This window comes from Shinella zoogloeoides, from assembly GCF_033705735.1.
GTDB lineage: Bacteria > Pseudomonadota > Alphaproteobacteria > Rhizobiales > Rhizobiaceae > Shinella > Shinella zoogloeoides_A.
Genome location: NZ_CP131131.1, coordinates 774094 through 1671423, shown reverse-complemented (window position 1 = coordinate 1671423; position 897330 = coordinate 774094). Strand labels below are relative to the sequence as shown.

Genomic DNA, 897330 nt, shown 5'->3' with positions numbered 1-897330 from the left:
CGAAGCGTGTCGCCGTATAGTAGAGGCAATCGGCAAGGATGAGACGGCCTTCCGCGTCGGTGTCGAAGACCTCGACGGTCTGGCCCGACCCGGTGGTGATGATCTCGCGGGGCTTCAGCGCCGTGCCGGAGGGCAGGTTCTCGGCAATGCCGAGAACGCCGACGGCATGAACCGGGCTCTTCTGCCGGGCGAGCGACAGGAGGAGACCGACGACGGCCGCCGCTCCGGCCATGTCGGCTTTCATGTCGAACATCTGCTCGCCGCCCTTGATGCACAGGCCCCCGGAATCGAAGCAGACGCCCTTGCCGACGAAGGCGAGCGGCTGCTCGCCCGATCCTTCGCCGCGATAGCGCAGCACGGCGATCTTCGGCGCGCGCAGCGAGCCCGCGCCGACCGCGAGGATCGCGTTCATGCCGAGCTCCTTCAGGTGGCCGGCGTCCAGCACCTCGACCTCGATGCCGGCTGCGCGCAGCGGCTCGAGATGGCTCGGGAAACTCTCGGGATGAAGGTGGTTGGGCGGCAGGTTGACCAGTGTGCGGGCATATTCGACGCCCTCAGCGACGGCAATGGTGCGGGTAAGCGCAGCCTCCAGTGCATTCTTGTCCGCGCCGACCAGTTGCAGGCGCCAGACCTTGTCGGCCGCGGCGATGGGCCGCTTGTTGCGCAGGTCGAAACGGTAGCGTCGCAGCCTAAGGCCGAGCGCCACGCGCGCCAGGATTTCTGCGCCGGAAAGCGAGACGCCGGCAATGGGATCGAGGACGAGGGTCGCTTCGTCCTCGCCCTTGTCCTCCAGATGGGCGGCAAGGCTGCCGCCGGCCTTGGCCAGCGAAAGCGCGCTGACGGTCTCGGCCTTGCCGAGCGACAGGACGATCAGGCGGCGGGCTGCAACGCCCTGCGGCGGAACGAGATCGATGCAGGTGCCGGCTTCGGCCGCGGTGGAACAGGCGCGCGAGAGAATGCCGCCGGCGGCCTCGTCGAGCGCCGCGGCACGCGGGCCGAGGGCTTGCCCGTCGGCCTTCAGGATCACGATGACGGAGGCATCGGCAGCGATGGTGTTAGCCGCTTCGAAGACCGGGACGGGCGATTGGGGCATAGGCCTGCTTCCTGTTACGGCAACGCGGAGGCTGGCTGCGAGGCCCGTCCCATTCCCGGAAGGCAGCACTGGGCGCCTGTCCGCAAGAGATGGCCGTGCCGAAACCAACCATCAGCGGTGGCAAGATGGGAGCCATGGGCGGAATAACCGTTTTCCCGTGGCGACTTAGGGGCTCGGTCCAAATCGGTACCGCCGAAGGGGACGGCCATTCAAGCGTCAATTTCGTCCATATCGATTGACAAAAACTCAAGTGATAATCCATGGTCGCCGCCATGGTTCTACCTTCCCTCAACGGCATGCGCGCTTTCGAAGCCGCCGCGCGTCTCGGCAGCATCAAGGACGCGGCGGAAGAGCTGCATCTGACGCCGTCGGCGGTCAGCCGGCATATCCGCACGCTCGAAAAGACGCTCGGCCAGGAGCTGTTCGAGCGCGGCTTCCGGCAGGTGACGCCGACGATGCGCGGCTCCTATTATGCCCGCACGCTTTCGGAAGCCTTCGAGACGATCTGGCGCGCGACGGAGGATGTCAGCCTGCGCGAGGGGCCGCGCAGCCAGAAGGCGCAGCGCGTCAAGCTGATGTGCGAGCCGACCTTCCTCAACCTGTGGCTTGCCGACCGCCTGCCGGACTTCCGCCGCCTGCATCCGAATGTCGACCTCGAAATCTCCACCTCGGGCAAGCGCACCAATGTCGACCTCGCGATCGTCGACGAATTCGTCTACAAGGCCGGGCCCGCCCTGACGATGATGATCCCGCTGCTGCTGACGCCGGTCTGCGCGCCGTCGCTGCTGGAGGGGCCGGTGCCGCTGCGCTCACCCGCCGATCTCTTCCACCATCACCTCATTCACGAATGCGAGACGACACGCTGGAAGCAGTGGCTGGAGCAGGAGGGCCTTTCCGAAGGTGCCGTGCCGGCCGGCTCCACGTTGCACGACTGTACCCTGATCATGCGCGAGGCCATGAACGGCGCGGGCATCGCGCTTGCGGACACGATCATGGCGGAGGATCTCCTGCGGCAGGGCAAGCTCGTCGCGCCCTTCGCCGCCCGCCATGCCTACCCGGCGGGCTATTATCTCCAGCAGCGCCGCAGCATCGGCAACAAGGCGGGGACCAGCGTCTTCCAGGACTGGCTGCTGGCGGAGGTCGCCGGGCACAAGCGGGCGATGAACATCGCCTAAGGCTTCTCAGGAGGCTTCCTTCAGGATCGCCGCGAAAAGCGGATCGAAGGTCCGGCGGATCGGCTCGGCGGCAGCGCCGAGCGCGACGGCCCAGGGATCCATCGTGCCGAGCTGGAGGCGGGGCAGGGCCCGGCCCGGCCGCTCGGCATTGGAAGGCAGCAGGGGAAAGATCGCCTCGAACAGCCGGAGCGCCAGCGGCTGCGGCGCGCTGCCGGTGAGGATGACGGTCTGCGGATCGAAAAGGGTCTCGACCATGTGCACCGCCTGGCGGAAATCCGCCGCCGCACCGGCGAGCCAGGCGCGGATGCGCGGATCGTCTTGCGCCGCCAGCCGCTCGACCGCGTCATAGGCGTCGGTCGTCGCGGAATCGAGGCCGAGGCTCTGGAAGAGCGAGGCGAGCGAGGCGCGGTGCTCGAGCGGCTGCACGCTGCCGCCGCGGGAAAACAGCACCATGCCCAGCTCGCCGGCATTGCGGTTGCTGCCGCTGTAGAGTTCGCCGCCGAGGATGAGGCCGGCGCCGATGCCGTAGCCGAGATAGAGGCAGACCACATGGTCGAGGCCGTCGGCCACCCCGCCCATTCGCTCGGCGGTGGCGCAGGCGGAGGCGTCGTTCTGCAGGCTGGTTTCGAGCCCCGTGCCGGCGGCGAGCGTTTCGAGAAGCGGGAAGGTCTGCCACTTGCCCATCATCCAGCGGTCGTCGTCCGGCGGCTCCAGGCCGAAAGGGCCGGGCATGGCGACGCCGAGGCCGGTGAGGCGGTGGACGGAGGCGGGAATGCGCGCGGCAAGCTCGCCCCGCACCGTATCGACGAGGTCGAGGATCACGCGGCTGCCGCCGGCAGGATCGCCGGGTGGCAGGTTGGCCACCGCGCGGGCACTTTCCCGCCCGAGGAGATCGACTGCGACGACCCGGGCAAGCTCCCGGTCGATCTGCACGCCGAGGGCGAAGGCGCCCTCGGGAACGAGGCCATAGGGCGTCGAGGGCTGTCCGCGCGCCCCGCGCACCACCGCCTGCGAGGCGACGAGCCCGTCGGCCTCCAGGCTTTCGATAAGGTTGGACACCGTCTGCTTGGTCAGGCGCGTCGCGCGGGCGAGGTCCGCGCGCGACAGGGGGCCGTTGAGGCGGATGGCTTCGATGAGGACGCGCCGGTTGTGGGCGCTCGTGCCTTCCTGGTTGGTGCCGCTCTTGGCGCGGATCTTCCTGAGTTCGTTCATCGGCATCCCCTCTTGACACCATTTGAAGAATACAGAACACTTAAGTCAATAGTTTTGACTTAATAAGGAACCGAAGCGTTCCGGGAACAGGGCAGGGCGCCGCGGGCGCCTTGCTTATAACCAAGCAAACTGGAGGACGGCATGTTGAAATCGATTACGAAGACCCTTCTCGGCGCGGCATTCATCGTGGGCGCAGCGGCCCCGCACGCCTTTGCCGAAACCACGCTCAACGCGCTCTTCATGGCGCAGGCCGCCTATAGCGAGGCGGATGTGCGCGCCATGACGGATGCCTTCACCAAGGCGAACCCGGATATCAAGGTGAACCTAGAATTCGTGCCCTATGAGGGCCTGCACGACAAGACCGTGCTGGCGCAGGGCTCCGGCGGCGGCTACGACGTCGTGCTCTTCGACGTGATCTGGCCGGCCGAATATGCCACGAACAACGTGCTGGCCGACGTCACCCCGCGCATCACCGACGACATGAAGAAGGGCGTGCTGCCCGGCGCCTGGACCACCGTCGACTATGACGGCAAGTCCTACGGCATGCCCTGGATCCTCGACACCAAATACCTGTTCTACAACAAGGAGATCCTTGAAAAGGCCGGCATCAAGGCGCCGCCGAAGACCTGGGCCGAACTGAACGAGCAGGCCAAAACCATCAAGGACAAGGGCATTCTCGCCACGCCGATCGCCTGGAGCTGGTCGCAGGCGGAAGCGGCGATCTGCGACTATACCACCCTCGTCAGCGCCTATGGCGGCGCATTCCTGAAGGACGGCAAGCCGGCCTTCACCGAAGGCGGCGGGCTCGACGCGCTGAAATACATGGTCGACAGCTACACGTCGGGCGTCACCAACCCGAACTCGAAGGAATTCCTCGAGGAGGACGTGCGCAACGTCTTCCAGAACGGCGAGGCGGCCTTCGCGCTCAACTGGACCTACATGTACAACATGGCCAATGCCGGCAAGGACAGCAAGGTTGCCGGCAAGGTCGGCGTCGTGCCGGCGCCGGGCGTGGAAGGCAAGAGCGAGGTTTCGGCCGTCAACGGCTCGATGGGCCTCGGCATCACCTCCACGAGCAAGCACCAGGACGAAGCCTGGAAATACATCGTCCACATGACCTCGCAGGAAACGCAGAACGCCTATGCGAAGCTAAGCCTGCCGATCTGGGCCTCCTCCTATGACGATCCGGCCGTCACCGCCGGCCAGGAGGAGATGATCGCGGCCGCCAAGCTCAGCCTTGCCGCCATGTATCCGCGTCCGACCACGCCGAAGTATCAGGAACTGTCGACGGCGCTGCAGCAGGCCATCCAGGAAGCACTGCTCGGCCAGGCGACGCCCGAGGACGCGCTGAAGTCCGCTGCGGAAAACAGCGGCCTTTGATGGAATGCCTCGCGGGCGGCCCCGGCCGCCCGCGCACGCTCTGATCGAAATGGACGAGAGGACGCTATGTCCAGCACCTGGATGACGACCCGGGCATGGCTTCTCATGCTGCCGCTTCTGGCGATCATGCTGGCCGTCATCGGCTGGCCGATGGTCGACACGGTGCGGCTTTCCTTCACCGATGCCAAGCTGGTGGGCCTCGGCGGCAGTTTCGTCGGCTTCGACAACTACGCGAAGATGCTGACGAGCAGCAATTTCCTGCGCGCGCTTTCCGCGACCACATGGTTCGCCGTCGTCTCGGTGACTGCGGAAATGGTGCTCGGCGTGCTCGCCGCCCTGCTTCTCAACCAGCAATTCTATGGCCGCACGGTACTGCGCGCCCTGCTCATCTTGCCCTGGGCGCTGCCGACGGTCGTCAACGCGACGCTCTGGCGGCTGATCTACAATCCGGAATACGGCGCGCTGAACGCCGCGCTGACGCAGGTCGGCATCCTCGATGCCTACCGGTCCTGGCTCGGCGAGCCCGCCACCGCGATGACGGCGCTGATCCTTGCCGACTGCTGGAAGAACTTCCCGCTGGTCGCCCTCATCGCGCTCGCCGCGCTGCAGGCGGTGCCGCGCGACATCACCTCCGCCTCGCTGGTCGACGGCGCCGGGCCCTTCGCCCGTTTCCGCTTCGTCATCCTGCCCTATCTTGCCGGGCCGCTGATGGTGGCGCTGGTGCTGCGCACCATCGAGGCCTTCAAGGTGTTCGATATCATCTGGGTCATGACGCGCGGCGGGCCGGCCAACTCCACGCGCACCCTGTCGATCCTCGTCTACCAGGAGGCCTTCTCCTTCCAGCGCGCCGGCTCCGGGGCCTCGCTCGCCCTCGTCGTCACGCTGATCGTGACGGTGCTGGCGATCGGCTACGGCATGCTGGTGCGCCGCGCCGCCGGGAGTGCCGCCTGATGGAACGCCGCAGCCTCCTCGCTTCGATCCTCATCCACGGTGCCGCGCTTCTTCTGGCGACCGTCATCCTCGCGCCGATCCTGTGGCTCTTCGTCATGAGCATTTCGCCGGCCGCCGACCTGATGGCGCGGCCGCTGCGCTGGTGGCCGGGCACGGTGGATTTCTCGCGCTACGCCAACCTCCTGTCCACCGTGCCGAACAGCGCCGGCGCCTCCTTCGTCGCATCGCTCGTCAACAGCATCCTCGTTGCCGGAATGGCGACGATCGCGGCCATCGCGCTCGCCATTCCGGCCGGCTGGGCCGTTTCGCGCACGCCGTCCGTCGGCTGGTCGCTGTCGCTCGTCATCGCCACCTACATGCTGCCGCCGGTCGCGCTCGCCGTGCCACTCTACATGGCGCTCGCCGCGCTCGGCCTGCTCAATTCCGTCTTCGGCCTTGCGCTCGTCTATCTCAGCATCCTTGCGCCCTTCACCACCTGGCTGATGAAGTCCGGCTTCGACGGGATCCCGCGCGAGATCGAGCAGGCGGCGATGATGGACGGGGCGAGCCTCTTTGCCACCCTGCGCATCGTCACCCTGCCGCTCGCCATGCCCATCGTCGCGACGTCGGCGCTCTTCGCCTTCCTGCTCGGCTGGGATGAGTTCTTCTATGCGCTGCTCTTCACCTCCGACCAGCGCGCACGCACGCTGACGGTCGCAATCGCCGACCTCGCGGGCGGGCGCGTCTCCGACTACGGGCTGATCGCGACCGCCGGCGTGCTTGCCGCATTGCCGCCGGTGCTGGTCGGACTTCTCATGCAACGGGCCCTGATTTCCGGCCTCACCAGCGGCGGTGTGAAAGGATGACGATGACGACGAATGCGACACGGCCGGAAGGGCTCCGGGCCATCGACCGGGAAATGGCACGCCAGCACGCCGATGCGCTGGCCTCCTTCCAAGCCAATGGCGCCATGGCGGCACGGGCTGCCGAAAGCCTCAAGCGGACGGGCCGGCTCCTGCTTCTCGGCATGGGCGGCTCGCATGCCGTCGGCCGCGCGGTCGAGCCGCTTTACCGTCGCCTCGGCATCGACGCCATTGCGCTGCCGCTCTCCGAACAGCTCTGCGCGCCGCTCGTTCTCGACGGGCGGACCGTCTTCATCACGTCCCAGTCGGGCGAGAGCGCCGAGGTCCTGCGCTGGTTCGGCGAGACCGGCGGCAATGCGGAAACCTTCGGCTTCACGCTGGAGGGTGGCTCCTTCCTCGCCCGCACCGCGCCCTGCCTTGTCGGCGCGGGCGGCACGGAGCAGGCCTTCGCCGCCACACGCAGCCTGATGGTGAGCTTCGCGCTGCATCTTGCCATCCTCGGCGCGCTCGGCGAGGAGACGGGGCCGGCCATCGCCGCACTGGAAAACCCCGAGGAGCCCGCCATCGAGGAGGCACTTGCCGCCCTTTCAAGCGTTCGCTCCGTCGTGACGTCGGGCCGGCATCTGCAGGGCCTTGCCGAAGCCATCGCGCTCGGCTTTACGGAGCTGTCGCGGGTGCCGTGCTTCTCGCTGGAAGGCGGCCAGTTGCGGCATGGGCCGATGGAGATGCTGTCGCCGGAAATGGGCGTCGTGCTCTTCCGTGGCAACGATGCGACCGCCGACCTGGTGACGGCCATGGCCGTCTCCGTGGCCGAGGCCGGCGCCAAGCTCGTCGTCTTCGACGCTTCCGGCCATCCGCCGGTGGCTGGGGCCGCGACGATCGCCTTCCCGCCCTCGGCGGGACTTGCCGCGGTCTTTTCCATGCTGCCGACGGCACAGCGCCTGATGATCGCCTTTGCGGCCGCGCGTGTCGCTGATGCCGGAACGCCGGTGCGCTCCAGCAAGATTACCCGGAGTGAATGAGTGAGACCGCTTGCCGTCGTCGGAAACGTCAATGTCGACCTGATCATGGGCCCGGCCGCGCCCTGGCCGCAGCCGGGTACGGAGATCATCGTCGATCATGACGAGTTGCGTGTCGGCGGCTCCGCCGGCAATGCGGCGCTTGCCTGGATGGCGCTCGGCACACCCTTCGAGATCGCCGCCAGCATCGGCAGCGACCGCTTCGGCGCCTGGCTTGCGGAAGGCTTCGGCGAGCGGGCGCGAAACTGGCCGGTGCACGGCGACAGCACGACGCTTTCCGTCGGCATCACCCATCCGGATGGCGAGCGCACCTTCTTCACGACGCGGGGGCACCTGCCGCTCTTCAGCCTGGAGGATGTCTTCGCGGTGCTCGACGGTTCGCGCCTTGCTGGTGGCATCGCGCTTCTGTGCGGCTCCTTCCTCACCGACCGGCTGGTGGAGGACTACGACCGCTTCTTCGACTGGGCGGACCGCTACGGCATCGCCGTCGCGCTCGATACCGGCTGGCCGCTGCACGGCTGGACGGAAAGCAACCGGGCGGCGGCGAAAGGCTGGCTGTCGCACTGCCGCATCGCCCTCTTCAACGAGGTGGAGACGACGAGCCTTGCCGGCGTCGCCGATCCGGCGGAGGCCGGCCGCATCCTGCAGCGGGGCATGCCGGAGGACGCCGTCGTCGTCGTGAAATGCGGGCCGAAGGGCGCCATCGCCGTCGATGCGGATGGCGGGCTCTTGCGGGCCGAGGCCCCGCAGGTCGCGGTGGTCGACACGATCGGCGCCGGCGACGTCTTCAATGCGGCGTTCCTTGCCGCCTATGCCGGGGGCAGGGGGCTGGAAGCGAGCCTTGCGGCCGGCACGACCGTCGCCTCCACGGCGATTTCCACCCATCCGAGGCGGTATGTCCCGACCGCCGAGAAAGGACCGGCATGAGCACGCTGACCATCGAGGCCATCCGCAAGAACTACGGCGCCGTCGAGACGCTGAAGGGTATCGATATCGCGCTGGAAAGCGGCGAGTTCCTCGTGCTGCTCGGCGCGTCGGGCTGCGGCAAGTCCACGCTGCTCAACATCATCGCCGGCCTTGCCGAGCCGACGAGCGGCGATATCCGCATCGACGGCCGCTCCATCGTCGGCATGCATCCGAAGGACCGGGACATCGCCATGGTGTTCCAGTCCTATGCGCTCTATCCCAACCTCACGGTGCACCGGAACATCGGCTTCGGCCTGGAAATGCGCAAGGTGGCCAAGGCCGAGCGCGACCGCGCGGTGGAGGAGACGGCAAGGCTCCTCCAGATCGAGAATCTTCTCGAGCGCAAGCCCGGCCAGCTTTCCGGCGGCCAGCGCCAGCGCGTCGCCATCGGCCGCGCGCTGGTGCGCAACCCGAAGATCTTCCTCTTCGACGAACCGCTCTCCAACCTCGATGCCAAGCTGCGCATGGAGATGCGCACGGAGCTGAAGCGCCTGCACCAGATGACGAGGACGACCGTCGTCTATGTCACCCATGACCAGATCGAGGCGATGACGCTGGCGACGCGCATCGCCGTGATGCGGAACGGCCGCATCGAGCAGCTCGACACGCCGGAAGCGATCTACGACCGGCCGGCGACGCTCTATGTCGCGACCTTCGTCGGCGCGCCGCCGATGAACCTCCTTGCCGCCACCGCCGGGCCGGACGGGGTGAAGGTCGAAGGGACGGATATCGTGCTTGCGGTTCCGGGGCTGGAAAGGCTCGCGCCGGGGCGCAAGCTGGTGCTCGGCCTGCGCCCTGAGGCCGTCAGGACCGGCGGCGAGGGGCTGCGCCTTGCCGCGCGCTGCGAGGTCGCCGAACTGACCGGGCCGGAGCGCATCGTCACCGTCACGGTCGGCGGCCAGCGCCTCGTCGCGGCGCTCCCCGCCTCGGCCCGCATCGAGGCGGGCGGGGATGTGTTCCTCACCGTCGATCCTGCCGCCCTCCACGTCTTCGACGCGGAAACGGAGCAGCGGCTCAACTGAGCCGCCGCGCGTCAGACCTCGAACACGTCCTCGAAGGATTCCGGGAAGCTCTGGCGGGCGACCCGCTCGTCGATCATCAGCATGGCCTCGTAGGAGAGCGGATCGAAATCCTTCTCCGCCGGCACGACCTCGCGGCCGAAGAGCAGGCTGAGGCGCGCGGCGTCGAGATTGCCCCGCTCGAAGGGCTCGTCGCCGAAATGATGCCAGAGGGCATGCAGGAACGCCGCGTCGATGCGGTGTTCCGCCGTGCCCGGCCGGGCGCGCCGGGGCAGCGCCTTGATGGGCGTCACGCCGCGCGGATTGGCGCGGCGGATGGTGAACTGCACGCCGGTCCCCGGCATGCCGGAGGGAAAGCCGCGGTGCTTGGTCATGTCGGGCAGGTTTGCCATGTCGATTCTTCCTACGCTCTGCCGCGCTTGTCCTCGGTCTGCGTGTCGAAGTCGGAGGCGTCGTGCCGCTCGTGCAGCTGCTCCGACGGGTCGCCGGTGAGGCGGTTGACCATGCGGCCGCGCTGCACCGCCGGGCGGGCGGCGATCTCCGCCGTCCAGCGCTGGACGTTCCTGTAGCTCTCGACTTCGAGGAACGTGCCGGCATTGCCGTACTGCTTGTTCTGCGCAAGGCTGCCGTACCAGGGCCAGATCGCCATGTCGGCGATGGTGTAGTCGGCGCCGGCCATGAAGCGGTTGTCGGCGAGATGGCGGTCCAGCACGTCGAGCTGGCGCTTGACTTCCATGGCATAGCGGTCGATCGCATATTTGATGCGGATCGGCGCATAGGCATAGAAATGGCCGAAGCCGCCGCCGAGGAAGGGGGCGGAACCCATCTGCCAGAACAGCCAGTTGATCGCCTCGGTGCGGGCACGCAGCTCGGCCGGCAGGAAGGCGCCGAACTTCTCGGCGAGATAGAGCAGGATCGAGGCGGATTCGAAGACGCGCAGCGGCTTGCCGCCGTCCTTCGGCGCATGGTCCATCAGCGCCGGGATCTTCGAGTTCGGATTGACGTCGACGAAGCCGGAGCCGAACTGGTCGCCATCGCCGATGCGGATGGGCCAGGCGTCGTATTCGGCGCCCGCATGGCCGGCGGCCAGCAGCTCCTCCAGCATGATCGTCACCTTCACGCCGTTGGGTGTGGCGAGCGAATAGAGCTGCAGCGGGTGCTTGCCGACGGGCAGCGCCTTGTCATGCGTCGGGCCGGCGACGGGGCGGTTGATATTGGCGAAAGTGCCGCCGTTTCCCTTGTCCCAGGTCCACACTTCGGCCGGTTCGTAGCCGGCGGGGAAATTGTCGTTCGGAGATTTCTCGGTCATGCAATCCATCCTTCTGGTCGGCGGAAGCATAGCCAGTTTCGCGGCGCAAAGTCACTATGGACGGGAAAGATACGCGGGCTCTATCCCCGGCGGCGGGCCGTGACGCGAAAGGGATCGGGAGCGTGATACCCCCGATCCGGAGTCGGGGACGGTGCGGCAGGCCGCCCGTCCCGCGGGGAAGTCCCGTCAGGCCGGCAGCGGCTTGCCGGCGCGTGCCGAGCGCAGGGCGTAGTAGATCACGCCCGCGATGGCGACGCCGAAGAACCAGCCGTAGACGCCCCACCAGGACGGCATGATGGAGGTCAGGCCCGGCAGGATCGACGAGAAGACGATGCCGATGCCGGCGGCGATCAGCGCATTGACGTGCCAGCCGTTCTCGAAGCGGAACTCGCCGTCCTCGCGGTAGAGCGCCTCGACATTCACCCGGCCTTTGCGGATGAGGTAGTAGTCGACCATCATCACGCCGAAGATCGGGCCCATCGTGTTGCCGACCATGTTGACGAAATGGGCAGCCCCGCCTTCCCAGGGCGCGAACGGATAGAGCACCAGCGCGATCAGCGCCGCGATATAGCCGCCCCGCTTGAAGTCGATATGCTTGGGGAAGACGTTGGCGAAGTCGAAGGCCGGCGAAACGAAGTTGGCGACGACGTTGATGCCGAGCGTCGCCACCGCGAAGGTGAGCGCGGCGAGCAGCGCCAGGAAGATGCTGTCGAACTTGGCCGAGATCTGGTCGGGATAGAGCAACACCTCGCCATAGACGTTATAGGCGGCGATGGTGGTGACGCCGGCGACCAGCGAGAAGAGGATCAGGTTGACCGGCAGGCCCCAGAGATTGCCGACCGTCAGCGAGCGTTCGCTCGGGCAATAGCGCGAGAAATCGCAGAAGTTGAGGTAGAGCGCCGAGAAATAGGTCACCCAGATCGCGGCGACCGCCGTCAGCGCGGCGAAGGATCCCGGCGTGCCCGGCACGCCCGCATCCTTGGTCTTCTCGAGCAGCACGTCCATCGGGATCGTGTGGTTGAAGGAGAAGCCGCCGGATTTGACGACGAGATAGACGGCGAGCAGCAGCATCATGATCCAGACGGCCGGGCCGGCCCAGTCCTGGAACTTGCGCACCGTTTCCATGCCGTTCTGGATGATGAGGAGCTGCAGGCCCCAGACGATGACGTAGCAGATCAGCTCCAGCGTCGAATGACCGAGCATGTGGCTGGACTGGTGGAACTGCAGGATGCTCTCGTTGCGGATGAGCAGTGCGACGATGGCGCCCGAGGCCGCCGCGGTCTGCGCGCCGTACCAGAAGCAGGCGACGATGGCGCGCACCAGCGCCGGGAAATTCGCGCCCCAGATGCCGAAGGAGGCACGGGCGAGAACCGGGAAGGGCACGCCCGTGCGCACGCCGGCAAGGCCGACCATGTGCATGAGCACGAAGATGACCAGCGAGCCGATGCCGATCGCGAGCAGGAAGTTGACGAAGCTGCCGCAGAAGAGAAAGAGGCTGGCGGCGAGATAGTAGCCCCAGAGGCTGTGCACGTCCGATGTCCAGACGTTGAAGATCGAGAAGGCGCCCCAGTTGCGCTTTTCGGCGGGCGCGAGGTCCTCGTTGTACAATTGCGGAGATGCACCGGGTGGTATCGTCATTGTTTTCCCCTCTTGACGTAATGAACCCTGTGCCTATGGAAAGTGATCCTACAGTCATGCCTGTGTCAATGCCGAACCGAACCGTTCGGTACTGCGGCCTTGTCCGGGCGCCTTGCGGAGATAATCCCGCAAGGGCGATAATGCAGAAATGTCAAATGCTTGGCGGCGCACTGCTCGCTTTCCCGCATGGTGTCTTCACGGAAAGCGCACAAGACTTTCAACCTTCGGTTCAAGATGAGGTGGCGAAATGCCCCGTCGTTTCATGGCGCGTTGCCTGTTGGCGCGCGCGAGTCGGTCCCTTGCCGCGGGGCTTTACCGCAGAGGAGATCGACGCTGCCGGGGTGCTGCCATGAACTCTCCATAAATTTGTCCGAATTTTCGCCGCATGGTTGTTTGGAGGGACGATGCGGGCGGACGGGAAAATTCCGGCGCCCGCGCGTGACGGGCAGGTCTCGCCTGCCGTATTTGCGCGTTTGCGGACGGGTTTTGCCGGTGCTAGGAATAGCTGTCCGCAGCAATGGAAGGAGACATCCGCAATGGGATTGTTCGATGGGCTGGGATCGGTGCTGACCGATGTATTGCAGGGCAAGGACGTGAATCTCGGGGCGGTCGCCACGCAGATGTTCGAGAACGCGGGCGGTCTCGACGGGGTTCTCGCGCAGCTGCATTCGGCGGGCCTCAGCGAACAGGTCACATCCTGGGTCGGGACCGGTGAGAATCTTCCGGTTTCTGCCGAGCAGATCCAGCAAGCCCTCTCTTCAACGCAACTTCAGAACCTGGCCAAGACATTCGGGGTCGATCTGAGCGAGGTGCCGACGCTTCTCGCGCAATATCTCCCCAAGGCGGTCGATGCCGCCACGCCGAATGGAACGCTGCCCTCCTGAGCCGGGCGGCCTTCGCAGACATCACGATTCAATCGAGGCTAAATCCATGTTCGAACGTGTCACGCTTATGGCTGCGGGAGCACTCCTGGCTTCCATGGCTTTCGTCAGCCCTGCTTCCGCTCTCACGATGAAGGAATGCAGCACCAAATATCAGGCCGCCAAGGCCGACGGCTCCGCCAAGGACGTCAAGTGGAACGATTTCCGCGCGAAGTTCTGCGGCGCGGATGCCGCCAAGGAAGACGACGCCGATAACAAGGCCGTTGCGGCGACGACCGAGAAGGAACCGGCCAAGGCGAAGGTGAAAGCGCCGAAGGGCGTCAGCTTCCCGAAGGCCGTCGACAAGAAATATGCCGGTGAGACCCCGGCGAAGGGTCGTCTGAAGACCTGCGTGGACTCCTATCACGTCAACAAGGATGCCGGCACGCTCAACGACCTGAAATGGATCCAGAAGGGCGGCGGCTACTGGAGCCTTTGCAGCGCGGCCCTGAAGGCCGGCGGCTGATCGCGGTCAAGGTATCCTATCGCATGACGAAGGCCCGCCCTCCCGGCGGGCCTTTATCGTTCGGGGCGTCGAGGCTCAAGCCGCGTTCGGCCCTTCGAGGCGACGGAAGACCGCGATCTCGCTATCCTGGTACAGGGTGCGCGCGAATTCCGCAAAGCCGTGCCTGCGGGCAAGCCGCATGGAGGGCGCGTTCTCGGGGGCGATGATGCAGGTGACGGGTTTGCCGCGATGGGTCGCGTCGGCCCAGGTCAGCATGGCGTCCAGCGCCTCGCTGGCATAGCCGCGTCCGTGCCAGGCGGGCATCAGGCCCCAGCCGGCCTCCATCGTGCCCGCGATGCTGGGGTCCATGGTGCGGTGCATCTCATGGAAGCCACCTTCACCGATCAGCGCGCCCGTTGCCCGCTCCGTGATCGCCCAGAAGCCGAAGCCCATGACGCTCCACATGCCGATCTGCCGGAGAAGGCGGACCCAGCATTGCTCGCGCGTCTGCGGAACGCCGCCGATATAGCGCACGACCTCGGGCATCACCCACATAGCGGCCATGGCGTCGAGATCGTCGGGTCGGAAGCCGCGCAGCAGCAGGCGGTCTGTTTCTACTACCGGAATGGTCGTCATTGTCCTGGAGCCGGGCGGGAGGGCGGTCGAACGAAGGGTGCGGACCGCCTTATATCGCCCGGCCGGGCGCGCGCCAAGACAGGCGCCTTGCCTCATCGTTCAGGAGGCCGATGTCAGCTTGACATTGCCGGCATGTCCGCCGCCGCCGAAGACCTGCCGGTCGCCGAAGGAGGAGCGGAGCTGGCCATGGGGGCCGGGCAGGCCGAGTTCGGGGAAGAGCAGCTCGGAGACGCGGTAGGCCTCCTCGACATGCGGGTAGCCCGAAGCGATGACCGTGTCGATGCCGAGCGCCTGGTATTCGCGCAGCCGCGCGGCCACCGTCTTCGGCGAGCCGACGAGGGCGGTGCCGGCGCCCGAGCGCACGAGGCCGATGCCGGCCCACAGGTTCGGTGAGACCTCCAGCCTGTCGCGCCGGCCGTTGTGCAGCGCCACCATGCGCGCCTGGCCGACGGAATCGGAGTTCTTCGTCAGCGTCTCCTGCGCGGCGGCGATGGCGTCGTCGGAAAGCTTCGAGATCAGCCGGTCGGCGGCCTCCCACGCCTCCTCGTCCGTCTCGCGGACGATGAAATGCAGGCGGATGCCGAAGGAGGCTTCCCGGCCTTTCGCGGCCGCGGCCTTGCGGGCATGGGCGATTTTCCCGGCCACCTGCGCCGGCGGTTCGCCCCAGGTGAGATACTTGTCGACGAGGCCACCGGCAAAATCGATCGCCGCATCGGACGAGCCGCCGAAATAGATCGGCGGGCGCGGCTGCTGCACCGGCGGCAGGCCGAGCTTCGCATCGATCGCCTTGATGTACTTGCCGTCGAGCGTGGAACGGCCCGTCTCGATCAGCTCGTTGAAGACCTGGAAGAATTCGGCGGCATGGTCGTAGCGCTCGTCATGCGGCAGGAAGATGCCGTCGCCGGCCAGTTCCTGCGCGCTGCCGCCCACCACGATGTTGAGGAGGAGACGGCCGTTCGACACGCGGTCGAGCGTTGCGGCAAGGCGGGCGTAATAGGCCGGCGTCGCGGTGCCGGGGCGGATCGCCACAAGGAACTTCAGCCTCTCGGTGCGGGCGGCAAGATCGGCGGCGAGGACGAAGGATTCCTCGCACGCTGCCCCGACCGGGATGAGCACGCCGGAATAGCCGAGCCGGTCGGCGGCGACGGCGATCTCGCGCAGATAGCCCGGATCAGGCGAACGGGCGAGCTCATCGGAACCGAGATAGGCGCCATCGCCGGAACTGGGGATGAACCAGAGGAAATCGAGGGGCTGGTCGGACTTGCTCATGCGCTGTCTTCCGGGTTGGGGAACGAGAATGCCGGTACGATAATAAATTCTATAGTTTGAGTAAGGAATTATATTCTCTTGTAGCGCTCCGGCGGGATTATTCCTTGCGCAGGGCGGGCGATGGGCCGCCTGCGGGCGCGGAGGCGGAGCCTTCCTTCCCGCCCGCAAGGCGCCGCTCCAGCCAGCGGCTGTAGCGCGAGGCGCCGAAGCAGATCACGAAATAGATGACGGCCACGACGATATAGGCTTCGTTGTAGAAGCCGAGCCATTGCGGATCGGCGGCCGAGGCGCGGGCGGCGTTGAGGAGGTCGAAGATGCCGATGACGGCGAGCAGCGAGGTCGCGAGCAGGAATCCGATGGCAAGGTTCACCATGCCGGGGATGACGATGCGCAGCGCCTGCGGCAGGATCACCAGGCGCTGGGTGCGCCAGTAGTCGAGGCCGAGCGCCGTCGCCGCTTCGGTCTGGCCGTTGGGGATGGCCTGAAGGCCGGCGCGGATGACCTCGGCGATATAGGCGGCCCAGAACAGCGTGACCATGAGGATGGCGCGCAGCATCTTGTCGAAGGAAAGGCCGTCCGGCAGCGCCATCGGCAAGATCAGCATGGCGACATAGAGGATGGCGACCATGGGCGTGCCGCGCATCAGCTCGATATAAAGGATGGAGAAGGTGCGCAGGCCCCCGAGCGTCGAGTGGCGGGCGAGCGCCAGAAGCACGGCGATGGGCGTCGCCGCGGCGAAGCACACCGCCCAGACGAAGAGCGTCACCGGCAGGCCGCCCCACTGGTTGGACGGAATGGGCGTGGCGGTGAAGGCGCCCTGCATCAGGAGCCAGCAGGCAAGGATGGTCAGCGGCCAAGCGACGAGCAGCGTCCGCCCCCAGAAGCGCGGCAGCGCGCTTGCCGCAAGGATCGCGCCGAGGAGCACGATGACCAGCGACGGCCGCCATTGCAGCTCCGGCGGATAGAAGGCGAAGAGGATGAAGCGCAGCTTCGCCGTGACGAAGGCCCAGCAGGCGCCCTCGCGGCTGCAGGCCTCCGCATTGCCGGAAAAGGTGGCGTCGAGCACCGCCCAGCGCAGGAACGGCGGCATGACCTGCGAGAGGACGAGGAGCATCGCAAGCGTGATGAGCGTGTTGGTGCGTGTTCCGAAAAGGCCGGTGCGCAGCGCCGGCAGCGTCGCATATGACATGCCCCTCTCCGAGGCCACCACGCTCAGGGGCACGGCCGGGTTGGGACTGACGTTCAACACGTTGTCCGGCGTGACGGAGACGGACAGGGGGACGGGGAGTTTCGTGTCCGATGTCGCGGACCATACGAAGATCGGCCCCGTCGCGCAGGTCGGCGCCGGCGTCTGGCACAGGATCACACCCAAAGCCGTCCTGGGCCTCGATGCCCTGGTTTCCTATGCGGGCGGGTTCGAGACCGGCAATACCCGTTTCGGTAATTTGGGCACGACACCGATCAATCCCTATGAGATCGATCGTGTGCTGCGCGTGAATCTCGGCGCTTCCATCCGCTTCGCGTTCTGAGGGGCGGGCGCCTTCCGCTTTCCTTGAAGGGCTGTCGCAGATTTTCGTTTGCTCCGCCAGCTATCGACGCCGCATGCCAAATCCATCGCGCCGGCCCTCGATGAAAGAATATTTCCCTTTCCGACGCCATAATAATCTATAAAATCTATAAACAAAATTAATTATCGCTAGGCTGGTCTCATCGTCATTCGAGGGGACATCCGATGAGCCAGCAGTCCGAAACCATCCTTTCCAGGGGCCTGTCGCGCCGCGGCCTGATCAAGGCCGCCGGCGTCACCGCCTTTGCCGCCACCGCCGGCGTGATCGGCGCGCGCTCGACGCGCTATGCCATTGCCGGCAACCTCATTCCGATCAAGCTGGAATGGACCGAGGTCGCCGCCTGCCATTCTCCCGTCGGTTTCGGCCTTGCCAAGGGCATCTATGCCAAGCACGGCCTCGATGTGGAATTGTTCTACCAGGGTTCGAGCGGCCAGACGCTCATCCAGGCGCTCGCCACCCGCAAGGCCGAGGCCGGCCCCGGCCTTCTCTACGACTGGCTGAAGCCGATCGAACAGGGCTTCGACGTGCGGCTCTTCGCCGGCTCGCATGGCGGCTGCCAGAGCATCCTCGTCAAGCCGGACTCCGATATCAAAACGCTGACCGACCTCAAGGGTAAGACCATCGGCACCTTCGACGTCATGTCGCCCTCGCGCGTCGCCTTCTCGGTCGCGCTCGCCAAGGCCGGGCTCAACCCGGAGACTGACGTCACCTGGAAGGTCTTCCCCTTCGATCTCGTCGCCGAGGGCGTGCTGAAGGGCGAGGCGGATGCCGTCGCGCATATGGATCCCTGGGCCTATTCCTACGAGAAGCAGCACGGCTTCCGCCGCGTCGCGGACACGCAGACCGGCACCTTCAAGGACCGTGTCTGCTGCGTGCTCGGCGTCAACGGCGACTACTACGAGGCCAACAAGGACGCCATCAAGCGCGTCGCGGCGGCCAATCTCGAAATCCACCAGTACACGGCCAGGCACCCCGACGAGGTGGCCAAATGGTACTTCGACACGCTGAAGCCGGGCCTCTCCCTGGAGGACCTGACGGAAGTCCTCGCCGCCTTCACCTATCACGACCACTGGTTCGGCAAGGATCTCCTGAAGGAAGTGCAGATCGGCTACGAGGACCTGAAACTGACGGGCGTCATCGACGCCTCGACCGACCCCGCGGAAATCGCCGGCCGCGTCACCATCGATATCTTCGCGTGATCCCGATGAGCGCGGCGATAGAGGAAACATTCGGCGGGGCAGGGCGGCGGGCCTTCGCCCTGCCTTCCGGCGGGATCTGGCGAAACGGCCTTTACGCGGCCGGCACGTGGCTTCTCGCCGCGGCCGTCACCTATGGCCTGCCGGATGTCATCACCTGGGGTGCGACGGCGCTTTTCGCTGCCGTCACCCTTGCCGGCGCGGGGCTCTTTCTCGCGTTGTCGCTCACCGTGCACAGGCTCGGCCGCTTCGGCCGCACGCTGGTGCATTACGGGCCGTGGTTCATCGTCCTCGGCCTCTGGCTTGCGGGCTGGGAGGTGCTGACGGCCAAGCTCGGCTGGCTGCCGAAGCCGTTCTTCTCGCCGCCGCAGGGCCTGCTGCATGTCTATGTGACGGACTGGGAGCGCCTGCTCGTCTGCGTCGCCTATACCGGGCGGCTCTGGGGGCTCGGCTTCTTCTCGGGCATCCTCGCCGGCTTTGCCGGGGGCGTGGCGCTCGGCTGGTCGAAGCGCTTCGCCTATTGGGGCATGCCGCTCCTGAAACTCATCGGCCCGGTGCCGGCGAGCGCTTGGATCCCCTGCACCTTCTTCCTTTTCCCGACGACGTTCCACGCCTCGATCTTCCTCGTGGCGCTTGCCTCGGGCATTCCCGTCGCGATCCTCACGGCGGCCGGCGTCGCGCAGGTCAACCGCGCCTATTACGACGTCGCCCGCACCCTCGGCGCGGACAACCGCTTCCTCATCTTCAAGGTGGCGATCCCCGCCGCGCTGCCGAATGTCTTCGTCGGCGTCTTCATGGGGCTCTACTACTCCTTCGCCGTGCTGGTCGTCGCCGAGATGCTCGGGGCGAAGTTCGGCCTCGGCTGGTACCTCCAGTTCAACACCGCCTATTCGGCCTATGCCAATGTCTATGCCGCGCTGATCGTCATGGCGCTGATCTGCGCCGGCCTCGTGCGCCTGCTCTTCGTCTTGCGCGACCAGCTCCTCGGCTGGCAGAAGGGGATCCTCTGATGTCGCTCGCTCTTGCCGAAGCCACGCCCGCAAGCAGCATCGCGCTCGATATCGAGGGCGTGACCCATCGCTACGACCTCGACGGCAGGGACCTTGCGGTCCTCGACGATGTCAGCCTTTCCCTCGCGCCGGGCGAATTCGTCGCCCTTCTCGGCCCCTCCGGCTGCGGCAAGTCCACGCTGCTGCGCCTTGCCGCCGGACTGGAGACGCCGACGACGGGCAGGGTGCTGGAAGACGGCCGGCCGATCGCCGCGCCGGACCCGGACCGCATCCTTGTCTTCCAGGACGCCACGCTGTTTCCCTGGCGCACCGTGCGCGCCAACATCGCGACGGGCCTGGAGGCGCGCGGCCTAATCCGCGAGCGGGAATACCGCATCGACGAGGTGCTGAAGCTGGTGAAGCTGGAAGGCTTTGCCGATTTCTACCCGCACCAGCTTTCCGGCGGCATGGCGCAGCGCGCCGCGCTTGCCCGGGCGCTGGTCAACGATCCGAAGCTGCTGCTGCTCGATGAGCCCTTCGGCAAGCTCGACTCGCTGACGCGGCTGAGGATGCAGAACGAGCTTCTCGATCTCTGGAAGAGCGCCGGCTTCACCGCGCTCCTCGTCACGCACGATGTCGAGGAGGCGCTGCTTCTGGCCGACCGGGTGATCGTTCTTTCCGATCGGCCCGCCGCCATCGTCGCGGAGGTGCGCGTCGGCCAGCCGCATCCGCGCCGCCGGGACGATCCGGACCTCGTCGCGCTTCGCCGGTCATTGCTGGAAAAGCTGGGGATCTCCCATGACGTCTAGCACGCGCCTTTCCCACCATGCCGTCGCGCTCGCCGGCGGCGTCCTCGCGCTCCTTTCCGTCGGCTGGTGGTGGCTGATCTTCGGCAAGGTGGTCGGGAACGACTATCTCACCGTCCGGCAGGCCGTCACCTGCCTTGCGGGCACAAGCGACCTCTGCACGCTCGCCCAGGCGCTCTGCACCGAGGATCACCTCTACGGCATCCGGTGGTACGCGCCGGAAGCCTTCTGGGCCGCAGCGGCCATTCTCGTCGCGGGCGCCCTTCTGTCCGCTCGTTCCTCGCGCGCCCGAGGGCGCCTCACCAAAGGAGAAGTGTCATGACGATCCATCAATCCCCCGAGGTCGCCGAACAGGATATCGTCGAGGTCCCGGCCGGAACCGCGACCTTCAAGAGCCGGCATCCCGAAACCATAGCGCTGCACGGCGGCAGCTTCCGCTTCGATCCGGCAAGCGGCGCGGTGGCCGTGCCGATCTACCAGACGAGTTCCTTCCAGCTTCCCGGCACGGACGGCGCCGACAAGCTTTTCGCGCTGGAAGCGCCCGGCCATCTCTATACCCGCGTCTCCAACCCGACGCAGGATGCCTTCGAGCAGCGCCTTGCCGAGCTTGAGGGCGGGGCGGCGGCGCTGGCGGTCTCTTCCGGCCAGGCGGCCTCGGCCTTCGCGATCCTCAATCTGGCGCGGGCCGGCGACAATATCGTCAGCGCCGCCGGCCTCTATGGCGGCACCTGGGCGCTCTTCGCCGCGACGCTGAAGAGCTTCGGCATCGAGGCGCGCTTCGTCGATGCGGCGGATCCGCAAGCCTTCGAGAAGGCGACCGACGCGCGCACCCGCGCCTACTATGCCGAATCCCTGCCGAACCCGAAGCTGGAAGTCTTCCCGATCGCCGAAGTCGCGGCCATCGGCCGTCGCCACGGCATTCCGCTGATTATCGACAACACGGCCGCGCCCCTCATCATCCGGCCGCTGGAGCATGGCGCGGCGGTCGTCGTCTACTCGACCACCAAATATATCGGCGGCCACGGCACCTCCATCGGCGGCGCCATCGTAGACGGCGGCAATTTCCCCTGGGCTGACCATGCCGCGCGCCAGCCGAGCCTCAACGAGCCGGATGCGAGCTACCAGGGCAGGACGTGGATCGAGAAGGCGGCGGCGATCGCCTTCCATCCCTATATCCTGCGCGCCCGGGCCGTGCTGCTGCGCGATCTCGGCGCGGCGATCAGTCCGCAGAACGCCTTCCAGTTCATCCAGGGGCTTGAAACGCTGCCGCTGCGCCTCCGCCAGCACAACGAGAACGCCGTGAAAGTGGCCGAATACCTGAAGGCCCACCCGAAGGTGGAGCGGGTGATCTTCCCGAAGTTCCAGGAGGGTGCCGCCAGGGCGCGGGCGGAGACATACTTCAAGGCCGGGCATTTCGGCGCGCTTGTCGGCTTCGAGCTGAAGGGCGGACGGGAGGCGGGGCGCCGCTTCATCGACAGCCTCCAGCTCTTCTACCACCTCGCCAATATCGGCGATGCGCGGTCGCTGGCGATCCATCCGTCGACCACGACCCATTCGCAGCTCTCGCTGGAAGACCAGCTCGCGACGGGCGTCACGCCCGGCTATGTGCGGCTTTCCATCGGCCTCGAACATCCCGAAGACCTGATCGCCGATCTTGAAAGAGCCATAGCGCTGGCCTGAGGCCGGCCGCCTGATCGGCGTGCGACCCCGGCGCTCCCTCCTCGCGCCGGGGTTTCCTCCGGCCGGTTCTTCAGAAAGAAACATCATTCCTCCTTGAAGTGTATAAAAATGATAGATTTTCTGTATTCGGCCCGAATGGCCGCTACTCTCCTCCAGTTCCAGGCGTGGCCGCGCGAACGGGCCGGTGCAACCGGCCGCAACGGCGCGGTAATGACGCAAGGTCCAACCATTTTCTCGGGGAGAGAGCCGACATGACCATCCACACCAAGCCCGTCCACCTGCCGACGATCGATTTTTCCCGCTTCTACGGCAGCGCGGACGAGCGCGCGGCTTTCATCAAGGAGCTGACGCGCGTCCTGCACGATCACGGCTTCTTCTATCTCACCGGCCATGGCGTGCCGCAGAGCCTGATCGACGACGTGCTCGCCGCCTCCAAGCGCTTCTTCGCGCTGCCGGAAGCCGACAAGCTGTCGATCGAGATGGTCAGGTCGCCGCATTTCCGCGGCTATAACCGTGCCGGCTACGAGCGCACCCGCGGCGAGCAGGACTGGCGCGAACAGCTCGACGTCAACACCGAGGGCGAGCCGGTGGCGGACAGCGCCGAGGCGCCCTGGAACCGCCTCTATGGCCCGAACCAGTGGCCGGAGGCCCTGCCGGAGCTGAAGCCGCTGCTTCTGCGGTACCAGGCGGAAGTCACCCGCATCGGCATCGACGTGCTGAAGGCCATCGCGCTCTCCCTCGGCCAGCCGGAAAACGCCTTCGCCGACATCTACGAGCCGTCGCCGTCGCAGCTCCTGAAGATCATCCGCTATCCGGGCCGCGAGGCGGCGGGCAGCGACCAGGGCGTCGGCGCGCACAAGGATGGCGGCTTCGTCACCGTGCTGCTTCAGGATACGACGCCGGGCCTGCGCATCCGCACGGAGGATGGCGTCTGGATCGATGCGCCGCCGGTACCGGGCACCTTCGTCATCAACAGCGGCGAGCTCCTTGAGCTGGCGACGAACGGCTTCGTGCGCGCCGACGTGCACGACGTCGTCACCCCGCCGGCCGGCACGGAGCGCTTCTCGGTCGCCTTCTTCCTCGGCGCCCGCTACGACGCGACCATCCCGGTCATTCCGCTGCCGGAGGAGCTGAAGCGCGGCGAGCGCGGCGTCACCGTCGACCCGCTCAACCCGATCTTCCGGGAGGTCGGCATCAACCACCTGAAGAGCCGCCTGCGCTCGCATCCCGACGTCGCGGCGAAGCATCATCCCGACCTGCTTCACCTTCTCGAAAAACCGGCCAGGGCCTGATCCCGCCCGCGCGAAAGGAACGACCATGAGCAGCGTCACCCGGCTCGCCGAACGGCAGGAGACCGCCCACCGCATCGCCAGCGAGGAGGAGGCGCTTGCCGTCGCCCGCTCGCTTGCCGCCGAATTCGAGGGCGGCGCGAGCCGGCGCGACTACGAGCGCGCGCTTCCCTTCGCCGAGCTGGACCGGCTTTCGGCCTCCGGCCTCCTCGCCATAACGGTGCCGGCGGACTATGGCGGCATCGACGTGTCGAATGCCGTTCTGGCCGAGGTGACGGCGATCCTGTCTGAGGCCGACAGCTCCATCGGCCAGATCCCGCAGAACCACTTCTATATCCTGGAAGCCCTGCGTCATGACGGCAGCGAGGCGCAGAAGCGCTTCTATTTCGGCCGCGCGCTTGCCGGTGACCGCTTCGGCAACGCGCTTTCCGAGGTCGGCACGAAGACCGTCGGCGACTACAACACGCGCATCACCCCCGACGGTGCGGGCTTCCGCATCAATGGGCGGAAATTCTATTCGACCGGCGTGCTCTTCGCCCATTGGGTAGCGATCTTCGCGCTGGATGGGGAAGACCGCCTCACCATGTCCTTCGTGCCGCGCGAGACGGAGGGCATCGAGATCGTCGACGACTGGGACGGTTTCGGCCAGCGCACGACGGGCAGCGGCACGACGATCCTGCGCGACGTCTACGTGCCGGCCGATGCCGTCGTGCCGCACCAGAAGGGTTTTGAGCGACCCGGCACCATCGGCTCGGTCGGCCAGATCATCCATGCCGCCATCGATCTCGGCATCGCGCGCGCGGCGCTGAAGGAGACCATCGGCTATGTCCGCGACAAGGCGCGGCCGTGGACCGACAGCGGCGTCGAGCGCGCGGCGGACGATCCCCTGACCATCGCCCGCATCGGCGAGCTCGCCATCCGCGTCGAGGCGGCCGAGGCGACGCTGGAGCGGGCCGGGCGGAAGGTCGACCTGGCGCAGGTGAATCTCAGCGCGGAAAGTGCCGTCGCGGCAACCCTCGCCGTCGCCGCCGCCAAGGTGCTGACGACGGAACTCGCCATCGACGCGGCCAACGTGCTCTTCGAGCTGGCCGGCACCTCCGCCACCAAACGCGGCCTCAACCTCGAGCGCCACTGGCGCAACGCCCGCACCCACACGCTGCACGATCCGGTGCGCTGGAAATACCACGTCGTCGGCAACTATCACCTCAACGGCGTCACGCCGCCGAGAAACGGCGCGCTCTGAAATCAACCCTCGTGGTGGGGGTGGTCGCCTGGCCGCAATCCTTCGGGATTGCGGCCTTTTTTGCGTGAACGAAGGAAGAGCATGAGAAGCCTTTTGCCGGCGAGGTTGCCCCGCCCGCTGCCGTCATCCTCGGCTTTGAGCCGAGGATCCATCCGCCGGGCATGCCGGCGGATGGTGGCCTTGGGAGTCTCTAGCCTCAGCTATAAAGGCTCGGCTCAGGCACGCGGCCGTTGAGCACGAAGTCGCCGACCTCGCGGGCCTTGTAGAATACCGGGTCGTGCAGCGTGTGGGTGCGCACGTTCCGCCAATAGCGGTCGAAGCGGTAATGCGAGGCCGTCGAGCGGGCGCCGGTCAGTTCGAAGACGCGGGCGGTGATGTCGAGCGCGACATGGGTGGCGTTGACCTTGGCCTCATAGGCCTCGATCGCCGCCTCGCCGCGTTCGCGCGCGGTGACGGCCCGGCCGTGCGCAAGCGCCGATTGAACGGCGGTTGCAGCGGCATCGGCAAGCGCCGCTGAGGCCTTCAGCGCGGCGCGGAATTCGCCGATCCGCTCGAGGATATACGGATCCTCGCTCGCCTTCTCGACGCTGGAGGTGATCCAGGGGCGCGTCGTCGTCCGCACATAGTCTGCGGCGGCTGCCAGCGCGCCCTCCGCCGTGCCGAGATAGAAATTGACGAAGACGAGCTGGATCAGCGGCGTGTTGAACGTCGCGAGCACCCGTGGCGCGGCATCCTTTGCGGCGAGCGGCAGGAGGAAGTCGCTCTCGTAGACCGGGAAGTCGTGGAAATCGACGCTGCCGCTGTCGGAGAGCCGCTGGCCGATATTGTCCCAGTCGTCATTGGCGATGTAGCCGGGCCGGTCGGTCGGCAGGACGAGGCTGGCGACCGCCTCGCCGAAGGCGGCGCTGGCATTGATGCGGTCGGAAACATGCGCGCCGGTGGAGAAGGTCTTGCGGCCATTGAGGAGGTAATGGTCGCCGCTGCGGGTCAGCGTCAGGCCCGGATCGCGCGGATTGACGGCGGCGCCCCAGTAGAGCCGTTTTTCGACGGTCTCGGCGCCGAGGGTCCAGGCCCTGTCCGGATCGTCGGCGGCCCAGTAGACATACTGGCTGTTGACGAAGTGATAGCCGAGCAACTGGCCGATCGAGCTTTCGCCGCGCGCCAGGATGCGCACCAGCCGTAGTCCGTCCACCCAGTCGAGCCCGCCGCCGCCGATCCCGGCCGGATGCAACGCCGTCAGCAGGCCTTCCGTCTTCAGCCGGTCGATCTCCTCCAGCGGCGGTTTGCCCTCGGCATCGAGCTGCGCGCCGCGGCGGGCGAGATCGGCGGAAATCTCCTCGGCTTTCGCGAAGAGGCGGACCCGGTCGGCTTGCGGATCGGGCTCCTTGACAAGGTGTAGGGCGGTCATGGCGGGTCTCCTGCTGTCGGTTTCCTTCCGGGCAGGGCGCCACGGCAAGGAGGGGTGAAGGCTGGCGGAAGGGCTTTCCGCCGCGCCCGCACATCTTCCCAGAGGGGTAGGACGGCCGCGAGAAAAGGCATTCCTGAAAGTATTCTATATAAAAGATAGAATTTCTGTATTTAAGGAATGTCCGCGCTATCCTCGCCTGCGAACGATGCCGTCCGGCATCCTCGCTATTCTGGAGAGACCCATGGCCCGTCCTATCCGCTTCAACGCCTTCGACATGAACTGCGTCGGCCACCAGTCGCCCGGCCTCTGGGCGCATCCGCGCGACAAGTCCTGGAAATACAAGGACCTCGACTATTGGCAGGATCTCGCGCGCACGCTGGAGCGCGGCGTTTTCGATGGCATCTTCATCGCCGACGTCATCGGTTATTACGATGTCTACAAGGGCTCCAACTATCACGCCATCCACCAGGCCGCGCAGCTCCCGGTGAACGATCCGCTGCAGCTCGCCGCCCCCATCGCGCTCGCCACCGAGCATCTCGGCATCGGCATCACGGCGTCCACCTCCTTCGAGCACCCCTATACCTTCGCCCGCCGGCTCGCGACGGCCGACCATCATTCCAAGGGCCGCGTCGGCTGGAACATCGTCACCTCCTATCTGGAGAGCGGGGCGAGGAATGTCGGGCAGGGCGGCCTGCGCCGGCACGACGATCGCTACGAGGTCGCTGCGGAATATGTCGAAGTGCTGTATAAGCTTCTGGAAGGTTCCTGGGAGGAGGGAGCGGTGGTCCGCGACGGCAAGAAGCGCATCTTCACCCATCCGGAAAAGGTTCACGAGATCGGCCACAAGGGCAGGTATTTCGAAGTGCCGGGCTATGGCCTGACGGAGCCCTCGCCGCAGCGCACGCCGGTTCTCTACCAGGCCGGTGCGTCCGGCCCCGGCAAGGCCTTCGCCGCCGCCCATGCGGAGTGCATCTTCGTCGCCGCGCCGACGAAATCGGTGCTGAAGGCCTATGTCTCCGACATCCGCCAGCGCATCGCCGCCGCCGGCCGCGATCCGAAGAAAGTCTATATCTACACGCTCGTCACCGTCATCACCGACGAAACGGAGGAGAAGGCGCACAAGAAATTCGAGGAATACAGGAGCTACGTCTCCTATGACGGCTCGCTCACCTTCATGTCCGGCTGGAGCGGCATCGACTTCGGGCAATATGCACCGGCGGACGTGGTGGAGAAGATCGAGACCAACGCCATCCATTCCTTCGTCGAGCACATTGCCGGTGGCGACAAGTCGTGGACCATCGAGGAGCTGGCGCAGTTCGGCGGCATCGGTGGCATGGGGCCGGTCTTCGTCGGCTCGCCGGAGCGCATCGCCGACATCCTGCAGGAATGGGTGGACGATACGGATGTCGACGGCTTCAACCTCGCCTATGCGGTGACGCCCGACAGCTTCGAGGACATCGTCGCCCATATCGTGCCGGAATTGCAGAGGCGCGGCGCCTATCCGACGGCCTACAGGCCGGGGACGCTTCGCGAAAAGCTCTTCGGCGAGGGGCCGTACCTGCCGAAGACCCACCCCGCCGACGGCTACCGTGACATCGAGGCGGTGAAGCGCCGCGAGGCCGAAGCGGTTCCCGCCCTCAAATCCGTCGGCGCCTGAGATGATCGTCGGCGCGATATCCGTCCCGGTCGTCGCGATCGTCGGCGGCGGCTTCACCGGCGCGGCCGTCGCCTATCATCTGGCCCGGCTGCTGCCCGAAGGCACGGCGCGGATCGTCGTCTACGAGCCGCGTGCCATGCTCGGCGGTGGTCTTGCCTATGACACGGACGAGCCGGTCCACCGCATCAACGTGCCGGCCGCGCGCATGACGCTTCTTCCCGACGACGATACGCATTTCGAGCGCTGGCTGCTCGAAACGGGCGCCCTCGCCGATGACGGCGAGGCGGTGACGAAGGACGGCCGCATCTTCGCGCGACGCTCGGCCTTCGGGCATTATGTCGATGCGACGCTCCGGCCGCTCGTCGCCGCGGGGCGGATCGAGCACCGCCGCAGCCGCGTTCGCGCCGTGACGGCCGCGGCCGGCGGATGGCGGGTCGCGGCGGCGGACGGTTCCGTCCTGAAAGCGGGCTGCGTTGTGGTGGCGGCAACCCATCCGATCCCGCAGGCGCCCGCCGCCCTCGACCGGGCGCTTGCCGGCCACCCGGCCTATATTCCCGATGCCACGGTGCCGGGCGCGCTTGCCGGCATTTCCCGCAAGGATCGCGTGCTCATCGTCGGCACGGGGCTGACCGCGGCCGACGTGATCGCCGTGCTCGATGCGGCGGGGCATGAAGGACCGATCACCGCCGTCTCGCGCCGGGGCCTGCGCTCGCGCGGACACACCCTCCTGCCGCAGGAGCCGTTCGGCGACTTCACGACCACTCCCGCCCGTTCGGCGCGCGAGCTTCTCCGCCGCGTCCGCCGCACGCTCGAACAGGCAGCGGGGGAGGGCATCACCTGGCATGCCGTCTTCGACAGGCTGCGCGGCGAGGGCGGCGCGATCTGGCGCGCGCTGCCCGCTGCCGAGCGCCGCCGCCTCGTCCGCTTCCTTCGACCTTACTGGGATGTGCATCGCTTCCGCATCGCGCCGCAGGTGGAGGCCGTCATCGACCGGCGTCTCGCGGCCGGCTCGCTGCATATCCATGCGGCTTCCCTCGCCGATGCCGCGCTTCGGGCGGACGGCACGATCGCGGTGACCTTCCGGCCGCGCCGGGGCGAACGGCCGTTCGTGGAGCATTACGATACCGTGGTAGTGACGACGGGGCCGGGCCATCGCGCGATCCTGTCGAGCCAGCCGTTTCTCGAAGCGCTGGCGGCAGCGGGTGCGCTGCAGCTCGATACGGTCGGCCTCGGCCTTGCGGTCGACGACGACAGCCGCGCCATCGGCACGAGCGGAGAGGCCGCCGAAACGCTTTTCATCGCCGGCCCGCTGGCGCGCGGGACCTTCGGCGAGCTGATGGGATTGCCGCAGGTGACGGAGCACGCCCTCCTCGTTGCGCAGAAGGTCGCGCACCGGATGGCGGGGGCGCGCACGTTGCGCTTTTAGAGCATTTCCGAACGCAAAACCGCTTCGCACTTTTGCTGGAAATGCTCCAGACGGACGACGGCGCGGGGCGGAACCTGCCGATGGCAGGTCCGCACCCCGCGCCGTACGCGCCGGAGCTTGCGTGGCGTTACCGGTTCTCGGCCGCGGTCTTCAGGAAGGCCTCGAACTGCTCCTGCGGCACGAAAGAGCCGCCGGTGGTCCAGACGATGTGGGTCGCCCGGTCAAGGTGGCCCTCGATCCGCTGCGCCTTGCAGAATGCCCGGCCCTGCGGATGCTTCACGACGAAGTCCGGCCCGGCGAAGCCTGCCGTCGCGGAGGGCTCGAGGCGGATGTCCTGCATTTCGTGGGCCAGTAGGAGCCAACGGAAGAGCGAGGCGTCATCGACCGTGAAGACGCCGGCAAGCATGTCGCGCATCACCGTCGCCACGAAGGCGGACATGCGGGCGACCGCCATGCCGTCGGCTTCCGTGACATTGGTGAGGCCGACGTCGTAGACGGAGACGAGGTCCTGCGCGCCGCTCATCATGTGGACGAGCGCGCAGGGCGACTGCACCGGCTCGACGAAGAAGCAATGCACGTTGTCGCCGAAGATACGCTTGGCGCCATAGGCAACGCCCCCCGGTGCGCCGCCGATGCCGCAGGGCAGGTAGAGGAAGAGCGGATGGTCCGCATCGACCGTTACGTCCGCATAGGCAAGTTGTGCGGCCAGTTCCGAGGCGGCGGCGCTGTAGCCGAGGAAGAGGCGGCGGGACTGCTCGTCGTCGACGAAATAGATGGTCGGGTCGCTCTCGGCGACGTCGCGGGCCTTTTCAACCGCCGTCGTATAATCCGCCTCGTGCTGGACGACCTCGACGCCGAGTTTCCTCAGGCGCTCGACCTTCCAGGCCTTGGCGTCGGAAGACATGTGGACCGTCGCCTTGAAGCCGAGTGCGCGTGCGGCGATGCCGACGCTGAGGCCGAGATTGCCGGTGCTGCCGACGGCGATGGTGTAGCGGGAGAAGAAGGCTTTCGCGTCCGGCCCGGCAAGCGTGCGGATGTCCTCCCCGTCCTTCAACAGCCCTTCACGCTTGGCCAGTTCCTCGGCATAGACGAAGACCTCGTAGACGCCGCCGCGGGCCTTGATGGATCCCGCGACCGGCAGGGCATTGTCGGCCTTCACGAAGACCCGGCCGAACTCCGGGCCGCCATAGCCGAGACCATCCCGCAGCGCCTTCAGCTCGATCAGCTCGGAACGGATCGCGCCGGAGGCCGCCGCAAGTTCGGGAAAGCAGGTCTCGAGTAGCGGCGCGAGCCGCTTCCAGTTCGCCGCCGCCGCATCCACGTCGGAGGGATCGAGCGGCAGCGAGGCGTCGGCGATCGCGTCGTCGCGGTAGAGGGGATTGGTCCAGAGCGTCGGGCGGGCGGCAAGCACGTCCGCGCGGGCGGGATCGTTCGGCAGTTCAATCGTCATGTCGGCTTCCTGTCTGAAGCGGTCGCTTCGGCAACAAAGAGGGCGTGTCCGGTTTCTCGCACCTTGCGCCGTCACGCAAGGGCGATGACGGCCTCGATCTCGACCTTCGCGCCTTTCGGAAGGGCGCTCACTTCATAGCAGGCGCGCGCCGGATAGGGTTTCGAGAAGAAGCCGGCATAGACGGCGTTGATGTCGGCGAACTTGCCGAGGTCGGTCAGGAGCACGGTGGTCTTGACGGTATTGGCAAGGCTGGTGCCGGCGGCGGCCGCGATTGCGGCGAGGTTCTTCAGGCACTGCCCGGCCTGTTCGACCGCATCGTCGGAATTGAACTCGCCCGTCGCCGGGACGATCGGCAGCTGGCCGGAGACGAAGAGCAGGTCGCCGACCTTGATCGCCTGCGAGAAGGGGCCGACGGCGCCCGGGGCGTCGGTGGTATGGATTTCCTGGATCATGGCATGGTCTCCAAATGTCGGGGGGCGGGCCTCAGCCCATGCGCTCGGAGGCGTAGGAGCCGGGCGAGGGCGGGAAGACGATGGTCCTGTTGCCGTTCATGAAGACGCGGCCGTGGATATGGGCGTGGATGGCTCGGGCGAGCACCTGGCTCTCCACGTCGCGGCCGAGGCTGACATAGTCGTCGGCGCTCTGGGCATGCGTCACGCGCACGGTGTCCTGCTCGATGATCGGGCCTTCGTCGAGGTCGGCGGTGACATAGTGCGATGTCGCGCCGATCAGCTTCACGCCGCGCTCGAAGGCCTGCTTGTAGGGGTTTGCACCCTTGAAGGAGGGCAGGAATGAGTGATGGATGTTGATGATCCGGCCCGACATCTTCCTGCACATCTCGTCGGAGAGCACCTGCATGTAGCGGGCGAGCACGATCAGCTCGGCGCCCGTCTCCTCGACGATGCGCATCTGCTCGGCCTCGGCCTCCGGCTTGTTTTCCTTCGTCACCTTGATGTGGTGGAAGGGGATATCGTGGTTCACGACGACCTTCTGGTAATCGAAATGGTTGGAGATGACGCCGACGATGTCGATGGGCAGCGCCCCGATGCGCCAGCGGTAGAGCAGATCGTTGAGGCAATGGCCGAAGCGCGACACCATGAGGATGACCTTGCGCTTGGTCGTCTCGTCGAAGAATTCGGCGTCGGCCTCATAGGTCGCGGCTATCTCGGCAAAGCCTTCGCGCAACTCCTCCAGCGTGCGGCCTTCCTCGGACTGGAAGCTGACGCGCATGAAATAGCGGCCCGTGCTCTTGTCGTCGAACTGGGCGCTGTCGGAAATGTTGCAGCCGTTGGCGGAGAGGTAGGTCGCGATGGCGGCGGTCACGCCCCGGATGGAGGGGCAGGCGACGCGCAGGGCATAGCGGTTGGAAAGAGCGGACATTGGCGATCCTTTCGGGTCGATCAGTCGATGGTGACGGAATGCTGGCGGCGGAAGGCCGTGAGCGTATTGGAGAGGAGGCACGCGATGGTCATCGGGCCGACGCCGCCCGGAACCGGCGTGATCGCGCCGGCATGGCGGGCTTCCTCGAAGGCGACATCGCCGACGATGCGCGACTTGCCGTCGATCTCCACGCGGTTGATGCCGACGTCGATGACCACGGCCCCCGGCTTGATCCAGTCGCCGCGCACGAGGCCCGGACGGCCGACGGCAACGACGAGGATATCGGCGGCGCGGCAGAGTTCCGGCGTGTTCTTCGTGCGCGAATGGGCGATGGTCACCGTGCAGTTTTCCGAAAGCAGGAGCTGCGCCATCGGCTTGCCGACGATGTTGGACTTGCCGATCACCACGGCATGGAGGCCGGAGAGGTTGCCGCCGAGACGGTCCTTCAGCAGCATCAGGCAGCCGAGCGGCGTGCAGGGCACCAGCGCCGGCTGGCCGGTGGAAAGCCGGCCGGCATTGGAAATGTGGAAGCCGTCGACATCCTTGTCGGGATTGATGCCCTGGATGACGGCATTCGCATCGAGATGGGCGGGCAGCGGAAGCTGCACGAGGATGCCGTGCACGGCGGGATCGACGTTCAGCCGGCCGATCAGCGCCATCAGCTCGTCCTGCGTCGTATCGGCCGCAAGCTCGTGCTTGAAGGAATTCATGCCGGCGGCGACCGTCTGGCGGTGCTTCGAGCCGACATAGACGGCGCTGGCGGGATCGGAGCCGACGAGGACCACGGCAAGGCCGGGGACGGCGCCGGTCGTTTCCTTCAGCTTGGCGACCTTCGCCGCCACGTCTTCCAAGAGGCCGGCCGCGAAGGCCTTGCCGTCGATGATCGCACCGGCGGCAATTCTATCCATTCCCATGACGTTCCCTTTCGCATCTTCCAAGGCCCGGTCATGGGCCGGCAAGAGCGCCGCGCTTGCGGCGCGGCACTCCATTGCGGTTGTGAGAACCCGCGTTTAGTGAGCGTAGACCGGGAAGGCGGCGGTGAGTTCCGCGACCTTGGCCTTGGCACCCGGAACGACGTCATCGGCCTTGCCGGCGGCTTCCGCCTCGATGAGGTCGGCGATGATGTTGCCGAGCGTGCGGAACTCGTCTTCCTTCATGCCGCGGGTGGTGGCCGCCGAAACGCCAAGGCGCATGCCGACCCATTCCGGCGGACGCGGGCTGTCGTTCGGGATCGGGTTCTTGTTGGCGGTGATGTTGGCGCGGGCGAGAAGGCCTTCCGCCTGCTTGCCGATCAGGCCCTTGCTCGACAGGTCGACCAGCACGATGTGGGTATCCGTGCCGCCGGAGACGATGCGCACGCCGCGGGCGATCAGGGTTTCGGCGAGCGCGCGGGCGTTTGCCTTGACCTGTGCGGCGTAGACCTTGAAGTCGTCGCGCAGCGCTTCGCCGAGGCAGACGGCCTTGGCGGCGAGCACGTTGCTGTGCAGCGAACCCTGGACGCCCGGGAAGACGGCGGCCTGCAGCTTCTTGAACCAGGCTTCGTTGTTGGTGAGGATCAGGCCGCCGCGCGGGCCGCGCAGCGTCTTGGTGGTCGTGCAGGTGACGATGTCAGCATGCGGGAAGGGCGAGGGATGCTGGCCGCCCGCCACGAGGCCGGCGATATGCGCCATGTCGACGAGGAACCAGGCGCCGACCTTCTTGGCGATCTTGCCCATGCGCTCGAAATCGAGCTCGCGCGGATAGGCCGAGCCGCCGGTGATGAGCAGCGTCGGGCGGACTTCCTCGGCGATGCGCTCCAGCTCGTCATAGTCGATGACTTCGGTTTCCGGATTCACATTGTAATTGTGCGATTCGAACCAGCGGCCCGAAAGGTTGCCCTTCATGCCGTGCGAAAGGTGGCCGCCGGCGGCGAGGTCGAGCGAGAGAACCTTGTCGCCCGGCTTCAGCAGCAGGAAGAAGACGGCGAGGTTCGCCTGCGTGCCCGAATGGGGCTGCACGTTGGCATAGGCGCAGCCGAAGAGCTCCTTGGCGCGGTCGATGGCCGCCTGCTCGACGACGTCGACGAACTGGCCGCCGCCGTGGAAGCGGTTGCCCGGATAGCCTTCCAGCGTCTTGTTGGTCATCTCGTGGCCGAGGGCGTCGAGCACGGCGCGGCTGACGATGTTCTCGGACGCGATGAGCTCGATCTGGTCCTGCTGGCGCTTGCGTTCGTTGTCGAGCGCCTGTGCGACGAGCGGGTCGCGCTCGTGGATGGGCGTGTTGAAATAGGCTTTCGTCTGTTCGGTCATGACCTGTCTCCGCGGAAGGGTATGAGGGCTTGGAGAAAGGCTAGCGATGGCTTCGATCCAGAAAAAGTTAATAATATTTGCACATGCGTTCTGATCTGCTAATCATTCCGGTAACGATTGGAGGAGGAGAGAATGGACCTTGCCCGCCTGCGCGCGCTGCGCGAACTGTCGATCCGCAAGACCATGGCGGCCGTGGCCGAGGCGCTCTACGTCTCGCCATCCGCCGTCTCGCAGCAGATCGCGCTTCTGGAACAGGAGGTGGGGATCGACCTCATCGAGCGGCGCGGCCGTGGCGTCGAACTGACGCCGGCCGGCAAGCAGCTCGTCGAGCGGGCGGAGCGCATCCTCATCGAACTCGAATCGGCCCGCGCCGACATCGCCGAACTGAAGAAGGTGATTGCCGGCGAGCTGCGGGTGGCCGCCTTTCCCTCCGTCGCCGCGGCGGTGGTGGCGGGCGCCATCCATGAGCTGCACCGCCTCCATCCGCATCTGACGGTGCAGTTCGACGAGATGGAGCCGGCCGAAAGCCTCGCGGCGCTTCGAAGCTGGCAGACGGATATCGCCATCATCGACGACCTCAATGTCCCCGCCGGCGCGCTCGATCCCAATATCGAGACGATCCCGCTGATGGAGGACGTCTTCAACGTCATGGTCTCGCAGACCCATCCGCTCGCCGAGCAGCCGACGGTGATGCTGCACCAGCTTCGCGACGAGCGCTGGGCGCTCGATACGGCCTCCTCCGCCTATAATCGCATGATCACCGACGCCTGCCAGGATGCCGGTTTCACGCCCAACATCATCGCCCGCTGCAAGGGCTTCGAGGTGACGATCGCGCTGATCCGGGAGGGCTACGGCATCTCGATCCTGCCGGGCCTTCGCGCGAGCTACGATCTCGAGGACGTCTGGGTGTGCAAGGTGGAGCCGGAGATCCGCCGCAAGATCTCGCTTGCCTTCCGCAAGGGGGAAAAGCGCAGCCCCGCCGTGCAGGCCTTCATCGCCGAGGTGAATGCCCGGATCGATTCCCGCCGCCGCCTGCCGACCGGCAAGGGCGAGCCGAAGATCGGCCTTGGCGCAACGCCCGTGGAGGCCGCCGGCGGCTGAATTCGATCAATTTTGCTAAAGAGTACGTAAAGCAGAATTAAGTAGACCTGAATAAACCCTGTTCATATCGTTCATTTGTCGATTGATATGGGTTCGTAATCTGGATACCAGACGGCGGACTTAGGCCAATGGCGGGAACAATCGCTGCAGAACGGCAAGAGCCGCTGTTGCCTATCGCCCAAATCAGATCTCGGCAAGAGAACAGGGCTGCGCACCGGGGTGCGAGCCGTCGCGATATTCACAGGGGAATGCAATGAAACTGATGAAGCTCCTCACGGCCGGCGTGTTTGCCGGTCTTGCCTTTACCGCAGGTCAGGCGTCGGCCTCCGTCCTCGATACCGTCAAGCAGCGCGGCACGCTGAACTGCGGCACCGACAACACGGCGCCCGGTTTCGGCTACCTGAACACCACGACCGGCCAGCTGGAAGGCCTCGACGTGGACTTCTGCCGCGCCGTCGCGGCAGCCGTTCTCGGCGACGCCTCGAAGGTCAAGTTCGTCACCGTCACGGACAAGAGCCGCTTCGACGCGGTGCTGACCAACCAGGTCGACGTCGTCTTCGCCCACACCACCATCAAGCCGGCGCGCGAATCCTCGATCGCCATCGACTTCCTGCCGATCAACTTCTACGATGGCACGGGCATCATGGTGAAGACGGATTCCGGCGTTAAGGAATTCGCCGATCTCGACGGCGCCACCTTCTGCACGACGCAGGGCTCCGTGACCGAGACGGTCCTCACCAGCGCCTTCAAGGCGCGCGGCTGGGAAGGCTCCAAGGTTCTCACCTACGAAAACCTCGAAAAGCTGTTCGCCGCCCTCAATTCCGGCCGCTGCAACGCGATGAGCACGGACAAGTCCGCACTCGCCGCCTGGGCCGGCAACTCGCCGAAGCCGGCCGATTACCTGATCCTGCCCGACACGCTCGACAAGTCGCCCTTCGGCGGTTTCGTCGCGGCGAACGATTCCAAGTGGCGCAACGCGCTGCGCTGGGTCACCTACGGCCTGTTCCAGGCTGAGGAGTCCGAGATCACCCAGGCCAATCTCGAAGAGAAGCTGAAGAGCGAAGATCCCTTCGTCCAGAAGTTCCTCGGCGTCGGCGGCGGTTACGGCAAGGACTTCGGCCTGTCCGACGACTTCGTCATGCAGGCGATCAAGGCCGTCGGCAATTACGGCGAGATCTACGACCGCAACCTCGGCCCGAACACCAAGATGTTCCTCGACCGCAAGGGCACGCCGAACGCCCAGTGGTCGCAGGGCGGCTCGATCTACTCGCCCCTCTGGAACTGATCCTTTCATGACCGGACCGGGGCGGCATTCCGCCCCGGTCCCTCCTTCGGCTCTGGTATCTCGATATGACTGTGCACCAAGCGAACGCGGCCGGAGCTCCGGCCGACGACGATCTTCTGGCCCGCCGCCGGCGCAACCGGATCCGGTATGACGCCATCCAGTTCGCCGTCATCGCGGCTGCTGTCGTCCTGGTGGTTCTCTTCGGCTATGCCGTGAAGGAAGGGCTTGCCCGCCACGGCATCAAGTTCAGCTTCTCGTTCCTGTGGGACGCCGCCGGCTTCGACATCAGCGAAGGCAAGACCTTCGTCTTCGACGGCAGCTTCTGGCCGGGCCTGACGGACTTCACGTCGGATCGCCTGATCGCGCAGGCCTTCATTACGGGCATCTTCAATACGATCAAGGTGGGGATCCTCGCCATCATCCTCAGCACCGTGCTCGGCACGCTGCTCGGCGTCGGCCGGCTCTCGACCAACTGGGTGGTGCGCAACCTCTCCTTCTGGTGCGTGGAGTTCGTGCGCAACACGCCGCTGCTGATCCAGCTTGTCTTCTGGTATTTCGCCGTCGTCCTGCATTTCCCGCCGATTGCCGCGGCCGCCAAGTTCTACGGCGTCGTCATCAGCCAGCAGGGCCTCTATTTTCCCGCGCCCGCGTGGCAGGGCGGCTCCTCGCCGCTCGCCCTCGGCGCAGCCGTCCTCTTCTGGGCGGCCGTGCTCGGCCTGATCTTCATCCGGCAGAAGAAGGCGCGCTGGATGTGCGCCGGCGCGGCCGTCGTTCTTGCCGGCGTCATGTTCGCGACAGGCGTGCTGGGCCTCGACGTCCCGGTCACCTCGAAGTTCCAGGCGCGCGGCGGCACCAGCATGAGCCCGGAAATGGCCGCCCTGCTGCTCGCCATCGTCTTCAACAGCGCCTCCTACATCGCGGAGATCGTGCGCGGCGCCATTGACGCTCTGCCGAAAGGCCAGTGGGAGGCCGCCGCCTCGCTCAGCCTTACCCGCCGCGATACGGTCAACGATATCATCCTGCCGCAGGTCTTCCGCGTCGTGCTGCCGTCCTTCGGCAACCAGTATATCAGCCTGACGAAGAACACGGCGCTCGGTATCGCCATCGGCTATCCCGAACTCTTCAACATCTACGGCACCATCGCCAACCAGACCGGCCACAGCCTCGAAGGCATCGTGATCGTCATGGTGTCCTACCTGATCCTGAGCTGGGCCATCAGCGCCGCCGTCGACTTTGCCGACCGCCGCATGAGCAAACGCGGAGCCTCGCGATGATCGCAAAATCCCTCAAATGGTCGCGGCACAACCTGTTCGGCAAGCCGTTCGACGCCCTCCTGTCCCTGACGGTCATTCCCGGCGTCCTCTGGCTCCTCTGGCAGATCGCCAGCTGGGCGCTGACGGTGGCGCGGTGGGATATCATTCCGCAGAGCCTGCGCGTCCTGATGATCGGCATCTTCCCAGCCGATCAGATCTGGCGCACCTGGGTGGCGGTGATGATCATCGCCGTCCTTCTGGGCGCGGCGCTCGGTTGCGTCTTCGCCTTCCGCATGCGCCATGCCGGTGGTCTCGTCGCCGTCGTCGCGGCGTCGCTCGTCCTCACCGGGACGGAGAATCCCGCCAATGTCGCGCTGGTCGCCGCGACCGTCGCGCTCTTTGCCCTCGGCTGGGCGGCGAGCTCCCGCCTTCCGGCCGTCCGCAGGGTCCTGGTGCCGGCCAGCTTCGTCGGCCTGATCGCGATCTTCGCCGTCATGGCGCCGCCCGGCGCCGGCCTCTGGGGCGGCCTGCTGCTCAGCATCCTTCTGACGCTCGTCACCTCGATCGTCACGCTGCCGCTCGGCATCCTGCTCGCCTTCGGCCGCCGCAGCCGCTTTTCCAGCGTCCGCTGGATCTCGACGGCCTATATCGAGGTCATGCGCTCCGTGCCGCTCATCATGGTCGTCTACTGGATCTGGATCCTGATGCCCGTGCTGACGCCGCAGCTCAACCTCGCCGACGTGGTGCGCGGCATGATCGGCTTCACGCTGTTCTATTCCGCCTATGTCGCCGAGTATGTGCGCAGCGGCCTGCAGGCGGTGCCGCGTGGCCAGACGGAAGCTGCCCGTTCGCTCGGCATGAGCGAGTTCGACATCAACCGCTCGATCGTCCTGCCGCAGGCCCTTCGCGTGGTGGTGCCGCCGCTCGTCGGCAACGTGCTCGACATCTTCAACACCGCCCCGCTGGTCTTCATCATCGGCCTTACCGATTTCCTGCGCGCCGGCCAGATGATCCTCGCCAATCCGCAATACGGCGACCGCACCTATGAAGTCTATTCGTTCCTGTTCCTGACCTATTTCCTCGTCGGATCCCTGATCACCTTCGTCGCCCGGAAGCTCGAAAAGCATCTTGCACGAGGCACCCGATGAGCGAAACGAACAATGCCGGAGGCCGCTCCATGAGCACCATCGTCGAAATGAAGAACCTCAACAAGTTCTACGGTAGCCACCACGTCCTCAAGGGCATCGACCTTGCCGTCACGCGCGGTGAGGTGGTGGTGGTGATCGGCGCCAGCGGCTCGGGCAAGTCCACGCTGATCCGCTGCGTCAACGGCCTCGAAATGTACCAGAACGGCAGCCTCATCGTCGACGGCTACCATGTGCCGGTCGAGGAAGACCGTCTGCTCGGCGGCGAGCGCGAGCTTGCGGCCATCCGCAAGGGCGTCGGCATGGTGTTCCAGCAGTTCAACCTCTTCCCGCACAAGACGGTGGTGGAGAACATCACCATCGCGCCGATGCGCGTGCATAAGAAGTCGAAGGCCGAGGCCGAGGCGACCGCCCTCAAGCTGCTCGACCGCGTCGGCCTCAAGGCCCATGCGCACAAATATCCCGGCCAGCTCTCCGGCGGCCAGCAGCAGCGCGTGGCGATTGCCCGCTCGCTGGCGATGGAGCCGCATCTCATGCTGTTCGACGAGCCGACCTCGGCGCTCGACCCGGAAATGATCGGCGAAGTGCTCGACGTCATGCGCGAGCTTGCCGCCGACGGCATGACGATGATGATCGTGACGCACGAAATGGGCTTCGCCCGTGAAGTCGCCGACCGCATCGTCTATATCGACCAGGGCTCGATCCTGGAGGTCGGCAAGCCGGACGAGTTCTTCGACAACCCGCAGAACGAGCGCGCGCGCTCCTTCCTCGCCCGCGTGCTCAAGCACTGAAAGGGGCGTTCAGTCCGACCTGTTGCGCCGATCCCGGGAAGCCCCGGGGTCGGCGTCGTCGTTTGGGGGAATGATCAGCCGATGGCCGGGTTGCGGCCGAAGGAAAGAAGCTCGCGTGTATAGGCCTCGGCGGGCGCGCGGATCACGTCCTCGGTCCGGCCGAACTCGACGACGTCGCCGCGCCGCATGACGAGGAGCGTATCGGAGATATGCGCGACGACCTTCAGGTTGTGCGTGACGAAGAGCATGGAAAGGCCACGGCTTTCCTTGAGGTCCGAGAGCAGGTTGAGGATCTGCGCCTGCACGGAGACGTCGAGCGCCGAGGTCGGCTCGTCGAGGATGAGGAGCCCGGGCTCCAGCGCCAGCGCGCGGGCGATGGCGACGCGTTGCGCCTGCCCGCCCGAAAGCTCGCGGGCACGCCTTGCGAGGAAGTCGGCCGGAAGGCCGCAGTCGGAGAGGAGGCTTGCGATCTTCTCGCGCATGGCCGCGCCCTGCCGCTGGCCGGCCGCCAGCATGGGTTCGGCGAGGATTTCCTCGATGGTGAGCCGCGGGCTCAGCGACAGGAAGGGGTTCTGCGAGACGACGCCGATCTTCTGGCGCGCCTTTCGAAGCGCGTCGCCCTTCAGCGCCAGCCAGTCCTGCCCGTCGAGCCGGATCGCGCCGCTTTCGACCGGCAGAAGCCGCAGGATGGCGCGAAGCAGGCTCGTCTTGCCCGAGCCGCTTTCCCCGACGATGCCGAGCGTCTCGCCCCTTTCGAGGCGAAAGTTCGCGCCGTTGACGGCGGGCTTCGGCCGCGCGGCGAAGAGACCGGCGCGGTAGCGGATGACGAGCGTGTCGACGTCGAGCATCGGGGCCGGGGTCATGTCGCGTCCTCCGGCAGGTGGCACAGCCAGCGATGGGCATCGCGGCGGCGCTCGGGCGGCGGCTCGGCGCCGCAGACGGGCATGGCCTGCGGACAGCGCGGCGCGAAGGCGCAGCCGGTGATGGCCGAGCGCGGCGGCGGGATCGAGCCCTCGATGGCGGCAAGGCGCGCGCCGTGCGGCCCCGCGTCGGGAAGGGCGGCGAGAAGCGCGCGGGTATAGGGATGGCCGGGGCTTTGCAGCACGGCGGCGACCGGCCCGGTCTCGACGGAGCGGCCGGCATAGAGCACGGTCGCCCGGTCGCAGGCCTCTGTGATCACGTCCATGTCGTGGGTGATCATCAGCACGGTGAGGCCCCGCTCGGCGACGAGCTTGCGCAGGAGCGCCAGCACCTGCGCGCCGACGGAGACGTCGAGCGCCGTCGTCGGCTCGTCGGCGATCAGGAAGTCTGCGCCGGTGGCGAGCGCCTGTGCGATGACGACGCGCTGCTGCATGCCGCCCGAGAGCTGGTGCGGATAGCTCTTCAGCACTCTTTCCGGGTTGGGAAGGCCGGTCGCGGCCAGAAGCGATAGGGCTTCCGCGCGGCGGGCCTGCCGGGACATGTCGCGATGGGCGCGGATCACGTCGTCGAGCTGGCGGGCGATGGAGAGCACGGGATTGAGCGCGGCGGCGGGGTCCTGCGAGATGAGGCCGATGCGCCGGCCGCGCAGGCGCGCCGCATTTTCGCGAAGGTCCTCGCCATCGAAATGGAAGCGCTCGGCGGTAATGCGCGCGCCCTTCGGCACGAGGCCGAGCGCCGCCATGCCGGTCATGGTCTTGCCGCAGCCGGATTCGCCGATCACGCCATGGATTTCGCCGCGCTCGATCTCAAGGCTGACGGAACGCACGGCATGGACGTCGCCATCCGGCGTCGGGATGCTGACGGAAAGGTCGCGGACATCAAGCAGAGGCACGGGCGGCACCTCCCTTGCGCTCGCGCAGGGCATCGCCGAGCACGCTGAAGGCGAGCGCCACGATGAAGATCGTCATGCCGGGCATGGCCGAATACCACCAGCGCGCCGGGAAGAATTTGCGGCCGGCATCGACCATCTGGCCCCAGTCGGCGGTCGGCGGCAGGACGCCGAGGCCGAGGAAGGAGAGGGCGGCGGCCGTCAGCAGCGCCGGGCCGACGTCGAGCGCGGCCTGGACGGTCAGCGGCCGGCCCGTCGCGGGCAGGATGTGCCTTATGATGATGCGCGGATGCGAGACGCCGGCAAGGCGCGCGGCCTCGACATAGGGCTGCCCGCGCAGCACCAGCACTTCCGCGCGGGCAAGGCGGGCATACCAGGGCCACCAGGTCACGGCGACGGCGATGATGCTGTTGAGGAAGCCCGGCCCGAGCGCAGCCGCCATCAGGACGGCGAGCAGCAGGGCGGGGAAGGCGAGGAAGACATCCGTGCCGCGCATCAGCGCCTCGTCGATCCAGCCGCCGAAATAGCCGGCGGCCAGCCCGACCGGCAGGCCGATGAGCAGCGAGAAGGCGACGATCAGCACGCCGTTGGTCAGCGAGACGCGGGTGCCGTAGATGATGCGGCTGAGGATGTCGCGGCCGAGATGGTCGGTGCCGAGCCAGTACTCCGCCGAGGGCGGCCGCAGCTTGGCGATGACGTTCGGCGCGCCGGCGCCCTGCGCCGGATAGGGCGCGATCCACGGTGCGAGGATCGCGGCGGCGACGAAGAGGACGACGATTGCGAGGGCGATGGTGCCCGGCCAGCCGAGGCGTTGAACGAAACGTGTCATGAGAGCGCCACCCGCGGGTCGACCAGGGCCTGGGCGATGTCGATAAGGAGGTTCATCACGACATAGCAGATCGTCACCACCATGGTGACGGCGGCGATGACCGGGAAGTCCTTGGCGAGGATCGCCTCGGAGACATAGCGGCCGAGGCCCGGCCAGGCGAAGATGATCTCGACCAGCACCGCCCCGGTCAGCGCATAGGCGAAGGAGAGGCCGATCACGGTCAGGGCCGGCCCCATGGCGTTCGGCAGCGCGTGGCCGAACAGGATGCGCGGCTCGGAAAGGCCGAGCGCGCGGGCGGCGACGACGTGGCGACGCTCCAGGATCTCGATCATCGCCGAGCGCGTCAGCCGCATGGCGACACCGGCGGGATAGGAGGCGAGCGTCAGGGCCGGCAGGATCAGATGCGCCAGCGCATTGCCGAAGACGTCGGCGCGGCCGGCGATGATCGCATCGATGAGGTTGAAGCCGGTCACCATCTGCAACGGCGCGGCAATGGCGATCTCGCGGGACAGGCGTCCGGAGAGCGGCAGGATGCCGAGCCATTGCGCGAAGACGAGCTGCAGCAGCATCGCCAGGAAGAACGTCGGCATGGCGACGGCCGCAATCGAGCCGAGGCTGCCGAGCCGATCCGGCCACCGGCCCTGCCGCGCGGCGGCGGCGACCCCGAGCGGAATGCCGATCAGCAGCGCAAGGCCGGTGGAGAAGACCGCAAGCTCCAGCGTCGCCGGAAGATAGGCCCGGAGGTCCTCCGCGATCAGCCGGCGCGACTTGTAGGAAACGCCGAAATCGCCGGAGGCCATGGCCGTGGCGAAGGTCGCGAAACGGGCGGGAAGCGGCGCGTCGAGATTGAGTTCCTGACGCGCCTTCTCGATCTGCTCGGCCGTCGGGCGCGGGCCGGCATAGAGCGCGGCCGGGTCCGAAGGAACCACCTGCGCCACGATGAAGACCAGAAAGGTCACCCCCACCACCACGAAGGCGGAGAGGATCATGCGACGCAGGATGTAGCGGAGAAGTTCCATCGGACCGCCGTAAGCCTTACCGGCTCAGTTTGTTGACGAAGTTGACGTGCCCGTAGGCCGGGTTGTCGACATAACCCTTCACGTCCGCGCGGATGACGTGGATGTTGGGCTGGTCCAGCATGAACACGGCCGCAGCTTCCTCGATGATCTTGCGCTGCGCCTCGATGAACAGGGCTTCCGCGCGGGCGCGGTCGGTGCCGGAGAGCTTTGCCGCCTCGTCGATCTTCGCATCCACATCGGCATTTGAGTAGTAGCCGAGGTTGAAGTTGGGCTTCTCCTCGCTGTGGAACAGATTGAAGAGGAAGTCGTAGGGCGTGACGAAGGTCGGCCACCAGAACATGACGAAGATGTCCTGCGCGGCTTCCGGGTTCGACTTGCCGAGCTGCCACTGGGCCTCCCAGGCCATCGGCTGCAGCGTCAGCGTGATGCCGAGGGTTTCGAGATTGGCCTTCCAGAGTTCACCGGCGACGGCTTCGAGCGCCTGCGAGGTGGAATAGGTCATGGTAAGTTCGAGGCCTGGCTCGATGCCTTCCTCGGCCAGCAGCGCCTTGGCGGCTTCGAGGTCGGTCTTCGGAACCGGCGCGTCCGCGTCGTGGCCCCAGATGCCGGCCGGAACGACGCCCTTGGCGCGCGTGGCGAAGCCGCTGGTCCCTGCGGCGATGATATCGTCATAGGGGAAGGCGAGCGACAGGGCCTGGCGCACCTTCAGCTTGTCGAGCGGCGCGCGCTTGACGTTGTAGAGGCCGAACAGCGTCTCGAAGGACGGGTTGACGACGACGTTGAGGTCCGGGTTGGACTTCAGCGCTTCGAGGTTTTCGTAGGGCAGGCTGTAGGTCCAGTCGGCCTGGCCGCTCTCGATCATGTTCTGGGCGAGCGTCGCATCCTCGACGATCTCGAAGGAGACCGTCTGGAAGGCGCCTTCGGGCACTTCGCCCCAATAGCCTTCCGCGCGCTCGAGCACCGCGCGCTGGCCGGGTTCGTAGCGCGAGATCTGGAACGGGCCGGTGCCGGCGTCGTTGCCGGCGTTGAACCAGGCATTGTCCTTGTCGAAGGACGAGGGCGCATAGATCCAGGCGGCAAAGCCGGCCGAGGCGATGAGGTCGAGCGGCTGCGGCTCGGAGAGCTTGAAGACGACCTTCAGGGGCTCCGGCGTTTCGATTGACGTCACCGGTCCCCAGATGAAGGAGGCACCGCCCGCGATCTTCTTCGTGCGTTCGATGGAGCCCTTGACGGCCTCGGAGGTGAGCGGGCTGCCGTCGTGGAACGTCACGCCGTCGCGCAGGGTGAAGGTCCAGGTCTTGCCGTCTTCGCTGACCTCCCAGCCGGTGGCGAGCAACGGCTCGATCTTCGCAGCGGTCGTGTCGGTCGCAGGAATGTAGCGGGCAAGGCTCTCATAAACATTGGCGAGCACCGCGCCGTCGTTGGAGAACGAGGTCGCAGGGTCGAGGTCGGGGAAGCTCGTCGGGCAGGCGAGGGTGAAAATGCTGCCCGTGCCCTGCGCCATCGCGAGGTTCCAGCGGGTGCCGGCGGCGGCAAGGGCGGCAAGAGCGGTCGTCTTCAGGAAATTACGGCGATTCATGTCGGTCTCCCGGGAGGTTGGTGGGCGGACGGTCAGGCGTCTTCTTCATATTGCGGAACGGCGGGCGCATCGGCGGATATGCCGACGGGCACGAAGTCGAAATCATAGCCGAAGGCCCGCGGGCCAACGGATTCCAGCGCGATCTCGCTGCGCAGCAGCACCGGCGCGGGCATGGAGAGCACGTCGATGCGCAGGCCGTAGCGCAGCTCTTCCGTGCCGATGGCGCGGCCGGTCTCCGAATCCACGATGCAGATCAGATCCGGCACCATTGTGATGATCGTCTCGCCCTCGCGGGCGATGAGATATTCGTTCTGGATCTCGATGGCGATCGAGCGTCCCGCATCCTCGTCGAGCCCGGCGACGGTCAGCGTGCCGCGGTTGAAGCCGGCGCTGACGCGGCGGGCGATGTCGGTGACCTTGCCGCGCATCAGGCGCATGCCGCCGGATTGCCTGAGGATCGCCTCGACCGGATCCTCCTTGGCGGCGCGGGCGTTCAGCACCGCATTGCCGAGGCTCCAGGCCTGGCTCGTCGTGTGCGGCACGCCGAAGCGGCGCACGAAGTCGCCGGACATCGGCGCTGTCGTCATCAGCGCCGTGCAGCCCATGGCGATGGTGCTGGCGCGCAAAAGCTTTTCCAGCATCTTCGGCGTGGTCGCCTCGGTGACGATCAGCACGTTGCCGTCGGCATCGGCGAGCGCCGCCGGCTGCACCGGCTGGCCGTGGATGAAGAAGGTCGTCATCTGCACTTCGGGGAAGGCGCGGCCCATGCCGTCGGCGTCCACCACCGGCAGGTCGACCATGGCCGCCGTCAGCATCGGCGCGATGCCGTTGCCGCCGCCCACCTCGTCGCCGAGCAGCGCATCGACCTTGCGGCCCATATGCCGTTCGAGTGCATGCATCAGGCGCACGCCCTCGCCGCCCTCGGCGATCTTCTCGATGCCGACGGTCGGCGCGCCGATGCCGCCGATCCCGATGATCTGCGCGTCCGGCGCCATGTCGGCCGGGCGCACCATGCGGATGCGCTTGCCCTCGCGCAGCAGCGCCTTGGCGCGCAGAGAGCCGTGATAGGTGCTGCCGCCGCCGCCGGTGCCGAGAATGCCGCAGCCGACCGCGATCCGGTCGATATCCGCCTCGGTGAGCGTCCAGTACTTCATGCCCTGAGTTCTCCAATGACTTTCGCCGCGATGCGCACGGCATTGCCGGGCAGGTAGGCCAGCGGCGTCTCCTCGATTTCGGCCAGCGTCACCGTCTCGGCCGCAGCGCCCGCCTCGACCGCGCGGGCGCGCGCCTCGGCCACCACGCTTTCGAGCGCCTTCTCGCGCGTCGTGCCTTCCAGCGAGACCACGCTGTCGACCTCACCGGAGACCTGCGCGATGGCCGCGCCGATGGCATTGGCCGAGCCGAAGTGATCCGGCTTCAGCGAGACGGAGGTGCCCTCCAGCAGCCCGTCGACGAGCACCGAACCGCCGCCGACGAGGATGGCCGGGATCGGCTCCGCGCTCGGCTTCATGCGGTCGAGCACCGTCTCGATGCTCGCCTTCATCTGCGCCAGCATCCGGCGGGCGAAATCGGGCGTGATCTGCGAAAGGTGGTCGCGGTCGCCGAGATCGACGAGGCCGGCGGCCACCGCGATGTCGGTCGCCGTCAGCGTGTCGCCGCCGAACGAGAGCGCCTTTTCCGGCAGACGGAAGCCGACCGAATCCGGGCCGACCGTAGGCGCGTCGCCGGGCCGCACGATGCTGCCGCCGCCGAGGCCGAAGGAATAGACGTCGGGCACGCGGAAATTGGTCGGCACGCCGCCGATCATCGCGCCCTCGCTGCGGGTGCGCGGGAAGCCGGCGACCAGCATGCCGATATCGGTGGTGGTGCCGCCGATGTCGATCACCGCGGCGTCGGAAAGCCCGGTGAGGAAGGCCGCACCCCGCATGGAATTGGTCGGGCCGGAGGCGATGGTGAAGACCGGATAACGCTCGGCGAAGTCCGCCGTCATCAGCGTGCCGTCATTCTGGGTGAGGTAGAGCGGGCAGTTAAGGCCGAGCGCGGAAAACGCCGAGCGGAAGGCGCCGACCGTCTCGCGGCCGAGCGTGTGGAGGCTGGCATTGAGGATGGTGGCGCTCTCGCGCGGCAGGAGGCCCGTGCGGCCGACGCGGTGCGACAGGCTGATCGCCGCCTCCGGCATTTCCTCGGCGACGATCTCGGCAGCCTCGTTTTCCATGCGCGGATCGACCAGCGCGAAGACGGAGCAGATGGCGACGGCGCCGATGCCGCGGGCGCGCCAGTCGCGGCAGGCCTCACGGATCGCCGGACCGTCGAGCGGGGCGATCTCCGAGCCGTCATAGTTGACGCCGCCGCCGACCAGCGCCGCGCCGCCGTCGACGACGGGGCGGAGCGTGTCCGGCCAGTCGATCATCGGCGGCAGGGACCGGGTGGAGGCGCCGCAAAGGCGCAGCACGCCGACCTTTTCCAGATGCCGGCCTTCGACGACGGCATTGAGGAAATGCGTGGTGCCGATCATGACGGCATCGACCGAGCCGGCGGCGACGCCCGCCTCGGCGAGCACCGTGCGGATGGCCGCGCTGACGCCCGAGGTCACGTCTGCCGTGGTCGAGGACTTCACCGTCGCCAGAACCTCGGTGCCGCGCAGCAGCGCTGCATCCGTGTTGGTTCCGCCCACATCCACCCCAATGCGCAGCATGGGTTATCCTTTCTTCTTGCCGCCGAGGTCCGAGCCGCGGCTGATCGCGGTCGTCCTCGTGCCGAATACCTTGTAGAGCCGCAGGACCACCGAGCTCGTCACGCGCTTGACGCCGGGCAGCTTGCCCAGCTCCTGGTCGATGAATTCGAGAAGCGCCGCATGGTCGGCGACGAAGAGCGAGGCGCTGAGATTGGCCGTGCCGCTGGTCGCCGCGAGGTAGCCGATCTCGTCATATTCGGCGAGCTGGATGGCGACCTCTTCCTGCCGACCCGCCTCGACCTCGATGAGCAATTCCACCTGAACATCGCGCCCAAGGGCGACAGGATCGGGAATGGCGCCGATGACGATCATCTTCGCCTGCAGCAGGGTGGCAATGCGGTTGCGGATCGTGCGCTCGGAGACGCTGCCGATCCGGCCGGCGATTTCCGCCGCCGAAAGACGGCCGTCCTCGGAGAGATAGCGGATGATCTCACGGTCCAGATCGTCGATGATGTAGCGCTGGCTCATTTCCGGTTCCATTTCGGCCTGAATGGGAGGAGTAAATTTCCGAAACGGAATTATGTCAAGAATATTTCAGCCGTCACCGGGAAACATTGCCGAAAATATCCCGCTTCGGAAGATTGGGTTGGAAAAATTGCCGAACCGGCAATGCCGGTATCTTCCGGCGTTGGCGAATTTGAGGAGTTGCCTCGCCTGCCGGCGCTGACCAATATCCGGCCGGAAGAATCGAGGGAGACGCGCATGGGCATGATCGACGGCGGGCGGATCGAGGCGGAGCTGGACGGGCTTGCGGCGCGCTTTTCCGGTCCGGGCGGCGTTGTCGGGGTGGTGAGCGAGGGGCGCGTGATCGCCCGGCGGGCCTTCGGCTTTGCCGATCTCGACACGCATCGGGCGATGACCGCGGCAACGCGGCTGCCGATCTGCTCGGTCTCCAAGCAGTTCACCTGCGCGGCGATGCTTGCCGCCTGCGGCGCGCCGGAGGCGCTCGACGAACGGCTCGCCGCGCGCCTGCCGAATTTCGAGGGCCCCCTGCCGACGGTGCGCGACCTCTGCAACAACCAGTCTGGTCTGCGCGACTACTGGGCGCTGACCGTGCTGCATGGCGCGAAGGCCGAGCAGGAATTCTCGCGCGGGGATGCGGCGAAGGTCTTTGCCCGCACGCGCACCGGGCATTTCGCGCCGGGCACGCGCTATTCCTATAGCAACGGCAATTTCCGGCTCGTCGCCGAACTCGTCGAGGAGGCTTCCGGCGAGACGCTGGAGGCGCTTTATGCGCGCCACATCTGGCAGCCGGCCGGCATGGCGGGCGCGGTGCTGACGGCCGATACGCGCCGGCCGGAAGACGGTGTCGTCGGCTATGAGGGCAATGACGCGACGGGCTACATGCCGGCGGAAAACAGCATCTACTGGCGGGGCGATGCCGGCATTTCCGCCTCGCTCGACGACATGCTGGCCTATGAATGCTGGATCGACGCGACGCGCGAGGACCCGGAAAGCCTCTACCGGCGCATCGCCGTGCCGCAGACCTTCCGCGACGGTGCCCCGGCGGCCTATGGTTTCGGCCTGCAGCATGCGCGCGTCGGCGATTTCGCCTTCACTGGCCACAGTGGCGCCCTGCGCGGCTTCCGCGCCTACCGCATCGCCTCGACCGAGGCGCGGCTTTCGGTTGTCGTCATGTTCAACCATCACGGCGATGCCTATGGTGCGGCCCACCGGATCCTGCGCGCGGCGCTCGGCCTGCCGCATCCCGTCGCCCAGCCCCTCAAGGAGCGCTGGACGGGCCGGTGGCTCAGCCGCGAGACCGGGCTGCTGGCGCGGCTGGAATCGGGATACGACGCGGCCACCCTGCGTTTCGCCACATCGCCGGAAACGCTTTGGGAGGTGCCGGAGGGCGGCCTTGCCTCCGCCTCCGTCACGATCAGTCGGGAGGGCGAGGATATCCTGATGCGGCGCCCCTCGGAAAACCTTGCCGAGCGGCTGATGCCGGTAGCCGCCGCGCCGCCGGTCGGTTCGACGGAGATCGCCGGACGCTACCATTCCGCGGAGCTGGATGCCGGCATCGTCATCGAATGCCGGGATGGCGGCACCTATCTCTGGGCCGAGGGTTTCCTCGGGACAGGCCGTCCGGAGATCGTCCTGCCGGCCGGGCCGGACCTCTGGATCGTCGCGACGCGGCGCTCGATGGACGCGCCGGCGCCCGGCGACTGGACCCTGCAAGCCCATCGCGACGAGGCCGGACGCATTGCCGGCCTGACGCTCGGTTGCTGGCTGGCGCGCGGCATCGGCTATGAAAAATGCAGCTAAGCTTCTGAAAGATAATAGCCTAGGCAGAATTTGCATAAGGTCCTGCCCAAATTGAATTGGTCAGCCGATGCCGGTCGTTCCTATGGTCCGCGCGAAAGCGGGGCAGTCCCGCGCAGCCGGAGCCAAGAGGAAGAGATGGGCAGGATCGTCTATATCCACGGTCAATTCGTGCCGGAGGAGGAGGCCCGCATCGGGCTTTTCGACCGCGGCTTCCTGTTCGGCGATGCCATCTACGAGGTGACGGCCGTCATCAACGGCCGGATGATCGACAACGACCTTCATCTTGCCCGTCTCGAACGCTCGGTGGGGGAACTCGCCATTCCGCTGCCGCTGCCGATGGAGGAGATCGCCGCAGTGCAGATGGAGCTGATGGCCCGCAACGGCCTGCGGGACGGCACGATCTACCTGCATGTCTCGCGCGGCGAGGCGGACCGCGACTTCTTCTATTCGGACGGGCTCGCGCCGCGGCTCGTCGGCTTCACGCAGGCAAAGGTGCTGACCGGCACCAAAGGCCAGCGGGAGGGCATTTCCGTCGATCTGGCAGAGGATCCGCGCTGGCAGCGGCGGGATATCAAGACCGCCATGCTGCTCGGCCAGGTCATGGCCAAGCAGGCAGCGCGCGCCCGTGGCTTCGACGACGTATGGCTGGTGGAGGGCGGACTGGTGACGGAGGGCGCATCTGCGACGGCCCATGTCATCACCGCCGACGGGCGCATCCTCACCCGCGCCGCCTCGCAGGCGACGCTGCCCGGCTGCACGCAGCGCGCCCTTGCCCGGCTCTGCGCCGCCGAGGGGCTCACCATCGAGGAGCGCGCCTTTTCGCCGGAAGAGGCGCAGGGCGCCGCCGAGGCGTTCCAGACCTCCGCCTCCAGCCTCGTCATGCCCGTCGTGCGCATCGGCGAGTGCACGGTCGGCGATGGCAGGCCCGGCCCGATGACGCGAAAACTCCAGGCCCTCTATCTGGAAGCGGCCGGCGTTCCGGTTTAGGAACGGAAAGAGCTGGGAGGGGCGGCATGAAGACGGCACGGGAATGGGGCTTGATGCCCGAAGGAAGGCTCGCGCCGGGACCGGGCAATGCCATCACGGACGTTGCCGGCGTTGCCGTCGGCCATCGCTCGCTGCGCGGCGATGGGCGCTTCACCGGCGTCACGGCCATCGTTCCCCATGCCGACGATCCGTTCCGCCTGAAGCCGCGGGCGGCGGTCGAGGTCATCAACGGCTTCGGCAAGTCGGCCGGCCTGATGCAGGTGGCCGAGCTCGGCACCATCGAAACGCCGATCCTGCTCACCAACACCTTCGGCGTCGCGGCCTGCACCGAGGCACTCATCCGCCGCGCCATCGCCGCCAATCCCGCCATCGGCCGCAAGACCTCGACGGTCAATGCGCTGGTCTGCGAGTGCAACGACGGCAGCATCAACGATATCCAGGCGCTGGCGGTGACGCCCGCCGATGCCGAGGCGGCTCTGGATGCGGCGAAGCCCGGTCCGGTGGAGCAGGGCGCGGTCGGGGCGGGCTCCGGCATGACCGCCTTCGGCTTCAAGGCCGGTATCGGCACGGCCTCGCGGCTGATGCGCATCGGCAAGCGCGATTTCACGCTCGGCACGCTGGTGCTCGCCAATTTCGGCGCGGCGGGCGATCTCGTCCTGCCGGACGGACGCCGGCCCGATCCGCGCGCGCCAATCAATCCGGAACGCGGCTCGGTGATCGTCGTCATGGCGACGGACCTTCCGCTCGGCGACCGCCAGTTGCAGCGCGTCGCGCGGCGCGGTGGGGCGGGGCTTGCCCGGCTCGGCGCGTTCTGGGGGCATGGCAGCGGCGACGTCGTCCTCTGTTTCACCACCGCCGATCCGGTGGAGCACGATCCGGCCAGGGCCTTTTCCACGCAGGAGCGGCTTGCCGACGACCATATCGACATCGCTTTCCGCGCCGCCGCCGAGACCACGCAGGAGGCCGTGCTGAACGCGCTCTGCATGGCGCCCGCCACGCCCGCCCGCAACGGCCGCCTCTATCCCTCGCTCGCCGACTGGCTCAAGGAGAACCCGCTGCCATGAAAGTCTTCATCTCCGCAGATATCGAAGGCACCGCCGGTATCGCCCACTGGAACGAGGCCGACCGCGCCCACCCCGACTGGGCCGAGTTCCGTGCCCTGATGACCGCCGAGGTGGTTGCCGCCTGCGAGGGCGCGCGGGCTGCCGGCGCGACGGAAGTGGTGATCAAGGACGCCCATGACAGCGGCCGCAATCTCATCCTCGACCGCCTGCCGGATTATGCCCGCATCGTGCGCGGCTGGTCCGGCCATCCCGACGAGATGATGTTCGGCATCGATGAAACCTTCGCGGCGGCGCTCTATACCGGCTACCATTCCAAGGCGGGGACGGAGGTCAATCCGCTCGCCCATACGTCGAACCTGCGCATCTCGCGGCTGCTGCTCAACGGCGAGGTCGCCTCGGAATTCACCTTCAATGCGCTCTGTGCCGCCGGCTACGGCGTGCCGTCCGTCTTCCTTTCGGGCGATGTCGGCATGTGCGCGGAGGCGCGGGCCATGGTGCCCGGCCTTGCCGCGGTCGAGACGCTGGACGGCAGGGGCAAGGCCTCCACGTCGATCTCGCCCGTCTGGTCGCGCCGCCTGATCCGCGAAGGCGTGGCGGCGGCGCTCTCGGGCGATTTCGCGCAGGCGCTTCCGGCAAGGCCCGATCACTATGAGGTGGTCATCGAGTTCGCCACGCCGACGGAGGCCTATCGCGCCGGCTGGTATCCGGGCGCCAAGGCGCACGGCCCCCGCGCTGTCGCCTTCGAGCACAGGGACTTTTCCGAGATCCTGCGCGCGCTGCTCTTCCTCAAGGTCTGATCAGGCGCTTTCCAGTGCCTGCTGCGCCATGCGCCACAGGTCCTCGACCTTGCGGTTGCGCGGCGCGGCGTGCCGATAGAGGCGGATGTCGAGGTCGAGGTTCCAGCCCTCGTCCGCCGAGGCGGGCACGAGGCGGCCGGCTTCTATTTCGTCGCGCGCAAGGCTTTCCGGCAGCCAGCACACGCCGGCCCCCGTCACGGCCATGTTCATCAGGCCGGCGCTGATCGTGTTCTCATGCGTCGTGCGGCGGCGGAAGGGTGGGCGGCGCAGCATGAGGCGCGAGAGCGCGACGCCGAAGAACGAATTGAAGCCGTAGCTGAGATAGGGAACGGCAAGCCGCGGCTGCGCGACGGCCCGGTCGAGGATGTTGCGCCCCGGCTGCGGCGTGCCGGACAGCACGATCTCCGTCGCCACGAGCGGAACCAGCCGGTCCTGGGCGACGGTCAGCGAGGCGAACTGCCCACGATCGAGGTGGAACGGCACTTCGGGATGGGCATAGGTCAAGAAGAAATCCGCCTCGTCGCCGATGAGCGCGTCGAGATTGGCCTCGATGCCGCCGCGGTCGGGAATGAGCGAGGTACTGAAGGCGCCGCCGGCCTTTTCCAGCGCCTGCAGCCAGCGCGGAAAGAAGGTGACGGTCAGCGTATGCAGCGCGGCGAAGCGGATGAGGCCGGGCTCGTTCGACGGACGAAGCGCCTCGCGCGCCGCATAGAAGGTGCGGATCGCCTCCTGCGCGACGGGCAGGAAGTTGCGCCCGGCCGGTGTGAGTTCCGCGGGCATGGTGGCGCGGCTGATCAGCGTGGCGCCGAGCCAGCCTTCCAGCTGCTTGATGCGCCGGCTGAAGGCCGGCTGCGTGACATTGCGCAATTGAGCCGCGCGCGAAAAGCTCGACGTGTCGGCAAGCGTCACGAAATCCTCAAGCCACTTGATCTCCATCGCCGGCTCCATCGCCTCCCGCGCGCCCCAAAATGCGATCATAAGTCATTCAATAGAAATCACTATGCCGATTTCGCATAGAGTGGTGCCAAAAGCGAATTGGCCAAGGCCGGCTTAACCTCTCACCTTGCCTATGGAGGAAATAGGTGCTGGCTGGAGCCGTCTTGCCGCAGGAGCGTTCAGCGCTGTTGCGTGTGTGATCGCGTTTCCGCGCTCCGCCGGTGCCGACAGGGGGACTGTGAATGGCATTCGGAATTGAAGCTGATCTTATCCTGGTGAATGGCCGCATCTGGCGCGGCCGTGCGGAGGGCATCAGCGAAGCCCTTGCCGTCTGGCAGGGAAAGGTTCTCGCAACCGGCAGCAATGCCGATATCCTGGGCCTCAAGGGCCCCTCGACCGAGGTCATCGATCTCGAAGGCCGCTTTGCGAGCCCCGGCCTCATCGACAATCACCTGCATCTCATCGCCACCGGCATCGCCATGGGCCATGTGGATGCGACGCCCGCCGCCGCGCCGACGCTCGCCGACCTCATGGCGCGGATTTCCGAGCGTGCGGCGGCGACGCCGAAGGGGGCTTGGGTGCGCGGCCGCGGCTACGACCAGGTCAAGCTCGATACCGGCCGGCACCCGACCCGCGAGGATCTCGACCGCGCCGCGCCGGATCATCCGGTCCTGCTGACGCGGGCCTGCGGCCATGTCTCCATCGCCAATTCACGCGCGCTGGAGCTGGCGGGCATCACCGAGGCGACGCCGGTGCCGGATGGCGGCGTGATCGGCCTCACCGATGGCAGGCTGAACGGCTTGCTTGCGGAAAATGCACAGAACCTCGTCAAGGCCGTAATGCCCGAGGCGACGACCGAGGAGCTGATCGACGGCATCGAGCGCGGCGGCAGGCACCTTCTCGCCTTCGGCATCACGAGCTGCATGGACGCGGCCGTCGGCCATGTCGCCGGCTTTGCCGAGATCCAGGCCTATGAGATGGCCAAGCTCGCCGGCCGCCTGCCGGTGCGCGTCTGGCTGACGCTGCTCGGCGATCCCGGCGTCTCCATCGTCGAGGATTGCTGGCGCGCCGGGCTGCTTTCGGGCAAGGGCGACGACATGCTGCGCGTCGGCGGCGTCAAGGTCTTCCTCGACGGCTCGGCCGGCGGGCGCACGGCCTGGATGACGAAGCCCTATGAGGGCGAGCCGGACAATATCGGCGTGCAGATGCTGCCCGACGAGGTGGTCTATGCCGCCGTCAAGGACTATCACGACCGGGGCTACCAGATGGTCTGCCACGCCATCGGCGACGGGGCGATCGAGCAGCTCATCACCGCCTACGAGAAGGCGCTGGCTGGCAATCCCGACCCGGATCGCCGCCACCGCATCGAGCATTGCGGCTTTTCAACGCCCGAGCAGCATGAGCGCATGAAGGCGGCGGGCATCCTGCCGGCGCCGCAGATGGCCTTCATCCACGATTTCGGCGACAGCTATATCGCGGTGCTCGGCGAGGAGCGCGGCCTTCCGTCCTACCCCATCGGCACCTGGATGCGCCTCGGTCTCAAGCCCTCGACCGGCTCGGATTCGCCGGTCTGCTCGCCCGATCCCTTCCCGAACCTCCACGCCATGGTGACGCGCGAGACCGGCAAGGGCACGGTGATGGAGGCATCCGAGACGCTGAGCCGCGAGGAGGCCCTGCAGGCCTATACCGAATACGGCGCCTATTCGCAGAAGGCGGAGGGCGTGAAGGGCCGGCTCGTGCCCGGCCAGTGGGCGGACATCGCCGTCTTCGACAACGATCTTCTGGAGGCCCCGACAGACACCATTCTCTCAGGCACGCGCTGCCTGCTGACCCTGCTTGCAGGCCGCGTCGTGCACGATGCGCGCTGACGGCCTGCCGGACTGAAACGAAACGATGCCGAAAACGGCACGAGAGGGAGAACGAAATGCTGAAAAGACTGACATTGGCCGCAATGCTCGGCCTCGGGGTGGCTACCGGGGCGCTGGCAGCGGGTGAACGTTCCGGCGGAACGCTCGTCTTCACCGCGCCCTACGGCTCGAGCTTCGCGACGCTCGACGTACAGGCAAGCCCGAACACGCAGGAAGAATTCATCACCCAGGCCATCCACCGCGCGCTCTACAGCTGGGACTCCATCCAGAACAAGCCGGTGCTGGAACTCGCCGATTCCGAAGAAGTCTCCGAGGACGGCACGACCCATACCTATCACCTGCGCAAGAACGCCGTCTTCCACAACGGCAAGCCGCTGACGGCCGACGACATCGTCTACAGCTACAAGCGCATCGCCAATCCGAAGAACGCCTTCCCGGGCGCTAGCTTCATCGCCAACATCAATGGCGCGGACGACTATATCGCCGGCAAGGCCGAGGAGATTTCCGGCCTGAAGAAGATCGACGACAACACGCTGGAGATCACCTATACCGGCCCGATCAATCCGGGCTTCCCGCTGATGCAGAACACGACGGTCATCTATCCGTCGAATGTCGAGGACGAATCCTCTTTCGGCAAGAACCCCGTCGGCCTCGGCGCCTTCGTCTTCAAGGAACATGTGCCGGGCTCGCAGGTCGTCGTCGAGAAGTTCGACAAGTACTACGAGGAAGGCAAGCCCTATCTCGACCGCATCAACATCGTGCTGATGGCCGAGGACGCCGCGCGCGACGTCGCCTTCCGCAACAAGGAAATCGACGCCTCGATCCTCGGCCCGACGCAGTACCAGGCCTATCAGGGCGAGGAGGGACTGAAGGATCATCTCCTCGAGGTCGCCGAGGTCTATACCCGCAACATCGGCTTCAACCCGGCCTTCGAGCCCTTCAAGGACAAGCGGGTCCGCCAGGCGATCAACTATGCGATCAATTCGCCGCTGATCATCGAGCGCCTCGTCAAGAACAAGGCCTATCCGGCCTCCGGCTGGCTGCCGATCTCCTCGCCGGCCTTCGACAAGGACAAGGCGCCCTATGCCTTCGATCCGGAAAAGGCCAAGGCGCTGCTGGCGGAAGCCGGCTATGCCGACGGCTTCGAGTTCGAAGTCACGGCAAGCCCGAACGAAAGCTGGGGCGTGCCGATCGTCGAGGCGATCCTGCCGATGCTGAAGAAGGTCGGCATCACCGTGAAGCCGAAGCCGGTGGAAAGCTCCGCCCTCGGCGAGGCGGTGACGACGAACAACTTCCAGGCCTTCATCTGGTCGAACCTGTCCGGTCCCGACCCGCTGAACGCGCTGCGCTGCTACCATTCCAGGACGGCGCAATCGGCCTGCAATTATACGAGCTATGCGAGCCCCGAATTCGACAAGCTCTACGATGCGGCCGTGCAGGAACGTGACCCGGCCAAGCAGAACGATCTCCTGCGCCAGGCCAACAACATCGTGCAGGACGACGCGCCGGTCTGGTTCTTCAACTACAACAAGGCCGTCATGGCCTACCAGCCGTGGATCCACGGCCTCGTTCCGAATGCGAACGAGCTGGCGGTCCAGCCCTATGACGAGATCTGGATCGACGAGACCGCGCCGGACTCGCGCAAATAAGCCTTGAGGGGTTCGGGGGCGGCACCTTCAGGCCGCCCCCGCATCGATTGTCGCGCCCCGCAAGGGCGCCCAACACGGAACCGCTCATGCTACGCTTCACCCTGCGCCGCATCCTGCAGGTCATCCCCACGGTCGTCGTGGTGGCGCTGCTCATCTTCGTCATCTTCTCCGTGGTGCCCGGCACCTTCGCGGCGAGCCTCTTCGCCGATGGCAAGCGCGCCGCCGACCCGCAGATGATCGCCCGCCTCAACGAGGAGTTCGGGCTGAACAAGCCGCTCGTCGAGCGCTTCGTGACCTATGTCACCGACCTTGCGCGTTTCGACCTCGGCACCTCCTTCCGCACCCGCCAGCCGGTGATCGACCTCATCAACGACCGCATGTGGGCCTCGCTGCAACTGGCCATCGCCGCCATGGTCTTCGCCCTCGTCGTCGGCGTGCCGCTCGGCTTCCTCGCGGCGCTCCGGCCGGGCTCGGTGCTCGATACGGTGACGATGGTCGGGGCGGTCTCGGGGCTTTCCATGCCGCAGTTCTGGCTGGGCCTGCTGTTGATGTACCTTTTCGCCCTGCAACTGAACTGGCTGCCGAGCTTTGGCTATGGCGACGGATCGTTCCGAAACCTCATCCTGCCCGCCGTCACGCTCGGGGTGACGCCACTGGCGCTTCTGGCACGCACCACGCGGGCGGGCGTGCTCGACGTGCTGAATGCCGACTTCATCCGCACCGCCCATTCCAAGGGCATGAGCGAGGTCAAGGTGGTGCGCTGGCATGTGGCGCGCAATGCGCTGGTTTTGATCGTCACCACGGTCGGCCTGCAGTTCGGCTCGCTGATCGGCCAGGCCGTCGTCATCGAGAAGCTTTTCGCCTGGCCGGGCATCGGCTCGCTGCTGGTCGACAGCGTGGCGATCCGCGATATTCCCGTGGTGCAGGGCACGATCCTCGTCATCGTGCTGTGGTTCCTCGTCATCAACACCGCCGTCGATCTGATCTATGCCGCGATCGATCCGCGCATCAAGCAGGAGTGAGCGGAATGCGCCTCGGCTTCAACTTCTGGCTCGGCGCGGGGCTGACGGTGCTGGTGATCCTCGCCGGTGTCCTCGCGCCGTGGATCGCGCCCTTCGATCCGGTGCTCGACGCGGACCTGATGAATTCCGAACTGCCGCCGGACGCCACCTTCTGGTTCGGCACGGACGGGCAGGGGCGGGACGTTTATACCCGCATCCTCTACGGCGCGCAGATCTCGCTGACGGTCGGCATCGTCTCGCAGGTGATCAACTCGATCATCGGCGTCACGCTCGGCATGACCGCCGGCTATTGGGGCGGCTGGTGGGACGACCTCGTCAACGGCCTCACCAATGTCATGCTCGCCATTCCCTCGCTGATCTTCGCGCTCGCGGTGATGGCGGTGCTCGGCCCGGGCCTGCCCTCGCTCCTCGTCGCGCTCGGCCTCACCAACTGGAGCTGGACCTGCCGCATCGCCCGCTCCTCGACGCTGTCGCTGAAATCGCAGGGCTATGTGCAGGCGGCGCAGACGCTCGGCTACGGGGACCTGCGCATCATGTTCACGCAGATCCTGCCCAACATGATGGGGCCGATCCTCGTCATGGCGACGCTCGGCATGGGCTCGGCGGTACTGTCGGAAGCGGCGCTCTCCTTCCTCGGCCTCGGCATCCAGCCGCCGTTCCCGAGCTGGGGCTCGATGCTGACGGATGCGCGCCAGCTCATCCAGCTCGCGCCCTGGGTGGCGCTCTTCCCCGGCCTTGCCATCTTCCTTTCGGTGCTCGGCTTCAACCTTCTCGGCGATGGCCTGCGCGACAGCCTCGACCCGCATATGAGGACGCGCAGGCCATGACCCAGCCGCTGCTCGACATCAGGGACCTGCAGCTCGGCGTCGCGTTCGGCCGCTCGGTTTCCCATCCGCTCCTCAAGGGCGTCTCCTTCCAGATCATGCCGGGCGAGGCCTACGGGCTCGTCGGCGAATCCGGCTCGGGCAAGTCGGTGACGTCGCTCGCCGTCATGGGGCTGTTGAAGAAGCCGCTCGCCGTTTCCGGCGGCGAGATCCTGTTCAAGGGGCAGAACCTCCTTGCCCTCTCGAAACGCGAGATGCGGCGCCTGCGCGGCAACCGCATCGCCATGATCTTCCAGGAGCCGATGACGGCGCTGAACCCGCTCTCCACCGTCGGCCGGCAGATCGCGGAGATGTTCGTGCTGCATCAAGGCAAGGGCTGGGACGAGGCGCAGAAACTTGCGGTCGAAGCGCTCGCCAGCGTGCGGGTGCCCAACCCCGACCGGCGGGCGAAAAACTATCCGCACCAGATGTCGGGCGGCCTTCGCCAGCGCGTGATGATCGCCATGGCGCTCGCCTGCAACCCGGACCTCCTGATCGCCGACGAGCCGACCACCGCGCTCGACGTGACCGTCCAGGCCGAGGTGCTGCGTCTCATCAAGGAGCTCTGCGCCGAGCGCGGCACGGCCGTGCTCTTCATCAGCCACGACCTCGGCGTCATCGCCAGCATCTGCCAGCGCGTCGGCGTCATGTATTCGGGCTGCCTCGTCGAGGAGAACGAGACGCGGGCGCTCTTCGAAAACCCCCGGCACGAATATACCCGCGGCCTTCTCGGCGCGCTGCCGCGTCTCGGCAGCCGCAGCCAGCACGGCCGCCAGCGGCTGGTCGATATCGACAGCATCATCGCCGACCGCTCGAAGCTGACGGAGACCCGCTTCATAGCGCCACGCGGCGCGGAAGGGAGCCAGCCATGACCGCCCCGCTCCTTCAGGTGGACGACCTGCATGTGCGCTTCCCGATTTCCGGCGGAGGGCTTTTCGGCGCCGGCAAGCGCCTGTTGCACGCCGTCAACGGCATCAGCTTCGAGCTGGCCAAGGGCGAGTGCCTGTCCATCGTCGGCGAATCCGGCTGCGGCAAGTCGACGACCGCGCTTTCCATCCTCGGCCTGCAGGAGCCGACGGAAGGGGCGATCCGCTATCGCGGTCAGCCGCTCGCCGGTGCCGGCGCGCCGGGCCGCATGGAGCGCGCGAAAGCGGTGCAGATGGTGTTCCAGGACCCCTATGCCTCGCTCAATCCGCGCCAGTCCGTGCGCACCTCGCTCGCCGCGCCGCTGAAGCTGCACGGCATCACGGCGTCCTCGGAGATCGAGGGCCGCATCGAGGCCATGATGAAGAATGTCGGCCTGACGCCCGAGCAGGCGCGCCGCTATCCGCACGAATTCTCCGGCGGCCAGCGTCAGCGCATCGGCATCGCCCGTGCGCTCATCCTCGAACCGGAGATCGTCGTGCTGGACGAGCCGGTCTCGGCGCTGGACGTGTCGATCCGCGCGCAGATCATCAACCTCCTGCTCGACCTGCAGGAAAAGCTCGGCCTCTCCTACCTCATGATCAGCCACGACCTCAGCGTGGTCGAGCACATGAGCGACCGCGTGCTGGTAATGTATTTCGGGCAGATCGTGGAGGAGGGCGGATGGCGGGAGATATTCGAGAACCCGACGCATCCCTATACGCGCCGCCTGATCGCCGCCATCCCCGACCCGGATGCCGCCCTGAACCTCGATGCGGGGCCGGGCAACGTTCCCGACCAGCCGCTGGTCGAGGGCCGCGGTTTCGTCACCGATGGCAGCACCGCGCCGGATGTCTTCTCCGCGCCGCTGCCGTCCGAGCTGGTCGAGATCGCCCCGCGGCACCGCGTCCGGCTCGCCGCCGCCGGCTGACGCCCTCCATAGAACGGGTCTTCTGCCACCGCCCGACACCCGACGGTGCAGCCGCGCTTGCCGTGCCCGCGTGGCTGCGCCTGCGCGCTCGCATCGTGAAATGTGCGGAAGCGCGATTTTTGGGTTTACAATAGTAATACAATATGATGTTTTAAATCACGCTGCTGAGGAGCAGTATTCTTTGGGAGGACATCATGAAATTCACAACCGCACTCGCGAGTGCAACGATCCTTGCCGCCTCCATGTTCGGTGTCGCATCCGCCGCCGACATGACCGTGGGCTTTTCGCAGATCGGCTCGGAGTCTGGCTGGCGCGCCGCAGAGACGACGCTCACCAAGCAGCAGGCCGAGCAGCGCGGCATCGACCTGAAATTCGCCGATGCGCAGCAGAAGCAGGAAAACCAGATCAAGGCGCTGCGCTCCTTCATCGCGCAGGGCGTCGACGCCATCCTCATCGCGCCGGTCGTCGCGACGGGCTGGGACGAGGTGCTGCAGGAAGCCAAGGATGCGGAAATCCCGGTCATCCTGCTCGACCGCAAGGTCGATGCGTCGGACGACCTCTACATGACCGCCGTGACCTCCGACACCGTCCACGAGGGCAATGTCGCCGGCAAGTGGCTGGTGGACACGGTTGCCGGCAAGCCCTGCAACGTGGTCGAGCTCCAGGGCACGACCGGCTCCTCGCCGGCCATCGACCGCAAGAAGGGCTTCGAGGAGGCCATCGCCGGCCATGACAACCTGAAGATCGTCCGCAGCCAGACCGGCGACTTCACCCGCACCAAGGGCAAGGAAGTCATGGAAAGCTTCCTGAAGGCGGAAGACGGCGGCAAGAACATCTGTGCGCTCTATGCCCATAACGACGACATGGCCGTCGGCGCCATCCAGGCGATCAAGGAAGCCGGCCTGAAGCCGGGCACGGATATCCTCGTCGTCTCCATCGACGCCGTTCCGGATATCTTCCAGGCCATGGCGGCCGGCGAGGCGAACGCCACCGTGGAACTGACGCCGAACATGGCCGGGCCAGCCTTCGACGCGCTCGACGCCTTCCGCAAGGACGGCGCGGCCCCGGCGAAGTGGATCCAGACGGAATCCAAACTCTATACACAGGCCGACGATCCGGCCAAGGTATATGAGGAGAAGAAGGGTCTCGGCTACTGATCTCTCCCGATATCCCGCATCGCGGGATATCGACCTGACCCGCCTGTCGTCTCCTGCGGGATGGCAGGCGGTCCTTTCATGCGGACCAGGGATCATGCAGCCTGACAATTCCCATGTTCTCTCGGCGACGGGGATCGACAAGATCTTTCCGGGCGCCAGGGCGTTGAACCGCGTCGATTTCTCCCTCCGGCGCGGCGAGGTGCATGCGCTGCTCGGCGAGAACGGCGCAGGCAAGTCGACGCTCGTCAAATGCCTGACCGGGGCCTATCGCCGCGACGGCGGACGCATCCTCGTCGACGGCGTGGACGCCGATCCGCAGAGCACGCTGGAGGCGCAGAACCTCGGCATCGGCACGGTCTACCAGGAGGTGAACCTCCTGCCGAACCTCACCGTCGCCGAAAACCTCTTCCTCGGCCGCCAGCCCAAGCGCTTCGGCCTCGTCAACGCTCGGGAAATGAACCGTCGCGCTAGGGCGCTGCTGGCCGAATACGAGCTCGACATCGACGTTACTGCCGAGCTCGCCGCCTATTCCGTGGCGGTGCAGCAGGTGGTCGCGATCGCGCGGGCCGTCGATCTCTCGGGCAAGGTACTGATCCTCGACGAGCCGACCGCCAGCCTCGACGCCCACGAGGTCGCGATGCTGTTCCGCATCGTGCGCCGCCTCAAGGAACGCGGCCTCGGCATCATCTTCATCACCCACTTCCTCGAACAGGTCTACGAGATTTCCGACCGCATCACCGTGCTGCGCAACGGCCAGCTCGTCGGCACGCGCGAGACGGCGGAGCTTTCGCGCCGCGAGCTGATCGCCATGATGCTCGGCCGCGAGCTGGTGCAGGAAGTCGCCGCCGAGCATGGCGCGAAGAGCGAGGCCGGGGAGGTGCGCTTCCGCTTCCGCGGCTTCGGCCGCAAGGGCCATATCCAGCCCTTCGACCTCGATGTGCGTGCCGGCGAAGTCGTCGGCATTGCCGGCCTGCTCGGCTCGGGCCGCACGGAGACGGCCGAAATCCTCTTCGGCGCCGAGCGCGCCGACAGCGGCACGGCGGAGGCGGACGGGCGCGCGCTTGATCTCACCTCGCCGCGCGCCGCCATCCGCGAGAAATTCGGCTTCTGTCCGGAAGACCGCAAGGTCGACGGCATCATCGGCGACCTCTCGGTGCGCGAGAATATCGCGCTGGCGCTCCAGGCGCGGCGGGGCTGGGCGCGGCCGATCAGCCGCAGCGAACAGGACAGGCTCGCCGACGACTACATCAAGGCGCTCGACATCCGCACCAGCGACCGGGAAAAGCCGATCAAGCTGCTCTCCGGCGGCAACCAGCAAAAGGCGATCCTCGCCCGCTGGCTCGCCACCAACCCGGATTTCCTGATCCTCGACGAGCCGACGCGCGGCATCGACGTCGGCGCCCATGCGGAGATCATCCGCCTCATCGAATCCCTCTGCGAGAAAGGCATGTCGCTGATCGTGATCTCCTCCGAACTCGAAGAGCTCGTCGCCTATTCGAGCCGCGTCATCGTGCTGCGCGACCGGGCGCATGTGGCCGAACTGACCGGCGGGAAGGTTACGACAGAGGGCATCGTCGAAGCCATCGCAGCCGGCGGGAGGGCGGACGCATGACCTCGACGCTGAAAGCCTATGCCCTGCGCCTCTTTCCGCAGGTCGCCGCGCTTGCCGTGATCCTGCTCATGGTCTCCATCGCCTTTCCCGGTTTCTTCCGCCTCGAAATGCAGAACGGCCGGCTTTACGGCAGCCTGATCGATATCCTCAACCGCGGCGCGCCCGTCGCGCTGCTCGCCATCGGCATGACGGTCGTCATCGCCACCAAGGGCATCGACCTTTCGGTCGGCGCGGTCATGGCGATCTGCGGGGCGGTCGCCGCCGCCTGCATCACCTCGGGCTACGGGCTCGTCGCGACGCTGCTCGTCACGCTCGGCACCGGCATTCTCTGCGGCCTGTGGAACGGCATCCTCGTCGCCGTGCTCGATATCCAGCCGATCATCGCCACGCTGGTGCTGATGGTGGCCGGGCGCGGCATCGCGCAGCTCATCACCGAGGGGGCGATCCTCACCTTCAACGATGCGGGGCTGATCTTCATCGGCGGCGGTTCGTTCCTCGGCTTGCCGATGCCCGTCGTCATCTGGATCGCCTTCGGCATCGTCGTGGCGCTGCTGGTCCGCCGCACGGCGCTCGGCATGCTGATCGAGGCGCTCGGCGTCAACCGCCGCGCCTCCATGCTCTCGGGCGTCTCGACCGGCGTGCTGCTGATCGCCGCCTATGTGCTGTCGGGCCTGTGCGCCGCCATCGCCGGCATCATCGCGGCGGCGGACATTCGCGGGGCCGATGCCAACAATGCCGGTCTCTGGCTGGAGCTGGACGCGATCCTCGCGGTCGTCGTCGGCGGCACGTCGCTGCTCGGCGGGCGCTTTTCCATCGCCGCCTCGCTGCTCGGCGCGCTGATCATCCAGTCGATCAACACGGGCATCCTGCTCTCCGGCTTCCCGCCCGAATTCAACCTCATCATCAAGGCGGCGATCATCGTGCTGATCCTGGTCATCCAGTCGCCGCGCGCCCAGACGGCCTTCGCCTTCCTCTCCCGACCCCGGGCCGGCGAGAAGAAGACGGAACAGGAGGCGAAATGAACCCGCGCTACCTTCCGCTCACCGCCACGGTCGCGATCTTCCTCATCGCCTATGCCGTCTGCATCGCGCAGTATCCCAACATGCTGTCGACGCGGGTGATCGGCAACCTCCTGACCGACAATGCCTTCCTCGGCATCGCCGCCGTCGGCATGACCTTCGTGATCCTGTCGGGCGGCATCGACCTGTCCATCGGCGCGGTCATCGCCTTTACCGGCGTCTTCCTCGCCGTGCTGCTGCAGGCGACGTCGATCCATCCGCTTGTCGCCTTCGCACTGGCGCTTGCCATCACCACCGCCTTCGGCGCGCTGATGGGGGCGATCATCCATCACCTCGAAATGCCGCCCTTCATCGTCACGCTGGCCGGCATGTTCCTAGCGCGCGGCATGGCCTTCGTGCTGTCCATCGATTCCATCCCGATCAAGCATCCGTTCTACGCCACGCTGAAGGGCTTCTATTACAAGCTGCCCGGCGGCGGGCGCATCACGCTGATCGGCGGGCTGATGCTGGTGGTCTTTGCAGCGGGCATCCTCATCGCGCACCGCACCCGCTTCGGCGCCAATGACTATGCGCTCGGCGGCGGCACGGCGACGGCGCGGCTGATGGGCGTGCCGATCGCCGGAACGACGATCGGCATCTATGCGCTCTCGGGCTTCCTTGCGGGCCTTTCGGGCATCGTCTTCTCGCTCTACACCTCGGCCGGCTATTCGCTGGCGACGGTGGGCGTGGAGCTCGACGCCATCGCGGCGGTGGTCATCGGCGGCACGCTGCTGACGGGCGGCTCCGGCTTCGTCGCGGGCACGCTGGTCGGCATCCTCATCCAGGGCCTGATCCAGACCTACATCACCTTCGACGGTTCGCTGTCGAGCTGGTGGACGAAGATCCTCATCGGCCTGCTGCTCTTCGCCTTCATCCTGCTGCAGAAGGGGCTGATCCACTTCACGGGCCGGCGCAGGCGCTACGCCTGACGCGGTTCGCTCAGGCGGTCTTCAGCACGTCCTCCAGCGCCTCCAGCAGCATGTCGGCATTCTCGCGCGAGAAGACGAGCGGCGGGCGGATCTTCAGCACGTTGGCGCGCGGGCCGGAGGCGCTGATCAGCACGCGGCGGCGGCGAAGGCCGTTGACGATGCGCGTCGTCAGCGCCGCATCTGCCCGCTTCGTTGCCGGATCGGACACGATCTCGACACCGACGAAGAGGCCGGCGCCGCGCACGTCGCCGATGGTGGGATGGCTGCGGGCGAGGGTCGTGAGGCCCTCCATCAGGTGGTTGCCGACCTCCAGCGCGTTCTGCTGCAGGCCCTCGATGCGGATCGTGTCGAGCACCGCCTTGCCGGCGGCCGCGGCGACGGGATTGCCGCCGAAGGTGTTGAAGTAGCGGGCGCGGGGGCCGAATTCGGCGATCACCTCGGGGCGCAGCACGATGCCGGCCATCGGATAGCCGTTGCCCATTGGCTTGCCGATCGTCACCATGTCGGGCGCAACGCCGTGCCGCTCGAAGCCCCACATGGCTTCGCCCGTGCGGCCGAAGCCGGGCTGCACCTCGTCGGCGACGAAGAGGCCGCCGGCGGCATGGATCGCATCGACCGCCGGCTTCAGGAAGCCCTTCGGTCCGGCGAAGATGCCGTCGCTGGAGAAGATCGTGTCGGTGATCAGCATGGCCGGCCTGATGCCGTGGCGCTTGAGATCGGCGATGGCGGCTTCGACGTCGCGGCCGAACTTCTCCATCATCTCTTCAGGGGAGTAGCGGTAGCTGTCGGGCGCCGGCACGGTGCGCACATGCGGGCCGAGCGTCACGGATTCGCCGAGCGAGGGTGAGAATTCCGCCACCGCGTTCGTCAGGCCGTGATAGGCAAGATCCGTCGCGATGATGCCGGTGCCGCCGGTGACGAAGCGGGCGATGCGCACGGCAAGGTCGTTCGCCTCGCTGCCGGTGCAGGTGAACATCGCCTGGCTGAGCGCGTCCGGGAAGGTCGCCGTCAGCGTCTCGGCATAATCGACGATGCCCTCGTGCAGGTAGCGGGTGTGGGTGTTGAGCACGGCGGTCTGCGCGGTGATCGCCTCCACCACGCGCGGATGGCAATGGCCGACCGAGGCGACATTGTTGTAGGCGTCGAGATATTTCTCGCCCGACGCGTCATGGAGGAAGACGCCTTCGCCGCGCACCAGATGCAGCGGTTCCTCGTAGAACAGGCGATAGGCGGGGCCGAGCACCTTTTCGCGCCGCGCGATCAGCGCCTTGTCCGCCTCGCCCAGCCGTTCGAAATCCTCACGCGAGAACGCGTTCACCATCGACATGATTTCAAGCCTCCACAAGATGGGGCGCCAGCCGCTTGAGCCCGGCCGGCGTCAGGTCCGATATGTTGTGCAGCCCCGCCCAGGCGGCGGCGTGGTTGCGCATGATGTAGCTGCGGTTCTCGGGAAAGCGCGCCGAGCGCCATTCCGCGATGATGATCGACATGGCGAGCCGGGCGCGGATCAGCGTCGGCAGGAGCGCGGCTTCCGCCGGCTGGAGCGGCCGGGCGGAAAGATAGCCTTCGAGGAAGGCGCCCGCACGCTCGGCCCAGTCGGGTGTGAAGAGATGGTAGGAGATCGCCACCGCGAGGTCGTTGACGAGCGGCGCCTCGACCATGTCGCCGAAATCGATGATGCCCGCGACGCGTTCGGGTGCGGCCGGATCGACCAGGATATTGTGCGGGTTGAAGTCGTTATGGATGATCTGCCGGCGCTCCAGCGCGGAGAAGGCCGGCAGCATGCGCAGGAATTCCTCCAGCACCGCCTCGACCCGCGCCTGCCGCTCGGGCGCGACGGAATCCACCACGGCGGCAAGGTCGAGCGTGTGGGAGATGTCCCACATCAGCTTGCCCGCCGGCGGGCGGCCGGCATAGCCGGAAAGGCCGAGGCCGAGCGCACCGAGCGCACGGCCGATATGCCGGCTCTGGTTCGTCGAGGGCGGCGTGCGGTACTGCAATTCGCCGGGCAGGAAGGTCAGCAGGCGCACGATGCGCGGCCCCTCGTGGGTGGCGATCCGGTGGCTCGTTCCGCCCGAGCGGGTCGGCACCAGCCGCGGCACGGGAACGGCGGGGGCGTGGCGGGCAAGATGCAGCAGCGCGCCGTCCTGGAAGGCGAGCGCCGCCGGGTCCTCGGCGGGGTTGGCGATCTTCAGCGTGTAGCGCGTGCCGTCCGCCGCGGTGAAGAGGAAGGTCTCGTCGCGCTCGCTGGAAAGTCGCCCGGCCGTGCCGGCAACGCCGTAGATATCGCCGGTGAGCGCGGCGGCGTCCGAAAGCTCCGTCTTGCTGAAGGCAGCGGACATCGCGTCGCCTCCGGCGGGCGCATCGTCGCCGTTTGCCGGGGCCGGGAAGGGCGTTTCCTGCGTCATCGTGGCTCCCCGGAACAGGCCTGCTTTCCCACTGCGAAACGCTCCGTCTTCTGGTTCGAATGTTAATCCGGGTACGGGCATCGCGCACTTTACCGGGATTGCCCATGTTTGACCCGATGCGACGGTTGAAACAAGCGGAAAAAGATGCATCAAGTATCGTATCATTGATTTTTGTCAGAGCCGGCGATGCCCGAATTCGAAACGCTCGATCATTCCAACCTGAACAGCACGATCTACGGCGCGTTGTGCGATGCGTTGATCCAGGGTCGTTTCCAGCCCGGTGACCGCCTGAAGATCCGCGATCTCGCCGAGCAGTTCGGCACCAGCGTCACGCCCATCCGCGACGCGATCCTGAAGCTCGCCAACGACGAGGCGATCACCTTCCGCTCGCCGCGCGACATCCGCATCCCCGCCATGAGCGAAGCGCGCTACCGCGAGATCCGGTCGATCCGCGTGCGGCTGGAGGGGCTGGCGGCCGAGACGGCCGCGCAGGTCGCTACCTCCGCCGACATCGCCGCGCTGGAGGCGATCCTGCGCGAGAACGAGGCCGCCCTTGCCTGCGGCGACGGACTGAAGGGGGCCGAGCTCAACCAGATGTTCCACTTCATGCTGCCGAAGATCGCCGGCCTTCCGGTGCTCAACGGCATCCTGCGCCGGCTCTGGCTCCAGATGGGGCCGCTGATCTCGGATGCCTATCTGCCGGGCGGGCGGGCGATGATCGACCATCACTATCCCATCGTCGAAGCACTGAAACGTCACGACCCGGCCGCCGCCTCCATGGCCATCGTCGACGACATCCTCCTCGGCGGGAAACCGCTGCTGGAGCGCATCGAGAAGGGGGCGCGGAAGGCCTGATCGCCTCCACCTTTCGTCGAGGCTTGCATTTCGCCCGCCGCGCATTACGATGTATCAAGCATCAACGGAGAAGTCCCGCATGACCGAAGAACGCCCCACCATGCTGCTGACGGGGGCAAGCCGCGGGATCGGACATGCGACGGTCAAGCTCTTCCAGTCGAAGGGCTGGCGCATCCTCACCGTGTCGCGCCAGGCTTTCTCCGAGGAATGCGCCTGGCCCTCCGCCCGCGAGAGCCATATCCAGGCCGACCTCGCCGACCTTTCCCAGATCGACCGCCTCGCCGCCACGGTGCGCGAGCGCCTGCCCTCCGGCAGGCTGCATGCGCTGGTCAACAATGCCGGCATCTCGCCGAAGGGACCGGACAGGAGCAGGCTCGGCGTCGCGGACACGACGGCAGATGTCTGGACCCATGTGCTCAACGTCAACCTTGTCTCGACCGCACTGATCGCCCGCGCGCTGCTGCCGGAACTGGAGGCCGCCAAGGGCTCGATCGTCAACGTCACCTCCATCGCCGGCTCGCGCGTCCACCCCTTCGCCGGCGTCGCCTATGCCGCTTCCAAGGCCGCGCTCGCGGCGCTGACGCGGGAAATGGCGCACGAATTCGGCAAGCGCGGCGTGCGCGCCAACGCCATCGCCCCCGGCGAGATCGAGACCTCGATCCTCTCGCCCGGCACGGACGAGCTGGTCGCCGCCGAAGTGCCGATGGGCCGGCTCGGCGAGCCGCGCGAGGTCGCCGAGACCATCTATTTCCTGTGCACCGGCCAGTCGTCCTACATCAACGGCGCCGAGATCCATATCAACGGAGGCCAGCACGTCTGACGGCGCAAGAAAGCCATTGACCGGGGCGGGCGGGAATGCCTGAATTGGCCCGATAGAAAATCAAAGGGAACGAGGCGCCTGCCGCGGTGCGAACATCGCGCGAAGGCCTCCGGCCCGGGAGGGGCTGCCGTCTTCGACGGACCGTTCGGGACCGGCGATCGGGCCGGTCCGAAAAAACGAAAAAAGGGGAGTACGATGAGCATGAAGACCAAGAGCATGAGGAAGGGCATTCTGACGGCGGCCGTGCTGGCGCTTTCGGCGGGGCTTGCCGCGCCGGCATTCGCGCGCGACCTCACCGTCGTCTCCTGGGGCGGCAACTACCAGGACGGCCAGCGCGAAATCTACTTCAAGCCCTTCGCGGAAAAGACCGGCAAGCCGGTGCTGGACGAGGCCTGGGACGGCGGCATCGGCGTGCTGCAATCCAAGGTGAAGGCCGGCGCGCCGAACTGGGACGCCGTGCAGGTCGAGGCGGAAGAACTGGCGCTCGGCTGTGCCGACGGCCTTTACGAGAAGATCGACTGGGACAAGATGGGCGGCAAGGACAGGTTCCTCGATTCGGCCGTCAACGATTGCGGCGTCGGCGCCATCGTCTGGTCCACGGCGATCGCCTATGACGGCGACAAGCTGAAGGAAGGCCCGACCTCCTGGGCCGACTTCTGGAACGTCGAGAAATTCCCCGGCAAGCGCTCGCTGCGCAAGGGGCCGAAATACACGCTCGAATTCGCCCTTCTGGCCGACGGCGTGTCGAAGGACGAGGTCTACGACGTGCTGGCGACCGACGAGGGCGTCGACCGCGCCTTCAAGAAGCTCGACGAATTGAAGCCGAACATCGTCTGGTGGGAATCGGGCGCGCAGCCGCTCCAGTTCCTCGCCTCCGGCGAAGTCGCCATGACCTCGGCCTATAACGGCCGCATCACCGGCATCAACCGCACCGAGGGCAAGAACTTCAAGGTCGTCTGGCCGGGCAGCATCTATGCCGTCGACAGCTGGGTCGTGCTGAAGGACGCCGAGAACAAGGACGCCGCGCAGGACTTCATCGCCTTCGCCAGCGAGCCGGACAACCAGGCTAAGCTCCCGCAATATGTCGCTTACGGCCTTCCCGTGAAGGAAGCCGCCGCCAAGGTGCCGCCGGAGCTTGCCAAGGACCTGCCGACCGAGCCGGCGAACATGACCGACGCGCTCTCGCTCGACATCGATTTCTGGATCGACAATTCCGAGGCGCTGACCCAGCGGTTCAACGCCTGGCTCGCTCAGTAAGTCTGCTGCAATTCCGGGGGTGCGGCTTTGCGTGCTCCCGGACGCCGCACGCGCGAGGGAGCACCCGTTGGCCGAATTCATCCGCTTCGACCGCATAACGAAATTCTACGGCGCGCTCTGCGTCGTCGAGAATCTCGACCTTTCCATCGCCAAGGGCGAGTTCGTCAGCCTGCTCGGCCCTTCCGGCTCGGGCAAGACGACGCTTTTGATGATGCTCGCCGGCTTCGAACAGCCGACATCCGGCGCGATCCTCGTCGACGGCCAGGCCGTCAACGACGTGCCGACCCATCGGCGCGACATGGGCGTCGTCTTCCAGAGCTATGCGCTCTTCCCGCACATGACCGTCGGCGAGAACATCGCCTTTCCGCTGCAGATGCGCGGGCTGGGCAAGGCCGAGATCGCCGAGCGTGTGACCCGCGCCCTCGACATGGTGCAGCTTTCCACCATGCGCGAGCGCCGGCCGAGCCAGCTTTCCGGCGGCCAGCAGCAGCGCGTGGCGCTTGCCCGCGCCCTCGTCTTCGAGCCGCGCGTGGTGCTGATGGACGAGCCGCTCGGCGCGCTCGACAAGCAGTTGCGCGAGCAGATGCAGCTCGACATCCGCGACCTGCACCGTCGCCTCGGGCTCACCATCGTCTTCGTCACCCATGACCAGTCCGAGGCGCTGACCATGTCGGACCGGGTCGCCGTCTTCAACAAGGGCAGGATCGAGCAGATCGGTACGCCGCGGCAGGTCTATGACGAGCCGGCCACCCGCTTCGTCGCCGAGTTCATTGGCGAAACCAACCTGCTCGAAGGCGTCGTTGCCCGTGTCGCCGGGGGCGAGGCCGCCGTCCGGCTCGGTTCCGGCGCGGAGATCCTCGCCGCCGCTCCAGAGGAAGTTTCGGCCGGCCAGCCCGTTTTCCTCTCGGTCCGTCCCGAGCGCATCGACCTTGCCGAAACGGCGAACGGGGCGAACAATTGCCTGGAGACCGAGGTCGCCGATTCCGTCTATCAGGGCGATCACCTGCGCGTGCAGCTTGCCGCCGGCAGCCATCCGCTGATCGCCAAGCTCGGCCGCCGCTCGCGCGAGTTCACGCCCGGCACCAAGGTCTTCGCTGCCTTCTCGGCCGGCGATTGCCGCGTCATCCTGCCGCCGGGGCAGGCGTCATGAGCGCCCGGCGCGCCCGCGCGGGGCGTTCGTTCCTGCTGATCGCGCCGCTCGTCGCCTTTCTCGTCGCCTTCTTCGTCTGGCCGCTGTTCAGCATGATGTCGCAGTCGGTTTCCGATACGGCGGTGCTGCGCCTCCTGCCGCAGAGCGCCCAGGTGCTGGCCGGCTGGGACCGCAAGTCGCCGCCGACGCCGGAAATGCAGGCGGCGCTGATCGCCGACCTCAAGGCGGTGGACGACCAGCAGGCGCTCGGCGACATGGTGCGCCGCCTCAACAGCGCCCGTTCGGGCTTCCGCACGCTGATGTCGAAGACGACGGCGGCGCTCGCCGATCCCGCCGGCCCGCCGGCCGATCTGGTCTCGGTCGACAAGCGCTGGAACAAGCCCGAATTCTGGCTCGCCATCGCCGATGCGCTCTCGCCGCTCACTGACCGCAACCTTCTGGCCGCCGTCGATCTCGGCCGCAATGCCGACGGCCATATCGAGCAGCTTCCGCCGGACCAGTCGGTCAACAGGGTGATCCTGGTTCGCACCTTCTGGATTTCCGCGCTCGTCACCTTCGCCTGCATGTGCATCGGCTATCCCTATGCCATCATCGCCGCCTCGCTGACGGGCTGGAAGCGCGACCTGATGCTCGCCGCCGTGCTGCTGCCGCTGTGGACCTCGCTTCTGGTGCGCACCGCCGCCTGGTTCATCCTCCTGCAGGAAAAGGGCCTCATCAACGACCTCCTGCAATGGCTCGGGCTCACGAGCGCGCCGCTGCCGCTGATCTTCAACCGCACCGGCGTCATCATCGCCATGACCCATGTGCTGCTGCCCTTCATGGTGCTGCCGATCTATTCGGTGCTGATCACCATTCCGAAGAACCTGATGCCGGCGGCCGCCTCGCTCGGCGCGCCGCCGCTGCGCGCCTTCCTGCGCGTGCTCCTGCCGCTCAGCCTGCGCGGTGTCGCTTCCGGCGGCCTCCTCGTCTTCATCTCGGCCATCGGCTACTACATCACGCCCGCGCTGATCGGCGGGCCGGGCGACCAGATGATCTCCTCGATCATCGCCTTCTACGCCACGGGCTCGGCCAACTGGGGCATGGCGGGCGCGCTCGGCGTCGTGCTGCTCATCGCAACGCTCGCGCTCTATACCGTCTATGCCCGGCTTTCGGCCGACGAGCCGGGGAGGCGCTGACCATGCCGATGCGCCTTGCCCGTCTCACCTTCGCGACGCTCGCCATCCTCTTCCTGGTGGCCCCGCTCGTCGCCATCCTGCCGCTCGCCTTCACCTCGAGCGTCATCCTCACCTATCCGGTGCCCGCCTGGTCGATGCGCTGGTTCACGGAGCTGTTCACCGCCGATGCCTGGCAGCGGGCGATCGTCAACAGCCTGATCGTCGGCACGGGCACGACGCTGCTCGCCACGACGCTTGGCACGGCCGCCTCGCTCGGCCTGCGCAACCGGACGCTCTTCATGCGCGGCACCTTCCGCACGCTCTTCCTCTTGCCGATGGTCGTGCCGGCCGTGGTGCTCGGCGTCGGCATGCAGGTGCTGCTCGCCCGCTTCGGCCTCACCAACAGCTATGCCGGGGTCATCATCGCGCACACCGTCGTCGCCGTGCCCTTCGTGGTGGTCAGCGTCACGGGGGCGCTTGCCGGCATCGACGGGCGGGTGGAGCTTGCGGCGGAAAGCCTCGGCGCATCGCCGGTCACGGTCTTCCGCCGGGTGACGCTGCCGCTCGCCATGCCGGGCGTGCTGTCGGGCGCAGTGCTCGCCTTCGCCACCTCGCTCGACGAGGTGGTGCTGACGCTCTTCGTCGCCGGCCCCAACCAGCGCACGCTCGCCCGGCAGATGTTCTCCAGCATCCGCGAGAATATCAGCCCGGCCATCGCCGCGGCGGCCTTCCTCTTCATCGCCGCGACGATCCTCATCGGCCTTGCCGTGGTGCTGTCCCGCTCCATGCTGGCGCGGCGCAGGTGAAACCGCCGCCCTATCTGCGGGCGGCGGCCTCCATGTTGTCGGTATAGTACTGGTCGTAGAGGTCGCGGTACTTTTCCGCCGCGCCCGCATCGCTGTAGCGGGCAAGGGCGGCCATGTCCGTCTTGTTGAGCACGACGCCGAGCGTCTTCGCCTCGATGCGGTGCTCGGCGGCAAGCAGGTCGCGCACGAGGTTCGACGGCGTCTTGCCCCATTCCACGACGAAGAGAAAGCCGTCCGCCAGCGGCTCGAAGGCCTTGGCGTCGACGACCGGACCGACGGGCGCGAGGTCGACGATCACGTAGTCGAACGCCTGCCGCGCCTCGTCCAGCAATTGCTTCATGGCGGGCGAGCTGATCAGCTCGTTGCCGTCGTGGCGGCGGGCTGCGTCCTTGCCCAGCGCGATGGGCAGGATGGTGAGCTGCGAGCGCCGGTCGGTCTTGACCGCCTGCGTCCAGGGGATTTCGCCGCTCACCGCCTCGATGAGGCCAATCTGCGGGGCAGGCTTCATCATGGCGCTGAGGCCCGGCCGGCGCACGTCGGCGTCGATCAGCAGCGTGCGCTTGCCGCTGATGGCGAGAAGCGCGGCGAAATTGGTGGCGACCGTCGACTTGCCCTCGCCGGGCAGCGCCGAGGTGACGCCGATCACCCGGCTTTCGCGGCCGGTCAGCATGGTCTCGCTGGTCAGCTTGGCGTTGCGCAAAGTTTCGGCGAAGGCCGAGCGCGGCGCGTCGAGCACGATGCGCGTCATGCGTTCCAGCGGTATGTCCTCGTCCGCCTCGCCCGGCGCGGGCTCGGCCTTCACCGCCTTCGCGCCGATCATGGGCTTGCGCTTCTTCTGCCCGCCGACGAGCGGCAGGTAGCCGAGCGGCTTCAGGCCGAGGATCGTGCGCACGTCGTTCTCCAGCCGGAAAGCGCGCTCGCGCAGCTCCTGCACGAAGGTCAGCGCCCCGCCGGCCATGAGGCCGAGCACCAGCGAAAGGCCGAGCACCAGCGTCTTTTTCGGGCTCGAGGGCGCGGTCGGCACGCCGGCATCGGAGATCACCCGCGCCTTGGCGATGGGGAAGGACTGCTTCTGCGAGGCCTGCTCGAAGCGGCTGAGATAGGATTCCGAGAGCGCCTTGAGGGCCGTCGCCTTCTGCTCCAGTTCGCGCAGGCGCACCGAGGAGCGGTTGGCCACGGCATTGCTGCCGGCGACCTTGTCGATGTTCTCGCGCAGCGACGTTTCCCGCGAACGGGCGACCTCGTATTCGTTGCGGTAGCTGGCGGTGAGCTGCTGGAGCTCGCGGTAGATCTGCCCGGCAAGGTCTTCCTTCTCGGCCCTGAGGGCTGCCGCCTGCGGATGGTCCGCGCCGAAATTCTGCGTGATGTCCTGCGCGCGCTTGACGACGGAATTGTAGCGCTCGCGCAGCTCCTGAAGCACCGAGCCGCCCGCCTGCTGTGTCGGGATCGAGGCATTGTCGACGGCCTTGTCCGGTCCCTGCTCGACGATGGCCTTGAACTGGGCATAGCGCGCCGAGGCGCTTGCGGCGTCCGCCTGCGCCAGGATCAGCTGGCTGTTGAGGTCGGCGAGCTGCTGCTCGGACATCAGTTCGCCGCGCGCCGTGGTGAGGCCATTTTCGCTGCGGTAGCGCTCGACTTCCAGCGCGGCCTCCTGCGCGCGGGCCTGGATATCGGTGAGGCGCTCCTGCAGCCATGTCGAGGCCTGCTCCGTCGCGGTGAAATTGGCGCTGAGCTGGTCTTCGAAGAAGGCTTCGGCATAGCGCTTGGTGATCGCGGCGGCGAGCTGCGGGTCGGTCGAGCGGAAGGAGACGGCGAGCACGGCGCTGCGGCCGGCGCGCTCCACCGTCAGGGATTGCTGCAACGTGGCGGCGGCCTTCTCGCGCCGCCCGTTCGCCAGCGCCTCTTGCGAGACGTCCGGGCCGGAGGACGTCAGCGCCTTCGCCCAGCCCTTGACCATGGCGACGGGCGATTGCGGCGGGTTGAGGATGGTCTCGTTGTCGGAAAGCTTGAGGTCGTCGACGACGCGCAGCGCCAGCCGGCCGGATTTTAGGATCTCGGCGGCGCTCGATATGCGCATGTCGATCTGCTGGCTGCTCTGCGGCGAGGGTTCGCTCTCCTCGGCATAGCGCGACAGGTCCTCGTCGAGCAGGATTTGCGTCTGCGAGGTATAGACGGGCGTCGCGAACAGGAGATAGGCGACGCCGAGCGTCACGGCGAGCGCCACCGAGAGCCCGATCAGCCGCGCGCGGCGGACGAGGATCGCCAGCAGGCGGTTGAGGTCGATGAAGGAATCGGAAGGGTCCGGTTCCCGTCGCAGGATGCTGCTGTGCGGTACGGTGCGTTGATGCATGGGGCTCCGTTCTGCCTTTCGGCGCAATGAAAAGCTTTCCTCCCCGGATGCGGCCCCGGACCGGAACCGGCCCGGAGCCACGGGATTATGCCGCGCGAATCCGGCCCTCGTGCGACAAGACCATGTCGCGCAGGGATTCGTAGACGGCCGCGCCGATATCCGGGCGAGCGAGCGCGAAGGCGACATTGGCCTCGATGAAGCCGTGCTTCGAGCCGCAATCGTAGGTCCGCCCCTCATAGGGATGGGCGTGGAAGGGCTGCGTCTCGGAGAGCTTCAGCATGCTGTCGGTGAGCTGGATCTCGTTGCCCGCGCCGCGCTTCTGGCGGGCGAGATGGCCGAAGACCTCCGGCTGGAGGATGTAGCGGCCGTTGAGGAAGAGGTTGGATGGTGCTTCGCCCGCCTTCGGCTTCTCCACCATGTGGGTGACGGCGAAGCCATGGCGCACGGCCGCACCCCTGCCGACGATGCCGTATTGCGAGGCCTCTTCCGGCGCGCATTGCTCGACGCCGACGACATTGCCGCCGACCTCCCCGTAAAGCTCCATCAGGCCGGCCATGCAGCCGCGCGCGCCAAAGGAGATCATGTCGGGCAGGAGCAGCGCGAAGGGCTCGTCGCCGATGAGGTCGCGGGCGCACCAGACGGCATGGCCGAGGCCGAGCGGCGCCTGCTGGCGCGTGAAGCTCACCGAGCCCGCGGCCGGCAGCAACTCGCTCAGCTCGCTCACCTTGTCGTCCTTGCCGGATTTCTCCAGTGAGGCGACGAGTTCCGGCGTGTCGTCGAAATGGTCCTCGATGACCTGCTTGTTGCGGCTGGTGACGAAGACGACATGCTCGATGCCGGCCTCGCGCGCCTCGTCGAGGGCATATTGCACGACGGGCCGGTCGACGATGGTCAGCATTTCCTTGGGCATGGCCTTGGTGGCCGGCAGGAAGCGGGTTCCGTTGCCGGCGACGGGGATGACGGCCTTGCGGACGGTCTTGATTCGCACCATGGAATTATCCTTTGTTCTTGAGCGGCTGGCCGGACGCGGCCGCCGCATGGGACGCCGGGGACGCCGTGAGGCGGCGCCACCGGGCGGCGATCGGCATGGAAAGATGCCGGAGCGCGACGGGATCGCCGAGCGCCACCTTGAGGGCGGGCCCGAGCGAACGGTTCTTGAGATGGCGGACGAGGGAGAGGAAGGCGCGGGCCTCATCGAGGCTGCGCGTGCGGCGGCGCTGCGCCGCCATGGCCTCGCCCTGCAGCGGGAAGCGGGCGAGGAACCGCCGGTCGCCCGCAAGCATCGCCTCGACATGGTGGAGATGCAGCACGCGGGAGATCGAGGTCTCGCGGATATGGTAGAGATAGCCCGCCTCGGGCACGACCGCGCAGCGCCCGCCGGCGGCGAGCACGGCGGCGAGCAGCAGGTAGTCCTCGCCGATCCTCAGCGCCTCGTCATAGGCGAGATGGTTGCCTTCGAGGAAGGCGCGATGGAAGACCGGCTTCATGTAGCCGAAATTGTGCGTGTCGCGGAAAATCCGGTTGGAATCGATGAACGCCGGCAGCGTCAGGAGCGGCGATGCGGCGAGAAGGTCGCGAGGGAACATGCGCGTGATCCGGCCGTCGCCATGCAGCACGTCGAGATTGTCGACCGCCGCGACGGCGTCCTGCCTTTCGGCCGCGTCGATCATGCGGCGAAGGCGGTCGGGCCGCATCGTATCGTCGGAATCGAGCACGGCGATCCAGCGGCCGCGGGCGGCGGCAAAGCCCGCATTGCGCGCGCCGCCGGGACCTTTGTTGCTGTCGAGCGCAACGAGCCGCACGGCTGGCGCGCCGAGCGCGGCGACGGCCTCGCGCGTCGTGTCGGCCGAGCAATCGTCGGCGACGATCACCTCCACCGTCACGCCCTCCTGCGCCAGCGCGCTGCGGATGGCGCGCTGGATGGTGTCGGCCGCGTTGTAGGCGGCGATGACGATGCTGACGTCGGGTTCCGTCATGGCGCCGTCTCCAGCTTGCCATAGGGCTCGATGGCGCGGGTGCCGAAGAGCCCGCCGACCGCGCCGGCATGGAGAAGGCCGCGTAGCAGGAAGCGGTTGCGGCGCACGGGCGAGAGGGCGAAGGCCGTGGCGCCGGCAAGGCAGGCCGTGCATTTCGCGGCGGCAAGGCCGGCAGCGCTCAGCCGGGCGGCGCCTTCATGCCGCGCGGCGAGCAGCCGGCCGTGGGTCTGCCCCATGCGCAGCCGGCGCCGGGCGAGCCAGGAGAAGCGGGCGCGGGCGGCGGGAACCGGCTCCTCCACCCAGGCATCCTCGGCGAAGGCGATGCGGCCGCCGGCCGCGTGGACGGCGGTGAAGAATTCGGTGTCCTCGCCGCCGCTCCGCCCGAGCGCGAGGTCGAAGCGGCGGCCGGCGATGGAGGGGGCGGCAAGGCGCATCAGCACGTTGCAGGTATAGCCCGTGCGGATTTCGCCGTTCACCCAGACGGGACGCGTGGCGTGGAAGTCGCCGCTGCGCATCCAGCCGGGCGCGTCCGGCCCGTAGAGCGCGCGCACCGGACCGAGCACCACGTCGGCGCGGCTTCTTTCCGCCGCCGCGAGCAGCCGGTCGAGCCAGAGCGGGTCCACCGTCTCGTCGTCGTCGACGAAAGCGATGAAATCGGCATCCGTATGGTCGAGGCAAGCATTGCGGGCGATGGAGATGTTGCCGGCCGGGCAATGCACATAGACGATATCCGTCGGCAGCAGCGGCGCGGCGGCCTCGACGCGGGGGCGGGCGCTCGGCTCCATGTCGTTATCGGCGACGATGACGCCGAGGCGCACGCCGGCCGGAACGATCAGCTTTGAGAGCGAGGCGAGCGTCTCGCTCAGCGCCGGGCGGCGGAAGGTGCAGACCGCGATGTCGATGCGAAGCGGCGCCGTCATGCGAAGGCCCTCCGCTGGCGGATGTCGAGCAGCTCGCGCCAGAAGCCGGCCGACCAGGCGAAATGCATGATCATGGCGGAGACGGCGGCAAGCGGGCCGTAGGGATTGCGCTCGCCGAGCGCCATCCACGCGCCGTAGCCCATGCAGGCGGCGGCCCAGAGCACGAAGGGCACGGCGGCGATCCAGGTGATCGCCGCAAGGAAGGCGCCGGCGGCGACCGGGGCGACCATCAGCGGCAGGAGCTGGCGCAGGCCGGGGCGCGCGCGGTGCTTCAGGAGATTGCGCGCCCGGCCGCGGCCATAGCCGAAATATTGCCGGAAGAGCGGCAGGGCGCTTGAGCGGGGGTAGTAGACCATGCTGGTGCGCGCCGTCATCCAGACGCGGTAGCCGGCCTGGTGGAGCCTGTAGTCGTATTCGGCATCCTCGTTGGCGGTGAAGGTCTCGTCATAGCCGCCCACGGCGCGGAAGGCGGATATGCGCATCAGCGCGTGGTGGCCGTGGTCCGCCCAGTGGCTTTCCGCGCCCGCCCGGTGCTTGGCCCCGCCATTGCCGAGCACGGAATTCTGCGCGAAGGCGGTCGCCTTCTGGAAGGTACCGAAGCCGACGGTCCGCATGGCGACGACGACGGAATCCGCCCCGGTCTCCAGCGCGTCCTCCACCAGCACGCGGCAATAGTCGTCAGGATAGGTGCCGTGCGCGTCGATGCGGATGAGATAGTCGTGCTCGACGCCGAAGGTGGCGACGGCGAGATTGATCGCGGCGCTCTGGATGCGCTTCGGATTGTCGAGCACATGCATGTTCGGCACGCTTGCGGCGAGGCGGCGGGCGATGTCGCGCGTGCCGTCCGTGCTGCCGCCGTCGACGACGACGAGCGTCGCGTTTAGGTCGCAGAGCGTGGGCTCGATATGGCGGACCAGCGGTTCCAGGTAACGCGCCTCGTTGAGGCAGGGAATCACGATCAGGCAACGCACGGATGCGGCGGCGTCAGCGGTCATGGCAATCCACCTTGTTTGTCGCGAGGGAGGGAAGGGGCGTGAACGCCGCCGCCTGCCCGGCCGGCCGGCGAAGGGCGGCGAGGCGCTGGACGAAGGCGGCGCAGTCGGCGCGGTCGAGCAGCCAGGGGCGCGCGCCGAGCCTGGCGAGATCGGCGTGCAGCGCCTCGTAAGTGGCGGCGTCGAAGCCGGCGAAGCGGCCGGCGAGGGTTTCGGGACGATCGTCGGAAAGCGAAATGCCGATGCCGCGCTCGCGGGCGAGCCGCGCCGTCTCGGTTCCGTCGAGGACGATGGGCAGCGCCCCGTGCCGGCAGCCTTCATAGAGGCGGTTCGGCAGCAGCCAGAGCGAGTTCCGGCCTTCCTCGAAGAAGTCGATGGCCCAGGTGAAATCGACCGCGCCATAGATGGCGGGCAGGTCTTCCGGATTGCGGTAGGGGCCTTCGAAGCGGATGAAGGGCTCGCGGGCGATGCGGCCGTCGAAATCGTCGAATTCGGAATAGGCGGGCCGCCCGCGCAGCACCACTTCGAAGCGTCCCTCCATCAGCCGGGTGAAAGCGGAGAGGAGATCGAGCGACTTGCGGCAGCGGATCGCGCCGAACCAGCCGATGCGCCAGGGTTCTCCCGCAGGGCGCGTGCGGACGGGAAGGGCTGCCTCGCCGTCGAGCTCCAGCACCTTGTTCTCCAGCAGGTGGAAGGGGGCGCGGATGCCGGAAAGCGGCTTGAAATAGTGCTCGATAAAAGCCGGCGAACTGGTGACGACGAGGCCCGCCTTGCGGCCGAAATGGCGCTCCGCCCCCCGCAAGGCCCGCCCGACCATGCCGCCCTGCAGCAGCAGGCGGTGGATGTCGAGGCATTCATAGGCGATGGGGACAGTGCCGAAGCGGGACGCGGCGCGGCCCGCCAGCGCCAACATTTCGAGGTTGCGGGCGAGGATGACGTCCGGCTTCGGGATACCGGCGAGCTTGCTGGAAAGCGTCGCCGCCGCGCCGGCGACCGCCAGGAGGCGCTGGCCGAAGCGGGCATCCTTCGTCGCGCCGAGTTGCACGGGCGTGACGCCCTCGACGTCGGCAAGCCGGTTCTCGCCGCGGCGGAAGCCGGCCAGCGTCACCGAAGCGCCGCCCGCCTGCAGCATCAGCACCCGCCGGCGCACGGCGGGATCGGAAAGATCGTGGACGAGATAGAGGACCTGAAGCATCGGCGCCGTCCGCTCAGTTCACGAGGCAGGCGATGGAGCCGTCGAACTGGCAGGGCTCGCCCTCGGCGGTGAAGGCGATGCGCTCCACCTCCATCGTCGTCGGCCCTGCGAAAGCGAAGCGGCCCATCCAGCCGGACAGCGTGTCGGTGCCCCAGAGCGACAGGAAGATTTTCTGCGCATGGGTGGGCAGCTTCGCGGCGTCCGTCACCTCCTGCACCAGCGTGCCGTTCACATAGTAGGCAAGGCGATGCTGCTGCCAGACGAAGGCATAGTCGTTGAAGCCGCCGTCGGCCCCGCCCGGAACGGGGACCAGCTTCTCGTTGCCGCCCTTGCCGGCGATATACTGGTTGACCTGCACGCGGGACGTATCCTTGCCGAGGACCTCGAAGTCGATCTCGTCGTGCGGTTTCTTGTCGGTCGGGCCGATATAGCTGAAGAAGGCCGAGTTGAGGCCGGAACCCGTCGCCGACTTCATGCGCACCTCATAGGTGCCGTAGCCGTAGCGTTTCAGGGTCTGGATCTCGCCGCAGGCATATTGGCGCTCGCCGGCGGGCCTGGCCTCGAAGGAGAGCGCGAGCTTGCCGCCCTCCACCTTCACGGAATCCTTCGACCAGGTGCAGTTCTGGTGCGCGCCGTTGTTCCAGCCGTCGGAGACGTACCAGCGGGACGTGTCGAGCTGGTCGAATTCCTCGACGAAGGACGTGCCGTTCGCACCGTCCTGGGCGGATAGGGGGCTTGCGGCGGCAAGCGCTACGAGAAGGGCAGGTGCCGTGAGGGTGATCTTCGGGGAGACAGTCATGGTCACCTCCTTTGGGCGATGGAACCGGCGGGCTCCATCTCCGGATGCGGGTGTCGTCCGGCCGCGGGCGGCTTGCGCTGGCCCGTGCGGCGGCCGGTGAGGATGGCGTGCAGCGCCGGCGCAAAGCGCCGCGTGGCCGCGTGGGTGGAAACGAGGATGGCAAGCGCAAGGACCGGGCTTGCCGCGTAGAACAGCGGGTAATGGGCGATGCCGAGCCGGTTCCAGATCATCCAGAACAGGACGAGCAGCGGGTAGTGGCCGCAGAAGATCCAGAAGCTGAGCCCGCCGAGCCGCGCCAGCGCCTTTCCGGCGCGCGTGCGGATGAGCAGCGCCGAGAAGGCCCATGCGCCGAAGATGCCGGCGATGGCCGCAAGGCCGCGCAGCATGTCGAGCCAGGCCGGGAAATCCGGGCCATAGGCATAGAGCGCGGCCGACAGCCCCAGCGCCATCGCCAGCACGGCGAGCGTCATCGGCAGGGCGAAGCGGTCCATGCGGCGGATATCGATGCGGTGGAGGGCCATTGCGACGCCGAAGCTGAAGCCGAAGAGGATGGATTTCTTCAGGAAGATGCCGTTCGGCAGCGGCAGCACCGCATAGGCCAGCATCAGGGCGAGCGCGATGCGCGGATAGCGCAGGACCGCGAGCGCGATCAGCGGCGACAGGACGAGGCAGAGCAGCAGGTCACGCAGGAAATAGAGCGGGATGTCGATCGGCCAGCTCTCGACGGCGAGGCCGAGATTCATCAGCTCGCGCGGCGTGGCGTTGACGACATCGGGCAGGTAGCCGAAGCCGATGCCGCGCGACTGCGCGATATAGACGAGGGCGAGGAAGGCCGTGTTCCAGAGGAGGAAGGGCAGGAGGATGGTCGATGCCTTGGTGCGCAGCGTCCGGCGGTAATCGAAGGCCTCGATGCCGCGATGGAAGAGCAGGTAGCCGGAGATGGCGGAAAGGCAGGGCACGCCGATGCGGAAGAGGCTGTCCGCCAGGAACACCCGCAGCCAGTCCAGCCCGCCGAACGTGCCCGCATAGAGGCTCGTCGCCGGATCGTAGGGAACATGCACGAAGATGATCCCGGTGATCAGCACGATGCGCATCATGTTGATGCGTGCCGAAACGGTCGCGTCGATCTGCACGGTTCCGTCACCCCTCTGTTGGGCCGCCGGCGGGCGGCTTTCAAGCGAATGAGGCGTGAGCCCCGTGAAGAGGAGTTTGGGTGACGGGGCGGCGGAAAATATGGCGACGCAGCAAATTCATCCGCATGGCCGGTTGCATTGCAGCATATCGCGCGGAATTGCATGCCGGTGGAAATACACGCTCACATATGCGTGAGGGAAATGTGAAGACCTGCGCTTCAATACTTTGAAGCCTATTCGAAACTACTTATTTAATCGCAATTTATGGGTGAAGGTGTCGTCGAATTTTTTTGCCTTTGCCATGCCGATTCTCTGCGAGACTGCGGCAATTCCGGCCGGCGGGCCCCGAAATGGGGCAGGCTCAAGGCAGGCTGGCGATGGCGGAGGCGCGGGGACGGCGCACCATGTCGAGGAGCTTTCGCAGCAGCGGCCGCTCGGTGAGAAGGGTGAGGACCGCATAGATCACGCCGCCGAGCGCGATGCCGATGGCGACCTGCAGGACGGGATGGAAATGCGGCGCGAGATAGTGGTCGAGCGCGTAGCGCACGGCGAGCGCCATCAGTGCGGCGGTGAGCATGGGGCGGATCGAACGATAGAAGCCGGGCAGGAAGGGCGTCCCGTCCGCCCGGAACACCACCTGCGAATAGCCGACGAGTACGACGGCATTGACGAGGCAGAGGGCGACCATCGCCTCGATGAGCGTGCCGCCATAGGCACCGTAGGCGACGGCGGCGGTGGTTGCTACGGCGCGGCCGACCGCCCACCAGAAGAGCGCCCCGCCATGGCCCGAGCCCTTGAGATAGGGGATGAAGGTGCTGCACGGCGTCAGCAGCCCCTTGGAGAGCGCCAGCAGCCCGAGCACCGGCCAGGCGGCCGCCCATTGCGGGCCGAAGAGCAGCAGCATCGAGGGTTCGGCCAGCGCCCAGAGGCCGAACATCATCGGCGCGAGCAGCAGCGTCGTCACCTGCGTGCTGAGCATCAGCGCTTGCGAGCGGCGCTCGCGGTCGTGCATCATCGCGCTGAAGGCGGGGAAGAGCACGCCCATGACGCCGGACAGCACCACCTGGTTGGGAATGCTGGAAAAGCGGTTGGCGGCGGAATAGGCGCCGGCATCGGCAAGGCCGAGGAAGCGCGAGATCACCACCATGGGCGACTGGAAGGTGACGAAATTGGCGACCTCCGAGCCCATCAGGCCGAGGCTGAAGCGCGTCAGCCGCACGACGCTTGTCGCATGGAAGTGAAAGCGCGGCAGGTAGCGTGAGACGAAGAAGAGGCCGGCAAGCCGGATGACCCCGGCGACGAAGAGTTGGGCGACCAGCGCGAAGACGCCGAAGCCGGCGATGGCGAGGATGACCGCCGCAATGGCGGCGAGCGATTCGGAGATCATGCTCCATAGCGCGTCGCGGCTGAACTGCATGCGCCGGGCGACCAGCGCATAGGCGACGTCGCCGGCAAGCTGGAGCGGAATGAGCAGGCACATGATCCGAAGCAGCCAGGCCGCATCCGCCGCGCCGAACCAGTCGGCCAGCGGTTCGGCGAAGACATAGAGCCCCGCCGCCATCAGGCAGGCGAAGCCGAGATTGGCCCAGAAAACCGAGTGGATCGTCTCCCGTTCCTCCCTCGGTTCGAGGATGAGGGCGGAGGCGAGACCCGCCCCGCCGATCATGGCGAGGAACTGCACGACGGCGAGCGCGACGGCCACCGCGCCGAACTCTTCGGGCGTCAGGAGCCGGGCGAGAATGGGCACGGTGACAAATTTAAGCCCGAATGTGCTTGTCTTGGATAGGACACTCCAGCCGACGTTTCGCGTTACCGACTTCGCGTTGACGGACTGGGACATGGGTGGATTCCGCTTCACAAAAGGAGCCTAGACGAGACGAAAAGCCTGCGCCGGAAACGGCCGCGCCCCGGTGGGAGGAGACCAGACGAACCTCTTTCTAGAGAAACCACAGGGACGAAAAGATGGCGAAGCTGACAGTTATCATCCCCTTCTACCAGAAGGAGCCGGGCATCCTGAGGCGTGCGCTCGCGTCCGTTTTTTCTCAGGGATTCAACGACTTCGACGTCATTGTCGTCGACGACGAATCCCCTTATCCGCCCGATGGCGACCTGATCGACTTTTGCGAGGCGGAGCAGGCGCGCGTGCGCGTCATCCGACAGGAGAATGCCGGGCCGGGCGGCGCGCGCAACACCGGGCTCGACCACGTTCCGGCGGCGAGCGACTTCGTCGCCTTCCTCGATTCGGACGATACCTGGGCGCCCGATCACCTCGCGATCGCCCATGCCGCGATGACGCATTTTTCCGCCGATTGCTACTTCGCCTCGATCACCGGGGGCGATGCCTTCTACTATCATTTCGGCGTCGAGGACCTCGAAAAGACGGAGACGACGGTACGTCTCAACGACGATCCGCTGCTGATCGAGATTCCCGACCTCACGCAGGTCATGCTGAAGAACTGGAGCTTCCTGCACCTGTCCGCCATGGTCATCGCCCGGCCGGTCTTCGAGCGGGTGCGCTTCGACGCGGCGCTGAGGCTTGCGGCCGAGGACGTGCTGTTCTTCTGCGACTGCGTGCTCGCCGCGCGGCGGGTAGTGCTGAGCGGTGCGGCGGGCGCGGTGCGCGGGGAGGGGGTCAACATCTTCCACGGCGTCGACAACGATTCGCCGCAGTTCCTGCGCCAGCAGTTCAATACCTGGATGGCGCTCGACCGGCTGGAGAGCCGCTTCGCCGAGCGACCGGCCGAGGTCGCCTCGCTGCGCTCCTACAAGCAGACGGCGCGCCAACAGGCGCTCTGGAGCCAGGCGCGGCGCGTCAGGCACCGCAAGCTGCCGCAATTCGACATGCTGGCCCGCTGGGCGATGCGCGATCCGCGCATCCTCGCGAGCGCCGTCGGACTTGCCGTCGGCAAGTTCTCCCGCTGAACTGACAGGAGTTTTGGATGAAGCCCTATTACTGGGAATCGCAGCACGGCAATTTCGGTGACGACCTCAATCTCTGGCTCTGGGATTTCCTGCTGCCGGGGTTCCGCGAGGCGCATGAGGACGTGCTGCTCGTCGGCGTCGGCACGGTGCTGAACAGCGCGCTCCTGCCGAAGGAGGGCCGCAAGCTCGTGCTCGGCAGCGGCTTCGGCTACGGCACGCTGCCGGACATGCGCGACCGGGACCTCTGGGACGTGCGCTGCGTGCGCGGTCCGCTGACCGCCGGGAAGGTCGGCGTGCCGGAGGAACTCGGCATCGTCGATCCGGCGGTGCTGGTCGCCGACATGCCGGAATTTGCGAACCAGCCGAAGCGGCATAAATGCGCCTTCGTGCCCCATTGGGAATCGGCGGTGGCCGGGCTGTGGCCGGTCGTCTGCGCGACGGCGGGCATTCACTATATCGACCCGCGCGGCGAGGCGAAGGACGTGATCGGCGAGATCGCCGCCTGCGAGCTGATCGTCGCCGAATCCATGCACGGCGCGATCCTCGCCGATGCCTTCCGCGTGCCCTGGGTGGCGGTCAGTACCTCGGCCAATATCAACGGCTTCAAGTGGCGCGACTGGGCCACGACGGTCGGCGTCGACCCGACCGCCCGGCGCATCCCGATCTCCACCCGCGCTGAGGCCATCATCAAGGGCGCTCGCTTCTGGGGCGTCGATTACGAGGGCGCGGAGCAGGCCGCAGGCCGCGGTGCAGTCGCCGTCGCGCAGGCCGCGCCCAGCTCCGGCGTGCGCAGCGCCGCCAAGCAGGTCCTTGCCGTGCCTTCGACGCTGGCTCTGTGGCAAGCGAGCCGGGCGGAGCCGCAACTCAGCACGGATGCGCGTCTTTCGGAACGGAAGGCGCGGCTTTATGCGGTGCTGGAAGGCGTGCGGCGGGATTATCTTTGAGGAATAAGACGGGCCCTTGAGGCACGACCTCGCCCCATCTCCCTTCTCCCTGCTTGCGGGGAGAAGGTGCCAGCAGGCGGATGAGGGGCGTTTGCTGCATTCATCTGCCCGCTATGGCTGAGGATCCGGCTGCCGTTCCGCCCCTCATCCCGCTGCCGCGACCTTCTCCCCGCAAGCGGGGAGAAGGAGGCAGAAAGGCGCGGGTTTCCTTCATAGAGCAGGGCGGATTACCGCCCTGCGGGCAGCAGATAGCGCAATCCCTCCTGTGGCGCGGGCTCCGCCGGGCGCATCCTCTCCCGCGCCGCGTCCAGCTTGTCGCGCAGGATGCCGCCGGCGATGGCGGGTAGGGCGGTGGGGTTCGCGGTGGCAAAGGCCAGCGCCGCGGCCGCGCCGCCCTCGCGCTTGCGGTCTAGGAAATGGCGCAGCGCGTGGCGCTGGCCGACCTGGCGGCAGTGGCGGCGCATGGCTTCGGCTGCTTCCGAGGGTACGTTGCCGGCGGCGAGGATCGCGCGCTCGGCCTCGTGCAGCGCGGCGAGGTCCTTCGTCCGGTGCTGCCCGCTCAGCGAACCGGCGCGCACCACCGCGCCGTAGCCGCAGCTTTCGATGACGGTATAGCGCGCCCCGGCAAGGAGCGCCCGCACATAGAGCTCGTAGTCCTCGCCGAGCCGCATGTCCTCGCGGTAGCGCAGGTCGTGGGCGTCGAGAAACGCGCGGCGCATGACGGGCTTCAGGAAGCCGAGCTCGCCGCGCGGGGCGCCGCGGCGCGAGATGTTGCCGAGGATGAAGTCCCTCAGATCGAGCCGGCGCGGATGCGGCGGAAAGTCCTCCGGCTGTGGGGCCGTGTCGGCCTCTTGCATGAAGGCGATGTTGTCGGCGATGAAGTCCCAGTCCGGGCAGGCGAGCATGCGCCGGAAGCGGCCGGGGAAGAAGAAGTCGTCCGCGTCGAGGATGGCGATCAGCGGCGCGCGGGAAACGGCGATGGCGTGGTTGCGCGCGGCGGACGGCCCGCGATTGGCGCGGAAGCGGATGATGTCGAGCCGCCGGGTCGTGTCGTCGGCGGCGGCCGCCGCCGCCATGGTGCGGTCGTCCGAGCCGTCGTCCACCACCACGACCTCGTCGACCTCGGGCTCGGCGAGTGCCGAGCGCACGGCCCGGCCGATCGTCTTTTCCGCATTCTTGGCGGCGATGATGACGCAGACCTTCTCATCCTGGATCACGGCATACCTCTTTCATGCGTTTGCGCTGCAATGCAGCATGAAAGGGAAAGGGGGCACAAAAACGGCCTGCCGGAGACGGCGGTCAGGGCTTGGAGTGGCCGGGCTCGTTCATTGAGACGGAGACCTTGGGTTTGGCCTTTTCGATATCCGCCTGGCGGGCCCGCGCGGCGCGGCGCACCAGAAAGAGCGTGGCGAGGAAATAGCCGACCTGGATGAGAACGCCGCAGACCAAGGTGCGCAGCGCGGTGGTCGCGATGGAGCCCGTGCTGGCATAGCTGATCACGGCGAAGACGACGAGCGCGATCGCCATGCTCAGGAAGAAACGCGGCGCGTAGGCCGGGCTCTCCCGCCATTTCGTTTCGGGCGCAGGTTTCATCGGTGGTCGCCTTCTCCTTCAGGCTCGCTCAGGACTATAGGGTGCGGCACAGGGCCGTGCAATCATCAGGATTAACCAGTGCGCCGCAGGGCTGTTCCGATCCTTGTCCATTTGTGTTGCGCTTCCGTTAAGCCGGTTGTGGCCGCCGGGAGAATCGCGTCGGCCTCCTTCTTGCCGCGATTTCGTCACCGATGCCTGAAAATGCGCCGTATGGGCGAGTGCGCCTTTCGCGGCCGCAGCCGATGGGTTGCGGCTCCAGAATGGCCCGATCACACTTTGTTACAATATGAGCGACCCTGCATGGAAAAAATGTGCAGCGCAAGATAATATTGCACTGCAAAATAATGCCCTGTTTTCAGGTATCCATGCCTATCCCGGCCGCGCGTTGGCGGCGGGGCCCCGTATAGATACGTAAATCGGGCCATGGCTTGCCGTTCAAAAGAAGTGATCGGCGAGCGGCCAAACACAAAACCGCCGGCGGTTCAGGGGATTTCTTTTCGCAAGGCGCGATCCGTTACTTGGCGGATACTTTCATCCAAGAGATTCCCGGATATTAAGAATTTCTTAAATGCCAGGGATGGGCAAACAATTCAGCCGATCACGCTTCGAAAAACAAACTGTGACCATACACTCGGCATTGGATGTCGGAACGCGTCCGAGGGACCCGACCATATCGCAAATCCAATGGAGCCATCTCTATGAAGTCCGCGAGCAGATCGGCCAGTTCGCCGTTTTTCAGTTCGATCGCAGCCGGCGCGCCGCCGGTAGGGGGGATATCGAAACGCAGTTTTGACATTCTGGTGGCGCTCGCCGCCCTTGTCCTGCTCAGCCCGATCTTCGTGCTGATCATGGCGCTTGTGAAATATTCCGACGGCGGCAGGGTCTTCTACGGCCATCGCCGCATCGGCTATAACGGATCGACCTTCCGTTGCCTGAAGTTCCGTACCATGGCGGAGAACGGCGATGTCCTTCTCCAGCGCTATCTGGACGAGAACCCGCAGGCGCAGGAGGAGTGGCGCGAGACGCGCAAGCTCCAGGACGATCCGCGCGTCACCGTCGTCGGCTCGGTGCTGCGCAAGCTCAGCCTCGACGAGCTGCCGCAGCTCATCAACATCCTCAGGGGCGAGATGAGCATCGTCGGGCCGCGCCCGGTGGTGGAGGACGAATTGGAGCTCTACGAGGCATCCGCCGTCTACTATCTGCGCAGCCGCCCCGGCCTCACCGGCCTCTGGCAGGTCAGCGGCCGCAACGACGTCTCCTATGCCGCCCGTGTCGCCTTCGACACGCACTATGTCCGCAACTGGTCGCTCACCTCCGACCTCGTCATCGTCGCGCGCACCATTCCGGCCGTGTGCCTGTCGCGCGGCAGCTATTGAAGAGAGGGGCCTTCATGAAGACGATCACAAAGACGGTATCGGCCGCCTTCACCGTCGCATTGCTGCTCGCCTCCGCCGCTTCGGCGGAGGAATACCGGCTCGGCGTGATGGACAAGCTGCGCATCCGCGTTGCCGAATGGCAGACCGCCGAGGGGGCGATCCGCGACTGGAGCGCCGTCAGCGGCGACTACAGCATCGGCGCGGACGGTGCGCTGTCCCTGCCCTTCATCGGGCAGTTGCAGGCGGACGGACGCACCGCCGCCGAGCTTTCCGTCGAGATCGGCAAGAAGATGCAGGTGCTCTTCGGCCTCAAGGACCTGCCTTCCGCCTCGGTGGAAATCGCCGAATACCGGCCGGTCTATCTCTCCGGCGAGGTGCAGACGCCGGGGGCCTATCCCTATGCGCCGGGGCTGACGGTGCTCAAGGCCGTCAGCTTCGGCGGCGGATTGCGCCGGGCCGATCCCGGCCAGCGTTTTGCCCGCGATTTCCTGCGGTCGGAGGGCGAGGCGGCCGTCTACGTCGCCGAACGCAATCGCCTGCTCATCCGCCGGGCACGTATCGTCGCCGAGATGAGCGGGGCCAAGGACATCGAGATGCCGAAGGAACTCGAGAAATCCGAGGAGGCGCGCCCGATCATGGAGAGCGAGAAGGCGTTGATGACCTCGCGGGAAAAACGGCTGCGCCTGCAATTGACAGCGCTCGCCGACCTCAAGTCGCTGCTCGACAATGAGATCGGCTCGCTCGGCAAGAAATCCGAGACCCAGACCCGCCAGCTCGAGCTCGTCCACGGCGATCTTTCCAAGATGGATGCGCTGGCCGAAAAGGGCCTTGCCATCAGCTCCCGCCGCCTTGCGCTCGAACAGCGCACGGCCGATCTTCAGGCGGCCCTGCTCGACATCGACACGGCCACGCTGAAGGCGCGGCAGGATATCAACAAGGCCGGGCAGGACGAGACGAACCTCCAGAACGACTGGGACGCCCAGCTGGCGCAGGAGCTGCAGAACACCGAGCAGGAACTCGACACGCTGGCGCTGAAGCTCGGCACCAGCCGGGACCTCATGTCCGAGGCGCTGATGCAGTCCTCCGATGCGGCATCCCTGAAGGGCGGGCTTTCGGCCGCCAACATCGGCTATTCGATCCTGCGCACCGTCAAGGGCAAGGCCGAAGAGATTCGCGCCACCGAGACGACGCCGGTCCTGCCGGGCGACGTCGTGAAGGTGGACGTCAACCTCCCCGTGACCCAGTAAAAGGGGGGAGGCATCGATGCGGATCGCCAAGGCGCGGCTGATCGGACCTGCCGGCAACGAGGCCTATGGCGTCGTCGCCGTGGCGCTCTCCTTCTTCGTCTTCGCCTATTCCTTCCGCTTCGGCCAGGCCTCGATCCTTGCCTATTACGCCCTGTGGCTGCCGCTCGTCGTGGTGGACTACAGGCGCGTGCTCGGCAACTACCGGCATTATCTCTGGATCTTCGCCTTCGCGCTCTTCGCCTGCCTGTCGGTCTTCTGGTCGCAGGCGCCGGGCGTCACCGCCCGCGCGGCGGTGCAGTACCTTTCCCATGTGATCTGCGCGCTGATCGCCATGCGCGTCGTCGATACGCGCATCCTGGTGCGCGGCGGGCTGGTCGGCACCGGGCTGGTGCTGGTCTTCTCGCTTCTCTTCGGCGTCTACCATCTCGATCCGCTCGACGGCACCTACAGCTTCGTCGGCGCCTTCGCCTCCAAGAACCAGCTCGGCTTCTATGCCTCGCTCGCCGTGCTCTTCGCCTTTGCCGCGCTCTTCCTCGGGGTGGAGCGCGGCGTCTGGAAGCTCGTCGCGGTCGGCGCCGTGCTCATCGCGCTCTATTGCCTGAAGGCCTCGCAATCGGCGACCTCCGTGCTGACGACCGTCGCCGTCGCCGGCCTCTGCCTCTCGCTCAGGGCGCTCGAAATGCTGGCGCCCTTCCACCGCAAGATGCTGTTCACGGCGCTCGCCGTCCTCATCGTGCTCACCGGCCTTGCCGCCGCCTATGGCGGCGGCTACGCGATGATCCTCGGCGCCTTCGGCAAGGATGCGACGCTGACGGGGCGAACCTATCTCTGGCAGCAGGGCATCGTGGCGGCGGGCGGAGCGCCCTTCGCCGGCATCGGCTATCAGGCGTTCTGGGTGCAGGGCTTCGCCGAGGCGGAGCGGCTCTGGGCGGATTTCTTCATCTCCACCCGCAGCGGCTTCCATTTCCACAACACCTTCATCGCCGCCACGGTGGAAACGGGCCTGATCGGCTGCTTCCTCCTGACCATGGTGCTCGTCATCACGCTTGCCGGCCATCTCGGCCGGCTCCTCTCGGCGGCGCGGGATGGCGAGGCTTTGGTGCTCTTCACCGTCGCCGCGCTGCTCGCGGTGCGAACCTTCGTGGAGATCGACATTCTCAATCCCTATCACGTCGGCTCCTTCCTCCTCTATTTCTCGGCCGGCAAGCTGGCCGACGGCCGGTGGAGAAGGGCGGCCCGGCCGCTGGCGTCCCGCCATCATGCGGTGCCCGCATGAGCGCCGGGCCGGCCAAGGGCCGGGGAACGCTCTACGGCATCCAGTATCTTCGCGCCCTTGCAGCGCTCGCCGTCGTCCTCTTCCATGCCGCCGAGCGCAGCGGCCATGCCTTCGCCATCGGTGCGGCGGGGGTCGATGTCTTCTTCGTCATCAGCGGCTTCATCATGTGGGTGATCGTCGAGCGGCGGCCGGTGACGCCGGGCCGCTTCCTCGCCGAGCGCGTCCGGCGGATCGTGCCGGTCTACTGGCTGGCGACGGGCGTCATGGTGGCCGGCGCGCTGGCCGGGCTCTTTCCCAATCTGGTGCTGACGGCCGGGCATGTCGCCGCATCGCTGTTCTTCGTGCCGGCCCGCTCGCCGAGCAGCGGCGAACTCTGGCCGGTGCTCGTGCAGGGCTGGACGCTCAATTACGAGATGTTCTTCTACGCCGCCTTCGCCGCCTGCCTCTTCCTGCCGGCGCGGCTGCGGCTTCCCGTCATGGCGGCGGGCTTTTGCCTGCTGGTGGCGCTCGGCCTCGCGATCGACAGCGACGCACCGCTTTTCGTCACCTATACGCGGCCCATCATCCTGGAATTCGTGGCCGGCATGCTGATCGGGCGGCTGTGGCTTGCCGGGCGCGTGCCGGGCCGAGCCGCGGCGCTTGGGCTGATCGGCCTCGGCCTTGCGGGCTTCGCGGTCATCGGCCTCTTCCGGCTGCCCTTCGACGAATGGACCTGCGGCCCGCTCGCCGGCATGCTGGTCTGTGGCACGGCGGCGCTCGACAGGCATGGCGGCATAGCGCGGTTCACCGTCCCCGCCATGCTCGGCGATGCATCCTATTCGATCTATCTCTGGCACACCTTCGCGATCTCGGTCGTCGCGAAGGTCGGGGCGAAGGCCGCCCTCCCGCCATTGCTCGTCCTCCTCCTGTCGGCCTGCGCCGGCGTCGCCGCCGGGCTCTGCACCTACCATCTGGTCGAGCGGCCGCTCCTGCGGGCGAAGCCTGCGCCCCGGCCCGTGCCCGCCTCCCTCGAAACGCCGTCTTGACGCGTTTCAGAGGAACAGGTGGACGATCAGCGAGGTCAGCACGGCATTGAGCCCCATGGCGATCCCCGAGAACAGCCCCGCCACCGGGTCCACCGAATAGGCCCGCGCGGTACCGATGCCGTGCGAGGTGAGCCCCACGGCAAAGCCGCGCGCGCTGTAGTCCCGGATGCGCATGGCGTTCATCATCGGCGTCACGATGATGGCGCCGCAGATGCCGGTGAGCACGACGACGGCAGCCGTCAGCGCCGGATCGCCCTTGAGGCCGGAGGAGATCGCCATGGCAACCGCCGCGGTGGTGGATTTCGGCGCCAGTGAGGCGACGACGGCCGGCGTGAAGCCGAAAAGATGGCTGAGGAAGACCGTCGAGCCCACCGCCGTCAGGCTGCCCATGAAGAGGGCGGCGAGCAGCGGCACGAGGTTGCTCTTGACCAGCGAAAGCTTCTCGTAGAGCGGGATGCCGAGCGCGACCGTCGCCGGCCCCATGAGGAAGTGGATGAACTGCGCGCCCTCGAAATAGGTGCCGTAGTCGATCCCGGCGACCAGCAGCACGATCGCGATGACGGCGATGGACAGCATGATCGGGTTCAGCAGCGGGTTGCCCGGGCTGAGGCCGGCAATGCCGTTCGCCGCCAGCCAGACGACCAGCGTGCCGGCGAGCCAGAGCAGCGGTGATGTAGCGAGATAGACCCAGAGCCCGTCAGTCATGGCCATATCCCCCGGCCAGCCGTTTGACGAGGATGAAGACCCAGACCGTCACCGCCAGCGTGATCACGGTCGACAGCAGCACGATGGCGAGCAGGGCGAAGCCGCGGTCGCGGATGAGGTCGAGATGCTGGATGATGCCGACGCCGGCCGGCACGAAGAGGATGCCGAGATTGGCGAGGATCGCCCTGGACGTGTCGACGGTCTGCCGGTGGGCAGGTTCCAGGAACGTCATGCCCCCGGTCAGCGTCAGCACCACGGCGACCATCGCCATGCCGATGACGGGGCCGGGCACGAAGCCGCCGAGGAAATAGGCGGATATTTCGCCAATCAACTGAAAAACAAGCAGGATCGTAATTCCGACGAGCATGGGCGCAACTCCGGAGCCCGCGCTTGACACGGGCGTTCAAACCATTTGTCCTCGTTCCAGGCGAACCGCGAGGGTGCGCCTGCGGAGAGGATTAAATGGGTTCGGCCGTTAAATCCATGGTCGCATGGGCCTTGCGGCCCACGTTTCATTTCGGGAGTTCGCCATGTCGCAGTTCATCAACCGGCGCGAGGACGTCGTCACCGAGGCCATCGACGGAGCGCTCGCGCTTTCCGGCGGCACGCTTGCCCGCCTCGACGGCTATCCGCATATCCGCGTGGTGCTGCGCAGTGATTGGGACAGGTCGAAGGTAGCGGTCGTCTCCGGCGGCGGCTCGGGCCACGAGCCGGCCCATGCCGGCTTCGTCGGGCGCGGCATGCTGACGGCCGCGGTCTGCGGCGACGTCTTCGCCTCGCCGAGCGTCGATGCGGTGCTGGCCGGCATCCTTGCCGTGACGGGCCCGGCCGGCTGCTTGCTGATCGTCAAGAACTATACCGGAGACCGCCTCAACTTCGGCCTCGCCGCCGAGCGGGCGCGGGCACAGGGGCTCGACGTCGCCATGGTCATCGTCGACGACGACATCGCCCTGCCGGACCTGCCGCAGGCGCGCGGCGTCGCCGGCACGCTTTTCGTGCACAAGATCGCCGGGGCGCTCGCCGAACGCGGGGCCGACCTCGAAAGCGTGGCGGCGGTGGCACGGCGGGTCGCCGCGGCAACGTGCACCATCGGCCTGTCGCTCGGCACCTGCCGGGTGCCGGGTTCGCCGCGCGAGGCGCGCATTCCCGAAGGCAAGGCGGAGCTCGGCCTCGGCATCCATGGCGAGCCGGGCGTGGAGCAGATCGATTTTGCCGGCGCGCGCGGCGCCGTCGCGGTCATGGCGGAGCGCCTTGCCGCCGCGATGGGCGAGGGGCCGCATGTGGCGCTGATCAACAATCTCGGCGGCACCTCCGTCCTCGAAATGTCGGTGCTGGCGCATGACCTTCTCGCTTCCCCGCTCGGCGCGCGCATCGCGCATGTGGTCGGCCCGGCACCGCTGATGACCTCGCTCGACATGCAGGGCTTCTCCCTCTCCGTCTTCCCGGCGGATGCGGCGGAGCTGGAATTGTTGAAGGCGCCGGTCGCGATGCCGGCGTGGCCGGGCCTTTGCGAGGCGCGGCCGGTCGCTGTCGTAGCCCTTCCGGCGGGCCTTGCACCGGTTGCCCCGGCGCCGTCCGAGGATGCGGTCACGCGCGCCTTCCTCGTCGGCTGCTGCAACGCGCTGATCGCCGCCGAGCAGGATCTCAATGCGCTCGACGCCAAGTCCGGCGACGGCGATACGGGCTCGACGCTGGCGGGCGCGGCCCGTGCGCTGATAGCGGCCGTGGATCGCCTGCCGCTTGCCGACGCGAGCAGGCTTCTGAGCGCCATCGGGCAGGAACTCGGCCAGACGATGGGCGGATCCTCCGGCGTGCTGCTGGCGATCTTCTTCGCCGCGGCCGGCGATGCGGCTTCGGGCGGCGCCTCGCTGAATGGTGCACTTCGCGCCGGGCTTTCGCGCATGCAGGAAGTGGGCGGGGCACGGATCGGCGACCGCACGATGGTGGATGCGCTCTCCCCGGCGCTGGACGCGCTGGACGCCGGCCTGCCCGCCGCTGCGGCCGCGGCGCGCAAGGGGGCGGCTTTCACCGCGACGCTGACGCGGGCGAAAGCCGGCCGCGCGACCTATGTCAACGCCCGGCAGCTCGAAGGCCATGTCGATCCCGGCGCGGAAGCCGTCGCCCGGCTCTTCGCGCATCTTGCCGGCTGATCCGTCGTTTCAGTCTCCCGCCGAGGCGGCGGCGAAGACGGCGCGCTGGGCCTCGAAGGCGCGCCGGTAGGCCGGGCGCACCTGGCCCCGGGCGAGATAGGCGGCAAGGTTCGGGTAGTCGTCCAGAATGTCCGACCATCCGAGCCGCATCAGCACCGAGACCATCAGGAGATCCCCGGCGCTGAAGGCGCCTTCGAGCCATTCCGCCGCGCCGAGGCGTGTGGAAAGCTGGCCGAGCCGGGTGCGCACGCGTCCTTCGAGAACGGCGCGGTGTTCCGGGTGCCACGTCTTGCCACGTTCCTCGCGCACGGCGGTCTCCAGTTCGACGATCGGCGGCTCCATCGTGTTCAGCGCGGCGAATATCCAGGTGATGGCGCGCGCCCGGGCCTTCGCCTCGCGGGGCAGCAGGCCGGCATGGCGTTCGGCGATATGGAAGACGATCGAGCCGGTTTCGAAGAGCGAAAGCCCATCCTCCTCGTAGGTCGGGATCTGCCCGAAGGGGTGAAGGGCGAGATGGCCGGGCTGCTTCATCGCCTCGAAGGAAAGCAGGCGGACATCGTAAGGCTGGCCGGCCTCCTCCAGCGCCCAGCGGACGCGCATGTCGCGGGCGAGCCCCCTGCCGCGGTCGGGGGATCGTTCGAAGGCTGTGATGGTGATCGTCATCGGTGTTCTCCCTGGCTTGTGCATGGAAGACGGACGGCGGGGCGGGATTCCGACAGGCCGCCCGCGAAATCCGAACTAGTTCAGCCTGTGGCGGAACATCCACGCGGCGATCGGCATGGTGACGGCGGCGATGGCGACGAGGGCGAGCATGTCGGGCAGGAGGTCGGCGAAGCGGCCGCCTTCGAGATAGACGGCGCGGGTGATGCGGATCGCGTAGGTCAGCGGATTGATGACGGTCACGTATTGCAGGACCGCGGGCATGTTCTCGGTCGGCGACATCAGGCCCGAGAGCAGCATGAAGGGCATCAGGAAGACGAAGGCGAGGATCATCGCCTGCTGCATGTTGCCGGCAAGCGAGGAGAGGAAGAGGCCGAAGCCGATGGCGGCGGCAAGGAACAGCGCAAGGCCCGCATAGAGTGTGAGGAAGGAGCCCGCGAAGGGAATGCGGAACCAGAAGAGCGCGACGAGCAGGATCACCGAGGCCTGCGTGATGCCGACGAGCATGGAGGGCACGGCCTTGCCGATCATGATCTCGGTCGGCGTGAAGGGCGCCACCAGAAGCTGGTCGAAGGTGCCTTCCTCGCGCTCGCGGGCGACCGACATGGCGGTCAGCATCATCGTCATCATCATGGTGATCGTGCCGATCAACGAAGGGATCATGCTCCAGCGGGTTTCCAGTTGCGGATTGAACCAGGCGCGCGTCGAGACCTTCACCCCGGCGGGCGCGATGCCCTTCTCCGAAAGCCAAGTGGCCGCGAAATCGCCGATGATAGCATTGGCATAGCCCTCGGCGATGCCGCTGGTGTTGGAGTTGCGGCCATCCGCGATCACCTGGACGGGAGCCGGCGCGCCGGCCTCGAGATCCCGCTCGAAGCCGTTGCCGATGACGACGACGACCAGCGCGCGCCGCGCGTCGAGTAGGGGGACGGCCTGATCGATCTGCGCGAACGTGCCCTGGCGCTGGAAGATGCCGGAGCCCTCCAGCTTCGCGACGAGCGTCACCGAGGCGGCGCTGCGGTCCTGGTCGACGAGGACATAGGGCACGCTGTTGAGGTCGTAAGTCGCGGCATAGCCGAAGATCAGGCATTGCAGGATCGGCGGCAGGAAGAGGCTCGCCCGGCTCTTCGGGTCCTTCAGGATGACGAGCAGTTCCTTGCGGATGAGCGTCAGGATGCGCAGGAGGGACATCGGCATCAGGCGATCCTCTTGCGGGTGAGGCGCACCGAAAGCGTCAGCAGCGCCGCCGCCATGCCGGCGAGCACGGCGGCGTTGGGCAGGATGACGCTCCAGTTGTTGCCGGACAGGAAAAGGGTCTGCAGCAGGGTCACGAAGTAGCGGGCCGGAAAGATGTAGGTGATCATCTGAACGATCCAGGGCATGCTGCGCGGATCGTACATGAAGCCGGAGAGCATCATCGCCGGCAGGAAGGTGAGCAGCACCGTCACCTGGCTGGCGACGAACTGGCTCCTGGTCGCCGAGGAGATGACGAGCCCGAGCCCCAGCGCGACGAGCAGGTAGAGCATCGACACGATTGTGAGGATGACGAGCGAGCCGCGCAGCGGCACGCCGAACAGCAGCTTGCTGCCGACGACGCAGAGCGCAAGGCCGATCAGCCCGAGGGCGAAATAGGGCACGGTCTTGCCGAGCAGGATCTCGGCCGGGCGCACCGGCGTCACGAACAGCGCCTCGAAGGTGCCGCGCTCCCATTCGCGGGCCATCACCAGCGCGGTGAGGAGGGCGCCGATCAGCGTCATCACCAGCACGATCAGCCCGGGCACGAGGAAGTAGCTGCTGTCGTTGGCCTCGTTGAACCAGAGGCGCGGCTCGACCGTGACGCCGCCCGCCGCCGTGCCGTTGCGCCCGGCCTCCTTGGCCGCCCAGACGGCGACCGCGCCCTGCGCGTAGCCGAGCGAGATGCGGGCCGTGTTGGCATCCGCGCCGTTGATGATGACCTGCACTTCGGCGGTGCCGAGATCGATGCTGCGGGCGAAATCGGCGGGGATGCGCACGATGGCCCGCACCTCGGCGCTCATCAGCATCTTCTCGGCCTCGTTCATCGTGCGCACGCTGCGGGTGGAGAAATAGGGCGAAAGCTCGAAGGCCGCGGCAACGCCCCGCGCCGGGGCGGAGTTTTCCTCCATGAGGAGCGCGACGGGCACGTTGCGGACATCGAGGTTGATGCCGTAGCCGAACAGGATAAGCAGCGTGACGGGCATGACGATGCCGATCGCGATGCTGCTGAAATCGCGCAGGAGCTGGCGCGTTTCCTTGCGGATCAGGGCTCGCGTCCGCCGCAGCAGGCCCGCAAGGCCGCCGGCCATGGAGCGGGGCGCGCTCATGCGGCCTTCTCCGTGCGCTTGCGGCGTTCCCGCTCGACGATGGCGATGAAGGCATCCTCCATGCCGGGCGCGGCGCTGGCTGTGGTGCCGGCCTGCTCACGGATGTCGACCGGCGTTCCTTCCGCAAGATTGCGGCCGGCATCGAGGATGATCACCCGGTCGCAATATTCCGCCTCCTCCATGAAATGCGTGGTGACGATGACGGTCACGCCCTGTTCGGAAAGCGCGGTGATCCGGCCCCAGAACTGGCGGCGGGCGAGCGGATCGGCCCCGCTCGTCGCCTCGTCGAGAAACAGGATGTCGGGCTCGTGCAGGAGCGCGGCGGCCAGCGCAAGGCGCTGCTTGAAGCCGCCGGGAAGCTGCCCGCTCGGCAGGTCGCGGAAGCGGTCGAGATCGAAGGCCGCCTTCAGCGTGGCGATCCTCTCCTTCTTGCGGCCGCCGCGCAGCCCGTAGGCGCTGGCGAAGAATTCGAGGTTCTCGTCCACCGTCAGCTGGCCGTAGAGCGAGAATTTCTGGGCGACATAGCCGAGGCGCTCGCGCGCCTTCGCGCCGGCCTTGAGGAGATCGGCGCCGGCGACCTGCAACGCCCCGGAGGTCGCGGGCAGGAGGCCGCAGAGCATGCGGAAGGTCGTGCTCTTGCCCGCGCCGTTCGGCCCGAGAAGGCCGTAGACCTCGCCGCGCCGCACGCTGAAGCTGACATGGTCGACAGCTGTGAAATCGCCGAACATCCGCACGAGATCGCGCACCTCCACGACCTTTTCGCCCGCCGGTTGCCCGGAGCCCGCCGCGAGCGCCGCCTGGTCCACATGTTCCCGCTCCCCCGCGACGCGGTCGAACAGCATCATGAAGGCATCCTCGAAGCGGGCTTCAGTCGGCTCCGTCTCAAGAGGCAGCCCTTCGAGCGCCAACGGTTCCTCCATCTGCTCGCGCCGGCGCACCACTCGGACGCGGCCCGCCTCCGGCACGGCATCGACGACGCCGGAAAGCGCGAAGAGGCGCGCCTGCAACGAGCGGGCCGGCACGCCGTCCGGCCCCCGGACGAGAAAACAGCAGCCCTCCGCCTTCGCCGTGATTTCGGCCGGCGGGCCTTCGTCGAGGATCTTCCCCGCATGCATCAGCACGGCATGCTCGCAGCGCTCCGCCTCGTCGAGATAGGAGGTGGCGACGACGACGGAGAGGCCATCCTCCCGGATCAGCTTGAACACGATCTCCCAGAGCTCGCGCCGCGACAGCGGATCGACACCGACCGTCGGCTCGTCCAGAAGCAGCAGTTCGGGCGCGCGCACCAGCGTGCAGGCAAGGCCGAGCTTCTGCTTCATGCCGCCGGAAAGCTTGCCGGCGGGCCGCGCCTTGAACGGGCCGAGCTGCGTCATCTCGAAGAGGCGGGGATAGATCGTCCGGCGCTCCGCATGGGAAACGCCGTGCAGGTCGGCATAGAGGTCGAGATTTTCCTGCACGCTGAGGTCTTCGTAAAGGCCGAAGCGCTGCGGCATGTAGCCGATCCTGTCCTGCACGGCCTGCGGGGCGGCGGTCACGTCGAGGCCGACGACCTCGAGGCTTCCGCCGTCCGGGGCGATCAGCCCGCTTGCCAGCCTCAGAAGCGTGGTCTTGCCCGCGCCGTCGGGGCCGACAAGCGCCGTCAGCGTGCCCTTGCGGATCGCGAGAGAGATGCCGTCAAGCGCCTCCACGGTCTCCTTCGTTTCCCGCTGGAAGCGCTTGCTGAGATCCCGCGCGACGAGACAGAGCGGACGGTCCTCCATGGCGGCTCATCCTTCCTGCCCTGGCCGGACGGTGGCGGGCATGCCAAGGCGCAGCACGTTGTCGGGATCGTCGACGAAGACGCGCACCTCATAGACGAGGCTGGTGCGCAATTCCTCGGTCTGCACGGTCTTGGGCGTGAATTCCGCCACCGAGGAGATGAAGCCGATCCAGCCCGGGATCGTGCGGCCGGGCAAGGAATCGACCAGAACCTGCGCCTTCATGCCGGGCTTGATCCGGCCGAGCTGCATGTCCGAGACATAGGCGCGCACCCATTTCGGATTGTTGGTGGCAAGCGAGAAGGCGGCGCGCGTTGGCGAGGCCATCTCGCCCGGCTCGATCAGCCGGGAGCGCACGGTCGCATCGGCCGGGGCCTTGAGGTCGGCATCGTCGAGTTCCGCCCTAAGGAACGCGACCTGCGCCTCGGCGGCCCGCAACTGGGCGGCGGCCTGCTGGATGTCCTCGGCGCGTGTGCCGGCGACGAGGAGGTCGAGCGCCTTGCGGCTGGCATCCACCTTCGCCTCCGCCACCGCCGCGGCGGAGCGGGCGTTGTCGAGCGCCTGCTGGCTGACGGCGGCGCGGGGAACGAGCGCGCTCTGGCGCTCCAGTTGCAGGCGGGCATTGGCCGATTCCGCCTCGGCGGCGGCGAGATTGGCGCGTGCCTGCGCGATCTCCTCCGGCCGGTTGCCGTTCTTCAGGCGGGTCAGGTTCGCCTGCTGGGCCTCGACCTGCGCCACGGCCTGGTCGACCTGCGGGCGGATCCTGCCGGTGTCGAGCCGGGCGATGACTTCGCCTTTCTTCACGGCCGCGCCTTCCTCGACGAGCACCTCGGCGACCGGCCCGTTGCCGTTGAAGGCGAGCGTCACCTGGCGGAAATCGACATTGCCGTAAAGGACGAGTTCGGTCGGGCCGCTGTCGCGGTGCCGGTACCACCAGGCGCCGGCGGCAAGGGCCGCGAGAAGGAGGACGATGAGGAGGATGCGCTTCATGCCGGTTCGACTCCGCGGGTGCTCCTGGGGCGAGCCTTTCCAGCTAAGGACGATCGGAAGGGATTGTCAAATCCAAATTTGAAATCTAGATTTGAATTCTGAAAGGGAGACCGACATGGCGCGAGGCGCAAGACGATCGTCCGTCTCCGGCCCGCGGCCGGATGGCGCCGCCACGCGCGCCAGCCTGCTGGAGGCTGCCGGGCCGGTCTTCGCCGAGCACGGTTTCGACCGGGCGACCGCCAAGGAGATCGCGCTCCGCGCCGGGGCGAATGCGGCGGCGGTCAACTATCATTTCGGCGGCATCGCGCCGCTCTATGCCGAAGTGCTCGCCGAGGCGCATCGCCGCCTCGTCAACTATCAGGCGCTGGCGCGCGCCGCGTCGGTCGACACGGACCCGAAGGACAGGCTGCGGCGCCTGATCGGCCTTCTCGTGCGCGTGGTGCGCTCGCAGGGCGATGCCTCCTGGCCCGCCAGGCTGATCGCGCGCGAGCTCGTTTCCCCGACGCCGCATTTCGAAAGGCTGCGGCGCGAGGAGCTGGAGCCGAAAAGGGCGCTGGTCTTCGGCGTCATCGCCGAGATCATGGGCGTTTCCACCGATCATCCCCTCGTCGCCCAGGCCGCCCTTTCCATCATGGCGCCCTGCTTCATGCTGCTGATCGCCGAAAAGCGCCTCTCGGAAGTGATGCCCCCGCTCGGCCGCGGCCATGTCAGCAACGAGCGGCTCGCCGCCCGCCTGGCGGCCTTCGCGCTCGGCGGCATCGCGCAGCTTGCGTCGGGCGAGGGCGAAGCTTGAGGGCATTGCCAACACGGTGGCCGACCTGCTTTAGGTGCTGCTCGATTCCGGTGCGTTAGCGCCGTGCACTGAAGGAGGACTTCTCCATGATCGTTTCCGAATACACCATTCCCGGCCTCCATGTGCGCGACCATGTCGTTAGGGTGCCGCTCGACTGGTCGAAGCCCGAGGGCGAGACCATCGAGCTCTTCGCCCGCGAGGTGGTCGATCCCGCCCGCAAGGACGAGACGCTGCCGCTTCTCTGCTTCCTGCAGGGCGGGCCGGGCGGTAAGTCGCCGCGCCCGACGAAGGGCAGCCCTTCCTGGCTCGCCAAGGCGCTGAAGACGCATCGCATCATCCTGCCCGACCAGCGCGGCACCGGCCGGTCTACCCCGGTCGACGCGGCGACCATCGCCCGCTTCGACGGCGAGGCCGGCGCCGACTATCTCGCCTGCTTCCGCGCCGATTCCATCGTCGACGACCTCGAACATCTCAGGAAGACCGCCTTCGGTGGCGTGCGCTGGCAGACGCTCGGCCAGAGCTATGGCGGCTTCCTGACGCTGACCTATCTCAGCCGTGCGCCGGAAGGCCTTTCGGCCTGCTATGTCGCCGGCGGCATTCCGAGCCTCGACCCCTCCGCCGAGGCGGTCTATCGTCACACCTATCCGCGCGTGCGCGCCAAGAACGATTTGTTCTACAAGCGCTATCCGGACGATCGGGCACTCGTTTCGCGCATCGCCGATTTCATCGAGGCCAATCCGGTGATGCTGCCCGATGGCGACCGGCTCACCGTGCGCCGCTTCCAGAGCCTCGGCCTCGATCTCGGCATGGGGCCGGGCCACGAGAACATCCACTGGCTGCTCGACGAGGCCTTCGCGGCGCCGGATCGCCTCTCCGACCAGTTCCTCGGCTCGGTGATGCATCAGACCGCCTATAGCGGCAATCCGCTCTTCGCCGCGATCCACGAGGCGATCTACGGACAGGGCGAGGGGGCGACCGGCTGGGCGGCCGAGCGGCTGCTCGGCGAATTCCCGGAATTCGACGCCAGGGCGCGGCCGCTCCTCTTCACCGGCGAGATGATCTATCCGTGGATGTTCGAGGAGATCGCGCTGCTGAAGCCCTTCCGCGCTGCCGCCGAGGCGCTTGCCCGGCGCCCGCGCCACAGTCGCCTCTACGACAGGGCCCGCCTGGCCGAGAACGCCGTGCCTGTCTCGGCGGTCGTCTATCATGACGACATGTATGTCGATGCCGGCCTCTCGCTGGAGACGGCCCGTACTGTCGGCAACGTGGATGTCTGGATCACCAACGAATTCGAACATGACGGCATCCGCCAGTCGGCTTCCGTCTTCGAACGGCTCGTCACGATGGTGGCGGAAAAGGGCGGCCCGCTGAAGGCGGGCCGTTAACCGGTCCGATCAGAGGAAGGGTGAAAGCGCGGCCGGGATGCCGAGAACGATGACGAGGCTGAGAAGGACGGCGGTCGCAAGTTTCAGGCGATTGCGTTTGCGCGTCGTTTCACCGGTCCAGTCATAGGCCATGGTCGTCCCCTCATAGGCATGCGATCCGCACGTGAATCTGCGGAAACGCAAATCTGCCTCGCTCGCCGGCACAAGGCAAGTCTCCTGTCCTTCGGCAAGGGAATGGTGAGGACCCGGGAGCGCCTCGTATCGCTCGACCGGGTCCCTGCGTGACCGATGCGGCTTGGGCATCACATCGGGCCGCGCAGCTTGTAGGAAAGGAACGGACGGCGCCCGGCTTTCCACGCGTTCACGGCAGCGGGCATGGGCTTCCTTGAGGATGAGGCGGGCGCGATAGGCGCTGAGCGGCGCGGGCTCGTCGGCAAGCCGGTGTGCCTCGATCTGCCTGTCGATATCGCGTATCGCGCGGGCGAGACGGTCGGCGGGCGCGTGGTCCCGGAAGGGGCGACGGAGGCGCTGGTGGGGCATGGTCATTCCTCGAATCGGGCTCCATCATGGAGCGGCGCCAAGGTACCGCCTCGTCCGGTCGATCCCACCTACCGGCGATTGCGAGCGGCGCATTGGTATGCGGCCCGTAAACCGGCAGGGAAGGATTTTAATCGAATTTTCATCATCTGCGTTGTGCCGGAAAAGCGCGGGCGAGAAAGACGCATGGCCTGTCCCGTAGACGGACAGCATGCCTCCTCCGCCCCCCGAACGGGATCGGCCCGCCCCATGTTCCCCGACGGGTGTGCTGCAATTCTTTGGTGCCGGTCGCGGGCTTGCCAAGAGCCGCCGGCGGCTGTCAGCGGATGAAGATGAGCGCCATGCCGATGACGACGAGGGCCGCGCCCGCCCAGGCGCCGCCAGCGGGCCGTTCGCCGGTGCGCAGCCACAGCATCGGCAGGATCATGACGGGCGAGGTGGCCGAGAGGGTCGAGACGATGCCGACCTTTCCGCCGGAAAGCGCAAAGAGCAGCAGCGTCATGCCCATCGCCAGCGCGAGAATGCCGGTCAGCGCGGTGAGGACCGCGATCTTCAGCGTCAGCGGCCCCTTCGGCTTGACGGAGGGGATGGGCAGCTGGATCAGGATGCTGAGGCAGAAGGCCGCCACGCCGACGCGCATGAGCGAGGCGAGGAAGGGATCGATGCCCGTCTCCATGACGGGGCGGGCGATGATGGAGCCGATCGCCTGGCCCGTCGCCGCGCCGATCCCCAGCAGCACGCCGATCCAGAGCGGCCCCTTGACCGTTTCCCACTGGTGGATCTGCGCCCGCCGCTTGCCGAAGAGAATGGCGAGGAACACGCCGGCCGCCGTCAGCGCGATGCCGGCGATCGCAAGCGGCGGCAGGGATTCGCCGAGCACCAGCCAGCCGAGCAGGGCGGCGATCGGCGCGTTGAGCGCGAAGAGGATGCCGGAGCGGCGCGGGCCGACGCGGTTGAGCGTCGCAAAGAGCAGCGTATCGCCGATGAAGATGCCGATGAGGCCGGAAAGCAGCAGGGGACCCGCATTGGCCATGTCGAGCTGATGCCACGCCCCGCTGGCGAGCACATAGAGCGCCAGAAGCCCCGTGACGAAAATCTGGCGGGCGCGGTTGAAGGCGAGCGCCCCGAGATGGCCGGCGGGCCCCGCCGAGATCAATCCGGTGAAGGCCCAGCAGGTCGCGGCGCCGAGGGCGGCAAGTTCGTGGATCGGCATCTGGTTCCGCCCGGTGAGGTGCTTTGCGGCGAAGATGCCGTCCGCCCCGTTAAAGCGCGATCAGGCGGCTCCCGTCCAGAGCCGTTTCCGGCAATCAACAGCGGCTTCGTGCGGCACCCGTCGGCCGGGTGCGGAACCAAACGCTCTTCCGGGGATTTTGATCGCGCGAACCAGTGACGTCAGCAAACAAGGCGGCAGAGAGTGCAAAGCGAAGGGTTTCCGTTGACCGGGGCAGCAACCAGCATGCCTTCCTCCATCATCCAGCCCGGCCGCAACGTCTGGCGTGTCGCGAGCGCAGACAGGCTGAGCGTGCTCGTCGACGGCGAGGCCTATTTCGAAGCGCTGGAAAGCGCGCTGGAACAGGCGCGGCAGGAAGTCTGGATCGTCGGCTGGGATTTCAATCCCGACATCCGCCTGCGACCGGGCGATCCGCAATCCCCGACGCTCGGCGCCTTTCTGCTGCGGCTCGTCGAAGAGCGGCCGGTGCTGACGATCCGCGTGCTGGTCTGGGCGATGGGGCCGGTCTATTCCGGCAAGTCGCTGAAGATGTTCCGCAAGCGTCGCTGGTCGTCCCACCCGCGCATCATGCTGGCTTTCGACAGTCGTCATCCGCTGCGGGGATCGCACCACCAGAAACTCGTCGTCGTGGACGACCAGGTCGCCTTTGTCGGCGGCATCGATCTCACGGCCAAGCGCTGGGACACGAGCGCCCACCGCGCCGACGATCCCCACCGCACGATGCCTTCGGGCAAGCGCTACGAGCCGGTGCACGACATGCAGGTGGGGCTGGAAGGCGAGGCGGCCCGGCTTGCCGGCGACACGGCGCGCCATCGCTGGCTTCTCGCCACGGACGAGGCAATCCCGGCGCTGAAAATCCCGGCCGATATCCGTCTCGACGGCCGGGTCGCCGACATGACGGCGGTCGGCGTCGCCTTCGCCCGCACGGAGCCGGCGATCCGCGGGCGCGAGGGGATCGCCGAGGCTGTGGAGCTCACCATCGCGGCCCTCAAGGCCGCCCGCCGCCAGATCTATATCGAAAGCCAGTATTTCGCCTCGGTGCGGGTTTGCGACGTGCTGTGCGAAAGGCTTGCCGAGCCGGACGGGCCCGAGGTCGTCATCGTCTCGACCCTGAGTTCCCACGGCATGATCGAGCGTCTGGTGCTCGGGGCCAACCGCGACCGCTTCATCCGCCGCCTTGCGCAGTGCGACCGGCACGGGCGGATGCGCGCCTTCTACCCCGTCGTGCCGAAGGCCGACGGTTCGGAGCAGGAGATCATCATCCATTCCAAGCTGGTCATCGTCGACGATGCCTTCCTGCGTATCGGCTCCTCCAATCTCAACCAGCGCAGCGAGGGACTGGATACCGAGCTGGATATCGCCGTTGAGGCGCAGACGGATGCGGAGCGGCGCGGTATCGTCACGTTGCGCGACCGGCTGCTGGCCGAGCATCTCGATGCGGATGCCGGGACCTTCGGCGCTGCCGTGCGCACGGAAGGGCGTCTCGGCACGGTGATCGATGCTTTCAATGGCAAGGCGCGGGGGCTGCGGCCGTTCCGCGACGCGAAGGGTGGCCGGGCGACGGCGCCCGTTCCGGGCACCGCGCTCGTCGATCCGGTGGCGCCCTGGTGGCCGCTGTCCGGCTGGTTTGCCGGCTGGCGGGCGCTGCCTGGCCGTCAGCCGGGATTCTTGCGCAGGGCGTCCTCGCCGTTGGCATCCAGCAAGGCTTCGCTGGCGAGCAGGCAGACCACCCCGAGCGGAAGCGGAATGAAGAAATAGGCCGCCCGGAACGCGATCAGCGCGCCGATCGAGGCCGAGCTCCCGAGAAGGAAGACGATCGCGGCCTCCATGACGCCGAGCCCCCCGGGCACATGGCTGACGAGGGCCGTGAGGTTGCCCATCACATAGGCCGCGGTCGTTTCCATATAACCGACGTCACCGTTCAGGAGCTGGTGAAGGCACGCCGCGACGAAGGCGAAATTCGCCGTGCCGACCGCCAGTTGCAGGGCGGCCAGCCCCGGCGACGGCAGCGCGAAGCGCCAGTGCCGGACATGCAGCTCGCTGCGCAGAAAGGCGGAAAGCGCAAGATAGACGGCGCCGACTGCAAGGCAGGCAAGGCCGAGCGCCAGCGAGGCGGCCCTGCCGAGACCCGCCACCTTGCCGGCGGTGCCGGGAAGCAGGATGAGGCAGATGCCCGCGAGCACGATCAGCCCGAGGCCGACCGTCACCCCGCAGAAGACGATCAGCTTGGCGATCTCCTCCGTATCGAGGCCCCAGCGCCTGTAGAAGCGGTAGCGCACCGCACCGCTGCTGAGCGCCGCGATGCCGACATTGTGGCCGATCGAAAGGCTGGTGAAGGAGGCGAGCGCCGCCTGCCGGTAGGGGAGCGGCTTGCCGACATAGCGCAGCGCCAGGAAATCGAAGAAAGTCAGGCAGACATAGGAGCCAGCCGAGAAGGCGAGCGCCAGGGCGAAATTCATCTTCGGGATCGCGGAAACGGAGTTGCGGATATCCTCCCAGGAATATTGGCTGAGCGTCCGGTAGACCAGCCAGCCGGCGACGAGAACGGCGCCGGCGACGGCCGCGTGGAGGATATGGGTGCGTTTCATGCGTTTTCCTTCAGTTCGAGGGAACGGAACGAAAACAACGCCTTCCGTGTTCCAATGGCGTCCGGGGCTTGAGAGGAAGGCATGGGAAGACGACTGCGACTGGTGACCTACAACGTGCATAGCTGCTTCGGCACGGACCGGCGGCTCGATCCCGGCCGCATCGCCGAGGTGATCGCCGAATGCGAGGCGGATATCGTCGCGTTGCAGGAGGTGGATGTCGCGCGGGCGCGCAGCGGCGGCATCGACCAGGCCGAAAGCATCGCGAAGCACCTGAGCATGGTCTCGCATTTCCATCCCGCGCTCCATCTCGAGGAGGAGCGCTATGGCGATGCCCTGCTGACGGCGCTGCCGACGCGGCTCGTCAAGGCCGGGGGGCTGCCGTCCCGCGGGGAGCCGCGCGGCGCGCTCTGGGTGGAAGTGCCGGCAGGCGAGGCGAGGCTTCAGGTCTTCGTCACCCATCTCGGCCTTCTCGGCGCCGAGCGCGTGCGCCAGACCGAGGCGCTGATCGGGCCGGACTGGCTCGGCGCGCCGATGCCGGGGGATGCGCGCATCCTCTTTGCCGGCGACCTCAACGCAGTGACGCGCTCGGCCTCCTACAAACTTCTCGTGCGGCGGCTGAAGGATGCGCAGGTCGAGGCCGGCGGCCGGATCCGGCCGACCTTCCCATCGCGCTTCCCGCTCCTGCGCCTCGACCACATCTTCGTCGGCGAGGAGGTCAGGGTCCACCGCACGGCGGTGCATGACACCCCTCTCGCCCGCCGCGCCTCCGACCACCTGCCGCTATGGGCCGATCTGGAGATCGAATAGCCTTCGGTGCTTTACGGCTGCCTGCTGTTGCGGACCTGCTTGGGCGTCAGCCCGTAGGCCTTGCGGAACGCGGTGCTGAAGCTGGAGACATGGTTGTAGCCGGCGAGATAGGCGGCGGTGCCGACCGGAACGCGCTCGTTGGCAAGCGCCGCCCGCGCCGTCTCCAGCCGCTGTTCGCGCACGAAGTCGAAGACCGTTACGCCGAAATGCTCCTTGAATCGACGCTGCACGGTGGAGGGGCTGGCGCCGACCTCGCTGGCGATCAGGTCGATGGTGAGGTCCTTGCCGAGATTGCCCAGGATATAATCGCGGGCGCGTTCGCAGGCCCTGAGGCTGAGGAAAGAGGGAGCCGGCGGGCTCTCCATCTCCTCCGCCATCATCGCCAGGCAGGATTGCCACATGATGTCGAGCCCCTGCGCCCTCAGATAAAGGGAGCCGAGCTCGCCTTCCAGCAGCGGCGGGGGATGCACGATCTTTTCCGCGAGCTGCAGGATGTGCTGCCCCGGCTCGAAGGAGAAATGCGCCAGGTGCCGGGCGAAGAAATCGTGCAGCGGCTTCGTCGGTACGCGGTCCTCCGTCTCCATCAGGCGACTCAGCCACGGCCGGGGCGCGGCGATCATGACCTTGCGCAGCGGCGCGCCGCTATTGGTGATGAAGCGCAACGTGCTGTGCTGTGCGACGTTCAGCATGAAGACCAGCGGCATGCGTCTTTTGCCCGTGCCGGCCTCCAGCCGGAAGGGGACGTCGTCGATGACGAACTGCTGCTGCCCCTCCAGCACGATCATCAGCATGAATTTTGGCCAGATTGTCTGCTCGCCCGTATAGGGCGTGCAGTTCGGCACATTCTCGACGGAACCGACGAAAAGTTCTTCCGGCGTATACAGCATGGGATGGCCCTGAAGTCAGAATTCGATTGGTTCGGGTGCTGCGCGGCTACGCCGTTTCTGCGTAAATTTTTGACATTTCGGACAAAACCTTTCGCGTCGACAGAGGGGCGGGTGCTCCCTAATACATGAGTTCAGAAATCATGTTTATGCCCTTCCCTCGCGGGTGACAAGTCCGCCGCCCGAAGCGAAGGCAGGGGGCTTTCCCGCCCCTTCGATCGACCGGCTGGAGTACCGAGATGAAATTCACCCGCTTGATGCCGCTTGCCGGCGTTTCCCTGCTCGCTTTGTCTTCCGCCCTTCACGCCGAGGAGAAGAAACAGGAGGAGGTGACCGTGCTCGATACGATCACCGTCATCAACCAGGGCCGCGACAACGTGGTCGCCACGGGCGGCACGGTCGTGTCCGAGGACGAGCTGGAGAAGCTGAAGCCGGCCAATGTGTCCGAGCTGTTCTCGCGCCAGTCCTCCATCACGGTATCGGGTGGCGGCGGGCCGTCCAAGCGCATCCACGTCTTCGGCATGGAGCAGTCCAACCTTGCCGTGACGGTCGACGGCGTGCCGCAGACGGCGACGAGCTGGCACCATACGGGCTCCAGCGTCATCGACCCCGCCTTCCTCAAGCGCGTCGAGGTGGAAGCGGGCGCGGCCGCGGCCGATTCCGGCTTTGCCGCGGCGGCCGGCGCGGTGCGCTACGAGACGGTCGGCGCGAAGGACCTGCTGGAGGACGGCAAGGATTTTGGCGCGCGGATCGGCACCTCGGTCGGCACCAACGGCAGCGGCGTTTCCGGCAGTGCGGCGGCCTATGGCCGCGTCGGCGACTTCGACTGGTTCGTCATGACTCACGGCCAGAAGGGCAAGGAATACAAGGACGGCCATGGCGACGTCGTGAAGGGCACGGAACCGGCCGCCCGCAACATCCTCGCCAAGCTCGGCTACGAGATCGAGGACAACCGCTTCGAACTCGGCTACGAGCGCAGCCGCGACAAGGCGGATCGCCTGATCAAGATGAACATGGGCTTGGCCGGCGATGAGCTGCATCCGCTGGAGGTCGCCCGCGACACCGTCAAGCTGACCTACAGCTCGACCGCCCCGACGGATCTCTGGGATCCCGAATTCATGCTGTATTACAGCCAGAACGACTATTGGCGGACCAACTACCAGAACCGCACGAACGGCAACATGATCCTCAACGAGGACCTTTACGGCGGCAAGATACAGAACACCTTCACGATCGATTCCGGCAAGATCACCGCCGGCCTCGATTTCGGCCAGCACGACTACCACACCGACAATTACGGCAACAACAACCGCCGCTACCGCGACTTCGACACCACGCAGGTCGGCGTCTTCACACAGGGCCGCTTCGAATTCGACAACGGCTTCAACGTCTCGACCGGCGCGCGCTACGACACGCACCGCTTTAACGACTGGGACGACAAGCGCTTCTCCGACAGCGGCGCGAGCGTGAACGCGACGGTCGCCTACAAGTTCACCGAGAGCTTCGAGGTATTCGCCGGCGCCTCGCGCACCTGGCTCGGCTACGTCATCGGCGATTACGGCTATGTCCATGCGCGCGACAACGCGTTTTACACCGACCCGTCCTTCGACACGGGCTCGGCGAAGAACTTCAAGGTCGGTGCGAATTTCGGCGGCGAGGACTGGAATGCCGGGGTGACGCTGTTCGACACGCGCATCAACGGCCTGCCGAACTACGACGCGCCCTCGCTCAACAACGATCCGAACGAATACCGCAGCCGCGGCGTCACGCTCAATGCGAGCTATACATGGGAGGAGACCACCTTCGGCGCGACCTTCACCCATGCCAGGGTGACGGCGGGCGGCAAGTCGGCCCTGCCGAACAGCGGAACCTTCATGCCGGTCGGCGACATGGCGACCTTCTACATCGACCACGCCATCCCCGACTACAACATGAAGGTCGGCACGACGGTGGCCTGGGCCGGCAAGATCTCCGACGCGCTGGCGACGGCGAGCGGCTTCTACGACCAGCCGTCCTATACCGTGGTCAACATCTATACCGAGTGGACGCCGCCGTCCTATGAGAACGTCACCCTGCGTCTCAGCGTCGATAACCTGTTCGACAGGAAGTATTTCGAGCGGTCGAGCTATGCCACGAGTTCGAACCGCGGTGGTATCGATCCGGTCTACGCGGCGGGCCGCACGATCACGCTGCATGCGGGCGTGAAGTTCTGATCTCCCGATCCCTGCCGCTTCGGCGGCAGGGGTTCTCGTGTCCTGAAAGGATAGTCCGTGCAGGAATCCGTCGCCTATCTCGAAACCGCAAGCGGTCGGAAATATCTGGTGCAGCTTTGCAAGCATTTTGCCCACAAGATCGCCGTCACCTATACGGAGAGCCGTGGGGACTGTCGCTTTCCCCGCGGCGAAGCCGTTCTCGAGGCAGACGAGAGCGGCCTCAGCATGGCCGTGAGCGCGGCGGACGAGGAGGGGCTCGCCCAGACGCAGGCAATCATCGAATCCCATCTGCTGCGCTTCGCCTTCCGCGAGAAACTGGAGGCGCTCGACTGGCGGCAGGCAAGGGCCGCCTGACCTTTTCAGGACGATCAGCATGACAGGTGAACCATGAATTTTCCCCGTTTCCTCCCCGCCTTCGCCGCGCTTGTCCTCTCCGCGCTTTCGGCAAGCGCCATGGATGTCTCGACGGCGCGCGGCACGGTCTCGGTCGAAGGCGTGCCGAAGACGATCGCCGTCTATGACGCGGCGGCCATCGACACGCTGAACCGGCTCGGCATCCATCCGGCCGGCGTTCCCGACAAGCTTTACGTGCCGGAGCTGGAAGCGGCGAAGGGAAATGCGACGGCGGTCGGCACGCTGTTCGAGCCGGATCTCGAGGCGTTGAGCGCACTCGCGCCCGATCTCGTCATCGTCGGGTCCCGGTCGGCGGCCAAGGCGGAGGTAACGGCCAGGATCGCGCCGACGCTCGACATGACCATCGACGGCGACAACCTCTTCGCCGACGCCAAGGTGCGGCTTGCCACCTATGGCGACCTGTTCGGCAAGGCAGAGGAGGCGAAGGCCGCCGCAGAGGAGCTGGACGCCAAACTTGCCGCGGCAAAGGCGGCCGTCGCCGGCAAGGGCAAGGCGCTGATCGTCATGACCAATGGTCCAAAGGTCTCCGCCTACGGGCCGGGCTCGCGCTTCGGCTGGGTGCATGGCGTGCTCGGCCTGCCGCCGGCGATGGAGGATATCCAGTCCGCGACGCATGGCGAGGCGGTGTCCTTCGAATTCATCCGCGAGGCGAACCCGGACTGGCTGCTGGTGCTCGACCGCGCTGTCGCCGTCGCCTCCAGCGAACAGGCCGCCAAGGTCACGCTCGACAACGAACTGGTGGCCGGGACGACCGCTTGGAAGAAGGGACAGATCGTCTACCTGCCCGCCGCGGAATTCTACATTGCCGACGGCGGCGTGCAGTCCCTGGGCCGCGTGCTGGCGGCAATAACCGACGGCTTCTCCGCCGCGAAATGATGATCGCGGCATCTCCGTCAGCCCTGCGGACCGGCGTGATCGCGAGCCTGGGGCTCGCGATCCTCTGCGTGCTGAGCCTCTTCGTCGGCGTCAGCCCGTTGTCGCCGGGCCGGGTGCTGTCCGATACGGAGGCCCTGCAGCTCCTCCTCGTCAGCCGGCTGCCGCGCACGCTCGCGGCCCTGCTTGCCGGTGCGGGGCTGGCGATCGCCGGGCTCATCATGCAGACGCTGTCGCGCAACCGCTTCGTCGAGCCGGCGACGGCCGGCACGGCCCAGAGCGCCGAACTCGGCATCCTTGTGGTGACGCTTCTCCTGCCCGGCGCGGCCCTCTGGGCGAAGACGCTGGTCGCGGGCATCGCGGCCCTTGCCGGCACCTCCGTCTTCCTCTTCACGGCCCACCGCCTGCCGCCGACCCAGCCCTTCCTCGTGCCGCTCTTCGGCATCGTCTATGGCGGCGTGGTCGGGGCGGCGGCGACCTTCATCGCCTGGCAGGCCGATCTCCTGCAATTCCTCTCGATCTGGACCAATGGCGACTTTTCCGGCGTACTGCGCGGGCGCTACGAGCTCCTGTGGATCACCGCGCTGATGGTCGCCGTCGCCTGGTTCGTCGCCGACCGCCTCACCATCATGGCGCTCGGCCGCGAGGCCAGCATCGGCCTCGGCATCGACTATGCGCGCATGATGCGGATCGGCCTCGTGCTGGTCTCCCTCATCACCGCGCTCTCGGTGGTCGTCGTCGGCATGATCCCCTTCGTCGGGCTTGCCGTGCCGAATATCGTCTCGCGCCTGAAGGGCGACAATGTGCGCGGCACGCTCGGCTGGGTGGCGGCCGGCGGGGCGGGGCTGGTGCTCGCCTGCGACATCGTCGGGCGGCTCATCCGCTACCCTTACGAAATTCCGGTCGGCACCGTGATGGGCGTCGTCGGGGCTGCGCTCTTCCTCTGGCTTCTCTTCCGGCGCGGCAGCCATGGTTGACCGCCGCCTGCTCGCCCTCGGTGCCGCGGCGCTCGCCGCCGCCGTCGCCTTCCTTTCGATCGGCCTCAAGGGCAATATCGCCTTCGTGCTGGAGCTGCGCCTCCTGAAACTCGCCGCGCTCGTGCAGGTGGGGGTCGCCGTCGCCGTCTCCACGGTGATCTTCCAGACGGTCACCGGAAACCGCATCCTGACCCCGTCGATCATGGGGCTCGATGCGCTCTATCTCTTCGGCCAGATGGCGATGATCTTCCTGCTCGGCGGCGTCGGCTATGCGACGCTCGACCCGCAGGTCAAGTTCGGTGCGGAAATCCTGCTGCTCATGGCGCTTGCCTCGGCACTGCTGTTGCCGATGCTGAAGCGTCGTCTCGACATGGGGCTGATGCTGCTCGCCGGCGTGGTGCTCGGCGTGCTGTTCCGCAGCCTGCAGTCCCTGCTTGCCCGTCTCATAAGCCCCAACGATTTCGCCGTGGCGCAAGTCATGAGTTACGCCAATTTCAACGCGGTGCGGACCGATCTCCTCGCCTTTGCCGCGATCCTCACGTTTGCCGGCGTGGTCGCTGCCTGGCGCGCGCGCCATGTGCTCGACGTGATTTCGCTCGGGCCGGATACCGCAACGGGGCTCGGCGTGAACTGGATGGCGACGGTGGCCGGCCTGCTGCTGCTCGTCTCCGGGCTGATCGCCGTTTCGACCGCGCTCGTCGGGCCGATGGCGCTGTTCGGCCTGCTGGTGGCGACGCTTGCCGAGCGCATCGTCGGCACCCGCCGCCATGGAATGCTGCTGCCGGCCGCCGCGCTCACCGGCATCGTCACCCTCGTCGGCGGGCAGACGCTGTTCCAGCATGCGCTCGGCAATGCCACGGCGCTGGGCATCGTCATCGAATTCGTCGGCGGGCTTGTTTTCCTCCTGCTGTTGATCGTCGGGAGCCGCGCATGATCCGTATCGAGAACGTTTCCTTCAGGCACCGGACGACGCCGATCCTCAGCGACATCACGCTGACGATCCCGAAGGGCGGCGTCGTGGCGCTGATCGGCCCGAACGGCGCGGGGAAATCCACGCTGCTCTCGCTGATGGCGCGCCTGCAGCCGCTCCAGGCGGGGGTGATCGAGATCGACGGCCTGCCGGTGGAGGGGACCCCTGGTCGGGAACTCGCCAGGGTCGTCGCGATCCTGCGGCAGGACACGACGGTCGCCAGCCGCCTCACCGTGCGCGAACTCGTCGGCTTCGGCCGTTTCCCGCATGGGCGCGGCCGGCTCACCGGGACTGACCGGGCCATTATCGAGGCTGCGCTCGCCCGCTTCGACCTCACCGATCTTGCCGACCGCTTCATCGAGACGCTGTCCGGCGGCCAGCGCCAGCGCGCGCTCGTCGCCATGGCGTTCGCGCAGGACACCGGCTACCTGCTGCTCGACGAGCCGCTGAACAATCTCGACATGTATTATGCCCGCGAGCTGATGCGCGTGCTGCGCACCATCGCCGACCGGGATGGCAAGACGATCGTCGTCGTTCTGCACGATATCAACCATGCCAGCGTCCATGCCGACCGTATCGTCGCCATGAAGGAGGGCCGCATCGTCGCCGACGGTGCGCCCGCCGAAACCCTGACGCCCGACATCCTCGAAGCCGTCTTCGGCTTCCGCATGCGGGTGGAGATGAAGGACGGCAAGCCTTTGGTGCTGCATCAACTCTGACAGGCGAAGCTTGCAGGCCGCGTTTCAGGGAAGCCTGAGCGTGTCCGTGAGGGCCAGCAGGTGCGCCAGCGCGTCGTCCAGCTTCTGCGCTCTGGTGTCGTCGACATGCTGGATGAAGGCGCAGGTCAGGACGGCGGTGGCGTCGCCGTCGGGGCCGAAGATGGGCGCGCTGATATCGGTGACGCCGACGAACTGGCCGGAAGCGCCGAGACGATAGCCCTGCCGGCGGGCCGCGTCGATCTGGTCCTGGATGCCGGCGAGCGCGGCGGCGGAGGCGACGCCCCACTGGCGAAGCGTTTCCTCCACGCGCTCGGGCGCCTGGAAGGCGACCAGGGCTATTCCCGAACCCGTCGTGAAGAGATCGAGCTGGCTGCCGACCCGGGCCCGGAATTCCCAATGGGAGACGGGGCTCGCCTGGGCGATGATGAGGCCTGCTCCGAATTCCGGGATGACGAGATGGCAGGACTGGTCCGTCTGGCGCGCGAAGTCGTCCATCAAGGGCTGCGCGCTGGCCGCCAGCCGCCGATAGGGAGGATAGTGGTTGGCGAGGACGAACATCTTCATCGACAGCGAGTACCGGTCGCCACCTTCCGACCGGGCGACATAGCCTCGCGCGACCAGACGCTCCAGCATGCGGAAAATCTGCGAGGGGCTGAGCCCCATCTCGCGCACGATCTCCGTTCGGGTCATGCCGCCGCTCTGCCTCGCCAGGATTTCGAGGATGTCCAGCCCCTTGTCGAGCGCCGGCGCGCGGTACTTGTCGTCCGCAGTGAGGTCTTCCCCGGATTCCGTCTTTAGCGTCTTCCTTGCCATTATGCCCTCCGATCCAGCACTCATACCGACCCTGTTGAAAAAAGACATAGGAGGCGACCTTGTCAAAGCGATTTGTATGTGAAACATTGTTTTATATACAAACGGGAGCGGGGAGGAAACCATGCGCCTGCAAAACAAGACCTTTCTTGTGACGGCAGCCGGCCAGGGCATCGGCAGGGCGAGCGCCCTTGCATGCCGGGACGAAGGTGCCCGCGTGATCGCGACGGATATCAACGGGACGTTGCTGGAAGGGCTGGAAGGCGTGGAGACGGCTGTGCTCGACGTGACCCGGCCCGACGCCGTCGAGGCCATCGCGGCCCGGGTCGGCCCGCTCGACGGCCTCTTCAACTGCGCTGGCGTGGTGCACAACGGCACGCTTCTCGATATCCGGGACGAGGACTGGGCCTTCGCCTTCGATCTCAACGTCACGGCGATGATGCGCCTGACGCGCGCCTGCCTGCCCGGCATGCTCGACCGGGCGGCGAAGACGGGAACCGCCTCGATCCTCAACATGGCCTCAATGGCGTCCTCCATAAAGGGTTTCGCCAACCGCACGGCCTATGGCGCCAGCAAGGCGGCCGTCATTGGCCTGACGAAGGCGATCGCCGCCGATTTCGTCAAGCAGGGAATCCGCTGCAATGCGCTGTGCCCCGGCACGGTCGATACGCCTTCGCTGCGCGGGCGCATTGCGGCCTCGGCCGATCCGGTGCAGGCTGAAAAGGATTTCATCGCGCGCCAGCCCATGGGGCGCCTTGCGACGGTCGACGATATCGTTCCGATGGTGGTTTTCCTTTTGTCCGACGAGAGTAGATTTGTCTCGGGACAGGCCATGCTGGTGGATGGCGGCGTCACCATCTGAGAGCCTGACGGGGAGGAGCGCGTCATGAGCGAACTGGTGCGAATGGAGGGGATCGACAAGAGCTTTCCCGGCGTGCATGCGCTGAAGGCCGTCGATTTCGATCTGCAGACCGGCGAGGTCCATTCGCTGATGGGCGAGAACGGCGCCGGCAAGTCGACGCTGATGAAGGTATTGTCCGGCGTCTACCGGCCCGATGGCGGCCGTATCCTCGTCGACGGACAGGAGGTGTCGATCCCCACGCCGAGGGCGGCGCAGGACCTCGGCATCGGCATCATCCACCAGGAACTGGCCCTGATGCGCGATCTCACCGTCGCGCAGAACATCTGGATCGGCCGCGAGCCGCGCCTTTCCTTCGGCCGGCTCGACGAGGCGAAGCTGAACGCGGACACCGCCGCCATCTTCGCCGGCATGAACATCCACATGGATCCCCGCACGCCCGTCGCCGGCCTCACAATCGCCCGCCAGCAGATGGTGGAGATCGCCAAGGCGCTGAGCTACCGCTCGCGCGTGCTGATCATGGACGAGCCGACGGCCGCGCTCAACGACGCGGAGATCGCCGAGCTCTTCACCATCATCCGCCGCCTCAAGGCCGAGGGCGTCGGCATCATCTACATCAGCCACAAGATGGACGAGATCAAGCGCATCTCCGACCGGGTGACGGTCATGCGCGACGGCGCCTATGTCGGGACGGTCGCGGCGGAGGAGACGCCGATCTCCCGGATCATCTCCATGATGGTCGGCCGCGAGCTGACCGACGAGGCGGTGACGATCCCCGACCTTTCCGGGGCGGAGACGGCGCTGGAGGTGATCGATGTCAGCCGCGGGCGCGAGCTGAAGGAGATCAGCTTCAGCCTGAGGAAAGGCGAGATCCTCGGCTTTGCGGGCCTGATGGGCGCGGGGCGCACCGAGCTCGCCCGCGCCATTTTCGGCGCCGAGCCGATAGACAGCGGCGAGATCCGCGTCCACGGGAAGCCCCTGCGTATCACGAGCCCGGCCGAGGCCGTGCGCGCGGGGATCGGCTATCTGTCCGAGGACCGCAAGCATTATGGCCTGGCGCTCGGCATGGATGTGCGTGCCAATATCGCCATGGCGAGCCTTCGGCGCCACTGCGACGCCATCGGCAGGATCGACGAGGCCGCGCTCGCCCGGGTGGCGAAGGACTATATCCAGAAGCTCGCCATCCGCACGCCGGGCGACCGGCAGGAGGTGCGGCTGCTCTCGGGCGGCAACCAGCAGAAGGTGGTCATCGCGAAATGGCTGCTGCGCGACTGCGACATCCTGATCTTCGACGAGCCGACGCGCGGCATCGACGTCGGCGCCAAGGCGGAGATCTACCGGCTGCTCAACGAACTGGCCGCCGCCGGCAAGGCCATCATCGTCATTTCCAGCGAGCTGCCCGAGGTGCTGCGGCTTTCCCATCGCATCGCCGTCATGTGCGAGGGGCGCCTGACCGGCATCCTGCCCGGCGGGGCGGAGCAGGAGAGGATCATGGAACTGGCAACGCAACGCAACGGCAAGACTGCTGCCTGAGGGGGACACGGGAACTATGAGTGAAAAGGCAAGCCTGCGCGGCAGCGCGCAGCAGAAAATCCTGGCCTTTGCCAGCCTCATCGTGCTGCTGATCGGCTTCTCGCTGGCCAGCCCGAACTTCTTCCAGGTCTCCAACATCATGGCGATCCTGCAGGCCACCTCGGTCAACGGGGTCCTTGCGGTGGGCGTGACGATGATCATCATCACCGGCGGCATCGACCTGTCCATCGGCACGCTGATGACCTTCTGCGCGGTGATGACGGGTGTCGTGCTGACCTGGGCGGGCATGCCGCTGCCCTTCGGCGTGCTGGCGGCAATCGGCACGGGCGCCTTCTGCGGCTTCGTTTCCGGCGGTCTGGTCGCCCGCATGAAGATACCGCCCTTCATCGCCACCCTCGGCATGATGCTGGTGCTCAAGGGCCTGTCGCTGATCGTCACGGGCACCAAGCCGATCTATTTCAACGACACGCCCGGCTTCACCCTGATCGCGCAGGGCTCGCTGATCGGCCAGTTCGTTCCGGCCTTTCCCGTGCCGAACGGGGTGCTGGTGCTCTTCATCGTCGCGGGCGTCACCTCGTGGATCCTCAGCCGCACGGTGCTCGGCCGCTACACCTTCGCGCTCGGCTCCAACGAGGAGGCGGTGCGCCTTTCGGGCGTCAACACGAATTTCTGGAAGATCGCCATCTACACGCTGTCCGGCGCGATCTGCGGCATTGGCGGCCTTCTCATCGCCAGCCGGCTGAACTCCGCCCAACCCGCGCTCGGCCTCGGCTACGAGCTGGAGGCAATCGCGGCCGTGGTCATCGGCGGCACCAGCCTTGCCGGCGGGCGCGGCACCATTCTCGGCACGCTGATCGGCGCGCTGATCATGTCGGTTCTGACCAACGGTCTGCGCGTGCTTTCCGTCGCGCCGGAATGGCAGACGGTCGTCACCGGCGCCATCATCATCATCGCGGTCTATGCCGACCAGATGCGCCGGCGCGAAGCGAAATAACCGGAAGGAGGCCGAGGCCTCCGGACGGTCGATAAGTTCATGCAGTGTGAACACAAGGAGGAAAACATGTTCACGAGACGGACTCTACTTGGTGCGGTCGCAGCAATCTCGCTGCTCGGTGCGGCGACGGGAGCGGGCGCACAGGACAAGCTCTACGTGCCGCTCATTTCGAAGGGCTTCCAGCATCAGTTCTGGCAGGCCGTGAAGGCCGGCGCCGACAAGGCCGGTGCGGAACTCGGCGTCGAGGTGACGTTCGAGGGACCGGACAACGAAAGCCAGGTCGACAAGCAGATCGACATGCTGGCCGCAGCCCTCGCCAAGAAGCCGGCCGCCATCGGCTTTGCCGCTCTCGACAGCCAGGCGGCCATTCCGCTTCTCAAGCAGGCCCAGGACGCCAAGATCCCGGTCATCGCCTTCGACTCCGGCGTCGATAGCGACATCCCGGTCGCGACGGCCTCGACGGACAACATCGCGGCGGCCGCGCTTGCCGCCGACAAGCTCGCCGAGCTGATCGGCGATGCCGGCAAGGTTGCCGTGGTCGCCCACGACCAGACCTCGCGCACCGGCGTCGACCGCCGCGACGGCTTCGTCAACCGGATGAAGGAGAGCCATCCGAATGTCGAGATCGTCACCATCGAATACGGCGGCGGCGACCATCTGAAGTCGACGGAGATCACCAAGGCGATCCTGACCGCCAACCCCGACATCAAGGGCATCTTCGGCACCAACGAAGGCTCGGCCATCGGCGTCGTCAACGGCGTGAAGGAAGCGGGCGCCAAGGTCGTGGTCGTCGGCTACGACTCCGGCAAGGCCCAGAAGGACGCGGTCCGTGACGGCTCCATGGCCGGCGCGATCACGCAGAACCCGGTCGGCATCGGCTACGAGACGGTCAAGGCCGCCGTTGCCGCCGCCAAGGGCGAGAAGGTCGAGAAGAACATCGATACCGGCTTCTACTGGTACGACAAGACCAATATCGACTCGCCGGAAATCTCCGCCGTTCTCTACGATTGATCCGAAATCCGGCCCGGGGACCGAGGTCTCCGGGCCCTTTCCGAGACGCGGCGTACGATCCGGCTCGGCACCGAAGCACTCCGCGAAAAAATGCAGAAGGTTATGAAGGCATGAAGATTACCGGTCTTCGCACTATGGACGTGCGCTTCCCGACAAGCCAGCATCTGGATGGATCCGACGCGATGAATCCGGATCCGGATTATTCGGCGGCCTATGTGATCCTGGAGTCCGAAGGCCCGCACGAAGGCCACGGGCTGACCTTCACCATCGGCCGTGGCAACGAGATCTGCGTGGCGGCCATCGAGGCGCTGCGCCCGCTCGTCGTCGGCCTCGACATGGCATGGGTGGCGGAGGACATGGGACGCTTCTGGCGGCATATCACCTCCGACAGCCAGTTGCGCTGGGTCGGGCCGGACAAGGGCGTCATCCATCTTGCCACCGGCGCGGTGGTCAATGCGGTCTGGGACCTCTGGGCCAAGATCGAGGGCAAGCCGGTCTGGCAGCTCGTCGCCGAGATGTCGCCCGAGGACCTCGTGCGCTGCATCGACTTCCGCTACTTGACAGACTGCATCACGCCCGAATGGGCACTCGAATTCCTCACGGAGCAGGCCAAGGGCAAGCGGGAACGCATCGCGACGCTGAAGGCCGAGGGTTACCCCTGCTACACGACCTCCGCCGGATGGCTCGGCTATGACGACGCCAAGCTGCGCCGCCTTTGCCGCGAAGCCGTCGATGCGGGCTTCAAGCACATCAAGATGAAGGTCGGCCGCGACCTCGACGACGATATCCGCCGCCTCACCATCGCGCGTGACGAAGTCGGCCCCGACGTCAACCTGATGATCGACGCCAACCAGGTCTGGGAAGTCGACCAGGCGATCGACTGGGTGAAAAAACTCGCCTTCGTCAAGCCGTGGTTCATCGAGGAACCGACGAGCCCCGACGACGTGGAAGGTCACCGCAAGATCCGCGAGGCCGTCTCGCCCGTCCAGGTCGCGACCGGCGAGATGTGCCAGAACCGTATCATGTTCAAGCAGTTCATCATGCGCGGCGCCATCGATGTCGTGCAGATCGACAGTTGCCGGCTGGGCGGGCTCAACGAGGTTCTCGCCGTGATGCTGATGGCCGCGAAATACGGGCTGAAGGTCTGCCCCCATGCGGGCGGCGTTGGCCTGTGCGAATATGTCCAGCACATGTCGATGATCGACTATCTCTGCATCGCCGGGACGCGGGAAGGGCGAGTCATCGAGTTCGTCGATCACCTCCATGAGCATTTCGTCGATCCCTGCATCATCCGCGACGCGGCCTATATGCCGCCGCAGGCGCCCGGCTTCTCCATCGAGATGAAGCGGGACAGCCTCGAAGCCTACCGTTTCCGGGGGGCATGATGGACCTCGGGCTTCAAGGCAAGGTCGTCGTGGTGACCGGCGGCGGCTCGGGTATCGGCGCCGGCATCACGGAAGTGCTGTCGGAGGAGGGCGCCCGGCCCGTCATCATCGCCCGACGGGCGCCCGACGCGGACTGGCTGCGCCGCACCGGCGCCGAGTTCGTGCAGGCGGAACTTTCCGACGACGCGGCCTGCCGGCGCGCGATCGACACCGTCCGGTCGCGGTGCGGCGCCGTTCACGGCCTCGTCAACAATGCGGGCGCCAATGACGGCGTCGGCATCGGCAAGGGGCCGGACGCCTTTCGCGACAGTCTCAACCAGAACCTCGTCCACTATTACACGATGGTCCATCTGTTGCAGGACGACCTGCGGGCGGCGCGCGGCGCCATCGTCAACATCAGCTCCAAGACGGCGCTGACCGGGCAGGGCGGCACCTCGGCCTATGTCGCCGCCAAGGCCGCGCAACTCGGGCTCACGCGCGAATGGGCGGTCGAGTTCCTGGCCGACGGCGTGCGTGTCAATGCCATCGTCGTCGCCGAGGTGATGACGCCGCTCTACCGGCGCTGGCTGGATACCCTGCCGGATGGCGAGGCGGCCCTTGAGGAGATCGTCCGGCGCATTCCGCTCGGCCAGCGCATGACCACCGCGCGCGAGATCGGCGATACCTGCGCCTTCCTGCTGTCGGACCGCGCCAGCCACATGACGGGACAGTGGCTTTTCCCGGATGGCGGCTATACGCATCTCGACAGGGCAATTCGCGGGCATGCGGAGGAAAATCCCGCAACCGATTGAGGATTTTCATTGCCGCATGCTTGTCCACAAGGCCGCGGGAGGCCTAGTTGGACTCGCGGCGCGCTGCTATGACGTGCTTTTGATGACGAGAAATGATCAAGGTCGGCCATGCGGGTTTCTGATTGCTACAATTTCCACGATTTCCGCCGCCTGGCCAAAAAGCGTCTTCCCGGCCCGATCTTCAACTATATCGACGGCGCGGCGGATGACGAGGTCACCTACAGGCGCAACACGGCGGCTTTCGAAGCCTGCGATCTCCTGCCGAGCGTCCTCAACGGGGTCAGCGACGTCGACATGTCGGTGACGGTGATGGGGCAGAAACTGGCCATGCCGGTCTATTGCTCGCCCACCGCGCTTCAGCGCCTGTTTCACCACGAAGGCGAGCGGGCGGTCGCCCATGCGGCGAACAGGTTCGGCACGATGTTCGGCGTTTCCTCGCTCGGCACGATCAGCCTGGAGGAGGCGCGGCGCATCAGCAGCGCGCCGCAGGTCTATCAATTCTACTTCCACAAGGATCGCGGCCTCAACCGGGACATGATGGCGCGCGCGAAGCAGGCCGGCGTCGAGGTGATGATGCTGACCGTCGACAGCATCACCGGCGGAAACCGCGAGCGGGACCAGCGGACCGGCTTTGCGATCCCGTTCCGGCTGAATCTCGCCGGGATGGCGCAGTTCGCGGTCAAGCCGGGCTGGGCGCTCAACTATTTCACGCATGAGAAATTCCGTCTGCCGCAGCTGGAAAGCCATGTCGACATGGGCAGCGGGACGATGTCGATCAGCCGCTACTTCACGGAGATGCTCGACCCGGCGATGAACTGGGACGATGTCGCCGAGATGGTGAAGGAGTGGGGCGGCCATTTCTGCCTCAAGGGGATCATGACGGTGGAGGATGCGAGGCGCGCCGTCGATATCGGCTGCACCGGCATCGTCCTGTCGAACCATGGCGGGCGGCAGCTCGACGGTTCGCGCAGCGGGTTCGACCAGCTCGCGGAAATCGTCGATGCGGTCGGCGACCGCATCGATGTCATGATGGACGGCGGCATCCAGCGCGGCACGCATGTCCTGAAGGCCCTGTCGCTGGGGGCGAAGGCCGTCGGCGTGGGACGCTACTATCTTTTCCCGCTGGCCGCCGCCGGCCGGGCCGGCGTCGAGCGGTCGCTGTCGCTGATGAAAACGGAAATCGAGCGCGGCATGAAGCTCATGGGCTGCGCCACCGTCGATCGCCTTTCGACCAGCAACCTGCGGTTCCGCACGTAGTGCATCCACTCCACGCATTGAACGCAATTCCGCCCGGCCTGCCTTTCGGCAAGCCGGGCGGTCGCATTTTCACCGGTGCTCTTTTCAGGCGGCGTTGAGCTTCTTCTCGCAGCGCAGCAGCATGCCGTAGAGGTCGCGCGGCTCGTCGGGATCGGCGAGGAGGTCGAGTTCCGTGAACATGCCGTGTTCGGCGATCTTCTCCCGCACATAGCGAAGGGCCGAGAAGTCCTCGGTGGCGAAGCCGACGCTGTCGAAGAGCGTGATCTGGTCCGCGCTCCTGCGGCCTTGCATTGCGCCGGTCATGACCTCCCAGAGTTCGATGACGGGGTGATCGGCCGCAAGCTGCTGGATCTCGCCCTCGATGCGGGTCTGCGGCGGATATTCGACGAAGATGTCCGAGCGCAGCAGGATGTCCTTGCTGAGTTCCGTCTTGCCCGGGCAGTCGCCGCCGACCGCGTTGATGTGCACGCCGGGGCCGACATGGTTGTCGGAAAGGATCGTCGCATATTGCTTGTCGGCCGTGACGGTGGTGATGATGTCCGCGCCCTCGACGGCCTCCTCGACCGAGCTGCATTCGACGATGGTGAAGCCGAGGCCCGCGAGGTTGCGCGCGCATTTCTTCGTCGCCGAGGCGTCGATGTCATAAAGGCGTAGCGTGTCGATGCCGAGCAGCGACTTGAAGGCGCGGGCCTGGAATTCGCTCTGCGCACCGTTGCCGATGATCGCCATGGTGCGTGCGTTCGGCCGGGCGAGGTACTTCGCCGCGACGGCCGAGGTCGCCGCGGTGCGCAGCGCCGTCAGGATCGTCATCTCGGTCAGCAGCATCGGATAGCCGTTGCCGACATCCGAGAGCACGCCGAAGGCCGTCACGGTCTGGCGGCCGTCGCGGGTGTTCTTCGGATGGCCGTTGACATATTTGAAGCCGTAGAGCGTGCCGTCGCTTGTCGGCATCAGCTCGATGACGCCTTCCTGCGAATGCGAGGCGACGCGCGGGGTCTTGTCGAAGACCGGCCAGCGGCGGAAATCCTCCTCGATGGTGGCTGCAAGTTCCGTCAGGAACCTGTCGATGCCGACCTTCAGCACCAGCTTCATCATGTGGTCCACGCTGACGAACGGGACGACGTTCAATTTCGGATCCGTGTTCATTTTCCCTCCAACCGGAACAGCGATGCTCAGCCCGCGAGCGTCGGGCGATCCATCACCCGCTTGCCCATCAGGCTGGAAACGAGATCGACGAGCAGCTTGGCGGTCTTGCCGCGCTCGTCGAGGAACGGGTTCAATTCGACGATGTCGAGGCTCGTCACGAGGTCGCTGTCATGGAGCATTTCCATGATCAGGTGCGCCTCGCGGAACGTCGCGCCGCCCGGCACGGTGGTGCCGACGGCGGGCGCGATGTCCGGCTCCAGGAAATCGACGTCGAAGCTGACATGCAGCAGGCCATTTGCGGCCCGGACGCGCTCGATGAAACTGCGCACGAGGACGGCAACGCCGTGCTCGTCGATCACGCGCATGTCGTGCACGGTGATGCCGGTCTTGCGGATGGCGGCCCGCTCGGCGGGATCGACGCTGCGGATGCCGATCATGCAGACGTTTTCGGTCGGAACGGCATGGGCGAGTTCCGGGAAGTAGCCGCCGAAGCCGGCCTGGCCGGTATAGTAGGCGACCGGCGTGCCGTGCAGGTTGCCGCTGGTGGTCGTCTCGAGGTTGTGAAAGTCGGTATGCGCGTCGAGCCAGAGCACGAAGAGCGGCCGGCCGAGTTCGGCGGCGCGGCGCGCAAGGCCCGGCACGGTGCCGGCGGAGATCGCATGGTCGCCGCCGAGGAAGATGGGCATGCCGCCCCTGCTGTGCTCGTAGGCCGCCGCCGAAAGCGCCTCGACCCAGGCGACCGTCTCGCCGAGGTGGTGCACGGCCTTGTTCGGATGGGGCATCTCGGCGAAGGGGCGGGGGCTGAGATTGCCGATGTCCTTCACGGTGTGGCCGAGTTCCTCCAGCGCGGTGCGAAGGCCGGCGATGCGAAGGGCGCTCGGCCCCATCTCGCAGCCGAGCTGCCCCGCACCGATTTGCAAGGGGGCGCCGATCAGCGTGCAGTCCATGGTGTACTCCCGTTCCGTTTTCCCCATTGTAGAAAGCGTAACTGGCAGACTGAATATTGAATTTTGGCATATCGGAATGGCATATTGGTCAGATTGAAAAGCCAGGAGACCAGATTGACATGGATGACCTCGACCGGAAGATCGTCACGCTCCTGCGCGGCAACGGCCGCCGCTCCGTCTCGGACCTTGCTCTCGAAACCGGCGCTTCGCGGGCGACCGTGCGCGGCCGGATCGAGCGCATGGAGGAGGACGGCACCATCCTCGGCTATACGGTGATGCTGCGCGCCGATGCGCTGGAGGACGTCGTGCGCGGCGTCATGATGATCGAGATCGAGGGCCACGTGACCGACCGTGTGATCCGCACGCTCGGCGGCTTCCCGGAAATCTCGCAGATCCACACGACGAACGGCCGCTGGGATCTGCTGGTCGAGCTCAGCGCCGCGAGCCTTGCCGATTTCGACGCCGTGCTGCGCAAGATCCGCCTCGTGCCCGGCATTACCGGCAGTGAAACCAGCCTTCTCCTGTCGACGCCGCGCTCGACAAGGGCAAAGCTCTAGGCTGACTGCATCGGCGGGTGACTTGCAGGCGGATATCGGCGTAAGCTGCCGGGGAAGGCCACCCTCACCAAGCCGGACGCCACGCCATGCCTGTACATCGGAAAATGGACGATGCCGTGTTCTACCTGTCGCTGACAGCCATTCTGCTGGCCGCGGTCGTTTCCGCGATGGCGCTGCGGAACGTAAGAGGGGAAATGGCGGCAAAGCCGGTCATCTCGCATGGTAGCGCCTTTTCCTCGGCAACGCCGGTTGCGATCGCGGGACGGACCTGAGGCAGCCTTGCCCTCATCTTCTAGGAGGATGGCGGCGCCCGGCGGAAAGCGGCACACAGGAGGCAGATACAGTATTCTGCAAAGGGTGCCGACCATGACCGCCTATCCCATCGACCTGATCCGCGCTTCCTTCCCGGCCCTCGACGGCTCCCGCACCGCTTATCTCGACAATCCCGCCGGAACGCTCGTTCCCCGGCCTGTCATCGCGGCCGTGGCCGATGCGATGGCGACGGCATCCGCCAATCTCGGCGGCCGGTTCGCCGCCTCGCAGCGCGCGGACGCCATCTGGCGGACGGCGCACGATGCGGCGGCGGAATTCGTCAACGCGGCCTCCTGGCAGGAGATGATCATCGGCCCGAACATGACGACGCTCGCCTTCCAGATGGGGCGCGTCATCGGCAGGACGTTTTCGCCCGGCGACGAGATCATCGTCACGCGGATGGACCATGAAGGAAACGTCTCGCCCTGGCTGGCGATGGCCGAAGCCTACGGGCTGGTGGTGAAGTGGCTTGCCTTCAACACGGAAAGCTGGCGCATCGAGCCGGAGGACCTTGCGGCCCTTCTCACGCCGCGCACGAAGTTCCTCGCGCTCAACTATGCGTCCAACATGACCGGCAGCATCAACGACGTCGCCGCGCTGACGGCGCTGGCCAAGGCGGCGGGCGCGCTCGTCTGGATCGACGCGGTGCAGCTCGCACCGCATCGTCTGCCGGATGTGCGGGCGATCGGCTGCGATTTCCTCGTCTGCTCCTCCTACAAGTTCTTCGGCCCGCATCTCGGCGTGCTGTGGGGGCGGGAGGAGTTGCTGCGCGCGCTGCCGCCCCATCGCGTGCGCTGCCAGAGCGACGATATTCCGGACCGCTTCTGCACGGGGACGCCGCAGACGGAGCTTCTCGCCGGCCTCACCGCGACGATCGACTATCTCGCCTGGGCGGGCGAGGCGAATGGCCATGCCGGCACGCGGCGCGAGCGCATGGCGGGCGCCTACCACTCGTTCGATTCCTACGAGGCGGCCCTGACGCGCCGGCTGATCAGCGGGCTGACGGGCCTTCCGGGCGTCCGGCTGGTCGGCATCGCCAATCCCAACCTCTTCGCCCACCGCGTGCCGACGATCTCCTTTACCCACGAACGCGTCTCGACGCATCGCTTCGCCGAGGCGCTGGCGGCGGAGGACATCAATATCTGGTCCGGCCACAATTACGCGCTGGAGCCCGCCCGCCATCTCGGCCTGCCGGAAGACGAGGGCGTCGTCCGCATCGGCATCGCCCACTACAATTCCGCCGAGGAGATCGAGCGCACGCTCACGGCGATCGAAAGGCTTGTCGCCTAGCGACAGCCTGTCGTAAAGGAGCGAAAGTAATCGTTTTCCTTCGGGAGTTTAGCAGATGGACCCATGCCAGAATCGCCCGCCGCCAACTGGGTAGCGCCCTTCGCCCACGCGCTCGACCGCTATGACCAGCCCGACGGTGCGCCAGCGCTTCTGGCAGCCATCGGGGCGGTCGCGCCCTTCCAGCTTGCCCTTTCGGTGGTGCATCGGCGCGAGGGCGGCCCGAGCTACGTCTTCGATACGTTCTCGGGCCCACGGGCCAAGCGTGCGGTCCAGCTTTTCATAGCCGGCACCTACCTGCTCAATCCCTTCTACAACGCCTATCTCGCCGGCCTGCCGGCCGGCGTCTACCTGATGCGGGATCTCGCCCCCGACAATTATCTCGATTCCGGTCTTTATCACGGTCTCGAAATCCGCCGTCACGAGGACGAGGAACTGGGTTATCGCACCCATGGATGGCCGGAAGGCATGGAGGAATTGCTCATCGCCATGGACCTGCCGGGCGGCGACATGGCGGAGATCAGCCTGTCGCGCATCCGCAGTGAAGGCGGCTTCGACGAGGCGTCCGTCGCGCGGCTGCGGGAGGCGCATCCGCTGATCACGGCGGTCTTCCGGCGGCTGTGGGCACATCTCGGCCGCAGCGGCAATCAGCAGCAGCCCCGCGCCATCGACCATCTCTTCAGCGATTTCGGCCACGGTCTGCTGAGCCCGCGCGAGCGGGAGGTGGCGCTTCTCATCCTGAAGGGGCATTCCAGCGAATCGATCAGCTATCACCTCGGCATCTCGATCGCGACGGTGAAGACGCACCGGCAGAAGCTCTACGCCAAGCTCAACCTGTCGACCCAGCAGGAACTGTTCTCCGCCTTCCTGCGCAGCCTTAATCTCTAAAGAAAACCGGGCGAAGAGGGGCGCGGCGACCGCGCCCCTTCGCATTGTTCAGCCCTTGAGGCTCTCGCGGATGGCCGCCGAGATCGCGGCAAGGCCCTTGCGCAGCTCGTCTTCCGTCGGCCAGGCATAGCCGATGCGGAAGTGCCGGTCGTCCTGCTCGAACCAGCGGCCGCGGCCGACATAGGCCTGGTGGCGGCTGTAGAGGCTTTCGTGGAAGGCGGCGAGGTCGACATTCGCCGAGGGCACGATGCGCGGGAAGCAGACGCAGCCGCCGGAGGGCTCGATCCACTCGACGAGCGGTTCGGCGACGATCCATTCCTTGACGATGGCGAAGGCGCTGGCGATGCGGGCATTGTTGAAGGCCAGCCATTCGCCGCGCTGGCGAAGCGCGACATAGGCGATGTACTCGTCCACGGTGCTGCCGGAAATGCCGATCTGCTCGCGGGCGGCGAGGAACGTATCCATCAGCGCGGCATCGCGCGTGATCAGCCAGCCGATGCGGATGCCCGGAATGCCGTAGGTCTTGGAGAGCGAGGAAACGCTGATCACCCGGTCCGAGAGGCTGGCGGCCACCGGCAGCATCGTGCCGAAGGTCATCTCGCGGTAGGTCTCGTCGAAGAGCAGGCGAATGCCCTTGCGCTCGACGAGGGCGACGAGCGCCTTCAGTTCCTCCTCGCTGATCATCACGCCCGTCGGATTGTGCGGATAGGTGACGGAGAGATATTTCGTCTCCGGCCGGATCGCCGCTTCGAGCGCCGCAAGGTCGAGCCGGTAGCCGGTCTCGAAGGTGAGGTCGACGATGCTCATGTCGCAGCCGATGGCCCGCGGCGTCTCGAGGTTGGTGGCATAGTTCGGCCGCACCACGACGATGTGGTCGCCGGCCTGCAGCATCGAGGTCGAGATGATGAAGAGCGCGCCCGCCGCGCCCGCGGTCACCAGCACGTCGTCCGGCGAGAGGCCGGTGCCCGTGCCGGCGATCATGCGGCGCAGGTCCGGCGCGCCGCGATGGTCGCCGTAGCACAGCAGGATGTCGTCCAGCTTGAGATTCAGCTCGCCGAGCCTGCGGTCGGCGACCGAGCTTTCCGAGAGGTTGTAGCGGATCGTGTCGTAGCCGAGCTGTTCCGGCGATTCCAGCTCGATGGGCATGCGTGCATATTTCATGATGGCTCTCCCTTTGCCTTCTGAAGACAAGGGCTAGATCAAGCGCGCGACACAATCCATCCACCCTGAGGGTGATGCCGGCCATCATCCTTTGGGTGGATTTCATCCCCCATTGTGCAGGCGCATCGTTCCCCACCGGCGGAAGAGGACCGCCGTAAGGCCCGAGCCAACAAGAAAAGGGGAATGCCATGAAATTCATGATCGGTCTGTTGTCCGCCGCAATTGTAGGCTTGGCGGGCGCGATGCCTGCCCATGCGGAAACCCTGCGCGTCGGCATGGAATGCACCTATGCCCCGTTCAACTATCGCACGCCCGAGGGGGAGATGGCCGGCTACGACGTCGATGTCGCCAAGGGCATCGCCGAGCGCATCGGCGTGGATCTCGAATATGTCTGCCAGGAATGGGACGGCATGCTGCCGGCGCTTCTCGCCAGCAAGTTCGACCTCATCGTCGCCTCCATGTCGATCACCGAGGAGCGCAAGCAGAAGATCGACTTCTCCATTCCCTACCGCGTCTCGCTCGGCCGTATCCTGGGGGCGAAGGATGCCGGGCTGAAGCTCTTCGACGATGCCGGCAAGCCGAACCCGGAGGCTTTCAACGGCCTGCGCTTCGGCGTCGAGCGCGCCTCGACCTATGCCAAGTGGGTGGAAGCCAAGCTGCCGGGCGCCGAGATCGTGCTCTATGACGGCGCCCAGCCGATGCTGCTCGACCTGCAGAACGGCCGCATCGACATCGCCATCACCAACCCCATGAAGGCCTATCTCGATTTCCTCAGCAAGGAGAACGGCGCAGGCTTCGAGTTCGTCTCGCCGCCGATCGACGAAGTCGAATATTTCGGTCCGGGCGTCGGCGTCGGCCTGCGCAAGGGCAATGACGAATTGCTCGCCAAGATCGACAAGGCGCTGGAAGACATGATCAAGGACGGATCGCTCGAAAAGTACAGCAGCAAATACTTCCCCTTCTCCATCCAGCCGTCGGGCTGGAAGGGCGTCGGCGAGTAAAGGAACCCGCGGGCGCCGCGCCGTGCGGCGCCCGGCTTGCTCTAGGGAGGTATCGCCATGTCGCTACTCGACGGCTGGTGGGACGATTTCTTCTTCGGCCTGCTGACGGTGTTGCAGGTCTTCTGCATCGCGCTCGTCATCGCGGTGGTGTGCGGGCTGCTCGGCGCTTCGGCCAAGCTTTCGAACAGCCGCGTCCTGCGCGGCATCGCCCAGGCCTACACCATCGTCTTTCGCGGCGCGCCGGAGCTTCTGGTGCTGCTGCTCTTCTATTTCGGCATGGCCATCACGCTGACCTGGTTCGTGCAGGTCTTCGATCCGTCGGTGAAGTTCATCGACCTGCCGCCGTTCTGGGCGGGCTCCATCGCGATCGGCCTCATCGTCGGCGCCTATATGACGGAGACCTTCCGCGGCGCCTTCCTTGGCGTCGACCGCGGTCAGGTCGAGGCGGCGCGGGCGCTCAGCCTCAAGCGCCACCAGATCTTCCGCTATGTGCGCTTTCCGCAGATGTGGCGGCTGGCGCTGCCGAATTTCGGCAACCACATGCTGTCCATCATGAAGGATACGGCCCTCGTCTCGATCATCGGCCTCGAGGAAATCCTCTTCGTCGCCAAGATGGCGAATTCCATCATCCACCGGCCCTTCCTGCTCTACATGACGGTGGCCCTGATCTACCTCGCCGTGACGACCGTCATCACCTCTATCGTCGCCTGGCTCGAACTGCGCGCCAACCGCCATCTGAGAGGTGCACGATGAATTTCGACGTCTCGCTGATCGCCACCAGCCTGCCGAAGATCCTGCACGGCCTCGGGCTGACGCTCAACCTCCTCGTCGTCTCGACCCTGATCGGGCTGGTACTCGCCGTCGGCATCCTGCTGATGCGGCTTTCCAAACGGGCCTGGCTGGTCTGGCCGGCCAAGGCCTATATCTACTTCTTCCGCGGCACGCCGCTGCTCGTGCAGCTCTTCGTGATCTATCACGGCCTGCCGCAGTTCGGCTTCATTCGCCACAGCATCCTCTGGCCGATCCTGCGCGAGCCCTACTGGTGCTCGGTCATCGCGCTTTCGCTGAACACGGCCGCCTATGTCTCGGAAATCCTGCGCGGCGGGGTGCTGGGTGTCGACAAGGGCTTCGTCGAGGCGGGCAAGGCGCTCGGCCTCAGCAAATTCCAGCGGGCAAGCCGCATCACGGCGCCGCTCGCCGTGCGGCTGGCGCTTCCGGCCTACGGCAACGAGATCGTGTCGATGCTGAAATCGACCGCGCTCGCCTCCACCGTCACGCTGATGGAGATGACGGGCGTCGCCCGCACCATCGTCGCCGACACCTTCGCTCCCTACGAGATCTTCATCGCCGCGACGATCATCTATCTCGTGCTCGTCTGGATCATCCAGACCGGCTTCTCGATGATCGAAACCTATGCGAACCGCCATGCAAGAAGGACCTGACGCCATGACGGATATCATCGTCCTGGAAAAGATGAACAAGTTCTACGGCACCTACCACGCCCTGAAGGATGTGGACCTCACGATCGCCAAGGGGGAGAAGGTCGTCGTCTGCGGGCCATCCGGCTCGGGAAAATCGACGATGATCCGCTGCATCAACCGGCTGGAGGAGCACAATAGCGGTCGCATCCTCGTCGGCGGCGAGGAGCTGACGGACGACGAGAAGAAGATCGACCTCGTGCGGCGCGAGGTGGGCATGGTGTTCCAGAGTTTCAACCTCTTCCCGCACATGACGGTCCTCGAAAACCTGACGCTCGCGCCCCGGCTGGTGCGCCGGATGCCGACGCCGGAGGCCGAGGCCATCGCGATGAAGTACCTCAACCGCGTACGCATTCCCGACCAAGCGCACAAATATCCCTCCCAGCTTTCCGGCGGCCAGCAGCAGCGCGTGGCGATCGCCCGCGCGCTCTGCATGAACCCGGAGGTCATGCTGTTCGACGAGCCGACCTCCGCGCTCGACCCGGAGATGATCTCGGAGGTGCTGGACGTCATGACCGACCTTGCCCGCGAGGGCATGACGATGGTCTGCGTGACGCACGAGATGGGCTTTGCCCGCTCGGTGGCCGACCGCATCGTCTTCATGGACCGTGGCGAGATCGTCGAGGTCTCCACACCGGCCGAATTCTTCGCAGCCCCCAAATCCGAGCGCGCCCGCACGTTCCTCGGACAGATTCTTGCCCATTGAGATCAGACATGACCGATATTGCCGAAACCTTCCTCGCCTTCGCCGAAAAGATCGCCGACAGCTCCCGCGCCCTGCTTCTTGCCGCCGCGCAGGAGGCGCCCCGTGTCGACCTCAAGCAGGATGCGAGTTTCGTGACCGCCACCGACCGCGCCGTCGAGGCACGGCTGCGCGAGGAAATCCACGCGGCCTTCCCGGACCACGGCATCATGGGCGAGGAATATGGCAGCGAACGGCTTGACGCCGAATTCGTCTGGGTGCTGGATCCCATCGACGGCACGGCGGCCTGGGTCGCGGGCATTCCCGTCTACGGCACGCTGATTTCGCTGGCGCGCGGCGGCAAGCCGCTGCTCGGCGTCATCGATCTTCCGGCCACCGGCGAACGGCTCACGGGCATTTCCGGCCGAGGCGCATGGCACAATGGCAAGGCGATCCGCTGCCGCAAGGGCACCTCCCTTGCCGACGCCTATATGACATCTTCCAATCCGCGCTTCATTCCGGAAGCGGACCGCGCGCCCTTCGCACGTCTCGACGATGCCGTGCAGTTCACCCAGTACGGCGGAAGCTGCTACAGTTATGCCTGCCTTGCCCGCGGCCGCACCGACCTTGCCGTCGATGCCGGCTTCGACGCCTACGACCTCTTCGCGCCGACCGCCATCATCGAAGGTGCCGGCGGCATCGTGACGGACTGGCGGGGCGGCCCGCTCGATCTTGCCTGGCGCGGCTGCGTCGTGGCGGCGGGGGACGAGGCGCTGCACGCGAAGGCGCTGGACCTGCTGGGGGCCGGCTGAGCCTAGATTTCCTCGATCGCGTCGTGGAGCGTCTCGATGGCCGAGAGGCGGCCGCGGCGCTTGGCGCCGGCAAGCTCCATCACGCGGGTCGCGAGCAGGTCCGTCAGGGCCATGACGGCGACATGGCTGTAGAGCGGCCCGGCCGCTGCCGTCTGGCAGCGGAAATGCCATGTCACCTCGCCAAGGCGCTCGCAGTCGTCGTCCGTCACGACCATCGTCTTCGCGCCGGTCTTGACGATCTGCGAGAGGATGAGCGGGAAGGCGCGGACCTGCCGGCGCAGCCCGTAGGCGATGACGCAATCCTCCCTTCCGATACTGGCGATATGCTCGGCCATCGTCTGGCCGGCATGGGGAAGCGACACCGTGTTCTCGATGATCTGCTGGACCTGCCATTGCAGGTAGGTGGCGAAGGACTGGCTGGTGCGGAAGCCGACGATCCAGACGCGGCGGGCCGACAGCATCGCCTGCGCGACGTCGTCGATCTCCTGCAGGGTGATGGCCGCGAAGGAGCGGTCGATATTGGCGTGAATCTGCTGGAGATGGGCATGCAGCGTCTGGTCCGGCGGGTCGGCGGGCGACACGACGCGGTAGAGCGCGGCGCCCGACATCTGCTCGGACCGCACATGCCGGCGCGCTTCCTCGTAATTCGTATAACCGAGCCGCTGCACGAAGCGCGAGACGGTGGCGTTGGAGACATTCGCCAGCCGCGCCAGCTCTGATGCGGTATAGCTTGCAAGCTCCCCCGGAAAGCTGAGCACGAAATCCGCCAGCCGCCGCTCCGCCGGATGCATCTGGCGCAACTCGTTTCTGATGCGCTGGAGAAATGACTGCTTGGGAACGGGCTGCTGCATCCGGGCATCCATGAAAATCTTCTTTCGTGAACTCTAGCCGTTGCCGGCCGGGAAGGGAACTGCCTTTTCGCCGAGGCTGATAGAAATAGCCGTGATAACAAGAGGTTCAGCACGTTTTCCTTAGGCCGGAAGGGGGCGCCTGAAAATAGTTTTTCCATGAATGTATTTTTTTGTGGACGCCTTCTGTGAAAAAGTGTTTTCATAAAGTCGTGGCCGGCGGAGGTTTCCGGCTGCTCTTCGAAAGAGACGACCGCCTGCCGGCCGGCGGTTGGAAAACGGGACGGATGCCGGCGCAACCATCAGATAAGCAGGCTCGCCTTCCGGCTGGGCATGCGACACAGTCCTATGGGAGGATAGCTGTGGAAACGAAACCGAAAACGACGGTCTCGACCCTCGAGGAGAGGGACCGGACATTCAAGCGCATCGCCTGGCGAATTCTGCCCTTCGCCACGCTGGTCTATATCTTCGCATGGCTCGACCGGGTGAATGTCGGCTTTGCCAAACTCACCATGCTCGACGACCTCGGCTGGAGCGACGCCGTCTACGGCGCGGGCGCGGGCATCTTCTTCTTCGGCTATTTCCTGTTCGAAGTGCCGAGCAACCTGCTCCTGCAGAAGATCGGCGCGCCGAAGACCATCCTGCGCATCGCGCTCGGCTGGGGCGTCGTGTCCGTGCTGATGGCGCTGTGCACGCAGCCCTGGCATTTCTACGTGCTGCGTTTCCTGCAGGGCGCCTTCGAGGCCGGTCTTCATCCGGGTCTCATCCTCTATCTCACCTATTGGCTGCCGGCGCACCGGCGTTCGCGCGCCATCGCCATCTTCATGTCCGCCTCGCCCATCGCTTTGCTTCTGGGCAGTCCGCTCGCCGCCTATATCATGACGAGCACCGACGGCCTGATGGGCTTCAGGGACTGGCAATGGCTCTTCATCATCGAGGGCGTCCCATCGATCATCCTCGGCCTGCTCGCCGTCTTCGTGATGACCGCAAAGCCGAGCGAGGCAAAGTGGCTGAGCCAGGCCGAGCGCGACCAGGTGGCCTACGAGCTCGACCAGGAGGCGGCGCAGATGCAGGGCCGCGAGCACAAGTTCGGTGCCGCGCTGCGTAGCCGGGACGTCTGGGTTCTCATCCTCACTCTCTTCTGCATCATCACCGGCAATGCGACGCTCTCCTTCTACGGGCCGAGCCTCATCACCGCCGCCGGCTTTACGGATATCACGGTGGTCGGCTGGATCATGTCGGGCATCTTCCTGTTCGGCTGGATGGGCATGATGACCAATGGCTGGCTTTCCGACCGCAGCCACGAATCCCGCTGGCACACGGCCGTCGCCGCCGCGCTCGGCGCCACGGGCCTCGTGCTGGCGGCGTTCGCCCAGGAAGCCGGCAGCGCGCCGGGCGTCATCGCGGCGCTTGCCCTTTCGGCAGCGGGTACGATGGGCTCCATCCCGGTGTTCTGGAGCCTGCCGCCGCGCTTCATGTCGGGAACGGCGCTTGCCGCCGGTGTCGCGCTCATCAATTCCATCGCGAACCTTGCCGGCTATTTCGCCCCGCAGTTCCTCGGCGCCATCAAGACCGCCACGGGCGTTTATTCGCCCGGCCTCTTCATCATCGCCGGGGTGGAGTTCATCGCCGTGCTGCTGATCCTCCTCTTCATCCGCAAGGAGCCGGCCGAAACCACCGCCCTGCCGGCCGGAAAAGCTGCAGCTTCGTGATCCGGCGCGCCGCCCGCATGCCGAAAGCCTGCGGGCGGCGGCCCTATAACAGCATACAAGGAGAACCGACGTGACCGACGCCCCCGAGACCGCAAAGCCGCTGCCGCGCGAAACCTTCTACAATCGCTCCATGAGCCTGCCGGACGAGCTGATGGTCGGCACCACCGACATCCATGTCCATAGCGGCCCCTGGCTGAAATCCTGCCCCGGCCGGCTGACGCCCTTCGAGATCGCCGAGCAGGCGAAGGCGGCGGGCATGAAGGCGCTCGTCTTCTACGACCACACGCTCGGCGTCAGCAACGGCACGTCCCAGCTGGTCAACTGGCAGGTGCCGGGCATCGATGTCTTCGGCGGCATCATCCTCACCTCCAATTTCGGCGGCCTCAATCCGCGCGCCGTCAAGACGGCGCTCTATTACGGCGCCGGCGCCCGCTTCGTGCATTTCGGCGCCCATTGCACCCATTACATGGCGAGCCACGAAGGCTCCTTCGTCGACGGCAAGCCGGTCTATTTCAAGGACCAGTATCCGAAATTCGCCAAGGACGAATTGTCCCGCGCGGTCCGCATTCCGCTGGAGGGGCCGATTTCGGACGAGCTTGCCGAGATCCTCCAGCTCATCGCCGATCATCCCCATGTTCATCTCAATACCGGGCACATCTCCGCCGAAGAGGCGATCCGGCTCGTGGACCTGGCCATCGAGTTCGGTATCAGGAAGATCGTCGTCGCCCATCCCTGCCGCGTCCGCCTGTCGACGCAGCAGCAGAAGGACCTTGCGAAGAAGGGCGTGCTGCTCGAAGGCTGCGTGTCGGACTGGATGTTCCATCGCGGCTTGCCGCGCACGAACTACTATGTCGAGCGCGAATGGGCGGACCAGATCGCCGGCATCGCCAGCTCGCCGGATGCCTTCAGCGGCATCGTGCCCTGGGCACGCCAGATTCGCGAAATCGGCATCGAGCATTTCGTGGTCGGCACCGATTACGGCATCCGCTCCGGCCCGACGCCCGTCGAGGGCATGCGTGTCCTGATCAGCTCGCTTCTCGATCTGGAGTTCACACCGGAAGAAATCCACACCATGGTCAAGACCAATCCCGAAAACCTGCTGGACCTCTAGGAAGAGTGCCGGGCGGAAACGCCCGGCGAACCCATCGGCGAAGGTAGACGGGCATGCCCGGCTGCCTTCGCACACAAGGAATAGGCCATGAAGCCCCTGCTTCTCATCAATCCCAACACCAATGCCGCCACGACCGAGGAAATGGTGGCGATCGCGCGCAACACCGCGCCTGCCGGTCAGGCGGTGGAGGGCGCGACGGTCCGGCGCGGCGCGCCGCTCATCTATGACGACGCGCTGCTGTCGGTCGGAGCCTCCGCCGTCGTGGAACTGGCGAGGACGCTCGATCTTGCCCGCTATTCCGGCATCGTCGTCGCGGCCTTCGGCGATCCGGGCATCGACGCGCTGCGGCGGTTCGCGCCGGTGCCGGTCACCGGCATCGCCGAGGCCGGCATCATTGAGGCGGCCGGTGCCGGACGGCGCTTCTCCATCGTCACCACGACGCCCGACCTCGTCGAAGCGATCGAAAAGCGGGTGGAAGCTTATGGCTTTTCCGCATCCTTCACCGGCGTCCGCCTCACGCAGGGCGACGTCGCCAGCGTGATGAGCGACCCGGTGCGGCTGGAGGAAAGCCTCATGGAGGCCTGCGCCCTTGCGATCTCCGAGGACCATGCGGAGGCGGTCATCATCGGCGGCGGGCCGCTCGCCGTTCACGCCGTCGCGCTGGGCGCCCGTTTCGAGGTTCCCATCATCGAGCCCGTCCCGGCGGCCATTCGCCTCGCGCTTGCAAGGACCGCCATGGCGGATGCGACGGCCTGAGCCGCGAGGCTTATGGCTGCCCGCCCGACCTTTCCCTATCCGCGGTCGACCAGCACCCGTGTTTCGGGCGAGCGCTGTGGACCGTGCCGGCAACTTCTGGCAGGACAGGTATAAACGGATGTTCGCCGCTCCGGCGGACAATGGGAGGCGGATTTCATGACGGGCATTACAATTCTGGACGGCGGCATGAGCCGTGAGCTGGTCCGCCTCGGGGCCGAGCTGCGGCAGCCCGAATGGTCGGCGGTGGCGCTGATGGAAAGCCCGGATATCGTCCGGCAGGTGCATGCGGAATTCATTGCCGCCGGGGCGGATGTCATCACGACGAACAGCTATGCGCTGGTGCCCTTCCATATCGGCGAGGCGCGGTTTCGCGCGGAGGGACGCCGGCTTATCGCGCTGGCCGGCCGGCTGGCTCGGGAAGCGGCGGACGCGGCCGGGGAGCGAAAGGTCAAGGTCGCAGGTTCGCTGCCGCCGATCTTCGGGTCCTACGAGCCGCAGCTTTTCCAGCCGGAGCGCGTGCAGGACTATCTCGGCGTCCTGGTCGAGGAGCTCGATCCCTACGTCGATGTCTTCCTCGGCGAGACGCTCAGCCTGATCGCGGAGGCGCAAGCCGTGGAGCGGGCGGTGGCGTCCAGTGGAAAGCCCTTCTGGATCTCCTTCACGCTGCAGGACGAGCCGGGCGCCGAAACGCAGCCGCCCGCGCTGCGCTCCGGCGAGAGCGTGACGGACGCGGCCCGCTGGATCGCAGCCTCTACGGCTTCGGCGATGCTGTTTAATTGCAGCCGGCCCGAGGTGATGCGGCAGGCGGTCGATGTCGCGGCCGCCATCCTCTCGGAAAGCGGCCGCCCGGTCGAGATCGGCGTCTATGCCAATGCCTTCACCACGGAGGACGAGGGCGCGGCGAACGAGGCGCTGCATGCCATCCGCGACGACCTTTCGGCGGACCGTTACGCCGCCTTCGCCTGCGACTGGGCGGAAAGCGGCGCGACGATGATCGGCGGCTGCTGCGGGGTCGGCGCGTCGCATATCCATAACCTGCGCCGGCGGCTCGGCTGACCGCCGCCGACGGCGGCCGGCTACTCGACGACCTTGATCCGCCCCTTCATGTTGGGGTGGAACCGGCAATAGTAGTCGACGGTGTCTCCGGCGGTTACGACATGCGTCGCTTTCTTGCCGGGCGGGATGGTGACCTCCCAACCGCCCTTGACGGTGGCGGTGTGGGCGAAGGGATCGTCGTTCGTCCATTCGATGGTCTCGCCCGCCCTGACCTCGATCTCGGCCGGCTGGAACGCGAGATTCCTGATCGCGACATGCACCGTGCCGTCATGAGCGCGGGCGAGCGTGCCGCCGGCAAGCGCCGCCGCGCCCGTGGCAAGCACCTGCCTTCGGGTGAGAAGGAGGATCGTCATTTCAGGTCCGCCGCGACATGTTCGGCATGCTGCTCATGGCCCTGGAACAGCTTGAGGCCGGTCTCCAGCAGGCTCTTCAGCTCCGCATTCTGCGCCGAGGGAATGAGCAGCGTCTCCAGCGCGCCGTTCACCTGCTTGTGGTAGGCGACCTCGTTTTCGATATAGGCCTTGTCGAAGGCCTTGCCTTCGAGCTTGCCGAGTTCGGCGCGCTTCTCGTCGGCCGCCTTGACGAGCGCCTTGCTGGTCGCGTTGTCCTCCGGCGTGACCTTGAGCTTCTTGACGAGCGCCAGCGCCATCTCGTTGACGGCCTCGTGGTCCTTCTTCATGGATTCGGCGAAGGCCTTGACCTCGGCGTTCTTGGTCTTCTGGAGGGCAAGCTTGGCGGCCTCGACATCGATGACGCCGGCGCTGTAGGCGATATGGGCGATCTGCGGGTCGGTCGGCTTGTCGGCGGCCAGCGCGAAAGAGGCGGTCATGGCCATGCAGGTCGCGGCGAGAGTGGAAATCAGGGTTTTCATCGGGCTCTCCTTGGCGCCGCCGGGTGGCCGGCGCCGGTTTCGTTGACGCGGCATTGGATGCCGGCCCCGCTGAGAGGTTCCCGCTATTCCGCAAGCCCGAGTTTCGAGAGAACGGCCTGGGTCAGCCGCTCGCAGCGCACTCCCGCGAAGGGAAAGGCCTCGACGAGGACTGGGCCGATCCGCTCCTCGAGTTGGGTGCGGATGAGCTTGCGAGCGCGGTGCAGGCGGGTCTTGACCGTTGCCGGGGCAAGCTCCAGCAGCGCCGCTGTTTCCTCCACGCTGAGGCCCTCGATGACGCGGGCGACGAAGACGAGGCGGAAGGTTTCGGGAAGCGCGTCGGTTGCCTCCTCGACGAGGTGAAGAAGCTGTCGCTGCGCCATGACGCGCTCCGGATCGGCAATGGAAGAGGCAAGGGGGAAGGGGATGATCTCGGCTTTCGCCAGTTCCGGCGCAGGCGCGACCCGCTTCATCCGCTTCTGCGCGCGAAGCCGCATCAGGGCGGCATTGAGCGCGATGCGCGACAGCCAGGTCGATAGCGAGGCCTCGCCCTGGAAGCGGCCGAGATTGGCGAAGGCGCGAAGATAGGCCTCCTGCAGCACGTCTTCCGCATCGGCATTGTTCCGCAGCACGGCGCGCACGAGCCGGTAGAGCCGCTGGTTATGGGTCCTGATGATGGCACGGACAGCCTGCGCCTCGCCCGCCGTAGCGCGCCGGACGAGATCGGCTTCCCCTTCCACGGGGACGGCTATGGGAATGGTCGGCATGGCTGGCATCGGCACGCTCCTTCGAAACGGACATTGGATGCCAGACTTCCGGCGAGGTTCCCGCGGGATGTGATTTTCTGCGGAAAGGTCCTTTGCCGCCGGTAACCACCCGCATTTTGCGCCGCTGCCGGAAGGATGTCGACGGCCCTTCCTCCGGCACGGGCCTTGAAAATATATCGTATCACGATATAATTATTCTGCATCGAACGGAGGACCATCCGATGGCGACGGATCTGGCAGCACTGAAGAGCGAGCTTCTCGAACTGGATCGGCAGCTTCAGAAGGCGGCGCACCATCCGGCGCATGGCGCCGAGGCGGAGGCCTTGCAATCCGGGCAACTCGCCGCTCTCAGGCAGCGTCTCGACCAGCGTCTCGCCACGCTGGACGGCAGCGCCTGGCAGGTTCTCCTCCTGGAATGGCGCTACGACTTCGCGCTTCTCTTCGACCAGATCCGCCTCTGGATGGCGCAGGTCGATGCCAGCTTCGACACCGGGCCCGTCCTGAAGAAATGATCTTGAGGGGCAGCCCGGTGCCGAGGTGGCCTTTTCGCTAGCCGGCTTTTCCGGGCGCCGTCTTTCTCGGCCCGAGATAGGGCTTGCGCTCGTTCTCCAGCGTGTTGGCGGCATGGCGCAGCCGCAGCAGATCCTTGCGCGCCACCAGCCCCACGAGCCGGCCGCTCTGCGGATCGACCACCGGAATGCGGCCGACATCGGTCGCAAGCATCAGGTCGGCGACATAGCCGATCGTATCCTCCGGATGGGCGACGGGCACCGACGTATCGGAAACCCGCTCGTCGAGGCTCTGGTCGGCCAGTGCCGGGTTCTGCTGCCAGCGCAGCGCGTCGCCGCGCGAGACGACGCCCTTCAGCAGCCCGTCCGCGTCGATCACCGGATAGATCCGGTGCGTCTTCTCCGTGGTGGCGAAGAAAGCGGAGGCCTCGCCCACGCGCATCTGCGCGGGAAGCGTGTCGACCGCCTCGATCATGATGTCGCGGGCGCGGGCATATTCGAAGGGATCGATGCCGTATTCGCGGGTGATGTGCTGGCCCCGCCGGGCGATCTTCTCGGTCAGGATGGAACGGCGCAGGAGGAGCACGGTGACGGCATAGGCGGAGATCGTCGCGGCAAGCAGCGGCAGCAGGCTGGAGACGTCGCCGGTGAGTTCGACCGCGAAGAAGGTGCCGGTCAGCGGCGCGCGCATCGTGCCGCCCATCATCGCCGCCATGCCGAGCAGCGCCCAGAATCCCGGATCGCCGGGAAACACCAGCCCGACCAGCCAGCCGAGCGCCCCGCCGAGAATGAGAAGCGGCGCGAGCACCCCGCCCGACGTGCCCGACGACAGCGAGACCAGCCAGACCGCGGCCTTGACCAGCAGGATCGTCAGCACGGCCTGCGGCAGCATGCGGCTGTTGAGGAGACCGTCGATGATGTCGTAGCCGACGCCGAGCGCTCGCGGCTCGATCAGACCGCCGAGGCCGACGGCAAGGCCGCCGATCGCCGGGCACCACATCCAGTGGACCGGCAGTGCCTCGAAGGCGTCCTCGATCCGGTAGAGCAGCATCGTCAGGAGGCCGGACTGCAGGCCGGCGATGAGGCCGGCGACGGCGCAAAGGCCGATGCCCCACCACGGAAGGTCCATGTGGAACTGCCGGGGAAAGAGAGCCCCCGCCTCGAAGAGGAACGGACGCCAGCAGGCCGAGACGCAGGCGGCGATCGCAACGGGAATGAAGCTGCGCGGTTTCCATTCGAAAAGCAGAAGCTCGACGGCGAGCGTCACGGCGGCGATTGGCGAGCCGAAGATGGCGGTCATGCCGGCGGCGGCGCCCGCCACCAGCAGCGTCTTGCGCTCGGCCGCGCTCATGTGGAAGCACTGGGCGAAGAGCGATCCGATCGCCCCGCCCGTCATGATGATCGGCCCCTCGGCGCCGAACGGGCCGCCCGTGCCGATGGAGATCGCCGAGGAGAGCGGTTTCAGGATCGCGACCTTCGGCGACATGCGGCTGCCGCCGATGAGGATCGCCTCGATAGCTTCGGGAATGCCGTGGCCGCGGATCTTCTCCGAGCCGAAGCGTGCCATCAGGCCGATGATCAGGCCGCCGATGGCGGGCGTCAGGACCATCCAGAGCGAGCGCGGGGCCTGTGCTGGAGAGGTTGCCGCAAGGCTGAACTGCCCGAACCAGGCGAGATTGGTGACGAGCGCGATCAGGCTCACCAGGAGCTTGGCGGCGAGCGCGCCGCCGCTGCCGACGATGAGCGCCATGCCTATCAGGGCGAGCACGCGCCGGTCCGTCGTGAAATCGCCGGCCTCGCGCCGGGCTAGGCCGCCCGTGAAGTCGTGCGGGCGGTGATGGGGCTTCGTTTGGGGCATGGCTTTCCCGTCGCTGAAATGGTGAAGGCGGCCGCAGATACATCGTAATACGATATAAATCAACAGGGATTGCCGGCTGGCGAGAAGGTCATTTGGCGCACTAGCCCGCCGGCCCAACCTGCGGTAAGCCGGTGGAGGGATGTTGTTGCGGAAAATGCCGGCGGCGGCCGGAATGCGGAAGCGGGAGCGGAGAATGGCGAAGGACAGGCTGAGCGATGCCGATTACGAAGCGCTCTCGAACCTGCGCTACACGCTGCGCCGCTTCATGGATTTCAGCACCTCGGCGGCGCATCACGAAGGGCTTCCCGCCCAGCAGCATCAGGCGCTCCTGACGATAAGGGGGCACCGCGATGAAGAGCCGATGACCGTCGGCCGGCTTGCCGAGCGGCTGCTGATCGCGCCCCATTCAGCGACGGAACTCGTCGGCCGGCTCGTTGCCGCCGGCTATGTGACGCGGCATTCCGACCCTGCCGACCGCCGCCGCCAGACCCTCGCGTTGACGGACAAGGCCGATGCCATCCTGGAAAGGCTGACCGCCATCCATCTCACGGAAATCCGTGAAATGGCGCCGCGGCTGATCGACATTCTCCGCACGCTCGATGTCGGACGTTAGGGGCGGGCTCCATCAAATCCCGGCGATGATTGCCGAAACGATGGGGACGGCAGCAAGTTAATCTGATGCGGGATCGTCATGATGGGCCGGGCCGGAATGAAGCGGCACGCGGCGCGCCGGCCTAGGCGATCATCGCCTGGTCGTTTGGAAAGGACACCAGCGCCGGCGTCGCCTTGATCGCGCTGCGGGTTCGGTTGCGCCCCGCGCTCTTGGCTTCGTAAAGCAGCTTGTCGGCGCGTTCGTAAAGTGCGGCGAAACCTTCGCTGCCAAAGATGTTCGTCACGCCCATGCTGGCAGTCACGGGGCGCCCGAGCCCCGAAACGGCATGAGCGACAATTGCGGGAATTGCCTGGCGGCGAAGCTCGGCCTGGGCTTCGGCATCGTCTCCGCGCAAGAGAAGCACGAATTCCTCGCCGCCGAGGCGATATGCGCGAACGTCAGGACTTGCCTGGAGCGCACTGCCCACAGCCTTGAGCACCTCGTCCCCGACGCCGTGCCCGTTCACATCATTGATCGCCTTGAAATGGTCGAGGTCGATGACAGCCAGCGCGGCGAAGCCTTCGCCGCGAAGTTGCTCGAACTGGCGCTCGATGGCCCGCCGGTTGAACAAACCCGTCAACGCATCCGTTTCGGACAGCCGTTCGAGCAGCTCGGCTTCGTTGCGTGCGCGGTCCCGCTCGCGCTTCATGGTGACGAAGCGCTCTGCCACGCCAAGCGTCGTGAAAAGGACTTCACACGCGCAACCCACATAGAACAGGAACATGGCGTCAGTGCTGTGCAGCCAGGGAACAACACCCGTCACCAGACGAACCAGCCCGACCACGATTATCGGCGTGTAGCCTATCGCCTGATACCTCGCGGCGCGGCTTCCGCGACGCAGAGAATCGATCATGGACAATATGAAGATACCGAGGATCGGCGCAAACGCCGCCGTGTAGGCGCTCGCCTGCATGGGGCGCGCAACGAAGGGAAACGCCGCATGAAACACGCTCAGGCATATCGCCCACACCGCGCAATAGGGTAGCAGACGCCGCAGGAGCGGATGCATCAATCCTGGCTCGATGAAGCTGTGGGTGAACATCGCTCCCGACCCGACCGTCATCCCGAAGATCAATGTCGTCATCCAGCTCAACGTCATCGCCGGAGGATCGAAAAGCACGACTGACAGGCCGGATGAAACCAGAACGGTCATCAGCAGCGAAAGCGTGAGGGCCGAGTGCCAGAGAACGAAAGATTCGCGCAGGGCCCGGTAGAACGCTGCGTTGAAGATAAGGGGCATGACGAGCATGCCCGCAAGCCCTGCCAGGACCAGCAGGAACCGCATGTCACCCGTGTCAACGGCCGGATCCGTCGGGGCAAGATAGGCCCCCTCCAGCGTCATCCGATGGCTCGGCAGGTCGATCGCGACGACGACATGCGCGGTCTCGCGCGTCACCTCCGGCAGGGAGGCCTTGAAGTACCCGCCAGCCAGCGAACTGGGCAGGGCGGCCGCGGGAACGGAAGTTTGCCGGACCGCGCCCTCCTTATCGATCGCCAGAAGATGCATCGTTTCAAGTGCACTTCGCCTTGAGAGGAGATATCGGGGAAGGGCATTGTCGGGTGTGATGTCGAAGCGGAGCAGCACGCGCTCGGCATCGATGGAGAATTCCCGGGTGCCGCAGGACCACCGGCTTTCCTGCCGTGCTATCGCGACCACGTCCTCCGACAGATCGCCGGATGCCCAGCAGGAACTGCGAATCTCGGAAGAATCCGCTGCGCTTGCCAATGCAGTGCTGAAATATGTCAGCATCACTAGAAGCAGGAAGGCCACCGGACGTCTGTTTCGAAACCCACTCGAAGTCATGCATCTCCGTTAGGGCAAAAAGCTTTTGATGCCGTTAATCGCCGCGGCCCGGCATGAGGCCGATCTTTCGCTGTCACGCTGGAGAGATAGCGGTGCGGGTTCGGAAAATCGCCATCTGGCGGTCTTCGGACGCATGCCGGCAAGCTGGAGGTGCACCGGCTGAAATTCCTATGGAATTCCTATTTTTTCACCTTCCGGCCGCTCTCGAATGCCTATCCGGTTCGGCTGCATATTGAAGCGCGGGAGATCGAAGGATCCCTGCGCCAGGTGATTTCGCGGTGTGCTTTCGAAGAGCGTCCGCGGCTTGTCTGGCCCCCGATAACGGAGTCCAGAGTGATGATGGATGTTCTCCTGACAGGCGCGGTGCTCGCCTTCTTCGCATTCTGTGTTGTCTACACGCGCGCCTGCGAACGGTTGTGAGGGAGGGTGCGATGTCGTTCGATTATGCGTTCGGCGGCGCCGTTGCCGTCTTCCTGACCATTTACCTCGCCTACGCCCTCATTCGCCCGGAACGCTTCTGAACGGAAGCAATGCTGCCGGTAACGAAAGTTTTGCCCATGACCTTCATCGGATGGCTACAGATCCTTCTTTTCTGCGGGATCGTCCTTGCCCTCGTCAAACCGCTCGGCGCCTATATGACGCGCGTCTTTGCCGGGGAGCGAACCTTCCTTTCCCCCGTGCTGGTTCCCGTCGAACGGGGCCTTTATGCGCTGGCCGGCACCAGCGAGCGCGAGGAGCAGCGCTGGACGGCCTATGCCGTCGCCATGCTGGCCTTCAACCTTGCCGGGCTGCTGCTGCTTTACGCATTGCAGCGCCTGCAGGGCGCGTTGCCGCTCAATCCCGCCGGCTTGTCCGACGTCGCGCCGGAGCTTGCCTTCAACACCGCCGTCAGTTTCGTCACCAATACCAACTGGCAGAACTACGGCGGCGAGAGCACCATGTCCTATCTCACCCAGATGGCGGGATTGACGGTGCAGAACTTCGTTTCCGCAGCCACCGGCATGGCGATCGCCGTCGCGCTCATCCGCGCCTTCGCGGGCGCATCCGGCAAGACGATCGGTAATTTCTGGGTCGATATGACCCGCGCCACGCTCTATGTGCTGCTGCCGGTCTGCGTCGTGCTGACGCTTGCCTATGTGGCGCTCGGCGTGCCGCAGACCTTCGGCCCCTCTGTGGAGGCGACGACGCTGGAAGGCGCAAGGCAGACCATCGCGCTCGGCCCGGTCGCCTCGCAGCTTGCCATCAAGATGCTCGGCACCAACGGGGGCGGCTTCTTCAACGCCAATTCCGCCCATCCCTTCGAGAACCCCGACGTCCTCTCGAACATGCTTCAGATGGTCTCGATCTTCGCGATCGGCGCGGCCTTCACCAACGTATTCGGCCGCATGGTCGGCAACCAGCGCCAGGGCTGGGCGATCCTTGCGGCCATGGGCGTTCTGTTCCTCGCCGGCGTCACGGTTACCTACTGGGCGGAAGCCTCCGGCAATTCGCTCATGCACGCCTTCGGCCTCCAGGGCGGCAATATGGAGGGCAAGGAAGCCCGCTTCGGCATCGCTCTTTCCTCGCTCTTCGCGGTCGTCACCACGGCGGCCTCCTGCGGTGCGGTCAACGCCATGCATGGCAGTTTCACGGCGCTCGGGGGGCTCATCCCGCTCATCAACATGCAGCTTGGCGAGGTTATCGTCGGGGGCGTCGGCGCGGGCTTCTACGGCATCGTCCTCTTCATCGTCGTGGCCGTCTTCGTGGCGGGCCTGATGGTCGGCCGCACGCCGGAATATCTCGGCAAGAAGATCGAGGCGAAGGAGATGAAGATGGCGGTGCTCGCGATCCTCTGCCTGCCGCTTGCCATGCTCGTCTTCACGGCCATCGCCAGCGTGCTGCCCCCGGCGGTCGCCTCCGTCGGCACGGCCGGCCCGCATGGCTTCTCCGAGATCCTCTATGCCTATACCTCGGCGGCCGCCAACAACGGCTCGGCCTTCGGCGGCCTGACCGGCAACACGCCCTGGTACAATGTCACGCTGGGCTTCGGCATGCTGATGGGGCGCTTTCTGGTCATCATACCGGCGCTGGCCATCGCCGGCTCGCTCATCGCCAAGAAGACCGTCCCGGCTTCCGCCGGCACGTTCCCGACGGACGGCCCGCTCTTCGTCGGCCTGCTCGTCGGCACGATCATGATCGTCGGCGGGCTCACCTTCTTCCCGGCGCTCGCGCTCGGCCCGGTGGTCGAACACCTCGCGATGCTGGCCGGACAGACCTTCTGAGGATTGGCCATGACGCTTCGCACGACAGGTTCCCCTCCTTCGTCCCCCGTTCGCAGGGGGGCGATGCCAGCCCGATGGTGTGCTTCCAACCTCATCCTGATGATGCTGGTCGCGATGATCGCCATCGTTTCGATCATCGAATTTCTGCGCGGGTGACCGCGTCCGTTTCAACGCTGGAGTCTCGTATGAGCCAGGCAAAATCCGCGAGTATCCTCGATTCTCGCATTCTCGTTCCGGCAATCGGCGCAGCATTCACCAAGCTGAACCCGCGCACGCTCGCCCGCAATCCCGTCATGTTCGTCGTGGCGACCGTCTCGCTGCTGACGTCGCTCCTCTTCCTGCGCGATCTGGCATCCGGTGGCGGCGGCCTCGCCTTCTCCTTCCAGGTCAATCTCTGGCTCTGGTTTACCGTGCTCTTCGCCAATTTCGCCGAAGCGGTCGCCGAGGGCCGAGGCAAGGCGCAGGCGGATTCGCTGCGCCGCGCCCGGAGCGAGACCCAGGCCAAGCTGCTCGCGGCAAACGGCTCCGCCGAGTACAGGCTGGTGCCCGGCACCAGTCTCAAGGTCGGCGATCTGGTGCTCGTCGAGGCCGGGGATATCATCCCCTCGGACGGCGAGGTCGTCGAGGGCGTCGCCTCGGTGAACGAGGCGGCGATCACGGGCGAATCTGCTCCCGTCATCCGGGAATCGGGCGGAGACCGCTCGGCCGTGACGGGCGGCACGCAGGTCCTCTCCGACTGGATCCGCGTGCGCATCACCGCCGCCGCCGGCTCGACCTTCCTCGATCGCATGATCGCGCTGGTCGAAGGGGCGGAGCGCCAGAAGACGCCGAACGAGATCGCACTCAACATACTGCTTGCCGGCATGACGCTGATCTTCGTTCTGGCGACCGTCACCATCCCGAGCTTCGCCGCCTATGCCGGCGGTTCGATCCCGATCATCGTGCTCGTCGCCCTGTTCGTCACGCTCATTCCGACGACCATCGGCGCATTGCTCTCCGCCATCGGCATTGCCGGCATGGATCGCCTCGTCCGTTTCAACGTGCTCGCCATGTCGGGGCGGGCGGTGGAGGCGGCGGGCGACGTCGATACGCTCCTGCTTGACAAGACCGGTACCATCACGCTCGGCAATCGTCAGGCGACGGCCTTCAGGCCGGTGCGCGGCGTCACCGAACAGGAGCTTGCCGATGCCGCCCAGCTTGCCTCGCTTGCCGACGAGACGCCGGAGGGCCGCTCCATCGTCGTTCTTGCCAAGGAGAAATACGATATCCGCGGCCGGGACATGGCCGGCCTCAAGGCGAGCTTCGTGCCCTTTACCGCCCAGACCCGCATGAGCGGCGTCGACCTCGAAGGGGCGCAGATTCGCAAGGGAGCGGTCGATGCGGTGCTGTCCCATGTCGGCGCCGGCGCATCTTCCGATGCGGTGCGCGAGCTTCAGGCCATCGCCGAGGAGATCGCAAAGGCCGGGGGCACGCCGCTGGCGGTGGCGAGGGAGGACAGGCTGCTCGGCGTCGTCCAGCTCAAGGACATCGTCAAGGGCGGCATTCGCGAGCGTTTCGCGGAATTGCGCCGCATGGGCATCCGCACGGTGATGATCACCGGCGACAATCCGATGACGGCGGCGGCCATTGCGGCGGAAGCCGGCGTCGACGATTTCCTCGCCCAGGCCACGCCGGAGAACAAGCTCCAGCTCATCCGCGAGGAGCAGGCCAGGGGAAAGCTCGTCGCCATGTGCGGCGACGGCACCAACGATGCGCCGGCCCTTGCCCAGGCCGATGTGGGCGTTGCCATGAACACCGGTACGGTCGCCGCCCGCGAGGCCGGCAACATGGTCGATCTCGACAGCGACCCGACGAAGCTCATCGAGATCGTCGAGATCGGCAAGCAATTGCTGATGACCCGCGGCGCGCTGACGACGTTCTCCATCGCCAACGACATCGCGAAATATTTCGCGATCATCCCGGCCATGTTCCTCGCCTTCTATCCGCAGCTCGGCGTCCTGAACGTCATGGGCCTGTCGAGCCCGCAATCGGCCATCCTCTCGGCGATCGTCTTCAACGCGCTCATCATCGTCGCGCTGATCCCGCTTTCGCTGAGGGGCGTGAAGTACCGCGCCGTCGGCGCCGGTGCGCTCCTCTCCCGCAACCTGCTGATCTACGGCCTCGGTGGCATCGTCGTGCCCTTCATCGGCATCAAGGCGATCGATGTCGCCATCACCGCCCTCGGCCTTGCCTAAGGAAATCGACCATGTTCAAGCAACTGCGCCCGGCAATCGTCATGATCCTTGCCACCACCGCCATCGCCGGCCTTCTCTATCCCGCCGCCATGACCGGCATCGCGCAGGCCGTCTTCCCGCGGCAGGCGAATGGCAGCCTGATCGAGAAGGACGGCCGGGTGATCGGCTCGGCGCTCATCGGACAGGCCTTCACGAGCGACCGGTATTTTCATGGGCGTCCTTCGGCTGCGGGTAATGGCTACGACGCCGCCAGCTCCTCCGGCTCCAATCTTGGCCCGACCAGCCGGAAGCTGATCGACCGGGTGAGGGCCGACTACGATGCGGCCAAAGCCGCCGATCTGACGGCGGAGGTGCCGATCGATCTCGTCACCGCCTCGGGCAGCGGCCTCGATCCGCATATCTCGCCGCAAGCCGCCTATTTCCAGGTGGCGCGCGTGGCCAGGGCGAGGGGGCTGGACGAGGCTGCCGTCCGCGCGCTGGTCGACCGGCAGGTCGAGGGCCGCAAGCTCGGCTTTCTGGGGGAACCCGTCGTGAATGTGCTGCGTCTCAACATGGCGCTTGACGGCGCGCCCTCGTAAACTGAAATGAGCTTTCCCGGGCGGCCGGGAACAGTGGATGGATGCTCATGCCGGACGACAATCGCGAGATCGACAGCAGGCCATCGCCGGACGCCCTCCTGGACCGCGCGGAGCGGGAAACGCGCGGGCGCCTCAAGATATTCCTCGGTGCCGCGCCGGGCGTCGGCAAGACCTACGAGATGCTGATGTCCGGCCGGGCGCGGCAGGCGGACGGCGTCGATGTCGTCATCGGCGTCGTCGAGACGCACGGCCGCGTGGAAACGGCCGCACTCGTCGAGGGCTTCGAGGTCATCGCCCGGCGGAAGATCGAATATCGCGGGCAGCAGCTCGAGGAGATGGACCTCGACGCGATCCTTGAGCGCCGGCCGGCGCTCGTCCTCGTCGACGAGCTTGCGCATACCAATGTCGCCGGCGCCCGCCATCCCAAGCGCTACCTCGACGTCGAGGAAATCCTCTCGCGCGGCATCGACGTCTATTCGACGCTCAACATCCAGCATGTGGAGAGCCTCAACGACGTGGTGGCGCAGATCACGCGCATCAGGGTGCGTGAGACCGTGCCCGATTCCATCATCGATCGTGCCGACGACATCGAGATCATCGACATAACGCCCGACGACCTGATCAAGCGGCTGGCGGACGGCAAGGTCTATGTGCCGAAGACGGCGAAGCGGGCCATCGAGAACTATTTCTCGCCCGGCAACCTGACGGCGCTGCGGGAGCTCGCATTGCGGCGCACCGCGCAGCGGGTCGATGACCAGTTGCTCAACCACATGCAGGCGCATGCCATTTCCGGCCCATGGGCGGCCGGCGAACGCCTGCTGGTCTGCATAGACCATGGTCCGAAAGGCGCCAGTCTCGTGCGTTACGCGCGGCGCCAGGCCGATCGGCTGCGGGCGCCCTGGGCAGCGCTGCACCTCGAAACACCGCAGTCGGCAGGCCTTTCGGAAGAGGACAAGGACAGGCTCGCCGCCAACATGCGCCTTGCCGAGCAGCTGGGCGCCGAGACGGTGACGCTGCCGGCGCTCGCCCCCTCGCGCGAGATCATCGCCTATGCGAATGCCAACAACTTCACCCACATCGTCGTCGGCCGCCCGGAGCGGTCCGGCTGGCGGCGGTTCTGGCAGGGCAACGTCACCTACGACCTGATCCGTCATGCCGGCGATATCAGCGTGCACGTCATCTCCGGTGATGCGAGGGCGGAAGAACCGCGGAGGGGCGTGAAGAGCGCCGAGGCGCTGCAGCCGTTCCGTATCAGGCCGTACCTGCTCAGCGTAGTCTTCGTGGCGCTGGCGATCCTCGCCGGGGTCGCGCTCAGCCAGACGCTCGACGTCCAGAACCTGGCGCTGGTCTTTCTGATGGCGGTGCTCGCGGCCTCGGTGCGCGGCGGCCTCGGTGCCGGCCTGTTCGCCTCGATACTCGGCGCGCTCGCCTTCAATTTCTTCTTCCTGGAGCCGCGATATACCTTCACGGTCCGCGATCCCGAAAGCCTCGTCGCGCTGTTCTTCTATTTCGGCGTCGCGCTCGTCGCTTCCAATCTCACCGCGGCCGTCCACCGGCAGGCGGCCGCTGCCCGCCAGCGGGCGCGCATGACGGAGGACCTCTACCTCTTCTCCAGGAAGCTCGCCGGCACCGGCACGCTGGACGATGTGCTGTGGGCGACCGCCTTCCAGATAGCGTCCATGCTCAAGGTAAGGGTCGTCATCCTGCTGCCGGAGGCGGGGGCGGTCGCCGTCAAGGCCGGCTATCCGCCCGACGACACGCTTGTCGACGCCGATATCGCCGCGGCCAAATGGGCCTGGGAGCACAATCGTCCAGCCGGCCGCGGTGCCGACACGCTGCCGGGCGCGCGGCGGCTTTACCTTCCCATGCGCACCGGCCGCGAGGCGGTCGGCGTCATCGGTCTCGACAACGACCGGCAGGGGCCGATCCTGGCGCCCGAGCAACGCCGTCTTTTCGATGCGCTTTCGGATCAGGCGGCGCTCGCCATCGAGCGCGTGCAGCTGGTCTCCGATGTCGACGGCGCGCGGCTTGCCGCGGAGACGGACAAGCTCCGCGCGGCGCTGCTGACCTCCATCTCCCACGACCTGAAGACGCCGCTTGCCGCCATCATGGGTTCGGCCGACATGCTGAAGGATCTCGGCGTCCGGCTTGACGAGGAGACGCGGCGCGAGCTGTTGTCCACCGTCATCGACGAATCCGAGCGGCTGAACCGCTTCATCGCCAACCTGCTCGACATGACACGCATCGGCGCAGGCGCGATGGAACCGAACTATGCATGGCACTTCGCGGGCGATATCGTCGGCTCGGCGCTCGCACGGGCGGTGAAGATCGTTTCGCATCACAGGGTCGAGGTGCATATTCCCGAGACCTTGCCGATGCTGAGGGTGGATCCGGTGCTTTTCGAGCAGGTGCTGTTCAATCTCATCGACAACGCCGCCAAATACGCGCCGGACGGCACATCGATCGAAATCGACGGTCGACAGGACGGGAATACGATCATGCTGAGCATCAAGGATGAAGGCCCCGGCATTCCTTCCGACGATATCGAACGCGTCTTCGACAGCTTCTACCGGGTGCGCAAGGCGGATCAGGTGCGCGCCGGCACGGGGCTCGGGCTCTCCATCTGCCGCGGCTTCGTGGAGGCGATGGGCGGCACGATCACCGCGGCGAACCGCACCGATCGCTCCGGCGCGGTCTTCACGATCCGCATGCCGGCCATGGCCGGGATGCCCATGCCGGGAGAAGACGAATGACCGGCGCCGGCGTCCGCATTCTGGTCGTCGACGACGAGCCGCCCATCCGCAAGCTGCTGCGCGTCGGGCTTTCCGCGCAGGGCTATGTCGTGATCGAGGCGATGAATGCCAGGGTGGCGACGGAACTGGTTAAGTCGGAAAGGCCCGATTTCATCGTGCTCGATCTCGGTCTGCCCGACATGCCGGGGCATGACCTTCTGGCCAGATGGCGCGGCGAGGGGGTGGACCTGCCGATCATCATCCTGTCGAGCCGCACCGACGAGGCCGGCATCGTGAAGGCGCTGGAACTCGGCGCGGACGACTATGTCGCCAAGCCCTTCGGCATGAACGAGCTGGTTGCGCGAATTTGCGTCGCCCTGCGCCATCGGCTGCAAAGCCACGGGGAAAAGCCGGTCTTCCAGGTCGGCGATCTCTCGGTCGATCTCGTCAAGCGCATCGTCAAGGTAGCCGGGGAGGAGATAAAGCTCTCGCCGAAGGAATACGACATCCTGCGCATCCTCGTGCAGCATGCCGGCAAGGTGCTGACCCATCGCTTCCTGCTCGAACAGGTCTGGGACGGCCAGACCGACGTGCAGTATCTGCGCGTCTATGTCCGCCAGATCCGGCAGAAGATCGAGCGCATGCCGGACCAGCCGCGATACATCCTCACGGAAACCGGCGTCGGCTACAGGCTCGCCGACGAGGGCTGACGCATCCTGCGCTGTTCAGGGAAGTATCCCCCGTCCTCACGATTTTCTCATTCGGAGAATGTCGCCGTGCCCGTGAGGCGCAGGCTTCATTCCCTGGCGACAAACTCCCGCCGCACGATACCGTGGCGCTGCAGCTTGTCGTAGAAGGTCTTGCGGGGAATGCCGAGCGCCACGAGCGTCTGCTGCACGTTGCCGCCGTGAGCGGAAAGCGCATCGCGGATAATCTCGGCTTCCAGCCTGTCCAGCTGCTCGGGAAGCGAGCCAGCGCCCGTCGCTTGCGAGGCGGCGGCGGCCGTGGCCACGGGCGACACCATGCCGAGGACGGCGCGTTCGGCGAAATGCGAGAGTTCGCGCACATTGCCCGGCCAGTCATGCTCGCGCAGGTGCCGCAGGATATCGCCGGAAAGGGCCGGTGCCGCGCGCTGGAACCGTTGCGCCGCGCGCTCGGCGAAGTAGCTGAAGAGAAGCGGGATGTCTTCCCGCCTTTCGCGCAGCGGCGGGATCAGGATCGAGACGACGTTCAGGCGATAATAGAGGTCTTCCCGGAATGCCTTGCGCTGCCCGGGATCGGAAAGATCGACCTTGGCGGCTGCGACGATGCGGATATCGACGGGGCGCACCTCATTGGTGCCCAGCGGCGTTACCTCCCGCATTTCCAGTACGCGCAGCATCTGGATCTGGGTGGAGAGCGGCATGCTCTCCAGTTCGTCGAGGAAGAGCGTGCCGCCGCTTGAATGCTCGATGCGGCCGATGCGCTTTTTCTGCGCGCCGGTGAAGGCGCCGGGTTCGTGGCCGAAGAGTTCGCTCTCGATGACCTGCTCGGGCAAGGCGCCGCAATTGAGCGCCACGAAATTGCCCTTCGCACGCCGGCTCCAGCCGTGCAGCAGGCGCGCCACGACTTCCTTGCCACTACCGGTCTCGCCCGTCACCAGCACGTCGACGTCGGTATCGGCGATCTGGCGAAGTGTCTGGCGCAGGCGCTCCATGACGGGCGTCTGGCCGATCAGCGGGATGTCGTCCTCCGCCTGCTGCGCCGCCTCGCGAAGGCGGCGGTTTTCGAGGACGAGGCTGCGTCTTTCCACGGCGCGGCGCACGCACTGGATAAGGCGCCCCGCCGGAAAGGGCTTGGCGATGAAGTCGTAGACGCCGTCCTGGATGGCCTTGACGGCGGTGGGGATGTCGCCGTGACCGGTGATGAGGATGACGGGGATCTCCGCGTCGAGGGCGCGGATGCGCTCGAAAAGCTGGAGGCCGTCCATGCCCGGCATGCGGATATCCGAGACGACGACACCCGCGAAATTCAGGTCGAGCTGTGGCAGTGCTTCGGCGGCGGATGCGAAGGGCGTGACGGAGAAGTCGGCAAGCTCCAGCGTCTGCGCGGTGGCGCGCAGCAATTGCCGGTCGTCATCGATGAGGAGGACGGGCGCGTTCATGTTCCAGCCTTTCTGAGATGGACGCGGAACGTGGCGCCGGACGCGTTCGTCTCGACCTCGATCCGTCCGCCATAGTCCGAGACGATATCCTTGGCGATGACGAGACCCAATCCGAGCCCCTTTTCCTTCGATGTGTTGAAGGGCTCGAACAGTTGGGCGAGGATCGCCTCCGGAAGGCCGGGACCGTTGTCGGAGACATCGAGGACGATGTCGCGTTCGCTTACGGCGACGGTGACATCGACCCGGCCGTCGTCCTGCGCCTCGACGGCCTCCAACGCGTTCTGGAAGAGGTTGATCAGCACTTGCTCGAGCCGGAGCCGGTTGCCGCGAACCGTAAGGTTCGCCGGCAGCGGCGCGATCCTCAGCCGCTCCAGCCTGCCGGTGAAGCGGCTGCGCAGGAGCAGGACCGCGCCGTCGATGACGTCCCGCAAGGCGACGGGTTCCTCGGCGGTGCGGCCCTTGCGGGCGAGAGCCTTGAGGTCTTCCGTAATGGTGGCGATCCGCTCCGTCAGGCCGGCGATATGGTCCAGGTTTTCCAGTACGGGTTCGGACCTGCCACGGCCGAGAAACACCTTGGCATTGTCGGCATAGGCGCGGATGGTGGCGAGCGGCTGGTTGATTTCATGGGCGACGCCCGCCGCGACCTGCCCGAGAATGGCAAGGCGGTTCGCCTGCACCAGATCCTGCTGGGTGGCCTGCAGTTTCGTCTCGGTCATGCGATGGTCGGCGATCTCGGCTTCGAGATGGTCGCGTGCGCGGCTGAGATCGCTGGTGCGTTCGATCACGCGACGCTCCAGCTCTTCACGCGCTGCCTGTTCGCGTGCGGCATTGGCGCGTGCGACCTGCCGCCGGCGCAGCCAAAGGGCGGCGAGAAAAGCGCCCGCCCCGAGAAGCAGGAGGGTCAGGAGCCGGGCTTCACGCATGCCGGCCGCAACCGCCCGGCCCGCCGGAACGAGATATTCAAATTGCCATGGCGTCGAAGCGACGGGCGCCGTGATACGCAGGTAGGTCTCCGCGCCGCCGCCCGGCAGGAGGGCACGTACCAGATTGCCCTCCGCCTGCCTCTCGAAGGGAAGGGGCAGAAGCGGGGCCGCGCCGAACTGCAGGCTTTCCCGGATGGCGGCAAGGCTCTCGGCCGGCAGCGGCTCCGTGCTCATGAAGCGCCAGGACGGGATGCTGGTAATCAGCACGATATGATGGGCGTCGACGACATAGGAGGGACGCTGTGTCTCGCGCCAGTCCTTTTCGAGCTGGTCGAACTCCATCTTGACCACGACGACGCCGAGCGGAGCGTCGACCGGGCCGATGCGATGCGAGATATAAAGGCCCGGCCTCTTGCTGACCGAGCCGAGCGCGAAATGTTCGGCCGTGCCCTGCTGCATGGCGCGGGAGAAATAGGCACGGAACGTGTAGTCGTTGCCCACGAAACTCGTCGGTTCCCGCCAGTTGCTCGCGGAGATCGCGATGCCGCTGGCGTCGATGACGTAGATCACCGCCGCACTCGTGCCGGCGACGAGTTCCTCCAGCTTCCGGTCGAGAAACCGGCGCTTGGCCTGTGCGTTGTCCGTCAGGGCGTCGGTGACGTCCCGGTCACGCGAAAGCAGGAAGGGCAGGGCGCGCGGGCGTTCCAGCACGGCGCGCAGCAAGGCGACCTTGAGGTTGGCTTCCGTCTTTCCCTGTTCCTCCAGCATGGAAAGGGCGGACGACCGTCCGTAGACGCCGGCCGCATGGAGCGCCCCGAGCGAGAGGGCGAGGAGCAGCACGGTGAAGACAAGCCACTGCCGCCGCGTCGAGCGGGAAAGATCGGCGGCGGTGCGGTTGGCCGTGACGTCCATCGTCGAATTTGAGCATGAAATCGCACGATATTCAATCGAGCCTGTGCGGATAGTCGCACAAATACGTCTCGGTCCTCTCGGTGCGAAAGAAATAGATCAATAATAATCGGCGCTTAGTCGCCTCCACGCGACTTGGCACACCCCTTGCTGATCTAGCCGGCAGTTACAGCAAGCCACCCCGGGAAGAGCCGTTTCATCGGTGGGGGTGCGAAAGGAGGAAGCCGTGCATATCTCGTCTGCCGTCACCGAAACGCGTGACCCCAAACCGTTCTACACCCATCTGTATTTCCAGGTGATCGTCGCCATCATCGCGGGCATGCTCGTCGGCCATTTCTATCCCGATTTCGGCGCCGGCCTGAAGCCGCTCGGAGATGCCTTCATCAAGCTGGTCAAGATGATCATCGCGCCGGTGATCTTCCTGACTGTCGCCACCGGCATTGCCGGTATGTCGGACCTTAAGAAGGTCGGCCGTGTCGCCGGCAAGGCGATGATCTACTTCCTGACCTTCTCGACTCTGGCGCTTGCCGTCGGCATGGTCGTCGCCAATGTCGTGCAGCCGGGCGCCGGCATGCATATCGCGCCGGCCTCGCTCGATGCCAATGCGGTCGCGACCTATGCCACCAAGGCGCATGAATCGACCATCACCGGTTTCCTGATGAACATCATCCCGCAGACCATCGTCGGCGCCTTTTCCGATGGAGATATCCTGCAGGTGCTGTTCTTCTCCGTTCTGTTCGGTATCGCGCTCGGCATGGTCGGCGAACAGGGCAAGCCCGTCGTCGATTTCCTGCAGTCCCTGACCTCGCCGATCTTCCGCCTTGTCGCCCTCCTGATGAAGGCCGCGCCCATCGGCGCCTTCGGCGCCATGGCCTTCACCATCGGCAAGTACGGCATCGGTTCGGTTGCCAACCTCGCCTTCCTGATCGCTACCTTCTACATCACCGCGTTCCTCTTCGTCTTCGTGGTGCTGGGAGCGGTCGCCAGGTACAACGGCTTCTCCATCCTGGCGCTCATCCGTTACATCAAGGAAGAGCTGCTGCTCGTTCTCGGCACCTCGTCGTCGGAAGCAGCGCTGCCGGGCCTGATGCAGAAGATGGAAAAGGCCGGCTGCAAGCGCTCGGTCGTCGGCCTTGTCATTCCGACGGGGTATTCGTTCAATCTCGACGGCACCAACATCTACATGACGCTTGCCGCGCTCTTCATCGCCCAGGCCATGGATATCTCGCTGCCGATCGGCGACCAGATTCTCCTCCTGCTCGTGGCCATGTTGAGCTCGAAGGGGGCCGCGGGCATCACGGGCGCTGGCTTCATCACGTTGGCCGCGACGCTTTCGGTCGTGCCCTCCGTGCCGGTCGCCGGCATGGCGCTGATCCTCGGCATCGACCGCTTCATGTCCGAATGCCGCGCGCTGACCAACTTCGTCGGCAATGCCGTCGCGACGATCGTCGTCGCGCGCTGGGAAAACGAACTGGATGTCGAAAAGCTCAATGCGGCGCTGGAGGGCGGCGCCACCGGAACGCTGGCCGAAGTGCCCGCCCTGTCGCCGGCGCAATAAGGCTGGAAGCAGGATTATCCCGAAATTATGCAGATATACGGGCATCCGGTGAAGGCTGGATGCCCGTACCGTTTTCAGGCGCCGTCGAAACGGTGTTGGCCCATGGCCATGTGCTGGTTCGAGTGATCCGCATGTCAGATCGGAATTGAATAACCTGGAGTTTACTCACCGGAACAGATGGGTAGTTCGAGAAAACCGCATGCTTTTGAACATATTTTTCTAACTTCTTAATTGCCCGTTATCGCTTTGGCCCGATGTTGTTTCGATCTGGACCGAGGGGGCAACATGCGTTGGTTCTCAGCGTTTGCACGCAGCAAATCTGGCAATTTCGGGATGCTTGCAGCCTTGGTCAGCGTGCCGTTTTTCGGCGCCGCCGGCGCTGCGATCGACTTCAGCCAGGCCGTCTTCATTCGGTCGCAACTTTTCGATGCTGCCGACGCCGCCGCCCTGGCGGCGATTACTGAAAAATCGCAAGGGGTTGCCGAAGCGGTCAAGATGGGTGCCGATGGCGAGGTCAAGATCGCTGCGGAGGATGGCCGTCTGTTCTTCCTGGCGCAGCGCCCCAATGCGTTGACGGACGTGACCCTGTCCGTCGACATGTCGGTCTTCAAGAAGGGCAGCAACCTGAACTCCCGCGTCGACTTCACGGCGGAGATTCCAACGACCTTCATGCGGATCCTGGGGAAAAATTCGATCACCGTCTCGGGAACAGCGACGGCCACCTACCAGACGGACAGCTTTATCGACTTCTTCATGCTGCTCGACAACACGCCCTCCATGGGAGTGGGCGCAACTCCGGCAGACGTGACCAAGCTCGTCAACGCCACCTCGGACAAATGCGCCTTCGCCTGCCATATCGTCAACAACGGCGTCAGCGATAAAAACAGCTATTACAATCTTGCGCGCAAGATCGGCGCGACGATACGCATCGACGTCGTCGCGAAGGCGACCGCCGCCCTGATGGACGAGGCTGTCAGTACGCAGAAATATTCCGGCCAGTTCCGCATTGCCGCCTATACGTTCGGTGAAGCGGCGACGGACGTGAAGCTTTACACGGTCTCGAAACTGACTGCGGATCTTTCCGCGATCAAGAAGGCGGCCGAGAACATCAAGCTGATGAGCATACCTTATCAGGGCTACGACAACGACCAGCAGACGAGCTTCGATGATGCCCTGACCAAGATCAATGCCGAGATCGACCAGCCTGGCGACGGCACCACCATGACGAATCGTGAGAAGATCGTCTTCTTCGTCGCAGACGGCGTGGGCGATAGCAACAAACCGAAGGGCTGCACGAAGAAGCTCACCGGCAATCGCTGTCAGGAGCCTATCGATGTCAAGTATTGCAAGGCCTTGAAGGATCGCGGCATCCGGGTGGCCGTCCTCTATACGACCTATCTCCCCCTGCCGACGAACGATTGGTACAATTCCTGGATCAAGCCCTTCCAGAGCGAGATCGGCGGCAAGATGAAGGAATGCGCAAGCGACGACCTTTATTTTGAAGTCAGCCCCACGGAGGGCATCGAGGCAGCCATGAAAGCCCTTTTCATCAAGGTTGTAAAAAGCCCTCGCGTCACGAGTTGATGAGGACGGCGGATTTCCCGCAGCCGCCTGCTCGCCAAACCCGATGGATTGCGTCCGGGTGAATCTTCCTGGCCAGGCGCCTGCGCAAACGCTCCATGATCATGCCCAAACGGCAAAAACGGGCATTTCCGTTTTCGTCGATTGCTTGAACGACATCGTCATGTTCAAAGGAACCACCTGATTTGTCCAATTCGCTTTGTCGAGGCGAATGGGAATGGGGGAGTTTCGAGTGATGGCCAGGGTATTCGGTAAGTCGTCGGCGGAAGCTGTTCAACGTGAGAAGGGGCGCCTGGCTGCGCTTGAGCAACTCGACCTTTTCAATGGTCCGCGTGACAGTGGCTTCGACCGGATCGTTCGGCTGATCCAGCAGATATTCGATGTCGAAATCGGCCTTGTTTCATTCATCGACGGGCATCGGCAATGGTATCAGGCCTGTTCGGGCCTTTCTGCCGATGAGGTGCCTCTTGAAGACACCTTCTGCCGCTATGTCGCCGCCGACGAGCAACCGATGATCGTGCAGGATGCGATGAAGGATCCGCGATTTGTCGCGCATCCGGCCGTCACGGGCCCTGAGCATATCCGCTTCTATGCCGGCGTGCCGCTGAAGACGAAAGCCGGGATCACGATCGGTACGGTCTGCGCGATCGACCGGGCGCCTCGCTCCTTTGGCCGCAGGGATCTCTGCGTTCTCGAGGAACTGGCGGGAGTGGCGATGGACAGGATCGAATTGATGCAGACCGCCTCCACCGACAGCCTGACCGAGGCACTGACCCGCCGCGCCTTCAAGCGGGAGGCGGAGCAGCTTATCGCCGCCGCACTGCGCCACAGGCACGATCTCGCCTGCATCTTGCTCGATGTCGACCGTTTCAAGCTGGTCAACGATACGCATGGCCATGCAGCGGGCGACGAGGTGCTGAAAGCCGTTGCCGCGACCTGCCGCGCCAACCTTCGCGCCAGCGACCTGTTCGGGCGGCTGGGCGGAGAGGAGTTCGCGATCCTGCTCCCCCATATTGGGGCGGAGGACGCGATGGCCGCGGCCGAAAAGCTGCGGGCGGAAGTTTGCGCCCGGCCGATCTGCGGGGACTTCGGCACGCTCGCCGTGACCGCCAGCTTCGGGGTCTCGGCATTGTCCATCGTCGGACGGGATGTCGATACCCTGCTGGCCCAGGCGGATGCCGCAATGTACCGGGCAAAGGGCAGTGGCCGTAATCGCTGCGTTTCCTGGTCCTCGATGCAGGCCGCCAACGGGATGGGCGCGCGTCGCCGCGTGTTGAAGGCGGGAAGTGTCATCTTCAACGATCGCCGCTCGACGGTCGACTGCACCGTGAAAAGCCTCGGCGTGGATGGTGCGGGCATTACGGTCACCAACACGGCCGGCATCCCGTCGGAATTCCGGCTCGCGATAAAAGCGGAGGGATTTGAGACGGCCTGCTCCGTCATCTCAGGCGACAGGCAGAACCTCGAGGTCGCCTTCCGCTGATCGTGCAAGCGTCAAGCGATTCATCGGTCTCGCGTCTCGTTCCAGGGCGTCATGAGACGGGACCGAAATCACCGGGCGCTGCACATTTGTTGTCCTCGCTTGCGTCGCAAGGGGTTCTTTCTGCTACTGAAATCGGGCAGGTGACGGTATAGGAAGAATGTCCGCGAATCGGATTGTTTGGAGTGGTATTGCAATGACATTGCTTGCGCGCGCCGGATTGCTGGCATTGGTCCTCATCGTCCCGGCGCTGGCCGCGGCGCAGGAAACGCAGAGCTTCGAAGCGGATGACGGATCGTACAGCTTCCAGTACCCGGTGGACTTCACGCTAAGCCATATGTTCCCTGACGGGACCGGTGACGTAACGGGTGTTACGGCCTCGACGATGAGTAACGGCGACGTGCTTATCACTTTCCTCGGGCCGCGTGACCCAGGAAGCATCTCGCAAGTAAGCGAGCAAACGCGCGATGTCATCGTCGATGAATTCACGAAGGCGATCGCCGTTCTGCCCTCGATCAGACTCAAGTCTACCGCAATGACCACCCTGCTCGGCCAGCCTGCCATCGACATGGTGTTCACCAATGCGAGGTTCAGCAACGTCGCCATCAACCGCTACATATTCACGGTGGTCGACGGGAAAGCCTATAATTTCGAATGCATCTATCCCGAAGATAAATCCGGGCGCTTCTCACCCGCCTGTGACCTTGCCGTCTCGACCGTTCGCCTGGGGACAGCCGATCCTGCTGCCGCCAACGAGGCCGGCAGCGCGCCTGCTTCCGCAAGCTGCTCCGAGCTGGAGCTCAACATGCGCTCCGTAAACGTGTCGACCCTCGCTTCCGAGATCATGATGAAGGATCAGTCGCCTGACACCATCGCACGGATGAAGGCAGCCATTGAGGCGGCCGCGGCAATCAACGAACGGGCTGGCAGCGCGCCTTCGGGCCAGGATTGCAGGGATGTCGATGCGATTGTCGAGACTCTCAGATAAGGACGGAGTCACCCCGCGGTGTTTTTCGCATTGTTGTTGAAGTAATCCGATGGCCTTCGTCCAAGGCTGCGCTTGAACGTTGCCGCGAAAGCGCTGGCGCTTTGATAACCGCAGTCCAGCGCGACCGATAGAACCGGTTGCCCGCCGGCCAGTGCGGGCAAGGCGGCAAGCAGTCTCGCCTGCTGGCGCCAGCGGCCGTAGGTCATGCCCGTCTCGTGTTCGAAATGACGCATGAAGCTGCGCCGGCTCATGCCGGTGCGCGATGCTGCATCGACAAGGGCAAGCGCCATGCCGGGATCGGATTGCAATGTCTGGCAGAGATCCCGAAGCCGTTTATCGGACGGCATCGGCAGGTTGAGCGGTTCTGCGGGCAGGAACGTCAGTTCTTCCAGCAACAGCTCGCACACGCGCCGGCTGAAATCCGTAATGTCCCGTCCCTGCAGTTCGATCAGCCGCAGGATGAGTTCCCTGAGCAGGGGCGACACCTCCACCACCCCGCAGGCGCCGGGCAGCGATCCCGCGGCATCGGAGCGAACGAAGATCGCGCGGAACTCTACCGGGCCGTGGCTGCGTGTCGCATGTTCCACCATCGGCGGGACCCAGACCGCCCGATTGGGCGGCACGATCCAGGTGCCGCTTTTGGTCGAGACCGACACGACACCGGATCGCGCATAGATCAGCTGTGCATCCTGATGGCGATGGGGCGGGCCGGCGAAGGAAACATCGTCCTGCGCGATGGCGGTTACGGCGAGCGCAGACGGTGCGGGATAGTTGAGCGACATGGGTTGACCCTTTTGCGCTTTATGATGGCCTTTGCGCGCAGGAATGCCAACCTCCGCCCGCATATCATCGGCCGCAGAAACATTTTTTCGGAAAGCTATAGAGTGTCCGCCTGCGCCCGCCCCATCCTGTCCGTTTCGCCGGTGTCCGATGCGCCGTCGAACGGCGCGCGCCCGGCCCTGCTCCTTCTTCTCCTTCGACTTATCGGCGACCGCTGGGCCTGATGGCGACCCGGCGGTCGTAGTCCGCCGTCAGCACCCTTTCGTTGTCGAAGTCGCTGCTCCAAGAGCAGAAGGAAGTCATAGCCATGATGCAGAACCCCGATATCAAATACCGTCCCTTCATTTCTCCCATCGCGTTGCCGGACCGCCAATGGCCCGACCGGCGATTGACGCAGGCGCCGCGCTGGGTCTCGACCGACCTGCGCGACGGCAATCAGGCGCTTGCCGATCCGATGGACGGCGAGAAGAAGATGCGTTTCTACCGAATGCTGCTGGACATCGGATTCAAGGAAATCGAGGTCGCCTTCCCCTCGGCATCGCAGACCGAATTCGACTTCGTCCGCAGGCTCATCGAAGACGATCTTGTGCCCGAGGACGTGACGATCCAGGTGCTGACCCAATCGCGCGCCGACCTGATTTCACGTACCTTCGAGTCCCTGCGCGGCGCGCACCAGGCCATCGTGCATCTCTACAATGCGACGGCGCCGCTTTTTCGTCGCGTCGTGTTCAGGATGGAAAGGCACGAGATCGTCGATCTGGCGATCAGCGGCGTGACCGCCATGCTGGAAGAAAGCATGAAACAGCCGGAAACCCGCTGGACCTTCGAATATTCGCCCGAGACATTCTGTTTTACGGAGCCGGATTTCGCCCTCGAAATCTGCGAGCGGGTTCTCGATGTCTGGCAGCCGACGCCCGAAAACAAGGCGATCCTCAACCTGCCCGCCACGGTGGAAGTGGCCATGCCGAATGTCTATGCGGACCAGATAGAGTGGTTCTGCCGCAATCTTTCGCGTCGCGACAGCGTGATCATAAGCGTGCATCCGCATAATGACCGGGGCACGGCGGTCGCAGCAACGGAGCAGGCCCTGCTGGCCGGGGCCGACCGGGTGGAGGGGTGCCTCTTCGGCAATGGCGAGCGAACGGGCAATGTCGATCTCGTGACGCTGGCGTTGAATCTCTATACGCAGGGCATCGATCCGAAGCTTTATTTTCCCGAGATGCGTTCGGTGGTGCGCACCGTCGAGCATTGCAACGCCCTGCCGGTCCATCCGCGTCATCCCTATGCCGGCGAACTGGTCCACACGGCTTTTTCCGGCTCGCATCAGGATGCCATCCGCAAGGGCTTTTCCGCACATGAAAGCCGAAACGACGGCATATGGGAAATGCCCTATCTGCCGATCGATCCCAAGGATATCGGCGAGACCTATGAGGCGGTCATCCGCGTCAACAGCCAGTCCGGCAAAGGTGGCATCGCCTGGGTGCTGGAGCAGGACCGCGGCTTGAAGCTGCCGCGCCCGCTGCAGATCGACTTCAGCCGCCGCGTCCAGGCCTTCGCCGACGATACGGGCAAGGAAATCACCGCCGAGACGATCTGGGCATTGTTTTGCGATGTCTACCATCTGGACGGCAATGCCGATTTCGAGCTTCTGGGCTACAAGGACGGCAGAGCGGCGCGCAACGGCGAGGCGCGGGTCTTTGCCGGCCGCATCCGCCATCGCGGCAGGGAGCTTGCGATCACGGGTCGCGGCAACGGGTTGATCTCGAGCGCTTTGTCGGCCCTGCAGACCGGCTGCGGCATCGATCTGGACGTCGTCGACTACCACGAGCATTCGTTGAAACGGGGTACCTTTGCGCAGGCCGCCGCCTATATCGAATGCCGCACCCACGATGGTCGAAAGGTATTCGGTGTCGGGATCGATACCGACATCGCGACCGCGTCGGTGCGGGCCGTCCTCAGCGCCGCGGCCAATTGCTCCGACAGCGCATAGCCGTGTTCCCGTTGCCGAGCGCGACAGCTCGCAACGCTTTCGTCAGGTGCCTATCCCGCCTATGAGGCTCCGCCCTTTGAAACGGGCGATCCAGCGCTATGTACAGGATTCGCTGGCGGAAATGATCCTTGCCCACAGTGTGCGGCGGAGCGGGTGTTCGCGCCGCCGCCGCCGGCAGGGAGACATTCCCTTCAACGGCAGGAAATCCGAACGGTCTGAACATCCGAAAGGGAGAAATGGCATGAGCGACAAGGTCAGGGAAAACATGGAAGTGATCGGCGCCGACGGCGTGCATGTCGGCACGGTCGACCGCGTGGAAGGCAACCGCATCAAGCTGAAGAAGAGCGACAGCTTCGGCCATCACGAGGGCCATCACCACTATATCGAGATGGGCTTCGTGGCCGGCGTCGAGGGCGACAAGGTGCGCCTGTCGGCCAATGCCGACATCGCCGTGACGCTGGAAGAGGAAAAGTCCGGCCGTCCGGTCAAGCTCTGACCAGGTCCGGGGCGGCTTTCCTCCGGCCGCCCCGTTTTCTCAAGCGCAGGGTGCCTCCAATGGAAGACTACGATCTCTATCTCAACCCGCAGAAGCCGGCGATCGGCCTTTACGTGCGTGCCGGCGCGGGCCTTCCCGATATCGCCGATGCGAAGGACTGGATTTTCGATGGCACGGTGGAAAAAGACTCGCTACCTTCCGAGGTGGTGAAAGCCCTGGAGGCGAACGGACACGCCTTCCGCGACATGGATTGAGCCGGCATCCTGCCGGCTTGCCGCCTTCCAGCCCTTGCCGAATGGATCATGCATGGATGCAGTTCTTCCTTCCGTCGTCCCGCAGCCGGTCGCGGCGCGGCTGACACGCGCGGCCATCTTTCTCGTCGTGACACTGGAGCCCGGCAACGCGGCCGAAACCGCCGTGCGAAAGCTCTGCGCCGATCTTTCCGGCCTCCTGCGGGCCGTCGGCTTCCGCGATCTTGAAGGCGGGCTTTCCTGCGTGCTCGGCGTCGGCTCGGATGCCTGGGACCGGCTCTTCGGCGCACCGCGCCCGAAGGACCTGCATCCCTTCCGCGAAATCCGCGGCAAGCATCATGCGGTGGCCACGCCCGGCGACCTGCTCTTCCATATCCGCGCCACGCGCATGGACCTCTGCTTCGAGCTTGCAACCCACATCATGAGCCGGCTGGCGGGTTTCGTCGCTACCGAGGACGAGGTGCACGGCTTCAGCTATTTCGACGACCGGGACCTCATCGGCTTCGTCGACGGCACGGAAAACCCCGTCGACGGCGCGGCCGTCGCGGCGACGATCATCGGTGAAGAGGACGCGGATTTTGCCGGCGGCAGCTATGTCATCGTGCAGAAATACCTGCATGACCTACCCGGCTGGAACCGCGTCCCGGTTGCCGAGCAGGAGCGGATCATCGGCCGCGAAAAGCTTTCCGACATCGAACTCGACGACGCCGCCAAGCCGAGCTATGCACACAATGTCCTCACCTCCATCGAGGAGAACGGCGAGCCGCTGGAGATCCTGCGCGACAACATGCCTTTCGGCGATGTCGGCAAGGGGGAGTTCGGCACCTATTTCATCGGCTATGCCCGCTCGCCGCACCGTATCGAGCGCATGCTGGAGAACATGTTCATCGGCCTGCCACCGGGCAATTACGACCGTCTGCTGGATTTCAGCCGCGCCGTCACCGGCTCCCTGTTCTTCATTCCCTCCGCTTCGTTCCTCGACGCGGTGACGCCGGATGCAGCGCCGGCCGCCCCCGCGGCCGCGACGCCCGCGGCGACGGATCCGCCCCCGCGCCGCGACGGCTCGCTCGGCATAGGCTCTCTGAAAGAAGGGGTTTCCCATGAATAACCTGCACCGCGAACTTGCACCCATTTCCGAAGCCGCCTGGGCCGAGATCGAGGAAGAGGCGGCGCGCACGCTGAAGCGTCACCTCGCCGGCCGGCGTGTCGTCGACATGGTCGGCCCGTCGGGGCTCGGGCTTTCGGCGGTGGGTACGGGTCATGTCCTGCCCATCGCGCCGCCGGACGAAGGCATCCAGTCCCTCCGGCGCGAGGTGAAGGCCCTGGTCGAGCTTCGCGTGCCCTTCCAGCTTTCGCGCAGCGCCATCGACGATGTGGAGCGCGGCGCGCTCGACAGCGACTGGTCGCCCGTCAAGGAGGCCATGCGCAAGATCGCGTTTGCCGAGGACCGCGCGGTGTTCGACGGCTATGCCGCCGCCAATATCGAGGGGATCCGCGCGGTCGCGAGCAATCCGGCCGTGCCGCTGCCGCCGGGCGTGAAGCGCTATTCGGATGCCGTGGCGCGGGCGGTCGGCGAACTCCGGCTTGCCGGCGTGGAAGGCCCCTATGCGCTGGTACTCGGCGCGGATGCCTATATGGCGGCAAGCGGCGGCAGCGACGACGGTTACCCGGTCTTCCACCATATCGAGCGGGTGGTGGACGGCGGCATCATCTGGGCGCCGGCCATCGAGGGCGGCCTCGTTCTGTCGCTGCGCGGCGGCGATTTCGAGCTGACCGTCGGCGAGGATTTCTCCATCGGCTACCTCGCCCATTCCGCCACGACCGTCGATCTCTATGTGCAGGAAAGCTTCACCTTCCGCACGCTGACGACAGAAGCGGCCGTGGCGCTTTCCGCGGAGTAGAAAAACGGCTGGAGGCCGGCATGACGGATAAGGGTGAGCATCACGTCGTCATCGTCGGCGGCGGGTTCGGCGGACTGGAGGCGGCGCGGCATCTGGCGGCCGGCCCGTTCCGCATCACGGTGCTCGACCGGCGCAACCATCACCTGTTCCAGCCCTTGCTCTATCAGGCGGCGACGGCCTCGCTCGCCCTTTCGGAAATCGCCTGGCCGATCCGTTCCCTCCTCAGCCGCCATAAGAATGCGACGACCCTGCTCGGCGCGGTCGGCGGCGTGGATGCGGCGGGAAAGTCCGTGCTGCTGGAGGACGGGCGGCGGGTCGCCTATGACACGCTGATCCTCGCCACCGGTGCGCGCCATGCCTATTTCGGCCATGACGAATGGGAGCCCCATGCGCCGGGGCTGAAGACGCTGGAGGATGCGACGACGATCCGCCGGCGCATTCTTTCCGCCTTCGAGCAGGCGGAATGGCTGACGGATGCCGACGAGCGCCGCCGCCTCCTGACCTTCGCGATCATCGGCGCGGGGCCGACCGGCGTGGAGCTTGCCGGCACCATCGCGGAACTTGCCCATGAGACGCTGCGCCGCGATTTCCGCAATATCGACACGCGCGAGGCGCGGGTGGTGCTCGTCGAGGCTGGCCCCTGCATCCTTGCGGCCTTCACCGAGGATCTTTCGGCCTATGCCGAGCGGGCGCTCGCCCGGCTCGGCGTCGAGGTGCGCACCGGCCACGCGGTCTCGCAATGCAGCGCCGAGGGCATCGAACTCGGCGGCGAATTCCTGCCCGCCGCGACCATCCTCTGGGCGGCGGGCGTCGCCGCCTCGCCGGCGGCCGAGTGGCTGGGCGTGCCGGCCGACCGGGCAGGGCGGGTCGTCGTGGCGCCCGATCTTTCGGTCCCGGGCTTTGCGGATATCTTCGCGATCGGCGATACCGCGCATGTCGCCATGGGAGAGGGAAGGACCGTGCCGGGCATCGCGCCCGCCGCCAAGCAGGAGGGGCGCTATGTCGCCGGCGTGATCCGCGCCCGCATCGAAGGAAAGCCGGCGCCAGGCCCCTTCGCCTATCGCAACGACGGCAATCTCGCGACCATCGGCAAGCGGGCCGCCATCGTCGATCTCGGCTGGATCAAGCTCAAGGGCCGGCTTGCCTGGTGGACCTGGGGGATTGCCCATGTCTACTTCCTGATCGGCCTGCGCAATCGGCTCGCCGTCGCGCTGAGCTGGCTGTGGATCTATTCCACCGGGCAGCGCAGCGCCCGCCTGATCACCGGCGCGAATGCCGAAAATCCGGAAAGGAGACCGCAATGAGCAAGCGCTTTGCCATCGGCGATCACGTCGCCTGGAACTCGGAGGCCGGCCGCGTGTCGGGCACTATCATCGCCGTCCACACCAGCGACTTCGACTACAAGGGCCATACCCACCGCGCGTCGCCCGACGATCCGCAATACGAGATCAAGAGCGACAAGACCGACCACATCGCCGCCCACAAGGGCAGCGCGCTCGATCATGCTTGACCGCACGTGAAAGGAAAGGGCGTGCATATACGATTGGCGATATCGGAGGACAGCGAGGCGCTTTGCGCTGTCGATACGGTCGCTGCGACGGACGGCGGGCGGTGTCGCCAAATACGCGCCTGGATCGGATCAGGATGTTGCTATGCTGTCGAGGCAAACGGCCGGATCTGCGGTTATGGGGTGCTGACGGACCATTTTTTCGGCCATGCCTTTATCGAGATGGTGATGATCGGCCGAGAATTTCGCCGCCAGGGATTGGGAGAGTTCGCCATCGTTCATTTTCAGCGGATGACGGCAGGCTCGAAGCTGTTCAGCTCCACCAATATGTCCAACAGGCCAATGCAGATGCTGTTTGCAAAATGCGGTTTCAAGCCGAGCGGATACATCGACAATCTCGATGATGGCGATCCCGAGATCGTTTTCGTTTCGCCCGCCGCTTAGCAAAGAGCAGCGCCGACGAGGCCGTATTTCAGAAACTGGGAGGGCTGATCGCCCAGATCACGACGGCTTCGCGCTCGCTGGAATTCTTGTAGCGATGCGGCTCGCCTGAGGAATAGGAGCAGCTATCGCCTTCATAAAGGTGGAAATGGCGCTCGCCAACCCACATGTCGAGCTCGCCCGAGAGGACGAAACCCACGCCATCGGCAGCGTTCACGTAGCTTTCGGCGCTTTCCGTTCCCGGCGGCAGCCGGGTATAGATCATTTCCACCTGCAGGCTCATCTTCGGCGTGACCAGTTCGTCGATGATGCCGTGTTCGTATTGGATTTTCAGGCGGTTGCCGCTTCGCACGACATAGCCGTGCTCTTCCTGCGCTACCGGGGAGGCCCCTGCGAAGAACCATTGCACGGTCACCCCCAGGCTCCTGGCGATCTTCACCAGTGCGGGGATCGAGGGATAGGCGAGATTTCGCTCGATCTGGCTAAGATAGCCGGTCGAGAGTTCGCAGCTCTCGGCCAGCTGCGAAAGCGTCATCTTGCGCCTTTTGCGCAAACCCCGGATCCGTTCGCCGAGGACCGGATCCTCGATTGCGGTTTCCGCTTCCGTTCCAAGACCGCCCCCAGACGACATGCTCGCTCCGCGTAGGAATTTCCCGTCTCGCGACGGCATCCGATTGGGCCAAAGGTGCCCTGCTCTTGTTGCCGATCGATGGTCGGGCCGCAAGATGCGAAGCCGAATTTCCACTTCGGGGTGAAGCGCGTTCGACTTTTCGGCTGGCAGAACCTTGAAAGGCGGGTGTATAGTTAAATTTCATCGATCTTTTTGTCGATAGTAAAAAAATCGCTCGATTTTTTACAAATAACAAAATATGCAGGCTTCAGTTTGCTGATTTTGGGTGGGGAGGCCCGAATGACCGGCGTCGCGCATTTCAAGAGCTCCGAGCGGAGCTTCGAGCCCTACGGTGACGATTCCGGCCGCGCGACAATTTCGCGTCTGGTCGGCCCCGAATCGAGCAAGACCATGGGCGCCGGCATAGCCCGCTTCGACGATTGCTCCATTGCCTGGACCGTTCTTTACGACGAACTGATCGTCACGCTCGAGGGCAAGTTCCGCCTGCGCGTCGGCGATGAGGTGTTCGACACCGTACCGGGTGACGTTCTCTGGGTGCCGAAGGGGACCGCGCTCGCCTATGAGGGGGAGCGCGCGACGGTGTTCTACGCGCTCGCGCCCGTCGACTGGCGCACGCGTGAAATCAGGGCCTGACCGTGCAATCCGCAACCGAACGGCGTTTCCAATCCATGACGACCTCCGCGTTTCCACACCTGTTCCAGCCCCTGCAGATCCGCGGCGTGCGTCTCAAGAACCGTATCATGTCGACGGGGCATGACACGACGCTGCCCACCGATGGTCTCGTCAACGAGGCGCTGCTCGCCTATCACGAGGCGCGGGCGCGTGGCGGCGCGGGCCTGATCGTCTGTCAGGTGGCGGGCGTTCATGAGACTGCGCGCTATACCTCGCATATGCTGATGGCGACGGAAGACGCGTGTATCGAAGGCTACCGAAAGCTGGCCGAGATCTGTCATGCGCATGATTGCCGGATTGTCTCGCAGCTATTCCATCCCGGCCGGGAAATCATGGAGGGCGGCGACGGGCTGCTGACGGTTGCCTATGCGCCGTCCGTGTCGCCCAACGAGCGCTTTCGCGTCATGCCGCGCCAGCTCGACAAGCGCATGATCGACGAGATCGTCACCGGCTACGGCGAAGCGGCGCGGCGGATGCACGAAGCGGGGCTCGACGGCGTGGAGTTCGTCGCCAGCCATGGTTATCTTCCGGCGCAATTCTTCAATCCGCGCGTCAATCGCCGCACCGACGCCTATGGCGGGTCGCTGGAGAACCGGCTTCGTTTCGCCGTCGAAGCCTTGACCGCGATGCGGGCGGCGACATCGGACGATTTCGTCATCGGCATGCGCATCAGTGGCGGCGAGCGCGACGAGCATGGCCTTGCCATGGACGAGGTGCTCGAAAGCTGTCGGTTGCTGGAGCCCCTGCTCGATTACGTCAGTGTCACGGCCGGCACGTCGGCCTCGCAGGGCGGCGCAGTGCACATCGTTCCACCCATGGCCTATCGCAACGCCTATCTCGCGAGCGATGCCGCCCGCTTTCGCAAGGCGTTGGGCATACCCGTCTTCGTCGCCGGACGCATCAACCAGCCGCATGAGGCCGAAACGGTGCTGGCGCAGGGCTCCGCCGATGTCTGCGGCATGACCCGCGCCCTGATCTGCGATCCCGAAATGCCGGCAAAGGCGGAACAGGGCCGCACGGACGATATCCGCGCCTGCATCGCCTGCAACCAGGCCTGCATCGGCCATTTCCATCGCGGCGTGCCGATCTCCTGCATCCAGCATCCGGAAACCGGTCGCGAGCTCAAATTCGGCACCCTGGTGCCCGCAACGCGCCCCAAAAAGGTGATGGTGGTCGGCGGTGGTCCGGCCGGCATGAAGGCCGCGGCGATCGCGGCGGCGCGCGGCCATCAGGTCGTGCTCTACGAGGCATCCGGCCAATTGGGCGGGCAAGCGCTGCTGGCGCAGCAATTGCCGCGCCGCGCGGAGTTCGGCGGCATCGTCACCAACCTTTCGCGCGAACTGGAGCTGGCGCAGGTCCGCGTCGTCAAGGGTGTGCGGGTGGATCGGGTGTCGGTTGCCGCCGAGAGGCCGGACGCCGTCGTTCTGGCCACCGGCGCCAAGCCCTATCTGCCCGAAATCGCCGATGACGGCAGCGTGCAGGTCGTCGATGCATGGCAGCTTCTGAGGAACCAGGTGAAGACCGGCAGCCGCGTGGTGGTCGCCGACTGGCGCTGCGACTGGATCGGCCCCGGCATTGCCGAACGGCTGGTCAACGAAGGCTGCAGCGTCGATCTCGCCGTCAACGGCACCCATCCGGGGGAATTGCTGCCGCTTTACGTTCGCGACAATTTCGCGGCCGAGCTGCACAAGATCGGCGTGCGTGTCACCCCCTATGCGCGCCTTTACGGCTGCGATGGCGGCATCGTCTACATGCAGCATTCCGTCAGCGAGCAGCCGATCCTTTTCGAGAATGTCGATACGCTGGTGCTCTGTCTCGGCCACGAGCCGGTGGATGAACTGAGCGCCATGCTGGCCGACAGCGTGGAGGAATTGCACATCATCGGCGACAGCCTTGCGCCACGCACCGCGGAGGAGGCGGTCTACGAGGGATTGAAGGTCGGGACCGCACTCTAGGCGAAGCGCGTGCCGGCCGGATAGGGATTAAACGGGTGAACGGGGCTCGATCGGCAGAAAGCCGGCAGTCCCGGATAAGCAAACGGGAGGGAATTTCATGGCTTTCGAAGGAATCCAAAACGGTATCGGCCGCCGCGGCGTGATGAAGCTCGCGCTTGGCGCGGCGGCGGCGATCGGTGCGCCTACCATTCTGGGGCGCGCAAGCGTCGCCTCCGCACAGACGTCTTTCGCCGGCGAAGGGCTGATCGTCGTTTCCTGGTCGGGCAATCACGAACTCAGCTTCCGTGAAACGGTGGTCAAGTCCTTCAACGAAAAGTACGGCACGCAGGTCGAGACCGTCGGCGGCTGGGACCAGATGATCGCCCAGATCGTGGCGGCGCCGGCCGACAATCCGCCCTTCGACATCACCATCGCCGACGAATACACGACCACGACCGGCATGGCGCAGAATGTCTTCGCCAAGGTCGACCGGTCGAAGATTCCCGGCAACGCCAATGTCTATCCGTGGTTCGACGAGAACCGCGGCCCGGCCAGGGATTACGGCGTGCCCTTCGGCACAGGCTCGCTCTGGATGCTGACCGCCAATTCGAGCGGCCTGAAGCCGGTGAGCTGGAAGGGGTTCTGGGACGACAAGGCGAAGGGCAAGGCGACGCTGGACGCTTCCGCATTCTATTGGGATCTGTGCATCCCCGCGCTGCTCTCGTCGGCCAAGCCCGGTATCGACGAAGTGTTCGGTACGCCCGCCGACGTCGAATTGCTCTTCCAGGAACTCGACAAGCTGAAGGTCGCCAAGTGGTACAAGGACGGCGCAGAGCTCACCAACCTGATGACCCAGGAAGAAGCGGCGGTGGCGATGATGTATTCCGCCGACGCCTACGGTTTCATCAAGGAATACGGCGACGACTTCGAAGCCGCGATCCCTGAGGAGGGCACGGCCTCCTACACGAACTGGTTCATGAAGGTGCGCGGGACCCGGCATTCGGACTTGAGCGATCTCTTCATGAGCTATCTGCTCGAGAAGGAGACCCAGCAGAATTTCCTCAATGCCTCGACGGATTTCATGTCCCTGCAGGGCCTAGAGGCGCCGCCACACTGGCAGAGCTATCCGCGCGACGAGGCAGGCTTGCGCAAGACCTACAAGCTGTTCGGCATCGACGGCTGGGACAAGTTCGGTCCGAACTGGGACGCCTACAGCGTCCGCATGAAGGAAACCATCACCAGGACGACCGAAGGCTGACCCAGCCCTTCCGCGAAGCGTCCGCAGCGGCGCTTCGCGTATTTCGATGCGGAGTTGATTGTTTTGGCAGACACCAATGCACTGGAGCTCGACGGCCTTCGCCGCGTCTTTGGCGGCGTCGTCGCGGTCGACAATGTCTCGGTCGACGTGCGGCGCGGCGAATTCGTCACCCTGCTCGGCCCCTCGGGCTCGGGCAAGACCTCGACGCTCAGGCTGATCGGCGGGTTCGAAAGGCCGGATGCCGGTGCGATCCGCATCAATGGCAGCCGCGTCGATCACCTGCCGGCCTACCAGCGGGATACCACGACGATCTTCCAGACGGGTGCGCTTTTTCCGCACAAGACGGTGGCTGAAAATGTGGCTTACGGCTTGCGCATGCGCGGTGTCGCCAAAGCGGACATTGCGCCGCGCGTGAGGCAGGCGCTCGAGGTCGTCCGCCTCTCCGGCTACGAGGAGCGCTATCCGGCCCAGCTCTCCGGCGGCCAGAAGCAGCGCGTTGCGCTTGCCCGTTCGATGGTGGTGCGCCCGACGATCCTGCTGTTCGATGAGCCGCTCTCGGCGCTCGATCTGTCGCTGCGGCTGCAGCTTCGCGCGGAGATCAGGCGGCTGCATGACGAGATCGGTTTCAGCGCCATCTATGTGACCCACGACCAGGGGGAAGCGATGGCGATGTCGAGCCGCGTCGCCGTCATGCGCAGCGGCAGGATCGAGCAGATCGACCGGCCGGAAAAGGTCTTTGCCGAGCCGGCCAGCGAATTCGTCTATACCTTCATCGGCGAGAGCTGCTGCCTCAGGGCGCAGGTTTCCGCCGGTGCCGCCGCCGACAGCGCCGGCGCGCCGCTGGAGCTGCGTCTCGCCCAGCCGCTCGGCGAGGGCGCGTGGCGCATCTACATCAGGCCAAGCCGGCTGCATCTTGGCCGTGCCGACATGCCGAACGGCCTCAAGGCACGGCTCGATTTCACCGAATTCCTGGGCGATGTCCATCGCTACCATTTCAAGGCCGGCAAACTGGAACTGTTCGTCGACCACCCCGGCTCCGTCGTCCACAAGCCGGGCGACGCCGTCGATATCGGCTGGCAGACGGCCGACATGATGGCCTATCAATGAGCGCGGGCGCTTCGGATATGGCGCCTTCCGGCCCGCGGGGCCCCGGCTGGCGCATGCGTTTGACGCCCTGGCTGTTGATGTCGCCGGCGCTGCTCATCGCCATCGCCTTCTTCGGCCTGCCGATCGCCTTCATGGGGCGCATGAGCTTCAACGAACATGTCGACCAGCGCTTCTATGTGCCGGGCTTCACCTTCGACAACTACGCGGCCATGCTCACGGATCCGACCTTCAGCGCGGCGCTCTGGACGACGATGCGGCTGGCGCTGATCTCGTCCATCGTGACGGTCGCTATCGGATATGTCTTCGCGATGCTGGTCTGGCTGAAGCCGAAACGCTGGCGGCTGGCCTTCATCGCGCTTGCGCTCTGCCCGCTGCTGATCTCGGAAATCTCCATCATCTTCGGCTGGTGGATGTTCTTCCCGAAGAATGGCCTGCTCAGCTATGCGCTCGTCTCCTCCGGCCTGATTACGGACAAGATCAGCCTGATGTATACCGAATTCGCAGCCTTTGTCGGCCTCACCTATGTCACCCTGCCATTCTGCTTCTTTATCCTGCTGTCGATCTTCGACGGCATCGACAAGAAGGTGCTGGAGGCGAGCGCGGACCTCGGGGGCTCGCCCGTGCGCACCTTCTATGAGGTGCTCCTGCCGCTCACCAAGGGCGGGATTGCCGCCTCCTTCGCGCAGTCCTTCATCTGGGCGGTCGGCACCTATGCGACGCCGTCCGCGCTCGGGCCCGATACGCTCTGGACGATCGGCTACCTGATCCAGGAACAGATGCTGGGCAAGCACAACTGGCCCCGCGCCGCCGCCTTCTCGATCGTGCTGACGAGTGGAGTTGCCGTTGTGATGATGATCATCCGCATGCTGACCTCGAAACGGACGGCGCTCAATGGCTGATACGTCCATGCTCCCGACGCGTGATATCGCTGTTGCCCCGGTCGCGAGGCGGCGAATGGACGCCGTGATGCTGCGAGTCCTGGCGCTGGCCTTCACCGTCTTTATCATCGCCTATATCGCGATCCCGGTGATCGTGACGCTCGTCATGTCCTTCAATGACGCGTCGGTGATCCGCTTTCCGATCAAGGCGTGGTCGCTGCGATGGTACGGCGACTTCTTCGGCAGCCCCCAATGGGTCGACGCGCTGAAGAGCAGCGTAATTATCGCGCTCGGCACGACAGTCATTTCCACCGTATCCGGCGTTCTTGCCGCCTGGGCCTTCGAGCGCTTCACCTTCGCCTTCAAGCCGGTTGTCTACCTCCTGATCATGCTGCCGCTCTTCATGCCGGGGGTGGTGCTGGGCCTTGGCGTTGCGATGGCGTTCGGCGATGTGTCGCTGTTCGGCGTCAATATCTACGGGTCGCGCGTATTGGTCATGCTTGCCCATTCTCTCTGGGCGATGCCGCTGGTTTTCATGCTGATGGAGGCGACCTTCCGGACCGTCGATCACCGCATCGTCGAGGCGTCCTACGATCTCGGCGGCCGGCCGGTGCAGACCTTCTTCGAAATCGTCCTGCCCTCCGTCTCCACCGGGATCATCTCGTCGGCGCTCTTTGCATTCGTGATATCGCTCAACGAATTCGTCATGGCCCTGTTCCTGACGACGCGCGATACGCAGACGCTTCCCGTCCTGATGTGGCTGAGCCTGCGCTCGGCCGGCACGCCGCGGCTTGCGGTGGCGTCCGTCATCCTCGCGGCCGCCGTCTTCGTCAGCCTGTCGCTGATCATGGTCTGGTACATCAGGCAACTGAGGAAGACGTGACCAGCCAAGGGGATTATGTGCCTGTCAGCGCCATCCAGGCATCTACTTCCCCGCGGCGTCGAGCAGGGCTCGATGGACACGGTCGGCGAAATCACCGACCGGTCCCTTGGTGGATTTGTAGTCCAGTCCCTGGATCACGCTGACGGTCTTGTCGTCGACGGATATGCAGTGCGAGATGAAGGATCCGCCCGCGGCGGGGCCGCCGCTGATGACGCCGAGCTGGCCTTCGAAGCGGTTGACGATAACGCGGTAGCCCGCCCCCTGAGCCTGCTGCTCGATCAGGTCCGTGCAGGCATCGAGGCTCAGCGCATCCGATGCGGTTCTCTCGACGTGATAGGTGATCATGAACGGATCATCGGCCGCTGCCGCCGGCAAGGCCGCAAGGATGGTAGCCGCCACCGGCATCGCGCAAAACATCTTCATCATGCAAAACCGCCTGTCTTTCCGTTTGTATCCCGGCAATGCCGCCTCATTTCAGGATCAGGGCGATCATGATCGCCGCGAAGGCGAGGAACATGACGCTGCCGAGAAGGATGCTGGTGACCGCCTTGGCCGAAATATAAGTGCCCGCCACGCCGCCGAGGACGGACGGCCACGGATTGCCGTCCTTCTGTCCAAGCGGATACCCGCAGGCGGGGCATGAAAATGCCTTGTCGGATACGTTGCCAGTGCATTCAGGGCATGCGACGAGCGCCATTTCAGCCCCCTCCGATGATGAATTCCACGCGCCGGTTCTGCTGCCGGCCTGCGGGGTTGTCGGACCCGTCCGCATTTTCGTTCGGCGCGACGGGCGTGCTCTCGCCCTTGCCGAACGTCGTCATCCGGGCGTTTACGCCGCTGTCGGAAAGCCAGTGCCGCACGGCGGCGGCGCGGCGTTCCGACAGACGTAGGTTATAGGCGTCCGACCCCTTCGCATCCGTATGGCCGATGATCGCGACCGGGGTATCCGCCAGCGCCTGAAGTGCCTCTGCGAGGCGGGCGAGAACGGGGCGCGCGTCGGTGCGGATGTCCGACTTGTCGAAATCGAACAATATATCGCTCGGCAGGTTCACGATGATGCGCTCGCCCTCCCGCCGTGCGCCAAGTTCGGAAAGCGCAGTTTCCGTCCGCGTCCGCGTCTGCGCATCCATGTTCTTCAATCCGAAGGTGGACGTTCCGGAGGAAACGGATGCGCCGCTCTCCTCCTTGCGCTCGGCAAAGCGGGACGAAGGCAGTGTGAATTCGGCAAATGTCGATGCCCGCTCGCCCACTGCGCCGGCGCCCGTCGTCACCGTATAGGCGGATGCCGTCGCAGGAAGGAAAAGAGAAAGCGCGAGAAGGGCGCCCTTTCTCATTGAGCCAGTTCCAGGGGGATGGTCACGCCCGGCGCGCTGCTGTCGTTTCCGTCATGTGCAGGATTGAAGACGAGGGTCACTTTCGTCACGCCGGCCGGTATGACGCCGGGAAAGACCAGGTCGCCCTCCATCGTCTGCCCGTTGCCGATCCGCATCCAGCGGTTATCGGCGATCTGGCGCAGATGCAGCCGTTCCTGCTCGCCCTCTCCCCATGCGAGATAGGCATTTTCGTCGTCGTTCATGTTGACGCTGTTGGTAACGTGGCTGTCGAAGCTCGCCAGCAACCGGACGGTTGTCGCATCCTGGCCGACAGTAACGGTCTTGACCTGTACCGTCAGGCCGACAGGAACACTGGCCTGACCACCGGTAATCGTGAAGTTGTGCTCCTCGGCATAGGCGGCGGCGGGCAACAGAAGCGTGGCGACAACCATGAATTTCTTCAGCAAGAACGACTCCCCAGAACAGATAGATCGTTCGCCACAAAACAGATGCATTATGACGGAGCTGTGACCGTTTCCCGGAAAAATTGCTGCGCGCTCCCTCTGCGCCGCAGGTGCTCATCGACGATCCTTGCTTTCCCTGAAAATAGCCTTGTCCTCCGCGCAAAGCGGCGCGTGCGGCAGTAGCCTCTTATGGGAGGCAGCGATTGCTCCGATAGTCCCAGGTCTGGCCGCTCTCTATACAGGCACGAAGGGCATTGCGGTCGGGAATGATGCCGGATTTGCCGTAGCTGAGCAGCATTCCGGCGCCTCCCGCAAACGCCCAGATCAGCGCGAACAGGCGGAGCCTTCGGGGCACCGGTTGAAACCAGAGCCAGACCGAAAGGGCGGTGCCGGCGGTGAATGCCAGCGCCATCACGACAAACAGGGCTTCGAACGTCACTGTGCGCCTTACTATATTCCCGGATCGATTCGCCGGTCTCCAATGAACTGCTCAACCATTCACATCGAGGCAATGAGATCAATCCCGTCGAAGCTTCCGGGAAAACGTTGGGGAAACTCCCTCGGCGACAGGATGTCCTTGAATTCGCATGCGAGAACAAGCAGACCTATGCATCGTTCCGGCATGGTCAGCCGGCTTCGCCGCCAACATGGCTCCCATCTTGCCGTCGGGCTTTTCAGGATATTGATATGACACGTTTTTCCGATCCGCAGCGTCTTGAACGACTGATCGAGGGGCTGGACCGGTTCAACGCCACTCCGGGCAAGGGCACGACGCGGCTGACCTACACGCCGGAGTTCCGCCAGGCCAGCGACTATCTGCGCGGGCAGATGGAGGCCGCCGGGCTTACGGTCCGCGAGGACGCGATCGGTAATCTCGTCGGGTGCCTCGTCGGACATAATCCTGCTCTTGCCCCGGTCATGATCGGCTCTCACTTCGATTCCGTGCCGAACGGCGGCAAGTTCGACGGCCCGGCCGGCGTCATTGCCGGTATCGAGATCGCCTTCCTGTTGAAGGAGCGGGGCCTTGTCCCGGAGCGTTCCATCGAATTCGTCGCCATGATCGAGGAAGAAGGCACGCGCTTCGGCGGCGGACTGCTGGCCTCGCGCGTCATGACCGGCAAAGTGGATATGGACGAGTTCCTCGCCTTTGCCGACGATGCGGGGATCACGGTCGCGGATGCGATGCAGGCTTACGGACTGGAACCGGCACAGGCGCCTCTGGCTGTGCGCGAGGCCGGTTCCGTATATGCCTTCCTTGAATTGCATATCGAGCAGGGCCCCGTGCTGGAAGCCCATGCCGACGATGTTGCGATCGTCGACCGTATCGTGGGCCTCGGCCAGATCAGGGCGACGTTCAGAGGTCAGGCGGGCCATGCCGGTACGACGCCGATGAACGTGCGCCGTGACGCGCTTGTCGGCGCGGTGGCGGCGCTGTCGCAATTGCCGGACCTTGCGCGCGCCATCGATCAGGATGCGGTGCTGACCGTCGGCAAGATGGATGTCCGTCCGGGTGGGGCCAATGTGATCCCCGATCTCGTATCCTTCACCGTCGATATCCGCGCCCCCGGGGAAGAGGTCGTCCGCACGCTGATCGATCAGGCCCGTTCGGTAATCGAACGGGTGGGCGGCAACGGACTGGGGGTTGATGTCGAGGAGCAGATATTCCTTCCCCCGGTTCCGCTTTCGGCGGAATTGCATGAAGCCCTGTCGCGTCACGCGGATACGCTCGGCCTGAAACGCCGCACCATGGTCAGCGGGGCGGGGCATGATGCGATGATCATGGCCGATTTCGCTCCTACCGGGCTGGTCTTCGTGCCGAGCCGCAACGGCATCTCGCATGCGCCGGAAGAGTGGACCGGCTACGACCAGCTCGCCAGGGGAGTGGACGTGCTCTTCCTGGCGCTTTGCGAGCTTGCCGGCGCCACGCCGCAGTCATAGACCTCAAAAGCGGTCATGTCGGCTGAATGCGGTCCAGCAAGCGGATGAGGTCGGCCAGCGTGCGCGTATTCATCTTGCGCATCAGGTGACCGCGGCGCACCTTCACGGTGATTTCGCTGACACCGAGATCCGCGGCAATCTGCTTGTTGAGGAGGCCCGTCGCGACCAGCTGCGCCACGTCTTTCTCGCCGCTGGAAAGCGAGGCCCAGCGTCGTGCGACATCGGCATTCGCCGCCTCCCGCAGACGTCTTGTGCGGTCGGCCTCGATCCCGCGATGGACAGCGTCGAGCAGGTCCTGATCGCGGAACGGCTTGGTCAGGAATTCGATTGCCCCGTCTTTCATCGCCTTGACGCCCATGGCGATATCCCCGTGGCCGGTGATCATCACGGTGGGAAGGTGCAGCCCGTATTCGGTCATGTGTTCCAGAAAATCCATGCCGCTCTGGCCCGGCATGCGCACGTCGAGGACGAGGCAGGCAGGTGCGCCGGGCAAATCGAAAGCGAGGAAGTCCTGGACGGATGCGAACGATTTGGCGCGCAGCGAGACCGAGGCGAGAAGGTCTTCCAGTGCCGCGCGGACGGAGCGGTCGTCATCGATGATGTAGACGGTGGGGTCTGCCGTCTTTCCCGTGGGCAGCTGCGGCTTCATTCGATTGCTCCCATCCCCGCCGGCAGGCTGAACCGGGCGATCGCCCCGCCATCCTTGTCGGTCTCCGCCCAGATACGGCCGCCATTGGCCTCAATGATCGAGCGGCTGATGGTCAGGCCGAGGCCGACGCCGTCCTTCTTGGTGGTCCAGAAGGCATCGAAGAGGTGCTCGAGCTCGCCCTGGCGAAAACCCGCGCCGCTGTCGATGACGGAAAAGCGGATGCGATTGCCGTCTTCCGTCTCCGAGACGATTTCCAGCGTCTTCGCGCCGCCTGTTTTCGCCTCGATCGCCTCGACGGCGTTCAGCAGGAGATTGCCGACGACCTGCCCGACCTGAACCCGGTCGGCGAGGATCGCCGGCAGGTCGTGCTGAAGGGAGAGGCGGACCGTTATGCCGCTCCGCTCACCGCGTTCGCCCGCAAGCGCTACGACCTCGCGGACCAGGGCGTTGAAATCGAACCGCTCCCTGTGGGGCGCCTTGCCGCTGGCAAGGCCGCGCACCCGCGCGATCACCGCGCTGGCGCGGTTCGCATCCTCTACGATCCTGTCCGCCGCGCGCTGCGCATTCGCGATGGCTGGAGGCTCCTGGGCCAGCCATCGCCGGCACGCGCCGGCACTGGTGGCGATCGCTGCGAGCGGCTGGTTCACCTCGTGGGCGATCGATGCCGTCAGCTCGCCGAGGCTGGTGATGCGCGCCATGCGCAGCAATCGTTCCCGGCTTTCATGGGCGGCTGCCTCGGCGGCCACGAGTTTCAGGGAAAGATAGGTGGTCACGCCGATTGCCACGATGCTGATGCCGGTATTGACGATCCCCACCTCGTAGGCACCTGAATGGGTGAGGGCGAAGCTCAGCAATGTCAGCGCCACGCAGGCGAAGGCGAGAGCCACGACGGTGCCCGCCGGAAGCAGGCGTGTCGCGACGAGGATGACGGGCGTATAGAAGACGGCTGCCGCAATCGCATAGTCGGTTACGGTATCGCCCACGAAGATGACGACCATGGCGACAGGCAACAGGACGATGGTGAGCACCAGCCTGCGTTCGAGCTTGAATTTTCCGCTGTTTGTCATTGAGGCCGGCCGTCCAGTTGTGCTCGTTTCGGGAATATCATAGCGCGCGCCGCTTGTATCGGACCTCAATCCCTGGTGCTTCCGTCCCAGGAGGCGTCGGAGACCGGCGCCTGCCTTTCCAGAAAGGCGGTGACAGCCTCGATTTCACGCGGATCGACCGCGGTGGAAACGAGTGTTGCCACGATCTCGACCGTATCGTCTCCGCGATCGGCGACTTCGACATCGCTGACCGGATAGTTCGCCTGTTCCAGCCGCTCCACCAGCAGGTCGCGCATTTCGGGCATGGCCTTGCGGCTCGAAATCACGCTGACCTCGTAGGTGGCTTCCGTCGTGCGGTCGTCGATGGGAATGCGGTTGATCATGTTGACGAGCGGACGGAGCAGCGTGTTCCCGGCAAGCACGAAGACGGTCAGCAGCACCGCCTCGGCAAGCATGTCGGTGCCGGCGCAGGCGCCGACCGCCGCCGAACACCACAGCGTTGCGGCTGTGTTCAGCCCGCGCACGTTCATGCCTTCCTTCATGATAACGCCCGCGCCCAGAAAGCCGATGCCGGAGACGACATAGGAAATCACCCGGACCGCTTCCGTCGTGCCGGCGATCCGCTGGGCGAGATCGACGAAGGCGGCGGCTCCCACCGCGACGAGGACGTTCGTGCGCAGCCCCGCCGTGCGCTGCCGATACTGGCGCTCCGCACCGATCAGCGTGCCGAGGAGGAAGGCGGCGGTGAAGGCGGCCGCCGTGTCGAGAAAGGGTAGAAGATCGAATGTCTGCAGGAATTTCATCTCGGGTGGTCCTTTGGGAAAGGGCGGCCTCTACCATCGGCCTTGCCGCAGCAGCCGTATGGCAACGCGGTGGAGATGGGTCGACCAGCGGACCAGCCGCAGCGTTTGCCGCCGGTTCAGAAGGCCGTGACGGGAAAGGCGGACGGCCGACCTGAACAGCACCGCGCCGGCGGCAGCGAAGGCCCAGCAGAGCCAGCGGTCGACAGCCTCCGCCTGCCGCGCGGGCCCGCGAGATGACGGATGCGGCGCGGAGCGGTCTTTCTTGCCGCATGGAGGAACGGATGACGGGCGTGGCATGAAACGATCGACGGGCATATCGGATCTCCCCTCGGCATCGCGGAATGGAGGTTGCGATCGGGCGGCTTCGGCCGCCCGATCGGGGCTGCGGGCCGCGTTCAGAACCATTGGCCGAAGCGGCGGATGTAGATGGTCTTCATCGTCTGGGCGACGACGCAGTAGGAGAAGAGGGTCGCGGCCAGCCAGGGGAAATAGGCCCACGGCAGCGGCTGCAGGCCGACCATCGCGCCGAGCGGCGAGAAGGGGATATAGATGCCGAGCGCGCAGACGAGCCCTGTCATCAGCATGACGGGTAGTGCCGCCGTGCTCTGGATGAAGGGAATCTTTCGGGTGCGCAGCATGTGCACGACCAGCGTCTGCGACAGCAGGCCCTCGATGAACCAGCCGGACTGGAACAGCGACTGGTGTTCCGGCGCGTTGGCGGAAAAGACGTACCACATGAGCGCGAAGGTGGTGATGTCGAAGATCGACGAGGTCGGGCCGATCCAGAGCATGAAACGGCCGATGTTGCGGGCGTCCCATTTGCGCGGCGTCTTCAGGAATTCCCTGTCCATGCGGTCCCAGGGCAGGGAAAGCTGGGATATGTCGTACATCAGGTTCTGGATCAGCAGGTGGATCGCCAGCATCGGCAGGAAGGGGATGAAGGCGCTGGCCACCAGCACGGAGAACACGTTGCCGAAGTTGGAGCTCGCGGTCATGTTGAGATATTTCATGATGTTGCCGAAGGTTTCGCGCCCCTTGACGACACCTTCTTCGAGCACCATCAGGCTTTTCTCCAGCAGGATGATGTCGGCGGATTCCTTGGCGATGTCGGTGCCGCTGTCGACGGAAATCCCGACATCGGCGTCACGCAGGGCCGGCGCGTCGTTGATGCCGTCGCCGAGAAAGCCGACGGTGTGGCCGTTCGCCTGAAGCGCCTTCAGCACGCGCGATTTCTGCAGGGGCGTGAGCTTGGCGAAGATCGTGCGCTCCTCGACAAGCTGCCGCAAGGCCATGTCGTCGAGGGCCTCCATGTCGCGCCCGATGACGGGCTGGCCGGGTTCGAGGCCGACCTCGCGGCAGATTTTCGCGGTGACGACCTCGTTGTCGCCGGTCAGCACCTTTACCGCCACGCCATGCTCGGCAAGGGCGGCGATCGCCGGGCCCGCGGTCTCTTTCGGAGGGTCGAGGAAGGTGAGGAAGCCCTGGACGACGAGGCCGCATTCGTCCTCGATGTCGTAGCGCGTTCTGGCTTCGGTGCCGGGTATCGTGCGCGTGGCGACGACCAGAACGCGGAACCCGTCGGCATTGTAGGCGCGGGCGAGCGCGGTCAGCCGTTTGCGCTCGGCCTCGTCCAGATCGCGCAACACGCCCTGTTCCTCCACGTGCGCCGAGATTGCCAGCATCTCCTCGACGGCGCCCTTGCAGACGAGCAGATGCTCGCCCCGCTCTCCCTCGACCACGACCGACAGCCGGCGGCGCACGAAGTCGAACGGCAGTTCGTCTACCTTGCAATAGTGCGGAAGCAGGGGTTCTCCTGCCGGTCCGGCGAAACGCAGGACGGCCTGGTCCATCAGGTTTCTCACGCCGCTCTGGTGCCGGCTGTTCAGCCAGGCGAGTTGCAGGACGCCGTCATTGCGCTCGCCGTGGATGTCGACATGATGCTCGAGGATGATCCTGTCCTGGGTCAGCGTGCCGGTCTTGTCGGTGCACAGCACGTCCATCGCGCCGAAATTCTGGATGGCGTTGAGCCGCTTGACGACGACCTTGCGCCGCGCCATCGCCACGGCCCCCTTGGCGAGGTTGGACGAGACGATCATCGGCAGCATTTCCGGGGTGAGGCCGACGGCGACGGCGAGCGCGAACAGGAAGGCATCCATCCAGTCGCCCTTGGTGAGGCCGTTGATGACGAAGACGACCGGGACCATGACCAGCATGAAGCGGATGAGCAGCCAGCTCACGCTGTTGACGCCGCGGTCGAAGGCGGTCTCCGCCCGGGAGCCGGCGATGACCCTGGCGAGCGAGCCGAAATAGGTGCGCGGGCCGGTGGCGACGACGATGGCCGTCGCCGTGCCGCTGACGACATTGGTGCCCATGAAGCAGATATTGGGCAGGTCCAGAAGATCCGCCTGGTGTGCGGTGACGGCATCCGCGTCGGCGGATTTCCCGGCAACGGCGCCGAGCGCGTCGTATTTCTCGACAGGCAGGGCCTCGCCCGTCAGGGCGGCCTGGCTGACGAACAGGTCGCGCGATTCGATGAGGCGGATGTCGGCCGGCACCATGTCTCCGGCCGAGAGTCGCACGATGTCGCCGGCCACGATTCCCGCCATAGGCGCTTCGCACATTTCGGGCGTGGCCTCCGCTGTCGGTCGGCGCAGCACCGTGGCCGTGGTGCGAACCATGGCCCTCAGCGCTTCCGCCGCCCTGCTCGAACGGTATTCCTGCCAGAAGCGCAGCAACGCGCTGAGAAAGACCATGATGACGACGATCGCCACGCCGACATAATCGGCATCCTCGCCGGCGCGCAGCGGCAGGATGATATCCGTGACCGTACTGATCGCGGCGAGGACGGCCAGAACGGCGATGAACGGATTGCCGAACGCCAGCAGGAACTGCACGGCTGCGTGCGGCGGCTTGTCATGTGCGACCTCGTTCGGGCCGTCCGACGCAAGGCGCTCTGCTGCCTCCGCGTCGGTCAGGCCGTCGAGGCGGCCCCTGAAATTGGCGAGCGTGGTCTGGATGTCGTTGCGGGCTTCAAGGACCGCCTGCATCGAAAGCGCCCTGTGTTCCTTGCGCGGCGCGGCAGCGGCCTTGCCCTTCATCATCATGTTCATCGTCTTGCTCCTCGTATCGTTCGCCTGCGTGTGGACGAGCGGGTTCGTGCCGTGCGGTGCGATCACGGCCGGTTTCTGCGAAGTCGGTTGGGGAGAGCGTCCGCCGCGCCCGTCTGTCAGGGAGCGGCGGACGGGCCTCGTCGCGGCGGGCGCGGGTAAACGGGGATAGGACCGGTCACGGGAACTGGTCCTGCATATGGCGGATGGCCGCGCGTTTGGCGAACGGATCGCGGCATGGCGTGGACACGTCCGCGATGATCCAGCGGCATTCCAGCCGGCCGGATACCGGGTTCGTCCGCCAGCGTGCGGTCGGGCCGCGCCGAGGCGCGGACGGGTGGGAGGTCCGTGTCCGCGGCCGTGCCGGAACGCCGGGCAGCAGGCGCGCCAGGATATGGGCCCAGCAGTGGAAGGGGTTCTTGATCTTCATGTCTCACCTCGCGGGGCCGTCGCGGCGCCCCGGGGTGAGGCTGAACATGTCAGGCTCGACCGGCCGGCCGCAACGGCGTGCTTTCTCGACTACTGTCGCTTGGCATGGTTCGGTCTTTCTCCAATGTTCCGGCCGGGGAGAACCCGTCCGGCTGACGATTGCTGGCTTACGCCTGTCCGCAGGCTCACGCCAGCATCCATGGGGATTGAACGCTATACGTTCGCTTCTCTGGGATATACCAAGGTATATGTTTGCAGCTGGGAGAGTGCCGCCCCGCAAGATTCGCAGCCGCCACGGGGTGATGCTGGAGTCAGGGCTGGGCTGCCTCGCCTCCGAATGGGGAAGGCCCGGAACGGAGGCCGTGGCACGGGAACGACGCGATGGGGCCTCAGGAAACGAGACCTCCTCCAAGCGGCAGGCTCGAAGCCGTTCCCGCCGATCCGCCTAGACCTGTGCGGCCAGCGTTTTGAGCGCGGCCGAGCGATCGAGCCAACCGATCTGGCGGCCGCCTTCGACGACGGGGAGGGGGCCTTCCGCGGCCACGAGGTCGGGGGCGATCTCGGCGATCGTGGCACCGGCGTTCACGCCGGATGTCGATGGGCCGGTGTCGGGGGTCATGATCGATGCCACCTTGACGACCCGTGCGGGTGGGACCTTGGCGACGAAGCGGCGGACATAGTCGGTGGCGGGCTCGGTCACCAGTTCTTCCGGCGTGCCGATCTGGATAATGCGGCCGGCTTCCATGATCGCGATGCGGTCGGCGAGGCGGATGGCCTCGTCGAGGTCGTGGGTGACGAAGACGACGGTGCGGGTCTGGGTTTTCTGGAGCCGCAGCACTTCGGCCTGGAGGTCGGCGCGGATCAGCGGGTCGAGGGCCGAAAAGGGTTCGTCGAGGAACCAGAATTCGGGATTGGTGGTGAGCGAGCGGGCGATGCCGACGCGTTGCTGCTGGCCGCCCGAGAGTTGTGCCGGGAAGCGCGTTTCCCGGCCCTTCAACCCGACAGTCTCGATCAGCTCCATGGCGCGGGCCTCGGCTTTCGGGCGCGGCATTCCCTGCACTTCGAGCGGGAAGGCGACATTTCCGACGACGGTTCGGTTGGGCAGGAGCGCGAAATGCTGGAACACCATGCCCATGCGCTGGCGGCGCAGCTCGACCAGTTCCTTGTCGCCGAGTTTCAGGACGTCGCGGCCGTTGAAGGCGATTTCGCCGGCGGTCGGCTCGATGAGGCGGGTCAGACAGCGCAGCAGCGTGGATTTTCCCGAGCCCGACAGGCCCATGATGGCGAAAACCTCGCCGCGGCCGATCTGGAAGGTGGCGTCCTGTACCGCGCCGACAAGGCCCGCGGCGGCGAGCGCTTCCGGCGTGCGCGCCTCTGCCGGCAGGCGGCGGAACGCGCCGGCATCGCGGCCGAAGACTTTCCAGATGCCCTTCGCGTCGATTGCAGCCGGTGCATTCCGATCGGGTGCGGCGTCAGGCATGGGCCTCTCCTTCGTGTCTTGCAGCGCGCAGCGCGCCGGATTTCAGCAATGCATCGGCGACGAGCGCGATGGCCGCGACGCAGAGGCCGGCAACGATGCCCGGCCCCGTCTCGCCGCGGGAAAGCGAGGTGTAGACTTCCTGCCCCAATTCGCGCGTGCCGACGAGGGCGGCGATGACCAGCATCGAGAGCGCCATCATCACCGTCTGGTTGACGCCGAGAATGAGCGTCGGCAGGGCGGCGGGCAGGCGCACGAAGCGGAAGGACTGCCAGGGCGTGCATCCGGACATGAGCGCGGCCTCGATGCGTTCGGAGGGCACATGCGCCATGCCGGCCATGCCGTAGCGCACGGCCGGCGCCACCGCATAGGAGACGATGGCGATCAGCGCGGAAAAGTCGCCATTGCGGAAGAGCATGACGGCCGGCAGCAGATAGACGAGGGTCGGCAGGGTCTGCAGCGTGTCGAGCGCCAGTTGCACCGGATGGTGCAGGCGGGGATGGCCCGAGACCCAGATGCCGAAGGGCAGGCCGATGGCGAGCGCCAGCGCGACCGAGAGCACCGTGAGATAGATCGAGGACATGGCGGCCTGCCAATAGCCGGTGACCAGCACGAAGAGCAGCAGCAGGAAGACGGTGAGCGCGGTGCGCATGCCGCCCAGGGCATAGCCCGCCAGCGCCAGCGCGGCGAGGACCAAGCTCCAGGGTGCGGACTGAAGTAGATTGCGGAAGGGGTTCATCACGCCGAGCAGCATGCCGGTGCGGATCGCCTCCAGCGGCTCGTAGAAATTCTGGTTGATCAGGCTGACGGCGCCGTTCCAGAACGGAGCGGTCGTCAGCGTCCAGGCGCCGGGCCAGGCCGAAAGCGCGGGCAGTGCGAGGCTGGCAACGGTCGGCACGATGAGCAAGAGCGCGGCGATCAGCGTGTCGCGCCGGCTCCACAGGCCCTGCCGTCCCGTCGACTGGTTGTGCGCGGCGGCCTGCGTCAGGCGGTCGAGCACCACGGCGAGCGCGACGATGCCCATGCCGGCCTCGAAGCCGGCACCGAAATCGAGGCGGCGCAGTGCCCTCAGCACGTCGTAGCCGAGGCCGCCTGCGCCGATCATCGAGGCGATGATCACCATGTTGAGCGTCATCATCACCACCTGGTTGAGGCCGATGGCAAGGCGCGGCGCGGCCACCGGCAGCTCGACCTTCCACAGCGTCTGCGCCCGGCTGCAGCCGGTCATGCGGGCGAGCTCCAGCGTTTCGGACGGCACGGAACGCAGCGCCAGCACCGTGGCATGCACCATGGGCGGCAGGGCATAGACGACGGTGGCGAAAAGCGCGGCGCTCGGGCCGTAGCCGAAGAGCAGCAGCGTCGGCAGCAGGTAGGAGAAGATCGGCACGGTCTGCATGACGTTCATGATCGCCCGCAGCCAGATCTCCGCATGGGCGGAGCGATAGGCCCAGATACCCATGGCAAGGCCGAGAACGAGGGCCGCGACGACGCAGATGACGACCGAGGCGAGGGTCGTCATGGCCGAAGCCCAGAGGCCGAAGAAGACGAGATAGGCGCCGGCGAGAAGCGTGAGGACGGCAAGGCCGCGGCCGGAAAGGCGAAGGCCGAGCAGCGCGGCGGTCAGGATCACGCCGAGCCAGCTCAGCGGCGGCGCGAGATGGACCTTGTTGAAGCCCGCCCCCTTCACCCAGCCGTCGGCCAGCATGAATTTCAGCCAGTCGATCGGCATCTGCGCCGCGGCGGCCAGCGCGCGGGTGAGATCGGCGATCTTGACGCCGAAGATCGCCGCATCGCGGGCAAACCAGTTCATGCCCGCGCCGACCCAGTCGGAAACCGGCAGGAGTGCCTGATCGGAAAGATGCGTGAAGGACGCCGGCATCAGCAGACTGGCAGCGACGACGACCAGCGTCAGCGCAAGGCCAATCCAAAGGCCGTGCCCGCCTGTCGCATCCTTCGGCCTTGCCAGGACATCCGCCATGTCATGCTCCTCCCAGAGTGGATGTTTTGGCCGGGGCCGGATTTGCCAGCCCCGGCCATCCGGTTATTTTTCAGCGCAGGCCGCCCAGGAGCGCCATTTGGCTTCGTTGGTCTTCGCCCATTCCATGGCGACCTCGTTGACGGCGCGGCCCTTCACATCGACCTCGTAGACGAGGTCGCCGAGTTCCTTGCCGTCGAGGGTGAACTTGCGCACGATATCGTAGGCGCAGGGCCAGACCTTCTCGCCGCCGGCCCAGGCCATCTTCTTGATCCAGCCTTCCGGCTTGCCGCAGTCATGGGTCGCCGTCTTGTTTTCGCCCCAGGACGGATCCGTGTAGCAGGCTTCCTCATACGGAGGGAACTTGACGAAGGAGCCGGAGAAGACCGACGGCACCCAATGCGGCTGGTAGACCCAAAGGATGATCGGCGCCTTGCGTTCGTAGGCGGACTGGAGTTCGGCGAACATGGCCGCTTCCGTGCCGGCATGAACGACCTCGAAAGGCAGGTCGAGCGCCTTCACACGCTCCTCGTCGAAGCCGCCCCAGCTGACGGGCGCGCCGAGATAGCGGCCCTTGGGCGCGGTTTCCGGCGAGGAAAAGGCTTCGGCGCAGTTCTTCAGCGCCTTCCAGTCCGGCAGGCCGGGGCACTTTTCCTCCATGTAGGAGGGGTACCACCATTCTTCCTTGGCGTGCGGGCCGAGTTCGCCCATGTCGAGAACATTGCCGGTCGCAAGCGACTTGGTGAAGGGCTTGTCCTGCGTCGTCTGCCAGGTTTCCAGCGCGATGGTCAGGTCGCCGGTCTCGAAGCCAGGATAGCGGGCGCTGTCGTCGGCGACGACCGTCTCCACGCTGTAGCCATAGGTCGACAGGATGATATTGAGGATCTCGGTGTCGATCAGCATCGAGGACCAGTCGGCCACCATCAGCTTGATCGTATCGGTGGATTCCGGCTCGAAGGCCGAGGCCGGTGCCGCGGCCCCGAGGCTGAGCGCCAGCATTGCGGATGCTATCAGTCGTTTCATGGTCATACCCCTCTTGTTTATGGTGATGTTCAGCCCTTGGCGTACCAGCCGTTGTCGACATAGAGCGCCTGCCCGTTGACGAAGCTGGCATCGTCGGAGGCCAGCCACAGGGCGGCGGCGGCCACCTCTTCCGGCTCGCAGAGCCGTCCCTGCACGGCGTTGAGATCGGCCTCGTTCCAGTTCTGGCCGAGGCCGTCGAGCTCGACGATCTCGCGCAGGCCATGCGCCGTCTTGACGAAGCCGGGGCAGACGGCGTTGGCGCGGATGCCGCGATCGCGATATTCGATGGCGATGGAGCGGGCGAGCTGGAGAACCGCGCCCTTGGTCATGCAGTAGAGGCTTTCCAGCGCAAAACCCTTCTCCCCGCCGATCGAGGAGGTGATGACGATCGAGCCGCCGCCGTTTTCCAGCATGTGCGACACGGCCTCGCGGCAGACGACGAAGGCCGAGCGGACATTGATGTCCATCAGCCGGTCGTAATCCGCATCCGTGCTTTCGTGCAGCGGCTTGACGATGATCGTGCCGGCATGGCTGAACAGCGTGTCGACGCGCCCCCACTTGGCCGTAACGGCGGCGAACGAGGCGCGCACAGCCGCCGTGTCCGTCACATCGGTCTTAAGGAAGACCGCCTCGCCGCCCGCGGCCTCGATTTCGGCGGCGGCTTCTTCGCCGGCGGCGGCCTGGATGTCGAAGATGGCCACCCGCGCCCCGGCTTCCGCGAACATCAGGGCCGCTGCGCGGCCCATTCCGTTGGCGCCGCCGGTGATGATCGCCGTCCTCCCCTCGAGCCGCCCTGTTGCGGCCGTTCGTCCGACGACCTTCGACGCGATGTTCATGGCGTTCCTCCCGAATGGATCATTGGTATGGACTTAATACCAATGAATCGGAGCGCAGTTGTCAAGCGTCTATTTAGGCAGCCGTGAAATTTAGGATTTTCCCAATCGGGAAAGCGGCTTGCCGCATTGTTCTGCCGGAATGTCTCAGGCCGCGGACCGGGTCATGCGGCGGATCGCGGCCCAGAGCATGCCGTGCAGGTCGGCCATCGCGGCTTCGGCCGCTTCGGCGTCTTCGCTCTGCAGAGCGTGCAACAGGCCTTCGAAGGATCGCACCGCCTCGGAGGCGGAGCTGTCGGGCAATGCGCCTTCGAAGGGCAAAAACAGTTCGGCGAGGCCGTCCTCGATGGCGCGGGCCAGCAGCGGATTCTGCGAGGCGTCGCCAAGCGCGAGCAGGAACAGCGCCTCGGCCTGTTTGCGCTGTGGCGCGGTCCCGGCGGCATGCATCATGTCCGTCGCCTGGCGCAGGCGCTTGAGGTCGGCCATGCCGCGCCGGGCGGCGGCCAGGCGCGCGGCGGCGAGCTGGTTGACGGTCAGGAATTCCACCACGCGCATGGCGGCGGCCGGTGCGCGCGACATCCGTCGGCGCGCAAGCTGGGTCAGGCGATCCTCATCGGTGACGAAGGCCCCGCCCTGGGCGCCGCGGCGCACGGTGATGTACTGGTTGGTTTCAAGCACGCGCAACGCTTCGCGCAGCGTCACGCGGCTGATGCCGAACCTGTCGGAGAGCTGGCGCTCGGCCGGCAGTCGCTCGGCGGGCAGCAGGAGGCCTGAATGGATCTGCCGGCGCAGCAGATCGACGGCGAGCCCGTGCGCCGCCTGCGGCTCGACAGGTCTCAGGCCCCAGAGCACGGGTCACACCGCTGTGAATGTATTGTCGACGAAGATTTCCGCGCCGTTGACGAAGCTCGAGGCATCCGAGGCGAGAAACAGGGCGACTTCCGCGACCTCCTCGGGCTCGCAGATGCGGCCCTGCATGGCGTTGACGTCGTTTTCCGACGCGAAAATCCCGTAGCCGCGCAACTGTTCGATCTCATGTTCACCATGCTGGGTGCGAACGAAACTCGGGCAGATCAGGTTGGACCGGATCCCCTGATCTCGATACTCGACGGCCAATGCCCGCGCAAGTTGATGCATGGCGGATTTCGAGGCGCAATAGAGCGCCTCGAGATGGGTCGCCGCGCGCACGCCGGTGGTCGAGGTGAAGACCAGCACGCCCTTGCCCCGCTCCAGCATTTCGGGAAGCACGAGCCTCGTCATCAGGAAGGCCGACTTGGCATTGTTGTCCATCAGCTCGTCCCATTCCTCCAGCGTGCATTCGAGGAACGGTTTCACGATGATGATGCCGGCATGGTTGAACAGGACGTCGACCTGGCCGAAGGCGTCCTTCGCCGCCCAATAGGCGATCTCCGCTTCCTCCGGGCGCGACACGTCGGCATGGACGAAGGCGACGTCGAGACCGCGGGCGCAAAGCGTCTCGACCAGATGCCGGGCGGCTTCCGCATCCCGGTCCGCGATCATCACGCGCGCACCTTCTTCGGCAAACAGCTTCGCGCTCGCCGCCCCGGCACCCTTCGCGCCGCCGGTGATCAGGATCGACTTCTTCAGGAGACGTTTCATGGTATGAGAAATAGACCAATAAGGGCGGCAAGTCCAGATGGACAGAAGCCGCCCGGGAAGCTGGTCCTAGATGTGATACGTTTCCGTATGTCCGTCGACCGCGATGGCCTGCCCACTGATCATGCCGGCGGCCGGCGATGCGAGGAACAGGCAGAGGTCGGCGATCTCCTTCGGTTCGGTAAAGCGCTTGATGGATTGGCCGCTGGTATATTCACGCCGGATTTCGTCCGGCGACGTCGAGCGCAGGTTGGCCTCGGCGGCGATGACGCGGTCCATCCGGTCGCCGGAGACCGAGCCGGGGCAGATCGCGTTGACGCGGATGTCCCAGTCGCCGAGCTCGACGGCCATGGACTTCGTGAGGCCGATGACCGCCCATTTCGCCGCTGCATAGGGCGTCCGCAGTCCGTAGCCGAACAGGCCGGCGGTGGACGACAGGTTGATGATGCTGCCGCCGCGTTTCTCCTTCATGAGGGGGATCGCGCATCGGCTCGTCAGGAACTGGCTGTTCAAACACACGTCGATACATTTGTACCAGCCGTCGATGGCGATGTCTTCCAGCCGCCCGGTCGGGCCGGCAATGCCGGCATTGTTGATGAGGACGTTGAGGCTGCCTGCCTCGGCCTTCACCGTGGCAAACCAGGCCTCGATTTCCTCCGGCGAGGTGACATCGACCCGGCTTGCCCTGATGGCGGGATTTTCCGCCGACATGGTTTCGACCGCTGAGGCATCGGCGTCGGAAACGAAGACACGGTGGCCGGCGGCCGCGAATGCTTCGGCGACCGCGCGGCCGATCCCCGAGGCGGCGGCGGTAATCATGACGGTGAGAGGCGCGGACATTATGCTGCTATCTCCAGAAAGAGGACGATGCGGGCGGCATCGCCGCCGCCCGCATTTTGGGCCGCCTTATACGTTCGTCAGCCAGCATTTGACCGGGGCGAGCGCATTCATCAGCGGTGCGTTCGGATCGTCGGTCCACCCGCCGACATTCTGGCCGACGGCGTCGATGAAGTTGCTGAACATAGGCACAATGGTGCCGCCCTCGTCGCGGATCGTGAGGGCGAGCTTGCGGTAGAGATCGACACGCTTGCCGGCATCGAGCTCGCCGCGGGCGAGGACGACGGTCTTGTCGAACTCCTCGTTCGAGAAGGCGGATTCGTTCCAGGCGGCGCCCGTCGTGTAGATCGTGGAATAGACCATGTCCTGCGTCGGTCGGCCATTCCAGTACGAGGCGCAGAAGGGGCGCTTGTTCCACACGTCCGACCAGTAGCCGTCGCCGGGGATGCGCTTGATTTCCAGCGGAATGTTCGCTGCGGCGGCACTCTGCTGGAAGATCTGACACGCATCGACCGCGCCGGGAAACGCCACTTCCGAGGTCTCGATCAGGACGGGGCCCTCGTGGCCGGACTTCTTGAAATGGAAGCTCGCCTTGTCCGGATCATAGGCGCGCTGCTCAAGATCGTCGGCGAAGAACGGGTAGAACTTGTTGATCGGCACGTCGTTGCCGAGCGTGCCGTGGCCGAGCAGCACCCGGTCGAGAAGGGACTGGCGGTCGATCGCGTATTTCAGGGCGAGGCGCAGGTCGTTGTTGTCGAAGGGCTTGGCGTTCGTGCGCATGACGAGGACATAATGGCCACGGCTCGGGACCGACTTGACCGCGACGGTCTTCAGGTTCGCCACGAGTTCGGCTACCTTCGGCGCGACACGGTTGATCATGTCCACCTGCCCGGACTGCACGGCGGCGATGCGGGCGGTGTCGTCGTTGATGATCGTCACGTCGAGCGTGTTGGCATGGCCACGGCTGTCATCCCAGTAGTCGGCATATTTCTCGAAGACGTAACGCACGCCGGGCTGCTGGCTGACGACCTTGTAGGGGCCGGCGGCGATGCCGTCCGCCGGGTTGGCGCGACCGCCGTCGGGCTGGATGAGAAGGTGATAGTCCGCCATGATATAGGGGAAGTCGGCATTCGGATCGGCGAGTTCCGCGATGAATTCGTTGCCGGAGGCCGTCATCTTCGTGATGCCCGCCATCAGGCCGAGCGCGGCGGAATTGCTCGAGCTGTCGGCATGGCGCTTCATCGTCTCGACGACGTCGTTCGCGGTCACGGACTTGCCGTTGTGGAAGGTCACGCCCTCGCGGATCTTGAAGGTCCAGGTCTTGGCATCCTTGGAGGAGCCGAATTCCGTCGCCAGGCGCGGAACGATCTCGCCCTTGGCATCGACTTCGAGCAGCTTTTCCCCGAACTGCGCCATCAATGTATTGGGCCCCTCGCTCGCCGCCAAAGCGGGATCGAGCGTATCCGTCGTCTGGCCGCCGCCAAGGCCGACGCGCATCGTGCCGCCCTTTACCGGCCCTTCGGCGCGCGCGGCACTGGTCAGAAGACCGGAGGCGAGCGCCGAGGCGCCCAGCATTGCGGCGCGGCCCAGAAACGACCGGCGGTCCATCTTTCCGCGGGCGACCAGATTGGCCAGATACTTCAATTCGTCAGACATCGGTTCCTCCTCCCAAGCTGGCCTCCCAGCGTCGGCAGCCCCTTTTCCATCCGGGACGCCGCGGCAGTTTCAGCGCCGGGCCAGCACTGAAGGCTCGCATGTCTGCCGGGCGTGACATGACTATTCTGGACATGATTTTGAGGAATCCGGACATGGCTCGATTCCGAACCGAGCGGTGGACCCCGGCCAGATCGCGGTGTGCGACCGGTCGGCGAACAGTGGGCGCCCGCGCAATCAGCGGGATAGGTTTTCAGGCAGCGAGAGAGGAATGGGGCGTGACCTGTCCCACAGGCGGCAAGGGCTTCGGCGGGATGGGCGCCGGCTCCAGCCATTGCTTCCTGAGCGCCCGGCTCTCATGCGGCGACATGCCTTCGAAACTTCGGTACATCTTCGAGAAATGGGAGGCGGAAACGAAGCCGCAGGCGATGGCGATCTCGACGACCGGCATCGTCGTCTGCCGCAGAAGGGACCGTGCGCGCTCGATCCTGAGGCGCATGTAATATTTGCCCGGGCTGCAATCGAATGTGTCGCGGAAATAGCGCTCCATCTGCCGCCGTGAAATCCCGGCCCTGATCGCGACGAGGCTCAGCGCGATCGGATCGGCGATGTTCTCCTCCATGATCCCGACGAGCGTTCGAAGGTTCGGATTGTCGACGCCGAGGGGCAGCATGTAGGGCAGCCTTTGCCGTTCGGAACCGTCGCGGAGGCTGGCGACGATGGCGAGCTGGCAGATCGCGGCCGCCGTGCCCTTGCCTTCCTCGCGCCCGATGATCTCCAGCATCATTTCGAGCGAGGAGGTGCCGCCGGCGCAGGTGTAGATTCCGTCATCGACCGCAAGGATCTGGGCGCTCGGCTGGACGTCGGAAAAGCGCTCGGAGAACGCGGCGAGGTTTTCCCAGTGGATCGTGCATCGGCGCCTGTCGAGCAGGCCGGCCTGGGCGAGCAGGTGCGCGCCGGTGCAGACGGCGCCGAGCGTGATGCGCGCCTTCCGGCATTCGCGCAGCCAGCTCGCAAGGCTCCGGCTGGCGTATCGCTCGACGTTCTGACCGGAGCATATGACGACCATTCGCGTGGCGGCGGCCCGCGTCTGGCCCCTGGCTTCATCGAGCGACAGGTCGGCGCCGAGCTGGAGACCGCAACTTGCCCGCACGGGCCCGCCGTCGGACGAGACGATCCTCCACGCGTATTTCTCGCGGCCGAGGACCTGATTGGCGAGACGGAGCGTTTCGAGCGCCGTGGTGAAGGCGAGCATGGTGAATTCGGGCGTGATGTAGAAGTAGAAGACGCTCTTCGGCCCGGGAGCGGCGTTCATGGGTCTCTTCCTCCTCAGAGCCCGAGGGCGTGGCGCTGTCGCGCCGCGAAGCCCTGGATCAGGCGGTCGGCCACCAGCGCGAGGATCGCCATCGCGGCGCCCGCCGCGACGCCCAGACCGACATCGCCCTGGCCGAGCGCGAGATAGATCTGCTGGCCGAGGTCGGTGGTGCCGATCAGCGCGGCGATCACCAGCATCGAGAAGGCGTAGAGGATCGTCTGGTTGAGGCCGAGCAGGATCGTCGGCGCGGAATAGGGAATCCTGACCTCGCGCATGACCTGCCATTCGTCCGCCCCGGAGGCGACGGCGGCCTCGATCAGCTCCTCCGGCGTGGAGGTGAGGCCGTGCTGCGTGTAGCGGATCATCGGGACGATGGCGTAGGCGCAGATGGCGAGGAAGGCGGAAAATTCGCCGATCTGGAAGAACATCAGCACGGGAATGAGGAAGACGAAGAGCGGGATGGTCTGGAGGAAGTCGCAGACCGGGCGCATGACCCGCCAGGCGTTCTCGCTGACGGCGCACAGCAATCCCAGTCCGCCGCCAGCGACCACACAGACGAGGACCGAGGCCGCGCAGAGATAGAGCGAGAGGAGAGCGGGCTCCCAAAGCCCCATCAGGAGGACGGCCCCCACCATCAGCACGGCGAAGGCGGCGAGCTTCGGCCCGCCGGCAAGCCAGCCAAGGCCGCCGAGTGCGACGAGCACGAAGGGCCAGGGCAGGTTGGCGATCCCGGTGACGAGGATGCCGGTGGCAACCAGCAGCGACAGGCCGGCAAGCGCACGATTGCGCAAGCCCAGCACGACCGCGGCGGCGGCAGCCACGCTGAAGACGGCGATGCTGATGCCGGTAGTCCACTGGAACCCCCAGGTGAAGGGGAGCACGGCCTCGTCGAGGCCGATGCGCAGCGGTAGGAGGACGAAGAACATCGTGGTGTTTTTCAGGCCCTCGAGAACGGCACCGTTCGCGGCGGTGAAGGCGCCGAGATAGCGATCGATGACGGCCGTCGTGCCCTTGAACGCCGCAAAGTCGTTCGCGGCGGGAAGCAGCGAGCCCTGAAGGGCGGCAATGACGATGCCGAGCAGGAGGATCGCAGCCGTGACCTTCCACGAGTGCCGCTTGCGATCCCGCGCAAGGGCGCTGCTCATGCGATCGGCGAGGACGGCGAAGATCACGATGACGACGCCGGCGATCAGGCTCTGGCCGAAGGCGGCCTTGCGCATCGTCAGCAGCACTTCCCAGCCGATATCGTTGAAGCCGCCGATGACAGCGGCGATGATGACCATCGACAGCGCGGCCATGATGGTCTGGTTTACGCCCACCATGATCTGCTGGGCGGCCGAGGGGATCTCGACGAGGATGAGCTGCTGGGCGCGCGTCGCGCCGTTCATGATGGCGGCTTCGCGGATATCGGGCTCGACGCGCTGCAAGCCGAGAAGGACGTTGCGCGCCATCGGCGGGGCGGCGTAGATCACCGATGCGATGAGGCCGACCACGGGACCGAAGCCGAACAGCAGCAGAAGCGGCGTGAGATAGGCGAAGGTGGGGACCGTCTGCATGATGTCGAGCATGGTCTCGACCGCGCGCCGGACCGCGCGGAACTCATAGGCGAACACGCCGATCAGGCCGCCGACGATGAGCGCGAGGGGCACCGAGACGAAGACCAGCGCCAGCGTGTTCATGCTGGCGACCCAGTACCCGCTGGCAAGAACGAAGCCGAGGCCGGCCAGCACGAGCGCGACCATGCGTTTGCCGCCGATGTGCCAGCCGAGCGCAGCGAGGACGCCGATCGTCAGGGCATAGGGCGATCCGACGAGAAGCCGGTTCGCGCCGACCATCGGATATTCCAGCAGTTTGGCGACGAAGCGTGCGGCCGGTTTCAGGAATTCGAAGGCCGTCGTCAGGCCGCTGCCGATCCACGCCGTCGCGGGAAGCGTCAGCGCCTGCGGCCAGGTCCTGATCCAGGCCTGACTGGGGGCGAGCAGAAGACAGGCCGCGCCGACGAGCACGCAGAGGAGCGCGACGCGCACGCCGGGCGTCAATCCATTCATGCGCGTCTTCTCGATCTCAATTCTGTTGCTGGCCAAACCCACGGTCCCACTTGCGCTGATCTCGATCATGTCCGTTCCGCCTGCAGCGCGCCGGCCAACTGGCTCGGATGGACGATGCCGGCCATCTTGCCGTCACGACCCCAGACCGGGACGGGCTGGTAGAGCGCCATGCAGGAGGCGAGCGCGTCATCGATGGTCATGTCCTCCTCGATCTTCGGATCGTCGGGCATCTTTGGCAGCGTCTCGGGCATGTTCATCATGGCGCTGACATGCGAGTAGCGGCCCTTCGGCACGTCGCGCGTGAACTCGCGGACATAGTCGTCGGCCGGATTGACGATGATCTCGTCCGGCGTGCCGATCTGGACCACCACGCCATCGCGCATGATGGCGATGCGGTCGGCGAGCTTCAGCGCTTCCGTGATGTCGTGCGTGATGAAGACGGAGGTCTTCTGGAGACCCGCCTGAAGCTTCAGGAATTCGTCCTGAAGCTGCCGACGGATGAGCGGGTCGAGGGCGGAATAGGGTTCATCCAGGAAGAGCAGGTCGGGATTGACGGCGAGCGCCCGGGCGATGCCGACGCGCTGGCGCTGGCCGCCCGAAAGCTCGCGCGGAAAGGCGTCCTCGCGGCCGGCAAGGCCGACAAGCTCCAGCATCTCCAGCGCGCGCTTGCGCCGGTCCGGCCGGTTGAGGCCCTGCATCTTCAGCGGAAAGCCGACATTCTCCGCCACGGTCATGTGCGGAAAGAGGCCGAAATGCTGGAAGACCATGCCGAGCTTGTTCCGCCTGAGCTCGATCAGCCGCTGCTTGCCGGCCGTCAGGATGTCCTCTCCATGGATGAGGATCGAGCCGGCGGTTCCCTCGGCAAGGCGGGAGATCGTGCGGATCAGCGTGGACTTGCCCGAACCGGACAAGCCCATGATGACGAAGACCTCGCCTTCGCGGACGTCGAAGGTGACGTCCTGCACGGCGGGCACGAGACCGCGTTCGCGCAGCAATGTGGCTGCTGCCCGCGCGTCGTTCCCGGTTTCCGCAAGCGCCCGTTTCAGTTGCTGGCGCGCATCCGCGCCATAGACCTGCCAGACTCCCTTGCAGGAGATGGCGGCGTGGGGTGAGGGCTGGGACATGGACGCCTCCTCACTTCGTCGCGGCGTCGACGATCGGCTTCCATGTGTCGGTATTGGCGCTCAGCCACTCGGCCGTGACGGCTTCGGTCGGCTTGCCGTCCACATCGACCGCGCCCATCAGCGGCTGCTGCTGCTCGGTGGTGAGGGTGAAGTTCTTGATGATCTCGTAGGCGGCCGGCCACTTGTCCTTCAAGCCCGGCCAGGCGGCCTTGAAGACGCGCGTCGGGATGAAGTCGCAGTCGCCGGTCACGTCCTTGTTCGGACCGTAGGCCGGATCGTCGTAGCATTCCTGCGTGCCCTTCGGCAGTTCGACGAATTTCAGGTCGAAGGCTGCGATTGCCCAGTGCGGCTGCCAGAACACGGCGATGAGCGGCGTCTTGCGCTCGACCGAGGCGCGGAACTCGGCGACCAGCGCGCCTTCCGAGCCGGCGGGAAGCGCCTTGAAGGGGAGGCCGAGCGTCTTGATGCGGTCGGCGCCGGGCGTGCCCCATTCGCCGGGATAATCGACGAGGCGTCCGTTCGGCAGGGTTTCGGCGGTGGCGAAGGCGGCCGCGCAATCCTTCAGCGCCTCCCAGGCCGGCAGGCCGGGACAAAGCTCGGCGACATGCGGCGGATAGACGAAGCCTTCGCGCGCGACGAGGCCGAGCTCGCCGAGATCCTCGACCTTGCCCGCCTTGTTGAGCTGGCGATACTGGTCGGTGACGTTGGAGCCCCACACTTCCATCGCGGCATCGAGCTGGCCCTCGGAAACGGCCTGCCACATGTTCTGGTATCCGGCGGTCACATATTCGACCTTGTAGCCTGCCGTTTCCAGCATGTGGCCGGCGATGCGGGTGGTGATCTGCTGGCCCGTCCATTCGTTGATGGCGAGCTTGATCGGCTCGTCCTTGGCGCCGAGTTCGGCAGCATGGAGCACGGTTGCGGACAGTGCCGCGAGGCAGGTCGAGATGCCGAGCTTGTAGATATTTCGCATTGTCACTCTCCCGGTTTTTTAGTTCCCGATGAAAGTGTTGCACAAAGCGAAGGCGTGTTTTAACTAATTACGCCATCGATTTTACATATTTGGACGGCCTGCCGATGGACCAACCTGCGATCCAGATCCACATCCTCGTCACGCCGAATTTCAATCTGGCAGCGACGACGGCTTTCATCGATCCGTTCCGCGCCGCGAACTATCTCGAAGGCGTCACCCGCTTCCGCTGGATGCTGGCGTCCGCGCCGGGCGGTCCCTGCCAGGCGAGCAACGGTCTCGTGGTGGAAACGCACAAGCTCGCCAATATCCAGAACGACCCGTCCGACATCGTCGTGATGTCGGCGAGCTGGACGCCGGAGACCGGCAAGACGCCCCAGCTTCTCGCGGCGCTCCGGAAATGGGCCCGCGCGGGCAGCATCGTCGGCGCGCTCGATACCGGCGCTTTCATCGTAGCCGATGCCGGGCTATTGCGCGGCCATCGGGCGACCGTGCATTACGAGCATATCGACGCGTTCAAGGAACTGCACGGCGATGTCGATGTCTCCGAGGATATCTTCGTCCGCGACGAGAAGCGTTTCACCTGTTCGGGCGGCATCGCCTCTTCGGATATCGCGCTGCACATCATCCGGGCGATATCCGGCGATGCGCTCGCCAATGCCTCGGCCCGCTACATCTTCCATCCGTCCCTGCGCCCGGCGGGAACGTCGCAGAACCCGGCGAGCTCGGAGCCGCTCGGCACGCATGTGCCCAACACGATCCGGCAGGCGATCATCGTCATGGAGCAGCATCTCGAAAATGCGCTCTCGATCCCGGAGATCGCGGACGAGGTGGAAATATCCCATCGCCAGCTCAACCGGCTGTTCATGCGCTATGTCGGGAAATCGCCGGCCATCTACTATCGCGATATCCGGCTGGATCGCGCCCGCGGCCTCGTCACCCAGACGGACATGCCCATGTCGGAGATCGCGATCGCGTCGGGATTTGCGAGCCAGGTGCATTTCAGCCGCGCCTACCGGGAGCGTTTCGGCCTGTCGCCGCGTACCGACCGGGTCGACGGCCGCATTCCCTTCGAGTTCCGCGCATGGCCCATGCACCGCAAATCCGGCAGCAATTGATGGCGGCGAAAAAAGCTAAATCGATGGCGTACCGCGCATAGAAAGGGGCTCTGGTTGGCGGGAAGCTAGGTCATCGTGAAGGGCAACAGCACGTTGCCTTGGACCTGGGAGACGCCGCCATGACATTGCTTCCGTCGAAGGACGAGTTCGCCGCCATCCAGAAGGGCTATTCGCCGAATGCCTCGCGTTCGCTGTCGTTGAACGCCGCCGCCTATACCGATCCGCGCTGGTACTCGGTCGATCTGCAGGAGATCATCGCCAGGACGTGGCAGTGGGTCTGTCATGTCGAGAAGGTTCGTGAGCCCGGCTCCTACGTGACCGTCGAGATCGCTGGCCAGCCGATCGCCGTGGTACGCGACCGTGAAGGCGTGCTGCGGGCCTTCTACAATGTGTGCAAGCACCGCGCCCATGCGCTTCTCGAGGGCGAGGGCCAGTCCACCCGCATCATGTGTCCGTATCATGCCTGGGTCTATCGCCTGGACGGCCAGCTCGTGCGCGCCCCGCATACGGAGACGCTGGAGGAGTTCGACACCAAGGACATCTGTCTCGACCAGGTGCAGGTCGAAGAGTTCTGCGGCTTCATCTATGTCAATCTCGATCCGAATGCGTCGTCGCTGAAGTCGCAGACCGGCGATCTCGAAACCGAGATCCGCCACTGGGCGCCCGATATCGACAAGCTCACCTTCGCGCGGCGCCTGACCTATGACATCAAGTCGAACTGGAAGAACGTCGTCGACAACTTCCTCGAATGCTACCACTGCCCGACGGCGCACAAGGATTTCTGCACGCTCGTCGACATGGACACCTACAAGGTGACGACGCACGGCATCTATTCCAGCCATATGGCGGATGCCGGCAAGAATGCCAACAGCGCCTATGACGTCTCGAACGCCACCGTCACCACCCATGCCGTCTGGTGGCTGTGGCCGAATACCTGCATCATGCGCTACCCCGGCCGTTCCTCGATGATCATCCTCAACATCATCCCGGCCGGCCCCAACCGCACGCTCGAGACCTACGACTTCTTCTTGGAAGACACCGAACCGAACGAGATGGAACTCCAGACCATCAAGTATCTCGACGAGGTGCTGCAGGTCGAGGACATCAAGATCGTCGAGAGCGTCCAGAAGGGCATGAGCACGCCCGCCTTCACGCAGGGCCGCATCGTCAACGATCCCGATGGATCGGGCCAGTCCGAACATGCCGTGCATCACTTCCACGGCCTCGTCCTCGACGCCTATGCGAAAACCGCGGCGTAAGCCGGACGACGATGGAGGACATGACGATGGGTGGACGTCTTGAAGGAAAGGTTGCGTTCGTGACGGGCGGGCGCGGCGGCATAGGCCGGGCGATATGCGCCCGGTTCGTCCGGGAGGGTGCGACGGTCTACGCCGCGGACCTTTCCGATGCCGGCAGCATGGGCGCGGCGCTCGCCAATAACGGCAGTTTCGTCCGGCTCGACGTGACGTCCGAGGAGGAGGCCATCGCTGCGATGGCGGAAGTGGAGCGGACGTCCGGCAAGCTCGATATCCTCGTCAACGCGGCCGGGATCGAGCTTGAGAAGACGATCGAGCACACGACCCTCGAAGAGTGGAACCGCAGCTTCGCCGTCAATGTGACGGGCACCTTCCTCGCCTCTAAGCACGCCCTTCGCCTGCTGCGCAAGGCCGCGGCCGGCGGAACCACCGCGTCGATCATCAATTTCGGCAGCTATGACGGTTTCATCGCCGATCCGGGCCTTGCGGCCTACTGCGCCACCAAGGGCGCCGTGCATGCGCTGACCCGCGCCATGGCCGTCGACCACGGGCCGGAGGGCATCCGCGTCAACGCGATCTGCCCCGGCTATGTCGATACGCCCATGCTGCAAGGCTTCTTCTCCGGCGCCGGCTCGGGCGGCGGGGGAGGGACGATCGACAGCCTCAAGGAGGCGGTCCGCAACGTCCACCCGATCCGCAACTACGGCACGCCCGACGATATCGCCAATCTCGTGAACTGGCTGGCGAGCGACGAGGCCCGCTACGCGACCGGACAACTATGGGTGCTGGACGGCGGTCTTTCCGCTCAGGTCCAGCAAATGAGGCTCTGACATGTCGAAATCCGTCATCATCACCTGCGCGCCGACCGGCGGCATCCACACGCCCACCATGTCCGAATATCTGCCGATCACGCCGGCCGAGATCGCGACGGCCAGCATCGAGGCGGCGGAAGCCGGGGCATCGATCATCCATCTCCATGCCCGCGACCCCGAGACCGGCAAGCCCGATCCGCGCCCGGAAACCTTCCAGAAGTTCCTGCCCGTCATCAAGCAGTCCACGGACGCGGTGATCAACATCTCTACCGGCGGCGGCCTCGGGATGACGATGGACCAGCGCCTTCTCGCCGCCACCTCGGCCAGCCCGGAAATGGCGAGCCTCAACATGGGGTCGATGAATTTCGGCATCTTCCCGCTGCTCGGCAAGTACAAGGAATGGAAGCACGACTGGGAGCCGAAATTCCTGGAGATGACGCGGGACTTCATCTTCCCGAACACCTTCGCGACCATCGAATATGCGCTGAAGAATCTCGGCGAAGCGCACGGCACGAAGTTCGAGTTCGAATGCTACGACCTGAGCCATCTCTATAACATCAAGTGGTTCATCGATCAGGGCCTGATCAAGCCGCCCTTCTTCGTGCAGATGGTGTTCGGCATCCTCGGCGGCGTCGGGGCGGACCTCGAAAACCTCGTCCACATGCACAAGATCGCCGACCGGCTCTTCGGTCCGGAAAACTACGAATGGTCCGTACTGGCGGCCGGCCGCCACCAGATGCCGTTCGCGACGCAGAGCGCATTGCTCGGCGGCAACCTGCGTGTCGGTCTCGAGGACAGCCTGTTCATCGGCAAGGGCGAGCTTGCGACCTCCAATGCCCAGCAGGTCCGCCGTATCCGTGAGATCGTCGAAAGGCTCGGCCTGACCGTTGCGACGCCCGCCGAAGCGCGCGAGCGGCTCGGCCTCAAGGGCGGCGACAAGGTGGGGTTCTGATGCAGACGAACCTCTTCATCGACGGCGCCTTTGTCCCCGGCGGCGGCGAGGCGCTTCCCGTTCTCGATCCCGCGACGGGCAGCGAGATTGTCGCCGTCAACGAGGCGACGCCCGGGCAGGTGGATGCCGCGGTGGCCGCCGCATCCGCCGCCTTCGACAGGTTTTCCCGCACGACGCCTTCCGAGCGCGCCAGCCTTCTTCTGAAGATGGCCGACACTCTCGAACGGAACAGCCTTGAACTGGCCGAAATCGAAAGCCTCGACGTCGGCAAGCCGTGGCCGTCAGCCCATGATGACGAGATGCCGCTGACCATCGACACGTTTCGCTTCTTCGCCGGCGCCGCCCGGACGATGACGGGGCCGGTCGCCGGAGAATATGTCTCCGGCCATACCAGCATGATCCGCCGCGAGGCTGTCGGCCCCGTGGCCGCCATCACCCCCTGGAACTATCCGCTGATGATGGCGGCCTGGAAGATCGCCGCGGCCATCGCCGCCGGCTGTACCATCGTCCTCAAGCCTTCGGAAATCACCCCGCTCTCCACGCTGAAGGTGGCGGAACTCTTTGCCGACATCCTTCCAAAGGGGGTCTTCAACGTCGTGCATGGCCGCGGTGCGACCATCGGCGACAGGCTGATGAACGCGCCGCAGATCGAGGCGATCGCCGTGACCGGGTCGCCCGCGACCGGCATGGCGGCAATGCGGGCGGCCTCGCAGCAGATCCGCCACGTCCATCTGGAACTCGGCGGCAAGGCGCCGGTCATCGTGTTCGACGATGCGGATGTGGATGCGGTCGCCCGGACGATCCGCTATGGCAGCTTCTTCAACGCCGGCCAGGATTGCGCCCAGCCGTGCCGGATCATGGTGCAGGACGGCGTCTACGACGCGTTCGTGGCCGCAACCGCGCGCGAGGTCGGGGAGATCCGCATCGGCGCGCAGAAGGCCGAGGGCACCCAGATGGGGCCGGTGGTCTCGGCGGTCCAGGTGGATCGCGTCGCCGGCTTCGTCGAGCGCGCCCGCCGGAGCTGCGAGGTCGTCGTCGGCGGCGAGCGCGGCGAGGGTCAGGGCTTCTTCTACAAGCCGACCGTGATCGCCAATGTCGACAACGATGCGGAGATCGCCACGAACGAGGTCTTCGGTCCGGTCGTTACGATCTCGCGTTTCTCGGATGCCGACGAGGCGCTCTCCATCGCCAATGCCGGCCGCTACGGCCTTGCCTCGTCCGTCTGGACCCGCGATGTCGGTCGGGCGATGGATGTGACGAGCCGCCTTCGCTACGGCTTCACCTGGGTGAACACCCATGGCGTCGCCACGCCGGAAATGCCCTGGTCCGCGATGAAAGGTTCGGGCACGGGCTGCGACATGTCCATTCATGCGCTGGATGCCTATACGTCGGTCCGCCACGTCATGGTCTCTCACGGGTAGCGGGGCAGGGAAATGACAGAAGCAAACAAGATCGCGATCGTCACGGGCGGAGGCCGGGGCATCGGCCGCGCCATCGTCGAGCGCCTGCGGCGGGACGGGGCGACCGTCGTCACCTGCGGGCGCGGCGAGCGCCCGGCGGATCTTCCGGCGGATATCATCTGGGTGACAGGTGATGTCTCCCGCCCGGAAGATGCAAGTCGCATCGCTGCCACGGCCGCGCAGCACGGCGATATTACCGTGCTCGTGAACAATGCCGGCATCCAGATCGAAAAGACGGTGCCCGAGACGACCGATGCCGAGTGGGACCAACTCGTCGGCGTCAATTGTCGGGGCGTCTTCAACATGTGCCGCGCGGTCATCCCGCTGATGGCGGAAGGCGGCGGGGATATCGTCAATCTCGGCTCGATCTCCGGCATGGTCGCCGATCCGTCCATGGCGATCTACAATGCCTCGAAGGGCTTCGTTCACAGCCTCACGCGGTCCATTGCCGTCGATCATGGCCCCAAGGTGCGGTGCAATGCCGTCAGCCCCGGCTGGATCATGACGGAGATGGCGGAAAGCGGTTTCGCCTTGGCAAGCGACCCGGAAAAGGCGCGCGCGGATTCCATCGCCCGCCATCCGGCCCGCCGCTTCGGCAAGCCGGAGGATGTCGCCAATGTCGTCGCCTGGCTGGTTTCCACCGAAAGCGCCTTCGTCACCGGCCACTGCATCACCATCGACGGCGGGCTGACCGCCGCATCACCCCTTCAACCAGGATTATTCTGATGACCGAATTCAAGCAAACCGCAGTACTGGGCGCCGGTGTGATCGGTGCGAGCTGGACGGCGCTTTTCCTCGCCTCCGGCCGCGATGTCGCGGTCTACGATAATTCGCCGACCGTCGAGAAGACCGTCCGGGACTATGTCGCCCGCGCCTGGCCGACCCTTGAAGGCCTCGGCCTCGTCAAGGGCGGCAGCCAGGATCGTGTCCGCTTCTGCAAGTCGGCCGCCGAGGCCGTCGAGGGCGCCGCCTTCGTCCAGGAGAACGTGCCCGAGCGCATCGAAATCAAGCACGCTCTCTACCGGGAAATCGAAGCTTCGCTCGGTGCCGACGCCGTGGTCGCGACCTCCGCCTCCGGCCTCACGCTCAGCGAGATGCAGGAGGGCTGGAAGGAGCCCGGCCGCTTTGTCCTCGGCCATCCCTTCAATCCGCCGCACCTCATCCCGCTGGTCGAGATCATGGGTAACGAGCGGACGGCGGAGGGTGTCGTCGAGGCGGCGGAGCGCTTCTACGGGGCGGTGGGCAAGGTCACCATCCGCGTCAACCGCGAGGTGCCCGGCCATGTGGCGAACCGCCTTCAGGCGGCTGTCTGGCGCGAGGCTATCCATCTCGTCAAATCCGGCGTCGCCAGCGTCGAGGATGTCGACAAGGCGATGTGGGCAGGGCCGGGCCTGCGCTGGGCGGCCATGGGGCCGACCATGCTCTTCCATCTCGGCGCCGGGGAGGGCGGCCTTGCCGCCTTCTGCGAGCGCTACACCGACAGCTTCAATCGCTGGTGGGACGATCTCGGCGTCCTTCATCTCGACCCCGCGATCGCCGAGACGCTGGTCGCCGGCGTCACCGAGGAAGCCAATGGCCAGACGCCGGCGGATCTCTCCGCCCGCCGCGACGCCTTGATCGCCAGCATCCAGAAGGCGATGGCGCCGCTTCGCGCGAATTGAAACGGAAAGAGGTGCCCCATGCGTGACGAGCCGATCGATCCTTGCGCCCGCATCGTGGTGATCGGGGCGGGGCAGGCGGGCTTTACCGCCTGCGCCAAGCTGCGCGACCTGGGGCATCAGGGGCCGATCACCCTGATCGGCGAGGAAGCGCATCCGCCTTACCAGCGGCCGCCCTTGTCGAAGGGCTACCTCCTTGGCGAGATCACCGAGGATCGCCTCTATTTCCGCCCGCCGAGCTTCTATGAGGAACGGTCCATCGACCTCCGGCTCTCGTCAATGGCCTCGGCCATCGACCGCGACCGGAAAGTCGTTGCGCTCGCCGATGGCGCCACCGTCCCCTACGACCGCCTCATCCTGACCACCGGTGCGCGCCCGAGGACCTTGCCGGCGCAGATCGGGGGCGATCTCGATGGCGTCTTCTGCGTCCGCAATCTCGCCGACATCAACGCCATGGCGGAGCATTTCCGTCAGGACCAGCGTGTGCTTATCGTCGGGGGCGGTTACATCGGTCTCGAAGCGGCGGCCGTCTCCGCCAAGCTGGGCTTGAAGGTGACGGTGATCGAAGCTGCACCGCGCATCCTCCAGCGCGTCGCGTGTCCGGAAACCGCAGCCTATTTTCGAGACCTGCACGACCGGAAAGGCGTCACGCTGCTGGAGGGCGCGGCGCTCGAGACGCTGCAGGGCGAGGAGGGGCATGTCCGCTCCGCACGGCTTGCCGACGGCTCGGTCATCCCGGTCGATTTCGTCATTGCCGGCGTGGGCGTGGTCCCGAATGTCGAACTGGCCCAAGCCGCTGGCCTTTCCATCGACAACGGCATTGCCGTGGACGAGAACTGCCGGACCTCCGACCCGCAGATCTACGCGGCCGGCGATTGCGCTTCGTTTCCCTGGCGGTCCGGCCGGATTCGTCTGGAAAGTGTCGGCAACGCCATCGAGCAGGCGGAGGCCGTGGCGTGGTCCCTGACGGGAGCGCCCAGCCGGTATGATGCAAAGCCGTGGTTCTGGTCCGACCAGTATGAGGTGAAGCTGCAGATCGCCGGGCTTTCGGCTGGCTACGATACCGTGACGACGCGCCCCGGCGCGGCAGGCGGCGTGTCCTATTGGTATTACCGCGGCGAAGAGCTGCTTGCGGTCGACGCGATGAACGACCCGCGGGTCTACATGGTCGCCAAGAGGTTGATCGAAGCCGGCAGGTCGCCTTCCGCCGTTATCGTCGGCGATCCCGCGACCGACCTCAAGGCTTTGCTTCAATAGTCCCGTGGCCTGCGGCCACTCACGTCAGTAGTCGGCAACCAATCTTCGAGTGTTTCCATGCCCAGAATATCGATCGTCGCAAAGGATGGCACCGTATTCGAAATCCAGGCCGAGTCCCGAACGAGTGTCATGGAGAACGCCGTGCGCAACTCCGTGCCGGGCATCGAGGCCGAATGCGGTGGGGCATGCGCCTGCGCGACCTGTCACGTCTATGTCGATGACGCCTGGCAGGAAAAGGTCGGTCCGCCCGGCCCTATGGAGGCGGACATGCTCGACTTTGCCTATGACGTCCGCCCGAACTCGCGGCTCTCCTGCCAGATCAGGATCGCCGACGCGCTCGACGGTTTGGTCGTCCACGTGCCGGAGCGCCAGTCCTGACGATGGCGCCGCCGGAGCGGCCTGCCGCGCGAGACCCAAGATGACAAAGATTTAAGCTGTGCCGCCGCCGGTCCTATGGCAAAAAGGACGACTAGGGATTGCCGGTAGCCGCCCATGAAGATCATTCTCGCAGAAGACGACAGCAAGACCTCCGATTTCCTGCGCAAGGGGCTGTCACAGGCAGGATATTCCGTTGAATGCTACGCGGACGGTCGCGACGCCCTGAGCCATTGTCTCTATAACGAGGTCGATCTCGTCGTCATGGACCGCATGATGCCCGGCATGGACGGCATGGCGGTGCTGAAGGCGTTGCGTGCGGCCGGCAAGACGATGCCGGTCCTGTTCCTGACCTCCATGTCCGATGTCGGCGACAAGGTGGAGGGCCTGATGTCCGGCGCGGATGACTACCTCACCAAGCCGTTCCACTTTTCGGAACTTCTCGCGCGCATCGTGGTCCTTGCCCGCCGTCCGACGGCGGCGAAGGGGGCGGCGCTTGTGCTGACGGTTCATGATCTCGAGCTCGACCTTCTCTCGCGCACGGCACGGCGCGGCGATACGAGCATTGACCTGCAGCCGAAGGAGTTTGCTCTTCTGGAGGCGCTCATGCGCAATGCCGGCCGCATGATCACCAAGACCATGCTGCTCGAGAAGGTCTGGGATTTCAGCTTCGACCCGCAGACCTCCGTGGTAGAGACGCATATGAGCAGGTTGCGCGCCAAGATCGACAAGCCCTTCGCGGTCGCCCTGATCCACACGATGCGCAATGTCGGCTATTGCATCCATGCGCCGCGGTAACATCCTCTCGGGCGGCGCCTTCACGGCCGCCTTGCTCTCGCTTGGCGCCTTCATGGCCGTGCTGCTGGCGCTCGGTGCTATCCTCTATATCGTGCTCAGCGGCGCCATGGAGCGCGATGTGGACAACCAGCTCTTGGAGGAGGAGCAGCTCTTCCTGCAGATATATGACCGATACGGCCAGCAGGCGCTTGTCGACGCCATTGGCCAGATGGAGACGCCCGCGGTGGCCGGTCGCCGGGTGGCTGGACTGTTCGATGCAGACGGGCGGCGGCTCGCCGGCAATCTCGATACCCTGCCCCTTTCCGAAGGCTGGATGACGCTTGAATTCAACCAGCTCCTGCCGCGCCCGAACGGGCTCTATCGTCTTCATGCCAGCAGTACCACTCCGCTTGACGGGGCGGCGACACTCGTCGTCGGGTACAATATCCGGGTACTGCAACGGACGGAATGGCAACTGCTCTATTCGCTGCTGCTCGCCGGTGCCGCAGTGACGATTGCATCGATAGCGGCGGGCTATGCGGTAAGCCGACGGATGTTCGGCAAGCTGGAGGCGATGTCGGAGACGCTTGAAGCCGTGTCGCGCGGGGATATGGCGGTACGTATCCCCGTGTCGTCCTTGAATGACCAGATCGACAGGATCGCGCAGCGCATCAACGCGCATATCGATCGGCTTGCGGTGTTGTCCGACATTACCAGGAACACGGTCAACACGATCGCCCACGACCTGCGCTCGCCGCTCGGCCGGATCTCCCTGGAGGTGCAGCAGGCCATGGTCGAGACGACCGGCGATGCCCGGCTGCAGGAGAGAATGGAGAGCGTCCTTGCGGAACTGGAGGGCGTCACGGGCGCGTTCGATGCGATCATGCGCATTTCCCGCATTCGGGCTTCGGCGGGTGAGGCGGACTTTTCGGTGGTGTTCGTCGCGGAGCTGCTGGCCGAGATGCAGGAGACCTTCACGCCGCTGCTGGAGGACATGGGGCAAAGGCTGGTCTGCGATGCCGACCTTTTCCGGGGGCTTGCCGTTTTCGGCGATGCCCCCATGCTGCGGCAGGCTCTCGCCAATCTCGTCCAGAATGCCGGCCGGCATTGTCCGCCGGGCACCACCGTCACCCTGGATGCGGCGGAGGACGGGGAGGGGGCGGTGGTGCTGCGGGTCTGCGACGACGGGCCGGGCATTCCCGCCGACCGGCGCAGCGACGTGCTCCTGCCCTTCCACCGGGTCGAAGGCGGCCAGCCCGCGCCGGGATCCGGGCTCGGGCTTGCACTCGTCAGCGCTGTCGCCGTCCGGCATGACGCGTCACTCGCCCTGTCGGACAATGGCCCCGGCCTTGCGGTTTCGATCCGGTTTCCGCCCCGGGCGAAAATCAATATTCTGTAAGCTTCGCGCCAGCCCCGCGCGAACATGCGGGTCTATTCTGCCTCATGCCGGCGCCGCCCGGAAAGCGGCCGGAGAAAGAGTGCACCATGCCCCTTCATCTCCATACCGCAATCACCGCGCTTTCGATCGTCCTTCTCAGCGTGGATGCGCTCGCGCCTGCCCATGCCGCCCCGGTTCGAGCCTCTGCCAGGGACAGTGCCGGCCTGATCCGGCCCATCGATGAAGCCTACCGGGCCGTGCGGGAAATCCGCGAAGCGCGTCAGGCAATCTTCGATGGCGCGCCCGACAAGGCGATAGCCCTCGTCAGCGAAGCGAAGACCGACATGCAGGTCGTGCAGCGCCACGCGACGGATCTCGCCGTGCCGGTTGGAAAGCGGGCGCAAGAAGGAGACGCCTACATCCCCCTCGATGTTCTGCTCGTATTGTCGAAAGGCTTCAAGCCGACGGACGAGACGCGGGCGTCGGTCGATAAGGCCAATGTGTATATTGCAAAAGGTGAATACAGACTGGCGATCACGGTTCTGAAAGCTGCCGATATCGGCATTACGGTCTCGGCGACGCTTGTCCCGGCAAATGCCAGCCTGCGGTCTGTCGAGGCCGCTGCGCGGCTGCTCGATGTGCGGAAGTATTACGAGGCTAGCCAGGCGCTGAAAGCCGTGGAAGATTCCGTCGTCGTCGAGGCCTATGACACCGACGGGATTCCGGTCCGCCAACAATAGGCCGGGCACAATCAAGATCGCATGGCAACGGCTGGGAACGGAATTCCCGGCCGTTGGCGTTCGCGGGCGGGACTTGGGGCGGCGGAAACTTACACAGATGTAAAGTTCGCGCAGAGCTCATGCAAATTCGGCGCCGCATGATCTCCTCACGGTCACGATGAAGATTCATACCGGATCTGGAGACCGCATGGAGATCACTATGAACCGCTTTGCATCCGCAGTTGGCATTTCGCTCATCGCTCTCTCGTCCCTGGCCGGCGTCGCTCGTGCTGAAATGTGGCCCGGCGCGGATATCCAGCAGTCGCATCTCGACAGCGCCGTCAAGGCGCTGAAGGGAAAGAACTTCACCGTCGTTGACATCAGCACCCTCGACAACGGCGACCCGATGGCCAATCCGGACAGCTACGCAGCCAATACCAAGTCGCTGCAGAAGGCTATCGCCGGCAACAAGGCGCTCACGGAAGCGCTGAAGGCGCAGGATGTCGAGTTGCGCAACGTGGTTGCCGTCGATGAAGCGGCCGATGGCGGCTTTACGTTCTACGTCCGTTAGACGGCGACTAACCCTGCACGTTAGGACATCGAAGGGGAGGCGGCCCGCCTCCCCTTCCGCTGCTGCGCGGTCCCGCGATCAGCGCCGATACATCGACCGCTCAGTTGTCCATCTCAGAGCAGGCAGATGTCATCATGGAGCATTGTCACCTTCAATCAACTCTCCCGGCAGGCAAGCGCGTTGGACATGATCCGGCATGGCGCGCCTGCGGCTGAATTGCCGGTGTCATTACCTGACATGTCTTTTAAAAATCAGTGAGCCCTCTCGTCTCTGCCTTTGGCCTTATTCATGAAGCGCGGGCTCGTATCCTTTCACAGGCCGGGTGAAACAGGTCGCGCCGGTCTCGGTTCGTCGCCGGACAGCGTATCCTCGCCAGCATGCGCGAGCGAACGGATGCCGATATCGGATCGACAGTTCGCGTCTCCTTCCGAAGGGCGGCGTGGCATGTCTTCGATATGAGCGGGATGCGGCTCGGATAGGGTGCGTTCCCCATCCTTTGCGATGCCGCGTCCGGTCAGGCGCCTTCGCGCTTCGTCCGCTCGGCGCTGGCCTTCGCCCTTTCGAGATGGCCTTTCATCAGATCGGCCGCGCGCGCGCGGTCACCCTCCTGGAGCGCGGTGATGATGCGCAGGTGCTCCTGGCACCACTCACGCACGCGCCGCCCATTGGTGTAGCTGGCGAATTCCAGCAGGCGGCGAAGGCGGTTCTGGTGCTGGATGGACTGGAGCAGGAACGTGTTGCCGGAACATTCCGCGATGGTCTCGTGGAAGCTGGCATCGAGCTCGAAGAGCTGGCGCGCCGGCAGGCTGTTGAAATCCGGCCGGGCGAGGAGGTTCAAATGCTCCAGGCGGATATGTTCGAGCGCGGCCGGATGGGCCCGGAAACTCTCCATCAATATGCCTGACGGCTCGATGACGCAGCGGAATTCATAGCTGGCGTCCAGCGCGAACTTGTTGTCGAGGGTCGGCTGGAAGGTCCAGTTGCGCCCCGGGCCGCGCGTGATCAGTCCGTCGGCCATCAGGGACGAGAGCGTCTTCTGCAGGACGTTGCGCTCGACGCCGTAGCGGCGGGAGATTTCCGCCTGCCCCACCGTTTCCCCAAGCTGGTGCGTCAGCCTGTCCTCGACGATGCGGGCATAGAGATCCTGTTGCGGCGAACTGGGGACCTCCACTTCCGTCCGGCCGAGCGCCTCGGCGCCGATCTTCATGAAGAAGCCCTTGTTCTTGCGGGCTTCCACCACGCCTCTTTCCGCCAGTAGCATCAATGCCGCGCGGATCGGCGTGCGGGAGACCTGCAGCACGTCGGCAAGCTGCTGCTCGCGCAGGTGATAATCCACCTGAAAACGCGAGGCGCGCGCCAATTCGACGATGCGATTTGCCAGGAGGTAGCGGTTTTGACGGGGATTTTTGTCCATAGCCCGAAAGAAAATTGTACTGTTATTTGCCTATCATACAGGCAGCTTGTGCGTTTTTCAAACTTCTCGTTGCGGCTTCTGCACGATTTTGCACCGTAAAATAGGTGCGGAACCGCGGATATTCAGGAAATTGCGTTTCGCAAACACGTCTTGTCGGCAAATTTCGCGAGTGCTCTCCATCGCAATATGGGTTGACGGGGTGTCGGTCAAATTGTACAAGTTGATAAATTAAAAACAATAAGGCTCCATCAAGGGGCACGGTCTGCAAATTCGAATTCTGCAAACACGAATGGGGAACTCCGCATGAACCGTCTTCTTCGCATTCTTCTTCTCGCAGCAGCGCCGCTTGCCGTTTGCGGCGCTGCTGCCGCCGCCCAGTCCCTCGACGGCGTCAAGCTCGTCGAAGCGGGCAAGCTGACCTATGGCGTGGCGGCCAGCTTCGCACCGTTCGAATATGTCAGCGAGGGCAAGCTCACTGGCTTCGATATCGATTTCCTTCAGGCGCTCGCCGAAAAGCTCAAGGTTGAGCCGGCGGCGATGAACATGGAGTTCAAGGGCCTCATCCCGGCGCTTCAGGGCGGGCGCATCGATATCATCAACTCCGCCATGTACATCAATCCGACCCGCGCCGAGCAGGTCGATTTCGTGCCCTATCTCGAGATCGGCAACAACGTCATGGTCCAGACCGGCAATCCCAAGGGGATCACCGGGCGGGACGACACGATCTGCGGCAAGACCGTCGCCGTGACGCTCGGCGGCATTTCGGAAAGCCAGGCGCGCGCCGACAACGAGCGCTGCCAGGCCAAGGGCCTCGGCGAGGTGAAGGTGCTGACGCTGCCCACCGCGCAGGACAGCGCGCTTTCCCTGAGCCAGGGCCGGGCCGACGCCAACTACGAGAGCACGCCGGGCGCGGTGATGGCGCTGGAGAAGATGCCGGGCGTCTTCGAGATCGCCGGCGAGCCCTTCGAGATGGATACCCAGATCGGCATCGCGACGCCGAAGGGCGCGACCGAGCTGCAGGCCGCGCTTGCGGCGGCCATCAAGGCCATGGCCGAGGACGGCTCCTATGACAAGCTGATCGCCAAGTGGAAGCTGCCGCCGTCGGTTTCGCTGTTCGACTGAGCCTCGCCGACCGGAGGCGCCGGGCGCCTCCGGTCCCCTCGCGCCGATACTCCATGCGGTCTCCGCTCCGCTTTAAAAACAGGGAAAGCTGACTGATGTCACTTGATCTGGTCTTCCAGTATCTACTCTCGCCCACCTTCTTCCACGGTGCGGCCATGACCCTGCTGATCACGGTCAGCTCTCTCGTCTTCGGCCTGCTGGCCGGCTTTGTGCTCGCGCTCGTCAATCAGGTGAAGTTCCTGCCTGTCCGGCTGATCGCGGTGTTCTATCTCTGGCTGTTCCGCGGCACGCCGGTCCTCTTCCAGATCATCTTCATCTACAATGTCCTGCCGACCTTCGGCATCCGCCTGACCGCGTTCGCTTCCGGTGTCATCGCGCTGTCGCTCAACGAAGGCGCCTACATGGCCGAGATCATCCGTTCGGGCCTTCAGGCGATCAAGAGCGGGCAGCGCACGGCAGGAATGGCGCTCGGCATGACCAAGCTGATGGTGATGCGCTATGTCGTCCTGCCCCAGGCCGCGCGCATCATGCTGCCGCCGATCGGCAACCAGACCATCGGCATGCTCAAGACATCGGCCCTCGTCTCGGTCATCGCCGTGGAGGAGCTGCTGCTGGTGGCCAACCAGACCGCATCGGCAACTTTCCGCTACTTCGAGGCGCTGAGCGCGGCCGGCATCTACTATCTCGCACTGACGACCATCTTCATGGCCGGCCAGTACTGGATGGAACGCTCGCTCGAACCCAAGCGCAGCCGCGCGCCGAAGCGCTCCGTCCTTTCCATCCTGCTGCAGCCTGCTGCCGAGAATAATTGAGGCCATCCGATGACCGGTTCCGCTTTCCTCGAAGTCAATGGCGTCAACAAGTATTTCGGCTCCCTGCATGTCCTGAAGGACTGCTCCTTTTCCGTGACCAAGGGCCAGACCGTGGTCCTGATCGGCCCCTCAGGCTCGGGCAAGTCCACGCTGCTGCGCTGCCTCAACCTTCTGGAGCCGCCGAGCGCGGGATCGATCGCCTTCGAGGGCCGGGAGATCACCGGCGACCTGCGCAACGCCCACAAGCTGCGCGCGCAGATCGGCATGGTGTTCCAGAATTTCGAGCTGTTCCAGCATCTCAACGCGGTCGAGAACATCATGCTGGCACCGATGAAGGTGCTCGGCTATTCGCGTCTCGACGCCCATGACCTGGCGGTCGACCTCCTGCACAAGGTCCACATTCCCGACCGTGCCGATCACCTGCCGGACGAGTTGTCGGGCGGCCAGCAGCAGCGCGTGGCCATCGCCCGCGCGCTGGCGATGAAACCCAAGCTGATGCTCTATGACGAGCCCACCTCGGCGCTCGATCCGGAAATGATCCGCGAGGTGCTCGACGTCATGACCGAGCTTTCCGCCGATGGGATGACCTCGGTCTGCGTCACGCACGAAATGGGCTTCGCGCGCCGTGCGGCCGACCGGATCATCTTCATGGAGCGGGGCTCGATCATCGAGAACGCCACGAGCGAGGTGTTCTTCAGCGGTGAGGCCAGCGACCGCGCCAAGCAGTTCCTCAACCAGATCCTGCACTGAACTTCGTGCCTTTTCAGGGAAGTCCGATATGAACATCCGCCCCGATGCCGCTCGCATGAAGCGCGAGCTGGGTGAACTCGTCGCCATCAACTCCGAAAACCCGCCGGGCGGGGAGGGCGCGGTGGCGCAGTGGGCCCGCGAACGGCTCGCATCGCTCGGCTTCGAGGTGAAGCTGATCGAATATGCCCCCGCGCGCTTCAATGTCGAGGCGCGACTGGTCAACGGGCCGGGCCCCGTCTTCGCGTTCAACACCCATATGGATACGGTGCCGGCGGGCAACGGCTGGACCTCCGATGCCTTCACCCTCACCGAGCGGGACGGCCGGCTTTACGGCCGGGGAAGCTGCGATTGCAAGGGGCCGCTGGCCGCCATGATCGAGGCGGCGCGCATGCTGGTCGCCGAGCGGCAGGCATGGTCCGGCACGCTGATGGTGGTCTTCACCGGCGACGAGGAGGTGGCGAGCGCCGGCGCACGCCACTATGCGGCATCGCGGCCGGAGATCGATGCCGTCGTGGTCGGGGAGCCGACCGGCAATGCGTGCTTTTCGGCGCACAAGGGGTCTTTCCGGCCCGTCGTGCGGATAACGGGCAAGGCGGCGCATTCCGGCAGCCCGCATCTCGGCGACAACGCCATCTTCCGCGCCGGCCAGCTCATGCCGCTGCTGGCCGCGTTCCATGACGATGTCCTGGCGCAGCGCAGCCATCCGCTCGTCGGCAATCCGAGCCTGACGGTGACGCGCATCAAGGGCGGGCATGCCGATAATGTCATCCCGGCCGAATGCGAGCTGCTGCTCGACCGCCGCCTGATCCCCGGCGAGACGGATGCGAGCGCCGAGGCGGAAATCCGCGCGCTGCTGGCGGAGGCGGAAAGGACGCACGGCATCCGCGCCGAAATCGTCGGCTATCACGCGACCACGGGCGGGGCGACCGACACGCCGGAAACCGCGCCCGTCGTGCAGGCCGCCGTCGCCGCCTGCCGGGCGGCGGGCGTTGCCGAAGCCGGCCCGTTCGGCTTCCAGGGGGCATGCGACCTCGTGCATTTCATCGAGGCGGGCGCGGAGGGCGTGGTGATCGGCGCCGGCGACATTCGCGTTGCCCATCGTCCCGATGAATTCGTGCCGGCGGACGAGTTCGTCGCGAGCGCTGCGATCTATGCCGACATCGCGCGGCGCATCCTGGCGGCGTGACGATGCGGATCCATCTCTACCGCTCTCTGCTGACCTATGCGGGCCTGACGGTGCACACCGCCAGTTCCGGGCCCGTGCCCGGTCTCGACACGCTTTACCTTGAGCTCGATGACGGGCGGCATCGCGGGATCGGCGAGGTGCGCATCAACTGCACCTATCTGAACGGCTACGAGCCGGAGGATCTGCTGCGGCGCACCCGCGCGGCGATCGGCGGCTTCGATTGGCAGGCACCGCCGGATGCGGTTCGTGCCGCCGTCGCCGCAAGCCCGTTGCCGGCGCCGGTGCGCATGCTGTTCGACATCGCGCTCTGGGACCTCGATGCCCGGCGCGCTGGCCTGCCGCTCGCGCATCTTCTCGCCGGCGAGGCACGGACGCTTTCGCATGCCACGAACCAGACGCTCTTTTTGTCCACCGACGAGGCGTTCGATCGCCAGGTGGCGCTTTACCTGTCACGCGGTTTTCGCGACCTGAAGCTGCGGGTCGGCCAGGATGTCGAGGCCGATTGCGCTCGCCATGCGCGCATCCGCGCCGCCCATGGCGAAACGGTCAAGCTTGCCGCCGACGCGAACGGCGCTTGGACGGCGGCGGAAGCGCCGGAGCGGCTTGCGGCGCTTTCGCGCTTCGGGCTCGCCTATGTCGAGCAGCCGATCGCGGCCGGGGACTGGGATTCGATGACGCGGCTTGCCGCCGGTGCGCCGATGCCGGTGATGCTGGACGAGAGCCTTGCCTCCGGCGCCGACGTCGAGACGCTGGTGGCGCGCGCGCCGTCGGCGGCCGGCCGGCTTCAGGGGCACCTCAAGCTGATCAAGCTCGGCGGGCTGACACCCGCGCTTGCGGCCGCGCGGTCCCTGGCCGCGGCGGGCATTCCCTTCATGATCGGCCAGATGAACGAGGGCGGGGTCGCCACGGCGGCCGCGCTTCACCTCGCTGTGGCGACGCGGCCCCTCCATGCCGAGCTCTACGGCGCGGACGGGCTGGTCAACGATCCGGCCGACGGCCTGACCTATGCGGACGGCAAGGTCGCTGTCCGCCATGAGCCCGGCCTCGGGCTGAATTTCCGGGCGCCTTCCGCGCCCCTATCCCTGGGAGAATGAGATGGATAGCGCAGGTGTCGTGCTGGGCCAGGAGTCGGCCTTTCCAAGAGACGAATACGAGAAGAGGCAGGCGCGTGCGCGGGCCGGCCTTGCAGAGGCCGGGCTCGATGCCCTGGTCATCACGGGACCGGAGAACATCTTCTATCTGACGGGGCAGCAGACGCCGGGCTATTATACCTTCCAGGCGCTGGTGCTGCCGGCCGAGGGCGATCCGGTCTTCGTCATCCGCCAGCTCGAATATTTCAACTTCATCGCCAACACGTTCATCTCCGACGCCGAGGTCTACCAGGACAGCGAGGATCCGATCGGCTTCCTGATGAAGGTGATCACGCGCAAGGGCCTTTCCGGCAAGCGCGTCGCCATCGACAAGCGCGGCTGGTTCCTGCCGATCGCCGTCTACGAGACCCTCCAGTCGGCCCTCGGCACGGTTCACGACGGCGCCGGCATCGTCGAGGCGCTGCGCGCCGTCAAGTCGCCGCTCGAAGTGGAGAAGCTGGAAAAGGCGGCGTCCTATGTGGATGCGGGCATGCGGGCCGGCCTTGCCGCCGTCCGGGCGGGCGCCTCCGACAACGACCTGGTCGCGGCCATGATGGAGGCCGCCATCCGGGCGGGCTCGGAATATATGGGCATGGAACCGCTCGTCTCGACCGGCCGGCGCACGGGCGTGCCGCACGGGACATGGCGGCGCACGGCCCTTTCGGCGAACGATCCCGCCTTCCTCGAAATGGCTGCGGTGCACGACCGCTACCACGCCGCGCTGATGCGCTCGGCCTGGGTCGGTCCGGTGCCGCAGGAGGCCGAGGACATGATGAAGGTCTGCCAGGACGCGCTCGCCGCCGCGCTGGACGAGATCAGGCCCGGCGTTGCCTGCGAGGTGCCGCACATCGCCTGCCAGAAGGTCATCGATGCCGCCGGCTACACGGACAATTTCCGCAAGCGCCTCGGCTATTCGGTCGGCATTTCGTTCGCGCCGGACTGGGGCGAGGGGGCGATCCTTTCGCTGAATGCCGGCGTCAAGACCGCGCTCCAGCCGGGCATGACATTCCACCTGCCGCCCGCCCTCCGCATCTACGGACGTTTCACCGTAGGGGTCTCGGAAACCATCGTCGTCACGGAAACGGGCTGGCACCAGCTCGGCACTGTGCCGCGCGCTCTCACCCGCATCGACGCGTAACCAATTGCAAGGAGAATACGAATGAAGGACCGTCAGGAGGCGCAGGCGCGCCTGAAAGGCATCTTCAACATCACCATGACGCCTTTCACCAGGGAGGGTGCGCTCGACAAGGCGGGGCTCGCCCGCAACGTCGAGCGCGTCATCGCCCTCGGCTATGACGGCGTGCTCATCGGCGGCACCTATGGCGAATTTCCCACCATGACCGTGGCGGAGCGCGCCGAGGTCTTCACGCATGTCATGGACGTGATCGGCGATCGCATTCCGGCAATGCTCTGCTCGGCCGGCTCCGACCCGCGCGACGTCTACGAGCTGACGAAGCTTGCCGGCGATCTCGGCGGCGTGCCGATGGTGACGGCGCCCTACGTTTCGGAGATCACCGACGACCAGATCGTCGACTTCTTCCGCGACGTGGCGCCGCTCTCCAAGACGGGGATCATCATCTACAACGCGCCGGGCATCGGCATCACGCTTTCGCCGGCCCTGATCAGCCGCCTGGCCGATATCGACGGCATGGTCGGCCTGAAGCAGGGCGACCTCAACCCGACGGCGATCGACCGCATCGCGAACGACCTGCGCGGCCGCGTGCGCACCTTCTGCGCCTCGGACCTCGCCTTCCTCGGCCCCGTCATGGCCGGTTTCGACGGCTTTTCGACGACGAATAGCGGCGCGCTGCCGGAACTGATCCTCGCGACCTACCGCGCGCTGGAAGCCGGCGACGCATCGACGGCCCGCGACCTGCACGCGCTCTGGTACGACTATCGCGCGCTCGCCCGCGCGCATGGCCAGCCGCAGCTTGTGAAGGCGGCGATGAACCTGCGCGGCTTCGACGGCGGGTCCGTTCGCCTGCCGCTGCGCGATATCCCGGCCGCCGTCCAGCCGAAGCTGCGTGCCGTCATGGAAGGGCTCGCCGCGGATTCGCGCACGGGCCTCAAGCTCGCCGCCTGAGATCGCGTTTCGACGAAAAGCCCCCGCCGCGGTCGCGGCGGGGGCTTTCGCATGCCAGTGGTCAGGCAAGCCTGCCGAGGGCTGCGGCCACGCGCGACAGCGCTTCGGCGAGCCTTCCGTCATCGATGGCATAGGCGATGCGCAGGTGCCCGGGCATGCCGAATGCCGAGCCGTGCACCATGCCGACATGAGCCTCCTCCAGAAGATAGCCGGCGACATCGAGGTCCGAAGCCAGGACGGTGCCTGCCGGTGTCCGCCTGCCGAAGAGGCCGGTGCAGTCGGCGAAGACGTAGAAGGCGCCCGGCGTGGGCAGCGCGGAGAGGCCGGTTATCGCCGCGATGGCGGAGAGCACCTGTTCACGGCGCGCCAGCAGCGTCCGTTTCCAGCCGTCCAGGAAGGAGAGGTCTCCGTCGAGCGCGGCGATGGTCGCGGCCTGCGAGATGGTCGAGGGATTGGACGTGCTCTGCGATTGCAGCACGTCCATGGCGCGGATCAGCCATTCCGGCCCGCCGGCATAGCCGAGCCGCCATCCCGTCATCGAATAGCCCTTCGAGACGCCGTTGATCGTCAGCACGCGCCCGGCCAGCCGCGGCATCGCGGCCGCAGGCGCCACGAAGCTGCCATCGTGGACGATATGCTCGTAGATGTCGTCCGCCATGACGAGGGCGTCATGTCCTGCGAGCACCTCTTCCAGCGCCGAGAGTTCGGAGCGGCCATAGACCGCGCCCGTCGGATTGTTCGGCGAGTTCAGGATGACCCAGCGGGTGCGCGGGGTCAGCGCGGCCGCCAGTGCCTCGGGCGTCAGCTTCCAGCCGTCCCGCGCGTGGCACGGCACGATGACGGGCTTTGCACCTGCCAGCCGGATCATGTCCGGATAGCTCACCCAATAGGGCGCGGGCACGATCACCTCGTCGCCTTCGCCGAGGGTCGCCAGGAAGGCATTGAAGATCAGTTGCTTGGCGCCCGTCCCGGCAATGATCTCGGAGGGGGCGTAGCGAAGCCCGTTTTCCCGTTCGAACTTGCGCGCGATGGCCGCCTTGAGCGCGGCGGTGCCGGAGACGGCCGTGTATTTGGTGTCTCCGTCGCGAATGGCCTGGATGCCGGCCTCGCAGACATGGCGAGGGGTCGCGAAGTCCAGTTCCCCTTCGCCCAGGTTGATGACGTCGGCGCCACGGGCGGCCAGCGCCCGCAGCTTGTTCGATATTTCCGCGGTCGGCGACGCGCCGACGACGGCCATGCGGGGCGAGAGTCTGGAATTCATGGATGCTACCTCCGTTACGATCCCTGCATTGTCTATAATGATAAAAAAAATACAATATTTGGATTGAAACTTTTCCGATAAGGAGGATAAGTATGGGAAAAATAGCGCAGTAAGATTGTACGTTTCCATTCAACAAGTGCATGTGGTGGATTCTCGGGAGAGGTCATGGGGCGCATCATCCTCGTTCGGCACGAAACGGATCATCCCGCGCTCTACGGTGCGGCGGCGGCGCTCGTCGCGGCTGCCGAGGGCGGGCGGCTGTTCTGGCCGGCGGCGCAATTCGACTTTGATCGCCATCCCGATGCCGAACAGCATGTCGCCGATGAAGGCGCTCTCATCCCGAGCGGCCTGATCTGGGCGGATCGCCTCACCGGGCGAAGCGCCCGCCCTCTCGCCGAGCTTGCGGACGAGGCGGTGGCCGTCGTGCCCGTGCATGCGGCTTTCCTTGCCGACGGCGATGCCGTGTCGCGGCTTGCCGCAGCGGGGGCGGAAGACAGGACCGTCCGTCTGGAGGAGAACCGCTTCCTCGACGCCGACGGCCGCGTGATCGGCTGGCGGGACCGGTTCGGCCGGGTGCTTCCCGCCGAGCCGGCCGCCGTCGCGCCGTCCGGCCTCGTCCTCGCGCTTGCGGGGCCGGTGGAACAGTTTCTTGAAACCTGCCCGGCGCCGCTTGCCGCGCTGGGGGATGCCATCGATGCCGAGGCGCCGGGAGCCGCGCTGCGTTTCCTCGATCCGCGCGACCTGCCGGCCGATCCGCTCGCCGGTGTCGACGGCGTGTTGCTTCCCGGCGGATCGCAGATGTCGTCGGTGGCGGGGCAGATCGCGCTTGCCCGCGCCGCGCGGGCAGGCGGGACCCCGATCGCGGGCCTCTGCCTCGGCATGCAGAGCATGTCGACAGCGGTCGCCCGCGAGCTTTCCGGCTGGGAGGATACGGACATGGCGGAGGCGGCTCCTGCCGCCGCCCGTCACAGTTTCATCCGCATCGAGACAGGCGAATACAGGCTCGGCCGGCGCATCACCCGGTCCATGCCGGGCAGCCGCCTTCGGCAGCTTCTCGGGGCCGAGAGCGAAATCGCCTGCAATCACCGCTACAGGCTGGCCCCCGCCCTGCATGAAGGGCTGGCAAGCCGGGGCGTGCTGGTAAGCGCGCTCGGGGGCGAGCCGGGCCAGGACATCGCGGACGCGATCGAGGCGACAGACGGCTTCTACATGGGCATGCAGGGGCATCCCGAGCTTTCGTCCCGCCCGGGGCATCCGCACCCACTTCTTCGCGCCTTCGTGGCCGAAGCCGCAAGAACCGCCCGCGCCCGTCGGGCCTGACAGGAGAAAACCATGGATCTTGAACTCAGCCGCCGCACCGCCCTCGTGCTCGGCGCTTCAGGCGGCCTTGGCCGGGCCATCGCGGAAAGCCTCGCCGCCGAAGGCGCCAATGTCATTCTCGGCGGCCGTTCCGCCGAACGGCTGGAGCCGGTGCGCTCGGCCATTGCGGCGTCCGCACCGGGTCGCATCTCCACGCTCGTTACGGACCTTGCCGATCCGGCGGCCGTGGAGCAGGCGATTGCAGAGCTACAGGCCGGCGACAGGCCCGACATCCTCGTGCTCAACGGTGGCGGCCCCGCGCCGGGCGCTATGGCCGCGCTGGAGGCGGACAGCCTCGTCCCGCAGTTCCGCGCCATGGTCGAGGCGCCGATCCGCATCGCCACGGCCCTTCTGCCGCATATGCGCGAGCAGCGCTTCGGCCGCATTCTCGTGCTTCTGTCTTCCGGCGTCGTGCAGCCGATCCCCAATCTCGGCCTGTCCAACACGCTGCGCCTTTCCCTTGTCGGCTGGGCGAAGACGCTCGCCGCTGAAGTGGCGGCCGACGGCGTGACGGTCAACGGCCTTATCCCCGGCCGCATTCACACCGACCGCGTCGACCAACTGGATGCCGCCGCCGCCAAGCGGACCGGCAAGACGGCGGAGGAGGTCGCCGCCGCCTCCCGCGCGACGATCCCGATGGGGCGCTACGGCGCGCCGCGCGAATTCGCCGATGCGGCGTGCTTCCTCTGCTCGGGGCGTGCGGGCTACATCACCGGCACGAGCCTGCGCGTCGACGGCGGCATGCTGCGCAATATCTGAGGCAGAAAACCATGAGCGACTATGTCATCGACCCGCCCCCGGTGGTGAGCCTGCCCGTTGCCGGCTCCACGGCACACTTTCCCGTGCGGCGCATCTTCTGCGTCGGGCGCAACTATGCCGACCATGCGCGCGAAATGGGTCATGATCCCGACCGCGAGCCGCCCTTCTTCTTCGACAAGCCGGCGGACGCCCTGATCGTGGGAGAAGCGGACATTCCCTATCCGAGTTGCACCGGGCAGTTGGAGCACGAAGCGGAGCTGGTGGCAGCGCTCGGCAGCGGCGGCCGCAATATCGATGCGGCCGCCGCTGGACCGCGTGTGGGGTTATGCGATCGGCAACGACCTCACCCGGCGTGACATCCAGGCCGAGGCCAAGAAGCTCGGTCGCCCCTGGACGATGGCCAAGGGGTTCGACGGCTCCGCCGTTTGCGGCCCTATCCACCCTGTTGCGCGCATCGGTCATCCGGCGAGCGGAGACATCCGTCTGCACGTCAATGGAACGCTGCGCCAGTCCGGCGATGTTTTACAGATGATCTGGACCCTGCCGGAGATCATCGCCGCGCTTTCCCGCCTGGTCGAACTGAAGGCCGGCGATCTCGTCTATACGGGAACGCCATCCGGAGTGGGGCGCCTCGTTCCGGGAGACGTCGTGGAAATCACGATCGCGGGGCTCGGCGGGCTGCGCAATCGGGTTGTAGCGTGACACGGCCGAGCAGCGCGTGAAGGCGTTGGGCCATTGATAGGCCCACATCGTTTCGCCCGTCCCGCGCTTCGCCAGCGCTGGCTTGGCGTTCATGGTCGTCCAACTCTCCTCGATACCCGTCCCCTGCAGGTGTCTCCCTGTAACGGTGCCCCTCATCCAAGGCGCGGGCCACGTAATTTCTGATCAGGGGAGCAATCCAGCAAAAATCAGGAGCTCGTCTTTCGTCGCGGCACATCCTTCGGGTAAAATCGGTCCCGCACCTTTATGGAGATGATTTTTTGAGACCTGATAAAATGCGTTCCGTTCTTTCTTCCGCTCTTGTTTGTATCGCCGCCACTTCGGCATTTGCCCAGGCACCGGAACCGGTTTCGGACGATATGCCGCTCAATCGGTGCGAGGAGTTCCTGAAGGGAATCGATATTCTCAAGCCCGGTGAAGGCTTCGCCGTAAGGGAAATACCGGACGGCTGCATCGTTTCGAACAGCGTCTATCAGGCCATGAGCATGATGGGTTGGAAGACGGAGCGGCTTGTCATCGAACTCGACCGATTGCAGGATTATTTGTCCGACGCGCCCGACCTGAGCGGCAGTCCGCCGCAATGGGGACGCATCGTGGTCGATGGCGCTCGCCTGGCGCTGCAAACCAGCAGCAAGATGTCGAACTACATCAGTTCCGTCCAGCAATGGCCGCTGGATTTCGCTGCATCCTATCGCTTCAATGCACAGACTGGCTACCTGCACATACAGAATGCGGAGATCAGCAGCACCAAACTCGGCAAGGCTTCCTTCTCGGCTGAAATCAATGTGCCGGTCGGCTCGTCGGTTGCCACGCTCGCAGCCAATCCCACGGCAACGCTCACGCATCTGCGCTTGCGCCTGGATAATCAGGGCCTGTGGGAAAGCGTGGCCCTGCCAACCCTCGCCAATTATGCAGCACAACCGTCTGAAACCGGCGAGAGCGATCCGGAAGTCGATATCGCGCGTCTGCGCGATATCGCGGGAAAAGCCGTGGAGGCGCTGCCGGACAGCCAGATCGATGCCGGCTCTAGGAAAGCGCTGCTTCGTTTCGTGCAGGATATGCCAAACCCCACCGGCTTCTTCACGATGGATGTCCATTTCGACACGCCGCTGCCTCTTGAGCTTGGCGATCTGGAGCCGCAGAAGCTTGCGCAGCGTGCGCTTGCCGGCACGACAATGAGCATCAGCTATACCGCCCGCTGATCGACACGCGGTGAAGCAAAAAATGTGGTTGAGAAGACGCTCACCGGCGGTTTACCAAATCCCTGCAGTATGACCTTGTTTTGAAGCGGGGAGTGGGGAATTGGCTGCTCTGGTCGTCCAGATATGAGCTACGAAAGCGTTATCGCACTTCTGAATCCGGCAATGTCTGCAATATACTGCATGTCATTGCTCGTGCTGTGGCGGCGTCAGCGCCAGCTCGACTACATCGCCATTTTTGCTCTTGCATATGCGGTGAGGGTTTTGTGCTTTGGCGCACTCTATTTCGCCTTTTCCGAGCAGGCACCAGTTTTGCGGCAGGTTGCAAATGCGCTGATCCTGTTGTCGATGATGCTGCTGTCCATCGCGCTTTCCCGGCGTTATGCGCAAACGCCCTGGTACGGCGCGTTAACTCTCATCGGGGTGGTGACGCTTGCCGTGCTGTACTTCTTCCTGTTCGTAGAGCCGAACCTGCAGGCCAGGGCTGTCATTCTCAATTGGGGAGCAGCGGCGATTTGCCTTTTGATGCTGGTCGATGTTGCCAGGCGGCCTGCGCGGACGCCGGTTGAGCAACTGCTTTTTGGCCTCGTTTCTGTTTCCTGCCTGATTTTCCTTTCACGGCCTTTTGCGTTCCAGATTCCCGGCATTGCGAGCCTGGAGGTTGAGAGCACATACTGGCTGATCGTGTCGATTTCGGATGCACTCATTTGCTCCACGTTGGGGGTCGCGATTTTCGCGATCATCGCTGTCGATGTCATGGATGGAATTCGGGCTGAGGCGGAGACCGATGCGTTGTCCGGGCTGTTCAATCGTCGAGGTTTTGAACTTCGCGCGCGTGATGCGCTTGCGCGGCAAACGACCCAGACGAAGGTCGCGCTGATCCTCGGCGATCTGGATCATTTTAAGGTCATCAACGACCGGTTCGGGCATGGAAGTGGCGATCGGGTTATCCAGTCCTTCGCCAAGACCCTCAAAGCGAAAGCTCCCGAGGGAGCGATCATCGGGCGCCATGGCGGCGAGGAGTTCGTGATACTGCTCCCGTCGGTGCAAGCCGCCGCCGCGCATGATTTCGCCGAGACCGTTCGGTCCAGTTTCAAGGACGGGGCGCTTGACATGCTCCCGGACGGGCATGGTGCGACGTCGAGTTTCGGAGTTGCCATTGCGGCAACTGGCGAGGATCTGGTCGATCTATTGAACCGCGCCGATCGAGCGCTGTACCGAGCGAAGGCGGAAGGACGGGACTGCGTCCGGCTCGCTTGAAGGTGACCGCGCGCCGGACGGCTTCGACCTCTGTCTGCATGGCCTCGTCGTCATCGATGAAGGCCAGGAAGGGCGGTCCCCCGGATCACGCCGGGGACCGAAAAAGCCGTGATCGGCGTGGAGGCGAGGATTTCGGTGCTGGAGATTGTCCGCCTCGGCGAGTACACCGACGAAACCCCGCTCGACCTGTTGTCGAATGGACCGTCTCGAATGCAGGAAACGACAAGATGCCACGCGACATCAGGCTACCGGAAAACGACCTGGCTGCTTTGGCGACAGGCTTTCTACTCTCCCATGGCCTCAATGCGCCACAGGCCCATTGTCTGGCGGGGATTCTCGCGGCTTCCCAGCGCGATGGCAGCTTGTCTCACGGCCTGCAGCGCTTGCCGGGAACGCTGGACACGATGATGCATCCGCGTTTCAACAAGCACGCCGACCCCGCCCCGGAGAGCGTTTCTCCGGCGGTTGTTCGGATCGATGCTCAATTCGGCTTTTCGTGCCTGGCTGCCGAAAGAGGGATCGAGGCCTTGATCGAAAAGGCCGGCAAGGTCGGAATTGGTTTGCTTGCCGTCACGAACGGATTCCATTCGACAGCCTTGTGGCCGCTGGTCGAGCGGGTCGCCGAGGCCGGTCTCGTCGGCCTCTCGATGAACCCCACCCACGCCTGGGTCGCGCCGGCAGGCGGAACGAAAGGACTGTTGGGCACCAATCCGCTGGCCTTCGCCTGGCCGCGAAAGGGCAGGCCGCCTTATGTTTTCGATTTCGCGACCTCCGCCGCGTCCCGTGCCGATATCGCCATGCACCGCAACGCCGGCAAGGAGATTCCCGATAGCTGGGGCGTGAACCTGCAGGGTGAGCCCACGACCGATCCGGCCGAGGTTCTGGCGGGGGCGATGCTTCCCTTCGGCGGTCACAAGGGGTCTGCAATCGCGACCATGATTGAGCTGATGGCCGGTCCCCTGATCGGTGATCGCACGAGCCGCCAATCGCAGCATTTCGATCAGGGTGCCAATGCCGCGCCGTGTCATGGTGAGCTTCTGCTGGCCTTTTCGCCGGATATCATCGGCGGCGCTGCCGCTGATGAAGGTGCGGAATCCCTGTTTTCCGGCTTTTCCGACCAGAATGCGCGTCTGCCGGGCGATCGGCGTTATCGCATGCGAGAGGCGAGCGACCGGGAAGGCATCGCGGTTTCCGCGGTCCTTCTTGAACGTATCCGCGATTTGATCGAGAAGTGAACGATCGCGGTTGGTGCATCGCATCGAATGACAGCCCCCCGTTCGCAGCAGGATGCGCGATCTTGTGCCGACTTTGATGCAAGGGGTGCCAGCCATGGAAGCCGATATCGAACGCAGGATCGAAGTGGCATTCGACAGCCGCACCGAAACGGGGACGGTGCAGGCGGTTTGCTGATTGATCGATGAGGGTCAGCCGAACAGCGTGGCAACAGTTGCCATGGCTGTGTGGACGGCTCGCTCCGCCGCAACGGGATCGTCCGGCAACTCCAGTTCCGCCAACTCGATTCCCGCGATTTGCGATGCCGGGATCGTGGCGAGAATGGCCTGCAATTCGTCGGGCAAAAAGCCGCCTTCAATTCGATAGGCTGCAGGAACAAAGCCGGGTTCAAGGACATCCCAGTCGATGTGGATCCAGACCGGGGCGCTCCCGATCCGTCGGGCGATATCGGCGCCGATGGCCTCGGTGGGCGAAATGACCCGTATCCCCGCCGTTTGAAGCAGGGTGGCCTCCGAAGGATCGATATCGCGCGCTCCGATCAGAAGCGTGCGTTCGGGCGTCACACCGCCACCATGCCCGGTGTTCCAGATGCCGCTCGCCCCTGAGAGAGCCATTCCACCGAGATAACCGGATGCCGTCGTTTCAGGGGTGTTGAAATCGCCATGCGCGTCGATCCAGAGCACCGCAAGGTTATCGAGCTGGCGCGTCGCGGCCGGCAGCGTCGCCAGGCTCGCCGAGCACGTGTTCGCAATAACAAGCGGCAGCCGCTTGGCCGACAGGCTCTGCTCGACGGCATGAGCAAGCTCATGCAGCGTCTGTTCTGCCCCTTCAAGGGCCCGGTCCCAATTGTCGATGCACGGCGGCGCCGGGTTGCCGAGCGTCGTCATCGGCAATGTGTGTCTATGGGAGAGAGCATGGGCAAGCGCCGCCGCGCCCGGTATCGCCCCGCTGGTGCGGTCGCCGATCCTGCCTTGGGAGAGTATGATTTCGATAGGTCGAAACATTACCATCGCTATATTTTGAAGAATATAATGAGTCATCGAAGCGGCGATTTGCCCCGGCTTGTCAACCGGAAAATGCCTCTCTCCCTTCCTGCAACCAAAACAAAAAAAGCCCCGAGAACCGATGGGTCTCGGGGCTTTTGCATCATGTAATGCCGCAGAAGTAACCGATCCCTCAGCGCGATGGCTGGCACCGCTGGCCGTTCGGGGCGAAGGATCTGTTAAAACCCTTCAACCAGCGATCTTCATCGCCATCGCCATCGCCGTCACCTCGACGCGCATGCCTTCGATGGCGAGGGCGCTGATGCCGACGGCGCAGCGGACCGGGTAGGGCTTCTTGAAGAAGCGGCCACTACGAGCGGGCATCGATATGTCCGGCAGCGTTTTCCTGCATCAAGGGACTTGGACATGTTCGACAGAAGCCGAGAGATGGAATGAGGTAGCGGGCGCAGCAGACGCGGCGCTTGCGGATGGTTTGTGCTTCATCGAGATAGAGGATGGGGCGGTATAGCGGATTGCGCGTCCCATCCTCCAGATGGCTGGTCTCCATGAGGGCCCTGGCGTCGCGGATGCCGGCGGAGCCTTCCGGGGCAACGGCCTCCAGCCGCCGTGCAACGCCTTCGAAGAGATTGCCGGCATTGCTCCATAGGACATGACGGGAAAGCCCGCTGGCCTGGCTGATCGCATCGACGACGAAGGGCAGATGCGCCTGCGTCAGGAACGAGAAACGGTCGGTGCCGGGGGAGGGGGCGACAGCCTTGCCGTAGGACGAAACGCGAAGGGCCATGATCGCACCTTCGGCATTGATATCCAGCGCTGTCGTCTCCAGGGGAAGCGGCAGCCGCCAGTCGATGAGGATTGCCGCGGCGAGAACGGGCGTCACGACCTGCAGGAAATAATGCTTCGACCATTGCGTGGCGACGGCGCGGCGTTCCTGCCCCTGCCCGTAGCGACGGCCGTATCTGCCGAGCGTCTCCGCAAGACGGTCCCTTTCCAGAAGGGCGGACAAGGGCAGGCTGTCATGGGCGAGCGGGAGGAGCGCCGTCTGCACGCCGAAGGCGGACATCTTCGCGAGGAAGGCCTTCAAGGCATCCGGCTGCTGCATCGCGTCCCGCTTTCTCAGGCAAGCTTTCCGGCGATGGTGTCCATCATCCGGGTGAGGGCCGCGACGGAACCGAAGGGCCAGTTCGCAGCGCCCGCCGTGATGACCTTGCCGGCGGCGACGACCGGCAGCATCGGCCAGAGCGCGGATTCCGCCAGTTCCTGTGGAACGCTGTCGGAAAGCAGGACCAGAATCGTCTCCCCGTCGAGAGCGGCGAGGCCCTCCAGGTCGATCGCGGTGAAGCCGAAGGGCTGCGGCGGCAGGGAAAGGCCTGGCGGAAAGCCGATCCTGTCGAGAAGCTGCGCGATGGCGGCATTGGACGAGAAGACGCGAAGGCGAGGGGTACCTGGCAGGGGCTGCGCAACGACGAGCTTCCGGCCGGCATTGCCGGCGCGCACCTTGTCCTTCAACGCGGCCACGCGTTCATCGAACCCGGAAAGAAGCGCTGCCGCGGCATCCTCGCGGCCGAGCGCCTTGCCGGCCTGGCGCACGCCGGCATAGACGGCCGCCAGCATGTCGCCGTCCGCCGGCTGGTCGTCGAGGAGTTCCGTCGGTGCGAGTGCGGCGAGCTTTTCCCGCAGGGCCTGATGCCGGAAGCGGGAGGAGAGGATGAGATCGGGTGAAAGCTTGCGGATCGCCTCCATGCTCGGCTGCTGGCGCCGGCCGACATCCACCGCAGCCGCCAGCCCTTCATTCTCCACCGCGACCCAGTTGCGATAGGCGTCGAGTTCCGCGACGCCGACGGGGCGCAGCCCCAGCGAGAGCGCGATCTCCGTCGCCGTCCATTCGAGCGTGACGACCCTTGTCGCCATGGCCGCACTGGCCAGACGCGGCGCGGCGAGCAGCGCCGCCACGCCGGCGAGGAAGGCCCTGCGGCTCGTGCCGATCACCATTTGACGCTCACCGTGCCCACGACGGTCAGTCCCTGTCCATAGTAGCATTGCGTGGCCGTGGCGCATCCCGCGACGTATGTCTTGTCGCCAAGATTATAGCCGTTGAGCTGGAAAGCGAAGCGGTCATGCTCGTAGCGGGCGAAGGCATCGACCAGCGTGTAGCCCGGTACGAAGAAGCTGTTGGTACTGTCGCCCGCCGTCTTGCCGATATGGCGCACGCCGCCGCCGACCGTGAGCTTGCCGTCCCAGCCGTCGGGCGTCGGAACCTCGTAGCTGATGAACAGCGATTGCTGCTGCTTCGGCACGGTGAAGGGCATCTTGCCGACCTGCGAGGCCGTCTGGCTGCGGGTGATTTCCGGATCCTGTACGCTTGCGGCGGCGATGATGTTCAGCCCGTCCCACAGATTGGCTGTGGCTTCGAGTTCGACGCCGCGCACGCGGATCTCGTCCGTCTGGTGGTAGACGGTGGCGACGCGCTGGACGACGTTCTGCTGGGTCGCCTCGAAGCCGGACAGCATGACGGAGAAGTCCTCGTCCGGCGACATGTACTTGACGCCGACTTCCTTCAGCTCGCCGGTCGTCGGCTTGAGCAGCTGGGGCGCCAGCGTCAGCACGGGAAGGAAGGACTTGGAATAGAGGGCATAGGGAACGAAGCCGTTGTCGAAGACATAGGCCGCGCCTACCCGGCCGGTGAAGGCGCTGGGGTCCTGCGAATAGGATGTCGTCACGCCGGTCGCCAGCTTGGTGTTGTCGGAATCGATGCTGACATAGTCCTGCCGCCCGCCGACCGTGAGGCGGAAGTTGCCCAGCTCCATCTGGTCCTGGGCGTAGATCCCGACCTGTCGCTGGACCTGGTCGAGATGGTCGGTCAGCGTCGCGGGCATGACGGCAGGGCCGTAGATTGGGTTGAAGACATCCTGTGTCGGCCCCGCGCGCGAGCCGGTATCGTTGGCGAGCTTCTGCCATTGCAGGTCGAGGCCGCCGAGAACGGTGTGTTGCACCGGTCCGGTGTCGAAGCGGTATTCCAGGCTGGTATCGAGCGCCAGCGCATTGAGCGTCGGCTGGGCATTGTAGACCGTCCGGGTGATCGTCTGCTGCGAACCGAGGACCCAACCGCTGGTGAAGAGGTTCTGGTAGTTGGTGTCGAGATAGGAATAGCGGAAGTTCTGCCGCAGGGTCAGGTCTTCGTTCAGCGCATGCTCGAAACGGTAGCCGATATAGGCCGTTTCCTTGTCATAGATGGCGAGCGAGGGGTCTCCGTCGGAGAAATCCCGCGGGATGGTGAGGCCGAGGCTGTTGGGAAGCACGCTGCCGACGGCGGGGATGATCGCGCCGGTCTGGCCCGCATCGTCCTTCATATAGGCGCCGTAGACCGTCAGGCTTGTGTCCTCGTCCGGCGACCACCGGATAGTCGGGCTGATGGCGAAGCGGTCGTTCTTGCCGAAATCGACCTGCGTATCGCTGTCGCGATAGATACCCTCGACCCGGTAGCTCATGCCGGTGTCTTCGCCGAGGGGCCCGGTCGTGTCGAAGCCGACCTCCTTCAGGTTGAAGCTGCCGAGGCGGCCGTAGACCTCCGTGCCGGGCGTCTCGGACGGATCCTTGCTGACCATGTTGATGACGCCGCCGACATTCGTCTGGCCGAACAGGGCCGAGCTCGGGCCGCGCAGCACGTCCACGCGATTGAGGAAATAGGGATCGACCCGGAAGCCCGCATAGCCGCCCGGCTGGTTGGCGATCTGCGGAATGCGCAGCCCGTCGAGATAGAGGTCGGCCGGAAAGCCGCGGACGGTGAAATATTCCGAGCGCGTGTCGTTGCCATAGCGTTGCCCGTTGACGTTGGCGCTGTAGACGAGACTGTCGGAAACCGTCTGCACGGCGCGGTCCGTCATGGCGCCCCGCGTGATGACGGATATGGACTGCGGCGTTTCCTTGACCGGCGTGGCGGTCTTGGTGGCCGATGCGCTGTCGCGCGCCACATAGCCGCGCTGCTCCAGGCGCGCGCCCTTCCTGGCGTTGCCGCCCTCGACGGTGACGGCCTGCAGCTGCGTCACGCCGGCGCTGTCCTGCGCGAGCGCGCCCGCGCCGGAAAGCGTCAGCAGCGCCACGCCCGAAACCAGGGCGGCATATCTTGCCTCGCCGCGATGCCGGGAAAGGATTTCGCGGGGGAAGGGAACGGAATTCATCATTGGGCAGACCTGTCGTTTCATGAAGGCATGCGGCGGGAGCGGTGCAAGCCGGTACTGGCTTTCCAGCATTCCCACCGATTTTCACGATTTAAGTAGACTTTTTTACTCAATATTGTCAGGTCAAATTTGGGCGCGATCGGGCCATGTTCCGGCCCACTCGCACCCTCTTTCCATTTTCGCCGAAAACGGGCCAATCCATGCTTTTGAAAAATCGTCTCGTTCAGACTATGGCTCCCGCCGCGGAAGGCGGCAGCGCCCCTTCTGCAGGGGAAACGAAGCGTCCCGCGCAGCATGGAGGCGATATGAGGCGGCCGCAAGCCATCGATCTTCAGAACGTCCCGCGCCCCATGGCCGCGATGGCACGGGTCTATCAGGGCAGCGTCGATTCCGGCTGGCACAGCCATCGCCGCGGGCAGCTCCTGCTGATCAAGGACGGCTTCATGACGGCCCGAATCCCCTCCGCCTCCTTCATCGTCCCAAGCGGCTACGGCCTGCTGATCTCGCCCAACGTGCCCCATGCCGTCACCGCGCATGGCCGCGTCGCCATGCAATCGCTCTATATCGAGGCGAACGATACGCCGCAGGTCAATTGGGAGCCCATCCGGGTCATTCCGATGTCGGCGCTGCTTTCCGCCACCATTTCGGCCCTGCTCGGCGAGCCCGTCCTCTATGACGTGGAGGGGCGTGGCGGCCATCTCGTCGCGCTGATCCTCGAGGAGATCGCCAGCGCCGAGGAGAGCCCTTTCGCCCTGCCCATGCCGACCGACAGGCGGCTCCAGAAACTGTGCAACGACCTTGCCGAAACGCCCTCCATCGATCTCGACATCGACCATTGGGCCGACAGGCTCGGCATGAGCCGCCGCACCATGACCCGCCGCTTCCGCACGGAGACGGGCATGAGCTTTTCCGAATGGCGCCGGCGCATGCGCATGGCCCATGTCATGCGCCGGCGGGCGGAGGGCGCGCGCCTCGACGAGGCCGCCGTCGATGTCGGCTACCGCAGCCTTTCGGCACTGCGCAAGGCGATGCGCGAGGTTCTTTCATGAGCATGATTCCTGTTGCCGAGACGCGAGGCGTCGGCATGGTCTTTGAGGGGGTCCATGCGCTTCGCGACGTCAGCGTCTCGATACGCCCCGGCCACATTACCGCCATCTGCGGCGCCAACGGTTCCGGCAAGAGCACGCTGCTGAAATGCCTCGCCGGACTGGAAACGCCGACGAGTGGCGTCGTGACGCTGGCCGGCCGGCCCCTCGTCGAGCTTTCCCGCCGCGATATCGCCCGCCAGCTTGCCGTGCTCAGCCAGAATCCCGAAACGCCGGCAGGGCTAAACGTCGAGGAACTGGTCGAGCAGGGCCGCTATCCGCACCGCCCCTGGCTCGGGCGCCTGACCGCGCGGGACCGCGGGGCCATCGAGGCCGCCATCCAGCGGGTCGATCTCGGCGCGATGCGGGAACGCCAGATCGCCACGCTTTCCGGCGGGGAACGCCAGCGCGCCTGGGTGGCCATGGCGCTTGCGCAGGAGCCGAAGCTGCTTTTCCTCGACGAGCCGACGAGCTTTCTCGACATTCGCCACCAGGCCGAATTACTGACATTGCTGCGCCGCCTCAACCGGCGCGAGGGACTGACGATCGTGGCCGTCCTCCACGACCTCAACCAGGTCATGGACCTGGCCGACGACGTCGTACTGATGCGCAAGGGCGAGGTGCTGTCCATCGGCACGCCGGCCGAAACCCTGACGCCGGCCCTCCTCTCGGAAGCCTTCGGCTGCAAGGTCGACGTGGTGCCGCACCCGCGCGACGGCCGGCCCTTCTGCCTGGTCGACTGGATCGACGACAACCGGGACGTGCGATGACGGGTGCGAGGCTGCCCATATCGAAGGCCATGTCTGGAGCCGTCTCCGGCAATGGCCTGTGGCTCACCGGCCTCTTCCTGCTGCTCGTCCTCGCAGTGCTGGATCTCCGGCTCGGCAGCAGCCTTATCGGCTGGTCCGATGTGCTGGCTTTCCCGCATCGCCCGGCGACCCTGCCGCAAGCCATACTGGAAACGGTCCGCGCCCCGCGTGTTGCCGCCGCGATGCTGATCGGCGCCGCACTGGCGGTCGCCGGCGCGGTGATGCAGACCACGCTGCGCAACCCTCTTGCCGCTCCCGATATCCTCTCCGTCACCAGCGGGGCGCATCTCGCCCTCGTCATCGCCACGCTGCTCCTGCCCTTTCAGATGCCGTCGCTTGCGGCCACCGTCCTCGGCGGCATGGCCGGCGCGGCCGCCTGCCTGACGCTGGGTGGCGGATTTCGCGCCCCGCCCGTCCGCCTGGCGCTGGCCGGCGTCGCGATCTCGCTCAGTTTCTCCGCGCTCGCTTCGGCGATCGTGCTGATGGCCGACGAGCGCGCCTCCGGGCTGGTCCTCTGGTCGTCCGGCATTCTCGACCAGACGGGCTGGCAGAAGGTCGCGACCGCCGGCCCGGCGATCCTGGCGGCGCTGGCCCTTCTGCTGGGAACGACCCGCGCGCTCGATCTGCTTGCGCTCGGGGACGATGCCGCAAGAAGCCTCGGCATGACCCGGATAACGACGCTGCTCGGACTTGCGGCAAGCGTCGTCCTGTCGGGCGCGGCGGTCGCGCTTGCCGGTCCCGTTGGCTTCGTCGGGCTTGCCATTCCCAATCTCCTGCGCGCATTGGGCCTGACGCGCCATCGCCGCGTCCTGCCTCTGTCGGCGCTATGGGGAGCCAACGCGGTCCTGCTTGCGGACGTGACGGTCCAGCTTCTCTCCACCAGCGGAACGGTCCTGCCGACGGGAACGGTCATCGCGTGTTTCGGCGCGCCGGCCATGCTGGTCGTCCTGCGGGTCGCCCGCACCGGCGCGGAGCGAAGGCATCGCGATCCCGGCCTGTCGAAGCGGCTCGGCGGTCTTTCTCTTGCCGGCGGCATCGCCATCGCGCTTCCCGCAATCCTGCTCGCCGGTCTGGTCTTCGGCGACGGCCTCTCGCTTTCCCCCAGCGAGGTGCTCGCGAATCTAGATCTCAGGGCGCCCCGCCTCCTGATCGCGCTCGGCGCGGGTGCGTTTCTCGCAGCCGCCGGGGTCCTGCTCCAGGCCGTGACCCGCAACCCGCTCTGCGGCCCGGAAACGCTCGGCCTGACGCAGGGCGCGGCGCTCTTCAGCCTGCTGGCTCTGCTTGCGGGGCTTGCGCCCGGCTCGCTGCCTTTCCAGATGGTGACGGCCGGCGGCGCCTTCGCCGCGCTTCTCCTGGTCCTGCCCTTCGGCCTGCGCCGCTCGCCCGAAAAGCTGGTGCTTGCCGGGGTGGCGACGGCGGCGAGCCTCGGCGCGGCCGGAACCCTCGTCGTGGTCGAGGCGCGGCTGCAGACGGCCGAAGCGCTGTCGTGGCTTGCCGGTTCCACTCATGGCCGCGGCTACGAGGATGCCCTCATGCTGATGCCCTGGCTTGCCCTCCTGCTTTTCGCCGCCGTCGCGGCCGCGCGCCATCTCGACACGCTCGCCCTCGGCGACGAAACGGCTCGCGCCCTCGGCCTCGCCTCGAAAGGAATGCGCATCGTGACGATCGCCTGCGCGGGCCTGTGCGTTTCCGTCGCCGTCTCGTCCATGGGCGCCGTCGGCTTCATTGGCCTGCTCGCCCCGCACGCCGCCCGCCTGCTCACCGGCCCAAGACACGCTCGCCTCCTGCCCGTCGCGATGATCCTCGGCGCGCTCCTGCTGGCGATGGCCGACATCGTCGGACGCAGCCTGATCGCCCCCAACGAACTCCCCGCCGGCCTCATCACCGCCCTCATCGGTGCCCCGCTCTTTACGCTTCTCCTGCGGCCGCGATCAAACGGACGAGCATCGAACAGGTGAGCTTTGCGGGCCGGAAAGGATGCTGGATGCACCGCGCTCGGGCGCTACGCAGCGGCCTCGGATGTTCTCCGAAAAATAGAGGTCGAAGGGTAGGAATGTCTGGTCGGGCGCGGTCGTCTTCGGCTTGGCAATGGTGACGACTGTCACTCCTTGTTTCGTGCTGATGAGCGACCCCATCTCTGCAGCCACGCTGAACCTCGATCCTTGCCCTCAAATCGCAATGGACTGCGCAAAAGCAGATTGGTCTCTGCATCTTCATCGAAACCGCGTGCCGAGCCGAGGCAAGGATAGGCGGCGATGCTTCGCGCCGAACTGAAATGGACCTGGGCAGGCATCCATCCTCACGACACGCGGGGTCTTGCAATTGGTTTGCATGTCATCTATTTAGTTTGCATGCAAACTAAATAGGCCGACGCGATGCCATCGAACCCGATGCTTCCTCTTTCCAGCCGCCGCCTCGGTACGCTCATCAGCCTGGTCTCGCGCCAATGGCGCAAGGCTGTCGATGCGCGGCTTCAGGCGTTCGGCCTTTCGGAGGCGACATGGCTGCCGCTGTTGCGGCTGGCGCAGGCAGGCAGACCCATGCGACAGAAGGATCTGGCCGCTGTGCTGACGCTCGATACGTCCTCGGTCGTCCGCATCCTCGCCAATCTGGATGCGGCCGGCCTGATCGAGCAGCATCCCGACGAGGAGGACCGGCGGGCCAAGGCGATCGCCATCACCGCGGCGGGCAGGGCGCTGGTGCGGCAGGTGGAAAGCGTGTCGCAAGGCATCGAGGACGAAGTCCTTGCCGGTATCACGCAGACCGATCTGGCGATCTCCCGCCATGTTCTCGAACAGGTCTGCGGACAGCTGCTGACCATGAACGAAAGCGATAGAAAATCATGACGATCCTGTCCGGCCGGTCGGAGGCCGTGACGCCTGCCGCGCCTGTCCGCACGCCTTTATGGCTGCTGGCGCTGATCACGCTCAGCGGCACGCTTGCCATGCATATCTTCGTGCCGGCGCTTCCATTGGCGGCCAGGTCCCTGGACGCGACGACCCATGCCACGCAGTTGACGCTCAGCACCTATATTGCCGGCCTTGCCGTCGGGCAGCTTGTCTATGGGCCGGTGTCAGACCGCTATGGCCGCCGGCCGGTGCTGATCGCCGGCATGCTGATCTATACGGCGGCGAGCCTTGCGGCCTTCTTTGCGCCGACCGTCGAGGTGCTGATCGTCGCGCGCCTGTTCCAGGCGCTCGGCGGCTGTTCGGGCCTCGTGCTCGGCCGGGCGCTCGTGCGTGACGGTGCGTCCGGTGCCGAGGCCGCCCGCAAACTCTCGCTGATGAACCTGATGACGATGGCCGGCCCCGGGCTTTCGCCGCTGATCGGAAGCGCGCTTGCCGAGACGACGGGCTGGCGATCGATCTTCGTCGCGCTCACCTTGCTGGGCCTTGCCAATCTCGCGCTCATCCACGCGCTGCTTCGCGATCGCCCGACGGCCGGCGGAAAGGACGTGCGGCAGGTCATGCGCAATTATCTGGCGCTGCTGCGTTCGCGGGCCTTTCTCGGCTATACGATCGGCGGAGGCTGCGCCACTACCGCGCTTTATGCCTATATCGGCGCGGCGCCCTTCATCTTCGTCAACCAGCTTCACCGGCCGACCTACGAGGTCGGCGTCTATCTGGCGATCAATGTCGCCGGCATATGGTTCGGAAGCCTTGCTGCAAGCCGCGCCGTCTCACGCATGCCGACCGCGCGCCTGATGATCCTCGGCAATCTGATAAGCTGCATCGCCGCGACCCTGTTTCTCGCCGCCGCCCTTTCGGGCTGGCTGAATGTAGCGCTCGCGGTAATGCCCATGCTGGTCTTCAGCTTCGGCGCGGGGCTCGCGTCCCCGGCGGCGTTGACGGAGGCGCTCGGCGTCAACCCGCAGGCCGCCGGATCCGCTTCGGGACTTTACGGCTCCGCGCAGATGGCGATCGGTGCCGCCTGCACGGCGCTTGGCGGCCTCGGCGGCAATCCGATGCTTGCTGCCGGCTCGGTCCTGTTCGGCGCGGGCGTCGTCGCGCAGATCTCTTTCTGGCTCGCCAATCGGGCACGCGCCTGACGGGCGGGCCGCCGTGAAAAGACCTGCGCCCCACGGCGTGGGGCGCATGACCTTCGAGGATCATCCCTGACTGGGTCTTTCCCAGAGGTTGAGGCTCTGGCCGATTCCCTTGGCCTTGGCGTTCTGGAGCAGATCGAAGCCCCAGCTGATATCGAAGACGGCCATGCCGCAGGCGATGAAGATCACGCGTTCCCTGCTGTTCTCCCGGCCGGGCTTCTCGCCGTTGACGACATCGCCGAGGCCCGTCGAATCCTTCAGCGCCGGCAGCTTGCCGGCATCGATGAGGCGGAAGAACGGGCCGCCGATGACGCTACCGTAATAGGCATCCTTGTTGCCGGAGGCGATGGCGTCCTCGACATAGGCTTCCTGCAGGGATGTATGGTCGTAGACGATCCTGGCGCTGGTCAGGAAGGATTCGTCCGTGTTGAACGGGCCGGAGACGAGGATCGTCGCGCCTTCCTTGATCCACTCGTCCTTGAAGAACAGGGGTTTCAGGCGGGAGGCTGCGACGGTGATCACGTCCGCGCCGCGGAAGCCGGCCTCGGTATCGTCGACGCCGACGGCTTCGACGCCGTATTCCGCCGCCGCCCAGTTCGCGAACTCCTTTGCCTTGTCGAGGAAGAGGTCGAAACAGACGACCTTCCTGACCGCGCCGAGCTGGGTCATGATCGCGGTGAAGCAGGCCTTGTTGATGGGGCCGCAGCCGACGACCGAGACGACCTCGGCGTCCTTGTTGGCGAGATGCTTTGCGGCGACGCCCGGCACGCCGCCGGTGCGCGCTGCGCTCAAGAGGTTGGCCGACATCAGGGCCAGCGGCGCGCCGGTGTCCTTGTCGTTGAGCATCATGGTCAGGATCGAGCGCGGCAGGCCCTTTTCCATGTTGGCGTGGTTCGAGCCGTACCACTTGTTGCCGCAGACGTCGAAGCGACCGCCGAGATAGCCGGGCATGGCGGCAAAGCGCCGGTCGGGACCGGCGACCGGCATGTTCGGGAACGTCGTCTCCTTCGGAAAGACGATGTTGAGGCCGTGGCTGTTGTGGTTGGCGCCGCCCATCAGGTAGTCGCCCTTGCCGAGCAGGCTGAAGGTCTCCTCGCACACCTCGACGCAACGCCCGGCGTCCAGCACGCCGGCGGCGATCATGTCGGGTTCCGAGAGATAGGTGAAATCGATCCTGGGATACATGGAAACAACCTTTTCTTGAGATTTAGAACCGGAGGAGGGGCTTGATGTCGTAGAGGCGGCAGCCGGGGCTTGCGGCATTGGCGCGCATCAGGAAGTTCAGCTTCTCTATGCGCTCGCCCGAGCGTGGTGCGCCGTTCTTTTGGAAGGGCACTTCGAGGCCGACGGAAAAATCCATCACCACATCGTCGACCATGCCGCCGGAGCGGCCGGAGGGGACGGAGAACATGCCGTTCTCGCTGGCGAAACGATGGGCGTCCATCGCCTCGGTGATCGTGCCGACCTGGTTGGGCTTGAGGATGAAGCCATCGACGGCCCGCGTCTCATGGGCGCGTTTCAGGAGAGCAGGGCTGGTGACGGTGAGGTCGTCGCCGAGAACGATGGTGCGGGTCAGCTCCCGAACCGCCTTGCTATAGCCGTCCCAGTCGTTCTCATCGAGGAGATCCTCGATGAAGACCATATTGAACTTTTCCGTCAGGCTCTTGGCATAGGCGATCAGCTCGTCGCTGGTGACCTGCTTGCCCTTCAGCAGATAGGTGCGGGCCTCCTTGTCGTACATCTCGCTCGAGGCGCAATCGAGCGCGAAGGCGATGCGGCCGGTATAGCCGCAGGCGTCGATGGCCTCCTGCATCAGGGCAAGAATGACCTCCGGGTCGTCTGAGGGCGCGGCATAGCCGTAGGAGCTCGCGACCTGCGGCTTGTGGCCGAGATGTTTCGTCAGGACTTCGGCGAGTTTCTGGAACACCGTCACGGCCATCTCGACGGCGAAGTCGATGCTGTCGGTGCCGTAGGGGACGATCAGGAATTCGTTGAAGGCCTGCGTCAGCGTCTCGTAGCGCCCGCCGTTGACGATGTTGAAGCAGGGCACCGGAACGGTGCGGATGTCCCGGCCGGCAATGTGCCTGTAGAGCGGCATGCGGCGCGAGTCGGCCGCTGCGCGGAAGGCGGCGATGGAGGCGGAATAGATGGTATTGCCGCCGAGATTGTGCTTGTCCGGCGTGCCGTCGAGCGTGATCATCCTCATATCGATGGCGCGCTGGTCGAAGACATTCATGCCGACGAGGGCCGGGCCGATGATATCGATGGCATATTCGACCGCCTTGTGGACGCTGAGGCCGTTGTAGCTGGACCGGTCGCCGTCGCGCAGGATGAAGGCCTCGTGCATGCCGACCGAGGTGCCGGTGGGGGCAGCCCCGCGCCCGGCGGCGCCGCTCTCTGTACGGATCTCGACCTCGACGGCCGGGCGGCACTTGCAGTCGATGATCTGCTGGGCACGGACGGATGTGATCTTGTCTTCCATGGTCATTTGTCCTTCTCGAGCGCCGGGACGTAGAGGATGTTGAGGTCGCAGAGGTTGGTGCCGGTATTGCCGGTGAAGACCGCGGAGCCGATGGCGTCGAGCGCCTCGAAGCAGCTGTGCTCGCGCAGCGCCTGGTAGAGGCTGATGCCCTTGCCGGTCGCCGCCTTGAGGCTGGTGGAATCGGTGATGCCGCCGGCGACCTTCGCCGTGCCGTCGGTGCCTTCGCTGTCGATGGAGAGCAGGCACGCACCTTTCGTCTTGGCGGCTGTGATGGCGAAGCTCACCGTCATCTCTTGGCCGGGGCCGCCATGGCCCTTGATGGTGGAATTGTCGAGAATCTGCGTCGTGACCTCGCCGGAGCTGAGCAGCACGCAGGGCGCCCTGACCGGATTGCCGTAGGTCTGGATCTCGCGCGCCATCGAGGCGAGGAAGGTGCCCGCATCGCGGCTTTCACCTTCGAGAAAGGAGGTGAGGATGACGGCGGGAATGCCCATCTCCGCGCAGGCTTCCTTGGCGTAGACGCAGGAATCCGGCAGCGTGTTGAGCAGGAAATAGGTGTTGTCCGGAAAGGCCTTCGGCGTTTCCTTGTCCGGCCCCGCATTCATCAGGTAGTCGACCACGCTTTTCGGCAGGCGATCGGCGACGTCGTAATTGACGATGGTCGCCCGCGCGTCGTCCAGCGTCGTGGCGTCGGGGCCGATGGGCGTGCTCTTGTAGGCGGCATAAGGGACGGCGATATCGCCCGTCGCCGGCGAGCCGACCGCATCGGAAATGCCGAAGCCGATCAGCTCCGCGCCAACATCCTGAATGCGTTTGGCGAGCATGCCGCCGTTCAGCGCCGAAATGTGCCGGCGCACGGCGTTGATCTCGACGATGCCGGCGCCGGACTTCAGCAGCACGTCGGTCGTGTCGATCTCGTCCTGGAGGGAAATGCCATCGATGGGGCAGGACATTAGTGCCGAGCTGCCGCCGCTGATGACGGCGATGAAAAGATCGTCCGGCCCCGCCTGATCGACGATCTCGATCATCTTCCTCGAAGCCCGGAAACCCTCTTCGTTCGGCAGCGGATGGCCGCCGACATGGACTTCCGTCTTGTTGAAGCGGTCGGTCTCCTCGTGGATCTTCACGATGGCGATGCCGCGTGTCAGGCGGTCGCCGAGAACGTGATCCACCGCCATCGCCATGTGGTTGCAGGCCTTGCCGGCGCCGAACAGGTAGACGTTCCGCTTCTTCGACAGGTCCCAGGACCGCGTGCCGATGGTGAGTATATCGCCGTCCATCCGCATGATGGAGCGGATGCGGTGGTAGCTGTCGAGCCGCTCCAGCGTGCGATCCGCGATTTCGAGCACGATCCGCCGTGACTGGACGTCACCCTGTGCGAGCAATGCTTCTGAGTTACTGATTTTGTTCATCTTTTACACTCGGCGATGCGTTTTCCGGGAGGGGCGGGATGGCGGTCGCTCATCTGCCTGCGCATAGCCAATGGCCGAAAAACAATTGATTGTCAAACAATCAATTGACAGCAGGTTTAACCATCGATAATCGATTGCCGTGCGAATGGAGCGCTTCTCCATTCGATGGAAGGGCCGTGTGCCAGGGGCCGAAGGGAACGAACGAAGAGGGTTTCCGGCCGGCAGTTGCGGCCCGATCGCTATGAACGCCGCGTGCGCATGCGGGCGCCGTGCGCGGCAAACAGATCAATTGCCCGTATCCTCAGGAGGGTGAAATGAAAGCATATATTCGACTGGCTGCTGGCGTCCTGCTTTCGTGCGGGCTCGCGCATGCAGCGCGCGCGGATATCCTGGTCGGCGTGGCAGGACCCATCACCGGCCCGAACGCCGTGTTCGGCCTTCAATTGCAGAAGGGCGCCGAGCAGGCTGCCGCGGACATCAACGCGGCGGGCGGCATCGATGGCGAGCAGATCAAGATCGTGCTCGGCGATGATGCCTCGGATGCCAAGCAGGGCGTTTCCGTCGCCAACAAGTTCGTCGCCGACGGCGTGCAATACGTCATCGGGCACTACAATTCCGGCGTCTCGATCCCCGCATCGGAGGTCTATGCGGAAAACGGCATGCTGAACATCACGCCGGCCTCCACCAATCCGGTCTATACCGAGCGCGGCCTGTGGAACACCTTCCGCGCCAACGGTCGCGACGACCAGCAGGGCGAGATCGCGGCGAAGTACATCCTGGAGAACTTCAAGGACGGCAAGATCGCAATCGTCCATGACAAGCAGCCCTATGGCCAGGGCCTTGCCGAGGAAACCAAGAAGGCGCTGAACGCGGCCGGCATCACGGAAGTGCTCCTCGAGGGCATCACGCCCGGCGAGAAGGATTATTCGGCGCTCATCTCGAAGATGAAGGCGGCCGGAACCACGTTCATCTACTACGGCGGCTATCATACCGAAGCCGGCCTGATCAAAAGGCAGATGAAGGATCTCGGCCTCGACGCGAAGATGATGGCGGGCGACGGCGTCAATTCGAACGAACTGGCCTCTATCGCCGGCGACGCCGTCGACGGCATCCTCATGACCTTCGCGTCCGATCCGCGCAAGAATCCCGCCGGCAAGGAGATCGTCGACAAGTTCCGCGCGGCGGGCTTCGAGCCGGAAGGCTATACCCTCTATTCCTACGCCTCCCTGCAGGTCATCGCGCAGGCCATCGGGAAGAGCAAGTCGAAGGACTCGGCCACGCTCGCCGAATTCATCAAGGCGAACGGGCCGTTCTCCACCGTCATCGGCGATCTCGGCTTCGACGCCAAGGGCGATCTCACCCGGCCGGAATTCGTCATCTACGAGTGGAAGAAGGGCGACGACGGCAACTACGCCCCGGTCGAAATCGGCGGCTGATCTTCCGGCGGCTCCCTTCGGGGAGCCGTTCCTTTCCCGTCAGGGCCTTGAATCCAAAATTGTTTCTTGTTCGACAATCTGGTCCCGATTTGGTATTGCATCGGTCATGGATACGAGCTCGATTTTCACCGTCAAGAAGGTGCAGAAGCGCACCACCGAGGCCCAGGCGGCTGACCGGCTGCGCGATGCGATCCTGTCTGGAGACATCCCGCTGGGCGCCCGGCTTACCGAGATTCAGATGGCCGAGCAGGTGGGCGTTTCGCGCGGAACGATCAGGACCGCCTTCCATCAGCTCGTTCAGGAGGGCCTGCTTGTCCAGGTGCCCTATACCGGATGGACGGTCATGACATTGAGCGCCCATGACGCTTGGGAGCTTTATACGCTTCGGGCAAGCCTCGAGGCGCTGGCGAGCCGTCTGGTGGCGCAGCGGGTGAGGAATGAGCCCACGGCGGATGGGCCTTCCACCGCGATCACCTCCGCGTTCGCGCGTTTGAAGGCAGCCTGTTCGAAGGGGAACAAGAGGGTCATCGCGCAGGAAGACATGAACCTGCACAAGGCCATCGTGACCCTGTCCAACCACCGGCGCCTGATCGAGCAATATTCGCTGATCGAGCATCAGGTGCGTATCTATATCCAGTCCAGCGACGCTCTGGTGCTCGACCCGGACGAGATCGTCGGCCAGCACGATCCCATCGTCCGGGCGCTTCTGCAAGGCGAAGAGGATGCCGCCGTCGCATTTGCTGCCCGTCACAACGAGCTCGAAGGTGCGATCCTCGTGGAGCACCTGCAGAAGCTCGATCAGGCATGAGCCCGGCCGCCTGAAGTCTCCGCGCAAGCCGCCGGCATTTCGCGCGGCGATCGCCTTATCACTCGGCGATAAGGCTCTCCATGAGACTCTTGAGGTCCGCTGCTACAGCGAAGCTGTTGTCTTGATGTTGGCGTTTGCAGAAGAGTTCGCAGCTCCACCAGCCCGTATAGCCCGTCGATTTCACCGCATCGACCCACTCCTGCAGGTTGAGAACGCCTTGGCCGGTGGGCACATCGCGAAGCATCGGCTCATCAGGAATGCCGCCGGTGAAAGGCAGGGAGTCGCAAAGATGCACGCCATAGATCAGTTCCTTGTCCAGCCGCGAAATATGCTCCGGTGTGTCGCCGGACGTGTAGGAATGCCAGAAGTCGATGACGAGCCGCACATTGTCCCGCTTGCAGCGATCTAGAATCCGGAGCTGCGCTTCAAGGTTGTTAAGGGGCGTCCAGGAGAGTGCTTCGAGGTAGACGAGCAGCCCATGGGCGGCAGCGATATCCGCGACCGCCCGGAGATTGGCGGCCGTCAATTCGGTCTGTTCCGCCGTCGGCAGGTCGATGAGGCCGCGATAGAGGCCCGGATAGCGCTCCGCAGCTCCCGCCTCGAAAACCCTGATGTCGAGTGGGCCGGTGATGGCTTCAATGCCCTTCGCGCCGGCGGCGCAGGCGAGGGCGCAGAGTGCTTCCGCCTCGTTCAGCATCTGCGTTCGACCTTCGCCCTGTCGCTCGAGGTCGATCAGAAAACCGATGCCGGGGAGGGCGAGGCCGCCAAGCCGCTCCTTCAGTTCCTCTTTGCTGAAGCCGGCGTCGAGGAATGCTGCGATCTTCGCGCCAGAGGTTTCGAGACCGTCGAAACCCAGGCTCTTGGCGATTTCGATATCGATGGCGAGCGTGTTCGGCTTGGAGGCCATCGAATGGTAGATGAGCTGGTTTTGGGTGCGGGGCATGATTTGACCTCCTCGGACTGATGTCATGTGCCGGCTATGAGAGCCGGGTGTCTGTTTTGGGCGGTGCGCACGGCTTCGGCGGCGCGAAGGGCAATCACGTTGTCTTCTCCGAGCGCCATCCATGTCGCCGGTTTCTGGGGAAGGGCGAGAAAAGCCTCAACCGTGGTGAGGTGCTGGTCGCGGTCGCGCACCGGGATGAGTTCGCTCCGGCCGTTCAGCCGCCGCACGAGCGTGCCGGATCCTCGTCCGCTGAGCGTTCCGTTGGCGATGAGCGTGCCGCGATCGCCGGCAAGCATCACGACGCTCTCGAATTCGGCCGTGGTGAAACTCTCGTAGGACTGGAAGATCGCACCGCCGGAGAGGCGCATCGCATAGGCCCGCTGGTCGCAGGCGGCGAGTGCCGAGACAGTGGCGGGCTCCTGGCCGGTGAGGAAGCGCGCGAGATCGATGCTGTCTATGGTGTGGTCGAAAAGCGCTTCCTTCCGGTCCACCGTCTCCTCGGCATGGCGGTTGGGCGGTGGCTGGAAAGGTGCGCCGCGGACGATGAGGACGGATTGCAGCACGCCGATTTCGCCTTCCTGTGCCAACCGGCGCATTGTCTGGTGGGGTGAGAGGGCGCGCAGCGGCTGATTGAGCGCGAGTATGATGCCCGCCTTCCGGCACGCCTCGGCGAGTTGATCGGCGATGCGGCAGTTTCTGGCGATCGGCCCGTCGCAAAGCACATGCCGGCCTGCGTTCGCCGCGGCGAGGATGTAATGCTTTCGGCGTTCCCGGGCGGCGCTGACATAGGCAAAGCCGACGCACGGATCCTCCAGCGCTCGCCGTGCATCGACGGCGATGTCGGGGATTTCCATATCGTTCGAAAAGTGCGCGGCATATTGCCGGTTGCGGCTGACGACCCACAGCGGCTGATGGCCGGCGGCGCGGATCGCCGCAACCATGTGCTCGGTTGCGATCGTGCCGGTGCCCATGACCGACCACCCAAATTCCTGCCTGGAATGCACCCCGGCTCCTCCTCGTCCTTCATCTGAAGATTGATCGCGCAGGCCGCGCGCCACAACTTCGCAGATGATTGAAGTCATTAGCGATGTGAAGTAAGGATAGCGTCATAATGCGTCAGGTATCGGGGCTTTAATGGAACATCTTGGTCGGGACGGTGCCGCCTTGGCGGCCAACCTCAGAACGCTCTGCGAGCAGCATGGATCGGTCGCGGCGGTGTGCCGCAAGATCAACGTCAACCGGCAGCAGTTCAACAAGTACCTGTCCGGCGCCCATGTACCGTCGACCGCGAATCTTCGGATCATCGCGAATTACTTCGGCCTCAGCGTGCCGATGCTTTTCACCGATCCGGAGGAGTTCCGCACGCTCGTCGAAGGCAACTTCTTCCACGCGATGGCGACGGCCCGCCAGTTGCCGGAATTCTCCCGCTTCGTCTCGGACATGATCGTCGAGAACAACAGCGTCGATCACGATGACATCGTCGGTGTCTATGATCGCTACCAGTTCTCCTCGATCTACAAGGGCTTCGTGCTGCGTTCCGCTTTCTGCATCTACCGCAACAAGGAATTCCTCCAGCACTATTACGTCGAGCGCTTCCCGAGCTTCGACAATCCGAAGAAGACGGAATATGTCTTCAAATACTATGGCTTCTGCTTCCCTGTTGCAGATCGTCTCTTCACGGCGGATTTCGAGGGCATCCAGTCGAACGAGCTGACTTTCGGCGTCTATGCGCAGGTCAAGCGCAATGCCAAGAAGTTCATGTTCGGCATTTCCAGCGGTATTGCCGCGACGGTCTTTCGTCAGCCTTATTCGACGAAGGTGGCGCTGCACTATCGCGGCCCCGGGCTCCTGCGCCGCGATCACCTGAAAGACCTCACGGTTCTCGACCGCAACGACCCCGCAATCCCGCGCGAGGCGCTGCAGTATCTCGGAGACGGCTCGGACATGATCCAGATGAGCTGACGGCCCCTCCGCGTCAGGGATGCAGTTCGACGGCGAGCCATACGCTGTCGGTATCCGCATAGTAGCGGTGCCAGGGATAGGTCCACTGGTTCTCGCCCGCCACCCGGCAGAAGGGATCGTGCGAATAGCCGATCGGCATCACGACGTCTTCATAAAGCGTCGCGGCGTCGCGCGTCTTGAACTTCTGCATGCGCCCAAGCCCGTGGATCTGGGTGTGCGTTTCCAGGAACGGGTGCTCGTTGTGGATGAAGCAGTCCGTATCGCCCGGCGACCACCAGAGATTGAGCTTCAGCGTGAAAACCTGCGGCGTTTCCGCTCTTGCGCGCTCGTTGGTAAAGACGCGCGGGTCGAGGGTCACCGTGCCGATCTCGTCCTGCGCCGAGATGTAGAGGGGCGTATCGCGCGGAAAGCTGCGGATGCGGTTGCCGAGCCAGTCCCAGCCGCGGAACATGCAGCCGCCGAGATTGGTGGGGTTGACGACCTTGATGATCGCCGCCCGCTCTGCCGAGCGGATGCGGCCGCCCTTCAGCCATGTGGATTTCCAGGCCGGCACGATGGCGGGATGCTCGTCGCCCGTCACCATCGGGGAGGGGCTGATATTGACCACGACGGCGTCCGCCACATCGTAGTCGGCCACGTTCTCAACCAGCGTTGCGGAAATGAAATCGTCCGCGAAAGCCAAATCTCTGCTTAGGTTCTGCACGGCGGCGTCCCTGTTGTATGAAAGTGCTCCGAGCAAGCCATAGCGCGCGCTTCGGAAAAAGTGCGCGCCGCAATTAATTTATTCGCGTGATGACGCGATACCAGCTTCACTTTGCGAATGATGCTTCTTTCACGGCCGTTTTCCGTTCGCCGTTCCGCCGTGGCGCGGGGTGCCGAAAATCGGCCGCCGCTACCGCGATGCCGCCGGCACAAACACGATCCGTGAAGCAGAGCTGCTTTGGAAGTGCGTCATCTCGCGTCAGTGTTTCGATGGCTGCGAACTTGCGGGCGCACCTCGCTCCGCCGAAGAATAGGCCCATCGCTGGAAACCGTACCTGGAGACGGTCTTCTGCTTACCACAGAACAAGATTTCAGAGGGTCGATCACATGAAACTGACAGGTGGCCAAGTCGTCGCGAAAGCGTTGAAGGAATACGGCGTCGAATATGTGGCGGGCGTGCCGGGCCATGGCATCTGGTCGCTGTTCGACGCCTTCCTGCAGGAAGGCTCGGAAATCCCGTTCATCCAGGTGATGCACGAACAGAGCGCGGTTCATATGGCCGACGGTTATTACCGCGCCTCCGGCAAGCCCATGGCCTGCTCGACCTCGGTCGGTCCGGGCGCTGCCAACACCATCATCGGCCTTGCGACGGCCTATTGCGACTCCACCTCGCTTTTCTACGTCTCCGGCTCGCCCCAGACCTACATGCACGGCCACGGCACGATGCAGGAGCTGGAGCGCCAGCAGGACAACGCCTTCCCGCGCATCACCGAGCAGGTGACCAAGCGCGCCTGGCAGGCCAATTCGGTGCAGGTCCTCCCAAGCATCATGCATCGCGCCTTCAGCGAATTGCTGACGGGCCGCCCCGGTCCGGTTCATGTCGAAGTCCCGATGGACGTCCAGGTCGAGGCGGCGGATGTCACGATCCATCCGCTCGGCAAGCGCCTGCCGGTCGGCGTCGCCTATCCGGATCCGAAGGCCGTCGAAGCGGCGCTGAAGGTTCTTCTTGCCGCCGAGCGCCCGGTCATTGTCGCCGGCGGCGGCGCGATCACGGCGAACGCCTCGGCTGAACTGACGCGCCTTGCCGAAAAGCTTGGCGCCGCCGTCTCGATCACCTGGAACGGCAAGGGCGCCATTTCGGAAGATCATGCGCTGTTCATCGGCGCTGTCGGCCAGACCGGCACGACCTGCGGCAACAAGATCACCGCCTCGGCCGATGTCGTCGTCTCGGTCGGCTGCCGCTTCACCGACTGGTCGGCCTCGTCCTATGCCAAGGGCGTCTCCTTCTCGATCCCCTCGGCCAAGCTGATCCATATCGACCTCGATCCGCGCGAGATCGGCAAGAACTACGAGACCGAGGTGGGCATCGTCGCCGACGCCAAGGTGACGCTGGAGGCGCTGCTCTCGCTGATTTCGGACGCGGACTCGCAGAAGATGCTCGCCCGCCGCGAGCCGTTCCTCGCCGATGTGCAGAAGGCCAAGGCCGATTGGCGCGCCCAGGTCGAGCCGCGCGAGAACAGCCGCGAGACGCCCTTCACCTCGCAGCGTCCGCTGGTGGCGCTGCGCAAGGTGCTCGATCGCGACGGCATCGTCGTCGTCGGTTCCGGCAACACGCAGGGCTCGGTCAAGCAGAGCTTCCCGGTCTACGAGCCGCGCACGCACCTGACCTCCGGTTCCTATTCGCCGATGGGCTGGGCGGTGCCGGCGGCTATGGGCGCCAAGCTCGCCTGCCCGGACCGGCAGGTCGTGGCCATCGTCGGCGACGGCGACTTCATGATGTCGCTGCCCGAGATGGGTACGGCGGTCATGAATGGCATCAATGTCGTCTTCCTGGTGCTGAACAACCAGGGCTACATGTCGATCCGTGGCGGCATGCGCAAGTTCATGGGCCGCCATATCGCCTCCGAGTTCAACCATCACGCCGGCAACGGTGCGCCCTATTCGGCCGATATCGCCGCTTCCGCCAAGGCCTTCGGGCTTCAGGCCTGGAAGGTCGAGAAGGACGAGGATCTCGAGAGCACCCTGAAGGCGGCGCTCGAATGCGGCGGCCCGGCCCTCGTCGAGGTCATTGTCTCGCGTGACGCCGCCGGTCCGTTCGCCACCGGCTGGTGGGACTTCCCGTCGCCGGCTTACTACGAGAAGGAGCAGGCGGCCTACGCCGAGATGCGCGCCCGCGAACAGCACCTCTGATCGAAACCTCGGGGGAGGCGCTGCCTCCCTCGTTTCCCTCCCAAGACCATGGATGACGCGGCGCCACCGGCGACCGTGAACGAAGAGACTTTGTCATGATCCGGCACATCAAAACAGCCAAGGCCATCACCCAGGACGGCGGCGCCGACAGTGCGGTCACCACGGCGGTCGAGGCGCTTCTCGCCAAAGTCAGGGACGGCGGGGACAAGGCGGTTCGCGAACTCTCCGTCCGCTTCGACGGGTTCGACCGCGACTCCTATCGCCTGACCAGAGAGGAGATCGCCGCCTGCATCGATGCCTTGACGGTGCAGGAACGCGCCGACCTCGACTTCGCGCAGGATCAGATCCGCCGCTTCGCCGAAGCCCAGAGGGCGGCGCTGAAGGACATCGAGGTCGAGACCCTGCCGGGCGTGATCCTCGGCCACCGGAATGTTCCGGTCCAGAATGTCGGCTGCTACGTGCCCGGCGGCAAATATCCGCTGCTCGCCTCCGCTCATATGACCGTGCTGACGGCGCGCGTCGCCGGCTGCGAGCGCGTCATCACCTGCGCCCCGCCCTTCCAGGGGAAGATCGCCGAGAAGATCGTCGCGGCTCAGGCCCTTGCCGGTGCGGACGAGATCTATTGCCTCGGCGGCGTGCAGGCGATCGCCGCCATGGCCTACGGCACCGAGACGATCGCGCCGGTCGACATGCTTGCCGGGCCCGGCAACGCCTATGTGGCGGAAGCCAAGCGCCTTCTTTTCGGCCGCGTCGGTATCGACCTCTTCGCCGGCCCGACGGAAACGCTGGTCATCGCGGACGACAGCGTCGACGGCGAGCTTGTCGCGACGGACCTCCTCGGCCAGGCCGAGCACGGCGTCAACTCGCCGGCCGTCCTCATCACCAATTCGGAAAAGCTGGCGCGCGATACGCTCGCCGAGATCGAGCGCCTCCTGAAGATACTGCCGACGGCGGCCGTCGCCGGCAGGGCCTGGGAAGATTGCGGCGAGATTATCCTGTGCGACACGATCGAGGAGATGCTGGCCGAGGCCGACCGCGTCGCCTCCGAGCACGTCCAGGTCATGACGCGCGATCCGGACTACTTCCTCGACAACATGAGGAACTACGGCGCGCTGTTCCTCGGTGCACGCACCAATGTCGCCTTCGGCGACAAGGTGATCGGCACCAATCACACCCTGCCGACCAACAAGGCGGCCCGCTACACCGGGGGCCTGTGGGTCGGCAAGTTCCTCAAGACCTGCACCTACCAGAAGATCCTGACCGACGAAGCCTCCGCCATGATCGGCGCCTACAGCTCGCGGCTCTGCCTGATGGAAGGTTTTTCCGGCCATGCCGAGCAGGCCAACATCCGCGTACGCCGCTACGGCGGGAAGAACGTCGGATACGCCATGCCGGTCGAGCCCAATTAACCGACACGCACAAGAGCCCGCCAGGGGCCGCGATCAAACCAACCAGAGAGGATGAAACCATGTCCAAGTTTATCGCCACAGCGCTTGCGGCGACCATGCTCATGCCCATCGCCGCAAAGGCGGAAGGCCAGATCGAAGTTCTGCACCACTGGGTTTCGCAGAGCGAGGTGGATGCGCTCAACGTCATCCGCAAGGATCTCGAGGCCAAGGGCTTCCAGTGGAAGGATTCGGCGGTCGGCGGCATGAGCGGCGCCAATGCGCAGCAGGCGCTGCGTGCGCGCCTGACGGCGGGCGACCCGCCGGGCGCCATGCAGTTCCTCGGCTGGGAGGGCGTGCAATGGGCCGAGCAGGGCGTGGTGCGCGACCTCAACGACCTCGCCACCGCAGGCGGCTGGCGCGCGGCGCTCGCCCCGCAGCTCCTGCCTTTCGTGACCTCGGGCGATGCTTTCATCGCCGCGCCCATCAACATGCATCGCCAGAACTGGGTCTGGGCCAACAAGAAGCTCTTCGACGATGCGGGCGTTGCGGTACCGAAGAGCTGGAGCGAGCTGATCGAGACCGGCAAGAAGCTGAAAGAGAAGGGCATCGTCCCGATCGCGATGGGTGATGAGCCGTGGCAGATCGGCATCATCTTCGACGCGCTGCTGTCCGACATCAACGGGCCGGAATTCTACCAGAAGACGGCGATCGACCTCGATCCCGAAGCGCTCGGAAGCCCGGAGATGGTCAAGGTGTTCGACGCGCTGCGCGAGGTCCGCGGCCTCGTGGACGACAATTTCGTCGGCCGCGACTGGGCCGTGGCCACCGGCATGGTCATCAACGGCGAGGCGGCCATGCAGTTCATGGGTGACTGGGCCAAGGGCGAATTCCTCGCCAAGGGCCTGAAGCCCAATCAGGACTTCTACTGCTTCGCGACGCCCGGCAAGGTGACTTCCTTCCAGTATCTCATCGACAGCTTCGGCATGTTCATCGTGAAGGACGAGGCCGTACAGCAGGCGCAGGCCGCGCTTGCCGAGACCATCATGGACCCCAAGGTCCAGAAGGACTTCAATCTCATCAAGGGCTCGATCCCGGCGCGCAGCGACGTTTCGGTCGACGATTTCGACGATTGCGCCAAGCTCGGCTTCAAGGAGCGCGCGGAAGCCGTCGAGAAGGGCAGTATGCAGGGCGCGATGACGCATGGCTTTGCCGCCAAGCCGGAATTCGCTTCCGTCTTCAGCGATGTCGCCGCCCAGTTCTTCGTCGGCAAGATGAGCTCGGAGGACGCGGTGAAGATGCTGGTCTCCGGCATCGACAACGCCCGCTGATCCCACCGCCGTCAGGAGGAGTCGGCCCGCCGGCTCCTCCGCAATACCCGCCATCGGAGCTGACCCATGAGCGCCTCTACGCGCATGTCCTCGCGATTGGCAGGCTGGCTACCGCGCCTTGTCGTCGCTCCCAGCCTGCTCGTCGTCATCGTCACGGTCTACCTGTTCATCCTGTGGACGGGCGTGATTTCCGTGACCTCGTCGAAATTCGTGCCGACCTATGATTTCGTGGGCCTCGAGCAATATGTCCGCCTCTGGGCGACGCCCCGCTGGCACACCGCCGTCGCCAACCTCTTCATCTTCTCGGCGCTCTTCCTGGCGCTCTCCACCGGCCTCGGATTGCTGATGGCGATCCTTCTCGACCAGAATATCCGGGCCGAGGGCGCGCTGCGCGCGATCTATCTCTATCCGATGGCGCTCTCCTTCATCGTGACGGGAACGGCGTGGAAATGGATCATGAATCCCGGCCTCGGCATCCAGAAGGTCGTCAACGATCTCGGCTGGACGGATTTCCGCTTCGACTGGATCACCAATCCCGACATGGCGATCTATACCGTCGTGGTGGCCGGCGTCTGGCAGTCCTCGGGCTTCGCCATGGCGATCTTCCTTGCGGGCCTGCGCGGTATCGACAATTCCGTCATCAAGGCGGCGCAGATCGAGGGCGCCTCGCTGCCGCTGATCTACCGGCAGATCATCATCCCCATGCTGCGCCCCGCCATGCTGAGCGTCGTCGTCCTCCTCAGCTACATCGCCATCAAGAGCTTCGACCTGGTGCTGGCCCTGACCAATGGCGGGCCGGGCACGGCGACCGAACTGCCCTCTACCTTCATGTTCTCCGCCACCTTCCGACGCAACCAGATGGGCGTCGGCGCGGCGAGCGCCGTCATGATGCTCATGACCGTCGCGGCCATCATCGTTCCCTATCTCTATTCCGAACTGAGGAGCGAGAACAATGACTGACGTCCTCTCCCGCTCCGGCAAGGTCCGGCTCGGCCGCCTCGTCGTCTACGGCTGCCTGTTCGTCGTCGCGCTCGTCTACCTGATGCCGCTCTGGGTCATGGTCGTGACGTCGCTGAAGCCGCTCGACGAGATCTATGGCGGCTCCTTCATCGGCCTGCCGAAGGCCATCACGCTCGATGCCTGGCGGGCGGCATGGTCCGAAGCCTGCATCGGCACCGAGTGCACGGGTCTGAAACCCTATTTCGTCAACTCGCTGCTGATGGTGATCCCGGCGGTGGCGCTGTCGACCGGCGTCGGGGCGATCAACGGATACATCCTCACGAAATGGAAGTTCCCCGGCGCGAACTTCGTCTTCGGCCTGCTGCTGTTCGGCTGCTTCCTGCCCTACCAGGCGATCCTCATTCCCATGGCCCGCACGCTCGGCCTTCTGGGGCTCGCCGGCTCCATTCCCGGCCTTGTCGCCGTGCATGCCTCCTACGGCATCTGCTTCACGACGCTGTTCTTCCGCAATTACTTCGTGTCGCTGCCGGACGAGCTGACCAAGGCGGCGATGGTCGACGGTGCGGGCTTCTTCCGCATCTTCTGGAGCGTCATCCTGCCGACCTCGATCCCGATCATCGTCGTGTCCTGCATCTGGCAGTTCACGCAGATCTGGAACGATTTCCTCTTCGGTGTCTCGTTCACCTCGGGCTCCAGCAGCCCCATCACGGTGGCGCTCAACAACATCGTCAACGTCACCACCGGTCGCAAGCAATACAACGTCGACATGGCCGCTGCCATGATCGCCGCCATCCCAACCCTGGTCGTCTATATCGTCGCGGGCCGCTATTTCGTCCGCGGGCTGACGGCCGGCGCCGTGAAAGGCTGAGCCCATGTCCACTCTTGAAATCGATCGCGTCCGCAAGGCCTATGGCCAGCTCGAAGTTCTGAAGGAGGTGTCGATCTCCATCGGAACCGGCGATTTCCTCGTGCTGCTCGGCCCCTCCGGCTGCGGCAAGTCCACGCTTCTCAACATGATCGCCGGGTTGGAGACGATCACCGGCGGTGAGATCCGCATCGCCGGAAAGACCGTCAACGACCTGTCGCCGAAGGACCGCGACATCGCCATGGTGTTCCAGTCCTACGCCCTCTATCCGACGATGACCGTGCGGCAGAACATCGAGTTCGGCATGAAGATCCGCCGGATCGCCCAGGCGGACCGCGACAAGGCCGTGAAGACGGCGTCGGACCTCCTGCAGATCACCCACCTCCTCGACCGCAAGCCCTCGCAGCTCTCGGGCGGCCAGCGCCAGCGCGTCGCGATGGGGCGGGCCATCGTGCGGGAGCCGAAGCTGTTCCTCTTCGACGAACCCCTGTCGAATCTCGACGCCAAGCTGCGCGTCGACATGCGCACCGAGATCAAGCGCCTTCACGCCCGCCTCGGCACGACGATCGTCTATGTCACGCACGACCAGATCGAGGCGATGACGCTCGCCACACGCGTCGCCGTCATGAAGGACGGCGTGGTGCAGCAGCTCGACGAGCCGCAGGCCGTCTATGACCGGCCGGCCAATGTCTATGTCGCCCGCTTCGTCGGTTCCCCGGCAATGAACATCGTGCCGGCAGTTCTCGAGGCCGAGGGTACGACGGCGACGGTGGTGATCGACGTCGCGCGGCGGCCGGCGGCGCGCATCGGCGGCATTTCCCTTTCCCCGGAGGCTCTGCGCCGCCATGCCGGCAGGAAGGTGCTGGTCGGTATCCGCCCGGAGAATTTCTCGATTGCGACAGAGGGCACCCCGGCTCTGACCGTCGATTTCGACGTCGTAGAGCCGACGGGCCCCGACACGCTTGCCGTCTTCCAGCTCGGCGGCGTCGAGGTGACGGCCCGGCTTCCGCCCCGGCAGGCCCATGCGGGCAAGGAGGCGGGGCTGGCGGTCGATACGTCCAAGATCGTGCTCTTCGACAGCGAAACCGAAACCCGCATTGACTGAGAAACTTCCATGACCGGGACGGCAGACATCGTCATCATCGGCTCCGGCATCGGCGGAGCTTCCCTGGCGCACAGCCTCGCGCCTTCGGGCCTCAAGATCGTCATTCTCGAACGGGGAACGCATCTGACGGACACGCCCAACGCGCGCGACGATGTCGCCATCTTCCAGAAGGGGGTCTATCGCTCTTCCGAGGAATGGCTGGGCACCGACGGGAAAAGTTTCCTGCCGGGCAACTACTACTATGTCGGCGGCAATTCGAAGTTCTTCGGCGCGGTCATGTACCGCTATCGCCGTGAGGATTTCGCCGCGCGCTGCCACATGGACGGTGCGTCGCCCGGCTGGCCTCTGTCATATGAGGAGCTTTCGCCCTGGTACGATGCGGCCGAGGAGATTTTCCGGGTGCGTGGTTCCGTCGCGGGCGATCCGACGGAACCGCCGCACGAGAAGCCCTATGGCTATCCGCCGGTCCCGGACGAACCGGCGATGGCCGCCGTCCGCCGCCGATTGGAAAAGGCGGGCGTCCATCCCGCCTCCCTGCCGCTGTCGATCGATATCGAGGCCTGGCTGAAGCGGGCTGCGACGGGATGGGATGCTTTCCCGAACACGGGGAAGGGCAAGATCGACGCGGAAGTGGGGCCGCTTGCCAGCGCCCTTGCCCATCCGAATGTCAGCCTGGTGACCGGGGCCGACGTCGTCCGTCTTGAGACCGACGCGGCGGGGCGGCGTGTCATCGCCGCCGTCTACCGGAAGGATGCGACCGAGCATCGCATCTCGGCGGATCGCTTCGCCGTTGCTGCGGGCGCGGTTCAGTCCGCCGCCCTGCTCCTGCGATCGGCGAACAAGGCGCATCCGGCCGGTCTCGGCAACAGTTCGGATCAGCTCGGCCGCAACTTCATGAACCACAACACGACGGCGATGCTGGCGATCGATCCCTTCGCCGCCAATAGCTGCGTCTACCAGAAGACCATCGCATTCAACGATTTCTACAACGCCGACAACGAATACGGCTTCCCGCTCGGTAACGTCCAGCTCCTCGGGCACATCACCGGCAACATCCTGAAGGCCAATCTGCCGATGCCCGCGCCGGCGTGGTTCGCCAAGCTCATGGCGCGCTACGCTTACGGCTGGTTCCTGACGAGCGAGGACCTCCCCAATCCGGAAAGCCGGGTGATGGTGCGCGACGGCCGCATCGTCATGCACTGGATACGCTCTAACATGCGCGCGCACGAGGCGCTGATCGGGAAAACCCGGGCCGTCATGCGCAAGGCCGGCTTCCCGATCGTGCTGACGCATACCTTCGGCCGCAAGACGACGTCGCACCAGTGCGGCACCGCGCGCCTCGGCGCCGATCCGCAGACCTCGGTCGTCGATCTCAATTGCCGCAGCCACGATGTCGAGAACCTCTACGTCACGGACGCATCCGTGCTGCCGACATCGGCCGCGGTCAACCCGGCGCTGACCATCGCCGCGCTCGCCATCAAGGCAGGCGCCGCCATAACAAGGGGGCATTGAATGGACGTTCGGGACATGGGATCGGCGCGCCACGGCATTTTCCCGCGCGCCTCGGCCGGGATCGATATGTTCGACTATATCGTCGTCGGCGGCGGCTCGACCGGCTGCGTCGTCGCCTCGCGCCTTTCGGAGGACCCCGCCGTCCGCGTTCTCCTGATCGAGGAGGGGCCGCGCGACCTCAGCCCCTACATTCACATTCCCGGTGCCTACTACAAGACCGCGCAGGGCGATCTCCTGAAGCGCATTCCCTGGGAGCCGATGCCCGAGCAGGAGCGTGAAGAGACGCCGACCATGGTGCAGGCACGGGTGCTCGGCGGCGGCAGCTCCGTCAACGCGATGATCTATATCCGCGGCGTGCCCGCCGACTACGAGCGATGGGTCGACCTCGGCGCGGAAGGCTGGGGTTACGGCGACGTGCTGCCCTTCTTCAAGCGTGCGGAGGACAACAACCGCTTCTGCAACGAAGCCCATGGCGTCGGTGGGCCGCTCGGGGTTTCGGATATCGACTATATCCACCCGTTGACCCGCGCCTGGCTGCAGGCCTGCCAGCAGGCGGGCCTGCCCTACAATCCGGACTTCAACTCGGGTGATCCCGCCGGGTGCGGCCTTTATCAGATCACGGCGCGCAACGGTCGCCGCAGCTCCGCCGCCGTCGCCTATCTCAACCCGGCGCGAGGGCGGCCCAACCTGCGTGTCGAGACGGGCACCGCGGTCACCCGCGTGCTGATCGAAAAGGGGCGGGCTGTCGGCGTCGAGTGTGTCAAAGGCAAGCGCAAGGTCGTCTACCGCGCCGACCGGGAGGTGATCGTCTCCACCGGTGCGATTGCTACGCCAAAGCTCCTCATGCTCTCGGGCATCGGTCCGGCGGAAGCCATGCGGCGGCACGGGATCGAGGTCCATGCCGACCTGCCGGGTGTCGGACAGAATCTGCAGGACCATATCGAGATTTCGCTGGTCTACCAGCTCAACGGCCCGCACAGCTACGACAAGTACAAGAAGCTGCACTGGAAGGCTGCCGCGGGTCTCAACTACGCGCTCTTTCGCAATGGCCCCGCCTCGTCCAATCTCATCGAGGGCGGCGCCTTCTGGTGGGGCGACAGGAACGAGGCGACGCCCGATATCCAGTATTTCATGGTCGTTGGCGCCGGCATCGAGGAGGGCGTCGATGCGGTGCCCGGCGGCAATGGCTGCACGGTCAATCTCGGGCAGATCCGGCCGCGTTCGAGAGGCGAGGTCACGCTTCTCAGCGCGGACCCCACCGCGAACCCGCGCGTGGCGCCCCGCTATTTTTCCGACCCTTACGATCTCGACGCGATAACGGACGGCGCGATGGCGGCGCTCGACATCATGGCGCAGCCCGCCATCGCGAAATTCGTGGAGGCGCGCCACACGCCGGGGCCGTCGCTTCGCACGCGCGAAGAAATCCGCGCCTTCTGCGTCAAGGATGCCCATGCCGCCCTCCATCCCGCCGGAACGTGCCGGATGGGCCGCGACGACATGGCCGTGGTGGACCCGGAGCTGCGCGTGCATGGCATCGAGGGACTTCGCGTTGCAGACGCCTCGGTCATGCCGACGCTGATTTCGGGCAACCCGAATTCCGTCTGCATCATGATCGGGGAACGCGCTGCCGATTTCCTGCGCGGTTGATGCTTTTTAGCTTGCGCATTATTGCGTTTTTGCGCGTATTCATGCATTGCTTCTGCAGGTTCGTGCATGAAGGGCAGAAAGATGAATCCAACTATCGTGGTCTTCGATATCGGCGGTGTGCTGATCGACTGGAATCCCGCCTATCTTTACCGCCAGCTCATGGCGGACGAGGCGGCGGTTTCGGCCTTCCTGGCGGAGGTCTGCACCCCGGCATGGAACGAACAGTTCGATGCTGGCCACCCCTTTGCCGAGGGCGTGGCGGAACTCGTGGCGAAACACCCCGAAAAGGCTGACCTGATCGAAGCCTATTGGCTGCGCTGGCATGAAATGCTGGGTGGTGAGGTCACGGGGACCGCAGGCCTTCTCGGCCGGTTGAAGGCCGGCGGCGTTCCCGTCCATGCGATCTCCAACTGGTCGGCGGAGACTTATCCGAGAGCGCAGGAGATTTTCCCCTTCCTCGGGTCGTTCGACGTCCTCATCGTCTCCGGCCGCGAAAAACTCATCAAGCCGCATGCGCCGATCTTCGAGCGCTTCCTTGAGCGCGCAGGCGTCCGCGCCGAGGAATGCCTCTTCATCGACGATAATGCCGCGAACGTTGCGGCGGCTGCGGCGCTTGGCTTTCACACCGAGCATTTCCGCAATTCCGAAGCGCTGGAAGCCCGCTTGATCGCGCTCGGGCTCCTTGCCGCCGAGGCCGTGGAATGACCGGAGGCAGGAGGGAACTCGCGGCCCTGTCCCCGGAAGAGCGCCAGGCGGTCATCCTTGAAAAGACCAATGCCAGCGGACGTGTGCTTGCCGCCGAACTTGCCCAGGAATTCGGCGTTTCCGAGGATTCGATCCGCCGCGACCTGCGCGATCTCTCGGATGCGGGCCTGGTGCAGCGGTTTCACGGCGGCGCGGCGCGGCTGGTGACGCCGGTGCTGGATTTCCAGCGCCGCGAAACGCTTCACATGGAAGAGAAACATTCGATTGGCCGGGCTGCGGCGGCTGTCATTCCGGACGGCGCTACGCTGCTGGTCGATACGAGCACGACGGTCGTCCGTTTCGTGCGCGCCCTTCCGGCGGCGCTGTCCGTGCGCATCATCACGGCGGCTGTCGATGTCGCGGCGGCCGCGCTCGACCATCCGAACGCTGAAGTGATCATGCTCGGTGGCCGCCTTGGCAGGCTGACGCGTAGCGCGACCGGCATCGCTGCCATCGACGCCGTCCGTGCACTGCGTGTCGATTACTGCGTCCTTGGCACCTGCGGCGTCGCCCAGGACCTGACGCTGCGTGCCGACGACTACGAGGACGCACTTCTGAAGGCGGCGATGATCCGTGCCGCCAACAAGACCTTGCTTCTGGCGACTGCCGACAAACTCGGACAGGCCGCGACCTATGAAGTCGCGCCGGTATCCGCTGTGTCGACGCTTTTCACCGGCACCAAGGATACCGCCATTCTCGATGCCGTTCGCGAGGCCGGCGTCGATGTCGAAATAGTCTGAAACCGCGGAGACGACGATGAGTGCCTCAATCGATCGGGATGCAAGGGCGGTTCTTCTGCCGGCTTTCGATACGCTCGATGTCTTGGATATTATGGTGCCCTTTCTGAAGGAGGGAGGATGCTCCGTCCTGATCGGCGAGACTCGTGCGGAATATGTTGCCCGGGCGATGTCGACAGAAAGACTGGCCTGCGAAACGCCGGACGGATTTCGCGCATCGATCGCGGCGCTTCAGGCCGTAACGCCTCACCTGATCGTCGCGGTCGATCAGGAGCTCGGCGGTATCCAGCGGCTCGCTGGCTTGGTTCCACCGCTTCCGACGCTCGACGAGGCACATACACTCTCTCCGGATGCACTTGCAGAACGCTGCCGGATCACCGCCCAGGGCGCTCGCGCACTCGGTGTGTCGATGTTCCTTGCGCCCATCGCCGACATCATCGACGGCCAAAACGTTTGGCTGCGAGCACGCACGATGGGCTCTTATCCGCAAGCTGTGGCCCGGCTGGTTTCAGCCTTTGTAACGGGTGTCCAGGCCGCCGGCATCACCGCGGTGACGAAACATTTTCCAGGTTTCAACGATCTGGCAGAAGACCCCGCATTGGCAGATGTTTGCCTGGCGACGCCGCTCGACCGCATTCTCCACAACATGCTGCCGTTCAAGGCCGCTATCGAGGCTGGGACAAAGGCGATCATGACAGGGCCGGCACCTGTCGCCGCCATAGACGGAAACAATTCAGCGAGCACCTCGCCGGCCGTTATGGCTATGCTGCGGTCTCAATTGGGATTCAAAGGTCTCGTCGTCAGCGACGATCTGGACGCACCAGCCACCCTGCGCGGCCAATCACTCCTTGAAACGGCGATAGCTTCGCTGAATGCGGGCGCTGATCTGCTACTCGTCGCGGGTGGGCCTCATCTAAGCGCGCTATCCGAAGGAATAGCGGCAGCCGCACAGTGCGGCGACATCAAGCAGCAGCGACTTGCCGACGCTGCCGCTCGTGTCAGACAAATTGCCGGAGGTGGCTAGCTCTCATCTGATTTTTTGATCAGACAGCGTCCGCACCGATGGCGACCAAAGCTGCGCGGCCGACCGCGAAGTCCTGCTCCCCTGTCCCGGAGCCCACGCCGATCGCGCCGGCAAGTTTCCCGCCGAAGCGGATAGGCAGGCCACCGGGCAATGGCGTTACGCCGCCTTGCGATGCGACCCCGGCAGATGTGCCGAATTCGAATGCCATGGAGCCCGTCGGCGCGTTGATCGATGCGGCGGTGCGTGCCTTGGCGCGCGCCGTGTGCATGCTCAGATACTTCGCTCCGTCCATCCGGATGCTTGCGATGGTTTCGCCGCTGCAATCAACGATAAAGATGCATTGGGGAACGGACAATTCCTCCGCCGCCTTAACGGCGGCTGACAGGGCCTCGATCGCGCCGGAATGGGTGAGGACCAGGGTTTCTTTCGTGTACTTCATGGTTTTCGCTTTTCTTCGGTCGTTCAGGACAGGGGAGAGAAGGACGTCGGGGTCAGGATCCGGATCGCCTGGGTGTCGATCAGGCCCTTGATGCTGGCGAGATAGGGACCCCAGCCGGGATCGGCCAGCATGTGCGCCCTCTTCATCGTCCGTTCCGCGAGGTCTGTCCAGCGCCACATGGAGATGAAGTGATTCAATTCTCCGATTTCGGACGTGAAGAAACCAATCGGCTCACCAAGATGCGCGCGCTGAATCGGCAAGCCGAGTTTCATATAGTTTTCCATGAATTCGCCGAGGAAGCCCGCGCGAATCCGGTAATCCCGTTCTTCGAGAAGCATGGTCTGTTCCGTGAGTGCGTTGGTATCGCCGTCGGCTCACCAGGCCGAGGCGCCGCCGTCGACAGTCATCATCGAGCCGGTCGCGAATTTGGATTCATCGCTTGCCAGATAGAGGATGGCCAAGGCGATGTCGTCCGGCTGACCGAGTTCGGCCATCGGAGAACGCGCCTTGAGGCCGGCCACGAAGGCGTCCGGATCGGGGACTTCCTTCAGCATCTTGTCGTAATAGTTCGACCAGATGACGCCGGGGGCGACGGAGTTGACGCGGATTTTGTCCACGGCATGGTCGAGCGCCATCGCACGGGTGAGGGCAGCGACGCCACCTTTCGCCGCGACATAGGCGGCGCGATCCTTGATGCCGAAGGTGACGATGTTGGAGGCGGTATTGACGATGCTGCCGCCCCCGCGGGCCCGGAGGGCCGGAACCGCGTATTTCGAGCAGAGATAGACGCCCTTGAGATTGACGGCAACGATGTCGTCCCAGTCGTCTTCAGCCGTCGTCTCGACGGTGCCGATCATGCCGCGCCCGGCATTGTTGACGATGATGTCGAGGCCGCCGAACGTCGAGACGGCGAGCTCCACCATCGCCTTCACTTCGCCGCTGTCACGGACGTCGACCTTGATGCTGACTGCGCTCTCGCCGATCTTGCCGGCGACGGACCTGGCGGCATCGCCGTTGAAATCGGCGACGACGACCTTCGCGCCTTCGCGGGCGAAGGCTTCTGCGGTGGCCGCGCCGATACCAGCGCCTGCGCCGGTGACGATTGCGATTTTGTTTTCAAGACGCATGGTGTGACCTCACAGTTCTATTCTTTGAAAATGACGATGCAGTGCCTGCTCGACGCTCAGAGCCGCGAGCCAGGACGTTTTGGGATTGTCGGGAAGCGGCTTGTTTTCGAGCGAAATCTCGAATCTGCCGAAGGCGCCGGCGGCATTGACCTTATGGGTGTTGCCACTTGCATGCGGATCGGCGACCAGCGTTACCCTGGTGTCGGCAAAGCCGATCCCGGCAAGGGCGACCGCAGCCGTGACATTCGCGTTTTTTGGATACTGCAGCGAGGCTTCCGCCGCATTGCCCTCGAAAATGACGGTCCTCTGGCGGAGGCTGGCGAGGTCGACGCTCTGCTCCGCCGGCGTTCCCTTCCAGGCGGACGGCGGTTTGGTGCCCGTATAGATGACGCTTTCCAGACCCGCGATCTTCGCCGAGCGCAGCACATCGAGGCCGCCGATCGCGCCGGAGGCGACGGTCAGCCGGCTTCCTCCTTCCTCGGCAGCTTTTTCCAGCGCATGAAGCAACGCGGTATCGCTCAGGCTGCCGATCGAGACGACGATAACGTCGATGCCCGCGCGAAGGAGGGGTGGGACGGAATTCTTGACCGCCTGGTGACTGGCACATTCCACGACCACCGACGGCCCCCATTCAATGAGGGCGGCGACATCGTGGAAGACTTCCACGCCGTCGTGATCGACGGTCAGGTCGTGGGGAACGAGCGTGGCGGAAACTTCGATGCCGCTTCCGGAGGCGCGCAAGGAATGGTCGAGACTTTGCGCCATCGCGCCAAAGCCGATGACAGCGACTTTCTTGACGTCATTGTTCATCTGTTTCCTCCAGAAATTTTCGAAGGGTTTTGGCGTATCGCTCGGGATGAACCCGAGGAAAGAAGTGCGCCCCATCGATCACGGCGAGCCGTGCGCCAGGTATCATGGCGGCGAGCGTTCGGCTGTGGGCAAAGGGAATGAGGGCGTCGTCGGTGGCGCCGATGACGAGAGTGCGAGCGGTGATCCGCTGAAGGTCGCCGCTACGTTCGTCTGCAAGAAGCATCTCGATCCGTGCGGCGGCGACTTCCGGAGGCGAGAGCGCGTCCGTAGCGTTATCGATAGCCCGGTCGAGACTTTCAGTGTTCGCTTCGAGGAAGCCTGAAGGAAAGCCGATCGCATGGGTTAGTTTCTGGTACGCGATCGGCCCCGCGGTCCTCAATACGGCCAGGCGTGCTTCGAACATGGCGACGAAGCGAGCGTCCGTCTTCTCCCAACTGCCACTGATGACCAGCGATCTGACGAGCGCCGGTGCGTCGAGAGCGATGAACTGCGCCACCAGGCCGCCCGTCGAGTGGCCGACGATATGGGCTGCGTCCACGTTTTCCGCGCGGAGAATTTCCACGGCGTCCTCAGCAATCCTCGATACCGAATATTTGCCAAGAGGTCTGTCGCTTCGCCCGGTTCCCCGATGATCGAACGAGATGACCTTGTAGCGATCGACAAGAAGCGGAACGATGTCGTTCCAGAAGCTTGCCGCTCCGCCGAGACCGGGAATGAGCAGCAAAGCTTCGCCTTTGCCGGAGACGTCATACGTCACCCGGCATCCATCGGACGCCAATAATGTGGGCATTTTCGTTCTCTGGGTTTAGAGTTTGTCGGCTGCGACGAATGCCGTGCGCTGCTCGATCTCCAGTACGTTTTCAGGCCGTGCGAACGGCTCCGGCGCCGCCTCGCCCGGCTGCATCGGGCGGCCGATCTCCTCGAAGAAATGTTCGAGGCCGTTCGGCTGGATGAACCAGAGCCAATGCAGTTCCTGGTCCTCGGACGTGTTGATGAACATGTGTTTCCGGTTGCGGCCGACGAAGATCGTCACGCCGGGTTCCGCGGGATATTCGACGCCCTCGACGACAGCCTTGCCACGGCCGGAGATGAAATGCAGAACTTCATCGTGTACCGGATGCGCGTGCTCACGCACGTAGCCCTGCGGCGGCAAGGTTTGCGTCCCGAGGCTGAACGGCGTCTCTACGCCGAGGAAGTCGGGAGAAATCCTGACGGAGATGTGGCCGTTGGCGGGAACCGGCTGCCAGAAGTTCTTGCCCTCTTCGGGCTTGAGGATCAGCAAGTCGCCCTTGGCCGGGGTCTCTTCTGCTTTGTTTTCCATGGAATGTCTCCTTACGCGACTTCCGGCTGATAGTAGTCGGCGACCTCCTGCGGCAGCTTTTTGCCGAGAATGTCGTCCGCGAGTTTTTCAGCCATCATGATGACGGGGGCGTTCAGATTGCCGCTGACGATGGCGGGCATGATCGACGCGTCGATGACGCGGAGATTCTCGAAGCCGTGGACCTTCGCATGGGTGTCCACCACGGACATGTCGTCGGTACCCATGCGGCAGCTGCAGCAGGGATGGTAGTTGGTGCCGGCTTCCTTCCTGAGGAATGCAAGCAGTTCTTCATCCGACTGGACCTGCTTGCCCGGCGTGACTTCTTCGCCGCGAATGTCGTCCCAGGCGGGCTGGGCGACGATGCGGCGGATTTCCCTGATGGCCGCGATCGCCTGCTTCTGGTCTTCCTCGTCCTGAAGGAAGTTGAAGACGAATTTCGGTGCGACGTTCGGATCGGCGCTCGCAAGCCAGACGCGGCCTTCGCTCTTGGGTCGCATCAGGCTCATGAAATACTGGAAGCCATTCTCCAGATTGACCGAACCGTGCTGCATCTCGCCGATGAGCGGAACGAATTCCAGCTGCACGTTCGGAACCGTGAATTTCGGATCGGTGCGGAAGAAGCCGCCGACCTCGAAGAAGTTTGTGGCGCCCAGGCCCGTCTTGGCCAGAAGCCACTGCAAGCCGAGCTTGAGCTTGCCGAAGGTGGTAAGCTGGCCGACGACCGAGACCGGCTTGGTCGCGCGATACTGGACGGGGGCGGCGACGTGATCCTTCAGGCCACGCCCGACGCCCGGCAGATCCTTGACGACCGGAATGGACAGCTTGCGCAGTTCCCCGGCGTCGCCGATACCGCTCAGCATCAGGAGCTGTGGAGAGTTGAGCGCGCCGGCGGCGAGAAGAACTTCCCTGTCCACATTGATCGAATATGCCTTGCCGGAGATGGTCGCCTTGACGGCGACGGCACGGTTGCCGTTGAACTCGATCTTGGTGACTTTCGCGCTGACGACGACGTCGAGATTGTCCCGCTTCGGCTGTGCGTGAATGTAGGCCTGCGACGTGCTCCAGCGGATACCGTGGCCGACATTGCGCTGGGTGATATGGACACCTTCCTGACGAAGCGCGTTGTGGTCCTCGATATAGGGATGTCCCGCCTGTTCGCCTGCTTTCAAGAACGCCCTGTACAAGGGGCTGTCGGCCTTGCAGGTCTCGATGATCATCGGGCCTTTGCCGCCGCGATACTTATTCGAGCCCTTGTCTGACGTTTCCGCTTTACGGAAGTAGGGAAGGACATCCTTGTAGCTCCAGCCCGTGAGGCCGAGCGCTTCCCAGTTGTCGTAATCCCAGGGATTGCCGCGAACCCAGTTCATGCCGTTGATCGAGGACGAGCCGCCGAGAACGCGGCCTCGCGCTTCAAGGACGGTCCTGTTGTCGAGATACGGTTCAGGCTCGGAGGTGTAGAACCAGTTGAAGCGGTCATTGGCCAGCGGCAGCGGCAGCGCAGCGGGCATGCGGATGTGAATGTGCTGGTCCGAGGGGCCTGCTTCGAGTAGGAGCACCCGTTGCTTGCCGTCTTCGGACAGCCGGCCTGCCAGAACGCTGCCGGCGGAGCCGGAGCCGATGATGATGTAGTCGTAGGTGCCTCTGGAGGGCGTTTTTGAAATCTTGCTCATGCCGGATGCCGTCGTGGTCTTGTGGTTGCCTGAGCGTATCTGTCGTAGTTCGACGGTCGCCCGCGTGAGTTCCTGTGAGAATGGCATTCGCTATCCTCAGGTTGGTGTCTTCCAGGTGTCGCCCAGCTTGTAACCGGTCGGGAACGGGTCGCGCGGATCCAGGACGTACTGGTGGAAAGCGGTGATCCAGGCCGAGCCCGTGATCGCCGGCCGCACGGCGGTCTGCCCCGCCACGGTCGTCGTTCCGAGAATTTCGCCGATGAACTCGGTGCCGATGATGGATTCGTGCACGAACTTTTCGCCGACGCCGATCTGCCCCTTCGCGTGCATCACGGCAAGCCGCGCGCTCGTGCCCGTTCCGCAGGGCGACCGGTCATGCCTGCCGGGGGAAACGATCACTGTATTCTTCGCCCGCTTGACGCCGTTCTCGGTACGGAGCGGGCCGGCGAACAGTGTCTGGTTGATGGTGTGGATTTCCGGGTTTTCCGGGTGGACGGCAGGTATCTGCTCGGCCGCCGCCAGCTTGATCTTCTCGCCGACATCGACCAGTTCGGCGGCCTCGTCCTGGGTGATGCCGTAGCCCAACTTCTGGGCATCGACGAGGACGTAGATCATGCCGCCATAGGCGACATCGACGACCATCGAGCCCAGGCCGGGAACCTCGATCGTCCTGTCCAGCGCCATGGTGAAGGCGGGCACGTTGTCGAACGTAATGCTTTCACATTTGCCGTCACGGCATTGCGCCGTTACGCGCACCAGACCTGCCGGCGCCTCGAGCGTGAGCGTCGTCACGGGCTCGATCATCGGCACCATGCCCGTTTCGAGAAGAACGGTAGCCGTGCAGATGGTGTTCGTGCCGGACATGGGGACGTAATATTCCGACTCCATGATGATGAAGCCCGCGTCGGCATCCGGATGGGTGGCCGGCAGCACAAGGTTCACGCACTGCGAGACCTTGCCACGCGGCTCATGGAGGAGAAACTGACGAAGCTCGTCACCGTTCCTCTCCAGATACTGCATCTTCTCGAAAATAGTCTTGCCGGGGACGGGAAGAACGCCGCCCGTTATGACTTCATTCAGCTCGCCTGCCGCGTGGGCGCCGACGACATTGACCATTTTGCTGAAGCGCATTCCTCGCCATCCCCATGATGCATGTCGAACTGAGGCAGGCCAGTTCGATGTTCATGAGGCTGACTTGTAAACGTTTTCTGGAGGGCGGTCAATAAACGTTTTCTCGTTGCGTTATGCCGCGCGGTCGGACGCCTTCGGGGGTACGGTAATGGAATTGCGCAAGATCAGGCTGGTCTCGAACTGCATGGAGGTCAGGCTTTCGCCTTGCTCAAGGCTTGCGATCATTGCGCGTGCAGCGTAGCGCCCCATGTCTCCGACGGGGACCGACAGGGTCGTCAGCGGTTGGTAAAGAAGGGGTGCGAAGCTCATGTCTTCAAAGCCGCTCACGGACATCTGGCGGGGAACGTCGATCCCGAGTTTCCGGCACTCCGAGAGAACCCCGCAGGCCAAAAGGCCGGTGTTGCACATTACGGCCGTAACCTTTGGATTTTGCTCGATAATCCTGCGAAACGCCAGCCCGCCGTCATTGATGGTATATCCGGGCTGAACGACCTGCATGACCGTATTCAGGTCGTGGTCCCGCATCATCTGCTCATATGCATTCAGTCGGGATTGCTGCCTGTCGTTGCCTTGCGTTGGGCCGGAGATCAGCGCGATGTCCTTGTGCCCGAACTGGAGCATGAGCTCCGCGATTTTCTGCGTGCATTTTGCATTATCGATTCCGACGGAGGGCAGAGGGTGACCCTCTAGGTAAGAATATACCTGTAGCACCGGAATCGGGTTTTTCTCGATGAACTCCAGCAAGCGTTTGTCGTCTACCCGTCCAAATACAAGTAATCCTTCAGCTCCGCGGTTGAACAGCCTGAATGCGGCGTCGAAAATCGTTGTATTGTCGTAGCCCGATGTCTGAAGAAAGCCCGCATAGTCTTGCGCGAAGAGCGTTTCCTGGATGCCGTGCGCCAGTTCGGAAAAGATCGGGTCGTCGAGACGTGGCAGGAGCGTACCGATCGTGCGGGTGCGCGCCAGGCGCAGGGCCTTGCCGGCGGAATTTGTCGTGTATCCAAGCTGTGCCGCGGCCTTAAGCACCCGCTCAGACATTTCCTTGTTCACATTCTCCGGCTTGTTGAGCACGCGAGAGACCGTGGCGATGGATACGTTTGCCAACTTCGCCACATCGTGAACCGTTACCCCGCGCCCGGTCTGACGTTTGTTTTTCATGGATTTTCTACTGCTCCTGCGGGGCCTAAGTCCTTGCCTGCCGCTCATGCATAATGGATGTATTTCTTCAGATTTCAATCACCCCGCCAGAATCCGGATTGACAACGGATATTCCTGGTGCATTCTGGTAAACGTTTACTAGCTCGCACATAGGCGGCTGCGTCGCGCAATCAATAAATTGGGGAGCCCAAACGATGCATGGACATTTCACACCTGAACTCAAGCGCCGAACTCTGCTCAAGATGCTGGCCATCGGGGCGGCGGCGACAACGCTATCTCCAGCGACCCGCGCATGGGCCGCGAGCACGTTGAACATCCTGAACAGCAACACCGCCTGGGCCGGCGCTCTTACCGGCGGCGTCGCGAAGGCATATACCGGCGCGCAGATCACGGGCGAAGGCAATCCTTATGAAGCCCATTACGAGAAGCTGCTGATCGAACTCAGCCAGGGTTCCAGCACCTTCGATATCTTCACCACCGACAATCTCTGGATCCGGCAGCCGCTGCGCAACGGCTGGGCAAGCGCGTTCGAGGATATCCGCGCGGAAGACGCCTCGCTGCCGGAAATCAGCGTGAGCAAACTTGCGCCTGCCTCGACGACCTATACGGAGTACGACGGCAAGCGCTGGGGCCTGCCGCTCGTCATGACGACCCCGGTCTTCGTCTATCGCAAGGATCTGTTCGAAAAGGCCGGCATCACGAAGGTGCCGACGAACTGGGACGAATATCGCGACGCGGCCGAGAAGCTGCATTCGGATGACGTCGCGGGCAACGTCCTGCTGCTCGGCGGTCAGGACGCGCATATGAGCGGCGACTGGGGCAGCCGCCTGATAGGCATGACCAAGATCGCCCCGAACGACGACGGCGTGCTCGACGAGAACAACAAGGTGGTGTTCAATTCCGAGGGCCAGGGCGCCCGCGCGATCGAGCGCCTGCGCGAGGTGCTGCCCTTCACGCCGAAGGGCGTCGAAGGCTTCGACTATGCGGAAGGCTCCTCCATCATGCAGCAGGGCAAGGCTGCAATGATGATCACCTGGTCGGACGTCATCGTCGGCATCGAGGACGGTCCGTTCAAGGGCAAGTTCGGTTACACCGTCTCGCCGACGGAGAAGTTCGAACAGCAGATGGTCGGCGGCTGGTCGATCCTCATCAATGCCGCGTCGGAAAACAAGGCGGAGGCCTACAAGTTCCTCAAGTGGATGAGTGAAGGACAGGCCTATGAGCTGTTCCGCGAGAACGGTGAGTCGTCGCTTTGCCTCCAGGCGGACATCGACAATCCTGAAATCGTCGCCAAGGTGCCGATGCTGCAGGCTTTCCGGGACTTCCCGGCACGCGGTACGACCCCGGTTTCGATCCCGCCGTATCGCCTGACCAATGCGGTCGAAGTGCAGCGGGTGCTCTACGAAAACATCCTTGCGGGCGTGAACGGTCGCAAGACACCTCAACAGGCGATGGAAGACGCCGAGGCCGCGCTGGCTTCCGTCATCCGCACCTGACCGAAAGCGTGTCGCGGGCATGGCTGCTGGCCATGCCCGTTTCTATTGGGGAACTTGAAAATGGCCAAAAGTGGCACCATCAACGCGCCGGCTTTGCAGCTGGGTGCGACGAAGGCGGTCCGCGCGGGCGAGAAGAGCGTTCCTACGCTCCTGCTTGCGCCGACGATGATCATCATGACGATCGTCGGCCTCTATCCGCTGCTGCATTCGCTCTACATATCGCTGACCAATTACAACCCGACATTCGGCACGTCCTACTCGTTTATCGGGTTCGCGAACTACGCCCGCGCCTTCGGCGATGGCCAGTTCTGGTACTCCGTCGGCCTGACCCTCGCCTTCACGGCAATCAGCGTCGCGCTTTCCCTGACGTTGGCCGTGCTTCTGGCGCTGCTGTTCAATCAGTACCGTTTCGGCTTCGTGGTCCTGCGCACCTTCCTGCTCATTCCGATGCTGATCACGCCGATCGCCGTCGGCATCACATGGCGCACGATGATGATGCCTGATCTCGGCGTCCTGAACTATTTGCTCTCGCTGATCGGTGTGAGCCATCTGTCCTGGGCCAGTTCACCCTCGAGCGCGCTCGCCTCGGTGATCCTCGTCGACGTCTGGCAGTGGACGCCGTTCATGTTCATCATCATCTTCGCAGGGCTCCGCTCTCTCCCCAAGAGCCCGTTCGAAGCCGCCGCGATCGATGGGGCAGGGCACCTTGCCACGTTCATGAACGTGACCCTGCCGATGCTGAAGCCGGTGATCGTCATTGCGACCCTTCTTCGCATCGTCGACGCCTTCCGCACCTATGACACCGTCTACATCATCACGCGCGGCGGCCCGGACTTCGCGACGGACCTCCTCAGCGTCTATCTCCAGCGGGTGAACTTCCGCATCTTCGATCTGGGCTACGGCTCGGCGCTCTCGTGGATCGCCCTTGTCATCGTGCTCGTCGTCGTCCTCGTCTTCGTGAATCTCACCGGCTTCCTGAAGCTGGTCGCCGACAAAGAAAACCGCTGAGGAGATCGCTCATGTCGAACAGCCGAATTCTCAAGAGCGGCGCCGGCGCGCTGGCTGCATATGGCTTGGCGATCGCCGCCGCGCTCTTCTTCGCGTTCCCGATTTTCTGGATGGTGACTTCCTCCTTCAAGAGCGAAGTCGACATTTCGGCCTATCCCCCGGTCTGGAGCTTCTCGCCGACCCTGGCGAACTATACACAGCTCTTCACCGAGCTGAACGCATGGCAGGCCCTGCTGAACAGCGCGCTGATCGTCGGCCTCGCCACCTGCATCGCGATGGCGGCGGGAACGATGGCGGCCTACGCGCTCGCCCGCTTCGACGTCAAGGGCAAGGAATTCCTCGCCTTCGAGATCCTTTCGCTCCGCATGCTGCCGCCGATCGTGAGCGTCATTCCGATGTTCATCATCGCCCGCCAGCTGGGGATTTTCGATACGCCCTGGCTGCTGATCGCGGCTTACGCCCTCTCCGGCCTGCCCTTCGTCGTCTGGGTCATGCGCGTCTTCATCCAGGATATTCCGCAGTCCATCGAGGAGGCGGCCATGATCGACGGCTGCAGCCGCTTCGAAACCTTCTGGCGCGTCACGCTTCCGCTTCTGTTGCCGGGCCTCGCCGCGACGATGGTCATCGTCTTCATGTTCGCCTGGAACGAGTTCCTGCTCGCCAGCATGCTGACCTCGCAGGAGGCCAAGACGCTTCCCGTCATCGCCGCCAACGCGATCAAGCCAAAGGCCATCGCCTGGGGGCTCGCCTCCGCAGCCGGCGTGATGATGTCGCTTCCCGTCGTCGTCCTCGTTCTTCTGATGCAACGCTACCTCGTCCGCGGCCTCACGCTCGGCGCGGTCAAAGGGTAAGGAATTCTCGAAATGGCAATCAATATCGATACCGTCTACAAGCAGTTCGGCGCACTGAAGGTCGTCAACGGCGTTTCCGTCGATATCAAGGACGGCGAGTTCTTCGTGATGCTCGGTCCTTCGGGCTGCGGAAAGACCACGACCCTGCGCATGGTCGCCGGCCTGGAGCTGCCTACAGCCGGCCGCATCAGCATCGACGGCGCCGACATGACCTACGCCGAGCCTCGCCACCGCGATATCGCCATGGCGTTCCAGGACTACGGTCTCTACCCGAACATGACGGTCTTCAAGAACATCGAGTTTCCCCTGAAGATCCGCAAGCTCGACGTCCGCGAGCGTGCACGCAAGGTGGAGGACACCGCTGAAAAGCTCGGGCTTGGCGAACTGCTCCAGCGCAAGCCATCGCAGCTTTCGGGAGGCCAGCGTCAGCGCGTTTCGCTCGCGCGGGCGCTCGTTCGCAACCCCAAGGTATTCCTCATGGACGAGCCGTTGTCCAATCTTGACGCAAAGCTGCGCGCCGTCATGCGCACGGAGATCAAGAAGCTCGTCACGAACCTCGGCATCACCACGATCTACGTCACGCACGACCAGATCGAAGCGATGGCGATGGCGGACCGTATCGCGGTCATGAGCAGGGGCAACATGGTCCAGGTGGCCTCGCCGCTCGAAATCTATGACCGGCCCAAGACGCGCTTCGTCGCGGAGTTCATCGGGTCGCCGCCGATGAACCTGTTCCCCGCGCAGCTCAAGGCCGGTGGCACCGTTACCTGCATCCTTCCGAACTTTGCCCATTCGCTTTGCGAAGACGAGCGCGCGTTTGCAGCACAGATCGTTGACGGCAACGGCGGCCTGCTCCTGGGCATCCGGCCGGAGCACCTGATCGTTGCGAAAGCCGGCGCACAGGGCGCGACGGACGCGCTTGTCGAGCTGGTCGAGCCGCTCGGGCAGACCACGAACATCTATGTCAGCGTGGGTGACGTCCGCTTCGTCATCGTCACCGACAGGACCACGGTGAAGGCGGGAGACACGATCGGAGTTGTCGCTCCGTCCGAATTGCTGCGTGTCGTGGCCAACGATGACGCCGTGGTGCGCCACTGACCACCGTCGCCGCAGAAACTGAAAGGAAATACCGATGACCGTTAGAGAATATGGATTGTGGATCAACGGCGGGTGGCTCAAGACAGCCAGGACGATTGAACGGACTTCGCCCGCTCACGGTGCGCCGCTCGCCCGTTTCGCGGAAGGTGGCGAAGGGGAGGTCGGTGCGGCCGTCGCGGCAGCTCGGGCAGCCTTCGACAACCGGTCGATCTGGTCCGGCATTCCCGGTTCGGAGCGCGCCAAAGCTATCACCCGCTGGCTTGAACTGATCGTGCGCGACACCGACAGGCTCGCGACGATCGAGGCCGAGGAAGTCGGCAAGCCCATTCGCTTCGCGAAGGGCGAGACGGAATGGGCCATCGAGCTCGGGCGTTACGCTGCCGCTCTCGCCTACCAGATTCCGGGCGACCTCGTGAACAATATCGGGGATGCGAACCTCGGCCTGGTGAGCCGCGAGCCCCGCGGCGTCATCGGCATGATCACGCCCTGGAATTTCCCGCTCGTCACGCTCTTCCAGAAGCTTCCCTTCGCGCTGGCAGCTGGCTGCACGGTCGTCATCAAGCCGTCGGAGCTGACCGCGGGCACGACGCTGGAAGTCGCTGCGCTCGCCAGGGAAGCCGGCATTCCGGACGGCGTGATCAACGTCGTGACAGGCTCCGGCCGTACCGTTGGCGAGGCGCTCACGGGTCACCCCGGTGTCGACATGATTTCCTTCACGGGTTCGACCGTGGTCGGCAAGCGGATCGCGCAGCGTTGTGCAGAGCAGATGAAGCGCGTCGGCCTGGAGCTCGGTGGCAAGGCGGCGAACATCGTCTTCGCCGATGCCGACATCGACTCGGCCATCGACGGCATCGCATTCGGCTATATTCTCAACCAGGGTGAGGAATGCGTTCAAGGGACCCGCCTGCTGATAGAGGAGTCCATTGCCGACGATTTCATCAGGCAGCTTGTCGAGCGCTCGCGGAAAATCCGTATCGGCCTGCCGGACGACGAACAAGCTGACGTCGGTGCGCTCATCCACGAGCAGCACATGGAAAAGGTACTCGGCTACATCAGGACGGGTGTCGAGCAAGGTGCAAAACTGGAGATCGGCGGCGAACGCCTGACCGATAATGGTCTCGGCAAGGGCTATTTCGTTGCTCCGACCATCTTCTCCGGCGTTACGCCGGAAATGACGATCTTCCGCGAAGAGATTTTCGGACCGGTTCTTGCCGTCACCACTTTCAAGACCGCGGAGGAAGCAATCAGGTTTGCGAACGACACCAATTACGGACTCGGCAACGGCGTCTGGACGAAGGACATCGACAAGGCGATCCAGGTCTCCCGTGAACTCAAGAGCGGGACGGTCTACGTCAACACCTTCCTCGAAACCTCGGTTCAGATGCCGTTCGGCGGCTTCAAGGAAAGCGGTCTCGGCCGCGAGAACGGCATGGATGGCCTTCTTGAGTTCACCGAGGTGAAGTCGACGTTCATCAAGCTGGGCAAGCGCGGCTACGCATTGCCTCACACGGTCTAATAACCATGCGGTGAATGGCTGTCTAAAGCGTTGCTCTTCCCAAGGCAGCCGTGGGCTGGTGGTGGCTCCGATCCGCCACCGGCCCATTTTTCTTCCGGCAGGTTCGTAGAAGGTTCCTAGAAATGACTGACATGCTGCCCCTTACCGTCGCCAAGCGGCGTGAGCACGATTCCCTTGGCGAAATCGACGTCGATGCCGACGCCTATTACGCCGCTCAAACGGCAAGGGCTTTCGCCAACTTCCAGATTTCGGGCATCCCGATCGGGCATTATGCGGTCTTCATCCGGGCGTTGGCCTTCGTGAAGAAAGCGGCGGCGCTGGCGAATCTGGAACTCGGCGACCTCGACAGGAAGAAGGCGGACGCGATCGTCGCCGCCTGTGACGACATCGCCGGCGGCAAGCTCGCGGACCAATTCGTCCTCGACGTTTTCCAGGGGGGAGCCGGGACATCGACGAACATGAATGTGAATGAGGTGGTGGCGAACCTCGCTTTGGAACATCTTGGACTTCCCAAGGGAAGCTTCGATGTCATCCACCCGAACAACGACGTCAATCTCTCGCAGTCCACAAACGACGTCTATCCCACGGCGATCCGTCTGGCGCTCCTTCTCAGCTACGACAGCCTGTCGAACGAGCTGGCGGATATCGCGGACGCTTTCGAAGCGAAAGCAGCGGAGTTCGCGGACATCCTCAAGCTCGGGCGCACGCAACTGCAGGATGCCGTTCCCATGACGTTGGGGCAGGAATTTATGGCCTTCGCGGTGACGTTGAGGGAGGATATCCTTCGGCTCGAGGAGGCGGCAAGGCTTCTCAAGGAAATCAACCTGGGCGGTACGGCGATCGGAACCGGCATTACCGCCGATCCTCGCTACGCGGCTCTTGCCATCAAGAAGCTCGCGGAAGTGTCGTCGGTCGACCTCGTTCCCGCATCGGACTTTGTCGAGGCTTGCTGGGATACGGGAGCGTTTGTCCTCTTCTCCGGCACCATCAAGCGGACGGCGGTGAAGCTTTCCAAGATTTCGAACGATCTCAGGCTGCTTTCGAGCGGACCGCGTGGGGGCTTTGGCGAAATCAACCTGCCGCCGATGCAGCCCGGCTCGTCGATCATGCCCGGCAAGGTCAACCCGGTCATTCCCGAAGTGGTCAATCAGGTTGCTTTCCAGGTCATCGGAGCCGATCTCGTCGTGACCCTGGCGGCGGAAGCAGGTCAACTCCAGCTCAACGCTTTCGAGCCCGTCATCGTCTTCAATCTGTTGCAGTCCATCACGTTGCTGACCAATGCAGTGAGAACCCTCAGGGAAAAGTGTATTGCCGGGATCACGGCGAACGAGGAGCGCTGCAAGGAGCATCTCGAAGCGGGCACGGCGCTCGCGACTGCGTTGACGTCGCTCATCGGATACGAGAAGGCTGCCGAGATGGCGAAGGAAATTCTCCGGAGCGGCCGCACCATGAGGGCGTTGCTGGACGAGAGCAACACCTTGTCAGCCGATCTCCTGGAACAGGTTCTCGACACGAAGGCTTTGACGCGCCCCTCGCGTTTTCGCAATCAGCCGGCAAATGGAAAATAGGCATGCCTTATCTCGACCGCTTCAAGACCATCATCTTCGACTTCGACGGTGTCATTCTTGATTCCGCACGCTTGAAGACCGCGGCCTTTGCGCAGGTATACAGCTGCGAAGACCCGGAAAAGGTCGCTGAAGTCGTCGAGTACCAGGAACAGAATGGCGGAATTGGCCGACGTCAAAAGTTCGAGTATTTCGAGCGCGAGGTGTTCGGCCGACCCGGCGATGAGGCGACAGTTGAAAATCTCTGTGACCGTTTCGCGGAAATCATCGATGAGGGCATGCTCAATTGCGCGTTTATCCCCGGCGCCGAGGCTCTTCTTGCCCGTCTTGAAAACGAAATTCCGATGCACGTCGTTTCAGGAATGCCGGAGGATGATCTCAGGCTGGTAATCGAACGGCGCGGGTTGTCGCGGTATTTCCGGACCGTATCGGGTTCGCCCAAGTCGAAATATGCCGAGTTTCGGAACGTGATGCGGCTGGAGAGCGCCGAAGCCGTGGAGTGTCTGGCGGTCGGGGATTCACCCACCGAGTTTCACGCGGCCCGTAAGATCGGCATCCCGTTTCTGGCGATCGTCGCACCCGATGTGGTTGACCTTTTCCCCGCCGATGTGCAGAAGGCCCCCGATCTCATCGGGTTCGAACGCGCCGCTCGACTGGCGCGGTGACGAGCTTCAGCAAAGAAGTCCATCTCCATGATCGCAGCTCACCAAAGGCCATATCTGGCGTTTTTCCTGCTTGCTATTGCGACCGGCGCGTTCATGGCGCGAATTCCAGACCTGCAGACAAGGCTCGCGGTCAACAAGGCCGAACTGGGCATGACCTTGATCGGGCTTGCCATAGGCTCGCTGATTTCTCTTTCGGCCTCTGCTCCCATCATTGCCCGCCTCGGCAGCAAGCGGACATTTTCAATCGCGATCCCCGCGATCGGCCTCCTGCTCGCATTGACGCCGGTGCTGCCAGGCGCAGGTGCCGTGTTTGGCTGTCTCTTCCTGACCGGTCTCTTTACGGGAACGCTTGAGCTTGCGCTGAACATCGAGATTGGGCGGATCGAGGCTCAGAAGGGTGTCAGCATCATGAACCGGTCGCACGGCTTCTGGAGTGTCGGTTTCTTCGTCACCGCTGTCACGGCCTCCTTCATCCGGCAGGCTGAAATACCGATGACAACGCACATGATCGTCATGGCGACGATCGTCGTTTTGTTGTCCCTCGTCGTTGTCAAAGGGATGGAAAACGCAACCATCCCAAAGGTTGTCGAGGAGCAGAAAGCGCCCTTGATCGCCTTTCCCACGCTTTCGCTTATGCCATTGTGCATCATCGGCATCTCGGCATGTCTCGTGGAGGGCGCGGGTCTGGACTGGTCGGCGATCTATATGCGGGACGTTTTCAAATCTGAACCGTTTATTGGCGGATCTGGCTTGACGCTGTTCGCATTTTTCATGGCGCTGGCCCGCGTTACGATCGATCCCGTGGTGGATCGATTTGGAGCACGCGTCGTCGCACAAACCCTCCTCACGGTCGCAGCGATCGGCCTGGCAATCGTTTGGCTCTCCCCGCATGAATACGCCGCCTTGGCTGGCTTCGCGATGATGGGCGGCGGATGCAGCGCAGTCTATCCGATGGCGCTCTCTGCGGCGGCGCAAAGGACTGACAGGGCGTCGGCAGTTAACGTGGCCGCGGTCGGGCAGATGGCTTTCGTCGTGTTTTTCCTTGCGCCGCCTCTGCTCGGGTTCGTCGCCGAGGCTTGGGGTATGAGAATGTTATACGCCATATGCCTGCCCCTCATTCTCGTGGCCATTTTCGCCAGCGGTGCGCTGAACGTCCGGCGGGCGGCTAAGCCGGCGATCAGCGCGGTCAGTCACGAAACGGCTCTCTAGGGTGAATGCCCGCGGCAAGCCTCCTTTCGATATGCAGCGCTACGAGCGCCATATGACTCAAAGTCATGGAGAAACGAGTGTGCATGGCTTGATGCGAGAACCGGTTTCGGCAAGGTAGGCGCAAAACCGGGAACGCGGAGTTAATCGTCTTGAACAGTGATAGTTTCGATTTTGTAGTCGTCGGCGGCGGGTCGGCCGGGAGTGTACTGGCCAGCCGGCTCAGCGCACGAGGCGATCGTGTCCTGCTTCTCGAGGCAGGGGGGGCGGGCCGCGAAATCTCGTATGATCTGCCGTTTCTCGCTGCGAAGCTGTTCTCGTTCAAGCGTAATAATTGGTCGTACAATTGCGTACCCCAGAAGAACATGAATGGACGAACCCAGTACTTTCCTCGAGGGAAGATGCTCGGCGGTTCCTTCATTTTCAACGGGGCGCAGTACATTCGGGGTAATCCTGCCGACTTCGACACCTGGCGGCAGCTTGGAAATCCGGGCTGGTCTTTCGAAGATGTCCTCCCGTATTTCCGGAAATCGGAGAAGTATTTCGGAGGCGACAACGCGTTCCACAGCACGCGTGGTCCGATGCCCGTCACCAAGCCGCCGATGGTCAGTGAATTGACCACGGCCTATCTGGAGGCTTGCCAGCAGGCCGGTTACCCGTTGAACAACGATTTCAACGGCGCTTCCCAGGAGGGGTTCGGAGTCTACGACTTCAACATTGCCGAAGGACGTCGCCAGACGACGGCGAAGACATTTCTTCGCCCGGCGATGAGCCGCCCGAACCTCAAGGTGGAGGTGAATGCGAACGTCCACAAGGTGATTGTCGAAAACGGCGAGGCCGTAGCCATCGAATATGAGAAGGGCGGAACGGTCCATCGCGTGCGGGCAAATCGCGAGATCGTCCTGGCTGCCGGGTCATTCAATTCCCCCAAAATTCTCATGCTTTCGGGGATCGGTGATCAGGAGGCGCTCGGCAAGCTCGGCATCTCTCCGGTGAGACATCTTCCGGGCGTCGGCGCCAACCTGCAGGACCATGTGAACGTTTCGGTGGCGCACAGTTCGAAGAAGCCTGTTTCCATGGCATCTTCCCTGCGCATCCACTCGCTGACCTTCGCGATGATGAATAGCCTGCTTTTCAAGAAAGGTCAGGTATCGCAGAGCCCGCTTGAAGCCGGTGGCTTCTTCAATACGCAGCCCGGTGTCGAGGCTCCCGAATGCCAGGCGGTGTTCATCCCGTATTATCCAGGGCAGGGCCTCAAAATCTGGATGCCTTGGGCGGACGAACTCGAAGGGCATTCCTACGTTGTGCATGTTTGGCCGAACCGGCCCGAAAGCCGCGGGAAAATGTGGCTGAAGTCCGCCGATCCCAAGGGGGCTCCAGTCTTCGATCCGAACTTCCTCTCATCTGAATACGACATGGCGGTCACTCGTGAGGCTATCCGTGTAACCCGCAAAATCTTCGCACAGGAAGCCTTCGAGCCTTACCGCGGACCGGAGCTTACCCCGGGTGCCGATATCAGGTCGGATGCGGAGCTTGACGCCTATATCCGAAGCACCTCGGGGATCGGTCACCATACATGCGGCACGGCCAAGATGGGCCAGGATGCGATGGCCGTCGTGGATGAGAAGCTGAGGGTTCATGGCATCGCGAAGCTGCGCGTCGCCGATGCATCGATCATGCCGACGATGGTTAGCGGCAACACCAACGCCGCGACGATAATGATCGCAGAGAAAGCGGCCGACATGATGTTGGCATATTAGCCAAATCGCGAACTTCATCTTTCGGGCGCTGAAGGGAGGCCCCGGTGGCGCTCGTAATGTTTTATCGACGCCGCGATCCGTCGTCGCCCGGACTCCCACGAAGGTCGCGGCCGATCCGCTGCGGCGTTTTCTTTTCGCCAATGAACGGCATGAGAAAAAGTCATGATGAAATGACGCGGGTTATCTTGAGCGGCTATACGGGCCGCACTAGCCTGCAATCACCTGAACGACCGGAAGAGATGCGGCGTTATTCGGGACCATGTCACCGGCAGGCAATAAGAACAATCAGCGCACTTGTATCGACAACCGGCGAGAGACTTGCCGTGATTGAAGAAGGGGAATGAACCGATGAAATCTATAATCCTTGCAGCGCTACTCTCTGCAACCGCACTTTTCAGCGCTGCGACGGTGCGAGCCGCTGAGCCATCAGGAACCGTCTATCTTCTCGTGCCGAACGTGACGACGAACCGCTGGGCAAAGTTCGACATTCCGAACATCACGGCGGCAATGAAGAAATACGCTCCCGGCGTCGAGATCAAGGTCCTCAACGCCAACGACGATATGCAGCAGCAGGTCTCGCAGGCGGAGTCCGCCCTCGCCAGCGGGGCGCTCGGCATCATCCTCGCCTCCGTCGATCCGCCCCGGTCCGCGAGTATCCTCGCGAAAGCCGACGCCGACGGCGTTCCCGTGGTGACCTATGCGCATGATCCGGGTCCGGGCCCGGTCGCCTACCATGTTTCCGTCCCATTCAGCGACATCGGCGAGGCGCAGGGGAAGTATCTCTCCGAACATCTCCCTGAACATCGTCCTGTCCGGCTTGCCTATATGCTGGGCGATCCCAAGTTCGCTTTCTATCCCGAGCAGATGAAGGGTTTCGACAAATACCTCAAGCCGCTCATCGAGAATGGCACCGTCGAAATCGCCTGCCAGGCCGATGCCCTCCTGTATCTGGCCGCGAACGCACAGAAGAACATGGAACAGTGCCTCACGAAGACCAACAACGAGGTCGACGGTGTCGTCGTCATGAACGACGACACGGGCGGCGGGGCCATCGCCGCGCTGAGCGCGCAGGATCTCGTCGGCAAGGTGAAGGTCTATGGCGGCTATGATGCGACCCTCGAGGGGATCCAGCGCGTGCTCCTTGGCTGGCAGGCCGCCGACATGGCGCCGCCCTACAGGCAAATGGCTGATGCAGCCGTCCAGCTGATCGTTTCGAAGGTCAAGGGCGAGGAGGCTCCGGCTGGCATCGTCAACGGGACCTGGCCCAACAATTTCACCGAGGGCGGTGTCCCGGCGCGGCTTGAGCCGAATGTGTTCATCACCCCGGACAACGTGCAGGAAACTGTGATCGACGCCGGGCTTTTCACGAAGGAAGAGCTGTGCGGCGGCATCGGGAAGGATGCGGACTTCTGCAAGAACTGAACCGGACGGAAAAGGGGCCGTCGATAAGGCGGCTCCTCAAAAACGCATAATGGGGTCCTAGTCATGAATAAGAACGAACCTCCGATCCTGGAGGTCCGAAACGTCTCGAGACGTTTCGGAGGAGTCGCTGCCCTCACCAGGGTATCACTCAGCATATGGCCGGGTGAAGTCGTCGCTCTGGTCGGCGACAACGGCGCGGGAAAGAGTACGCTGGTCAAGACGATCTCCGGCATCCAGTCTCCCGACGAAGGCGAAATCCTCGTCTCCGGAATACCGCTTTCGCTGAAAAGCCCGCATGACGCGAACGCGGCGGGTATCCAGACGGTCTACCAGGATCTCGCCATCTGCGACAATCTCGATACGGTGCAGAACCTCTTCCTTGGGCGTGAATACTATCACCCCTGGTACAAGGGGCGGCGGCTTGACCGTGCACGCATGGAGGCGCGCGCGAAAGAGGTGCTGGCAAACCTTGACGTGAAGATCCGCGACATCAACGTGCCTGCGAACGCCCTGTCGGGAGGGCAGCGCCAATCGGTGGCGATCTGCCGTTCGATCCTGACCGACCCCCGTGTCGTGCTCCTCGACGAGCCCACGGCCGCGCTCGGCGTCGCACAGCGCAAGCAGGTTCTGAACCTGATCGAGCGCCTCCGCGCGCAGGGGCGGGCGGTCATCGTGATCAGCCATGACCTGGGCGATGTCCAGCAGGTCGCCGATCGCGTCGTGGTTCTGCGACTTGGCAGCAAGGTGGCGGAAGTCAGCCGTGGGAGCTACACCCGCGAAGAGTTGGTCGGCGCCATCACCGGGATGATCAGCAACGAGGAAATGGCTGCGCTTTCGCGTCGGGAGGAGGTGCACCATGTCTAAGCAGTTATCCGCCTTGACCACTTTCGCCAATTCCGCTCCTCAGGAAACACCGAAAATGAAGCTTGACGCTGTCTTGGGAGCACTGGCGACGCGGTATCGCATGCTGCCCGTTCTTCTTGCGCTCGTTCTCATCTGGGCCTACTTCGCGTGGGCGAACCCGCTATTCCTCAGCCCGAGGAACTTGTCGAACCTTTCGCTGCAGATCGTGACGACCGGCATCGTGGCGCTCGGCCTCATGTTCGTGCTGGTCATCGGCGAGATCGACCTGTCCGTCGTCGCGACCGGCGCGGTATCGGCCGCGATTACGGCTGGAATGGCCGTCAACCAAGGGTTCGATACCGTGACGGCCGTCGCTGTCGGTCTCTTGATCGGTGCGGCGATCGGCTGTGTGCAAGGGCTGGTGATCACCTATTTTCGAGCGCCTGCCTTCATCGTGACGCTCGGTACGTCGCTCATCCTCCAGGGGCTTCTCCTCGATCTCCTGCCCGCCAGCTCGAACCTGATTTCACTGGTCGGCCAGCCGCTCGGGAAGGTCGCGACGGTTTATCTTCCCGTTCCCGTCAGCGTGGCTCTGCTCGCCGTCGTCATAGCGCTTGGGCTCATCTTCAGCCTGCAATCTTACGCCGCCAAGAAGCGCAACGCGCTTCCTGCATCGTTCCTGTGGTCCGTCGTCGCTCCGGCCGTCGCGCTCGCAATCGTCGGCACCGTCGTCATTGCCGTCTTCAGTTCGTACAGAGGTGTTCCGCTTCTCGTCGCGTTCCTGCTCGGATTGCTTGGTTTCTTCGCCTATGTGACGACCCAGACCCGCTTCGGCGTCTACCTGTACGCCATCGGGGCGAACGCGGAAGCCGCCCGCCGCGCGGGTATCTCGGTCAAGTTCCTGCGGGTGACGGCGTTTACGCTGACCGGGGTTTTTGCGGCGCTCGGCGGCATGATCGCGGCGGGGCGGGTTCTCGGCGTATCGCCCGATTCCGCCGACACGACGCTCCTTCTCGAGGCGATCGCTGCGGCGGTCATCGGTGGCGTCAGCCTCTTCGGGGGCAGGGGATCGGTCTGGGCCGCCCTGACGGGCGCGCTGGTGATCGGCAGCGTCTCGAACGGCATGCTCCTCATCAACGCTTCGACCCAGACACGCCTTGAGGTGCAGGGTGCGATCCTGACCCTGGCCGTCATCCTGGACGCCTACCTGTCCCGGAAAGCCAACAGCGGGCGCTGATTTTCATGGATGCGGCGCGCTCCCCAAGCCGCATCTTGACGCTGGGGTCGCCACACGCCTGAAAAGGGGTGCAAAAGGCGGCCCCTTTTTGTCAGGGAAGCGGTGTCCGGCGCTTCCTCCTAACGCATCAATTGTAGGGTTTGCTCGGCTGTTCGCTTGGCTTCGGCTCTGAGGAAGGTGCGGAATTTCTGCACACCGGGCTTACTGCGCTTTCCCTTTGGATAGACGAGGTAGTAGCGCCAGGGCGTGGGTACCGGGACGCTGTGAAGCAGGACAAGGCGCCCGGATGTGAGCTCGTCGATGACCATGAAAGGCGGCATCAGGATCGCGCCGAGGCCCGAGATCGCCGCCTCGATACCCATCTGGTATTGTTCGAAGCGCGGCCCCTGGTTCGGCTGGGGATGGTCGATACCGACATCCTTGAACCATTCGCGCCAGGCGGTCGGCCTGTGCGTGTGCTGGATCAACGTGAGTTCGAACAGGAGCCGGGCATTTGGCACCACGCCCTTTCTGATCAGAGAGGGCGCGCACATCGGCACAAGGACCTCGTCCATGATCAGTTCCGACAGGCTGCCCGGCCACGCCTCGCTGCCGTAATGGATTGCCGCGTCGATGTTGCTTCCCTCGAACTCGAAATGACCGATCCTGCCCGTCACCGAGATGTCGATGGTCGGGTTCTGTTTGAGGAACCGTATCAGGCGAGGGGCCAGCCAGCGGCTCCCGAGGCTGGGCAGCGTCGCGATATTCAGGGATTCGTGAGCGCTCTTGTAGGTCGCAAGCCTTAGAGTCGCGGCGCCGAGTTCGCTGAGGAGAGTGGAAACTTCCTCGAAATACGCCGCGCCGGATTCGGTAAGCACCAGCCCGTGGCCGGTCCGCTCGAACAGCGGTGTACCGGTGATCTCCTCGATGGAGCGCACGGCGCGGCTGACACCGCTTTGCGTGATGTTGAGCTCTTCCGCCGCCCGGGAAAAGCTTTTGTATTGCGCCGCCAGGATGAACGCCCTGAGCCCCGTCAGCGACGGCAGGTTGCCCTCGCGCTCGATGGCATCGATCGGTGTGGAACTGTCCGTTCCTGCACGCTTCATCGTCTTTCCGCCTCATGACTTTTCGTCATGGAGACACGACTTCGTTCGTATTGTCAATCAAGTCCGCCAAAGCAAAATGGCTCGCGAACAGGCAGTTTCGCGGTTGGACGAGTGCGATGGATATGAGAAACGAAAAAGCGAGGGTGCACGGCCTTCCCGCGGAAAACGCGGATGAGGCCAAGTCATATCGCCTCAAGATTTTCGATCCGCATCATCATCTCTGGGACCTGAAGCAGTATCGATATCCGTGGATGGATCCGGGCACTCCATCGATCGTCGGCGATCCGGCGCCGATCCGGAAAAACTATCTGGCGAAGGACTATCTCGCCGACACCTGGGAATTCGACTTGATCGGCACGGTGCATCTCGACGGTGGATTTGATCCGTGGAATCCGGTCGGCGAGACGCGGTTCGTCCAGCAAATTCACGAGAAGAGCGGCTTCCCCAACGCCATCGTCGGCCAGGTGGCGCTCGACAATCCGGCGGCCGTGGAACTGATCGACGCCCACATGGCCGCGTCGCCGTTGCTCAGAGGCATCCGCCACATCGTGGCGTGGCACCCCGATCGCCGGCTCACCTATGTCGATAGAAGTGACTACCTCCGGGACGAGAGATGGCTGCGCAACTTCAGCAAGCTCTCCGACTACGGCCTGTCCTTCGACACCCAGGTCTATCCGCATCAGATGGAGGACCTTGCGTCGATCGCCAAGGTCCACGCCGGGACCCGGATCATCGTCAACCAGGCGGGTATGCCGGATGGGTTGATCACCGGCGACTTTTCAGCCTGGAAGGCGGGAATGCGAACTCTCTCGGCCTGTCACAACGTTTCCGTCAAGATTTCCGGCTTCGGCATGTTGAAGCCGAAATGGACAGTGAAGGATGTCCGGCCTTTGATCACCGAGCTCGTCGATCTTTTCGGTCCGTCCCGCCTGATGTTCGCGAGCAATTTTCCCGTCGACAAGCTCTTCCGTTCTTTCAGGGATATTTACCACGACTACGCGGAATGCGTGCATTCGCTTTCCGAGCCGGAGCGAGAGGCAATGTTCAGCGGCACGGCCATCGAATCCTATCGACCAGTTTTCCCAGATGTCATCAGAAAGTGAATGCGACAATGAGCCGGACCCTTTTCAAGAACGCGTCGATCCTTGATGTGGACGCAGGAACGTTGCTGGAAGAGCGCGACGTCCTTGTCGATGAAGGGAGAATTTCCGAAATCGGCGAACCCAGACTGACCGTCTCGGATGCTAACGTGATCGACGTAAAAGGAAAGGTCCTGATGCCGGGCCTTTGCGACGCCCACGTCCATGTGATCGTGCCGATCAACAGCTTCCTGCAACTCACCAAGTGGTCGCCATTCTACACCGCGCTCAGAGCCATGCCCATTCTGGAGGGCATGTTGATGCGCGGCTTCACCACCGTCCGCGACGCAGGCGGCGCGGATTTCGGCCTTGCCCGCGCGGTCGAGGAAAAACTCATTCCGAGTCCGCGCATTCTCTACAGCGGCAAGGCGATCTCGCAGACCGGCGGTCACGGCGACATGCGCGGCGTCGGCGAAACGGAATTCGACAGCCATTATTATGTCCCGAGCCTCGGTCGGGTTGCCGACGGCGTGGATGCGGTGCGCCTTGCCGCTCGCGACGAAATTCGCCGGGGCGCCAGTCAGGTGAAGCTGATGGTGGGCGGTGGAATCGCTTCCTATACCGACCCGATTCACTTCGTTCAGTTTTCGGGCGAAGAGATCCGCGCCGCGGTGGAGGAGGCGGAAAATGCGGGCAAATACGTCATGGCTCACGCCTATACCGCGCGCTGCATCCAGCACGCCGTCAGGAACGGCGTCCGCTCGATCGAGCACGGCAACTTCCTCGACGATGAGACGGCCATGTTGATGAAGGAGCGGAACGCCATCCTGGTGCCGACGCTCGTCGCATATACGACGATGTGGGAGGAGGGCCTGGAGATCGGGATGCCGCCCGAACTGCACGCGAAGATCAAGTATGTTCTGGATATCGGGTCGAACCAGTTGGAGGTCGCCCGGCGCCACGGCGTGAAGATGGTTTATGGCACTGACCTTATCGGGCCGATCCACCGTCACCAATCCATGGAGTTCAAGATCCGCGGTGAAGTGCTTCCGGCGATCGAGGTCATCCGGTCGGCGACCAGCTATGCAGCGGAGCTCTTCAAGATGGAAGATCAGATCGGCAGGGTTCGCGCTGGTTTGCGCGCCGATCTTCTTGTTGTCGACGGCAATCCTTTGGAGGATTTGGGCCTTCTCCAGGACCCCTCCAAGCTGTCGATGATCATGAAAGATGGAGATATCTACCGGAACGTCATGTAGGGCGTCCGGGATTCCTGCCCCTTTCCCTCTCCTTGCTTAAGCCAATAGGGAAACTGACGGCATGCGACCCCGGTGTCTCCGTTAGAATCTGACGAGTTGGCAGAAAGGCAATGATGACCGCGCACGCGGTGCGTATATCCGGGAAGTCACGCTGGGTCCCATGCGTTCAAATGCCCCTTCGACGCGACCGGTTGCCTGCATTACCCGCCAGCCAGCCTCGGCAGAAGATAGATTTCCGCTCCCGCTGGCAGTTCCTTCGACCATGTGTCGCGATAGATCGTCCCGTCTATCGCGACTGCGATCCCGCGATCCATCAGCGGCGCGAGCCCAGGGAACCGTTCGCTTAACCTCTTGAACAGTTCCCTGATGTTTCGCGCCTCGATCTCGACCTTGCTGGTGCCCCCGGCCGCTGCGGCGAGCGCACCCCAGAGCGTCACCTCGACCATCGGGCCTCCTTACGTCTCAAGCGCCGCCAGAATCCGCGGCGGCGACATGGGAATATGCTGCATCCGCACACCTACCGCATTGGACACCGCATTGGCCACCGCCGCAAGCGGGGGGACGATGGAGGTTTCCCCGACGCCGCGAACCCCATAGGGGTGATTGGGGTTGGGGATCTCGAGGATCTGCGTGTCTATCATGGGCAGATCCGAACATACGGGTATGCGGTAGTCGAGAAAGCCCGCATTCTGCAGCCGGCCGTCCTTGCCGTAGATATATTCTTCGTTGAGCGCCCAGCCGATGCCTTGCGCGGCGCCGCCTTGGTATTGTCCCTCGACATAGGTTGGATGCACGGCTTTGCCAGCGTCTTGCACCACGGTGTAGCGCAGGACCCTGGTGGCCCCCGTTTCGGGATCGACCTCGATATCGCAGATATGGGTCGCGAAGGACACGCCGGCGCCATCCGCCACGATTTCGCTATGACCGGCAATCGGGCCGCCAGTGGTGCCCGACGCAGCCGCAATCTCCTTCAAGGACAGATTCGGAAGGTTTCCATGCGTTTCGCCCTTGGCGACGGCATGGCCCTTTTCCCACGTCACGTCCTCGACCGGGATGTCCCACATCTGCGCCGCACGCGCGCGAAGGACCTTGATCGCGTTGCGAGCGGCAGAGATGGTGGCCATCGAGGACGAGAAGGTGCCGCGGCTGCCGTCCGTCATGTCGTTGTAGCCGAGGCTCGACGTATCGGCGATCACCGCTCTGACTTGCGCGTAGTCGATCCCGAGTTCCTCTGCCGCCACCAGCGAGAGCGATGCGCGCGAACCACCGACATCCACCGTGCCGACCGCAAGCGAGACGGTGCCGTCCATTCCGATATTCAGGTCGGTACATGTCTGGCCGCCGAAGTTGAACCAGAAGCCGCACGCCATGCCGCGTCCCTGGTTCTCGCCGAGGGGCGCCTTCATGTGCGGATGGTTCTTTACAGCTTCCAGTGTCGGGCCGATGCCAATCGGGCCGTAGACCGGACCATAGGATGCCTTGGTCCCTTCCTGTGCCGCGTTCTTGATGCGAAAGTCCACGGCATCCATGCCGACCTTCCCGGCAAGCTCGTCTATGGCGCTTTCCACCGCAAACGCCGCCATTGGCGCGGAGGGTGCACGATACGCCGCCGTCTTCGGCCGGTTTACCAGCACCTCGTAGCCGACGGTCCTGACATTCTCGAGCTTGTAGCAGGCAAATGCGGTCATGGCGCCGACCTCGGCCCAGGATCCCGCATAGGGACCGCACGAATAGCGAAGGGTAGCATCGGCTGCGACGATCGTTCCGTCCTTCATCGCGCCGATTTTCACGTCGATCGACGTGGCGCTGGTCGGGCCGGTCGCGCGAAATACCTCGTCGCGCGTCATGACCAGCTTGACCGGCCTGCCGGCCTTGCGCGACAGCGCGAGCGCGACGGGTTCAGCCCAGACATGCGTCTTGCCGCCGAAGCCGCCGCCGATTTCCGACGACGTTACGCGCAGCTTGGAGGCATCCATGCCGAGCAGTTGTGCGCAATGCTGGCGATAGACGAAGTGGCCCTGCGTGCAAACCCACAGATCCGCCGTACCGTCCGGGCTGACATTGGCCACGCAGGCATGAGGCTCGATATAGCCCTGATGGGTCTGTTCGGTCTTGAACGTCCGCTCGACCACGAAATCCGCCTTTGCCATGCCGGCATCGACGTCACCATGTCCGAACTGGCTGCGCATCGAAACATTCGAAGCGCGATCCGGCTTCGGATCGACGCCCGTCGTGATGATCGTGTCGTTGATAAGCGGAGCATCCGCGGCAAATGCCTGGTCGACGTCGGTGACGTGCGGCAGGAGTTCATACTCGACTTCGATGAGCTTGAGCGCCTGTCTGGCGGTGCGTGCATCGATCGCCGCCACGGCGGCCACGGCGTGCCCGTCGTAGAGCGCCTTCCTGCGCGCCATGCAGTTATCGAGAATGTCATACATGGCGGCATCGCCGCTCGTGAGGTCGGGCAGGTCCGCCGCCGTCACCACGGCCTTGACGCCGGGAAGTTGCTCGGCCTTCGACGTGTCGATCCTGCGAATGACGGCGTGGGCGTGCGGGCTGCGCAAGATCCGTCCGACCAGCTGGCCGGGCATATTGAAATCGGCACCATAGCGCGCGCGGCCCGTCACCTTGTCGATGCCGTCGGGCCGGATGGGCCGCGTGCCGACGGAGGAGAAGCTGCGTGTCGTGTGGCGGGGATCGAAATTCATGGTCATGCTCCTCTCATAACGCTGGCCGCGTCCTGAACCGCACGCACTATTTTGTCATAGCCGGTGCAACGACAGAGATTTCCGGCAAGACCGAAGCGTATTTCCTCTTCGGTGGGATCCGGATTCTTGGCCAGCAGATCCTGGGCGGCGATGAGAAAGCCGGGTGTGCAGATGCCGCACTGCAAAGCGGCATGCTCGAGGAACTTCTGTTGCAGCGGGTGAAGCCTGTCGCCCTGTGCCATGCCCTCTACTGTGGCGATCCGGCGGCCTTCCGCCTCGGCCCCGAGCACCAGACAGGAGCAAACCAGCCGGTCGTCGAGGACGATGCTGCAGGCGCCGCAGTCGCCCGTGCCGCAACCTTCCTTTACGCCCATCAGCCCCAGGCGTTCGCGCAGCACTTCAAGCAGCGTCTCGTCGGGATGACAGAGGAACTCGGCATGATCGCCATTGATTGTCGTCGAAACTGCTATGCCTGCCATCACTTTTGTCCTGCACGTTGATAGGCGGTCAGCGCGACCCGCTTGGCCAGCACGCCCGCGACCTTCTTTCGGAATTCCACAGTGCCTCGCTTGTCGTCTATCGGGCGACAGGCGCTGGAACAGGCCTCGGCGAGGCGGTCCAGCGTGCTGATGTCGACACGGGAGCCGATCAGGATATCGGCCGCCTCTTTGACCAGGAGCACCGTCGGCGCCGCGGCGCCCAGCGCGACGCGCGCTGCCTCGACGACGCCCTGATCATCGAGGGTGAGATTTACCGCGGCGCTGACGACGGCGATGTCCATCTCCGTTCGCGGTGTGAACCGTTGATAGGCGTCGCCCGAATGCGGCCGGCGCTTGTCGAGCAGAATGGCTTCGATGATCTCGCCGGGTGCGAGTGATGTCCTGCCGGGCCCGACCGGTATCATTTCGACAGCGATCGTACGGGAACCGGCTGGCCCTCTGATCAGGGCCTTGGCGCCAGCGGCCACGAGGGCGGGCACGCTGTCAGCCGCGGGGGACGCATTGCAGAGGTTCCCGACGATCGTACAGCGTCCCTGTACCTGTTTGGAACCGATCAGGGTCGCTCCCTCGACAACACCCGGCCATGCGCGCCTGAGCGCTGCATTCTCGCCCAGAACGGCGCAAGGCACTGCGGCGCCTATGACGAAACCTTCGTCGTTTTCGCTCACGCGTCTCAGGGCATCCACGCCTTTGATATCGATGATTAGGTCAGGCTCGATGAACCCTCCTTTCATTCTCACCAGCAAATCGCTCCCGCCGGCCAATATCGCGGCTTTGCCTGACGCTTCAGCCAGCAGGTCAATGGCATCCTCCAACGAATCTGGGCGAACATAGCGCAAAGGGCTTCTCCTCGTGATGAAGTCGGGTCGGGATGGGAGCTTGCAATCCGTTGCAAACGCCGCTGCGACGATACGGCTCTTGCCGTCGCTCGACAACGCTATGGGATGCGCTGGTTCGATACAAGTCGGGTCCGACATTCAGGGAAGCGGCTGGCGCAAGTCCGGTCAAAATACGGTGATGGTTATCGCGGTTCCAGGGTGCCGACGATTTCGATACGGCCTACATGCGGTCCCTCTTCGGCCATGGCTATGCGCGGGCGCGGCCGGGATATCTCTGGATGCGCGACTGGAAGTGGTTCCATATACAATTAAGGGGTAGGCTTGGTGCCGCTGCGGCTTTCAAGGCGATATCGTTGCCCTGGATAGATAATGCGCGTGATGGAGACGATGCTGCGATCCGACCAGGTCAGCCGCCGGATCATCAGGCAGGGCTCGGTTTTCAGGATCATCAGCAGCTTGCACTCCCAAGGCTGCGGAATCGTCGCCTCGACGACATGTTCGGAGCCTCTGAGGGGGGCGATGGCCGACAGGTAGGCATTCGGCGTGGTGGCCGAGAAGTCCTGGCCGAGATAGTCGGGCGCTACGCCGGGATGCACATAGCGGTCCTCTATCTGCACCGGCACGCCTTCCTCGCTGTGCACGATGAGAGAATGGAAGACGGGTGCCCCGATTTCCAGGCCCAGGGCATCGGCAACATCCGGGGGCGCGGAGGCTTCCGCCAGCGCGACCACTCTCGCTTCGTGGGTGTGGCCCCGTTCCGCAATCTCGTCGGCGATGTTGCGGACCTCGAACAGGGTCGATACGCCCTTGGGCTCGGCGACGAAGGAGCCGACGCCCTGGATTCGAACGAGTTCGCCTTCGCTTGCGAGCTCGCGCAGGGCGCGGTTGGCTGTCATCTTGCTGACGCCGAGTTCGGCCACGAGCTCGTTCTCCGAAGGAACGCGATGCTTCGGCGGCCATTCCCCGCTGCGAATCCTGTCGAGAATGATCTGCTTGACGCCGACATAGAGAGGCGTCGTATCATTTGCCGCCAGCTCGTCCCGCATTTCATGGCTACGTTTCATCGTTGAATTCCCTGGCGTCGAACTCGATTGTCAAAAAAACAAATATGCATCTTGCATAACACAGATTTTCTCCTATGGTACCATATACAACCTCCCCGGAGCGAATGCGATGGTGGCAAGCCGGCGAAGAATCGGCAAGCAATAATGCTCAACGAACCTCAGAGGAGCCCTCAAATGGAACTGCGGAAAGTCTTTCTTGCCGGCGTGGCCGCTTTTGCCGCGCTTTCTGCTCCCGTCCTCGCCAAGGACTGGAAGTCAGCCACTATCACGCTCGAAGGTGCCTATGCGCCCTGGAACCTTACCAATGCGGACGGCACGCTCGGCGGCTTCGAGCCCGAGCTTGCAAAGGTGCTTTGCGAACGCGCCAAGATCGAGTGCACGCTCGTCGCATCCGACTGGGATGGCATGATCCCGGCTCTGAATGCCGGCAAGTTCGACGTGATCATGGATGCGCTGTCGATAACCGAAGAGCGCAAGAAGGTCATCGATTTCACCATCCCCTATGCCGCAACGCCGGCGGCTTTCGCGACGGCGGCGGACAGCCCCGTGGCAAACGCGACCGGAACGGGCGCGATCATCAAGATGACGTCCGGCCAGACCGGCGTGAAGGAGATCGAGGCTCTGAAGGAAGCTTTCGCGGGCAAGACCATCGGTATCCAGGCCGCGACCGTCTACGCGAAGTTCATCTACGACAATTTCGGCGCGACGTCTGAAGTCCGGGAGTACAAGACCGGCGCCGAGCGCGATCTGGACCTCCAGAACGGCCGCATCGACCTCGGCTTCGACGATGCCGTCTATTTCGGCAACGCCTTTGCCGCCGCCAACGGCGCGCTCGCCTTCACAGGCCCGGAAATCGTCGGCCCGATCTGGGGCGAGGGCGAAGGTCTCGGCATCCGCAAGGCGGATACGGATCTGCGCGACAAGTTCAACGAGGCCATCAAGTCGGCGCTTGCCGATGGAACCGTGAAGGAGCTGTCGATGAAGTGGTTCAAGGTGGACGTCAGCCCGCAGGAATAGGCGGGATACGTCGTCGCGATCCGGGTTTCCGGCAGGCCGCTGGAAGCCCGGGGCGCATTTGTCTTGATGCCGCAATCGACGGGACACGGACATGACAACCTTGGAACTCCTTGGCTTCGGCCAGAACGGGTGGGGCGCACTGCTTCTGGTCGCCACGCTGATGACGCTCGCAGTGACGGCAACGGCGCTCTTGATCGGGGCCGTGCTCGGCACCGTGGTGGCCATTGCCAAACTGTCGGGCAACCTGCTGCTGGTCAGCCTCGGCAATATCTATACGACCGTTTTTCGCGGCGTGCCGGAACTGCTGATCATCTATCTCATCTATTTCGGCGGCTCTTCGGCCGTCACGGCCGTCGGCCAGTGGATGGGGTATGAAGGGTTCCTCGGATTGCCGTCCTTTGCCGCCGGCGCGCTCGCCGTCGGCATCATCTCCGGCTCCTACCAGGCCGAAGTCTATCGCGGCGCCTATCTCGCCATCGCCAAGGGCGAACTCGAGGCGGCCTCGGCGATCGGCATGAACCGCATGCTGCGCCTGCGCCGTGTCGTCATGCCCCAGGTGCTGCGCTTCGCCATTCCCGGTCTCGGCAATGTCTGGCAGCTCACCCTCAAGGATTCCGCGCTGATCTCCGTCACCGGCCTTGCCGAACTGATGCGCACCAGCCAGGTGGCGGCGGGTTCGACCCGGCAGTATTTCCTTTTCTACATCGTCGGCGGCATTCTTTACCTGGTGCTTACGAGCCTTTCTGACCGGCTGTTCAACCGTGCCGAACGGCGCGCAAACCGCAGCATGCCGGCCGCAGCCATGGGGCAGGCCTGATGGATATCGCCTTTCTTTCCTCCGCGATGGCCACGCTGCTTGCAGCCGTGCCCACGACGCTCCTGCTGTTCTCGCTCTCGGTGTTCTTCGGCGGCCTGCTGGCGCTGGTGATCGTCACGATGCGTGTTTCCGGCAACCGCTTCCTCTCCGGCTTCGCCAAGGGCTACATCTTCGTCTTCCGCGGCTCTCCGCTGCTGATCCAGATGTTCCTCGTCTTCTATGGGCTCGGCCAGTTCGGCGTCATCCGCTATTCCTTCCTCTGGCCGTTCCTGCGCGAGCCGGTGGTCTGCGCCGTGCTGTCGCTGGCGCTCTGCACGGCGGGGTACTCCGCGGAAATCTTCCGCAGCGGCATCCGCGCCGTCTCGCCGAAGGAGATCGAGGCGGCCCGCGCGATCGGCATGTCGGGCTTCCTTCTCGTTCGCCGCATCATAGCGCCGATCGCCTTCCGTCATGCCCTGCCGGCCTATTCGACGGAAATCGTGCTGATGATGAAGTCGACCGCGCTCGCCAGCCTCGTCACCGTCTGGGAGGTCACCGGCGTCGCACAGCGCCTGATTTCGCAGACCTACCGGACGATGGAGGTCTTCCTCTGCGCCGCGCTCATCTATCTCGTTCTGAATTTCCTGATCCTGCAGGCCATGGCGCTGCTGGAACGTTCGCTCTCGAAACATCGCCGCGCGGCCCCGCCGTCGGCAGTCAAAGCCTGAGGGAGGCCCGACCGATGCCTGGTGTGACCCGCCTTTCCGTCCGCGACATTCACAAGCGCTTCGGCAACCATGAAGTGCTGCGCGGCATTTCGCTCGATGCCGAGGACGGCGACGTGATTTCGCTGCTCGGCGCCTCCGGCTCCGGCAAATCGACTTTCCTGCGCTGCATCAACCTCCTGGAAACGGCGACCTCCGGCGAGATCTTCGTCGACGGCGAGCAGATCCGCATGGTGCAGAAGAACGGCCAGAGCCGCCCGGCAAGCCAGAGGCAGGTCGATCATATCCGCTCCGAACTCGGTATGGTGTTCCAGAGCTTCAATCTCTGGTCCCATATGACGATCCTGCAGAATATCATCGAGGGACCCGTCCATGTGCTGAAGCGCCCCAAGGCCGAATGCATCGCCGAGGCTGAAGCGCTGCTGGAAAAGGTCGGCATCGCCGACAAGCGCCATGCCTATCCGGCCCATCTGTCGGGCGGCCAGCAGCAGCGCGCGGCCATCGCCCGCGCGCTCGCCATGAAGCCGAAGGTGATGCTGTTCGACGAGCCGACCTCGGCGCTCGATCCGGAACTCGTCGGCGAAGTGCTGCGCGTCATGCGCGCGCTGGCCGAGGAGGGCATGACGATGCTGGTCGTCACGCATGAAATGAGCTTTGCGCGCAACGTGTCCAACCGCGTCGTCTTCATGCGCCAGGGCCTCGTCGACAGCAGCGGCACGCCCGACGAGATGTTCGGCGGCGGCGCATCGCCGGCCTTCCGGCAGTTCATCGGCCATTTCGGCAGCGGTCAATGAGCGTCGTTCTCGACAACGGGCTTTCCTGGCGGGAGGTCGCGCGGATCGGCGAGGGGGAAACGTTGGTCCTCTCCGACCGGGCGATCGCCCGTCTCGCACGGGCAAGAGAGATCGTCGACGCCATCGTGACTGCGGGCATCCGTGCCTATGGCGTCAATACGGGCGTCGGCGCGCTTTCCGACACGGTTGTCGATATCGCATCGCAGAGCCGGCTTTCGCGCAACATCGTGCTGAGCCATGCCTGCGGTGTCGGCCCGCTGCTGGCGCCGCGCGAGGTTCGCGCGATCATCGCCGCGCAGATCGCCAATTTCTGCCACGGCCATTCCGGCGTGCGTCCGGCGGTCGTCAGCCATCTCGCAGCCTTTCTTTCGAAGGATTGCATTCCCGATGTGCCCTCCAAGGGGTCGGCGGGCTACCTTACCCACAATGCCCATACCGCGCTCGTCCTGATCGGCGAGGGGCATGCCGCCGTGCGAGGTGAACGCATGACCGGCCGCGAGGCGCTCGCGACCATCGGCCTTTCGCCGCTGGTGCTGGAGGCCAAGGAGGGCTTGAGCCTGGTCAACGGCACGGCCTGCGCGACCGGTCTGGCCTCGCTTGCCCTGTCGCGCGCCGAACGGCTGCTCAAATGGGCCGATGTGATCGCCGCGCTGACGCTTGAGGCGGCTGGATGCCAGATGGCGGCTTTCGATGAGGCGGTTCTCGCCCTGCGGCCGTCCGCGGGCATTGCCAAGGTCGGGGCGACGTTGCGTGCGCGCCTCGCCGGAAGCGGCCTGGTCGCTGCGGCCGTCGGAAGGCGCACGCAGGATGCCCTCAGCCTGCGTGCGGTTCCCCATGCGCATGGCGCGGCCTGGGACGTCTTCGAGCAGAGCGGCGCCATCGTTGATCGCGAACTGGCGTCCGTTACCGACAATCCCGCCGTTTCCGGTACGCCCGAGCAGCCGGTCGTGTCCTCGCAGGCCCATGCCGTCGCGCCGGCACTGGGGCAGGCCGCCGACAGCCTCGCGGTCGCAATCGCCCAGATCGCGGCCATGAGCGAGCGGCGGATGGACCGTCTGGTCAACCCGCTTGTCAGCGGCCTGCCGCCTTTCCTGGCCAGTGACGCCGGCAGCCATTCCGGTTTCATGATCGCGCAATATACGGCAACGGCGCTCAGCACGGAAAACCGCCGACTGGCGTCGCCCGCCGCGATGGATGGCGGCATCACTTCAGGCCTGCAGGAAGATTTTCTCGCGCATCCGACGGCGGCGGCCAACAAGCTGCTGGCCATCCTCGACAATGCGGAACATATCCTGGCGATCGAGCTGATGGCGGCGGCACAGGCGCACGATTTCCTGACGGGAATGGGCGAGCGTGCCGCCGGCACGCAGGCCGTGTACTCCATGGTTCGTGAAAACGTCGCGCATTACGAGGACGACCGGCCGCTCGGCGCCGATATCGAGGCGCTGCGGACGTTGATCGCCGGAGAAAATCCAGCAGCCTAGTCGGGGAAGAATCGTACCGGCGGAGCCAAAGGATTCTGGCCGAGGATCGAACCGGTTTCACTTGAGGGATACTTCGGTTCGGATCCGTTCAAGAGCGTTGGTCATGCCGGTTCCGGTGCCGGACGGCGAGTTCATTCTTCCGCCAAATCTGGCTTCCTCTTTCAAGGCTGTGGCGCAGCCTCACGGGCCATCTGCGTGAGGACGTCACCCATCGTGCGGGCAAGGGCGCGAGCGGCGAGGGTGGGTTGCTTGTCGGCATAGCGGATGGTGAGCGACGAACCGGGAAGGGGAGGCAGGAAGCTGCCGGCCGGAGAAGCCTTGACGCCGCTGCCGATGTCGCCTTCCGTAACGACGGCCACGGCAAGCCCGGCGCGCACCACGGCGAAGACGCCTTGCAGGCTGGTGCAGGTCACGATGCATTTCCAGCGCATGCCGTTCTGCTCCAGTGCGGCAAGCGCCGCGCCGCGATAGGCGCAGGGGCCGCGCACCAGCGCCAGCGGCACCACGCCGTCGCTCGGCGGCACCCAGTTCGGCGCGGTGATCCACACGAGGTTCTCGGTGCACAGCACGTCGCTGTCCTGCACGGCGGGAACGTCCCGGATGACGGCAAGGTCGATGTTGCGCTGGCGCAGGTCCCGCGTCAGGTCGCTCGACAGCCCGCCGCGGATCTCGACGCCGACGCGCGGCTTCTCCAGCATGAAATTCTTGAGCGCCACCGTGAGCGGCACGAAGAGGTAATGGTCGTCCGGCACGCCGACCACCAGCGTGCCTGTCAGAAGATCGGGCTTGAAGCTCTGCTCCATCTCCTCGACGGAGCGGACCACGCGCGTTGCATATTCGATCAGCTCGCGTCCGTCGGAGGTCAGCGTGCAGGTGCGCGTCGTGCGCTCGAAGAGCTGCTTGCCGAGATGGGTCTCCAGCCGGGCGATCTTATGGCTGACGGTGGATTGTGTGATGTTCAGCCTTTCGGCGGCCTCCGAAAAGCTCTGCGTATCCGCCAGGGTGAGAAAGCATTTCAGCAGCGAGGTATCCATGGCGCGCGAGAATATATGAAGTTTATCGTTCAATCCATGGTCAAATATCGCTTCTATCGATTAGCGCCGCGCGCCATCCTTCGATGGGTCAAGATCATGGACCATATCGAGGGAGGACGCGAATGTTGGAAATGGGCAGGGATAGCCGCGGCTGGGTGCCGCTCGATTGCATTCTCGATGGCGGGCCGGCGGCTCGCGCGGCGATCGGCCTCGTGGTGCTGGCGAACGATACGGTCATCGAGCCCGAGGTCCGTCGCTTCCTGCCATTGCCCGGCGTCGAGGTCTATTCCAGCCGCATTCCGATGGCGCGGGACGTGTCGCCGGAAAGCCTTGCGGCGATGGCAGACGCGCTGCCGCGGGCGGTCGAGCTGCTTTTGCCGGAAGACCGCCTCGACGTCGTGGCCTTCGGCTGCACCTCCGGCTCCATGGTCATCGGGCCGGAGCGGATCGCCGATATCGTCGAGACGGTGCGGCCCGGCGTGAAGGTGTGCAATCCCGTTTCCGCCAGCCTTGCCGCCTTCGGGGCGCTCGGCGTCAGCCGGATCGGCCTCGTCACGCCTTACAGCACTGAGGTCAACAAGCGCGTCGAGCGCTTCTTTGCCGCCAACGGGCTCGATATCGCGGCCCGCGCCAGCTTCCACCAGGACAGCGACGTCTCCATCGCCCGCATTCGCGAGGAGGACATATTGCGGTCCGCCGTCGAGATCGGCAGGCTGGATGTGGAGGCGGTGTTCCTGTCCTGCACGGCGCTGCGTTGTTCCGGCATCATCGATGCCGTGGAGGCGGCGATCGGCAAGCCGGTGGTGACGAGCAATCAGGCGCTCGCCTGGGATGCCTTGCGGAAGGCCGGTGAGAAGCAGACCGTGCCCGGTGCCGGGCGCCTGTGGATGCAGTAGCGGCGGCCACGCCGCCCGGATCAGGAGAACGACCATGACGGATACGCAGAACGAATGCCCCGATTCCCGGGCGGCCATGGATGGCGAGATCGGCATTCTCGCTCGCCGCAGGATCGAGGCAGGCATCATCGCGCCGATCTACGAGGAGATGCGCCGGCAGGTCGGCGAGGAGACGGCGCAGTCCATCCTCGACACCGCCATCCGCAAGGCGGCGATCAAGGCCGGCAAGGACTTCGCGGCCAAGACGCCCGGCGGCACGACGTTGCGCACCTTCCAGGAACTGCAGGACCTGTGGACGCAGGACGACGCCCTCGTCATCGAGGTCACCAGGGCGACGGACGAGGAATTCCACTACAACGTCAAGCGATGTCGCTACGCCGAGACCTATCGCGAGATGGGCCTCGGCCATATCGGTCACCTCCTGTCCTGCAACCGCGACGGCGTGTTCTGCACCGGCTACGATCCGCGCATCACGCTGGAGCGCACGCAGACGGTGATGGAGGGCGCCTCGCATTGCGACTTCAAGTACCGCTTCCACGAGACCCCGCAGGAGACCGGTGAATGACGGCAGTCCCGTCTGCGCTCGCCATCGATGCCGGGCGACTGTGGTCCGATATCCTGTCGACCGCCCGCATCGGTGCTTATGGCGAGACCGGCATGAACCGGCTCGCGCTGAGCGCCAGCGACGGCGCGGTGCGCGGATGGTTCACGGCGGAATGCCGGGCGCTCGGCTGCACCGTCGAGGTCGATGGCGTCGGCAACATGTTCGCCACCTTGCCCGGCACGGAGCCCGGCCTTGCGGCCATCGCCGTGGGCAGCCATCTCGATACCCAGCCGGCCGGCGGGCGTTTCGACGGCATCCTCGGCGTGCTGGCCGGGGTGGAGATATTGCGGGTGCTCCATGCCGCCGGGCGGCGGCTGCGCCATCCGTTCACGGTCATCAACTGGACCAACGAGGAAGGTTCCCGCTTTTCGCCCGCCATGATGGGCTCCGGCGTGTTCTGCGGCGTGCACGATCTCGAAACGATCCTCGTCCGCAAGGACAAGGACGGGGTGACGGTGGGCGAGGCGCTGGCGGCGATCGGTTATCGCGGCGCGCATGCGCCGGGGCACCTGCCGCTCGCGGCCTATCTGGAACTGCATATCGAACAAGGTCCGGTGCTGGAGGCTGATGGCAGCGCTGTCGGCGTCGTCAGCGGCGTGCAGGGGCTTTGCTGGCTGGATGTCCGCATCCGCGGCACGGAGGCCCATGCGGGCGCCTTCCCGATGAACCTGCGCGCGGACGCGCTGGTTTCGGCGGCGAAGGTCGTGCTTGTCGCCGAGGCCGTCGCGCTGAAACATCCGCCGGGCGTTGCTACTGTGGGCCATATCCATGCGATGCCGAATTCACGCAATGTCGTGCCGGGCGAGGTTCGCCTCGAAATCGACATGCGTCACCCCGAGGCGGTGGGGCTTGCGGCGATTGAGGCGGCGCTGACCGCCGATATCGAGCGGCTCGTGCCGGGGGCGGAGGTCTCCGTCGTCTGGCGCAAGGCGCCGGTCGTCTTCGATGCGGCATTGCGCGGGGTGATCCGTCAGGAGGCGGAGGCGCTTGGTCTTTCCGCCATCGACATGGTTTCGGGCGCCGGCCACGATGCGGCCCATGTCGCCGGCAGGGTGCCGGCGGCGATGATCTTCATTCCCTCGCGCGAGGGCCTGTCGCACAACGAGCGCGAATTCTCCTCGCCGCAGCAATGCGCCGAGGGTGCTGACCTATTGCTGCGAAGCGTGCTTCGCGCCGACGAACTCCATCCAGAACGGAGCTGACGATGGTTTCCACTTCCGACCCCAAGGCAGGCCTCAGCGCCGTGACCGCCGCCGATGCGCCGGCGGCCATCGGCCCCTATTCGCAGGCGATCGCCGTGAACGGCCTGCTCTTCGTCTCCGGCCAGCTGCCGATCGATCCGGCGACCGGCGCCTTCGCCTCCGACGATCCGGTCGAGCAGGCGCGGCAATGCCTGCGCAACATCGCCGCCATCGCCCGCGCCGCCGGCACGGATATCGCGCGCACCGTCAAGACCACCGTGCTCGTGCGCGACCTCTCGCGCTTTGCCGAGATCAACGCGGCCTATGGCGAGTTCTTCTGCGCCCCCTATCCCGCCCGCGCCACCTTCGAGGTCTCCGGCCTGCCGAAAGACGCGCAGGTGGAGATCGAGGCCGTCATCGCGCTCAAGGGGGAGTGAGGCATGAACGGTGCCGCAACTTCGCCTGGCCCGGAACCGGTCTCCTCGCTCGATTGCGCCGACCGCGCCTGGGCGCGCGCGGCCATCGGCATGCTGGAGGGCGATGCCCGCCGCTCGGCCGACACCCACCTCGTCAATCCGGTCTTCAAGGGGCTGAAGGGCATCTCGGTCTATCTCAAGGACGAGAGCACCCATCCGACCGGCAGCCTGAAGCATAGGCTGGCCCGCTCGCTCTTCCTCTACGGCATCTGCAACGGCCGCATCTGCAAGGGCACCACGCTGGTCGAGGCCTCGTCGGGCTCGACGGCGGTTTCCGAGGCCTATTTCGCCAACCTGCTCGGCCTGCCCTTCATCGCCGTCATGCCGCGCAGCACCAGCCGCACGAAGATCGACGTCATCGAGCGCTTCGGCGGGCGCTGCGCCTTCGTCGACAAGCCGGGCGAGGTCTACGAGACGGCGGCGCGCATCGCGGCGGAGACGAAGGGCCATTATCTCGACCAGTTCACCAATGCCGAGCGCGCCACCGACTGGCGCGGTAACAACAACATCGCCGAGAGCATCTTCGGCCAGATGGAGCGGGAAGCCCATCCGGTGCCGGCCTGGGTGATCATGGGGGCGGGGACCGGCGGCACCTCGGCGACCATCGGGCGCTATATCCGCTACCGCAACCTCGCGACGCGGCTTTGCGTGACGGATGTCGAGAACTCGGTGTTCTACGACGCCTGGAAGAGCGGCGACATGGAAACGACCTGCACGACGCCGTCGCGCATCGAGGGGGTCGGCCGGCCGCGCGTCGAGCCGTCCTTCATCCCGACGGTCATCGATCACATGATCAAGGTGCCGGACGCGGCCTCCATCGCCGCCGCGCATGTGCTGTCCGACCGGCTGTTCCGCCGGGTCGGCGCCTCGACGGGCGCGAACTTCTTCGGCCTCATCTCGATTGCCGACAGCATGATGAAGGAAGGCCGCGAAGGCTCGCTCGTCACGCTGATCTGCGACAGCGGCGACCGCTATTCCGGGACGTATTTCAATGCGGACTGGCTGGCGGCGAACGGCATCGACATCGCCCCCTGGTGCAACGCCATCGAGACGTTCCTCGATACTGGGGTTCTCCAAGCGCCCTGAAGGGGGCAGGCTATTCCAGACAATCCGAAGCGGCTGCCCGGTTTCCGGGCGGCCGTTTCGCATTCATGCCGAATGTCGAAGAAGAGCGGCGTTGCACGGCGGATTAAACGACATCGTGCATAAATCGATGACGAACATTCGCTTAAAGTTCGCGCCGGGCTGTGGTCCGATCCTCGTGCTGAAACACAGCTTTCCAACCAGAAGCAAAAGCTCGCCAAGGGGATCACGAATGCGCACGCTCATCGCAAGCACGATGCTGGTATTTTCATGTCTGACGGCGTCGATGGCGTCGGCCGAGACCAAGCCGCTGAATGTCGGCATGACGACCTGGGTGGGCTATGGCCTGCTCCATCTTGCGGACCAGAAGGGATTCTTCAAGGAGAACGGCGTCGACGTTTCGCTGCTGACCGTCCAGGACAAGCCTTCGACGGCGGCGGCCATCGCAACCGGCCGCCTCGACGGCTGGGCGACGACGGTCGACACGTTCATCTTCTACAATGCGGACAAGCTCGGCATCAAACAGGTGCTGGCGGTCGATTTCTCGAAGGGCGGGGAGGGCATCGTCGCGGCCGGCGACGTGAAGACCATCGCGGACCTCAAGGGGCGCAAGCTCGGCGCGGAGGAGGGGTCCAGCACCTATTTCTTCATGCTCAACATGCTGGCCGACAACGGCATGACGACGAAGGACGTAAACCTCCAGTCCATGCGCGCGGGGGATGCCGGCGCGGCCTTCGCGGCCGGCCGGCTGGATGCGGCCGCCACCTGGGATCCGTGGCTGTCGAAGGCCAAGGAACGAGGCGGCCATATTCTCGCCAGCACGGCCGACAAGCCGGGCCTGATCGTCGATACCGTGGCCTTCCGTTCGGATGTGATCAAGGAGCGGCCGGACGACATCAAGAACTTCATCAAGGCTTATTTCGAAGCCTACGACTACTGGAAGTCGTCTCCCGACGAGGCGAATGCCGTGATGGCGAAGGCGCTCGGCATCGGCGCCGATGAATTCAACGCCTCGCTGGCCGGGCTCGAATTCGTCTCCCGGGAGAAGAACCGGGACTATATCGGTTCTGCGGCCAAGGCAGGGCAGGTGGTCGACGTCACCGAGCGCGGCATCGCCTTCTACAAGCAGGCCGGCCTCCTGAAGGACGATTTCGCCGCAAGTGGCGTCGTCGACGTCGGCCCGCTCGACGCGGCGCTCGGGCAGTGAGGCGCAAGGGCATGAACGCGCTCAACGATACCGCACCGGCGGCCGGGCTCGCAGCAGCCCGGACCGCCGCCGCCCGGCCGAAGCGGCAGAGATATTTCGCCATCCGCAAGCCGCTTGCGGCCCGGACGACGACAAGCCTCTCCGTCGCCTTCTTCCTTCTGATCCTGGCGGCATGGGCGCTCATATCCGGCACGGGGTTGGTGAGCGATTTCTTCCTGCCGCAGCCGATGCAGGTCGTTGCGACCGCATGGACAATGTATGTCCACAACGGCTTCCTGTGGGACATCGCCGTCAGCATATACCGCGTGCTCGTCGGCTTTTGCCTGGCCGCCGCCATCGCGGTTCCGCTCGGCCTGCTGATGGGCTCGGTGCAGTTCTTCCGTTCGCTGCTGGAGCCGTGCCTGGCGTTCACGCGCTACATGCCCGCCACCGCCTTCATCCCGCTCCTCGTGCTCTGGCTCGGGATCGACGACACGCAGAAGTTCTCGGTGATCTTCGTCGGCACCTTCTTCACCCTCTGCCTGATGGTCATGGTCAGCACGCTGTCTGTTCCCATCGCGCTCATCGAGGCGGCGATCATGCTCGGCGCGAAGCCCGGCCAGCTCATCTTCAAGGTGATCCTGCCGGCCGCCAAGCCGTCGATCTTCAACGATCTCAGGATCGTGCTCGGCTGGGCCTGGACCTATATCGTGATCGCGGAAATCGTCGCGGCCTCCAGCGGCGTCGGCTATGTCATCCTCAATGCCTCCCGCTTCATGGATACCGCCACGATCTTCGTCGGCATCCTGTCGATCGGCTGCATCGGCCTGATCAGCGACCTGCTGTTCAATCTGGGCGCCCGCTATCTCTTCCCCTATCTGCAGCGCGCAAGAAGCTGAGGTCCGACATGCCGAATGCCATCGACATCCATCAGGTCACCAAGACCTTCGGGGAGGGCGCGACCATGGTCACCGCCCTCGAAAAGGTCTCCCTGACGATCCGGGACGGCGAATTCGTCGTCTTCCTCGGCCCTTCCGGCTGCGGCAAGTCTACGCTCCTGCGCATGATCGCCGGCCTCAGCGCGGTGAGCGAAGGGGGCATCAGCGTCGGCGGGCGGCCGGTCGAGGGGCGCGATCCGTCCGTCGGCATGGTGTTCCAGTCCTATACGTCCTTTCCCTGGCTGAGCGTCGCGGAGAATATCGGCTTCGGCCTCGATCTTGCGAAGGCAGGCAAGGCGCGGCGGGACGAGAAGGTGGCGACGATGCTCGAGAAGGTATCGCTCGGCAAGTTCGCCGGATCCTATCCCTCGCAACTGTCGGGCGGCATGCAGCAGCGTGTCGCGATCGCAAGGGCCCTTGCGGTCGATCCGCGCATCCTCCTGATGGATGAGCCCTTCGGGGCGCTCGACGCCCTGACGCGGGTGGAGATGCAGACGCTGCTTCTCGACCTGTGCGCCGAGGACAGGAAGACCGTGGTCTTCGTGACGCACGATATCGACGAGGCGATGCTGCTTGCCGACCGCATCGTCGTCTTCTCGCCGCATCCGGGACGGATCGCGGAGATCATCGACGTGGATATTCCACACCCGCGCAGCATCGAGCAGACCGAGCGCGAGGATTTCACGCATCTGCGCCATCGGTTGCGAAAATTGCTGTTTGCGATGGCGAAGCGGGCAGCTTGATCGTTGGTTGTTCCCTGCCTTTGACCATCTTTGCCATTGGGGCGTGATCCACCCGCATTTTCAAACGAGTGATATATCATTCGATCGTCAGGCTTCGGCGGGTCACGCTCAGATAGGCAAGAGGGGCAAGCGGGCGATACCCTTCGCCCGCAGCCTCCAAGATAGGCGATCGCAATCGATTCACTGATTCCGGACGGGCGCTAGCCGCTGATCGCCTTGACCTCCAGGAAGTCCTCCAGCCCCCATTTGCCGCCTTCCCGGCCATTGCCGGACTGCTTGAAGCCGCCGAAGGGGCTTCCGGCGGGGCGGCTCCGGCCGTTGATCTGCACCATGCCGGCGCGGATGCGGCGGGCGACGCGCCGGGCCTTTTCCGGGTCACCGGTCTGGACGTAGCCGGACAGGCCATAGGGCGTGTCGTTGGCGATGCCGATGGCCTCGTCCTCGCTGTCGAAGGGGATCATGACCAGCACCGGCCCGAAAATCTCCTCCTGGGCGATCGTCATCCCGTTATGGACGTCGGCGAAGACCGTCGGGCGGACGAAATAGCCGCGCTCCAGCCCCTCCGGCCGGCCGAGCCCGCCGGCCACGAGCCTCGCGCCCTCGGCGATGCCGGCCTCGATCAGCGTCTGCACCTTGTGGAACTGCGCCTCGGAGACGAGCGGGCCGATATGGCTGCCGTCCTTCGCGGGATCGTCGACGGCATAGCCTTCGGCGATCCCGGCCGCGAGCCTCACCGCCTCGTCATAGACCGGCCGCTCCACGAGCATGCGCGTCGGCGCGTTGCAGGACTGGCCGGTGTTCTGGAAGCAATGGGCAAGGCCGCGGCCGATGGCGTCCTCGAGGTCGGCATCGGCGAAGACGAGGTTGGGGGACTTGCCGCCGAGCTCCAGCGAGACCCGCTTGATGTTCGCCGCCGCTGCCCGCGACACGGCCATGCCGGCGCGCGTCGAACCGGTGAACGACATCATGTCCACGTCGGGATGGGCGGAAAGCGCCTCGCCGACGACATGGCCCTCGCCGTTCACGAGGTTGAAGACGCCGGCCGGCAGCCCCGCCTCGTCGACGATCTGCGCGAACAGCATCGCCGACATCGGGGCGATCTCGGACGGCTTCAGGATGACGGTGCAGCCGGCGGCGATCGCCGGGATCACCTTCAGGGCGATCTGGTTCATCGGCCAGTTCCAGGGCGTGATCAGCCCGCAGACGCCGATGGGCTCGTAGACGATCCTTTCCTGCGGGTTCGCCTCGTCGAGCGGATGCTCGAAGGCGAAGGACCGCAGCGTCCTGACGAACGCCTCCATGTGGAAGAGGCCGGCGGCCGCCTGCGCGTCGCGCGCCAGCCGGATCGGGGCGCCCATCTCCTTCGAGATGGTCTCGGCCATTTCCTCGCTGCGCGCCCGGTAGATCGAGACGATCCTCTCGATCGCGGCAAGGCGCTCCTCCCGCGTCGTGCGGCTCCAGGTCTCGAAAGCCTTGCGGGCCGCCGCCACCGCCTTGTCGATATCGGCGGCGGAGCCGGCCGAGATCGTGGCATAGGCTTCCTCCGTCGCGGGGTTGATCACCGGCAGCGGCCTTGCCGCCTCGGGCGCGACCCATTTGCCGTCGATGTAGAAATCCGTCCTGTCGATCATGGCCTTCGTCCTTCGTGTGGCATCAATATTCGGTTTCCGACCGCACCCTACGCAGGAGTTCCTGCGCGGTGAAGAGGTCGAGATGGGCGCCGCCCGCATTCTTGAACAGCGTGATCTCGCCGGCGGACCGCCTCCCCTCTTCCGAGCCGCGGCACAGGTCGAACAGGTCCGCCCGGATGCTCGCCCAGGTCATCAGGCCCTTTTCGACCGGCTGGAGGAAGTCGCCGCAATCGCGGCAGAGATCGCGCGTATCGGCAAAGAGCGTGGCGCGGCGAATGACGTCGTCGTCGGATTCGCGCATGTCGGGCCGCCAGCCGCCGATGAGGTCGACATGGCATCCCTCCTTCAGGAGCGCGCCCTTGACGAGCGGCGTCGTTGCCATGGTGGCGCTCGAGACGATGTCGGCCAGCGGCAGGACGGCGTCGGGATCGTCCACGGCCTCTATCCGCACGCCGTCCATGCGCATGCCGGCCGCGACCTGCCGGGCCTTGTCGGCGGTGCGGTTCCAGATCCAGACATGCCGGATCGCCGGTCGCACGCTGACGATGGCTTCGACGACATGGGGAACGAGCGCGCCCGCGCCGAAGACGAGCAGCGTGGCGGCGTCCGGCCCTGCGAGGAGGTCCACCCCGAGGGCGGAATCGGCGGCGGTCTTGCGCAGCGTCAGCGCGGTTCCGTCGGCGACCAGGGCCGGCGCGCCGGTCACGCCGTCGAAGGCGACATAGAGGCCCTGGTTGGCGGGATGCGGCGGCGTCGCCTGCGGATTGCCGGGGAAGATGCTGACGAGCTTGGCCCCCAGCATCTCCCCGCGGCTCCAGGCCGGCAGCATGATGAGCCCGCGGCCGCCGTCCGGCGCGCCGGGCTCGCCCATATAGAGCTCGCCGGCATCGGGCATGGCGCCGAGATGGGCCTTGCGAAGCGCCGCGACGAGCGCCGGATAATCGAGAAGGCGATGAACGTCGTGACCGTCGACTAGGCGCATGGCTCCCCCACTCCGAAATCTTGCGCGACCTGCGCGCGGTAGCGCCGGACCTGCGCGCCGACCTCTGCGGGCGACCAGCCCATGACGTCGCTGACGCCCTCGGCCACCGCCTCGGCAACGTCGAGCCCCATGCCCTCCGACCAGCCGATGGGAAAGCGGCGGAACATCAGGTCGTCGAGATTGACGACCTGTTCGTGCGCGGCGGAGAACCGCAGGTGATCCAGAGGGATCGCCTCTCCGCCTGTGGAGATGCCGGCGCCGGCCGCCTGCGGGAACTGCCGGGCGGCATGGGAGATCGCCCGCGCGGGGCCGCTCGGCGCCATCCGGCCGGAGAGCGCCTTCGCGATGCTCGCGCCGGCATGGCGGTGCGTCATGATGAGCCCGCCGGTATAGACGAAATAACCGGGCGCGCCGTGCTGCGCCATGTCGTGCAGCAGCACCGCCTCGCAGCCGTCCGGGTAGCCGGCGCGGGCCGTGCGCGGGCGCACCCCGGCCCAGCTGTAGAGCACGTCCTTGCGGCTCAGCGTGATATCCGGGAAGACCGAGTTGAAATCCTCGAGGAGCCCCCGGATGGTCGCCTCATCGGCCCTGAAGCCGGCGGCTTCGGGCTCGTGCGGCTCGTCGCGCGGGCCGAAATAGTGGAGGTCCCGCCAGGGAATGACATAGAAGGGATCGCCGTTCGGCAATGCCGTCTCGATGGCGATGCCGCGGAATTCCGGCGGCAGGCGGACCACGACATTCGTTCCCTTGAGGCCCTGGTTGATTTTCGGCACCGGCAGGCCAGAGGCCGCGGCGATGGCATCGACCCAGGCTCCGGCGGCGTTGACGACGGCGCGCGCCTCCAGCGTCTCGCGGGCCTGCGTGCGCCTGTCCAGGAGTTCCAGCCGCCAGCGGCCGTCCGGCTGACGGCGAACGGACGTGACCTCGGTATAGTTGCGGGTGACGGCGCCAAGGTCGCGGGCATTCAGCACGGTATCGACGCATATGCGCTCGGGCCAGTCGAACTGGTATTCGGTGAAGCGGATGACGCCGGAAAGGTCCTGCCGGTCGCGCAGATGCGAAAGCGCCGGCATCGCCGCGATCTCCCGCGCCGACATCGGCTTGAAATCGAGCGGTACCCCGCCGGGATCGAGCGCGCGCAGCAGGGCAAAGCCGAGACGGGCCTTCCAGAGCGGAATGCCCTCGCGTAGGTAGAGCGGCATGTAGAAGCCGATCGCCCTCGCCCGCGCGGGCGTTGCCCTGACGAAGCCGGAGCGGTCGCGCATCGCGCGCCGCGCCAGCTCCATATGCTCGATGGCCATGCGGGGGTTTCGCAGGAAATTCCAGATCGACCGTCCCGGAGAGAAATAGGTCAGCCCGCAATGCTGGAGCCGGCTGGAACGGCTCGACGTTCCCCCGGCGAAATCCGCGCGTTCGAGCAGGACCGTGGAGAAGCCCGCGGCGGCGAGATGGTTTACGGCGCTCGCCCCGGTGATGCCGCCGCCGATGACCGCGACGTCGAACGGCACGGTTTGCGGCTCGCCCATCACAGCACCATGCCCCATCACAGCACCATGCAGAGACGCATCGCGTCGTAGATCGAGGCATGGACGTTCCGGCTGGCGACGGCGTCGCCGATCCGGTGCAGTTCGAAGGTGCCGGCGCCGCCCTGCCGCGGCTGCGGCGTGCCGGCGAGCAATGCTTCGAGGTCCGTCACGCCTTCGTTGACCGATCGATCCTTGAGGTCGTGGAACACCTCGTCGAGCGGCATGGTGCCCCGCTCGACGACCACCTGCGAGGCGGTCATGTCGAGAAGATCGCCCGTCAGTTCGTGGCGGAAGGTGGCGGTCAGCGCGTTGGCGCCGTTGCGGCTCACCCTGACGAGGTGATGATCCATCGTCGCGGTGATACCGCTCTCGTGGAACTGCTTGCGATAGACGGCGCGCGTCGAATATTCGACCTCCTGCGCCAGGCTGTCGTCGATGGTCACGAGATGCACGTTGCAGCCCTGTTCCTTCAGGTGCAGCGTCGTGGAAATTCCCTCGTGCCGGCCGGTTCCGTCATAGACGATGATGTCGCTCGAGCGCTCGGTCGTCGCGCTGAGGACGTCCCAGACGGTCTGGCAATGCTCCGCGCCGTCGAGCCAGTCGACATCCGGCAGGCCGCCCGTCGCGACAATGACGACATCGGGGTTTTCGGCGAGCACGTCCTCCGCGGTCGCATAGGTGTCGCAGCGCATCTCCACGCCGAGCCGGGCGAGTTCGGCGGTCCGCCAGTCGATGATGCCGATCAGGTCGCGGCGCTGGCGGGCGCGGCAGGCGAGAAGCAGTTGCCCGCCCGGCTGGCTTCCGGCCTCGAACAGCAGGACCTCATGGCCGCGCTCGGCCGAGACGCGCGCCGCCTCCAGCCCCGCCGGCCCGCCGCCGACGACCACCACCCGGCGCTTTCGCGCGGCGGGAGCGATGATCTGCGGCATCGTGGTCTCCCGCCCGGAGGCGGGATTGTGGATGCAGTTCACCTTCTTGTGCATGCAATAGGACGCGCCGACGCAGGGCCGTATCCGGTCCTCCTCGCCGCGCATGATCTTGTTGACGATCTGGGGATCGGCCATGTGCGCGCGGGTCATCGCCACCATGTCGAGCAGGCCGTCGCGGATCGCGTGGCGCGCGGTGGCGATATCCGTGATGCGCGCGGCGTGGAAAACCGGCAGATTCGTATGCCGGCGGAACGCGCCGACCCGCGACAGGAACGGCGCCAGCGGCTGGGACATGCCCGGCATGTTGTGCTCGGCGAGCGCGATGACGGTATCCATCCGGCCGAAGATGCAGTTGAAGACGTCCACCAGTCCCTCGCGCTCGAAGATCGCCGCGATCTCCAGACAGTCTTCGAAGCTGAGGCCGTCCTCGCTGGCCTCGTCTATGACGAAGCGCATGCTGACGATCATCTCGTCGCCGAGCCGGCGCCGGATCTCCTCGTGGACCATGAGGCCGAAGCGCACGCGGTTCTCCACCGAGCCGCCGAAGCGGTCGGAGCGGAAATTGGTGCGCGGGGAAAAGAACTGGCCGATGAGGTGACCGCCGGTCAGCGTCTCGACGCCGTCGAGGCCGCTCTCGCGGCATCGCTCGGCGGCCGCGCCATAGGCCTTGACGATCCGCCGGATGTCATGCTCGTCCATTTCTCGCGAGAATGCCCGGTGCTGCGTCTCGCGCGAGCGGGAGGGGGCGAGCGCCGGCAGCCAGTTGAGGGTGGTGGCATCCGCCCGGCGGCCGAGATGCGAGATCTGGCACATCAGCGCGGCGCCATGTGCGTGGATGCGCTGCGAGAACGCCTGGAGGTGGGGGATTACGGCATCCGTCGCGAGGTTGAGCTGGCCGCCATTGCCCCAGCTCGAATCCACGTCCACCATCGAGGAGCCGCCGAAGCTGGTCAGCGCAAGCCCGCCCTTGGCCTTTTCCTCATGGTAGCGCTGGTAGCGCTCCATCGGCATTCCGCCATCGTCGAGGAAGGACGCGTGGCTGGTGCTCATGATGCGGTTGCGCAGGGTGAGCCCCTTGATGCGCAGCGGCTGGAGCAGCGGGTCCTTGCTGGCGGTAGCGGCTGCGGGCGAGGCGTGGGTTGCGGCCATCGTAATATCCCCGAGAAGGAACGAGGGCGCCGGGCGGGCGCCCGGCGCGACTGCATGCGGCGGGCGCCCTACCAGCGCCCTTCCGCCTTGAGCTCGTCCTGCACGCGGACGATGCTGCCGCGCAGGATGGCCATCATGTCGTCGATCTGCTCGCGCGTGATGATCAGCGCCGGCGACAGGACGCACATGCTGCCGATGGGCCGGACGATGAGGCCGCCTTCGTAGCAGTAGCGGTCGACGCGCAGCGCCACCTCCTTGTCGAAGTCCGTCGCCTCCTCGGCATCGGGGTCCGTGACACATTCGACGCAGGCGACGAGGCCCGTGCCGCGGGCATCGCCGATCAGGGGAAGCTCGCCGAGCTTGCGGATCTCTTCCTGGAAATAGGGCGCGATCTCGCGGACATGGGCGAGAAGGCCCTTCTCCTCGATGATGTCGATATTGGCCAGCGCCGCCGCGCAGCTCACCGGATGGCCGCTATAGGTATAGCCGTTGGTGTAGAAGCTGCCCCTGGCGTTCTCGCCGCTGACGCGGGCGAGGACGGCGTCGGAGATGACGAAGCCGCCGAGCGGGACATAGCCCGAGGTGACGCCCTTCGCGAAGGTGATGATATCGGGCACGATGTCGAACACCTCCTCGGAGGCGAACCAGTGGCCACAGCGGCCGAAGCCCGTCACCACCTCGTCCGAGATGTAGAGGATGTCGTGCCTGCGGCAGATTTCGAGGATGCGGCGGTGGTAGCCCTTCGGCGGGATGAGGATGCCGCCGGAGGCCAGCAGCGGTTCGGCCAGGAACGCGCCGACATTTTCCGGGCCGAGCGTCTCGACCCGTTCCTCGAATTCCGCCACCAGCATGTCGAGGAAGGCCTCTTCGCTCATGCCGCGCGGACGGCGGAAGACGTTGGGCGCGGAGATGAAGGAGACGTTGTCTAGCGCCAGGTCGAAGTTCGGCCGGTTGCCGGCCCGGCCGGAGCAGGCCGCCGTCAGGTGCGTGCTGCCGTGATAGCCGTCGATGCGGCAGATGATGGCCTTCTTGTCGGGGCGGCCGAGCACGTTGTTGTAGAACTGCATGAAGCGCAGGGCCGAATCCACCGCCGACGAGCCGCCGGTGGTGAAGAACACATGGTCGAGATCGCCCGGCGCGAAGGCGGCGATCCGCCGCGCGAGTTCCGATGCCGGCCCGTTGATCGAATACCAGGGGGAATTGTAGCAGATGCGCAGGGCCTGGGCGGCGATGGCGTCGGCGATCGGCTGGCTGTTGTAGCCGACCTGCGTGCACCACATGCCGCCGGGGCCATCGATCAGCGTGCGGCCGTGGCTGTCGCGGATATAGATGCCGTCGGCCGAGGTGAAGAGCGGCCGGCCGCCGGAGGTGCCCAGCTTCGACATCTCCTCGGCGGGACTGATCAGATGACGATGCGCCGCATCTTCGAGTTCGGCGACGTTCCACTGCGATCCGGTCTCGGCATACATGATGTTTTCCTATTCGATAGTTCGGGCCGGTATGGTGGTGCGCGGCCGCTGGCTTCGTCTTTACTTGTCGTCGTGCCCGGGCGCGGCGCGCCTAGGCCGGAACGGCCCGCCCGGCCTCGGCGAAGTCGGACGGGAAGAACGCGGAAAGAAAGGTGAGGCAGACCTGACGCGAGCGCTCGCGCATCTGCGGGCTGTTCTCGCCGGTCACGTGGCTGAAGATCCAGCAGCCGTCCGTAATGGCATAGAGCCCCCGGGCGATCGCCATGGCATCGACCGTGACCGCACGCTCGGCCGCAAGCTCGGTGACCAGGGTCACCATCGTGTCGAGCGAGCGGTATTTCAGCTCGCTGCACCGCTTCTTGTAGGCGGGAACGCGGGGCGCCTCCGCCCAGAACGCCATCCAGACGGCAAGGTGCTTGGTCTTGGCGACGCGCGGATCGAAATCCACGTCGATGAGGAGCCGCAGCCTTTCGGCCGGCGAGGCCGCCGCGGAGGCCATCGCGTCGAGCCAGATCTTCTCGTAGTTGCTGGCCAGCAGATCCAGTACGGCAAGGAGCAGGCGCTCCTTCGTCTTGAAGTGAAACGCGATCACCCCGTAGCTGCATCCGGCCTCGTCGGCGATGTCGTTGACCGTGATGCCCGAGAGCCCCCGGCGCGCCACGACACTGAGCGCCGCATCCAGAAGCTGCTGGCGCCGCACCGAACTTTGACTTGATATCTCTTTTATTTTTTTTGCCATGCATTTTTTCTTAATCGCCTAACCAACTGTCGTCAAATGGTTTTTTGAATCATAAAATTGATTGATCGATCAAAATCTTATTGACCAATCAATCTAGTGCAATAATAGTGATCCCGGATGGAGCGGTCAGCCGGCGTTTCCTTTGCAAGGGAGTGCGGAGATTGGCGGCATTGGCAGCTTGCCCGGCCCAGGCCGAAAAGTACCGGCGCCCGATGCCTGGCATCGAGGTCGTCCGCCGCATTGCCGCATCAGGCTTATCGTCAGAAAAAAGGGGAACGAGATGCAGGACAAGAAAGACCTTCCGCAGCAGGCCGGCTTTCCGTCGGCCACGCGCCGTCAATTCATCGGCGGGGTCGGCGCCCTGGTCCTCGGCGCGTCATTGCTGCCGGTGGGCATGCGCGCCGCCCATGCCGCGCCGAAGCAGGGCGGATCGGTGCGCTTCGCCATCAACGACGGCGCGCAGACGGACTCGCTCGATCCTGCCACCTGGCAGAACTCGTTCACGCAGGTCGTCTTCGGCGGCACGCTTTGCAACGCGCTGACCGAGCTTGCCGCCGACGGAACGGCTTCGCCCGACCTCGCGGAGAGCTTCTCGGCATCCGACGACCTCAAGGTCTGGACCTTCAAGCTGCGGCAGAACCTGCAGTTCCATGACGGCAAGCCGGTCACGGCGAACGACGTGATCCAATCCTTCCGCCATCACATGGGGCCGTCGTCGAGCTCGGCGGCGAAGGCGCTCGTCGAGGGGATCGCGGACATCAAGGACGGCGGCGACAATACGATCGTCTTCACCCTCACCGGCGGGAATGCGGATTTTCCCTACCTCGTCTCCGACTGCCACCTCGTCGTGCTGCCGGCCAAGGACGGCGGCGGGCTGGACTGGGCGCGCGGCGTCGCGACGGGCCCCTATATCATCGAGGATTCCCAGCCGGGCGTCAGCGTCCGGATGAAGCGCAACCCGAACTACCACAAGCCCGGCCAGCCCTATTTCGACACCGTCGAATTCGTCAACATCATCGATGTCGCGGCGCGCACCAACGCTCTCCTGACGGGTGAAATCGACTACATGGTCGATGCCGACATCAAGACGCTGAAGCTTCTGGAGCGCAACGCGGAGATCGAAATCTCGAAGGTCAGCGGCCTCAGGCACTTCAGCTTCAGCATGAACACCTCGGTCGCCCCCTTCGACAATCCCGACGTGCGGATGGCGATCAAATATGCGATCGACCGCGAGGACATTATCAACAAGGCCTTCCTCGGCAATGCCAAGGTGGCGAACGACAATCCCGTCGCCCCGCAGATCGCCTTCGCCGTCAATCCGGAACCGGTGCACAGCTACGATATCGAGAAGGCGAAGGAGCATTTGGCGAAGGCCGGCCTGACCAGCCTCACGCTCGACCTCTCCGTCGCCGAGACGGCGTTCCCTAACGCCATCGACGCCGCCCTCCTGTTCAAGGAGCACGCCGCCAAGGCCGGCATCGAGATCAACGTCATCCGCGAGGCCGACGACGGCTACTGGGACAATGTCTGGCAGCACAAACCCTTCGTCGGCGTTGACTGGCTGGGCAAGCCGACCTGCGATTCTCTCTTCACGACCACCTATGCCAGCAACGCGCCGTGGAACGACACGGCCTGGAAGAACGCACGCTTCGACGAGCTTCTGGTGCTCGGGCGGGCCGAGCCGGACACGGCCAAGCGCCAGACGATCTATGCCGAGATGCAGCAATTGCTGCACGACGACGGCGGCGCGCTCGTCATCGCCTATGCGCTGTTCATCGACGCCATGTCGAAGAAGATCGGCCACGGGCCGATCGGCAACATGCTGCAATGCGACAACTTCCGGATGGCCGAAAGGTGGTGGCTGGCCTGAGGCCATCCGGCATGCCCTGACCATCGTCGGTCGCCGCCCCTTCGGGGGGCGGTGACGCGCAGCTTCACCGGAAGGTCGTCCATTGCATCCAGGCATCCTGTCAAATCCACTGTTCAGAACGATCCTCGCCCGGCTTGGCTCGGGTTTCGTGACGCTGTTCGTCGTGTCGCTCATCATTTTCGCCGCCATCGCCGTCCTGCCCGGCGATTTCGCGAAGACGACGCTCGGGCGCGCCGCGACACCGGAAACGGTCGCGAACTTCCAGAAGGCGCTGGGGCTCGACCAGCCGGCCATCCAGCGCTACGCGACCTGGATCGGCGGGGCGATCACCGGCGATCTCGGCCTGTCGTTCTCCTCGGGAAGCGGAACGCCGCGCACCGTGACGGGCATCATCGGCCCGCGCCTGGAAAATACCCTGTTCCTCGCCGGCATCACCGCGCTCTTCGCCGTGCCCATCGCGCTGACGCTCGGCATCGTCGCGGCCATCCGGCGCAACAGCTGGCTGGACAAGGCGCTCAACGCGGCGACGCTCGCCAGCATCTCCTTTCCGGAATTCTTCGTCGCCTATGTCCTGATGCTGCTTCTGGCCGTCAAGATCCCCGTCTTCTACTCGCTCGCCCGCATCACGCCCGACATGGGCGCGGTCGAGATATTCCAGCGCATCGCGCTGCCGGTCCTCACGCTCAGCTTCGGCATCATCGCCCATATGATGCGCATGACGCGGGCCGCCATCATCGGCCTGCTCGCCCATCCCTATATCGAGATGGCGAAGCTCAAGGGCGTTCCGCCGTGGCGCATCGTCCTGCGGCACGCGCTGCCCAACGCCTGGGCGCCGATCGCGGCGGTCGTGGCGTTCAACCTCGCCTATCTCATCGTCGGCGTCGTCGTGGTCGAGGTCGTCTTCGTCTATCCCGGCATAGGCCAGGCGATGGTCGATGCCGTGCGCACGCGCGACATCCCCGTGGTGCAGGGCTGCGCCCTGATCTTCGCGGCCTCCTACATCCTGCTCAATCTCCTGGCCGACATCATCGCGATCGCGACCAATCCCCGGCTGGCGCATCCGCGATGAGGGACCCGATGCAGACAAGCCAAACATCCCCGCCCGTCCGCATCGTCCGCTACCGGCGCTCCCGCATGGAATGGCTGCGCGCCGGGCTGAGAAAGGCATCCTGGACCACCTGGCTCGGCCTTGCCGTCATCCTGCTCTATGCCGTCCTTGCGATCTTCGCGCCGCTGCTTGCGCCCTATGGCGAGGCGGACGTCGTGTCGAACGAGCCGTTTTCGGCCTGGAGCCTGGCGTTTCCGCTCGGCACCGACCAGCTCGGCCGCGACGTGCTGAGCCGCCTCATCTACGGCGCGCGCAACTCCGTCGGCATCGCCTTCGTCACCACCGCCATCGCCTTCCTGCTCGGCGGGACGCTCGGCATCCTGTCCGCCATATCGCCGGCCTGGCTCGATCATCTCCTGTCGGGCCTTGCCGATACGCTGATGGCCATTCCTCAGCTCATCTTCGCGCTCATCCTGCTGGCGCTGTTCGGCTCGTCCATCCCGAGCATCATCCTGATCATCGCCGTCCTGAACGCCACGCAGATCTTCCGCCTCGCGCGTTCCTCGGCCCGCAACGTCGCGGCCATGGAGTTCATCGAGGTCGCCAGCCTTCGCGGCGAAGGGACGGCCTGGGTCATCGTCCGCGAGATCCTGCCGAACATCCTTCCCATGCTGATCGCCGAATTCGGGCTTCGCTTCTGCTTCGTCTTCCTCACCATCTCGGCGCTTTCCTTCCTCGGCCTCGGCATCCAGCCGCCCTCGGCCGACTGGGGCACCATGGTCCGGGAAAGCGCGACCTTCATCAGCTATGGCGACATCACGCCGCTCCTGCCGGCCGCGGCCATCGCCCTCCTGACGATCAGCATCAATTTCGTCGTCGACTGGTTCCTCGACATTGCAAGCGGACTGCGCAATGACCAATAACCCCGCCGCCGACGGCCGCCGCAGCGGCGAGACCCTGCTGGATATCCGCAACCTCACCATAGAGGCCGAGCGCGACGGGGCATGGCAGCCGATCGTCCGGGACATCAGCCTCAGCCTCAAGCGCGGCGAGGTGCTCGGCATCATCGGGGAATCGGGCGCCGGAAAATCGACGCTCGGGCTTTCCGCCCTCGGCTTCGCGCGCTCCGGCTGCCGCTTTTCTGCCGGCAGCGTCGTCTTCGACGGGCGCGACCTCCTCAAGGAGAGCGAGGAATACCGGCGGCAGCTTCGCGGCAACCGGATCGCCTATGTGGCGCAAAGCGCGGCCGCCTCCTTCAACCCGGCGCACAGGCTGATCGACCAGACGATCGAATGCGCGATGCGGGAGGGGCTGACCTCGCGCGCCGCCGCCATCGGCAATGCAAAGGACCTCTATGCGCAGATGCAGCTTCCGGACCCGGACAGCATCGGCACGCGCTTCCCGCACCAGGTTTCTGGCGGCCAGCTGCAGCGCGCGATGACCGCCATGGCGATGACCTGCCGGCCGGACCTCATCGTCTTCGACGAGCCGACGACGGCGCTCGACGTGACGACGCAGGTGGAGGTCCTCGCCTCGATCCGCCGGATCGTCGAGGAGCACCACACGGCCGCCCTCTACATCACCCACGACCTTGCCGTGGTGGCGCAGATGGCGCACCGGATCATGGTGCTGCGCCATGGCGGACTGGTGGAAGAGGCGGATACGCAAACCATGCTCTCGGCGCCGAAGCAGCCCTATACGCGCTCGCTCTGGGCCGTGCGCACCATGGAGAAGCAGGCCGAGCCGCCCGCCGCGCCGATGCTCGAGATATCCGGCATCGAGGCCCATTACGGCGCGTTCAAGGTGCTCGACGACATCTCCGTCACGCTGCCGGCCGGCCGGACCGTCGCCGTCGTCGGGGAATCGGGCTCGGGGAAATCGACGCTCGCCCGCGTCATAGCGGGCCTGCTCCCGCAGACCGCGGGCAGCGTGAGCCTGAACGGAACCGCGCTTGCGCCTTCCCTCAAGCAGCGCAGCCGCGACCAGCTGCGCCGCATCCAGATGATCTACCAGTCGGCCGATACCTCGCTCAATCCGCGGCAGACCGTGCTCGATCTCGTCGGCCGGCCGCTGGCGTTCCATCTCGGCCTGCGCGGGCGCGCCCGGGATCTTCGCGTCGCCGAGTTGCTCGACATGGTTGAATTGTCCGACCGCCATATCGTCAGCTTTCCCTCCGAGCTTTCGGGCGGGCAGAAGCAGCGCGTCTCCATCGCCCGGGCGATCGCGGCCGATCCCGACGTCTTCATCTGCGACGAGATCACCTCGGCGCTCGACCAGCTGGTGCAGGAGCAGATCCTCAAGCTGATCCTCAAGCTCCAGAAGGAGATGAACAAGTCCTACCTCTTCATCACCCACGACATCGCCACCGTGAACGCCATCGCGGATCATGTCGTGGTGATGCATCGGGGCCGGATCGTGCAGCAGGGGCCGAAGGCCTCGGTCATGTCCGCTCCCGATCATCCCTATACGCGCCAGCTTCTCTCCGCGGTGCCGCAGATGGATGCGGGATGGCTCGACGCGGCCATCGCCGGCAGCCGGGCGGCGAACGGCCGCTAGCGACGGCACGGGCAGGAGCGAGGCGCGCCTCGAAAGAAATCCACAGTGAAAAAAGGGGAATGAAAATGAAGACCGTCACTGCCGCCCTCGTTTGCGCCGCGCTGGCCATCGGCCTTCAGGCCGCCGGGCCGGCCGCCGCGCAGGATTCCGACTGGAAGGAAATCCACATCGCGACGGAAGGCGCCTATCCGCCCTTCAACTTCGTCGATGCCGCCGGCAAGCTTCAGGGCTTCGACGTCGATATCGCCAATGCGCTCTGCGCCGAGATGAAGGCGACATGCACCATCGTCGCGCAGGACTGGGACGGCATCATTCCCGGGCTGAAGGCGAGGAAATTCGACGCCATCGTCGCCTCCATGTCGATCACGGAGGAGCGGCTGAAGGAAATCGACTTCTCCAAAAAATACTACAGCTCCAAGCTCTCCGTCATGACGAAGGCCGACAGCGGGATAGAGGACATCAGGCCGGAAAGCTTCGAGGGCAAGACGATCGGCGCCCAGTCCTCAACGCCGCAGGCCGAGCAGGCCGAAGCGCTGTTCGGCAAGCATGGCGCCACGGTGAAGCTCTACCCGTCGCAGGACGAGGCCGACATGGACCTCGTGAACGGCCGGCTGGACGGGATCGTCGCCGACAAGTTCTACCTCGCCGCCTGGATGAAAACCAACGGCAACGGCTGCTGCAAGCTCGTCGGCGACCTTGCCGAGGGCCAGACGGAGATCGGCGTCGGCCTGCGCAAGGAGGACAAGGCGCTGAAGCAGAAATTCGACGCCGCGATGGACGCCATCGTCGCGAACGGCACCTACAAGGCCATCGTCGCGAAATATTTCGATTTCGACATCTACTGAGCGGATGGAGCACCCCGGATATCGGGCCGCCACCTTGCTCGTGGCGGCTGTCCGTGGCTACTCCGTGTTGGAACGTTTTACCAGCCAGCGAACTGCGCGATTTCCTCGTTCGAGACGGCAGAAAGTTCACTGAAAGCCCTGTCCAGGAGGTCAAGAGCCTTGTGGATGTCGGCTTCCGTTATCGTCAGGGGCGGTGTGAACTCCAGCACATTGCCGTTCATGCCGACATAATAGACGACGAGACCGAGCTGGTAGGCGCGGTAGATGAGCTTTGCCGTCTCGGCTCTTGCCGGTTCGCGGCTCTGCCGGTCGCATACGAGTTCCATGCCGCAGGCAAGTCCGCGGCCGCGGATGTCGCCGATCAGCGGATGCCGTTTTGCGAGTTCCGACAGACCATCACGCAGGAGCCTGCCCTTCCGCTCGGCCATAGCGGGGAGGTCGTCCCGGTCGATCGTTTCCAGCACGGCAAGGCCGGCAGCGGCGGAGATCGGGTTACCGTGCAAGGTCTGCATGGCAAATGCGCTCGCGCAGTCGAGGATCTCGGCCGGTGCGATGACCGCCGAGAGCGGTAGCCCGCCGCCAAGCCCTTTGCCCAGCACCAGGATATCGGGAACGAAGCCCTCATGCTCGAAGCAGTGCAGGTGGCCGCTGCGGGCAAGGCCCACCTTCACCTCGTCGCAGACGACGAGAATGCCATGGGCGCGGCAGATATCGGCGAACTTGCGCAGAAAGCCGTCAGGCGGAACGATCAGCCCGCCGTCCGACTGGATCGGTTCGATAAAGGCCGCACCGATCGAGCCGGCCGGAACCGCAGCCAGCTTTTCCTTGAGAAGCGTGAGGATGGCATCGCCCGTCGGATCGTTCCGATAGGGGCGATAGGGATCGGGGTAGGGCAGAAGGATCAGCCCGTCCGCTTTGGTCGCGTCGGCCTGAACGCTGTGGCCGGAAAAAGCCATCGAACCGACCGTGCAGCCGTGATAGGCGCCGGCGAAGGCGATGACGCCGCTGCGGCCGGTTGCCTTCACGATCGCCCGATAGGCGGCTTCGTTGGCATCCGAGCCGGAATGGCCGAACCAGACCTTGTGCGTTCCCGCGCCGGGAAAGCTGGCCAGCAGCCTTTCGGCCAGGGTCACGGCCGGTGCGTTGGACGCCGAAAGGATGCTTGCGCCGGCCGGATTGGCGGCAGCGGCGGAAACCGCGGCGACGATGGCCGGGTGGCCGTAGCCGAGGCTCGCCGCGCCCCAGGCGCCGGAAAGGTCGATCAGCTCACGCCCGTTCTCTTCGACAAGGCGGGCGCCTCGGCCGCCCGAGATGGCAAGCGGGAAGAAGCGCAGCTTCTGCAGGTTGCCGATGGCCGCACCGTCGCGATCGTAAAGCGCCTTCGTCATCCAGCGTGCTCCTTCAGTGCTCCGGCAAGGCAGCGGGTGAGGCGTTCGCCCCATTCCTGGACACCGGCGAGCGTGTCGATCAGGTCGTGCCGCACCTCTATGAGCGCGCCGGCAAGACCGCGGGCGTCCGCATGGACGGGCACCGTGTAGTCCTCGTCGGGATGGATGTTGTAGGGCTCGTTGTCGCCGATGGTCAGTGCGGCATCGGTCTGCAATCCGCCGATCAGCGTCCGGCCGAAATCCGTCGCCTTGCCGTAGAGGATGCCGGCATGCCACGGCCGCTGCCTGCCGAAATAGACTGGCGTGAAGGAATGGATGCCGACGACGATCGGGCGCTTGCCCTCTTCCTGCAGGCGGTCCAGCCGGTGCGCGACGGCCTCGGCGTAGGGGGTGAACAGCGTGTCGATGCGCTGCTGCCTCTCGGCATCCGTCAGGTCGCGGTTGCCGGGGATCTCCGTCGTCTCGCTCACTTCGGGGATCGCCGAGGACACGTGAAGCGGGCGGTTGCAGTCGATGACGAGGCGGGAGTAGTTGGTCATGAACAGCGGCGCGTCCAGCGTGCGGCTGAGATGCTGCGACAATGCGCTGACGCCGATGTCCCAGGCGATATGGCGCCGCCGCTCGGCCTCGGGCAGGCCGAGGTCGCCGAGCGCTCGCGGGATGCGGTTGGACGCGTGCTCGCAGAGCAGGAGATAGGGCGAGGTCCCGTCCGGATTGAGCACGGCATAGGGCGGCGGCTCGTCGATGGCGAGCAGCGGCAGGGCGGGATCGTGCCGCAATCGGCTCTCCTGCCGGGGGATGACCTTGGACGATGTCATGATCTTTCCACCGCTTAATAGACGGCCGCGTAGCGCGCGCAGAGCGCTTCGGGCGAAAGCCCCTCGACAATCTCGATCTCCTTGCGCTTCATGGCGAAATAGCAGTCGAGGAAATCCTTCGGGAACCAGCCGGTCACCACCTTGTCGGCGGCGAGCGTGTCGAGCGCTTCGGCAAGGCTCGACGGCAGGCGGCGGATGCCGAGCCTTTCCTGTTCCTCCGGCGGGAAGTCGGACGGGTCTGAATTGATCAGCGGTGGCTGCTCGAGCCCCTGCCGGATGCCTTCGAGGCCGGCGCGCAGCACGACGGCGAGCGACAGATGCGGGCTCGCGCAGGCGTCGGCGGCGCGGTATTCCATGTTGAACTGCTTTGCCGGGTTGCTGCCGGGCAGGTCCAGCGTCGGGCAGATGCGCAAGGTCGCCTCGCGGTTCTTCTCGCCAAGGCAGGTATAGGCCGCGCTCCAGTGATGCGGCACGAGGCGCATGTAGGAGAGAACCGAGGGCGCGGTGAAGGCGACGAGCGCCGGCAGGTGCTTGATGACGCCGGCCGCGAAAGAGCCGGCAACCTTGGAAAGCCGGCCGGGGCGCGCGGCGTCGAAGGTCACGGGGTTGCCGTCGAGGTCGGTGAAGCTGACATGCAGGTGCACGCCGTTGCCGACCCCGTCGGCCTCCGTCTTCGGCGCGAAGCTGGCATGCCAGCCGAAGAGGGCGGCGACTTCCCTTGTGACGGCGCGGATCGTCGCGCCGCGGTCGGCGGCGACGAGCGCCGGGGCAGGGCGGCAGGTCACCTCGAACTGGTCCTTGCCGTATTCCGGCAGGAACATTTCCGGCTCCGCGCCGGCTTCCCTGAGCGCCGTCATCAGCAGCGAGCCGAAGGGCTCGGCGCGGCGCTGGGCGCGAAGACCGAAGGAGGGGGCGGCGGGCCAGTCGGCGCCTATGATCTGGAATTCCTGCTCGACGGCGCTGACGACCCTGAGCCCGGCCTCCTTCTCGAAATCGGCGAGTGTCTTCTTCAGGAAGCCGCGCACGCAGCACTCCCACGGATCGCCCTTCAGGTCGGTGATGTCGGCATGGTAGAAATGCAGCGGCGTCTCGTCCGGCAGGCAGGTGACGCGCGCCTTGCTGGTGGGGTCCGCCATGAGGCGAAGGTCCCCGGCCGAACCCCAGGGGTTCGGGTCGGCGATGAGGTCGAAGGGCGTCAGCGCCAGGTTGGCCGGCACCCAGCCGACGCCCTTGCGCAGATAGTCTTCGATCTCGGCGGCGGCGAAGCTGCGCCCGCGCGTGATGCCGGCAATGTCCGTGGTGACGAAGGTCGCCAGTTCCGTGAGGCCGGAGAGCGCCTTGCCGTTGCTGCTGTCGTTCATGCTGTTCCCCTTCTTGAAGCGGTCAGGCCCGGCCGAGCCCTTCGAGGCGGCTGACGACGGTGGCGGTGTCGGTGATCCAGCAATAGCCGGAATAGGCGCGCAGCGCGGCTTCGTGGCGCTCCTGGCTGTAGGTGGCGCAGGCGTCATCCACCACGGTCACCAGATAACCGCGGTCGGCGGCATCGCGCACGGCCATGTCGACGCACTGGTCGGTGATGACGCCGGCGATGATCAGATAGCGCGTGTTGAGGTTGCGCAGCACGTAGTCGATGTTGGTCGAATTGAAGACGCCGGAGGAGGTCTTCGGCAGCACGATCTCGTTGTCGACGGGCGCGAGCGCCGGGATCACCTGGCCTTCGGGCGAACCCTTCGGCACATGCATGTCGGAAAGCTTATGGTCGAGCGAGCGGTCGCGGCCGTCCAGCGTCAGGCTTTCGATGATGGTGTGCAGCACGTTGCAGCCGGCCTTGCGGCCCGCTTCGAGAATGCGAACCTGGTTCGGGATGACCATCTCGCGCAGGCGCCGGTGGTAGTAGCTGTCCGCGTCCTGCGGATGGGTCGGGTCGAGGTTCGGCTCGCACCAGATGCGCTGCATGTCGACATAGAGCAGGGCTGTCATGCCGGGCTCGTAGGCGCTGTCGCGCCGCAGCAGGTCTTTGCCGTATTGCACTTCAATCGCAGTCATGTCTGTCCTCCAATTCGTAATCGTTCAGGCGCCGCCCTCGACGGGCGTGCCATAGGCGTCCTCGGTGATGCCGTAGCTGCGGCGCAGCTCCTCCATCCGCTCGATGCGCCCGCGCGACTGGGTGGCGAGGCGCGCGGTGAGGCCGGCGACCAGTGCCTCTGTCTGCGCGATAGCGGGCACCATCGTGTCATAGGGCGACACCGTGTCGACCGGCGCCATCAGCGTGACGGCGGCGAATTCGGCGATGGGCGAGACCCAGCGGTCGGTGAAAAGCACGATCTTCGCGCCCTGCTTGGCGGCCTGCCGGGCGAAGCGGATCGTATCGATCTGGTAGCGGCGATAATCGTAGACGAAGAGCACGTCGCGCTTGCCGAGATCGACGAGCTGGTCGACCTGGTCGGCCTGCGTGCCGTTGATCCAGCGTGTCTCGGCGCGAAGCTGCTTCATATGCGCCCAGAGCAGCCCGGCGAGGAAACCGCTGAACCGGCCGCCGAGGCAGTGGACGCGCAGATTGAGATCCGCAGCCGCGTCGATGGCCGCCTCGAAATCGTCGGGCGGCAGCATCTGCATCGAGGATTCCAGCGCATGGATGCTGGCGCGCAGGAAGTATTGGTAGAAGTTCTCCTGCTCCAGCGAGGGCTTGCGCGTGTCGAGCATGGAGAGCGGCGAGCTCATGCGCTCCTGCACCTCGCCGAGCAGGGCGGCCTGGAATTCCGGATAGCCCTCGTAGCCGAGCTTGCTTGCGAAGCGCACGACCGTCGGGTTGCTGACGCCGGCGGCGGCGGCGAGATGCGCGACCGTGGCGAGGCCGGCCGCCGGATAGTTCGACAGGAGCTGGCGCACGATCTTCAGCTCCGCCCGCGTGAAGGCGATCTCCCCGTCCGTCAGGCGATCTCGAATGGCCATTGTCCTGCCTCCCCCTCGTGATCGGCGTCGTGGCTCGATTTTAATTTTGTTACATTCTTGCTAGCAGACAATAAAAAATGAAACAAGATTGACATATGCGTTTTCTCGATTAACGTTTGTTGCGGGAACGGGTCCGGCAAACGGAGCCCATAAATCGGGAGAATGCTGATGGGGCGCATAAGGCGCGGGACCGTCGTCGGTATCGTTGCGACGGCGCTTCCCCTGGTGGTCGCCGCCGTTGTGGCGGCGGGCCTCTTTCCGGGGGCGGGGCAGCGGCTGGTGACGCTGTTCCTGATCAATGTCGTCGCCGTCATCGGCATCGGCGTCTACAGCGGCAATTCCGGCATCATCTCCTTCGGCAATGTCGGCTTCATGGCGATCGGCGCCTATGCCTCGGGCCTCCTGACCATCAATCCCATCGTACAGAAGACGGCGCTGCCGCACCTGCCGGAATGGCTGATGGGCTGGGGCGCGCCGTTCCTGCCTGCGCTGCTCGTTGCGCTCGTCGTCGTGGCGCTGGTGGCGGTCGTCATCGGCATTCCAGTGGCAAGGCTCGGCGGCTCGTCAGCCTCGATCTGCACGCTCGGCTTCCTTGTCATCGTCCATGTCGTGCTTGTCGCCTCCAGTGATTTCACCCGCGGCAGCCAGACCTTCTTCGGTATTCCGCGCGCGGTGAACCTCTGGGTCGCGCTGCCCTTCGCGATCCTCGCCGTCGCCATCGCCCGTATCTACCGCGACAGCGCGGCCGGCATGAAGCTGCGCGCCTCGCGCGAGGACGAGATCGCCTCCATCGCGGTCGGTGTCGACGTGCGGCTCCACCGCTTCCTCGCCTGGGTGCTGGGCGCGATCCTTTCCGGCGCGGCGGGCGTGCTCTACGCCCATTTCATCGGCGCCTTCTCGCCGAAGGACTTCTACTTCAACCTCACCTTCATGCTGCTCGCCATGTTGATCCTCGGCGGCATCACCACCGTTTCGGGCGCGGTCGTCGGCACCGCGGTGATCATGGTCATCGTGGAACTGCTGCGAAAGCTCGAAGGCGGCGTCGATCTCGGCTTCCTCTCGCTGCCGACGGTCTTCGGTCTCACCGATATCGGCATCGGCCTTGCCATCCTCCTCGTCATGTACCGCCTGCAGGACGGTCTTCTCGGCGTGCGCGAACTCGACGAGCAGGTTCCGTTCCTCAAGCGCCTTGCGGCCGGCGGCGCGAAGCCCGTGGCGGCGACGGCGGCCGCGCCGGTCTCCGAAGCCGGCACGCTGCGCGTCGAAAAGGTCGGTAAGCGCTTCTCCGGCCTCGTCGCGCTGGAAAATGCCGATTTCGACATTCGCCCCGGCCTCGTCACTGGTCTGATCGGCCCGAACGGCGCCGGCAAGTCCACCCTCATCAACAGCGTTTCCGGCGTCGTGCCGCCCTCGACGGGGCGGGTGATGATCGACGGGACGGACGTCGCCTCGCTCCCCGTCCATCGGGTGCCGGTCGCGGGCCTTGCCCGCACCTTCCAGAACATCCGCCTTTTCAAGAACCTTACCGTGCTGGAAAACGTCACCGTCGCCGCAAGCGCGGTGGCGAAGGATCGCGATCCGGTGGATCTTGCCCGCGAGGCGCTCACCGAGGTCGGTCTCGGCGACGTCGCCGGCCAGCTCGCCGGCACGCTCTCCTACGGCGCGCAGCGACGCTTGGAGATTGCCCGCGCGCTGGCGCTGAAACCACGCTACCTGCTGCTCGACGAGCCTGCCGCCGGCATGAACCCGGCCGAGACGCAGGAGCTTATGACGGTGCTCGACCGCATCCGCACCAAGCACCGCCTCGGCCTTCTGGTGGTGGAGCACGACCTCAAGCTCATCATGCGGCTCTGCGACATCGTCGTCGTGCTCAACAAGGGCCAGCAGATCGCCATCGGCACGCCGGCCGAGATCCAGGCGAACCCGGCCGTCATCGAAGCCTATATCGGCCGTCGCCGCTCGGCCGCGCCGCGCACGCAGTCCGTTATCGAAGCCGACGTGCCGGGTTTCGATCCGCATGCCGCCGGCAAGCCCGCATAACCACCAGAGGAGCATAGAATGAAAGCGACATTGAAGGTTCTTTTCCTGTCCACCGCGCTCGGCGCGCTCGCCCTTCCGGCACTTGCCGAAGACCTCGTGGTCGGGCTCGCCACCGCGCAGACCGGCGGTCTTGCGCCCTATGACCAACCCTCGCTGAAGGGCCTCCAGATGGCGGTCGACGAGATCAACGCGGCCGGCGGCATCGCCGGCAAGTTCCCGATCAAGCTCGTCGCCAAGGATACCCGCTCGGATGCCGCCCAGACCGCGCTCGTCGCGCAGGAACTGGTCGATGAGGGCATCAAGATCCTCGTCACGCCCTGTGATGCCGACCCGTCGATCGCCGCTGGCCAGATCACGCAGGCCGCGCAGATCCCGGCCTTCTCCTTCTGCGCCACGACGCCGACGATGCCGCTCGCCGTCGGCGACTACATGTTCGGCAATTATCCGGCCGACAACGTGCAGGCAGCGGTGCTGGCGAACTACGCCAAGGAGAAGGGCTTCAAGACGGCCTATGTGCTGAAGTCGCCGGACACCGCCTATACGCTGAAGCTGCCGGAATATTTCGCCACCAGCTTCAAGGGCAAGGGCGGCGAAGTGGTCGGCGAGGGCACCTACAGCATGGGCCAGCAGGATTTCAGCGCCGAGGTCACCAAGATCAAGGCGCTGAACCCGGCGCCCGACGTCATCATGACGGCTGCCTACGAGCCTGATTTCCCGGCCTTCATCCGCCAGCTTCGCGGCGCGGGCGTCACGACGCCGATCCTCGGCAGCGACGGCATCGATTCCCCGACGACCTTCGGCCTCGGCCCGCTGGTCGACGGCGTCGTCTTCACCACGGCGGGCTTCGCCGTCGAGGGTAGCCCGCTCGCTGCCTTCAACGAGAAGTACAAGGCCAAGTTCGGCCAGGACCCGGACACCGTCTACATCGCCAACGGCTACGATCTCGGCAAGGTCATCGAGGCGGCCGTCACCAAGGCCGACAGCGTCGAACCGACGGCGATCCGCGAGGCCATTGCCGGGCTGGAGAATGTCGAGGGCGTTACCGGCAAGATCAGCTATGCCGGCACGCAGGGCATGCCGCTGCGTTCCGTCTCTCTGGTGCGCATCGAGGGCGGCAACCGCTCGCTGGTCAGCCAGGGCGTCCCGGCCGCCGAGGACGTTCCGGCGCCGTAATCTGCAAGCGACGCCCTCCGGCGCGGCCGGAGGGCGTTCCTACCTGCTGTGTGGCCGGGGCCAGGTGCCGCGGCGAGGATTTGCCCGATGACGCATGACAAGCACGATGAGACCCCCCTGCTGGAGGTCAGCGGCCTCAAGGTCGCCTATGGACCGGTCGAGGCGCTGAAGGGCGTGGACCTCACGGTCCGCCGCGGCCAGATCGTCACCCTTCTCGGCGCGAACGGCGCGGGCAAGAGCTCGACGCTCAATTCGCTCGTCGGCCTCGCCGCCAAGAAGGCCGGCCGGGTGACCTTTGCCGGCCGGGACATCTCCGCGCTGCCGCCGGAAATGATCGTGCGCATGGGCATGACGCTGACGCCGGAAGGTCGCCGTATCTTTCCGACGCTGACGGTCGACGAGCATCTCCTCCTCGGCGGTGCAATGCACAAGCGCCGCGGCGAGATCGACGCGGTGCGCGAGGACATGCTTTCGCGTTTCCCCATCCTCAAGGAGCGCCTGCACCAGAAAGCGGGCTCGCTCTCGGGCGGCGAGCAGCAGATGCTGGCTATTGCCCGCTCCATGATGTCCTCGCCCGAGCTGCTGCTGCTCGACGAGCCGTCGCTCGGCCTTGCGCCGCAGATCGTCGACCAGATATTCGAGCTGATCGCGGGCCTGCGAGAGCGGGGCCTGACGATCCTCCTCGTCGAGCAGAACGTCGCGCTCTCGCTGGAGATCGCCGATGCCGGCTATGTCATGGCGAATGGCCGCATCGTGCTGTCCGGCCCGGCGGCCGAGCTGCGCAACTCCACCGAAATCCAGGGCGCCTATCTGGGCGCGTGACCGGCGAGAAGGAAAACCATCCATGGACATGTTCCTGCAACAGCTCGTCAACGCGCTCAGCCTCGGCGGCACCTATGCGCTGCTGGCGCTCGGCCTTGCCGTCGTCTTCTCGATCATGGGCCTCATCAACTTCGCGCATGGGGAACTGATGACGGCGGCCGGCTACGGCCTCTGCTTCGCGCTGATCTTCGGCCTGCCTTTCGGCCTCGCGATCATCGTCGCGCTGGCGGTCGCCATCGCCCTCGTGCTCCTGATGGAACGCGTCGCCTTCCGGCCGGTGCGCGGGGCGAGCGGCACGACGCTGCTTCTGACGAGCTTCGCCGTCAGCGCCATCCTGCGCGTGCTGTTCCAGAATTTCATCTCGGCCCGGCCCAAGCCCGTGCCGATGCCGATGAGCCTTTCCGGCACGATCGAGATCGGCGGCCTCCATATCGGCATCATCCAGGCGATCTCCATCCTCGTGACGGTGATCATGCTGGTCGGGCTCAACCTCTTCCTGCGCACGACCGTGCTCGGCCGCGCCATGCGCGCCGCCTCCGAGGATTTCGCCATCGTGCGCCTGATGGGCATCCGCGCCAACGCGGTCGTCGCCACGGCCTTCGCGATTTCCGGCCTCCTGGCGGGCGTCGCCGGCATCCTGTGGGTCGCCCAGCGCGGCAGCGTCGATCCGCTGATGGGTTTCCTGCCGGTGCTGAAAGCCTTCATCGCCGCCATCATCGGCGGTCTCGGCAGCCTGTCGGGCGCCGTCGCCGGCGGCTTCCTGCTCGGTTTCATCGAGGTCTTCCTGCAGGCCTACCTGCCGGAAAGCCTGCTCAGCTACCGCGATGCCTTCACCATTCTTCTCGTCATCGCGGTTCTGCTGTTCGCACCGCAAGGCTTGTTGGCCCGCAAGACGATCGTAAAGCTCTGAGCACGGTCGGAGACAGAAAGAGGCTCCGGTCATACCGGAGCCTCTCGGAAGGATATCGAATGCTCTGGTCCGAACCTCTGGGTTCAGATCCAGACACGCTCCCGCCAGCAACGACGGTGCCAGCGGCCGTGATGACGTACGCGGCGGCACACGCGGCGCCATACTCTCCGGCGATGATGGCGATGCGGGCGATGGTGCCGAGGCCAATGCCCCCGCCGATGGCTGACATCGACCACATCCGGCTCGGAGGTTTCCAGCTCATCCAGAATGCCGCTTCCGGAGCCGATGTTGCCGGGGTTGATGATGCCGGCCTGCACGCTTTCCGGTTTGACCACCGAAGCCAGGGCGGCAGCGCCGGCCAATCCGAGCAATCCAGTTAGAAATGATCGTCGATCCATGCTTTCCTCCTATTTGCGCGACGTCGAGGATTGAACAGGCGCGAGCCTGAATGGTTCCTGAATGGCGCTGACATCGGTTCGGCGCTCACGGCAACGAAGACCGGTTCAATCCGGCTTCAAGTTGCCCTGACGGCGTGCTAGTCACATACCGAGGGATAACCGAAGCTTTGCCGCGAAACCCGACAGGTTTTTCCATGTCGGGGTGGTCGTTCGTCCGCACCTGCATGGATCATCATGCCAGGAGGATGACGCGCATGAATCCGATCATCGTTTTGCTCGCTTTCGCGACTTTTGCCACGGGGACAGCCGAGAACATCATTGTCGGCATCCTCCTTGAGGTCGCCGACGGCCTTGATGTCTCGCCGGCGCTCGCCGGGCAGCTGACCGCCGTCTTCTCCGTCGTCTTTGCCGTGACGGCACCGCTTGCGCTCGTCCTGACGACCCGGATCGAGCGCAGGCGCCTGTTTCTTTGCGCTCTGGGCCTCTTCGTCGTCAGCAACCTTGCCGCGGCAGCAAGCCCGAATTTCACCGTCATGCTCGTGGCCCGCGTCGGGATGGCCATGGCGAGCGCCACCGTCTGCTTGCTGGCAACGATGCTGGCGACGGAACTCGTCGATGAAACGATGCGGGGACGGGCGATCGGCATCATCTTCATGGGGATCAGCGGATCGCTGGTGTTCGGCGTGCCGGCGGGCATGGTGGTTTCGGATCTGGTGGGGTGGAGAGGCGTCTTCGTTGCACTCGCCACGCTCGCGGCCGCGGTATGGCTGGTGAGTTATCGGTGCGTTCCGGTCTCGGGGCTGCGCAGGACGGCTCTGCCCAAATATATGGCCCATCTTCGCGAAGCCCCTCTCGCCGCCGGCCAGCTCGTCTCCATCCTGATGATTGGCGGACACTTCGTTCTCTTCGCCTTCCTCGCCCCCTACTTTGTGCAGGTCGCCGGATTCGGAGAGAGGAATGTCGCTCTCGCATTCGCCGCTCTCGGGCTTGCGGGCGTGAGCGGAGGATATTTCGGGGGCTGGCTTTCAGACAGGCTTTCTCCGCGCGCCGTACTTCTGTTGGCGCCATCGGCCTATCTGGTGGCGCTCGCTGCGATCCCGCTGCTGGAAAGCAATCCATGGCCGATGTTCGCCGTCATGATGGTCTGGGCCTGCATCAGCTGGATGATTTCCCCCGTCGTGCAAAATTTCCTGATCTGGTCGGGGCCGAAGACGGCCGAGGCGGGGATCAGCCTGAATTTCTCGGCAATGCATATAGGCGTGGGGCTGGGAACCGCGGTGGGCGGCATAACCCTCGAAGAGTTTTCGATCCGTGCGCTGCCTTGGATCGGCGCGTTCATAGCCCTGCTTGCCGTATTTGCGAGTTGCTACGCAATATGGGCGTTGAATATCCGAAAGTCCCGTATGGCAACGACATAGGGATGGAGCCGGCAAGGGACGTCGGCGTTCCGTTGCAAGTGTTTCGCCAACCGGCGACAAGACGGCGTGACCGGGGCAGTGCCCCGGTCATCCTTTTCGTCAATGCTGCGGTGCCGGTTCTCCCGCCATCGTCGAGCGACCGTGCTGGACGAGCGGACGGTTGCCGGCCAGCCAGCGGAGCAGGACGTAGAACACCGGCGTCATGAAGATGCCGAAGAAAGTGACGCCGAGCATGCCGGAGAAGACGGCAAGGCCCATGGCGGCGCGCATTTCGGCACCTGCCCCGGTCGACAGCACCAGCGGCACGACACCCATGATGAAGGCCATGGAGGTCATGAGGATCGGGCGCAGGCGCAGGCGGCTTGCCTCGATCGCGGCCTTCACGGGCGTCCTTCCCTCGAATTCCAGCTCGCGCGCGAACTCGACGATGAGGATCGCATTCTTCGCCGACAGGCCCACCAGCACGACGAGGCCGATCTGGGTGAAGATGTTGTTGTCTCCGCCCGTGTACCAGACCCCGGCCAGCGCCGCGAGCACGCCCATCGGCACGATCATGATGATCGCGATGGGCAGCGTCAGGCTCTCATATTGCGCGGCGAGCACGAGATAGACGAGCAGCAGCGCGAGAGGGAAGACGACGATGCTCGAATTGCCGGCGAGGATCTGCTGGTAGGTGAGGTCCGTCCATTCGAAGTCGATGCCTGCCGGCAGGGTCTCCGCGGCGATCTTCTCGATGGCTTCCTGCGCCTGTCCCGAGGAGAAGCCCGGCGCCGGCCCGCCGTTGATGTCGGCGGCGAGGAAGCCGTTGTAGCGCGTGGTGCGCTCCGGTCCGGTCGTGGCATCCACCTTGAGGAGGGCGGCGAGCGGGATCATCTCGCCGGACTGCGAGCGTACCTTCAGGTGGCCGATATCCTCCGGCTCCGCGCGGAAGGCGGAATCGGCCTGCACGCGCACGCTGTAGGTCCGCCCGAAAGCGTTGAAGTCGTTGACATAGAGCGAGCCGAGATAGATCTGCAGCGTCTCGAACACGTCCGTCACCCGGACGCCGAGCTGCTGGGCCTTGGCCCGGTCGAGGTCGGCGTAGAGCTGCGGCACGTTGATCTGGAAGCTGGAGAACAGCCCCGCCAGTTCCGGCGTCTGGTAGGCCTTCGCAAGGAAGGCCTTCGTCGCCTCGTCGAGCGCCTGGTAGCCGAGGCCCGCGCGGTCCTCGATCTGCAGCTTGAAGCCGCCCGTCGAGCCGAGGCCGTTGACCGGCGGCGGCGGGAAGATGGCGATGAAGGCGTCCTGGATGCTCGCGAATTTCTGGTTGAGCTGCATGGCGATCGCCCCGCCGGAAAGCTCCGGCGTCGTGCGCTTGTCGAAATCGTCCAGCGTGGCGAAGACGATGCCCGAATTGGAGCCGATGGTGAAGCCGTTGATCGACAGGCCCGGGAAGGCGATGGCGTGGGAGACGCCCGGCTGTTCCAGCGCGATCTTGCTCATCTTCTTGATCACCTCCTCCGTGCGGTCGAGCGTCGCGCCGTCCGGAAGCTGGGCAAAGCCGATGAGGTATTGCTTGTCCTGCGCCGGCACGAAGCCGCCGGGCACGGCGTTGAACACCGCATAGGTCGCCCCGACCAGCACCAGATAGAGCGCCATGACTACCGACTTGCGCGAGACGAGCCCGCCGACGCTGCGTCCGTAGCCGTTCGAGGCCGCGCCGAAGACCCGGTTGAAGCCGCGGAAGAACCAGCCGAACAGGCGGTCCATGGCGCGGGTCAGCCAGTCCTTGGGTGCATGATGGTCCTTCAGGAGAAGGGCGGCCAGCGCCGGCGAGAGCGTCAGCGAGTTGATCGCGGAAATCACCGTCGAGATGGCGATGGTCAGCGCGAACTGCCGGTAGAACTGGCCGGACAGGCCGCTGATGAAGGCGAGCGGCACGAAGACGGCGACGAGCACGAGCGCGATGGCGACGATCGGTCCCGAGACCTCGCGCATCGCCCGGTAGGTCGCCTCGCGTGGGGAAAGGCCGTTCTCGATATTGCGCTCGACGTTCTCCACGACGACGATAGCGTCGTCCACCACGATGCCGATGGCGAGCACGAGGCCGAAGAGCGTCAGCGCGTTCACCGAGAAGCCGAAGGCATACATCACCGCGAAGGTGCCGATGATGGAGACCGGGACGGCGAGCAGCGGGATGATCGAGGCGCGCCAGGTCTGCAGGAACAGGATGACGACGAGCACGACGAGCGCCACCGCCTCCAGCAGCGTGTCGACGACCTTGTCGATGGAGGCGCGGACGAACTCCGTCGTATCGTAGACGATCTCGTATTTCACGCCGTCCGGCATGGCGAGCTGGAGCTGGTCCATGGTCGCGCGCACATTGTCGGCGATCTCGATGGCGTTGGAGCCAGGCGCCTGGAGCACGGCGATGGCGACCGCCGGCTGGCCGTCGAGGAGGGAGCGCAGCGTATAGTCGGCCGCGCCCATCTCGATGCGGGCGACGTCCCGGAGGCGGGTGATCTGCCCTTCCGCGCCGGCCTTGACGATGATGTTGCCGAATTCCTCCGGCGTGCGCAGGCGGCCCTGCGCGTTGACGTTGAGCTGGAGGTTCACGTCGGAAGGCGTCGGCGAGGCGCCGATGATGCCGGCGGCGGCCTGCACGTTCTGCTCGCGGATCGCGTTGGTGATGTCGCTTGCGGCAAGCGCATGCTCGGCCGCCTTCTGCGGGTCGATCCACACGCGCATCGCATAGTCGCCTGCGCCGAAGACCTGCACCTGCCCGACACCTTCGATGCGGGCGAGGCGGTCCTTGATATTCAGCGTCGCGTAGTTGCGCAGATACGTGACGTCGTAGCGGTCCGTCGTCGAGACGAGGTTGACCACCATGATGAAGTCAGGCGAGCTCTTGACGGTGGTGACGCCGAGCGCGCGCACCTCCGCCGGCAGGCGGGGCTCGGCCTGTGCCACGCGGTTCTGCACGAGCTGCTGCGCCTTGTCCGGATCCGTGCCGAGCTTGAAGGTGACGGTCAGCGTCAGGACGCCGTCGGACGTCGCCTGGCTGTTCATGTAGAGCATGTCCTCCACGCCGTTGATCTGCTCTTCCAGCGGCGTGGCGACGGTTTCGGAAATGACGACGGGGTTTGCGCCGGGATAGACGGCGCGCACCACGATGGATGGCGGCACGACCTCCGGATATTCGGAAATCGGCAGGGCGCGCATGCCGATGAGGCCTGCCACCACGATGAGGATCGACAGCACACCGGCAAAGACCGGGCGATCCACGAAGAAACGGGAAATATTCATGTCTTGAACCCCTCTCCAGGGACGAACGGACCCGTCCGGCGGGCAAGGCTCCGCCGGCAGGCATGGGATTTCTGTGGTTGGAGGCAGGGCGCCTGCGTGCGCCCTGCCGGCCTCTGTTACTTCACGGAGGCGACGTTTTCCTGCACCTGCGGGTCGACGACGGCGCCGGGGCGGATGCGCTGCAGGCCGTTGACGACGACCTTGTCGCCGGCTGCAAGGCCGCTTTCGACCACGCGCTCGCCGTCGGAAAGGCTGCCGAGAACGATGGGCCGGTAGGCCACCTTGTTGTCCTTGTCGACGACGAAGACGAACTTCTTGTCCTGGTCGGTGCCGACCGCCTTCTCGCTGACGAGGATCTTGCTTTCGGCCCGCGGCTCGCCCATGCGGATGCGCACGAACTGGCCGGGGATCAGCCTGCCGCCCGGATTGTCGAAGACGGCGCGCACGGCGATGGTGCCGCTCGCCGCATCCACCTCGTTACCGATGAGCTGGAGCTTGCCGCGGATCGGCGTGCCCTCGTCGGCGAGCGTGCCGACCTCGACCGGGATCTGCTCGATCGGCCGGAGCGCGCTGTCGGAGGCGGGCAGGGCTGCGAGCGCCTTCGCGACCGTTTCCTCGCTGACATTGAAGCCCGCATAGATCGGGTCGACGGAAACGAGCGTCGTCAGTGCCGGCGAGGCGGAGCCCGCTGCAACGAGGTTGCCCACGGTGATTTCCACCTTGCCGGCGCGGCCGGAAACGGGGGCGCGGACATTGGTGTAGTCGAGTTCGAGCTGGGCGGCGTGCAGGGCTGCCTGCGCGGTCTTGAGGGCGGCGTTGGCCTCGGCCAGCGCGTTCTGGCGCTGGTCGACCTCGCTCTGCGAGACGCTGTTGCTTTGGGCGAGGCGCTCGCCGCGCTCGAGCTGGATCTTCGCCAGCGTCACCCGCGCCTCGGCCGAGGCGAGCTGGCCTTCGGCCTGCGTCACCGCCGTCCTGTAGGGCTCGGGATCGATGGTGAAGAGAAGGTCGCCCGCCTTCACGAGCGCGCCTTCGCGGAAGTCGACCGACTGGATGGCGCCGGCGACGCGCGAGCGGACCTGCACGCGGTCGATCGCCTCCAGCCGGCCGGAAAACTCCTGCCATGTCACGACGTCGCGGTTCTCGACCACGGCGATTGTCACCGGTACGGCGGGCACTTCGGCTGCCGCGACGGCCTCGGCCTGGGCGGCAGTGCCCGGCAGTTGAAACATCAGGGCCGCGGCAGAAACGGACACGGCCAGACCCAGGCCGGCGCCCGTGAGGGCCCAGCGCTTGCGCTTCGACATCATTGTTTTCTCCTTGTGGCCTCAGGCCACGCTATGCGTTGTTTTCATATAAAATCAGTGAATGCTAATATCGTGAACGAAGCCGCAGAACTGGTCGGAGAGGGTATCCGCCCAGGGCCCGGCCCCGTTGAGTGTCCCGCCGTAAATTCCCGGCCAGCCTGTTCCCGCGGGAAGGACATGCTGGCGAACCGTAACGCCCGCTTCGGTGAGGCGGGCGGCATAGCCGAGCGTTTCGTCGAGCAGCGGATCGTCTGCCGATGAAAGAACCAGTGCCGGTGCAAGGCTCGCAAGGCGCGAGCAGAGCGAAGGCGCGGCATAGGGGTGGCAGACGCCGGCGCTGAGATAGTGGCTCCAGCCGTCCGACCAGCGCTCGCGCATGCCGATGCCGTCGGCCTTGCTGAAGGATTGCGTCGCCATGAACGGGTCGAGCAGCGGCGAGAGCAGCACCTGGCCGTCCAGTTCGTCGGCGAAGTGGTCGCGCGCCTTGAGCGCGACGCCGGCCGCGATATTGCCGCCGGCTTCCTCGCCGCCGACGAGTAGCGGCGACTTGCGGTCGCCGAGGCCTGCGCGCTTCTTGGCGAGATAGGAGAATATCGAGAAGCCGACCTCGAGCGGTTCGGGGAAGGCGCTTCCCGATGCGTTGTAGTCCGGTACGGCGACGATGGCGCCGGTGCCGGCGATGCATTCGGCAAGAGGGCAATGCCTGAGCCCGGTCTCCCGGAAGGCTCCGCCGTGGAAATAGAGCAGGACGGGCGCGCCCTTGGCATATTCGGCGCCCTGATAGACGCGCACCGACACGGGGCCGGAGGCCACCTTGTCGAATGTCATGTCCTTGATCTCTACGGGCATCGATTTTGTCCTGCGGCCCGTCTGGAAATAAGCTGGGCCCTCACCATTTATATCGTTCGTCATTTTGCCCCAGATAAGTGTTGTAAAACCGATTTCACTGTCCAATATTTCGAACAATCATACCTTCCTGCGTGGGAATGTTCCATGGATCAGCTTTCTGCGATGCGCGCCTTCCTCCGTGTGGTGGAGATGGGCAATTTCACGCGGGCGTCCGCGGCGCTCGGCATGCCCAAGGCGACCGTCAGCAACCTCATCCAGAATCTCGAGACCCATCTCCAGACCAAGCTCCTCAACCGCACCACGCGCCGGGTCATGGTGACGACCGACGGGGCACTCTACTATGAAAGGGCGAACCAGATCGTCAGCGAGCTCGACGAGCTGGATGGCAGCCTCACCCATTCGCGCACCAATCCGAGTGGGCGCCTGCGCGTGGAGATGTCAGGCGTCTTCGCCGATCTCCTCGTCATCCCCGAGCTCAACGATTTCCATGAACGCTATCCCGATATCCATATCGACCTCGGCGTGGGGGACCGGACGGTGGACTATCTTGCCGAGAATGTGGACTGCGCGCTGCGTGCCGGCTCTCCGGGCAATGTATCGCTGATCGCCCGCCGCGTCGGGGAGATGGACATGGTCGTCTGCGCCGCGCCGCGCTATCTCGAAACCTTCGGCGCGCCGGGTCATCCGTCGGAACTGGAAGCGGCGCATCATTGCGTGAACTATTTTCTCGCGCAGACCAACCGGGTCACTCCCTTCGAATTCGAGCGGGACGGCGAGACGGTCGAGATCACCGGCCGCTATATTCTCTCGGTCAACGATGCCCGCAGCTACCTTGCCGCGGCGCTTGCCGGCCTCGGCGTCGCGCCGATGCCGTGCTTCATGGCGCACGACGCCCTCTCCAGCGGCCAACTCGTTCCCATCCTGCCGGGCTGGCGCGCCGGGCCGATTCCCCTCTATGTCGTCTATCCGCCGAACCGCCACCTCAGCAACAAGGTGCGTGTCTTCGTCGATTGGCTCGTGCCTCTGCTTGCGCGCACGCAATTGGCAGCCCGCGCGACGAAGGCCTGAGGCTGTTCAGGCGTCAGCCCGCGCATCTGATCGATGAAGAGCGTGGAATTTTCGCGTTCACTGATTTCGCCCGTGCCGGCATGCGGATAAGGTGCCGCGCATTGCGCAAGATGACGGAGCGGAGGCGGCTGGATGGCGACGACAATCACGGTGGACGATGTGCTGGACCGGGCAGGGGCGGGGACCTATCAGCGGCGGCTTCTCGCGATCTTCGGCCTGGTGTGGACCGCCGATGCGATGCAGGTGCTTGCCGTCGGCTTCACGGCCGCGTCGATCGCTGCGACGTTCGATCTCACCGTCCCGCAGGCCCTGCAGACGGGGACGCTCTTCTTTCTCGGCATGCTGGTGGGCGCGGCGGGCTTCGGCCGGCTTGCGGACCGGATCGGCCGGCGGCGGGTGCTCATCGTCACGGTCGCGTGCGACGCCGTTTTCGGGACGCTTTCCGTCTTCGCGCCGGACTTCACGATCCTGCTCGTCCTGAGATTCCTCACCGGCATGGCCGTGGGCGGCACGCTGCCGGTCGACTATGCGATGATGGCCGAATTCCTGCCGGCCCGGAATCGCGGCCGCTGGCTCGTCATGCTCGAAGGGTTCTGGGCGGTTGGCACGCTCGTCGTCGCGCTCGCCGCCTGGGCCGTTAGCCTCGCCGGCCTTTCCGACGGCTGGCGCTACATCTTCGCGGTGACGGCTGTCCCGGCGCTTCTCGGCGTCGGCCTGCGCTTCCTGGTGCCGGAATCGCCGCTCTATCTGCTGCGTCTCGGAAAGACGGAAGAGGCCAAGGCCGTCCTCGGCCGGATCCTCGCCGTCAACGGCAAGGCGGCGCTCGCAACGGACGTGTCGCTGGCGGTGCCGGCAGCTTCCGGCGCGGCCGGCATCTTTTCCGCGCCGCTTCGCCAGCGCAGCCTGATGATCCTCCTGATCTGGTTTCTCGTCTCGGTCTCCTATTACGGCGTCTTCACCTGGCTGCCGCCGAAGCTTGCGGGCGACGGCTTCGGCTTCGTGCGGGGCTACGGCTTCCTCGTCTTCCTGGCGCTCGCCCAGATCCCCGGCTATGCGCTCGCCGCCTACGGCGTGGAGAAATGGGGGCGGCGTCCGACGCTCATCGGCTTCTGCCTGCTGTCGGGGCTCGGCTGCCTGCTGTTCGTCGTCGCGGGAACGACGATGCTGATCGGCACCTCGCTGCTACTTATGAGCTTCGCGCTGCTCGGCACCTGGGGCGCGCTCTATGCCTTCACGCCCGAACTCTACCCGACCGCATCCCGCGCCACGGGCATGGGCATGGCGGGGGCCGTCGCCCGGCTTGGCGGCCTCCTTGCGCCCTCGCTGATGGCGCTCGTGGTGGAGCGCGGCTTCGGCCTCGCCATCGGCATCTTCGCCGGCCTCCTCGCCGTCGCCGCCGTCGCGGCTTTCCTGATCGATGCGGAGACGCGACAGGCGTCGCTCGCTTAATTCAACACCCTGCCGCAGTGCGGGCGGGCGGCCGTCGGCGTTTCAGGCATGATGCGGCGGGGCAGCATCTTGGCTGCCCCGCCATTTCATATCTCAGCCGAGAACGGCCTTCACCGCGTCGGCCGTCGCCTTCACCACGATATCGGCCTCCTCGCGGGTGAGGCACAGCGGCGGGGCGAAGCCGAGGATGTCGCCTTGCGGCATGGCGCGGCCGATGACGCCGCGTTCGAGGAGGGCGCTCGCCACTTGCGGGCCGATCTTCCGCGAAGGATCGAAGAAGATGCGGTCGTCCCGATCCTCGACGAATTCCACGGCAGCCATCAGGCCATCGCCGCGCACTTCGCCGACATTTCTGTGGTCGCCGACGGCCTTGGCGAGCTCGCTGCGGAAATAGGCGCCCGTCGTGCCGGCATTTTCCACCAGGCCGAGTTCGTCGATCAGCTCCAGATTGGCGACGCCCGCGGCGGCGCAGATCGGATGGGCGGAATAGGTCCAGCCATGGCCGATGGCGCCGAGTTCGTCGGATCCCTTGACCAGCACCTCCCAGACCTTGTCGGAGACGATGGTGCCGGAGAGCGGCGCATAGGCGGAGGTGAGGCCCTTGGCGATGGTGATGAGCGCCGGCTTCATGCCGTAATGGTCCGAGCCGAACATCGTGCCGAGACGGCCGAAGCCGGTGACGACCTCGTCGGCGACGAGCAGGATGTCGTATTTGTCGAGCACGGCCTGGATCTTCTGCCAGTAGCCCTTCGGCGGCGGCACGATGCCGCCGGTACCGAGGATCGGTTCCCCGATGAACGCGGCGACCGTCTCCGGGCCCTCGGCGAGGATCATTTCCTCCAGCTTGTCGGCGCAATATTGCGAGAACTGCTCCTCGTCCATCGAGCGGTCCGGCCGGCGGAAGAAATAGGGTGCTTCCGTGTGCAGGATCGGCGCGCGCGGCAGGTCGAAGGCGTTGTGGAAGAGGTGGAGGCCGGTCAGCGAGCCGGTCATGACGCCGGAGCCGTGATAACCGCGCCAGCGCGAGATGATCTTCTTCTTCTCCGGCCGGCCGAGAATGTTGTTGTAGTACCAGATGAGCTTGATGTTGGTCTCGTTGGCGTCCGAGCCCGAGAGGCCGAAATAGACCCGGCTCATGCCCTCGGGCGCGCGGTCGATGATCATCTTGGACAGTGTGATCGAGGCTTCCGTGCCGTGGCCGACATAGGCGTGGTAGTAGGCGAGGTTCTTCGCTTGCTCGGCGATGGCGTCGGCGATTTTCTGGCGGCCGTAGCCGACATTGACGCAATAGAGGCCGGCAAAGGCGTCGAGGCTGGTCTTGCCGCCGGTGTCGGTGATGTAGACACCTTCGCCGCCGCCGATGACGCGCGTCGGCGTCTCGCCGCGGGCATGCATGCCCATATGGGTGGAGGGATGGAAGAAGTGGTCGCGGTCCCAGGCGGTGAGTTCGTTGCGTCTGTCGGCCATGGTCTTTCCTTTCAGGCAGCGGTGTCGATGCAGAGATATTTGAGTTCGGTGAAGGCCTCCATGCCGTGGCGCGAGCCTTCGCGGCCGAGGCCGGATTGCTTCCAGCCGCCGAAGGGGATCGGGCCGCCGGTGATCTTCACGCGGTTGACCGCCACCATGCCGTATTCCAGCGCGCGGGCAAGGCGCATCTGGCGTGCGCCGTTTTCCGTGACGACATAGGCCACGAGGCCGTATTCGGTATCGTTGGCCCGCGCGATCACTTCCGCCTCGCTGTCGAAGGCGGTGACGGCGGCCACCGGCCCGAAGGTCTCCTCGCGCATGATCACGGCGTCGTCGGGGACGTCGGTCAGCAGCGTCGGCTGGAAGAACAGCGGTCCGGCCTTGTGGCGCTTGCCGCCGGTGAGAAGTCTCGCACCGCGCTTGACCGCATCGGCCACCTGCTCCTCCACCTTGGCGATGGCGCGTTCATGCATCAGGGGGCCGATCTCGGCGTCCGGCTCCAATCCGCCGGCGACCTTCAGCGCCTCGATGCGCGCCTTGAAGGCCTTCATAAAGGCGGCGAGCACGGGGCGCTCGACATAGATGCGGTTGGCGGCGAGGCAATCCTGGCCGGATGTCGCGAACTTGGCATTGACGGCGATGTCGGCGGCCTTGTCGATATCGGCATCGGCGAAGACGATCAGCGGCGCATGGCCGCCCAGTTCCATGATGAGCCGCTTCATGGTGGATGCGCACTGGCCGGCGATCAGCCTGCCGATCTCCGTCGAGCCGGTGAAGCTCATGGCGCGGATGCGGGGATCGGCATTCATGCGGCCGACGATGGTCGCGGCGTCCCCGGTCACGACGTTGAAGACACCGGCAGGAAGGCCCGCCCGCTCGCCGAGTTCGGCAAGGGCGAGGGCCGAGAGCGGCGTTTCGCTGGAGGGATGGGCGACGACCGTGCAGCCGGCGGCAAGGGCCGCCGCAGCCTTGCGGGTGATCATCGCGGAGGGGAAGTTCCACGGTGTCACGATGCCGACGACGCCGAGCGCCTCGCGGCGCACGATCATCTCCGCGCCGGGCAGGTGGCTGGTGACGCTCTCGGCGTTGAGGCGCTTTCCCTCCTCGGCATACCATTCGACGAAGGATGCCGCATAGTCGATCTCGCCGCGGGATTCGGCCAGCGGTTTGCCCTGTTCCAGCGTCATCAGCAAGGCAAGATCCTCGCGATGCTCGAGCATCAGCTCGCCCCATTGGCGCAGAATTTTGCCGCGCTGCTGCGGCAGCAGGTCCCGCCAGGCGGGGAAGGCGTCGCTGGCGGCCGAAATCGCCTCCGTGGTCTGCCCGGCGTCGAGTTCCGCAACCCAGGCCAGCGTGGCATTCGATGCGGGATCCGTCACCTTGAAGCTCGCGCCGTCCCGGCCGGCAGTCCAGCGGCCGCCGGCATAGGAGAGCTCGCGCAGCAGATGCGGATCGGCGAGGCGGGCAAGCGCATCGTGAAATGTCGTGCGGGCAAATACGGCGGTCATGGCGGCCTCCTCGGGTTGTCGGGAGGAGTCTGCCCGAGGCGGAACGACAGATTGTCTATTGCCGGGGTCGGGGGCAGAGACTTTGACCAAAGATATCCGCCGCCATAGACAATCTCTCTATTCGGGGCCCTGAACGGGCAGCAGCGTTGCCAGTGGCAGCACCGTTTCCTCCTTCACCGTCTTGGTGACGATGTAGGTGAAGTAGCGGTCGATGCCCAATTCGCGGTCGAGCAGGCCGTCGACGAGACGCTGGTAGGCGTCGATATCGGCGGCCATGATCTTCAGGATGTAATCGACGCCGCCGCCGACCGACCAGCAGGCGACGATCTCCGGCGTTGCCGCCACCGCGCGCTCGAACCGCTCGAAATCCGCCTGGCGGTGGTTGGCGAGCGTCACCTCCATCATGACGCTGGCGACCGGGGCGACGCGGCGCACGGCGACACGGGCATGATAGCCCGAAACGATACCGGCCTTCTCCAGCTTTCGCAGGCGCAGCCAGCAGGGCGTGGGGGAGAGGCCTGCCTTCTCCGCCAGCGCCAGCTTGGTGATGCGCCCGTTCTCCTGGATGGCCTCCAGGATACGCAGGTCGATGGCGTCGAGTTTCATCGGGGCGCCCTCCGGGCGGGGATCATGTCAAAGCGGAGAAAAACACAATGGAAAGGCATTTTGACATTGTCAATTGAACTGAATTTGAGCACTGTTGAAATCATGACAAATTGGCGACCCGATATATCCCAATTGCGCCGGCCGGCCTATCTTTCCCTTGCTGAACAGATCGCCCGCGCCATCCAGGAAGGATTGCTGCCGAACGGTACACGCCTTCTGCCGCATCGCAAGCTCGCCGACGACCTCAAACTCTCCGTGCAGACCGTCAGCCGCGCCTATGACGAGCTGATCCGCCGCGGCCTCATCTCGGGCGAGATCGGGCGCGGCTCCTTCGTGCAGACCCGGCCGAAGGAGCCGGAGCCGCCCTATCTGCCGGAACGCCTCGGCGAGCTGGTCGACCTCTCCATCCTCAAGCCGGTCTGCGAGCAGCTTCATCTGGAGCGCATGCGCGAAGCCTTCGGCTGGCTGGCGGAAAACCTGCCGTCGAGCTCGGCGCTTTCCTTCCGGCCCAACATGGTGTTCCCGCGCCATCGGGTCGTTGCCGCCGAATGGCTGGCGCGTTGCGGGCTCGACATTTCGCCGCTGAACATCAGCATCACCAATGGCGCGACCTCGGGCATGACGGTGGCGCTGATGAGCGTGGCGCCGCCCGGCGCGACCGTTGCGACGGAGGCGATCAGCCACCATACGCTGGTGCCGCTGTCCTCCTATCTCGGCCTGCATCTCGAAGGCCTGCCGATCGACCATGACGGCATGATCCCGGCGGCGCTGGATGAGGCCTGCCGCAAGGGCGTGATTCGCGCCGTATTCCTGCAACCTTCCGTCATCAATCCGACGGCGACGCTGATGAGCGCGGAGCGCCGGCAGGCGCTGGCGGAAGTCGCGCAGCGGCACGACATCGCCATCATCGAGAACGATATCCTTGGACCGTTGGTCGAAGGCCGGCCGGCGCCGATTGCCGCCTATGCTCCGGAGCGCACGCTCTACGTCACGAGCTTCACCAAGATCACGGTGCCGGGCCTGCGCATCGGCTATCTCGCCGCGCCCGACCGCTATGTCGCCGCCGTCGCCAACCGGCATCTCGTATCCAACTGGATGGCGACGCCATCGATCGCCGAGATTGCCACGCGCTGGGTAAGCGACGGGACGGCGATGGATCTCGTCAACTGGCAGCGTGGTGCGCTGGCGGTGCGCCATGCCATCGCGGAGGAGGTCTTCGCCGGCCTGCCCTATCATGCCCACCCGCAAAGCCTGCATGTCTGGCTGCCGCTGCCGGAAGGGCATGCGGAGGAGGGGTTCGTCTCCCAGGCCCGCCTGCGCGGCGTCGCCATCGCGCCCGGCTCCTCCTTCCGCACATGCGATCAGCACTGGCATCCGGCCGTGCGCATCTCGCTCGGTTCCACCACCGAGCGGGAACTTCGCACCGGCCTCGGCATTCTGGCCTCGTTGGCCAGTGGAAACCCCGAGGCGCTGTTGCTCGCGATTTGAGGATAATGCCCGCCAATTGGGCGGTTCAAGAATAATTGTACTGATATTATTATTCGGATTGACATGATTTCGATCGCTGCGCATCGTTAGGCCATCACTTGTCTCAACAGGGAGAGACATGCATGGCCGCATCCATCATCCGCATCGACAACATCACGAAGCGCTACGGTCCTTTGACCGTGCTCGACGGATTGTCGATGGAGGTGCTGCCGGGCGAGAAGCTCGCCCTTATCGGTCCGTCCGGCTCCGGCAAGACGACGATCCTGCGCATCCTGATGACGCTGGAGAGCATCAGCGGCGGTCATATCGAGGTCGACGGCGACCAGCTCTACCACATGCCGAAGAACGGCAGCCTCGTGCCGGCCGACGACCGGCATCTGCACAGGATGCGCGAGAAGATCGGCATGGTCTTCCAGCACTTCAACCTCTTCCCGCACAAATGCGTGCTCGACAATGTCACGCTTGCCCCGATGCTGACGAAGGGTGTGGCAAAGGCGGCGGCGGAAAAGCGGGCGATGGAGCTTCTCGACATGGTGGGCCTTGCCGACAAGGCGAAGAACATGCCCGCCCAACTGTCCGGCGGACAGAAGCAGCGCGTCGCCATCGCCCGCGCCCTGGCGCTTTCCCCCAAGATCATGCTGTTCGACGAGGTGACCTCGGCGCTTGACCCGGAGCTCGTCGAGGAGGTGCTGAACGTCATGCGCAAGCTTGCCGCCGAGACGGACATGACCATGCTGCTCGTCACCCATGAAATGGGCTTTGCCCACGATTTCGCCGACCGCGTCCTCTTCTTCGACCGCGGAAAGATCGTCGAGGAAGGCAAGCCGGCCGAGATTTTCCGCAATCCCAGGCAGGAGCGCACGCAGACTTTCCTGCGCAAGATCATCGCGGCCGGGCACCGCGTCTGAGTGGCCGTCGCCGCTCGGGAACAAGGCCTCAAACAACAACCAGAGACATCCAGAGGAGTTCGCAACAATGAGCATGAGGACGTTTTTGAAAATGGCTGCCGGCGCGAGCGCGCTGATGGCGCTTGTGGCCGCCGTGCCGGCTTCCGCCGATGACAGCAAGCTTGAGCAGCTCAAGGCGCAGGGCTTTGCCCGCGTCGCCATCGCCAACGAGCCGCCGTTCACGGCGGTCGCCGCCGACGGCAAGGTTTCGGGGGCGGCTCCGGATGTGGCGCGGGAGGTCTTCAAGCGCCTCGGGGTCGCCGATATCGTCGCCTCCATTTCCGAATACGGCGCGATGATCCCCGGCCTGCAGGCAGGCCGCCACGATGTCATCACCGCCGGCCTCTTCATGAAGCCGGAGCGCTGTGCCGCCGTCGCCTATTCCGAGCCGGTCCTGTGCGATGCCGAGGCCTTCGCGCTGAAGAAGGGCAATCCGCTCGGCCTCAAGAGCTACAAGGACATCGCCGACAATCCGGATGCGAAGATCGGCGCGCCGGGTGGCGGTACCGAGGAGAAGCTGGCGCTCGAAGCCGGCGTGCCGCGTGACCGCGTCATCGTCGTGCCGGATGGCCAGAGCGGCCTGAAGATGCTGCAGGACGGCCGTATCGATGCCTATTCGCTGCCGGTCCTGTCCATCAACGACCTTATCGCCAAGGCGAACGATCCCGGGATCGAAGTGGTCGCCCCCGTGGAGGGCGCTCCGGTCTATTGCGACGGTGCGGCGTTCAGGAAGGGCGACGAGGCCCTGCGCGATGCCTTCGACGTGGAGCTCGCCAAGCTGAAGGAAAGCGGCGAATTCGCCAAGATCATCGAGCCCTACGGCTTCTCCGCCAAGGCCGCGATGTCGACGACGCGCGAGAAGCTTTGCGCGGCGAAGTGATGGAGGCAGGTTCGCCCCTCATCCCGCTGCCGCGACCTTCTCCCCGTGAACGGGGAGAAGGGATTTGCGGCTCCGTTTTCCCATCGTCGTTGACGATCTGGAAAACGATGCCGGTTCGCCCTTCGCCCCGCTTGCGGGGAGAAGGTGCCGGCAGGCGGATGAGAGGCTTTGCCCGGTTGAAGCTAACTTGGAACACACCATGACCGACTGGTCCGGCTATATAGGGCTGATCCTGCAAGGCGCGCTCGTGACGCTCGAGCTTACCGTCATGGGCTCGGTGCTTGCCGTCATCATGGCATTTCTCGCGGGCCTCGGCCGTGTCAGCCGTTTCATGGCGGTGAGGGCGCTCGCCACGACCTATATCGAGTTCTTCCGTGGCACCTCGATCTTCGTGCAGCTCTTCTGGGTCTATTTCGTCCTGCCTTTCGCGGGCGTCACGCTCTCGCCGCTGCAGGCCGGTGTCCTGGCGCTCGGGCTGAATGTCGGCGCCTATGGGGCGGAGGTGGTGCGCGGGGCCGTCAAGGCGATCGGCCGCGAGCAGCGGGAGGCCTGCATCGCGCTCAACCTTTCGCGGGGCCAGGCGATGCGCCACGTCATCCTGCCGCAGGCGCTGCCCCTGATGCTGCCGACTTTCGGCAACAATGCCATCGAGCTCCTGAAGGGCACGGCCGTCGTCTCGCTGATCTCGCTCACCGACATGACCTTCCAGGCGCAGGTGGTGCGCGCGCAGACGGGCAGCACGCTGATCCCCTTCGCCACCATCCTCGTGCTTTATTTCCTGATGGCGCTCGCCATTTCCTACGGCATGCGCTGGCTGGAGCGCCGGGTCACCCGCGGCCTCGATGGTGTGAGGACCTGACGATGGAGTGGGACTGGAATTTCGTCTGGCAGATTATGCCGACCCTCCTGGAGGGCCTGAAGATCACGATCCTTGCGACCGTGCTCGGGGCCGCCGTCGCCGCCGTGGTCGGCCTTATCTTCGCCATCCTGCGCATGACCGCGCCGAAGCCGGTCGCAAGAACGACAGGCTTCATCGTGGAGTTCATCCGCGGCACGCCGCTGCTCGTGCAACTCTACTTCATCTTCTACGTGCTGCCGGATATCGGCATCCGCCTGCCGGCGCTGCTGGCCGGCGTCATCGGGCTCGGCCTGCATTACGGCACCTATGCCGCGGAGGTCTACCGCGCCGGCATCGAGAACGTGCCGCGCGGCCAGTGGGAGGCGGCGAAGGCGACGAACCTCACTGAGCGCCAGACCTGGATCCACGTCATCCTGCCGCAGGCGATCCCGCCGATGATCCCCGCGCTCGCCAATTATCTCATCGCCATGTTCAAGGAGACGCCGCTGCTCTCGGCCATCACCGTGCTGGAGCTGATGAACCAGGCGAAAAGCGTCGCCAACAGCAGCTACCGCTATATCGAGCCGATGACGCTGGTCGGCGTGTTCTTCCTGATCATGAGCCTCATCTCCGTCGTCTTCCTGCGCTGGCTGGAAGAACGTTACGCACGGCTGGAGGAACGCTGATGCGGATGACCGACCTCACCCTCGCCTCGCGCGCACCAGGGCTGGACGACCGGCCGCTGGCAAAACGCGTCGGCCTGATCATTCTTGCGACCGACCACACGACGGAAGTGGATTTCCAGCGCATGGTGGCAAGCGAGCGGATCGGCGTCTATGCGACGCGCATCCCCTATGCCAATCCCGTGACGCCGGAAAACCTGCGTGCCATGCAGCCTTCGCTGACGGCGGGCGCCGCGCTCATCCTGCCGGACGAGCCGCTGGATGTCGTCATGTATTCCTGCACCTCCGCCTCCGTCGTCATCGGCGATGCGCAGGTGGAGGCCGCCGTGCGGGCCGCAAAACCCGGCGCGGCCGTCGTCACGCCCACGGCCGCGGCGGTTTCCGGCCTCAAGGCGCTCGATGCGAGGCGCATTTCCGTGCTGACGCCCTATACGCTCGAAACCAGCAGGCTGATGGCTGATTATTTCCTGGGGCTCGGCTTCGATATCGCCCGTTTCACCTGCCTCGGCCTGACCGACGACCGCGAGATGGCGCGCATTTCCCCGGCCGAGATCGTCGCCTTCGCCAGGGAGGCGATGGCGCCGGACAGCGATGCGCTATTCATTTCCTGCACGGCTGTGCGGGCGGCAGGCGTCGCGGCGGAAATCGAAACGGTCATCGGCAAGCCGGTCGTCACCAGCAACCTGGCGACGGCCTGGGCATGCCTGCGCCTCTGCGGCGACCAGGCGGCGCGGCCGGAGCTCGGCCGGCTGATGACGCTCGCCTATTCGGGACGCGGAGCATGACGAACCTTCCCGTGATCCTGGCGGATATCGAACAGGCGGCCCGGCGCATCGAAGGCCGGATCCGGCGCACGCCGTTCGCGCTCTCCGCCTCGCTCTCCGAGCTTTGCGGCGTGCCCGTCGGTCTCAAGCTCGAACATCACCAGACGACCGGCAGCTTCAAGCTGCGCGGTGCGACGAATGCGGTGCTGTCGCTCTCGCCGGAAGAGCGGGCGCGGGGCGTCGCCGCCGCCTCGACGGGTAATCACGGCCGCGCGCTCGCCCATGCCGCCAAGGCGGAAGGATCGGTCGCGACGATCTGCATGTCGCGGCTCGTGCCCGATAACAAAGTCGCGGAAATCCGCCGGCTCGGCGCGAATGTCCGCATCGTCGGCGGCTCGCAGGACGAGGCGCAGTTGGAGGTCGACCGGCTGGTCGCCGAAGACGGCCTCGTTATGGTGCCGCCCTTCGACGATACGGCCGTGGTGGCGGGGCAGGGCACGCTCGGGCTGGAAATCGTCGAGGCCATGCCTGACGTGGCGACGGTACTGGTGCCGCTTTCGGGGGGCGGGCTGGCGGCAGGCGTCGCCGCGGCGGTGAAGGGACGTTCACCCGGGACCCGCGTCATCGGCCTCACCATGGAGCGGGGCGCCGCGATGAAGGCGAGCCTCGATGCCGGGCGGCCGGTACAGGTCGAGGAGGTGGCAAGCCTTGCCGATTCGCTGGGCGGCGGCATCGGGCTCGACAATGCCGTAACGTTCGAAATGTGCCGCGCATTGCTGGACGACGTGATCCTCCTCTCCGAAACCGAGATCGCCGCCGGCATGCGGCATGCCTATGGTGAGGAGCGCGAGGTGATCGAAGGGGCCGGCGCCGTCGGCATCGCAGCGCTGCTCACCGGCCGGCTTGGCCGGCTGGAGGGGCCGGTGGCGGTCATTCTCTCCGGCCGCAACGTGGATATGGGCCAGCATCTGCGGGTCCTCAATGGAGAGGCCGGACTGTTGCGGGAGGACGCGGCGTGACGACGATGAAGATACTCACCGAGGCGGAGCTGCGGCGCATCGTTCCGCTCGATCTCGAAGCCATCGCCTGCGTGGAGGACGCCTTCCATGCGCTTGCCACCAAGGCCGTCGTCATGCCGCCGATCCTGCGGCTCGACATGCCCGAGCAGAACGGTGAGGTGGATGTGAAGACGGCCTATGTGCCCGGCCTCGATGGTTTCGCGATCAAGATCAGCCCCGGCTTCTTCGACAATCCGAAGATCGGCCTGCCCAGCACCAACGGCCTGATGGTGCTGTTCTCCACCAAGACCGGCCTCGTGCAGGCCGTGCTGCTCGACAACGGCTACCTGACGGATGTGCGCACCGCCGCGGCCGGCGCCGTCGCGGCCCGCCATCTTTCGCGCCCGGACGCCTCCGTCGCCGCCATTTTCGGCGCCGGCATGCAGGCGAAACTGCAACTGGAGGCCTTGAGCCTCGTCCGGCCGATCCGCGAGGCGCGCATCTGGGCGCGCGATGCGGCGAAGGCCGAGACGGCGGCGCTGGAACTGACGGCGAAACTCGGCTTTCCCGTCCACGCCGTGGCGGATGGCCGGGCGGCGGTCGACGGGGCGGATATCGTCGTCACCACCACGCCCTCGGAAAGGCCCGTCCTCAAGGCCGAATGGCTCCAGCCCGGCCAGCATGTCACCGCGATGGGCTCGGATGCCGAGCACAAGAACGAGATCGAGCCGGCCGTCATCACCGGCGCCGGCCTCTATGTCGCCGACAGCCTCAGGCAGACGCGCCGGCTCGGTGAGCTGCACCACGCCATCGAAGCGGGCCTCGTGACGGAGGGCGCGCTTTTCCCCGAACTCGGCGAGATCATCGCCGGGCGCAAGCCGGGCCGCAGCGGCCCCGACGAGATCACCGTGGCGGACCTGACCGGCACGGGCATTCAGGACACGGCCATCGCAACCCTTGCCGCCGCCCGTGCGGCGGGGGCGAGCGCCGGCACGGTCTTCGAGAGTTGAGACCGGCTTTTCGCCGGGTATAGAGGAAAAACCGATGAAACAAGCGAACCTGAAGTTCACGCTTCCGGAGTATGAAGCGCGTCTGCAAAAAACGCGCAAGGCCATGGAAGCCAAGGGCATCGACGTGCTGATCTGCAGCGATCCGTCGAACATGAACTGGCTGACGGGCTATGACGGCTGGTCCTTCTACGTGCACCAGTGCGTCGTCGTACCGCCGACGGGCGAGCCGATCTGGTACGGCCGCGGGCAGGACGCCAACGGCGCGAAGCTCACCGCCTATCTGAAGCATGAGAACATCATCGGCTATCCGGACCATTACGTGCAGTCCACCGAGCGCCACCCGATGGACTATCTGTCGGCGAAACTCGCCGAGCGCGGTCTCGACAAGCTGACCATCGGCGTGGAGATGGACAATTACTGGTTCTCGGCGGCGGCCTTCGCCTCGCTGCAGAAGCATCTGCCGAATGCCCGCTTCGTCGACGCCACGGCGCTCGTCAACTGGCAGCGCGCCGTCAAGAGCGAGACGGAAATCCGCTACATGCGCAATGCCGCGCGGATCGTCGAGAAGATGCATGAGCGCATCTTCGACAAGATCGAGGTCGGCATGCGCAAATGCGATCTCGTGGCGGAAATCTACGATGCCGGCACGCGCGGCGTCGATGGCATCGGCGGCGATTATCCGGCCATCGTGCCGCTCTTGCCCTCCGGTGTCGAGGCTTCCGCGCCGCATCTCACCTGGGACGACCGGCCGATGCAGTCGGGCGAGGGTACCTTCTTCGAGATCGCCGGCTGCTATCACCGCTACCACGTGCCGCTGTCGCGCACGGTCTTCCTCGGCAAGCCGACGCAGGCTTTCCTTGATGCGGAAAAGGCGACGCTGGAAGGCATGGAGGCGGGCCTTGCAGTGGCGAAGCCGGGCAATACTTGCGAGGACATCGCCAATGCCTTCTTCGCGGTGCTCAAGAAATACGGAATCGTGAAGGACAATCGCACGGGCTACGGCATCGGCGTTTCCTATCCGCCGGACTGGGGCGAGCGCACGATGAGCCTGCGCCCCGGCGACCGCAGCGAACTGAAGCCGGGCATGACCTTCCATTTCATGACGGGGCTCTGGCTCGAAGACATGGGCTTCGAGACGACGGAAAGCATCCTGATCACCGAAACCGGCGTCGAATGCCTGGCCAATGTGCCGCGCAAGCTTCTCGTGAAGGATTGAGCCATGCGCGCATCTCCCATCATCCCCACGGTCGATTTTTCGGCCGGGGGCGTGCAGCACGGCTTCCTGCGCCTTCCCTACAGCCGGGACGATTCCGCCTGGGGTTCGGTAATGATCCCGATAACGGTGGTGAAGAACGGGGAGGGCCCGACCGCCCTTCTCACCGGCGGCAACCATGGCGACGAATATGAGGGGCCGATCGCGCTCTTCGATCTCGCCCGGTCATTGAAGGCGGAGGAGGTGAGCGGCCGGATCATCATCGTGCCCGCGATGAACTACCCGGCCTTCCTGGCCGGCACGCGCACCTCGCCGATCGACAGGGGGAACATGAACCGCAGCTTTCCGGGCGCGCCCGACGGTACGGTGACCCAGAAGATCGCCGATTATTTCCAGCGCGTTCTGCTGCCGCTCGCCGATATCGTGCTGGACTTCCACTCGGGCGGCAAGACTTTGGATTTCCTGCCCTTCTGCGCCGCTCATATCCTGCCGGACAAGGTGCAGGAGGCGAAAGCCTTCGAGCTCGTCAGCGCCTTCGGTGCGCCCTGGTCGATGAAGATGCTGGAGATCGACGCGGTCGGCATGTACGATACGGCGGCGGAGGAAATGGGGAAGATCTTCATCACCACCGAGCTCGGCGGCGGCGGCACGGCGACCGCGAAAAGTGCCGGCATCGCCAAACGGGGCATCCGGAACGTGCTGAAGACGGCGGGCATCCTGAAGGGGGTGACGGATGCCTCCGAGACCACCTGGCTCGACATGCCCGATGGCAACTGCTTCTCCTTCGCGGAGGACGGCGGCCTGATCGAACCGCTCTTCGACCTAGGCGAAGCGGTTAGGAATGGCGACGTCGTCGCCCGGATCTATCCCGTCGGCCGCACCGGCGTGCAGCCGCTGGAAGTCAGGGCGAAAATGGACGGCATCCTCGCCGCCCGCCATTTCCCCGGCCTTGTCAAATCCGGCGACTGCGTCAGCGTGCTTGCCGGTGTAATCAGCGGGATTACCGAATAACCCATCGTCACGACGATATATAACAGACCGTGATGGCCAAGGGCCGCTTCAACCCTTCTGCCTTGCCGCAGCGAAGCAATGGGCTTGACGGGTTGCACGCGGGGCATCGATTGTCATCGACCATTGGTTTGGTGCCTTGGCAATCCGCTTGCAAAAGCTGCCGCCCGGTTTAGCCGTGCCTGTTTCCCACCAAAGGAAGGGCATCTTCATGCGGCCATCTGCGCAACTGGGGGACGATATGCCGTAGGTCCAGGTCCGCACCTCCGACTACGGAATAGATTTTCATCGGAAAGCCTGAGGGGGCGCCCCTTCAGTTCTACTTCTTCAGGCCGGTGTCAGGAACGACAGCGATTGCGTGTCGCCGGGATGATCGCAGAGGACCTGTCCATGTATGAGATCGATGCCACCCTGACAGGCTGGATCAATGCGTTGGCCGGCGACACTTTTCCCGACCGGATCATGGTCTGCGTCTCTGCCTATGGTGTTCCGCTGCTCGTCCTTGTGGTTGCCGCCAACTGGTGGAGCGGCCCGGACCGGCTCAAAACACGCCACGCCCTCGTCGCCACCGGCCCCGCCTTCCTGCTCGGCCTCGGCATCAACCAGATCATCCTCCTGTTCATTGATCGCATCCGTCCCTATGATGCCGGCATCACCCATCTGCTGATCGCGCCAAGCGGCGATCCCTCCTTTCCCTCCGACCATGCAACGGCGGCCTTCGCCATCGCCGCCGGCCTTCTGCTGCACAGCATGCCGAGACGCGGTCTCGCCTTTCTCGCAGCCGCCCTTCTCATTTCCATTTCGCGCGTCTATGTCGGAACGCATTATGTGAGCGATGTCATGGGCGGGGCGTTGACGGGTGTGCTGGCAGCTTTTCTCATCAAAAGCCTTTACAAGCCGCAGGCGGCCTTGGACCGCTTCATTACCGGCGTCCTCTGAGAAGAACCCTTCGTGCTGCAATGGGCAGACAGCCTGTCCGGGCTCGAAGAGCGCTAGCGTGCAAAAGAATGGCACCCGCCGACACCCTGGACTCTTGCGGGCGGGCTGAACTGGCTGAGCGCACCAGCCGATCCCTTCCTTGTCCCGGCTGGTCGAGGGGCCTTTCCCGCGCTCGTTCTGAGCGTCTGGCGGGCGGATGTTGATATCGCGGAGGACGCACGAAGCCGCGCTGGTTCGTCTCGGTGGTGAGGAGTACGCCGAAAGATCGCTTTCGGCCTTGACTATGTTGCGGCGGGTGATGTGTCCAATCCCGCTTGGGAACTCTTGAAGGAAGATCTCGCAGGACGTTGGAGAAACACGTCGTCTCACCGCCATCGGAAGTTCGAAAACCCGGAATGTCTCTGTAATTCTGGCCGAAGGGACCGACTAAGGAGTAATGATACTTCCTCACGCAAGTCCGACTTATCAGTTTCATGAGAAGCTTTGCCGGCCCCCGGGATGGCCGTGAATCCTTGCTCGGAAGGATTTCAACTGGTCGGAGTGGAGTGATTCGAACACTCGACCCCCACGTCCCGAACGGGTGTCTCAAGCTCTTCTATGCTGCCTTACAACCCGATCTAACGATTGAAATTATTGAGCTTTTTTTACTATCGAAGGAATCCGACATGATCTCGATCATCGCGTTTCTGTCAGTTTCTGTCAGTTTCTGTCCGACCCTGCTGGCCTTCCGGCCGACGAAATCCCCCATGTCGGCGAACGCATCGGTCACCTTCTTCAGGTCTTCCTCCCGGTACTTCGCATAGGTGGTGACGAGGGTTTCGACCGACATGCCGAGCCAGCCGGCAATCGAGACGAGGGGCAGCTGTGGTTGCTGACATAGCCATGTCGCGGTCGTGTGCCGGAACGTGTGGATGACCGCATCGGTATCCTCGCCAAGAACCTCACGGAAGCACCTCCGCATCGCCTGGGCGAGCTCGCCCGGTTCGTCCTGTCCCGACGGGCTATATGGAAAGAGACACGGATAGATGATCCCCTGCCGTTTCCATCGGACGCAGTATTTTACGGCGAGCGGATTCAACTCGACCTTGGGAGCGCGCTTGTTGTCATGCTCCACTTCGTCGTCGCCCAGACGATGCAACCACCCCCGCCACTTGTTCTTTCCGGTTTCCGGATCATAGGCCTCGACCAGCTCGATCCACGGCCGGTCTCCTTCGTCGTTGAAGCTTGCAAGGGTCACACGCGTCTTACGGGACCCGGTGCAGATGAGCAGGAGCATGGCGCGGGCGAGATGCCGCCAGACATAGAGGCCTTGTTTCGGTTTCCCGTCGACCCAGCCCATCCCGCGCTTGAAATACGCGTGTGAGATGAGGCGGACGACCTGCTCGAATGAGAAAATCGTCGTGCGACGATCATACTTCGCCGTCAGGGGCATATGCACGTCGGCCCTGATCAGACGGCGACGGAGAGCGCAGGCGATCGCCGCGTTCAGGTCCTCCAGATAACGCAGGGCGGCAAGTGGTTTGAACTCGACGCTCTTGGGGTCGAACGGTTGCGGCATGATGGGAGCCTTTCGTTTCGGCTCCAGCGCTTCGCGGCGCGTGCCGACCCGGGCTACTGCCGCTTTGTCGAACTTCGCCTTCTGCTCCTGGTATCTTGCCATGGTGCGCTCGTGTTTATCGTGCGCGCGCTCGACAGCCTTGCGGTGCAGGAATTTCACGAAATCGTCGCGACTATCCTCATCGAGTTCGTCGAGCGTCATGTCACCGAAAAACTCGACAAGGGTCTTCAGGCGTTTGATGACGTCTTCCGGCCGGGCGACGGCTTTCTTGTAGTGCCTGTCCGGGATGAAGTTCCTGATCCGCACATCGGCATACAGTGCGATGACATCCGAAACGAGAACGTCGGATGTGTCCTGGTTCTTCACCTTCCGAGCGCCGCCGGCATGCTTCTTCGCGATGTATTTCGCTTTCTCGGCCTCAACACGCCTGAGATAATCAGGGGTATCCTTCTTGCCGAAGCCGAGCGAGAACTTTACGGGCTTCCCATCGTCACCGATGTCGCGGATGAAGAACTTGTCCGTTTTCTCATCGTACCACTCGCGGGCACCAAGGCGTGGTCGCGCCATATCGTCCCCCTATTTCTTCTTCTCGCGGGCTTTGCCGAGCAGGTCGTCGAGCATGGAAATCGCGTTCTCTTTCGACGCGATCTTGCGTTCCTGGTTGCGGTTTTCGCGTACGGCAGATGTCTGCGGCGGTCTTTCGGGTGTCGAGGTGGAGGACGGAGCGCCTCGTTCGAGCCAGTCACGCAGCGCCTTCACGGTGACGGTCATCTTGCCGCGGATGATTTTTCCTTCGAGATGGCCCGCTTTGATTGCCCCGTCGAGTGAACTGACCTTGAACGTGGGGCTGGCGATGCGCGCGCCATTGCGCAGAACCTCGCCGCCGAGGATCGGCAGGTAGATTGCGTCCTTGAGCTTCAGGGGAGTATCGTCGCCAAAGGTTCTCGGAGTCATGCCCATCGCCTCGACCTTGAGACCGTCCTCGGCTGCATGAAACTTTGTGAGGAGCCGGCTCATACCGGCTTGGAAGTCAGCGTTTAGCTCTTCGAGGTCGGCCAGCATCCGCCGGCTGAGTTCCAGGTCGTCGGGTTCCTCATCATCCATATGCGCGGCCTCCACGTCGTTTCTGTCTGTTTCAGAAACACGGCCGGCCCCGTAACTGTCAACTCCAAATATGCAACTATTCCGCGTTCATTCTCAATTCCAGATGAGTGTTGTAATCGAGTTCTTTAATTAATGAAATCAATAAAATATATGAGCTCTTGAATTTTTAAGAAGCATTTTAATGGTTGTGATGATCGCAGCTAAAAAATCAAGAACTCAACTATGGAATGTGGGTGCTGAGTTCTTGAATTACGTCTCCTTCTCGTGTCTGAGGGAGGGCATGCCGCACCGTCTCCAAGACACCGAAGAGAGGACGGTCATGTCTCCTCGTAGATCGCCTCTATGCGAACGGCTTCTTCGTCGGTAAGGGCGGCGAACTCGCGTTCGCGGGCACGCTTGGAGAGTTTGCCGTCGTTCTGGTCAGGAACCGAAACAGCAGATCGAGCAACCTGTCCGGCATATCGATCATGGCCTGGACCCGTGCTTTGAAACTGTCATATGCCCTGAGGAGCGCAGTCTCTACCGGCAGGTCGACGTCGACCGTGCGGGCGACACATTCGAACAGGAATTCGGCATGCGGCGTGGCGTCGAAATAGCGGTAGAAATCCGCGGTTTCGTTCTCCACCTCGACATTCCCTCGGTCCGTTGGCCGCCAGCGGATATGTGGCAGAAGACGACGGGAATAGGTCTCCAGAACCCTGCGATAGTCTTCGATCCTGTCGAGGATGACGGCCGAGACGGGGAAAACCAAGCCAGGTGGGTTGAAGCCGCGTTCCGCCAGGACATGGTGGATGAGATAACGGTGCAGGCGCCCGTTGCCGTCCTCGAATGGATGGATGTACACGAAGCCAAAGGCAAGAACCGCCGCGGCGAGCACCGGATCGAGATGCCGCGCTGCACCACGGTCGAAAGCCGTTAGCCCGTCAACCAGCGTCGGCAGGTCCTCATGCCGCGCGCTGATGTGGTCAGGGATCGGCGTGCGGCTCAGGCGGTCGTGCTCGCCGATGAAGCCGCCCTCGGCGCGCAATCCGAGATGGACGAAACGCGCATCCCCAATGACGATGCGCTGAAGGCGCTCCAGTTCCACACGATCGATAGGGCGGCGGCCTGCCTCGCCGATCACTTGTCCCCAGCGCTGGATGCGATCCTGCGGCGGGTCCTCGCCTTCGATCTCGAAGCTCGAGCGGGAATCCTTGAGCAGCAGGAAGGCGGCTGTACGCGCCAGCAAATCCGCCGGTACATCCGCGATAAGCCGCCGTGCCTCGTCGCCCAAGCCGCGAGCTACAAACACATCAAGCGTGGATGTGCGAAAAACCATCGGACAGAAGGCCGGCGTTCCTGGTAGGTTGTTCTTGACCCGATGCCGCGGCGACGTGGTGGCATCGACGGCCCATTGCCGCGTCGGATCGACGATGAGCGCATAGCTGCCCTGGGTCGCATCGGGCAGGTTCAGTCGCTCGCCGAGCAGCCATTCATAGAGAAACCAGAGCCGCCGCGCGTAGGCACCTGTCGGGGAGGTTTTTACGATTGCAGTGATCGGTTCCGGGCCGGTGGCACGGAACAGCGTTTTCAGGACAGCGAGATCGAGCCCTTCATAACGCAGGGCAAAGACAAGATGCCCCTCAAGGTCGGCATCCGGCTGGTGGCGTGGCGTATATAGGTTCCAGCCATCCGCCTGATAGACTTTATGACGTTGGCCGATCGCCGAGAGTGTGATGGGCATCGGCACGTTCAGGTCATAAACGTCGATCAGCGCTGCATAGCCAACAGGGGTTGCGGCCTCCGGTAGCCAGCGACTGTGAAAAACGGTTACGTCTTGTGAAAAAGGCTTCCGCTGCCCAGAATCCATGAAATATAATTCTTGCTTGTGAAAAACGATCCCTATCGAGACTATTTCATGAAAACCAGTTCTACGCAAGAAGGTAGGCCTTGAAGGATCACGGCAGGCGGTTTGCGGTTAAGATTTGAGCCTTCATGTGTTGGTTCGGGGAAAGACATCCGATGCAGAAATAATTGCCGGATCGCGACCTCAGGTGAACTGATAAATCTATCTATGATTGTATTTTGGCGAGTGTAACGACCCTCCATTCTTCCTGCGTCAACTTGTCGCAGTTTATGTGCTTTTTGACTGTCTTGCGCTCCGAAAAACTCAATAAAATCAGTAAAAGATATTTGTAATCAATGGCTTGATATTGCGGCTTATTTGACAAGCTCGAACGTTCAGATGATCATATAGGTACAGCGAACGTGCTGGATAACCAAAAAGGATCACGTATGAACAAAGTCATTAAGCTGAAGGAAAACAACCAGAAGAAGGTGAAGGGCGAGCCAGCGTCGAAGGTGCCGGCCGCGGCCGGAGACCTCACGCCCGAAGCAGACAACGCGCTTCGGCGCGCGGCAGAAAAGATCGTCTCGCTCAACCGGGATTCCACGCATCACGCCTTCGAGCTCGGCGCCTGCTTTGCCGAGATCAAGGCGCTTGTCCCGGAAAAGGGGTTTGGAAAATACCTCAAGACCTTCTCCGACTATACCGTCCGTTCGGCCTGGAACTACATCTCCATCCACGAGCGGCTCGGGGCCCATCGCGATACTCTGTTGAAGCATGCGGTCCTGCCGACGGTGATGTTCGAGCTGGCCAAGGGCGAGCCGGCGGCGATCGAGGCGGTCGTCGCGCGGATGGACGGCGGCGAGCGCATCAAGGTCAAGGATGTCCGGGAGATGCTCGGCACGAAGCCGAAGCCGAAGAGTGATGCATCGATTCTCAATGCGGGCGGTGCGGCCGGGCTTCGCAAGGTCGCGGAGTGGAAGCTCGCCCAGGATGCCGTAAAGTTCGGCGAGCTGGTGTCGGGGGTGCTCAAGGAGATCGAGAAAGCGCTGGAGCCGTTTGCCGTCGGAAGGGTTGTGTGGAAGAGCCCGCTGCAGAAGAAGGTCGTGCATGACTGCCGGCACGCATATGATCTCATCAACAGCATCGCCGCGCCGCTCCAGGCTCAGATGGTGAAGACCGAGCATTGGCGGCCGGCCAATCTTCCCGCCGGTACTGGCTGGCGTGAAGTCCAGAAGCTGCTCTATCGGATGGGCGGGGTCGAGTCCTGGCCCGCTCGTGTCGACTTCGTTCCCTGGCTTCAGAATGAGGTCGTGCCGCTGCTGCGTTTTGCCGTCCACGGTGAGCCGTTGCCTGGTGAGGTAGACGAGATTGGCAATGCTGACGGAGAGGCCGCTTGTGACCAGGACAGCCGCCAGGCGGCGTGATGCCCTCCTTGCCTTCAAACCCAAAGGCCCCGCGATCGTGCGGGGCCTTTTTACGTTTGGGGTCTGCCGGTCACGCGTTCGGCGTTAACCATACCGGAGCACAGTCTGTTCCGGATGTGTTCCGATCGCTTGCCGGAACGGTTTCTCCGGGCTATGCCAGTAAGGTCCGCGGAAACGGAAACATCTGCAGATACTTAGCGGCCCCCGCCGGTGCTACCAACACCGAACGAGGGCCTGACCAGAAACCTTGTTGTGAAAGGCTACCGGCCATGTCGACCCTTATCCGCTTCGCTTCCTGCGTGGAAGCATCTTCTCTCCGTTCTCCTGTCGAAACCCGTCGTTCCGCGCCGCCGTCGCGCGCTCACGGCTGATCGCAACCGATCGTCGGTTTGCATCGGTCGATGCGGAAATCATTTCCGCATGCGCGGACCCGTGTCCGCCGTCTGCTGTGCTGGCGATCCTGATCCTCGACAGGAGAGATTTGATGAACCTGAACACCGACGGCGGAACAACGCCCGCCTATCCCCACGCCGCAGACCTCGCGGTCCTGCAGCCTTCCCTCGAAGCCCTCGTCGACGAGATCGTCGCGTCTGGCCTCTCTCGCGACACGCTCGGCTGCGCTCTCAATGCGGGCATGACCGAGGTGACCTCCGTTCTGCGCGCCGTGCCGGCCGCCGAAGGCAGATTGCTGGAGCGCGGCATCGGCCTCGTCGCCGGACGCAATCCGGACCTTGTCGTTCTGACGCAGAACCTCCGTCTGCCAGTCACGAAGGCCGCAAGCGAACTGGTCGAGATGAACGATCCTTCGCTCTATCGCTCACTCAGCCTTGATGCTGACAGCGGCGGGCGCAAGACTTACACGCCCGATCTCCTGATCCTGAACAGGCGGAGCGAGGTCGCACATCTGGTCGACGTGAAGCGAAGTCTCGGCTCATACGAGCTGTCGCGCATTGCGGAACTGAAGAGCAGGATGCTGGCGGCCGCGCTGGTTGTCCCGGACCTGCTCTACAAGGAACATCGTCGTCTTCGCGCGAAGGAAGTCCGTGTGGTGATCCTCAACGCCTCGAACCAGAAGGCGGACATCGATGGCGGTGTCTGGCCGCTTTCCCATCTCGACCATCTTCTTGAGGTCAACGGCGCGGGCAACGCGATGGCGCAGCTGCGCGAACTCTTCCAGCACCGGATCGAGGAGAACTGGTCGATGGCGCTGACGGGCCGGCGACATGCCGGCGGCAAGGCTGAGAAACGGCCGACGCTTCATTGCGGTGACGACGATGTCTGCGGCTCGACACGGCTTCCCGTGTCGATCGGCTTTGCACGCGCACCGCGGGCCGCCAGTCCGTAGCCGGTCCGGCAACTCTCTTCATTCCGTTCTGAACTGTTTTGCTGCCTGCCGCATCCCGGACAGGCGATAGGAGACGTCTGCCATGACGCAACCGACTTTCAACATTCTTCCTTTCCCGATCCACCGATCACCGCCGGTGATGACGGTTCCTGCGACATCCGACCGTGCAGCCGAGGTCGCCGCCGTCGCACCTGTCGACGTCTCCGCCGAGGACTACGCCGCGCTTGTCGAATCCGTCGTCAAGGCATCGGTCCACTTCGCCCGCCGAAAGGGTGTTCGTCTCGACAGCCTGCCGCCGCAGCTGCGGAGCTGGTTGCTCGATCTCTGTGACCAGGGCGATCCGACCTGCCGCGTGGTGCATGAATGGCTGACGGGAAACCGCCGGTTTTGCAGGTCTCTGTCCGGGGAGGATGTATGATGGAGACGCTGACAGACCGCATGACGCGCTACCTGTTGAAGCGCCTTCGCCGCCGCGCCGTGCTGACGCTCTATGAGCGGGCCGTTGATGCGGGGCTGCTGGCCTCCGCCTTCATCGGCGGCGAGGAACGGAACGGTACGAGCTGGAGGGTGGCCGATCAGGCGCGGTATCTCCTGACCGGCAATCCGGCTCAGGACCGTAGGGTTATCGCCCGGATGATCGGTATGGGCCGTGCTCCGCTGCAACATGGCGACGGGCCTGTGATCTTCATCGGGCCGGATGAGGATGCGGCCGATGGGGTCGTGACATTCGAATGCCAGACGATCGGAGCACCCGACGAACAGCAAGCGGGTAAGACCAGGAGAGCACGACGAATGAAAGCAGGCAGCCGCACCGCGGGTGCTGCGCCCAACATTGCATTCCCCTATGTCGCCGCTCTGCTGCGTGAGCACCTGCCGCCGCCGAATCCGGTCCATGCGGCTGTCGCGCTCCTTGTAGCCCGCGCCATCGGCGCCAGCTTGCCGGATATGCAGACGCTGATCGAAGCGCTGCGTCCTTCAGCACCGCTCGTTCTGCTGAAAGCACCTGTGCCGCGCTTCGAGCTGTGCGTCGGCATGATGCTCGAGGATGGATTGCTTTTGCCGTTCCGGGCCGCGCTCGAGGATGTGTTGCGCGAGAATCCATTGTCCGGCCGATACCGGCAGCAGCATTCCACTGTGAATAGGCGCAAGATGAAGACGCTATCGGGCATTGCCGTCGAGGTCACGAACGACAAGGATATCCGCCGGCAGTTTCGCCAGACGCTCCTCGATGAGCCCGCGCCGATCTTGCTGGTCGACGAAACCGTGTCCGCTTTGACACCCGTCGTCACCGAGACCGCCGACCTTGTGCTCGAATGCGGGGGCATCGATCACGAAACGATCGCCGAGCTGCTGCAGATCTGCGCCGGCATCCCCCCGAAGCAAGGTTTTGCGGTCATGGACGACATGGCCTTCGATCCGGCGGGACTGACGCTTGACGATATCGCCCTTGCGATCCGTCCGGGACGGAGTGCCGAGCAGACGCTGTCGATCCTGGCCATGCTCATCGAACGCCTTGCGACGGAGGATGGCGATGAAAGGGACGGCAAGGATACCAACAGCCGAACACGGCGGTCGGGCAAAGAGCGAGCGGGTGCGGCATCCTCGCGCAGCAAGGAGGCAGCAAAGAAGAAGCCGCAGGATGTCGGCGTGGAGGTGGTCGAGCCTGTTGCGGTCAACGCCGTCGGTGGCCATGAAGGGGCGAATGCAGCGGCAGGAAAGCCGCCGACGAAAGACCGTCTCCTTTCCGTCGAGGCGCTCGCCGGTTATGGTCCGGCGCGCGACTGGGCGCTCGACCTCAAGGCCGATCTGTCGCTCTGGCGGGATGGGAAACTGCGCTGGGACGAGATGAGCACGAAGCTCCTGTTGTCGGGACCGCCTGGAACCGGCAAGACCACCTTCGCCCGTGCGCTCTGCAACACGCTGCAAGTGCCGCTGCTTGCCACATCTGTCGCCAACTGGCTGGAGCCCGGCTATCTCGGCGAGGTGCTGAGGAGAATGTCAGGCGCGTTTGCCCTCGCCGGGGAAAAAGCGCCCGCCATCCTGTTCATCGACGAGATCGACAATATCGGCACACGACAGGGAGCAGGGAGCCGGAATTACGACGATTACTGGACGTCGCTGATCAACCGTCTGCTGGAGCTGCTGGACGGGGCTTCGAAGTCCGAGGGTGTCATCGTCATCGGTGCCACCAATCTCCCGGAGAAGATCGACCCGGCGATCCTGCGCTCTGGGCGGCTGGAGACGCATGTGCGCATTCCGATGCCGGATGCGGAAACCTTGATCGGCATTCTCGGCCACCACCTCGGGGATGATCTCGAGGCGGTGTTGGCTTCCGCGCCTGCACCGGCGACAACACCGCCACGACGTTTGCGCCCGCCAACACCGATCAACGGGAAGCCGCCCGTGCGGCGCAAATCTGTCCAGAAACCGCAGGCAGAGAAAGGACCCCGCCATGACTGATACGGTTGGTCATTCTTCATCCTTGAACGGTCTGCGTCCGCTCGCGATGCTGGCGTTGGGTAAAACTGGCGCTGACATCGAACGTCTTGTCCGGGAAGTACGGCGAAAGCTGCGGCGCGAAGGGCGGACCATGACGTGGGCCGATCTGGAGGCCGCCTTGCGCGATGGGCAGGCCGTAATGTCTGACGATCTGCGCTGGCGGGCAAGTGTGCATGAGGCAGGCCACGCACTGGTCTATACGCTCACCGGCATTGCCGAAGTGAAGGCGGCAAGCATCGGGCTTCATGGCCTTGGCATGGTTGCGACCGCGGCACATCATCATCTGCCGCAGAACGAGGCGTGGCTGATGAACACCATGGCGGCGATCCTGGCGGGACGGGTGGCGGAGATGCTGATCGTCGGTGAGGTGCTTGCCGGAGCCGGCGCAGGCGAAGAGAGCGATCTGGCGCGGGCCATGGATATGGCGCTCGCTGCCGAGACAAGGCTTGGCTTCTCCTGTCATCAGCCTCTTGTCTATCGCTCGCCCGGCGCGGCGGTGAATGAGCTGGCCTACGACCGTGAACTCGCCGACCGGGTCAATGCGCGCCTCATCACCGCCGAGACCATCGCCCGAAAGCTGATCGAGGAGCATCATGACCTTCACCGCGAGATCGCGACACGCCTCAGCGCGACCGGGATCATCGCGGGCGACGAACTGCGGGAGATGATCGACAGCGCGAATGGCGGAGCGGCCTGAGCCAAGACCTTGTCGTCAAGCCACATCAGCGTGCGGACACGGTATTGTGCCGTGCCCGCACGCTGATCCGCGTCAGGCCGATTTAAGGTGATCCGATGCAGGTTGCGGGCGATTTAGGACACATCATCTCAATTTACCCTGACACGATTCCCGATGCGGAATCCGCGTTGCAGGACTCCGAAACGGCGATTCATGTGCAAACCATGTTTGCAGGAAACGTCGTTTACGGGCGAGGATGCAGCATCTTGCAAACTGGGTTTGTCGCTTGCATCGCTGGCGGCGACGCTTGGTCTCCAACAGAGGAGACAGGCACATGGCAAGGAAATCGATACGACAGCGGAATGCAGAGCAGCGAGTTCGTCAGCAGAAGGTGAGGGACGATGCCCGCGAGCGCAGGCGGCCGACGCGGGACGACATTGCCCGTACCTTTTTGTGGCAGATGATCGTGACGGCGAAGAAGGCGCGGAAACGGGACGAGGCACTCGACAAGCTCTGCGGGGAAATCGTTGCCGAACTGGTCCTCCAAGGCTTCGATGCTCGTGAGAGCGAGGCCGTGTTCGAGGCGCTGACCGAGAAGTACGAGCCAGAGGTCAGGCCGTTCCGTACCAAGCGCCATCTGGAGGGCAAGGTTCGTGCTGGTAGGGTGTGGCGGTGATGCGCTGCTTGTAGGTGTTCAAGCCTTCAAAGCGATTGATCTGCGCTGACGTAGTTATCGTCTCTGCAAACGGTGCTATCAAATATCCTGCATGCTCTCCCCGTTACTTCGTAAAACGGCGTTTGCAGTGGAAGTGCGGGCGGAAAGCACTCGGTCAAATGTGAACTAAGTCGTCTAGAAATTCTGAACCGGGCGTAACCGCCGAGACGAAGAGATGGTCCCGGGCCCGAGTAGCGGCGACGTAGAGCAGTTGTCGTTCCGTCGCCACGACCTCATCCAGCTCGAACTCGTCGGCGACGTCATCGACGCGGGCCGCCAATGGCAGTATACCTTCATCGCAGGCGACGATCAGGATAGCACGGAATTCCAGTCCTTTGGCGAGATGCATCGTACCTATGAGCACTGCCTCTTTCGGGATTCGTCCTGTAAGCGATGAAGCTGTCTCGACGTTTGCGAGTTCGGCGATCTTCGATGCACGAGCGATCTGGTCGTTTGATCGGCAGAAGATGCCGATCTCGTTGGCACTTATTCCCTGTTCCAGAAGATTGTAGAGGAATTGCGAGGCGGCTGCAGCTTCCTCCTCGACGGATGGCGCGATAACGATAACCGGCTCGACACCATCAAAGACCGAAACAGTACCCTTGCGCTGGTCTTCCTCGCCGTCAACGTCTCGAACATTTTCGGGAAGAAGCCTATCCGCCATTCTCCTTATCTGATGGGACGTTCGATAATTGACCTTGAGCGTGAACGACCGCCCACGGACGTCAATGCCCAGCCCCTTCCAGGAAAATGGTTGTTGAAAGATGCGTTGGCCAATATCGCCGGCGAAAAAGAGCGACTCTGGTTGGTCGGACACAATAGCATTTAGGAACCGCAGTTCGGCAACGCCGAGGTCTTGGGCCTCATCGACGATGACATGTGTGTAAGGTTTTTCGGTGCGGTCCCGGAAATGGTTGGTGACCACAGTGAACAGATCGGCGGCGGTCAACAGCGATTTGCCTCTCAGTTGCCTGCGGACCTCCGCAAATACTGCCCAGAGTTCCTCGCGCTGCTTGGAGCCAAGCCGGTTCTTACGTCCCATCCGTGGTACAGTCGCATAGGCATCGGCACTGTCAACCTGCCAGGCGTCGATCACATGTTCCCATTCGGAATTGAGAAACTGTGACGTATGTTTCGTCAGACTAGTTGTATTCGCCGCCTCATTGACAATCGCTCTCAATTTTTCTCGACCGACCAAATACGCCTTCCGACCCGTCATGAGCGCGTATAAGTCAGTAGCCGCCTGTTCAAAGGACGATATTGTCACCCTGTCAGCGGGTAACGGGGCGTCGCCGAGCAGCACGCTAAGCTTGCGCTTGAGAGCGATGGCGAGCGGCTCCGAGAAGGTCGTCAGGAGTATCTTTGCCTGTGGCTCGCTACGGAGAATGCGAGCCACACGGTGTAAGGCGACCACGGTCTTTCCAGTGCCGGCCGAGCCGACCACACGTACCGGTCCAGAGAAGTCCCGGTCCACCAACATCCGCTGCGACGGATGGAGGAACACTGCCCATTTTTCGAACGGCTGGTCGAGCGCGGTCGCCAGTTCTTCATGCCCTTCCAGAATGCGGAACCGTCGCTGCGCATCGGGATGGCTATAGGGGTTAGTGGTAACCGGCGCCGGCTTGCTCAGAACACCCGTTGCTGCATATTCGAGCAAAGCTTCCGAGGCTTCTTGTGGTAAATGGTCCGCGAGTGCAAAGAATTTGTCTTCGCTTGCGTCGAGGACATCTTTGATCCAGTCTTCGGGGACCCCGATCGACAGTACATCGTCGGTGGACAGTTTCGAAAACAGTGGTAACACGGAGGCCGATTGCTCAGCGGAAACGAGGAACGGCAACTCTGGTTGTGGTACCCGGGCCGGCTGGATCACAATCTCTTCGACCCGTTCCCGCACCTCGACAATTTGAAGCGCACCGGTACGCGGATGAGTTTCGATCCGGCGGCGCTCTGCCCATTTGTAGGCGTTGTCGTGATGGTCAACATAGGCGAGCATTACGCTGTCACCCGTCTTGTGGATGATGATCCGGAGGTCGCGATTAACCCGGACCGACCAGAAGTTCGGGTCCTTGGAAGCGTCAATCCTGTGGAACTGCAGGCCTGGCCTATTCGGATCGGTTTGCAAGTCAAACGCCGTCAGCTTCACCTGCTTCTGTTCGTCGTTGGCCAGCTTGGCGAGGGAAATCGTAAAACTGTCAGCCAGGATAGTGGGCATCAGCGGTCCGCTCTTGATATTTCGATCTTCCGAAATTCGTCAAAACGATAGTATATCTGTTTTAGGGTTTCTGATCGATGCTTTTGAACAATACTATTAGTGATATTCACTCGCCGCTGCAAATTCCTCCTCCTCGGGGATATTCCAAACTTCAGCGGGAATGACCAATTTGCATAAATTGATTGGGTCCAAGGCGGAGACGCTTGAATGATGGAGACTTATGATGTCGTCAACATCAATAATGTCGTCTGGATCATCACAGGAAAATGCTGTGATTCGTTGGCCGTTAAAATGCAGACGGTTTGCTAAGACTATCTTTCGGTCAGCGAATAACCAGACTTCCGAGACCAAGGCGAGTGCCCAGTCATCTGAAGCCTCATCAGCAGCAAATGTGCCCCTGAGTGGTGTCCCCGCGTTAAAGGCTGCTGCCACGATATCTTTTCTTGCTCTGGTGCTGACAAATTCCGACGGGGTCGTCCTCCTGCCTGCTGGAGCCCGAGGTAGCAGGCGTTTGTCTGTACATGGATGCTTTGGCCAATCGCCCCCGAGGTCATCGAAAAATACACGCGATCCAAATTCGTTCTGATAGTAGTAGACCCGCGCTCCACACACAGGACAATGCGCATTGGGGTGCACGAAGCTCGCCGCCTGTCGTCGTGGCGAGACGTAGTATTCGCTCAGAAGGCGTCTAGCGCGTTCAACACTGTCCTGGCGAACATAAACTTGACGCGAAGAGGAACCTCTAAGATTCCAGCACCACCCGCAAGTGCAGTCAGGATAGTGGTTATGACCTGGCATCCCCTATACCCCAAACACCTTGAGCACCTCGTCCCCGAAGTGGTTAATCACTTTCACCGCGATCCGGCCCGTGCTCGGTCGGACAAACGGCCTTGAGGTATCCGCATAGAGCGTCTCCCACGCATCCGGATCGATCTCCGCCTTCAGCGCCGTCTTCAGCGACTTGTAGGGGTCGTTCGCGCCTAGGAAATAGGCGTGGCGGACGAAGAAGCTTTCCTCGTCGTAGTCGGTGTCGATGAACCAGGCGGCGATGCCCTTGACGTCGTCGGAGCGGATTTCTCCGGTCGAGGGGTCGAAGACGTCGACGCCGTGGACCTTGACCTTGATCTCGCCGCCGGGCGCGTCGAGGATTTCGACATCCGGCTCCCCGAAGACAACGAAGAGGTTGCCCTTGCCAGTGTTCTTCAGGTCCTCGGCCATGTGCAGGTCGGGGTTCATGCGCGCCTTGAGGATGGCGAGCGGGCCGAGCCGGTTGAGGTCGGTGGCCTGGGCGTCGAAGTTGAAGGCGCAGGTAATCAACACATCAAAGCGAGCGTCGGAGGCCTCGCGGGCGGCGGCGGTGATCTGGCTGCGGGTCAGCGTGCCGAATTCCGGACCGATCAGGATCGCCGCGCGCTTCTCCGCCGCGCCGCCATCGGCATAGCGACCCTCGGCGGCGATGTAGTTGCCCGGCCAGGGCTCGATGGAATTGAAATGGATCGTGTCGCGCTTTTCCTGCTGGTGGACGCCGGCGCTGCGCAGATGGGCGAGCACCATCTCGCCGAAATCGGCCTCCGGCATGTTGGCGGGGGTAGAGGCGCGGGAGGTGATCGCGCCGGCGGCGGTGAACTCCGCGCCCAGCGTGTCCTCGCGGGCGGCGATGACGTGATGCGGCGACAGGCTCTCGACGGTGAAGGGTCCGGCGACGCGTACTTTGGTCTTGTCCTCGTAGGGGCGGTCGAAGAGCAGTTCGACATCGGCGGCGCGGGCGATCGAGGCATCGATCTCTTTCTGCCTGCTGATGCGGCCCTCCCACCAAACGGCATGCAGCTTACGAACCGTGTCGGTGACCATATGCACCTTGGCCTGGCCGTCCTTGCCATCCAACCAGGTATCAAGATCGCGGGGGATTTCCCATTCCTCGAAGGCGGTGGTGAGCGCCTCGTTGAGCTGCCGGCGCAGCGGCTCCAGTATCTCTTGCCACTTCTCCCAGATCACGTCGATCTCGGCATTGTTGGCGATGCTTTTCAGCGTAATATGCGGCGCGCGTTCGTAGACAAAGCCGTGGCGGATATCGCCACCAACGGAAGTCTCTGCAAGAACCCTGCCGGTCGCATTCTGTTCTTTTTCGCGGCCCTCGATTGAATCCGCGAGGAAATAATAGGGGTACTTGGCACTCATAAGCCGACTACGAGCAAGTGCCAAAGCAACCCGAGACGTATCGATGGTGATCCAACGCCGGCCCCATTGCTCAGCGATGTATGCCGTTGTGCCTGAGCCGCAAGTTGGGTCCAGAACGAGGTCACCGGGATCGGTTGCCATGAGGACGCAGCGCTCAACGACACCCGGGTTGGTTTCTACAACGTACAGACGGTTGGCACCGAAGCCACTGGTTTGAGTATCAGTCCATAGGTTGATCAGCGGAGTAATAGAGTAATCCGAGAGGTAATTGACAAATCTGAGCGTTTTTCCCTGTGCGACAAACCGATCTGCCTTGTCCAATCGAGTTAAGCCGAGACCATGTGTTTTCCAGTGCGAGTTGGATGAAGGAGAAAACGTATTCCTTCGCCAAGCGAATGGCTTATCTCTCTGGGATGGGCCATCCGAAAACATCGGGTATGGCTGCATAATCCGCGCTGAGCTTGAGACCGATTCGCGTCCATCTTTTTCTGCCGCGGTGAGGGGGCGACGCATGCCGGAGGTCTCTTCGATCCAGGTATAGTTCGTGGCACCCTCGTCACCAGGATTCTTCGTGGCATACAGTCTGCGATATTTCAGCTTGCCAACGTTCCGCGCGAACCACAAGATTGCGTCGTTGACATTCGCAATGGCCGTGGTGCTATGCCCGCCTGTCTTTTTGAATATGATCTCGCTGACGAAGTTCTCTTCACCGAACACCTCATCCATCACCGCTCGAATGCGATGGACATTCTCATCGCCGATCTGCACGAAGATCGAGCCGCTTTCGGTCAACAACTCCCGCGCCACCATCAGCCGGTCGCGTAAGTACGTGAGGTAGGAGTGGATGCCGTCCTTCCAGGTGTCGCGAAAGGCCTTCACCTGTTCCGGCTCGCGGGAAACATCCTCCTTCTTGCCGTCCTTCACGTCCCGGCTCATGGTCGAGACCTGCCAGTTCGAATTGAACTTGATGCCATAGGGCGGGTCGAAATAGATGCACTGCACCTTGCCGCGCATCTCCTCGCGCTCGGCGAGGCTCGCCATCACCTGCAGCGAGTCGCCGAGGATCATGCGATTCTGCCAGTGCTTGGTGTGCTGGTAGAATTCCGCCCGCGCCTCCGGATCGGCAATGCCGTTGAAATCGGCGAAGAGGTCGGGCGCGTCCGACTTCTCCTCGCGGGTCTTGTTGGTCCGACGCTTGAGATCGTCGATGATCGCCTTGGGATGCACCTTTTCCTGGATATAGAGCGGCGGCGCGTTGACCACGAGATCGGACCAGTCCTGCCGGTCCTTGCCGCGCCAGACGAGCTGGGCGTCGCCGATCTCGATCTCGCCCGTCTCGGCGAGCTTCTTCATCTGCGCCTGCGTGATCCTGATCTTCGCGCCGTTCCAGATGATCTGCGGATCGCGATCCATGTCCCGATCCCGCTCCTCGCCGTGCGCCAGCGGGCGATCGCGCGCAATGCGCATCTCGCGGCCGCCGTCACCCAGCATTTCCGCTTGCTGCTCATAGAGCGACGCCATCTCGGCCGTGGGGTTATTCAGCCGCACCGCCTTGTCATGGGTGAGCGTGGAGACGTCTTTTTCGCGCGGGGTCTTGGCCATTTACTTGTTCTTCTTGCTCGTCTTGTGCGTGTCCGGAATGAGCTTCGCCAGATCGGTTGCGAAGTTCGTTTCGATGATCTCTGCCATTCGCAATAGCTGGGTTCTCTTCTCGTCACCAATGGCGTCAAGGAAGGCAGCAGTCTTTGTTATGACCAAGGGGCGGTTCTCCTCTTGGCTGGCTGAGAGCCAAAGATATTGGTCTACGATCCGCTCCGGGTAGAAGCGATCGGAGTCAGGAAGTGCAGAACGCATGTCGGACGCAAGTTTGACGAACCCCGTGTCATCCAGGTGCTGGTAAAATCTAGTTGCCTTGTCGCGGGCAGAGCCGCTCTTCACACCAATTGCCTCCGCTGCCAGCCGATCAAACATCGTCCAGCTCTTGGGTGCGACAAACCAGGAAAGCTTGCTAATGCCGGATACAAAGTCGTTGTGCGTAATGGCTTCTGCTGCATCAGAGCGGCGATTGAGCTCGTCGACGATTTCAAGGCAGAGTTCAAAACGATCAGTCAATGACCTCTCAGAGGTGAAACCATCACGACGGCGGTTCACAGCGTCAGCGATAATGTGAGCGCGTTGCCGGTTCCTCGAACCATCTGGATCACTCTTCTCTTTCCGTATACCGCGAGCTATGCCGTAATCCTTGGCAATTGACTGTACCAAATCGAAGTCCAGGCCTTTAGTGCCCTCGATGCGTTCAAGGTATGCAAGATCGTGGCTTGCCCACCACCACCAATACCGGATGGTTGCAAGCATCGGGAGAGAGGCGAGGTTATAGTGATTTATCATTGAGGCCGTGCTCTTGTTGCCCATCCTCATTCGGCAGCCACCGTCAGTTCCGCCTCTTCCTGATCCTCGTCCAATTCATCAGAATAGTCTTCGTCGCTGGAAAGCGAGATGGGCGACTGCTTGCCCATCGCGTGCTCGATCAGGTTCAAGAGGGCTTTCTGGCGTACTTCCATGAAGCCCGCAAAATCGTCAGCCCGAAGAAGGGCCGGCTCGATCAGATGCGACGACAGAAACCCGTCGAGCTTGGCAGGATCAATCGCAGAGGCGTCTGCGCTGCCCGTCTCCAATTTCGAAAGGTAGGCCGAGGGTGCTACGCCGCCAATAATGCGGTTCGTTCGGTAGGACAGAGGCGTCTTGTTGATTATGGAATCATAGATGTCCGATTTGATGCCTCGGTCCTCGCACCACTTCTTCGGGAAGATGTGGTGGATATCGACACTCTCGCCGAAGAAGACAGTGTGATCGAATTCCTGACCGGAGCGGAAGTCCTGAGCGCGCGCCTTCATCAGGAGTGCGTTCACGCCTTTGTAGGCGGCGGAGAGCCGCATGCGCATCGTCTTCAGCCGATCTGGTCGGAAGGAGGCTTCCGAGACTGTCGCAGGGACCTTACCCCCAGTTAGCCAAGCTGGCACCTCTTGGAAATCGCGTGCAATCCTGGTTTCGACGGCCGACCCATAGAGCTCGCCCAAAACGCCGCACCAGTACCATTGCTGGAGTTTTTCGCGGTTTCCTTCGAGCTCCCAGGCGTCGCCGATGTCCGCGAGGATTGCTGCAAGCGGAATGATCTGGGTTTGGTAGGGCAGATCGAATAAGCGGTAGACGCGCTGCGTGAAGAGGAACTTCGCGGCCTTGAGAAAACCCTGCTCAGCCAATTTCTCATATTTCTTGTAGGCACTGAGCGGAAGATTTAGCAAGGCCCCTCGCTTGCCCGTAATTTGAGGAAGGTCCTTGCCTTCCTTGTTGGCAGTCACCGCAGCGTGCCGAAGATCGCGTGTGTGGAACAGGGAGATCACGTGCAAAAAGTCGGTGTTAGCCACATTGGCCAGGATGCCCTTTTCGGCATCCGCCAGCCTCTGAGCACTGACGAAAAGTCCGTGCCGCCCCTTGTTGTCCCTACCTTCGCCGTACCAGTCCTTGCGAAGTTCATGTCCATCAGCGGCATAGATGGCTGTAACGAGCTCGAACGCATCGAGTGGCTTGCCACCCGTATTGACCTTCTCGAAGACCGTACAGACAGCTTCCTTGGTTGTTGTCTTGTCGAGTGCGATGACAGGGACGTGGTAACCGGTGAAGTTCGACAGGATTTCTGTATAGAACTGCTGGACGGTGGGCCAAAGCTCCTGCATGCGGCCGTTGGCATTGGCCCAAGTTACGAACTCCATCTGCCAGGCCATTCCGTCGAAGGCGCGGGAGAGGGGGAAAACGAGGTTCTCGAATTCACGCTCCGTGGTGGAATAATCGTGATCGATCGATCGATTGAAGTCGGAACGTACGATCTTGTCCGCAGGAACCGAGATGATCGCTTCTTCCCGATCGACCGAAGGGTCTAGCGACTTTTTGATATCAATGAAGAACCAGCGTTCTACGGGTTGTTTCTTCGGCGTGATAGTCTTCACGACCTGGCCACGCAACGTGACCTGATAGAGCGACGTCATTCGTTGCTGGCCGTCGAGGAGCAACTCTGCGGGTTCGACTCTTTTCGCCGTCTCGGGCGCGCCTTCGATAGGCCGCGGCTTGAAGTTAACATCGCCTCCGGTCTCGAGTGTCATAAGTGCGCCAACCGGAAAGGCCCGCGAAATGGATGCGATCAGGCTTTTGATCCGATCTTCATCCCACACCCAACTGCGCTGGAAGTCAGGTAGCTGAAGCTTTCCATCGTCGCACTTCTTCAACAATTCATGCAGCGCGACTGGATTTGTCTTGAACGTTGACCCCGACATCTATGCATTCTCCCCCACGCGCGCTCCAAACGATTTGACCAACGTTCCGTAATCCTCTTCCATCGCAAAAGCGTTGCGGAATTCCGCGAATGCCCAGCGGCCGTAGACCTTGAGATTGTTGACGCCGGGGACCCAGAGGTTCGTCATGGTCTCGGCCTTGATCTGCTCGTCGAGGCCACGGAAGCCCTTCACCTCGACGATCAGATTCAGCGGATCATCCGGGCCGCGGCCGTCATCGACCTGGATAATGAAATCCGGCAGGTAGCGGCGCGGTACGCTGCCCGAGCGATAGGGTACTTCGAACCCTAGCGCCTGGTTCTTCACATAGGAGATCGTGGCGGGGTGCGCTTCCACGACGCGGGCAAACTCCGCCTCCCAATCGCTGTCGCAAACGACGTAATTCACGTGACTGAGGCGGGTCTCCCAAAGCGTTTGCTTTGTCGTGATGAAGGACACATGGTCGGTATAGCCATGCGGATTGTAGGGATCGAGCATTGCCTTGACGACGTTCTCCCCATCCTCGCCGGCGCTGCGGACGATGGCCTGGTAGATGAGCTCAGAGGCTTTCTCTGCGAGTTCCGCATAGGTCAGCATGCCTGCCTTTGTGCCGCCGGTGAGCTTCAGGCAAGCAGCGATCCATCGGCGCGTGATGGGCTGGAGCTGGTTATAGAGGTAATATGGAACGTCTTGATCCGGCTCCCGGAAATACAATTCGATCAGCTTCTTGGTGAGATGCGTCGCCACAGTGTTGGGCCGCATGTCATCGAGTGCATCAGGAGATATGTCGTGGCCTTCGCCGACAAGTCCTTCGAGACGGACCGTACAGGGGCCGACCAACTCTGGCGTCAGGTCGAGGACTGAGTCTGCCGAGAAATTGGCTGAAAAGCTCTCGGAGGGGAGCTCGGCGCGATAACCGGCAACGCGCGGAAGACGAATGGAGAGGTTATTGCGTTCCTTCAGCGCGTAGACGCGTGTCGTCGGCTTCGGCGGCGTGCGCGTCACCTCCTGGGGCTCGGTGGCAAAGTCGAAGGGAATGCCGAGAATGTCGGCGTATTCGGTATTGAACAGCCCGTTGCCGTTCAGTTCATAGGACTGGCGGCGCAGGCCTCGACCAATCACCTGCTCGCAGAGGAGCTGCGTGCCGAATGCGCGGACACCAAGGATGTGTGTGACCGTGTTGGCATCCCAGCCTTCTGTCAGCATCGAGACCGAGACAACGCAACGCACCTGCTCTCCGAGCCTGCCTTTCTGCCCGATGGTGTTCATCACTTCGCGCAGCAGTTCGGAATCCGATAGCTTGTCCGCGGCCGCGGCACCTTCGCGCTCCTTGATCTCGCGGCGGAACTGCTCGATTTCGGCTTCGGCCATGTCACGGAACTTGGCGTCAAGCGCCTCGCCGGATTCGAGCTGTTGCGAGTCGATCAGCAATGTGTTCATGCGTGGCAACCGATTGCCATTGCGGTCATCGTAGTTCCGGAAAAGCTCGAGATGCCCGTAGTGCTTGGTCTGGCGTTCGCCTTCGACTTCCCGCTCCCACCCGGAAATCCATTCGAAGATCAGCTTCGAGCTGGCCGTGTTATTGCAGACGACGATGAACACGGGCGGAACGCCGATGCCGGCCTTTTGCCAGGCATCGTATTCCTTCTCGTAGTGGGAGTAGAGCGAGTAGAGCGCGGTCTGCAACTCGGCAGGTATGCTAAATGGATCGAGATCGCCGGATTTGCCCGCCCCCTTCTTCGGCATCTTCTTGCCGATGTGATCCCAAAGATTGCGAAACACCGGAGTGGCGGCATTGACGGCATTGTCCGATACCGGAACGCGGGGCAGCTTGACGATGCCGCATTCGATGGCATCAACGAGCGAGAAGTCGGAGACCACCCAGGGGAAGAGGGTGCCTTCCTCATAGCCCGACCCGCGCAGGAAGAACGGTGTCGCTGAAAGATCGTAGACCGCTCGGACGCCGACTTTTCGCTTTAAGGCTTCGATGCCGGAAATCCAAAGCCGCGCCGCCTCGTTGTTTTCCTTGGCCTCGTCCTTTTCTTCGCCCTTCAGTTCATGCTCATCGTGGCTTCCCGGACGTTCGCGATAGCAGTGGTGCGCTTCGTCGTTGATAACTACGACGTTCTTCATCTGTAGGAGATCGCCGCAGGCACGCTGCAGCATCTGTCCCTCGGTTTCGAGTTCCTCGATTGCTTCGCCTTTCCAGCCCTTCATCAGGCGAAGACCTACTGCGTTCAACTCGTGTGCCTTGCGCCGCTGAAAGACGTGATAGTTGACGATCTCGATCTTTGCCTTGTTCAGGTCGGGCATCATGTCCTGCGGAACAAGCTCCCGGGAGCGATAGTAGCTGTTGCCATCCGAAGGCTTCAGTACGCGCAGGCGGTCCTTGATGGTGATACCGGGCGCTACTATGAGGAAACCCCGCGAGAAAAGGTTCGAATTCGGTTGCCGCGCAGCATTGATCGCCTGCCAGGCAATCAGCATCGCCATGACAGTCGTCTTGCCGGCGCCGGTGGCCAGTTTTAGTGCAAGGCGAAAGATTTCGGGGTTGGCGTCTCGGTTGGCTTCTTCAAGATGGCGGTAGATGTGTGCGTACTGCTTGTTCTTGCGAGCCACCTCGGCGAGCCAGATTGCGGTTTCCACAGCCTCAACCTGGCAATAAAAGGGGCGAGGACCGGAGAAAGTGTCGCTTCTCCAGTGCTGGAGCAACCGCTGCGTAACCGGCGTTACGCCCCAGTCGTTGGGGTTGGGAATTGAGCGCCATGACGCAATGTGGCCGCGAATTTCGTTGATGATCGGCGTAGGGTTGTAGCGGCTGCTGCCATCTTTGGTCTGGTCAAGCTCAAGTGATGCCTGCTTCTTGCTATCGGCTTTAGTTTTTCGGCTTTTCGGAACTGGGGCAACGTACTTCGAGCGGCGCCGGCCTTCTATGGGCGGTTGATTGAGCGGCTCGCCACTTTCGGAGAGCGCATGATGGCGTGTGGGAACTTCGTATGGCGAATTGAGAATTGGTTCGGCGTAAAATGGCTTGGTCATGCAATCGGTCCCAGAATCGACATTACCATTCAATCGGCAGTGCGATTGTCATGCAACTCTTACGATGCGCTTTGCTGTGTTTCGCGAACAACTGCATACGGAAATAATTTCCGCTTATCAGCTTTATGCACCCCGTAAATGCTCTGAATGACGGCAACGCACATTCTTGTCGGCCACTTGGATCACCGCGGACAATTCCTGATGTGTCGGAATTGTCGAGGCAAGGTAGAAAGCTGGCAGCGGCTTTCGAACACAAGCGTTTTAGGTGATGTAGACCCAGGCGAACGCGAACGCCGAGCTTCGGCCCAGATGCGTTTGCCCGAAGGAGCTTGGAATTAATGGAGGATAGGGCTGCAAGCCCTCAGACCGGGGTGCAAGATCGTAGGGCGTAAGAGTTCTATGCAACAAGCAGGCCTCAAAACGCCAAGGATGGAAGCCGAATCGCCGAGACTATAGGCTCCTTTCGCGATGACCCGGCCCCGCTGATCTCAGGATGTACTGATACGCTCTGATATCTGCAAATAGCCAATCAAGAGATCAGTATCATATGTAGGATCGATGTGAAGGATTGGGGGCTGGTCGCGGTCAGGCAGCTTTCGAGCGGTGAACTTTAATGAGCGGACGTTAATCTGCCTGGCGCGGGTATCGCTGCGCAGAGTTCAGCAGTGATGTTAGGGCAGCGCATCGAATTCTCGCTGATGGCCATGTACCATCTCCCGCAGCCTAGCCGGCTGCAATACCTCGACTGACTTACCCCACGAGTAGAGGTGCCAGCACATTTCAAGGTAGCCTGAAGCCCTAAACCGCACCAGCAGTGAGCCGTTCGCTTCCTCCTCGACTGTCTGCGTTGGGTGAAACACAAACCGTCGCGCATGTGGTGCGGCGTCGGGGCTGAAGCGCCACACGACGTCACCGTGCTCGGCGGCGCTTTCGTAAGAGCCGAAGCCCTTCTCTGCGTGGGTGCGAATGCTGAAGCCGGGGTCAAGTTCGAAGCTCTCTTCCAGGACTTCAGCCGAGTATATTTCTTCGACGCGGTAGTGCTGGAGCCGCGCAGCCTTCTTCGCCATGTCGCGGGCGACCAGATAGCGACGGACACCGAGCAGCAGCCCGTGCGGTGCGACCACGCGCTCGCTCGGCTTGTCCTGCGTCCGCTTGCGATAGACGATTCGTAGCAGGAAGGGGCCTTTCAAGGCTTCTGAGATCGATGCGTCGACTGCACTGCTGATCGCGGGCCTGGGGCCGGGGCGGGCTGCATGACCCAGCGCCTCGAGCAACGCCTCCTCATCGACGGCGAGCCGGGTCCCCGTGCCGGGTGGTAAGAGCGCACGGACTTTGGATTGGAGCTGCCGTAGTGTCGTAGCCTCTGCCACCATCTGTTCCACCTCGAGTTCGCTGATCGCAGTAGTCAGCGCCGCGAGTTCTTCGGCCGACGGTGTCAGCAGCGGCGCGATCGCCTTAGCGTGGATGCGCCACCGGCGCTTGCGGTCTTCGCCGTCCTCGGTCTCAGTCTGGGGAAATGCGGCTTGGAGCGCGTCAGTCATCCGCTGCGCAGTGCGGTGGGAGCACCCCCATTCCTCAACGATCTCCTCTAGCGACACGCCACTCCGGCGCGTCGCCATCATTGCGAGCTTGAGTAGTTCCTGAGCCTTCGCAAACGACATGGAAATCACCACGACAGCTTTTGTCACCCTTATATGCTATATGACAGGAAAGGGGAATGCGCATGCGTAGGATAGGCGATGCTTTGAGGCTCTCAGCCTCTGACCTGATGCGGTTCAAGGGTTGTCGGCACTCGACCACGCTCGACCTACGCCTGATCGAAGTCGGCGACCTTGAGCCACGCAAGGACAGCGCCGAGGCGGAATTGCTACAGCGTCAGGGCGACGAGCATGAGTTCGCGTTCCTCGAACAGATCAAGGCGAGCGGCCGCCGGGTCGTCGAGATACCCAAGGATGGAATCCCGCTGGAGGAATCGGTACGCCTCACACTCGAGGCGATGCGGGATGGACCCGACGTGATCTTCCAGGGCGCACTGCTCGATAGCGCATGGGGTGGCTACAGCGACTTCCTCGAGCGTGTCGAGCGGCCGTCCGACTTCGGCGTTTGGTCATACGAGGTCGTCGACACCAAATTGAAGCGCAAGCCTGACCCGAAGCATGTCCTTCAACTCTGCCTATATAGCGATCTGATCGCGAAGGTACAGGGTGTGGCGCCCGAAGCTGCCCACCTCCAGCTTGGCGACGGTAGCCGTTTCACCATTCGGCTTTCGGAGGTCTCCTCCTATGCGCGCCACGCCCGTCGTACGCTAGAGACGTTCCTCATCGAACGGCCTGAGACGCGACCTGAGCCCGTGTCGGCATGCGCGCTCTGTCGCTGGAGAGACCTATGCGGGGAGCAGTGGGAGTCGGAGGACAGCCTTGCGCTCGTTGCCGGAATCAGCCGGTCCCAACGCCAGAAGCTCGAGGCAGTCGGCGTGACCACGATGGCAGGCCTCGCCGCCTGCGGCGAGCGCGTCCCGCGGATGGCGGCCGAGACACAGCGCAAGCTGGTCGCGCAAGCCCGCCTCCAGGCGGCGCGACGAGCCGGCGGCCCGCCGTCTTTCGAGTTGCGCGATCCCGAACCCGGCAAAGGCTTCGGCCTTCTTCCTACCCCCGACGATGGTGACATCTTCTACGACATCGAGGGTGATCCCTATTTCCCCGGCGGCCTCGAATATCTTCATGGTGTTTGGTATCGCGAGGGCGCGGACTGGCAGTTCCAGGCCTTCTGGGCGCACAACCGCGAAGACGAGGGCCGCGCCACCGCCAACCTGCTGGCTTTCCTCGTCGACCGCACTCGGCGCTTCCCAAACGCACACGTCTACCACTACGCTAACTACGAAATCGCCGCGCTCCGTCGGTTGACCGCGCAGCACCGTACCGGCGAAGCCGCAATGGACCAGCTCCAGCGGGAGCGGCGTTTCGTTGACCTGTTCAAGGTGGTCTCGGGTGCGATGGTTGCGTCCGAGAAGGGCTACTCAATCAAGGACCTAGAAGCCTTCTACATGGAGAAGCGAGCGGCGGACGTCGCGACCGCCGGAGCTAGCGTCGTCTTCTATGAAAAGTGGCGGCAGACGCGAGAGCGGCGACTCCTTGACGACATCCACGACTACAACCGTACCGACTGCATCTCAACCCATCTCCTCCGTGACTGGCTAGTACGCGATGTGCGCCCAGCAGGTATGCCGTGGCCCATGCTCGGCGCCATGCCCGGGGGCGGCACTCTCTCCAACCTCGATGTCGAGGAGGAGGAGGCCGCATTGCTACGTGCCCGGCTGCTGCCGGTTCGCGAGCGGCTGGGTGAGCGCGTTGCCGACTTACTCCTCGACCTCAGCCAGTTTCACAAGCGCGAGGATAAGCCGACCTGGTGGGCGATCTTCGACCGCCTTGCGCAGGAAAGCGAGGAACTGCTTGACGACCTCGAGTGCATTCAGGGACTTGAAGCCATAGGTGAACCTGTAAAAGTCACCGCGAAGTCGTTCGAGCGCACCTATTGCTTCCCGCCGCAGGAAACGAAGCTGCGCGCGGGCAAGTCGCCGTGCGTGAAGCCGGCGGCTATGCCCGAGGACGTCAACCTCCGTTCCATCGACCACGAGGCAAACACTCTGGTGCTACGGCGCTCGACAGCGAAGGGGGCGCTTCCCGATCGACTCGACCTGCTACCGCCGCAGCCGCTCCGCAACAGCGTCCTCAAGGACGCAGTCGCCTCAGTGACCGAGGAGATCATCGCCAACACCGGCCGACTCCCGGCTGTCGAGCATCTGCTGACGCAGTCGCCGCCGGTATTTGTCGATGGCCTGCGACCCGTCAGTATCATTCCGACCGATGGCGACCTTTCCACCGAGACCAGCCGCGCAATCGCGGCGATGGCGGGAACGACGCTCGCGATCCAAGGCCCGCCGGGCACCGGCAAGACCTTCGTCAGCGCGCTCTCGATCGTGGACCTCGTCCGCGCGGGCAAGCGCGTCGCGGTCTCATCCAACAGCCATAAGGCGATCAACAACCTCCTCAAGGCGGTGGCTGATCGGGCACGCTCAGAGGGCGTGGCGTGCCGCGTCGTCCAGAAGGCGTCCGACGACGGCGATGACGAGGGGTATCCCGGCATTGTCTTCGTGAACGACAACGACGCGCCCGAGATCGCGATGGCGCATGTGGTCGGTGCGACTGCTTGGCACTTCGCTCGCTACGCTGATTTCGCCTTCGACTACGTCGTCGTCGACGAGGCAGGGCAGGTCTCGCTGGCTAATATCCTCGCGATGGCCCGCTGCGCTCGCAACATCGTGCTTGTCGGCGACCCGATGCAACTGCCTCAACCGCTGCAGGGCAGCCATCCGGGCGACAGTGGCAGGTCGTGCCTGGAGTACCTTATCGATGGCCATCGAGTCGTACCGTCCGACCGCGGTGTCTTCATGCCGATCAGTCGCCGCATGCATCCGCGGGTCTGCGGCTTCATCTCGACTGCGGTCTACGAGGGCCGGCTCAGGAGCGACGAGGCAGCCGCTAGCCAGATGCTCATCTCTCGAGGAGGTGATGACTTGGTGGGCGCCGGCATGCGCGCCGTGGTGCATTTTGGCCGTTCGCAGGTCAGTCCTGAGGAAATTGACGCCGTTGCTGCACGGATCGCGGAGATAGAGGGCTCGACATATCGCGACAGAGATGGTCGTGAGCGCATCGTCGGTCATGCCGACATCCTCGTCGTTGCGCCCTACAACGCACAGGTAAACGCGTTACGGGTGCGACTGCCGGGGACGATCCGGATCGGCACGGTCGACCGCTTCCAAGGCCAGGAGGCGCCCATATGCTTAGTGTCCATGACAACCTCGAGCGGCGAGGAGCTACCGCGCGACATCGCATTCCTGTTCTCACTGAACCGGATCAACGTGGCAGTCTCACGTGCCCAGGTCGCCGCGATGGTATTCGCTGCTCCAGCGCTACTTGAGACTCCGTGCCGGACGATCGAGGAAATGGCACTGGTCAACGCGCTCTGCACGTTACGCGAATATGGGGGTGACAGCTTCTGACACCCGTGCGTGCGAATGTGCAGTCGTGAGTGGCACCTTTGGGACATCAGCTTTCGTTACATCATCGACAGCGATAGCCATGGCGGCGATCCCAATCGCACGTGCGACTGACCCAAGGCGCCAAGAGGTCTAGAAAGCGATCGATATGAACCACCGAGAAACATTTGCAGTGAACGAACTGCCCAAAGGCATCCACCGCATCACCCGTCTGCCGAGCGAGCCGCTCGGCGAGCTTTGGAATTCCATCGTTATGGACGAGGACACCAAGGCCAAGCTGCTGTCACAGGCCGTGCTGAATTTCACGTTGCGTGCGAAGGTATCGCGCTCGGTGATCCCCCTGCATGGCGTCATCATGCTGACGGGACTTCCCGGCACGGGCAAGACCTCGCTTGCCAAGGGTCTCGCACATCGCGTCGCACAGGCCTTCCGGAGTGATGCCTTCCGCCTCCTCGAAGTCGAGCCGCACTCCCTCGCGAGCGCGGCTCACGGCAAAACACAGCGCGCTGTAACCGATCTTTTCGGCCTGGCGATCTCGGAAGCGGCGGAGACCGGTCCGACGATCGTGCTGCTGGATGAAGTCGAGACGCTAGCCGCCGACCGAGGCAAGTTGAGCCTCGAGGCAAACCCCGTCGATGTCCACCGCGCCACCGACGCCGTTCTCGTCCAGCTCGACGCGCTTGCGGAAAAGCATCCCAACCTCTTGTTCGTGGCAACGAGCAATTTCCCCAAGGCCGTGGACGACGCGTTTCTTTCGCGCTGCGATCTCATCCTTGAGGTCCCGCTTCCCGCCAAGGAGGCCTGTCTGCTCATCCTCCGCGATTGTCTCGGCGGACTCGCCAGGGTCTTCCCTGAGATGAGAAATCTCGGGGAGGGCAAGGGCTTGGAAGAATGCGCCGCAGCCTGCGTCGGACTGGATGGCCGCGCTATCCGCAAGATGGTGGCCAACGCGCTTGCTTCCAATCAGGCAACCGCCATGAACCCTGGCAGCGTCACAATGCCGGCGATCATCGCCGCCGCGAAGGCAGCACACAAGGCCCGCGTGAGGGAGGGGCGCACATGAGCAGCACCTACTCCCGCGTCTTCCGCAGCAGTCCCCATCGCGACGCGTTCGACACCTGGAAGGCGATCGTCGAGCTTCTGACACAGGGCCGCACGGGCTCGGATCGGAACGAGCTTCTGGCGGTCGGCGGTACGGCGGCGAGCGTCATCGCGGAACAGGCGGCCAAGGACGCAGCGATCGTGGTGACCTGCGACGGCCCGCGAACGCGCATCTACACCCTCCATGATGACGACGCAATCGACGGATCGGACGCCAAGGAAGACACGCTGGGCTACGACCCCTTGAAGGGCGACTGGAAAATGTCTCTGCCTTGCCCCGCCGAGGACCTCGACTGGGTCAACAACTCGCTCAAGAAGCACAGCAGCCGTATCACTGCTCGCGACAGCGCGGAAAGCTCTGGCAGCGAAACCACAAAGGCCGCCACGGGAAGCGCGCTCGTCCTCGATACGAAAGGGTTCCTCGGCTCATGACCACCGTTGCCGTAAACACTTACACCCACTCGGTTACCTACGTGGCCGACAACATCCTCAAAAGCCTCAAGGACATCATTCGTTTGAGTGGTCTCGATCCTTCGCTGCTCGTTGATAGCTGGGAAAGCAAGATGCGGGCCCTCAAGACATGGCTGGGCTCTCAAGACCTCGAAAAGGTCGTGCTTGAAGTCTTCAATAAGAAGACCGACGCGCTCATCGTCCGCTGGGACATCGACATTGTCTACAGCTGGAACGGCGGTGGCGGGTTCTGGACCGACACCGATCAACTCAAGTATCACATCCGGAAGGCTGGTGTCGCCCCGTCAGACGCGAGCTACAGGATCATGATGAAGGCGAAGCCGGGCCATCCGGAGGTCGAGGGCTGGAGCACCAGCTACTTTCGCTCAACGGACGGCTTCGTCCGCCACAATCTTGGATCGACGATCGACCACAACGGCTTGGGCGGTAGCGCGGCCTACTGGAGAAAGACCTGATGCTTACGACCGATGAGGCCTTCCGGAAATTCAAGTCCCGGCTTGAGCTTAACGACCGCGAACAGGAGAATGCGTCCAAGCGGCAGAACGAGGTCCGTGACTACCTGGATACGAAGTTTGCGATCGCCAGCAGTTTTCTGACGGGGTCCTACAAGCGCCACACCAAGACAAAGCCGCTCAAGGACATCGACATCTTCTTCGTTCTCAAGGAGAGCGAGCGATCTAAATACCGCGACAAGGCCCCGTCGGTGGTGCTGGACGACTTCCACAAGGCGCTCGTAGAAAAGTACGGCGAGAAAGCCGTGCGCAAACAAGGTCGCTCGGTGAATGTGGATTTCGGCGTTGTCGTCGACGCCGAAGACAATACGGACTACCGGATTCTCAGCGTTGATGTCGTGCCGTCATTTCCATTGGGCGACGATTACGAGATTCCGGACACCGACAAGGGCGAGTGGATTAAGACCAACCCCAAGACTCACGCCCAGAAGGCGGTCGATGCCCATCAGGCGTTTTCAAACGAGTGGAAAGGCCTAGTCCGCATGGCCAAGTACTGGAACAACAATCCGCGGCACGGGATCGATAAACCGGTGAAACCATCGTTCCTGATTGAAGTCATGGCCCTCGAATGTCTGTATGGTGGATGGCAGGGGCGCTTTGATTACGAACTCGAGGGGCTGTTTTCCACGCTCGCCGACCGCATCTTCGACATCTGGTCCGACCCCGCCGGGCTTGGTCCGCCGATTAGCGACGGCATGGACGCCACTCGAAAGCAGCGTGCGCGCGATCTGCTCCTGGCCGCGAGCCGCGATGCTCGCAGCGCGATCAACCTCGCGAAGCAAGGACGCAACGGCGAGGCCTTGAAAGCATGGCGCACACTGTTCGGTCCCAAGTTTCCGCTCTCCTGACACAAGGGAAGTCCTTCATGTCCGAATGGTCTCTTTCTCAGCTCCTTTCTTCGTTGCATGAAGACATACAGACGAGGCTCTCAGTGGCGCGTAGGAGCTTCCAGCACCCCGGGGTGAAAGGTGACGCGAGCGAGAGTGTCTGGATCAGCTTGCTGGAGAAGTATCTACCCGCCCGCTACAGCGTCGCCAAGGCGCATGTCGTCGATAGCCGCGGGGATTTTAGCGACCAGATCGACGTGGTCGTTTTCGACCGCCAGTATTCACCATTTATTTTCACCTACGAAAACCAGACGATCATTCCCGCCGAGAGCGTTTACGCCGTCTTCGAGGCGAAGCAGACTGCCGACGCGCAGCTCGTCAAATATGCTCAGGACAAAGTTGCTAGTGTCAGACGGCTCCATCGGACGAGCCTGCCGATACCGCACGCGGGGGGAGTCTATCCGGCAAAACCGTTGATTCCGATTTTTGGCGGAATCCTGACTTTCGAGAGCGAATGGAACCCGCCCATGGGCAAGCCATTGGAAGCCGTCCTCCTCAACGGAATAGGGGACCGCCAGTTGGACCTGGGATGCGTGGCGTCGCACGGCCACTTCGCCCGTAATGGCGAAGGTGAATTTAATTTCGTCCTTGAGAACAAGCCAGCAACGGCGTTCCTGTTCAAGCTAATCTCCCGGCTCCAATTCAGCGGTACCGTCCCCATGATCGACATCGAAGCCTATGGTGAATGGTTAGCGAACTGATCGGCATACACGCAACGATGTGGTTATGTTGGCGTGGGAGCGCTCGGCCGCTCCGTGTTCGACGACATACCGGAGGAGTTCCCCCAAGCCAGCCTTGTTGTTCCGGTTCATCGGGATTGCATTAGTGCCAATGTAGTTTCAAGTGACCTTGTTTGCGGTGCGGGGTCATTAGCGGAGTCGCGAGGTTGGGTGGCGCAGAAGCTATCGCCGGCATCGATTCGAATATCCGCTTCCTGGAAGGCTTTCACTCGCGATGCAACGAACGGCACCAATGCCCATCTGCAAAAATACTCCGGGTAAGCCTGTCTGAGGGGCCTCTCAAAGCCATCTTTTGATGGAGATACCACCAGGCCACGAAGGGTTTCTGTCAGAGTTTCTGTCAGTTTTGGGGTGGGAAGATTTTCGTCAGCCCTCGGGATGGCTGTAAATCCTTGTTCTGAAAGGATTTCAACTGGTCGGAGTGGAGTGATTCGAACACTCGACCCCCACGTCCCGAACGTGGTGCGCTACCAGACTGCGCTACACTCCGTGACCAGTGGCGCTGCTATAGAACAGGCTTTCAGTTTCGACAAGCGCAAAATATCAAAAAAAATCCGCGATGTTGGGGAAAGTCCCGGAACGCCGGGGAAAACTTTTTGAAACGCTCGAAATGTCGGGAACCGGAGGCGGGGTGTGACGTTTGCCGAGCCATGGAACAGATCGTTGCAGACCTTTTTCCGAACACGCAGGTGCCCTATCCGGTCATCCTTGCCCGGATGGTGGGGGCGATTCTTTTCGGTGCAGCCATCGGTGCGGAGCGGGAATACCGTGATCATGCGGCGGGTCTTCGCACCCATATCCTCGTTGCGCTCGCGGCCTGCGTCTTTGCTCTTCTCGCGCTGGAAAGCGTGCATATGGCGAGCTTTTCCGATGAACAGGTCCGTATCGATCCGCTCCGGGTCGTCGAGGCCGTCACGGCGGGTGTCGCCTTCCTTGCCGCCGGCATGATCGTCTTCTCGCGCGGCGAGGTGAGAGGGCTGACGACCGGAGCGGGCATGTGGCTTGCCGGTGCCGTCGGCCTTTCCGTCGGTCTCGGCTATTGGTTCATCGGGTTCTTCGCGACGCTTGCCTGCTTCATCGTACTGTTCATCCTTGGAAAATTCGAGACACGCCTCGGTGTGGGAAGCTCGAAGGAGGAGGAGGATAAGTAGAGCTGAGTGATGCCTTCCGTTTCTCTGTCGCGATGCGCCGATGGAACAATATGATGGACGCGACGTTATCGATTCGACACATTGATGGAAAGGAAAATACCGATGGCTCGGGCATTGATTCTCTGGTTGATGGGCGTTCCGCTTTTCATTGTCATCCTGCTTTGGTATTTCTTCTTCTGATATGCCGAAGACGAAGTGGAATTCCCTGCAATGGGCACTCTTTGCTTCCGGCAAGGGGTGCCTTTCCTTTGGCGGTAGTTCAAACGAAAAGCGGCGCCGCAAGGGCGCCGCTTTCCAATAGGCTTCACGAAGAAAGACTATTCGTCCAGATCGGCAAGCACTTCCGCGGCGCGTCCCGCGCTGGTGTGGCGCACGTCGACATCGTGGCGGCGGTCCGCGAAAAGCTCGGTCGCCATGATCTTCTCCGCAAGGTCGGCGGGCAGCGAGAGCAGCACGCGCTGGTCGTCCTTGTGGATGCCGCCGAGTTCCGAGCGGCGGCCCGTGATCATGCCGCCGGCCACCGTGTTGTTGGTGTCGGGGTCGATCAGGATAAAGGCGCCGGTCGTGCGGTTCTGCTCGTAGGTGTCGAAGATCGCCTGTTCGTCGAAGGTGAGATGCACCTTGCCGATGGCGTTCATGCCGAGCTTGTCCGCCGCGTTCCATTTGGAGGACTTCAGGTCGAGCTGGCTCACCGGCTCGACGGTGACGCGCTGGCGGCGCGAGCCGCTCTTCAGCCAGTAGCGCTTGCCCGGCTCGATGCCGTCGGGCTGCAGGGCGACGAGCTGCGCGTCGAAACCGCGGCCGGTCATCGGCTGGCTGTCGATGGCGACGATCATGTCGCCGCGCGAAACGTCCACCTGACGGTCGAGCACGAGCGTGATGGCATCGCCCGCCACGGCCGCGTTGCGCACGAGGTCGAAGGTGACGATCTTGGTGACGTTGGCGACCATGCCCGAGGGCAGGACGACGACCGAATCGCCCGGCTTCACCGAGCCGCCGGCCACCGTGCCCTGATAGCCGCGGAAACTTTCGCCCGGGCGCGAGACGCGCTGCACCGGCAGGCGGAAGCCGACCGTCTGGTTGGAGCGGGTGGTGGCCTTTTCCAAGGTCTCGACCAGCGTTGGGCCGTCATACCAGGGCATGGAGGCGCGGCCATCATAGACGACGTTCTCGCCCTTCAGTGCCGAGATCGGGATGGCGGTGATCTGCTTGACGCCGAGCGTCAGCGCGAATTCCTTGAAGTCGTGTACGATCTCGATGAAACGGGCGCGGTCGTAGTTCGTCAGGTCGATCTTGTTGACTGCGAGAACGAACTGGCGGATGCCCATCAGCGAGGCGATGGTGGCGTGGCGGCGCGTCTGCTCCAGGATGCCGGCGCGGGCATCGACCAGCAGCACGGCAAGGTCCGCCGTGGAGGCGCCGGTCGCCATGTTGCGGGTATATTGCTCATGGCCGGGCGTATCGGCGACGATGAAGGAGCGGCGGTCCGTCGAGAAATAGCGATAGGCGACGTCGATGGTGATGCCCTGTTCGCGCTCGGCCTGGAGACCGTCGAGCAGCAGCGCGAAGTCGGGCAGGCCGAGGTCGTTCTGCTTGCCGCTGTCGCGGTGGAGCGTGGCGGCCTGGTCTTCCTTGACGGCCTTGGTATCCCAGAGCAGGCGGCCGATCAGCGTCGACTTGCCGTCGTCGACCGAGCCGCAGGTGATGAGGCGAAGCGGGCGGGAATCGCGGATCGCGCGTGCGGGTTCCTCGAGCGGAAGAACCTCGGCGGTTGCAGTGGCGGAAACGGTCATCTCAGAAATACCCTTCGCGTTTCTTCTTTTCCATGGAGCCGGACTGGTCGCGGTCGATCGCGCGGCCCTGGCGTTCGGAGACGGTGGCGGTCTCCAGCTCGGCTATGATGTCGTCGAGCGTTTCGGCATTGGAGCGGATGGCGCCGGTCAGCGGGAAGCAGCCGAGCGTGCGGAAGCGGATGACGCCTTCCTGCTTCACCTCGCCGGGCAGCAGTTCGAGGCGCGGATCCTCGGCCATGATCATCATGCCGTCGCGCTCCACATAGGGGCGCTTCTTCGCGAAGTAGAGCGGCACGATCGGGATATCCTCGGCCTGGATGTAGCGCCAGATGTCGACCTCGGTCCAGTTGGAGAGCGGGAAGGCGCGCACGCTCTCGCCCTGGCGGATCATGCCGTTATAGACGTTCCACAGTTCCGGGCGCTGGTTGCGCGGGTCCCACCGATGATCCGGCGTGCGGAAGGAGTAGATGCGCTCCTTGGCGCGCGAGGCCTCCTCGTCGCGCCGCGCGCCGCCGAAGGCCGCGTCATACTTGCCGGCGTCGAGCGCCTGGCGCAGCGATTCCGTCTTCATGATGTCGGTGTAGAGCGCCGAGCCGTGCGAGAACGGCGTGACATTCTCCGCCGCGCCGCGCGGGTTGACGTGCTCGATGAGGTCGAGATCGTATTCCTTGACGATATTGTCGCGGAACTCGATCATCTCGGCGAATTTCCAGCCCGTATTGACGTGCAGCAGCGGGAAGGGGACGCGGCCCGGATAGAAGGCCTTTCGCGCGAGATGCAGCAGGACCGAACTATCCTTGCCGATCGAATAGAGCATGACGGGACGCTCGAATTCGGCGGCGACCTCGCGGAAGATATGGATCGCTTCGTTTTCCAGCGCCTTCAGATGCGGGTCGAGCGGCGGCTTCGACGTGGCGTTCGGCTTGGCTTCCGCCTCGTTACGGATATCGGACATTAAACTCTTCACTCCGGATAGGGATGCCTTGGGAGGGCTGTTCGGGTCAGGCCGCGCTGGGGGCCGGGATGGTGGAGGCGGCGGCCTCGGTGACGTGCAGGCCGCATTCGCGCTTCTCGTCGTTCTCCCACCACCAGCGGCCGGCGCGCTCGGGCTCGCCCGGCTTGATGGCGCGCGTACACGGCTCGCAGCCGATGGAGGGGTAGCCGCGACCGTGCATCGGGTTCACCGGCACGGCATTGTCGGCCACATAGGCCTTGATGCGGTCGATGTCCCAGTCGGCCAGCGGGTTGATCTTGATGAGGTTGCGCTCGGCGTCATGTTCGGCAAAGGGCGTATCCGCCCGGTTGCCGGACTGGCCGCGGCGAAGGCCGGTGATCCAGAAGGATGCCCCTTCGAGCGCGCGCGCAAGCGGCTTCAGCTTGCGCACGCTGCAACAGGCATGCCGCGCCTCGACGCTCTCATAGAAGCCGTTGAGGCCGTACTGCGCCGCATAGGCGTCGATATCGTCCTGCACGGGCACGTAGCGGGCGATGGTGATGCCGTACTGCCCCTCGGTCTCGTCGATGAGATCGACGGTCTCCTTGAAGAGCCGGCCCGTCTCCAGCGTCACGACGTCGATGGCAAGCCGGTCGGTGCCGATGGCCGCGGTGATCACCTGGTCCTCGATGCCGAGGCTGGTGGTGAAGACGGCACGCCCGCCAAGTTCGGCCACGAGCGCGAGGCGCCCGGCAAGGTCGAGACCGGCCAGTTTGTCGTTCAGGGCTTCCGCGATCCCGTTTCCGGTAAGAGCAGTCATTCCGTTTCCAAGCCTTTGCGAGAATTTGCCGGATTATCGCAGGCTTGGGGGAGGGCAGACAGCAAAACGGATTTCCAAAGCGTGAGGACGAAGAGCAAATATCTCTCCATCTCGGCCCCAAGGCAGAAATCCTGCCGCCGGGGAAAGCTTTGATATTATTCTATGAATTTAGTAGACAATAAGCTGGTTTTGGGCAGGCCGATCAGGCGGCCGCCTCCATGTCGAACTCGAAGTGGATCCGGTCGTAGGGGAAGGCGAAGCCGTTTTCGGTCTTGTCGATCACGCCGCTCTTCGCCAGCATGTCAAGATCCCCGTGGACGTTCTTGATGTCACGGGTCACCAGCTTCGCCACTTCGCGCACGGTGAGCGAACCCCGGCCGGCCATTGCCATGACGATCTCCGTCCGCTTGGGCGCCAGCGTCCGGTGCATCGCCTCCCACGAGTCGAAGGACAGGATGGATCGAGCCTCGACGGCCTCGCCAGCCTCTGCCCGCTTCGCGGCATCGACCGCGGAGGCGATCACGTCCTTCATGCTTTCAATCTTCACGGTCAGCGTTTCCATCGATCCATCCTTTCATGTCCGCATCAAAGTCCAGCAGCAGTTTCTCGATAGACTGAAAGGCATACGGGTGCTCTTCGGCCCCGATATGCTTGTGGTCCCCTTTGCCGGTTTCGTTGTCGTAGCGCATCATGCAGATGCCATCGGCCACGAAGGCCAGACGATACTTGAAGGGGTGAGGGCTGCCGCGCAGTGGCTCGGGCACCCGCCATATCACGAGGTCGGCGAACATGGCCTCGCCGATATGTCGCCGTGTCTTGAGGATCAGACTCGCCTGCATGTTGGTGTTTATACCATCAAGCGCTCTTGTTGGCAATTACGCCAACGGATAGCGGAGGAACGTCGAGGTGAGGCAGCACCGGGATCACCGAAGTGATCCCGGTGTCTTGATGGCAATGGAACTACCGATCACTCACCGCCGCCCGCGGGTTCACCCACGGCTCCTGATTGGAGCGTGCCAGCGGCTGCTTGCCGAGAATGTGGTCGGACGCTTTCTCCCCCGTCATGATCGACGGCGCGTTGAGGTTGCCGTAGGTCACATGCGGGAAGATGGAGCTATCCGCCACGCGCAGCCCGTCGACGCCGATCACGCGGGTCTGCGGGTCGACCACCGCCATCGGGTCGTCCGCCGCGCCCATGCGGCAGGTGCCGCAGGGATGGTAGGCGCTTTCCAGATGCTCGCGCAGGAAGGCGTCGATCTCCTCATCCGTCTGCACCTTGTCACCCGGCTGGATTTCCGGGCCGCGGAATTCGTCGAAAGCCTTCTGGCCAAAAATCTCGCGGGTGAGGCGCACGCAATGGCGGAACTTGATCCAGTCTTCCTCGTGGCTCATGTAGTTGAAGCGGATCACCGGATCGGCCATCGGATCGGCCGAGCGCAGGGTCACGTTGCCGCGCGATTTCGACAGGTTGTAGCCGACATGCGCCTGGAAACCATGGCTCTTGGCCGCCGCCTTGCCGTCATAGGAAATGGCGACGGGCAGGAAGTGGTACTGGATATCCGGCTGCTTCAGCCCCGGCGCCGAGCGCAGGAACGCGCAGGCCTCGAACTGGTTGGAGGCGCCGAGGCCACCCTTGGAAAGCAACCATTGTGCGCCCGCCACGCCCTGCCAGAACCACGGCAGCCAGGAATAGAGCGAGACCGGCTTGGTGGAGACCTGCTGGAAATAGAATTCCATATGGTCCTGCAGGTTCGCGCCGACACCCGGCCGGTCCACCTTCACCTCGATGCCCATGTCCTTCAGATGCTGCGCCGGGCCGATGCCCGAGAGCATCAGGAGCTTCGGCGAGTTGAAGGACGAAGCCGAGACGACGACTTCCTTGTTCGCCTTCACCACCTCGATCCTGCCGTTGCGCTCGATCTCGACGCCGACCGCCCTGCCATTTTCGATGACGATTTTCCGGGCGAAGCAGCGCACGAGGGAAACGTTCTGTCGCTTCATCGCCGGGCGCAGATAGGCGTTTGCCGCCGACCAGCGCCGGCCGTTGTAGATCGTCTGCTCCATTAGGCCGAAACCTTCCTGCTTGGAGCCGTTGTAGTCCTCCGTCGTCTCGAAGCCGGCGTCCCGGCCGGCCTGGATGAAGGCGTGGAAGAGCGGGTTCGTTACCGGCCCGCGCCGGACATGCAGCGGCCCGTTGGTGCCGCGCCAGCCCGCCTCGCCGCCGAGCGAGGTCTCCAGCCGCTTGTAGTAGGGCAGCACGTCCGCATAGGCCCAGCCCTGCGCGCCGAGCTCTTCCCAGCGGTTGAAGTCTTCCGCATGGCCGCGCACATAGACGAGGCCGTTGATCGATGACGAGCCGCCGAGCACTTTTCCGCGCGGCGCGGTGATCCTGCGGTTGTTGAGGTGCGGTTCCGGCTCGGAGAGATAACCCCAGTTATAGCGCTTCATGCTCATCGGCCAGGCCAGCGCGGCCGGCATCTGGATGAACGGCCCGATATCCGAGCCGCCATATTCCAGCACCATGACCGTATGCTTGCCGTCTTCCGAAAGCCGGTAGGCGAGCGCCGAGCCGGCCGAGCCGGAGCCGACGATGATGTAGTCTGCGTTCTGCATGACCGCTTCTTTCCTGCGTGGGTTAAGCCCCTCATCCGCCTGCCGGCACCTTCTCCCCGCAAGCCGGGGAGAAGGAAGATGTGGCGAGCGCTCATTCCGATCCGCATCGCCTCGATGTGGCGGAAAACTTAGCGTCCTGCCCCCTTCGCCCCGCTTGCGGGGAGAAGGTCGCGGCAGCGGGATGAGGGGCAGTTCCGATCAAATCAATACGGCGCCTCGACCTTGCCCATCGACACATAGACCGTCTTCAGCTCGCTGTAGTGCTCCAGCGCGGCGAGGGAATTCTCTCGCCCGAAACCGGATTGCTTGGAGCCGCCGAAGGGGATTTCCACGGGGGCGAGGTTGTAGGTGTTGATCCAGAGCGTGCCGGCATCGAGCTGGTCGACGACGCGGTGCGCGCGGGTGATGTCGGTGGTGAAGACACCGCCCGAAAGGCCGAACTCCGTGGCATTGCCGCGTTCGATGACTTCTTCCTCGTTGTCGAAGTCGAGCACGCACATGACCGGGCCGAAGATCTCCTCCCGCGCGATGGTCATGCCATCGGTGACATCGGCGAAGACGGTCGGCTGGATATAATAGCCTTCACCCGAAACGGCGTTGGGAATGCCCCCGCCTGTCAGCAGCGTCGCGCCCTCGGCCTTGCCCTTTTCGATATAGTCGAGAACCTTGTCGCGCTGCGCCTTCGAGACCATCGGCCCAAGCTGCGTCGCCTCGTCCATCGGGTCGCCGATGAGGATCTTTTCCGTGCGTTCCTTGAGGCGGGCGAGGAACTTCTGCTTGATACCCTTCTGCACGAAGACGCGCGTGCCGTTCGAGCAGACCTGCCCCGTCGAATAGAAGTTGCCAAGCATCGCCCCGCCGATGGCGCTTTCAAGGTCGGCATCGTCGAAGACGATGAGCGGCGACTTGCCGCCGAGTTCCATCGTCACATGCTTGAGGTCGGAAGCGGCCGCGCCCGCCACCTTCTTGCCCGTCGGCACGGAACCGGTCAGCGAGACCTTGGCGACGTCAGGGTGGTTGACGAGCAGCGGCCCCGTCGAGCGATCCCCCTGGATGACGTTGTAGAGACCCTTCGGCAGGCCGGCCTCGACAAGGATTTCCGCGATCTTCAGCGCACCGAGCGGCGTGTTCTCCGAGGGCTTGAAGACCATGGCATTGCCGCAGACGAGCGCCGGCGCGCCCTTCCAGCAGGCGATCTGCTGCGGATAGTTCCACGCGCCGATGCCGACGCAGACGCCGAGCGGCACGCGTTTGGTGAAGGCGAAATCCTGCCCGAGCGGGATATAGTCGCCATTGAGACCCGCCGCCGCGATGCCGCCGAAGAACTCGAAGGCGTCCGCGCCTGATGTCGGGTCGGCGATGATGGTCTCCTGGATCGGCTTGCCGGTGTCGAGCGTTTCCAATTCGGAAAGCTCGAGGTTGCGCTCGCGCATGATCTCGGCGGCGCGCTTGAGGATGCGGCCGCGCACGGTGGGGCTCATGCCCGCCCATTCCTTCTGCGCGCGCTTGGCGGAGGCGACGGCCTTTTCCACGATGGCCGGCGTTGCCGCGTGGAGACGGGCGATCACCTCGCCGGTGGCGGGGTAGAGGCTCTCGAAGGGCGTGCCGGCAACGTCTTCCACATATTCGCCGTCGATGAAATGCGAGGCTTTCGGTTGGGCTTTCATGTCATTCTCCTCGCGGATAGCGTTTGGATTCCTCGAGATTGTCGAGGTTCATGTGGTTGCGCATGTAGCGTTCGGATGCCTTCTGCAGCGGCTGGTGGTCCCACGGATAATAGGCGCCGTTCCGCAGCGCCTCGTAGACCACCCAGCGCCGCGCCTGGCTCTCGCGCACGGCGGAATCGAAGGCAGCCATGTCCCAGCGCGCCTCGCGCATCTGGCGGAAGGCGTCCAGCGTCGCCCGGATCACCGGATTGTCGGAAGTCGCAAGGTTGGTCAGCTCGTGCGGATCGGCTTCGAGGTCGTAAAGCTGTTCCGGGTCGAGTTCGCAGTGGATGTATTTCCACTTGCCCTCGCGGATGCCGACGAGCGGTGCATAGGAGGCTTCCGCCGCATATTCCATCAGCACCGGCGTCGTGCGCTCCGCGCCGTTGATGATCGGAAGCAGGCTTTCCCCGTCCGTCCAGGGCATCACCTCGTCCATGGAGATGCCGGCGAGGTCGCACAGCGTCGGCGTCACGTCGAGATTGGAGGTGGGGGCAAGGTGCAGGCCGGGCGTCACGCCGGGACCAGCGATCATCAGCGGCACGCGGGCCGAACCCTCGAAGAAGTTCATCTTGAACCACAGGCCGCGCTCGCCGAGCATGTCGCCATGGTCCGAGCAGAACAGGATCAGCGTCTCGTCCAGCATGCGCGTGCGCGTCAGCGTGTCGACAAGCTCGCCGACCTTCTCATCGAGATAGGAGATATTGGCGAAATAGGCCTGCCGCGAGCGGCGCACGTCCTCGCCGCTGATCGCGAACTTGGCATAGTCGCACGAATGCAGGATGCGGGCGGAATGCGGGTCCGGTTCCTCCAGCATGTCCACCTGGGGCATCAGGTGCGCGCAGTCCTCGTAGAGGTCCCAGAACTTCCGCCGCGCCACATAGGGGTCGTGCGGATGGGTGAAGGAGACGGTGAGGCACCAGGGACGGCGGTACTGGTCGTCGTTCTCGCGGGAGAGCTGGTAGAGCTTCTGGTTGGCGAGGAAGGCGACCTCGTCGTCATATTCCATCTGGTTGGTGATCTCGGCGACGCCGGCGCCCGTCACCGAACCCATATTGTGATACCACCAGTCGATGCGCTCGCCCGGCTTGCGATAATCAGGCGTCCAGCCGAAATCGGCCGGGTAGATGTCCGTCGTCAGCCGCTCCTCGAAGCCGTGAAGCTGGTCCGGCCCGACGAAGTGCATTTTCCCCGACAGCGCCGTGTAATAGCCAGCGCGGCGCAGGTGATGCGCGAAGGTGGGGATGGAGGAAATGTACTCCGCCGCATTGTCGTAGACCTGTGTGCGGCTCGGCAGCTGGCCGGCCATGAAGGAGGCGCGGGCAGGGGCGCAGAGCGGCGAGGACGTGTAGTTGTTGCGGAACCGCGCCGAGCGTGCGGCGAGCGCCTTCATGTGCGGCGCATGCAGCCACTCCGCCGGCCCGTCCGGGAAGAAGGTCCCGTTGAGCTGGTCGACCATGACGATCAGGATGTTCGGCTTGCTGGCGGTCACGGGCTGGTCCTTAAATGAATGAGCAATATCCGGAAGCTCTAGCGCGCCTGTGTGACGGATGGTCGTCGGCCAGCGGCGGTGGAAGCGGGGTCTGCGACAGCGGCAAGCTGGGCATTGAGATAGCCCTCCGTCAGCGCGATGGAGGACTCGATGCTGACCGGCGCCGATTTCAGCCCCTGCCGCAGGTAGAGCCCGTCGATCATCGCCGCCGCCCCGTCCGCGATCTCGCCGGCGCGCCCGTCGGGGCAAAGCTGCCGGAGGCTGGCAAGCAGATTGGAGTTCAGCCGCCGCGCATAAACGACGAGCAGCCGCCGGACCGCTTCCGAACGCTGCGCCTCCGAATAGAAGGCAAGCCAAGCCGCCACCGTCTCCGGCGCGAACTGGTGCGCCTGGAAATTGACGCGGATGATTGCCGAAAGCCGCTCGCGCGGTGTCGCGGCCTCCCGCAAGGCCGAAACCGTATCCGCCCGCAACGTGCGCAGGAGGCTGCGGATCGTCTCGATGACGAGCTGTTCCTTGGAGCCGAAATAGTGGTGTGCAAGGGCAGGCGAAACGCCGGCATGACGGGCGATTTCAGACATGGTCACGGTCAGCGAGCCATGGTCCCCGACCGCCCGTAGCGTCGCGTCCACCAGCGCCTTGCGCCGCACCGGCTCCATCCCAACCTTCGGCATCTCGTCCCCCTGATCTGGATCAAGGATATTTTTAATTGAGTGATCAATCAATAAAAATCTGGCGTCCGCGGGGCGCTGCAATCGCCTGTCGCTTAGTCGCGCCATTCTGTGCTAGGCTGACTTTGTTTTCATTCATTTTTCGAGGTGCATCATGGTCCTCTCCCCCGGAATGAACCCTCTCTCCGAAGTGCGTGCGAAATGGGGCTGGTTCGTCGCCCTCGGCGTCGTCCTGCTCGTCTTCGGCGGCATCGCCGCCGCCAATCTGTTCATGGCGACGGTCGCCTCGGTCTATTATGTCGGCATGCTGATGATCGTCGGCGGTGCCGTGCATCTCGCCCATGCCTTCCAGGTCAAGGCCTGGCGGGAGACGATCTCCTGGGCGCTGAGCGCGCTTCTCTATCTCGCCGCCGGCGTCCTGGCCTTCGTCAATCCGGTGCTGACCTCGGCCGTGCTGACCCTCTTGATGGCGGCCGCCCTTCTCGTTGCCGGCGTCTTCCGCATCTTTGCAGCTTGGCGCGTGCGGCCGGAAAGCGGCTGGGGCTGGCTGATGGCGGGCGGTGTGGTCACCACGCTCGCCGGCATCGTCTTCATCCTCGGCTGGCCGGTCAACAGCCTCTGGCTGCTCGGCCTCTTCCTCGCCTTCGACCTTGCCATGCAGGGCTGGGCACTCATCGCCTTCGGCCTGGCGCTGCGCAAGTAGGCATCCCGGCCCTTAAGCTGGCGGAGCGGTTTGACAGCCGCTCCGCCAGCGCCTAGAAATTTCGTGTGGGATGGGGATGGAGCTCCCCGACAACTGCCGTTCACCGGCTGATAGCTCCTGCCAGACCGGCCAGCGATGGCCGTCGACGGCGGGAGCGTTTCTGGCGACCGCCCGAGGGCGGTTTTTTGTTGTCCGCAAACCGAACGCAGACTTTGAGGCAACGGGCATGAACTATCTGATCGTCTTTCTCGGCGCGGGCATCGGCGGGGCCGGGCGGCATGGGGTGAATGTGCTTGCGGCGCGGCTGGTCGGTACGGCCTTTCCCGCAGGCACGCTGGTCATCAATGTGCTGGGCTGCCTGCTGATGGGGCTGATCGCCGGCTTCTTCGCCTTTCGCGGCCACCTGCCGCAGGAGGCGCGGCTGTTCCTGACGACGGGTGTCCTCGGCGGCTTCACCACCTTTTCCGCCTTTTCGCTCGATGCGGCGTTGCTCTGGGAGCGCGGCGAGGCGGGGCTGGCGGCGATTTATGTCGGGGCTTCCGTAATTTTTTCGCTCATCGCCGTGGCGGCCGGACTTGCACTGGCGCGCGCGATGCTCGCAGGAGGTGCAGTGTGAGGGGGCTTCTGACATCCTGGCAGGTCTGGGCGCTCGGCTCCGCCGTCTTCGCGGCGCTGACTGCCATCTTCGCCAAGATCGGCATCGCCGAGGTCAATTCCGACTTCGCGACCTTCATCCGCACGGTCGTCATTCTTCTCGCCATCGCCCTGATGCTGACGCTTGCCGGCAATTGGCAGGCGCCCGGCTCGGTGCCGATGAAGAGCTGGATTTTCCTCATTCTCTCGGGTTTGGCGACCGGTGCATCGTGGCTCTGCTATTTCCGGGCGCTGCAGATCGGCAAGGCTGCGCAGGTCGCGCCGGTCGACAAGCTGAGCGTCGTGCTCGTCGCCGTCTTCGCCGTTCTCTTCCTCGGCGAGCAGCTTTCGACCGCCCACTGGATCGCGGTAGCGATGATCGGCGGCGGGGCCTTGCTGCTGGCGCTTCCAATATGAGCGGGTTCTTTTTCAACTCCTTGTAGTTATTGAACTTTCATGAAATTGTCATACTGGGGAAACGGTTTCTTCAGGGATACGGGCGGAGACTTCGCGGCATCGTTCACGCCCCGGAGCCGCGCATGTCCGCCGCCGAATTGCTAGCCCTTCGACGCTTCGGCGATGGCGAGATCGTCACGCTCGCCAAGCTGGTGATCGAGACTGCGTTCCAGCCCATCGTGGAAACGGCCACCGGTGCGGTCTTCGGCTACGAGTCGCTGATGCGCGGCTTCGACCGCCTCGGCTTCCGCTCCCCGCTCGACCTGATCGACCGGGCGTATGAGGCGGGCCAGCTCATGGCGCTCGAGCACATGGTCAACAGCCGCGCCATCGCCGCCTTCGCCGCCCTACCGGATTTCCGCTCGCGCACGCTCTTCATCAATCTCGATTCCCGCCTCGTGCCGGAGGGTGCCGATCTCGTCGAGCGCCTCGTCGGGCACCTCAACCGTGCCGGCATTCCGGCCTCCTCGATCTGTTTCGAGATTTCCGAGCGCTTCGACAACGATACGCTGCCCGATTTCGCCATCCTCGTGCGCAAGCTGCGCCTTGCCGGCTTCAAGCTGGCCATCGATGATTTCGGCGTCGGCCATAACGGCCTGAAACTGCTCTGCGACCACCCGGTCGACTATCTCAAGATCGACCGTCATTTCATCTCCGGCATGGAAGCGGATGCGCGCAAGCGCCATCTGGTGCGCAACACTGTCAACGCCGCCCATGTTCTCGGCATCCGCGTCATCGCGGAGGGCGTGGAGACCGAGGCGGAGTTCGTCGCCTGCCGCGAGGCGGGCTGCGATCTCGTGCAGGGCTGGTTCGTCTCGCGCCCCGTCACGGATTTCTCGGCGCTCAGCCCCGTCTATGCGCAGATCGCCCGCGCCGGCGGCACGCGCCGCAATTCCCGCACGCTGGACAGCATCCTCATCCGCCGCGAGATCGAGCATGTCGCCGTGCTGCGCGAGAACGAAAGCCTGGAATCGGTCTTCGAATTCTTCCGCCGAGATCCCAAGCGCACCTTCTTCCCGGTGCTGAACGCCAATGACGAGCCGCGCGGCATCCTGCATGAATATCACGTCAAGGAACTGAGCTATCACCCCTTCGGCCGCGATCTCCTGAAGAACAGGCTCTACCAGAAGAGCCTGTCGCACTTCGTCACCGCCGCGCCCATCGCCGATCTCGATACGCCGGCCGAGCAGCTGCTCGACGTCTTCACCGGCATGGGCGGCAACGAATGCGTGATCCTGACGGAGAACATGCGCTATGCCGGCATCCTTTCGGCCTCGTCGCTCCTGAAGATCATCAACGAGAAGCGGCTGAAGACGGCGGAGGACCAGAACCCGTTGACCGGCCTTCCGGGCAACCGCTCGATCCGCGACTATCTGCAGGACAAGGCGCTCGACGGCGACCAGCTCCGTTGCCTGTGCTATTTCGACTTCGACAATTTCAAGCCGTTCAACGATCACTACGGCTTCCACAAGGGCGACCTTGCGATCTCGCTCTTCGCCTCGCTGCTGCGCCGCGAATTCGTCGGGGAGGATGTCTTCATCGGCCATGTCGGCGGCGATGATTTCTTCGCCGGCATCTGCGGCCGGCCGGTCGAGGCTGTGCGGGAGACGCTGGAGCGGTTGCTTGCCGATTTCGCCCGCGAGGTGCGCTCGCTCTATTCGCCGGAGGATCGACTCATCGGTGAGATCCGCGGCCACGACCGGGCCGGCAATGCCACCAGCTTCCCGCTGATGCGCTGCTCGGCCGTGGTGCTCGTCGTGCCGCTCGGCGACATGATTGGCGAGGCGGCGCAGATCAGCAGCCGCATCGCCGCGCTCAAGGCCGCCGCCAAGGGCAGCGATGCCGGTCTCATCCTCTCCTCCACGCTGGAGTGACGATTCAACTTTCCTCCGGAACCGATTCAAAAGACACGCGCTTTGGGCTAGAACCGTCGAATTGAAGTTCTACGTGAAGCGCAGGAAGGAAAGCCATGTCAGTTCCATCGACCATGTCCTATGTCGGGCTCAGCGAGCATGGTGGCCCGGACAATCTGGCGGTGACGGAGGGCAGGACCCCTGAGCCGCGCGCCGGTGAAATCCTCGTGCGCGTCGAGGCGGCAGGCATCAACCGGCCGGACGTCCTCCAGCGCAAGGGCGAATATCCGCCGCCGCCCGATGCCAGCCCCATCCTCGGCCTCGAGATTGCCGGCGAGGTGGTCGCGCTCGGTGAGGGCGTCACCGGCCATGCGCTCGGCGACAGGGTCTGCGCGCTCGCCAATGGCGGCGGCTATGCGCAATATTGCGCGGTGCCGGCCTCGCAGGCGCTGCCTTTCCCCAAGGGCTACGACGCGGTGAAGGCGGCGGCGCTGCCCGAGACCTTCTTCACCGTCTGGGCCAATCTCTTCATGATGGCGGAGCTGAAGGCCGGCGAAAGCGTGCTGATCCATGGCGGCTCAAGCGGCATCGGCACGACGGCGATCCAGCTTGCCGCCGCCCTCGGCGCGCGCGTCTTCGCGACGGCGGGCTCTGAGGAGAAGTGCAAGGCCTGCCTCGACCTCGGCGCGAGCCGCGCCATCAACTACCGCAGCGAGGACTTCGCCGCGGTGATCGCTGAGGAGACGGGCAAGGCCGGCGTCGATGTCGTCCTCGACATGATCGGCGCGGCCTATTTCGAGCGGAACCTGAAGTCGCTCGCCCGCGACGGGCGCTTGTCGATCATCGCCTTCCTGGGCGGGGCGGTGGTGGAGCGGGTGAACCTCGCCCCCATCATGCTCAAGCGCCTGCGGGTGATGGGCTCGGCCATGCGCCCGCGCACGGCGGCGGAAAAGCAGGCGGTCCGCGACGAACTGCTGGAAAAGGTCTGGCCGCTGCTGGAGGAGGGGCGCGTCGCCCCGGTCATCCATGCCGTCATGCCCTGTGGTGAGGCCGCCGCCGCCCATCGCATGATGGAAGAGGGCGACCATATCGGCAAGATCGTGCTGACTTTCGGCTGAGCCGGGTCAGCCGCCCTCATGCGGCAGGCGGAGGGCGAAGAGGATCGCGACGGCTGCGGGAAGCGCCAGCAGCCCGTAGAGCCAGTGCGCCGCCGTCAGCGCGCCCGCAACGCCGCCCGGATGAAGCAGCCCCGTCGAATTGACGATGATGCCGGCAAGGGCCGCGCCGAAGGCGGCGCCCAGCGCCTGCATGGTGGTGATCGCCGCCGAGGCCTTGTCCGTCTCGCCGGCCGGCGCGAGATGCAGGACATGGGTCACGAGATGCGCCCAGCCCATGCCGATGCCGAAGCCCATGAGGAAGATGAAGAGGGTGGCGGTCGCCAGCACCAGGAACTCGCTTTCGGGATTGTGCCGGGCGAGCGCGAAGATCAGCATGGCCGTCGCCAACGCCTCCACTGCCGCGCCCGCGACGATCACCCGGTTGGCGCTCCGGCCCTTGAGCCGCGCGGTGGTGAAGGCCGCCGTCGTCCAGCCGAGCGCCAGGAGCGCCACGAGATAGCCCGAGACGATGGGCGTGACGCCGTGCAGCACCTGCAGGAAATAGGGGATGTAGATATCCGAGCAGATCGTCACCAGCAGCATCAGCATGATGAGGTAGACGCGGGCGAGCGGTGAGGCGAGGCGGATCGTGCCGGCGGGCAGCAGGCGCGCCTCCGCCCGCCGCTCGATGGCGACGGTGGCGACGACGCCGGCAACCGCCGCGATGGCGAGGAGGGCGCGCAACGCTTCGCTCGTCACCGAGCTTGCGAGCGAAAGCACGAGCACGGCCGCCACCAGCAGGAGGATCTGCGCGAAGGGCGTCCTCGTCGTCACCCGCTCGCCTTCGCCGGACGGCAGCAGCTTCGGCGCGGCGAGCGCCATCACGATCGACAGCGGCACGAGCAGCGCGAAGGCCTCGCGCCAGGCGCTGCCGGCGGCAAAGATGCCGCCGATGGTGGGGCCGAGGAAGGTCGCGATGCCCCAGACGGCGGCATAGAGCGTCGAGGCGCTGCTCCACAGCGGCTCGGGATAGACGAAGCGGATGAAGGCATAGCCGAGCGCGACGAGGAAGCCCGCGCCGAGCCCCTGCACGGCGCGCCCGACGAGCACCGTCTCCATGGTCGGCGCGATGGCGCAGACGAGGCTGCCGATGCCGAACAGCACCGCTCCGGCGACATAGCAGCGGTTCAGCGTAACGCTTTCCGGCCGGACGGCGACGAAGGTGGAGCCGAGCACCGAGGCCGCGACATAGATCGTCGTCGCCCAGGCGAAGAGCGAAAGGCCGCCGATGTCCCGCACGATGGAGGGCATCAGCGTCGCGGTGATATAGGTCTCCACCGCATGCAGCATGATGCCGCCGCCGAGCATCAATGTCCCGAACAGGCTGGCGCGGCGGAAGAGGCTGGAAAGCCGCGGTGCGGCTTCCTTCGGGGTGACGACGCTATCGGACATGGAATGCGGCCTTGCGATGCAAAAAGAGGTTGCGGCAGAGGTGGCACGGCCCAAACTGTAGTTCAAGCCGTGACTTTTCACTGAAACGGGGTGGCGAAAGGCGCTCTTACGGGTTCCATTCCCCTGCGACCTGCCGCGTCGCGACATTGAAGCGGTTCCACACATTGATCGCGGCGATCTCCACGACGAGGGCGGCGAGGGCCTTTTCGTCATAGTGGCGGGCGGCCTCGTTCCAGATCGCGTCCGGAACCGGCTCCTCGCGGTCGGCGATGCGCGTTAGCGCTTCGGTAAGCGCCAGCGCGGCGCGTTCCGCATCCGTATAGAACGGCGCCTCGCGCCAGGCGGCGACGGAAAGGATGCGCCGGTCCGTCTCTCCGGCCTTCTTCATCATGCGCGGGTGGAGATCGACGCAGAAGCCGCAGCCGTTGATCTGGCTGGCGCGCAGATGGACGAGATGGGCGGTCTTTTCCGGCAGGCCGGATGTCTGGGCGGCGCCCTGCAGCGCCTGCATGGCGGTCATGACATCGGGGAGAACGGTAACGATGTTGTTCATACGGGATTGCATTTTGTTGCTCCTTGCAATGATTTTCGCGTCGACGGTTGCGAGCCCTGTCACACCGGTGCGGCTTCGTTCGTCATGGCCATGACGCCGCTGGACGAAGGAGTGTGACCGATGAGCGAGAAAAAATTCTGGGCCGAACGTTTCGAGGCCGAACGGGGGCGTCTCGGCGCCGTTGCCTACCGCATGCTGGGCTCGCGCGCGGAGGCCGAGGACGCGGTGCAGGAGGCCTGGCTGCGCCTGCAGCGTGCCGGCGAGGGCATCGACAATCCCTCAGGATGGCTGACCACCGTCGTCGGCCGTATCTGCCTCGACATGCTGCGCGCCCGCGGCAGGCGGCGCGAAGATCCGATCGATGGCGACGAGGGGGAGATGCAGCATGCCGATCCGGCGGCGAGCGCCGACGAGCAGGCGGCGCTGGCCGATAGCGTCGGCCTTGCCCTTCTCGTCGTGCTGGAACGCCTGACGCCCGCCGAGCGCCTCGCCTTCGTGCTGCACGACATGTTCGACGTGCCCTTCGAGGAGATTGGCCGCATCGTGGATCGTTCGCCCGTCGCCACCCGCCAGCTTGCAAGCCGCGCCCGTCGCCGCGTGCAGGGCCTGCCGGAAACGCCGTCGGCCGATTACGAGCGCCGCAAGGGCGTCGTCGCCGCCTTCCTCGCCGCTTCGCGCGACGGCGATTTCTCGGGCCTGCTCGCGGTACTCGACCCCGAGGTCGTCTTCCATGCGGATGCCGATGCGGTGCGCCTCGGTTCGCTGGCCGAAATCACCGGCGCGCAGGCCGTCGCCACCACCTTCAAGGGCAAGGCGACTGCCGCGAGGCTCGCGCTCATCGACGGCGCTCTCGGCCTTGCCGTCATTCTCGGCGGCCAGCTCAAGGTGGTCGTGCTCATGGAAGTGGAGGGTGACAGGATCGTCGAGATCGAATCGATCGCGGACCCGGCGCGGATCGCGGCCATGGAGGTGGCGTATCTTTGATGCCGCAAGCCGGCGGCGTCAGGCCGCCGGCTCGAACCGGAGGATCCCGGCGACCCGCGGGCCGGTGCCGGAATCCGAAGGATGGGAAACGCCATCCATCACCTCCACCGCCGCGAAGTCGAAGGGGCTGATGCCTTCGATGCAGGCGACGTTGATGCCGAACTGGTTCGGGTTGGAGCGGCGCTGGTGGTGGGTGTAGATGCCGCAGGTCCTGCAGAAATAGTGTTTCGCCGTGCCGGTGTTGAACTGGTAGAGCGTCAGGTTGTCTTCGCCCTGCTCGAATTCGATATCCGCGAGCGCCGCGGAAACGGCGATCGCGCCGCGCATGCGGCAGTAGGAACAGGAGCAGCGGCGGATCGTGTTGAATTCGTCCGTCAGCCGAACGCGGAACCGCACGGTGCCGCAGTGACAGGCCGCCGTGTGCTGTTTTCTCTCGTCGCTCATGGCCGTCTCCCGCTCCTGCCTCAACCGTGTTGCGGCTTACAATCGGTTGATGACACCGGCATGTCCAGCGCCCGCTAGATCCCGATCCGCCCGATCGCCGGTATCTTGATCGCCGGCCGCGCCAGGTCGACACCGGCAACGAGGCCCATGATATGCAGTTCTAGCCCCGAGCGAACGCCCGCCGAGATGCCGAGAAGGCCGTAGAGCGTCGCATGCATGTCCCGGCCGTCGGCATCGATCGCGAATAGCCGGCCCTCCGGCAGGTAGTCGCGCCCCACGGCATCCGGCGGCAGGACGACGCCGAGTTCGGGCACGGAGCGCAGCACATGGGCGACGAAGGTGTTGGAGTTCGGCCCCGGCCAGATGCGGTAGGCGCCGGGCTTCGAATAGGGATAGGCGGCGACGGCCTTCTCGATCTTCGGGATCAGCCGCGCCGCTTCCTCGCCGCTGACGCTGACCACGAGGCGCGGCGTGTTGGAGTACCAGTAGGCATCGGGCAGATAGGCGTTCTTGCGCACCGGCGTGCCCCAGCCCACCTTGTCGTAGCGATTGTAGGCCAGGGCGTTCGCTTCCTTGGTGACGATCCAGGCGTGGCTCGCCACCGCCCCCTTCATGCCGCCCGTCGCAGCGGAGAAGATGTGGATGGTCGCCTGCGGAGCATCCTTCGGCTTCGGCAGGATGCCGGCGGAGGACCAGTCCGCCTCCCGCCAGTTCGCCGGCCGGTCCTTGATGTACCAGTAGCCCGCCGCGCCGAGCGCCGGCATGAGATAGATCAAGAGAAAGAGGACAAGGACGTTCCTCAGCAATTTCATGGGCGGCTCCGAAACCGAGTGGGCAGGATCGTGAATTTCGGATAATACCGCAGCGGAAATCGGAAATTTGAGGGCACGATCATGGCAAACCCCGTCCTTGTCGAAGTCACGCGCGGCGATCTCGTCGAAAGTCGCCATCGCGGCATGGTCGTCGTGGTGGACGGCGATGGCAAGGTGGTGTTCTCGCAGGGCGATATCGATGCGGGCGTCTTCCCGCGCTCGGCCTGCAAGGCCATGCAGGCGCTGCCGCTGATCGAGAGCGGCGCGGCGGACGCCCATGTTTTCGGCGACCGGGAGCTGGCGCTGGCCTGTTCCTCGCATAGCGGCGAGCCGGCGCATGTGCGCCTTGCCGGTACCATGCTCGCCGCTGCGGGCGTGGATGAAAGCGTGCTGGAATGCGGTTCGCACTGGTCCTTCGAGCAGCCGGTCCTCATCAATCAGGCGCGCCTTCTCGACCATCCGACAGCGCTGCACAACAATTGCTCCGGCAAGCATGCCGGCTTCGTCTGCGCCGCCTGCCACACCGGCAAGGACCTCGAAGGCTATGTCCGCTACGAGCATCCCGTGCAGGCCGAGATCCGCGGCGTCATGGAGAGCCTGACAGGCGCGGCGCTCGCGGTGGACAATTGCGGCACAGACGGCTGCTCGATCCCGACCTATGCCGTGCCACTGAAGAGCCTCGCCCACGGCTTTGCGAAGATGGCGACCGGCGTCGGCCTCGCCCCCGTGCGCGCGAAGGCCTCGCGCCGCCTGATCGATGCCTGCATGGCCGAACCCTTCTACGTCGCCGGCACCAATCGCGCCTGCACCCGCCTCATGGAGGCGGCCCCCGGCCGCATCTTTGCCAAGACCGGCGCCGAAGGCGTCTTCTGCGCCGCCATCCCGGAAAAGGGCATCGCCATCGCCCTCAAATGCGAGGACGGCACGACGCGCGCCGCCGAAAGCATGGTCGCGGCCACGCTCGCCCGCTTCTTCACCGAAGAGCCGACCGTCCATGCGACGCTGATGGCCATGGCCAACCGCTCCATGTCCAATTGGAACGGCATCCATGTCGGCGATATCCGCGTGACGGACGCCTTCGCCGCCTGATGTGAGCTGCCGCAAAAAATGCGGCCGCCCTGTCGGGAATGCGTGTAGCGTGGCGTCCTTGTGGCATGACGGGCCTTTGCCCGCATGATGAAACACAACAGGAGGACTTCCATGCGCATGATCTTCGTCAACCTGCCGGTCAAGGACCTGCCGGCAACCCGCCACTTCTTCAACGCGCTGGGCTTCACCTTCAACGAGCAGTTCAGCGACGACACGGCGGCCTGCATGGTGGTGGACGAGAATGTCTTCGTCATGCACCTGACGGAGGAGAAGTTCGCGCAGTTCGTGACCGGCAAGGTCGGCGATCCGGAGCAGCAGACCCAGGTGCTCACCTGCCTTTCCGCCGTCAGCCGCCAGGAAGTCGATGACTTCAAGGCCAAGGCGCTCGCCGCCGGCGGGCGCGAATGGAAGCCGAATATCGAATTCGGCCCGATGTACGGCTGCTCCTTCCAGGACATCAACGGCAATGTCTGGGAGTTCATGCACATGGACCAGTCGGGCGGCTGATCGGCGGCGCCTTCAGTCGCGCATCCTGCGCAGTTTCGCCGGGGCCTTGAGATGCCAGGCCTCGGCAAGCCGGTGGCGCAGGTCCTCATCGTCGATCGCCGCGGCGCGAACGAGAAGGGCCGGCCAGCCGCGATAGTGATCGGTTTCGTAATAGGTGCCGGGCGCCATCTCGATCAGGCGCTCCTTCTCGTCCATCGGCGCCATCAGCACCAGCGTTCCGGCGTCCTTGACGCGCACGAAGAGCTTGCCGCCCGCTTTGAGCGCGGGCGTGCCGTAGGACGTGCCGGCCTCGACGCCCGGCAGGTCTTCGCAGAGCCGTTGAAGGCGGGCGAGCAGCAGATTCATTTCATCCGGCATGAAAATCCTCCCCGGCCAGCATAGACCGGGGAGGGCGGATGTTCGAGGGAGGATCAGGCGGCGCGGCCGCGGTGGCAGGGGCCGGCCTCGGCCGGCATGCGGAACAGGCCGAACGGCAGGTCGCCGAGCCGGCGCGAATCCATGGCCTCGATTTCGGGATGGGCGAGCGGGTCGCGCATCCAGACCGGCGCCTCCGTCGCGTCGATCTTCGCCAGAAGAGCGCCGGTCAGCCTGGAGAAAATCTTGAACATTGCCTTCTCCTCGCGGTTCGTTACGATTGAGTATGATTGATAATCACGCTTTCGGTCCGCTTCCGCAATCGAGTAGTTCGAGAGAAGACTATAGGAAATCTATATGAATAACCTCAACCGCGTGCACCTCAACGGCCTGCGGGCGCTGGAGGCGGTCGGCCGGCTCGGCTCGCTGCAAGCGGCGGCGGAAGAGCTGGGCGTCACCGTCGGGGCGGTCAGCCAGCAGGTCATCAAGGCGGAGGAGCAGCTTGGCCGCACGATCTTCGAGCGCACGGCCCGGGGCATGCGCGAGACGGACTTCGGCGGGCCTTTCCTCGCGCGGCTTTCGGCCGGCTTCCGCCAGCTTTCCGAGGCGGTCGCCACCACGCGGCGGCGCGACGACGATATCCTGACGATCTCGGTGGCGCCGATCTTCGCCTCGCGCTGGCTCATCCACCGCATCGACCGTTTCAGCGCCGTCCATCCGGATATCGGCCTGCGCATCGAGGCGACGACGAACCTCGTCGACCTGGCGCGTTCGGATGTCGATCTCGGCATCCGCGTCGGGCCGGGCAACTGGCCGGACGTGACGGCGGAGTTCCTGATGCCGCAGGTGATGTTCCCGGTCTGCGCGCCGGCGCTGGCGGAGAGCCTGCGCGCGCCGCAGGACCTTGCCGAGCAGCCGGCCGTCATCGACGGGCACGACCCTTTCACCTGGGAGCGATGGCTGGAGGCGGCGGGGCTCGACGTGCCGCCGCCGCGGGCGCGGCACGTCTTTTCCGATGCCTCGCTCTGCCTCGATGCGGCCCTCTCGGGGCAGGGCGTGCTGCTCGCCTATCCGGTGCTCGCCTCCTGGGCGCTGAAGGAGGGGCGGCTCGTCGCGCCGCTCCCGATCCGGGTGGAAACCGGCATGGGCTATTACTTCGTCGCGGCCCCGGGCGTGCCGGAACCGCGCAAGGTCTCGGCCTTCAAGCGCTGGCTGCGCGCGGCGATGGCGGAGGATGCGGACGGCTTTGCCGGCGCGGTCATTCCGGCTCGGCGAGCCGCGCGGCCATCATCGCCTTGAAGGCCGGGCGCGCCTGGCTGGCCGCCAGCCACGCCTTGACATGCGGCGCCTCGTCGAAGAGCTGCGGCTGGCTCATCGCGTAGCGGAACACCTCGGCAAGGTTGAGGTCGGCCACGGTGAAGCGGCCGCCGACGACATGGCCGCTGGCGGCAAGATGCTGGTCGAGCCGCCGGAAGCTCTTCTTCAGCGCCTTGACGGCGCCGCGGATCGCAAGGCGGCCCTGCTCGCTCTCGGCCGCCTTGGCATCCATCGTCAGCACGATCTTTACCGCATGGGGCTCGACCTCGGTCGCCGCCCACATCGTCCATTGCAGCATTTCCGCCTCTTCCGTCAGCGTCTGGCCGGAAAGCGGGCCGCCGTGCTTGCGGGCGAGGTAGAGGTTGATCGCCAGCGACTCGGTCATCACGAAGCCGCCGTCGTCCACGCAGGGAATAAGGCCGGTCGGGTTCACCGAGAGGAAATCCGGCGATTGCGTGTTGAGCGGCGCATCCGCCGCCGTGGGGTCGTCGACGCGCCGGGCCTGGAGCACCGGCACGGAGGCGAAGGAAAGGCCGAGCTCGCCCGCCATCCAGTAGTTGCGCGAGGCGCGGGAGCGGTAGACGCCATAGATCGTCAGCATGAAATCCTCCTGAGCGGCCGTCCGGCTTTGCTGGAACGAGACGGGCCATGTCGTCACCTTAGGCGGCGGCCGGACCGAAAGGTAGGGCACGCGCCTGATCGATCCATGAATTGTGGTGATGGCGGAGGCTTCTTGCCGCATTGACCTTCCGGGGGCAGGGGGCTAATGGCGAAATATCCGCATTGACGCGGTTGGGGGTGCACGATGGCACGAGGCATGACAGGCCGGGCTCTTTGCCTGCGCATTCTGTGCGCGGTCGCCCTGCTGTTCGTCGGCTTTGCGCATCAGCCGGCCTCTGCCGCGGGACCGAACGTCTTCGAGCTTTCCCGATACGTCCTGCCGGACGGCACGATCGGCGACATCTGCCTCAACGACCATGTCGACGGCAAGGTCAGGCATCATCTGTCGACCAAATGCGAGGCCTGCCGCATCGGCGGCAGCCTCCTGATGCCCACGCCGTCCGATGTTGTCGGTGCCGCGCTCGCCTTCCGCCGCGTCTCAGCCCTTCCGCTCGGGGAGGAGGCGCTTCATCCCCGCCGCGAGCGCCCTGGCGCTCCGCCCCGCGCTCCGCCCTTCCTGTCCGCCTGATCGACCGCCCGCGCGACGGCTTGCCGCCTTGCGCTGGAAATCCGGCCCGGCGGACCTCGTGTGTCCGTCGCGCCTCTTCCGATACAGACGTCACAAAGGACATGTCCATGAAACGCATTCTCGCAACCCTCGCCGCGCTCGCGCTTTCCGCTTCCGCCGTCTTCGCCCATGAGTTCATGGTCGGAAACCTGCTGGTCGATCATCCGGCCTCCAGGGCGACCCTTCCCGGCCAGCCCGTCGGCGGCGGTTTCCTGACCATCACCAACAAGGGCACTGAAGCCGACCGCCTCGTTTCCATCGCCGCGCCGGACGTTTCCGACGACGTGCAGCTCCATGAAATGGCCATGGAGAACGACGTGATGAAGATGCGCCATCTGCCTGAAGGCATCGAAATCCCCGCCGGCGCCACCGTCGAGCTGAAGGCCGGCGGCCTCCACGTCATGTTCATGAAGATCAAGCATCCCTTCAAGGAGGGCGAGACCTTCAAGGCGACGCTGAACTTCGAAAAGGCCGGCAAGCTCGACGTGGACTTCAAGATCGAGGCCGCAAAGCCCGCCGCTAAGCAGGGCGGGGACGCATCAGGCGGCCACGAAGCCCACGGCGGCTGACAAAGCGGATGAGGGAGCGTGCGGAAGGATGCCCCCTCATCCACCATGGCGCCTCTCCGTTCGGGCAGGAAGGAGGGGCGCATTACGGGACGGGCTCAGCCCGTCCGGTTCCGTTCGATCGTCAGATGCCCTTGCGGTGACCCGTCCTTTGCAAGGTCGCCGGTGACGCGCTCGTTCCAGCGGAAGCCGGCGATGGCCGCCTCTGGCGTTTCCTCGAAGACATTGCCGGAGATCAGCGCCGAGCCGGCCTGCTCCACCACCGTCACGCCGCAGCCGACAGGGCTCTTGCGCACGAGATTGCCGCTGACGACGAGGCCGCGCATATAGGCCCCCCAGCCGAGCATCAGCCCCCATCTCGCCGCGTTCTCGACGGTGTTTCCCGAGACGGCGGTGTCGGCCTCCACGGCGATGCCGAAACCGAAGCCGGCTCCGTCATGCACATAGGGCCCTTCGAGCCTGAGATTGCGCACGACATTGCCGGTGATGCTGGCAAGCCGCCCGCCCTCGTTGAAGTTGACGACGGCGATGCCGTTGGCCGCGCCGTCGACGAGGTTGCCGGTGACGACGGCGCCTTCGAAGCCGAATTCCGAATAGATGGCTGTTTCGCCGCTGTCGAGGCAGGTATTGCCGCCGATCTGCACGTTGGAGCCGGCATTGGAGCGGATGGCCGAGAAGGCGCAGCCGGAAATGTGGTTGCCCGAGATCATCACGTCGTCTGCGCGGAAGACGTTGATGCCGTTGCCGTACTGGCCGGTGCCACCGCGCGTCGCGGAAATGCGCGCGATCCGGTTGCCGGAAACGATGGTGCCGTCGCGGCCCTTCTGCCAGCGATGGATCAGGATGCCGCCATTGCCGCAGTCGAAGACCTGGTTGCCCGTGACGGAGAGGTCATGGCTCTCCACGGCATGGAACGCATGGTCGCCGGCGCCCGAAAGGCGGTTGCGCTCGATGCGCCCGCCCGAGCGCTCGAGATAGACCGCCGTCTTCGACGATCCCCTGATCTCGCAGTTCTCGATAGTGACGGTCGCCGCGTTGCTCAGATGCACGAGGCCCTGCACCGTGTCGTCCAGCCAGCGGTTGGCCCCGTCGAGGACGAGGTTGGCAAGCTCGATCCGCCCGACGCCATCGGCGGCGAAGAGGTGACCGTCACCGCCATAGACGATGCGGGTCGCGCCCGGCACGCCGGTGATCCGCGTATTGTCCGGCAGCGTGATGTTCGAGATCACATAGTCGCCGGGCGGCAGGAAGACCGGTGTGTTCTTCGCGGCGGCCTCGCGCAGCAGCTTGGCGAAGGCCTTGCTCTTGCGGTCGCCGGCGCCGGGGCGGATGCCGTGCGCCGCCGCGTCGATGCTGCCGCGCAGGTCGACACCGATCACCGGCAGCCGCTGCGTCTGGCCCGCGGCCGTCGTGGCGACGCCCGCCGCGCCGAGACCGAGGCTCGAAAGAAATAACCGTCTGGTAACCATGCAAGCTCCTTGCTGCCGGAGGAGCAGGAACCGTGCCAGCCGGATCTGTGCAGGAATGGCACGCTTTTCGGCTTGCCCGCCTGGGTTGTTTTTGTCCCGCAAGAATGCCGGATCACTCGCATTTCGCCGGTTTCCTTTAAGGTTGGATAACGACTTCGGGTGTAGCTTCAGGTGTCCGGAGAGAGATTGCGACCCGCCGTGTCGATCCTTGCGTTGGGGAATTGCAGCATCCATGTCGATGAAACTGTCCCACCTTGGCAATGAGGACGCCGACGAGACGGCGCGCCTGATGTCCGCGAGCCAGCGCCTCATCGACGAGGCAGCGCGTCTCTTCCCCTTGGCGGTGGCGCAGAACGACCGGACCCTCTGGCTCGAGGCCATGATCGACGAGGTTCCGGACTATCTCTATTTCAAGGACCGCAACAGCCGGTTCGTCGTGGCCAACCGCGCCATCGTCAGCGACAACCTTCGGGAAGGGATCGACAGCCTCGAGGGGCTTTCCGATTTCGACATCCATCCCGAGCATGTCGCCCGCGGCTTCTTCAACACCGAGCAGGAGATCATCCGCACCGGCAAGGCCATGCTCGACATGGAGGAGCTGATCCGCGATTCCTCCGGCACGCTCAAATGGCTGCTCACCTCCAAGCTGCCGGTGCATAATGCCGGCGGCGACGTGATCGGCATCGTCGGCATCGCCCGCGACATCACCGAGCGCAAGCGCTCGGAAAGCCTGCATCTCGGTCAGGCGCACCTTTTGAAGATGATTGCGCTCGGGGCGCCGCTGGTCGAGGTTTTCTCCTCTCTTATCCTGCTCATCGAAGCCCATGTGCCCGATGTCACCGGCTCGATCCTCATGCTGGCGCCCGATGGCAGGCATATCGTCAATGGCGCAGCGCCGAACCTCGACCCGGCCTTCTGCCAGCTGATCGAGGGCGCGGAGATCGGCCCGGCCACGGGTTCCTGCGGCACGGCCATGTGGCGGGGCGAGCCCGTCATCGTCAGCGATATCGCGACCGATCCGCTCTGGGCGAATTTCAAGGCGCTGGTCCTGCCCTACGGCTTCCGTGCCTGCTGGTCTTCGCCGATCCGCTCCTATCAGGGCAAGGTGCTGGGCAGCTTCGCGCTTTATTCCCGAACGCCCGGCGAACCTTCCGCCGAATGCACCAAGCTCGTCGGCATGGCGACGCATATCGCCGGCATCGCCATCGAGCGCAAGGAGGCAGAAGACAGCATCCAGTTCATGGCCCATCACGACACGCTGACGGGCCTGCCGAACCGCAGCATGCTCGACGAGCGCGTCGCCTCCGCCATCGAGGCGGCGGACGAGTGCGGCGGCACGATGACGCTCGCCTTCCTCGACCTCGACAACTTCAAGCTGGTCAATGACAGCCTCGGGCACCATGCCGGCGACGAGCTTTTGAAGATCGTCGCGACGCGCATGATGAATTGCGTGCGGGCGAGCGACAGCATCGTGCGCCTCGGCGGCGACGAGTTCGTGGTGCTGATCAGCGGTGCAATGCGCCGGGGCGAGACGGTGGAAGATCGCCTGCATGCCGTGCGCAATGCCGTAGCCGAGCCGGTGGAGATCGAGGGCCGCGCCTTCCAGGTCACCTGCAGCATGGGTGTCGCCGCCTATCCCGAGCACGGCCGCAACGCCACCGAGCTCCTGGCAAGAGCAGATGCCGCCATGTACCGCGCCAAGGAGATCGGCCGCGATGCCGTGCAGGTCTTCACCGCCGAGCTTGCCAACCGCGCTCATGAGAAGCTGGTGCAGCAGGAGGAGCTGCGCCGCGCGCTCGCCCGATCCGAACTTTTCCTGCAATACCAGCCGCAGATGGACCTTGCCACCGGCCGCATCTTCGCCGTCGAGGCGCTGATCCGCTGGCGCCATCCCGAGCGCGGTCTCGTCGCGCCCGGCGATTTCATTCCGCTTGCCGAGGAGACCGGCCTCATCGGCCCGATCGGCGACTGGACGTTGCGCGAGGCCTGCCGGCAGAACAAGGCATGGCAGGATGCCGGCCTGCCGTCCATCGTCGTCAGCGTCAACGTCTCGGCCCGTCAGTTCCAGGAGAAGGACTGGGTGGAGCGCGTTGCCGCCGCTCTTTCGGAAAGCGGGCTGGAGGCGCGCTATCTCGAGCTGGAGCTGACCGAGAGCATGATCATGGAGGACGTGCAGCAGGCGGTAGGGACCATGCACCGGCTGGAGCAGCTCGGCGTGCATCTCGCCATCGACGATTTCGGTACGGGCTATTCCAGCCTCGCCTCGCTGAAGCGCTTTCCCGTCGGCCGCCTGAAGATCGATCGTTCCTTCGTACAGGATCTGCCGGATGACGGCGACGACGCCGCCATCGCCCGCGCCGTCATCTCGCTCGCCCATTCGCTGCAGCTTCGAGTCATCGCCGAAGGGGTGGAGACGCGCGAACAGATCGACTTTCTGCGCGAGGCGGGCTGCGACGAGATCCAGGGTTTTTACCTCAGCCGTCCCGTCGATCCCCGCGCGCTCCAGGCGCTCCTCTGCATTCCCAGCCTCTGATATTCTTCGCGCTTTCCGCGCGTACCTCTTGACTTTGTTATGTTGATATCAACAGTAAGAATCATGTCCGATGATGTCATGATTCCCTTCGAGACCACGCTTTTCGTCCGTGATCATTGCCTGTGCCTGCATGCCCAGCGCGCGGCGCGGGCGCTTGCCCGCCGTTTCGACGATGCACTTCGCCCGCTCGGCCTGACCAATGGCCAGTTTTCCCTGCTGATGGCGCTGAACCGTCCCGAGCCGCCGCCCATGGGCCCGGTCGCCGCCGTGCTCGCCATGGACCGCACCACCCTGACGGCCGCCCTCAAGCCCCTCGAACGCCGCGGCCTCGTCACCGTCGAACCCGACCCGCGCGACCGCCGCGGCCGTCTGCTGCGCCTGACGAAGGATGGTCGCGGTCTGCTTACACAGGCCTTTCCCATCTGGAAGGAAACGCATGAGAAAGTCGACGCCCAGCTTTCCGCCGTCGACATGAAGGCGCTGCGGGCGGGCATGCTGGCGATCGCATAGAAGCCGGCCTCCCACTGGCAGACGGTGCGAAAACGCCTATCTTTCCCGTCATGAAGCCCGACCAGCTCCTCCGCCCGGCGCCCGCCGGCCTCTATTGCCCCGCAGGCGACTTCTACATCGATCCGATCCGCCCCGTCGGACGGGCGCTGATCACCCATGGCCATTCCGACCATGCCCGCGCCGGTCACGGCGCAGTGCTGGCGACGCGGGAGACGCTGGACATCATGGCGATCCGCTACGGCGAGGACTTCTGCGGTTCCATGCAGGCGGCCAGCTTCGGCGAGCGCATCGACCTTGCCGGCGTCACTGTCTCCTTCCATCCGGCGGGCCATGTGCTGGGCTCCGCGCAGATCGCCGTCGAGAAGGACGGTCTGCGGATCGTCGCCTCGGGCGACTACAAGCGCGGCGCGGACCCGACCTGCACGCCTTACGAGCCTGTGCCCTGCGATATCTTCATCACCGAGGCGACCTTCGGCCTGCCGGTCTTCCACCATCCCGAACCGAAGGCCGAGATGGGCAAGCTCCTGACCTCGCTCCGGCAGTTTCCCGAGCGCAGCCATCTTCTCGGCGCCTATTCGCTCGGCAAGGCGCAGCGCGTCATCCGCCTGCTGCGCGATTGCGGCTACGATGCGCCGGTCTATATCCACGGCTCGCTCGCCCATCTGTGCGACTACTATGTCAGCCGCGGCATCGATCTCGGCGACCTGCGCCCCGCGACGATCGAGAAGAGCAGCCCCGCCGACTTCCGCGGCGCCGTCATCGTCGGCCCGCCCTCGGCCTTCGCCGACCGCTGGGCGCGGCGCTTCAACGAACCGCTCGTCGCCTTCGCCTCCGGCTGGATGATGGTGCGCCAGCGCGCCAAGCAGGGCGGCGTCGAACTGCCGCTCGCCATCTCCGACCATTGCGACTGGCCGGAGCTTACCGAGACGATCCGCGAACTCGTGCCGCAGGAGGTCTGGGTGACGCATGGCCGCGAGGAGGCGCTGGTGCGCTGGTGCGAGCTCGCCGGCGTTCCGGCGCGACCGCTGCATCTGGTGGGCTATGAGGACGAGGGGGATTGATGGTGTTTGGCATTCGGCGTCAACCTTGCGGCACACCCCCCTCTGCCCTGCCGGGCATCTCCCCCACAAGGGGGGAGATTGAGATGTGGCAGCGCCTTGCCCCCAACCGATCTCCCCCCTTGTGGGGGAGATGCCCGGCAGGGCAGAGGGGGGTATACCCGCGCCGGCCTCCCGAAAGCCCCCGCCCATGAGAGCCTTCGCTACCCTTCTCGACCGCCTCGTCCTCACCCCCTCGCGCAACGGCAAGCTGAAGCTGCTGGCCGACTATTTCCGTGACACGCCCGATCCCGACCGGGGCTACGGCCTTGCCGCTATCGCCGGCACGCTGGACCTGAAGAGCGTCAAGCCGGCGCTGCTGCGCGAACTGGTTTTGGAGCGCATGGACGAGGTGCTGTTCCGCTACTCCTACGACTATGTCGGCGACCTTGCCGAGACCATCGCGCTCGTCTGGGGCCAGGAGCGCAAGGAGCGCGTGGCTGATGACGATCAGCCGCGGCTCGGCGCGGTCGTCGCCCGTATGAACGCGCTCGGCCGCACCGAGGTACGCGGCGCGGTGCGGGACCTGCTCGACCGGCTCGATCCCTCCGCCCGCTTCGCCTTCCTGAAACTGGCGACCGGCGGCCTTCGCATCGGCGTCTCGGCGCGGCTGGCCAAGCAGGCGCTCGCCGATTTCTCCGGCCGGGACGTCACCGAGATCGAAACCCTGTGGCACGGCCTCCAGCCGCCCTACGAGCCGCTCTTCGCCTGGCTGGAGGGCAGGGCGGAACGCCCGGTGCTGGCGACGCCCGCGATCTTCCATTCCGTCATGCTCGCCAATCCGGTGGGCGAGGGCGATCTCGACGCGCTCGACCCCGGCGATTTCGCCGCGGAATGGAAATGGGACGGCATCCGCGTGCAGCTCTCGTCATCGGGTGCGACGCGCCGGCTCTATTCCCGCTCCGGCGACGACATTTCCGCCGCCTTCCCGGACGTGCTGGAGGCGATCGATTTCGAAGGCGTCGTCGATGGCGAGCTTCTGGTCGGCGGCACGGCGCGTATGAACAGCCCCACGCGCACCTTCTCCGACCTCCAGCAGCGCCTCAACCGCAAGACGGTCAATGCGAGGATGCTGGAGGAATACCCCGCCTTCGTGCGCGCCTACGACATGCTCTTCGACGGTGAGGCCGACATCCGCCCGGCACCCTTCCTCGAACGCCGCGCCCGCCTTGCGGATGTCATCGGCAAGGCTCCGCACGACCGGTTCGACCTTTCCCCGCTCGTTTCCTTCGAAAGCTGGGAGGCGCTGGACGACCTTCGCCGCGCGCCGCCCGATCCCGTCATCGAGGGCGTGATGATCAAGCGCCGCGACAGCGCCTACCAGGCCGGCCGCATGAAGGGGCCGTGGTTCAAGTGGAAGCGCGATCCCTACAATATCGACGCGGTGATGATGTATGCCCAGCGCGGCCACGGCAAGCGCTCCAGCTACTATTCCGACTTCACCTTCGGCGTCTGGACGGAAGGGCCGGACGGTGACGTGCTGGTGCCCGTCGGCAAGGCCTATTTCGGCTTCACCGACGCCGAGCTCGAAGTGCTCGACCGCTATGTGCGGAACAACACGACCGAGCGCTTCGGCCCGGTGCGGGCCGTCCGCGCCGAGCCCGGCTACGGGTTCGTGCTGGAAGTCGCCTTCGAGGGCATCAACCGCTCCACCCGCCACAAGTCCGGCGTCGCCATGCGCTTTCCCCGCATCGCCCGCCTCCGGCAGGACAAGCTGCCAGCCGATGCCGACCGGCTGGAAACGCTGATGGCGATGGTGGAGGCGAAGGAGGCTTAGGATTGGCCTCCGTGATGGCCGAAATACAACATCGCTTGAATGGTGAAGGTGAGAGGCAGCAGCATGCCACCCATGAAAACGCCGACCGACATATTGTACTTGTGCCCCATATGGATCGCCAGCATGGCCGGAGCGGCAATCACCAGCAGCAGGTGCGTGACGATGAGGTAAGTGGGGAGCGGCGTCTCCAAGCCCATCATGATGGCAAAAGCGTAAACCCAGATGATCGCAACGAGGACAAGCCAGATTACGCCGGCAAGCAACGGCCCGTATTTACGGTAGACGCGAAGCGCTTCCGGAAAAGTCGCCATCAGCCCAAGTATCGTCACCGCACATACGGTTATCTGCATGTCAGAGACCCAGCGCCGAAAGGTCCGGCCCGAGCGGTACGATGCGGTTCGGATTGAGCGACTTTATCGAGTAGTAGCCGTGCTTGATATGGTCGATGTTGACCGTGTCTCGCACGCCGGGGAGGTCGAGCACGCGCTTCGTATAGGCCGAGAGCGCCGCATAGTCGGCAAGGCGCTGGCGGTTGCACTTGAAGAGGCCGTAATAGGCGGCGTCGAAGCGGATGAGCGTGACGAAGAGGCGGATGTCGGCTTCGGTGAAGGTTTTGCCCGTCAGGAACGGCCGGCCGTCGGCAAGGCGCGCTTCCATCTCGTCCAGCATGGCGAAGACGCCCTGATAGGCTTCCTCGTAGGCGACCTGCGTTGTGGCGAAGCCGGCGCGGTAGACGCCGTTGTTGAGCGCGGGATAGATGCGCTCGTTGAGGGCGTCGATCTCGTTGCGCAGGTCCTCGGGATAGAGGTCGACGCTCTCATCCGCCAGCGGCCCGAAGCCGGTGTTGAGCATGCGCACGATATCGGCGGATTCGTTGTTGACGATGGTCTTCTTCTGCTTGTCCCACAGAACGGGCACGGTGGCGCGGCCGGTGAAGGTCGGCTCGGCGCGGGAATAGAGCTCGTGGAGATAGGTCGCGCCGTTGAGGTCGTCGCGGTTCGAACCCGGAAAATCGCCGAAGCGCCAGCCCTGATCGGAGAGCGAGGGCTCGACGACGGAGACGGATATGACGTCGGTGAGCTTTTTCAGCTTGCGCGCGATCAGCGTGCGCGAGGCCCAGGGGCAGATGAGCGCGACATAGAGGTGGTAGCGGCCGCGTTCGGCGGCAAAGCCGCCTTCGCCCGTCGGGCCGGCGCTGCCGTCCGGCGTCACCCAGTTGCGGAAGCTCGATACCTGCCGCACGAAGCCGCCCTTGGCGTCCGTCGCCTGAACAGGCTGCCAGTCTTCCGTCCATTTGCCGTTGACGAGCATCGCGTCACCTCTTTTCGGTTGTGTAGGACTGGCGTACCCCTCGCGCGCGTAAACCGCAACTGCCCGATGGATTGACACAGCGTTCACAAAGGCCGGTATTCGGCGGATGGTCGCCTTATGCCTTGAGAGAGTCGGATGCTCTGCCCCTCATCCGGCCTGCCGGCCACCTTCTCCCCGCAAGCGGGGCGAAGGAGATCTGCCGCACCGTTTTCCCCGTTCAACAACCGCGCGTGAGCCACATCCCCTCTCCCCGCTTGCGGGGAGAGGGTTAGGGTGAGGGGCAAACTCCGAATGCGCCGGCCAGCCGCAAGCGGCTACCACTTACGCCATCAGCCGGTCGATCAGCGCCGAGGCGGCGTCCGCGATAACGGTTCCCGGCGGGAAGATCGCATCGGCCCCGGCTTTTTCCAGCGCCGGGAAATCCTGCGGCGGGATGACGCCGCCGACGGCGATCAGCATGTCGCGCGCGCCGCGCTTGACGAGGGCGGCCTTCAGCTCGGGCACCAGCGTCAGGTGCCCGGCGGCGAGCGAGGAGGCGCCGACGATATGCGCGCCCTCGCGGATGGCGAGGTCCGCCACCTCTTCCGGAGTCTGGAACATGGCGCCGACGATGACATGGAAGCCGAGGTCGGCGAAGGCGCTGGCGATGACCTTCTGGCCGCGGTCGTGCCCGTCCTGCCCCATCTTGGCGACGAGGATGGTCGGTTTCTCGTGCCTGAGCTTCTCGAAGGCGGCGATCTTGTCGGCGGCGGTGTTGAAGGCCCGGTCGTCCGCGCCCATCTCCTTGCGGTAGACGCCGGAGATCGTGCGGATCTCCGCGACATGCCGGCCGAAGGCCCTTTCCAGCGCGAAGGCGATCTCGCCGACGGTCGCCCGCGCCCGCGCCGCCTTCACCGCGAATTGCAGGAGGTTGCCGTCGCCGCTGCGGGCGACTTCTGTCAGCCGGTCGAGCGCGCTTTCGGCCGCCGCCGTGTCGCGCGTACCCTTGAGCTGCTGGAGCTTTGCGAGCTGGCGGGCGCGCACCTCGGAATTGTCGACCTTCAGCACGTCCACCTCGATGTCGCGCTCAGGCCGCGAGAAATTGACGCCGACGACGGTCTGGTGGCCCGAGTCGATGCGCGCCTGCGTGCGTGCGGCGGCCTCCTCGATGCGCAGCTTGGGAATGCCCTTCTCGATGGCCTTCGCCATGCCGCCGAGCGCCTCCACCTCCTCGATATGGGAGAGCGCGCGGGCGGCAAGGTCATGCGTCAGCCGCTCGACATAGGCCGAGCCCCCCCAGGGATCGATGATGCGCGTCGTGCCGCTCTCCTTCTGCAGGAGGATCTGCGTGTTGCGGGCGATGCGGGCGGAGTGGTCGGTCGGCAGCGCCAGCGCCTCGTCGAAGGAGTTGGTGTGCAGCGATTGGGTATGCCCCTGCGTCGCCGCCATCGCTTCCACCATGGTGCGCATGACGTTGTTCATCGGGTCCTGCGCCGTCAGCGACCAGCCGGAGGTCTGGCAATGGGTTCTCAGCGCCAGGGACCGGGCGTCCTTCGGCGAAAAGTTCCGCTTCATCAGCGCGGCCCAGATGAGGCGCGCGGCGCGCATCTTGGCGACTTCCATGAAGAAGTTCATGCCGATCGCCCAGAAGAAGGAAAGGCGCGGCGCGAAGGTGTCGATATCGAGCCCGGCGGCGACCCCGGCGCGGGCATATTCGATGCCGTCTGCGATGGTATAGGCGAGCTCCAGGTCCGCCGTCGCCCCGGCCTCCTGCATGTGGTAGCCGGAGATCGAGATGGAGTTGAACTTCGGCATGCGCCGGCTGGTATAGCTGAAGATGTCGGAGATGATCCGCATCGACGGCTGCGGCGGGTAGATATAGGTGTTGCGGACCATGAACTCCTTGAGGATGTCGTTCTGGATGGTCCCGGACAGCTTGTCTTCGGAAACACCCTGCTCCTCCGCCGCCACGATGAAGAGCGCCATGATCGGCAGCACCGCGCCGTTCATGGTCATGGAAACGCTCATCTGGTCGAGCGGGATGCCGTCGAAGAGCTGCCGCATGTCGAGGATTGAATCGATCGCGACGCCCGCCATGCCGACGTCGCCGGCAACGCGCGGATGGTCGCTGTCGTAGCCCCGGTGGGTGGCAAGGTCGAAGGCGACGGACAGGCCCTTCTGCCCGGCCGCGAGATTGCGCCGGTAGAAGGCGTTCGATTCCTCCGCCGTCGAGAAGCCGGCATATTGCCGGATCGTCCAGGGCTGCTGGACATACATGGTCGGGTAGGGGCCGCGCAGATAGGGCGCCGCGCCCGGCCAGGTGTCGAGATAGGAAAGGCCGGAAAGGTCCGCCTCGCCATAGGCGCCGGCGACGGCGATGTCTTCGGGCGTCGCCCAGACGGCCTCGCTGGCAGCAGTGGGCGCCGCCGGCTTCGACCATGCGATGGAGGAGAAGTCGGGAATCCGGCTCATGCGGCGGCTCCTTTGATACGGTACTGCGCAGCGGCTTCACCCCCCTCTGCCCTGCCGGGCATCTCCCCCACAAGGGGGGAGATCGGCAAGGGGCACAAGCCTTGCTCAATCGGCAACGTTGGAGTTGGGCGAGACGGCGCTCCATCCAATCTCCCCCCTTGTGGGGGAGATGCCCGGCAGGGCAGAGGGGGGTAGGCCGCGCCCATCACGCCGCCTCCACGCAATCAACCAGAAGCACCGGCCGAAGCCCCGCCGCCGCCATCTCGTCGAGCGGCCCGAGCACCGTCACCGGCCGCTCGTCCTTCAGCGGAAACAGCGTCGTGCCGACGATGGGCCTTGCCTTGCGCGCCGCTCGCGCTGCCTCGACCATGGCCTGTACCGTGCCCGAGGCGATGGCGGCGGAAAGCCCGCCCGTCTTCTCGATCCCGGTGAAGATCTCCCACGCCTTTTCCGCCAGCCCCTCCGTCAGCGCCTCGATGCCGCCCGCGCCGGCGGCGGGGTCGGCGACATGGGCGAGGTTGCTTTCGGTGATCAGCACGACCTGCGTGTTGCGGGCGATGCGGCGGGCGAGGGGATCGGGCAGGCCGAGCGCCAGCGTGTGCGGCAGCACGGTGATCTCGTCCGCCCCGCCGGTGCCGGCGGAAAAGACGGCGATGGTGTTGCGCAGGATGTTGGTTTCCGGGTCGCGCCGCGTCAGCATGCGCCAGCTCGTCTCGGCGTGGATATGCGCGGGCTTCTGCTCGGAAATGCCGCAGGCCGCCTGCATGCGGGCATGGATCAGCCGTGCCGCACGCATCTTCGCCGTGGTGAGGAACTGGTCCTGATCGGCGGCAAGCGAGAGCGAGGTCGCCGCGAAGATGTCTTCCGGAGCGAGCCCTGCCGCATCGAGCAGACGCAGGCTTTCCGCCAGCGCCGCCGCGATGATGGCAAGCTCCAGCGTCTCGCTCGCCCCCGCATTGTGTGCCAGTCGCCCGTCGGCATTCAGCACGGAGCCGTAAAAGCCGAAGCCGATCAGCTCTTTGGCGAGGCTGGTTAGTGCGTTGCTTTCGGCGCGGCCCCCCGCAAGCGCCGCGGTGAAGGGATCGAGACCGAAATGCACCGGCGCTGTCTGCGCCCCTGCATCGGCGAGCGCATGGGCAAGCGTCGTCGCGAGCGCCCGGTCGGCAAAGCCGGCTTCGAGCCGCAGCGAGAAGGGGGCTGCGGCGCGCGCGGCGGCGGTCTTGCGGAAGGCGATCTCACTGCCGGCTGCGATGCCCGTGCCATGCGCCGCGGCGCTGCCACGGAAGACGAGGGAAGCGCCGGTCGCGCCGTTTTCGAGGTCGTCGGCCATCTGCGCACGGGCGCGGGCAAGGTCTGCATCGTCGCGGCGCTGGTTGACGGTCCATGCGCCGCCTGCGTGCGGCGTATCGGCATGGCCGTGGGCAAGGGGTGCTGCGCCTTCGCGGCGGCTGTAGATCGGCTGGATGGCAAGGCCGTCGTCGCTGCGCGAGACGAGCGTCGCCTCGAAATTCGCGCCTTTCAGCGCCTTTTCGGCCAGTTTGCGCCAATCCGCCTCGTCGAGCGGCGCAAAGCCCGCATCCGTCAATATGCTCGCGTCCATCCCGTCGCGTTCTCCGTTTCCCGGAATTTCTTCCATCCGGGATACAGCGTAAAGGGCCACTTTGGTAGAGTGACCTTCGGGCGACAGCGGGTGAAAATTCCGGCGCGCAAGCCTCGGGCCAGTCGCGGCTGCCACAATTAGGGCAGGATTGCGGACCCAATTCGCCTTTTGTTAGTTGGTGATTCAGCCTCTTCGTTCATCCTGTCTTTCCGATAAACGGGTGCCCACGCTTTCATGACCGATACCGCGCTTTCCCGCCGCCGCTTCCTCCAGTTTTCCGGCCTTGCCATGGCAAGCGGCCTTGCCGGCTGCACCTCGTCCATGAACACGGACCAGTTCCGCTACGAGACGCGGCCCTATTTCCGCAATCCCGCGCTGGAAGGTCGGCCGGAATATATCGACAACCGGCAGCCGGTCGGCCTTTACGGCCAGACGCCGCCCTCGGGCCTGCTGCCCGAATCCTCGCGCTATGCCTCGATCTATGGCCCTTTGAACGACGGCGGCTTCCAGGTGCCGGCCGTACCCTACCAGCAGATCGACGCGCGCTTCTACCGGCAGGAGGTCGAGAGCCCCTTCGCCGAAAAGCCGGGCACAATCATCGTCGATACGGGCAACCGTTTCCTCTATCTCATCCTGCCGTCGGGCCGCGCCATGCGCTACGGCGTCGGCATCGGCCGGCAGGGTTTTGCCTGGTCGGGCCGCGGCGTCATCCAATGGAAGCAGGCCTGGCCGAAATGGACGCCGCCGGACGAGATGGTCAAGCGCCAGCCGGAACTCGTCAAATATTCCGGCGCAAACGGCGGCATGGCCGGTGGGCTCAACAACCCGCTCGGCGCCCGCGCGCTCTATATCTTCCAGAACGGGCAGGATACGCTCTACCGCCTGCACGGCTCGCCGGAATGGAAGTCCATCGGCAAGGCCGTCTCGTCGGGCTGCGTGCGCATGCTCAACCAGGATGTGATCGACCTTTACGATCGCGTGAAGGGCAAGGCGCCGATCTTGGTGATCTGAGGGGAAAAGACCCCTCCCTAAATCCCTCCCCACAAGGGGGAGGGACTTAACCTGCCGCACCCTCTGCATTCAGATTTTGAACGGTGAGCAAGCCTTTGACTTTCTCCCCCCTTGTGGGGAGATGCCGGCAGGCAGAGGCGGATTTTTCTCAGGCCGCCGCCGGCGAAATCAGATACGCGCCGTCCACCTGCGGCAGGTCGCCGGAAGCAACGGCCTTGCCGCCTTCCATTCGCACCTTGCCTTCCGCGACGAGCCGCAGCGCCAGCGGATAGCTGCGGTGCTCCACGGTGAGCACCCGCGCGGCGAGCGTCTCCGCCGTATCGGCCGGCAGAACCGGCACGGCCGCCTGCACGATCACCGGACCTTCATCCATGCCTTCCGTCACGAAATGCACCGTACAGCCGGCAAGGCGCATGCCGGCGTCGATGGCGCGCTGGTGCGTATGAAGGCCGGGGAAGAGCGGCAGTAGGGAGGGGTGGATGTTGAGGATGCGGCCTTCATGGCGGTTGATGAAGGTGCCGGAGAGCAGGCGCATGTAGCCGGCGAGGCAGATGATATCGGGCGAGAGCGCGTCCAGCGCATCGAGGATCGCGGCTTCGTGGGCTTCCTTGCTGGCCAAGTCCCGGCGCAGGAAGGCGCGGGTCGGAATGCCGAGCGCCTCGGCCTTCGCAAGCCCGCCCGCCTCCGCCTTGTCGGAGAAGACCGCGACGATCTCGGCCGGGAAGTCCGGCGCCTGAGCCGCCTTCGCCAGTGCCAGCATGTTGGAGCCGCCGCCGGAGATGAAGGCGACGACGCGCTTGCGGGGCGACGTCATAGGGCAAGCGTGCCCTTGTAGATCGTACCGGCCGCACCTTCTTCGCGGGCGACCATGCGGCCGAGGCGGAAGACGTTTTCACCTTCGGCGACAAGCGCGGCCGAGACCGCATCGGCCTTGTCGGCGGGAACGACGGCGATCATGCCGACGCCGCAGTTGAAGGTGCGCAGCATTTCCTTGGCTTCCACGCCGCCGGTCCTGGCGAGCCAGGAGAAGACGGCGGGAGCCTTGACGGCATCGAGGTCGATCTCGGCGGCAAGGTGCTTCGGCAGCACGCGCGGAATGTTCTCCGGGAAGCCGCCGCCGGTAATATGCGCCAGCGCCTTGATCGCGCCCGTCTCGCGGATCGCCTTGAGGAGCGGTTTCACATAGATTTTCGTCGGCGCCAGCAGCGCCTCGCCAAGGCTCTTCGCGCTGTCGAACGGGGCAGGTGCATCCCAGGCAAGGCCCGAGAGCGTGACGATCTTGCGCACCAGCGAATAGCCGTTGGAGTGAACGCCCGAGGAGGCGAGGCCGAGGATGACGTCGCCTTCGCCGATGTCGCCCGCCGGCAGCAGCTGCCCTCGCTCGGCCGCACCCACGGCGAAGCCTGCAAGGTCATAGTCGCCATGCGAATACATGCCGGGCATTTCGGCGGTCTCGCCGCCGATCAGCGCGCAGCCTGCCTGCCGGCAACCCTCGGCGATGCCTTCGACGATGGCCGCGCCCTGTTCGGGATCGAGCTTGCCGGTGGCGAAATAGTCGAGGAAGAAGAGGGGCTCTGCGCCCTGCACCACGAGGTCGTTGACGCACATGGCGACGAGGTCGATGCCGACCGTGTCGTGGCGGTCCGCGTCGATGGCGATCTTCAGCTTGGTGCCGACGCCGTCGTTGGCCGCGACGAGCACCGGATCCTTGAAACCGGCCGCCTTGAGGTCGAAGAGGCCGCCAAAGCCGCCGATCTCGCCGTCCGCGCCCGGGCGGCGCGTGGAGCGCACCGCCGGCTTGATCTTCTCGACCATCAGGTTGCCCGCGTCGATGTCGACGCCCGCATCGCTATAGGTCAGACCGTTCTTTTCCGACTGGCTCATGCTCTCGTCTCCGGCGCTGGAGCATTCTGCAGGCAGGCACTTCCGCCTGCCGTCGCACAAATGCGGCAAAACAAATGGACAGAGCAGATAAGCGAATGAAGGCGGGCCCGGCTGCTCTGAGCTGTTCGCGCCCGATTGGCATGACGGGGCCGCAAGTGCAAGAAGAATGCCGGGAAAGCGGGGATTTTTTCACCGAATTGCTGGCCGGGCGTGACGATTGTTCCTCACCCACAAGAGGCGAGGGATGCATCCGTGTGAGATGCGGGAAAGGGAAACCAGCGCGGCATATCCCCTTCTCCTGCTCGCGGGGAGAAGGGGGCCGGCAGGCCGGATGAGGGGCGTCATGCCCACGGGAAGGAGTGTCGCGGCGGAACCCGCCGCGACTATCTGTCAGCCGATCGCCATCAGGCTGGCATTGCCGCCCGCGGCAGCGGTGTTGATGGAGGTGGAGACCTCCTCCAGCAGCCAGTTGAGGCAGTAGGCTTCGGGGTCGCTCGAAAGTTCTGCCGTCGTCGCTGCCTGCACCAGCACCAGTGGGCCGGGAAGGCCGGCGATCTTGCGGTTGACGCGTTCGACGTCCGCCGCCTCGCCCTCGACGAGCGCGCCGGCGAACGGGCTATCCTTTGCCCAGTCGGCCGTCCATGTCAGGCGGGCGGCGACGGAGGCGGGGAGATCGGCGAGGGCGGGCTTCAGGGCCTCGACGCTGTCGATGGCAATCTGGTTGCCCGTCGCCAGCGCCGCCGCGACCTGACGCAGGAGGCCGGTTTCCGTCTTCGGCACGAGGAGGATGCGGCCGCGCGGATGGAGCGCGTAGATGTTGCGCTCGCCGACCGGGCCGGGCAGTTCCCGCTCGAGACCGAGCGCAGAGCGGTTTGCGAAGCCACGCGCCGTCTCGCCTTCAGCAGTCTTGCCCTTGCGGTCGAGCCAGGTGATGAAGTCGCGCAGCGCCGGGTCGGTATGCACCGAATCCTGCTGCGGCGGGACCGGGGCCTTCTGTACGAGGCGGCCGATATAGAGCGGGCCGCCGGCCTTGGGACCGGTACCGGAAAGGCCGCGCCCGCCGAAGGGCTGCACGCCGACGACCGCGCCGATGATGTTGCGGTTGACGTAGATATTGCCGACCTTGATGCGGCTCGTGACATGCGCGATCGTCTCGTCGAGGCGCGTGTGCAGGCCGAAGGTGAGGCCGTAGCCCGAGGCGTTGATATCGTCGATCAGCCGGTCGAGATCGGCGCGGCGGAAGCGGATGACGTGCAGCACGGGGCCGAAGACCTCGCGCTTGAGGTCGGAAAGCGTCTTCAGCTCGATGATCGTCGGCGGAACGAAGGTGCCGTTCTCCGTACCCGCCGACAGCGGAAGCTGCTCGACCTTGTTGCCGAGTTCGCGCATGTGCTCGATGTGCTTGACGATGCCGTCGCGGGCCTCGGCGGTGATGACCGGGCCGATATCGACATTGAGGCTGTCCGTGCGGCCGAGCGTCAGTTCCTTGAGCGCCCCCTTCAGCATGGTCAGCGTGCGATCCGCGACATCGTCCTGCAGGCACAGGACGCGCAGCGCCGAGCAGCGCTGGCCGGCGCTGTCGAAGGCAGAGGCGATGACGTCGCCGACGACCTGTTCGGCGAGCGCCGAGGAATCGACGATCATGCCGTTCTGGCCGCCGGTCTCGGCGATCAGCGGGATCGGCTTGCCGGTTTCCGAAAGGCGCTCGGCAAGCTGGGCCTGGATGAGGCGGGCAACTTCCGTCGAGCCGGTGAACATGACGCCGGCCGTCTTCGACGCGCCGACAAGCGCCGCGCCGACGCGGCCCGCGCCGGGTACGAATTGCAGTGCCCCGGCCGGAACGCCGGCCTCGTGCAGGATCTTCACGCTCTCATGCGCGATGATCGGCGTCTCTTCGGCGGGCTTCGCCAGCACGGCATTGCCGGTGACGAGGGCGGCGGCGACCTGTCCGGTGAAGATGGCGAGCGGGAAGTTCCACGGGCTGATGCAGACGATCGGGCCGAGCGGCAGGTGAGACGGGCCGAGCGTGCGGCGCGCCTGTTCGGCATAGTAGCGCAGGAAATCGACGGCCTCGCGCACCTCGCCGATGGCGTTGGCCGCCGACTTGCCGGCCTCGCGCATGATGATGCCCATCAGCGGTTCGATGCGGGCTTCCATGAGGTCTGCCGCGCGGTCGAGGCAGGCGGCGCGCTCGGCGGGGGCGGTCGCGGCCCAGGCGGCGACGCTGTCCGCCGCCATGCCGACGATGCGCTCGGCGTCTTCCGCCCTGATCTCGGTGACGCGGCCGACGACGTCGCGGTGGTCCGCGGGGTTCAGCACGTCGCTCGTCTCGCCTGCCGTGGAGCCGTCCGCCAGAAGCGGGGCGGCGTGCCACTGTTTCGCGGCGGTGCCGGCAAGCTCACCGGCAAGCTCAGCAAGCGTCGTCTCGTTGGAGAGGTCGAGGCCCTTGGAGTTCTCGCGGCTCTTGCCGAAGAGATTGTCCGGCAGGGCGATCTGGTCGTGCTGCGCGCCGACGACGGGCATGGCGGCGACGATATCGACCGGATCGGCGATCAGCGATTCCACCGAGACCTTCGGATCGGAGATGCGGTTGACGAAGGAGGAATTCGCGCCGTTTTCGAGGAGGCGGCGGACGAGATAGGCCAGCAGCGTCTCATGCGTGCCGACGGGGGCGTAGATGCGGCAGGGCCGGTCCAGCTTGTCCTTGCCGACGACCTCGTCGTAAAGCGGCTCGCCCATGCCGTGCAGGCACTGGAACTCGTATTTGCCGACGGCAAAATCGGGGCCTGCGAGCTGGTAGATGGTGGCAAGGCTCTGCGCATTGTGCGTGGCGAATTGCGGGAATACGGCATCCGGCGCGGCCAGCAGCTTGCGGGCGCAGGCGACATAGGCGACGTCCGTATAGATCTTGCGCGTATAGACCGGGAAGCCTTCGAGGCCGTCGAGCTGGGCGCGCTTGATCTCGGCATCCCAATAGGCGCCCTTGACGAGGCGCACCATGACGCGCCGGCCGGAGCGGCGGGCAAGGTCGATGATGAAATCGAGCACGAAGGGGCAGCGCTTGCCATAGGCCTGCACCACGAAGCCGAGGCCGTTCCAGCCCTTGAGGTTCTCGTCGAAGCAGAGGCCTTCGAGGAGGTCGAGCGAGAGTTCCAGCCGGTCGGCCTCCTCGGCGTCGATGTTGAGGCCGATGTCGTAGCTCTTGGCGATGGCGGCGAGGGCCTTCACCTTCGGCAGCAGTTCGCCCATGACGCGTTCGGCCTGCGCGCGGACATAACGCGGATGCAGCGCCGAGAGCTTGATGGAAATGCCGGGGCCGTCATAGATGCCGCGGCCGTCCGAGGCCTTGCCGATGGCGTGGATCGCCTTCTCGTAGTCCCGGTAATAGCGCTCGGCGTCCGCGGCGGTGGTCGCGGCCTCGCCCAGCATGTCGTAGGAATAGCGGAAGCCGCGGGCTTCGAGCGGCCTGGAGCGCTTCAGCGCCTCCTCGATGGTCTCGCCGGTGACGAACTGCTCGCCCATCATGCGCATCGCCATGTCGACGCCGCGGCGAATGACCGGTTCGCCGGCCCGCGCGATGAGGCGCGTCAGCGCGGCGGAAAGGCCGCGGTCGTTGACGGTCGAAGTGAGCTTGCCGGTGACGACGAGGCCCCAGGTCGCGGCGTTGACGAACATCGACTTGCCGCCGCCGATATGGGAGGTCCAGTCGCCTTCGGCGATCTTGTCGCGGATCAGCGCGTCACGCGTGTCGGTGTCGGGAATGCGCAGCAGCGCCTCGGCAAGGCACATCAGCGCCACGCCTTCCTGGCTCGACAGCGAATATTCCTGCACCAGGCCCTCGACGCCCGTGCCCTTGTGCTTGGCGCGCAGCGCCTCGATCAGCGTGCGGGCGGTGCTGCGGATATCGTAACGCTGCGTGTCGGTGACGCGTGCGGCCGCGACGAGGGGCGGAAGGCACTCGGTCTCGGGGCGGCGATAGGCGGCGGTGATCGCCTGGCGCAACGCGCTCTGGGGACGGATCGGCGGGGCGAAATCGGCGAAGGGTTTCTGCATGGCGGGACCTATGAGAAGCGGTTTGCATGATATCCGGGAAACTGGCGCGGACAATATCACGGCGCTAAAAAACAAATGGACTTCAAATCGCCTCCGATTAGGCTGATCGCATCTATTTTCTGAAGATTGGAGGGTGATTTGCCCGATATTTCCCATGCTGATGGGTCGTTGGATGCCTTCGACCGAAAAATTCTCGAGGAACTCACGGAAAACGGCCGCATTCCCGTCGCGGAGCTGGCCGAGAAGGTGGGTCTTTCCAAGACGCCCTGCCAGAACCGCTTCAAGCGGCTGATCGCCGAAGGCTTCATCCAGGGCTTCAAGGCGATCCTCAATCCCTCGAAGATGAACCTCGACCATATCGCCTTCGCCGAGGTGAAGCTGACCAACACGCAGGAGGAGGCGCTGACCAGCTTCAACGCGGCGGTGAAGAAGATCAAGGAGGTCGAGGAGTGCCACATGATCGCCGGCCGCTTCGACTATCTCCTGAAGATCCGCACCCGCGACATCAAGAAATACCGGCTGGTGCTCGGGGAGAGGATTTCGAACCTGCCCTATGTCGCCAATACCTCGACCAATGTGGCGATGGAGACGGTGAAGGAGCGGGGGTGACGGTATCGCCTGTGGGCTGCCCCTCACCCTGGCCCTCTCCCCGCGAGCGGGGAGAGGGGACGTGCCCCACGGGCAGTTGTTGGTTGGGGAAGCCGGTGCGGCATATCCCCTTCTCCCCGTTTGCGGGGAGAAGGTCCCGGCAGGGGGATGAGGGGCCAAGCATGCCCCGGAACATCGCATGGCCGCCCGCGTTTGCGCTCCTATCGACAAAGGAGGCTGTCATGCCGGCAAAATCGAAAGCGCAGCAGAAGGCCGCCGGTGCGGCCCTTGCCGCCAAGCGCGGCGACATGAAGAAAAGCGAGCTCAAGGGCGCCTCGAAGGGCATGGAGAAATCCATGTCGGAAAAGGAGCTGGAGGAAATGGCCTCCACCAAGCGCAAGGGCAAGCCGGAGCACAAGTCGAAATCCGACTGACGCTCTTCCGCCAGTCCGAACTTCAGTCCCGGCGACGGCTGCCTAACCGCGCGTTTTGTGCAGCCGAGACTGCGTTATCCCTGAAACATGGGTTCGGCCTAGATTCCCGACCCGTCGAGTTGTTGGGCATCGTCGCCCTGCCATGGAGAGGGCGCGGCGGCGCGGCCGAAATTGGCCGAGGGCATCGGCATCCAACACTTCAGCTCCGGCTCGGCATATTCGATGATGCAGCCGGGCGCGGAATCGGAGGCGCGCCAGCCTTCACCGCTGAAGCGGTCGCCATGCGACCAGTAGGCGACATCGACTTCCGCCGGGCCCTGCTCGGAGGAGCGCACCGTGACGAGGATCCGGCTACCGTCCTTCGGGGCGCTCGGCATCTGGCGCCAGCGTTCTGGTTCATCCATCGTCTGTCCTCCCGTCTTACCGTGAAGCGAAGTGTCACCTCACCGGCAACACGGGTCAACTCAAACTTTGCGAAGCCCATCCTCTTTTGCGTGGCGCGGACCTGCGCGACGGCTCATGCGGCCCGATAGACCTGCGCGACCGCACCTCCTGGAAATGCCCTTGAGCTCAGGAGCTTCAGGCGCTTTGGTGCTGCAAGGCCGGAGAACAACGGCAGCCCCTTGCCCAGCGCGACGGGAGCCACCAATAGGATGAACTGGTCTACCAGGCCCTCCGCCACGAGACTGCGGGCGAAGCCGACGCCGCCATGGGCGATGATCGGCTTACCGTCCCGGGCTTTCAGATCGGCGATTTCCTCCGCCAGGCTGCCACTGGCAACGTAGGCCTCCGCCCAGCTTTCCGCACCGGGCTGCATTTGCTCGGTTGCCGCATTGCCGTCGTTCGTCAGGATTGCCGGTCCCTGCCGCGAAAAGACGGCCTTGGGAATCCGGTTCATCGGCGGCGCGAACATGTCGGTGGAGGTCGGCCAATAGGCAGCCATGTCCCGGAAGGTGCGGCTGCCCATGATGTGCAGGCCGGCGCTCCACAGGATCTCGACAGACCAGGCCTTCGCCTCCTGATCGGTGCCGAACATCCACCCATTCCGGCCATCCGGATCGCTCACGAAACCGTCGATCGATATGGACATCTTTAAGATGAGGTCTCTCATGGCTTTCTCCTCCTTGCGGTCTTCCCACCAAGGACGGCGCAGAGCGGCGGAATCCGACAATTCGCGCGCGCTACCGGAGTCCTGAAATGACGAAGGGCGCTCGACCCTTTCGGGGAGCGCCCTTCGAGCCCGGACAACTACGAACGCGCGACAGGGGGCCGTCGCTGCAGGCAGTCGTCGAATACGGGCAGTGAGCGAGAGATGGGGAGAGGGCGGCGGGAATTCAAGAGCGCCGATGGCGCGTCATCGAAGAACCGCACCAAACGATCGGGAGGGAAACAACACGAGGCGCTCGATCGTTGGGTGGATACGCCATCGGCCGATGGCCGCTGTGATAGGATACGTCCGGGTATCAGGGAGAGGATGCGATGGCGGAGGATGACCGGTTCGAGCTTTCCCGCTTCGTCGCGGCACAGGACCATGTCTTCGACACGGTTCTCGCGGAATTGCGGGCCGGGCGCAAGGAAAGCCATTGGATGTGGTTCGTTTTCCCGCAATTGCGTACGCTCGGACGGTCCCCCACCGCGAAATTCTACGGCATCGGGTCTCTGGACGAGGCGAGGGCCTATCTCGAACATCCCGTCCTTGCCGGGAGGCTGGCCGACGCGGTGGATGCGGTGCTCGCCGTGGAGGGGCGTTCCGTCCATGACATCTTCGGATCGCCCGACGATCTGAAATTCCGCTCCTCGATGACCCTGTTCGATAAAGCGGCGGGCGGCAGGGAGAAAAGGTTCCGGCTTGCGCTTGAGCGCTTCTTTGCCGGCGAGCCCGACCGGAATACGCTGGACCTCATCCATGACGGTGGCGCCCACGATCCTGCGAGACGATGATGACGCTGCCATTCTTCACCATCGGCCATTCCAACCGCAGCCTAGCGGAGTTCATCGCCCTGCTGCGCTCCGCGCGCATCGAACGGGTCGTCGATATTCGCAAGATGCCGATGTCGCGCGCCAATCCGCAGTTCAACCACGATGAGCTGTCCGCCGCGCTGGCCGAGATGCAGATAGGCTATGAGCATGTCGCGGCGCTCGGCGGACTTCGCGGCCGCAGGCCGGCCTTGCCGCCTGAGATCAATGGCTTCTGGCAAAACAGGAGCTTCCACAACTACGCCGACTATGCGCTGTCCGATGCCTTCCATGCGAGCCTTGAACATCTTCGCGCAGAAGGACACCGGAAGCGCTGCGCGATGATGTGCGCGGAGGCGGTCTGGTGGCGCTGCCACCGCCGCATCGTTTCCGACTACCTGATCGCGCAGGGCGAAACCGTCTTCCACATCATGGGCGAAGGCCGGTTCGAGGAAGCGCATCTCACTTCCGGCGCCGAGCCCCAGCCGGACGGAACCGTGATCTATCCCGCTGCAGGCGAGCCGGTTGATAATACCGGCTCATAGCGATGACCCGCTCGTTTATCATGCCGGCGAAAGTTCAAGACCAGTCATTCGCGGGACGACCGCAACGGCATCGTGCCCGGCAGCTTCGCCTCGATCGCCGCAAGGCCGGCCTCCAGTTGCTCGAGGGCGCCGGCGCCGAGGAGCTGTGCCATTTCCCGCTCGTAGGCATGCGCGAGTTCGATCATCTCGGTGAAGATGCGCCGGCCGGCCGGGGTCAGTTCCAGATGCTCGAAGCGGCGGTCGTCGGCGTCTTCGCTGCGCTTCAGCCAGCGCTTTTCCTCCAGCGCCCGGACGGCGCGGGAAACCTTGGTCTTGTGCATGCTGGAATTGGCGCCGATCTCCGTCGCCGTCATGCGGCCGTAGGAGCCGAGCGCGGCGAGCGCCCGCCATTCCGGCCGGGTCATCCGGTAGCGGCTGCGGTATTGCGCGGCGAAGCGCTGGCTCACCCGCTCGGCCGCCTGGTTCAATCGGTAGGGCAGGAAGGTTTCGAGCTTGAAGTCCATGGCCGGCCGCCTTGATGGTTACAAAATGGACAGTTACGCTTGTAACTATCTGATACGGAGCCTTGCGGAGGAGGGCAAGCCATGCCTGACAGCGTCAACAGCCTGAAATACATGCCGGGCTTCGGCAACGATTTCGAGACGGAATCCCTGCCCGGCGCCCTGCCGCAGGGCCAGAACAGCCCGCAGAAGTGCAATTACGGCCTCTATGCCGAGCAGCTTTCCGGTTCGCCCTTCACCGCTCCGCGCGGCACCAACGAGCGCTCCTGGCTCTACCGCATCCGCCCGAGCGTGCGCCACACCCGCCGTTTCTCCAATGCGAGCTACCCGCACTGGAAGACCGCGCCCTGCCTCGACGACCATTCCCTGCCGCTCGGCCAGCTTCGCTGGAACCCGCTGCCCGCGCCGAAGGAAACGCTGAACTTCCTCGAAGGCATCCGCACCATGACGACGGCGGGGGACGTGCTGACCCAGGTGGGTATGGCGGCGCACGCCTATACGTTCAACGCCGACATGGTGGATGACTATTTCTTCAACGCCGATGGCGAACTGCTGGTCGTGCCGCAACTGGGCGCGATCCGCGTCTTCACCGAAATGGGCATCATGGATGTCGAGCCGCTGGAAATCGCACTCATCCCGCGTGGCATGATGTTCAAGGTCTCGCGCATCGGCGAGGGCGATGTCTGGCGCGGCTATGTCTGCGAGAACTACGGCGCGAAATTCACCCTGCCGGATCGCGGGCCGATCGGCGCGAACTGCCTCGCCAATCCGCGCGACTTCAAGACCCCTGTCGCCGCCTATGAGGACAAGGAGACGCCCTGCCGCGTCCATGTCAAATGGTGCGGCAAGTTCTACGTCACCGAGATCGGCCATTCGCCGCTCGACGTCGTCGCCTGGCACGGCAACTACGCGCCGTTCAAATACGACCTTCGCACCTATTCCCCCGTCGGCGCGATCCTCTTCGACCATCCAGACCCGTCGATCTTCACTGTGCTGACGGCCCCGACCGAAGAGGCCGGCACGGCAAATATCGACTTCGTCATCTTCCCGCCGCGCTGGCTGGTCGCCGAGCATACCTTCCGCCCGCCCTGGTATCACCGCAACATCATGAGTGAGTTCATGGGTCTCATCCATGGCCAGTACGATGCCAAGGAGGAGGGCTTCGTGCCCGGTGGCATGAGCCTGCACAACATGATGCTGCCGCATGGACCCGACGCCACCGGCTTCGAGAAGGCCTCCAGCAGCGAGCTGAAGCCCGTCAAGCTGGAGCACACCATGGCCTTCATGTTCGAGACGCGCTTTCCGCAGCAGCTCACGAAATTCGCGGCCGAGCTGGAGACGCTGCAGGACAACTATCTCGACTGCTGGGACGGGCTGGAGCGCCGGTTCGACGGTACGCCGGGCGTGAAATGAATTCAGCCGCCCTGCCAGGCTTTCACCGCTTCGATCGGCCAGACGAGCATCAGGATGTTCAGCGCCAGCCCGTCGCGGATGAGGTAGGTGGTCGTCGCCTCGAAGATCACGATGAGCGCGACGCTTGCCCAGACGGGCAGGCGCGAGGCGAGGAAGAAGCCGACGACCATGGCGAGGATATCCGCGCTGGAATTGATCACGCTGTCGCCGAAATAATCGAGCGAGACCGTCGATTCGCGGTAGCGGTTGATCACCATGTCGGTGTTTTCGAGGATTTCCCAGGCGCATTCCACGACGAGCGCGAGGGCGAGACGCACATTTATGCCCGCCTTTTTCAGGATCAGCGTGAAGAAGCCGAAGAACAGGATGCCGTGAATGATGTGGCTCGGCGTGTACCAGTCGGAAAGGTGCTGCGAATTTTCGGAGGAAACCACCACGCCATGCCACAGTTTCACATATCCGCACTTGCAGATGAGCGGCTGACCCATCGTATAAAGGATGGCGGCCGTCACGGCGATAAAGCCGGCGGCGATCAGCAGGGAATTTCGGACCGTGCGGTTCAAGCGGGATTTCCTTGGAGAGGCGATGCGGCGCGGATGCGGCGCATGCGGGTGGAGACAGGTGGCCGGAAGATGACACGATCCGCCGGCCGGAAACAAGATCGGGAGCGACACGCATGAAACTTGCGACACTGAAGGATTCCACCCGCGACGGCCGTCTGGTCGTCGTCTCGCGCGACCTGACGCGCTGCTCGGAAGTGGGCCATATCGCCCGCAGCCTGCAGGCGGCGCTCGACGACTGGGCGCATGTCGCGCCGCGGCTGGAACGGGTTGCCGAAGGGCTGGAGACCGGCTCGCAGCCGACCACCCGCTTCCACGAGCACGACGCGACCTCTCCCTTGCCGCGCGCCTACCAGTGGGCGGATGGCTCGGCCTATGTCAACCACGTCGAACTCGTCCGCAAGGCCCGCAATGCCGAGATGCCGGAAAGCTTCTGGACCGATCCGCTGATGTACCAGGGCGGCTCCGACAGCTTCCTCGGCCCGCGCGACCCGATCCTCGCATCCGACGAGGCTTGGGGCATCGACATGGAGGGCGAGATCGCCGTCGTGGTCGACGACGTGCCGATGGGCGCGAGCGTGGAAGAGGCGCGCGATGCGATCCGCCTCGTCATGCTGGTCAACGACGTCTCGCTGCGCGGCCTCATCCCCGGTGAACTCGCCAAGGGCTTCGGCTTCTTCCAGTCGAAACCCTCCTCCGCCTTCTCCCCCGTTGCGGTCACGCCGGACGAACTGGGCGATGCCTGGGACGGCGGCAAGCTGCACCTGCCGCTCCTCGTCTCGCTCAACGGCAAGGCCTTCGGCAAAGCCGATGCCGGCGTCGACATGACCTTCGATTTCGGCCAGCTCGTCGCCCATGCGGCAAAGACCCGTCCGCTCGTCGCCGGCTCGATCATCGGTTCCGGCACGGTCTCCAACAAGCTCGACGGCGGCCCCGGCAAGCCGGTTTCCGAAGGTGGCGCCGGTTATTCCTGCATTGCCGAAGTCCGCACCATCGAGACGATCGCCACCGGCGCCCCGAAGACCCCCTTCATGAAGTTCGGCGACATCGTGCGCATCGAGATGAAGGACAAGGCCGGCCACTCCATCTTCGGCGCCATCGAGCAGACCGTGACGCGCTACGAAAAGGACTGACCCGATGAGCGAGGAGATCGTGCTCTACGACTACTGGCGTTCTTCCGCCAGCTACCGCGTGCGCATCGCGCTCGAAAGCCTCGGCCTCGCCTACCGGCGGGTCTCCGTGGACCTTCTGGCCGGTGAGCAGCGCGCGCCCGAACACCGCGCCCGCAACCCGCAGGGCCTCGTCCCGGCGCTGGTGATCGACGGCCAGACGTTGACGCAGTCCCTCGCGATCATCGAATACCTCTCGGAAACGCGCCCCGGGGCGCGTTTCCTCCCCGCCGACCCGCTCGGCCGGCAGCGTGTGCGCGCGCTCTCCTACGCCATCGCCATGGAAATCCACGCCGTCTGCAACACGGGCATCGTCGGCCATGTCATGGAGATCACCGGCGGCGGAGACGAAGTTCGTTCCAACTGGATGAAGAAGTTCATCGGCGAAGGCCTCGCCGCCGTCGAAATCCTGCTCGAAAATACCGCCACCGACACCTTCTGCCACGGCGACACCCCCACCATGGCCGACTTCTGCCTCGTCCCGCAGGTCTACAACGCCAACCGTTGGGGTGTGGACATATCCGGGCTGGAGCGGGTGCGCCGCATCGCCGAAACCTGCTTGGAATTGCCAGCCTTCAAGGCGGCGCATCCGGAGACGGTGAGGGCGACCTGAGCTTTGAAAGCCGGATAAAGCGTGCTATATATACCCCTAGCTGTAAAGGGATATACTATGCCGCTCTATGTAAAAGATCAGGAAGTCGACAGGCTCGCCGACCGGCTTTCCGCTCTGCGCAAGGTCAGCAAGACCGAGGCGGTGCGACAGGCTTTGGCGCATGAACTCGAGCGGGTTGAAAGCGAGCCGACCTTGGTGGAGAAGGCTGTTGCCATGACCCGCGCGTTGAATCAGAAGTATTCTCCGACTGGTCTCAAGGCCGATAAGGCCTTCATCGATAGCCTTTACGAAGACTGATGTTTATCGCTGCCTCAGCCATCGTCGCCATGATGGCGGATGAAAGCGATGCGACGATATTGTCCACGCGTTTGATGAGCGTTGATACGAGGGTGACGTCGCCGATGGCGCTTTGGGAGGCGTCTGTCGCTTACAGCAGGATTTTCGGACTTGAGCCGCAAGCAGCCCTGCGTGAGGTCCAGGCCTACATTCGTCCCTTCGATGTTACGGTGGCTACGATCGAGCCGGCAATGACGGCCGCTGCCGTCGACGCCTATCAACGCTTCGGCAAGGGACGCCATCCTGCAAGCCTCAACTTCGGCGATTGTTTCGCCTATGCCTGCGCCCGGCATCTCAACATGCCGCTGCTCTATAAAGGGGACGACTTCTCCAAAACGGATATCGAAGCCGCGTAGAAACCGCCCCGCCGAAGCGGGGCGATCCGGGATCGTCAGGCGACGTCGCCCATGCAGACATATTTCAGCTCCAGATAATCCTCCGCGCCGTGGGCCGAGCCCTCGCGGCCGAGGCCGGACTGCTTGATGCCGCCGAAGGGGGCGGCTTCGGAGGAGATGAGGCCGGTATTGACGCCGACCATGCCGTATTCCAGCGCTTCGGCCACCTTCCAGACCTTCTTGAGATCGCCGGCGAAGAAGTAGGCGGCTAGGCCGAATTCGGTGTCGTTGGCCTGCTCGATCACATCTTCGACCGTATCGAAGCGGAAGAGCGGAGCGACGGGGCCGAAGGTCTCTTCCTTCGCCACCGTCATGCCGCGGGCGACGTCCTTCAGTACGGTCGGCTGGAAGAAGGTGCCCTTGCCCTCGATGCGCTTGCCGCCGGCGATCACCGTGGCACCCTTGGAAACGGCGTCGGCGATATGGGCTTCGACCTTGTCGATGGCGGCTTCCTCGATCAGCGGGCCGATGGTCGTGCCCTTGTCGAAGCCGTTGCCGACGGAGAGCTCGGCGACCTTCTTCGCCAGCTTTTCCGCAAAGGCGTCGTAGACGTTCGACTGGACGTAGAGCCGATTGGCGCACACGCAGGTCTGGCCGGCATTGCGGTATTTCGAGGCCATCGCACCCTCGACGGCGGCGTCGAGATTGGCATCATCGAAGACGATGAAGGGCGCGTTGCCGCCGAGTTCCAGGCTCACCTTCTTGATCTGGTCGGAGCACTGGCGCATCAGGATGCGGCCGACCTCCGTGGAGCCGGTGAAGGAGATCTTCCGCACCTTCGGATTGAAGCAGAGCTCCTTGCCGATGGCGGGGCCATCGGTGCCGAGGATGACGTTGAAGACGCCGGCCGGAATGCCGGCCTTTTCCGCCAGCACCGCAAGGGCGATGGCCGAAAGCGGCGTCTGCTCGGCCGGCTTGGAGACTACCGTGCAGCCGACGGCGAGCGCCGGGGCGACCTTGCGCGCGATCATCGCGGCCGGGAAGTTCCACGGCGTGATCGCGCCGACGACGCCGACCGGCTGCTTGATGACGAGCATGCGCCTGTCCGGCGAGGGGGCCGGGATCGTCTCGCCGTTGATGCGCTTGGCCTCTTCCGCGTACCACTCGACATAGGAGGCGGCATAGAGGATTTCGCCGCGCGCTTCCGGCAGGGGCTTGCCCATTTCGGCGGTGAGGATGGCGGCCAGCTCGTTGGCATTGGCGACGATCAGGTCGTTCCACTTGCGCAGCAGGGTGCTGCGGTCCTTGGCGGGTCGGGCGGCCCATGGGCCTTGCGCCTTGTAGGCGGCGTCGATGGCGGCGGCGGTTTCGCTCGCGCCCATTTCCGGCAGCGTCGCCAGTTTTTCGCCCGTCGCGGGATTGAGGACATCGAAGGTCGCGGCGCCGTTGCCGCCGATCCAGTTGCCGTTGACATAGCCGGCGTCGCGCAGGAATTCGGTCGATTTCAGGTGCCTGGTCAGAGCGTCGTAAAAGGCCATGATTGCATTCCTTTCGGGCAGAAAAGGCCATTCACCCGGAGCCTATGCCCCGGGTGTTGCCTTGAAATAAAGTCGTTCGGTCTTTTGCGCCGCCGGTCAGGCGGCGCGGGCTTCGACCATCGCCGCTTCGAGAATGTCGAGCGCTTCGGCGAAGACCTCGTCCTGGATGGTGATCGGCGCGAGGAAACGGATGACGTTGCCGTGCACGCCGCAGGTGAGCAGGATCAGGCCCTTTTCGAGGGCCTTCAGGCGCACCTTGTTGGCGAAGTCGGCGCTCGGCTGCTTCGTGGTGACGTCGTTGAACTCGACGGCGTTCATGAAGCCCGGGCCGCGGATGTCGACGATCTCCGGCACCTTGTCCTGCAGCGAGGCCAGGCGCTGCTTGAGGCGCGCACCGAGATTTTCGGCGCGGTTGCAGAGATCCTCGTCCTTGATGACGTCGAGCACGGCATGGGCCGCCGCAACGCCGAGCGGGTTGCCGGCATAGGTGCCGCCGAGGCCGCCCGGACCGGGGGCGTCCATGATTTCCGCGCGGCCGGTGACGGCCGCGATCGGGAATCCGCCGCCGAGGCCCTTGGCCATGGTCATCAGATCGGCCGCGATGCCGTAGTGCTCCATGGCGAAGAGCTTGCCGGTACGGGCAAAGCCTGTCTGCACCTCGTCGGCGATGAGCAGGATGCCGTGCTGGTCGCAGATCTCGCGCAGCGCCTTCATGAAATTGACCGGGACGGGATAGAAGCCGCCTTCGCCCTGCACGGGCTCGACGATGATCGCGGCGACGCGGTTCGGATCGACGTCGGCGGCGAAGAGCTTCTTCAGGACGCCCAGCGACTGCTCGACGCTCGTGCCGTGCATCTCGACGGGGAAGGGCGCGTGGAAGACGTCGCCCGGCATGGCGCCGAAGCCGACCTTGTAGGGCACGACCTTGCCGGTCAGCGCCATGCCCATGAAGGTGCGGCCGTGGAAGCCGCCCGAAAAGGCGATGACGGCCTGGCGGCCAGTGGCGGCGCGGGCGATCTTCACGGCATTCTCGACGGCTTCGGCGCCGGTCGTCACGAAGATCGTCTTCTTGGCGAAGTTGCCGGGGGTGATGGCGTTCAGGCGCTCGGCGAGCTCGACATAGTTCTCGTAAGGAACGACCTGGTGGCAGGTATGCGTGAAGCGGTCGAGCTGCTTCTTGACGGCCTCGATGACGCGCGGATGGCGGTGGCCGGTATTGACCACGGCGATGCCGGCGGCGAAATCGATATAGCGGTTGCCTTCCTTGTCCCAGATCTCGGCGTTTTCCGCGCGGTCGGCGTAGATCTGCGTGGTCATGCCGACGCCGCGGGAAATGGCGGCGTTCTTGCGGTCTGTCAGAGGCGTGGCGGTCATGGCGCTGTTCCTGGATCTGGAGGCTTCGTTTCGCTGGGCTTGCATTAACTTACATTTTTTCTGCAAGTCTCATGTGGAATTCCTACATTTTTTCTGCAAGAATGCAACGGCATTCTACGCGCGCAATGCGACGGATTTTCCAACCGGCCGGCGCGCCCGGAATGTTATACGAAGGATAATAAAGAATCAGGGATTTGGCGCGATGGGTTCCGGCGAACCGGTGCATTACAAGGTGGCGGAAGCCGCGCGGCTTGCCGGCGTTTCGGCCTCCACGCTGCGCCTGTGGGAAACGCAGGGGCTCGTCGTGCCCGGCCGCTCGGAAACGGGGCACCGGCAATACAGCGCCGAGGACGTGACCCGGCTGAAGCGCATCGCCTGGTATCGCACGGAACGCGGCCTCAACCCCGCCGCCATCCGCGAGGCATTGGAGGCCGAGGAACCTGCCGCCGATACGGGAGCCTGGGAGGGCGATGCGCCTCAGGGCGTCGGGCGCAAGCTGCGGAGCCTGCGCCATGCCGCTGGCAAGACGCTCGAACAGGTCGCAGGCGATATCGGCATCGCGACCTCGATGCTCTCCACCTTCGAGCGCACCTCGTTAGGCGTGACCTTCCGCGTGCTGCATGACCTTGCCGATTACTACGGCACGACCGTCTCGAAACTCTCCGGCGAGGAGGAAGAGGACAACCGTTCCGTCGTCAGGGCGGGGGAGTGGAAATTCTGGCCCGAGACGTCTCCGGGCGTCACCGTGCAGGTGCTGGCGGACGGGCGCAACATGATGGACTGCCACCGCTTCGTGCTGGCGCCCGGCGCGTCGAGTGACGGCGCCTACACGCATGACGGCGAGGAGTTCGTGCACGTGCTTTGCGGGCAGGTCGAAATCGTGCTCGACGGCCACGAATTCCACGACCTCGGCCCCGGCGACAGCCTCTATTTCTCAAGCTGCCGCCGCCACGCCTGGCGCAATCGCCACGATGGCGAGACCGTGCTGATCTGGATCAACACGCCCCCGACATTCTAGGCTTCATTCCGCCGCGACGATGTGGAACTCCCGCGGCTGCTCGCCCTTGGCCGCTCCGCCCATGATGTAGATGAGACAGCTCGTCCGCAGCAGCGAGGCGAAGTTCGGCACCGAACCGTTGATCTCCAGCGCCTCGTCATAGAGCGTCGAGAGGAAGCGGGAGGTCGACATTCCCTGGCTTGCCGACATCTCGTCGATCAGGTCCCAGAAGGCTGCCTCGATCTGAATGCTCGTCGAATGCCCCCCGATTCGCACCGAACGGTTGACGGGCCGGTAGCGTTGCGGATCCTGGCCCGCAAAGACCTCACACATGGCATATCCTCCAGTCGTGTTTTTATGATGCGATTATGCGGTGGGGGCCGGCTTTGGTCAAATCATCCCATAGCGGCGAAAAGCACGCAAAATCCTTCGTTTAAAACTCCGGAAATGAAAATCAGCATGCGGTAGCGGGCTGCTACCCGCCCCCGCCGATCCGGGCGCAAACTTCATCCTACAAGTCGAACTGCAAGCAGGGGAAGGCCAGCGTGGCAAAGACCATTCATTCCATGATCCGTGTCCTCGACGAGGGGCGTTCCGTGGATTTTTACGGCAAGGCATTTGGCCTCGCCATCGCCGATCGGCTCGATTTCGAGACCTTCACGCTCGTCTACATGAGCAATGCGGAAAGCGAATTCGAGCTCGAGCTGACGATCAACAAGGGCAGGACCGAACCCTACGACCTCGGGGACGGCTATGGTCATCTCGCCGTCTCGGTGGCCGATCTCGACGGCGAGCACGCGCGCCTTGCGGCCCTCGGCTACACGCTGGGCAAGATCGTCGAGTTCAATCGCGACGGCGGCCTTCTCGCCCGCTTCTTCTTCGTCACCGATCCGGATGGCTACAAGATCGAGGTCCTGCAACGGCACGGCCGCTTCAAATGAACGGGGCGGCGGCCGGAGGAGGCCGCCGCTCTCAGATGCAATGGGAGGAACGTGACATGACGACCATCTACGAGCAGCGCCCCGGGCTTTCCCGGCGCGAGCTTCTCAAGCGCGGCACGCTCGGCGCGGCGCTCATCATCACCGGCAATGCGGTGATCAGCCCCGACCGGGCCTGGGGCATGGAGACGACGGCCCTCAAGCCCGAGACCATGGCGACCCTCATCAAGCTTGCCCGCGACATCTACCCGCACGACGCGGTCTCCGACCGTTTCTACGCCATCGCGGTCAAGGGGCACGAGACCAAGGCCGGCACCGACGCCAAGCACAAGGAACTGATCGAGGCGGGCATCGCCGATCTCGACAAGCGGGCGGGCGGGGGCGGCTATCGCGGCCTCGGCTGGGAAGACGACCGGGTGAAGATCCTGCGCGATATCGAGACGACGCCCTTCTTCCAGGCGGTGCGCGGCGATCTCGTCGTCTCCTTCTATAACCAGAAGGAGCTCTGGCCGCATTTCGGCTACGAGGGCGAATCCTATTCCAAGGGCGGCTATATCGCCCGCGGCTTCAACGACATCGAATGGCTTTGACGGCGGTCTGACGGCCCCGCGCCGGAGGAGGCGCGGCCGCAGGGCGTCCACGACGCCGACCGCACATGTTTCGGGAGGAAACCATGGCAGCTCCTTATGATCTCAACGACGACGGCGTGGTCGTCATCATCGGCTCGGGTGCCGGCGGCGGCACGCTGGGCAACGAACTGGCGCAGAAGGGGATCGACGTCGTCATCCTGGAAGCCGGTTCACGGATCGAGCACGAGGACTTCATCAACGACGAATGGGACAGCTTCGCCCAGCTCGCCTGGCTCGACCATCGCACGACCGGCGGCGGCTGGCGGGTCGCGAAGGACTTTCCCAACCTGCCGGCCTGGATCGTCAAGGCCGTCGGCGGCACCACGACGCACTGGGCCGGCGCGTCCCTGCGCTTCCAGGAGCACGAGTTCAAGACGCTGACCCATTATGGCAAGGTCGAGGGCGCCAACCTGCTCGACTGGCCGCTGACGCTCGCCGAGCTGGAGCCGTATTACGCCAAGGCCGAGGACAAGATGGGCGTGACGCGCACCAACGGCATCGAGGGCCTGCCCGGCAACAACAACTTCAAGATCCTGAAGGCGGGTGCGGACAAGCTCGGCTACAAGGAATGTCACACCGGCAACATGGCGATCAACTCGGCCGATCGCGACGATCGAATGAGCTGTCAGCAGACCGGCTTCTGCTTCCAGGGGTGCAAGTGGGGCGCCAAATGGTCGACGCTCTATACGGAAATCCCGAAGGGCGAGGCGACCGGCAAGCTGGAGATCCGTCCCAACTCGCATGTCGTGAAGATCGAGCACGACGACAGCGGCAAGGTGACGAACGTCGTCTATGCCGACAAGGACGGCAAGCTGCACAGCCAGAAGGCCCGCATCGTCTGCGTCGCCGGCAATTCCATCGAAAGCCCGCGCCTGCTGCTCAATTCCGCATCCGGCAAATATCCGGACGGGCTTGCCAATTCCTCGGGCCAGGTCGGCAAGAATTACATGCGCCACACGACCGGCTCGGTCTATGCCGTCTTCGAGAAGCCGGTGCACATGTATCGCGGCACTACCATGGCCGGCATCATTCGCGACGAGGCGCGGCACGATCCGTCCCGCGGCTTCGTCGGCGGCTACGAGCTGGAAACCCTCTCGCTCGGCGTGCCCTTCATGGCCGCGTTCCTCGATCCGGGCGGCTGGGGCCGCTCTTTCGCCTCCGCCATGGACAGCTATGCCAACATGGCCGGCCTCTGGATCGTCGGCGAGGATCTGGCGCAGGAGCAGAACGCGGTAAAGCTGCATGGCGAACTGAAGGACCAGTACGGCATGCCGATCCCGGATGTCTGGTTCACCGACCATCCGAACGACGTTGCCATGCGCGACCATGCCTACAAGCAGGGGCAGGCGCTCTATGAGGCCGTCGGCGCGACCCGCAGCTTCCCGACGCCGCCCTATCCCTCCACGCACAATCTCGGCACCAACCGCATGAGCGAGAAGGCTGAGGACGGCGTCGTCAACAAATGGGGCCAGACCCACGACATCAAGAACCTCTTCGTCTCGGACGGCAGCCAGTTCACCAGCGGCGCGGCGGAAAACCCGACGCTGACCATCGTCACGCTCGCCATCCGCCAGGCCGACCATATCGCCAAGGAAATGGCCGCCGGGACGATCTGAGGTCCATCGCAATCCTCCCCGGCCGCTCCGGCGGCCGGTGACCGCGCGCGGCCGGTCGAGCCGCGCCAACTGGGGCCGGCCCTGGCCGGCCACCTTTTCCCTCAGATGCCTTTCAGCCGGCGCGGCGCTTCAACTGCTGTTCGCGGAAGAAGATGAAGAGGCCGGACGCCACGATGAAGCCGGCGCCGACCAGCATGGCGGTCCGGGGCGCATCGCCGAAGAAGATCCAGCCGAAGACCACCGCCCAGAGCAGCATCGTATATTGCAGCGGCACCACGGTCGCCGCGTCGGCGAGCTTCAGCGAGCGGTTCACCAGCATATGCGCGCTCATCGCCACGATGCCGAGAAGGCTGAGCAGGCCGAAATCGAGCGGCTTGACGGGCGTCCAGCCGGCCGGATCGGCAAGGCACCAGATGCCGGCGAGGATGGCCGCGCCGGCGACCTGCCAGAACACCAGCGTCGTGTCGGGCGTCGTCCGCAGCGAGCGGCCGAGCACCATGGCGAGGCCGAAGGCCATGCTGCCGGCAAGCGCGATCAGCGCAGGCAGGGTGAACGTGTCCTTCGACGGCGACAGCGCGATGAGGACCCCGACGAAGCCGACGATGATGGCTGTCCAGCGCCGCCAGCCGACTTTCTCGCCCAGCATGAGCGGTGAGAGCGCGGCGACGTAGATCGGCGCGGCGAGCCAGTAGGTCATGGTATCGGCGAGCGGCATATAGGCGACGGCGAAGTAGAAGCCGGAGGCCTCGATGGCGAAGAGGGTGGTGCGCAGGATATGCAGCTTCGGCCGATCGACGTCGATCAGCCGCCGCCAGCCCATGCGCCAGAAGAAGGGCATCAGCACGACGAGCGCTGCAAGGCTGCGGATCAGCATGAGCTGGCCGACGGAATAGGTGGAGACCAGCCATTTGCCGAGCACGTCGTTCAGCGAGAACATGACCATGCCGAGCAGCATCAGCATGACGCCGAGACGGGCGGAGCCGGAATGAGGGGAGGAAGCGGCGATGTCGGTCATGGCGGGCGCTCGATGTCTTGGGACCCGAGGGCTGTGACATATTCCGGCAGGCCGATCCAGTCAGCAATTTTGATAGCTGCATAAACCGCGCGCCGGTTGATCCGGGCGGAGAGGGGTGGAAGACTGTGCCCGATATCTGCAAGGGTTCTTTCGATGACCAATGAAAAGACAGGCCGCCGGCTGCGCTCGCAGGACTGGTTCGACAACCGCGACCATATCGACATGGCGGCGATCTACCTGGAGCGCTTCATGAACTACGGCATCACGCCGGAGGAACTGCGCTCCGGCAAGCCGGTGATCGGCATTGCGCAGAGCGGCAGCGACCTGACGCCCTGCAACCGCCATCACATGGAGCTCGCAAAGCGCGTGCGCGACGGCATCCGCGATGCGGGCGGCATTCCCATCGAGTTCCCGACCCATCCGATCTTCGAGAATTGCAAGCGCCCGACCGCCGCGCTCGACCGGAACCTTGCCTATCTCGGCCTCGTCGAAATCCTCTACGGCTATCCGCTCGACGGTGTCGTGCTGACGACGGGCTGCGACAAGACCACGCCCTCCGCGCTGATGGCGGCCTCGACGGTCGACATCCCGGCCATCGTGCTGTCCGGCGGGCCGATGCTCGACGGCTGGCACGAGGGCGACCTCGTCGGCTCCGGCACGGTCATCTGGCGCTCGCGCCGCAAGCTGGCGGCGGGCGCCATCGACGAGGACGACTTCCTCGCCGCCGCGATGGATTCGGCGCCCTCTATCGGCCATTGCAACACGATGGGCACGGCCTCGACCATGAACGCGCTGGCCGAAGCGCTCGGCATGTCGCTGACGGGCTGCGCCGCCATTCCCGCCGCCTATCGCGAGCGCGGGCAGATGGCCTACCGTACCGGCAGGCGGGCGGTGGAGCTGGTGCTGGAGGATGTGCGCCCTTCGCATATCCTGACGCGCGCCGCATTCCTCAACGCCATCCGCGTCAACTCGGCCATCGGCGGCTCGACCAATGCGCAGCCGCACCTGATGGCGATGGCCAGGCACGCCGGCGTGGCGCTGGAGCCGGAGGACTGGCAGGCTTACGGCTACGATATCCCGCTGCTCGCCGACGTGCAGCCCGCCGGCCGCTTCCTCGGCGAGCGGTTCCACCGGGCCGGCGGGGTGCCGGCGATCATGCGCGAACTGCTCGATGCCGGAAAGCTCGACGGGACCTGTCCCACCGTCACGGGCCATACCGTCGCGCAGAACCTCGAAGGGCGTGGGGCGACGGACCGCGAGGTCATCCGCCCCTATGGCGCGCCGCTCAAGGAGCGGGCCGGCTTCCTCGTGCTCAAGGGCAACCTCTTCGACTTCGCGATCATGAAGACCTCGGTGATCTCCGACGAGTTCCGCAAGCGCTATCTCAGCGAGCCGGGGCGCGAAGGCGTCTTCGAGGGACGGGCCGTCGTCTTCGATGGTTCGGAGGATTATCACCGGCGCATCAACGATCCGGCGCTCGGCATCGACGAGCGGACGATCCTCGTCATAAGGGGCGCGGGGCCGCTCGGCTGGCCGGGCTCGGCGGAGGTCGTCAACATGCAGCCACCGGATCATCTTCTCAAACGCGGCATCACCAGCCTGCCGACCATCGGCGACGGGCGCCAGTCGGGCACGGCGGACAGCCCGTCGATCCTCAACGCTTCGCCGGAAAGCGCCGCGGGCGGCGGGCTCGCCTGGCTGCGCACCGGCGATGTGATCCGCATCGATCTTGCAGAGGGCCGCTGTGACATGCTGGTGGAGGAGGCGGAGATCGAGCGGCGCAGGGTGGACGGCATTCCGCCGGTGCCGGCGGATGCGACGCCGTGGCAACGCATCTACCGCAAGACCGTCACCCAGCTTTCGGACGGCGCCGTCATCGACGGCGCGGCGGATTTCCGCAAGATCGCGGAGACGCCACCCCGGCACAACCATTGACGGGCGTCACCCCCGGCGGGCGACGAGGATGCCGGCCAGCACGATCGCCCCGCCGACCGCCTGAAGGATGCTGACCGGTTCGGCCAGCAGGATCCAGGCGAGGATGGCGGCGACCACCGGCTGGAGGAGCAGCGTCAGAGAGGAAAAGGCCGTCGGCAGGTAGGCGAGGGCATAGGTGACGAGGCCCTGCCCGCCGACATGGCTGATGAAGGCAAGGCCGATCAACATCGCCCAGCCGAAGGCCACCGTCGGCAGCATGGCATCTTCGAAGACAAGCGCGACGGGCAGCATGCAGATGGCGGCCGAAAGCGTCGTCCACACCATGATGCGCAGCGTGGAGAAGCGCGAGCGCACATGGCCGAGCGCCAGCATGTAGCAGGCATAGAAGAAGGCGGCGACGATGGCCGTCGCATCGCCCGCAAGCTGTCCGCCGCCGATGGCCGCCGGCCCGCCCTTCAAAACGATGACGCCGACCAGCGCGATCGCCAGCCCGGCGAGGAAGACAGGCGTGATGCGCGTGCGGAAGAACAGCCAGGAGCCGAGCGTGACGAAGACGGGGGCGAGGTTGGTCAGCAGCGTCGCATTGGCGACGGAGGTCATGTGCAGCGAGAGATGCCAGGCGGCAAGGTCCGCCGCGAGGAAGAGACCCGGCAGCAAGAGGATGAGATAATCGCGCAGGCCGGCCGGCGTTTCGCCGCCTTCCTTCGCCACCTTCGACATGACGTAGAACGGCAGGAGGGCCAGCGACACGCGCCAGAACGCGGTGGCCATCGGCCCCACTTCGGAAAGCCGCACGAAGATCGGCGATCCGCCGATGGCGACGCCTCCGGCGAGGAGGGCGATGAGGGCGAGGCGGGCATGACGGGAGGCGGAAATGGGGGACACGGCAACAGTCCGGCTATCGGGATCGCCGGCTGAGCTATCAGACCGCGACCGACAGAGCCAGATGGGCGCACGGGTTTCGATGAAAAACTTTCCGCTGCGGTTTCTTTGTCCTCGGAAAGGCAAGACGTGGCTCCTCGCGATCCGCGCTTGAAGGGGTGGCGGGGATGGAGGATATTTCCAATGTCCCCGCTTGCCGGCCCGGCTCCAAACCCCTAAACCGGCGGCGGGCTTTGCGAGGGAGGGCGCCTTGGACGACAACAATGTTCTGAAGTTCGAACGCCGGAAGCCAAAGCCGGAGAACAAGCCCGCATCGCCCGGCCCGAAGAAGGGGCCGATCTGGCTCGCCGTCGTCGTGGTGATCGTTCTCGTCTGGGCCTATTACCAATTTCTTGCGCCGCAGAGCCTCTGACGGCACCTATTCGCCCTGAATGGCTCCCGGGCCGAAATAGATCGGCCCTGCGTCTTCCTCCACGGTGAAGGTAAAGCCGTCCGCCGGGACCATGGTCAGGATGACCTTGTCCTTCTTCGTCAGAAGGTCGAGCTTGCCGGCGGCGAACCGCCATTTCGCCCATCCCTTGCCCTTCCAGCGATCCGGGCATGCGCCGGCCTGTTCGAGCGTCCCGCCGGTCGACGAGCGGGCGCTGACGGCAAAGCCGCAGGTTTCGGCATCGTTCGCGCCGCTGAGGGTGAAGGTCCCGTCCAGCAGATCTTTCAGCGATTGCGGTTCCTGCGGCGCGCCGCGGTCGAGCGAGACCTGGCGGCCGTCGTCGAGCGTTGCGCCATAGGACCCATCTTCGCTTTTGGACAGCGCGATGACCGTCTTGCGCAGCGGGTCGATGAAGGCGATCCCGTCGTCGCGAAGGGTCCAGGCGGCGACGTCCCCGAACGGGAAGTTGCGCAGGCAGGTCGCGGAGATGTCGACGCCCGCGCCGCCGATCGCCCCTTCGGTCCCGAGCGTCAGGCGGCAATAGGGATCGCCCTCGGAAACGCCTGAAAAGGTCCAGTCGCCGGCGAGCGGCTTTGCCCAGTCGACCGCATCGTCCGCCAGCGCCGGCCCGCAAAGGCCGACGGCGAGCACGACGGGCAGCATTCCCCTGCGAAACTTCATGGAACGACCCATTCGACCGAACCCCGCGTGATCGCTCTTCGCGCATAAAGTGCAGGCGATTTCCGGCATTGGCAAGCGGGACATGGGAACCGGACTTCGGCCGGCACGTTAAGCCCGCGACCTTGAAAGGAGGCAGGCAGATGGAAAGACAGGCTGAAGCAGCGAAGGGCAAGGAAAAGGGCGGCCGGGACGAGACGAAACCCGGTACCATCGTCGCGGGGCCGGAGGCCCATGCACGGGAAAAGGGCGGTCAGGACCCTTCGGCTCCCAAGCCAGGATCGGCGAAGGATACGGCGAAGAGGCCGGCGGGTCGGTCCTAGCAGGATGGTGAACTGCCTTCCCCCGCGGGCGGGGGAAGGCGTTTTCGGATGGGTGGTTATGCCGCCAGATCGAAGCGATCGGCGTTCATGACCTTGGTCCAGGCGGCGACGAAGTCCTTGACGAACTTCTCCTTGCTGTCGTCCTGGGCATAGACTTCCGCATAGGCGCGCAGCACCGAGTTCGAACCGAAGACGAGATCGACGCGGGTTGCCGTGTACTTTGCCACGCCGGTCTTGCGGTCGCGGATTTCGTACAGGTTGGCGCCCGTCGGAATCCACGAGTAGTTCATGTCGGTGAGCGTCGTGAAGAAGTCTGTCGTCAGCGCGCCGACCCGGTTCGTGAAGACGCCGTGGGCGGTGCCGGCATGGTTCGTGCTGATGACGCGCAGGCCGCCGATGAGCGCCGTCATTTCCGGTGCCGTCAGGCCCATGAGCTGGGCGCGGTCGAGCAGCAGCTCTTCCGGGCTCACCACATAGTCCTTCTTCTGCCAGTTGCGGAAACCGTCGGCGAGCGGCTCGAGCGGCGCGAAGCTGTCCGCGTCGGTCTGCTCGGCGGTGGCATCGCCCCGGCCCGGCGCGAAGGGCACGGTGACGTCGAAGCCGGCGGCCTTCGCGGCCTGCTCGACACCCCAGTTGCCGGCCAGCACGATGACGTCGGCAAGGCTTGCGCCCGAGGCCGCCGCGATCGGCTCGAGGATGGACAGAACGCGGGCGAGGCGCGCCGGTTCGTTGCCTTCCCAGTCCTTCTGCGGGGCGAGGCGGATGCGGGCGCCGTTCGCGCCGCCGCGGTAGTCGGAGCCGCGATAGGTGCGGGCGCTGTCCCAGGCCGTGGCGACGAGGTCGGCCGGCGAAAGGCCGGACGCGGCGATCTTCGCCTTGACGGCCGAGACGTCATAGCCGGTGCTGCCGGCCGGGATCGGATCCTGCCAGACGAGGTCCTCTGCCGGAACGTCCGGGCCGACATAGCGGGACTTCGGACCCATATCGCGGTGAGTCAGCTTGAACCAGGCGCGGGCGAAGGCATCCGAGAAGGCGGCGAAGTCGTTCATGAAGCGCAGCGAGATCTCGCGGTAGATCGGGTCCACCTTCAGCGCCATGTCGGCATCGGTCATCATCGGGATGGTGCGGATCGAGGGATCCTCGACGTCGACCGGCTTGTCCTGCTCGGCGATGGTGATCGGCGCCCACTGCGATGCGCCGGCGGGGCTGTGCGTCAGCGTCCACTCATGCTTGAAGAGCATTTCGAAGAAGCCGTTGTCCCACTTCGTCGGCTCGGAGGTCCAGGCGCCTTCGATGCCCGAGACGACCGTGTCGCGGCCGATGCCGCGGCCGTGGGTGTTCATCCAGCCGAGGCCCTGGAATTCGGGGCCGGCGGCTTCCGGATCGGGGCTGAGGTTGCTCGCCTTGCCGTTGCCGTGCGACTTGCCGATGGTGTGGCCGCCGGCCGTCAGCGCGACGGTTTCCTCGTCGTCCATGCCCATGCGGGCGAAGGTTTCGCGCATCTGCGCGGCCGTCGCCATCGGGTCGGACTTGCCGTTGACGCCTTCCGGGTTGACGTAGATGAGGCCCATCTGCACGGCGGCAAGCGGGTTTTCCAGCGTCGCGGGATTGGCGACGTTGCCGTAGCGGCCGTCGCTCGGGGCGAGCCATTCTTTCTCGTTGCCCCAGTAGACGTCCTTTTCCGGCGCCCAGATGTCCTCGCGGCCGAACGCGAAGCCGAAGGTCTTCAGGCCCGCGACGTCATAGGCGATGGTGCCGGCGAGCGCGATGAGGTCGGCCCAGGAGATCTTGTTGCCGTATTTCTTCTTGATTGGCCAGAGCAGGCGGCGGCCCTTGTCGGTGTTGACGTTGTCCGGCCAGGAGTTGAGCGGGGCGAAGCGCTGGTTGCCCGTGCCCGCGCCGCCGCGGCCGTCCGCCGCGCGATAGGAGCCGGCGGCATGCCAGGAGACACGCGCCATCATGCCGACATAGCTGCCCCAGTCGGCCGGCCACCAGTCCTGGCTGTCGGTCATCAGGGCGCGCAGGTCCGCCTTCAGCGCTTCCACGTCCAGCTTCTTGAGTTCTTCGCGATAGTTGAAGTTCTTGCCCAGCGGATTGGTCTTGGTGTCGTGCTGGTGCAGGATGTCGAGGTTCAGCGCATTGGGCCACCATTCCATGACGGAGTTGCCGAGAGCGGTGGCGCCGCCGTGCATGACCGGACACTTGCCGGTCGTCGTCGTCTTCGTATCCATTTGGTCCTCCAACGGATTTTCTTCGAGCTATGAACACTGGAAGGGCTTTTGCGGGCACGCCTCTTGGGTCGGCGGCGCCGAAAACGTCTTCCGAGTGGCCCAGAACTAGCAAACCTCTTCCATAAATTCCAATTGTAAAACCTAAAGGCTGCGATATGCTCAGGTTATGATTGGCCTCTCCATGAAACACCTGCGCTATTTCGATGCGCTCGCCCGGCTCGGCCATTTCGGCCGGGCCGCGGAAAGCTGCGCCATTTCCCAGCCCGCGCTGTCCGTGCAGATCCGCGAGCTGGAGGATCTGGTCGGCGCGCCGCTGGTGGAAAGGGGCGGGCGCCGCATCCGCCTGACGGGGCTCGGCGAAGAATTCGCCGGCCGGACGCGGGCGATCCTGCGCGCTGTCGACGAACTCGGGGATCTCGGCCGCGCCTCGCACGGGCCGTTCTCCGGCCGTCTTCGGCTCGGCGTTATCCCCACCATTGCGCCCTATCTCCTGCCGGGGGTCATCAAGGCGCTGACGCGGCAATATCCCGAGCTCGATCCGCGGCCGCGCGAGGCGATCACGCACCGGCTGATCGAGGACCTGGCCGAAGCCAAGCTCGACGCCGCCATCGTGGCCCTGCCGGTATCCGAGCCGGCGCTCGAGGAGGTATCACTCTTCGAGGAGGAATTTGTGCTGGTGCGGCCGCCGGAGGACGCGGGCAAGCCCGTGCCGAGTTCCGACAGGCTGCACGAGATGCGGCTGCTCCTGCTAGAAGAGGGGCACTGCTTCCGCGAGCAGGCGCTCTCGCTCTGCAACATCACGCCGTCCTCGACGCGGGAACTGATGGAGGGAAGCTCGCTCTCGACCCTCGTCCAGATGGTCGGAGCGGGCATCGGGGTGACGCTCATCCCGCAGATGGCCGTCGAGACGGAGACGCGCTCCGCCTCGGTCTGCATCTCGCGCCTTGCCGAGCCGCGCCCGACGCGAAGGATCGGCATGGTCTGGCGCAAAACCAACCCGCTTTCCGCCCAGTTCACCCGCATCGCCGAAATCGTCCGGCAAACCGGGCTGGAGAAACAGACCCGCGCCCAGTTATGAAGGGCAGGTGCGAAGCGCGATGCCAAGTCGGCCCCCTGTTCATTCAACGACGAATGGTCACATAAAATGACGCAGCACTCAGAGAGGACCGTCACCGGCGCGTCGGATGCGGCGGTCTCGCTTTCCAACGGCAGGGCGCGCATCACCATGCGCCCCGATCTCGGCGCCGGGCTGACGGCGTTCGACGTGCGGCATGATGACGGTTGGCAGCCGATCTTCCGGACGGTCGATCCCGGGACGATGCATCCCTTCGCCCTGTCCAATATCCTGCTCGTGCCCTTTTCCGGGCGCGTTTCCGGTGGCGGTTTCTCGTTCGACGGTGTCTTCCATGCATTGCCTCGCAACATGGAGAGCGAGGCCTATCCGCTCCACGGCAGCGGCTTTTCAGCTGCGTGGCATGTCGCGTCGGAAGGGGCGGATTTCATTTGCGTTGCGCTCTCGGCGGAAGGGCCCGGGCCATTCCGTTTCGATGCGACGGTGACCTACCGTCTCATTGATGCCGGGCTCCTCATGACGCTCGACGTCACCAACCGCGCCGCCATCCGGCTGCCTTATGGCCTTGGTTTCCATCCCTGGTTCGTGCGCGATGCGGATACGACGCTCGCCGCCCCCGCCACGGATGTCTGGCTGGAGCAGGCCGATCATCTTCCGAAGGGCCGCGAGCCCGTCGCCATGCATCCGGATATGGATTTCAACCACCCCCGGCTTCTTCCGGCCCGTTGGGTCAACAACTGGTTCGACGGTTGGGACGGCAAGGCGCGGATCGCCTGGCCGGGAAGAGGCCTCGCGGCGGATATCGAGGCGAGCGGGGCGCTGAACCGCTATGTCGTCTTCTCGCCCGCCGCGGATGCGGACTTCGTCTGTTTCGAGCCGGTGACGCATCCCGTCGACGCCTTCAACCTGCCCGGCGAGCTGCGGGACCATGGGCTCAAGGTGCTGGAACCGGGCGAATGCCTTGGCGTCTCCATGCGCATCACGATCCATCCCGCATGATGAAAGCACGAAGGCCGCGGTCCGGTTGTCGGAGACGCGGCCTTTGCGAGATGGGTGAGGCCTGTCAGGTCCGCCGGCCAGCGGCGGCCGAGCGGAGGTTGTCGAGCAGCACGGCGAGCAGCAGGATGAGGCCGCGCACGACATATTGGTAGAATGCCTGGATGTTGAGGAGATTCATGACGTTCTCCGCAATGCCCATGATGAGTACGCCGACGATGACGCCCGTCATGGCCGCCCGGCCGCCGGCAAGCGAGACGCCGCCGAGCACGCAGGCCGAGATGACCGAGAGCTCGAGGCCCGTGGCGGCATTCGGCTGGCCCGAGGTGATGCGCGAGGCAAGCAGCACGCCGGCGACGGCGCAGACGAAGCCCTGCAGCGCGAAGATCCAGATGCGCATGTTGGAGACATTGACGCCGGCAAGCCGCGAGGCTTCGGGATTGCCGCCGATCGCCAGCGTGTTCTTGCCGAAAACCGTGCGGTTCAGCACGAAGCCGAAGACGACGAAGAAGACGGCCATGACCCAGATCGGCGTCGGGATGCCCAGGAATTTCGACAGGGCAAGCTGGTAGAAGCCGGGATCGTTGATGCCGACGGCGCGGCCGTCCGAGGCGATCAGCGCGAAGCCGCGCACGATCTGCATGGTGGCGAGCGTCGTGATGAGCGCGTTGATGCGGAAGCGGGCGATGACCACGCCATTGATGAGGCCGACCGCCCCGCCGCACAGAAGCGCGGCGATGAGGCCGACGACGATCGAGCCCGAGGCGTTTGAGGCCATGACGGCGATCATGCCGGAAAAGGCGACGGTGGAGCCGACCGACAGATCGAAATCGCGCGAGGCGAGACAGAACATCATCGTACAGGCGACGATGCCGATGGTGACCACCGATTGCAGCAGGCCCAGCATGTTGCGCTCGGTCAGGAAGTTCGGAACCGTGAGCGCCACGATGGCGAAGGCGATAGCGAAGATGACGACGAGGCCCTGCTCGCCGAGGAGGAGTTTTTTCAAGGACGTCATCGCGACTGGACCTGCTGTGTTGGAAGTTCGCTGGCATTGGCCACATCGGGAAGAGCGGCGGCAAGGATACGGCGCTCGTCGAAATCGGCACGCTCGAAATCGGCAGCCACCCGGCCCTGGCACATGACCATGATGCGGTCGGTTATGCCCATCACCTCGGGCAGTTCGCTCGATATGACGACGATCGCCATGCCCTGGCCGGCAAGCTCGTAGAGGATTTCGTAGATTTCCGACTTGGCGCCGACATCGATGCCGCGCGTCGGTTCGTCGATGATGAGGACCTTCACGCCCTGTTCGGAAAGCCAGCGGCCGAGGATGACCTTCTGCTGGTTGCCGCCCGACAGATTGACGATGTCCTGCTTGCGCGAGGGCGTGCGCACGCGCAGCTTGGCGATGAAGCGCTCGGCCAGTTCCGCTTCCTTCTTCGGCTGGAGAATGCCGAAGGGGGAAAAATGGCGGCGCGAGGAGATCGCCATGTTCTCCTCGATATTGCGGCCCTGCACGATGCCGTCGAACTTGCGGTCTTCCGGGCAGAGCACGATGCCGGCGCGGATGGCGTGCGGCGGACTGTCGGGCACGACTGCCCGGCCATCGACGCTGACGGTGCCCTGCAGGCGGCTGTCCGCGCCATAGACGAGGCGCGCCATCTCGCTGCGGCCCGCGCCGATAAGGCCGAAGAAGCCGAGGATTTCGCCCTGGCGCACGGAGAAACCGATCGGGTTGCGCAGCTTGCGACCTGAAAGATCCTTGACCTCCAGCCGCATGGCACCCCGCTCGCGCGGGCGAAAACCCCAGATGTTGGAAATCTCGCGGCCGACCATTTCGGCGATGATCTGCTCGCGCGTGATCTCGGCAATCGCGGGATGATGGGCGGCAAGCTTGCCGTCGCGCAGCACCGTGAGGCTGTCGCACAGGCGGAAAATCTCGTCGAGGCGGTGCGAGACGTAGAGGATGACCTTGCCCTGCGCGCGCAGGCGGTCGATCAGCGCAAAGAGGATTTCGCTTTCGCGCGAGGAGAGCGAGGAGGTGGGCTCGTCCAGCGCGATGACGCGCGCATCGGCCATCACCGCCTTGGCGATCTCCACCATCTGGCGCTCGCCGATCGAGAGCGAGGCGACCTTGGCGGCGGGATCGATGTCGATGCCGATCTCCGCAAGCTTCTCCTTCACCACGCCGACGAGGCGCGTGCGGTCGATGACGCCGGCCCTGCCGGGAAAGCGGCCGAGCCAGAGGTTTTCGGCGACCGTCAGCTCGGGCACGAGCTGGAGTTCCTGATGGATGACGATGACGCCGGCCTCGAAGGCATCCCGCACGGAGCGGTAATGCTGCGCCTTGCCGTCGATGAGGATATCGCCGGCATCGGCGGACTGATCGCCGGAGAGCACGCGGATGAGGGTGGATTTGCCTGCGCCGTTTTCGCCCATCAGGCCATGTACGGCGCCCTTCTTCACGCAGAAGGAAACGTCGGCGAGCGCCTGCACGCCGGGATATCCCTTGGATATCGCCCTGAATTCGAGAAAGTCAGTCATGTCAGCACCCCGAAAGAGGCCCGGCGGCTGTGCCGCCGGGCTGGGTCATCCTCAGAGGATGATTATTCGATGCCGAGGTCCTTGCGAACCGTTTCGTAATTGTCGCGCAGCGCGATCTGGCCGGCGGTCAGGATCAGCTTTTCCGGTTCCTTGCCGTTGGCGACCCAGTCGTACATGTTGAGCGCGGTCTCGTAGCCGTGGCGCTTCGGCGAGATGATCACGGTGCCGAAGAAGCCGGTGGCCGCGGGCTTCTTGAACTCGTTGATCGCCGAATCCGCCCCGCCGATGCCGACGCCGATCATGCTGTCGGCGGCAATGCCGACGCTTTCGGTGGCGCGCACCGCGCCGAGGACGGCTTCGTCATTGAGGCCGACGGCGACCCAGTGCTTGATGCCGGCATTCTTGTTGAGAACGACGGTCGCGGCGTTGAGGGCGGCTTCCGTATCGGTCTTGGCCTGGGGCGCGTCGAAGATGTTGGCTTCCGGGAAGCCGGCGACCTTCAGCACGGAGAGCGCGCCTTCGACGCGGTCGACGGCCGTCGGGAGCTGGTCGTAGGAGACGCGGATCGCGCCGACGTCCTTCATGTCCCAGCCGCGCTTCTTGATCTCGTCGACGATCGTCTGGCCGACGGCCTCGCCGATCTTGGTGGCGGAAATGCCCATATGCGGCACGTCCTCGATCGGGCTGCCATCGGCGTTCACGAGGCGGTCGTCGACTGTCATCAGCTTGAGATCGTTGGCAGCGGCCTTGGCGACGATGCCGGGGCCGAGCTTGACGTCCGGCGTGCAGATGATGAAGCCCTGGGCGCCCTGCGCGCCGAGATTGTCGATGGCCGACTGAACCTTCTCGCCGTCTTCCGCGCCGATCTTGACGAGCGTGAAGCCCTTCTCCCTGGCGGCGACATCTGCGAACTTCCACTCATCCTGGAACCACGGCTCTTCCGGCTGCTTCACGATGAAGCCGATCTTGACGTCGGCGGCGAAGGCGGAGGTTGCGGCGAATACGGCGACGGTGCCAGCCAGGATGGCTGCCTTGATAAAGCCCATTGTCTCTCTCCCAAAACAACTGCGTCTGCAGTGCTCTTGGTGTAGGGATTTTCATCATATCCGTCAATTGTCTTTGTATGATGAATTGAATATCGATGTATGATAGTGATGTCGGATCGACGCGAAACCGGCCGTCGCCAGCGCGGCTGAAACCGGTTATGCATCGCAGGCTGAGTGGGGTGGAGAATGGTCGTGCAGCAACAGAGTGAGCGCCCGGATATGTCCGAAGGCGAGGGGAGCGTGCGCCGGCCCCGGGTGCAAAAGAACGTGACGCGGACGATCGCGACCGATATCTGCGCCGATGTCTTCCCGGTCGGCGCCTTCCTGCCGACGGAGAACGAGCTGTGCCTGCGCTACGGCGTCAGCCGCACGGTCATCCGGGAATCGCTGAAGATCCTGGAATCCAAGGGGCTTGTGCGCGGGCGCTCGCGCGTCGGCACGGTCGTCTGCCCGAAGGAGGAGTGGAACATCCTCGACCAGCAGGTGCTGGAATGGATCGGTCCGCGCATCTTCGAACTCGATCTCCTCAACTGCGTGCTGGACGCTCGCCGCGCCATCGAGCCCTTCGCCGCAGAATTCGCCGCCGAGCGGGCGACGCTGCAGGAGGTCGCCGAGATCGAGCGCGCCTGGGAGGAGATGCGCGATGCGGAGGGAGACCTCGAAGCCTTCACCAAGGCCGACGTCGCCTTTCATGCGGGGCTCCTGAAGGCGAGCCACAACCAGGTCTTCATGCAGCTCGCCAGCATCATCCGGGCGGCGCTGGAATTTTCTCTGCACACCTCCAACGAGGCGGCGGATGCGCGCGGCGAGGCAGTGGAGATCCACAGGCAGCTCGTCGAGGCGCTGCGCCTTCGCGACAGGCAAGCCGCCCGCGAATGCTCGCGCCGCATGCTCGACATCGCCGCGCGCGACATCGCGATCGCCGTCCGCAATCATCCGTCGTCGAACGGCCGCTGAGGAGAACCGACATGGCAGGACGCCTCGAAGGCAAGCGGATCGTCATCACCGGCGCGGCGCAGGGCATCGGCCTTGCCATGGCCGAGGCCTTTCTTGCGGAAGGGGCGAGCCTCTTCCTGATCGATCGCTACGGCGGCCTGCTTTCCTCTGAGGCGGAGCGCCTGCGCGCGGCCGGCGGGCGGATCGGCCATGCGGCCGTCGATATCACCGATGCGGCGGCCATCGAGAGTGCCGTGGCGGCCGCGGCGCTGGAGATCGGCCGGCCGAACGCGCTCGTCAACAATGCCGGCGTCAATGTCTTCTCCGAGCCGCTGAAGCTTTCCGATGCCGACTGGCAGCGCTGCCTCGATATCAATCTCAAGGGCGCCTGGAATTGCAGCCGCGCGGTGCTGCCGGGCCTGCTCGAGGAAGGCGGCGGCGTCATCCTCAACATCGCCTCCACCCATGCCTTCACCATCGTTCCCCACAGCTTTCCCTATCCGGTTGCCAAGCATGCCCTGCTCGGCATGACCAAGGCCCTCGGCCTCGAATATGCCGGGCAGGGCGTGCGGGTGAACGCGCTGGCGCCGGGCTATGTGCGCACGCAAAAGGTCGTGGACTACTGGAACAGCTTCCCCGATCCCCTGGCCGCCGAGGCGGAGACACTGAAGCTCCATCCCGGCGGGCGCATCGCGACGCCGGAGGAAATCGCCAAGGCGGCGCTCTTCATGATCTCGGACGAATGCCCGTTCATGAATGCCACCTGCCTGACGGTCGATGGCGGGATGACGGTGCTGCACCATCCCTGAGCGGTGCGCGCGGAAACGGGCCCTTCGTCCGGGATTACGCCCGGCTCCTGCGGATCGCCCTGACCAGCCGAAACACGGCGAAGGCAGCGCAAAGGACATACAGGCCTCCGCCGATGAACATGATGCCGTAAATGCCGGCAAAGAGTTCACGATCCTCCCGGTAGACATCCGTTGCGGGCGGGGCGGGTGGATAGACGAAGGCGGCGATCACCTCGCCGATCCCGTATCCGGCAAAGAGGCAGACCGGCACGAGGAGGATAAGGCTGGCGACGAAGATAGCGATCGGTTTCAGCATCGTGTCTACCTCCCAAAATCGTTGAGCGTATCGAGGGTGAATCGCTCGGAATCTGCCCCGCACCGATGCCAGCGCATCTCGGCATTCGCCTCGCTGCGGCGCCCGTAGCACCAGTTCCTCTCGTTGAGCGCGACGCCGTAGATCGTCATCGCCTTGCAGGCGACGGCGACGCGGACGTCTCCGCTGGGATTGTGCAGGCAGATGTCTCCCGCATCGTCGTAGAATTTCTTGAGCTGGTCGTCGCTTTCGGTGGCCCGCGGAAACAGCTTTTCCGCGGCGGTGGCTGGAACTGCGGTGTACAGTCCGGCAACGAAGAGGGGCATTGCAAGCAGCAGCCGGTTCATGTCTTCCTCCTTGGCGTCGTAAGTGGGGACCGTTACCGGGCGGGCCGGAAGCATGTGGCCAGTCTGGCGACCACGGCCTCGTAGGTCTTCGCCTCGTCCAACGGATATGTCAGGCGGAAGACGTGAAGGCTGTCGATGTCATTTTGCCCATTCGGTCTCAGCAGGGCCTTGGCATAGAAGACCCTGCCGTTCTCGCGGCCGGAGATGACGGCCCAGTTTTCTTTTGCTCGGTGATAGCTGACGACGGCATCCGGGCTGTCGAGGTCCGAGACGATGGCGTCGGCGGTCTGCTCCATCACGTTGTAGCCACCCCAGACCCGCAATTCGGCGCCCGATTTCGCGGAGAACACGCGGCCATCGCCGTTATCGGCCTCCGGCTGGGCAGCAAGGAGATCGGCCGGATAGCAGATGCTGTAGCCGAAGCGGACATTGGTATAGGTCTTCCATTGGTGATCCGCCGCCATGGCGGACATGCTCGTCGGCAGGACGGCGAGGGCCGCGGCGAAGGCGTGTGTCGAGATGTTCATCCGTTTCCTCCCATGTTCATGGCCGGGCTTGCCTCACAGGATACGCAACATGATGGCAAGGCTGAGCCCGACGAGGATGCAGCCACTGATCCGCGAGACCCAAAGGCCGGAGCCGGGCGTGGAAACGAGCGGTGCGGCGAGGGACGCGATACCCACCGAGGCGAGGTCGCCCAGCGAGAAAGCGCCGTTGACGATGACCCCCAGCAGCAGGAACTGGAGCCAGTCCGGCGTCGCCGCAGCGGGATCGACGAACTGCGGCAGGAAGGTCAGGAAGAAGAGCGCGGTCTTCGGATTGAGGACCTCGACCACGATACTGTCGTGCAGGACCTTCCTTTGCCTCGGACGCGTTTCGGTTTCCGCCCGCGCTCCGGGCGGAACGATCATCCGGCCGCCCAGCCAGAGCATATAGAGGGCGCCGGCCGTCCTGACGGCTGTATAGAGCGCGGGCGCATGATGGAGGAGGGCGGCAAGGCCGACGGAGGCCCCGGCTATGTGGACATAGCAGCCGAGATGGATGCCGAGGGCGGCCATCAGCCCGGCCCGGCGGCCGTGGGCAAGGGTCTGCGCCGACATGTAGAGAATGGCCGGCCCGGGCATGCAGGCGAAGGCCATGGTAGCGAAGGCGAAGGGTATCCAGCTTTCCAGTGACACGGCGGTTGACCTCCCGTTTTGCCGGCGGGGCAAGTCAATCAGCCTTTATTGATCATGAGAAACGATTTATCATCATGTCATTGATAACGGAGCGAGGTGGATCGATGTTCGACATCGTGCTGCTGCGGACATTCGAAACGGTCGCCTGCCTGTCGAGCTTCACGAAGGCGGGGCAGCAGTTGAACCTGACGCAATCCGCCGTCAGCGCCCATATCCGGCGGCTGGAGGAACAGGCGGGCACCGCCCTTTTCGAGCGTAGCACCCGCACGGTCGCCCTGACGCCGCAGGGACAGGCGCTGCTCGGCCATGCGCGGGCGATCCTGCGCCTGAGCGAGGAAGCCCGGACCCTGATGCGGGGAAGCAGCAACGCGCTTCACCTGCGCATCGGCGCATCCGATGATCTGACGAGCACATGGCTGCCCGCGGTGCTGCGGAAATTCCAGGATTCCCGCACGGCAAGGACGCTGGAAGTCCATATTTCCAACACGGCGGTGCTGCTCGACAGCATGGACAAGGGCGAACTCGACCTGATCGTCGGCTGCCGCTGCCGGGGCGAGCAGCCCGGTATGCATCTGTGGAACGAGCCGCTCCGATGGGTGCTCGGAAGGACCCCGCTCGATGCCGAGACGCCCATTCCCATTGCCGTGTTTCCCGAACCGTGCCCCTACAGGGACGCCGCCCTTGCCGCGCTCGCAGCGCAGAACTGCACGTGGAGGATCACCAGCGTCAGCCCCAGCCTCGGTAGCCTGACGGCTATGGCCGCTGCAGGGCTTGCGGTCACCCCGCTGAATGCCAGTTCGATCCCGGCCAACCTGCAATCGTCGCCGGGCAATGCGCAATTGCCGCCTTTGCCCGATGTCGAATTCGTGGCCCATGTGCGGCCCGGCCTGCCGGAAGAAACCATGCTCCTGACGCGTGCCGTCATCGAATGGATCACCGCCAACAGGCCGCAGGTCGCCGCGCCGCGTCACCTCCGGAAAACCTGAACCATGCGATTGTTAATCCGCAAGAGGCGAACTAGTTTCGGCCTGCCGAACCCGCCGGAATCCTCATGCCCGATCCGATTGCAAAACCCGATCTTCCATCGCCAGCGGCGCGCGCGCTCCAGCTACGCTCGCTGTTCGCCCTGAACAAGCCGGGTGCCCGGCGCTGGCCGTTCGCGCTGCGCGCAGCCCTTGCCATGGGCGTGCCTGCGGCGATCGGCTGGGCGGTGGGGGACCTGCCGGCGGGACTGATGGCGACGATCGGCGGCTTCACCGCCGTCTACGGCAATGACCGACCGTTCCTGAACCGCGCCTTTCATCTTGGCGCGATCGCGGTGTCGTTCGCGCTTGCCGTGATGATCGGCGTGGTGGCGGGCGGCACGGAGTGGCTGACCGTTCCGGTGGTGACGTTGCTCGCGACCGCTGCTGCCTTCCTGTGCAGCGCGCTGAAGGTCTCCCCGCCGGGGGCCTATCTCTTCACGCTTGCGGTCGCGGCCGGTACGGCGATGGGGGCGGAGCACCTGTCCTGGTGGCATGTGGGCACGCTCGTCCTTGCCGGCGGGGCCTTCGCCTGGGTGCTGCATATGACTGGGGCGATCCTTGCGCCGCGTGGGCCCGAGGTTCTGGCCCTCAAGGCGGCGGCCCGTGCCGTTGGCGATTTTCTCGCCGCGGCGACGACGCCGGGCGGCGATGCGGCGCGGCATCAGGCGGCCATCGCGCTGCATCTTGCATGGACGGTGCTGGTCAGCCAGCAGCCCGTGCAGCCTCGCCCGAACGGAACCCTGTCGCGGCTGCGCGCCGAGGGCCGGGAACTGCACATGATCTTCGCCGAGGCGATCAATGCGGTGGGAGCGGGCGAACCGATCCCGCAGGCCAATATCGAGCGCGTGCGGGCAATCGCCCGGCAGGGGGCGATGCCGGTCGACGTCACCAATCCCGGCCATATCCCGCTCGGCCGCGTCAGCGGCTGGCAGCTCCTGAAGGAGGGGGCGCGCCCGGGCGCGCAGGCATTCGAGATCGGCCTGCGGGTGGCGGTGGCCTCGGCGGTGAGCGGGCTCTTCGGCTGGTTGACGAATATCGAGCATGCCTACTGGATCACCGCCGCCGCCGTGCTGATGCTCTACCAGGGCCTCGACCGGGCGACGATGCTGCAACGGGGAATCCAGCGGGTCGGCGGCACCCTGATCGGCACGGTCCTCGCCGGTGTTGTCCTGTATCTTCACCCCGAAGGGCTGTGGTTCGCGGCCACGATTGCCCTCCTCCAGTTCATCATCGAATTGCTGGTGCTGCGCAATTACGGGCTCGCGGTCGTCTTCATCACGGCGATTGCCCTCACCATCGCCTCCGGCGGTCATCCGGTGGCCGACATTTCCCATCAGGTCTGGGTCCGCGCGGAAGATACCTTTCTCGGCTGCGCGATCGGTGTCGCGGCGTTCCTGCTTCTGGCGAAACGGGGAACGAGCCGGGCGATCTCGCAGGAACTGTTCCGGACCTGGGGGGCGATCGATCTGGTCGCCCAGCATCTTGCGACCGGCGATGCCGATACGGCGGGCGTGCGCGGCGCCCGGCGCAACCTGCAGCATCACATAATCCTGCTGCTGCAAAGCTACGATGCGGCGGCCGGAAGCGGTGCGGAAAGCCGGGCCACGGCAGAACCGCTCTGGCCCGCCGTCGTCGCCACCCAGCGCCTCGCCTACCGCTTGCTCGCCGCCGGCTGGCGGATCGAGGCCGCATCGGCGACAGGGGAAAATGCCGCTCTGGCGGAGGAACTGTTCGGCAAGGAAGGCGCGGCGCAGTTGCACGCCTGCCTCGCCGGGATCGTCAATGCATTCCACAACGGCACCGCACCACCGCCCGATCCCGACGTTCCGGCCTTTCTCGAAGCGGAAATCCGCTTGCTGGGCAGCTCGATCGTCTTCCCGTCCAGGCAGGCGTGACGGAAGACGCTATTGAGCGGCGACCTTCAGCTTTGCCTGTTCCAGTGACCAGTATTCCATGTCGAACAGGTCCGCCTCGCCGATGGGCGTGAAGCGGCCGTAGGCTTCGGCGGCGTTGATGGCGCGGGTCGCCTGCTCGCAGAGGTCGCCGCCGATCCCGGCTGCCTTCGCACTGGCGCCGAGGGCGTAGATGCCCTTGCCGCGGACCAGAACGAGGCGCGGATAGACGTCCAGCATCTGCTTCGGCTCGTCGGTGCGGGTGGCGTTGCGCGTGAAATAGGCGCGGTAGCGATCGGCATAGGCTGCAAGCGCCGCGTCGATCGCGGCCTCGTCCGCGCCGGCCTCGATGACCATCGGCCAGGGCTTGATGCGGATGACGTGATCCGGCGTGACGGTGCCGCGCAGGCCGATCGCCTCGACGTTTTCCTTTCCGGCATGTTCGCGGATCGCGGCGGTGGAGCGATAGTCGAGGAAGACACCCCTGGCGAAGGGCGAGCCGTCGCGGGTGAGTGCGGCCTCAAGCCGCGCCGTCAGCGCCGTGTCCTCTGCGCCGTCGCTCGGCTGTGGGCCGGAAAGCGTGATGCCCTTACGCGCCAGCTCCTCTTCCGCCATGGTGACGAATTCGATCATCAGCTCGTAGGAGGCGCGGGCATCGTCGGCGAAGGTGAAGAGGCCGTGGTTCTCCAGCCAGAGGCCTTCACAGCCCGGATGGTCGCGGTAGATGCGGTCGGCGACGATGGAGAGGTCGAAGCCGGGCATGACATAGGGCACATAGGCGAGGCGCTCGCCATAGACGCGGCTGACCGTCTCGCGCATGTCGGGCTGGTCGGCTAAGGCGAGGATCGCCGTCGCATGCGTATGGTCGACGAAGGCGAAGGGCAGGAAGGCGTGGAGCAGCGCCTCGACGGAGGGGTTCGGCGCGTCCGCCTCGATGAGGCTGGCGCGCAGCAGGGCGACCATGTCTGGGTCGGAGAGCTTCGGGCCGTTGCGGGCTTCGAACAGCGGGGCGAGACGGACGGCCGGCAGGCCCGGCGCCTCGATCGTGTCGAGATCCCAGCCGCTGCCCTTGATGTGCATGAGCGCTTCGCCGTCGGCCGAGGTCACCTTGACGGAGGTGTTGCCGCCGCCGTGCAGCACGAGATCCGGATCACCGCCGATGATGCGGGAGGTGTAGATGCGAAGGCCGAGGGCCTCGCTCTGTCCGGCTTCCAGCGCGGCCTCCACGTAACGGGCTGCATCCTCGTCGTTCCAGCGGCTTTTCATGCGGATTGTCCTGTCCTTGAAATGAAAGCGGCGGGCAGCCGGAGCCGCCCGCCGTTCGTGCGTTATCAGAAGTCGAAGTTGGCGATATTGTCCTTGGTGAAGACGGTGCGCTCCGGCAGCAGGATGATGCCGTTGCCGTCGGCTTCGTAGTCGTAGCCCTGTACCTTGTTGGCCGAGACCTCGACGGTGCCGACGCCGGGGATTTCCAGCTTGTCGCCGACCTTCATCGGGCCGTTCTTCAGGACGTGATCGGCGACATAGACGGAGATCTTGCCCTGCTGCGTGACGTCCCACAGGCCGAAGCGCTGGATCGTGCCGCGCTCGATATAGGGGCGCATGACGTTCGGCGTGGAGAAGCCGACGATGGTGACGCCTTCGGCGCGCTTCAGGTTTTCCGCTGCCTGTGCTGCGGCCGGCAGGGCGTTGGCGTCGGGCGCGATGATCGCATCGAGGTCCGGGTAGGTCTGCAGGATGCTTTCAGCCGTCTGCAACGACTTCTGCGCGTCGTTGTAGCCGTACTGGGTGGTGACGATCTCCCAGCCAGGATGCTCCTTGGCGATCTTCGCCTTGGCGGCTTCCGCCCAGGCGTTCTGGTCGGTCACGGTCGGGCTGGAGTAGAAGAAGGCGACCTTGGCCTTTTCCTTCGTCACGCCTTCTGCGGCCATGTCGACCAGCAGGCCGCCGAGCTGCTCGGGCGTGCCCTGGTTGATGTAGTAGCTGCGGCAATCGGGGTTGACGTCGCTGTCCCAGGTCATGACGAGCACGCCGCGCTCCATGGCGCGCTTGAGCGCCGGGCACAGGCCGTCCGGCGAGACGGAGGAGACGATGAGCGCGTTGTAGCCCTGGTTGACGAAGTTGTTGATGAACTGCACCTGGGCGGAGACGCTGGGTTCCGTCGGGCCGTCATAGGTAACCTTCGCACCGAGCTCTTCGCCGGCCTTCGTCGCGCCGGCGCCGCCGGACGTGAAGAAGCCGACGCCCACCAGCTTGGGGATGAAGGCGATCTGGTTTTCGGCATGGGCCGTGCCCGAGGCGAGCATGGTGCCGGCGAGAAGCGCCGCGGCGACGGCGCCGGATTTCATGATGTTCTTGATCATTCTCATTCTCCTCCTGAAGTGACTGCCGCCCGGTTCTGTCTTTTCTGCCGGGCGACGGCGATGAAATCGGCCAGCATTGCGCTTCCGTGGCGCAATGCGACCGCGATAACCAGCAACCCTCCCGAAAGTGCGCTGGAAATCTGGCTGGGGACGCCGGCCGCCTGCAGGCCCTGCTGCAGGTAGCCGATGACGAAGGTGGCGATCAGGGTGCCGAGGATGGAGCCCTGGCCGCCGTAGATGGAGGCGCCGCCGAGCACGGCCGCGGTGACGGCCGGCAGCAGTGTCGCCGAGCCGAGGTCGACGCGCGCCGAGCCGAAATAGGCCGACATGACGAGGCCGGCGATGGCGGCGGAAACGCCCGTGATGACATAGGTGATCGTCTGCACGCGGCCGACCGGAATGCCGGCGAAGCGCGCCGCGCTTTCCGACTGGCCGGAGAGGAAGACGGCGCGGCCGAAGCGGGTGAAGTGCAGGAGCACGACGAGCACGAGGGCGAGCGCGAGGAACAGCGCGAGCGGAGCCGGCAGGCCGAGGACTTCCGCATAGCCGAAGGCGTTGAAGGCGTCCGGGAAGTTGCCGATGCCTTCGTAGCCGCCCGCGCCGACGAGACCGGAGGCGACGGTTGCGGTGCCCTGGAAGAGATAGAGGCTGCCGAGCGTGACGACGAGCGGCTGGATCTTCGACAGGTGAATGACGGCGGCGTTGAGAAGGCCGCAGAGCGCGCCGGAAACGAGCGCCAGCGCGATCGATAGCGGCAGCGGCACGCCGTAGAAGGTGGCGACGCCGAAGACGATGGCGGCAAGGCCGATCACCGAGGCGAAGGAGACGTCGATGCCACCGGCGATGATGACGAGGGTCAGCGGCAGCGCGACGATGCCGATCTGCACGAAGTCCGAGGTGCCGTAGATCAGGTTCGCGACATTGAGGAAGCGCGGATTGACGATGCCGAAGATGGCAAGCTCGGCGACGAGCATGGCAAGGAGCGCGGTTTCCCAGCGGAAGATGAGCTTCTTCATCGGCCGGCCTCCACGGTGCGCGCCGTTGTCGTTTCAGCGGATTGGGCGGGGCCGCGCTCGTGCACGGCATAGCGGCGGGCGCGGATGCGGCGGTCGATGATCTGGCGGATGCGCCCGTCGAGCAGCAGCACCGAGAGCAGGATCGCGCCGGCGATGAAGTCGTTCCAGTAGGCTGGGATTTTCAGGAAGACGAGTGCGCTGTCGATGGAGGTGATGAAGATGACCGCGGAAAAGACGCCCGCGACCGAGCCGGTGCCGCCGAGCAGGCTCACCCCGCCGAGCACGTTGACGGCGATGGCCTTCAGCTCGATGCCGTTGCCGGCCTGGTTGGGGATGAAGCCGATCTGCGCGGCGAAGACGAGGCCGGCGAGCGCGGCGCAGATGCCGGTCGCGACGAAGGCGGTGAACTGTACGCGCTTCACCGGTACGCCGAGATGGTGCGCGGCGGCGCGGTTGTCGCCGACGGCGTAGAAATAGCGGCCGAAGCGCGTCTTGCGCAGCACCAGCCATGCGAGCACGACGAGAACGAGCACGACGACGGTGAGCGCAGAGAAGCCGGGGCCGAGATTGCCGGCCAGTGCCTTGAGGTTCTGCGGCAGATCCTCGATCCAGCGTCCGCCGGTCAAAACGAGCATGATGCCGCGATAGAGGCCGAGCGTGCCGAGCGTGGCGACGATGGAGGGAATGCCGAGATAGGCGACCATCAGCCCGTTGAAGGCGCCGGCGGCGGCCCCCGTCATGAGGCAGAAGGCGATGGCGAGCGGCAGGCCGAGGCCGGCGTTGAGCGAGAGGCCGAGCACGGCGGCGCTGAGGCCGAGCACCGAGCCGCTGGAAACGTCGATGTTGCGCGTCAGGATGACGATCATCGTGCCGAGCGAGATCAGCATCAGCACGAGGCTGTTGGAGAGGACGACCGAGGCCGTGGCGCCGGAGAGATAGCCGGGCGCGGCCGCGCCGATTGCGGCATAGGCGACGACGAGAACGGCGATGAGCGTTGCGACGCGATTGCGCGCGAAGAGGTCAAGCATGACGGGCCTCCGAGGCGCCGAAGGCAAGGCGGGCGATGGCGTCCACCGAGATGTCGTCCGTCAGTTCCCCGCCGGACTGGCCGAAGGCCATGACCTCGACGCGGTCGGCGAGCTGTTCGATCTCGTCGAAATCCGAGGAGATGAGGACTATGGCGACGCCCTCGGCGGCGAGCTTGCGGATGAGGTCGTAGATGTCGTTGCGCGCCGCGACGTCGACGCCGCGCGTCGGCTCGTCGAGGATCAGCACCTTCGGTCGGGCGGACAGGCACTTCGCCAGCAACACCTTCTGCTGGTTGCCGCCCGAAAGGCCGCGCGCCTCCTGGCCGGGACCGGTGCACTTGATGCCCATGCTGGAGCGGAATTCGTCGAAGGCCTTCCGTTCCGCGCCGGGGCGGAGGAAGAAGGGAAGGCGATGCACGAGATAGGACGAGACGTTCCAGAAGAGCGGCGCTTCGAGGAAGAGGCCATGCTGCTGGCGGTCTTCCGGCAGGTAGACGAGGCCGCGGTCGATGCAGAGGCGCGGCGAGCGCTTCTTCAGTTCCGCGCCGTCGAAGATGACGCTGCCCGCCGTCTGGGGGCGCAGGCCGAAGAGCGTCTCGGCGAATTCCGTGCGCCCCGCGCCGACGACGCCGGCAAGGCCGAGGATTTCGCCGGCCCGCACATCGAGGCTGATATTGCGGAAGCCCTCGCCGCTGAGGCCGCGCACGCTGAGGCGCGGCTGGCCGATCTGCGAGACCTTGCGGCCGGTGCGATCCTTGCCGGAGGTCTCCGTGATCTGCACGCGGCTCATCGCGTCGATGATCTCGGCGTCGCTGTAGCCGTCGAGCGGGCCGGAGAGCACGATCACGCCATCGCGCAGCACGCTGATCGTGCCGCAGATCTCGCGGATTTCGCGCAGCTTGTGCGAGATGAAGAAGATGCCGACGCCCTGCGCCTGCAATTTGCGCACGCGCTGGAAGAGCGCGCTCGTCTCGAAGGGGGTGAGGGCGGAAGTCGGCTCGTCGAGGATCAGCACGCGCGCATCGCGCACGAGGCCGCGCAGGATCTCGACGATCTGCCGCTCGGCGATTTCGAGGGCGGCGGCCTGGGCATCGAGGTCGAGCGAGACGGAGAGCTCGGTGACGAGCTGTTCGACGCGCGGGCGCAACGCCTTGGGCGAGGCGGCAAGGCCGAGGCAGATGTTTTCGAGGACGCTCTGGTTGGGCAGGATATGGGCTTCCTGCGGCACCAGGTAGAGGCCGAGCTCCTGCGCATGGGCCGGCGAAGCATGGGCAAGCGGCCGGCCGTTGATCTCGATGGCGCCGGAGTTGGCCGGGATGACGCCCGACATGATCTTCATGAGGCTCGACTTGCCGGCGCCGTTGCCGCCGAGAAGCGCGTGCACTTCCCCGGTCTGCAAGGCGAGCGAGACACCCTTCAGCACCGGAACGGCACCGTAGGACTTCCAGATGTCCGTCAGCGTCGCGACCCTCCCGGTCGCCGGGCTACCCGTCATTCTGCACCTGTTCATATGTAATCTATGTCAATCATGTGATCATAGTGATTGGTGGCCGTCAATATGCTCAAAGCGCCGGTCGGCATCGAGAAAGTGGAATATTGCGCTGCAAAATATGATTTATCCGCGAAAATCAACGGATTGCGGTCGCAAAGAATTTTTCGCCATGCGGATGCGTTGACGTATCAAAAGTTTTTTTGTTATTCAAATGATCAGAAATCGACCGAGGGAGCCGCTTGCATGGCGTCGGACAACGGGGAATGGAGCTACGCCGATACGGACGAGGAGATTCTCACCCGTATCGCCTGGTACTACTACAACGACGGGCTGACGCAGAACGAGATCGGCGAAAAGCTCAACATGTCGCGCATCAAGGTCTCGCGCCTGCTCGAAAGCGGCCGCCGCTCGGGCATCATCCAGGTGCGCATCAATTCGCGCTATCAGGGCTGCCTTGCGCTGGAGCGGCAGATCAAGGAGCGCTACGGGCTGCTCGAGGCCTATGTCGTGCCGCAGCTTCCCGATCAGGACCCGAGCGACCGGCTGGGGCAGGCGGCCGCGCAGTTCCTCATGCAGCGCTTGCAGACGGACGACCTTCTGGCAGTCGGCTGGGGCGCTACCGTATCCAACACCATCCAGCGGCTCGGCCATCTCGCCAATGAGCGCAATATCGGCCTCGTCAGTCTCACCGGCGGCGTCGGCACCTATGTCGACGGCATGCGCACGGCCAATTGGGGCAGCGGCGTGCATCTGGTGCCCGCGCCCCTCGTCGTGCGCGACCCCGACGTGGCGCGCAACCTGTCTTCGGAGCCGGCGGTTGCCAACCTCCTCGACATGGCGCTCAACGCCACCTACCAGCTCGTCGGCATCGGCGAGCTTTCCGCCGCCTCCACCGTCGTGCGTTCGGGCTATGTCAGCCCCGACGAGGTGGAGCCGCTGCGCCGCAAGGGTGCGGTCGGCGATATCCTCTGCCAGTTCTACAACGAGCGCGGCGAACCGCTCGACCTGCCGCTGCACGACCGGGTGATCGGCGTGAAGCTCGCGGCGCTGTCGCGCGCCGAAAAGGTCGTGGCGGCGGCGGGCGGCATTCACAAGGTCGGGGCCATCCACGCGGCGCTGCGCGGAAAATTCGTCGGCATCCTCATCACCGACGAGACGACGGCCGCCGGCCTCATCGAGATCAAGGACTGAACCCATGACGACTTCATACCTGCTGGCCGTCGACGCCGGCACCGGCAGCGGCCGCGCCGTCATCTTCGACGAGAACGGCAACCAGATCGCCAGCGCCCAGCACGAATGGTGGCACAAGGCCGATCCGCGCTTTCCCGGCTCCATGGATTTCGATGTGGAGGGAAACTGGTCGCTGCTCTCGCGCGCCATCCGGCAGGCGATATCCGAGGCCGGCATCGCGGCCGCCGATATCCGCGCCGTCAGCGCCACCAGCATGCGCGAGGCCATCGTCGCCTATGACCGCAGCGGGCGGGAGATCTGGGCCTGCGCCAATGTCGACAGCCGCGCCGTCAGCGAAGTGCGTGACCTGAAGCGCGACTTTCCGGGCCTCGAACGCGACCTCTATGCCGAGACCGGCCAGACCTTCGCGCTCGGCGCCCTGCCGCGCCTTCTCTGGCTGAAGCGCAACCTGCCGGACGTCTATGCCCGCATCGACCGGATCAGCATGCTCTCCGACTGGGTTCTGGCGCGCCTTTCCGGCGTCATCGCCAGCGATCCCTCCAATGCCGGCACCACCGGCCTCTACAGCCTGACGAAACGCGACTGGTTGCCGGAGGCCACGGCGAAGGCCGGCATGCGCGGTGACATCTTCCCCGAAAGCGTCGAGCCGGGCACCGTCATCGGCCGCGTCACCGAAAAGGCGGCGGACGAGACCGGCCTTGCCGCCAGCACGCCGGTCGTCATGGGCGGCGGCGATTGCCAGAGCGGGGCTGCGGCCATCGGCGTCGTCAACGAGGGCGACTGCGCGGTGCTCGGCGGCACCTTCTGGCAGCAGGTAGTCAATGTCGGCCCCGCCGTCTCCGACCCGTCGATGGACCTGCGCATCAACCCGCATGTCGTGACCGGTCTCAACCAGGCCGAGGCGATCAGCTTCTTCGTCGGCATCGTCATGCGCTGGTTCCGCGATGGTTTTGGCGCGGAGGAAGTGGCCGCGGCCGGGCCGGGCGGCGATGCCTACCGGCTGCTGGAGGAGAAGGCGGCGGGCGTGCCCGTCGGCGCCTACGGCATCATCCCGGTCTTCTCCGACGTCATGCATTACGGCAACTGGTATCACGCAGCCCCGTCGCTGCTGAACCTGTCCATCGACCCGGAAAAATCCGGCAAGGCCGCGATCTTCCGCGCCTTGCAGGAAAACGCCGCCATCGTCGCCGCCCGCAACCTGTCGGCCATCTTCAAGCTCTCCGGCAAGACGCCGGACAAGATCGTCTTCGCTGCCGGCGCTTCGAAATCGGCCCACTGGTCCCAAATCCTGTCTGACGCGACGGGCCTTCCGGTCGTCACTCCCGTCGTCAAGGAGGCGACGGCGCTTGGCTGCGCGGCCGCCGCCGCCATCGGCATCGGCCTTCGCCGCGATTTCGTCGAGGCGGCCGAGGGCTGGGTGCGCTGGGACAGGCGCTTTGAACCGAATTTCGATCACAAGGCCATCTACGACGAGGCCGGCGAACGCTGGGCGCGGGCCTATGCGCTGCAACGCCAGCTCGTCGACGAGGGCGTCACCACGGCCATGTGGAAAGCGCCGGGCCTTTGACCTTTCATCATTGATACAACGCAACAAGGATTACGACATGCTCATCCAGATGGTCAGCATCAATGTCAAACCGGGCCACGCCGATGAATTTCTGGAGGCCTTCCGCATCAATTACGAGGGCACGCGGCTTGAGCCGGGCAACCTGCGCTTCGATGTGCTGCGCAATCCCGAGGACGAGCACAGCTTCGTCATCTACGAGGTGTTCAGGTCGCCCGAAGCGCTCGACGAGCATCGCAAGACGCCGCACTATCAGGAATGCGTGCGCCGGATCGACCCCATTCTGGCCGGTCCGCGGACGAAGACCTTCTACAAGGTCGAGATGGCGGACTTCCTGGCCGCGTGATGCCGGTCTAACTCTCGACACGCCCGATCTGGTTTCGGCGCCCCACAGAGTCTTGAGCTACGACCGCTTTGCCAGTTGGTGTTCGCGCCAGATGGTGAAGAGGCCGGCGCCGACGACGATGAGGGCGCCGATGACCATGTTCAGGGTGACGTTCTCGCCGAAGAGGCTGACAGCGACGATGACGTTGAGCACCAGTTGGAAATAGGTCACCGGCTGGACTTCGGCGGCCGGCAGCAGCCCGTAGGCGCGGATGAGGAAATAGTGGCTGAGGGTGCCGCAGACGCAGAGCGCGGCAAGGGCGAACCAGTCGGAAGGCTTTACCGTGCTCCAGTAGAACGGCCCGATCAGCGAGATCGCCACGGCGCCGGCGACGCCGGCATAGAAAAGGCTCGTCACCGCCGTATCCTCGCGGCTCACCGCGCGCGTCGCGATGCTGTAGAGCGCGAACAGCACTGATGCGGCCAGCGGCAGGAGCAGCGACATGTCGAAATGGATGTCGACGGGATTGATGATCACCAGCACCCCGAGAAGGCCGATCAGCACCGCCGTACCGCGGCGCCAGCCGACGGCTTCCCCGAGAAGGGGGATCGACAGGACGGTGATGATGAGCGGCGTCGCCTGGAAGATCGACTGGCTCATGGCCAGCCCGGCATGCACATAGGAAAAGACGATGATGACGATCTCCGCGACGAGCAGGAGCCCGCGGACGATCTGCAGCCAGGGCCGCCGCGTGCGGATGGCCGCCCTTACGCCGCCCGGCGAGGTGGCGGCAAAGCCGAACACGAAGAGCGCGAACGCCCAGAACCGTATCATGGTGATGAAGAGCGCCGGGTAGCGATCGCCGAGATACTTGGTGATCGCATCCTGGCCGGCAAAGATGCAGATCGCCAGGAAGGCAAAAAGATAGCCGCGGGTCTTGGGGCTCATGGGACAATCTACTGAAGAATCGTTTCCTCCAGATAGCACAGGCCTTTCGCCGGGGCGCGGACAAACATGCCCGCCCGCGGTTCTATTTCACATTGCGGCGCCACCGTGTGGCTGATCGCCCGCGGCGGCGTCGAGGACGAGCGGTCCTTCCGCCTCCAGCCGGACGCGGCCCCTGCCGACGCGAACGAGGCGGACGGGCGCCTGCTTTTCCTCGAGCCGGCGCCTGAGCAGGAGGAGGCGGGTTTCGAGATTGTCCTTGATTTCCGGCATACGGGCGCCGGCGGCAAGCCGCATTTCCCGGTTCGTGAATTCGCTGCGCCCCTCGTTCAGGTGCCATTCCAGCATGAGGCGCAGCAGCATGCCGGCAACGCCCTTCACGATATAGGTGCCGTCGATGAAGACGCTATCGTCGAAACGGTGATGGGCGACGCGAATTTCCCGGCCGGCCGCCGGTCGGAGCAGGGGGAGCACCTGCCCCGGTTCGGTGGCGGCCGCTTCCCGCTCGCTGGCCCTCAGAGCGCTCGCTGCCTGTCCCGCCAGGATTTCGAGAGCCGCCTCGTCTTCCTCGCGGAAAGCCAGCCGTTGCTCGCTTTCGACGAAAAGCACGCCCGTCACGGCGCCGCGGGCAAGCATCGGAACGGCGATCTGGCTCATGACGGTCGGCAGGTGCGGGAAGGCGATGCTGCGTGTCGCCTCTTCCTCTTTCTCCGCGTCGAGGCCGATGGCTTCGCCGAACCGGCGCACACGGCTCATGTCGCTGACCTTGACCGTCTGGCCGCTCGTCGCCGCGGCACCGATCATGCCTTCGCTGCCGGCGATCTCCGAGCCGAGCCCCGAGCGCGGATAGCCGATGCTGCCGGTGGTGATCAGGCAGCCGCGGTGGCCGTCGTGGATCAGGACGAGCGCATTACCGTATCCGAGAACGCGTTCGACGCCGCACAGCAGGCTGTCGATGATCTCGTCCGCCTCGGCCTGTCGCTCGATGGCCTTGATCGCCGCCGAAAGGGCGGGAAGGCTCACGGGAGGCCGGCCTCCCATCGCCGGCATGGTCTCCACCGGCGATGGGACCTTCTCGATGCCGTGCACGCGGAAGATATCGGCGCTTTTCAGCCGCATGACGTCCGACATGCCGACCTGCGCGCTGCTTGCTTTCAACTGGCGGGCGATCTTGTCGAAGAGCGGTCCGGCATCGACGGAGCGCACGAAGCCGATGTCGAGCAGGAACTGGTCGCCGGTGAAGCCGTCGACGAGGATCAGCGTGACCTTGGGATTGGCGCGCACATTCGCCGCCGTCTTGGCGAAGAACTGGTTGGAGAGCGCGACGTGCTCCTCATCCATCCGCACCACATGGGAAAGATAGGAAATGTTCGGCATGCCATCGGCCGAGGCGGTGGCGATGATGGAGGGGATGACACCCTCGAAGCAGGCGGAAAGGTCGGAAAGACGCAAGCTCATCAGGACCTCGCGCCTGCCAGCATGCCCGCGAGGGGGCCGGGGGTCTGTACATAGATTTCGCTGATCGCAAGCCGGGCGACCCGCGCCTCCCGCGCGGTCAGCCACGGCGCGATGAGATGGTCGGAGACGCCGAGCGACTCGAGTTCGTTCGTCGCCGCCACGATGAACCGGTCGGCATGTTCGAGGTCACGTGGCTCTGTGTTCCGCATCGTAGCAGAGCCCTTGAGCTGGAAGCTGACATAGTCCGATGGGCTGACAAAGGTGGCGGCCAGCCGCTCCGTCTGCTGGATGCAGGTTTCGAGCCGCGGCCATTGCCAGGCGGAAAACATGACGTCGATTGTCTCGCGGCCTTCGAGGAGCCGGAAACCGATGCCGCGCCCGGCCGATGGCCGGCGCGCCGCGTCGGCCGCCGCGACGATGCACATCAGCGGTCGAGTGAAAAAGTCGATAAGCCTGTCGTCGAGCCGCACTGCCGTCCCCTGCTGCGTGTCCCCGCCATTCTTAGCAAACTTTTAGGATATTAGGCACGGCTTGCACATTCATTTAGGAACGCCGTTTTCCAGGCCGCGCTATAGGGAAAGCGTACAGGCTGGACGGCCTGGATAACCATCATCTGCCCGTCATCGGCGGCTCGTGCCGCCTGCGAGAAAGACATCGAACCACGCTCCGGATGCCGGGGCGGGGGCGCGATTTCTGTATCCGGCCGCAAGAGAGGCTGCATCGCTGCGGCCCGAACCTGGAGAACGAGATGAAAAACTTCACCCACGCGGCGATATCGCCTTCTGGGCACGGGACGCCGGCCATGGCATTCGGCAGGCATGTCATCCGCATGATGGCGGCCAATACGGGCGGTTCGCTCGGCATGTTCGAGGCATTCGTGCCGGCCGGCGAAGGTCCGCCGCTGCATGCGCACGAGCGTGAGGACGAGTTCTTCCGCGTCCTTGCCGGCCGCTTCGGCTTCTGGTGCGCCGGCGACTATGTCGAACTGACGGAAGGCGGCTGCATCGCCCTGCCGCGCGGCGTGCCGCACCGCTTCTGCAATGTCGGGCAGACGGAGGGGCGCCTGATGGTCGTCGTCACGCCGGGCGGCTTCGAAAGCTTCTTTCCGATCGTCGAACTCTGCAAGCCCGGGACGCCCGAAGAGATCGCATCCCTTGCGAAGGATTTCGGCCTGACCTTCCCGCCCGACGACGACCGCAAGGTCGCCTGAACCCTCTCAAACCAACATCGGAACCCGGACAACGGTCCATCGAAAGGAGACTGAAGGATGACGCACGTGCCTTCGAACGAAAACGCAATGACCCTGACTGCCGCGCAACTCGACGCCTATCTCGCCCGCATCGGAATGGAGCGGCCGGCCCGCCTCGATGTCTCAAGCCTGTCGCGGCTGCACCGCGCCCATCTGATGACCTTCACCTGGGAGGCGCTGGACGCCTTCATGGGCTGGCCGTCCTCTGTCGCCCCGGCCGCGGCCTTTGCGAAGATGGTCGAGGGGCGGCGCGGCGGCTGGTGCTACGAGATGAACGGCCTCTTCGGTGCGGCGCTTGCTGCCCTCGGTTTCTGCGTGACCCGTCTTTGCGGCGGCGTCGACCGGGAAAGGCTCGGCGATATCGCCATCGGCAACCACCTGACGCTGCGGGTCGATCTCGACCGTCCCTACCTCGCCGAGGTCGGCATCGCGGATGCCATCGTCGAGCCGGTTCCGCTTGCCGCCGGACCGATCAGCCAGCGCGGCTTCGACTTCTCGATCGTGCCGGCCGACGGCGGCTGGCTGCGCTTCAACAACCATGTGCGCGGCATCGCGAAGAGCTTCGACTTCCGGCCCGACCATAGCGACGAGGCCGCGATGGCCGCCACGCAGGGCTGGCTGATGCAGGATCCCGGCTCGCCGTTCACCAATGCGCTCGCGATCCTGCGACACACGGCGGACGGCTATGTCGCCCTGCAGAACGACTGTCTGCGTCGGGTGACAGCGGCAAGCCTCACCGAGCAGCGCATCACCAGCGCCGACCAGCTCGCCGATACGTTCGGGATCGTGTTCGATCTCGACGTTCCAAATCCGGCCCGTGTCTTCGAGCGCCTTCAGGCCATCGGCCGCGACAAGGCCGCCTGAACCCGCCTCGTATCACCCTGCAGCCAAGGAAACATCCATGCTTCGCATCACCGCATTCGCCTTCGCATTTGGCCTGAGCACCGCCGCATTTGCCGCCCCCACCGACCCGGCGCCGGGCGGGGCCTACAAGACCGACCCATCGCATTCGAGCTTCAACTGGTCGTTCAACCATTCCGGTCTGTCGCACTATACGGCGCGCTTCACCAGGGTCGATGCGCGCCTCGACTGGAAGCCGGAAAGGCCGGAAGCCTCGACGCTCTCGGTCACCATCGATCCCCTCTCGGTCCGCACCGACTATCCCTGGCCGGAGAAGGTGGATTTCGACAGGGAAATCGGCGGCGAGGAGACGTTCCTGGCGGACAAGCCCATCACCTTCGTCTCGAAAAGCGTTCATGTGACGGGCGAGAAGACGGGCACCGTCGAGGGTCTCTTGACCTTCCGGGGCGAGACGCATCCGGCGAAACTCGACGTCACCTTCAACGGCTCGATGGCCGAGCACCCGATGATGGGCGTGCCGAAGATCGGCTTCTCGGCGACCGGCAGCATCAAGCGCAGCGAATGGGGTCTGGACTTCGCCATTCCCGAACTCGGCGATGAGGTCACCTTCGCCATCGAGACGCAGATGGTTCCCGCCGACTACGCCTTCGAGTGAAGAACGAGCCGGCCAGTTCAGGACTCGGACGACACCCTGACGGAAAGCGCATCGGCGGGTGCGCTCTTCCTCGTGCCGCCGAAGAGCCTGCGGACCGCATCCTTGAGCCCCTCCATGTAGAGGTAGATCACCGGCGTCACGAAGAGCGTCAGGGTCTGCGAGACGATCAGGCCGCCGACCACGGCCACGCCGAGGGGCTGGCGGAGCTCGGAACTGGCGCCGCTGCCGAGCGCGATGGGCAACGTGCCCATGATCGCCGCCAGCGTCGTCATCATGATCGGGCGGAAACGCAGCAGGCAGGCCTTGTGGATGGCGTCGCGCGCAGCAAGCCCCTGCCGCTGCAGCGTCAGCGCGACATCGATCATCATGATGGCGTTCTTCTTGACGATGCCGATGAGCATCAGGAGGCCGATCACCGCGATGACCGAGAGGTCGAAGCCCGAGACGCCGATGGCGAGGAGCGCGCCCGATACGGCCGATGGCAGGCCCGAGAGGATGGTCAGCGGATGGATGAAGCTCTCGTAGAGGATGCCGAGCACGATGTAGATGGTCAGGACTGCCGCAAGGATCAGCAGCCCCTGGTTGGCGACGGAATCCTGGAAGGTCTTCGCCGTGCCGTAATATTGCGTGGAGACATCGGCGGGCAGGCCGATTTCGGCCTTCAGGCGGGCGATCTCGGCCATGCTGGCGTCGAGCGGCACCCCGGCGGGCAGGTTGTAGGAAAGGGTGACGGCCGGAAGCTGGCCGAGCTGGTTGACGGTGAGAAGGCCCGCCGTCATCTCCATATGCGCGAAGGCGCCGATCGGCACGAGCTTGCCGCCGCCGGCGGGCACCTCCATCTGCTCCAGCCGCTCCGGCGACCAGTGGATGGCGGGATCGAGTTCCATGATCACGTCATAGCTGTCGGATGCCGAGAAGATGGTGCTGATCTGCTGGGAGCCGAAGCCGCCGTAAAGCGCGCTGCGCAAGGTGCCCGTGTCGACGCCGAGCGCGGCCGCCTTGTCCTTGTCGACAACAAGGCGTGCCTGCGGCGCGCTGTTTTGCAGGTCGGAATTGACATCGAGGAAGAAAGCCGGCTCGGCGCGCATCGCGTCGACGAGCTTGCCCGACCATTCGTTCATCTTGTCCTGGTCGAGGCTCTGGACCACGAGCTGGTACTGGCTCGCCGAACCGCGCGCGCCGATGGAGAGGTTTTGGGCCGGCGACATGAAGGTCTGGACGCCGGCGATGGTGGAGAGCTGCCGGCGCAGGTCCCGCAGCACGGTTGCAAGCGCGGGGCGCTCGGTCTTCGGCTTGAGTTCCACGAAAAGTCGGCCGGAATTCAGCAGCGAGGATTGACCGGAGGCGCCGACCGAGCTTCCGACATTGGCGACATAGGGCGAGTTGCGGAAGACGTCCTCGACCTTGGCCTGCAGGGCGGACATGGCGTCGAAGGAAATGTCGGGCCGTGCCTGCGTGGTGACCTGGAGCTGGCCGATATCCTCCTGCGGGAAGAACCCCTTCGGGATCGTCGAGACCTGATAGACCGTGACGGCGATCGTGGCGAAGAAGACGAGAAGGACCGCGAAGCGGAAGCGCAGGCAAAACGCAAGGCCCCGGTCGTAACCGGAAAGGACCTTGGCGAAGCCTTTCTCCAGCCAGCCGCCGATGCCGCGCTCCTGCACGCCTTCGGTGGGCATCGCCCCTTTGGGGAGGCGGGCGGCGAGCATGGGCGTCAGGGTCAGGGAGACGAAGGCCGAGGCGAGGATCGCGACCGTGACCACCACAGCGAATTCGTTGAAGATCTTGCCGACGACGCCGCCCATCAGGAGGATCGGCAGGAAGACCGCGACGAGGGAGAGGGAGATCGCGATGATGGTGAAGCCGATCTCCGACGCGCCGTCGAGCGCCGCCTGGAAGGCGCCCTTGCCCTCTTCCTCCATGTGCCGAACGATATTCTCCAGCATCACGATGGCGTCATCGACCACGAGACCGACGGAAATGGTGAGCGCCATCAGCGATATGTTGTCGATGGAAAGGCCGAGCAGATACATCACCGCGAAGGTGGCGATGATGGAGACGGGCACGGCGACGGCCGGGATCAGCGTCGCCCGCAGGCGCCGGATGAACAGGAAGATCACCATCACGACGAGGCCGATCGTCAGCATCAGTGTGAACTGCACGTCGCTGACGGCCGCGCGGATGGAGCGGGAGCGGTCGTTCAGCGTCTCCAGGCTCGCGCCGGCAGGCAACTGCTGGCGAAAGGTCTCCAGCATGGTCTGAACACGGTCCACCACGGCGACGGTGTTGGCATCCGGCTGGCGCTGCACGGCGAGGATGATGGCGCGCGAACCGTCGTACCAGCTCGCCACCTGCGTATTGGCGACGGAATCGACAACCTTCGTCACGTCGCCGAGCCGCACGGGGCCGCCCGCGCCGTTGCTGACGATGATCTTCGAGAAGGCGGCCGCATTCTCGAGGCCGCCGTCGGTGACGATGGTCAGTTGCCGCCCCTCGGACCGGAGCGTACCGAGGGGCGTGTCGCTGTTGGCGTCGGTGATCGCCTGCTGGAGCGCGGGAACCGAGATGCCGCGGGCGGCCAGCGCATCCGGGTCGATCTGGATGCGCACCGCATATTGCTGGCTGCCGAGAACCGAGACCTGCGCCACGCCGTCGAGCGTCGATAGCGTCGGGGAGATGACGTCCTCGGCGAAGGCGTCGAGGCGGGTCAGCGGAACGGTGTCGCTTCTGAGGGCCAGCAGCAGGATCGGCGCATCGGCGGGATTGACCTTGCGGTAGCTCGGCGGATTGGTCATTTCCGGCGGAAGCTGGCGCTGCGTGCGGGTGATCGCAGCCTGTACGTCGGCGGCCGCGGCGTCGATGTCGCGGGTCAGCTCGAACTGGATGGCGATGGAGGTGCTGCCGAGCGCGTTCGTGGTAGAGATGCTGTCGATGCCGGCGATGGTCGAGAACTGCTTGATGAGGGGCGTGGCCACCGACTGCGCCATCGTCTCGGCCGAGGCGCCGGGCAGCGAGGCCGAGACGTTGATGACCGGGAAATCGGCGCGCGGCAGCGCCGCGACCGGAAGATTCACATAGGCGAAGAGGCCGGCGACGACCATGGCGATCGACAGGAGCAGCGTGGCGACGGGGCGGCGGATGCAGAATTGCGAGAGCGACATGGCCCGTCCATCCTCATGAATCGGTCGATGGCGCGTCGGCCGTCGTGACCGCCTGGCCGGGGCGCAGGTTCAACTGGCCCTCGACGACCACCTTTTCGCCCGCGGTAAGCCCCTTGTCGACGGCGGCGGACATGTCGTCGGAGGCGGCGACCGTCACCGGCCGGCGCTCGATCGTATCGTCCGGCTTGACGACGAAGACGAAGGCGGAATCCTGCCCGGGCTGGATGGCGACGGCCGGCACGGTGATCGCCGCGGCAAGGACGCTCTTCTCGACGACGACCGTCACCGACTGGCCGGGCCACAGGGCCTGGCTGCCGTTTTCGAAGGTCGCGTGCATGGCGATGGTGCCGGACGTGTTGTCGACGGCGGAATCGATGAAATCGAGAGGCCCCTTGGCCAGCGTCTCCCCGCTGTCCGGGCGCAGCACCGTGACCGTCGGCGGCCGGCCGGCGTCGAGCGCCGCCTTGATGGCAGGGAGCTCTCGCTCGGGCAGGCGGAAGGAGACCTCCACGGGGTCGATGGCGGTGAGGGTCGCAAGGCTGGTGATCGCGCCTGTGCCGCCCACCATGTCGCCTACGCTGACGCCGACCGTGCCGAGCCTGCCGTCGAAGGGCGCAGTGATGCGGGTATAGCTTATCTGGACATTATCGGCATCGATCGTCGCCCTGTCGGCGCCGATGGTCGCCTGCGCGGCCTTGGCGGCGGCCTGCGCGGTTTCCAGCGTCTGTTGCGAGATGCTGGAGCCGAGGAGGGATTTTGCCCGGTCGAGCTCGGCCATGGCGCTGGCAAGCCCCGCCTCGTCTTTGGCTAGGGTCGCCTGATCGCGCGCCAGTTGCGCCTGCAGCGCACGGTCGTCCAGCATGAAGAGGAGGTCACCAGCCTTGACGATCTGACCGTCCTTCACATGGATTTCGGTGATCTGGCTGGAGACGCGGGCGCTGATCGCCGTGGTGGCCGGCGCCTGCACGGTGGCGAAGGTCTGCACCTTCAAGGGGAAATCCCGGGCGACGGCGGCCGCGACGACGACCGCGGGCTTGCCGATGTTGCGACGGACAGCGGAGGCGGGGGCGGCGTTCTCGGCATGCGTGGCGCCCGAGAGCGAGCCGCTGCTCCAGTTCGCCCCCAGAAAGACGCCGGCCGCCATGCACAGCACGCCCGCAACGACCGCCTTTGCCCATCGCGCCATGACCCGTGCTCCTTGCCGGCCTTGCCGGGCAAATGTTGAACCGGTCAGAATGTGCCGTCAGACTCTAGGCATAATTGTGGTGACAATTTTGGGTGAAGGTTACCCTTTAAGAAAGGCATAATACGTATAAATTTCAATTTGTTACATATACTAAGTTTGTCTATTGATTTAGGAATATGGCGGCTTCCGGATTGTGAAATCTTGTCCACCTAATTCCATTCAGGCGTGTATCGCCGAAAATGGGGCCACCAGACATAAACCGGATGGCGGCTGGAGGCGCCATCCCGCCGCCAAAAAGCGCTTCGCCGCAGCGTCGAGCCACGGCGAAGGTTTTCCCGATTCTCGGCCGTCAGCGGGCCGGCGGCGCGTACATCAGGCCGCCGTCGCTCCAGAGGCGGTTGAGACCGCGATCGATCTTGAGCGGGCTCTCCTTGCCGAGATGGCGCTCGAAGATCTCGCCGTAATTGCCGACGGCGGCAACGGCGTTGTAGGCCCACTTGGGGTCGAGGCCGAGCGTCTTGCCGGCTTCGCTCTCGATGCCGAGGAAGCGCTTCTGGGCGACCGTGCCGCTTTCGAGAAGCGAGGCGGCATTCTCCCGGGTGATGCCCATCTCCTCCGCCTCGATCAGCGAGAAGAGCGTCCAGCGCACGATCTTGAACCATTGGTCGTCGCCCTGGCGCACGGCCGGGCCGAGCGGCTCCTTGGAGATGACTTCGGGCAGGACCACGAAGCGGTCCGGGTCGTTGAGCGTCAGGCGCTGGGCGTAGAGCGCGGAGGCATCGGTGGAATAGACGTCGCAGCGGCCCGTATTGAAGGCCTGCACGGTCTGGTCCGGCTTCTCGAAGGCGATGACCTGGTATTCGATCTTGTTGGCGCTGAAATAGTCGGCCATGTTCTGCTCGGTCGTCGTGCCGGTTTCCGTGCAGACGGAGGCGCCCGAGATTTCCTTGACGCTCTTCACGCCGAGGTCCTTGTTGATCATGAAGGCCTGGCCGTCATAGTAGGCGACGCCGACGAAGCTCATGCCGAGATCGGTGTCGCGCGAGAGCGTCCACGTCGTCTGGCGCGAGAGAAGATCGACCTCGCCCGATTGCAGCGCGGTGAAGCGGTCCTTGGTGGAAAGCGGCACATAGGCCACCTTGTCCGGATTGCCGAGCGTCACGGCGGCGACGGCGCGGCAGAAGTCGACGTCGAAGCCGCCCCATTTCCCGTCCTTGTCCGGCACCGAAAAGCCGAGCACGCCCTGGCTGACGCCGCAGCGCACCTCGCCCCGCTCCTTGATGATGTCGAACGTGCCGGCGTGTGCGGCCGTGCCGGCGGCAAGCGCCGCTGCGGCCATGGCCAGAACTTTCAGTTTCATGGGTTCCTCCTCCGTTGTTTGGATATGCGTCATCCCGGCCGGAAAAGGGCTTTCCCGGCTCAGGCTATTCGGTCCTTGGTGTGGCTTGCCTTAGCCGAGCGTCCTTGCGACGTCGGCGAAGGTGTCCTCGAGAACGGCGATCAGGTGGTCCGCATCGCGTTTCGAGAAGATCATCGGCGGGCGCATCTTCAGCACATTGTCGTGCGGGCCTTCCGTGCCCATCAGCACGCCGCGCCGGCGGGCGCCGTTGGAGACAGCGCGGGCGAATTCGGTCGCGGGTGCCTTGCTTTTGCGGTCGGTCACCAGCTCGATACCGAGGAAGAGGCCGAGGCCGCGCACGTCGCCGATCACCTCGTGGCGCTTCTGCATGTCGCGGAAGGCGTCCATCAGGTAGTTGCCCATCGCGAGCGCATTGCCGCGCAGATCCTGGCTTTCGATGACGTCGAGCACGGCAAGCCCGATGGCGCAGGAGACCGGGTTGCCGCCGAAGGTGTTGAAATATTCCATGCCGTTGTTGAAGCTCTCGGTGACCTCGCGGGTCGTCACCACGGCGGCCATCGGATGGCCGTCACCGATCGGCTTGCCCATGGTCACGATATCGGGAACGACGCCCTGCGTCTCGAAGGCCCACCAATGGCTGCCGACGCGGCCGAAGCCGACCTGCACCTCGTCCGCGATGCAGACGCCGCCCGCCTCGCGCACCAGCCGGTAGACCTCCCTGAGATAGCCTTCCGGCAGGAAGACCTGGCCGGCGACGCTCGGAATGGATTCGGCGATGAAGAAGCCGGGACCTTCGCCCTTCGCCTGCATGGCGGAAATCAGCTCCGCGACGCTTTCGGCAAAGCGCCTGCCGTGTTCCTCGAGCGGCCAGTCGGCCGGCGCGCGGTAGCTGTCCGGGACAGTCGCGACATGGACATGCGGCTTCGGCCCCTTGCCGCCCTTGCGGCGGAACTTGTAGGGGCTGATGTCGATCAGCTCCTGCGTCGTGCCGTGATAGGACCAGTCGAGCGTGATGGCGTTCTCGCGGCCGGTATGGGCGCGCATCATGCGTAGCGCAAGGCTGTTGGCCTCCGAGCCGCTGTTGACGAAGCCGGCGACCGTCAGCTCCTTCGGCAGCGTCGCCGTCAGGCGCTCGGCATAGGCGACGATATTGTCGTGCAGGTAGCGGGTATTGGTGTTGAGCGTTCCGGCCTGCTTGGCCATCGCCTCCACCACGGCCGGATGGGCATGGCCGATGTGGCAGACATTGTTGAAGCAGTCGAGATAGGCCCGCCCGCCGTCGTCGATCAGCCAGACGCCTTCGCCGCGCACGAACTTGATCGGCTTTTCGTAGGAGATGGAGAGGTTCGGCAGAAGCAGCTCGCGCCGCATCCTGACGATCTCCTCATGCGAGCGGCCCTCCCGCTCGTAGAATTCCCGCGCGATGCCGCCGAAGGTGCGGGCATCGGGGAAGAGTTCGGCCCAGACGTCGAGATAGCGCGGCTCGCCGACGCCGAGGATCTCGGTGGCCGAAAGGTCCGTGTCGGTGGAAAGCTGGAGGTGGAGGTGCGGCGCCCAGCCGCCGTTTTCCGACGGTGCGCCCATTTCGCCGACCAGCGCACCGGCCTGCAGCCGGTCGCCGGCCTTGAGGCGGTTCATGGCCTCATGGGCGAGATGGCCCCAGAGGGAGATGAAGGGCGGGCAGCCCTCCGGCTCGTGCCGAAGCGCGATCAGGCAGCCATAGCCGAGCGGGTCCTTCTCGATCTCGACGCTGACGACGGTGGCGGCAAGCGGCGTGAAGACTTTGGTGCCTGCCGCCATGAAGAGGTCGAGGCCGAGATGGTGCGTGCGGCGCGTTCCCTCGATGAAGCGCGAGACGAACATCTCGCCGGCATAGACCGTGCGCTCTTCGCCCCACGGGCCGATGCCGAGCTCGATGCCGTTTTCGCGGCAATAGGCGTCCCAGATGGTCTGTGCCGCGTCCGGCTGCTGGGCGGCGGACTTGACCGTCATCGGATGGGCCGGGTCGCCATAGGGTACCAGTGCGGCCGGATAGGTCGCCGCCGGGCGTTCGAGCAGCGGCGCCAGGGTCTTGCGGTTGGCCGCGAGCCAGTCGATGACGGTGCGCGCACCGGGCGCGGCCTCGAAGCCGCAGGCCTTGCGCAGGATCGCGGTGGCAAAGCGCGGGTTCATGCGGTCGAGCTTGCGCAGCAGCGTCCAGGCAGGCCGTTCGCTGATCGCAAGATAGGGGTTGTCGTCGGTATGGGCGCGGCGCGAGGCGGATATCGTGACCGAGGTGACGAGGCGGATGGCGATGAGGTCGTAGAGAAGATCGACCTCCTCTTCCAGAAGCGGATATTCCGCATGGAAGCCGCGGGCGATGGCGGCGGCCGCGCCGATCGGATCGGCATGGTCGAGGCCGGCATAGGCGGCGGCGATGGCGACTTCCGCGATCAGCGGTGCATGGAGTGCATCGCCGAAATCGATGAGGCCCGAAACGCGATCCGGATCGGCCGCATCGACCAGCACGTTCCAGTCATTGGCATCGTTATGGATGACGGCGGCGCGCAGGGTCGCAAGGCGCGACTCGATCGCGGAAAAGCGGGCGAGGAACCGTTCCAGCAGCGCGCGGTCCTCGGAAGCCGTGACATGGTGCAGCCGGTCGGCCGAGCGGCCGGCCTTGCGGATATCCCAGTCGAGGTCGCGCAGCGCGCCGGGATGCATGAAGCCCTTCAGGGCGGCATCGAACCGGCCGAGCATCCGTCCGAGGGATGCGAGCGCGGCATCGTTGCGCTGCGTCTCGGCAAGGGGCTGCCCATGCACCCAGCTGACCAGGCGGACGCGGTGGCTGGCGCCGCCCGGGCTGGTGACGCGGGCAAGGCTGGCACCGGCAAGCGTCGGGCGGATGTGCGGTACGGGCAGATCGCCGGCATGGGCACCGACATGGGCGAGCAGCGCGGTCTGGAAATCGCTCTCGACCTCCGGCTCGGCGGCGTTGACGAGCTTCAGGATGAAGATCCCCTCGGGCGTTTCCACCTCGAAATTCTGGTCGCGTTCGCTGGCGAGCGGCGAAAGCGTGCCGGTCAGGCCGTAATGCTCGCGAAGGAGGGCGGCGGCGGCCTCGATGGAAAAGTCCGGGGTGGTCGTCAGCATGTCGTTCATGGCAATCCTCGTTTCGCCGTGGAGATTTGCACGGACGCCGGATCGCCGCATCCGGCATTATGCCGGTTGTGCCTGCACTTTGTTTATAATAACCGTCATCTTGTCGGTGTCATTTCAGGGAGAGAGCGGTGCAGGATACGGACGCCATAGACCGGACGATCCTCAGCATTCTTTCGCGCGAGGCCCGCATTCCCATGAAGACGCTCGCCGGGCGGGTCGGCCTTTCGCGCAGCGCGACGACGGAGCGGGTGACGCGGCTCGAAAAGGCCGGCATCATCCGCGGCTACCGGGCCGATATCGGTCAGCTTGACGATGGGCAGATCCAGGCCTTCCTGCTCGTGACGCTGAAGCGCACCCCCTCGATCGGCGTGCTCGACCGGCTTGCCGGCTTCGCCTCGGTCCGCAAGGTCTCCTCTGTCAGCGGCCAGCTCGATCTCGTGGTGGAAGTCGAGGTGGGGTCGATCAACGCGCTGAACGAGTTGCGCAACGAGGTCTCGACCTTGGAAAACGTCGAAGACCTCACCACCTCCATCGTGCTGCGGCGCGATATCGAGCGGAGCTGAACAACGCCTAAGCATTGCCGTATTTCCGAACGCAAAACCGCTTCGCACTTTTGCTGGAAATACTCTAGCGGCTGATCCGCTCGAGCACCCTGTCCAGCGCCTTCGTGAGCGCGCTGGTGCCGCCTTTGTGGTCGAAATCGTGGAAGACCTGCTCGTTGAGACCGCCCTTGGTGGCGTATTCGCGGCTCATCTCCATGAAATCGACATGTCGGCCGCCATGAAGCGCGGTTTCGGAGAGGCCCGCGAAGAGCGGCGCGAGATAGGCGCGGCCCTTTTCCTCCGGCAGGCCCTTTTCCGCGAGCCATTCCGTCGTGCGGTGCATGATGCCGAAATAGGTGGCCATCAGGGCACTGGCCGCGGCGAGAAGATCGTATTCCGCCTTCGTCTCGCATTCGACGGCATTGCCGAGCACGTTGAAGATGGCCGCCGCGCCCGCATCCGGCGGATAGACGGCAGTGACGCCCTTGCGCCGGGCGACGAAGGGCAGGGGAACCGCCTGGGTGAGGTCGACATCCGCGTCGATCCAGTCGAGGAGCGTCTCCCTGCTGGTCGCCGCCACGACGCTGATTACCTTCTGCCCGTCGCGGAAGCGTACGGGGCGGACGACCTCTTCGGCGATCTGCGGGCGGATCGCCAGAACGACCGTATCGCAGCCGTCGACGATGGCCTGGTTGTCGTCCGAAACCAGAACCTCGGCGAAATCGGCGGCGAGCCTTGCCGAGACATCCGCGCTGCGGAAGGAGACCATGACATGGGGCACGGCGGCGGGGTCGGCGAGAAGTCCGCGCACCATCGCGTCGGTGATGGCGCCTGTTCCGATGAAACCGATTTTCCGGGGTAGGGACATGGGTGTTCCGTCATGCTGAAGGGCTGAACGATCATTCGCGTGGAAGCATTGCCATGCCCTGTGCCGAAAGGAAACCTGCAGGGTTCAGTAAAGCGGCGCGGATCGGGCGCAGCCTTCCAGGAAATCAGCCGTCGGGACCAGATCGAGCTGTACGGAAAACCGCTCTCCCAGCACGGTCAGCGAGGCGTCGTGGGTTTCATCCGCGCTGCCGCAGATCGCGTCTTCCAGAAGGACGGTGCGGTATCCGAGATCGATGGCGCCCAGCACCGTCGCCAGCACGCAGACATCGGTTTCGCCGCCGGAAATCGCAAGCGCCGTCACGCCGTCCCTGCGCAGCGCCGCGTGCAAGCGGCCGTCCAGCCAAGGCGAATAGCCCTGTTTGTCGAACTGCCTTGCCGGCGGGGTGAAGCGCCGGAGCTCGGGCAGGATGTCGAGAAGCTCCGGGGGAAGCGCACTCCGCGTCATCATCGGCCATTTCCTGTAATAGTCGCGCCAGGCGCCGCATGCGTCTTCGGCCGTCTCCGGCGGCATGAAGCGGGTGAAGATCGTTCGCTCGCTGTGCCGCCCGGAGACTTCGACGACCTCATCCTTTACCCTCTCCATCCATGGGACGTGCCACGGCGTATCCTCGGCGAACATGCGCTGCATGTCGACGCAGAGGTGCCGCCAGTTGGCGCGGCAGAAACGGGCTGCATCCCAGGCGGTCAATGGAGCCTCCGAGGGCTAGTCGCCCGTCTGCGAATGCGGGGCGGCGACGGGCTTCGATTCCGGCGACCCGCGATAGCGCAGGAAGATCGACAGGATGACGATGGCGGCGGTCGACAGGAACTCGGACTGCCAGTTCTGGAAGGATTCGAACCAGAACTGCGCGCTGCCGAGATGCTGGAGAAGGCCGGGCGCCGGCCGCCCGTGCAGCACCGCCTCAGCCGCCTGCGCGGCGGCGCTGTATCGCATGTGCAGGATGAAGCTGAACAGGAAGAGCCCGAAGAGGGCGATGCCGAGCGAATAGGAATAGAGCGTGCGCGCAATGCCGCCGAGCCGGACGGGCAGCGGCGCGTTCCGGTCGCCGTGGTGGCATGCGGGCTCCTCGTCTTGCGGCTCCGTCTTCCTGTCCGGGTCGCGCGATTCCGCCGAGCCGCGCTGGAAGAAAAAGGCGGTCAGCACGACATAGGCCGACATCTGCAGGAATTCGCTTTCCCAGTTCTCGAAGACGGCGGACAGGAAATGCCCGCTGACGAGATAGGCGGCAATCCCGACCGCTGGCCGCTGATGCTGCGCCAGTTCCTCGTTATAGACGGAGAGCCCGGTGAACAGCATGCCCACCAATGTCGCCACGGTGGCCACGGCCAGGACGACGGTCAGGCTATTGTCTCTCAACCACTTCACGCTGCACTCCGCCGGCTCTTGCAAATTTCTCCGGTAGAACCGGCAGCAGGGAACAATGTTCCTTCGCAAGGCGGCCGCTCAAAAAGCAGGAAGGCCCCGGAACGATAGCTCCGGGGCCTTCCGTCATGCTTGGCAGGCGGAGAGAGGGCTTAGCCGTCTTCCTTGGCGAGCCAGGCCTTGATCTGATCGGGATGGCCGGCGATATACTTGTCGACAGCCTTCTCATAGGAGGTTTCCTGGGCGTCGAACATCGCGGCTTCCAGATCGCCGATCGGCAGCTTCATGCGCGAGAGGAAGGCCGCGACCTCGGGATTGTCCTTCTGGAAATCCTTGCGGGCGAGGATATCGACATGCTCGGCCTTGCCGAGCGCGCCCTTCGGATCGTCGATATAGCGCAGCTCGTATTTGCCGAACATCCAGTGCGGGCTCCAGGAGGTGGCGACGAACCACTCCTCTTTGCGGAACGCCCGGTCGACCGTCGTCAGCATGCCGGCCTCGCTGGAGATCTGCAGTTTGTAGCCGTCGAGTCCGTAATCCTTGACGGCCTGTTCGGAGAGGCGCGTGAGACCCGCGCCCGGATCGATGCCCTCGACGCGGCCCTTGAGCTTGTCCTTCACGTCGTCCTTCTTCAGGTCCTCGATGGAGGCGATGGCGTCCTCGGGGATGTATTTAGGCACGACCCAGCCGAGCTTCGCCCCGTCATAGACGGTGCCGAGCGTCGTCACCTTGTCCTTCACCCTGGCGAAATAGTCGGCGTGGGTTTCCGGCAGCCAGGCCATCATCATGGCATCGAGGTCGCCACGCGCGACGCCCTGGTAGAGCGGGGCGACATCGGTCTGCACGAGTTCGACCTCCTGGCCGAACTCGTCCTTGATGAGCTTGGCGGCGAGCTTGGTCACGAATTCGGCGTCGGACCAGGCGGCCCAGCCGATCTTGACCGGCGCCTTGTCCGCGGCCAGCGCGGTGCCGAAGGTGGCGACGGCGATACCGGCCGCAAGGCTCATGGTTGCGAGTGTCTTGAACATGGTTGCTCCTTTTTTGAAGGTTCGCATTCGGCGGCGCGTGACGCCGCCATCTTCAGGCGGTCGCGGTGGTGCCCACCGGCTGCGGCGCCTGACGACGGAAGAGGGCGCGCCAGAGGCCGGCGCGTTCCTTTCCGAGGCTTTGGGTGATCCGGTCGAGGATCACCGCGAGGATGACGACGGCGATGCCGCCCTCGAAGCCGGTGCCGACATCGAGGCGCTGGATGCCCGTCAGCACCGTGTTGCCGATGCCGCCCGCGCCGATCATCGAGGCGATCACCACCATGGAAAGCGACAGCATGATCGTCTGGTTGATGCCGGCCATGATGGAGGGCAGGGCATTGGGAAGCTGCACCTTGAAGAGCAGCTGCGCGGCGGTGCAGCCGAAGGCGTTGCCGGCCTCGATGAACTCCACATGCACCTGGCGGATGCCGAGATTGGTGAGGCGCACGACCGGCGGCATCGAGAAGATGACCGTCGCGATGGTGCCGGGCACGGCGCCGAGGCCGAAGAACATCGCCGCCGGAATGAGATAGACGAAGGCGGGCATGGTCTGCATGAGGTCGAGCACGGGGCGCACGACGGCGGCGGTCCGGTCGCTGCGCGCCATGGCGATGCCGAGCGGCAGGCCGATCAGCATGGCGACGAGCGTCGAGGCGAGGACCAGCGACAGCGTCTCCATCATGGCGGACCACAGGCCCATATGATCGACCAGCCAGAGCGAAAGGGCGGTGAAGACGGCAAAGCCGACGCCGACGCGCCAGAGCGACAGCAGCACGAAGACGGCAAGGCCGATGAGCATGGGCGTTGCCATGAGCGTCGTCTGGATGCTGTTCGTCACCGCGCCGATGGCAGCGGCGATGAGGTCGAGCAGCGGGGCGAAATTGTCGAGGATGTAGTTGACGGCGCTGTCGACGCCGTCACCGATATCGAAAGTCATGGGATTATCTCCGAAGGGGCTGGATCAGGCAGTGCGATCGAGCGTTTCGAGAAGCGCGGATTTGCTGATGGAGCCGAGATAGCGGTTCGCCTCGTCGACGACCGGCACGGGGAAGGCGCTGGCGGCGACCTTGCCGAGGACGTTGGAGAGGCTCTCGGACGCCGGGATCGGCTCGATATCCGGCAGGAAGGCGCGGCGGTAGGGATCGCTCGCGCCGTCGCGGGCAGTCTCGATCAGCGAATTGCGGCTGACCATGCCGTGATAGGTCTTGTCGCGGCCGAGGATAATGGCGACGTCCCGGTCGTAGTGCTCCATGCGCTCCAGCGCCGCGGCGGCGGAGACGCCCTGGCGCTCGATGATCGTCACCTGCGTCTTGCGGGCGACGTCGCCGGCGCGGAAGACCTGCGAGACGTCGACATTGCGGAAGAAGGAGCGCACGTAGTCGTTGGCGGGCTTCAGCACGATCTCGTCCGGCGTCCCGACCTGCACCACCTCGCCGTTCTGCATGATGCAGATGCGGTCGCCGATGCGCATGGCCTCGTCGAGGTCGTGGCTGACGAAGACGATGGTGCGGCTGTGCTCGGCCTGGAGGCGCACCAGCTCGTCCTGCATTTCCGTGCGGATGAGCGGGTCGAGCGCGGAAAAGGCCTCGTCCATCAGGAGCACGGTGGGTTCTGCAGCGAGCGCGCGGGCAAGGCCGACGCGCTGTTTCATGCCGCCGGAAAGCTGGTCGGGGCGGCTGTCGTCGTAACCGTCGAGGCCGACGGCGTGCAGTGCGGCGCGGGCGCGCTGCTTGCGCTCGGCCTCGCCGACGCCGGCAACTTCCAGCCCGAAGGCGGCGTTGTCGATGACGGTGCGGTTCGGCAGGAGCGCGAAGGACTGGAAGACCATGCTGATGTCGCGGCGGCGCAGTGCGATCAGTTCGCCGCGCGGCATGCGGGCGACATCGCGGCCCTCGATCTCGATCGATCCGGATGTGGGCTCGATCAGCCGGTTGATGAGGCGCAGCATGGTGGATTTGCCGGAGCCCGAAAGCCCCATGATGACGAAGATCTCGCCGGCGCGGATGTCGAAGGTCGCGTTGTTGACGCCGATGGTGCAGCCGGTCGCCGCATGGATCTCGGCCTTGGATCTGCCGGCCTCTAGAAGCTCGAGCGCCTTTTCCGGCCGTTCGCCGAAAACCTTGAAAACATTCCTGATGCTGATCTTCACCGGCCGGTCGTTCGCCGCAAGATCGCTCTCAGTTATAAAAGCCATATTGTACTGGGCCCGGCTCCGGAAGCAGGGCGCTCTCCTTTGTCTGTTGTGAGCTGATGACGCTATCAGCGGGATGGAAGGACGCGCAGGCCGAAGGGCTTCGCAAAAGCGATATAGCGTCGCAATTTGGACATCTTATGACACATCGATGCCGTAATGTCCACAGTTGAAGAAAAAAATTCCATTTCGATCTCTCGTTTCTGCTGAAAATGGAATGGTTTCGCGGCTGCTCCGCAGCGGCTCCATTCGCGCGGTTATTCCTCGCAATCCGACATGTCACGCCCGATTGAATGGACGGCGCCCGAGGACGCGGTGTAGTCTCGCGCCATTCTCTTCGAAGGGCTCGGCATGACCAGAGACAGCGGCGGCATCGCGGTTAAGGCAGGGTCCGGCCGGATGCGTGACGGTGTGGAGGAACGGCCGCTGCGGCAATATCTCGCCACCATGGCCGACGCCTTTCGCGGCTCGCCGCTCAGGCGTACACTGGTCCTGCTCGCCGCGGGCATCTTCGCGGTCATTCTTGCCACGGCCTATGGCCAGATCGTTCTCAACGGCTGGAACAGGCCGTTCTACGACGCTCTGCAGCAGCGCAACATGCAGGCCTTCCTCGCGCAGCTCCTCGTCTTCTTCGAGATCGCGGGCGCGCTGCTCGTCCTCAATGTCGTGCAGCAATGGCTCAACCAGATGCTGCATCTGCGGCTCAGGGAGGCGCTGACCCGTGACATGATCGACGAATGGCTCCGGCCGGGCCGCGCGTTCTGCGTCGCCCGGAGGGGGCAGATCGGTATCAATCCGGATCAGCGGCTGCACGAGGATGCCCATCGCTTGTGCGATCTTTCCGTCGATCTCGGCGTCGGGCTGCTGCAGGCCGGCGTCCTGCTTGCAAGCTTCGTCGGCGTGCTCTGGGCGCTCTCCTCGGGCTTCGTCTTCCATCTGTGGGGCGCCGCCTTCCAGATTCCCGGCTACATGGTCTGGGCGGCGGTCGTCTATTCGGGAACGGCATCCTGGCTCAGCTGGATGGTCGGCCGCCCGCTGATCGCGCTGAATGGCGACCGCTATGCGCGCGAGGCGGACCTGCGCTATTCCCTCGTGCGGGTCAACGAGCAGATCGAGGCGATATCGGTCGCATCCGGCGAGGCGGACGAGGCGCGGCGGCTGCAGCGTGATCTCGGAGCCGTCATCCTCGCCACCCGCCGCATCGTTTCCGCGACGATCCGGCTCGGTTGGGTCACCTCGGGCTATGGCTGGGTGACGATCGTCGCGCCCATCATCATCGCCGCGCCGGTCTATTTCGGCGGTGACATGACATTCGGCGGGCTGATGATGGCCGTCGGCGCGTTCAACCAATTCCATGCCTCGCTGCGGTGGTTCGTCGACAATATCGGCTCCATCGCCGACTGGCGCGCAACGCTGCGGCGTGTCGCGGCATTCCGGCTTGCCCTCCTCGAAGCCGACACGGCCGACGGGGCGGACGACCGCATCGCCTTCACCCGCTCGCCGGAGCCCGCCATCGTCATCGACGGGCTGGAAATGGACGTGCCGGACGGAAAGATTCGGCTCTCGGAGCCGCATGTGACGGTCCGCCCCGGCGACCGCCTGCTCGTCACCGGGACGCTGGGCGCCGGCAAGACGCTGCTGACGCACACGCTTGCCGGCCTCTGGCTCTGGGGCAGGGGCAGCATCCAACTGCCGCGCGATGCCGGCCTCGCCGTGGTGGTGCGCGATCCGTACATGCCGCTCGGCACGCTCCGGGCGGCGCTGTGCTATCCGCGCGACGTCGATGCCTGCCGGAATGAGGATATCCTCAAGGCGCTGGAACGGGCCGGGCTGGAACGCCTTTCATCCCTGCTCGACCGCAATGCGCGCTGGGAGCATGAACTTGGAAACGATGAGCGGCGGATGCTGAGTGTCGTCCAGCTCATGCTCCACCGCCCGGACTGGATCGTCATCGACGATATCGGCGACCTTGCCGCCGATGGCAACGGCGAGAGGATCGCCGCCATATTCCGGGAGGAACTGGCGGGATCGGCGATCATCGCGATGGGCGCGGAGGAGATGAAGGGCGACTTCTTCGCACACACCATCCGCCTCGTACCCGCCCGCGATCACGCCTGAGGGCGCTTCAGGCCGGCTCGCCTTCAGGGGAGCCCCGGGCCACCCTGTCGACGTCGCGCCGGTAGGCCTGCGCCGCCAGCATGATCGCCCCGGACTGGGCGGGATAGGTGTGGACCACCTTGGCAAGCGCCTCCATGCCGATGCCGGTGCTCATGATGACGGCCATTTCGTTGATCAGTTCGCTGGCCCTCGAGGCGACGATGGTCGCGCCGAGAATGCGGTCGCTGCCTTCCGCGATGTGGATCTTAACGAAGCCGGTCTCCTGCCCGTCCGTGATGGCGCGGTCCACGTCGCTCAGCATCACCGTATAGCTCTTGATCGGGATGGACTGCGTACGAGCTTCCCAGACCTGCAGGCCGATATGGGCGATCTCCGGATCGCAGAAGGTGCACCAGGGAATGACCGAATTGTCATGCCGCAGCCGGCCCTGCGCCAGCGCGTTTTCCACCGCTATCCGCGCCGAGGATTGCGCCGCATTGGTGAATTTCAGCGACAGGCAGACATCGCCGGCGGCGTATATGTCGGGATTGCTGCTGCACATGAATTCATCGACCTTGATGCCACGCAGGGGGCTGAACGCCACGCCGGCGGCATCGAGATCGAGCTCATCGACATTGGGCAGCCGGCCGGTGCAGACGAGGATCTCGTCGGCGGCGATCTCGCCCTTCATCTCGTTGTTGAGCGTTTCCAGCACCTTGACGTCGCCATCGCGCCGCGCGCCGACGACGGCGGTGTTCAGGCGGATCTCCATGCCGTCGCGCGCCATGGACCAGGAGAGGATCTCCGCCGCGTCACGCTCTTCGCGCGGCAGGAATTTCGGATCGTTCTGCACGATGGTCACATGCGCCCCCAACCGGCAGAAGGCCTGCGCCAGTTCGCAGCCGAGCGGCCCCCCGCCGACGACCGCAAGGCGCTGCGGCAGCGCCGTCATGTCGAAGATCGTCGAGCTCGTGCGATAGCCGGTCTCGTCGAGGCCGGGAATGTCCGGGATTCGCGGCCGCGCGCCCGTGGCGACGAGCGCCTTGCGGAAGCGCAGGCGCGTATCGTCGACGAACAGGGCGTCGGCACTCGTGAACCGGGCGGCGCCGAAGAAGATGTCGATGCCGAGGGCGGTGAGGTCATGGGCCGAATGATAGACCGCGACGCGCGTACGGATACTGCGCATGCGCGCCATCGCATCGCCGAAGTCGAGGGCGGATTCGACCGGCATGGGCGCACCGAATTCGTCGGCGTCGTGCATGATGCCGTATATCTGCGCGGTACGGATGATCGCCTTGGACGGCACGGACCCGGCATTGAGCGAATTGCCGCCAAGATGCGCGCGCTCGACGAGCGCGACCGAAAAGCCGCGCCGCGCGGCCCATTCGGCTGCCGAAAGTCCCGCCGATCCCGCCCCGACGACCACGAGATCGTAGATGCCTTTCGGCTCCGGATCGCGCCAGTCCTGCGGCCGCACCCGCCGAAGATAGCGGGCCTCGTCTGCGGGCCTTTTCCGTGGTGCCGTGCGCTGCATGTCTATAACCATCCGCCTTCGAAGCCAGCATGCGCAAGACCGTCGCGCACATATCCGCAGCCCCGAAAAATCTCCCAGATCAGGCCGCTGCGGTGATTTTCGATCATCATGGCAAGAAGGCCCTGGTCGAGCCCGTACCAGCCTTCGGAAATCCAGCCGCCCGAAGCAGGCTGCAGGGTCGGGTTGAAGCCGCTGGAAAACCGGTTGCCGGGGCAGATCTGCGGATAGTTCTCGAGGAGGTGGCGCGTGCCCGAAAGCGCCGCATCGGGCGTGAAAGGCAGCGTTGCGAGCATCGCCCAGGGGGAAATCGTGCCGTCGTCGGGGCCATAGGGCACGCCGCGCGACATGTAGCCGAAGAACCGGCGGTCCCGGCCTTTCTGGCGTATCGCCGCAACCGAGGGGCCGTCGCCGGCCGTCACACCCCAGAAGTCGCGGCAATAGCCTTCGAATTCGTAAGGGTTACGCTCTCCGTATTCTCGGTGGATGGCGATCGCGCTTTTCGTGTTCGCGAAATAGTCGCTGTTCTTCTCGCGCATGAAGGCGTCGCGAATGCCGCGGAAGTCGATCCAAGCATGCGAGAACAGATGCGTGAAGAGGGCCCCGGAATAGAGGACATCATGACCGAGGAGGTTTTCCCACTGATAGGTCAGGCTCCAGGTGTCGTAGCAGCTTGCCGTCAGCGGGAAGGTGGGCGATCCGAGGCCGAGGATGTAAAGGATCGTCGCCTCGTTGTAGCCTTCCCAGCCATAGTGGAGAAAGCCGCATTCGGGCTTCCAGCCTTGCGACAGGCCCGAGGTTCCGTTCTGTGCCCAGTGCCAGTCCACGCGGCGATAGAGGGCATCTGCATGGTCGCGGATGTCGCTTTCCTCGCCGCCTCCATCGAAGTAGCAGCCCGCCACGAGGATGCCGGCCATCAGGAGGGCGGTGTCGATCAGCGACAGCTCGCATTGCCAGACGCGCCTGCCCGTCTTCATGTCGAGGAAGTGATAGTAGAAGCCCCGGTAACCCGTGGCGTCGGCTGCCTTGCTTTGGGGGCTCGCGAGGAAGAATTTCAGCACTTTCAGCGTGCGCCGCGCGGCTTCCGTGCGCGACAGCCAGCCGTTCCTGACGGCGATCGGATAGCAGGAGAGGGCAAAGCCGACGACGGCGATGCTGCAGGGCGATCCCGGGCGGGACGTATCGGCCACGAGCCCGGTTTCTTCGTCGGTATGGTCGATGAGGTAGGAAAAGGCCGCATGCTGAAGCCGGGCAACCAGTGCCTCGTCCGAAAGTCGCTTCAAGCCGCTCATGGAGCCTGTCCTGTAAATGGATAGACGCAGCCGACCGGGCGGCTGTGGCATTCGCTCACCATAGCAACCGGCCCCTCGAACGCAACCGCCGGGGTCGGCGTCTCCATTCCCATTGATGTGATCGCGAGACCGCAGCCAATGTGTTACAGCGCCTAAATTCACAAACGTTCGCGTGGTACACTTCGTCAGGAAGCCGCCGCTCGCAACAGGATCTCGACGTCACCCATGGAAGCATTTCTCGGCCTTCTTGCTGCGATCATCGCCAACACGATGGCGATCCAGCCGAATCTCGCGCCCTTCGGCGTCGCGCAGGATGCGCGGCCCTCGGCGCTCGGCTGCGAGCCGCTGGCGGAGGGGCCGGCGGATGCCACAGGGCAATATGTATGCCGGAAGCTGCCTGGGGCGGATCCTCTTTACGAGGAATATATCCTCGCTTTCGTCGATGGCGTCGGCGTCTGCAACCTGACCGCCGTCACGCCCTATCGTGCCGACGACGATGAAGGCCATCTCACCCGCCGGATATTCGCCGATGTCACCGCGCGGATGACGAAGGAGCTCGGAGAGCCGGACGAGAAGGTCGACGTGGCCCATACGCCGGCCGCCGGCAGCGACCTTCTCCTCAAGCATACGATCACCGCCGAGGAGCGGCAGATCTTCAACCAGTGGAACCACCTGCAACGGCGCTTCCAGAACCTGCAGTCGGCCAGCGTGGTTCTTGCCGGCGACGAGGGGTACGGCCTTGCCGTCTACAGCACCTACCGTTTCGCCGGAAACGACGAGTGCATGCGCCGCATGGAGCAGACGACCGGTCTTTCTCCCGATCAGTAGACTGCCGGCCTGCTCAGGTTCTACTTCAGGAATTCGCGATAAGTATCGCCGCCGTCTGCCTTTGCGGCATAGAGGGCAAGGTCCGCCTTGGTGAAGAGGCTGGTCGGGGTCTCCGCTTCGGCAAAGGCGAAGCCGATGGAGGCGCTGACGCTGAAGACATGCCCGGAACAGCTCATCGGCAGCTTGCCGGCATCGACTACCTGCCGCGCGGTGCGCTCGATCGCCTCCCGGCTGCTGGAAGGGTCGAAGAGGATCGCGAACTCGTCGCCGCCGATGCGGGCGACCAGTTCGGCGCCCGTGCAGGTCGCGCGGAGCCGGCGGGTGAATTCGATGATGCACTCGTCGCCGAGGGCGTGGCCGAGCGTGTCGTTGATCTCCTTGAAGCCGTCCAGGTCGACGAGCATCAGCACGCCGCCCGATCCGTCCGGTCCGCACATGTCGGCGAGCCGCATCTGGAAGCGGGTGCGATTGGCAAGGCCGGTCATCACGTCGTGCTCGGCGAGATGGCGCATGTGATCGAGCATGGTCTTTTCGGCGGTAATGTCCTGCTTGATGCCGAAAAGCCGGACCGGCTCGCCGTCGCGGCGTTCGACCGTCGCGGAAATCCGTATCCAGCGCCGGCCGAATTCCGGGCTCTCGATCTCGGCGTCCAGCCCGAAGCCGTCCCCGTCGCGGATCGCCTCGCCGCGGATTCTCTGCAGCCGGGAGAGCGAATCCTCGCTGTAGCTTCTCAGGATATCGCCGCGCACCAGGCCGCAATTCTGCGGCACGCCGAAGAGGTGATAAGTGCCGCTGCTCCAGGTCAGCCGCTCGCTGGGCAGTTCGCATTGCCAGGTGCCCATCCCCGCGGCCATGGAGGCGCGTTCGAAGATGTCGGCGCCGGCAAGCGCCGCCTCGATCCGGCGGGTGAGGGCCGACTGACGCTCGATCTGCCGGCGCAATTCCAGGATCGTCCGGCGGTCGAAGGGGCCGGCAAGGGTGCGCCTCAGCCGTTCCAGCAGGCCATAGAGTGCCGATTGCGGTGTGGCTTGAGTGTCGGCACTCGGTTGCGCGCTCGTTGCTGGATTTTCCATCTTCGTCACCGGCTGGTAGCAAGGCCCCTTACAACAAGTCCTAATATGAAAACATTAATCCGAAGTGAGGGCTGCCTTTCCCTTATGCCGGTCAGCGCGGCAGGTAGCGCGTGAGGCTTGCCTCCAGAAGGCGGATGAGCGTGATGAGGATCAGGTTGATCAGGAGATAGAGCATGCCGGCGATGGCGAAGATCTCGAGGATCGCATAGGTCTGGCTCATCAGCCGCTTGGCATGGCCGGTGATCTCCAGCACGGTGATCGTCGAGGCAAGGCTCGTTCCCTTCACCACCAGCACCAGTTCGTTGCCATAGGCCGGCAACGCCTGGCGGATGGCGAGTGGAAACGCGATGCGGCGGAAGCACAGGAACCGCGACATGCCGCAGGCCTGCGCCGCCTCCATCAGGCCGCCCGGAATGGACATGAGGCCGCCGCGCAGGATTTCCGACGTATAGGCCGCCGTGTTGAGCGCCAGCGCCAGCACGGCACAGCGCACGCCGTCGCCGACGATCCACCAGAGCACCGGATTGTCGCGCACGAAGGAAAGCTGGCCGAGCCCGTAATAGAAGAGGAAGAGCTGCACGAGCAGCGGGGTGCCGCGGAAGACCGTGCTATAGCCCTTGGCAAAGCTGCTCAACAGCCGGTTCTTCGACAGCCGCATGACCGCGAGCGCCAGCCCGAGATTGAAGCCGATGGCGACGGAGGTAATGGTCAGCACCGCCGTCAGCCACACGCCCTTGGCAAGCGTCGGCACGGCAAGGCGAACGAGTTCGAGATCCATGGCCTAGCTCCTGTTCTTCGGCTGGAGCAGGCGCTCGATCCGGTCGAAGCCGCCCTGGCTCACCAGCGTGATCGCGAGGTAGACGACGGCGGCGATGAAATAGAAGATGAAGGGATGGCGGGTGGAGCCCGCGCCGACGAAGGCCGCGCGCATCAGCTCCTGCAGGCCCACCACCGAGACGAGCGCGGTGTCCTTGATCGTCGTCTGCCAGACATTGTTCATGCCGGGTACGGCGATCCGCAGCATCTGTGGCGCGATGATGCGGCGGAAGATGCGGCGACCCGGAATGCCGAGCGCCCGCGCCGCCTCGATATGGCCGGCCGGGATGGCAGCGAGGGCGCCGCGCACCACCTCGGTCGAATACGCGCCCGAAATGGAGGCGATGGCGATGACGGCGATGACGAAGGCATAGCCGTTGCCGGCAAGCCCCGCATAGCCGAAGGCCGCCGCGACGCGCGCCACGAATTCCACCGAGGAGAAGAAGAGGAGATAGATGATCAGGAGCTCGGGTACGCCGCGCACGATCGACGTATAGAAGTCGACGACCAGCGTCAGCGGGAAGATCCGCCCCCACTTGATGAGCCCGCAGGCGACGCCGATGACGATGCCGAAGACCATGCTCGCTATGCCGAGGGCGACCGTGACCGCCGCCCCGCGCAGGATCGCGGCGATCCAGCCGCCCTCCCATACCTGCCAGATTCCCAGTTCCATCGTTCCCGCCCGAACCCTTCATGCCTTCCGGATGCGGCGTTCCCCGGCGCCTGCTGCCGGGGAACGCGCTGTTGCTACTGCTGACAGGGCCGGGAGATGTCCGACTTGAACCAGGTCTGGCTGGCCTTGCCGATGGAGCCGTCGGCGACCAGCTCGCAGAGCGCCTTGTCGATACGGGCCTTCAGCTCGGTATTGTCCTTGGCGATGCCGACGCCGATGCCTTCGCCGAGGGTCGGATCGGAAGAGCTGGCGATCTTGACGTCGACAAGCTGGAAATCCTTGCCGTCGGGCTTGGCGAGAAAGTCTTCCAGCGCCGACACGTCGGAAAACGCGGTGTCGACGCGGCCGCTGGCCAGGTCGATCTGCATCTGGTCGAGCGTGTCGTAGGTCTTCAGGTCGGCGTTCGGCACGTTCTTCTCGAGATAGTGCGCGTGGGTGGTACCAGCCTGCACGCCGACCTTCTTGCCGTCGAGCGCCTTGACTAGGCTGTCGAGGTCCTTGATGCCGGCAAGGTCGGAGCTCTTCGGCGCCACGAACATGTTGGCGAGCTCGGCATAGCCGATGGAGAAGTCGATCTCCTTCTTGCGGTCGTCGGTGATCGACATGCCCGAGATGATGACGTCGAAGCGCTTGGCCTTCAGGGCCGGGATGAGGCCGTCGAAGGCCTGCACGACGAACTGGCACTTCACCTCCAGCTTTGCGCAGAGCAGGTTGCCGACATCGGCGTCGAAGCCGGTGACGTTGCCGGCGGCGTCCGCCATGCTCCATGGCGGGTAGGCGCCTTCCGTTCCGATCGACAATTCGCCTTCGGCCGCCCAGGCGGCGGTAGTGCCGGCGGCGAAGCACGCGGCGAGCAGCAGGCTTTTCATCAGCTTCATGTTCTGGTTCCCCATGTTGAACGTTGTTGTCGGCCGGCGGGCGTCAGAGCGTACGGGCCAGGAACTGGCGCATGCGTTCGGAGCGCGGATTGGTGAAGACGTCCGCCGGTGCACCCTCTTCCTCCACTTTTCCCTGGTGGAGGAAGAGGATCTTGTGCGAGACCTCGCGCGCGAACTGCATTTCGTGCGTCACGAGGATCATCGTATTTCCTTCTTCGGCCAGCTGCCGGATCACGCGCAGCACCTCGCCGACAAGCTCGGGATCGAGCGCGGAGGTCGGCTCGTCGAGCAGGATGAGTTTTGGGCGCATGGCGAGCGTGCGGGCGATGGCCGCGCGCTGCTGCTGGCCGCCGGAGAGCTGGCCGGGATATTGGGCGTGCTTTTCGGAAAGGCCGACCTTCTTCAGGAGCGCATGCGCATGGTCGACGGCGGCCTGCCGCTCTTCCTTCAGGACATGCAGCGGCGCCTCGATGATGTTCTCCAGCACAGTCATGTGCGGCCAGAGATTGAAGTTCTGGAACACCATGCCGACCCGCGAACGGATGCGCTCGACCTGCCGCATGTCGGCCGGAACGGCATTGCCGTCCGGTGTCTTCTTCATGCGGATTTCCTCGCCGTCGATAACGACGCGCCCGTCATGCGGCTGTTCCAGCAGGTTGATGCAGCGCAGGAACGTGCTCTTGCCGGAGCCCGAGGAGCCGATCATCGAGACCACTTCGCCGGGCTGGGCCGTAAGGCTGACACCGTTCAGCACCGAAAGCTGCCCGAAGCGCTTGTGAAGGTCGTGCACTTCCAGCGCCGGGCGCTCGCCGGCGCCCGGATGCACCGTCTCCGCATGGGCGATGACCGCAACCGGCGCGGCGGCGGGGACGGGCTTTTCGGCGCTCGCGCCGCCGACGGCCTTGAGATCGGCAAAGGCGCGGTCGAAATGGCGCAGCGCCGTGGCAAGGCATGTGTTCCGCCAGTCCTCGTCCTCGGGAATGAAGGCGGCGCGCAGCGCCTTCTTGATGCGCTCGCCGAGCGGCGTGTCCACCTTGCCGTAGAGATGCAGCCAGTTGTCCGCCTGGACGGCCTCGATGACCGTTTCGCCGTTGAGCGTGCCGCATTCCACCACCAGCGGCAGGACGCGCGCCTTCGGCAGCGCCTTGCGCACGGCGGCCGAGACATAGCCGGTGGCGGTCGCGGCGATGCCCGTGTCCGTCGTCGCGTCCGTGCCGGTGAGGACGACGGAAAGGGCGGGGCCGAAGATATGCCGCCCCCAGTCGAGCCCGGCATGCTCGCCCTCGGCCACCGAGAGGAGAGCCGGATAGCCATAGGGACCGGCGCCCGTATGCAGGTCGAAGACCACGACCTCGGACGCCTGCCGCGCGAATGTCGAGAGAATCTCGATGAGCGTGCGGTTGGACCAGACAGGGCCGTCGCCGCCATAGTAGAGACCGTCCGAAAAGGCATACTGGCCCGCCTCGATCATGGGGGCGAGGCCGGCATAGCCGCCGAAGCGCCGTTTCGCCGCGTCATAGGCCTCGGCCGCGCGCTCGCGCTCCGGGCCTTCCCAGGCGCGCCAGACGACGGCGTCGTGCAGCGTTGCATAGCGTTCGTTGCGCGGCGGCCCCTTCTGCCAGTCGATGAAATTACGGTTCAGGTCGACATTGTCCTCGTTCACCCTGCGGCTCCAGGCGGTGCCCCAGGGATTGATCAGGTGGATGGCGAGGACGGCGGTGTCGTCGGGAAGCTGCCAGGGTGCGTTCTGCGAGAGCCAGGCCGTCTGGCAGGCCGAGCCGAAGGGGCCTTCGACGCCATGCGTGCCGGAGATCAGCACCATCAGCTTTGCGGCATCGGGGCGTCCGAGATAGGCGATGTCGGTCGAAAGCTGCTCGCCGTTCGGCCCGTGCAGGGGATGGGGGTAGGCGACGAGGCTGGCGCCCGCCTGGCTTGCAGCAGCGAGAAACCGGCTGCGCAGGTCCGAAAAATCGCCGGAAAAGAGGGCGGAAGGGGACATGCGACAGTGCTCCCGGTTGTCTGTGTGCAGAACTGCTTTGGCGTTCATTCTCATTCCCCTGTGAGGCCGTTGGCCGGCCTGTCTTGGTCTGGTTTCAAGGAAGGCGGCTTGCGCCTTCCTTGCAGGCAATGGGCCCTTTCCCGCAGGCCTCTCCGGCGTCAGAGGTCGAGCACGATGGAGGATTTCGGGCGGGTGCAGCACAGGAGTACCCGGTCTGCCGGCATTTCGTCGAGCGGTTCCTCGAAGTAATCCACCTCTCCCGAGACGAGGCCCTGCTCGCAGGTTCCGCAGACGCCCGCCCGGCAGGAAAAGGCGGGCTCGATCCCCTTCGTCTCCAGGAAGGCGAGGATGGATTCGCTCCTGCCGTCCCATGCGAGGCTGCGCCCGGATTTCTGCAGGACGATGCGCAGCCCGTCGCCATCCGCATCCGCGACCGGCGTGACGGGCAGCGGCGTTTCCGGCTGCATCGGCGCTGCACCGCTCTCCGACAGGAGGCTTGCCGGGCCGAAGAATTCGTAGGCAATGCGTTCCTTGCCAATGCCGAGCCCGGTGAGGATGCCGTAGAGAGCCTGCATGAAGGGCGGTGGCCCGCACATATAGACCTCGTAGTCGTCGAGCGGCAGAAGGCTCTGGAGCGTCGCGCGGGAGACGAAACCGGTGGAATGGCAGCGGCCCGCAGCGAGCTCGCCGTCTTCGGCGAAGCGGTAACAGAAATGTACCGATATGCCCGGCCGCAGCGCCGCAAGGCGCTCCACTTCGTCGCGCAAGGCATGGACGGCCGCGCCGTCGCAGGCATGGATGAACCAGACCGGGCGATCGCTTTCCCTCGCCAGCACGTCCAGCATCGAGACCGTCGGCGTGAGTCCGACCCCACCGGACAGGAGCAGGACGGGCCGGCGGCTTGCGGCATCGAGCCGGAAGGCGCCGCGCGGCGGGTCGATCTCCAGCACGGCACCCGGCTCGATCTCGTCATGCAGCCAGCAGGAGCTCAGCCCTTCCGGCACGTCCTGCGAGGGCGCTGCCTCGCGCTTCACCGTGATGCGGTAGCTGCCTTCCTCGCGCGGCGAGGAGGAGACGGTGTAGTTGCGCAGGACATGCCCGCCCTTGCGGTCGGGAACGCGCATGGTGAGGAACTGTCCCGCCTCGAACGGCCGCCAGTGCTGCCGTTCGAGGGGGGCAAGGCGGAAAGACGTGATGGTGGCGCTTTCGCGCACCTTCGAAACGACCTCGAAGGGGCGGAAGCGCGAAGCCGCGGCATCGGGCATCCGGGGTCTATCCTTACTCTGCGGCGTCGGCGACGGTGGCGGCCTGCGTCTCGGCGGCGATCATCTGGGCGAGCTTGCGGCGGAAGCGCATCGGCCCGACATCGATCTTCAGGTCAAGATTGGGCGTCTGCATGTTGGCCATGCCGTGATGAACCGCTTCCAGCACCACGCGGTCCTCCTCGAAGGCGCCGCGCACGGACTTGGCGAAGCTCGCGGAGACCTTGGCGTCGTCGGGCGCGAAATTGCGCATCTGGAACCAGTAATACTTGGTGCGGTTCTCATCGACCGGGGTCATGAAGTTGTAGCTGTCCATGAGGAAGGTGTTGTCCGGCAGCGCTCGGCCTTCCCCGCCCGTGTGGGCCGGCGCGAAGATCGCCTTGATGATGGCGTTGCTCGGATAGCGCACCTCGTAGTGCTGCTTGCGGTCGGTATTGCCCTCGAATTGCAGGAAGGGCGCATAGAAGGGGGCGGGCTCGGAATCGATCATCCAGCGCCAGACGGTCACGCCGTCCTCCTTGACGGTCGTCTCCAGCGGCGTCTCCTCGCAGGCCGAGCTGGCGAAGGACGACTGGTGCACCCAGGCGACATGGGACGGATCGAGCAGGTTGTCCGTCATGTAGAGATAGTTGCAGTGGAGCATCATGGATTCGCCGCGGTTGATGCCCCAGGCGGGATCGTCGAAATGCTCGACCTCGAAGATGTCCTTCGGGTCCGCCTTGGCGGCATCCCCCATCCAGATCCACAACAGGCCGTAGCGCTCGTGAACCGGATAGGACCGCACCTTGGCGACATGCGGGATGCGCTCGGCGCCGGGAACGCGGGTACAGGTGCCCGAACAGTCGAAGGTCAGGCCATGGTAGCCGCATTCCACGTCGTCGCCCTTGATGCGGCCCATGGAGAGCGGCAGCTTGCGATGGGGACAGGCATCTTCCAGCGCGGCGGGCGTGCCGTCCTGAAGGCGGTAGAGGACGATGTTCTCGCCCAGGATGGTCACGGGTTTCAGTTCGCGGCCGACCTCGTTGTCCCAGGCCGCAACATACCAGGCGTTCTTGAGAAACATCTCGCTCTCCTTGCGTTTTGCCAAGCGAATGTTCGTTGATTTTTTCGTGCCAACAAGTTGCCAGCGGCTGCGTTCTTTTTTAGAAATTCTAAACTGCGTCGCTTCCGGAGGAGCTTCACCATGCCGAACCCGTCCCTGCGCGGCCTGCAAGCCTTCGAGGCGATCGGACGGTGCGGCTCGGTCAGCGCGGCAGCCGAGGACCTCGGCGTTTCGCCCGGCGCGGTGAGCCAGCTGGTGCGCAATCTGGAGCAATGTCTGGGGCTGACGCTGCTGGAGCGGCGGGGCCGGCGGGTCGAGCTGTCGTCATGGGGGCGAGTGTATTACCGGGAAGTGGCGAAGGGTTTCCAGCAGCTTTCCCACGCTGCCAGCGTGCTGACGCGCGCCCGCAACGAGACGGGGATCGTGCTGAGCGCGCTGACATCCGTCGCCAACAAGTGGGTCAGCCGCAAGATATTCGACTGGCAGTCCCTCTGTCCGGAATCGAGCGTGCGCATTCTCGGCGAGGAGCAGGAGCCGCGCATCGGCATCGAGCATGTGGATTTCCGCATCACCTACGGCCGGCGCGCGAATGTGCACGAGCATGTCGCGAACCTCTTCACCGACTGGGTGGTGCCGGCGTGTTCGCCCGCGCTGCTCGCCAACCGGGTTCTCGACTGTCCGCAGGATATCCTCAAATTCCCGCTCCTCAATGTCGAGTGGGAATCCGACTACAAGGCGTCGCCACAGTGGCGGGACTGGGCACGGCTGATCGACGCCGATGGCAGCCAGACGTTCTCCGGCCTTTCCTTCACCCTGTCGAGCAGCGCCATCGATGCCGCCGCCAATGGCAGGGGCTTCGTTCTTGCGCAGATCTCCATGGTGCGGGACGAGGTCGCCGCCGGCAGCCTGGTGGTTCCCTTCGATATCCGCATGAAGCTGCCGGAAAGCTACTACCTTGCCTGGGACCGGGCGGCCCTCGAAAGACCCGTCGGCCAGCGGTTCCACAAATGGCTGCTGACCATCGGCAGGCAGCAGGACCTGGCCTCCGCGCCGGGCGCCGGCCTGCTCGCGCCCCCGCTCAGTTGATGCGGAGGCCCGAGGCCGCGTCGAAAAGGTGGATCGCTTGCATGTTCGGGCGAACGTGGATCCGGTCGCCGACGCGGATCGGCGTGTCGCGCGGGAATTCGACGGTCAGCATGCGCGGCTGGCCGATCTCCACATAGCCGTAGGTCTGGCTGCCGAGCCGTTCGGCGACGGCGAGCTCGCCGCTGAACCAGGCTTCCTCCTGCGGACAGGCGATCAGGTCCTCGGGGCGGATGCCGAAGGTGGCTGCGCCGGGCGGAGGAGGGGTGTCGAGACCGGCAAGCGGCAGGGTGCGGTCGCTGAGGCGGATTGCGCTGCCGGTGTCCGTGGCGACGATCGCCGCCGGCATGGTGTTCATCGTCGGGCTGCCGATGAAGCGCGCGACGAAGAGGCTTGCGGGGCGGTGGTAGAGGTCGAGCGGCGGGCCGATCTGCTCGATCTTGCCGGCATTGAGGACGACGATGCGGTCGGCGAGCGTCATGGCCTCGACCTGGTCATGGGTGACGTAGACGGTCGTCGCCTTCATGCGATTGTGCAGCTTGGCGATCTCCAGACGCATCTCGACGCGCAGGGCGGCGTCGAGGTTGGAAAGCGGCTCGTCGAAGAGGAAGGCCGAGGGTTCCCGCACGATGGCGCGGCCCATGGCGACGCGCTGGCGCTGGCCGCCCGAAAGCTGCGCCGGCCGGCGTTCGAGGAAGGGTTCGATCTTCAGGATGTCGGCGGCCTGCGACACGCGGCCGTCGATGGTCGCCGTCTCCGTGCCGCGCATCTTCAGGCCGAAGGCCATGTTCTCGCGTACGCTCATATGCGGATAGAGCGCGTAGTCCTGGAAGACCATGGCGATGTCGCGGTCGGAGGGCGGCAGCGCGTTGACGATCTTTCCGCCGATATCGAGGGTTCCGCCGGAAATCTCCTCCAGCCCGGCGATCATGCGCAGGAGGGTGGATTTGCCACAGCCGGACGGGCCGACGAGGACCAGGAATTCGCCGCTGGCGATATCGATGTCGACGTCATGGATGACCTCCAGGGACCCATAGGTCTTGCGGATCTGCCTCAAGGCGATTGCTGTCACGGCTTTCTCCTCCGAAAGGTCAACTCTGCCCTTGACCTTCATTATCGATATCAATATCAATAATGATATAAGACGCGATTGGCAACCATGCGAGCCGGCCGATGACCTATTTTTCTGCACCGTCGAATGCGCGAGGCGCGGCAAGGCCGGCAAAATCGGCGGCCGCCTTCAATGCGCTCAAGCGCGACATCATGCTCGGGGTCCTGCCGGCCGGCGCGGCGCTGACGGAGCTGGATCTCGCCGCGCATTTCTCCTGCAGCCAGGGCACGGTGCGCGAGGCGCTGCTCCAGTTGCAGGAAGAGGGGCTGGTGCGCCGGCAGGGGCATCGCGGCACGCAGGTCTCCGAATGCACCGAGGCCGAGGCAGTCGAGATGTTCCGCGTGCGCCAGCAGATCGAGTGCAGCGGCATCCTGCGCGCGCTGCAGATGCCGAGCCGCACGCTCGTTTCCGACCTCAAGGCGCTCTTCGCCGAAATGCTCGATACGGCCGCCGCCGGCGACGAGCTCGAGCTTGCATCCCTCGACCGGGATTTCCACCGCCGCATCTTCCAGGATGCGCAGCTTCCCGCGCTCGATCCGATCCTGCACCGCTGCCTCGTGCACAATCACCGCTTCAAGATTTCGCGCAGCACCACGCCGCGTGATCTGGTGGCGACCGCCCAGCGCCACGGAGCGATCATCGAGGCGATAGAGAACAGGGATGTCGCGCAGGCGAGCGCGGCGCTTCGCCACCACATCGCAACCATCGTCGACCTCGGTCCCGACGTCTTTCCCGAGGCGACGCAATGAGCATCGTGCCCGACATTATCCGGCTTTCGCCGGAAATGGCCGCGCTGCTTGCCCGCGTGACCGCCGAGACCGGGCCGCAGCCCGATCCGACGACGCTTTCGCCGGCCGAGGGCAGGGCGCTCTCGGAGGAAAGCAACCGGCGCTGGAATGTCGACCTGCCCGAGATGGCGGCCGTCGGCGAAGCGTGGATCGACGCGGATGCGGGCCTCGGCTCGGCGCGGGTGCGCCTCAAGGTTCTCGTGCCGCCGGGGCACGGCGCCGGCGCGGTCGTCTTCGTGCATGGCGGCGGCTTTGCTTTCTGCAGTCCGGAAACGCATGAACGCTGCGCGCGCGTCCTCGCGCTGGAAAGCGGCCTGCCGGTGCTGCTGCCCGATTATCGCCTCTCGCCGGAACATCCCTATCCCGCAGGCCTCATGGATGTCGTCGCGACGATCCGCTTCGCCTTTGCCGCGTCCGCGCCGCTCGGCGTGACCGCCGGTCCGCTCATCCTTTCCGGCGATTCCGCCGGGGCCAACCTCGCGCTCGCCGCCATGTTGCACGAGCAGGCCGAAGGGCGCCCGCCCGTCGCCGGCGCGCTGCTCTTCTACGGAACCTATGCGGGCGATTTCCGCACCGATTCCTATCGCGATTTCGAGAACGGGCCGGGCCTGACGACCGCCAAGATGCAGCGCTACTGGCACTGGTATGTCGGCGGTCGCGATGTTTCGGCCGATCCGCTGGCCTGTCCGCTGCTCGCATCGGACGAGGCGCTGATCGCCTTGCCGCCGCTGCATCTGATGGCGGCGGGCGTCGATCCGCTGCTGTCCGACAGCATTGTGCTGCACGAGCGCCTGAAGGGCCTCGGCCGCGACGAGACCCTGACGGTCGTGCCGGGTGTCACGCACGGCTTTTTGCAGAACACGCTCGATCTTGCCGCCGCGCGCGAGGCGCTGGCGGCAGCGGGCGCCGATGCCCGGCGGATGACCGGTACAAACTGAATTCGATTTTCAAAGGAGGAGACAATGAAAATCTGGAGGAAACTTGCGGTCGGGGCCGCGCTTGCGACGGCGCTGCTTGCCAGCACCGCATCGGCGGAAACCGTTCGCTTCTGGTATCACTTCGACAATCCGGAAAACCCGATGGGCGATCTCGTCGCCAAGTTCGAGGCGGCCAATCCGGGCATCAAGGTGGAAGCGGAGAACGTTCCGTGGAACAGCTACTACGATAACCTCTATACCGCGCTGGTCGGCGGCAATGCGCCGGATGCGGCGATGGTGAAGCTCTTCGCCCAGCCGCGCCTCGTGGAAATGGGCGCGCTGGAGCCGCTTGCCGAGCGCATCGACGCCTGGTCGGGCAAGGCGGACCTGCTCGACAACCTGCTGGAGCTCAACAAGGGGCCGGAAGGCCAGCAATACTACCTGCCGATCCAGTATGTCGTGCTCTATCTCTACTATCGCGCCGACCTCTTCGCCGAAGCCGGCCTGAAGCCGCCGACGACCTGCGAGGAGTTCCGCGACGCCGCGATCAAGCTTACCAAGGCGCCGGCGACCTACGGCTTCGGCCTTCGCGGGGGCAAGGGCGGCTGGGACCAGTGGGGCGCCTTCGTGCTCTCGCAGGGCGCCAAGCTGGAGCCGGGCGGCCTGACGACGCCGCAGGCGATCGCCGCCAACCAGTGGCTCATCGATCTGTTCCAGAAGGACAAGGTCATTCCGGCCTCCGCACCGAACGACGGCTTCCAGGAAATCACCGCTGCCTTCAAGAACGGCACCACGGCGATGACGATCCATCACATCGGCTCGTCGAACGACATGGTCAAGGCGCTCGGCGACAAGGTCTCGGCCGTGCCGGTGCCCGAATGCGGCGGTGGTCGCTGGACGTCCTACGGCGACGAATCCCTTGCGATCTTCTCCAATTCGGAAGTGAAGGATGCGGCCTGGAAGTGGATCTCCTTCCTCGCCGAGGGCGAGAACAATGTCGAGTTCAACAAGGCGACCGGCCAGATGACCGTCACCAAGAGCGGCTCGGCAAACTGGACGCAGCATGAGCGCCGCTTCGTCGACGCCACCGTTCAGTCGCTGCCCTTCGCTCATGTGTTGCCGCAGAACACGGCGACCTCGGAATTCGTCAACACGGCCTGGCAGACCGCGATGCAGCAGGCGCTGACGGGCCAGATCACCTCCGAGCAGATGATGCAGCAGCTCGAGGCGCTCTTCGCGCAGCAGTGACCTCCCCGGAGCGGACGGTCCTGCGCCCGCTCCACCCCTCCCATCCGCCCCGCCCGAACGTCTGGGCGGATGGGATCTTTCGAATGCCAACCGGCCGGGAACGACCGCATGACCGCGACCACCGCCTCACCATCGACTGCCGTGACCATCCCGACGCCCTGGAGCGTCCGGCTGATGCCCTACATGCTGCTGGCGCCCGCGGTGCTCGTCACCCTGTTCATCGTCTTCTTCCCGATGGTGCAGGCGCTGATCACCAGCTTCTACGACCTCATCCTCTGGAAGCCGAATGCCAGCCGCTTCGTCGGCTTCGGCAACTACGTCAAGCTTTTCGCCGACCCCGTCTTCTGGACGGCGCTCGGCAACACCGCGATCTGGATCGGCCTGACTGTGCCGCTGCAGATGGGCCTCGGCCTCGTGACGGCGCTGCTGCTCAACCGGGAATTTCCCTGGCGCGGCCTCGCGCGCGCCCTCATCATCATTCCCTGGGCCCTGCCGAGCGTGGTGATCGCGCTGATGTGGCGCTGGATCTACGATCCCAATACGGGTGTCCTGAACGACATCCTGCTCTATCTCTCTGTCGTGCAGTCCGCCGTGCCGTGGCTCGCCGATCCGAAGCTCGCGCTCTATGCGATCATCGCGACGCTGACCTGGCAGGGCTTCCCGTTCTTCGCGGTGATGATCCTCGCCGGCCTCCAGGGCATTCCGCGCAGCCACTACGAGGCCGCCTCCATCGACGGCGCCTCGGCCTGGCGGCAGTTCGTGCACATCACGCTGCCCGGCATCGCGCCGGTGCTGGCGACGGCGGGGCTGCTGCGCGTCATCTGGGTCGCCAATTCCATGGACGTCATCTTCGTCATGACCGGCGGCGGGCCGGGCTATGCGACCCATACGCTGCCGCTCTACGCGTTCGTGCGCGCCCGCCAGAACCTCGATTTCGGCTACGGCACGACCATCGCCGTGACCTTCACCATCCTCCTCGGCGCGATCGTCGCCGTCTATCTCGCCCGGACCATGCGGGAGGTCGAACGATGAACAAGCCCTCCACGCTCCGCCGCATCCTCACCACCGACCTGCCGGTGCTGGTGATCGTGCTCTTCGCCATGGGGCCGTTCGCCTGGATGGTGCTGACCTCGCTGACGCCGACCGCGACGCTGAACGCCACGGGCGTCTCCGTCTCGCCCGCCGGCTGGAGCCTCGACAACTATGTGCGGCTGCTGCGCCAGACCTCGTTCCTCGGCAACATGCTTGACAGCCTCATCATCGCCTGCGGCACGGTGGTGCTCGGCCTTGCCGTCGCGGTGACGGCGGCCTACGCCTTCTCGCGCTTCCGCTTTGCTGGCCGCAAGGTGTTGATGCTGCAATTCCTGCTCATCAACATGTTCCCGATCGTGCTGCTCATCCTGCCGCTCTTCGTGCTGATGCGCAAAGCGGGCATCCTCGATACGCATTTCGGCCTCATCCTCGCCAATGCGACCGTCGCCATTCCCTTCGCGGTATGGATGCTGACGAGCTATGTCGGCGCGATCCCCAGGAGCCTCGACGAGGCGGCGATGATCGACGGCTGCTCGCGGCTGACGGCGCTGCGCCGTGTCGTGCTGCCGCTGACGATGCCAGGCATCATCTCCACCGGCATCTACATCTTCATCACCGCCTGGAACGAATATCTCTACGCGCTGACCCTCGGCGGCAAGAACGTGCGGCCCGTCACGGTCGCGATCCAGACGCTGATCGGCGAATACCAGATCGAATGGGGCCTGCTTGCCGCGGGCGCCGTCGTGGGCGCCATGCCCGCCACCATCCTTTTCCTTCTCGTGCAGCGCCGCCTGATCGGCGGGCTGACCCAGGGCGCGGTGAAGGGCTGAATGCGAATGAAAGAGGACAGACAATGAACCCCGTCGGGTTGATCTCCATGCAATATGCGCGGCCCTTCACGGCCGAGCACTTCCCGCTCTTTGCCGAAATGCAAAGGCTCGGCTACGACTTCGTCGAGCTTCTCGTGCCGGAACCCGGCGAGCTCGATCTTGCCGAGACGCGCCGCGCGCTGGAGGCTGCCGGCCTCGGCGTCGTGCTCGCCGCCCGCGTCAACCTGCAGCGCAACCTCTCCTCGGACGATCCGGCCGCCCACCGCGCCGGCATCGACTATCTGAAATATGCGGCCGACTGCGCCGCCGCGCTCGGCGCGACCATCGTCGGTGGCCCGCTTACCGGCAATCCGCTGGTCTTCGCCGGTCGGCCGCCGCAGCCGGTCGCCGAGGAAGAGCGCCTTGCCCGCAAGGCCCGCTGCGTGGCGGGCCTCAAGGAAGCCGGCGACCATGCCGCAGGCCTCGGCGTCGTGCTCGCGGTCGAGCCGCTCAACCGCTTCGAGAGCGATGTCCTGTGCACCACGCAGCAGGCGATCGAATTGCTGGATGCGGTCGACCACCCCGCCGTGCAGCTTATGCTCGACACGTTCCACATGCATATGGAAGAGGCTTCCATCGCGGAGGCCATCCGGCTCGGCGGCAGGCGCGTCGTGCATTTCCAGGCGAACGAGAACCATCGCGGTTTCCCCGGCACGGGCGCGACCGACTGGGTCGAGGTGTTCCGGGCGCTGCACGAGATCGGCTACGAAGGTCCCGTCTCGCTCGAACCCTTCCGCCGCAACGACGACCGCTTCGGCGTTCCCTTCGCCCAGTGGCGCGCGCCGCACGAGGACGAGAGCGAACGCCTGTCGGAAAGCGCAAAATTCATCAAGTCCCACATCCTGCTCACGGAATATCGTCGATGACACTCAAGATCGGTTGGATCGGCTGCGGCGTCCACGCCACCCAGATGCTGCTTCCGCAGCTCGTTCGCCATGACGTGCAGATCGTCGCGCTCTGCGACATCGACGGCAACCGGCTGGCCTCGGCCGGCCGGCAGTTCGGCGTGACGAACCTGACGAGCGATGCGGAGGAGCTCATCCGCCGCGCCGACATCGACGCGGTCGGCATGGCTGTCGGTCCGGACCAGCATCTGCGCTTCGGCAAGATGGCATTGGAGCGCGGGCTTCCCGTCTTCATGGAAAAGCCGCCATCGGGCAGCGCCGCCGGCGCGCGCGAATTGCTCGCGGCCTCGGAGAAGTCGGGCAAGCCGCTCCTCGTCGGCTTCATGAAGCGCTATTCCGCCGGCAACAAGATCGCGGCGAACATCCTGCGCTCCGGCCGCTTCGGCGACATCTACGGCATCACCGGCTATTACATGACGGCGCCCGGCTATTTCGCCGGCAATGTCGATTATACCGGCTTCTTCCTGCACCATTGCGTGCACTACATGGACCTTGTCTCCTTCCTCGTCTCGCCGGTCACTAGGCTGACGGCCCGCAAGGTGGAGAAGGCGCCCGGCAAGGTCCTCTTCCATGTGAATTTCGATTTCGAATGCGGCGCTATCGGCACCATCGCCATGGGCACGGCGCAGTCGCGCGGCACGCCCGTCGAACGCATCGAGATCATGGGCGACCACCAGCGCATCGAGGTCGACAATGTCATCGAAGTGCGCTGGAACCGCAATCCGCCCTTCAAGGTCGACGACCCGGCGGCGACCCTTTCGGACGCCGTCGACACGCTGACCTGGAAGCCGAACTTCACCGCCGCCGCCAACGAGGACCCGAAGGGCTATCATTCGCTGCTCGCCGACGTCGTTCCGGCGCTCGCCGGTAGCGAAACGCCCGCGCCGACGATCCGCGACGGCGTCATCGCCATGGAACGGCTCGAAACGCTCCGGCGCGAACTCGCGCTCTGACGGCGGAGATCACGGTGAAGACGCCCGTCATCCAGTTCGGCACCAGCCGGTTCCTGCAGGCTCATGTGGACCTGTTCCTTTCCGAGGGAGATCCGGCGCGGGCGATCACCGTCGTCCAGACCTCCGGCGATGCGTCACGCAGCCGGAGGCTTGCCGCGCTTGCCGCGCCGGAGGGCTATCCGGTCCGCATTCGCGGTCTTGCCAATGGGCAGGCCGTGGACGAGACGCGCACCGTCACCTCCGTGAAGCGCTGCCTTTCGGCCGCGACCGATTGGCCGGAGGTCGTGCGGGTCTTCGTCGAGGAGGCGGAATTCGTGCTCTCCAACACGGGCGATGCCGGCTACCAGCCGCGGCCGGAAGACGGGGAGCGGGCCTATCATCCGGCAATGAGCTATCCGGCAAAACTCTACCACCTGCTCGCCGCCCGCCATGCAGCGGGCGCAAGACCGCTCGTCGTGATGCCGATGGAACTCGTTGTCGACAACGGCAAGGTGCTGAAGGAGGCCGTCCTTGCGGCTGCGTCCGCGCAGGCGGGTACGCCGGAACTCCTCTCCTATATCGAGAAGGACGTGGTCTGGGCCTGCAGCCTCGTCGACCGCATCGTCTCGGAACCGCTGGAACCCGCCGGCGCCGTCGCGGAACCCTATGCGCTCTGGGCGATCCAGAAGGGTGCCGGGGTCGTCGTCCCTTCCACCCATCCGGCCATCGAGCTGGTCGACGATCTCAAGGAAATCGAGCGGCTGAAGCTGCATATCCTCAACCTCGGCCACACCGTCCTCGTCGACATCTGGCGGCGGCAGGGCGGAGAGGGCGATCCGATCGTGCGCGAATTCATCGCGCGTCCGGCGGTGCATGCGGAATTGACGGCGATCTACCGGGAGGAAGTGCTGCCCGTCTTCGCCGCTCTCAGACAGCGCGAGGCGGCGGAGCGATACATGGCCGTCACGCTGGAGCGCTTCGCCAATCCCTATCTCGATCACCGGCTCGCCGATATCGTCCAGAACCACGCGCAAAAGATCGAGCGCCGCATCGGCGCCTTCCTCGCTCTTGCGCATGAAGTCGGCGAGGAAGGGCGACGGGGGCGTCTCGGAGAGATCGTCGCCTCGGTCGCGGGATAGCCATTGCCGGAATCCGTACCAGGATTGTATGATGGCGCGGGCGCATGTCGCAGAGGCTAGGCCCTCGCCACGATGACATGGGCCTGAATCTTCGCGACGACTTCGCCATTGCCGTGCCGGCTGGCGATTGCCGATGCGGCGCGGTCGGTCGCTGCCTCCAGCATTCCGGGCGCCCGGGCTTCTATTTCGCTGCGAAGCACGGTTCCCTGGCAATAGGCGACGGCGGGGAGGCGAGGTGAGGGCGCGCGGCTTTGTTCCGCGCGGGTATCGATCCCGATGTCGATAAAACCGGCCTCCTCCAGATCGCGACGAATCCGGTCCCTGTCGTGATAGCCGTGCGGCGTGCGTGCCAGGAAGCGCGGCGGATCGTCCGGGAACATCCCCGCCAGCGCATTCGTCACGTCGTCGGCAAAGACGTTCTCCTCGATCCGATCCCAGACGCTCAGTAGAAACCGTCCTTCAGGCTTGAGAACCCGCCTTGCCTCGCGATAGGCCGCCGGGCGGTCGGGAAAGAACATTGCGCCGAACTGACAGCAGACGAGGTCGAAGCTTCCGTCGGAAAACGGTAGCGCCATCGCATCTGCCTGTCGCCATTCGAGGTGTCCGCCGGCAGGTTGCCGCGACGCGGCATAGTCGAGCATCGGCTGGTTGAGGTCGGTCACGACATAGCGCGCGCCAGCCGCCAGCTTCGGCGCCAGCGCGCGTGTAACGGCGCCCGTTCCCGCCGCGATCTCCAGGACGCTGCCCGGAAAGAAGGCGGCAGCGCGTCGAGCCATGTCCTCCGCATAGGGTTCGAAAATCAGCGGTACCATGTACCGATCGTAGTTCTCCGGGACCGAGCCGGTGAAAGCGTTGTCGAACTCCGGCATGGGGCGACCTCGCATGCATTCATGACATCGCGAGAATAGCACATCGCCACTTGGCTCCGCATGGGCCTTCCAAATATGCGTAAAAAAAATTTTAGATAATGCGAATAATTCGCCATCTGAAACGTCTTGGTCTGCGGAGGTGACCATGTTCGTTTCCGAAACAGCGCTATTGGATCCCGTATGTCCGACCGATCGTAGCGACGATCCGGGGCGGATCGTCATTGTCGCACGGCCGGATTGCCTTGTGGAATGTCTGGCGGAAGCGCTTCGCCGGCGGTTCCAGGATCGCGAAGTGGTTGTCGACGATCATCGGGATACGGGGGACGGGGGTGCCAACCTCATCTTGTACTATCGTCGCGACCCGGTCGAAATCGCCCGAATCGAGCGTGCGAGGCACCCAGCCTTCCGGGTTTCCGTTGCCGTCATCGTGGATGATGCGTCCGGGATCCATCCTTTGCTGGAGGGAATGGCGCGAGAGCGTCAAATCGACGGTATTCTGCAGGTGAACATGCATCTTGGTGTTTTGCTGACCAGCGTGGATCTCCTTCTGAAGGGAGGAGAGTATTTTCCGTCGGCGTTGCTGCATCGCCGTGAGTGCAAGCATGAGGAGCGGGCAACGGGCAGTGAAATCACGATGGATTGTTCCCAACTGACAGCCCGGGAGACCGATATTCTCCAGCTACTGTGCAAGGGAACGCAGAACAAACTGATAGCCCATCGGCTTCATCTCTCCGAAAATACCGTAAAAACCCATATTCGCAGCATCTACAGGAAGCTGCATGTCACCAACAGGACGGCGGCGGTCATGTCCTATCGCCGCGAGGGCAGATAACCGCCCGCCCGCGGCCGGTCGGCCTGCAGCCTGAAAATCCTTGCGTTGGAGGAAGCGCGCACGAGATGGAAGCGCGGCGAGGCCAGCAGGATATTCTCCATGCGGTCGAAATCACCCGGCGGCATGCCCGACGCTTGCAGATAGGCCTTCTGGCTTCGGGTCAGGATCAGGAACGCGTCGTTCCAGCGCGGGTCGGTCATCCAGCGGTAAAACACACCGGCCGGGTCGGTGACGATCTCCCGCCTTGCCGCGTGATCTTCCTCGGAGATCGGCAGATAGGTGAAATTCTCGTAATTCGCGAATTGCGAGGGGTAGCTTCGCGCGCCTTCGACGAGCAGCGTTCCCGGAGGGGCTATCGTGTAGAGCCATTTGGCCGTCGCGACTTCATCCTTGGTGAAGCGATACTCGCGGTCCTTGCCATTGTTGGCGAAAAGGAAGCCTGTCGCCGAAAACAGGCAGAGCAGGAAGAGCAGTGGAAAGCTGAGGATCGTCCTGCCGGCGGCGGGCGACGGGAAGAAGAGCGCGGCCGCGAAGAAGGCGAGAAACGGGGACGCGAACATATAGACGCGGAACACCGCCTCTCCACCATAGGCGACCAGCAGGAGGGGCGCCGGTGCAAGAAGCAGCGCGACGGCGGTATAATCGAAGAATCCGTTCCATAGGCGGCGGAGGCCGCCGGCAACGGCGAAGAGCGCGATGGTGGCGGTCAGCGCCCGGCCGATCATGATGGCCTGGCCCCGCTCGGCGCTGACCGTCCCGACATTGGCCATTTTACTGGTCGCTTCCGACAACGTGCCTATGGCGGCAAGCTCGTCATGAATCCGCTCGATAACGAAGGGGGCCGCGCCCCAGAGCAGCCAGAGCAGCTGGGCGATCAGCGCGAAGAAAAGATAGACCGGCGAGAGCCGGCGGCCGACCGTCAGCACGCCGATGGAAAGAATGACCAGCAGGGGCGTCAACTGATGCGTTACGACGACGGCGACGATGAGCACCATGGCGACGGCACTGGCAAGCACTCCGGAAAATCCGCCGGACGGCGAAGGGGCAGCCGTCCGGCGCAAGGGGCCGAGGAACAGACCGAGAAGAATGATGTAGAAGAGGAAGGAAAAGCCCTGTGGCGAAAAATAGTCCTGGCCGATCCAGTTGGCTGTAATGAAGAGCCATGCGGCTGTCAGGGGAAGGCGAGGGTCATCCGTCAACCGGCGTATCAGTTGCAGATAAGCTGCACAGATCGCGAGGTCGAGGGCGGGGGGCGTAAAGCGCAGGATGGGCGCCAGATCGACGGCCCTCACCCCGAACCGGTCGGCGATCCAGGCCGTAACCGCGAAGAGGCCGGGCCAGTTGTGATAGGCCGCAAGAAACGACGCAGTGCGGTCCACGCTGCCGTGACGCTGGATGTAATCCACGATGCCGAGATGCTTCCAGGCCCACGAATAGCGCAGCGTGCCGTAAACGATCGGCGGCGTTGCGGCGAGAACGAGGATGAGAGCGGCGAGGTAAAGAAGCGGTAGCGGGCCGCTCGTGCGTCCCCGGATCATCAGCCAGGAAAAACCTGCCGCGAGCAGGGCGATGGAGAGGTGAAAGATAGACGGAACGATCGAAACGAGCCCGAGATCGGTCATCCGATCCGGGTCGCTCATGCCAAGGGAGCGCGTCCACAGGAAGAGCGCCCCGGCGAGCACGATGGTAAGGATGATCGTGCCGAGCCGGGCTGGCGCGACCGTTCCGGAGGTTGTCGGGAGGTCCATCTCTGCTGCCTGGCTCATCTTTCCACCCCTTGCGACCTGATGAACGTGGAGAGGACAAGGTCGATATTGACCGCCATCCAAAGTGGATTTTCTGCAAAGCGCGGGGACTTTTGGAGGTTGGCCGCAACGTGCCGCCACCAGGCGAGGCCGCACAGGGCATGGATGACCTTCGGATCGGTGAAGGCGCCATAGGCGTTGTCCAGCGCGCTGCGGGAGCTTTCCATTGTATTCTGTTCTTCGGACGACAGGCGAGGTTCCGACAGCAAGCCTCGCACGGCAAACCCGAATTCCTCCCCGCTCCGCTGCGCCCGCGCCGTCAGAAGCAGGAATATCTCATCCAGCCCCGGAGGGGCGTCAGGGCAGGCCGCCTCCCAGTCTATGATGGCGCTGAGCTTTACCTCGGCCTCACCCGGCCCGACGAGGAAAAGCAGGTTTCCGGGTGCGAAATCCCCGTGGCCAAGCCCGAGCGGCATAGGCCGACCCGCCCAGAACCTGTGCTGTGCATCCCGAAAGCCCGAAAGCCCGCCGGCACGATCCACGAGGAGAGAACGGGAAGGCGCGACCCGTGCGATGTCATCGTCGACCCAGCGGCTCATCCAGCCGTCGTCGAGGTACTGGATTCGCGCCGTGCTTCGATGGATCTTGCCGATGGCCTGAATGGCAAGGGCGAGGGCTGGAAAATGCCGGGCCGGGGTTGCCAGCGTCACCCGTCCGTCTTCGCCGGGAAAAGCGCGTTCAACGAGGCTGCAGGACGAGGACGAACGGCTGGCGACGATGCGGCTCGTCGAAAGTCCGATGCCCGCGTTTTGGGCGAGGGCCTCGCTTTGCACGATATGGCGGGAAAGGGCTGCCGCTCCTTCCAGCGATGTCGCCTGCTTGAAGATGAAGCATTCGGCTGTGGACGTTTGGAAAGCGGCGGTCCGCACATCGCTTTCGCGGCGAAATTCCCGGATGCTGCCGGGATCGGGAGTGGCAATACCCTCCTCTGCACAGAATCGGGTAATGTCGGGTAGGAGAGATGGCCCGGACCGCGCCGCAGGCAGAAGATGGCCGCGCATCCGAGCCAGCGCGGACAACAGGCGTAGCACAAGCTCCACGCGGCCGGAGGAGCCGAGGCGGCGGAAGAGATCGATCAGCAGGCCGGCCAGGGTAAGGCAATGGGCAGCGAGCCAGGCGGTTGCCATTCCCGCCGCGCCGTAAGTCGCTGCAAGAGGCGTGCCGACACCCAGAACAACGGCCAGCGTGACGATCTGCGCAGCAGCGACGACCTGCGTGCGGCCGTTGGCGCGCGCCAGGGCGAGCATCAGCGTCACCACGCTCCAGGGCAGACAGGAGAGAACGAGAAGCCGCAGCATGAGTGAACTCTCGCCGGCATATTGCGTGCCGAGAAGGCGCAGCAGGAGCGGTGCGCCGAGGAAGATGACGGCGACGGCGACGGCCAGCGGCATCAGCGTGTAGAACAGTGCGTTGATGGCGAGAAGGTGGAATTTCGTGCGGTCGAAGGCGATTTCGGCAAGGAGCGAGATGCCCATGGAACGGCTGATCAGATAGACGCCGTAAGCGATTTCCCACGAGATGTAATAGACGGCGAGCTCTTTCGAGCCGCCATGGTGCAGCACGATCAGCGGCGCCACGCCCATCGCGGTCATGGAGGCGAGCGTTCCGACATAATCCCAGCCGAAATAACGGGCGAGGGAGCGCCTGTCCGGACGTTCGGCGCCGGTCATGCGATGGCGAGGCAGGAAGCGGAAGAAGATCAGCCAGTTGACGAGCAGCAACAGCAAGGGCAACGGCAGGACCCAGGCGGCATAGAGCCCCGAGCCGGGAAGCGCCACGCCGGCAAAAACCACCAGAAGAAGAAGCTTCGCAAGCGAGAACAGGGCATTTTCGATCGGGGCTATGGTAGCCCGGCGCAGTCCTGCCAATACGCTGTCCTGGAGCGCGAAGAGCGTCCAGACGATGGTGGCGATCACGAATCCGGCCCCGGCCAGCGGCTGATCGTGGAGGAAGGCAAGTTCCGGAACGAAATTCGGGACGACCACGACGGCCAGTCCTGACAGCAGGCCGGCCGCTACCGCGGCCAGCCCGTAGGACACCTGCACCAGCCTGCGCGCTCCCATGCCGGCGGCGGGCAGATAGCGGTTCAGGAGATTGCCGAGGTTGAGCTGGGAAATATTGCCGAGCGTCAGCATGGTGGAAATCATGGCCGCCCCGATACCGACCTGCTCCGGCGTATAAAGCCGGGCGGCGAGCCCCCAGAAGACGAGGCCCAGCAGCGAGGTCAGCCCGGCGCTGGCAACGAGTGCATAGCCATTGCGCAGGAGCGGGGAGGCGACGAGAGCCTGCAGCAGCGGCGGGTAGCTCGCAAGGCGGCGGAAAGTGGCAACGGTCATCATTTCTCGCTCCGTTGCCAGATGCGGACGTAGTCGATGAGGTAGCTGGAGGGGAATTTCGTCCGCTTGCCCGGCGGGCCGGGCCACTCGCCGCCCACGGCGAGATTGAGCAGCAGATACATGTCCTCGCTGGCGATCGAAGCCGCGTCGGTCCAGCGCCATACCTCTTGGCCGTCGAGGTACCAGACGAGCTTGTCCTTGTCCCAGGTCAGGCCGTAGACGTGCCAGTCCCGCGTGAGGTTTGCCACGGTGGCCGTTTTGCCGGGGTCCTGTTCCTTCCCTTTGTCGTCGGTGTAGTGATAGTGCATCCGCAGCGAGGTGCCGGAATCGCCGAGCACCTCCATGAGGTCGATCTCCGGCCGGGATTCACGCGTTTCCGGAAGCAGCCAGATCGCGGACCAGAAGCCCTTTCCCGCCGGCGCCTTGGCCCGAACCTCGACGTGCCCGTAGCGAAAGCGCATGCGAGAAGGACGGGGCAATTCCGCATAGTCGCGCCCCGTCGTTACCATGCCGGACGTATATCTGAACTTGCGGCCCTCGATACCCGTTGCCTTCTTACGTCGCGCCGTAAGATGGAGCTTTCCATCGGAAAGCGAAACGTTTTCAGGCCTGTACCATTGCAACTCCCTGTTGCCGAGATTGGTGCAGCCATCCTTGTTCCACCAATAGCAGGTCGTCCATTTTCCGCCGTCGAGGGTCTCCGCCTCGAACTCGTCCTGAAAGATCAGGCGCCACTGTCCGTCCGCGGAAAGCGGAGCGGGATCGGCGGCGAAAGTAGGGTACGAGAGAAAGAAGAGCGGTATGGCAAATCCCAGAAACGCAGCTACTCGGTCAGGGTGCATCGCGGAACCCCAGAATGCGCTTGACGGTCCGGCGGGCAAGGCCATCCAGTCGGGCCAGTGGAAGTGTTTCGTAGCGATATTCGCAATAGGGAACGGCAACGGCGCCGAACCGGGATTTGAACTGGGCCAGCGAGGCGGAATTGCCGGTTTCACCCATGTGATAATGGGTGCAGCCGAACCGGCAGGCATCTTCGATTGCGGTTGCCTGAAGCAGATAGGCGGCCCTGCTTTCGCCGGCGAGCGCTTCGTCCACCGCTCCGCGGGTATAATGGGCCTGCTGCCCCATGAGAACGAGGATGGCGGCAACGGCCCGCCCATTGAGCCGCGCGACATAGAGGCGGAAACGATCACCCATTTGCGAGGCCATGGTGATGAATTTTGCCTTCGGGTCGCGGCGTAGCCCGCGCATGCGCGCCAGCACCGCCGGCTCGTGTTGCTTGCGCGCCCAGCGCACCAGGGACAGTTGAAGCAGGCGATGGAACTCGTCGATAAGGCCCTCGTGGTTGCCCACCTCGATTTCCACGCCGCTTTTCTGGGCGCGGCGGATATAGGTGCCCGCGTTCGGACGAAAACGGCCCCGCACGGCCAAAAAGCCGCCCGCCAGATCGATCACATGGGCGCAACGGTCTATGGCGCTCCAGCCGGGCCGGGCCGCCTGGGCCCAGAGTCCCGCAGTCAGGGGATTGGGTCTGATCTTGAAGCCGAGGGATGGCAGCGTTTCCAGCTGTTCCAGCACGATTGAGAGCTTGGCTGGCGTCATTTCTCCATCGCTCAGGACCCCGCCGAAGCCCCAGGCGGGCGGCGGCGACCAGGCGTAGCGCAGCCGGCCTGCTCCCTTGACGAAAAGCGGAAGCACTGCCCGGCTGCCGTCATCGAACTTGAAGAACTGTGGAAGGGTGCGGAAACCGCCGGCGTCCGTTACGGCTCTTGCCCATTCCGGCGATTGACTCGGCAGAGCCGTCCCGTCGCGGCAGAAGAGATCCCGCCAGATCGGCTCGCTGGAGTCCGAGATGGGAGCGGGTTCGACGGTGTAACCTGAGCACGGCACTGTTGTGATGGGGATCATGCAACTTCTCCAACAATCTGGTTGGGTCAGGCACGATGAGCGGCGCGATCATAAGACGAACCAAGAATAAAATAAATGGGCTAACCCGTTCCCGGGGTGCATTTCTCTGAATTTATGTTTTACTGGCTGTGAGTTGGTCCCGGAGGCCGGAAATGTCCGATCCTTTCGTGAAATCCAAAGCTTTGATGGTGGCCGTTACTTTCTGGGCAGTGTCTAGCCTGCCGGCGGCAGGCGCATCCGCGCGGCTGGAAACCGAGGGGCTAACGGCGCCCGGTGTCGCCACGGCGCTCCATCTCGCTTTTCAGTTGCCGACCGTTCTCGAGAGTGTGGCCTCGCCCGCTGAGGAAGACGAGGCCGTGCGGCTCGAAATGGCGCGGCTGCGGATACTCATGGTGAATCTCGGCTATCTCGACGCGGATATCAACGCCGCACATGAGGACGGACAGGTCGTCCTCAAGCCCCTTCCCGGAAGACTCTATTCGGTCGGCTCCATCGAACTGAAGGGCGTGCGCCGATCGGATTTCGGCCCCGAGATCGTCAGCGATCTGGCGGAAACGGTGCGGGATTTCGTCGGGCGTGCGGCGACGGCGGAAGCGTCCGAAACCCTCATCCGGCGCATCATCGAGCGGATTGGCCGACAGGATTTTCCTTTGGTTCGCCAGCGGGAACTGACCTGGACACGGGGCGCGGATGGAGTGGCTGCTGCGGTCCTCGACCTGGATACGGGACCGCGACTTCACTTCGGCGAGGTGGTTTTCAGGGGGCTGCGCAGGCTGAACGATGCGGATATTCGCCGTGCCGTGCCGTTCCGTCCCGGCGATCGCTATGAGCGGGCACTTTTCGAAAAGCTGCGTCTCAATCTTTCGGCGTTGAAGACCGTGTCGGATTTTTCGATCGACCTCAAGGATGATGGCGGTGGCGGGCTCGGCATGGATGTCCGGGTGCACGAGGCGCCTCCCGATCTCTCGGTGCTGGCGAATACGGGATGGCCGGCGCTGGTCAGTGGTCTTGCCGCCCTTGCCGCATTGGCCGCAACGCAACTGGCCGGGCAGGCCGGCGTCTCCCGTAAACGCCTGCGGCCGCTGGTCTGGGTGGCAGGGGCCTGCGCTCTGACATTCGCGGTCACCGTCGTTCCGCGGCTAGTCGATTTCCTCTCCTGAGGACGGGGTGAACGTTCCCATGACGATGGGCCCCTTTACGGGGCGGCGTTCTTGGGCGGCTCTTCCGAGAAAGGCATCGATCCGCTCCTTCACCGTCTGCATGCGGGCGAGAACAGCCGCTTCGGCGCGGCCGATCTTGACCGTTCGCGCGGCTTCCAGCTCCCTGGAAAGCGCGTCCCATTCTGCCATCAGGCTCATCCACGTCTTCACCTGCTCATCGGCGGACGGGCGCTTTGCGGTGCGGTGTTTCGGCTGCAAGCGAACCTCGCGGATATCCGGAAAGGGAACCCATACTGGCTCTCTTTCCCATCGGAAGATACGCCCCTTTCATGCGCAAGAAAGGAATAGTTTACAATATGTGAATTCTGTAATAAAAGCGTCATACAGCGGAAAATTCAAACCATTCACTTCCAGTGTCGAGCTAGGCGATGGAAAGGTGCGCCCTTTCTTTGTCCGGTTCGGATAGGAGCTTGGAGTCCCATGAGTGATCCGGTCCATTCCGCTTTGAGAAGATCAGTGCGCCCGGCAAAGCCGCTCGGCGCCATATCAGTGCCTCGCGTCAGCGTTATCGTGCCGACCGTCAACGAGGCCAAAAACCTCCCCCATGTCCTTCCCCGCATCCCGGGCTGGGTCGATGAAGTCATTCTTGTCGACGGCAATTCCGCCGACGGCACCATCGATGTGGCGCTCGGGCTGATGCCGGGCATCGTCGTGATCGAGCAACCCCGCCTGGGCAAGGGCGCGGCGCTGGCCGCCGGCTTCGCAGCGGCACGGGGAGACATCCTCATCACGCTCGACGCCGATGGCTCGGCCGATCCCGCCGAAATGGCGGGCTTTGTCGGCGCGCTTCTCGCGGGGGCGGATTTCGTCAAGGGATCGCGCTTCCTGCAAGGGGGCGACACCCGCGACATGGAATGGTATCGCCGGATCGGCAACTGGGGCCTCCTGCAACTGGTACGCCTTCGCTTCGGTGGCCGGTTCAGCGATCTTTGCTACGGCTACAACGCCTTCTGGCGTGACGTGTTGCCTCATCTGCGGGTGGAAGGCGCCACCGGTTTCGAGATCGAGACGCACATGAACATTCGCGCGCTTCAGGCGGGGCTGGCCGTTGCCGAGCTGCCCAGCCGCGAATATCCGCGCGTCCACGGGGTCAGCAATCTGCGCACCTTCCCCGATGGCTGGCGGGTGCTCAAGACCATTGCCCGCCTGGGATTGGCCCGCCCTGCGCCGGTGGCCGTCCCTCTCAGGAACCGGTCTTCTCTGACGGGATGACCGGCCATGGGCTCGATCGCTGTCGTCATTTGCGCCTATGCCGACGAGCGCCGTGTGCAGCTCGCCGGCGCCATCCGCTCCGTCCTCAGTCAGACACGACGACCGGACCGGATGATTGTGGTCATCGACCACAATGAAAGGCTGCTGGAAGAAACTCGGGCCGCCTTCCCGGCGGCCGAGGTCATTGCCAATGCCGCGGCGCGGGGGCTTTCGGGCGCCCGCAACACCGGCATTCGGGCCGCGGCAGGGCAGGAGCTCGTCGCCTTTCTCGACGATGATGCCCTGGCGGAGCCCGATTGGCTCGGCCGCATGGAGCGCCATTACGACGATCCGGCGGTGCTCGGTGTCGGCGGAAAGGTCGTCCCGCTCTGGGAAGAAGGGCGCCCCCGCTGGTTCCCCGAAGAGTTCCAATGGGTCGTGGGGTGCAGTTACCGGGGGCTGCCCGAGGGGCTGCATCCCATCCGGAACCCGATCGGCTGTAACATGTCCTTCCGCCGGATGGTTTTCGATGCCGTTGGCGAATTTCGCGAAGGCATCGGCCGCACCGGGCAGGATGCTGCCGGCTGCGAGGAGACGGAACTCAGCATCCGCGCACGGCAGACGTTCCCCGATGGTGTGATCCTTTACGATCCCGAGGCGATCGTGCGTCATCAGGTGGCTGGCGTTCGGGCTCGCTGGGGCTATTTTCGCCGGCGATGCCTTGCCGAGGGCCGCTCGAAGAGGGCGGTGGCGGCGAGTGTCGGCGCGCGAGACGGCCTTGCGGCGGAAGGCGCCTATGTGACCCGCACCTTGCCGGGCGGCTTTGCACGCGGCCTTGCCGATACGGTGATCCGGCGCGATCCGTCCGGCCTCTTGCGGGCAGCCGGCATCGTGGCAGGGCTGGGTTTCACGGCGGCCGGCTATCTTTCGGCGCGGTTTTCCCTGGCCGGTCTTTTCCCGGCGGGAGGACGGATATGAAAGCCGACATGTTCCATCCGGTAAAAATCGTCAGCGTCGATGTTGAGCGTCCGCTTCCGGCAATCGACCTCAGGCGGCCGGGAAACGTCCCCTATGGCGGGATATTCTGCCTCTTGCGCTGCGGCGTGCGGCCGCTCGCAATTCTCGAAATGGAACATCCGGGGCCGGTGATCGAAGCGTCGGATCTGCTGGAGGCGATGGGTTCCGTGCATCCCTTGCCGAGCGCCGGGGAGCCCTCGCAAGGCCCGAGGGAGCGGGTATCGGTGGTGATTGCGACCCGCGAACGCGCGGAGAGCCTCGAACGGTGTCTCGTGTCGCTTTTCGACCAGACGCGGGTGCCGGACGAGGTGATTGTCGTCGACAATGCGCCAGTTTCCGCCGCCACCGCGCGGATGCTCGCGGCACGCTGGAGCGACCGGGTCCGCTACGTGCTCGAGCCCGTGGCAGGGCTTGGCCGTGCCCACAATGCCGGCATGCGGCATGTCACGGCGGATATCGTGCTCTTCACGGACGATGACGTGGTCCTCGACCGGCACTGGTTGGCCGCCATGGCGGCGCCGATGGAGGAGGACGAGGCGGTCGGCTGCGTGACGGGCCTCATTCTGCCGGCCGAACTGGAGACCCGCGCACAGTTCTGGACCGAGCGCCACGGCGGTTTCGGCAAAGGGTTGCAGCGCCGTGTCTACGATCTCGATGCAAACCGGCCCGACGGCGTGCTCTTTCCCTTCACCGCCGGCCAGTTCGGTTCGGGTGCGAACATGGGTTTCCGCGCGAATGCGCTACGGGCCATCGGCGGTTTCGACGATGCGCTCGGGGCAGGTACGCTGGCGCGCGGCGGCGACGATCTTGCCGCCTTCTTCTCTGTCGTCAGTGCCGGTTTTCGTCTTGTCTACCAGCCCCAGGGTATCGTCTGGCATTATCATCGCCGCGGCGAGGAGGGCATGCGCCGACAGGCCTATTGCTACGGCATGGGGCTGGGCGCCTATCTCACGAAAATCGTCCTGGACGAACCGCGCCGGGCGCTGCGATTGATGGCTGCCTTCCCTGCCGGGCTACGCCATATGGTCGGGCCGACCTCGGAAAAGACGAACCGCCTGCCGCCCGATTATCCCCGCCGGCTCGTCTGGATGGAGCGGCTCGGCATCCTTGCCGGTGTGCCGGGTTATCTGCGGGCGCTTGCAAGCGGCCGGGCGGTGGAGAGGAAGGCGTGACATGCGACCGGTTCCCATATTGGTCTATCATAGCGTCGCGACGGACTGCGCACCGGCCTATCGCCGCTGGCTGGTGACCCCGCGCGAATTCGACGGCCAGCTTCGGGCTCTCTCTGCGAGGGGTTATCGTCCGATGACGGTGCAGGAACTCGCGATGAGACGGCGTGGCGGTCTTTCCCTGCCGCAGCGGAGTTGTGTCATCACCTTCGATGACGGCCTTGCGGATTTTGCCGAAGGCGCCATGCCTGTTCTCACGGCGCGCGGCTTTCCCGCGACCCTCTTCGTCGTCTCCGGTCTCGTCGGGGCGACCGCTCGCTGGCTTGCGCCGCTGGGCGAGGGCGCCCGGCCCATGCTGGACTGGAGGGTGCTCCGTGACCTTCAGGAGGCGGGCGTCGAAATCGGGGCGCATACGGTCAGCCACCCGGAACTGGATACGTTAAGCCGTGCCCGCGCGCGCCGCGAGATGGCGGACAGCAAGCATGCCCTCGAGGACGGGCTCGGCCGGGCAGTGAAGAGCTTTGCCTATCCGCACGGCTACGCCGCGCCGGTGACACGACGGCTTGCGGAGGAAATCGGCTATCTTGCCGCTTGCCGCGTACGTCATGCGCTGAGCAGCAGTACGGAAAATCTCTTTGCGCTCTCCCGCATCATCGTGACGAGCGATCTGACACCGGAAAGGCTGATCGACCTGATCGAGGGTGGCGAGCTCCCCGTCTCACCGCCTTCCGACAGGCTTGTCGCGACCGGCTGGCGGGCGGCGCGGCGCATACGGGCCTGGGGCCGCACGCTCCTGCCGGATGGGCCGCATGAGCGTTCGGGGAGGCCGTGATGGGAAAGGGGCTGCGCTTGGGGCTTGCAGCCGCCCTTTTCTGGGCCGTGGCGAGATTTGCCTTCGCGGCGGAAACGGCCGAACCGGCTTTCCAGCCGGCACTTGGACGCACGCTGCTGCAGCTTGCGGATCTCTATGCCGCACGTCAGGTCGATACGGCCGGCGTCGAGAAGCTTTTAGGCGACTACGACCGCATGCTGGACAGCGCAGGCCCGGATGCGATCCTCGCCGTCTCCGAGCCTCGCCCCGAGCCGGTCGCGACAGACGAAAAACCGGATGGCGACCTTGCGCGCCGGCTCTATGAACGAGCCGCCGCCTATGGAGAGCATGGCGCCCTTGTCGGGCTCGGCAATCTCTACAGGCGTGGGCAAATAGTGGAGCGGGACGAAGCGAAGGCCTTTGCCGCTTATCAGGCGGCGGCTCGCAACGGCGATCCCGAAGGCCAGTTGCGCGCCGCCGAAATGACGATCCGCGGCGAGGGAACCGAACGCAATCTCGCAGCCGGGCTGTCTGCCTTGCGCGCTTTGGTGGCGACCAGCGACCTGCGCACACTCGATGCCCTCGCTGAACTCTGCCTCAGCGGGCGGGTGCCGGTACAGGCGGACATCGCCCTCGCGGCCCTGGAAAAAGCCGCCCGTTCCGGATCGCGCGATGCGGAGCTGCAACTGGGCGATTTCTATTCGTCCGGTCTGGCGGTGGCGGCGGATTATGCGAAGGCAATCGGCCACTACCGTCGCGCCGTCAAGCAGGGCAGCGCCGTTGCCCGCGTGCAGCTTGCGGAAATGCAGGTGCGTGGGCGCGGAATGGTTCGTGATGCCGAAAGCGCGCTGAAAGCGTTGAGAGAGTTGTCGGCCGAAGGAGAGGCAACCGCCTCCCTCCTGCTTGGCGATTATTATCGGGACGGGCGGGTTGTCGCATCCGATCCGGCGCTCTCCCTGAAATATTATCAGGACGCCGCAAGGCAGGGCAGTACGACGGCGCTCGTGCGGCTGGGGGAAGCACATGCTTCCGAGCCCACTCTGGCGGCGGGCTTCTATCGTCGGGCGGCGGATCAGGACAATGTGGCCGCGAAGGTGCGGCTGGCAGAAATGAAAGCGGCCGGCCAGGGCATGGCCCGGGATGGCCCGGCCGCCTTCGCCGAGTTGGAGGCTCTTGCTGCGGATGGCGAAAGCGGTGCCTCTCTTGCGTTGGGCGACATTTATGCGGCGGGTGAGGGAACGCCTGTCGAGCCGGCGCGTGCGCTGGACCGCTACCGACAGGCCGCCGAAGAAGGAAGCACCACGGCGCTCACGCGTCTTGGGGACTTCTATTCCGACGGTCGCCTGGTTCCGGCCGACTATGGCCGGGCGATCGGCTATTACCGCGACGGCGCGCGGACGGGAAACGCTTCCGCGAAGATTCGGCTTGCCGAGATGACGGCGCGCGGACAGGGGACCGCGCGTGACGCAGGCGCCGCAAAGGCCACTCTCAATGTACTGGCAGGCATCGAGAAAAACGCATCGGCTGCGACGGCTCTCGCTGGCCTTTACGCGGAAGGCGCGCTCGGGGGTGCCAATCCGGAGATGGCCTTTGCCTATTACGATCGCGCGGCATCCCTCGGCGACATTGCGGGCAAGGTGCGGCGGGCCGAGTTGCGAATGCTCGGGCAGGGCGTATCAAGGGACGTCGATGCGGGGCGGAGCGAGTTGGAGACACTTTCCGCTGCAGGCTCGGGCGATGCGGCGCTGGCGCTGGCAGATTTCTATGCGAAGGGAGATGCGGGAAGTGCAGACCCGGAACGGGCGCGGGCCTATTACTGGCAGGCCGCGACGACCGGAAGCATGACGGCCCTCGTACGGCTCGGAGACCTCTATTCTGACGGCAGGCTCGTGCCGACCGATTATGCACATGCGGTGGAATATTACCGTGCGGCCGCGGATAAGGGCAATCCTGCCGCTAAAATCCGACTTGCCGAGATGACGGTACGGGGGCAGGGGGCAGCGCGCGATGCGGATGCCGGGAAGGCCGCGTTGGACGAGCTGGCTGGAGCGGGAGGCGATGCCCATGCCGCCATGATGCTCGGTGATCTCTACATCGAAGGTGCCTTCGGCTCGCCCGATCCGGAAATGGCGTTTGCCGCCTATGGCCGCGCGGCAGTGCTCGGCGAGGGGGCGGCAAAGGTGCGGCAGGCCGAAATGAAAGCGCTCGGGCAAGGCGTATCCCAGGACGCGAACGCTGCGCGTGTCGAACTGGAAGCGCTGGCGGCGCAGGGAAGAACGGATGCCGCGTTGACGCTGGCGGACGTCTACGCAAAGGGAGAAGGGCTTGGCATCGATCCCGAACTCGCCCGACGCTATTATCGGCAGGCCGCAACGGGAGGCAGTGCGACCGCGCTTTCGCGGCTGGGCGATTTCTACTCCGACGGCCGCCTTGTGCCGGTCGATTATCCCAAGGCGGCAGGCTACTATCGGGAAGCGGCGCAGGACGGCAATGCGACTGCAAAAATCCGTCTTGCGGAAATGACGGCGCGAGGCCAGGGGGTCGTTCGCGACGAGGACGCGGCAAAGGCCGCACTGATGGCGCTGGCAGGTTCCGGAGGCGATGCCCGCGCCGCGATGTCTCTCGGCGATCTTTATACGCAGGGGGCTCTGGGCCCCGGCAATGAAACCCAGGCCTTTGCCGCCTATGCGCGGGCCGCAACGCTCGGCAATGCTGCGGCAAAGGTGCGGCAGGCAGAAATGAAAGTGGCCGGACAAGGCGTCGCGCAGGATGTGAAAGCGGGGCTTGCCGAACTTTCGGCCCTGGCAGGACAGGGCACTGCCGACGCGTCCCTTGCGCTTGGAGACATCTACGCGAAGGGCGAGGGAGTGCCGGTCGATATCGCGAGCGCCCGCAGCCACTATCAGCAGGCAGCGGCCGATGGAAGCACTACGGCACTGCTGCGGCTCGGAGACAGCTACAGGCCGCAGAAGCCGGAGGAGGCTTTCGCCTCCTATCGCGCCGCCGCAGAGGCCGGCAATCTTCAGGCGCGCCTTCGTGTCGCCGAAATGACGATCCGGGGCGAGGGCACGCAGCGCGATCCGCAGGCTGGTCTTGCCGCCCTTCGGACGCTTGCCAAGGCCGACAATCCTGCTGTTCTCGAGGAACTCGCCGGTGTTGGCCTTTCCGGTCGCATTCCCCTGCAGACCACCCTCGCGCTTTCGGCGCTGGGTCGGGCAAGCGCACTCGGCTCGGTCGATGCCCATGTGCAACTCGGCAATCTCTATGCGGACGGCATGGCGGTGAAAGCCGATCCCGCTCTGGCCCTAACGCACTACCGTGAGGCCGCCGGGCGGGGTAGCGAAGAGGCACAGATCCGTCTGGCGCAAATGATGGCGGCGGGTCAGGGAACACCGCGCAACCTCACCAAGGCACAGGCCGCGTTGAAGGCGCTCGGAAGTGCCGATGCTCTGCTGGCGCTTGGAGATATGTTCGGCCGGATCGAGGCTGCGCCGCTCGATCCGGCGCTGGCGCTTAAATATTACCGTGCGGCTGCCGCTGATGGCAGCGTTTCGGCCAGGCTGCGCCTCGCGCAAGGCTATGCCGACGGACGCTTCGGCCGTCGCAATTTCAAGGAGGCGGAAGCGCATTATCGTGCCGCCGTCGAGACGGGGAACCGCGGTGCCGTGCTGGCCCTTGGCCGCTTCCAGGCTTCGCGCCCCTCTGCCCGAGCCGCATCGGCGGGTTTTGCCCGGTTGCGCGATGCGATGGAGGCGAGGATCGCCGGCGCGCCTTCGGTTCTTGCCGAGGCCCTGTTCTACGGCCGGGGTCGCCAACAGAGCAGCAAGTCCGCAATGAGCGTCCTTCGTCAGGCCATGGCAGATCGCGATGCTGCCGCGACGCTCGACCTGATTGCCGCCTATCGGGACGGCAAGCGGGACGGTCGAACCTTGCTGGTCCGCAAGGACATCGCCAAGGCGAAGACGATTTTGCTGGCATCGCAGGATATGCTGTCCGAACCGGAGAAGGACATCGAGGGCTTCCTCATCGACGCGGCAACAGCCAGGCATTCCGCTTTTGCAAAACTCAATACACGCTTCAACGCCCTGACCCAGCCGGAAAAGCGGCAAATCGTCAGCGCGTTGCCCAAGACGAACGGCAACCTGTTCATCTACATCGTGAAAGCCCGGCTTCGTGAAAAAGGGATTAGGGTTCGACAGTTCGATGGCAGGCTCGATAGGCAGACACAGGCCGCGCTCATGCGCGAATGCCGGGCCTTCCTACCTGCCAGGCAGTGCCGCAGAGGGCCGTTTTTCCCATCGGTCGTAGAGGCGGTAGCGCAGATGTTTTAGCTCGCTTCGCAACTATTTGGGGAATTCCCCGTCGCGCTAATATTGTTTTGATTGCATTTACGGCCGAAAGACCCGTTTTCCGATATATTTACGCCGAGCGAACGATAAGATTTTTGCCGTGGGCATCGCCCGAAGTGATTATTTGACGAAAAATTGATTAATACTGTATCATCGAAGAATTAAAAAGCTGGCAGGCGAGAAAGAAATTCCTGCCATTTGCTTCTCATCTGTATTGCGTTGGTGGGGAAGGGCTGTGGGTGAAGCTGTGAGACCGGGGCAGCCGCGACAGCGGCGCGAGGGCAGCGAACGGCGTCTGATCGTTATAGTGGCGGAGCCGGATTTTCTGATCGAGTGCTTGTCGGAGGCGCTGAAACGCCGCTTTTCCGATCATGAAATCTTGGTCGATCGGGAGGCGGAAAATCTGCTGCGGACGCATCGGGCGCGCATGGACCTCATGCTGTTTCATGGCAAGGATGCAACCGATATTGCCCGGATTCTGACGGATATGGAGGCGGAAACCGCATCGATTTCCATCGGCATTCTGATTGGGGATTCCGTCGCGCTGGATCCCATTGTGGGCCTCTTGGCCGAAGACAGGCACATCGATGGCATTTTGCCGCTCGATGTGCGCCTGGACGTGTTTCTGACCGGGGTGGAGCTGCTCATAAAGGGCGGAGAGCACTTTCCCTCCACGTTGCTGCGTCGGCTGAAATCTCCGGAAAAGGCAGGCATGCCGGTTTCTCCTTCAGCCTCCCCGCTTCCGGCGATGCATGAAGCGCATCTGACGGTGCGCGAGGTCGAGATACTGGATCTTCTGTGCAAGGGCACGCAAAATAAGCTTATCGCTCACAATCTGAAGCTCTCGGAAAACACCATCAAGGCGCATGTACGAAGCATATACAAGAAGCTTCGCGTAAAAAACAGGACGGAAGCAGCATTATCTTCTTTCGGAATGATCAATATAGATTAACGGGCTAATCCTTTTTTACGACTATCTGTTATCAAAAGTTGTGATTAGTCTATGGGTAATCCGGCAGAAAAGTAATTCATGCAGCCGGGTTTCGTCATCTCATATAACTATTTCAAGGAGAACCTGAATCCGGTGGAAGGAGACGTTTTGTCCGCTGTAAACCGTCTTCTTCGTGCAAAAACTGCCGTGCATTAGACGTGCATTTGGAGCTGACGTTTCCGGGGAGCGCATCCGGGTCCCATATTCGATGAGCAGGGACCTCCATGCGCTCTTCCGGTAACGCCAGTCGAACGAAGAGTGCGCAGAAACAAAGCAGCAGCGTCGGCCTGCGAGTCTGGAGTCAAACGCTTAGCGTTCGGCCTGAGAGAAGCTTTCTAGCACACAGGCGCGCAAGCGGTTGTCATTGAAGCCCCAGACGGTCCGCATGCTGCCGACTTCGTTGCGACGATGGGATGTGCGTATGAGCACTCGCCTATCGCTGACAGGTGCATAAGGATGTTTGCATCCTTCTTGACTATTGGCATTACAACATACTGTTTTATGCGGAATTTTTTATTTTTCATTCTGACCGCGCATGATCTTCTCGACGAAGTAGCGCGGGATCTGGTCGCGCTCGCGGCGGCGGTAGAACTCCATGCAGAAGGTCACGAAGGCCTTGAAGCGGCGCGAGACGTGGCGGCGGCGGGAATAGATGAGGTTGATCGCCGTCTCCCGCGAGCGCCATTCGGGCAGGACCGGCAACAACAGGTCGCTCTGGCATTCGGTTTCCACGAAGAAGCCCGGCAGATAGGTGATGCCCTGTCCGGCGACGGCGAAATATTTCAGGGTCCAGTAGTCGTTGGCAATCAAGCTGGAAGGCACGAGAATCTCGGTTTCCTCGACGCCCTGGCGGGAGAGATACCAGGGCTGTAGCCGTGTTGTGTTGCGGAAGAGAAGACTCCGGTGTCCGGCGAGATCGTCCGTCGTGGCCGGATGGCCGTGCTGCGCCAGATAGTCCGGGCTGGCATAGAGCCCGTAGGAGGCGGTCGCCAGCCGGCGGCTGACATAATCGACATCGGACGGCTCGCCCCAATGGAAGATGCCGTCGAGCGCCATGTCGGACACGTCGGTGAAGGGCTGGCGGGCCGACAGGAAGACCACGTCGAGAATGACCTGCGGATAGGTCTTCTGGAAGGCATAAAGCAGTTCGGACGTGATGGTGGTGCCGAATTCGCCGGTCGAGCCGACGCGCAGGGTCCCGGCAACCTCCTGATGCATCTCGGCCATCGCGGTCGCGGCATCGTCGCAGCTCGCCTGGATTTTTCGCGCATGGCGAAGCAGTTCCGAGCCCGCATCCGTCAGATGCAGTTGATGCCCCTCGCGCACGAAGAGTTCGACGCCGAATTCGTCCTCGAGCTGGCGTATGCGGTGGCTGAGGGTCGATTTCGGCAGGCGGTGCAACCGCGAGGCGGCCGAAATCGAGCGGGCATCCGCCACCTTCACGAAGCATTCCATCACCGAGAAGTCCATTCTCCCGCCTGCCTTTCGTTCAAGAAATTGGACGATACGTTCGATAATAGCCTGAATTCGGCCAGTTGTTCAAACGGTGCGAGGCTGAAATAGTCGGGCCGAAACAGGGAGGTCTGCATGTCCGACATTCGAGAATTCATTCGCGCCGCATCCGGCGGGGAATCCAAGGCAACCGTTGCCGTGCGGGGCGGCCGGCTGGTCAACGTCGTGTCCGAGGAAATCTACCAGGCGGATATCGCGATCTACCGCGACCGCATCATCGCCGTCGGCGACATCAGCGAATATATCGGGCCGCAGACCGAGGTCATCGACGCGACCGGCAAGTACCTTGCCCCGGGCATGATCGACGGCCACCTCCATGTCGAATGCTCGAAGCTCTCGCTCACCAGCTTCGCCAAGGCCGTCGTGCCGCTCGGCACCACGTCGATCGTGACGGGCCTCGACCAGATCATCGTCGTCGGCGGGCCGGATGCGGCGCGCGAATTCCTCGACGAGGTCAAGGAGACGCCGCTCAAGGTGTTCTGGGGCGCGCCTTGCAAGACGCCCTACACCATGCCGCGCTCCACCGTCGGCCATTACTTCAGCCCGAAGGACCACCGCGACACCCATCACTGGCCGGAATGCGTCGGCATCTGGGAAACGGTGCGCGAGTTCATCCAGGAGGAGGACGAGGACGTCCTGCAGGCCATCGAGATCGGCGCGGCAAGCCGCCTGCCGGTGCTGGGCTGCTGCCCGATGACCCGCGGCGCACGCCTCAACGGCTACATGCAGTCGGGCGTCCGGGCCGACCACGAGAGCTACACGCCCGAAGAGATGCTGGAAAAGCTGCGCGCCGGCATGCATGTCGTCGTGCGCGAATCCTCCATTTCCCACTTCCTCTCCGACAATCTGCGCATCGTCACGGAGATGGGCGTGAAGGCGCTGCGCCGCATCAGCTTCTGCACCGACGACGTGGTGGCGAGCGATATCCTGTCGCGCGGCCATCTCGACAACATGGTCCGCATGGCCATCGCCATGGGCATCTCGCCGATGGCTGCCATTCAGATGGCGACGATCAACGGCGCCGAAGCGCTGCGCATCGACCACAAGGTCGGCTCGATCTCGCCGGGCCGCACGGCGGACATCCTGATCGTCAACGACCTGCGCGACTTCCAGATCGAGGCCGTGGTGGCGAACGGCAAGCTCGCCGCCCGCGACGGGCGGATGGCGATCGAACTCGTTCCGCCGAAGCGCAGCGCCGGCCTGCTGCAATCGGTCAAGGCGAAGCCCGTCACCGCCGCCGACATCGCCGTGCCTTTCGATGGCACGTCGTCTTCCGCCAAGGTGCTTGCCATCGCGCTGACGCCGGAGAAGATTTTCGTGCGCACGCGGCGCGACGTCACCCTGCCGGTCGTCGACGGCAAGGTCCTCGCCGATGTCAGCCAGAACGTGCAGTACGTGACGGTCGTCGAGCGTTACGGCAAGACGCAGAACCGCCCCGTCGCCTTCGTCTCGGGCTTCAACCTGAAATCCGGCGCCATCGCCAGCTCCACGGCGCCCGACGACAACAACATCATCTGCATCGGCGCCGATCCGGAAGACATGGCGATCGCCATCAACCACCTCATCGCCAACAATGGCGGCCAGGTGGTGGTCGACAAGGGCAAGGTCGTGGAATTCCTGCACCTGCCCATCGGCGGCATCGTCTCCGATATCGATCCTGCGGAGATGGCGGCGCTGGAAATACGGCTCGACGATGCGGCGCGCGGCCTCGGCTGCGATCTGCCCTGGCCGTTCATGTACATGTTCGTGCTGCAGATCACCGCGATCCCCGACTATGCCATCACCGATCTCGGCGTCGTCGATTGCGTCAATCTGCAGATCATTTCGCCGCTCGATCCGGACGGGTCCGCTGCTGCGAAAACGCTTGCGGCGGAGTAGGAGAACCGTCAAGGCGGCATCGATGGTGTTCAATAGGGGAGGAACGACATGAACTATCAATCGAAAGTCGCGGAAGATCCCGCGAGCCGGTCACAGTCCCGGCTCGCCGGCACCATCGACCGCCTGTTTGAAGTTACCCGGGGCGGATCGACGATCCGCACGGAAATCATCGCCGCCCTGACCACGTTCCTGGCGGCGTCCTATGTCATCGTGGTCAATCCGGCGATCCTGCAGAACGCCGGCATTCCCTTTTCGGCGGGCGTGACGGCGACGGTGCTCGTCAGCCTCGTCGGCAGCTGCGCGATGGGTCTTTACGCGCGCAGCCCCATTCTGGTCGCGCCCGGCATGGGCATCAACGCGCTCTTTGCCTATACGATGGTGATGGGCGCCAACGTGCCGCTGGAGATCGCGCTCGGCTGCGTCTTCTGGGCGGGCGTGCTCTTCACCATCCTTGCCATGCTGAACCTTCGCACGGCCGTCATCGACGCGATCCCGAAGGACCTGCGCTACGGCATTGCCTGCGGCATCGGCCTCTTCATCGCGCTGATCGGCTTCGAGAACGCCAAGTTCATCGTGGCGAGCCCCGACACCATCGTCGCGCTCACCCAGTTCACGCCCGTCACGCTCACTTTCATCGCCGGCTTCATCATTACCGCCGCGCTGGTGATCCGCCGGGTGCCGGGCGCCATGATGGCGGGCATGATCGTCACCACCGTGCTGGCGATCCCGATCGGCCGCTGGTGGGGCGACGGCAGCGCCTTTGCCGGCACACCCGACGTGCACACGCTCGTCAACTGGAGCGGGCTTCTCGCGGCCCCGGACTTCAGCTTCGTCGGCCGGATCGACCTGATCGGCGCGCTGCAGATCGCCTATGTGCCCTTCGTCTTCGTCTTCCTCTTCACCAATTTCGTGGAAGCGCTCTCGACCTTCCTCGGCCTTGCGGAAGCAGCCAACCTGAAGGACGAGAACGGCATGCCGCGCAACGTGAAGGAATCGATGCATGTCGATGCCGTCGCGGCCCTCATCTCCGCGCCGCTGGGCACGAGCCCGGCGACCGTCTACCTGGAATCGGGTGCGGGCATCGCGCAGGGCGGGCGCACCGGCCTCGTCGCCTTCATCGCGGGGCTCTGCTTCCTGCCGTTCCTGTTCCTGTCGCCACTGCTGTCGCTGGTACCGGCAATCGCCACGGCCCCGGTCCTCATCCTGACCGGCCTCTTCATGTCCGAGCCGATGGGGCGGATCAACTGGGGCGACATGGAGGATGCCATTCCGGCCTTCCTCGCCATCGTGCTCATCCCGCTGACCTTCTCCATCACGCTCGGCCTGTCGCTCGCCATCATAGGCTTCGTCGTCATGAAGCTGGTGCTCGGCAAGGCGAGGGAGGTGCGGCCGGTCATGTGGTTCGTCGCGGTGCTCGCCGCCATGCTGGTGATGCAGGTTCAATGATTATTTGCGGCGGCGCGATGACGTGCCGCCGCATGCATAAACCGGGTTAGGAAGGAACAGGCGGAAATGCTGCAATCATGGTCTGAAACCGCGCCGCTTCTGGTGGATGTCGCAATGGGGCGCAAGCCCGCGGACCTCGTCATCCGCAACGGCCGATGGGTGAACGTCTATTCGGGCGAGATCGTCCCGAACACCGACATCGCGGTTGCCGCCGGGCGCTTCGCCTATGTCGGCCCCGATGCAGGCCATACGATCGGCGAGGGGACCAAGGTCGTGGATGCCGGCGGACGTTACCTCGTTCCCGGCCTTTGCGATGCGCATATGCATGTGGAAAGCGGCCTCGTGACGGTGACGGAATTCGCCCGCGCGGTCGCCCCGCACGGCACGACCACCATGTTCATCGACCCGCACGAGATTGCCAACGTGCTCGGCATGGCGGGCGTGAAGCTGATGAACGACGAGGCGCAGAGCCTGCCTCTCAACATCTTCGTACAGGTTCCGAGCTGCGTTCCGAGCGCGCCGGGCCTGGAAAATGCCGGCGCAACGCTGAACGCCGAGGACGTGCGCGAGGCCCTCGCATGGCCGAACATCATCGGCCTCGGCGAGATGATGAATTTCCCCGGCGTTGCCGCAAACGACCCGAAAATGGTTGCGGAAATCGCCGCGACGCAGAACGCCCGCCTGACGGTCGGCGGTCACTATGCCTCCCCGGACCTCGGCCGGGCCTTCCATGCCTATGCGGCGGGCGGCCCGGCCGACGACCACGAGGGAACCACCGTGGACGACGCCATCGCGCGCGTCCGCCAGGGCATGCGCGCCATGCTGCGCCTCGGTTCCGCCTGGTTCGATGTGGCCGCGCAGGTCAAGGCCATCACCGAACGCGGCGTCGATCCGCGGAACTTCGTGCTCTGCACGGACGACAGCCATTCCGGCACGCTGGTCAATGACGGCCACATGAACCGGGTGGTGCGCCACGCCATTGCACAAGGTTTGCGGCCGATCACCGCGATCCAGATGGCGACGCTCAACACGGCGCAGCATTTCGGCGTCGAACGCGAACTGGGCTCGATTGCCCCCGGTCGCCGCGCCGACCTGATCGTGACCTCGGACCTTGCCGCCCTTCCGGTCGAGATGGTTTTCGCCCGCGGGCGGCTGCTGGCGGAAGACGGCGCGCTTGTCGCCGACATTCCGGCCTACGACTACCCGGCCAGCGCGAAGAATACGGTCAAGCTCGGCAAGATGCTGACCGCCGCGGACTTCGACATCGCCGCCGCCGGCGCCGCGCAGGTGGACGTGCGGGTGATCGGCGTCGTCGAGAACCAGGCGCCGACAAAGGCCTTGCAGCGCAGCCTGCCGGTCAGGGACGGCGTGGTCGCGATGGACCGGCCGGGCGATGTCTGCCAGATCGCGCTGGTGGAACGCCATCGCGGCACGGGCGGCGTGGTGAACGCCTTCGTCTCCGGCTTCGGCTACGATACCGATTGCGCCATGGCCTCGACGGTCGCCCATGACAGCCATCACATGATCGTCGTCGGCACCAACAAGGCCGACATGGCGCAGGCCGCCAATCGCCTTCAGGAAGTCGGCGGCGGCATCGTGCTGATTGCCGGCGGCAAGGAACTTGCGCTGGTCGAGCTTCCCGTCGCCGGCCTGATGTCGGACGAGCGGGCGGAAGTCGTTGCGGAAAAGGCCAATCGGCTGGTGGAAGGCATGCGCGCCTGCGGCTGCACGCTCAACAACGCCTATATGCAGCACTCGCTGCTGGCGCTGGTGGTGATCCCGGAACTGCGCATTTCCGATGTCGGCCTGATCGACGTCACCCGCTTCGAAAAGACGGACGTCATCATTCGCTAGAATACGCCATTCATGAAAAAGCCCGCCGCGATGCTGTCGCGGCGGGCTTTTCGTTTCAGGAACCGGTCAGGCGGCGTATGCCATGCCGGTTCGCGCGGCCTTCGGCGCTACCGTATTGCCGAGCCTGAACTGGGCGAGCAGTGCGTTGAGCTCGGCGGCTTCGGTGGCAAGACCGTGGCTGGCGGCGGTCTGTTCCTCCACCATGGCGGCGTTCTGCTGCGTGCCCTGGTCCATCGTGTTGACGGCGGTGTTGATCTCGTTGAGGCCCGTCGACTGCTCGCGGGCGGCGAGAACGATGGCATCCACGTGGCTGTTGATCTCCTGCACTTCGCGGACGATGGCTTCCAGCGCCGCGCCCGTCTCGCCGACGAGGGTCACGCCGGAGCGGACCTGATCGCCGGAGGTGGTGATGAGCGCCTTGATCTCCTTGGCGGCGTTGGCCGAACGCTGGGCGAGTTCGCGCACTTCCTGCGCCACGACCGCAAAGCCCTTGCCGGCTTCGCCCGCCCGCGCCGCCTCGACGCCGGCATTCAGCGCGAGAAGGTTGGTCTGGAAGGCGATATCGTCGATGACGCCGATGATGTTGGAGATTTCGCCGGAGGACTGCTCGATGCCCTCCATGGCCGTGACGGCGCGGCGCACGATCTCGCCGGATTTCTCGGCACCCGTGCGGGCGCGGGCGACGAGAGAGCCCACTTCTTCCGCCCGGCGGGTGGAATCCTTGACGGTCGTGGTGATCTCTTCCAGCGCCGCTGCGGTTTCCTCGACGGAGGCCGCCTGCTGCTCGGTGCGGCGGGCGAGCTGGTCGGCGGAAGCGCGGATCTCGCTGGCGCCGCCGTCGATGGCCATGGCCTTCTCGCCGACCGTCGACATGGCCTTGTGCAACCTTGAGACGGAATGGTTGAAGTCGTTGCGCAGCCGGTCGAGATCACCTGCGAAGGGCGTGTCGATCCGCGAGGCGAGGTCGCCCTCGGCAAGACGGCCGAGCGCGTCTGCGACGGTTCCGATCGCGAAATTGACGTTTTTCGCTTCCTCGGCCTTGATCGCTTCGCGCTGCTGGCGCTCCTTCTCGGTGAGCGACTGGTTCTCCTCCGCCTCGCGGGCGAGGCGGCCGCGCTCGATGATGTTCTCGCGGAACACGGCGACGGCGGCGGCCATCTGGCCGATCTCGTCCGTGCGGTCGGCATCCGGAATCTGTTCGGAAACGTCGCCGCGGGCGAGCTTGCTCATCATGCCCGTCATGCGCAGCACCGGCTTGACCACCAGTGCGGACAGAAGCAACGCGAGAACGCCGACCATGGCGATGACGCCGACCGCCGTGCCGATGGAGGCGGCGATGCGGAATTCACCGATGCTGGCATAGGCGATGTCGCGGTCGACGATCAGGCAGAGATACCAGTTGCCGACCGGCAGGCCCTTGATCGGCATGAAGCTGACGAGGACGGACTTGTCGCCGAGCCGGGTTTCCATCAGGCCCTTGCCGTCGATGGCAGGCGTCTGGTCCGGGAACACGTCGGTGAGGGACTTGGAGACCAGTGCCACGTCGGGATGCACCAGGACCGTGCCGGCGCTGTTGACGAGGAAGGCCGAGCCCATGCCACCGAGCGTGACTTCGTCGACCACGCCGATCAGGCCCTTCAGCGAGAAGTCCGTGCCGGCGACGCCGAGCAGCTTGCCGTCGCGCTTGACGGGGATGGCGGCGCTGATCACCAGCTGGTTGCTAGCGGCGTCGTTATAGGGATCGGTCAGGAGCGGCGCGTCGAGCGCGACGGCATCCTTGTACCAGCCGCGCTGGCGCGGATCGTAGCCCTTCGGCATCTCGGCGGGCGGCATGCGGGTGAAGCTGCCGTCGGCCTGGTCGCCGAAATAGATCATGTCGAATTCGTGCGTCATCAGCGGGCTGTCGAAACGCTGGAGGAGCTCTTCCTTGCTGGCGGTCCTCGCGGAGGCTTCCGCCGCGGTCTCGGTCAGCATGACGCGGGCGTTCAGCCAATTGGCGATGCCCGTCGCGGCCAGCTGGCCGGAGGACTGGATCTGCGATTCCACCCCGCGGGAAATGGCATTGCGCTGGAGATTGTCGATGTAGACCGAGAAACCGCAGAAGGCGGCGATGACGGCAAGCGATGCCGCCAGCAGTATCTTGGTCATAAGGTTGAGACGCTTGCTCAAGGAATTCCCCCGTACTCCACCATCGGCCCGCGCGCCATTCAAGGCTCGCGAGGTCTGGCATGTCGAAAAATGCTGAAAAATCATGCCTTCATGGCGGTGTCGAAGCGAATGCTCCCAGAGCGGGACAGTGAAGGGATATCGTTAAAACTCACCTAAAAGGCGAGGTGATAGTTTTCGCCTAGTGCCTCGGGCGGATGGCGCGCTTTGTCCGGCGGGCGCCTCACTCCTGTTGACATTCGCGCCGGCTTCCACCTTCCTCGGCGAACGATTTTCACGCCAGCGCATTTGCAGGATTGCCATCATGACCGCCTCGCCCTTCTTCCTCGGTTTGCCCGCCAGCCTTGCCGATGGCCGCAATCCCCGCGCGGTGATCTTCGGGGCCAGCCATGGCAGCACTTATCCCGGCAAGGACAGCACCGGCTATGCCACGGCCGCCGACGCCATCCGTGCGGCGAGCCAGGCGGATGCCGGCCTTGTGGAGCATTGGGATTTCGATCTCGGCGGCCCGTTGTTCGATGGCCGGCCGATCTGCTGCGTCGATAGTGGCGACGTACCGACCGTCATGCACGACAATGCGGGGAACCGTGCGAAGATCGAGGCGAAGACCCGCGAGATTCTTGCAATGGGGGCCGTGCCGATCCTGCTTGGCGGCGACGATTCCGTGCCTATTCCCTTCCTCGCTGGATTTGCCGATCAGGGGCCGATCTGGATCGTGCAGATCGACGCGCATATGGACTGGCGCGATGAATTGCATGGCGAACGCTACGGCTATTCGAACCCGATGCGGCGGGCGAGCGAAATGGCGCATGTCGCCGGCATGGTGCAGGTCGGCATGCGCGGCGTCGGCAGCGCCCGCCCCGCCGAGATCGAGGCGGCCCGGCAGTACGGCAGCCGCATCGTGACCGCCCGCGAGGTGCATGCCGAGGGCGTCGAGGCCGCCCTCAGGCATGTGCCCGAAGGTGCCCGGATCGTGATCACCCTCGATTGCGACGGTCTCGATCCCGCCGTCATGCCGGGCGTCGCGGCGCGCACACCCGGCGGCCTCACCTATATGCAGGTGATCGACCTGATCGCCGGCCTCGGCAAGCGGGGAAGGATCGCCGGGTTCGATCTTGTCGAGCTCTATCCCCCGGCCGATATCGAGGGCCTGTCGGCACTGACTGCCGCGCGTCTCCTCGTCAATGTCATCGGCGCCATCGTCCGTCAGGCGTGAGAGGGCCGGAAGGGCGGAAAATCCTTTCGATGCGGCGGGCCCGCCGCAACAGAATTGCCGCCACGACATTTTTCGCATGGCAACGTTGAGAAACAGGGCGTAAGAGAGCATTTTCGCCATCTTCCGAGAACTGCTGAAAGATCATCTCCATGCAAGCCAACCGTCTTTCCTTCGACGTCAAGCCGAACGCCCATCCCATGGACGAGGCAAGCCGTCTCAAGGCCTTCGAAAACCTGGGCTTCGGAACGCTGTTTTCCGACCATATGGCCGTCGTGCGGTGGAGCGCGGACAAGGGCTGGCATGGCGCCGAAATCACGGCGCGCGCGCCCTTCCCGATCGATCCGGCCAGCAGCGTCCTGCACTATGCGCAGGAAATCTTCGAAGGCATGAAGGCATATCGCACGGCGGATGGCCGCGCGGTCCTGTTCCGCCCGGAAGAGAACGCGCGCCGCTTCAACGACTCTGCCCGCCGCATGGCGATGCCGGAACTGCCGGAGGCGGACTTCCTCGCCGCCGTCGAGGCGCTGGTGCGGATCGACGCGAAGTGGATTCCTGAAGGCGAGGGAAGCCTTTACCTGCGTCCCTTCATGTTCGCCAGCGAGACCTTCCTCGGCGTTCGCCCGTCGAAGGAATATATCTTCTGCGTCATCGCTTCGCCGGTCGGCCCCTATTTCAAGGGCGGCGCCAAGCCGGTGAAGATCTGGGTTTCCGAGACCTACACCCGCGCGGCCGCTGGCGGCACGGGCGCCGCCAAGTGCGGCGGCAACTATGCCGCAAGCCTCGTCGCGCAGTCGGAAGCGGCGGCGCAGGGCTGCGACCAGGTCGTCTTCCTCGATGCCGCCGAGCATCGCTGGATCGAGGAACTGGGCGGCATGAACGTCTTCTTCGTCATGCAGGACGGTTCCATCACGACGCCGCCGCTCGGCGGCACCATCCTTCCCGGCATCACGCGCAAGTCCCTCGTCGCGCTTGCGCGCGAGGAAGGCTTCACCGTCAATGAGGAGCGTTATTCCTTCGATCAGTGGAAGGCCGACGTCGAGAGCGGCAAGGTGACGGAAGCCTTCGCCTGCGGCACGGCTGCGGTCGTCGCCGGCATCGGCACGGTCAAGCATTCCGGCGGCGAGTTCCGGATCGGTAACGGCGAGACCGGCCCGGTCACCGGCAAGCTGCGCGAGGCGCTGGTCGGCATCCAGCGCGGCACCCGCGAAGACAGGCACCATTGGGTCCGCGCCATCGAAGGCGCGTAAGCCGCCCGCGCGAGTGGCTATCTAGAGTCTGAACCGGCCCGCCCTCATCGAGCTTCGAAGAGGGCGGGCCGTTCGATTCCGGCTCAGATGCGCTGCGACCTGTCGAGGCCGAGCAGCCGTGCCATGAGTTCGATGCGTGAGGAGACGTCCAGCTTCTGGTAGGCGCGCTTGCGGTGCGTCTTCACGGTCTCGGTGCTGACGTCCAGCTCCTCGGCGATTTCCTTTTCCGAAAGGCCGGCGATCAGGGAGCGCATGATCTGCAGCTCCCGCGCGGAAAGCTCCGCCGAGCCGAGCCGCCGCAGCCCGCTGCGGATCGGGTCGTCGTCGGTTTCGAGGTGCTTTACGCGCTTGTCCCAATGCTGTTTGCAGACGGCCAGCATGGAGGCGTAGATGGGCTCGACGGAAGCGAGGTCGGCCTGGCTGAAGCCGCGGTTGCCGCTGCGATAGAGGGCAACCTGCACCGTGTACTGGTCCGAGAGGCGAAGGGCGAGGTCCATCTCCTTCAGGCGCTTGGGCCAGCCGGCCGTGAGATAGCCGATCTCCTCGCCATCGTCGATCTCCAGCATTTCCGCGGCCGAGGAGGGTTTGCGAAGCTGCGGCGTGCGCGCGAGCTTCTCCATCAGGTAGAAACCACTCTTCATCTTGCGGCGGTGCATCTGGAAGAACGGACTGTGCGTGAAGGTGTGCTTCAGGTACGAGCCGAGCACGTCTTCATGAATCCGTTCGGGCGCAGAGCGACTGCTGACTTCCACCAGCGTATTGTCCCGGTAGAGCGAGATCATCGCGAGGTCGAAGGAGATCAGCTCCTGCAGGGTCTCTGTCAGGTGGCGGTCGAATTCGGGCCGCTCGGAAGCCTGGATGAGGCGCGCCAGAGCGTCGTCCGACCGGCGCGTCGTCGGAGGGCGGACACGCTCGGGGATCGCCAAGCGTGTCGCAGGGGCGTTATCGGACAAGGACATGCACGTCTCCTTATCTCGAACGTCGGTTCGATCGGATCAGCTGATCGAGTAACCGCCGTCCACGGGAATAACGCTTCCGGTAATGAACCCGGCATGGGGGCCGGCAAGGAAGAGCGCGATGCCGCGCAGATCCTCGGGGCGCCCCCAGCGGGCCATCGGTGTGCGGGAAAGGATCGGCCCGGCGCGTGACGGGTCGTTCTGCAGGGCGACGGTCAACGGGGTTGCGATCCAGCCCGGCGCGATGGCGTTCACCCGGATGCCCTTGGGGGCATAGGCGATTGCGAGGGACTTCGTCAACTGTGCAATGCCGCCCTTGGAGGAGGAATAGCCCGGAACCAGCCCGCCGCCGAAGAAGCTGAGCATCGAGGCGATGTTGATGATCGACCCGCCGGACCTTTCGAGAAGCGGCGCGGCCGCCTCGCACACGCGCATCGAGCCGTTGAGGTTGATGTCGACGACCTTCTCGAAGACCTCCGCGTCCAGCTCCTCGCCCCGGCGGATGATGCCGGCGCAATTGACCACGACGTCGAGGGCCTCGAAGGCGGAGACGAAGCTGCGCACCGCCTCGGTGCTGCGCACGTCGAGGAGGCGGTGGACGATGCCGGACGCGCTTTCCCGCGCGTCGGCTTCCGCGACTTCACGCTCCGTCGCGCCGGTGGCGACGACATGGGCGCCGGCATCGCGGAAGGCTTCCGCGAGCGCCCCGCCAATGCCGCCCGTGCCACCGGTCACCAGGACCGTGCGGCCCTCGAGCCAGCCCGCGGCCCAATCAGCGGATGAACTGGTCGACATAATCCGCTCCGAGCCCGACTTTCTCATAATGCGCACGACACATGTCGATCTTGGTGAAGACGTCCTCGTAGCCGATCTGCTTGTTCTCCTCGTTGAGGTAGACCATGCAGCCCGAGATATTGAAGAAGGTGATCATCTCGTCGCAGTCTTCCGGAACGTTGAGCGTGTGGATCTCGCCCGGCGGCTCGTAGACGAAGGAGCCTTCCTCGGCGACCCAGTCGTGCTCGAAATAGTGCCACTTGCCCTTCAGCACCATGCCGAAGACCGGGGCAGGATGCAGGTGGCGCGACAAGATGCCCGAGCGCGTGACCTTGAGCAGGTTGCACCACTGGCCGGTCAGCGTGTTGAGGAACATCGGGCGGAAGAAGACGTTCGGCGCCTGGGGAACCCAGACGCGATCGTCGTCGGGAATGGCCTTGAGGGCGATTTCGCTCGGGGCGAGGACGTGGGTCGACCCCTTCATGTTTGTATACACGCGCTTACTCCTTGGTTGGTTCGGTGAGGCCGCATGGGCTCGGGACTTGGGATCAGCCGACGAGGCCTGCCTCCTTCATGCGGCGGGTGGTGAAGGTGATGGTGGCGGTCATGGCCGCGCGCGCCGCCTCGGCATCGCGCTGGCGGATCGCCTCGATGATGGCCAGGTGGTTGGAAAGGTTGGCCCGGTAGTTTTCCATGTGGTTGGCCGCCACCGAGAACAGGATGCCGAGAATCCCGTCGATGGCGGAATCGAAGGCTTCGAGAATGGGATTGCCGGTCGCGCTCAGGATGGCGAGGTGGAAGGCCCGGTCGGCCGTGATGGCTGCTGTGGTGTCGCCGGTCGCCGCTGCCGCCTCCATGCGCGCGAAGGCGGTCTCGATGGCGATGATCTGCATCCGGTCCGCCCGCTCGGCAACGAGGGCCGCGGCGGCGGGCTCGAAGACGAGGCGGGCCTCGTTGATCGCCGACATGAGATCGGCCGCATGGCCGCGGCTCGCCATCACCCAGCGCAGCACATCGCGGTTGAGGACGTTCCAGCGCGCGCGCTCCGTCACCACGGTCCCGCGGCGCAAGGCCGTCTCCACGACCCCGAGGCTGCCGAGCACGCGGATTGCCTCGCGCACCGTCGAGCGGCCGACATCGCAAAGCTCCATCAGTTCCGGCTCGGTCGGGATCGTCTGGCCGACGGGATAGTCGCCGCGGGCGATCGCCGTTCCCAGCCAGTCCAACACCTCGTCCGCGCGCTTTTCCCGGGCCATTCGCCGTTCCTGTGAATAATATGATGGCTTCCAGTTATCATCAGATGATAAAATCGACAAGTCTGATTGAACGGCTGTCTTCCTCTTTCCGCGTTTCAGGCGTAAGGGGCCGGTCCATGGCAATCATGCGCCGCAACGCTGCCGCCGGCTCACGGGCTTTCGCTCGGCTTGTCCCCCCGCGAGAGGATATTTGGGCATGCCGGCATCTGGTAGACAGCGGACGTCAATCTCGGGAGGACCCCATGAAACTCAAGTCTCTGCTCGCATCGGCCTTCTTCGTCGTCGGTGCAACCGTCGCCCATGCCGACAACATCAATGTCGCGACCAACATCGCCAACCCGCCCTTCGAATTCCAGGACGGCGCCGGCACCCTGATGGGCTTCGAAGTCGACCTCCTGAACCTCGTCGGCGAAAAGCTCGGCAAGACGGTCGAATTCCAGGAAATGCCGTTCCAGAGCCTGTTCGCGGCCGTTCAGTCGAGCCGTTCGGATATCGCCATCGGCTCCATCACCATCACGCCGAAGCGTCTCGAAGCCGTTTCGTTCACGCAGCCCTTCTACGATGCCAACCAGTGCCTGACGGTCGCGTCGGCCAGCGGCATCAAGGGTGTCGAGGGCCTCGAAGGCAAGGCGCTCGCCGTCATCACCGGCACGACCGGCGAGATGTGGGCCAATGAGAACGAAGGCAAGCTGAAGATCGGCTCGGTCAACCGCTACGACGGCAATCAGGACCCGATGCTGGACATCGCGACGGGCCGTATCGACGGCCTCGTGCACGATTGCCCGATCGATGCCTATTACATCAAGGACAAGCCGCAGTTCGCCATCGTCGCGACCATTCCGACGCAGGAACAGTTCGGCCTGATGCTGCCGAAGGACAGCCCGCTTCTGGAGCAGGTCGACGGCATCATCACCGACCTGAAGAAGGACGGCAAGCTGGCGGAACTGCACAAGAAGTGGTTCGGCATCGACGCCGCCGCCGATTCGAGCACCATTACGGTTCAGCCGATTCCGGGGCGCTAAGCCTCCCGTCCACTCCTAATCAACGTTCGGCTTGGATGCGTCCGGGCCGAACACTCCATCGAGGGATCGCATGGATCTGTTCACGACATTCTTCAACATCGACGTGCTGATCCAGGCGGCGCCGCTGTTGCTCAAGGGCTTCTGGCTGACGGTTCAGCTCGGCGCGGTGAGCCTTGTGATTTCTCTGGCGCTCGGCCTTCTGCTGGTTCTGGTTCGTCTTTACGCGCCGACCCCGCTGCGCTGGCTGTCCATCTGTTACATCGACCTGTTCCGCGCGGTTCCGCTGCTGGTGCTGTTGATCCTCGTCTATTATGCCCTGCCGTTCGTCGGCATCCGCCTGTCCTCCTTCTGGGCGGCGGCAGCGGCGCTTTCGGCGGTTGCCTCGGCCTATATGGCCGAAACCTTCCGCGCCGGCATCGAGGCCGTGCCGAAGGGGCAGTTCGAGGCCGCGCAGTCGCTCGGTTTCGGCTGGCCGCGCATGATGTCCGACATCATCCTGCCGCAGGCGATGCGTCTCGTCGTACCGCCGACCACGGGCGTGTCCATCGGCCTGATCAAGGATACCGCGCTCGGCTCGGTCGTCGCCATGCCCGACCTTCTCAAGCAGGCAACGCAGACGCAGGCCTTCTACGCCAATCCGTCGCCCCTCGTCGGCGCCGCGCTGCTGTACCTGATCCTTCTCCTACCGCTGGTGCGCCTGGTCAGCTTCCTGGAAGCCCGCAAGAAGCCCTCGCGCTGATGGGTGCGCCCGCAGCCTTTTCGGAGCAACCGACATGAGCCAGAATACGCCTGCGCCTTCGAGCGCCGACCCGATCATTGCGATGCGCAATGTCGAAAAGCACTACGGCACCTTCCACGCGCTGCAAGGCGTCAACCTCGAAGTCAAGCGCGGCGAGGTGGTCGCCATCATCGGGCCGTCGGGCTCGGGCAAGTCGACGCTGATCCGCTGCATCAACCGTCTCGAGACCATCTCCTCCGGCGAGATCGTCGTCGACGGCGTGAAGGTGGAGCAGGGCAAGAACCTTGCGCTGGTGCGCGCCGAAGTCGGCATGGTCTTCCAGCAGTTCAACCTCTTCCCGCATATGACGGCGCTGCGCAACGTCGCCATCGCGCCGATCCGCGTGCGCGGCATCGCCAAGGCGGAAGCCGAAAAGCGCGCCCGCCAGCTTCTGGAGCGCGTCGGCCTCGGCGCGCATATGGAAAAGTTCCCCGACCAGCTTTCGGGCGGCCAGCAGCAGCGCGTGGCGATTGCCCGCGCGCTCGCCATGGAACCGGCGGTCCTGCTTTTCGACGAGCCGACCTCGGCGCTCGATCCGGAAATGGTCGGCGAGGTGCTCGACGTCATGCAGAGCCTTGCGGCGACGGGCGTCACCATGCTTGTCGTGACGCACGAAATGGGCTTTGCCCGCCGCGTCGCGCACCGCGTCGTCTTCATGGAAAGCGGCCAGATCATCGAGCAGAACGCGCCCGATGCACTGTTCGACATGCCGCAGACCGAGCGCGCCAAGGCCTTCCTCAGCTCCATCATGCATGGCGCTGCCGGCTGATTCAAAACGTATAAACGAAAGTCACGCACGATGATTGACACCGCTGTCGAAGCGCGGCCTGCTGTCCGCGCGCTCTCCAGTTCGCTCATCCGCGAGGTCGCGAATGCCGCGATGGGGGCATCCAATGTCCTGCCATTCTGGTTCGGCGAATCCGACACGCCCACGCCGCAGTTCATCCGCGATGCGGCGGCGGATTCTCTCCTGAAAGGCGAGACGTTCTATTCCCAGAACCTCGGCCGGCCCTATCTGCGCGAGGCCATCGCGGCCTACCAGAGCGCACTTCTCGGCTGCAGCATTTCCGCCGACCGGGTGATCGCCGTCGGTTCGGGCATGAGCGGCCTGCAGATCGCCCTGCAGCTCGTCCTGTCGCCGGGCGACCGCGTGGTGGCGGTGACGCCGCTCTGGCCGAATATCAGCGAGGCGCCGCTCATCCTCGGCGCGAATGTCGAGCGCGTCGCGCTCTCAGTCGATGACGGCCGCTGGTCGCTCGACGTGGACAAGCTGCTCGCCGCGCTGACGCCAGACACGCGCATGGTCATCATCAATTCGCCCAACAACCCGACGGGCTGGACGATCGATGACGAGAGCATCCGCGCCATCCTCGCCCATTGCCGCAAGCACGGCATCTGGATCCTCGCCGACGAGGTCTACCAGCGTCTGGTCTACGATGCCGCGCAGTCCTTCGCCCCGTCCTTCCTGCGGCACTATCAGGAAGGCGACCGGATCCTCGCGGTCAACAGTTTCTCCAAGGCCTGGTCGATGACCGGCTGGCGCGTCGGCTGGATGGTCGTTCCGCACGCGCTGATCGCGGATGCGACCAAGCTGGTCGAGTACAACTTCTCCTGCATCTTCGAGCCGACCCAGCGGGCCGCGACCATCGCGATCCGTGAAGGGGAGGCGGAGGTCCAGCGCCTGCGCGCCCATCTCGCCAGGACCCGCGCGCTCCTCGTCGAGGGTTTGCGCGGCATGAACCGCGTAAGCGTGCCGGAAGCCGGTGGAGCCATGTACGCCTTCCTTCGCATCGAAGGCTACGAGAATTCGCTGGAGCTGGCGCAGCGGCTGGTGCGGGAAGTGGGCCTCGGCCTTGCGCCGGGCGCCGCCTTCGGCGCAGAGGGCGAGGGCTGGCTGCGCTGGTGCCATGCCGTCTCGGAAGAAAAGCTCGTCGACGGCCTCGAGCGCCTCAAGGACTTCCTGCGCAAGTAGGACAATACCGCTCCCGGTCCGAACGCACCGGGAGCGTCCGCCTTCAATCTTTCCGGATGATGGCGATCCACGAAAAGCCGCGGTGAAGCCGCTTCTCCACGCTGCGTCCGCCCTGTTCGGCGGCGACGGTGAAGAGATCGGTGCGCGGCGTCACGTGATGCCAGCCGAGCCAGCGGATCATGGCGCGGCCGAACCATTGTGGCAGGCCTCGCATATCGCCGAAATCCGCTATGTGCAGCTCGCCGCCCGGGACAAGGCGCGTCATCGCCTCCGCCACGACCTGTCGCCACTGCGGGATCATCGAGACGGCGTAGGAAATGAAGATTCGGTCGTAACCCTTCTCACCGAAGGCCGATTGCGGATCGAAGGCAGCGGCATCGGCCTTCGCCAGCCGGACCCTGTCACCCAATCCGGCGCCCTCGATCGCCTTTTCCGCAGCCGCGAGCATTTCCTGCGAAATGTCGATGCCGTGGAAGCGGGCTTCGGGGTAGAGCATCGCGGCCTTCACCAGATTGCGGCCGGTGCCGCAGCCGATTTCCAGCACCGCGCCGCCGGGCTTTGGGCGGACGTCGGCAAGCATCGGGTCGCGGCCGAGCAGGTAATATTTGCGCGTCGCGTCATAGATGCCGAACCGCCGCTGCCAGCGGTAGATCCGGTCCATCAGCAGGGCGTGGTCGGAGACCGCGCTCATGCCGCATGGTCCTTCAGCACGTAAAGATGGAAGCCGCCATAGATCGACGAGCGATCCCTCTCGTGCAGGGCGCGCGATTCCGCTTCGTGATAAGCCCATCGGTCGAGAAGCGCATTGTCGAGCCGTCCGGGCAGCAGGCTTTCGGCCGGCGCCGTGCGGAAGATGACGCGCGCGCCGGGGGCCGCGCTGCGGGTGATCTCGGCCCAGAGGGCATTAAGCTGCCCGTCCGTCATCCAGTCCTGCGCATCGAGCAGGATGAAGCGGTCGACCGAACCGGCGGGCTTGGCCGCGAGGAATTCCGTCAGCGACGTGTTGGTGATGGAAATGCGGGAAGCGCGGCTGCGAATAGTCTCGTGATTCTGCCGGGCGAGGTAGGGCGGCAGGGGCGCCCTGTCGCCGGGGCCATAGCCGCGGCCGAAGGCCTGCCAGGCGAAGTAGTTCTCCGATAGCGGGAAGCCGCAGGCGAGCTTTTCGACCCGTTGGCGCAGGATCGTCGCCATGTCGCTGCCCGCGCCCGAAAGTGCTTCATATTGCTGCGGCGGAATGCCGAGACCGAAGAGCGAGCTCTTGCGCCCCGTCGCCCAGCGAATGAGCCGCTTGTCGAACAGCGGCGCGAGCGTCTCGTCGAAGAAGCGCCGCTGGTCTTCCATGGTCCGGGCATCGAGCAATCCGCGCGGATCGGCGCCATAGAGCCGGGCCATCTTGTGGCCGAGCCCGATGAAGCCGCCGAGAAGCCCGTGGCGATAGAGGCGGCGATGGAAGATGGAGATGCGGCGGCGGCCGGTCACCGTGCGGCCTTCCCAATAGGCGCGGGTCTCCGCGTCGAGATGGGGTTGCAGATAGACGCGATAGGCCGCGATGTTCCGCCGGTCGTCGCCGCTGCCATAGAAGCGGTAGAAGGTTTCGTAATCCGGCAGGCGGGCCGCCGCCGCGAGTTTCAAGCGGTTGAAGGCCACGTGCGCGGGATTGAGGTCGACCGCCTCGATACGGGCCGGATCGGCGACGAGGTAGGAAAGCGCGTTGCACCCGCCCGAGGCGATGGTGACGATGCTGTTGCCCGGCGCGATCCGCAGCGCTGCCATGTCCACCTCGGGATCTTCCCAGATCTGCGCATAGACGAGGCTTCGGAACAGCCGCGAGAAGACATATTCCGATATTCCGGAAGGCGTCAGCAGCGGATTGCGGCGCACGGCGCGATGGAGGCGCTTGGCCGCCCCGTCCGCGCGCGCTGCTGCAGGAGAAGGGATGGCGGAGGTGGCCGTTTCGATCATCGGGGTACGTTTCCCAGGCTGGAACATCTCTCTCGCCGCGGCCGGGAGCGATGCATAAGCCTTGCGTGAGGCTTCGCCGATCGCCCCGATTGCCGAACGACATGGGCTCGTTTCAGCAGATCGCGATGACACCCGCATGACATCCGCGCTCCGGGCCTGGGGATGACGTTGCATGGAGACGGTGTCGCCCGGCATGCGCCTGTGATATGCCCGCCCCGACTCGACCGACAACAGACGGACGCACCCGATGAACGTTGCCTTCTATGCCGATTACATTGCCGACCTGCGGACGCTGTTTACGGATCTCGACAGCCGCCCCGAAGGGTTCCAGACCTTCGACGTGCGGCTGGAACTGGCCGTGGCCGGCGGCCTCGTCGTCTATGAGACGAAGCGGCGCAAGGGGCAGACGGACAGTCTTTTCTACGGCCGGCCGGCGGCCGCCAGCGCCAACCAGCAGATGTCCCGCGCGGCGGCCTTTGCCGCCATCGACCGGTTCCTTGCGCTTGGGCAGTTCGTCGCGCTGACCGATGCTGCCTCCGAGACGCTGGATGCGCGCTATCCGCACTGCGCCGTCAACTTCTCCTATCGCAAGAAGGGCCAGCCCGCCGCCCGCTCCATGCTGATGGTCTTCGCCGGGTTCAACGACGACGGCGATGCCCTGCAATTCGTTTCGAATGCGACGGATCAGGCCGCTTTCGTCGCGGAACGCCCGCACCGCGCGCAGAAGACCTACGAGTGGAAATGACGCCGGCTATCCTTGTTCCGCCCTTGCCTCTCCGAGGTGCCGCCGGGGCTGGATCTCGATGCTGAGCTGGTCGCGGCCACGCATCTTGGCGGCGTAGAGGGCAAGATCGGCCCTGCGGTAGATGTCGCTCGGCTCCTCGCCGCTTTCCGCCCAGGCAAGCCCGGCGGAGAAGGTGTAGCGGAAGCTCGCCTGGTCCGGCACGGGGCGGGAATGGCGAACCGCCGCCAGCATGCGCTCGAGGATGGCTTCGGCATCTTCCATCACCGTGTTCGGCAGGATGAGAAGGAATTCCTCGCCGCCGACCCGGCCGAGGATATCGGTCTTGCGCAGATGGCGCTGCAGGGTGATGGCGAAGTCCTTCAGGACGGCGTCGCCGACGCTGTGGCCGAAACGGTCGTTGATATATTTGAAATTGTCGATGTCGAGGACGGCAAGGCACCCGACATCGCGGGCCTCGCCGCCGGATGCGCCGACGAGTTCCGCAAGCCGCGCCATCGCGAAGCGGCGGCTGGGAAGGCCGGTCAGGTCATCCGTGAAGGAGGCCCTGATGGCGAAGTCGCGATCCTGCCGCAGCGTGCGCTCGTCGGTGCGGATGAAGCTGATGTCGCTCGCGACGCTGAGCATCCAGCCGTTCGGCTGCATCGTCTCCGTCATCCAGAGCCAGCGCCCGTCGTGAAGGTCGGTCTCGAAGGCGCGAAAACCCGTCTTGCCGCGCCGTGCCAGCGTGGAGCGCAGCCATGTCTCGAAATCCTGCGTCACGACGACGGTGCCACGCCGGGCATGAAAGTTCCGCCGCATGAGGTCGGGCCAGAGGGGCTGTTCATGGTCATCGATGAACCAGGCGGCGCGAAAGGCCTGGTTTGCAAAGCGCAGGCGATCCTCCGGGTCGAAGACCGCAACGAGGGATCCGGCATTCTCCACGAGCTGCGCCAATTGCAGCATGGCTTCCGTGTCGACCAAGGGCTTCATGTCCTCAGGATGGCTGTTATCGGAAATCTAGATGCTACTCTTAAACAAAGCGTTAGACGCATTTGTTGAAAGCGACGCTTCCGTAGGGAGAAGAGCGTCCCGACTTGCTTTTCATCAAAAGGAAGGAGGAAATTGTGCAGAAGCCCATTGGGGAGAAGCGCCGCACCGGTGAAGGCGCGGCGCTGGGTGCCGGCTTACTTTCCGGCGTTGTACTTCGCATCGACCTCGTCGATCGCCTTGACGTTGCCGGCCGAGCGGCCGTTCTCGTCGAAGGTCTGGGCGAGATAGGCGTCGGCGATGGCCTTTGCGAGTTCCGAGCCGATGACGCGGGCGCCCATCGTGATGATCTGGGCATTGTTGGAAAGCGCGGCGCGTTCGGCCGAATAGGTGTCGTGCGTCAGCGCGGCGCGGATGCCGGGCACCTTGTTGGCCGAGATGCAGACGCCGATGCCGGTACCGCAGACGAGGATCGCGCGGTCGTATTCTCCGGCGATGACGGCCGAGGCGACGCGGTCGGAGAGATTGGCGTAGAAGGCGTCCGGGCCGGCATCCGTGCGCGAGATCTCGTGCACCTCGTGGCGGTCCTTCAGGTGGTCGGCGAGGACCTTGGCGAGGCCTTCGCCCGCGCTGTCACCGGCAATGGCAAGTTTCATGGGAGATCTCCTTTCAGATCGTTGCGGCGCAGCGCGCCAGGATGTCGAGATAGCCTTCAACCTTCCAGGCCGAGCGGCCGATGAAGAGCCCGTCGATATTCGGGCAGCCAATCAGTTCCTCGCAGTTCTGCGGGTTGACCGAACCGCCGTAGAGGCAGGGGATGCGGCGGCCGAGGATGTTTTCCGCCACCTGGGCGATCTCGGCATGGCGTGCATCCGCATAGTCGGCGGTCGCAGGGATGCCCTTCTCGCCGATGGCCCAGACGGGTTCGTAGGCAAGCAGGATTTCGGCCTGCTTCTGCGCGCCGTCGAGCTTGCCGAGGGCGCCGCGCACCTGCCGCGCCAACACTTCCGCCGCGCGGCCGCTCTCGCGGTCGGCAAGGGTTTCGCCGATGCAGATCAGCGGCACGAGGCCGTGGCGCACGGCCGCTTCCGTCTTGAGGCCGACCGCCTCGTCCGTCTCGCCGAAATGCTCGCGGCGTTCCGAATGGCCGAGTTCGACGAGGTCGAGGCCACAGTCCTTCAGCATCACGGGCGAGACCTCGCCCGTCCAGGCGCCTTCGTCGGCCCAATGCATGTTCTGCGCGCCAACCTTGACGGAGGTGTCGGCGAGCAGCGCCTTGACCTCGCGCACGGCGGTGAAGGGCGGAATGACGAAGCGCTGGATGCGGGCGTTCCGGTCGCCGTCGGCGGCCTTGAGGCCTTCCGCAAAGGCTTTCGCCTCGGCGAGCGTCTTGTTCATCTTCCAGCTCGTGCCGACCCAGAAGTTCCGGCCTTGGCTCATGTCGTTGTCTCCTTGTGGGCGATGCGCACCACGGTCTTGCGGTCGGCAAGCTCGGCCGTCGTATCGTGGGGCAGGGGGTTGTCGGATATCACCGTGTCGAATTCGGCAAGGTCGGCGAGCACGTGCAGCGCCGTGTGGCCGAAGCGCCGGCTGTTGACGAGAAGGCATGCCTGGCGGCTGGAGGCCATCATCGCGCGCTTGGCGCGCACCACCGCCTCGTCCATGTGATAGGCAAGGCGCCCGGAGGCGGCCGGCGCCGAGATGAAGGCGATGTCGGCACGAAGGCGCGACAGCGCTTCTTCCGTGACGATGCCGAGATAGGCATTGAACTTGGCCGAATAGGTGCCGCCGAGCCCGACCAGCGTGACGCCGGAAATGCCCTTCGCCCGTTCCATGATCGCGGCATTGTTGGTGATGATGGTGATCGGCTTCTTCGAGCACAGCACGTCGCCGAGCACCGAGGCCATCGAGCCGTCATTGATCATGACCGTCATGCCCGGCTCGACCAGTTCGGCGGCGGTTTGGGCAAGGGTCAGCTTCACATCCGCTTCCTGCCGTTCGCGGAAGCGGAAGTCGCTTTCGAACTGCGTGCCCGCATCGATCGTCGCACCGCCGCGCACCTTGCGCAGCACGCCGGCCCGCTCGAGATCGTCGAGATCGCGGTGGATGGTCATTTTGGAAACGCCGAAGCGCGCGGCGACCTCGTCGAGCTCGACGGCGCGGCTCTCGACCAGAAGATTGATGATCTCCTGCCTTCGCTCTTCCCGTTTCACCCGCTTCCTCCGTGTGTCCGCAGCTCTATAACATGAATCTCACAAATCATAACATTGAATTTGTGATTTTGTGATTTTCATGCAGAGCTTTGCAGCAGAAGCCGTGCCGTCGCCTCGTCCGTGATCAGGCCGTGGAGCTTATGGCTGTGCAGCACGGCGCGGATGGCCTCCGTCTTGGAGGAGCCGCCGGCAATGGCGACGAGGCGGTCGTCGCCGGTTTCCGAGAAGGAGGCGGCGAGGGTGCGCGCCGTCACCGATGTTTCCAGAATGCGGCCCTTGCTGTCGAAGAAGTGCCCGAGCAGCTCGCCGACGCCGCCGAGGGCCCGGATATCCTCCAGCTCGTTCGCCTGCAGCATGCCCGACGTGACGAGATGGGCCTGATTGTCGACCGTGCCGATGCCGACGAGCTTCAGGTCGGCGTTGCGCGCAAGGTCGAAGACCTCGCTGACGCCGCGCTGCGACAGCAGCACCTCGCGGTCCTCCTCCGTGTTGGCGAAGAAGGGCACGGGCATCACATAGGCCTGCGTGCCCGTCTTGGCGGCGATGCGATGCATGACGTCGTATGGATTGGCCGCATAGTTGCGGGTGAGGCCGCCGAGCAGCGAGACGAAGCGCGTGCCGCTGGCGCTGATGCGGGGCAGGTGATGCACGGCGGCCGAGAGCGTTCGCCCGTGGCCGAGGCCGATGACGGCGACTTCGCCGCGCTCGATCTCGCGCCGCAGGAAATCCGCGCCGACATGGCCGAGCGTCGTCAGCGCCAGCGCGTCGTCATCGACATCGGGCGCCACCTCGCAGTAACCGAGCCCGTAGCGCTCGGAAAGCGCCACTTCGAGATTGACGCATTCGGCGATATCGCCGTCGATACTGACCTTGACTACGCCCTCGGCGACCGCCCGCGCGATCAGCCGGTGCGCCTTGACCGAGGGAATGCCGAGGCGCTTGGCCACGGCGGACTGGGTGAAGCCCCCGATATAGTGCAGCCAGGCGGCGCGGACGGCGAGGGAGTCTTCATTGTCGGTCATCGGCGATGTCCTGTCCTGCTGTGCAAAAAAGCACCCCGTCTTGAAGCATTTCCGGTTCACCGGAAATGCTCCACCTTTTGTTTTTACCGCATTATCCGACGCCGAAGCGATGCCGCTTCGGTTGGAAATGCTCTGGCAAGCGGCCCGGACGCGGTCAGCCCAGCTTGAGGTCGGATGCACCGGTATCGATATGCGGCGCCCAGAAGGCGATGCTTTCGGCGATCTGGGCAATGACCTGCCGGTCGTTCGGCTCGCGTTCCTTGAAGGAGAGTTCCAGGCAGATCTCGTTGTCGACCGCGCCGCCCTCGGCAAAGGCCTTCAGCAGCGGTTCCGGCTGGATGCGGCCCCTGGCGTTGAACTCGGCGGTGAAGGGACGGTGCCCGCCCTTGTCCATCAGGCTCTGCTTGATGTGGATGATCGGCGAGACCTTCGGCACGGCGCGCGCCCAGGCATAGGGGTCGAAATCGTCGGGATTGCTGGAGGTGACGTCGCCATGGTCGATATCGGCCATCATCCACATGGGAACGGCCATGTTCGCCGCGGTGAGCCGGTCCTGAAGCCTGACGCATTCGGCGATGGTCTCGCCGAATTCGCGGCCGATGCTCATCGGCTCCCAGAAGACATAGGAGAGGCCGGCGTCCTTCGCATGCTCCGCCACCTCCGCCCAGCAGTCGATGGCGATGCGGATCAGCTCTTCCCGGCGGGCCGGGTCGTCATAGTCCTTGTAGGTGAAGATGGCGAACTGCGTTCCGACGGAGGTGCCGCCGAGATCGCCGATAATGTCGGCGAAGGTCTTGAACCAGTCGACATAGTAGCGGCGCACATCCGCATCCGGATGGCCGAAATGGTTGAGGCGGCCATAGGGGCCGGTCATGCCCGAGGTGACGCGCACGCCGGTGCGCTGGAGCGCGCGGTCCATCCGGCGCGTCAGCCGGCGGATCGTCGCGGCGTTCCAGCTCGGATTGATGAATTCGTGCGTCAGCTGGAGGTCGCGCAGGCGAAGGTCCCGCGCGACGGTCTCGATCAGGTCGTCGGGATCGGCGAAGCGGTTGACCAGCGGATTGGTGTTGAGCGAAAGCGTCAGCGGCATGGTCGTCCTCAGGCGGCGGCAGGGCGGGCGGCGTCGAACCAGTCGGCAAAGGCCGCGCGCTCGGCTTCCGTCAGGTGCAGGTAGTGCTTGGTGCGGCGGTAAAGGATGTCCTCGGCCGTCTGCGCCCATTCGGTGGCGACGAGATAGCGGGCTTCCGCCTCGTAGAACTGGCCGCCGAAATGCCGGCCGAGCCCATCAATACCGGTCGCGCCGCCGACGACGAGCCCGGTGCGCGTGCCGTAGAGGCGGCCGTAATGGTGCACCAGCTTGCGCGGCATCCAGGGATAGGTGTCGCGCAGGCCGTTGGCGAAGGTCTCGTAGTCGGCGTTCGGCATGTCGCCGCCGGGAAGCGGGGCCTTCTCCGTCCAGCCGCCGCCCATGTTGGGGAAGATGTGCCTGAGGCGGTGCATGCCGCGCTCGGCAAGCTCGCGGAAGGTGGTGATCTTGCCGCCGAAGACGTTGAGCAGCGGCGCGCCGCCCGTCTCGTCGAGGTCGAAGACATAGTCGCGGGTGACGGCGGAGGGATTGCCCTTGCCGTCGTCGAAGAGCGGGCGCACGCCGGAGAAGGAATGCAGCACGTCCTGCCGGCGCAGCTTCTCCTTGAAGTAGCGGTTCACCGCCTTCAAGAGGTAGTCGATCTCGGTCTCGTCGGCCGAAACGTCCTCGGCGCGCCCCTCATAGGCGATGTCGGTGGTGCCGATCAGCGCCTTGTCGCCCTCGTAGGGATTGATGAAGATGACGCGCTTGTCGTGGTTCTGCACCAGATAGGCGTTGGAGCCTGCCCAGAACTTCGGCACGATGATGTGGCTGCCCTTGACGAGGCGCACATTGCGCGTGGAATTGGAGCCGGCGACGCGGTTGATGACGTCGGACACCCACGGGCCGGCACAGTTGACGACGCATTTCGCGCGGAAGGCGCGGGTCTCGCCCGTCACGCGGTTCTTCGTCTCCACGATCCAGACGCCGTTTTCGCGGCGGGCGGAAACAGCCGGCGAACGGGTCAGCACCACGGCGCCCTTTTCCGCCGCGCCGAGCGCGTTGAGTGTCACGAGGCGGGCGTCGTCCACCCAGCAGTCGGAATATTCGAAGCCGCGGGTGTACTGGTCGAGGATCGGCGTGCCCTCGGGGTCGCGCGCAAGGTCCAGCGTGCGCGTGCCGGGCAGTTTCCTGCGGCCGCCGAGGTGATCGTAAAGGAAGAGGCCGAGGCGGACGAGCCAGGCGGGACGGTCTTCAGGGCTGTGCGGCAGCACGAAGCGCATCGGCCAGATGATGTGCGGGGCGGCGTTGAGCAGCACTTCGCGCTCGATCAGCGCCTCGCGCACCAGGCGGAATTCGTAATATTCGAGATAGCGCAGGCCGCCATGCACCAGCTTGCCGGAACGGGAGGAGGTACCCTCGGCCAGATCGTCCTTCTCGCAGAGCACGACCTTCAGTCCGCGGCCTGCCGCATCGCGGGCGATGCCGGCGCCGTTGATGCCGCCGCCGATCACGAAGAGGTCAATAAGCTCGGGCTCGTTCATTTGGGTCTCCTTCAGCGCCGGCCGCAGAGGGGGCGCACTCGTCGTTTCGTCAGCGCGCGGCCAGGATGTCCCAGGCTGGCGCGATGCCCCGGCGCACGGTGGAATAGGCGGCAAAGAGGCGGTTCATGCGTTCGGTGTCTTCGGCTTTCGGCCGCTCGGCCGCGCCGAGCTCGGGCGTCACCCAGTCGGCAATGCAATCGTCCATCGTGCGGTAGGCGCCGATGGCGACGGCCGCCATCATCGAGGCGCCGGCGGCGCCCGCCTCCTCACGCGTGCTGACGCGCACCGGCGCGCCGAGCGCCGCGCCCAGTGTACCGCGCAGCGAAGCGGACCGGGCGGCGCCGCCGCTGACGCGCAGCTCCGAGGGCAGGGCCCCCATGGCGGCGTAGCAATCGCGCGTCGCCATGCCGAGACCTTCCACGACGGCGCGCACGAGATCCGGATAGCGGTGGCGGCTGGCAAGACCGGTGAAATTGGCGCGGGCGCGGGCATTCACGAAGGGGCCACGCTCGCCGGCCTCGGAAATATAGGGGTGGTAGAGGATGTTGCCGGGCTTGCTGGCGGCGATCCACTGGTCGATGCGGCCGATCATGTCGTTAAGGCCGACGGTGACGCCGAATTCGCCGAGAAGGTCAACGCCGAGCTGGAGCAGCCAGTCGAGATTGATCGTGGCGCCCATATTGGTCTGCACCTGGGTGACGATGCCGGGGATGGGGAGCGCGATGACATAGCCGGTGCGCTCGGCATTGAGGACGACGTCGGAAACCGCCTTCGCCTGGAGATGCACGCCCGTCGAGCCGATGGCGGAACAGGCGGCATTGCGGCCTTCGCTGCGCACGCCGGCACCCAGCGCCGTCATGCACATGTCGACATAGCCGAGGCAGACCGGCGTGCCGGGCCTAAGGCCCGCGGCAGCGGCGGCTTCCGCCGTCAGCGGATGCGTGGTCTCGGTGCCGTCGATCACCTCGGGCAGCAGGTTGCGGCGGTGCGTCAGGCCGAGGGCGGCGAGCACGTCGTCGTCATAGCGGCGCGTGCGGAAATTGCCGAAGGTGAAGCTCACTTCCGACGGATCGGTGGCGCGCACGCCGGTGAGGTTCAGGTAGAGCCAGTCCTTGCAGTGCATGGCGACTTGCGCGCCGGCGAGCAGTTCCGGGAAATGGCGGTCCATATGGGCAAGCTGCGTGCCCTGCTGGCAGGTGTTGAGGCCGGTGCCGGTCGCCTCGAAGCGCTGGCGGTCGGCGTCGCTCGCGGCAAGCCGCTCGACGGTGGGAGCCGCGCGCGCGTCGAGCCACAGCCAGGCATCGCCGACGGGACGGTTGCTGGCGCCGACGAGCCAGGTGCCGTCGCCCTGCGCCGTGACGGCGATGGCGGCGGCGCGGGCGGAAAGGTTCTCCACCTTCTCGCCGAGCCCGCGCAGGGCGCGCGCGCAGTCGAGCCAGGTCTGGTCGAGGGATTGCGTGACGGAGCCGTCGTCGCCGGTGCTGTAGCTGTTGCGCACGGAGGCGCTGGCGATCTGGCGGCCGGCGAGCGTGAAGGCGACGGCCTTCATGACGGAGGTTCCGGCATCGATGCCGATGATCAGGTCGGCGGCCTCAGCCATGGCGTGCACCTGCCGATGCCGCGACAGCGCGCGCCGTCTCGCCTGACGTGAAACAAAGCATTCGATCCTCCCGATCGTCCTTCGCGAAAGCGCGCGTGGCTGCCCTGCCAGATTGGGCCGAGGGGGCGCCACGGGATAGCCCGGACTTCGCGAAGGAACATATCATAAAGTTACCATATGTCTCGTAAAATTTTTCGCACAACGAATTATTTTTCAGTTATGCTGGAGGGTAACGGAGGGCTTCCTTGGGCTGTGTGCGGAGGACCGTTCTTGCTGGTCGTCCTCGATCAAGGTCGCTCGATAAAACATGCCGACCCTTGGGCAAAAGACTCAAGGATCATAAATTGTCATTTAATAGCAATGTGTTGAGGCTTGCATGCCGTTCGCTTTCCTGTCGGGGAGGGCCTAGCTTCCGCAGGCGCCTCTCCGGTATGTTCATGCACTCAGCGCAACGGGTGGCCGGAGAAAACGAGCTGATCAGTTCCGATATCCTGCAAAAAGGCCGATTGACAGCTCGTGTTAATTTAACATATATACTGCGACATATCACACACATATATCGCAACTGCGAAAAAGTGTGCACTGCAGCGCAAGGCGGAAGAGGAGATCCGGCCGGCGCGTTCATGGGGGAGGGCATCATGACATGTTCCGTTTCGAAGGCATCGGCACGCGGCCCTGGCGCCATGGTCGTGTCTTCTGGCCCATCGATGTCCCCGGCACCGTGCCGGCGCGCCCGCTGACGCTTTCACCGTTCAACCGCAAGGCCATCCGACATGACTGACGCCACGCTCTCGAAATCGCCCCGGCCCGCCCGCAGCTACCGCTGGATCGGCATCGCCGCCGTCGTCGTGCTGGTGGGGGCCATGGCCTTCGACACGAAAATCGTGCAGATCGGCTCCGAGGCCGACGTCCAGGTCCAGAAATTCTCGCCCGTGGCCTTCGGTGCCGAGCAGTTCCCGATCATCAAGCAGAGCGTCGAGACGCGCGCTGCCGACGCGGTCGAGCTGTCGCAGGCGATCGCCGCCGACAAGAAGGCCGCCAGCGAGAAATACGGCGTCAACACCTCCACCGGCCCGGTCTTCCCGGTCAAGTTCACCGGCGTGGTCGGCGAGCGCAAGGCGAACTACAACGTCGTCGCCGTCGAAGGCCTGCCGCCCGAGCTGACGGTGCGGGTCCAGACCGGCCCGGCGCTCAACGGCACGGACCTGCGCGATGCGACCGGGCAGATCGAGTTCGGCCAGTTCAAGAACCAGATCGAATACCAGGATGCCGGTTCCGCCATCAACAACGAGGTCAAGAAGGTCGTTCTCGACGGCCTCGATCCGGCGGCCCTTTCCGGCAAGACCGTTTCCGTCATCGGCGTCTTCAAGCTCGTCAATCCGAAGAGCTGGATCGTCACGCCCGTGAGGTTCGACGTCCAATGAGCGCGATCCCCGAAACCGGACAGAAGGGCGAAGTCGTTCTTGCCGCGCGCAACGTGGCGAAATCCTACGGCAGCGTCCATGCCCTCAAGGGCGTCAATTTCGATATCCATCGCGGGCAGGTGACGACCCTGTTCGGCGAAAACGGCGCCGGCAAGTCGACGCTGATGAAGATCCTTTCCGGTGTGGTCAGGCCGACATCGGGCGAAATCATTCTCGATGGGGAACCGGTCGTCTTCGCGTCATCCTCCCAAGCACGTGACCGCGGCATCTCCATCATCCATCAGGAGCTCAGCCTCGCCCCGAACATGAACGTTCGCGACAACATCTTCATGGGGCGCGAGATCATGACCTCCACCGGCGTGGACTTCGCCGAGGAAGAGCGCCAGACGCGCCTCCTGATGGAAGAACTCGAAGAGGACATCGATCCTCTGACGCTCGTCGAGGACCTGCGGCTCGGCCAGCAGCAGATCGTCGAGATTGCGCGCGCCCTTTCGGTCAATTCGCGCATCCTGATTATGGACGAGCCGACCTCGGCCCTGTCGGCCTCCGAGGTCGAGGTGCTGTTCAAGGTCATCCGCGACCTGACCGGCCGCGGCGTCTCCATCGTCTATATCTCGCACCACCTCGAAGAGGCTTTGCAGATCACCCACCATGCGGTGGTGCTGCGCGACGGCACGATGACGGCCTATGCCGAGCGCAAGGACATCGACCTCGAATGGATCGTCCGCCACATGGTGGGCGATAATTTCGACCTCGGCTCGCCGCCGGCCGGCTACCAGATGGGCGATGTCTCGCTCTCCATCGAGGGCCTGACGGTTCCCGATCCGGGCGGCGCCGGCTATTCGGTCGTCGACGGCATGTCGCTGTCGGTGCGCGCGGGCGAGATCGTCTGCATCTACGGCCTGATGGGCGCAGGGCGCACGGAACTGCTCGAAACCGTCGCGGGCCGCCTGAAATCCACCGCCGGCAAGGTCGTGCTGAAGGGCAGGGACGTCACCGGCCAATCGATCGCCGAATGCATCCGCGACGGCCTCGTGCTCGTGCCGGAAGACCGCCAGCGCGACGGACTGGTGCAGACCATGAGCGTCGGCCGCAATCTCTCGCTCGCCAGCCTCGGCGCCTTCACGCGCGGCCTCTTCACCTCGACGTCACGCGAAGGCGGGCTCGTCGATAGCGCGATCCGCAAGGTGCATATCAAGACGGACGGCGGCGCGGCCGCCATCGGCTCGCTGTCGGGCGGCAACCAGCAGAAGGTCGTCATCGGCAAGATGCTGGCGACCGATCCCGAGGTCATCCTGCTCGACGAGCCGAGCCGCGGCATCGACATCGGCGCCAAGGCGGAGGTCTTCAAGCTGCTCGCCGAGCGCGCGAAGCAGGGGCTCGCCGTGGTCTACACGACCTCGGAAGTCGGTGAATGCCTGAGCATCGCCCATCGCATCATCGTCATGCGGCGCGGCCGCATCTCCGCCGAATTCGGTCCCGACGCGACCAAAGAACAGATCATGGCCGCCTCCGGCGAAGCCGTGCATGCCCATTAGGAGCGCTGAACCCATGTCAGTCACACCTGCAATCCAGACGAAGGCAGCGGCAAGCGGCGGCAAGCGCAAGAAGAGCCTGATCGAGCTTCTGTTCGAGGGCCGCGCCTTCTTCGCGCTCATCGCCATCGTCGTCGTCTTCTCGCTGATGTCGCCGAACTATTTCACGGTCAGCAACTTCCTGATCATGGCCTCGCATGTCGCCATCTTCGGCCTGCTCGCCATCGGCATGCTGCTGGTCATCCTGAACGGCGGCATCGACCTCTCGGTCGGCTCGACGCTCGGCCTTGCCGGCGTCGTCGCGGGTTTCCTCATGCAGGGCGTGACGCTGCCGCAACTCGGCATCATCCTCTATCCCTCGGTCTGGGTCGTCGTGGTGCTGACCTGCCTGCTCGGCGCGGTTGTCGGCGCGGTGAACGGCGTGCTCATCGCCTATCTCAAGGTGCCGGCCTTCGTCGCGACGCTCGGCGTGCTCTATGTCGCCCGCGGCGTCGCGCTGCTGATGACCAACGGCCTCACCTACAACAATCTCGGCGGCCGTCCGGAACTGGGCAATACCGGTTTCGACTGGCTCGGCTTCAACCGCCTTGCGGGCGTTCCGATCGGCGTCCTCGTGCTCCTCGTCTTCGCCATCGCCTGCCATGTCCTGCTTGCCCGCACGGCCTTCGGCCGCTGGCTCTATTCCTCGGGCGGCAACGAGCGTGCGGCGGAACTGTCGGGCGTGCCGGTCAAGCGCGTGAAGATCACGGTCTATGTGCTCTCGGGCATCTGCGCCGCCGTCGCCGGCCTCGTCCTCTCCTCGCAGCTTACCTCGGCGGGCCCGACCGCCGGCACCACCTACGAACTGACGGCGATCGCCGCCGTCGTCATCGGCGGCGCGGCGCTGACGGGCGGCCGCGGCACGGTCATCGGCACCATGCTCGGCGCCTTCGTGATCGGCTTCCTCTCCGACGGCCTCGTGATCATCGGCGTCTCGGCCTACTGGCAGACGGTCTTCACCGGCGCCGTCATCGTTACCGCTGTTCTCCTGAACAGCGTCAAATACGGCCGCCGCTGACCTCAGCGGCGACCGGCACAGACTGACTGCCGCCGGGAGAGGCGGACCATCGAGTGGCCCGGCAGCGGAAAGTATTGCCGACAATCGGCACAACCGGACTCAACAAAGGGAGTGAGACCATGTTCAAAAAAGGTATGCGTGTACTCTTCGCGGCAACGGCCGTCATGCCGCTGCTGTTCAGCTCTGCCTGGGCGGACGGCCTGATCACCGTCATCGTCAACGATCCGTCGAACCCCTACTGGTTCACGGAAGGCGAAGTGGCCAAGAAGACCGCCGAGGGCCTCGGCTACACGGCCAATGTCGGCGCCCACAAGGGTGACACCAACACCGAGAGCAACCTGATCGACACCGCGATCACCAACAAGTCGGTCGCCATCATCCTCGACCCGGCGAATGCCGACGGTTCCGTCGGTGCGGTCAAGAAGGCCGTTGCGGCCGGCATCCCGGTCATCCTCGTCAATGCCGAGATCAACCAGGAAGGCCTTGCCAAGGCGCAGCTCGTCTCGAACAACGCCCAGGGCGCCGCTCTCGGCGCGCAGCAGTGGGTCGAGGCGGTCGGCGACAAGGGCAAGTATGTCGAACTCTTCGGCGCTCCCTCCGACAACAACGCCGCGACGCGTTCGAACGGTTACGAAACCGTCCTGACGCAGTACCCCGACCTCGAGAAGGTCGCCAAGGAAGTGGCTGACTGGGACCGCACCAAGGGCCATGACAAGATGCAGTCCATGCTCCAGGCGAACCCCGACATCATCGGCGTGATCAGCGGCAACGACGAAATGGCCCTCGGCGCCATCGCCGCGCTCAAGGAAGCCGGCAAGCTCGACCAGGTCAAGGTCGGCGGCTTCGACGGTTCGCCGGATGCGGTTGCCGCCATCAAGGCCGGTGAGCTGCAGTACACCGTCCTCCAGCCGGTCGCCGTGTTCTCGGAAGCGGCCGTCAAGCAGGCCGACAGCGTGATCAAGAACGGCTCCACCGGTGTCGATACCGAAAAGCAGCTCTTCGATTGCCTCCTGATCACCAAGGACAATGTCGACAAGTACACCGCTCCCTTCGTCCTGAGCGAGTAATCCATCCCGGGAGCGCCCATCCGCGGGCGCTCCCATTTCGCATTCCCGGGCTTTTCCGGGCCAGCTTGGCATTTTCCTTGCCGCCCGATACGAGATACGAAACCTCTATCCTCGAAGCATGGCAGGGCCTCCGGTGAACAAGAAAGTCGACGTCAAGGATTTGCTTTCGGAAGAATTGCCGAGCGACAGCCGGCATGCGCGCCAGCTCGTGCGGCGCCAGATGATCGCCGAGACGGTGATCGCCGAAGGCTCGATCCGCATCGAGGACCTGACCGAGCGCTTCGGCATCAGTCTCATGACGGCGCACCGCGACGTCGACGATCTCGTCAGCCGCGGCCTCTTCCGCAAGACGCGCGGCATCGTCTCCGCCGCGCCGACCAGCCTCATCGAATCCTCCGACGTCTACCGTGCCACCCGGCAGGCGAAGGAGAAGAAGGCGGTCGCGAAGGCCGCCATGCAGTTCGTCGAGCCGGGCCAGGCGATCTTCATGGACGACGCCACGACCGTGCACGAGATGACGCGGTTCCTGCCGGCCAAGGTGCCGCTGACGGTCATCACCAACTCGCTCGTCCTCATCAACGAACTGAAGGAGGTGAGCGACCTCAACCTCGTCTGTCTCGGGGGGCAGTTCTACAATTGGTGCAATGCCTTCATGGGGCACATCACCACCAACGAGATCCGCCGGCTGCGCGCCGATACCGTGTTCATGTCGCTGTCGGCCATCGTCGACGACGTGGTCTATCACCAGTCGCCCGAGACGGTGGAGACCAAGCGGGCGATGTTCGAAAGCGCGGCAAGGCGCGTGCTTCTGGCGGACCACACCAAATTCGAGCGGCGCGCGCTGCATCACTTCGCGACGCTCAAGGAATTCGACGCCGTGATCGTCGACGAGGATATCCCGATCTCCCACCTGTCGCGCATGCGCTCGAAGGGGATCAACGTGATTGTGGCGGACGGGGAACGGTCCGGCTGAGGGGACCGCCGCCGCGGCTGCCCCGATACCCGGTTCCGTTCCGCCGTTCGCCTGAGAATGGAGGCATGGATGCCCTGCATCATGGGTATAGACAGCGGCCTGACGGTGACGAAGGCCGTCATTTTCGACGCGGACGGCACGGTGCTCGCCATCGCCCGCCGGCGCGTTCCCCAGCTCATCCCCGCGCCGCAGCATGTCGAGCGCGACATGAACGGCCTGTGGGCCGCGACGGCCGACGCCATCCGCGAGGCTATCGCCGCATCAGGCCGCCCGGCCTCCGATATCGTGGCGATCGCCGCGACCGCCCACGGCGACGGCATCTACCTCCTCGATGAAGACAAAAGGCCGCTCGGCCCCGCCATCGTCTCGCTCGATACGCGCGCCGGGGCGATCGCCGACGCCTGGAACGAGGGCGAGGTCGGCGCCCGCGCGCTGGAGCTGACCGGCCAGCGCCCGCATGCCTCGGCGCCCTCCGCCATCCTGCGCTGGATCTTCGAGCACCAGCCGGAGCGTTATGCCCGCATCGCCCATTTCATCGCCGCCAAGGACTGGCTGCGCTTCTGCCTCTGCGGCACCATCGGCACGGACCGCACGGAGGCGAGCACTTCCTTCACGGATGTGACGACGCAGGACTATGCCGGGGATGCCTTCCGCCTCTTCGGGCTGGACCGCCTCGCCGGACGGCAGCCGCCGATGGCCGCTTCCACCGAGGTCGTCGGCGGCGTGACGGCGGAGACCGCATGCCTGACCGGACTGGTCGAGGGCACGCCCGTCATGGCGGGCCTGCACGACGTCACCGCCTCCGCGCTCGGCATGGGCGGCTATGGCGAAGGCGTGGTGGCCGTCATCGCCGGCACCTATTCGATCAACGAGACCGTCTCGCTCGAACCGAAGGTCGATGGCCGCTGGTTCTGCCGCAACGGCATACTGCCCGGCGAATGGAACAACATGTCCATCTCGCCCGCCTCGACCGCCAATTACGACTGGTTCATCGAGCAGTTCTGCGCCGCCGACGCCCGGCAGGCGGAGGTGGCCGGCGAGAGCATCCATGCGATCCTCGGCAGGGAATTCGAGGCGGCGCGCGAGCGGCCTTCGAGCACCTTCTTCCATCCCTACCTCTTCGGCTCGCCCTTCGGCGGTGCGTCGAGCGCCGGCTTCTACGGCCTCAATGCCTGGCACGACCGCGGCGATCTGGTCCGCGCGGTGCTGGAAGGCATCGCCTTCAACCACCGCGTCCATGTCGATGCGCTGCGCGACGGCTTTGCCCCCACCACCGCGCGCCTGACGGGCGGCGTCTCGCGCAATCCCGCCATGGCCGGCCTCTTCGCCGATATCCTCGGCATGCCCGTCACCGCGACGCGCACCGAGGAGGCGGCCGCCTGGGGCGCGGCGTTGTGCGCGGGTGCCGGCGCCGGCCTCTACGCCTCGCCCACCGACGATCCGCGCGACCTCGCGTCGATCGAGACGACCTACCAGCCGGACCCCGACCGGCAGCGTGCCTATGACGAGAAATACCGGGTCTTCCTCGATCTCGCCGAGGCGATGAAACCGCTCTGGCCGACGCTGCGGCGTCTCGGCGGGGCGGCGCAAGTTTAGGAATGCCGATCATGACAGAAACGACAGCCGGAACCGTCGAGACCTTCGACGTCATCGTCCTTGGCGCGGGCATCAACGGGGCAGGGCTCTTCCGCGATCTCTGCCTGCAGGGGCTGAAATGCCTGATCGTCGACAAGGCCGATTTCGGCTCCGGCACCAGCGCCGCGCCTTCGCGCCTCATCCATGGCGGCATCAAGTATCTGGAGACCGGCGAACTCGGCCTCGTTGCGCAGTCGACGCTGGAGCGCAACCTCCTGCTGCGCAACGCGCCGCATTGCGTGGAGCCGCTGCCGACCTTCATTCCCTCCTTCTCGCTGACGAAGGGCGCGTTCGCGGCGCTGCGCACGCTGCTCGGCTCCACCACCGCCCCGCGCAGCCGCGGCGCGCTCCTCATCAAGATCGGCCTTGCGCTCTACGATCTCTATGGCGCGCGCCACCGCGTCATGCCGAAGCACCAGTTCTTCTTCCGCCGCAAGGCGCTTCAGGAGATGCCGGCGATCACGCCGCGCATCGTCGCGGGCGGCATCTATTACGACGCCAAGATCAGCCGGCCCGAACGGCTCGTCTGGGAGCTGGTGCGCGACGGCCTCGACGCCAGCTCGGCCTCCCGCGCCATGAATGACACGACGCTGCTCGGGCAGGAAGACGGCGTGCTGCGGCTGCGGGATCCGCGAGGGATCGAGCGGCTTGCCCGCGCCGATATCGTCGTCAACGGGGCGGGGCCGTGGATCGACCACGTCAACGACACGCTCGGCGTTTCCGGCAAACTGATCGGCGGCACGAAGGGCTCTCATATCCTTCTGAAGCACCCGGAACTGGTGGAAAACCTCAAGGGCCGCATGATCTATTTCGAGGCGGACGACGGCCGCATCTGCCTCGTCTACGATTTCCTCGGCCTTGCGCTCGTCGGCTCGACGGATATCAAGGCGGACAATCCCGATACGGTGCGCTGCGAGGAGGACGAGATCGACTATTTCCTCGCCAGCCTCCGCTCACTCCTGCCGGCCCTGCAATTCGGCCGCGAGCAGATCGTCTATGCCTATAGCGGCATCCGCCCGCTGCCGGCCTCCGATGCCAGCCAGCCGGGCCTGATCAGCCGTGACCATTCGGCGCCCGTGGCGGAGCCGGCGGAGGGTCGGCCGTTTTCCGTCATCTCGCTCGTCGGCGGCAAGTGGACGACGTTCCGCGGCTTTGCCGAGGAGGTGGCCGACACGATCCTCTCCCGCCTCGGCCGGAACCGGGCGGTGAGCACGCAGATGCTGCCGATCGGCGGCGGGCGCGGCTTTCCGGTGGAGGCGGCCGAGCGGCGCGCGTGGATTTCCGGGCGCGCCGCGAAGAGCGGCCTGCCCGAGGCACGCGTCGAAGCGCTTCTTGCCCGCTACGGGACGACCGCCGATGCCGTCCTGGCCCACATCAAGGAGACGGGAGACGTATCGCTCGCCCATGTCGAAGGCTATAGCCGCGGCGAGATCGACTGGATCGCGCGCAACGAGATGGTCGAACATCTCGCCGATATCGTCATGCGCCGGACGACGCTCGCCATCGAAGGCAGGCTGACGGCCGAAGGGCTCGGCGAGATCGCGGCGATTGCCGCCGCAGCGCTGGGCTGGGATGAAGGTCGACAGGCGGACGAGCTTGCGCAGGTCACACGGCATCTGACGGCATTCAACCGCGTAAACCTTTGAGCGCATTCAGCTGAAGGCATCTTTGCTCTTTTCCCGATCTGGATCCTGTTGCATCTTCGCGGCTTGATTGCTTGCAGGAGGCCCCCATGACGAAGATCGTCGATGATCCGGAAACCTTTGCCGCCTCGGCGCTAGCGGGGTTTTCCCGCGTCTATGAACGCTACGTCCGGCTGGTGAAGGGGGGCGTGGTTCGCTCGACGGCGGTGCCTCCAGGCAAGGTTTCGGTGATCGTCGGCGGCGGGTCGGGGCATTATCCGGCCTTTGCCGGCTATGTCGGGCCGGGCATGGCGGACGCGGCGGTCGCCGGTGAGATCTTCGCCTCGCCCTCGACGGCGGCGGTCGCCCGTGTCTGCCGCAATGCGGACCATGGCGGGGGCATCATTCTCGGCTTCGGCAATTATGCCGGCGACGTACTCAATTTCGGCGTGGCGGCGGAGCGGCTGCGGGCGGAAGGCATCGATGTGCGCATCGTCACGGTGACGGACGATGTCGCGAGCGCGCCCGCCGACCGGCACCTGCAGCGCCGCGGCATCGCCGGCGATTTCGTGGTCTTCAAGGTGGCGGGCGCGGCCGCAGAGGCGGGGCTTGCGATCGACGAGGTCGAGCGCGTGACACGACTTGCCAACAGCCGCACCTTTTCGTTCGGCGTCGCTTTCGGCGGCTGCACGCTGCCGGGCGCGAAGGACCCGCTCTTCACCGTACCGAAGGGCATGATGGCGCTCGGCCTCGGCATCCACGGCGAGCCCGGCATCCGCGACACCGACATCGTTCCGGCGCGCGATCTGGCAAAGCTCCTGGTCGAGACCGTCCTGGCGGAGCGCCCGGCCGGCGCGCGCCGCGCCGCCGTGCTGCTGAACGGCCTCGGCGCGACCAAATACGAGGAGCTCTTCGTGCTCTGGGGCGCGGTCGAAGGCTATCTGCAGGCGGCGGGTGTCGATCCGGTCGCGCCCGAGGTCGGCGAATATGTCACCAGCCTCGACATGCAGGGCTGCTCCCTGACGGTCATGTGGCTCGACGAGGAACTGGAACGCTACTGGCTGGCCCCGTGCGACACGCCCGTCTTCCGTCGCGGCGAGACTTTCCATACGCAGCCGGCGGCCGTGCGGGATCGCGCGGAGGACGAAGCGCCGACCTTCGGCCTCGCGACGCCCGCCTCGCAGGAAGGTGCCGGGTGCCTTGCGGGTATCCTCGACGCCATGGTGTCGGCCCTTGGCGAGGCGGAAGCCGAGCTCGGCCGGATCGATGCCTTTGCCGGCGATGGCGACCACGGGCAGGGCATGCGGCGCGGCGCGACGGCCGCGCGTGAAGCGATCCATCAGGCCGTTGCCGGCGGCGCGGGTGCTAGGAGCGCGCTGGCGGTGGCAGGTGATGCCTGGGCGGACCGTGCGGGCGGTACGTCGGGCGCAATCTGGGGGCTTCTGCTCCGCTCCTGGAGCGGGGCGTTCACCGACGACGCGGCCCCGACAGGGGCGGATGTGGTCAGCGGCGCGCGCCTTGCCCTCGACGATGTGATGCGCCTCGGCGGAGCGAAGCCGGGCGACAAGACGCTCGTCGATGCGTTCGTGCCTTTCGTCGCCTCGCTGGAGGCGGCGAGTGCGGAGGGCGCACCGCTGAAAGAGGCCTGGGCCAAGGCAAGCGCTACCTGCGAAGAGGCGGCGCAGGCGACGGCGCCGCTTTCCCCACGGCTTGGCCGCGCCCGTCCGCTCGCCGAGCGCAGCATCGGCCATCCCGATGCCGGTGCGGTCTCGCTGGCGCTGATCGCAAGGACGATTTCAGTCCGATTGTGAGCGGCTGCCCTTGCCTGAACGCAACATGTTCAGTGTGACATTGAGCCGGGCGTCGCGTGACGTCCGGCTCTTTTTCTTTGTTCTGTATGAGGCATTATACGCGCTGTTTCAATCGCTTGAGTGCCTTCAGTGAAACTGAATTATCAAATAGTGGAAATGAGTATCACCACGCGATATCACATATTCAGAGAGATAGTTATTGACATGTTATACCAGTTGAGAAATATAGCCTCACGCCGGGTGCCCGGTGGAGGAAATTTCGGCTGACCATCACCGTCCGGCCGCATGCATTCAGGGAGGTCTTCGATGACATCGATCGCGCTATTCGGTGCCGGTGGCAAAATGGGGTATCGGCTCGCCAAGAACCTCAAAGGTTCGCGCTTCGACGTCCGCCATATCGAGGTGAGCGATGCCGGCAAGGCGCGCCTTGCCGACGATCTCGGTCTATCCTGCGTTTCCGCCGATGAAGGTCTCGCCGGCGCCGATGTCGTCATCCTCGCGGTTCCCGACACGGCGATCGGCAAGGTTGCCACTGGCATCGTCGACAAGCTGGCGCCCGGCACCATGATCGTCGTGCTCGATGCGGCCGCGCCCTTCGCCGGCCATCTGCCGGAGCGGGCGGATATCACCTATTTCGTCACGCATCCCTGCCATCCGCCGATCTTCAACGACGAGACGGATCCGGCCGCCAAGCGTGACTTCTTCGGCGGCATCGCCGCCAAGCAGCATATCGTTTCCGCCCTGATGCAGGGCCCGGAAGAGGCCTATGCGCTGGGCGAGGAGGTCGCGAAGGTCATCTGGGCGCCGGTCATGCGCTCGCACCGCGTGACGGTCGAGCAGATGGCGCTGCTGGAGCCAGGCCTGTCCGAAACCGTCTGCGCCTCGCTCCTCGTCGTCATGCGCGAAGCCATGGACGAATGCGTGCGCCGCGGCGTCGCCAAGGAAGCCGCCCGCGACTTCCTGCTCGGTCACATGAACGTCCTCGGCGCCGTCATTTTCGAGGAGACGCCCGGCGTCTTCTCCGATGCCTGCAACAAGGCGATCGAGTTCGGCAAGCCGGTCCTGATGAAGGACGACTGGAAGCGCGTCTTCGAACCTGAAGAAATCGCCGCAAGTATCCAGCGTATCACGTGAATACCGGCGGGCTTCGGCCCGCCGCGGGGCGCAATGCCCCATGAAAGATCGCACCGGATCGGCCGATTTCAATGGAGGGATGGCCGTGGAGGCCGGTGCTTAACCGGGAGGAAAACATGAAGGTTACCCGTAGACTGATCACCGTCGGCTTTGCTGCCGTCATGGCCGCAAGCGTTGCCGTGCCGGCTTTCGCCGCCGACCTCATCGCCATCATCACGCCGAGCCACGACAACCCCTTCTTCAAGGCCGAGGCCGTTGGCGCGGAAGCCAAGGCCAAGGAACTCGGCTACGAGGCGTTGGTGCTGGTGCATGACGACGACGCCAACAAGCAGTCGCAGCTCATCGACACGGCCATCGGCCGCGGCGCGAAGGCGATCATCCTCGACAATGCCGGCGCCGACGCTACGGTCGCCGCCGTTCAGAAGGCCAAGGATGCCGGCATCCCGTCCTTCCTGATCGACCGTGAGATCAATGCCGCCGGCGTCGCCGTCTCGCAGATCGTCTCGAACAACTATCAGGGCGCACAGCTCGGCGCCGAGGAATTCGTCCGGCTGATGGGCGAGAAGGGCAACTATGTCGAGCTCGTCGGCAAGGAATCCGACACCAATGCCGGCATCCGCTCCAAGGGCTATCATGACGTCATCGACGAATACCCGGACATGAAGATGGTCGCGCAGCAGTCGGCCAACTGGAGCCAGACGGAAGCCTATTCGAAGATGGAGACCATCCTCCAGGCCAACCCGGACATCCAGGGCGTCATCGCCGGCAACGACACCATGGCCATGGGCGCCATCGCAGCCCTGCAGGCGGCCGGCAAGAAGGACGTCATCGTCACCGGCTTCGACGGCTCGAACGACGTTCGCGACTCCATCAAGGCGGGCGGTATCAAGGCCACCGTGCTGCAGCCGGCCTATGCCCAGGCACAGCTCGCCGTCCAGCAGGCGCATGACCTCATCACCGGCGGCAAGAAGCCGGCCGAGGAAAAGCAGCTCATGGACTGCGTGCTGATCAACGCCGACAATGCCGACAAGCTCGAGACCTTCGCACTGAAGGACTGATCTTCGAGGGAGCGGGCGCGGGATGATCGTCATCCCGCGCCGCGCCATATGCCGGAGTACCCATCCATGCGCTTCAAGGCCGCCGCCGTCATCGTGTTCGCATCAGCCCTCGGGCTCGCGGGCTGCAAGTTCGTCAAGACTGCCGACAAGGACAAGGAGGATCAGGCCGGCGCCTTCGATCCCGACAAGCTCGTCGCTGAGATATGGGATGGCAAGGTCGTGCCCTATCTCGAAAAGCGTGCCGCGCCGCTGCCGGAGGTCCTTTCGGCGACGGCGGCCAATGCCGACGAGGCGGGGCAGAAATACGGATACAAGGCCAAGCAGGGCAACGCGCCCTGGACCTTCATCGCCAAGGTCGATGGAACTATCGTCGCGGAAGAGACGAAATCGCGCGCCGGCTATGTCGACGTGGATGTCGACGGCGACGCCAAGGCGGATGTGCGCGTTTCGATCGGCCCGGCCATTCGCGGCACGGCGCTGCGCGATAGCCTGGATTTCGTGGACTTCAATTCCTTCAAGAACCAGATCGAATGGGCGCAGTTCGGCAAGTCGTTCAACACTTATGTGAACCGCACGCTTCTCGAAAAGCTGCCGCGCGAGGGACTGACGGGCAAGACGATCAAGGCGACGGGCGCCTATCCGCTGCCGGCCGCCGGCCAGTTGCCACAGCTCGCTCCCGCCACCATCACCATCGGAGGCTGACATGAGCGGCATCGACGATGGCGACGTCATTCTCGAACTGAAGGACATCACGAAGGCCTATTCCGGCATCGTGGCGCTGAAGAAGGCGAACCTGAAGCTGCGGCGCGGCGCGGTGAATGTGCTGGTGGGCGAGAACGGCGCGGGCAAATCCACCATGATGCGCATCATTGCAGGCGTCGAGCGGCCGACGCTCGGCGAGATCTGGATGGAGGGCGAGCGCATCACCCTCGACAGTCCCGCCGATGCGGTGCGCCACGGCATCGGCATCGTCTTCCAGGAGTTGAACCTCTTCGGCAATCTTTCGGTCGCGGAGAACATCTTCGCCACCCGCGAGATCACCCGCGGCATCCGGGGCATCGATCACAAGGCGCAGGTCGAGAAGGCGAACGAGTTCCTGAACCGCCTCGAAGCCGGCATCTCGGCCGATACGCTGGCCGAGGACCTGCCGATCGGCCAGCAGCAGCTCGTCGAGATCGCCCGGGCGGTATCGCTCGATACCCGTATCCTCATCATGGACGAGCCGACCTCCGCGCTCAGCGCGGCGGAAGTCGACGTGCTCTTCCGGGTCATCGCCGACCTCAAGGCGCGCGGCGTCGCCATCGTCTATATCTCGCACCGGCTGGAAGAGCTGATGCGCATCGGCGACTACATCACGGTGCTGAAGGACGGCCAGATCACCGGCCATGCCATGGTCAAGGATATCGACACGCGCTGGATCGTGCGCTCGATGATCGGTTCCGACGCCAAGGATTTCGCCAAGCAGGTCGACCATGCGCCGGGCGCGGAAGTCTTCCGCACGCAGGATATCTGCCTGCCGCGCGCACAGGGCGGCTATGCGGTCGATCACGTTTCCATCGGCGTCCGCGCGGGTGAGATTCTCGGCATCTACGGCCTGATGGGCGCGGGGCGCTCCGAGCTTTTCGAATGCATCATGGGTCGGCACGAGCATGCGACCGGCAAGGTCTACGTCGATGGCAAGGAACTGAAGGGCCGCGATACGACCCGGCGCATCCGCGAGGGGCTGGCGCTGATCCCGGAAGACCGGCAGCGCGAAGGCCTCGTCCAGTCCATGTCGATTGCCGACAACCTGTCGATGGCAAGCCTCGGCCAGTTCGTGAGAGGCGGCTTCCATATCGATCTCAAGCTGGAGAAGAAGGCGATCCTCGATGCGATCCGCAATCTCTCCATCAAGGCGAAGAACCCGGAACTGGACGTCACCTCCATGTCGGGCGGCAACCAGCAGAAGGTGGTGATCGGCAAGGCGCTGATGACCGGGCCGAAGGTGCTGCTGATGGACGAGCCGAGCCGCGGCATCGATGTCGGCGCCAAGGCGGATGTCTTCCGCACCATGCGGCGGCTGGCGGGCGAGGGGCTCGCCATCCTCTTCTCCACCTCCGACCTCGAAGAGGTCATGGCGCTCTCCGACCGCATCGCCGTCATGAGCAACGGCCGCCTGGTGACGGTGGTGGATCGCAAGGACGCCACCGAGGAGATGATCGTCTCGGCCTCCGCGGAGGGACATAAAACCAAAAGGATGCATGCGTGATGACGACAGCGACGCAAACTGCCGCCGAAAACGGCCTCTCCACCGGATCGGCCCTGCTCACGCTGATGAAGCTGAGGACCTTCATCGCGCTCTTTGCGGTGATCATCTTCTTCTCGATCTTCGCGCCGAACTTCCTGTCGACCGCGAACATGATCCTGATGTCGAAGCACGCGACGCAGAACGCCTTCCTCGCCATCGGCATGACCTTCGTCATCATCACCGGCGGCATCGACCTTTCGGTCGGCTCCATCGTCGGCCTTTGCGGCATGATCGCCGGCGGGCTCATCATGTACGGCGTCGCCGTGCCCTTCGGCTACACGGTCTATTTCAACATCGTCGAGGTCGCGGTCATCGTCATGGCGGTCGGCGTCCTGATCGGCGCGGTCAACGGCCTGCTGATCACCCGCCTCAATGTCGCGCCCTTCATCGCCACGCTCGGCACGCTCTATGTAGCGCGCGGCATGGCGCTGCTCTATTCCGACGGCCAGACGCTGCCCAATCTCACCGGCCGGGAAGACCTCGGCAACCAGGGCTTTTCCTATCTCGGCTCGGGCACCATCCTCGGCCTGCCGGTCTCCGTCTGGATCCTCATCGTCGTCGCACTGGGCGCGGCCTATTTCGCCCGCTTCGTGCCGCTCGGCCGGCACATCTTCGCCGTCGGCGGCAACGAGCGCGCCTCGCGCATGTCCGGCATCCGCGTCAACCGCGTGAAAATGTTCGTCTACATGTTCTCCGGCTTTTGCGCGGCCATCGTCGGCCTCGTCATCTCCTCGGAGCTGATGGCCTCGCATCCGGCAACCGGCACGAACCTCGAACTGAACGCCATTGCGGCAGCCGTCCTCGGTGGTACATCCATGTCGGGCGGGCGCGGCACCATCGGCGGCACGATCATCGGCGCCTTCGTGATCGGCATCCTCTCCGACGGGCTGGTGATGATGGGCGTCAGCTCGTTCTGGCAGATGGTGATCAAGGGCCTCGTGATCATCGTGGCCGTGGTGGTCGACCAGGCGCAGCGCCGCCTCCAGCAGCGCGTGACCCTGATGCAGATGGCAAAGGCAAGCTGAGCATGGCGAAGTTCAAGGGTGCGTTGATCGGCTGCGGCTTCTTCGCCGTCAACCAGATGCATGGCTGGCGGGACCTGCCGGACGTGGAGATCGTCGCGATCTGCGACCGCGATCCCGAGCGGCTCGACATCGTCGGCGACCAGTTCGGCGTGGCGAGGCGCTATCGGTCAGCAGAGGAGATGTTCGCCGATGGCGGCTTCGATTTCGTCGATGTCGCGACGACGGTGGGCAGCCACCGCGCGCTGGTCGAGCTTGCCGCGCACCACAAGGTGCCGGTGATCTGCCAGAAGCCGTTCGCGCCGACGCTGGCGGATGCGAAGGCCATGGTCACCGCTGCCGAGGCGGCCGGCATTCCGCTGATGATCCACGAGAACTTCCGCTGGCAGACGCCGATCCTCGCGGTCAAGGCGGTGCTGGAGAGCGGCGCGATCGGCACGCCCTTCTGGGGTCGCGTCTCCTTCCGCTCGGGTTTCGACGTCTTTTCCGGCCAGCCCTATCTCGCCAAGGGCAAGCGCTTCATCATCGAAGATCTCGGCATCCACTCGCTCGATATCGCCCGCTTCCTCTTCGGCGATGCCGGCCGCATGACGGCCCGCACCAAGCGCATCAACCCGGAGATCGCCGGCGAGGACGTGGCGACCATGCTGCTCGACCACGACAACGGCATCACCTCCATCGTCGATGTCAGCTATGCCACGAAGCTGCCGGAGGAGCCCTTCCCGGAAACCTTCGTCGAGATCGACGCAAGCCAGGGCACGCTCCGCCTCGGCAAGGACTACGCGCTCACCGTCCATGGCCCGAAGGGCACGACACGAAGCGTCGTTGCGCCGAACCTGCTGCCCTGGGCCTCGCGCCCCTGGCACAATATCCAGGAAAGCGTCGCGCTCATCCAGAAGCACTGGATCGAGCGGCTTGCGGCGGGCGCGGAACCGGACACGTCCGGCCGCGACAACCTGAAGACCTTCGCCCTCGTCGAGGCCGCCTATCTCAGCGCCGAGCGCGGCGAGACCATCGCGCTGGAGGAGCTTCTCGGATGAGCGAGGACCTGCTCCGGCTCTATGGAACGCGCGAGCGGGAACCCGAAAGCCGTACGCTGATCGTTGGTGACCTCAGTGTCGCGTTGCAGGACGGCAATCTGCGCACGCTTCGCTATCGCGGCCACGAGGTACTGCGCGCCGTCTCCTTCCTCGTCCGGGACAAGGACTGGGGGACCTGCAATGCAGCCATCACCGATCTTTTTGCCGAAGAGACCGGGCAGGGCTTCTCCGTCACCTACAAGGCGCGCTTCACAGCCCCGTCGGGCGCCCATCTCGACTGTGCGATTGCGATCTCCGGTACGCCGGAGAGGGTGGCCTTTTCCGCCGATTGCGTCAGCGACGGAGATTTCGAGACCGCCCGCGCCGGCTTTGTCGTGCTGCATCCGGTCGTCGGCGTCGCCGGCGAGCCGGTCGAGGTGCGCCATGGCGACGGTAGTGTCGAGCATTCGCACTGGCCAGACCGGATCGAGCCATGGCAGCCCTTCAAGGATATCGCCGCTATCACCCACCGGGTCGTGCCGGGTATTTCGGCGACGACGGAGTTCCATGGCGGCGTCTTCGAGATGGAAGACCAGCGCAACTGGACCGATGGCTCCTACAAGACCTATGTGCGCCCGCTGGCGCTGCCCTGGCCCTATCTGGTGCCGAAGGACGAGCCGTTCAGCCAGCACGTGATCGTGGCAATCCAAGCACAGGCGGATGCGCCCGCCGTCGATGCGTCCGCGGCCGTTTCGCTGAAGCTTTCACCGACCGGTCTTCCCTTTCCCGAAATCGGCGTCGGGCTCCGGCCGGAGTGCCTTGCCGACGAGCGGACCGCCCTCGGCCTGCTACGGATGGTCGGCGCGCGCCACCTGATCGCGCATTTCGATCCCGTCGCGGGCCATGGTCTTTCGGCGCTGAAAGGCTATGCGGAGATCGCCGCCCGGTCCGGCCTCAAGGTGACGCTCGAACTGGCCGTGCCATGCCGGCGCCCGCTGGACGTGGAGATGAGCGAATTCGCCGCGCTGGTGCGGGAGGCAGGATTGCCGCTCGACACGCTCTTCGTCTGCCCCTCGGTGGACCGGCAGTCGACCCCGCCCGGCAGCGAATGGCCGGAATGCCCACCGCTGGAAGATGTCTATGCCGCCGCCCGCGCGGCCTTCCCCGGCGTGCGGCTCGGCGGAGGCATGATGAGCTATTTCACCGAGCTCAACCGCAAGCGCATTCCCGGCGCGCTCGTGGACTATGTCAGCCATTGCACCAACCCGATCGTGCACGCGGCCGATGACCTTTCCGTCATGCAGACTTTCGAGGCACTGCATCACGTCGTCCGTTCGGCGCGCGCCATCCATGGCGACAAGCCCTACCGCATCGGCCCCTCGACCATCGCCATGCGCCAGAACCCCTATGGCAGCGCGACGAAGGACAACCCGTCTGGATCGCGCATCCCCATGGCCAATGTCGATCCCCGGCACAATGGCGCCTTCGGCGCCGCCTGGGCGCTGGCCTATGCCGCGACCGTCGCGTCCGCCGGCCTCGAAGTCCTGACGCTCTCCACGCTGGCCGGGCCGTTCGGGCTTGTCGCCGGCGGGGGGGAGGCGACCGCGAAAGGCGAAATGCGGCCGCTTGCGCATGTCCTCTCGCGGCTCGGCGCCCTTGCCGGGCAGGCGGTTATTGCCGTGGAGACGTCGCTGCCCGATGCGGTGCTGGGGCTCGCTACGAAGGAGCGCATCCTCCTCGCCAACATCACGCCCGAGACGCAGGCCGTCACCCTTGGCGCAACGCCGCGCCGGGTTGCGCTGATCGCGGCTGATGGGGAGGAATTGCCGGCGGGCGGACTGATCACACTGCCGCCCTATGCCTGTATCGAGGTGCTGCTCTAGTTCGGGGCCTTAAGCGCATAGAGAGCGCGGGAACGTTCGAGGTGCTTGATCATCGCCTTTTCGGCAAGGTCCGCATTGCCGTTCTCGATGGCGCGGATGATTTCCTCGTGCTCGGCGAGCGTGAAATTCTCGCGGCCCGTCCAGATGAGCATTTCCGTATGGTAGGATTTCAGCCATCCCAGCATCGCGCCGCTGACGGCCGCGAAGATCGGATTGCCGGAAATCCGGGCGATGCACTGGTGGAACTCCATGTCCGCGTCGATGAAGGCGTCCGCATCGCCGAGGCTCTGCTTCTGCTTTTCGAGAAGGGCGCGAAGCTCGGCGATCTGTTCCGCCGTCGCCCGGGTCGCCGCCTCGCGGATCATGCCGCGCTCGAAGAAGATGCGGGCGCTTTTCAAGTGCTCCAGCGTGTCGGAGGAGCCGGAGAGCATCATCTTCGCCGGCAGGTCCACCTGGCGGATGATCGTCTCGGCGGTGATGCGCAGCACCTTGGCGCGCTCGCCCTGCGAGATCTCGACAAGGCCCTTGCCGGCGAGCGCCTGCATGGCTTCGCGGATGGCAGGACGGCCGACACCGTAGCGCTCCATGAGTTCCCGCTCGGAGGGCATCTCGTCACCGGCCTTGAGCTCGCCGGTTTCGATCATGTGCTTGAGCCGCGCGAAGACTTCGTCGGAGAGTTTCTTGCGGACGATCGGTTCGGAAACGACGTTCATGAGTCACCTGGTTTCGACAGGTTGGAATATGCACCAAGTCCCGCTGCTGCAACAGCTTTCGCAATGCCGGCTTGCAATAACATAAATACTCATTATACCAGCTGGAGAGGTTTCACAAGCGGCCTGCCGTGCGCCGCGGAGGAGAAGACGTGATCCGCCTGACCTATCGGATAGAGACGCCCGGCTCGGTGGAAGCCATGGCGACGAAAATCGCCAGCGACCAGTCGACCGGCACGTTCGTGGCCCTGCCGGGCGAGACGGAGGAGCTGAAGGCGCGGGTGGCGGCCCGCGTCGTCGCCATCCGCCCCCTGCCGCCGGCCGACCGCGCCTCTTTTCCCGATGAAGGCGGCGGCGCCGGGCCGTTCAACCGCGCCGATGTCGATATCGATTTCCCGATGGATGCCGTCGGGACCGACCTTGCCGCCCTGATGACCATCGCGATCGGCGGCGTCTTCTCGATCAAGGGCATGACGGGCATCCGCATCGTCGGCATGAAGCTGCCGCGGGAATTCGCCGCCGCCCATCCCGGTCCGCAATTCGGCATTCCGGGCAGCTTCGCGCTGACCGGCGTGAAGGACCGGCCGATCATCGGCACCATCGTCAAACCGGCGCTCGGCCTTCGCCCGCACGAGACGGCGGAGATGGTGGGCGAGCTCATCGAGGCAGGCGTCGACTTCATCAAGGACGACGAGAAGCTGATGAGCCCGGCCTATTCGCCGCTTGAGGAACGCGTCGCCGCGATCATGCCGAAGATCCTCGACCACGAGCAGAAGACCGGCAAGAAGGTGATGTATGCCTTCGGCATCAGCCATGCCGACCCGGACGAGATGATGCGCAACCACGACATGGTGCTGCAGGCGGGCGGCAATTGCGCCGTGGTCAACATCAATTCCGTCGGCTTCGGCGGCCTTGCCTTCCTGCGCAAGCGCTCAGGGCTGGTGCTGCACGCGCACCGCAATGGCTGGGACATACTCACGCGCCATGCCGGGCTCGGCTTCGAATTCTCCGTCTGGCAGCAGTTCTGGCGCCTGCTCGGCGTCGACCAGTTCCAGATCAATGGCATCCGCGTGAAATACTGGGAGCCGGACGAGAGCTTCGTGCGCTCCTACAAGGCGGTGACGGCCCCGCTGTTTTCCGGGAAGGACGTGGCCCTGCCGGTCATCGGCTCCGGCCAATGGGGAGGACAGGCACCGGACACGATCGCCGCGACGGGCGGCTCGACGGACCTGCTCTATCTGTGCGGCGGCGGCATCGTCAGCCATCCGGGCGGGCCGGGCGCCGGGGTGAAGGCGGTGAAGCAGGCCTGGGAGGCCGCGGTCGCCGGTATCCCGCTGGAGGTCTATGCCCGCGAGCATCCCGACCTTGCCCGATCCATCGAGAAGTTTTCCGGCGGCAAGGGGGCCTGAACCATGGCGCGGCCATTGATCAGCTATTACGGCGACGATTTCACCGGCTCGACCGATGTCATGGAGGCGCTCGCCTCCAACGGGGTCGATACCGTGCTGTTCCTCAAGGTGCCGGACGCCGCCCTCCTGTCCCGCTTTGCCGGCGCCCGTGCTTTCGGCCTTGCCGGCACGAGCCGCAGCGAAACGCCGGACTGGATGGATATCCATCTGCGCGAGGCCTTCGGCTGGCTGAAGACGCTTGATGCCGAGCTCTGCCACTACAAGGTCTGCTCGACCTTCGATTCCGCGCCGCATGTCGGCAATATCGGCCGGGCGATCGAGATCGGCCGGCAGGTTTTCGAGACGACGACCGTGCCGCTCATCGTCGGCGCGCCGCAGATCCGGCGCTATACGGCTTTCGGCGAGCTCTTCGCCGCCTATCAGGGCCGCAACTATCGCATCGACCGCCACCCGGTGATGTCCCGCCATCCCGTCACGCCGATGGACGAGGCCAACCTGCTTCTCCATCTCGCCCGCCAGACCGCGCTGACGAGCGCGCATATCGACAATGTGGCCCTCCTTGCCGATCCCGCGCTCGAGGCGGCCGATATCCTCCTTCTCGACGTGCTGGACCACGCGACGCAGGCGGCGGCCGGCAAGATGCTGTGGGAGCGGCTGCGCGCCGGAAACCGATTCGTCTGCGGCTCCTCGGGCGTGGAATACGCCCTTATTTCCGCCTGGCACGAGGCCGGGCTGGTTGGAGACAAGCCAGACTTTGCGGCGGCAGGGGCCGTTGACCGGATCGCGGTGGTCTCCGGCAGCGTCTCGCCCACCACCGAACGCCAGATCCGCCATGCCCTTGCGAACGGTTTCGAGGGCATTGCCATCGATCCGCTGGCGCTGTCCGGCGCTGCCGCGGAGACGGCCATCGCCGAAGCGGTCGAAGTTGGCCTGCGGGTCCTTGAGACCGGGCGCAGCGTCGTGCTCTATACCGCGCTCGGCCCGGCGGCGGATCGGGGCGGGGAATTCGGTTCCGGCGCCCGCCACCGGCTCGGCCGGGCGCTCGGGCGCATCCAGTCGGAGCTTGTCGCCCGGGCAGGTCTTTCCCGCGTCGTGGTGGCGGGCGGCGATACGTCCAGCCACGCGCTCGGAGAAATGGGCATTTCCGCGCTGACCCTGAAGATGCCGCTGCCCCAGACGCCGGGTTCGCCTCTCTGCACCGTGCATGGCGGCGCGAGCGACGGGCTGCAACTGGCGCTCAAGGGCGGACAGGTCGGCGGAGACGACTACTTCTCGATGATCCGGGCGGGCAGGGTCTAGCCGCCCGGCGCCCGCGCAGGCGGGAACAAAACCGGCCTCTCGTCTGTTCCATGCCGAACAGAAGGAGACATGTCTTGAACAGCCATCATTCTTCCCCCGCAGTCGAATCCCTCAAGCAGGAGCAGCGCAAGCGCCGCACGAAAAAAGACGATCTCGACGAAGGCCTGAAGGAGACGTTCCCCGGCTCCGACCCCGTCTCCGCGACAACGACCTCCATTCCCGCCGGCCGGACCGACAAGGAAGAGGCGTCCAAGGTCCGTGACAGCGACGAATAGGTCCCCCAAATTTGCTGCGCCCCGGCGGATGAAGCTCCGCCGGGGCTTTTTATCGTCCTGTCGTGGGGTGGCTCATAGCCCGAAGGGGAAGGTATCCGGCATCCGTCCGCTCTTAGCCTCCATGGCAAGCGGAGCGACGGCACGGGTCTCCTCGAACCAGACATAGGTATCGAACTGCCGCGCGAGTTCCACCTTCGCATAGTGGCTGAGCAGTTCGCTTTCGGGCCGGTAGATCACCCCGATGAAGCGTTCGAGCCTCTCGGCGCAGAGCGCCTCCGAGACGCCGGAATGGCGGGCGAAATCGAGAAGCAGCCGTGGCCGGCCGGAGAGATGGAAACACCTCTCGACGCTCTTTTCGTGGGAGGGACGAATGGCCTTGATTTCCATGTCACCGTCCCAGTCGCTCGCCGCGGCGACTGTCCCCGTATTCGTGCCGAAGCCGATCAGCGCCGCCGCATCGCCGTATTTCTCGCGGCATAGCTGGCCGATATTGAGCTCCCCGCGAACCTTGCCCATGTCGGTGCGGCGCGCGTCGCCGATATGGGAATTGTGCGCCCAGACCACGGCCTTGCCATCCGGCCCCGCGCGGTCGAGAAGCTGTTCCAGCGTTTCGAACATGTGGCGATCGCGAAGGTTCCAGGCGTCCGCCCCGCCGTAATACATGATGCGGTAGTATTTTTCGGCCGAGGCAACGAGGCGGGCGTTCTGCGCGGCATCGAAGAGAGCGTCGGGCTCCCGCGTCATCGCATCGAGCGCCTGCCGAAGCAGCTCGCGACATTGCTGCACGACCGCTTCCTCGCAGGTATGATAGCCGGCGGTGAGCACCGCCCGGCCATAGGTGTCAGGTGCGTTCTGCCAGGGCGTCAGGCAGCCGTAGCGCTCGCGCGCGATTGCCGCCGCCTGCGGGTCCGTGGCATCCAGATAGGCGAGGACCGCAGCGATGGAGCCGCGCATATTATAGATGTCGAGGCCGTAGAAACCGGCCTGCCTGCCCGTCGTGACCGCGTTGTGGGATCGCAGCCGGCGGATGAAGGCGTCCACCTCGCGGTTGCGCCACATCCACGCCGGAAAGCGCTGGAAAGGCGGCGCTTCGCCCGCCTTCTGCCGCCCGCGGACGAAACGGTCGACCGCCGCAGCATCCGGCCAGTCGGCCTCCACCGCAACGATGGTGAAGCCGTGCCGCTCGACGAGGCGCCGGGTGATCGCGGCGCGGGCGCGGTAGAATTCGGACGTGCCATGGCTTGCTTCGCCAAGAAGGACGACGCGCCGGTCGGCGAAGCGTTCGAAGGGATCGGCGAAGGCGGGATCGTCGGGGGACGGCAGGTCCTCACCGGCTTCCGCGATCAGGTCTGGCAGGTGCTGCCGCAAATGGGCGGTTGCCGGCTGCGAATGCTCGCGCCAGCCCGCTTCCCCGATCAGCGGAACGAAGAAGACCGCACCGAGATCCTCTTCCTCATAGCGGCCGGCCGCGAGCCGGGTGATGCGGACGAGCCGCTGCGAACGCTCCTGTTGCCCGATGGGGATGATGAGGCGGCCGCCGATTTCCAGTTGTTCCTTCAGGGCCATCGGCGCTGAAGGCCCGCCGGCGGAAACCAGAATGGCATCGAAGGGTGCCTTTTCCGGCCAGCCTTTCGTGCCGTCGCCGGTGCGCACCGCGACGTTGCGACGGTCGAGCGCCGCCAGCCGCTGCGAGGCTGTTTCCGCAAGGGCTGCATGGCGCTCGATGGCGGAGACCTGTCGCGCCAGATGGCTGAGGACGGCGGCCGCATAGCCGGAGCCGGCTCCCACTTCGAGCACATTGTCCGTCGCTTCGATTTCCGCCGCCTCCGCCATGCGGGCGACGATATAGGGCTGGGAAATGGTCTGGCCCTCGGCGATCGGCAGCAGGGAATCCTCATAGGCGAACTCCTCGAAACCCTGCTCGACGAAAGCCTCCCGCGGCACGGCTGCCATCGCCTTCAGCACCCGCGCATCCGCGATGCCGCGGCGCGCGAGATGCCGCTCCACCATCTGGTGCCGGGCATAGTCGTGATCGAACATGGAAGCCTCCCCTTGGCTGGTTGGCGTCTGTTCGATCAACCGGCCGGGACGGGGCATTGTTCCGCTTTTCCTTCCCTTCGGAAGGCTCAGACCCGGTCTTCCTCGTATTGCGCGGCGCCCTCGATGGGCCGGAGCCAGGGCTCGCGGCGCTTGACCCAGAGCTCGTAGCTCGGCGTGAAAGGCGTCGGTGCCTCGGGCAGGGTACCGAGCTTGACTTCGGCCTCCCGCTCGTCGAGCGAAAACAGCCGGCCGCCGCAATGCGGGCAATAGCAGCGGCCCTGGAAGTTGGCGACGTCGCCGGAATACTCGAACTGACCAGCCGGCCAGATACCGTAGAAGGTGAAGGCGGATCCGCTTTCCTGCCGGCAGTCTGTGCAGTGGCAGATGCCGATGCGCAGCGGTTCTCCCCGCACGGAAAGCCGCACCTGCCCGCAGAGGCATTGTCCCGATAGCGTCGTCATGCGATCTCCCTTCGGCCTTGTCGCGCTTGTGAGAACGGGCGTGCCGCCCTGCGGTTCCAGGCTATCGATCTTCCGAAGGGTTGGCGAGGGCCGTCAGAGCCACTTGGGCGCGTTCGTCCGTTCATGCGCGCGCAGCTTTTCGATGAGGCTTGCCGGATCACTGTCGACGGCGATACTTCCGCGGTGCGCGGGAGGCAGGAACTTCGTCTCGACCATCCTGTCGAGAAAGGCGAGGAAGGGCGAGAAGAAGTCCGCCACGTTCAGCAGGCCGGCGGGCTTGTCGATTTCGCCGAGCTGGTTCATGGACCAGACGACCATCAGCTCCTCCACCGTTCCGATCCCGCCCGGCAGCGCGACGAAGGCGTCGGCCAGTTCGATCATGCGCGCCTTGCGGATGCCGAGGGTCGGCACGATCTCGTGGCGGGTGAGGCCGGGATGGGAGTGCCCGCGTGCATGGAGGCTTTCGGTGATGACGCCATGGACCGTGCCGCCGCCAGCAAGGACGGCGTCCGCCACGACGGTCATCAGCCCCTTGGTCGTGCCGCCATAGACGAGGGCGATGCCGGCTTCCGCGAGCGCCGCGCCGAGCGCCCTTGCGCCGTCCACATAGGCATCGCCTTCGCCGGTGTTCGATCCGCAGAATACGGCAATCGTCGTGAGCGTCTTCGTCATGGCCTGTTCCTTCTGGTCCGGCGTTCAATCCCCGTGCCCGCTGTAGCGCAACAGCGCGGGAACGCGAAGCGCCAGCAGGGCGAGGAAGGTCGCGAGCAGCGTTCCGCTGACCAACGCCACATGGGTGATGCCGATGACCTCGGCCGCCGCGCCGAGCATGATGCTGGCAAGCGGCATGACGCCAATGGTCAATTCCTGGATGCCCATGACGCGGCCCTGCACATGCGGCTCCGTCATCATCAGCATCAGCGTCGTCTGCAGGATGCCGAAGGGCGCCGCGGCAAGGCCGATGAGAACCATCAGGGCGAAGGAAAGGGGCACGGAGGAACAGAGGGCGAAGACTGCCCAGAGCGCGCCCCAGATCGCCGTGCCCAGCACGAAGAGGCCGCCCTTGAAGCGGAAGTCGCCGAGCGCCGCGACGATCACCGAGCCGGTGAGACCACCCATCCCGGCGCAGGCCAGCAGCCAGCCGAGGCCGCTCGGCGAAAGCCCCAAATGCTCCTTGGCGATGACGGGCATGAAACCCTGATAGATCGGCCAGAGCAGGATGTTGGCGGCAAAGGTGACGAGCAGCACGGAACCGAGAAGGCGGTTCGAGAGGACCGTGCTGAACCCGGCGGAAAGCAGGATCCGAAGGTTCTGCGGGCCGATGACCTCATGACTGTTCTTCACCTGCCGGAGCGGCCAGAGCGCGAGGAAGGCAACGAGATACCAGAGCGCCGAGATCGCCAGCGCCGCAGCGGCCCCGAAGGCGGCGATCATCGCGCCGCCAAGCGCCGGGCCAATCACCTGCGTCATGTTCAGGACGATGGAGTTGAGCGCATTGGCGTTGCTGAGGCTCCTTCGCCCGACAAGCTCGCTGACGAGCGTGAAGCGCGCAGGCTGCGAGGGGGATTGTGCAAGGCCGATGCAGAACCCCGCCGCAACGAGGCCGGCAAAGGATATGCTGTCCAGCGCCACGAGAAGGGCGACGACGGTCAGGACGCAGAACGCCCAGCCCGACGCAACGAGCAGCAGCCGCGGCCGGTTGAAGCGGTCGGAGATCACGCCGGCGAGGGGCCCGAGCATCAGCGGCGAAAGCCGCGCCGCGGTGAAGATGGCTTCGGAGAATTCCGAGCTCGTCATCTCGAAGACCAGCCAGCCGAGCACGAGGGTCTGCGTCCAAACGCCGGCAAAGAAGAAGAGGTTGGAAACCCACAGCAGCCGATAGCGGGGATAAAGGATGAGCGAAGAGGCAACCCGCCCGAGGAGGCCGGCGGGCATGGCACGGGGCACCGGCAAATCCAGCGCCGCGCTGGTGGCATCCTCGGCAAGAGCGGTGGTCTCGGATCGCGGCATGTTCGGCTTCCTGCACTGCGGCCAAGCGCCCGCCGGCGCGGAGGGCGGGTACGGCATGTCCGTATCGATGTGTTCGGCGTGACGACGTCCCTGCGGGTGGCGACGGGACGGAAGGGGAGGCCGGTTCGAATTCCGGCCGCCTGTTTATAGGCGCGCGCATCCGGTTTCCGAAATTAAATCTCCCGATGCCTTTCATTGAATTGCTGAATGACGCCCCGGCGCGGGCAGCGGCGATCATTCTTTGGTGAGGACCGGCGAAATCCCGCAGGGAGGCGTTGTCTTCGCCCTATCCGCATGGTATGCATCTCTATCATTAGCCCCCTAATAGTAGCTTCCTCTATGAGTGCCCATTCCCTTGCTCTGCTGGCCGACATCGCGCGCCTCGTGCGCAAGCGATTCGAACAGCGGGCGCAAAGCCTCGGCCTGACCCGTTCGCAGTGGCGCACGCTCGCCTATCTGTCGAAGAACGAAGGCATTCATCAGGGCGGATTGGCGGAGCTTCTGGAAATCGAGCCGATCGCGCTGGTGCGCGTTCTCGACAAGCTTGCCGAGCGCGGATTGATCGAGCGCCGGCGCCATCCCTCCGACCGGCGCATCTGGCTCCTTTACCTGCGCGACGAGGTGCGTCCGCTGCTGGCCGAAATCCACGAACTGGCCGATGCGACGCGCGCCGAGGCGCTGCTCGGCATCGCGCCGGAGCGGCTCGAAGAAACATTCACTGTGCTTTCCGAAATAAAGGCGAACCTCGTCCTGGCCTGCGAGGCGCCGACTGGCGAAAAAGAGCAAGAGCATGACTGACAAGCCCACCTTCCGCGTCATCACCGACGCCGATGCCGAAAATGCCGCCGACAGAGGCGAGACCCTGGAAGCGCAGGGCACGGTCGCCGAAGCGCCGTCCCCCGTTTCCGGCGCGACTGCCGAGGCAGTGCCCGCACCCGAGCTGCCGCGCCGCCGGCGCTCGCTCACCCGGCCGATCCTCTTCGCCCTGCTCCCGGTCGCCCTCGTGGTGGGCGGCTATTATTACGTCACCGGCGGACAGGTCATGGCGACCGACAATGCCTATATCCAGGCCGACATGGTGGGCATCGCGACCGACGTCTCCGGCATCGTCGAGCGCATCGACGTGCACGAGAACGAGGCGGTGAAGGCCGGCCAGCCGCTCTTCACCCTGCGGCCCGATGCCTTCCGCATCACGCTCGAAGGCGCCAAGGCGCAGCTCGGCGTCCAGCGCAACCAGATCGAGAACCTCAAGGCGAGCTATCGCCAGTCGCTGGCGGAGATCACGCAGGCGGAAGCGGACCTGCCCTATTTCCAGGCGCAGTTCGACCGCCAGCAGAGCCTGCTGAACGGCGGCAGCGCCAGCCGCTCGGCCTATGACGAAGCCAAGCACAATCTCGATACCGCGCGCCAGAAGGTTTCCGTGAGCAAGGCCGAGGCCGCCGTCACACTCGCCCAGCTCGGCGGCGACGCCGACCGGCCGGCCGAGGAATACCCGCTCTATCTCCAGGCGAAATCCAGCGTGGACAACGCCCAGCGCGAACTCGACCATACCGTCGTGCGTGCGCCCTTCGACGGCGTCGTCACCAATGTCAACGCGCTTCAGGTCGGCTCCTACCTTCAGGCCTCGCAGCAGGCGTTCTCGCTGGTCTCGACCGACCGCCTGTGGATCGCGGCCAATCCCAAGGAGACCGAGCTGACCTATGTGAAGCCCGGCCAGGAGGCCACGATCTATGTCGACACCTATCCGGGCGTTTCCTGGAAGGGCAAGGTCGAGAGCATCAGCCCGGCCTCCGGCTCGTCCTTCTCGCTCCTGCCGGCGCAGAACACCTCCGGCAACTGGGTCAAGGTCGTGCAGCGCATTCCCATGCGCGTGAGCATCGAGGATGCCGAAGGCAAGCCGCCGCTGCGCGTGGGCATGAGCACCGTCGTCGATATCGACACCGGCCACGCCCGCGGCCTGCCGGATTCCATCCAGGGCATGCTGGACAGCATCAGCGGCAAGAAACATGGCTAGTTCCACGGACGCACCGACCGTCATCGTGGCCAATCGCGGCGCGATCACGGCCTGCGTCATCCTCGCCGTTATCATGCAGGCGCTGGACACGACCATCGCCAATGTCGCGCTGCCCTTCATCCAGGGCAGCGTGTCGGCGTCGGCCGACCAGATCAACTGGGTGCTGACCTCCTATATCGTGGCGGCCGCCATCATGACGCCGCCCTCGGGTTTCCTTGCGGCCAAGTTCGGCCGCAAGCGGGTACTGCTGACGGCCATTGCCGGCTTCGTCTTCGCCTCGGTCCTCTGCGGCCTTGCGCAGTCGCTCAACCAGATCGTCGCCTTCCGCCTGTTGCAGGGCCTGTTCGGCGCGGCGCTGGTGCCGCTGTCGCAGGGCATCCTGCTCGATATCTACACGGTCGAGGAACGCGGCTCGGCCATGGCGCTCTTCGGCGTCTCGGTGATGGTCGGGCCAGTGCTCGGGCCGGTCATCGGCGGCTGGCTCACCGACAATATCAGCTGGCGCTGGGTGTTCTACATCAATGTGCCGATCGGCGCGCTCGCCTTTGCCGGCATCGTCGTCTTCGTGAACGAGACCCTGCGGGACGCGCTTGCCAAGCTCGACTGGTTCGGCTTCGGCATGATGAGCCTCTTCATCGGCGCGCTACAGCTCTTCCTCGACCGTGGCGAGCAGCTCGACTGGTTCTCGTCCGGCGAAATCCTCGTCGAGGCCATCATCTGCGCGGCGGCCTTCTATCTTCTCGTCGTGCATACGCTGACGTCCGAGAAATCCTTCGTCAATCCGCGGCTCTTCCTCGACCAGAACTTCGCCGTCAGCATGATCTTCATCTTCGTGATCGGCATCACCTATCTGGCGTCGCTCGCGCTGATGACGCCCTATCTCCAGACGCTGATGGGCTATCCCGTCATCACCGCCGGCATCGTCATGGGGCCGCGCGGCCTCGGCACCATGCTGTGCATGTTCCTGATCGGGCGACTGATCGGCAAGGTGGATACGCGGATCCTGCTTTCCGCCGGCCTAGGGCTGACGGCCTGGGCGATGTACGACATGACCGCCTGGACGCCGGACGTCTCGCAATGGACCATCGTTTCCGTCGGCTTCGTGCAGGGCGCCGGCCTCGGCTTCCTCTTCGTGCCGTTGACGACCATGGCCTTCTCGACCCTGCCGCCGGAGATGCGCGGAGACGGCACGGGCCTCTACAACCTTTCGCGAAACATCGGCTCGTCCGTCGGCATCTCGCTGGTGACGGCGTTGATCACCGAGAACGTGCAGAGCAATCACGAAAGCATCGCCGCCTACGTGACGCCGTTCAACCACGCCTTCAACAATCCGGCCGTGCAGCAGCATCTCAACCCGCTGACGGAGGCCGGGCGCGCCGCGCTCGACAGCACCATCACCCTGCAGGCGACGATCATCGCCTATATGGACGATTTCAAGCTGCTGATGCTGCTCTCGCTTGCCGTCATGCCGCTCGTCCTGCTGCTCAAGAAGCCGCAAGCGGCCCCGGCGCTCGATCACAGCGCGGTGGTGGACTAGCCGGGCAGCGGCCCGTCACCGGCTGAGCTTCGTAGCGACGTCGAGGAGCACGTTGGCGCCGGCGACGAGATCGGCCTCGTCGGTATGTTCGGCTGGATTGTGGCTGATGCCGCCCTTCGACGGTACGAAGATCATCGCCGAAGGCGCGATGCGGGCGATCATCTGCGCATCATGCCCCGCGCCCGATGTCATGCGCCGGCAGCTAAGCTGGCGTTCCGCCGCCGATGCCTCGATAGCCGTCACGATTTCCGGCGCGAAGGCAACGGGCTGGAAGCGCGCCAGACGCTCCGTCGATATCTCGAAGCCTTCGCCCTGCAGTTTCTTCAGAAAGGCATCGAGTGCGATTTCCTGTCCCTTGAGCCTTTCTTCATCGGGATTGCGCAGATCGACCGTGAAGATCGCCGCCGAGGGAATGACGTTGATCGCATTGGGCTCGAAGCGGATCGTACCGACCGTCGCGACCGCACCCGGCGTTTCGCGGGCAAGCCGGTCGAGGAAGGCGAGCGTGCGGCCGGCGGCAACGCCGGCGTCGCGGCGCATCGCCATGGGCGTCGTGCCGGCGTGGTTGGCCATGCCGGCAATGGTGATCCTCTGCCAGGAAATGCCCTGCAGGTTCTCGACCGCCCCGATCGGAGTTCCTTCCGCCTCGAGGATCGGTCCCTGTTCGATATGGAGTTCGATATAGGCATGCGGCCTGAGGAAGCCCGGCTCGCGCGTCCCGGCATAGCCGATGCACGCCAGTTCCACCCCGAGCGTCGTGCCGTCGCTGCCGACGGTGGCGAGCGCCTCGTCCGTACCGAGCCCTCCGGCCGCGACCAGGCTGCCCATCATGTCGGGCGCATAGCGCACGCCTTCCTCGTTGGTATAGGCGACGACGGCAAGAGGCCGCGAGGGGCGAAAACCTGCCTGCTGCATCGCCTCGATCACGGCAAGGCCCGACAGGACGCCGTAGCAGCCGTCATAGATACCCGCGTCGATCACCGTATCGATATGGGAGCCCATGACGACCGGGTCGCCGGAGGCGCCCTCCGGCTCCCACAGGCCATGGATGTTGCCGATGCGGTCGATTTCGATGCGGAGGCCGGCTTCCCCGAGCCACGCGCACAGAAGATCCCGTCCCACCCGGTCGGCATCGGTCGCGGCAAGGCGGCAGAGCCGGCCGGCCTCGTCCCGCCCCGTATCGCCAAGCGCCTTCAGGCGGGCAATCAGACGGGCGGCGTCGATGGCGGGGATCATGCAGCGCCTCCGTTTCGGACGGCTTCGGGGCTGCGGCCGACGATCCTCTCATAGAGGGCTGGGTCGGTCGCGCCTTCCGTGTTGACGACGAGCACGCGCGCCTTGCTGTCGAGACCGATCCGGGCGGCAAGCGCGGGATCGCGAAGCGCCGTCAGAAGACCCGCCAGCCCGGCGCTTCCGCTTTCGCCGGCAACGATGGCGGGGTCCTCGCCGACGGGATTGGCGAGGCGGCGCATTGCCTCCGGCGCGGCATCCTCCTCGACCGTCATGAAGCCATCCGCGACCCGCTCGAGGACACGGAAGGCGACCAGCGACGGTTCATAGCATTCCAGCATCGCCATGATGGTCGGCTCTCCCTCTTCCACTTTGACCACATGGCCCGCGCGGGCACTCTCATAAATGCTGGCGGCGCGCGCCGGATCGACCACCGTGACATGCGGACGGTTATCGCCGAGCGCCATCGCCATATGCCCGCTGACCGCAGCGGCAAAGCCGCCGACGCCGGCCTGGAGAAAGACATGGGTCGGGGGTTCGGCAAGCGAGGCGAGGGCTTCGCGAACCAATGCGGTATAGCCCTGCGACACGAGGCCGGGAACGTATTCATAGCCGGGCCATGAGGTGTCGGAGAGGATCGTCCAGCCTTCTTCGGTTGCCACGCGCGCGGCTTCGGCGACGGAGACGTCGTAATTCCCGTCGACGCGCACCATTTTCGCACCGAAGCGGGCGATGGCCTCGATACGGGCATCGCTGACGCCGGAATGGACGAAGATCACCGCGCGGGCGCCCATCAGCGCCGCGCCCTGCGCAACCGACCGGCCGTGATTGCCATCGGTCGCGCAGGCAAAGGTCATGGTCGCGGCGATGGCGCGGACCTCGTCCGACATGAGTTCGGCGATGGGGACGGGGCGGCCAAGGTGGCGCTCGGCCTCTTCCTTCACCAGGATCATCAGCGCATAGGCGCCGCCCAGTGCCTTGAAGGAGCCGAGGCCGAGGCGAAAGCCCTCGTCCTTGACATATAGGGCCCCGAGGCCGAGTTCGGCGGCAAGGCCGGGCAGCGTGTGGAGCGGCGTCGCATCGTTGTTCTCGCGAAGGGCGAGGACCTGCGCCACCCGCCCGGCGGCCGCGATGCCCAGCGTTTCGGCGTCGCGTGCGTCCAGCGGCTGCCGATAAGCGGGCAGGGTGTTCGTCAGATAAGGCAGGGTGGGCATCGGTGTCTCCTCGGGCAGATATCGGATGAAGGATATTTCAACGGAGGAGAGAAAGGCGCTGTGTTTTGCGGCCTTCGATGCATTTCTGTTTCGTTCAGGCTGGGGCAGGCTGACTTTTGTTCCGCGCCGCGCAGGAACGTCACTCCAGCGGAATGCTCAATCCCACCTTGACGCGCTCCATGGAAACGAACGTCCGGAAGCGTTTCACATTGTTGTTGCCGAAAAAGAGCCTTCGCGTCAGCGCCTCGTAATCCGACATGGCGCGCACGATGACGATCAGGATGAAATCCGCCTCTCCCGTCACATAATAGCATTGCTGCACCTCCGGCGCGGCGGCAAAGGAGCGTTTGGCGGCGTCGTAAAGCTCTGCGCGCTCGCTTTCCATCTCCACTTCGACGAAAAGCGTGATCGACCGGTCGACCCTCGCCGGATCGACGAGCGCGACATTGGCCCTGATGACCCCGATCTCCTCCATGCGCCGGATGCGGCGCTGGACGGCCGGCGCGGAGAGGTGGATCATCTCCGCGATGGTTCGCTGCGGTGTCTTGTTGTCCCGCTGCAGGATGTCGAGGATCTTCAGGTCCAGCCGGTCGAGCTCGGCGGAACCGCGTGTCGGCTTCTCGCTCATCTTCAGCACCTTTCGCAACGAAATTGCCTGGCTGCGCCGGATTTCCGGCGCAGCTTTCATATGGTGCCGAGCATTATTTCATCTGCCGCTGCAAGTCATCCTGCGCGCGAGGCTATTCCAGTTGCCGGAGGAACCTGAGCGCAGCCGCAGACAGGGTCATCGCACCCTTGGGAAGGGCGGTTTCATCCACGCGGAACTTCGGGTGATGCAGCGGATAGATTGCCTCCATCGCCTCGTTGCGGATGCCGAGGCGGAAATAGACCGACGGGCATTTCTCGCTGTAGAAGGCGAAGTCGTCCGCCGCGGTCCAGCCGGGCGCGTTGAGCACGTTGTCCCGCCCGACGACCTCGGCTCCCGCCTGCTGGACGATGGCGACCATTTCGGGCGCGTTGACGACCGGCGGCTCGCCGCGCTGGATCGTCACCGCGACGCTTGCATCATGGGTGGCGGCGATGCCTTCGAGGATCTGCCGCAACCGGCGCCAGGCCTTCTGCCGTGTCTCCTCGTGGCCGCTGCGGATCGTGCCCTTCAGGCGCACCTCGGGGGCGATCACGTTATACGCGCCGCCGCCCTCGATGCCGGTGACGGAAACCACCAGCGGGTCGTAGGGATCGATCTCGCGCGAGACGATCTTCTGCAATTCCGTCACCATGGAACAGGCGACCGCGATCGCATCCACCCCGTCGGAGGGCTTGGCGGCATGGGCGGAATTGCCGGTGACGACGACGTCGAAGATATCGCAGGCGAGCGTATAGGGACCGGCGCCGACGGCGATCTGTCCGGCGGGCGTATAGGGATCGACATGGATGCCGATTGCGGCGTCCACGTCGTCAAGAAGGCCCTCCTCGATCACCCGCCGGCCGCCGAGCGGCTCGGCTTCCTCGGCGGGCTGGAAGATCAGGCGCACCGTGCCGCTGAACGACGACCTCTGCCGGTCGAGCAGGACCGCGGCGGCGTAGCCCATCGCGGCATGCGCGTCGTGCCCGCAGGCATGCATCACGCCCGGTCGCCCGGAGGCGAAGGGCACGCCCGATGCCTCGGTGATCGGCAGCGCGTCGATATCGGCCCGGATCACCACCTTTCGGTTCGAAGGCCCGGCCGTTCCGACGATATCCACGGCAAGGCCGAAGCCCGCGACGGGCCGGACATTCTCCAGCCCTGCCGCCCCGAGCGCCTGCTTCAGGTAGGCCTGTGTCTCGCGCTCGTCGTTCGACAGTTCCGGATTGCGATGGAGGTGGCGCCGGATATCGATCATCCGGCGTTCCAGCGACGGCTCCATGGCGGCGGTATCGGGGTCAGGCCTTGACATGGATGTCCCGCGGGAAGCTGGTCAGCGTCTCGCAGCCCCGTTCGGTCACGAGGATCGTCTCGCTGACCTCGATCCCCCAGCCGTCCATCCACATGCCGAGGATGGAGTGCAGCACGTTGCCGGGCTTGAGGATGGTCCTGTCGCCCGGGCGCAGGCTGATCGTATGTTCGCCCCAGTCCGGCGGATAGGCGACGCCGATGGAATAGCCGATGCGCGACTCCTTCTTCAGACCGTAGCGCTGGATGACCTGCCGCCAGGCGGCCTCGACCTCCTCGGCCGTGATGCCCGGCTTGATGGCGGCGAGCACGGCCTCCATGCCTTCGAGCACCGCCTTGCCGGTGTCGCCGACCTTGGCCGGCATCCGGCCGAGCTGCATGGTGCGGGCAAGGCCGGCCGTATAGCGGCGGACGACGCCGGCAAGCTCCAGCGCAACCGTCTCGTTCTCGCCGAAGCGCCGGTCGCTCCACATGACATGGGGGGCCGATGCGTTCTCGCCGGCAAGGATGGTCGGGGGAAGGGCGGTGATGTCCCCGGCGAAATCGGGTGAGCCGGCAACTTGCGCGGCCTGGATCCGCGCGATGGCATCGCATTCGCGCACGCCGGGCGCAATGACGTCATAGGCGGCGGTCACGGCGGCTTCGGCAAGGCGCGAGGCCTTGCGCAGATAATCGATCTCGGCGGCGGACTTGACGCTGCGGATCCAGTTCACCAAGAGGTCCGCATCGTGGAAGGTTGCGTTGGGCAGGCCGGCGGTAAGGCGCGCATGCGCCTTCGGCGAGTAATAATAGGCCTCCAGCTCAATGCCGATATTGCCGCGATCCCAGCCCTTGCGGGCAATCCAGCCGGCGATCCAGTCCATCGGGTGGCGGTCGGCGCGCTGGACATGGTCCTCCGGGAAGCCGACGATGTTCTCCGGCTTCATCCATGCGGTCAGAAGGCCGCCGGCCGCATCCATGGCGCGGCCGATCCAGACGGGCTCCTCGTCCGCGAGGGGAACGAGCACGACCTGCGGCGTGTAGAAGGACCAGCCGTCATAGCCGGTGATGTAGTGCTGGTTGGCGACGTCGTTGACGACCAGCAGGTCGAGATTGCGGCGCGCCATCTCCGCACGGATGGCCTGGAGGCGGGCCTTGTATTCGGAAAGCGCGAAGGGAAGTTCGATCATGACGGATGCATCCTGTCGGGTGGCGGTTATCGGGTATCGGCAAGTGTGAGCAGGCGGCAGGCCGCGTCCGGGTCGGGCGCTATCCCGCATTGGCGGAGGCTGGCCCAGGCGGCGGCAAGGTTGCTGGTGACGACCGGCAGGCCGGTTCGCCGCTCGATCTCGGGGGCGCATTGCGCGGCACGGAGGGCCGTGCAGGCGAGGAACAGCGCCTCGGCGCCGGGCGTGATCGTCTCGACGGCCAGCCGCACGATCTCCTCGAGCGGCAGGCGCGCCATCTCCCGGTCGTCCTCCATGCCGAGGCAGACGAGGCGGTCGACGTCAAAGCCCTTTGCGGCGAAGAATGCCTGCATCGGCTCCGCCGTCCGCCGGACATAAGGCGTCAGGATATCGATGCGCCGTGCGCGCAGGGCGCAAAGCGCCCGGACGGCCGCGCCTGCGGGCGTGATGACCGGCGTTCCCGGCCTGCCCGCTTCGAGGGCCGCGGCCACCGCATCCTCGCCGATGACGACCGAGGCGGAAGTGCAGCCGTAGACGATGGCGTCGAGCGCCTCGCCCGGCAGGATGAGCCCGGCGGCGGCGGCAAGGTGCGGATGCATCGCGCGCAGGTTTTCCGGCGTGGTCGGGTTGGCGTAGTGGACGCGGGCCACATGGACGGCGACGGCATCGCTCGCGACGAGACGCCGGAAATCCGCCTCGACGGTGTGGTCGGTCGCAAGTGCGATCAGGCCGATGCGCCTGGGTGCAGGGCGATCGTCCAGTGCCGGCCGTGGCTGAATTTCCTCGATCATGCGCGCTCCGCAGCTCTCGACCCGTATTGAGCCGCGCAGAAAGAACCGCGTCAATCTTCGAAAAAGACACGTGTCAATTTATCAGATCGATAGCACACTCCGGTCGGGCGCCGCGCGCAGGAGCGAGGCGAGGATATCGAGGCCCGCGCGCAACTCCTCCGCTTCCGTCGCACCGACCGAAAGCCGGACGGCGCCGGCGGGAAGGCCGGAGAGGCAGAAGGGTGTGCTCGGGGCGACGGCGACGCCGCGCGCCCGCGCCTGGGAGACGAAGGCGAGCTCGTCATGATCGGGCGGAAGGGGCAGCCAGACATGCAGGCCTTCGGGATGCGCGCGGCAGGATGCCTTGCCGAGGGATTCCGCCACGATGCGATGGCGGGCGCGCAGCGTCTCGCGCTGCCAGCCGACCAGGGCGTCCATGGTGCCGTCACCAAGCCATAGCGTGGCGATCTCGGCCATGATGGGCGTCGCCATCCAGTTCGCCATCAGCTGCCGGTTGGCGATCGTCGCGGCGAAATGGTCGGGCGCGGCCACATAGCCGATCCTCAGGCCCGGCACGGCGACCTTGGTGAATCCGGTGATGTAGATCGTGCGTTCCGGCGCAAGGGCCGCGAGCGGCTGCGGTCGGTCGGACAGAAGCGGGCCGAAGACATCGGTCTCGATGATCGTTATGTCATGTTTGCGCGCGACCTCGGCTATCGCCCGCCGCCGGTCTTCGGGCATCAGGATCGCGGTGGGATTGGCAAGGTTCGGCTGGAGCGTCACCACCCGCACCTCCTCGCGAAAGCAGGCTTCTTCCAACGCTTCCGGCAGCATTCCATCCGCGTCGGCGGCGATTGCCCGCACCCTGATGCCGAGATAGTCGGCGAGGGGGCGGATGACGTGGTAGCAGATCTCTTCGGCCGCGAGGATCGCGCCCGGGCCGGCCGCCGACATGAGCGCGACGGTGAAGGCGGAAGATGCGCCGTTCGTCAGCAGCACGTTCTGCGGCGCTGCCTCCACGCCGAGGCCGGAAAGCCAGGAGACGACCGCCTCGTTGTGCCGGGCGAAGATGGTGTTGGGCCGGAAGGACAGCACGGCGGCCGGCGGGATCGTGTCGCCGAGCCGGTGCAGCGCTGCCTTCATCCGGTCGAGCTGCATGGCGGTGCAGACGGGGGTCACGATGGAGAGGTCGATGACATTCGCCAGCCGCTCGGCGATATAGGGCGACTGCAGCGCCGGGCCGCCCGGCTTCACATAGGTGCCGCGCCCCACCTCGCCGGACACGAGGCCCCGGCGGGCCAGGATGTCATAGGCCTTGCTGACCGTCTGGATGGACACCTTCAGGTCATAGGCAAGGTCGCGATGGGCCGGAAGCTTGCCGCCCGCCGCAAGCCGGCCGCTCTTGATCGCGGCCGTGAACTGGTCGGCGAGGGAAATGTAGACGGGGCGCCGCAGGAGGGCGGGATCGGGTTGCCATTTTGTCATGCATTTTTCTGGCGCAAATGCATGACAATTTCAATGGCTCAGCTTTCCGCTATGCCGCACCAGTCCGCCGCGAAGAGGGCGAGCGTCTTGGTGACGCGCTTCAGCGAGGAAAGGCTGACGCGCTCGTCGATGCCGTGGATGTTTTCGGCCACCGGGCCATAGACGAGCGCGGGGATGTTGCCGTGCACGGAGAAGACGGCGGCGTCGAGATAGCAGGCCATGACATAGGAGGGTAGCTCGCCTCCCTCATGCGTCAGGGCGTGGGCGGCGCGAAGGCTGGCTTCGGCCGGCGTTCCCTCCGCAAGCTCGTAGCCGGCATGCATCACGCCGACCCAGGTGAGGTCGACCAGACGCTCGCCGGTAAAGGCCGGATCTTCCGTCTGGATGCGCGCGAGGAAGGCTTCGAATTCCGCGGCGCGCGCCTGCGGATCTTCGCCTGGATAGAAGCCGATGCGGCCCTCCGCGACGCAATCGCTGGGAATGGAGGCGATCCAGTCGCCGCCGCTGATCGTGCCGATGGTCAATGCGACGGGGTTGGCGAGCTCGCTGAACCAGCGCCTGTCCTGCCGCTCGTCGATCCATTTGCGCTCCAGCGCCCGGAGGTGACCGATCAGGCGGATCATGAGATCGATGGCGCTCTGGCCGGATTCCGGCTCGCGGGGATGGGCGGGGCGGCCCTTGGTTTCCAGCCGGAACTTGATGACGCCGGCATTGGCGCGCACGAGCTGTTCGTCCGTCGGTTCGGGGCTGATGACGGCGTCGGCGACGAAGCCGCGTTCGAAGAGCGTCGCGGCGCCATTGCCGGTGATCTCCTCCTCCACGACGGACTGGACCTGGACATCGCCCCGCAGGGTAAGGCCGGCCGCCGCGATGGCGTCGAGCGCGAAGATGGAGGCGACGAGGCCGGCCTTCATGTCGCCGGCGCCGCGCCCGTAAAGCCAGTCGCCTTTGCGGACCGGCTGGAAGGGGGCGGAGGCCCAGCGGTGGCTGCTTCCCGCCGGAACGATGTCGACATGGGAATTGAAGGCGAGCGAGCGGCCGCCCGCGCCGCCTGCCGGCTTCAGGCCGACGACGTTCCAGCTTTCCGCATAGTCGACGGTGGCCGGCGAGAAGGCCGGGTGCTGCCCGATCTTCGAGGCATCGGTGCGCAGGCGCTCCACCGCAAAGCCGCGCTGCCGCAACGCCGCCTGAATGAAATCCTGCGCCTCGGCCTCCTCGTTGCGCAGCGAACGGAAGGCGACCAGCTTTTCCAGAAACTGGACCTCACTCTCAAAAGACTGGTCTACGGCATTGAGAATACGGGCATTTGCAGATGTCATGGCGGGCCGGGTCCGAAGTTGAGTGCGGGTACGGAGCAGCGTAACCGCTGCTCCGCCCATTTCAAGCCGGATCGGCCGGAAGCCCGACTTCCGCTTTGACACGGGCGGCGAACTCTATCATTCAGAGGCGGATTGAAAGCGTCGGCGATAGAGACCCGTGAAGACAGGCAAGAAGGAAAAGAAAACGAGGGAGCGCAAGCCGAAGACGCTCCTGCAAAAGCTCGCGGCTTCGCCCGAGAAGCTGTTCTCGGGTGCCTTCCGCCAGCAATATGCCGCCCTTTGCTTTCGCCCCGCGCCGACAGGCGAGGGGATCGAGATCCTTGTCGTGACGTCGCGTGACAGCGGGCGCTGGATCATCCCCAAGGGCTGGCCGATGAAGGGCAGGAAGCCTTATGAAGCGGCGGCCATCGAGGCGCTGCAGGAGGCCGGCGTCAAGGGAACCGTCCGCAAGAAGCCGGTCGGCAGCTACACCTACCTGAAGCTGCTCGACGACGGCGATGTCGCGCCCTGCATCGTCGACGTCTTCCAGATCGAGGTCACGAGCGTCGCGGAAAAGTTCAAGGAAAAGGGCGAGCGCATCCTCGCCTGGGTCAGCCCGGACGAAGCCGCCCGGCGCGTCCGCGAGATCGAGCTCAAGTCCATGCTGGTCGAATTCGTCCCCCGTTGAAGCTCCGGCGGCTTTAATGCCGCCGGAATTCCGGTCCCTCAGTCGAGGACGGCCATTTGCAGTTCGGCGTGGCGGCCGAGGGTCTTCATCCACTCGCCATATTGCGGCTGGTTGCGGATCTGCCGGCCGTAATGGCGGCCGAGCGCGGCCGTCAGCTCGCCCTTGCGGCCGAGTTGCTCGTCGGCAAAGCCGATCATCTGCGAGTTCGGCCAGGCCTGCGGCCGGATCGTGACGAGGCGGATGAAGAGGCTCTCGGCCGTCTCATCCGGGTTGGCCTGCGCCATCAGGGTCAGCATGGCGGCAGTCGAGCGGGAAACGCCCATATGGCAATGCACGAGCAGGTGGCTCGACGCCTGCGCGTTCTGCTGGGCCTGGAAGTCCGAGCCGAATTTCAGGATGGCCTCGACATGGTCGGGACGCGGCATCACCCGGTCCGGCGCGGCGACGATGATGTCGTGGAAGCGCAGCGTCGTGCGGTGGTGCTGGCCATAGGTCGCGAAGGTCTCGATCTCGGGAAGCTCCGGGTCCAGCAGGGACAGGACATGGGTCACCTTGCGCTCGCGCTGCGCCGGCAGCTCCTCGATGCCGCAAATCGTCAGTTCCGGGGTAAAGATCACATCCATGGTCTGTCCTTTCAGTCTTCGATGCAAATGATTGATGTCATTTTCCGTGCCCTACGCTACGGAAATGGCGGTGTTGTGATGGGTCTTTCCCCGGCGCGGGCCGGGAACCACAGTTCGACGGTCGTGCCCTTGCCGGGGGTGGAATGAATGCGCGCGTCGCCGCCGCTCTGCCGCACGAAGCCGTAGACCACGGCAAGGCCGAGGCCGGCGCCGCCCTGTTCGTTGCGGGTGGTGAAATAGGGCTCGAACGCCTTGTCCGCCGCCTCCGGCGACATGCCGACACCCTCGTCGCTCACCGCCACGACGACGCCCGTCTCGTTGCGGAAGGAACGCACGAGGATCGTTCCGCCTTCGGGCATCGCGGCGGCGGCGTTGAGGCAGAGATTGAGCACGGATTGCTCGAAGAGGGCCGGATCGAGCAGCACGGCCGGAAGGCCCTCCGCGATGTCGAAGGCGAGGCGGCATTTCTCGCCGATGGCGATCTCCAGCACGTCCGCCATGCCGCGCAGCAGCGCGCCGATCTCCACCGCGCCCGGATGGATCGGCTGCTGGCTGCCGATGGAAAGCATGCTGCCGGCGAGCGAACGCCCACGGTCGGCGGCCTTGCGGATGCGGGAGAGATGCCGCTTCTGCCGGTCGTTGAAGCCGGTCTCGCGCTCCAGCAGGCCGAGGCTTCCCGTGATGATGCCGATCATGTTGCCGACCTCGTGGCTCACCTGATGGGTCATGCGCATGATGCCGTCGAGGCGATGCGCCTTGGCCGCCTCCGCCTCCTGCCGGTCCATGTCCGTGACGTCGCGGGCAAGGAGCACGATGCCGCCGTCCGGCTGGCGGGAGAGCGAGACCTCCGTGACGCGCCCGGCCTTCGAGCGGTGGCGCAGGACGGCGCGGTCCTCCAGCGCACCCCGGTCTTCGTCCGCAGGCAGAAGGGCGGGCTCTATCTCGGGAATGGGCTCCACGAATTTCCGCGCCGGCAGCTTTCGCGCCGAACCGGACCAGCCGACGAGCTCGATGACGCGCCGGTTCATGGTGATCGGCCGGCCGCGTGGATCGAACAGCGCGATCCCTTCATTCATGTTGCGGAAGGTCGAGCGGATGGTCCGGGCGGCCGCCTCGGCGGTGCGCCGGAGACGCGAGACGCGCTCGACGCTCTCGCGGAAGGCGCGGAAGGCTTCCAGGAGCCGCACCAGCTCCGTTTCCGATCCCTCGTAGCTCGGCGTCTCGACATCCTTTCGGCCTTCCGCAAGCGCGTTCATGCCGCTCGAAAGCGAGACGATGCCACGCGAGACGCGCATCACCGAGCGGATGGAAAGAACCGCCATGGCAAGCACCAGGAGCGCGGCGAAGGCGACGATGACGAGCAGCCGGCTCAGCACGTCGGAGGTGGTGAGCAGGTCGTCGTTCAGTCCACGGGCGACGGCCTCGCTCTGCGTTTCCGTGGCATGCGACAGGTCGCGCGAGACGACATGCAGCCGCGCGACGGCCGCGCGGATCGAGAACATTTCGAGCAGGTACTGGGTCTGTGCCTCAAAGACCCGTTCGTAGGGGGCGAGCTCGGCGGCGGAAACGCGGACATCCGGCGCCGCGCGCTCGAGGCGCGGCGTGGTTTCCGCCACATAGCGGCGGCGCAGTTCGCCGAGCTGGAAGAGGCTGTCGGAATTGGAGGCCGACTGCACGATGCCGTTCAGCCGGCGGCGGAAATCCGCATCGGCGATGCCGCGCCCGGTCGCGATCTCGCCGAGCGCCGCAGCGGCTTCCGCCTTGTGCTGCTGGGCGGAATCGGCATCGGCGGCAAGCGTCGTCGTCTGGTTGCGGATGGTCTCCAGCAGTTCGACGATCCGGGCGCTGGCAAAGCCCTTGACCGCCTTCTCGCCGCTTTCCGGCTGCATGGCGCGCAGCAACACATCGACCTGCCCGACCACCGAGCGGCTTTCGCTGGAGACGCGGTAGGGCGACGTCGCGTTCATCAGGAACGGGGCGCTCGACACGAGGTCCGAGACCTGGCGGGAAACGAGGGAGGCCTTGGCGAGGCTGGAAAAGGCCTGGAGCCCGTAGGCAGCCATCTCTTCCCGCGCCCGCTGCAGGCCGTAGACGGCGATGGTCGCGAGGCTGAAGACCAGCACGCAGATGAAGACGATCGCAAACGGCAGACGGAAGGCGATCGACGAAAGGAAGGGGCGGCTGATCACGGGGCGGGCTCGCCGTCGTCCGTGTCGAGAACGTATCCCTTGCCGCGCCGCGTCTTGATATGGCGCGGCAGGTCCGGGTTGCGCTCGATCTTGCGCCGCAGCCGAAGCACGAGGACATCGACGTTGCGGTCGATATAGCGGTCGCTCTCCGCGCCGAGCCTGTCGAGGATATGCGCGCGGCTGACCGGCATGTTCGGTGTCTCGGCGAGGATTTCGAGGAGGGTGAATTCCGCGCTGGTCAGCGATTTGCCCGGATCGGAGAGGCAGACGGCGCGGCGATTCTTCAAGTCCACCGACCAGTCGCCGAGCTTGAGCGAAGCGGGCTCCGGCTCGCGCTCGCCGTCGCGCTCCGGCTTCAGCGACGGTATCGTCCGGCGCAGCACCGCCTTGATGCGGGCGGTGAGCTCGATCGGTTCGAAGGGCTTGACGACATAGTCGTCCGCCGCCGTTTCCAGCCCCAGCACGCGATCCGCTGCGCTGCCGGCGGCCGTCACCATGACGATGCCGATATTGGTCTGCGCGCGCAGGCGCTGGGCGAAGGTGCGCCCGGAGGTGCCGGGAAGGTTATGGTCGACGAGCACGAGATGCACGGTCTCATGCGCGAGCACGGCCGCGGCCGCTTCGGCCGACGGGGCGATAAGCGGCGTCCAGCCTTCCGCCTCCACGAGGTCGGAAACAAGCTCCGCCATGTCCGGATCGTCCTCGACGATCAGAATTCGAATCCGCTCGATCAGCACTGCACGTCCTCCCGCCCGCATCATAGGCGGCGCTTGTCGAATGTTCAAAGCAGCTCGTGTTATGCGGATTTATCACATTTGTAATCTTTGTAATTTTTGCCATGCGGCGGCCGCCCCGGGCTGTAAGAACGGTAACCATTCTTCGATTGCGGCAGGCGGGGAATGTGACATCCTGACTGCGGAGATTGGGACGGCGACGTTCCAAATGGGAGGAAATCGTGAAAGGCATCACCGCTTTCGGCGCGGGCATGGCCCTGTGGCTATGCAGCGTCACGACCGGCATGACAGCCCCGGCGCTCACCGTTCTGTGCGGCGTCGACGAGGACTGGTGCGCGGCGATGAAGAAGGCGTACGAGGCGAAGTCCGGCCTCGAAATCTCGATGACCCGCAAGAGCACCGGCGACATTCTCAACCAGATCCGCGCCGAGAAGGCCGCCCCGACGGTCGACGTCTGGTGGGGCGGCACGGGCGACACGCATCTCCAGGGCGGGTCGGAAGACCTTCTCGAACCCTATCGCCCGGCGCATGAACGCGACATGCTGCCCTGGGCGCAGAATTTCTTCGCCATGTCGGGCGGGCGCTCGGCGGGCATCTATGCCGGAGCGCTCGGCTTTGCCTACAATGCCGACCTCCTGCGCCAGCTGAAGCTGCCCGCGCCGGCCTGCTGGAAGGACCTTGCCGACATTTCCTATCGCGGGCGCATCGAGAGCGGCAATCCGAACTCCTCCGGCACGGCCTTCACGACGCTCGCGACGCTGGTGCAGCTCTTCGGCGAGGACGAGGCGTTCCGCTTCATGGCGGCGCTCAACCGCAATATCGGGCGCTATACGAGCGCCGGCTCCGCGCCGGTCAAGGCGGCGGCGCGTGGCGAGACGCTGATCGGCATCTCCTTCATGCACGACGCCGTCACCCAGAAGCAGGCGGGCTATCCGCTGGTGATCGTCGCGCCCTGCGAGGGCACCGGCTACGAGATCGGCGCGGTCAGCATCGTCAAGGGCGCGCGGCACCCGGAGGAGGCAAGGCGCTTCGTCGACTTCGCGCTCAGCCCGGAAGGGCAGGGCACCGGCGCGGCATCCGGCCAGAACCAGGTGCCGTCCAATGCGAAATCGACCCTGCCGCTGGCAGCGCCGGATATCTCGATGATCAAGATGGTGGATTACGACTTCGCGACCTTCGGCTCGCCGGAAGAGCGAAGTCGGCTGCTCGAAAGGTTCGACGCGGAGATCGCCGCGACGAACTGAGCGAGCTTTCACGAAAGACTTAAGAAAACCGCGGACGCGCCGCCCTCGCGGGCAGGCCGATGGCCCCCTCGTGCGCCGTTCGCAGCCGAATTCATGACCAGGCAACAGGAGGATGCCCAATGAAAATGAAGACCCTTTCCCTCATGCTCTTCGCCGGAACGGCGCTTGCCGCCCTGCCGGCGAAGGCTGCCGGCGAGCTCAACCTCATCTGCTCGGCCGACGTCGTCATCTGCGAGCAGATGAAGGGCGATTTCGAGAAGGCGCACAGCGACATCAAGGTGAACATGGTTCGCCTGTCCTCCGGCGAGACCTATGCGAAGGTCCGCGCGGAAGCCCGCAACCCGAAGACCGACATCTGGTGGGCCGGCACGGGCGACCCGCACCTGCAGGCCGCTTCCGAAGGCCTGACGCTGGAATACAAGTCGCCCAAGCTCGACGAGCTCAACGACTGGGCCAAGAGCCAGGCGGAAAGCTCGGGCTACCGCACGGTCGGCGTCTATGCCGGCGCGCTCGGCTGGGGCTACAACAACGACATCTTCAAGTCGAAGGGCTTCAAGGAGCCGAAGTGCTGGGCCGACCTCCTGGCGCCCGAACTGAAGGGCGAGATCCAGATCGCCAACCCGAACTCCTCGGGCACGGCCTATACGGCGCTCGCCTCCCTCGTGCAGATCATGGGCGAGGACCAGGCCTTCGACTACCTGAAGAAGCTGAACGAGAACATCTCGCAATACACCAAGTCCGGCTCCGCGCCGGTCAAGGCGGCGGCGCGCGGCGAAACGGCGCTCGGCATCGTCTTCGTGCACGACGCCGTGGCACAGATCGCCGAAGGCTTCCCGGTCACCTCGGTCACGCCCTGCGAAGGCACCGGCTACGAGATCGGCTCCATGTCGATCATCAAGGGCGCGCGCAACCTCGACAATGCGAAGATCTGGTACGACTGGGCGCTGACCCCGGAAGTCCAGTCGCGCATGAAGGATGCCAAGTCCTTCCAGCTTCCCTCCAACAAGAATGCGGAGATTCCGAAGGAAGCGCCGAAGTTCGAGGACATCAAGCTGATCAACTACGACTTCAAGACTTACGGCGACCCGGCAAAGCGCAAGGAACTGCTGGAACGTTGGGACCGCGAAGTCGGCGCTGCCGCCAACTGATGTCCTGAGTGGCGGCGCCCGTCTCCTCCGGGCGCCGCCTTCCCATAATCAAAGACAGCGAGGTCGGCCATGACGAATGGCAATCGCAGGCTGGACATCGTCCTGATCCTGGGCGCGGTCGCATTGACCCTTCTGCCCTGGTATCGCATCGAGAACGGCTTCTTCGGGTTCGGCTGGCTGGCCGGTTTCCCGCTTTCCACCGAGGCCGCACCCGGTCTCGTCCAGATCGCGGCGCATGGCCGCCTGTGGCTCGCGGCCGTCGTGCTGCTCCTTCTCATCGCCGGTGCAGCGCGCGGCATGGCGGACCCGATGCGCCGCGGCGCCGTGCTGGCCTGGGTGGGGGCGATCGGCGTACTATTCCTCGCGCTCCAGGGGCTGGCCATCGGCTTTTCCGGCTGGACGTGGGCGATCAGCGAAAGCCTGTTCGGCCCGCTTGCCGACGGCCAGCCCTCGATGGGCGCGGGCGCGGTGCTCAGTGCCGTCACCTTCGTCCTGATGTTCTCCTTCGGCCTTGCCGAGCGGGGCGTCATGAAGGGCGATGCCTTCGTCGTCAGCTCGATCTCGCTGCTCGTCTTCCTCGTCGCGGTCTTCGTCTTCTATCCGATCGGCAGCATGTTCATCGGCTCGGTGCAGGATTTCGACGGCTCGTTCAATCCCGACAATTTCATCCGCAACCTGCAGGATCCGAGCATCTGGAGCCTCAATTGCGTCATCGGCGCGGGCCGATGCGGCGTCGCCTGGCGCACGCTCTGGCTCGCCATCATGACGGGCCTCGGCTCCACGCTGCTCGGCCTCGCCTTCGCGCTGGTCGCCACCCGCACGCAGTTTCCCTTCAAGAAGGGCCTGCGCCTTCTGACGATCCTGCCGATCATCACCCCGCCCTTCGTCATCGGCCTTGCGCTGACGCTGCTCTTCGGCCGCGCCGGCGTGGTCACGCAGGGGCTTTCGAGCCTCCTCGGCATCGAGCCCGGCCGCTGGCTCTACGGGCTCACCGGCATCTGGATCGCGCAGGTCCTTTCCTTCACGCCGATCTCCTTCCTCGTCCTGATCGGTGTCGTCGAGGGCGTCAGCCCGTCGATGGAGGAGGCATCGACCACGTTGCGCGCCAACCGCTGGCGCACCTTCTACCGCGTCTCGCTGCCGCTGATGAAGCCGGGCCTCGCCAATGCCTTCCTCATCGGCTTCATCGAGAGCATGGCCGACTTCGGCAACCCGCTGGTGCTCGGCGGCAGCCATGGCGTGCTCTCGACGGAAATCTTCTTTGCCGTCGTCGGCTCGCAGAACGATCCGTCCCGCGCCGCCGTGCTCGCCATGGTGCTGCTCTTCTTCACGCTCTCGGCCTTCCTGGCCCAGCGCGTCTGGCTCTCCGGCAAGAATTTCGCCACCGTCACCGGCAAGGGCGACAGCGGGGCGCATATCGCCCTGCCGAAGGGGCTTTCCATCGCCGTCCATTCGGTGGTCATTCCGTGGGGCCTGTTTACGCTGGTCATCTACGGCATGATCCTCGTCGGCGGTTTCGTGAAGACCTGGGGCCTCGACAATTCGCTGACGCTCGACCACTACATCAAGGCCTTCTCGATCACCTTCGGCAATGGCACAGCCTGGGGCATCGCCTGGACGGGCGTCGCCTGGAACTCGTTCTGGACGACCATGGAGATCGCGCTTCTTTCCGCGCCGCTCACCGCCGCGGTGGGCCTGCTGACGGCCTATATCATCGTGCGCCAGAAGTTCGCCGGGCGGAACGTCTTCGAATTCGCGCTGATGATGAGCTTCGCCATTCCCGGCACGGTCATCGGCGTCAGCTACATCATGGCCTTCAACCTGCCGCCGCTGGAAATGACGGGCTCGGCGCTGATCCTCATCGCCTGCTTCGTCTTCCGCAACATGCCGGTCGGCGTGCGCGGCGGCATCGCGGCGATGAGCCAGCTCGACAAGAGCCTCGACGAGGCCTCGCTGACGCTGCGCGCCGGCAGCTTCCGCACGATCCGCAAGGTCATCCTACCGCTGCTGCGCCCCGCCATCACCGCCGCGCTCGTCTATTCCTTCGTGCGCGCCATCACCTCCATCAGCGCCGTCATCTTCCTCGTCAGCGCCGAATACAACATGGCGACGTCCTACATCGTCGGCCTCGTCGAGAACGGCGAATACGGCGTGGCGATCGCCTATTCCTCCATGCTGATCGTCGTGATGATCGCGGTCATCGCCGTCTTCCAGCTTCTCGTGGGTGAACGGCGACTCAGGCGCGAGAACCGCGTCGCCGGTCTCACCCCGTCCTCGTCCTCCCGTCAGGAGAAAATCGCATGATCAATCCCAAAGCCGGTTCCGTCACCTTCGAGAATGTGAAGAAGACCTTCGGCGCCTTCACCGCGATCCCGGACCTGTCGCTCACCATCGAGCCCGGCACGCTTGTCACGCTCCTCGGCCCCTCCGGCTGCGGCAAGACGACGACGCTCAGGATGCTCGCCGGCCTGGAGCATCCGACCGCCGGGCGCATCCTCATCGGCGGCAAGGACGTCACCATGCTGCCGGCCAACGAGCGCGACGTCTCGATGGTGTTCCAGTCCTATGCGCTTTTCCCGCACATGAGCTCGCTCGACAATGTCGCCTATGGCCTGGAATCCTCCGGCCTCTCGCGCAGGGATGCGCGGGAAAGGGCGGAGGAAGGGCTGGCGCTCGTCGGCCTCGCCGGCATGGGCCACCGCCTGCCGGCCGAGCTTTCCGGCGGCCAGCAGCAGCGCGTTGCCGTCGCCCGCGCTCTGGTGCTGGAGCCGCAGGTGCTGCTCCTAGACGAGCCCCTGTCGAACCTCGACGCGCGCCTGCGTCGTAAGGTGCGCACGGATATCCGCGAACTCCAGCAGCGCCTCGGCTTCACCGCCGTCTATGTCACGCACGATCAGGACGAGGCGCTCGCCGTCTCGGACCGCATCATCGTCATGAAGGACGGCGAGATTGCCCAGTCAGGCGCCCCGCGCGAACTCTACGAGGCGCCCGCCTCGTCCTTCATCGCCGACTTCATGGGCGAGGCAAATGTAATCGCCTGCGAGGTGATCGGCATCGAGAACGACGAGGCGAAGGTCCGCGTCGGCGGGTTCGAGCATCGCGTGCCGGCCGGGCGGGCAAAGCCCGGCGCGGCAAACCTTGCCGTGCGGCCGGGCTCGGTGACGCTCACCGAAGGGCGCGGGGAGGGGCTTTCCGGCCGCATCCTGCACTCGGCCTATCTCGGCGATCATGTCGAATACGAGGTGGAGACCGATGTTGGAACGCTCTTCATCGTCGACCACGCCGTCGACCGCATCCTGCCCGCCGCGGCGGATGCCACGCTGCAGTTCAAGAACCGCGGCATCGCCCTCATCAATACCTGACACCATTGCAAGGAACCAACGCATGACGTCGCAAGAGACGGCCCTCGACAAACGCTTCGCCCTCGCCAAGCTTCTCGCGCAGGAGGGCGGGGCGATGGCGCTGGATTATTTCAACCGGCGCGATTCCCTTGTCATCGAGACCAAGCGCGACCTTCAGGACGTGGTCTCCATCGCCGACCGCAACGTGGAGAAACTGATCCGCGACCGGGTCGAGGTCTTGTTCCCGGAAGACGGCTTCCTCGGCGAGGAGTTCGGCCTGACGGCGGGCACGTCGGGCTATACATGGGTCGTCGATCCCATCGACGGCACGGCGCCTTTCGTCAACGGCATGCCGAACTGGTGCGTCTCGGTCGCCGTGCTGCACGAGGGCGTGCCGGTCGTCGGCGTCATCGGCGCGCCTTGCCATGGCGAGCTCTATGCCGCCGCCGCCGGCAGGGGGGCGAAGCTCAACGGCAAGGTCCTGACGCTCGATCCTTCCCGCACCATCGAGAACGCCCTGACCGGCATCGGCGCCAACAGCCATGTCACGCCGGAAGCCGTGGCGGATATCGTCAGCCGCCTGCTGCAGGCAGGCGGCAACTTCATCCGCAACGGTTCCGGCGCGCTGATGCTGGCCTATGTCGCCGCCGGCCGGCTCGTCGGCTATTACGAGCCCTACATGCATGCCTGGGATTGCCTTGCCGGCTATTGCCTCGTCAAGGAGGCCGGCGGCTGGTATCACCCCTTCCCGACGGAAGGCGAGCGGCTGACGAAGGGGTCTCCCGTCGTCGCTGCCGGGCCGGGCGCGCGCGCCGCACTCGCAAAGCTCGCGCAACTGGACTGAAGGCTGCCCCCGGCCCGGAGAGGAACGATAATGCATCAACGGTTCGCCATCATCGCGGATCCGCATCTGCACAATGTGCGCGGCAACTATCGCGGGGGCCGCATCGCGGCCGACCGCCTGCCCGGCGGGATGGAGCTGCGCACGCTCGTCGACACGGTCCAGTCGACGCGCCTCTTCAACGAAAGCGAGGCGGGCTTTCGCGCGGTGCTAGACGACATCGCCGCGCGCGGCATTCGCCATGTCATCGTCGTCGGCGACTATTCCGACGACGGGCAGGACGAAAGCGTCGCCGCCTCGCTCGCGCTGATGCAGTCCTATGCCGACCGTTTCGGTATGCGGTTCTTCTCCACCGTCGGCAACCATGACGTCTACGGCTATTCCGGCCGAAGCCTCGACCGGAGCTTCCTGCTCGAGGACGGCGCTTCCTTCCTGGTCTCGGGATCGCGGCCGGATAGCGAAGGCGTGCTGTTCAACCCCGCCATGCGCTGCCGCTCCTATGCGGAGAGCCTGCCGCGCGGGCTCGGCTTCTTCCGCGACGGCGCGGCGCTGCACTGGGAAACGCCATTCGGCGTGTCTGACGATCTTGCGGACCGACAATACACCCTGTCCTCGCCGGACGGCCGCCACGAGCGCCGTTTCATCGATGCGTCCTATCTGGTCGAACCGGTGGAGGGCGTCTGGCTGCTTTCCATCGACGGCAATGTCTTCGTGCCGCGCGACGGCGATTTCGACCTTGCAGAGGAGGCCTTCGACGACAGCACGGATGCCGGTTACAACGCGCTGGTGGCGCACCGGCCTTATCTGCTGGACTGGATCGCCGATGTCTCCCGGCGGGCCGAGCGGCTGGGCAAGCGGCTGATCGCCTTTGCCCATTATCCCGCCGTCGACCCGTTCGACGCGACCCTGGAGGACGAGCAGCGGCTGTTCGGGCGAACGATCTTCGTGCGTCGGACACCTTCGAAGGATACCGCCGCGCTGCTCGCGAAAGCGGGCCTGCGGCTGCATTTCAGCGGGCACCTGCATATCGACAACGTTTCGCAGCAGGATGGCATCGTCAATGTCGCCGTGCCTTCCACCGCCGGCTATCCCGGCGGCTACCGCCTGCTGACGCTTCACGACGACGGAGCCGAGCTCGAAGCCATACGCGCGGCGGGCCTTGCTCTCGATCCGGCAATCCTCTCGGCCTATCGCCGGGAGGCGGAACAAAGCGGCCTCGATGTCGGCGACCTGCTGGATGCCGGCGATTTCGGCGCCTTCGCCATCCGGCACCTGCGCGAGATCGTCCACCATCGCTTCTTTGCGAAGGAATGGACGCCGGAAGCCCGGGCCGCCATAAAGCGCATGACGCTGGCGGACATCGCACGCGAAGGAGCGGGCGTTGCACTTTCCCCGGAGCAGGCCGCGCGGTTCGCGGCCATCCCCGCCATGCGGCTGGTCGAGGCGATCTATATCGCCCGCCACAACGCCGCCTGGAGTCTGGAAATGCCGGAGGACGAGCGCGCGACCTTCGACACGCTGCTGGATATCTGCGGCATGCCGGCCGGCGAGGGCCTCGCCGCCAGCCTCCTGCGGATGTTCCGCCGGCACTTCCGGAAGGACGATTTCCGTCGCCTCACTTTCTCACGCGACTGGGAGATCGTGACCGGATCGCCGGAAACCGGCGCCATCAGGATTGCCCGTTAGGCCGGCAGCCAGGAACAACAAGCTGATGGAAGAGGGGAAGCATCGCGCTCGCCCGGCGAAATCCGTGGCTGCGCCCGCGTCGTGGCCTGATCTTCTTTCGCCGGTCTTGCAAAGCGCAAATCCGAAAGGGTACTGATCGATATCGGCGGGCAGGGGGATGGCCTCCACCCAACGTGCAGATCCGAAGGTGGCAAAGCATGGAAATTCTGACGGCGGCCGGCCTCACGGCGCTCTTGCAGGTCATTGCGATCGATCTCGTGCTGGCGGGCGACAATGCGGTGGTCATCGGCCTTGCCGCGGCCGGCCTGGAGCCCACCCAGCGCAAGAAGGCGATTCTCGTCGGCATTCTTGCAGCGACGGTCCTCCGCATCATCTTCGCCACGGTCGCCGTGCACCTGCTGGCGATCATCGGCCTGCTGCTCGCCGGCGGACTGCTCCTGCTGTGGGTCTGCTGGAAGATGTGGCGCGAACTGCGCGGCGGGCACGAGGAGGGCGAGGACGGCGCCACGTCCGAGGGCGCCCCGCGAAAAACCTTCTTCCAGGCCGCGACGCAGATCGTCGTCGCCGACGTCTCCATGTCGCTCGACAACGTCCTTGCCGTCGCCGGCGCGGCGCGCGAGCATCCGGGCGTCCTCGTCGTCGGCCTTGCGCTCTCCATCGCCCTGATGGGCATCGCGGCCAACTTCATCGCCCGCCTGCTCAACAAGCATCGCTGGATCGCCTATATCGGCCTTGCCATCATCCTCTATGTCGCGCTCGACATGATCTATCGCGGCGCGCTCGAAGTGATGCCCTACCTTCCGGCGACCTGACCCTTCCGCCGTGGCCGGCATGGCCGCGGACACGATGTCCGGTTTCTGCGGCCTGCGCGCGGGATGCTTTCGGCCGGCTTTCGGTTGCTGCGCGAAGCGAACCGGGACAGTCGCCGAAGGGGGATTGTTTTCCCCATCAGTATTATGATTGTATTGCGGAAATGGCATCGGCGCATCGATCCCGTGCCGGGGCCTTCAAGCACAATCAAAATGGGGAACCGAAATGAACAGGGAAAAGATCAATTCGCGTATTCGCCCGCTGCTCGCCGGCGCGGCCTTCACGCTGCTGCTGGCCACCGGCGGCATGGCGCCCGCCTTTGCCGAGACGCCGGCCGATACGCTGGTCCAGGCCTGGGCCATCGACGACACGATCACGCTCGATCCGGCCGAATCCTTCGAACTGACGCCGGCCGAGTTCATCGGCAATGCCTATGACATGCTCGTGCGCCTCGACATCGCCGACACGACCAAGGTGAAGGGCGGCGTCGCCGAGAGCTGGACCGTCTCCGACGACGGCCTCACCTATACGTTCAAGCTGAAGCCGGGCATCAAGTTCGCCTCCGGCAATCCGCTCACCGCAGAGGACGTCGCCTGGTCCTTCGAGCGCGTCGTCAAGCTCGACAAGAGCCCCGCCTTCATCCTCACTCAGTTCGGCCTGACCGGCGACAACGTCGCGGAAAAGGCGAAGGCCGTGGACGAGGGCACCTTCGTCTTCACCGTCGACAAGCCCTATGCGCCGAGCTTCGTGCTGAACTGCCTCACCGCGACCGTCGGCGCCGTGCTCGACAAGAAGCTGGTGATGGAGCACGCCGAATCCACCAAGCCGAGCGACGACTACAAGTACGACACCGATTTCGGCTATGCCTGGATGAAGACCAACTATGCCGGCTCCGGTCCCTTCAAGATCCGCGACTGGCGCGCCAACGAGATCGTCGTTCTGGAGCGCAACGACAACTACTATGGCGAAAAGCCCGCGCTCACCCGCGTCATCTACCGCCACGTCAAGGAAAGCGCGACCCAGCGCCTGATGCTGGAAGCCGGCGACGTCGACGTCGCCCGCAACCTGGAGCCGGGCGACCTCGACGCCGTTTCCAAGAATGCGGACCTGACGACGGCCAGTGCCCCCAAGGGCACGGTCTATTACATCAGCCTCAACCAGAAGAACGAGAAGCTGGCGAAGCCCGAAGTGCGCGAGGCCCTCAAGTATCTCGTCGACTACGACGCGATCGGCGCGACGCTCATCAAGGGCATCGGCGAGATCCGCCAGACCTACCAGGCCAAGGGCGTGCTCGGCGCGCTCGATGCGAGCCCCTACAAGCTCGATGTCGCGAAGGCCAAGGAACTGCTCGAGAAGGCCGGCCTGAAGGACGGCTTCTCCGTCACCTTCGACGTGCGCAACACGCAGCCGGTGACGGGCATTGCCGAGTCCTTCCAGCAGACCGCCGGCCAGGCCGGCGTCAAGGTCGAGATCATTCCGGGCGACGGCAAGCAGACGCTGACCAAGTATCGCGCCCGCAATCACGACATGTATATCGGTCAGTGGGGCATGGACTACTGGGATCCGAACTCCAACGCGGAAGCCTTCACCTCGAATCCGGACAATGGCGACGACGCCTCCGTCAAGACGCTCGCCTGGCGCAATGCCTGGGACATTCCGGAGCTGACGGAGCAGAGCAAGGCCGCCCTTCTGGAGCGCGATTCCGACAAGCGCGCCGAGATGTACAAGAAGCTCCAGCAGGAGGCGCTGGACACCAGCCCCTTCGTGATGATCTTCCAGCAGATCGAGGTCGCCGGCGTTCGCGGCAAGGTCAAGGGCTACACGCTCGGCCCGAGCTTCGACTCCAACCCGCTGGCCCCCGTCAGCAAGGAATAGGCCGGAAGGACGATTTCCTTGAGCATGTCTGACACGGTAAAGCCGGCAGGGCGCGCCAAACGGCGCGCCTATGCGAGGCTCAAATCGGTTGCCGGCTTCCTCGTGGTCGTCGCCACGACCTATCTCGGCCTTCTCGCCGTCACCTTCTTCATCGGCCGCGTCGTGCCGATCGATCCGGTGCTGGCGATCGTCGGCGATCGCGCGCCGGCCCGCGTGGTCGAGCGCGTGCGGCAGGAGATGGGGCTGGATCTGCCCTATTATCAGCAGTTCTGGCTCTATATCAAAGGCGTCTTCCAGGGCGACTTCGGCACCTCCGTGCTGACCACCAATCCCGTGATGACGGACATCCGCCGCGTCTTTCCGGCGACGATGGAGCTTGCCTCCGTCGGCACCATCATCGGCGCGGTCATCGGCATTCCGCTCGGCGTGCTGGCCGCCGTCCGGCGCGGCAGCATCTCCGACCAGGTGGTGCGCATCGTCGGCCTCATCGGCTATTCCGTGCCGATCTTCTGGCTCGGGCTTCTCGCGCTCCTCGTCTTCTATGCCCGCCTCGGCTGGGTTTCCGGCCCCGGCCGCATCGACGTCGTGTTCGAATATACGTTCACACCCGTCACCGGCTTCTTCCTGATCGACGCGATCCTCAACCGCGACTGGGCCGCCTTCCGCGACATCGTCTCGCACATCATCCTGCCGGCCTCGCTGCTCGGCTATTTCTCCATGGCCTATATCAGCCGCATGACGCGCTCCTTCATGCTGAACGAGCTGGGGCAGGAATATATCGTCGCGGCGCGCGCGAAGGGCCTGCCGGAAAGCCGCATCATCTGGGGCCATGCGCTGCGCAACGCCGCCGTGCCGCTCGTCACGGTCATCGCGCTCTCCTATGCCGGCCTTCTCGAAGGCTCGGTGCTGACGGAGACCGTCTTCGCCTGGCCGGGCCTCGGCCTCTACATCACCAATTCGCTGCAAAACGCCGACATGAACGCGGTGCTCGGCGGCACCATCGTCATCGGTTCCGTCTTCATCGCCATCAACCTTCTCTCCGACGTGCTCTACCGCATGCTCGACCCCCGAACGAGGACCCGATGAGCGAGGCCACCATGACCCGCCGCGAATGGCTCCTGACCGACCGGCCGCAATCGCGCCTTCAGGCAAGGCTCGGCCGCGCCTATGTCGCCTGGCGGCGCTTCACCGCCAACCGGCTCGCCGTTCTCGGCCTGCTGATCATCCTCGGCCTCGTCTTCCTTGCCGTTTTCGCCCCACTGCTCGCGCCTCATTCGCCTTATATCGGAGACCTCGCCAATGCGCGCCTCCTGACACCCGGGCCGGGCCACTGGCTCGGCACGGATGACCAGGGCCGCGACATCCTCTCGCGCCTCATCTACGGTTCGCGCCTCACCTTGCAGGTCGTGCTGCTGGTGGCGGTCATCGCCGCGCCGCTCGGGCTTCTGGTCGGCACGGTCGCCGGCTATGCGGGCGGCTGGGTGGATGCGGTGCTGATGCGCATCACCGATATCTTCCTCGCCTTCCCGAAGCTCGTCCTGGCGCTCGCCTTCGTCGCGGCGCTCGGGCCCGGCATCGGCAACGCCATCATCGCCATCGCCATCACCTCCTGGCCGCCCTATGCGCGCATCGCGCGCGCCGAGACGCTGACGGTGCGCAATTCGGACTATATCCTCGCCGTGCAGCTCATGGGCGCCTCGCCCTGGCGCATCGTGCTGCGCCATATCATGCCGCTCTGCATCTCCTCGCTCATCGTGCGCGTGACGCTCGACATGGCAGGCATCATCCTTACCGCCGCCGGTCTCGGCTTCCTCGGCCTCGGCGCACAGCCGCCGCTGCCCGAATGGGGCGCGATGATCGCCTCCGGCCGCCGCTTCATCCTCGACCAATGGTGGGTCGCCGCCATGCCGGGCTTCGCCATCCTCGTCGTCAGCCTTGGCTTCAACCTGCTCGGCGACGGCCTGCGCGATGCGCTCGACCCGCGGGGGAGCGGCCAGTGAGCGCGTTGCTGACCGTCGAGGACCTTCGCGTCTCCTTCCCGACGCGCACCGGCGTCGTGGAGGCCGTGCGCGGCGTCTCCTTCGCCCTCGGCCGCGAGCGGCTCGGCATCGTCGGCGAGAGCGGTTCCGGCAAATCACAGACCGGCCGTGCCATCATGGGCCTCACCGCCGAGCATGGTGTCATCGATGCCAAACGCCTCGAATTCAACGGCATCGATCTCCTCAAGGCGTCGAAGGCCGAGCGGCGGGCGCTGCGCGGCAAGCGCATCGCCATGATCCTGCAGGACCCGAAATATTCGCTGAACCCGGTCATGACCATCGGCCGCCAGATCGTCGAGACGTTGCGCGCGCACGAGCCCGTCGGCCGGGTGGAGGCGAAAAAGCGCGCGCTCGACATGCTCGCCGCTGTGCAGATCCGCGATCCCGAGCGCGTCTTCGATCTCTATCCGCACGAGGTCTCCGGCGGCATGGGCCAGCGCGCGATGATCGCCATGATGCTCGTCGCCGGCCCGGAACTGCTGATCGCCGACGAGCCGACCTCGGCGCTCGACGTGACGGTGCAGCTCGACGTGCTTGCCATCCTCAACCGGCTGGTCGCCGAGCGCGGCATGGGGCTGATCTTCATCTCGCATGACCTGCGCCTCGTCTCCTCCTTCTGCGACCGCGTCATCGTCATGTATGCCGGCCGTATCGTCGAGGAGCTGCCCGCCGAGAAGCTTTCCGAGGCGCAGCATCCCTATACGCGCGGCCTTCTCAACTGCATGCCGCAGATCGGCGCCGACCGGCATCCGCTGCCCGTGCTCGACCGCAAACCGGAGTGGCGGACATGACGCCGGCCCTCGCTATAAACGGCCTCGGCGTCGTCTACGATGACTTCACGGCGCTCGACGATGTCAGCCTTTCGGTCGCGCCGGGCGAGTCCTACGGCCTCGTCGGCGAATCCGGCTCCGGCAAGTCGACGCTGCTGCGCGCCGTGGCCGGCCTTGCGCCGGTCTCCCAAGGCACGATCACCGTGGATGGCGCGCCGCTCGGCAACAAGCGCGACAAGGCCTTCTACCGCAAGGTCCAGATGGTCTTCCAGGACCCCTACGGCTCGCTGCATCCGCGCCAGACCGTCGACCGCCTGCTCCTCGAACCGCTCGCCATCCACGGTTTCACCGATACCGAAAGCCGCATCGTGCGGGCACTCGACGAGGTGGGCCTCGGCTCCGGCTTCCGCTTCCGCTATTCGCACCAGCTTTCCGGCGGCCAGCGCCAGCGCGTGGCGATCGCCCGCGCGCTGATCCTCGAACCCTCGATCCTGCTGCTCGACGAGCCGACCTCGGCGCTCGATGCCTCGGTGCAGGCCGAGGTGCTGAACCTTCTGGAACAGCTTCGCGCCGCCCGTAACCTCACCTTCGTCATGGTCAGCCACGACCTTGCCGTCGTCACCCATATGTGCGACCGGCTGATGGTCATGCAGAATGGCCATGCCGTGGAAGAGCTGACCGCCGCCGATCTTGCGGCCCGCAGGGTGACGCAGGACTATACGCGCGGCTTGCTTGCCGCCAGCGAAGGCTTCCAGCGCACCGGCTGAGTCACGGAACGCAAGCGATCCCGCTATTTGCTGTTGACGTCCGCCCGCCTTGCCATCGACCGGGCTTTGCGCAAGATGGCGCCGTGGAACGAAGCAGAGGGGACGAGGTGAGCGCAGGAAAGCCCTCCGGGGCGAAGCAGGCTGCCGGACGCATGACGCGCGAAGCCTGGATCGAGGCTGGCGTCGAGGCACTGGTCGAAGAGAGCATCGGGCACGTCAAGATCCAGGTCCTGGCAAAGAAGCTCGGCGTGTCGCGCTCCAGCTTCTACTGGTTCTTCACAGATCTGCACGCCTTGCAGCGCGAATTACTGGACCATTGGCTGCGCAAGAATACCGGCCCGATCATCGAGCGCGCCCTGCGTCCCGCCGCATCGGCCAATGAAGGCGTCTGCCATATCTTCGAATGCTGGGTCGATCCCGCGCTTTTCGATCCTCCACTGGATGCCGCCGTTCGCGCCTGGGGGCGCATCGACGCCACGGTGCGCGCGGTCGTCGAGCAGGCGGACGATCAGCGGATCGACGCCATAAAGCGGATGTTCCTGCGCTACGACTATCCGGAGGAAGAGGCCTTCACCCGGGCGCGCGTCCTCTATTTCACGCAGGTCGGCCATTTCACGCTCGGCATCGGCGATAGTCGCGACGAGCGCCTCAGCCACCTCCGCTCCTATCTCCTGACCTTCACCGGCCGTCCGGCCACGGAAGGCGAGGTGGAGGATTTCACTGCCGTGATGCGCCGGCTGCTGCCCGACGGCTGATTTCCGTTCACCTCTGTACAGACGATTTCCCCAGCCCTTTGCACTCGCGTGGAAGGAGCGCGGATGTTTTCCGAGCCCCAATGGACATTTATGTACAGAGAGGATAAGAAATTCATCCAACGACAGGCGCGGGCCTGTCGGGAGGGGGATTCATGAGGAAAAATCCGACCGTCGCTTTCTCGGCGAAGCGGCTCTACCCTGCAAAGGATGGAGTGCGATGACGCGGCATTACTCGGCGCTTTCACTCTTCAAGGAAGGGCTTGCCGGCCAGAAAGGCTGGCAGCAGGCGTGGCGCTCGCCCCAGCCGAAGCCGCGCTACGACATCCTCATCATCGGCGGCGGCGGGCATGGGCTGGCGACGGCGTACTATCTCGCCAAGGTCCACAATATCCGCAATGTGGCAGTCATCGAGAAGGGCTGGCTCGGCGGCGGCAATACGGGGCGCAACACGACGGTCGTGCGCTCCAACTACTTCTTCCCCGAGAGCACGGCGCTCTACGAGATGGCCCTGAAGCTCTATGAAGGGCTTGGCCGCGACCTCAACTACAATATCATGCTTTCCCAGCGCGGCATTATCACGCTCGCCCACAGCGAGGCGGAGATGGAGATGGCGGCGCGCACCGTCAATGCCATGCAGATCAACGGCACGGATGCCGAGCTCTTCGGCATCGAGGACGTGCGACGCGTGCTGCCGCTGCTCGACATGTCGCCCGATGCGCGCTACCCGGTCTTCGGCGGCGTCTGGCAGGGCAGGGCCGGCACGGCGCGGCACGATGCGGTCGCCTGGGGCTATGCGCGCGCCGCCGACCGGCTGGGCGTCGATATCATCCAGTCCTGCGAGGTCGAGGAGTTCCTCATCGAGGGCGGTCGATGCCGCGGCGTGAAGACGAGCCGCGGCGAGATCCGCGCCGAGCGGGTCGGCATGGTCATCGCCGGCCATTCGTCCCACCTTGCGGCCAAGGCCGGCTTCCGCCTGCCGATCACCTCCTATGCCTTGCAGGCCTGCGTTTCCGAGCCGATCAAGCCGGCGCTCGATACGGTCGTCCTGTCGCCGGCCACCGGCACCTATGCCAGCCAGTCGGACAAGGGCGAGCTCGTCGTCGGCGGCGGGCTTGACCGCGTTCCCTCCTACGGCCAGCGCGGCAACCTGCCGATGCTGGAGACGGTGATCTCGGGGCTGCTGGAAATGTTCCCGAGCTTCCGGCAATTGCGGTTGATGCGGCAATGGGCCGGCATCGTCGACGTCACGCCGGATTCCTCGCCGATCCTGGGCGAAAGCCCGCTGCCCGGCCTCTTCCTCAATTGCGGCTGGGGGACGGGTGGCTTCAAGGCGATCCCCGCGGGCGGCACGCTGCTCGCCAATCTGCTCGCCACCGGCAAGCACCACGACGTCAGCCGCCCCTTCGATCTCGACCGCTTCGCCCGCGGACGGCTGATCGACGAGGCCGCCGGCTCCGGCATCGCGCATTAGGAGGACCGGATGCAGCTTTTCCCATGCCCCTTCTGCGGGCCGCGTTCCGAGACGGAATTCCACTTCGGCGGCGACGCTGGCAACCACCGCCCGGAAGGTTTTCGCGACGTTACGGATGGCGAATGGACCGCCTACCTTCATGAACGGAACAACCTGCGCGGCGCGGCAAACGAGATCTGGATGCACATGACCTGCGGCGAAGTGTTCCGCATGGAGCGCGACACGGTGCACCACGGCATTGCGCGGTCCTTCGCGCTGACGGAAGGAGACGGCGATGACCGCTTGGCGCACTGAGGGCGGGACGGCCATCGACAGGACGCGGCCGCTGCGCTTCACCTTCGACGGCAAGATGGTGGATGGGTTTGCGGGCGATACCGTCGCCTCCGCGCTGCTGGCGGGCGGTGTTTCCGTCCTCGGCCGCAGCTTCAAGTATCACCGCCCTCGCGGCCTCTGGGGCGCCGGCGTCGAAGAACCGAACGCGCTGGTCGACATCGTCGGTGCCATGCCGAACACGCGGGCGACGCAGGTTCCGGCCGCCGATGGCCTCGCCGTGCGCAGCGTCAATGCCGATCCGAGCGCCGAGAAGGATCGCCACGCCTTCCTCGACGCCTTCTCGCGCTTCATCCCGGCGGCCTTCTACTACAAGACCTTCATGTTCCCCGACTGGCACCTGTTCGAGCCGCGTATCCGGCAGATGGCCGGCCTCGGGACGCTGGATGCCGGCTTGCGCGAGCCGTCCTTTGCCGAACAGGTCAACCATCATTGCGACGTGCTGGTGGTCGGCGCCGGGCCCTCGGGCTTGCTCGCGGCGCGCAAGGCTCTGCGGGAGGGCCGGCGGGTCGTGCTTTGCGACGACGGGCGGCAGGTGGGCGGCAGCCTTCTTCATCGCGCGGCGACCATCGAGGGCAAGCCGGGGGCGGAGTGGGCTGCGGACGTCGCAGCGGAACTCGTGGAGGCAGGCGCACTGGTGCTGGCAGGAACCACGGCTTTCGGCATCTACGACCACCGCCTCATCGGCCTCAGCCAGAAGGGCGCGGATGGTGCGCCGGACCGGCTCTGGCGGGTCCGCGCCGGGTCCACCGTGCTCGCCACCGGCGCCATCGAACGGCCGCTGCCATTCGGCAACAACGACCTGCCGGGCATCATGTCGGCGGAGGCCGCGCTCGTCTATCTCCGCCGCTTCGGCGTCGTCGCCGGGCGCAAGATCGTCGTCGCCACCAATAACGGCCTTGCCTATGAGGCGGCGGAAGCGCTGGCGGGCACCGGCGCCGAGGTCACCGTCGTCGACTATCGCCCCGATGCCCCGGCACCCACCGGGCTGCGGGTGCTGAAGGGCCTCACCGTCGTCTCTGCGAGCGGCCGCGGCACCGTCAGCGCCGTCCGGCTTTCCAATGGCAGCGTGCTGGAGGCGGATGCGGTGCTCGTTTCCGGCGGCTTCACGCCGACCGTGCATCTCTATTGCCAGGCACAGGGCAAGCTCGACTGGCGCGACGACATTCTCGCCTTCGTGCCCGGCCGGCCGGTGGAGGGCGTCGAGGTGGTCGGGGCCGCGGCCGGCGATTTCGGCCTTCCGGCGGAGCTTGCGGAGGGGGCGACCCGCGATTTCGGCATCGTCGCCGCATGGCCGAAGCCCGGGGCGAAGGAGCGGGTCTGGATCGACCTGCAGAACGACGTCACCGCCAAGGACGTGGAACTGGCCGTCCGGGAAAACTTCGTCTCCGTCGAGCACCTGAAGCGCTATACCACGCTCGGCATGGCGACCGACCAGGGCAAGACCTCGAATGTCAACGGCCTCGCGCTGATGGCCGAGATCACCGGCCGCCGTATTCCCGAAGTCGGCACGACGACCTATCGCCCGCCCTTCACGCCGGTTCCGCTCGCCTCCTTCGCGGGCGCCCGGTCCGGCACGCTCATGAACCCGCTGCGCCGCCTGCCGCTCGAAAGGGAGCACCGGGCGGATGGCGCCGTCTTCCGCGAATATGGCGGCTGGCTGCGGCCGGCCTATTATGGCGAAGGCCCCGCGGAGGCCCGCATCCAGGCCGAGGCCGCGGCGGCGCGCAAGGGCATTGCGCTCTTCGACGGCTCGCCCCTCGGCAAGATCGAGGTCATCGGCCCGGATGCCGCGCCCTTCCTCGACTTCATCTATTACAACACCGTCTCGACGCTTTCGCCCGGCCGTTGCCGCTACGGCTTCATCCTCAGCGAGGCCGGCAATATCTATGACGACGGCGTGCTGGTGCGCCTCGACGAGAACCGCTTCGTCGTCTCCTGCTCCTCCTCCCATGTGGCGGGCGTGCACGCCCTGCTGGAGGAATGGCGGCAGGACCGTTTCGACCGCAGCCGCATCTTCATCCACAATGCGACAGCGGAAATGGCAACGCTGACGGTGTCCGGCCGCGAAGCGCCGGCGCTGATCGCCGCGCTCGGCCTGAATGCGGCGCTCGACGATGCGGCCCTGCCTCATATGGCCGTCGTCTCCGGCGCGTTCGAAGGAGCCCCGGTGCGGATCGCCCGCGTCAGCTTCACCGGCGAACGGTCCTACGAGATCTCCGTTCCGGCCGACCATGCCGCCGCGCTCTGGTCGCGGCTGCGGCGGGAGGGCGAGGCTTACGGCGCGACGCTGCTCGGCCTCGAAGCGCTCATGATCCTGCGCGCGGAAAAGGGCTATGTCGTCATCGGCAAGGACACGGACGGAACGAGCCGGCCGATGGATTTCGGCCTTGCCGCGCCGCTGGAAAGAAAGAAGGTCGAGTTCATCGGCCGCCGTTCGCTGATCACCGAGGATGCCGCGCGAGCCGATCGCCGGCAGTTCGTCGGGCTCGAGGCGGTGGACGGCAAGGGCGCGCTGCCGACCGGCGCGCACGGTATCGAGCGGGCGTCGGGCAGCCTGCGCAGCACGGGCTATGTCACGTCGAGCTATTTCAGCCCCGCGCTTCAGCGGCCGATCGCGCTCGGCCTCATCGAGCGCGGCCTTTCGCGCATGGGCGACGTCATCGAATTGCAGCATCTGAAGGAGGTGCGACACGCCCGCATCGTCGCGCCCTGCGCCTTCGATCCGGAAGGAGGCCGCCTCCATGCTTGACAATTCCCGCAAATGGCGGCCGGAACCCGACTGGGCGGACGCGCTGCTCGTCGCGCCGTCGCTCCGCATCCGGGCCGTCACCGGCCTGCCGCAGCATCTCGTCAGCGGCAATATCGAGCGCTTTCTCGCCCGGCACGGCCTTGGCACCGATATCGGCGCCTTCGGGCTTGCCTCCGGCGGGCGGTATGCGGTGCGCGTTGCCCGCGACCGACTGCTCGCCGTGGGCGTTCCGGCCTCCGAATGCCCGGCCGGATGGCACGATGAGGGCTATGCCGTGACGGCGGTAGGCTCGGCACTGCGCGTCCTCGAAGCGCGCGGGCAGGGTGTCCGCGATCTCATCGCCCGCACGACGGCTGTCGATCCCGATAATGGCGGCCCCTGTGCGGCCTTGCAGTTTTGCGGCCTGACATGCAGTGTCTATTTCCACGGGGATATGCAGACATTGCGCATCCACGTGGACCGGGGACTTGCTGCTTATCTATGGGAATGGATGGAACGCCAGCCGCTGCTTTCGAGCAGGGCCGGCGGGGGCTGAGGAGAACCCGGTTTCGAACAAGAACGACCCGCAATGGTGCGGGCGCAAAGGGGAGTTGAACTATATGAAAAGCATTCTGATCCTCGGCACGGCCCTCGGCCTCGTCATGGCAACGGCCGCGCGGGCGGATGACCTGACCATCGCCGTGGCCGGCCCCATGACCGGGCCGCTCGCCACGATCGGCGACCAGTTCAAGCAGGGCGCGCAGGCTGCTGCCGACGCCATCAACGGCAAGGGCGGCGTGCTCGGCCGCCAGATCAAGCTGCAGTTCGAGGACGACCAGTGCGACCCGAAGCAGGCGGTCTCCGTGGCCAACCGCATCACGGCCGCCGGCATCGGCTTCGTCGACGGCCACGCCTGCTCGGGCTCGAGCATTCCGGCCTCCGCTGTCTATGCCGAAAACGGCACGCTGATGATGAGCCCCGCTTCCTCCAACCCGGTCATGACGGACGATGCCGCCGCCAAGGGCTGGGCCAACATCATGCGTCTCTACACCCGCGACGATGCCCAGGGCGCCTTCATCGGCCCGTGGATCGCCCAGCAATATGCCGGCAAGAACGTCGCCGTCCTGCATGACAAGACGGCCTACGGCCAGGGCGTCGCCGACGCCGTGCGCGCCACCATGAACGAGAAGGGCCTCAAGGAAGTTCTCGCCGAAGGCATCAATCCGGGCGAGAAGGACTACAATGCGCTGGTGACGAAGCTGAAGGACGCCAAGGTCGATGTCGTCTATTTCGGCGGCTATCACCCGGAAGCGGGCCTCATGCTGCGCCAGGCGGCCGAGCAGAACTACAAGTTCCAGCTCATCATGCCCGATTCCATCGCATCGCCCGAATTCTGGCAGGTCGCAGGCCCGGCCGGCGAAGGCACGCTCTTCGTCTTCCCGTCCGATCCGCAGGCCAAGCCCGAAGCGAAGGAAGCCGTCGAGAAGATCAAGTCCGGCGGCTTCAAGCCGGAAGGCTTCACGCTCTTCTCCTACGCCGTCATCCAGGCCTTTGCGCAGGGCATCGAGCGCGCCGGTTCGGACGATCCGACGAAGGTTGCCGAGGCGCTGAAGAACGGCCAGTCGATCGACACCGTCGTCGGCACCGTCACCTTCGACGAGAAGGGCGACCTGAAGAACGCCAGCTACGACATCAACCGCTGGAGCAACGGCGCCTACGCCCCGATCGCCCAGTAAGCCTGCAAACAGAAAGGGCGGGAACTCGGGTTCCCGCCCTTTTCACATGGAGCGGCCGAAAGGCCGCTTTTTTATTTCAGGCGTAGCGGGCGATCGCGAGGTCCGTTGCGTCGATGTCCGGCTTTTTGCCCGAGACGAGGTCGGCGATGACGCGGGCGGAGCCGGAGCTCATCGTCCAGCCGAGCGTGCCGTGGCCGGTATTGAGGAAGAGGCCGGCGATCTTCGTCGGGCCGATGACCGGCGTTCCGTCCGGCGTCATCGGGCGCAGGCCGGACCAGAAGCTGGCCTTGGAAATGTCGCCGCCGGGGAAGAGGTCGGTGACGGAGTGCTGAAGCGTGAGGCGGCGCGGCTCGCCAAGATCGTTGGTATAGCCGGAGATTTCCGCCATGCCGCCGACGCGGATGCGGTCGCCGAGGCGGGTGATGGCGATCTTGAAGGTCTCGTCCATGACGGTCGATTCCGGCGCGCGCGAGGCATCGACGATCGGGATCGTCAGCGAGTAGCCCTTGACCGGATAGACCGGCAGGTGGATGTCGTGCGGCTTGACGAGGAGCGGCGAGAAGCTGCCGAGCGCCACGACGACGGCGTCGGCCTCCAGCCTGCCATGTGCGGTGATGACGCCACGCACACGGCCGCCCTCCACATCGAGCCCGCGGATGATGCTGCCATAGTTGAAGCGCACGCCAAGCGCCTCGGCCTTCGCGGCCAGCGCATTGGAGAACTTGAAGCAGTCGCCGGTCTCGTCCTTGGGCGTCAGCAGGCCACCGACGATCTTCTCGCGCACGTGCCTCAGCGCCGGCTCGACGCGGATGCAGCCCTCGGGATCGAGCACTTCATAGGGAATGCCGTCGGCGGCGAGCGCCTTGACGTCCTTGGCCGAGGCGTCGAGCTGCGCCTGGGTACGGAAGAGCTGCAAGGTGCCCTGCATGCGCTCGTCATAGGCGATGCCCGTTTCCTCGCGCAGCGCGGCGATGGAGATGCGGCTGTAGTCGGCAAGGCGCAGCATGCGGCTCTTGTTGATGGCGTAGCGGCCGGAGGTGCAGTTGCGGAGCATCTTCACCATCCAGGACAGCATGGCGCCATCGACCTTCGGGCGAAGAATCAGCGGTGCGTGTTCCATGAACAGCCATTTCAGCGCCTTCATCGGAATGCCGGGCGCGGCCCAGGGCGAGCAATAGCCGAAGGAGACCTCGCCGGCATTGGCGAAACTGGTCTCCAGCGCCGGGCCGGGCTGGCGGTCGACGACCGTGACCTCATGCCCCGCCTTGGCAAGCTGGTAGGCCGACGTGACGCCGACGATGCCGGCGCCGAGAACGATGACTTTCATGGTATCCTCATTGGAAAGAAAAGGCTTTGTTTTTTGTTTTCAAGGCAGTCGCGGGAACGGCGGATGTTTTCCGCGAACCTGCCCTAGCGGTATTGCCGCTCGTATCGGTGGCCGAGGCTGGTCAGGATCTCGTAGGCAATGGTGCCAGCATCGCGCGCCACGTCCTCCAGCGTCTGGTGCGAGCCAAGCACTTCCACGAGGCTGCCGAGCTTGAGGCGTCCTTCCGGCAGGGCGGAGACGTCGATGGTGATGCTGTCCATCGAGACGCGGCCGACGATGGGCAGGCGAACGCCATCGCAGAAGACGGCGCCGCGGTCCGAAAGGCTGCGCAGCATGCCGTCGGCATAGCCGGCCGCGATGGTGGCAAGGCGGGTGGAGCCGGTCGTGACATGCGTGCCGCTGTAGCCGATGCGCGTGCCGGCGGGCACGGTGCGCGTCTGCACCACGGCGATGTCGAGACGCACGACGGGCTCCATGGGGTTGGCGCGTCCTGCCGTCGGCGCGCCGCCGTAAAGCGCGATGCCGGGACGGGCGAGCACGCCGTGATAGGTCTTGCCGAGGAAGACGCCGCCGGAATTGGCAAAGCAGACGAGAAACTGCGGGAAGTCCGCCGTAACGCGCTCCATCTCGGCAAGCTGACCGGCGTTCTGGTCGCTGTCCGCATCGTCGGCGGAGGCAAGGTGGCTCATGACGAAGAGAATGTCGATCCCGCCTTCAGACTTCACCAGTTCGGCAAGGGCGGCCCGCTCTTCCGGCGGCACGCCGAGGCGCGACATGCCGGTGTCGAATTGCAGGACCGCCGGCAGCCTGCGGGCGAGCATCCGGGCGGCATCCGCCCATTGCCGCCACTGCTCCAGCGAGTTGATGACCGGCACGATACCGTCCCGCGCGGCGGGGAATTCATTGCCGGGCTGGAGGCCGTTCAACACGAAGACGGTCGCGTCGGCGGCAAGCAGCGGACGCAGGGCGAGGGCCTCGACGAATTGCGCGACGAAGAAATCGCGGCAGCCATGGGCATAGAGCCTTTCGGCGACCCGGGCGGCGCCGAGCCCATAGGCATCGGCCTTGACGACGGCCGCGGCACGTGCCGGCGCGACCTCGGCACAGAGCCGTTCATAGTTGCGGGCAAGGGCCGCCAGATCGATGGTCAGGTAGCCCGATGCGCCACCGGCGCCGGCCGCTTCGCTCTGCCTGTCTGTTCTCGTCACGCCGTCCATGTCCAGCCTCCCGCATTACGCGCAGCCTAGTGAAACGATCGTGAAATTGCCGACGAAACAGCGCTTGATTGTTGTGTGCGGCTATGATTTTTGAAAGAAACGACGACAGTTTGGAATGATATGCAATGACCGCTCTCGACGCCATAGACCGCAACATCCTGCGCCTTCTGCGCCTCGATGCACGCATGAGCAATGCGCGGCTGGCGGCCGAGGTGGGCCTGTCTCCCTCGGCCTGTCTCAGGCGTATCAAACTGATGGAACAGGCGGGCGTCATACGCGGCTATACCGCGCTGGTGGATGCCTCGAATGCGGAATCGACCATCGCCGTCATCATCAACATCACGCTGGAACGCCAGACGGAGGACCACCTCGACCGCTTCGAGGCGGCCGTGCGAAAACACCCGGAAATCCGCGAATGCTTCCTGATGACGGGCGGCTCGGATTACCTGCTGCGCGTCGAGGTCGCCAATGCCGGCGAATTCGAGCGCATCCACAAGGAAATCCTCTCGGCGATGCCCGGCGTCTCGCGGATCCATTCGAGCTTCGCGATCCGCAACGTGCTGGCGACGAAGCCGCGGGGACGGACGAAGCGCGCCTGACGCTGCCGCCTACGGCAATGCGCGGGCGACCTCGGTTATCACCTTGAAGGCCGTATCGGCGTCGTCGCGCGTCATCTCGAACTGGCCCGCCTGGAAGCGGATGGCGATGCGCCCGTCGACGCGGGTCTGCGTGAAATAGATGCGGCCGTCGTCGTTGATGGCGTTGACGAGGGCGATGTTGTGCCGGTCGGCGTCTCCCGCGCCCTTGTGGCGGAAGGAGAAAAGCGACAGGACCGGCTGGCTGACGATCTCGAAATCGGCCTCGGCGGCAAGCCGCGCCGCGAGCTCCGCCGACCATTCGACATGGTTGCGGATCATCGCGCGCAGCCCTTCCAGCCCGTGGTAGCGCATCAGGAACCAGAGCTTCAGCGCGCGGAAGCGGCGGCCGAGCGGCACGGACCATTCGGAATAGTTGACGATGCCGTCGTGGCCGTGGGTTTTCAGATATTCCGGCTGGATGGCCAGGGTGCGCACCTGATCCTCGGGGCTGCGGATGAACTGCACCGAGCAGTCGAAATTGGCGCCGAGCCATTTATGCGGGTTGAAGACGATGGAATCGGCCGCCTCTATGCCCTCCCAGAGGGTACGGAATTCCGGGCAGATCATGGCCGAGCCCGCCCAGGCGGCATCGACATGGAGGTAGAGGCCATGCGCCTTCACCACCGCCGCGACCTCGGCGATGGGATCGCAGGCGCCGATGGAGGTTCCACCGGTACAGGCGATGACACCAGCGGGAATGTGGCCGGCCGCAAGGTCCGCCCTGATCGCGGCGTCCAGCGCTTGCGGGTCCATGCCGTTCAGCGCTCCCTTGGTGGGAATGCGCACGAGGTTCGCTTCCCCGATGCCGGCAATCCAGATCGCCCGGTCGATGGAGGTATGCACCTGCCCGGAGGCATAGACGCGAACGGCGCCGTGCGCCGCCAGCCCCTCGCTGTTGCCCTTCCAGCCGAGCGCCTTTTCCCGCATCACCAGCACGGCGGCGAGCGTCGCGGTGGAGGCGGAATCCTGGATGACGCCGGAAAAGCCGTCCGGCAGGCCGAGCGCCTTGCGCAGCCAGTCGACGACGCGCGTTTCCAGCTCCGTCGCCGCCGGCGAAGTCTGCCAGAGCATGCACTGCGCGGCGACGGCGGTGACTAGGTAATCGGCGATCACCGAGACCGGCGCGGCATTGGCCGGGAAATAGGCGAAGAAGCGCGGATGCTGCCAATGGGTGATGCCATCGGGGATGATGCGCTCGAAATCGGCGAAGATGGTCTCCATCGTCTCGCCGGTTTCCGGGGCGGCATCGGAAATCTGCCGGATGATGTCGCCGGGTTTCGTCTGCGCCCGCACGGGTCGGTCGCGCAGCCCTGCACGGTAGTCGGCGCCCCAGTCGGCGGCGGTTCGCGACCATTGGCGGAATTCTTCGCTGTCCATGTCCTCTCCCTTTATGCCTATCGTTCTTCTCGGCGCTCGGGCGATGATTTGCAATGCCTGCGGCGGCGATGCGGGCAGGGGCGCGGGTTGAGTTCACGGGGCGAAGCATGTACCAAGCCGGAGGCTGCATCCCAGCCATTCCCCATCCCGTTCGGCAGACACGAAATCCCATGTTACGAAAACTCTACGCCTGGACCCTCTCGCTTGCCGGACGCAAGGCCGCGGAAGCCTGGCTTGCGCTTATCGCCTTCGTCGAAAGCTCGGTCTTCCTGGTGCCGGCGGATGTCCTTTTCCTGCCCATGGCGCTCGCCCGGCCGGAGCGGGCCTACCGCTATGCCTTCGTCGCCACCGCGGCATCGGTGGCCGGCGGCATCGCCGGCTGGATGCTCGGCTATTATGCCTATGAGGCGGTCGCCAAGCCCGTGCTGGAATTCTACGGCAAGCTGGAGGCCTTCGAGCAGCTGAAATCCCATGTCACCGAGGGGCAGCTCAACCTTCTCCTCGTCACGTCGGGCCTTGCGCACCTGCCGCCGATCAAGATCGTGACGATCCTTGCGGGCGTCGCGCATATCAAGCTCTGGCATTTCGTGCTGTCGGCGATCGTCGCGCGCGGTTTTCGCTTCTATCTCCTCGCCTTCCTGCTGCGCCGCTACGGCGAACCGATCCAGGCCTTCGTGGAAAAGCGCCTCGGCCTCATCCTCGGCGCCGTGGCCGTCGGCCTCATCGTGCTCTACGTCGCCTATCATCTGCTGGCCGGCTGATCCTCCGCGACGGCAAGGACGACGATGCGGGGCAGGAGGCAGAAGGAGAGCCGCATCCTGCGGCCGCGCGCCGTCACGGCCTCGCCGCGCGCAAGATCGACACCGATGTGCTCGTAGCCGAGGATTTCCCCGTCCAGCGGATAGGCGGCCTTGTAGACCGCCTCCTTCGCGCTGAAGAGAAGGCGTGCTGCAAGGCGGGGATGGACGCCTTCAAGGACATCGCCGGGCATTACCGCCAGCGCGGCGATCTCGTCCGGCAGCGGCTCGGCCGGCTCGACATCGATGCCGAGCGAGGCAATATCGGCCTTGCGGGCGACGGCCGCGACGGCCATCTCGTCGTCATGGGCGAGCGAGCCGGCGAAGCCCGCCGGCCAGAGCGGGTCACCCGCAGGACCGCGTCCGATCGCAACGGAAGTCATGCCTTCCGCCGCCAGCAGACCCCTCGCAAGCGCGCGGGCCGCACCGCTTGCACGCCGGGCGACAAGCCGGCGGGCCGGAAGGGCGACGGCCTCTTCCGGCAGGAGAAGGGCCTCGTCGCCCGCCCGGATAAGCCGGCAGCCGAGCCGCACCGCCGGCGGGGCCAGCCGCTCCATCTGCGCCAGCAGCGCGGTCTCGGCCGCGCTGTCGCTCATTCGGCCGGGACCGGTCTGGCGAAGGCGTGGAGCTTGGCCGGATTGCCGCGCCAGATCGAGTGCGGTTCGAGGATCTCGCCCTTCATCACGAAGCAGTCGACATCGGCGATCGAGCCTTCGCCCATCGTCACGCCGTAATGCACGAAGGCGGAGGGGCTGAGCGTGCAGCCATTGCCGATGCGGATATAATCCGACTTGAAGGCGCCTTCCTCCAGCGAATGGGCTTGGATGACGCAGCCTTCGTTGAGCGTGGCGTCGTCGCCGATCTCCACCAGCGAGCGTTCCGTCAGGTTGGCCCCGCCGTCATAGACGCGCCTGCCGACCTTGACGCCCAGCGCCCGCAGGATCATCGGGCGGAACGGCGTGCCGGCGAAGAGTCGCACGATGGGCGAATCCGACAGCTTCCAGTGTCGCTCGTGGCGCCAGAAATCGACGTCGTAGATGGTGGTCATCTGCGGCCGGAGCCTGCGGAAGCGAAGGCTCGCCCATTCCATCAGGATATAGAAGGGGATGGTGACGGCCGCCGTCAGCACGACGGCGACGAAGAGCGCCACCTGCGCCCATTCCGTATAGTAGTTGAGCGCCCGGTCCCAGATCGCCAGCGTCACGAACAGCATCGTCCACTGCACGGCGATGAACATCAGCGCGGTTACGAGGTTGTGCCGGTTCTTGTGCGGCAGGCGGGCGCGGCGGTCCTCGTCGCTGACACCCTGGATCAGCTCCTTGTCGCGCTTGACCATGCGCGGGATCTCGAACGGCGGGGAGCCGAGGAGGCCGACATTCTCGCGCAGCGGCCCGTCGATGGGCACCATGACCTTGGTGCCGAGAAGGACGTTCTCCCCCGTCCGCCCGTCGGGCGGATAGAAGATGTTGTTGCCGAAATAGTTGCGCTCGCCGACCTTCGTATGCTCGAGCCGGAAGGCGGAGGCCGACTTGTGCACGTTGATCATGTAGAGGCCGTCGGAGACCATGGTGCCGGTCCCGATCTCGCAGAACAGCGGATTGTCCTGCTGCTGGTTGCTGCCGAAATTCGAGCCGGTCTGCACCACCTTGTTGAGGTTCCAGCCGAGCGCCCGGATATAGTGGACGACGGCGGAGCTGTCGCCGAAGATCAGGTTGAGCAGACGCGCATTGGTGCCGGCCTCGACGATGGACTGGAGCCAGAAATGGAAGCCGTACATCCGATAGGTACGGCCCGGCTTCAGGACGAGGCTGAACAGCCGCGGCAGCACCAGGGCGACGAAGGCGAGGGCGGCGATGAGAGCGATGAGCGTGACCGTCGTGCCGATGGCGACGATGCCGATCGATTCCTGGTAGTCGTCGCTGACATTCTGCCAGTAGCTGTGGAACCACAGCGGGAACGGCGTGACGACAGCAAAGAGCGTGATGAGCTGCACGGCCTCGTAGAGGATACGCCGCGTCTTGGAGAGCGTGACGACCGGCACCTTGCAATAATCCGCATTTGTCGGGACCGCGGGCGAGCCGTGCCAGTGCGCGTCATCGGGAACATGCTGCCCGCGCTGGAGCGAGGAGGCATGGCCGAGCTGGGCGCGGTCGCCGATGGAGGTATCGATGTCGATCGCGCAGCCGACGCCGACGAAGGCGTCGCGGCCGATGGAGATGGGCCCCGTATGGATGTAGCCGGCCTGCGCCCGGTAGCCGAGAAGCATCGATTCCTTGCGCAGGATCGAACTCTCGCCGATAGAGATGAGATCGGTGCAGACGGGGATCGTGCGACATTCGATGGTGGTGCTGCGCCCGAGCCGCGCGCCGAGCAGGCGCAGATAGAGGCTGTAGAGCGGGCTGCCGCGGAAGAGGACGACCGGCGCGGTGCGGATCAGCGTCTTGACCACCCAGAAGCGATAGTAGCGAAGCCCCCAGATCGGGAAGCTCTCGGCCTTCCATCGACCGACCAGCAGCCACTTCATAGCGACGGCAAAGCCGGACATGCCGAAGAACACGGCGGCCGACAGGATGGCGCAGCGCAGATAGAGCCGAACCGGATCGTCGAGCATGTCGTAGACCCAGTTGAGGCCGTAGTTCAGCATCCACAGGCCGAAATAGCTGTAGAGGCCGTAGAAGGCGAGCTGCGCCGCGCCGCTGGTCCAATAGGCGAGGTTTGAAGCGCGGTGGGTGAGGCAGGGCTCTTCCACTGCCGCAGCCTCTTCCTCGGGGCCGCGCAGGTGCCGCGCGAGGCCGGCCACCGTCGGATGCATGTAGATGTCGCGCATCGAGGTGGTCGCCCACTCCTTGCGCGTGCGCAGCTTCGCGCAGAAGCGGGCCATCAGCAGCGAGTTGGCGCCGAGATCGTCGAAGAAATGATCCTCGGCGTAGATGTCGTCCATCTTCAGCACGTCGCGCAGCGCTTCCGTCAGGAAGCGCTCGTCGTCGGTGGACGGCAGGATTTCCTTGCGCTCGGTCCCGAGGCGAAGGCTCATGGGCTTCGGCAGCTTGCGCGTATCGACCTTGTCGGACACGGTCATCGGCAGGGCCGGAAGCTCCTCCAGGAAGGAGGGCACCATGTAGTCGGGCAGGCGGCGGCGCAGTTCCCTGCCGAGGTCGGCGCGGGCAAGCGTGTCCGTGCCGGATTTCAGCGCATAGTAGCCGACCAGCTCGACGCGGCCGGGCTCGATCTCCCAGGTGGTGACGGCCGCCTGCGCGATGCCGGGCTGGTCGAGCAGCACGGCCTCGATCTCGCCCAGCTCGATGCGATAGCCGCGGATCTTCACCTGCGTGTCGATGCGGCCGTGATATTCGATCTCGCCATCCGCATTGATGCGGCCGAGGTCGCCGGTGCGGTAGATGCGCTGCGAGGGATTGTTCGGCAGGCCGATGAAATCGGGGATGAACTTCTGCGCCGTCAGGTCCGGCCGGTTGAGATAGCCGACCGCGACGCCGATGCCGGCGATGCCGATTTCACCAAGCTCGCCCGGCGCCGTCAGTTGCGGCGCCTCGGCATCGAGGATGACGATGGAATAGGTCGGCAGCGGCGCGCCGATCGTCACAGGGCGCTCGGGCGTGAGATAGCCCATGGTCGCCGTCACGGTCGCCTCGGTCGGGCCGTAGGTGTTGAGGATCTGCCGGCCCGGCTTCGACCAGCGCGTGACGAGGTTGTGCGGGCAAGCCTCGCCGCCGACGAGGATGGCGCGCAGGCTCGGCACGTCGCTCTCGATGGAGGAAAGCAGCGTCGGCGAGCAGGCCATGCAGGTGATGTCGTTGGCGCGCAGGAAATCCGCAAGCTCCTCGCCGACCAGCGTCATGCGGCCCGGCGCGGGGACGACGGTGGCGCCGGCGGCGAAGGGCACCCAGATCTCCTCGGTGGAGAAGTCGAAGGCGATGGTCATGCCCTGGTAGACGCGGTCGCCCGGGCGATAGCCATAGGCATCGGCGGCGACGCGGACGAAGTTGCAGATGCTCTGGTGGCGCACCGCCACGCCCTTCGGTCGGCCGGTCGTGCCGGACGTATAAAGGATGTAGCAGATGTCGTCTTCGGAGAAGCCGACTTCGAGCGGCGTATCCGGGTGCCGGGCGGCCTCCGGGCAATCGGCCGCGATCACCACATGGGGGACGGAAAGCCCGGCGGCGCGCGCGGCATAGCCGGCAATGGTGACGACGAGGCTGACGCCCGCATCCTCGACGATGAGCGACATGCGCTCCTCGGGGAAGGCCGGAGCGAGCGGCACGAAAGCCGCACCCGCCTTCATGACGGCGAGGATGGCGATATAGGTCTCGGCGGAGCGGTCGAGCAGCAGGGCCACCCGGTCGCCGGGCTTGACGCCGCGCCCGGCGAGCAGGCGCGCGAAGCGGTTCGCGGCGGCGTCCATCTCGCGATAGGTCCAGACGCGGCCGGAATCGAGCACGGCCGGCGCGTCCCCAAAGGTTTCGGCAAGTCCCTCGAAGACGCGGGAAAGCCGCTCTTCCGGCTGGCCGGCGCGCGGCGAATCGGGACCACAAAGGATCTGCGGCATCGGGCCGCTCTCGGTCGTGTCCATCACGCCCTGGCTGAGGCCGCGCAAATGGGTGCCTGCGTCGTTCATATTCGAAATCCTGCTTGTGCCATGTCCGGCGAGGTGACGTTCGGCAGTGGCGCGCCCTTACCGGCGCGGGACCGCTCGGATCGTCCGGCGGGGCCGTTGGCAGCCGCCGTCGTCATCGTCGTCTTATTCGCGCCTTACGCGCGCTTTTGCTAAAAGAAAAGCGGAATTTTGAGGCAGACAGACACGAAACGATATCAAATTCTCGTGCTGTGCTTCCTTTGCATGGCAATCAGGCCCGAAGGGCCCGCGCCGGGCTGAGGCGGAGGGCGGAAACGGCCGGCACGAGCGAGACCAGCACCGCCAGGAACAGGAACCAGAGGGCGAGGGGAACGTCCTCGCGCGCGAACTCCACGGGCATGCGAACGGCGGTCGTCGCGGCCAGCGAGGCGGAGATCGCCTCGGCGGCGGCATAGCCGACGGCAATGCCGAGCGCAAAGCCGGCAAGGAAGAGCACGAACAGCTCGCCCCAGACGATGGCCAGCACCGAACGCCGCGGCGCGCCGAAGGCCCTCAGCGCCCCGATCTGCCGCTGGCGCGCCCCGACATGCATGACAGTGACGAGCAGGATTGCCGCGATGACGATCACCTGCGTGCCGATGGCGATGGCGAGGAGGAGGCTGCGCGCATCGCCGAGCGTCGCATAAAGCCGCGTCAGCACTTCGGCCGGAAAGACGGCAAGCGTCGTCTCGCCGCGATATTCCTGCCGCAGGCGATAGGCGTCGGCGACCGTTTTCGGCTTGACGAGAACGGCCGGAATCCCCGGTGTTGCGGCATCGAAATGCTCATCAAGGCCCGCATTCGCATCGACATGGGCTTCGTGGTCGTGATCATGATCATGATCCTCGTGGGCATCTCCCTCGTGATCGTGATCCTCATGGCCGGCCTTTTCCTCCATGCCATGCAACTGCCAGACCGCACGGATCGGCACGAGGATCGCCCGGTCCCAGGCCGTGCCCGTCGGCGCCATCCGGCCGGTCACGGTATAGGCGATCTCCGTATGGGTATGGCCGCCTTCGTCGGCGGCACCGTGCATCGGCTTGATCTCCGCGCCGAGACGCTTGGGCACGTCCGCACCGACCACGGCCTCGCCGAGGCGGGTGAAAAGCGCGCCCTCGGCAAGCGCAGGCGAGAGGGCGGAGACAAGCGTCGTCGTCGTGCCGACCACCGGATATCCGTCCGCCGAATCGCCGAAGCCGACCGGCGCGGCGAAATCGACGCGCGGATCGTCCGATAGCTTGGCGAGCACGCCGCCCGACATCAGCGGCAGGGGCGAGGGCTGGAGGAAGACGGCCGAAAGGGCAAGCTGGGTCTCGCTGCCGGCCGCGCCGACGAGCAGGTCGAACTTTTCCGCCGCCCGCGCGCTGCCGAGCCGCACCGCGCGCTCCTGCAGCGTGACGGTGACGCTGAGCGCGACGGAAAGCGCGATCAGCGCCACGACGGCGAGCGCGCCCGCCTTGAAGCGGCGAAGGTCGGCGAGGATGAAACGGATCATGCTGCAAGCGCCTTCGCGCTGTCCTCGACGATCCGGCCGCCCGCAAGGCCGATGCGCCGGTCAAGCCGCTCCGTCAGGGCGGGATCGTGGGTGACGGCGATCAGCGTCGCCCCTTCCGCCCCGGCAAGCTCGACGAGGAGGTCTGCGACGGCCTCACCCGTGCGCCCGTCGAGACTGGCGGTCGGTTCGTCGGCGACGATGACGCCGGGTCTCGCCAAGAGCGCCCGCGCCACGGCGACGCGCTGCATCTCGCCGCGCGACAGGGTCTCTATGGCCTGCTGCGGCCGCGCGATACCGACCGTGTCGAGGAGCCGGAGCGCCCGTTCGCGCTCGGCCGGCTCCAGCCGCCGCGAAAGGCGGATCGGCAGCACGACGTTCTCCAGCGCCGAAAGGCCGGGAAAGAGATGGAAATCCTGCATGACGAGTCCGATATGCGCCGCGCGGAACGCATCGCGCCGGCCCGTCGGAAGGCGCGTGATGTCCGTTCCGCCCCAGGAGACCGTTCCGCCGGTCACGCGCTCGAGGCCGGTGATCGCATTCACCAGCGTGCTCTTGCCCGAGCCGGATGCCCCGGTGACCGCAAGCTGCCCGCCGGCCGGAACGTGGAGGCGGCCGATGGCGAGGACCGGCGTTTCGAGGCCGGAAAAGCGCATGGTGAGATCGGCAATGTCGAGCGAAAGCATGGGTCAGACCGTATCGAAGGAGGCTTCGCGCAGGCGAAGCTGGCTGACGAAGCCGGTTTCCGGGTCGATCCAGGCGCCGTATTCCAGCACGCCTTGGGCCTCGATCGGGGCATTGTACTGCACGAAGGTCTGCCTGCGCGCGAGATAGACGACGAGGATGTTGTCCGGCCAGTCCGCATCGGAAGAGCAGAAGGGGCAGAGCGACATCGGGATTTCGGTAAGGACGAAGAAATTCGCTTCCGCCTTCAGCGGCGGCGCCATGAAGCCCTTCACGGTGACGTCCGCGCCGTTCAGCCGCTTCACCTTGTCGGAGAATTCGAGGCCGAGCACGCCGAAGCTCTTGTAAAGCTCGCCGAAGCCGAGCCTTTCCGCCGCGCGCGCCGGATGGGCGAGGGGAAGGGCGGAGAAGGCCGCAAGCGCTCCCAGAACCTGCCGCCGCTTGAACATCTGTCGCATGGTCGTCTCCATGGTCGGCCCCTCATCCGCCTGCCGGAGCCTTCTCCCCACACGGGGAGAAGGAAGGGGTGAAACCGCTTTGCCGCCACCCCACTCCTTGCGGGAAAGGGGGGGCAGCGGGACGGGGGACTTTCCCCCGGTACAGTCTGACTACTTCTTCGCCGCGCCGAGTGCGAAGGCGTCGGCCAGCACGCGGTAGACATCGCTCTGTTCCATGTAGCCACGGAACCCTTCGGCACCCGGGCCGGCGGCCTGGAGCACGATATCGTCGACGGCATGGACGCCGGTGTCCTCATCCTTCGGGATATTGCCCTGAACGAAGACCGCGCCGGGCACATCCTTGTAGGCCTCGTTGGCGACATATTCCTTGTTCTCGTTCTGGATCGCCGGAACGAAGGGGCCGTCGAGCTTCGGACGGAAGGTCTCGTAGTGGTCCGGGCCGTTGTTGGCGGCCATGAACAGGCGGCGCGAGACGTCGACGCGGTCCGGATAGCCGTCGCCGTCCTTGTCCTCGTAGTTCGGGAAGCCGGCATTGTCATAGGTGCCGACCTTCTCGCGCATTTCCGTACCGGGCTTGTTATCGTCGACCGTGCCGATGATGGCGACGCCATGCGTATGGTCGCCGGTGACGACGATCAGCGTATCGGGATTCTTGTCGGCGAATTCCCGGGCGACCGCCACGGCCTTGTCGAACTCGATGGTCTCGACGAGAGCGCGATCCCAGTCGAGCGGATGGCTCATCTTGTCGACCGAGGCGCCTTCCACCATCAGGAAGAAGCCTTCCGGGTTCTTAGAGAGCTTGTCGAGCGCGGCCCGGGTCATGTCGACGAGGCCCGGCTGGTTCGGGAACTTGTCGACGGTGCCCTTCTTGAGGAATTCACGGTCGAGCGTCACGTCCATGTTGCTGGTGTGGAAGAGGCCGAGCAGCCTGTTCTGGTTCGAGCCGGCGGCAGCGGCAAGCTCGGTCTTGTCGGTCGCCAGCGCGTAGCCGGCATTCTTGAACTCGGCGATGTAATCCTTGTCGTCCTTGCGCTTGGAGCCCGGCACGTCCTTGGAAAGGAAGTAGGCCGAGCCGCCGCCGAGGATGACGTCCGGCTGGACGTCGAGCATCATGCCGACGATCTCCGCCTTGTCGGCGCGCTTGCGGGTGTGGGCGACCACCGCTGCCGGCGTCGCGTCCTCCAGCTCGGCCGTCGAGACGATGCCGATGGACTTCTTCGTGGTGCGGCGCAGGGCTTCGGCGATGGTCTCGACCTTCGGGTCGTCGAGGCTTGCGGGCGTGCGGTCGGCATAGACGCCGAGCGCGTTGACGCGCGCCTTGTGGCCGGTCATGTAGGCCGACATGGTGTTGGCGCTGTCGGTGGCGATCGAATGGGTCGAGGAGGTGCCGATGAAGGCGACCGGCGGGATGTCGTCCATGGCGAGGCGGCCGTTCGCCTTGCCCTCGGTCATGCCCTTGGACATGATTCGCGCGCCCGTGCGGTGGGCGACGGAAAGACCGTCGGCGACGAGGAAGATGATGTTCTTCGCCTTCGGCTGGGCGGCGGTCTCGTAGACGTCCCAGTTCACCGATTTGGTCTCACCGCCGGCGGAAACCTCCACCTTGTAGGCGCCGGCCGCCGCGACGGAAAGGTCGCGCAGGATAAGCGCGGAGCCGAGGACCTTGTCGTCCTTGTCCTTTTCTTCAGCAACGAATTCGGCCTTCTTGCCGAAGACGGTTTCGTAGTCCTGGCCGTTGACGGTGATCTTGACGTCTTCCGGCTTCACGACGGCATCGAACTCGACCTTGAAGTCGAAGGGGGAGCCGGCGAGGATGGTCGCGCGGTCGAGCGGGTAGACGGTCGCGGCATTCGCGGCGCCTGCGAGCATCGTTGCCGATGCGAGAGCGAGGAGGAGTTTACGCATGGGAGGGCCTCTCTTGAGCGGTGCGTTACCCCTTGCGCATAAGAAGCCTACATGACGTGCGTATTACAGTTGGCCGTCCGCTGTGGACAACCGGCCTATCCCTTTACCGCGCCCGCCGTCATCGAGCCGCTGATCTGGCGGTACATGACGAGGCCGAGCAGGAGCGGGGGCAGGGCGCCGACGATCATCACCGCGGAGGCGACGCCCCATTGCACCCCGCCGCCGCTTGCGGCGAAGAAGAAGGACGCGCCGACGGTGATGGGCACGGCCTTGGAGGTCGTCAGCATCAGGCCGAAGAGGAATTCGTTCCAGGCGGTGATGAAGCCGAAGATGAGGCTCGTCACGATGGCCGGGCGGCAGACGGGCGCGAGAATCGTCACGAGGATCTGGAAGCGGCTCGCCCCGTCCACCAGCGCCGCCTCGTCCAACTCTTCCGGCACGTCGTTGATGGCGTTGACGAGGATGACCAGCACTAGCGGCAGGTTGACGATGGTGAGGATGAGGCCGAGGCCGATGAGCGTATCGAGCAGCGCCAGCCACTGGAACATCATGTACAGCGGAATGGCGAAGATGATCAGCGGCACGGCGCGCAGGTTGACGATGAGCGGCAGGAGCGTGCGCTCGCCGAGCTTGCCGCGGGCGATGGCATAGGCGGCCGGCAGCGCCAGCACGACCGCAAGCCCGGTCCCGATCAGCGAGACGGCGAGGCTGTTGAAGAGATAGAGGAAGATGTTGAGCCGGTCACTGACGGTGAAGACCGTCGCGTAATTCTCCAGCGTCGGCGCCTTGATCCAGAGGCCGGGATTGGCGGAAAGCTCCCGCGCGCTCTTGAACGAGGTGACGAGCGTCACGAGGATCGGGAAATTGAGGGCGAAGGCGGCAAGGGCGAACACCGCCCAGCGGAGCGCTCGGATCATCGGCCTTTTCCTTTGCGGCGGGCGGCATAAGCATTGAGGCCGTAGAGCACCACGAAGGACGCGGCGAAGAGGATCACCGAGGCGGCGACCGCCTTGCCGATCGCGCCCTGCTTGAAGAAGGCCTCGTAGATATAGATCGACAGCGAGGCGGTCGCCCCGCCCGGGCCGCTGCCGGTCAGCACATAGACATTGTCGAAGACGCGGAAGCCGTCGATGAAGCGGATGAGGAGCGCGACGGCGATGGTCGGCATCATCAGCGGCAGTTCGATATCGCGCAGGCGCTGGAAGGGGCTGGCGCCGTCGAGCGTCGCCGCCTCGGTCACCTCCACGGGGATCGCCTGGTAGGCCATGTAGAAGAGCAGGAGCGCGAAGGGCGTCCATTGCAGCGTCTCGATGGCGACGAGCGTCCAGAATGCGGAATCGACACCGAGGAAGGAGATGCTGGCCCCGAGATAGGCCCAGAGATAATAGGGCACCGGGCCGACGAATTCGTGCAGCACGAGCCGGTACATGAGGCCGACGAGGGCAGGGGCCACCATCAGCGGCATCATCAGGATCGCCAGCAGCCAGCTTCGCTTCTCGATGAGCGGGGAAAGGAAGATGGCGAGGAACAGGCCGAGCGCGCATTCCAGCACGGCGGTGAGCAGGCCGAAGCGCAGGGAGAACCACGTCGCCCGCCAGAAGGCCCCGTCGGTGGCGACCGCGACGAAATTGCCGAAGCCGGAAAGCGTCGGCTGGCGCAGCGTCTCGAAGGTGACGTCAGAAACGGAATAGATCAGGTTGACGACGGCGGGGAAGCCGAGGAACAGCAGGAGGAAGGCGACGAGCGGCGTCGCCAGCATCCGGAAGGCGGGAGCCTCGATCTGTCTTCTCGTCGTCGCCATCGTGTCCTCTTCTGGATAGTCGGGCCAAGCCCCCCTCTGCCTGCCGGCATCTCGCCCCCACAAGGGGGAGAAAGCAGGAGGCTTGCTCGCCGCTCGAAATCGAGTGCTAACGGAGCGGCGGATTAAGCCCCTCCCCCTTGTGGGGAGGGGTCTTCCTACCCGAGCCTACTGCTTCAGCAGCTCCGCCATGCCCTTCTCGGTATTGGCAAGGGCATCGTCGAGCGACTGCTGGCCGGACCAGTAGCCGGTGAACTCCTTGGCCTGAAGCTCATAGACCGAGAGCGCCTTGGCGGAGGTGCCGCCGGTCATGACGTAACCGTACTTGCCGGCGAATTCGCCGAGCTTGACGAGGTCGGGCCGCTCCTTGGCGACCTCGGCCACCACTTCGGGCGTCAGGGCCGGCGCGCCGTTGTTGCGGGCGTAGACCAGCGCGGCTTCCTTGGAGGAGAGCCACTTCAGGAACTTCACCGCACCGTCCTTGTGCTCGGCATTCTTGTTGAGGCCGAAGCCGAGGCCGTGGATATGGGTGAAGCGGCCGGCCGGGCCGGACGGCGGGGCGACGGTGTCGGTGACCTCCGCGACGGTCGGCGACTTCTCCTTGCTGGTGAGGTCGCTTGCCGCGGCGTTCCATTGCAGCATCGCCGCCACCTGGCCGGAGGCGAAGGCGGCATTGGCTTCCGCGAATTCGTAGGAGAGCGAATCGCGCGGCGTCGCGCCGTTGTCGTAGAGCAGCTTGTAGATTTCGAGGCCCTTGCGGTAGGCGTCGGAATTGACCGTGATCTTGCCGCTCTCGTCCATCCAGTCGCCGCCATAGGCGCGCGGCACGGACTGCCAGACCATGATGTTGAAGAGGAGGTTCTTCAGCTGGAGCACGGTGCCGTAGCGCGTCGGGCTATCCGGGTTGACCGCCTGGGTGAAGTAGAGCGCAGTCGCGGCATAGTCGTCCCAGGTCCATTCGTCCGGCATCTTCGGCTCGAGCTTCTTGCCGAGCAGCTTTTCGGAGATCTCGCCATATTTCGCCCTGGCCGCATCGTCCTTCATCAGCGCGTCGATGAGGTCCGTGCGGTAGTACATGAAATGCGCGGAAAGGTCGGTCGGGACGCCGTACTGCTGGTTCTGGTACTGCATGGTGGCGAGAACCGCATCGCCATAGACGGCTTTCGCATCGTCGGAAAGCTGGATCGGCTCCATGAAAGGCGCATAGCGGCCGATGGAGTAGGTCGCGAGCAGGTTGACGTCGAAGGCCTTCGAGCCGGCGGCAAGGTCGGCCTGCAGCTTGTCCCAGAAGCCGTCGCGGTTGAAGAACAGCAGCTCGACCTTGTCGGCATCCGCCGTGTCGGACTTGGCGTTATAGGCATCGGCGGCGGCGCGCAGCGCCACTTCCTCCGGGCCGCCCGGCCAGCCGAGCACCGTGACCTCGGCCAGCGCGGGGCCTGCCAGCAGGCCGAGCGCGCAGGCGGCATAAAGTGCCTGTTTCATCTTCGCATAGATCATTGTCCGTTCTCCCTCATGGTTGCCGGGCGACGTTGCGCCAGGTCTGCGATGCCGATGACTCCCGCATTTTCCGCAAGAGCGGCGGTATGAAGCGAAGGCTTGAGGCGCGGCGGCACGCTGTCGAGCGCCCGCTCCATCGCCGAAAGATAGCCTTCCGCAAGCCCGATGCTGCCGCCGATGACGATGCGGCGCGGATCGAGCGCGAGCTGCACATTGCGGCAGAGATTGGCCGCCTGCCGGGCCGAAGCCTCGACGACGGCCTTCGCCCAGCCTTCCCCCGCATGCGCGGCGGCGAAGACCTCGCGGGCCGTGGCATCCGGCGCATACGTGGCCGCCTGCGCGGCGATCCAGCGGCCGGAGACGCGATCCTCCAGCGTCTCGCCGGGATGGTCGAGGTCGCGGAGCTGGCCGAAATGGCCGCCGAGCCCGCCGAGAAGCCGCCCGCCGGTGACGATGCCGCCGCCGATGCCGGTGGAGATGGTAAGGAACACCATGTCCTCACGCCCGCCCGCGCCGAAGGCATATTCGCCCCAGGCGGCGGCCTGCGCATCGTTGGCGGCGAAGACCGGCGCATCCGTGAAGCGGGCGATGGTCGCGACCAGAGGAAATCCGTCGGGAATATTAAGCGTCTTGCGGTTCAGCGCCGACCAGTGGCCATCGTCGACAATGCCGGTGACGGCGACACCGACCGCGTCATAGCGGCCCTGCCAGGTTTCGATCGCGGCAAAGAGCACGGCGAACCAGTGGGCTGGGTCGCCATCGGCCGGCGTCGGCAGGCGCACGGTGTCGAGAACGCTTGTGCCGCGCACCAGCGCCGCCAGCATCTTCGTGCCGCCGACATCGATTGCGAGGATGGCGTCCGGCGCGGCCATGGTTCAGGCCCCGCTCGCCTGCGCATCGTCGAGCGCGCTGCGGAACCAGGAGGTGACATGTTCCGGCCGGGTGATGGCCGAGCCGACGACCACGGCATAGGCACCGGCCGCATGGGCCTTCACCGCATGGTCGGTCGTGCGCACGCAGCCTTCGGCGATGACATAGGGCGTCAGCGCCCGCATGCCGCGCATCAATGCGAAGTCCGGCTCCGTGGGCTCGACCGGGCCGGTATAGCCGGCAAGCGTCGAGCCGACGATCTCCGCGCCCTCGGTAAGCGCCCGCTCGGCATCGGCAAGGATGGAGCAGTCCGCCATAGCGACCTTGCCGGCCGCGTGGATACGCTCGATCAGCGCGCGGGTGGAGACGGGGCGCACGCGGTCCGTGGCGTCATAGGCGATGATATCCGCGCCGGCGGACGCCAGCGCCTCGACATCCTCGATGAACGGGGTGATGCGGACGGGGGAATCGTCGAGGTCGCGCTTGACGAGGCCGATGATCGGCCGGTCCGTCGCTGCGCGGACGGCCCGCACATAATCGGCGGATTCGATGCGCAACGCGATGGCGCCGCCATCGAGCGCGGCGAGCGCGAAGCCCACCACCATGGCCGCATTGTCCATGGCGCCGCCCTTGACCGGCTGGCAGGAGACGATCAGGCCGTTTTCGAGCTGACTGAAATCGAATGGCACCCGCATCCTCCCGGCTTCGCCGCACGTTCGCCCTGTCCTTGCGATCAGGACGGGTCGACGGTAGCAGGATGAAACCGGAATGCAACAGGAATTAAACTGGTATTATCGCGTCAGCTCGATGACGAAGTCGTAGACGTCGCCGCGATATTTCGTCTGGGTGAACTCGACGATCTGGTCGTCGGCGAGGAAGCAGCGGCGTTCCATGGTCAGAAGGCTGGTGCCCTCGGGCGTTACGAGCAGCCGGCGTTCCTCCTCCGTCGCCGGCTTCGCCTGCATGCGCTGCATGGCGCGCACGGGCATGGCGCCATGAGCGGCGAGATATTCGTAGAGCGAGGCGCCGATGGCCTCCGGGTCGGGAACGAAGCGGGCGGGCAGGGTCGCGGTCTCGATGGCGATCGGCATGGTATCGGCCGTGCGCAGGCGCCTGAGCCGCACGACCTTCTCATGGCCGGGAATGCCGAGCGCCATCATCTCGGCGGGCGAGGGGCGGCTGATCTCCCGGGAAATCCAGACGCAGCCGGGTTCCAGCCCGCGCGAGCGCATGTCCTCCGAAAAGCTCGTCATCGTCGCGAGCGACTTTTCGAGGCGGGAGGAAACGACGGTCTTCGCCCCTTGCCGACGGTCGAGCAGGCCGTCGGAAACGAGGTTGTCGATGGCCTTGCGCACCGTGACGCGCGAAAGGCCGAGGCCGGTGCTGAGGTCCCGCTCGCTGGGGATCACCGCGCCGCGCTTCAGCACGGATTCATCGATGGCGGTCTTCAGCGCACGCCCGAGCTGGCGATAGAGCGGCTCGCCGCTCGCAAGGGAAACGAGCCCGGCCAGAAATTGAAGGGTCGCCTGATCGCTCATGAGGGCACCTGTCGTGACGGGCTTCCCTTATGCAATATTTTTCGCCGGTGTTGAACTGGTATTATTCCGACCTCATCCAGCGTTTTCACTATTGACGGAAGAAGCCTACCGCATCTCTTCGACGAAGGGGCAGGCGGCTCGCCTGATCAGCGGATTTCGCGTGCCAATGCCTGCAGGCGCTTGAAGGCATCGTAGCGCCTGGCGTGAAGGGCCTCGGTTTCTCCTGTCGCCGGCAGGTAGCTGCGGTCGGTGGCCGAAAGGGCCGCCATCGCCGAGCGCACGTCGGGGAATGCCGCGCCGGCGACGCTGCCGAGAATGGCCGCGCCGAGCAGCACGGGCTCCTCCGACCGCGTGGCGAGCAGCGGCTTGCCGGTCGCATCGGCCAGAAGCTGGCGCACGAGATCGAGCTGGCCCGCGCCCCCGCTGATGACGATCTTCTCGACCGGCGCTCCGGCCGCAGCCTGCGCGTCGATGATCTGGCGCAGGCCGTAGCCGATGCCGCAGAGACCGGCGACATAGAGCGCGACGAGATTGTCGATACCGCGCTCCATCCCGAGGCCGACGATGGCGGCGCGGGCGTGGGGATCGGCGAAGGGCGCGCGGTTGCCGAGGAATTCCGGAACCACATGCAGCCCGTCCGCGAGCCCCGCGACGCCGGAAAGCGTTTCCGCCTTTTCGGCGGCAAGTTCCGCCAGCAGGACAGGCAGGGAGAGGCCGCGCGATCCGGCGAGCGCAGAGGCTTCGCCCGCCGCCGGGTGGAAGGAGAGAAGCTGCTCGATGGCCGCGCCCGCCGCCGACTGTCCGCCCTCGTTGAGCCACATGCCCGGCACCATGGCCGAGAAATAGGGGCCCCAGACGCCCGGCACGAAGACCGGCTCGTGGGTGGAGGTCATGGTGCAGGAGGAGGTGCCGAAGACATAGCCGAGGCTGTTTTCCGGCGGGCCGTCGACGCCCACCGTGCCGATGCCGCCCGCATGGGCATCGATCATGCCCGCGCCGACGGGCGTGCCGGCGGCAAGGCCGAGTTCCGCCGCCGCGCGTTCGGTGAGCCCCGCGCCGACCGGCGTGCCGGGCTCGACGACGGTCTGGCCGATACGGGCGAAATCCTCGTCGGCAAGGATGCCGAGGCCGATGGCGTGGAAATAGCTCGGTTCCCAGCGCTTTTCATGCGCCAGATACGTCCATTTGCAGGTGACCGTGCAGGTGGAACGGGCAAGATCGCCCGTTGCGCGCCAGGTCAGGAAATCCGCAAGGTCGAAGAACTGCCAGGCCGCATCGAAGACGTGGGGGCGGTTTTCCTTGAGCCAGAGCAGCTTCGGCGTCTCCATCTCGGGCGAGATGCGCCCGCCGACATAGCGCAGAACCGCGTGACCCGTCGCATTGATGCGCTCGACCTGGTCGACCGCGCGGTGGTCCATCCACACGATGATGTCGCGTTCCGGGTCTTCCGAAGGGCCGACGGGCAGGGGCGTGCCGTCCTTGCCGAGGACGACCAGCGAGCATGTCGCATCAAAGCCGATGCCGGCGCAGTCTTCCGGCGAAACGCCGGCCTTGGCAACGGCCTCGCGCACCGATGCGCAGACGGCGGCCCAGATCTCGGTGCTCGACTGCTCGACCATCGCGCCCGGCTCCCGGAAGAGCGAGATGTCGCGCTTGCCGGAGGCCAGCATGCGGCCGGTAAGGTCGAAGAGGCCGGCCCTGGCGCTGCCCGTTCCGACATCGACGCCGACGAGGTAGCGTGCGCCGCCTGCGGGGCGTGCGGGGGAAGTGTTGCTCATGGGGTCTACCGCCTGCATTCGGGAATATGTCCGGCGAGCGGCCTCGTGCCGCCCGCCGCTTTCGTCAAAGGTCCACGCTGCTCGGCAGGATCACGAGGTCGCGGATCGTGACGTTGCGCGGGCGCGTCAGCATAAAGAGCACGGCGTCGGCCACTTCCTTCGGCTGCATCAGGCTGCCGTTGGCGAGCGCCTCGTCCATCTTCTCCTTCGGCCAGTCGTCGAGAAGGGCCGTGACCACGGGGCCGGGCAGGACCGCGCCGACGCGCACGCCATGCTGCGCCACCTGCCGGCGGGTCGAATGCACGAACGCCTGCACGGCGAATTTCGAGGCCGTGTAGATCGGCTCCCAGACGACGGGCACGACACCGGCGATCGAAGAGGTGAAGAGGATGTCGCCCGTTTTCCTTTCGATCATGTAGGGCAGCACCGCATGGACCGAGCGGAAGGCGGCGTTGATGTTGAGGTTCAGCATGCGGTCCCAGGCATCCGGGTCGCCCTCGGCCACCGGGCCGCCGATATAGGCGCCGGCATTGGCGTGGAAGACGTCCAGGCCTCCCGCGATGTCCAGGATGCGCGGAAGCATGCCGGAGACGTCGGACGGCTTCAAGAGGTCGACGACGAGGGGCAGGGCGTTCGGGCCGAGCTCCGTGCAGAGCTGTTCCAGCTTGTCCTGCGCGCGGTCGACGAGCACCACCTTGGCGCCTTCGGCGATCAGGGTGCGGGCGCATTCGAGGCCGATGCCGGAGGCGGCACCCGTGATGGCGGCGATCTTGCCCTTCATGAGGTCAGCCATTTCTGAGAACTCCATTCCGATAATGTTATGCGCGGCCGTGGCTGACGCGGGAGCGACGGGCGAGCGAGTCGACGATGACGGCGATGGCAAGGACCCCGCCGGTGATCATGTAGCGCAGCGAGGACGAGAGATTGAGCAGCGTCAGGCCGTTCGAGATCGCCTGGATGACGATGATGCCGAGAAGGGCCGAATAGGCGCTGCCGCGGCCGCCGAAGAGGCTGGTGCCGCCGATGACCGCCGCGGCGATGGCGTTGAGGTTGACGTCGCCGGTACCGGCCTGCTGGCTGGAGGAGGCGAGGCGCGAGGCCGAGAGGATGCCACCCAGCGCCGCCAGCGTCGAGCAGAGCACGAAGGCGCTCATGTAGATGCGGCGGACATTGATGCCCGAGCGGCGCGCGGCTTCCTTGTTGCCGCCGACGGCGAACATGGAGCGGCCCCACTTGGTGCGCGTCAGCGCATAGTTGAGGACGATGGCGAGCGCGACGAAGAGGGCGAACATCCACGGAATGCCGCGGCCGAGATTGAGGTAGAAGACGGCTGCTTCCAGAAGGACCGTCAGCAGCAAAGCCTTGAGGATCAGGGCGCGCATCGGCTGGGCCGAAAGGTTCGCGGCCAGACGCTGGCTGCGGGTCCGAAGGCCCCTGGCGATCATGACGAGGCCGGGCGCGAGCGCCAGCGTGTAGGACAGCCAGTCGGGCATGATCAGGATCTGGCCGAAGCGCACCAGCGAGGAGGCATAGGGCAGGTTGATCGAGCCGGTCGGGCCGAGAATGTAGAGCTGCATGCCGAGCAGCGCGAGCAGGCCGGCGAGCGTGGCGACGAAGCTCGGCATGCCGAGGCGGTTGTAGAGCGTCGCATAGAGGAGGCCGACGCCCGCGCCGACGACGAGGGCCGCGAGGATCGCCCCGACGATGGGCCAGCCCTGGTTGACCCAGAGGACGCCGACCATGGCGGAGGCGAGCCCGCTCATCGAGCCGACCGAAAGGTCGATCTCGCCGAGCACCAAGACGCAGACGATGCCGAGCGAGATGACGCCGACCGTGGCGCAGTCGAACAGCAGGTTCACCAGGTTGTTCGGCGCAAGGAAGATCGGGTTGAGCGCGGAGAAGACGGCGGAGATGACCACGAGGCCGATGGCGACCGGCAGCATGCCGAGGTCGCCGGAACGGACCCGGTCGATGAAGCTTTTCGCCATGGCGGCGAGGCTGTCGTCGTGGCGCACGCGCTCGTCACTGCGGTCGAGCAGCGGCTGGGCATTGGAAGGGTTCTGGCTCATGCGGCGCCCCCATGGGTTTCCTGGACGTGTCCGGCCTTGCGATCGGCGCGGCGCGAAACGGAGTTGTCGGTCGCGCCGGTGATGGCGGAAACGAGTTCCTGATTGGAGGAATCGGGCGTAAAGACCCCGTTGTTGCGCCCGAGGCGCAGCACGACGATACGGTCGGCGACGGCGCGCACGTCCTCCATGTTGTGGCTGATGATGATGACGCCAAGGCCGCGGTCGCGCACGCGCTCGATGAGGTTCAGCACCTCGGCCGTCTGCGCCACGCCGAGGGCGGCGGTCGGCTCGTCGAGCATGATGAGCTTGGGATTGAGCAGCAGCGAGCGGGCGATGGCGACGGTCTGGCGCTGGCCGCCGGAAAGCGAGGCGATGGGCTCGCGGACGGACGGGATGCGCGCGGCAAGCTCGCGCAGCAGCGTCCAGGCGCGCACTTCCATGGCGACCTCGTCGAGCGCCCAGGGCGACATCTCGTGGCCGAGGAAAAGGTTCGCGACGACGTCGAGGTTCTCGCAGAGGGCAAGATCCTGGAACACGGTGGCGATGCCCATGTCGAGGGCCTTGGCGGGACTGTCGAGCGTCACCTGCTGGCCGCAGAATTCGACCGTGCCCGAAGAGGGCTGGTGCACGCCGGCGAGCACCTTAACCAGCGTCGACTTGCCGGCGCCGTTGTCGCCGACGAGCGCGACGACTTCGCCGGCCTGCACGTCGAGCTCGATATCCGTGAGTGCGGACACGGCCCCGAAATTCTTGGAAACGCCGCGAAGGCGAAGCACCGGCTCTCCCTTGGCGGGAGCATCTTGTAGCGTGGCTGTCATGGCCGCAGGAACCTTTGATCTCTTGACCGTCGATGTGCCCGGCCGGCAAGGCGGCCGGGCACGATCAATGCCGTTAGTTGATGATGCCGAGTTTGCGGCAACCTTCAACATACTCTCCGGTGCAGACTTCGTCCGGCTTGTTGATCCCCTTGTCGAAGATCTCGGCCTTGATGTTCTCGGCCGTCACCACGGCCGGAACGAAGAGCTGCGAAGGCGTTTCGTAGAGCTTGTGGGTGGCTTCCGGCATCTCGCCCTTGAGGAGCTTGACGGCCACGTTGGCCGCTGCGGCAGCGACGATCTCCGAGGGCTTGGAGATCGTGTTGTACTGATCGCCCGAGATGATGAGCTGGAGCGCGGCGATGGTCGCGTCGTTGCCCGTCACCGGCGGCATTTCCTTGACGCCGGCGGCCTTCAGCGCCGCGATGGCACCGCCGCCCGTGCCGTCGTTTGCCGCCACGATGCCCTTGATCTCGTCGCCGAAGCGGGTGATCTGGCCGGCTGCCCATTCCTGCGCCTTCGGCGGCGCCCATTCCGGCGTGTCGAATTCGGCAAGCGTCTTGTAGGGCGAGGCGGAGAGTGCCTCATGGATGCCGTCGCGGATGAGGCCGGCGGCCGCGTCCGTCGGCGAGCCGTTGATTTCGAGCACGCCGGCGCCGTCCGGAACGCCCTTGGCCTTCAGGTGGTCGACCAGCGACTGGGCGATGGCCTTGCCGATGCCCTGGTTGTCGAAGGAAACATAGTAGTCGGCCGGCTTGTCCGGGATCGGACGGTCATAGGCGATGACCTTGACGTCCTGCGACTGGGCGATCTCGACGAGGGCGGCGGCAGCGGCGGAATCGACCGGGTCGAGAACGATGACCTTGGCGCCCTGGGCGATGACCGAGTTGAACTGCTGCTGCTGGAGTGCGACGTCGGCATTGGCGTTCTGGTAGATCACCGTGCAGCTCGCGCACAGCTTCTCCATCTCCGCCTTGAAGCCCGGATAGTCATGCTGCTCATAGCGGGTCGAGGCCTGGTCGGGCATCAGGAAGGCGACGGTGGCGTTTTCCTGGGCAAGGGCGGCGCTGCCGAGCGACAGGGCAAGGCCGGTCGAGGCGAGCAGATAGGTAAGCGTCTTCATTGGGTTCCTCCACGGTTGATTTTTCGCAGTCGTATGCGCCGGCGACCTCAAGCCGCCAAGGGCGACAGCGCCCGACCGCCCCACGCACCATAAGCGCGCAAGTCATCGTTCGCTGCGGCGATGCCGCAGCGTCCGGCTGGTCGATGCTCCGTCTGACTCCTCCCTTGGGTCAGCCTTGCTGTTCAGGCAACTTCATCGATGGAGCAGCTTTGCTCAATCGATGAAGCAAGAATTGCCACCAATCCCCATTGGTGTCAAGGTGGCCCGCGAAACGGAGATGAAATGTGACTCGGACGAGCCCGCCGAAAAGGACCACGATCTACGATCTCGCGGAACTGGCGGGGACCTCCGCAAGTGCCGTCAGCGCCGTCCTGAACGGCAACTGGAAGAAGCGGCGCATCAGCGCGAAACTCGCCGAGAAGATCACCAAGCTCGCCGAGGAGCAGGGCTATGCGCTCAACATGCAGGCGAGCGTGCTGCGGCGCGAGCGCTCCAAAATCATCGGCATGATCGTGCCCAAATACGACAACCGCTATTTCGGCTCCATCGTCGAGCAGTTCGAGGCGCTGGCGCGGGAGAGGGGGCTTTTCCCGATCGTCACCTGCACGCGGCGCGATCCGGCGCTCGAGGTCGAGGCGGCACGGGCCATGCTCTCCTACCAAGTGGACTGCCTGATCGCGACCGGCGCGACGGATCCCGACCGCATCGTCGACCTGTGCGCCGCCTCCGGTGTGCGCACCGTCAATCTCGACCTGCCGGGCTCGCGCGCGCCTTCCGTCATCTCCGACAATTACGGCGGGGCGCTGGAACTGACGCGCCGCGTGCTTGCGAATTGCGAGAGGGAATATGGGGAGAAGGCGCCGCTCCTCTTCGTCGGCGGTCGCGGCACGGACCATAATACGATCGAACGCGTGCGCGGTTTCCGCGATGCCCATGCGCAGGCCGGCGTGACAGTCGACGAAAGCCTCGTCATGACCTGCGGCTATGCGCCCGACAAGGCGGAGAAGGCGATGCGGCAGATGGCCGAAAACGCCAGCGTGCTGCCGCGCGGCATGTTCGTCAATTCGACGATCTCGCTGGAAGGCGTCATGCGCTGGATCCGCCGGTCCGGCCGCTATGCCGACGGCGTGCCGCATCTCGGCTGCTTCGACTGGGATCCCTTCGTCGCCATGCTCGGCGACCATATCGAGATGGTCCGGCAGGACGTGCCGAAAATGCTCGAAGCCGTCTTCGGCATCATCGACGCCGGCACGACCGATCCCGCCGTCATCCAGATCCCGCCGATCGTCGAGAAGATCGGCTGATCTTCGAGGGACTAGGGGCCACAGCGAGGCGCCCAGCATCGAGGGCGAAGCCATCCGCCGATCGCATAATCAACATTATGGAACTTGAGAATATCAGCCCAGGAGGCCGAAGACCACGGCGCTGACGAAGAGGAAGGCGCCGGCCACGACGATGTTGTTGACGAGAATCTGCCGTTCGGCGCGACGGGACCGCCGAGTGCCGGCAGGACCGAGAGAGCCGGAAGCAGAACAGCCGCCGAGGTTTACATTGCTCATCGCCATCATCCCTTGCTTGGGAGGCCGCGTTGCGGTCTCCTCCGGGTGCGGACATTGTCATCCTGTCCGTTTCCGGGTTCCAATATAGAGTATCCCTATAAGATTGGTAGGGTATTTTTTCTCAATTTTGCCGCAATTGTAAACGGGCGTTTCATCTTTTCTCCGAGAGGCCGCCGGCGGACAACATGACTGCCTCGCGGGTTGCGGCCCGGGTCTTTCTAGGCCATAAAACGCCTCCCACCTGTCGAGGCCAGCCGTCATTGCGAGCGTTGCGGGCCGTGCGTGATCAACCACGCCACGGTCGTTTCTTCCGCGCTCCGGCAAGCGCCCGGCATCGAACACGACAATGCGGACCGATCAAAAAGGAGAACGCATCATGGGCGCAACGGGACATCTCGGCACGGCTTGGCGCGAACGCGACTATCACCGGCAATGGCTCTGGCGGGAAGCGAACCGCCTGTTCGATTTCTTCCAGAACCGCGCCTTCAATCCTCTTGGCGGCTTCCATGAACTCGACGTCGAGGGCCGGCCGATCAATGCCGGCAATCCGGTGCGCGGCATCCATTCCACCGCGCGCATGGTGCATTGCTTCGCCATCGGCAGCCTGCTCGGCCGTCCCGGTTCGGACGACATCGTCGACCACGGCATGAAATATCTCTGGGAAAAGCATCGCGACCACGAGCGCGGCGGCTATCACTGGTCGCTCGACAATGCCGGCCTGCTCGACGCCACCAAGCAGGGCTATGGCCATGCCTTCGTGCTGCTGGCTGCTTCCAGCGCGAAGGTCGCGGGCCATCCCGACGCCGACCGCATGATCGCGGATGTCACCGAGGTGCTGGAAAAGCGCTTCTGGGAGGACAGCCACGGCGCGATCACGGAGGAATTCGAGGCGGACTGGACGCCCATCCCCGGCTATCGCGGCCAGAACTCCAACATGCATCTCACCGAAGCCCTGATGGCCGCCTACGAGGCGACCGGCCAGAAGAGCTATCTCGACAAGGCCGAAAGCATCGCCGATCTCGTCATCCGCCGCCGCGCCGGGGAGAACGGTTTCCGCGTGCCCGAGCATTTCGACGAGAACTGGGTGCTGGACAAGGATTACCGCGGCAACGAGATGTTTCGCCCCTCCGGCACCACGCCCGGCCATTGGCTGGAATGGGCCCGCCTCGTGCTCCAGCTCCACGCCCTCGGCGGTCGCAGGCATGCCTGGATGCCGGATGCCGCCAAGGCGCTCTTCGCCCAGTCGGTCGCGCTCGGCTGGGATAAGGAAAAGAGCGGCTTCTTCTATACGCTCGACTGGAACGACGAGCCGGCCAAGCGCAACAAGCTGTGGTGGCCGATGGCCGAGGGCGTCGGCGCGGCCGCCTTCCTTTGCGAACATCTGCCGAGCGACTTCCACGAGACCTGGTATCGCAGGATCTGGGACGGGATCGCCCGCCATTTCCTCGATCAGGATCGCGGCGGCTGGCATGAGGAGCTCACGGAGGATCTCGTTCCGAGCTACACCCTGTTCGCCGGCAAGGGCGACATCTATCATGCGCTCCAGGCCTGCCTCATTCCGCTCTATCCGGCGACGGGCAGCCTGACCAAAGGCATCGTCGAGGCGGGTAGCCGCTAAGGCTTGCCGGAACATCTGTGCAAGCCGGCGGGAACGGAATGCTCCTGCCGGATTGCCCAGCCCTCGGGTGCGGGCGTGCCATGATCGAGATACCGGACCAGATTTCGACCCTGTGGATCGCCGCCGCGCTGGCGGCGTTCCTGGTAAAACACTATCTGGCGGATTTCCTGCTTCAGACGGACTGGATGGCGGCGGGCAAGGAGCGGCCGAACGGCTGGCTGGCGCCGCTTGCGGCCCATGCCGGCGTCCATGGCGCGATGACGGCGCTGCTCTTCCTCCTGGTCTCCCCGCCCCTCGCCTGGCTTGGAATTGCCGATGCGCTCATTCATGGCGTCATCGACCGGCTGAAGAGCCTTGCCGCGCGGCGCCTGCAGGTGACGCCGCGACAGGCCGGTTTCTGGTGGCTTTTCGGCGCGGACCAGAGCCTGCACCATCTCATCCATATCGGCCTTGCGATCCTCCTTGCCGCAGCGGGATCGGCCTCCTGAGCGATAACTAGAGCATTTCCGCTTTTCTCCGAATCGCGAAAACGCTCTATCCTTTTGTTTCTACGCAATTCCGGACGCAAAACCGCGGTGCACTTCTGCTGAAATTGCTCTAGGCGAGCGCTTCGCGCAGGAGAAGATCGGTCAGGGCGAAATTGTCGGCGAACCAGCGGTCGGCGGCCTGCCACATCGCCGGTGTGAGCCTGATATCGTGACCGCCCCGGGCGGCGGTCGTCAGGAGGCCGGCATTGCGCGCCGCCTCCACGACCCGGCGGACGTGCGTTCGCGAGACGCCGGTCTGCGTCGCAAGCCGCTGATATCCGAGCGGAAGCGCGCCATTGGCAGTATGCCGCGCGCCGCGCAGCAGAAGCAGGAGGATCATGTAGCCGCAGTCGTGCTCGAAGAAGGGCGCAAGCGGCAGATGGCGACGGATGAGACGGCTGAGACCGGACAGATGCGGCAAGGTCGCCCGTCGCATGGCGCGGTGCAGCTCGCTTGAAAGCGGGCTCTCGCACCCTTCCGTCGGCGACAGGCCGAGCGTGCGGAGCCCTTCGACCAGATGGCCGAGAATGGCCGTATCGCGCTCCGTGAGCGTCGTGCCCGGTATGAGCAGGCGAACCCTCCGGTCCGAGGCATGCGGCTGTTGTGTGAGGAAGCCGTATTTGCGCAGGCAGGAAACCTGCGCCTCGACGCGGTTGCGGCTGGCGACGCCCAGCTCCGTCACCTCGCGCTGGAGACGGCCGAGCGTGAGCCAGGTGGACGGCCGTTCCATATCCTGCGCGGCATGAAGGGAAAGGGCGGCGAGATAACAGAGGAACCGCCCCTCCTCCAGGATGAGCCGGTTGAAGAGATGGTTGCCCTCGTAGACGGCCAGCTTGCCGGCGATCAGCCGGTCCCTCGCCGCGGCGAAGGCCGGCGCACGCAGGAATTCGTGGGGCGGCACCCGGAAGGCCACGGCGCCGTCGTCGAAGGAAATCTGGTCCACCTCAATAATCCCATTCAGGAACGGTGCGCCCATTCTCGTTCTTGTCGCGCCACCGGGGCCTCGAATTGACCCATTATGTTCCATGGGGTTTCAGCGGACACGGACTGTCAATTGTCATACCAGCCGCGCTAAGCATTATGAGACGGGGGGCCAAAAGAATGAGACACCGTGCCAACTCTGCGGACCGGCATGGGATCATCCGGGGAACCTTCCTCCATCGCATTCGCTTGATCAGGCAACGACGTCCATGAATCGTGAGGCGCAATGAGCCCTGCCGACAAACTGCCCTCCTACTCCGTGGTCGCGGAAGCCGGTGCGGACTGCCGCCGCAAGAGCCATCTTTTCGCCGAAACGCTCGCCCCGGTGTTCCGCACGACAGTGGAGACGCCGGAGCGGCTCGCCGATTTCCGGGCGAGCCTTTCGACCTACTTCCTGGGCCCTGCCCTGCTGTTCGCCGCGGACCTGCGGGGCACGACTTATACGTTCTCGCGCGATCCCGCCCGCATCGCCCGCAGCGGCCTCGACCTCATCCACGTGCAACTGACGCTCGATGGGGGGGACCTGCGCACGACGAACGGCGAAACCGTGCCGGTCGAGGCCGGCGACATATCCATCCTCGACCTCTCGCGGCCGATGCATTCCGTCACGCGGCACTGCCGCAACCTCACCCTCGCCCTGCCGCGCCACCTGCTGTTTGCAAGGGAAGCGCAGAACGATGCGTTGCACGGCCTTCTGCTGAAGGGCACGACCAGCCCGGCACGCCTGATCGCAAGCCATCTGCGCACTCTCTTCGAGAGCCTGCCGGACATCGACGAGGCGGAAGCGCCGGCATTCGTCACGGCGACGGCGAACCTCGTCGCCAATCTCGTCGGGCCGCGGATCGCGGCGCGCAGCCAGCCGTCGCCCACCGTGCGCGGCGCGGTCATCATGGAGATCCGCCGGTATATCGAGCAGAATATCGCTCTTGCAGACCTCGGCCCCGATCACCTTTGCCGGGCGTTCGCGCTCTCGCGGGCATCGCTCTACCGGCTGTTCGCGCCGATCGGCGGCGTCACGGACTATATCCGCGCCCGCCGCCTGCGCGCCGCCTTCGACATGCTGGCCAATGACGGCAAGCGCACCGTCGGCGAGGTCGCCTATGCCTGCGGCTTTGCCGATATCTCCGCCTTTTCCCGTGCCTTCCGCAACCAGTTCGGCATGAGCCCGAGCGCGGTGCGGGAGATGGACGGCAGGAGCCCCCTTGCCCGAGGTTCGCTGGACAAGCAGGCGGCCGCCTCGGTGCACGATTGGCTGCGCATCGTCGGTTCGCTGTAACCATCTTGCCGTTTGACACTTGGAATCACATCAACCAATATGTGATCACATTTCAGCAATACCTGCGGGAGAACGGGATGGAGAGGGCGAACCTGGAGGCGCGCGCCCGCGCGCTCATCGAGGCGGAGGAAGAGGTCTTTCGCGCAAGGCGGCCGCGCTCGGCCGCGGCGCATGACGAGGCGGCATCAGGCTTCTTCGACGGCGTGCCGCAGCACTGGATGCTCGACTGGCCGGCCCCCTTCCCCGTCGTCGTCGACCGGGCAAGCGGCGCCGAGCTCGTGGATATCGACGGCAACCGCATCGTCGACGTCTGCCTCGGCGATACCGGCGCCATGTTCGGCCACGGCCCCGCCCCGGTGCTGGAGGCGCTGAAGAATGCGGGAACGCGCGGTCTGACGACCATGCTGCCCTCCTCGGATGCGCAGATCGTCGGCCGGCTGCTGGTGGAGCGCTTCGGCCTGCCGCGCTGGCAGCTCGGCGCCACCGCCAGCGACGCCAACCGCTTTGCGATCCGTGTCGCGCGCGCCGTGACCGGCCGGGCGAAGCTGCTGGTCTTCGACGGCTGCTATCACGGCGCCGTGGACGAGACGCTGGTCGACCTCGTCAACGGCCGGACCGTTTCGCGCCGCAACCTCCTCGGACAGGTCCGCGATCTCGGCGAACTCACCGTCTCCATTCCTTTCAACGACGAGGCGGCGCTCGAAAAGGCGCTTGCCGGGCATGACATCGCCTGTGTCCTCGCCGAGCCGGTCATGACGAATTGCGGCATGATCCCCCCTGCCCCCGGTTTCCACGATGCCCTGCGCCGCCTTACGCGCGAGGCCGGAACGCTGCTCCTCATCGACGAGACGCACACCATCTCCACCGGGCTTGGCGGCTATAGCCGCGTGCATGGCCTCGAACCCGACCTGATGGTCATGGGCAAGCCCATCGGCGGCGGCGTTCCCGTCAGCGTCTGGGGCATGACCGAGGCGATCTCGGACAGGCTGCACGTCATCCGCCGCGAGCAGAGCGGCCACGGCCATTCCGGCATCGGCACCACGCTTTCCGGCAGCGCCCTGCAACTCGCCTGCCTGCGCGCCTGCCTCGAACATGTCATGACGGAAGATGCCTACCGCATCATGCAGGCCCGCGCCGACCGCATCGAGGCCGGCTTCAAGGCCGCGATCGCCGATGCCGGCCTCGGCTGGACGGTTTCGCGCGTCGGTGCGCGGCTGGAGGTCGTGTTCTCGCCCGTGCCGGTGCGCAATGCCGCCGAGGCCCGCGCCGCCGCTTCCGACACGATCGAGGCCGCGCTGCATCTTGCCATGCTCAATCTCGGTTACCTGCTGACGCCGTTCCACAACATGGTGCTCGTTAGCCCCGCCCTTTCGGAGCAGCAGGCGAATGGCCTTGTCGAGGCCTTCGCGAGCGTTCTCGGCCGCCTTGCCGAGCGGAGGAGGGCCGCCGCGTGAGCCGCGACCTTGCCGCCCGCCCGCCGGAAGCCGCGGATATCGCCGAAGCCGAGGCCTTCCTCGCCGCGCACCCGGAAATCACCGCCTTCGATCTGGTGCTGATCGACCTCAACGGCATTGCCCGCGGCAAGATCGTAAGGCGGCACGAGCTGCTGCCGATCTTCCGTTCCGGCCGGCACCTGCCCGGCTCGATTCTCGGCCTCGACGTCACGGGCGAGGATGTGGAGGAAACCGGCCTCGTCTGGTCGGACGGCGATGCGGACCGGCGTGCCTGGCCGATCGCGGGCTCGCTCGTGCCCCTGCCCTGGACCTCCCCGCCGCGCGGCGAAGTACGCCTCGCCCTCTTCGAGCTGGACGGCACCCCGATGGCGGCCGACCCGCGCCATGCGCTCGCCCGTCAGGTGAAGCTGCTCGAAGACGATGGCTTCCATCCGATCCTCGCTTATGAACTGGAGTTCTACCTGCTCGACCGGCAGCGGACGGCCGACGGCGATTTTCAGCCGCTCCGTCTGCCGCTTTCCGGGGAGCGGCCGGAGGGCATCCAGGTCTATGGCGTCACCGAGCTTGACCGTCTGGAGCCCTTCATCGAGGCGGTCTATCGCGGCGCGGAGGCGCAGGGCCTGCCCGTCGAGACCATGATCTCGGAATATGCCCAAGGCCAGTTCGAGCTGACGCTGCGCCATGGCAGCGCGCTGCGCGCCGCCGACGATCTCGCCATGCTGAAACGTCTCCTGCGCGGCCTTGCCGTGCGTCATAGCATGATGGCCTGCTTCATGGCCAAGCCCTTTGCCGGCCGCGCCGGCTCCGGCATGCATGTCCATGCGAGCCTTGCCGATGCGGGAGGCAACAACCTCTTCGCCGACCGGAACGAGGCGCTTTCGCCCCTCCTGAAGCAGGCCGTCGCGGGGCTTCTGGAGACGATGCACGAATCCATGCTCGTCTTCGCGCCGCACCTCAACTCCTGGCGACGTTTCTCCGCCCAGAGCTATGCGCCGACGACGCCGACCTGGGGCACCAACAATCGCAGCGTCGCCGTCCGCATTCCCGCAGGCGCGCCCGCCGGCCGCCATCTCGAACAGCGCGCCGCGGGCATCGACTCCAATCCCTATTTCGTCGGTGCGACGGTGCTCGCCGGCATGCGCCGGGGCATCCTCGCAAAGGCCGATCCCGGCCCCGAAACGACCGCCTATGCAGAAGCGGGAGGCGACGAACTGCCGCCCGACTGGCGCAGCGCCATCGAGACGGCCACCCGCTCGGCCTTCCTCAGGCAAGCGCTCGGCGAGCGGCTGCACCACGTCTTCCTCGCCCTCAAGCGTGCCGAATACCGCCGCTTCGCGGCGGAGATCACCGCGCTCGAACGCACGCTCTACGGCGAGGTCGTCTGATCATGAAAACCTTCTACACCGCCGACCACCACCTGCATCACAGCGGCATGGAGCTTTCCTTCGGCCGCATCGTGGAAACCTTCGAGAAGCCCGAGCGCGCCGAAATCGTGCTTCGGCGCGTCAGGGAGGTCGGGCTCGGCCCGGTTCTGGAGCCAGCCGCCTACGACCGGGCGGCCATCGAGCGCATCCATACGCCGGATTATCTCGATTTCCTGCAGAACGTCTTTGCCGAATGGCGGGCGGCGGGCCGTGAGGGTGAAGTCTGGCCCTATAGCTGGCGCCATCGCTCCATGCCGATGATCGACGCCCCGCCGTCGGGCCTCGATGCCCGACTTTCCTACTATTCCTTCGACATGGCCGGCTCGATCACCGAGACGACCTGGCAGGCGGCGAAGCGCGCCGCCGATACGGCGCTCGCCGGCGCCGACGCCGTGCTTGCCGGCGAGCGAGCCGCCTTTTCGCTCTGCCGTCCGCCCGGTCATCATGCGGGCCGGGATTTCTTCGGCGGCTACTGCTACCTCAACAATGCCGCCATCGCCGCCCAGCGCTTCCTCGACAACGGCCATGCCCGCGTCGCGATCTTCGATGTCGATTACCATCACGGCAACGGCACGCAGGAAATCTTCTACGACCGCGACGACGTGCTGCTCGCGAGCCTGCACGGCGATCCGGATTTCGAATTCCCCTTCCATCTCGGCTACGCTCGCGAGCGCGGCGCCGGAAAGGGCGAAGGCCATAACCTCAACTATCCCCTGCCCGCCGGCACGGCCTGGCCGGAATGGCTCACCGCCTTCGAGGACGCGCATGCAAGAATCCGCACCTACGCCCCGACCGCCCTCGTCATCTCGCTCGGCGTCGATACGTTCAAGGAAGACCCGATCTCGCAGTTCAAACTGGAGAGCGAGCACTTTTCCACCATCGGCCGCCGCATCGCCGATTTCGGCCTGCCGACCCTCTTCGTGATGGAAGGCGGCTATGCGGTGGAGGCGCTGGGCGTGAACGCGGTGAACGTGCTGCAGGGCTTCGAGGAGGTGTGAGGCTCCTTACACGTCCCTGAGCAGGTTCTCCCGCGAGAGGTTCCTGATATCGCGTTCGCCGCAGAGGGCCATCGTGACGTCGAGTTCCTTGTGGATGATCTCCAGCGCCCGGCGCACGCCGGCCTTGCCGCCGGCGCCGAGGCCGTAGAGGAAGGGGCGGCCGATATAGGTCCCCCTGGCGCCGTAGCAGACGGCCTTGAGGACATCCTGGCCCGAGCGGATGCCGCCGTCTAGATGGACTTCCATCCTGTCGCCGACGGCATCGACGATGCGCGGCAGCATGCTGATCGAGGAGGCCGCGCCATCGAGCTGGCGGCCACCATGGTTGGAGACGATGATCGCATCCGCGCCGCTGCCGAGCGACATGCGGGCATCCTCCTCGTCGAGGATGCCCTTGAGGATGAGCTTGCCGCCCCAGCGCTCGCGAATCCATTCGATGTCCTTCCACGAGAGCTGCGGATCGAACTGTTCCGTGGTCCAGGAAGAGAGCGAGGAAAGGTCCGTGACGCCCTTGGCGTGGCCGAGGATGTTGCCGAAGGTGCGGCGCTTCGTACCGAGCATGTCGAGGCACCAGAAGGGCCGCGTCGCCATCTGCCAGAGATGCTTCGGCGTGAAGCGCGGCGGGGCGGAAAGGCCGTTGCGTACATCCTTGTGGCGCTGGCCGAGAATCTGGAGGTCGAGCGTCAGCACGAGGGCCGAGCAGCCCGCCGCCTTCGCACGGTCGATGAGATTGTGGACGAAATCCTTGTCCTGCATCACATAGAGCTGGAACCAGAAGGGCTTCGTGGTGACGGAGCGCACGTCCTCGATCGAGCAGATGCTCATGGTGGAGAGCGTGAAGGGAACGCCGAATTCCTCGGCGGCCTGGGCGGCGAGCATCTCGCCGTCGGCATGCTGCATGCCGGTCAGGCCGGTCGGCGCGAGGGCGACGGGCATGGAGACCTTCTCGCCGATCATCTCGCTTGCCAGCGAGCGATTGCTCATGTCGACCAGCACGCGCTGGCGCAGCTTCACCTTGTGGAAGTCGTCCTCGTTGGCGCGGTAGGTGCCCTCCGTCCAGGCTCCGGAATCGGCATAGTCGAAGAACATCTTCGGCACGCGGCGGCGCGCCCGTTCCTTGAGGTCTGCGATCGTCAGGGCCTGTTCCACGCTCATATCGTCCTCGCTCGCGCTTGCGGTCCGCAATCTTTTACGGGCAGGCACTGCGGCTCGCAATGGATTCGTGCGGGTTTGCCGTGCAAAGAAAAAACCCTCCCGGCCGGAACCGGGAGGGTGGAAAGACAGGCCGAAGGCGGCTTACTTCGCGGCGTAGAACTTCGCCATGTCGGGAAGGCGCTTGACGCGGATGCCGGAGGCCTTGCCGGCGGTGCGGAAGGCCTCGAAGCGCTCCTTGCAGACGTCCGTCATGCGGGCGGTCGCCGGCTTCAGGTAGGTGCGCGGATCGAAATTGTCGGGCTTTTCCTTGAAGTTCTTGCGGATCGTGCCGGTCATGGCGAGGCGCAGGTCCGTATCGATATTGACCTTGCGCACGCCGAGCGGGATCGCCTTCTGGATTTCGGCGACGGGAACGCCCCAGGTCTGCTTCATCTCGCCGCCGTAGGCGGTGAAGAGGTCCTGCAGGTCCTGCGGAACCGAGGACGAGCCGTGCATGACGAGATGGGTGTTCGGCAACTTCGCGTGGATCTTGGCGATCGTCTCGATGGAGAGGATGTCGCCGTCCGGCGCGCGGGTGAACTTGTAGGCGCCGTGGCTGGTGCCGATGGCGACGGCGAGCGCGTCGACGCCGGTCTTCGAAACGAAGTCGAGCGCCTGGTCCGGGTCGGTCAGCAGTTCCTCGCGGGAAAGCTTGCCCTCGAAGCCGTGGCCGTCCTCCTTGTCGCCGGCGCCCGTTTCAAGGTTGCCGAGACATCCAAGCTCGCCCTCGACCGAGACGCCGGCCGCATGGGCGATCTTCACGACTTCCGCCGTGACGTCGATATTGTATTCGTAGCTGGCGACGGTCTTGCCGTCAGCGAGCAGCGAGCCGTCCATCATGACGGAGGTGAAGCCGTTGGTGATGGCCGAGATGCAGGTCGACGGCTGGTCGCCGTGGTCGAGATGCAGGCAGACCGGGATATGCGGATATTCCTCGGCGGCGCCGAGGATGAGGTGACGCAGGAAGGCATCGCCCGCATAGGCGCGCGCACCGCGGCTCGCCTGCAGGATCACCGGGGAGTCCGTGGCATCCGCCGCGCGCATGACCGCCTGGATATACTCCAGGTTGTTGACGTTGAATGCGGGCAGTGCGTAGTCGTTCTCCGCTGCGTGATCGAGCAGTTGCCGCATGGTGATCAATGCCATTCCTGTCCTCCTTGGATGCAGATTTCGTCAGTCGGGCGGCACTATTCACAGATCGTCCGCCATATGCAACAGGCCCCGCGGACCCCGTCATGGGCCAAATCGATTAAATGCGATGGTGGAATAAGATTTCCCGTGGACACGGTAAAAATCCGGCCCGCGTGAGCGGACCGGACCCGGAAAATCCATCCATTTCAAATAAGTAGGACAATTGCCCGGCAGCCGGGCAATCGCCACATGGCGGAATGTTATTCGTCGTCGCCGCTTTCCGGCTGCTGGAAGCCGTTGCGCTCGCCGGTGACGATCTCGCGCTTGCCGACATGGTTGGCAGGCCCGACGAGGCCTTCCTTCTCCATGCGCTCGACGAGGGACGCGGCCCGGTTGTAGCCGACGGCAAGACGGCGCTGGATGTAGGAGGTCGAGCACTTGCGGTCGCGCATGACGACCTTGACGGCCTTCTCGTAGAGATCGTCGCCGTCCTCGGCCGCGATGTCGCCCTTGTCGAAGACCGCACCGCCGGCGGCAGGCTTCTCGTCCTCTTCTTCCTCCTCGTCGGCGGTGACCGTCTCCAGGTATTCCGGACGGCCCTGCGCCTTCAGGTGCAGCACGACCTTCTCGACCTCCTCGTCGGAGACGAACGGACCGTGGACGCGGGAAATGCGCCCGCCGCCGGCCATGTGCAGCATGTCGCCCTGGCCGAGGAGCTGTTCGGCCCCCTGCTCGCCGAGGATGGTGCGGCTGTCGATCTTCGAGGTCACCTGGAAAGAGATGCGCGTCGGGAAGTTCGCCTTGATCGTGCCGGTGATGACGTCGACCGAGGGGCGCTGCGTCGCCATGATCAGGTGGATGCCGGCGGCGCGCGCCATCTGGGCGAGCCGCTGGATCGCGCCTTCGATCTCCTTGCCGGCGACCATCATCAGGTCGGCCATCTCGTCGACGATGACGACGATATAGGGCATCGGCTCGAGGGAGAGTTCCTGGTCCTCGTTGATCGCCTCGCCGGTTCCCTTGTCGAAGCCGGTCTGGACGCTGATCGTGATCGTCTCGCCCTTGTCGCGGGCGGCGGCGACGCGGTTGTTGTAGCCGTCGATATTGCGCACGCCGAGGCGCGACATCTTGCGATAACGGTCCTCCATCTCGCGCACCGCCCATTTCAGCGCCATGACGGCCTTCTTGGGATCGGTGACGACGGGGGTCAGGAGATGCGGGATGCCGTCATAGATCGACAGTTCCAGCATCTTCGGGTCGACCATGATCAGGCGGCATTCTTCCGGGCGGAACCGGTAGAGCAGCGACAGGATCATCGTGTTGATGGCGACCGACTTGCCCGAGCCGGTGGTGCCGGCGACGAGCAGGTGCGGCATCTTCGCAAGCTCGGCGATCACGGGCTCGCCGCCGATGGTCTTGCCGAGGCAGATCGGCAGCTTGAAGCCGGTCTTGGCGAAGTCCGCGGAATCGATCATTTCGCGGAAATAGACGGTCTCGCGCGTGGCGTTCGGCAGTTCGATGCCGATGACGTTGCGGCCGGGCACCACGGCGACACGCGCCGAAAGCGCCGACATGGAACGGGCGATGTCGTCGGCAAGGCCGATGACGCGCGAGGACTTGACGCCCGGGGCCGGTTCGAATTCGTAGAGCGTGACGACCGGGCCGGGGCGGACATGGATGATCTCGCCGCGCACGCCGAAGTCTTCCAGCACGCTTTCCAGAAGGCCGGCATTCTGCTCCAGTTGCTCCTGCGTCAGCACGAAGCCGACGGTGCGCGGCGGTTCCTGCAGGAGGTCGCGCGGCGGGTATTCATAGGTATCGGCGGTCGGCGTCGCGAGGGTGACCTGGAACGGCCTAGCGCGCGAAAGCACCGACGAGGGCGTTTCGCGGACGGGTTCGACGACGGCGGCGGGCGCAACGGCCACCGGGACCGGCCTTGCCTCGACGGGGGCCGGAACGGCTTCCACCGTCTCGATGACCGGCGCGGCTTCGGCGACCACCGGCTCGGCCTTGATTTCGGGAACGGCAACGGTCTCGACGGCCATCTGACGCGTCACGGCCGGCCGGCAATCGACAACGCGATAGAGGGAGGCGACGGAGATCGGCTCCTCACGCGGCGTTTCGACCGGGCGGGCCGGCATCGTGGCGACGGGCGCCGACGTCGGCAACGTCATGCGCACGACGGACACCGCCGGACGCGCCGGGGCGATGGAAACGCTCTCCTCGGGAACCATGGTTTCCCAGAAGGCATGATCGGAAAGATGGGCGAAACGGCTGATCGCCTCCTGCACGCTCGCCTTCGCGACCGGCCGGGCGGACGTGAATGCGGGGGCCTGTGCCGGCACGGCGGGCTTGAAAACGACGGCGGCATCGGCCGGAATGGCATTCTGGCGGGCCGCGATGACGGCCTGGACAAACTGGGGAACGGGATCGGCCGCGGCGGCGGTTGCCGGGGCCTGCTGCTCCTCGAAGCGGCGGCGGCGTTCTTCCAGCGCTTCGCGCAGGCGCAGCAGGAGCTCGGCCTGCGTCAGCTGCGGCTGGGTCTGCGGAGCCGGAGCGGCTTCGGGCTGCGGGTTCTGGGACTGGGAAACCGGGAACTGGGGAACTGGGGACTGCTGCACCTGGGACGTCTCTGCTTGCATTTCTGTGGGAGCCGGCTGGACGGGCTCTTCGATGATCGGCTCGGCCTTGGTGACCGCCTCGGCGGCCGCCTCCTCGATCCGGGCGGCGACCTTGTCGGGCGTGCGCGTGAAACGGACATTCGGCGCCAGATAGAAGTGGCTCTCCCATGTCCCGTCGGCATATTGGCCGGGATCGTAGCTGCGCAGGGCCGGCGAGCGGAAGCGCGGCCGGTAGTGGTCGTCGTTGGCGACCGGTTCGCTTTCGCCGTGCCACGCCTCCTCTTCCGGGGGCGCCTCGGTCACGGCGTTGTTTTCATATGGATAATGCGACGACGCATCGTCGTTTTCCCCTTCGGTCTCGAGGACGGGATAGAAGTTTGTTCTGGAAATACGCATGAACCTGAAATCTCGACGATCATTGCCGATGGGGATGCGTAGATGGTTAGGAAATGAAGGTTAACAATGTCTTTGGAGAGCGGCAAAATCTGTTTGCATTCCCGCGTCGAGGCACCTTCCGCCATCGCTCCGGAGGGCCAAAAGCCCCCGCGTCCGGTCGCTATGGGCGTTTGCGCCGGCCGAAAAAATTTCTCCGGCCTGCACGACGATATGGGACGCGGCTCGGATCACTCCCCGGCGGCAGGCTGGCCTTCGGCTGCCTCCGGCTCGCCCGGCGCCTCGGGGGGCACGTCCGGATTGCCCTCCGCCCGGTCGCGGTGGAGCGCCGCGCGGGCGAGCAGCATCAGCGTGACCGGTGTCGTGACCGTGACGAAGATGCCGATGAGGATCTCATGCACGACGGGTCGTGTCGCCAGCACCGTGAAGAAGATCATCGAGGCCATGACGATGCCGCCCGTACCCCAGCTCGTGCCGAGGGTCGGCGCATGGATGCGCTCGTAGAACGTCTTGAGGCGCAGGAAGCCGATGGTGCCGATCAACGTCAGCCCCGAGCCGATGACGAGGAAGAGGGAAACGAGGAGCGCCGCCCAGTCCGGCAGGCCGCCCGCATGCTCGATGGTGCTCATTCGATCACCTCCCCGCGCATCAGGAACTTGGCGAGCGCGACCGTCGCGACGAAGCCGAGCATGCCGATGACCAGCGAGGCCTCGAAATAGATGACCTTGCCGGTGCGCATGCCGAATACCATCAGGAGCAGCATGGAATTGACATAGAGCGTGTCGAGCGCCAGCACGCGGTCCTGCGCGCGCGGGCCGCGGGACATGCGCAGCGCCGCCAGTGCCATGGCGAGCGCCAGGCAGATCTGCGCGAAGGTGACGGACCAGGCGAGGATCGTTTGGCTCATGCGAAAATCTCCAGAAGCAGGGCCTCGTAGCGGCCCTTGATCAGGGCCTGCCATTCCGCTTCGTCGACGAGGTCGAGCACATGGATGAGCACCGTCCGGTTCAGCGAATTGTATTCGAGCCAGGCCGTGCCCGGCGTGCTCGTCACCACTACGGCGAGCACGGCAAGCGCCGTCGGGTTTTCCAGCTCGAGCGGCACGGTGATGAAGCCGGCCTTGTGATGCGGCTTCCTGCCGCTGACGAGGATCGAGGCGACGGCGATGTTCGAGCGCACGATGTCGTAGAGCACGATGCCGATCAGCTTGGGCAGCAGGTACCATTTCGGCAGGCGCGGCTTGACGGGACGCAGCGCCGCCATGCCCCAGGAGGCGAAGACCGAGACGATGCAGCCGAGGATGAGGTGGCCGAGCGTGAAGCCGTTGAGGGCCAGCCACATGACGACGAGCGAGGCGGAAAGGAGCGGATAGGGCAGCATGTCAGATCCCTCCCCCGCCGTCCGGCCCGCCCGGTTCGGCAATCCCGGCGCGGCGGGCATTGATCACGGCGTCGATATAGGTGGCGGGCTGCTGCAGGTTGCGGACGGTCTCCTCCATGTAGCTCATGGCCGGGCCGGCCTTGACGGTGAGCGCCAGCGTCAGCGCGATCAGCAGCATGACCGGCGCCATCTCCATGACGAGCACGCGCGGCACGGTGCCTTCCATCGATGCCCAGAAGGTGCGGATGCCGGCGCGGGTCATGGAGATCAGCGCGGCAAGGCCGGAAAGGATCAGCAGGCCGACGATCCACCACACCGAGGCCGGGATCGGCCCCTCCCCCGCGACATTGGTGCCGATCATACCGGTCAGCATGGCGAACTTCGCCACGAAGCCGGACAGCGGCGGCAGGCCGGACAGGAGGATGCCGCAGGCGGCAAAGCAGATGCCGAGCACCGCGATGGTTCCCGGCATGGTGACGCCGACCTCGACCTCCTGATCCTCCTCGTCCGCATCGCCATAGGCCTCCATGGTGACGGCGAGAACCGAGGCGCCTGCATCCTGGCCGCGCTCGACGAGCTCGATGAGCAGGAAGAAGGCGCCGATCGTCAGTGTCGAGCTGACCATGTAGAACAGTGCGCCTGCCGTCACCACGCCGTTGTTGAGGCCGAGCACCGCCAGCAGCGTGCCGGAGGAGACGAGCACGGAATAGCTCGCCAGCCGCCCCAGGGCCTGCGAGGCGAGCACGCCGATGGTGCCGAAGGCGATGGTCGCCATGCCGCCATAGAGCAGCACGTTGAGGCCGAGCCCGGCGGACGCCCCCTGCCCGAAGACGAGCAGCGACAGGCGCAGGATGACATAGATGCCGACCTTGCTCATGATGGCGAAGATGCCGGCGACCGGGGCCGTGGCGGCGCTGTAGGCGCCCGGCAGCCAGAAGTTCAGCGGCCACATCCCAGCCTTGATGAGGAAGACGACGCCGAGGATGGCGGCCCCCGCCTCCAGCAGCATGCGCCGCTCGCCCTCGATCTCGCCGATGCGCACGGCAAGGTCGGCCATGTTGAGCGTTCCCGCCGAGCCGTAGATGGCGCTGACGCCGATGAGGAAGCAGAGCGCGGCGGCGAGATTGACGGCGATATAGTGCATGCCCGCCTTGACGCGCATGGAGCCGGAGCCGTGCATCAGGAGGCCGTAGGATGCGGCGAGCATCACCTCGAAGAAGACGAAGAGGTTGAAGAGGTCGCCTGTCAGGAATGCGCCGTTCAGCCCCATCAGCAGGAACTGGAACAGCGAGTGGAAATGCGCGCCCGCCGTATGCCAGCGCGCAAGCGCATAGACGAGCGTCGGGATCGCCAGGATCGAGGCCAGCACGAGCATCAGGGCGGAAAGCCGGTCGGCGACGAGCACGATGCCGAAGGGCGCCGGCCAGTTGCCGAGGAGATAGACGCCCTCGAAGCTGTCCGTCCCGCTGCCATTGCCCGCAAGCCGGAAGAGGCTGAAGGCGACGGCGGCGAGCGCAAGGCACGAGACGACGCTGATCATCGCCTTCACGACGCGCTCGCGCTCGTCGAAGAAGAGCAGGAGCGCGCCCGCGACGAGCGGGATGAGGATCGGCGCGATGATGAGGTGTTGCTGCCAGCCGCTCATTTCGGCTGCTCCCTGCCGTCGACATGGTCCGTGCCGGTGAGGCCCCGGGCCGCGAGCAGCACGACGAGGAAGAGCGCGGTGGTGGCGAAGCCGATGACGATGGCGGTCAAAACGAGCGCATGCGGCACGGGGTCCGTCATCGTCGAGATCGGCACGCCCTCCTCCAGCAGCGGCGCCGCATTGGACTTCACGCCGCCGACGCCGAAGATGAAGAGATTGACTGCATAGGACAGCAGCGAGAGGCCGATGATGACCTGATAGGTGCGCGGGCGCAGGATGAGCCAGACGCCCGAGCCAGTCATGATGCCGATACCGAGGGAAAGGATGAGTTCCATCAGGCGTCCTCCGCCTTGGGGGCTTCGAGACTGCGGACCCGATGCGTTCGTATGGACTGGTGGGCGAGCGCGATGAGGATCAGCACCGTCGCGCCCACGACGAGGGAGAAGACGCCGAGATCGAACAGCAGGGCGCTGGCGGCCGGCACCTTGCCGATGAACGGCACCTCTATGTATTGCGAATGAGTGGTCAGGAACGGATAGCCGAAGAGCCAGGAGCCGAGCCCGGTCGCGGCGGCGATCACCAGGCCGAATCCCATCCAGCGCAGCGGCAGGATGCGCAGCCGGTCCTCCGCCCAGCGCACGCCGCCGGCGAGGTATTGCAGGAGGAAGGCGATGGCCATCGTCACGCCGCCCGCGAAGCCGCCGCCCGGCAGGTCATGCCCGCGCAGGAAGAGGTAGATCGCGAATGTGATGACGACCGGGAACATCCACTGCATGATCACCGAAGGCACCAGCAGGTAGTCGCGCACCGTGTCGCCGGCCGAGCGCTCGGGGCGTTCGGCGTCGAAAGCCGCCTGGATGCGCTGCTGCTCGGGCTTTTCCACGCTGTCGGGCGCGGGACGGAAGCGGCGCAGCAGCGCGAAGACCGTCAGCGCCACGATGGCCAGCACCGCGATTTCGCCCATCGTGTCGAAGCCGCGGAAGTCGACGAGGATGACGTTGACGACATTGCGTCCGCCGCCTTCCGTATAGGCCTTTTCGAGGAAATAGCTGGCGATCGCGTCGGGAACCGGCTGCTTCATGATGGCGTAGGAGAAGAGGAACATGCCGAAGCCGCAGGAAATGGCGAGCACGAAGTCGCGGAAGCGGCGGCTGCGCGCGGCGAGCGAGACGGCATTGTCGATCTTTTCCCAGCGCTTGGGCAGCCAGCGCAGGCCGAGAAGCAGGAGGACCGTCGTGACGATCTCCACGACGAGCTGGGTGATGGCAAGGTCGGGCGCCGAAAGCCACACGAAGGTGATGCAGGTGGTGATGCCCGCCCCGCCGAGAAGAACGAGCGCCGCGAGGCGATGATGCTTCGCCTGATAGGCCGCGCCGAGCGCGCAGAAGGCGCCGATGCACCAGACCGCCGCGAAGATGGGGTCGGCATCGCCGAGGACCGGGGCCTTGGGCGAAAAGCCCGCCAGGTAGAGCGGAACGACGCCGGCGAGTAGCCCGGCGGCGGCGACGAGGCGAAGCTGCGGCTGAAGGTTGCGCGTACCCAGATGACTTTCGAGGTAGCGTGCCCATTTCCACGAGACCGTGACCAGCACGCGCTCGAAGATGCGCTGGCCGCCGAGGTGCCTGAAGAGCGGCGGGCCGTCGTCGCATCTGGCGAGATAATCCTTCAGCACCGCATAGAGCGCCGCGCCGCCGACCAGCGCGATCAGGCTCATGATGAGCGGCGTGTTGATGCCGTGCCAGATGGCGAGGCTGTATTCCGGCGTGCGATCGCCGAGGACGGACACCACCGCGGAATGCAGGAACGGCCCGATCGACAGGCTCGGGATGATGCCGACGACGAGGCAGGCGAGCACGAGGAACTCGATGGGGAAACGCATCCAGTGCGGCGGCTCGTGGGGCTTCGGCTTCGGCAGGTCCGTCGGCGCGGGGCCGAAGAAGACCATGTGGATGAAGCGGATCGAATAGGCGACGGAGAAGGCGCCGGCGAGCGTGGCGACATAGGGCAGGATGCGGTCGAGCACGGAATCGGCATGGGTCTCCACCGCCTCGGCGAAGAACATCTCCTTCGAAAGGAAGCCGTTGAGCAGCGGGACGCCCGCCATCGCCGCGCTCGCCACCATGGCGAGCGTCCCGGTTATCGGCAGGTATCTGAAGAGGCCGCTCAATCGCCGCATGTCGCGCGTTCCGGTCTCGTGGTCGATGATGCCCGCGGCCATGAAAAGCGAGGCCTTGAAGGTGGCGTGGTTCATCATGTGGAAGATCGCCGCGACGGCCGCGACCGGGCTGCCGAGGCTGAGCAGCGTGGTGATGAGGCCGAGATGGCTGATCGTCGAATAGGCGAGCAGGCCCTTGAGGTCCTGCTGGAACATCGCGAAATAGGCGCCGAGAAGCAGCGTGCTGATACCGGCGATGCCGACCAGCATGAACCATTCATAGGTGCCGGAAAGCGCGGGCCACAGCCGCACCAGCAGGAAGACGCCCGCCTTCACCATGGTCGCCGAGTGAAGATAGGCCGAAACCGGCGTCGGCGCGGCCATGGCGTTCGGCAGCCAGAAATGAAACGGCACCTGCGCGCTCTTGGTCAGCGCGCCGATCAGGATCAACAGCAGCGCGGTGAGATAGAGCGGGTGGGCCTTGATCTTGTCGCCCGCCGCCAGCACCGCGTCGAGATCGTAGCTGCCGACGATATGGCCGAGCACCAGCAGCCCGGCGAGCAGGCAGAAGCCGCCGATGCCGGTGATCGTCAGCGCCATGCGCGCGCCGTCGCGGGCGGCGGCATTGTGGTGCCAGTAGCTGATCAGGAGGAAGGAGAAGATGCTCGTCAGTTCCCAGAACACCGAGAGCAGGATGATATTGCCCGACACGACGATGCCGAGCATCGAGCCCATGAAGGCGAGGAGGAAGGAGAAGAAGCGCGGAACGGGGTCCTCTTCCGACATGTAGTAGCGCGCATAGAGCACGACGAGGCAGCCGATGCCGGTGATGAGCATGGCGAAAAGCCAGGCGAAACCGTCCATGCGCAGGGTGACGTTCAGGCCGAGCTGGGGAAGCCATTCGAGGTCGAGCCGCACCTTTCCGCCGTTGCGCACCGCAGGGTAGAGCATCGCCGTCATGACGAAGCCCGCAAGGGTCACGGCGCCCGACATGCGGGCCGCCAGCACGCGGGAATCCGTCCGCAGCAGAATGGTCGCGGCAAGGCTTCCCAGGAAGGGAAGGCAGACCAGCAGGACCAGTATGGTTTCACCTGTCATCGTTTGATCGATCGCTTTCGAACGTCAGAGCTTCTCTCGGCCGCGGACCGGCCGCATCGGGAAGACCGCGCGATCGAGGGTCGATCGGGCGGCCGTCAGGCGAATTCCGCCGGAGGGGCACGAGCCCCTCGCGCATCAAGACCGCCATTGCGCGGCCGGAACGGCGCAAACACGGCGAGAATGGCGCGGGGGCCGTCAAACCGGTGCGCCGTTTCCGCGGGAATGCAGGCGTGGTCGAGGCCGGCGCCGTCGAACGACACGATTTTGCCGGCGACCGCACGCTTGCGGCAGTCCTTTTCGACAGGAACGGATGACTGGCCCACAGTCTTCAGCGTGCCGGTGCGAACCAGTATCGAGGCGGCGCTGGCGGCAGGCGGAATCGAGAGGGCGGACACCAGCAGCAGAAGACAGGTTAGCGCGGTGCAGAGAAGGCGGAAAGCCCGACTGAATGGTCGATGCTGTTGCCCTGTTGCTGCCAAACGCCTTGCCTCTCGATATCGCCGTCCGTCTTGAAGATTCCTTCATCCGGACAATACGTTGGCGGGATTGACGCTGTCCACCCGAAAGCGTGAAACTTTTCCAAAATTGTGCCGTTTTTCTGCGTCGGTTGGATGATTTTTCTCTCTGCGACACAATGGCCGGCCCGCGGCGCGGCCTTCGGCTTGAAGGCACGCCTCTTTGGGCGCATCCTGTTTTTGCGAATCGCATGAGGCAGACCTGCTCCGCACGAGCTCTTCGCCCGGAGACATGGCGCGCCGAATATCCGGGCCTGCCGGACCATCCCGGCCGCCCGGCGAGTACCGTGCCGGGCTCCTGCCGGCGCGGCGTCAGTTCACTCTTGAAGGGGATCAGCGATGACGGATGCGCGAAGGGAATGGATCAGCAAACGGGCCTATTCCATCTGGGAGGAGACCGGCCGGCCGCATGGGCATGACGGGGAGCACTGGGCACAAGCTGTGCGCGAACGCGAGGAATTCGAACGCCTGGCACCGGAGGCAAGGTCCCCGACCGCGAAGAAACCGCTGATCGAAATCTCGGCGAAGGCAAAGAAAACCGAGACCGCCAAGCCGAAGAAGAAGGCGGATTCCACCGCAGAAAAGCCGGTCCCCGCCAAGCCGGCAAAGGCAAAGGCGCTCAAGACGGCGGCGAACAGCAAGCCGATCTGAACCCGGCCGCGGCACTTGGCCTCTTGGAGGCGGGCGCAAAGCACTCTATCTGAGCGGCAAGACGTTCTTTCACGAGGTGCCCGTGCGCTCGCTCTATATGGCCGCCGGCCTGCTGATGACGGCGCTCGGCATTATCGGCGCCTTCCTGCCGCTGTTGCCGACGACGCCCTTCCTGCTCGTCGCCGTCTGGTGCTTCTCGCGTTCCTCGCCGCGCCTCGAGCAATGGCTGCTCGACCACCCCACGCTCGGCCCGCCTTTGACAAACTGGCGGCGGGAGGGCGCAATCGCGGGCCGCGCCAAGGCCATTGCCATCTGTCTCATCGTCGCAAGCTACGGCTTCTTCTGGTATCGCACGGCCCCCTCGCCCGTGCTCGCGGTCAGCGTCGGGCTCATCCTCTCCGCGAGCGCGCTCTTCATTCTCACCCGTCCCCTTCCGAAGAAGGGCTGAGGGCATGACGGGGAAGGACGACGCGCCCGTCATCGTCTGGTTCCGCAAGGACCTGCGCGCCGATGACAATGCCGCCCTCTCGGCCGCGGCCGAAATGGGCCGTCCCGTGATCGCGCTCTATATCCGCGAGCCTGCGGAACTTGGGACGGGGCCGCTCGGTGCGGCGCAGGCCTGGTGGGTTCACCATGCGCTGGCCTCCCTTGCCGCGACGCTGGAGGAACTCGGCACGCCGCTTGTCCTCCGCAGCGGCGATGCGCATGCGGTGCTCGACCACGTCATCGAAGAGACGGGGGCGGACACCGTCCACTGGAACCGCCGGCACGATCCGGCGGGCATCGCCGTGGATACGCCCATCAAGGCGGCCCTGAAGGTGCGCGGCCTTGCCGTCAGGAGCTTTGCGGGCCAGTTGCTGCACGATCCGACGCGCCTCATGACGGGCGAGAAGAAGCCGTACCGCGTCTACACCCCCTTCTGGAAGGCGCTGGAGCGTGAAGGCGAGCCGCACGAGCCCGTCGACGCGCCGGAAAGGCTCCACACTCCGAAGCGGCTCCCGCAATCCGAAGCCCTGGACGACTGGGCGCTATTGCCCGCAAAGCCGGACTGGGCCGCCGCCTTCGGCGAGGTCTGGACGCCCGGCGAGAAGGCGGCGCGCGAGCGGCTCGACACCTTCGTCAACGGCCCGATCGAGGACTACAAGACCGACCGCGACCGACCCGCCATCGACGCGACATCCCTGCTGTCGCCGCATCTCGCATCGGGCGAAATCTCCCCTGCCCGCATCTGGCACGCGACACGCGGCCTCGAGGCGCCGCGGGAGGATGTGATCCATTTCCGCAAGGAACTCGCCTGGCGGGAATTCTGCCATCACCTGCATTTCCATTTCCCGGCCCTTGCGGAAAGGAACTGGAACGACCGCTTCGACGATTTTCCGTGGGAGGGGAGCGACAGGGACTTCGATCTCTGGACGAAGGGCATGACGGGCTATCCCATCGTCGATGCCGGCATGCGGCAACTCTGGCGGCACGGCTGGGTGCACAACCGCGTGCGCATGATCACCGCCTCCTTCCTCATCAAGCATCTCATGATCGACTGGCGGCGCGGCGAGAAATGGTTCCGCGACACGCTGGTGGATGCCGATGCCGCATCGAATCCGGCGAACTGGCAATGGGTGGCGGGCTCCGGCGCGGACGCCTCGCCCTTCTTCCGCATCTTCAACCCGATCCTGCAGGGCGAGAAATTCGATCCGGACGGCACCTATGTCCGCACCTTCGTGCCGGAGTTGCGGAAACTAGACTCCGCCTGGATCCACAAGCCCTTCGATGCGCCGGAAAGCGCGCTCGCCGAGGCGGGCGTGGAACTCGGAAGGACCTATCCGAAACCCATCGTCGACCATGCGAGCGCGCGTCAGCGGGCGCTCGCCGCCTACAAGGCGCTGAAAAGCGATTGACCTAATCGCGGCCGTCGAGCACCGACGCGATGAAGGAGACGAAGGCCTCCCCCGCCGCCGCCAACGGCCCGCTATTGTCGATCACGACCGTATCGGCTGCCACCACGATCTCGGGCGCGGCCCGTTCCAGCCGCCTGGCGACCGCTTCGGCGCTCTCCCGCCCGCGGGCGGCGAGCCTTGCGGCAAGAACATCCGGCCGCGCCGTGATCAGCACGACCTTCAGGCGCGGATAGGCATCGGCAAAAGCCGGCAGCGCGGAGCGGCTGCCATTGGCGACCAGCGTCACGCCGCTTGCAAGCCGCGCATGCGTTTCACCGGGAATGCCGTAGGAGAGGCCATGCGCATCCCACGAGACTGCGAAGCCGCCCTCAGCCTCAAGGCGGCGGAAACTGTCGGCGTCGATGGCCTGATGCGCCTCGCCGCCGGCATCCGCCGGGCGGGTGATCGCCCGCCGCACGAAACCGAGGCGGGCCTCGCCGGAGAAATGGCGCGCAGCATAGGCCATGACGCTGTCCTTGCCGGCCCCGCTCGGGCCGACGACGACGACCATGGTGCCGGCTGCAGCCGTCACGCTCATGCCACTCGCCTGCCCTGGCGCCATACAGAGCGGACGACGGGAACGCCGGACGGCCGGCGGACGCGCACGATGTCGGCGCGAAGGCCCTTCGCGATGGCTCCGCGGTCGTCGAGGCCGACGGTGCGGGCCGGCGTTGTCGAGACCATGGCGATCGCCTTCGGCAGGTCCATGCCCTCGTCGGCGAGGATGAAGGGCGCGTGCATCAGGCTGAAGGGCACGTAATCCGAGGAGAGCACGTCGAGCACGCCGAGGCCGGCAAGGTCACGGGCGGCGATATTGCCGGAATGCGACCTGCCGCGCACGACGTTGGGCGCGCCCATCAGGACGCTCATGCCCGCCCCGTGCGAGGCTTTCGCCGCCGCGATGCTGGTCGGGAATTCAGCAAGGCGGATGCCGTAGCCGATGGCCTCCTCGACATGGTCCAGCGTCGCGTCGTCATGGCTGGCGATGGAGATGCCGCGCGCGGCGCAGGAAGCGGCGATGGCGTCGCGATGCGGCTTGGCATAGCGGGCGGAAAGGTCCTGCTGGCGCTTGCAGAAGGCGTCGAATTCCTCGTCCGTGAGGCCGCGCTTCTTCTTGTGATAGAGGATGTACTGGTCCAGCGTCTGGAACTGCCGCTGGCCGGGTGCGTGATCCATCAGCGAGACGAGGCGCACGAGCGGGTCGTCCTCGAACTCCTCGTAATGGTCGAGCACATTGTCGGTCGAGACCTCGCAGCGCAGGTGGATGAGGTGCTCGGCGCGCAGGCGGTCCTCGTTCTGCGCCCCGGCGATCGCATCGGCCATGGCGCGCATCTCGCCCTTCTCGAAGCCGCTCTCGCCGTCCGAGCCCATGCGCAGACAGTCGAAGACCGTGGTGATACCGGAGGTGACGACCTGGGCGTCATGCGACTGGATCGCGGCCGTCTTCTCCCAGCGCACGCCGGGACGCGGCGAGTAATGGGCTTCGAGGTGGTCGGTATGAAGTTCGACGAGGCCGGGAAGAAGGTAGTCGCCCTCCATGTCCTCGCCGGCGGCGGAGGGACCTTCGGAAATGTCGGCGACGAGGCCGTCCCGCAGCACCAGCGTGCCGTCGAGGATCCGGTCCTCCAGCACGATGCGGGCATTGGAAAGAACGGTTTCGCGGGTCATGTCATGCGGTCTTTCTGCTGACGGCTCCACCGAGCGGGAAGAGCGAATGGACGGTGAAATCGGCGCCGCGCGCGGCCTCCCGGAAGAGCGCGAGGCCGGTGACCGGCAACGGACGGCCGTGGAATTCGGCGAAATGATCGAGCAGCACGCTTGCGACGGCCTCGCGGCGCTCGGCCGGAACGCGCCCCGTCAGCGTCATGTGGAAGCGGAACTCGTCGAAGACGTAGGGATAGCCCCACTGGACGAGGTTCTGGCGCTCGGCGGCGTTCAGCTCGTCGGGCTTGCGGCGGGCGATGTCGGCGGAGGTGAGCGGCGCACGGAACCGCTCGAAGCACCGCACCACCTCGCCGGCGAAAGCTTGCAGTTCATCGCAATGATCGCCGGGCACCAGCGCGAAGAAGGAGCCGAGCCGGCCGACGACGACTTCGGGAATATCGAAGGGGTCGGCTTCGGAAACGAAACGGCCGATCTCGGCCACGAGCTCGGCCTCGCTGCGGCCCTCGGCCAGCGTGAAGGGCGCCTTCAACGTCGCGTGGAAGCCGTAGCGCCGCGGATCGGCGGTCAAGCCCGCGAGAGAAGCCGCATCGAAACCTGCCGCCGCCGGCTGATCGAGCGCCGAGCCGGTAAAGGCATTGCGCCCGAGCCAGCGCTGGGCGGCAAGGGTGAGCGGGTCGCTTGCAGGGGGCGTGAAGTAGAGGGCGTAACGCAAGGGCTCATTCCTGTAATGCTCGTTCGGTGCCGCCCGGAGACGGTTCCGAATCTGAAAGGTCATCCGTGGCAGCATCATGCCGCCACGCATTCAATGCGCCGGCGTGCCGTCAGTCGGTGGCGCAAGACATTCGAAATGCCTCCGAGGAGCCGGGACTCGAAGCACCGTGGAGTAACCGTCTCCCTGTTCGCATGGGTGCGCACCGGTCCAAAGTTTGAGTCCTGCCCCGATGATCGTTGCAGAACGGGCATTCGATTCCCAGCGATAATGTGTCCGGGAGACAACGAAGGACATGATCCGATCGGCACAATAGCGTCGCATGGCGACGGGCGCAGCACTGCTGTGGAAGCAGTATGGCCATCGCCTCCCCGGATCGAAAGGCCGTCATTCCGCGCCCATACGACCGCATCCGGCTTGCCTTCGAAGGCAGACACATCGCTTTCCGCAACTATCCGCGGCTCGTTTTAAGCGGCCGGAATGACGTGGGTGTGACGGGGAGTCATCGCGGGGACGAAGAGGGATGAACGGCAATCGGCATGGTGCATTGGCGACCTCAACAACACCTCTTCGGTTCATATGGATCAGATCGCCTCGCGCACGCGCCTCGCCCAACCCTGTCCGGTTGAAGCAAGGCGAAAGGCGAAATCGGGTAGCGATGCGTCAGTTGGCCGTACCGTCCGGCGTCACGCTCTGGCTGTCGCCGCCGGTGCTGGATTGCGGCGTGGGGTCACGGTCCGTCGGCACGGTCTGGCCGTTGCCGGTGCTGTTGTCCGTCGTTCCGCCGGCCGGCGTCTGGTTGCCATCGGTCGTCGAGGAGGTTTGCGACGCGTCGGTCGGGGCGGAGGGGTCGGTCTTCTGGCCCCAGAACTCGACCGCGCCCCAGACGAGGAAAACGAGCACGAGGCTGACGCCGAGCACCTTCAGCACGGGCCAGCCGGGGCCGCCCTGCCGGACCTCCCGCGCGGCATATTGCTTGCGCTCGGGGTCGTGGGTGCGGGTCAACGGATCGCCGCGCTCATCCTGCTGGTGGGTCATGGCTTGCACTCCCTGATCGTTCGGTCGGGGAGGAAACTGGCCGTGCAGCAGAAAAGTTCCCGTTTTCAGGCCTCCGCCGGACCGTCCAGCCCCAGGCCTTCGAGCAGCCGGCGCTGGCGCAGAAGGAGCTGGGCGAGCGCGGCAACGTCACCCTTGGCCGGCTGGTGCGTCATGCCTTCGGCCACCGCTTCCACGATGGCCTCCAGCGTATCGGTGATCTCGCGGGAGACATCGTGCAGTTCGACAAAGCGCGGATCGCTCGCCGCGGCGGTCAGCGTCGCCGCCGTGACCCGGCCTATGCCCTGCGGCACCTTCGCTCCGGCATCGACATAGCCATCCGGCAGGTCGCCCTTGAGATTGCATATCCGCCGGTAGCGGATGGCATCGATAATCTGGTCGACCGCCTGGCAGGCGCCGGCGACGCGGGAGGGATGGTCGGTATCGGCCGCGGCATGCGGCAGGAGCTCCAGCTTGCCGGGATGACGCTCGGCAAGCTTCAGATAGGGCAGCATCGGCCCGCTGAGCGCGCCGCTCGTCGCATTCCGGAAGAGGTCCGCGTCGATGGCGGCGTAGCGTATCTGCCCTGCGGCCAGCGCCCGGTCGAGTGCCGCCGTATCCACCACCTCGCCGCGGTCGTAGTTGACGAGCACGGCGCCGCGGTTCATCGCCGAGAGCACGGTCTCGCCGATCATGCCGGCATTGGCGTAAAGGCGTGTCTCCTCGTCGAGCCGGCCGAGGCCGATATGGACGGAGAGCACGTCCGCGCCGTTCGCCGCCGCGACGGGCGTCCCGGCATAATCGAAGCCCTCCGCCTCGATCCATTGCCGGTGCCGGGCGCGGGCATGGACGACCACATGCATGCCGAAGGCGCGGGCGAGCTTCGCCACCTCGCGGCCGATATTGCCATAGCCGAGCACCGCCATCCGCTGACCCTCCAGCTTGGCGGTGGGATAGGACTTGAGGTCGCGGCCGGTATCGAAATCGCCGGCGGCAACGCGTTGGTGCAGAAGCTCCACCGGCAGGTCCGGCGTCACCTTGAGGATCGCCTTCATCACCATCTGCGCCGTGGCGCGGCTGTTGATGCCGGGCGTGTTCATCAGGGCGGCCGTGCCGCCCTCGCCATTGCCGCCGCCCCAGGAGGCAGAGCCCATATTGCCCGTGCCCGCGCCGATGCGCACGCCGCCGAGCGCAAAGACCGCCTGCCGCGGAATGAAGGTCGCCGCCGCGATCAGCGCGTCATAGCGGCCGTCCGCGGTCTGGGCGATGATCTCGGCCTCGCCGCTGAGGTCGGGCTGGTAGAAGAAGTGGATGCCGGGTGGCAATTCCTCACGCTGGTAGGCGGCTTCGTGGAACGCGCCGCCCTTCGCCTCGATATGCGCGCGGACCTCGCCCGGATCGGGCTTGCCTTCCGCATCGAAGCGCAGGCCGATCAGGTCGGCGATCAGGACCTTGTAGGCGCGCCGCGGATCGTCCAGCCGTCCTTCGTCCGCAAAAGCTGCTTGCTGATCCTGCATGGCGCCCCTCCCTGCCTGTTCCGCCTTCGTAGGCGAGATTTCGAAGGGGGGCAAGCCGCCGGGCGGCAGGGCGAAAGCACCGTGGACGGCCAGAACCGCCCTATTGCCCGGCCGTCATACGACCGTCATAAAGACCGGCGGAAAAGGATTTCTCATGACGCCTCGCGCCTTCACCACCATCGAAAACGAATGGATCACGCTCGCCGACGGCACGCGGCTCGCCGCGCGCATCTGGATGCCGGAGGGCGCGCAGGCCGATCCCGTTCCCGCCGTCTTCGAGTTCCTGCCCTATCGCAAGGGCGACGGAACCAGCCCGCGCGACGAATCGACCTATCCCGTCTTCGCCGCGGCCGGCATTGCCGGGGTGCGCGTCGATATCCGCGGCTCGGGCGAATCCGACGGCGTCATCGATGGCGAATATACGCCGCTGGAGCTTGCCAATGCCTGCGAGCTGATCGCCTGGATCGCCGCGCAACCCTGGTCGAACGGTTCCGTCGGCATGATGGGCATCTCTTGGGGCGGCTTCAACTGCCTGCAGGTCGCGGCCTTGAAGCCGCCGGCATTGAAGGCGGTCATCTCCATCGCCTCCACCGTCGACCGCTACAACGACGACATCCATTACAAGAACGGCACGCACCTTTCCGCCCAGCTTTCCTGGGCCGCGACCATGCTCGCCTACCAGTCGCGCTCGCCCGATCCCGAGATCGTCGGCGCGCGCTGGCGGGACATGTGGATGGAGCGGCTGGAGAACGAGCCCTTCTTCCTGGAGGAATGGCTGCAACACCAGCGCCGCGACGCCTTCTGGGAGCACGGCTCCATCTGCGAGGACTTCGCCGGCTTTCCCGTTCCCGCCCTCGTCATCGCCGGCTGGGCGGACGGCTACCGCAGCACGCCGCTGAAGGCGGTCGAGGGGATCGGCGGGAAGGCCAAGGCGCTGATCGGCCCGTGGGTCCACAAGTATCCGCACTTCGCCTGGCCGAAGCCCCGCATGGATTTCCACGCCGAGGCCATCGCGTGGTGGAACCGCTGGCTGCGCGGCGAGGAGAACGGCGCGGAGGACATCCCGCAGGTGCGCGCCTATATCCAGGACGCTCCCCGCCCGGCGCTGCGCCGCGATTTCGATCCCGGCTTCTGGATCGCCAAGGATCGCTGGGAGGCGCCGGACATGGCTGAATTCCATGTCGGCTCACACGGCGCGCTCATGCCCGGCCAGCCGTCGGCCGACACCCCGGCCGACGACCGCTTCCTGAAATCGCCGCTCGACACCGGCGTCATGGCCGGCGAGTGGTTCACGCTGAAGCCCGATGCCGAAATGGCGCTCGACCAGCGCCTCGACGATGCCGGATCCCTCGTCGTCGAGACCGCGTCGCTTGCCGAGGCGCAGGATTTCCTCGGCCAGCCGGTGCTGGAACTGGAGGTGGCGACGCAGGTCGAGATCGCCAATCTCTGCGCCCGCCTCGTCGATATCCACCCGGACGGGACGGCGACGCGCGTCACCTTCGGCGTCATCAACCTCGCCCACCGCAACGGCAATGCGGAACCGTACGCCATGCCCAAGGGCCGGAAGGTGCGCATCCGCCTCGTGCTCGACGCGATGGGTTACCGCTTCCGCGCGGGGCACCGCATCCGCCTGTCGCTCTCAACCTCCTACTGGCCGATGGTCCTGCCGCCGCCGGTCGATGCCGGCGTGACGCTCGACCTTGCCTCGCTCGGCCTTGCCTTGCCGAAGCTCGGCGAGCACCGGGTCGTTTCCCTTCCCGAGCCGGAAAATCCTAATCCCCTGCCGGCCTATATCGAACTCTCCCCGCCGGAGACCGCGCGGGGCGTCGAGCGGGACCTGACGAACGGCCTCACGGAATATTCGATCTACGAGGATACCGGCCTCTACGAGCATCCCGGCACGGGACTGGCGACGCGCCAGGTGCGCGACGAGCTGTGGTCGATTGCCGGAAACGATCCGCTTTCGATGACCGGAACCGCTGTCTGGACCTGCGACATGCAGCGGCCCGGCTGGTTCGTGCGCACCGTCTCGACCGCCACCATCGCCTGCACCGCGCGCGACTGGGTTATCTCGGCCCATGTCCGCGCCTTCGAGGGCGAGGCGCAGATCTTCGAGAAGACATTCGGGACGGCGATCCCGCGCGACTTCATGTGATGCTTTAACAAATCAGTGGAAGTCGCGGGATTTGACGCGGATCGTTTCCCGCCGATCTGCCTCCTCCAGCTTCTGGTCGATGCCGCGGCGGCCGACGGTGGAAAAGTCGGCGGACAGGTCGATGAGCTGCTGCGCGACGATGTGCACCACCTCGCCCTCCCGCTGGACATAGCCCCTGACGCCGATCATCGGCGCGCCCATCACGATGGGCCTGTAGGCGAGGAAGATCTTGCGCCAGACGACGAGGTTGGCGATGCCCGTCTCGTCCTCGATGGTCACGAAAATGACGCCCTTGGCCGAGCCCGGCCGCTGCCGCACCAGCACGATGCCGGCGGTCTCGACCTTCTGGCGGTCCTTGAGATTCACCGCCTGCGCGCAGGTGAGGAAACGGCGGCGCGAGAGGCTTTCGCGCAGGAAGCTCACCGGATGGGCGCGGAGCGTCAGGCCGACATGGCCGTAGTCCTGCACGACTTCTCCCCCCGCCGCCATCGGGCGGAGCGCCACGGCCGGTTCCTCGATCTCGGCAACGAGTGCCGCCTCGCGCTCGGCCGCCGCGGTGAAGAGCGGCAGCGGCTCGTCCCTGAGGCTGCGGATCGCCCAGAGCGCTTCGCGGCGCGAAAGGCCGAGTGACGGCCGGAAGGCATCCGCCTCGGCAAGTCGGACCAGCACATCGGTGGCAAGCCCCGCGCGGCGCCAGAAATCGTCGACCGAGGCGAAGGGCTCGTCCTGCCGGCCGTTGATCAGGTCGCTCGCTTCCTTGTTCTTCAGTCCCTTCACCATCCGCAACCCGAGACGCACGGCAAAGCGGCCCGTCTCCTCCGTCGGCTCCAGCGTGCAGTCCCACCGGCTTTCATTGATGCAGACCGGCCGTACCTCCACCTCATGGTCGCGCGCATCGCGCACGATCTGCGCGGGCGCATAGAACCCCATCGGCTGGGAATTGAGCAGCGCCGCGCAGAAGACATCCGGGTGATGGCACTTCACCCAGGCGGAGGCATAGGCGACGATGGCGAAGCTGTAGGCATGGCTTTCCGGGAAGCCATAGGAACCGAAGCCTTCGAGCTGGCGGCACATGCGCTCGGCGAATTCGCGCGTGTAATCGTTCTCGACCATGCCCGAGATCAGTTCCTCGCGGAATTTATCCACGCCGCCCGTCTGCTTGAACGTGGCCATCGCCCGGCGCAACTGGTCGGCACGGCCGGGCTCGAAGCCGGCGCATTCGATGGCGACCTGCATGGCCTGCTCCTGAAAAAGAGGTACGCCGAGCGTTCGCTTCAGGACCCTTTCGAAAGCCGGCTGGGGATATTCGACCTCTTCCAGCCCCTGCCGCCGGCGCAGATAGGGATGCACCATGTCGCCCTGGATCGGCCCCGGCCGCACGATGGCCACCTGGATGACAATGTCGTATAATTCCTTCGGCCGGAGGCGCGGCAGCATGGACATCTGCGCCCGGCTTTCGATCTGGAAAGTGCCGATCGTGTCGGCCTTCGAGATCATCTCATAGGTCGCCGAGTCTTGCGGGATGGTCTTGAGGTCATGGGCCTCACCCTTGTGCTCCTTCAGGAAGTCGAAGGCGCGGCGCATGCAGGTGAGCATGCCGAGCGCCAGCACGTCGACCTTCATGAAGTTCAGATATTCGATATCGTCCTTGTCCCATTCGATCACCTGCCGGTCGTCCATCGCCGCCGGTTCGATGGGCACGAGGTCGTCCAGCCGGTCGCGCGTCAGGACGAAGCCGCCCGGATGCTGCGAGAGGTGACGGGGCCGATCGATCAGTTGCCGGGCGAGCTCGAACAGCAGCTTCATGCGGCGGTCGTCCACATTGAGGCCGACCGAGCCCGCATGGGTTTGCGGAATGTCGTTGGACCAGCCCCAGACCTGCGAGGATAGCGATTTCAGCACATCCTCGGGCAGGCCCAGCGCCCGCCCCACGTCGCGCATGGCCGCCCGCGAGCGGTAGCGGATGACGGTGGCGCAGAGAGCGGAACGGTCCTTTCCATAGGTCTCGTAGATCCACTGGATCACCTCCTCCCGGCGCTCGTGCTCGAAATCCACGTCGATGTCGGGCGGCTCGCCGCGCTGCTCGGAAACGAACCGCTCGAAGAGCAAGCCGTTCACCGTCGGCTCGATGGAGGTGATGCCGAGAACGAAGCAGACGGCGCTGTTGGCAGCCGAGCCGCGCCCCTGGCAGAGGATGCCGATCGAGCGGGCATGCCGGACAATGGCATTCACCGTAAGGAAATAGGGCGCATAGTTCATCTTCTGGATCAAGCCGAGCTCCTTCAGAAGTTTTTTACGAACTATTTCCGGTATCTCATTGTGATAAAAGGAATTCGCACCTTCCCACGTATATTTCTCCAGCGCCTCCTGCGGCGTGAGGTCCGCATATTCCTTCTCGTCGGGATATTGGTATTTCAACTCGTCCAGCGAGAAGCGGCAGCGCTCCACGATCTCCAGCGAGCGCCGAAGCGCCTCCGGGTAGCGGACGAAGAGGCGGTGCATTTCCTGCGGCGGCTTCAGGTAGCGGTCGGCATGGCGCTCGCGCAGGAAGCCGGCATTGTCGATGACGACGTTGTGGCGGATGCAGGTCATGATGTCCTGCAGCATGCGGCGGCCGGGCTCGTGGTAGAGCACGTCGTTGGTGACGACGGTGGGCACGCGGTACCGCGCGGCGAGGTTGGACAATTCGAAGAGGCGGAGCTGGTCGTTCGGCCGGCGGCGCAGCGTCAGGGCGAGATAGCAGCGGTCGCGGAAGGTCTCGGCAAGACGGCGAAGCTGGAAGGCGGCGGTCTCGTCCGCCTCGTCCGGCACCAGCACGGCAAGAAGCCCTTCGTTCCATTCCACGACATCGGCCCAGTCGATATGGCACTTGCCCTTGCCCGCCCGCTTCTTGCCGAGGGTGAGCAGGCGGCAGAGACGGGCATAGGCATCGCGATCAGTGGGATAGACGAGCAGCGACATGCCGTCCACGAGATCAAGCCGGCAGCCGACGACGAGGCGCACCCGAGGCATGTCCGGTGGCAGCTCCTTCGCCGCCCTGTGGGCCTGCACGACGCCGGCAAGGCTGTTGCGGTCCACCACGGCGAGGGCATCGATGCCGAAGGCGCTCGCCTGCGCGAAGAGTTCCTGCGCGCTGCTCGCCCCGCGCAGGAACGAGAAATGGGAGGTGACCTGAAGCTCGGCGTAACGCGGTTTCATGCGAAGATCCCATGCAGGAACCAGCGGCCGGCGCCGTTCGCGGCCTCAGCCTCATCGCCCGAGCGAAAGAGCCAGAAGCGCTCGCCGGCCTCGTCCTCCACCTGGAAATAATCGCGCACGGCGGCAAGCTCGGCGTCGCGCTTCCACCATTCGCCGAAGATGCGCTCCGGCCCGTCGGCGCGCTTCACGCGCCGGCGTATGCCGCGCCATGTGAAGAAGGCGGGCGGGTGGTCTGGCAGGAGCGCCACGACCTCGACTGGCTCTGGCCGCGCCAGGAGACGGGCGGGGCGCGGCCAGTCCCCCTGCCATGTGGCCCCGCTGTCGGGAGAAAGCGGGGCGATGCGCTGGACGGAGCGTTCCGGCACGTCGCTTTCGACCGGCGCGATGCGGTAGAGGCGGCGTGCGCCGATGCGGTTGGCGATCACGTCGACGAGCCCGGCAAGGTCCGCCCTCTCTTCCTCGACCAGAGAGGAGACGGCCTGTTGCAGGACGAGCGGTTCGGCGAGCGTGGCGGTCAGGTCCATGATCTCGATGCCGAAGCCCGGATCGATCGTCTCGATCCGGTCGCAGAGGAGCCGGACGAGCCGCTTCTCCTCCCGCACCGCCCGGGCCGTGCCGACACGGATCGCCTGAAGGGAAGCATCGACGCGGTGGAAGACGAGGTCGAGCCGCCGCGCGCCGAGCCCGCGCTTTTCCAGCGCAAGGCAGAGATCCTGCACGAGGGCGGCCGTATAGCGCGCGATGGTCTCCGGCGCGCCGATCGGCTCGCCGAAGACCTTGCGGACGGTCACGAGCTCGGGATCGCGCAGCGGATCGACAGGCTCCGAGACGATGCCCTGCAGCTGGTCGAGCCGGCGGCCGAGGAGCGCCCCGAAACGCAGGACGAGCGGCGCACGCGGCACGGCCAGCACATCGCCGATGCCGGCAAAGCCGAGAACATGCAGGCCCGTCACCGTTTCCGGCGGAATGCGCAGGCCCTGGAGCGGCAGAGGGGACACGGCCTCGCTCGCCGCGCCGGGTGGCACGACGCGAACCGGATCGGCCAGAAAGCGCGCCACGGCATGGGCCGCGCCCCAGCTGTCGGCCACCGCGGCGCGGGCGGCGATGCCGGAGGCGGCAAGGCGGTTGACGAGTCCCGTCAGCATGCGCTCCTCGCCGCCATGCAGGTGGTCGGCGCCGGTCGTGTCGATGACGAGGCCATCCGGCGGATCCGGCGCGACGATGGGCGCGTAGTGCTGCAAGACCCAGAGGGAAAGGCGGGCGAGCGCCGCGGCATCGGCCGCGGGATCGGCTGGCATGGTCAGGATGTCGGGCAGCAGGGCATGCGCCTTGGTCAGCGGCATGCCGACGCGCAGGCCCGCCTGTTCCGCCGGGCGGCTTACCGCCGTCACGATCCGGCGCGGGCCATCCCGCCCGACGAGAACGAGCCGCCGGTCAGGCGGAGGCGCCGAGGCGCCAAGCGCCCGTCTCAGGCGATCGATCGGCCAGCCGGGAAGAAAAAGCGATACGACCCTCGGCATCGGATGCCTCCACTTCGAACTTAGCCGCCTCGCCGGCCCGGCAACGGGCCAGCTCCAGCAACCATCGGGCCCGGCCGATGCCGGGCACGGCAAGCGGCACGGACGGCCGCATGGAAACCCGCCAGCGCGTCACGGCGGCGGAAGGCAGCGCGAAAGCATCGGTGCCCCCTCCCTGCCGGATGCGGCGCAGGGCGATGCCGAGCGTGCCGCCGGCTTCCGCGGCAAGCTGCAGGCGGCGCGAGGCGGTCATCGACAGGCGCGCGACTTCCGCCACCACCGCGCCGAGCCCGCCATGGCGCAGCCCCTCCTCGAAACAGAGGAGCAGGCTCTTCTCGTCGCCGGCCTCCACATAGAGGACGCGACTGGGGGCAAGCCCCGCCTGCGCCAGCGCCGGGGCGAAGAGATCCGGCCGCGTCAGGCACCAGAGCACCTGCCCCTTGGTGCGCGCGGCGATGCCGGCGGCAAAGAGCATGGCGGCCGCCCCTTCCACGGCGTCGTTGCCGCCGCCGCAGACCTCGTGCAGGCTGGCGAGCGCCAATCCGCCGCCGGGCAGCCGGTCGTCGATCTCCGGCACGCCGAACGGCAGAACCGCCCGGTCGCGCAAGGCGCGGCCGTCGAACTGCCGGATGCGGTCGCGCAGGTCTGCGACAACGGCATGGACGGAGGCGGACATGGCTTTTCGGCTCCTGCTGACGGATAATTGTTCTCTATTTGTTCTCAATTTCCAAAAGAGTCAATCGGTCTTGCCGGCCGGCGAGATCACAGATTGAATCATCGGCGGGAACCAACTGGCACGGCGGAAGTTTCTCCTCCCGCCATTCCCACCAATGCAGGAGACATGCCCATGGCTGACGAAAAGAGCACCGGCAAGCGCACGCTCGGCGTCGTTGAAGGTCGCGACACCATTTCGGAGGAAGCGAAGACCGCCGCCGCGGAGGCCGCGGTCAGCGAGCAGATCGAGGCGCTGAAGGCGGAGATCAGCCGGTTGAAGGAATCCGCGGGCCTGATCGCCGAAGGCACGGGCCAGCTTGCGGTCGCCAAGGCGGAATCGCTGCGCGAGGACCTGCGCCAGACCATTCAGGCCAATCCGATCGCCGCCCTCGCCGGCGCTGCCCTCATCGGCTATCTCTGCGGCCTGCGCCACCGGTAGGTGATCTTTCCCGATGCCATGAAAAAAGCCCGGCAATGCCGGGCTTTCTTATACGTTCAGAACCAGCGCTGGCGGCGCGGCGGTTCGCTTTCGAGAGACCCGAGCAGATAGCCGAGCACGATGCCGGCCAGCCCCGCGCCCAGCACGAGCGTGGAAAGGGCGGCGGGATGCTCCCGCGCGGTCTGCGCGACGGCCGCGCCCTCGTTGCGCACGTATTTCGTCGCGGAGCGGACGGCGGGACGGGCTGCCTCCATGGCGCTGCCGGCGCGCTCGCGCACGGTTTCATAGGCCTCGGCACTCCGCTCGCCGAGATCCTTCTGAAGCTGGGCGATCTCGTCACGCAGGGCGGAAATCTGGGATTGGACGTCGTTGCTTGCCATTGCGGTCTCCTTGTCAGCAATCCAGACCGAACGAATGGCGCGCGGCTTGGTTCCCAGCCGCAAGGAGAATTGCGCTCAGCCTGCCTGACGCCGCCCGTCGCGGCGGATCTGCGACGGCGTGTCGCCGAAGGCGGCGCGGAAGCGCCGGGTGAAGTGCGACAGGCTCTCGAAACCGGTCTCCAGCGCGATCTCGATCAGCGGCTTGTTGGTACGCACCACCATGGTGAAGGCGGCCGCCATGCGGATCTTCATGTAGATCGCGCTCGGCGAGGCGCCCATGTCGCTCTCGAACAGCCGCTCGAGCTGGCGGCGCGAGACATTCGTCATCGTGGCGATGCTGTCGATGGACAGGAGGTCCTCGGTGTGCTGCTCCATCATCATGATGGCGAGATGCACGCGCCGGTCGCGCGCCTCCAGGCCCAACGGATTGCGCGGCTGGATGTCCGTGGCGTCGCGCCGGTGGCGGATCTGCAGGATTTCCAGCGCATTGCGCTCGGCGGCCTCGCCGACATGATGGCGCACGAGCGTTGCCGCAAGATCCGCGACGCTGCTGCCGCCGGCACAGGTCGCCACCTTGCCGTCGAAGCGGAAGATCTGCTCCGACGTCGCCTCGATATCGGGATAGCGGGCGCGGAAATCGCGGTGGTGGAGCCAGCTCACGCAGGCCGTATGCCCCTTGAGCAGGCCCGCCTCGGCAAGGATGAAGCTGCCCGTACAGAGGCCGATCAGGCCGACGCCGGCATTGACCGCCTTGCGCAGATAGGTCGTCGCATAGCTGTCGATCGGCTCCTCCACGCTGAGGAGGCCGCCGACAACGGCGATATAGTCGAAACAGGACGGGTCGGCGAAGGGCGCAGTCGGCGCGACCTGGATGCCGCTCGAGGAGGAAATGAAATTGCGCGTGCTGCTGAGCACTTCCCAGTCGCAGTTGACACGGCGGGAGCGGTCCTCGCTGTCGCTGGCAAGCCGCAGCGTGTCGACGAACAAGGCAAAGGCGGAGAGCGTGAAGCTCTTCGACAGGATGAAGCCGACGCGCAGCGCCTTAGGGGCCGACGCGGCATTCATCTCCTTCGACGTCCGAACCTCAACCGCCATCCAGTCCTCCCAAACCGTTTCGCCGGAGAATATCGTCACCGGCAAGGCCCTCGCAAGAGCCATAGCAGATTTCCCGGGCCCTCTCCATTCCCTGCCAGCGCTTTGTGGAAGGATCAGGGCCGGCGGGCGCCCCGGACGGCAAGCGACACGGCATAGAGCGAGGTAGTGGCGGTGATGAAGAGGCGGTGGCCGCCCCGCCCGCCGAAGCAGATGTTGGACACGGTCTCCGGCACGAGAATCCTGCCGAGGCGCTGGCCGTCCGGCGCGATGCAGTGCACGCCGTCGCCGGCCGAGGACCAGAGATTGCCGTTCTCGTCCACGCGCATGCCGTCCGCGCAGCCGGGCGAGATGGTGTGGAAGACATCGCCGCCCGTCAGGCTCCAGTTGCCGGCGACATCGAAGGCGCGGATATGGCGGGGATCGTCCGTGTGAATACGCCCGGTATCGGCGACATAGAGGCGCCTTTCATCCGGGCTGAAGGCGAGGCCGTTCGGGCAATTGAAGTCGGTGAGCATCGCCCGGACATGGCCGGAATGCGGATCGACGCGGTAGACGTGGCAGGCAAGCTCCTGCTCGCTGCGCGTTCCCTCGTAATCGGAAGCAATGCCGTAATGCGGATCGGTGAACCAGATCGCCCCGTCCGAGGTCACGACCACGTCGTTCGGCGAATTCAGCGGCTTGCCCTCATAGCTGTCGGCAATCACGGTGATGGCGCCGTCGTGCTCGGTGCGGGTCACGCGGCGGGTGCCGTGCTCGCAGGTCACGAGCCGGCCTTCCCGGTCACGCGTATTGCCGTTGGAGAAATTCGACGGCTCGCGGAACGTCGTGATGCCGAGCGCCGGGTTCCAGCGCAGCATGCGGTTATTGGGAATGTCCGAGAACAGCAGGCAATCGTGATCCCCGAACCAGACGGGACCCTCCGTCCAGTCGAACCCTCCGGCGAGCTTCTTCAGTGGGGCATTGCCCAGCACGAAACTCGAAAACACTGCCTCTTCCGCCTCGAAAAACGACATCCATCCCTCCTCTGCCATGAGGAAGCTTTCTAACGGCTATGGCGGCGCCCGCCTAGCCTGCCGTCAGGAAGCCGTCCCGCCGCCGCCGTCGAGCGCCCGCTCCATCCACGCTTCGAGCGCGTCGCGGATCGCCTCTTCCGCCGGCCGCTCGCGCGTGAAAGCCCACCAGATATGCGCGCCCTGCCAGATGCTCGCCATCTGCCAGCCGAGACGTTTGCCTTCCTCCACCTCGACTGAAAGGCGGCGACCAAGAGCGTCCGCGATCCGGTGCCCCCAAACCGCGCCGCGGCTGCGAAGCACGGGATTGCGGACATCTTCCCGCAACAGGAGCAGCCCGTCGGTGGCCGCTTCTTCCGCGCTCGCGGCAGGCATCAGGCGCATGAGGAAGGCGACCGCACCCGCGGGCGTCGGCGGCGTCTCCCTGTCCGCCGCTTCGGTTTCCTCGTCCAGTCGGTCCCAGGCGCGCAATAGCGTCGCCTCAAGCAAGGCTTCGCGGTCGCCGTAGCGCTGCACGAGCGTTGCCGGCGAAAGGCCGCATGCCTTCGCCGCGCGGGCGAAGGTGAGGCCGGCCGGTCCCGTCTCCCGCAAGGTTTCGAGAATCGTGTCGAGCACCGCTTCGTCGGGGATTGTCTTGTGTCTTGCCATGGCTATATATGAATATTCATTTACTTATTAATCAAGAGGATTTCCAATGGCCCGTATTCTCGGATACATCGCCGCAAGCCTCGACGGCATGATCGCCACGGCTGACGACAGTCTCGACTGGCTGTTCGAATATGATGGAATGGACCTCGGCGAACACGACTACCGCACCTTCATCAAGCGCATCCGCACGGTGGTGATGGGGCGCGGCACCTACGATTTCATCGCAAGGGACCCCTCTCCCTGGGCCTATGGAGACCAGCGGACCTTCGTCGTCACATCCGCGCCCATCGACAATCCGAAAGGTCCTCTGGAAATCCGCAGCGACATCGACGCACTGATTGCCGAGCTGCGCGCCCTCGACGATGGCGATGTCTGGATGCTCGGCGGCGGGCAGTTGCAGATGGCCTTTCTGGAACGGGGCGCACTGGACGAGATCGAGATCTATGTCATCCCGGAAATGCTCGGCGGCGGCCGGCCGCTCTTTCCGCCGACCGGCTTTCGCGCCAGCCCCGAGCTGATCGGCGTACAGGCGCTGGACCGGGGCTGCGTGCGCCTGCACTACCGCTTTTCTCAGCCGGCATAATGCGCGGCGACGGCCGCCGCTGCCGCCGCGATATCCGCCGGAAGACCAAGATTGCGGAGGGCGATCCCATAGGCCGCGACATTGCCGAGCACGGCCTCGAAGCGGGCGCGCTGGCCGGTATGGTTGAGCCGCACGAGATTTTCCGCGCCTTGGCCGACGCCCGGCGACATGTCCGTTTCGAGATGCGCCGCGGCGGCGAGGAAAGCGTCCATCCCGACGCCATCGGGCAGCCTTGCCGTCGTGACGAGATGGGAGGCGCGGCCGGCCGGGGCCGAGGGCGCCGCGCCGAGCGCGACAAGCCCGTCGCGCGCCGCCTTCGCCGCCCGGGCATGGCGGGCGAGGACGGCATCGGGGCCTTCCGCCTCGAAACGGTCGAGCGCCGCCTCCAGCGCGAAGAATTCCAGCGAGGCCGAGGTGCCGGGCAGCGCGCCGCGCCCGGCATCGAGCCAGGCCTTGCGGTCGAGCAGCGACAGCGTCGATTCCCTTGAGGTCCCTTCGGCCGTCACCAGCCGCCACGCGGCGGGGCTGACCGAAACCGCCGAGACGCCCGCCGGCCCCGCCAGCGATTTCTGCGGGCCGATCACCGCGATGTCGACGCCGAGCGCATCGACGTCGAGCGGATGGCCGCCGACCGAGGCGACGGCATCCACCACCGTCACGATGCCGCGGGCGCGGGCGGCCGCGACGATCTCCTCCAGCGGGTTGAGCACGCCGTTGGCCGATTCCGCATGGCAGAAGATGACGGCCTTCGTATCCGGATGGGCCTCGAAGGCCGCCGTCACGGTTTCCGCATCGATGGGCCGGGCGGGCTCGGCCATAAGCGTCACGACCTCCGCGCCGCCCCGCCGCAGCCAGCCGCCGAACCATGCGCCGAAGGGGCTAGTGACGATATTGATCGCCTTCAGGCCCGGCCGGGCGAGGCTTGCCGTCACCGCCTCCAGCGCCACGACGGCCTCGGTCTGGAAGAGCAGGATATCGTTCCGCGTCTTCAGAATCCGGCCCAGCCGGTCGGCGACGAGGCCGAAGCGTTCGGGCGGGAAGACGGGGGCGTCGTTCAGGGCATTCCAGCGGTCAAACGGCATTTCGGTCTTCCTGTCCGATGAGGCGCGGCACGGCGCCGACGAGCGCGCGGGCGGCGGACGATTGCGGATTGCCGATCACCTCGACCGCCGGGCCGCTCTCCACGATCCGGCCGGCATCCATGATGGCGATGCGATGGGAAACGGCGGCGAGCACCGCAAGGTCATGCGAGACGAAGAGATAGGCGATGCCGCGCTCCTCCTGCAGGGCGACGAGAAGCTCGAGCACCTTTTCGCGCAGCGAGACGTCGAGGGCCGAGACCGCCTCGTCGAGCACGATCATGGCCGGCCGCGAGGCGATGGCCCGGGCGATGGCGATGCGCTGGCGCTGGCCGCCGGAGACGTCGCGGATCGAACGGGCGGCATAGGCGGCCGGCAGGCCGACGCGGTCGAGCAGCGCCGCCACTTCCCGCCCCCGCTCGGCCTTCGGCACGATATCGTGGATGCGCAGCGGATCCTCGATCACCGAACCCACCGTGGCACGCGGATTGAAGGCGCCGAGCACGTCCTGGAAGACCATCTGCATCCGCGAGCGCCGCCGGCGCAGTTCGCCGCCGGACAGCGCGAGCCAGTCCTCGCCGCCGAAACGGACCGTGCCGGCATCGGCCGGAACGAGGCGCGTGAGGACGCGCGCCAGCGTCGATTTCCCGCTTCCCGATGCGCCGGCAAGGCCGAGCGTTTCGCCGGCCGAAAGGGTCAGCGAGACGCCGTCGAGCGCCGTCACCGTCCGGCCGCCGGAAGCGTAGCGCTTGTCGAGGTTCTTCACGTCGAGCAAGGTCATCGGCCCGCCTCGCGGATCAGCGGCGGCGTCGCGAGATCGCGGTGGCTGGCGATCAGGGCGGCGGTGTAGGCGGCTTGCGGCTTCGCGAGAACCTTGCCCGTCGCGCCCGTCTCGACCAGCATGCCGTCGCGGAAGATCGCCACGCGGTCGGCGAAGCCGGAGGCAAGCGCGATGTCGTGGGTGACGAAGACCAGCGTCATGCCGCCCTCGCGCACGAGTTCGTCGAGCAGCGCGACGATCTCTGCCTGCACCACCATGTCGAGCGCACTGGTCGGCTCGTCGGCGATCAGGAGGCCTGGCCTTGCCGCAAGCGCCGCGGCGATCGCCACGCGCTGGCGCTGGCCGCCGGAGAGCTGGTGCGGGAAGGCGCCTAGCGCCTTTGCGGGATCGGGGATATGCACCCGCTCCAGCATTTCCAGCGCGCGGGCCTCTCCTTGCCGGCGCGAAAGGCCGAGATGCCGGCGCGCCCCTTCGGCGACCTGTTCGCCGATGGTCAGCACCGGGTTGAGGCTGGCGGACGGGTCCTGGAAGACGAAGCCGATATCGCGGCCGGCGCGCGGCTGGCCCGTCGACCAGCGGAGGCTCCCGGCAACAACTGCCCCATCCGGCAGCAGGCCGGCCAGCGCCCGCGCGAAGGTGCTCTTGCCCGATCCGCTTTCGCCGATGATCGCCAGCCGCTCGCCGCCGAGGATATCGAGGTCGATGCCCTTCAGGGCGGGCATGGTCTCGCCGCGATAGGTGACGGCGAGTTGCCGTATCTCGCACAGCGCCGTCATGCCGCCCCTCCCCGGCTGGAGAGCGCCTTGCCGAGCCCTTCGCTGAGGAGATAGACGCCGACGACCGTCACGACCAGCGCGAGGCCGGGGAAGATGGAGAGGAAGGGCGAGGAGCGCAGGACGTTGCGCCCCTCGGCGATCATCGACCCCCAGGTGACGATGTTCGGGTCGCCGAGGCCGAGGAAGGAGAGCGCGGCTTCCGTCAGGATCGCGGCGGCGACAACGATGGCCGCAAGCGCCAGCACGGGCGGCAGGACGTTCGGCAGGATTTCCCGGAAGGCGATCTCCACCGGATGCATGCCGACGACGCGCGCCGAGGCGACATAGTCGCGCTCGCGCACGGACAACACCTGCGCCCGCGTCAGCCGCGCCGGATCGGCCCAGGCGCCGAGCGCGATGGCAAGCACCACGACCGGCACGGACGCCCCGATCACGCTGACGAAGGCGAGCGCCAGCAGGAAGCTCGGCACGATCTGGAAGGCGTCGACCACGCGCATCAGCGCCTCGTCGACGATGCCGCCGGCAAAGCCCGCCGCAAGGCCGACGCAAAGACCGATGGCAAGGGCGGCACACGCCGCCGCGAGCCCGACGAGGAGCGAAGTGCGCGCGCCATGCACGATCCCCGCCAGCACGTCGCGCCCCAGCCGGTCCGTGCCGAGCGGAAAGGCGGGATCGGTAAAGGGCGCGGTCAGCGCGCGGCCGGCGATGCGCAGCGGATCGCCGGGGGCAAGCACCGGCGCGAACAGCGCGACGAGGGCGAGCACAGCGAGAAGGCCGAGCCCGATGACGCCCTCCGGCGTGCGCAGCAGTTTCCGCAGCAGCCTCATGCGCTACGCTCCGAGGCCCCGACGCGCGGGTCGAGCGCGGCATAGACGATGTCGATCGCGAGATTGACGAGGATGACCAGCACCGCGCTGGTAACGATGATGCCGGTGAGCAGCGCGGTATCGCGCCCGCTCACCGCCTCCTGCGCGAGCCGCCCGAAGCCGGGAATGGCGAAGATGCTCTCGATGACGACGCTGCCGCCGAGCATCGCGGCCGATTGCAGGCCGAGCATGGTGACGAGCGGCAGCAGCGCATTGCGCGCCACATGCCGGAGCACGATCCGCGCCCGCGACAGGCCCTTCGATTGCGCGAAGAGCACGAAATCCAGCCCCCACACCTCCGCCATCCCCGCCCGCATGACGCGCAGGAAGAGCGCCATATAGACCAGCGTCAGCGTCGCGACCGGCAGGGCCAGGTGGGCGGCGATATCGGCGGCGCGGGAAAGGCCCATGCGCCCGGAGGCGATGGTCTCGATGCCCGATGTCGGCAGCCAGCGCAATTGAACGGCGAAGAGGATGCTGAGCACGAGACCGAGCCAGAAGCTGGGGATGGCGTAGAGGACGAGCGAAAGGGTCGAGAGCACCCGGTCGCGGCCGCTGCCCGGCCTCGCGCCCGCCACGATGCCGAGCGCCGAGCCGATGGCGAAGGACAGCGCCGTGGCGCTGCCCATCAGCAGCAGCGTGTTGGGCAGGCGCTCGAGGATGAGGTCGCGCACCGGCCGGTCGAAGGCGACGGACCAGCCGAGATCGAGCCTTGCGAGCGAGGAGAGATAGAGCCAGAGCCGCGCCGCCATGGACTGGTCGAGGCCGTAGGAGACCCGCAGCGACTGGGCGATGGCCGCATCCCCGCCGCCGATGGAGAGGAGATAGGCATCGACGGCATCGCCCGCCGCCGCCTCCAGCAGCAGGAATGTCAGGACGACGACGATCAGCAGCACGGGAATGCTGCCGACCGCGCGGCGTCTCAGCAATCGAAGGGCTCGGTTCACGCTGCGCCAGACCTTGCGGTGTTCTCGGCCGACCCTATCACGACTGGAGCGCGGTATCTGCCCAGTTGGAAACCGCCCAGCGCGGATTGCTGGCGACGTTCAGCACCGTGTCGCGCGCGACCGTGATGAAGCCCCATTCGGCGACGTTGATCAGCGGCAGGTCGGAGACGACCAGCTTCTGGAACTGCCGGTAAAGCTCCGTGCGCGCGGCGGTGTCGATGGTCTCCGCCGCCTTGGCGATGACGGCGTCGAGCTCCGCATTGGCATAGCCGCCCTGGTTGGAGAAGCCGACGCCGGCGGGAATGCCGGACTGCACGAGGATGGTGGTCGAGATCGCCGGATCGCCGCGGAAGACCGGCGGGGCAACGGCGAGGTCGAAATCATGGTCGGTATAGACCGCCTGCTGGTGCGCGGCGGCATCGGCATTGACCAGCGCCGCGTCGATGCCGATTTCGGCGAGCGCCTGGCGCAGGTAATCGCCGAACTGGCGCGTCTCGTTGAAATAGGGCGCGGGGCGCAGCTTCAGCGAGAAGCGCTTGCCGTCCGCGCCTTTCGCATAGCCGGCCTCGTCGAGCAGCGCATTGGCCCTGGCGACGTCGAAATCGTAGGCCGGCACGTCGGCATCGTAGAATTCCGGCGCATTCTTCGGCACGGGGCCGGTGGAGGCCGTGGCGTAGCCGAGGAAGATCGTGTCGACCACGAATTTCTTGTCAATGGCGTGAGCGATGGCCTGGCGCACCTTGAGGTCGGCCAGCTCCTTGCGGCGGTGGTTGATCTCCACGACGAGCTGGTAGGTCAGCGCCTCGTAGCCCTTGGTGATGACCTCTATGCCCGGCACCTTGGAGATGCGGTCGAGATCGGTGAGCGGCACGGCGGAGAAGGCGGCGAGCTGGATCTCCTCGGCCTCCAGCGCCGCGCCCGCACCAGCGCGGTCCGGCAGTACGCGGAAGATGATCTCGTCGAGCTTCGGCTGGCCCTTGTCCCAGTAGGCCTCGTTGCGGGTCAGGCGGTAATATTCACCGGGCTTGTATTCGGCAAAGCGGAACGGGCCGGTGCCGACGAGCTGGATATTCGCCGGGTTGGCGGCGATGTCCGTGCCTTCGTAGAGATGCTTCGGGATGACGCTGCTGACGACGGGCAGCGCATTGCGGATGAGCTGGAGCGGTGTCGGCCTGGAGAAGCGGAAGATCGCGGTCGCCTCGTCCGGCGTCTCGACGGCCTCCAGATTGGCGAAGACGATACGGCCGAGATTCTGCAGGGGTTTCCAGACCTCGAGCGCCGAGAAGGCGACGTCGGCGGAGGTGAAGGGCTTGCCGTCGTGCCAGGTCACGCCCTCGCGCAGACGGAACGTCACCGAAAGCCCGTCTTCCGAACCCTCCCAGGCGGTGGCGAGCCGCGGCGCCAGCCCATCCTTGCCGTCGAAGGACGCTTCTGCCAGCGGCTCCACCACCTTGCTCGCCACGAAGAACACGCCGTTGGAGGCGACGATGGCGGGGTTGAGGTTCTTCGGCTCGGAATCGGCCGCCACGATCAGCCTGCCGCCGGACGGCGCATCCTGAGCGAAAGCAAGCGTCGGCAGGGCCGTGGAGGCCAGCAGCGCCGCCGCGGCTTGCAAGAAGGTACGCCGGGTTGGGGTCGCGGTCAGCATCTCTCTCTCCTGCTTCGACATGTCGTTCGCGATAGTGGTGGCGAATCGCCCTCAATGACAGAGAGGAAATTCTCTCGGCCCGCCTTGCAAGAACAAATTGTTGCGGGTCGGCCTTCGAGGCTTCCCGCCTCTCCATTGCAGCCTTGCCGCGGGCGGAGTATGCCGCGCTTTACGAGTGCAATACGGTTGGTGTGCCGAGCCGCCGGGCTCGCGCGAAACGCCCTCGGCAGCCGTATCGTCATTCCCGCCACCTGAACGAGGACAAGACCATGAACGAACAGACCGCCGCCCGCCTCAAGGCCCTGCGCCAGCGCATGGCGGAGACCGGAACCGGCCTCCTCGCCGTCGCGCCCGGCTCCCACATGGACTGGGTGCTGGGCTTCCATCCGCATCCCGACGAGCGCCCCTGCCTGCTGCTCATCGGCCCGGAGAAGGAGGCCTTCCTGATGCCGGCGCTGAATGCCGAGGGCACCCGCGAATTCACCGATATCGCCTTCCACAACTGGGCGGATGAGGAAGGCCCGGACTCGGCCCTGCGCGCGGCGCTGTCGGCCATCGGCGCTGAAGCGCCGGGCCTCGTCGCGCTGGACGAGACGATGCGGGCGGATTTCGCCCTGCTGCTCCTCGACGCACTGCCCGCCGACACGCGCCGCGACTTCACGCCGGCAACGCTCGGCGGCCTTCGCATGCGCAAGGACGACAGCGAATATGCAAGGCTGAAGATGAATGCCGGCATCGCCGACCGCGCCATGGAAGCGGCCTTCGCGGCGATCAGGCCGGGCATGACCGAGAAGGAGCTTGCCGCCGAAATCCGCGCGCACTTTTCCTCGGAAGGCGCTTCGCCGCAATTCTGGATCGTCGGCGCAGGCGGCAACGGCGCCTTCCCGCACCATTCGGCCAGCGACCGGGTCATCCGGGAGGGCGACGCGGTGGTGATCGACATCGGCGGGCGCAAGCAGGGCTTCCCCTCCGATATCACCCGCATGGCCGTCGTCGGCATGCCGCCGGAAGGCTATGGCGAGATCCACACCATCGTCGAGAAGGCCGTGCAGGCCGCGCTCAAGGCCGCCCGTCCGGGCGTCGTGGCGCGCGAGGTGGATGCCGCGGCCCGCAAGGTCATCGCCGATGCGGGCTATGGCGACTATTTCGTGCACCGCACGGGCCACGGCATGGGCATCGACGGGCATGAACCGCCCTACATCACCGCAACCTCCGAAACGGTGCTGGAGGAAGGCATGGTCTTCTCCATCGAGCCCGGCATCTACCTGCCCGGCCGTTTCGGCATCCGCTTGGAGGACATCGTGATCCTGCGCGAGAACGGGCCGGAAGTCCTTTCCTCCCTGCCGCGCACGGTTCACATCGCGCGAATCTGACATCATCAGGGGCGGCGCTGCCTCGCAACGCCGCCCCGGACGAAAACCTTCTCAGTTGAGCGCGAGTCCTGCGCCGGCGACGGCGTGGGTGAAAAGCCGACTATCTCCGACGGGAGCAAGGGCGGACCGCTCCTTCAGCAGTTCGAGGAAGTCGTGGCCTGCCGCCCACCGGCCGAAACCGCTCGCGACATTGATATGGCCGGCCGCGCCGATATCGATCAGGTCACTGCCCCAGGCTCGCGCGGTTCGGCGCAGCCGGTCGAGCGGCATGTAGGGATCGTTGAGGCTGCCGACCACGAGCGTCGGGAACGGCAGGCGGCGGAGCGGCATCGTACCGAAGCGGACGATACAGGGATGGAGCGTCTCGGTGGCGTCGAGGTCGCAGGGCGCTACGAGCAGCGCGCCGCGGATGCGCGCGGCGAGCGGGCTTTCGGCGAAATGCGCCGCCAGCACGCAGCCGAGACTGTGCCCGACGAGCCAGACGTCCCGGCCGATCATCTCGACCTGCCGCGCCAGTTCCTCCAGCCAGCGCCCGCGATCCGGGCAGGCCCAGTCATATTGCTCGACGACGCGGCTCTCCGGATTGTCGCGCGCCCAGTGGCGCTGCCAGTGCCCCTCCGGCGAGCCGTTGAGGCCGGGAAGGATGAGCGTATCGACGGGATGATCGAGCGACGGCATGGCAGGCCTCCTTTGCGGGACGGGATCTGCCGGAATGATGCGCGTGACCGTCACCGCGCGTAAGGAAGGCGCTGCTCCAGTCTGCAAAATCCATAAAAATTCTTTGCAATTCGCCCCGGGCGCGGATGACTGCCGGCCTAAGCGCTCCTGCCGCGCGCGGCGACCCGCTCGAAATGCCCCCGGCCGAGATGGCCCGCGCCGTCGCGGATATCGGCGGCGATCGCCGCCTTGAGCGCGGCGGCGTCCCGGTTGACGATGGCGGCGAGCGCCTCGGCATGCCGGTCGACCTGATAGGTTTCCGACAGGGTCTCGCCGGCCCGGCGCATGAAGGGGCCGAGACGCAGCCAGAGGGATTCGATGAGCGGCAGCATGACGGTGCCCGGCCGCGCCTCGTAGAGACAGCGGTGAAAGTCGAAATTGGCCTCCACCAGCCGCCCGAAATCGGCGGCGGCCAGCGCCTCGTCGGCAAGCCGGTCCAAAGCCCGAAGACGCGAAAGCCGCGCCTCGTCGACGAAGGGCATGGCCCGCTCGGCGGCCCGCGTTTCCAGCGCGAGGCGGGCTTCCAGCACCTCCTCGAAGCTCTGGCGGTCGAGATCGGGGACGCGGACGCGGCGATTGTCGAGCAGTTCCAGCGCCCCGTCCGCCACGAGGCGATGGAGCGCTTCGCGCACCGGCATGGCGCTGACGCCCAGCGCCTCCGCCAGGCCGTTGATCGTCACGGGATCGCCGGGCTCGAACTGGCCCGTCATGATGCCGCGCCGCAGGACGCGATACACCCATTGCTTGGCGGATTCGGACACCTCCCGGCCGCGTGCAACCAGCATGCTGAAACCCTCCCTCCGCACGACGCCGCTCTCCCGGCGGTCATCGTCTCAGGGCTGAATTTCCGGGCTTTTGCACGCAGGGCGGATAAATCTGCAAAGCCCAAAATCGCCCTTTACAGATTTGATCAAATTATGATTTGTTGTGATCATAAGCAAGTCAAGCCTATCACATAAGAGCCGTGATCAGCGGTCGGACAGAAACAGCCGGCGGTTTGGGCAGAGGAAGCTCGGGCGCCGGTCGAAAAACGGGGAACCGATGACTGAGACCCGAACGACCGCCGCCCATGGCGGTGCCATCGGCATGCATGGCATCAAGAAGTGGTTCGGCAGCTTCCAGGCAGTCAATGACGTGACGCTGGATATCCGCCCGAACGAGTTCTTCACCCTTCTGGGGCCTTCGGGCTGCGGCAAGACCACGCTCCTTCGGATGATCGCCGGCTTCGAGCTGCCCACCGAGGGGCAGGTCCTGCTCGACGGCACGGACATTTCACGGCTCCTGCCGAACCAGCGCCCGGTCAACACCGTCTTCCAGAACTACGCCCTCTTCCCGCACCTGACCGTCGCCGAGAACATCGGCTTCGGCCTGAAGATGCTCGGCAAGCCGAAGGCGGAGATCGACGGCGTCGTCGCCGACATGCTGAAGCTCGTGCATCTCGAAGGGCGCGGCGACAATCCGGTGACGCAGCTTTCCGGCGGCCAGCAGCAGCGCGTGGCCCTCGCCCGCGCCCTTGCGCCGAGGCCCAAGGTGCTGCTTCTCGACGAACCGCTTTCGGCCCTCGACCTCAAGCTGCGCAAGTCCATGCAGATGGAACTGAAGCGCCTGCAGCTCGAAACGGGCATCACCTTCGTCTTCGTCACGCACGACCAGGAGGAAGCCCTCACCATGTCCGACCGCATCGCGGTCATGTCGACGGGCACGGTGCGGCAGGTCGGCTCGCCCTGGGAGATCTACGACCGTCCGGCCGAGCGCTTCGTGGCCGATTTCATCGGCGAGACGAATTTCCTCGAGGCCGACGTCGTTTCCGTCGCCGACGGTAAAGCGCGCGTGCGCCTCTCCTCCGGCGCGGAAATCTCCGCCACCTTCCCGGCCAGCCTGACGCCGGCGGGCAAGGTCACCATCGTCGTCCGCCCGGAACACGCGCAGGCCGGCGCCCCCTCGCCCGCCGCGCTGCTACGCGGCATCGTCCACGAGATCGTCTATCTCGGCACGGATACGCATCTTCACGTCCGGCTCGACGACGGCAAGAGCTTCATGGTGCGCCAGCAGAATGCCCGCAGCGGCCATTGCGGTTTCTCCAAGGGAGACCCGATCGGCATCGGCTTCAGCGACGACGTCGCCCAGATCCTGAGGGACTGACGATGAACGGCGCACAGGAAGCCGCCGTCGCGGCCAGGAAAAAGGACATCCGCTCCCGCTGGCTGCTCAGCGCACCGGCCCTCATCATCATCTTCGTCGCGGCCGTCGGGCCGCTCTTGGTCATGCTGCTCTATTCCTTCATGGCCAAGGGTGACTATGGCGACGTCCGGTTCGGCGAGTTCTCGCTGGACGGCTGGACCTCGGTCTTCTTCGAGCGCGACATCTTCGACGACACTCTCGGGCTTGCCGATGCGCATCTCTCCATCATCTGGCGCTCGCTGCAACTCTCCTTCTTCACGACCATCCTGACGCTGGTCCTCGGCTTCCCGACGGCCTATTTCATCGCGACGCGGCCGCCGCATACCCGCGAAATCTGGGTCTTCCTCGTTACCATCCCGTTCTGGACGAACCTCCTGATCCGCACCTTCGCGATGCAGCAGGTCATCCGCAACGAGGGGCTCCTGAACAACGCCCTCATCTGGCTCGGCATCATCAAGCAGCCATTGCAGATCATGTACACGGACACGGCCAACCTCCTCGGCATGACCTATGTCTACCTGCCGCTGATGGTGCTGCCGCTCTATGCGTCGATCGAGAAGCTCGATTTCCGGCTGGTGGAGGCCGGATACGATCTCTATGCCACGCGCTTCCAGGTGCTCCGCCGGATCGTCATTCCGCTGGTCAAGCCCGGCCTCATCGCCGGTTCGATCCTCGTCTTCATCCCCTCGCTCGGCGCATACGTCATTCCGCGCGTGCTGGGTGGCGGCAAGAACATGATGCTGGGCAACCTGATCGAGATGCAGTTCGGCTCGGGCCGCAACTGGCCGCTCGGCGCGGCGATGTCCATCACGCTGATGGCTCTCGTCATGGTCGCGCTCATCGTCTATGTCCGCAATGCCTCGCGCGGAGGAGCCGGTCATGCTTAGATCGCGTTTCGACGTCCGTGCCCAGCCCGGCTTCGGGCTCATCACCCTCTTCACCTTCTTCGCGCTCTACCTGCCCATTGCCGCGCTGGTCATTTACTCCTTCAACGGGGCGGAATCGCTTTCCCGTTGGGACGGGTTTTCGACGCGCTGGTTCGTGGCGGCATGGCGGAACGCCGCCGTGCAGGACGCTGCCGTCCGCTCGATGGTCATCGCCGTGTGGGCCGCGCTCCTTGCGACGGTCGCAGCGACCATGGCCGCGCTCGCGACGACGCGAACGCAGCCCTATCGCGGCCTCACCTTCAAATATGCGCTCATCAACCAGCCGCTCATGGTGCCGGAGATCGTCACGGCGGTCGCGCTCTTGATCGTCTTCTCGCGCATCAAGGTCTGGACCGGCTATTCCGGCCTTGGCTACCTGATCGCGGCTCATACCGCCTTCTGCATTCCCTTCGCCTACCTGCCGATCCGCGCCCGCCTCGAAAGCATGGACCTGACGCTGGAGCGGGCGGCGGCCGATCTCTACGCGACGCCGTGGAAGACGTTCCGCTACGTCACCCTGCCGCTGCTGCGTCCGGCGATCATCGCGGGCTTCATGCTGGCCTTCGTCATCTCGCTCGACGACGTCGTCATCACCGAATTCGTCAAGTCCGGTGGCCAGGACACGTTGCCGACCTACATGCTTGGCCAGCTCCGGCGCGAAACCTCGCCCGAGATCAACGCGATCGCCACGGTCTTCCTTGCGCTCTCCACGGCGCTGGTCGTGGTCTTCTTCTTCATCAACAGAAAAAAGCAATAAGCATCGGACAAACCACAGAGAGGAACGGAAATGAAAACGAAATGGATGACGACGACGGCGATGGCGGCAGTCGGCCTGCTTGCCCTTGCGAACGCCGCCTCGGCTGCCGGCGAGCTCAACATCTACAACTGGGGTGACTACACCAACCCGGAGCTCGTCAAGAAGTTCGAAGCCAAGTACGACGTGAAGGTCACGGTCACCGACTACGATTCCAACGACACGGCGCTCGCCAAGGTCCGCGCCGGCGGCCATGGCTTCGACCTCGTCGTACCTTCGGCCAACTACGTGCAGATCTGGGTGAAGGAAGGCCTCCTGCAGGAAGCCCGTCCAGACCAGATGGAGAACTTCAAGAATGTCGACGAGCGCTGGGTCGACGTTCCGTGGGATCCGGGCCGCCATTACACCGTTCCGTGGCAGTGGGGCCTGACGGGCATCGGCGTCAACACCTCCGTCTACAAGGGCGACATCAACACCTCGGCGATCTTCCTCGATCCGCCACCGGAACTGGTCGGCAAGCTCAATGTCGCGCCGGAAATGAACGACGTGCTCTTCGCCACGATCAAGTATTTCGGCGGCGACTGGTGCACCATGGACAAGGAGGTCCTGCGCAAGGTCCGCGACAAGCTGGTCGAGGCAAAGGCCAAGTGGCTCGCCATGGACTACAGCGTGACGGAGAAGCTGCCGGCCGGCGACTATGCCGGCGTCTATTACTGGAACGGCGCCATCATGCGCTCGCGCCTGAAGAACCCGGACATCAAGTTCGGCTATCCGAAGGAAGGCTTCCCCTACTTCATGGACAGCGTCGCGCTGCTGAAGGACGCGAAGAACACCGAAAACGCCAAGCTCTTCATGAACTTCATCATGGAGCCGGAGAACGCGGCGCTGATCTCGGCCTTCGCCAAGTATGCAAACGGCATCAAGGGCTCGGAAAAGTTCCTGCCGGCGGAAATGCAGTCGGCGCCCGAACTGGTCGTGCCGCCTGAATTCGAGAAGGCCGGCGAATTCCTCGCAACCTGCGAGCCGGAGACGCAGCAACTCTACACGAAGATCTGGACCGAACTGCAGAAGTAAGCGGCAAGGCCGCGCAATATACGAGGACAGCCCCGGGCGGGAAGGCTTCGGCCTTCCCGCGCTTCGGCTGAATTTTTCATGATCAGGACCTTCAAGGACAGGCACGGCTTTGCCCGCGCCGATGTGACCCTCGCCAACTGGCGCACCGCCCCCTACAGCCGCTGGACCTTCCAGAACGTGCGCGACTTCGTGCCGACCGCGGTGATCGCCGCGGAGAACGCGGCGGCCGAAGTGCCGCTTGCCAGCGGCTTCTTCCTCGACATGGCGATGGAGACCGGCCTTGCCGGGGCCTCGACGGCGCGCGCCTTCCTCGAATTCGCGCAGACCGACGCCTTCGTCATGATGCGCCGGGGCGAGATCGTCGCGGAATATTACGCGCCGCATGCCGACCCCAATGCGCCGCATCTCGTCTTCTCCATTTCCAAGTCGCTGACCGCCGTCCTCTCGGGCATCCTGGAAGCGCAGGGCCTCATCGATCCCGACCGGCCGGTGACGGACTATCTGCCGGAAGCCAAGGGCAGCGTCTACGGCGACTGCACCTATCGCGACGTGCTCGACATGCGCGTCAGCCTCGATTTCGAGGAGGCCTATCTCGATCCCTATGGCGCCTTTGCGCGCTACCGCCGCGCCATGCTGTGGAACCCGCCGATGAAGGACGCCGAGCCGGAGACGCTCGCCTCCTTCCTGCTGACGCTGCAGAAGGCCGAGCGGCCGCATGGCGGCCCCTTCTACTACGCATCCCCGAACGCCGACCTGCTCGGCGTCGTGATCGAGCGCGCAACGGGCGCCCGCTTCGCCGACCTCACGTCCGATCTCTTGTGGAAGCCGATGGGCGCCAGGGGCAATGCCGATATCACGGTGGATGCCATCGGCACGCCGCGCACCGCCGGCGGCGTCTCCATGACGGCGCGCGACCTCGCGCGCCTCGGCGAGCTCCTGCGCAATCACGGTGTCCGCAACGGCCGGCAGGTCGTTCCAGAGGGCTGGATCCGCGACATGCAGGAAAACGGCGACCGGGAGGCCTGGCAGCAGGGCCGCAATGTCGACCTGCCCAACGGGCGCTACCGCAGCCAGTGGTACCAGTCCGGCGAAGCGGACGGGGCCTTCTGCGCCATCGGCATCCACGGCCAGTGGCTCTATGTCGATCCCAGCACGGAAACCGTCATCGTCAAGCTCTCGTCCCAGCCGGAACCGCTCGGCGACGAGGAGAACCAGGACATCTTCACCTTCTTCCGCGCGCTCTGCCGCCGGGCTGTCTGAGGAACGCACATGCAGGCCGAAGCAAGCTTCATTATCCGCAATGCGCGGGTGCTGACGATGGACGATGCGAACCCGCGCGCCGCCGCCGTCGCCGTCTCGGGAAACCGCATCCTGGCCGTCGGGTCCGAGGCCGAGATCGACGCCTATTCCGGCCCCGATACCCATGTGATCGACGCGAAGGGCGCGACCGTTCTGCCGGGCTTCAACGAAGCGCACATGCACATTTTCGGCGGCTCGGCCGAGCTGCGCGAACTGTCGCTGATGGGCGTCAAGGGCTTTGACGCCCTCGACAGGGCGCTGAAGGCCTATGCGGCGGACTATCCGCAGCGCGACCTGCTGATCGCCCAGCATGCCGACTACACGATCCTGTCCGATGACGAGCGCGTGACGCGCCACCACCTCGACCGCATCCTGCCCGACCGGGCCGTGCTGATCTTCGCGCCGGACCATCACACCGCCTGGGCGAACACGCTGGCGCTGAAGATGGGCGGCATCCTCGAAGGCCGCGACGTCGGCATCGGCAACGAGATCGTCATGGGCGAGGACGGGCTTGCCAATGGCGAGTTGCGCGAAAGCAACGCCATCCGCCCGGTCTCCGCGCTCGGCGAAACCGGCGCGCGCGAGATGCTCGGCGTCGGTACCGGCGGCGATCCCGACCATGTGACGGCGGAAGAACGGGCGGCCGACATCGAGATCATCAGGGAAGGTCTCGCCTATGTCGCCTCGCTCGGCATTACCTCGCTGCAGAACATGGATGGCAGCCTCTACCAGCTCGAAATGCTGGACGAGATCGAGAAGACGGCGGGCCTACCCGTGCGGGTGCGCATGCCCTTCCACATGAAGAACTTCATGCCGCTCTCGGACCTCGAAGCCAAGGCGGCCGCGTGGCGCGAGCGCTTCAATACGGATCGCCTGCGCTCGGATTTCGTCAAGCTCTTCATGGACGGCGTGACGGAATCGGGTACCGCCGTCTTCGTCGACGACTACAGCCACCAGCCCGGCTGGAAGGGCGAGCCGCTGTTCTCGCAGGCGCATTTCGACGAGATCGCCATCGCCGCCGACAGGCTCGGCCTGCCGGTCGCCGTCCACGCCATCGGCGACGGCGCGGTGCGCATGGTGCTGAACGGCTACGAGGCCGCCATCGAGGCCAATGGCAGGCGCGACAGCCGCAACCGCATCGAACATATCGAGGTCGTGCATCCGGACGACGTTCCGCGCTTCAAGGAACTCGGCACCATCGCCTCCATGCAGCCGACGCACCCGCCGGGCAGTGCCGGCCTGCCGCTGGAGCCTTACCTCTCCTATATCGGCGAGGAACGCTGGCCCCATGCCTTCGCCTGGCGCACGCTCACCGATGCCGGCGCGCCCATCGTGTTCGCCACCGACTGGCCGGTCTCGCCGCTCGATCCGATGCACTGCATCCAGTGCGCCATGACGCGCACCGTCTGGAAGGAGGGCATGCAGGATCAGCGGCTTTCGCTGCACGAGACGCTCGCCGCCTATACGCGGACCAGCGCCTGGGTAGAGTTCATGGAAGATCGCAAGGGCGTGCTGAAGCCCGGCTATCTCGCCGACATCGTCGTGCTCTCGGCCGATGTGGAGGCCGCCGATTTCGCGGACCTCGCCGCCATCCGCCCGGTCACGACCATGTGCGATGGGCGCATCACCTACCAGGCCTGATCGAGCCCGGGCGGGGCGGCTTGTTACCCCGTCCGGCCGAGATCGACCAGATAGGTGTTTTCCGCCCGCGACACCGCGTAGTCCTCAGGGCGGATTTCCGCGAAGAGCAGGGTCTCGCCTTCGGCTGGAGCTTCGGCGAGCAGCATGCCGTCCGGGGCGGCGATGCGCGAGAGGCCGGCATAGCTGAAGCGGTCGTCGGCGCCGCAATGGTTGATGTAGGCGACGAAGACCTGGTTCTCGAAGGCGCGGACCTGGATCATGTGGCCCGCGATGAAGGTGCCGGCAGCGCCCTTTGGCAAGGCGGTCGGCACGATGACGAGCTCGGCGCCGGCAAGCGCCAGGCGGCGGACATTCTCGGGGAATTCCACGTCGTAGCAGATCAGCATGCCGAGCCGGACGCCGCCGAGCTCCACCATGACGGAGGCCGGCACGCCGGGCCGGAAGGCATGCCGCTCGTAATCGCCGTAAAGATGGGACTTGCGGTAGACGGCATTGGTGCCGATGCCGTCGGTGAAGAGCGCGCTGTTATAGACATGCGAGCCTTCCCGCTCGGCGAAGCCCGCCACGATGGCAAGCCTGTTCTCCTGCGCGATGGCGCTCAGCCGCGCCGCCACGTCGCCCGTCGCCGGCGAGGCGAGCCGCGCGAAGGCCGCATCGCCCGCGCCGTAGCCGGTGACGGCAAGCTCCGGCACGATCAATAGCTTGGCGCCGGCCGAGGCCGCATCGGCGGCCGCGGCCGCGATGCGCTGGATGTTGGCTTCGTCATCGCCGGCGATGGCATGCATCTGGAGGGCGGCAATCCGCATGGGTTTCGTCCTAATCCCGCGACGACATGGCGCCGAGCAGCTTGGGCAGATCGCCGAAGCGCGCGACGAGACCGAAAATGGTGGCGGCGATCGCCACGAAGAGGATCGTGACCGAGGCCATCGTCGGCGTGTAGCCATAGCGCAGCGCGTTGAAGATCTTGATCGGCAGCGTCTCCATCGTGAAGCCGATCGTCATGTAGGCCACGATATACTCGTTGAGCGACAGGACAAAGGCGAAGGCATAGCCGGATATCAGATAGGGCAGGATCAGCGGCAGGACCACCGTGCGGAAGATCGTGCGGTCGTCCGCGCCCATCGTCGCGGCCGCTTCCACCAGCGAGCGGTCGATGGAGGAGAAGCCGAGCGAGAGCGTCACCAGCGGCAGCGTCACGAAGAAGATGGCATGGCTGATCACCGCGGTCGCCGGCTGGCCGTAGAAGCCCGTCGTCGCCCAGAAGGTGAGGAGGCCAAGCGCGGTGATGACCGGCGGCAGCGTGAAGGGCGCGATGCCGAGAAGCTGGAAGATATTCGCCCAGGGCGCATCCCGCCGCCACAGGAACCAGGCGAGCGGCAGCGCGATCAGGAGCGCCACGGCGGCGGAGAGCGCGGCGAGCGTGATCGAGGCGAAAAGGGCGTTGCGCCATTCGACATTGGCGAAGATCTCGCCGTACCAGCCGAGCGAAAAGCCCTGCGGGGGGAAGGCGAGCGTCTGCTTCTCGTTCACCGAGACGCCGGCGACGACGATGATCGGCAGCGAAAGGAACAGGCCGATCAGGCCGAAATAGAGCCGTTGCAGCAGCGTGTTCATGCGGCTTCCCCCTTGCGGCCGGCATAGACGGTGAGCGCGACGAGGCCGAGCGTGACGAGCACGAGGAAAACGGCCATGGCGGCGGCGAAGGGCATGTTCGACTGGTAGATCGCCTGGTCGGTGATGAGCACCGAGAGCGTCCAGTGCTGCGGCCGGCCGAGGATCTGCGGCAGCAGGTACGAGCCGAGCGCGAAGATGAAGACCATGATCAGGGTCGCGACGATGGTGTTGCGCAGCGCCGGCACGACGACGGTGAAGAAGGCCTTGACGGGCGAAGCGCCGAGCGTGCGCGCGGCCTCCGTCAGCGTCGGATCGAGCCGCACGAGGGCGGGATAGAGCACCAGCACCGTATAGGGCAGCGCCTGGTAGACCATGGCGGTCAGCACCGCGCCGAAGCTCGGGTTCAGCGCCACCGCCTCCTTCAGGATGCCGAGCGCGACGAGGATGTTGGTGATGCCGGCGGTGCGCGAGAAGAGCGTCGACCAGGCAAAGCCGATGATGACCTCCGACAGCGACAGCACCGAGAGCAGCGCCACCAGCCAGAGCACCTGCGCGCGCCGCCCGGCGCGCGAGAGGAGATAGGTGAAGGGCACCGCGAGCACGACGCAGCAGATGGCGACGGCGATCGCGAGGAACAGCGAGAAGCCGAGCACCTTGCCGAAGAACAGGCTGAGGAAGCGGGCGTAATTGTCGAAGACGAAATCGGCCGAATAGAAGCCGGCCGGATCGCGCTTGAAGAAGGAGACCGCGATCATCGTCGCGAAAGGCACGACGAAGAAGACGATCAGCATGCCCGCCGGAAAGACCAGCGGCGCATAGTCCGAGAGTTTCTGCGGGGGCTCGCGTCTCATGACTTCAGCACCACGCAATCGGCTGGGTCGAGCCCGATGCCAACCTCCTGCCCGATGGCGACCTCAGGCCGGGCATTCGGCATGGAGACGGCGACGATCTGCTTGCCGCCGGCCTCCACGAAGGTCTCGATCGTGCCGCCGAGATCGCGAATGAAGGTGACCTTGCCGGTGATCGCGCCGTTGCCGGGCGCGGTCAGGCGCACGTCCTCGGGCCGCACCGAAAGGATGCCGGACGAAAGGCCGGCCGGGAGGGCAAGACCGGCGACCGGACTGCCGAGAACCGAGGCGCCGGAGGCGTCCGCGGAGAAATCGATGAGGTTCGTCATGCCGATGAAGTCGGCGACGAAGGTATCGGCCGGGCGGCGGTAGATCTCGACCGGCGGGGCGGCCTGGCGAATCTCGCCGCCGTTCATGACCACCACGGTGTCGGCCATGGTCATGGCCTCGCGCTGGTCGTGGGTGACGACGATGGTGGTGATGCCGAGGCGCTGCTGGAGCTGGCGCAGCTCCACCTGCATGGCCTCGCGCAGCTTGGCGTCGAGCGCCGAAAGCGGTTCGTCGAGCAGGAAGAGCTTCGGCGAGATGGCGAGCGCGCGGGCGATGGCGACGCGCTGGCGCTGGCCGCCGGAGAGCTTCGCGACCGGGCGGTCGGCGTAACCCGTGAGATGGATCATCGACAGAAGCTCATCGACGCGCTTCTTCTGCTCCTCCTTGCCGACGCCGCGGATGCGCAGCGAATAGGCGATGTTCTCGCCGACCGTCAGATGCGGGAAGAGCGCCAGCGACTGGAAGACCATGCCGAGGTCGCGCTTGTGCGTCGGGACATGGGTGATGTCCGCGCCGTCGAGCCGGATCTCGCCGCTCGTCGGCAGGTCGAGGCCGGCGACCATGCGCATCAGCGTGGTCTTGCCGCAGCCGGACGGGCCGAGAAGGCAGACGAAGGTGCCGTGCGGCACGGTGAGCTGCACGTTCCTGACGGCCGTAAACGTGCCGAATTGCTTGGTGACGTTCTGAAGGGTCAGCCCGGACATTGGTTCTCCGCTCGGCGCGTTCGTTGTGATGACGCCCGGCCGCCGGCATATCGCATGCGGGCGGCCGGGCGGGCATTCTTCGATCGCAGGCTCTTATCAGCCGGCGATCATCTCCGTCCACTTCTGGTTCAGCCAGTCGGCCTTGGTCGTGTAGAGATCGTAGCGCGGGATGATCGGCTCGATATCGGACGACACGGCGGCGAATTCCTCGGCCGAAAGGTCGAGCAGGTCGCGCTTGACGGTCGGCGCGGTACCGACCTTGCGCGACAGGATCGCCTGGATCTGCGGCTGGCACATATAGTTGATGAAGGTGTGGGCTTCCTCGGTCTTCTGCGAGGCGCGCGACAGCGCCCAGCAGCCCGAATCCATGATGCCGCCTTCCTTCGGGAAGGTGGAGCGGACCGGCTGGCCGTCCTTGGCGGCAAGGCCCGTCACGTCATGGTAATACTGGCCCATCGGGATTTCGCCCGATTTCAGCGACTGCTCGAACTGCGCCTCGTCGCGGTACCAGAGACGGACGTTCGGCTTCACCTCGGCAAGCTTCTCGAAGGCCTTGACCTGGCCTTCCTCGGTGTCAAGCGCGTTCGTGCCGCCGAAATGGGTCTTGGCCGTCACTTCCAGAAGGAAGGAGTTGGAGACGAGCGCGAGCAGGCCGAGCTTGTCGGCATTCGCCGGATCCCAGAGCGCGGCCCAGGAGGTCGGCGCTTCCGGATAGACATTGGTGTTGGTGACGAGCGTGATGTACCAGGCGACCGCCCCGATGCCGGCGACGCGGCCGTCCGGATACTTGTTGACGAAATGGTCGATGAGGTTCGATCCGTTCGGAATCTTCGCCATGTCGAGCGGCGACCAGAGCTCGGTCGACTGGCCCTTGAGCATGGCGACCTGCGACATCATCGAGACGTCGGCGGGAGCCTGGCCGGCGCGGGCGGCCTGCTCGAGCTGGACGAGCCAGGCCTCGCCGGTCGGCTCGGCGACCGATTCCACGGCGATGCCCGTTTCCTTCGTGAAGTCCGCGAAGATGTTCTTGTCGAAGGAATCCTTGAAGTAGCCACCGTAGACGCCGACCTTCAGCGACTTGTCCTGCGCGCGAAGGACCGCCGGCATGGCGAGCAGCGAGGCGCCGGCAACGCCCGCACCCAGTACGGCGCGGCGGCTGACATTGGCCTTGAGGATGTCACGCATGGTCGTCTTTCTCCTTATAGGCCGGCCGGTCGATCCGGCCGGGAGTGTTCCCGTTGTCGTCATTCTATGTCAGGCCGTCGGCGCCACGGAAGGGCCGAAAGCCGTCAGGGTCGGATTTTCGTGAAGAAACCTGCATGCGGCCGGCGCGGAGCGTCGCCGCGCATTCCCAATCCGGCCGGAGCCTCCCGATCGTTCCCCAGGGCTTCGCCCTCGTTTTTGCCAGTATCGTAATAAAACGCCTGGAAAAGCAATTGGCATTGTTATAGCGTTCGCCGTGAGAAAAACTCACGAAACAGGTTTCCCGCTTTCATGGCCTCGCGCCTGCCGCCGCTCAATCCCCTGCGCGCCTTCGAGGCCACCGTCCGCCGGGGTTCCGTCTCCGCCGCGGCGCGCGAGCTGAGCGTCACGCATGGCGCGATCAGCCACCAGATCCGCGCATTGGAGGAAGCGCTCGGAACGGCGCTGTTCGAGCGCGGCGGCAAGCGGCTGAAGCTGACGCCGCAGGGCGCACTGCTCCTGCCGGCCGTCACCAACGCCTTCGGCGAGATCGCGGCGGCGACCGCACTGATGAAGCAGCCGGAAACACGCGGCGACATTTCCATCGCCTGCGTGCCCGCCCTCCTCTCGCTCTGGCTGCTCCCGCGCCTTCCCTCCTTCACCGAGCATTATCCCGGCGTGCGCCTCAAGCTGGTCGCCTCCAACGATCCCGAGCACCTGCGCTCGCTCGACACGGATGTCTGCGTGCTCTACGGCGACGGCAACTGGCCGGACTGCTGGACGCGGCTCTGGTCGAACCTGCAGCTCTTTCCCGTCGCCAGCCCCACGCTGCTCAACAGCCGGCCGCTGCGCTCGGTGCGCGACCTTGCCGACCATACGCTGTTCCACGGCGACGACGGGCGCGAATGGAACACCTGGCTGGCGGCGGCGGACGCTATCGACATGCCGCGCGGCCCGCAGCATTTCATGAGCGATGCGCGCCTTTCCACCGAGGCGGCGCTGCATGGCCAGGGCATCGCGCTCGGCGACACGATCACCGCCAGCAGCCTGATCGCCCGCGGCGACCTCGTCGTGCCCTTCGGCCTCACCGTGCCGGCGAACCATGCCTTTTACGTCGCCTGCCGGCAGGCGGCGCGCCAGACGCCCATCGTCAAGGTCTTCATCGACTGGCTGTTCGCTACGCTCGAGGAGACCCTTCCCGAGCCGCAAGCCTCCGCCCGCATGCCGATGCGCGGGCGTGGCGGTCGGGCGGCCGATGCTCATCGCTCCCTTTCGGCCCCGGCCCCGCGCCGGCCCGCTTCCAGCCAACCGCGCAAGACCCGCGCCTGAACGTCAGAGAAGACCATGCCCCGTTTCAATCCGCTCGTCGCAAACCTTTCCGCCCCGCCGATCCCCTCGGTCTTCGCCTGGGCCTCCGCCTATGACGGCAGCAGCGGGCCGATGATCGACCTGTCGCAGGCCGTTCCCGGCTATCCGCCGCATCCCGAGATGCTGCGCCTGCTCGGCGAGAACGCCGCCTCGCGCGCCTATACCGGCTACGGGCCGATCGAAGGCGAGGAGAGCCTGCGCAAGGCCTATGCCGCACATCTGTCCGAGACCTACGGCACCACTCTTGCCGCCGGCAACGTCCATGTCACCGCCGGCTGCAACCAGGCCTTCATCTGCGCCGCCATGGCGGTTGCCGGGGCGGGCGACGCCGTGCTGATGACCGATCCCTATTACTTCAACCAGGAGACCACGCTCGCCATGCTCGGCGTGAGGACGCGCTTTGCGCCCTGCGACCCGGCGAACGGCTTCCTGCCCGACGTCGAGACGCTTGCCGCCGCCATCACGCCGGACGTCAGGGCCATCGCGCTCGTCTCGCCGAACAACCCGACGGGCGCGGTCTATCCGCCGGAACTGATCGCGGCGATCTACGACCTCTGCGTGACGCGCGGCATCTGGCTGATCCTCGACGAGACCTATCGCGATTTCCTGCCGGGCGGCGCCGGCCGGCCGCACGATCTCTTCGCCCGCAAGGGCTGGGAGGAAACGCTGATTGGCCTCTACAGCTTCTCGAAATCCTTCTGCATTCCCGGCCACCGCCTCGGCGCCATCACCGCCGGCCCCGCCGTGGTGGAACAGGTGGCGAAGATCATGGACAATCTCCAGATCTGCCCGCCCCGCTCCGCCCAGGCCGCCGTCGCCACCGCCCTGCCGCTGCTGGCCGACTGGCGCGAGGAGAATCGCCGCGAAATCGCCCGGCGCGTCGAGGCGCTACGGACGACCATGGCGGGCGTTCCGGCCTGGCGCGTCGGCGCCGTCGGCGCCTATTTCGCCTTCATCGGCCATCCGTTCGAGGGTACGCCCTCCGCGCGCGTCGCGGAAAGGCTCGCCAAGGAGGCGGGCATCCTCTGCCTTCCGGGCAGCTATTTTGGCGAGCGGCAGGAGGGCTACCTGCGCTTCGCCTTCGCCAATGCGGATGTCGAGACCATTTCGCGGCTAAGGGAACGCCTCTCCAATTTCGGTTAAGCGGCGTTGTGAGTAAATCGGCCTTGACCTTCCCACGGGGGAAGGGTTCAGCATGGCGCAAACATCAGGAGATTGCCCATGAGCGACGACAAGACCCTCGCCTTCACCGTTGAAGACATGACCTGTGGGCACTGCGTCAGGACGATCACCGGCGCGGTGCTTGCCGCCTACCCTGCCGCCAGGGTCGATATCGATCTTGCCGCAAAGCGCGTCTCCATCGAGAATGCCGGCGACCGCGCCGCCGTCGCTTCCGTCATCGCGGCCGAGGGCTATTCGCCGGTTGACGCCTGATGCGTCAAGTTGGCGCTTGACCTTGACACGATGGGAAGGTGCACGATCTATCCGACTTAGGATGAAAGGTGCACCATGCTCACCGAAACCGACCGCCAGACCATCAAGCTTTCCATCTCCGACATGACCTGCGCCTCCTGCGTGCGCCGGGTGGAGAAGGCCATAGAGAAGGTGCCGGGCGTTGCCGGCGCCGCCGTCAATCTCGCGACGGAAAAGGCCGAGGTGACCTTTGCCGGCACGCCCGATATCGCGGCCGTCGCCGATGCCGTGCGCAAGGCGGGTTATGGCGTTGCCGAGGAGGTGCTGGAATTTCCCGTCGAAGGCATGACCTGCGCCTCCTGCATCGGCCGCGTCGAGAAGGCGCTTAAGGCCGCGCCCGGCGTGCTGGAAGCCACCGCGAACCTTGCCCAGGAGCGTGCCCGCGTGCGCTTCCCCAAGGGAGCCACGTCCTTCGAAGAACTGGCCGCCGCCATCGAGCGCAGCGGCTACAAGGCCATTCGCGAAACGGCCGCCGCGCCCGAGGAGGATCGGCGCGCCGCCGAGGCGAGGACGCTGCGGCGCGATCTTCTGATCGCCGCCGTGCTCACGGCGCCGCTCTTCGTCATGGAGATGGGGGCACATGCCTTCCCCTCCTTCGGCCACTACATCCATGAAACGCTCGGCATGCAGACGAGCCGGGTGATCCAGTTCGTGCTCGCGACGCTGGTGCTTCTCGGCCCGGGGCTGCGCTTCTTCCGCAAGGGCATTCCGAGCCTCCTGCGCCTTGCGCCGGACATGAATTCGCTCGTCGTCATCGGCACCTTCGCCGCCTGGAGCTTTTCCACCGTCGCGACCTTCGCGCCCGGCCTGCTGCCGGGCGGCACGGCCAATGTCTATTTCGAGGCGGCCGCGGTCATCGTGACGCTCATCCTTGCCGGACGTTATCTGGAGGCGCGCGCCAAGGGGCGCACCGGCGAGGCGATCCGGCATCTTGCCGGCCTGCGCGCCAAATCCGCCCGCGTGCTGCGCGACGGCAAGGCCGAGGACGTGCCGCTGGAAAGCGTCGTGCCCGGCGATATCGTGCTGGTGCGGCCGGGCGAAAAGGTGCCGGTCGACGGCGAGGTGACGGACGGCAGCTCGTATGTCGACGAATCCATGATCACCGGCGAACCGATGCCGGTAGCGCGCACGGCGGGCGACATGGTGACGGGCGGCACGGTGAACACGACCGGCTCCCTCACCTTCCGCGCCACCCGTGTCGGCGCCGATACCGTGCTCTCGCAGATCATCCGCATGGTGGAGGACGCACAGGCGGCGAAGCTCCCGATCCAGGCGCTGGTCGACCGCGTGACGCAATGGTTCGTCCCGGCGGTCATCGCCGTGGCGCTTGTCACCTTCGGCCTCTGGCTGGCGCTGGGGCCGAGCCCGGCGCTCGCCCATGCGCTGGTCAATGCCGTCGCGGTGCTCATCATCGCCTGCCCCTGCGCCATGGGTCTTGCGACGCCGACCTCCATCATCACCGGCACCGGACGAGCCGCCGAACTCGGCGTGCTCTTCCGCCAGGGCACGGCACTTCAGACGCTTGAAGGCACCGAGATCGTCGCCGTCGACAAGACCGGCACGCTGACGCTCGGCCACCCGACGCTGACGGAGATCGTGCCGGCGGCGGGCTTTGGCCGCGCCGACGTCCTCACGCTGGTCGCCGCCGCCGAGGTGCATTCGGAGCATCCGATCGCGATGGCCATCCATGAGGCGGCCGTGGCGGAGGGCATCGACCTTCCGGCGGCGTCCGGCTTCGTGACGACCTCGGGACAGGGCATTTCGGCAGACGTCTCCGGCCGCAGGGTGGAGGCCGGCTCGGTCGGCTTCATGCAGGCGCGCGGCCTCGATGTCGCTCCCTTCGCAGGGGATGCCGAGCGACTGGCCGCCGAGGGCGCCTCGCCGCTCTATGCCGCCATCGACGGCAAGCTCGCAGCGCTCTTCGCCGTCACCGACCCGGTGAAGCCGACGACAAAGGCGGCGGTCGCGGCCCTGAAGGCACTCGGCATCGAAGTGGCGATGATCACCGGCGACAACCGCCGCACCGCCGAGGCCGTCGCGGCGAAGCTCGGCATTACCAGGGTGATGGCCGAGGTGCTGCCGGACGGAAAGGTCGCGGCGGTGCGCGAGCTTTCGGCCAATGGCGCGAAGAAGGTCGCGTTCGTCGGCGACGGGATCAACGATGCGCCGGCGCTGGCCGCGGCCGATACGGGCATTGCCATCGGTACCGGCACGGACGTCGCCATCGAGAGCGCCGACGTGGTGCTGATGGCCGGCGACATGCGAGGGGTTGCGACGGGCATCGCGCTGTCGCGGGCGACCATGCGCAACATCCGCCAGAACCTCTTCTGGGCCTTCGGCTACAATGTCGCGCTCATTCCGCTCGCCGCCGGCCTGTTCTACCCGGCCTTCGGCATCCAGCTTTCGCCGGCACTGGCGGCAGGTGCCATGGCGCTCTCCAGCGTCTTCGTGGTTACGAACGCGCTGCGGCTGAAGCGTTTCAAGGGAGGTGCGGCATGAATATCGGCGAAGCGGCGGAGGCGACGGGCGTCACCGCCAAGATGATCCGGCATTACGAGCAGATCGGCCTTATCCGCGCGGCCGGCCGCACGGGTTCCGGCTACCGTGTCTACGGCCCGAAGGACCTCTCCACGCTCTCCTTCATCCGCCGCGCCCGCGACCTAGGCTTCTCCATCGCCCAGATCCGCGACCTCCTCACCCTCTGGCAGGACCGCGCCCGCGCCTCCTCCGACGTCAAGCGCATCGCCAGCGAGCATATCGACGAGATGCGGGCCAAGATGCAGCTGCTGCAGGAGATGGTCCACACACTGGAACACCTCTCCGCCCACTGCCACGGCGACGACCGGCCGGACTGCCCGATCCTCGAGCAGTTGGCGAGCGGGAAAAGCGAAGAGGGATGCTGCTAGCGCCTAGCTGTCGAGCCAATTCTCGAGCCGGAGGCCGGGATAGGCCGCGAAGTCACGAAGGTTGTTGGTGACAAGCACGACATCGGCGGCGATGGCGTGAGCGGCGATGAGCTTGTCGAGATGATCGGACTTCCGCTCGCGCGTCGCCATGCGCACCGGCCCGTAGGCGTCTCCCGCCAATCGGTCGAACGGCAGGACGGGAATAAGCTCGACCAGATCGCTCAGATTCAGGCCCTCCCGCGCCGGATCGCGGGAAGCGGCGACACCGTATTGCAGCTCGGCATAGGTGATGGCGGACATCGCGACATCACCGACCTGGCATGCCGCGAAACGGCGCGCCACCTGCTCCGGCTGGTTCTTCATGAGATAGATACACATGTTCGTGTCGAGCATGTAGCGCGGCATCAGAGCGTATCCCGCTCAGCCTGCTCCTGGTCGCCGCGTCCTTCGGCCATGAAATCCGGCGAGAAACGCGCGAAGCGGTCGAGAACACCGGCGAGCGAACGCCGTGCCGGGCGAATACGCAGTTCGTCGCCGACGCGCTCGATCTCCATCTCGACTTCGGTATTCTCATAGGCGAGGTCCGATGGGATGCGGACCGCCTGGGAATTGCCGTTCCTGAAAACGCGGGTTCTGTGCATCGCTTGCTCCTTCGACAGAGGAATAGCACAAAAGCCGCGCGACGTACACACCTATGTGTGTACTCAGGCCGCCGCCGAAAGGTGTTCGTGTACGGCGAGCCAGTGGCCGGTGGGGTCGCGGGAAAAGACGATGGTCTCGCGTTCGTTGTTGGTCAGCTTTTCGCCGCCCACCGAAAGCTCGGTTTCGACGGCGTGGGTGAAGATGGCGACGTCGCCGAGGAGTTGAACGCGGCGGTCGGTGGAGCGGCAGGCGTGGATGCGGAAGCCGTCGCGTTCCTCCCAAAGCGCCCATTCGGCCTCGTAGGCGGCGCGGCCGTCGAGGGGACGGTCGAGATTGTAGAAGAGGAAGGTCGCCTGCGGGGCGAAGGCGGCGAAATAGGCGTCGCGGTCGTGGCGGGCGAAGGCGGCAACGAGGGCGTCGGCGGCGGAGAGAACGGCGGCTTGCGTGTCGGTCATGCTTTTTCCGGGGTCAGACGATCTTGACGGTGCTGATGAGGGCGGCGATGGGCGCGTGCTGGGCCTCGACACGCGCCTTCAGCTCTTCGAGCGGCATGGTATCGACCTTGCAGAACTCGATGAACATCATGTTGAGGTTGTTGAAGAAGACCTCGCCCATGGCCTTGGCATCGACGGCCGCATGCACGACGCCGCGCGCCTGCAGCGTCTCGACGAGCCGCACCACCTGGGCGGAAAGCTGGCCGTCGAGCTCGGTATAGCGGCGGGAAAGCGGGGTTTCGGGTTGCTGGATGGAGATCGCCATCGCCGTGCGCCACATCTCCTTGGAGAGATAGACGAGGGAGTGGTCGTAATACTGCGCGATCAGCGTGCGCAGCGCCTCGGCGACATTGAGCGGGGGGCTCGCGACGATGCGCGCGCCGCCTTCCAGCACCTCGCTCACTTCCATCGCGACGGTGGCGACGAGGATGTCGCCCTTGTTCTGGTAGTAGTTGTAGAGCGTGCCGACGGAGACCTCGGCCATCTCCGCGATGACCTCGATGCGGGCGTTGTCGTAGCCCTCGCGGCGAAACAGCGTGGCCGCGGCATCGAGGATGCGGCGCGTCTTGTCCGCCTTCTGTTTTGCCCGCAATCCGGCCATCGGCCCCTCCGCTGAATCTCTTCAAAAATGAGATTGACTTAAAAAATGAACTCGTTCAATCTTTTTCTCAAGGCGCCATGACGAGCGCCATCCGCAAGGCCACGCGCCTTCAGCCAGAGGGAAAGACGATGACGAAACCCGTTTCCGGCGGCCTTGCCCGCCGCATGCTTCTTGCCACCGCCGCCACCATTGCCCTTTCGCCCGCCGGCGCGATGGCGCAGGACGAGCTGAACGCCCTCGTCTGGTGCGACCACACCGACCCGGCGCTGGTCGAGCCCTTCGAGAAGGCCAACAACGTCAAGGTGAACCTCAAGGAATACGAGGGCACGGGCGCGGCGATCTCGATCATCGAACAATCCCGCCCGGGCGACTGGGACGTGCTGGTCATCGACGCCGTCGACGTGCCGCGCGCCATCGACATGGAGATTCTCGGCGAAATGCCGGCCGACAAGCTGCCGCTTGGCGACCTCTTCCCCGAGGTGCGCATGGACGCGACGACGACCCGCGACGGCAAGGTCTACGCCGTCACGGAGAAGTTCGGCTACAACACGATTTCCTACGACAAGACGAAGGTCGACCCGGCAGACATGGAAGACCTCTCGGTCATGTGGTCGGACAAGTACAAGGGCCGTATCGCGCTCTATGACTACTACCTGCCCATGGTCGGCCTGACGGGTGTCGCCATCGGCAAGAAGACGGCGGACCTCAAGCAGGACGACCTGCCGGCGATCAAGGAAAAGCTCTTCGAGATGAAGAAGGTCTCCCGCCAGGTGAGCGACGTCGTCGCCTCGCAGACGGCGCTGGCGACCGGCGAAGTGGATATCGTCGTCGGTGGCGGCGAATGGCTGACGGCTGGGCTCTCGGCGGAAAAGCCGAATCTCGACTGGACGATCCCCAAGCAGGGTGCGCTGCGCTGGGCGCAGTCGATCGGCGTGTTCAAGAACTCCGAAAAGCAGGATCTGGCGCTGAAATTCGTGCAGTATATCGTGAGCCCCGAAGGACAGGCGCGGCTTGCCACGTCCTCGTGCTACTGGGCGATGCCTTCGAATGCCAAGGCAGGCGAGCACCTGACCGACCAGCAGAAGACGGCGCTGCGCTGGGACAAGCAGCCGGAATACCTGAAGAATTCGCAGCTCTATCCGGTGGCGGATGCCGACATGGATGCGGCAATGCAGGATGTCTGGACGGAAATGCTGCAGCAGTGAGGTTTGTGGCGTGACGCCACGCCCGCGTATTGTTTCATAAGGCTGCCCCTCACCCTAACCCTCTCCCCGCAAGCGGGGAGAGGGGACGTACCCCACGAACGGGATTTGTTTGAGGAAACCGGCAAGGCATATCCCTTCTCCCCGCTTGCGGGGAGAAGGTGGCCGGCAGGCCGGATGAGGGGCAGGCGCCAGCCTAGGGCGCGAACGGAGAACCACCCCATGACCGCCACAGCCCTCGAACGCGCGGAGCGCCGCAAGGCATGGGCCTTTGCCCTGCCGGGGCTGCTTTGGACCGCGCTGTTCTTCCTCGTGCCCTTCGCCTACATGGTGGCGATCAGCTTCTGGACGCGGCAGGGGCGCGAGATCGTCGCGACCTGGACGCTCGACAATTACGTCGCCTTCTTCGCCAAGGCGCATTTCTTCAAGGGGCTGATGGTCTCGCTGGAGATCACGGCGACGGTCACCGTCATCTCGGTGCTGCTCGCCTATCCGCTCGCCTGGATCATCGCCGAGCGGGTGCCGAAGAAATGGCAGCGCTTCGCCCTCGTCATGGCGATCCTGCCCTTCTGGACCTCCTATGTGGTGCGCTCCTATTCCTGGCTGCTGGTGCTCTCCAAGGGCGGCGTCGTCAACCAGGCGCTGCTCTCAATCGGCATCATCGCCGAACCGCTGGAGCTTTCGGCCAACCGCACCGGCACCGTGATCGGCTTCGTGCATTTCTTCGTCATGCTTTTGACGCTGACGATCTACGCCAACCTCATCCAGCTTTCGCCGAACTACCGCCGCGCGGCGGCGGATCTCGGGGCGAACGCCTTCCAGACCTTCTGGCATGTCGTGCTGCCGCTGACGCTGCCGGGCATCATGGTCGGCGCGTTCCTGACCTTCGTGCTTTGCATCGGCGACTACATCACGCCGCAGATCCTCGGCGGCAACAACGAGTTGGTGCTGCCGCAGGTCATCATGCTGCAGCTCGGGCGACGGGCGGACTTCCCGATGGCCGCGGCGCTCTCGCTGGTGCTGATGGTGGTCGTCACGCTCGCCTATATCGCCTGCGCGCGCTGGCTGAAGATGGAAAGGACCTGATCCATGCGGCACCTTTCCACCGCGCTCGCCGCGCTCTATGCCGGCCTCATCTATCTCTTCATCTTCCTGCCTGTCGTCGTGCTGGTGCTCTTCTCCTTCCAGGACGGCACCCTGCCCGTGCCGCCGCTGAACGGGCTGACGCTGCGCTGGTACGAGGCGGTGTTCTCCGACGGCAAGCTGATGGCCGCGCTCGGCAATTCGCTGCTGGTGGCGGTGATTTCATCGGCGGTCGCGTGCATCCTCGGCTTCCTCGCCGCCTACGCCTTCGCCCGCTATACGCTGCCGGCCTCCGCGCTTCTGCGCGGCCTCATCGTCGCGCCGATGACCGTCAGCACGCTGATCATCGGCCTCGGCCTCCTCTCCATGCTGAACGTGACGGGCATGCGGCTTTCGCTCGTGACGGTCGGCATCGGCCATGTGGTGATCAACCTGCCGCTCTGCTTCGCCATCATCTACGCCTCGATGGGCGGGCATCAGGTCAATATCGAGCGGGCGGCGCGCGACCTCGGAGCGAAGGACTGGCAGGTCATGCTGCTCGTCACCGCGCCCATGCTGCTGCCGTCGATCCTTGCCGCCTTCTTCCTCTCCGTCACCTTCAGCTGGGACGAGTTCATCGTCGCCTTCCTGCTGTCGCGCTTCGACGTGACGCTGCCGGTCGAGATCTGGAGCATGCTGCGCTCCGGCCTCGACCCCAAGACCAACGCCATCGGCAGCGTCGTCTTCCTCATCTCCGTCGTGTTCCTCATCCTCATGGAACTGACGGTCTTCAGAAAAACCGGGAAATCCTCATGACCGCCGACGTTTCCATCAAGAACGCCACCAAGGACTTCGGCGCGTTCCGGGCGCTCGACGATGTCTCGCTCGATATCGCGGCCGGCGAGTTCATCGTGCTGCTCGGCCCGTCGGGCTGCGGCAAGACCACGCTGCTCTCCATTCTCGGCGGCTTCATCGAGCCGACGTCCGGCACGGTTTCCATCGGCGGGCGCGACATGACATATGTCTCGCCCGCCAAGCGGCCGACCACCACCATGTTCCAGGACTATGCGCTCTTCCCGCATATGTGCCTGCGCGACAATGTCGGCTTCGGCCTGCGCATGCGCGGCATGGGCAAGGCGGAGCGCTACGAGAAGGCCTTCTCCTATCTCGATCTCGTCGGCCTGAGGGCGTCGTCCGCCAAGAAGCCGCATGAGCTTTCGGGCGGCCAGCGCCAGCGCGTGGCGCTCGCCCGCGCTCTGGCGGTCGATCCCGACGTGCTGCTGCTCGACGAGCCGCTCGGCGCGCTGGACCTGAAGCTGCGCCGACAGATGCAGGACGAATTGAAGGCGATCCAGAAGCGCGTCGGCACGACCTTCGTGCATGTCACCCACGACCAGGAGGAGGCGATGGCGATCGCCGACCGCATCGTCGTGATGAACAAGGGCCGCATCGAGGATGTCGGCACGCCAGCCTCGATCTACATGCGCCCGCGCTCACTGTTTTCCGCCGGCTTCATGGGCGAGGCCAATTTCCTGCTGGCGAAGGTCGTGCGCACCGCCGCCGGCGAAGCCGAGCTGGAGACCGCGCTGGGCCGCGCCGTACTGCCTGCTTCCACCTTCGTTTCCGGCTTCCCCATTGCCGGAAGCGATGTGACGCTCTGCATTCGCCCGGAGCATTTCCGGTCCGCAAATGCCGATGTGCCCACCCTCTCGCTCGGCCACGGCCGCATCACCGGCAGCGCCTTTTTCGGCACGCATCATCGCTGCCATGTCGCGGCCAACGGCGCGACGCTCACCGCCCATCTGCCGCAGACCGAGACGCCGGAAGTCGGCGCCGAGCTTGACCTGCGGCTGAAGGCGGATAGCATCGTCGTGCTTCAGGACGGGGCGGGAGTTTAGAATCGATGCGACGCATCCGGCCGGAGGATTGGTACAGCGTTCGTCGCCTCGATGACGACGTGACCTATATCTGCGAGCCCTATATCCAGGAATTCTATCGCTGCAACGTCTGGCACATCCGCGGGCGCGACCGCGACATGCTGGTCGATAGCGGCATGGGCGTCGTCTCGCTCAGGCAATGGGTGCCGCTCGTCACGGAGCGCGACCTGATCGCGGTGGCGAGCCATACGCATTTCGACCATATCGGCTGCCACCACGAATTCGAGTGCCGCGCGGTGCATTCGGCCGAGGCCGGCCTTCTCGCCAATCCGACGCGGGAGAACACGCTGGCCGACCCTTACGTCACCGACGAGATCTTCGACGCGCTGCCGCCCGAGCCCTATTGCTCGAAATGCTACGCCGTGAAGAAGGCGCCCGCGACGCGCATCCTTGAAGATGGCGACATGATCGATCTCGGCGACCGCCAGTTCGAGGTCGTCCATACGCCGGGCCACTCCCCAGGGGGTATTGCGCTCTACGAGAAGGCAACCGAAATTCTCTTCTCGGGCGACATCATCTACGATGGCCCGCTGATCGAGGACACTTACCACTCCGACCTGACGGACTATATCGCCTCGATGGAACGGCTCCTGACCCTGCCGGTGCGGCTGGTGCATGGTGGCCATTTTCCAAGCTTCGGCGGGGAACGCTATCGCCAGCTCATAAGAGGCTGGCTCGACGAAAAACAGAAGTGACGGGAGAAAAGCATGCTCGACAAGCGCAAATTCTACATCGACGGCCAGTGGGTCGATCCGCTGAAGCCCAATGACCTCCAGGTCATCAACCCGGCAACGGAAAAGCCGGTCGCGGTCATCACCATGGGCACCGCCGCCGATATCGACCGCGCCGTCGCCGCCGCCAGGAAGGCTTTTGCGACCTACAGCCAGACCAGCGTGGACGAGCGCCTTGCTCTGCTCGAAAAGCTGCTGGAGATCTACAAGCGCCGCTATGACGAGATGGCCCGCACCATCACGCTCGAACTCGGCGCGCCGATCAGCATGAGCACCGAGCAGCAGGCGGATGTCGGCGTCGGCCACCTGCAGGGCTTCATCGATGCGCTGAAGCGCCTCAAGAGCCGCGAAGTGCTGCCGAACGGCGACGTCGTGCGCCGCGAGCCCATCGGCGTCTGCGGCCTCATCACGCCCTGGAACTGGCCGATCAACCAGATCGCGCTGAAGGTGGTTCCGGCGCTGGCGACGGGCTCGACCTGCGTGCTGAAGCCCTCTGAATTCACGCCGCTCAACGCCATGCTCTATGCCGAGATGGTGGACGAGGCCGGCTTCCCGGCGGGCACGTTCAACCTCGTCAACGGCGACGGCATCGAATGCGGCGCGGCGCTCTCGAAGCACAAGGACGTCGATATGATGTCGTTCACCGGCTCCACCCGCGCCGGCATCGCCGTCAGCAAGGATGCGGCAGACACGGTCAAGCGCGTGACGCTGGAACTGGGCGGCAAGTCGCCCAACATCGTCTTCGCCGACGCCGACCTGGAAGACCGCGTCGCCGGCAGCGTGCTGGAATGCTTCAACAATTCCGGCCAGTCCTGCGACGCGCCGACCCGCATGCTCGTCGAGCGCTCGGTCTATGACAAGGTGGTCGAGATCGCCGAGCGCACCGGCAAGGAAGCGACCGTCGGCAATCCGGAAGAGGAAGGCGGCCATATCGGCCCGCTCGTCTCGCACATCCAGTTCGGCCGCGTGCAGGCGCTGATCGAGGCGGGCGTTGCCGAAGGCGCGCGGCTTCTCGTCGGCGGCCCTGGCAAGCCCGACGGCTTCGAGACCGGCTATTTCGTCAAGCCGACGATCTTCGCCGATGTGAACAACAACATGCGCATCGCGCGTGAAGAAGTGTTCGGCCCGGTTCTCGCGATCATCCCCTTCGACACGGAAGAGGAAGCCATCGCGATCGCCAACGACACCGCCTATGGCCTTGCCGCCTATGTGCAGACGGGCAATCCCGACCGCGCCGAGCGCGTCGCCGCCCGCCTTCGCGCCGGCATGGTGCACATCAATGGCGGCCCGCACCGCTACGGCAGCCCCTTCGGCGGCTTCAAGCAGTCCGGCAACGGCCGCGAAGGCGGCATGTTCGGCCTCGAGGACTTCCTTGAAGTGAAGACGGTACACCGGCCGGACGCGGCCTGACCGGCACTCGATACGAACGGCCCGGAGATATCTCCGGGCCGTTTTCCTTTGCACATCCGGCGGATGAAGCGGCCTGCGGCTTGCAATCGGGGCCTCGATCAACGAGGTTGGCGCGAACCCGCCGGTCCCTCCCAGCCGGCAAGCCCAGTCCCATCGCCAGGAGCCGGCATGGCCGTCAACGATATCGCGACCCGCACCTACGATCACAATTTCCGCCTCGACCCGATCGTCCGCAGCCTGCTCGATACGGACTTTTACAAGCTGCTGATGCTCCAGATGATCGGGCAGCTCCATCCGGACGTGAATGCCACCTTCTCGCTGATCAACCGCACGACGAGCGTGCGGCTCGCCGACATCATCGACGAAGGCGAGCTTCGCGCCCAGCTCGACCATGCCCGCGGCATACGCTTCACCAAGAAGGAGCTGATCTGGCTCGCCGGCAACAGCATCTACGGCAAGGCGCGCATGTTCGGGCCGGATTTCATCGCCTGGCTCTCGACCTTCCAGCTGCCGGAATACGAGCTGCGCAAGGTCGACGGCCAGTACGAGCTGCATTTCGACGGGCCGTGGACGCACACGACCATGTGGGAAATCCCGGCCCTTGCCATCATCAACGAGTTGAAGTCGCGCGCGGCGATGCGCGATCGCGGTCGCTTCGCGCTCGACGTGCTCTATGCCCGCGCCAAGGCGCGGCTATGGGAAAAGGTGGAGCGGCTGCGCCAGTTGCCGGACCTCGTCATCTCCGACTTCGGCACCCGCCGCCGGCACGGCTTCCTGTGGCAGCGCTGGTGCGTGGACGCCCTCAAGGAAGGGCTCGGTGACCGCTTCATCGGCACGTCCAACGTGCTCCTCGCCATGGATGCCGATCTCGAGGCCATCGGCACCAATGCGCATGAGCTGCCGATGGTCGCCGCCGCGCTCGCCGAAGGCGACGACGCGCTCGCCCACGCGCCCTACCAAGTGCTGGAAGAGTGGCGGCAACATTATAACGGTAACCTCCTCATCGCCCTGCCCGACGCCTTCGGCACCACCGCCTTCCTCGCCAATGCACCGGACTGGGTGGCGGACTGGACGGGCTTCCGCCCGGACAGCGCGCCGCCGATCGAAGGCGGCGAGCAGATCATCGACTGGTGGCGCGCCAAGGGACGCGACCCGCGCGAAAAGCTGCTGATCTTCTCCGACGGCATGGATGTCGACACCATCGAGGAAACCTACCGGCACTTCCACGGCCGCGTGCGCATGAGCTTCGGCTGGGGCACCAACCTCACCAACGACTTCCGCGGTTGCGATCCCGATGGCGGCCACGGGCTCGATCCAATCTCGCTGGTCTGCAAGGTGACGAGCGCCAACGGCCGCCCCGCGGTCAAGCTCTCCGACAATCCGGTCAAGGCGACCGGCGATCCGGCGGAAATCGCCCGCTATCGCCGCGTCTTCGGCGTGACCGAGCAGACGGCGCGGCCAGTCGAGGTCTGAGGCGACCAGGTGGAACCGAAAGCTCGCTGCCGCATTTCTGCGCCATGACCTACGAACTCTACTACTGGACCGGCATCCAGGGCCGCGGCGAATATGCCCGCCTGGCGCTGGAGGCGGCCGGGGCGCCCTACCGCGACGTGGCGCGGAAGGAAGGCGACCATGTGATCGCGGAGGTCGGCAGGACGCTTGCGACGCCGTCCTTCGCCCCGCCCTTCCTGAAAGACGGTTCGCTCGTCGTCGGACAGGTGGCGGTGATCCTTCTCTATCTCGGCGACCGGCTGGACCTCGCGCCGAAGGACGAGCGCCTTCGGCTATGGACGCATCAGATCCAGCTCACCATCGCCGATTTCGTGCTGGAGGGGCACGACGTACACCACCCCATCGGCGCGGGGCGATATTACGAGGAGCAAAAGCCGGAATCGCTTCGGCGGGCGGAGGAATTCCGCAAGGAACGCGTTCCCAAGTTCCTCGACTGGTTCGAGACGATCCTCGCGCGCAACCCCGAAGGGCCGGCGCATCTGGTCGGCAACCATCTCACCTATGCGGATCTTTCGCTTTTCCAGGCGATGAGCGGCCTGACCTATGCCTTTCCGAACCTCATGAAGCGGCTCGGACCGAAATACGGCAAGATCGACGCGGTCTGCAAAAGGGTGGAGAAATTGCCGAGGATCGCGGCCTATCTTGCCAGCGACAGGCGCCTTGCGCCCAACGAGAGCGACCTCTTTCGCCACTATCCCGAACTGGATCCGTAAGGCAGCGGGTCAGCCGACCCGCTTTTCCAGTTCCTCTTCCTCGATCATCGCGGCCGCGCCCGGCACGGCGACGAACTGTTCGAGCGTCATCGTATCGAGGATGGAGGCGATGGCGTCGCGCACCTCGGTCATGGCGCGCCGGACCTGACAGCCTTCCGGATCGGCGCAGTCCTCGCAGGCCTCATAGGCCGTGCGGCTTGCGCAGCGGATCGGCGCCAGCGGCCCGTCGAGGACGCGGATGGCGTGGCCGATGCGGATTTCCGAGGCGGGATGGGACAGGGAATAGCCGCCGCCCGGTCCCTTCTTCGAGCGCAGCATGCCGGCATTGCGCAGTTCAAGAAGGATGGTGTCGAGAAACTTCTTCGGAATGTTGTTGCGCAGCGCGATCTCGCTGACGAAAGCCGTTTCGCCCGGGGCGAGGCGCGCCAGGTCGACCAGCGCCTTCAACCCGTATTTTCCCTTTTTCGTCAGCATTTCGGCCTGCTTTCCATCGGCATGTGCGGCAGCGTGGACGCACGCTGGCGCCCGGCGATTTCATCCGTCGTCTTCGGGAAGATCGATCGGCTCACCCATGACGGGTGATTCCGGCTCATTCTAGGCACCGAAGTGCGAAAAACATATAAAAACGGTATAATTTATCAGAGCGGCAAATACCAAGGAATTTCAGCTCCCAGACCGCCGTTTTCCGGCCGTTTTGGCCTTGAACGTGCCCAATAGGCATCATTTTCGATGCCTTCCGGCGGCAAATGGCTTTCATCTGCGGCGTAGCGCCGCTTTTCGCATCGATTCGCGCCGGGTTGGGCACACAGGCGTCAAAAGGCCCGCCACCTTGCGGCGGCGGACCCTCTGGAGTTGAAGGTTAGTGCTTGCCGCCCTTGCGGCCGGCTTCCGAGGCCCGTTCGCGGTCTTCCGCGAAGTTGCCCTTGCCGCCGCGCTGACCGTCGTTCTGGTCGTGCTTGCCGGAGGCCTCGACCTTGCGATCCTCGTTCTTGTGGCTCTGCTGGCCAGCCTTCACATGCTGTTCATGGGTTCCGCCTTGGTTCGGCATAATGCTTCTCCTGGGTTTCAAATGCAGGCGTTCATTCGCTTGCGCGGAGTCAACCGAAACGGAGGGCGGTCGTTCCCCGCTGAAACATATCGTGATGCAGATCCGGCCGATCTCACCGGCACGCAGAGAGCGGCCCGGGGAGTCGTCATTTCGATCCTTCCGCCGGAAACGCAAAAGCGATTGCCGCACGGCCGGTAAATTGAGGCGAAAATTTCTCTACTAAATTTATTGATTATATAGCCTTTAGAAACCGGCCGCAGAGATTTCGGGCGACGGCAACTTGAGGAGAGGACCATGACCATTACCCGCAGAGCCCTGCTCGCCGCGACCGCCGCCCTTGCCATGGCGGCTTCCCTCGGCGCGGCGCATGCCGCGGACGTGACGCTCAACATCGGCTACCAGCCGATCGTCGAGCCGTCCCGCGTTCCGCAGGCCGACGGCACCTATGAGAAGGCGACCGGCGCGAAGATCAACTGGCAGAAATTCGACGGCGGCGCGGACGTGATCGCCGCCATCGCCTCGGGCTCGCTCGATATCGGCTATGTCGGCTCCTCGCCACTTGCCGCCGCCGCCAGCCGTGAGCTGCCCATCGAGACGATCTTCGTCGTCGGCCTCATCAGCGAGGCGGAAGCGCTCGCGGTGAAATCCATCGACAAGCCGGAGGACCTTGCCGGCAAGAAGATCGCGACGCCCTTCGTCTCGACCGCCCATTACAGCCTGCTGACCGCGCTGAAGCACTGGAACGTCGATCCGAAATCGGTCGAGATCCTCAACCTGCGCCCGCCGGAAATCGCGGCGGCCTGGGAACGCGGTGACATCGACGGTGCCTATGTCTGGGATCCGGTGCTCGCCCAGCTGAAGAAGGGCGGAAAGGTCCTGGCGACCTCCGCCGACGTCGCGGATTGGGGCGGACCGACCTTCGACGCCTGGATCGTCAGCAAGAAATTCGCCGAGGAACACCCGGACGTGGTGACCGCCTTCGTCAAGGTGACGGGCGATGCGACGGCCGCCTATCGCGCCGATCCCGACGCCTGGAACGCCACCTCGCCGGAAGCCGAGAAGATCGCCCGCCTCACCGGCGCCAAGCAGGAGGAGGTGCCGGCGCTGCTCAAGGGCTACATCTTCCCGACGCTCGAAGAACAGGCCGGCGAAAAGCTGCTCGGCGGCGGCACGGTGAAGGCGGTCGCCGACACCTCGGCCTTCCTGCTGGAACAGGGCAAGATCCCCGCGGCCCTTTCCGACTATTCGCCCTACGTCTCCACCCGCTGGGTGACGGACGCGACGAAGCTTGCCTACTGACGCCTGAATCCCTGCGGCCGACGGGCCCGGTGGCGCGAAAGTGCCGCCGGGCCATCACCCGACACCACGGAACCACCCCTGGAGGGCCCATGAGCATCCTGACATTCCGCAACGTCGCGCTGCGCTACCCGGCAAGGCCGGGCCGGGGCGGCGCGGGCGAAAAGCTGGTCCTCGACGGCATCAACCTGCAGGTCGCTTCGGACGAGCTGGTCGCCATCATCGGGCGCTCCGGCTCGGGCAAGACGAGCCTGCTCAACCTTGCGGCCGGCTTCATCGCGCCGAGCGCCGGCACCATCGCGCTCGACGGCGAGCCGGTGCGCGGCCCCGGCGCCGACCGCGCGGTCGTCTTCCAGGACGATGCGCTCTATCCCTGGCTCGATGCGCGCGACAACATCGCCTTCCCGCTCAAGCTGAGGGGCATTCCGCTTGCCGAGCGCCGGGCGCGGGCCGATGCGCTTCTTGCCCGCGTCGGGCTTGCGGAGGCCGGCGACCGGCGCATCTGGGAGCTTTCCGGCGGCATGCGCCAGCGCGTCGGCATCGCGCGGGCGCTGGCGGCGGAGCCGCGCTTCCTCCTGCTCGACGAACCGCTCGGCGCGCTGGACGCGCTGACCCGAACCCGCATGCAGGAATTCCTCCTGCGCATAAAGGCCGAAAGCGGCGCGGGCGCCATCCTCATCACGCACAGCATCGAGGAGGCCCTGCTGCTCGGCACGCGCATCGTCGTGCTCTCGCCCAATCCGGGACGCCTGACGGCCGAGATCGAGGCGGGCTTCAATGCGGAGGTGCTGAACGGCGCCTCGGTATCCGCCGTGAAGGCCTCGCCGCTCTTCAAACGCATGCATGCCGGCCTCACCGGCCTCATCCATTCCGGCGCAGACGAGGAGCTTGCCGCATGACCCTCTCCACCGATGTCACGTCCCTGCCCGAGGTTCCGGCGAAGGACCCGCCCTGCGAGCGCGCCGAGCGGCGACCGCTGCCCGTCGCGGCCATCTCCGCGATCACCGTCGCCGTGCTCGTCGGGCTCTGGGCGCTGGCCGCCGCCCATGCGCTGGTCTCGCCGGTCTTCCTGCCCTCGCCCCGGCAGGTGGTGGTCGCGATCTACAATCTCGTCGTCACCGGTTTCGTCGATGCGACGCTCGCCGAGCATCTCGGCGCCAGCCTCACCCGCATCTTCGGCGCGCTCGCCGCCTCCATCGCGATCGGCATCCCGGCTGGCCTTGCCATCGGCACGAGCCGGATCGGCCGCGGCATCCTCGACCCGGTGGTGGAGTTCTTGCGCCCGCTGCCGCCGCTGGCCTATCTGCCGCTCATCATCATCTGGGTCGGCATCGGCGAGGCCTCGAAGATCACCGTCATCGCGCTTTCCATGCTGCCCTCGATCATCCTGTCCACATCGGCCGGCGTGCGCGGCGTCTCGAAGGACCATGTCAACGCCGCCCGTTCCCTCGGCGCGAGCCGGCGGCAGGTTTTGTCCGACGTGGTGCTGCCGAGCGCGGTCCCCTCGATCCTGACCGGCATCCGCATCGCGCTCGGCGCGGGCTGGACGACACTGGTGGCGGCCGAACTCGTCGCAGCGACGAGCGGCATCGGCTTCATGATCCAGTCGGCCGCGCAGTTCCTCGTCACCGATGTCGTGATCGCCGGCATCGTCGTCATCGCACTGGTGGCGATCCTGCTGGAAGCCATCGCGCGCCAGATCGAGCGGCGGCTCGTGCCCTGGGCCTCGCACCGCTGAGATTTTAGAGCATTTCTGCTTTTCTTCGAATCGCAAAAACGTTCTAACGCAATTCCGGACGCAAAACCGCTTCACACTTTTGCTGGAATTGCTCTAATCGCCGAGTGGCTGGCGGTCGTCGCCGTCGCGGTGGCTGACGAGCTCTTCCTTGATGGCACGTAGGGTCTTCAGCGCCTTCGGCCTGTCGGCATAGGCGACGAGGTTCGCCAGCATGTCGACGACGGCGAGATAGGCATAGCGCGTCGAGGTCGGTCGGAAGATGTTGGTCCCCTCCGGCAGGTCGACCGCAATCACCACATCCGCCGCTTCGGCGACCGGCGAACGGCTCTGGGTGACGACGACGGTGGGAATGCCACGCTGCCTCGACAGGTCGAGGCAGTGGACGAGGGCCGTGTCGCGCCCCGTGAAGGACGAGGCGAAGACCACCGTACCCGGCCGGGCGGCGGCGGAAAGCATCGCATTCATGTTGTGATCGTTCGAGGCAGAAATGCGGCAGCCGAGCCGGAACAGCCGGTTGTGCAGCTCGTTAACCACCATCGACGAATTGCCGCTTGCCCCGAAGGCGAGGATGAAATCCGCGCCGCGCAACAGGCCCGCCGCCTTTTCGAGCGCGGCAAGGTCGATCTGGCGGTGCAACTGGTAAAGCGCGGCCTGCGCATTCGCCAGCACGTCGTCGGCGACCTCCTGCGGCGTTTCGGTCAGGACTTCCGGCCGGACATAACGCAGGCCGACGGAGGCCAGCCGCGCGAGCTGCACCTTGAAATCCGGAAAGCCCTTGCATCCGAGCCGCCGGCAGAACCGCGTCACGGTCGGCGGCGAGACGCCGGCCCGCCCGGCAAGCTCGCCGATGGAGGCATGCATGACGAAATCGACATTCTCCAGCACGAAATCCGCAAGCGTCCGGTCCAGCCCCGAAAGGCCGCCCTCCTCGTCCGTCAATGCATGAAAGAGGTCCATCCGTGCTCCGCCGGCAAGGCCGCCCTCGCCTTCCTGAAAATGAATTTCACGTGCCAAACGGTCATAGCACAGGCAGAAACCGCATCAATACGACGCCATGCGTGAAATTCAATTTCCTATCTCGGCATTTTCGCCATCCATCCTCACAGAAATCTCTTGCAAAGAGTCGCATGATTGAAAATAAATAACAAGAAAAGCCGGCGGAGGCTGGCGCCATTCATCGGGACCCGTCACCATGCGCATCTTCACGGCCTCGCTTGCCACCGAGACCAACACCTTCTCCCCGGTGCCGACGGACATGAATGCCTTCAAGGCTGCCTTCTATGCCGGCCCGGGCGAGCATCCGGATACGCCGACGCTCTGCTCTTCCGTCGTGCCGATCCTGCGCCGGCGCGGGCGGGCGGAGGATTTCACCGTCATCGAGGGCACGTCCTGCTGGGCCGAGCCCGCCGGCCTCATCCAGCGCCAGACCTACGAGACGTTGCGCGACCGGATCGTCGGCGAGCTCGAAGCCGCGCTGCCGGTCGATGCCGTCGTGCTCGGCCTGCACGGCGCGATGGTGGCGCAGGGCTATGACGATCCGGAAGGAGACTTCCTGTCGCGCATCCGCGCGCTTGTCGGGCCGGATGTGCTGATCGCCGTGGAATTCGACCCGCACAGCCACCTCACCGCAAAGCGTGTCGCCAATCTCGATATCATGGCCGCCTTCCTCGAATTTCCGCATACGGATTTCGAGGAGCGCGGCGAGCATGTCGTGGAACTCGCACTGCGCACCCTGAAGGGCGAGATCAGGCCCGTCATCTCCACATTCGACTGCCGCATGATCACCATCTATCCGACGAGCCGCGAGCCGATGCGCTCCTTCGTCGACCGGCTGAAGGCCATGGAGGGCAAGGACGGCGTGCTGTCGATTTCCGTCATCCACGGCTTCATGGCGGGGGACGTGCCGGAAATGGGCACACGCATCGTCGTCGTCACGGATGCCGACAGGGCGAAGGGCGATGCGCTGGCGGAAAGGCTCGGCCATGAGCTCTACCGCCTGCGCCGGGAGACGGCCATGCCGATGCTGGACACGGAGGCCGGCCTCGACCGGGCGCTCGCGGTTCGCGCCGCGCAGCCGGACCGCCCCGTCGTCATCGCCGATGTCTGGGACAATCCCGGCGGCGGGGTGGCGGGGGATGCGACCTTCATCCTGCGCCGGATGATCGAGCGTGGCTTCGAGAATGTCGCGGTGGCGACGATCTGGGACCCGATCGCCGTGTCCTTCTGCCATGCGGCCGGGCAAGGGGCGGAACTGGCGCTACGCTTCGGCGGCAAGTCGGGGCCGGAGGGCGGCGAGCCGCTCGACCTTCTCGTCACGGTGGAGGGCATCTTCGAGGCGGGCTGGCAGAGCTTCCGCAACAGCCGCGTGACGCTCGGCAGCACGGCGGTGGTGCGCCCGGTCGGCACGACCATCGACATCGTGCTGATCACCAGCCGCACCCAGACCTACGAGCCCGACATCTTCTCCAACCAGGGCGTTGATTTCACCGGCAAGGCCTTCCTGCTGGTGAAGTCGACTAATCACTTCCACGCCGGCTTCCAGCCGGTCTCCTCCGAGATCGTCTATATCGCGGCCCCGACCTCCTATCCGACGGACCCGGCGACCACGCCCTACCGAAAGGCCCGGCTCGATATCTGGCCGCGCATCACCGATCCGCTGGGCCTGGAGAGCTAGCCTGCGGGTCATCCGGTCGTTCGACGCCGAAGGTCATTCCGGCCGGTCGGCCATGGTGGGCGCGATGTTCTGGTTCAGCGAGAACAGGTTCGAAGGGTCGTACTTGTCCTTCAGTTCGACGAGCCTCCGGTAGTTGGACCCATAGGCAGCCTTGACGCGCTCCGGTCCTTCGTCTCCGAGATTGTTGACGTAAACCGCACCCGTCGAGAAGGGACGAACGGCGGTCCATACGTCGCGCACCCAGGCGAGGTTTTCGCCATCCGCAGCCGGGTCGTCCCATATCGCGATGGGGAAGCAGTCGAACTCGGCATCCCGGCCGGCATAGGCGGTCGCGGCAACGGGAACGCGGGAGATTGCGCCTCCAACCTGCTGCAGGACAAGGAGGGCATTGTCGCCCGGCGCTTTCCTGTAGGCATCGAGGAACGCGTCGATCATGTCCGCGGTAAGCTCGCGCATGAACTGGGCCTTCCACGAATAGCGGCGGCCACGCGGAAACACCGCGTCGCCTGCCGACTGCACGGCGAGATAGGGCGTCGGCTCGACATGCGCGCTGACGGATTTTCCCTGCGCATAGGCGAAAAGCGGTGCGATGTCTTTCGCCGCCTGTGTCGGGACGCCGGAATGGAAGACGGAGATCGAGAACAGCCGTTCGCCCGCCGACGTGAACAGCGCGGCATCGAGGCTGAGTTCGTCCGGCGCATTCCGGGCGAATGCGTCATAGAATTTCAAGGCTTCCCGCGCCCTTGCCTCCGGGAAGACGACACTGCCGGCAAGAACCGTGGTGCCGATGGCATGAAGGCGATAATCGAAGCGGGTGACGATCCCGAAATTGCCGCCACCGCCCCGCAGCCCCCAGAAGAGATCGGGGTTCTCGTCGGCGCTCGCATGGAGCACCCTGCCATCGGCTGTCACGACCTGTGCCGAAAGGAGGTTGTCGCAGGCGAGCCCGAAGCGCCGGCCGAGCTTGCCGAAGCCACCGCCCAATGTGAGGCCCGCAATGCCGGTATCGCCGTTGACACCCATGGTCGTCGCGAGGCCGCAGGCTTGCGTGGCCCTATCGAATTCGGCGAGCGTCAGTCCCGCTTCGGCCGAAGCAAAGAGGCGGCTATCCTCCACCAGCCTGTTCTTCATCCGCGAGAGGTCGATGACGAGCCCACCCTCGCAGACCGACTTTCCCGCAACATTGTGTCCGCCGCTGCGCACGGAAATCGACAGGCCACTCTCCCGTGCCGCGGCAAGCGCCGCGACCACGTCCTGCGCGCAGGCGCAATAGGCAATGGCAGCGGGCCGCTTGTCGACAAGACCATTCCAGACTTGCCGTGCGTATTCGTAGGCAGGATCTGCCCGGAGAACCAGCTCGCCGCGAAGTGCGCGGCGCAGCCGGGTTTGCTCTCGCAGGCTCATTTCCACAGTTGCGGCAGGCTCCAGGGCGTCGGCTTTCATTTCGGCTCTCCCATCCTTGGCTCGACGGACGCTCTCACGGGAGGCGAACATTAGCAAAATTAAAGAAATCAGGTGATGGATGAAATGAATTCATCTATGATCGCACCATGAGGAAACTGCCGCCCCTCAACGCATTGCGAGCCTTCGAAAGCGCCGCCCGGCACCTGAGCTTCCGGCTGGCGGCGGTCGAACTCGGCGTCACGCCCACCGCCATCAGCCATCAGATCCGTCTGCTGGAGGATATCTGCGCCCAGCCGCTTTTTTTCCGACGGCCGCGTCCCCTTCGCCTGACCGAAGCAGGGAACATGCTGTTTCCCGTGCTACGCGGCGGCTTCGACTCCTTCACCGCGGCGTTTGCGGCGCTCTGCGAGACGCCGCACCAGATCCTGCACGTCACCACGCCGAATGCCTTCGCAAGCCGGTGGCTCGTACCGCGTCTCCCCCTGTGGCAGGAGGCCCAGCCCGAGATCGCGCTCGAAATCATCGGTACGGACCGAACCCTGAGCCTCGAAGGCGGCGAGGCGGACGTCGCGATCCGCTATTCGCGCAGCATGCCGGATGATTGCGCCGGGCAGGAGCTGTTGCGCGACACCTATTTTCCGGTCTGCCGGCCCCATCTGCTTCCCGCGGGAAAACCGCTCGCCACGCCGCGCGACATCTATCGCCTGCCGCGCATCCACTATGACTGGATGAAAATCGATCCCGAGACCCCGACCTGGCGCCACTGGTGGAGCAAGGCGCGCGCGCTGGAACCGGGGCTGCCGCATGACGCGGAGACCTGCCGGCTCAGCTTCCGCGAGGAGGCACACGCCATTGCCGCGGTGCTGGCCGGTCAGGGCGTGGCGATCTGCAGCGATGTCGTCCTCGCGCCGGAGTTCGAGGCGGGCGAGGTGGTGAAGGCGCACGAACTCTCGCTGCCGGGTCTCGGTTACTATCTCCTGCACCGGCCTGACCATCCCCGCAAACGCGTGATCGCGCTGTTTGCCGAGTGGCTGCGCAGCGTCGTCTGAAGCGCTGCCGCGGGGCGGGCCTTCAGCCGCGCCGGGCGGCTGCAATCGCGGCGACGTCGATCTTCTTCATCGTCATCATGGCACTGAAGGCGCGCTTCGCCTCTCCGCCCCCCGCCGCCATCGCCTCCATCAGGACACGCGGTGTGATCTGCCAGGAGATACCCCACCTGTCCTTGCACCAGCCGCATTCGCTTTCCTGCCCGCCATTGCCGACGATGGCATTCCAGTAGCGGTCCGTCTCTTCCTGGTCTTCAGTGGAAATCTGGAAGGAAAATGCCTCCGAATGCTTGAAGATCGGCCCGCCGTTGAGCCCGAGGCAGGGGATGCCGGCAACCGTGAATTCGACCATCAGCACATCGCCCTCCTTGCCGGAGGGGTAGTCACCCGGCGCACGGTAGACACCGGTGACCGCACTGTCGGGAAAGACCTGCGCATAAAAGCGTGCGGCGTCTTCCGCGTCCTTGTCGTACCAGATGCAAACAGCGTTCTTTGACATTGTCGGTTCCTTTCGCTCGGTTCGTTGCCAGCGGCCTCCGGCACGGGTTGAGACCTCCCCCATTGCCGGATCCTCTCGGTCAGAGGACGAACAAGGTCGCCACGTTCCGACAGCCCCCATGAAAAAATCCCGACCCGGATCGTCCCGCTCAAAGCGACCACCGGCTCATTCGCCATCCATCAGCCGGATTATGGGCGTCTGCGTTAAGTTAGGGCTGGCCTCGTGGTTGAACAGCCCCGGATCCGCCTCCGCCACCATGCGGAACCGCAGAAATTCGTTGAAATTCCCCGCGCATCCAGCCCCGATTTCGCCTCGCCACCGCATTTATGGTCTCCATCGATAAGTTCAAACGAAATCAAACGGCTAATCAACCCAATCGCCTGCTGCTACCTAAGATGCATCACCAGCCGCCCGATCCGCATCCATGCAGGAAAAACCGCATCATGAAGATTCGCATCGCCTTTGCCGGCCGGACGCTGATCGCCGCGCTGGAGGACAATTCCTCCGTCCGCGACTTCGCATCCATGCTCCCGCTCCATGATCTCCAGATCGACGATTATGCCCATAACGAGAAGATCGCCTACCTGCCGCGCAAGCTCACCGAAGCGGGCGGCGGCCGCTTTTCCGGCGAGCGCCCCGGCGACGTCTGCTACTATGCCCCTGGGGTAACCTCGCCCTCTTCTACGGCGAATACCAATGGTCGCGCGGCCTGATCCGGCTCGGCCGTATCGACGGCAGCTTCGAACCCTTGCTGGCGCGGGGAAAATTCCCGCTTCAGATCGACGTCATCCGATAACAGACAGGAGAATGACCATGGATATCTCACGCGCAGGATCGCGCTCATCCGCCAAGGGGCCGGAAGCATGGTTCACCGGCACGGTGCGCATCGACCCGCTCTTCAATCCCTTCGACGCCGAACGGGTGCAGGGCGCGCAGGTGACGTTCGAGCCGGGGGCAAGGACGGCGTGGCACACGCATCCGCTCGGTCAGACCCTTCTTATCGTTTCCGGCCTCGGCCGGGTGCAGCGCGAAGGCGGCCCGGTGGAGGAGATCCGGCCCGGCGACGTGGTCTGGTTCGCCCCCGGCGAACGGCACTGGCACGGCGCGGCGCCGGATGTCGCCATGACCCATATCGCGCTCCAGGAGGTCAAGGACGGCAAGGTCGTCGACTGGCTGGAACATGTCACGGACACCGAATACGGCGCCTGAGACAGGCGCAACGCGAAAGGAATACCCCATGCTTGGAACAGTGCTTTACAGCCCCGGCGACATCCGCTGCGAAGAGGTGGCGGAGCCGGAAATCCTCCAGCCCACCGACGCCATCCTGAAACTTGCCGCCACCTGCATCTGCGGCTCGGACCTCTGGCCCTATCGCGGGCTGCAACCGCTGAACGGCCCCATGCATATGGGCCATGAATATTGCGGCGTGGTGGTCGAGGTGGGCAGCGCGGTGACGACCGTCAGGCCCGGCCAGTTCGTCGTCGGCTCCTTCTGCTGCTCGGACAATACCTGCCCGCATTGCCGCTTCGGCTTCCCGTCCTCCTGCGAGAACCGTGAATTCATGACGCGGGCGCAGGCGCCGCTGCTGCGCGTGCCGCTTGCCGACGGAACCCTCGTCGCGACGCCCTATATGCCGGACGAAGACCTGATCCCGAGCCTGCTTGCGGTCTCCGACGTGCTCGGCACAGGCTGGTACGCGGCGGATGCCGCGCGCGTGCAGCCGGGCGGCACGGCCGTCGTCGTCGGCGATGGCGCGGTCGGCCTGATGGGCGTTCTGGCCGCAAGGCAGATGGGCGCCGAAAAGATCATCGCGATGAGCCGCCACAAGAGCCGGCAGGACCTCGCCCTCGAATTCGGCGCGACGCACATCGTCTCCGAGCGCGGCGACGAGGGCGTCGCCCGCATCAGGGACCTGACGGACGGTGTCGGCGCTGAATCGGTGCTGGAATGCGTCGGCACGCAGGAATCGATGTCGCAGGCAATCGCCTCCGCCCGCCCCGGCGGCTCGGTCGGCTTCGTCGGTGTGCCGCATGGTGTGGAGATCGACGGCCAGCAACTGTTCTTCGCTCAGAAGAACCTGCTCGGCGGCCCGGCCCCCGTGCGCCGCTTCCTGCCGGACCTGATCGAGCTGGTCATGACCCGCAAGATCAACCCCGGCAAGGTCTTCGACCTGGAACTACCTCTGCAGGATGTCGCCGAAGGCTACCGCGCCATGGACGAGCGGCGCGCGATCAAGACCCTGCTGCGCCTCTCGTGAACCGCGACCGGGAGCCCTGTTGCTGCAAGGGCTCCCATCCGCGGCGTCCCTCGCGAGACGCCGTCATCCGCAGAGCAGGAGGTGGTGCTCCGACATCGGGCGGGGCCGGCCGTAAAGGAAACCCTGCGCCTCGCGGCATCCTTCCGCCCGCAGGAAATCCGCCTGCTCCTGCCGCTCGACGCCTTCCGCCACCACCGACATGCCGAGACTGTCGGCAAGCAGGATCGTCGCCTTGACGATGGCCGCGGAGACGGCGTTGGTCGTCACGTTCTCGATGAAGGAGCGGTCCATCTTGACCTTGTCGAAGGGGAAAACCTGCAATGTCGACAGCGACGAATAACCGGTTCCGAAATCGTCCATGGCGATAGTGACGCCGAGCGCCTTCAGCCGTCGAATGACGTGGAGCGTGCGCGCCTGGTCCTCGATAAGGCTCGCTTCGGTGATCTCCAGTTCGAGACGAGCGGCGGAAAGCCCGCAGGACAGCAGGATTTCGTGAATGTCCCCGGCGATATCCGTCTGCGCGAGCTGGGCGGCCGCTATATTGACGGCCACCCGGTGGGTGACGTTCCAGCCAGCCGCGTCCGCACAGGCTGTCCGCAGGACCCATTCACCGATCGGCACGATCAGCCCCGTCTCCTCGGCGATCGGAATGAATTCGGACGGCGATACCAGGCCCCGTTCGCGGTGCCGCCAGCGCAGCAAGGCCTCATAGCCTGTTACTGCGCCGGTGCGCAGGTCCAGCTGGGGCTGGTAATGAAGCTCCAGTTCTTCCCGCTCGACGGCATGGCGCAGCTCCATGGCAAGCGCGCTGCGCGCGCGACGGCCCTCGTCCATCGACGGTTCGTAATAGCGGACCGCATTTCCCGCCGCGCGCTTGGCACGATACATCGCGTGATCCGCCCGGCAGATCAGGTCTTCCTCGCTCGCCGCATCGGCCGGGCAGAGGCTGATCCCCACGCTCACCCCGACGGACAAGGCGTCCGCGCCGCGTATGACGGGTTGGAGGACGCAATCGACGAGGCGCTGGACGAACGCGTCGATGTCGCTCCGGCCTTGGACAGGATGCTTCACCGCGATGAACTCGTCTCCGCCGACGCGCGCGACGAATTCACCGTTGCCCATCCGCAATGCGAAGCGTCGGGCGAGCGTCTGCAACAGGTAATCCCCCGCATGGTGGCCGTGGACGTCGTTGATCTCCTTGAAGCGGTCGAGATCGATGACGACGACGGCAGCCTGCCCGCCCTGCTCACCGATCCGTTTCACGACGAGGGGCAGATGTTCCGACAGGTAGGCGCGGTTCGGAAGACCCGTCAACGGGTCGTGCCGGGCCGCATGGCGGAAGTTTTCGATGAGGTCGCGCTGATAACGCGTGTCCATGACATAGAAAATCAGCCCCGCGACCATCGCCATCGTCAACAGGACGAGCACGGCGAGAAGCTCGTTGGAAATGGTATGCGACGCGGAGGGGGCAAGCGGGTCGGGCACGATCGTCGCCGCACCCATGCCCGTGAAATGCATGGCGCAGATCGCAAGCACCAGCGTGAACACTGCCGTAACGCGGCTCGCACGCGAACGTTTCCGCGCCAGGAGATGGGCCGTCAGGGTTCCGAAGCCGAGGGCAAAGAAAGCCGAGGCTGCGACAAGCCCGCCGTCCCACACAATATGGGCGGAACCTTCCAGCCCCGCCATCCCGGTGAAATGCATGGCAAGGATGCCGATGCCCGCGACGATGCCGCCGGCCTCGGCGGGCAGCCAGCGGGGCGGTTCGACCGTCAGGCAGAAGCCGCCGGCGGTGAAGGCGATGGCGATCAGCAGGGATCCGACCGTCATCAGGGGATCGAATGTATGCGCCATGGGAATCTGGAAGCCCAGCATGGCGATGAAATGCGTCGTCCAGATCGCCGCACCGCCGGCGATGCCGGAAAGAACGATCCACCAGAGCCGCCGCCCGGCGGGCAGGCGGCCGGCGCGGTCGAACAATCGCACGGTCATTACGGAGGCGATGATGCAAATGACGGCTGCCGCGACGACGAAGGTGTAGTCGTGCTCATAGGCCAGGCAGGAAACGACTCTCAACATGGACAGGTCTCAGACTGCATATGCAATCTATGGTAAGGGGAAGAATCGTAATAAATCCTGAAGTTCATCCCTGAAATTCAACCGATGCCTTGATATATCGGGATGCAGCGGCGGCTCTCGATGCCGAGCGGACACGGCACCCTCCGCCGGAGGGAACTTCGTGCAGGTTCGATGGTTGTATGGCCTTGAAACCGGTTCGGAGAAAGGCGATGCGTCACGTCAATGCGGGATGTCTCATCTGCTGCGCCGCGGCGCTGCTTTTCACGCCGGCCCAGGCCAGCGAGGCGCAGTTCCTCGGTGGACTGAAAGGTCAGTATGTCGGCAAGGGGCAGGTGAGGCTCCGCACCAACCGGCAGCCGATCAATATAAGCTGCACCTTCACCTCTACCACGTCGCCGAGTTCCCTCTCGCTCAAGGGGCGCTGCCGTGGCCTGCTCGTCGTATCGCGCGCGGTAGGTGTCGACCTCAAGGCCTCGGGCGGAACCTATCGCGGCTCCTATATCGGCGCGGGCTCTGGCCCCGCCTCGCTTTCCGGCCGGCGAAAGGGCAACAGCCTCGCCCTCACCATCCAGTGGGCAAAGCCGATAAACGGCGACCGCCGCGCCAGCCTCACCGTCGCGCAGACCGGCGCGCGGGGGTTGAAGCTCACCACCTCCGACCGCGACCCCGCCTCGGGAAAGACCGTCGTCACCAGCCAGATAACGCTTCAACGCCAATGACCGCCGGGAGCAGGCACGCGATACCCGCTCCCGACCAGGCCGCGCTCAAACCTTCACGACGCTCGCGGCGTAGATCTCGTCGATCGTCCCGGCAAGGCTGGCGTTGAATTCCGCATCGCTCATCGTCACCCGCAGGTCTTCCGTCAGGGCCCGAGAGAAGCTGGCGATCATGTTGCGGTTGCGGCTGAGCTTCTCGCAGGCGACCGCGCGGCTGTAGCCGCCGGAAAGCGCGACGACGCGGGCGACGGACTTGTGGGCGGCCAGCGGCTCGTAGAGGCCGGCGACACTCGGCAGGGTCAGCTTGAGCATCACCCGTTCGCCCGCAAGCAGGGCATCGAGTTCCCTTGCGATCTCGTCGCGCAGGATGGCCTCGGCCTCCTCCTTGGTCGGGCTCTTGATCGAAACCTCCGGCTCGATGATCGGCACGAGGCCGTGGCGAAGGATCTGCCGGCCGATCTCGAACTGCTGCCGGACGACGGCCGCGATGCCGGCCTTGTCGGCATGGCCGATCACCGAGCGCATCTTGGTGCCGAAGATGCCCTTCTTCACCGCGCGGGCGAGCAACTCGTCGAGCTCGGGCATCGGCTTCAGCACCTGGACACCGTTCTCCTCGGCAGCAAGGCCCTTGTCGACCTTGAGGAAGGGCACGACGCCGCGATCCTGCCAGAGATAGGCGGGAACCGGCTTGCCTCCGGCCTCACCGTCCATCGTCTTCTCGAAGAGGATGGCGCCGATCACCTTGTCCCCCGAAAAGGCGGGCGCCGTCATGATACGCACGCGCATCTCGTGCATGAGGCGGAACATCGCCTCCTCGCCGTCATAGTCGGAATCGGCGATGCCGTAGAGCCGCAAGGCGCCGGGCGTCGAGCCGCCGCTCTGGTCGAGGGCCGCGATAAAGCCCTCCTTGCCGGTCATCTGCGCCATCATCCTTGCATCGGTCATGCTCGCCTCCCTGTTGTATGCTAGCGGCCCCGGATGCGTTCCATCGCGCCCGACCCGCCGGCCGATCCGCAGCCTATCATCGAGACAGGCGGATGTCCCACCGTGTCAGCGGCGGTCGTCCTCTTTCGTATCGACCTCGTCGAGGCGGCGGAAGGCATAGCCCTTCGCCTTGAGCGCCAGGACACCCCTGGCGACACCCGCCCCCGAGGCCCGGCCCGGCTGGTTGATATGCGCGATGATGACATCGCCGTCCCGCGCATTGCCGATGATCCTCTCCGCCTTGGCGGCCGGCACCGTGGCGCCGTAATCGCCGCTCAGCGAATAGCCGCCGATGCGAAAGCCCATGGACTTGATCAGGTCTAGCGCATCGGAGCTGTAGCGCGCGGTCGCGTCCCGATACCAGCCAGCCTGCACGCCGAAATCCGCCGTGATGGCGCTGGCGCCGCCCTCGACCTCCGCCCTGACATTCGCGAGGGTTCCCGCGGGCTTGATGCCGAAGACCGGCTTGTCGCCCACCACCGCCGGAACGTGGTTGCTGCCATGGTTCTCGATTTCGAAGAGGTCCGGATGGGCGGCCAGCAGCTTGACGGTAGGGCCGTTGCGGACGAGCCAGCGCCGCGTCACGAAAAGCGTGGCCGGGATGCGGTTGTCGACGAGCGTTTTCAGGATTCGCTCGTCGACGCCGCCGCTGCAGGCGTCGAATGTCAGGGCGACCTGCGGGTGGCCCGAACCGCCCTTCGCGATCGTCAGCCGCGGCTCGCGCAGATCCTTGGTGACGGCAGGGGATGCCAGCGCCAGCAGAACGAGAATGAACCAGAGCCGCATCGCGCCTTCTCCCGAAATTTTCTCCGCCGGAGCCATCTTCCGGCGGAACACGCGCCGCACTACGGCCGAGGCGGCGCGAAATTATGTCCGTGCGCGCTATAGCCATCCGCGCGGCTTTCGTCATCCGCGCAGGCGCCGCATCTTCGATTGCGCACCGAATCCTGATAGGCGGCAGGAAGCCATCGAGGGAGGGGACATGGTTTTCGATTATTGCGTCGTGGGCGGCGGGATCGTCGGGCTGGCGACGGCGATGCGGCTTCTGGAGCGGCGGCCGGGCAGCAGCCTCCTGCTTCTGGAAAAGGAGGCGGCGCTTGGCCGGCACCAGACAGGGCACAACAGCGGCGTCATCCACGCGGGCATCTATTATCCACCGGGCAGCCTGAAGGCCGAGCTCTGCCGCAAGGGCGCGGAGGCGACGAAGGCCTTCTGTGCGGAAAACGGCATCCGCTTCGACGTCTGCGGCAAGCTGCTCGTCGCCACCTCCGATCTCGAGGTGGAGCGCATGGAGGCGCTGCATGCGCGCTCGAAGGAAAACACCATCGAGGTGCATCGTATCAGTGAAGGCGAGCTGAAGGAGCGCGAGCCGAACATCAGCGGTCGCGGCGCGCTGTTCGTGCCCTCCACCGGCATCGTCAGCTATGCCGAGGTCTGCCTTGCCATGGGGCGGCGCATCGCCGCGCTCGGCGGCGAGGTCAGGCTCTCGACGCGGGTCATCGGCATTTCCGAAGCGGTCGACGCGGTCGAGATCACCGCGGAGGACGAAAGCTGGCAGGCAAGGAAGCTCGTCGCCTGCGCCGGCCTCCAGTCGGACCGGCTCGCCGTCCTTGCAGGCCTTTCCATCGAACATCGCATCGTGCCGTTCCGCGGCGAATATTATCGCCTTCCGGCCGAAAAGAACGATATCGTCCGCCACCTCATCTACCCGATCCCCGATCCCGCCCTGCCCTTCCTCGGCGTCCACCTGACCCGCATGATCGACGGCAGCGTCACGGTCGGCCCCAATGCGGTGATCGGCTTTGCCCGCGAAGGCTATCCGAAGCTCTCGCTCAACCTTGCGGACATGGCCGACTATGCCCTCTTCCCCGGCTTCTGGAAGACCGTCCTCGCCAACCGCGCCTCCGCGATGACCGAGCTGAAGAACTCGCTGTGGAAGCCCGGCTATCTGGAAGAGTGCCGGAAATATTGCCCGGGCCTCACGCTCTCCGACCTGCTGCCGCACGAAGCGGGTATCCGCGCCCAGGCGGTGCGCCGCGACGGCACCCTCATCCACGACTTCCTCTTCGCCGGGACAGACCGGATGCTGCATGTCTGCAACGCCCCTTCCCCGGCCGCCACCTCGGCGATCCCCATCGCCGACATGATCGTCGACCGGCTGACGGCGGCCTGACCGGTATCATCGGAATGGGCTCGCATTCAGCCTGCGCGGCCATCTCTGCCGTTCGATTATAAATTTGACTTAATTACTCAAGTTAATATGCTCCGACCTCAACGCAAGGCGGACCATATTCGCATGACGCTGGAAAACCTGATCCCGCCGGGTGGCATGACGCCGAACGACCTCGTTCGGCTCGGCGCCGAATTCGCGCTCGGAGTGGAGCCTGTCGAAATGGCGCCACAGGTTCTGGACACCCCCCTCTATACGGGGCGCCTTTTGGCGCATGAAGTGCAGCCGGGCCTGATGCTCAGCGCCGGCGACGTGACCTATATCTGCGACCAGGGCTTCGCCGTCGAGATGGCGCCGGCCCTCGTCTGCGGCATCATGCTTTCCGGCCAGCCCGTGCGGACCGAGGTCGAGGGCCACGGCAGCTTCGTCCGCCTCCCGCACCAGGTCAATCTCATGGGTTTCGACCGCCCCATCCGCTACACGACGCCGCTGGAGCGCGGGCGCAACTTCCGCACCGCCGGCTTCGTGCTCCAGCCCGCCTTCTTCGAACGCTTCGCGGAAGACATCGACGACGACGGCGTCAGCGCATTGCGAGAACTCACGACGGGTGGTTTCCGCACGGCGACCATCACCCATTCGCCGCGCATCGGCGAGATCGCGCGGCTCTGCCTCGAACATCCCTATGGCGGCCAGCTCGGCAGGCTGTTCCTCGAAAGCAATGCGCTGGCCTATGTGATCGAAGTGGCGCAGGCGCTGAAGGACGAGCGGCGCCTCGTCGCGCTTCTCGGCAGGCGCGAATACGACCGGGTGGTCCATGCCCGCGAAATCCTCGACGGCGACCTCGTCAACACACCGACCACGCTGGAACTCGCCCGGCGCGTCGGCATCAACGTCACCACCCTGCAGGCCAATTTCAAGGCGGTGTTCGGCCGGACCATCTTCGCCCATGTGCGCGAGCAGCGGCTGATGATGGCGAAGATCCTGCTGCAGGAATACCGGCTTTCGGTGGCCGAGGCCGGACGCCGCGTCGGCTTTTCCCGCCCCTCCGCCTTCAGCGCCGCCTATCGCAGGCATTACGGCCATCCGCCGCGCTCGGAGCGCCACCAGTCCACGGGAATGCGGCCGGGCTGACGGCGCCGCGAACTATTGCGTTTCGCGAATGTTTGCCTGCGTCGCGCGAAAGTCGAGTTATATCCTCAAGAATACCTGACCCGCTATTTGTGACGCTCATCATGACCAGGGGGCAAGGCATATGAACACCATCTCGCGCGCACGGCTGATTTCCACCACGGCGCTCGCGGCTCTTGGCATCGCGGTGGCGGCGGGCGAACGGGCCGCCGCCCAGGAGGCTGAGGGAACGACGACGCTCGAAGCGGTCGTCGTCACGGGCACCAAGCGCCCGCAGGACGACGCCTCCCTGCCCGTCGCAACGACGATCCTCGGCCCGGAAAACGTGAAACCCTCCTCGCTCGATCCGGTCGGCGACGTCGCCCGCCAGACGCCGGGCACGAATTTCATGGATTTCGGCCGCTTCGGCGAAAGCTACATGACCATGCGCGGCCTCTCGACGCTCGGCTCGGCGATGAACTCGCTCGACAGCGTGATCGGCCTTTCCGTCGACGGCGTTCCGACGACGCTCTCGGCGATCGGCGCGCCCTTCCTCGATGTCGAGCAGGTCGAGGTGCTGCGCGGCCCGCAGGGCACGACCTTCGGCCGCAACGCCTTCGCCGGCGCGATCAATGTGGTGAGCAAGCCCGCCGACGGGACGAAGGAGACCATCGTCAGCACCGAGATCGGTTCCGATGGCCATGCCTTCATCGAGGGCACAACGGGCGGCTGGCTGATCGACGACCTCGTTGCCGGCCGCGCGACGCTGCGTTTCCAGAAGTTCGATGGCGACATTCCGAACCCGATCACCGGCAAGGACGAGGGCAGCGCGAAGCTCGGCGCGGCGCGCGGCACGCTGCGCATCACGCCGGACGACAGCTTCACCATCGATATCACCGGCGGTTTTTCCAGGGACACCCGGCACAACTCCGCCTTCCTCCTGCTGGAATCGCCCGACTTCCCGATCAGCGGCGCGGACACCACGCCGGTCAACCGCCAGCAGATCGCGCACGGCTCGATCAAGATCACCAAGGAATTCGAGCCCTTCATCCTGACCTCGACGACGAGCTACCAGGACATCAAGCTGCACAATACCGGCGACTTCACCGACGCCTTCATCTTCTCCAACGCCACCGGCCTGCCGCCGTCCTTCTTCAACGACCCCAACGCGCAGAAGGTGGTCTTCGACGACCACGAACGCATCTTCAACCAGGAGCTCCGCCTCAACTCGCATGAAGACGCGGCCGTGCAATGGGTCGTCGGCGCGAACTATTTCAAATCGGACTTCACGACCCATCGCGTGCAGGATGTCGGCAGCTACTCGCCGACGCTGAACGGCACCTTCGACAACGCCATCGACAGCGAGACGATCGCGGCCTTCGCCGACGCGGCCGTGCCGCTCGACGAGCGTTTCACCCTTTCGGGCGGCCTGCGCCTTGCCCACGACAGGCAGACGCTCGACGCCAACTATGTCTCCAATGGCTTTCCCGGCACCATCCCGGCCTTCGCGCAGGACAATTCATTCAGCGACACCTATCTGACCGGCCGCATGGCGCTCTCCTACAAATGGAACGACCGCGCCATGAGCTATGCCTCCGTGGCGCGCGGCTATTCCTCCGGCGGCTTCGAGAAGACGACGGTCTATGCCGGCTTCGGGCTGCCCTCGACCCCCTTCCTGCCGGCAACGTCATGGACCTACGAGATCGGCAGCAAGGCCGAGCTGACCGATGCCATCCGCGTCAGCGGCGCGATCTTCTACAATGACGTGAAGGACGGCCAGCTCACGGGCTTCGATCCGGGCACCTTGCTGCCCTTCATGACGAACCAGGCCTTCGAGAGCTACGGCGTGGAAGCGAACGTGACCGCCACGGTGGCCGACGGGCTGGATTTCACGGTGGGCGGCGCGCTCATCAATTCCCGCCTCGTCGATGTCACGCCGCAATCGGCGCTCGCGGGGGCGCTGGAGGGCAACAAGGTGCCGCAGGTGCCCGGCTTCTCCGCCAATCTCGGCGTCACCTACCGGACGGAAGCCGATGCGCTCGGCTTTGCCGGCGAATTCTTCGTCGGCGCCAATTACCAGTATGTCGGCACCCGCTATTCGGACATCCAGAACAGCGCGAAGATGGCGGCCTACCACATCGTTAATGCGGAACTCGGCTGGGAGAAGGACAATCTGAAGGTCTACGCCTTCGGACGAAACCTGCTCGACGAGCGCCCGCTCTCCTACGCCTTCACCTACGCGCCGGGAACGACGGCCGCCTATATCGGCCGCGGCCGCGTCATCGGCCTGGGGGCGACGATCAAGTGGTAGGCAGCGCCACAGCATTCTCGCGCAGCCCGGTCTTGCCGGCCGGGCCGCATCTTTCCGTTCTTTCGCGAGGCTGCTGATGGGCGCGCGTTTCCAGCGGACGATGATGAAGGCGCTCGGAGCCACCGATCACGTCATGACGGTGGTTTCGGCCACGAACCTCACGCCCGGCTTCCGCCGCATCCGCTTTTCCGCCCCGACCATGATCAACGGGCGCGAGACGCCGACGGCAAGCTATGTCCGCCTCTGGGCGCCCGATCCCGACGATCCGGCCAAGGTGCACCAGCGCGGCTATACGCTGGTCGACCCGGACCCGGCGCGCGGCGAGGTCAGCTTCGATTTCGTGCTGCACGAACCGATGGGGCCGGCCTCCGCCTGGGCGGCTGCGGCAAGGCCCGGCGACACGATCAACGCGTCCTACTATATGTTCCATAAGTTCGAGCCGCCGGAAAATCCGGAAGGCTATCTGCTGATGGGCGATCCCGCGGCCATCCCCGCCATCAACGGCATCCTCGGCGTCCTGCCGCCGGACGCCGCCGTCGTCGTCATCCTGCAGGCCTATCTGCCGGCCGACCGGGATATTCCCGTCACCTTCCATCCGGGCGCCGAGGTGATCTGGACCGGCGAAGGCACCGGCGCGCTCGCCGCCGCCGTGCCCGCCCGCGACTGGTCGAACTGGTATGCCTGGATCGCCGCGGAAAACGCCGCGATCAAGGACCTGCGCGCGAACCTCAACCGCGTGCATGGCTTCCCGCTCGCCGACATCAAGCACGCCGCCTACTGGATCCGCGGCAAGGCGATGCGCCTGCGCAAGGAGGCGGGCGAAGAGGCGGCACCCGCTCCGCCACCGCCCGCCGCTCCCCCTCGGAAGGCCGCGCCGCGCTGGCGCTCGCAGCGCGGACAGGAGCTGCTCGCATCGCTGCGCTGGAAGCTGCGCGCCGCCGGTGCCCTGCAGGCCGTCATCTCGCTGATGCAGCTCGCCCCGCTGGTGCTGCTGGCGGAGCTCGGCCGCCGGCTGCTGGCGGGCGATGCCAATCGGGAAACGTTGACGCCGCTGATACTGTGGGCGCTCGGCCTTTTCGGCGGTGCCGTCCTGCTCTCGACCGTGCTGATGTTCTGGCTGCATGCCGTGGATACCCGCTTCGGCCATGAGCTGCGCCGCGCGATCGTCGCCAAGCTTGCCCGCCTGCCGCTCGGCTGGTTCACCGACCGCAATGCCGCGAGCGTGCACCAGGCAGTGCAAGAGGATGCCGGGCGACTGCATTACATGGTCACCCATGCCGTGCCCGATGTCGTTGCCGGCATCGTCACGCCGCTTGCCGTCATCGTCTATCTCTTCACCGTGGATGCGGCGCTCGCCGGCCTGCTCTTCCTGCCGCTCATCGCCTTCGTCGCCCTCTTCGCCCACATGATGCGCGGCGTCGCCGACAAGCTGGTGGAACATGCCGACTGGACCAGGCGCGCCAATGCCGCGGCCAGCGCCTTCATCGAGGCCTTGCCCGTCGTGCGCGTCTTCGGCGGCGACGGCAGGGCGTTGCGCACGGTGCTGAACGGCCAGGCGGCCTTTCTCAACGGCTGGCAGCGCCCGATGGCCGGCCGCAAGGTCGCCTCGCAGCTTGCGATCCAGCCGCCGGCCTTCCTGCTGCTCATCACGGCGGCCGGCTGCTGGCGTATTCTCTCCGGCGCCATGGCGCCCGCCGATCTCCTGCCCTTCCTCTTCCTCGGCACCGCCTTCGGCACGCAGATCACCGCCGTCATGTACGGCTTCATGCCGATGCGCGAGGCGAAGCAGGCGGCAAGCCGCATCGGCACGCTGCTGGAGGAGCCGGAACTCGACAGAAGCCGCTCGCTGCGCGCCCTCTCGCCGGGTCCACTCGGTCTGCGCTTCAAGAATGTCAGCTTCGGCTACCGGCCGCGCAAGCCGGTGCTCGAAGGCATCGACCTCGTGCTTGCGCCCGGCACGCTGACGGCCCTGGTCGGCCCGAGCGGCGCGGGCAAGTCCACCCTTGCCGGCCTGCCGGGCCGTTTCCACGATGTGACGGGCGGCGCGATCCGGCTGATCGCGGGCGAGACGGAAATCGACATTCGCGACGTCAACCCGCAGGTCCTCCAACGCACCGTCGGCTTCGTCTTCCAGGATGTACGCCTGATCAGGGGAACGCTCCGGGACAACATCGCGCTCGCCCGCCCCGAGGCAAGCCAGGGCGAAATCGAGACGGCCGCCCGCGCCGCCCATATCCACGAGCGCATCGCGGAGGCGCCGAAAGGCTATGACAGCATTCTCAGCGAGGATATCCAGCTCTCCGGCGGCGAGGCGCAGCGCCTTTCCATCGCCCGCGCGCTGATCGCCGATCCGCCGGTCCTCGTGCTCGACGAGGCCACCGCCTTCGCCGATCCGGAATCCGAACATCTGGTACAGCAGGCACTGGGCTCGCTCATCGGCAGGCGCACGGTCCTCGTCGTCGCGCACCGGCTGCACACCGTGGTGCATGCCGACCGCATCGTCGTCATGGATCGCGGCCGCATCGTGCAGCAGGGCCGCCATCCAGCGCTGATCGCCGAGCCCGGCCTCTACCGCGACCTCTGGCAGGCCGGCGAAAGGAAAGCCTCGTGATCATCTCCGCCCTTCTGCCGCCGCAAGCGCGCCCGCGCCTCGTGCCCTTTGTTGTCCTCGTCGTCGTGGCGGCCGCATTGCGCGCGACATCCGCCCTCGCCCTCGTGCCGCTGCTCGGCGCGCTGTTCTCGCCGGTTCCGCAGGATGCGCTTGCCTGGCTCGGCCTGCTTGCCGCAAGCGTCGCGGCCGGCTGGGCGCTCGAGCGCTTTCTGGTGATCCGCGCCTTCGATCTCGGCTTTGCCATGATGACGTCGATGAACGCCCGTCTCGTCGATCATCTCCTCGCCGTGCCGATCGGCTGGTTCGGCGCCACGCAGCGATCGCAGGCCAAACGCGCGCTCGCCGGCGCCGTGCCGGAGCTCTTCGCAAGCTCGGTCAACCTGGCGACGCAGGCCTCCATCGCCGTCACGCTGCCCTTCGCCATCGCCATCGGCCTTTTCTTCGTCGCCTGGCCACTCGGCCTTGCGGCGCTTGCCGCGGCACCGCTGCTGCTCGGCGCTCTCCTTCTCGGCGGGCGGCTGATGCGCCGCGCCGAGGCCGATTTCGCCGTCGCCTCCAGCGAGGCCGCCGAGCGCACGGAGGAATTCGCCCGCGCCCAGATCGTGCTGCGCGCCGCCGGCCGCACCGGCATGGAGGGCACGCCGCTCGGCGCCGCCATCGACGCGCAGAAATCCAAAGGACTGCGCGTCCTCTGGTTCGCCCTGCCCGGCATGCTCCTCTTCTCGCTCGCCATGCAGGCGACGCTTATCGCCATGGTGGCCGTCCTGGCGTTCCTCTATATGGACGGCGCCGTCGATGCCGCCCGCACCGTGGCGCTGATCGTCGTGGTCCTCCGCTTTCTCGAGCCGCTGAATACCCTCTCGGAGCTCTTCCCCGCGCTCGAATCCACGCATGCCGCCGCCGGGCGAACCCTCGCCGTGCTCCACGTTCCGGCCCAGCCGGTCCCCGCGCAGGACAGTATGCCCGGCACCCCGGACATCGAATTCCGCGACGTCCATTTCAACATCGACGGCACGCCGATCCTCGACGGGGTTACCTTCACTGTCCCGGCCGGCAGGATGTCCGCGCTGGTCGGCCCATCCGGCTCCGGCAAGAGCACGATCCTCACGCTGATCGCCCGCCTGCACGACGTCTCCGCCGGAGAAATCCGCGTCGCAGGCCACGACGTGCGCGCCTATGCGCCTAAGACCCTGATGGACCAGCTCTCCGTCGTCTTCCAGAATGTGCAGCTCTTCGAGGGCGGCATTGCCGAGAACATCCGCCTCGCCCGCCCCGAGGCCGATGAAGCGGCGCTGCGCGCGGCGGCAACGGCAGCCTGCGTCGACGAGATCGTCGAGCGCCTTGGCGGCTGGGACGCGCCGGTCGGCGAAGGCGGCAACAACCTTTCCGGCGGCGAGCGCCAGCGCGTTAGCATCGCCCGCGCGTTGCTCAAGAACGCACCGATCCTGCTGCTCGACGAGGCGACGAGCGGCCTCGACACGCTGAACGAGGTCGCCGTCGCCACCGCCCTCACCCGCTTCGGCCACCACACCGCCCTTGTCGTCGCACATCGCATCGAGACCATCGCGAAGGCCGACCACATCCTCTTCGTGGAACACGGCCGCATCGTCGAGGCAGGCAGCCGTGACGACCTGATCGCCGCCGGAGGCCGCTTCGCCACCTACTGGAACAGCCGCCGCCAGGCGAAAGACTGGGCGTTCGCATAGGCTGGGCAATGTCTGCGAACGACACGGCCGGACCGGACCGGCTTGGACAGGATGCCCAGCCAAGACCCTTAAAGCCGAATGCGCTTGCCTTCGGGATCGTAGGCGCAACGGTCCACCGCCGTTGCCCTGCTGCGGCGACCGAACGCCTCGACCTCGATCTCCCGCAATGCCATATCCTCCCCCTTGAGATAGCCGAAGACGAGCGGGGCGCCGATGGTGTGGCCGAAGTCGCCGCTGGTGGTCATTCCCAGGATACGGCCGTTCGCCAGCATCGCCTCGCCGCCATAGACCGGCAGGGGGTCGTCGAGCCTGAAACAGGCGAGCTTTCGCGCGATACCGCGCTCCTTCTGCGCCGCGATGGCATCGCGGCCCTGGAAATCGCCTTTCTTCATCGACAGCGCAAAGCCCAACCCGGCCTCCAGCGGCGTGTCGTCAGGCGTGATGTCGGCGCCCCAGTAAAGGTAGCGTTTCTCCATGCGCAGGCTGGAAATCGCCTTGTACCCCACATTGGCGATACCCAGCGGCGTTCCCGCTTCGCGCAGGACCTCGTAGACATAGGCCAGGTACTCGCTCGGCACATGCAATTCCCAGCCAAGCTCCCCGACATAGGTCACGCGGGCGGCGAAGACCGGCGCCCATCCGATCCGGATCTCGCGGCATGTCATGTAGGCAAAGGCAGCATCCGATACATCGTGCTCGGTGACGGCGGCTAGGACATCACGCGCCAGCGGCCCGCAGAGATTGATGACCCCATAGGCGCCCGTCACGTCCTGCATGGTCACGGATCCGTCGCGGGGCATGTGGCGGCGGATCCAGTCTCCGTCACGCGTGCCGAAGGCGGAGCCCGTGACGACATGGAAGCGGCTTTCCCCGCGCCGCATGATGGTCAGGTCGGCCTCGATGCCGCCACGCCTGTTGAGCATCTGCGTATAGACGACGGCGTCCTCGCGACGATCGACATTCGCGGCCGCCAGCCATTGCAGGAAAGCAAGGGCTCCCGGCCCCGAAATCTCGAACTTGGAGAAGGATGACTGATCGATCAGCGCGACGCGCTCGCGGACCGCCCGGTGCTCCCGGCCGATCACCTCGGCGTGTGGCGCCCGTTCGAAGGTTTCCAGCGGCGGCCTGCTCTCGCCGGGCGCCAGGAAATAGTTGGGCCGCTCCCAGCCGAACTTGGCGCCATTGACGGCGCCTTCGGCTGTCAGGGCCTGGTAGAGGGGCGAACGCCGCAATGGCCGGCAGGCCGAGCGCTCCTCCTCCGGCCACGCAATCGCATAATATTTAGAATAGGCCTCGATGGCGCTGTCGCGCAGATAGGCGAGCCCGCCATGCGGGTGGCCGAAACGACGCAGGTCGAAGGCCCACAGATCCATGCCCGGATCGCCCTCCAGAATCCAGTTCGCCATGGCGCGGCCGGCTCCGCCCGAGGCGGCGATCCCGGATGTAAAGCCGCAGGCGACAAAGAAGTTCTCGAAGCCGCCGGCAAGGCCCATGACCGGTTCGCCATCCGCCGAAATGGGGATGGGGCCATTGACCACGGAGCGCACGCCAAGCTCGCCGAGCAGCGGAATACGGTTCGAAGCGCCTTCGATCACCTCGGCGATACGCTCCAGATCGTCCGCAAACAGTTCCTGGCCGAAATCCAGCGGCAGCTTGCCGAGCCCGTAGGCAGCCCGCGTCTGTTTCTCCCAGCCGCCGATCGCCATCGCGCCCGGCTCCGGCTTGACGTAGAAATTGGCGTCCGGGTCCCGCAAGGTCGGCAGGTCATCCGGCACCTTCGGCGACTTCTCGGTCACGAAATATTCATGCTCGACCACGGTGACCGGCAGATCGATGCCCGCCAGTTCGCCGAGCTGCCGCGCCCAGAGCCCGGCGGCGTTGACGACGATCTCGCAGCCGACATCGCCTTCGGCCGTTTTTACCGCCGTGATACGCCGGTCCCGGATCGTGAAGCCGGTGGCGGCGACGCCCTCGACGATGCGCACGCCGCCTGCCCGGGCTCCCTTCGCATAGGCATGCGTCAGCGAATAAGGATCAACATGGCCGTCGGAGGCGATCCAGGTCGCGCCGCGCAAGCCCTTCGTATCGACCAGGGGAAAGAGGCGCTTGACCTCGTCCGGACCGACGAGCTCCATGTCGAAACCATAGCTTCTTGCGGCCGTATGCGCCCGCTTCAACTCCTCCCAGCGGGCATCGGAAGCGGCGAGCCGAAGGCTGCCGACATTCTTCCAGCCGACATCCTGACCGGTCTCCGCACCGATCCTTGCGCACAGGTCGGCGCTGTATTGCATCAGCCGCGTCAGGTTCACCTTGCTGCGCAACTGCCCCATGAGACCGGCGGCATGCCAGGTGGAGCCCGCCGTCAGCGCACGCTTTTCCAGGAGCAGGACGTCCTTCTCGCCCGCCTTGGCGAGGTGATAGGCGATGCTGGTGCCGATGGCGCCGCCGCCGACGATGACGATGCGGGCGTGAGATGGAAGCTTTGACATATCCGTCTTTCCGAAGCCGACCCGCACTGCGCGTGGTCCCGTTGAATTCCCGGCAGCGGGCAAACCGCCACCTTGTTGCCGATAATCGAGCGCGCGGGCGGGAGCGTCAGGCGCTCATCCGCCCGACATACCAGCGCACATAGCGGTCGACATTCGCCTCCTTGTCCGGCGCATAGGGGCCCGGCTCGAAGCTGGGCGAGGTGACGCCGCGCCACTGGCGGCGGCAGATATCCCAGTCCTCGGACATGACCTGATGATGGAAGGCGGCAATCGCCTCGGGATCGTAATCGCGCCCTTCGACGGCGTTTTCATCCACCAGCCAATAGGCCCGCACGATGGTCCGGGTTGGCGATACCGGCGTGATGCGCACGGTATGCGCATAGTCGGAATTGGCATGGCACCAGAAATTGATGTTGGTGTTGGCGCGGGCCGTTCCCATGTCGGGGTCGGTGAAACCGGCCATCAACACCTTGCAGACGAGCTGGCCGTCCGGGCTTTCCGTCACCATGCCCTTGCGAACCGGGGTCCGGTTGGCGCGGAACCATTCCGCCGTGTTGTTGGACGAGGTGTTGACGCGCGCGACGTCGAGGCCGGCCCTTTCCCAGCGCCGGCGACACTCGCCCAGGCGCTCGGCGATCTCCCCCTTCAGAGCGGGATTGTCGTTCTCCGTATCATACTGAACGGAGACATAGCCGTGATGATTGCCCTCGCAATGGTAACATTCGCGGTTGTTCTCCACGACGATCTTCCAGTTCACATCCAGATCGTAGTCGCGGATCAGGGCGACCTTCGCCCGCGTCATGCCCTGGGATGCGAGAACCGGCGAAAGATGGTCGCGCAGGTCATGAAACGGGGACGGCGTCTCGGACAGGTTGACGAAGATCAACCCGTCGAATTCCCCCACATGCGCCGGCTTCAGGCCATGCGCTTCCTTGTCGAACCCTTCTCCCATCATCGGCGCGCCGATCAGCCGGCCATCATGCCCGTAAGTCCAGGCATGATAGGGACAAACCAGGCGGGCAGCCCTGCCCTTTTCCTTCGTGCAGACGAGGGAGCCGCGGTGACGGCAGATATTGTGGTGGGCGTGCAGCTCGCCGTCCTGATCGCGGACGACAACGACCGGCACACCTCCAACGTCCAGCGTCAGGTAGTCGCCCCGCCCGGCAACCTCGATGGAGTGACCGGCAAAGAACCAGCTGTTGCGGAAAATGCGGCGCTGCTCCTCGGCGAATATCTCCGGATCGGTATAGAACGATCCCGGAAGGCCGTGGCCCGGTCGATAGCTATTCAGACAGTGAACGTTCATGGCGATTTCTCCAAAGGCCGAATTGAAGCCATTGGAGACATTGTTGCCTGCGCGCGCAAACGCGATTACCTTGGGGAAAGCTTAAGTATTTCTAATGGTGCCATGTCTCCCCTGCGCCCCTCGCTGAACTGGCTTCGCGCGTTCGAGGCCGCCGCCCGTCTCGGCAGTTTCGCCGCCGCCGCCGCGGCATTGAATGTCACGCCCTCGGCCGTCTCGCAGCACATTCGGGCGCTTGAACTGAGGCTCGGCAAGCCCCTCTTCGAGCGCCACGCCAATGGCGTGCGGCTCACCGACCGGGGCCGGCGATATGCCGAGGATCTGGGCCAGGCCTTCGACATGATCGACGAGGCGACCAGCAGGTTCGCCGGACGGAACGCGCGCGACCTGCTGGTCGTGCACGTGCCGACATCCTTCGCCAGCCAGTGGATCGCGCCCCGCCTCGACCTCTTTCGTGCAAGGCATCCCGACATAGACCTCAGGTTGACGGCGCTCGACCAGGGCGAGGACAAGGTCGATGCGACGATTGCCTTCGGCGCAGGCCAATGGCCGAAATGCGAAGCCACCCGGTTGCTTGCAGACGAGGCCTTCCCCGTCTGCAGCCCGGCCTATGCCGAGGCGCTGGCCGTTCCCGAGGACCTCAGAGGCCGTGACCTGCTGCATGTTCCCGGTTATGCCGAGGAATGGGACACCTGGCTTGCGCATGCCGGGGTCAGGGGCGTCGACACCTCATCGGGTTCGTTCTTCGACCAGTCGATCATGGCGATCCGCGCAGCCGTCGAGGGCAAGGGCGTCCTGCTTGGCCGCGCCGCGCTGGTGGAGCGGGAACTGGCCAGCGGGCTACTGGTGGAGCCGTTTCGCGCCCGGCTTCCGGCCGCCGGCTCCTATTGGCTGCTCGTTTCGCAGCGCAAGGCAAAGCTGCCGAAAGTAACGGCCTTTCGCGATTGGCTCATCGACGTCACCACCGCAACCGTTTGAAACCAGGACCTATTCCTGCGTCAGCCTCCGGGCCGTCGCGAAGAAGGCCTGGATCGCCTTGCCGTTGCGGCGGTCCTTCAGGCAGATCAGCTTCTCGTGCATCGTCAGCGGCTGGCCTTCGAGCGCGATCTTGACCAGCCTCGGATCGTTGTCGAACTCGGCCTCCGAGACCATGCCGACACCGACGCCGGCGGCGACGATGCGCCGGACGGCCTCGCGCCCCTCGGCCTCTATGGCGCAGCGAAGGGAGATGCCTTCCGCTGCGGCGAGCTTTTCCACCATCAGCCGGGTCCGCGATCCCTCTTCCCGCATGACCAGCGACCACGCACTCAACGCCTGCAGCGACAGGCTCGCATGCCCCGCCAGCGGATGGGACCGCGCGACGAAGAGCACGACCGGCGAGACATTGAGCGACAGAACCTCGAAGGGCCGCTCGTCGGCGAGTTCCCCGAGGACGCCGATATCCACGTCATAGGCGAGCAGGTCCTCGACGATGCTGCTGGAATTGCCGCCGACGATCCTGATCTGGATGCCGGGAAACCGCTGCCGGTAGACCGTGAGCACATCCAATATGTGATCTACCGAATCGGCGGCGATGCGCAGCACGCCCGCCCGCAGCGAGCGTTCCTCCTGCAACACGTCGAGCGCCTCGCCTTCCGCGTCGAACAGGCGGCGCGTCGCCGCCAGCAGCCGCGTGCCCGCCGGGGTCAGCGTGAGCTGCCGGCGTTTGCGCACGAAAAGCGGAACGTCGTATTCCTCCTCGAGCCAACGCACCTGATCGGAAATGGCGGGCTGGGTGAGGGAGAGGTCGCGCGCCGCCTGGGAAAAGCTCCCGGCAAGGGCGACATGGTGGAAAGCCCGAAGCTGGACATAGCGCATGGCGGATGAAGGCCTTTCGTGGAGGCCTTACTATCGATGAATTCTTCATTGCTGTCGAGAATATCGATTTTATCTGCAAACCGAACGATGCGATAGCTCTCCTGTCGCAGGCAGACGGATCGGAGATAGCGATGAAGACCACGGCATCCACGCTGGTTCACACGGAAGGCGAGGCCAATACATCCGCCGCACGCGGGGCGTGGAATGCGCGCCTCGGGGACGGGCGGACGCAGGACCTCGTCTCGCGCGACGCCGCCGCCTTCCTGCACCAGAGCCTTTCCAGCCCCTGCCTCAGCGCCATCGCAAAGGCGGAAGGCATCTGGATTGAAGACACCGCCGGCCGGCGCTACATGGATTTCCATGGCAACAGCGTGCACCATATCGGCTACGGCCATCCGCGGCTGAGGCAGGCGATCAAGGAGCAGATCGACACGCTCAGCTTCGCGCCGCGCCGCTTCACCTGCGAGCCGGCGGTCGAGCTGGCGGAAACGCTTGGCCGGCTGGCGCCCGGCGATCTCGGCAAGGTGCTGTTCACGACGGGCGGCTCCGATGCGATCGAGGTCGCGCTGCGGCTCGCCCGCGCCGCGACCGGACGCTTCAAGACACTCTCCTTCTGGGACGCCTTCCACGGCGCGGGTTTCGGCGCGTCGAGCGTCGGCGGCGAGGCGACCTTCCGCTCGGGCATCGCCGGGCCGCTCCTGCCGGGGGCCGAGCATATCGCGCCCTGGGCAAGCCGCCGCTGCGCCTACGGCCAGGACGATCTCGAACGCTCCGCCAAGGCCTGCGCCAGCATGATCTCCTATGTGCTCGGCCGTGAAGGCGATTTCGCCGCGCTGGTCGCCGAGCCGATGCGCGCGACGCCCAATCCGCCGGCGCCGGGCTTCTGGAAGGCGGTGCGCGAGGCCTGCGACCGGCACGGGACCTTGCTGATCTTCGACGAGATTCCGACGGGCCTCGGCAAGACCGGCCGTTTCTTCGCTTGCGAGCATGACGAGGTCGTGCCCGACATCCTTGTGCTCGGCAAGGCGCTCGGCGGCGGCGTGCTGCCGATTGCCGGCATCGTCGCCCGGCGCGACCTCGACGTGGCGGGCGACTATGCCATCGGCCACTACACCCATGAGAAGAATCCGGTAACGACCCGCGCGGCGCTCACGACGATCTCCATCATCCGCGAGGAAGGGCTTGCCGAGCGGGCCGCCGAACTCGGCGCCTATGCGATGGAGCGGCTTCGCGCCTTCGCGGAGCGCTGCCCCGCCATCGGCGACGTGCGCGGGCGCGGCCTGCTCTTCGGCGTCGAGCTCGTATCGGACCGCGCGGATTTCACGCCGGACAACGGGCTCGCCGAACGGGCCTATTACCGCTGCCTGGAGGCGGGGCTGAGCCTGAAGATCAGCCAGGGCAACGTCATGACGCTCTCCCCACCCATGGTGATCGCGCGCGAGGACCTCGACCGGGCGCTCACCATCGCCGAAGCGGCGATCCTGGCGGGATGAGGAGGACGGAATGCAACGAAGCACGGGAGAATACCCCATGAAAGCCGTCCGCACGGATCGGGAACTCGAATGCCCCGACATCGACGCCGGCCTGCGGGCGCGCGGCGTCGACCTCGTTACCCTGCCGGCTGACATCCCGCAGGAGGAGCTGATGCGGGAGGTGGCGGAGGCCGATCTCCTCCTGATGTGCTATACGCCGATCACCGCTCCCGTCATCGCCGCGGCGCGGCGGCTGAAGGGCATCGTCAAATATGGTGTCGGCATCGACGCCATCGACATACCGGCGGCCATGGCGCGGGGCATTCCCGTCGTCAACGTGCCGGATTATGCGCAGGAGACCGTGGCCGAGGCGGCCTTCGCCCTGATGATCGCCCTTGCCAGGCGCCTGCCCGAGATCGGCCGGGCGATGGAGCGCGACGGCTGGCTCTGGCCGGAACCCCGCTGGCTCGGCCGCGATATCGCGGGCGCGACGGTGGGGCTGATCGGCATGGGCAAGATCGGCCGCAGCATGGCGCGCATGGCATCTGCCGGCTTCCGGGCGCGCGTCCTCGGCTTCGATCCGCATGTCGAGGCGTCCGTCATGGCCGGCCATGGCGTGGAGAAGGCGCACGACCTGCATGCCATGCTGCGGCAATGCGATTTCGTCTCGCTGCACATGGCGCTCAGCCCGTCGACGCGCCATATGATCGACCGCGCGGCGCTTGCCTGCATGAAGCCGTCGGCAGTGCTGGTCAATGTCTCGCGCGGGGCGCTGGTCGACGAGACGGCGCTGGTCGAGGCCATGCTGGCCGGCCGTCTCGGCGGCGTCGGGCTGGACGTCTACGAGGAGGAGCCGCTGGCGAAGACAGGGCATACGCTGAGCCCGCTCTTCGGCCGCCCGGACGCCATCCTCCTCCCGCATCTGGCGTTCTTCACCGCCGAGGCGATGCAGCGCCTCACCGATGATACGCTGGCGCGATGCTTCGAGATCCTGGACGGAAAGCCCGTCGAGATCCGCTCGCACGATCCGCGCCTGCGGGCGCAGGAAAGCAATGTGCGTTTCGCCTGAAGGAAAGGCGGGGTGGCGCGCACCCCGCCCGAAGCCTATGCCTTGACCCGCAGACCCTTCGGATCGTAGGCGGCCGCCAGATGGGCGGTGACGGCGAAGCGCTCGCCGGCAAGCTCGACCTCGAACCGGCCACCCTCCAGGAATGCCCTGTCCACGCCATCGGCATGCTCGATGAGGGCGAGCGCGGCCGAGCGGCCGAGCGTATGCCCGTAAGCCGCAGAGCGAACCTCCCCGACGGGCCTGCCGTCGCGCAGGATCAGCTCGCCACCCCATAGCATCGGCCCGGCATCGTCCACCGTGAACTGCACGATGCGGCGCGAGGGCGTTCCCCTCGCCTTCGCGGCGGCGACGGCATCGCGGCCGATGAAGCCGCCGGGCTTGTCCAGCGCGACCGCGAAGGCAAGGCCGGCCTGACAGGGGTCGATATCCGGCGTCAACTCGCGGCTCCAGGCGCGGTAGCCTTTCTCCAGGCGCAGCGCCTCCAGCGCATAGTAGCCGCAATCGACGAGCCCGAGGTCCCGGCCGGCTTCCTGCAGCGCCTCGTAGACGCCGACCGCGAATTCCGTCGGCACGATCAGCTCCCAGCCGAGCTCGCCGACATAGGTCATGCGGTTGGCATAGGCCGTGGCATAGCCGATATCGATCTCGCGGATGGTGGCGAAGGGGAAACCCTCACCGGAAAGATCGGCGGAGGTGAGCCGGCCCAGGATGTCGCGCGACTTCGGCCCCATCAGCGCCAGCACCGCATAGGCCGAGGTGACGTCGGTGAGCGTGACATGGGCATCGGCCGGGATGTTCCGGCGGATCCAGTCGGCATCGTGCACGGCCTGCGCCGAGCCGGTGACGATGAGGAAGCGGTCGGCGGCAAGGCGCATGACCGTCAGGTCGCTTTCATAGCCGCCGCGTTCGTTCAACATGCCTGTATAGATCGAGCGGCCGATCTCGATATCGATCTCGGCGGCGCAGATGCGGTTGAGCGCCGTCGCGGCGTCGCGGCCCTGCACGAGCAGCTTGGCGAAGGAGGTCTGGTCGAAGAGGCCGGCGGCCTCGCGCGTCGCCTTCATCTCGCGCCGCACCGCCTCATGCCAGTTCTGCCGGCCGAAGGCATAGTCCGTCACCGGCGCTTCGCCCTCGGCGGCGAACCAGTTGGCGCGCTCCCAGCCCATCTTCGAGCCGAAGCAGGCGCCCCTGGCGGCCAGCCGGTCATAAAGCGGCGAGCGGCGGAAGGGGCGCGCGGTGTCCAGTTCGCGGTTCGGCCAGGGCATGGCATAGTGCAGGCCGAGCGTTTCCTTGACGCGGTCGTGCAGCCAGCGCGGATTGTTGTTGAAGTTTGCGAAGCGGCGGATGTCGACCGGCCAGAGGTCCATGGTCGGCGCGCCGTTGACGATCCATTCCGCCAGCGCCCGCCCCGCCCCGCCGGCGCTCGCGATGCCCATGGAATTGAAGCCAGCGCCGACATAGAAATTCTTCAGCTCCGGCGCTTCTCCGAGGATGAAATTGTTGTCAGGCGTGAAGCTTTCCGGGCCGTTGTAGAATTTCTTGACTTCCGAGATCGCAAGCTGCGGCACGCGCTGCAAGGCGCTCTGCATGAGGATTTCGAACTGGTCCCAGTCGTCCGGCAGGAGCGCGAATTCGAAATCGTCGGGAATGCCCTCCATGCCCCAGGGCTTGGCTTCCGGCTCGAAGCCGCCCATGACGAGGCCGCCGACCTCTTCCTTGAAATAGATGTAGCCGTCGGGATCGCGCATCACCGGAAGGTCCGGATGCACGCCCTCGATGCGGCCGGTGACGATATACATGTGCTCGGCCGAATGGAGCGGCACCGGGACACCGCACATCAGCCCCACCTTGCGCGCCCATTGCCCGGCGCAGTTGACGACGATCTCGGCGGCGATGGCCCCACGATCCGTCTCGACGCCCGTGACCGCGCGGTTCGCGGTGGAGATGCCGGTGACGCGCACGCGCTCGATGATGCGGGCGCCGCGGCTGCGCGCGCCCTTGGCGAGCGACTGGGTGAGGTCGGTCGGATTGGCCTTGCCGTCGCCGGGCAACCAAACAGCGCCGGCAAGATCGTCGATCGCCATGACCGGCCAGAGGTCCTGCGCCTCCTTCGGCGAGATCACCTCGATCTCCACGCCCTGCGCGCGGGCGGAGGCGGCGGTGCGCTTCAGCACGGTCATCCGGTCGGCGCTGCGGGCGACGGAAAGCGAGCCGCAGTTCTTCCAGCCGGTGGCAAGCCCCGTCTCCGCCTCCAGCTCGCTGTAGAGCTGCGTGGAATATTTGATGAGGCTCGTCATGTTGGCATGGCTGCGCAACTGGCCGACGAGGCCGGCGGCATGCCAGGTGGTGCCGCCGCTGAGCTGGCCCTGCTCCAGCAGGACGACGTCCCGCCAGCCGAGCTTCGTCAGGTGATAGGCCACCGAGCAGCCGATGATGCCGCCGCCGATGATGACGACCTGCGCCTGTGTTGGAAATTCCTGCGCCATGAAACGACCTCCCGAAACCATGGAAGGCCGTACGGTACCAAAACACCGCCAAAGGACAAGACAGAAAGTTACAAAATATTACATTTAGTCACATGGAAACGATCAGGGCCGGCCCCCTCCGCTCCAGCGCCTCGGCGATGGCCTCCGGCGGGCGGCGGTCGACGATCACGCCTGCCGCCGCCTCGAAGCGCGGAATGCGAAGCGGCGTCAACCGGCCGAATTTCGAGCTGTCGAGCACGAAATACGCCCGGTTCGCCGTTTCGGCCATGCGCGAGCGCTGCTCCGCGCCGCTGCGGGTGAAGTCCGTCACCTCGCCGTCCGGTGACAGGCCGCCGCCGCCGAGGAAGGCCACATCGACCCGGAAATGCGCGATCGCCTCCAGCGCGTCGATGCCGACCGAGGCCTCCTCGTCCGGGTCGATCTCGCCGCCGAGCATGTGCACCCGCACCTGCGGCTGGCGGCACATCAGAAGCGCGACGGATAGCGAAGTGGTGCAGATCGTGAGGTTTTTCCGCTCGGAAAGGGCTTGCGCCACCGCGAGCGTCGTCGTGCCGGAATCGAGGAAGACGACCATGCCGTCGCGCACCAGGCCGGCGGCGGCGCGGCCTATCGCCGCCTTGGCGTCGGCATTTTCCTCGCGCCGCTCGGTGAAGGCCGCTTCGGTCGCCTCGAACAGCGTCGCCCCGCCATGCACGAGGTCGAGCTGGCCGCGCTCGGCGAGAAGCTTCAGGTCGCGGCGGATCGTCTGCCGCGACACGTCGAAGAAATCGGCAAGCTCGGTAATGCTCACCGTGCCGTCCGCCGCAAGGCGGCGCAGGATTTCGCCATGGCGGCGGGGAGCAAGAGCGCGAGTGTTCTGGGAACCGGACATGACGATATCTGCGATCATTTTTGTCGCTTTGACAAGCCGGGCGTGACATCGACCGCGCAAGCCCGGCTCATTCGGCGATGAATTGTGACAATCGAGGCCATATTTCGCCGAAAACACACGGCCAGAATGTCTTTTTATGTTGCATTATGTAATAATTCTTTCCATTCTGCCCTAAATCGTTTTTCACGACCGGGAGGAGACAATGCAACAGGCACGCATGGACGGCAGCCGTTTCATCTTCTGCCTCATCGACGGCTTCGCGCTGCATGCCTTCTCCGGAGCGCTCGACGCCCTGCGCATCGCCAACGAGGTCGCCGGCCGACCGGTCTACGACTGGCAGGTCGTGACGGTGCATGGCCGGCCGGCAAGCTCTTCCTGCGGCATGCGCGTCGCCGCCGACTTTTCCCTCGCCGAGGCACGCGAATGGCTCTGCCGACCGGGCATGGCGCCGCGCTTCGCCGTTGTCTGCGGCGGCAGCGCGATCCCCGCGCCCGACCGTCCGCTGGAGGCGTGGCTGCGGCTTTGCCGGCGCAGCCGCATCCCGCTGGCCGGCCTTGCCGGCGGGCTCTATCCGCTCGCCCGCGCCGGACTTCTCGACGAGCGGCGCTGCGCCGTGCACTGGGCGCATTTCCCGGATTTCTCCGAGCGTTTCCCTGCCGCAAAGGCCCGCCAGACGACATTCGAGATCGACGCCGATCTCCATACCTGCGCCGGCGGCAACGCATCCTTCGACATGTTCCTTGAGATCATCGAGCAGGACCTCGGCAAGGACATCGCCAACCGCATCTGCGAGGTGGCGCTCTGCGGGCAGTTGCGGGAAGCCGGCGAACGCCAGCGCCTGCCGCTGCAGGCCCGCCTCGGTATCGACAACGCCCTGCTGATCCGCATCATCCAGCAGATGGAGGCCAACCTTTCCGAACCGCTGCGGCTCGCCGACATGCCGCCGGCAAGCGGGCTTTCGCGCCGCCAGATGGAGCGCCTCTTCCGCCGCGAGATGGGCCGCACCCCGGCGCGCTACTATCTCGACCTGCGGCTGGAGCGGGCGCATCTGCTGCTCGCCACCTCGTCGCTGCCCGTCATCGAGATCGCCATGGCCTGCGGCTTCTCCACTGCCTCGCACTTCTCCCGCACCTATCGCGAGCGCTACGGCTGCACGCCGCAGGGAACGCGCCTTGCCGAAGTGGAGCGGCGGTCCCTTCCCGAGAGCCGCCGCGACGAGGAACGGCACGTCGCCTGATACAGATCCCCCAAAGGAAAGGCCCCTCGTCCGCGATGGAGAGGGGCCTTTTTCATGCAACCTTCGACGCCGGCGTCAGCGCCATGCCTGGGTCCGCGCCAGCAGGCCGCGGGCGACCAGCGCGTGGACGAGCTTGGCGGCGACATTGGTGTAGAAGATCATCATGCCCATGGCGGCCGCCGGGGCAATGTCGCCGGCATCGTCCATGTTGAGCACGGCGACCGAGGCGAGCTTGGTGTTGGTGGAATAGAGGAAGACCACCGCCGAGACCGTCGTCATCGCATTGACGAAGAGATAGATCGCGATGTTGAGGATCGCCGGAAGGCAGACCGGTACCGTGACCCGGAAGAACAGCCGGTGGAAGGGCTGCTTCAGCGAGGCAGCGACGGATTCGAATTCCGGATCCATCTGTTTCAGCGCCGTCAGCGCCGTCAGGTGCGCGACGGTGTAGAAGTGCGTCACCGTGGAGACGACGAGGATCGCCATCGTGCCGTAGATGGGATGGAGCGGATTAGCCGGATTGTTGAAGAAGAAGATATAGGCAAGGCCGAGCACCATGCCCGGCACCGCCATGGGCATCATCGCGAGGAAATGGAAGAGGCCGCGGCCGAGGCGGAAGCCGTCCGCCTTCTCCACCATATAGGCGCCGGCAAAGACGACGAGCGAGCCGAACAGCGCCGTCAGCAAGGCCAGCTTGATCGAATTGCCATAGGCTTCCCAGCCGCCGCCGTCCATCAGGTCGAAGGCGAAGTTCTTCGTCGTCAGCGTCAGGTCGTAGGGCCAGAATTTCACCAGGGCGGCGATCTGGCACATGGCGATCATGCCGAGGATGAAGAGGCTGACGAGGCAGGCGAAGGCAAAGCAGATCGCATCCGTGCGGGCATTGGGCTTCGGCGCATAGGGCACGGCGCGGGCCGACAGCAGCGCCACCTGCCGCTTCTGCATGCGCCGGTCGACGGCGAAGGCGAGGATGGCCGGCACGAGCAGGATGACGGAGACGACCGCGCCCATCTCGAAATTCTGCTGGCCGATCACCTGCTTGTAGATGTCGACGGCGAGCATGCCATATTGCCCGCCGATCACCTTGGGCAGGCCGAAATCGGTGATGACCAGCGTGAAGACGACGAAGGCGGCCGAGACGAGGCCGAAGCGCGCGCCCGGCACCGTGACGGTGGTGAAGGTGCGCCACTTGCTGGCCTTCAGCGAGGCGGCGGCCTCGTAGTGGCGCGCATCGGCCACGGAAAGCGCCGTCAGGATGATCAGGAAGGCATGCGGCAGGGTGAAGAAGACCGAGCCGATGACGATGCCGATCGGACCGTAGATGGAATAGCCCATCAGCCAGTCCTTGAAGACGCCCTGGTTGCCGAAGAGATAGACGAGCGCGATGCCCGGCAGCAGCGAGGGCACGAGGATCGGGATCGTCAGGACGCCGCGGAAGAGGCCCTTCAGCGGCATGCAGCTCCGCGTCAGCCCGTAAGCGAGCGCGAAGGCGATGGCGACGGTGAAGACCGTGCTGATGGCCGCCATCAGCACCGAATTGTAGATCGACTGGGCGAGCGCCGGCGTCGAGAAATAGGCCACGAAGTTATCGAGGCCGAGGCCCCGCGCCGGGCGCAGCACGACGCGGCGGAAGGTGCCGGAATCGTAGTCGCGCCATTCGGTGCCCTTTTCCAGCGTCGAGCCGACGAGGAAGGCCGCATCGGCGGTCGTGCCGCGGATGCGGTAGTGCACGGGACTGCGGAACTTGAATTCGGGGAAGAACTTGGTCGCCGCCAGCCGCCCGTCGGAATTGCTGGAAAGCTCGCTTTCCGGTACCGCGCCGAGCGTCTCGTTCAGCTGCGCGGCGCTGACGACCGGCCCCCAGTTGGCGCCCGTCTCGTCGCTGACCTGGAACTCGAAGGCCGCAAGGTCGAAGCGGTAGGTCGACAGCGACTTCGACAGCATGACGAAGAGCGGCGCGCCGAGCGCGACGATCAGGTAGAGGCCGATGACGGCCATGAAGCCGAGCTTGATGCGGTCGTCGCGGGAGGATTGCTGCCGCAGCCGCTTGCCGGCGAGCGGCAGATGGGGCGTTTCGAGGGCGATGCTCATCGTCATGCGCTCCTCGGATAGAGCAGCAGGCGCTCGCGCGGGATCTCCACCTGGATGACGCCGCCCGTCTCGATGCTGAGACGCCGCACGGCATTGACGGAGAAGTCGGCGACGAGCGTGCGCTCGCCGAGCCGCGGCGCGGTCAGCCGCGTGCGCCAGAACATGCCGAGGAACTCCATTTCCCGGACTTCGGCGTCGATCAGGTTCTGCGGCGTCGAGGGCCGGTCGACGGCGTTGGCCGCATGCGCGTCGGCACCGTGCGGAATGATGTCGACGGGGCGCACGACGGCGGTCGCGGTCGCGCCGGGGGCAAAGTCGCCCGTCGGGCAGCGGAAGGCGGAATGGCCGATCTCGACCTCGCCATCCGCGGCAACCTTCGCCGGGAACTGGTTGGTCTCGCCGATGAAGTCGGCGACGAAGAGGGTTTCGGGATGGCGGTAGATCTCGGTGGGCGAGCCGACCTGCTCGATGACGCCGTGGTTCATCACCACGATGCGGTCGGCCATGGCGAGCGCTTCCTCCTGGTCGTGCGTCACCATGATGGTGGTAACGCCGAGCTTGCGCTGCAGCGCCTTGATCTCATGGCGAAGATGCACGCGCACCTTGGCGTCGAGCGCCGAAAGCGGCTCGTCGAGCAGGAGAAGGCCCGGCGAGATGGCGATGGCGCGGGCAAGCGCGATGCGCTGCTGCTGACCGCCGGAAAGCTGGGCGGGATACTTCTTTCCATGCGCCGACAGGCCGACCGTCTCCAGCAACTCGGCGACCCGCGCAGCGACCTCCGGCTTGGGACGGCCGGTATTCTCGAGGCCGAAGGCGATGTTCTGCTCGATGGTGAGGTTCGGGAAGAGCGCATAGGACTGGAAGACAATGCCGTAGTCGCGGCTGGAGGCCGGCAGGGTAGAGATGTCGCGGCCGTCCTGGAGGATGGTGCCCTTGGTCTGAAGGTCGAGGCCGGCAATGGCCCTGAGCAGGGTCGTCTTGCCGCAGCCGGAGGGACCGAGGAAACAGATGAATTCGCCCTTCGCGATACTCAGCGAGATGTCGCGCAGCGCGACGAAATCGCCATAGGCCTTCCACAGATCCGTTATCTCCAGATAAGGGGCCGGCTGGTCCGCCGCACGTTCGGCAACCCGGGACGGGCTGGTGGGCGTCGGTTCGATCGACAGGGCATGTCTCATCGGCAAGCTCCGCTGGCTTCAGGGATTTCAGGAGAACGGGATGGGCGGAGCGCGACGGCGCCCCGCCCGGCCGAGCGGTGTCAGCTCTTCGGCTCCGACTTGGCGTCGTAGCGCTTCTGCCATTCCTTCAGGATCGCGTTGCGATTGTTGGCGGCCCATTCGAAGTCGTTGTCGATCATCTTGGAGGAGATGTCCGCCGGCAGGTGCTCGACCTGCTTTGCGACGCCCGGATAGGCGACCACGGCATAGCCGACATTGTACATCTCGTTGGCTTCCTTGGTGACCGACCAGTCGACCAGCGTCTTGGCGGCTTCGAGATTCGGCGTGCCGGCGATGATGGCCGTCGCCTCGGCTTCCCAGCCCGAGCCCTCGGAGGGGAAGATGATGTCGATGGGCGCACCGGCGCTCTTGGCCTTGGCGCCGGGGAATTCGAAGGAAACGCCGATCACCGCCTCGCCCGCGCCCGCCATCTTGCAGGGCTTGGAGCCGGAATGGGTGTAGGCGGAGATGTTCTCGTGCAGCTTGTCCATGAAGCCCCACGCCTTCTCCTCGCCCCACATCTGCATCCAGCCGGAGACATCGAGGAAGCCGGTGCCCGAGGAGGCCGGGTTCGGCATCACGATATGGCCCTTGTATTCCGGCTTGGTGAGGTCTTCCCAGCTCGTCGGCGGCGTCAGGCCGAGCTTCTCGCCCTCCACCGTGTTGTAGCAGAGCGCGGCGACATAGGCGTCCATGCCGACCCAGCTCGGCGGCGTGTCCTTGTCGACGAATTTCTTGTCGAGCGCCTCGACATCCTTCGGCTGGTAGGGCTCGAGCATGCCCTCAGTCTTGAGGAGGAGCAGCGAGGTCGCGGCGACGCCCCAGACGACGTCGGCCTGCGGGTTATCCTTCTCGGCGAGCAGCTTGGCCGTCATGACGCCGGTGGAATCGCGCACCCAGTTGATCTTGATGTCGGGATGGGCCTTCTCGAAGGTCTCCTTGTAGCGGTCGAGATCGACGGCCTCCACGGCGGTATAGACCGTCAGTTCGGTCTCGGCGAATGCAATGGTCGGAAGCACGGCGGACATGGCGCCGGCAAGCATAAAAAGCATGCGTCTGTTCATGATGGAAATCCTCTCTGGAGACCTGGAAAAACCCGGGAAGCGCGGCGGGCGATCTGTCGTCACCCTTGTTTACAATCGGCTTCACGAGGCATTCTGGCAGGGGTTTTCGGTAAGTAAAATTTATTATTCTTATCGTTCGGAAAATAAAAACGATGGGAAGATCCTGCCGCAAACGCAAAAAAGGGAGCCGCGCGAAACGGCTCCCAGCAAAAGGTGATCCCGCAGGGGCTGGCCCGGATCACCACGGGAGGGAGAAGGTCTTCACGTTCGTGAAGCTCTTCATCGCCTCGATGACGCCTTCCTTGTAGCCGTTGCCCGAATCCTTGATGCCACCGAAGGGGCTCATCTCGATGCGGTAGCCCGGCACTTCCCAGATGTTCACCGTCCCGACCTTCAGGCCCGCGATGTATTTCTGCATGCGGCGGAAATCGTTGGTGCAGACGCCGGAGGAAAGACCGAAGGCGGTGGAATTGGAGAGCGCGATCAGCGCGTCGTCGTCGTCGGGCGCGCGCACGATCGGGATGATCGGCGCGAAGGTCTCTTCCATGACGAGCTCGCTCGCATGGGAAACCCGGTCGACGACGATCGGCGGGAGCAGCGCACCTCTGCGGCCAGGATCGTAGAGCACCTCGGCCCCCTCCTCCGCCGCCTTATGCACGCGGCGCTCGAAGACCTCCGCCGCCCTGGCGTGGACGACCGTGCCGAGATCCGTCGTGCGGTCCATCGGATCACCGAACCGCAGCTTCTTCGCCCGCTCCAGCACCAGCGGCACGAAGCGGTCGGCGACGCGTTCCTGGCAGAGGATGCGCTTGACGGCCGTGCAGCGCTGGCCGGAATTCTTCGTCGCGCCCGCCACCGCCAGGTCCGCCGCCCGGGCGAGATCGTCGTCGGAAAGATCGTTGAGGATGATCAGCGGGTCGTTGCCGCCGAGTTCCAGCACCTGGCGCTTGTATTGGGCATGGGCGGCGATCAGCTTTCCGACCGGCACGGAGCCGGTGAAGGTGATGAGGTCGAAGTTCGGATTGGTGATCATCTCCATGCCGATATCGCCGGGCCAGCCGGTGACGACGGAGAGCATTTCCGGCGGCAGGCCGGCCTCGTAGAGGATGTCGGCGAAGACGAGCGCCGTCATCGGCGTCAGCTCGGTCGGCTTGAGGACGACGCAATTGTTGGTCGCGATCGCCGGGGCCACCTTGTGCGCCACCATGTTGAGCGGATGGTTGAAGGGCGTGATCGCCGAGATGGCGGTCAGCGGCTCGCGGGTGGTGAAGATCTTGCGCGCCTTGCCGTGCGGGGTGAGGTCACAGGAGAATATCTCCCCGTCGTCATGAATGCACATCTGGCCCGAGAGCGTCAGCACGTCGAAGGCACGGCCCACCTCGTAGAGCGAATCCTGCTTGGAGATGCCGAGCTCCAGCGTGATGAGATCGGAGACCTCCTCCTTGCGGGCGACCAGCAATTCGGCGGCCTTGAGGAGGATACGCTGGCGCTCGTAGCGCGTCAGCTTCGGCTGATAGGCCGCGGCGATCTCGAAGGCCTTTCTTGCATGCTCGGCATGGCCCGCCGGAACGGTGCCGATGACGGCATCGTTCCAGGGATAGCGCACCTCGATCCGCCCTTCGGTATCGACCGCCTTGCCGGCGATCCGCATGGGCTCATGGCGGATCGCGAACGTCGTTTCCACTTTCGTCATGACTTTCTCCTCGCAGCGCGTCCGCTTCTCCTCTTGCGGCAACGCTCTATGTTCCCTGATGCGGCCGGACGGCTTCGCCCGGCCGCAGGATGCCCTAGTGCGCCGGCTGGGCGGCCGCGACGAGTGCGTAGTAGAAGGCGTCGAAGTTGCGCAGCGTGCCGGCTGACGAGAGTTCCGGCAGGACGCGGTTGGCGATGAAGGGCACCGCCTGCTCGGTGAGTCCGCCATGCGAGCGCAGCGGCTCGTTCAGCGCGGCAAGGTCGTGCCGGTGCTCGCTGGTGCCGAGCGTCTTGTTCTGCGAGGAGACGAGGACGATGTCGCCGATGCGGTCGTCCGGCAGCTCGAAGCGGATGCAGGCTTCCGGGCGCGAGAGCACGACGTCGATGCCCTCCACCGCCTTCAGCCGCTCGATGATCTCCTCCTTGTCCGCCATCTCGGGCAGATAGGCCGTGGCGAAGGAGCCGAGCGCGCCGTGATGGACGACATAGGGGTCGGTGATCGGCAGGATGACCCGGGCGGCGTCCTTGCCGAGCCATTCATCCAGCAGGTCCTGCACATAGATGACGTCCGGCGAACCGTCCGCCTTGTGCTTCGGCTTCATGCCATGGTCGGCGGTAACGATGATCGCCGCGCCGAGGGCGTCGAGTTCCGTCAAGTATCTGTCGAACATCTCGTAGAAGGAATTGGCCTCCGGCACGCCCGGCGCATATTTGTGCTGCACGTAGTCCGTTGTCGTCAGGTACATGACGTCGGGGCGGAATTCCTTGAGGAGCTTGACGCCGGCGGCGAAGACGAATTCGGAAAGGTCGGCCGAATAGACTTCCGGCACCGGCCGGCCGAGCCAGGCCGAGGCGTTCTCGATACCGTGCTCCGCCTTGGTCGACTTGTCGGACTTTTCGGAGGAGAAGCAGACCGCGCGACCGTCGTCGAATTTCAGGCCATGGCCGAGAAGGGCGCGCAGCTTGTCCTTCGCCGTCACGACCGCCACCTTGGCGCCGGCATCGTAGAAGGCCTTGAAGATGGTCGGCGCGCGCAGGAAGCGCGGGTCATTCATCATCACTTCCTTGCCGGTCGCGGGCTCGTAGAGATAGTTGCCGCAGATGCCGTGGATCGCCGGCGGGCGGCCGGTGGCGATGGACAGGTTGTTCGGGTTGGTGAAGCTCGGGATGACGCTGAGCGCGGTGCGCTCCGTGCCGGTCTTGCGGATGCGCTCGAGCGTCGGCATCAGGCCGGCCTTGATGGCCTCGTCGAGATAGGCCGGCTCGCAGCCGTCGAGGCAGATGGCGATGGCCGGGACGTTCGGCCAGGGATAGGTGCGGCGGTTGGCGGTGACGGTGATCTTGGACATCTGGTTCATCGAGGTTTCCATTCTCTTTCAGGCCGCGAGACGGCTGCGTTCTTCAAGGGCGATAGCCGGCGGGGCGGCGCTGTCGACACCCATTTCGGCCAGCGAGGAGCGGGCGGCCTCCACCACGCGGCGCATGACATGCTCGTCCATGCGGCCGATGCAGCCGACGCGGAAGCTGTCCACCACCGTCAGCTTGCCGGGATAGATGATGAAGCCCTTGTCCTTCATGAGATCGTAGAAGCGATCGAAGGCGAAGGCCGGATGGGCCGGGCTGAAGAAGGTGACGATGATCGGCGAGAGCCATCGGTCGGCGAGCAGCGTCTCGAAACCGAGTTCACGCATGCCCGCCACCATGACGTCACGGTTGTGGGCATAGCGCGCGCCGCGGGCCGCCACGCCCCCTTCCGCGCGATGCATGCGCAGCGCCTCAAGGAAGGCGGCGACGACATGGGTCGGCGGCGTGAAGCGCCACTGGCCGGTCTTGTTCATGTGTTCCCACTGGGCATGGACATCGAGGCTGAGCGAATGACTGCGGCCCTTGGCGGCCTCCAGCTCGCTCTTGCGGGCGATGATGAAACCGAAGCCGGGCACGCCCTCGATGCACTTGTTGGCGGAGGAGACGATCGTCTCATAGCGGAAATCGTTGACGCCGGCCGGCACCGCGCCGAAGGCGCTCATGGAATCGACCAGCAGCTTGCGGCCATGCGCATAGACGGTCTCGGATATCTCCTTCAGCGGGTTGAGGATGCCCGAGCTGGTCTCGCAATGGACGACGACGACATGGCTGATCGCCGGATCGGCTTCCAGCGCGGCGGCGACCTCGGTGCCGCGCGGCGGCATGTAGTCGCCCTTGTCGATCACCACATGGGCGCGGCCGAGATAGGAAAGCGTCTGGGCGATGCGCTTGCCATAGGCGCCGTTGCTCAGCACCAGCACCTTGCCGTCCTTCGGCACGAAGCTGCCGAGCATGGCCTCCACCGAGAAGGAGCCGCTGCCCTGCATGGGAACGCAGTCGAATTCGCCCGCCGTGTCGCCGGCGATGGCGAGCAGCTCGCGGCGCAGCTCCGCCGTCATGGCGCGGAAGTCGCCGTCCCAGGAACCCCAGTCCCTGAGCATGGCCTCCTTGACCGAATAGGCCGTCGTCAGCGGGCCGGGCGTCAGAAGATAGGGCTCGCCGAGTCGCGGCGTCTCAAGGGGGGCGCTGGCCCTGTCGGAAGCGGTGGTTGGCATGGTCCGTCCTCACGTTTGGCATATCCGGGGACGACAATGGGACGGAAAGATATATATGTAAAATCGTTCTTTTGTATCAATCTATCGATTAGATTTATGATTATAGGGAAGCCCGGACGGTTCAAATGGACTCCGCCACTTTACATAAGCAAAATCGTTCGTCTTAATGAACGCATAGCTTCAATTTATCGAAAGCCGGTTCTCATGCGCTATGTGCAACTGCGCGCCTTTCACAATGTGGCGATCCATGGCGGCTTTTCGCGCGCCGCCGAGGCGCTGTTCCTCACCCAGCCCGCGGTGTCGGACCAGGTGCGCAAGCTGGAGGAGGAATACGACGTCCTGCTCTTCAACCGCAACAAGAAGCAGGTGACACTGACCCAGGCGGGCCATCATCTTCTCGAGGTCACCCGCCGCATGTTCGACGTCGAGCAGCAGGCGCTCGACCTCCTGTCGGAATCGCGGGCCCTGCGCGCTGGAAAGCTGCGCATCGTCGCCGACGCCGCCCATCACCTCCTGCACATCCTCGCCGCCTTCCGCCGCGCCTATCCTTCCGTGCAGGTCTCGATCGACGCCGGCAATACGGAAACGGTGATCACCAGCCTGCATGCCTACGAGGCCGATATCGGCGTGCTCGGCGAGGTCCCGCAATCCAGCGACTTCGATATCCTGAAGCTGAACTCGACACCGATCATCGCTTTCACCAGCCGCGACTATCCGCTGGGCGATGCAAGGCGGCTCTCGTTCTCCGAGCTTGCAAAGCATCCCCTCGTCATGCGCGAGCGGGGCTCGAAGACCCGCCAGAAGCTGGAGCTGATGGCGGCGCAATGCGGCGTGCCGCTCGTCCCGCTCATCGAGGCGGAAGGGCGCGAGGCCGTGCGGGAGATCGTTGCGGCCGGCGGCGGCGTCGGCTTCGTCTCCTCGGCGGAATTCGGACAGGATAACCGCCTCATCCCGATCGAGATCGACGCGCCCGAGATGCGGATGGACGAAGCGCTCATCTGCCTGCGCGAGCGCGCCAACGGCAAGCTGGTGAACGCCTTCTTCGACATCGCCCGCAAGCTCGCGGCGCCGCCGGTATAGGGTTCGAAAGACCGAAGCGGCGTGCGGCAGGAAAATTGCCGGCACGCCGCCCCGGATCGCAGAAAAGCCGACGCCTTGAAGTGCGGACCTCCGCCGGCTTGCCTGCGCGGGAGGCCGTTATTCGCTCGAACCGGCTTTCGGCAGGGCCGCCCATTCGGCGAGGAAGGCGTCGCGGCTCTTCGCCGCCTCGTCCTCATCGATCTTGAAGATCTTGATCGAGGAAAGCTCGGGCAGCTTGACGTAGTCGGAGACCTTGATGTCGGTGCGGCTCGGGCGGCGGAAGGCGACCTTCAGCAGCTCGATCTGCGAGTCCTTGGACAGCAGCGCGTCGATGGCCTTCCTGGCGTCGTCGCCGGCCGGCGCGCCCTTGACGAGAGCGGAATATTCCGGGGTCGTGAAGGTGCCGGACGACGGATAGACGATGCTGATCTCCGTCTGGCCGCCATCCACATAGCTGTAGCTGTTCGTCTCGAAGGTGATGCCGGCGGCATATTCGCCCATCGCGACGCCCTTCGGCACGGCGGAGGACGACGAGGAGACGACGAGGTTCGCGACGAGCGCCTTGTAGGTTTCCGCATCGAGGAGCTTGGAAAGGCCCCAGACGATCGTGTAGCCCGTCGAGCTGTTTGCCGGATCGGGCAGGATGATTCGGCCCTTCCATGCAGGATCGGCAAGGTCCTTCCAGTCGGCGGGCGCGGGCGCGCCGTCGAGCTGGTCGGTATTGACCATCACGGTCACGACATGGAGGTTCGCCGGCTGGAAATAGTCGTCGGCAACGCGCAGATCCGCGGGAACGGCGGAAAGCTCCGGCGAGGAATAGGGCTCCAGCACGTCCTTGAAGGCGCCCATCGTGTTGGCCGAGGACGACCAGAAGACATCGCCCTGCGGGGCGGCCTTTTCCGCCTCGATGCGGCGCAGCAGCACGCCGCTGCCGCCGGTGATGATGCCCGTCGTCAGGCCGGCCTTGTCCTTGATGACGGCCTGCGCGGCTTCGACGGCCGGAACCGGATTGGTGGTGTAGATCACCGGGTCGGCAGCTTCGGCGCCCGCGGCAAGGCCGGCGAGCAGGAGCGTGGTTGCGGCAAGTTTCTTCATGGCAGTTCCTCTCTTTCTTCTGGTTCTGGGCTTCATTTCGAGGCGAACAGGTCGACCTTGAACAGGGTGGTGGCGACGACGACCGGCACGAGGATCACGGCGACGAGCACCAGGCCATAGGCCGAGGCATAGGCCATGAGGCCGGAATCGATGAGCCGGAAGATCTGGATCGGCAGGGTCTCGCGGCCGCCGGAGTAGACGAGCAGCGAGGCGGAAAGCTCCGAGACCGTCGTCGTCCAGGTCAGGATCGCGGCCGAGGCGACGGCCGGCAGCATCATCGGCAGCACGACACGCAGGAAGGTGCGGAACGGCGGCGAGCCGAGGCTGATCGATGCCTCTTCGATGGAGTTGGGGATATTGTGCAGGATCGCCTGGCCGTTGCGCATGCCGAAGGGCATGCGGCGGATGACATAGGCAAGCACGATAATCGTCGACGTGCCCGTCAGTGCCAGGAAGCCGCCGTTGAACGAGGCGAGCAGGCCGACGCCGAGTACCGTGCCCGACAGCGCCAGCGGAATGGCCGAGACATAGTCGATCAGCGGCGTCATCAGGTTCGGCTTCTTGACGACGAGATAGCTGACCAGCGTCGAGAAGGCGACGGAGATGACGGTCGCGATGCCGGCATAGAGGATCGAGTTGACCAGCGGGCCGGGCGCCGTGATGAAGACGCGCGCCATGTTGTCGAGCGTCCATTCGCCCCAGCGCATGACCGGCCCGCGCGAGACCGTGAAGGCGCCGACCGCGATGGTCACGAGCGGCAGCAGCGAGATCGCGACGACGATGCCCGCCGCGCCGCTGACGAGGACGCCCTGCGCCCCCCTCAGCGGCTGCGGCCTGGCCCCTCTCCCCTGGACGATCTCGTAGCGGCCCCTCGCGATGACGCGGCGGTTGAGGAACAGCACGGCCATGACGATCAGCACGGAGATGCTGGCGAGCGTGCTCTGCATGGTGAGGTTGCTTGCGCCCTCCGCCACGGCCGCCTGGTAGATCGCCACCGACAGCAGCCGCACGTTGTGCCCCAGGATGGTGGAGATGGCGAAATTGCCGATGACCATGGTGAAGACGAGCAGCGCGGAGGCGAGGATCGCCGGCCGGATGACCGGCAGCATGACATGGATGCGCGAGCGGGCCGGCGCGGTGCCGAGGCTCTGGGCGGCCTCCTCCAGCTGCGCGTCGAACTTCCCGATGGCCGCCACCGTACCGATATAGACATAGGTGTAGTAGATGAAGCTCATCGAGGTGATGAGGCCGAACCAGCCGTAGAAGCTCGGGATGAAGATGCCGTAGCCCTTCAGGAACCGGGTGATGACGCCGTTGTTGCCGAGGATCATCAGCCAGGTCTGCGCCGTCACCACTTCCGGGATGACGAGCGTGATGAGCGGCAGCAGCGTGATGAACAGCTTGCCGCGGAAGCGATAGCGCGCCGAGACATAGGCGAGCGGCACGCCGATCAGCGTCGAGAACAGCGTGACGACGGTGGCGAGCAGCAGCGTGTTGCCGATGGCCGAAAGGCTCTGGCGGTCCGCCAGAAGCTGCAGCCAGCCCGAGCGGCCCTCGCCGACGAAGCTCGCGGTGAAGATATAGAGGAGCGGATAAAGCACGAAGACGCCGAGAAGGGCGAGCGCGAGGGCCGAAAGCCAGGGCCAGGGGGTGCGGAAAGCCGAGTGGTTCATGCGCGGATCACCCGTGCGGCTGCGGGATCGAAGCCCAGGTGGATGGCCGTGCCCGGCTGGAAGGCATCGTGCCCCGCGCCGTGCATCTCGGCATTGAGCACGAGGCCGCCGGCGCATTCGACGCTGTAGCTGGTGCGCGATCCGAGATATTGCCGGCTGCGGACGGTCGCGGGCAGCGACTGCCGGCCGGCGACGGGCGCCGCGGAAATCGCGAGGTCTTCCGGCCGCAGGACGAGAAGGCCCTTGTCCGCCGGCCCTTCCAGCGCGTCGGTCGCCACGAGGCGGGTGCCGGCGACTTCAACCTCGACAAGGCCGGAGGCAGTGGGACGGACCGGAACTTCGGTGCGGTTGGCCGCGCCGACGAAATCGGCGACATAGCCGGTGCGCGGCGTCGCATAGATCTGCTGCGGGGAGCCGAGCTGCTCGACCTTGCCCTTGTTCATCACGCCGATGAGATCGGACATGGACAGGGCTTCCTCCTGGTCGTGCGTCACGAAGACCGTGGTGATGTTGGCCTCGCGCTGCAGCTCGATGATCGTCTCGCGGATCTGCACGCGCAGCTTGGCATCGAGGTTGGAAAGCGGCTCGTCCATCAGCAGCACCGCCGGCTTGATGACGAGGGCGCGGGCGAGCGCCACGCGCTGGCGCTGGCCGCCGGAAAGGGCGGCCGGATGGCGCGACAGCACATGGCCGAGACCGACGCGCTCCAGCGCGGCCTTCACCTTCTGCTCGACGCCGGGGCCCTTTTCGCCGCGGGCGCGAAGACCGTAGGCGACATTGTCGGCGACCGTCTTGTCGGGGAAGAGGGCGTAATCCTGGAACACCATACCGATGGCGCGCTTGTGCGGCGGCAGCTCGGTGACGTCGCGGCCGCCGAAGCGGATCTGGCCGCCGCTTGCCGGCGCGAAACCGGCAATAGTGCGCAGCAGCGTGGTCTTGCCGCAGCCGGACGGGCCCAGCAGCGTGAAGAAGCAGCCCTCGGGAACATCGAGGGAAAGGCCGGAAATGACGGTCTCCGCGCCGTATTTCACTGAGAGATTTGAAATCGCTATGCCCATGGTTTCCCCTCTTTGGTCTTTGAGCCTATGCGCCGGAAAGGGCGGCCGGGGCCGCCTTCAGGTCCGTGATGAGTTCGAGCGCCTGGCGGTGCACCCCGGCGTCCCCTGCCCCGAGCAGCTGGCCGGAGCTTTCGAGCGTCAGCGGCGCGCCCGCCCAGTCGGTGACGATGCCGCCCGCGCCCTCCACGATCGGCCGGAAGGGCGCGAAGTCGAAGACCTTCTGGCCGCCGTCGATGGCAAGGTCCGTGCGACCGTCGGCCAGAAGGCCGTAATTGAGGCTTGCCCCGCCATAGGCGCGCGCGCCGGTCACTGCGCGCAGCCGGTCGAGCGCGGGGCGCTCGGCGGGGGCGAAATAATCCTGGTTGCTGTTGGTCATGATCGCCCGGCCGATCTCCGGGCAGGACCGCACGCGGATGGGCCTGCCGTTGCGCGTCGTCTGCCGGCCCTCGGCGCCGACCCAGCGGGAATCGATGGCGGGAATGTCGATGATGCCGAGCCGCGGCACGCCCCCGACGGCAAGCGCGATCAGCGTGCCGTAATAGGGAAGGCCCGCGATGAAGGCCGTCGTACCGTCGATGGGATCGAGCACCCACACGTGATCGCTGCCGGGACGCACCCAGTCGCGCTCCTCGCCGATGATGCCGTGGGCGGGGTAGCGGGCGGAGATCATCTCGCGAAGGCGGTCCTCGATGAGGATGTCCATGGCGGTGACGAGGCTGCGGTCCGCCTTCACCGAGACGTCGACGCGCGCCATGCCGTTTTCCCTCAGAACAGTGCGGGCGACGTCGGCCAGCTCCACGGCGAAGGCCACATGCTGTTCTTCGATGAGGGCGGCGCTGGTCATTCTCTTTCGACACTTTCCCGGTTGTCGGACAGCCGCCATCGTTCCCGCCTGGGACGCGGGTCGACGTGCCGGGCCATGGGGTTCCGACCGATTGATGGATATGGGGCAGACCATTTCGGCCTCTGCGATCTTCCTACATTCAAATCGCCAATGTGGCAATATGTGTTTTAGTTGGCAAAGTGAGTTTTTATGCGGCAAGCGATATGGCGCTTGTGGCAAAGATGGGCATCGTCTATCAATATGTGCAGCAAGGGAGGGCTCCGGCATGTGGCAGGAAGAGCGTCAACAGAAAATCCGTTCGCTGCTCGCCGCCTACGGCCAGGTGTCGATCGACCGCATCGTCGAGGATTTCGGCGTCTCGCGCGAAACGATCCGCCGCGACCTCATGGACATGGAGATCGCGGGCGAACTGAAGCGCGTGCGCGGCGGGGCGGTTCCCATGGTGGCGCGCGAGGACACGACCTTCGGCGTGCGCATCACCCTGCGCCGGCAGGAGAAACGCGCGATCTGCGCCACGGCGCTCGGCTATCTCGAAAGCGGCCAGACGATCTTCATGGATGCGGGCGCCACCACTTCCACCATGGCCGAGGCGCTGGCCGGCCCTACGGGGCTCACCAATCTCACCATCCTCACCAACTCGGTCGATGTCGCCAGCCAGCTCACGGAGCGGCCCGGCGACCTTTCGCGCGGCACCCGCGTCATCCTGCTTGCCGGCAACGTGAAGCAGGACCCGATGGAAACCTATGGCGAGGCGACGATCAACGACATCCAGCGTTACCGCGCCGATGTCGCCCTGCTCGCCCCCTGGGGTGTCGACGCCACGATGGGCGCGATGAACTACTTCCTGCACGGCGCCGAGATCGCCCGCGCCATGGTGCGCAATTCCGGCCGGACAATCATCCTCGCCGACCATTCCAAGGTGGGCGTCGTCAGTCGCTCGGTGTTCTGCGAGACGGGCGAGATGGCCCATCTCATCACGGACGCGAAGGCGCGCCAGAAGCCCGGTTTCGAGGCCCTCGCCGCCGCCGTGCCGGGGCTCGTCGTCGCCGGTGAATGACAAGCTGTGGATCTCCGGGCCGGGTTACAGGATGAAAAAGGAATGTAGCTTATCTACATTTCTTTTGACAAATGTAGATTTCTTCACTATACCCAGGATCACGCACGGCGAGTGAGACCTGAAAGCCCCCATGGCTTTTGCAGGGACCGTGGCGCACATCTGGAGGAAATCGAAAATGAAACGCCGTTTCGCGCTGGCTTCAGCGCTCGCAGTCCTGTGCTCGCATGTCTTCACGGCCGGTGGCGCCGCGGCAGCGGGAATGACCGTCTATTGCCCGATGTCGGAAGACGATTGCGGTGCCGTCCTGAAGGCCTTCAAGGACGATACCGGCATCGAGGCACAGTTCGTGCGCATCGGCGCCGGCGAGATCCTCGCCCGCATCCGGGCGGAAAAGGCCAATCCGCAGGCGGGCCTCTGGCTCGCGGGCGCCGCCGACAACTTCATCCAGGCCGCGTCCGAAGACCTGCTCGCCCCGCACAAGGCCGCCGGCATCGACAAGGTCGACCCGCGCTACACCGACAAGGAAGGCCGCTGGACGCCGATCTCGCTGTCGCCCATCGTCTTCGCCTACAGCCAGCAGGTTCTCGACGAGATCGGCGCCAAGCCGCCGACGAGCTGGAAGTCCTTCGCCGATCCGGTCTTCAAGGACAGCGTCGCCCTCGCCCACCCGGCATCCTCGGGCACGGCCTATGTCGCGCTCGCCTCCATGGTCCAGCTCGACGGCGAGGAGCCGGCTTTCGAGCTGATGAAGGAGATCGACAAGAACGTGGTGCAATATACCCGTTCGGGCGTCGCCCCCTCGCGCATGGTCGCCAACAACGAGATCGCGCTCGCCATGGCCTATACGCAGGACATCGAAGCGGCGCTCGCGCAGGGCTATCCGGTCGGCTACTCCTTCCCAGAGGAAGGCACCGGCTTCGAGGTGAACGCCGCCGCCGCCATCGCCAATGCGCCGGAAGAACAGGCCAAAGGCGCCGCCGCCTTCCTCGACTGGATCCTGACCGACAAGGGCCAGGCCGCCATGGGCGCCACTTTCCGCGGCCCGATCGTGCCGGGCTACAAGAACCCCGAGGCGAAGATCGACCTCTCCAACGTGAAGATGATCGACTACGACTTCACCTGGGCCGGCGAGAACCGCGCACGCCTGCTGGAGCGCTACGAGAACGACGTGCGCCACAAAGCCGACGCCAAGTAAGGCGGAAGGTCCCAACAGCAGGCAGGAGCATTCCCGGCTTTCTCCGGCTCGGGAATGCTCCGCCCCTTTGTCTCATGCGATTCCGAGCGGAAGGCCGTTGCTGGAATTGCCCAAGGAGCTCCCAATGACCCTCGTTTCGCAAGCGGCCCCGTCCGCAAGGGCCGGGACGTCGCCGGCATTCCTGCGCAAGATCGTCGTCGATCCATGGCTGTTCGGCATCTTCGCCCTCGTCACGCTCTCCGTGCTGGTCTTCGCCGCGCTGCCGATCTTCGTCGTCATGAAGCAGGCCGTTGTCACCGACCGCGGGTTCGATCTCGGCGTGCTCGTCGACACGCTGTCCCAGTCCTTCGTCTGGACCTCCTTCGCCAACACGCTGATGCTCGGCGCCACCTCGGCGATCATCGCCACCGCCGCCGGCTTCCTGCTCGCCTTCACGGCGACCCGTACCACCATGCCCGGCAAGACCTTCGTGCATGGCGTGGCACTGCTGCCGATCATCTCGCCGCCCTTCGTCATGGCGCTGGCCGTGGTCATCCTGTTCGGCCGCTCGGGCCTCATCACCCGCGAGCTACTCGGCATCCGCAACGCCAATGTCTACGGCTTCCATAGCCTGGTGCTGATCCAGTCGCTGGCCTTCACGCCCATCGCCTATCTCAACATCCGCGGCATGCTGCAATCCATCGACACGGCGCTGGAGGATGCTTCCGCCTCGCTCGGCGCTTCGCGCTGGACGACCTTTTCGCGCGTCACGCTGCCGCTCGTCACCCCGGCGATCCTTTCCTCGACGCTGCTCGTCTTCGTCAAGTCGGTCGAGGATTTCGGCAATCCGATGCTGATCGGCGGCAACTACAACACGCTCGCCGTCGAGGCCTATTCGCAGATGGTCGGCTATTTCAACCTGCAGGCCGGCGCGCTGCTCGCAAGCCTCATGCTGGTGCCCTCCATGACGGCCTTCCTCATCCATCGCTACTGGGTGAGCAAGCGCAGCTACGTCACCGTCACCGGCAAGCCCTCCGCCCAGACGATCCGCATCTCCGGCGGCGTGGTCGTGCCGCTGGCGCTCGGCTGCTACGCCATCGTCTTCGCCATCCTGCTCTTCTACCTGACGGTGGTCTATGTCTCCTTCACCAAGCTGCCCGGCGTCAACAACACGCTGACGCTGGACCACTACGCCACCGTCTTCACTGCCGGCTTCCAGACGCTCACCAATTCGCTGCTGCTCGCCGGCATCGCGACCCCGGTCACCGCCGTCGCCGGCATGCTGATCGCCTATCTCCTGATCCGCAAGGCGTTTCCGGGCAGCTTCCTCTTGCGCTGGGCGACGCTGCTCTCCTTCGCCGCGCCCGGCACCATCCTCGGCATCGGCTATGTCAGCACGTTCAACGCCGCGCCGCTGCTTCTGACCGGCACCGCCTTCATCGTCGTCGCGGCGATGGTGGTGAAGAACCTGCAGGTCGGCATCGAGGCGGGTTCCAACCAGCTTCGCCAGATCGACAAGTCGATCGAGGAGGCCTCGACCATCCTCGGCGCCTCCAACACACGCACCTTCTTCCAGGTCACGCTGCCGCTGCTGAAGCCCGCGCTGTTCACATCGCTCTCCTACGCCCTCACCCGTTCGCTGACGACGCTGTCGGCGGTGATCTTCCTCGTCTCGGCCAACTGGACGCTGATCACCGTCACCATCCTCTCGCAGGTGGAAACGCTGAAGCTCGGCGTCGCGGCGGCCTATTGCAGCATCCTCGTCTTCGTCGTGCTCGCCATCCTGGCGGTCATGCAGCTCGTTCTCAATTCGGCATCGAAGAGGTAAGCCCCATGTCGAAAGTCGTCTTCTCCAATATCACCAAGCGCTTTCCCGGTGCCGCCGGCACCACCGCCGTCGACAAGCTGAACCTCACCATCGAGGAAGGCACGCTCGTTACCCTGCTCGGCCCCTCCGGCTGCGGCAAGACGACGACGCTGCGCATGCTCGCCGGCTTCGAGACGCCGTCCGACGGCTCCATCACCATCGGCGGCCGCGACGTCACCAACGTACCGGTCAATGCCCGCAATGTCGGCATGGTGTTCCAGAGCTACGCCCTCTTCCCGCACATGACGGTGCGCGAGAACGTCGAATACGGCGTGCGCCTGCTCAGCCTGCCGAAGGCCGAGATGAAGGAGCGCGTCGACACCATGCTCGAGACCATGGCGCTCGCCCAATATGCCGACCGCTCGCCCTCGCGGCTTTCCGGCGGCCAGCAGCAGCGCGTGGCGCTCGCGCGCGCCGTCGTCACCCAGCCGAAGGTGCTGCTCTTCGACGAGCCGCTCTCCAACCTCGATGCCCAGCTTCGCGAGCGCATGCGCGACGAGCTGCGCGCCATCCAGCTCCGCCTCGGCATCACCAGCCTCTATGTCACCCACGACCAGAGCGAGGCCATGGCGATCTCCGACCGCGTGGTCGTCATGCGCAACGGCGTGATCGAGCAGGACGACTCGCCGCTCAACGTCTATTCGCGCCCCGGCACCGGCTTCGTCGCCGAGTTCATGGGCAAGGCGAACATTCTCCACGGCAAGGTCGAGGCGGTCGATGAAGCGACGGTGCGCGTGCGCATCGCCTCGACGGTCGCCTTCACGCTCGCCCGCGGCAACCGCGCCTTCAAGGTCGGCCAGGAGGTTCGCTGCGTGGTGCGGCCGGAGCATATCCGCGTCGATGCCGAAGGCACGATGGAGGCGAAGGTGCGCCGCGTCGTCTTCCAAGGCGCCTATGTCGAATATCTCACCGATCTCGAAGGCCAGGAATGCGTTTTCCTCGACACGGACTACTACAAGTCTGGCGTCGCCGAGGTCGGCCAGCCCCTGAAACTCTCCATCGACAGCCGGCCGGTCTGGATCCTGCCGGAAAATGAAGCCGCCGCATTGGGAAAAGCAGCATGACCCTCTCCAAACCGATCACCAACGATATCAGGGACCTCATCGCGACCGTCGCCTGCGAGGCCGCGCGCGCCGCCGGCGCGGTGGCGCACCGCGGCTTCGTCGATGCCAGCCCGGAAAGCCTCGCGACCCAACAGAAGGCCGGCTTCTTCGATATCGTGACGGCCTCCGACAAGGCCGCCGAGCGCGCCGCCTGCGACACGATCTGGTCGCGCATCCCCGCCTCGCGTATCCTCGGAGAGGAAGGCGGCTGGCAGGGCGAAGGCGACACGACCTGGATCATCGACCCGATCGACGGCACCAGCAACTTCGCCTCGGGCCTGCCCTTCTTCTGCGTCTCCATCGCCGCCTATCACAGGGGCGAGCCGGTCTGCGGCGTCGTCTACGATCCGGTGCGCGACGAAATGTTCGTGGCGGACCGGGGCCGGCTGACGCTCAACGGGGCCGCCGTCCCGCATTTCCTGCGCGGGCGCAGCGACCGGGAGGTCGAGGTGCTGACCAACGCGCCCTACGAGGGCGAGCGCCCCTCCCGCGCGGCGCAGGAGGCCCATGCCGACCTCGTCAATTCGTTCCGGGCCGTGCGCCGCCTCGGCTCCTGCGCGCTGCACCTTGCCTATGTCGCCGTGGGCCGCGTCGCCATCGCCTACGAATCCAAGTTCAGCGCCTGGGACATTGCGGCCGGCATCCAGCTCGTCCAGGCGGCGGGCGGTGAGGTCCATGCCCGCGACGCGGAAGGCCGCATCGTCGAGCCGCGGGAAGACACGCTCGGTTCCGTCAAAAGGCTCGTTGTGGCGCAGTCCGGTTTTGACTATCAATCGTCCTGCCTGTCGAAGCTGATTGCCGACGGCACGTTGTAACCTTGGCGCGAGAGAAGCCGATGCCGGAACGAAGGGGTCCATGCTCGATCTGATCAGGCAATCCCTGTCGCAATTCACGCCCGCCGAACGCAGGATCGCCGAGGCGATCCTCGATACGCCGAGCACGGCCATCACATGGTCGATCACCGATGCGGCGCGGATCGCCAAGGTCAGCGAGCCTTCGATCATCCGCTTCTGCCGGCGGCTCGATTGCGACGGCTTTCCGGATTTCCGCCTGAAGCTCGCCCAGCAGCTGGCCGTGCGCCAGGCGCCGGCGAGCCCGGCGGAAAACGGCGACGACCCGTTCACCGGCCTCGTCGACGACATCTTCAACCGTGCGGTCGAATCGCTGCGGGAAGCCCGCCTCGACCTCGATCTCGACGGATTGCGCCGCGCGGTCGACATGCTCGCCGCCGCGCGGCGCATCGATGTCTACGGCTATGGCGGGTCCGGCTTTCTCGCCAGCGAGGCGCAGCATCGGCTCGCCTCGCTCGGCATGGCGAGCGTCGCCTATGCCGACCCGACGCTCCAGATGGTATCCGCCCCGCGCCTTACATCGCAGGACGTGCTCTTCGTGCTCTCCTTCTCAGGCCGCACGAGCTATCTCATCGCCAATATGGAGATCGCCAAGAAGGCCGGCGCGCGGATCCTCTCGATTGCGCCCGGTGGCTCCGTCGTCGCCTCGCTCGCCGACGAGAACATCAACCTCAACGCCTATCGCGCCGCCAGCCACCCCCTCATCGTGCCGACCGGCCGCGCCTCGATGTACGTCCTCCTCGACGTGCTGTTCACGCTGCTGGCCCGGACCTAGGCGGACCGCCAACCATCGAAAAATCACAGGCGGCACGAAGGACGTCCATCGTCCTTCGTGCGTGCTCGATCGGTTAAAAACCGACGCAGCGGTTCTCCTGGGTCGTTTTGTTGCGCATCATCGCAGCACGTGATGCGGTTTTGCGCATTCCGGGCGGAGTTCCGGCGCGTTTTCATGCCTTCCTTCCGAATAGGGCTTGCTTCCGCCTGCGATTGTGGCGGGATTGCGCATGTCTTCTGGTGCAGATCCCCATGAAGGGGATCGCCATTCGGATCGGAATGGGGAATGAAAGTACACGTACCGGGCACCGCCAATCTCGACGCCCTGCTGGTCGACTGGATCGACCATGACGGCCGCATCTGCGCCGTCAACGCGATGGAGGCGCGCGAGCTCGCCATCGCGTTACAGCAGGGCGAGAGCGTGCCGCTGGAGCGCATCTACAGCAGCACCTCGGCACAGATGCTGCGCGGCGTCGCCCGCGACGGCCAGCCGTTCGTGTCCGGGCTCGCCGTCTGGGTGAATTCGCCGCAATACAGCGAAATCCCCATGATCGCCACCGTGGTCTCCGATCCGGGCCGCGGGCTCGCCGTCATCAAGCAACCCTTGCCGGAAAGCGTGCTCGGCATCGGGCCGGAGCTCGCCGAGCGGGTGGAAATCCTCTCGCAGATGATCGGCGCAGCGACGGAAGCGTGCTGGTGCATCGAATTCCTCGAACCGGTCGACACGGCGCTCGCCGAGGACGAGATCGTCGAGCGCATCTTCTCCAACCAGAGCCGCTGGCGCGCCTGCAACGAGGCGATGGCCCGGCTCTACCGGGTGCCCGAAGGGCTCGATTTCAATATCCAGCCGGTCTCGCGCTATTTTCCGGCAACCGAGATCAACCGCCGCATGGTGCGCGACCTCGTGCGCTCCGGCTACCGTCTCGACCGCGCCGCCGCCGTCGACCGCCGGCACGACGACAGCGAGATGCTGGTCGAGAACGATTTCCGCGCCGCGATCAAGGACGGCTTCCTCGTGCGCCTCTGGGGCACGACGCGCGATATCGGGGCGCACCGCCAGCGCGAACAGCAGCTCGCCGACCGGGCGGACACGATGCAGGACATCCTGAGCGCCGCGCCGGACCCGATCCTCGTCATCTCCGAGGACGGCCTCCTGCTGGCGACCAACCCGGCGGCCGAGAGCGTCTGGGGACGGACCGCCGAGCAGGTGCTCGGCCGACCGTTGCAGCAGTTCATCGAAACGCGCAACGCGCTCGACAAGCTCCGGCAGGCGGCCCTTGCCGGTGAGGACAGCGACGGCGAATGCGACCTTGCCGTCATCGCCGCCGATGCCAGCCGTGACGTCTGGCGCTTCCGCGCCGCGCGCATCGAGGGCGAGATGCGCCGCTACGTGCTGACCGCCCGGCGCAAGAGCCGCCGCAGGACGCGCGGCCTTCTGCAGGAGGCCGCGTCATGAAATTCTACGCCAACGACCTCACCACATCCGGCCAGCGGCGCCTGCGTCCCTCCTTCATCGACGAGCCGCAGTTCGGCGCCTTCCTCGAAGCCTTCCCCGATGGCGTGGCGCTGCTGGAGACGGACGGCACCATCAAGCTGGTCAACGGCAAGCTCGAACTGCTGCTGAATCTCGCGCGCGGCGACCTCGTCGGCTCGGACCTGGCGAAACACGCCAAGACGGCCGGCCCCCTCGTCCAGAAGCTCGCGAGCGCCCTGCGGCAGCTCAAGCGTACCGAGGTTTCCGGCACGCTCAATTCGCAGCGCAACGTCACCGCCTCCATCGGCATCCTGCGCACGCCCGACGGCGGCGCCTATGGCGCGCTGCTGACGATGCGCGAGACCGGGCGGCACAGCCGCGGCTACGAGCGCAGCGATCATTTCCGCTTCGAGGCTGAGCCCCTGCCGGCAGCCGGCGGCGGCGGCCCCGTGCTCACGCTGCGCCTCGGCACCATTGCGCGCCGGGCCGCGACCGCCATCGAGCGCGGCAGCGCCGTGCTCCTGACCGGCGAGACCGGCACGGGCAAGACAGAGCTTGCCCGCTTCATCGGCAAGGCCGGCGCCTCCGATGCGCCGCCCTTCGTCCACGTCAATTGCGGCATGCTGAGCGACGCGCAGTTCGACGCGGAGATGTTCGGCATCGAGCCGGGCTCGGCGCTTGACACCTCGACGCGCGGCAAGCTCGGCTTCGTGGAGGCGGCCGATGGCGGCACGCTCTTCCTCGACCAGGTGACGGATCTTTCGCCCGTCTCGCAGATGAAGCTCGTCGCCTTTCTCGAAAGCCAGACTTTCAGCCGCCTCGGCTCGATGCAGCGGCGCAAGGCGCGCATCAGCCTCGTCACCGCCACCAATGCCGACCTGCCGGACCTGATCGGGAGCGGCGCCTTCCGCCGCGACCTCTATTACCGCATCGCCGTCGTGACGCTGGAGCTGCCGGCGCTGCGGGACCAGCCGGAACTGGTCGCCGCGCTGACCGAGAACGTGCTGCGGCGGCTCAATGCCGGCCGTACGCCGACGCTGCAGCTTTCCGCGGCCTTCACCAAACAGCTTTCCGCCCATGCCTTTCCCGGCAATGTGCGGGAGCTGACGAATATCCTCGAGCGCGCCGCGGCGAGCGCCGAGGACATGGCGCTCGCCGAGCATTTCATCGTCGCCGAGGGGGCTTCGTCACGGCCTGCCCCTGCCCGCCCGGTCGGCGATGGGGAGACATCGCCGCAGAGCTTCCGGGACCTGATGCAGGCCTTCGAAAGCTGGGTCCTGGAAAAATCCATCGCAGAGCATGGAAGCAAGAGAGGCGCCGCCAAGGCGCTCGGAATCGATATCGCCACCCTCGTCCGAAAGACAAAGCGGGCGAAATGACCAACCAAAGACATGAAGGGGAACAAACATGTCTCTACTGCGCAGATCCGCAATTCTCGCCCTTGCCGCCGCAAGCCTCATCCCACAGACCCTCGTCGCGAAGGCCGGCGAGCTCAACTACCTGACCTGGGAGGGTTATGCGGTTGACGGCTTCATCTCCAAGTTCGAGGCCGCCTCGGACTGCAAGGTGACGGCCTCCTATGTCGGCTCGAACGACGACTTCGCCGCCAAGCTCGCCGCCGGCGGCGGCGTCTACGACATCATCAGCCCCTCGCTCGATACCGTGCCGATGATGCGGCAGGCCGGCTTCGTCGCGCCGATCGACACGGCCAGGGTGGAAGGCTTCGACGGCATCTATCCGGAATTCTCCAAGCAGAGCGACGTGGTGGCCGATGGCGAGACCTGGGCCGTGCCGCTGATCTGGGGCTCCGTCTCGCTGATCTACCGCCCCGACAAGCTGGCCACCAAGCCGGATTCCATCTCCGTCCTGTTCGATCCCGCGCTCAAGGGCAAGGTCTCGCTCTGGGACGACAAGTCGGCGCTCTACTGGACGGCGCGCTATCTCGGCTACGACAACATCTTCGACCTTACGGACGAGCAGCTGGAAGCCGTGAAGGCCAAGCTCATCGAGCAGAAGGCGCTGATCCGCAAATACTGGGCCTCGGCGGGCGAGCTGACGGAGCTGATGGCCAACCAGGAGGTCTATGTCTCCAACGCGTGGACGGGCCTGACCAGCAAGGACGTCAACAACCTCAAGAAGGGCTTCGAGGTCGTCGAGTTCACGCCGAAGGAAAAGGCCGAGGGCTGGATGGACTCCATGATGCTGGTGAAGGACTCCCCGAACGAGGAATGCGCCTACAAGTTCATGAGCTTCATGCAGTCGCCCGAGGGCCAGTGCGGCGTCGCCCAGTCCACCGGCTATTTCCCGGTCAATCCGAAGGCCGTGCAGGGCTGCATGGATGACCAGATGAAGAAGGATCGCCAGGTCGACAATGTCGAGTTCGTCAAGAGCCTCGTCATGTGGCAGCAGCCCGTCCGCCTCGACAAGTATCTGGAAACCTGGAACGCCGTGAAGGCCGCGCCGTAAGGCCCCGGCGGGAAGCGCCCCGCAAGGCGGCGCTTCCCGACACCCACGCGAGACATTTCAACAGACACGGGGATCCGATGACCTCCAACCCGATTGTAACGCTCGACGGCGTTGCGAAACGATATGGCGCATTCCTCGCCCTCCAGGAGACCGACCTTGCGATTGCCGAGGGCGAGTTCGTGACCCTGCTCGGCCCCTCGGGCTGCGGCAAGACGACGACGCTCAGGCTGATCGGCGGCTTCGAGCAGGCGAGCGCCGGCCGCATCGCCATTGCCGGCCAGGACGTGACGGACAGCCCGCCCTATCGCCGGCCGGTCAACACGGTCTTCCAGGACTATGCGCTGTTTCCGCATATGAGCGTGGCGGAGAATATCGGCTACGGCCTTTCGGTGAAATCCGGCCGCGTGGCGAAGGCCGAGCAGGACAGGCGCGTCGCCGAGGCGCTGACCATGGTCGGGCTGGAGGGCAAGGCCGGCATGCGGCCCGGCGCCCTCTCGGGCGGCCAGCGCCAGCGCGTGGCGATGGCACGCGCCATCGTCCGCCGCCCGCGCGTGCTGCTGCTCGACGAGCCGCTTTCGGCGCTCGACGTGAAATTGCGCGAAGGCATGCAGGTGGAGCTGAAGCGCCTGCACCGCGAGCTCGGCATCACTTTCCTCATGGTCACGCACGACCAGAACGAGGCGCTGGCCCTCTCCGACCGCATCGTAGTCATGAAAGAGGGCCGCATCGCGCAAGTCGGCTCGCCGACGGACCTCTACGATCGTCCCGCCAGCCCCTATGTCGCTGACTTCATCGGCGGCGCGAACCTGGCGGATGCCGAGGCCCTCGGCGGCGGCGCTTTCCGGCTTGCGGGCGGTCAGGTGCTGCACAGCCGGCGCGGCGAGGCCGCCAGCCTTGCCGCCGGCCGCCATGCCAGCCTCGGCCTCCGCGCCGAGCACCTGCATGTCACGGCGGCCGGGGCGGAAAATACGCTCGCCTGCACCGTGATGGAGCGCCTGTTCCACGGCGACCGGCTGCGGGTCGAGCTCATGCCCGAAGGGGCCGAAAGGCCGATCTTCGCGGAGCTTCCACGCACGGCCGCCCCGGCGGAGCTTGCACCCGGTGATCGCGTGACGATCGGCATCGACCCCGCCGACGTGTTGCTCTTCGAAGCGGAGGGTGGGCGATGAACCTCACCCGCCGCACTTTCCCCGGCTTTGCCGCCCTGTTCTCGCTGCCGCTCTTCTGGGTGCTGCTGCTGATGGTCGTGCCCTATGCGATCATGATCTCGGTGGGCTTCTGGTCTCGGCAGTTCCCGCTGTTCTATCCGGATTTCCAGTTCGGCAACTACGCGCAGATCGCCGCCGACCCGCAATATACGACCGTCATCCTGCGCACGCTGAAGATCGCCGCTTCCGTCACGCTCTGCTCGCTGCTGCTCGGCTATCCGCTCGCCTATTTCCTCGTCTTCACCGTCCGCTCGCGCGCGCTGCGCAACCTTCTCTACATGTCGGTGATCGTGCCGCTCTGGGTGTCCTACCTGCTGCGCGCCTATACGTGGAAGATCATCCTCGGCACGGACGGCGCGCTGAACTCGCTGCTGGTCTCCACCGGCATCGTCTCGGCGCCGCTCGACATCTTCCTCTACAACCAGACCGCCATGGTGGTGACGCTGGTCTATATCTTCGTGCCCTTCATGGTCATGCCGCTCTTCGCGGTGCTCGACAACATTCCGCGCCGCCTGATCGAAGCCTCGGAAGACCTCGGCGTCGGCCCGTTCATGACTTTCTGGAGGGTGATATTCCCGCTGTCGCTCGGCGGTGTCGTCGCCGGCGCGACCATGACCTTCTGCCTGTCCTTCGGCGATTTCGTCGCGCCCGTGCTCGTCGGCGGGCCGGACGGGACGATGGTGGCGAACCTTTTGCAGACGCAATTCGGCGCCGCACTCAACTGGCCGCTCGGTTCCGCGCTCGCGACGCTCGTGCTCGCGCTGGTGCTGATCCTCCTGCAACTCTCCAGCCGCCTCGACCGGGCCGGCCGGGTCGATCTTTCCTAGGAGGCCGCCATGCTGCGCTTGAGATGGTGGCAGAAGGGCATGGTGGGCGTCAGCCTCGGCGTGCTCGCCTTCCTCTACCTGCCGATCGTCATCCTCGTGATGTTCTCCTTCAACGACAGCAAGGTGACGTCCTTCCCCCTCGCCGGTTTCACGCTGCACTGGTACGAGGCCTTCCTCGCCAACGGCCAGATGCTGCGGGCGCTCGCCAACAGCCTGTGGGTCGCGCTCTTCGCGACGGCGCTCTCCGTCGTCATCGGCGTGACGGCGGCGCTCGCGCTCGACCGCTACGACTTTCCCGGCAAGCGGCTGTTCCAGAACGTCATCCTCCTGCCCCTCAGCCTGCCCGGCATCGTCACCGGCATCGCCATGCTGAACTTCTACAAGCAGATCGGCATTCCGCAGAGCCTGACGGCGGTGGTGATCGGCCACGCGACGGCGCTGCTCGGCGTCGTCGTCTCTCAGGTCATGGCGCGCCTCGCCAAGATCAACCGCCGCCAGTTCGAAGCCTCCGCCGATCTCGGCGCGACGCCCTTCGAGACCTTCCGCCATGTCACGCTGCCGGGCATCCGCAGCGCCATCCTCGGCTCGGCGCTGCTCTGCTTCACACTGTCCTTCGACGAAATCCCCGTCACCTATTTCCTGACGGGCCGCGAGGTGACGCTGCCGATCTACATTTATTCGACGCTCCGGCGCGGCATCACGCCCGAAATCAATGCCATCGGCACGGTGATCGTCGCCGTGTCCTTCGTCCTCATCGTCCTCTCGGTCACGCTCCTGCGCGACCGCGACCAATCCTGATCCATGGAAGGGAGAACAAGCATGGATGCCTCGACCTACACGCTCGATTTCTGGCGCAGCAAGGCAAGCGGCCTGAAATTCCGCACACAGCACTTCATCGACGGGGCCTATGTCGCCTCCGCCGACGGCCGGACCTATCCGACGATCAATCCCGCGACCGGGGCGACCATCGCCGAGGTGGCGCGCGGCGGGGCGGCGGAGATCGACCGCGCCGTCGCCGTAGCCCGCAAGGCCTACCGCTCCGGCGCCTGGTCGCGCATGGACCCGCGCGCCCGCATGGCCGTGCTGGAAAAATTCTCCACCCTCATCGAGGCGCATGCGGAGGAATTCGCCGTGCTCGACAGCCTCGACATGGGCAAGCCGGTCATGGACATGATGAACATCGACATTCCCGGCTCCGTCACGTCGCTGAAGTTCTTCGCCGAGACAATCGACAAGATCGAGGGCGCGGTGACGGCGACGGCGGCCAATGCCCTGCACTACATCCTGCGCCAGCCGCTCGGCGTCGTCGGCCTCATCGTGCCGTGGAACTATCCCCTGATGATGGCCGCCTGGAAGCTCGGCCCGGCGCTGGCGACGGGCAATTCCGTCGTGCTGAAACCGGCCGAGCAATCGCCGCTCTCGGCCAACCTGCTCGCCGAACTCTTCATCGAGGCGGGCGGCCCGGCGGGCGTCTTCAACGTGGTGCACGGTCTTGGCGAGGAAGCCGGCAAGGCGCTGGCGCTGCACAACGACGTCGACAAGATCGGCTTCACCGGCTCCACCGAGGTCGGCAAGCTGCTGATGATCTATGCCGGCCAGTCGAACATGAAGCGCGTCTCGACCGAGTGCGGCGGCAAGACACCCCAGATCGTCCTCGGCGATTATGACGACCTCGACACCGCCGTCACCTATGCCGTCAACGGCATCTACGGCAACCAGGGCGAGGTCTGCAATGCGGGCTCGCGCATCCTCGTGGAAAAGCGCATCCACGACGACTTCGTCGAGCGCTTCACGGCCCGCACGCGGGAAAACTTCGTGCTCGGCGATCCGCTCGATCCCGCAACGACCATCGGCCCACTCGTCACCGCCTCGCACCAGCAGCGCGTGTTGAGCTACATCGACATCGGCCGCAAGGAAGGGGCGGCGCTGCGCTTCGGCGGCGGCACGCTCGCCTCATCCCCGAAAGGCGCCTTCGTCGAGCCGACCTTGTTCACGGGCGTCGACAACGGCATGCGCATCGCCCGCGAGGAGATCTTCGGCCCGGTCGCCGCGATCATTCCGGTGGAGGGCATCGACGACGCCATCGAGATCGCCAACGATTCCATCTATGGTCTCGCCGCGTCCGTCTGGACCCGCGACATTTCCAAGGCACACCGCTTCGCCCGCGACATCGAGGCCGGCGTCGTCTGGGTCAACTGCTTCGACCACGGCGACATGACCTCGATCTGGGGCGGCTACAAGCAGACCGGCAACGGCCGCGACAAATGCCTGGAAGCCCTGACGCAGTACACGCAGACGAAATCGGTCTGGGTGAATCTCGACTGAGGCCCGCATAATGGGTCCCGGGTTGGAGCAGCACGCACCATCCCGGGATCCATGGCTTCACCGGGCCTGTTCCGCCAGCCAGCCCGCGGGGACGGAAACCCGCACGGCGAAGCCGTTCGCACGCTGATCGAAAGCAAGTTCGCCGCCGAGCTTCTGGATTGCCATTTCAACGATCGAAAGGCCGAGACCGGTTCCCTCGCCTCCACGACTGCCCCTGTTGAAACGCCCGACGAGATGCCTCGATTGAGCCGGCGTCATACCCGCCCCCTGGTCGACGACCTCGATCCGCAGCTTCGTGCCATCGCGCTCGACTATGAGGTCGACATGCGAGCCCGCCGGGGCATGCTGGATTGCATTTTCAAGGATGTTTCTCACCGCAAGATGCAGGAGCATGCGGTTGAGACTGGCCCGGCCAACCGTCACGCCGGCGTGGATGTCGACCGATACGTTCCGCGCGATACCGAGGTTTTCCAGATCGGCAGAAACCTCACGCATGGCCGCCGCGACATCGATGGCTTCCCGCGCGCGATCGGCCTCTGCGGAATCGACAGCGGCCATGTCGATGAGCTGGCGGACGAGGCGCCCGGTGCGATCCACGCTCGTCGAAATATGTCCGAGCGCGGTTTCACGGACAGCAGCATCATCGCTCCTGAGCGCGACCTGGGCCTGGGTCTTGAGACCGGCGAGCGGTGTCTTCAATTCATGCGCGGCATAGGCGATGAAAGTCCTTTCGCGCTCCCGCGCTTGCGTGACCCTGCCGAAAAGCGAGTTGAGCGATCTCAGCAGCGGGCGGATCTCGCGCGGCGCGCCGGCCTCCCCGACCGGATGAAGCTCGTCGGCGGAACGGCCGGAGAGCGCGCTCGCGATCCTGTTGAGAGGCGCGAGCCCCCGGTCGACGCTGAGCCACAGCAAGGCTGCAAGGACCGGCAGGATGGCGAGTGCCGGAACCAGTTGCCCCTTGACGACATCTCCCACCAGCCGATCGCGCATTTCGAGGCTGTCGCCGACGAGGACGCGCACGCCGAGCGTCGGATTGATCACCGCATAGACCCGCCAGCGTTCGCCCTTTATGGTCGTCTCCCGAAAGCCCTTGTCGTGGTCCGCCAGCGAGGTCGCCGGCGCGCTGGCGGAACGGCTGACCAGCTGCCCCTGCAGCGACCAGATCTGGCAGGAGAGCTGCCTGTTGTAATCCCCCTCCGCAACCGTGAATTCCGGCGGCACATCGCCAACGGTGGCGGCCTCCACGGCGGCAGCGACATCGATATGGTGATCGGTGATCAGCGAACTGACCATCCGCGCCGCCTCGGTGAGCCTGGCGTCGAGCACGCGTTCCACCTGATGCTGCGTGCTGAGATAGGTCCAGAACACCGCACAACACCAGACGGCGCCGGTCGTGGCGAGAAGGATGACGATGAGGCGGAGGCGGATGGAACTCATTCGGACTTGCCCATGCGATAGCCGACACCGCGGATGGTCTCGATGGAGGCGGCGCCGAGCTTGGCGCGCAGCTTGTGCACATGTACCTCGACCGTATTGCTCTCCACATCCTCCTGCCAGCCGTAGAGGCGTTGCTCCAGCGCCTGCTTCGAATGGATCATGCCCGGACTCTCCATCAGTGCGCGCAGGATGGAAAATTCGCGCCGCGACAGCGGGACGGGCTCACCTGCCTTTCGCGCCGCCATCCCTGCCGGATCGAGAACGATAGTGCCACAACGCAATTCGGGCCGTGCGCGACCTTCCGACCGGCGCGTGATGGCGCGCAGCCGGGCGGCAACCTCGTCGAGGTCGAACGGCTTGCCGAGATAGTCGTCGGCGCCGGCATCCAGACCGTCGATGCGATCGGCCGTTTCGTCCTTCGCCGTCAGGAGCAGGACGGGCGTCCGGTCACCCCTTTCCCGCAGGCACGCCAGCACTTCAAGGCCGGAACCGTCGGGCAGCATGCGATCGAGCACGACGGCATCGAAGCGGTCCGCCGCAAGGGCCTCCGTCGCATCGGCAAGCGTTGCCACAGTGTCGACGGTGAAGCCGGAAAGGCCGAGGCCGACCTTCAGGCCATCGAGCAGGACCGCATCGTCTTCGACCACCAGGATACGCATCAAGCCTCCGTGCGTTGCTGCCTTCCTCCGCCTGAGCCGGGAACCTTAAGCCTGCCTTAAGCTGGCGACCGGATCGCTCCGCCCGGGACAAATGACGAGGACGCGAGAACGATGCGGAAAGCAAGCCTCCTGGCAGCGGTTTGGGTCTTGATTGCGGCAATTCTGCCGGCATGGGCTTTTGAAGCGCCATTGCCGATGGAAGACGCCTTCGTACCCTCAATTGCAAGGGAAGAGGCAGGCCCTCTCACGATCACCTGGAAAATCGCCGACGGTTACTATCTGTACCGGGATTACCTTTCCGCGAAAGACGAGGACAACCGGCCGCTGACACTCCGCACCGAACCCGGCAAGGTCAAGGACGATCCGGATTTCGGCGCGACCGAAGTCTATTATCGAACGGCTTCGGCATCGATCCTCGACGCCCCTCCGACCGTTCGCGTCACCTATCAGGGCTGCCAGGACGGCGGACTGTGCTATCCGCCGACGACACGCATGATCGATGTCGCGGCGATGACGATCGGGATGCCGGCCGAAGGCGGTTTTTCGCTTGCACCGGCCGAGGACGCGAACCCGGCGCAGAAGGCGAACACCGGATTTTCCATCATCGACAATGGCGGAGAGACGGCGGTCGACCGGCTTCTGACCGGCGGCGGGCCTTTCCTGCTGCTTGCCGGCTTTCTCGGCTTCGGCCTGCTGCTGGCATTCACACCCTGCGTCTTTCCGATGTATCCGATTGTCGCCGCCATGCTATCGCGCGAAAGGGAGGAACTGACGGCAGGACGCGGCTTCGTGCTGGCTTCATCCTATGTGCTGACGCTCGCTGCCGCCTTCGGACTTGTCGGCGTCGCCGCCGCGTGGTCGGGCCGGAACCTGCAGATGGTGCTGCAATCGCCGGCCGCAGTCGGCACGGTCGCCGCCCTCTTCGTCCTGCTGGCGCTCTCCAGCTTCGGCCTGTTTCATATCCGGCTTCCGGCAGGAATCGGCAATCGATTGAGCGGCGGCAAACGGAAGGGCGGCTCTGCCGCCGGCGCCGCTATGCTCGGCTTTTCCTCCGCGTTTCTCATCGGCCCCTGCGTAACCGCACCGCTTGCGGGCGCCCTTCTCTATATCGCCCGGACCGGAGACGTCGTCATCGGCGCTCTCGCGCTCTTCGCGCTTGGCCTCGGCAAGGGTCTCCCGCTCATCGCCATGGCGACGCTTGGCGGCAAGGTGCTGCCACGCGCCGGCGCCTGGATGGAAAACGTACGGTACGCCTTCGGCTTTCTGTTCCTCGCAACGGCGATATGGCTTGCGACCCCGCTCGTTCCCGAGCGTTTCATCCTCCTGCCCTGGGCCGTGCTGGCGCTGACTTTCGGCGTCCAGGCAGGTGCATTCGCAGGGTCGCAGACTTCGGGCGGACATGGCGTTCTCCTGCGTTCGGCCAGCCTCGTCTTCCTCCTTTGGGGCAGTTTTCTCATGGCAGGGTTCGGCCTCGGCGCGACCGATCCGCTGACCCCGCTCGGCCCGCTCAAGGGTACGGCCGGCGGCGCGCGGACGGCTATCGAAAAGACGGATTTCACGAAGATCGGCTCCATCGACACGCTGTCCGGCCTGCTTGGCGCCGCCGCCTCCGAACACCGGCCGGCCCTTCTTTATGTCACGGCGGACTGGTGCGTGACCTGCCGCGCGATCGAACGCTCGGTGCTGCCCGAGCCGGATGTAGCGACAGCCCTCGACGGGATTCGCCTTGCAAGGCTCGATGTCAGTACCCTTGATGCCGACACCGGCGCGCTCATGCGCTCGCTTGCAGTCGTCGGCCCGCCAACGATGATCCTCTTCGACCGCGAAAGGCAGGAGATACCCGGTACCCGGCTTGTCGGAGAGATTACAGCGACTTCGCTCGCGGATGCCGCCATGGCTGCGAAAGGCACCATGCGATGAACGCCCTCGCAATAGGTCCCTTCGCGTTCTCCGCCGATCGCTTCTCGGCGATCGGCGGAATGGTCGTCTTCATGCTTGCCGGCTCGCTTCTCGCCGCCCGCATAGACAACAGGCTCGGCACCTGGACGACAGCGGCGGCGTTCCTTGGAATTCTGGGGGCACGGGCAGTGCATGTCCTCGGCCACGCGGCGAGTTTCTGGCAGGAGCCGTGGCGCGTCCTCGCCATCTGGCAGGGTGGCTTTTCCTGGCATGGTGGCCTCATCGGCGTTCTTCTCGCCACTGTGCTGCTGTGGCGAAGGGCGCCACATATAACCTCCTGGGCGATCCTGCCGCTTGCCGCCGGTCTCTTCGTCTGGATCGCTCTTGGCAGCCTGATCAACGGAAACGCTTCGCCCCGCGCACCGGCAGCCTCCTATGTGGTGCTCGATAGAGGCGGAACCATATCCGTCGCGGAGCGCCGGGGTCGTCCCGCCGTCCTCAATCTCTGGGCGAGCTGGTGTCCGCCCTGCCGGCGGGAGATGCCGATGATGGCCGACATGGCCGGGAGCAATCCACATGTCGATTTCCTGTTCGCCAACCAGGGTGAAGGCAGGGATGCTATCGCTGCCTATCTGCGTCAGGCCGGCATCGACCTTCAAACGGTCGTTCTCGATCCCTTTGCCAATCTCTCGCGCCACTATGGCGCGGTGGGCCTGCCCGCCACCCTGTTCATCAATCCGGACGGCACACTTGCCGCATCCCACCTCGGAGAGATTTCCCGCGAGGCGCTCTCCGAAAGACTTGCCGCTCTTTCATCCTCCGCCACGGCATCGACAGAATGAAAGCCCCGTTCCCCCTCTTCCGGTGCCCTCGATTAGAACAAGGAGATACCCGATGCTGACCCGCAGAACCATTTTGACGACGACGCTTGCCAGCGCGGCAGCGGCCGCAACCGGACTGAAGCCCTCCCTTGCCCAGCAACTAACGAAGGACGAGGTCTTTTTCGACAAGGACGCCCCCGTCCTCGGCAATCCCAGGGGAAACGTCACCATCGTCGAATACTTCGATTACCAGTGCCCCTACTGCAAGAAGGCGCATCCGATGGTGGAGAAGGTCGTGAAAGCCGACGGCAATGTGCGGCTCGTCCTGAAGGACTGGCCGATCTTCGGCGATGTCTCCATCTTCGCTGCTCAGGCAGTGCTTGGAGCCGCGCAGATCGGCAAGTACGAAGTCGCGATGGAAGCCTTGATGAAAACCAAGGGGAAGCTGACCCACGAGGAAGTCGAAAAGCGCCTGACGGGCGCCGGCCTGTCGATGAAGGAGGTGACGGCATCCGTGAACAAGCACGATGCCAAGATCTCCGGACTGCTCAATCGCAACTACAGTCAGGCGCTCGCCTTCAACTTCGCCGGCACGCCCGCCTTCGTCATCGGCTCAGCGCTCTTTCCGGGCGTCCTCGATGAAAAAGGGCTGAAGGACGCCATCGCCAAGGCAAGAGGATAGCCCGCAGACGGCCGCGCCCCACAGCCGACTTGCAGGTCTTCGGGCGCGGGTCGCCCGAGCGGTCTCCTCTTAAGCTGCGCTTAAGGTAGCTCCCGCGTTCTGCGGATACAGAATGAGCAGCACGAGGACATAGATTTGAATTCGCAGAGCCGACCGTCCGGCCTGATCGCACGACGCACGTTTCTCGCCGGAGCCGGCATGTTCGCCCTGGCCGGTTGCACGTCCGCGAGACAGGTGCCTGAGATCGCACAGGTGGAAACGCCACGTCTGGCGACACCTCCCATGTATTTCGCCATGCCGGGTGAGAAGTTTCCGATTCCGGCAGTCGATGTTTCAAAGGTCGATCGGAAATGGTGGCGAACCGAAGTGGAATACCCGACCGGTGAAAGTGTCGGGACCGTGATCGTCGATACGCCCAATCGGTACCTTTATCATGTCCTGCCCAACGGACGAGCGACACGATACGGGGTTGGCGTGGGCAGGGACGGCTTTTCCTGGGCCGGTCGTGGCCGCCATATCGCCTACAAGCGGGAATGGCCGCGCTGGAATCCTCCCGATGAGATGGTGGCCCGCCAGCCGGAGCTTGAGCCGATCAGCATCGCGAACGGCGGCATGGCCCCGGGATTGAGAAACCCTCTCGGAGCGCGCGCGCTTTACATTCACGAGGGCAACCGGGACACGATCTATCGCATCCACGGAAATCCGGAATTCCAGACCATCGGCCGCGCCGTGTCATCCGGCTGCATCCGTATGATCAATCAGGACGTCATCCACCTCGCAGAGAACGTGCGTGACGGAAGCCCGATCGTTGTGGTTGCAGATCCCGCCATGGCTCATCTCAGGAAGGGCTGACCATCGGCGGCGGCCGACTGCCGGGCCCGCCTCTGAACGAACTGTTGCAAATCGGCACGTCCCGCGACCGTTCGACGGGGATGGCTGCAAAGTTCGCGCGGCGGCGATTCCCCTTTTGCGCGTGCTGCGCTATGGCGAAATCGAGGATCCGGTTCCGAATCGCCGGAAAGCGGCCGCAAGACGTCCAAGGAAATGGCACATATGAACTCCCGCGTTGCAATTCTGGCAGGCGTTGCGCTTGCCCTCACCGCATGCACCACCGTCAGTGTCCCGACCAATCCGCTGCAGGCGCGCTGGAACGGCAAGACCGCCGGCAGCTTCTTCGCGGCCTATGGCCCGCCGATCTCGGACACGGCCGGCACCGGCGGCACGACCCTCTACAAGTGGCGCGGCGGCTTTGCCAAGGGCAAGTCCTGCACGGTGGAACTCACCGTCAACGAGGCCTACCGGATCACCAGCATCCGCGCCGTCGGCGACCGCGTCGATCCGAAGGGCGGCCCGACCCACTGCGAAAAGGTCCTCGACGCCGCCGGCGACGGGAAGTAACCGCCGGCTGAGCCGACTATTCAGGAGCCGCGCGGAAACGCGCGGCTTTTTGTTTGGAGGAAGCATGGACGACGATCGCCTCTACCACGACCCTGCCCTTGCCGATTTCTACGACCTCGAAAACGGCTGGGAACGCTCGCCGGACCTTGCCTTCTGCACGGCGCTCGCGCGGGACGCCGGCAGCGTGCTCGATCTGGGCTGCGGCACGGGTGAGCTGGCCGTTGCGCTCTGCGAGGGACGGACGGTCGTCGGCGTGGATCCCGCCCCGGCCATGCTGGATATCGCACGGGCGAAGCCGGGCGCCGGCGGCGTCGATTTCGTGGAAGGCGACGCACGGTCCGTGCGGCTCGGCCGCCGCTTCGAACTCGTCATGCTCACGGGACATGCCTTTCAGGTCTTCCTGACGCGGGAGGATCGCCGGGCGGTGCTTGCCACCATCGCGGCACATCTTGCGCCCGGCGGGCACTTCGTCTTCGACAGCCGCAATCCCGCCTGCCGGGAATGGGAGGAATGGGGGCCGGACGAGTCGATGCGCTCCCTCGTCCATCCCCGCTTCGGCGAGGTCGCCGCCTGGAACGACGTCGCCTTCGACGCCGCCACCGGCGTCGTCACCTACGGGACCCATTATGAAATCCGCGCCACCGGCCGGCGCCTCTCGGCGGCCTCCCGCATCGCCTTTCCGGACAAGGCCGAACTGGAGGCGCTTCTGGCCGAAACCGGCCTGCGCGCCGAACGATGGCTCGGCGACTGGGAAGGCCATCCCTGGGAAAACGGCGCGAAGGAAATCATTCCCCTCGGCACCCTCGCCTGATCCGGGCACAGGGAGGTCGTTCGTCTCTATTGGAAGACTTCGGCCGCACCCATGCGCCCGGCGCTACGCCTCCTGCGGAGCCGGCCCGTGGAGCTGCGTTGACGGCACCGCCAGGCACGCAGGTATGATCAGGACCGCGATCAGCAGCATGGCGATGAATGTCGCATGCAGCGCGTGCTGGAGGGCGTGCCGGACCTCTTCGACGCCGCTGATTGCGGCGCCGGTGCCATTCAGCAGCGCCCGAATCTGTTCCGGCGTGATCGCCTGGCCATTGGCGACATGCGCGAGGCCGTAGGTCAGCACCGCGCCGAGCACGGCGGCGCCAAGCGTGCTGCCGAGATTGCGCGAGAACACGTTCGATGCGGTGGCGCTGCCGCGCTCGTTCGCGCCCACGCTTTCCTGCGTGAGGATCAGGGCGCTGATATTGAGCAGCCCCATCCCGAACCCCATGATCAGCGAACCGGCGCCAGCAAGTACAGCAGAACTCGTGGGCCGAAGCAGGATGAAAAGGAATGTGCCGAACGGGATCAGCAGGCTGCCCGTGACCATAAGGGGCCGCAGGCCGAAGCGTGTGAACTGGCGCGAGGCGATCGTCGCGCCGCAAGGCCAGCCGAGAAGCAGCATGGTCAGTGCGAAGCCCGCAACGAGAGGCGAGCGGTTGAGCACCGTCTGGACATACATCGGCAGGAAGGTCGTCAGCCCCATGATCGCCATGCTTGCGAAGAAGACGGTGAGATTGGCGAATGCGATCGGACGCTTCAGCCAGAGATCCGGCGCGATCATCGGCGCTTCCGCGCGCCGTTCCTGCCAGATGAAGGCGCCGAGAGCGGCCGCGAATATGGCGAGCGCCCCGATGGCCTGTCCCGAGATCGCACTTTCCATCTCGGTCAGGGCAATCATCAATGCCGAGATGGAAACAGCAAAGAGGCTCGCGCCCAGCACGTCGATCGATACAACACGGGTTCGCTTCTCCTCCCGCAGGAACAGGAAGAATGTCGACGCAGCGAAAAGTCCCACGGGCACATTGATCCAGAACACCCACGCCCAGGGAAGGTTATGGATGATGAGGCTACCGAGAAGGGGACCGACAACGGCCGACAGCGCCCATACGCTGGCGAGATAACCTTGAACCTTGCCACGCTGGTTGCCCGGAAACAGATCGGCGACCACAGTCATGGCGACGGGCTGAATGGCGCCGGCGCCGGCGCCCTGCAGCAGCCGGAAGGCGATCATCGACGGCATCGACCAGGCAAAGCCCGCAAGCACCGAGGCCAGCAGGAATATCGCGATACCGATGAGGATCATGGGCTTGCGGCCATAGATGTCCGCAAGCTTTCCGAACACCACGGTCGTCGCCGTCTGCGTCAGGAGAAATGCCGAGAAGACCCAGGAATAGAGATTGATCTGACCGAGTTGCGCGGCGATCTGCGGCATTGCCGTCGAAACGATCGTCGCCTCGATGGCGATCATCGCCATGCTGGCCATGATCGCAACGACGACGAGGCCGCGATGAGATGTTCTTTCCGTCATGGGGAACTTTCGGATGGAATGGCCGCTTGGGCGATGGCGGGATGTTATCCTATGCCAGCCTTACTAATCCGATGGATCATTCCGTCAAGCCGGTTCGGCACCGTTTCGCAAAAGCGTGAAGACACGGCACGACGGGTTCGCGGCCACTGTCAAAACGCCCGCCGCGGGCACGGCTTCGTCTCCGGCGTCGTCCAGGGCGCCGTCATGCTCTCCGGCCATTTACCCCGTGCCTACTGTTCGATCTCCGGCACGACGAGTTTCGCAAGCTTGTCCAGCGAATCCTGCCAGCCGAGATAGCAGGCTTCGGCGGGGATGATATCCGGCACACCCTGCTGCTCGATGTTCACTTCCGTGCCAACCGATACGGCCTTCAGGCTCACCGTCACCTTCATCTCACCCGGAAGGTTGGGATCGTCGAAACCATCAGTGTAGACGAGACGCTCCCCGGGGACGAGCTCCAGATAGGTGCCGCCGAAGGCGTGGCTTTCGCCCGTCGTGAAATTCCGGAACGACATCCTGTGACGGCCGCCGACCTTCGCATCCAGCTCGTGGACGGTGCAGAGAAACCCGTATGGCGGAAGCCAGCTTGCAACCGCGTCCGGTTCGAGGAACGCGCGATAGAGCTTCCCGGGCTTGGTGGCGATGACGCGGTGCAGGCGGATCGTGCTGGGCATGGTGTTCTCCTGTGGTTCGGTTTCATCGGTTCGTTCTGTCGTGGCGACGTGCTTGCCGCTGCCCGATGCAGTTAAGACGAACGAGGCAGTGAGAATCCGACATGACAGCGGATTAAGTTTCGCATCGGCTGTTTTCTTCACCGCGCGCGGTTTGCCGCAGATACCCTACGATCAAAGCTCCAGGCGGCATAGTTCGATGCCAGCCGCAAGATTCATTCCTCCTCAACGGCACCTGTTACGGGCAGCAAACGCCTACATGACGACAACCGCCGCTCCGCCGGCCAGCCCGGCACCCGCGGCGGTCAGGAGCAATATTTCCCCATCCGCGAATACTTTTTGGCGATGCACAATGGAAAGCGAGAGCGGGATGGTGGCGGCAGAGGAATTGCCGAAGTCGCCGATGGTCCGCACGGTCTTTTCCGGTGCGATGCCGAGATTGGCCGCCACCGCATCGAACATCCGCGCATTGGCCTGATGCGGAACGAAGCGGCTCACAGCCGCCGCGTCTATCCCCGCCTGCGCCAATGCGCGCTGCGAGGTGCCGGTCATCAGCGCGACGGCGCGGGTAAACACTTCCCGGCCGTCGTGCATCGTCATCAGGAACGCCTCGGCCGGGATATCCGGCGCGAAGGGACGATTGCCGCCGCCGGCGGGGATGTGGATGAGGTCGTATCCGCTTCCATCCGATACAAGTTCAGCCGAAACGACGCCCCGTTTCGGATCGTCGCACGGTGCGAGCACCACCGCGCCGGCGGCGTCGGCGAAGAGGACCGCGCTTGCCCGCTCGCACGTGTTGATGCGCCGGCTCAGAATATTGGCCGCGACCACGAGCACCTTGCGCCCCTGCGCGCGCACGAACCCGTCGGCCAGCGCCAGCGCATAGAGGAAGCCCGAACAGGCGCCCGCAAGATCGATGGCGCCGGCGCCGCGAAGACCCAGCCGGTGTGCGATGAGCGGTGCGGACGGCGGCAGCAGGTGATCGGGCGTGGACGTCGCAAGCAGGACCAGCGCGATATCCTCCGGCGCGGCCCCCGCGTCGTCCAGCGCCATACGCGCGGCCGCCTCCGCAAGCCCGCTCAGCGTCTCGCCGTCCCCCGCCCAATGGCGCGTGCGAATGCCCGTCCGGCGCTCTATCCAGCCCGCTTCGAGGCCGAGCCGGCTTTCGATCTCCGCATTGCCGACGCAACGGGCCGGCACCGCATGCCCGAACCCGATCATGCGCGAAGATAGGCCGGGCCTCATCGCGGCTTTCCGAGAACGAGGGAGGCCACCTCGTCGATGGCGTCGTAGGCGCGGTCGATCTCGCCTTCGGTCACGCAATAGGGCGGCATGAGATAGATCACGTTGCCGAGCGGACGGACAAGCAGCCCGCGCTCGCGAAACAGCCTGCGCATCCTCGGCCCGGCATCGGCGAGATAACCGCCTTCCGGTACGGCAAGGTCGAGGGCCGCGATCGTCCCGATCTGCCGGACGCCGGTAAAACGCCCGTCCCCTTCGAACCGCGCGAGGTGCCGCCGGTGCAGTCCCGCCAGCCGGGAGATTCGCTCTTCCACGGCCTCGCTGCGCCAGATCTCCAGATTGGCAATCGCAGCCGCGCAGGCGATGGGATTTGCGGTGTAGGAGCTGGAGTGGAAGAACGTCTTGCGCCGGTCGGCCGAAAAATGCGCCTCGAAGACCGCTTCGTTGCAAAGCGTCGCCGCGAGCGGCAGCGCCCCGCCCGTCAAGCCCTTGGACGTGCAGAGGATATCCGGGCGGATGCCGGCTTGCTCACAGGCGAACAGCGTTCCCGTCCGCCCCCAGCCCGTCATCACCTCGTCGGCGATGAACAGGCACCCGTAGCGCCGCGCGATCTCCGCCAGCCCGGCAAGCACCTCGGCGGCGTAGATTTTCATGCCGCCCGCCCCGAGCACCAGCGGCTCGATCAGCAAGGCCGCCACGCGGCCGGTGCGGCAGACCGCCTCGAACATGTCGAGCGTCCGCTGCTGCCGGCCCGCTTGGGGAAAAGGCAGCCGGTCGACCTCGAAAAGCAGCGGCGCATAGGCGGCGTTGAAGACGCCACGTTCACCGGCCGCCATGGTGCCGATCGTATCGCCGTGATAGCCATGCTCCATCACGACGATGCGGTCACGCGCCTGCCCGGTATTGTGGAAAGAGCCGAGCGCCATCTTCAGCGCCACCTCGACCGAGGTCGAGCCGCTGTCGGAATAGAACACATGCCGCAGGCCGGGAGGCGCGATCTCGATCAGTTCGGCCGCCAGCCGCTCGGCAGGCATGTGCGAGAACTCGGCGAAGATGACCTGGTCGAGGGATTGCGCCGCCTCGCGGATCGCCTCGACGATCCGGGGATGCCGATGACCGTGGGTAACGACCCACCAGGACGAGATGAGATCGAGGATCCGGTTGCCGTCTTCATCGATCAGATAGGCGCCTTCGGTCGAGACGATGCGCGTCATCGGCGGCTCGAGCGCATGCTGGGTGAAGGGATGCCAGACGGGCGAGCGGTTCATGCGGGTTCTCCCTGGAAAACCATCGGATCGAAATTGTCCAGAAAGGCCCGGCGGAGCGCTTCGGCCGTGACGCGCACAAGCACCGGAAGCCGGCCAAGCGACCGGACGCCGCCGAACTCGGCGATGATGCGCTGCGTCTCGGGATTTTCCTCGCCGATGAAGGCCACGCCGAAGACCGGAATGCCGCGGCTCTGCATCGCTTCGAGCGAGAGAAGCGTGTGGTTGATCGTGCCGAGGGACGTGCGGGCGCACAGGATGACGGGAAGCTGCCAGCGCGAAAAGATATCGGCGAAGAGCAGATGTTCGGAAAGCGGCACCAGCAAGCCGCCCGCGCCTTCGATCACCAGCGGACCGTCCGTTTGCGGCGGCACGAGCCGCGACGGCGCGATCGACACGCCGTCCAGCCGGGCCGAGAGGTGCGGCGAGGCAGGCGCCGAAAGACGATAGGCCTCCGGCAGGATCCGTTCGCGCGGCACGCCGAGCCGGGCAACCGTTTCGCTGTCCGTCTCGCCGTCGAGGCCGGATTGCACCGGCTTCCAGTAGCACCCGTTCAGGGCGACGGCCAGCGCCGCGGAAAAGACGGTCTTGCCGATGCCGGTATCGGTGCCGGATATAACGAAGCGCGCAGCCATCACGTTTCCCTCGCCATGACGGCCGCGAGCCGTTCGAACATGTCCGATATCTGTCCCTCATCGACATTCAGCGTGATGGAGATCCGAAGCCGCGCCGTCCCCTCCGGCACCGTCGGCGGCCGGATCGCCCGGATGTCGAAGCCGTCCTCGCGCATGTGTTCAGCGATCCTCAGCGCGCGGGCATTGTCCCCGATCCTGACGGGGAGGATCTGCGAGCCGCTGGCATCCATGCCGAGCCAGGAGCGCAGGCACTCGCCGGCAAGCTCCGTCAGGCTCGCCAGCCGGGCACGACGCTCCGGCTCGTCGGCCAGCATCCGCAACGCCTCGCGCACGCCGGCGGCGACAAGGGGAGAGGGCGCGGTCGAATAGATGAAGTTGCGCGCCCGGTTGACCAGATAGTCGGCAAGCACGGTCGGCAATCCGAGCAACGCACCGGAGAGCCCCAGCGCTTTGCCGCAGGTATGCAGCGTCAGGACATTGGCGCGGCCGGCGGCAAGGCCGCGTCCGCCAGGACCGAGGACGCCTGTCGCATGCGCCTCATCGACGACGAGGAACCCCTCGTGCCGCTCGGCGATTTCTGCAAGCGCTCCCAGCGCCGCCCGGTCCCCGTCCATGGAATAGAGACTTTCGACAGCGATCCACGGCTGCCCCCTTCCGCCGGCCCTTCGCCAGTCCGAAATCGCCCGGTCGAAAGCCTCGACATCGTTGTGCCGCACGGCGACCGCCCCGGCCCTGCCTGCCGCGATGCCTTCATGCACGCTCGCATGGATCAGTGCATCATGGACGATCAGGTCTCCGCGCTGCGGCAGGGTAGAGAAAAGCGCGGTGTTCGCGGCATAGCCGCTGCCGAAATAGAGCGCTTTGCCGGCTCCGAAAAAGGACGCGGCCTCCCTTTCGAGCGCCTCGTGCTCGGGATGATTGCCGCGCAGCAGCCGCGAGCCGCCCGCCCCCACCGGTACGCCCCTTTCCATCGCGGCCGATATCGCCGCCTTCAGGCGCGGCGCATCGGCAAGGCCGAGATAGTCGTTGGAGGCGAAGTCCACGCCTTGCCGAGGCAGCAGCGCGCGCAGACGGCCCTTGCGCCGCAGGCCGGCGAGCGTGGCTTCGTGGCGGGCGAAGGCCGGCGCGCTCAAAGGGCGAGCTCCCGCTCCATCGGCTTCAGGCCGAGCCGGCGGAAGAGCGCCGCGTCATGATCCTCGCCGGGATTTTCCGCCGTCAGCAGCGTCTCGCCCACGAAGATGGAATTGGCCCCTGCCAGGAAACAGAGGGCCTGCGTCTCGTCACTCATATCGGTGCGGCCGGCGGACAGGCGCACATGGGAAGCCGGCATCAGGATCCGCGCCAGCGCGACGATGCGCACGAATTCGATGGGATCGACGGGAGCGGTATTCGCCAGCTTCGTTCCGGGAATCGGGATCAGCATGTTGATCGGCACGCTCTCCGGCGGGGCCGGCAGATTGGCCAGCGTCACCAGCATGGCGATACGGTCACTTGCCGTCTCGCCCATACCAAGGATGCCGCCCGCGCAGACCTTGATCCCGGCCTCGCGGACATTCGACAGCGTCTCCAGCCTGTCCGCGAAGCTGCGGGTGGTGATGATCTCGGAATAGTAGCGTTCGGACGTATCGATATTGTGGTTGTAATAGTCGAGGCCGGCTTCGGCGAGCCTTGCCGATTGCGCGGGCGTCAGCATGCCGAGCGTCATGCAGGTTTCCATGCCGAGCGCCCTCACCCCCTCGACCATGCGCACGATCGTCTCCATGTCGCGGTCCTTCGGGCTGCGCCAGGCCGCCCCCATGCAATAGCGGGTCGCGCCGCCATCACGGGCCTTTTGCGCCTCGGCCAGCACGCGTTCGACCTCCATCAGCTTCGAAGCCTTGAGCCCGGTCGGAGAATGGGCCGACTGGCTGCAATAGCCGCAATCCTCGGCGCAGCCGCCGGTCTTGATGGACAGAAGACGGCTCATCTGGATCGCATTGGGATCGAAGTGCTCGCGGTGAACCTGCTGGGCACGAAAGAGAAGATCATTGAACGGAAGATTATAGATAAATTCCGCTTCCTCGACGGTGCAGCACGCATCGGGAGACGGATGCGCTCCTGCAAATTCCTTCGGATGTTCGATTTCCCGCATCATCGAGAGCCCTTCTCGCCTCCAAATAGATAGAATCATGATTTTATCTATAATCAGAAACGGGCAAGCGATGGCAACCCCTTTTTAGACAGGGATCGAAAACCCGGAACAGCGAGGAGAACGGCATGCTTCATCGTCCCGCCGGGCGTCAGCCCGCGGAAGTCTCAGCCGGCACCAGGCCGGAAAGCGGCGATTGAATCAGCCTTCGAGCGCGAATGCGGCGCCCGTCTTGCCGGAGGCATAACGAACCGGTTTTTCGCCGATTCTTTTCACATGCCGTTCGAGCGCGATGACGGCCTGATCGACCTTGCCCTGCCGGAGGTGATCGAGGATGGCGCGGTGGTCCGTATCGACGCGCGGCGTCCAGCCGGCGCGGCTCGTTGCAAACAGGAAACGCGAGCCCGCCGCATGCAGGTTGTCGATCTCGGCCAGCAGCCGCGGCATGTTGCAGGGGGAAAGCAGCAGCTTGTGGAAGGCGCGGTTGGCCTCGTCCCATTCCTCGATGCCCGTGGCGGCATCGCAGGCCTGCGCGACCGCTTCCGCCCGATCCAGCAGGAACGGCGTGAGATGCGGCGCCGCCATGCGCAGGGCCAGCCCTTCCAGCACGGAGCGCATCAGGGCGACCTCCTGCACCTCGGCAAGCGAGAACGATGCGACCCGAACGCCCCGGCGCGCCTCGCTCACGGCCAGTCCCTGCGCCTCGAGCCGCCGGAACGCCTCCCGCACCGGCACATGGCTGGTGCCGAATTCCTCGGCGATATGGTCCTGCCTGAGCTTGCTTCCCGGCTCCAGTGCGCCGGTGATGATACGTTCTGCGAGAACGCGGCTGATGCGGTTGGCGATGGTGTCTTCGGCGCTTACGGTCATTTTTTATAGATAATTTACGATTCCGGCGCTGTCGAGCACAGGCCGGGCGCCGCCCACCGAGGTTCGACAAGAGGTTGCGCCCTGTCTATTACCCGGACCGCCCTTCAAGGGGAAGCACCGATGCGGTCAACGGCGTTGAGACCGGCAAGCAACGGACGGAACGAGCCTAGCTCAATCCCTCACGAACTTGCGCGGCGGCATTCTCGATAGCCTGCCCAGGAAGGAAATCCGCGCCGCCGTCGATTTTCCTGGATCACATGCCCCCGGTAGGCGGGCGCCACCCGCCGCTTTTCAACCGCGCTCCGTCACGCATGTCCGAGCGATGCCGCGCGCCCTCGCGCAACCCAGGCCGCTCCTTCCCGCGCGTGCAGGAAGCCATTCGAAAAGGGAATGCCGGGATAGACCTGCTGCAGGTGAGCAATTGCTTCCTCGCCCGCCATCTCGCCATCAAGCATGGCGCGGAACACTTCCGCCACCCGCACCATGTCGCAATCCTGCGGCGAGAGCCTGATGCGCGACAGGCCGGCCTCCACCAGCGGCGCCAGATCGTCGCCCAGCATCGCGCAACTGTTCGAAAGGGTCTGCACACCGTTCAGCACCAGGAAGGACTGCCGGTCGAGGGTGCGCAGCGGAAGGCCATCCGGCTCCTCGCCGCAGATGAACTGGCAATTGTCCTTCGTCAGCCCCTTGGAGCGGGCATGGGCGCAGCGCGCGGAAATCGCAAGCGGCATGCGGCCGAAGGCGAATATCTCGAAGGAGAAGCCTGGCATGTCCTCCAGAATCCGCAGGATGGAACCTGCCGGCAGTTCCGGCGGCAGGCAGATGTTCTCGGCCCCGCGCGCGGCGAGCACTCGCGCTGTTGCCGCGTTGTAGACGTTGACCAGCGGCCCGATCGAATGCGGCCGTCCCTTGAGGAGGCCGATCGCCGAAAGGTCGTTCGCCTCTACCGAATGGACGCTGTCGCGGATCAGATCGCGCACGTGCCGGCTCTCCCGCTCCAGCGTCACCATGGCGAGAGTCGAGAGCGTCACCCTTTTTCCGGCAGCCTCCAGCCGTTCGACCACCTCGGCGACATGCGGCTCGCTGAAATGCTGGCGCTTGGAACAGACCGTCTCGCCCAGCGTCACATGCTCCACCGGCGCCTCGTCGGCGATGCGGAAATAGAAATCCCGCCACTTCGGCCCGTCCCAGAGGAAATAGACCGGCCCGAGGCTCAGCGCCGGCTTGGCTGTCGTCGTCATGTGCCTTCTCCTATCGCCAGCGCTTGTCATAGGCACCCGTGGTCGTCCGCTGACCCTCGCTCATCATTCGCAGTCGGGCGACGAGCGCGGCCCGCTCTGCCGGCTCGGCCTGGAGCGCATGCTTCATGGAGGAGACGACCTCCGCCACATAGGCCTTGCCACGCTGGCGGCCCTCGATCTTGAGCGCGGTAACGCCCGCCCTCCGCAGCGCGTCGATTTCATCGATCACGTCGAGCGAGACCGGGTCCTCGAAGGCGTAGCCCTCGACGTCGCCGATCTCGAAACGGCCCTTGCAGAGCGTCGGATAGCCGGAGGCTTCGCCGGGACCGAAACGATTGATCGTATAGTCGCCGAGTTCCGAGACGAGGTCCGCGCCGTCCTGCCGGTAGCGCACGTGGCTTGCCGGCGAGCAAACCCCGTTCATGTTCGGCGATTTGCCGGTGGCATAGGAGGAAAGCGAACAGCGCCCTTCCGCCATAACGCAAAGCCCGCCGAAGGCGAAGACCTCCACCTCGCAGTCAATTCCGCGTGTCAGCCGGGCGATGTCCTGCACGGTGAGCACGCGCGGCAGCACCACGCGCTTCGCGCCGAAAGCCTCGACGAGGAAGCGGATGGCATCCGGATTGGAGGCGGAGGCTTGCACGGAGACGTGCAGCCGCTGCTCGGGATATTTCTCCGCCACATAGGCCATCAGGCCGAAATCGGCGAGGATCAGCGCATCCGCACCCGCCGCCACCGCATCGTCTGCCGCCCGATACCAAAGCGCCTCATCGCCGGCGCGCATGAAGGTATTGAGCGCCACGAAGGTCGAGACACGCCTCGAACGCGCGAGCGCGATCGACTGGCGCATCTCCACACGGCTGAAATTGAGACCGGGGAAATTGCGGGCATTGGTCTCGTCGCGGAAGCCGCAATAGACGGCATCGGCCCCCGCCTCCACCGCCTCGCGAAAGGCGGCGGGCGTGCCGGCCGGGCAGATCAGTTCCATGTCGCATCCTTTCCTTCGAGCGCCCGGCTGCGGATAAAGCGCGCCGCGCCGATGACCAGCGGCGAGAGCGGCCCCGCCAGTGCGCCGAGTTCGTCGGGCAGATCGATGGCGCTGTCATCGAGCGCGTTGCGTAGCGCCAGCATCGCCTCCATGTCGCCGGTGACGGCAAGATCGCGCGAAAAGAACAGGGCGTCCGCATCGCAGCGCCCTTCGAGCAGGCCAAGCAGCAGCACCAGCGGCCCTTCGATACGCGCATCGGCAAGGGGCGGCGCACCGCGCGAGACCGCCAGCGTGCGCGTCGTCGGCACGACGATGAAATGCAATGGCAGGTCGGTCGGGGAAAAGCCGTAGCGGGTCCCGCAATAGTCGCCGAGCCGCTCGAAGAGATCGGGATGCGTCTTCAGCACGCTCAAAAAGAGCCCGCGCGCCACCCGCTCCACCAGCCAGACCGGCATAAGATCGACCTGTCTTGCGAGAAGCGGCGGTAGCGACGTCATGAAAGCGGCCCTTGCGAAAAAACGAACGGCCGGAACCTAGGAAGCCTTGCCCGGCGCGAATTTGCGCCAGCACAAAGACCGGAACGTTTTTTCCCGGCAATCGCATCCCATGAAAGCCGATGCCCCCATTCCTCGCCGCTTCGATGGCCTTCAGGATTTCGTCGCCCTGCTCGAGCGGCGCGCGCAGTTGGTGCGCATCCGCGAGCCGGTCTCGCTGATCCACGAGATCACGGAGATCCACCGCCGCGTATTGGCCGAGGAAGGACCTGCGCTGCTCTTCGAGCAGCCGGTCGATGCCGCGGGCAATATCCAGCCCATCCCCCTCCTTGCCAATCTCTTCGGTACGCGCGAGCGCATCGAATGGGGCTTCGGGCTGGAGACGGGCGGCCTGCCGCGCCTTGCGGCCTTCCTCGCGGATCTGCGCGATCCGAGGCCACCCCGCTCGCTGCGCGATGCCTGGGAAAAGCTGCCGCACCTGAAGGCGGCCCTTTCGATGAACCCGCGCAAGACGCGGCATCCGCCCTGCCAGGAGATCGTCTGGCGGAACGGCGATGTCGATCTCGGACGGTTGCCGATCCAGACCTGCTGGCCGGGCGAGCCCGCGCCGCTCATCACCTGGCCGCTCGTCATCACCTGCGCGCCGGACGATCCGGCGGACGTGAATGTCGGCATCTACCGCATGCAGAAACTCGGACGGAACCGGCTGGTCATGCGCTGGCTGGCGCATCGCGGCGGGGCGCGGCATCACCGGCTTTGGAAGGAACGCGGCCGCGACATGCCGGTGGCGGTGGCGATCGGCGCGGACCCGGCCACCATTCTCTCGGCCGTCATGCCTCTGCCGGACGGCATGAGCGAACTCTCCTTCGCCGGCGTGCTCGGCGGCCGCAGGCAGGAGACGGCGGGCGGCGTGACCGTTCCGCTGCCCGTGCCGGCCAGTGCGGAGATCGTGCTCGAAGGCACCGTCTCGGCCACCGAGGCGGCCGACGAAGGCCCCTATGGCGACCATACGGGCTACTACAATGCCGTCGAGCCCTTTCCGGTAATGACGCTCTCGGCGATCACGATGCGCCGCAACCCGCTCTACCTTTCCACCTATACCGGCCGGCCGCCGGACGAACCTTCCCGGCTCGGCGAGGCGATGAACGCGCTCTTCGTACCGCTGGTAAAGCGTCAGTTCCCGGAAATCCGCGACCTGTGGCTGCCACCCGAAGCCTGCTCCTATCGCGCCATGGTGGTCTCCATCGACAAGCGCTATCCCGGCCAGGCGCGGCGGGTGATGATGGGCCTCTGGTCCATGCTGCCGCAGTTCAGCTACACCAAGCTGATCGTCGCCGTGGACGACGATATCGACGTGAGATCCTGGCCGGACGTGATCTGGGCGCTGTCCACCCGCTTCGACGCCGGCCGCGACCTGATGGTCGTGGAGAATACACCCATCGACTATCTCGACTTCGCCTCGCCGCAAAGCGGCCTCGGCAGCAAGCTCGGACTGGACGCCACGACCAAGATCGGCGCGGAGACCGACCGCGAATGGGGCCGGGTGCTCGCCATGGCTCCGGACGTCACCGCACGGATCGACGGCCTCTGGGCCTCCCTCGGTCTCGATGGTGCGAGCGCATGAGAAACGAGCGCGTCGTGGTCGGCATTTCCGGCGCTTCGGGCGCAGCGCTCGGCGTGCGGATCGTCGAGCGGCTTTCAGCCCTGCCACATGTCGAGATCCATCTCGTCGTCTCCGACGCGGCGCGGCGCACGCTCGATCTGGAATGCGGACCGGATGCGATGGAAAGCCTCCTGCCCCTCGTCCGCTGCCATCACCCGAATGGCGATATCGGCGCATCGATCGCCAGCGGCTCCTTTCCGGTCAGCGGCATGGTGATCGCGCCCTGCTCCATGCAGACGCTTTCGGCTGTCGCCACCGGCCGCACCGACACCCTGCTTGCGCGCGCGGCCGACGTGCAATTGAAGGAACGTCGCCGCCTGATCCTGCTCGCGCGCGAGACGCCGCTTCATCTCGGCCACCTGCGTAACATGTGCGCCGTCACCGAGATGGGCGCGATCGTCATGCCACCCGTTCCGGCCTTCTACCACCTGCCGCAATCCCTCGCGGAGGTCGTCGACCATCTCGCGGCGCGCGCCATCGATCTCCTCGCGCTCGCCGCCGGACCGCTCGCAAAGAGCTGGGAGGGAACATCGCCGCCGGTTTTCAGGAGCGGAGAGGCGAAAGACACGATGCCGCCACACGGGGAATGACGCCGCTCCAGTGGCCGGAGAAACCGTCGACGCGGGCGAGCATTTGATCGGACGCAGCCGCCTAGGTGGTCGGCAGGGACATCCGCGGCCTGGGATATCGAAAGGCTAATTCTTCGGTTCCGGCAGGGATGCTTCCAGCAACGCCCGTGTCTGCCCAGCCCGCAACTGCTTCAGGCGGCCGAGAAACACTTTTGTATTGTCATTTCCGTAAGCCCGGTGGCTCACGGCGAACAGCAGGACGCCGGACTTTGTCGGCACATAGCGATACAGGTTCCATTCGACAATATACTCCCCCTTCGGATCCCTGGTGCTGACCAGGAAGTCGAGCGCCACTTCGCCGAGAGCATTTTTTTGCAGAATTTCGAAATGGGCGAGAGGGTCGGTATTCTTCCGCTCTCGCAGCATCTCGATCTGGCTTTTGACGACATCGATGACCTTGGCGTCACCTGTCACACGTTCAACCAGAAGCATCTGGTGGTATTGTTCGACGGATTGGCCCGCCGGGACATATTCCTGTTTGCTGTAATTTTCCGATGGCCGGGAACTCCATGCCAGCTCGTATGACGTCCCGTCGAGATCGATCGGCCCCGGTATGCCGAGGAAGTCGACGACCTGGGCCCCGGCAGGGACCGCCATAAGAATCAGAACGAGGAAGACCGACACGAACCTTGCTGCTGTCATTGCCTCGTCCTCTGCTACCATTATCCGCGAGCCGTCACTCGGATCGAGGGTAACAGCAGTATGTCATTCCGGAAACACCAGCCCGCCATAGAAGCCTACATCCCGCTACATTGCTGGCGCCTGCAACTCCGGACACCGGCTCCATATGAGTTCATCTGCAAGCAAGAGGCATTGCAGCCGCATCTTCCTGCAGCCGCGCGAGGAAATCGCGCGCAAATACGGTTTCGTCTACGATCCGTCACGGGCTGACACCGAGCGGCTCAGACGGCCACCGTTGCGGAATCAGGCGGGCCCATTTCGGTGATTGACTGGTACGGTCTCAAAGGTAGCCTGATATCGATTCCCCATGACGGGCAGGTCCCGTCGTGCGGGTTTTTTCTTGATCTCGGGGAGGAAGCCTGAATGAGCGAGACGTTCCATCAACCTGTAGATGCCGCAAAGGTACCCCGGTTTGCCGGTCACGCGACATTCATGCGGCTGCCTGCAGTTCCCTCTCCGAAGGGCCTCGACATTGCTCTGGCCGGCATTCCCTGGGATGGTGGAACGACCAACCGGGCCGGCGCGCGCCATGGCCCTCGGGAGGTCCGCAACCAATCCAGCCTGATGCGCAGCACCCACCACGTCTTCAAGACGGAGCCATTTCGCGTCGCCAACATCGCCGATATCGGTGACCTTGCGGTCAACCCGATCGATCTGCTGGACGCCCTCCGGCTGATCGAGGAAGGCGTTGCCGAAATCGTCAGCGCCGGGGCGCTTCCCCTGTGCGTCGGCGGCGATCATTTGACCACCCTGCCTATCCTGCGCGCAGTCGCAAGGCAGAAGCAGGTCGGGCTCATCCAGTTCGACGCTCATTCCGATACGAACGACACCTATTTCGGAAACAATCCCTACACGCATGGCACCCCTTTCCGACGTGCGATCGAGGAGGGACTTCTCGATCCGCGCCGCATCGTCCAGATCGGAATTCGCGGTTCGGTTTATGCCCCGGACGAGCATGACTGGGCCATCGCCCAGGGAATTCGCATTATCTATATGGAGGAATTCGTGGGCCGCGGCGTCGAGGACGTCATGGCCGAAGCGCGCGAGATAGTCGGCCAGAACCCGACCTATGTGACATTCGACATCGACGCGATCGATCCGTCGATGGCTCCCGGGACCGGCACACCGGAAATCGGTGGCTTCACGACGCGGGAAGCGCAGCAGATGGTCCGGCTGCTCGACGGCCTCAACCTCGTCGGCGCCGATGTCGTGGAGGTTTCACCGCCGTTCGACCTTGCCGGCATGACCTCCATCGCCGGCGCGACCATCATGTTCGAGTTGATGTGTATTCTGGCGAGGCAGATTGAAAAGGCACGGAAAGCAACTTCCAAGCCTTGATCGACCGGCATCCTTGCAGCAGCGAGCAGCGCACAGCCTAGGCGCCCTCGACCGTTCCGCGGCGCCAGTAGGAGACGACGAGGTGCTCGTCGCCGGTGAGCGCCTTTTCCTGGCGGGCGAAGGCACGGATCGCGCGGAAAGCTTCGAATTCGCAGCCGGCCCAGAGATAGACCTTTTCGCCTTCCGCCGGAAAGGCGGTGGCGCGAACCGCGTCGATGAGCAGGGTCGTGGTGCCGGCTGCCTTGCCATCGCGCATCAGCCACGCGACCGCGATGCCGGGCGGGGCGGCAAGCGGCTGCACCTCGGCCGCGTCGGCGACCTCCAGGAATGCATGGCCGCGTGCTTCCGCCGGCAGGGCTTCCAGCATGCGGGCGATGGCCGGCAGGGCCGTCTCGTCCCCGGCGAAGAGATACCAGTCCGCCGCAGCGAGGCCGCCGCCACCGGGGCCGACCACGCCGACCAAATCGCCGACCGCCGCCCGCGCGGCGAAATCCGAGCCCGGCCCGGCGTCCTCGTGCAACACGAAATCGATATCGAGCGTTCCGGCGGCAAGGTCGAGCGAGCGGACCGTGTACTTGCGCATCAGCGGGCGCAGGTCCGGCTCCTCCCATTCGATCATCCCGTTGGCGCCGACCCGCGGCCATTGCGGCCTTGCCGCCTCCGGGCGCTGGACCATGAGGTTGAGGTGCAGTGCATCGAGGCCGGCGAAACGCGCGACGTTCTCGCCGGCCAGCGTCAGCCGGCGCATATGCGGGGTGAGCGTGCGACAGCCTATGACCTCAAGGATCTGGAAGTTCGGCGGGCGGGCGATCTCGCCGCCGTCGCCCGTCCAGGCGATGACCGGCGGATCGTCGCCGGCAAATTCCAGGATATGCGAGGCGACGGACATGCGGGCAAGATAGAGCCCTTCGAGATCGGGCGCGGCGACATCGACCAGCGTCGCGTCGCCGTCGCGCGAGAAGCGGGCGCGAATGGCGCCGAGCCGCAGCTCTGGGCCCTCCGGGCCCTCGCTCACCACCGCATTGTGCTCAACCATGTGCGCGCAGAAGTCCGCGATGACGGGGCCGGGATTGCTGAGCGCGATCCGGGCCTGTGCGGTATATTGCCTGGCTTGCATGTTCTCGTCCTTACTGCGGCTTGTAGTCGATCCAGAACGTGCCTTCGAGCGGCACCGCCAGGAAACGGGCATTGATCTCGGCGAGCGTCTCGGCGGGATCGACATCCGCGAAGCGGTCGGGATGCATCCATTTGGCGAAGCACTCGAAGATGAGGATGTTGAGCACCGAGATGGAAAGCTGGTGCGAGACGGCATGAGCCCTGCCCTCGTGCACGGCCGTCAGCGCCTCTCGCATGCCCTTGCCGAGAATGTCGGCGAAGGATGCCTGCGCGGCCGCCTCGGAAATGCCGCCGCCGAGGACGAGGCCGCCCTGGGCGACAAGATGCGGGCCGCCGGTCGCGATATAGACCGTCGGATCCGTGCCGATGACATATTCGGGGCTGAGCTGTCCGTCATAGCCGGGCACGTCGGCGCCGATGCTCCTTCCGCCGGCAAGCCGCAGATATTCCGTCATGCGGTTGCCCTTGCCCGGCGTCGAGCAGCAGGTCGCGCCGGCATGGGCGTCGACAAGCACCGAAACCGGCTCCAGCGCCGCCGTGCGATCCGTGATGCGCTTGTAGCGGGTGCGCAGGAAATCGCCGAAGGCCTCGCCTTTCGCCTCCTGCCCAACGGCCTTCGCCAGCAGCGCGACGGAAAAGGCCGTCGTTTCCGCCGGGCCCTTGCCGTCGTTCACCGGCCCGTCGAGGAAGATGACGGGTACGCCCGCCGCCTCCAGCGTGGCGACGATCTCCGTCCAGCCGGTTTCCCAGATCGACACGACGAAGAGGTCCGGCTTGACGGAAAGGATCGCCTCCGTCGAGGTCTTGCCCGGCAGCACGCTTCCGACCGCCGGAATGGCGTCGATGGCCGGGAAGCGGCGGCGATAGGCGTCGTACATGCCGCGGTCGATGCGCTGGGGCGCGGCCCAGCCGGCAAGGCGCGAAACGGGATCCGCATCGACGAGAGCGAGCGAGATGAGGATGAGGCTTTCGTTCGTGACGATGCGGCGCGCGGGCGCGGCAAGGCGCACCTCGCGGCCGGCGGCATCCGACAGCACGATTTCCGCCCGCCCTTCGGCCGGAAGCGCGAGGGCCATGAGGAAGGCAGCCACCGCCAGCATCCAGTGCAGGAGACGGAAGGCCGGCGGCGTGCCGCCAGCCCTTCCCGTCGCGTTCGGTCGCGCTGTCGCCAATCGCGTCACCATTCGAATTTCAGGCTTGCCGTGATGGTCCGGCCCGGCCCGTAGTTGCAGCTTCCGCCCGTGGCATTGGTGCACTGGACGACATGGGTTCTGTTGAACAGGTTGGAGACGTTGACGCGGAAGGTCGTTCCGGCAAAATCCTTGTTCAGGGCGCCTAGATCGTATTGCGCACCAATATCCACCAGCGCAAGGCCGGGGATTTCGAGCGAGTCGAGATAGGTCGTGTCGGTATGGTAGGACGACATGGCGCGCACACCGGCATTCAACGCAAGGCCCTCGGCCCATTCCGGCCGGTACTGCACCCAGAGAGCGCCCTGATGCGTCGGCACGCGGAGCATGTCCTTGCCCACCTGAGTCGCGATATTCGTCGCGAGCACCTTGGAATCGGAATAGGCGTAGGAGGCGATCAGGTCCAGTTCCGGCGTCAGCTCGTACTTGCCCTCGATCTCGACGCCGCGGATGCGCTGCTCACCGGTCTGGATATTGCCGAGCGTCGCGCCCGTGCCGCTGTAGACTGGCGTCAGCGCATTGTCGAGCTTCAGGTCGTAGAGCGAAACGCCGATCATGCCGCGCCCGCCTTCCGGCTCGTACTTGACGCCGACCTCGAACTGCCGCGACTGCTGCGCCTCGTAGGGATCGCCGTTCACGTCTGCGCCGATGGTCGGCAGGAACGCCGTGGAGAAGCTCGCATAGGGCGTCAGGCCGTTGTCGAAGAGATAGGCAAGGCCCGCGCGGCCCGAAAGCGCGCTGTCCTTGTTCTCGTAGGTCACGTTCTTCAGGCGGTCGGTCGTCGTGATCTCGGAATGATCGTAGCGAAGGCCGAGCGTCGCCAGCCAGTTGTCGTAGCGGATCTGGTCCTGGGCATAGACGCCGACCTGATCCTGCGTTGAGAGCCTGGAGGTCGTCCATGCCGGGAAGGGATAGGTGCCGCCATAGACCGGATGGAGATAATCCTGCCCGGCGATGGCCGCCGAGCCGAAATGCCGGTCGGACCGGATGTGGAAATATTCGAGGCCGAACAGCATCGTATGGTCGAGCGCGCCGGTCTCGAAGCGCGCCTCGAGCTGGTTGTCGATGTCGATGGACGACAGCGTGTCGTCGGATGCCGAGACGACCCGTCCAAGCGTGGTGCCCGAGGGCGGGTTCGACGGCCATGTGAAGGCCGGATTGACGACCGCCAGGAACATGTTCTGATCGGCATAGCTGTATCTGAGGTTCTGCCGGAACGTCAGGCTCTCGTTGAAATTATGCGAGAACTCGTAGCCGGCCGTATAGAGATTGGCGTCGAACTCGTTCGCATTGGAGAGATAGTCGCCCATATGGGTGTCGGTCGGGATCTGCCCGGCGGGATTGGGGATCAGCGTGCCGAATGCAGGATAGAAGCGCCCGCTGAAATTCTTCGGGTTCACCTTCTGGTAGAGGCCGTAAAGGGTGAGCGAGGTATCCTCGTCGGGCGACCAGGTGAGGCTCGGCGACAGCATGAGCTGCCGGTTGCGCTCCTTGTCGATCTGGCTGCCGAGATCCCGCCCCTGCCCGACGAGACGGTAAGACCAGTCGCCGTCACTGCCGAGGGGCCCCGTGAAGTCGGCCGAGGTCTGGATGCCGCCGAGCGAGGATGTCGTCACCTCGACCTCGTTATGGGCGGTGGTCTGCGGCCGCTTGCTGACCTGGTTGACCAGCCCGCCGGGCACGGTCTGCCCGTAGAGCACCGAGGCCGGCCCCTTGATCACCTCGACGCGCTCCAGCGCGTAGGAATTGATCGGCCAGGAGGCGTAGCCGTCGGGATCGCCCGCCTGGGCGAGACCGTCGAGCCAGAGCCTGGAATAGGCGTTGTAGCCGCGGATCCACATCCAGCCGCCGCGAACGTCGTCGCCATTGGCCTCCGCGAGGACGCCCGGCGTGTAACGAAGCGCCTCGCGCACGGAATTGGCGCCGCGTGCGTCGATTTCATCGCGCGTCACCACGCTCACGGCCTGCGGCGTCTCGCGCAGCGAGGTCGTGGTCTTCGAGGCGCTGCGGCTGGTCTTGGCGACGATGCCCTTGTCCGGGCCGCGGCCGGTCTCCTTGCCGCCGTCGACGGTGACGGTCTCCAGCGTGGTCGCGCCGGCATCCTGCGCCAGCGCATGGCCGCCCGCCGCGGTCACGGCAAGCAGCACGGTCGAGGCGAGCCAGAGGCGCTTTCGCCAGGCCGCCCGCCATGCCATTCCCGCCGCATCCATTTCCGTTCCGTATGCCGAATTCATCATCGCCGCCCTGACAGCTATACCTTGCCTTAAACTTGACCACTTAAATCAAGTTAATGTATTCCTTAGGGCAACAATCGCACGGCCGACAATGTCGGTTCCTTTGCGCGACACGCAAAAGCCTTTGCGCACCGGTAAATCGTCATGGGGCGTGACGGTTCGCTAAGGCCCGCGGGTCACGTTGCGACGCACGGGACGGCGGATATCGAAGGATCGGACATGGCAGCCGAAGGCGGAGCCGGACTGAAGACGAATGACGGACGCCTGCGCGTGCGCGACTTCATGCGCCATGCCGGCATCGCCTTCGACAGCCCGGACGACCGGCTGACGCCGGACGATACCTTGATGAAGGGCGCATTCCTGCACCGCGAGCTGCGGCGGGGCCTCGTGCTGCATGCCAGCGACGCCATCGAGGAGCGGCCCTTCACGGCCACATCGCAGCTTCCCGAGGAGCTTTCCTGCATCTTCTTCCTCGAAGGTAGCGTCGATCTTTCCATCGGCGACCGCCATTTCGCCTTCCAGGCGAACCGCGGCGCGGCACGCGGGGTCGCGATCATGAATGCCTGCCCGGAAAGCTTCGCGCGCGCCTCGCGCGGGCGCCAGCACCTGCGCCATCTCGTGGTTTCGGCCACGCCGGAATGGCTGCATCGCGACGTGCTCGAAGCCGTCGCCGATACCAAGGGCGGCACGCGGCTGTTGCGCGACCATCTTGCGGAATACCGCTGGACGCTGACGCCGCGCATGGTGGAGCTGGTGCGGCAGATCTTCAGCCCCTCCCCGCTCATTCCCGAGCTGCGCGACCTCTATCTCGAAGGCCGCGCCGTCGAACTGGTGGCCGAGACCATGGCGGCGGCGCTGCGGGCGGACCGGCGCGAGGCGGGCGGCGGCCTGCTGACCCGGCACGACATGACCTGCCTCCAGCGCGCCAAGGATTTCATCGCCGCGCGCGCCGCCGAACCGCTCAGCGTGGAGACCATCGCGCGCGAGGCCGGCATCAGCGCCAGCGGCCTGCAGCGCCTGTTTCGCGCCGCCGAGGGCCGCAGCGTCTTCGACCATGTGCGCAACGTCCGGCTGGAGCGGGCCTATGCTGCGCTCGCCACCGGCGAGGCCAGCGTGCAGGAGGCGAGCGGCATCGCCGGCTATACCAGCGCCGCCAACTTCGCCACCGCCTTCCGCCGCCGCTTCGGCATCGTGCCGACGGCGGTGAAGCGTAGCCCCGCCTAGGCGCCCTATTCGATCAGCGGCAGCGCAGTAAACTGGTGGAAGGGCGGCGGCGAGGAGAGCGTCCATTCGAGCGTCGTCGCCCCTTCGCCCCAGGGATTGTCGCCGGCGACGCGCTTTCTCGCAAAGGCTTCCGCCACGGCAATGAAGAAGACGACAAGGCCGGCGGCGGAGATGTAGGAGCCGACCGAGGAGACGAAGTTCCAGCCGGCGAAGGCGTCGGGATAGTCGGCATAGCGGCGCGGCATGCCGGCAAGCCCGAGGAAATGCTGCGGGAAGAAGACGAGGTTGACGCCGACGAAGGTCAGCCAGAAATGCAGCCTTCCCAACGTTTCGCTCATCCGGTAGCCGCTCATCTTCGGGAACCAGTAGTACCAGGCGGCGAAGATGGCGAAGGCCGCGCCGAGCGACAGCACGTAATGGAAATGCGCGATGACGTAATAGGTGTCGTGCAAGGCCCGGTCGACACCGGGATTGGCGAGCACCACGCCGGTGACGCCGCCGATGGTGAAGAGCAGGACGAAGCCCATGGCCCAGAGCATGGGCGTGGCGAAGCGGATCGACCCGCCCCACATGGTCGCCAGCCACGAGAAGACCTTGATGCCCGTCGGCACGGCGATGACCATCGAGGCGAAGGCGAAGTAGCGCTGCGAATCCAGCGACAGCCCGACCGTGAACATGTGATGCGCCCAGACGACGAAGCCGATGGCGCTGATCGCCACCATGGCATAGGCCATGCCGAGATAACCGAAGATGGGCTTTCTGGAGAAGGTCGAGATCACATGGCTGACGATGCCGAAGGCCGGCAGGATCATGATGTAGACCTCGGGATGGCCGAAGAACCAGAACAGGTGCTGGTAGAGGATCGGATCGCCGCCGCTCGCCGGCTGGAAGAAGGTCGTGCCGAAATTGCGGTCGGTGAGCAGCATGGTGACGGCGCCGGCCAGCACCGGCAGCGAGAAGAGCAGCATGAAGGCGGTGACGAGCATCGCCCAGGCGAAGAGCGGCATCTTGTGCAAAGTCATGCCCGGCGCGCGCATGTTGAGGATCGTGGTGATGAAGTTGATCGCCCCGAGGATCGACGAGGCGCCGGACAGATGAATCGACAGGATGACGAAATCGACCGCCGGCCCCGGCTGGCCCTCGGTCGAATAGGGCGGATAGAGCGTCCAGCCGCCGCCATGGCCGTTCACCCCGGTCGCTCCCGGCACGAACAGCGACAGCACGAACAGGACGAGCGAGGCGACGAGCAGCCAGAGCGAGACGTTGTTCATGCGCGGGAAGGCCATGTCCGGCGCGCCGATCATGATCGGGATGAACCAGTTGCCGAAGCCGCCGATCAACGCCGGCATGATGACGAAGAAGATCATCACCAGCCCGTGCGCGCTGACGACGACGTTGAAGATGCCGGGATCGGAGAAGAGCTGCAGGCCCGGCTCCTGCAACTCCATGCGCAGCGCCACGGAAAGGCCGGTGCCCAGAATGCCCGACAGCATGGAAAGGACGAGATAGAGCGTGCCGATGTCCTTGTGATTGGTGGAGAACAGCCAGCGGGCCGCAAGGCCCGGCCGGTGCTCGACTTCGTGCGTGATCGTCTCGGACATCGCTTCCACCTTTCCTCCGGCGGACCGCCTCACCTCCGCCATGCGTTGCTTTCGGCGAGTCTGGACAGCGGGAAACAGGAAGGCAAACGGAATTAAATGCGCTATAAAGACAAAAAATTTGCACTGAACAGGTAATCGCCCAGCCGCGCACCTTTCCCGGCGTCGCCCTGCCGAATTCCCGAAGGCGTGGCCACGACCGCTCGTGAGCCGAATACGGCAAGGCTATCGCCGTTCCGCTCGTCAACCGGAACGGCCCCGTCTGGTCCGAAAGGCAGGATTTTCTCTGCGGGCAGCGCCCTATGGCGCCACCGCTAGGCTTTTCGCCGGCCCGCGATAACCACGAAGAGCAGCGGCACGAAGAAGATGCCGAGCACGGTCGCGGCGATCATGCCGCCCATCACGCCGATGCCGATGGCGTTCTGCGCCGCCGAGCTCGCGCCCGTCGCGAAGGCGAGCGGCAGGACGCCGAGGATGAAGGCGAGCGACGTCATGACGATCGGCCGGAGACGCATGCGCGCGGCCTCCAGCACGGCGTCGACGGCGCTCCGGCCCTCATCCCGCAGGTCCTTGGCGAATTCGACGATGAGGATGGCGTTCTTGGCCGTCAGGCCGATGGTCGTCAGCAGGCCCACCTTGAAATAGACGTCGTTCGACTGGTCGAAGGCCCAGGCCGCCACCAGCGCGCCGAGCACGCCGACAGGCACGGCGAGCAGGACGGAGAGCGGAATGGACCAGCTTTCGTAGAGCGCGGCAAGGCAGAGGAACACGACGAGCAGCGAGACGGCATAGAGCATCGCCTCCTGCGATCCGGCGAGCCTTTCCTGGTAGGAAAGGCCGGACCAGGCCGCGCTGTAGCCGCCGTCGAGGCCGGAGACGAGCGCCTCCATGCGGTCCATCGCATCGCCGGAGCTGGCGCCGGCCTGCGCCGCGCCGTTCATGGAGATGGCCGGCGTCCCGTTGAAGCGGGAGAGCGAGGGCGAGCCCTGGATCCACTTGGTCGTGGCGAAGGCGGAGAACGGCACCATCTCGCCGTCGCCGTTGCGGGCATACCAGCGCTCGACATCCTCCGGCTGCATGCGGAAGGGCGCGTCGGCCTGCACATAGACCGGCTTGATCTCGCCGTTATAGACGAAGTCGTTGACGTTGCTGCCAGCAAAGGCCGTGGAGATCAGCCCGTTGATGCCGCTGAGGTCGATGCCGAGCGCGCCGGCCTTCTCCTGGTCGACCTCGATCTTGAGCTGGCTTTCCAGCGTGCGGGTATTGCCGCGCACATTGCCGACCGTATCGTCCGCCTGCGCAAGGTCGGCAAGCCGGTTGCTGGCCGCCGTCAGCGCGTCGCGTCCCCGGTTGCCGGTGTCCTCCAGATACATGGAGAAGCCGTTGCTCTGCCCCAGCCCCTGAATGGCCGGCGGGGCGAGCACGAAGACCTCCGCATCGCGGATCTTGCGGAAATGCGCCGAGGCGCGTTGCGATATGGCGGAGGCGGAGAGCGAGGCATCCTTGCGCGCATCGAAGTCCTTGAGGCGCACGAAGGCCATCGCCGCGTTCTCGCCGCTGCCGCCGAAGCCGAAGCCGAGCGTCATGAAGACGCTCTGCACCGCGTCCTTCTCGTCATTGAGGAAATAGTCCTCGACCATGTCGATGACGGCCTGCGTGCGGGCGGCATTGGCGCCGGCCGGCAGGGTGATCTGCGTCATCAGCACGCCCTGGTCCTCCTCCGGCAGGAAGGAGGAGGGAAGCTGCGTATAGACCCAGCCGGCGCCGGCCAGCAGCGCGGCGAACACCACGAGCATGCGCAGCGGCCTTGCGACGATGCCGCCCACCGCCCGCACATAGCCGCGCGTCGTCTTTTCGACGCCCCGGTTGAAGCCGCCGAAGATGCGCGCCGCCAGCCCGCCATGGGTGGGCTTCAGCAGCATGGCGCAGAGCGCCGGCGTCAGGACGATCGCGACGAGGACGGAGAGCAGCATGGCGCTGGCGATGGTGATGGAGAACTGCCGGTAGATGACACCGACCGAGCCCGAGAAGAAGGCCATGGGAATGAAGACGGCGGTGAGCACCAGCGCGACGCCGATCAGCGCACCGGTGATCTCGCCCATCGACTTCTCCGTCGCCTCGCGGGCGGAAAGCCCCTCCTCCGACATGACGCGCTCGACATTCTCCACCACGACGATCGCGTCGTCGACGAGGAGGCCGATGGCGAGCACCATGGCGAACATGGTCAGCATGTTGATGGAATAGCCGAAGGCCGCGAGCACCCCGAAGGTGCCGAGCAGCACGACGGGCACCGCGATCATCGGAATGAGCGTCGCCCGCAGGTTCTGGAGGAAGAGCAGAAGCACGAGGAAGACGAGCACGATGGCCTCGATCAGCGTCTCGACCACCTTCTCGATGGAGAGTTCCACGAAGGGCGTCGTCTCGTAGGAATAAGCGATCTCGACGCCCTCGGGCAGCGAGCCCGCGAGACCGTCGAGTTCCGTATGCACGGCCGCGGCCGTGGTGATGGCATTCGCGCCGCTGGCGAGCTGCACGCCGAAGCCGGCGGCCGGCATGCCGTTGAAGGTCGAGCTCTGGCCGTAGCTTTCCAGCCCGATCTCGACGCGCGCCACGTCGCCGAGGCGCACGACGGAGCCGTCCTTCGCCGTCTTGAGGATGATCTTGCGGAATTCCTCGGCGGAGGTCATCTGCGTCTGCGCGACGATGCTCGCCTTCAGCTGCTGGCCGCGCACCACGGGCGTCGCGCCGATGGAGCCGGCGGCGACCTGCGCGTTCTGCGCCTTGATGGCCGTGGTGACGTCCGAGGGGACGAGCTGGTATTTCTGCATCTGGTCCGGGTCGAGCCAGACGCGCATGGCATAGCCGCTGCCGAAGGACTGCACCGAGCCGACGCCGTCGAGCCGCTCGATGCGCTCCTCGATGCTGCTCGACATGATGTCGGAGAGCTCAGAGGAGGTGTAGCGGCCGTCCCGCGAGATGATGTTGCCGATCATCAGGATGCCGGAAGGCGAGCGGGACACGCTGACGCCGGCATCCTGCACGGCCTCGGGAAGCTGGGATTCGACGCGCGCCAGCTTATTCTGCACCTCGACCTGCGCCAGTTCCGCATCCGTGCCGCTGGCGAAGGTGAGTGAGATGGAGGCCGAGCCGGTATTCGAGGAGGATTCCATGTAGAGCAGGCCGTCGAGGCCGGTCATCGCGCTTTCGATCTTAGTGGTGACCGAGTTTTCCACGGCTTCAGCGGTGGCGCCGGAATAGGACGCGCCGATGCGCACGGTGACGGGCGCGACATCGGGATATTGCGAGATCGAGAGCGAATAGATGCCCATCACGCCCGACAGAAGCGTGGCGATGGCGAGCACGATGGCGAAGACGGGGCGAGCGATGAAGAAGCTCGCCAGGGCATTGCGCCGCAGACCTTCCGTCATTTCGAAGCTCCCGACGCATCGTCAGCCTGGGCGGGGCCGGCGAGCGACTGCTTCACCACGCCATCCTCGTCGATGACCGCTTCCACCGGCGTCACGGCGGCGCCCGCGGAGATCTTCTGGAAGCCGTCGACGATCAGGCGCTCGCCGTCCTTCAGCCCCTCCGTCACGATCCAGTCGTTGCCGGACGTGCCGAGGGTCGTCAGCGTGCGCTGCTCCGCCTTGCCGTCGGCGGAGACGACATAGGCCACGGGCTCGCCCGTGCCGCTGCGCTGCACAGCGCGCTGGGGCACCAGGAAGGCGTTCGGCATACTGCCGAGATCGACGGAGGCGCGCACGAACATGCCCGGCAGCAGCACGCGCCGGGGATTGGGGAAGCTGGCGCGCAGGGTGAAGGTGCCGGTGCTTTCGCTGACATTCACCGTCGCCAGCGAGATCGTGCCGGTCTCATCGTAGTCCGCGCCGTTCTCCAGCGTCAGCCGCACGCTCGGCGCGCCCTCGCCGTCGCGGCCGAGGCGTCCGGCCTCGACATCCTGGCGGATTTTCAGGAGATTGGCGCTGGTATCGACGAGGTCGACATTGACGGGATCGATCTGGCGGATCGTCGCCAGCGCATCCGTCTGGTTCTGGGTGACGAGCGAGCCGACGCTGACGCCCGCCATGCCGATGATGCCGGCGATCGGCGCCTTGATCGTCGTGTTGTCGAGGTCGATGCGCGCGGTCTCCAGGCTGGCCTTCGCCGCCTCCACGTCGGCCTTCGCCTGAAGCAGCGCCGCCGTCGCCTCGTCCAGCGCCTGCTGGCTCACCGCGCTCTGCGATTGCAGCCGCGCGTTCCGGTCGAAGGCGGCCTGCGCGGATTGCTGGCTCGCCTCGGCGCGCGACAGGGACGCGGCGGCCGCCGCATAGGCCGCGCTGAATTTCGCGTCGCGCACCTTGAAGAGCACGTCGCCGGCATCGACCTTGCGGCCCTCGCGGAAATCGATGCTCTGGATGATGCCGTCGATCTGCGGGCGGATCTCCGCCGTGGCATGCGCGACGACGCGGCCGGAGAGCTGGGCATGGCGCGGCACGGACTGCGCCTTCAGCACCACGAAGCCTACCTCCGCGGCGGGCATGGCGCCGCCGCCGGCCGGGGCGTTCCCGCTGCTCTGGTCCGAGCAGGCGGCCAGAAGGAGGCCGGCGGCCACAAGGCCGATCCGCAGGAGTCTCTCGCGCATCATGCACCCTTTTCCGGTAGCGGCAGATCATCCTGCCCGCTTGTCATATTTACAAAACTCATTGGTACCATTAATATCCCGATATCGACATTGTCAATGCTCCACGGAAATCCCATGCCCGAAACGCCTGCCCCTTCCCTTCCCGCCAAGCGCAGGACGCGCGGCCGCCCGCGGCTCGCGACGCCCGCCGAGCAGCGCGCGCGGATCATCGAGGCGACGCGCTGGCTCATCCTGGCGCAGGGCTACGGCAAGACGACGATGAGCGAGGTCGCCACCCATTGCCGTGTCTCCAAGCGCACGCTCTACGAACTCTTCCCCTCCAAGACCGACCTCCTGGGCGCGATCATCGAGCAGCACCGCACCAGCATGCTGGCGCTTCCCGGCGACTACCGGCACCTCGGCCTTTCCGACGCGCTCGAACGAATCTTCCAGGTCGATATCGGCGAGGAGGAGGATAGGGCGCGGGAAGCATTCCTCAACCTCACCGTCGTGGAGGCGGCGCGCTATCCGGAAGTCGGCGAGATGATGATGCGGCTCGGCGGCCGGCGGGCGCATGCGCTGCTGGCCGAGTGGATGGAGGGCGAGAAGCAGGCCGGGCGGCTTTTCACGGACGACACGATGAGCGCCGCGACCATCCTCATGGACATGATCTTCGGCGCCGTCGTGACGAAAACCGGCACGGGCGCCGAATGGCCCGGCCTTAACGCGCGCAAGGACTACATGCGCCGCTGCATCCGCATCTTCGTCCACGGCACCGGCACGCCGCCGGCGCCGGAGGCGTGATCCGGCATACCGCACCAACGGTGGCTCGGACAGCACGAGACCTGTGATCGGCAGCGGCGCGCCGATCAAGCCCGGCCTCCCCGGCGCGGCTGTTTCCCGTTGACAAATATTCGTTTCCCGGCTTCTTATCCCACGACCGACAGTCGGGCGCGTGCTCTACGATCAGCGGGCCACTGCTCCTTCCCACAAGAGCCTTTCATGCAAATCACATCGGCGGGCGACCGCTTTGCCGCCTTCCGGCATCGTTCCTACGCCCAGTTCTTCTTCGCCCGTTTTCTCGCCGCCTTTGCGATCCAGATCATCTCGGTCGCCGTAGGCTGGCAGATGTATGAAGTCACCAGAAGCGCCTTCCTGCTCGGCATGATCGGGCTGGTGCAGTTCCTGCCTTCGCTGCTGCTCATCCTTGTCACCGGTTCCGTGACCGATCGCTACAGCAGGCGCTCCATCGTCTCGATCTGCCTCGCCATCAGCGCCTTCTGCGCCGCCGCGCTGCTGCTGCTCACCGTTACCGGCACTTTCGCGCCCGTCCCGGTCTTCGTCATTCTCGTGATCTTCGGCATTGAGCGCGCCTTCATGGGACCGGCAGTGCAGTCGCTTTCGCCCAATCTCGTGCCGGAAAAGGACCTCGCCAACTCCTTCGCGTGGAATGCCTCGTCCTGGCAGACGGCCTCGATCGTCGGCCCCATGACGGGCGGCCTGCTCTATGGGCTCGATCCCACGGTCGCCTATTCGGTCGCCCTCGCCTTCATGGCCGCGGCCACCGTGCTGGTCTTCCTCATTCCCAAGCCCGCCCAGCGCAAGGTAGGCGAGCCGACAAGCTGGACCTATATCCTTGCCGGCTTCAAGTTCATCCGCTTCGAGAAGGTCGTGCTCGGCGCGATCTCGCTCGACCTCTTCGCGGTGCTGCTCGGCGGCGCCGTCGCGCTGATGCCGATCTTCGCATCCGACATCCTGGTTCTCGGGCCGCTGGGCCTCGGCCTCCTGCGCGCCGCTCCCGGCGTCGGCGCAATCGCCATGGCGATCTTCCTGGCGACGTTTCCGATCCGGCACGGTTCCGGGATCAAGATGTTCGTCGGCGTCGCCGTGTTCGGCCTCGCCACGATGGTTTTCGGCCTGTCGCAAACGCCCTGGCTCTCGATCGTGGCGCTCGCCTTCATGGGCGCCGGCGACATGATCTCGGTCTATGTGCGCGAGACCCTGATGGCGCTCTGGACGCCCGATGAGGTGCGCGGTCGCGTCAATGCCGTCAACTCCGTCTTCATCGGGGCATCCAACGAACTCGGCGAATTCCGCGCAGGCGTCATGACGCATTTCATCGGCGTCGTACCGGCCGTCGTCATCGGCGGCGTCGGCACTCTGGCCGTCTCGGTGCTATGGGCATGGATGTTCCCGCAGTTGCGCAAGATCGATGCGCTCGATGCGCCGGACAGAAGTGAACGTCCCGACATTCGATAGATCCGGACTGAAACCAACGGACAATGGCCGGATCCGGCATTGGGCGTGAGGCTCCACTCCGGCGCATCCCTGCGCCGCCGAAATACCCCTTCCCGGAACCTCGGGAGCCGCGCGCGCATTTACCTCGAAAAGAGGAGATGCATCCATGGTTGATCCGAAGAACACGGCATCGCAAGCATCCGCCACCGAGGTCGAGGACCCTCACCCGGGCAGCGTTCCCAACGGAACACCCATTGCGGCATCCGACCGGAAACCGCCGCGGCCGCACAAATTCTCGGCCGAAAGCCGTCCCAAACCGGAGGTTTTGCCGCTAACGGAGAACAAGACCCGCATCAACACCGAGGCGCCGCGGCACCCGACAAAATCGGCTTCGGCATCGTGATGCCGCTGATCGCGTCGGTCCTATGTTCCGTTCCCGGCGTCAATTCATCGCCAGGGCGCTGGCCCTGACGATGACAGAGGCAGAGGCAGAGGATCGGCGGTTACTCAATCAAGCAACTCAGCCGGCACCTTTCCTCCATTGTCGGCCAGCGCCTTCATGAGCGCCTTGTGAAGCCAGACATTCATGGTCGCCGAATCGTTCTTGTCTCCCGTATAGCCCAGCTCGTCTGCAAGTTCCTTGCGTGCCGACAGGCTTGAATCCAGATCGAGCGCCTTCATCATATCGACGATCGAGCGACGCCAGTCGAGTTTCTGTCCGTTCTTCTTCACCGCCGCATCCATGACGGCCGCGACGTCGACCGACCCGGCCTGCTTCGAGACGCCGGATTCGGAATGCGCACCCGAGAGCGTTGCAGTGACTTCGTCGCCAAGCTTCGAATTGGTGCCTGCCGTCCCAGCCATATCGGCGCTTGCAGGGCTGCCGGCGCCCGCCGTCACGGTCCGCTCCGGCTGCTCCGCCGAACCACCGAAAAGTTTTTCCTTAATGCGGCTGAAAATGCCCATGAACAGCTCCTTTAGCGTTTGACACGTCTGAAGATTAGGGCGGGACCGCAGGGTTTCAATGACCGCGCAAGGCTGACGCTGCCCATGACCGGCCGGAACAATGTCGGGAAAGGCGGGTTTTGCGACATGAACCGGAGGCCGCCATGCTCATCGATCCCAAAGACCCGAAGAAGCCGGTGGAGGTTCCACCGGAAGAAACGCCGGATTCCTTGCCCGATATTCCCGAGCGCCCGATTGAAGAACCGGGCCCTGATGTCATCCCTGAAGAAGCGCCTGATGTCACTCCCGTACCCGACGAGGAGGTCCCGGCTAAAATGCGCCGCTGAGAAGGCAGACGCATATTCACCGGAGAACTCTCGTCTCCGCAGGCCGCAGGGGCCGCCCGAGCATCGTCAGTGCATTTTCGATCGCGGCTCCGGAGGCGGTATTGTCGAAGACGCACCAGCCATCGGGCGCCGCAAGGTTCCGGAACGACCTTATCTCTTCCTCCGTATAGCTCGAATAATAAACCTTCGGCTTGCCGTGGAGGCGAACATATCGCGGCGGGTCGGCGAAACCCTCTGCCGGCCACACCAGCGCCGGATCGGCGAGAACCCGATCGATCGCGTATCTCTCAAGCAGATCCAATGCCTCGTCGGACGCCCAGCTCCTGTGGCGCACCTCGATGACGATCGGCCCCGTATCGGCATCTCGCATTGCCCTGAATGCTATCTCGAACTTGTCGGCATCGAACGTCAGCGAGGGCGGAAGCTGGCACAGCAGGGGACCGCGTTTTTCACCGAGCGGGGCGATATCTTCGAGGAAAGCATCGAATGGCCCGGCGATCTCCCTCATCGCGCGACTATGGCTGATCTCTCTGGGAATCTTCAACGAGAACCGGAAGCGGTCCGGCACGGATTCGGCCCACCGCGCGAAGGTCGATGTCTTGTGCCGATAGTAGAAAGTCGAGTTGATCTCCACACCGTCGAACATGGATGCATATCTGGTGAGACCGCTTCCCTCCCGGGCAAACAGGTGAGCCAGTTTCTTCGGGATCGACCATGCGGCGGTCGCAACGATCGGCAAATCAGCCTTCTCCTGTGCTTCTTCAGAACGAGTGCCTGCAAGAGTAATGAGAAGACCGGCGATGAGGTTCGCTGAAAAATGTCGACCTGCCGCCGATTTTCATCCGGCACGGCGTCGGAGGGCGTGCCCGCTGAACGGCACCAAGCGTATCTTGCTATATTCCCGCTGCGTGCTGTGCTCCGGTGAAGTGATGGCGGCAATGATCGCCTCGCGGCATCGACTATGCGATTTTCTTTTACAATCCGAAGCGGGAATCTGCCGCGCAAGGACGAGAACGTCCCGCCGTCGGCGTCAAATCTCAATCCTCAAGGGGATCGTGGAAACCGGCCGGAAGGGCAAAGCCCGAGACAGGTGCCGGAGGTTCGGCATTGGCGTCCGGGCGTGTCTTCGGAAGCATCGCATGCGCCGCGACCACGGAACGGATCGCGACGGGACGATAGTTGCGAACGAGGTCCGGCCGGAGCCTTTCCTCACAAGTCTTGTCGACCATGGCCTCTCCTTCCGACGGATGTCACTGCGCGTCGAACTTCACCATCGTTCCCCCGCCGGTCGCCTGATCGGTCGGAAACACCTCGACGCGTGCCACATCCACATAGACGGGCAATGCGATGACGTCGCTGACGATGCGGGCGATATGCTCCGGCTGGATCGGCCGGTAGCCGTCATAAAGCACGGCCTGCGCCTGGTTGTTGGCGATGGATGTACGATAGAGGTCCGTCTGCACGCGGCCGGGCACGATCTCGCTGACCCGCACGGACGTCCCAAGCAAATCGCAGCGCAGGTTGTCGCAGAAGAGGCTGAGCCCCGCTTTCGAAGCACCGTAAGCACCCATGTTCGGATAGGGCGCCTGCCCGCCGCTGGAGCCGATATAGATGAGGTGACCGCGCTTGCGCGCCACCATGCCCGGAAGCACGGTGCGCGTCAGGTGCAACGGCGCCTTGAGATTGACGTCGATCATCGCGTCGATCTCGGCCGGATCGATGTCCTGGAAGGCGGCGCGAGTCGAAAGGATACCGGCATTATTGACGAGCACATCGACCTCGACGCCCTCAAGGGCCGCCGCGATCCGCGCGGCATCCCGGACGTCGGCTTGCACCGGAAGCGCGCCGGTCGCATCGGCAAGTTCGGCGAGCTGCGCCTCGTTGCGGCCGACGGCATAGACCGTGAGGCCGCGGGCGCGTAGCATCGGCACGATCGCCTTGCCGATACCGCTGGTGGCGCCGGTGACGACGGCAGTGCGGTAGGCGTCAGACATAGATGTAGCCCCCGCTGATGACGACGTTTTCGCCGGTCGCATAAGTATTCCGGCTCGACGCCATCATGACGATCCATTCGGCCATCTCGACCGGCTCGGCTGCACGGCCGAGCGCGCTGGCCTTCGCGAGTTCCGGCAGGAATCCGAGTTCCTTGGCGCGGTCGGTGGCAAAGCCGGCCGGGGCGACCGAGTTCACAAGGATCTGGTCGCTGGCGCATTCCTGCGCGAAGGACTTCGTCAGGCTTACCACGGCAGCCTTCGTTGCGGCATAGTGGGCATTCTGCGGATGCGCCTTGAAGGCATCGACCGACGTGACATTGACGATGCGGCCGGTCACCTCGGGCGCACTGACGAACTGGCGCATATGACGCACCGCGGCAACCATCATATGATAGGTGCCCTTGACGTTGATGGCGTTTTCAAGATCCCAGTCCTCGTCGGTGATTTCGAGGATAGGCTTGCGCGGATAGATGGCCGCGCTGTTGACCAGCGCATGGACGCGGCCGAGCCTGGCCGCGACCGACTCGAAGCCGCCATGGGCCGTCTCGGCACGGGAGATGTCGGCAACAGCCGTGGCCACTTCAGCGCCGAGCGCCTCCAGCGCCGCGGCGGACGAAGCAAGCAGCGCTTCATTGCGATCGATCAGGCCAATTTTCGCAGCGCCCTGCGCGACCATCAGCTTGGCGGCAGTGAGCCCAAGGCCCGAGGCGCCGCCGACGATGACAACGGACTGGTTCTTCATGCTTACGACCTCGTGATTTCGGGTTGCGCCGTTACATTGGTGTGCTATCACTTATATGATAAGTTTTAGGAAGCGCAAGCTCGTTTTTTGGACTCTCCATGATTCCCCGTCTGACCTCCGCACAGCGCGCGCCCTCCCTCAGCGAGGGCTTCGTGCAACACCTCGCCGGCTCGGGCTTCAAGGGCGATATCGGACAGGGGGCGGCGGACAGGACCGTTTTCGCCACCGACAATTCCATCTACCAGGTCGAACCAGCCGCGATCCTCTTTCCGAAGGACGTCGATGACCTGAAGCGCATTGCCAGGGCGCTTGCCCGCCCGGAATTTTCGAGCGTTGCGATCACCCCGCGCGGCGGCGGTACCGGCACCAACGGCCAGTCGCTGACAACGGGCATCGTCGTCGATTGCTCGCGCCACATGAACCGCATCCTCGAGATCGATCCGGTTCGCCGGGTCGCGCGGGTGGAGGCCGGCGTCGTCAAGGACCAGCTCAACAAGGCGCTCGCACCGCATGGACTGTTCTTTGCTCCCGAACTCTCCACCTCGAACCGGGCGACGATCGGCGGCATGGTTTCGACGGATGCGTGCGGCCAGGGGTCTTGCCTCTACGGCAAGACAAGCAATCATGTTCTGGGGCTGCGTGTCATCCTGACGGACGGCACCGATTTTTCCTCCCGGCCGGTATGCCAGGAGGAATTGCGGGCACTGCAGATGCGGCGCGACCGCATCGGCGACATTCATCGCACGCTTGCCCGCATCGCCGCCGACGACCGCGACGATATCGAGCGCATCTTTCCGAAACTCAACCGCTTCATGACAGGCTACGACCTCGCCCATCTGGTCCGGAAAGACGGCGGATTCGATCTCAACGCGGTGTTGTGCGGCTCCGAAGGCACGCTGGCGATGATTGCCGAGGCTGAACTCAATCTGCTGCCGCTTCCGGCGCACGCGGCGCTTGTCAACATCCGCTACGACAATTTCAATGCGGCGCTCGAGGATGCACGCAATCTCGTCGCGCTCAACGTCGCCTCGGTTGAAACGATCGACGAGACGGTGCTGCGGCTGGCCAAGGGCGACATCATCTGGCCCCGCATTGCGACCTTCTTTCCCGACGATGCGGATGGCGCCGCGAACGGCATCAATATCGCCGAGATTCTCGCGGATACGCCGCAGGAGCTGGCTGAGAAACTCTCGGCCGTGACCGCGGCGCTGAAAGCCAATCCCTTTCCCGGCCGCAAGGGTTTTACGACGACCCATGGCAAGGCCGAGATCGAGGCCGTCTGGGCGATGCGCAAGCGGGCAGTCGGCCTGCTCGGCAATGTCGAAGGTCCGGTACGGCCGGTTCCTTTCGTGGAAGATACCGCGGTCCCGCCGGAAAACCTTGCCGCCTATATCCGGGAATTCCGGGCGCTACTCGACGGAGAGAACCTCACCTACGGCATGTTCGGCCATGTCGATGCCGGGGTGCTCCACGTGCGCCCGGCGCTCGACCTCACCCGCCCCGAGCACGCTGCGCTCGTTCGCCGGATCAGCGATGCCGTCGTGGCCTTGACACGCAAATATGGCGGCGTCCTCTGGGGCGAACATGGCAAAGGTGTGCGCTCGGAATATGTGCCCGAGTTTTTCGGGCCGCTCTATCCGCGCCTGCAGGAGATCAAGGCGGCCTTCGACCCGCTCGGCCAGCTCAACCCCGGCAAGATCGTCGCGGCGGCAAGCAGGGCGCTGCCGAAAATCGACGAGATTCCGCTGCGGGGCACGATAGACCGCAGCATAGGCGACGAGATTCGCGCCACCTTCGGTAACGCCGCCTATTGCAACGGCAACGGCGCCTGCTTCGATTTCGATGCGGACACGCTGATGTGTCCTTCCTACAAGGCGACGCGCGACCGGCGCTTCTCGCCAAAGGGCCGCGCTTCGCTGATGCGCGAGTGGCTGCGGCAGCTTGGGGAAAAAGGCGTCGATCCGCGCCGGGAAGCCACGCGGCGAAACCCGTTCGGCTTCGCCGGCCGCCTCTGGAACAGCCTCAATCCCGCCAATCGCAACGATTTCTCCCATGAGGTGCGCGCGGCAATGGATACGTGCCTTGCCTGCAAGGCCTGTGCCGGGCAATGCCCCGTCAAGGTCAGCGTGCCGGCATTTCGCGCCAAGTTCCTCGCGCTCTACTACCAGCGCTATCTTCGTCCTTTGAAAGATCCGCTCGTCGCCGCCATCGAAACCACCTTGCCGGGGATGGCGCGAATGCGGCCGCTCTATAATGCCGTCATCAGTTCGTCTTCTGGGCAGGCCGCCATGCGTCGCGCGGGCCTTACGGCGCTGCCCGTTCTCCCACCGCTATCGGCGCGGCGGGCGCTTGCCCGGCAGAACATGCCCGTCGCCACACCGGCAGAACTGGCCCGTCTCGACGCAGCGGCTCTGGCGAACACCATCGTTTTCGTGCCGGACGCCTTTACCGAGCACTTCGATCCGCAGGTGCTTCTCGACGCCATCGAAGTGGCGCGGCTGCTCGGCTTTTCCCCGCTCATCGCGCCGCCGCTGGTCAACGGCAAGGCATTGCACGTCCATGGTTATCTGGGCGCCTTCGAAAGGACTGCACGCCGCACCGCCGCCGCGTTGGACCGGCTTGCGCAAGCCGGCGCAACCCTCGTCGGCATCGATCCGTCCATGACACTTGCCTTTCGAAGCGAATATGCCGGCACCGGCCTGCGGGCGCGCATTCTCTTGCCGCAGGAATGGCTGGCCACCGTGCTCGACCGGCTCCCCTCGTCCACCCTTCATGAGCAAGGGAGCTACCGGCTCATGGCCCATTGCACGGAGCGCACCAACGCGCCGGCCGCCATCGGGCAGTGGCAGGCCGTATTTAAAAAACTGGGCGTGGACCTGCTTGTCGGCGAAACAGGCTGTTGCGGCATGGCGGGCACATTCGGCCATGAGGTGCGCAACCGCGGAATATCGGAAACGCTCTATGGTATGAGCTGGCAACCCGCGCTTGCCGCCACCGGGGCTGCGGATATGGTGATGGCGACGGGCTATTCCTGCCGGTCGCAGGCCAAGGCGATAGACGGCCTCAGCCTTCCCCACCCGCTTCAAGCCATCCGCACCATTCTGCAACGGAATCCTGGCCTTCCTTCCCGCAGAGATACCACGTATGATGTATGATAAATGCCAGGAATAACCCAGAGGCTGTATCGATATGTCGGTCATCACGCAGCGCGGCAATCTCGCTGAAATCGTCGTCGCCAAACTTGTCGAACGCATCGATTCCGGCCTCTATGCGCCAGGCGAAAAAATCCCGTCCAGCGCCCAGCTCTGCGAGGAATTCGGCGTTTCCCGCACCGTCATCCGCGAAGCCCTGACCTCGCTGAAGGTTGCGGGCCGTGTCACCGCCCGTCAGGGCGCCGGCGTGTATGTGACGGAAAAGGACGCGAGAACGCTGAATTTCGAAATCAGCCGGATCGACGATATCCGTTCGGCCATGCAGATCCTGGAATTGCGGCTTGGCGTCGAGATGCAGTCGGTGGCGCTTGCCGCCCAGCGGCGCACGCCCGAAGCGCTCGCCGAGATCGCCCGCGCCTTCGACCATATCGAGAACCTCGACACCGACAATGCCGAGATCGAGGCACGCGCTGATTTCGAATTCCATCTCGCCATCGCCAGGGCGACGCGCAACCCGCATTTTCCGCGCTTCCTGGAAGCCGTCATGGGCGAGATCAATTTCGATCTCGTGCTGAAGCACAGCCAGTCCGGCCGCTCCTACAATGCCTATTTGAAGAAGATCAACAAGGAGCACGCCGCCATTCTCGCGGCGATCACGCAAGGCGATGCCAGGGCCGCGAAACAGGCCCTTGCCGCGCATCTGGAGGAAAGCCTCAATCGCTACCGCGCCTTGCTGGCGGAACCGGCGGACATGAAAACGAAGGGGTAAATCTCTTCTGGCTCAGCCAGGGAACGGGCGTCACTCAGCGACGATCAGGCCGGGCACCGCACCGGCAAACGCACCGAAGGCCGGAATTGTCCGCGCCTTCGGATCGACCACCAGATAGTCGATGTCTTCGATCGCGCAAAAGGCCACCCTTGCGGCAACACCCACCTTGGAGTGATCAGCCAGGATGATCCGGGTGGCGGCGTTGTCCGTCATGGCCCGGGCCACCTCGGCGCTGTGCGCATAGTGGTCCATGGCCCCGCCCCGCAAATCAATTCCCCAGGGCGATATGATCGAGACGTCTGCACGGAAGCGCTGTATCTCGTTGATGGTCGCAGGCCCGTATGTCTCGATCGGATTGTGTTTCACGTCCCCGCCCAAAAGGACGACCCTGAACCCCCGGGACGGCTCATCCGGCTTTTCGGCGAGCGTCATGGCGATCTCGAGCGAGTTGGTGATGATCGTCAGGTCTCTCAGCCCCGATCGCCCGGCAATCTCCTCGGCCATGATGGAGAGCGTCGAACCGCCATCCATGAAGATCGTCTGCCCGTCGTGCAGGAGGGAGAGCGCGCGCACGCAGATCGCTCTTTTTTCCTTGAGCCGCTGCGTGATGCGCACGTCGAAAGCAGGATCTTCAGGCGTAACCGGCACGGCGCCGCCACGCAGCCGCTTCAACTCGCCCGCCGCCTCCATCTCCACGAAATCACGCCGGATGGTCTCACGCGACACACCGCATTCCTCGGCGACGCGATCAGCGGAAACCTGACCATAGGCGGCCAGAAGTGTCCGAATTTTCTGCTGCCGTTCTTCCTGCCACATGCTCAGAAACTCCGCTTCTCAGCACCAATATAGAAACCCACATTTTGCCTCAAGTCCAAAAAAATCCATAAAACCACAATTTCGCACACGCCCACATATTGCCACATCCGCGAAATCGCGATACGACTTCACTCCAACGGCCGATCCGCTGCGGAACCGGCTGCACGACGAACAGAGCTCTCCGAAGACATTTCAACCTTCCTGGAGGCGTGCGCTGCCGCTCACGCCCCTTGCCGGTCCGTGGAGATTAAATGGGACGGGATAAGCATGTTTTGGACGGCCATCTGGAACTGGCCGTGGAACTGGCGGATGTCGCCCATGGCATCCTCGTCAAGGCAATCGATTCCACGCTGGCGGTAGAGGTAAAGCCCGACCGCAGCCTCGTGACCCAGATCGATCTTGAGATCGAACGGCGGATGCGCACCCTCATCGCCGATCGCTTTCCGGCTCACGGCATCATCGGCGAGGAGGATGGGACCGAGAATGGGGGCGCAAGCCACATCTGGGTGCTCGACCCGGTGGACGGCACCGCCCAGCTTATCGCCGGCATGCCGGTCTACGGGACGCTCATTGCCCTGGCCATCGATGGGGTGCCGTCCCTTGGCGTCATCGACATTCCCGCCATCGGCGCGCGATGGATCGGAGCGGTTGGTCGCCAGACGGTGAAGAATGGACGACCGGTGAAGGTACGCTCCTGCAGCGCCCTCTCCTCGGCCATCCTGACGAACAGCAATCAGGATTACCTGCCACCGGGCGGACGGCCGGTGCTTGACGCCCTGCGCGAGGCGACCGGCGCCCGCGTCTACGGCGGATCCTGCCTCAACTACGGGATCCTTGCCGAAGGGCGCACCGACCTCGCGCTCGACGGTGGCCAGAAGGTCCACGATTTCGCTCCCTTCCGCCCCATTGTCGAAGGCGCCGGCGGCATAGTCACGGACTGGCGGGGCCTGCCGCTGACATTGGAAAGCTCCGGAAACCTGCTCGGCGCCGGCGATCCGGACCGCCACCGCGAAGCGCTCGCCATCATCGCCGAATGCCGTGCGGCGGAATGCGCGGCGTGAACGCAACCCTCCCGACGCGCCGAGAACACATGATCCATCACAAGAAGGGGAATGACATGACATACTGGAAGCGTACAAAGAAAATCGCCGCTACCGCGCTCTTCGCAGGCGCGGCCTTCCTCCAGCAAGCCATGGCGGGCGAGATCACGGTCTACTCGGCACTCGAGGAAGAGGAGATCAACCTTTTCGTCGAGAAAGCGAAGGAGGAGCTCCCGGATGTCAAGATCAACGTGCTGCGCCTGTCGACGGGTAATCTGACAGCCCGTCTCATTGCCGAAGCGGGCAATCCTCAGGCCGACGTCGTGCTCAGTCTGCCCGTCACCAACATCATGAACCCGACCATCGAGGCCATGTTCGAACCCTATGCGGTCAAGGGTGTCGACAAGGTGCCGGCCCAGTTCCGTGATCCGGAAAACCGCTGGTTCTCGCTGGCAGGCTATGTCGAGGTATTCTGCGCCAATACCGATCGGCTGGCGACCCTCGGCCTGCCCGTTCCCAAATCCTGGGAAGAACTTGCCGACCCGAAGTACAAGGGCGAGGTGGTGATGCCGGACCCGGTCTCCTCAGGCGTCGGTTTCGTCAACATCACGGCGCTCATCTACGGTCTCGGCGAAGAAAAGGGTTGGGATCTGATTGGCCGCCTGACGAAGAACATCGCACAGTTCACCAGTTCCGGTTCGCGCCCCTGCCGCATGGCGCAGGCCGGCGAATTCGCCATCGGCGTCAGCTATGAAGTGCCGGCGATCCAGGCGGTCAATGAAGGTTATCCCGTCGAAACCGTGCTTCCGGGCGATTGGGTCGGCTTCGAGATTTCCGGCATCGGTCTCCTCAAGGGCGCGAAGAACCCCGACGACGGCAAGAAGTTCCTCGACTGGATGCTGACGCCGAGCCCGCTCGGCATCTACGCCTCCCTGAAGCCCGTCACCACCATTCCCGGCACGGCACAGTCGGAAGCGGCGAAAGAAGCCGGTTTCCCCGCAGACATTTCCAGCAGGCTCTCGAAGATGGATTTCGCCGCGATGGCGCGCGATCGCGAGCAGATTCTGGCTCGCTGGTCGGAAACAACCGGTCGTTAGTCGTCCTCGCCCGGTGCCCGCTCAGGCGGGCGCCTCCCTTCCGTGGAGATACCTCATGCTGGATATCAGCCACCTGCACAAGAAATATGGTTCCTTTCTTGCGCTCGACGACATCAATGTGCATGCGGGCAGCGACGAGTTCGTCTGTCTGCTCGGCCCGAGCGGTTGCGGCAAGACGACCCTCCTGCGCATCGTCGCGGGGCTTGAAAGCTATGCCGACGGAGAGATCCGCTTCGATGGCCGCGACCTCAACACGATCGACGTGCGCAACCGCAATTTCGGGATCGTCTTCCAGTCCTATTCGCTGTTCCCCAACATGACGGTCGGCGAGAACATCGGCTATGGCCTGAAGATCCGCGGCGTACCGAAGGCCGAGATAGAAAAACAGGTACGCGCCCTGCTCGACCTTATCCGCTTCCCCGACCTGATCGGCCGCTATCCGCACGAACTTTCCGGCGGCCAGCAGCAGCGCGTCGCGATCGCCCGAGCGCTGGCTGTCGCGCCATCGCTTCTGCTGCTGGACGAGCCGCTATCGGCGCTCGACGCCCGCGTGCGTCTCGATATCCGCGGCGAAATCCGCGATCTGCAGCGGCGGTTGAAAATTCCGACGATCATGGTCACGCACGATCAGGAAGAAGCGCTCAGCATGGCCGACAAGGTGGTGTGCATGAACCACGGCCGCATCGAGCAGGTCGGCACGCCGCACGATCTCTATTTCCGCCCGCGCACGAAATTCGTGGCGAGCTTCATCGGCACCAGCAATTTCTTCGATACCGAGGAAGCCGGCACGCTGTTCGGTGAAAGGCTCTCCGCCGTGCAACAGGACGGTGTCATCGGCGGTTCGCTCCTCGTGGTGCGCCCCGAGGAGCTTGTGCTGACCGCCGACCCCGCGGGTGAGGCCATCGTCGAGGATGTGGCCTTCCTCGGGAATGTCAGCCACGTGCGGCTCGACTGGCGGGGCCGGGCGATCACCAGCGATCTGCGCCTCGGCCAGCGGTTCGTGCCGGGCGAACGGGTCTCCCTTTCCCTTCACGACGGCCGCGGCCACTGGGTGGCACCATGACGGCTCTCCCCTTCCTGCCCAGGGCACGATCCAGACGGCACGCCAATCCGGACCGGCTGTTCTTCCTTGCTTGCCTGGTGGTGCCGCTCGCCGCACTCGCCCTCTTCTTTCTCTATCCGCTGTCGCAGATCGTCGGGCGCAGCCTCACAGAAGGCGACGGCTCGCTCGGGTTCGGCAATTATGCCGGCGTCTTCCAGCTCGCCCATATCCCCCGCGTGATCGGCAACAGCCTGCTGATCGGCGGCGTCACCACGCTCGTCTGCGTGGTGCTCGGCTTCGCCATCGCCTTCATGCTCCAGCGTACGAAGATCCCCGGCAAGCGGCTGATCCGCATCATCCTGATCCTGCCGCTGCTCGCTCCCTCGCTGGTGCAGGCGCTCGGCCTGATCTTCCTCTTCGGCCGCAACGGGCTCATCAACAAGTATCTGCATCTCGACATTCAGATCTACGGCTTCTGGGGTCTGCTGATCGCCAACTGCATGTATGCCCTGCCGCAGGCGGTGATGATCCTCGAGACCTCGCTGCGCCGGTCCGACGCCCGTCCCTACGACGCTGCCCTCCTGCTTGGCGCGTCACGCTGGCGGCGCTTCGTCGACATCACCTTCCCTTCGGCCAAGTTCGGCCTGATCAGCGCCGCCTTCGTCGTCTTCACGGTCTCCGTCACGGACTTCGGCAATGCCGCCGTCATCGGCGGCTCGTTCCAGGTGCTGGCCATGGAGATCTACACCCAGGTCGTCGGCCAGATGAACTTCAACATGGGCGCCGTCGTCGGCATCATGCTGCTGCTGCCGACGCTGCTTGCCATCTACATCCAGCGGGTCGCCAATCAACGCCAGTTCGGCGGCTCGTCGGAAAGCGCGGTGCCTGTTGCACAGGACTACGTGCCGTTGCGCGACCTGCCGCTCGGCCTCGTCGTCCATGCGATCGGCCTCGTGGTCTTTGCGGTGGTCGCCACCGTCGTCTACGCCAGCTTCGTGAAGCTCTGGCCCTATCGGCTCGACTTCACGCTGGCGAACTACGACATCTCCATGGCGGGCGGCTACGATTCTCTCTGGTCGACGCTGCTCATCTCCCTTGAGACCGCAGCCATCGGGACACTTTCGCTCTTCCTGCTGGCGCTCGCCCAGCGCCGGCTGGGGCCGGTCGCGGCGCGCGTGGTCTACTTCCTGGCGATCGTACCGGTCGGCGTACCCGGACTGGTATTGGGCCTGTCCTATGTCCTGTCCTTCAACGTATCGGGCTCGATGCTCGGCGCGCTCTACGGCTCGGCCTTCCTCATCGCGATCTGCAATTTCTACCACTACCACTCCCAGGGCTTCCTCACGATGGTGACGGGCATCCGCGCCGTACCGAAGAGCCTCGAGGAAACCGTCACCTGCATGGGCGGCAGCAATCTCCATGCACTGCGCGATGCCGTCATGCCGGTGATGACGCCGACGCTCGTCTCGGTGTTCTTCTTCCTGTTCATGCGGGCGATGGTCACGCTCTCGGCCGTCATCTTCCTCGTCACGCCGTCCATGACGGTCGCGGCGGTGACGGTCATGCGGCTCGACCAAGGCGGCAAGAGCACGCAGGCGGCGGCCTTCTCCGTCTGCATCATGGCGACGGTGCTCGCCGCGACGCTCGTCATGCACGCCATCCTCGCCCTCGTCGGCCGGCCGAAAGCCCGCTGACGCCCGCCCCTTCAACATCCAAAACCTCATTTGCGAGACATGACATGAGAATTCTGCTTACCAACGACGACAGCATCCACGCCGACGGCTTCCGTGTGCTCGAGGAGATCGCCCACACGCTGTCCGACGACATCTGGTCCGTGGCGCCGGAAACGGACCGCAGCGGCCTTGCCCATTCGCTGACCCAGCTTGAGCCGCTACGCGTGCGCAAATACGGTGACAAACGCTATTCCGTTACCGGAACGCCCGCCGACTGCGTGATCGTCGGCGTGCGCGACCTTCTGCCCGAACCGCCCGATCTCATTCTCTCCGGCGTCAATTCCGGCGCCAACATCGCCGACGACATCATCTATTCCGGCACGATCGGCGGCACGATCGAAGGCACGCTGTTCGGCGTGCCTTCGATCGCGCTCTCGCAGCATTACGACTTCGTCGATGGCGAGCGCGTCTTCAACTGGGACATCAGCCGCAAGAACGCCCCGGCCATCATCCGCAAGCTGCTCTCCCTGCCGCGCAAGGAAGGCGTCTTCTACAACATCAATTTCCCGAACTGCCGCGACGAGGAGCTCCAGGCGGTACGCGTCGTCTCGCAGGGCAAGCGCGCCCACGGCTACCAGGTCGAACAGCGGCTGGATGGCCGGAAGTTCCCCTATTACTGGATCCATTCCGTGCATGACATGGCGGAATACGAGGTCGGCAGCGATGCCGAGGCGCTGGCGCTGAAGGCGCCCTCCGTCTCGGCTCTGCGCATCGACATGACGGACTACGAGACCAACCACAGCCTCGTATCGCTCTTCGGCTCATGAAGACGCCATCGACGCATCAAGGATAGCTTGTCGATCGACGGAATTTCTTACGCACTCCGGCGCGTGGGCAGCCCCTATACTCTTTTCAGTGGCCAAAAAACTGCAAGGACGAGCGCAGAAGAAAACGCCTGCGCTCGCCCCTGTGACAACAACAGATGCGGAGCGAACCGTATCCCACTGAAGAGTTTAACGGCTTAACCAGAGGGAAGCCCATGATCCAGATTTCGAAAATCCTGGCGGCGACTGCCATCGCCTCCACCCTGTTTCTCGCCCCGGCCTTCGCCGACACGGTCAAGATCGGCGTCGCCGGTCCCTATACCGGCGCGAACGCCACGTTCGGCGAGCAGGTCTTTGCGGGCGTCTCCGCCTATGTGAACGAAGTGAACGCCGCCGGCGGCATCGACGGCAAGCAGATCGAGCTGGTCAAGGGCGACGACGCCTGCGAGCCGAAGCAGGCCGTTGCCGTCGCCAACCGCTTCGTCGACCAGGACAAGGTGCAGGCCGTGATCGGCCACTTCTGCTCCTCGAGCACGATCCCCGCCTCCGAGATCTACAACGACGCCGGCATCCTCGAAATGGCGCCGGCCTCCACCAATCCCACGGTGACCGAGCGCGGCCTCGAAACCGTGTTCCGCGGCTGCGGCCGTGACGACCAGCAGGCGGTCGTCGCCGGCGGCTTCATCCTCGACACGCTGAAGCGCGACAAGATCGCCCTGATCCATGACAAGGACACCTATGGCCAGGGCCTCGTGGACGCCGTCAAGAAGACCATTCAGGCGCGCGGCATCGAGCCGGTTCTCTACGAGGGGCTGACGCGCGGCGAACGCGACTTCAACGCGCTCGTCACCAAGATCAAGAGCACGGGCGCGAACGCCGTCTATTTCGGCGGCCTCATTCCCGAAGGCGGCCCGCTGATCCGCCAGATCCGCGAACAGGGCCTCGACGTCGTCTTCATCAGCGGCGACTCCTTCGCGCAGAAGGAACTGATCGCGGCTGCCGGCGGCCCAGCCAACCTGAAGGACGTCTATTATTCGGCAACGCCCGATCCGCTCGCCGACCCGTCCACCAAGGGCGTTCAGGATGCGCTGAAGGCAGCGGGCGTCGCCCCGGCCAACTACACGCTCTACGGCTATGCGAATGCGCAGGCCGTCGTCGGCGCGCTCAAGGCCGGCGCGGACATCAAGGCCCAGACGGACTGGCTGCGCAGCAACACGGTCGATTCCGCCATCGGCAAGATCACCTGGGACGAGAAGGGCGACATCAAGGACTTCCAGTTCGTCTTCTACGATTTCGACGACCAGGGAAATCCGGTCCTCGTCAAGTAAGGCGGCATCGCCGGCCGGAACACCATCCGGCCGGCCTCACCGTGCCCGAAATTCAGGGGGTTCACGTATGGATGTCTATATCCTCATCCAGCAACTGTTCAACGGCGTCACGCTCGGCACGATCTACGGGCTGATCGCCGTCGGATACACCATGGTCTATGGCGTCATCCGCATGATCAACTTCGCCCATGGCGACGTCTACATGGTCTCGGCCTATATCGCCGCGATCACCCTTGCCGTGCTCACCTTCTTCGGCATCCAGTCCGTGCCCTTCGCGCTGATCTCGGTGCTGGTGATCACCTGCGCCATCACCGCCGTCTACGGCTGGGCCATCGAGCGCGTCGCCTACCGTCCCCTGCGCGGCTCCACCAAGCTCGCCCCCCTGATTTCCGCCATCGGCATCTCGCTGATGCTGCAGAGCTACGTGCAGATCTCGCAAGGCGCGCGCGATCAGGGCGTGCCGACGCTCATCAGCGGCGCCTTCCGCTTCGGCGACGACACCCATTTCGCGCAGATCACCTACATGCAGACGGTGATCCTGCTCGCCGCGCTGATCGCCATGGGCATCCTCACCTATGTGATCACCTATACGCGCATCGGCCGCGAATGCCGCGCCACGCAGCAGAACATCCGCATCTCCGCCGTGCTCGGCGTCAACACCGACCGCATCATCTCGACCGTCTTCGTCATCGGCGCCGCCACGGCCGCCGTGGGCGGCACGCTCGTCACCTTCAACTACGGCTCCTTCAACTTCTTCATCGGCTTCGTCATGGGCATCAAGGCCTTCACCGCGGCCGTCCTCGGCGGCATCGGCTCGCTGCCCGGCGCCGTGCTCGGCGGCGTGCTGCTCGGCCTGACGGAGGCGCTGTTCGCCGGCTATGTCAGCACCGACTACAAGGATGTCTTCGCCTTCGCGCTGCTCATCGTTCTCCTGTTCTTCCGCCCCTACGGCCTGCTCGGCCGGCCGGAAATCCAGAAAGTGTGAGGGCAGGACCATGGAACAGAACCGCTTCCTCACCCTCGCCAAACAGGCGCTCCTCACCTTCACCGTCTCGCTCATCCTCTTCGGCCCGATCTCCGGCTTGGTGCTGGAAGGCTTTTCCTTCCGCAACGAGCTGACGCGCGCCGTGCTGCTGGCCGCCATCGTCACCGCCGGCCGCATCGCGCTGTCGCTGGTCGGCATGACGGCCCTGGGCCGGAAGGTCGCCGGCAGGGCCGCCAGCAGCGGCAGCGGCGTCACGGTCATGACGGGCAAGGAGAAGTCGCCCGTCCTCATCCTCGGGCTGATCTTCCTTGCCGGGCTCGCCCTTCCTTTCTTCGCCGACAAATATTTCCTCGGCATCGCGATCCTCGCGTTGATCTACTGCCTGCTCGGCCTCGGGCTCAACATCGTCGTCGGCCTTGCCGGCCTGCTCGATCTCGGCTTCGTCGCCTTCTATGCGGTCGGGGCCTATCTTCTGGCACTCGGCGCGCAATATCTCGGCCTCGGCTTCTGGAGCGCGCTCGTCATCGCGCCGTTCCTCGCCGGGTTCTGCGGCATGGTGCTCGCCTTTCCCGTGCTCAAGATGCATGGCGACTATCTCGCCATCGTCACCCTCGGCTTCGGCGAGATCATCCGTCTCGTGCTGAACAACTGGCTGGACTTCACCGGCGGCCCGAACGGCGCGCCCGTACCGCCGCCGACACTCCTCGGCCTCGAATTCACCCGCACGGCCAAGCAGGGCGGCGTGCCGCTGCACGACTATTTCGGCATCACCTACAGCGCAGACTACAAGTTCTGGTTCATCTACTTCGTGCTGTTCCTCGTCGTCTGCCTCGTCATCTATGCCGTCGAACGCCTGCGCGTCATGCCGCTCGGCCGCATGTGGGAAGCACTGCGCGAGGACGAGATCGCCTGCCGCTCGCTCGGCGTGAACCACGTCTTCACCAAGCTCACGGCCTTCATGCTCGGCGCTTCGACCGGTGGCCTCGCCGGCGTGTTCTTCGCCGTCCACCAGGGCTTCGTAAACCCGACTTCCTTCACCTTCTTCGAATCCGCGCTCATCCTCGCCATCGTCGTGCTCGGCGGGCTCGGCTCCACGGTCGGCGTCATCGCCGCCGCCCTTGTGCTGACGATCCTGCCCGAACTGCTGCGCGACTTTGCCGAATACCGCGTGCTGATCTTCGGCGTCCTGATGGTGGTCATGATGATCTGGAAGCCGCGCGGTCTCGTGCACATCAAGCGCCCGGCCTTCTTCCCCAGCACGGCCGCGGAGCGGGACATTCCGCTTGCGGCAAAGCCGGAGGCTGCCCGATGAACACGCCTCTCCTCGACGTTCGCAACGTCACCATGCGCTTCGGCGGCATCGTCGCCAACCGCAATGTCAGCTTCGCCGTGGAGCGCGGCGCGGTGACGGCCCTCATCGGTCCAAACGGCGCCGGCAAGACGACGATGTTCAACTGCATCACCGGCTTCTACCGCGCCAGCGAAGGCGAGATCGTGCTGAACGGCCGTGACGGCGCCGAGGATATCGGCGCGCTGATGACGCGGCCCATCACCGGCGGCTCGCATCTCGTCACCCGCGCCGGCATCGCCCGCACCTTCCAGAACATCCGCCTCTTCAAGGAAATGTCCGTCGTCGAGAACCTGCTGGTCGCCCAGCATCTGGTCACGGCCAACAACCTTCTCTCCGGCATCTTCCGCACGCCGGCCTTCCGCCGGGCCGAGCGCGAGGCCGTCGACCGGGCCTATCACTGGCTCGGCGAGATGAACCTCACCGACGACGCCAACCGCCTTGCCGGCGAGTTGCCCTACGGCCGCCAGCGCCGCCTCGAGATCGCCCGCGCCATGTGCACGGGCCCGCAGCTCATCTGCCTCGACGAGCCGGCCGCCGGCCTCAACCCGTCCGAAACGCGCGAGCTTTCCGAAGTCATCCAGCGGCTGTGCCGCGAACACGGCCAGACGGTGCTCGTCATCGAGCACGACATGGGCCTCGTGATGCGCATTTCCCAGCACATCGTCGTGCTCGACCACGGCGAGGTGATTTCCGACGGCACGCCCGAGCATGTGGCGAACGACCCCGCCGTCATCGCCGCCTATCTCGGCGTCAGCGAAGAGGACGTAGAAGCATGAGCGAGGCACCCCTGCTCGAATTTTCCGGCGTGCGCGCGCATTACGGCCCGGTCGAGGCGCTGAAGGATGTGAACGTCCACATCTTCAAGGGCGAGATCGTCAGCCTGATCGGCGCCAACGGCGCCGGCAAGACGACGCTTCTCTCCTCGATCTTCGGTGCGCCGCGCGCGTCCTCGGGACATATCCTGCACAAGGGCGAGGACATTTCCCGCCTGCCGACCAACCGGATTTCCCGCCGCGGCATCGCACTCGTGCCCGAGGGCCGGCAGATCTATCAGGAGATGAGCGTCGAGGAGAACATGATGATGGGCACGACGCCCATCGGCATGGCGCATTTCGACGAGGACCGGGCGACGATGTTCGATCTCTTCCCGCGCCTCAAGGAGCGCCGCAACCAGACGGCCGGCACCATGTCCGGCGGCGAACAGCAGATGCTCGCCATCGCCCGCGCCATGATGGCCCGTCCGGAACTGATCCTCTTCGACGAGCCCTCGCTCGGCCTCGCCCCGCTCGTCGTCAAGCGCGTCTTCGAGGTGCTGAGCGAGATCGCCGCCATGGGCAAGACGATCTTCCTCGTGGAGCAGAACGCCAACCACGCGCTGAAGCTCTCGCAGCGCGCCTATGTCATGGTGAACGGCCGCATCCACCTTTCTGGCGAAAGCGCTGCCCTTCTCGACAACGAAGATGTCCGCAAGGCCTATCTCGGCCTGCACTGAACGGAAAAGAAAATGCTGCACAAGAACCTGATTGCCGGCGAATGGGTCTCCGGCGACGCTTCGGCGAACATCAATCCTTCCAACACAAACGACGTCGTCGGCGACTATGCGCGCGCCAGCGCCGAGGACACGAAGGCCGCCATCGCCGCCGCCAGGGCCGCGCTGCCTGCCTGGTCCCGCTCCGGCATCCTGGAACGCCATGCAATCCTGAAGAAGGCCGGCGACGAAATCCTCGCCCGCAAGGAGGAGCTTGGCCGCCTGCTTGCCCGCGAAGAGGGCAAGACGCTGCCGGAAGCCATCGGCGAAGTCACCCGCGCCGGCCAGATATTCGATTTCTTCGCCGGCGAAACCCTGCGGCTTTCCGGCGAAGTGCTACCCTCGGTGCGTCCGAATATCGGCGTCGAGATCACCCGCGAGGCCATCGGCGTCGTCGGCATCATCACGCCCTGGAATTTTCCGATCGCCATTCCCGCCTGGAAGATCGCGCCCGCGCTCGCCTACGGCAACACGGTCGTCCTGAAGCCCGCCGATCTCGTGCCGGGCTCCGCCTGGGCGCTCGTCGATATCCTGCACCGTGCCAGCACACCGGCCGGCGTCGTCAATCTCGTCATGGGCCGCGGCAGCGTCGTCGGCCAGACGCTGCTCGACAGTCCCGACGTCAACGCGCTGACCTTCACCGGTTCCGTCGGCACGGGCAAGCGGGTCGCGCTCGCCTCGGTCGAGCACAATCGCAAATTCCAGCTCGAAATGGGCGGCAAGAACCCCTTCGTCGTACTCGACGATGCCGATCTTGCCGTCGCCGTCGAGGCGGCCGCCAATTCGTCCTTCTTCTCGACCGGCCAGCGCTGCACCGCGTCCTCGCGCCTGATCGTCACCGAGGGCATTCACGACCGTTTCGTCGCCGCATTGACGGACCGCCTGAGGGGCCTCGTCATCGATGACGCCCTCAAGGCCGGCACCCATATCGGCCCCGTCGTCGACGAAAGCCAGTTGAAGCAGGATGCCGATTATATCGACATCGGCCGCTCGGAAGGCGCAAGGCTGGCATTCGGCGGCGAAAGGCTGGAGCGGGAAACGCCCGGCTTCTATCTTTCGCCCGCCCTCTTCACTGAGGCAACCAACGACATGCGCATCGCGCGCGAGGAAATCTTCGGCCCGGTCGCTGCCGTCATCCGCGTGAAGGATTACGACGAGGCGCTGGCCGTCGCCAACGATACCAGCTTCGGGCTTTCGTCCGGCATCGCCACGACGAGCCTCAAGCATGCGACCCATTTCAAGCGCAACTCGGAAGCCGGCATGGTCATGGTCAACCTGCCGACGGCCGGCGTCGATTTCCACGTGCCCTTCGGCGGCCGCAAGGGCTCGTCCTACGGCCCGCGTGAACAGGGCCGCTATGCCGCCGAGTTCTACACCACCGTCAAGACCGCCTATACACTCGCCTGAGGATCCAGCCCATGAAACTTCTCGTGCCCGTCAAGCGTGTTGTTGACTACAACGTAAAGATTCGTGTGAAGGCGGATGGCTCGGGTGTCGAGCTTGCCAATGTGAAGATGTCGATGAACCCGTTCGACGAGATCTCGGTCGAGGAGGCCCTGCGCCTGAAGGAAGCGGGCAAGGCTGAGGAAGTGGTGGTCGTGTCGATCGGCCCTGCGAAGGCCGAGGAGACGCTGCGCACCGCGCTCGCCATGGGCGCCGACCGCGCCGTGCTGGTCGAGACGGATGATGCCGTCGAACCGCTTGCCGTCGCCAAGATCCTCAAGGGCGTGGCCGAGGCCGAACAGCCCGGCCTGATCATCGTCGGCAAGCAGGCGATCGACGACGACAGCAACCAGACCGGCCAGATGCTCTCGGCGCTGCTCGGCTGGGCTCAGGCGACGTTCGCCTCCAAGGTCGAGATCGGCAATGGCTCTGCGCAGGTCACCCGCGAAGTCGACGGCGGTCTGCAGACCATCGAGGTCAAGCTTCCGGCAGTGGTCACCACCGACCTTCGCCTCAACGAGCCGCGTTATGCCTCGCTGCCGAACATCATGAAGGCGAAGAAGAAGCCGCTCGACAAGAAGGCCCCGGCCGACTTCGGCGTCGATACGAGCCCGCGCCTGAAGGTGCTGAAGACCGAGGAGCCGTCGGGCCGCAAGGCGGGCGTCAAGGTCAAGTCGGTTGCCGAGCTGGTCGAAAAGCTCAAGACCGAAGCCGGCGTGCTCTAAAGCAGGAAAGGGAGAACTAAACCATGGCCATTCTTCTTCTGGCAGACCACGACAACGCCACCCTTTCCGACCAGACCGCCAAGGCGCTGACGGCAGCGAGCAAGATCGGCTCCGACGTGCATGTGCTCGTCGCCGGCTCGGGCGCTAAGGCTGCGGCCGATGCAGCCGCAAAGCTCTCGGGCGTCTCCAAGGTCCTGCTCGCCGACGACGCCAGCCTCGGCAACAATCTCGCAGAACCGCTGGCCGCGCTCATCGTGTCGCTCGCCGGCAATTACGATGCCATTGTCTCGGCTGCCACCTCGGTCGGCAAGAACGTGCTGCCGCGCGTTGCCGCCCTGCTCGATGTCGCGCAGGTCTCGGAGATCGTCGAGGTCGTGTCGGCCGACACGTTCAAGCGTCCGATCTATGCGGGCAATGCCATCCAGACGGTTCAGTCCACCGATGCGAAGAAGGTGATCACCGTACGCACGGCGTCCTTCGCCGCAGCCGGCGAAGGCGGAAGCGCATCCATCGAGACCATCTCTGCCGCCGCGAACCCGGGCCTTTCGACCCACGTCAAGGATGCGCTGTCCTCGTCCGACCGTCCGGAGCTGACATCGGCGAAGATCATCATCTCGGGTGGCCGTGCGCTCGGCTCGTCGGAGAAGTTCCAGGAAGTGATCCTTCCTGTCGCCGACAAGCTGGGTGCCGCCGTCGGTGCGTCCCGCGCGGCCGTCGATGCGGGCTATGCGCCGAACGACTGGCAGGTCGGTCAGACGGGCAAGGTGGTCGCGCCGCAGCTCTACATCGCCTGCGGCATCTCCGGTGCGATCCAGCACCTTGCCGGGATGAAGGACAGCAAGGTCATCGTCGCGATCAACAAGGACGAGGAGGCGCCGATCTTCCAGGTCGCAGACTACGGCCTCGTCGGTGACCTCTTCGAAACCCTCCCGGAGCTTGAGAAGGCCCTCTGAGCCGGTTGCACGAAGGGGCGCTCTAGCGCCCCTTCGTGACGCTTCACCATTGTTCGGCAGAAATCCATTCGCAGAAGACAGAGATGATCTTCACCCGCTTATGGGCTTTCGGAACGACGAGGTAGAAGCCGGGGACGTCCTTCTTGTCCATCGTCTCGAGGATATCGATGCCGAGCGGCGCGACCAGCGTGCCCGCCTCGATATCGGCGAGCGCATCGAGCTTTGAAACGAGGCCGACGCCGATGCCGGAAATGCTGCCCCTGCGCATCGTCGCGGCGTCCTGGAACTCGATCTCGCCGGCCATCTCCATCGACGGCAGGCCGAGATGCGCCAGCACCTTGCGCCAGAGGTCCCGCGCCATGACAGGATGGAGCAGCGTCATGCGGCCGAGGTCGGCAGGCGAAGAGATCTGCCTCGCCAGTTCCGGCGAGCAGCAGATGATCTTCGGATCGTGCATCAGCAACCGGACATCATATTCCTTCCAGTTGCCGAAGCCCCACTGGATGGAGACGTCCACCTCGTCCGCCGCGAAGTCGCGGACATTCACCATCGTCGTCAGGCGGATATCGGCGCCGGGCATGAGCTGGCGAAAGCGCTCGAGCCGCTCCATCAGGTAACGGGTGGCGAAATACGGGCTGACATTGATGTTGATGCGGTTGCGGTAAGTCGAATTGGTGACCCGGCGGATGCCTTCGGTAAATTCGTCGAATCCCGCCTGAATGAAATGCGAGAGGATGATCGCATGCTCGGTCGGCTCGATGACCCGCGCCTTCCGCTCGAACAACGGAACGTGCAGGGTATCCTCAAGCAGCTTGATCTGCTGGCTGATGGCCTGCGGCGTGACGAGAAGCTCGTCCGCCGCGCTGCGGAACGTCCCCTGGCGCATGACGGCCCAGAAGGCGCGCAATGCATTGAGAGGGGGAAGCCGCGTATGTTGTCCAGCCAAGTCACCCTCCGGCAGGCGATTTTCCATGACGACCGGCCCCGCCGCGCGGGCGGAGCCGGCGGTCGTTATATCACAGCTTTTTCGAGGAAGGGGCGGTTCTCCACGATCCGCTCATAGCCGACTTCCGTCAGGTCCAGTGTGCGATACTCGCCATAGACGATCAGCTCGGAAACGCCCCGCCCCGTTGCCGGTCCCTGCTGCAGGCCGTGGCCGGAAAACCCGTTGGCGAAGACGAAATTGCGCACCGTGGGATGGCGGCCGACGACCAGATTGTGGTCCAGCGTGTTGAAGTCGTAATGACCCGCCCACTGGTTCACCACCTTGATCGCCTCGAAGGCGGGCGAGCGTTCGGCGAGCGCCGGCCAGATGATTTCCTCGAACTCTTCGTAGCGCGGCTCGAAGTCGTCCCAGTCGGCCGCCGGGTCCTCGACGGGCGCGCAGCCCGTCAGGAAGAAACGGCCTTCCGGCCGGCAGAAGACGCCGGAGGGATCGATCATCAGCGGCAGCCGCCCCTCATTGACGCGCGCGGTCCCCTCGGGCGTGCTGGCGCAATCGAACACGAACAGGGTGCGCTTGCGTGGCTCGACCGGAATATCGAGGCCGGCCATGCGGGCGGTGAGCGCCGCGCGGGGACCGGAGGCGTTGACGACCGTACCGGCCTTGACGACCGCGCCCGATTTCAGCGTCACCGACGTCACCCGGTCGCCGTCACGGCCGATGGCCACGGCTTCGTCCGTGACATAATCGACGCCGAGCGAGCGGGCCTTGTTCTTGAAGCCGTACATCAGGCCGGTATTGTTGAACCAGCCCTCGCCGGAACGGCCATAGGAGGCCAGTTCGATATCCGCGACATTGAGATGCGGGAAGGCGTTCGCGAGCTCGTCGCGATTCCAGAGCACGACATCCGCGCCACAGGAAACCTGCGCCTCGTGGTTCTCCCTGAGAACCTGCGCCTGCTCCGGGGTATTGGCCAGGAAGAGATAGCCGCCCGAATGGAAGCCGAGATCCGGCCTGTCGCCCTCGACCCGCATCATCTCGCCGAAATTGCGGATGACCTGCGAGCCGTACTGGCTGATCTTCACGTTGATCGGATTGGAAAACTGCGTGCGGATCGAGGAGGACGACAGCGAGGTCGCCGCCTGCAGATAGGTCGGATCGCGCTCGATGACGAGCACCGACCCGTCGAAATCGGGATTGGCCGCGAGATAATAGGCGACGGCGGAGCCGATCACCGCGCCGCCGACGATGACGACGTCATACTGGTCTTTCATTTCGATGCCTCATCATTGGGGTGGCCGATATCGACGAACCAACCACCGAGATAAAGGGTGGACGGCGCCTTGGGATCGACCGGCGGCTTTTCCGCCTCGACACTGGCGCGGAAGCGCTCGGTATTGTCCTGCGGCACGTAACCGAGATGGCCGGCCTTGGAATTGTCGACCGGCTTTACGGCATTGTCGGAGAGGCCGAAGCTGATCGTGTGGCCGACGCGCGGCGCCGTCAGACTGGCGGTGACGAGGCGGATGCAATCCTCGAAGGACAGCCAGGACCAGAGCATGCGGCGATCCGCCGGCTCCGGGAAAGAGGAGAAGATGCGCAGGCACACGCTCTCCAGCCCGAACTTGTCCCAGTAGAAGCGGCTGAGCGCCTCGACGAAGCATTTGGAAACACCGTAGAGGCTATCGGGCCGCACCGGCGCATCCGTATCGATATGGCCTTCAAGCGTGTGATAGCCGATCGCATGGACCGAAGAAGCGTAGACGACGCGCTTGACGCCGTGCTTCCGGGCAGCCTCGTAAATGTGGTAGCTGCCACGGATATTGGCGTCGAGGATATCTTCCCAAGGGCGTTCCAGCGGCACGCCGCCGAAATGCACGATGGCGTCGACGCCCTCGACCGCCTTTATCACGGCGGCCTCGTCGGCGAGGTCGAAAACCATCGCCTCTTCGTTCGGCTGAATATCCTTGATTTCCGCGACATCCGCGAGCCGCAGCCGGTCGGCCAGCGGCGCGAGGCCGCGGCGCAGTTCCGTGCCGAGACGGCCGGCCGCCCCCGTGATCAGGATGGTCTTGTAGGGTTTGGACATTCTTCCTTCCAATCAGAATTCGAGTTTGGAAACGGCTTCGCCGATACGCTTCACCGCCTCGGCCAGAACCTCGTCGGAGGTCGCGGTGGAGATGCGAAAGAACGGCGACAGGCCATAGGCGGTGCCCGGAACGGCCGCCACATGGCCCTCGTCGAGAAGATATTTCGCGACGGCGACATCGTCTTCCAGCGTCTTTCCGGCCGGCGTCTTCGCGCCGATCAGCGCGGCGCAGCCGATATAGGCGTAGAAGGCGCCCTCCGGCGGGTCGAGGCTCAGTGCGTTGATCTTCGCGATGCCCTCGACAACGAGGTTCCGGCGGCGTTCGAAGGCGGTGCGAAACTCGGCGACACAGTCCTGCGGCCCCTCCAGCGCTGCCCTCGCCGCGATCTGCGCCGGAGCCGAGACGGAGGTGCAGGACTGGCTCTGGATCGTCGCCATCGCCTTGATCAGGTCCCTCGGACCTGCGGCATAGCCGACGCGCCAGCCGGTCATGGCATAGGCCTTGGACATGCCGTTGACGATCAGCGAACGGTCGCGCAATTCCGGGCAGGCCGCACCGAAGGAGACGAAGCTGCGCCCGTCGAAGAGGATGTGCTCGTAGATCTCGTCCGAGAGGATCATGACCTTGGGGTACTTCGCCAGCACCGCGCCGAGCGCCTTCAATTGCGCCTCGGTATAGACCGCACCGGAGGGATTGCCCGGCATGTTGAGGAACAGCCAGCGGGTCTTGTCCGTGAGCGCCGCCTCCAGCACTTCCGGCGTCAGGCGAAAGCCGTTTTCCGCCGGGCAGGCCGGCGTGACCGGCACGCCGCCGAAAAGCTTCACCATTTCCGGATAGGAGACGAAGTATGGCGCGGGCAGGATCGCCTCGTCGCCCTCCTCCACCGTCGCCATCAGCGCATTGAAGATGATCTGCTTGGCGCCGTTGGCGACCGCGATCTCGTCGATGGCATAGTCGAGGCCGTTCTCGCGTTTGAACTTGGCGACGATCGCCTTGCGAAGCTCCACCGTGCCGAGCGAGGCGGTGTAGAGCATGCGCTCCTTGCGCGCCGCCGCGAAGGCGGCCTCGGTAATGTGGGCGGGGGCCGGAAAATCCGGCTCACCGAGGCCAAGGTCGATCACGTCGACACCGGTGGCCGCCAGATCCTTGGCGGCCTGCGAAACGGCCATGGAGGCGGAGGGTTTGACGGCGGAAAGCCGGCTGGCGATATGGCTCATTGCTTCTTCTCCGTCATATAGCCCTTGGAAAGGTCTTCGGCCGTTGCCTCGGCCGAGCGCTCGGCGGGGTTTCCAAAGCCGCCGCCGCCGGGCAGTTCCAGCACCAGCTTGCGGCCTGCCGGCACATGCTGCCAGCCCTTCGGCCGCAGCTTCGTGCCGTCATCGAGCCTGGCCGAACCGGGTGCACCGTCTTCGCCGCCGTCGCGCCCGCGCGGCGGGGTCGCGATGCGGTCGAACATCGCCGAAAAGTCGAACTCATGACCTTCCGCCGGCGCGATCTCGATGATCTGGCCGAGGCCGCCGCGATATTTGCCGGCACCGCCGGAATCGGGGCGCAACTCCTTGCGCCAGACGACGATGGGGCCGGTATGCTCGGTCGCCTCGATCGGCATCGTATGGACACCCGAGGGGAAGGCGGTCGAAGACAGGCCGTCGATGCCCGGGCGCGCGCCCATGCCGCCCGAGTTGAACATCAGCACCTCGGCACGGCGGCCGGCGGAGCCTGCAACCGGCCGGGCCGAAATATGGATGTTCCACAGGGCGGCCGCGCCTTCGGCGAGAATCTGGCCGGGCAGCGCCTTGGCGAGCGCGCCGAGAACCAGATCCGGCACCATATGGCCGATGACGTGGCGCACCGAAACCGGGGCCGGCCGCTCGGCATTCAGGATATTGGTCGGCGACGACACGTTGAAGGCGGCAAGGGACGCCGCGTTGTTCGGGATGTCGGGGGCGACCACGCATTTCAGCGCGTAGCAGGCATAGGCCTTCGTGTAGATGAGCGGCACGTTGATGCCCCAGCGGCTCATCGCGTCCGTGCCGGAGAAATCGACATTGACGCCCGTGTCGGTGATCGAGACTTCGGCCGCGAGCCTGATCGGCACGTCATAGCCGTCCGTCAGCATGTCATTCGTCCACGCGCCCTTCGGCAGGCCGGCGATCCGCTCCATCGTCGCCGCATGCGTGCGCGACAGGATGAAATCGCCGAGCGTGTCGAGATTGTCGTAGCCGACCTCGACCAGCATCTCGATCAGCCGCTTGTGGCCGACGTCGTTGCAGGCGGCGAGCGAATAGAAGTCACCGATCACCTGGTTCGGCTCGCGCACATTGAGGCGCAGGATCTTCAGGAGATCCTTGTTCACCACGCCGCGCTCGGCGAATTTCATGATCGGGATCTGGATGCCTTCCTCATAGACCGACTTGCCGTCCGCCCCGAAGCCGCGCCCGCCGACATCGACCACATGCGCCGTGCAGGCGAAGAAGCCGATCAGTTCCTCGCCCTTGAAGGAGGGCGAGACCATGGTGATGTCGTGCAGGTGGCCGGTGCCCTTCCAGGGGTCGTTGGTCACATAGGTATCGCCCGGATACATTTCCTCGCGCGGAATTTCGGCGATGAAATGCAGCACCGCCTCGGCCATAGTGTTGACGTGGCCGGGCGTGCCGGTGACGGCCTGGGCAAGCATCTCGCCCTTGGCATTGTAGACGCCGGCCGAAAGGTCGCCCGCCTCGCGGACGGAAGTGGAAAACGCGGTGCGCAGCAGCGTCAGCGCCTGTTCCTCGACCACCGAGATCAGGCGGTTCCACATGACCTGCATGCGAATTTCATTGATATCGCTCATGATCAGTGACCCTTGCGCACGAGAAGAATGGTGCCTTCGACCTGAATGACGGCATCGAACGGCGACGTGACGACGGTGGAGGTTTCCCGCTCGACGATGACGGCGGGGCCGGTTACCCGCGCGCCCGGCGACAGCGTATCGCGTGGCACGATCGCCGTCTCCAGCGCCTTGCCCGACGCGGGATCGAAGACCGCTCTCGTCACGGGCACGGATGCGACGACACCGTCCGTTTCAAGGGTAAAGCGCTCACCTTCGGGGCGAACGTCCTGCGCCTTTACCGACCAGGTGACGAATTCGATTTCCGGGCCTTCGACCGCACGGCCGAAGAACTGGGCATAGCGCTCCTTGAAGGCAGCCTCGATCATTGCGGTATCCGCCGCCGTGAAGGCACGATCGGGCAGCGCCACGGGAATCTCCCAGCCTTGGCCGGCATAACGCATGAAGGCGGTGATCTCGCGCACGATCGCGCCATCCGTTCCGGCGCGCACGAAGCCTTCAGCGGTCGCCTTCAGGTCGTCGAGCATGGTGTTCACCGCGCCGGCATCGAATTTCGACAGGCGCATGATTTTAGAGGCCAGCGCTTCATAGCCGAACGGCGCCTTGAGGAAGCCGATGGCCGAGCCCACGCCCGCCCCCTGCGGGATGAGGCACTGGTCGACGCCGAGCTTCTCGCAGAGCCGGGCGGCATGCAGGGGAGCTGCGCCGCCGAAGGCGATCATGATGTTTTCCGAGATGTTCTTGCCGTTCTCGACGGCATGGACACGCGCCGCATTGGCCATGTTCTCGTCCACCACCTCGACGATGCCGAAGGCGGCAGCTTCGGTCGCCAGCTTCAGCCTGTCGCCGACATCGCGCGCGATTGCCGCGCTGGCATTGTCGACCGAAAGCCTGATCTTGCCGCCGGCGAAATTGTCGGGGTCGAGCTTGCCGAGCACGAGGTCCGCATCGGTGATCGCCGGGCGTTCGCCGCCGCGCTGGTAGCAGGCCGGGCCCGGTTCCGAAGCTGCGGATTCAGGGCCGGCCTGGATGCGGCCCATGGCATCGACCCAGGCGATGGAACCGCCGCCGGCGCCGATCTCGATCATCTCGATCACCGGAATGGAGATCGGCATGCCCGACCCCTTGCAGAAGCGATAGGTGCGCGCGACCTCGAAAGTGCGCGCGGTATGCGGCTGATAGTCCTCGATGAGGCAGATCTTCGCCGTCGTGCCGCCCATGTCGTAGGAGACGACGCGGTCGAGGCTGAAGCGGCGGGCGATATCGGCGGCGAAGATCGCCCCGCCTGCCGGGCCGGATTCGACGAGGCGCACCGGAAACTCCGAGGCCGTTTCCACCGAGATGAGGCCGCCGCCGGAATGGATCATGAAGACCGGGCATTCCGCGCCCATCTCCTTCAGCCTCACCTGCAGGCGCGAGAGATAGTCTGCCATCTGCGGGCGCACATAAGCATTGGCGCAGACCGTGTTGAAGCGCTCGAACTCGCGCATCTGCGGCGAGACTTCCGACGAGATCGAGATCGGGATCGAGAGTTTTCTCGACAGGATTTCGCGGGCGCGCTCCTCGTGCCGCGGGTTCATGTAGGAATGGATGAAGCCGATGGCGACGGCCCCGAAGCCGCGTTCCGCGATGGCATTCGCCAGAGCCTCAAGCGCCGCCTCGTCGAGCGGCTGAAGCTCCCTGCCCTGCGCATCGATGCGCCCTTTGACCGGGAAGCGATCCTCGCGCGGGATCAGCGGCTTCGGCAGGACGAGGCTGAGATCGTATTGCTCGAAACGGTTTTCCGTGCGCATCTCGATGACGTCGCGGAAGCCTTCCGTCGTGACGAGCGCGGTTTTGGCGCCACGGCGTTCGATAAGCGCGTTCGTGGCGAGCGTCGTGCCGTGGATGACGATGTCGATATCCTTCGGCGCGATCCCCGCATCCCGCACCACGACCTCGATGCCGTCGAGGATCGCCTGCTCGGGGGCCGCGTAATTGGTCAGCACCTTCGTGGAGAAGAGCTTGCCCCGCACATCGAGCGCGATGTCGGTAAAGGTCCCGCCGATATCGGCACCGAGGCGAATGTCGTGACGCTGTGTCATGCGGTTTCCTTTGCAGAAAGTGCTGCCTTGCGCATTTGGCTCAGCGTCTGGCGAGGGGTCAACGCCTCAGGTGAAATAGCGAGGTCGAGGAGAGCGCCGGTCTTCGATGCGCGAGCGCGCTCGAAAGCGGCGGCGAAGTCCGCCGTCGATTCCACCCGCTCGGCATGGAAGCCATAGGCTTTCGCCAGCGCGACGAAATCGGGATTGACCATCGTGGTGCCGGAAACGCGCTCGGGATAATGCCGCTCCTGATGGGCGCGGATCGTGCCGTAGATGCCGTTGTTGAGCAGCAGGATGATCGGCTGCGCCCCATGCTGAAGGGCGGTCGCCAGCTCCTGGCAGTTCATCTGGAAATCACCGTCGCCGGCAAAACAGACGACCGTGCGCTCGGGATGGGCGACCTTTGCGGCCACGGCCGCCGGCACGCCATAGCCCATCGCGCCCGATTGCGGAGCGAGAAGCCGCGCCTTCGGCCCGAACCTGAAGAACTTGTTGGGCCAGACCGTGAAGTTGCCCGCGCCGTTGGTCAGGATCACGTCCTCCGGCAGGACGTCGTTCAGCAGCGCCGTGACCTTGCCCATGTCGACGGGCGACGGCAGGTCGGGGAGGTCGAAGCCCTTCTCATAGGCGGCACGCCCCTTGGCCCGCCATTCCGCCCATCCGCCTTTGACGGGCTCCAGAGCATCGAGCGCACGCGCGAAGGCGTTCGGGCCGGCGTGAATGCCGAGCGCCGGCCGATAGACCTTGCCGATTTCAAGGTCCGAGCCGTGGACGTGGATGATCTGCTGGCGGGGCTGCGGAACGTCGAACAGCGTGTAGCCGTCCGTGGAATTCTCCCCGAAACGGTTGTTGATGGCGAGGATGACATCGGCCTCGCGCAGCAGTTCCTTGACGGAAGCGACCATCCCGACCCCGGCTTCGCCGCAGAAGGTCGGCGAGGTGTTGTCGTACTGATCCTGATAGCGGAAGACGGAAACGACCGGCATGTCGGATGCCTCGGCGAACCGCTGGACGACGGCCATGGAGCCCTCGGCCCAGTTGCAGCCGCCATAGAGAATGACGGGGCGCTTAGCGCCTTCCAGCATCTCCCGCACGCGTTGCATGCCCACGGCCGACGGCGCGGGTTCGGCGATCTCCACGGGACCGGACAGCGGCGCGGCCGCGGTGAGCGAAGTCAGCATATCCTCTGGCAGGGCGATGACGATCGGGCCGGGACGACCCGAGACGGCAAGCGTCCAGGCACGAGAAAGGATTTCCGGAATGCGCTCGACCTGGTCGATCTCGACCGCCCATTTCGCCATGGTGCCGAAGACGGCCTTGTAGTCCACTTCCTGGAAGGCTTCCCGGCCCTTCATGTCGGTCCCGACCTGGCCCACGAAAAGGATCATGGGTGCGGAATCCTGCATCGCCGTATGCACGCCGATCGAGGCATTGGTGGCGCCCGGACCACGGGTCACGAAGCAGATACCCGGATGGCCGGTCAGCTTGCCGTAGGCCGCCGCCATGAATGCCGCCCCGCCCTCATTGCGGCACAGAACGTAGTCGAGGCGTCCGCCCGTGTCGTGCAGCGCATCGAGCACCGCGAGATAGCTTTCCCCCGGCACCCCGAAGCTCTTCGTCGCGCCCAGCGCCAGGAGGCACTCGACGAGCAGCTGCCCTCCATTACGTTCCATGTCCGTATTCCTGTCGTTCGATGAATTGAGATTGAAAGCCGCCTGTTGACAGCAGCGAAAGGACCTGCGGCCCCAAATGCTGGAACGGCGGCTCTCCCAAGGAAAGGCAATGAACGGATACACCGCTGCCCCGGGTCTCATCGGCAAGCGCGCGCGAGAACCCGTCGATAGCCCCCGCGACGGTCCGTTCGATCGCACCATTCGCGTTGCTGCCATCCAGGGAGAGCATCACGAACGCACCGCGGCCGCGCTCGATCATCGAGGGCAGGACGGCGCGCGTGACATGCAGCATGGCGGACAGATTGACTTCAAGAGCCATGTCGATGTCCGCCTCCGCCAGACCGAGAAAACGGTTCTCTTCGGGCCAGCGGAGCGCGGCATGGACGAGGACATCGGTTTCGAGGCCTTCCGCAACGGAGCGGACATATTCGCGATCCGTCAGATCCATGGCCAGCGGCACGATCCCGTGTTCGCCGCGCATTTCGTCAAGCGCGACGCGGTCACGACCGAGCGCGTGCACTTCCCAGCCTACTTTTGCAAGCGAAGTGGCGATCGCGCGTCCGGGAGCACGCGTCGCCCCCGTGACAAGTGCTTTCGTCATCACACGATTCCCATGAGGCAAGCCAGAAGATGCCTGCACAGGCCATCGGCTTAAACGAAGAAATTGGCACCCTTAGACAAGTTCTTCTTGTGTCCCGACGGCAGCATGCGTTCCGGCAACCCACGACATCGTATTCGCATGGAAATCCGGCCTGACAGCGATTGCAGCGGCTATCGGGCCGCTTTTGCCCGCTCTCGCTCAACTCTCTCGGTCGCATCTCGCGCCACGGCAACGGAACCGACGACACAATCGGAGGACCGGACGAGTGCGAAACTCATCTCGACGTAAAGCCTGCGCCCCGTCTTGTGTGTTGCCCTGGTCAGTGTCGGCCGGCCATTCAGCTTCAATTGCCCCGCCTTGACGGCGGAATCGAAGCCGGCCCAGTGCGCGTTCCGCAGATGCGGCGGAATGATAAGATCGAGCGATTCACCGATGGCCTCGCCCTTTTCGAAACCGAAAAGCGCAGTCGACGCGCCATTCCACCCGGCTATCTTTCCATCGACCGTCGCAAAGATCAGGGCGTCCGCCATCTGGTCCAGAATGAAAGTAGCGATGGCGTCGTCCATCGGCAGGGCCCTCCGCGCTCCTTCCGCGACCTCAGATAAATCGAGGCCGCGATCCTGTCAGCCCGGACACGTCGATCCGATGCAGCTTGCGGTAACGATATACCAACCGCTCCAATTCCGCCGCCCGGCGCGCGTCATCCCAGCGACGAAACAGTCCGATAACGCCGACCAGTTCCTCCAGCGCATCGTGGCCCAGCGGCCGCTCCAGGAACACCGAGCTGCGCCCGAAGAGAAAATCTTCGGCGTGCAGGACCAGCTCCGTATCGCAGATGATCGCGATCTCCTCCCGAGAAAATTCCGGCAAGGAGGCCAAGAAGGTTTCGCCCTTCGCGAGGGCCGGCGCGACCGACTTTGCGCGCGAGCCGTAGCGGGCGACAAGCTGGCGGGCTCTTTGGCGCGAAAGCCCGTGCTCATCCGTGATGGCGGATAGCAGGCGCTCCGTCGGGGCAGAGGCCTGGGAAAGGTCGGCTCCTCCGCCGATGGGCAGATCCGCCGTCGAAGATGAGCGGCGCTTGCCCAGATGGGCGAGTATCCTGTCGGTCACCTCGGCCGAAAAGGCCCGGAAGGTGGTCCATTTGCCGCCGACAAGCGAGACGATCGGGAAACGGCGCTCGCCTTCGGGGGGCAGTTCCGGCATCGAGTGATCGCGGCTGATGGCGCCGGGGTCGCTTGCATCGTTCGCCGGCAGGGGGCGGACGCCCGCATAGCTGAAGAAGATGCTCGAACGATCGACCGGAACCTGCGGGAAGAGCCGCCGGAACGCGCCGAGGAGATAGTCCACCTCCTCGTCGTCACAGGCCACGCCGTCTGGATCGTCGACCGGGATATCGGTGGAGCCGAGTAGCACATGCCCCATGAAGTTCGACAGGATGCAGATGCGCCCGCCCTCGGCCTCGAAATAGATCATCCGGCCGTGCAGGGTTTCGGCGAGGGCCGGAAGGTCGAGCAGGAGGTGGCTGCCCTTGGTGCCGCCGATCATCCGGCGCCCGGGGGCCGCGCTGGCATTCACCCGGTCGATCCAGGCGCCCGCGGCGTTGACCAGCACGTCGCATGTCAGCGGGAACAGCTCGCCCGTATCGACGTCCTGAAGCTCGACGCGGTTGCCGTCGATCCCGCTGAAACGCAGATGGTTCAGCGCCATGTTGCCCGGATTGGCGGCCATGCCGTCGAGGGCAAGTTCCACGACAAGCCGTTCGGGCGACGTGATCCAGGCGTCGTAGTAGGAAGCAGCGATCTTCAGGTCCGGGTCCAGATCGGGGATTTCGCGCAATATGTCCTGCCGCGCGATCATGCGGTGGCGCGGCATGGTCCGGTTCAGCGCGCCGTAGAGGTCGTAGAGCCAGAGGCCCAGCTTGATCACCAGCGCGCCACGCTCCGTGATCTTTGCCGGCATGCGCAGGAACTTCCGCAATGCCGGAACGATGCCGCCGAACCAGGAATGGATCGGGATGATCATTTCGAGCGGCCGGACATAGTGCGCGGCATTGCGCAACAGCCGATTGCGTTCCTCGGCGGATTCCCTGACCAGCCGGAATTCACCGGTTTCCAGGTATTTGAGCCCCCCATGGATCATGCGTGAGGGGGCCCTGCTTGCGCCGGCGCAGAAATCGCCCTGCTCGACGAGCAGGCAGCCGACGCCCTGGAGACTGAGGTCGCGGAACGTTCCCATGCCGTTGATCCCGCCGCCGACGATCAGGACGGGGACATGGCCGATGCGGCGCAGGGCCTCCAGCCGGGCTTCGCGCGTAGTGTCGCCTGCGCTCATGGGGCGGTCTTCTCCTTGTGGCGGTGCATGACCGTGTCGATGGCCTCGCGATAGCGGCCATAGCCGGCCTGAAGGCGGGGAACGGCCCGGCCCGGCTGGTAGATCCGCAGGTCCGGCGCGGTTCGCGCGGTCGCCTCCTCCCAGTCGCCGTAGACGTTCACGGCAATCCCCGCCGCGATGGCCGCGCCAAGCGCCCCGGCCTCCGGCATTTCCGGCACTTCGACGCGGCGGTTCAGCGCATCGGCGAAGAGCTGGCCGAAGAAGGGATTGCGGCTGCTTCCGCCCGTCAGCCGCACCTTGCCGACGCTTCCGTCCGGGTCGATGAGATCGACATGGTGGCGATGGTTGAAGACGATGCCTTCCGCGACGGCGCGCAGCATGTGGCCCCGCCCATGCCAGCCGCGCAGCCCGAGAAAGGCCGCCGGCACATCCTCGGCATGGGGGGACCCGTAGAGATAGGGTAGGTAGACGATGTCGGACGGATCGTCCGCGACGGCGTCCAGCTCGGCCTGAAGCAGGGCGAAGGGATCGCCGCCTGCCAGCGCGTCCCGCGCGGCCGTGCCCAGGAACCAGTCGAGATTGGCGCTGGAGGCGGGGGAAACCGACATGTTCATCCACTGGCCGGGACGCAATCCATTGCGCGCATTCCAGCCCGCCGACGTTCCCGGCACGTCGACCAGCATTTCATTGATCGAATAGGTGCCGGCGATGACGGCGATCGTGCCGGCTTTCGTCACCCCGGCCCCAACGGCGCAGGCCGTCACGTCATGCAATCCGGTGGCAACCGGCGTGCCGGCCGCAAGCCCCGTGGCGAGCGCCGCCTCCTCGGTGACATATCCCGCGATCTCGCAGGGCATCAGCACGTCCGGAAGGGCATTTGCGACAGCGCCAAGGCCGAAGAGGGCGAGCGCCTCCTCGCTATAACGCTGCGTTCCTATGTCGGTGAAGGCGACACTTGCCTCGGTGAAATCGGTCGCCACCCTGCCCGTCAGGCAGAAGCGGAGCCAATCCTTGCAGGAGAGGACGGCGGCGATCCGCTGGAAGCGTTCCGGCTCGTGCGCCTTCATATGGGCGAGCAGCGGCGCCGGGGAGGACGCGAAGGGGCGCTGCCCCGTCAGCTCCAGCGCCTTTTCCGATACGCCCGCCTCGTCCCACTGGCGCAGCAGCGGCTGGGCGCGGCTGTCGAGCGAGGTGGCGGCAAGGCCGAGCGGCGCGCCATTACCATCGAGCAGATAGAGGCCGTCGCCATGGCCCGCCACGGACACGGCGGCCGGGCGGACCGTCGCGCCGACGCTGGTGCTCGCCCGTTCCAGCGCCTCGCGGATTGCTGCGGCGGAGGCTTGCCAATGCGCCGCCATGTCGCGCTCGACGTGCCGGGGCACGGCCTTGATCTGCGCGATCTCGCGGCGGGCAAGGGCCACGACCTTGCCGTCGTCCCGGAAGACGACGGCCTTGGTGACAGTCAGGCCGCTGTCCAGCCCCAGGAGATAGGCCGGCATTTCAGGACTCCAGCCGTGCATGGCGCAGCCGCTCCTGCAGGCTGGCGAGATAGATCGCCACCAGAAGAACGCCGCCGAAGACGACCTGCCGGATCGAAGGCGGCACGCCGTGAAGGTTCATGAGGTTCTCGATGATCGAGATCACCAGTACCGCCGCGAAGACGCCGCCGACATTGCCCTTGCCGCCGGTCAGGGCCGTGCCGCCGAGAATGGTGCCGGCGAAGACCATCATGATATCGCCCTGCCCCATGTCGGCCACGACGGATTCCAGGCGGCCGACCTCAAGGAGCCCGCCGAGCGACGCCAGGAAGCCGGCGATGACGAAGCAGACGATCTTGGTCCGCTCGATGTTCACGCCCGCCACGAAGGCGGCATGCTCGTTGTTGCCGAGCGCGAGGATATCCTTGCCGAGCCGATGGCGGTCGATCATCAGCCATGCCAGGACGAAGATCGCGATCCACACCAGGACGGCCACCGGCAGGATGCCGAAGAGCTTGGCCGAGCCGAGATAGACATAGCCCTCGGGCAGATAATAGACGCCTTCCGGGATCAGGTAGACCACGATGCCGCGCATCAGCAGCATCGTTCCGAGGCTGACGAGGAAGGAGCTGACCCTCAGCTTGACGGAGAACAGGCCGTTCACCAGCCCCGCGATGGCGCCGAACAGCAACGTGCAGAGCACGGCGACGATCGGATAGCTGTCGAGCCCCATCCCCTGGAAGAAGAACACGACGGCCAGCGCTGGCGCGAGGGCGAAGGTCGATTCCAGCGACAGGTCGACATTGGCGGTCAGCAGCACGAAGAACAGGCCGAGCACCATGCAGCCGAGCGGGGCTGCCGCCCACATCACGTTCAGGATGTTGCGCGCCGAAAGGAAGCCCGGCACCGCCAGCCCCGCAAGGCACAACAGCGCGAGCAGGGCCCAGATCAGGTGCTTTTCCAGAATGAGAAAAACAAATTTGTTCACCGAAGTCATACCCGCACCTCTACGCCCTGTATCGCCTTGTAGATCGTCTCGACATCGAAGCCCGGCATGCCGCGCTTCAATTCCCGGACCGCACGTCCCTGATAGAAGATCAGGATCCTGTCACAGATCTCGGCCAGCTCTTCCTCGCTCTCCGAGATCATGATGACGCCCGCATCGCGCGACAGATCCTCGCGGATCATCTTCAGAATGTCCGGCTTGGCGGATATGTCGACGCCGCGCGTCGGTTCGTTCAAAAGCACCAGCCGCGGCGCCGTCAGCGAGAGACGGCCAAGCAGGATCTTCTGCTTGTTGCCGCCCGACAGGCCGTCTATCGGCACGTCGAGGCCGGGCGTCTTGACCTTGAGGCGCGACACGATGGACCGGGCGACGGCCTCGCATTCGCCGCGCCGCACGAAGCCGAGCCGGTTCGTCAGCACCGGAAGACCGGCGATGATCGCGTTTTCCAGCACGGAGCGGTTCTGGATCACCGCCTGCTCCTCGCGATGCTTGGGCAGGAAGGAGACGCCCGCCGTCTGGGCCGCCTTGGGGCTTTTCAGATGCACCTCGACGCCGTCCATCTCGATGGAGCCGCCATGGTTCGGAACAAGCCCGTAAAGCGCCTCGATGGCCGCGTCCTTGCCGGAGCCTTCCAAGCCGGCAAAACCCAGCACCTCGCCGCGATGAAGCGCAAGGTCGAGATGCGTGAGGGAGCGGCCGGCCTTCAGCCCCCGCACCGTCAGCACGGGAGGAGCGGTGAATTCGGGCTGGTCGGTATAGTTGATCTCGGTTCGCGCAACGTCGCCGACAATCCAGTCGGCCAGTTCCCTGCCGGTCGTCGCCGCCGTCTCCAGCGTCGCCACGCGCTCGCCGTCGCGCATCACGGAAACGCGGTCGGTAAAGCCCATTACCTCGCTGACATGATGCGAGATCAGGGTGAAGGACAGGTCCGGCTGGTCGACGATCAACCGGCGCAGGAGGCCGAGCAGGCTTTCCTTGCGCTCGCTCGTCAGCGATGCGGTGATCTCGTCCAGAAGGATCGTGCGCGCCTTCTCGATGAAGACCGCGCGGCCGAATGCGAGAAGCTGCTGGGTCTCCAGCGGCAGGTCCCCCATGCGATCCTCGGGGCGGGCGCGAAGGCCGAGCTCGCGTATCACCTCCGCCGATTGCCGGCGCGTCACGGCGGGAGCAAGAAAATTCAGGCGGCCGCCCGGATGGCGCCCCATGAAGAGGTTGTCCGCCACGGAAAGGTCGGCGGCGAAGGCCGGCTCCTGGGTGACGAGCGCGATGCCGAGTTTCTTGGCACGCGCCGGGCCGGAATGCGTCGGCGTCAGCGCGCCGTGTTCGGTGACGATCTGCCCCTGGCTCGGTGCGAGCAATCCCGCCACCATGGAGACGAGCACCGACTTCCCCGCGCCATTCTTGCCGATCAGACCGTGTATCTCGCCCTTGCGGACGCCCAGATCGACGGAATCGACGGCCAGAACGCCGGGAAACCGGCGGGTCACGCCTTGCACCGCGAAGCTCAGCGAAGGGTCCAGTGTCATGTGAACTCCTGTTGCGGGAATGGCTGCGAGCGCTTGAACGCCCGCAGCCGAGGCCCGGTTACTTGCCGAAGTCGGGCATCTTGCCCGTCTGCTCGACCGTCATTTCATTCGCCCAGTTGTGCGGGTCGTCGTAGTTCGCATCGCCCGGCACGCTGTAGGCCTGCGTCTGGTACCAGGAACCCTCGATCGCGTCGGGCGTCAGCACCTTCACCGGCGCCCAGACGGGATCTTCCCCGTCGAGCAGCACCTTGCCTTCTTCCGGTAAGGCGTTGCCGGACATCAACGTATGGAGCATCCGCATGGAGATGATGCCCTCGCCCGTCGCCGGCTGCACGGAGATATGGTCGATCTCCCCGCGGGCCATGGACTGGAATTCCGGCACCGTGCCGTCGATGGTCGCGACCGGGATGTGCTTGGGATCGTCGATCGGGAAGAGCAGGTCCTGCGCCTTGAAGGCCGGAACCGCGCCGCCGATGCCCATCGTGCCGTCGATGCTGGCGATGCCCAGGATCTTGTCCGCGCCTTCGCGCGAGATCACGTCGTCGACCACCTTGCGCGCCTTGCCGCCGTCGCAACCTGCTTCCTGCTCGACGATCTTGACGCCGGGATACTTGGCGGCGATCGGATCGAGCACCGTCCGGTAGCCGGTGTGGCGCGCGATGTCGAAGGAAGCGGTGATGATGCAGCGCAGTTCGATGAAGACGCCGCCCTTTTCGGCCCAGCCCTCCCCGCGCAGCGTGTCGAGGCGCTTGACCAGCGCCTCGCCGCCGAGGCGGCCGGCCGTCTCGTTGTCGAAGGCGACGAAGGTCTGCTTGACGCCGGGGACCCAGGCATTGGTCGTGACGACCGGAATGTTGGCCTCCTGCAGCTGCTTGACGATGCTGCGCATGGCCTCACCGCGCCAGGGCGTCAGGAGCACGCCGTCCACGCCGCTGTCGAACTGCGCCTGAAGCGCCTTGAGCTGCTGGCCGGCATCGTTCGCGCCGAAGACGTTGAACGTGATCGTGTCGCCGGTCGCGGTCTGGATGCGCTTTGCCTCTTGCTGCTGGCCGAGCGCGACGCCGTTGAAATAGATGTCGTTCGGTTCCCACCGGATGACGGCAACCTTGTAGTCCTTGGCGGACACGGCCCCTGCCATCAGGCACAGTGCCGATACCGCGGTCAGTCCCTTCAAAAAGCCTCGCATCCTATCCTCCTCTTGTGCTGGTGCTTGCTTTACAACCGGTTCTTCCTGCTGTCGTTCTTCGGAAGCTGGCCTTTTACGATCCAGCCGCCTGGTATTCCTCCGGTTCAGATGACCCGGTCATTGCCGCCATCCACCGGAATCTGTGCGCCCGTCGTCCGGGAAAAGGTGCTGTCCGCCAGCGCGACCACCGCGCGCGCCACGTCCTTCGACGTGACCTCGGTCCGCATGAGGTTGCGCGCCTTGTATTGCTCGACCGTCAGGCCGTAGCGCCGCGCCGAGGTCGCCAGCGCCTCGGGCGTCCACAGGTCGGTGTCGAAGACGCCGTCGGGATGGATCGCGTTGACCCGGATACCCTCCGGCGCCAGTTCGAGGGCGGCGACGCGCATCAATTGCGTCAGCCCCGCCTTCGAGACGGAATAGGCGGCCGCGCCAGCGCCGGGCGCCAGCACGTTGCGGGAGCCGATGAAGACCACGCTCGGATCGACGCCGTGGCGCAGGAACGGAACGGCCTGCTTCAGAAGCTTGCGATGCGAGGTCAGATTGACCGCGAGCGATGCGTCCCATGCCGCATCGTCCAGCACCTCGATATTCGCGCCGGCGCGGAAGATGCCGACATTGGAGACAAGGATATCGAGGCCGCCATAGTCGTTCACGACCTGCCGTAGCGCCGCGCTGACCTTCGCTTCATCGGTCAGTTCGACGACGATGCCTTCATAGCCCGGACGATCCATATGGTCCTTGACCGCAGGATTGATGTCGAGCCCCACGACCACCGCGCCACGATCACGCAGCGCCTCGGCCGCGGCGCGCCCGATGCCGGTGGCGCAGCCGCCGACAACGGCGACCCTGCCGGCCAGCGGCGGCAGCGCGCCCTGCGCGCGCAGCTTGGCCTGTTCCAGCTCCCAATATTCCAGCGCGCGCAGGTCGGCCTCGTCGAGCCCCTGCCAGCCGCCGAGACGAGCCGCCAGCCGAAGGGCGCGCAGATTGGCCGCGGCCACGTCCGCCGAGACGCGCGCGCGCGCCAGCGTCGGCCCGAAGCTGCGCACCGCGCCGTCGGAAAGCAGGACCCAATGGGGATGGGGCGGCAGCGGTATCAGGTCCTTGTCGCCACCGCGCTCGACATAGGCGCGGTATTCGGCGGCGAAGTCCTCCAGCGCCTTTTCCGGCGCGTCGCCGACGACGGCGGGAAAGGGCTTGTTGTGAATGACATGTTCCGGCGTCAGCGTGCCGTGGCGCGAAAGCCGGGCGATCTCCGCGATCTCCGAAGCCGGCACGCCGGGCACGGGACGCGAGATCATGGCGCGGCCGGCGATGCGGCTGACGGCCCCGCGAAGGCGGGCGATATCGACGGGATCGGTCGCGGCATCCGGGGTAGCCGGCAGGGGCGGAATGCGGGCGGAAAGCCAATCCTCGGCGCGGGCGCAGATCGCCACCATGCGGTCATAGCTTTCCCGGGCCGTATCGCCCCAGGTGAAGACGCCGTGATGCTCCAGGATGATCGCATCGGCCTCTGCGAATTCCGGCGAAAGGAGCGCCGCGCGCATCTGGCGGGCGAGATCGAAGCCGGGCTTCACATAGGGCAGGATCATGACGCGCGGGCCGTAAATCTCGCGCAGCAGCGCTGTTCCATTCGCGCTGTTGGAGACGGTCAGCACGCCGTCGGCATGGGAATGGTCGACATAGGCGGCGGGAAACAGCGCATGGACGATCGCCTCGATGGAGGCGGCCGCGGCCTGCGGATCGAGGCGGGCGCGCTTGACCTCGGCCACCATGTCGCCGTCCGTCAGGGTTTCGAGCTCGGCGAGCGCCAGCAATGCGGGAAGATCGAGCGCGGTGAAGCCTTCTATGCCCATCGTGCCCAGATCGAAACCGCTGGCCTTGACCCAGATCACCTGCCGCTCGTTTCCGAAACGGTCGGTGAGAGCCCCCTTGTAGGACGTGTTGCCGCCGCCATGCAGCACCATGGCCGGGTCGCGGCCGATGAGCCGCGACGAGTAGGCGCGCAGGTCGAGGCCCGTGATGGCCTTATCCGCTACAGCCTCGTTCCAGAGGTTTTCCATGCGATGATCCTTGTTATGCAGCCGGGCCGCAAGACCCGGCCCCTCCTCTCGGCGATGGCGGCCCTCAGGCCGCCGTCTTGCCGTGCAGGTCCTGGAAGAGCTCGTAGCCCTGCGCGCCGGTCCGGCCCTCGTGCACGACGGCGGCGAGCGCGGCGAGCATCGCCACCGGATCGGTCGACTGGAAGACGTTGCGGCCCATGTCGACGCCGGCCGCGCCCTGGTCGATGGCGCGATAGGCCATTTCCAGCGCTTCCCGCTCCGGCAGCTTCTTGCCGCCGGCAATAACGATCGGAACCGGGCAGCCGAGGGTGATGCGCTCGAAGCCTTCGTCGACATAGTAGGACTTGACGAACTGCGCGCCGATTTCCGCCGCGATGCGGGTGGCGAGGCCGAAGTAACGGGCATCGCGGGCCATGGCCTTGCCGACGCCGGTGACGGCCATGGTGGGGATGCCATAGCGCGTGCCGGTATCGATCAGCTTCACCACATTGGCGATCGACTTGTGCTCGTATTCCGCACCGATATAGACCTGCGCCGCCATGGCGGCCGCGCCGAGCCGGATGGCGTCGTCGATCTCCACGCTCACGAGCTCGTTGGAAAGCTCCGTCAGGATCGAGTTGCCGGCCGAGCAGCGCAGCACGACGGGCTTGAGCGATTCCGGCGGGATCGAACTGCGCAGGCCGCCGCGGGTGCACATCAGCACGTCGGCATGGGCGGCGAGCGGCGCGATGGTCAGGTCGAGCCGTTCGAGGCCCGTGGTCGGCCCCTGGAAGTAACCGTGGTCGAAGGCCAGCATCACGGTGCGGCCGGTATCGGGGCGGAAGACCTGCGAAAGCCGCGCCTTCATGCCCCAATCGTGATGCGCATTGCCCTTGAGGAAAAAGCGCGAGGTGTCCGCCGGACGATCCCGTCCCCAGTCCTTGCCGTCCTTGATGTCGTCCAGATCTGCCATGTCATCCTCTGTTCTGCCGCCCGTCCGGCGGCGTTTTACAGACGCGCGCCATCGCTGGCCCGGAGCCTGAAACTCCCGCCGGAAACGCCGTCTTGCCTGTCGGTGACCTCCCACCGTCGAATGATCGATTCCTAGCAATCGATTTTATAAATATCAAGGATTATGTTATTTATATCGGAATTTATGTTGCATCGCCAAAAACGCTAAATGCCCGCATCCTCAAAAACTACGCTTCCGATGCGAGGAAATCCGCTAAAAACGCTGATAATTCGTCATTTTTCCAGATCTCGCGCTTGCGCAAGAATTCGATGGACACGCAGCATGAATTCCCCAATAAAGGAAAAATGTTAAATTCAGAGCGGGACGACATGGACGATCATAACAATTCCGATCCCGAGGCCGCCTCTTCCAAGGCCGAGAGGAGACGCACGAAAATCATCCAGACGCTGATGAGCGGCTCGTCGACCCAGATACGGGACCTTGCCGAGTCCCTCGGCGTCAGCCTGATGACCATCCACCGCGACCTTTCCGTGCTCGAAAAGGAAGGGCTCGTGCGCCGCCTGCGGGGCTCGGTCTCCGCCGAGAAGTCGCTTCTGTTCGAAAGCAGCTACAATTATCGCGGGCGCAAGAACGTGGAGGACAAGAAGCGGCTGGCGCGCGCGGCGGTCACCCGGCTGGAGCCCGGCAATGCGGTGATGATCGACGACAGCACCACCACCTACTATCTCAGCGAATTCCTGCTGGATGTCGCCCCGCTGACCGTGGTGACCAATGCCGCGCCGATCCTGGAAAAGCTCCGCCACGCCCCCGAAATCGACCTGATCTCGACAGGCGGGCGCTATCATCCGGGCTATCACGGCTATTTCGGAGCCAATTGCGAAAAGGCGATCCGCTCCTATCACGTCGACGTGGCGATCCTGTCGACCACGACGATCCAAGGGCTTTCGCTCTATACGCCCGACGAGATCGTGGTGCGCGCGAAGCAGGCGATGATGCAGGTGGCACGCAAGCGCATCCTCCTCGCCGACGCCACGAAGTTCACCTTCAGCGCGCTGAACTATGTGGCTGAGATCACGGATTTCGACCTGGTGATCCTGACCGGCGACATACCGCCCGACAAACTCGATCTCATTCGCGCTTCGAAGGTGAATGTCGAGATCGTCTAGGAGCGCGATCGGTTGCGGCTGATCCTCAATCTTCTGCATCCCCACGGCGAGGAAGCGATACCCCGGCCCTTTTCAAGGCCGGGGCGATCTCCACGCCGATCAATCCGGCAGCGCGTAAGCGATCACGTAATCGCCGCGATCCGGCGACTGGCGGGCACCGCCGGCGGAGATGACGATATATTGCTTGCCGGTCTTCGGCGACTTGTAGCTCATCGGACCACCCTGGCTGCCGACGGGCAGGCGCGCCTTCCAGACCTCCTTGCCGGTGGCGCTGTCGAAGGCGCGCAGGTAGTAATCCTGCGTGCCCGCGATGAAGACCAGGCCGCCCTGCGTCGCCAGCGTACCGCCCAGCGTCGGCATGCCGACCGGAATGGGCAGGCCCATCTTGATACCGAGCGGGCCGGTATCCTCCACCGTGCCGACCGGAACCTGCCACTTGATCTTCTGCGTCTTCATGTCGATCGCCGTCATCGAGCCGAAGGGCGGCTTCTGGCAGGGGATGCCAAGGACCGAAAGGAAGCGGTTCTTGTTGACGGCGTAGGGTGTGCCCTTCATCGGCACGACGCCCATGCCGGTATTGACCGCCTCGCCGCCGCTGCTGACGGCTTCGGTGGGTGCGGCCTCGACCATCTGGATCCAGAGACCAAGGCGCATGTCGTTGACGAAGATGGTGTTCGTCACAGGATCGGTGGAAATGCCGCCCCAGTTCATGCCGCCCAGCGAGCCCGGGAAATTCAGCGCCAGATCCGTGCCGGGCACGGTATAGACGCCATCATAGCGCATACCCTTGAAGCCGATGCGGCATAGAAGCTGATCGAAAGGCGTCGCACCCCACATGTCGCTTTCGGTCAGCGTCTCCGCGCCGATCTGCGGCATGCCGACCGAGAGCTTCTGCGTGGGAGAATAGGGCTCGTTCGGGATCGAACCGGCCTTCACCGGAACGTCATCCACCTGGGTCAACGGCATGCCGGTGGCGCGGTCGAGCACGTAGATCTGCCCGGCCTTGGTGCCGAACACCAGCGCCGGGACCGTCGTGCCGTCCGCCTTCGGGAAGTCGATGAAGGAGGGCTGCATCGGCACGTCGAAGTCCCAGAGGTCGTTATGGACCGTCTGGTAGACCCACTTCTCGCGCCCGGTCGTGGCGTCGAGCGCCAGCATGGCAGCACCGTATTTGTGGTCCAGCGCCGTGCGTGTCGCGCCGTAGAGATCGACCGAGGGGCTGCCGACCGGCATGAAGACGGTGTTCGATGCCGGATCGTAGGACATCGAGGCCCAGACATTCGGCGTCGAGCGCGTATAGGTCTGGCCCGCGGGTGGCAGCGTGGTGATCTCGGGATTGCCCGGGTCGAACGCCCAGCGCAGCTCGCCAGTCACGACATCGAAGCCGCGCATGACGCCGCCGGGCATGTCGACCTGAACGTTGTCGGCGATACGGCCACCGACTACGACCGTCGTTCCGGCCAGCGTCGGCGCGGAGGTGAGAACGTAGCTCGGATCGGCAGCCTCGCCGAGCCCGACCTTCAGATCGACGCGGCCATTGTTGCCGAAGTCCGGGCAGAATGCGCCGGTGTCGGCGTCGAGCGCGATCAGCTCGGCCGTGATCGTGTTCATCAGGATGCGGCGCTGGCACAGCGCGCCTTCGGGGACGCTGACCGGCGTCACCGGCGTGGAGCCTGCCGCCGTCGGCTGGACGAGCGGCCTTGTGGCATCGAAATAGGCAAGGCCGCGGCAACGCATCCAGACGGAGGACTGGGCATTGATCTCGTTCTTCCAGATTTCCTTGCCGGTATCGGCATCGATGGCGATGACGTTGTTATGCGGCGTGCACAGGAAAACGCGATCGCCCACCTGCAGCGGCGTCTGCTGGTCTTCCGCGCCGTTGCCGCCGGGGCTGATCGGCGTGTCGCCGGTGCGATAGGTCCAGGCGACCTGGAGCTTGCCGATATTGTCGCGCGTGATCTGGTCGAGGGCGACGAAGCGGCTGCCGCCGGATGTGTTGCCGTAGGCCTCCCAGTTCTTCTGCTCATTGGCCGGGTCGACCTTGACGAGCGCGTCGGGCGTGCCGGAGAACGCGACGCTCGGATGCGACACGAACATGCCTGCAAAACCTGCGGCGGACGCGCAGGCGAGCAGGATGGCGACGACGAAGGAAGGCACGGTGGCCGGGGAACGCCCGGAAGCGCGGCCCAGCAACGGGTAGGAGAGCGCCACGACCGTCGCGCCGACGCCGAAGGCAAGTAACCGCGAATTCAGCGGCCAGAATTCGAGACCGACCTCCCACACCGCCCAGACGGCCGTGAGCAGGGTGACAAGGCCGAAAAGCAGCGCGCCCGCAGGCTTTCGCAAAACGACCAGCAGCCCGGAGAGAACGATGGCGATGCCGGCTATCAGGAAGTACCAGCTACCGCCGAGCATGGCGAGCTTCGCGCCGCCGATGGCGAAAAACAGGCCGCAAAGAATGAGAACGGCGCCGAGCACGAACAGCCATATTCTGGCAGCCGGCCCAAGTGCGCCTCGGGATTGCATCATGATTTCCAACTCCTCTGGTCTCAATCGAAAGGACAGTCGGGCTGCGAAACCATGTCATGGGCTACCGGATGAAAACGCAGGGCAACCGCCTTCATTCGCTCGAAACGGGGCCGATGGCCGGCCTGAACGGCAGGCATGCCTCCCCATCGGTTGAAATGGACCACCGCACCCTCCCTGCACAACGGCCACAGAGACATTCTGCCTTTGCAGGTATATTTCCCGCCAGTGCAAGTTGGCAAGGTTTGCCGCGGTCCCCGCCGGCATACGATTGACCACCGCGGACGGCGCGCCGCTCGTCCTAAACCTCCACTCTGTCCCCGGTCGTGCGGTCGAAGACGTGCAACCTGTCCGCCACGAGATGCACGGCGACATTCTCCCCGACGCCATGGCCTGCGCTATCCGACGTGCGGGCAACGATACGCCCTTCGGCGGTGGCGATGAACCAGAGCTTTTCATGGCCGAGGTTCTCCACGCCCTCGATGGTGCCGGCGATCGACGGCCCGTCGCCTGCCCCGAGGCGGACATGCTCGGGCCGGATGCCGACGGTGAGCGCGGTCGGAAGATGGCCCGCGCCCGGCAGATTCAGGGCGCCGATGCGGATGCTGCCGCCTTCTGCCCGAGCCTCGAAGAAATTCATCGGCGGCGAGCCGATGAATTTGGCGACGAAGAGATTGGCGGGACGGTGATAAACTTCTTCCGGCGTGCCGAACTGCATGAGATTGGAGCGGCCGGCCTGCTTCAGGGGTGCCAGCACGGCGATCCGGTCGCCCATCGTCATCGCCTCGACCTGGTCGTGGGTGACGTAGATCATGGTCGAACCAAGCTCGCGGTGGAGCTTGCTCAGCTCATAGCGCATGGCGGCACGGAATTCGGCGTCGAGATTGGAGAGCGGCTCGTCGAACAGGAAGACGGCAGGCTTGCGCACGATGGCGCGGGCAAGCGCCACGCGCTGCCGCTGGCCGCCGGAGAGCGCGCCCGGCCGCTTGTGAAGGTGGTCCTGCAGGCCGACCATGCGCGCGACGTCCGCAACGCTCGCGGCGATCTTCCCCTTCGCCTCGCCGCGCAGCCGCATGCCGAAGGAGATGTTGTCGGCCACCGACATATGTGGGAAGAGCGCATAGTTCTGGAACACCATGGCGACATCGCGCCTGGCCGGATCGACATCGTTCACGACACGGCCGCCGATGGAGACATGGCCCGCGCGGCCCTCCTCGAGCCCGGCGATCAGACGCAGCGTCGTCGACTTGCCGCAGCCCGACGGGCCGACGAAGACGACGAACTCGCCGGCCTTGATATCCAGATCGAGATTGCGGACGACATCGACGGAACCGTAGGAGATATCGACGCCCTGAAGGGAAACGGCGGACATGGCTTTTTTCCTTGATTGATCCGATGCGGCTTACTTGACCGCGCCGAGGCTGAGGCCCTGCACGATGCGCCGTTGCGCCAGAATGGCGAACAGGGCCATGGGCAGGATGATGATGATGGAGGCGGCCGACATCGCGCCCCAATCGATGGAGGCGTAGCCGCGGAAGCCGGCGACGGCGAGCGTCACGGTTTGCGCCTTCTCGAAGGTCAATGCGAGAGCGATGGTCAGCTCGTTCCACATCTTGATGGAATTGAGGATGACGGTTGCGGCAATGCCGGGGGCGGCGATCGGCACATAGATCGTCCAGACGATGCGGAAGGTGCTCGCCCCTTCCAGCCGGGCCGCCTCGGCAAGGGCCTCGGGGATATCGGCGAAGAAGGCGCGCAGCAGCCAGATCGTGAAGGGCAGCGTGAAGACCTGGTAGATCAGCGCAAGGCCGATCACCGTGTCGTAGAGCCCGATGGACTGGAAGAGCACATACATCGGCACGATGAACAGGAACTCCGGCAGCATGTAGGAGACCAGCAGCCAGATCAGGATCGTGCGCCGCCCCGGCACATGTTTCCGGTTGAGGTAATAGGCGGCGGGAATGCCCGCGGCGAGCGCCAGCACATTGCCGATGGCGCAGACGATGAGGCTGTTGAAGAAGGCGCCGGAAAAGCCCGTCGAGGACCAGGCCTTGCCGAAATTCTCCCAGACCGGCGAGAAGAACCAGACCGGCGGCATGGCGAAGGCGTCGACCTGGGTCTTCAGCGCGATGGTCAGGATCCAGAAGATCGGGAACAGCGAGACGACGACGGCGAGGACGGCGACCGCATAGGGCCAGAACGCGCGGCGGGCGGAAGCGGAGGCGGTCATGCCTTTTCTCCATCGTCGGTGTCGATCACCAGGTAGATGATGCAAAGCGTCAGGATGATGAGCGAGAAGACGACGGCGATGGCCGCGGACT

Annotated in this window: 804 protein-coding genes, 1 tRNA gene, 5 pseudogenes and 1 riboswitch (2 of these 811 cut by a window edge); of the genes and pseudogenes, 431 read left to right on the top strand and 379 right to left on the bottom strand. The window is 65.2% G+C overall.

Annotated features, from left to right (window positions below; translation table 11 throughout):
- Window positions 1–1093, bottom strand: partial view of a leucyl aminopeptidase gene (locus ShzoTeo12_RS25440; RefSeq protein WP_318913002.1) — the 5' portion only. 413 nt of this gene lie to the left of the window's left edge; 1093 of the gene's 1506 nt are visible here — the first part of the coding sequence; the start codon lies at window positions 1091–1093; its stop codon lies off the left edge, out of view.
- Between the two features lie 272 nt (window positions 1094–1365).
- On the opposite strand from ShzoTeo12_RS25440, the gene ShzoTeo12_RS25435 reads away from it, so the two are divergent.
- Complete coding sequence (locus ShzoTeo12_RS25435; protein WP_318913001.1) at window positions 1366–2268, top strand: LysR family transcriptional regulator; 903 nt, start codon at window positions 1366–1368, stop codon at window positions 2266–2268.
- 6 nt (window positions 2269–2274) lie between these two features.
- Here ShzoTeo12_RS25435 and ShzoTeo12_RS25430 read toward each other — a convergent pair whose 3' ends face one another.
- A complete protein-coding gene (locus ShzoTeo12_RS25430; RefSeq protein ID WP_318913000.1) occupies window positions 2275–3480 on the bottom strand; it encodes an ROK family transcriptional regulator in 1206 nt (401 codons plus the stop codon).
- Between the two features lie 141 nt (window positions 3481–3621).
- Between ShzoTeo12_RS25430 and ShzoTeo12_RS25425 the strand changes: the two genes are divergently transcribed.
- The 6 genes from ShzoTeo12_RS25425 to ShzoTeo12_RS25400 all read left to right on the top strand — a co-directional run bounded on the left by ShzoTeo12_RS25425 (window position 3622) and on the right by ShzoTeo12_RS25400 (window position 9660).
- Window positions 3622–4860 carry an extracellular solute-binding protein gene (locus ShzoTeo12_RS25425; protein WP_119255231.1) on the top strand — a complete coding sequence of 413 codons (1239 nt, stop codon included), beginning with the start codon at window positions 3622–3624 and terminating at the stop codon, window positions 4858–4860.
- 66 nt (window positions 4861–4926) lie between these two features.
- Complete coding sequence (locus ShzoTeo12_RS25420) at window positions 4927–5811, top strand: carbohydrate ABC transporter permease (protein ID WP_119255230.1); 885 nt, start codon at window positions 4927–4929, stop codon at window positions 5809–5811.
- Complete coding sequence (locus ShzoTeo12_RS25415; RefSeq protein ID WP_318912999.1) at window positions 5811–6656, top strand: carbohydrate ABC transporter permease; 846 nt, start codon at window positions 5811–5813, stop codon at window positions 6654–6656. The genes ShzoTeo12_RS25420 and ShzoTeo12_RS25415 overlap by 1 nt, the downstream gene beginning before the upstream one ends.
- On the top strand, window positions 6653–7675 hold the full coding sequence (locus ShzoTeo12_RS25410) for an SIS domain-containing protein (protein ID WP_413251173.1): 1023 nt from the start codon (window positions 6653–6655) through the stop codon (window positions 7673–7675). The genes ShzoTeo12_RS25415 and ShzoTeo12_RS25410 overlap by 4 nt, the downstream gene beginning before the upstream one ends.
- The gene (locus ShzoTeo12_RS25405) at window positions 7676–8599 is read left to right on the top strand and encodes a PfkB family carbohydrate kinase (protein ID WP_318912998.1); all 924 of its coding nucleotides are present in this window, start codon (window positions 7676–7678) and stop codon (window positions 8597–8599) included.
- A complete protein-coding gene (locus ShzoTeo12_RS25400; RefSeq protein ID WP_318912997.1) occupies window positions 8596–9660 on the top strand; it encodes a sn-glycerol-3-phosphate ABC transporter ATP-binding protein UgpC in 1065 nt (354 codons plus the stop codon). Before ShzoTeo12_RS25405 ends, ShzoTeo12_RS25400 begins: the two co-directional genes overlap by 4 nt.
- A gap of 11 nt (window positions 9661–9671) precedes the next feature.
- Here the strand turns inward: ShzoTeo12_RS25400 and ShzoTeo12_RS25395 are convergent, their stop codons facing one another.
- From ShzoTeo12_RS25395 to ShzoTeo12_RS25385, 3 genes are all read right to left on the bottom strand, one after another.
- Complete coding sequence (locus ShzoTeo12_RS25395) at window positions 9672–10049, bottom strand: hypothetical protein (RefSeq protein WP_318912996.1); 378 nt, start codon at window positions 10047–10049, stop codon at window positions 9672–9674.
- Between the two features lie 11 nt (window positions 10050–10060).
- A complete protein-coding gene (gene yghU, locus ShzoTeo12_RS25390; RefSeq protein ID WP_318912995.1) occupies window positions 10061–10966 on the bottom strand; it encodes a glutathione-dependent disulfide-bond oxidoreductase in 906 nt (301 codons plus the stop codon).
- A 186-nt stretch (window positions 10967–11152) separates the two neighbouring features.
- Window positions 11153–12604, bottom strand: coding sequence for an NCS1 family nucleobase:cation symporter-1 (locus ShzoTeo12_RS25385; protein WP_318912994.1), 1452 nt, complete (start codon window positions 12602–12604; stop codon window positions 11153–11155).
- A 536-nt stretch (window positions 12605–13140) separates the two neighbouring features.
- Here ShzoTeo12_RS25385 and ShzoTeo12_RS25380 point away from each other — a divergent pair.
- Together ShzoTeo12_RS25380 and ShzoTeo12_RS25375 are read left to right on the top strand one after the other, a co-directional pair.
- Complete coding sequence (locus ShzoTeo12_RS25380; protein ID WP_119255223.1) at window positions 13141–13488, top strand: YidB family protein; 348 nt, start codon at window positions 13141–13143, stop codon at window positions 13486–13488.
- Between the two features lie 46 nt (window positions 13489–13534).
- Complete coding sequence (locus ShzoTeo12_RS25375) at window positions 13535–13990, top strand: hypothetical protein (protein WP_119255222.1); 456 nt, start codon at window positions 13535–13537, stop codon at window positions 13988–13990.
- A 75-nt stretch (window positions 13991–14065) separates the two neighbouring features.
- Here ShzoTeo12_RS25375 and ShzoTeo12_RS25370 read toward each other — a convergent pair whose 3' ends face one another.
- From ShzoTeo12_RS25370 to ShzoTeo12_RS25360, 3 genes are all read right to left on the bottom strand, one after another.
- Entirely contained in the window at window positions 14066–14605 is a 540-nt protein-coding gene (locus ShzoTeo12_RS25370; protein WP_318912993.1) for a GNAT family N-acetyltransferase, read from the bottom strand.
- 99 nt (window positions 14606–14704) lie between these two features.
- Window positions 14705–15874: an FMNH2-dependent alkanesulfonate monooxygenase gene (gene ssuD / locus ShzoTeo12_RS25365; RefSeq protein ID WP_318912992.1), complete on the bottom strand. Its 1170-nt coding sequence runs from the start codon at window positions 15872–15874 to the stop codon at window positions 14705–14707.
- Between the two features lie 97 nt (window positions 15875–15971).
- Window positions 15972–17063 carry an amino acid ABC transporter permease gene (locus tag ShzoTeo12_RS25360; RefSeq protein WP_318912991.1) on the bottom strand — a complete coding sequence of 364 codons (1092 nt, stop codon included), beginning with the start codon at window positions 17061–17063 and terminating at the stop codon, window positions 15972–15974.
- Here ShzoTeo12_RS25360 and ShzoTeo12_RS25355 point away from each other — a divergent pair.
- From ShzoTeo12_RS25355 to ShzoTeo12_RS25320, 8 genes are all read left to right on the top strand, one after another.
- Entirely contained in the window at window positions 17062–17403 is a 342-nt protein-coding gene (locus ShzoTeo12_RS25355) for a hypothetical protein (RefSeq protein ID WP_318912990.1), read from the top strand. The two genes, ShzoTeo12_RS25360 and ShzoTeo12_RS25355, sit on opposite strands and share 2 nt — an antisense overlap.
- 203 nt (window positions 17404–17606) lie before the next feature.
- Window positions 17607–18641 (top strand): ABC transporter substrate-binding protein, encoded by a 1035-nt coding sequence (locus ShzoTeo12_RS25350; protein WP_318912989.1) that lies wholly within the window; start codon window positions 17607–17609, stop codon window positions 18639–18641.
- A gap of 5 nt (window positions 18642–18646) precedes the next feature.
- On the top strand, window positions 18647–19648 hold the full coding sequence (locus tag ShzoTeo12_RS25345) for an ABC transporter permease (protein ID WP_318912988.1): 1002 nt from the start codon (window positions 18647–18649) through the stop codon (window positions 19646–19648).
- Window positions 19648–20436 carry an ABC transporter ATP-binding protein gene (locus tag ShzoTeo12_RS25340; RefSeq protein WP_318912987.1) on the top strand — a complete coding sequence of 263 codons (789 nt, stop codon included), beginning with the start codon at window positions 19648–19650 and terminating at the stop codon, window positions 20434–20436. Before ShzoTeo12_RS25345 ends, ShzoTeo12_RS25340 begins: the two co-directional genes overlap by 1 nt.
- A complete protein-coding gene (locus ShzoTeo12_RS25335; RefSeq protein WP_318912986.1) occupies window positions 20426–20755 on the top strand; it encodes a hypothetical protein in 330 nt (109 codons plus the stop codon). The genes ShzoTeo12_RS25340 and ShzoTeo12_RS25335 overlap by 11 nt, the downstream gene beginning before the upstream one ends.
- Complete coding sequence (locus tag ShzoTeo12_RS25330; RefSeq protein WP_318912985.1) at window positions 20752–22113, top strand: O-acetylhomoserine aminocarboxypropyltransferase/cysteine synthase family protein; 1362 nt, start codon at window positions 20752–20754, stop codon at window positions 22111–22113. Before ShzoTeo12_RS25335 ends, ShzoTeo12_RS25330 begins: the two co-directional genes overlap by 4 nt.
- 251 nt (window positions 22114–22364) lie before the next feature.
- Window positions 22365–23405, top strand: a complete 1041-nt coding sequence (locus tag ShzoTeo12_RS25325; protein WP_313193904.1) for an isopenicillin N synthase family dioxygenase — start codon at window positions 22365–22367, stop codon at window positions 23403–23405.
- Between the two features lie 25 nt (window positions 23406–23430).
- Entirely contained in the window at window positions 23431–24645 is a 1215-nt protein-coding gene (locus ShzoTeo12_RS25320) for an SfnB family sulfur acquisition oxidoreductase (RefSeq protein ID WP_318912984.1), read from the top strand.
- Window positions 24646–24841: 196 nt separating this feature from the next.
- On the opposite strand, the gene ShzoTeo12_RS25315 is transcribed toward ShzoTeo12_RS25320, so the two are convergent.
- Window positions 24842–26053 carry an acyl-CoA dehydrogenase family protein gene (locus ShzoTeo12_RS25315; RefSeq protein WP_318912982.1) on the bottom strand — a complete coding sequence of 404 codons (1212 nt, stop codon included), beginning with the start codon at window positions 26051–26053 and terminating at the stop codon, window positions 24842–24844.
- A 241-nt stretch (window positions 26054–26294) separates the two neighbouring features.
- On the opposite strand from ShzoTeo12_RS25315, the gene ShzoTeo12_RS25310 reads away from it, so the two are divergent.
- Both ShzoTeo12_RS25310 and ShzoTeo12_RS25305 read left to right on the top strand, forming a co-directional pair.
- The gene (locus tag ShzoTeo12_RS25310; protein WP_318912981.1) at window positions 26295–27710 is read left to right on the top strand and encodes an LLM class flavin-dependent oxidoreductase; all 1416 of its coding nucleotides are present in this window, start codon (window positions 26295–26297) and stop codon (window positions 27708–27710) included.
- Window position 27711: 1 nt separating this feature from the next.
- A complete protein-coding gene (locus tag ShzoTeo12_RS25305; protein ID WP_318912980.1) occupies window positions 27712–29136 on the top strand; it encodes an FAD/NAD(P)-binding protein in 1425 nt (474 codons plus the stop codon).
- Window positions 29137–29263: 127 nt separating this feature from the next.
- On the opposite strand, the gene ShzoTeo12_RS25300 is transcribed toward ShzoTeo12_RS25305, so the two are convergent.
- The 5 genes from ShzoTeo12_RS25300 to glyA all read right to left on the bottom strand — a co-directional run bounded on the left by ShzoTeo12_RS25300 (window position 29264) and on the right by glyA (window position 34254).
- Window positions 29264–30586 (bottom strand): D-serine ammonia-lyase, encoded by a 1323-nt coding sequence (locus tag ShzoTeo12_RS25300; RefSeq protein ID WP_318912979.1) that lies wholly within the window; start codon window positions 30584–30586, stop codon window positions 29264–29266.
- Between the two features lie 71 nt (window positions 30587–30657).
- Window positions 30658–31038 (bottom strand): RidA family protein, encoded by a 381-nt coding sequence (locus tag ShzoTeo12_RS25295; protein WP_318912978.1) that lies wholly within the window; start codon window positions 31036–31038, stop codon window positions 30658–30660.
- Between the two features lie 31 nt (window positions 31039–31069).
- Window positions 31070–31966 (bottom strand): formyltetrahydrofolate deformylase, encoded by an 897-nt coding sequence (purU, locus tag ShzoTeo12_RS25290; protein ID WP_119255205.1) that lies wholly within the window; start codon window positions 31964–31966, stop codon window positions 31070–31072.
- 20 nt (window positions 31967–31986) lie between these two features.
- Window positions 31987–32880 (bottom strand): bifunctional methylenetetrahydrofolate dehydrogenase/methenyltetrahydrofolate cyclohydrolase FolD, encoded by an 894-nt coding sequence (gene folD / locus ShzoTeo12_RS25285; protein WP_318912977.1) that lies wholly within the window; start codon window positions 32878–32880, stop codon window positions 31987–31989.
- 96 nt (window positions 32881–32976) lie between these two features.
- A complete protein-coding gene (glyA, locus tag ShzoTeo12_RS25280; protein WP_318912976.1) occupies window positions 32977–34254 on the bottom strand; it encodes a serine hydroxymethyltransferase in 1278 nt (425 codons plus the stop codon).
- Between the two features lie 132 nt (window positions 34255–34386).
- Here glyA and ShzoTeo12_RS25275 point away from each other — a divergent pair, with 132 nt between their 5' ends.
- The 5 genes from ShzoTeo12_RS25275 to ShzoTeo12_RS25255 all read left to right on the top strand — a co-directional run bounded on the left by ShzoTeo12_RS25275 (window position 34387) and on the right by ShzoTeo12_RS25255 (window position 39829).
- Complete coding sequence (locus tag ShzoTeo12_RS25275; RefSeq protein ID WP_119255202.1) at window positions 34387–35355, top strand: LysR family transcriptional regulator; 969 nt, start codon at window positions 34387–34389, stop codon at window positions 35353–35355.
- A 253-nt stretch (window positions 35356–35608) separates the two neighbouring features.
- Window positions 35609–36640 carry a transporter substrate-binding domain-containing protein gene (locus ShzoTeo12_RS25270; RefSeq protein ID WP_119255201.1) on the top strand — a complete coding sequence of 344 codons (1032 nt, stop codon included), beginning with the start codon at window positions 35609–35611 and terminating at the stop codon, window positions 36638–36640.
- Window positions 36641–36705: 65 nt separating this feature from the next.
- The gene (locus ShzoTeo12_RS25265; RefSeq protein ID WP_318912975.1) at window positions 36706–37914 is read left to right on the top strand and encodes an ABC transporter permease subunit; all 1209 of its coding nucleotides are present in this window, start codon (window positions 36706–36708) and stop codon (window positions 37912–37914) included.
- The gene (locus ShzoTeo12_RS25260; protein WP_119255199.1) at window positions 37911–39041 is read left to right on the top strand and encodes an amino acid ABC transporter permease; all 1131 of its coding nucleotides are present in this window, start codon (window positions 37911–37913) and stop codon (window positions 39039–39041) included. Before ShzoTeo12_RS25265 ends, ShzoTeo12_RS25260 begins: the two co-directional genes overlap by 4 nt.
- Window positions 39042–39070: 29 nt before the next feature.
- Complete coding sequence (locus ShzoTeo12_RS25255) at window positions 39071–39829, top strand: amino acid ABC transporter ATP-binding protein (protein WP_318912974.1); 759 nt, start codon at window positions 39071–39073, stop codon at window positions 39827–39829.
- Window positions 39830–39903: 74 nt separating this feature from the next.
- Here the strand turns inward: ShzoTeo12_RS25255 and ShzoTeo12_RS25250 are convergent, their stop codons facing one another.
- Genes ShzoTeo12_RS25250 through ShzoTeo12_RS25215 form a run of 8 tightly spaced genes read right to left on the bottom strand, consistent with a single transcriptional unit; the run spans window position 39904 to window position 48268 of the window.
- The gene (locus ShzoTeo12_RS25250; protein WP_318912973.1) at window positions 39904–40692 is read right to left on the bottom strand and encodes a dipeptide/oligopeptide/nickel ABC transporter ATP-binding protein; all 789 of its coding nucleotides are present in this window, start codon (window positions 40690–40692) and stop codon (window positions 39904–39906) included.
- Complete coding sequence (locus ShzoTeo12_RS25245; protein ID WP_318912972.1) at window positions 40689–41642, bottom strand: ABC transporter ATP-binding protein; 954 nt, start codon at window positions 41640–41642, stop codon at window positions 40689–40691. The genes ShzoTeo12_RS25250 and ShzoTeo12_RS25245 overlap by 4 nt, the downstream gene beginning before the upstream one ends.
- Complete coding sequence (locus tag ShzoTeo12_RS25240) at window positions 41629–42468, bottom strand: ABC transporter permease (protein WP_318912971.1); 840 nt, start codon at window positions 42466–42468, stop codon at window positions 41629–41631. Before ShzoTeo12_RS25240 ends, ShzoTeo12_RS25245 begins: the two co-directional genes overlap by 14 nt.
- On the bottom strand, window positions 42465–43487 hold the full coding sequence (locus ShzoTeo12_RS25235) for an ABC transporter permease (RefSeq protein WP_318912970.1): 1023 nt from the start codon (window positions 43485–43487) through the stop codon (window positions 42465–42467). Before ShzoTeo12_RS25235 ends, ShzoTeo12_RS25240 begins: the two co-directional genes overlap by 4 nt.
- A 16-nt stretch (window positions 43488–43503) precedes the next feature.
- The gene (locus tag ShzoTeo12_RS25230) at window positions 43504–45066 is read right to left on the bottom strand and encodes an ABC transporter substrate-binding protein (RefSeq protein ID WP_318912969.1); all 1563 of its coding nucleotides are present in this window, start codon (window positions 45064–45066) and stop codon (window positions 43504–43506) included.
- Between the two features lie 32 nt (window positions 45067–45098).
- The gene (locus tag ShzoTeo12_RS25225; protein WP_318912968.1) at window positions 45099–46220 is read right to left on the bottom strand and encodes a DUF917 domain-containing protein; all 1122 of its coding nucleotides are present in this window, start codon (window positions 46218–46220) and stop codon (window positions 45099–45101) included.
- Window positions 46217–47761, bottom strand: coding sequence for a hydantoinase/oxoprolinase family protein (locus ShzoTeo12_RS25220; RefSeq protein WP_318912967.1), 1545 nt, complete (start codon window positions 47759–47761; stop codon window positions 46217–46219). Before ShzoTeo12_RS25220 ends, ShzoTeo12_RS25225 begins: the two co-directional genes overlap by 4 nt.
- 3 nt (window positions 47762–47764) lie before the next feature.
- A complete protein-coding gene (locus tag ShzoTeo12_RS25215; RefSeq protein ID WP_318912966.1) occupies window positions 47765–48268 on the bottom strand; it encodes an Lrp/AsnC family transcriptional regulator in 504 nt (167 codons plus the stop codon).
- 234 nt (window positions 48269–48502) lie between these two features.
- Here ShzoTeo12_RS25215 and ShzoTeo12_RS25210 point away from each other — a divergent pair, with 234 nt between their 5' ends.
- The 4 genes from ShzoTeo12_RS25210 to ShzoTeo12_RS25195 all read left to right on the top strand — a co-directional run bounded on the left by ShzoTeo12_RS25210 (window position 48503) and on the right by ShzoTeo12_RS25195 (window position 52913).
- Window positions 48503–50065: a D-aminopeptidase gene (locus ShzoTeo12_RS25210; protein WP_413251172.1), complete on the top strand. Its 1563-nt coding sequence runs from the start codon at window positions 48503–48505 to the stop codon at window positions 50063–50065.
- Window positions 50066–50200: 135 nt separating this feature from the next.
- Window positions 50201–51052, top strand: coding sequence for a D-amino-acid transaminase (locus ShzoTeo12_RS25205; protein ID WP_318912965.1), 852 nt, complete (start codon window positions 50201–50203; stop codon window positions 51050–51052).
- A gap of 26 nt (window positions 51053–51078) precedes the next feature.
- Window positions 51079–52116 carry a P1 family peptidase gene (locus tag ShzoTeo12_RS25200; protein ID WP_318912964.1) on the top strand — a complete coding sequence of 346 codons (1038 nt, stop codon included), beginning with the start codon at window positions 51079–51081 and terminating at the stop codon, window positions 52114–52116.
- The gene (locus ShzoTeo12_RS25195) at window positions 52113–52913 is read left to right on the top strand and encodes a M55 family metallopeptidase (RefSeq protein WP_318912963.1); all 801 of its coding nucleotides are present in this window, start codon (window positions 52113–52115) and stop codon (window positions 52911–52913) included. The genes ShzoTeo12_RS25200 and ShzoTeo12_RS25195 overlap by 4 nt, the downstream gene beginning before the upstream one ends.
- Here ShzoTeo12_RS25195 and ShzoTeo12_RS25190 read toward each other — a convergent pair whose 3' ends face one another.
- Window positions 52914–53849: a LysR family transcriptional regulator gene (locus ShzoTeo12_RS25190; protein ID WP_318914367.1), complete on the bottom strand. Its 936-nt coding sequence runs from the start codon at window positions 53847–53849 to the stop codon at window positions 52914–52916. It lies immediately after the preceding gene.
- Between the two features lie 242 nt (window positions 53850–54091).
- Here ShzoTeo12_RS25190 and ShzoTeo12_RS25185 point away from each other — a divergent pair, with 242 nt between their 5' ends.
- The 10 genes from ShzoTeo12_RS25185 to yjfF all read left to right on the top strand — a co-directional run bounded on the left by ShzoTeo12_RS25185 (window position 54092) and on the right by yjfF (window position 65841).
- Complete coding sequence (locus tag ShzoTeo12_RS25185) at window positions 54092–55717, top strand: amidohydrolase (RefSeq protein ID WP_318912962.1); 1626 nt, start codon at window positions 54092–54094, stop codon at window positions 55715–55717.
- 56 nt (window positions 55718–55773) lie between these two features.
- Entirely contained in the window at window positions 55774–57366 is a 1593-nt protein-coding gene (locus tag ShzoTeo12_RS25180; RefSeq protein ID WP_318912961.1) for an ABC transporter substrate-binding protein, read from the top strand.
- A gap of 86 nt (window positions 57367–57452) precedes the next feature.
- The gene (locus ShzoTeo12_RS25175) at window positions 57453–58388 is read left to right on the top strand and encodes an ABC transporter permease (RefSeq protein WP_318912960.1); all 936 of its coding nucleotides are present in this window, start codon (window positions 57453–57455) and stop codon (window positions 58386–58388) included.
- Window positions 58389–58393: 5 nt separating this feature from the next.
- Window positions 58394–59215, top strand: coding sequence for an ABC transporter permease (locus tag ShzoTeo12_RS25170; protein WP_313193876.1), 822 nt, complete (start codon window positions 58394–58396; stop codon window positions 59213–59215).
- Window positions 59212–60123, top strand: a complete 912-nt coding sequence (locus ShzoTeo12_RS25165) for an ABC transporter ATP-binding protein (RefSeq protein WP_318912959.1) — start codon at window positions 59212–59214, stop codon at window positions 60121–60123. The genes ShzoTeo12_RS25170 and ShzoTeo12_RS25165 overlap by 4 nt, the downstream gene beginning before the upstream one ends.
- The gene (locus ShzoTeo12_RS25160) at window positions 60120–61085 is read left to right on the top strand and encodes an ABC transporter ATP-binding protein (RefSeq protein ID WP_318912958.1); all 966 of its coding nucleotides are present in this window, start codon (window positions 60120–60122) and stop codon (window positions 61083–61085) included. Before ShzoTeo12_RS25165 ends, ShzoTeo12_RS25160 begins: the two co-directional genes overlap by 4 nt.
- Before the next feature lie 194 nt (window positions 61086–61279).
- Complete coding sequence (gene ytfQ / locus ShzoTeo12_RS25155) at window positions 61280–62242, top strand: galactofuranose ABC transporter, galactofuranose-binding protein YtfQ (RefSeq protein WP_318912957.1); 963 nt, start codon at window positions 61280–61282, stop codon at window positions 62240–62242.
- A 94-nt stretch (window positions 62243–62336) separates the two neighbouring features.
- Window positions 62337–63854: a galactofuranose ABC transporter, ATP-binding protein YtfR gene (gene ytfR, locus ShzoTeo12_RS25150; protein ID WP_318912956.1), complete on the top strand. Its 1518-nt coding sequence runs from the start codon at window positions 62337–62339 to the stop codon at window positions 63852–63854.
- On the top strand, window positions 63851–64876 hold the full coding sequence (locus ShzoTeo12_RS25145) for an ABC transporter permease (RefSeq protein ID WP_318912955.1): 1026 nt from the start codon (window positions 63851–63853) through the stop codon (window positions 64874–64876). The genes ytfR and ShzoTeo12_RS25145 overlap by 4 nt, the downstream gene beginning before the upstream one ends.
- Entirely contained in the window at window positions 64873–65841 is a 969-nt protein-coding gene (gene yjfF / locus ShzoTeo12_RS25140) for a galactofuranose ABC transporter, permease protein YjfF (protein WP_318912954.1), read from the top strand. The genes ShzoTeo12_RS25145 and yjfF overlap by 4 nt, the downstream gene beginning before the upstream one ends.
- Before the next feature lie 10 nt (window positions 65842–65851).
- Here the strand turns inward: yjfF and ShzoTeo12_RS25135 are convergent, their stop codons facing one another.
- Together ShzoTeo12_RS25135 and ShzoTeo12_RS25130 are read right to left on the bottom strand one after the other, a co-directional pair.
- Window positions 65852–67168: an aspartate aminotransferase family protein gene (locus tag ShzoTeo12_RS25135; protein WP_318912953.1), complete on the bottom strand. Its 1317-nt coding sequence runs from the start codon at window positions 67166–67168 to the stop codon at window positions 65852–65854.
- A 4-nt stretch (window positions 67169–67172) separates the two neighbouring features.
- Complete coding sequence (locus ShzoTeo12_RS25130; RefSeq protein WP_318912952.1) at window positions 67173–68249, bottom strand: phosphotransferase; 1077 nt, start codon at window positions 68247–68249, stop codon at window positions 67173–67175.
- A 186-nt stretch (window positions 68250–68435) separates the two neighbouring features.
- On the opposite strand from ShzoTeo12_RS25130, the gene ShzoTeo12_RS25125 reads away from it, so the two are divergent.
- The 6 genes from ShzoTeo12_RS25125 to ShzoTeo12_RS25100 all read left to right on the top strand — a co-directional run bounded on the left by ShzoTeo12_RS25125 (window position 68436) and on the right by ShzoTeo12_RS25100 (window position 74291).
- A complete protein-coding gene (locus ShzoTeo12_RS25125; protein WP_318912951.1) occupies window positions 68436–69104 on the top strand; it encodes a GntR family transcriptional regulator in 669 nt (222 codons plus the stop codon).
- Between the two features lie 79 nt (window positions 69105–69183).
- Entirely contained in the window at window positions 69184–69924 is a 741-nt protein-coding gene (locus ShzoTeo12_RS25120) for an SDR family NAD(P)-dependent oxidoreductase (RefSeq protein ID WP_162911252.1), read from the top strand.
- A 216-nt stretch (window positions 69925–70140) separates the two neighbouring features.
- Entirely contained in the window at window positions 70141–71181 is a 1041-nt protein-coding gene (locus tag ShzoTeo12_RS25115; RefSeq protein WP_318914366.1) for an ABC transporter substrate-binding protein, read from the top strand.
- A 67-nt stretch (window positions 71182–71248) separates the two neighbouring features.
- Window positions 71249–72331, top strand: coding sequence for an ABC transporter ATP-binding protein (locus tag ShzoTeo12_RS25110; protein ID WP_318912950.1), 1083 nt, complete (start codon window positions 71249–71251; stop codon window positions 72329–72331).
- Window positions 72328–73506, top strand: a complete 1179-nt coding sequence (locus tag ShzoTeo12_RS25105) for an ABC transporter permease (protein ID WP_318912949.1) — start codon at window positions 72328–72330, stop codon at window positions 73504–73506. Before ShzoTeo12_RS25110 ends, ShzoTeo12_RS25105 begins: the two co-directional genes overlap by 4 nt.
- 2 nt (window positions 73507–73508) lie before the next feature.
- The gene (locus ShzoTeo12_RS25100) at window positions 73509–74291 is read left to right on the top strand and encodes an ABC transporter permease (RefSeq protein ID WP_119255173.1); all 783 of its coding nucleotides are present in this window, start codon (window positions 73509–73511) and stop codon (window positions 74289–74291) included.
- A 10-nt stretch (window positions 74292–74301) separates the two neighbouring features.
- Here the strand turns inward: ShzoTeo12_RS25100 and ShzoTeo12_RS25095 are convergent, their stop codons facing one another.
- The 9 genes from ShzoTeo12_RS25095 to ShzoTeo12_RS25055 form a co-directional block, all read right to left on the bottom strand.
- Window positions 74302–76641, bottom strand: coding sequence for a polysaccharide biosynthesis tyrosine autokinase (locus ShzoTeo12_RS25095; protein WP_318912948.1), 2340 nt, complete (start codon window positions 76639–76641; stop codon window positions 74302–74304).
- Between the two features lie 85 nt (window positions 76642–76726).
- Window positions 76727–77632, bottom strand: a complete 906-nt coding sequence (locus ShzoTeo12_RS25090) for a UTP--glucose-1-phosphate uridylyltransferase (protein ID WP_318912947.1) — start codon at window positions 77630–77632, stop codon at window positions 76727–76729.
- A gap of 4 nt (window positions 77633–77636) precedes the next feature.
- Entirely contained in the window at window positions 77637–78617 is a 981-nt protein-coding gene (locus tag ShzoTeo12_RS25085; RefSeq protein WP_318912946.1) for a glycosyltransferase family 2 protein, read from the bottom strand.
- Complete coding sequence (locus ShzoTeo12_RS25080; protein ID WP_318912945.1) at window positions 78614–79537, bottom strand: glycosyltransferase family 2 protein; 924 nt, start codon at window positions 79535–79537, stop codon at window positions 78614–78616. The genes ShzoTeo12_RS25085 and ShzoTeo12_RS25080 overlap by 4 nt, the downstream gene beginning before the upstream one ends.
- On the bottom strand, window positions 79534–80532 hold the full coding sequence (locus tag ShzoTeo12_RS25075; protein WP_318912944.1) for a glycosyltransferase family 2 protein: 999 nt from the start codon (window positions 80530–80532) through the stop codon (window positions 79534–79536). The genes ShzoTeo12_RS25080 and ShzoTeo12_RS25075 overlap by 4 nt, the downstream gene beginning before the upstream one ends.
- Window positions 80522–81724, bottom strand: a complete 1203-nt coding sequence (locus ShzoTeo12_RS25070; RefSeq protein WP_318912943.1) for a glycosyltransferase — start codon at window positions 81722–81724, stop codon at window positions 80522–80524. The genes ShzoTeo12_RS25075 and ShzoTeo12_RS25070 overlap by 11 nt, the downstream gene beginning before the upstream one ends.
- A 13-nt stretch (window positions 81725–81737) precedes the next feature.
- The gene (locus ShzoTeo12_RS25065) at window positions 81738–82523 is read right to left on the bottom strand and encodes a glycoside hydrolase family 16 protein (protein ID WP_318912942.1); all 786 of its coding nucleotides are present in this window, start codon (window positions 82521–82523) and stop codon (window positions 81738–81740) included.
- 2 nt (window positions 82524–82525) lie between these two features.
- Window positions 82526–83656, bottom strand: coding sequence for an acyltransferase (locus ShzoTeo12_RS25060; RefSeq protein WP_318912941.1), 1131 nt, complete (start codon window positions 83654–83656; stop codon window positions 82526–82528).
- 361 nt (window positions 83657–84017) lie between these two features.
- Window positions 84018–85496 carry a lipopolysaccharide biosynthesis protein gene (locus ShzoTeo12_RS25055; RefSeq protein ID WP_318912940.1) on the bottom strand — a complete coding sequence of 493 codons (1479 nt, stop codon included), beginning with the start codon at window positions 85494–85496 and terminating at the stop codon, window positions 84018–84020.
- Between the two features lie 122 nt (window positions 85497–85618).
- On the opposite strand from ShzoTeo12_RS25055, the gene ShzoTeo12_RS25050 reads away from it, so the two are divergent.
- Both ShzoTeo12_RS25050 and ShzoTeo12_RS25045 read left to right on the top strand, forming a co-directional pair.
- Window positions 85619–86578, top strand: coding sequence for a glycosyltransferase family 2 protein (locus ShzoTeo12_RS25050; RefSeq protein ID WP_318912939.1), 960 nt, complete (start codon window positions 85619–85621; stop codon window positions 86576–86578).
- A gap of 17 nt (window positions 86579–86595) precedes the next feature.
- Window positions 86596–87522 (top strand): polysaccharide pyruvyl transferase family protein, encoded by a 927-nt coding sequence (locus ShzoTeo12_RS25045; protein WP_318912938.1) that lies wholly within the window; start codon window positions 86596–86598, stop codon window positions 87520–87522.
- Window positions 87523–87749: 227 nt separating this feature from the next.
- On the opposite strand, the gene ShzoTeo12_RS25040 is transcribed toward ShzoTeo12_RS25045, so the two are convergent.
- Entirely contained in the window at window positions 87750–88739 is a 990-nt protein-coding gene (locus ShzoTeo12_RS25040; protein WP_318912937.1) for a glycosyltransferase family 2 protein, read from the bottom strand.
- A gap of 82 nt (window positions 88740–88821) precedes the next feature.
- A complete protein-coding gene (locus tag ShzoTeo12_RS25035; protein ID WP_318912936.1) occupies window positions 88822–89115 on the bottom strand; it encodes an exopolysaccharide production repressor protein in 294 nt (97 codons plus the stop codon).
- Window positions 89116–89813: 698 nt separating this feature from the next.
- On the opposite strand from ShzoTeo12_RS25035, the gene ShzoTeo12_RS25030 reads away from it, so the two are divergent.
- The 4 genes from ShzoTeo12_RS25030 to ShzoTeo12_RS25015 are packed head-to-tail and all read left to right on the top strand — an operon-like array spanning window position 89814 to window position 94039.
- Window positions 89814–90491: a sugar transferase gene (locus tag ShzoTeo12_RS25030; RefSeq protein WP_318912935.1), complete on the top strand. Its 678-nt coding sequence runs from the start codon at window positions 89814–89816 to the stop codon at window positions 90489–90491.
- Window positions 90492–90505: 14 nt separating this feature from the next.
- On the top strand, window positions 90506–91738 hold the full coding sequence (locus ShzoTeo12_RS25025) for a polysaccharide biosynthesis/export family protein (RefSeq protein WP_318912934.1): 1233 nt from the start codon (window positions 90506–90508) through the stop codon (window positions 91736–91738).
- Between the two features lie 16 nt (window positions 91739–91754).
- Entirely contained in the window at window positions 91755–93014 is a 1260-nt protein-coding gene (locus ShzoTeo12_RS25020) for an O-antigen ligase (RefSeq protein ID WP_318912933.1), read from the top strand.
- Window positions 93011–94039 carry an acyltransferase gene (locus ShzoTeo12_RS25015; RefSeq protein WP_318912932.1) on the top strand — a complete coding sequence of 343 codons (1029 nt, stop codon included), beginning with the start codon at window positions 93011–93013 and terminating at the stop codon, window positions 94037–94039. The genes ShzoTeo12_RS25020 and ShzoTeo12_RS25015 overlap by 4 nt, the downstream gene beginning before the upstream one ends.
- 6 nt (window positions 94040–94045) lie before the next feature.
- Here ShzoTeo12_RS25015 and ShzoTeo12_RS25010 read toward each other — a convergent pair whose 3' ends face one another.
- Window positions 94046–94744, bottom strand: coding sequence for an LrgB family protein (locus ShzoTeo12_RS25010; protein WP_318912931.1), 699 nt, complete (start codon window positions 94742–94744; stop codon window positions 94046–94048).
- Window positions 94737–95111, bottom strand: coding sequence for a CidA/LrgA family protein (locus ShzoTeo12_RS25005; protein ID WP_318912930.1), 375 nt, complete (start codon window positions 95109–95111; stop codon window positions 94737–94739). Before ShzoTeo12_RS25005 ends, ShzoTeo12_RS25010 begins: the two co-directional genes overlap by 8 nt.
- 163 nt (window positions 95112–95274) lie before the next feature.
- Here ShzoTeo12_RS25005 and ShzoTeo12_RS25000 point away from each other — a divergent pair, with 163 nt between their 5' ends.
- Window positions 95275–96894, top strand: coding sequence for a dihydroxyacetone kinase subunit DhaK (locus ShzoTeo12_RS25000; protein ID WP_318912929.1), 1620 nt, complete (start codon window positions 95275–95277; stop codon window positions 96892–96894).
- Between the two features lie 9 nt (window positions 96895–96903).
- Here the strand turns inward: ShzoTeo12_RS25000 and ShzoTeo12_RS24995 are convergent, their stop codons facing one another.
- The 5 genes from ShzoTeo12_RS24995 to ShzoTeo12_RS24975 all read right to left on the bottom strand — a co-directional run bounded on the left by ShzoTeo12_RS24995 (window position 96904) and on the right by ShzoTeo12_RS24975 (window position 102643).
- Entirely contained in the window at window positions 96904–97557 is a 654-nt protein-coding gene (locus tag ShzoTeo12_RS24995) for a glutathione S-transferase family protein (RefSeq protein WP_318912928.1), read from the bottom strand.
- Window positions 97558–97632: 75 nt separating this feature from the next.
- On the bottom strand, window positions 97633–98751 hold the full coding sequence (locus tag ShzoTeo12_RS24990) for an ABC transporter permease (protein ID WP_318912927.1): 1119 nt from the start codon (window positions 98749–98751) through the stop codon (window positions 97633–97635).
- Window positions 98751–99896 carry an ABC transporter permease gene (locus ShzoTeo12_RS24985; RefSeq protein WP_318912926.1) on the bottom strand — a complete coding sequence of 382 codons (1146 nt, stop codon included), beginning with the start codon at window positions 99894–99896 and terminating at the stop codon, window positions 98751–98753. Before ShzoTeo12_RS24985 ends, ShzoTeo12_RS24990 begins: the two co-directional genes overlap by 1 nt.
- Window positions 99893–101656 carry an ATP-binding cassette domain-containing protein gene (locus ShzoTeo12_RS24980; protein ID WP_318912925.1) on the bottom strand — a complete coding sequence of 588 codons (1764 nt, stop codon included), beginning with the start codon at window positions 101654–101656 and terminating at the stop codon, window positions 99893–99895. Before ShzoTeo12_RS24980 ends, ShzoTeo12_RS24985 begins: the two co-directional genes overlap by 4 nt.
- 6 nt (window positions 101657–101662) lie before the next feature.
- Window positions 101663–102643, bottom strand: coding sequence for an efflux RND transporter periplasmic adaptor subunit (locus ShzoTeo12_RS24975; RefSeq protein ID WP_318912924.1), 981 nt, complete (start codon window positions 102641–102643; stop codon window positions 101663–101665).
- A gap of 115 nt (window positions 102644–102758) precedes the next feature.
- On the opposite strand from ShzoTeo12_RS24975, the gene ShzoTeo12_RS24970 reads away from it, so the two are divergent.
- Entirely contained in the window at window positions 102759–103436 is a 678-nt protein-coding gene (locus tag ShzoTeo12_RS24970) for a CerR family C-terminal domain-containing protein (protein ID WP_318912923.1), read from the top strand.
- A gap of 86 nt (window positions 103437–103522) precedes the next feature.
- On the top strand, window positions 103523–104821 hold the full coding sequence (locus ShzoTeo12_RS24965) for an alpha/beta fold hydrolase (protein ID WP_318912922.1): 1299 nt from the start codon (window positions 103523–103525) through the stop codon (window positions 104819–104821).
- A gap of 9 nt (window positions 104822–104830) precedes the next feature.
- On the opposite strand, the gene ShzoTeo12_RS24960 is transcribed toward ShzoTeo12_RS24965, so the two are convergent.
- Window positions 104831–105361, bottom strand: coding sequence for a hypothetical protein (locus ShzoTeo12_RS24960; RefSeq protein WP_162911251.1), 531 nt, complete (start codon window positions 105359–105361; stop codon window positions 104831–104833).
- 316 nt (window positions 105362–105677) lie between these two features.
- Window positions 105678–106571, bottom strand: a complete 894-nt coding sequence (locus ShzoTeo12_RS24955) for a DMT family transporter (RefSeq protein WP_119255454.1) — start codon at window positions 106569–106571, stop codon at window positions 105678–105680.
- Between the two features lie 243 nt (window positions 106572–106814).
- On the opposite strand from ShzoTeo12_RS24955, the gene ShzoTeo12_RS24950 reads away from it, so the two are divergent.
- Window positions 106815–108347, top strand: a complete 1533-nt coding sequence (locus ShzoTeo12_RS24950) for a phospholipase D-like domain-containing protein (protein ID WP_318912921.1) — start codon at window positions 106815–106817, stop codon at window positions 108345–108347.
- Here ShzoTeo12_RS24950 and ShzoTeo12_RS24945 read toward each other — a convergent pair.
- Window positions 108245–109177, bottom strand: a complete 933-nt coding sequence (locus ShzoTeo12_RS24945; protein WP_318912920.1) for a lysylphosphatidylglycerol synthase domain-containing protein — start codon at window positions 109175–109177, stop codon at window positions 108245–108247. The two genes, ShzoTeo12_RS24950 and ShzoTeo12_RS24945, sit on opposite strands and share 103 nt — an antisense overlap.
- Window positions 109178–109258: 81 nt before the next feature.
- Here ShzoTeo12_RS24945 and ShzoTeo12_RS24940 point away from each other — a divergent pair, with 81 nt between their 5' ends.
- Window positions 109259–109984, top strand: coding sequence for an endonuclease/exonuclease/phosphatase family protein (locus tag ShzoTeo12_RS24940; RefSeq protein ID WP_318912919.1), 726 nt, complete (start codon window positions 109259–109261; stop codon window positions 109982–109984).
- A gap of 11 nt (window positions 109985–109995) precedes the next feature.
- Here ShzoTeo12_RS24940 and ShzoTeo12_RS24935 read toward each other — a convergent pair whose 3' ends face one another.
- On the bottom strand, window positions 109996–110775 hold the full coding sequence (locus ShzoTeo12_RS24935) for a helix-turn-helix transcriptional regulator (protein WP_245424761.1): 780 nt from the start codon (window positions 110773–110775) through the stop codon (window positions 109996–109998).
- A 332-nt stretch (window positions 110776–111107) separates the two neighbouring features.
- On the opposite strand from ShzoTeo12_RS24935, the gene ShzoTeo12_RS24930 reads away from it, so the two are divergent.
- From ShzoTeo12_RS24930 to ShzoTeo12_RS24905, 6 genes are read left to right on the top strand one after another with little or no spacing between them, the layout of a single operon-like run.
- On the top strand, window positions 111108–113081 hold the full coding sequence (locus ShzoTeo12_RS24930) for a TonB-dependent receptor domain-containing protein (RefSeq protein WP_318912918.1): 1974 nt from the start codon (window positions 111108–111110) through the stop codon (window positions 113079–113081).
- 57 nt (window positions 113082–113138) lie between these two features.
- Window positions 113139–113435 (top strand): DUF2218 domain-containing protein, encoded by a 297-nt coding sequence (locus ShzoTeo12_RS24925; RefSeq protein ID WP_318912917.1) that lies wholly within the window; start codon window positions 113139–113141, stop codon window positions 113433–113435.
- 33 nt (window positions 113436–113468) lie between these two features.
- Window positions 113469–114371, top strand: a complete 903-nt coding sequence (locus tag ShzoTeo12_RS24920; protein WP_318912916.1) for a siderophore ABC transporter substrate-binding protein — start codon at window positions 113469–113471, stop codon at window positions 114369–114371.
- A complete protein-coding gene (locus ShzoTeo12_RS24915; RefSeq protein ID WP_318914365.1) occupies window positions 114371–115345 on the top strand; it encodes an ABC transporter permease in 975 nt (324 codons plus the stop codon). The genes ShzoTeo12_RS24920 and ShzoTeo12_RS24915 overlap by 1 nt, the downstream gene beginning before the upstream one ends.
- The gene (locus ShzoTeo12_RS24910) at window positions 115338–116279 is read left to right on the top strand and encodes an iron chelate uptake ABC transporter family permease subunit (RefSeq protein ID WP_318912915.1); all 942 of its coding nucleotides are present in this window, start codon (window positions 115338–115340) and stop codon (window positions 116277–116279) included. Before ShzoTeo12_RS24915 ends, ShzoTeo12_RS24910 begins: the two co-directional genes overlap by 8 nt.
- Window positions 116276–117034, top strand: coding sequence for an ABC transporter ATP-binding protein (locus tag ShzoTeo12_RS24905; protein WP_318912914.1), 759 nt, complete (start codon window positions 116276–116278; stop codon window positions 117032–117034). Before ShzoTeo12_RS24910 ends, ShzoTeo12_RS24905 begins: the two co-directional genes overlap by 4 nt.
- Before the next feature lie 24 nt (window positions 117035–117058).
- On the opposite strand, the gene ShzoTeo12_RS24900 is transcribed toward ShzoTeo12_RS24905, so the two are convergent.
- Window positions 117059–117847 carry an IclR family transcriptional regulator gene (locus ShzoTeo12_RS24900; protein ID WP_318912913.1) on the bottom strand — a complete coding sequence of 263 codons (789 nt, stop codon included), beginning with the start codon at window positions 117845–117847 and terminating at the stop codon, window positions 117059–117061.
- Between the two features lie 121 nt (window positions 117848–117968).
- On the opposite strand from ShzoTeo12_RS24900, the gene ShzoTeo12_RS24895 reads away from it, so the two are divergent.
- The 7 genes from ShzoTeo12_RS24895 (at window position 117969) to ShzoTeo12_RS24865 (ending at window position 125674) form a co-directional block, all read left to right on the top strand.
- Window positions 117969–118706: an SDR family oxidoreductase gene (locus ShzoTeo12_RS24895; protein ID WP_318912912.1), complete on the top strand. Its 738-nt coding sequence runs from the start codon at window positions 117969–117971 to the stop codon at window positions 118704–118706.
- Window positions 118707–118730: 24 nt separating this feature from the next.
- On the top strand, window positions 118731–120236 hold the full coding sequence (locus ShzoTeo12_RS24890; RefSeq protein WP_318912911.1) for a sugar ABC transporter ATP-binding protein: 1506 nt from the start codon (window positions 118731–118733) through the stop codon (window positions 120234–120236).
- Between the two features lie 16 nt (window positions 120237–120252).
- On the top strand, window positions 120253–121230 hold the full coding sequence (locus ShzoTeo12_RS24885; RefSeq protein ID WP_318912910.1) for an ABC transporter permease: 978 nt from the start codon (window positions 120253–120255) through the stop codon (window positions 121228–121230).
- A 66-nt stretch (window positions 121231–121296) separates the two neighbouring features.
- Window positions 121297–122241, top strand: coding sequence for an ABC transporter substrate-binding protein (locus ShzoTeo12_RS24880; RefSeq protein ID WP_119255135.1), 945 nt, complete (start codon window positions 121297–121299; stop codon window positions 122239–122241).
- Window positions 122242–122351: 110 nt separating this feature from the next.
- Window positions 122352–123626: an L-fuconate dehydratase gene (locus tag ShzoTeo12_RS24875; RefSeq protein WP_318912909.1), complete on the top strand. Its 1275-nt coding sequence runs from the start codon at window positions 122352–122354 to the stop codon at window positions 123624–123626.
- Window positions 123626–124417, top strand: a complete 792-nt coding sequence (locus ShzoTeo12_RS24870; RefSeq protein ID WP_318914364.1) for an SDR family oxidoreductase — start codon at window positions 123626–123628, stop codon at window positions 124415–124417. The genes ShzoTeo12_RS24875 and ShzoTeo12_RS24870 overlap by 1 nt, the downstream gene beginning before the upstream one ends.
- A 108-nt stretch (window positions 124418–124525) precedes the next feature.
- Complete coding sequence (locus ShzoTeo12_RS24865; RefSeq protein ID WP_318912908.1) at window positions 124526–125674, top strand: alpha-hydroxy acid oxidase; 1149 nt, start codon at window positions 124526–124528, stop codon at window positions 125672–125674.
- Window positions 125675–125758: 84 nt separating this feature from the next.
- Here ShzoTeo12_RS24865 and ocd read toward each other — a convergent pair whose 3' ends face one another.
- Window positions 125759–126820: an ornithine cyclodeaminase gene (gene ocd / locus ShzoTeo12_RS24860; protein ID WP_318912907.1), complete on the bottom strand. Its 1062-nt coding sequence runs from the start codon at window positions 126818–126820 to the stop codon at window positions 125759–125761.
- 26 nt (window positions 126821–126846) lie between these two features.
- Window positions 126847–127767 (bottom strand): arginase, encoded by a 921-nt coding sequence (gene rocF / locus ShzoTeo12_RS24855; protein WP_318912906.1) that lies wholly within the window; start codon window positions 127765–127767, stop codon window positions 126847–126849.
- Window positions 127768–127886: 119 nt separating this feature from the next.
- On the opposite strand from rocF, the gene ShzoTeo12_RS24850 reads away from it, so the two are divergent.
- The 4 genes from ShzoTeo12_RS24850 (at window position 127887) to ShzoTeo12_RS24835 (ending at window position 130811) form a co-directional block, all read left to right on the top strand.
- Window positions 127887–128324: an Lrp/AsnC family transcriptional regulator gene (locus tag ShzoTeo12_RS24850; RefSeq protein ID WP_119255129.1), complete on the top strand. Its 438-nt coding sequence runs from the start codon at window positions 127887–127889 to the stop codon at window positions 128322–128324.
- An 86-nt stretch (window positions 128325–128410) separates the two neighbouring features.
- A complete protein-coding gene (locus ShzoTeo12_RS24845) occupies window positions 128411–128596 on the top strand; it encodes a hypothetical protein (protein WP_318912905.1) in 186 nt (61 codons plus the stop codon).
- A gap of 94 nt (window positions 128597–128690) precedes the next feature.
- Window positions 128691–129926 carry a cysteine desulfurase-like protein gene (locus tag ShzoTeo12_RS24840; RefSeq protein ID WP_318912904.1) on the top strand — a complete coding sequence of 412 codons (1236 nt, stop codon included), beginning with the start codon at window positions 128691–128693 and terminating at the stop codon, window positions 129924–129926.
- A gap of 63 nt (window positions 129927–129989) precedes the next feature.
- Window positions 129990–130811 carry a helix-turn-helix transcriptional regulator gene (locus tag ShzoTeo12_RS24835; protein ID WP_318912903.1) on the top strand — a complete coding sequence of 274 codons (822 nt, stop codon included), beginning with the start codon at window positions 129990–129992 and terminating at the stop codon, window positions 130809–130811.
- A 48-nt stretch (window positions 130812–130859) separates the two neighbouring features.
- On the opposite strand, the gene ShzoTeo12_RS24830 is transcribed toward ShzoTeo12_RS24835, so the two are convergent.
- Entirely contained in the window at window positions 130860–131972 is a 1113-nt protein-coding gene (locus ShzoTeo12_RS24830) for a pyridoxal phosphate-dependent aminotransferase (protein ID WP_318912902.1), read from the bottom strand.
- A 188-nt stretch (window positions 131973–132160) separates the two neighbouring features.
- Between ShzoTeo12_RS24830 and ShzoTeo12_RS24825 the strand changes: the two genes are divergently transcribed.
- The 5 genes from ShzoTeo12_RS24825 to ShzoTeo12_RS24805 are packed head-to-tail and all read left to right on the top strand — an operon-like array spanning window position 132161 to window position 135945.
- The gene (locus tag ShzoTeo12_RS24825) at window positions 132161–132973 is read left to right on the top strand and encodes a transporter substrate-binding domain-containing protein (protein WP_119255125.1); all 813 of its coding nucleotides are present in this window, start codon (window positions 132161–132163) and stop codon (window positions 132971–132973) included.
- 57 nt (window positions 132974–133030) lie between these two features.
- The gene (locus tag ShzoTeo12_RS24820) at window positions 133031–133726 is read left to right on the top strand and encodes an ABC transporter permease (RefSeq protein WP_119255124.1); all 696 of its coding nucleotides are present in this window, start codon (window positions 133031–133033) and stop codon (window positions 133724–133726) included.
- Window positions 133723–134415, top strand: coding sequence for an ABC transporter permease (locus ShzoTeo12_RS24815; RefSeq protein WP_318912901.1), 693 nt, complete (start codon window positions 133723–133725; stop codon window positions 134413–134415). Before ShzoTeo12_RS24820 ends, ShzoTeo12_RS24815 begins: the two co-directional genes overlap by 4 nt.
- A gap of 4 nt (window positions 134416–134419) precedes the next feature.
- A complete protein-coding gene (locus ShzoTeo12_RS24810) occupies window positions 134420–135157 on the top strand; it encodes an amino acid ABC transporter ATP-binding protein (RefSeq protein WP_318912900.1) in 738 nt (245 codons plus the stop codon).
- An 8-nt stretch (window positions 135158–135165) separates the two neighbouring features.
- Window positions 135166–135945, top strand: coding sequence for an inositol monophosphatase family protein (locus tag ShzoTeo12_RS24805; protein ID WP_318912899.1), 780 nt, complete (start codon window positions 135166–135168; stop codon window positions 135943–135945).
- Between the two features lie 2 nt (window positions 135946–135947).
- On the opposite strand, the gene ShzoTeo12_RS24800 is transcribed toward ShzoTeo12_RS24805, so the two are convergent.
- The gene (locus ShzoTeo12_RS24800; RefSeq protein ID WP_313193820.1) at window positions 135948–136808 is read right to left on the bottom strand and encodes a MurR/RpiR family transcriptional regulator; all 861 of its coding nucleotides are present in this window, start codon (window positions 136806–136808) and stop codon (window positions 135948–135950) included.
- A 347-nt stretch (window positions 136809–137155) separates the two neighbouring features.
- Here ShzoTeo12_RS24800 and ShzoTeo12_RS24795 point away from each other — a divergent pair, with 347 nt between their 5' ends.
- From ShzoTeo12_RS24795 to ShzoTeo12_RS24780, 4 genes are all read left to right on the top strand, one after another.
- Window positions 137156–138505: an MFS transporter gene (locus ShzoTeo12_RS24795; protein WP_205536161.1), complete on the top strand. Its 1350-nt coding sequence runs from the start codon at window positions 137156–137158 to the stop codon at window positions 138503–138505.
- 70 nt (window positions 138506–138575) lie between these two features.
- The gene (locus tag ShzoTeo12_RS24790) at window positions 138576–139616 is read left to right on the top strand and encodes a DUF6282 family protein (protein WP_318912898.1); all 1041 of its coding nucleotides are present in this window, start codon (window positions 138576–138578) and stop codon (window positions 139614–139616) included.
- A gap of 87 nt (window positions 139617–139703) precedes the next feature.
- Window positions 139704–140372: an aspartate/glutamate racemase family protein gene (locus tag ShzoTeo12_RS24785; RefSeq protein ID WP_318912897.1), complete on the top strand. Its 669-nt coding sequence runs from the start codon at window positions 139704–139706 to the stop codon at window positions 140370–140372.
- A 156-nt stretch (window positions 140373–140528) separates the two neighbouring features.
- Window positions 140529–141428, top strand: coding sequence for a homocysteine S-methyltransferase family protein (locus ShzoTeo12_RS24780; protein WP_318912896.1), 900 nt, complete (start codon window positions 140529–140531; stop codon window positions 141426–141428).
- A gap of 20 nt (window positions 141429–141448) precedes the next feature.
- On the opposite strand, the gene ShzoTeo12_RS24775 is transcribed toward ShzoTeo12_RS24780, so the two are convergent.
- The 3 genes from ShzoTeo12_RS24775 to ShzoTeo12_RS24765 form a co-directional block, all read right to left on the bottom strand.
- Window positions 141449–141781 (bottom strand): cupredoxin domain-containing protein, encoded by a 333-nt coding sequence (locus tag ShzoTeo12_RS24775; protein ID WP_318912895.1) that lies wholly within the window; start codon window positions 141779–141781, stop codon window positions 141449–141451.
- Window positions 141778–142299: a DUF4142 domain-containing protein gene (locus ShzoTeo12_RS24770; protein ID WP_318912894.1), complete on the bottom strand. Its 522-nt coding sequence runs from the start codon at window positions 142297–142299 to the stop codon at window positions 141778–141780. The genes ShzoTeo12_RS24775 and ShzoTeo12_RS24770 overlap by 4 nt, the downstream gene beginning before the upstream one ends.
- An 83-nt stretch (window positions 142300–142382) precedes the next feature.
- On the bottom strand, window positions 142383–143072 hold the full coding sequence (locus ShzoTeo12_RS24765; protein ID WP_318912893.1) for an RNA polymerase sigma factor: 690 nt from the start codon (window positions 143070–143072) through the stop codon (window positions 142383–142385).
- Between the two features lie 212 nt (window positions 143073–143284).
- Between ShzoTeo12_RS24765 and ShzoTeo12_RS24760 the strand changes: the two genes are divergently transcribed.
- On the top strand, window positions 143285–143575 hold the full coding sequence (locus ShzoTeo12_RS24760; protein ID WP_245424742.1) for a hypothetical protein: 291 nt from the start codon (window positions 143285–143287) through the stop codon (window positions 143573–143575).
- A gap of 37 nt (window positions 143576–143612) precedes the next feature.
- Here the strand turns inward: ShzoTeo12_RS24760 and ShzoTeo12_RS24755 are convergent, their stop codons facing one another.
- A complete protein-coding gene (locus ShzoTeo12_RS24755; RefSeq protein ID WP_119255113.1) occupies window positions 143613–145430 on the bottom strand; it encodes a chloride channel protein in 1818 nt (605 codons plus the stop codon).
- Window positions 145431–145623: 193 nt separating this feature from the next.
- On the opposite strand from ShzoTeo12_RS24755, the gene ShzoTeo12_RS24750 reads away from it, so the two are divergent.
- Window positions 145624–146043, top strand: coding sequence for a MarR family winged helix-turn-helix transcriptional regulator (locus ShzoTeo12_RS24750; protein WP_318912892.1), 420 nt, complete (start codon window positions 145624–145626; stop codon window positions 146041–146043).
- Window positions 146044–146164: 121 nt separating this feature from the next.
- On the opposite strand, the gene ShzoTeo12_RS24745 is transcribed toward ShzoTeo12_RS24750, so the two are convergent.
- Complete coding sequence (locus tag ShzoTeo12_RS24745; RefSeq protein WP_318912891.1) at window positions 146165–147853, bottom strand: diguanylate cyclase; 1689 nt, start codon at window positions 147851–147853, stop codon at window positions 146165–146167.
- Window positions 147854–148317: 464 nt separating this feature from the next.
- On the opposite strand from ShzoTeo12_RS24745, the gene kdpF reads away from it, so the two are divergent.
- From kdpF to ShzoTeo12_RS24710, 7 genes are read left to right on the top strand one after another with little or no spacing between them, the layout of a single operon-like run.
- On the top strand, window positions 148318–148407 hold the full coding sequence (gene kdpF, locus ShzoTeo12_RS24740; protein ID WP_119255110.1) for a K(+)-transporting ATPase subunit F: 90 nt from the start codon (window positions 148318–148320) through the stop codon (window positions 148405–148407).
- 36 nt (window positions 148408–148443) lie between these two features.
- Window positions 148444–150147: a potassium-transporting ATPase subunit KdpA gene (gene kdpA, locus ShzoTeo12_RS24735; RefSeq protein WP_318912890.1), complete on the top strand. Its 1704-nt coding sequence runs from the start codon at window positions 148444–148446 to the stop codon at window positions 150145–150147.
- Window positions 150148–150156: 9 nt separating this feature from the next.
- A complete protein-coding gene (locus ShzoTeo12_RS24730; RefSeq protein WP_318912889.1) occupies window positions 150157–150303 on the top strand; it encodes a hypothetical protein in 147 nt (48 codons plus the stop codon).
- 29 nt (window positions 150304–150332) lie between these two features.
- Complete coding sequence (kdpB, locus tag ShzoTeo12_RS24725; protein WP_318912888.1) at window positions 150333–152381, top strand: potassium-transporting ATPase subunit KdpB; 2049 nt, start codon at window positions 150333–150335, stop codon at window positions 152379–152381.
- Window positions 152382–152392: 11 nt separating this feature from the next.
- A complete protein-coding gene (gene kdpC / locus ShzoTeo12_RS24720; protein WP_318912887.1) occupies window positions 152393–152959 on the top strand; it encodes a potassium-transporting ATPase subunit KdpC in 567 nt (188 codons plus the stop codon).
- Window positions 152960–153006: 47 nt separating this feature from the next.
- The gene (locus ShzoTeo12_RS24715; RefSeq protein WP_318912886.1) at window positions 153007–155712 is read left to right on the top strand and encodes a sensor histidine kinase KdpD; all 2706 of its coding nucleotides are present in this window, start codon (window positions 153007–153009) and stop codon (window positions 155710–155712) included.
- Window positions 155709–156401: a response regulator transcription factor gene (locus ShzoTeo12_RS24710; RefSeq protein ID WP_318912885.1), complete on the top strand. Its 693-nt coding sequence runs from the start codon at window positions 155709–155711 to the stop codon at window positions 156399–156401. Before ShzoTeo12_RS24715 ends, ShzoTeo12_RS24710 begins: the two co-directional genes overlap by 4 nt.
- Window positions 156402–156487: 86 nt before the next feature.
- On the opposite strand, the gene ShzoTeo12_RS24705 is transcribed toward ShzoTeo12_RS24710, so the two are convergent.
- Both ShzoTeo12_RS24705 and ShzoTeo12_RS24700 read right to left on the bottom strand, forming a co-directional pair.
- Window positions 156488–157834, bottom strand: a complete 1347-nt coding sequence (locus tag ShzoTeo12_RS24705; RefSeq protein WP_318912884.1) for a sigma-54 dependent transcriptional regulator — start codon at window positions 157832–157834, stop codon at window positions 156488–156490.
- Window positions 157831–159669, bottom strand: a complete 1839-nt coding sequence (locus tag ShzoTeo12_RS24700; protein WP_318912883.1) for a sensor histidine kinase — start codon at window positions 159667–159669, stop codon at window positions 157831–157833. The genes ShzoTeo12_RS24705 and ShzoTeo12_RS24700 overlap by 4 nt, the downstream gene beginning before the upstream one ends.
- Window positions 159670–159892: 223 nt before the next feature.
- Between ShzoTeo12_RS24700 and ShzoTeo12_RS24695 the strand changes: the two genes are divergently transcribed.
- The 4 genes from ShzoTeo12_RS24695 (at window position 159893) to ShzoTeo12_RS24680 (ending at window position 165273) form a co-directional block, all read left to right on the top strand.
- Window positions 159893–161224, top strand: coding sequence for a dicarboxylate/amino acid:cation symporter (locus ShzoTeo12_RS24695; RefSeq protein WP_413251171.1), 1332 nt, complete (start codon window positions 159893–159895; stop codon window positions 161222–161224).
- A 285-nt stretch (window positions 161225–161509) separates the two neighbouring features.
- Window positions 161510–162808 carry a TadE/TadG family type IV pilus assembly protein gene (locus tag ShzoTeo12_RS24690; RefSeq protein ID WP_318912882.1) on the top strand — a complete coding sequence of 433 codons (1299 nt, stop codon included), beginning with the start codon at window positions 161510–161512 and terminating at the stop codon, window positions 162806–162808.
- A 232-nt stretch (window positions 162809–163040) separates the two neighbouring features.
- Complete coding sequence (locus ShzoTeo12_RS24685) at window positions 163041–164288, top strand: diguanylate cyclase (RefSeq protein ID WP_413251170.1); 1248 nt, start codon at window positions 163041–163043, stop codon at window positions 164286–164288.
- Window positions 164289–164481: 193 nt separating this feature from the next.
- Entirely contained in the window at window positions 164482–165273 is a 792-nt protein-coding gene (locus ShzoTeo12_RS24680; protein WP_318912880.1) for a hypothetical protein, read from the top strand.
- A gap of 8 nt (window positions 165274–165281) precedes the next feature.
- Here ShzoTeo12_RS24680 and ShzoTeo12_RS24675 read toward each other — a convergent pair whose 3' ends face one another.
- Complete coding sequence (locus tag ShzoTeo12_RS24675; protein WP_318912879.1) at window positions 165282–166055, bottom strand: helix-turn-helix transcriptional regulator; 774 nt, start codon at window positions 166053–166055, stop codon at window positions 165282–165284.
- 305 nt (window positions 166056–166360) lie between these two features.
- Here ShzoTeo12_RS24675 and leuA point away from each other — a divergent pair, with 305 nt between their 5' ends.
- The 9 genes and pseudogenes from leuA to ShzoTeo12_RS24635 all read left to right on the top strand — a co-directional run bounded on the left by leuA (window position 166361) and on the right by ShzoTeo12_RS24635 (window position 172642).
- Window positions 166361–168043 carry a 2-isopropylmalate synthase gene (gene leuA, locus ShzoTeo12_RS24670; RefSeq protein ID WP_318912878.1) on the top strand — a complete coding sequence of 561 codons (1683 nt, stop codon included), beginning with the start codon at window positions 166361–166363 and terminating at the stop codon, window positions 168041–168043.
- Window positions 167943–168155 (top strand): annotated as a pseudogene (locus tag ShzoTeo12_RS28315) (hypothetical protein); the annotation flags it as partial. The gene leuA and the pseudogene ShzoTeo12_RS28315, both read left to right, overlap by 101 nt.
- A gap of 129 nt (window positions 168156–168284) precedes the next feature.
- A complete protein-coding gene (locus ShzoTeo12_RS24665; protein WP_318912877.1) occupies window positions 168285–168539 on the top strand; it encodes a DUF2171 domain-containing protein in 255 nt (84 codons plus the stop codon).
- Window positions 168540–168598: 59 nt separating this feature from the next.
- Window positions 168599–168793: a hypothetical protein gene (locus tag ShzoTeo12_RS24660; RefSeq protein ID WP_318912876.1), complete on the top strand. Its 195-nt coding sequence runs from the start codon at window positions 168599–168601 to the stop codon at window positions 168791–168793.
- Window positions 168794–168845: 52 nt separating this feature from the next.
- Window positions 168846–169898, top strand: coding sequence for a Dyp-type peroxidase (locus ShzoTeo12_RS24655; RefSeq protein WP_318912875.1), 1053 nt, complete (start codon window positions 168846–168848; stop codon window positions 169896–169898).
- A complete protein-coding gene (locus ShzoTeo12_RS24650) occupies window positions 169891–170691 on the top strand; it encodes a family 1 encapsulin nanocompartment shell protein (RefSeq protein ID WP_318912874.1) in 801 nt (266 codons plus the stop codon). Before ShzoTeo12_RS24655 ends, ShzoTeo12_RS24650 begins: the two co-directional genes overlap by 8 nt.
- Before the next feature lie 20 nt (window positions 170692–170711).
- A complete protein-coding gene (locus tag ShzoTeo12_RS24645) occupies window positions 170712–171995 on the top strand; it encodes an NAD(P)/FAD-dependent oxidoreductase (RefSeq protein ID WP_318912873.1) in 1284 nt (427 codons plus the stop codon).
- Complete coding sequence (locus tag ShzoTeo12_RS24640; RefSeq protein ID WP_318912872.1) at window positions 171992–172201, top strand: DUF2945 domain-containing protein; 210 nt, start codon at window positions 171992–171994, stop codon at window positions 172199–172201. Before ShzoTeo12_RS24645 ends, ShzoTeo12_RS24640 begins: the two co-directional genes overlap by 4 nt.
- Window positions 172202–172222: 21 nt before the next feature.
- A complete protein-coding gene (locus ShzoTeo12_RS24635) occupies window positions 172223–172642 on the top strand; it encodes a GNAT family N-acetyltransferase (protein WP_318912871.1) in 420 nt (139 codons plus the stop codon).
- A 28-nt stretch (window positions 172643–172670) separates the two neighbouring features.
- Here ShzoTeo12_RS24635 and ShzoTeo12_RS24630 read toward each other — a convergent pair whose 3' ends face one another.
- Window positions 172671–173270: a helix-turn-helix domain-containing protein gene (locus ShzoTeo12_RS24630; RefSeq protein WP_119255091.1), complete on the bottom strand. Its 600-nt coding sequence runs from the start codon at window positions 173268–173270 to the stop codon at window positions 172671–172673.
- Between the two features lie 279 nt (window positions 173271–173549).
- Between ShzoTeo12_RS24630 and ShzoTeo12_RS24625 the strand changes: the two genes are divergently transcribed.
- The 6 genes from ShzoTeo12_RS24625 (at window position 173550) to ShzoTeo12_RS24600 (ending at window position 180002) form a co-directional block, all read left to right on the top strand.
- Window positions 173550–173903, top strand: a complete 354-nt coding sequence (locus tag ShzoTeo12_RS24625) for a cupin domain-containing protein (protein WP_318912870.1) — start codon at window positions 173550–173552, stop codon at window positions 173901–173903.
- 35 nt (window positions 173904–173938) lie between these two features.
- Window positions 173939–175897 (top strand): FAD-dependent oxidoreductase, encoded by a 1959-nt coding sequence (locus ShzoTeo12_RS24620; protein WP_318912869.1) that lies wholly within the window; start codon window positions 173939–173941, stop codon window positions 175895–175897.
- A gap of 97 nt (window positions 175898–175994) precedes the next feature.
- Entirely contained in the window at window positions 175995–177134 is a 1140-nt protein-coding gene (locus ShzoTeo12_RS24615) for an ABC transporter substrate-binding protein (protein ID WP_318912868.1), read from the top strand.
- A gap of 63 nt (window positions 177135–177197) precedes the next feature.
- Window positions 177198–178241, top strand: coding sequence for an ABC transporter ATP-binding protein (locus ShzoTeo12_RS24610; protein ID WP_318912867.1), 1044 nt, complete (start codon window positions 177198–177200; stop codon window positions 178239–178241).
- Between the two features lie 53 nt (window positions 178242–178294).
- On the top strand, window positions 178295–179140 hold the full coding sequence (locus tag ShzoTeo12_RS24605) for an ABC transporter permease (protein ID WP_162911245.1): 846 nt from the start codon (window positions 178295–178297) through the stop codon (window positions 179138–179140).
- A 67-nt stretch (window positions 179141–179207) separates the two neighbouring features.
- Window positions 179208–180002 carry an ABC transporter permease gene (locus ShzoTeo12_RS24600; RefSeq protein WP_162911244.1) on the top strand — a complete coding sequence of 265 codons (795 nt, stop codon included), beginning with the start codon at window positions 179208–179210 and terminating at the stop codon, window positions 180000–180002.
- Window positions 180003–180044: 42 nt separating this feature from the next.
- Here ShzoTeo12_RS24600 and ShzoTeo12_RS24595 read toward each other — a convergent pair whose 3' ends face one another.
- The 5 genes from ShzoTeo12_RS24595 to ShzoTeo12_RS24575 all read right to left on the bottom strand — a co-directional run bounded on the left by ShzoTeo12_RS24595 (window position 180045) and on the right by ShzoTeo12_RS24575 (window position 182218).
- Window positions 180045–180428, bottom strand: coding sequence for a DUF6180 family protein (locus ShzoTeo12_RS24595; protein WP_318912866.1), 384 nt, complete (start codon window positions 180426–180428; stop codon window positions 180045–180047).
- A gap of 43 nt (window positions 180429–180471) precedes the next feature.
- Entirely contained in the window at window positions 180472–180699 is a 228-nt protein-coding gene (locus ShzoTeo12_RS24590) for a hypothetical protein (RefSeq protein ID WP_318912865.1), read from the bottom strand.
- Window position 180700: 1 nt separating this feature from the next.
- Window positions 180701–181336 carry an OmpA family protein gene (locus ShzoTeo12_RS24585; RefSeq protein ID WP_318912864.1) on the bottom strand — a complete coding sequence of 212 codons (636 nt, stop codon included), beginning with the start codon at window positions 181334–181336 and terminating at the stop codon, window positions 180701–180703.
- Entirely contained in the window at window positions 181333–181782 is a 450-nt protein-coding gene (locus tag ShzoTeo12_RS24580; RefSeq protein WP_318912863.1) for a hypothetical protein, read from the bottom strand. The genes ShzoTeo12_RS24585 and ShzoTeo12_RS24580 overlap by 4 nt, the downstream gene beginning before the upstream one ends.
- A gap of 184 nt (window positions 181783–181966) precedes the next feature.
- Window positions 181967–182218 carry a hypothetical protein gene (locus ShzoTeo12_RS24575; RefSeq protein WP_318912862.1) on the bottom strand — a complete coding sequence of 84 codons (252 nt, stop codon included), beginning with the start codon at window positions 182216–182218 and terminating at the stop codon, window positions 181967–181969.
- 248 nt (window positions 182219–182466) lie between these two features.
- Between ShzoTeo12_RS24575 and ShzoTeo12_RS24570 the strand changes: the two genes are divergently transcribed.
- Window positions 182467–183717, top strand: a complete 1251-nt coding sequence (locus ShzoTeo12_RS24570; protein WP_318912861.1) for a Zn-dependent hydrolase — start codon at window positions 182467–182469, stop codon at window positions 183715–183717.
- Window positions 183718–183730: 13 nt separating this feature from the next.
- Here the strand turns inward: ShzoTeo12_RS24570 and ShzoTeo12_RS24565 are convergent, their stop codons facing one another.
- The 17 genes from ShzoTeo12_RS24565 to ShzoTeo12_RS24485 all read right to left on the bottom strand — a co-directional run bounded on the left by ShzoTeo12_RS24565 (window position 183731) and on the right by ShzoTeo12_RS24485 (window position 204626).
- A complete protein-coding gene (locus tag ShzoTeo12_RS24565) occupies window positions 183731–184366 on the bottom strand; it encodes a response regulator transcription factor (RefSeq protein ID WP_318912860.1) in 636 nt (211 codons plus the stop codon).
- Window positions 184363–185433 carry a sensor histidine kinase gene (locus ShzoTeo12_RS24560; protein WP_318912859.1) on the bottom strand — a complete coding sequence of 357 codons (1071 nt, stop codon included), beginning with the start codon at window positions 185431–185433 and terminating at the stop codon, window positions 184363–184365. Before ShzoTeo12_RS24560 ends, ShzoTeo12_RS24565 begins: the two co-directional genes overlap by 4 nt.
- 65 nt (window positions 185434–185498) lie before the next feature.
- Complete coding sequence (locus ShzoTeo12_RS24555) at window positions 185499–186215, bottom strand: MgtC/SapB family protein (protein WP_318912858.1); 717 nt, start codon at window positions 186213–186215, stop codon at window positions 185499–185501.
- A 395-nt stretch (window positions 186216–186610) separates the two neighbouring features.
- Window positions 186611–189325, bottom strand: a complete 2715-nt coding sequence (gene mgtA / locus ShzoTeo12_RS24550; RefSeq protein WP_318914363.1) for a magnesium-translocating P-type ATPase — start codon at window positions 189323–189325, stop codon at window positions 186611–186613.
- 175 nt (window positions 189326–189500) lie between these two features.
- Window positions 189501–189752: a hypothetical protein gene (locus ShzoTeo12_RS24545; RefSeq protein ID WP_318912857.1), complete on the bottom strand. Its 252-nt coding sequence runs from the start codon at window positions 189750–189752 to the stop codon at window positions 189501–189503.
- A 444-nt stretch (window positions 189753–190196) separates the two neighbouring features.
- On the bottom strand, window positions 190197–191231 hold the full coding sequence (locus ShzoTeo12_RS24540; protein WP_318912856.1) for a quaternary amine ABC transporter ATP-binding protein: 1035 nt from the start codon (window positions 191229–191231) through the stop codon (window positions 190197–190199).
- Window positions 191224–193206 (bottom strand): ABC transporter permease, encoded by a 1983-nt coding sequence (locus tag ShzoTeo12_RS24535; RefSeq protein ID WP_318912855.1) that lies wholly within the window; start codon window positions 193204–193206, stop codon window positions 191224–191226. The genes ShzoTeo12_RS24540 and ShzoTeo12_RS24535 overlap by 8 nt, the downstream gene beginning before the upstream one ends.
- 63 nt (window positions 193207–193269) lie before the next feature.
- Window positions 193270–194226 carry an ABC transporter substrate-binding protein gene (locus ShzoTeo12_RS24530; protein ID WP_162911241.1) on the bottom strand — a complete coding sequence of 319 codons (957 nt, stop codon included), beginning with the start codon at window positions 194224–194226 and terminating at the stop codon, window positions 193270–193272.
- 29 nt (window positions 194227–194255) lie between these two features.
- Window positions 194256–195062 carry an SDR family oxidoreductase gene (locus ShzoTeo12_RS24525; RefSeq protein WP_318912854.1) on the bottom strand — a complete coding sequence of 269 codons (807 nt, stop codon included), beginning with the start codon at window positions 195060–195062 and terminating at the stop codon, window positions 194256–194258.
- Between the two features lie 144 nt (window positions 195063–195206).
- Window positions 195207–195911, bottom strand: coding sequence for a FadR/GntR family transcriptional regulator (locus ShzoTeo12_RS24520; protein ID WP_318912853.1), 705 nt, complete (start codon window positions 195909–195911; stop codon window positions 195207–195209).
- 3 nt (window positions 195912–195914) lie between these two features.
- On the bottom strand, window positions 195915–196679 hold the full coding sequence (locus tag ShzoTeo12_RS24515) for an SDR family oxidoreductase (RefSeq protein ID WP_318912852.1): 765 nt from the start codon (window positions 196677–196679) through the stop codon (window positions 195915–195917).
- Window positions 196680–196745: 66 nt separating this feature from the next.
- Window positions 196746–197516: an SDR family oxidoreductase gene (locus ShzoTeo12_RS24510; RefSeq protein WP_318912851.1), complete on the bottom strand. Its 771-nt coding sequence runs from the start codon at window positions 197514–197516 to the stop codon at window positions 196746–196748.
- Between the two features lie 66 nt (window positions 197517–197582).
- Window positions 197583–199169, bottom strand: coding sequence for an ABC transporter substrate-binding protein (locus ShzoTeo12_RS24505; RefSeq protein ID WP_119255068.1), 1587 nt, complete (start codon window positions 199167–199169; stop codon window positions 197583–197585).
- 250 nt (window positions 199170–199419) lie between these two features.
- Window positions 199420–200481, bottom strand: a complete 1062-nt coding sequence (locus ShzoTeo12_RS24500; protein ID WP_318912850.1) for a GlxA family transcriptional regulator — start codon at window positions 200479–200481, stop codon at window positions 199420–199422.
- Between the two features lie 14 nt (window positions 200482–200495).
- Window positions 200496–202529 carry an ABC transporter permease gene (locus tag ShzoTeo12_RS24495; protein ID WP_318912849.1) on the bottom strand — a complete coding sequence of 678 codons (2034 nt, stop codon included), beginning with the start codon at window positions 202527–202529 and terminating at the stop codon, window positions 200496–200498.
- Window positions 202530–202594: 65 nt separating this feature from the next.
- Window positions 202595–203653, bottom strand: coding sequence for a betaine/proline/choline family ABC transporter ATP-binding protein (locus tag ShzoTeo12_RS24490; RefSeq protein ID WP_318912848.1), 1059 nt, complete (start codon window positions 203651–203653; stop codon window positions 202595–202597).
- Between the two features lie 10 nt (window positions 203654–203663).
- On the bottom strand, window positions 203664–204626 hold the full coding sequence (locus ShzoTeo12_RS24485) for an ABC transporter substrate-binding protein (protein WP_205536158.1): 963 nt from the start codon (window positions 204624–204626) through the stop codon (window positions 203664–203666).
- 104 nt (window positions 204627–204730) lie between these two features.
- On the opposite strand from ShzoTeo12_RS24485, the gene ShzoTeo12_RS24480 reads away from it, so the two are divergent.
- The 13 genes from ShzoTeo12_RS24480 to ShzoTeo12_RS24420 all read left to right on the top strand — a co-directional run bounded on the left by ShzoTeo12_RS24480 (window position 204731) and on the right by ShzoTeo12_RS24420 (window position 216956).
- On the top strand, window positions 204731–205741 hold the full coding sequence (locus ShzoTeo12_RS24480) for a GlxA family transcriptional regulator (RefSeq protein ID WP_119255065.1): 1011 nt from the start codon (window positions 204731–204733) through the stop codon (window positions 205739–205741).
- A gap of 119 nt (window positions 205742–205860) precedes the next feature.
- Window positions 205861–207000 (top strand): aromatic ring-hydroxylating oxygenase subunit alpha, encoded by a 1140-nt coding sequence (locus tag ShzoTeo12_RS24475; protein WP_119255064.1) that lies wholly within the window; start codon window positions 205861–205863, stop codon window positions 206998–207000.
- 26 nt (window positions 207001–207026) lie between these two features.
- Complete coding sequence (locus ShzoTeo12_RS24470; protein WP_318912847.1) at window positions 207027–207827, top strand: SDR family NAD(P)-dependent oxidoreductase; 801 nt, start codon at window positions 207027–207029, stop codon at window positions 207825–207827.
- 1 nt (window position 207828) lies between these two features.
- Window positions 207829–208761, top strand: coding sequence for a 3-keto-5-aminohexanoate cleavage protein (locus ShzoTeo12_RS24465; RefSeq protein ID WP_119255063.1), 933 nt, complete (start codon window positions 207829–207831; stop codon window positions 208759–208761).
- Window positions 208761–210182, top strand: a complete 1422-nt coding sequence (locus ShzoTeo12_RS24460) for an aminobutyraldehyde dehydrogenase (RefSeq protein WP_318912846.1) — start codon at window positions 208761–208763, stop codon at window positions 210180–210182. The genes ShzoTeo12_RS24465 and ShzoTeo12_RS24460 overlap by 1 nt, the downstream gene beginning before the upstream one ends.
- Window positions 210183–210194: 12 nt before the next feature.
- A complete protein-coding gene (locus tag ShzoTeo12_RS24455) occupies window positions 210195–210947 on the top strand; it encodes an SDR family oxidoreductase (RefSeq protein WP_318912845.1) in 753 nt (250 codons plus the stop codon).
- Entirely contained in the window at window positions 210947–211882 is a 936-nt protein-coding gene (locus tag ShzoTeo12_RS24450; RefSeq protein ID WP_318912844.1) for a 3-hydroxyacyl-CoA dehydrogenase NAD-binding domain-containing protein, read from the top strand. Before ShzoTeo12_RS24455 ends, ShzoTeo12_RS24450 begins: the two co-directional genes overlap by 1 nt.
- An 18-nt stretch (window positions 211883–211900) precedes the next feature.
- Entirely contained in the window at window positions 211901–213136 is a 1236-nt protein-coding gene (locus tag ShzoTeo12_RS24445) for an NAD(P)/FAD-dependent oxidoreductase (RefSeq protein ID WP_318912843.1), read from the top strand.
- A 57-nt stretch (window positions 213137–213193) separates the two neighbouring features.
- Window positions 213194–213514 (top strand): 2Fe-2S iron-sulfur cluster-binding protein, encoded by a 321-nt coding sequence (locus ShzoTeo12_RS24440; protein WP_119255058.1) that lies wholly within the window; start codon window positions 213194–213196, stop codon window positions 213512–213514.
- Window positions 213515–213628: 114 nt separating this feature from the next.
- Window positions 213629–214309 (top strand): response regulator transcription factor, encoded by a 681-nt coding sequence (locus ShzoTeo12_RS24435; protein WP_318912842.1) that lies wholly within the window; start codon window positions 213629–213631, stop codon window positions 214307–214309.
- 52 nt (window positions 214310–214361) lie between these two features.
- On the top strand, window positions 214362–215687 hold the full coding sequence (locus tag ShzoTeo12_RS24430) for a HAMP domain-containing sensor histidine kinase (protein ID WP_318912841.1): 1326 nt from the start codon (window positions 214362–214364) through the stop codon (window positions 215685–215687).
- Between the two features lie 86 nt (window positions 215688–215773).
- Window positions 215774–216406 carry a YfdX family protein gene (locus ShzoTeo12_RS24425; RefSeq protein ID WP_318912840.1) on the top strand — a complete coding sequence of 211 codons (633 nt, stop codon included), beginning with the start codon at window positions 215774–215776 and terminating at the stop codon, window positions 216404–216406.
- Window positions 216407–216593: 187 nt separating this feature from the next.
- Window positions 216594–216956, top strand: a complete 363-nt coding sequence (locus ShzoTeo12_RS24420; RefSeq protein WP_318912839.1) for a hypothetical protein — start codon at window positions 216594–216596, stop codon at window positions 216954–216956.
- 514 nt (window positions 216957–217470) lie between these two features.
- Here the strand turns inward: ShzoTeo12_RS24420 and ShzoTeo12_RS24415 are convergent.
- On the bottom strand, window positions 217471–218370 hold the full coding sequence (locus tag ShzoTeo12_RS24415) for a GntR family transcriptional regulator (RefSeq protein WP_119255053.1): 900 nt from the start codon (window positions 218368–218370) through the stop codon (window positions 217471–217473).
- A 303-nt stretch (window positions 218371–218673) separates the two neighbouring features.
- Here ShzoTeo12_RS24415 and ShzoTeo12_RS24410 point away from each other — a divergent pair, with 303 nt between their 5' ends.
- From ShzoTeo12_RS24410 to ShzoTeo12_RS24380, 7 genes are all read left to right on the top strand, one after another.
- Entirely contained in the window at window positions 218674–219492 is an 819-nt protein-coding gene (locus ShzoTeo12_RS24410; RefSeq protein WP_119255052.1) for an ABC transporter substrate-binding protein, read from the top strand.
- A gap of 95 nt (window positions 219493–219587) precedes the next feature.
- Window positions 219588–220304: an amino acid ABC transporter permease gene (locus ShzoTeo12_RS24405; RefSeq protein ID WP_119255051.1), complete on the top strand. Its 717-nt coding sequence runs from the start codon at window positions 219588–219590 to the stop codon at window positions 220302–220304.
- Window positions 220305–220313: 9 nt separating this feature from the next.
- On the top strand, window positions 220314–221054 hold the full coding sequence (locus tag ShzoTeo12_RS24400) for an amino acid ABC transporter ATP-binding protein (protein ID WP_318912838.1): 741 nt from the start codon (window positions 220314–220316) through the stop codon (window positions 221052–221054).
- Between the two features lie 28 nt (window positions 221055–221082).
- Window positions 221083–222240 (top strand): M20 family metallopeptidase, encoded by a 1158-nt coding sequence (locus ShzoTeo12_RS24395; protein WP_318912837.1) that lies wholly within the window; start codon window positions 221083–221085, stop codon window positions 222238–222240.
- A gap of 2 nt (window positions 222241–222242) precedes the next feature.
- The gene (locus ShzoTeo12_RS24390) at window positions 222243–223334 is read left to right on the top strand and encodes a mandelate racemase/muconate lactonizing enzyme family protein (protein ID WP_318912836.1); all 1092 of its coding nucleotides are present in this window, start codon (window positions 222243–222245) and stop codon (window positions 223332–223334) included.
- A gap of 1 nt (window position 223335) precedes the next feature.
- A complete protein-coding gene (locus ShzoTeo12_RS24385) occupies window positions 223336–224508 on the top strand; it encodes a Xaa-Pro peptidase family protein (RefSeq protein ID WP_318912835.1) in 1173 nt (390 codons plus the stop codon).
- Window positions 224509–224529: 21 nt separating this feature from the next.
- Window positions 224530–225453: a dihydrodipicolinate synthase family protein gene (locus ShzoTeo12_RS24380; protein WP_318912834.1), complete on the top strand. Its 924-nt coding sequence runs from the start codon at window positions 224530–224532 to the stop codon at window positions 225451–225453.
- 61 nt (window positions 225454–225514) lie between these two features.
- On the opposite strand, the gene ShzoTeo12_RS24375 is transcribed toward ShzoTeo12_RS24380, so the two are convergent.
- A complete protein-coding gene (locus ShzoTeo12_RS24375; protein WP_318912833.1) occupies window positions 225515–226714 on the bottom strand; it encodes a pyridoxal phosphate-dependent aminotransferase in 1200 nt (399 codons plus the stop codon).
- Between the two features lie 165 nt (window positions 226715–226879).
- On the opposite strand from ShzoTeo12_RS24375, the gene ShzoTeo12_RS24370 reads away from it, so the two are divergent.
- The 6 genes and pseudogenes from ShzoTeo12_RS24370 (at window position 226880) to ShzoTeo12_RS24345 (ending at window position 233246) form a co-directional block, all read left to right on the top strand.
- Window positions 226880–228034, top strand: a complete 1155-nt coding sequence (locus ShzoTeo12_RS24370) for a glutamine amidotransferase-related protein (RefSeq protein WP_318912832.1) — start codon at window positions 226880–226882, stop codon at window positions 228032–228034.
- Window positions 228035–228046: 12 nt separating this feature from the next.
- Complete coding sequence (locus tag ShzoTeo12_RS24365; protein ID WP_318912831.1) at window positions 228047–228832, top strand: SDR family oxidoreductase; 786 nt, start codon at window positions 228047–228049, stop codon at window positions 228830–228832.
- Window positions 228833–228843: 11 nt separating this feature from the next.
- A pseudogene (locus tag ShzoTeo12_RS24360) lies at window positions 228844–229534 on the top strand (fumarylacetoacetate hydrolase family protein).
- 293 nt (window positions 229535–229827) lie between these two features.
- A complete protein-coding gene (locus ShzoTeo12_RS24355; RefSeq protein WP_318912830.1) occupies window positions 229828–230754 on the top strand; it encodes a hypothetical protein in 927 nt (308 codons plus the stop codon).
- A 123-nt stretch (window positions 230755–230877) separates the two neighbouring features.
- On the top strand, window positions 230878–232011 hold the full coding sequence (locus tag ShzoTeo12_RS24350; protein ID WP_318912829.1) for a GGDEF domain-containing protein: 1134 nt from the start codon (window positions 230878–230880) through the stop codon (window positions 232009–232011).
- A gap of 227 nt (window positions 232012–232238) precedes the next feature.
- Entirely contained in the window at window positions 232239–233246 is a 1008-nt protein-coding gene (locus tag ShzoTeo12_RS24345) for an Ldh family oxidoreductase (protein WP_318912828.1), read from the top strand.
- 189 nt (window positions 233247–233435) lie between these two features.
- Here the strand turns inward: ShzoTeo12_RS24345 and ShzoTeo12_RS24340 are convergent, their stop codons facing one another.
- From ShzoTeo12_RS24340 to ShzoTeo12_RS24320, 5 genes are all read right to left on the bottom strand, one after another.
- Window positions 233436–234248, bottom strand: a complete 813-nt coding sequence (locus ShzoTeo12_RS24340; protein ID WP_318912827.1) for an arginase family protein — start codon at window positions 234246–234248, stop codon at window positions 233436–233438.
- 228 nt (window positions 234249–234476) lie between these two features.
- A complete protein-coding gene (locus ShzoTeo12_RS24335) occupies window positions 234477–234611 on the bottom strand; it encodes a hypothetical protein (RefSeq protein ID WP_318914386.1) in 135 nt (44 codons plus the stop codon).
- Entirely contained in the window at window positions 234598–235350 is a 753-nt protein-coding gene (gene fhuF, locus ShzoTeo12_RS24330) for a siderophore-iron reductase FhuF (protein ID WP_318912826.1), read from the bottom strand. The genes ShzoTeo12_RS24335 and fhuF overlap by 14 nt, the downstream gene beginning before the upstream one ends.
- 14 nt (window positions 235351–235364) lie before the next feature.
- Window positions 235365–236240: an iron-siderophore ABC transporter substrate-binding protein gene (locus ShzoTeo12_RS24325; protein WP_318912825.1), complete on the bottom strand. Its 876-nt coding sequence runs from the start codon at window positions 236238–236240 to the stop codon at window positions 235365–235367.
- Window positions 236234–238429, bottom strand: coding sequence for a TonB-dependent siderophore receptor (locus ShzoTeo12_RS24320; RefSeq protein ID WP_318912824.1), 2196 nt, complete (start codon window positions 238427–238429; stop codon window positions 236234–236236). Before ShzoTeo12_RS24320 ends, ShzoTeo12_RS24325 begins: the two co-directional genes overlap by 7 nt.
- Window positions 238430–238731: 302 nt before the next feature.
- Between ShzoTeo12_RS24320 and ShzoTeo12_RS24315 the strand changes: the two genes are divergently transcribed.
- The 5 genes from ShzoTeo12_RS24315 (at window position 238732) to ShzoTeo12_RS24295 (ending at window position 244368) form a co-directional block, all read left to right on the top strand.
- Window positions 238732–239475, top strand: a complete 744-nt coding sequence (locus ShzoTeo12_RS24315) for a helix-turn-helix transcriptional regulator (RefSeq protein WP_318912823.1) — start codon at window positions 238732–238734, stop codon at window positions 239473–239475.
- Entirely contained in the window at window positions 239472–240281 is an 810-nt protein-coding gene (locus ShzoTeo12_RS24310) for an ABC transporter ATP-binding protein (RefSeq protein WP_318912822.1), read from the top strand. The genes ShzoTeo12_RS24315 and ShzoTeo12_RS24310 overlap by 4 nt, the downstream gene beginning before the upstream one ends.
- Window positions 240278–242278, top strand: a complete 2001-nt coding sequence (locus ShzoTeo12_RS24305; RefSeq protein WP_318912821.1) for an iron ABC transporter permease — start codon at window positions 240278–240280, stop codon at window positions 242276–242278. Before ShzoTeo12_RS24310 ends, ShzoTeo12_RS24305 begins: the two co-directional genes overlap by 4 nt.
- Window positions 242279–242695: 417 nt before the next feature.
- Window positions 242696–243166 carry a MarR family winged helix-turn-helix transcriptional regulator gene (locus ShzoTeo12_RS24300; protein ID WP_318912820.1) on the top strand — a complete coding sequence of 157 codons (471 nt, stop codon included), beginning with the start codon at window positions 242696–242698 and terminating at the stop codon, window positions 243164–243166.
- Window positions 243163–244368 carry a multidrug effflux MFS transporter gene (locus ShzoTeo12_RS24295; protein ID WP_318912819.1) on the top strand — a complete coding sequence of 402 codons (1206 nt, stop codon included), beginning with the start codon at window positions 243163–243165 and terminating at the stop codon, window positions 244366–244368. Before ShzoTeo12_RS24300 ends, ShzoTeo12_RS24295 begins: the two co-directional genes overlap by 4 nt.
- Window positions 244369–244428: 60 nt before the next feature.
- On the opposite strand, the gene ShzoTeo12_RS24290 is transcribed toward ShzoTeo12_RS24295, so the two are convergent.
- From ShzoTeo12_RS24290 to ShzoTeo12_RS24280, 3 genes are read right to left on the bottom strand one after another with little or no spacing between them, the layout of a single operon-like run.
- Window positions 244429–245550 carry a tyramine oxidase subunit B gene (locus tag ShzoTeo12_RS24290; RefSeq protein ID WP_318912818.1) on the bottom strand — a complete coding sequence of 374 codons (1122 nt, stop codon included), beginning with the start codon at window positions 245548–245550 and terminating at the stop codon, window positions 244429–244431.
- 22 nt (window positions 245551–245572) lie between these two features.
- The gene (gene eno / locus ShzoTeo12_RS24285; RefSeq protein WP_318912817.1) at window positions 245573–246847 is read right to left on the bottom strand and encodes a phosphopyruvate hydratase; all 1275 of its coding nucleotides are present in this window, start codon (window positions 246845–246847) and stop codon (window positions 245573–245575) included.
- Between the two features lie 2 nt (window positions 246848–246849).
- The gene (locus ShzoTeo12_RS24280; RefSeq protein ID WP_318912816.1) at window positions 246850–248259 is read right to left on the bottom strand and encodes a glycerate kinase; all 1410 of its coding nucleotides are present in this window, start codon (window positions 248257–248259) and stop codon (window positions 246850–246852) included.
- 314 nt (window positions 248260–248573) lie between these two features.
- On the opposite strand from ShzoTeo12_RS24280, the gene ShzoTeo12_RS24275 reads away from it, so the two are divergent.
- Both ShzoTeo12_RS24275 and ShzoTeo12_RS24270 read left to right on the top strand, forming a co-directional pair.
- Entirely contained in the window at window positions 248574–249695 is a 1122-nt protein-coding gene (locus ShzoTeo12_RS24275; protein WP_318912815.1) for a branched-chain amino acid ABC transporter substrate-binding protein, read from the top strand.
- A 106-nt stretch (window positions 249696–249801) separates the two neighbouring features.
- Window positions 249802–250503 (top strand): GntR family transcriptional regulator, encoded by a 702-nt coding sequence (locus ShzoTeo12_RS24270; protein WP_318912814.1) that lies wholly within the window; start codon window positions 249802–249804, stop codon window positions 250501–250503.
- Window positions 250504–250561: 58 nt separating this feature from the next.
- Here the strand turns inward: ShzoTeo12_RS24270 and ShzoTeo12_RS24265 are convergent, their stop codons facing one another.
- Together ShzoTeo12_RS24265 and ShzoTeo12_RS24260 are read right to left on the bottom strand one after the other, a co-directional pair.
- On the bottom strand, window positions 250562–251446 hold the full coding sequence (locus ShzoTeo12_RS24265; protein ID WP_318912813.1) for a sugar phosphate isomerase/epimerase family protein: 885 nt from the start codon (window positions 251444–251446) through the stop codon (window positions 250562–250564).
- 23 nt (window positions 251447–251469) lie between these two features.
- On the bottom strand, window positions 251470–252504 hold the full coding sequence (locus ShzoTeo12_RS24260; RefSeq protein ID WP_318912812.1) for a Gfo/Idh/MocA family oxidoreductase: 1035 nt from the start codon (window positions 252502–252504) through the stop codon (window positions 251470–251472).
- A 76-nt stretch (window positions 252505–252580) separates the two neighbouring features.
- On the opposite strand from ShzoTeo12_RS24260, the gene ShzoTeo12_RS24255 reads away from it, so the two are divergent.
- A complete protein-coding gene (locus ShzoTeo12_RS24255; RefSeq protein WP_119255026.1) occupies window positions 252581–253408 on the top strand; it encodes a helix-turn-helix transcriptional regulator in 828 nt (275 codons plus the stop codon).
- A gap of 13 nt (window positions 253409–253421) precedes the next feature.
- Here ShzoTeo12_RS24255 and ShzoTeo12_RS24250 read toward each other — a convergent pair whose 3' ends face one another.
- The gene (locus tag ShzoTeo12_RS24250) at window positions 253422–254045 is read right to left on the bottom strand and encodes a hypothetical protein (protein ID WP_318912811.1); all 624 of its coding nucleotides are present in this window, start codon (window positions 254043–254045) and stop codon (window positions 253422–253424) included.
- A gap of 452 nt (window positions 254046–254497) precedes the next feature.
- Here ShzoTeo12_RS24250 and ShzoTeo12_RS24245 point away from each other — a divergent pair, with 452 nt between their 5' ends.
- The 11 genes from ShzoTeo12_RS24245 (at window position 254498) to ShzoTeo12_RS24195 (ending at window position 267610) form a co-directional block, all read left to right on the top strand.
- The gene (locus tag ShzoTeo12_RS24245) at window positions 254498–256300 is read left to right on the top strand and encodes a thiamine pyrophosphate-binding protein (protein ID WP_318912810.1); all 1803 of its coding nucleotides are present in this window, start codon (window positions 254498–254500) and stop codon (window positions 256298–256300) included.
- Window positions 256301–256395: 95 nt separating this feature from the next.
- A complete protein-coding gene (gene hisD, locus ShzoTeo12_RS24240; protein WP_318912809.1) occupies window positions 256396–257709 on the top strand; it encodes a histidinol dehydrogenase in 1314 nt (437 codons plus the stop codon).
- 59 nt (window positions 257710–257768) lie between these two features.
- The gene (locus tag ShzoTeo12_RS24235) at window positions 257769–259016 is read left to right on the top strand and encodes an ABC transporter substrate-binding protein (protein WP_318912808.1); all 1248 of its coding nucleotides are present in this window, start codon (window positions 257769–257771) and stop codon (window positions 259014–259016) included.
- A gap of 66 nt (window positions 259017–259082) precedes the next feature.
- Entirely contained in the window at window positions 259083–259976 is an 894-nt protein-coding gene (locus tag ShzoTeo12_RS24230; protein WP_119255021.1) for a carbohydrate ABC transporter permease, read from the top strand.
- Window positions 259969–260844, top strand: coding sequence for a carbohydrate ABC transporter permease (locus ShzoTeo12_RS24225; RefSeq protein ID WP_318912807.1), 876 nt, complete (start codon window positions 259969–259971; stop codon window positions 260842–260844). Before ShzoTeo12_RS24230 ends, ShzoTeo12_RS24225 begins: the two co-directional genes overlap by 8 nt.
- 4 nt (window positions 260845–260848) lie before the next feature.
- Window positions 260849–261946 (top strand): ABC transporter ATP-binding protein, encoded by a 1098-nt coding sequence (locus tag ShzoTeo12_RS24220; RefSeq protein ID WP_119255019.1) that lies wholly within the window; start codon window positions 260849–260851, stop codon window positions 261944–261946.
- A 9-nt stretch (window positions 261947–261955) separates the two neighbouring features.
- Window positions 261956–263458, top strand: coding sequence for a GMC family oxidoreductase (locus ShzoTeo12_RS24215; RefSeq protein WP_318912806.1), 1503 nt, complete (start codon window positions 261956–261958; stop codon window positions 263456–263458).
- Window positions 263459–263524: 66 nt separating this feature from the next.
- Window positions 263525–265105, top strand: coding sequence for a GMC family oxidoreductase (locus tag ShzoTeo12_RS24210; RefSeq protein WP_318914362.1), 1581 nt, complete (start codon window positions 263525–263527; stop codon window positions 265103–265105).
- 81 nt (window positions 265106–265186) lie between these two features.
- Complete coding sequence (locus tag ShzoTeo12_RS24205; RefSeq protein WP_318912805.1) at window positions 265187–265810, top strand: HAD family phosphatase; 624 nt, start codon at window positions 265187–265189, stop codon at window positions 265808–265810.
- Window positions 265807–266589 (top strand): DeoR/GlpR family DNA-binding transcription regulator, encoded by a 783-nt coding sequence (locus ShzoTeo12_RS24200; RefSeq protein WP_318912804.1) that lies wholly within the window; start codon window positions 265807–265809, stop codon window positions 266587–266589. Before ShzoTeo12_RS24205 ends, ShzoTeo12_RS24200 begins: the two co-directional genes overlap by 4 nt.
- Before the next feature lie 16 nt (window positions 266590–266605).
- Entirely contained in the window at window positions 266606–267610 is a 1005-nt protein-coding gene (locus ShzoTeo12_RS24195; RefSeq protein WP_318912803.1) for a glycoside hydrolase family 3 N-terminal domain-containing protein, read from the top strand.
- Window positions 267611–267629: 19 nt separating this feature from the next.
- Here the strand turns inward: ShzoTeo12_RS24195 and ShzoTeo12_RS24190 are convergent, their stop codons facing one another.
- The 9 genes from ShzoTeo12_RS24190 to ShzoTeo12_RS24150 form a co-directional block, all read right to left on the bottom strand.
- Window positions 267630–268049, bottom strand: a complete 420-nt coding sequence (locus ShzoTeo12_RS24190) for a GlcG/HbpS family heme-binding protein (protein WP_119255014.1) — start codon at window positions 268047–268049, stop codon at window positions 267630–267632.
- 23 nt (window positions 268050–268072) lie between these two features.
- A complete protein-coding gene (locus ShzoTeo12_RS24185; RefSeq protein WP_119255013.1) occupies window positions 268073–268387 on the bottom strand; it encodes an NIPSNAP family protein in 315 nt (104 codons plus the stop codon).
- 36 nt (window positions 268388–268423) lie between these two features.
- On the bottom strand, window positions 268424–269176 hold the full coding sequence (locus tag ShzoTeo12_RS24180) for an SDR family oxidoreductase (RefSeq protein ID WP_318912802.1): 753 nt from the start codon (window positions 269174–269176) through the stop codon (window positions 268424–268426).
- A gap of 9 nt (window positions 269177–269185) precedes the next feature.
- On the bottom strand, window positions 269186–269986 hold the full coding sequence (locus ShzoTeo12_RS24175) for an aspartate dehydrogenase (RefSeq protein ID WP_318912801.1): 801 nt from the start codon (window positions 269984–269986) through the stop codon (window positions 269186–269188).
- Window positions 269976–270743, bottom strand: a complete 768-nt coding sequence (locus ShzoTeo12_RS24170; protein ID WP_318912800.1) for an alpha/beta fold hydrolase — start codon at window positions 270741–270743, stop codon at window positions 269976–269978. Before ShzoTeo12_RS24170 ends, ShzoTeo12_RS24175 begins: the two co-directional genes overlap by 11 nt.
- Before the next feature lie 48 nt (window positions 270744–270791).
- Complete coding sequence (locus ShzoTeo12_RS24165; RefSeq protein ID WP_318912799.1) at window positions 270792–271307, bottom strand: cupin domain-containing protein; 516 nt, start codon at window positions 271305–271307, stop codon at window positions 270792–270794.
- An 11-nt stretch (window positions 271308–271318) separates the two neighbouring features.
- Window positions 271319–273064 (bottom strand): choline dehydrogenase, encoded by a 1746-nt coding sequence (locus tag ShzoTeo12_RS24160; protein WP_318912798.1) that lies wholly within the window; start codon window positions 273062–273064, stop codon window positions 271319–271321.
- 9 nt (window positions 273065–273073) lie between these two features.
- Window positions 273074–274108 (bottom strand): proline racemase family protein, encoded by a 1035-nt coding sequence (locus ShzoTeo12_RS24155; RefSeq protein WP_318912797.1) that lies wholly within the window; start codon window positions 274106–274108, stop codon window positions 273074–273076.
- Between the two features lie 111 nt (window positions 274109–274219).
- On the bottom strand, window positions 274220–275266 hold the full coding sequence (locus ShzoTeo12_RS24150; RefSeq protein WP_162911237.1) for a LacI family DNA-binding transcriptional regulator: 1047 nt from the start codon (window positions 275264–275266) through the stop codon (window positions 274220–274222).
- Window positions 275267–275460: 194 nt separating this feature from the next.
- Between ShzoTeo12_RS24150 and ShzoTeo12_RS24145 the strand changes: the two genes are divergently transcribed.
- The 12 genes from ShzoTeo12_RS24145 to ShzoTeo12_RS24090 all read left to right on the top strand — a co-directional run bounded on the left by ShzoTeo12_RS24145 (window position 275461) and on the right by ShzoTeo12_RS24090 (window position 289933).
- On the top strand, window positions 275461–276762 hold the full coding sequence (locus ShzoTeo12_RS24145) for an ABC transporter substrate-binding protein (RefSeq protein WP_318912796.1): 1302 nt from the start codon (window positions 275461–275463) through the stop codon (window positions 276760–276762).
- Between the two features lie 60 nt (window positions 276763–276822).
- Window positions 276823–277770 (top strand): carbohydrate ABC transporter permease, encoded by a 948-nt coding sequence (locus ShzoTeo12_RS24140; protein ID WP_119255005.1) that lies wholly within the window; start codon window positions 276823–276825, stop codon window positions 277768–277770.
- An 11-nt stretch (window positions 277771–277781) separates the two neighbouring features.
- Window positions 277782–278621 carry a carbohydrate ABC transporter permease gene (locus ShzoTeo12_RS24135; protein ID WP_318912795.1) on the top strand — a complete coding sequence of 280 codons (840 nt, stop codon included), beginning with the start codon at window positions 277782–277784 and terminating at the stop codon, window positions 278619–278621.
- A gap of 12 nt (window positions 278622–278633) precedes the next feature.
- On the top strand, window positions 278634–279719 hold the full coding sequence (locus tag ShzoTeo12_RS24130; protein WP_318912794.1) for an ABC transporter ATP-binding protein: 1086 nt from the start codon (window positions 278634–278636) through the stop codon (window positions 279717–279719).
- A gap of 34 nt (window positions 279720–279753) precedes the next feature.
- Window positions 279754–281235 (top strand): aldehyde dehydrogenase family protein, encoded by a 1482-nt coding sequence (locus ShzoTeo12_RS24125; RefSeq protein ID WP_318912793.1) that lies wholly within the window; start codon window positions 279754–279756, stop codon window positions 281233–281235.
- A gap of 122 nt (window positions 281236–281357) precedes the next feature.
- Entirely contained in the window at window positions 281358–282803 is a 1446-nt protein-coding gene (locus tag ShzoTeo12_RS24120) for an aspartate ammonia-lyase (protein ID WP_318912792.1), read from the top strand.
- Window positions 282804–282805: 2 nt separating this feature from the next.
- Entirely contained in the window at window positions 282806–283465 is a 660-nt protein-coding gene (locus ShzoTeo12_RS24115) for an HAD family hydrolase (RefSeq protein ID WP_318912791.1), read from the top strand.
- A gap of 27 nt (window positions 283466–283492) precedes the next feature.
- The gene (locus ShzoTeo12_RS24110) at window positions 283493–284674 is read left to right on the top strand and encodes an MFS transporter (RefSeq protein WP_318912790.1); all 1182 of its coding nucleotides are present in this window, start codon (window positions 283493–283495) and stop codon (window positions 284672–284674) included.
- 149 nt (window positions 284675–284823) lie between these two features.
- The gene (locus tag ShzoTeo12_RS24105; RefSeq protein WP_318912789.1) at window positions 284824–286431 is read left to right on the top strand and encodes a GMC family oxidoreductase; all 1608 of its coding nucleotides are present in this window, start codon (window positions 284824–284826) and stop codon (window positions 286429–286431) included.
- 348 nt (window positions 286432–286779) lie between these two features.
- Complete coding sequence (locus tag ShzoTeo12_RS24100; protein ID WP_318912788.1) at window positions 286780–287853, top strand: sugar ABC transporter substrate-binding protein; 1074 nt, start codon at window positions 286780–286782, stop codon at window positions 287851–287853.
- A 63-nt stretch (window positions 287854–287916) separates the two neighbouring features.
- A complete protein-coding gene (locus tag ShzoTeo12_RS24095; RefSeq protein ID WP_119254996.1) occupies window positions 287917–288717 on the top strand; it encodes an ATP-binding cassette domain-containing protein in 801 nt (266 codons plus the stop codon).
- A 13-nt stretch (window positions 288718–288730) separates the two neighbouring features.
- Window positions 288731–289933 carry an ABC transporter permease subunit gene (locus ShzoTeo12_RS24090; RefSeq protein ID WP_318912787.1) on the top strand — a complete coding sequence of 401 codons (1203 nt, stop codon included), beginning with the start codon at window positions 288731–288733 and terminating at the stop codon, window positions 289931–289933.
- A gap of 119 nt (window positions 289934–290052) precedes the next feature.
- Here the strand turns inward: ShzoTeo12_RS24090 and ShzoTeo12_RS24085 are convergent, their stop codons facing one another.
- On the bottom strand, window positions 290053–291018 hold the full coding sequence (locus ShzoTeo12_RS24085; protein WP_119254994.1) for a LysR family transcriptional regulator: 966 nt from the start codon (window positions 291016–291018) through the stop codon (window positions 290053–290055).
- A gap of 116 nt (window positions 291019–291134) precedes the next feature.
- Between ShzoTeo12_RS24085 and ShzoTeo12_RS24080 the strand changes: the two genes are divergently transcribed.
- Together ShzoTeo12_RS24080 and ShzoTeo12_RS24075 are read left to right on the top strand one after the other, a co-directional pair.
- Window positions 291135–292121: an amidohydrolase family protein gene (locus ShzoTeo12_RS24080; protein WP_318912786.1), complete on the top strand. Its 987-nt coding sequence runs from the start codon at window positions 291135–291137 to the stop codon at window positions 292119–292121.
- 8 nt (window positions 292122–292129) lie between these two features.
- Window positions 292130–293353 (top strand): amidohydrolase family protein, encoded by a 1224-nt coding sequence (locus ShzoTeo12_RS24075; RefSeq protein WP_318912785.1) that lies wholly within the window; start codon window positions 292130–292132, stop codon window positions 293351–293353.
- Window positions 293354–293553: 200 nt separating this feature from the next.
- On the opposite strand, the gene ShzoTeo12_RS24070 is transcribed toward ShzoTeo12_RS24075, so the two are convergent.
- From ShzoTeo12_RS24070 to hutC, 5 genes are all read right to left on the bottom strand, one after another.
- On the bottom strand, window positions 293554–293799 hold the full coding sequence (locus ShzoTeo12_RS24070; protein WP_119254991.1) for a MoaD/ThiS family protein: 246 nt from the start codon (window positions 293797–293799) through the stop codon (window positions 293554–293556).
- Window positions 293800–293808: 9 nt separating this feature from the next.
- Window positions 293809–296061 (bottom strand): xanthine dehydrogenase family protein molybdopterin-binding subunit, encoded by a 2253-nt coding sequence (locus ShzoTeo12_RS24065; protein ID WP_318912784.1) that lies wholly within the window; start codon window positions 296059–296061, stop codon window positions 293809–293811.
- 2 nt (window positions 296062–296063) lie between these two features.
- Window positions 296064–296540, bottom strand: coding sequence for a (2Fe-2S)-binding protein (locus ShzoTeo12_RS24060; RefSeq protein WP_119254990.1), 477 nt, complete (start codon window positions 296538–296540; stop codon window positions 296064–296066).
- Window positions 296540–297400 carry a xanthine dehydrogenase family protein subunit M gene (locus tag ShzoTeo12_RS24055; protein WP_318912783.1) on the bottom strand — a complete coding sequence of 287 codons (861 nt, stop codon included), beginning with the start codon at window positions 297398–297400 and terminating at the stop codon, window positions 296540–296542. The genes ShzoTeo12_RS24060 and ShzoTeo12_RS24055 overlap by 1 nt, the downstream gene beginning before the upstream one ends.
- A gap of 308 nt (window positions 297401–297708) precedes the next feature.
- Entirely contained in the window at window positions 297709–298464 is a 756-nt protein-coding gene (hutC, locus tag ShzoTeo12_RS24050; RefSeq protein ID WP_318912782.1) for a histidine utilization repressor, read from the bottom strand.
- Between the two features lie 174 nt (window positions 298465–298638).
- Between hutC and ShzoTeo12_RS24045 the strand changes: the two genes are divergently transcribed.
- The 5 genes from ShzoTeo12_RS24045 (at window position 298639) to ShzoTeo12_RS24025 (ending at window position 303280) form a co-directional block, all read left to right on the top strand.
- Window positions 298639–299481, top strand: coding sequence for a transporter substrate-binding domain-containing protein (locus ShzoTeo12_RS24045; protein WP_119254987.1), 843 nt, complete (start codon window positions 298639–298641; stop codon window positions 299479–299481).
- A 91-nt stretch (window positions 299482–299572) separates the two neighbouring features.
- Complete coding sequence (locus ShzoTeo12_RS24040) at window positions 299573–300298, top strand: ABC transporter permease (RefSeq protein ID WP_119254986.1); 726 nt, start codon at window positions 299573–299575, stop codon at window positions 300296–300298.
- Window positions 300298–301005: an ABC transporter permease gene (locus ShzoTeo12_RS24035; RefSeq protein ID WP_119254985.1), complete on the top strand. Its 708-nt coding sequence runs from the start codon at window positions 300298–300300 to the stop codon at window positions 301003–301005. The genes ShzoTeo12_RS24040 and ShzoTeo12_RS24035 overlap by 1 nt, the downstream gene beginning before the upstream one ends.
- 14 nt (window positions 301006–301019) lie before the next feature.
- The gene (locus tag ShzoTeo12_RS24030) at window positions 301020–301796 is read left to right on the top strand and encodes an ABC transporter ATP-binding protein (RefSeq protein WP_119254984.1); all 777 of its coding nucleotides are present in this window, start codon (window positions 301020–301022) and stop codon (window positions 301794–301796) included.
- Window positions 301793–303280 (top strand): histidine ammonia-lyase, encoded by a 1488-nt coding sequence (locus ShzoTeo12_RS24025; protein WP_318912781.1) that lies wholly within the window; start codon window positions 301793–301795, stop codon window positions 303278–303280. The genes ShzoTeo12_RS24030 and ShzoTeo12_RS24025 overlap by 4 nt, the downstream gene beginning before the upstream one ends.
- 161 nt (window positions 303281–303441) lie before the next feature.
- Here the strand turns inward: ShzoTeo12_RS24025 and ShzoTeo12_RS24020 are convergent, their stop codons facing one another.
- Window positions 303442–304314, bottom strand: a complete 873-nt coding sequence (locus ShzoTeo12_RS24020) for a LysR family transcriptional regulator (protein WP_318914361.1) — start codon at window positions 304312–304314, stop codon at window positions 303442–303444.
- A 131-nt stretch (window positions 304315–304445) separates the two neighbouring features.
- On the opposite strand from ShzoTeo12_RS24020, the gene ShzoTeo12_RS24015 reads away from it, so the two are divergent.
- The 8 genes from ShzoTeo12_RS24015 (at window position 304446) to ShzoTeo12_RS23980 (ending at window position 311421) form a co-directional block, all read left to right on the top strand.
- Window positions 304446–305210 (top strand): aspartate/glutamate racemase family protein, encoded by a 765-nt coding sequence (locus tag ShzoTeo12_RS24015; protein WP_318912780.1) that lies wholly within the window; start codon window positions 304446–304448, stop codon window positions 305208–305210.
- Window positions 305211–305244: 34 nt separating this feature from the next.
- Window positions 305245–305775, top strand: coding sequence for an L-2-amino-thiazoline-4-carboxylic acid hydrolase (locus ShzoTeo12_RS24010; RefSeq protein WP_318912779.1), 531 nt, complete (start codon window positions 305245–305247; stop codon window positions 305773–305775).
- Complete coding sequence (locus ShzoTeo12_RS24005; RefSeq protein ID WP_318912778.1) at window positions 305772–307016, top strand: M20 family metallo-hydrolase; 1245 nt, start codon at window positions 305772–305774, stop codon at window positions 307014–307016. Before ShzoTeo12_RS24010 ends, ShzoTeo12_RS24005 begins: the two co-directional genes overlap by 4 nt.
- 2 nt (window positions 307017–307018) lie before the next feature.
- Window positions 307019–307432, top strand: coding sequence for a Rid family detoxifying hydrolase (locus ShzoTeo12_RS24000; RefSeq protein ID WP_318912777.1), 414 nt, complete (start codon window positions 307019–307021; stop codon window positions 307430–307432).
- A 90-nt stretch (window positions 307433–307522) separates the two neighbouring features.
- Window positions 307523–308557, top strand: coding sequence for a PLP-dependent cysteine synthase family protein (locus ShzoTeo12_RS23995; RefSeq protein WP_318914360.1), 1035 nt, complete (start codon window positions 307523–307525; stop codon window positions 308555–308557).
- Window positions 308558–308786: 229 nt separating this feature from the next.
- On the top strand, window positions 308787–309761 hold the full coding sequence (locus ShzoTeo12_RS23990; RefSeq protein ID WP_318912776.1) for an ABC transporter substrate-binding protein: 975 nt from the start codon (window positions 308787–308789) through the stop codon (window positions 309759–309761).
- 11 nt (window positions 309762–309772) lie between these two features.
- Window positions 309773–310639, top strand: coding sequence for an ABC transporter permease (locus ShzoTeo12_RS23985; RefSeq protein ID WP_318912775.1), 867 nt, complete (start codon window positions 309773–309775; stop codon window positions 310637–310639).
- 8 nt (window positions 310640–310647) lie between these two features.
- Window positions 310648–311421 carry an ABC transporter ATP-binding protein gene (locus ShzoTeo12_RS23980; protein ID WP_119255490.1) on the top strand — a complete coding sequence of 258 codons (774 nt, stop codon included), beginning with the start codon at window positions 310648–310650 and terminating at the stop codon, window positions 311419–311421.
- Between the two features lie 200 nt (window positions 311422–311621).
- Here the strand turns inward: ShzoTeo12_RS23980 and ShzoTeo12_RS23975 are convergent, their stop codons facing one another.
- The 6 genes from ShzoTeo12_RS23975 to ShzoTeo12_RS23950 all read right to left on the bottom strand — a co-directional run bounded on the left by ShzoTeo12_RS23975 (window position 311622) and on the right by ShzoTeo12_RS23950 (window position 319807).
- Complete coding sequence (locus ShzoTeo12_RS23975) at window positions 311622–313052, bottom strand: aldehyde dehydrogenase family protein (protein WP_318912774.1); 1431 nt, start codon at window positions 313050–313052, stop codon at window positions 311622–311624.
- 22 nt (window positions 313053–313074) lie between these two features.
- Window positions 313075–314034, bottom strand: coding sequence for an ornithine cyclodeaminase (locus ShzoTeo12_RS23970; RefSeq protein ID WP_318912773.1), 960 nt, complete (start codon window positions 314032–314034; stop codon window positions 313075–313077).
- Window positions 314025–315560, bottom strand: coding sequence for an FAD-dependent oxidoreductase (locus ShzoTeo12_RS23965; RefSeq protein ID WP_318912772.1), 1536 nt, complete (start codon window positions 315558–315560; stop codon window positions 314025–314027). Before ShzoTeo12_RS23965 ends, ShzoTeo12_RS23970 begins: the two co-directional genes overlap by 10 nt.
- A 17-nt stretch (window positions 315561–315577) precedes the next feature.
- Window positions 315578–317638, bottom strand: coding sequence for an NADH:flavin oxidoreductase (locus ShzoTeo12_RS23960; protein ID WP_318912771.1), 2061 nt, complete (start codon window positions 317636–317638; stop codon window positions 315578–315580).
- 68 nt (window positions 317639–317706) lie between these two features.
- A complete protein-coding gene (locus ShzoTeo12_RS23955; protein WP_119255495.1) occupies window positions 317707–319107 on the bottom strand; it encodes an aminotransferase in 1401 nt (466 codons plus the stop codon).
- 91 nt (window positions 319108–319198) lie between these two features.
- Window positions 319199–319807 carry a TetR family transcriptional regulator C-terminal domain-containing protein gene (locus ShzoTeo12_RS23950; RefSeq protein WP_318912770.1) on the bottom strand — a complete coding sequence of 203 codons (609 nt, stop codon included), beginning with the start codon at window positions 319805–319807 and terminating at the stop codon, window positions 319199–319201.
- 319 nt (window positions 319808–320126) lie between these two features.
- Here ShzoTeo12_RS23950 and ShzoTeo12_RS23945 point away from each other — a divergent pair, with 319 nt between their 5' ends.
- From ShzoTeo12_RS23945 to ShzoTeo12_RS23925, 5 genes are all read left to right on the top strand, one after another.
- The gene (locus ShzoTeo12_RS23945) at window positions 320127–321716 is read left to right on the top strand and encodes an ABC transporter substrate-binding protein (protein ID WP_318912769.1); all 1590 of its coding nucleotides are present in this window, start codon (window positions 320127–320129) and stop codon (window positions 321714–321716) included.
- A gap of 148 nt (window positions 321717–321864) precedes the next feature.
- On the top strand, window positions 321865–322785 hold the full coding sequence (locus ShzoTeo12_RS23940; protein WP_318912768.1) for an ABC transporter permease: 921 nt from the start codon (window positions 321865–321867) through the stop codon (window positions 322783–322785).
- An 8-nt stretch (window positions 322786–322793) separates the two neighbouring features.
- Complete coding sequence (locus ShzoTeo12_RS23935; protein ID WP_318912767.1) at window positions 322794–323687, top strand: ABC transporter permease; 894 nt, start codon at window positions 322794–322796, stop codon at window positions 323685–323687.
- Window positions 323677–325320, top strand: a complete 1644-nt coding sequence (locus ShzoTeo12_RS23930) for an ABC transporter ATP-binding protein (RefSeq protein ID WP_318912766.1) — start codon at window positions 323677–323679, stop codon at window positions 325318–325320. The genes ShzoTeo12_RS23935 and ShzoTeo12_RS23930 overlap by 11 nt, the downstream gene beginning before the upstream one ends.
- A gap of 59 nt (window positions 325321–325379) precedes the next feature.
- A complete protein-coding gene (locus ShzoTeo12_RS23925) occupies window positions 325380–326165 on the top strand; it encodes a transporter substrate-binding domain-containing protein (RefSeq protein WP_413251169.1) in 786 nt (261 codons plus the stop codon).
- 77 nt (window positions 326166–326242) lie between these two features.
- Here the strand turns inward: ShzoTeo12_RS23925 and ShzoTeo12_RS23920 are convergent, their stop codons facing one another.
- From ShzoTeo12_RS23920 to ShzoTeo12_RS23900, 5 genes are read right to left on the bottom strand one after another with little or no spacing between them, the layout of a single operon-like run.
- The gene (locus ShzoTeo12_RS23920; RefSeq protein WP_318912764.1) at window positions 326243–327553 is read right to left on the bottom strand and encodes an aspartate aminotransferase family protein; all 1311 of its coding nucleotides are present in this window, start codon (window positions 327551–327553) and stop codon (window positions 326243–326245) included.
- Window positions 327550–328371, bottom strand: a complete 822-nt coding sequence (locus ShzoTeo12_RS23915) for an N-formylglutamate amidohydrolase (protein ID WP_318912763.1) — start codon at window positions 328369–328371, stop codon at window positions 327550–327552. The genes ShzoTeo12_RS23920 and ShzoTeo12_RS23915 overlap by 4 nt, the downstream gene beginning before the upstream one ends.
- 14 nt (window positions 328372–328385) lie before the next feature.
- Window positions 328386–329732: a glutamine synthetase family protein gene (locus ShzoTeo12_RS23910; RefSeq protein ID WP_318912762.1), complete on the bottom strand. Its 1347-nt coding sequence runs from the start codon at window positions 329730–329732 to the stop codon at window positions 328386–328388.
- 22 nt (window positions 329733–329754) lie between these two features.
- On the bottom strand, window positions 329755–330417 hold the full coding sequence (locus ShzoTeo12_RS23905; RefSeq protein ID WP_205536177.1) for an isochorismatase family cysteine hydrolase: 663 nt from the start codon (window positions 330415–330417) through the stop codon (window positions 329755–329757).
- Window positions 330418–330441: 24 nt separating this feature from the next.
- Window positions 330442–331323 carry a MurR/RpiR family transcriptional regulator gene (locus ShzoTeo12_RS23900; RefSeq protein ID WP_318912761.1) on the bottom strand — a complete coding sequence of 294 codons (882 nt, stop codon included), beginning with the start codon at window positions 331321–331323 and terminating at the stop codon, window positions 330442–330444.
- 168 nt (window positions 331324–331491) lie between these two features.
- Between ShzoTeo12_RS23900 and ShzoTeo12_RS23895 the strand changes: the two genes are divergently transcribed.
- The 4 genes from ShzoTeo12_RS23895 to ShzoTeo12_RS23880 all read left to right on the top strand — a co-directional run bounded on the left by ShzoTeo12_RS23895 (window position 331492) and on the right by ShzoTeo12_RS23880 (window position 336268).
- Window positions 331492–333363, top strand: coding sequence for a branched-chain amino acid ABC transporter ATP-binding protein/permease (locus tag ShzoTeo12_RS23895; RefSeq protein ID WP_318912760.1), 1872 nt, complete (start codon window positions 331492–331494; stop codon window positions 333361–333363).
- Window positions 333364–333381: 18 nt separating this feature from the next.
- Window positions 333382–334536 carry an ABC transporter substrate-binding protein gene (locus tag ShzoTeo12_RS23890; RefSeq protein ID WP_318912759.1) on the top strand — a complete coding sequence of 385 codons (1155 nt, stop codon included), beginning with the start codon at window positions 333382–333384 and terminating at the stop codon, window positions 334534–334536.
- Window positions 334537–334623: 87 nt separating this feature from the next.
- Complete coding sequence (locus tag ShzoTeo12_RS23885; RefSeq protein ID WP_318912758.1) at window positions 334624–335358, top strand: ABC transporter ATP-binding protein; 735 nt, start codon at window positions 334624–334626, stop codon at window positions 335356–335358.
- Window positions 335359–335380: 22 nt separating this feature from the next.
- A complete protein-coding gene (locus ShzoTeo12_RS23880; RefSeq protein ID WP_318912757.1) occupies window positions 335381–336268 on the top strand; it encodes a branched-chain amino acid ABC transporter permease in 888 nt (295 codons plus the stop codon).
- Between the two features lie 83 nt (window positions 336269–336351).
- Here the strand turns inward: ShzoTeo12_RS23880 and ShzoTeo12_RS23875 are convergent, their stop codons facing one another.
- The gene (locus tag ShzoTeo12_RS23875) at window positions 336352–336666 is read right to left on the bottom strand and encodes a twin-arginine translocation signal domain-containing protein (protein ID WP_318912756.1); all 315 of its coding nucleotides are present in this window, start codon (window positions 336664–336666) and stop codon (window positions 336352–336354) included.
- Between the two features lie 254 nt (window positions 336667–336920).
- Here ShzoTeo12_RS23875 and ShzoTeo12_RS23870 point away from each other — a divergent pair, with 254 nt between their 5' ends.
- Entirely contained in the window at window positions 336921–338084 is a 1164-nt protein-coding gene (locus tag ShzoTeo12_RS23870; RefSeq protein WP_318912755.1) for an MFS transporter, read from the top strand.
- Window positions 338085–338183: 99 nt separating this feature from the next.
- On the opposite strand, the gene ShzoTeo12_RS23865 is transcribed toward ShzoTeo12_RS23870, so the two are convergent.
- The 3 genes from ShzoTeo12_RS23865 to ShzoTeo12_RS23855 form a co-directional block, all read right to left on the bottom strand.
- Window positions 338184–341369: an efflux RND transporter permease subunit gene (locus tag ShzoTeo12_RS23865; RefSeq protein ID WP_119255509.1), complete on the bottom strand. Its 3186-nt coding sequence runs from the start codon at window positions 341367–341369 to the stop codon at window positions 338184–338186.
- A gap of 116 nt (window positions 341370–341485) precedes the next feature.
- Window positions 341486–342676, bottom strand: a complete 1191-nt coding sequence (locus ShzoTeo12_RS23860) for an efflux RND transporter periplasmic adaptor subunit (protein WP_119255510.1) — start codon at window positions 342674–342676, stop codon at window positions 341486–341488.
- A gap of 51 nt (window positions 342677–342727) precedes the next feature.
- Window positions 342728–343522, bottom strand: a complete 795-nt coding sequence (locus ShzoTeo12_RS23855; protein WP_119255511.1) for an alpha/beta hydrolase fold domain-containing protein — start codon at window positions 343520–343522, stop codon at window positions 342728–342730.
- Between the two features lie 144 nt (window positions 343523–343666).
- Between ShzoTeo12_RS23855 and ShzoTeo12_RS23850 the strand changes: the two genes are divergently transcribed.
- Both ShzoTeo12_RS23850 and ShzoTeo12_RS23845 read left to right on the top strand, forming a co-directional pair.
- Window positions 343667–344590 (top strand): LysR family transcriptional regulator, encoded by a 924-nt coding sequence (locus tag ShzoTeo12_RS23850; protein ID WP_318912754.1) that lies wholly within the window; start codon window positions 343667–343669, stop codon window positions 344588–344590.
- A gap of 132 nt (window positions 344591–344722) precedes the next feature.
- Window positions 344723–346039, top strand: coding sequence for an MFS transporter (locus ShzoTeo12_RS23845; protein WP_318912753.1), 1317 nt, complete (start codon window positions 344723–344725; stop codon window positions 346037–346039).
- Between the two features lie 93 nt (window positions 346040–346132).
- On the opposite strand, the gene ShzoTeo12_RS23840 is transcribed toward ShzoTeo12_RS23845, so the two are convergent.
- From ShzoTeo12_RS23840 to ShzoTeo12_RS23830, 3 genes are all read right to left on the bottom strand, one after another.
- Entirely contained in the window at window positions 346133–347506 is a 1374-nt protein-coding gene (locus ShzoTeo12_RS23840; protein WP_318912752.1) for an aspartate aminotransferase family protein, read from the bottom strand.
- Window positions 347507–347517: 11 nt separating this feature from the next.
- Window positions 347518–349014 (bottom strand): NAD-dependent succinate-semialdehyde dehydrogenase, encoded by a 1497-nt coding sequence (locus ShzoTeo12_RS23835; RefSeq protein WP_318912751.1) that lies wholly within the window; start codon window positions 349012–349014, stop codon window positions 347518–347520.
- Between the two features lie 117 nt (window positions 349015–349131).
- Window positions 349132–349620, bottom strand: coding sequence for an Lrp/AsnC family transcriptional regulator (locus ShzoTeo12_RS23830; RefSeq protein WP_119255516.1), 489 nt, complete (start codon window positions 349618–349620; stop codon window positions 349132–349134).
- A 66-nt stretch (window positions 349621–349686) separates the two neighbouring features.
- Between ShzoTeo12_RS23830 and ShzoTeo12_RS23825 the strand changes: the two genes are divergently transcribed.
- The 11 genes from ShzoTeo12_RS23825 to ShzoTeo12_RS23775 all read left to right on the top strand — a co-directional run bounded on the left by ShzoTeo12_RS23825 (window position 349687) and on the right by ShzoTeo12_RS23775 (window position 360388).
- Window positions 349687–351108, top strand: a complete 1422-nt coding sequence (locus tag ShzoTeo12_RS23825; RefSeq protein WP_318914359.1) for a PLP-dependent aminotransferase family protein — start codon at window positions 349687–349689, stop codon at window positions 351106–351108.
- A 122-nt stretch (window positions 351109–351230) separates the two neighbouring features.
- Window positions 351231–352016 carry an ectoine/hydroxyectoine ABC transporter ATP-binding protein EhuA gene (gene ehuA, locus ShzoTeo12_RS23820; protein WP_318912750.1) on the top strand — a complete coding sequence of 262 codons (786 nt, stop codon included), beginning with the start codon at window positions 351231–351233 and terminating at the stop codon, window positions 352014–352016.
- A 67-nt stretch (window positions 352017–352083) separates the two neighbouring features.
- Window positions 352084–352935, top strand: coding sequence for an ectoine/hydroxyectoine ABC transporter substrate-binding protein EhuB (ehuB, locus tag ShzoTeo12_RS23815; RefSeq protein ID WP_318912749.1), 852 nt, complete (start codon window positions 352084–352086; stop codon window positions 352933–352935).
- 199 nt (window positions 352936–353134) lie between these two features.
- Window positions 353135–353794 (top strand): ectoine/hydroxyectoine ABC transporter permease subunit EhuC, encoded by a 660-nt coding sequence (ehuC, locus tag ShzoTeo12_RS23810; protein WP_318912748.1) that lies wholly within the window; start codon window positions 353135–353137, stop codon window positions 353792–353794.
- Between the two features lie 2 nt (window positions 353795–353796).
- The gene (gene ehuD, locus ShzoTeo12_RS23805) at window positions 353797–354459 is read left to right on the top strand and encodes an ectoine/hydroxyectoine ABC transporter permease subunit EhuD (protein WP_318912747.1); all 663 of its coding nucleotides are present in this window, start codon (window positions 353797–353799) and stop codon (window positions 354457–354459) included.
- A complete protein-coding gene (gene eutA, locus ShzoTeo12_RS23800; RefSeq protein ID WP_413251168.1) occupies window positions 354459–355241 on the top strand; it encodes an ectoine utilization protein EutA in 783 nt (260 codons plus the stop codon). The genes ehuD and eutA (ShzoTeo12_RS23800) overlap by 1 nt, the downstream gene beginning before the upstream one ends.
- Window positions 355238–356239 carry a hydroxyectoine utilization dehydratase EutB gene (gene eutB / locus ShzoTeo12_RS23795; RefSeq protein ID WP_318912746.1) on the top strand — a complete coding sequence of 334 codons (1002 nt, stop codon included), beginning with the start codon at window positions 355238–355240 and terminating at the stop codon, window positions 356237–356239. Before eutA (ShzoTeo12_RS23800) ends, eutB begins: the two co-directional genes overlap by 4 nt.
- Window positions 356236–357228, top strand: coding sequence for an ectoine utilization protein EutC (gene eutC, locus ShzoTeo12_RS23790; protein WP_318912745.1), 993 nt, complete (start codon window positions 356236–356238; stop codon window positions 357226–357228). The genes eutB and eutC overlap by 4 nt, the downstream gene beginning before the upstream one ends.
- Window positions 357229–357262: 34 nt before the next feature.
- Window positions 357263–358444, top strand: a complete 1182-nt coding sequence (doeA, locus tag ShzoTeo12_RS23785; RefSeq protein WP_119255525.1) for an ectoine hydrolase DoeA — start codon at window positions 357263–357265, stop codon at window positions 358442–358444.
- Between the two features lie 3 nt (window positions 358445–358447).
- Window positions 358448–359452, top strand: coding sequence for a N(2)-acetyl-L-2,4-diaminobutanoate deacetylase DoeB (doeB, locus tag ShzoTeo12_RS23780; protein WP_318912744.1), 1005 nt, complete (start codon window positions 358448–358450; stop codon window positions 359450–359452).
- Between the two features lie 387 nt (window positions 359453–359839).
- Window positions 359840–360388 (top strand): phosphatase PAP2 family protein, encoded by a 549-nt coding sequence (locus tag ShzoTeo12_RS23775; protein ID WP_318912743.1) that lies wholly within the window; start codon window positions 359840–359842, stop codon window positions 360386–360388.
- 595 nt (window positions 360389–360983) lie between these two features.
- Here the strand turns inward: ShzoTeo12_RS23775 and ShzoTeo12_RS23770 are convergent.
- The 3 genes and pseudogenes from ShzoTeo12_RS23770 to ShzoTeo12_RS23760 all read right to left on the bottom strand — a co-directional run bounded on the left by ShzoTeo12_RS23770 (window position 360984) and on the right by ShzoTeo12_RS23760 (window position 364899).
- Window positions 360984–362513, bottom strand: coding sequence for a hypothetical protein (locus ShzoTeo12_RS23770; protein WP_318912742.1), 1530 nt, complete (start codon window positions 362511–362513; stop codon window positions 360984–360986).
- A 9-nt stretch (window positions 362514–362522) separates the two neighbouring features.
- Window positions 362523–363050: a hypothetical protein gene (locus ShzoTeo12_RS23765; protein ID WP_318912741.1), complete on the bottom strand. Its 528-nt coding sequence runs from the start codon at window positions 363048–363050 to the stop codon at window positions 362523–362525.
- A 317-nt stretch (window positions 363051–363367) separates the two neighbouring features.
- Window positions 363368–364899, bottom strand: a pseudogene (locus tag ShzoTeo12_RS23760) (Fic family protein).
- A gap of 398 nt (window positions 364900–365297) precedes the next feature.
- Here ShzoTeo12_RS23760 and ShzoTeo12_RS23755 point away from each other — a divergent pair.
- From ShzoTeo12_RS23755 to ShzoTeo12_RS23730, 6 genes are all read left to right on the top strand, one after another.
- Window positions 365298–366302, top strand: a complete 1005-nt coding sequence (locus ShzoTeo12_RS23755; RefSeq protein ID WP_318912740.1) for a hypothetical protein — start codon at window positions 365298–365300, stop codon at window positions 366300–366302.
- Between the two features lie 484 nt (window positions 366303–366786).
- Window positions 366787–367647, top strand: a complete 861-nt coding sequence (locus ShzoTeo12_RS23750; protein WP_318912739.1) for a hypothetical protein — start codon at window positions 366787–366789, stop codon at window positions 367645–367647.
- A gap of 82 nt (window positions 367648–367729) precedes the next feature.
- Window positions 367730–368065, top strand: coding sequence for a hypothetical protein (locus ShzoTeo12_RS23745; protein ID WP_318912738.1), 336 nt, complete (start codon window positions 367730–367732; stop codon window positions 368063–368065).
- Window positions 368062–370107 carry an ATP-binding protein gene (locus tag ShzoTeo12_RS23740; protein WP_318912737.1) on the top strand — a complete coding sequence of 682 codons (2046 nt, stop codon included), beginning with the start codon at window positions 368062–368064 and terminating at the stop codon, window positions 370105–370107. Before ShzoTeo12_RS23745 ends, ShzoTeo12_RS23740 begins: the two co-directional genes overlap by 4 nt.
- Complete coding sequence (locus ShzoTeo12_RS23735; protein WP_318912736.1) at window positions 370100–370843, top strand: hypothetical protein; 744 nt, start codon at window positions 370100–370102, stop codon at window positions 370841–370843. Before ShzoTeo12_RS23740 ends, ShzoTeo12_RS23735 begins: the two co-directional genes overlap by 8 nt.
- Before the next feature lie 313 nt (window positions 370844–371156).
- Window positions 371157–371498 (top strand): hypothetical protein, encoded by a 342-nt coding sequence (locus ShzoTeo12_RS23730; RefSeq protein WP_318912735.1) that lies wholly within the window; start codon window positions 371157–371159, stop codon window positions 371496–371498.
- 154 nt (window positions 371499–371652) lie between these two features.
- Here ShzoTeo12_RS23730 and ShzoTeo12_RS23725 read toward each other — a convergent pair whose 3' ends face one another.
- The 7 genes from ShzoTeo12_RS23725 to ShzoTeo12_RS23695 all read right to left on the bottom strand — a co-directional run bounded on the left by ShzoTeo12_RS23725 (window position 371653) and on the right by ShzoTeo12_RS23695 (window position 384952).
- Window positions 371653–373749 (bottom strand): 3'-5' exonuclease, encoded by a 2097-nt coding sequence (locus ShzoTeo12_RS23725; RefSeq protein ID WP_318912734.1) that lies wholly within the window; start codon window positions 373747–373749, stop codon window positions 371653–371655.
- A gap of 96 nt (window positions 373750–373845) precedes the next feature.
- On the bottom strand, window positions 373846–374181 hold the full coding sequence (locus ShzoTeo12_RS23720; protein WP_318912733.1) for a hypothetical protein: 336 nt from the start codon (window positions 374179–374181) through the stop codon (window positions 373846–373848).
- Window positions 374182–374550: 369 nt separating this feature from the next.
- The gene (locus tag ShzoTeo12_RS23715) at window positions 374551–377529 is read right to left on the bottom strand and encodes a site-specific DNA-methyltransferase (protein WP_318912732.1); all 2979 of its coding nucleotides are present in this window, start codon (window positions 377527–377529) and stop codon (window positions 374551–374553) included.
- Entirely contained in the window at window positions 377530–378339 is an 810-nt protein-coding gene (locus tag ShzoTeo12_RS23710) for a hypothetical protein (RefSeq protein ID WP_318912731.1), read from the bottom strand.
- A 2-nt stretch (window positions 378340–378341) separates the two neighbouring features.
- Entirely contained in the window at window positions 378342–380255 is a 1914-nt protein-coding gene (locus ShzoTeo12_RS23705; RefSeq protein WP_318912730.1) for a DUF262 domain-containing protein, read from the bottom strand.
- Window positions 380256–383291 carry a BPTD_3080 family restriction endonuclease gene (locus ShzoTeo12_RS23700; RefSeq protein WP_318912729.1) on the bottom strand — a complete coding sequence of 1012 codons (3036 nt, stop codon included), beginning with the start codon at window positions 383289–383291 and terminating at the stop codon, window positions 380256–380258.
- Window positions 383292–383962: 671 nt separating this feature from the next.
- The gene (locus ShzoTeo12_RS23695; RefSeq protein WP_318912728.1) at window positions 383963–384952 is read right to left on the bottom strand and encodes a WYL domain-containing protein; all 990 of its coding nucleotides are present in this window, start codon (window positions 384950–384952) and stop codon (window positions 383963–383965) included.
- A 56-nt stretch (window positions 384953–385008) separates the two neighbouring features.
- Between ShzoTeo12_RS23695 and ShzoTeo12_RS23690 the strand changes: the two genes are divergently transcribed.
- From ShzoTeo12_RS23690 to ShzoTeo12_RS23665, 6 genes are all read left to right on the top strand, one after another.
- Window positions 385009–388350, top strand: a complete 3342-nt coding sequence (locus ShzoTeo12_RS23690; RefSeq protein ID WP_318912727.1) for a TM0106 family RecB-like putative nuclease — start codon at window positions 385009–385011, stop codon at window positions 388348–388350.
- Between the two features lie 169 nt (window positions 388351–388519).
- The gene (locus ShzoTeo12_RS23685) at window positions 388520–389410 is read left to right on the top strand and encodes an AAA family ATPase (RefSeq protein ID WP_318912726.1); all 891 of its coding nucleotides are present in this window, start codon (window positions 388520–388522) and stop codon (window positions 389408–389410) included.
- Window positions 389407–389880 carry a hypothetical protein gene (locus ShzoTeo12_RS23680; protein WP_318912725.1) on the top strand — a complete coding sequence of 158 codons (474 nt, stop codon included), beginning with the start codon at window positions 389407–389409 and terminating at the stop codon, window positions 389878–389880. Before ShzoTeo12_RS23685 ends, ShzoTeo12_RS23680 begins: the two co-directional genes overlap by 4 nt.
- Window positions 389877–390374, top strand: coding sequence for an HORMA domain containing protein (locus ShzoTeo12_RS23675; RefSeq protein WP_318912724.1), 498 nt, complete (start codon window positions 389877–389879; stop codon window positions 390372–390374). Before ShzoTeo12_RS23680 ends, ShzoTeo12_RS23675 begins: the two co-directional genes overlap by 4 nt.
- Entirely contained in the window at window positions 390374–391279 is a 906-nt protein-coding gene (locus ShzoTeo12_RS23670; protein WP_318912723.1) for a CBASS oligonucleotide cyclase, read from the top strand. Before ShzoTeo12_RS23675 ends, ShzoTeo12_RS23670 begins: the two co-directional genes overlap by 1 nt.
- 17 nt (window positions 391280–391296) lie before the next feature.
- Window positions 391297–392019 (top strand): DUF6602 domain-containing protein, encoded by a 723-nt coding sequence (locus ShzoTeo12_RS23665; RefSeq protein ID WP_318912722.1) that lies wholly within the window; start codon window positions 391297–391299, stop codon window positions 392017–392019.
- A 452-nt stretch (window positions 392020–392471) separates the two neighbouring features.
- On the opposite strand, the gene ShzoTeo12_RS23660 is transcribed toward ShzoTeo12_RS23665, so the two are convergent.
- Window positions 392472–392548, bottom strand: a tRNA-Pro gene (locus ShzoTeo12_RS23660).
- Between the two features lie 160 nt (window positions 392549–392708).
- Here ShzoTeo12_RS23660 and ShzoTeo12_RS23655 point away from each other — a divergent pair.
- A complete protein-coding gene (locus tag ShzoTeo12_RS23655) occupies window positions 392709–393209 on the top strand; it encodes an MgtC/SapB family protein (protein ID WP_318912721.1) in 501 nt (166 codons plus the stop codon).
- 317 nt (window positions 393210–393526) lie between these two features.
- Here ShzoTeo12_RS23655 and cysN read toward each other — a convergent pair whose 3' ends face one another.
- The 9 genes from cysN to betI all read right to left on the bottom strand — a co-directional run bounded on the left by cysN (window position 393527) and on the right by betI (window position 403241).
- On the bottom strand, window positions 393527–395002 hold the full coding sequence (gene cysN, locus ShzoTeo12_RS23650) for a sulfate adenylyltransferase subunit CysN (protein ID WP_318912720.1): 1476 nt from the start codon (window positions 395000–395002) through the stop codon (window positions 393527–393529).
- A 1-nt stretch (window position 395003) separates the two neighbouring features.
- Complete coding sequence (gene cysD / locus ShzoTeo12_RS23645) at window positions 395004–395957, bottom strand: sulfate adenylyltransferase subunit CysD (RefSeq protein ID WP_318912719.1); 954 nt, start codon at window positions 395955–395957, stop codon at window positions 395004–395006.
- Between the two features lie 46 nt (window positions 395958–396003).
- Window positions 396004–396756 carry a phosphoadenylyl-sulfate reductase gene (locus ShzoTeo12_RS23640; protein WP_318912718.1) on the bottom strand — a complete coding sequence of 251 codons (753 nt, stop codon included), beginning with the start codon at window positions 396754–396756 and terminating at the stop codon, window positions 396004–396006.
- A gap of 202 nt (window positions 396757–396958) precedes the next feature.
- Entirely contained in the window at window positions 396959–397318 is a 360-nt protein-coding gene (locus ShzoTeo12_RS23635; protein ID WP_318912717.1) for a transcriptional regulator, read from the bottom strand.
- Complete coding sequence (locus ShzoTeo12_RS23630) at window positions 397293–397595, bottom strand: DUF6516 family protein (RefSeq protein WP_318912716.1); 303 nt, start codon at window positions 397593–397595, stop codon at window positions 397293–397295. Before ShzoTeo12_RS23630 ends, ShzoTeo12_RS23635 begins: the two co-directional genes overlap by 26 nt.
- A 121-nt stretch (window positions 397596–397716) precedes the next feature.
- On the bottom strand, window positions 397717–399369 hold the full coding sequence (betA, locus tag ShzoTeo12_RS23625; RefSeq protein ID WP_318912715.1) for a choline dehydrogenase: 1653 nt from the start codon (window positions 399367–399369) through the stop codon (window positions 397717–397719).
- Between the two features lie 203 nt (window positions 399370–399572).
- Window positions 399573–401036: a betaine-aldehyde dehydrogenase gene (gene betB, locus ShzoTeo12_RS23620; RefSeq protein ID WP_318912714.1), complete on the bottom strand. Its 1464-nt coding sequence runs from the start codon at window positions 401034–401036 to the stop codon at window positions 399573–399575.
- 1 nt (window position 401037) lies between these two features.
- The gene (gene betC, locus ShzoTeo12_RS23615) at window positions 401038–402567 is read right to left on the bottom strand and encodes a choline-sulfatase (protein ID WP_318912713.1); all 1530 of its coding nucleotides are present in this window, start codon (window positions 402565–402567) and stop codon (window positions 401038–401040) included.
- A gap of 38 nt (window positions 402568–402605) precedes the next feature.
- On the bottom strand, window positions 402606–403241 hold the full coding sequence (betI, locus tag ShzoTeo12_RS23610; protein WP_318912712.1) for a transcriptional regulator BetI: 636 nt from the start codon (window positions 403239–403241) through the stop codon (window positions 402606–402608).
- A 151-nt stretch (window positions 403242–403392) separates the two neighbouring features.
- Here betI and ShzoTeo12_RS23605 point away from each other — a divergent pair, with 151 nt between their 5' ends.
- The 5 genes from ShzoTeo12_RS23605 (at window position 403393) to ShzoTeo12_RS23585 (ending at window position 408001) form a co-directional block, all read left to right on the top strand.
- Complete coding sequence (locus ShzoTeo12_RS23605; RefSeq protein ID WP_119255537.1) at window positions 403393–403941, top strand: HdeD family acid-resistance protein; 549 nt, start codon at window positions 403393–403395, stop codon at window positions 403939–403941.
- A 63-nt stretch (window positions 403942–404004) separates the two neighbouring features.
- A riboswitch (Fluoride riboswitch) is annotated at window positions 404005–404068 on the top strand.
- Between the two features lie 99 nt (window positions 404069–404167).
- Entirely contained in the window at window positions 404168–404557 is a 390-nt protein-coding gene (gene crcB, locus ShzoTeo12_RS23600) for a fluoride efflux transporter CrcB (protein WP_318912711.1), read from the top strand.
- A complete protein-coding gene (locus tag ShzoTeo12_RS23595; protein ID WP_318912710.1) occupies window positions 404554–404991 on the top strand; it encodes an EamA family transporter in 438 nt (145 codons plus the stop codon). The genes crcB and ShzoTeo12_RS23595 overlap by 4 nt, the downstream gene beginning before the upstream one ends.
- A gap of 122 nt (window positions 404992–405113) precedes the next feature.
- Window positions 405114–406904 carry a GGDEF domain-containing protein gene (locus ShzoTeo12_RS23590; protein WP_318912709.1) on the top strand — a complete coding sequence of 597 codons (1791 nt, stop codon included), beginning with the start codon at window positions 405114–405116 and terminating at the stop codon, window positions 406902–406904.
- Window positions 406905–406999: 95 nt separating this feature from the next.
- On the top strand, window positions 407000–408001 hold the full coding sequence (locus ShzoTeo12_RS23585) for an NAD(P)H-quinone oxidoreductase (protein WP_318912708.1): 1002 nt from the start codon (window positions 407000–407002) through the stop codon (window positions 407999–408001).
- Between the two features lie 6 nt (window positions 408002–408007).
- Here ShzoTeo12_RS23585 and ShzoTeo12_RS23580 read toward each other — a convergent pair whose 3' ends face one another.
- Window positions 408008–409432, bottom strand: coding sequence for an MFS transporter (locus tag ShzoTeo12_RS23580; protein ID WP_318912707.1), 1425 nt, complete (start codon window positions 409430–409432; stop codon window positions 408008–408010).
- A 106-nt stretch (window positions 409433–409538) separates the two neighbouring features.
- On the bottom strand, window positions 409539–409997 hold the full coding sequence (locus ShzoTeo12_RS23575) for a carboxymuconolactone decarboxylase family protein (protein ID WP_318912706.1): 459 nt from the start codon (window positions 409995–409997) through the stop codon (window positions 409539–409541).
- Between the two features lie 108 nt (window positions 409998–410105).
- Here ShzoTeo12_RS23575 and ShzoTeo12_RS23570 point away from each other — a divergent pair, with 108 nt between their 5' ends.
- Window positions 410106–410969, top strand: coding sequence for a sigma-70 family RNA polymerase sigma factor (locus ShzoTeo12_RS23570; RefSeq protein WP_318912705.1), 864 nt, complete (start codon window positions 410106–410108; stop codon window positions 410967–410969).
- 18 nt (window positions 410970–410987) lie between these two features.
- Here ShzoTeo12_RS23570 and ShzoTeo12_RS23565 read toward each other — a convergent pair whose 3' ends face one another.
- Window positions 410988–411413, bottom strand: coding sequence for a GFA family protein (locus tag ShzoTeo12_RS23565; RefSeq protein ID WP_318912704.1), 426 nt, complete (start codon window positions 411411–411413; stop codon window positions 410988–410990).
- Window positions 411414–411487: 74 nt separating this feature from the next.
- Window positions 411488–412225, bottom strand: coding sequence for a DUF3750 domain-containing protein (locus tag ShzoTeo12_RS23560; RefSeq protein ID WP_318912703.1), 738 nt, complete (start codon window positions 412223–412225; stop codon window positions 411488–411490).
- Between the two features lie 81 nt (window positions 412226–412306).
- On the opposite strand from ShzoTeo12_RS23560, the gene ShzoTeo12_RS23555 reads away from it, so the two are divergent.
- Together ShzoTeo12_RS23555 and ShzoTeo12_RS23550 are read left to right on the top strand one after the other, a co-directional pair.
- A complete protein-coding gene (locus ShzoTeo12_RS23555; protein WP_318912702.1) occupies window positions 412307–413314 on the top strand; it encodes an asparaginase in 1008 nt (335 codons plus the stop codon).
- A gap of 111 nt (window positions 413315–413425) precedes the next feature.
- On the top strand, window positions 413426–413821 hold the full coding sequence (locus ShzoTeo12_RS23550) for a VOC family protein (RefSeq protein WP_318912701.1): 396 nt from the start codon (window positions 413426–413428) through the stop codon (window positions 413819–413821).
- Window positions 413822–413833: 12 nt separating this feature from the next.
- Here ShzoTeo12_RS23550 and ShzoTeo12_RS23545 read toward each other — a convergent pair whose 3' ends face one another.
- Together ShzoTeo12_RS23545 and ShzoTeo12_RS23540 are read right to left on the bottom strand one after the other, a co-directional pair.
- Complete coding sequence (locus tag ShzoTeo12_RS23545) at window positions 413834–414178, bottom strand: MmcQ/YjbR family DNA-binding protein (RefSeq protein ID WP_318912700.1); 345 nt, start codon at window positions 414176–414178, stop codon at window positions 413834–413836.
- Between the two features lie 53 nt (window positions 414179–414231).
- Window positions 414232–414429 carry a hypothetical protein gene (locus tag ShzoTeo12_RS23540; RefSeq protein WP_318912699.1) on the bottom strand — a complete coding sequence of 66 codons (198 nt, stop codon included), beginning with the start codon at window positions 414427–414429 and terminating at the stop codon, window positions 414232–414234.
- Between the two features lie 103 nt (window positions 414430–414532).
- On the opposite strand from ShzoTeo12_RS23540, the gene ShzoTeo12_RS23535 reads away from it, so the two are divergent.
- Window positions 414533–415474 (top strand): LysR substrate-binding domain-containing protein, encoded by a 942-nt coding sequence (locus ShzoTeo12_RS23535; RefSeq protein WP_318912698.1) that lies wholly within the window; start codon window positions 414533–414535, stop codon window positions 415472–415474.
- On the opposite strand, the gene ShzoTeo12_RS23530 is transcribed toward ShzoTeo12_RS23535, so the two are convergent.
- Entirely contained in the window at window positions 415434–416093 is a 660-nt protein-coding gene (locus ShzoTeo12_RS23530; protein WP_318912697.1) for a glutathione S-transferase family protein, read from the bottom strand. The two genes, ShzoTeo12_RS23535 and ShzoTeo12_RS23530, sit on opposite strands and share 41 nt — an antisense overlap.
- A 216-nt stretch (window positions 416094–416309) precedes the next feature.
- Here ShzoTeo12_RS23530 and ShzoTeo12_RS23525 point away from each other — a divergent pair, with 216 nt between their 5' ends.
- Together ShzoTeo12_RS23525 and ShzoTeo12_RS23520 are read left to right on the top strand one after the other, a co-directional pair.
- Complete coding sequence (locus ShzoTeo12_RS23525) at window positions 416310–416681, top strand: hypothetical protein (RefSeq protein WP_318912696.1); 372 nt, start codon at window positions 416310–416312, stop codon at window positions 416679–416681.
- A 107-nt stretch (window positions 416682–416788) separates the two neighbouring features.
- Window positions 416789–417289, top strand: a complete 501-nt coding sequence (locus ShzoTeo12_RS23520) for a copper chaperone PCu(A)C (RefSeq protein WP_318912695.1) — start codon at window positions 416789–416791, stop codon at window positions 417287–417289.
- A gap of 95 nt (window positions 417290–417384) precedes the next feature.
- Here ShzoTeo12_RS23520 and ShzoTeo12_RS23515 read toward each other — a convergent pair whose 3' ends face one another.
- Window positions 417385–418755, bottom strand: coding sequence for a TIGR03808 family TAT-translocated repetitive protein (locus ShzoTeo12_RS23515; RefSeq protein WP_318912694.1), 1371 nt, complete (start codon window positions 418753–418755; stop codon window positions 417385–417387).
- A 232-nt stretch (window positions 418756–418987) separates the two neighbouring features.
- Here ShzoTeo12_RS23515 and ShzoTeo12_RS23510 point away from each other — a divergent pair, with 232 nt between their 5' ends.
- From ShzoTeo12_RS23510 to ShzoTeo12_RS23495, 4 genes are all read left to right on the top strand, one after another.
- A complete protein-coding gene (locus tag ShzoTeo12_RS23510; protein ID WP_119255555.1) occupies window positions 418988–421288 on the top strand; it encodes an EAL domain-containing protein in 2301 nt (766 codons plus the stop codon).
- A 63-nt stretch (window positions 421289–421351) separates the two neighbouring features.
- Window positions 421352–421798, top strand: coding sequence for a MarR family winged helix-turn-helix transcriptional regulator (locus ShzoTeo12_RS23505; protein WP_119255556.1), 447 nt, complete (start codon window positions 421352–421354; stop codon window positions 421796–421798).
- A 50-nt stretch (window positions 421799–421848) separates the two neighbouring features.
- Window positions 421849–422859 (top strand): ligase-associated DNA damage response exonuclease, encoded by a 1011-nt coding sequence (locus ShzoTeo12_RS23500; protein ID WP_318912693.1) that lies wholly within the window; start codon window positions 421849–421851, stop codon window positions 422857–422859.
- A gap of 187 nt (window positions 422860–423046) precedes the next feature.
- Window positions 423047–424672, top strand: a complete 1626-nt coding sequence (locus ShzoTeo12_RS23495; RefSeq protein WP_318912692.1) for a cisplatin damage response ATP-dependent DNA ligase — start codon at window positions 423047–423049, stop codon at window positions 424670–424672.
- Here the strand turns inward: ShzoTeo12_RS23495 and ShzoTeo12_RS23490 are convergent.
- From ShzoTeo12_RS23490 to ShzoTeo12_RS23475, 4 genes are all read right to left on the bottom strand, one after another.
- Window positions 424669–425022, bottom strand: a complete 354-nt coding sequence (locus tag ShzoTeo12_RS23490) for a hypothetical protein (protein WP_318912691.1) — start codon at window positions 425020–425022, stop codon at window positions 424669–424671. The two genes, ShzoTeo12_RS23495 and ShzoTeo12_RS23490, sit on opposite strands and share 4 nt — an antisense overlap.
- 1 nt (window position 425023) lies before the next feature.
- On the bottom strand, window positions 425024–425983 hold the full coding sequence (locus ShzoTeo12_RS23485; protein ID WP_318912690.1) for a glutathione S-transferase family protein: 960 nt from the start codon (window positions 425981–425983) through the stop codon (window positions 425024–425026).
- A 321-nt stretch (window positions 425984–426304) separates the two neighbouring features.
- On the bottom strand, window positions 426305–428434 hold the full coding sequence (scpA, locus tag ShzoTeo12_RS23480) for a methylmalonyl-CoA mutase (protein ID WP_318912689.1): 2130 nt from the start codon (window positions 428432–428434) through the stop codon (window positions 426305–426307).
- 205 nt (window positions 428435–428639) lie between these two features.
- Window positions 428640–430034, bottom strand: coding sequence for a methylmalonyl-CoA mutase family protein (locus ShzoTeo12_RS23475; protein WP_318912688.1), 1395 nt, complete (start codon window positions 430032–430034; stop codon window positions 428640–428642).
- Window positions 430035–430268: 234 nt separating this feature from the next.
- On the opposite strand from ShzoTeo12_RS23475, the gene ShzoTeo12_RS23470 reads away from it, so the two are divergent.
- Window positions 430269–431045 (top strand): L,D-transpeptidase, encoded by a 777-nt coding sequence (locus tag ShzoTeo12_RS23470; RefSeq protein ID WP_318912687.1) that lies wholly within the window; start codon window positions 430269–430271, stop codon window positions 431043–431045.
- A gap of 148 nt (window positions 431046–431193) precedes the next feature.
- On the opposite strand, the gene purN is transcribed toward ShzoTeo12_RS23470, so the two are convergent.
- From purN to putA, 3 genes are all read right to left on the bottom strand, one after another.
- Entirely contained in the window at window positions 431194–431859 is a 666-nt protein-coding gene (gene purN, locus ShzoTeo12_RS23465; RefSeq protein ID WP_318912686.1) for a phosphoribosylglycinamide formyltransferase, read from the bottom strand.
- Window positions 431856–432929 (bottom strand): phosphoribosylformylglycinamidine cyclo-ligase, encoded by a 1074-nt coding sequence (purM, locus tag ShzoTeo12_RS23460; RefSeq protein WP_318912685.1) that lies wholly within the window; start codon window positions 432927–432929, stop codon window positions 431856–431858. Before purM ends, purN begins: the two co-directional genes overlap by 4 nt.
- A gap of 390 nt (window positions 432930–433319) precedes the next feature.
- Window positions 433320–436982 carry a trifunctional transcriptional regulator/proline dehydrogenase/L-glutamate gamma-semialdehyde dehydrogenase gene (putA, locus tag ShzoTeo12_RS23455; RefSeq protein ID WP_318912684.1) on the bottom strand — a complete coding sequence of 1221 codons (3663 nt, stop codon included), beginning with the start codon at window positions 436980–436982 and terminating at the stop codon, window positions 433320–433322.
- 138 nt (window positions 436983–437120) lie between these two features.
- Here putA and ShzoTeo12_RS23450 point away from each other — a divergent pair, with 138 nt between their 5' ends.
- On the top strand, window positions 437121–437591 hold the full coding sequence (locus ShzoTeo12_RS23450) for an Lrp/AsnC family transcriptional regulator (RefSeq protein ID WP_119255568.1): 471 nt from the start codon (window positions 437121–437123) through the stop codon (window positions 437589–437591).
- Between the two features lie 221 nt (window positions 437592–437812).
- A complete protein-coding gene (locus ShzoTeo12_RS23445; RefSeq protein WP_119255569.1) occupies window positions 437813–438004 on the top strand; it encodes a DUF3008 family protein in 192 nt (63 codons plus the stop codon).
- 98 nt (window positions 438005–438102) lie between these two features.
- On the opposite strand, the gene ShzoTeo12_RS23440 is transcribed toward ShzoTeo12_RS23445, so the two are convergent.
- Together ShzoTeo12_RS23440 and ShzoTeo12_RS23435 are read right to left on the bottom strand one after the other, a co-directional pair.
- On the bottom strand, window positions 438103–438408 hold the full coding sequence (locus ShzoTeo12_RS23440) for a hypothetical protein (protein ID WP_318912683.1): 306 nt from the start codon (window positions 438406–438408) through the stop codon (window positions 438103–438105).
- A gap of 113 nt (window positions 438409–438521) precedes the next feature.
- Entirely contained in the window at window positions 438522–439115 is a 594-nt protein-coding gene (locus tag ShzoTeo12_RS23435; protein ID WP_318912682.1) for a dihydrofolate reductase family protein, read from the bottom strand.
- Between the two features lie 368 nt (window positions 439116–439483).
- On the opposite strand from ShzoTeo12_RS23435, the gene ShzoTeo12_RS23430 reads away from it, so the two are divergent.
- Both ShzoTeo12_RS23430 and ShzoTeo12_RS23425 read left to right on the top strand, forming a co-directional pair.
- Window positions 439484–439945 carry a DUF1810 domain-containing protein gene (locus ShzoTeo12_RS23430; RefSeq protein WP_318912681.1) on the top strand — a complete coding sequence of 154 codons (462 nt, stop codon included), beginning with the start codon at window positions 439484–439486 and terminating at the stop codon, window positions 439943–439945.
- Window positions 439945–440505 carry a DUF488 domain-containing protein gene (locus ShzoTeo12_RS23425; protein ID WP_318914357.1) on the top strand — a complete coding sequence of 187 codons (561 nt, stop codon included), beginning with the start codon at window positions 439945–439947 and terminating at the stop codon, window positions 440503–440505. The genes ShzoTeo12_RS23430 and ShzoTeo12_RS23425 overlap by 1 nt, the downstream gene beginning before the upstream one ends.
- Window positions 440506–440549: 44 nt before the next feature.
- Here ShzoTeo12_RS23425 and ShzoTeo12_RS23420 read toward each other — a convergent pair whose 3' ends face one another.
- The gene (locus ShzoTeo12_RS23420; RefSeq protein WP_318912680.1) at window positions 440550–441008 is read right to left on the bottom strand and encodes a MarR family winged helix-turn-helix transcriptional regulator; all 459 of its coding nucleotides are present in this window, start codon (window positions 441006–441008) and stop codon (window positions 440550–440552) included.
- A gap of 81 nt (window positions 441009–441089) precedes the next feature.
- Between ShzoTeo12_RS23420 and hmgA the strand changes: the two genes are divergently transcribed.
- Entirely contained in the window at window positions 441090–442418 is a 1329-nt protein-coding gene (gene hmgA / locus ShzoTeo12_RS23415; RefSeq protein WP_318912679.1) for a homogentisate 1,2-dioxygenase, read from the top strand.
- Between the two features lie 2 nt (window positions 442419–442420).
- Here hmgA and ShzoTeo12_RS23410 read toward each other — a convergent pair whose 3' ends face one another.
- A complete protein-coding gene (locus ShzoTeo12_RS23410; RefSeq protein WP_318912678.1) occupies window positions 442421–442981 on the bottom strand; it encodes a DUF2585 domain-containing protein in 561 nt (186 codons plus the stop codon).
- 113 nt (window positions 442982–443094) lie between these two features.
- Here ShzoTeo12_RS23410 and ShzoTeo12_RS23405 point away from each other — a divergent pair, with 113 nt between their 5' ends.
- The 4 genes from ShzoTeo12_RS23405 to ShzoTeo12_RS23390 are packed head-to-tail and all read left to right on the top strand — an operon-like array spanning window position 443095 to window position 445452.
- Window positions 443095–444111 (top strand): fumarylacetoacetate hydrolase family protein, encoded by a 1017-nt coding sequence (locus ShzoTeo12_RS23405; protein WP_318912677.1) that lies wholly within the window; start codon window positions 443095–443097, stop codon window positions 444109–444111.
- A 4-nt stretch (window positions 444112–444115) separates the two neighbouring features.
- Entirely contained in the window at window positions 444116–444760 is a 645-nt protein-coding gene (gene maiA / locus ShzoTeo12_RS23400; protein ID WP_318912676.1) for a maleylacetoacetate isomerase, read from the top strand.
- A gap of 57 nt (window positions 444761–444817) precedes the next feature.
- On the top strand, window positions 444818–445057 hold the full coding sequence (locus ShzoTeo12_RS23395; RefSeq protein WP_160785787.1) for a type II toxin-antitoxin system VapB family antitoxin: 240 nt from the start codon (window positions 444818–444820) through the stop codon (window positions 445055–445057).
- Window positions 445057–445452: a type II toxin-antitoxin system VapC family toxin gene (locus ShzoTeo12_RS23390; RefSeq protein ID WP_318912675.1), complete on the top strand. Its 396-nt coding sequence runs from the start codon at window positions 445057–445059 to the stop codon at window positions 445450–445452. The genes ShzoTeo12_RS23395 and ShzoTeo12_RS23390 overlap by 1 nt, the downstream gene beginning before the upstream one ends.
- Window positions 445453–445487: 35 nt before the next feature.
- Here the strand turns inward: ShzoTeo12_RS23390 and ShzoTeo12_RS23385 are convergent, their stop codons facing one another.
- A complete protein-coding gene (locus tag ShzoTeo12_RS23385) occupies window positions 445488–446969 on the bottom strand; it encodes an NAD-dependent succinate-semialdehyde dehydrogenase (protein ID WP_318912674.1) in 1482 nt (493 codons plus the stop codon).
- A gap of 96 nt (window positions 446970–447065) precedes the next feature.
- Window positions 447066–448343, bottom strand: coding sequence for a 4-aminobutyrate--2-oxoglutarate transaminase (locus tag ShzoTeo12_RS23380; protein WP_119255582.1), 1278 nt, complete (start codon window positions 448341–448343; stop codon window positions 447066–447068).
- A gap of 202 nt (window positions 448344–448545) precedes the next feature.
- On the opposite strand from ShzoTeo12_RS23380, the gene ShzoTeo12_RS23375 reads away from it, so the two are divergent.
- The gene (locus ShzoTeo12_RS23375; protein ID WP_318912673.1) at window positions 448546–449361 is read left to right on the top strand and encodes a MerR family transcriptional regulator; all 816 of its coding nucleotides are present in this window, start codon (window positions 448546–448548) and stop codon (window positions 449359–449361) included.
- Between the two features lie 3 nt (window positions 449362–449364).
- Here the strand turns inward: ShzoTeo12_RS23375 and ShzoTeo12_RS23370 are convergent, their stop codons facing one another.
- Window positions 449365–449673, bottom strand: a complete 309-nt coding sequence (locus ShzoTeo12_RS23370) for a ribbon-helix-helix domain-containing protein (RefSeq protein WP_318912672.1) — start codon at window positions 449671–449673, stop codon at window positions 449365–449367.
- A 212-nt stretch (window positions 449674–449885) separates the two neighbouring features.
- Between ShzoTeo12_RS23370 and ShzoTeo12_RS23365 the strand changes: the two genes are divergently transcribed.
- The 3 genes from ShzoTeo12_RS23365 to ShzoTeo12_RS23355 all read left to right on the top strand — a co-directional run bounded on the left by ShzoTeo12_RS23365 (window position 449886) and on the right by ShzoTeo12_RS23355 (window position 452523).
- Window positions 449886–450281, top strand: coding sequence for a VOC family protein (locus ShzoTeo12_RS23365; protein WP_119255585.1), 396 nt, complete (start codon window positions 449886–449888; stop codon window positions 450279–450281).
- Window positions 450282–450337: 56 nt separating this feature from the next.
- Complete coding sequence (locus ShzoTeo12_RS23360) at window positions 450338–450868, top strand: gluconate 2-dehydrogenase subunit 3 family protein (protein WP_318912671.1); 531 nt, start codon at window positions 450338–450340, stop codon at window positions 450866–450868.
- A gap of 83 nt (window positions 450869–450951) precedes the next feature.
- Entirely contained in the window at window positions 450952–452523 is a 1572-nt protein-coding gene (locus ShzoTeo12_RS23355; protein WP_119255587.1) for a GMC family oxidoreductase, read from the top strand.
- A gap of 112 nt (window positions 452524–452635) precedes the next feature.
- Here the strand turns inward: ShzoTeo12_RS23355 and ShzoTeo12_RS23350 are convergent, their stop codons facing one another.
- Window positions 452636–453538 (bottom strand): DMT family transporter, encoded by a 903-nt coding sequence (locus tag ShzoTeo12_RS23350; protein ID WP_119255588.1) that lies wholly within the window; start codon window positions 453536–453538, stop codon window positions 452636–452638.
- 153 nt (window positions 453539–453691) lie between these two features.
- Between ShzoTeo12_RS23350 and ShzoTeo12_RS23345 the strand changes: the two genes are divergently transcribed.
- The gene (locus tag ShzoTeo12_RS23345) at window positions 453692–455473 is read left to right on the top strand and encodes an IlvD/Edd family dehydratase (RefSeq protein ID WP_318912670.1); all 1782 of its coding nucleotides are present in this window, start codon (window positions 453692–453694) and stop codon (window positions 455471–455473) included.
- 6 nt (window positions 455474–455479) lie between these two features.
- Here the strand turns inward: ShzoTeo12_RS23345 and ShzoTeo12_RS23340 are convergent, their stop codons facing one another.
- Entirely contained in the window at window positions 455480–456358 is an 879-nt protein-coding gene (locus ShzoTeo12_RS23340; RefSeq protein WP_318912669.1) for a DMT family transporter, read from the bottom strand.
- Between the two features lie 247 nt (window positions 456359–456605).
- Here ShzoTeo12_RS23340 and ShzoTeo12_RS23335 point away from each other — a divergent pair, with 247 nt between their 5' ends.
- Window positions 456606–456767, top strand: a complete 162-nt coding sequence (locus tag ShzoTeo12_RS23335; RefSeq protein WP_318912668.1) for a hypothetical protein — start codon at window positions 456606–456608, stop codon at window positions 456765–456767.
- A 6-nt stretch (window positions 456768–456773) separates the two neighbouring features.
- Here ShzoTeo12_RS23335 and ShzoTeo12_RS23330 read toward each other — a convergent pair whose 3' ends face one another.
- Entirely contained in the window at window positions 456774–457466 is a 693-nt protein-coding gene (locus tag ShzoTeo12_RS23330; RefSeq protein WP_318912667.1) for an AprI/Inh family metalloprotease inhibitor, read from the bottom strand.
- Window positions 457467–457606: 140 nt separating this feature from the next.
- Between ShzoTeo12_RS23330 and ShzoTeo12_RS23325 the strand changes: the two genes are divergently transcribed.
- A complete protein-coding gene (locus ShzoTeo12_RS23325; RefSeq protein WP_318912666.1) occupies window positions 457607–457786 on the top strand; it encodes a hypothetical protein in 180 nt (59 codons plus the stop codon).
- A 56-nt stretch (window positions 457787–457842) separates the two neighbouring features.
- Here the strand turns inward: ShzoTeo12_RS23325 and katG are convergent, their stop codons facing one another.
- On the bottom strand, window positions 457843–460017 hold the full coding sequence (gene katG / locus ShzoTeo12_RS23320) for a catalase/peroxidase HPI (protein ID WP_318912665.1): 2175 nt from the start codon (window positions 460015–460017) through the stop codon (window positions 457843–457845).
- Window positions 460018–460183: 166 nt separating this feature from the next.
- Between katG and ShzoTeo12_RS23315 the strand changes: the two genes are divergently transcribed.
- Both ShzoTeo12_RS23315 and ShzoTeo12_RS23310 read left to right on the top strand, forming a co-directional pair.
- Entirely contained in the window at window positions 460184–461095 is a 912-nt protein-coding gene (locus ShzoTeo12_RS23315; protein WP_318912664.1) for a hydrogen peroxide-inducible genes activator, read from the top strand.
- Window positions 461096–461161: 66 nt separating this feature from the next.
- Window positions 461162–462088, top strand: coding sequence for an aldose 1-epimerase (locus tag ShzoTeo12_RS23310; protein WP_318912663.1), 927 nt, complete (start codon window positions 461162–461164; stop codon window positions 462086–462088).
- Between the two features lie 64 nt (window positions 462089–462152).
- Here the strand turns inward: ShzoTeo12_RS23310 and araH are convergent, their stop codons facing one another.
- From araH to ShzoTeo12_RS23295, 3 genes are all read right to left on the bottom strand, one after another.
- Window positions 462153–463103 (bottom strand): L-arabinose ABC transporter permease AraH, encoded by a 951-nt coding sequence (araH, locus tag ShzoTeo12_RS23305; RefSeq protein WP_318912662.1) that lies wholly within the window; start codon window positions 463101–463103, stop codon window positions 462153–462155.
- Window positions 463100–464632, bottom strand: a complete 1533-nt coding sequence (gene araG / locus ShzoTeo12_RS23300) for an L-arabinose ABC transporter ATP-binding protein AraG (protein WP_318912661.1) — start codon at window positions 464630–464632, stop codon at window positions 463100–463102. Before araG ends, araH begins: the two co-directional genes overlap by 4 nt.
- Window positions 464633–464694: 62 nt before the next feature.
- A complete protein-coding gene (locus ShzoTeo12_RS23295) occupies window positions 464695–465678 on the bottom strand; it encodes an arabinose ABC transporter substrate-binding protein (protein WP_318912660.1) in 984 nt (327 codons plus the stop codon).
- A gap of 219 nt (window positions 465679–465897) precedes the next feature.
- On the opposite strand from ShzoTeo12_RS23295, the gene ShzoTeo12_RS23290 reads away from it, so the two are divergent.
- Together ShzoTeo12_RS23290 and ShzoTeo12_RS23285 are read left to right on the top strand one after the other, a co-directional pair.
- On the top strand, window positions 465898–466635 hold the full coding sequence (locus ShzoTeo12_RS23290) for a FadR/GntR family transcriptional regulator (protein WP_413251204.1): 738 nt from the start codon (window positions 465898–465900) through the stop codon (window positions 466633–466635).
- Between the two features lie 11 nt (window positions 466636–466646).
- Window positions 466647–467423: an SDR family oxidoreductase gene (locus ShzoTeo12_RS23285; protein WP_318912659.1), complete on the top strand. Its 777-nt coding sequence runs from the start codon at window positions 466647–466649 to the stop codon at window positions 467421–467423.
- A 34-nt stretch (window positions 467424–467457) separates the two neighbouring features.
- On the opposite strand, the gene ShzoTeo12_RS23280 is transcribed toward ShzoTeo12_RS23285, so the two are convergent.
- The 4 genes from ShzoTeo12_RS23280 to ShzoTeo12_RS23265 are packed head-to-tail and all read right to left on the bottom strand — an operon-like array spanning window position 467458 to window position 469201.
- Window positions 467458–467718: a hypothetical protein gene (locus ShzoTeo12_RS23280; RefSeq protein WP_318912658.1), complete on the bottom strand. Its 261-nt coding sequence runs from the start codon at window positions 467716–467718 to the stop codon at window positions 467458–467460.
- 5 nt (window positions 467719–467723) lie between these two features.
- The gene (locus tag ShzoTeo12_RS23275) at window positions 467724–468062 is read right to left on the bottom strand and encodes a hypothetical protein (protein WP_318912657.1); all 339 of its coding nucleotides are present in this window, start codon (window positions 468060–468062) and stop codon (window positions 467724–467726) included.
- A gap of 32 nt (window positions 468063–468094) precedes the next feature.
- On the bottom strand, window positions 468095–468589 hold the full coding sequence (locus ShzoTeo12_RS23270; RefSeq protein WP_318912656.1) for a hypothetical protein: 495 nt from the start codon (window positions 468587–468589) through the stop codon (window positions 468095–468097).
- A gap of 33 nt (window positions 468590–468622) precedes the next feature.
- Window positions 468623–469201, bottom strand: a complete 579-nt coding sequence (locus ShzoTeo12_RS23265; RefSeq protein ID WP_318914356.1) for a LysE family translocator — start codon at window positions 469199–469201, stop codon at window positions 468623–468625.
- 143 nt (window positions 469202–469344) lie between these two features.
- On the opposite strand from ShzoTeo12_RS23265, the gene ShzoTeo12_RS23260 reads away from it, so the two are divergent.
- A complete protein-coding gene (locus ShzoTeo12_RS23260) occupies window positions 469345–470226 on the top strand; it encodes a LysR family transcriptional regulator (RefSeq protein ID WP_318912655.1) in 882 nt (293 codons plus the stop codon).
- Between the two features lie 65 nt (window positions 470227–470291).
- Complete coding sequence (locus ShzoTeo12_RS23255; RefSeq protein ID WP_318912654.1) at window positions 470292–472160, top strand: FUSC family protein; 1869 nt, start codon at window positions 470292–470294, stop codon at window positions 472158–472160.
- Between the two features lie 9 nt (window positions 472161–472169).
- Here the strand turns inward: ShzoTeo12_RS23255 and ShzoTeo12_RS23250 are convergent, their stop codons facing one another.
- The 5 genes from ShzoTeo12_RS23250 to lsrA all read right to left on the bottom strand — a co-directional run bounded on the left by ShzoTeo12_RS23250 (window position 472170) and on the right by lsrA (window position 478059).
- Window positions 472170–473423, bottom strand: coding sequence for a class II aldolase (locus tag ShzoTeo12_RS23250; protein ID WP_318912653.1), 1254 nt, complete (start codon window positions 473421–473423; stop codon window positions 472170–472172).
- A 65-nt stretch (window positions 473424–473488) separates the two neighbouring features.
- Complete coding sequence (lsrB, locus tag ShzoTeo12_RS23245) at window positions 473489–474463, bottom strand: autoinducer 2 ABC transporter substrate-binding protein LsrB (protein ID WP_318914355.1); 975 nt, start codon at window positions 474461–474463, stop codon at window positions 473489–473491.
- Window positions 474464–474522: 59 nt separating this feature from the next.
- Window positions 474523–475536, bottom strand: a complete 1014-nt coding sequence (locus ShzoTeo12_RS23240; protein WP_318912652.1) for an ABC transporter permease subunit — start codon at window positions 475534–475536, stop codon at window positions 474523–474525.
- Window positions 475533–476564, bottom strand: coding sequence for an ABC transporter permease subunit (locus ShzoTeo12_RS23235; RefSeq protein ID WP_318912651.1), 1032 nt, complete (start codon window positions 476562–476564; stop codon window positions 475533–475535). Before ShzoTeo12_RS23235 ends, ShzoTeo12_RS23240 begins: the two co-directional genes overlap by 4 nt.
- Window positions 476557–478059 (bottom strand): autoinducer 2 ABC transporter ATP-binding protein LsrA, encoded by a 1503-nt coding sequence (lsrA, locus tag ShzoTeo12_RS23230; RefSeq protein WP_318912650.1) that lies wholly within the window; start codon window positions 478057–478059, stop codon window positions 476557–476559. Before lsrA ends, ShzoTeo12_RS23235 begins: the two co-directional genes overlap by 8 nt.
- 240 nt (window positions 478060–478299) lie before the next feature.
- On the opposite strand from lsrA, the gene ShzoTeo12_RS23225 reads away from it, so the two are divergent.
- The 3 genes from ShzoTeo12_RS23225 to ShzoTeo12_RS23215 are packed head-to-tail and all read left to right on the top strand — an operon-like array spanning window position 478300 to window position 481157.
- Window positions 478300–479247 carry a sugar-binding transcriptional regulator gene (locus ShzoTeo12_RS23225; protein WP_306031906.1) on the top strand — a complete coding sequence of 316 codons (948 nt, stop codon included), beginning with the start codon at window positions 478300–478302 and terminating at the stop codon, window positions 479245–479247.
- Window positions 479248–479251: 4 nt separating this feature from the next.
- The gene (lsrK, locus tag ShzoTeo12_RS23220) at window positions 479252–480814 is read left to right on the top strand and encodes an autoinducer-2 kinase (RefSeq protein ID WP_318912649.1); all 1563 of its coding nucleotides are present in this window, start codon (window positions 479252–479254) and stop codon (window positions 480812–480814) included.
- Between the two features lie 37 nt (window positions 480815–480851).
- Window positions 480852–481157 carry an antibiotic biosynthesis monooxygenase gene (locus ShzoTeo12_RS23215; RefSeq protein WP_313194238.1) on the top strand — a complete coding sequence of 102 codons (306 nt, stop codon included), beginning with the start codon at window positions 480852–480854 and terminating at the stop codon, window positions 481155–481157.
- Window positions 481158–481214: 57 nt separating this feature from the next.
- On the opposite strand, the gene ShzoTeo12_RS23210 is transcribed toward ShzoTeo12_RS23215, so the two are convergent.
- The 3 genes from ShzoTeo12_RS23210 to ShzoTeo12_RS23200 all read right to left on the bottom strand — a co-directional run bounded on the left by ShzoTeo12_RS23210 (window position 481215) and on the right by ShzoTeo12_RS23200 (window position 484009).
- Complete coding sequence (locus ShzoTeo12_RS23210; RefSeq protein ID WP_119255613.1) at window positions 481215–482084, bottom strand: DMT family transporter; 870 nt, start codon at window positions 482082–482084, stop codon at window positions 481215–481217.
- An 87-nt stretch (window positions 482085–482171) separates the two neighbouring features.
- Window positions 482172–483539: a GAF domain-containing protein gene (locus ShzoTeo12_RS23205; RefSeq protein ID WP_318912648.1), complete on the bottom strand. Its 1368-nt coding sequence runs from the start codon at window positions 483537–483539 to the stop codon at window positions 482172–482174.
- The gene (locus ShzoTeo12_RS23200) at window positions 483539–484009 is read right to left on the bottom strand and encodes a pyridoxamine 5'-phosphate oxidase family protein (protein WP_318912647.1); all 471 of its coding nucleotides are present in this window, start codon (window positions 484007–484009) and stop codon (window positions 483539–483541) included. The genes ShzoTeo12_RS23205 and ShzoTeo12_RS23200 overlap by 1 nt, the downstream gene beginning before the upstream one ends.
- 278 nt (window positions 484010–484287) lie before the next feature.
- Here ShzoTeo12_RS23200 and ShzoTeo12_RS23195 point away from each other — a divergent pair, with 278 nt between their 5' ends.
- Genes ShzoTeo12_RS23195 through ShzoTeo12_RS23185 form a run of 3 tightly spaced genes read left to right on the top strand, consistent with a single transcriptional unit; the run spans window position 484288 to window position 486304 of the window.
- Entirely contained in the window at window positions 484288–484749 is a 462-nt protein-coding gene (locus ShzoTeo12_RS23195) for a cupin domain-containing protein (RefSeq protein ID WP_318912646.1), read from the top strand.
- A gap of 57 nt (window positions 484750–484806) precedes the next feature.
- Complete coding sequence (locus ShzoTeo12_RS23190; RefSeq protein ID WP_318912645.1) at window positions 484807–485652, top strand: arylamine N-acetyltransferase family protein; 846 nt, start codon at window positions 484807–484809, stop codon at window positions 485650–485652.
- A gap of 37 nt (window positions 485653–485689) precedes the next feature.
- The gene (locus ShzoTeo12_RS23185) at window positions 485690–486304 is read left to right on the top strand and encodes a YceI family protein (protein WP_318912644.1); all 615 of its coding nucleotides are present in this window, start codon (window positions 485690–485692) and stop codon (window positions 486302–486304) included.
- Between the two features lie 17 nt (window positions 486305–486321).
- Here ShzoTeo12_RS23185 and ShzoTeo12_RS23180 read toward each other — a convergent pair whose 3' ends face one another.
- The 4 genes from ShzoTeo12_RS23180 to ShzoTeo12_RS23165 form a co-directional block, all read right to left on the bottom strand.
- Window positions 486322–489465 carry an efflux RND transporter permease subunit gene (locus ShzoTeo12_RS23180; RefSeq protein WP_318912643.1) on the bottom strand — a complete coding sequence of 1048 codons (3144 nt, stop codon included), beginning with the start codon at window positions 489463–489465 and terminating at the stop codon, window positions 486322–486324.
- A 13-nt stretch (window positions 489466–489478) separates the two neighbouring features.
- Complete coding sequence (locus ShzoTeo12_RS23175; protein ID WP_318912642.1) at window positions 489479–490651, bottom strand: efflux RND transporter periplasmic adaptor subunit; 1173 nt, start codon at window positions 490649–490651, stop codon at window positions 489479–489481.
- 349 nt (window positions 490652–491000) lie between these two features.
- The gene (locus ShzoTeo12_RS23170) at window positions 491001–492011 is read right to left on the bottom strand and encodes an amino acid ABC transporter substrate-binding protein (RefSeq protein WP_413251167.1); all 1011 of its coding nucleotides are present in this window, start codon (window positions 492009–492011) and stop codon (window positions 491001–491003) included.
- Window positions 492012–492101: 90 nt separating this feature from the next.
- On the bottom strand, window positions 492102–495152 hold the full coding sequence (locus ShzoTeo12_RS23165) for an aminotransferase class III-fold pyridoxal phosphate-dependent enzyme (protein WP_318912641.1): 3051 nt from the start codon (window positions 495150–495152) through the stop codon (window positions 492102–492104).
- Between the two features lie 128 nt (window positions 495153–495280).
- Between ShzoTeo12_RS23165 and ShzoTeo12_RS23160 the strand changes: the two genes are divergently transcribed.
- Entirely contained in the window at window positions 495281–495715 is a 435-nt protein-coding gene (locus tag ShzoTeo12_RS23160) for an Lrp/AsnC family transcriptional regulator (protein WP_119255621.1), read from the top strand.
- A gap of 64 nt (window positions 495716–495779) precedes the next feature.
- Here ShzoTeo12_RS23160 and ShzoTeo12_RS23155 read toward each other — a convergent pair whose 3' ends face one another.
- From ShzoTeo12_RS23155 to proV, 6 genes are all read right to left on the bottom strand, one after another.
- A complete protein-coding gene (locus ShzoTeo12_RS23155; protein WP_318912640.1) occupies window positions 495780–496562 on the bottom strand; it encodes a pyrroline-5-carboxylate reductase in 783 nt (260 codons plus the stop codon).
- A gap of 84 nt (window positions 496563–496646) precedes the next feature.
- Window positions 496647–497210, bottom strand: a complete 564-nt coding sequence (locus ShzoTeo12_RS23150) for a cysteine hydrolase (RefSeq protein WP_318914353.1) — start codon at window positions 497208–497210, stop codon at window positions 496647–496649.
- A 75-nt stretch (window positions 497211–497285) separates the two neighbouring features.
- Complete coding sequence (locus ShzoTeo12_RS23145; RefSeq protein ID WP_318912639.1) at window positions 497286–497948, bottom strand: DUF6766 family protein; 663 nt, start codon at window positions 497946–497948, stop codon at window positions 497286–497288.
- Window positions 497949–498097: 149 nt separating this feature from the next.
- The gene (locus tag ShzoTeo12_RS23140) at window positions 498098–498973 is read right to left on the bottom strand and encodes a glycine betaine ABC transporter substrate-binding protein (RefSeq protein ID WP_318912638.1); all 876 of its coding nucleotides are present in this window, start codon (window positions 498971–498973) and stop codon (window positions 498098–498100) included.
- Window positions 498974–499025: 52 nt separating this feature from the next.
- Window positions 499026–499910 carry a proline/glycine betaine ABC transporter permease gene (locus tag ShzoTeo12_RS23135; RefSeq protein WP_318912637.1) on the bottom strand — a complete coding sequence of 295 codons (885 nt, stop codon included), beginning with the start codon at window positions 499908–499910 and terminating at the stop codon, window positions 499026–499028.
- Between the two features lie 24 nt (window positions 499911–499934).
- Window positions 499935–501167, bottom strand: a complete 1233-nt coding sequence (gene proV / locus ShzoTeo12_RS23130) for a glycine betaine/L-proline ABC transporter ATP-binding protein ProV (RefSeq protein ID WP_318912636.1) — start codon at window positions 501165–501167, stop codon at window positions 499935–499937.
- Between the two features lie 348 nt (window positions 501168–501515).
- On the opposite strand from proV, the gene ShzoTeo12_RS23125 reads away from it, so the two are divergent.
- Window positions 501516–503282: an ABC transporter ATP-binding protein/permease gene (locus ShzoTeo12_RS23125; RefSeq protein WP_318912635.1), complete on the top strand. Its 1767-nt coding sequence runs from the start codon at window positions 501516–501518 to the stop codon at window positions 503280–503282.
- 7 nt (window positions 503283–503289) lie between these two features.
- On the opposite strand, the gene ShzoTeo12_RS23120 is transcribed toward ShzoTeo12_RS23125, so the two are convergent.
- The gene (locus ShzoTeo12_RS23120) at window positions 503290–504795 is read right to left on the bottom strand and encodes a mercuric reductase (RefSeq protein ID WP_318912634.1); all 1506 of its coding nucleotides are present in this window, start codon (window positions 504793–504795) and stop codon (window positions 503290–503292) included.
- Between the two features lie 2 nt (window positions 504796–504797).
- Window positions 504798–506084, bottom strand: a complete 1287-nt coding sequence (locus tag ShzoTeo12_RS23115; protein ID WP_318912633.1) for a glucoamylase family protein — start codon at window positions 506082–506084, stop codon at window positions 504798–504800.
- A 225-nt stretch (window positions 506085–506309) separates the two neighbouring features.
- On the opposite strand from ShzoTeo12_RS23115, the gene ShzoTeo12_RS23110 reads away from it, so the two are divergent.
- Window positions 506310–506912: a hypothetical protein gene (locus ShzoTeo12_RS23110; protein ID WP_318912632.1), complete on the top strand. Its 603-nt coding sequence runs from the start codon at window positions 506310–506312 to the stop codon at window positions 506910–506912.
- A 20-nt stretch (window positions 506913–506932) separates the two neighbouring features.
- Here ShzoTeo12_RS23110 and ShzoTeo12_RS23105 read toward each other — a convergent pair whose 3' ends face one another.
- The 7 genes from ShzoTeo12_RS23105 to ShzoTeo12_RS23075 all read right to left on the bottom strand — a co-directional run bounded on the left by ShzoTeo12_RS23105 (window position 506933) and on the right by ShzoTeo12_RS23075 (window position 514676).
- Window positions 506933–507985: a diguanylate cyclase domain-containing protein gene (locus tag ShzoTeo12_RS23105; protein ID WP_318912631.1), complete on the bottom strand. Its 1053-nt coding sequence runs from the start codon at window positions 507983–507985 to the stop codon at window positions 506933–506935.
- A gap of 91 nt (window positions 507986–508076) precedes the next feature.
- The gene (locus tag ShzoTeo12_RS23100) at window positions 508077–508763 is read right to left on the bottom strand and encodes an ABC transporter permease subunit (protein WP_313194262.1); all 687 of its coding nucleotides are present in this window, start codon (window positions 508761–508763) and stop codon (window positions 508077–508079) included.
- 3 nt (window positions 508764–508766) lie between these two features.
- Complete coding sequence (locus ShzoTeo12_RS23095) at window positions 508767–509474, bottom strand: ABC transporter permease (RefSeq protein ID WP_119255632.1); 708 nt, start codon at window positions 509472–509474, stop codon at window positions 508767–508769.
- A gap of 74 nt (window positions 509475–509548) precedes the next feature.
- Entirely contained in the window at window positions 509549–510352 is an 804-nt protein-coding gene (locus tag ShzoTeo12_RS23090; RefSeq protein WP_413251166.1) for a transporter substrate-binding domain-containing protein, read from the bottom strand.
- 43 nt (window positions 510353–510395) lie between these two features.
- Window positions 510396–512351 (bottom strand): DUF2817 domain-containing protein, encoded by a 1956-nt coding sequence (locus ShzoTeo12_RS23085; RefSeq protein WP_318912630.1) that lies wholly within the window; start codon window positions 512349–512351, stop codon window positions 510396–510398.
- 158 nt (window positions 512352–512509) lie between these two features.
- On the bottom strand, window positions 512510–513616 hold the full coding sequence (locus tag ShzoTeo12_RS23080; RefSeq protein ID WP_318912629.1) for an FAD-binding oxidoreductase: 1107 nt from the start codon (window positions 513614–513616) through the stop codon (window positions 512510–512512).
- 13 nt (window positions 513617–513629) lie between these two features.
- Window positions 513630–514676: an aromatic ring-hydroxylating dioxygenase subunit alpha gene (locus tag ShzoTeo12_RS23075; RefSeq protein ID WP_318912628.1), complete on the bottom strand. Its 1047-nt coding sequence runs from the start codon at window positions 514674–514676 to the stop codon at window positions 513630–513632.
- 120 nt (window positions 514677–514796) lie between these two features.
- Here ShzoTeo12_RS23075 and ShzoTeo12_RS23070 point away from each other — a divergent pair, with 120 nt between their 5' ends.
- Window positions 514797–515741, top strand: a complete 945-nt coding sequence (locus ShzoTeo12_RS23070; protein WP_318912627.1) for a LysR family transcriptional regulator — start codon at window positions 514797–514799, stop codon at window positions 515739–515741.
- Here ShzoTeo12_RS23070 and ShzoTeo12_RS23065 read toward each other — a convergent pair.
- The gene (locus tag ShzoTeo12_RS23065; protein WP_318912626.1) at window positions 515734–516810 is read right to left on the bottom strand and encodes a sn-glycerol-3-phosphate ABC transporter ATP-binding protein UgpC; all 1077 of its coding nucleotides are present in this window, start codon (window positions 516808–516810) and stop codon (window positions 515734–515736) included. The two genes, ShzoTeo12_RS23070 and ShzoTeo12_RS23065, sit on opposite strands and share 8 nt — an antisense overlap.
- Before the next feature lie 101 nt (window positions 516811–516911).
- On the opposite strand from ShzoTeo12_RS23065, the gene ShzoTeo12_RS23060 reads away from it, so the two are divergent.
- The 8 genes from ShzoTeo12_RS23060 (at window position 516912) to ShzoTeo12_RS23025 (ending at window position 524679) form a co-directional block, all read left to right on the top strand.
- Window positions 516912–517598 (top strand): GntR family transcriptional regulator, encoded by a 687-nt coding sequence (locus ShzoTeo12_RS23060; protein WP_119255638.1) that lies wholly within the window; start codon window positions 516912–516914, stop codon window positions 517596–517598.
- Complete coding sequence (locus tag ShzoTeo12_RS23055; protein WP_318912625.1) at window positions 517595–518575, top strand: alpha/beta hydrolase; 981 nt, start codon at window positions 517595–517597, stop codon at window positions 518573–518575. Before ShzoTeo12_RS23060 ends, ShzoTeo12_RS23055 begins: the two co-directional genes overlap by 4 nt.
- 24 nt (window positions 518576–518599) lie before the next feature.
- The gene (locus ShzoTeo12_RS23050; protein ID WP_318912624.1) at window positions 518600–519802 is read left to right on the top strand and encodes a sugar ABC transporter substrate-binding protein; all 1203 of its coding nucleotides are present in this window, start codon (window positions 518600–518602) and stop codon (window positions 519800–519802) included.
- Window positions 519803–519910: 108 nt separating this feature from the next.
- Entirely contained in the window at window positions 519911–520834 is a 924-nt protein-coding gene (locus ShzoTeo12_RS23045) for a sugar ABC transporter permease (protein WP_318912623.1), read from the top strand.
- Window positions 520831–521664 (top strand): carbohydrate ABC transporter permease, encoded by an 834-nt coding sequence (locus ShzoTeo12_RS23040; RefSeq protein WP_318912622.1) that lies wholly within the window; start codon window positions 520831–520833, stop codon window positions 521662–521664. Before ShzoTeo12_RS23045 ends, ShzoTeo12_RS23040 begins: the two co-directional genes overlap by 4 nt.
- Window positions 521665–521687: 23 nt before the next feature.
- Complete coding sequence (locus tag ShzoTeo12_RS23035; protein WP_318912621.1) at window positions 521688–522569, top strand: sugar phosphate isomerase/epimerase family protein; 882 nt, start codon at window positions 521688–521690, stop codon at window positions 522567–522569.
- Window positions 522566–523561 (top strand): Gfo/Idh/MocA family oxidoreductase, encoded by a 996-nt coding sequence (locus ShzoTeo12_RS23030; protein ID WP_318912620.1) that lies wholly within the window; start codon window positions 522566–522568, stop codon window positions 523559–523561. The genes ShzoTeo12_RS23035 and ShzoTeo12_RS23030 overlap by 4 nt, the downstream gene beginning before the upstream one ends.
- 14 nt (window positions 523562–523575) lie before the next feature.
- Window positions 523576–524679, top strand: a complete 1104-nt coding sequence (locus ShzoTeo12_RS23025; RefSeq protein WP_318912619.1) for a mannitol dehydrogenase family protein — start codon at window positions 523576–523578, stop codon at window positions 524677–524679.
- Between the two features lie 56 nt (window positions 524680–524735).
- Here the strand turns inward: ShzoTeo12_RS23025 and ShzoTeo12_RS23020 are convergent, their stop codons facing one another.
- A complete protein-coding gene (locus tag ShzoTeo12_RS23020) occupies window positions 524736–525548 on the bottom strand; it encodes a class I SAM-dependent methyltransferase (RefSeq protein ID WP_318914351.1) in 813 nt (270 codons plus the stop codon).
- Between the two features lie 145 nt (window positions 525549–525693).
- Here ShzoTeo12_RS23020 and ShzoTeo12_RS23015 point away from each other — a divergent pair, with 145 nt between their 5' ends.
- Window positions 525694–526380: a response regulator transcription factor gene (locus ShzoTeo12_RS23015; RefSeq protein WP_318912618.1), complete on the top strand. Its 687-nt coding sequence runs from the start codon at window positions 525694–525696 to the stop codon at window positions 526378–526380.
- Here the strand turns inward: ShzoTeo12_RS23015 and ShzoTeo12_RS23010 are convergent.
- From ShzoTeo12_RS23010 to ShzoTeo12_RS22995, 4 genes are read right to left on the bottom strand one after another with little or no spacing between them, the layout of a single operon-like run.
- Window positions 526359–528146: a hypothetical protein gene (locus tag ShzoTeo12_RS23010; protein ID WP_318912617.1), complete on the bottom strand. Its 1788-nt coding sequence runs from the start codon at window positions 528144–528146 to the stop codon at window positions 526359–526361. The genes ShzoTeo12_RS23015 and ShzoTeo12_RS23010 overlap by 22 nt on opposite strands.
- A complete protein-coding gene (locus ShzoTeo12_RS23005; protein ID WP_318912616.1) occupies window positions 528143–530524 on the bottom strand; it encodes a phosphotransferase in 2382 nt (793 codons plus the stop codon). Before ShzoTeo12_RS23005 ends, ShzoTeo12_RS23010 begins: the two co-directional genes overlap by 4 nt.
- Window positions 530521–531363 (bottom strand): glycoside hydrolase family 16 protein, encoded by an 843-nt coding sequence (locus tag ShzoTeo12_RS23000; protein ID WP_318912615.1) that lies wholly within the window; start codon window positions 531361–531363, stop codon window positions 530521–530523. Before ShzoTeo12_RS23000 ends, ShzoTeo12_RS23005 begins: the two co-directional genes overlap by 4 nt.
- Complete coding sequence (locus ShzoTeo12_RS22995) at window positions 531353–532429, bottom strand: GNAT family N-acetyltransferase (RefSeq protein ID WP_318912614.1); 1077 nt, start codon at window positions 532427–532429, stop codon at window positions 531353–531355. The genes ShzoTeo12_RS23000 and ShzoTeo12_RS22995 overlap by 11 nt, the downstream gene beginning before the upstream one ends.
- Window positions 532430–532581: 152 nt before the next feature.
- Between ShzoTeo12_RS22995 and ShzoTeo12_RS22990 the strand changes: the two genes are divergently transcribed.
- Window positions 532582–533589, top strand: coding sequence for a POTRA domain-containing protein (locus ShzoTeo12_RS22990; protein ID WP_318912613.1), 1008 nt, complete (start codon window positions 532582–532584; stop codon window positions 533587–533589).
- Here the strand turns inward: ShzoTeo12_RS22990 and ShzoTeo12_RS22985 are convergent.
- Entirely contained in the window at window positions 533569–533778 is a 210-nt protein-coding gene (locus ShzoTeo12_RS22985) for a hypothetical protein (protein WP_162911284.1), read from the bottom strand. The two genes, ShzoTeo12_RS22990 and ShzoTeo12_RS22985, sit on opposite strands and share 21 nt — an antisense overlap.
- Before the next feature lie 291 nt (window positions 533779–534069).
- Between ShzoTeo12_RS22985 and ShzoTeo12_RS22980 the strand changes: the two genes are divergently transcribed.
- The 6 genes from ShzoTeo12_RS22980 to ShzoTeo12_RS22955 all read left to right on the top strand — a co-directional run bounded on the left by ShzoTeo12_RS22980 (window position 534070) and on the right by ShzoTeo12_RS22955 (window position 543138).
- A complete protein-coding gene (locus ShzoTeo12_RS22980; RefSeq protein ID WP_119255654.1) occupies window positions 534070–534861 on the top strand; it encodes a glycosyltransferase family 2 protein in 792 nt (263 codons plus the stop codon).
- A 6-nt stretch (window positions 534862–534867) separates the two neighbouring features.
- Entirely contained in the window at window positions 534868–535818 is a 951-nt protein-coding gene (locus ShzoTeo12_RS22975; RefSeq protein ID WP_318912612.1) for a glycosyltransferase family 2 protein, read from the top strand.
- Window positions 535815–537029: a glycosyltransferase family 2 protein gene (locus ShzoTeo12_RS22970; protein WP_318912611.1), complete on the top strand. Its 1215-nt coding sequence runs from the start codon at window positions 535815–535817 to the stop codon at window positions 537027–537029. Before ShzoTeo12_RS22975 ends, ShzoTeo12_RS22970 begins: the two co-directional genes overlap by 4 nt.
- A gap of 1 nt (window position 537030) precedes the next feature.
- Window positions 537031–537858, top strand: a complete 828-nt coding sequence (locus ShzoTeo12_RS22965) for a polysaccharide deacetylase family protein (protein WP_318912610.1) — start codon at window positions 537031–537033, stop codon at window positions 537856–537858.
- Entirely contained in the window at window positions 537858–542168 is a 4311-nt protein-coding gene (locus ShzoTeo12_RS22960; RefSeq protein ID WP_318912609.1) for a tetratricopeptide repeat protein, read from the top strand. The genes ShzoTeo12_RS22965 and ShzoTeo12_RS22960 overlap by 1 nt, the downstream gene beginning before the upstream one ends.
- 253 nt (window positions 542169–542421) lie before the next feature.
- Window positions 542422–543138 (top strand): response regulator transcription factor, encoded by a 717-nt coding sequence (locus ShzoTeo12_RS22955; RefSeq protein WP_318912608.1) that lies wholly within the window; start codon window positions 542422–542424, stop codon window positions 543136–543138.
- 552 nt (window positions 543139–543690) lie between these two features.
- On the opposite strand, the gene ShzoTeo12_RS22950 is transcribed toward ShzoTeo12_RS22955, so the two are convergent.
- Entirely contained in the window at window positions 543691–544647 is a 957-nt protein-coding gene (locus tag ShzoTeo12_RS22950; protein WP_318912607.1) for a LysR family transcriptional regulator, read from the bottom strand.
- Between the two features lie 117 nt (window positions 544648–544764).
- Between ShzoTeo12_RS22950 and ShzoTeo12_RS22945 the strand changes: the two genes are divergently transcribed.
- The 3 genes from ShzoTeo12_RS22945 to ade all read left to right on the top strand — a co-directional run bounded on the left by ShzoTeo12_RS22945 (window position 544765) and on the right by ade (window position 549867).
- On the top strand, window positions 544765–546567 hold the full coding sequence (locus ShzoTeo12_RS22945) for an adenine deaminase (RefSeq protein WP_318912606.1): 1803 nt from the start codon (window positions 544765–544767) through the stop codon (window positions 546565–546567).
- A 48-nt stretch (window positions 546568–546615) separates the two neighbouring features.
- On the top strand, window positions 546616–548013 hold the full coding sequence (locus ShzoTeo12_RS22940; protein ID WP_318912605.1) for an NCS2 family permease: 1398 nt from the start codon (window positions 546616–546618) through the stop codon (window positions 548011–548013).
- Window positions 548014–548079: 66 nt separating this feature from the next.
- Entirely contained in the window at window positions 548080–549867 is a 1788-nt protein-coding gene (gene ade, locus ShzoTeo12_RS22935) for an adenine deaminase (RefSeq protein ID WP_318912604.1), read from the top strand.
- A gap of 66 nt (window positions 549868–549933) precedes the next feature.
- On the opposite strand, the gene ShzoTeo12_RS22930 is transcribed toward ade, so the two are convergent.
- Window positions 549934–552036 carry a methyl-accepting chemotaxis protein gene (locus ShzoTeo12_RS22930; RefSeq protein ID WP_318912603.1) on the bottom strand — a complete coding sequence of 701 codons (2103 nt, stop codon included), beginning with the start codon at window positions 552034–552036 and terminating at the stop codon, window positions 549934–549936.
- Window positions 552037–552337: 301 nt separating this feature from the next.
- Here ShzoTeo12_RS22930 and ShzoTeo12_RS22925 point away from each other — a divergent pair, with 301 nt between their 5' ends.
- Both ShzoTeo12_RS22925 and ShzoTeo12_RS22920 read left to right on the top strand, forming a co-directional pair.
- A complete protein-coding gene (locus tag ShzoTeo12_RS22925; RefSeq protein ID WP_318912602.1) occupies window positions 552338–553249 on the top strand; it encodes an agmatinase in 912 nt (303 codons plus the stop codon).
- A 149-nt stretch (window positions 553250–553398) separates the two neighbouring features.
- The gene (locus ShzoTeo12_RS22920; protein ID WP_318912601.1) at window positions 553399–554496 is read left to right on the top strand and encodes a branched-chain amino acid aminotransferase; all 1098 of its coding nucleotides are present in this window, start codon (window positions 553399–553401) and stop codon (window positions 554494–554496) included.
- Window positions 554497–554579: 83 nt separating this feature from the next.
- Here the strand turns inward: ShzoTeo12_RS22920 and ShzoTeo12_RS22915 are convergent, their stop codons facing one another.
- From ShzoTeo12_RS22915 to ShzoTeo12_RS22900, 4 genes are all read right to left on the bottom strand, one after another.
- On the bottom strand, window positions 554580–555455 hold the full coding sequence (locus tag ShzoTeo12_RS22915; RefSeq protein WP_318912600.1) for a helix-turn-helix transcriptional regulator: 876 nt from the start codon (window positions 555453–555455) through the stop codon (window positions 554580–554582).
- 36 nt (window positions 555456–555491) lie between these two features.
- The gene (locus tag ShzoTeo12_RS22910; RefSeq protein WP_318912599.1) at window positions 555492–556247 is read right to left on the bottom strand and encodes an SDR family NAD(P)-dependent oxidoreductase; all 756 of its coding nucleotides are present in this window, start codon (window positions 556245–556247) and stop codon (window positions 555492–555494) included.
- Window positions 556225–556710, bottom strand: a complete 486-nt coding sequence (locus ShzoTeo12_RS22905; protein ID WP_318914350.1) for a 2,4'-dihydroxyacetophenone dioxygenase family protein — start codon at window positions 556708–556710, stop codon at window positions 556225–556227. Before ShzoTeo12_RS22905 ends, ShzoTeo12_RS22910 begins: the two co-directional genes overlap by 23 nt.
- A gap of 64 nt (window positions 556711–556774) precedes the next feature.
- Complete coding sequence (locus tag ShzoTeo12_RS22900) at window positions 556775–557482, bottom strand: FadR/GntR family transcriptional regulator (RefSeq protein WP_318912598.1); 708 nt, start codon at window positions 557480–557482, stop codon at window positions 556775–556777.
- 242 nt (window positions 557483–557724) lie between these two features.
- Between ShzoTeo12_RS22900 and ShzoTeo12_RS22895 the strand changes: the two genes are divergently transcribed.
- The 4 genes from ShzoTeo12_RS22895 to ShzoTeo12_RS22880 all read left to right on the top strand — a co-directional run bounded on the left by ShzoTeo12_RS22895 (window position 557725) and on the right by ShzoTeo12_RS22880 (window position 561254).
- A complete protein-coding gene (locus ShzoTeo12_RS22895; protein WP_318912597.1) occupies window positions 557725–558504 on the top strand; it encodes an ABC transporter substrate-binding protein in 780 nt (259 codons plus the stop codon).
- A 70-nt stretch (window positions 558505–558574) separates the two neighbouring features.
- Window positions 558575–559243, top strand: a complete 669-nt coding sequence (locus tag ShzoTeo12_RS22890) for an amino acid ABC transporter permease (protein ID WP_119255672.1) — start codon at window positions 558575–558577, stop codon at window positions 559241–559243.
- Window positions 559244–559277: 34 nt separating this feature from the next.
- Window positions 559278–560051: an amino acid ABC transporter ATP-binding protein gene (locus tag ShzoTeo12_RS22885; protein WP_318912596.1), complete on the top strand. Its 774-nt coding sequence runs from the start codon at window positions 559278–559280 to the stop codon at window positions 560049–560051.
- A 30-nt stretch (window positions 560052–560081) separates the two neighbouring features.
- A complete protein-coding gene (locus ShzoTeo12_RS22880) occupies window positions 560082–561254 on the top strand; it encodes a pyridoxal phosphate-dependent aminotransferase (RefSeq protein WP_318912595.1) in 1173 nt (390 codons plus the stop codon).
- Window positions 561255–561297: 43 nt separating this feature from the next.
- On the opposite strand, the gene ShzoTeo12_RS22875 is transcribed toward ShzoTeo12_RS22880, so the two are convergent.
- Window positions 561298–561945: a class I SAM-dependent methyltransferase gene (locus ShzoTeo12_RS22875; protein ID WP_318912594.1), complete on the bottom strand. Its 648-nt coding sequence runs from the start codon at window positions 561943–561945 to the stop codon at window positions 561298–561300.
- On the bottom strand, window positions 561942–563216 hold the full coding sequence (locus tag ShzoTeo12_RS22870) for a DUF3419 family protein (protein ID WP_318912593.1): 1275 nt from the start codon (window positions 563214–563216) through the stop codon (window positions 561942–561944). Before ShzoTeo12_RS22870 ends, ShzoTeo12_RS22875 begins: the two co-directional genes overlap by 4 nt.
- Window positions 563217–563463: 247 nt before the next feature.
- Between ShzoTeo12_RS22870 and ShzoTeo12_RS22865 the strand changes: the two genes are divergently transcribed.
- Entirely contained in the window at window positions 563464–563961 is a 498-nt protein-coding gene (locus ShzoTeo12_RS22865; protein ID WP_318912592.1) for a hypothetical protein, read from the top strand.
- 6 nt (window positions 563962–563967) lie between these two features.
- Here ShzoTeo12_RS22865 and ShzoTeo12_RS22860 read toward each other — a convergent pair whose 3' ends face one another.
- The 8 genes from ShzoTeo12_RS22860 to ShzoTeo12_RS22825 all read right to left on the bottom strand — a co-directional run bounded on the left by ShzoTeo12_RS22860 (window position 563968) and on the right by ShzoTeo12_RS22825 (window position 572372).
- Window positions 563968–564930: a GGDEF domain-containing protein gene (locus tag ShzoTeo12_RS22860; RefSeq protein WP_318912591.1), complete on the bottom strand. Its 963-nt coding sequence runs from the start codon at window positions 564928–564930 to the stop codon at window positions 563968–563970.
- A 194-nt stretch (window positions 564931–565124) separates the two neighbouring features.
- Window positions 565125–565583, bottom strand: a complete 459-nt coding sequence (locus tag ShzoTeo12_RS22855) for an RpiB/LacA/LacB family sugar-phosphate isomerase (RefSeq protein WP_119255678.1) — start codon at window positions 565581–565583, stop codon at window positions 565125–565127.
- A gap of 13 nt (window positions 565584–565596) precedes the next feature.
- Window positions 565597–566367: a triose-phosphate isomerase gene (locus ShzoTeo12_RS22850; protein WP_318912590.1), complete on the bottom strand. Its 771-nt coding sequence runs from the start codon at window positions 566365–566367 to the stop codon at window positions 565597–565599.
- The gene (locus ShzoTeo12_RS22845; protein WP_119255680.1) at window positions 566364–567140 is read right to left on the bottom strand and encodes a DeoR/GlpR family DNA-binding transcription regulator; all 777 of its coding nucleotides are present in this window, start codon (window positions 567138–567140) and stop codon (window positions 566364–566366) included. The genes ShzoTeo12_RS22850 and ShzoTeo12_RS22845 overlap by 4 nt, the downstream gene beginning before the upstream one ends.
- Window positions 567141–567217: 77 nt before the next feature.
- The gene (locus ShzoTeo12_RS22840) at window positions 567218–568162 is read right to left on the bottom strand and encodes a sugar-binding transcriptional regulator (RefSeq protein WP_318912589.1); all 945 of its coding nucleotides are present in this window, start codon (window positions 568160–568162) and stop codon (window positions 567218–567220) included.
- Window positions 568163–568316: 154 nt separating this feature from the next.
- Entirely contained in the window at window positions 568317–569252 is a 936-nt protein-coding gene (locus tag ShzoTeo12_RS22835) for a sugar phosphate isomerase/epimerase family protein (protein WP_318912588.1), read from the bottom strand.
- An 8-nt stretch (window positions 569253–569260) separates the two neighbouring features.
- Complete coding sequence (locus tag ShzoTeo12_RS22830; protein WP_318912587.1) at window positions 569261–570772, bottom strand: glycerol-3-phosphate dehydrogenase; 1512 nt, start codon at window positions 570770–570772, stop codon at window positions 569261–569263.
- Window positions 570773–570821: 49 nt separating this feature from the next.
- The gene (locus ShzoTeo12_RS22825) at window positions 570822–572372 is read right to left on the bottom strand and encodes an FGGY-family carbohydrate kinase (protein ID WP_318912586.1); all 1551 of its coding nucleotides are present in this window, start codon (window positions 572370–572372) and stop codon (window positions 570822–570824) included.
- A 643-nt stretch (window positions 572373–573015) separates the two neighbouring features.
- Between ShzoTeo12_RS22825 and ShzoTeo12_RS22820 the strand changes: the two genes are divergently transcribed.
- The 16 genes from ShzoTeo12_RS22820 to ShzoTeo12_RS22745 all read left to right on the top strand — a co-directional run bounded on the left by ShzoTeo12_RS22820 (window position 573016) and on the right by ShzoTeo12_RS22745 (window position 591899).
- Window positions 573016–573153: a hypothetical protein gene (locus ShzoTeo12_RS22820; protein WP_318912585.1), complete on the top strand. Its 138-nt coding sequence runs from the start codon at window positions 573016–573018 to the stop codon at window positions 573151–573153.
- Window positions 573146–573796, top strand: a complete 651-nt coding sequence (locus tag ShzoTeo12_RS22815) for a DUF2291 domain-containing protein (protein WP_318912584.1) — start codon at window positions 573146–573148, stop codon at window positions 573794–573796. The genes ShzoTeo12_RS22820 and ShzoTeo12_RS22815 overlap by 8 nt, the downstream gene beginning before the upstream one ends.
- Window positions 573793–575334 (top strand): sugar ABC transporter ATP-binding protein, encoded by a 1542-nt coding sequence (locus ShzoTeo12_RS22810; RefSeq protein ID WP_119255686.1) that lies wholly within the window; start codon window positions 573793–573795, stop codon window positions 575332–575334. The genes ShzoTeo12_RS22815 and ShzoTeo12_RS22810 overlap by 4 nt, the downstream gene beginning before the upstream one ends.
- Before the next feature lie 13 nt (window positions 575335–575347).
- Window positions 575348–576388 carry an ABC transporter permease gene (locus tag ShzoTeo12_RS22805; RefSeq protein ID WP_318912583.1) on the top strand — a complete coding sequence of 347 codons (1041 nt, stop codon included), beginning with the start codon at window positions 575348–575350 and terminating at the stop codon, window positions 576386–576388.
- Between the two features lie 119 nt (window positions 576389–576507).
- Window positions 576508–577455: a D-ribose ABC transporter substrate-binding protein gene (locus tag ShzoTeo12_RS22800; protein WP_119255688.1), complete on the top strand. Its 948-nt coding sequence runs from the start codon at window positions 576508–576510 to the stop codon at window positions 577453–577455.
- 118 nt (window positions 577456–577573) lie between these two features.
- Window positions 577574–578428 carry a DeoR/GlpR family DNA-binding transcription regulator gene (locus ShzoTeo12_RS22795; protein WP_413251165.1) on the top strand — a complete coding sequence of 285 codons (855 nt, stop codon included), beginning with the start codon at window positions 577574–577576 and terminating at the stop codon, window positions 578426–578428.
- A 69-nt stretch (window positions 578429–578497) separates the two neighbouring features.
- Window positions 578498–580024 (top strand): FGGY-family carbohydrate kinase, encoded by a 1527-nt coding sequence (locus ShzoTeo12_RS22790; protein ID WP_318912581.1) that lies wholly within the window; start codon window positions 578498–578500, stop codon window positions 580022–580024.
- A gap of 11 nt (window positions 580025–580035) precedes the next feature.
- Window positions 580036–581709, top strand: a complete 1674-nt coding sequence (locus ShzoTeo12_RS22785; protein WP_318912580.1) for a glycerol-3-phosphate dehydrogenase/oxidase — start codon at window positions 580036–580038, stop codon at window positions 581707–581709.
- Between the two features lie 86 nt (window positions 581710–581795).
- Complete coding sequence (locus tag ShzoTeo12_RS22780) at window positions 581796–583496, top strand: dihydroxyacetone kinase family protein (protein WP_318912579.1); 1701 nt, start codon at window positions 581796–581798, stop codon at window positions 583494–583496.
- Window positions 583497–583802: 306 nt separating this feature from the next.
- Window positions 583803–584630: a phosphogluconate dehydrogenase C-terminal domain-containing protein gene (locus tag ShzoTeo12_RS22775; protein ID WP_318912578.1), complete on the top strand. Its 828-nt coding sequence runs from the start codon at window positions 583803–583805 to the stop codon at window positions 584628–584630.
- A 116-nt stretch (window positions 584631–584746) separates the two neighbouring features.
- On the top strand, window positions 584747–585688 hold the full coding sequence (locus ShzoTeo12_RS22770) for a D-ribose ABC transporter substrate-binding protein (RefSeq protein ID WP_318912577.1): 942 nt from the start codon (window positions 584747–584749) through the stop codon (window positions 585686–585688).
- Window positions 585689–585754: 66 nt separating this feature from the next.
- Window positions 585755–586390 (top strand): DUF2291 family protein, encoded by a 636-nt coding sequence (locus tag ShzoTeo12_RS22765; protein ID WP_318912576.1) that lies wholly within the window; start codon window positions 585755–585757, stop codon window positions 586388–586390.
- Window position 586391: 1 nt separating this feature from the next.
- Window positions 586392–587936 carry a sugar ABC transporter ATP-binding protein gene (locus tag ShzoTeo12_RS22760; protein ID WP_318912575.1) on the top strand — a complete coding sequence of 515 codons (1545 nt, stop codon included), beginning with the start codon at window positions 586392–586394 and terminating at the stop codon, window positions 587934–587936.
- On the top strand, window positions 587936–589000 hold the full coding sequence (locus ShzoTeo12_RS22755) for an ABC transporter permease (protein WP_318912574.1): 1065 nt from the start codon (window positions 587936–587938) through the stop codon (window positions 588998–589000). The genes ShzoTeo12_RS22760 and ShzoTeo12_RS22755 overlap by 1 nt, the downstream gene beginning before the upstream one ends.
- A 2-nt stretch (window positions 589001–589002) precedes the next feature.
- A complete protein-coding gene (locus tag ShzoTeo12_RS22750) occupies window positions 589003–590037 on the top strand; it encodes a Gfo/Idh/MocA family oxidoreductase (RefSeq protein ID WP_318912573.1) in 1035 nt (344 codons plus the stop codon).
- Window positions 590034–591899, top strand: coding sequence for a hypothetical protein (locus tag ShzoTeo12_RS22745; protein WP_318912572.1), 1866 nt, complete (start codon window positions 590034–590036; stop codon window positions 591897–591899). The genes ShzoTeo12_RS22750 and ShzoTeo12_RS22745 overlap by 4 nt, the downstream gene beginning before the upstream one ends.
- Here the strand turns inward: ShzoTeo12_RS22745 and ShzoTeo12_RS22740 are convergent.
- Window positions 591896–592612 carry a transcriptional regulator NanR gene (locus ShzoTeo12_RS22740; RefSeq protein ID WP_318912571.1) on the bottom strand — a complete coding sequence of 239 codons (717 nt, stop codon included), beginning with the start codon at window positions 592610–592612 and terminating at the stop codon, window positions 591896–591898. The genes ShzoTeo12_RS22745 and ShzoTeo12_RS22740 overlap by 4 nt on opposite strands.
- Before the next feature lie 149 nt (window positions 592613–592761).
- Here ShzoTeo12_RS22740 and oiaX point away from each other — a divergent pair, with 149 nt between their 5' ends.
- The 3 genes from oiaX (at window position 592762) to ShzoTeo12_RS22725 (ending at window position 595592) form a co-directional block, all read left to right on the top strand.
- Window positions 592762–594018 (top strand): 3-oxo-isoapionate-4-phosphate decarboxylase OiaX, encoded by a 1257-nt coding sequence (oiaX, locus tag ShzoTeo12_RS22735; protein ID WP_318912570.1) that lies wholly within the window; start codon window positions 592762–592764, stop codon window positions 594016–594018.
- 3 nt (window positions 594019–594021) lie between these two features.
- A complete protein-coding gene (locus tag ShzoTeo12_RS22730) occupies window positions 594022–595317 on the top strand; it encodes a four-carbon acid sugar kinase family protein (RefSeq protein ID WP_318912569.1) in 1296 nt (431 codons plus the stop codon).
- 74 nt (window positions 595318–595391) lie between these two features.
- Complete coding sequence (locus ShzoTeo12_RS22725) at window positions 595392–595592, top strand: hypothetical protein (protein WP_119255703.1); 201 nt, start codon at window positions 595392–595394, stop codon at window positions 595590–595592.
- Window positions 595593–595664: 72 nt separating this feature from the next.
- On the opposite strand, the gene ShzoTeo12_RS22720 is transcribed toward ShzoTeo12_RS22725, so the two are convergent.
- The 4 genes from ShzoTeo12_RS22720 to ShzoTeo12_RS22705 all read right to left on the bottom strand — a co-directional run bounded on the left by ShzoTeo12_RS22720 (window position 595665) and on the right by ShzoTeo12_RS22705 (window position 600103).
- Window positions 595665–597632, bottom strand: a complete 1968-nt coding sequence (locus ShzoTeo12_RS22720; RefSeq protein WP_318912568.1) for a protein-L-isoaspartate(D-aspartate) O-methyltransferase — start codon at window positions 597630–597632, stop codon at window positions 595665–595667.
- Window positions 597633–597718: 86 nt separating this feature from the next.
- On the bottom strand, window positions 597719–598093 hold the full coding sequence (locus ShzoTeo12_RS22715; RefSeq protein ID WP_318912567.1) for a GFA family protein: 375 nt from the start codon (window positions 598091–598093) through the stop codon (window positions 597719–597721).
- Between the two features lie 93 nt (window positions 598094–598186).
- Window positions 598187–598765 (bottom strand): TIGR00730 family Rossman fold protein, encoded by a 579-nt coding sequence (locus ShzoTeo12_RS22710; protein ID WP_318912566.1) that lies wholly within the window; start codon window positions 598763–598765, stop codon window positions 598187–598189.
- A gap of 24 nt (window positions 598766–598789) precedes the next feature.
- On the bottom strand, window positions 598790–600103 hold the full coding sequence (locus ShzoTeo12_RS22705) for an MFS transporter (protein ID WP_318912565.1): 1314 nt from the start codon (window positions 600101–600103) through the stop codon (window positions 598790–598792).
- A 339-nt stretch (window positions 600104–600442) separates the two neighbouring features.
- Between ShzoTeo12_RS22705 and ShzoTeo12_RS22700 the strand changes: the two genes are divergently transcribed.
- The 3 genes from ShzoTeo12_RS22700 to ShzoTeo12_RS22690 are packed head-to-tail and all read left to right on the top strand — an operon-like array spanning window position 600443 to window position 603654.
- Window positions 600443–600901, top strand: coding sequence for a MarR family transcriptional regulator (locus ShzoTeo12_RS22700; protein ID WP_318912564.1), 459 nt, complete (start codon window positions 600443–600445; stop codon window positions 600899–600901).
- Window positions 600894–602117 carry an HlyD family secretion protein gene (locus ShzoTeo12_RS22695; protein ID WP_318912563.1) on the top strand — a complete coding sequence of 408 codons (1224 nt, stop codon included), beginning with the start codon at window positions 600894–600896 and terminating at the stop codon, window positions 602115–602117. The genes ShzoTeo12_RS22700 and ShzoTeo12_RS22695 overlap by 8 nt, the downstream gene beginning before the upstream one ends.
- The gene (locus tag ShzoTeo12_RS22690; RefSeq protein ID WP_318912562.1) at window positions 602110–603654 is read left to right on the top strand and encodes a DHA2 family efflux MFS transporter permease subunit; all 1545 of its coding nucleotides are present in this window, start codon (window positions 602110–602112) and stop codon (window positions 603652–603654) included. Before ShzoTeo12_RS22695 ends, ShzoTeo12_RS22690 begins: the two co-directional genes overlap by 8 nt.
- Window positions 603655–603669: 15 nt before the next feature.
- Here ShzoTeo12_RS22690 and ShzoTeo12_RS22685 read toward each other — a convergent pair whose 3' ends face one another.
- The 8 genes from ShzoTeo12_RS22685 to ShzoTeo12_RS22650 all read right to left on the bottom strand — a co-directional run bounded on the left by ShzoTeo12_RS22685 (window position 603670) and on the right by ShzoTeo12_RS22650 (window position 612771).
- Window positions 603670–604890: a Zn-dependent hydrolase gene (locus ShzoTeo12_RS22685; protein ID WP_318912561.1), complete on the bottom strand. Its 1221-nt coding sequence runs from the start codon at window positions 604888–604890 to the stop codon at window positions 603670–603672.
- Window positions 604887–606098 carry a diaminopropionate ammonia-lyase gene (locus ShzoTeo12_RS22680; RefSeq protein WP_318912560.1) on the bottom strand — a complete coding sequence of 404 codons (1212 nt, stop codon included), beginning with the start codon at window positions 606096–606098 and terminating at the stop codon, window positions 604887–604889. The genes ShzoTeo12_RS22685 and ShzoTeo12_RS22680 overlap by 4 nt, the downstream gene beginning before the upstream one ends.
- Before the next feature lie 139 nt (window positions 606099–606237).
- Complete coding sequence (locus tag ShzoTeo12_RS22675) at window positions 606238–606726, bottom strand: Lrp/AsnC family transcriptional regulator (RefSeq protein ID WP_119255939.1); 489 nt, start codon at window positions 606724–606726, stop codon at window positions 606238–606240.
- A 112-nt stretch (window positions 606727–606838) separates the two neighbouring features.
- Window positions 606839–608035: a M20 family metallopeptidase gene (locus ShzoTeo12_RS22670; RefSeq protein ID WP_318912559.1), complete on the bottom strand. Its 1197-nt coding sequence runs from the start codon at window positions 608033–608035 to the stop codon at window positions 606839–606841.
- Window positions 608022–609200: a M24 family metallopeptidase gene (locus ShzoTeo12_RS22665; protein WP_318912558.1), complete on the bottom strand. Its 1179-nt coding sequence runs from the start codon at window positions 609198–609200 to the stop codon at window positions 608022–608024. The genes ShzoTeo12_RS22670 and ShzoTeo12_RS22665 overlap by 14 nt, the downstream gene beginning before the upstream one ends.
- Before the next feature lie 26 nt (window positions 609201–609226).
- The gene (gene eutA / locus ShzoTeo12_RS22660) at window positions 609227–609988 is read right to left on the bottom strand and encodes an ectoine utilization protein EutA (RefSeq protein ID WP_318912557.1); all 762 of its coding nucleotides are present in this window, start codon (window positions 609986–609988) and stop codon (window positions 609227–609229) included.
- A gap of 81 nt (window positions 609989–610069) precedes the next feature.
- Window positions 610070–611452 carry a PLP-dependent aminotransferase family protein gene (locus ShzoTeo12_RS22655; protein ID WP_318912556.1) on the bottom strand — a complete coding sequence of 461 codons (1383 nt, stop codon included), beginning with the start codon at window positions 611450–611452 and terminating at the stop codon, window positions 610070–610072.
- 38 nt (window positions 611453–611490) lie between these two features.
- Window positions 611491–612771 carry an ArgE/DapE family deacylase gene (locus tag ShzoTeo12_RS22650; RefSeq protein ID WP_318912555.1) on the bottom strand — a complete coding sequence of 427 codons (1281 nt, stop codon included), beginning with the start codon at window positions 612769–612771 and terminating at the stop codon, window positions 611491–611493.
- 157 nt (window positions 612772–612928) lie between these two features.
- Here ShzoTeo12_RS22650 and ShzoTeo12_RS22645 point away from each other — a divergent pair, with 157 nt between their 5' ends.
- Window positions 612929–613438 (top strand): NUDIX hydrolase, encoded by a 510-nt coding sequence (locus ShzoTeo12_RS22645; RefSeq protein WP_318912554.1) that lies wholly within the window; start codon window positions 612929–612931, stop codon window positions 613436–613438.
- A 38-nt stretch (window positions 613439–613476) separates the two neighbouring features.
- On the opposite strand, the gene ShzoTeo12_RS22640 is transcribed toward ShzoTeo12_RS22645, so the two are convergent.
- Genes ShzoTeo12_RS22640 through ShzoTeo12_RS22630 form a run of 3 tightly spaced genes read right to left on the bottom strand, consistent with a single transcriptional unit; the run spans window position 613477 to window position 617008 of the window.
- Window positions 613477–614061 carry a protein-tyrosine-phosphatase gene (locus ShzoTeo12_RS22640; RefSeq protein ID WP_318912553.1) on the bottom strand — a complete coding sequence of 195 codons (585 nt, stop codon included), beginning with the start codon at window positions 614059–614061 and terminating at the stop codon, window positions 613477–613479.
- Between the two features lie 56 nt (window positions 614062–614117).
- Window positions 614118–616250 (bottom strand): ATP-binding protein, encoded by a 2133-nt coding sequence (locus tag ShzoTeo12_RS22635; protein WP_318912552.1) that lies wholly within the window; start codon window positions 616248–616250, stop codon window positions 614118–614120.
- Complete coding sequence (locus ShzoTeo12_RS22630; protein WP_413251203.1) at window positions 616247–617008, bottom strand: response regulator; 762 nt, start codon at window positions 617006–617008, stop codon at window positions 616247–616249. The genes ShzoTeo12_RS22635 and ShzoTeo12_RS22630 overlap by 4 nt, the downstream gene beginning before the upstream one ends.
- Before the next feature lie 227 nt (window positions 617009–617235).
- On the opposite strand from ShzoTeo12_RS22630, the gene ShzoTeo12_RS22625 reads away from it, so the two are divergent.
- The 18 genes from ShzoTeo12_RS22625 to ShzoTeo12_RS22540 all read left to right on the top strand — a co-directional run bounded on the left by ShzoTeo12_RS22625 (window position 617236) and on the right by ShzoTeo12_RS22540 (window position 638528).
- The gene (locus ShzoTeo12_RS22625; RefSeq protein WP_413251202.1) at window positions 617236–618228 is read left to right on the top strand and encodes an ABC transporter substrate-binding protein; all 993 of its coding nucleotides are present in this window, start codon (window positions 617236–617238) and stop codon (window positions 618226–618228) included.
- Between the two features lie 119 nt (window positions 618229–618347).
- Complete coding sequence (locus tag ShzoTeo12_RS22620; RefSeq protein WP_119255722.1) at window positions 618348–619376, top strand: ABC transporter substrate-binding protein; 1029 nt, start codon at window positions 618348–618350, stop codon at window positions 619374–619376.
- Window positions 619377–619445: 69 nt separating this feature from the next.
- Window positions 619446–621680 carry an iron ABC transporter permease gene (locus ShzoTeo12_RS22615; RefSeq protein WP_318912549.1) on the top strand — a complete coding sequence of 745 codons (2235 nt, stop codon included), beginning with the start codon at window positions 619446–619448 and terminating at the stop codon, window positions 621678–621680.
- The gene (locus tag ShzoTeo12_RS22610) at window positions 621677–622738 is read left to right on the top strand and encodes an ABC transporter ATP-binding protein (protein WP_318912548.1); all 1062 of its coding nucleotides are present in this window, start codon (window positions 621677–621679) and stop codon (window positions 622736–622738) included. The genes ShzoTeo12_RS22615 and ShzoTeo12_RS22610 overlap by 4 nt, the downstream gene beginning before the upstream one ends.
- 22 nt (window positions 622739–622760) lie before the next feature.
- The gene (locus tag ShzoTeo12_RS22605) at window positions 622761–623561 is read left to right on the top strand and encodes an inositol monophosphatase family protein (RefSeq protein ID WP_318912547.1); all 801 of its coding nucleotides are present in this window, start codon (window positions 622761–622763) and stop codon (window positions 623559–623561) included.
- A gap of 30 nt (window positions 623562–623591) precedes the next feature.
- Window positions 623592–625244 (top strand): metallophosphoesterase, encoded by a 1653-nt coding sequence (locus ShzoTeo12_RS22600; protein ID WP_318912546.1) that lies wholly within the window; start codon window positions 623592–623594, stop codon window positions 625242–625244.
- A 197-nt stretch (window positions 625245–625441) separates the two neighbouring features.
- Entirely contained in the window at window positions 625442–626056 is a 615-nt protein-coding gene (locus tag ShzoTeo12_RS22595; RefSeq protein ID WP_318912545.1) for a TerC family protein, read from the top strand.
- 223 nt (window positions 626057–626279) lie between these two features.
- Window positions 626280–627929, top strand: a complete 1650-nt coding sequence (locus ShzoTeo12_RS22590; protein ID WP_318912544.1) for an ABC transporter substrate-binding protein — start codon at window positions 626280–626282, stop codon at window positions 627927–627929.
- 24 nt (window positions 627930–627953) lie between these two features.
- The gene (locus tag ShzoTeo12_RS22585) at window positions 627954–629015 is read left to right on the top strand and encodes an ABC transporter permease (protein ID WP_413251201.1); all 1062 of its coding nucleotides are present in this window, start codon (window positions 627954–627956) and stop codon (window positions 629013–629015) included.
- Window positions 629012–629929, top strand: a complete 918-nt coding sequence (gene nikC / locus ShzoTeo12_RS22580; protein ID WP_318912542.1) for a nickel transporter permease — start codon at window positions 629012–629014, stop codon at window positions 629927–629929. The genes ShzoTeo12_RS22585 and nikC overlap by 4 nt, the downstream gene beginning before the upstream one ends.
- The gene (locus ShzoTeo12_RS22575; RefSeq protein WP_318912541.1) at window positions 629926–630759 is read left to right on the top strand and encodes an ABC transporter ATP-binding protein; all 834 of its coding nucleotides are present in this window, start codon (window positions 629926–629928) and stop codon (window positions 630757–630759) included. Before nikC ends, ShzoTeo12_RS22575 begins: the two co-directional genes overlap by 4 nt.
- Window positions 630756–631505, top strand: a complete 750-nt coding sequence (locus tag ShzoTeo12_RS22570) for an ABC transporter ATP-binding protein (protein ID WP_318912540.1) — start codon at window positions 630756–630758, stop codon at window positions 631503–631505. Before ShzoTeo12_RS22575 ends, ShzoTeo12_RS22570 begins: the two co-directional genes overlap by 4 nt.
- A 107-nt stretch (window positions 631506–631612) precedes the next feature.
- Window positions 631613–632260, top strand: coding sequence for a TetR/AcrR family transcriptional regulator (locus ShzoTeo12_RS22565; protein ID WP_318912539.1), 648 nt, complete (start codon window positions 631613–631615; stop codon window positions 632258–632260).
- A gap of 217 nt (window positions 632261–632477) precedes the next feature.
- Window positions 632478–633731 carry a sarcosine oxidase subunit beta family protein gene (locus tag ShzoTeo12_RS22560; protein ID WP_318912538.1) on the top strand — a complete coding sequence of 418 codons (1254 nt, stop codon included), beginning with the start codon at window positions 632478–632480 and terminating at the stop codon, window positions 633729–633731.
- Window positions 633732–633740: 9 nt separating this feature from the next.
- On the top strand, window positions 633741–634025 hold the full coding sequence (locus ShzoTeo12_RS22555; protein ID WP_318912537.1) for a sarcosine oxidase subunit delta: 285 nt from the start codon (window positions 633741–633743) through the stop codon (window positions 634023–634025).
- Window positions 634006–636813 carry a 2Fe-2S iron-sulfur cluster-binding protein gene (locus ShzoTeo12_RS22550; RefSeq protein ID WP_318912536.1) on the top strand — a complete coding sequence of 936 codons (2808 nt, stop codon included), beginning with the start codon at window positions 634006–634008 and terminating at the stop codon, window positions 636811–636813. Before ShzoTeo12_RS22555 ends, ShzoTeo12_RS22550 begins: the two co-directional genes overlap by 20 nt.
- Entirely contained in the window at window positions 636806–637348 is a 543-nt protein-coding gene (locus ShzoTeo12_RS22545; protein ID WP_318912535.1) for a hypothetical protein, read from the top strand. The genes ShzoTeo12_RS22550 and ShzoTeo12_RS22545 overlap by 8 nt, the downstream gene beginning before the upstream one ends.
- A gap of 64 nt (window positions 637349–637412) precedes the next feature.
- Window positions 637413–638528: a branched-chain amino acid ABC transporter substrate-binding protein gene (locus ShzoTeo12_RS22540; RefSeq protein ID WP_318912534.1), complete on the top strand. Its 1116-nt coding sequence runs from the start codon at window positions 637413–637415 to the stop codon at window positions 638526–638528.
- Between the two features lie 76 nt (window positions 638529–638604).
- On the opposite strand, the gene ShzoTeo12_RS22535 is transcribed toward ShzoTeo12_RS22540, so the two are convergent.
- Both ShzoTeo12_RS22535 and alr read right to left on the bottom strand, forming a co-directional pair.
- On the bottom strand, window positions 638605–639855 hold the full coding sequence (locus tag ShzoTeo12_RS22535) for a D-amino acid dehydrogenase (protein ID WP_119255737.1): 1251 nt from the start codon (window positions 639853–639855) through the stop codon (window positions 638605–638607).
- Window positions 639856–639938: 83 nt separating this feature from the next.
- Complete coding sequence (gene alr / locus ShzoTeo12_RS22530; protein WP_318912533.1) at window positions 639939–641072, bottom strand: alanine racemase; 1134 nt, start codon at window positions 641070–641072, stop codon at window positions 639939–639941.
- Between the two features lie 125 nt (window positions 641073–641197).
- Between alr and ShzoTeo12_RS22525 the strand changes: the two genes are divergently transcribed.
- On the top strand, window positions 641198–641671 hold the full coding sequence (locus ShzoTeo12_RS22525; RefSeq protein WP_119255739.1) for an Lrp/AsnC family transcriptional regulator: 474 nt from the start codon (window positions 641198–641200) through the stop codon (window positions 641669–641671).
- Window positions 641672–641680: 9 nt separating this feature from the next.
- Here the strand turns inward: ShzoTeo12_RS22525 and ShzoTeo12_RS22520 are convergent, their stop codons facing one another.
- On the bottom strand, window positions 641681–643087 hold the full coding sequence (locus ShzoTeo12_RS22520) for a pyridoxal phosphate-dependent decarboxylase family protein (RefSeq protein ID WP_318912532.1): 1407 nt from the start codon (window positions 643085–643087) through the stop codon (window positions 641681–641683).
- 170 nt (window positions 643088–643257) lie between these two features.
- On the opposite strand from ShzoTeo12_RS22520, the gene ShzoTeo12_RS22515 reads away from it, so the two are divergent.
- Window positions 643258–643848, top strand: a complete 591-nt coding sequence (locus ShzoTeo12_RS22515; protein ID WP_119255741.1) for a YqaA family protein — start codon at window positions 643258–643260, stop codon at window positions 643846–643848.
- Here ShzoTeo12_RS22515 and ShzoTeo12_RS22510 read toward each other — a convergent pair.
- The 17 genes from ShzoTeo12_RS22510 to ShzoTeo12_RS22430 all read right to left on the bottom strand — a co-directional run bounded on the left by ShzoTeo12_RS22510 (window position 643830) and on the right by ShzoTeo12_RS22430 (window position 664541).
- Window positions 643830–644480, bottom strand: a complete 651-nt coding sequence (locus ShzoTeo12_RS22510; RefSeq protein WP_318912531.1) for a 4'-phosphopantetheinyl transferase family protein — start codon at window positions 644478–644480, stop codon at window positions 643830–643832. The two genes, ShzoTeo12_RS22515 and ShzoTeo12_RS22510, sit on opposite strands and share 19 nt — an antisense overlap.
- Window positions 644477–648472 carry a Pls/PosA family non-ribosomal peptide synthetase gene (locus ShzoTeo12_RS22505; RefSeq protein WP_318914349.1) on the bottom strand — a complete coding sequence of 1332 codons (3996 nt, stop codon included), beginning with the start codon at window positions 648470–648472 and terminating at the stop codon, window positions 644477–644479. Before ShzoTeo12_RS22505 ends, ShzoTeo12_RS22510 begins: the two co-directional genes overlap by 4 nt.
- Window positions 648473–648746: 274 nt before the next feature.
- Window positions 648747–650009 carry an ABC transporter permease gene (locus tag ShzoTeo12_RS22500; protein ID WP_318912530.1) on the bottom strand — a complete coding sequence of 421 codons (1263 nt, stop codon included), beginning with the start codon at window positions 650007–650009 and terminating at the stop codon, window positions 648747–648749.
- Entirely contained in the window at window positions 650006–650692 is a 687-nt protein-coding gene (locus ShzoTeo12_RS22495; RefSeq protein ID WP_318912529.1) for an ABC transporter ATP-binding protein, read from the bottom strand. The genes ShzoTeo12_RS22500 and ShzoTeo12_RS22495 overlap by 4 nt, the downstream gene beginning before the upstream one ends.
- 3 nt (window positions 650693–650695) lie before the next feature.
- Window positions 650696–651160: a hypothetical protein gene (locus tag ShzoTeo12_RS22490; RefSeq protein WP_413251164.1), complete on the bottom strand. Its 465-nt coding sequence runs from the start codon at window positions 651158–651160 to the stop codon at window positions 650696–650698.
- A 138-nt stretch (window positions 651161–651298) separates the two neighbouring features.
- Window positions 651299–653053 (bottom strand): alkaline phosphatase, encoded by a 1755-nt coding sequence (locus ShzoTeo12_RS22485; protein ID WP_318912528.1) that lies wholly within the window; start codon window positions 653051–653053, stop codon window positions 651299–651301.
- Between the two features lie 95 nt (window positions 653054–653148).
- Window positions 653149–653970: a carbohydrate ABC transporter permease gene (locus ShzoTeo12_RS22480; protein ID WP_119255748.1), complete on the bottom strand. Its 822-nt coding sequence runs from the start codon at window positions 653968–653970 to the stop codon at window positions 653149–653151.
- On the bottom strand, window positions 653967–654854 hold the full coding sequence (locus ShzoTeo12_RS22475) for a sugar ABC transporter permease (RefSeq protein ID WP_313195410.1): 888 nt from the start codon (window positions 654852–654854) through the stop codon (window positions 653967–653969). Before ShzoTeo12_RS22475 ends, ShzoTeo12_RS22480 begins: the two co-directional genes overlap by 4 nt.
- Window positions 654855–655019: 165 nt before the next feature.
- Complete coding sequence (locus tag ShzoTeo12_RS22470; protein ID WP_245424772.1) at window positions 655020–656348, bottom strand: extracellular solute-binding protein; 1329 nt, start codon at window positions 656346–656348, stop codon at window positions 655020–655022.
- Entirely contained in the window at window positions 656345–657220 is an 876-nt protein-coding gene (locus tag ShzoTeo12_RS22465) for an ROK family protein (RefSeq protein WP_318912527.1), read from the bottom strand. Before ShzoTeo12_RS22465 ends, ShzoTeo12_RS22470 begins: the two co-directional genes overlap by 4 nt.
- A 3-nt stretch (window positions 657221–657223) precedes the next feature.
- Window positions 657224–657907: a putative N-acetylmannosamine-6-phosphate 2-epimerase gene (locus tag ShzoTeo12_RS22460; protein ID WP_318912526.1), complete on the bottom strand. Its 684-nt coding sequence runs from the start codon at window positions 657905–657907 to the stop codon at window positions 657224–657226.
- Between the two features lie 102 nt (window positions 657908–658009).
- Complete coding sequence (locus ShzoTeo12_RS22455) at window positions 658010–658756, bottom strand: GntR family transcriptional regulator (protein WP_119255752.1); 747 nt, start codon at window positions 658754–658756, stop codon at window positions 658010–658012.
- A gap of 146 nt (window positions 658757–658902) precedes the next feature.
- Window positions 658903–660534 carry an FGGY-family carbohydrate kinase gene (locus ShzoTeo12_RS22450; protein WP_318912525.1) on the bottom strand — a complete coding sequence of 544 codons (1632 nt, stop codon included), beginning with the start codon at window positions 660532–660534 and terminating at the stop codon, window positions 658903–658905.
- A 64-nt stretch (window positions 660535–660598) separates the two neighbouring features.
- Window positions 660599–661327 carry an SDR family oxidoreductase gene (locus ShzoTeo12_RS22445; RefSeq protein ID WP_318912524.1) on the bottom strand — a complete coding sequence of 243 codons (729 nt, stop codon included), beginning with the start codon at window positions 661325–661327 and terminating at the stop codon, window positions 660599–660601.
- Window positions 661328–661352: 25 nt separating this feature from the next.
- Window positions 661353–662603 (bottom strand): ABC transporter permease subunit, encoded by a 1251-nt coding sequence (locus ShzoTeo12_RS22440; RefSeq protein ID WP_318912523.1) that lies wholly within the window; start codon window positions 662601–662603, stop codon window positions 661353–661355.
- Entirely contained in the window at window positions 662600–663421 is an 822-nt protein-coding gene (locus ShzoTeo12_RS22435; protein ID WP_119255756.1) for an ATP-binding cassette domain-containing protein, read from the bottom strand. The genes ShzoTeo12_RS22440 and ShzoTeo12_RS22435 overlap by 4 nt, the downstream gene beginning before the upstream one ends.
- A 73-nt stretch (window positions 663422–663494) precedes the next feature.
- Window positions 663495–664541 carry a sugar ABC transporter substrate-binding protein gene (locus tag ShzoTeo12_RS22430; protein WP_318912522.1) on the bottom strand — a complete coding sequence of 349 codons (1047 nt, stop codon included), beginning with the start codon at window positions 664539–664541 and terminating at the stop codon, window positions 663495–663497.
- Window positions 664542–664825: 284 nt separating this feature from the next.
- Here ShzoTeo12_RS22430 and ShzoTeo12_RS22425 point away from each other — a divergent pair, with 284 nt between their 5' ends.
- Window positions 664826–665845, top strand: a complete 1020-nt coding sequence (locus tag ShzoTeo12_RS22425) for a LacI family DNA-binding transcriptional regulator (protein ID WP_119255758.1) — start codon at window positions 664826–664828, stop codon at window positions 665843–665845.
- Window positions 665846–665938: 93 nt separating this feature from the next.
- Here the strand turns inward: ShzoTeo12_RS22425 and ShzoTeo12_RS22420 are convergent, their stop codons facing one another.
- Window positions 665939–666100 (bottom strand): hypothetical protein, encoded by a 162-nt coding sequence (locus ShzoTeo12_RS22420; protein ID WP_318912521.1) that lies wholly within the window; start codon window positions 666098–666100, stop codon window positions 665939–665941.
- Between the two features lie 376 nt (window positions 666101–666476).
- Here ShzoTeo12_RS22420 and ShzoTeo12_RS22415 point away from each other — a divergent pair, with 376 nt between their 5' ends.
- A complete protein-coding gene (locus ShzoTeo12_RS22415; RefSeq protein WP_318912520.1) occupies window positions 666477–667718 on the top strand; it encodes an AGE family epimerase/isomerase in 1242 nt (413 codons plus the stop codon).
- An 80-nt stretch (window positions 667719–667798) separates the two neighbouring features.
- A complete protein-coding gene (locus tag ShzoTeo12_RS22410) occupies window positions 667799–668206 on the top strand; it encodes a DUF3307 domain-containing protein (RefSeq protein WP_318912519.1) in 408 nt (135 codons plus the stop codon).
- A 109-nt stretch (window positions 668207–668315) separates the two neighbouring features.
- Here the strand turns inward: ShzoTeo12_RS22410 and ShzoTeo12_RS22405 are convergent, their stop codons facing one another.
- Entirely contained in the window at window positions 668316–669188 is an 873-nt protein-coding gene (locus ShzoTeo12_RS22405) for a hypothetical protein (RefSeq protein ID WP_318912518.1), read from the bottom strand.
- 264 nt (window positions 669189–669452) lie between these two features.
- Between ShzoTeo12_RS22405 and ShzoTeo12_RS22400 the strand changes: the two genes are divergently transcribed.
- The 4 genes from ShzoTeo12_RS22400 (at window position 669453) to ShzoTeo12_RS22385 (ending at window position 674378) form a co-directional block, all read left to right on the top strand.
- Window positions 669453–670502, top strand: coding sequence for an AraC family transcriptional regulator (locus ShzoTeo12_RS22400; RefSeq protein WP_318912517.1), 1050 nt, complete (start codon window positions 669453–669455; stop codon window positions 670500–670502).
- Between the two features lie 77 nt (window positions 670503–670579).
- Window positions 670580–671956 (top strand): transaminase, encoded by a 1377-nt coding sequence (locus ShzoTeo12_RS22395; protein ID WP_318912516.1) that lies wholly within the window; start codon window positions 670580–670582, stop codon window positions 671954–671956.
- Window positions 671953–673341: a glutamine synthetase family protein gene (locus ShzoTeo12_RS22390; RefSeq protein ID WP_318912515.1), complete on the top strand. Its 1389-nt coding sequence runs from the start codon at window positions 671953–671955 to the stop codon at window positions 673339–673341. Before ShzoTeo12_RS22395 ends, ShzoTeo12_RS22390 begins: the two co-directional genes overlap by 4 nt.
- 2 nt (window positions 673342–673343) lie before the next feature.
- Complete coding sequence (locus ShzoTeo12_RS22385) at window positions 673344–674378, top strand: histone deacetylase family protein (RefSeq protein ID WP_318912514.1); 1035 nt, start codon at window positions 673344–673346, stop codon at window positions 674376–674378.
- A gap of 6 nt (window positions 674379–674384) precedes the next feature.
- On the opposite strand, the gene ShzoTeo12_RS22380 is transcribed toward ShzoTeo12_RS22385, so the two are convergent.
- From ShzoTeo12_RS22380 to ShzoTeo12_RS22335, 10 genes are all read right to left on the bottom strand, one after another.
- Complete coding sequence (locus tag ShzoTeo12_RS22380) at window positions 674385–675527, bottom strand: alpha-hydroxy acid oxidase (RefSeq protein WP_318914347.1); 1143 nt, start codon at window positions 675525–675527, stop codon at window positions 674385–674387.
- Window positions 675528–675674: 147 nt separating this feature from the next.
- Window positions 675675–676718: a class II fructose-bisphosphate aldolase gene (gene fba, locus ShzoTeo12_RS22375; protein ID WP_318912513.1), complete on the bottom strand. Its 1044-nt coding sequence runs from the start codon at window positions 676716–676718 to the stop codon at window positions 675675–675677.
- Between the two features lie 245 nt (window positions 676719–676963).
- Window positions 676964–679720: a DNA translocase FtsK gene (locus ShzoTeo12_RS22370; RefSeq protein WP_413251163.1), complete on the bottom strand. Its 2757-nt coding sequence runs from the start codon at window positions 679718–679720 to the stop codon at window positions 676964–676966.
- Between the two features lie 227 nt (window positions 679721–679947).
- Window positions 679948–680346 (bottom strand): monovalent cation/H(+) antiporter subunit G, encoded by a 399-nt coding sequence (mnhG, locus tag ShzoTeo12_RS22365; RefSeq protein ID WP_318912512.1) that lies wholly within the window; start codon window positions 680344–680346, stop codon window positions 679948–679950.
- Window positions 680343–680624, bottom strand: coding sequence for a K+/H+ antiporter subunit F (locus tag ShzoTeo12_RS22360; protein ID WP_119255769.1), 282 nt, complete (start codon window positions 680622–680624; stop codon window positions 680343–680345). The genes mnhG and ShzoTeo12_RS22360 overlap by 4 nt, the downstream gene beginning before the upstream one ends.
- Complete coding sequence (locus ShzoTeo12_RS22355) at window positions 680621–681097, bottom strand: Na+/H+ antiporter subunit E (RefSeq protein ID WP_119255770.1); 477 nt, start codon at window positions 681095–681097, stop codon at window positions 680621–680623. Before ShzoTeo12_RS22355 ends, ShzoTeo12_RS22360 begins: the two co-directional genes overlap by 4 nt.
- Window position 681098: 1 nt before the next feature.
- Window positions 681099–682742, bottom strand: a complete 1644-nt coding sequence (locus tag ShzoTeo12_RS22350; RefSeq protein WP_318912511.1) for a monovalent cation/H+ antiporter subunit D — start codon at window positions 682740–682742, stop codon at window positions 681099–681101.
- Window positions 682739–683077 (bottom strand): Na+/H+ antiporter subunit C, encoded by a 339-nt coding sequence (locus ShzoTeo12_RS22345; protein ID WP_119255772.1) that lies wholly within the window; start codon window positions 683075–683077, stop codon window positions 682739–682741. Before ShzoTeo12_RS22345 ends, ShzoTeo12_RS22350 begins: the two co-directional genes overlap by 4 nt.
- Window positions 683077–685995, bottom strand: a complete 2919-nt coding sequence (locus ShzoTeo12_RS22340) for a monovalent cation/H+ antiporter subunit A (RefSeq protein ID WP_318912510.1) — start codon at window positions 685993–685995, stop codon at window positions 683077–683079. Before ShzoTeo12_RS22340 ends, ShzoTeo12_RS22345 begins: the two co-directional genes overlap by 1 nt.
- A 95-nt stretch (window positions 685996–686090) precedes the next feature.
- A complete protein-coding gene (locus ShzoTeo12_RS22335; protein ID WP_318912509.1) occupies window positions 686091–686474 on the bottom strand; it encodes a hypothetical protein in 384 nt (127 codons plus the stop codon).
- A gap of 375 nt (window positions 686475–686849) precedes the next feature.
- Between ShzoTeo12_RS22335 and ShzoTeo12_RS28310 the strand changes: the two genes are divergently transcribed.
- From ShzoTeo12_RS28310 to ShzoTeo12_RS22320, 3 genes are all read left to right on the top strand, one after another.
- Window positions 686850–687161 (top strand): DUF2934 domain-containing protein, encoded by a 312-nt coding sequence (locus ShzoTeo12_RS28310; protein ID WP_413251162.1) that lies wholly within the window; start codon window positions 686850–686852, stop codon window positions 687159–687161.
- An 82-nt stretch (window positions 687162–687243) separates the two neighbouring features.
- Window positions 687244–687609 (top strand): YbaN family protein, encoded by a 366-nt coding sequence (locus tag ShzoTeo12_RS22325; RefSeq protein WP_318912508.1) that lies wholly within the window; start codon window positions 687244–687246, stop codon window positions 687607–687609.
- Window positions 687610–687613: 4 nt separating this feature from the next.
- Complete coding sequence (locus tag ShzoTeo12_RS22320) at window positions 687614–689056, top strand: deoxyribodipyrimidine photo-lyase (protein WP_318912507.1); 1443 nt, start codon at window positions 687614–687616, stop codon at window positions 689054–689056.
- Between the two features lies 1 nt (window position 689057).
- Here the strand turns inward: ShzoTeo12_RS22320 and phnN are convergent, their stop codons facing one another.
- From phnN to ShzoTeo12_RS22295, 5 genes and pseudogenes are all read right to left on the bottom strand, one after another.
- Window positions 689058–689633, bottom strand: coding sequence for a phosphonate metabolism protein/1,5-bisphosphokinase (PRPP-forming) PhnN (phnN, locus tag ShzoTeo12_RS22315; protein WP_318912506.1), 576 nt, complete (start codon window positions 689631–689633; stop codon window positions 689058–689060).
- Window positions 689630–690763 carry an alpha-D-ribose 1-methylphosphonate 5-triphosphate diphosphatase gene (locus ShzoTeo12_RS22310; protein WP_318912505.1) on the bottom strand — a complete coding sequence of 378 codons (1134 nt, stop codon included), beginning with the start codon at window positions 690761–690763 and terminating at the stop codon, window positions 689630–689632. The genes phnN and ShzoTeo12_RS22310 overlap by 4 nt, the downstream gene beginning before the upstream one ends.
- Before the next feature lies 1 nt (window position 690764).
- Window positions 690765–691472, bottom strand: a complete 708-nt coding sequence (locus tag ShzoTeo12_RS22305; protein ID WP_318912504.1) for a DUF1045 domain-containing protein — start codon at window positions 691470–691472, stop codon at window positions 690765–690767.
- 660 nt (window positions 691473–692132) lie between these two features.
- Window positions 692133–692507: a hypothetical protein gene (locus ShzoTeo12_RS22300; protein WP_318912503.1), complete on the bottom strand. Its 375-nt coding sequence runs from the start codon at window positions 692505–692507 to the stop codon at window positions 692133–692135.
- 65 nt (window positions 692508–692572) lie between these two features.
- Window positions 692573–693985, bottom strand: a pseudogene (locus ShzoTeo12_RS22295) (NAD(P)-dependent oxidoreductase); the annotation flags it as partial.
- A 190-nt stretch (window positions 693986–694175) separates the two neighbouring features.
- On the opposite strand from ShzoTeo12_RS22295, the gene ShzoTeo12_RS22290 reads away from it, so the two are divergent.
- Entirely contained in the window at window positions 694176–696176 is a 2001-nt protein-coding gene (locus tag ShzoTeo12_RS22290; RefSeq protein ID WP_318912502.1) for a CocE/NonD family hydrolase, read from the top strand.
- Between the two features lie 12 nt (window positions 696177–696188).
- Here ShzoTeo12_RS22290 and ShzoTeo12_RS22285 read toward each other — a convergent pair whose 3' ends face one another.
- From ShzoTeo12_RS22285 to ShzoTeo12_RS22275, 3 genes are read right to left on the bottom strand one after another with little or no spacing between them, the layout of a single operon-like run.
- A complete protein-coding gene (locus tag ShzoTeo12_RS22285; protein ID WP_318912501.1) occupies window positions 696189–699374 on the bottom strand; it encodes an error-prone DNA polymerase in 3186 nt (1061 codons plus the stop codon).
- Complete coding sequence (locus ShzoTeo12_RS22280; RefSeq protein ID WP_318912500.1) at window positions 699371–700894, bottom strand: DUF6504 family protein; 1524 nt, start codon at window positions 700892–700894, stop codon at window positions 699371–699373. Before ShzoTeo12_RS22280 ends, ShzoTeo12_RS22285 begins: the two co-directional genes overlap by 4 nt.
- Window positions 700809–701567 (bottom strand): damage-inducible protein, encoded by a 759-nt coding sequence (locus tag ShzoTeo12_RS22275; RefSeq protein ID WP_318912499.1) that lies wholly within the window; start codon window positions 701565–701567, stop codon window positions 700809–700811. The genes ShzoTeo12_RS22280 and ShzoTeo12_RS22275 overlap by 86 nt, the downstream gene beginning before the upstream one ends.
- Window positions 701568–701738: 171 nt before the next feature.
- Here ShzoTeo12_RS22275 and ShzoTeo12_RS22270 point away from each other — a divergent pair, with 171 nt between their 5' ends.
- Complete coding sequence (locus ShzoTeo12_RS22270) at window positions 701739–702044, top strand: hypothetical protein (protein ID WP_119255786.1); 306 nt, start codon at window positions 701739–701741, stop codon at window positions 702042–702044.
- Between the two features lie 56 nt (window positions 702045–702100).
- On the opposite strand, the gene ShzoTeo12_RS22265 is transcribed toward ShzoTeo12_RS22270, so the two are convergent.
- The 4 genes from ShzoTeo12_RS22265 to ShzoTeo12_RS22250 all read right to left on the bottom strand — a co-directional run bounded on the left by ShzoTeo12_RS22265 (window position 702101) and on the right by ShzoTeo12_RS22250 (window position 705177).
- Window positions 702101–702424 carry a hypothetical protein gene (locus ShzoTeo12_RS22265; protein ID WP_119255787.1) on the bottom strand — a complete coding sequence of 108 codons (324 nt, stop codon included), beginning with the start codon at window positions 702422–702424 and terminating at the stop codon, window positions 702101–702103.
- Window positions 702425–702499: 75 nt separating this feature from the next.
- Entirely contained in the window at window positions 702500–703519 is a 1020-nt protein-coding gene (locus ShzoTeo12_RS22260) for a GlxA family transcriptional regulator (RefSeq protein WP_318912498.1), read from the bottom strand.
- Window positions 703520–703632: 113 nt separating this feature from the next.
- Entirely contained in the window at window positions 703633–704532 is a 900-nt protein-coding gene (locus ShzoTeo12_RS22255; RefSeq protein WP_318912497.1) for an SMP-30/gluconolactonase/LRE family protein, read from the bottom strand.
- A 63-nt stretch (window positions 704533–704595) separates the two neighbouring features.
- Window positions 704596–705177 carry a TetR/AcrR family transcriptional regulator gene (locus ShzoTeo12_RS22250; protein ID WP_318912496.1) on the bottom strand — a complete coding sequence of 194 codons (582 nt, stop codon included), beginning with the start codon at window positions 705175–705177 and terminating at the stop codon, window positions 704596–704598.
- A gap of 46 nt (window positions 705178–705223) precedes the next feature.
- Between ShzoTeo12_RS22250 and ShzoTeo12_RS22245 the strand changes: the two genes are divergently transcribed.
- On the top strand, window positions 705224–705760 hold the full coding sequence (locus ShzoTeo12_RS22245) for a dihydrofolate reductase family protein (RefSeq protein WP_318912495.1): 537 nt from the start codon (window positions 705224–705226) through the stop codon (window positions 705758–705760).
- Here the strand turns inward: ShzoTeo12_RS22245 and ShzoTeo12_RS22240 are convergent.
- From ShzoTeo12_RS22240 to ShzoTeo12_RS22215, 6 genes are read right to left on the bottom strand one after another with little or no spacing between them, the layout of a single operon-like run.
- Window positions 705748–706842 (bottom strand): pyridoxal-phosphate-dependent aminotransferase family protein, encoded by a 1095-nt coding sequence (locus ShzoTeo12_RS22240; RefSeq protein ID WP_318912494.1) that lies wholly within the window; start codon window positions 706840–706842, stop codon window positions 705748–705750. The genes ShzoTeo12_RS22245 and ShzoTeo12_RS22240 overlap by 13 nt on opposite strands.
- Window positions 706832–707620, bottom strand: a complete 789-nt coding sequence (locus tag ShzoTeo12_RS22235; RefSeq protein WP_318912493.1) for an ABC transporter ATP-binding protein — start codon at window positions 707618–707620, stop codon at window positions 706832–706834. Before ShzoTeo12_RS22235 ends, ShzoTeo12_RS22240 begins: the two co-directional genes overlap by 11 nt.
- A complete protein-coding gene (locus ShzoTeo12_RS22230; protein WP_318912492.1) occupies window positions 707617–708396 on the bottom strand; it encodes an ABC transporter ATP-binding protein in 780 nt (259 codons plus the stop codon). Before ShzoTeo12_RS22230 ends, ShzoTeo12_RS22235 begins: the two co-directional genes overlap by 4 nt.
- A complete protein-coding gene (locus tag ShzoTeo12_RS22225) occupies window positions 708393–709223 on the bottom strand; it encodes an ABC transporter permease (RefSeq protein WP_318912491.1) in 831 nt (276 codons plus the stop codon). The genes ShzoTeo12_RS22230 and ShzoTeo12_RS22225 overlap by 4 nt, the downstream gene beginning before the upstream one ends.
- A complete protein-coding gene (locus ShzoTeo12_RS22220) occupies window positions 709220–710209 on the bottom strand; it encodes an ABC transporter permease (protein WP_318912490.1) in 990 nt (329 codons plus the stop codon). The genes ShzoTeo12_RS22225 and ShzoTeo12_RS22220 overlap by 4 nt, the downstream gene beginning before the upstream one ends.
- A 37-nt stretch (window positions 710210–710246) precedes the next feature.
- On the bottom strand, window positions 710247–711857 hold the full coding sequence (locus ShzoTeo12_RS22215) for an ABC transporter substrate-binding protein (RefSeq protein WP_318912489.1): 1611 nt from the start codon (window positions 711855–711857) through the stop codon (window positions 710247–710249).
- A gap of 269 nt (window positions 711858–712126) precedes the next feature.
- Between ShzoTeo12_RS22215 and ShzoTeo12_RS22210 the strand changes: the two genes are divergently transcribed.
- Window positions 712127–713230, top strand: coding sequence for an aminopeptidase P family protein (locus ShzoTeo12_RS22210; RefSeq protein ID WP_318912488.1), 1104 nt, complete (start codon window positions 712127–712129; stop codon window positions 713228–713230).
- A 51-nt stretch (window positions 713231–713281) separates the two neighbouring features.
- On the opposite strand, the gene ShzoTeo12_RS22205 is transcribed toward ShzoTeo12_RS22210, so the two are convergent.
- The gene (locus tag ShzoTeo12_RS22205) at window positions 713282–713908 is read right to left on the bottom strand and encodes an alpha/beta hydrolase (RefSeq protein WP_318912487.1); all 627 of its coding nucleotides are present in this window, start codon (window positions 713906–713908) and stop codon (window positions 713282–713284) included.
- A 137-nt stretch (window positions 713909–714045) separates the two neighbouring features.
- Window positions 714046–714732 carry a GntR family transcriptional regulator gene (locus tag ShzoTeo12_RS22200; RefSeq protein WP_318912486.1) on the bottom strand — a complete coding sequence of 229 codons (687 nt, stop codon included), beginning with the start codon at window positions 714730–714732 and terminating at the stop codon, window positions 714046–714048.
- Between the two features lie 256 nt (window positions 714733–714988).
- Between ShzoTeo12_RS22200 and ShzoTeo12_RS22195 the strand changes: the two genes are divergently transcribed.
- The 6 genes from ShzoTeo12_RS22195 to ShzoTeo12_RS22170 all read left to right on the top strand — a co-directional run bounded on the left by ShzoTeo12_RS22195 (window position 714989) and on the right by ShzoTeo12_RS22170 (window position 721822).
- Window positions 714989–716089, top strand: a complete 1101-nt coding sequence (locus ShzoTeo12_RS22195) for an ABC transporter ATP-binding protein (RefSeq protein ID WP_318912485.1) — start codon at window positions 714989–714991, stop codon at window positions 716087–716089.
- Window positions 716090–716091: 2 nt separating this feature from the next.
- Window positions 716092–717015: an ABC transporter permease gene (locus ShzoTeo12_RS22190; protein WP_318912484.1), complete on the top strand. Its 924-nt coding sequence runs from the start codon at window positions 716092–716094 to the stop codon at window positions 717013–717015.
- A complete protein-coding gene (locus ShzoTeo12_RS22185; protein ID WP_119255802.1) occupies window positions 717008–717811 on the top strand; it encodes an ABC transporter permease in 804 nt (267 codons plus the stop codon). Before ShzoTeo12_RS22190 ends, ShzoTeo12_RS22185 begins: the two co-directional genes overlap by 8 nt.
- A gap of 30 nt (window positions 717812–717841) precedes the next feature.
- Complete coding sequence (locus tag ShzoTeo12_RS22180; RefSeq protein WP_119255803.1) at window positions 717842–718882, top strand: extracellular solute-binding protein; 1041 nt, start codon at window positions 717842–717844, stop codon at window positions 718880–718882.
- Window positions 718883–718960: 78 nt separating this feature from the next.
- Window positions 718961–720142, top strand: coding sequence for a serine hydrolase (locus ShzoTeo12_RS22175; protein ID WP_318912483.1), 1182 nt, complete (start codon window positions 718961–718963; stop codon window positions 720140–720142).
- A 9-nt stretch (window positions 720143–720151) separates the two neighbouring features.
- Window positions 720152–721822: an amidohydrolase gene (locus ShzoTeo12_RS22170; protein WP_318912482.1), complete on the top strand. Its 1671-nt coding sequence runs from the start codon at window positions 720152–720154 to the stop codon at window positions 721820–721822.
- A 23-nt stretch (window positions 721823–721845) separates the two neighbouring features.
- Here ShzoTeo12_RS22170 and ShzoTeo12_RS22165 read toward each other — a convergent pair whose 3' ends face one another.
- The 5 genes from ShzoTeo12_RS22165 to ShzoTeo12_RS22145 all read right to left on the bottom strand — a co-directional run bounded on the left by ShzoTeo12_RS22165 (window position 721846) and on the right by ShzoTeo12_RS22145 (window position 726503).
- Window positions 721846–722628, bottom strand: coding sequence for a carbon-nitrogen hydrolase family protein (locus ShzoTeo12_RS22165; RefSeq protein ID WP_318912481.1), 783 nt, complete (start codon window positions 722626–722628; stop codon window positions 721846–721848).
- A gap of 10 nt (window positions 722629–722638) precedes the next feature.
- A complete protein-coding gene (locus ShzoTeo12_RS22160) occupies window positions 722639–723436 on the bottom strand; it encodes an ABC transporter permease (protein WP_318912480.1) in 798 nt (265 codons plus the stop codon).
- The gene (locus ShzoTeo12_RS22155) at window positions 723433–724287 is read right to left on the bottom strand and encodes an ABC transporter permease (protein WP_119255808.1); all 855 of its coding nucleotides are present in this window, start codon (window positions 724285–724287) and stop codon (window positions 723433–723435) included. Before ShzoTeo12_RS22155 ends, ShzoTeo12_RS22160 begins: the two co-directional genes overlap by 4 nt.
- On the bottom strand, window positions 724284–725318 hold the full coding sequence (locus tag ShzoTeo12_RS22150; RefSeq protein WP_318912479.1) for an ABC transporter ATP-binding protein: 1035 nt from the start codon (window positions 725316–725318) through the stop codon (window positions 724284–724286). Before ShzoTeo12_RS22150 ends, ShzoTeo12_RS22155 begins: the two co-directional genes overlap by 4 nt.
- Window positions 725319–725414: 96 nt before the next feature.
- A complete protein-coding gene (locus ShzoTeo12_RS22145; protein ID WP_413251194.1) occupies window positions 725415–726503 on the bottom strand; it encodes an ABC transporter substrate-binding protein in 1089 nt (362 codons plus the stop codon).
- Window positions 726504–726812: 309 nt separating this feature from the next.
- On the opposite strand from ShzoTeo12_RS22145, the gene ShzoTeo12_RS22140 reads away from it, so the two are divergent.
- The 5 genes from ShzoTeo12_RS22140 (at window position 726813) to cueR (ending at window position 732247) form a co-directional block, all read left to right on the top strand.
- Window positions 726813–727829 (top strand): LysR substrate-binding domain-containing protein, encoded by a 1017-nt coding sequence (locus tag ShzoTeo12_RS22140; RefSeq protein WP_318914317.1) that lies wholly within the window; start codon window positions 726813–726815, stop codon window positions 727827–727829.
- Between the two features lie 15 nt (window positions 727830–727844).
- Window positions 727845–729011, top strand: a complete 1167-nt coding sequence (locus ShzoTeo12_RS22135) for an aminotransferase (RefSeq protein ID WP_318914316.1) — start codon at window positions 727845–727847, stop codon at window positions 729009–729011.
- A 78-nt stretch (window positions 729012–729089) separates the two neighbouring features.
- Window positions 729090–729302 (top strand): heavy-metal-associated domain-containing protein, encoded by a 213-nt coding sequence (locus ShzoTeo12_RS22130; RefSeq protein WP_318914315.1) that lies wholly within the window; start codon window positions 729090–729092, stop codon window positions 729300–729302.
- Window positions 729303–729377: 75 nt separating this feature from the next.
- The gene (locus ShzoTeo12_RS22125) at window positions 729378–731840 is read left to right on the top strand and encodes a heavy metal translocating P-type ATPase (RefSeq protein WP_318914314.1); all 2463 of its coding nucleotides are present in this window, start codon (window positions 729378–729380) and stop codon (window positions 731838–731840) included.
- Complete coding sequence (cueR, locus tag ShzoTeo12_RS22120; protein WP_318914313.1) at window positions 731837–732247, top strand: Cu(I)-responsive transcriptional regulator; 411 nt, start codon at window positions 731837–731839, stop codon at window positions 732245–732247. The genes ShzoTeo12_RS22125 and cueR overlap by 4 nt, the downstream gene beginning before the upstream one ends.
- A 3-nt stretch (window positions 732248–732250) precedes the next feature.
- Here cueR and ShzoTeo12_RS22115 read toward each other — a convergent pair whose 3' ends face one another.
- The 4 genes from ShzoTeo12_RS22115 to ShzoTeo12_RS22100 form a co-directional block, all read right to left on the bottom strand.
- The gene (locus ShzoTeo12_RS22115; RefSeq protein WP_318914312.1) at window positions 732251–732652 is read right to left on the bottom strand and encodes a type II toxin-antitoxin system VapC family toxin; all 402 of its coding nucleotides are present in this window, start codon (window positions 732650–732652) and stop codon (window positions 732251–732253) included.
- Complete coding sequence (locus ShzoTeo12_RS22110; RefSeq protein WP_119255816.1) at window positions 732652–732888, bottom strand: antitoxin; 237 nt, start codon at window positions 732886–732888, stop codon at window positions 732652–732654. The genes ShzoTeo12_RS22115 and ShzoTeo12_RS22110 overlap by 1 nt, the downstream gene beginning before the upstream one ends.
- Before the next feature lie 63 nt (window positions 732889–732951).
- Window positions 732952–733344: a YybH family protein gene (locus tag ShzoTeo12_RS22105; RefSeq protein WP_318914311.1), complete on the bottom strand. Its 393-nt coding sequence runs from the start codon at window positions 733342–733344 to the stop codon at window positions 732952–732954.
- A gap of 13 nt (window positions 733345–733357) precedes the next feature.
- The gene (locus ShzoTeo12_RS22100) at window positions 733358–733984 is read right to left on the bottom strand and encodes a TetR/AcrR family transcriptional regulator (protein ID WP_318914310.1); all 627 of its coding nucleotides are present in this window, start codon (window positions 733982–733984) and stop codon (window positions 733358–733360) included.
- Window positions 733985–734112: 128 nt separating this feature from the next.
- Here ShzoTeo12_RS22100 and ShzoTeo12_RS22095 point away from each other — a divergent pair, with 128 nt between their 5' ends.
- From ShzoTeo12_RS22095 to ShzoTeo12_RS22055, 8 genes are all read left to right on the top strand, one after another.
- Window positions 734113–735189 (top strand): spermidine/putrescine ABC transporter substrate-binding protein, encoded by a 1077-nt coding sequence (locus ShzoTeo12_RS22095; RefSeq protein ID WP_318914309.1) that lies wholly within the window; start codon window positions 734113–734115, stop codon window positions 735187–735189.
- Window positions 735190–735408: 219 nt separating this feature from the next.
- A complete protein-coding gene (locus tag ShzoTeo12_RS22090; protein ID WP_318914308.1) occupies window positions 735409–736272 on the top strand; it encodes an ABC transporter permease in 864 nt (287 codons plus the stop codon).
- Between the two features lie 3 nt (window positions 736273–736275).
- On the top strand, window positions 736276–737064 hold the full coding sequence (locus ShzoTeo12_RS22085; protein ID WP_242224735.1) for an ABC transporter permease: 789 nt from the start codon (window positions 736276–736278) through the stop codon (window positions 737062–737064).
- The gene (locus tag ShzoTeo12_RS28305; protein ID WP_413251193.1) at window positions 737061–738146 is read left to right on the top strand and encodes an ABC transporter ATP-binding protein; all 1086 of its coding nucleotides are present in this window, start codon (window positions 737061–737063) and stop codon (window positions 738144–738146) included. Before ShzoTeo12_RS22085 ends, ShzoTeo12_RS28305 begins: the two co-directional genes overlap by 4 nt.
- Window positions 738147–738151: 5 nt before the next feature.
- Window positions 738152–738880 carry an MBL fold metallo-hydrolase gene (locus ShzoTeo12_RS22070; protein ID WP_318914307.1) on the top strand — a complete coding sequence of 243 codons (729 nt, stop codon included), beginning with the start codon at window positions 738152–738154 and terminating at the stop codon, window positions 738878–738880.
- 12 nt (window positions 738881–738892) lie between these two features.
- On the top strand, window positions 738893–740326 hold the full coding sequence (locus tag ShzoTeo12_RS22065) for an aldehyde dehydrogenase family protein (protein ID WP_318914306.1): 1434 nt from the start codon (window positions 738893–738895) through the stop codon (window positions 740324–740326).
- 168 nt (window positions 740327–740494) lie between these two features.
- Window positions 740495–741799 carry a nicotinate phosphoribosyltransferase gene (gene pncB, locus ShzoTeo12_RS22060; protein WP_318914305.1) on the top strand — a complete coding sequence of 435 codons (1305 nt, stop codon included), beginning with the start codon at window positions 740495–740497 and terminating at the stop codon, window positions 741797–741799.
- Window positions 741800–741843: 44 nt separating this feature from the next.
- The gene (locus ShzoTeo12_RS22055; protein WP_318914304.1) at window positions 741844–742551 is read left to right on the top strand and encodes a glutathione S-transferase; all 708 of its coding nucleotides are present in this window, start codon (window positions 741844–741846) and stop codon (window positions 742549–742551) included.
- Between the two features lie 9 nt (window positions 742552–742560).
- On the opposite strand, the gene ShzoTeo12_RS22050 is transcribed toward ShzoTeo12_RS22055, so the two are convergent.
- Window positions 742561–743025, bottom strand: a complete 465-nt coding sequence (locus ShzoTeo12_RS22050; protein ID WP_119255826.1) for an RrF2 family transcriptional regulator — start codon at window positions 743023–743025, stop codon at window positions 742561–742563.
- A 385-nt stretch (window positions 743026–743410) separates the two neighbouring features.
- The gene (locus tag ShzoTeo12_RS22045) at window positions 743411–743599 is read right to left on the bottom strand and encodes a KGG domain-containing protein (protein WP_318914303.1); all 189 of its coding nucleotides are present in this window, start codon (window positions 743597–743599) and stop codon (window positions 743411–743413) included.
- Window positions 743600–743893: 294 nt separating this feature from the next.
- Here ShzoTeo12_RS22045 and tauA point away from each other — a divergent pair, with 294 nt between their 5' ends.
- From tauA to ShzoTeo12_RS22030, 3 genes are all read left to right on the top strand, one after another.
- Window positions 743894–744898, top strand: coding sequence for a taurine ABC transporter substrate-binding protein (gene tauA, locus ShzoTeo12_RS22040; protein WP_318914302.1), 1005 nt, complete (start codon window positions 743894–743896; stop codon window positions 744896–744898).
- Between the two features lie 89 nt (window positions 744899–744987).
- A complete protein-coding gene (locus ShzoTeo12_RS22035; protein WP_318914301.1) occupies window positions 744988–745794 on the top strand; it encodes an ABC transporter ATP-binding protein in 807 nt (268 codons plus the stop codon).
- A complete protein-coding gene (locus ShzoTeo12_RS22030) occupies window positions 745791–746633 on the top strand; it encodes an ABC transporter permease subunit (protein WP_318914300.1) in 843 nt (280 codons plus the stop codon). The genes ShzoTeo12_RS22035 and ShzoTeo12_RS22030 overlap by 4 nt, the downstream gene beginning before the upstream one ends.
- Window positions 746634–746726: 93 nt before the next feature.
- Here ShzoTeo12_RS22030 and ShzoTeo12_RS22025 read toward each other — a convergent pair whose 3' ends face one another.
- The gene (locus ShzoTeo12_RS22025) at window positions 746727–747590 is read right to left on the bottom strand and encodes a MurR/RpiR family transcriptional regulator (RefSeq protein ID WP_318914299.1); all 864 of its coding nucleotides are present in this window, start codon (window positions 747588–747590) and stop codon (window positions 746727–746729) included.
- Window positions 747591–747825: 235 nt separating this feature from the next.
- Here ShzoTeo12_RS22025 and ShzoTeo12_RS22020 point away from each other — a divergent pair, with 235 nt between their 5' ends.
- Window positions 747826–749307, top strand: coding sequence for a M81 family metallopeptidase (locus ShzoTeo12_RS22020; protein WP_318914298.1), 1482 nt, complete (start codon window positions 747826–747828; stop codon window positions 749305–749307).
- A 33-nt stretch (window positions 749308–749340) separates the two neighbouring features.
- Here ShzoTeo12_RS22020 and ShzoTeo12_RS22015 read toward each other — a convergent pair whose 3' ends face one another.
- Window positions 749341–750750 (bottom strand): FAD-binding oxidoreductase, encoded by a 1410-nt coding sequence (locus ShzoTeo12_RS22015; RefSeq protein WP_318914297.1) that lies wholly within the window; start codon window positions 750748–750750, stop codon window positions 749341–749343.
- A 107-nt stretch (window positions 750751–750857) separates the two neighbouring features.
- Between ShzoTeo12_RS22015 and ShzoTeo12_RS22010 the strand changes: the two genes are divergently transcribed.
- Complete coding sequence (locus ShzoTeo12_RS22010; protein ID WP_318914296.1) at window positions 750858–751760, top strand: LysR substrate-binding domain-containing protein; 903 nt, start codon at window positions 750858–750860, stop codon at window positions 751758–751760.
- A 22-nt stretch (window positions 751761–751782) separates the two neighbouring features.
- Here the strand turns inward: ShzoTeo12_RS22010 and ShzoTeo12_RS22005 are convergent, their stop codons facing one another.
- Window positions 751783–752256, bottom strand: coding sequence for a VOC family protein (locus ShzoTeo12_RS22005; RefSeq protein ID WP_119255835.1), 474 nt, complete (start codon window positions 752254–752256; stop codon window positions 751783–751785).
- Window positions 752257–752582: 326 nt separating this feature from the next.
- On the opposite strand from ShzoTeo12_RS22005, the pseudogene ShzoTeo12_RS28300 reads away from it, so the two are divergent.
- The 3 genes and pseudogenes from ShzoTeo12_RS28300 to ShzoTeo12_RS21985 all read left to right on the top strand — a co-directional run bounded on the left by ShzoTeo12_RS28300 (window position 752583) and on the right by ShzoTeo12_RS21985 (window position 754513).
- Window positions 752583–753052, top strand: a pseudogene (locus tag ShzoTeo12_RS28300) (cyclophilin-like fold protein).
- A gap of 17 nt (window positions 753053–753069) precedes the next feature.
- Entirely contained in the window at window positions 753070–753465 is a 396-nt protein-coding gene (locus tag ShzoTeo12_RS21990; protein ID WP_318914294.1) for a cupin domain-containing protein, read from the top strand.
- A 28-nt stretch (window positions 753466–753493) separates the two neighbouring features.
- Entirely contained in the window at window positions 753494–754513 is a 1020-nt protein-coding gene (locus ShzoTeo12_RS21985; RefSeq protein ID WP_318914293.1) for a zinc-dependent alcohol dehydrogenase family protein, read from the top strand.
- 63 nt (window positions 754514–754576) lie between these two features.
- On the opposite strand, the gene ShzoTeo12_RS21980 is transcribed toward ShzoTeo12_RS21985, so the two are convergent.
- The gene (locus ShzoTeo12_RS21980; protein WP_318914292.1) at window positions 754577–756592 is read right to left on the bottom strand and encodes a putative bifunctional diguanylate cyclase/phosphodiesterase; all 2016 of its coding nucleotides are present in this window, start codon (window positions 756590–756592) and stop codon (window positions 754577–754579) included.
- 209 nt (window positions 756593–756801) lie between these two features.
- Here ShzoTeo12_RS21980 and ShzoTeo12_RS21975 point away from each other — a divergent pair, with 209 nt between their 5' ends.
- Entirely contained in the window at window positions 756802–757311 is a 510-nt protein-coding gene (locus tag ShzoTeo12_RS21975; protein ID WP_119255840.1) for a hypothetical protein, read from the top strand.
- 45 nt (window positions 757312–757356) lie between these two features.
- On the opposite strand, the gene ShzoTeo12_RS21970 is transcribed toward ShzoTeo12_RS21975, so the two are convergent.
- Entirely contained in the window at window positions 757357–758253 is an 897-nt protein-coding gene (locus tag ShzoTeo12_RS21970) for a fructose bisphosphate aldolase (protein ID WP_318914291.1), read from the bottom strand.
- 105 nt (window positions 758254–758358) lie between these two features.
- Window positions 758359–759078 (bottom strand): polysaccharide deacetylase family protein, encoded by a 720-nt coding sequence (locus tag ShzoTeo12_RS21965; protein ID WP_318914290.1) that lies wholly within the window; start codon window positions 759076–759078, stop codon window positions 758359–758361.
- Window positions 759079–759274: 196 nt separating this feature from the next.
- On the opposite strand from ShzoTeo12_RS21965, the gene lhgO reads away from it, so the two are divergent.
- From lhgO to ShzoTeo12_RS21940, 5 genes are all read left to right on the top strand, one after another.
- Window positions 759275–760465: an L-2-hydroxyglutarate oxidase gene (gene lhgO, locus ShzoTeo12_RS21960; protein ID WP_318914289.1), complete on the top strand. Its 1191-nt coding sequence runs from the start codon at window positions 759275–759277 to the stop codon at window positions 760463–760465.
- 123 nt (window positions 760466–760588) lie between these two features.
- Window positions 760589–761593 (top strand): AraC family transcriptional regulator, encoded by a 1005-nt coding sequence (locus ShzoTeo12_RS21955; RefSeq protein WP_318914288.1) that lies wholly within the window; start codon window positions 760589–760591, stop codon window positions 761591–761593.
- Between the two features lie 121 nt (window positions 761594–761714).
- Window positions 761715–763880, top strand: coding sequence for a TonB-dependent receptor (locus ShzoTeo12_RS21950; RefSeq protein ID WP_318914287.1), 2166 nt, complete (start codon window positions 761715–761717; stop codon window positions 763878–763880).
- A gap of 76 nt (window positions 763881–763956) precedes the next feature.
- Window positions 763957–766491: an ABC transporter ATP-binding protein/permease gene (locus ShzoTeo12_RS21945; protein ID WP_318914286.1), complete on the top strand. Its 2535-nt coding sequence runs from the start codon at window positions 763957–763959 to the stop codon at window positions 766489–766491.
- Window positions 766488–768197, top strand: a complete 1710-nt coding sequence (locus tag ShzoTeo12_RS21940) for an ABC transporter ATP-binding protein (protein ID WP_318914285.1) — start codon at window positions 766488–766490, stop codon at window positions 768195–768197. Before ShzoTeo12_RS21945 ends, ShzoTeo12_RS21940 begins: the two co-directional genes overlap by 4 nt.
- Window positions 768198–768265: 68 nt before the next feature.
- Here the strand turns inward: ShzoTeo12_RS21940 and ShzoTeo12_RS21935 are convergent, their stop codons facing one another.
- Together ShzoTeo12_RS21935 and ShzoTeo12_RS21930 are read right to left on the bottom strand one after the other, a co-directional pair.
- Window positions 768266–770686: an FAD-dependent oxidoreductase gene (locus ShzoTeo12_RS21935; protein ID WP_318914284.1), complete on the bottom strand. Its 2421-nt coding sequence runs from the start codon at window positions 770684–770686 to the stop codon at window positions 768266–768268.
- 106 nt (window positions 770687–770792) lie between these two features.
- Window positions 770793–771992, bottom strand: coding sequence for an aromatic ring-hydroxylating dioxygenase subunit alpha (locus tag ShzoTeo12_RS21930; RefSeq protein WP_318914283.1), 1200 nt, complete (start codon window positions 771990–771992; stop codon window positions 770793–770795).
- 102 nt (window positions 771993–772094) lie between these two features.
- Between ShzoTeo12_RS21930 and gcvA the strand changes: the two genes are divergently transcribed.
- Window positions 772095–772967 carry a transcriptional regulator GcvA gene (gene gcvA / locus ShzoTeo12_RS21925; protein ID WP_318914282.1) on the top strand — a complete coding sequence of 291 codons (873 nt, stop codon included), beginning with the start codon at window positions 772095–772097 and terminating at the stop codon, window positions 772965–772967.
- Window positions 772968–772976: 9 nt separating this feature from the next.
- Here gcvA and ShzoTeo12_RS21920 read toward each other — a convergent pair whose 3' ends face one another.
- On the bottom strand, window positions 772977–773846 hold the full coding sequence (locus tag ShzoTeo12_RS21920) for a LysR substrate-binding domain-containing protein (RefSeq protein WP_318914281.1): 870 nt from the start codon (window positions 773844–773846) through the stop codon (window positions 772977–772979).
- A 131-nt stretch (window positions 773847–773977) separates the two neighbouring features.
- Here ShzoTeo12_RS21920 and ShzoTeo12_RS21915 point away from each other — a divergent pair, with 131 nt between their 5' ends.
- A complete protein-coding gene (locus ShzoTeo12_RS21915) occupies window positions 773978–775339 on the top strand; it encodes an aspartate aminotransferase family protein (protein ID WP_318914280.1) in 1362 nt (453 codons plus the stop codon).
- 37 nt (window positions 775340–775376) lie between these two features.
- Window positions 775377–776387 (top strand): C-terminal binding protein, encoded by a 1011-nt coding sequence (locus ShzoTeo12_RS21910; protein ID WP_318914279.1) that lies wholly within the window; start codon window positions 775377–775379, stop codon window positions 776385–776387.
- A gap of 35 nt (window positions 776388–776422) precedes the next feature.
- Here the strand turns inward: ShzoTeo12_RS21910 and ShzoTeo12_RS21905 are convergent, their stop codons facing one another.
- Together ShzoTeo12_RS21905 and ShzoTeo12_RS21900 are read right to left on the bottom strand one after the other, a co-directional pair.
- Window positions 776423–778873, bottom strand: a complete 2451-nt coding sequence (locus tag ShzoTeo12_RS21905) for an FAD-dependent oxidoreductase (protein WP_318914278.1) — start codon at window positions 778871–778873, stop codon at window positions 776423–776425.
- A gap of 88 nt (window positions 778874–778961) precedes the next feature.
- A complete protein-coding gene (locus ShzoTeo12_RS21900; RefSeq protein WP_313192634.1) occupies window positions 778962–779744 on the bottom strand; it encodes a DeoR/GlpR family DNA-binding transcription regulator in 783 nt (260 codons plus the stop codon).
- A gap of 202 nt (window positions 779745–779946) precedes the next feature.
- Here ShzoTeo12_RS21900 and ShzoTeo12_RS21895 point away from each other — a divergent pair, with 202 nt between their 5' ends.
- Entirely contained in the window at window positions 779947–780981 is a 1035-nt protein-coding gene (locus ShzoTeo12_RS21895) for a GlxA family transcriptional regulator (protein WP_318914277.1), read from the top strand.
- A 75-nt stretch (window positions 780982–781056) separates the two neighbouring features.
- Here the strand turns inward: ShzoTeo12_RS21895 and ShzoTeo12_RS21890 are convergent, their stop codons facing one another.
- From ShzoTeo12_RS21890 to ShzoTeo12_RS21880, 3 genes are all read right to left on the bottom strand, one after another.
- Window positions 781057–783072: a putative 2-aminoethylphosphonate ABC transporter permease subunit gene (locus ShzoTeo12_RS21890; protein WP_413251192.1), complete on the bottom strand. Its 2016-nt coding sequence runs from the start codon at window positions 783070–783072 to the stop codon at window positions 781057–781059.
- Between the two features lie 2 nt (window positions 783073–783074).
- Window positions 783075–784250 (bottom strand): putative 2-aminoethylphosphonate ABC transporter ATP-binding protein, encoded by a 1176-nt coding sequence (locus tag ShzoTeo12_RS21885; RefSeq protein WP_318914275.1) that lies wholly within the window; start codon window positions 784248–784250, stop codon window positions 783075–783077.
- A gap of 80 nt (window positions 784251–784330) precedes the next feature.
- A complete protein-coding gene (locus tag ShzoTeo12_RS21880; protein ID WP_119255857.1) occupies window positions 784331–785353 on the bottom strand; it encodes a putative 2-aminoethylphosphonate ABC transporter substrate-binding protein in 1023 nt (340 codons plus the stop codon).
- Here ShzoTeo12_RS21880 and ShzoTeo12_RS21875 point away from each other — a divergent pair.
- The gene (locus ShzoTeo12_RS21875; RefSeq protein ID WP_318914274.1) at window positions 785340–785570 is read left to right on the top strand and encodes a hypothetical protein; all 231 of its coding nucleotides are present in this window, start codon (window positions 785340–785342) and stop codon (window positions 785568–785570) included. The genes ShzoTeo12_RS21880 and ShzoTeo12_RS21875 overlap by 14 nt on opposite strands.
- A 21-nt stretch (window positions 785571–785591) precedes the next feature.
- On the opposite strand, the gene phnY is transcribed toward ShzoTeo12_RS21875, so the two are convergent.
- From phnY to ShzoTeo12_RS21860, 3 genes are all read right to left on the bottom strand, one after another.
- Window positions 785592–787046: a phosphonoacetaldehyde dehydrogenase gene (gene phnY / locus ShzoTeo12_RS21870; RefSeq protein WP_318914273.1), complete on the bottom strand. Its 1455-nt coding sequence runs from the start codon at window positions 787044–787046 to the stop codon at window positions 785592–785594.
- Window positions 787047–787140: 94 nt separating this feature from the next.
- The gene (gene phnA, locus ShzoTeo12_RS21865; protein ID WP_119255951.1) at window positions 787141–788403 is read right to left on the bottom strand and encodes a phosphonoacetate hydrolase; all 1263 of its coding nucleotides are present in this window, start codon (window positions 788401–788403) and stop codon (window positions 787141–787143) included.
- A gap of 18 nt (window positions 788404–788421) precedes the next feature.
- On the bottom strand, window positions 788422–789624 hold the full coding sequence (locus ShzoTeo12_RS21860) for a 2-aminoethylphosphonate--pyruvate transaminase (protein WP_318914272.1): 1203 nt from the start codon (window positions 789622–789624) through the stop codon (window positions 788422–788424).
- A 204-nt stretch (window positions 789625–789828) separates the two neighbouring features.
- Between ShzoTeo12_RS21860 and ShzoTeo12_RS21855 the strand changes: the two genes are divergently transcribed.
- Complete coding sequence (locus tag ShzoTeo12_RS21855) at window positions 789829–790704, top strand: LysR substrate-binding domain-containing protein (RefSeq protein WP_318914271.1); 876 nt, start codon at window positions 789829–789831, stop codon at window positions 790702–790704.
- Between the two features lie 117 nt (window positions 790705–790821).
- Here the strand turns inward: ShzoTeo12_RS21855 and ShzoTeo12_RS21850 are convergent, their stop codons facing one another.
- The 4 genes from ShzoTeo12_RS21850 to ShzoTeo12_RS21835 are packed head-to-tail and all read right to left on the bottom strand — an operon-like array spanning window position 790822 to window position 795374.
- Window positions 790822–791799, bottom strand: coding sequence for an ABC transporter substrate-binding protein (locus ShzoTeo12_RS21850; RefSeq protein ID WP_318914270.1), 978 nt, complete (start codon window positions 791797–791799; stop codon window positions 790822–790824).
- Window positions 791800–791831: 32 nt separating this feature from the next.
- Window positions 791832–793472, bottom strand: a complete 1641-nt coding sequence (locus ShzoTeo12_RS21845) for an iron ABC transporter permease (protein ID WP_318914269.1) — start codon at window positions 793470–793472, stop codon at window positions 791832–791834.
- Window positions 793469–794530 (bottom strand): ABC transporter ATP-binding protein, encoded by a 1062-nt coding sequence (locus tag ShzoTeo12_RS21840; RefSeq protein ID WP_318914268.1) that lies wholly within the window; start codon window positions 794528–794530, stop codon window positions 793469–793471. Before ShzoTeo12_RS21840 ends, ShzoTeo12_RS21845 begins: the two co-directional genes overlap by 4 nt.
- Window positions 794531–794555: 25 nt before the next feature.
- A complete protein-coding gene (locus ShzoTeo12_RS21835) occupies window positions 794556–795374 on the bottom strand; it encodes an inositol monophosphatase family protein (RefSeq protein WP_318914267.1) in 819 nt (272 codons plus the stop codon).
- Between the two features lie 265 nt (window positions 795375–795639).
- Here ShzoTeo12_RS21835 and ShzoTeo12_RS21830 point away from each other — a divergent pair, with 265 nt between their 5' ends.
- From ShzoTeo12_RS21830 to ShzoTeo12_RS21770, 13 genes are all read left to right on the top strand, one after another.
- On the top strand, window positions 795640–796431 hold the full coding sequence (locus ShzoTeo12_RS21830; RefSeq protein WP_318914266.1) for a DeoR/GlpR family DNA-binding transcription regulator: 792 nt from the start codon (window positions 795640–795642) through the stop codon (window positions 796429–796431).
- A gap of 175 nt (window positions 796432–796606) precedes the next feature.
- Complete coding sequence (locus ShzoTeo12_RS21825; RefSeq protein ID WP_318914265.1) at window positions 796607–797626, top strand: ABC transporter substrate-binding protein; 1020 nt, start codon at window positions 796607–796609, stop codon at window positions 797624–797626.
- Between the two features lie 124 nt (window positions 797627–797750).
- The gene (locus ShzoTeo12_RS21820; RefSeq protein ID WP_119255867.1) at window positions 797751–799433 is read left to right on the top strand and encodes an ABC transporter permease; all 1683 of its coding nucleotides are present in this window, start codon (window positions 797751–797753) and stop codon (window positions 799431–799433) included.
- A gap of 5 nt (window positions 799434–799438) precedes the next feature.
- Window positions 799439–800536 (top strand): ABC transporter ATP-binding protein, encoded by a 1098-nt coding sequence (locus ShzoTeo12_RS21815; protein ID WP_318914263.1) that lies wholly within the window; start codon window positions 799439–799441, stop codon window positions 800534–800536.
- Entirely contained in the window at window positions 800533–801390 is an 858-nt protein-coding gene (locus tag ShzoTeo12_RS21810; protein WP_318914261.1) for an inositol monophosphatase family protein, read from the top strand. The genes ShzoTeo12_RS21815 and ShzoTeo12_RS21810 overlap by 4 nt, the downstream gene beginning before the upstream one ends.
- Window positions 801391–801430: 40 nt before the next feature.
- Complete coding sequence (locus tag ShzoTeo12_RS21805; RefSeq protein WP_119255870.1) at window positions 801431–802201, top strand: MurR/RpiR family transcriptional regulator; 771 nt, start codon at window positions 801431–801433, stop codon at window positions 802199–802201.
- A gap of 285 nt (window positions 802202–802486) precedes the next feature.
- Window positions 802487–803656 (top strand): PAS domain-containing protein, encoded by a 1170-nt coding sequence (locus ShzoTeo12_RS21800; protein WP_119255871.1) that lies wholly within the window; start codon window positions 802487–802489, stop codon window positions 803654–803656.
- Window positions 803653–805053: a sigma 54-interacting transcriptional regulator gene (locus tag ShzoTeo12_RS21795; RefSeq protein ID WP_318914259.1), complete on the top strand. Its 1401-nt coding sequence runs from the start codon at window positions 803653–803655 to the stop codon at window positions 805051–805053. The genes ShzoTeo12_RS21800 and ShzoTeo12_RS21795 overlap by 4 nt, the downstream gene beginning before the upstream one ends.
- 28 nt (window positions 805054–805081) lie before the next feature.
- Window positions 805082–806140, top strand: coding sequence for an ABC transporter substrate-binding protein (locus ShzoTeo12_RS21790; RefSeq protein ID WP_318914257.1), 1059 nt, complete (start codon window positions 805082–805084; stop codon window positions 806138–806140).
- Window positions 806141–806217: 77 nt separating this feature from the next.
- Entirely contained in the window at window positions 806218–807309 is a 1092-nt protein-coding gene (locus ShzoTeo12_RS21785; protein WP_318914255.1) for an ABC transporter ATP-binding protein, read from the top strand.
- A complete protein-coding gene (locus ShzoTeo12_RS21780) occupies window positions 807306–808175 on the top strand; it encodes an ABC transporter permease (protein WP_318914253.1) in 870 nt (289 codons plus the stop codon). The genes ShzoTeo12_RS21785 and ShzoTeo12_RS21780 overlap by 4 nt, the downstream gene beginning before the upstream one ends.
- A gap of 9 nt (window positions 808176–808184) precedes the next feature.
- Window positions 808185–808973: an ABC transporter permease gene (locus tag ShzoTeo12_RS21775; RefSeq protein WP_318914251.1), complete on the top strand. Its 789-nt coding sequence runs from the start codon at window positions 808185–808187 to the stop codon at window positions 808971–808973.
- 21 nt (window positions 808974–808994) lie between these two features.
- Window positions 808995–810500 carry an aldehyde dehydrogenase gene (locus ShzoTeo12_RS21770; protein ID WP_318914250.1) on the top strand — a complete coding sequence of 502 codons (1506 nt, stop codon included), beginning with the start codon at window positions 808995–808997 and terminating at the stop codon, window positions 810498–810500.
- 57 nt (window positions 810501–810557) lie between these two features.
- Here ShzoTeo12_RS21770 and ShzoTeo12_RS21765 read toward each other — a convergent pair whose 3' ends face one another.
- Together ShzoTeo12_RS21765 and ShzoTeo12_RS21760 are read right to left on the bottom strand one after the other, a co-directional pair.
- Window positions 810558–811937, bottom strand: coding sequence for an ATP-binding protein (locus ShzoTeo12_RS21765; protein WP_318914248.1), 1380 nt, complete (start codon window positions 811935–811937; stop codon window positions 810558–810560).
- On the bottom strand, window positions 811934–812596 hold the full coding sequence (locus tag ShzoTeo12_RS21760; protein WP_119255879.1) for a response regulator transcription factor: 663 nt from the start codon (window positions 812594–812596) through the stop codon (window positions 811934–811936). Before ShzoTeo12_RS21760 ends, ShzoTeo12_RS21765 begins: the two co-directional genes overlap by 4 nt.
- 195 nt (window positions 812597–812791) lie before the next feature.
- On the opposite strand from ShzoTeo12_RS21760, the gene dsbD reads away from it, so the two are divergent.
- The 6 genes from dsbD (at window position 812792) to ShzoTeo12_RS21730 (ending at window position 818207) form a co-directional block, all read left to right on the top strand.
- A complete protein-coding gene (gene dsbD / locus ShzoTeo12_RS21755) occupies window positions 812792–814516 on the top strand; it encodes a protein-disulfide reductase DsbD (RefSeq protein WP_318914246.1) in 1725 nt (574 codons plus the stop codon).
- Window positions 814513–815337 (top strand): TlpA disulfide reductase family protein, encoded by an 825-nt coding sequence (locus ShzoTeo12_RS21750; RefSeq protein WP_318914244.1) that lies wholly within the window; start codon window positions 814513–814515, stop codon window positions 815335–815337. Before dsbD ends, ShzoTeo12_RS21750 begins: the two co-directional genes overlap by 4 nt.
- Before the next feature lie 52 nt (window positions 815338–815389).
- A complete protein-coding gene (locus tag ShzoTeo12_RS21745; RefSeq protein ID WP_318914243.1) occupies window positions 815390–815998 on the top strand; it encodes a DsbA family protein in 609 nt (202 codons plus the stop codon).
- A 198-nt stretch (window positions 815999–816196) separates the two neighbouring features.
- The gene (locus tag ShzoTeo12_RS21740; RefSeq protein WP_318914342.1) at window positions 816197–816850 is read left to right on the top strand and encodes a L,D-transpeptidase; all 654 of its coding nucleotides are present in this window, start codon (window positions 816197–816199) and stop codon (window positions 816848–816850) included.
- 201 nt (window positions 816851–817051) lie between these two features.
- Window positions 817052–817396 carry a hypothetical protein gene (locus ShzoTeo12_RS21735; RefSeq protein ID WP_119255884.1) on the top strand — a complete coding sequence of 115 codons (345 nt, stop codon included), beginning with the start codon at window positions 817052–817054 and terminating at the stop codon, window positions 817394–817396.
- A gap of 64 nt (window positions 817397–817460) precedes the next feature.
- Window positions 817461–818207, top strand: coding sequence for a class I SAM-dependent methyltransferase (locus tag ShzoTeo12_RS21730; RefSeq protein WP_318914241.1), 747 nt, complete (start codon window positions 817461–817463; stop codon window positions 818205–818207).
- Window positions 818208–818270: 63 nt separating this feature from the next.
- Here the strand turns inward: ShzoTeo12_RS21730 and ShzoTeo12_RS21725 are convergent, their stop codons facing one another.
- The 11 genes from ShzoTeo12_RS21725 to ubiT form a co-directional block, all read right to left on the bottom strand.
- A complete protein-coding gene (locus tag ShzoTeo12_RS21725) occupies window positions 818271–819737 on the bottom strand; it encodes an MDR family MFS transporter (protein ID WP_318914239.1) in 1467 nt (488 codons plus the stop codon).
- Between the two features lie 230 nt (window positions 819738–819967).
- On the bottom strand, window positions 819968–820411 hold the full coding sequence (locus ShzoTeo12_RS21720; RefSeq protein WP_318914237.1) for an SRPBCC family protein: 444 nt from the start codon (window positions 820409–820411) through the stop codon (window positions 819968–819970).
- A gap of 252 nt (window positions 820412–820663) precedes the next feature.
- Window positions 820664–821653, bottom strand: coding sequence for a beta-ketoacyl-ACP synthase III (locus tag ShzoTeo12_RS21715; protein WP_318914236.1), 990 nt, complete (start codon window positions 821651–821653; stop codon window positions 820664–820666).
- Window positions 821650–822918 (bottom strand): adenosylmethionine--8-amino-7-oxononanoate transaminase, encoded by a 1269-nt coding sequence (locus tag ShzoTeo12_RS21710; protein ID WP_318914235.1) that lies wholly within the window; start codon window positions 822916–822918, stop codon window positions 821650–821652. Before ShzoTeo12_RS21710 ends, ShzoTeo12_RS21715 begins: the two co-directional genes overlap by 4 nt.
- On the bottom strand, window positions 822915–823550 hold the full coding sequence (bioD, locus tag ShzoTeo12_RS21705) for a dethiobiotin synthase (RefSeq protein WP_318914233.1): 636 nt from the start codon (window positions 823548–823550) through the stop codon (window positions 822915–822917). Before bioD ends, ShzoTeo12_RS21710 begins: the two co-directional genes overlap by 4 nt.
- Entirely contained in the window at window positions 823550–824683 is a 1134-nt protein-coding gene (locus ShzoTeo12_RS21700; protein WP_318914231.1) for an 8-amino-7-oxononanoate synthase, read from the bottom strand. Before ShzoTeo12_RS21700 ends, bioD begins: the two co-directional genes overlap by 1 nt.
- Window positions 824680–825672, bottom strand: coding sequence for a biotin synthase BioB (gene bioB, locus ShzoTeo12_RS21695; protein ID WP_413251200.1), 993 nt, complete (start codon window positions 825670–825672; stop codon window positions 824680–824682). The genes ShzoTeo12_RS21700 and bioB overlap by 4 nt, the downstream gene beginning before the upstream one ends.
- Window positions 825673–825879: 207 nt before the next feature.
- On the bottom strand, window positions 825880–826548 hold the full coding sequence (locus tag ShzoTeo12_RS21690) for a GntR family transcriptional regulator (RefSeq protein WP_318914229.1): 669 nt from the start codon (window positions 826546–826548) through the stop codon (window positions 825880–825882).
- A gap of 305 nt (window positions 826549–826853) precedes the next feature.
- Entirely contained in the window at window positions 826854–827789 is a 936-nt protein-coding gene (gene ubiV, locus ShzoTeo12_RS21685; RefSeq protein WP_318914228.1) for a ubiquinone anaerobic biosynthesis protein UbiV, read from the bottom strand.
- Between the two features lie 10 nt (window positions 827790–827799).
- Window positions 827800–828777 (bottom strand): ubiquinone anaerobic biosynthesis protein UbiU, encoded by a 978-nt coding sequence (gene ubiU / locus ShzoTeo12_RS21680; protein ID WP_318914226.1) that lies wholly within the window; start codon window positions 828775–828777, stop codon window positions 827800–827802.
- A complete protein-coding gene (ubiT, locus tag ShzoTeo12_RS21675) occupies window positions 828768–829274 on the bottom strand; it encodes a ubiquinone anaerobic biosynthesis accessory factor UbiT (RefSeq protein ID WP_318914225.1) in 507 nt (168 codons plus the stop codon). Before ubiT ends, ubiU begins: the two co-directional genes overlap by 10 nt.
- A gap of 109 nt (window positions 829275–829383) precedes the next feature.
- Here ubiT and ShzoTeo12_RS21670 point away from each other — a divergent pair, with 109 nt between their 5' ends.
- Entirely contained in the window at window positions 829384–830895 is a 1512-nt protein-coding gene (locus tag ShzoTeo12_RS21670) for a UbiD family decarboxylase (RefSeq protein WP_318914223.1), read from the top strand.
- Window positions 830892–831524, top strand: a complete 633-nt coding sequence (locus ShzoTeo12_RS21665) for a UbiX family flavin prenyltransferase (protein WP_318914221.1) — start codon at window positions 830892–830894, stop codon at window positions 831522–831524. The genes ShzoTeo12_RS21670 and ShzoTeo12_RS21665 overlap by 4 nt, the downstream gene beginning before the upstream one ends.
- Window positions 831525–831629: 105 nt before the next feature.
- Here the strand turns inward: ShzoTeo12_RS21665 and ShzoTeo12_RS21660 are convergent, their stop codons facing one another.
- Complete coding sequence (locus ShzoTeo12_RS21660) at window positions 831630–832205, bottom strand: hypothetical protein (RefSeq protein WP_318914219.1); 576 nt, start codon at window positions 832203–832205, stop codon at window positions 831630–831632.
- Between the two features lie 402 nt (window positions 832206–832607).
- On the opposite strand from ShzoTeo12_RS21660, the gene speB reads away from it, so the two are divergent.
- Window positions 832608–833582, top strand: coding sequence for an agmatinase (gene speB / locus ShzoTeo12_RS21655; RefSeq protein ID WP_318914218.1), 975 nt, complete (start codon window positions 832608–832610; stop codon window positions 833580–833582).
- Between the two features lie 37 nt (window positions 833583–833619).
- Here the strand turns inward: speB and ShzoTeo12_RS21650 are convergent, their stop codons facing one another.
- Genes ShzoTeo12_RS21650 through ShzoTeo12_RS21640 form a run of 3 tightly spaced genes read right to left on the bottom strand, consistent with a single transcriptional unit; the run spans window position 833620 to window position 838083 of the window.
- The gene (locus ShzoTeo12_RS21650; protein WP_318914216.1) at window positions 833620–834699 is read right to left on the bottom strand and encodes a siderophore-interacting protein; all 1080 of its coding nucleotides are present in this window, start codon (window positions 834697–834699) and stop codon (window positions 833620–833622) included.
- 10 nt (window positions 834700–834709) lie between these two features.
- Entirely contained in the window at window positions 834710–835870 is a 1161-nt protein-coding gene (locus ShzoTeo12_RS21645; RefSeq protein WP_318914214.1) for an ABC transporter substrate-binding protein, read from the bottom strand.
- A gap of 5 nt (window positions 835871–835875) precedes the next feature.
- On the bottom strand, window positions 835876–838083 hold the full coding sequence (locus tag ShzoTeo12_RS21640) for a TonB-dependent siderophore receptor (protein ID WP_318914212.1): 2208 nt from the start codon (window positions 838081–838083) through the stop codon (window positions 835876–835878).
- Window positions 838084–838341: 258 nt separating this feature from the next.
- On the opposite strand from ShzoTeo12_RS21640, the gene ShzoTeo12_RS21635 reads away from it, so the two are divergent.
- Window positions 838342–839346, top strand: a complete 1005-nt coding sequence (locus ShzoTeo12_RS21635; RefSeq protein WP_318914210.1) for an AraC family transcriptional regulator — start codon at window positions 838342–838344, stop codon at window positions 839344–839346.
- A gap of 5 nt (window positions 839347–839351) precedes the next feature.
- Here ShzoTeo12_RS21635 and ctaD read toward each other — a convergent pair whose 3' ends face one another.
- From ctaD to ShzoTeo12_RS21620, 3 genes are all read right to left on the bottom strand, one after another.
- Window positions 839352–840947, bottom strand: a complete 1596-nt coding sequence (gene ctaD / locus ShzoTeo12_RS21630) for a cytochrome c oxidase subunit I (protein WP_318914209.1) — start codon at window positions 840945–840947, stop codon at window positions 839352–839354.
- Window positions 840948–841258: 311 nt separating this feature from the next.
- Complete coding sequence (locus ShzoTeo12_RS21625) at window positions 841259–844345, bottom strand: efflux RND transporter permease subunit (protein WP_318914340.1); 3087 nt, start codon at window positions 844343–844345, stop codon at window positions 841259–841261.
- 23 nt (window positions 844346–844368) lie between these two features.
- Window positions 844369–845589 carry an efflux RND transporter periplasmic adaptor subunit gene (locus ShzoTeo12_RS21620; protein ID WP_318914207.1) on the bottom strand — a complete coding sequence of 407 codons (1221 nt, stop codon included), beginning with the start codon at window positions 845587–845589 and terminating at the stop codon, window positions 844369–844371.
- A gap of 111 nt (window positions 845590–845700) precedes the next feature.
- Here ShzoTeo12_RS21620 and ShzoTeo12_RS21615 point away from each other — a divergent pair, with 111 nt between their 5' ends.
- The 3 genes from ShzoTeo12_RS21615 (at window position 845701) to ShzoTeo12_RS21605 (ending at window position 848206) form a co-directional block, all read left to right on the top strand.
- Window positions 845701–846369, top strand: a complete 669-nt coding sequence (locus tag ShzoTeo12_RS21615; RefSeq protein WP_318914205.1) for a TetR/AcrR family transcriptional regulator — start codon at window positions 845701–845703, stop codon at window positions 846367–846369.
- A gap of 198 nt (window positions 846370–846567) precedes the next feature.
- Complete coding sequence (locus ShzoTeo12_RS21610; RefSeq protein WP_318914204.1) at window positions 846568–847824, top strand: MFS transporter; 1257 nt, start codon at window positions 846568–846570, stop codon at window positions 847822–847824.
- A gap of 145 nt (window positions 847825–847969) precedes the next feature.
- Complete coding sequence (locus ShzoTeo12_RS21605; protein ID WP_318914202.1) at window positions 847970–848206, top strand: hypothetical protein; 237 nt, start codon at window positions 847970–847972, stop codon at window positions 848204–848206.
- A 104-nt stretch (window positions 848207–848310) separates the two neighbouring features.
- Here ShzoTeo12_RS21605 and ShzoTeo12_RS21600 read toward each other — a convergent pair whose 3' ends face one another.
- On the bottom strand, window positions 848311–848769 hold the full coding sequence (locus tag ShzoTeo12_RS21600) for a DUF3597 domain-containing protein (RefSeq protein WP_318914201.1): 459 nt from the start codon (window positions 848767–848769) through the stop codon (window positions 848311–848313).
- A 143-nt stretch (window positions 848770–848912) separates the two neighbouring features.
- On the opposite strand from ShzoTeo12_RS21600, the gene ShzoTeo12_RS21595 reads away from it, so the two are divergent.
- The gene (locus ShzoTeo12_RS21595) at window positions 848913–849095 is read left to right on the top strand and encodes a hypothetical protein (protein WP_318914199.1); all 183 of its coding nucleotides are present in this window, start codon (window positions 848913–848915) and stop codon (window positions 849093–849095) included.
- Window positions 849096–849111: 16 nt separating this feature from the next.
- Here ShzoTeo12_RS21595 and ShzoTeo12_RS21590 read toward each other — a convergent pair whose 3' ends face one another.
- From ShzoTeo12_RS21590 to ShzoTeo12_RS21575, 4 genes are all read right to left on the bottom strand, one after another.
- The gene (locus tag ShzoTeo12_RS21590; protein WP_318914197.1) at window positions 849112–849834 is read right to left on the bottom strand and encodes a DUF72 domain-containing protein; all 723 of its coding nucleotides are present in this window, start codon (window positions 849832–849834) and stop codon (window positions 849112–849114) included.
- A gap of 298 nt (window positions 849835–850132) precedes the next feature.
- Window positions 850133–850324, bottom strand: coding sequence for a hypothetical protein (locus ShzoTeo12_RS21585; RefSeq protein ID WP_318914195.1), 192 nt, complete (start codon window positions 850322–850324; stop codon window positions 850133–850135).
- A 21-nt stretch (window positions 850325–850345) separates the two neighbouring features.
- On the bottom strand, window positions 850346–851089 hold the full coding sequence (locus tag ShzoTeo12_RS21580; RefSeq protein ID WP_318914193.1) for an SDR family oxidoreductase: 744 nt from the start codon (window positions 851087–851089) through the stop codon (window positions 850346–850348).
- Entirely contained in the window at window positions 851082–851831 is a 750-nt protein-coding gene (locus ShzoTeo12_RS21575) for an SDR family oxidoreductase (RefSeq protein ID WP_318914191.1), read from the bottom strand. The genes ShzoTeo12_RS21580 and ShzoTeo12_RS21575 overlap by 8 nt, the downstream gene beginning before the upstream one ends.
- A gap of 98 nt (window positions 851832–851929) precedes the next feature.
- On the opposite strand from ShzoTeo12_RS21575, the gene ShzoTeo12_RS21570 reads away from it, so the two are divergent.
- The gene (locus ShzoTeo12_RS21570) at window positions 851930–854986 is read left to right on the top strand and encodes an FAD-binding and (Fe-S)-binding domain-containing protein (RefSeq protein ID WP_318914190.1); all 3057 of its coding nucleotides are present in this window, start codon (window positions 851930–851932) and stop codon (window positions 854984–854986) included.
- Window positions 854987–855020: 34 nt separating this feature from the next.
- On the top strand, window positions 855021–855752 hold the full coding sequence (locus ShzoTeo12_RS21565) for a FadR/GntR family transcriptional regulator (RefSeq protein ID WP_318914188.1): 732 nt from the start codon (window positions 855021–855023) through the stop codon (window positions 855750–855752).
- A gap of 30 nt (window positions 855753–855782) precedes the next feature.
- Here ShzoTeo12_RS21565 and ShzoTeo12_RS21560 read toward each other — a convergent pair whose 3' ends face one another.
- Complete coding sequence (locus ShzoTeo12_RS21560) at window positions 855783–856568, bottom strand: DeoR/GlpR family DNA-binding transcription regulator (RefSeq protein ID WP_119255914.1); 786 nt, start codon at window positions 856566–856568, stop codon at window positions 855783–855785.
- A 251-nt stretch (window positions 856569–856819) separates the two neighbouring features.
- On the opposite strand from ShzoTeo12_RS21560, the gene ShzoTeo12_RS21555 reads away from it, so the two are divergent.
- The 13 genes from ShzoTeo12_RS21555 (at window position 856820) to ShzoTeo12_RS21495 (ending at window position 870557) form a co-directional block, all read left to right on the top strand.
- The gene (locus tag ShzoTeo12_RS21555) at window positions 856820–857629 is read left to right on the top strand and encodes an inositol monophosphatase family protein (RefSeq protein ID WP_318914186.1); all 810 of its coding nucleotides are present in this window, start codon (window positions 856820–856822) and stop codon (window positions 857627–857629) included.
- Between the two features lie 56 nt (window positions 857630–857685).
- Window positions 857686–858705, top strand: a complete 1020-nt coding sequence (locus ShzoTeo12_RS21550; RefSeq protein WP_318914184.1) for an ABC transporter substrate-binding protein — start codon at window positions 857686–857688, stop codon at window positions 858703–858705.
- A gap of 55 nt (window positions 858706–858760) precedes the next feature.
- Window positions 858761–859768, top strand: coding sequence for an ABC transporter ATP-binding protein (locus ShzoTeo12_RS21545; RefSeq protein WP_318914182.1), 1008 nt, complete (start codon window positions 858761–858763; stop codon window positions 859766–859768).
- On the top strand, window positions 859765–861441 hold the full coding sequence (locus tag ShzoTeo12_RS21540; RefSeq protein ID WP_318914181.1) for an ABC transporter permease subunit: 1677 nt from the start codon (window positions 859765–859767) through the stop codon (window positions 861439–861441). Before ShzoTeo12_RS21545 ends, ShzoTeo12_RS21540 begins: the two co-directional genes overlap by 4 nt.
- Window positions 861442–861485: 44 nt before the next feature.
- Window positions 861486–862247 (top strand): 5'/3'-nucleotidase SurE, encoded by a 762-nt coding sequence (gene surE / locus ShzoTeo12_RS21535; RefSeq protein ID WP_318914179.1) that lies wholly within the window; start codon window positions 861486–861488, stop codon window positions 862245–862247.
- 212 nt (window positions 862248–862459) lie between these two features.
- Complete coding sequence (locus tag ShzoTeo12_RS21530; RefSeq protein WP_119255919.1) at window positions 862460–863572, top strand: branched-chain amino acid ABC transporter substrate-binding protein; 1113 nt, start codon at window positions 862460–862462, stop codon at window positions 863570–863572.
- Between the two features lie 67 nt (window positions 863573–863639).
- On the top strand, window positions 863640–864557 hold the full coding sequence (locus ShzoTeo12_RS21525; RefSeq protein ID WP_318914177.1) for an ABC transporter permease subunit: 918 nt from the start codon (window positions 863640–863642) through the stop codon (window positions 864555–864557).
- A gap of 10 nt (window positions 864558–864567) precedes the next feature.
- A complete protein-coding gene (livM, locus tag ShzoTeo12_RS21520) occupies window positions 864568–865869 on the top strand; it encodes a high-affinity branched-chain amino acid ABC transporter permease LivM (protein WP_318914175.1) in 1302 nt (433 codons plus the stop codon).
- A complete protein-coding gene (locus ShzoTeo12_RS21515) occupies window positions 865866–866684 on the top strand; it encodes an ABC transporter ATP-binding protein (RefSeq protein ID WP_318914174.1) in 819 nt (272 codons plus the stop codon). The genes livM and ShzoTeo12_RS21515 overlap by 4 nt, the downstream gene beginning before the upstream one ends.
- Complete coding sequence (locus tag ShzoTeo12_RS21510) at window positions 866681–867400, top strand: ABC transporter ATP-binding protein (RefSeq protein ID WP_318914172.1); 720 nt, start codon at window positions 866681–866683, stop codon at window positions 867398–867400. Before ShzoTeo12_RS21515 ends, ShzoTeo12_RS21510 begins: the two co-directional genes overlap by 4 nt.
- 12 nt (window positions 867401–867412) lie before the next feature.
- Window positions 867413–868843, top strand: coding sequence for an aldehyde dehydrogenase family protein (locus tag ShzoTeo12_RS21505; protein WP_318914171.1), 1431 nt, complete (start codon window positions 867413–867415; stop codon window positions 868841–868843).
- Window positions 868844–868854: 11 nt separating this feature from the next.
- Complete coding sequence (locus ShzoTeo12_RS21500; RefSeq protein WP_318914170.1) at window positions 868855–869604, top strand: electron transfer flavoprotein subunit beta/FixA family protein; 750 nt, start codon at window positions 868855–868857, stop codon at window positions 869602–869604.
- 23 nt (window positions 869605–869627) lie between these two features.
- A complete protein-coding gene (locus ShzoTeo12_RS21495; protein WP_318914168.1) occupies window positions 869628–870557 on the top strand; it encodes an electron transfer flavoprotein subunit alpha/FixB family protein in 930 nt (309 codons plus the stop codon).
- Between the two features lie 43 nt (window positions 870558–870600).
- On the opposite strand, the gene ShzoTeo12_RS21490 is transcribed toward ShzoTeo12_RS21495, so the two are convergent.
- The 16 genes from ShzoTeo12_RS21490 to lsrF all read right to left on the bottom strand — a co-directional run bounded on the left by ShzoTeo12_RS21490 (window position 870601) and on the right by lsrF (window position 891317).
- Window positions 870601–871503 (bottom strand): LysR substrate-binding domain-containing protein, encoded by a 903-nt coding sequence (locus ShzoTeo12_RS21490; protein ID WP_318914166.1) that lies wholly within the window; start codon window positions 871501–871503, stop codon window positions 870601–870603.
- A 65-nt stretch (window positions 871504–871568) separates the two neighbouring features.
- Window positions 871569–872774 (bottom strand): FAD-binding oxidoreductase, encoded by a 1206-nt coding sequence (locus ShzoTeo12_RS21485; protein WP_318914165.1) that lies wholly within the window; start codon window positions 872772–872774, stop codon window positions 871569–871571.
- Entirely contained in the window at window positions 872771–873589 is an 819-nt protein-coding gene (locus tag ShzoTeo12_RS21480) for an NAD(P)-dependent oxidoreductase (RefSeq protein ID WP_318914164.1), read from the bottom strand. Before ShzoTeo12_RS21480 ends, ShzoTeo12_RS21485 begins: the two co-directional genes overlap by 4 nt.
- Window positions 873590–873601: 12 nt before the next feature.
- On the bottom strand, window positions 873602–874807 hold the full coding sequence (locus tag ShzoTeo12_RS21475) for a pyridoxal phosphate-dependent aminotransferase (RefSeq protein ID WP_318914162.1): 1206 nt from the start codon (window positions 874805–874807) through the stop codon (window positions 873602–873604).
- Complete coding sequence (locus ShzoTeo12_RS21470; protein WP_318914160.1) at window positions 874804–876423, bottom strand: hydantoinase B/oxoprolinase family protein; 1620 nt, start codon at window positions 876421–876423, stop codon at window positions 874804–874806. The genes ShzoTeo12_RS21475 and ShzoTeo12_RS21470 overlap by 4 nt, the downstream gene beginning before the upstream one ends.
- 2 nt (window positions 876424–876425) lie before the next feature.
- The gene (locus ShzoTeo12_RS21465) at window positions 876426–878504 is read right to left on the bottom strand and encodes a hydantoinase/oxoprolinase family protein (protein WP_318914158.1); all 2079 of its coding nucleotides are present in this window, start codon (window positions 878502–878504) and stop codon (window positions 876426–876428) included.
- Complete coding sequence (locus ShzoTeo12_RS21460; RefSeq protein WP_318914157.1) at window positions 878501–880177, bottom strand: thiamine pyrophosphate-dependent enzyme; 1677 nt, start codon at window positions 880175–880177, stop codon at window positions 878501–878503. The genes ShzoTeo12_RS21465 and ShzoTeo12_RS21460 overlap by 4 nt, the downstream gene beginning before the upstream one ends.
- Entirely contained in the window at window positions 880167–880778 is a 612-nt protein-coding gene (locus ShzoTeo12_RS21455; RefSeq protein ID WP_318914156.1) for an SDR family oxidoreductase, read from the bottom strand. Before ShzoTeo12_RS21455 ends, ShzoTeo12_RS21460 begins: the two co-directional genes overlap by 11 nt.
- Window positions 880779–880948: 170 nt before the next feature.
- On the bottom strand, window positions 880949–881344 hold the full coding sequence (locus tag ShzoTeo12_RS21450) for a PAS domain S-box protein (protein WP_318914155.1): 396 nt from the start codon (window positions 881342–881344) through the stop codon (window positions 880949–880951).
- Between the two features lie 31 nt (window positions 881345–881375).
- Window positions 881376–883109 carry a glycerol-3-phosphate dehydrogenase/oxidase gene (locus ShzoTeo12_RS21445; RefSeq protein WP_318914153.1) on the bottom strand — a complete coding sequence of 578 codons (1734 nt, stop codon included), beginning with the start codon at window positions 883107–883109 and terminating at the stop codon, window positions 881376–881378.
- Complete coding sequence (locus ShzoTeo12_RS21440; protein WP_318914151.1) at window positions 883106–884608, bottom strand: FGGY-family carbohydrate kinase; 1503 nt, start codon at window positions 884606–884608, stop codon at window positions 883106–883108. The genes ShzoTeo12_RS21445 and ShzoTeo12_RS21440 overlap by 4 nt, the downstream gene beginning before the upstream one ends.
- Window position 884609: 1 nt before the next feature.
- Complete coding sequence (locus tag ShzoTeo12_RS21435) at window positions 884610–885575, bottom strand: ABC transporter permease (protein ID WP_313194244.1); 966 nt, start codon at window positions 885573–885575, stop codon at window positions 884610–884612.
- Between the two features lie 5 nt (window positions 885576–885580).
- Window positions 885581–887119: a sugar ABC transporter ATP-binding protein gene (locus tag ShzoTeo12_RS21430; RefSeq protein ID WP_318914148.1), complete on the bottom strand. Its 1539-nt coding sequence runs from the start codon at window positions 887117–887119 to the stop codon at window positions 885581–885583.
- A 58-nt stretch (window positions 887120–887177) separates the two neighbouring features.
- The gene (locus ShzoTeo12_RS21425; protein WP_318914146.1) at window positions 887178–888305 is read right to left on the bottom strand and encodes a sugar ABC transporter substrate-binding protein; all 1128 of its coding nucleotides are present in this window, start codon (window positions 888303–888305) and stop codon (window positions 887178–887180) included.
- A gap of 104 nt (window positions 888306–888409) precedes the next feature.
- Entirely contained in the window at window positions 888410–890365 is a 1956-nt protein-coding gene (locus tag ShzoTeo12_RS21420; protein ID WP_318914144.1) for an SDR family oxidoreductase, read from the bottom strand.
- A 64-nt stretch (window positions 890366–890429) separates the two neighbouring features.
- The gene (gene lsrF, locus ShzoTeo12_RS21415) at window positions 890430–891317 is read right to left on the bottom strand and encodes a 3-hydroxy-5-phosphonooxypentane-2,4-dione thiolase (RefSeq protein WP_119254921.1); all 888 of its coding nucleotides are present in this window, start codon (window positions 891315–891317) and stop codon (window positions 890430–890432) included.
- Window positions 891318–891685: 368 nt separating this feature from the next.
- On the opposite strand from lsrF, the gene ShzoTeo12_RS21410 reads away from it, so the two are divergent.
- The gene (locus tag ShzoTeo12_RS21410) at window positions 891686–892483 is read left to right on the top strand and encodes a DeoR/GlpR family DNA-binding transcription regulator (RefSeq protein WP_318914142.1); all 798 of its coding nucleotides are present in this window, start codon (window positions 891686–891688) and stop codon (window positions 892481–892483) included.
- Window positions 892484–892582: 99 nt separating this feature from the next.
- Here the strand turns inward: ShzoTeo12_RS21410 and ShzoTeo12_RS21405 are convergent, their stop codons facing one another.
- From ShzoTeo12_RS21405 to ShzoTeo12_RS21390, 4 genes are all read right to left on the bottom strand, one after another.
- Window positions 892583–895012, bottom strand: coding sequence for a glucose/quinate/shikimate family membrane-bound PQQ-dependent dehydrogenase (locus tag ShzoTeo12_RS21405; RefSeq protein ID WP_318914140.1), 2430 nt, complete (start codon window positions 895010–895012; stop codon window positions 892583–892585).
- A 298-nt stretch (window positions 895013–895310) separates the two neighbouring features.
- Complete coding sequence (locus tag ShzoTeo12_RS21400; protein ID WP_318914138.1) at window positions 895311–896381, bottom strand: ABC transporter ATP-binding protein; 1071 nt, start codon at window positions 896379–896381, stop codon at window positions 895311–895313.
- Between the two features lie 30 nt (window positions 896382–896411).
- Window positions 896412–897239: a carbohydrate ABC transporter permease gene (locus tag ShzoTeo12_RS21395; protein WP_318914137.1), complete on the bottom strand. Its 828-nt coding sequence runs from the start codon at window positions 897237–897239 to the stop codon at window positions 896412–896414.
- A protein-coding gene (locus ShzoTeo12_RS21390) for a sugar ABC transporter permease (RefSeq protein ID WP_318914135.1) crosses the window boundary here: on the bottom strand, window positions 897236–897330 show its 3' end. It continues 769 nt past the right edge of the window; 95 of the gene's 864 nt are visible here — the last part of the coding sequence; its start codon lies beyond the right edge, outside the window — the gene reads right to left on this strand; the stop codon is at window positions 897236–897238. The genes ShzoTeo12_RS21395 and ShzoTeo12_RS21390 overlap by 4 nt, the downstream gene beginning before the upstream one ends.

What these genes read in the sequence shown, in the direction of transcription:
- ShzoTeo12_RS21410 (WP_318914142.1), top strand. Translation starts at nt 891,686, where the DNA reads ATGGACGATCATAACAATTCCGATCCCGAGGCCGCCTCTTCCAAGGCC.
- ShzoTeo12_RS21750 (WP_318914244.1), top strand. Translation starts at nt 814,513, where the DNA reads ATGAACGCCCTCGCAATAGGTCCCTTCGCGTTCTCCGCCGATCGCTTC.
- ShzoTeo12_RS25095 (WP_318912948.1), bottom strand. Translation starts at nt 76,641, where the DNA reads ATGCATCAACGCACCGTACCGCACAGCAGCATCCTGCGACGGGAACCG.
- ShzoTeo12_RS23630 (WP_318912716.1), bottom strand. Translation starts at nt 397,595, where the DNA reads ATGCAGGCGAGTCTGATCCTCAAGACACGGCGACATATCGGCGAGGCC.
- ShzoTeo12_RS22850 (WP_318912590.1), bottom strand. Translation starts at nt 566,367, where the DNA reads ATGAGCCAAGGCCGGAACTTCTGGGTCGGCACGAGCTGGAAGATGAAC.
- kdpA (WP_318912890.1), top strand. Translation starts at nt 148,444, where the DNA reads ATGACCTTCATCGGATGGCTACAGATCCTTCTTTTCTGCGGGATCGTC.
- ShzoTeo12_RS24310 (WP_318912822.1), top strand. Translation starts at nt 239,472, where the DNA reads ATGAGCATGATTCCTGTTGCCGAGACGCGAGGCGTCGGCATGGTCTTT.
- maiA (WP_318912676.1), top strand. Translation starts at nt 444,116, where the DNA reads ATGAGCGAGGAGATCGTGCTCTACGACTACTGGCGTTCTTCCGCCAGC.
- ShzoTeo12_RS24435 (WP_318912842.1), top strand. Translation starts at nt 213,629, where the DNA reads ATGAAGATCATTCTCGCAGAAGACGACAGCAAGACCTCCGATTTCCTG.
- tauA (WP_318914302.1), top strand. Translation starts at nt 743,894, where the DNA reads ATGACCATTACCCGCAGAGCCCTGCTCGCCGCGACCGCCGCCCTTGCC.
- ShzoTeo12_RS25380 (WP_119255223.1), top strand. Translation starts at nt 13,141, where the DNA reads ATGGGATTGTTCGATGGGCTGGGATCGGTGCTGACCGATGTATTGCAG.
- leuA (WP_318912878.1), top strand. Translation starts at nt 166,361, where the DNA reads ATGATGCAGAACCCCGATATCAAATACCGTCCCTTCATTTCTCCCATC.
- ShzoTeo12_RS24930 (WP_318912918.1), top strand. Translation starts at nt 111,108, where the DNA reads ATGAAATTCACCCGCTTGATGCCGCTTGCCGGCGTTTCCCTGCTCGCT.
- ShzoTeo12_RS24395 (WP_318912837.1), top strand. Translation starts at nt 221,083, where the DNA reads ATGAACATCCGCCCCGATGCCGCTCGCATGAAGCGCGAGCTGGGTGAA.
- ShzoTeo12_RS24705 (WP_318912884.1), bottom strand. Translation starts at nt 157,834, where the DNA reads ATGAACGCGCCCGTCCTCCTCATCGATGACGACCGGCAATTGCTGCGC.
- ShzoTeo12_RS23115 (WP_318912633.1), bottom strand. Translation starts at nt 506,084, where the DNA reads ATGAGCGGCTTGAAGCGACTTTCGGACGAGGCACTGGTTGCCCGGCTT.
- cysN (WP_318912720.1), bottom strand. Translation starts at nt 395,002, where the DNA reads ATGACCGTTTCCGCCACTGCAACCGCCGAGGTTCTTCCGCTCGAGGAA.
- ShzoTeo12_RS25410 (WP_413251173.1), top strand. Translation starts at nt 6,653, where the DNA reads ATGACGATGACGACGAATGCGACACGGCCGGAAGGGCTCCGGGCCATC.
- ShzoTeo12_RS22795 (WP_413251165.1), top strand. Translation starts at nt 577,574, where the DNA reads ATGGCAGGGCCTCCGGTGAACAAGAAAGTCGACGTCAAGGATTTGCTT.
- scpA (WP_318912689.1), bottom strand. Translation starts at nt 428,434, where the DNA reads ATGAGCCGGATTCCCGACTTCTCCTCCATCGCATGGTCGAAGCCGGCG.
- ShzoTeo12_RS21820 (WP_119255867.1), top strand. Translation starts at nt 797,751, where the DNA reads ATGACCCTCGTTTCGCAAGCGGCCCCGTCCGCAAGGGCCGGGACGTCG.
- ShzoTeo12_RS23675 (WP_318912724.1), top strand. Translation starts at nt 389,877, where the DNA reads ATGACCACCGTTGCCGTAAACACTTACACCCACTCGGTTACCTACGTG.
- ShzoTeo12_RS23430 (WP_318912681.1), top strand. Translation starts at nt 439,484, where the DNA reads ATGGCGGAGGATGACCGGTTCGAGCTTTCCCGCTTCGTCGCGGCACAG.
- ShzoTeo12_RS24140 (WP_119255005.1), top strand. Translation starts at nt 276,823, where the DNA reads ATGGCCAAAAGTGGCACCATCAACGCGCCGGCTTTGCAGCTGGGTGCG.
- ShzoTeo12_RS24425 (WP_318912840.1), top strand. Translation starts at nt 215,774, where the DNA reads ATGCCCCTTCATCTCCATACCGCAATCACCGCGCTTTCGATCGTCCTT.
- ShzoTeo12_RS25085 (WP_318912946.1), bottom strand. Translation starts at nt 78,617, where the DNA reads ATGACGGAACCCGACGTCAGCATCGTCATCGCCGCCTACAACGCGGCC.
- ShzoTeo12_RS25275 (WP_119255202.1), top strand. Translation starts at nt 34,387, where the DNA reads ATGGACCTTGCCCGCCTGCGCGCGCTGCGCGAACTGTCGATCCGCAAG.
- nikC (WP_318912542.1), top strand. Translation starts at nt 629,012, where the DNA reads ATGAGCGAGGCCACCATGACCCGCCGCGAATGGCTCCTGACCGACCGG.
- ShzoTeo12_RS22720 (WP_318912568.1), bottom strand. Translation starts at nt 597,632, where the DNA reads ATGTTCGATCACGACTATGCCCGGCACCAGATGGTGGAGCGGCATCTC.
- ShzoTeo12_RS24190 (WP_119255014.1), bottom strand. Translation starts at nt 268,049, where the DNA reads ATGAAGTACACGAAAGAAACCCTGGTCCTCACCCATTCCGGCGCGATC.
- ShzoTeo12_RS22650 (WP_318912555.1), bottom strand. Translation starts at nt 612,771, where the DNA reads ATGACATCTGCAAATGCCCGTATTCTCAATGCCGTAGACCAGTCTTTT.
- ShzoTeo12_RS23105 (WP_318912631.1), bottom strand. Translation starts at nt 507,985, where the DNA reads ATGGAAAATCCAGCAACGAGCGCGCAACCGAGTGCCGACACTCAAGCC.
- ShzoTeo12_RS24490 (WP_318912848.1), bottom strand. Translation starts at nt 203,653, where the DNA reads ATGTCCCAGCCCTCACCCCACGCCGCCATCTCCTGCAAGGGAGTCTGG.
- ShzoTeo12_RS25200 (WP_318912964.1), top strand. Translation starts at nt 51,079, where the DNA reads ATGAAGACGGCACGGGAATGGGGCTTGATGCCCGAAGGAAGGCTCGCG.
- ShzoTeo12_RS22185 (WP_119255802.1), top strand. Translation starts at nt 717,008, where the DNA reads ATGCTTAGATCGCGTTTCGACGTCCGTGCCCAGCCCGGCTTCGGGCTC.
- ShzoTeo12_RS24115 (WP_318912791.1), top strand. Translation starts at nt 282,806, where the DNA reads ATGCCTTATCTCGACCGCTTCAAGACCATCATCTTCGACTTCGACGGT.
- araG (WP_318912661.1), bottom strand. Translation starts at nt 464,632, where the DNA reads ATGACTGACTTTCTCGAATTCAGGGCGATATCCAAGGGATATCCCGGC.
- ShzoTeo12_RS21900 (WP_313192634.1), bottom strand. Translation starts at nt 779,744, where the DNA reads ATGTCCGGTTCCCAGAACACTCGCGCTCTTGCTCCCCGCCGCCATGGC.
- ShzoTeo12_RS24025 (WP_318912781.1), top strand. Translation starts at nt 301,793, where the DNA reads ATGAGCGTCGTTCTCGACAACGGGCTTTCCTGGCGGGAGGTCGCGCGG.
- ShzoTeo12_RS24265 (WP_318912813.1), bottom strand. Translation starts at nt 251,446, where the DNA reads ATGCCCCGCACCCAAAACCAGCTCATCTACCATTCGATGGCCTCCAAG.
- ShzoTeo12_RS22200 (WP_318912486.1), bottom strand. Translation starts at nt 714,732, where the DNA reads ATGCTGGTTGCACGCGGCCGGGAGGTGTCCGAATCCGCCAAGCAATGG.
- ShzoTeo12_RS21785 (WP_318914255.1), top strand. Translation starts at nt 806,218, where the DNA reads ATGACCTCCAACCCGATTGTAACGCTCGACGGCGTTGCGAAACGATAT.
- ShzoTeo12_RS24100 (WP_318912788.1), top strand. Translation starts at nt 286,780, where the DNA reads ATGAAATCTATAATCCTTGCAGCGCTACTCTCTGCAACCGCACTTTTC.
- katG (WP_318912665.1), bottom strand. Translation starts at nt 460,017, where the DNA reads ATGGATACGAAGACGACGACGACCGGCAAGTGTCCGGTCATGCACGGC.
- ShzoTeo12_RS21425 (WP_318914146.1), bottom strand. Translation starts at nt 888,305, where the DNA reads ATGCGAGGCTTTTTGAAGGGACTGACCGCGGTATCGGCACTGTGCCTG.
- ShzoTeo12_RS24000 (WP_318912777.1), top strand. Translation starts at nt 307,019, where the DNA reads ATGGTTTCCACTTCCGACCCCAAGGCAGGCCTCAGCGCCGTGACCGCC.
- ShzoTeo12_RS22540 (WP_318912534.1), top strand. Translation starts at nt 637,413, where the DNA reads ATGAAAAGCATTCTGATCCTCGGCACGGCCCTCGGCCTCGTCATGGCA.
- ShzoTeo12_RS23090 (WP_413251166.1), bottom strand. Translation starts at nt 510,352, where the DNA reads ATGAAGCTGATGAAAAGCCTGCTGCTCGCCGCGTGCTTCGCCGCCGGC.
- ShzoTeo12_RS23045 (WP_318912623.1), top strand. Translation starts at nt 519,911, where the DNA reads ATGACCGCGACCACCGCCTCACCATCGACTGCCGTGACCATCCCGACG.
- ShzoTeo12_RS23740 (WP_318912737.1), top strand. Translation starts at nt 368,062, where the DNA reads ATGATGGAGACGCTGACAGACCGCATGACGCGCTACCTGTTGAAGCGC.
- ShzoTeo12_RS22880 (WP_318912595.1), top strand. Translation starts at nt 560,082, where the DNA reads ATGATTGACACCGCTGTCGAAGCGCGGCCTGCTGTCCGCGCGCTCTCC.
- ShzoTeo12_RS24950 (WP_318912921.1), top strand. Translation starts at nt 106,815, where the DNA reads ATGCCTTCCTCCATCATCCAGCCCGGCCGCAACGTCTGGCGTGTCGCG.
- ShzoTeo12_RS21955 (WP_318914288.1), top strand. Translation starts at nt 760,589, where the DNA reads ATGACGCTGGAAAACCTGATCCCGCCGGGTGGCATGACGCCGAACGAC.
- ShzoTeo12_RS22300 (WP_318912503.1), bottom strand. Translation starts at nt 692,507, where the DNA reads ATGACCCACCAGCAGGATGAGCGCGGCGATCCGTTGACCCGCACCCAC.
- ShzoTeo12_RS21475 (WP_318914162.1), bottom strand. Translation starts at nt 874,807, where the DNA reads ATGAGCCATATCGCCAGCCGGCTTTCCGCCGTCAAACCCTCCGCCTCC.
- ShzoTeo12_RS23840 (WP_318912752.1), bottom strand. Translation starts at nt 347,506, where the DNA reads ATGGCCGACAGACGCAACGAACTCACCGCCTGGGACCGCGACCACTTC.
- ShzoTeo12_RS23915 (WP_318912763.1), bottom strand. Translation starts at nt 328,371, where the DNA reads ATGACATCGTCCAAGGTCATCCCCCGGCAGGAGAGCCGATTGCGGCAC.
- ShzoTeo12_RS25385 (WP_318912994.1), bottom strand. Translation starts at nt 12,604, where the DNA reads ATGACGATACCACCCGGTGCATCTCCGCAATTGTACAACGAGGACCTC.
- ShzoTeo12_RS25335 (WP_318912986.1), top strand. Translation starts at nt 20,426, where the DNA reads ATGACGTCTAGCACGCGCCTTTCCCACCATGCCGTCGCGCTCGCCGGC.
- bioD (WP_318914233.1), bottom strand. Translation starts at nt 823,550, where the DNA reads ATGGCTGCGCGCTTCGTTATATCCGGCACCGATACCGGCATCGGCAAG.
- ShzoTeo12_RS24110 (WP_318912790.1), top strand. Translation starts at nt 283,493, where the DNA reads ATGATCGCAGCTCACCAAAGGCCATATCTGGCGTTTTTCCTGCTTGCT.
- ShzoTeo12_RS23075 (WP_318912628.1), bottom strand. Translation starts at nt 514,676, where the DNA reads ATGTTTCTCAAGAACGCCTGGTATGTTGCGGCCTGGGACAACGAGGTC.
- ShzoTeo12_RS25320 (WP_318912984.1), top strand. Translation starts at nt 23,431, where the DNA reads ATGAGCAGCGTCACCCGGCTCGCCGAACGGCAGGAGACCGCCCACCGC.
- ShzoTeo12_RS25065 (WP_318912942.1), bottom strand. Translation starts at nt 82,523, where the DNA reads ATGACTGTCTCCCCGAAGATCACCCTCACGGCACCTGCCCTTCTCGTA.
- ShzoTeo12_RS22740 (WP_318912571.1), bottom strand. Translation starts at nt 592,612, where the DNA reads ATGAACGTCGTTTCCGAACCGATCGTCCGCAAGAAACTCTCCGACGAA.
- ShzoTeo12_RS24665 (WP_318912877.1), top strand. Translation starts at nt 168,285, where the DNA reads ATGAGCGACAAGGTCAGGGAAAACATGGAAGTGATCGGCGCCGACGGC.
- ShzoTeo12_RS23055 (WP_318912625.1), top strand. Translation starts at nt 517,595, where the DNA reads ATGAGCATCGTGCCCGACATTATCCGGCTTTCGCCGGAAATGGCCGCG.
- ubiV (WP_318914228.1), bottom strand. Translation starts at nt 827,789, where the DNA reads ATGACGACGACAGCCAAGCCGGCGCTGAGCCTCGGGCCGGTCTATTTC.
- ShzoTeo12_RS22455 (WP_119255752.1), bottom strand. Translation starts at nt 658,756, where the DNA reads ATGAGCGATCAGGCGACCCTTCAATTTCTGGCCGGGCTCGTTTCCCTT.
- ShzoTeo12_RS23170 (WP_413251167.1), bottom strand. Translation starts at nt 492,011, where the DNA reads ATGAAACTGAAAGTTCTGGCCATGGCCGCAGCGGCGCTTGCCGCCGGC.
- ShzoTeo12_RS24290 (WP_318912818.1), bottom strand. Translation starts at nt 245,550, where the DNA reads ATGTATCCCAGGATCGATTTCACCTATCTCTCGGAACCCGACATGATC.
- ShzoTeo12_RS22805 (WP_318912583.1), top strand. Translation starts at nt 575,348, where the DNA reads ATGTCAGTCACACCTGCAATCCAGACGAAGGCAGCGGCAAGCGGCGGC.
- ShzoTeo12_RS22605 (WP_318912547.1), top strand. Translation starts at nt 622,761, where the DNA reads ATGACGTCGCAAGAGACGGCCCTCGACAAACGCTTCGCCCTCGCCAAG.
- ShzoTeo12_RS24895 (WP_318912912.1), top strand. Translation starts at nt 117,969, where the DNA reads ATGCGCCTGCAAAACAAGACCTTTCTTGTGACGGCAGCCGGCCAGGGC.
- ShzoTeo12_RS25020 (WP_318912933.1), top strand. Translation starts at nt 91,755, where the DNA reads ATGCGGATCGCCAAGGCGCGGCTGATCGGACCTGCCGGCAACGAGGCC.
- ShzoTeo12_RS21770 (WP_318914250.1), top strand. Translation starts at nt 808,995, where the DNA reads ATGGATGCCTCGACCTACACGCTCGATTTCTGGCGCAGCAAGGCAAGC.
- ShzoTeo12_RS24195 (WP_318912803.1), top strand. Translation starts at nt 266,606, where the DNA reads ATGAGTGCCTCAATCGATCGGGATGCAAGGGCGGTTCTTCTGCCGGCT.
- ShzoTeo12_RS24870 (WP_318914364.1), top strand. Translation starts at nt 123,626, where the DNA reads ATGGACCTCGGGCTTCAAGGCAAGGTCGTCGTGGTGACCGGCGGCGGC.
- ShzoTeo12_RS24905 (WP_318912914.1), top strand. Translation starts at nt 116,276, where the DNA reads ATGATCCGTATCGAGAACGTTTCCTTCAGGCACCGGACGACGCCGATC.
- ShzoTeo12_RS24235 (WP_318912808.1), top strand. Translation starts at nt 257,769, where the DNA reads ATGTCCAAGTTTATCGCCACAGCGCTTGCGGCGACCATGCTCATGCCC.
- ShzoTeo12_RS24885 (WP_318912910.1), top strand. Translation starts at nt 120,253, where the DNA reads ATGAGTGAAAAGGCAAGCCTGCGCGGCAGCGCGCAGCAGAAAATCCTG.
- ShzoTeo12_RS21950 (WP_318914287.1), top strand. Translation starts at nt 761,715, where the DNA reads ATGAACACCATCTCGCGCGCACGGCTGATTTCCACCACGGCGCTCGCG.
- ShzoTeo12_RS23295 (WP_318912660.1), bottom strand. Translation starts at nt 465,678, where the DNA reads ATGGGCTTTATCAAGGCAGCCATCCTGGCTGGCACCGTCGCCGTATTC.
- ShzoTeo12_RS23485 (WP_318912690.1), bottom strand. Translation starts at nt 425,983, where the DNA reads ATGCTCGTCAACGGCAAATGGACGGAAGACTGGCAGCCTGTTCAGGCG.
- ShzoTeo12_RS25235 (WP_318912970.1), bottom strand. Translation starts at nt 43,487, where the DNA reads ATGGAACTTCTCCGCTACATCCTGCGTCGCATGATCCTCTCCGCCTTC.
- ShzoTeo12_RS22170 (WP_318912482.1), top strand. Translation starts at nt 720,152, where the DNA reads ATGCAGGCCGAAGCAAGCTTCATTATCCGCAATGCGCGGGTGCTGACG.
- ShzoTeo12_RS24680 (WP_318912880.1), top strand. Translation starts at nt 164,482, where the DNA reads ATGACATTGCTTGCGCGCGCCGGATTGCTGGCATTGGTCCTCATCGTC.
- ShzoTeo12_RS25375 (WP_119255222.1), top strand. Translation starts at nt 13,535, where the DNA reads ATGTTCGAACGTGTCACGCTTATGGCTGCGGGAGCACTCCTGGCTTCC.
- ShzoTeo12_RS24865 (WP_318912908.1), top strand. Translation starts at nt 124,526, where the DNA reads ATGCGGGTTTCTGATTGCTACAATTTCCACGATTTCCGCCGCCTGGCC.
- ShzoTeo12_RS24365 (WP_318912831.1), top strand. Translation starts at nt 228,047, where the DNA reads ATGGATCTTGAACTCAGCCGCCGCACCGCCCTCGTGCTCGGCGCTTCA.
- ShzoTeo12_RS25105 (WP_318912949.1), top strand. Translation starts at nt 72,328, where the DNA reads ATGAGCGCCCGGCGCGCCCGCGCGGGGCGTTCGTTCCTGCTGATCGCG.
- ShzoTeo12_RS24135 (WP_318912795.1), top strand. Translation starts at nt 277,782, where the DNA reads ATGTCGAACAGCCGAATTCTCAAGAGCGGCGCCGGCGCGCTGGCTGCA.
- ShzoTeo12_RS24535 (WP_318912855.1), bottom strand. Translation starts at nt 193,206, where the DNA reads ATGGCGGATGTCCTGGCAAGGCCGAAGGATGCGACAGGCGGGCACGGC.
- ShzoTeo12_RS23380 (WP_119255582.1), bottom strand. Translation starts at nt 448,343, where the DNA reads ATGACCGCCACGCCTCTGACAGACCGCAAGAACGCCGCCATTTCCCGC.
- ShzoTeo12_RS23315 (WP_318912664.1), top strand. Translation starts at nt 460,184, where the DNA reads ATGATTGGCCTCTCCATGAAACACCTGCGCTATTTCGATGCGCTCGCC.
- ShzoTeo12_RS22285 (WP_318912501.1), bottom strand. Translation starts at nt 699,374, where the DNA reads ATGAAACCGCGTTACGCCGAGCTTCAGGTCACCTCCCATTTCTCGTTC.
- ShzoTeo12_RS24690 (WP_318912882.1), top strand. Translation starts at nt 161,510, where the DNA reads ATGCGTTGGTTCTCAGCGTTTGCACGCAGCAAATCTGGCAATTTCGGG.
- phnN (WP_318912506.1), bottom strand. Translation starts at nt 689,633, where the DNA reads ATGAGCGTGACGGCTGCAGCCGGCACCATGGTCGTCGTCGTCGGCCCG.
- ShzoTeo12_RS22370 (WP_413251163.1), bottom strand. Translation starts at nt 679,720, where the DNA reads ATGCGTATTTCCAGAACAAACTTCTATCCCGTCCTCGAGACCGAAGGG.
- ShzoTeo12_RS25325 (WP_313193904.1), top strand. Translation starts at nt 22,365, where the DNA reads ATGACCATCCACACCAAGCCCGTCCACCTGCCGACGATCGATTTTTCC.
- ShzoTeo12_RS24995 (WP_318912928.1), bottom strand. Translation starts at nt 97,557, where the DNA reads ATGACGATCACCATCACAGCCTTCGAACGATCCCCCGACCGCGGCAGG.
- ShzoTeo12_RS21780 (WP_318914253.1), top strand. Translation starts at nt 807,306, where the DNA reads ATGAACCTCACCCGCCGCACTTTCCCCGGCTTTGCCGCCCTGTTCTCG.
- ShzoTeo12_RS21445 (WP_318914153.1), bottom strand. Translation starts at nt 883,109, where the DNA reads ATGAGCGCAGGCGACACTACGCGCGAAGCCCGGCTGGAGGCCCTGCGC.
- ShzoTeo12_RS22765 (WP_318912576.1), top strand. Translation starts at nt 585,755, where the DNA reads ATGCGCTTCAAGGCCGCCGCCGTCATCGTGTTCGCATCAGCCCTCGGG.
- ShzoTeo12_RS23955 (WP_119255495.1), bottom strand. Translation starts at nt 319,107, where the DNA reads ATGTATGCCGAGACCGGATCGCAGTGGAACGTCGCCGAACTCGAAGAT.
- ShzoTeo12_RS22245 (WP_318912495.1), top strand. Translation starts at nt 705,224, where the DNA reads ATGGCCCGTATTCTCGGATACATCGCCGCAAGCCTCGACGGCATGATC.
- ShzoTeo12_RS24350 (WP_318912829.1), top strand. Translation starts at nt 230,878, where the DNA reads ATGAGCTACGAAAGCGTTATCGCACTTCTGAATCCGGCAATGTCTGCA.
- ShzoTeo12_RS22695 (WP_318912563.1), top strand. Translation starts at nt 600,894, where the DNA reads ATGACTGACAAGCCCACCTTCCGCGTCATCACCGACGCCGATGCCGAA.
- ShzoTeo12_RS24675 (WP_318912879.1), bottom strand. Translation starts at nt 166,055, where the DNA reads ATGTCGCTCAACTATCCCGCACCGTCTGCGCTCGCCGTAACCGCCATC.
- ShzoTeo12_RS21810 (WP_318914261.1), top strand. Translation starts at nt 800,533, where the DNA reads ATGACCCTCTCCAAACCGATCACCAACGATATCAGGGACCTCATCGCG.
- ShzoTeo12_RS23885 (WP_318912758.1), top strand. Translation starts at nt 334,624, where the DNA reads ATGACGCATGACAAGCACGATGAGACCCCCCTGCTGGAGGTCAGCGGC.
- ShzoTeo12_RS22970 (WP_318912611.1), top strand. Translation starts at nt 535,815, where the DNA reads ATGAAAGCCGACATGTTCCATCCGGTAAAAATCGTCAGCGTCGATGTT.
- ShzoTeo12_RS22440 (WP_318912523.1), bottom strand. Translation starts at nt 662,603, where the DNA reads ATGAGCCAGAACCCTTCCAATGCCCAGCCGCTGCTCGACCGCAGTGAC.
- ShzoTeo12_RS25070 (WP_318912943.1), bottom strand. Translation starts at nt 81,724, where the DNA reads ATGCTTCAGGTCCTCTATCTCGTCCACGATCTTTCCGATCCCGCCGTG.
- ShzoTeo12_RS24325 (WP_318912825.1), bottom strand. Translation starts at nt 236,240, where the DNA reads ATGGTGATCGGCACGAGCCGCAGGGCCTTCCTCGCCGGCGTGGCGGCG.
- ShzoTeo12_RS24630 (WP_119255091.1), bottom strand. Translation starts at nt 173,270, where the DNA reads ATGTCGTCTGGGGGCGGTCTTGGAACGGAAGCGGAAACCGCAATCGAG.
- ShzoTeo12_RS25265 (WP_318912975.1), top strand. Translation starts at nt 36,706, where the DNA reads ATGACTGTGCACCAAGCGAACGCGGCCGGAGCTCCGGCCGACGACGAT.
- ShzoTeo12_RS22815 (WP_318912584.1), top strand. Translation starts at nt 573,146, where the DNA reads ATGACTGACGCCACGCTCTCGAAATCGCCCCGGCCCGCCCGCAGCTAC.
- ShzoTeo12_RS21605 (WP_318914202.1), top strand. Translation starts at nt 847,970, where the DNA reads ATGGTTGATCCGAAGAACACGGCATCGCAAGCATCCGCCACCGAGGTC.
- ShzoTeo12_RS21470 (WP_318914160.1), bottom strand. Translation starts at nt 876,423, where the DNA reads ATGAGCGATATCAATGAAATTCGCATGCAGGTCATGTGGAACCGCCTG.
- ShzoTeo12_RS22085 (WP_242224735.1), top strand. Translation starts at nt 736,276, where the DNA reads ATGCGGCACCTTTCCACCGCGCTCGCCGCGCTCTATGCCGGCCTCATC.
- ShzoTeo12_RS24150 (WP_162911237.1), bottom strand. Translation starts at nt 275,266, where the DNA reads ATGAAAAACAAACGTCAGACCGGGCGCGGGGTAACGGTTCACGATGTG.
- surE (WP_318914179.1), top strand. Translation starts at nt 861,486, where the DNA reads ATGAGAATTCTGCTTACCAACGACGACAGCATCCACGCCGACGGCTTC.
- ShzoTeo12_RS25050 (WP_318912939.1), top strand. Translation starts at nt 85,619, where the DNA reads ATGGCGAAGCTGACAGTTATCATCCCCTTCTACCAGAAGGAGCCGGGC.
- cueR (WP_318914313.1), top strand. Translation starts at nt 731,837, where the DNA reads ATGAATATCGGCGAAGCGGCGGAGGCGACGGGCGTCACCGCCAAGATG.
- ShzoTeo12_RS21795 (WP_318914259.1), top strand. Translation starts at nt 803,653, where the DNA reads ATGAAATTCTACGCCAACGACCTCACCACATCCGGCCAGCGGCGCCTG.
- ShzoTeo12_RS23505 (WP_119255556.1), top strand. Translation starts at nt 421,352, where the DNA reads ATGTCCGATGATGTCATGATTCCCTTCGAGACCACGCTTTTCGTCCGT.
- hmgA (WP_318912679.1), top strand. Translation starts at nt 441,090, where the DNA reads ATGCCTGACAGCGTCAACAGCCTGAAATACATGCCGGGCTTCGGCAAC.
- ShzoTeo12_RS22030 (WP_318914300.1), top strand. Translation starts at nt 745,791, where the DNA reads ATGACCCTCTCCACCGATGTCACGTCCCTGCCCGAGGTTCCGGCGAAG.
- ShzoTeo12_RS22105 (WP_318914311.1), bottom strand. Translation starts at nt 733,344, where the DNA reads ATGACCGACACGCAAGCCGCCGTTCTCTCCGCCGCCGACGCCCTCGTT.
- ShzoTeo12_RS23015 (WP_318912618.1), top strand. Translation starts at nt 525,694, where the DNA reads ATGTTCGTTTCCGAAACAGCGCTATTGGATCCCGTATGTCCGACCGAT.
- ShzoTeo12_RS23370 (WP_318912672.1), bottom strand. Translation starts at nt 449,673, where the DNA reads ATGTGTGAGGTCTTTGCGGGCCAGGATCCGCAACGCTACCGGCCCGTC.
- ShzoTeo12_RS24810 (WP_318912900.1), top strand. Translation starts at nt 134,420, where the DNA reads ATGACGGATATCATCGTCCTGGAAAAGATGAACAAGTTCTACGGCACC.
- ShzoTeo12_RS23155 (WP_318912640.1), bottom strand. Translation starts at nt 496,562, where the DNA reads ATGTCCCTACCCCGGAAAATCGGTTTCATCGGAACAGGCGCCATCACC.
- ShzoTeo12_RS24785 (WP_318912897.1), top strand. Translation starts at nt 139,704, where the DNA reads ATGAAGCCCCTGCTTCTCATCAATCCCAACACCAATGCCGCCACGACC.
- lsrB (WP_318914355.1), bottom strand. Translation starts at nt 474,463, where the DNA reads ATGCTCGCCTCGGGCACGGCCCATGCCGAAAACCAGATCGCCTTCATC.
- ShzoTeo12_RS21935 (WP_318914284.1), bottom strand. Translation starts at nt 770,686, where the DNA reads ATGTCAAAGCTTCCATCTCACGCCCGCATCGTCATCGTCGGCGGCGGC.
- ytfR (WP_318912956.1), top strand. Translation starts at nt 62,337, where the DNA reads ATGCAGCCTGACAATTCCCATGTTCTCTCGGCGACGGGGATCGACAAG.
- ShzoTeo12_RS22960 (WP_318912609.1), top strand. Translation starts at nt 537,858, where the DNA reads ATGGGAAAGGGGCTGCGCTTGGGGCTTGCAGCCGCCCTTTTCTGGGCC.
- betA (WP_318912715.1), bottom strand. Translation starts at nt 399,369, where the DNA reads ATGCAGAACGCAGACTACATCATCGTCGGCTCCGGCTCGGCCGGCTCG.
- ShzoTeo12_RS21875 (WP_318914274.1), top strand. Translation starts at nt 785,340, where the DNA reads ATGCGTCTGTTCATGATGGAAATCCTCTCTGGAGACCTGGAAAAACCC.
- ShzoTeo12_RS25250 (WP_318912973.1), bottom strand. Translation starts at nt 40,692, where the DNA reads ATGACCCCGGCCCCGATGCTCGACGTCGACACGCTCGTCATCCGCTAC.
- ShzoTeo12_RS22975 (WP_318912612.1), top strand. Translation starts at nt 534,868, where the DNA reads ATGGGCTCGATCGCTGTCGTCATTTGCGCCTATGCCGACGAGCGCCGT.
- ShzoTeo12_RS21720 (WP_318914237.1), bottom strand. Translation starts at nt 820,411, where the DNA reads ATGCCCAGCACGATCCGCCTGCACCGCGTCATCGCCACCAAGCCCGGG.
- ShzoTeo12_RS23850 (WP_318912754.1), top strand. Translation starts at nt 343,667, where the DNA reads ATGGATCAGCTTTCTGCGATGCGCGCCTTCCTCCGTGTGGTGGAGATG.
- ShzoTeo12_RS22015 (WP_318914297.1), bottom strand. Translation starts at nt 750,750, where the DNA reads ATGAAAGCCGACGCCCTGGAGCCTGCCGCAACTGTGGAAATGAGCCTG.
- ShzoTeo12_RS24715 (WP_318912886.1), top strand. Translation starts at nt 153,007, where the DNA reads ATGCCGGACGACAATCGCGAGATCGACAGCAGGCCATCGCCGGACGCC.
- ShzoTeo12_RS24005 (WP_318912778.1), top strand. Translation starts at nt 305,772, where the DNA reads ATGACGGCAGTCCCGTCTGCGCTCGCCATCGATGCCGGGCGACTGTGG.
- ShzoTeo12_RS22490 (WP_413251164.1), bottom strand. Translation starts at nt 651,160, where the DNA reads ATGGAGACGACCATGCGACAGATGTTCAAGCGGCGGCAGGTTCTGGGA.
- araH (WP_318912662.1), bottom strand. Translation starts at nt 463,103, where the DNA reads ATGACGTCCTTGAAAAAACTCCTCCTCGGCGAGCAGGGCCTCGTCGTC.
- ShzoTeo12_RS24335 (WP_318914386.1), bottom strand. Translation starts at nt 234,611, where the DNA reads ATGCCCGCTCGTAGTGGCCGCTTCTTCAAGAAGCCCTACCCGGTCCGC.
- betI (WP_318912712.1), bottom strand. Translation starts at nt 403,241, where the DNA reads ATGCCGAAGGTTGGGATGGAGCCGGTGCGGCGCAAGGCGCTGGTGGAC.
- ShzoTeo12_RS21615 (WP_318914205.1), top strand. Translation starts at nt 845,701, where the DNA reads ATGCCCGAAACGCCTGCCCCTTCCCTTCCCGCCAAGCGCAGGACGCGC.
- ShzoTeo12_RS25145 (WP_318912955.1), top strand. Translation starts at nt 63,851, where the DNA reads ATGACCTCGACGCTGAAAGCCTATGCCCTGCGCCTCTTTCCGCAGGTC.
- ShzoTeo12_RS23700 (WP_318912729.1), bottom strand. Translation starts at nt 383,291, where the DNA reads ATGACCAAGCCATTTTACGCCGAACCAATTCTCAATTCGCCATACGAA.
- ShzoTeo12_RS22840 (WP_318912589.1), bottom strand. Translation starts at nt 568,162, where the DNA reads ATGACCGACAATGAAGACTCCCTCGCCGTCCGCGCCGCCTGGCTGCAC.
- ShzoTeo12_RS23215 (WP_313194238.1), top strand. Translation starts at nt 480,852, where the DNA reads ATGCTCATCCAGATGGTCAGCATCAATGTCAAACCGGGCCACGCCGAT.
- ShzoTeo12_RS21905 (WP_318914278.1), bottom strand. Translation starts at nt 778,873, where the DNA reads ATGGCGCAGGAATTTCCAACACAGGCGCAGGTCGTCATCATCGGCGGC.
- ShzoTeo12_RS25340 (WP_318912987.1), top strand. Translation starts at nt 19,648, where the DNA reads ATGTCGCTCGCTCTTGCCGAAGCCACGCCCGCAAGCAGCATCGCGCTC.
- ShzoTeo12_RS23435 (WP_318912682.1), bottom strand. Translation starts at nt 439,115, where the DNA reads ATGAGAGACCTCATCTTAAAGATGTCCATATCGATCGACGGTTTCGTG.
- ShzoTeo12_RS23745 (WP_318912738.1), top strand. Translation starts at nt 367,730, where the DNA reads ATGACGCAACCGACTTTCAACATTCTTCCTTTCCCGATCCACCGATCA.
- ShzoTeo12_RS21920 (WP_318914281.1), bottom strand. Translation starts at nt 773,846, where the DNA reads ATGCGCTATGTCCAGCTTCGGGCTTTCCACCATGTCGCCCTTGCCGGG.
- kdpF (WP_119255110.1), top strand. Translation starts at nt 148,318, where the DNA reads ATGTCGTTCGATTATGCGTTCGGCGGCGCCGTTGCCGTCTTCCTGACC.
- ShzoTeo12_RS23195 (WP_318912646.1), top strand. Translation starts at nt 484,288, where the DNA reads ATGAAAAACTTCACCCACGCGGCGATATCGCCTTCTGGGCACGGGACG.
- ShzoTeo12_RS24070 (WP_119254991.1), bottom strand. Translation starts at nt 293,799, where the DNA reads ATGGTCGAGGTGACGCTCTGGGGTGCGCTCGCCGCAGCGGCCGGGGGC.
- ShzoTeo12_RS23285 (WP_318912659.1), top strand. Translation starts at nt 466,647, where the DNA reads ATGGCAGGACGCCTCGAAGGCAAGCGGATCGTCATCACCGGCGCGGCG.
- ShzoTeo12_RS23875 (WP_318912756.1), bottom strand. Translation starts at nt 336,666, where the DNA reads ATGGATCGACGATCATTTCTAACTGGATTGCTCGGATTGGCCGGCGCT.
- ShzoTeo12_RS22730 (WP_318912569.1), top strand. Translation starts at nt 594,022, where the DNA reads ATGGCGCGGCCATTGATCAGCTATTACGGCGACGATTTCACCGGCTCG.
- ShzoTeo12_RS22590 (WP_318912544.1), top strand. Translation starts at nt 626,280, where the DNA reads ATGAACAGGGAAAAGATCAATTCGCGTATTCGCCCGCTGCTCGCCGGC.
- ShzoTeo12_RS23250 (WP_318912653.1), bottom strand. Translation starts at nt 473,423, where the DNA reads ATGAAAAGCCGCTGGAACGACGAGGATGCAGCCCGTTACGTGGAGGCC.
- ShzoTeo12_RS22035 (WP_318914301.1), top strand. Translation starts at nt 744,988, where the DNA reads ATGAGCATCCTGACATTCCGCAACGTCGCGCTGCGCTACCCGGCAAGG.
- ShzoTeo12_RS25310 (WP_318912981.1), top strand. Translation starts at nt 26,295, where the DNA reads ATGGCCCGTCCTATCCGCTTCAACGCCTTCGACATGAACTGCGTCGGC.
- ShzoTeo12_RS22745 (WP_318912572.1), top strand. Translation starts at nt 590,034, where the DNA reads ATGAGCGAGGACCTGCTCCGGCTCTATGGAACGCGCGAGCGGGAACCC.
- ShzoTeo12_RS24940 (WP_318912919.1), top strand. Translation starts at nt 109,259, where the DNA reads ATGGGAAGACGACTGCGACTGGTGACCTACAACGTGCATAGCTGCTTC.
- ShzoTeo12_RS23440 (WP_318912683.1), bottom strand. Translation starts at nt 438,408, where the DNA reads ATGGATGAACCAGAACGCTGGCGCCAGATGCCGAGCGCCCCGAAGGAC.
- ShzoTeo12_RS22045 (WP_318914303.1), bottom strand. Translation starts at nt 743,599, where the DNA reads ATGCCGAACCAAGGCGGAACCCATGAACAGCATGTGAAGGCTGGCCAG.
- ShzoTeo12_RS21670 (WP_318914223.1), top strand. Translation starts at nt 829,384, where the DNA reads ATGAAAGCCGATGCCCCCATTCCTCGCCGCTTCGATGGCCTTCAGGAT.
- ShzoTeo12_RS22665 (WP_318912558.1), bottom strand. Translation starts at nt 609,200, where the DNA reads ATGATCGAACTTCCCTTCGCGCTTTCCGAATACAAGGCCCGCCTCCAG.
- ShzoTeo12_RS23865 (WP_119255509.1), bottom strand. Translation starts at nt 341,369, where the DNA reads ATGAATATTTCCCGTTTCTTCGTGGATCGCCCGGTCTTTGCCGGTGTG.
- ShzoTeo12_RS22900 (WP_318912598.1), bottom strand. Translation starts at nt 557,482, where the DNA reads ATGGCCCGGGAAAAGCGCGCGGACGAGGTGTTGGACTGGCTGGGAACG.
- ShzoTeo12_RS22240 (WP_318912494.1), bottom strand. Translation starts at nt 706,842, where the DNA reads ATGCCGTTTGACCGCTGGAATGCCCTGAACGACGCCCCCGTCTTCCCG.
- ShzoTeo12_RS22995 (WP_318912614.1), bottom strand. Translation starts at nt 532,429, where the DNA reads ATGATCCCCATCACAACAGTGCCGTGCTCAGGTTACACCGTCGAACCC.
- ShzoTeo12_RS24980 (WP_318912925.1), bottom strand. Translation starts at nt 101,656, where the DNA reads ATGGAGGACCGTCCGCTCTGTCTCGTCGCGCGGGATCTCAGCAAGCGC.
- kdpC (WP_318912887.1), top strand. Translation starts at nt 152,393, where the DNA reads ATGTTCAAGCAACTGCGCCCGGCAATCGTCATGATCCTTGCCACCACC.
- ShzoTeo12_RS22920 (WP_318912601.1), top strand. Translation starts at nt 553,399, where the DNA reads ATGCAAGCCAACCGTCTTTCCTTCGACGTCAAGCCGAACGCCCATCCC.
- ShzoTeo12_RS24430 (WP_318912841.1), top strand. Translation starts at nt 214,362, where the DNA reads ATGGCCGTGCTGCTGGCGCTCGGTGCTATCCTCTATATCGTGCTCAGC.
- ShzoTeo12_RS21545 (WP_318914182.1), top strand. Translation starts at nt 858,761, where the DNA reads ATGCTGGATATCAGCCACCTGCACAAGAAATATGGTTCCTTTCTTGCG.
- ShzoTeo12_RS23205 (WP_318912648.1), bottom strand. Translation starts at nt 483,539, where the DNA reads ATGAGCTTGCGTCTTTCCGACCTTTCCGCCTGCTTCGAGGGTGTCATC.
- ShzoTeo12_RS23770 (WP_318912742.1), bottom strand. Translation starts at nt 362,513, where the DNA reads ATGGCGCGACCACGCCTTGGTGCCCGCGAGTGGTACGATGAGAAAACG.
- ShzoTeo12_RS24615 (WP_318912868.1), top strand. Translation starts at nt 175,995, where the DNA reads ATGGCTTTCGAAGGAATCCAAAACGGTATCGGCCGCCGCGGCGTGATG.
- ShzoTeo12_RS24945 (WP_318912920.1), bottom strand. Translation starts at nt 109,177, where the DNA reads ATGAAACGCACCCATATCCTCCACGCGGCCGTCGCCGGCGCCGTTCTC.
- ShzoTeo12_RS25300 (WP_318912979.1), bottom strand. Translation starts at nt 30,586, where the DNA reads ATGACGATTGAACTGCCGAACGATCCCGCCCGCGCGGACGTGCTTGCC.
- ShzoTeo12_RS23010 (WP_318912617.1), bottom strand. Translation starts at nt 528,146, where the DNA reads ATGAGCCAGGCAGCAGAGATGGACCTCCCGACAACCTCCGGAACGGTC.
- ShzoTeo12_RS22495 (WP_318912529.1), bottom strand. Translation starts at nt 650,692, where the DNA reads ATGCTTTCGCTCGACATTGCCGATCTCACCATGCGCTTTTCCGGCCTC.
- ShzoTeo12_RS21395 (WP_318914137.1), bottom strand. Translation starts at nt 897,239, where the DNA reads ATGACCGCCTCCGCTTCCGCCCGCCGCGCGTTCTGGCCCTATGCGGTC.
- ShzoTeo12_RS23735 (WP_318912736.1), top strand. Translation starts at nt 370,100, where the DNA reads ATGACTGATACGGTTGGTCATTCTTCATCCTTGAACGGTCTGCGTCCG.
- ShzoTeo12_RS23020 (WP_318914351.1), bottom strand. Translation starts at nt 525,548, where the DNA reads ATGCCGGAGTTCGACAACGCTTTCACCGGCTCGGTCCCGGAGAACTAC.
- ShzoTeo12_RS22130 (WP_318914315.1), top strand. Translation starts at nt 729,090, where the DNA reads ATGAGCGACGACAAGACCCTCGCCTTCACCGTTGAAGACATGACCTGT.
- ShzoTeo12_RS24495 (WP_318912849.1), bottom strand. Translation starts at nt 202,529, where the DNA reads ATGAATGGATTGACGCCCGGCGTGCGCGTCGCGCTCCTCTGCGTGCTC.
- ShzoTeo12_RS25215 (WP_318912966.1), bottom strand. Translation starts at nt 48,268, where the DNA reads ATGAGCCAGCGCTACATCATCGACGATCTGGACCGTGAGATCATCCGC.
- ShzoTeo12_RS23225 (WP_306031906.1), top strand. Translation starts at nt 478,300, where the DNA reads ATGGCGTCGGACAACGGGGAATGGAGCTACGCCGATACGGACGAGGAG.
- ShzoTeo12_RS25305 (WP_318912980.1), top strand. Translation starts at nt 27,712, where the DNA reads ATGATCGTCGGCGCGATATCCGTCCCGGTCGTCGCGATCGTCGGCGGC.
- ShzoTeo12_RS22940 (WP_318912605.1), top strand. Translation starts at nt 546,616, where the DNA reads ATGAACTATCAATCGAAAGTCGCGGAAGATCCCGCGAGCCGGTCACAG.
- ShzoTeo12_RS22710 (WP_318912566.1), bottom strand. Translation starts at nt 598,765, where the DNA reads ATGACGAAGACGCTCACGACGATTGCCGTATTCTGCGGATCGAACACC.
- ShzoTeo12_RS22290 (WP_318912502.1), top strand. Translation starts at nt 694,176, where the DNA reads ATGACGCCTCGCGCCTTCACCACCATCGAAAACGAATGGATCACGCTC.
- ShzoTeo12_RS22750 (WP_318912573.1), top strand. Translation starts at nt 589,003, where the DNA reads ATGGCGAAGTTCAAGGGTGCGTTGATCGGCTGCGGCTTCTTCGCCGTC.
- ShzoTeo12_RS24755 (WP_119255113.1), bottom strand. Translation starts at nt 145,430, where the DNA reads ATGCCCCAAACGAAGCCCCATCACCGCCCGCACGACTTCACGGGCGGC.
- ShzoTeo12_RS24730 (WP_318912889.1), top strand. Translation starts at nt 150,157, where the DNA reads ATGACGCTTCGCACGACAGGTTCCCCTCCTTCGTCCCCCGTTCGCAGG.
- ShzoTeo12_RS23930 (WP_318912766.1), top strand. Translation starts at nt 323,677, where the DNA reads ATGACCAATAACCCCGCCGCCGACGGCCGCCGCAGCGGCGAGACCCTG.
- ShzoTeo12_RS24770 (WP_318912894.1), bottom strand. Translation starts at nt 142,299, where the DNA reads ATGAAAACCCTGATTTCCACTCTCGCCGCGACCTGCATGGCCATGACC.
- ShzoTeo12_RS23605 (WP_119255537.1), top strand. Translation starts at nt 403,393, where the DNA reads ATGGTCCTCTCCCCCGGAATGAACCCTCTCTCCGAAGTGCGTGCGAAA.
- ShzoTeo12_RS24460 (WP_318912846.1), top strand. Translation starts at nt 208,761, where the DNA reads ATGCAGACGAACCTCTTCATCGACGGCGCCTTTGTCCCCGGCGGCGGC.
- ShzoTeo12_RS22620 (WP_119255722.1), top strand. Translation starts at nt 618,348, where the DNA reads ATGAAAATGAAGACCCTTTCCCTCATGCTCTTCGCCGGAACGGCGCTT.
- ShzoTeo12_RS24020 (WP_318914361.1), bottom strand. Translation starts at nt 304,314, where the DNA reads ATGGATACCTCGCTGCTGAAATGCTTTCTCACCCTGGCGGATACGCAG.
- ShzoTeo12_RS23330 (WP_318912667.1), bottom strand. Translation starts at nt 457,466, where the DNA reads ATGAAGTTTCGCAGGGGAATGCTGCCCGTCGTGCTCGCCGTCGGCCTT.
- ShzoTeo12_RS23920 (WP_318912764.1), bottom strand. Translation starts at nt 327,553, where the DNA reads ATGACGAAGGCGCTTTACGATCGCGACGGTGCGGCCATCGGCAACCTG.
- ShzoTeo12_RS23530 (WP_318912697.1), bottom strand. Translation starts at nt 416,093, where the DNA reads ATGCTGACGATCTATGGCGTCTACCGCTCCCGCGCCTCGCGCAACTAC.
- ShzoTeo12_RS23775 (WP_318912743.1), top strand. Translation starts at nt 359,840, where the DNA reads ATGTATGAGATCGATGCCACCCTGACAGGCTGGATCAATGCGTTGGCC.
- ShzoTeo12_RS23705 (WP_318912730.1), bottom strand. Translation starts at nt 380,255, where the DNA reads ATGTCGGGGTCAACGTTCAAGACAAATCCAGTCGCGCTGCATGAATTG.
- ShzoTeo12_RS22500 (WP_318912530.1), bottom strand. Translation starts at nt 650,009, where the DNA reads ATGATCCGTTTCATCCTCGCCGACCTTCGCCGCTTCAAGGCGGGCGCG.
- gcvA (WP_318914282.1), top strand. Translation starts at nt 772,095, where the DNA reads ATGTCTCCCCTGCGCCCCTCGCTGAACTGGCTTCGCGCGTTCGAGGCC.
- ShzoTeo12_RS22785 (WP_318912580.1), top strand. Translation starts at nt 580,036, where the DNA reads ATGACAGAAACGACAGCCGGAACCGTCGAGACCTTCGACGTCATCGTC.
- ShzoTeo12_RS24165 (WP_318912799.1), bottom strand. Translation starts at nt 271,307, where the DNA reads ATGGAAAACAAAGCAGAAGAGACCCCGGCCAAGGGCGACTTGCTGATC.
- ShzoTeo12_RS22865 (WP_318912592.1), top strand. Translation starts at nt 563,464, where the DNA reads ATGAACGTTGCCTTCTATGCCGATTACATTGCCGACCTGCGGACGCTG.
- ShzoTeo12_RS23445 (WP_119255569.1), top strand. Translation starts at nt 437,813, where the DNA reads ATGCCGGCAAAATCGAAAGCGCAGCAGAAGGCCGCCGGTGCGGCCCTT.
- ShzoTeo12_RS22980 (WP_119255654.1), top strand. Translation starts at nt 534,070, where the DNA reads ATGAGTGATCCGGTCCATTCCGCTTTGAGAAGATCAGTGCGCCCGGCA.
- ehuA (WP_318912750.1), top strand. Translation starts at nt 351,231, where the DNA reads ATGGCCGCATCCATCATCCGCATCGACAACATCACGAAGCGCTACGGT.
- ShzoTeo12_RS24305 (WP_318912821.1), top strand. Translation starts at nt 240,278, where the DNA reads ATGACGGGTGCGAGGCTGCCCATATCGAAGGCCATGTCTGGAGCCGTC.
- ShzoTeo12_RS22790 (WP_318912581.1), top strand. Translation starts at nt 578,498, where the DNA reads ATGCCCTGCATCATGGGTATAGACAGCGGCCTGACGGTGACGAAGGCC.
- ShzoTeo12_RS25170 (WP_313193876.1), top strand. Translation starts at nt 58,394, where the DNA reads ATGCGCCTCGGCTTCAACTTCTGGCTCGGCGCGGGGCTGACGGTGCTG.
- ShzoTeo12_RS22095 (WP_318914309.1), top strand. Translation starts at nt 734,113, where the DNA reads ATGACGAAACCCGTTTCCGGCGGCCTTGCCCGCCGCATGCTTCTTGCC.
- ShzoTeo12_RS23880 (WP_318912757.1), top strand. Translation starts at nt 335,381, where the DNA reads ATGGACATGTTCCTGCAACAGCTCGTCAACGCGCTCAGCCTCGGCGGC.
- ShzoTeo12_RS21550 (WP_318914184.1), top strand. Translation starts at nt 857,686, where the DNA reads ATGACATACTGGAAGCGTACAAAGAAAATCGCCGCTACCGCGCTCTTC.
- ShzoTeo12_RS23270 (WP_318912656.1), bottom strand. Translation starts at nt 468,589, where the DNA reads ATGAACATCTCGACACACGCCTTCGCCGCGGCCCTCGCCGTCCTGCCG.
- ShzoTeo12_RS21945 (WP_318914286.1), top strand. Translation starts at nt 763,957, where the DNA reads ATGGGCGCGCGTTTCCAGCGGACGATGATGAAGGCGCTCGGAGCCACC.
- ShzoTeo12_RS24380 (WP_318912834.1), top strand. Translation starts at nt 224,530, where the DNA reads ATGAAGGACCGTCAGGAGGCGCAGGCGCGCCTGAAAGGCATCTTCAAC.
- ShzoTeo12_RS24825 (WP_119255125.1), top strand. Translation starts at nt 132,161, where the DNA reads ATGAAATTCATGATCGGTCTGTTGTCCGCCGCAATTGTAGGCTTGGCG.
- ShzoTeo12_RS24160 (WP_318912798.1), bottom strand. Translation starts at nt 273,064, where the DNA reads ATGCCATTCTCACAGGAACTCACGCGGGCGACCGTCGAACTACGACAG.
- phnY (WP_318914273.1), bottom strand. Translation starts at nt 787,046, where the DNA reads ATGACGAAAGTGGAAACGACGTTCGCGATCCGCCATGAGCCCATGCGG.
- ShzoTeo12_RS23900 (WP_318912761.1), bottom strand. Translation starts at nt 331,323, where the DNA reads ATGGCCATTCGAGATCGCCTGACGGACGGGGAGATCGCCTTCACGCGG.
- ShzoTeo12_RS23035 (WP_318912621.1), top strand. Translation starts at nt 521,688, where the DNA reads ATGAACCCCGTCGGGTTGATCTCCATGCAATATGCGCGGCCCTTCACG.
- ShzoTeo12_RS24015 (WP_318912780.1), top strand. Translation starts at nt 304,446, where the DNA reads ATGGGCAGGGATAGCCGCGGCTGGGTGCCGCTCGATTGCATTCTCGAT.
- ShzoTeo12_RS25240 (WP_318912971.1), bottom strand. Translation starts at nt 42,468, where the DNA reads ATGACACGTTTCGTTCAACGCCTCGGCTGGCCGGGCACCATCGCCCTC.
- ShzoTeo12_RS23730 (WP_318912735.1), top strand. Translation starts at nt 371,157, where the DNA reads ATGGCAAGGAAATCGATACGACAGCGGAATGCAGAGCAGCGAGTTCGT.
- ShzoTeo12_RS22910 (WP_318912599.1), bottom strand. Translation starts at nt 556,247, where the DNA reads ATGTCGACCAGTTCATCCGCTGATTGGGCCGCGGGCTGGCTCGAGGGC.
- ShzoTeo12_RS23110 (WP_318912632.1), top strand. Translation starts at nt 506,310, where the DNA reads ATGGAAGCATTTCTCGGCCTTCTTGCTGCGATCATCGCCAACACGATG.
- ShzoTeo12_RS21990 (WP_318914294.1), top strand. Translation starts at nt 753,070, where the DNA reads ATGGATATCTCACGCGCAGGATCGCGCTCATCCGCCAAGGGGCCGGAA.
- ShzoTeo12_RS22145 (WP_413251194.1), bottom strand. Translation starts at nt 726,503, where the DNA reads ATGCGTGACATCCTCAAGGCCAATGTCAGCCGCCGCGCCGTACTGGGT.
- ShzoTeo12_RS24295 (WP_318912819.1), top strand. Translation starts at nt 243,163, where the DNA reads ATGACGATCCTGTCCGGCCGGTCGGAGGCCGTGACGCCTGCCGCGCCT.
- ShzoTeo12_RS22155 (WP_119255808.1), bottom strand. Translation starts at nt 724,287, where the DNA reads ATGAGACGCGAGCCCCCGCAGAAACTCTCGGACTATGCGCCGCTGGTC.
- yghU (WP_318912995.1), bottom strand. Translation starts at nt 10,966, where the DNA reads ATGACCGAGAAATCTCCGAACGACAATTTCCCCGCCGGCTACGAACCG.
- ShzoTeo12_RS23665 (WP_318912722.1), top strand. Translation starts at nt 391,297, where the DNA reads ATGTCCGAATGGTCTCTTTCTCAGCTCCTTTCTTCGTTGCATGAAGAC.
- ShzoTeo12_RS23135 (WP_318912637.1), bottom strand. Translation starts at nt 499,910, where the DNA reads ATGACTTTCGATATCGGTGACGGCGTCGACAGCGCCGTCAACTACATC.
- ShzoTeo12_RS24505 (WP_119255068.1), bottom strand. Translation starts at nt 199,169, where the DNA reads ATGTCTGACGAATTGAAGTATCTGGCCAATCTGGTCGCCCGCGGAAAG.
- ShzoTeo12_RS22140 (WP_318914317.1), top strand. Translation starts at nt 726,813, where the DNA reads ATGGCCTCGCGCCTGCCGCCGCTCAATCCCCTGCGCGCCTTCGAGGCC.
- ShzoTeo12_RS22595 (WP_318912545.1), top strand. Translation starts at nt 625,442, where the DNA reads ATGGAAATTCTGACGGCGGCCGGCCTCACGGCGCTCTTGCAGGTCATT.
- ShzoTeo12_RS23565 (WP_318912704.1), bottom strand. Translation starts at nt 411,413, where the DNA reads ATGAGCGACGAGAGAAAACAGCACACGGCGGCCTGTCACTGCGGCACC.
- ShzoTeo12_RS21540 (WP_318914181.1), top strand. Translation starts at nt 859,765, where the DNA reads ATGACGGCTCTCCCCTTCCTGCCCAGGGCACGATCCAGACGGCACGCC.
- ShzoTeo12_RS23680 (WP_318912725.1), top strand. Translation starts at nt 389,407, where the DNA reads ATGAGCAGCACCTACTCCCGCGTCTTCCGCAGCAGTCCCCATCGCGAC.
- ShzoTeo12_RS24910 (WP_318912915.1), top strand. Translation starts at nt 115,338, where the DNA reads ATGGTTGACCGCCGCCTGCTCGCCCTCGGTGCCGCGGCGCTCGCCGCC.
- ubiU (WP_318914226.1), bottom strand. Translation starts at nt 828,777, where the DNA reads ATGGAACTGATCTGCCCGGCCGGCACGCCCGCCGCCTTTCGCGAGGCG.
- ShzoTeo12_RS21620 (WP_318914207.1), bottom strand. Translation starts at nt 845,589, where the DNA reads ATGATGCGCGAGAGACTCCTGCGGATCGGCCTTGTGGCCGCCGGCCTC.
- ShzoTeo12_RS22675 (WP_119255939.1), bottom strand. Translation starts at nt 606,726, where the DNA reads ATGAGCGAGAAGCCGACACGCGGTTCCGCCGAGCTCGACCGGCTGGAC.
- ShzoTeo12_RS23255 (WP_318912654.1), top strand. Translation starts at nt 470,292, where the DNA reads ATGCCCGATCCGATTGCAAAACCCGATCTTCCATCGCCAGCGGCGCGC.
- ShzoTeo12_RS25295 (WP_318912978.1), bottom strand. Translation starts at nt 31,038, where the DNA reads ATGATCCAGGAAATCCATACCACCGACGCCCCGGGCGCCGTCGGCCCC.
- ShzoTeo12_RS23590 (WP_318912709.1), top strand. Translation starts at nt 405,114, where the DNA reads ATGTCCGCCGCCGAATTGCTAGCCCTTCGACGCTTCGGCGATGGCGAG.
- ShzoTeo12_RS24155 (WP_318912797.1), bottom strand. Translation starts at nt 274,108, where the DNA reads ATGCGCTTCAGCAAAATGGTCAATGTCGTCGGCGCCCACGCGGCAGGC.
- ShzoTeo12_RS22525 (WP_119255739.1), top strand. Translation starts at nt 641,198, where the DNA reads ATGACCGCTCTCGACGCCATAGACCGCAACATCCTGCGCCTTCTGCGC.
- ShzoTeo12_RS23860 (WP_119255510.1), bottom strand. Translation starts at nt 342,676, where the DNA reads ATGATGTCGAAGCGCAAGCGCTGGGCCCTCACGGGCGCCGGCCTGGGT.
- ShzoTeo12_RS23550 (WP_318912701.1), top strand. Translation starts at nt 413,426, where the DNA reads ATGCGCATGATCTTCGTCAACCTGCCGGTCAAGGACCTGCCGGCAACC.
- ShzoTeo12_RS21790 (WP_318914257.1), top strand. Translation starts at nt 805,082, where the DNA reads ATGTCTCTACTGCGCAGATCCGCAATTCTCGCCCTTGCCGCCGCAAGC.
- ShzoTeo12_RS24085 (WP_119254994.1), bottom strand. Translation starts at nt 291,018, where the DNA reads ATGAAGCGTGCAGGAACGGACAGTTCCACACCGATCGATGCCATCGAG.
- ShzoTeo12_RS24405 (WP_119255051.1), top strand. Translation starts at nt 219,588, where the DNA reads ATGTCACTTGATCTGGTCTTCCAGTATCTACTCTCGCCCACCTTCTTC.
- ShzoTeo12_RS22415 (WP_318912520.1), top strand. Translation starts at nt 666,477, where the DNA reads ATGGGCGCAACGGGACATCTCGGCACGGCTTGGCGCGAACGCGACTAT.
- folD (WP_318912977.1), bottom strand. Translation starts at nt 32,880, where the DNA reads ATGGGAATGGATAGAATTGCCGCCGGTGCGATCATCGACGGCAAGGCC.
- ShzoTeo12_RS24225 (WP_318912807.1), top strand. Translation starts at nt 259,969, where the DNA reads ATGACTGACGTCCTCTCCCGCTCCGGCAAGGTCCGGCTCGGCCGCCTC.
- doeA (WP_119255525.1), top strand. Translation starts at nt 357,263, where the DNA reads ATGAAACAAGCGAACCTGAAGTTCACGCTTCCGGAGTATGAAGCGCGT.
- ShzoTeo12_RS24700 (WP_318912883.1), bottom strand. Translation starts at nt 159,669, where the DNA reads ATGGACGTCACGGCCAACCGCACCGCCGCCGATCTTTCCCGCTCGACG.
- ShzoTeo12_RS22025 (WP_318914299.1), bottom strand. Translation starts at nt 747,590, where the DNA reads ATGGACCTCTTTCATGCATTGACGGACGAGGAGGGCGGCCTTTCGGGG.
- ShzoTeo12_RS23080 (WP_318912629.1), bottom strand. Translation starts at nt 513,616, where the DNA reads ATGCCCGATGCCGCGGCTTCGCGCTTCCGCCCCTTCGAGGTCGTTTCG.
- ShzoTeo12_RS21420 (WP_318914144.1), bottom strand. Translation starts at nt 890,365, where the DNA reads ATGGAAAACCTCTGGAACGAGGCTGTAGCGGATAAGGCCATCACGGGC.
- ShzoTeo12_RS24120 (WP_318912792.1), top strand. Translation starts at nt 281,358, where the DNA reads ATGACTGACATGCTGCCCCTTACCGTCGCCAAGCGGCGTGAGCACGAT.
- ShzoTeo12_RS24040 (WP_119254986.1), top strand. Translation starts at nt 299,573, where the DNA reads ATGACAACCTTGGAACTCCTTGGCTTCGGCCAGAACGGGTGGGGCGCA.
- ShzoTeo12_RS21975 (WP_119255840.1), top strand. Translation starts at nt 756,802, where the DNA reads ATGCGTCACGTCAATGCGGGATGTCTCATCTGCTGCGCCGCGGCGCTG.
- ShzoTeo12_RS23905 (WP_205536177.1), bottom strand. Translation starts at nt 330,417, where the DNA reads ATGACTGCGATTGAAGTGCAATACGGCAAAGACCTGCTGCGGCGCGAC.
- yjfF (WP_318912954.1), top strand. Translation starts at nt 64,873, where the DNA reads ATGAACCCGCGCTACCTTCCGCTCACCGCCACGGTCGCGATCTTCCTC.
- ShzoTeo12_RS21405 (WP_318914140.1), bottom strand. Translation starts at nt 895,012, where the DNA reads ATGATGCAATCCCGAGGCGCACTTGGGCCGGCTGCCAGAATATGGCTG.
- ShzoTeo12_RS24815 (WP_318912901.1), top strand. Translation starts at nt 133,723, where the DNA reads ATGAATTTCGACGTCTCGCTGATCGCCACCAGCCTGCCGAAGATCCTG.
- ShzoTeo12_RS24060 (WP_119254990.1), bottom strand. Translation starts at nt 296,540, where the DNA reads ATGGCAGGCATAGCAGTTTCGACGACAATCAATGGCGATCATGCCGAG.
- ShzoTeo12_RS21840 (WP_318914268.1), bottom strand. Translation starts at nt 794,530, where the DNA reads ATGGGCATAGCGATTTCAAATCTCTCAGTGAAATACGGCGCGGAGACC.
- ShzoTeo12_RS24215 (WP_318912806.1), top strand. Translation starts at nt 261,956, where the DNA reads ATGACCGGGACGGCAGACATCGTCATCATCGGCTCCGGCATCGGCGGA.
- ShzoTeo12_RS23150 (WP_318914353.1), bottom strand. Translation starts at nt 497,210, where the DNA reads ATGCAGCGCATGTTCGCCGAGGATACGCCGTGGCACGTCCCATGGATG.
- ShzoTeo12_RS22005 (WP_119255835.1), bottom strand. Translation starts at nt 752,256, where the DNA reads ATGTCAAAGAACGCTGTTTGCATCTGGTACGACAAGGACGCGGAAGAC.
- ShzoTeo12_RS22225 (WP_318912491.1), bottom strand. Translation starts at nt 709,223, where the DNA reads ATGAGGCTGCTGCGGAAACTGCTGCGCACGCCGGAGGGCGTCATCGGG.
- ShzoTeo12_RS22680 (WP_318912560.1), bottom strand. Translation starts at nt 606,098, where the DNA reads ATGCCCACCCTGCCTTATCTGACGAACACCCTGCCCGCTTATCGGCAG.
- ShzoTeo12_RS22090 (WP_318914308.1), top strand. Translation starts at nt 735,409, where the DNA reads ATGACCGCCACAGCCCTCGAACGCGCGGAGCGCCGCAAGGCATGGGCC.
- ShzoTeo12_RS21635 (WP_318914210.1), top strand. Translation starts at nt 838,342, where the DNA reads ATGGCAGCCGAAGGCGGAGCCGGACTGAAGACGAATGACGGACGCCTG.
- ShzoTeo12_RS23535 (WP_318912698.1), top strand. Translation starts at nt 414,533, where the DNA reads ATGAATAACCTCAACCGCGTGCACCTCAACGGCCTGCGGGCGCTGGAG.
- ShzoTeo12_RS25030 (WP_318912935.1), top strand. Translation starts at nt 89,814, where the DNA reads ATGAAGTCCGCGAGCAGATCGGCCAGTTCGCCGTTTTTCAGTTCGATC.
- ShzoTeo12_RS23515 (WP_318912694.1), bottom strand. Translation starts at nt 418,755, where the DNA reads ATGGTTACCAGACGGTTATTTCTTTCGAGCCTCGGTCTCGGCGCGGCG.
- ShzoTeo12_RS24315 (WP_318912823.1), top strand. Translation starts at nt 238,732, where the DNA reads ATGAGGCGGCCGCAAGCCATCGATCTTCAGAACGTCCCGCGCCCCATG.
- ShzoTeo12_RS25415 (WP_318912999.1), top strand. Translation starts at nt 5,811, where the DNA reads ATGGAACGCCGCAGCCTCCTCGCTTCGATCCTCATCCACGGTGCCGCG.
- ShzoTeo12_RS21815 (WP_318914263.1), top strand. Translation starts at nt 799,439, where the DNA reads ATGTCGAAAGTCGTCTTCTCCAATATCACCAAGCGCTTTCCCGGTGCC.
- ShzoTeo12_RS21510 (WP_318914172.1), top strand. Translation starts at nt 866,681, where the DNA reads ATGAGCGAGGCACCCCTGCTCGAATTTTCCGGCGTGCGCGCGCATTAC.
- ShzoTeo12_RS23560 (WP_318912703.1), bottom strand. Translation starts at nt 412,225, where the DNA reads ATGAAATTGCTGAGGAACGTCCTTGTCCTCTTTCTCTTGATCTATCTC.
- alr (WP_318912533.1), bottom strand. Translation starts at nt 641,072, where the DNA reads ATGGACGGCGTGACGAGAACAGACAGGCAGAGCGAAGCGGCCGGCGCC.
- ShzoTeo12_RS21595 (WP_318914199.1), top strand. Translation starts at nt 848,913, where the DNA reads ATGCTCATCGATCCCAAAGACCCGAAGAAGCCGGTGGAGGTTCCACCG.
- ShzoTeo12_RS24010 (WP_318912779.1), top strand. Translation starts at nt 305,245, where the DNA reads ATGACGGATACGCAGAACGAATGCCCCGATTCCCGGGCGGCCATGGAT.
- ShzoTeo12_RS25015 (WP_318912932.1), top strand. Translation starts at nt 93,011, where the DNA reads ATGAGCGCCGGGCCGGCCAAGGGCCGGGGAACGCTCTACGGCATCCAG.
- ShzoTeo12_RS23975 (WP_318912774.1), bottom strand. Translation starts at nt 313,052, where the DNA reads ATGATCGACAGGACGGATTTCTACATCGACGGCAAATGGGTCGCGCCC.
- ShzoTeo12_RS24415 (WP_119255053.1), bottom strand. Translation starts at nt 218,370, where the DNA reads ATGGACAAAAATCCCCGTCAAAACCGCTACCTCCTGGCAAATCGCATC.
- ShzoTeo12_RS25370 (WP_318912993.1), bottom strand. Translation starts at nt 14,605, where the DNA reads ATGACGACCATTCCGGTAGTAGAAACAGACCGCCTGCTGCTGCGCGGC.
- ShzoTeo12_RS23385 (WP_318912674.1), bottom strand. Translation starts at nt 446,969, where the DNA reads ATGGCCTTTTACGACGCTCTGACCAGGCACCTGAAATCGACCGAATTC.
- ShzoTeo12_RS23985 (WP_318912775.1), top strand. Translation starts at nt 309,773, where the DNA reads ATGAACGCGCTCAACGATACCGCACCGGCGGCCGGGCTCGCAGCAGCC.
- ShzoTeo12_RS22545 (WP_318912535.1), top strand. Translation starts at nt 636,806, where the DNA reads ATGCTTGACAATTCCCGCAAATGGCGGCCGGAACCCGACTGGGCGGAC.
- ShzoTeo12_RS24515 (WP_318912852.1), bottom strand. Translation starts at nt 196,679, where the DNA reads ATGAAACGTCTCCTGAAGAAGTCGATCCTGATCACCGGCGGCGCGAAG.
- ShzoTeo12_RS23185 (WP_318912644.1), top strand. Translation starts at nt 485,690, where the DNA reads ATGCTTCGCATCACCGCATTCGCCTTCGCATTTGGCCTGAGCACCGCC.
- ShzoTeo12_RS22755 (WP_318912574.1), top strand. Translation starts at nt 587,936, where the DNA reads ATGACGACAGCGACGCAAACTGCCGCCGAAAACGGCCTCTCCACCGGA.
- ShzoTeo12_RS24850 (WP_119255129.1), top strand. Translation starts at nt 127,887, where the DNA reads ATGGATGACCTCGACCGGAAGATCGTCACGCTCCTGCGCGGCAACGGC.
- ShzoTeo12_RS24145 (WP_318912796.1), top strand. Translation starts at nt 275,461, where the DNA reads ATGCATGGACATTTCACACCTGAACTCAAGCGCCGAACTCTGCTCAAG.
- ShzoTeo12_RS21640 (WP_318914212.1), bottom strand. Translation starts at nt 838,083, where the DNA reads ATGGCATGGCGGGCGGCCTGGCGAAAGCGCCTCTGGCTCGCCTCGACC.
- ShzoTeo12_RS24210 (WP_318914362.1), top strand. Translation starts at nt 263,525, where the DNA reads ATGTTCGACTATATCGTCGTCGGCGGCGGCTCGACCGGCTGCGTCGTC.
- ShzoTeo12_RS22450 (WP_318912525.1), bottom strand. Translation starts at nt 660,534, where the DNA reads ATGAGCAACACTTCCCCCGCACGCCCCGCAGGCGGCGCACGCTACCTC.
- ShzoTeo12_RS21485 (WP_318914165.1), bottom strand. Translation starts at nt 872,774, where the DNA reads ATGAAAGACCAGTATGACGTCGTCATCGTCGGCGGCGCGGTGATCGGC.
- ShzoTeo12_RS24660 (WP_318912876.1), top strand. Translation starts at nt 168,599, where the DNA reads ATGGAAGACTACGATCTCTATCTCAACCCGCAGAAGCCGGCGATCGGC.
- ShzoTeo12_RS25055 (WP_318912940.1), bottom strand. Translation starts at nt 85,496, where the DNA reads ATGTCCCAGTCCGTCAACGCGAAGTCGGTAACGCGAAACGTCGGCTGG.
- ShzoTeo12_RS21765 (WP_318914248.1), bottom strand. Translation starts at nt 811,937, where the DNA reads ATGAGTTCCATCCGCCTCCGCCTCATCGTCATCCTTCTCGCCACGACC.
- ShzoTeo12_RS21830 (WP_318914266.1), top strand. Translation starts at nt 795,640, where the DNA reads ATGTGGCAGGAAGAGCGTCAACAGAAAATCCGTTCGCTGCTCGCCGCC.
- ShzoTeo12_RS21910 (WP_318914279.1), top strand. Translation starts at nt 775,377, where the DNA reads ATGAAAGCCGTCCGCACGGATCGGGAACTCGAATGCCCCGACATCGAC.
- ShzoTeo12_RS23725 (WP_318912734.1), bottom strand. Translation starts at nt 373,749, where the DNA reads ATGCCCACTATCCTGGCTGACAGTTTTACGATTTCCCTCGCCAAGCTG.
- ShzoTeo12_RS24450 (WP_318912844.1), top strand. Translation starts at nt 210,947, where the DNA reads ATGACCGAATTCAAGCAAACCGCAGTACTGGGCGCCGGTGTGATCGGT.
- ctaD (WP_318914209.1), bottom strand. Translation starts at nt 840,947, where the DNA reads ATGTCCGAGACGATCACGCACGAAGTCGAGCACCGGCCGGGCCTTGCG.
- ShzoTeo12_RS24200 (WP_318912804.1), top strand. Translation starts at nt 265,807, where the DNA reads ATGACCGGAGGCAGGAGGGAACTCGCGGCCCTGTCCCCGGAAGAGCGC.
- ShzoTeo12_RS23490 (WP_318912691.1), bottom strand. Translation starts at nt 425,022, where the DNA reads ATGCAGATAACCGTATGTGCGGTGACGATACTTGGGCTGATGGCGACT.
- ShzoTeo12_RS23545 (WP_318912700.1), bottom strand. Translation starts at nt 414,178, where the DNA reads ATGCCGGATGAAATGAATCTGCTGCTCGCCCGCCTTCAACGGCTCTGC.
- ShzoTeo12_RS25230 (WP_318912969.1), bottom strand. Translation starts at nt 45,066, where the DNA reads ATGAATCGCCGTAATTTCCTGAAGACGACCGCTCTTGCCGCCCTTGCC.
- ssuD (WP_318912992.1), bottom strand. Translation starts at nt 15,874, where the DNA reads ATGAGCAAGTCCGACCAGCCCCTCGATTTCCTCTGGTTCATCCCCAGT.
- ShzoTeo12_RS22870 (WP_318912593.1), bottom strand. Translation starts at nt 563,216, where the DNA reads ATGATCGAAACGGCCACCTCCGCCATCCCTTCTCCTGCAGCAGCGCGC.
- ShzoTeo12_RS24640 (WP_318912872.1), top strand. Translation starts at nt 171,992, where the DNA reads ATGAGCAAGCGCTTTGCCATCGGCGATCACGTCGCCTGGAACTCGGAG.
- ShzoTeo12_RS25435 (WP_318913001.1), top strand. Translation starts at nt 1,366, where the DNA reads ATGGTTCTACCTTCCCTCAACGGCATGCGCGCTTTCGAAGCCGCCGCG.
- ShzoTeo12_RS23310 (WP_318912663.1), top strand. Translation starts at nt 461,162, where the DNA reads ATGACGCAGCACTCAGAGAGGACCGTCACCGGCGCGTCGGATGCGGCG.
- ShzoTeo12_RS23420 (WP_318912680.1), bottom strand. Translation starts at nt 441,008, where the DNA reads ATGGACTTCAAGCTCGAAACCTTCCTGCCCTACCGATTGAACCAGGCG.
- ShzoTeo12_RS22070 (WP_318914307.1), top strand. Translation starts at nt 738,152, where the DNA reads ATGCGACGCATCCGGCCGGAGGATTGGTACAGCGTTCGTCGCCTCGAT.
- ShzoTeo12_RS22125 (WP_318914314.1), top strand. Translation starts at nt 729,378, where the DNA reads ATGCTCACCGAAACCGACCGCCAGACCATCAAGCTTTCCATCTCCGAC.
- ShzoTeo12_RS24080 (WP_318912786.1), top strand. Translation starts at nt 291,135, where the DNA reads ATGGATATGAGAAACGAAAAAGCGAGGGTGCACGGCCTTCCCGCGGAA.
- ShzoTeo12_RS24480 (WP_119255065.1), top strand. Translation starts at nt 204,731, where the DNA reads ATGGACCAACCTGCGATCCAGATCCACATCCTCGTCACGCCGAATTTC.
- ShzoTeo12_RS24560 (WP_318912859.1), bottom strand. Translation starts at nt 185,433, where the DNA reads ATGACAAACAGCGGAAAATTCAAGCTCGAACGCAGGCTGGTGCTCACC.
- ShzoTeo12_RS24355 (WP_318912830.1), top strand. Translation starts at nt 229,828, where the DNA reads ATGCGTTCCGTTCTTTCTTCCGCTCTTGTTTGTATCGCCGCCACTTCG.
- ShzoTeo12_RS24935 (WP_245424761.1), bottom strand. Translation starts at nt 110,775, where the DNA reads ATGCTGATGATCGTGCTGGAGGGGCAGCAGCAGTTCGTCATCGACGAC.
- ShzoTeo12_RS23945 (WP_318912769.1), top strand. Translation starts at nt 320,127, where the DNA reads ATGCAGGACAAGAAAGACCTTCCGCAGCAGGCCGGCTTTCCGTCGGCC.
- ShzoTeo12_RS22860 (WP_318912591.1), bottom strand. Translation starts at nt 564,930, where the DNA reads ATGAAGCCCTTGGTCGACACGGAAGCCATGCTGCAATTGGCGCAGCTC.
- ShzoTeo12_RS24800 (WP_313193820.1), bottom strand. Translation starts at nt 136,808, where the DNA reads ATGGATGCCCGGATGCAGCAGCCCGTTCCCAAGCAGTCATTTCTCCAG.
- ShzoTeo12_RS22255 (WP_318912497.1), bottom strand. Translation starts at nt 704,532, where the DNA reads ATGTCGTTTTTCGAGGCGGAAGAGGCAGTGTTTTCGAGTTTCGTGCTG.
- ShzoTeo12_RS25010 (WP_318912931.1), bottom strand. Translation starts at nt 94,744, where the DNA reads ATGACTGACGGGCTCTGGGTCTATCTCGCTACATCACCGCTGCTCTGG.
- ShzoTeo12_RS22310 (WP_318912505.1), bottom strand. Translation starts at nt 690,763, where the DNA reads ATGACCCGCGAAACCGTTCTTTCCAATGCCCGCATCGTGCTGGAGGAC.
- ShzoTeo12_RS21730 (WP_318914241.1), top strand. Translation starts at nt 817,461, where the DNA reads ATGGACGACGATCGCCTCTACCACGACCCTGCCCTTGCCGATTTCTAC.
- ShzoTeo12_RS23470 (WP_318912687.1), top strand. Translation starts at nt 430,269, where the DNA reads ATGACCGATACCGCGCTTTCCCGCCGCCGCTTCCTCCAGTTTTCCGGC.
- ShzoTeo12_RS22685 (WP_318912561.1), bottom strand. Translation starts at nt 604,890, where the DNA reads ATGATCCCCGCCATCGACGCCGCCCGTCTGATTGCCCGCCTGAAGGCG.
- ShzoTeo12_RS21735 (WP_119255884.1), top strand. Translation starts at nt 817,052, where the DNA reads ATGAACTCCCGCGTTGCAATTCTGGCAGGCGTTGCGCTTGCCCTCACC.
- ShzoTeo12_RS23125 (WP_318912635.1), top strand. Translation starts at nt 501,516, where the DNA reads ATGACCAGAGACAGCGGCGGCATCGCGGTTAAGGCAGGGTCCGGCCGG.
- ShzoTeo12_RS23845 (WP_318912753.1), top strand. Translation starts at nt 344,723, where the DNA reads ATGGCGACGACAATCACGGTGGACGATGTGCTGGACCGGGCAGGGGCG.
- mnhG (WP_318912512.1), bottom strand. Translation starts at nt 680,346, where the DNA reads ATGAGCACCATCGAGCATGCGGGCGGCCTGCCGGACTGGGCGGCGCTC.
- lsrA (WP_318912650.1), bottom strand. Translation starts at nt 478,059, where the DNA reads ATGACGGGTAGCCCGGCGACCGGGAGGGTCGCGACGCTGACGGACATC.
- ShzoTeo12_RS21775 (WP_318914251.1), top strand. Translation starts at nt 808,185, where the DNA reads ATGCTGCGCTTGAGATGGTGGCAGAAGGGCATGGTGGGCGTCAGCCTC.
- ShzoTeo12_RS23765 (WP_318912741.1), bottom strand. Translation starts at nt 363,050, where the DNA reads ATGGATGATGAGGAACCCGACGACCTGGAACTCAGCCGGCGGATGCTG.
- ShzoTeo12_RS21530 (WP_119255919.1), top strand. Translation starts at nt 862,460, where the DNA reads ATGATCCAGATTTCGAAAATCCTGGCGGCGACTGCCATCGCCTCCACC.
- ShzoTeo12_RS25165 (WP_318912959.1), top strand. Translation starts at nt 59,212, where the DNA reads ATGACCCAGCCGCTGCTCGACATCAGGGACCTGCAGCTCGGCGTCGCG.
- ShzoTeo12_RS22065 (WP_318914306.1), top strand. Translation starts at nt 738,893, where the DNA reads ATGCTCGACAAGCGCAAATTCTACATCGACGGCCAGTGGGTCGATCCG.
- ShzoTeo12_RS24180 (WP_318912802.1), bottom strand. Translation starts at nt 269,176, where the DNA reads ATGCGTCTTGAAAACAAAATCGCAATCGTCACCGGCGCAGGCGCTGGT.
- ShzoTeo12_RS25080 (WP_318912945.1), bottom strand. Translation starts at nt 79,537, where the DNA reads ATGACGGCGCCGCTTCGCATCGACATCGCGGTCTGCACCTTCCGCCGC.
- ShzoTeo12_RS21760 (WP_119255879.1), bottom strand. Translation starts at nt 812,596, where the DNA reads ATGCGTATCCTGGTGGTCGAAGACGATGCGGTCCTGCTCGATGGCCTG.
- ShzoTeo12_RS22100 (WP_318914310.1), bottom strand. Translation starts at nt 733,984, where the DNA reads ATGGCCGGATTGCGGGCAAAACAGAAGGCGGACAAGACGCGCCGCATC.
- ShzoTeo12_RS22950 (WP_318912607.1), bottom strand. Translation starts at nt 544,647, where the DNA reads ATGGACTTCTCGGTGATGGAATGCTTCGTGAAGGTGGCGGATGCCCGC.
- purN (WP_318912686.1), bottom strand. Translation starts at nt 431,859, where the DNA reads ATGACGTCGCCCCGCAAGCGCGTCGTCGCCTTCATCTCCGGCGGCGGC.
- ShzoTeo12_RS23670 (WP_318912723.1), top strand. Translation starts at nt 390,374, where the DNA reads ATGCTTACGACCGATGAGGCCTTCCGGAAATTCAAGTCCCGGCTTGAG.
- ShzoTeo12_RS22115 (WP_318914312.1), bottom strand. Translation starts at nt 732,652, where the DNA reads ATGCCGCGCTACATGCTCGACACGAACATGTGTATCTATCTCATGAAG.
- ShzoTeo12_RS21665 (WP_318914221.1), top strand. Translation starts at nt 830,892, where the DNA reads ATGAGAAACGAGCGCGTCGTGGTCGGCATTTCCGGCGCTTCGGGCGCA.
- fhuF (WP_318912826.1), bottom strand. Translation starts at nt 235,350, where the DNA reads ATGCAGCAGCCGGATGCCTTGAAGGCCTTCCTCGCGAAGATGTCCGCC.
- mgtA (WP_318914363.1), bottom strand. Translation starts at nt 189,325, where the DNA reads ATGAACATGATGATGAAGGGCAAGGCCGCTGCCGCGCCGCGCAAGGAA.
- ShzoTeo12_RS23280 (WP_318912658.1), bottom strand. Translation starts at nt 467,718, where the DNA reads ATGCTGAAACCGATCGCTATCTTCGTCGCCAGCCTTATCCTCCTCGTG.
- ShzoTeo12_RS25100 (WP_119255173.1), top strand. Translation starts at nt 73,509, where the DNA reads ATGCCGATGCGCCTTGCCCGTCTCACCTTCGCGACGCTCGCCATCCTC.
- ShzoTeo12_RS23000 (WP_318912615.1), bottom strand. Translation starts at nt 531,363, where the DNA reads ATGCACCCTGACCGAGTAGCTGCGTTTCTGGGATTTGCCATACCGCTC.
- ShzoTeo12_RS25195 (WP_318912963.1), top strand. Translation starts at nt 52,113, where the DNA reads ATGAAAGTCTTCATCTCCGCAGATATCGAAGGCACCGCCGGTATCGCC.
- ShzoTeo12_RS24075 (WP_318912785.1), top strand. Translation starts at nt 292,130, where the DNA reads ATGAGCCGGACCCTTTTCAAGAACGCGTCGATCCTTGATGTGGACGCA.
- ShzoTeo12_RS22810 (WP_119255686.1), top strand. Translation starts at nt 573,793, where the DNA reads ATGAGCGCGATCCCCGAAACCGGACAGAAGGGCGAAGTCGTTCTTGCC.
- ShzoTeo12_RS23520 (WP_318912695.1), top strand. Translation starts at nt 416,789, where the DNA reads ATGAAACGCATTCTCGCAACCCTCGCCGCGCTCGCGCTTTCCGCTTCC.
- ShzoTeo12_RS23925 (WP_413251169.1), top strand. Translation starts at nt 325,380, where the DNA reads ATGAAAATGAAGACCGTCACTGCCGCCCTCGTTTGCGCCGCGCTGGCC.
- ShzoTeo12_RS23095 (WP_119255632.1), bottom strand. Translation starts at nt 509,474, where the DNA reads ATGGAACTGGGAATCTGGCAGGTATGGGAGGGCGGCTGGATCGCCGCG.
- ShzoTeo12_RS24920 (WP_318912916.1), top strand. Translation starts at nt 113,469, where the DNA reads ATGAATTTTCCCCGTTTCCTCCCCGCCTTCGCCGCGCTTGTCCTCTCC.
- ShzoTeo12_RS24280 (WP_318912816.1), bottom strand. Translation starts at nt 248,259, where the DNA reads ATGAACAAAATCAGTAACTCAGAAGCATTGCTCGCACAGGGTGACGTC.
- ShzoTeo12_RS25205 (WP_318912965.1), top strand. Translation starts at nt 50,201, where the DNA reads ATGGGCAGGATCGTCTATATCCACGGTCAATTCGTGCCGGAGGAGGAG.
- ShzoTeo12_RS23425 (WP_318914357.1), top strand. Translation starts at nt 439,945, where the DNA reads ATGACGCTGCCATTCTTCACCATCGGCCATTCCAACCGCAGCCTAGCG.
- ShzoTeo12_RS22180 (WP_119255803.1), top strand. Translation starts at nt 717,842, where the DNA reads ATGAAAACGAAATGGATGACGACGACGGCGATGGCGGCAGTCGGCCTG.
- ShzoTeo12_RS23175 (WP_318912642.1), bottom strand. Translation starts at nt 490,651, where the DNA reads ATGGCGCGATGGGCAAAGGCGGTCGTTGCGGGCGTGCTGTGCATGGCG.
- ShzoTeo12_RS23555 (WP_318912702.1), top strand. Translation starts at nt 412,307, where the DNA reads ATGGCAAACCCCGTCCTTGTCGAAGTCACGCGCGGCGATCTCGTCGAA.
- ShzoTeo12_RS21570 (WP_318914190.1), top strand. Translation starts at nt 851,930, where the DNA reads ATGATTCCCCGTCTGACCTCCGCACAGCGCGCGCCCTCCCTCAGCGAG.
- ShzoTeo12_RS22585 (WP_413251201.1), top strand. Translation starts at nt 627,954, where the DNA reads ATGTCTGACACGGTAAAGCCGGCAGGGCGCGCCAAACGGCGCGCCTAT.
- ShzoTeo12_RS21740 (WP_318914342.1), top strand. Translation starts at nt 816,197, where the DNA reads ATGTTCGCCCTGGCCGGTTGCACGTCCGCGAGACAGGTGCCTGAGATC.
- ShzoTeo12_RS22420 (WP_318912521.1), bottom strand. Translation starts at nt 666,100, where the DNA reads ATGAGCAATGTAAACCTCGGCGGCTGTTCTGCTTCCGGCTCTCTCGGT.
- speB (WP_318914218.1), top strand. Translation starts at nt 832,608, where the DNA reads ATGAGCGAGACGTTCCATCAACCTGTAGATGCCGCAAAGGTACCCCGG.
- ShzoTeo12_RS25035 (WP_318912936.1), bottom strand. Translation starts at nt 89,115, where the DNA reads ATGAAACCTGCGCCCGAAACGAAATGGCGGGAGAGCCCGGCCTACGCG.
- ShzoTeo12_RS22535 (WP_119255737.1), bottom strand. Translation starts at nt 639,855, where the DNA reads ATGAAAGTCATCGTTCTCGGCGCCGGCATCGTCGGCGTCACGTCGGCC.
- ShzoTeo12_RS21600 (WP_318914201.1), bottom strand. Translation starts at nt 848,769, where the DNA reads ATGGGCATTTTCAGCCGCATTAAGGAAAAACTTTTCGGTGGTTCGGCG.
- ShzoTeo12_RS23995 (WP_318914360.1), top strand. Translation starts at nt 307,523, where the DNA reads ATGCTGGAGGGCGATGCCCGCCGCTCGGCCGACACCCACCTCGTCAAT.
- ShzoTeo12_RS22165 (WP_318912481.1), bottom strand. Translation starts at nt 722,628, where the DNA reads ATGCGGATTGCCGCCCTCCAGATGCATGCCATCGCCGGCGATGACGAA.
- ShzoTeo12_RS21455 (WP_318914156.1), bottom strand. Translation starts at nt 880,778, where the DNA reads ATGACGAAAGCACTTGTCACGGGGGCGACGCGTGCTCCCGGACGCGCG.
- ShzoTeo12_RS24465 (WP_119255063.1), top strand. Translation starts at nt 207,829, where the DNA reads ATGTCGAAATCCGTCATCATCACCTGCGCGCCGACCGGCGGCATCCAC.
- ShzoTeo12_RS23750 (WP_318912739.1), top strand. Translation starts at nt 366,787, where the DNA reads ATGAACCTGAACACCGACGGCGGAACAACGCCCGCCTATCCCCACGCC.
- ShzoTeo12_RS23980 (WP_119255490.1), top strand. Translation starts at nt 310,648, where the DNA reads ATGCCGAATGCCATCGACATCCATCAGGTCACCAAGACCTTCGGGGAG.
- ShzoTeo12_RS24975 (WP_318912924.1), bottom strand. Translation starts at nt 102,643, where the DNA reads ATGAAGCGCATCCTCCTCATCGTCCTCCTTCTCGCGGCCCTTGCCGCC.
- ShzoTeo12_RS24185 (WP_119255013.1), bottom strand. Translation starts at nt 268,387, where the DNA reads ATGCTTCTCGAAGAACGGGATTACCGGATTCGCGCGGGCTTCCTCGGC.
- ShzoTeo12_RS21610 (WP_318914204.1), top strand. Translation starts at nt 846,568, where the DNA reads ATGCAAATCACATCGGCGGGCGACCGCTTTGCCGCCTTCCGGCATCGT.
- ShzoTeo12_RS23890 (WP_318912759.1), top strand. Translation starts at nt 333,382, where the DNA reads ATGAAAGCGACATTGAAGGTTCTTTTCCTGTCCACCGCGCTCGGCGCG.
- ShzoTeo12_RS24540 (WP_318912856.1), bottom strand. Translation starts at nt 191,231, where the DNA reads ATGCCTGACGCCGCACCCGATCGGAATGCACCGGCTGCAATCGACGCG.
- ShzoTeo12_RS24300 (WP_318912820.1), top strand. Translation starts at nt 242,696, where the DNA reads ATGCCATCGAACCCGATGCTTCCTCTTTCCAGCCGCCGCCTCGGTACG.
- ShzoTeo12_RS23570 (WP_318912705.1), top strand. Translation starts at nt 410,106, where the DNA reads ATGAGCGAGAAAAAATTCTGGGCCGAACGTTTCGAGGCCGAACGGGGG.
- ShzoTeo12_RS23030 (WP_318912620.1), top strand. Translation starts at nt 522,566, where the DNA reads ATGACACTCAAGATCGGTTGGATCGGCTGCGGCGTCCACGCCACCCAG.
- ShzoTeo12_RS23390 (WP_318912675.1), top strand. Translation starts at nt 445,057, where the DNA reads ATGTTTATCGCTGCCTCAGCCATCGTCGCCATGATGGCGGATGAAAGC.
- ShzoTeo12_RS24760 (WP_245424742.1), top strand. Translation starts at nt 143,285, where the DNA reads ATGGCGACGGATCTGGCAGCACTGAAGAGCGAGCTTCTCGAACTGGAT.
- ShzoTeo12_RS25270 (WP_119255201.1), top strand. Translation starts at nt 35,609, where the DNA reads ATGAAACTGATGAAGCTCCTCACGGCCGGCGTGTTTGCCGGTCTTGCC.
- ShzoTeo12_RS21845 (WP_318914269.1), bottom strand. Translation starts at nt 793,472, where the DNA reads ATGAACCACTCGGCTTTCCGCACCCCCTGGCCCTGGCTTTCGGCCCTC.
- ShzoTeo12_RS24960 (WP_162911251.1), bottom strand. Translation starts at nt 105,361, where the DNA reads ATGCCCCACCAGCGCCTCCGTCGCCCCTTCCGGGACCACGCGCCCGCC.
- ShzoTeo12_RS23580 (WP_318912707.1), bottom strand. Translation starts at nt 409,432, where the DNA reads ATGTCCGATAGCGTCGTCACCCCGAAGGAAGCCGCACCGCGGCTTTCC.
- ShzoTeo12_RS25185 (WP_318912962.1), top strand. Translation starts at nt 54,092, where the DNA reads ATGGCATTCGGAATTGAAGCTGATCTTATCCTGGTGAATGGCCGCATC.
- ShzoTeo12_RS23870 (WP_318912755.1), top strand. Translation starts at nt 336,921, where the DNA reads ATGAATCCGATCATCGTTTTGCTCGCTTTCGCGACTTTTGCCACGGGG.
- ShzoTeo12_RS21585 (WP_318914195.1), bottom strand. Translation starts at nt 850,324, where the DNA reads ATGGTCGACAAGACTTGTGAGGAAAGGCTCCGGCCGGACCTCGTTCGC.
- ShzoTeo12_RS22690 (WP_318912562.1), top strand. Translation starts at nt 602,110, where the DNA reads ATGGCTAGTTCCACGGACGCACCGACCGTCATCGTGGCCAATCGCGGC.
- ShzoTeo12_RS24915 (WP_318914365.1), top strand. Translation starts at nt 114,371, where the DNA reads ATGATCGCGGCATCTCCGTCAGCCCTGCGGACCGGCGTGATCGCGAGC.
- ShzoTeo12_RS23235 (WP_318912651.1), bottom strand. Translation starts at nt 476,564, where the DNA reads ATGCTTGACCTCTTCGCGCGCAATCGCGTCGCAACGCTCATCGCCGTT.
- ShzoTeo12_RS25175 (WP_318912960.1), top strand. Translation starts at nt 57,453, where the DNA reads ATGCTACGCTTCACCCTGCGCCGCATCCTGCAGGTCATCCCCACGGTC.
- ShzoTeo12_RS25125 (WP_318912951.1), top strand. Translation starts at nt 68,436, where the DNA reads ATGCCCGAATTCGAAACGCTCGATCATTCCAACCTGAACAGCACGATC.
- ShzoTeo12_RS22485 (WP_318912528.1), bottom strand. Translation starts at nt 653,053, where the DNA reads ATGCGTAAACTCCTCCTCGCTCTCGCATCGGCAACGATGCTCGCAGGC.
- ShzoTeo12_RS24545 (WP_318912857.1), bottom strand. Translation starts at nt 189,752, where the DNA reads ATGAAGATCAAGAACCCCTTCCACTGCTGGGCCCATATCCTGGCGCGC.
- ShzoTeo12_RS22150 (WP_318912479.1), bottom strand. Translation starts at nt 725,318, where the DNA reads ATGTCCGGGCTGACCCTTCAGAACGTCACCAAGCAATTCGGCACGTTT.
- ShzoTeo12_RS22820 (WP_318912585.1), top strand. Translation starts at nt 573,016, where the DNA reads ATGTTCCGTTTCGAAGGCATCGGCACGCGGCCCTGGCGCCATGGTCGT.
- ShzoTeo12_RS23635 (WP_318912717.1), bottom strand. Translation starts at nt 397,318, where the DNA reads ATGGAAACGCTGACCGTGAAGATTGAAAGCATGAAGGACGTGATCGCC.
- livM (WP_318914175.1), top strand. Translation starts at nt 864,568, where the DNA reads ATGGAACAGAACCGCTTCCTCACCCTCGCCAAACAGGCGCTCCTCACC.
- ShzoTeo12_RS24985 (WP_318912926.1), bottom strand. Translation starts at nt 99,896, where the DNA reads ATGAGCGCGCCCCGCTCCATGGCCGGCGGCCTTGCGGGCCTGCTGCGG.
- ShzoTeo12_RS25075 (WP_318912944.1), bottom strand. Translation starts at nt 80,532, where the DNA reads ATGACCGCTGACGCCGCCGCATCCGTGCGTTGCCTGATCGTGATTCCC.
- ShzoTeo12_RS21450 (WP_318914155.1), bottom strand. Translation starts at nt 881,344, where the DNA reads ATGGACGACGCCATCGCTACTTTCATTCTGGACCAGATGGCGGACGCC.
- ShzoTeo12_RS21525 (WP_318914177.1), top strand. Translation starts at nt 863,640, where the DNA reads ATGGATGTCTATATCCTCATCCAGCAACTGTTCAACGGCGTCACGCTC.
- ShzoTeo12_RS22510 (WP_318912531.1), bottom strand. Translation starts at nt 644,480, where the DNA reads ATGAGCGACAGCGCGGCCGAGACCGCGCTGCTGGCGCAGATGGAGCGG.
- ShzoTeo12_RS21560 (WP_119255914.1), bottom strand. Translation starts at nt 856,568, where the DNA reads ATGTGGCAGGAAGAACGGCAGCAGAAAATTCGGACACTTCTGGCCGCC.
- ShzoTeo12_RS24455 (WP_318912845.1), top strand. Translation starts at nt 210,195, where the DNA reads ATGACAGAAGCAAACAAGATCGCGATCGTCACGGGCGGAGGCCGGGGC.
- ShzoTeo12_RS22445 (WP_318912524.1), bottom strand. Translation starts at nt 661,327, where the DNA reads ATGGCTGACCTCATGAAGGGCAAGATCGCCGCCATCACGGGTGCCGCC.
- ShzoTeo12_RS22250 (WP_318912496.1), bottom strand. Translation starts at nt 705,177, where the DNA reads ATGGCAAGACACAAGACAATCCCCGACGAAGCGGTGCTCGACACGATT.
- ShzoTeo12_RS25225 (WP_318912968.1), bottom strand. Translation starts at nt 46,220, where the DNA reads ATGAAGTACTGGACGCTCACCGAGGCGGATATCGACCGGATCGCGGTC.
- ShzoTeo12_RS23350 (WP_119255588.1), bottom strand. Translation starts at nt 453,538, where the DNA reads ATGACCGACATCGCCGCTTCCTCCCCTCATTCCGGCTCCGCCCGTCTC.
- ShzoTeo12_RS23690 (WP_318912727.1), top strand. Translation starts at nt 385,009, where the DNA reads ATGCGCATGCGTAGGATAGGCGATGCTTTGAGGCTCTCAGCCTCTGAC.
- ShzoTeo12_RS22355 (WP_119255770.1), bottom strand. Translation starts at nt 681,097, where the DNA reads ATGCTGCCCTATCCGCTCCTTTCCGCCTCGCTCGTCGTCATGTGGCTG.
- ShzoTeo12_RS22990 (WP_318912613.1), top strand. Translation starts at nt 532,582, where the DNA reads ATGTCCGATCCTTTCGTGAAATCCAAAGCTTTGATGGTGGCCGTTACT.
- ShzoTeo12_RS21650 (WP_318914216.1), bottom strand. Translation starts at nt 834,699, where the DNA reads ATGCAAGCCAGGCAATATACCGCACAGGCCCGGATCGCGCTCAGCAAT.
- ShzoTeo12_RS22615 (WP_318912549.1), top strand. Translation starts at nt 619,446, where the DNA reads ATGACGAATGGCAATCGCAGGCTGGACATCGTCCTGATCCTGGGCGCG.
- ade (WP_318912604.1), top strand. Translation starts at nt 548,080, where the DNA reads ATGCTGCAATCATGGTCTGAAACCGCGCCGCTTCTGGTGGATGTCGCA.
- ShzoTeo12_RS22895 (WP_318912597.1), top strand. Translation starts at nt 557,725, where the DNA reads ATGAAACTCAAGTCTCTGCTCGCATCGGCCTTCTTCGTCGTCGGTGCA.
- ShzoTeo12_RS23655 (WP_318912721.1), top strand. Translation starts at nt 392,709, where the DNA reads ATGGAACAGATCGTTGCAGACCTTTTTCCGAACACGCAGGTGCCCTAT.
- ShzoTeo12_RS23275 (WP_318912657.1), bottom strand. Translation starts at nt 468,062, where the DNA reads ATGAACCGGCTGCTGCTTGCAATGCCCCTCTTCGTTGCCGGACTGTAC.
- ShzoTeo12_RS23325 (WP_318912666.1), top strand. Translation starts at nt 457,607, where the DNA reads ATGGAAAGACAGGCTGAAGCAGCGAAGGGCAAGGAAAAGGGCGGCCGG.
- ShzoTeo12_RS23960 (WP_318912771.1), bottom strand. Translation starts at nt 317,638, where the DNA reads ATGGCCGCAACCCACGCCTCGCCCGCAGCCGCTACCGCCAGCAAGGAC.
- ShzoTeo12_RS22395 (WP_318912516.1), top strand. Translation starts at nt 670,580, where the DNA reads ATGGAGAGGGCGAACCTGGAGGCGCGCGCCCGCGCGCTCATCGAGGCG.
- ShzoTeo12_RS21465 (WP_318914158.1), bottom strand. Translation starts at nt 878,504, where the DNA reads ATGACACAGCGTCACGACATTCGCCTCGGTGCCGATATCGGCGGGACC.
- ShzoTeo12_RS24890 (WP_318912911.1), top strand. Translation starts at nt 118,731, where the DNA reads ATGAGCGAACTGGTGCGAATGGAGGGGATCGACAAGAGCTTTCCCGGC.
- ShzoTeo12_RS24990 (WP_318912927.1), bottom strand. Translation starts at nt 98,751, where the DNA reads ATGCCGATGTCCCTCCTGCGCATCCTGACGCTCATCCGCAAGGAACTG.
- ShzoTeo12_RS25090 (WP_318912947.1), bottom strand. Translation starts at nt 77,632, where the DNA reads ATGGTGCGAATCAAGACCGTCCGCAAGGCCGTCATCCCCGTCGCCGGC.
- ShzoTeo12_RS24955 (WP_119255454.1), bottom strand. Translation starts at nt 106,571, where the DNA reads ATGCCGATCCACGAACTTGCCGCCCTCGGCGCCGCGACCTGCTGGGCC.
- ShzoTeo12_RS24585 (WP_318912864.1), bottom strand. Translation starts at nt 181,336, where the DNA reads ATGAGAAAGGGCGCCCTTCTCGCGCTTTCTCTTTTCCTTCCTGCGACG.
- ShzoTeo12_RS22855 (WP_119255678.1), bottom strand. Translation starts at nt 565,583, where the DNA reads ATGAAACTTGCCATTGCCGGTGACAGCGCGGGCGAAGGCCTCGCCAAG.
- ShzoTeo12_RS22770 (WP_318912577.1), top strand. Translation starts at nt 584,747, where the DNA reads ATGAAGGTTACCCGTAGACTGATCACCGTCGGCTTTGCTGCCGTCATG.
- ShzoTeo12_RS21825 (WP_318914265.1), top strand. Translation starts at nt 796,607, where the DNA reads ATGAAACGCCGTTTCGCGCTGGCTTCAGCGCTCGCAGTCCTGTGCTCG.
- ShzoTeo12_RS23695 (WP_318912728.1), bottom strand. Translation starts at nt 384,952, where the DNA reads ATGTCGTTTGCGAAGGCTCAGGAACTACTCAAGCTCGCAATGATGGCG.
- ShzoTeo12_RS22280 (WP_318912500.1), bottom strand. Translation starts at nt 700,894, where the DNA reads ATGCCGAGGGTCGTATCGCTTTTTCTTCCCGGCTGGCCGATCGATCGC.
- lhgO (WP_318914289.1), top strand. Translation starts at nt 759,275, where the DNA reads ATGGTTTTCGATTATTGCGTCGTGGGCGGCGGGATCGTCGGGCTGGCG.
- ShzoTeo12_RS21480 (WP_318914164.1), bottom strand. Translation starts at nt 873,589, where the DNA reads ATGTCCAAACCCTACAAGACCATCCTGATCACGGGGGCGGCCGGCCGT.
- ShzoTeo12_RS21970 (WP_318914291.1), bottom strand. Translation starts at nt 758,253, where the DNA reads ATGACCGATGCAAGGATGATGGCGCAGATGACCGGCAAGGAGGGCTTT.
- ytfQ (WP_318912957.1), top strand. Translation starts at nt 61,280, where the DNA reads ATGAAATTCACAACCGCACTCGCGAGTGCAACGATCCTTGCCGCCTCC.
- ShzoTeo12_RS24835 (WP_318912903.1), top strand. Translation starts at nt 129,990, where the DNA reads ATGCCAGAATCGCCCGCCGCCAACTGGGTAGCGCCCTTCGCCCACGCG.
- ShzoTeo12_RS23965 (WP_318912772.1), bottom strand. Translation starts at nt 315,560, where the DNA reads ATGGGCGAGCCGCAAACCGTGCCGTTCGACGTCGCGGTCATCGGCGGC.
- ShzoTeo12_RS22925 (WP_318912602.1), top strand. Translation starts at nt 552,338, where the DNA reads ATGACCGCCTCGCCCTTCTTCCTCGGTTTGCCCGCCAGCCTTGCCGAT.
- ShzoTeo12_RS23715 (WP_318912732.1), bottom strand. Translation starts at nt 377,529, where the DNA reads ATGGCCAAGACCCCGCGCGAAAAAGACGTCTCCACGCTCACCCATGAC.
- ShzoTeo12_RS22360 (WP_119255769.1), bottom strand. Translation starts at nt 680,624, where the DNA reads ATGAGCCAAACGATCCTCGCCTGGTCCGTCACCTTCGCGCAGATCTGC.
- ShzoTeo12_RS23475 (WP_318912688.1), bottom strand. Translation starts at nt 430,034, where the DNA reads ATGGACGCGAGCATATTGACGGATGCGGGCTTTGCGCCGCTCGACGAG.
- ShzoTeo12_RS25400 (WP_318912997.1), top strand. Translation starts at nt 8,596, where the DNA reads ATGAGCACGCTGACCATCGAGGCCATCCGCAAGAACTACGGCGCCGTC.
- ehuC (WP_318912748.1), top strand. Translation starts at nt 353,135, where the DNA reads ATGACCGACTGGTCCGGCTATATAGGGCTGATCCTGCAAGGCGCGCTC.
- ShzoTeo12_RS21515 (WP_318914174.1), top strand. Translation starts at nt 865,866, where the DNA reads ATGAACACGCCTCTCCTCGACGTTCGCAACGTCACCATGCGCTTCGGC.
- ShzoTeo12_RS25345 (WP_318912988.1), top strand. Translation starts at nt 18,647, where the DNA reads ATGAGCGCGGCGATAGAGGAAACATTCGGCGGGGCAGGGCGGCGGGCC.
- ShzoTeo12_RS23050 (WP_318912624.1), top strand. Translation starts at nt 518,600, where the DNA reads ATGAAAATCTGGAGGAAACTTGCGGTCGGGGCCGCGCTTGCGACGGCG.
- ShzoTeo12_RS21555 (WP_318914186.1), top strand. Translation starts at nt 856,820, where the DNA reads ATGGGACGGGATAAGCATGTTTTGGACGGCCATCTGGAACTGGCCGTG.
- ShzoTeo12_RS24370 (WP_318912832.1), top strand. Translation starts at nt 226,880, where the DNA reads ATGGGGCGCATCATCCTCGTTCGGCACGAAACGGATCATCCCGCGCTC.
- ShzoTeo12_RS24385 (WP_318912835.1), top strand. Translation starts at nt 223,336, where the DNA reads ATGGATAGCGCAGGTGTCGTGCTGGGCCAGGAGTCGGCCTTTCCAAGA.
- ShzoTeo12_RS24065 (WP_318912784.1), bottom strand. Translation starts at nt 296,061, where the DNA reads ATGAATTTCGATCCCCGCCACACGACACGCAGCTTCTCCTCCGTCGGC.
- ShzoTeo12_RS22435 (WP_119255756.1), bottom strand. Translation starts at nt 663,421, where the DNA reads ATGACAGCCACGCTACAAGATGCTCCCGCCAAGGGAGAGCCGGTGCTT.
- ShzoTeo12_RS24410 (WP_119255052.1), top strand. Translation starts at nt 218,674, where the DNA reads ATGAACCGTCTTCTTCGCATTCTTCTTCTCGCAGCAGCGCCGCTTGCC.
- ShzoTeo12_RS24875 (WP_318912909.1), top strand. Translation starts at nt 122,352, where the DNA reads ATGAAGATTACCGGTCTTCGCACTATGGACGTGCGCTTCCCGACAAGC.
- ShzoTeo12_RS24655 (WP_318912875.1), top strand. Translation starts at nt 168,846, where the DNA reads ATGGATGCAGTTCTTCCTTCCGTCGTCCCGCAGCCGGTCGCGGCGCGG.
- ShzoTeo12_RS22965 (WP_318912610.1), top strand. Translation starts at nt 537,031, where the DNA reads ATGCGACCGGTTCCCATATTGGTCTATCATAGCGTCGCGACGGACTGC.
- ShzoTeo12_RS22190 (WP_318912484.1), top strand. Translation starts at nt 716,092, where the DNA reads ATGAACGGCGCACAGGAAGCCGCCGTCGCGGCCAGGAAAAAGGACATC.
- ShzoTeo12_RS23970 (WP_318912773.1), bottom strand. Translation starts at nt 314,034, where the DNA reads ATGCGCCTAGTCGACGGTCACGACGTTCATCGCCTTCTCGATTATCCG.
- ShzoTeo12_RS22625 (WP_413251202.1), top strand. Translation starts at nt 617,236, where the DNA reads ATGGCCCTGTGGCTATGCAGCGTCACGACCGGCATGACAGCCCCGGCG.
- ShzoTeo12_RS23040 (WP_318912622.1), top strand. Translation starts at nt 520,831, where the DNA reads ATGAACAAGCCCTCCACGCTCCGCCGCATCCTCACCACCGACCTGCCG.
- ShzoTeo12_RS21885 (WP_318914275.1), bottom strand. Translation starts at nt 784,250, where the DNA reads ATGAGACATGCCCTGTCGATCGAACCGACGCCCACCAGCCCGTCCCGG.
- ShzoTeo12_RS24485 (WP_205536158.1), bottom strand. Translation starts at nt 204,626, where the DNA reads ATGCGAAATATCTACAAGCTCGGCATCTCGACCTGCCTCGCGGCACTG.
- ShzoTeo12_RS24035 (WP_119254985.1), top strand. Translation starts at nt 300,298, where the DNA reads ATGGATATCGCCTTTCTTTCCTCCGCGATGGCCACGCTGCTTGCAGCC.
- ShzoTeo12_RS22470 (WP_245424772.1), bottom strand. Translation starts at nt 656,348, where the DNA reads ATGATCTATGCGAAGATGAAACAGGCACTTTATGCCGCCTGCGCGCTC.
- ShzoTeo12_RS24375 (WP_318912833.1), bottom strand. Translation starts at nt 226,714, where the DNA reads ATGAATTCCAGACTCTCGCCCCGCATGGCCGTCGTCGGCGCGTCGCCG.
- ShzoTeo12_RS23345 (WP_318912670.1), top strand. Translation starts at nt 453,692, where the DNA reads ATGACCAATGAAAAGACAGGCCGCCGGCTGCGCTCGCAGGACTGGTTC.
- ShzoTeo12_RS24590 (WP_318912865.1), bottom strand. Translation starts at nt 180,699, where the DNA reads ATGGCGCTCGTCGCATGCCCTGAATGCACTGGCAACGTATCCGACAAG.
- ShzoTeo12_RS22350 (WP_318912511.1), bottom strand. Translation starts at nt 682,742, where the DNA reads ATGAGCGGCTGGCAGCAACACCTCATCATCGCGCCGATCCTCATCCCG.
- ShzoTeo12_RS22265 (WP_119255787.1), bottom strand. Translation starts at nt 702,424, where the DNA reads ATGGCAAGCAACGACGTCCAATCCCAGATTTCCGCCCTGCGTGACGAG.
- ShzoTeo12_RS22515 (WP_119255741.1), top strand. Translation starts at nt 643,258, where the DNA reads ATGTTACGAAAACTCTACGCCTGGACCCTCTCGCTTGCCGGACGCAAG.
- ShzoTeo12_RS21800 (WP_119255871.1), top strand. Translation starts at nt 802,487, where the DNA reads ATGAAAGTACACGTACCGGGCACCGCCAATCTCGACGCCCTGCTGGTC.
- ShzoTeo12_RS23395 (WP_160785787.1), top strand. Translation starts at nt 444,818, where the DNA reads ATGCCGCTCTATGTAAAAGATCAGGAAGTCGACAGGCTCGCCGACCGG.
- ShzoTeo12_RS23640 (WP_318912718.1), bottom strand. Translation starts at nt 396,756, where the DNA reads ATGACTGCTCTTACCGGAAACGGGATCGCGGAAGCCCTGAACGACAAA.
- ShzoTeo12_RS23120 (WP_318912634.1), bottom strand. Translation starts at nt 504,795, where the DNA reads ATGCAGCGCACGGCACCACGGAAAAGGCCCGCAGACGAGGCCCGCTAT.
- ShzoTeo12_RS24400 (WP_318912838.1), top strand. Translation starts at nt 220,314, where the DNA reads ATGACCGGTTCCGCTTTCCTCGAAGTCAATGGCGTCAACAAGTATTTC.
- ShzoTeo12_RS24470 (WP_318912847.1), top strand. Translation starts at nt 207,027, where the DNA reads ATGGGTGGACGTCTTGAAGGAAAGGTTGCGTTCGTGACGGGCGGGCGC.
- ShzoTeo12_RS22050 (WP_119255826.1), bottom strand. Translation starts at nt 743,025, where the DNA reads ATGCTGACGAAAAAGGGAAAATACGGGTTGAAGGCGCTGGTCGACCTG.
- ShzoTeo12_RS24445 (WP_318912843.1), top strand. Translation starts at nt 211,901, where the DNA reads ATGCGTGACGAGCCGATCGATCCTTGCGCCCGCATCGTGGTGATCGGG.
- cysD (WP_318912719.1), bottom strand. Translation starts at nt 395,957, where the DNA reads ATGTCCGATATCCGTAACGAGGCGGAAGCCAAGCCGAACGCCACGTCG.
- ShzoTeo12_RS22800 (WP_119255688.1), top strand. Translation starts at nt 576,508, where the DNA reads ATGTTCAAAAAAGGTATGCGTGTACTCTTCGCGGCAACGGCCGTCATG.
- ShzoTeo12_RS21460 (WP_318914157.1), bottom strand. Translation starts at nt 880,177, where the DNA reads ATGGAACGTAATGGAGGGCAGCTGCTCGTCGAGTGCCTCCTGGCGCTG.
- ShzoTeo12_RS24820 (WP_119255124.1), top strand. Translation starts at nt 133,031, where the DNA reads ATGTCGCTACTCGACGGCTGGTGGGACGATTTCTTCTTCGGCCTGCTG.
- ShzoTeo12_RS24475 (WP_119255064.1), top strand. Translation starts at nt 205,861, where the DNA reads ATGACATTGCTTCCGTCGAAGGACGAGTTCGCCGCCATCCAGAAGGGC.
- ShzoTeo12_RS23990 (WP_318912776.1), top strand. Translation starts at nt 308,787, where the DNA reads ATGCGCACGCTCATCGCAAGCACGATGCTGGTATTTTCATGTCTGACG.
- ShzoTeo12_RS22560 (WP_318912538.1), top strand. Translation starts at nt 632,478, where the DNA reads ATGACGCGGCATTACTCGGCGCTTTCACTCTTCAAGGAAGGGCTTGCC.
- ShzoTeo12_RS25005 (WP_318912930.1), bottom strand. Translation starts at nt 95,111, where the DNA reads ATGCTCGTCGGAATTACGATCCTGCTTGTTTTTCAGTTGATTGGCGAA.
- ShzoTeo12_RS23265 (WP_318914356.1), bottom strand. Translation starts at nt 469,201, where the DNA reads ATGGCCTTCGCCTGCATGCCCGGGCCGGCCATTCTCTACATGTCGGCG.
- ShzoTeo12_RS23060 (WP_119255638.1), top strand. Translation starts at nt 516,912, where the DNA reads ATGACCTATTTTTCTGCACCGTCGAATGCGCGAGGCGCGGCAAGGCCG.
- ShzoTeo12_RS22430 (WP_318912522.1), bottom strand. Translation starts at nt 664,541, where the DNA reads ATGAAGACGCTTACCTATCTGCTCGCCTCGACCGGCCTTGCCCTGTCG.
- ShzoTeo12_RS24600 (WP_162911244.1), top strand. Translation starts at nt 179,208, where the DNA reads ATGCTGCGAGTCCTGGCGCTGGCCTTCACCGTCTTTATCATCGCCTAT.
- ShzoTeo12_RS24220 (WP_119255019.1), top strand. Translation starts at nt 260,849, where the DNA reads ATGTCCACTCTTGAAATCGATCGCGTCCGCAAGGCCTATGGCCAGCTC.
- ShzoTeo12_RS21400 (WP_318914138.1), bottom strand. Translation starts at nt 896,381, where the DNA reads ATGTCCGCCGTTTCCCTTCAGGGCGTCGATATCTCCTACGGTTCCGTC.
- ShzoTeo12_RS23210 (WP_119255613.1), bottom strand. Translation starts at nt 482,084, where the DNA reads ATGAGCCCCAAGACCCGCGGCTATCTTTTTGCCTTCCTGGCGATCTGC.
- ShzoTeo12_RS24130 (WP_318912794.1), top strand. Translation starts at nt 278,634, where the DNA reads ATGGCAATCAATATCGATACCGTCTACAAGCAGTTCGGCGCACTGAAG.
- ShzoTeo12_RS21835 (WP_318914267.1), bottom strand. Translation starts at nt 795,374, where the DNA reads ATGACCAGCGCCGCCCTCATCGAAGAACAGCATGTGGCCTTCGCCGTG.
- ShzoTeo12_RS23835 (WP_318912751.1), bottom strand. Translation starts at nt 349,014, where the DNA reads ATGACCGCCGTATTTGCCCGCACGACATTTCACGATGCGCTTGCCCGC.
- ShzoTeo12_RS22230 (WP_318912492.1), bottom strand. Translation starts at nt 708,396, where the DNA reads ATGACGGCGCTGTGCGAGATACGGCAACTCGCCGTCACCTATCGCGGC.
- ShzoTeo12_RS24095 (WP_119254996.1), top strand. Translation starts at nt 287,917, where the DNA reads ATGAATAAGAACGAACCTCCGATCCTGGAGGTCCGAAACGTCTCGAGA.
- ShzoTeo12_RS25360 (WP_318912991.1), bottom strand. Translation starts at nt 17,063, where the DNA reads ATGTCATATGCGACGCTGCCGGCGCTGCGCACCGGCCTTTTCGGAACA.
- ShzoTeo12_RS21430 (WP_318914148.1), bottom strand. Translation starts at nt 887,119, where the DNA reads ATGACACTGGACCCTTCGCTGAGCTTCGCGGTGCAAGGCGTGACCCGC.
- ShzoTeo12_RS22885 (WP_318912596.1), top strand. Translation starts at nt 559,278, where the DNA reads ATGAGCCAGAATACGCCTGCGCCTTCGAGCGCCGACCCGATCATTGCG.
- ShzoTeo12_RS23165 (WP_318912641.1), bottom strand. Translation starts at nt 495,152, where the DNA reads ATGAACGACATGCTGACGACCACCCCGGACTTTTCCATCGAGGCCGCC.
- ShzoTeo12_RS24270 (WP_318912814.1), top strand. Translation starts at nt 249,802, where the DNA reads ATGGATACGAGCTCGATTTTCACCGTCAAGAAGGTGCAGAAGCGCACC.
- ShzoTeo12_RS22555 (WP_318912537.1), top strand. Translation starts at nt 633,741, where the DNA reads ATGCAGCTTTTCCCATGCCCCTTCTGCGGGCCGCGTTCCGAGACGGAA.
- ShzoTeo12_RS24230 (WP_119255021.1), top strand. Translation starts at nt 259,083, where the DNA reads ATGAGCGCCTCTACGCGCATGTCCTCGCGATTGGCAGGCTGGCTACCG.
- ShzoTeo12_RS25025 (WP_318912934.1), top strand. Translation starts at nt 90,506, where the DNA reads ATGAAGACGATCACAAAGACGGTATCGGCCGCCTTCACCGTCGCATTG.
- ShzoTeo12_RS23260 (WP_318912655.1), top strand. Translation starts at nt 469,345, where the DNA reads ATGTTCGACATCGTGCTGCTGCGGACATTCGAAACGGTCGCCTGCCTG.
- ShzoTeo12_RS22215 (WP_318912489.1), bottom strand. Translation starts at nt 711,857, where the DNA reads ATGCTGACCGCGACCCCAACCCGGCGTACCTTCTTGCAAGCCGCGGCG.
- ShzoTeo12_RS23070 (WP_318912627.1), top strand. Translation starts at nt 514,797, where the DNA reads ATGCCGAACCCGTCCCTGCGCGGCCTGCAAGCCTTCGAGGCGATCGGA.
- ShzoTeo12_RS24780 (WP_318912896.1), top strand. Translation starts at nt 140,529, where the DNA reads ATGACGGGCATTACAATTCTGGACGGCGGCATGAGCCGTGAGCTGGTC.
- ShzoTeo12_RS21710 (WP_318914235.1), bottom strand. Translation starts at nt 822,918, where the DNA reads ATGAACCGCTCGCCCGTCTGGCATCCCTTCACCCAGCATGCGCTCGAG.
- glyA (WP_318912976.1), bottom strand. Translation starts at nt 34,254, where the DNA reads ATGACCGAACAGACGAAAGCCTATTTCAACACGCCCATCCACGAGCGC.
- ShzoTeo12_RS21980 (WP_318914292.1), bottom strand. Translation starts at nt 756,592, where the DNA reads ATGTTGAGAGTCGTTTCCTGCCTGGCCTATGAGCACGACTACACCTTC.
- ShzoTeo12_RS24320 (WP_318912824.1), bottom strand. Translation starts at nt 238,429, where the DNA reads ATGATGAATTCCGTTCCCTTCCCCCGCGAAATCCTTTCCCGGCATCGC.
- ShzoTeo12_RS23240 (WP_318912652.1), bottom strand. Translation starts at nt 475,536, where the DNA reads ATGAAGAAGCTCATCTTCCGCTGGGAAACCGCGCTCCTTGCCATGCTC.
- ShzoTeo12_RS21860 (WP_318914272.1), bottom strand. Translation starts at nt 789,624, where the DNA reads ATGCCAACCACCGCTTCCGACAGGGCCAGCGCCCCCCTTGAGACGCCG.
- ShzoTeo12_RS22775 (WP_318912578.1), top strand. Translation starts at nt 583,803, where the DNA reads ATGACATCGATCGCGCTATTCGGTGCCGGTGGCAAAATGGGGTATCGG.
- ShzoTeo12_RS23140 (WP_318912638.1), bottom strand. Translation starts at nt 498,973, where the DNA reads ATGTTCAAGACACTCGCAACCATGAGCCTTGCGGCCGGTATCGCCGTC.
- ShzoTeo12_RS25000 (WP_318912929.1), top strand. Translation starts at nt 95,275, where the DNA reads ATGTCGCAGTTCATCAACCGGCGCGAGGACGTCGTCACCGAGGCCATC.
- ShzoTeo12_RS24775 (WP_318912895.1), bottom strand. Translation starts at nt 141,781, where the DNA reads ATGACGATCCTCCTTCTCACCCGAAGGCAGGTGCTTGCCACGGGCGCG.
- ShzoTeo12_RS22320 (WP_318912507.1), top strand. Translation starts at nt 687,614, where the DNA reads ATGACGGGGAAGGACGACGCGCCCGTCATCGTCTGGTTCCGCAAGGAC.
- ShzoTeo12_RS22600 (WP_318912546.1), top strand. Translation starts at nt 623,592, where the DNA reads ATGCATCAACGGTTCGCCATCATCGCGGATCCGCATCTGCACAATGTG.
- ShzoTeo12_RS21985 (WP_318914293.1), top strand. Translation starts at nt 753,494, where the DNA reads ATGCTTGGAACAGTGCTTTACAGCCCCGGCGACATCCGCTGCGAAGAG.
- ShzoTeo12_RS21745 (WP_318914243.1), top strand. Translation starts at nt 815,390, where the DNA reads ATGCTGACCCGCAGAACCATTTTGACGACGACGCTTGCCAGCGCGGCA.
- ShzoTeo12_RS24625 (WP_318912870.1), top strand. Translation starts at nt 173,550, where the DNA reads ATGACCGGCGTCGCGCATTTCAAGAGCTCCGAGCGGAGCTTCGAGCCC.
- lsrF (WP_119254921.1), bottom strand. Translation starts at nt 891,317, where the DNA reads ATGGCAGATCTGGACGACATCAAGGACGGCAAGGACTGGGGACGGGAT.
- ShzoTeo12_RS22275 (WP_318912499.1), bottom strand. Translation starts at nt 701,567, where the DNA reads ATGTCCGCCTCCGTCCATGCCGTTGTCGCAGACCTGCGCGACCGCATC.
- ShzoTeo12_RS24750 (WP_318912892.1), top strand. Translation starts at nt 145,624, where the DNA reads ATGGCGAAGGACAGGCTGAGCGATGCCGATTACGAAGCGCTCTCGAAC.
- ShzoTeo12_RS24255 (WP_119255026.1), top strand. Translation starts at nt 252,581, where the DNA reads ATGGAACATCTTGGTCGGGACGGTGCCGCCTTGGCGGCCAACCTCAGA.
- ShzoTeo12_RS21805 (WP_119255870.1), top strand. Translation starts at nt 801,431, where the DNA reads ATGCTCGATCTGATCAGGCAATCCCTGTCGCAATTCACGCCCGCCGAA.
- ShzoTeo12_RS23375 (WP_318912673.1), top strand. Translation starts at nt 448,546, where the DNA reads ATGGGTTCCGGCGAACCGGTGCATTACAAGGTGGCGGAAGCCGCGCGG.
- ShzoTeo12_RS21965 (WP_318914290.1), bottom strand. Translation starts at nt 759,078, where the DNA reads ATGCGGCTCTGGTTCATTCTCGTTCTGCTGGCGCTGGCATCCCCTGCC.
- ShzoTeo12_RS25315 (WP_318912982.1), bottom strand. Translation starts at nt 26,053, where the DNA reads ATGACCGCCCTACACCTTGTCAAGGAGCCCGATCCGCAAGCCGACCGG.
- ehuD (WP_318912747.1), top strand. Translation starts at nt 353,797, where the DNA reads ATGGAGTGGGACTGGAATTTCGTCTGGCAGATTATGCCGACCCTCCTG.
- ShzoTeo12_RS22610 (WP_318912548.1), top strand. Translation starts at nt 621,677, where the DNA reads ATGATCAATCCCAAAGCCGGTTCCGTCACCTTCGAGAATGTGAAGAAG.
- phnA (WP_119255951.1), bottom strand. Translation starts at nt 788,403, where the DNA reads ATGAACCAGATGTCCAAGATCACCGTCACCGCCAACCGCCGCACCTAT.
- ShzoTeo12_RS24805 (WP_318912899.1), top strand. Translation starts at nt 135,166, where the DNA reads ATGACCGATATTGCCGAAACCTTCCTCGCCTTCGCCGAAAAGATCGCC.
- ShzoTeo12_RS21580 (WP_318914193.1), bottom strand. Translation starts at nt 851,089, where the DNA reads ATGTCTGACGCCTACCGCACTGCCGTCGTCACCGGCGCCACCAGCGGT.
- ShzoTeo12_RS24605 (WP_162911245.1), top strand. Translation starts at nt 178,295, where the DNA reads ATGCGTTTGACGCCCTGGCTGTTGATGTCGCCGGCGCTGCTCATCGCC.
- ShzoTeo12_RS21855 (WP_318914271.1), top strand. Translation starts at nt 789,829, where the DNA reads ATGCGCTATGTGCAACTGCGCGCCTTTCACAATGTGGCGATCCATGGC.
- ShzoTeo12_RS24125 (WP_318912793.1), top strand. Translation starts at nt 279,754, where the DNA reads ATGACCGTTAGAGAATATGGATTGTGGATCAACGGCGGGTGGCTCAAG.
- ShzoTeo12_RS24570 (WP_318912861.1), top strand. Translation starts at nt 182,467, where the DNA reads ATGACACGTTTTTCCGATCCGCAGCGTCTTGAACGACTGATCGAGGGG.
- ShzoTeo12_RS28310 (WP_413251162.1), top strand. Translation starts at nt 686,850, where the DNA reads ATGACGGATGCGCGAAGGGAATGGATCAGCAAACGGGCCTATTCCATC.
- eno (WP_318912817.1), bottom strand. Translation starts at nt 246,847, where the DNA reads ATGGAAGACAAGATCACATCCGTCCGTGCCCAGCAGATCATCGACTGC.
- ShzoTeo12_RS22340 (WP_318912510.1), bottom strand. Translation starts at nt 685,995, where the DNA reads ATGACAGGTGAAACCATACTGGTCCTGCTGGTCTGCCTTCCCTTCCTG.
- ShzoTeo12_RS22210 (WP_318912488.1), top strand. Translation starts at nt 712,127, where the DNA reads ATGAACGAACAGACCGCCGCCCGCCTCAAGGCCCTGCGCCAGCGCATG.
- ShzoTeo12_RS22480 (WP_119255748.1), bottom strand. Translation starts at nt 653,970, where the DNA reads ATGATCCGAGCGCTCCGCTGGGCGGTGTTCGCCCTTGCCGCCTTCGCC.
- ShzoTeo12_RS24650 (WP_318912874.1), top strand. Translation starts at nt 169,891, where the DNA reads ATGAATAACCTGCACCGCGAACTTGCACCCATTTCCGAAGCCGCCTGG.
- fba (WP_318912513.1), bottom strand. Translation starts at nt 676,718, where the DNA reads ATGGCATTGATCACCATGCGGCAACTGCTCGATCACGCAGCGGAGAAC.
- ShzoTeo12_RS24030 (WP_119254984.1), top strand. Translation starts at nt 301,020, where the DNA reads ATGCCTGGTGTGACCCGCCTTTCCGTCCGCGACATTCACAAGCGCTTC.
- ShzoTeo12_RS25120 (WP_162911252.1), top strand. Translation starts at nt 69,184, where the DNA reads ATGACCGAAGAACGCCCCACCATGCTGCTGACGGGGGCAAGCCGCGGG.
- ShzoTeo12_RS23500 (WP_318912693.1), top strand. Translation starts at nt 421,849, where the DNA reads ATGAAGCCCGACCAGCTCCTCCGCCCGGCGCCCGCCGGCCTCTATTGC.
- ShzoTeo12_RS22195 (WP_318912485.1), top strand. Translation starts at nt 714,989, where the DNA reads ATGACTGAGACCCGAACGACCGCCGCCCATGGCGGTGCCATCGGCATG.
- eutA (WP_318912557.1), bottom strand. Translation starts at nt 609,988, where the DNA reads ATGATCGAGGAAATTCAGCCACGGCCGGCACTGGACGATCGCCCTGCA.
- ShzoTeo12_RS22830 (WP_318912587.1), bottom strand. Translation starts at nt 570,772, where the DNA reads ATGAACGAGCCCGAGCTTATTGACCTCTTCGTGATCGGCGGCGGCATC.
- ShzoTeo12_RS25395 (WP_318912996.1), bottom strand. Translation starts at nt 10,049, where the DNA reads ATGGCAAACCTGCCCGACATGACCAAGCACCGCGGCTTTCCCTCCGGC.
- ShzoTeo12_RS22985 (WP_162911284.1), bottom strand. Translation starts at nt 533,778, where the DNA reads ATGGCAGAATGGGACGCGCTTTCCAGGGAGCTGGAAGCCGCGCGAACG.
- ShzoTeo12_RS22520 (WP_318912532.1), bottom strand. Translation starts at nt 643,087, where the DNA reads ATGGACAGCGAAGAATTCCGCCAATGGTCGCGAACCGCCGCCGACTGG.
- ShzoTeo12_RS21850 (WP_318914270.1), bottom strand. Translation starts at nt 791,799, where the DNA reads ATGAAGAAACTTGCCGCAACCACGCTCCTGCTCGCCGGCCTTGCCGCG.
- ShzoTeo12_RS23085 (WP_318912630.1), bottom strand. Translation starts at nt 512,351, where the DNA reads ATGTCCCCTTCCGCCCTCTTTTCCGGCGATTTTTCGGACCTGCGCAGC.
- ShzoTeo12_RS23005 (WP_318912616.1), bottom strand. Translation starts at nt 530,524, where the DNA reads ATGATGACCGTTGCCACTTTCCGCCGCCTTGCGAGCTACCCGCCGCTG.
- ShzoTeo12_RS21575 (WP_318914191.1), bottom strand. Translation starts at nt 851,831, where the DNA reads ATGAAGAACCAGTCCGTTGTCATCGTCGGCGGCGCCTCGGGCCTTGGG.
- ShzoTeo12_RS22630 (WP_413251203.1), bottom strand. Translation starts at nt 617,008, where the DNA reads ATGCGGGCGGGAGGACGTGCAGTGCTGATCGAGCGGATTCGAATTCTG.
- ShzoTeo12_RS22825 (WP_318912586.1), bottom strand. Translation starts at nt 572,372, where the DNA reads ATGGCTGAGGCCGCCGACCTGATCATCGGCATCGATGCCGGAACCTCC.
- ShzoTeo12_RS25355 (WP_318912990.1), top strand. Translation starts at nt 17,062, where the DNA reads ATGCCCCTCTCCGAGGCCACCACGCTCAGGGGCACGGCCGGGTTGGGA.
- ShzoTeo12_RS22570 (WP_318912540.1), top strand. Translation starts at nt 630,756, where the DNA reads ATGACGCCGGCCCTCGCTATAAACGGCCTCGGCGTCGTCTACGATGAC.
- ShzoTeo12_RS22175 (WP_318912483.1), top strand. Translation starts at nt 718,961, where the DNA reads ATGATCAGGACCTTCAAGGACAGGCACGGCTTTGCCCGCGCCGATGTG.
- ShzoTeo12_RS21895 (WP_318914277.1), top strand. Translation starts at nt 779,947, where the DNA reads ATGCAACAGGCACGCATGGACGGCAGCCGTTTCATCTTCTGCCTCATC.
- ShzoTeo12_RS21930 (WP_318914283.1), bottom strand. Translation starts at nt 771,992, where the DNA reads ATGAACGTTCACTGTCTGAATAGCTATCGACCGGGCCACGGCCTTCCG.
- ShzoTeo12_RS24245 (WP_318912810.1), top strand. Translation starts at nt 254,498, where the DNA reads ATGAAACTGACAGGTGGCCAAGTCGTCGCGAAAGCGTTGAAGGAATAC.
- ShzoTeo12_RS21880 (WP_119255857.1), bottom strand. Translation starts at nt 785,353, where the DNA reads ATGAACAGACGCATGCTTTTTATGCTTGCCGGCGCCATGTCCGCCGTG.
- purU (WP_119255205.1), bottom strand. Translation starts at nt 31,966, where the DNA reads ATGTCCGCTCTTTCCAACCGCTATGCCCTGCGCGTCGCCTGCCCCTCC.
- ShzoTeo12_RS22505 (WP_318914349.1), bottom strand. Translation starts at nt 648,472, where the DNA reads ATGGACACGACCGAGAGCGGCCCGATGCCGCAGATCCTTTGTGGTCCC.
- ShzoTeo12_RS24525 (WP_318912854.1), bottom strand. Translation starts at nt 195,062, where the DNA reads ATGAACATCGCGTCGAAGGTCGTCGGACGAACGGCCGCAACAGGGCGG.
- ShzoTeo12_RS24620 (WP_318912869.1), top strand. Translation starts at nt 173,939, where the DNA reads ATGACGACCTCCGCGTTTCCACACCTGTTCCAGCCCCTGCAGATCCGC.
- ocd (WP_318912907.1), bottom strand. Translation starts at nt 126,820, where the DNA reads ATGAACACGGATCCGAAATTGAACGTCGTCCCGTTCGTCAGCGTGGAC.
- ShzoTeo12_RS23895 (WP_318912760.1), top strand. Translation starts at nt 331,492, where the DNA reads ATGGGGCGCATAAGGCGCGGGACCGTCGTCGGTATCGTTGCGACGGCG.
- ShzoTeo12_RS24565 (WP_318912860.1), bottom strand. Translation starts at nt 184,366, where the DNA reads ATGAAGCCGCAGCTGCCCACGGGAAAGACGGCAGACCCCACCGTCTAC.
- ShzoTeo12_RS22905 (WP_318914350.1), bottom strand. Translation starts at nt 556,710, where the DNA reads ATGAAGGGGTCGACCCACGTCCTCGCCCCGAGCGAAATCGCCCTCAAG.
- ShzoTeo12_RS23585 (WP_318912708.1), top strand. Translation starts at nt 407,000, where the DNA reads ATGTCAGTTCCATCGACCATGTCCTATGTCGGGCTCAGCGAGCATGGT.
- ShzoTeo12_RS24765 (WP_318912893.1), bottom strand. Translation starts at nt 143,072, where the DNA reads ATGCCAGCCATGCCGACCATTCCCATAGCCGTCCCCGTGGAAGGGGAA.
- ShzoTeo12_RS21660 (WP_318914219.1), bottom strand. Translation starts at nt 832,205, where the DNA reads ATGACAGCAGCAAGGTTCGTGTCGGTCTTCCTCGTTCTGATTCTTATG.
- ShzoTeo12_RS23855 (WP_119255511.1), bottom strand. Translation starts at nt 343,522, where the DNA reads ATGCCCGTAGAGATCAAGGACATGACATTCGACAAGGTGGCCTCCGGC.
- doeB (WP_318912744.1), top strand. Translation starts at nt 358,448, where the DNA reads ATGCGCGCATCTCCCATCATCCCCACGGTCGATTTTTCGGCCGGGGGC.
- ShzoTeo12_RS22205 (WP_318912487.1), bottom strand. Translation starts at nt 713,908, where the DNA reads ATGCCGTCGCTCGATCATCCCGTCGATACGCTCATCCTTCCCGGCCTC.
- ShzoTeo12_RS22475 (WP_313195410.1), bottom strand. Translation starts at nt 654,854, where the DNA reads ATGGCGACGACGAGAAGACAGATCGAGGCTCCCGCCTTCCGGATGCTG.
- ShzoTeo12_RS22780 (WP_318912579.1), top strand. Translation starts at nt 581,796, where the DNA reads ATGACGAAGATCGTCGATGATCCGGAAACCTTTGCCGCCTCGGCGCTA.
- ShzoTeo12_RS24530 (WP_162911241.1), bottom strand. Translation starts at nt 194,226, where the DNA reads ATGAAACGACTGATAGCATCCGCAATGCTGGCGCTCAGCCTCGGGGCC.
- ShzoTeo12_RS24345 (WP_318912828.1), top strand. Translation starts at nt 232,239, where the DNA reads ATGCCACGCGACATCAGGCTACCGGAAAACGACCTGGCTGCTTTGGCG.
- ShzoTeo12_RS22655 (WP_318912556.1), bottom strand. Translation starts at nt 611,452, where the DNA reads ATGACAAAATGGCAACCCGATCCCGCCCTCCTGCGGCGCCCCGTCTAC.
- ShzoTeo12_RS25330 (WP_318912985.1), top strand. Translation starts at nt 20,752, where the DNA reads ATGACGATCCATCAATCCCCCGAGGTCGCCGAACAGGATATCGTCGAG.
- ShzoTeo12_RS24045 (WP_119254987.1), top strand. Translation starts at nt 298,639, where the DNA reads ATGGAACTGCGGAAAGTCTTTCTTGCCGGCGTGGCCGCTTTTGCCGCG.
- ShzoTeo12_RS24970 (WP_318912923.1), top strand. Translation starts at nt 102,759, where the DNA reads ATGGCGCGAGGCGCAAGACGATCGTCCGTCTCCGGCCCGCGGCCGGAT.
- ShzoTeo12_RS25350 (WP_318912989.1), top strand. Translation starts at nt 17,607, where the DNA reads ATGAGCCAGCAGTCCGAAACCATCCTTTCCAGGGGCCTGTCGCGCCGC.
- ShzoTeo12_RS23290 (WP_413251204.1), top strand. Translation starts at nt 465,898, where the DNA reads ATGTCCGAAGGCGAGGGGAGCGTGCGCCGGCCCCGGGTGCAAAAGAAC.
- ShzoTeo12_RS25115 (WP_318914366.1), top strand. Translation starts at nt 70,141, where the DNA reads ATGAGGAAGGGCATTCTGACGGCGGCCGTGCTGGCGCTTTCGGCGGGG.
- ShzoTeo12_RS24555 (WP_318912858.1), bottom strand. Translation starts at nt 186,215, where the DNA reads ATGAAATTCCTGCAGACATTCGATCTTCTACCCTTTCTCGACACGGCG.
- eutB (WP_318912746.1), top strand. Translation starts at nt 355,238, where the DNA reads ATGACGAACCTTCCCGTGATCCTGGCGGATATCGAACAGGCGGCCCGG.
- ShzoTeo12_RS23180 (WP_318912643.1), bottom strand. Translation starts at nt 489,465, where the DNA reads ATGTCGCTCTCGCAATTCTGCATCCGCCGCCCCGTCGCCACGCTGCTC.
- ShzoTeo12_RS22760 (WP_318912575.1), top strand. Translation starts at nt 586,392, where the DNA reads ATGAGCGGCATCGACGATGGCGACGTCATTCTCGAACTGAAGGACATC.
- ShzoTeo12_RS23510 (WP_119255555.1), top strand. Translation starts at nt 418,988, where the DNA reads ATGTCGATGAAACTGTCCCACCTTGGCAATGAGGACGCCGACGAGACG.
- ShzoTeo12_RS24900 (WP_318912913.1), bottom strand. Translation starts at nt 117,847, where the DNA reads ATGGCAAGGAAGACGCTAAAGACGGAATCCGGGGAAGACCTCACTGCG.
- ShzoTeo12_RS21915 (WP_318914280.1), top strand. Translation starts at nt 773,978, where the DNA reads ATGAAGACCACGGCATCCACGCTGGTTCACACGGAAGGCGAGGCCAAT.
- ShzoTeo12_RS22700 (WP_318912564.1), top strand. Translation starts at nt 600,443, where the DNA reads ATGAGTGCCCATTCCCTTGCTCTGCTGGCCGACATCGCGCGCCTCGTG.
- ShzoTeo12_RS24965 (WP_318912922.1), top strand. Translation starts at nt 103,523, where the DNA reads ATGATCGTTTCCGAATACACCATTCCCGGCCTCCATGTGCGCGACCAT.
- ShzoTeo12_RS24500 (WP_318912850.1), bottom strand. Translation starts at nt 200,481, where the DNA reads ATGAACGCCGCTCCCGGGCCGAAGAGCGTCTTCTACTTCTACATCACG.
- ShzoTeo12_RS21440 (WP_318914151.1), bottom strand. Translation starts at nt 884,608, where the DNA reads ATGCCGGCCTATCTCCTGGGGCTGGACAGCGGCCTGACTGTCACCAAG.
- ShzoTeo12_RS24510 (WP_318912851.1), bottom strand. Translation starts at nt 197,516, where the DNA reads ATGTCCGCGCCTCTCACCGTCATGATTACCGCCGCCGCCTCGGGGATC.
- ShzoTeo12_RS22705 (WP_318912565.1), bottom strand. Translation starts at nt 600,103, where the DNA reads ATGCCGCGATCCGAGACCACCGCTCTTGCCGAGGATGCCACCAGCGCG.
- ShzoTeo12_RS23360 (WP_318912671.1), top strand. Translation starts at nt 450,338, where the DNA reads ATGACGACCATCTACGAGCAGCGCCCCGGGCTTTCCCGGCGCGAGCTT.
- ShzoTeo12_RS21495 (WP_318914168.1), top strand. Translation starts at nt 869,628, where the DNA reads ATGGCCATTCTTCTTCTGGCAGACCACGACAACGCCACCCTTTCCGAC.
- ShzoTeo12_RS22010 (WP_318914296.1), top strand. Translation starts at nt 750,858, where the DNA reads ATGAGGAAACTGCCGCCCCTCAACGCATTGCGAGCCTTCGAAAGCGCC.
- kdpB (WP_318912888.1), top strand. Translation starts at nt 150,333, where the DNA reads ATGAGCCAGGCAAAATCCGCGAGTATCCTCGATTCTCGCATTCTCGTT.
- dsbD (WP_318914246.1), top strand. Translation starts at nt 812,792, where the DNA reads ATGGAAGACGCCTTCGTACCCTCAATTGCAAGGGAAGAGGCAGGCCCT.
- ShzoTeo12_RS24595 (WP_318912866.1), bottom strand. Translation starts at nt 180,428, where the DNA reads ATGATGAAGATGTTTTGCGCGATGCCGGTGGCGGCTACCATCCTTGCG.
- ShzoTeo12_RS22890 (WP_119255672.1), top strand. Translation starts at nt 558,575, where the DNA reads ATGGATCTGTTCACGACATTCTTCAACATCGACGTGCTGATCCAGGCG.
- ubiT (WP_318914225.1), bottom strand. Translation starts at nt 829,274, where the DNA reads ATGACGTCGCTACCGCCGCTTCTCGCAAGACAGGTCGATCTTATGCCG.
- ShzoTeo12_RS23100 (WP_313194262.1), bottom strand. Translation starts at nt 508,763, where the DNA reads ATGGATCTCGAACTCGTTCGCCTTGCCGTGCCGACGCTTGCCAAGGGC.
- ShzoTeo12_RS22715 (WP_318912567.1), bottom strand. Translation starts at nt 598,093, where the DNA reads ATGACGACGCTATCGGGACAATGCCTCTGCGGGCAGGTGCGGCTTTCC.
- ShzoTeo12_RS24175 (WP_318912801.1), bottom strand. Translation starts at nt 269,986, where the DNA reads ATGAACAATGACGTCAAGAAAGTCGCTGTCATCGGCTTTGGCGCGATG.
- ShzoTeo12_RS24685 (WP_413251170.1), top strand. Translation starts at nt 163,041, where the DNA reads ATGGCCAGGGTATTCGGTAAGTCGTCGGCGGAAGCTGTTCAACGTGAG.
- ShzoTeo12_RS21725 (WP_318914239.1), bottom strand. Translation starts at nt 819,737, where the DNA reads ATGACGGAAAGAACATCTCATCGCGGCCTCGTCGTCGTTGCGATCATG.
- hutC (WP_318912782.1), bottom strand. Translation starts at nt 298,464, where the DNA reads ATGAAACGTAGCCATGAAATGCGGGACGAGCTGGCGGCAAATGATACG.
- ShzoTeo12_RS22345 (WP_119255772.1), bottom strand. Translation starts at nt 683,077, where the DNA reads ATGGAACTCATCCTTTCCCTCGGTATCGGCATCATGACTGGCTCGGGC.
- ShzoTeo12_RS25135 (WP_318912953.1), bottom strand. Translation starts at nt 67,168, where the DNA reads ATGTCGATGGTGAACGCGTTCTCGCGTGAGGATTTCGAACGGCTGGGC.
- purM (WP_318912685.1), bottom strand. Translation starts at nt 432,929, where the DNA reads ATGAGCCAGTCGGAAAAGAACGGTCTGACCTATAGCGATGCGGGCGTC.
- ShzoTeo12_RS24420 (WP_318912839.1), top strand. Translation starts at nt 216,594, where the DNA reads ATGGAGATCACTATGAACCGCTTTGCATCCGCAGTTGGCATTTCGCTC.
- ShzoTeo12_RS25160 (WP_318912958.1), top strand. Translation starts at nt 60,120, where the DNA reads ATGACCGCCCCGCTCCTTCAGGTGGACGACCTGCATGTGCGCTTCCCG.
- betB (WP_318912714.1), bottom strand. Translation starts at nt 401,036, where the DNA reads ATGAAAGCCCAACCGAAAGCCTCGCATTTCATCGACGGCGAATATGTG.
- ShzoTeo12_RS25210 (WP_413251172.1), top strand. Translation starts at nt 48,503, where the DNA reads ATGGGCATGATCGACGGCGGGCGGATCGAGGCGGAGCTGGACGGGCTT.
- pncB (WP_318914305.1), top strand. Translation starts at nt 740,495, where the DNA reads ATGGCCGTCAACGATATCGCGACCCGCACCTACGATCACAATTTCCGC.
- ShzoTeo12_RS21690 (WP_318914229.1), bottom strand. Translation starts at nt 826,548, where the DNA reads ATGACCGTAAGCGCCGAAGACACCATCGCCAACCGCATCAGCCGCGTT.
- ShzoTeo12_RS22835 (WP_318912588.1), bottom strand. Translation starts at nt 569,252, where the DNA reads ATGCCGCTGACGCTTTCGCTCAACACCAATCCGCTGGTCAACCGCTTC.
- ShzoTeo12_RS21565 (WP_318914188.1), top strand. Translation starts at nt 855,021, where the DNA reads ATGTCGGTCATCACGCAGCGCGGCAATCTCGCTGAAATCGTCGTCGCC.
- ShzoTeo12_RS23495 (WP_318912692.1), top strand. Translation starts at nt 423,047, where the DNA reads ATGAGAGCCTTCGCTACCCTTCTCGACCGCCTCGTCCTCACCCCCTCG.
- ShzoTeo12_RS23525 (WP_318912696.1), top strand. Translation starts at nt 416,310, where the DNA reads ATGACAGGCCGGGCTCTTTGCCTGCGCATTCTGTGCGCGGTCGCCCTG.
- ShzoTeo12_RS23405 (WP_318912677.1), top strand. Translation starts at nt 443,095, where the DNA reads ATGAAACTTGCGACACTGAAGGATTCCACCCGCGACGGCCGTCTGGTC.
- ShzoTeo12_RS25260 (WP_119255199.1), top strand. Translation starts at nt 37,911, where the DNA reads ATGATCGCAAAATCCCTCAAATGGTCGCGGCACAACCTGTTCGGCAAG.
- ShzoTeo12_RS22160 (WP_318912480.1), bottom strand. Translation starts at nt 723,436, where the DNA reads ATGAACACGCTGCTGCAACGGCTCTATTTCGGCCTGATCGGCCTGTTC.
- ShzoTeo12_RS22410 (WP_318912519.1), top strand. Translation starts at nt 667,799, where the DNA reads ATGATCGAGATACCGGACCAGATTTCGACCCTGTGGATCGCCGCCGCG.
- ShzoTeo12_RS25130 (WP_318912952.1), bottom strand. Translation starts at nt 68,249, where the DNA reads ATGACGCAGGAAACGCCCTTCCCGGCCCCGGCAAACGGCGACGATGCG.
- ShzoTeo12_RS24710 (WP_318912885.1), top strand. Translation starts at nt 155,709, where the DNA reads ATGACCGGCGCCGGCGTCCGCATTCTGGTCGTCGACGACGAGCCGCCC.
- ShzoTeo12_RS24205 (WP_318912805.1), top strand. Translation starts at nt 265,187, where the DNA reads ATGAATCCAACTATCGTGGTCTTCGATATCGGCGGTGTGCTGATCGAC.
- ShzoTeo12_RS22020 (WP_318914298.1), top strand. Translation starts at nt 747,826, where the DNA reads ATGCGCATCTTCACGGCCTCGCTTGCCACCGAGACCAACACCTTCTCC.
- ShzoTeo12_RS23935 (WP_318912767.1), top strand. Translation starts at nt 322,794, where the DNA reads ATGCAGACAAGCCAAACATCCCCGCCCGTCCGCATCGTCCGCTACCGG.
- ShzoTeo12_RS25045 (WP_318912938.1), top strand. Translation starts at nt 86,596, where the DNA reads ATGAAGCCCTATTACTGGGAATCGCAGCACGGCAATTTCGGTGACGAC.
- ShzoTeo12_RS22550 (WP_318912536.1), top strand. Translation starts at nt 634,006, where the DNA reads ATGACCGCTTGGCGCACTGAGGGCGGGACGGCCATCGACAGGACGCGG.
- ShzoTeo12_RS21715 (WP_318914236.1), bottom strand. Translation starts at nt 821,653, where the DNA reads ATGAGGCCCGGCCTATCTTCGCGCATGATCGGGTTCGGGCATGCGGTG.
- hisD (WP_318912809.1), top strand. Translation starts at nt 256,396, where the DNA reads ATGATCCGGCACATCAAAACAGCCAAGGCCATCACCCAGGACGGCGGC.
- ShzoTeo12_RS24830 (WP_318912902.1), bottom strand. Translation starts at nt 131,972, where the DNA reads ATGAAATATGCACGCATGCCCATCGAGCTGGAATCGCCGGAACAGCTC.
- ShzoTeo12_RS22270 (WP_119255786.1), top strand. Translation starts at nt 701,739, where the DNA reads ATGGCTGACGAAAAGAGCACCGGCAAGCGCACGCTCGGCGTCGTTGAA.
- ShzoTeo12_RS22055 (WP_318914304.1), top strand. Translation starts at nt 741,844, where the DNA reads ATGACCTACGAACTCTACTACTGGACCGGCATCCAGGGCCGCGGCGAA.
- ShzoTeo12_RS25425 (WP_119255231.1), top strand. Translation starts at nt 3,622, where the DNA reads ATGTTGAAATCGATTACGAAGACCCTTCTCGGCGCGGCATTCATCGTG.
- ShzoTeo12_RS25180 (WP_318912961.1), top strand. Translation starts at nt 55,774, where the DNA reads ATGCTGAAAAGACTGACATTGGCCGCAATGCTCGGCCTCGGGGTGGCT.
- ShzoTeo12_RS24645 (WP_318912873.1), top strand. Translation starts at nt 170,712, where the DNA reads ATGACGGATAAGGGTGAGCATCACGTCGTCATCGTCGGCGGCGGGTTC.
- ShzoTeo12_RS22260 (WP_318912498.1), bottom strand. Translation starts at nt 703,519, where the DNA reads ATGGCGGTTGAGGTTCGGACGTCGAAGGAGATGAATGCCGCGTCGGCC.
- ShzoTeo12_RS21505 (WP_318914171.1), top strand. Translation starts at nt 867,413, where the DNA reads ATGCTGCACAAGAACCTGATTGCCGGCGAATGGGTCTCCGGCGACGCT.
- crcB (WP_318912711.1), top strand. Translation starts at nt 404,168, where the DNA reads ATGAACTATCTGATCGTCTTTCTCGGCGCGGGCATCGGCGGGGCCGGG.
- ShzoTeo12_RS22465 (WP_318912527.1), bottom strand. Translation starts at nt 657,220, where the DNA reads ATGGCCGCGCCGGACGCCATCCTCGCAATCGATGTCGGCGGCACGAAG.
- ShzoTeo12_RS24845 (WP_318912905.1), top strand. Translation starts at nt 128,411, where the DNA reads ATGCCTGTACATCGGAAAATGGACGATGCCGTGTTCTACCTGTCGCTG.
- ShzoTeo12_RS22945 (WP_318912606.1), top strand. Translation starts at nt 544,765, where the DNA reads ATGTCCGACATTCGAGAATTCATTCGCGCCGCATCCGGCGGGGAATCC.
- ShzoTeo12_RS23710 (WP_318912731.1), bottom strand. Translation starts at nt 378,339, where the DNA reads ATGGGCAACAAGAGCACGGCCTCAATGATAAATCACTATAACCTCGCC.
- ShzoTeo12_RS28305 (WP_413251193.1), top strand. Translation starts at nt 737,061, where the DNA reads ATGACCGCCGACGTTTCCATCAAGAACGCCACCAAGGACTTCGGCGCG.
- ShzoTeo12_RS25420 (WP_119255230.1), top strand. Translation starts at nt 4,927, where the DNA reads ATGTCCAGCACCTGGATGACGACCCGGGCATGGCTTCTCATGCTGCCG.
- ShzoTeo12_RS22385 (WP_318912514.1), top strand. Translation starts at nt 673,344, where the DNA reads ATGAAAACCTTCTACACCGCCGACCACCACCTGCATCACAGCGGCATG.
- ShzoTeo12_RS22670 (WP_318912559.1), bottom strand. Translation starts at nt 608,035, where the DNA reads ATGTCAAGGCCTGACCCCGATACCGCCGCCATGGAGCCGTCGCTGGAA.
- ShzoTeo12_RS22915 (WP_318912600.1), bottom strand. Translation starts at nt 555,455, where the DNA reads ATGTCCTTGTCCGATAACGCCCCTGCGACACGCTTGGCGATCCCCGAG.
- ShzoTeo12_RS24840 (WP_318912904.1), top strand. Translation starts at nt 128,691, where the DNA reads ATGACCGCCTATCCCATCGACCTGATCCGCGCTTCCTTCCCGGCCCTC.
- ShzoTeo12_RS23830 (WP_119255516.1), bottom strand. Translation starts at nt 349,620, where the DNA reads ATGAAACTCGACGCCATCGACCTGCGTATCCTGGAGGCCATCCAGGAG.
- ShzoTeo12_RS22640 (WP_318912553.1), bottom strand. Translation starts at nt 614,061, where the DNA reads ATGGATGTGATCTTTACCCCGGAACTGACGATTTGCGGCATCGAGGAG.
- ShzoTeo12_RS24440 (WP_119255058.1), top strand. Translation starts at nt 213,194, where the DNA reads ATGCCCAGAATATCGATCGTCGCAAAGGATGGCACCGTATTCGAAATC.
- rocF (WP_318912906.1), bottom strand. Translation starts at nt 127,767, where the DNA reads ATGGACTGCACGCTGATCGGCGCCCCCTTGCAAATCGGTGCGGGGCAG.
- putA (WP_318912684.1), bottom strand. Translation starts at nt 436,982, where the DNA reads ATGCAGAAACCCTTCGCCGATTTCGCCCCGCCGATCCGTCCCCAGAGC.
- ehuB (WP_318912749.1), top strand. Translation starts at nt 352,084, where the DNA reads ATGAGCATGAGGACGTTTTTGAAAATGGCTGCCGGCGCGAGCGCGCTG.
- ShzoTeo12_RS24340 (WP_318912827.1), bottom strand. Translation starts at nt 234,248, where the DNA reads ATGTTTCGACCTATCGAAATCATACTCTCCCAAGGCAGGATCGGCGAC.
- ShzoTeo12_RS25255 (WP_318912974.1), top strand. Translation starts at nt 39,071, where the DNA reads ATGAGCACCATCGTCGAAATGAAGAACCTCAACAAGTTCTACGGTAGC.
- ShzoTeo12_RS21500 (WP_318914170.1), top strand. Translation starts at nt 868,855, where the DNA reads ATGAAACTTCTCGTGCCCGTCAAGCGTGTTGTTGACTACAACGTAAAG.
- ShzoTeo12_RS23355 (WP_119255587.1), top strand. Translation starts at nt 450,952, where the DNA reads ATGGCAGCTCCTTATGATCTCAACGACGACGGCGTGGTCGTCATCATC.
- ShzoTeo12_RS22400 (WP_318912517.1), top strand. Translation starts at nt 669,453, where the DNA reads ATGAGCCCTGCCGACAAACTGCCCTCCTACTCCGTGGTCGCGGAAGCC.
- ShzoTeo12_RS22135 (WP_318914316.1), top strand. Translation starts at nt 727,845, where the DNA reads ATGCCCCGTTTCAATCCGCTCGTCGCAAACCTTTCCGCCCCGCCGATC.
- ShzoTeo12_RS23575 (WP_318912706.1), bottom strand. Translation starts at nt 409,997, where the DNA reads ATGCAATCCCGTATGAACAACATCGTTACCGTTCTCCCCGATGTCATG.
- ShzoTeo12_RS21890 (WP_413251192.1), bottom strand. Translation starts at nt 783,072, where the DNA reads ATGAGCATCGCCCTCGAAACGCCCCATCTGCCGCTCGCCGGCAAGCGG.
- ShzoTeo12_RS25220 (WP_318912967.1), bottom strand. Translation starts at nt 47,761, where the DNA reads ATGCTGCGCATTGGGGTGGATGTGGGCGGAACCAACACGGATGCAGCG.
- ShzoTeo12_RS25190 (WP_318914367.1), bottom strand. Translation starts at nt 53,849, where the DNA reads ATGGAGATCAAGTGGCTTGAGGATTTCGTGACGCTTGCCGACACGTCG.
- ShzoTeo12_RS24880 (WP_119255135.1), top strand. Translation starts at nt 121,297, where the DNA reads ATGTTCACGAGACGGACTCTACTTGGTGCGGTCGCAGCAATCTCGCTG.
- ShzoTeo12_RS22110 (WP_119255816.1), bottom strand. Translation starts at nt 732,888, where the DNA reads ATGCACAGAACCCGCGTTTTCAGGAACGGCAATTCCCAGGCGGTCCGC.
- ShzoTeo12_RS23190 (WP_318912645.1), top strand. Translation starts at nt 484,807, where the DNA reads ATGACGCACGTGCCTTCGAACGAAAACGCAATGACCCTGACTGCCGCG.
- ShzoTeo12_RS22875 (WP_318912594.1), bottom strand. Translation starts at nt 561,945, where the DNA reads ATGAGCGCGGTCTCCGACCACGCCCTGCTGATGGACCGGATCTACCGC.
- ShzoTeo12_RS23540 (WP_318912699.1), bottom strand. Translation starts at nt 414,429, where the DNA reads ATGTTCAAGATTTTCTCCAGGCTGACCGGCGCTCTTCTGGCGAAGATC.
- ShzoTeo12_RS24390 (WP_318912836.1), top strand. Translation starts at nt 222,243, where the DNA reads ATGCGGATCCATCTCTACCGCTCTCTGCTGACCTATGCGGGCCTGACG.
- ShzoTeo12_RS24275 (WP_318912815.1), top strand. Translation starts at nt 248,574, where the DNA reads ATGAAAGCATATATTCGACTGGCTGCTGGCGTCCTGCTTTCGTGCGGG.
- proV (WP_318912636.1), bottom strand. Translation starts at nt 501,167, where the DNA reads ATGGCTTTTATAACTGAGAGCGATCTTGCGGCGAACGACCGGCCGGTG.
- ShzoTeo12_RS22235 (WP_318912493.1), bottom strand. Translation starts at nt 707,620, where the DNA reads ATGACCTTGCTCGACGTGAAGAACCTCGACAAGCGCTACGCTTCCGGC.
- ShzoTeo12_RS23910 (WP_318912762.1), bottom strand. Translation starts at nt 329,732, where the DNA reads ATGAACGACAGCAGCAACGGCAAGGCGCTCTCCGGCCTCACGGAACTG.
- ShzoTeo12_RS25430 (WP_318913000.1), bottom strand. Translation starts at nt 3,480, where the DNA reads ATGAACGAACTCAGGAAGATCCGCGCCAAGAGCGGCACCAACCAGGAA.
- eutA (WP_413251168.1), top strand. Translation starts at nt 354,459, where the DNA reads ATGCGGATGACCGACCTCACCCTCGCCTCGCGCGCACCAGGGCTGGAC.
- lsrK (WP_318912649.1), top strand. Translation starts at nt 479,252, where the DNA reads ATGACGACTTCATACCTGCTGGCCGTCGACGCCGGCACCGGCAGCGGC.